The following is a 922,746-nucleotide window of genomic DNA, read 5'->3' on the forward strand; positions in this document are numbered from 1 at the left end:
CCCATTCGTCGACAAGATCACCTGGGCCACTGGCCTGGACAAGGATGGCCGTCCGATTTACAACGAGGCCAGCCGTCCGGGTGCGCCGGGCAGCGAGGCCAAGGGCAGCTCAGTCTTCGTCGCTCCGGCATTCCTCGGCGCGAAGAACTGGATGCCGATGGCCTACAACCAGGACACCGGTCTGTTCTACGTGCCATCCAACGAGTGGGGCATGGACATCTGGAACGAAGGCATCGCCTACAAGAAAGGCGCGGCGTTTCTCGGCGCTGGGTTCACCATCAAGCCGCTGAACGAGGATTACATCGGCGTGCTGCGGGCCATAGACCCGAAAACCGGCAAGGAAGTGTGGCGCCACAAGAACTTCGCGCCGCTGTGGGGCGGGGTGCTGACCACCAGGGGCAATCTGGTGTTCACCGGTACGCCTGAAGGTTTCTTGCAGGCGTTCAACGCCAAGACTGGGGAAAAGGTCTGGGAATTCCAGACCGGCTCCGGCGTGCTGGGCTCGCCGATCACCTGGGAAATGGACGGCGAACAGTACGTCTCCGTGGTCTCGGGTTGGGGCGGTGCGGTGCCGCTGTGGGGCGGTGAAGTGGCCAAGCGCGTGAAGGACTTCAACCAGGGCGGCATGCTCTGGACCTTCAAGTTGCCGAAGGAACTTGTCGCCAAGCGCTAAAACCTTGCCGAGAACCGTGGCGAGGGAGCTTGCTCCCGCTCGGCTGCGCAGCAGCCGCCAAAAGCGGGGAGTGCTGCGCACTCCAGCGGGAGCAAGCTCCCTCGCCACAAGGGCCTGCGCCGGCCTTGAACTTGCGCTTATCGCTTACAAACCTACGACCAAATAACGAGAGAGCCCCCTGCCAATGACGCATTCGTCCACCGCGCGGGGCTCTCTACCATCGGCCTATCGCCTGTCCCGCGACAGGCATCGACCAGGCAGAGGCCCATCATGATCTACGCACAACCCGGAACCCCAGGCGCCGTCGTTTCCTTCAAACCGCGCTATGGCAATTTCATCGGCGGCGAGTTCGTCGCGCCGGTCCACGGCGAGTATTTCACCAACACTTCGCCGGTCAATGGCGAAGTCATCGGCGAGTTTCCGCGCTCCAGCGCCGCCGACATTGACAAGGCCCTGGACGCGGCCCATGCCGCCGCCGATGCCTGGGGCAAGACGTCGGTCCAGGACCGCTCCCTGATCCTGCTGAAAATCGCTGACCGCATCGAACAGCACCTGGAAATCCTGGCGGTCAGCGAGACCTGGGACAACGGCAAGGCCGTGCGCGAAACCCTCAACGCCGACGTACCGTTGTCAGCCGACCATTTTCGCTACTTTGCCGGCTGCATTCGCGCGCAAGAGGGCGGGGCCGCCGAGATCAACGAGTTGACCACCGCCTACCATTTCCACGAGCCGCTGGGCGTGGTCGGGCAGATTATCCCGTGGAATTTCCCGCTGCTGATGGCCGCCTGGAAACTCGCCCCGGCCCTGGCCGCCGGTAACTGCATCGTGCTCAAGCCGGCGGAGCAGACGCCGCTGTCGATCACGGTGTTCGTCGAGCTGATCGCCGATCTGCTGCCGGCCGGCGTGTTGAACATCGTCCATGGTTTTGGCCGCGAGGCCGGTGAGGCCCTGGCCACCAGCAAGCGCATCGCCAAGATTGCCTTCACCGGCTCCACACCGGTGGGTTCGCACATCATGAAGTGCGCGGCCGAGAACATCATCCCGTCCACCGTGGAACTGGGCGGCAAGTCGCCGAATATCTTCTTCGAAGACATCATGCAAGCCGAGCCGGCGTTCATTGAGAAAGCGGCGGAAGGCCTGGTGCTGGCGTTCTTCAACCAGGGCGAAGTCTGCACCTGCCCATCCCGTGCCTTGGTGCAGGAATCGATCTATGCGCCGTTCATGGCCGAGGTCATGAAGAAAATCGCCAAGATCAAGCGCGGCAACCCGCTGGACACCGAGACCATGGTCGGTGCCCAAGCGTCCCAGCAGCAATACGACAAAATCCTTTCGTACCTGGACATCGCCCGGCAAGAGGGCGCCGAACTGCTTACCGGCGGCGCGGCCGAATGCCTTGAAGGAGACTTGTCGAGCGGCTATTACATCCAGCCGACCCTGCTCAAGGGCCACAACAAGATGCGCGTGTTCCAAGAAGAGATCTTCGGGCCGGTGGTGGGCGTGACCACTTTCAAGGACGAAGCCGAAGCCCTGGCGATCGCCAACGACACCGAGTTCGGCCTCGGTGCCGGCCTCTGGACCCGCGACATCAACCGCGCCTACCGCATGGGCCGGGCGATCAAGGCCGGTCGCGTCTGGACCAACTGCTACCACCTGTACCCGGCGCATGCGGCGTTCGGTGGCTACAAGAAATCCGGCGTCGGGCGTGAAACCCACAAGATGATGCTCGACCATTACCAGCAGACCAAGAATCTGTTGGTGAGCTATGACATCAATCCGCTGGGGTTCTTCTGACCCTGGGAGATAACAAGGCAGTTGCAGTGACCCTGTGGCGAGGGAGCTTGCTCCCGCTGGGCCGCGAAGCGGCCCTTTCCTTGATGCACATATTGATTGTGTGGCTGCTATTTTGGGGCTGCTGCGCAGCCCAGCGGGAGCAAGCTCCCTCGCCACAAGTGCTCGCTGCTCCAGTAGTACCAACGCACCCCACCCACTGCTTCGAAAGTAGCATTCGAGCCCTGGTCGCCCGTGCATTAATGAACCTGCCGGAATCGCCCGGTACAAGAAGAGGAAAGACCCATGTGGACTAAACCCGCGTACACCGACCTGCGTATCGGCTTTGAAGTGACGATGTACTTCGCCAACCGATGAGCGCCGGCCCGGCCTGATGCGTTCGGGCCGGGCTCCCCATTGGTCGGATTGCATTCATGGCGGGATGCTTTAGGCTCAACGTATCCCATGACAATAACAACAGGCTTACCGATGAGCCCCCCTGAAAAAATGAGCCTCAGCCCGCTGCGCAAGTTCGTTTCCCCTGAAATCATGTTCGGCGCAGGATGTCGGCACAACGTCGGCAACTACGCCAAGACCTTCGGCGCGCGCAAGGTGTTGGTGGTGACTGATCCCGGGGTCATCGCCGCCGGTTGGGTCGGCGATGTCGAAGCCAGCCTGCAAGCCCAGGGCATCGATTACTGCCTCTACAGCGACGTCTCGCCCAACCCACGGGTCGAGGAAGTGATGCTCGGTGCCGAGACGTACCGCGAGAACCATTGCGACGTCATCGTCGCGGTCGGTGGCGGCAGCCCCATGGACTGTGGCAAGGCGATCGGGATCGTGGTTGCCCATGGCCGCAGCATCCTTGAATTCGAAGGCGTGGATACGCTGCACGTGCCCAGCCCGCCGCTGATCCTCATTCCCACCACCGCCGGCACCTCGGCCGACGTCTCGCAGTTCGTCATCATTTCCAACCAGCAGGAACGCATGAAATTTTCCATCGTCAGCAAGGCGGCGGTGCCGGACGTGTCGCTGATCGACCCGGAAACCACCCTGAGCATGGACCCGTTCCTGTCCGCCTGTACCGGTATCGACGCCCTGGTGCACGCCATCGAGGCGTTCGTCTCCACGGGCCACGGGCCGCTGACCGATCCCCATGCCCTGGAGGCAATGCGGCTGATCAACAACAACCTGGTGCAGATGATCGCCAACCCGGCGGACGTCGCCCTGCGGGAGAAGATCATGCTCGGCAGCATGCAGGCCGGGTTGGCATTTTCCAATGCGATCCTCGGCGCCGTGCATGCGATGTCCCACAGCTTGGGTGGCTTCCTCGATCTGCCCCATGGGTTGTGCAACGCAGTGTTGGTGGAACATGTGGTGGCGTTCAACTACACCTCGGCACCGGAGCGTTTCAAAGTGATTGCCGAGACCCTGGGCATCGATTGCCGGGGCCTCAACCATCGGCATATCCGCACCCGGTTGGTGGAGCACCTGATCGCCCTCAAGCACACCATCGGCTTCCATGAAACCCTCGGACTGCATGGCGTCAGCACGTCGGACATTCCATTCTTGTCGCAACATGCGATGGACGATCCGTGCATCCTCACCAACCCTCGAGAGTCGAGCCAGCGGGATGTCGAGGTCGTCTATGGCGAAGCCCTCTGAGGAGCAGCAAAAAGCCCTGGCAGGCTTGCTGGGGCTGGGCAACCACTCGACACGCAAAAGCCACTACCCTGAACTGGCGGCGCGCCTCGATGAGCTGGAGCAGGCCCGACGGCACCTGCAACAGCTCAATGATCAACTGGAACAACGGGTGGCCGAACGCACCGATGCGTTGCTGGAGGCCAATCACAACCTGCAGCAGCAAATTGCCCAGCGCGAACTGGTCGAGCAACAGCTGCGAGATGCCCGGGACGCCGCCCAGGCGGCCAACCGCAGCAAGGACAAATACCTGGCCGCCGCCAGCCATGACCTGCTGCAACCACTCAACGCCGCGCGCTTGCTGATTGCGACGTTGCGCGAGCGGCAACTGCCCGCCCCGGAACACGTACTGGTGGAGCGGACCCACCAGGCGCTCGAAGGCGCCGAGGATTTGCTCACTGACCTGCTGGACATCTCCCGCCTGGATCAAGCTGCTGTCAGGCCGGACCTGGCGCCTTATCGAGTGGATGAGCTACTCGCGCCGCTGGTGTCCGAGTTCCAATCGGTGGCCGGTGCCGCGGGCCTGGAATTGCGCGTGCGGTTTGCCGATGACGCGGTACTGACGGATCTGCGATTGATCACTCGCATCCTGCGCAACCTGCTCAGCAACGCCTGCCGATACACCGACCAGGGCGGCATCCTGCTGGCGGCTCGGCGTCGGGGAGGGCGGTTGCGTCTGGAAGTCTGGGACACGGGGCGAGGCATTGCCGCCGATTGCCTGGAGTCGATCTTCCTGGAGTTCAACCAACTGGACGTCGGTCGTGCGGCGGATCGCAAGGGCGTGGGCCTGGGACTGGCGATCGTCGAACGCATTGCCCATATCCTCGGTTATCGGGTGCAGGTGCGTTCGCGGCCGGGACGCGGCTCGGTGTTCAGCATCGACGTGCCGCTGTCGGCCGAGCGGCCGCTGCCCATGTCCCAGGTCCCGGTCCAGCCAGTGGCGGGCAATCCGCTGCCGGGTCGAAGGCTGTTGGTCATCGATAACGAAGTGAGCATTCTGCAAAGCATGGCGGCGCTGCTGGAACAGTGGGGTTGTGAAGTGCTGACCGCCACCGATCAAGCCGCTGCCCTCGACGTTCTGCGGGGCCGTGCCCCGGAACTGATCCTGGCGGATTTCCACCTTGATCATGGTGTGGTCGGCTGCGAGGTGGTCAGGCATCTGCGCGAGCATTTCCAGCGGGCGATTCCCGCCGTGATCATCACTGCCGACCGCAGCGACCAATGCCGCCGCACCTTGCGCAAACTGAACGCGCCGCTGCTGAACAAACCGGTCAAGCCTGGAAAGTTGCGGGCGGTGTTGAGCCAGTTGCTCGCATAGGCCGCCGTACACAGAGCCCCGTGGCCGCTGGGTCAACGGAAATGATGGGGCTGACAAGCCGCTTTGGCGAGCAGGCTCGCTCCCACAAGAACGAGGCATTTGCAGGTATTCGTGTTATGTTATCCGATTTCATTTGGCAGGTGTTCTCATCTGCCTTGTCCGGACCACGACCGCCCGAGTACCGCCATGAGTCTATCCCCAAGCGCGACAAGCCCAGCCGCTGTCATCGCGCCGACCCTTGCATCCACCACCGCAACAGCCGCCACACGCTTGCTCGCCATCGACGCCCTGAGGGGATTCGTCATGTTGTTGATGCTGGTGGACCATGTGCGCGAAACGTTTCTTCTGCATCGTCAGGTCACTGATCCGATCGATGCCCTGAGCGTGACCCCGGACCTGTTTTTCACCCGTTTGCTCAGCACGCTGTGCGCGCCGGTGTTCATCTTCCTTACCGGTTTGTCGGCATGGCTCTACAGCCAGAAACACACCGCCGGCCAGACCTCGGTGTTCCTGCTCAAGCGCGGTCTGTTTCTGGTGTTTCTGGAACTGACGTTCGTGTGTTTCGCGTGGAACGCCGAGTTTCCGCCGAAGACGCTGTGGTTGCAGGTGATCTGGTGCATCGGGATCTGCATGATCGTCCTGGCGGCGCTGCTGCATTTCAAGCGCAGCTGGCTGATTGTGCTTGGGGTCGCCATCGTCGCTGGGCACAACCTGCTGGACGGTATCGTGCTCGGGCCGGATTCACCGTTTTTCGTGCCGTGGTCGATTCTTCACCAGCGGGCGTTCATCGACATCACCGAGTTCACCCGGGCCCGCACCACCTATCCGGTGCTGCCATGGATCGGCGTGATCCTGCTGGGTTGGGGTATCGGGCCATGGTTCGCCAAGGACGTGGAGCCCGCCGTGCGCCTGCGGCGGTTGTTCATGGTCGGCCTTGGCTTATTGATCGCCTTCGCGTTGATCCGCTATGTCAATGTCTACGGTGATAAACCCTGGGTCCAGACCGGTGATGGGTTGCGCACATTCATGAGTTTCATGAGTGCGACGAAATATCCGCCGTCGTTGATGTTTCTCATGCCGACGCTGGGGCTGGGCTTGATCCTGCTGGCCCTGTTCGAAAAAGCCCAGGAGCGGGGGAGCATCGCGAAACTGGCGATCTACGGCGGCGCGCCGATGTTTTTCTACTTGCTGCACCTCTACGTGCTGAAGGCCATGTACCTGGTTGCGGTCGCCTTGTGGGGAACCAACCAGGGCGCGTATTTCGGCTTCGATCACTTGCCAATGGTCTGGTTGTGGAGCGTTATGCTGGCCGTCGTGCTGTTTTTTCCAACACGTTGGTTCGCCGCCTTGAAACAACGCCGTCGCGATATCTCGCTCCTCAAGTACCTCTGATTTGGCGAAACCGCGATATTTGCGGGACGCAACCGAGCCATTAAAACGCCGCCATTTGGTCGGCGTTTTTGCCTGGAATGTAAAAATACGCTTCGGTCTGTTTGGTTCATTCTGTAAACTCCCCCCGCTGCGACAATCGGGCACGGCCACGCCGGGCCCGATCCAGACCGTTTTGCAGTGTCCCTCACCCAGCTGAAGCCAAGACCTACAAGAAGTCAGCGCCGGAGAGACATAAATGTGAGGCCGATATGCTCGGCCCCTGTAGGTCCATCCTCCAGTCCACTCGATACCCGCCCGCCGGCCTTGCCGCAATGGGGTGTGGTTGATGCTTGAACGAAATCGGAGGACGGAATGGCGTTCCATCCTAGGGATACACACATGTTGAAGAAAACACACACGGCGCTATTGGGCCTGGCGATGGCGATGGGTCTTGCGACCACGCACGCCGCCGAGCCGAAAAAAGTGGATGTCTTGCTCATTGGTGGCGGCATCATGAGTTCGACCCTCGGCGTCTGGCTCAATGAGCTGGAGCCGGGCTGGACCATGGAAATGATCGAGCGCCTGGACGGTGTTGCCGAAGAAAGCTCCAACGGCTGGAACAACGCCGGTACCGGTCACTCCGCGCTGGCCGAGCTGAACTACACGCCGGAAGACAAGAACGGTAAGGTCGAGATCGTCAAGGCCATCGAGATCAACGAAGCGTTCCAGATCTCCCGTCAGTTCTGGTCCTGGCAGGTCAAGAACGGTGTGCTGAAGAACCCGCGCTCGTTCATCAACTCCACGCCGCACATGAGCTTCGTCTGGGGTGATGACAACATCGCGTTCCTGAAGAAGCGCTACGACGCGCTCCAGGCCAGCCCGCTGTTCGCCGGCATGCAGTACTCCGAGGATCCGGCGCAGATCAGCAAATGGGTTCCGCTGATGATGCAAGGGCGTGACCCGAGCCAGAAAGTCGCGGCCACCTGGAGTCCGCTGGGTACCGACGTGAACTTCGGCGAAATCACCCGTCAGTTCGCAGCTCACCTGCAATCCAAGCCGAACTTCTCCCTCAAGCTTTCCAGCGAAGTGGAAGACATCACCCGCAACGAAGACGGCACCTGGCGCGTTTCGTACAAGAACCTCAAAGACGGGACCGAAACCGAGACCGACGCCAAGTTCGTGTTCATCGGTGCCGGTGGCGGCGCGCTGCACCTGCTGCAGAAGGCTGACATTCCAGAAGCCCGTGAATACGCCGGTTTCCCGGTGGGTGGTTCGTTCCTTGTGACCGAAAACCCGACCATCGCTCAGCTGCACCTGGCCAAGGCCTACGGCAAGGCTTCGGTTGGCGCGCCGCCGATGTCGGTGCCGCACCTGGACACCCGCGTGCTTGATGGCAAGCGCGTGATCCTGTTTGGCCCGTTCGCGACGTTCTCCACCAAGTTCCTGAAGAACGGTTCGTACTTTGACCTGCTGACCAGCACCACGACCCACAACGTGTGGCCGATGACCAAGGTCGGTATCGAACAGTACCCGCTGGTGGAATACCTCGCCGGTCAGCTGATGCTGTCGGACGAAGACCGCTTCAATGCTCTGAAAGAGTATTTCCCGGACGCCAAGCAGGAAGACTGGCGCCTGTGGCAAGCCGGCCAGCGCGTGCAGATCATCAAGCGTGACGAAGAGAAGGGCGGCGTGCTGAAACTCGGCACTGAAGTCGTCGCTTCCCAGGACAGCAGCATCGCCGGCCTGCTGGGCGCCTCGCCAGGTGCCTCGACCGCTGCGCCGATCATGCTGACCGTGCTTGAAAAAGTCTTCAAGGACAAAGTCGCCACCCCGGCCTGGCAGGAAAAACTGCGCCAGATCGTACCGAGCTACGGCACCAAGCTGAACGAAAGCCCTGAGCGTGTTGCGCAGGAATGGGCCTACACCAGCGAAGTGCTGCAACTGGACCCGCCACCGGCTATCGGCAAGGCTGGCACCGTTGTAGCTCCGGCCCAGCCGGCTGCTGCCCGGGAATCCAATCCAGCGGCTGACATGGCGCTGTAAACCGGACGCTGTCTGGTCAGGTACAAAAACGCCGCTCATTGAGCGGCGTTTTTTTATGTGCGTGCGCCAGGAATCAGAGGTGACGCTCGACCTTGGGCTCGTCCCGAAACCGCGTATCAAAATCCTCCGCCAACTGGGCCAACGTGATACTGCCCAGACGCTCAAGCAACAACGCCTGGGCCTCATCGAACGCATCCGTCAGCGCCGCATTCACCGCTTGTTCAACCAGGCATTGCGGATGATCAGTGGACAGGCCGATGGCGAAAATCGACGTGCTGCCCAACGCCTGATGAATGTCCAGCAGCGTCATCTCCGCCAACGGTTTAGCCAGGCTCCATCCACCGCGATGGCCTTTCTCCGAAGTGACGTAACCCCGTTCCTTGAGCAACGCCATGGTTCGGCGTACCACGACCGGGTTGGTACCCAGCATCTGGGCGAGGGTGTCGGAGGTCGCCGATTGCTGGTGGCGATCCATATGAATCAAGACGTGCAGCATGCGTGATAGGCGGGTGTCGTTTCTCATGGGCGGGTCCGAAGGTAAATCTGCGCGGAGTATCGCCTGTAATGGCAAAAGTTACGAGACCATTGACAGGCGCTTTTCAAGAAACATACGATGTTTCGAGAAATCCCACGCCTTCGAAAAATGGAGATCGCCCCATGGAACACGACATCATCATCGCTGGCGGCAGCTACGCCGGCCTGTCCGCTGGCCTCCAATTGGCCCGCGCCCGTCAAAAGGTGCTGGTAATCGACGCCGACCAGCGTCGCAACCGGTTTGCAGCGACTTCCCATGGTTTCCTAGGACAGGACGGCCGCGCCCCGGATGACATTGCCAGTGACGCCCGTGCCCAACTCATGGCTTACCCGACCGTGGAATGGCTGTCGGATAGCGCGATCCACGCCACCCGCGACGCGGACGGCTTCGTCGTCGAGACGGCCCGTGGACAACGCTACAGTGCCAAACGCCTGTTGCTCGCCACCGGCGTGATCGATGAGTTGCCCGATGTGCCAGGATTGAGGGAGCGTTGGGGAAAAAACGTTTTCCATTGCCCGTACTGTCATGGCTATGAATTGGAGCAGAGGCCGATTGGTGTGCTGGCGACGTCGCCGATGTCGCTGCACCATGCCTTGATGCTGCCCGACTGGGGCCCGACGACGTTTTTCACCAATGGTGTGTTCGAGCCTGACCGTGAGCAACAGGACAGCCTGGCGCAACGCGGTGTGACCGTGATGCCGGAACGTGTCGAACGTATTGAAGGCGATCGGGCCAATGTGGTGTTGGCGGGCGGGCGAGTGATCGCCATTGAAGGCCTGTTTGTCTTGCCGCATACCCGCGTTGCCAGTTCCCTCGCCAGATCCCTGGGTTGCAACTTTGAAGAAGGCCCGCTCGGGGCGTTCATCCAGGCCGACCCGATGACCCGGGAAACCAGCATTCCCGGGGTGTTTGCTTGTGGCGACGCGGCGATTCCGTTCGGCTCGGTCGCGCTGGCCGTTGGTGATGGGGTGAGGGCGGGCTCCGGGGTGCATCGGTCGTTGATCTTCCAGACCCACCCTTGAAGCTCAGACCTGTACCGCGCCGGTTGCCACGGCGAAAGCGAGCATCACCAGGCTGACGCCCCAGGCCCAGAAAAACGTATAGGCCATGTGCTTGCGCAGTTCGACGCCGGACAGCGCAAGCGCCAGGTAGACGCTGGGCACCACCGGGCTGATGGAGAACCCGGTGTTCTCGCCGATCAACATGGCCCGGGCGACCGCTTCGAGGGGAACGCCGGCCGCGGCGGCCACGTCCCTGATCACCGGTAGCAGGGCGAAATAATAGGCGTCCGGCGAAAAAATCATGCCCAGGGGCACGCCGAAGAAGCCGACGATCACGTGCAGGTATTGGGCAGAACCCGCAGGCAGGATATCGATCAGCGCCAAGGCCATGCCGTCGGACATCTTCGCGCCGGAGAGCACGCCCAGCAGGACGGCGGCAGCCATCATCACCAGGACCATCTGCAGTGCATCGGATGCATGAGCCTTGAGGCGTTCGGCCTGGGCGTCCAGGGATGGGAAATTCAGCGGCAGGGCGATGCCCAGTCCCACCATGAAACACGCATACAAAGGGAAAATACCGGTGAACAGGCACACCAGAATGCCACCGGTCAGGGCCACGTTCAGCCAGTAGCGCGGCTCCCGGGGAGAAAGACTGAATTCGCGATCCTGGGTTTGCAGACCATCTACATCACACGTTGCGGCCGCCCCCAGCGACATCGGTTGGCGACGCTGCGCGCGCATACCCAATATCGTCGCCACCCCAAGCATGCACACCAGGCCCACCATCTGCACCGGCAGCAAGCCCAGCCACAGCTCGGTGGCGTCCAGGCCCGACACCGCGGCGGCGCGGGCGGTCGTGCCGCCCCAAGGCACCATATTGATGACGCCCGCCGTGGTGCCCACCAGACACAGCAACATCGCCGGGCTCATGTTCAAGCGTTTGTACAACGGCAGTAGCGCCGGGATGGTCAGTAGGAACGTGGCGGCGCCCACGCCATCCAGGTGCACCACCGACGTCACCAATACGGTCACCAACGCCACAGCCAGGGGTTTGCCGCCCGTGCTGCGGATCAGCAGGTTGACCAGAGGATCGAACAACCCCCGGTCACGCATGATGCCAAAGAACAGGATGGCAAACAGGAAGAGCGCGGCAGTCGGCGCAACCGTGATCAGGCCCGCCTTGATGAATTCGCCGATCTGCCCGAGATTGAACCCCGCGAGCAGACAAACGATCACGGGGAGGGTGGTGAACGCCACCACCGGGCTGATCCTGCGCAGCAATATCAGTCCGATGATGGCAAGCATCATCAAAAAACCCAGGGTTGTAATCATGTTGCAGCCTCTCTTTTTATTCTTGTCGGATGGTTCGGGCGGGCGAAGGATCGATCAGTCTCGCGGGCCTGGCAGGTGCAGGGCCAACAGCAGATAGCTCAAGCTCTTGCCGTGGCGGTCCAGGCCGCAGCTGCGGTTCACGCCGCCCTCCAGGGCGTCTTCAAGGACAAAGTTCAATGCATTGAGGTTCGGCAGTTCATAGCGATGCACCATGGAAGGCCGCCGCGTGGCGAATTGCTCGGCCACCCGTTCGCAGGTCAGCTCCCGCAGCAACCAGGCGTAGTGGGCCGCGTCATGGGGAAACACCGCGATGCTGAGAATGTTGCCTTTGTCGCCGGCACGGGCGTGGGCAAAATCGGCGAGCGTGACGAGGTTCATCAGTACCACTCCAGGGTTGTATGGATTTCACCGCGCGGCAGCAGGAAACTGCGAGTGGTGACGGCCTCGACGAGGTGTCGCCGAACGCCACCGCCGCCGGCTGGCCCGTTGGTGTAGAGCGATTCCACCTCGGCCAACAGCACTTCGAGCAACGACCGGTCGGTGTGGGTCAGGCCGATGCGCACGCGCACATCTTCGAGGGCTGGTGCCTGGGCGAGTTGCTTTTGCAGATAGCGACCGCCCTGGTCGTTGAACAGGCTGGCGACGCCGGAAAGATCGATCCAGGGCTGTACGCCTGGCGCCAACCGGTCGAAACGCTCCAGCAGGATTTCTCGCGCCAACGCCGCACGCGCCACGGCGCCGGGGCCGGCATAGGATATTTCCGCCTCGCCGAACCAGAGGCCACGCACGCCCGCCAATCCTTTGAGCGTGTCAGGACGCGGATGGCCGAGCAGGCCGCTGATCTCCACACGGTCGTCGCCCAGGTCCTGCACGCGTGCTTCGCCCAGATCCAGTACAACATCCGGCGTCAGGTAGCGGCGAGGGTCGTGGACTTCGTAAAGAAGCTGCTCCTTCACGGTCTGCTCGCTGACCCGGCCGCCGCTGTGGCGGGTCTTGCCCAGGATCAAGCGGCCGTCCTCGTGGATTTCGGCGATCGGACAACCGAGATTGACCGGGTCTGGAATGTCTTTCATCCCGGGATGAGCAAAATAACCGCCGGTGACCTGGGTACAGCACTCCAACAGATGGCCGGCCGCCGTGGCGACGGCGATTTTCTGCCAATCGTCGGCGCTCCAACCCAACCCATGACGAATCGCGCCTACCGCCAGCGAAGGGTCGGCGACACGGCCACAAAGAACGATGCCGGCACCGTCGGTCAACGCCTGGACGATACCGTCGGCGCCGGTGTAGACGTTCACGGAGACAGGCTGTTGAGTATCGGACGACAGCCATCGCTCATAGCGCGGCGGTGTTTCTTCAAGCAGGTCGTCGCCGAGCACGCAGGCAATTTTCAGCCCAGGGAAACGACCGGCCAATGCTCCGCGCAGTCGCTGGGCGGCCGCCCTCGGGTTGGCGGCGCCGCCGTTGGTGATGATCGGAATCCCGGCTTCGATGCAAAGGTCCAGCATGGGCTCAAGAAAATCGAACAACCGGGCGGAATAACCGGCCTGTGGATCGAGGCGCTTGCGCAGTTGCGCTTCGGCCAGGGTCCGCTCCGCCAGCAGCTCGAGCATGATGTACCGCTGGCCGCTGCGTTGTGCCAGGTCCTGGGCCAGTCGCAGGGCCGCGTCAGGCCGGTCATTGGCGAAACCGGCGCCACACCCGACGAGAATTGTTTTTGTCATGTCCGTTTTCCACTGAAGGGTGGCCCCATAGTGGAGAGGCTGGATTGTTCTGTGAATTTTAAAGGTAGAATCAATTGATCCAATAATTTTATGAGCGGGCCATGAACGTATCCTTCCGCCAGCTGCGTGCGTTTATCCTGATCGCTGAAACGTCCAGCTTTACCCGCACCGCCGAACAGCTGCACCTGTCCCAGCCGGCGCTGAGCTACAGCATCCGCAAACTCGAAGAGAGCATGGGCCTGCAATTGCTCGCGCGAAACACCCGCAGCGTCGAGCTGACCCCGGCCGGCGAGCATTTCCTGCCCCAGGCCCGGCGCATGCTTCGGGACATGGACGATGCCGTGCGCGACGCCCGCGACACCCTCAGCTTGAGCCGGGGCACGCTCAGGCTCGCAGCGTTGCCGACCGCTGCCGCGTCGTTCCTGCCGGTGGTCATCGCTTCTTTCCAGCGTGAGCATCCGGGCGTGAACGTGCATCTGCTGGATGGCCGAGCGGGGGAAATCATGGGCTGGGTGCAGCGTGGCGAGGTGGATGCCGGCATCAGTTCACTGCCGGACGACCTGTCTGGCTTGAGCTTCGAGCGCCTGTTGGATGACAACCTTGTGCTGCTGAGCCACAAGGATCATCAACGCGATTGGACGCAGCAGCCTTATATCGCCCTGACGCCGGACACCAGTATCCGGCCGTTGGCTGACGCTGCGTTGCGTTACCTGAATGTCGATCCGTTGCCCGCCTGGGAAGTGGCGCATATGAGCACCGCCACGGCCTTGGTGCGGGAAGGGCTGGGATTTTCGCTGTTGCCGGCCAGTTGTACGGCGGTGTTCAACATCGGCGAGCAATGCGCCGTCACCGCCATCGATCAACCGGCAAAACGTTCGATTGGCCTGCTGCAGCGCAAGCCAGTAGCCCCGTCACCGTCGTTGAGCCAGTTCATGGGGCATGTGCGGCAGGTATTGCGGCTGGAATGAGGGCCGATGCGCGGCCTTCGCGAGCAGGCTCGCTTCCACAGGGGAAAACCGCAATCCATGTGGGAGCGAGCCCTGCTCGCGAAGGCGCAAGGTCGATCAATACAATTACTGAGTGCCAAACATCGCCGTCCAATAGATCCCCGCATCGCTCTTCGGGTCCACCGCATACCCGGCGCCCAGTTCGCGATATTGCGGATTCATCAGGTTGGCGCAGTGCCCCGGACTTGCCAGCCAGCCGTCCACTACCTTCAGCGCGGTGTCCTGGCCGGCGGCGATGTTTTCGCCGATGGCCTGGCCCAGGTAACCCGCCAATTCAGCGCGATCGCCCGGCATGCGTCCGTCACGGTCCTTGTGATCGAAGAAATTGTTGTTGGCCATGGCCCGGGTGTGATTGACAGCGGCCAGGGCTAGCGTGGCGTTCCAGGCCAGCGGCGTCGTGGCGCTGAACGCATCGGTGCCGCAGCGGCGCGGCTGTGCGCGGGCGCTATTGATCAGTTTGAGCAATTTCTGCCCTTCGGCCTGCCAATCACCCAGGCGCGCCGATAACAGCGGGCGGGCGAGCACGATGCGCCACTCACGGTCCAGGCGACTGACGCCGATATCGACAAATTGTGGGTCCAGCACAACTTGGCAGAAGCTTTCCTGTACAGCCTTCATTGCCGCTTGGGCGTCGCGCGGCCCGGACAGGCTGATGGCCTGCACATTGACCATCGGGTAGGCTGCTCGCGCCAACGCCTGTTGCAGATCGCCGATGCCATTGGCCGACAGGATCAACCGCGAATCCATCGCCAGCGGTGGCAATTCCAGGGACGCCTGGCCCGCGCAGCTTTGGGACTGGCTGCGGTAGAGGTTGATGGACTCGACCAGTTGCGTCTCCTCGGTGGCTGCGGCGCTGGTGGCAAACGCCAGTCCCAGCGACAGCGCGGCAAGACGCATGACGGAAAAAATGGCACGCATGTAAATCTCCCTTGAGCGGACGGCGCCTATGATGCGCAATTTTTGCCCCGCTGGGGCAACGGTATTCACGCTCTCTTGAAATCCCTTGCAACGGCACCGTTTGGTACCGTTTGGGACGATCCTCAAGTAGTCGGATCAATTTTCAGGCGATTAGGTCCATTTTCGTCGTCTCAAGGCCATAAAACTTCCAGCGCGTCAGCTCATCCAGTTGCCTCCGTCGACGTTGTAGGTCTGTGCCACTACGTATTCGCTTTCCGCCGACGCCAGGAAAATCGCCATGCCGACCAGGTCCTGGGCCGTGCCCATCCGGCCATACGGGACCTGTTGCCCGACCAGCCGCTTCTTTTCTCCCAACGGCAGGTTCTCACGGCGCGCGAACAGCGCGTCGACGCCGTCCCAATGTTCGCCGTCCACCACGCCAGGGGCGATGGCGTTGACGTTGATCCGGTGTTTGATCAAGTCCAGCCCGGCGGACTGGGTCAGGCTGATCACGGCAGCCTTGGAGGCACAATAGACCGCCACCAGGGCCTCGCCGCGCCGGCCGGCCTGGCTTGCCATGTTGATGATCTTGCCGCCGTGGCCCTGGCTGATCATCTGCCGAGCGGCGGCCTGCAAGGTGAACAAGGTGCCAGCGACATTGATGGAAAACAGCCGCTCGTAGCTTTGGCGCGTGATTTCGACGACGGGCGCGAGGTCGAACAGGGCCGCGTTGTTGATCAGGATATCCAGCTTGCCCGCACGGGCCACGACTGCGTCGATGGCGCCATCGATTGACGCCTGGTCAGTCACGTCCATCTTGACCGCAAAGGCGCTGTCGCCCAGTTCAGTGGCGGTGGCTTTGGCACGCTCGAGGTCGATATCGGCAATCGCCACCGTCGCGCCTTCGTTGATATAGGCCTGGGCAAACGTGCGCCCGATGCCGCGGGCGGCGCCGGTCACCAGGGCGCTTTTTCCTTCCAGTCGTTTCATGGGGAGGTCCTGTCATTGTTAGGGGCAGGCCGATTACAGCAGCGCGGGCGGAAGCCGACAAACGCCAGTGGGGCTGAAAACTGATACTTTTTTAACGCGATCGACTACCCCAGCGCCCGTGTTAAAAAAGTATCGGTGCGCGGTCGCGACGAGGCTGGCGACGCCCTAGGCACTCGGCGTAAGGTGCCCGCAATAACGAGAAAGAGGCGCGACATGCCTGACCACCGAACGCTGCTGTACGATCACCGGCCTGCCGAGCTGGAAGTCATCCTGACCGAGCCCGAGCACAGTTTTCGCTGGTACGAGCACGACTATCCCTATCCGCTGGCACGCTGGAACCATCATCCGGAGTTTGAAATCCACCTGATCCGCCAGGGCAGCGGCAGATTGCTGGTCGGTGACTACATGGGCCCTTTCGGGCCAGGCCATGTGGCGATGATCGGGCCGGATTTGCCTCACGACTGGATCGGCGATGTCGCACCCGGGGAGCAGTTGGTCGGGCGCGACGTGGTGTTGCAGTTCGACGGTGCCACGCTGTTGTCGTTGCGCCGGACCTTACCTGAACTGGGGGATCTGCAGCGATTGTTCGAGCGGGCCAGACGTGGCCTGGCCTTTAGCGGCGGCACTGCGCGCCGTGCCGCGCAACTGCTCGAAGCGATCGGCCCGGCCAGGGGGCTGGCGCGACTGGCGCTGTTTCTCGAACTGCTCGACACCCTTGGCCATGCCGGCGACGGCGAGGCCTCATGCCTGGCCAGTCCTTGCTATGCGCCGGTCCTTGACGCGCGCAGCTCGGAGCGCATCCAAAAAGCGTTCGAATACCTGCAAGCTGAACTCACGGGCGACCTGCGCGTGTCAGAGATCGCCCAGCAACTGGGCATGAGCGAGCCCGGGTTCTCTCGGTTCTTCAAACGCATCACCGGGCACGGGTTCATCGACCTGACGCGCAAGCTCCGGGTCCAGCGCGCCTGCCGGTTGCTGTCGCAGAGCGAAATGGCGGTGACCGACATCTGTTTTGAAGTCGGTTACAACAACCTGTCCAACTTCAATCGGCACTTTCGCGTCGAGATGAACCAGACGCCCAGCGAGTATCGCCACAGCCTCGAGGCAGGCTCGCCACATCCCGTCACGCAATCGCATTCGACAGACCGCACCTGAATCTGCGTTCATGGCCGGTGTCGAAAATCATGAGCCGGCAATCAAGCCGGTTCGCCTATAGACAGTGCTCCGGTCATGCAAGAAAACACCTACGACCTGCTGGAAGTCGCCAACGGCAAGCCCATCAAGCTCTGGACCCAGAGCGTCCCGGTGGAGCCCGAGGCCCGACAGCAATTGATGAACACCGCGAAGATGCCGTTTATCTTCAAGCACTTGGCGGTGATGCCCGATGTCCACCTCGGCAAGGGCTCGACCATAGGCAGCGTGATCCCGACCGTGGGGGCAATCATTCCCGCTGCGGTGGGGGTGGACATCGGTTGCGGCATGATTGCGGCCCGTACTTCACTGGATGCCGCCGATCTGCCCGACAACCTCCACGCCCTGCGTAGCGCCATTGAAAAAGCCGTGCCCCATGGCCGCAGCCTCAGCCATGGCGGGCGCGACAAAGGCGCCTGGAGCAACGTCCCACGGCACGCGGACCAGGCGTGGTCCGCGCTGGCCGCGCGGTTCAAGGCGATTACCGACAAATACCCGAAGCTGGCCCGCACCAACAATCGCCAGCACCTCGGGACCCTGGGCAGCGGTAATCATTTCATCGAGGTGTGCCTGGATGAGGCCAATCGGGTCTGGCTCATGTTGCACAGTGGCTCCCGGGGCGTGGGCAACGCCATCGGCAACCTGTTCATCCAGCTGGCCCAGGCCGATATGCGCCAACACCTCGCCAATCTGCCGGATCGAGACCTGGCCTATTTTGAAGAAGGCAGCCGGCATTTCGATGACTACGTCGAAGCGGTGGGCTGGGCTCAGGATTTCGCCCGGCAGAACCGGGCGTTGATGATGGACGCCGTGATACAGGCCACGCGACAGGTGATCAGCAAACCGTTCGAAGTGGCTTTGGAAGCGGTGAACTGCCATCACAACTATGTGCAGAGGGAGCGACACTTCGGACGCGAGGTGCTGGTGACCCGCAAAGGCGCGGTATCGGCGCAAAAAGGCGAACTGGGCATCATTCCCGGCTCGATGGGCGCCAAAAGTTTCATCGTCCGGGGCCTGGGCAACGAGCAATCGTTCTGTTCGTGCAGCCACGGGGCCGGTCGGGTCATGAGCCGCACCGAAGCGAAAAAGCGTTTCACCGTCGACGACCAAGTGCGCGCCACCGCCCATGTAGAGTGCCGCAAGGACGTCGCCGTGATAGATGAAATCCCCATGGCTTACAAAGACATAGAAAAGGTAATGCATGCACAACGTGAACTTGTCGAAGTGCTGCATACACTGCGTCAAGTGGTGTGCGTCAAGGGTTAGCGGAGCTCGTCATGTTGAGGATCGTTGAACAGTCGACCAGTGATGCGTTGCGCCAGCGGATGGAGAAAGCCGGTTGCGCGTTTGATTTCCTGGTCTTCGCGCCCGAGGCGGTTGATACCGTCGACCAAGCGCTGCATGGCCAGGCGGTAGACCGGCTGTTCCAGTACATCAAGGCTCAATGGCTCGAACAGCACCGTCAGTTGGTCGTGGATCCGTCCGTTGCCGACGTCCCGCCTCCAAACATGAACTGGGACTTGGCCAAAGCCCGACCCAGAGCGCTAGGGCGCGATGAGATCCTTCAACTGGTGCGTGTTGAAAAGACCGGGCGAAACCCGGAATCCTTCGCTTTGTACGACGCGTTCTGCGAGCCACCCTATGGCACTCGCTTCGTTGACGACACGCCCCAGGCGCTGTTCAAGGAATGGCTTGACGTGTTGGGGCTTGCACCGGATGCCCGCGTGGTGGTGGTGGACTGGGTCGATAATTTCAACTTCAACGGGTTGGCCAGCGACGAGCCCGATCCGACCCGGGACCCCTGGAGTGATTATTTCGCCGATGGCATGGAATGGTGGGGCGTTTGGTGCCTGAGTATCTGGAACCCCGAGCGTTGCACGCTGGGGGTGCTGGCGGCGAGCACGACGGATTGAGGCCCAGGAGAGACACGTCCCGATAGTCGAGCCTATACAAAACCCGTGGCGAGGGAGCTTGCTCCCACTCGGCTACATAGCAGCCGCAAAACGGCGAGTGAGCTTTACCTTGATTCCATTAAGGGGCTTGCTTCGCAGGCCATCGGCAGCAAGCTCCCTCGCCACGGGTTTTGCGGCAGTTCAGTTTTGGTCAAGTGATCCATCAAGTCTTCACTGATTTGCCCAATGGATCCGTTGAACCAGCTAAAACCGATACGCCGCCGGCACCTGCGCCTCGATGAATCGCTGCATGTGTTCCAGAAAGCACGCCTGCAATTTCGACAAGGGTCCCTGAATCGGCAGCAACATGCTGAAGTCCATTTCAATCGCCGGCTCGAAGGCGCGGAAGACGATGCCGTTGCCCCGGTATTCGACCGCGCTGATGGCGTCCACCAACGCAACGCCCAGGCCTTGCTCGACGAACGTGCACATGGGCTGGGAAAGCTGCGTCTCCAGGCGCAATTCACGTTCCACGCCGTGTGCGGCGAAGATCGCGTCGATGTGCTGGCGAGAACCAATGGACTGCGGATAGGAGATGAACCGCTCACCGTGCAGGTCTTGCGGCACGATCATCCGGCGATCCGTCAGACGATGGCCAGCGGGAAGGGCGCAGAGCATCCGTGTCGCCAGCAGTTTTTCAGCGCGGGGACTCGGGTAGGTGTTGGGCAGGACGATCAAGCCCAGGTCGCAACGCTGGCCCACCACCAGGTCCACGACTTCCCGCGAGGATTGCACCACCAGGGAAACCTGCACCTGGTCATGCTCGGCCATGAACGCGGCGATGGCCCGTGGCAGGAACGACAAGCCCATGGCCGGCGCGCAGGCGATGTGCAGCGATCCGCGCTTGAGGTTGCGGATGTCCTGTGCGGTCCGCGCGATGCGTTCCACGCCCAGCAGCGACCGCTGCACCTCCTGATAAAGCGTCATGGCTTCGGCGGTGGGTTGCAGCCGCCCCTTGATCCGGTCGAACAGGCTGAAGCCGATGTCTTCTTCCAGGCTGGCGATCAGCCGGGTCGCGGCGGGCTGGGAAATGTGCAGCATCTCGGCGGCGCGGGTCACCGTCTGCCCCAGGATCACTGCGCGAAAGGCTTCGAGCTGACGAAGGTTCATGGGCTTACCTATCCATAACAAAAAGACATGAACTGGACAAAATAAAGCATTTTTCACGAGCGCGGCAGCGCCCTAGCATCTTGTCCATCAAAGCATGTGTCCGAAATAAAGGCCTGTGCCCCCTGCAAGAAGCACCTCCACGGTAAAGAGCTGCCATGCAAAAAACTGATGTCATCATCGTCGGCGGTGGGTTGGTAGGTATGTCCATCGCTTATGGCCTGGCCCTGCTCGGACGCCAGGTGAGTGTGCTCGACGAGGGCGACGATGCCATACGCGCCGCCCGGGGCAACTTCGGTTTGCTCTGGGTCCAGGGCAAGGGTTTTGGGATGAGTCCTTATGCGCAATGGACCCGTGAGTCCGTGGCGCTGTGGCCACGCTTCGCCGCTGCGTTGCAGGCCGATACCGGCATCGATATCCACCTGCGCCAGCAGGGCGGTTTCCAACTGTGCCTGAGCGACGCGGAAATGGCCGAGGAGGCCGCGCGCCTTGGCTGGCTGCGCGAAGCCCTTGACGGCGATTACCCCTACGAACTGCTGGCACCGGCACAACTGCGCAGCCGTCTGCCCGGCATCGGGCCAGACGTGGTGGGCGGTTGCTTCTCGCCCATGGACGGTCATGTGAATCCGTTGAAACTGTTGCGTTCGCTCTACGCCGCATGCCAGGCCCGGGGCGTAACGTTGATCAATGGTCATCACGTCGATGCAATCGAACCCGATGCCAGTGGTTTTCGGCTACGTGCCGGCGACCAGCACTGGTCGGCCCGGCAGGTTGTCCTGGCCGCTGGCCTGGGCAATCGGAGCTTGGGTGAAATGGTTGGTCTGGATGTGCCCGTGCAACCGAACCGAGGGCAGATCCTGGTGACCGAGCGCCTCAAGCCCTTTCTCGATTACCCCACCACTTACGTGCGTCAGACCGACGAGGGCACCGTGCAATTGGGCGATTCCCATGAATCGGCAGGTTTCGACGATGGCACCGGTAGCCAAGTCATGGCTGCTATCGCGAGGCGCGCGGTGCAGTGTTTCCCGCTGTTGGGTGACGTGCGGCTGGTGCGTGCCTGGGGCGCGTTGCGGGTGATGAGCGCGGACGGGTTCCCCATCTACGAAATGTACCAGGGCTGCCCCGGGCTGTCGGTCGTCAGTTGCCACAGTGGTGTGACGTTGGCCGCCGCTCATGCCCTGCGCCTGGCCCCGTGGATTGCCGGTGAATTCGATGACCCGGCCGTGAAGCCATTCGGCTTGCACCGCTTTAGCTCATCCGTGGAGGTACGCCATGCTGGCTGACAGCCTTTTCAGACCTTTGGTCGCTGCGCAGCACAATGTGTTGATCGAATTCGAAGGCCAACCGTTGAGCGTGCCGGGGAATGTCTCGCTGGCGGCCGCCTTGCTCGCCAGCGGCGTCCGCCATACCCGCGAAAGCGCCATCAACGGCAGGCCCGGGGCGCCGTATTGCATGATGGGCGTGTGCTTCGAATGCCTGGTGCAGGTGGATGACCAGGCCAACGTCCAATCCTGCCTGGTGGCCGTGCGCGCCGGCATGCGCGTGCGCCGTCAATGTGGCGCCGCCAGCCTGGTAACGGGCCGGGAGCAAAGCGATGAGTAACGTCGCGATCGATCTGGTCATCATCGGCGCCGGACCTGCCGGCATGAGCGCGGCGCTCGAAGCCCGGTCCCGTGGATTGTCAGTGGTGGTACTGGACGAACAGGCCAGCCCCGGCGGGCAGATCTATCGCCAGGTCCTTCACGCCGATGCCTGCAGCCGCGCGGTCCTGGGTGAGGATTACCGCGTGGGCGCTGGATTGGCGGCGGAATTCATGCAGTGTGGAGCCCGCTATTTGCCCAACGCGGCAATCTGGCAAGTCACACCGCAGCGCGCGGTTCATTACCTGATCGACGGCCGTGCGCGAGTCTTGCAGGGGCGCCATCTGCTGATTGCCACCGGCGCCCTCGAACGGCCGATGCCGATTCCCGGCTGGACCTTGCCCGGGGTGATGACCGCCGGCGCGGGGCAGATCTTGCTCAAGAGCGCGGCGATGGTTCCGGCCGGGCCCGTGGTCCTGGCAGGTTGTGGTCCGCTGTTGTACCTGCTGGCAGTGCAGTACCTGCGGGCCGGGATCGTCATCGACGCGCTGGTCGATACCAGCCATCGGCGCGATCTCATCAAGGCCTGGCGTGAGATACCCGGGGCGCTCCGTGGTTGGCGTGACTTGCTCAAGGGGGCGGGGTTACTGGCTGAATTGAAGCGTGCCGGTATCCGCCATTTTCGCGGTGCCGCTCATTTGCGCATCGAGGGCGAGGATCGTGCCAGGGCGTTGAGTTTCGACAGTGGCGGGCGGCATCACCAGGTAGGTGCCGAGCTGATTTTGTTGCACCAGGGCGTGGTCCCTCATACGCAGGTCAGCCGGTCGCTGCGCCTGGAACATGACTGGAGCGAGTCGCAGCTGTGCTGGGTCCCGCGCCGCAATGGCTTTGGCGAAACCAGTGCTCCTGGCATCTTCATTGCCGGTGACGGCGGTGGCATCGGCGGCGCCCAGGTGGCGCGACTCGAAGGGCGGTTGGCGGCGCTGGCCGTGGCCGGATGTCAGGAGCCCGCGCGTCGCGTCCAGAAGGCATTACGCCGCGCCCGTGCGGCGCGGCCATTGATCGATGCCCTTTATCGCCCATCGACGCAGAGCTGCGTTCCCGCCGATGACGTCACGGTGTGCCGCTGCGAAGAAGTCAGCGCCGGTGATATCCGCCGTCATGTCGACCTCGGCTGCCTGGGGCCCAACCAGACCAAGGCCTTCGGCCGCTGCGGCATGGGCCCGTGCCAGGGCCGCCAGTGTGGCTTGACTGTCACGCAGATCATCGCCGCCCATCGCCGGGTTTCACCCGCCGAGGTCGGCGACTACCGCATCCGTGCGCCCCTCAAACCCATCACGCTGGCCCAACTGGCCGGCGAAAGCCACTCATTGGAGCAACTGTCATGACCATCCAACGTATCGAAAGCAACCCGCGCCTGAGCCGTAGCGTCGTGCACAACGGCGTGGCCTGGCTCAGCGGCATCGTCGCCGCCGATTGTAGCCAGGACATCGAGGGCCAGACCCGCCAGGTGCTGCAACGGGTCGATGAACTGCTCGCCGCGTCGGGTAGCGATAAACGTCGGCTGCTCAGCGTGCAAATCTGGATGAAAGACATGGGGCGCGATTTCGCCGCGATGAATGCGCTGTGGAGTGATTGGGTCGAGGCCGCGCATACCCCGGCGCGGGCCACCGCACAGGTGGCGTTCGATGACCCGCAGATCCTGCTGGAACTGATCGTCACCGCGGCGGTGTAGCACCGCCGGACCGCTGTGCTGCCGTCCCCGGGCAAGACGACCACCAGAGCCGTCGCCCGCGCTTGTTCACGTTGCTGCTGCCATAACGGACGGCTTCCCCCCGGAGCGTCCGAAATCAATAACATCGCATCCGGAGCTAATGAATGAACATCAAACGCATTGCACTTAACCTGGGCATCGTCTCGTTGCTGGCGTTCGGCGCCAACCTGCAGGCCGCGCAGACTTCGTTGCGCATCGGCATCGAAGCGGCCTATCCACCGTTCGCCTCTAAAACCCCGGACAACGCCATCGTGGGTTTCGACTACGATATCGGCCAGGCCTTGTGCGCCGAGATGAAGGTCCGTTGTGAATGGAAAGAGCAGGAGTTCGATGGCTTGATCCCGGCGCTCAAAGTGAAGAAAGTCGACGCGGTGATTTCCTCCATGTCGATCACGCCGGAGCGGATGAAATCGGTCGACTTTACCGACCGTTACTACCGAATCCCGGCTCGCCTGGTGTTTCGCAAGGGCAGCGGCATCAACGCGATTCCCGCGCAGCTCAAGGGCAAGCGAATCGGCGTGCAACGGGCGACCAACTTCGATCGCTACGTCACCGACAAGCTTGCCCCGGCCGGCGCCGAAGTCATCCGCTACGGTTCGCAGAACGAGATCTTCCTCGACCTGCTGGGCGGCCGTCTGGACGCGACGATGGCCAGTTCGGTCGTCATCGACGAAAGCTTGCTCAAGCGGCCGGAAGGCAAGGATTTTGAATTTGTCGGACCCAATTTCGTCGAAGAACAATACTTCGGCACGGGCATCGGTATCGCGGTGCGCAAAAACGATCCGCTGGCGAGCCGCTTCAACCGGGCCCTGGCAACCATTCGCGCCAATGGCACGTACGATCGGATTCGCCAAAAATATTTCGATTTCGATATCTACGGTGAATAATCAGCGCATTGCCCACGGCCTGTAGGCGCTGGCCGGCAGGCCTCATGTTCCATAACTCGGGGTGATTCATGAAAACCAAAGCGGTACTCACGGAACAGGACGTTGCACAACTACTGGTGGCGGCCAAGGAGCTTGCTCACCAGCGCCAATGGGCGGTGTCGGTGTGTGTGGTGGACGATGGCGGGCATCCCCTCGGGCTGCTGCGCCTGGACGGCGCGTCGCCCTTGTCGACCTACATCGCCACCGAAAAAGCCCGCACCGCCGCCATGGGACGGCGTGACAGCAAGGCCTTCGAGGACATGATCAACGGCGGCCGCCTGGCCTTCTTGAGCGCGCCGCACTTGCAGGGCATGCTCGAGGGCGGCGTGACGATCCGCCATGACGGCCAATGCATCGGCGCCATCGGAGTTTCCGGTGTGAAGGCCGAGGAAGATGCGGAGCTGGCGCGGTTGGCGGTGGAGACGGTGCTGCCGGTAATCACGCCCGATGCGTGATGCTATTTCCCCTCGGTCTGCACAAATCTTCCAGACAGAGGCCCGAGCAGCCGTTAATCTGCCGGAGCACATCGACTAGACGGAAAGAAACATGACAGCGCGCAACTGGATCGATCTCAAGCAGGACGCCACGTCCGGCATCGAGACCGTGCGCGCGCATTTCGAGGGGCATGCCTACGATCCGCATTGGCACGACGCCTACCTGGTGGGCGTGACGGAGCAGGGCGTGCAGCAGTTCCATTGTCGCCGACAACAACACACCAGCACGCCGGGCAAAGTGTTCCTGCTCGAGCCCGGCGAACTGCATGACGGTAACGCCCCTCACGAACACGGTTTCACCTACCGCACGTTGTATCTCGAACCGCAATGGCTGGAGCGCGAACTGCGCTCGCTGTTCGAAGAAGCGCCGGACAACGCCCGCCTGGGCTTCGCCGCAACCCTCAACGACGACGCACAACTGGCGCGCGCCACCGCCACGGCTTTCCAGAGCTTGCATGAACAGGACATCCTGATCGTGCGCCAAACCGCCCTCGACATGCTGCTGTCCAACCTCACCCAACACCTGCACTGGCGCGCGCGGATCAATCCCGACCCGCGCTTGCCGCTGGTGGCCCAGCAGGCCCGCGACTACCTGCACAGCCATTTGAGCGAGGACATCGGCCTCGACGACCTCGCGCGGGCCACCGGTGTGGATCGCTTTCGCCTGAGCCGCGCGTTCAAAACCGCTTTCGGCCTGGCGCCCCATGCTTACCTGATCCAGCTGCGCCTGGCTCGGGCGCGACGTCTGCTGGCTCGTGGCGAAAGCGCCGTGGCGGTGGCTGCGATGCTCGGTTTTGCCGACCAGAGCCACCTCGGCCGTTGGTTCCAGCGTGCCTATCGCATGAGCCCGGCGGACTATCGCAAGCGAGCACTCCGGAACCAATGAACCGGTTCATTCGCTTTGTTGCGGTACAAGGGCGCTCCAACGGGCGAGCGCCATGGCGCTTTCATTGTGGTTGCGATCAAGTGCTGTCACGGCATACATCATCCCCTCGGAACTCGACGGTGACGTATCCACCCAACACTGTTGTGTTCCCGCCCTACGCACCGTAGCGATCAGATTTTCAGGATTGTCGATCATGACTGACTGATTGCACGCGAATCTGTAAATCGCGTAGTACACGGTCCCCTCGTCATTTCCATCCACCCATCGAAGTTCAACCCCTTGCGACGCCGTGCGGCATTCCGGCTCTATGGGTGGGGCGGGGGGCTTTGTGCCTTTCCACGGCATGGAAGGAACGAGCGCCAGGGTTGGCCATATACTTTGCTTGATCACACCTGTCGCGGGCAGCACCGCCGGGGCATGGAAGAATGACGCTCGAAAAAGAACACTTCCGTGAACGCCCTCCGATGTGAGGTTCCACAGGAGTTGGTTACCGATTTCAGTCGTGCCATTTTCCACGAGCCACTGTGGTTCCGCACTGCTGGCGACTCCTACTTTATAGAGTGCCATGCCGATATATAGATGCACACTTTTGCCGCGAACGACACTTGCCCACCAGTTCGAAATAATGTCGTACTGCACTATTCTGCGCGTCAGCGGCCAATACACTTGAGGCGCGATATAGTCGAGCAGTTCATCCAATACCCACTGTCTCGTATCGGCGAACTGCTTATCGTAGGTGGGACTGCCGGCCGTGGTATCCGACCCCTCTATATCGTCTCTTTGGTTGCGCCATACTCCTGCGGGACTGACACCGAACTTGACATGTGATTTCGAGGCTCGTATTCGCCTGGAAAGCAGGGCTATCATCTCGGTGATGTTATTTCGGCGCCAATCGCCCTTGTCTTGAAAGGCATTACCATACTTCGCAAAAGTGTCCGCATCATCAAGTGGCGAGTCTGGCGTTTCGTAATAGAAATAATCATCGAGATGAACGCCATCGATGTCGTAGTTGTCGACCACTTCCATGATGCCTTGAATAACCCAATCCCTTGCCTCTGGAACCCCTGGGTCCAGCACGAATCGCTGCGCGGCGATGCGGACCCAGTCATGATTCGACGAGTAAACACTGACGGGCGAGGCGGGGGGCACGTTACTCAACGCCTCGACAGTGCTTTGTCTTGTATTCATGGAGACTCTGTATGGGTTGAACCATGCGTGCAGCTCCAAGTTGCGCAGGTGTGCCTGCTCGATGGCGAACTGCAATGGATCGTAACCGGGATCCTGGCCCAAAGTGCCAGTAAGTTAGGCCGACCAAGGCAGTACTTGCGAACGGTAGAAGGCATCGCAAGCCGGTTTGACCTGAAAGAACACCGCATTGAGCCGCAGCTTGACTGCCTCGTCCAGCAGGTTTTTGAGTTCGTTCTTTTGTTGGTTGATGCGTGCCTGAGGATCAACAAGCGAGAGGGAGTTTTTTGACGGCCAGTCGAGATTGATTACTGTCGAGATCCACGTGCCTCGAAGATGGCGCTTGATGTTAGTCAAAGTATTACTCCCCGCAGAAAATATGATGTGTGCGGACAGGAATATAAATGAAGTAGTCAGGGTTGGTTGTTCAGCGTGCTGTCAATTTTGCGGCGAGATATTGCACGATCGAAGTGTGTAACTTGGCATTGCCATATGCGTCCGGTAACAGGGTTCCTCGACTAGCTTCGCGGGTCGGTTTTTACAGTAATGCACTGAGCCCGGTGGACTAGCGCAAGCGCTGCTCAATTGTTCCAGACTCAATACGGCGGCATCGGGATGATCAGCTCTACGATCACCAATGAGAAGTCGCTCCATGGACCAATTACTGCCGTTTGCCTTGTTTGCCTTCGTCGCCTCCATCACGCCGGGCCCGACCAATATCCTCGTACTGAGCCACAGCTCACGCTACGGCCTGGCGACCACTTGGCCGATAATCCTCGGCGCTTGCGCAGCCGCCGCCATGTTGGTGCTATTGGTGGGCACCGGGCTGGGGGACGTGCTGGCCCGGCATGGCATGGTTCAAACGGCGCTGTCATGGGCCGGCATCGCCTGGCTCAGCTGGATGGCTTGGCAGATCTACAGCGCACCGGCTGAAGCCATCGACCCGGACCGACCTGTGGACGGGCCCCGACTCGGCCTGGTGGGCGCCGCCGGGTTGCAGCTGGTGAATCCCAAGACCTGGATGATGGCGTTGGCGGTGGTCAGCGTGTTCGCCGGGTCCGAGGCCGACCGTACGGCGCGGGTGCTGTGGCTGTCCCTCGCATTCTTCGCGATTTCGATCCCCTGCATGACTGCCTGGGCCTGCTTGGGGCGTGGCGCGGCGAGGTTTTGCCGTTCCGCCGTTGCGATGGGCCGCTTCAATCGGGCCATGGCGGTGTTGCTGCTGGTCTCGGCGTGGTTGACGTTGGTTGTCTAGTCGAGAGCCGCTTAGATGGCGGCCTGACGCGAAGGGGCAACGGGTTCGCTGCACGCACCCAGGCGCCGGGTGCGATTAGCCGCGAGCCTGTGCCCCAGTCTCGCAACCCCTTGCAACGCTTCGCCGGTTTCAAAAAGCGTCCGATTTCGACAGCATCGCCCAACCCTGAGCTGAGCGTGCTCACCACTTCGAACGCTCGAACGACCCCAAGGAAGGAGGTCCATCATGTCCATTCAAACTCATGTCGCCATCATCGAGGCCAAGCTGCCCGGCTGGTTGAAGCGAGCCGCGCGCCCTCATCAGACGCGCTTGAAAGCCCTCATGAAGCAGTTACAGAGCGACAGCGACGCACTCAACGCGTTGGTTGCCGACCTGCCGAAACCAGCGGTTTTCGCAACCAACCTGCTGCAAGCCGAGCCACAGATACAACGCTGGATTGCGGTAAACGGCTTTGGCACGGCTGTCGATGCGGTGAGCAGGGCAAGGGTGAGTCGCACCCACTACATCCGTGACCCCGCCCTCACGGTGGTGAAAGCCGCGATGCAAAATTTCCCGTCCGCCGATGCTGTGACAGGTAGCGACTTCGATAAGGACGGCGTGCTCTACATTCAAGGTCGCAGCCTGGAGTTCCAGGACGCCGAAGAACGATCGGATACCGCGGCATTGCCCATGTCACCCGCCGAATTTGCGCGTCTTTGCCGCCGGATTAACGCAGGCGGGGCTTACCGACAGGTGCTCGAAAGCAGGTTGCCGCACCTCGGCGCCGAAGTCCCCGCCATTGCGCATGTCTACATGAGCTATGCACGCAGCCGTCTCGCCTACGATGCCTATGAAGCGAAGTTGGACGGGCGCCTGGATGAAACCGGCGAGCGGATGCTGGCCCACGTCGGTGTGCACCTGGAAGAGCGACCTGCCGTGCCGCTGGCTTGCGAGGTCAAGTCCCTTGAGCTGCTGTCGGTGCCGTTGTTCGGTGCACGGGTTTACTGGGGCGTGCAAGGCAACGCCGAAGGCGTTCGGCCAGTCGTCCTGCACATGCCCCATGATGCGGTGGCGCCCCTCAAGCAATTCAAAAGCCTGCAAGCCATGTCTGCCGAGCTGATCGAACGGGTACGTAAACGCAGTTATCGCCAGAGCCTGATGCATTACTTCCCGTTGCGCTTGCAGGCCTCGTTGGGGACCGCGTTGCACGATCAGGTGGAATGGCGGGTGGATGCCCACCCTAACGTGATGCAGGAGATCTACGGCCGCATCACCGGCTGGCGCGAGGGTGAGCGGGGCGAGGACGGGACGCGGGAACGCATCCGGGTGCCGATACCAAAGGTTGCCTGGGGCCTGGGTGATCTGCGCGAGCAGCCTTGGCCCGCTTGCTATCGCGAGTGGCGCGGCCATGTATTGGCCAACGCGGCTACGCTGATGGTTCCCACCGAGGAGAAGGACTGGCAGGCGCGGATGGCGCGGTTTGCCTACTGGGAAAGCCTTGCCGAGCGTGCGTTGATGGTCACGGCCATGCTGTTCCCGTTCTACGCACCGGTTGGCATGACCGCGGCGGCGGTCGGGGGCGCGCAGATGGTGTATGAGATTTTTGAAGGCATCCAGGCGTTCAACGAAGGCCAGGCCCAGGAGGGCATCGACCATATCTTCAATGTCTTGTTCGGGATCGCCCAAGGTGCCTATCTGGGATTCGTGGGCGGGACCCTCGAGCCGATGTCCGCCCATGACGGTAGCACGCGCTTGTGGAACGGCGATGTGCGTAGTTTCCGGGCGCAAGGCGTGCCGCCGGCAGAAGCCGAACAGGACGCGTGGGGCGTCTGGCGCACACCGGAGCAGGCCTGGGTTCGAATCGACGATGACTACTTCGAAGTCCAGGGAGCCGGCGACGTGCTCGACCTGCGCTTGCCTGCCGACCATCGTGGTATCCGACCGCCCCTGAAGTGGAACCGTGCCCGTGGTTGGCAGTGGGCCCATCGCGATCCGATGCAGCAGGGCAACCTGGAGCTGCTGCGATCCTTCGCCGAAACACCCTCCGAGCTGGATGACCAGACAATCCTCTCATTGCAGCGCCAGACAGGTATCAACGAGGAACATCTACGCTATTTGCAGGTCGAGGGCCAGCCATTGCCGGCAATACTCGCCGACAGTCTGGATGACGCGAGGAACTGGCAGGACCTGAAACAGGCCGTCGCACGACTGCGCCGCAATGAGTCGATGGGGGGCGCGCACTTTCGGATCGTCCAGACCCTTGTCGATCTTCCAGGCTGGCCGAGAGGCGCCACGCTGCGCTACGACGATGGCGTCAGGGTCTACCCCATTGGGCGTGCGGGCGACGTGCGGTTTATCCGATTGACCAGCACAGATTTGCAGAGCGATGCCTGGGCCAACTATGTGCTCTCGAATTTGGGCAGGGAAGAACAGACCGAGATACTCGGGCAACGCAGCATCGGCCTGCGCCCAGCAGAGCGTAGTCGGCTGTTGGCGGACCGCTGGGCCGACCTGTTGGAGCGCAACGCGGTACGGGTGACCGATGGCATGCGTCGCGGTGTCGAGCTGGATCCGTTGGCCGCGCCGATCAAGCGTGCTTTTCCCGGTATGCCGGAGTCCATCGCCAACGAGCTTGCCCGTCAAACGACGGGGGTCGAACGGTTGCGCTTGGTCCAAGGGCGTGTGGCCGGGGACTTGGGTGACCAATGCGCCGAAGCGTTGCGTGAGTTGCGCCTGACCCGCGCGCTGGGCGCATTGGAACGCGGTGAAAGCACCGGCGACCGGGATCGCCTGGTCATGGGCCTGCTCGACCAGTCGCCGCTGGCCAAGGGGCGTTTGCATCTTCGCCTGTGGTCGCGGGAACTCCGAACTCCGCTTGAGCTGGAAGGAGAAGGGCCGATGAAGACCATCCGCCAGGAAGGTGAGCGATACCAGCCTTTCGATGAACAAGGTGAAGAACTGGTGGGCCCTCTCCCGTTGGAGGACGCGCTGCTCAGGGCCATGCCCGATGACGCGCGCAAGGCGCTCGGCCTGGATATATGGGAAGCGACGAAGCTGCGCACCCGTTTGCTTGACCAGGCCTTGGATGATCGGCAGGCACTCCGTGGTTTCCTACAGATGAAGCGCATCGGTGATGACGGGCCCGGCCTGCAATCGCTCAACGGCCGCATGGGTTACCCGCTCAGCGGGCGTGGACGCCTTCCTCTATCGGCGTGGCGCAACGGCCTGGACCATCGGATCGAACAGCTTTATCCCGGTCATGCCGGTGATGCCATGGTCCAGCTTCGGCTGGATCTGAGCCAGCAGGCGAGGCGGGCGGGCACGACGCTGGAGGTGTTGGTCGACCGGCTGCAAGCCCAGTGGACGGCACTTGACCAAGAGCTGCATCACTGGGAATCCCATGGAGACGTGCATCACCCCGCCGAGAACCTGCTCGACCCGCAGGCGCGGGCCGAGCAGCGCAGGATCGTCGGCGGGGAAATCCGCCGTGCCTGGCGACGCACCCCGGTTCCGGGCCAGGAGGGGAGCGAGGTGCGGTTGAAGCTGTCGGGGCACTACCTCGGCCGATTACCGACCATCAGCGCAAATTTCGAGCACATCGAAGAGTTGATGTTGACGAATCTGAGCCTGGATGAGGACCCATCTGATTTCCTCCGGTTGTTTCCCAACATCGATACCTTGCACCTGCGGGGCAACCAGCTGAATACGATACCCGTGGCTGCCGGCGAGTTGCGCGGGCTGCTGGAGTTGTCGATGAAAGACAATCCCTTGTTGATGACCGCCGATGTCTTCGTACCTCTGCTTGGCGGCGATTCGGCGAGCAACCTGCATATCCTGAACCTGTCGGGAGTCAGCAGTGGGGTAGGGCCGTCGATGAGTGCCGCCACGGTCGAGGCCATCGGTCGCCTCGCCGAGCTGCCTTCGCTGCAGGACCTGGTATGGGCTGATAATCTGCATTTCACTCCCGAGCAGCTGCGAGCCATCGCCGCCTTGCCGGAGCTGCGCATCTTGAACCTGTCGCGCTGTGGCCTGAGGCTCGATGAGGAAGGCAGCGCATTCCTGCGCACGGCGACCGGGCTGGAGGAGCTCGCCTTGAACGGCAACAATTGCACCCATCTGCCAAGCCTGCCCGAGCTCAGACTGTTGCGGGACCTGGGACTGGCCAATACCGGGCTCGATACGGTGCCCCCGGCGGCCCTGGCGATGCTGTCCAATCCATCCGCCGCGCATATCACCCTCGACCTCATGAATAATCGGATCAGCAATATCCAGGATGACCTGCTGCCTCTATTGGGCGGTGAGCCAACACCTGAGGTGCTGGCAATACTCCTTCAGAACAATCCGTTGCCGAGCGCCCAGATCCAAGCGCTTCGCGTCTTGCGACCGGAGGCCTTTCGCTACACGGCCGATGATTGGTTGAAGGGCTTTGACTCTTTTCGAGGCTCCCTGGAGGCGGCGCGCGATGAGCCCGGGAACAGGCGGTTCATTGACTGGTTTTCAGTCCGGATGACCAGCGATATCAACAGTGCCGACCCGGGGCTGCCGTCCAATGCTCGTTCCAGGGGAGCCGCCGTGCTTCAGCATTACACGAATTTCGAGGACATCTATGCCGAGCTACCGAGCCGACTGACAGACTTTGATCCACAACTGGCAGCGCTGCGCAGCCGGTTGCAGGCGCGCATCCTGGACAGGGTATCGCCTGATTTGTCAGAGCTTGAAGTACACATATCCATGTTCATTACGGTACAGCGCGCCCGCCTTTTGAATGAGCCAGTGCCTTTTGCCAGTTTCATGAGAATTCAATACGACTTCTGGAATTACTCGCTATCGCTCAGGCCGCTCACTGTTGCCGAGCGTGCCGCACTGATGAGCCGGGAGGCGTTCATCGACTGGCTTTGCACGGCCCAGGACATTTTCAACGATGCTGATCAAGTCGCTTTCGTAGGGGAAACCACTTGGCGGCCGTACCTTGGCCTGATGTCCCGGGACTGGACTGAAGGAGCGACCATTTGGGAAAGCGTGGACGAGAAGCTGTCGGATGCCTTCAGCGAACCGGTGGACGCGGCCGGCTGGCCGCAAGCGCTGCTGGACAACCTCAGGCATCCAACCGCCGATCTACCGAGTGCCTGGGAGCACGCTCCGGTGGATGGCCAGATGGTTTGGCGCCGAGCGAACCTGGAGGCCGTGAACGATGTGGACTGGACTGCTGGCCAGCCGGTGGCACTCAATGATGATCAGTTCCGGCGCACCATGGCGATCTACCGCTCGGTGAGGACTCGGGAGATCGACGCCCTGGTTCGTCGCGTGACTACCGATCTGGTCGATCCATGGTGGCCGTTGCGGCCTCAATAGCGTCCATACCCTTGCCTGAGGCCTGTCGCCTGAATACCAGGGCCTTGAGGCCACAGGCCGGGTCAGCGTCTGGAAACTCCGGGGGATTGGCCAGCCGCTCTGCAAATAACAGCCCCGGCGCTTCGCGCATGACACCGTCGATGAGGAAGTCCGGGCCGGTGGCCGGATCGTTGCTGCAAGCCAGGACGGTTCCGGCAGGCGTCAACAGTTCCGGCAGGCGGCGCAGTACACGCTGATAGTCCTTGGTCAGCAGAAAGCTGCCTTTCTGGAAAGTGGGTGGATCGATGATGACAAGGTCGTACGGCCCGTTGTTGATGACCTTGCCCCAGGACTTGAACAAGTCGTGGCCGAGGAAACTGACCTGGCCCAGGTCATGGCCATTCAACCGGTGATTGTCGCGTCCACGGCTCAAGGCCGCGCGGGACATATCCAGGTTGACCACGTGGTGCGCACCGCCGGCAATGGCCGCTACCGAAAAACCGCAGGTGTAGGCGAAGAGGTTCAGCACCCGCATGCCAGAGGCATTGGCCCGCACCCAGTCGCGCCCGTAGCGCATGTCGAGGAACAGGCCGTTGTTCTGCTTCCTTCCCAGATCGATTCGGTAGCGCAGGCCGCCTTCGGTCAGGGTCCATTCATCGATCGGTTCGCCTATCAGCCACTGGGTGAGACTGTCGGGCAGGTATCGATACTGCACGGCGAGGGTATGGGCGCCGCTGTGTTGCCAGGCGGGCGAGGCGGCGAGGGCGCGCAGCATGGTGAACAAGTCATCCAGTTGCGTTGGATCGGGCTCCTTGAACAGCGAAACCAGCACCACGCCTTGCAGCCAGTCGACAGTGATTTGCTCCAGCCCTGGCCAGCAGCGCCCGCGACCGTGGAATAGGCGACGGGTTTCGTCGGGCACCGATCCCAGCGCCGTCGACAAGTGGCTCTGCAATGTTTGAAGGGCTTGAGGATTCATCAGAAAAAACGCCAGCGACTCGAAAGGCCGGCATTTTAACCACCGGCGAACCGGGTGCAATCCCTGTGGCGAGCAAGCTTGCTCGCGCTTGAGTGCGAAACGCTCACACGATTGGGGCTGCTGCTAGCCGCCGCTGGTCGCCAGGATGCTCGCCACCTGTTGCGGCTGGCAATTGAGATAGGCCGAACGCTTGAGCCACGCCGGGTCGGGGTACCAGGAAAACATGAATTGCCCACCCTTGAGCTTGTCGATCACCTGGCGCGCCACTTGCGGGCGTACGGCGGGGCAGCCGAGGCTGCGGCCGATGCGACCCTGGCGCGCGCTCCACAGCGGATTCACATAATCGGCGGCGTGGATCACGATCGCCCGGTCCCGGGCCAGGTCGTTGAAACCGGGTTCGAGGCCGTCCATGCGCAGTGAATAGCCATGGGCGCCCTGGTAGCTTTCCTGGGTACGGAACAACCCGAGGCTGGACTGATAACTGCCCAGGCGATTGGAGAACTGCGTGGCGAAGTTTTCCCCGGATTTCTGCCCGTGGGCCACCAGGTCGCGCAGCACCAGCTTTTTCTGGCGCAGGTCGAAAATCCATAGCCGGCGGGCCGTGGACGGTTGCGAATAGTCGATCACCGCCAGGTGGCGGGCCTGTCCAGCGCCGTTGGCAACTGCGCACTGCATCGCACTCAGGGCACTTTTCAGCGCCTGGGGATTGAGTTCCGGCGCGGCGTGGGCGAGGCTGTTGTAAAGAGGCTGGGTCTTGGGCTTTTCGGCCAGCGCGGGGCTGCACACGACGCCCAGGCTGGTCATGACCAGGCAAAGTCGGCGCAAGTAGGCCGATACAGGCGAAAACAGCTTATGGTGGCGTTCGTTTGCGGCATCCCGTCCGGTTTCGTTTGTCTGCATGATGGCGGGTCGTACCTGTCGCAAAATTCACCGTCAACGAGACGGCCATGGATTGGAGTAAAGCAGTTGTTTAAAAAGCCCGCATGTTACCTGAGCCTTTTATTGCTCGTTGCGCCATTGGTCGCTACGGCCGATGACGGCGATCCGGGGCAGGCGCAAACCACGCTGGCGCAGCTGTCGGTCAACTGCCCTGAGTTGGCTGCAAGCGTTGATTTTCCGACAGTCATGAGCTTGCAGTCCCTGTACCAGCAAAACGCAGGCCAGGCGATCTGGATGGACGATGAGCGGTTACAGGCGCTACAAATCCAATTGCAACAACTGGCGGATGATGGAATGGATCCGGCCCGCTACAGCCTACCGGGCCAGGGCGCCTATTCGAATGCGGCGTGTACCGACATCGCCATCAGCCAACGCTACCTGCAAGCCCTGCATGATTTGCGCTTCGGTTATCTGCCACAGAACCGCCTGGAGCCGATCTGGAAAGCCAATCCGCAATTGCCGGATCGTCGATCCATGGTGCTGCACTTCGCCATCGCGGGCCTGCACAATCCGGTAGAGGCTTTCGAACTGGCTCGGCCGAGCCTGATGCTCTATCGCAACCTGCGCGAGCTTTACGCCCGGCAGCGGCAGCAACCCCTGGCGGACTGGCAATCGGTGCCCGGTGGTCCGCTTTTGCAGCCAGACAAGCGCGACGCCCGCGTCCCGGCACTCGCGCGGCGCTTGTTCAACGAAGGCTACCTGAGCGTGCCGCCACTCGATGCCGATGAGCATTACAGCCCGAGCCTCGTGGACGCGATGAAGAATTTCCAACTTGACCATTCGCTGCAAGCAGATGGGGTAGTAGGCCCCTGGACCGTCTCCGAGCTCAACATCAGCCCGGCCATGCGTCGCGAGCAGTTGCGCATCAACCTGGAGCGCATGCGTTGGTTGGCCCAGGACCTGGAGCCGGACAGCGTGCTGGTCAACGTGGCGGCGGCGCAACTGACGGTTTACCAGGGCGGCGCTCCAGTGTGGCAAACCCGCACCCAGGTGGGGCGTGCCGAACGCCAGACGCCGCTGATCAAATCGCGTATCACCCGCCTGACGCTGAACCCCACCTGGACGATCCCGCCGACCATCATGCGCGAGGACAAACTGCCCGAAATCCGTCGCGACCCGGAATTTCTCACTCGGCACAATCTCCGTGTGCTCGATCGGGACGGCTTGCCGGTGGCAGCGGAGAGTATCGACTGGGAGCACCCCGGCGATCTCATGCTGCGCCAGGATGCCGGCTCGAAGAATCCCTTGGGCAAACTGGTCGTGCGCTTTCCCAACCCGTTTTCCGTGTACCTGCACGACACGCCCAGCCAGGCTTTGTTCAGCAAAGGCCCGCGGGCCTTCAGCTCTGGCTGTGTGCGCATCGAGCAGGTCATGCACATGCGGGACTTGCTCGTAACCCCGGCCGAACGCAAGCGGACCGACACGCTGCTGGCAAGCGAGCTGACCCATGAATTCAGGCTGGCCAAGCCCGTGCCGATCCTGCTGGGCTATTGGACAGTGCAAGCGGACAGCCAGGGCCGGGCGGTGTATATCCCGGATATCTACCAACGCGATATCGCCCTGTCTGCCGCTGACCGCCGTGCGCTCTGAGCACAGGGGGCTCAGGCGCAGGCCGCTTCGCCCGTTATATGGGCTGTCTCGTCAGTTGTCGAAAAGAGCCGTTGGCCAAGGGCCTCTGCCGTTTGCAGATGTAGCTTCGGATCGAGGCTTTCCGATTCGAGCAATCTGTCGGAGCTCACGACGTGGGCGCCGCAGTAGTCGAAGATGCCGTGTTCGATTTGCGTGACCATCGCCTTGTCGTAGCCGTGGCGTTCGAAACTGCCGGCATCTGCGCCGCCGACGCCCACCAAATGAACCCGCAGCCGCTGGAGTTTCTGGACAAATGGTTGACCGGGGATGTAATCGAACGCCCAGCCGTTGGAAAATACCCGGTCGATCCATCCCTTGAGCAATGCCGGCATCGACCACCAGTAGATCGGGTACACCACGACCAATGCGTCGGCACGGTCGATCCGGGCCTGCTCGGCCAGAACATCGGCGGGCGGTGCTGCAACGCGGCGATGAACCGCACCGTCGGCGTAATCAAAGCGTGGGTCGAATCCTTCGACCGCCAAATCGGCTATCTCGAACGTATCCGTCGGATTGGCTTGATTGATCCCGTTGCCAATGGCTTGGGCGAGGGCATGGGTCAAAGAACCCGGGTTATGGTGTGCAACAACGATAACGGCATGCATATGGATTTCCTCTGGTATCGCGCATTAACAAGCGCGTATGATCAGCTAAGTTACTGAACGTAAGTTACCGTTGGTATAGTTAACATGTCAACCCACGAAGAAAATGGGCGCCCCGGCGCTGCACCCCGGCGGCGGCTATCGCGCGCCGACAGGCAGCGGCAGCTGTTGGAAGTTGCCTGGCGCATGGTGCGCGAAGAAGGCAGCGAGGCGCTGACCCTGGGCCGCCTGGCGGAACAGGCTGGCGTGACCAAACCCATCGTCTACAACCACTTCATCACGCGATCAGGGCTACTGGCCGCGCTTTATCAGGATTTCGATGTCCGTCAGACCGCGTTGATAGGTGCCGCGATCGACGCCAGCGAGCCGGATCTGGAAAGCCGCGCGCAGGTGATTGCTTGCTCCTTTGTGGATTGCGTGCTGCTTCAGGGAAGGGACATACCGGGCGTCAGCGCGGCGCTGAGCGGCACGCCTGAACTTGAGTCCATAAAAAGGGAATGTGAACGAAGCTTCCTGGAAAAATGCCGATCGGTCCTCGAACCCTTCGCCGGAACCGGACGCCTTTCCCAAGCGAGCCTGCGGGCGATGCTGGGGGCGGCGGAGGCGTTGTCCGATGCGGCGGCCAATGCAGAGGTCAGCGCGGAGGAGGCCAAGCGGGAGTTGTTCCTGACCATCGTTGCGATGGTCGAGCGGGCTGCCGGAAATGCCTCAAACTGATCAACCGCTATCGCGAGCAGGCTCGCTTTCATAAGTCTTGTGAACGGAACAACCCCATGTGGGAGCGAGCCCGCTCGCGATGGCGGCAGCACATTCAACCTCTCTCCAAGAAAAAACGAACCCCAGGCTCCTTTTTCGGTTCTTAACTGATGTCCCTTGATAACAGGGACATCAGGCGGGGCCGCGGTCTTGCCCACCAAACACTGCGATCAAAGGAGGCGACATGCCCAACTCCTTCCATTCGCCCTGGTGGAAGAACGCTGTGATCTACCAGGTTTATCCTCGCTCTTTTGCCGATGCCAACGGCGATGGCATTGGCGATCTTCCCGGTTTGACGGCACGTCTGGACCACCTGCAACGTCTGGGCGTCGATGCATTGTGGCTGTCGCCGGTGTACCGCTCGCCGATGTGTGACGCAGGCTACGACATCTGCGACTACACCGATGTCGATCCGCTCTTCGGCAACCTGGCCGACCTCGACGCATTGATTGCCCAAGCCCACGAACGAGGCTTGAAGGTCCTACTCGACTTCGTGCCCAACCATACGTCCGACCAGCATCCCTGGTTCCTCGAATCACGTTCCAGCCGCGACAACCCCAAGCGCGACTGGTACATCTGGCGCGACCAGCCCAACAACTGGCGGGCCTCGATCGATGGCGGCAGCGCATGGACCTGGGACGAGACCAGCCAGCAGTACTACTTGCACTTCTTTTTGCCGCAACAACCGGATCTCAATTGGCACAATCCAGAAGTCGTGGCCGCCATGCACCAAGTCCTGCACTTCTGGCTCGAGCGCGGCGTGGACGGGTTTCGCGTCGACGTGGTGCATTGCGTCGGCAAGGACCCGAGTTTCGCCGACGACCCGCGCTGCATGGCCGGTGAAACGATGGTCAAGATCAACGACCAGCCCTATAGCCATGAAGTGTTGCGAGGGTTGCGACGCCTCGTTGACAGCTACCCCGGCGAGCGGGTGCTGATCGGTGAGGTGAACATTCGCTCCACGGCACAGGTGGCGGCCTACTACGGCGCCAGTGACGAATTGCACATGTCATTCAATTTTCCACCCCTGGACGCCCCCTGGGACCCGGTGGTGTTTCGCATGTGCATCCGCGAGGTGGAAAACGACCTCGGCCCCTTGCAGGCCTGGCCCACGTGGGTGCTGTCCAACCACGACAACAGCCGTCACCGCAGTCGCTATGGTGGCTCGTTGCGCCGGGCGAGGGCCGCGGCAGTGATGCTGCTGACGCTGCGGGGCACACCCTTCATCTACCAGGGCGAGGAATTGGGGCTGGAAGACACCCAAGTAACCGCCCAGACCCGCGTCGATCCTGGCGGGCGGGACGGCAGCCGGGCACCGTTGCCGTGGACGTCCCAGGCGCCGCACGGTTGGTCGGGGCAGGCGCCGTGGTTGCCATTTGCAGCAGACGCCGGCGCGTTGTCGGTGGAGTCGCAGGAACGTGCCGCCGATTCGGTGTTGGCCCTTTATCGCCGTTTGCTCGCCTGCCGTCGCAATAGCCTGGCGCTGCGCCTGGGCGGCTGGGAAGAACTGCCGTCCCATCCACAAGTGCTGGCCTATCGTCGCCATTGTGAAGGCGACGAGCGCCTGGTCTGCATCAACTTTGCCGACAACGAACACACCTTTCCTTTGGCCGATCCCTGGCGGGTGGAAGTCGCCAGTGATGGGGCGGACGAAGGCCAGCCGTTCAGCGGTCTTCTGGCTGCCGAGCAGGCCGTGATCCTGTGTCGATAAGGAGTGATCAATGAAAGCCAATTGGCACCGAAACACTTTGATCTATCAGATCGATCCATCCTTGTTCTACGACAGCAACGGCGATGGCCGGGGCGACCTTAAGGGCATCATTCGCCAGCTCGACTACCTTCAGGCGTTGGGCGTCGGTGCGCTCTGGCTGATGCCGCTGTATCGGTCACCGTTCAAGGACGCCGGTTATGACGTCAGCGATTTCATGGCACTGGACCCGCGCTTTGGCAGCGAAGAAGACTTGCGCCAGTTGATCGTCCAGGCCGGTGAGCGCGGCATTCGAGTGATCCTTGAATTGGTGGTGCAGCACACCAGCGATCAGCACCCCTGGTTCCTTCGCGCGCGGCGGGACAAGGACAGCGTCTATCGAGATTATTATCTGTGGTCCGACACGCCGGTGGACGATGGCAACCAGCCAATCTTCCCATCGGTGGAGGACAGTATCTGGCGCTGGGACGAACAGGCCGGACAGTACTATCGACACCTGTTCTACCGCCATGAGCCGGACCTCAACCTGGCGAACCCTCGCGTGGTCGAGGAGATCGAGCGCATCATGGTCCATTGGCTCGAGCTGGGCATCGCCGGCTTTCGCCTCGATGCCGCTTCACACCTGGTGGAACAGGCTGGCGGCGGCAATGAAGAGCAGGGCGTCTGGGTGCTCGACCGATTCTACAAATGCATGACCCGCATCAACCCCGAAGGCGTGCTGATGGGCGAAGTGGATGTCGAGCCGGAGCGCTTCAGCCACTATTTCGGTACCGGGGAACGCTTGGGCCTGGTCTTGGATTTCTGGGTCAATAATCATTTGTTCCTGGCACTGGCCCGTGGCGAGGCCGAGCCTTTGCAGCGGGCCATCATCCGGCGTCCGGCGCCACCGGATGGTGCGAATTACGCGGTCTGGCTGCGCAACCATGACGAACTCGATCTGGAGCGCTTGAGTGAGCAGGAACGCGAGGAAGTGATGCAGGCGTTCGCCCCGGAACCGGACATGCGCCTGTACGGCCGAGGCATCCGCCGGCGCCTGGCGCCGATGCTCGGCGGCGATGTCCGGCGTCAGGCCTTGGCCCAGGCATTGTTGTTGTCACTGCCCGGGACGCCGATCGTGCGCTACGGCGAAGAAATCGGCATGGGCGAGGACCTGTCCCGTCCCGAGCGCCTTTCGGTGCGCACGCCCATGCAATGGAGCGACGAGGCCAATGCCGGGTTCTCATCGGCCCAGCGCCTGGCCGCGCCGCTGATCGACGAAGGGCCGTTCGCCTATACGCGACTGAACGTGGAAGCGCAGCTGGATGCCCCCGATTCGCTGCTGAGTCGCGCCCGTCGATTGCTGTTGGCGCGCAGGCGGTTGGGTGAAGTGGGCGACGGCAAGGCGCGCCTGTTGACGGTCGATCATCCAGCGGTGTTCGCCATCGCGCATGAATGCAGAGCAACCTCGGTGATGCTGGCGAATCTCGGCACCGACGCGGTCACCGTGCAGTTGCGCGAGCTGGACCTGGAGGGTTTCGAGGAAGTGCTCTCGGACAGCCCGTACCCGGCCCCGGCGCAATCGAAGCTGGCGCTGAACGGATACGGGTATCGCTGGTTCCGGCGCGGTGGCTCAGAACAGTAGCAGCACGAGCGCCAACAACCCGCCACAGGCCAACAGCAGGGCCGACACCTGTGTCGAGCTCAGGGCCAGCGCAGAGTCCCGGGAGCGGCCGTTGAAGCGCCCGCGGGTACGATGCATGGACTCCTGCGGCTCGAACAGATTGTCCGGGCGCTGATTGTCGTCATCCTCGTTGGTCATTTGCCCCGACCAGGCGTTGCGGGCCAACAGGCGATCGAGCAGCCCAGGCATCAGACACGTGCCGACAATGGCTTTGAGCGACGCCGCACCCAGCCACAATTCCCTGGGCGTGCGCTTGACCACGCTCAATATCGCCCGGGCGGCCACGTCCGGATCATGAATCGGTGGCACCGGTTGCGGGCGCTTGCCCAGCTTGTTCCGGGCCCAATCGAACTGCGGCGTGTTGACCGCCGGCAGTTGCACCATGCAGACCTTGATTTTGCTGTGCTCATGAAGCAGTTCGCAGCGCAATGAATCGGTAAAGCCACGCACCGCGAACTTGGCTCCGCAATAAGCGGCTTGCAGGGGAATCGCGCGGTAGGACAGTGCCGAGCCGACCTGGATGATCACCCCGCGATTACGTCGTCCCATCAGGTCCAGCGCTGCGAGGGTGCCGTGGACGGTGCCCAGGTAAGTCACCTTCGTGACTCGGTGGATTTCTTCGGCGCTCAACTGACGGATCGGCGAAAACACCGTGACCATTGCGCAGTTGATCCACACATCGACAGGTCCCAGTTCGCGCTCCATCCGCTGGGCCGCTTCGAAGACTGCATCGGCGTCGGCGACATCGACGCTGATCGCCAGGCACGTCGTACCCAATTGGTTCAGTTCTTCTGCGGTAGCCGCCAAGGCTTGTTCGCCCCGGGCCAGCAACCCGACGCGGTAGCCCGCCGCGGCAAACCGGTGGGCGGTCGCACGACCGACGCCGGCGGTGGATCCACTGATGACAACGACAGGTGGGTTTCGCTCATCCATTGCGTTCACATCCGATCAATAGCCTGCGCCCTCTGGCGCTGTTGGGTTCCAGTTATTGTGAAAATCCCGGCCAGCGTAGGTTCAGGATTTTTTGCGCGCGGGCTCTCAGGGTTGCACTTATATGAAGCCGTCGGTGCCCGATCGCACCATCGCAAGGCAAAGGAACAGGCGGATGTCGCCCACGGGTTTCGGGTAGCCGAGCTGACCCCTTCGCGAGCAAGCCCGCTCCCACAGGGGGCTGGCGGCGAATATGCGATTGCTGATGAGGTTTGGCACGCTCGCTGCAAGACCTTGTCCAGGCCCACCGTGAACACAATCGAGTGGGTAGCCCCGTCGGTCAACGAAGATCGAGCGCCAGCAGGCCGGGGGATAACGGTAGATCAGGGCGCAGCCGCCGGGTCGATACCGCACAGAACAGGCAAAGACGCCTGGAACCGCAAGGTTTCAGGCGTCTTTTTTTTGCTTTCAAAAAACCGTGATGGGCTTTTGTCGGGTGCTTTTATGAATTCCAACGTTGCTTCCCTGAACAAACTGCAAACGCTGATCGTGATCGGCAATGGCATGGTCGGCCATCACTGCGTCGAGCAACTGATCGAGCGCGGTGCCCTCAACCATTACCGCGTGCATGTCTTCAGCGAAGAGCCGATGCGGGCCTACGACCGCGTGCATCTGTCCGAATATTTTTCTGGGCGAGACGCCGAATCCCTGGCCCTTGGCGAAGCGACGTTGTACCAGACGCCGGGTGTGACGTTGCACCTGGGCGTGCCGGTGTTGGAAATCGACCGCCAGGCGCGTGAGGTGGTCACCGCCACTGAACGCCTCGGCTATGACAAGCTGGTGCTCGCCACCGGTTCCTATCCGTTCGTGCCGCCGATCCAGGGCGCCGAGGGTGATTCTTGCCTGGTCTACCGCACCCTCGAAGACCTCGATGCGATCCGCGCCGCCGCCAGCAACGCCCGTCGTGGCGTGGTGGTCGGTGGCGGATTGTTGGGCCTGGAAGCGGCCAATGCCTTGAAGAGCCTCGGCCTGGAAGCTCACGTCGTGGAATTCGCCCCCCGGTTGATGCCCGTGCAATTGGACGAGCAAGGCGGCCTGGCACTCAAGGCGCGCATCGAGAAACTGGGCGTTGGCGTGCATTTGTCCAAGGGCACCCAATCGATCAGCGCGGGCGAGCAGTATCGTTATCGGATGAACTTCGGCAACGACGATTTCCTCGAAACCGACTTGATCGTGTTTTCCGCCGGTATTCGCGCCCAGGATGCGTTGGCCCGTCAATGCCAATTGCCGATCGGCCCCCGCGGTGGCGTGGTAATCGACGACCATTGCCAGAGCAGCGACCCGGACATTTACGCCATCGGCGAATGTGCGGCGTGGAACGGCAGCATTTTTGGACTGGTCGCGCCGGGCTACCAGATGGCCCGCAACGTCGCGTCGCGCCTGTGCGGCGAAGCCGGCGAGGCGTTTACCGGCGCGGACATGTCCACCAAGCTCAAATTGCTGGGCGTGGACGTCGGCTCCATCGGCGACGCACACGGCAACACGCCGGGTTCGCGCAGCTTCCAGTTCATCGACGAAACCAGCGCCAGCTACCGTCGCCTGGTAATCGACGCTGACGGCAAGCGCGTGATCGGCGCGGTTTTGGTAGGCGACAACAGCTACTACGACACCTTGCTGCAGTACATGCAGAACGGCATCGCGTTGCCCAAGGACGCCGCCAGCCTGATCCTGCCATCGTCCGAAGGCGCCCCGACACTGGGCCCGGCGGCTTTACCCGAATCCGCCACCCTCTGCTCGTGCCACAACGTCACCAAGGGGGCGGTCTGCTCGGCCATCGACGGCGGCTGCACCGATCTCGGCCAGCTCAAGTGCGACACCAAGGCCGGCACCGGTTGTGGCGGCTGCGCGGCGCTGGTCAAGCAAGTCTTCGAGCACGAACTGATCGCCCGCGGCGTCAGCGTCGACAAGAGCCTGTGCGAGCACTTCGCCTATACCCGCCAGGAACTGTATGCCCTGGTGCGCGTGGAAGGCATCATCAGTTTCGAAGAATTGCTCGCCAAACACGGTCGTGGCCACACCGGTTGCGACCTGTGCAAACCGGCCGTGGGCTCGATCCTGGCGTCGTGCTGGAACCAGCCGATCATGGACCCGCACCTGGTGCCGTTGCAGGACACCAACGACACCTTCATGGCGAACATGCAGAAGAACGGCACCTATTCGGTGGTGCCGCGCATCGCCGGTGGAGAAATCACCGCCGACAAACTGATCGCCATCGGCGTGGTTGCCAAGAAATACGACCTTTACACCAAGATCACTGGCGGACAGCGCATCGACCTGTTCGGCGCGCAGCTGCACCAGTTGCCGGACATCTGGGCCGAATTGATCGAAGCCGGGTTCGAAACCGGCCACGCCTACGGCAAATCCACGCGCACGGTAAAATCCTGCGTGGGCAGCACCTGGTGCCGCTACGGCGTGCAGGACAGCGTGCAAATGGCCCTGACCATCGAGGATCGCTACAAAGGCCTGCGCTCGCCCCACAAGCTCAAGTTCGCGGTGTCTGGCTGCACCCGTGAGTGCGCCGAAGCCCAGAGCAAGGACGTCGGCGTGATCGCCACTGAAAAGGGCTGGAACCTCTATGTGGCCGGAAATGGCGGTATGCGTCCGCGTCACGCCGAACTGTTCGCCACCGACCTGGACGATGCGACGCTGATCCGTTACATCGACCGCTTCCTGATGTTCTACATCCGCACCGCCGACAAGCTGCAACGCACCTCGGTGTGGCGCGAGAGCCTGGAAGGTGGCCTGGACTATCTCAAGGACGTGATCATTCACGACAGCCTGGGCCTGGGCGCCGAGCTCGAAGCGCAGATGCAACTGGTGGTCGATCGCTACGAATGCGAATGGGCCAACGCCCTGAAGGACCCGGAAAAGCTCAAGCGCTTCCGCACCTTCGTCAACGACAAGCGCGGCGATCCAGACGTTCATTTCGTCCGCGAACGCGGCCAGCGCCGGCCGGTGCATGCCGGCGAACTTCACTTGATTCCCGTCACCGAGGAGGTGCTCTGATGAGCCAGCCAAACGTCGTTCGTATCGCCCAAGAATCCGTGCAATGGCGTGCCCTGTGCAGCCGCGATGACCTGGTGCCCAACTCCGGCGTGGTCGCCTGGCACGACGGCAGCCAAGTGGCGCTGCTCTATCTCCCAGAGCATGCGGACAAGCCACTGTACGCCGTCGATAATCGCGATCCGAAGTCCGGCGCCAACGTCATCGGCCGCGGCCTGTTGGGCAATATCAAGGGCGAACTGGTCATTGCCTCGCCGATGTACAAACAGCATTTCCGCCTGGAAGACGGCCTTTGCCTGGAGTACCCGGAGCAGCGCTTGCGCGTCTGGCCGGTGCGCTTGAATGGCGATGTGGTGGAAATAGGCGAGGGCTGATTAGCTTGCCTGATTGTGGCGAGGGGATTTATCCCCGCTCGGTTGCGTAGCGACCGTAAGATTTTTTGGGCCGCTGCGCAGCCCAGCGGGGCGGTGCGACGTTTCGCTAAATCCCCTCGCCACAGCAATGGTTTAGCTCGAATTATTGATTGATTCGCACCTGGGGATTAGTAATGAAGACCGCCGCGCAACTGGTAAGGCTCAAGAGCGTACAGAACCAGCGGGTCCACAGCATCGCACCGGATCAGACCGTGCTCGAAGCGTTGCAGATCATGGCCGAGAAAAATGTCGGGGCGCTGCCGGTGATCGAAGGCGGGCAGGTGGTGGGGGTGTTCAGCGAGCGGGACTATGCGCGCAAGATGGTCCTCAAGGGCCGTTCATCCGTGGGCACTGCGGTGCGCACCATCATGAGCACGCCGGTGATCACCGCCGACAGCCAGCAGAGCATCGACCGCTGCATGGCGGTCATGACCGACAGCCACCTGCGGCATTTGCCGGTGCTGGAGAACGGCGAGCTGATCGGGCTGTTGTCCATTGGCGACCTGGTCAAGGAAGCGATCGTCGAACAAGCGGACCTGATCCGGCAGTTGGAGCATTACATTCGCGGGCATTGAGCACCTGCTGTGCCCTTGTGGCAAGAGAGCCTGAAAGCCATTCAATCGCTTCCGTGCTGGGCCGCATCAGCGCTTGGCCGGTGCTGGCGCAACAATTCGATTTGTTGGGCGGGAATCAAGGTGCGCAAGGATTTATAGAGGGCGCGGGTTTCCAACAGGTTCCACACGCGCAACATGGTTTCCAGCGCATCGAGGGGTTTGCTGATGAAGTCGCGCGCGCCCAGCGCCAGGGCACGCAGGCGGGTGTCGCGGGTCGCGTCGGCCGTCAGGACCAGGATCGGCAGGTAATCATTGGCCGGGATCCGCCGGTTGAGCTGCTCCAGCACCGCGAAGCCATCGAACGCAGGCATGTGCAGGTCCAGGATGACCAGGTCCGGCTCGAAACTGTTGAACAGGTCAAGGGTGCGCAGCGGTTCGGTGCTGCTCAGTACATTGTGCAGCCCTTCGCGGGCGAGCAATTGCTCCATCAGATCCAGGTTGGGGCGCTGATCGTCGATGATCAGGATGCGCAGGTCGCGATTCATGCGGACTCCGGTAGATAACGCTCAAGGTGGCCAAGGAAGGCCTGGATATGAATGGGTTTGGTGAGGATCGCCGTGGCGCCGGCGTCAAGCAGGGCCCGGTGGGACAGGTCGCTGGCATCGGCGGTGATCATCAACACCGGCGTGTAGGCCGTGGTCGGGGATTGGCGCAGGCGGCGAAGAACTTCCAGGCCATCCAGATCGGGCAATGTCACGTCCAGCAGGATCAATTGCGGCGCGTGCTGGCGAGCCAGGTCGACGCCCATCTGGCCTTGCATGCTGGACAGCAACTGAATGCCTGGACGGCGTTGCATCAGGGTCTCGATCAGGGCGAGGCTAGACAGGTTGTCCTCGATGCACAGCACCTTGCCGTCGAATTCGGTGCGTGGGCGTGCCACTTCCAGCGCAACCATGGGCGGCAGCAGAGCGCCGGATACCCGGGCGCCGGGCAGTCGCAACGTGAAGCAACAGCCTTGTCCCGGATCGCTGCGCACTTGCAGGCTGCCTTGCATCATCTCCAGCAGGCTCTTGCTCAGCGAAAGGCCGAGCCCAGTGCCTTCGACCTGGGGATCCGCGCCGAGGCGCTCGAATGGCTTGAACAGCTGATCCAACAGCTCGGGGGCGATGCCACGCCCGGTGTCGCTGATGGCGATACTGACATGGGGAGCTTCAGCCGTGACCTCAATGCGTACTTCGCCACCCGGCTGGTTGTATTTGATGGCATTGGACAGCAGGTTCAGCAATACCTGCACCAGGCGCTGGCGATCGGCAAGCACGCCGCTGCCCTCGGGCAGCGATGCAAGCTCGGCCAGATGGATCCCGGCGTCGGCCGCCATCGGCGACACCAGCGTCAACGCTTCGTGCAGCACCGCCGGCAATCCGATCGGTTCGATGTTGAGGGGCAGGCGGCCGGCTTCGATTCGGGCGATGTCGAGTACCTCGTTGATCAACGCCAACAAGTGCTGACCGGCTCGCAGGATGTGGCTGACTTGCGGGCGCTGGCCGGCAATGGAATCCATGTCCAGCAGTTGCGCGAAGCCCAGGATGGAATTCAACGGCGTGCGCAGTTCATGACTCATGCGCGACAAGAACTCACTCTTGGCGCGACTGGCGCTTTCGGCTTCTTCACGGGCCGTGCGCAGGGCTATCTCGGCGGCACGTCGGTCGGTGATGTCCCGGGTGATCTTGGAGAAGCCTCGCAGGGCGCCGGTGCTGTCATATTGGGCGGTAATCACCACGCTGGCCCAGAAACGACTGCCGTCCTTGCGGCATCGCCAGCCTTCTTCCATGTAATGACCTTCGCGGGTGGCCGCGAGCAAGGCCATGTCCGGATGCGCCGGGCATTCTTCGGCCAGGTAGAACAACGAGAAATGCCGGCCGAGCACTTCCTGTTCGGTATAGCCCTTGATCCGTTCGGCGCCGACGTTCCAAGTGATCACGTGGCCTTGGGCGTCCAGGGCGAAGATCCCGTAGTCCTTCACCCCATCGATGATCAGCCGCAGGCGTTCTTCGTTGTCGCGCAAGGCTCGTTCCCGCTCGGCCAATAATTGCCCAGCCTCCACCAGGCGCGTGCCCAACTGGCCGATCTCATCGCGCTCCGGTGGTTGTGGCAACAGCGGTTGGCCCAGCGCCAGACGCTGGGCGTTGCCTTGCACCTTCTGGACCCGGGCGACGATGCCCTTGGACAGGAACAGCACTGCAACGATGGCGCCGAACAGTCCGCACAGCGCCGCCAGCAGAGTCGCGAACAACAGGCGCATGCGCGTAGCGGAAGCGGCGGCGCTGCGGTCGGTGAGCAGGGCGTCCTCACGGATACGCATGGCGCTGATCTGCTCGCGCAGCACGTCCAGCACTTGTTTGTTTTCGATCAGGATGGCGGTGATGGTCGCGGTGTCGTCGCCTTTGCCGGTGCGCAGGGAGACCAGTCCGTTGAGCTTTTCAGTGATCAGCGGTGTGATGGTCTTTAGGTGCTCGCGCATTCTGGCGTCGCGGATATTATGATCCAGGCGTTGCAGTGCGGCCTGGATCTTTGGGGTGGCCTGTTCGTAGCCGGGCAGGAAATCTTCGCGGCGGGTCAGCAGGTAACCGCGCACGCTGGCGGCTGCTTCGGCCAGTAGGGTGTGCACCGCCTGGATGTCGCCCTGTACCAGCAGCACCCGGCGCACATCCTCTTCGGCGCGTGCGGTCTGGCGCTCGGTGATGTAAATCAGCACCAGTGACAGCAACAGGACAACCAGCGGCAGGGAAATCACCACCAATGCCTTGCCCCGCAAGGGCAGGTCGGCCCAGCGACGGGCCGCGAGGATCTTCATGGCCATTGCCCCGACGGTTGCGCGACCAACCCCAGGGCGACACCGCGCACCGCGGCCTGGGTGCGGTCGGCGGCGCCAAGCTTGCCGATGACCCGCTCGACATGGGCCTTTGCGGTGCCGGGGGCGATGCCGAGTTTTTCGCCGATTTCACGATTGCTGAAACCACTGGCGACCAGGCCGAGCACCTGCCGCTCACGGGCGGTCAGGGCCTGGACCTGAGCCGTACCTCCGGCGCCGCGCTCGGCCATGCGCCGCAAGAGGCGGGCGCTGACCGAGCTGTTCAAGGCTTCCTCTCCCTGGGCGACCCTTCTCAGCGCATCGATCAACTCGGCGCGACTGGCATCCTTGAGCAGATAACCGACGGCGCCCGCGCCGATGGCCGCTTCCAGGTGGTCGGGGCTGTCGTCCATGGTGAAAATCATGACCTTGAGCTGCGGCTGACGTTGTTTCAGGATGCGCGCCGCGCCGAGGCCATTGAGCACCGGCATGCGAATATCCAGGATCGCGATGTCCGGTTGCAGCTGCTGGCACAAATCGAGTGCCTCCTGGCCGTCTCTGGCCTGGCCGACCACCTCGAAGCCCTCGATACCGCAAAGCATTGAAATGAAACCGGTACGGGTCACTTCGTGATCATCGGCCAACAGCACGCGCAGAGGACGGTTCATGATTGGACTCCATGGGTTGGCAGGGGCACGCTGGCCAACAGGCGAGTACCACCGTTGCGTTCGCTGCGACAGTCCAGATGGCCTCCCAGGAGGCTGGCACGTTCCTGCATGGCCGCCAGGCCCAGGTGGCTGGAGCCATGGCTTTCGATGGGCTGTTCGAGGGCAAACCCGCGGCCATCGTCCTCGACCCGCAACGTTGCCCGTCCGTCACGCACCACCAAGCCAAGGCAAACATGCCTGGCCTGGGCATGCTTGAGGATATTGTTGATGCCTTCCTGGGCGATGCGGAACAGGGCAATCTCGGCGTTTCCCGACAGCCGCGCAGCGCTGTGCTCGACCCAGTCCACCGTCAGCCCGGCGTCACGCAGGCGATCGGCTTCCTTGTCGATGGCGGTGTACAAGCCAAAATCGTCCAGTACATGGGGGCGAAGGCCGCCGATCAACTGCCGGCTCTCGCCGACGCAACGCTGGGCCAGGTCGAGGATGGCCTGGTGTTCGCTGTCCAGCGTCGACGACAGCGGCGGGCAGCGGCCGGCGAAACCTTGCAGGCGCTGATGCAGCCCCGCGAGGTTCTGCGCAAGGCCATCGTGAAGGTCATAGGCCACGCGCTTGCGTTCGTCTTCCTGGGCGCTGAACAGCCGATGGACCAGCTCGGACATGGTCCGCTCACGGGCTTGCAGCGCCTGGAGCAGCCGGCTGTTTTCCAGGTGCGCCGCCAGCAGCGTCGCGAGCAATTGCAGCGACTCGATGTCCTCGTTGTCGGGGGCCCCGAGGGGCACGCTGTTACCCAGCAGCAGGGCACCGAACACGATGCCGTCCGCGCCTCGCAGCGGCACGCGCAGAACCTGCGCCAGGGTTTTCCCCGGACAGTCCAACCACTGCGGTTCGGGCGCCGACGGCTGCGCGAGCTGGGCAAGCAAATCGAGCCCATCGCCGCTGCCGTGACTGGCAACGGTTTGCAACGTGGCTTGCGGCGTCCACTCCAGCAGCAAGCCATGGTCCATGGCGACGAATGCGCACGCTCGCTGCACCGCGCGCTCGCGCATTTGCGCCAAGGGCAGGCGGGTCAATTCGTGCCCGGTGCCCAACAGAAGGCCCAAACGTGCCGCGCGGCTTTGCGACTGGCGGTATTGGCTGCGGATCGCCAGGGCGCTGCCAGGGTCGTGGGGTGGGCTTTGCATGGGGGAACTCCAGCGTGGACGTGAACCGGCCTGGTTCGCGATGGCGACATTAGACCTTGGGATCGGCACCTGGCCTATCTGCCGAATGGCATAGGCGATCAACACCGGTTGGCCGATGGCGAGCGCTGCGGGGATCGGCAAAGTGGGGCCATTGAAACCCAAAGGACCACAACGATGAAAATGAAAACCTGTGCCATCGCCGCTTTTTTCGTGCTGGCTGCTCCCTTTGTCCAGGCTGCGGAGACCGCGCCGTTCGTCTATCGCACCGTCGTCGAGCAACCGCAAAAGCAAACCGACCGGGAAATAGCGGGGCTTTTCGACCGCTGGAACGCAGCACTGCAAACCGGCAGCGCCAGCGCGGTGACCGCCCTCTACGCGCCGGATGCGGTATTGCAACCGACTGTTTCCAACAAGGTGCGCAGCACACCGGACCAGATCCAGGATTACTTCGTGCACTTCCTGGCGGCCAAGCCGGTCGGGGTAATCAACTACCGGGAGATCCGTCACCTGGGCGCCGACGCTGCGATGGACAGCGGGGTCTACACGTTCACGCTGATCCAGGCCGACGGTTCCAAGCGAGAGGTCCAGGCGCGGTACACCTTCCTCTATGAACGACTCGACGGGCAGTGGAAAATCATCAACCATCACTCATCGGCCATGCCTGAAGTGCCCAAGACCCTCCACGCCAGCCATTGAGACCGCCGGTGCCTTTGTCATATGTCAGCCCCGGCACCGTCGGCACATCCCACTCTGCGCCAAGGTGTGCGCGCCAATATCGAGAACGTCGCGGATAAACGGTATTGAAGTTCGGCGGGGGCTTCGGATGACAGTGAGCCGGGGTTGACGCTGCGACGCCTCGGACTTATCTGGTTTCGGCGACCGTGGATTTTTGAATGTGGTTCTCTGAAGTGGAGGTATATCCGTTACCAGGATGACGGATATACAAACCGGCCAAGAGCAGCCTCAACCACCCCGAAACAGATCCCGCGAGTCCAGCAACCGCCAGGCAATCTCAGGCCGCTTCTCCAGCCCCCGGCGAATCGCAGCCGGGATCGACTGGCGAATCTTGCGGCACAGCCCCGGCTGCTCCTGGAATTCGATGGCAATACCGCGCATCGTCCGAACCTCGTTATAGCCGGGCTCGATGGTTACCCGCACACCCAGGTTCTCGAACAACCGCTGCTGCAACCGTTCAAGCTCGTCCAGGCTCTGGATATTTTCCAGTCGCTCAAGCAGGCGTTTCTCTTCCTGGCGGTTCAGGCAAAGGATGCGCAGATCGCTGCCCGGCGTTTGCAGCAACGCATCACGCCCGCAATCACAGACGCCAGGCGGGCAGGGGGGACGGATGGGCATCGACGCGGTCATGGGCTCCACAAGCTCTGCAACACGACAAACCGCCTTCGGCGTAGGGACGATCCAGGCAATGTGATGCCTGACGGCGTGTCGGTCAACCCTTCGGGAAGGCCGCCTGTCCGCACTTCATGGGGGGCCGCTCGTCAGTTTCGCCAGGATCCGATCAAATTTTCCAAGGCCAGGCGTGTTCAAGAAGACAGGCACGTCGCGGCCCGCTTCGTCAGTGGGCCGCGCCTGGAAAAAAGGAGAACCCATTTGATGCAACCCAATCCGTCTACCTTGCCGCTGCTGGAGGAGCTGCTGATGGCCCGTGGGCCCGGCGGGCAGGAGCATGAAGTGCGCGACATCTGCCTTCGGGAGCTGAAACCGCATTGCGACGAAACCTGGGTCGACCCGGCGGGCAATGTCATCGGGCTGATCAAGGGCGCCCGGCCGGACACGAAGCCGCATCAGTCGATCCGGATCATGGCGCACCTGGACGAGATCGCCATGCTGGTCAAGCGCATCGAGTCTGACGGCACGTTGCGCGTGGTGGCCCTGGGCGGTGCCAATCCGATCAACTTCGGGGTCTGCCCAGTGGACATTCTTGGCGACCAGGATTTCATTCCTGGCGTGTTGTCGTTCGGGTCGATGCACAGCACCGGTGAAACCCACCAGGGCGCGGACGTGTTGTCGGGAAACGTCAATTGGGGTGACGTCCATGTGATTACCCGTCGCACGAGCGAGCAATTGCAGGCCCATGGGGTACGCCCCGGCACGCGGGTGGTGTTGAGCCAGCACTGGCGACGACCGTTCCGGGTCGGCGACGCCATCGCCGCGCATTTCCTGGACGACCGCGCGCCCATGGTGGCTGCGCTCCAGGCCGCCACGCTCTTGGCCGAGCGCCGTAAAGAGCTGCCGCACGACGTTTATTTTGTTTTTACCACCCAGGAAGAAGAGTCCAATGCCGGCGCCCTTTATGCCGCCAGCCATTTGCCCGGGGACGCCACGGTGGCGGTCGAGGTCGGCCCCGTGGTCGCGGAATACGCGACCCGATTGGGCGTCGATCCGATCATCAACACGGGTGACAAGAATGGCTGTTACCACCGTGGGCTCGTCGACCAGCTGTACCAGGCCGGTAAACGCAGCGGGCTGACACCACAATTTGCCTTGTTGGCGGATTTCGCCAGTGACGCCAGTGCGATCATGAGCAGCGGGGCGTCCGCCCAAGGCGGTTGTATCGCAATCCCGACCGAAAATACCCACGGCTATGAGCTGATCGTGGAAGGCAGTATCGAGGCTTGCGCGGTGACATTGCTGGAATTCTTGTTGAGTCGACGTAGTGCCTGACGCCACGGGGATCAATGTGGGAACGAACCTGCTCGCGAAGGCGGCGGCCCATCCAATATTGCATTGGCTGATACACCGCATTCACGAGCAGGCTCGCTCCCACAAGGGTTTGGTTACAGCCCCAGCTCAGAAAGGCCTGGGTGATCGTCCGGCCGACGGCCCAGCGGCCAATGGAATTTACGTTCGCTTTCCTTGATCGGCATGTCATTGATGCAGGCGTAGCGGTTGGCCATCAGGCCGTTCTCATCGAATTCCCAGTTTTCATTGCCGTAGGAGCGGAACCAGTTGCCCGAGTCGTCGTGCCATTCATAGGCGTAGCGCACGGCAATACGGTTGCCAGTAAAGGCCCAGAGCTCCTTGATGAGCCGGTAGTCGAGTTCCTTGGCCCACTTGCGGGTCAAAAACGCCTTCGCTTCTTCCCGGTTATGGGCGAATTCAGCGCGGTTACGCCATTGAGTATCGAGAGTGTAGGCCAGCGATACTTTCTGCGGGTCACGACCGTTCCAGCCGTCTTCGGCCAGGCGAACTTTTTCGATAGCTGTTTCACGAGTGAAAGGTGGCAGCGGTGGGCGAACTTCGGCAGAGGACGACATGGCCAATCTCCAGATAATGAACGTGGGTTGCACGATTGCTTTACAGCGAGGGTCTTTACGAGCGGTCCTGCGGTTTACACGTGTTGCTTATTCAATCGCCAACAACATCTTCAGGACGTCTTGGGCCTGATCGGCAGCATCGTGATCGCCCATGACGAGCGCGAGGGTAATGGCGCCGTCAATCAGGATGAGCAGCTGTCGGGCAAGCACGTGCGGCTGCTCAATACCCTGTTCGGTACACAAGCGGGTCACATAGTCGAGCAATGCCTGTTTGTGCATTTTCGCAACCTGGCGGACCGGATCCTGAGGGTCGCCGGTTTCGCCGCTTGTGTTGATGAATGCACAACCACGGAAGCCTTCGCTCTGGAACCAGCCCTTGAGCACGGGAAACAGGCTGAACAAACGTGCGAGGGGTGTCGGCGCCTTGCCCACTTCGCTGCTGAACCACTGCATCCAGCGTTCATCACGGCGCTTGAGCGCCGCGACGACGAGCTCCTCCTTGTTGGCGAAGTAGCGGTAGATACTCTTCCTGGAGACGCCGGCGGTTTTTACCAGAAGATCCATGCCGGTGGCCGCGATGCCACTTCTGTAGATCAACTTTTCGGCGACATCAAGGATGATGTCTCGTGTTTCAGTGCCAGTGATTTCGTTCATGCGACTTAAAGTAGAACGGTCATTCTCCTTGGTCAAATATTTTTTCATCTCGACGGGGAGACCCCAAGCCACGCGTCATGGTGTAAGCTCATCGGTTCTTCGGAATCGACTTTTTGCGAGCCCTATGCCGTCGCTTTTCAAACGTTCCTTGCTGCCCAAGCTGCGCAGCTTTCCACTCACCGCCGACGCCGTGACGATCCTCGACGGTGCCGCCGAGTTTCGCCGTTGCCTGCTTGAGAAAATCGCCCAGGCCACCCAGCGCATCTACATCGTCGCCCTCTACCTGCAAGAGGACGAGGCCGGCCAGGAAATCCTCGATGCCTTGCATGCCGCCAAAACCGCACGTCCCGAACTGGACATTGCGGTGGTGGTGGACTGGTTGCGGGCGCAACGTGGGCTGATCGGGGCCAAAAAACAGCCGGGCAACTCGGCGTGGTATCAAAAACAGACCCGCGCCCATGCCAGCGAAGTGCCGATCTACGGCGTGCCGGTGCAGACCCGCGAGCTGTTCGGGGTACTGCACCTCAAAGGCTTCGTGATCGACGACTGTGTGCTCTACAGCGGTGCGAGCCTCAACAACGTCTACCTGCACAAGTTCGACAAGTACCGCTACGACCGTTATCACCTGCTGCAGAACGCCCCGCTGGCCGATTCGATGCATCATCTGGTGCAACATGGCCTGATCGCCTCCAGGGCCGTGCATCGCCTTGACCTGCCGGACCTGCCCAGCACCCGCAGTTTGCGCAAGGACATCGGCGACCTGCGCAGCCGCCTCAAGTACGCGGCCTACGACACCACGGCGGGCAGCCTCGACAAGAATGGCCTGTCGGTGAGCCCGTTGCTGGGCGTCGGCAAGAACAACCCGCTGAGCAGGGTGATCGGTGAACTGATCGCCGGCAGCCGCAAGCAACTGACCATCTGCACGCCGTATTTCAACCTGCCATTGGCTGTAACGCGGGAAATCAACCGTGCCCTGGCTCGCGGCGTGCGAATCGACATCATCGTTGGCGACAAGACCGCCAACGATTTTTATATTCCTGCGAGCGAGCCGTTCAAGATCATCGCTGCGTTGCCCTACCTGTACGAAATCAGCCTGCGTCGCTTCGCCAAGCGGCACCAGCGCTACATCGACAGCGGCCAGTTGAACCTGCACCTGTGGCGAGACGGCGACAATACCTACCACCTCAAGGGCATGTGGGTGGACGAGCGCTATACCTTGCTCACCGGCAACAACCTCAACCCACGGGCGTTTCGCCTGGACCTGGAAAATGCCCTGTTGCTGGACGATCCCAAGGGCGAGTTGTCGGGACCGCGCCAGGCCGAGCTCGAGCGGATCTATCGGCACACCCAGCGAATCGAACGCTACCTGGACCTGGAAACCCTGCCGGATTACCCCGCAGCGGTGGGCAAGTTCCTCAAGCGCGTCAGCCGGGTGCGAATAGAGCGTCTGCTTTACCGGATCCTGTGAAAACCCAGGCCATGTCGGAAAAAGACACCATCTCGGTCCACTTGGTGCGCGAAGCACTGCTGCAAAGCTGTGCCCCTGGCGCTGCGACCGACGAGGTGCTGCGCAAAGTGGGCATCGACCCGGCGTTGCTCGGCGATGCCCTGGCGCGGGTCCCGGCCCATGCCTATGCGCAGCTTTGGCGCCTGCTGGCGAGGCGCCTGGATGATGAATTTTTCGGCATGGACCCGCGCAAGCTCAAGTCCGGCAGCCTGGCCTTTCTGTGCCGCTGCGCCATGGCCCAGCCGACATTGGCCTCCGGGCTGACGGCGGGGCTGGGGTTCCTTTCGCTGATGCTCGAACACCTGCCGGCGCAATGGGCTCGCCAACAAAGCCTGGCGGAAATTGTCCTGCTCGAAGAAGACCAGACACCGCGCCGGGCCTTCACGTATTTCACCTATTGGATGATCGTCCATGGCGTGGCCTGCTGGCTGGCCGGGCGACGCATTCCGATCCTGTCCGTCGAGTTGCGGTGCCCGCAGCCCGACTTCTGTGATGATTACCGCGTCATGTTCTCCCAGAACCTGCGCTTCGACCGGCCCCGTACGCGGATGATCTTTTCCGCCGACTGCCTGGACCTGCCCATCCGCCGCAGTCCCGAGGAGCTCAAGCGCTTCCTGGCCCAGGCACCGGCGAATATCCTGGTCAAGTACCGCGACCCGCAAAGCCTCTCCAGCCGCATTCGCCATGACCTGCGCCAGCTGCCCGCCGAGCAGTGGCCGGAAACCGAAGCCCTGGCCCAGCGGTTATGCGTTTCCGCCTCGACCCTGCGCCGACGCCTGGCAGAGGAGGGGCAAACCTACCAGGGCCTCAAGGACGGCGTCCGCAAGGAACTGGCCATTGCCTGGCTGGCCGAACCTTCCATCAGTTTCGTGGAAATCGCCTCGCGCCTGGGGTTCGCCGACGCCAGTTCGTTCTACAAGGCGTTTCGCAAGTGGTCCGGGTCCAATCCTGGGCACTATCGCAGCTTGATTCTCAACGAGGCGGGCTGACGGCCCGCACAGCCAACGCCTACTTTGGTCCATGGCCAAACCAGTCAAGCAACTTGAAGGCTTTGACCATTGCCGCGCCGCCTCTTCGGCGCGAGTATTTCCCTGCTATTCACGGTTCCCCCCACCAATAAAAAGTACAGAGGGATTCTGGTCATGCGCGATTATTCGTCCGCCACGTCGCAGTTCGATTACCTGAACACCGTCAATGCCTCGTTGCACGGCTCGCTCGAAGCGCTCAATGCCTGCGTCGAATGCTGCGACAGGCACACCTTGCCGGGGCGCATCGCCTTGTTTTGGGAGGGCCGTGACGGCAGTGACGCGACCTGGACTTACCGTGACCTGCAGGACAACGCGGCGCGCTTCGCCAATTTCCTGCGCGCCCAGGGCGTCGGCAAGGGTGACAGGGTGGCCGGCCTGTTGCCGCGCACTGCCGAATTACTGATCGTGGTGCTCGCCACCTGGCGCATCGGCGCGGTGTACCAGCCGCTGTTCACCGCGTTCGGCCCGAAAGCCATCGAACACCGCCTCGGCAGCTCCGGGGCACGGGTTGTGGTCACTGACGCCGTCAACCGTCCAAAACTCACTGAGGTTGCCGATTGCCCCATCGTCGTCACGGTCGGCGGGAAAAAGGGCGAGGGCATCGTTCGTGGCGATTTCAGCTTCTGGGCCGAAGTCGCCAATCAGCCCAACCAGTGCGAACCCCTGATGCTGACTGGCGAAGACCCGTTCCTGCTGATGTTCACCTCCGGCACCACCGGCCCGGCCAAGGCGTTGTCGGTGCCGCTCAAGGCGATCATGGCGTTCCAGAGCTACATGCGCGACGCCGTTGACCTGCGCCCCGAAGACGCGTTCTGGAACGTTGCCGATCCCGGCTGGGCCTACGGCATCTATTTTGGCGTGACCGGGCCTTTGGCGATGGGGCATCCGATCACGTTCTACGACGGCCCGTTCACCCTGGACAGCACCTGCCGGGTCATCAATAAATACGGCATCACCAACCTCGCGGGCTCGCCAACGGCCTATCGCCTGCTGATCGCTGGCGGCGAGCAGTTCGCCCGCTCAATCAAAGGCAAGCTGCGCATCGTCAGCAGCGCCGGCGAGCCGCTGAATCCGGAAGTGATCCGCTGGTTCGCCGACAACCTGGACGTGGTGATCCACGACCATTACGGCCAGACTGAACTGGGCATGGTGCTGTGCAATCACCACGGCCTCAAGCATCCGGTGCACCAGGGCGCCGCGGGTTTTGCCTCGCCGGGCCATCGCATCGTGGTGCTGGATGAAAGCCATCAGGAGTTGGGCGTCGGCCAACCGGGCATTCTTGCGGTCGACCGTAGCCAGTCACCCATGTGTTGGTTCGCCGGCTACCAGGGCGGGCCGACCAAGGCCTTCGTCGGCGATTATTACCTGAGTGGCGACACCGTCGAGTTCAATCCGGACGGCAGCATCAGCTTCGTCGGGCGCAGCGATGACGTGATCACCACGTCCGGCTATCGCGTTGGCCCGTTCGATGTGGAAAGCGCGTTGATCGAGCATCCGGCGGTGGTCGAAGCTGCCGTGGTCGGCAAGCCCGATCCGGAACGTACCGAGCTGGTCAAAGCCTTTGTGGTGCTCAGCGCCCAGTACCGCGCCGCGCCAGAGCTGGCCGAAGAGCTGCGGCTGCACGTGCGCAAGCGCCTCGCTGCCCATGCGTATCCGCGAGAGATCGAATTTGTCAGCGACTTGCCGAAAACCCCAAGCGGCAAATTGCAGCGCTTTATCTTGCGCAACCAGGAAATCGCCAAAGCTCAAGAGGCTGCGGCGAAGAACGTTTCAGCTTGAATCCAAGGAAACCATGATGCAGATCGACAACAAGATATTCCTCGTCAGCGGTGGCGCTTCCGGCCTCGGCGCGGCCACCGGTGAAATGCTGGTCAAGGCCGGCGCCAAGGTGATGCTGCTGGACCTCAACGCCGACGCCGTGGCCGCCCAGGCGCAAAAGCTTGGCTGCCAGAGCGTGGTCGCGGACATCAGCAACGAAGCAGCCGCCGAAGCGGCGATCAAGGCCACGGTCGATGCGTTTGGTGGCCTCAACGGCTTGGTCAACTGTGCAGGGATCGTGCGCGGCGAGAAGATCCTCGGCAAGAACGGTCCTCACGCCCTCGCCAGTTTCAGCCAGGTGATCAACGTCAACCTGATCGGCAGTTTCAACCTGTTGCGCCTGGCCGCTGCGGCCATTGCCGAAACCGAAGCCAACGCCGACGGCGAGCGCGGTGTGATCATCAATACCGCGTCGGTGGCGGCCTTCGACGGCCAGATCGGCCAGGCAGCCTATGCCGCATCCAAGGGCGCGATCGCCAGCCTGACCCTGCCGGCCGCCCGTGAGCTGGCACGCTTCGGCATCCGTGTGATGACCATCGCGCCGGGCATTTTCGAAACCCCGATGATGGCCGGCATGACCCCGGAAGTGCGCGACTCCCTGGCCGCCGGCGTGCCGTTCCCGCCGCGCCTGGGCAAACCCGCCGAGTACGCGGCGCTGGTCCGGCATATCATTGAAAACAGCATGCTCAACGGCGAGGTGATCCGTCTCGACGGCGCCTTGCGCATGGCCGCCAAATAGGAGGATTTGTCATGTCCCATGATCCAATTGTCATCGTCAGCGCTGTCCGCACCCCGATGGGCGGCTTCCAGGGCGAACTCAAAAGTCTGACCGCGCCGCAGCTGGGTTCCGCCGCCATCAAGGCTGCCGTGGAGCGTGCCGGCATCGCACCGGACACGGTTGAAGAAGTGTTGTTCGGGTGTGTGCTCGCCGCAGGCCAAGGCCAGGCGCCGGCACGGCAGGCAGCCCTCGGCGCCGGGCTCGACAAATCGACCCGTTGCACCACACTCAACAAGATGTGCGGTTCGGGCATGGAAGCAGCGATCCTCGCCCATGACATGCTCGTCGCCGGCAGCGCCGACGTCGTGGTGGCGGGCGGCATGGAAAGCATGTCCAACGCCCCGTATCTGCTGGACCGTGCTCGCGCCGGCTTGCGCATGGGCCACGGCAAGGTGCTGGACCACATGTTCCTCGACGGCCTCGAAGATGCCTACGACAAGGGGCGCCTGATGGGCACCTTTGCCGAAGACTGCGCCGAGGCCAACGGCTACAGCCGTGAGGCCCAGGATGCCTTCGCCATCGCGTCCACCACCCGCGCGCAACAGGCAATCGAGGATGGCAGTTTCGATGCCGAAATCGTGCCGTTGCAGGTCATGGTCGGCAAGGAACAGGTCACCGTTCGCCACGACGAGCAACCGCCCAAGGCACGCATCGACAAGATCCCCACGCTCAAACCGGCGTTCCGCGAAGGCGGTAGCGTGACGGCGGCCAACTCCAGCTCGATTTCCGATGGCGCCGCAGCCCTGGTGATGATGCGCCAGAGCCAGGCGCAACAGCGCGGCCTCAAACCGCTGGCGGTCATCCATGGCCATGCGGCCTTTGCCGACGCCCCGGGCCTGTTTCCCACGGCGCCGATTGGCGCGGTCAAGAAGCTGATGGGCAAGACTGGCTGGTCGCTGGGCGAGGTTGATCTGTTCGAAGTCAACGAAGCTTTTGCCGTGGTGGGCGTGGTAACGATGGACAAGCTGGAAATCCCCCATGACAAGGTCAACGTCCATGGGGGCGCCTGCGCCCTGGGCCATCCGATCGGTGCATCCGGCGCACGGATCCTGGTGACCTTGTTGTCGGCCCTGCGCCAGAAGAGCCTCAAGCGCGGCGTCGCGGCCATCTGCATCGGCGGCGGCGAAGCCACGGCCATGGCCGTCGAATGCCTGTACTAAGGAACTGCCATGCTCCCGACTGAAGAACAGACACAAATCCGCGACATGGCTCGGCAATTCGCCCAGGAGCGTTTGAAACCGTTCTCGGCTGAATGGGACCGCGAGCATCGTTTTCCCAAGGAGGCCATTGGTGAAATGGCCGAGCTGGGCTTTTTCGGCATGTTGGTGCCGGAACAGTGGGGCGGCTGCGACACCGGTTACCTGGCCTACGCGATGACGCTGGAAGAAATCGCCGCCGGCGACGGCGCGTGCTCGACCATCATGAGTGTGCACAACTCGGTGGGTTGCGTGCCGATCCTGAAATTCGGCACTGACGAGCAGAAAGCCAGGTTCCTCACACCCCTGGCCAGCGGCACGATGCTCGGCGCCTTTGCCCTGACCGAGCCTCAGGCCGGCTCCGACGCCAGCAGCTTGAAGACCAGGGCGCGGTTGGAGGGCGACCATTACGTGCTCAACGGCAGCAAGCAGTTCATCACGTCCGGGCAGAACGCTGGGGTGGTCATCGTGTTTGCGGTCACCGATCCGAGCGCCGGCAAGCGCGGTATCAGTGCTTTCATCGTGCCCACCGACTCGCCGGGCTACAGCGTGGCGCGGGTCGAAGACAAACTCGGCCAGCACGCCTCCGACACTTGCCAGATCCTCTTCGAGGACCTGAAGGTGCCTGTGGCCAATCGCCTGGGAGAAGAGGGCGAGGGCTACAAGATCGCCCTGGCGAACCTGGAAGGCGGGCGGGTCGGCATTGCCGCGCAGTCGGTGGGCATGGCACGCGCGGCATTCGAAGCGGCGCGCGACTATGCCCGTGAGCGCCAAAGTTTCGGCAAACCGATTATCGAACATCAAGCCGTGGCGTTCCGCCTGGCCGACATGGCGACTCAAATCGCCGTGGCACGGCAGATGGTTCATCATGCCGCAGCCCTGCGCGATGGCGGCCAGCCTGCGCTAGTGGAAGCATCCATGGCCAAACTGTTCGCCTCGGAAATGGCCGAGCAGGTCTGCTCCAAGGCGCTGCAAACCCTGGGCGGCTACGGTTACCTCAACGATTTCCCGCTGGAGCGCATCTACCGCGACGTGCGGGTCTGCCAGATCTACGAAGGCACCAGCGATATCCAGCGCATGGTCATTTCGCGCAATCTTTGAACAAGGAATCCTGCATGAATTACGAAACGATTTTGTTGGAGATCAAGGACCGCGTCGGCCTGATCACGCTAAACCGTCCTCAGGCGCTGAATGCGCTCAACGCGCAGATTGTCAGCGAGCTGAACCAGGCGCTGGACAGCCTGGAGGCGGACCCGCAGATCGGTTGCATCGTGCTGACCGGCTCGAAAAAAGCCTTCGCCGCCGGCGCCGACATCAAAGAGATGGCCGAGCTGACCTACCCGCAAATCTATTTGGACGATCTGTTCAGCGACAGCGATCGCGTTGCCAATCGCCGAAAGCCGATCATTGCGGCGGTGAACGGTTTTGCCTTGGGCGGCGGGTGCGAGTTGGCGTTAATGTGCGACTTCATCCTGGCGGGTGACAACGCCAAGTTCGGCCAGCCGGAAATCAACCTCGGCGTGCTGCCGGGCATGGGCGGCACCCAGCGTCTGACCCGCGCCGTGGGCAAGGCCAAGGCTATGGAAATGTGCCTCACAGGGCGTTTTATCGATGCGGTCGAGGCCGAGCGTTGCGGCATCGTTGCGCGGATCGTGCCGGCTGATGAGCTGCTGGACGATGCAATGAAGACGGCGGCACTGATCGCCTCCAAGTCCGTGCCTATCAGCATGATGATCAAGGAAAGCGTCAACCGCGCTTTTGAAGTCAGCCTGTCCGAAGGCGTGCGTTTCGAGCGGCGGGTATTCCACGCCGCGTTTGCGACACAGGACCAGAAGGAAGGCATGGCGGCGTTCGTGGCCAAGCGTGCGGCGGCGTTCCAGGACAAGTAAGGCGGCGTTCCGACTGACCCAATCGCGAGCTAGCTCGGCCCCACAGTGGATCTGAGGTGTACGCGCCATTGCGTACGCCTCCAAACCCTGTGGGAGCGAGCTAGCTCGCGATGTTTTTCCCGCCGTTACGCCAGGTAGTGCTTGAGTTCGCGGGCAATGACCATGCGTTGTATTTCGCTAGATCCTTCGTAGATCTGGGTAATCCGCGCATCCCGGTAGTAGCGCTCCACCGGATAATCCTCCAGATACCCGTACCCCCCATGGATCTGTATCGCCGACGAGCAGACTTTCTCGGCCATTTCCGAAGCAAACAGCTTGGCTTGCGACGCTTCCGACAAGCACGGTTTGCCAGCGCTGCGCAGGCGCGCGGCGTGGAGGATCAGCAGGCGGGCGGCGTTCAGGCGGGTGTGCATGTCGGCCAGCAGGTTGGCGATGCTCTGGTGCTCGATGATTGGCTTGTCGAACTGAACACGATCGCGGGAATAGGTCAGGGCCGCTTCAAACGCTGCGCGGGCGATGCCTAGTGCCTGGGCGGCAATGCCGATGCGACCGCCTTCGAGGTTGGAGAGCGCAATGGCCAGGCCTTTGCCTCGGGCACCCAGCAGATTGGCCTCGGGCACGGTGCAGTTGCTCAATGTCACCGCACAGGTGTCGGAAGCGCGAATGCCCATTTTGTGTTCGGAGCGATCGACATTGAAGCCCGGGGTATCGGTCGGCACCAGGAACGCCGAGATGCCTTTCTTGCCCAGGTCCGGGTCGGTCACAGCGAAGACGATCGCCAGCTTCGCCCGTTTGCCATTGCTGACGAACTGCTTCGCGCCGTTGATCACCCATTGGCCGTCCCGCAGCTCGGCGCGGGTGCGCAGGTTGTGGGCTTCGGAGCCGGCCTGGGGTTCGGTCAGGCAAAAGCAGCCGATCGCCTGGCCGCTGGCAAGATCCGCCAGCCACGCCCGCTTTTGCTCATCGGTGCCGAAATTGAGGACCGGCCCGCAACCCACCGAGTTATGAATGCTCATCAATGCGCCCGTGGCACCGTCGCCAGCGGAGATTTCTTCCACGGCGAGGGCGTAGGCCACGTAATCGACATAGGTGCCGCCCCATTCCTCCGGCACGACCATGCCCAGCAGGCCCAACTCGCCCATCTTCGCCACCAGGCCGTCGTCGATCCACCCGGCTTTCTCCCAGGCCTGAGCGTGGGGCGCGATTTCACCGCGGGCGAAGTCACGGGCCATGTCGCGGATCATCACTTGTTCTTCGGTCAGCTCAAGGTCTTGCATGATCAATTCCCGTGGTAGTCGAGGCCGTCGAAGAAACTCGCCACGACCGAGGCGTCCAGCGCCTCCAGGGTCGGCGGGTTCCAGCGCGGGCGCTTGTCTTTATCGATCAGCAAGGCGCGTACGCCTTCGATCAGGTCACCGCGCTCGAACCACTGGCGGTCCAGGTGCAGCTCGAGGGCGAAACAGTCTTCCAGGCTCAAGTGACGGCCGCGACGCAACATTTCCAGGGTCACCGCCATGGCCAACGGCGAGCGGGTTTCCAGCAGATTGGCGGTTTCCATCGCCCAATCATGGCTGTTGGCAACCGTGACCTGACGCAACTGCTCGACCATGCTCGGCACATCGGGCAGAGCGAAGAAATGGTCGATGACGGACCGCAAATCGGCGAGGGGCGGTGCAGGTAGCTGTTGAACCGCCATTTTTGCCAGCAGGCTTTGCAAGTCCTTGAGTGGGGTATCGCGCCACTCCAGTCGATCGAGACGCTCATCGAGCTGGGCAAGCTTGCGGCTATCGAGGTACCAGTCGGCGAGCCCACAGTACAACGCGTCGGCGGCGCGGATGTGCACACCACTGACGCCCAGGTAGATCCCCAGCTCACCGGGAATGCGCGGCAGGAAATAACTGCCGCCCACGTCCGGGAAATAACCGATGGACACTTCAGGCATGCCCAGGCGAGTGCGCTCGGTCACTACCCGCAGGTCGGCGCCTTGCGCCAGGCCCATGCCGCCGCCCAGCACGAAACCGTCCAACAGGGCCAGAATGGGCTTGCGATAGTGGTGGATGGTCAAGTCGAGGGCGTATTCCTCGACGAAGAAGTCTTCATGCAGGGTATCGCCCTGCTTGTGGCTGTCGTACAGCGAGCGGATATCACCGCCGGCACAGAACGCCTTGTCGCCGGCACCGCGAAGGACCACCGCGCGAATCTGCGCATCCTGCGCCCAGGCATCGAGTTGCTGTTGCATGCTGCGCACCATGCCCAAGGTAAGGGCATTGAGGCCGGCGGGGCGGTTCAGGGTCAAGTGGCCAATGTGGTTGCGGACGTCGAACAGCACCTCGTATGGCGCGGTCTCGACGCCGTCCGCAGCTTGGGATGAAACCTGAGCTGTCATCGCTAACTCCCTGCTTTTATTGTGTTTATAAATAATGTCGCGCGTACCCGGTCGGGATCGTAACAGTGCAAATTTGCATTGCACAACCGGGATACGTGCAGGTCCTGTCTGCATATTTATAGCAGCCACAGGCTCAACCGCGACCCGACAGCACCTCCGTGATGCTGCGGCGCTTGGCATGGCGCTCGCTGGCGTGGATCAATTGTTCGAGATCCTCGGGAGTTACGTCGAAGAATGCTTCCATTTCCTCGAGCGCAAGCTTCAAGTCTTCGGCGGTGATGGCCTGGCGATCCACGGGCGGGTGGTCGGCCGGAATGGCGGCGACCGGCTCGCTGGCGCGCTTGGGGTAGCGTACGCGCGTCAGGTTGTTGTAGGCCAATGCGAAGGCGAGCAGACCGGAGCCGGCCAGCATCGAAGCGCCAAGCGCCTGCCAATCCAGGGCAATGATCGAATGATCCGCCAGCACCAGCGTGGCCGCCAAGGCCCCCGCCGGCGGGTGCAGGCAACGCAGCCAGCACATCAGAACCAGCGCCATGCCGGCCGCCAGGCAAGCGCTGCCCAGTGTTCGGCCGAGCACATGGGCGACCAGCAACGCCACGACTGAAGCACAGAGGTAACCGCCAAAAATCGACCAAGGCTGGGCCAGGGCGCCCGACGACACGGCGAACAACAATACCGCCGAGGCCCCGAGAGGGCCGATCAGGTGTTGCGCCACTTCGAGGCCAAACACCTGGCCGCAGAGCCAGACACTGAACATTGTTCCTAAAGCCATGCCGATCGCGGCACGGCTCCATTCGGTGGGACGGGTATTGATAGCAGCGGGGAACCAGCGAGAAAACATTAAGCGGAGATCCAAAAAGCCAACAAAAAAGGGGCTTACGGGAGAATCCCAGAAAGCCCTTTAAGTGTTCCAACATTTGGGGGAGGAACGGAGCACAGTGTGCCGCTCGGCTCTCTTGCTTACAAATTCATATTAATGCTGGTTGAGTTCATTTATTTTGTAGTTAGATCAAGCGCTTCTGGCTTGCAACCAAGGCTGGTGGGCAATGGGCAAGCTGCATGACTGTCCGCGGCCCATCGGGAAATAGACGAAACCTCTGTCCGCCATGCGTTCCGGTTCATAGAGGTTTCGCCCATCAAAAATCACCGGCGCGTTCAGGCGCTGCCGGATCAGCTGGAAATCGGGGGCCTTGAACGACTGCCATTCGGTGCAGATGATCAACGCATCGGCGCCGGCCAGGACTGACTCTGGCGTTCCCATCAGCATCAGTTTCGGCTCGTTGGGGTAGAGCAGCTGGGTCTGTTGCATTGCTTCGGGGTCAAACGCGCGGACGTTGGCCCCAGCCGCCCACAACGCTTCCAGGAGCATGCGACTGGGGGCGTCGCGCATGTCGTCGGTGTTGGGCTTGAAGGCCAGGCCCCACAGGGCAAAGTTCTTGCCGTGCAAGTCGCCCTGGTAGTAAGCATTGATGCGTTCGAACAGTTTGTGTTTCTGCCGCAGATTGATGGACTCCACCGCCTGCAGCAGGTCACTGGCGCAATGGGCTTGCCGCGCTGTATGAATCAAGGCCCGCATGTCTTTGGGGAAGCACGAACCGCCGTAGCCGCAACCGGGATAAATGAAGTGATAGCCGATGCGCGAGTCAGCCCCTATGCCCTGGCGCACCGACTCGATGTCGGCACCAAGGTGTTCGGCCAGTTCGGCGATCTGGTTGATGAAGCTGATCTTGGTCGCCAGCATGCCGTTGGCCGCGTATTTGGTGAGCTCGGCGCTGCGCACGTCCATGAACAGGATCCGGTCGTGGTTGCGGTTGAATGGCGCATACAGCTCGCGCATGGTTTCCCGAACTTCCTCGCGCTCACAGCCGATCACGATGCGATCGGGACGCCGGCAATCGGAGACCGCGGAGCCCTCCTTGAGAAATTCGGGATTGGACACGACATCGAATTGCAGCAGGCGCCCGGCCTTGAGCAGGCACTTATCGATGTGGGCGCGCAGGATATCGCCAGTGCCCACCGGCACGGTGGACTTTTCCACCACCACCAGCGGCTGTTCGCCGTAGCGGGCAACGGCTTCAGCGACGGCGAGGACTTGGCGCAGGTCCGCCGAGCCGTCTTCCCTGGACGGCGTGCCGACGGCGATGAACACGACCTGCCCATGCCGGACGGCCATTTGTTCGTCGCTGGTAAAACGCAAGCGCCCGGCATCGAGCCCCTCGCGTACCAGCGTCGCCAGGCCGGGTTCGAAAATACTCACCTGGCCCTGGCGCAGGTTCTCGATCTTTTGCTCGTCGATGTCCATGCACACCACGTCATGACCGACCTCGGCCAACACGACGGCTTGCACCAATCCAACGTAACCACTGCCGAACACGCTGATCTTCATGGCGAACTCCCTGGACCATCCCGAGCGGCCGCACCCAGCGGTACACCGCGGTGCGCTCGTTTCAGAATAGGGCGAGGATGTTGCAGTTCACTGACAGCCTGCCGGGGCAGGGTCCGCCGCCAGCCGGTATTGGGCAGGCAGTTGCGCGCTGAATTCTTCAACCACCTCCCGGGTCTGGGTGACGATGTCTTCGACCCGCTCCATGCCCGCGCCGGTGCGCCAGCTGGCGACCACGTCCATCACCGAGGGCAGCGGCACGCCATCCACCAGCCTCAACGTGCCCTGGGCCAGTTCGCCTTGAACCAGGGCCGCGGGCATGGCGCCTATGCCAAAGCCGTCGCGCACCAGCCGCGTGATGGCCGACGCCGAATTCACGCAATTGATGCGCGGCGAGACGATATTGGCCGAGTGCAGCAAATTGAGGATGTCCTGGTGCGGACGCGAGTTGCGCGAAAAGGTCACGATGCGCTCCTGGGATAATTCTTCCAGCGAAGCATAATCGCGGTCATAGGCGGAGCCGGTGCGCACCACCCAATGCATCGGATAACGGGTCAAAAGCGTATTGCGCACGCTGTCCAGGCGCAGGATGTCGGTTTGGAAGATGATGTCCTGATAGCCTTTTTCCAACTGCGAGCACAGGTTGCTCGCGGTATCGGCCGACAACTCGATTTCCAGGGCCGGGTAGCATTCCATCAGCCGTGTCACCAACGGGCTGAGCCAGGTATGGATCACCGTGTCCATCGCGCCGATGCGGATCCGACCGCGCACCTGACGGGGATCCTTGATCACCGCCTTCATGCTTTGCATGGTTTCCATGATGCGCTCGGCATATTCGAGTACCCGCAGGCCTTCGGATGTCAGCGACACGCCCTTAGGATCGCGGACGAACAAGCGCACGCCCATTTCATCTTCAAGGGCCGCGATACGGCTGGAAATCGACGCCTGGGTGGTGAAGAGCTTTTCCGCCGTCAGCCGGAAGCTTTTCAAGCGGGCGACCCAGACGAAGGTTTCCAGGAACTTGATATTCATGTCGGGCAGCTCCTTGAAACGAAGAGGCAGGGAAATCCAAGGGCGATCAAACCGTTCGATCACTCCTGACTGACAGGTATTGGATCACGTCTTCAAGCGCGCTTGAATCCGGCACCGCATCCATGGCGTCATCAACGCTGCACCACGGGTACGCCAAACGCGACACCCAGGCCATGACTGCCGATAGATCGTCTGCAGGCAAGGTTTTCATGTGTGCAATGGTGATGGTGAGTCCCTCAGCCAACCATGACTGGGGCCTGAATCGCCAGTCATACCGGCCACACCCGACCCGGACTTCACCGCTGTGCTTGTCCGCCATGGCGACCATCCAACGGCACTGTAGCGTCTCGGCGTTGGACGCAGGAGGAGCGTCCAGGCAAAACGTGTAGACGTTCTCGAAGGTCTGGTTGAAACGGCTCACCAGCACATCACCGATGGCGCCACGGCCTTGGACATGATCGGGGAATGAAATGGATCCGGTGCATACCACCATGTCCAGGGTCGCGTCATTGGTAAACGCCTGGTCCAGCAGGTGGGGGCGGTTGCCGTCCTTGGCGCGGATGTACTGCTCGATCGATCGTCGCGGGCTGTTCATCAAATCTCCGTCTCCGGGTCGATACATCACAATGCGCTGTTCCATAGATCGGTGACCAGCATGCAACCCGGCGCGTGAGTGATACACAGCGGCGGACGCGACGCCTTGACCACCGATTGCGGCGTCACGCCACAGGCCCAGAATACCGGTATTTCATCGCTTTCGACCGGTACCGCATCGCCGTAGTCCGGCGTCTCCAGGGACTCAATGCCGATCAACGATGGATCGCCAATGTGTACCGGGGCGCCATGGACGCCGGGCATGCGCCCGGTGATCTGGATCGCCTGGATCGCCGCCGCCGCTTTCATCGGGCGCATGCTCACGACCATTTTGCCAGACAGTCGCGCGGTGGGGCGTGTGTCGATGTTGGTGCGGAACATGGCGACGTTGCGACCCAGGTCGATGTGCCTCATCCGAATGCCGGCCTCAAGCAACGGTTGCTCGAAAGAAAACGAACAGCCGAGGGCGAAAGTCACCAGGTCATCGCGCCAAAGGTGTTCGATGTCCGAAGGTTCCTCACTTATCTCTCCGTGGTGAAAGACCCGGTAGCTTGGGACCTCGTGGCGGATGTCGATGGGAGCGCCCAGGTTGCGCAGGAAGGGGTCACCCGGTTCCGTCACGTCCAGCACCGGACAAGCCTGACGGTTGAGCGTGCAGTAGCGCAGGAACTCGTCGGCCCAGTCTCCCGGCAGGATCACGATATTGGCTTGGACCCGACCCTGGCCCAGGCCGCTGGTATGGCCGTGGTATTGCCCGGCGGCGATTTTCTGGCGCAAGGCTTGCGGTGAACACTGCTGCAGTTGCTCGAGGGACAGGGCTGATGGACTCATCGCAGGGGCTCCGTTGGGTTCTTTTTCTGAGTGAGTCCTTTTTAGAAAATCCCGGCGATGGCGTCCAACAAGGAAAATTGCTACCCCCTGACAAGTAAAAGTTATTCGACCGTCGACAGCCCCGGTGCCGCGACCATGCGTTGCGGTCCGACGTCCGTGGCGTACTGGCAGACCACTTGGCGGCTCATGTGCACGATGCTTTCGATCAGTTCGAGCCCCACGCCGGCCCGCCACGATGCGACGACATCGAGCTGGGGAAGGGGCGCGCCCGGTTCCAGCTGGATCAACTCGCCACGGGCCAGCGGCTTGGTCACCAGCGCCGCGGGCAGCGCACCAATGCCGAAACCGTCGCGTATCAGTCGCGTCATCGCCGATACCGAATTGACGCAACTGACCCTCGGCGTACCGACGCCATGGGCATACAGCAGGTTGAGCACATCCTGGTGAGGCCGTGAATGCTTGACGAAAGTGATGATGCGCTCGCTCGCCATTTCCGCCAGCGAGGCGTAGGGCCGGGCGTAAATCGATTGGCTGGCGGCGATCCAGTGCATCGGGTAATGCCCCAGCTCGAGATTGCGCACGCTTTCGTGGCGGACCAGGTCGGTCTGGAAGGCGATGTCCAGGTAACCTTTTTGCAGCTGCTCACAAAGATTTCGCGCCGCGTCGGCGGTGATTTCGATCTCCACGGCGGGAAACGCCTGCATCAGCATCGACATCAACGGGCTCAGCCAGGTGTGAATCACCGTGTCCATCACACCGATGCGCACCAGGCCTTGCTGTGGGGTGCTGTTGTCCAGGGACTGCTTCAACTCGCGCTGGACGTCGAGCATTCGCTCGGCATATTCAAGGACCTTGGTGCCTTCCGGGGTCAATGACACGCCCCGTGAATCACGCACGAACAGGCGCAGGCCCAGCTCGTCTTCCAACGAGGCGATCCGGCTGGAAATCGCGGCCTGGGTGCTGAACATCTTTTCGGCGGTCAGGCTGAAGCTTTGCAGGCGAGCGACCCAGACGAAGGTTTCGAGGAACTTGAGGTTCATGGTGGCTCTCTTGGCGTTTATCGTTCTTATCGTTGCAATTGTTACTCCAGATAGGGCTTCGGCGCGCATCAAATTTTCTTATGTCCGCACCTGGTTTTTTCCCGTTTGACGCTGTATCGCGCCACTGCGAAGAATCCGCCCCGTGGCGAGGGAGCTTGCTCGCTTAAGCGCGCAGCGCTCAGCGTGAATGGGGCCGCTGCGCCCGAGGCGTCGGACCGGCCCAGCGGGAGCAAGCTCACTCGCCACAGTATCCGCACTGCCCCAAATAATAAGCGAGGCGCGTACGCCGTCCCCGAAGGGATCGTTCGCGCCCACAAAAAGGAGCACGCCATGCCCTGTTTCATCGATACCCACTGGAGCCGTTCGCCCATTGGTCCCTTGCTCGGCCTGGGCCTGATCGGCGCGCCGGTGGCCCATGCCGATTTCATTGGCGACAGCAAGGCCAGCCTGGAAGCTCGCAATTTTTATTTCAACCGCGATTTCAGGCAGGAGGGCGCTCGGGACAAGGCCGAGGAATGGGCGCAAGGGTTCTTGTTGCGCCTGGAGTCGGGGTACACGGCCGGCACCGTGGGTTTTGGTCTCGACGCCTTGGCCATGGCCGGCATCAAGCTGGACTCGGGCGGCGGCACGGCGGGTACCAATCTTTTGCCCGCGGACCTGTCCGGTGGCTCCCAGGATCGCTACGGCGAAGTCGGGCTCACCGCGAAAATGCGCTTGTCCAACAGCACGCTGAAAGCCGGGACGCTGCAGATCAAGGACCCGGTGGTGAATTCCAACGACACGCGCCTATTGCCGAGCACCTTCAAGGGCGGGCTGTTGAACGTGCAGGAAATCGACCGCCTCAAGCTCACCGCCGGGCAGCTCTCCCAGATCAATTTCGTCGATTCCACCGACTATCAAGACATGACCGCCAATCGCATCGGCGGCACCAGCGACAGGTTCCAGTTCGCCGGGGCGGACTACCAGCTTCTGCCCAATCTCACGGCGCAGTACCGCTACGGCAAGCTCGAGGATATCTACCAGCAGAACTACCTCGGCTTCGTCCACACCCTGGACCTGGGCGATGGCCAGTCACTGAAAAGCGACGTGCGTTACTCGCGCAGCACCGAGGACGGCAGTTTCCGCAGGATCGATAACCAAGCGTTCGGCGCACTGTTCACCTACAGCCTCGCTGGCCACGGGTTCGGGCTGGGCTATCAGCGCATGAGCGGCGACGATCCATTCCCCTACATCTCCCGCAGCGATCCCTATCTGGTCAACTTCGTGCAGATCGGCGACTTCGCCAACACCGACGAACGCTCCTGGCAAGCCCGCTACGACTACAACTTCGCCGCCCTCGGTGTGCCGGGCCTGACATTCATGACCCGCTACATCAGTGGCGACAACGTGCAACGCAGCGCGCCAGGGGAGGGCCAGGAATGGGAGCGCAACACCGACATTGCCTATGTGATCCAGGACGGCACATTGAAAGGGCTGGGTTTCAAATGGCGCAATGCAACGGTGCGTTCGAACTTCGGCAATGACCTGGATGAGAACCGTTTGATCGTCAGCTATACGATGGCGTTGTGGTGAGTCCCCAGGCCGTCAAGCCTTGACCCAACGCTGACGGCTCCAACTGCTCAACGTATCGACGGTGAAGACCAGCAGCAACATCGCCAGGATCACCGTGCTGCCTTGCGCCTCCTGGAACAGGCTGAGGCTGACGTAGAGCATCTGGCCCAGGCCGCCGGCGCCGACGAACCCTAGAACGCTGGCCATGCGGATGTTGTTTTCCCAGCGGTACAAGGTGTAGGCCAACAGTTGCGGCATCAGGTTGGGCAGCGTGCCGTAGCAGAACGCCCAGAGGGCGCTGGCCCCTTGCAGGCGGAGGGCATCGGCGGGTTGCGACGGAGTGTTTTCCAAGGCTTCGGCAAACAATCGACCGAGCACGCCGACCGTGTGCAGGGCGAGCGCCAGCGTACCGGCGTTGGGGCCAAGCCCGGCGGCAAGCACCATCAGCGCGGCCCATACCAGCTCCGGCACCGCGCGCAAGGCGTTCAACAACAGGCGCGACACGCTCTGCAACGGCCAGCCAAGGCGCCCGGCGGCGGGCAGCGCCAAGGCCAAACCCAGCACTGCCGCGAGCAGTGTGCCAAGGGCGGACATGGCGATGGTTTCCAGCGCGCCATGGCCGATCGCCTTGAGGTAGGTCGGGCTCAGGTCAGGGGTCAGGAAACGCTGGGCATAAGCGGCCATTTGCTTGAGATTCGAGTTTTCGCCAAGGGCGTCCAGGTCGATACCCAGATAGACGAACGAGGCAACCACGGCCGCGCCGATGCACAGCAGCAACAGCGCGTTGAGCAGGCGACTCATGCCAACCTCCAGCGCAGCACGCGACTGAGCTGGTCGGCGAGCAGCACCAATATCAAGAAAGTCAGCAGCAGGCTGGCGACTTCACCGCCGGCGAACATGCGCAACGACAGGTCCATCTGTTGGCCCAGTCCACCAGCGCCGACGAAGCCCATCACCACCGAGGCGCGGATGGCGCATTCCCAGCGGTACACGGTGTACGACAGCAGCTCGGCGGCGACGTTGGGCAAGATGCCGTAGCAGAAGGCGGCGAGCCGACCGCTTCCGGCTTGCATCAGCGCGTGTGCGGGGCGCTGGTCAACCGACTCGAAGATTTCCGCGTAGACCTTGCCCAGCATGCCGCTGTAGGTGATGGCGATGGCCAATACCCCGGCGGTGGGGCCAAGACCGACGGCCCGGACGAAGAGCAACGCCCAGACAATCTCCGGCACGCTGCGCAGGAAGATGAGCAGGCCACGGACCGGCCAACGCAGCCACTGACCCCAAAGGCCAGGCCTGCCTGCGCGGTACGCGGCCGACAACGACAGCGCCCGGCTGGCGAACAGGCTCGCGGGCACCGCCAACAGCAGTGCCAAGGCCATGCCGGCGGTAGCGATGGCGAGCGTCTGCAGCGTGGCTTGCAGCAGCAATTCGACAAACGTTTCGTCATGGGCCGGCGGCCAGAACGCGGCGGCGAACCGGCCCATCTCGCTTTGGCTATCGCCGGCCAGCAGCACACCCAGGTCCAATTCGCTGAAATGGATACCCGGCCACAGCAGGGCAATGGCCAGCAGGCCAAGGAGCAGGCGAGGGAGGGCGGCGGGGTCCCGAGCGTCACGCGTCAGCATCGGGGAATCTGCACGCTCGACGGCGGCGGTGGGCTCGACAGCGACTCCAGTTGCTCATTGGCATAAAGTGCATCGAGCTGCTTGCGATCAACCGCTTCGGTCGGCAAGTCGAAGAGAATCTGGCCGTCACGCAAACCAATGATTCGCGAAAAATGCGCAAGCGCCAGGTCCACCGCATGCAGACTGGTCACCAGGGTGACCTGCTGCTCCCGGGCATGCTGGCAGAGCACCGAGAGCGTGTGCTCGGCGAGCACCGGGTCCATCGCCGATACCGGTTCATCCGCCAGCAACACCTCCGGCGCCTGGTAAAGCACGCGGGCGATGCCGACGCGTTGCAGCTGCCCGCCGGACAATTGCTGGCATTGCACGAACAGTTTTTCCCCCAGGTCCAGACGGGCCAAGGCTGCCCGAGCCCCGGGGATATCCAGCGGATGGAACAGGTTCAGCAGGCTTTTGCCGATTCCCCATTGCCCCAGCTTGCCGGCCAGTACTGCGGTGACCACACGTTGGCGCGGGGGCAGGGGAGGCGCTTGATGAATCAAGCCAATGCGTGCACGCAGGCGTTGGCGCTGGCGCGCCGACAGCTGCCAGGCCCGCTCGCCCAGCACTTCTACTTCACCGTGGCCTGGCCGCAGCGCGGTGGCAAGGACGTTGAGCAGGCTGGACTTGCCAGCGCCGGACGGGCCGATGATCGCGACCTGTTCCCCTGCGCGCAGGTGCAGGTCCACGCCGCGCAACGCCTGGGCGCCGTTGGCGTGGATGACGCTGGCCTGGGTCAAACGCAATGTCATTTGAGCAGGTCAGCGGCGCGTGCGGCTTCTTCGATGCCCTTGTAGTTCTCAGGCTTGGTTTCGATGAAGCGGCTGGCGGCTTGCAAATCAAGGATCTCCTTGTCCTTTGGGTTCGCCGGATCGAGCGCCAGGAACGCGGCCTTGATCTTCGCGGCCACCGCCGGGTCGAGGGTCCCGCGCACCGTCCAGTTGTAGTCGAAATACGCTGGGGTGGTGGCGAAGACCTTGACCTTGCTGGTGTCGACCTTGCCGGCGGCCACCAGTTTTTCCCAGACGCTGGCGTTGAGCACGCCGGCATCGACCTTGCCGGCCTGGACCCACGCCGCCGTCGCGTCATGGGCACCGGAGTAGGCCACGCGGCTGAAGTAGATTTCCGGCTTGATGCCATCCTGGAGCATGAAGTAACGCGGCATCAGGCTGCCGGAAGTAGACGAAACAGAGCCAAAGGCAAAGGTCTTGCCATTCAGGTCGCGCAGGGATTTGACGGCCGGGTTGGCACTGATGAATTTACTGGTGAACTGCGCGTCCTGCTCACGTTGCACCAATGGAATGGCGTTGCCGGTCTTCAGGCGAGCCTGGACGAAAGTAAAACCGCCCAGCCAGGCCATGTCGATGCGGTCGGTGGCCAATGCCTCGACCACCGCGGGGTAGTCGCTCACCGGTACGAACTCGACCTTCATGCCGATCTGCTGCTCCAGATAAGCACCCAGCGGCTTGAACTTGCGCAGCAATTCGGTCGGCGCTTCGTCGGGAATCGCGCTGACTTTCAGGGTGTCGGCGGCCTGCGCCAGGACAGAACTCAGGATCAGGGTGAAACCGACGGCCAAAGCCAGGGAACGCTTGAGCATGGAAATCTCCGGTGCGTGAAAGCAAAAAGGTTCAATCACCTGGCATTCTTGCCGGGCGCGTTGTGAGGGTAGACGAATGGGGGCGATTTTGATCGTTTCCGGTGATCAGGTAAATGGCTGTGTCGCTTGCTACATCCTGTTGCCTCAGAGCCAATAACGCAGGCCGAGCATGACCGATGGGGCTTCGTACTGTGGACCGAGCAGATCCATGTGCCGACCAGTGCGTGTCTTGTGTCCGTCGAAAATCCTGACTGTTCAAGTCCGCAGTCCTTGCAATGCTGCTCATTACAGTTGCTGTCCGGTTGCATGACGCTGTGACCGTTCATGCTCAGTGTGAACGTGCTGAGGTGGCGATCGTGGCTTCAAATCTGTCTGCCCACGCCCCAGGTAGCTCCATACGAAGGTTCACATAATGTATATTATGTTAAACAAGATGTTTACGTATCCGCTCCCTTCCTGTTGTCCACTTCCAGTAACCCCGCTTCTCGAAAATCAGAAGATTGACCCACATTCATAATCCACCTCTCGACATCGGCGCTCACTAACGGCTTGGACTGTTTCCGGCTCACACGCTCGCTACCAGAATTTTCCTAACGTCCAAGCGAGGGATGCCGGGCCGGAGCTTTGCAGCTGCGGCCCGGCTGATATCGACGGACACGTCGCCCAGGTTAAAGCACATTCTCCGTTGCAACCCGCCTGATCGCGGGGGCCGACCCGACATCTCTGACAGGGTTGCCGCCCGGCGCCTTCAGGTCCTTGGCAAACGTCCCATCCACCTCCCCCTTGAAAAAGTTCTTGCCGTAGATCAGCAAGCACAACACAACGCCAATTCCAAATGCCCAGCTCGCGCCTTTGATCGCGAGCACCGCGCCAATCACGCCCGCGATGCCCAGGTCACGCTGGCTTCGGGCTTCGAGAATGCCCAGGCGTACGCTAACGTACCCTTGGATCAGCAGCGTCAGTGACAAGGCGACACCGAGAATCGGCTGTACCAGCGTGACGACCGGCAACAACAGCAGACCGCTGTTGGTACCCCAGCGGAACGACCCGACGCCGCCAATGATCGACTTCATTGCCTTCGGTCCACCTTTGAAACGCTCGATCACGACCACCAGCATCGCGGCCCATTTTGGCCCGCACATGGCGACATCGGGACCAAAGATGCTCATGAACGCGTTGCGCGCGCCGAAGATCAGGTGAGCGCGATCGGCGTTGTAGTCGACGACTTCGTCGGTGCGCACGGTTTCTGCCTCATCAAGGAGCGATTTGGCGCTGAGCACGTCGCCGAACACGATGATGTAGGCCGCCAGCATGGTTGGCAACGCTGAGATGAACATGGAGACTGGCGGCATGCCCAGACCGAAGACGGTGTAGTCATTCCACAATCCGGCAAAGTCCGGTTGGCTGATTCCCCACTGAATCGTCGGCCATGGCGCCTCACCAAACAACGGTGCAATCACCACCGCCAGCAGGATGATCGGCAGGATGCCGAGCTTGGCGAAGTTCCACCAGAAGCGGTTGCGTTGCTTGAGCTCGTTGAAGTGCTGGGAAAAGATCAGGTAGAAGGCTATGCCCACCGCAATGGAGATGGTCCAGGGCAGTACATTGAATTTCCCGCCCACCTGGAACACCGCGATCACGGCACTCAAGCCAGCCCCGACGATGATGCCGGACTTGATTGCCGAGGGCACGAATTCCACAACCTTTTTCGCCATTCCAGTCGCCCCCAGGGCAATTGAAAATACGCCAAGCATCAGTTGGAAGGCTATCAAGGCATGGACACGCTCCGGGCCCATTGGGAACTGCGCGCAGTAAGCCATCAACAGAGGAACCGCCGGCGTGATCCAGCCAGGAACGGTCGGGTCACCGAGCAAATGGTGCGCCAGGTAAAGCAAGCCGTTGAGCATCACCACGGCAAGCGCGACTTCGAAAGGCATGCCCAGCAGTTCGGTCATCAGCGGGATCGCGGCCAGGTCCACGGCACACATCAACAAGCCTTGGAGGTAGTCTGGAAGTTCGATCTTGTAATGGAGAAACGGCAACCGGACCTTGAAAGGACCGAGCGGGATGTATGGACTTTCGCCCCGCTGCGCAGGAGTGTCAGACATTGGGTTCACCTGTGTTATTGGTCTTGTAGTGGCGGGCGCAGGCTCTGGGAAACCGGAGCCATGGCTTTATGGATCAGTAGGCGGCGCGATAGATCTTCTCGATATCGGCGGCCGTCAGCTTGCGCGGGTTGTTGCGCATCAAACGGTCGATCTTGCTGGCCTCCTCCGCCATCGCTGGGATGGCCTCCTCGGGCACGTTGAAACTGCGCAGCCCGGAGGGAATATCAACGCCAGCACACAGATCCGCCATGGCTTTCACAGCCTGGTCCGCAGCGTCCCTGTCGCTCAGGTTCGCGACGCGCACGTCCATGGCTTCGGCGATGTCACGGAAACGCTCGACGCAAGCTGTCTTGTTCCACTCCATTACGTACGGCAGCAGCAAGGCGTTGCTGACGCCATGGGCAATGTTGAACCGTCCGCCGAGCGGGTACGCCAGCGCATGCACCGCCCCTACCCCCGCGTTGCCAAACGCCATGCCGGCCATCAGGCTCGCAGTGGCCATGTCTTCCCGGGCTTGCAGGTTGGTTGGGTTGGCATAAGCCTTCGGCAGCGCCTTGCTGATCAACTTGATCGCACCGAGCGCGATGGCATCGGTGATTGGCGAAGCGTTGACTGAAAGATAGGACTCGACCGCATGCACCAGCGCATCGACGCCACTGGCCGCCGTCACACTGCGTGGGCAGGTCAACGTCATGGTCGGACTGACCAGCGCCACGTCCGGTAGCAGGTAGTCACTGACGATGCCTTTTTTCAGCTGTGCTTGCTTGTCGGAGAAAATCGCGACGTTGGTCACTTCCGAACCTGTGCCGGCAGTTGTCGGGATAGCAATCAAGGGCGGGCCCTTGCGTTTCACCAAATCGACACCGAACAGTTCCGTCAGCGGACCTGCATGACCGGCATACGCCGCGACGCCCTTGGCAATATCGATGGCACTGCCGCCACCCACCGCAATCAATCCGTCGTGTCCACCCTCGCGATAGGCGCGAGTGCACTCCTCCACGATGGCCACCTCAGGCTCCGGTTTGACCTGGTCGAAAACGCCGTAGTGGCGATCACCGAGTTGCGCCAGCGCCAGGTCCACAGTGCCGGAGTTCACCAGGACGGTGTCCGTGACGATCAGTGGGTTCTTGATTTCAAGGCGCGTCAGCTCAGCGCAAAGCTGCTCGATTGCGCCGGGTCCGGTGATTAATTTATTGGCGATTTTGAAAGAAGAAATGTTCATCGGGCTCGTCCAGTTGATGTTGTTTTATGGAAGACGTGCCAAATGGGACAGCGAAAGACGTGCCAATGCCCTGGAAGCCCCGTCCTACGGGACTTTGCGTGGATTATGGGCTTTTTTACCGGTGAGCTCCGATTAGTTTTCTGATCGTTTTACCCTACATTGATCAGAATCCTAATCAGACTGTTCCCAGCGTTTCATTTTCTGCACCACAGTCGCCTGGCTCACCCCTAACGCCTTGGCCGCAAGGCGCGTGGTCTTGTGCGCAAGCAGCGCGGCGCGAATCGCGCTGCGCTCGGCATTTTCCAATACCTTGCGCAGTGGCAGCCCCGCGTCATTGGTTTTCGACGGATTAAGGTTGAGGATCTCTTCCGGCATATCAAGCGCCTCGACAGTCCCGGTCTGATTGGTCACCACCAGCCGTTCGACGACATTGATCAACTCGCGAATGTTGCCGGGCCAGGCGTATTCGCACATCAAGTCGAGGGCATCCAGACTCCACTGGACCTGGCGTTCATAACGAACGTTGAATCGGTCGAGGTAGTAACGCAGGAGTGGCGCAATCTCCTCCCGACGTTCGCGCAGTGCCGGAATGTGAATCGGCACCACGTTGAGCCGGTAATACAAATCAGCCCGAAAATGCCCCTCCGCCACCCGCTGCTTGAGGTCATGGTGGGTGGCGCTGATGATGCGTACATCCACCTCCTTCAATTCCAGGCCGCCGACAGGAATGAAGCGGTTTTCTTCGATGACCTTGAGCAGCTTGACCTGCACCGGCAGCGGAAGATCACCAATCTCATCTAGAAACAACGTGCCGTGATGCGCCAGTTCCAGCAGGCCACGCTTGCCTTTGGGACCTGCGCCAGTGAACGCCCCAGGTGCATAGCCAAACAGCTCGGCTTCGATCAGATTCTCGGGCAGCGCGCCGCAGTTGAGCGCGAGGAAGGGTTCGCTGGCACGTGGGCTGGCGTTATGGATGAATTGCGCGACGAGGGTCTTCCCGACGCCGGTTTCGCCTTGAAGCAACACCTTCACCGAGCTGCTCGCAACCTGCCGGGCCAGCGAAAGGACGCGGCCGGAAACCTCCTGATCGGCCATGAGCGGAGAACGCAGCAGATTGTCCCGGTGCCCGGCATGAAGCTTGGCGGTGCTGTTGCGCAGTTGTTTGAGCTGTTGCAACTCATCGCGCTCGTGTTTCATGCGCAGCAGTTCAGTCATGTCGCGCACGGTGCTGACCACGTATGAGATTCGCTTTCCGGCGTCGAGAATTGGCGTGGCACTGACGAGCAACTTCTTGCCATGGCTCAGGCTCTGCATCACCGATACCGGCCGACCACCCTGTAGCACGCGCAATGTGGCCGATTGCGAGATGACGCCCTCCTTCACCAGCTCCTGCATGGATCGACCGACGAGATCCGCACCACTGAGCCCGGTCAGGCGCTCATAGGCTTGATTTACTTTTAGCGTATTGCCGTCGCCATCCGTGATGTAGACGCCGTCATGGAGAGCGTTGAGCAGTTCTTCGAAGCTGGCGTCATTGACGTTCACCGGGGAGGTTCCTTCAGGGGGAGCTGTCATATGCAGAGGGTACATTCTTGCAAAACCCCGCCTGCGAGAAAATCGCTTCCCTGGAACAAGCCCTGAAATGCGCGGGTCTTTCGGATTGCACGATTACACGGAACCGAAATCGCGTGTTGTTCCGATACTGAGCCAGCCTACTCCACCGCCTCAACCACCCCCTGATCCTCCCCCAGGAAACCGCCACTCTGGTGATGCCACAATCGCGCATAGGTCCCGTTCCTCCCGAGCAGCTCGGCGTGGGTGCCCTGCTCGATGATGCGGCCCTCATCCATGACGATGAGCCGGTCCATGGCCGCGATCGTCGACAGTCGATGGGCAATGGCGATCACGGTCTTGCCCTCCATCATTTCATCGAGGCTTTCCTGGATGGCGACCTCGACTTCTGAATCCAGTGCGCTGGTGGCTTCGTCAAGCAGCAGGATCGGGGCGTTCTTGAGCATCACCCGGGCAATGGCGATGCGTTGTCGCTGGCCTCCCGAAAGCTTGATCCCACGCTCCCCAACCAGGGTGTCGTAGCCGCAATGACCTTGCTTGTCACTCAGTTGGCTGATGAATCCATCGGCTTGAGCGCTGATCGCGGCGCTGCGGATCTGCGCGTCGGTTGCATCGGGGCGGCCATAGGCGATGTTGTCGCGGATGGAGCGGTGCAACAGCGACGTGTCCTGGGTGACCATGCCGATGGCACTGCGCAAGCTGTCTTGGGTGACGTGGGCGATATTCTGCCCATCGATCCGAATCTCGCCGCTGTCCACGTCGTAGAAACGCAGCAGCAGGTTGATCAGCGTGGATTTCCCGGCGCCGGAACGGCCTACCAGGCCGATCTTTTCGCCCGGGCGGATGCTCAGGCTCAGACCATCGAGCACCTGGCGTTCGCCGTTATAGTTGAAGCGCACCTTGTCGAAGGTCACCGCGCCGCCCGTGGTGACCAGCACGCCGGCGTCTGGCGCATCCTGCACCTTGGGGCCGCGGGTCAGGGTCGCCATGCCATCCTGCACCGTGCCGATGTTCTCGAACAGCGAGGTCATTTGCCACATGATCCAGTGCGACATGCCATTGATGCGCAACGCCATGGCGGTAATCGCCGCGACGGCACCGGTGCCGACTTCGCCTTGGTGCCATAGCCAAAGGGCATAACCGCCCGAGCCCATGATCAACCCGACCACCAAGGCCTGGTTGACGATCTCGAACTGGCTGACCAAGCGCATCTGGCGAAAGCCGGTTTGCTTGAAATCCTCCATGGCGGCGCGCGCAAAATGCGCTTCGCGCTTGGAGTGGGAGAACAGCTTTACCGTGGTGATGTTGGTGTAGGCGTCTGAAACTCGCCCGGTCATCGACGACCGCGCATTGGCCTGTTCCTGCCCTACTTTCTCCAGGCGCGGCACGAAGTAGCGCATGGCGACACCGAACAAGACCATCCAGGCAATGAAAGGCAGCATCAGTTTCAGGTCAAAACCGCCTGCCAGGGCGATGATCGCGATGAAGTACACGCCGATCCCGGGAACGATCTCGATGATGGTGAACAGCACCTCACGCACCGACAGCGCCGTCTGCATCACTTTGGTGGTGACCCGGCCGGAAAACTCATCCGAAAAGAACGACAGGCTTTGCCTCAGCATCAGCCGGTGAAAATCCCAGCGCAGGCGCAACGGCAAATTGATCGCTAGAATCTGGTGCTGCACCATCGTGCGCAACGCGACCAGCCCAACGCTGGCCACCAGGATGATGCCGATGCCCCACAGCACCCGACTCTCTTGCGCTGCCGCATCGCCGCCTGCCTGCCAGGTCGAGAGCAAGTCCACGACCTGACCGAGGAAAGAAAACAGCCAGGCTTCGTAGATCGACACACCGGCACTGAGCAGCGCGAATGCGAGAATGTAACCGCGTGCGCCTCGCGTGCAAGCCCACAGGAACCGCGCCAGACCGTCGGGTGGCGGGGGGACTTCATCGGGTGGGAAAGGGTCTAGCCGTTGTTCAAATAGGCGAAGCATGGTGATTTCCAAAACGATCTGACGCATAGATAGTCGCATTTAAAGGATGCGTTGAGGGTTTTGGACGCGCAGACAGTGCCGTTTGCTCAGAATTTTTACCCGCGGAGGGCCGGAATTTCTCCGGCTCCCGCTGAAATACGAAAAATGAAGAAAAACGCCATGCCCTTGGACGAGTTCCTGCATGACGTTCTTGAATTGCTCGAAATCGACTCCACAGGAACTTGTCGTCGAGCGCGCCAAGCCATTACGGTTTGCCGAATCCAACGGCCCACATGACGAGATTCTAAGTTTGCTGGCCGGATACAGGCCGGCGCAGGAATGATGAGACTTGCAGACTGTCCACAAGCGAGGTGATTGAAATGAAAATCGGAATTATCGGCGCAGGCAACATTGGGGTGACCCTTGCCCGCAAACTCGCGGCGTGCGGGCATGACGTCAAACTGGCGAACTCAAAAGACCCTCAAAGCCTCCAGAAACTTGCCAGCGAAATCGGCGTGCATGCCGTGACCAAGGACGATGCGGTGTCCGGCGTGGACGCTGTAATCCTGTCGATTCCATTTGCTAGATACCCTGACCTCAAGCAGACGTTGAGCAATGCTTCCCCGAAGACCGTCGTCATCGATACTTCCAATTACTATCCGGGTCGCGACGGGGCAATCAAGGAAGTTGAGGACGGCAAGCCCGAGAGCGTCTGGGTGAGCGAACAGCTTGGTCGCCCGGTGGTCAAGGCATGGAATGCCCTGCTCGCCGCCACGCTTGCCGACAAAGGCCAGCCGGCGGAAGCTTCAACGCCCATCGCGATACCCGTGGCTGGGAACGATGCCGCCGCTGTGGCGCTAGCGCAGGATCTTGTCGAGCAGACAGGCTTTACCGCTTTTGCCGCCGGTAGCCTCGAAGCCTCATGGCGTCAGCAGCCAGGCACACCGGCTTACTGCACCGAGTTGACACTGCCGGAGCTGGAAATGGCGCTGGACGCGGCTGAAAAGGCACGGGCACCGGAGAACCGCGACGCACTGATCGCCAGGTTCATGGATCCCGGCAGTCAGCTTACCCATGAGCAGATTGTGGCCCTGAATCGCACGATGACAGCCTGACTTGCTAGCCGGTCGTAACCCGGCGCAACGGAGCCCGCTGGACCGGCCTCTGCTGCCAATCAAGCTGCGCCTGGACCATGGCCACCGCATCCAGCACCTTCTGCGCCCAGCCTTCATCCTCCGGATGCACCACGACAACGCGAAACCCGTGGTCATCCCCTTCAATCTGCACACCCTCGGAATCATCGACGTGCAAGTCGATATCGAACGCCGGCGGGTACTTGGAGGGTGAGTTGGACAGCCCATGTGTCGTCAAGGCGCGGTTGTGCAGCACGCTGTTGACGACACCGTCGACGCGGATGCCGTACAGCAGCAGCCAACGCCTGATGTAGGACGGCGTGCGCCCAGATGATGTGTAGACCCAGATACTGCAACCCTGGCGACGCAGCTCCCGGATCAGCGAGCGCGTACCCATGCGCAGCGGCTCTCCCAGCCAGCGGTGAACACAGGCCGGCAACCGGCTTCGCTCGACATCGCAGTGGTGGAGTTGGCAGGCGAGCGTGTCGTCGATGTCGAACGAAATGCGTATGCGCTGGCGTTGGAGCAGCCGCGTCGGATTGACGCTACGGATAGCCTGCCCTACCCGGCCACCTAAGGTTTTGCATCCGGCGAGCACAAGAGCCCTGCTCATCAGTGACGGCCCTGTGAGACGGGCAAGGATTTGCCCTCGAGGAAAAATTTCATTGGATCCGGTGCCTGTTCTTCGAGGAACGCTGCGTATTTCTTCTTGATCTTGGGCAATTCATACAAAGCCTTGACGCCATGCTTGGCGGAGTTGCGTATGACCGAGGACGGATTGAAGTAGCCCTCGGCGTTTTCCAAAGACAGCACAAAAGGAGGAAGCCCCGCGCGCATGAGCAGATAGCTGACGATGAGCGACCCACTGCGGTTGTTGCCCTCGATGAACAACTGCGGCTTGCTGAGAATGCGTACATAGACGCCGGCCGCACGCTTCCACACCGACTCACTGCGATAGGCGCAATACCAGTTGTACAAATCCTTGATGCCGCCCTCAACGTTGTTGAAGAAATGCGCCTCGGTCGCCGCCAGGTGCTGGGCGTATTCCAGCCGGCGTACGGGGTCTCGGCCACACAGCACCGTGGCGTTGATCTCGAGCATCAGGTTCAGTTGCTGGAGATCGAACAGGTCGACGCCGCGGGCCACATAGTCGTCAATCAGCCCATAGCCTTCAAGCACATTTTGCAGCACTTCATCCGTCAGGGGGTCCCGCGGCTCCGTGAAGTGCCGGCTCAGCGCGGCGAAGCTCTTTTGCACTTCGCGCAGTGCGCGCTCAATCGCAGGCAAATCAAGGCGATGCGTAGCAGGCATTGGTGCTCCTTGGAAACGCTTGGTAAATGTCTACCGGATGCCCGCCAAATCCATTTGGCTTCTGCAGGGATGCGGCCTCGACCGAGGATGTCGCTCAGCTGAACTTGCCGCTGATGTAATCGCCGGTCATCTGTTCACGGGGGTTATCGAAAATCTGCGTCGTCGGGCCCATTTCCACCAGATAGCCGGTGCGTGTGCCCTGGGAAATGTCCACCGAGAAAAACGCTGTGGTGTCAGCAACGCGGATGGCTTGCTGCATGTTGTGAGTCACCAGCGCGATGGTGTAGTCCTTTTTCAACTCGACCATCAGTTCCTCGACCCGCCGGGTAGCGATCGGGTCGAGCGCCGAACAGGGTTCATCCAGCAGCAACACTTCCGGCTCGGTGGCGATGGCGCGGGCAATGCACAGCCGTTGTTGCTGGCCACCGGAGAGCGACAGGCCGCTGACCTTGAGCTTGTCCTTGACCTCGTCCCACAGCGCCGCGCCTTGCAGCGCATGCTTGACCCGGTCGCCAATGTCACCTTTATAGCGATTGAGGCGCAGGCCGAACGCGACGTTGTCGAAGATGCTCATCGAGAACGGGTTCGGCTGTTGGAACACCATGCCGATATAACGGCGCACCACCACCGGGTCGACACCCTTGCCGTAGACGTCCTGGCCAAGAAAATGCACGTGGCCCTCGAAGCGGAACCCCTTCACCAGATCGTTCATCCGGTTGAGGCTGCGCAGCACGGTGCTCTTGCCGCAGCCGGATGGGCCGATGAAGCCGGTGATCTTGTTTTTCTCGATCGGTACGTGGCTGTCACGCACCGCCATGAAGTTGCCATAGAAAATCTTGTCCAGTTTGCAGTCCATGACTACAGGCGCCTGGGTGACAAACGGAGCGGCTATTTGCGCAGTGGATACGTTCAAGATCAGATGCTCCCGTTCTCAATACTTGGGCTTGCCGAAAATACGGCTGATGATGTTCACGACCAGCACGATCATCACCAGCACCAACGAGGCCGCCCAGGCGAGCTCCAGTTGGTTGTCGAAAGGCATGCCGGAAAAGTTGTAGATCAGCACGGCAAGCGATGCCGTCGGATTCATGACCTCTAGGTTGCCTTGGTGGTAGATCCAGTAGTTGCTGAACAGCGCGGTAAACAGCAACGGCGCGGTTTCGCCGGCGGCGCGCGCTACCGCCAGCATCACGCCGGTGAGGATCGCGGGCATGCCGGTGGGCAAGATGATTTTCCAGATCACCTGCGAGCGGGTGCAGCCCATGCCATAGGCGGCGTCCTTCATGATCTTGGGCACCATCCGCATCGACTCTTCCGCCGTCAGCACGACGATAGGCAGCATCAGCACCGCCAGCGCCACGCCACCGGCCGGTGCCGAATACGTGCCGGTGGTCATCACCACCAGGGCATAAGCGAAGACACCGGCAAGAATCGATGGCAGACCCGTGAGCATCTTGGCCGCAAAACGCGCGGCGTTTGCCAGTTTGCTGTCCGGCCCCAGCTCTGCGAGGAAGATCGCTGCCATGATGCCGACGGGCACCGCGATGGCCGCCGCGATACCCACCATTACGAAGGTGCCTGCCATGGCGTTGCCGAAGCCGCCGCCCATCTCGAAGCCTGTCGGCGGCAGCTCGGTGAACACTTCCAGGTTCAAGCGCGCACCGCCGCGGGTGATCAGCATGTACAGCACCGAAATCAGCGGTACGCTTGCCAGCAGTGCCCCCGCCCAGACCAGGGTGGTCAAGATCAGGCTGCGCAGGGCCCGGCCCTCGAACCTGCGTTGCAGGCTGGGCATCGCGCCCGCTGGAGCCGTCAAATCTGTTGCAGCAGTGAGATCAGTCATCACTTGTTACCCCGTTGGGCGTACATCATGATCATCGAACCGATGATGTTCACCAGCAGCGTGATGAACATCAACACCAGTGCGGCATACATCAACACCTCGATCTCGTTCGGCCCGGCCTCGGGGAAGTTCAGCGCCAACAGCGCCGCGAGGGTATTGGCCGGTGCGAACAGCGAGAGCGAAAGCGTGTTGGCGTTACCGACCAGCATGGCCAGCGCCATCGTTTCACCCAGCGCCCGGCCCAAGCCAAGGACCAGCGAGCCGAAGATGCCGGTGGCGGCAGACGGCACCATCACCTTGAGAATCGCTTCCCAGTGGGTGGTGCCCATGCCGTAGGCGGCCTGCTTGGTTTTCATCGGTACGGCCGTGAGCGCATCCTGGGAAACGGCGGCAATGGTTGGCAGGATCATGATGGCCAGCACCAGCGCCGCAGGGAGCAGCCCCGGCCCGCTCAAGGAAGTGCCGAAGAACGGGATCCAGCCCAGTTCGCTGTTCAACCAAGTCGTCAGCGGACGGATCGCAGGGATGACCACGTAGATGCCCCATAGGCCGTAGACGACGCTGGGGATAGCCGCGAGCAGTTCGACGATGGTGCGAAAAATGGCGGCGAGCTTGGGGGGCAGAAAGTCCTGGGTCAGGAAAATCGCCATGCTGACGCCGAAGAAACCTGCAATGAGCAATGCGATCAAGGCGCTGTAGAGCGTGCCCCAGATCGCCGGCAGGATGCCGTATTTACCTTGGTTAACGTCCCAGACAGTGCCGAAAAGCACATCCGTGCCATGCTTCTCCATGCCCGGAAGCGCCTTGCGCCCCACCTCGAACACCAGCGCAAATACCAGCGCCAGGATCAGAACCACCCCGATGCGTGCAAGCGCACGGAAGGTGCGATCAACCAGGAAGTCCTTCGCCGATGGTGGTTGGCAGGCAGAGTCCGGATTAACCGGTACGACAAAAGGTTTGTTCATTGGCTAAGTCCGAACAAGGGAAAAGCTCTCCCGGCGCGGCTGATCGCGCACGCACCGGGAGAGGTCTCATGCATCACTGAATGTTGGCGGACGCTTTGCGAACCTGCTCGACGACGGAGGCCGGCAGTGGGATGTAACCCATCGAGTCGGCAATCTTCTGGCCTTCGGTCAGGCTGTATTCGACCATTTCACGCATGGCCTTGGCCTTGGCCGGATTGCCGTTGTCCTTGCGGAAAATCATCCAGGTGTAGGACGTGATCGGGTAGGACTTGGCACCGTCCGGATCAGGCAGCCACGACACCAGGCTTTGCGGCATCTTCACCGCAGCCAAGGCCTCGGCACCGCTTTCGGCGTTCGGCACGACGTACTGGCCGGCCTTGTTCTGCAACTGGGCAAAGTCGACCTTGGCGAGTTTGGCGAAGCCGTATTCGATGTAGCCAATCGCACCCGGGGTCTGGCGCACGGTGGCCGTCACACCATCGTTCTTGGGCGACTTGATGAACTTGTCGCTGGCCGGCCAGTTGACCGTATTGCCCTCGCCCAGCGCCTGCTTGAACTCAGGGTTGATGGTCGCCAAATGCTTGGTAAACACCGCAGTCGTACCGCTGGAATCCGCACGCACAACGACGGTGATCGGCGTATCGGACAGTTTCAGGTCCGGGTTGGCGGCGACGATCTGGGGGTCGTTCCAACGGGTGATCTTGCCCAGGAAAATGTTGGAGTATACGTCCCTTGGCAGCTTCAGGCCCTTGGGATTGCCCGGCAGGTTATAGGCCAGGACGATTTCACCGGCCGTCATCGGCAGCAACTGCACGCCTTCGGCGACCTTGGCGATGTCTTCGTCTTTCATGGCCGAGTCGCTGGCGGCGAAATCGACGGTCTTGTTCAGGAAATCCTGAACCCCGGCGCCGCTGCCCTTGGATTGGTAATCCACGGTGACACCGTCGGACTTCTTGCTGAAATCCTTGAACCAGGTGAGGTAGATCGGCGCGGGGAAACTGGCGCCAGAGCCCGTCAGGCGGACGCTCTCTGCGGCGAAGGATGCCGAGCTGGCACAAAGAGAAACCGTAACGGCAAGCGCAGCAGACTTCATCAAACTTTTCATTAAAGGAAACTCCTTGTGATGACGGGCTGAGGAACTCTGCAACAGAGTTGTTACGTTTTTATGAAGATCGAATGGCAACGTCGCTTTTTTCCACCTGACATGTTCCTGTCAGCGGCCTGTCACCCTGACGTCAGTTCCCTGCGCCTAAGGTAGGCCTTGATCTCTCTGAGGTGGTTGCGCGAGCAACAGGCCCAGTGGGACGTCGTTTTTTGCTGGCCTCATGCATCAGCGGAAGGAGAAACGCTAATGAGCCATCCCGATGGGCACGACAGCACGCTCGATCAATTGACCTGGCGGGCGACCCTTGACCGCAATCTGGACAAGAAAGACCTGTTGCTTCACATGCTCGCCGAACAGCAGTTCGTGGTCGCGCAGCTGCGAGCCCGCAATATGGATCATCGGGACTATCTGCTCGCGGTGATTGATTCAGCATCGGCCGTGAGCGAAGGCGCAGGCCAACCCTCCCCCTTCGATGCCCATCGAATGCGTCGCGTCATTACCGAGGCGGCCGCGAGGGGCCATTGGGGCAAGGCAGGCGAACGTGGCCGGAGTCAGGGGATCGCCGCTCATTACGATGCCCAGGGCTGCGCCGCGATCGTCGTCGATATCGAGATGAGCGATGAGCGCCGCTTGATTGTTCATCACGCGGTCGTAGTGGCGGACCTGGGTTATGTAGAGAGCCCAGGCCGTGTGCGCTCGCAGCTTGAAGGCGCCTGGCTGATGGGCGTGGCTCTGGTGACGTCTTGTGATATCGGGCCCGCGATGGGCAATCGTTGCGCGATACTGGCCAACCGTGCGAGTTGGCCACTGGTTCCATGGTTGCCAGGCGAAATCGCCGTGCACCTGATCAACCCAACGGGTGCTGTCAATGTCGGGCAGCCCAGTCAGGTGAGCTACGTACCGGTCGTCCGGGCCCTTTGCAGCGCAATTTGCCAGGGCCCGGACAACCGAGCCAGCGACGCGCGGCTCAGCAGCCAGGTGCTCGAAAAGGCCGGCGAACGTTGAGCCGTTGCCTGGGGCAAGAATCCGCCTTGCGTCGAGGTTTTGCCAGGCGCCAGCTTAGGGAGCGCTGATTCGCAGCATCATTGCACCTGCAACCGGCGCAACTCGCCGCCCTCTTGTTTCAAGCGTTCCAGGTACGCCGCAGCGTCCAACAACTGATAGGGAAAATAAAGCCCTGCCGACGTCACCGGCTGACCATCCAACCCAAGCAGGCGTTCAAGAAGCATGGCGACGCTAAGGCCGGTCAGCGGCGCCGTGCCCGCCGGGTGAACGACGGCGTGACGGGTGCGCAGCGGTTCGCCTTTCAGGTCCGCGCCGGCAAGCTCGATGATGATTTCGGTGGACATCGGTTGTCCTTGTCGCCGACTGGAGCTCACCCCGATGCCAATGTTGAACTGGACATTGGCCGCGCCCGTCGCAGCCGCCAGGCCGGCGACATCAATGGATGAGAAGCCGCCGGCGTCGATTGACGTACCGTCCACGGCTTGGAACTGCGTATTGGAATGTTCGCCTTCACGCCATACGAACATCCCGTCGCGCCTTGTCAGCGCTGCGGGGAGCATCTTGTTGAGGTGTTCGAAATCGCTGGCGACGGTCGGCCCGCCAGTGTCCTGCTCATCGACCAGCGCATCGATGCGGATATCATTGATCCGGCCAAATTCCCGGGCCACGCTCAACGTCGCCGCCGTCGTTGCGCCGGCCATCCATTCGTAACCCAGAACAATGGGCGAGGCGCCTGGCGCATGCATGTACATTGCGATTTCGGGGGCGATCTCGAAGACCCCGGAAGATATGCTCAGGTGCGGCACCCCGCGCTTTTGCGCATAGCGCAATCCGGCGAGGGCGTGGTCCATGTAGAAAACCACCACGGCGCTGACCGGACGATCGCCGAGGCCCAGGTCGTCTGCGCTGGAATCGATCACCACGGCCTGCGCCCCGGCCATCTGCGCTGCGACCCGTTGGGCCTTCGCAAGGTCCCGCCCACCAATCAGCAGCGGCACGTCTGGATAAGCGGCGCGTAGCGCTCGGGCTGTGTGGTGGCCGATTGCGCCGGAACCGCCCATGAACAAGATAGGATTGAGTGACATTGTTTGTTCTCCTTGTTTCCGGGTTAACCTACTATTAGTAGGTAACCTAGCACACCATCACCGACAGTTACCTACCATTGGTAGGTTTTTTTGAATTGGAAGCGACAACGTGCAAAAAGAAATCGAGCCGACCCCTGTCAGCGCTCCGTCCCGCAGGCTTTCCAAAGCCGAACGGCGACGCCAGCTACTGGACACTGCCTTGTTGATCGTGCGCGAGGAAAACGCCGACCGACTGACCCTGGGCCACCTGGCCGTCCGCGCCGGGGTGTCCAAGCCCGTCGTCTATGATCATTTCGGGACACGCTCGGGGCTGTTGATCGAGCTCTACAAGTGGATCGATACCGAGCGGGTCAACGCGTTCCGGGACGCGATGTCCAGCACCACCCTAAGCCTTGAGCAAACCGCCCAGGCTCTGGCCAGCGCCTACATCCAGTGCGCGGCGGACCATACCGACGAGTTTCACGCGGTGGGCGCGGCCTTGGCCGGCAGTGACGAAAAGGTGGCGTTCCAGGAATTGCTCGACAATTGCGTAAAGATGTTCATGGCCGTTCTCAAGCCCCACGCCCGTCTGGCAGAAGCCGAACTTGAGCGGTGCTGCATCGGCCTGGTTGGCGCGGGAGAAGCGCTCTCCGGCGCCTTGGTTAGGGGGCGACATGGCGAGGACGAAGTGATCGAAGCGTTCACGGCATTGATACAGGGCGTTCTGAAGCCGATGTCCTCGCAGCCTCAGGGGCCTGCTGATTAGGTCGGTGTGACGCGTCCGCCGTTCATACCTGTTGCTCAAGCAGGGCGAGGGTTTTGCGATCCGGCTCGCCGGAATAGAACTGGTCGAGCGCCTGTTGATACAAAGGAGAGCCCGACTGGGCGCTGACGAACAGCGTAAGACAGGAACGAAACTTCATATCATCGGGCGAGCCGAATATGCGCTCGGCGCTGACGTCGCTGTGTTGCAACACCGCTTCAACAGAGCCCCCCAGTCGCGGACCGAGCACATCGTGTTGCAGATACGCGCGGGCCTCGGCAAGGCCGGAAATGGCGAAGCGACTGGCCATTTCGGAACGGCCAAGCCCGCGCAATTGCGGGAATATGAACCACATCCAGTGGCTCGTCTTACGGCCCGCACGCAACTCATCCATGACGCGACTGAATACCGGGTGTTGCGCGTCAACGAAACGGGCCAGATTGTATGGGTCGTGCATGTTTGATGCTCCTCCAACGGGAGCGACTTGATCTGTCGCCCCCACAAAGCCGGATTCAAGCGCTCTGCTCTTGCTTCAGCCGCTTGAGCAACGCATGGGCGGCCGCTTGCGATGAGGCCGGATTCTGGCCGGTGATCAGGTGCCCATCCTCCACCACATGACTCGCCCAGTCCGCTCCCTTGGAGTATTGGGCGCCTTTGGCCTTGAGCATGTCCTCCACCAAAAACGGCACCACTTGCGTCAGGCCCACCGCCTCTTCTTCGGAGTTGGTGAATCCGGTGACTTTTTTACCTTTCACCACAGGCTCGCCATCCGGTGCGTTGACATCCTTGAACACCCCAGGCGCATGGCAGACCGCGGCGATGGGTTTGTTCGATGCATAAAAGGCTTCGATGAGGGTCTTGGAGTCGGTGTCTTCGGCGAGATCCCACAGGGGGCCGTGGCCGCCAGGATAGAACACCGCATCGAAATCATAGGGATCGACCTCGCCCAGGGGCACGGTATCGGCCAGTGCCGCTTGGGCGCTGGTATCCGTGGCGAAGCGCCGCGTGGCGTCGGTCTGGGCTTGTTCCTCATCGCTCTTGGGGTCCAGAGGGGGCTGCCCGCCCTTCGGGGACGCCAGCGTCACCGCGGCGTTGGCGTCGATGAACACGTAATAAGGGGCCGCGAATTCTTCCAGCCAGAAACCGGTCTTCTTGCCGGTGTCGCCCAACTGATCATGAGATGTAAGTACCATCAAAATTTTCATGTACACCTTTCCTCCGATCGGTAATGGGCGAAATGCATCCGCCCTGCATTATTGTCAGAGGCTGCATCGCAGTAGACGTTCAAGTCGTTAGCGCCACGCCGCGATGCAAATGCACAGGCGTCATGTCCTGGCCGAAATGGCCGCCAGGCGCAGTTCCCTTGATGCGGCGTAATCCGCCTGTCGCCCCAGTTGCCAGCCCAGGTAACCCCACAGTAACGCGCAACACGCACCCACCATTGCCGCCACCCCTGCCCCTTGGCCCAGTTGGTCGAGCAGGCTCTTGGCCCAGCCGCTCATGGCGTCGCCGGCGCGATAGACCACGGTGTCGATGAAATTCTTGGCCGTGTATTTACTTTCAGCATCCAGCGGTGCGAAGAGCATCTCCCGGCCCGGCCGCACGAATGCGTATTCGCCGATGCGTCGCACAATCATCAGGGTCGCCAGCAGCGCAAACCCAGGCGCCAGGGCCAGGCCCAGGAAGCCGATGCACATCAGCAACGGGACGATAGCCAGCAACGCGCGCACGCCAAGCTTCGGTGCGATTCTGCCGGTGATGAATAGCTGGGACAGCAACGCACCGGCCTGCACGATGATGTCGATGGTGCTGAAGATGCGAACTTGCGAGGCGCGGTCCGGATAGTGTTCGGCCACCAGACGCGCTTGCTCGAAATAGAGAAACGTACTGACCGTCGCCAACAACACCACGAAACCGGCGATGCCCAACAAGTAAGGCGAGCGAAGCACGGCAACCATCCCACTCAACGGATTGCCGGCCAACGGCTGTCGGGGGCTTTGCGTGGGCGCAGCACCGGGCCGCCCCGCCCCACCTTCTTCACGCCAGTTCATCAAGGTCCGTTTCAACACCAGCGTCGCACCGAGCAACACCGCCGCCAACAGCATCAAGCCTGACGCACCCACGATGTCGATAAGCAAAGCGCTCAGGGCCGGCCCCAACAGGCCGCCGACACTGGCGCCGGCGGCGATGAACGCGAACAAGCGCTTGGCCTGCTCGCTGTCGAATACATCCGCCATCAAGCTCCAGGCCACCGACACGACGAACAGGTTGTAAACCGATATCCAGACATAAAACACCCGGGCCAGCCAGACGCTGTCCGGTTGGAATTGAAAGAACTCGACGAACATCAACAGGTTAATGCCGAAAAAGCCGTAGACCCAGTCGATCAGACGCAATCGCGGCACCCGGGAACTGAGCCAGGCGAACAGCGGAACGGCCGCGAGCATGACCAGGAAGGTCGCGGTAAACAGCCATTGCAAGTTCTCGACGCCTGCTGCAATGCCCATCGATTCGCGGATCGGACGCAGCATGAAGTAACCGGTAAACAGGCAAAGAAACAGCAGGAACCCGCACAGCGCCGGACGCAGCTCGCCGTCGCGGGCGTTGAGGGCGAGACTCAGCCGATGCAAGTAGGAAGTCGTACTCATGAAAACTCCAGAGGGAGGCGGCAGCAGGCTAGAGAGCAGGCGCGAGACGGACATTCGCGCCATGACCGGTTCAGCGATAGGTAACGCCGGTCAGACGTTCGGAGGCGGCCCAGAGCCGTTCGGCGTCCGCTTCGTTGGTCGCGGCTGGCGGTGTCTTGGCGAACCCCAGCGGGCCGCGTTTTTCCTCATCGCCCGTCGGGCCGTAGTAGGCACCGCCAACGGCCTGCTCGGCGGTGGCCCCGTAGAGCGTGGGCAGCGCACCTTGCGCCGCGGAATGGTACGCATCGCGGTCCTTCGCCCAGCGCTGGCCGAACACGCTATTGACGCCCGGGCCGCGGGCGATCAGTTCGGTGACGGCCACGCCGGGATGGGCGGCAATGCTGCGGATACCCCATTTTTGCGCGTCACTACGCCGTTGTAATTCGAACGACCACTGGAGCACAGCCAGTTTTGACTGGGCATAGGCTGCATAAGGGTCGTATTTCTCCTCGGACTGCAAGTCATCGAGATTCACCGCGCCGCGCGTGGCCGCGATGCTGGAAAGGCTTACCACTCGCGCGTCGTCGCTTTGGCGCAGAAGCGGAACCAGCAGGCCAGTCAGCGCGAAGTGCCCCAGGTAATTGGTCGCCAGCTGAAGCTCAAAGCCATCGGCGGAGGTGCCCCGCTCCGGCGGCGCCATGATGGCGGCGTTGTTGATCAGCACGTCGAGGCGCGGCAATCGCTGGTTGAGCCGCTCGGCCAGGCCGCGCACCGATGACAGGTTGGCCAGGTCGACGGGCTCGAACTGCAACTTGGCGTCGGGTACGGCCTGGCGGATACGCTTGATGGCCTCCGCGCCCCGCTCCGGGTTACGCGCCGCGATAATCACTTCGGCGCCGGCGCGCGCCAACGCCAGCGCATCTTCGTAGCCCATGCCGCTGGTGCCGCCGGTCACCAGCACGATCCGGCCCTTCTGGGAGGGCATGTCACGGGCCGACCAGTCGGGTTTCGGCGCGGCACGATCCGATGCTTCAAGACTCATCGCACTGAGGAGCGCGACGCCGGCCGTCAACGTACGGGCCAGCCTCATGAGCTTGCTGATGTTGTATGAAAAGCCAACGGCGGGGGTGATCGTTCTATTCCACATGATTGAGTTCCTTGATTGGGTGGCAACCGGCGCGACCGGACTTACTGAATGGCGCAGGCGTCAGTCTGCTGAAGGAAACTGACGTGCCGGATCTGTCCTTGGGTGTCTACATAGGTCATCTTTGCCTGCGCGACCTCGCATACGGCTGATTTCGGCTCCTCGATACGCAGGGCTTGGGCAACGTCCAGCGGCATGCCGTATTCATAAGCCGGAATATGGGTTTGCTCTTTGGCAAACAGAGGCGAACCGCTCAACGTGATCACTGCCAGCAGACTTGCGACCGACAAGGTTTGAATGTTCATGGTGGACTCCACTGTCCTGACCGGGATGGTGGTTGAACTTTAAGAGCGGGACGCTGACGTCAAGGTGACCGGTGCCTGTCAGGAACATGTCAAACGCCAATGCGATGGCGGTGCTTCAGCTAATGGAAATACTGAATGTGCAAACGTCTTCGCGAGCCTGCTCGCGATGGCGGTGCTTCAGTTGATGAAGATGCTGAATGTGCCGGCGTCTTCGCGAGCAGGCTCGCTCCCACAGGGGTTGGGTTGCCCTTGGGATTCATGTCAGCCGCAAATCCGGTGTGGGAGCGAGCCTGCTCGCGATGGCGGTGCTTCAGTTGAGGAAGATGCTGAATGTGCCGGCATCTTCGCGAGCAGGCTCGCTCCCACAGGGGGGGGTTGTGTTGCCCTCGGGATTCAAGTCAGCCGCAGATCCAATGTGGGAGCGAGCCTGCTCGCGATGGCGGTGCTTCAGTTGATGAAGATGCTGAATGTGCCGGCGTCTTCGCGAGCAAGCTCGCTCCCACAGGGGGTTGTGTTGCCCTTGGGATTCAAGTCAGCCGCAAATCCGGTGTGGGAGCGAGCCTGCTCGCGATGGCGGTGCTTCAGTTGATGAAGATGCTGAATGTGCCGGCGTCTTCGCGAGCAAGCTCGCTCCCGCAGGGGGGGTGTGTTGCCCTCGGGATTCAAGTCACCCGCAGATCCAATGTGGCAGCGAGCCTGCTCGCGATGGCGGTGCTTCAGTTGATGAAGATGCTGAATGTGCCGGCGTCTTCGCGAGCAAGCTCGCTCCCACGGGGTTTGTGTTGCCCTCAAGATTCAAGTCACCCGCAGATCCAATGTGGGAGCGAGCCTGCTCGCGATGGCGGTGCTTCAGTTGATGAAGATGCTGAATGTGCCGGCGTCTTCGCGAGCAGGCTCGCTCCCACAGGGGGGTGTGTTGCCCTTGGGATTCAAGTCAGCCGCAAATCCGGTGTGGGAGCGAGCCTGCTCGCGATGGCGGTGCTTCAGTTGATGAAGATGCTGAATGTGCCGGCATCTTCGCGAGCAGGCTCGCTCCCACAGGGGGGTTGGGTTGCCCTTGGGATTCAAGTCAGCCGCGAATCCAGTGTGGGAGCGAGCCTGCTCGCGATGGCGGTGCTTCAATGAGGAAGATACTGAATGTGCCGGCATCTTCGCGAGCAGGCTCGCTCCCACAGGGGTTGGGTTGCCCTTGGGATTCAAGTCAGCCGCAAATCCGGTGTGGGAGCCAGCCTGCTTGCGATGGCGGTGCTTCAGTTGATGAAGATGCTGAATGTGCCGGCGTCTTCGCGAGCAGGCTCGCTCCCACAGGGAGTTGTGTTGCCCTTGGGATTCAAGTCAGCCGCAGATCCAATGTGGGAGCGAGCTTGCTCGCGATGGCTGTATCACGGGCAACGGGGACTGAAGGCGGACTAACGCGCTGCCTGGCTTGTCAACGAGAACCCGAAGGTATTGAGCCCGTCCTTGCTGTGGGCGAACACGCGACCGCCGTGCATGGAGGCCACCGCCCGTACGATGGAAAGCCCCAAGCCATGATGCGCGTCACTGCGGGCCCGGGCGGCGTCGGCCCGGTAGAAGCGCTCGAACAGACGCTGCAGATGAACGTTATCAATCGGCTCGCCAGCATTGGACACGCTCACCTCGGCCTGCATGCCATGGCTGACCAGGCTTACCGTGATCGTGCTGGTCGGTACCGCGTATCGCGCAGCATTCTGGATCAGGTTGGCCAGGGAACGGTGGAACAGACGTCGGTCGATGCACACCCGCATGTCGCCTTGAATCACCACGCTCAACTGCTTGTCGTGCAAGACCGGCTCCAGGTAGTCCACTGTCTTGGACGCCTCTTCATAGAGCGAGACATCGCTCAGCTCCGTGGCTCGCTGCCCGCTTTCGGCACCCGCCAGGAACAGCATGTCATTGACGATGGTGCCCATCCGCTCCAGCTCTTCGAGGTTCGATTGCAGCAGGTCTTGAAGCTCATTCACGTCCCGGCCGTGGGCCAGGGCGACCTGGGTCTGGCCGATCAGGTTGGTCAAGGGCGTGCGCAATTCATGGGCGACATTGGCATTGAACCCTTCGAGCTGGCACCAGGCGGCCTCCTGGCGAGCCAGGGCGCCGTTGAACGACACAGCCAGCTCCTGCAACTCACCAGGCAACGCCTCGGTGTCCAGCCGTTGCTTGGAATCCCCCGGCGGCAGGCTGTTGGCCTGGCGGCTCAGGCGCCGGACCGGTCCCAGGCCAAAACGCGCGATCCAATACCCCAGCAGCGCGACCAGCACGACACCCAACGCGGACGTTACGATCAACGTCTTGGTGAAATTATTCAGGGTCTTCATGAACGGCGTCGAATCGAGCCCCACGATAAAACGCACCTCCGGCCGGCTGCCCATGGCCGCGATGGTTTCGATCATCAGCACCATGGGGCGATCCCGGTCAGGGATGGCGACCGTGGAAAACCCATCCGGACGCTTTGACCAATCCTGGCCGTCCGGCATCGCCCCGCCATAGCTGTAGGCCGGGTTATCGACCAGGACCCAGTAACGCACGCGCTCATCGGTGGGTGTCAGGCCGTCGAGCTTTTGCCGCAGCCCCACCCAGAATTCCGGTGAATCATATTTCGCGAGCACCGGATCGAGAACCGAATGCCGCAGGATAAGCTCGTTCTGCATCTGGTCTTCGAGCGATTGCTTCAAGGAACAGCGCAGCAGCGTTGCGCTGACCGCGGTGATAAGCATGACCGCGAGGGCAAACATCAGGGCGAGCCGCTTGGAGATCGATCCTTTCATCACACCATCCCAACGTGCCTGTCGTCCGCTTCACGACTTTCCAATACATAGCCCATTCCGCGCACGGTATGCAGCAATTTGCGTGGATATGGCGCATCCACCTTGGCGCGCACACGCTTGATCGCGACCTCCACCACGTTGGCATCGCTGTCGAAATTCATGTCCCAGACCTGCTCGGCAATCATCAATTTGGAAAGAATCTCCCCCTGGTGTCGCGCCAGCAGGCTCAACAGGCAGAACTCCTTTGCCGTGAGGTCCAGCCGCAAACCGGCCCGGGTGACCTTGCGGGCTTGCAGGTCGACCTCCAGGTCGTCGATGCGCAGATGCGTGGGATCGGCCGCGTCATCGGCGCGACGGCGGATCAACGCCTGGACGCGCGCCACCAGCTCGGCAAACGAAAAGGGCTTGCCCAAGTAGTCATCAGCGCCCTCGCGCAATCCCCGGACGCGATCATCCACCGTGCCCCTGGCCGACAACATGATCACCGGGGTTTTCTTGTGCAGGCGCAGGCCCTGCAACACGGCATAGCCGTCCTTGCCCGGCAACATGACATCGAGGATGACCACGTCGTACTCAAGCTCCAGGGCGTAGTGCAAGCCATCGATGCCGTTCGTCGCGACATCGACAATGTAGCCGAGCTCGCTCAAGCCGCGGTGGACATAGGAGGAGGTTTTTTCTTCGTCCTCGACGATCAGCAAGCGCATCTGGTGACTCCTCTACGAAAGCGGGGCAACCAGAAGAGTCTAGACGCAGAAGGTGTCCGGAGGCTGACGGCTTGCTGACATTCTTGTCAGAAAGCCCCCCCCGCGAACCCAGACCCTACCAAAGCGCGACGTCATAAGTGACGTAGACACGGTTGCTATCGCGTCCCCGTGAAAAGTCGGAGCGATAGACATAGTTACGCAATTTGACACCCAACCCCTTCAACTTACCTTGCTGCACAATGTAAGCGACTTCGGCGTCGCGCTCCCACTCGTTCACGACGCTGTTGGATTTGCCATCGGCGCCACTGAGGTAGCGGCTGGAAAACGTCAGGCCGGGCACGCCTAGGCGAGCGAAATCGTAGCCGTAGCCGAGCATCCAGGTCTTTTCATCTTCCTCGATGAACTTGCCGATCCCAACGTTGCTGAAGGAATAGACCGTGGCGCCGCTGATGTATGGCAAGCCCCCTTCCCCGCTGAGCTTCTGGTAACCGGCACTGAACGTGTGGCCGAGGGCAACGTACGACAGCGAGCCGCTGAACATGTCATTGTCGACTTTACCGCCATGGGCCAAGCCCGAATCGGCACTGTTGAAGTAGCGCAGGTCGCTGGTGAGCACGCCGGGACCGAGCTGTAGGTCATGTTGGACACCGGCGAAGTTCTGCCGGTAGAAGTTTTCCAGTTCGCCATAGAAATAGCTCAAGCGAATGTTCTTTCCCAGCTTGTAGTCGGCGCCGGCATAAATGAAGTCGCCTGACTCGTTGCCACTGTAGCCGTCGGGCACGATCGGCATGCTGTCGCTTGAATCGCGCAGTTTGAATCGTTCCAGCCGCCCACCCGTCAGGGTGAGGTTGTCGATGTCGTTGCTGCTGACCTGCCCCCCCTGATAGGTCTGGGGCAGCAGCCTCGCGTCGTTGTAGATCAGTACTGGGTTCTTGGGCAGCAGCGTGCCGTATTTGAACGTGGTTTTCGCCAGTCGGGCCTTGGCGGTCATCCCCGCGCTGGCGAACTCTTCAGCGGCACGACCGTCGTCATGGACCGGTAGCAAGCCAGTGCCGCTACGACCGGGCCCCGAATCAAGCCTGAATCCGAGCAGGCCCAGGGCATCGACGCCGAAACCGACCGTGCCTGACGTGTAGCCTGACTGATAATCCAACAGCAAGCCCTGAGCCCATTCGGTGCGCTCGCTTTTGGCGGTCCGCGCCGCTCGCGCACTCATGCCATGTTCATCGCGAAAGTTCTCGTTGAAGTAAACATTGCGCAACTGCAATTTGAGCTTGCTGTCGTCGACGAATCCCTCTGCACTGGCGTTGGCCAACGGCAGCAGACCAAGAATCGGAAACAGAACCCCGCGAATCAGGTAAATACTCATGTCGAGTGTCTCGTTGTTGTTATTTGGCGCGCAGGCCGGCGCACTCCCCATGCGGGGAGCGTCAGGCAAGGACTAAAGGGTGTCGGGTGAATCAGGAGAACAGCGTCAGCGCCCCGGTCAGAAGCGCCAACGCCGTTATTACGATTGAGGTGAGCACCGCCCATTTGATGGTGGCTTTCTGGAAATCGCCCAGGTCGCGATCGACCATGCCCACCAGCAACAAGGTCGAGGCCACCAATGGGCTCATCAGGTGCACCGGCTGACCGAGGATGGACGCCCGAGCTATTTCGACCGGGTGAATCCCGTAGGCGGCAGCGGCGTTAGCCAGGATAGGCACGACCCCAAAGTAATAGGCATCGTTGGACAATACGAACGTCAGCGGCATGCTGGTAATTGCCACCACCAGGGGGAACAAATGGCCCCAGGAAGGCGGAATCCAGTCGACCAGCGTTTGCGCCAGGGCATCGACCATTTTTGTTCCGGAGAAAATTCCGGCGAAAATACCCGCCGCGAACACCAGCAGGACCACGGTCATGGCGTTACCCGAGTGGGCGAGAATGCGCTCTTTCTGGATGTCCAGCTGCGGATAGTTGATCACCAGCGCCAGGACGAAACCGATCAGGAACAGAATCGCCGAGTGCATGAGGCCCATCACCAGCGCGACCATGACTGCGACGACCAACAGCAAATTGACATAGGCCAGTTTCGGACGCTTGTGCGGCGTGTCCTCCAGGATGGCCTTGATATAGCAATCGCCACCTCCGCTCTGTAGTTGAATGTTGCCGATACGCTTGCGCTCGGCACGACCCAGCAGGAACGCGGTGAACACCACCCACATCGCGCCACCGATCATAGTCGGCAACAAAGGCACGAAGTACTCGCCGGCATCCAGGCCGAGTGCCGCGATGGCCCGGGTCGCCGGCCCGCCCCAAGGCGTCATGCCGCTCATGATGCTCAGCGAAAGCATCGCGACGGTCGCCAGGATCATCGGATTCATGCCGATGCGCTTGTACAGTGGCAGCATCGCGGCGCAGGTAATCATGTAGGTCGTCGTGCCGTCACCGTCCAGTGCAACGAGAAGCGACAGCAGTGCGGTGCCCACGGCGATTTTCATCGGATCGCCATTGACCCGCTTGAGGATCTTGCGGATCAGCGGGTCGAACAGGCCCGCGTCGATCATCAGACCGAAAAAAAGAATCGCGAACAACAGCAGTGCCGCCGACGGTGCAACCATCTTCAGCCCATCCAGCATCATCTTGCCAGTGGTCCCACCGAAGCCGCCGATCACCGCGAAGACTATCGGCACGATCGTCAGGGCGACGATCGGCGACAGCCGTTTGGTCATTATCAGAAAGGTGAAGACCACCACCATGGCCAAGCCAAGTAAAGCGAGCATAAGTCAGTTCTCTTGTTGTTATGAGTCGCTGATGCAATGACAAAGTCTGCCCGGGTCATCCGGCCAGGCGCTGGGGAACCGTGGCGTAGACAAAACCTGAAAAAAGCCTGCGGGCGGTACGGACCACCGAGGCGCGGATGGTCTCACCCTTTTCGCCGGTGTAGGACAACACGACATCGATACCGCCACTGGGGTGCTCGATGCGCACCCGTTGAAGGCGTGGTTCGCTGACGCCGCCAAGCAGGTTGGCCGCGACACTGCCGTCGGTCACGCAGGCCGTCGCCAGCCCGATGGAACCGGTAATCGCCAAGGCGCGATGACAGCTATGCGGCATGAAGTAGCGCACCTGGATCGTCCCGCCACACGTGGCCGTCGAGACCAGCACTGGCTTGGGAATCACTTTGTCGCTGACGTCGCCCAGGCCCATCGCCAAGCCGGCCTTCAAACGCAAGGACTCCAAACGCTGCAAGAACGCCGTATCGCCATCAAGCTCGGCGGGGCTTTCGTCGCCACGCTTGCCGAGCTGGCCGGCCTCGACAATCAGCATCGGCATGGCCATGTCGATGCAAGTCACCGGGATGCCATCGATCAAGTCGACGGATTGCCCCGTGGGGAAGAGTTTTCCGGTCTTGCTGCCGGCTGCGTCGAGAAAGGTCAGTTGCACTGGAGCGGCCGTGCCCGGCACACCGTCGATGGCAGTGTCGCCTTCGTAGCTGACCTTGCCCTTCGGTGTCTGGACCTCGGCATTGACGAAGGTTCCGGTATTGAGGTTGCGGATCCGCACGCGGGTCAGGTCGCCTGTGGCCTTGACCAGCCCTTGCTCAATGGCGAACGGGCCGACGGCACAGAGCATGTTGCCGCAGTTGGGTGCAGTGTCGACCCGGCGCTGGGAAACCATGACCTGGACAAACAGGTAATCCACGTCGGCTTCAGGGTGCAGCGATGGGCTGACGATCGCCACCTTGCTGGTTTGTGGACTACCACCCCCGATGCCGTCGATCTCCAGCTCATGGCCAGAACCCATCAGGTTGAGCAGCAACTCGTCACGTTCGGGAATCGTTGCCGGCAAATCCCAGGCGAGAAAAACCGGACCTTTGGAAGTGCCGCCGCGCATGAGTACACAAGGAATTCGTTGCATGACCACTAACTCTTGTTGATCAATCTGGATAATTGATGCTCTGTGCACAAGAGTGGCAGGGTTTAAAAAGTGTTTCCAATGCAAATATCGGAGTTATTATTGCGTTTCACAAAAGAATTATTTTGGCGTTCTTTGGAACCTGGTAGCGAGAAAAATTGATGGAATATGAACTTCAGGACATCCGATCTTTCGTTAAGATCGCCGAACTTGGCAGTTTCCATGAAGCCGCCGATGCACTGCACCTATCCCAGCCCGCCCTCAGCCGACGGATGAAAAAGCTTGAGGAAGGATTAGGCACCGCCTTGCTCGACCGCACGACGCGAAAGGTCAGCCTGACCAGCGTTGGGCGTGATTTCCTGCCTAAGGCGCGGCGCTTGTTGGATGATTTTGACGATTCCATTCTCAATATCCGCGAATTGGCCGAGCGGCAGATCGGCCGAGTCACCTTGGCCTGCATCCCGACGGCGGCGTTCTATTTTCTGCCCTCGGTGATCCGGCTTTATAACGAACGCTACCCGAAGATCCGCATACGTCTGCTCGATCTCAGTGCCAACGAAGGATTGGAGGCTGTACTGCGTGGCGAAGCAGACTTCGGCATCAACATGATGAGTGGCCAGCACCCGGACATCGAGTTCGTGCCCCTGGTCAACGAGCCCTTTGTGCTGGCCTGCCGACGAGACCATGAGCTCGCTGGCCGCAGTGCGGTCACCTGGTCGGAGCTCAGCGACTATCGGCTGATCGGTGTCGGTCGCTTGAGTGGCAACCGCATGCTGCTTGACCACGCCTTGTCAGGCCTGAGCTGGCGTCCGCAGTGGTTCTACGAAGTGCAGCACCTGTCCACATCCTTGGGCTTGGTCGAGGCTGGCCTCGGCGTGTCGGCGATGCCCAGCCTGGCGATGCCGGCGGTCGATCATCCGACGCTGGTCAGCGTACCGCTGATCGAGCCGGTGGTGAATCGGTCGCTGGGCCTGGTTTATCGACGCGGTGCCTCCCTTTCCCCCGCTGCGGAAAAATTTGTCTCGATCCTGCTGGAGCAGTGGCCACAGTAGAGGCCAACGCTATGCACCGGCCAATCGATGCCATACTCGCTCACCACAACGCTTGGTCGAGAACAAGGCGCCAGGACGCTGACCCATTGTTTCTCAAAGCGCCTTGTCCCTGTCGCGCAACAGGGGCTTGGGTCGGCTTCATGAGTGCTCGGAGTGACCCCCCACCGTTTCATTACCCGTGATGTTACGCATACGCGCATATATTCCCTGCGCGCCGTCGTCCACCAAGGAAAACACTACGGGAATGACCAGCAGGCTCAGCACTGTCGAAGTGATAAGCCCGCCAATCAACACGATGGCCATCGGCGCGCGGAAGCTCGGGTCAGCCCCCCAACCGAGTGCGATGGGCATCATGCCGGCGCCCATGGCGATTGTCGTCATGACAATGGGCCGCGCACGCTTGCCGCAGGCATCGATGATCGCTTCAGAGCGCGTCAGTCCGTGGTCTCGGCGCGCGAGGAGGATGTAGTCGATCAGCAGGATCGAATTCTTCGTGGCAATCCCCATTAGCATGATGAGCCCAATCATCGACGGCATCGACAATGTCGAGCCGGTGACGAACAGCGCCAGGAAGGCGCCTGGCACCGAGAGCACCAGGGCGGCGAGAATGGTCAGCGGTTGCAGGAAGTCCTTCAGTAACAGGACCAGGACCATATAGATGCACAACACCCCGGTCAGCATCGCCACGCCGAATCCCGAGGCAAGCTCCCCCATGGCTTCGGCATCTCCCACCGAAGTGCGCACCAGGCCGGGCGGCAGTGCTTGCAGGCTCGGCAAGGCAAGCACTGCCTGTTCAATGTCGCCCAATGGCTGGCCGTTTGTCTCGATTTCGATGTTGACGTTGCGCATGCGGTCGAAACGTTCGATCTGCGCCGGGCCGCTGGCGATCTCCAGCGACGCGACATTCTCCAGCGGCACCGGACCACGGGCGCCGGGCACCGGTAGGCGCTTGAGCGTCTCGAAATCCTGACGAGCGGCGTCGGTCAAGCGCACGACAACAGGCACTTGCCGTTCACTGAAATTGAGTTTGGCGAGCGCCTGGTCGTAGTCACCCAAGGTGGCGACGCGCAGGGTGTCGGCGATAGCTGCGGAGGTCACGCCAAGGTCGGCCGCCCTGGCGAAATCGGGTCGCACCAGCAGTTCGGGGCGTTTCAGGCTCGCGGTCGAAATCACCGCGCCCACGCCAGGCACGCCGCGCAGTTCGCGCTCCACCAGCTGCGCATGCCGGGTGAGCAAGGCGCCGTCTTCGCCGGCGAGCACCAGCACGTAGTTCTCCGACTCGCCCATGCCCACCTTCACCCGCGTTGCGGGCAGTATCGCGAGGGCTTCGCGCAATTGTTTCTCGATCTGTTGCTTACTCAGTCCGGGTCGTTCGTTGCGGTGCGTCAGGTTAAGTGTCAGCACCGCCGTGCGGACATTTTTGACGTTGCCGCCCGCTCCTATAGGGTCCGTGCCGGCATTGCCGTCCCCGACGGCGGTGTAGACCTTTTTCACCTGGGGGTTGTGCCGGACTATCCCCCGGGCCTGCTCGGCCAGCACCAGGGTGTCGCCCAGTCTGCTACCGGGCGCAAGCGTGAGGGTGACCTGGGTTTGCCAGTCGTCATCGGGCGGCATGAAGGTGCCCGGCAACGCTGCCGCGAGCATCAACCCGCCGACAAAAAAAATCGCTGCGCCAACAGCGGTCACGGCTCGATGACGCAGGCACCAGCGGGCCCAGGACAAGTAGTGCGTCACCCATCCGGCCACCCTGGGCTCGGGTTTTTTCGGGGCGCGCATCAGGTAGGCCGCCATCATGGGCGTCAGCAGGCGCGCGACAACGAGAGAGAAAAATACCGCCGTGGCCGCCGTCCAGCCGAACTGGACGAAAAACTTGCCGACCGTGCCGCTCATGAACGCGGTGGGCAGAAACACCGCAATCAACGTAAACGCCGTGGCGACCACCGCGAGGCCGATCTCCTCAGAGGCATCCATGGCCGCCTGGTAGGGTTTCTTGCCCATCTGCAAGTGACGCCCGATGTTTTCCACTTCGACGATGGCGTCGTCCACCAGCACACCGACCACCAGCGACAGCGACAGCAGCGTAACGGTGTTGATCGTGAACCCCATCCAGTGCATCACCGCGAATGTCGGTATCGCCGACAGCGGCAGCGCGACAGCCGAGACGAAGGTCGCTCGCCAATCCGGCAAGAACAGGAACACCACCAGCACCGCCAGTGCCGCGCCCTCGTAGAGCAGGTGCAGGGAACCCTGGTAATTTTCGATCACCGGCTCGACGAAACTGAACGCCTGGTTGAACGTGATTCCAGGATGTCGGTTCTTGAGCCGCTCAAGGGCGGCGCGTACACCTTCATCGACCTCGATTTCCCCGGCCCCTTTTGCCCGTACGATTTCGAACGCGACCACCGGCTCGCCGTCCAGCAGCGCCGCCGAACGTCGCTCGCCAACGGTATCGGATACCGTCGCGACCTGGTCGAGCCGCACTCGCCTGCCGTCACTCAAGGTCACGTCCAGCATCGCGACTTCATTGGCCGACCGTACCGTGGCAAGCGTACGCACCGTTTGCTCGATGCCACCCAGATCCACGCGCCCGCCGGAGGCCTCTTGCTGGATCTGGCGAAGTTGACGGGAAATATCCAGCGCCGTGGTATTCAAGGCCAACAGGCGTGCCGGGTCCAGATCGATGCGGATTTCCCTCGTCACCCCACCGACACGCTCGACTGCGCCCACGCCAGGGACAGCCAGCAAGGCCTTGCTGAGGGTGTTGTCGACGAACCATGACAGCGCCTCTTCGTCCAGGCCCGCGGCCGACACCGTATAGGTCAGGATCGGCGTGCCAGCAACCTCGATCTTGCTGATCACCGGGTCGCGCAGGTCGGCGGGCAGGTCTGCCCGAACCCTGGAAACCGCATCACGAACGTCATCGAGCGCTTCCTGGGTGGGTTTGCCGAGGCGGAACTCAACCGTGATATCGGCGTTGCCGTCGGTCAAGGTGCTCTGGATATGCTTGACGCCCTGCACGGTGGCGAGAGAATCCTCGATCTTGCGGGCCACATCGTTTTCCAGCTGGACCGGCGAAGCACCCGGCAGCTCGGCTGAGATAGCGACCATGGGCAGGTCGATGTCGGGAAAGTTCTGCACCTTCATCTTCCAGAAGGCCATCGCGCCGGCAAATGTCAGCAGGATGAACAACAGCACCGAAGGCGTTGGGTTGCGGATCGACCAGGACGACACGTTAAGGCTCATTGCGCGCTCCCGCTGGTGAGATTGTGTATCGGTTGGGTGCGCCCCTGGACGACGCGGACAAGGTCACCTTCAGCGAGAAAACCGCCTCCGGCTTCGATCACGGCGGCGGTGCTGTCGATGCCAGCGGTGATCTCGATTCGATCGCCGACGCGGCGCCCTACTGTCACCTTGGCCTGGGCCACTTGGAACGCCGCGCCGACCTGCAAGACGTAACTGAAGCCGTCGTGCTGCAGCACGGCAGTTTGCGGCAGCGTCGCCATCCGCTCGGCCCCGACGTCGAACTCGCCACGGGCAAACATCCCGGCACGCGCCGCCGTGTCGGCGGGCAGGTCGACATACACCAGACCATTGCGGGTCTGCATGTCCACCGTGGGCGCAACCCTGCGCACCCTGCCCTCGATCGCCGCGCCGTTGACCGGCACCACACGCGCAAGCTGGCCGGGATGGAATTTCGCGAGATCCGCTGCCGCGACCTCGGCGCGCCATTCGAGCCGGCTCTCGCGGATCAGGCGAAACAGCTCCTGGCCGGCGGGTAATACGGCGCCCACCGTGGCACTGCGCGCCGATATCACTCCGTTGTCGGGCGCCAGGACGCGGGTCTGGGCCAGGCGCAGGTGCTGCAATCGTTCGGCGGCCTCGCCCGCCTCAAGCCTTGCCTGCGCCGTGCGTTCGGCTGTCACATGTTGATGGACCTGCTGCTGCGAGAGCGCCCCGCTCGACTGCAACTGCCGGGCACGCCGCGCGATGGCCCGGGCTTCGGCCAGGGCCGAGTGTGCTTCGGCGGTGGCCGCGCGACGTTGCGCGAGTTCGGCGGCCACCGTATCGGAGCTGAACGTTGCGAGCACCTGGCCACGCCGCACCACATCGCCAACGTTCACCATGACCTCGGCCAACCGCAAGCCATCGGCCTCGGTGCCGACGCTCGCTTCCTGCCACGCCATGATGTTGCCATTGGCCTGGATGCGAACCGGCAGCATGGCCGATTCAAGCCGGGTGACGGCCACGGTCAGTGCCGGTTTGGGGTGATGTTCAGGACCGGGCGGTCGCGGGTCCGGCGACAGGCCCATCATCACCAATGCAACGGTGCAGGCGATGGTCGCGACAAACAGAACGACGTGGAGGGTTTTTCTTTTCATGGGGGATCGGATTCCTGCGCAGGGTTCGCATCGCTCGCGGGTGCCGATACATCCACATGGCGCGATTGCTCGAGACGGTCACTATGCGACAGGCAGTCTTTCGCAACACTTACCGGCAAAAGGCGGTTAGCCATGCCGAACCGTAAGTGTTCAGTAAGAAGAAGTTCTCAACGATAGGCATGCATTCATCCCACCGATCCGGAGACTTCCATGCGCGCCTTGACCTTATCGAAACCTTACCTTGCGATCCGGCTGACCATCGCCAGCTCCGCGCTTGTGCTGGGCGTGTGCTCACCGATCGCGGCCAGTGCCGACGAGTCTGAAGGCTCCGCTTGGGGCCTCGGCGTGGGTGCAGCCAGCAGCCAACAGCCCTACAAAGGCATCGACCGTGACAGCGAGGTCCTGCCGCTGATCTATTTTGAAAACGAATATGTGCGCGTCTTTGGCCCAACCGCCGAGATCAAATTGCCGAGCCTGGACATCAGCGACACCCAGCAACTCGAATTCAGCCTCGTCGGTGAGTACGATTTCAGTGGCTATGATGACGATGACGCCCGCATCCTGGACGGAATGAGCGACCGCAAGGGCGGCTTTTGGGCGGGGGGCAAGGTGCAGTGGCGCAACGACCTGGCCGATGTCAGCGCCGAGTGGTTGGGCGACGTTTCGAGCAACAGCAAGGGCCAGCGCTTCACCCTGGGCCTGGAACGGTCGTGGAATTTCGGCGAGCACATCAGGCTCACGCCACGGCTGGCCGCCATCTGGCAGGACGACAACTACGTCGACTACTACTTCGGCGTCCGGGAAAATGAAGCTCGCGCCGATCGGGCAGCCTATGATGGCAAGTCCGGCATGAACACCGAAATCGGCTTACGTGGAAACTATATGTTCGATGATCATCACTCCGTGTTTCTGGACCTCAAGGCCACGAGCCTGTCCGATGAAATCAAGGACAGCCCGCTGGTAGATCGATCTACCGAAAACAGCGCGCTGTTCGGCTACCTGTACCGTTTCTGATGAGCCGCATACTGCTGGTCGAAGACCATGAGCGTCTGGCGCAACTGGTGTGCAAGGGTTTGTCGAGCGCAGGCATCGCCGTCGACGTCATCAGCCGCATCGATGCGGCATGGGCGGCCATCCAACAGGTGCCCTACCAGGCGTTGATTCTCGACCGGGGTTTGCCGGATGGCGATGGGCTGCTACTGCTCGAACGCTTGCGCAACGCCGGGTTGGGCGTGCCCTGCCTGGTGCTGACGGCCCGCGACGCGCTGCATGACCGGATCGAAGGCCTGGACGCCGGGGCCGATGACTACCTGCCCAAGCCATTCGCCATGGACGAAATGGTCGCACGCGTGCGGGCCTTGTTGCGCCGCCCCGTGGAGCGCCGCCCCTTGGCGCCGTCACACGGCGACCTCAGCGTGCAACCCGACGCAGGGGTCATGTGCAGCGTCAAAGGCAGCGTTCCACTGGCGCCGGCGGAAATGCAGATCATGTTGTTGTTACTGCGCAAGCCCGGTGAAATCGTCCGTCGCAGCGCCATCGAGGCGGCTGCGTGGGGCTTGAGCGAAGCCGTGACGCCAAACGCCCTCGACGTGGCCTTGCATCGTATTCGCCGCAAGCTTTTGGCGGTCGGCTCCCACCAACGGATAGTCAACTTGAGAGGCCTGGGCTATGCCCTTCGTCAAGACGACCTGGCGCAATAGCATCAGTTTCAAGGTCCTGCTCGCCTACGTCGCCGGCGTGGGCTTGAGTATCTTGCTGATTGCGCTGGGCGCTGTCGCGCTCATTACGTCCAGGAGCGATATCCTCCTGACCACCGACGTCGCCGAACGCACCCATGAACTCGCCGGCAAGCTGATGTTCGACGCGGCGGGCCATCCTACCGGCTTCGATGACAGCGAAGGTGATCGCGTCTGGACCTTCAAGAGCCTGGGGGTGGAAATCGGCTATCGCGTGCTGGACTCGCAGGCAAACGTCGTCCTGGCCTCCACCGACGAGGCATTCTGGTCGCCGGTCGCCAAATCACCGCCTTCGGACCAAGGGCGCTTCAAGTTCGAGCGTGAGGGCATGCTGATGTACGCCGCCACCGCCCCGGTGGAGCGCGACGGCACGATCTGGTATCTGCAATTCGCCGTCAGCGAACGACTGATGGAACTGCTTCATCAGGGTTTCGCCTGGCCTTTCATGGGGGCCGGTATCGTCCTGTTCAGCCTGGTGCTGCTTTTTGTCTTCGGCGCTTGCGCCTATTTCACGCTGGGGTATGCGCTCAAGCCACTGCGCGAAGTCTCGGAATCAGCGGCGGCCATTTCCCCTCGATCCTTGCATTCACGCCTGGACAGCAAAACCGTGCCGTCGGAAGTCGCGCCACTGGTCAGCAGCTTCAACAGCGCCCTTGAACGCCTGGAACAGGGATACCGTGTGCAGCAGGAGTTCCTCGCGACCGCGGCCCATGAACTGAAGACGCCACTGGCGCTGATCCGCGCGCAAATCGAATTGATGGCTCCAGACAAGACCCGCGACTCGCTGCTCAATGACGTCGAGCACATGACACGCCAGGTTCAACAATTACTGCTGCTGGCCGAGACCAGCGAGGCCCACAACTACAGCTTTGCCGCCGTGAACGTCGGGGAAGTGGTGCAGCAAGCCGCAGACTACCTGCAACGCATGGCCGACGCCGCGCGGGTCGGCATCGTCCTGACAGGGCATACGGCCACGCAAACGCCTTGGCAGGCCGACCGCAGCGCCCTGTTCACGCTGCTGAAAAACCTGCTGGAAAACGCCATCCAGCACGCGCCTGAAGGCACGCAGGTGCGGGTGCAATGTACCGCCGACAAGTTAACCGTGCGCGACTGGGGCCCCGGCGTGGAGCAAGCGCAACTGCCCTACATATTCACTCGTTTCTGGCGCGGCGCCCATCGGCGCGATCACGGCGCGGGACTGGGGCTGACCATCTGCCAGGAGATCGCTCGCGCACACGGGTGGACACTGGTTGCGCACAGGGCGGAACCGGGATTGGCGTTTTGTTTGTCCCCGCCTGTCACCGATTCACCGAGTATAAATAGCAGTCAGGAGAGTTCATGAAAATCCATCGCCTGTTTTTCGCATGCGCGTTAGTACCGGGTCTCTTTGCTGGTGGCTGGGCATCGGCGCAAAGCTTCCCTTCCACGGTCGTGGTCCGTATCGCGCAACTTGAGATCGACATTTCAAGCTTTACGTCGAGCAAACCAAGTCGATGATCCGCTCGCGAGGGCTGATCGAGACGACGCCGGTGCAACTGAGTTCGAAGTGACAACGTCGCGACTTGGTTCGTTACGCTGGGCCCGAACTGACATCCAAGCCCAGCCAGCACTCAATAATCCCAGGACCCCGCCACCCAACGAAACGCGTCGCCATCCACCGCCACACGGCCCACGGAAGGAAACGAAAGGTGGGTCGCCACGAACAGCTCCCCGCTTGCCGCGGCCTCTTGCATCAACCGTACGCGAACGCGCACCGCTTCTTCAGGGTCATGCTCGAAGCCGTTTTGCCAATCGGGATGGTCGAAAGCCACCGGGAACAAGGCGTCGCCGGCAAACGTGAGCTTTTCGCGGCCAGACGTCACATGCACCACACTGTGCCCCGGGGTATGCCCGCCGGTGCGTTTGACCACGACACCCGGCGCCACTTCATGCTCCTGCTCGAAGGTGTGCAGTTTGTCGTGGTATGCCTCCATGAACTGCCGCGCGGTCGTGTGCAGCACGTCCGGTATCGGCGCGGGCATGACGGTGCGGGAGAAGTCAGGCTCCGCCCAGAAATCGACCTCGGTTTGGCAAACATGGATCCGCACGTCCGGGCTCAGGCGGGTCCGTACCTCGTCGACGAGCAGGCCGCCTATGTGATCCATATGCATGTGGGTGATGACCACGTCGGTAATGGAGGAAAGCTCGATGCCGGCCGCCTCCAGCCGCTTTGGAAACAGCCCTGCACGTGGGAAGCCGGGGAACTGCCCGCCCAGCCCCGCGTCGACCAGCAGGGTTTGCTCGCCGCTGCGCACCACCAGCACGTTCAACGCCCAATCGAACGCGTCCGGGCCAAGGAACATGTCCTTGAACCAGGCAGCACGTGCGGCGGGGTCGGCATTGGTGGACATGGTCGAGGTCGGCAGCGGCAGCACGCCGTCGCTCACCACCAGTACATCGATGTCGCCGACCTTGAGTGCGTAGCGCGACGGAACCAGTTCCTCGGTCGCGGATACTCCCTGGATGGTTTTTTGCGGCGTGTCTTGCAGATGCATCGTCATGATCGCTCTCCTGTGCTGGATGAGGCGAATCCGTATCCATTGGCAGAACAACGGATCACCTGGAGGACGAGTGTGCATCGCGGTATGGCGCGCCCGATATCATACGCGGGTATGCCGTGCCCACATCTTGGCGTGGTCGTTTCAAACGAACGGCTGGGTGATTTGCAAGATTGGGCAATAATCGGACCGGATCGTGCAAGCTATCGCGCCCGATGCTTTCTATAGTAATCGGTGCCCAACCATCTGGAGCTGGTCCGACTATGAGCGCCCTCAATATCAATGGCCGTGAGCACACGGTTGACGTAGACCCTGGCACCCCTATTCTCTGGGCCCTGCGCGACACGCTGGGCATGACCGGCACCAAGTTCGGCTGCGGTGCGGCCTTGTGCGGCGCCTGCACCGTTCATCTGGATGGCCAGGCCATTCGCTCCTGCGTGACGCCGATAGCCGCGGCGGTCGGCAGGAAGATCACGACCATCGAGGCGGCCACCGACGGCAGCGACCCGGTAGGCACCGCGGTGCACGAAGCCTGGGTCAAGCATGACGTGGCGCAGTGCGGCTACTGCCAGAGCGGGCAGATCATGAGCGCGACCGCGTTTCTCAAGGCCCAGCCCAAGGGCAAGCAGCCGACACCGGCCGAGATCGACTCGGCGATGGCCGGCAATATCTGCCGCTGCGGCACCTACGCACGAATCCGCGCCGCGGTGGCCGACGCCGCCAAAGCCCTCGCCTGACAGGGAGTTGCGCCATGCTGAACGAGATTTTTCCAACCGAACTTCCGCGAGCCTTGCAGCACCTGCTCGAACGCGATGACGCGGACGGTCCCGCGACCCTGCCCCGCCGCAGCTTCCTCAAGATCGTCGGCATCGGCGGCCTGGCCTTGGGGGCTTTTCCTCACCTGGCCCTGGCCGAACAGGCTAACGGCGCGGGCGAAGGCCCACTCAAGCCGACCCAGCAACCCTCTGCCTTCGTCCAGATCGCGCCTAACGGCGAGGTGACGGTGACCATCAATCGCCTTGAGTTCGGCCAGGGCGTGCAGACCGGCCTGCCGATGATCCTCGCCGAAGAGCTCGACGCCGACTGGAGCCTGGTGCGCACGCGCAACGGCAGCAACGACGCGGCGTACATGGATCCGGCCTTTGGCATTCACCTTACCGGCGGCTCCAATTCGATCAAGAACAGCTACACCCAATACCGCGAACTGGGCGCCCGGGCCCGTTCGATGCTGCTGGCCGCCGCAGCGGCGCGCTGGAATGTCGACGCCTCCAGCCTGACCACGCAAAACGGCGCTGTGCTTGGCCCTGGCGGTCGCAAGGCCAACTACGGTGAGTTGGCCGAAGCCGCCATGGCGATGCCCGTGCCGGAGAAGGTCACGCTCAAGGACCCCAAGGACTTCCGCCTCATCGGCCAGGCCACCACCCGCCTCGACGCCAAGGCCAAGAGCAGCGGCCAACAGGATTTCGGCATCGACGTGCATCTGCCGGGGCAACTGACCGCCGTGGTCGCCCATCCACCGGTATTCGGCGCCCGCATCGCCTCCCTGGACGACAGCGCCGCACGCGCGACCAAAGGTGTAAAAGCCGTGCTGCGCGTGCCGTTGGACGGCGGTGCCGAAGGCGTCGCGGTGATCGCCGACGGCTACTGGCAGGCCAAGCTGGCGCGTGATGCGCTGAAGGTCGAATGGGACGTAGCCAAGGTCGAAAAAGTCGACACGGAAAAACAACTGGCCCAGTACCGCGAACTGGCCGGCCAATCCGGACCGCTCCACTTCGATGCCGACATGAAGCCCCTGGCGTCGGCGCCCCATCAACTGGAAGCCGAGTTCGTATTTCCTTATCTGGCCCATGCGCCCATGGAGCCGCTGAACTGCACCGTCCAGCTGTCCGAGGGCCGTGCGCAGTTGTGGGTGGGTACGCAGTTTCCCGGCGGCGACGGCGCGGCAGCGGCCAAGGTGCTCAATCTCAAGCCTGAGCAGGTCCAGGTGAATGTGCAGACGGCGGGCGGTGGCTTCGGCCGGCGCGGCGTGCCCACCAATGATTTCGTCGTACAGGCTTGCGAAGTGGCCGAGGCGGCCCGCGCCGCCGGGCTCGATGCCCCCATCCGCACCCTTTGGAGCCGTGAAGACGACATCAAGGGCGGCTACTACCGCCCCATGCACCTTCACCGCGCGCGGATCGGCTTCGACGACAGCGGCAAGGTGTTGGCCTGGGACCACGCGCTGGTGGGGCAATCCATCTTGACCGGCACCTTGTTCGCCGGGCAGATGAAAAACGGCATCGACCCCACCGCCACCGAAGGCCTGCGCGATCCGTATCCGCTGCCGATGCGATTGACGGTGCATCATCCCAAGCTCAATGTGCCCGTACTGTGGTGGCGCAGCGTCGGCTCGACCCACACCGCCTTCGTAATGGAGACGCTGCTCGACGACATCGCCCGCACGACCAAGCAGGATCCGGTGGCGTACCGCATGAAGCTGTTTGGCGACCAGAACCCGCGTCATCGCGACGCGCTACAGTTGGCGGTCGACCGCAGCGGATACGGCAAGCGCCAGTTACCCGCCGGTCAAGCCTGGGGCGTGGCGGTGCACGAGTCGTTCAGCTCGGTGGTGGCCTACGTGGTCGAAGCCTCGGTGCAGGATGGCCGTCCCGTGCTCCATAACGTCACGGCGGGCGTGCACTGCAATCTGGCGGTCAACCCACGCAGCATCGAAGCCCAGGTCCAAGGCGCTGCGCTGATGGGCCTGTCGATGTGCCTGCCTGGTGGCGCCGTGACGTTGAAGGATGGTGTCGTGCAACAAAGCAACTTTGCCGACTTCAGCGTGCCGCGTATCACCGACATGCCGCAAATTGCCGTCCACATCGTCCCGAGCGCTGAGCCACCGACCGGCATGGGCGAACCCGGCCTGCCCGCCTTGGCCCCGGCGTTTGCCAATGCCATTGCCAGCCTGACGGGCAAACCCCTGCGGCAGTTGCCGTTCAGCCTGGCTTGATTGGGAGCGAACGCCAAACCTTGGCGAGGGGTTTTATCCCCTCGCCACAGCCACATGGGACAACCGTTTCTTCAATTGCCCTGACCGCAATCCTGCTCGATCGCGCTGTAGTCCAGCGCCTGGATCGCCCCGGTGGAATCCAGGTAGGTCATTCGCGACTCGACGACGCCGCAGCCTGAGCCCATCCCTTGCTTGACCGACAGCACCTGGGCGATGTCCAGGTGATCACCGTACATATAGGTATGCGGCTTGACGGCGTCCTGGGCGTTGGCTGCCAGAGCGCCGAGGCTGAGGACGGCGAACAGTGAAGCAATGCTGAGATTCTTGACGTTCATGGCGATGTCTCCGACGTTTGAGTGAGTAGCTGAGACGGCTTGTGCTGTCTCGATGGGCTCATTTGACGCCGGCGAGGTATCTGGGATGTGTCATCGACAGGCCCAAAGGAATCAGTGCGTATCGGCAAAGGGTCTGGATACACAGCGATACAATCATGCCGTTCACGCTTTATCATGGCGCCATCCCCATTCCCTGACCTGATGGAACGACCATGACTTTCGATTTCGACCTGGTGTTCGAGCGCCACGGCACCGGTAGTACCAAGTGGAGCCGCTACCCGGCGGATGTATTGCCAATGTGGGTGGCCGATATGGATTTCGCCGCGCCACCGGTCGTCGTCGATGCGCTGCGCAAACGCCTGGAGCACCCGATGCTCGGCTACAGCGTTGCCCAGGACAATCTGCGCGCGGCCATCGTCGCCGATCTCTGGAGCAAATACGCCTGGCGCGTCGAGCCCCAGCAAATCCTATTCCTGCCTGGGGTCGAGCCGGGTTTCAACATGGCACTGCATGCGCTGGTGGAACCGCAGCAGAACGTCGTGGTGCAGGTGCCCAACTATCCACCGCTACGCAACGCGCCTGGGAACTGGAACCTGAACAAGGTGGAATTGGCATTCGACACGGTCGATGGCGAGTTCCGCACACCGCAGGCCGAACTACGGGATGCCCTTCAAGGCGGCGGTGCACTGTTGCTGAGCAACCCTCATAACCCACTGGGCAAGGTATTCGGTCGCGACGAACTCAAGGCGGTGGCGGATATTTGTGTCGAGCAGGACGCCTGGATCATCTCCGACGAAATCCATGCCGAGCTATGCTTCGATGGCCGCGTGCACATCCCCACCGCCAGCCTGGGCGCGGACATTGCCGAACGCACCATCACCCTGATGTCCGCCAGCAAGGCCTATAACATCGCGGGGCTGAAAACCTCCTTCGCCATTATCCAGAACGCCAAGCTGCGCGAGCGGGTCAACGGCGCCAGGGCCGGCATGGTCGACAGTGTGAACGCCCTTGGCCTGGAGGCCACCCGCGCCGCGTACAGCGAAGCGGGACCGTGGCTGGAGGCCTTGAAGCAGTATTTGCAGGCCAATCGTGATTACCTGGTCGAGGCGGTGAAGACCCGCTTGCCGGGCATCACCATGACCGTGCCGCAGGGAACGTACCTGGCGTGGCTGGATTGCTCCGGATTGGGGTTGGACGACCCACAGGGCTTTTTCCTGAAGCAAGCCAAGGTCGGCCTGAGCGCCGGGCTGGATTTCGGCGACGACGCGGGGCAGTTCGTGCGGCTGAACTTCGGCTGCCCACGGGCGTTGCTGGAGGAAGGGATTGCGCGGATGGAGCGTAGCCTGAAATCCCGAACCTGACCGGATCCCCTGTGGCGAGGGAGCTTGCTCCCGCTGGGCTGCGAGCGGCCCCAAAACCTTGCGGTCGCTGCGCCCGAAGCGTCGGACCGACCGAGCGGGAGCAAGCTCCCTCGCCACAAAAGCCTCCACCACCGGCCATGCCGAAGTCAGTCATGCATATCCGGCGTATGCACAAAACACAGCTTGTTCCCCTCCGGATCCCGGCAATAGGCGCCGAAGTAATCCTTCGAATATTGGTGCCTCGGGCCCGGCTCGCCTTCGTCGAAACCTCCCATGTCCATCGCCATCTTCCAGGCTTCGCGTACGGCTTGCTGTGATTCAGCGGCAAAGCTGACCTGCATCCCATTGCCCCAGGTCGCCGGCAGCCCGTTGATGGGCACCTGGACGAACACCTGCGGCCAATGCCTGCCGGGCTGATGCCAGCCCTCGCCGGGTGGGCCAGAGTCGTCCTCGCTGTCCATGCGCACCAGGCCAAGGCAGCCCAGGACCGCATCATAAAACGCGACCATCTTCGGTAGGTCGCGCGCGCCGATCTGTATATGACTGAACATGCCCTTCTCCTTCTGAGACCTTATTCGATTGGAAAAGGCGGCTTCGCCCACGTTCACCTTAATCGGTGATCGGTCGATGAAACGCTCGTGGTCACGCTTATCGACCGACAGGAAAATTCGACCGAACTCCGGCCAAAACCCCAGGGTCCACCCTCCATCGCAACCACTGGAAATGGAGAACGAAAATGGCCGATTACCCAACCCCACCCTTCCCTAAGCAAAACCAACCCGTACCTGGCAGCCAGCAGAAAATGGACCCTTATCCAGACTGCGGCGAACAGAGTTACAAAGGTTCAGGACGCCTGGCGAACAAGATCGCCCTGATCACCGGCGCCGACAGCGGCATCGGGCGCGCCGTGGCGATTGCCTTCGCCCGTGAAGGCGCGGACGTGGCCATTTCCTACCTGAACGAACACGAAGATGCCAAGGAAACCGCGCGCTGGGTTGAACAGGCCGGTCGCCAGTGCCTGTTGCTGCCGGGCGATCTTGCCGACAAGGCCCAGTGTCGCAAGGTTGTCGATGAAACCGTGGCGCGCTTCGGGCGTATCGATGTCCTGGTCAACAACGCCGCGTTCCAGATGACCCATGAAACCCTCGAAGAAATTCCCGATGAAGAATGGGTGCGCACGTTCGATATCAACATCACGGCGATGTTCAGGATCTGCCAGGCCGCGGTGCCGCACATGAAGGCCGGAGGCTCGATCATCAACACCACATCGGTCAACTCCGACATGCCCAAGCCGACGCTGCTGGCCTATGCTACGACCAAGGGCGCCATTGCCAACTTTACCGGCGGTCTGGCCCAGATGCTCGGGCCCAAGGGTATTCGCGTGAACAGTGTTGCGCCGGGGCCGATCTGGACGCCGCTGATCGTCGCCACCATGCCCGAGGAAGAAGTGCAGAATTTCGGTTCCCAGACGCCGCTGGGCCGCCCCGGCCAACCGGTGGAAGTGGCGCCGATCTTCGTGCTGCTGGCGTCGGATGAGTCCAGCTACATCTCCGGCTCGCGGTATGCGGTGACGGGGGGCAAGCCGATCCTGTAAGCGCAGGCACATATTCCGTGGCGAGGGAGCTTGCTCCCTCGCCACGGAAAGCGCCCTTCTGATCACTCCTTGGCAATCACCGAAATCTTCCCATTGCGCTCGATGATCGCGAATTTGATCTGGTCCAGGGTCTCGATGCCCTGGCTCGAGCGTGCCGCTTCCATGATGTCCGCCTCAACCAGCCGTGCGTGGCGCATACGGCCCTGGAGGATGCGCCCGTCCTCGACGATGATGGTCGGGCCGCCATCGATGAGCCGGGACACCCAGTCGGAGCGCAGCTTGAGCAACGAAAATCCGACATCAATGGCGATCAGCGTGACGATGACCATGAACGAGTTGGTCATCGAAAAGTCATCCCCCAGCAGCGCTTGCTGGGTCGCCTCGCCAATGATCATCAAGAGCACGAAATCGAACGTGGTGATTTCCGCCAACGAACGACGCCCGGCGATCTTGAACAACACCATCAGCACCGCATACATCGCGGCGGCTCGCAGTACCGAATCCATATGTCACCTAAGGAAAGATGAATTGACTGAACGTGACCACGGCGCCGTTGGGCGTTGCGATGCGGCTCTGGTACGTGCCGAGGCCTTCGCTGAGCAATGACAGGTGCAGGTTCGCCTGCCCCTGACCATCCGCCTGGAGCCAGAGCTTCATGCCCGGACCCGCGGCGGCCGAGCGCATGGGCGTAGGTTGCACGCTTTGCACGTCGAATCCCTCCAGCCAGTCGCCCCCGAGCTCGATTTCCAGCACTGCATTGGGTGCTCCCTTCAAGCGCACGATCACCGGATTGGTCGAGCCGTTGCGATGGAACCTCTCGTATTCGACCCCGATGCTGCCGTCAGCACTGTGAATCTCGCTATTGCTCAGTGGCCCATGGGAAAACAGCCCGAGCAACGTCAACAAGACCAGCAGCACCAACGCATACCAACCCACCCGTTCGAAACGCCAGACCTTGTGCTGGAACGCCATGTCCTCGCATACCGGGTACTGGCGACTGCGATGATCGTCCTGTTCGCATTGGTCGGTCATGGGGTCCTCCTATCGACGTTCACCCGCCATGGCGCGCCGGTGATAGCTGGGCAATTGCTGCAAGGCGTATTCACTGGATAACCGTTGCACCTGGCGCCGATCGCCGAAAAAACGCTCTCGGCGGCTGAACAGCGCGCGCTGCCCGTTCAATTCGAACGCCCAGGCAAAACACACCGTGCCGGCGGGAATACCGTCCTTGTCGTCGGGCCCGAGCAGGCCGGTGGTGGCCACCGCCACGTTGGCGTTGGCGTCGCGCAATGCGCCAAAAGCCATTTCCTCGGCGACTTCGCGGCTGGTCAGGTTGAAGGTATCGATGGTCCGCGGCTTGACACCCAGCAGCCGCTGCTTGGCTTCGGGGGAATACACCACGTAACCGCTTTCGATCAGCGAACCGCTGCCCGGCACTTCGGCCAACAGCGTGACGATAAGCCCTGCGGTGCAGGACTCGGCAGTGGTCAGGCGCAACTCATGTTCACGCATGTACTCGATCAGGGAATGGGCAACAGTCATGGCATACAGTCCTTCATGGATGCTGATGGGTTGACCCCCGCCGCCTCGAATCATTCCCTTTATCGCGCCGTCGCGCCAAGCGGTCAAATAAATGAAACCCCTGGTCATTCCTGTACCTCATAACGGTATGAGCCTCATGCAGAGGCTGTCTTGATCAGGAGGTCGTTATGTCCGTGCTTTTCGTCAAACTGTTCACCCATCCGGAATTCGCCTGGGGGGACATTCGCGAGCAGGAACAGGCCCATCCCCACCATTACCTGGCGCATCTTCTGTTGCTCGCACTGATTCCGGCGGTAGCCCTGTTCGTCGGTACCACTTGGACCGGTTGGAGTCTGGCCGAAAACGAAACCGTGCGACTCAGCCACGCCAGTGCGCTGCAGCTGTGCGTCTTGCTGTATGTGACCATCGTTGTCGGCGTAACGTTGATGGGGCTGTTCATCCGCTGGATGTCGCGCACCTTCGAGGCCCGGCCAACCGTCAACCAATGCATCGGTTTCGCTGCCTACACCGCGACCCCCTACTTCCTGGCCGGAATATTCGGCGTGTACCCCAGCCGATGGCTGGCAGTGGCCGTCCTGCTGGCGGCTTCGGTGTACTCGACTTTCCTGCTGTTCGTCGGCCTGCCTAAGTTCATGGGTTTGAAGAAGGAACAGGGCCTACTGTATTCGGCCAGTGTCTGGGGCGTCGGCCTGCTGGTGCTGGTCACGATTCTGGTGGAGATGATCCTGCTGTGGTTCAACTATTTGCAGCCGGAGTATTTGCGGGTTCCGGTAGGCTGAACGGGTTTTGAGGTACACAATAACGGTGGCGGCGGTGTTGCGAAGCGTCAATTTCGCAATGTTCGTGTAACACGACTATCCTGCGGCTTTGCATCCTGAAATCGAGTCGGCAGCGCTGGACCGCCCCGCCGCCCTTTAAGGCCTAACCTAATATGTCATCTCCAAGCAAACGCTCTCCCAACGTTCCACAACGAAAGGAGCTGAGCCCCAGTCACCTGGATTTCGCCGTCGTGGGCATCGGCGCCTCGGCGGGTGGGTTGCAGGCCATCAAGCAGTTTTTCGAGCACATGCCCAAGGACAACGGCATGGCGTTCGTGATCGTACTTCACTTGGCGCCGGATCATCAGAGCATCGCCGACAAGATCATCCAGGAATCCACCAAGATGCCTGTATTGCAGGTGACCGAGGCGGTGCCGATCGAGAAGAACCATGTCTATGTGATTTCCCCGGCCCATCATTTATCGATGAACGACGGGTATCTGAAGGTTACCCCGGCCGAACCGCGCCAGGGTGGGCACGTGGCGATCGACCTGTTTTTCCGTGACCTGGCCGATGTGCACAAGGACCGCGCGTTTTGCCTGGTGCTGTCGGGCACCGGTTCCGACGGTGCCGTGGGTCTGTCAAGAATCAAGGAGCAAGGGGGGGTGACCCTCGCTCAGTCGCCCCAGGACGCCGAATTCGATGGCATGCCACAGGCGGCCATCGACACCCAGATGGTCGATCTGGTGCTACCGGTGGCGGAAATGCCGCAAAAACTCCTGGAGCTGTGGCAAAACTCCCAGGCCATCCGCCTGCCGACCGCCAACGACCCTGAGATACATGCCCAGCCGCCGACATCCGAGCGAGAAGCCGTTGCCGCCGAGCAATCGCTGCACGACATCCTGGTGCAGCTGCGGGCAGGCACCGGCCATGACTTCAAGCATTACAAACGGGCCACCGTGCTGCGGCGTATCGAACGACGCATGCAAGTCACCGCCCAACCGGACCTCAACGCCTACTACAGCTATCTGCAGAATCATCCGGAGGAAACCAAGGCCCTGCTCGGTGACCTGCTGATCGGTGTGACCAACTTCTTCCGGGACCGTGAGGCCTTCGAAGCCCTGGAGCGCGACGTACTGCCCAACCTGCTCAAGCCGGTGGAACCGGGCAGCGTCCCGCCGGAGGAAATCAGGGTCTGGTCGGCCGGCTGCTCGACCGGCGAGGAAGCCTACACCCTGGCGATGTTGATCAGCGATCAACTGCAACACGACGCCAGCAACGCCAAGCTGCAGATATTCGCCACCGACATCGATGAGCGGGCAATAACCGTGGGCCGCAGCGGGGGCTACCCCGAAGCGATCATCACCGACGTGCCGCCCACCCGCCTGCGCCAGTACTTCGTCAAGGAAAACTCGACATTCCGTGTGCGCAAGGAAGTCCGCGAACGGGTGCTGTTCGCCAAGCACAGCCTACTCTCGGACCCGCCGTTCTCGCAGATCGACCTGATCGTGTGCCGCAACCTGCTGATCTACCTCGACCGCGAGGTGCAGCGTGAAATCCTGCAAATGTTCCACTTTGCCCTGCGGCCGGGCGGCTATCTGTTCCTCGGCTCTTCGGAATCGGCCGACGCCTGCAGCGAATTGTTCAGCCCGGTGGACAAGCGCAACCGGATCTTCCGCGCCAAGTACGGCACCGCCAGCAGCCGCCGCACACCGACCATGCCCCGTGGCGGTTATGTGCGCAGTACCTCGGCGTTGGTCCCGCCCCAGGTCGCGGTGCCACGCAAAGTCTCGTTCGCCGATATCCACCTGCGCGCCATCGAGCGTGCCGCGCCGCCCAGCATGATTGTCGACAACAATGGCGACATCCTGCACATGATCGAAAGTGCCGGCCGCTACCTGCGCCATGTCGGCGGCGAAATGTCGCGCAACCTGCTGACGCTGATCAATCCGCAACTGCGCCTGGAAATCCGCACGGCGTTGTTTCAGGTCAACCAGAACGGCCAACCGGTCAAGTCACGCCAAGTCAACATGGAACGCGACGGACGGCGTTTCCTGGTGGACCTCCTGGTCCAGCCCTATCGCGACGAACAGTCCGATGGCGACTTTGTGCTCGTCGTCTTCGAAGAGGAAGAAATCGACCCCGTCCAGCAGGTTGCCGCCATTACCAGCCAGACCGAAAACCAGGTGCTTGCCAACCTGGAACGCGAACTCCAACGCACCAAGTCGCACCTGCAGGACACCATCGAGCAGGCAGAAGTCTCCAGCGAAGAGCTCAAGGCTTCCAATGAAGAAATGCAGGCCATCAACGAGGAGTTGCGATCAGCCACCGAGGAGCTGGAGACCAGCAAGGAAGAGCTGCAATCGATCAATGAGGAACTGCTGACGGTCAACTACGAGCTCAAGACCAAGGTGGAGGAAACCGACAAGATCAACGACTACCTCACCAACCTGATCGCCTCCACCGATATTGCCACGGTATTCGTCGACCGCAGCATGCGCATCAAGTGGTTCACGCCTCGGGCCACGGAGATTTTCAGCATGCTGCCGGTGGACACCGGCCGTTCGTTGCTGGACATCACCCATCGGCTGGACTACCCGGACATGGCGGCGGACGCCACCCAGGTATTCGAATCCCTGAACATGATCGAGCGCGAAGTCACTAGCAGCGACGCTCGCTGGTACATTGCCCGGCTGCTGCCATACCGCTCCAGCGAAGATCATATCGACGGCACGGTGCTGACCTTCATCGATATCACCAAGCGTCGCGCGGCCGAAGAAGAGCTGCGCTTGGGCGAGGAACGCATGCGCCTTGTGGCTGAAAGCACCCGCGACTACGCGATTATCCTGTTGGACGAGCACGGCGTGATCACCAGCTGGAACACCGGGGCGGAGCTGATCTTCGGGCATACCAAGAGCGAAGCCGAAGGCAGTTACTACGACTTCGTGTTCACGCCCGAGGACCGCGCCACTGGCGTACCCGAAACAGAATTGAGCACCGCTCGAACCAAAGGCCGTTGCGAAGACGAGCGCTGGCACCAGCGCAAGGATGGCAGCCGCTTCTTCTGCAGCGGCGAAGTCACACTGCTCAGCGGCGAATGTCTGCAGGGTTACGTGAAGATTGCCCGTGACCTCACCGGCCACAAGCGCCTGCACGAGGAACAGACCCAGCGGCTCCTGGAAACCCAGAACTCCAGCCATTTGAAGGATGAGTTCTTCGCCGTCATGTCCCACGAGCTCAAGCACCCGCTGAACCTGATCCAGCTAAACGCCGAATTGCTTCGCCGCCTGCCGGTGACCAAGGCCGCCACCACCGCGGCCCGGGCCGTCAATACCATTTGCGATGCGGTCAACAGCCAGGCACGCATTATTGACGATCTGCTGGACGTGGCCCGTGTCCGCACCGGCAAGCTCAAGCTCAAGCGCCAAGCCGTCGATCTGGCGCGGGTGCTACAAGACATCTACACCGTGGTGATCAACGACAATCATCCCAACAAGGTCACTCTGGACCTGCCCGAGGGTTCCAATGGAGAACTGATCGTCAATGCCGACCCGACCCGGCTGGAACAGATCATCTGGAACCTGGTGAACAACGCGCTGAAATTCACCCCTAGCGGCGGCCGCGTGCAACTGGTCGCCAGCCACGACGACCATATGGCGCGCCTGGACGTAAAGGATTCCGGCGTGGGTATCGCGGCGGAGCACCTGAGCGAAGTGTTCGACCTGTTCGGCCAGGCCGAGACCCAACACGCGACACACCAGCGCGAAGGCCTGGGGATCGGCCTGTCACTGGTCCGGCAATTGACCGAAGCCCACGGCGGCAGCGTCGAGGTCAAGTCCGAGGGGCTGGGGAAAGGTTGCACCTTCACGATTCGCCTGCCCCTGAGCAATGCCGCGATCGTGCCCAAACCGCAGGCTTGCGAGGAACAGTCGGGACGCCTGAGCGGCCTGACGGTGTTGCTGGTGGACGACTCCCCGGACGTGCTCGATACCCTCAAGTTGCTGCTGGAAATGGAAGACGCCAACGTGGTCGCTTTCGACCAGCCGCTGCAAGCCTTGCAGGCCGCCAAGGACGCCCGTTTCGACGTGGTGATCTCCGATCTGGGCATGCCGGTGATGAATGGCCATGAATTGATGCAGGCGCTGCGCGAGCTGCCTCACATCAAACACATCCCGGCCATCGCCCTGACGGGCTACGGTGCGTCCATCGACCTGCATAAATCACAACAATCGGGCTTCGACCAGCACATCGGCAAGCCGGTGTCCTATGACGAGTTGATTGAAACGATCGAGCAGTTGCGGCGTTCGCGGGTTTACTAGCTGGGGCTGGCTAGAACAGCCTCTGTAGCGGGGGTGCTTGCTCCCTCACCACAGAGGCGGGTTATTTTTAGCTACTCATTGCCTCGCCAAAAAAGCGAGGCCGATCAAGCTACTTCGCAGTCTTCTTCATCCCAATCCGCCGCCGCATGTCGGCGGTGATGCTCTGGCGGGTCTTGGGCAAGTCAGCCCAAGGCTCATGCCCCACCTCCGCCAGCCGCTCGTGGACGTTGTTCACGTTCCAAAGGTTGGCGCCCTTGAGCTCGGCCACTTCTTCCCGGTAGATGGGCACCGACACCGGCAGCCCTTCCCTGGTACGCACTGCGTAGGCACAAATGGTGGTTGCGCCCAAACCGTTGCGCAGGTAATCGATGAAGATCCGCCCTACCCGGTTCTTGGGACCCGACACTGCCGAGAAGCGATCGGGCAACAGCTTGGCCATGTGGCTGACGATGGCATGGCTGAAGCCTTTCACCTCATCCCAGCCCAACTTGCGAGTAATCGGCACGACAATGTGGATGCCCTTGCCGCCGCTGGTCTTTAGAAACGCCTTCAGGCCCAGCTCATCCAGCACTGACAAAGTCAATTGCGTGGCTTCCACCATGCTTTTCCACGGCAGCGCCGGGTCCGGGTCAAGGTCGAGGACGAAGCGGTCAGGCTTGTCCAGATCGGCAGAAGTCCCGTTCCAGGTGTGCAGCTCCACGGTACTCATCTGTACCGCGCCGATCAGCGCTTCGGCGTTGTTGATGATCATCACTGGTTGCCCGGTCAGGTCCTTGTCCAGGCTGGTGATGCCGGGAATTGCCAGGCGCTCGGGGTTCTTCTGGAAGAACAACTCGCCGGCGATGCCATCCGGCGCCCGTACCAGCGCCACCGGGCGATCGGCCAGCTCCGGCAGGATAAAATCAGCAACGCTGGCGTAGTACTCGGCGAGTTGCATCTTCGTGGTGCCGCTGCTCGCGTCGATAATCCGATCCGGATGGGTAATGCGGACCTTGCCTTCCAAGGTTGGCGACTGCGTGGTCTTGGCCTTGGCCGTGGCCTTGGATTTGGATTTGGATTTGGCTTTCGGCTCGGCCGGCGCCGGTTCAGCATTGTCCTTGGCCGCCGCTTTTTTCACGGTTTTGGGCAATTCCTGGGTAATCGCCTTTGCCGGTTTGTCATTGCGCAGGCCATGGAACACGGCATGGCGTACCGAGCCTTCCTTGGTCATTTCGGCAAACGCCACTTCCGCCAGCAACTCCGGTTTTAGCCAGTGCACACCCTTGGCGTCATACCCTGTGGGCGGATTGACCACGGCGGCCTTTTTGGTTTCCAGGGGCAACAGCTGCTGATGGATGCTTTTGAGCGTGGTTTCGTTGAAACCGGTGCCAACCTTGCCGGCATAGCGCAGCTCGCCGCTGTCGACGTCATGCAGGCCCAGTAACAAGGCGCCAAACGCGCTGCGGGCGCCCTTCGGCTCGCTGAAGCCGACCACGACGAATTCCTGGCGGTTCTTGCACTTGAGCTTGATCCAGTCGCTGCTGCGCCGGGACACATAGGCGCTGCCCTGGCGCTTGCCGATCAGCCCTTCCATGCGCATCTGGCAGGCACTGTTGAGCAATGCTTGCGGGGTTTCTTCGAAGGAGTCGGAGTAACGCAGCAAGGGATCTTCGTTGGGTTCCAGCACCGCAGCCAACGCCGCCCGGCGCTCCTCCACCGGCACTTTGCGCAAGTCCATGCCGTTGAGGTACGGCAGGTCGAACAGGTAATAAGCGATCTTGCCACTGCTGCCAGCGTCGAAGGCGTTTTGCAGGGCCTGGAAGTCCGGCACGCCTTGCTCGTCGGCGACGACCATTTCACCGTCCAGCCAGGCTGATTCCAACCCCAGCCCCGCCAGAGCCTCGGCCTGTTTCGGCAGTTTGTGGGTCCAGTCATGGCCGTTGCGGGTAATCAAGCGCACGTCGCCATTATCGATGCGCGCCATGACGCGGTAGCCGTCGAACTTGATTTCGTAGAGCCATTCGCCATCGGGTGCGCTTTCCACCAGGGTCGCCAGTTCCGGCTTGAGGGTCTCGGGGATGGGCCCGGCCACGGCGCCGCTGAGGGTGGTCTTGCCGCTCTTTTTGGATGGCTTCGCCTTGGCGGGTTTTTCCGGCTGCTTTACAGCCTTGGCGGCGGCCGCCTTGCCCCGCCGCTTGGGCACGATGGTGCGGTCACTGAGCACGCTGTCGGGCTCGGCCTGCACCACGTCGTACTCGCTTTCCGGCCGGGCGGCGTCATCTTGATGCTTGATCAGAAACCATTGTTCCTGCTTGCCCGGCATATGGGTGCGCACCAGGTTCCACAGCCCCGCGAGCTTTTCCCCCCGCAGCTCGAACTTGAGCCGGCCTTTTTCGTAGGCTTCGTGCACGTCACCCTGTGGAATCCACACGCCCCGGTCCCAGACGATGACGTCGCCCGCGCCGTAGTGCCCCTCCGGGATACTGCCCTCGAACGTCGCGTAATCGATGGGATGGTCTTCAACGTGAACCGCCAGGCGCTTGACCTTCGGGTCCAGGGACGGCCCCTTGGGCACCGCCCAGCTCTTGAGCGCGCCATCCAGCTCCAGGCGAAAGTCGTAATGCAGCCGCGTTGCATCGTGCTTCTGTATGCAGTACTGCAACCCGTGGGTGGTTTTTGCCGATTTGCGAGAGCGCTTCGCCGACGGTTCCGGGGTGGCGCCGAAATCGCGCATGCGGTTGTAGTCGTCGAGGGTTTTGCTGGTCATTGGCCACCTGCAACTTGCGCGAGGGTGGGATCGGCCACCGGCAAACCGGCGGTTTCCGACAACAGCTGATCGACCACCCGGCCCAGGGCCTCTTCGGTCGTATCGCCCAGCAGCAGGCCTTGCTCGTAGAGGACCACTTGTCGATCAGCGCTGGTGCCCTCCTGGATGATCCGGCGCGCTTGCTTGAACACATCCTGCACGCCCAGCGCCGTCGCGGTGTCGCCGAAGGTCTGCTCGGCCAGGTTCAGCCACTCGCCAATCAGCATCGGCTGCTCCTGGCCTTCGACAATAAATTCCGCGAGGATGCCGTGGCGCTTGGCCCGATAGCGGTTTTCCTTGAGGATCCAGTGGGACATCAAGCTGTAGTGGGCGCCTGGCTTGGGCTGGGCGACGGCGTGGGCAATCATCAGTCGAAACAGCGAGACGAGGCACAGCACATCTTCGGTCCGCGGGCAGGCATCGCAGATACGCAGCTCCAGGGTCGGATAGTGCGAGGAAGGCCTGATCACCCACCAGCAATCGCTGGGCTGGCGGATGGAGCTGGTGCGGGTGAGCATGTCCACGTAGCCATTGAAGGCTGATTCGTCCTCGAAGAATTCCGGCACGCCCATGCGCGGCCATTCATCGCAGGCCACTTGCCTATAACTGCTGAAGCCACTGTAGGCGCCGTTCCAGAACGGCGATGACGCGCTGAGCGCCAACAGCATCGGCAGCCAGGGCAGCACCTCATTCATCACCTTGACCCGGTCATGATCGCCCGGCACTTCCACATGTATGTGCAGGCCCGACAGGACGCTGCGGCGCGCCACGCGCTGGTAGTCGTCGAACAACTGCTGGAAGTGCAGCTCGTCGGTGGGTTGCAAGCCAACGGTCGCCATTGGATGGGATCCTGCGCTCAGCAATCCCAGGCCATGGGGCGCCAAGCGCTGAGTCAGGCCGTTACGCACCTGGGCCAGGTAATCGGCCGCCTCGGCCAGGCTGCGGAAGATGGGCGAAGCCATTTCCACCTGGCTCTGGAACATTTCATGGGCGAAGTGCTTGCCCAGCTCTTCCCGGCACGCCGTCACCGCCGCCGCCGACGGTTGATCGGGCATGCGGCGGGTTTGCAGGTCGGTGATGAAATATTCCTCTTCAATGCCGAACTTCAGACGCCTGTTCATCGATATTCCCTCCGATACCCGCACCCGTGCGGGTGACAACCAACGCCACCACGGCGATCCGTTCCACGTCCTGATAACCGGGTGTCAGCAGTTCCTCGCCAAACACATCCGGGTCCAATTCCCTGTAGGTCCAGGCGAACTGCGGTGAATCGCGCCAAGGGCCCAGAGCCTCCAGAAACGGATCACGACCGTCGACCATCGCCACGCCGGTGTAGAGCACCAGCGAACCGCCGGGTGTCAGCCGTGGCAATGCCTGTTCGACGATACGCAGCGACAATCCCGCGCCCAGCGTTCCGCCGCCATGGCGATAAGCACGCTCGGCGGGGTCGGCCATATACGGGGGGTTGGCGACGATCAGGTCGAAGTCGCCCTCGACGTCCTTGAGCACGTCGCTGCGGGCGATCTCGACATTTGCCACCTCGGCCAGCGCCGCGTTGACGGCGCACAGCCGCAAGGCCATCGGGTTGATGTCGATGGCCAGTACCTGGGCTTCGCGTCGGGCGCGGGCAATCACCATCGCCCCGACACCGGCGCCGCAGCCAATGTCCACCGCGCGATGCACGGCCGTGAAGTTCTGTTGCAGATGGGTATGGATCAGGTGCGCGAAACGGTAGCTGTCGGGGCCGAAGAACACTGCGTCGTTGGCCTGGGTCGGAAATTGCGAATGGGCGAACAGCATGCCGTCCAAGCTTGACCAGCGCACGCGGCTGCGCAGCAGGCCGTCGTGTTCTTCCAACACTTCTGCTTCTTGCAATTGACGCTGCTCGTCGGCGGAAATAAGCCCCGGCGCGAAGGGCCTGGACCAGCCGAAAACATCCCGCAAGGTCTTGGAGCGCTCGTTGCCTGGCCGCTGGTTGACGCGCTCGTGAGTAAGCGGCGTTGGGGTGATGAAACGGTAGCCGTCAGCGTGCAGGCGGCGACCTAGCTGCAGCAGGGCCAGGTCGGGTTCGGACAGGCGGTCTTCCTGATTCATGCAGGGCTCCTAGCGAAGGGCGGATTTGAGTTCGATGAACCGGCGGGTCGCCAACAACCCGGCCGGGTGGCTGTGGCAGCGGGCCGAGAGCCAGGGCATCAGAATTTGCATCTGCTCATCGGGGGCCTTGCCCCGCAGCGTTTGCTGCAGGTTCTGCACATCCGGGTCTTGGGCCGGTGCCGGCGATTCATGGGCCGCGCCATGATTGCGGCGGGCGCCGGGACGACCGCGCTGGTCCAGCCAGTCGCCGGCAATCCAGTCATGCAGCAGCTGTTTTTCGTAAGGGCTGAAAACCCCGAACATCGCCGCGCCCGGGCCTTCGATCAGGGTCCAGAAACGGCTGTTCTGGGGATCTTCATGGCGTCGGATCCAGCCTTTGCCTTGCATGGCCTTGAGGAAACCCTCCAACTGCCCCGGTTCCGCCAGCCATTGGTTGACGGTCTTGCCTTCGAACTTGCAGTAATCGGAATGCATGTGCTGGCCGAACGGGCGCTTGCGCTCAAGCATGTCCAGGACTTCGCGCTCAAGGTCGAACGACTCGATGACCGCCCGGCTGCCCTGCCCCAGGTCGTTGAGGCGATAGCCCAGTGTGACCCGGCGCCAGAACGACTCGCGGTCAGCTTCCATCGGCATCAGTTGTTGCAACGCTTGCACGGCTTTGTGGGCGTGCCCGGTGCTGGCGTTGTCGATGGTCACGTGAAGCGTGAAGTAATACGGGTCGATGTCCAGCTCGCTCAGCTCATAGGCGCTGATCAGCAAATGCAGGGGCAGTTGCTCATAACCCAGGTTGTAACCGATGACCTCGGGCAGGTATTCGTCGCCGGCATAGCCCAGGGCCAATTGAACAGCACCTTGCAGGTAGCGCTCGTCATCGATGTCGGGCATGTCCTGTAAGCCGTGTTCGGCCAACAGCTTGCGGTAGAGCACGACATGGTTCTGGGCCGGAACGCCATCCCCAAGCTCTTCCAGATAGGTGCACAGCAGCCCCTCGAAGCGATGGTCATGCCAGTGTTTGAGCACACCGTACAGCCATGCGCCGTCCACGAGCTTAGTCGGCGCCACGGCCTGGATAAAATACAGGGCATGGGCCTTGGTCTGGAAAAACTCCCGACCGCCGCCGCTTTTGCGCCGTTCCAGGTAGTCGGCATATTGCCGGGCCACGCCGGCGCTGTGCTGTTCTACCCAGGCAAGCAACGCGCCAGGGTCGTCAGGCATTTCTTGAGGCAATGCGCTCGCTTGTTCGAGACACGGTTGCAGGAAGGCCTGGGCAACCGCTTGTTTGTCAGCATCGTCGGCGCCTTGCAACAGCCGCTCGTAACACTGGCGAACGTTACCAGCACTTGTGAATGGCTGCGCGGTGGCAGGCCTGGATTGGAGGGGTGTCAGCGCAGTCATATAGGCCTCTTGGGTTCTTGGCTGGACGCTCGAATCGGCACGTCTCTTCCTTTGCAGAGCCTCGCGCAGGGCAAAAAATTCCCCTGGATCGAAAAGCGCCCGGATAAACGGAATCGCCCTGATATGCGGCGGAACCCTCGCTTCGCTATCGCCCTCGAACGTTGGACAGGCGCCTTTTCATTACCCAAGGAGCAATCATGATCTTTACCGTGTGGGTAGCCGTACTCGGCGCTGTCTTGCTGACCTTGGCCCTGACCTCCTCCTACCTGCGCTGGATGCCCGTCACCACTTCCGCCGTGTGCCTGGCGCTGGGCGTCGCCATCGGGCCGGCTGGGCTGGGGCTGCTAAAGCTTGATGTCAATGACTCGTCCGGGTGGATGGAGCACCTGACCGAAGTCGCCGTCGTGTTTTCGCTGTTCGTCAGCGGTCTCAAGCTGCGCCTGCCCCTCAAGAACCGCAGCTGGCGCGTGGCTTACGGGCTCGCCGGGCCGGTGATGATCTTGACGATCGTCGGGCTTTGCCTGGCGCTGCATTACCTGTTTGGCCTCGGTTGGGGCATGTCGATGCTGATCGGCGCGATACTGGCGCCGACCGACCCGGTGCTCGCGGCCCTGGTGCAGGTCAACGATGCCCGCGACGACGACCGGGTGCGGTTCGGGCTGTCCGGTGAAGCCGGGCTGAACGATGGCACGGCGTTTCCCTTCGTCATCCTTGGCTTGCTCATGCTGAGCGAGGAAGGCAGCGGATTCCTCGGCGAATGGGCGTTGCGGGACGTCCTGTGGGCGGTGCCGGCGGGTTTGTTGGTGGGCTACTGGCTGGGGCGCGGCATCGGCGGGCTGACGTTGTCGATGCGTATCAAGAATGCCGACAGCACCTTGTCACCCAATGACTATCTGGCCCTGGCCCTGATCGCCCTCGCCTACGTGGCGGCAGAAGCGATCCACGGCTACGGTTTCCTGTCGGTGTTCGCCGCTGGCCTGGGGCTGCGCCAGGCCGAGGTCGAGTCCACCGACGAACACTCGCCACCGGCAGAACACCTGGTACAGCCGGTGGTGGGCCACGAAACGGTCGAGCCTCAGCAGGCGGTGGTCGGCGACACCCAGGCCTTGGACGACGGCCAAGTGGCGGCTGGCGTGATGATGAGCGACATGCTGGCGTTCGGCAGCCTGGTGGAGCGTTCCATGGAGGTTTTCCTGGTGACACTGCTGGGCGTCGTCCTTGCCACTCATTGGGATTGGCGGGCCCTCGCCGTCGGCGCCCTGTTATTCGCGGTCATTCGCCCGTTGAGTGTGTGGGTGATGCCCTGGGGGCGGTTGCTGGACCATCCGCAACGGCTGTTGATCGGCTGGTTCGGTATCCGCGGGATCGGCAGCCTGTTTTATCTGTTCTACGCCTTGAATCACGACGTGCAATCGGAAGTGGCGCAGCAGTGCATCAACCTCACGCTGTCGGTGGTGGCGCTGAGCATCCTTGTCCACGGTGTCACCACCCAACCCGCCCTGGCGTGGTATGAGCGCCGCAAAGACGGTCGCACGGGCTAGCCGCCCGGATCGGTCACTTGGATAAACACCGAGTAAATGCCCAACAGCACCCAGAACGCTGCGAATATCCACGGCGTGCGCACCGAAAACAGCAGCGACTTACGGTAGCCCTTATGGGTCGACTCTCGCTCGCTGAACAGCGGCGATTCGTCGTAGGCCAGCCCCATCAGCGGCTCGCTGCGCAGCAATTCGCTTTGTTTGAAATGCCAGTGGTCGATGATGTCGTAGGCGGCCCGAATGCCCGGCCATGCATTGAGGGAACTCAAGACGCCGAGCAACGCCAAAAATGGCGGCACGATCAGTGTGAAGAGCTTGCCCCACTCCGGGTTCAGATTGGCCATGCAGGATGCAAACGCGATCACCAGGAATGACTGGGCGGTCAGGTAGGCGTCGGTGCGATTGGCCAGAATGCTGGTTTCGTACTGGATTTCCCGACGATAAAAGTCCAGCCGCTCCTTGGGCGAGCCGAACATTTTGGCGTTGTGTTCGGTCAGTTCTTCTTCAGGGGTCAGACGGGTGAGGATTCTGGGCATTGCTCAGGTTTTCCCTCGGTTTGATTGGGGTACATCTAGAAGGATGAGAGCCGGGCAAGTTCAAGCCGATGGACCAAAGGTCAACGAAACGCTGCTGCACCGCCGGGGTCTTTAAAGGATTGAAGGCAAGAGGAAAAAAGCGTGGATTATCTTGGATGGGTGCAATGGCCAGCAATGGCGATCACGGTATTGGCGGCATGGTTGATCGGATCGCGCCAGCCCCGTCGGCGAGTGGCGGGCTTCAGTTGTTTTATTCTCAGCAATATCCTGTGGGTCATTTGGGGCTTGCACACGGATGCCTACGCGCTGATCGTCTTGCAGTTCTGCCTGTGCGCGATGAACCTGCGGGGCTTCAAGAAAAATACCCAATGACACACCATCTGATCGTGGCGAGGGGTTTTGATCCCCTCGCCACAGCGGTCGCACATGACGACTTGGCGGTTTAACCCATCGTCTGCCCGATGATCTGCACCAGGTCGATCTGCTTGAATGGCTTGGTCAAACGCGGCAATTGCGTTGCAAACCCTTCCAGGCGCTCGGCGTAACCAGTGGCGAGGATAACCGGCAGGGTCGGTTGGCGCTCGCGCAGCAATCTGGCCAGCTGCGCGCCATCCATCTGGGGCATGGCCATGTCAGTGATCACCAGGTCGATACCTTCATTGCGCTCGAACAGCTCCAGCGCTTGGGCGCCAGACAACGCGCAGAGGACCCGATGCCCCAAGTCTTCGATCAGCAAACGGGTGCTGGTCAGCACCAGGCTGTCATCGTCCACCACCAGCACCGTCAGTTTCTGGACGTGTTGCGTTGGTATCTCGGTGGCGGGTGGCTTGTCCCTGACCGAATCGTCGGCCACTGGCAACCACAGCTCGGCACTGGTGCCGACGCCTTTCTCGCTCTTGAGAATCAGCCGGCCGCCCAGCTGCTCGGCCAGGCCATGCACCATGGACAGACCCAGGCCAGTGCCTTTGCCGACGCCCTTGGTGGTGAAAAAAGGATCCACCGCCGAAGCCAGCGTCTCCTCGTCCATGCCCTCGCCTTCATCGCTGATGGTCAGGCAGATGTAGCGTCCGGTCGCCAGCGGCTTGCTTGCCGTCGGAGCATCGCTCCCCTGTCGCTCCTGTGCCTGGATCAAGATCCGGCCGCCCTGGGGCATCGCGTCCCGGGCATTCGTCGCCAGGTTGAGGATCGCCAGTTCCAGTTGGTTGACGTCGGCCAGCACCGGCGACAACGCCTCGTCAAACTGGGTCTGGATGTGTATCGAAGGGCCCATGGAGCTTTGCAGCAAACCGCTGATGCCGTCCACCAGCGCCGACAATTCGACCGGTTCGGCGCTGAGTTTCTGCCGCCGGGCAAACGCGAGCATGCGCTGGGTCAGCGATACGCCGCGCAGCGCGCCCTGGGTGGCGTTGTCCAGCAGTTGGGTCAGCTTCGGCTCGCTGGGCATACGCTTGCGCACGATCTCCAGGTTGCCAAGGATCACCGTCAGCAGATTGTTGAAATCATGGGCGATGCCGCCGGTGAGCTGGCCGATGGCTTGCAATTTCTGGGATTGGAACAACGCCTCGCGAGCCTGTTCAAGGGCCTGCTGCGCTTGGGTGGCATCGGTGATGTCCCGGGTGATCTTGGCAAACCCCAGCAACGTACCGGTATCGCTGCGAATCGCATCGATAACCACGTGGGCCATGAATCGCGTGCCATCCCTGCGCACGCGCCAGCCCTTCTTTTCGAAACGCCCCTCCGTGGCGGCGATGCTCAGAGCGCGCTGCGGCTCCCCGGCTTCGCGGTCTTCAGGGGTGTAGAACATGGAAAAATGCTGGCCGATGGCTTGAGCCGGCAGATAGCCCTTGATGCGCTGGGCACCCTGGTTCCAGTTGGTGACTTGTCCATCCGGATCGAGCATGTAGATGGCATAGTCGGTGACGCTTTGCACCAGCAGGCGAAATTGCTGTTCGCTTTGCTTGAGGGTTTCCTCGGCCATCTTGCGATCGGTCAGGTCACGGGTGATCTTGGCGAAACCGAGCAGCTCGCCGCTCTGGGCGTCGATGATCGGGTCGATCACCACGTGAGACCAGAACAGCGTGCCATCCTTTCGCACTCGCCAGCCTTCGCCTTCGAAGCGTCCTTCGCGCACGGCGGTGTCCAGCGCCCGCTGCGGCAGGCCGGCGGCGCGGTCCTGGTCGGTGTAGAAACGGGAAAAATGCTGGCCCAGGATTTCCGATTCTTCATAACCTTTGAAGCGCCGGGCACCGGAGTTCCAACTGATGATAATGCCCGACGGATCGGTCATGTAGATGGCATAGTCCACCACCGCATCGATCAACAGTCTAAAGCGCTGATCTTCATCGATACGGGCGGTCTTTGGGTTCTTCTCAAGCATGTGGCCGAGGCATCCAAGGGAATTTGGGTGGAGTATGGAACAACTGACCCGCCGGGAAAAACCTGATTTTCGTGGGGCTATAGGCTGTTGGGCTTGTGACAGCGGTGCATCCGCCTAAGAAGAGGCAGGATATGCAGGCGACATCGCGATCAAGCTCGCTCCCGCAGGTGCCTTGGGATGCTCAGGATTGATTGACCACCACCGTGGCAGCAACTGCTGCACCTTGGCCTCGCCGAAGCGATCGTCGATCAGCATCACCACTCCGCGATCCAGCTGGGTACGGATGACGCGCCCAGCCGCTTGCACGACCTTCTGCAGGCCGGGGTACAAATAAGTGTAGTCGTATCCATCGCCGAAGATCGCCGCCATTCGCTGCTTGATCTGTTCATTGACCGGGTTGAACTGCGCCAGTCCCAAGGTGGCGACGAAGGCGCCGATCAGGCGCGAGCCCGGCAGGTCGATGCCTTCCCCGAACGCCCCGCCCAGCACGGCGAAGCCGATGCCCTGGCCCTGCTCCGTGAATCGCTCGATAAACGCCTGTCGTGGGGCCTCGCCCATGCCGCGCGATTGCGCCCAGGTCTCGACGTGCGGATATCGCTCGGCGAACAGCCCGGCCACCTGCTGTAAATAATCGAAACTGCTGAAGAACGCCAGGTAGTTGCCAGGGCGCTCATCGAACTGGCGGCCCATCAACTCGACGATCGGCTCAAGGGAAGCCTGGCGACGGGCGAACCGGGTGGAAATGCGACTGACCACCTGTACGTCCAATTGTTGGGCCTGGAACGGTGACTCAACGTCGATCGATACCGTGTCCGCCGGCGTACCCAGCAAGTCAGCGTAGTAGCGCCGTGGACTCAGGGTCGCGGAGAACAGCACGCTGCTGCGTGACGCCGTGAACCGGGGCCGCAGGAAACCGGCCGGGACCACGTTGCGCAGGCACAGCGTGGACAGGCTGCGCTGGCGACCGGTTTCTCGCTTATGGATATCGAACAGGAAGTGCTCGTCGAACGACTCCGCCACGCGCCCGAACTGCAAGATGTCGAAATAGAAGGCCTGCAGGCCGCTGTCCAGGCCTTGGGGGTGGTCGTTGAGGTAATCGCCCATAGCCGTGGCGCAGGACCCCAGCGCAAGGAGCAGCTTTTCCGGGGGGCGGCCATAAGCCTGGTAAGCCGCTACCTGTGGTGCGTGCAAGGCATTCCACTGGCGATTGAGCTTTTGCAGGGGTTTCTTCAGGGGCTCGGGCGCGGTTTTGAGCACCGCCGACAAGGTGGCCTGATCCAGGGTCGCGCTGTACATCTGCCGCCCTCGCTCCACCAGGTTGTGGGCTTCGTCCACCAGGGTCGCGACCGCCCAGCCATTGGCCTGGGCAAGGCCGAAAAGCAAGGCGCTGAAATCGAAATAATAGTTGTAGTCTGCCACCACCACGTCGGCCCAGCGGGCCATTTCCTGGCTCAGGTAATACGGGCAGACCTCGTGGTGCAGGGCGATGTCACGCAACGCGGCTTGATCGAGGAGCGTTACCTGGCTCGCCGCTGCCCGGGCCTGGGGCAGGCGGTCATAGAATCCACGGGCCAGCGGGCAGGATTCGCCATGGCAGGCTTTATCCGGATGTTCACAAGCCTTGTCCCGGGCGATCATTTCCAGCACCCGCAGCGGCATCGCGGTCGTGCTGTTGGTGAGCAGCCGGGCGGCGTCCAATGCCAGTTTGCGTCCTGGGGTTTTCGCCGTGAGAAAAAACACCTTGTCCAGGCGCTGCGGCGCCAAGGCCTTGAGCATGGGGAACAAGGTGCCAACCGTCTTGCCGATGCCAGTGGGCGCCTGGGCCATCAGGCAACGACCGGTGCTGACGGCCTTGAAAACCGACTCGGCCAGGTGGCGCTGCCCCGGCCTGAAGGTCGCGTGGGGAAAAAGCAGGGCCTGTGCGCCCTGGTTGCGTGCCTGGCGATGGCGCATTTCCTGCTCTGCCCAGGCCAGGAACCGTGCGCATTGCTGCTCGAAAAACGTCTGGAGTTGCGACGCTTCGAAACGCTGGTCCAGGCAGGTTTCCTTCTCGCTGACGATGTCGAAATACACCAAGGCAACGTCAATGCGCGGCAGCTCCAATTTCTGGCACATCAGCCAGGCGTAGATCTTCGCCTGGGCCCAGTGCAGCTGCCGATGGTTGTCCGGTTGCTTGCTGAGGTCGCCGCGGTAGGTCTTCACTTCTTCGAGGCGGTTGGTCGCAGGATCGTAGCCATCGGCTCGCCCCTTGACCTTCAGGCTCTGGTAGGTGCCTTCCAGGCTGACCTCTGCCTGGTAGCCCTCGCTGCGCCGTGATGCCACGGTCCGGTGGCCGACAATCCCTTCCAGCGCGGTGGGTGACGGAGTAAAGCGCAAATCGAGGTCGCCGACCTTGGCGGTGAATTCACACAATGCCCGCACGGCGATGCTGTAGCCCGGCGCCTCGGTCATGCGCCCTGCTCCGCCCATTGCACGTAACAGACAGCCACTGGCATACGGTGCTCATGGCAGAAGTCCAGCCATCGCAGCTGGTTGTCCTGCAGGCGATCGCCAGGGCCTTTGACTTCGATCATGCGGTAGGTCTTGTGCTGCGGCCAGAACTGGATCAGGTCCGGCATGCCCGCGCGGTTGGCCTTGATGTCCAATAGCAAACGACTGAACCAGTGTTTGAGGTGCTCTGACGGCAGACAGTCGAGCGCCTGGTCCAACAGCGCTTCGGACAGCGCCCCCCAGAACACGAAAGGTGATTGCACGCCACATTTTTCTGAATAACGACGGCGGATGGTTTCACGGTAGCGCCCGTCATCCAGCTCGGCGAAGCACGCCGCGAACAGCTCGGCGCGACGGTCGTGAAAGTCCTCGTTGAGCAGGTCCACCGGGCCGCGCTGGAACGGGTGGAAGAACGACCCTGGCAACGGCGCGAAAATCGCCGGCCAGCACAGCAGGCCGAACAGGGAATTGACCAAGCTGTTCTCGACGTAGTGCACCGGCGCGGCGTCGTCATGCAAATGGGCCTGGACGCAATATTCCACCGACAATGCCGGATCGACCCGGGGTAAGTGCAAATCCAGCCGCTCGACGCTCCGGGCTATCGGGCGCGGCACGGGTGGCCCGCCCAGTTTGCGCCGCAGCCGCGGCACGATCCGCAACAGGGCTTGTTGTTCGGCGGCGCTTTGCGGCGACTGCGCCGCGGCTTCGCCCAGGTCAAGAGCCAAGGCATATTCACCGACGCGTTCAAGCACCCGGATCATGCGCAACCGCGCGCCGGGATAGGTGCAATCGCAATAGATGCACAGGGCCGTGGCAAAGTCGCCGATACGTTCAGCGTGCTGGCCGATCTGGAACAACAGCTTGCCCCGACGCAGCTCCAGCCAAGGATTATCCAATTCCAGGGTATTGATCCGGGCGACGATCGCCTCAAGCGCTTCACCGGCTTCGAAGCACTGCTGGCATTCATGCAGGAAAAGACAGGCATCGATGTCCTGCCGGCTGCGCAGCCCCCGGGACTCGACACTGAACTCAACGGCCTCGTAGGTAAAAATACCCAGATCCGCCAGCACGAACTCCGACCAATCCTGGTAGAGATTGCCGAAGAACATCAAACGCAAGCGGTCGCACAGCGCCATGACGGTCAGACTGAACAACCGATCCTGGAGCTGAGGGCACCAGGCGCGAAATGGCTGGGGTTGGCTGAACCCCTCGCTCAACGCCAACAGCCAGTCAGCCTTCTTTGCCTTGGGCTGCTCGATACCATGGCCGAGGCAGAGCAGGATTTCAGGCTTGAGCAACACTTCGAACAATTCTTCCAGGCTCAGCTCAGCCTCTTCCTCCACCCAGCCCAAGGCGATCAGGGGTTGCACCGCCGTGCCGATGTCGCCGATCTCGGGGTAATGCAATTTGCCGTGGCGAAAGTGCCGCCCCTTGCGCATCACCATCCGCACCAGCAGGCCTTGGGCGGCACGCGGCAGTGCGGCGAAATCCTCGATGAAACGTTGCTCTTCGACGCTGAGTACATCGGCGTAGCGTTGCGCCAGCCAGGCGAGCACCCGCTGGAAATTGTTCAGGTAGTAAAAGGGATCGTCGAGGGGGTTGGCTGTCACGGAAAATAGCGCCACGGTGCTTGAAGTACTGGTTATGCGTACAGATAACAGCTAGTCGCAGCCCAGGCAACTGCAAAAGATGAGCGGTCTCCTATATTTAAAGGGGAAAACCTTCAAGCGGCGATGAACTTTCCTACAACAAGCGGGACCAATGGCGGTTAACTCAGTGATGGCCCGGTCGAATCAGCTGGGCTTCACCCTTATGCATAGAGGTTATGGATATGAACATCAGGTTTCTGGGCCTGCCCTGGGTCGCCGTGGCATTCCTGGCGCTGGCCGGCTGTGCATCACCAACCGTGGTGACGTTGCAGAACGGTACCCAATACTTGACCGAGGACACCCCCAATACCCGCACGGCGGATGGCTTCTACGAATTCGAAGACATTTCAGGCAAGAAAGTCCGGGTTCGTGCCGATGAAGTCGCCACGATTCGCAAGGAAGACTGAACGGATCCCGGGCCCTCCCCTTGGAGGGCCGGCCGGTCTGTCCACCTGTACCGGACCGACCCCGCCAGTCCATGGCCCTAACCTCGCTGGCTTCGCTATATCGGTTTTTTCCCCGAACATATTTCCCGCAGACAGCCCCTCAACCAACGGTGCACGGGGTCAGCATCCATTCGCGGATGCCAGAGCATTGCGACAGTGAATTCAGGAATCGGGACTGGCAGCGCGAAGCTGTGCATGCCGTGGCGCAGGCGCGTGGTGTAGCGCTCCGGCACGCTGGCAATCAAATCGCTGGACCGCGCGAGCCCCAGGGCAGTGGAAAAACCCGGGACGCAAGTCACGATGTCGCGGGATAGATTCAACGCCCCCAAGGCCTCATCGATCGGGCCATGCTCGATTCCGCGCAGGGAAACGCCGACATGCCTGCCGGCCGCGTAACCGGTTACATCCACCTCGGCCCGACTCAGCGGATGCCCCGCACGCACCACGCCTATGATGCGGTCGACGAACAACGCCTGGGTGCGCAGTTCCGGGCGCGTGTCCTCATCGACGACGGCGGTCTCCAGGTCCACGCTGCCCTCGCGCAGCGCCGTGCCGTCCCGGTCGGTCTTCTCGACAAAACGCAACCGTATTCCTGGGGCGTGCTCGCTTAGGTATGCGATCAGGTCGATCGCGAAGTTCTCCACGAATCCTTGGCGGGTGCGCAACGTAAATGTCCGGTTGATACGGCGCAAGTCCGGGGCCTGCACCGGACGCAAGGCGGCCTGGGCGCCCTGCACCAACTGGCTGACTTGCTCGCGTAGTTCCATGGCCCGGGGCGTTGGAACCAGGCCGCGCCCCGCCCGGACCAGCAACGGGTCCCCCGTCGCCTGCCGCAACCGCGCCAACGCTCGGCTCATGGCCGAGGCACTTAGCCCCAGCCGCCGGGCCGCACCGGCCACGCTGCCTTCGGACAACAACGCATCCAGGGTGACGAGTAGATTCAGGTCGATTGCAGACATTGGCGGGCCTTTGGCTGGGTTGGATGGCGTCACATGCAGCTATAACCTGCAACTCATGCGTCTTCCGCCATGTTAAGCCTCGACGTACCGTTGTAACAGCAGGTTGCAAACAACGGAGACATGATGAAGCCAGCCAATGCAGAACAAAGCTTGCCAACGACAGCGGCTCACTCGCCGAGTACCCCGGTGCGCTGGGCCCTGACCAGCCTCGCACTCTCGACACTGCTGGCGTCACTGGGTGCCAGCGTAGCCACCGTCGCCTTGCCGGTGCTCGCCGAGGCGTTCGAGGCCTCGTTCGCGCAAGTCCAATGGGTCGTGCTGGCCTACCTGCTCGCGATTACCACGCTGATCGTGAGCGTGGGCAGGCTCAGCGACTTGCTGGGCCGGCGCAAGCTGCTGCTGGCAGGCATTGCGCTGTTTACCCTTGCGTCGGCGCTGTGCGCCCTGGCGCCGTCGCTCTGGTGGTTGGTCGCGGCCCGGGCCCTGCAAGGCCTGGGGGCGGCGATCATGATGACCCTGACGCTGGCCCTGGTCGGCGAAACGGTGGAAAAGAGCAGGACTGGCAGCGCCATGGGGCTGCTTGCCACGCTGTCGGCGGTGGGCACCGCCTTGGGCCCGTCCCTGGGCGGCCTGCTGATCACAGGGTTTGGCTGGCACGCACTGTTCTTGATCAACCTGCCCCTGGGCCTGCTGACGCTGCTGTTGGCTTGGCGATTCCTGCCTGTCGTGCCCAGGCCGATTGCCATCGGGCGCTTGCGCTTCGACGGCCTGGGCACACTGTTGCTCGCCACCGGGCTGGGCGCCTATACCTTGGCGATGACCGTCGGACGCACAAGCTTCGGCTGGCTGAACAGCGGGCTGTTACTGGTAGCGGTTATCAGCGGCGGGCTGTTCGTCCAGGTGCAACGTAGGCTCGACTCGCCACTGATTCCCCTGGCGATGTTCCGCGACCGCCCCCTAGTGTCAGGCCTGGCGGCCAGTGCATTGGTCGCGGCGGTCATGATGGCGACTTTGCTGGTCGGCCCGTTCTACTTGTCCATCACCCTCGGTCTGCCTCCGGCAATCGTCGGCTTGGTACTGGCGGCGGGCCCCTGCGTGGCCGCGCTCGCCGGTGTGCCCGCCGGACGCCTGGCTGATCAGTTCGGGGTACGTCCAATGCGGCTAGCCGGGCTGGCGACGATGGTCCTCGGCACCCTGCTCTTGTCGCGGATTCCCCCCACGCAGGGCATTGCGGGCTATGTTCTTGCCATTGCGGTGACTACCCTTGGCTACGCGCTGTTTCAACCCGCGAACAACGCGGCGGTGATGGCGCCGGTCCCCGATGACAAGCGTGGCGTGGTTGCCGGCCTGCTCAATTTATCGCGCAATCTTGGCTTCCTTTCTGGCGCGTCAGTGCTCGGTGCGGTTTTTGCCGCGGTTTTGCCGACCAACGGTATCTCTGTCGCAAGTCCGGAAGACGTAACGAACGGCATGCATCTCACGTTTGCCGCCGGCCTGGCCCTGACCGCCCTGGCGTGGTTGATAAGCGCCGCAACCCGCGTGCCAGAGCGGTTGAAGCAAGGCGCGGAGCGCACCAGCAAACGGTGATGGCGTTCTGAACATTTAGCGTTAGGTCATGACGCAGATCAAAAAAACTGAACCAATCGCCAAACGGACTGAAAAAATCCACGTGCCGTTCATTTTCAAATGCTATTTTTAGTACTCACTGGTAGAGCCAAGATGGCTCTTCCTTCCTGACATGAGCAAAAGGAAGCGCTTGATGAAGAAGGCGGGCTACAGATGAATAAAGGATCTTTCAGCAAGGTAACGTTCCCCAACGCCTGCCAGTTGATGCGCTGGCACTTCCATCCCATGGGCTTCGAAGCCAGCATGGACGCTCCGGGCAGTATGGTTGCCCGGTTATTTGATCGCGCGAGCGGCGAAACCATGATCGCGATTGCAGGCATTCCCTGCGCGACCGTGATGAACGCCCCCGACGTCGAGCGAATTATCGAAGCGGTGGAAGCCGAGCTAGAAGCCTTCGTTCCTCCGGTTGGTTTGCGACGATTCGCCTCATGACGAAAAAAGCCCACATTTTTATGTGGGCTTTTTTGTCGTTACGAGTTTTGCCAAGGCAGCTCAGCCGCGCGCACGGCGGTGATCAGCGAAAAACGGTTTGCCTACCCCGACCCGGTCCGAGGCCTTCGGTGCGTTAGCCGCCTGGCTGTCTTGACCATCGACATACCAGTAGCAATGCTGCACCGTCCGTGTAATGCCCACATACGCCAAGCGCAGGATCTCATCGCGCTGCGCCGAGTCGTAAGGTTCGGCGTCGCCTTCCTGGCCCAACCCAGCCATTCGATACACCTGGTTCTTGTACGGCGAACGGGTCAAATGTTGGCAGTCGCCTATCAAGAACACCGCATCCGCCTGGAGACCCTTGGCGCTATGGTAGGTCATCTGCCTGAGGCGCCTTTGAGAATACGGTAAGCTAGAATCCACCTTAACTGTTGGCTCAATATACTTTTGTATCAATAGCTTATCGCTACTTTTTCGATACAACATCAAGATCGAATCGCCGTTGCGGTAGTGCTCGCCGAGCCGCCTCGCCAAGCCTTCGTCGTCCCGCTCCAGCACATTGACCGGGCTCGGCGAACGAGGCTCTCCACTGGCCTTGGCTTTTTTGCCGGGAATGGAAGGCGTCGTACCAACGATATGTTCGGCCGCGTCGATGATGTATTGGTGGCTGCGGTAATTCTCGGTGAGCATGACCCGCGTATTCGCCGGTGATGGAAATTGCTTGTTGAATCCCACGAAAAAACTCGGCGAACTGCCACGCCACCCGTAGATCGACTGCCAGTCGTCACCCACGCACAGCAACGACGACCGCTGGGCGCCCCGCCCCACATGCATGGCGGGCCCGCGCTTGCGCACCTCACTTAGGGTCGCTCGCAGCCAGGAGACGATCTGTGGCGAAACGTCCTGGAACTCATCGATCATCAAATGTGACATCGACCTCAGCAGCGCGTCATCGAGCAGCTTGAAGTTCTCCGGCGAATGCTCGCTGAACAGCGAGAACATCCGGTTGTAGGTCATGACCGGAGGGGACTGGTCGAGCAAATGGTCCTCGAAAGCCCGCCAGAAACGGCTCAGCGCCTCGAAAAAATACCGATCCGGGTCGTCCTTGGAGAAACACAGCCTGCCCACGGCGTCCGGGACATCCAGGCCGAGGTTTTCGATGAAGCCCGCCGCCGAAACGAAACAATCCAGCAACGGTGCCGAAGCCAACTCGCCCTTTATCTTGTAATCAAAGCCGGGACCCGCCGTGCCGTTGCCCGCCAGCGAGGCGAGGACCCGCCCGGCCTCTTCATAGCTTTCGAGCCAAATCAACGGCTTACGGCAGAAAGCTTGAAACAGAGTTCGCTTAACTGCCCATTCGGCGCGCAGGCTGAGCTTGGCGCCGGGCCGACTCAGTTGAGTATTTTCTCGCGGATCGAACCCTAGCATCACCCAGGCATCGAGGGTCGGTATGTAGCCGTGGCAATGAAACCTCGACCCATTGATCTCAAACGTTTCGCGCTTGGGCTCAACCCCTTTGATCGGCCAGACGCCCGCGCGAAACCAGAGGTCTTCGATCGCATCGCACAACGCTTCGTCGCGCTGGGCCGCCAGCTCGGTCACAGCGATGCGCTTTTGCACATCCGGGTGGTCGCGCTCCAGTTCCTTGAGCTGCAAGGCGTGACGGGAAAGTGACGTCATCAGCGCACGGAACCGCTCGTCACGCTGATAAAGCCCGTGATAGCAGGCGTTGAGCTGCTGGCGCTGGGCATCGTTGATGCGCAGATCGAACGGATTGCCTTGGCCGTCCTCATCATCAGGCCCGGTTCGATGGCTCAGGGTCTCGAACGCCTGGAGCCGCTCGAATCCCGGCAAACTGCGGACCATGGGCAGGATACGAGAATGGAAGGTGCGCACCAGTTCGCGCGCCTCCTTCAACCCGATCGCCCGCCCCCAAAGCGCAAAGACCGAGATGAGCTTCTCGATGAAATCCTTGCGCGACTCCCGGGTAAATGTCACCACGGTCATCGAGCCCAGCTCGAAGCCCAGGTACTGTGAGAGCAGCACGATGCGCAGCACCAAGGTGGTGGACTTGCCCGCGCCCGCGCCCGCAACGACCGACGTCGCCGGCGTATCGCTGAAGATCATTTTCCATTGGGCGCTGCTGGGTTGCGCCTGCGCCGGCAACAGCCGGGCAACGTCAGCCTTCATGCGTTTTTTCAGCTCGGCCGTCAGGGGGAAGCGCCAGTCATCGAACAGCAGGTCATCGACTTGGGGAGCGGGATGTTCAGTGCTTCGCGAATCCCGGATCAACAGGACCTGGCGACCCTCTTCCAACCCCTCGGCCTTGCCTTCGCTGAAACCATAGTCAAACCCGGCGGTGTGGCCGCTCCGAAAGCCATCGGCCTGACCGTGCAGCCAGGACGCCCGGTGTTGGGCGCGCAAACGTGTCAGGCCGTGGCCGAATAAACGCGCGGCCAGGCGCTTGAACCAGGGCATCTGGGCCAGGGGCAAGAGGTCGGAGGGAAGATCGGGACGGTGTTGCGGCACGCTTGGAGTCTCCGGAGTTCAGAACCATGGCGACTATGGTGTCTGGATTTACCGGCGGATTCCAGCCAAAAGCTTTTAAGTCATGGATTTAGGCGATGAAATGAAAGTGCCATGGCAGGTTGGTATCGCAAGGTTTGCTGGCATGGCAATGCTTCGCGAGCAGGGTCGCCCACCCCTGTATTGGCATCGCTGCCAATACAGGGGTGGAGCGTAACGTTCGGTTACTGCCCGGAAATGGCCCCGTCCACCAGCGCCTGGGCTTCGACCACCAGTTGTTTAAGGTGCTCGTCGCTCACGAAGCTCTCCGCATAGATCTTGTAGATGTCTTCAGTGCCCGACGGACGCGCTGCGAACCAGCCGTTCTCGGTCATCACTTTCAGGCCGCCGATGGCCTGGTCGTTGCCTGGCGCATGGCTGAGGATGTTCTGGATCGCCTCCCCGGCCAGTTCGGTGGACTGGACCTGGTCCGGCGACAACTTGCTCAGCAGTGCTTTTTGCTGCGGGCTGGCCTTGGCGTCGACCCGCACCGAGAACGGTTCACCCAACTCGTCCGTCAGGGCGCGATAGGCCTGGCTTGGATCGCGACCCGTGCGAGCGGTCATTTCCGCAGCCAGTAACGCCGGAATCAGACCGTCCTTGTCGGTACTCCAGACGCCACCGTCCTTGCGCAGGAACGAGGCGCCGGCGCTTTCTTCGCCGCCGAAACCGAGGGAACCGTCGAACAGCCCATCGGCAAACCACTTGAAGCCCACCGGGACTTCATAGAGGCGTCGTCCCAGACGGTTGGCCACGCGATCGATCAGGCCACTGCTGACGACAGTCTTGCCGACAGCGGCATCGGCACGCCATTGCGGGCGGTTCTGGAACAGGTAGTCGATCGACACTGCCAGGTAGTTGTTCGGCGCCAGCAGGCCGCCGCTCGGAGTCACGATACCGTGGCGGTCATGATCCGGGTCACAGGCGAACGCCACGTCAAAACGTTCTTTCAGGCCGATCAGGCCTTGCATGGCGTGACTGGAGGATGGGTCCATGCGGATTTGCCCATCCCAGTCGACCGTCATGAAGCGGAAGGTCGAATCGACGTGAGTATTGACCACGTCCAGATCCAGTCGATAGTGCTCGGCGATGGCCGGCCAGTAGCGCACGCCCGCGCCACCCAGCGGGTCGACGCCCAAGCGCAACCCGGCATTGCGAATGGCATCAAAATCGATGACGTTGACCAGATCTGCCACGTAGGTATTGAGGAAATCATGGCGGTGGGTGGTGTCGGCCTTGAGCGCCTGTTCGTAGCTGATGCGCTTGACGCCGGCCAGCTGGTTGGCGAGCAGCTCATTGGCCTTGGCTTCGATCCATTTGGTGATATGGGTATCCGCCGGGCCACCGTTGGTGGGGTTGTACTTGTAGCCACCGCTTTGCGGCGGATTATGGGACGGCGTGATGACGATGCCATCGGCCAGGCCAGTGGTGCGGCCTCGGTTGTAGCAGAGGATGGCGTGGGAAACGGCCGGCGTAGGGGTGTATTCATCGCCTTCGGCAATCATCACGGTGACACCGTTGGCGGCCAGCACTTCCAGGGCGCTGGCTGCCGCGGGGGTCGACAACGCATGGGTGTCGATGCCGACGAACAGCGGCCCATCGATACCTTGGGCTTCGCGGTAAAGGCAAATCGCCTGGCTGATGGCCAGCACATGCCATTCATTGAAGCCCAGGTCGAAAGAACTGCCGCGGTGCCCCGAGGTGCCGAAAGCGACGCGCTGGGTCGCGACCGAGGCATCGGGTCGGCCCGTGTAATAGGCCGTAACCAGTCGCGGGATATCGATCAACAACTCTGCCGGTGCCGGCTTGCCCGCAAATGGACTGACTGTCATGCAAAACCTCGGAATGGAGTGGCTCGAAAATGGATGCAGTTTACTGACAGTTCGACCATCACGCGATGGGTTCGATCCCTGGCCCAGCGATCAAGATTGCTCGAGCTTCAAAGCGTCGGCCAATGCAGATAGGGCGGCCTGCCGATCGTCCACTGAGCTGAATGCGTGGGTCAGGCGCAGATGCTGGCCGTACATCCCCTGGATGCTGAACAATTCTCCCGGCGCGATGACGATTCGACGGGCCAGCAGGCGCTGAAAGACCCGGCGCATGTCAGCTGGGCGCGAAGTTCGCGCCCAGACCGTCGCCCCTCCTTCGGGCTCCACCCATTGCAGGCAATCACTCACCCGCTCGCGCAACAATTGCGAGGTCGACGCGGCGCTTTCCCGTAGCAAGCGGCGCAAGACCAGGAGGTGCTGGTCGATCCTTCCATTGCTGTACAGGCGTGCAATCGCCTTCTGGCGAATCGGCGACAGGCGAAATGCGCGCAGCAGGAAGTGCCGTTGCAAGGTCAACGTCAGTTGCCTGGACAGCACGTAACCGTAGGGCGCCTCGGCACCGATGGTTTTCTCGAACGTGGAGTAGACAATCAGACGATCCGGGTCCAGCAGATCCCGAAATGGCGTGCTCCCTGGCTCGAATACCAAGTCGGTGTAGCTATCGTTCTCCAGCACCCAGGTACCGTATCGTTCGAGCAACCGCGCCACGGCGCGGCGATTACCCTCGCTCGCGCGCGTCCCCCTGGGCATGCTCAAGACCGAGGACAGCACCACCAGGCTCACCGTTTCGCTCGCAAGCAATCGCTCCAGTTGCTCGACGTCCATGTCCCCGCCCGCCGGTGATGGCAGCTCGATCACTTGCACATCGGCCGCTTGCAGCAGGCGCAGGACAGTCCAGTCGCCGGGTGACTCCATCAGCACCGTCGCCCCCTTGAGGGCCAATACCGCGATGAGGATCTCCAGGACACCTCGCAGGTCGGCACCGATATAAACGTCGTCGGCATTCCAGCATCGGGCCGGCGAAGACGTATAGCGAGCCGCAAGGGCCGTTCGCAGCTCCTGTTCGCCCCAGGGTTGTGAGGTCAATTGTGAAGCGCGCGGGTATTGGCGGAGCAACTCGCGCTCAAGCAAAAGCAGCGGGCTGTCCAGCGGCTGCAGGGAAGCCGGCTCATCATCGCTGAGCACCAGCATGCCAGGCCTGCGGGCGTTGACATACAAGGTTTCGAGCAAATCCTCACCGTCGCCCAGGTCGGCAACGCAGGGCACCGGCGACGCGTAGTAACCGGACTTGGCGATTGAATACACGCGCCCTTCCTTCTCCAGTAGGGAGTAGGCGTACTGGATCGTCGAGATGGATACGCTCAGGCGCTCGGACAACTGCCGCAACGATGGCAATCGCACCTTGGCGTCTGCGCCAAGCTCATTGATGAGGTTCGTCAGGTATCGGTAGACCGCCTGGTAGGCGAAATCTGTTTCCCGGCCTACCTTCATGAGCCCGCGCCAACGATACGAGCCATGGCCAGCCGTGCCGGGACGAGAAAAGCCAACCCCTTCAAACCCCGTTCCTCAGCGTCGCGCCGAGCGTTCGCGCAATCCATCGGTACCCTGCTCATCTTCATCCGTATCGAAGCCTTGCTCGACTGATTGCGGGCCGACCACCGAAACCGCCCCCCGTTCCGCGGGGACGAGTCGGACGCGGTACAACTTGCCAAGCATCGGGATAGACAGGCCGCTGACATCCACCATCCATTGCGCAACCTGATCGGCGACGGTCCCTCCCTGCAAGGCTTTGTGCAGGTCCGGCATCGCCACCAGCATGCCCGGATGGCTACAGCGCAGGAAATGCTCCAGCCCCGCGCCATTGTCCACGAAGGGCGCAAACAGCATGCACACCAGTTGGGTTTCATTGAGCCTCAAGGTGTTTTGCACCTCGTTGGCTGCCTGGGCGCGACGCTCGGGGATGGCCGCCGGCGAGCCGAACAGTTCCTGGACCTGTTGGCAGACATGGAGGGGTAATTGCTTGCGATGCATGAGCATGACAGTGCGCTGCACATAGTCGCCATAGCCGGTTTCATAGCTGCGACCTTGCAGATAGCAGGCCTGCAAGCCGTACAGGTGAGCGGACAGGAACGGACTGAGGAACTCATGCTCGATCGTTGGCGCAACCAGCCCATCGGGACGTACCCGCAGAAATTCACTGAACAGAGGCCAGTTGTTTTCCTCCAGGCGATCGACGATCAGGTCGTCGATGCTGATATGCCCTATCCGCCGACAGGCCTCGAACTGACCTTCGGGCCGCCACGGCCCCAGGCGGGCCCGGCCATAGAACTGTTGGAAGAAATCGCCGCCTATCGTGTCGAGCTGCATGAACAGGCCGTCGAAGCCACAACTCGGATCGACAGGCTGGCCGACCTTGCGGGTCGCACGATGAAGGCCCGCCATGAATTGCTTCTGCTGGCGTGGCGTGTCGCTGCTGACCCATGAATCGACGCCCGACTCCCAGCGCGCCACATGCCTGTAGAATTCCGCCATTGCCAGGTAGCCCTCATCCCCCAGGCCCAAGAGGCTGTCGGACGGACGCAGGTGGCCCAGCATCAGCATGTGGGTCCGATTGGACTCATACCACGCCTCCGAAGGTGCCTTGCGATGGTCGAATGGCACCACCTCACGGTTGTCGGCCATGAGCAGCTCCACCCTGGGGTCGTCGTAGAGGAACAGCGCGCTGTAGCAGCGATGAATATTCTCCAGGCTGGCCTGGGTCGTCTCCCCCAGGCGAGGCGTGGCGACGCGAAGATCGAACGTCGCCGGGTGCCGACCGGCGATGCTCAATTGCGCCGCTCGCAAGGCTGTCAGGACGTAGAACCCCTCCCGGCTCCCATTCTGCACCGACAGCACCCGGTAATCGCCGATTCGCTCGATGCCCCCAGCGGCGACGATCAAGCGTTGGATCAGGAGCTGCAGTGCAGTCCGTTCCGCTCGGGAATAAAAATCCAGCAAGCGTTGCAATACTTGCTGGTAAACGTAAGTCATTGCCTGTTCATGAATTGCACTCATAACCATTTACCTGGAAATTCGATTATCGGCGTCGCGCCCGCACCAATCCGATTGCGCGACGCAGTGTTCTGAATATTGCTTTGTTATTGCCAACAGTATTGGCAATACGCTCCACATTTGCCTTGGGTAATCATTTGACACATACGAGGCAACTTGACCCCGCCGCCTCATCAGAGCCCAGGAAAACCCCGCAATCATTGCCCCTCGCTGAACAATCGTTACATCCTAGGAGATTTCTTACAACTTCCCACAGACTAGAGAGACAACAGATAAAGAACATGCCGAAAAGCAACTCTCCTGTTGACCAACTCGATTTTCCCCATGATCGACGGGCAGGACCAAAGCAACTACCATCCGGGCCATTTTGAATATTCGCTGAAGGGTCGAAACCTGAGTAAAGTCTGTATTGCGCCACGACTTCTTCCTTGAGTTGGAAACAAGCGTTCAATTATCAGCACTTAAATAATGATTAGAAGATACAGATTGGCGCCAAAAACCAGTTCAGTTGCGCGACTTCGGTTTTCAACGCGGGGAAAAGCGGCATAGGTAACGCGCACAAGCAGGCGCAGGGCCGCCTTGGATAAGGCAAGACGCAATGAAAAGGCGCGTGGCCAGGCAGGCCAGGGCCGCGCAAGAGCCGAAACCGCTGGCTCTTGCGCAAGGAGGGGAATCAGGCGGGGTCGACCACCTGAAGGGCAACACGTTCGCGGCAAGGGCATTCGCCCATGTAGCGGTGGGCCTCGACGAACTCGGAGAAGGGAAAGACCCGAGTCTTGAGTGGCAACACGACACGATCGGCGGTGAGCTGGTTGATATCACGCAATGCGCGCTGCAAGGCCACCTGGTCCTGGACAATCCCCAGTTCCGGCTTGCCGGTGAAATTGCCGATGCAGTGCACGAAGAACTGGATGTTCTTCTGGAAGGCCGCGCAAGCCGGAAATGGCGTCTGGTTGCCACCCTGCAAGCCATACAGCACCAGGCTGCCACGAGGTGCCAGCACGTCACCCAGGAGCGACATCTGCGGACCGCCAAGCCCGTCGAACACGACGTCGACGCCACGATTGTCCGTCAGCTTGTTGATTTGCATCAGCAAGTCCTGCTCTTCGGTAACGATCACCTTTTCGGCGCCCAGCGACAGCAGATATTCGCGCTCGTCGGCAGTCTTGGTCGCTGCGATCACCCGCACACCCAAGGCCTTGCCCAGCTGCACGAACGACGGACCGGCGCAATGGCTGGCATCGGTGACCAGGGCAAACTGCCCAGGCTTGACCCGTGCCAGGTCCATGTAGGCGAAGTAGGCGATCAACAGCGGCGTGTAATGCACCGCGGCCTCGATTGGGCTGAGCACGTCGGGATAGCGAGTCAGCGCGGTGCGTGGCAGCACGATGACCTCGCCATACACCGGATAATCGTTCGGACTCTCTGCGGGGAAGCTGGCGACCTTGTCGCCGACGGCCAGATCGTCGACACCGTCGCCGATGGCGGTGACCACGCCAGCCATTTCATGGCCAAGCCCCGAAGGCAGGCGCGCCTGGGACGACGCCAGGTTCTGGCGCCACAGGGTGTCATACCAGCTGATGCCGATCGCTTCGACGCGGACCTGCACTTCTCCCGGCGCAGGAAGAGCCGCCGCATGCTCTTCGCATTTGAGCACCTCGGCACCACCAAACTTGTGAAAACGGATCGTGCGGGACATCGCAAACCTCGTCAAAGTAACCTCTAATGCCATGAACTCTATCCGGGCTTTGTAGCCAAGACCACCAGTGGCTATTAATAGTCGACATGCCTGTCATTGATTCCGCAGCAAGAAAACCTAACCAGTCCTGTAGGACTTATCCCTAAGAAAATGCATTTACCCGATGCAGAGTACCAGCCTTTCCCCGTAAGATTCATGCCGGTCATTGTTCCCATATGGCCGCCCACGTCAAGCTTGCCGAATCTGCCAGGACCCCAGATGAATCGTAATGACCTGCGTCGTGTCGACCTGAACCTGTTGATCGTGTTCGAAACATTGATGCATGAACGCAGTGTGACCCGCGCCGCCGAGAAGCTGTTTCTCGGCCAGCCGGCCATCAGCGCCGCGCTGTCGCGCCTGCGCAGCCTGTTCGATGACCCCTTGTTCGTGCGCACCGGGCGCAGCATGGAACCCACCGCCCGAGCGGTGGAAATCTTCGCCCTGCTCTCTCCGGCCCTGGATTCAATCTCCACCGCGGTCAGCCGGGCGGCGGAATTCGACCCGGCCACCAGCACTTCGGTGTTTCGCATCGGCCTGTCGGACGATGCCGAATTCGCCCTCCTGCCCATGCTGCTCAAGCGCCTGCGAGCCGAAGCACCGGGCATTGTGCTGGTGGTGCGCCGGGTCAATTACATCCTGATGCCGGGCTTGCTGGCCTCGGGGGAAATCTCCATCGGCGTCAGCTATACCGACGACTTGCCGGCCAATGCCAAACGCAAGGTATTGCGTCGCAGTTCGCCGAAAGTGCTACGGGCCGACACCGCGCCGGGACGGCTGACCCTGGACGAATTCTGCGCCCGGCCCCACGCCCTGGTGTCATTCGCCGGGGATTTGAGCGGCTTTATCGATGAAGAACTGGAAAAACTCGACCGCAAGCGCCATGTGGTACTGGCGGTTCCGCAATTCAACGGCCTGAGCACACTGTTATCGGGCACCGACATCATCGCCACCGTACCCGATTACACCGCCGACGCATTGACCGCCGCCGGCGGCGTGCGCGCCGAAGACCCACCCATCCCGGTGCGAAGCTTCGAACTGCACATGGCTTGGCGGGGATCACAGGATAATGACCCGGGAGAACGCTGGTTGCGGTCGCGGATCCAGATGTTTTTTGGGGACCCTGAGAGTCTTTAGGTTTCGTCGGGCAGGCTGTTTAGCTGATCATTTCTGACTTTTCATAGGTCGTAGCGACCCATTCACACCGGGCAGCGCTTGTCGTTCGCGCCACTCACTACTCACTGGACGTCATGCAAGCACGTCATTTCTGTGAAAGCATGTTCAGGCGCTGATGTTGATCCGCTGTGTACTTTTCATCGCCCGCTACGGGTACCCAATCCTTTAAAGGTGTCAGAAAGTGCAGTTCAAAACGACGTGACAGGAACGCCCATTTTCCGTCGCGACGTTCAAACCTGTCGTGGTACAGCCCACTGGCTTGAACCGGACCTTTTTCAATGTCATGGAACAGGCAATCCGCGGCCACCGTACCCGCCGCGCTGTCACCCTTGATTTCGATCAGTGGGTTGGCCATCCAGTGGTGCATATAAGGCATCTGGTGCCAGCTGTTTTGCGCCATCGCCAGGATTTCGTCACGGTTTCCGGCCTTACCGAAACCCGGTAAGTCCAGTGTCGATTCTTCGTGCCAGATTGCGCTCAGGAGCAACACGTCAACGCGATCGAAGGCATTGGCGTAGGCGCTGATCAGCGACTCGATTGCGGCGCGACTTTCCAGGGCGTCCAGTCGGGTGCTCAGTTCTTCAATGTTCATGATGGGGTTTCCTGCTGAGACTTCGCAAAAGCGAAAAAGGCAACCCTCTGCGAGGGCTGCGCTGCGGTTAAGCAAGTGTTCAGATCTGCGACAGGCCGCCGTCGACCATCAGCTCCACACCGTTGACGTATTTCGCATCGGCGGATGCAAGGAACAGCGCCGACGAGGCGATTTCTTCAGGTTGGGCCATATACCCCAGCGGAGTGATCTGCTCGACATGTTGTCGCAGCGCGGCGATGTCGCGTTCGCTCATCTTCAAGCCGTTATCCATCAGAGGCGTGCGGGTGAAGCCAGGGCTCAGGACATTCGCTCGAATCCTGCGACCTTTGAGTTCGTTGGCCCAAGTCCTTGCGAAGGACCGCACCGCGGCCTTGGATGCGTTGTAAAGGCTCAGCCCTTCCATCCCGTTGCTGGAACAGATAGAGGCCGTCAACACGATCGAAGCGCCATCTTTCAACAATGGCATTAACGTCTGAACGGTAAAAAAAACGCCCTTTACGTTAATGTCGAACATATTGAAATAAGCCGTCTCCGTGGTCTCGCCCACCGGGTTTTTTTCACAAATGCCCGCGTTGGCAAACACTGCGTCCAATTGATCGTCACGGGCCACAATGGTCGCCTTGAGCTTATCGAGATCAGCCTGGCGCGCGACATCCGAAATGACCGCGACGGCTCTGTCGCCCAGCTTTGCCACCGCAGCTTCCAGCGTGGCTGCAGAGCGACCCGTGATGTAAACACGCTTGGCTCCCTCTGCAATCAAACCCTGCGCAATCGCAAATCCGATCCCGGTGGATGCGCCGGTGACAACTGCAATCTGATTGGCGAATTTACCTGACATATCTGACTCCTCAGCCTCGGTTGTGTGGCTCGATTGAAACCACAGTACGGCCATTTTGAGAGGAGTCAGGGGCTGAGCGGCACTGCCAAAAATGAACATTGGCCGTTCAGTTATGTGAGGCGTCAGCGAAGGTTTGATCGTTTAGATTCGAGTCAGCTGATTCAGAGCATGACCCGCAATCGAGAATATCTGGAACCGAAGTGTTTCAGGAAGGAGACCTTATGCCTCAGACTAAAATCGCCCCCCCGGAACCGCGGCGCTGGTTGATGTTCGCCATCTTGTTGGTCGGTGCGTTTTTACCGCCGCTGGATTTTTTCATCGTCAACGTAGCACTGCCCTCGATTCAACAATCGCTGGGCACGGCCTCCTCCGCCGAACAGTTGATCATCTCGTCATATGCGGCTCTTTATGCCGTGACATTGATCACCGGGGGTCGGCTCGGCGATATCTACGGCCGCATGAGAATGTTCTTCGTTGGCCTGGTTGGCTTTGCAATCGCCTCATTGATCTGCGGTGTCGCCGAGTCACCTTGGATGTTGATCGCCGGACGTTCGCTGCAAGGCGTGACGGCAGCGGTCATGGCGCCCCAGGCACTCGCTTCAGTGCAGGCCATATTCCCTGAGTCCGAAAAACCTTTGGCGTTGAGCCTCTATGGCGCAGTCTTTGGCCTGGCGTCGGTAGTCGGCCAGGCCCTTGGCGGAATATTGATATCGCTCAACTTGATGGGCTTGGGGTGGCGGGCGATATTTCTTGTGAATTTACCGATTGCGTTACTGGTGATTCTGATCGCCATTGCGGTGGTCAAGGAAACCCGCGCACCACATACAAGCAAGCTTGATCTGGGCGGAACGGTACTGTCCATGGTGACGCTGGGAGCGCTGATCGTGCCGCTGATCGAGGGGCGTGAAGCGGGCTGGCCTTTGTGGGCCTGGCTGTCGCTTGCGGCGGTGCCGCTGCTGGCCTGGCTGTTCTGGCGCTACGAAGCCCGTTTGCACCAAGCGCAAGGCGCGCCGTTGCTGAATCCTGCCGTACTGCGCGCGCCTGGGTTGGGCCGGGCACTGTTCGTCGCTCTGACCTTTTACGCGATCGGCGTGTTTTTTCTGCTGTTTTCTATTTATCTACAGGGAGCGCTGCATACGAGCCCACTCAATGCAGGCCTCGTCTTCCTTCCTTTCGGCGCGGGCTTTTTGCTGGGACCGCTCTCCACTCCTCACTTCAGGCATTTGCTGGGGGCATACGTCAATCCGGTCGGGATGGGACTTGAAGTGTTGGGGCTCATGCTCCTGGCCTGGCTCGTGGCGCACACGCCGATGTCCGTCAGCCCCGCTGCGCTGCCCCTTGCCGTCATTCTGTTTCTGATCGGCTTCGGACAAGGACTGGCCCTTCCGACATTGATGCGCATGATCACAGGGCGCGTGGCGCCATCGTACTCCGGCATGATTGCGGGCATTACCAGCTCTACTCTGCAAATCAGCACATCACTGAGTGTCGCGATAATAGGCGGAGTTTTTTACACCCTTCTAGGCACGGACACAGACGCGGCTGCCATCACGCACGCCTTCACCGTCTCAATACTCTGTATCGCGGCATGCCTGGTCGTAGGCACGGGACTCAGCCTTACCCTGGCGCGCCAACCTGCTGCGCAACTGCAAACGACAGCCATGCACCCAGCGGAGTGAGTCAACCGCCTGCCTGGTTGCCGATCATGATGGAAGCAAGGTCGGCAAGAGCACGCAGGCTGTCCATCTGCCGCATGTCCTGGTGGTAGCCCATCCATATGTCGCGGCCCGGTGGCGCCTCATGCGGATCAATCAGGCGCAGCGCCGTTAACCGGTCGCCCAGGGCGCGGGGCAGCACAGCGATGCCCTGCCCTTGCGCGCACATCTGCGCCTGGACGGTGCGACTACTACTGGTGAACACCGTACGGGCCAGAGGGTAACGCTGCCGCAGCCACTGCACATCGGGATAATGTGATTGGGCGACACTCATGGTAATCAAGCCAACCCCCTCGCCCTGCGGCTCGAGGTCAGGAGATCCGACGGCGGTGTACAGCCCATAGCTCAGGGAAGTGAGTTTGCGGTGAACAATATCGGGTTCGGTGAAAGGAACGATCCGAAACGCGATGTCGGCGTCGCGACGGGCCAGGTCGAACAATCGATGCCCGGCGATGACCTCGGGCACGATCAGCGGATAACGTCGCCCCAGTTCGCTCAGAACCGGGGCCAGCACATAACAGGCAAACCAGTCAGCGCAGGAGATGCGCAACACACCTTCTGGCTGCGCGCTGTCGCCCGCAAGGCGCCGCTCGATGGCCAACGCACTTTGCTCCATTTGCAGCGCCAGGCTGAGTAGCTTCTCTCCGCTCTCGGTCAGTATCAGACCTTGGGTGGTACGCAGGAAAATGGGCTGGCCGCTGGACTGTTCAAGCACCTGCAAGCGCCGCCCCACGGTCGGATGGCTAACACCCAACAGCTTGGCAGCAGCGCCCAATGACCCACTGCGGGCAATCGCGAGAAAGACCCGCACATCACTCCAATCCATGCTCCGCCCCGATGCAAAAATGAAGAGTTAGAGTGCAGCAATGGCAATGCCGTAGCAATCCCGCGCTCGACAAGCATGTCTACAAACTAGTCGACACACCATTCGGGGACGGGAAATGAAGACAGGCTTTATCGATCTGGGAAGTACTGCGCTTTGACCTTACCGCGAAACACCCAGAACCCCCACGTGTTGTAGGCCAGCGTGACCGGCACCAGCACCGCGAATCCCACAAGCATGAACCCTTGGCTCGAAGCGGGAGCAGACGCTTGGCTGATCGCCAGCGACGGCGGCAGGATTAACGGATAGAGGGTAATGATCGCGGCAGCGAACGCCGTGCCAAACCATCCCAATACCGCAAACAACGGAAGGAAATGGTATCGGCTGGAAAAAGCCCGGTAAAACCCGACCAGCAACGCGCACTGAACAAGCAGAAGCGCCGGGCTCAGGTTCGATTCAAGAAGATGGTCTCGATAGGACGGCGCCAACTCGCTGGTCCACACCACAATGATTGCAATACCTGCCAGTGTCAGCCACCCCAGCCATCGCGCCTGCCTTCTGGCCGCCGCTTGCAGCGCGCCTTCGGTTCGCCAGAACAGCCAGCAACTGCCAAGCAGTGCGTAGCCAATCACCAGCACCAGGCCACACGCCAGCGCAAATGCACTCAACCACTCCCAACCGTTTCCGGCGAACCGGCCCTCGTGGTGATCGATTCCCTGTACTACGCTGCCCATGATGACACCCTGGCAAAGCGTTGCGATCAACGAGCCGGTCACGAGGCTGACGTCGAGCCAGCGCTTCATTCGTGCAGGCGCGTCGGCCCGGAACTCCAACGCGACGGCCCGGACAATCAATGCCAGCAGCATCGCGATCACGGGGATATACAGGGCGGAAAACAAGACGCTGTAAGCCACGGGAAAAAGCGCGAGCAAACCGCCGCCACCGAGCACCAGCCAGGTTTCGTTCCCGTCCCAGATCGGCAGGATGGAGTTGACCATGATCTGCTTATCGTCGGGGTGTTGGCGGGTCGCGAAGAGGATGCCGACGCCCAGGTCGGTGCCGTCCAGAATCACGTAGGTGATGATCGTAAAGGCAATTGCGGCGGCCGACAGATTGGGTAACAGCGCTTCAGAGATGAACATCACGATTTCCTCCGCGTTGCGCTGGCTTGATCGTCGGCATCCGTTGAAGTTGCCGGCAGTCGGTTGATGGCGCGTATCAGGTAAAACAGCCCCAGGCCGAAAACCAGCAGGTACAGGATCACCAGGGCGAGTGTGCTGCCCAGGACGAATGAGAGCGGTTGCTGCGAGCTGCTGTGAACGGTGCGCATCAAGCCATAGACCGTGAATGGCTGGCGCCCGACCTCGGTAACCACCCATCCGCAAACCATCGCTACGAACCCGGCCGGGGCCATGAGCACCGCACAGCGCATCAGCCATCGACACTCGAACAGGCCACCGCGCCAACGCAAGAAGAGACTGGCGATACCCATGGCCACGATCAGCAAGCCGATGCCCACCATGATACGAAACGCGAAAAAGACCACGGCCACGGGCGGGATGTCTTCGGGCGCGAACTCATCAAGGCTCTGTATGGTGCCGGTCCAGTCGTGGCGCAGATAAAGCGAGCCGAGATGGGGTATCGCCAGTTCGAAATCATTTTTGCGGTTGGCCTGGTCCGGTATCGCAAACAACCTCAGCGGCTCGCCCTGGCCGGCTTCCGGGCGTCGCCAGGAACCTTCCATCGCGGCCAGCTTCTGCGGCTGGTGATCTCGGGTATTTTCGCCGTGCAGGTCCCCCGCGACGAGCTGGATAGGCCCGACCACGGCCGCCATCCACAGTGCCATTGAGAACATCACTCGCGCAGGCGCGTGGGTATTGTCGCGCAGCAAGTGCCACGCGCCCGCGCCGCCCACGAGGGTGGCCGTGCCGAGAAAGGCGGCGATGCTCATGTGCACCATACGGTAGGGAAACGAGGGGTTGAATATGATCTGCAGCCAGTCTTCGGGCACGAACCGGCCATCGCCGGCAATGCTGAAGCCCGCCGGTGTGTGCATCCAGGAATTGGCTGAAAGTATCCAGAATGCACTGAACAACGAGCCCACGGCGACCGCGCATGTAGACAGGAAGTGCAGGCGCGGCCCGACTTTGTTCATGCCAAACAGCATGACCCCGATGAAGCCTGCTTCCAGGAAAAACGCGACCATGACTTCATAGAACATCAGAGGCCCGAGGATGCCCCCCGCCCGGCTGGCCAGCGCGCTCCAGTTGGTCCCGAACTCGAACTCCATGACCAGCCCCGATGCCGTGCCCACGGCGACTGTCAAGGCGAATATCTTCAGCCAGAATCGGTAGACGTCCATATAGACCTGACGCTTTCGCCACAGCCAGAGGGCTTCCAGCACCATCAGGTAATTGGCCAGGCCGATGGAAAATGCAGCAACCACGATGTGGAAGCTAATGGTGAACGCAAACTGGTAGCGCGCCAGCATCAACGCCGAATCCATCGATTCCATGGGCAGGCCCCGCTCAAGCGCCGCTGGGTTTGCCGCAGAATTGACTGATCGGTTTATCGATCGGCCTCTTCATGCCCTCACCCATCGCTTTCAAGCCCTCCAGGAGCGGCAAGATCGCGCGCCAAAGCGATTCGTCATGCAGCAAACGGTATGAGCCCCGCACGCCTGGCGCGACATCGTCGTTGTTGGGCGCGGTCCATTGACTGACCGCAGCGCCGGCATCCTTCAGCGCGAAGACCAGCCGATAGAATTCATCGGGCGGCACGCGGGACAGTGCCATCGCCAGGATCGACAGGTTCTGAATGACGTTGAGCGTGCCTTCCTTGTTCAGGCCATCAACCAGTACTTTGGCAATCGCCGTGTTGGCACAGACCAGGTCATTGGCCATGCGCAGCACGCCGTGTTCATGGAGGCTCTGGACCAGACGATCAAGTTCATCCTGCGCGTCAGGCTCGGTCTTGCTTGGTTTTACGTCGTAATCAATAGGTTCGGCCATCAAAACCTCTCCGGATGGGGCGCCGGTGCGTCGATCGGCGCGTAGTCGTCTCTGGCCCACTTCACCTCAACAGCCACGCCATTGTTCGGTGTCCTGTGGCCGTTTCGGAAATTGCCGCGCGGCAATGCCGATTGCGGAGGGGGATCCCTCAGGATCGTCATCTTCACAGCGGTTTCCTTGTAGGCCGGCGTGTTGACGTCTGGATCATGATGTTCCCCGGTGAGTTCATTAATGCCGGGCTTGCCCTGGTGAATCGGCATGAACAGCACCTTGCCGCGCACTCGATCGGTGATCAGAACCGGTACCGTGACCGAACCACGGCGAGAAGTGATCCGCACCTGGGTCCCATCCTGGATACCCCGCTCGTCTGCAAGCTCGGGACTGATTTCGACGTACCAATGCGGTGACAACGAATCGACACGGTCGCCACGTCCCGTCTGGTTGTTGCCCTGGAAATGCTCCAGCATGCGTCCGTTGTCCAGCATCAGGTCGAATTCGCTGTCGGGCGCTTCCGCCGGAGGTTTCCACTCCAGCGGGTACAACACGGCTTTGCCGTCGTCGGTGTGGAACCGGTCGGTATAGAGCAACGGGGTATCGGTGCCATCCGGCTTTACTGGCCAGAGGAGAGATTTCCAACCGTCCAGGCGCTCATAGCTGGCGCCGGCGAACAGGGTGGCGATACCGGCCACCTCCGCGAAGATCTGCGAGGGATGCTCGTATCCCCAGTCATGGCCCATTCGCTTGGCCAGATCGGTCAGGATGCGCCAGTCTGGAAGGCTGTTGCCCAGCGGCGGAAAAACCTCATGAAAACGTTGGATCCGCCGCTCGGTGTTGACGAAGGTGCCCTCCTTCTCAACGCTTGGGCAACCTGGCAGCACGACGTCGGCGAACTGCGCGGTGCGGCTGAAGAAAATGTCCTGCACGACCATGAAATCGAGTTTTCTGAAAGCCTCATGCACGTTTTCAGTGTCGGCGTCGGAAAACGCCGTCTCTTCACCGATCACATACATGGCTTTTATCTTCTGCTCGGCGGCATGCTGAACCATCAGGAAGTTGTCTTCACCGACCTTGTTGGACAGTCGTTCCGGCGCCACACCCCAGGCCTTCGCCCACTTGGCTCGAACCGCTTCGTCAGTGACTTTTTCATAACCGGGATAGACGTTCTTCAAACACCCGAAGTCGCTGGCCCCCTGGACGTTGTTATGGCCGCGCATCGGATAACCGCCGGTTCCCGGGCGGCCATAGTTGCCGGTAACCAACAAGAGATTGGACAGTGCGGTGCTCGTGTCGGCCCCATGGCTATGCTGGGTAATGCCCATTGCCCAGAGCAGGCAGACCCGTTTGGCCTTGCCGATCATGTTCGCGGCGCTGACCAGATCCGCCTCCGACAACCCGGTGACCTGCGACGCGAATGGCAGGGTAAAGGGTTCCAGGGAGCGTCGGTACTCGTCCACCTGATTCACCCGCGCTTCCAGGAATGCCGCGTCCGCCATGCCATGATCGAACAGGTAACGCGACATGGCGCTGGCCCAGACTATGTCGGTGCTCGACCTGATCTGCAGAAACAGGTCGGCGCGCTCCGCCATTTCATGCTTGCGTGGATCGACCACCAGCAGTTTTTGCCCTCGATGCTTGCGCGCGGCCTTGATTTTCGAAGCGATAACCGGATGGTTCTCCGCCAGGTTGCTGCCCACCAGGACGATGAGGTCCGCCTGCTCAAGATCGGCGATCGTGCCGGCGTCGCCGCCGTAACCGACCGTGCGGAACAACCCCTGTGTCGCGGGGTTCTGGCAGTAGCGTGAGGAGTTGTCGACGCTATTGGTGCCGATGATCAGGCGAGCGATTTTCTGCGTCAGGTAAGCTTCTTCATTGCTGGCCTTGCTGGAGCCAATGAAGCCGATGGCATCGGCGCCGTGCTCACGTTTTATGGCCAGAAGACGGCCTGCGACCAAGGTCAGCGCCTCGTCCCAGCTTGCTTCACGAAACCGGCCGTTTTCCCGGATCAGCGGCGTCGTCAGGCGTTTCTCGCTGTTCACGAAATCCCAGGCGAACTTGCCCTTGATACACGTGGAAATGCCGTTCGCCGGTGCGTTCACCACTGGCTGCACCTTGAGCAGCGTGCGGTCGCGAGTCCACATTTCGAACGAGCAGCCCACGCCACAATAGGTGCACACGGTCTTGGTGCGTTTGATTTCAGGCTGGCGCCAGTGCATGTCCATGACGGAAATAGCGGTAATGGGCGGCGCACCGATCGTATTCTCGATCGTCTTCACCGCGTCGATGAGCGGTCGCTTGATGTCCTCGGGCATCGACGTCAACGGTCCGGCATCCGGCTGCATGGTTTTTTCGAGCAACGCGTTGCAGGGGCAAACCGTGACGCAATGACCGCAGCTCACACAACTGGAACCCTCTATCTTGGTTTCGCCATCCCACAACACCCTTGGATGCTCCTGGGTGAAATCGATGCTCAGCGTTTCATTGACCTCGACGTTCTGGCACGCTTCCACGCAACGCCCGCACAGGATGCATTGATCGGGATCGTAGGTATAAAACGGGTTCGAGTGGTCCTTGCTGTAGGGCTTGCGCTGGTATTTGTAGCGCTGGATCACGGGGTTCATGTCGGCGACGGTATTGTGCAGCGTGCAGTCACCGGTGTTGTGCTCGCAGACCGTGCAATAAAGCTCGTGCTTGGCAAGGATCCGGTCCATGCCTTCTTCCTGCGCCGCCTTCACGCGAGGCGTTTCGCTCACCAGCTTCATGCCGTCGGCGGAACGCAGCGCGCACCCGCGGACCAACTCGCCATCATGCTCGATCCAACAGACATCGCAGGTCTGGATCGGCCCGAGGGCGCGGTGATAGCAGACGTGAGGCAGGTCGATGCCCTGCTCTGCCAAGAAATCGATCAGCGGCTGGTCAGCGTCACCCCTGAGGGTGCGACCGTTGTACTCGACGCTGCACTGGTATCTGCCATTCATGGAAATTCGCCCCGTTGGCCGACTGACCGCCCGGACAGTGGCCCAACGAAGCTAGAGACCGAATGCCCACACGGAAATGTTCAGTTACAGAATCGATATCCCAGTGCTGCAAATGTTCATTAATTTTTGCGCGAAGCCGCTACAGCGTGTGGCATCCGAATGCTTGTAACGCTCCGCTAATAGATGCTGGCTTGTCCTTTCGCTCAAGCATTCACATCCACGACCGTGCGCCCGCGAACCTGCCCTTGCAGCACCCGAGCCGCGACTTCCGGCACTTGCGCCAGGCCGACAAGCTGCGTGGTGCGAGCAAGCTTGTCCACATCCAGATCCCGGGCCAGACGCGACCATGCCTGCAAACGGACAGCCTGGGGCGCATTCACGGAGTCGATACCGGCCAGGGTCACGTTGCGCAGGATGAAAGGCAGCACCGACCCCGGCAGATCCGCGCCCTGGGCGAGGCCGAAGGCGGCGACGACCCCGCGGTATCGGGTCTGGGCCAGGGCATTGGCCAAGGTATGGCTACCGACCGAGTCGATGACGCCCGCCCAACGCTCCTTGGCAATCGGTGCGCCCGGCTCCGACAGGGTGCGCCGATCAATCACCTCTGCAGCGCCCAGGTCACGCAGATAGTCGGCTTCTTCCAGGCGTCCAGTCGACGCGATCACCCGATAGCCCAGGCCCGACAACAGCGCTATCGCCACCGAGCCCGCGCCGCCGTTGGCGCCGGTCACCAGGATATCGCCCCCGTCGGGCGCCAGGCCGCCGTGTTCCAGCGCCAGCACGCTGAGCATCGCGGTGTAGCCCGCCGTGCCAATGGCCATGGCTTGGCGGGTCGAGAATACGTCCGGAACCTTCACGAGCCAGTCACCACTCACCCGGGCCTTCTGGGCGAAACCGCCGTGGTGCGTCTGGCTCAGCCCCCAACCGTTCAGCAGTACCCGGTCGCCAGCCTGGAAACCTGCGTGGCTGGAGCTTTCAACGATTCCGGCGAAGTCGATGCCGGGAATCAACGGGAACTGGCGGATCACCGGCGAGCGGCCACTGAGGGCCATGGCATCTTTGTAGTTCACCGTGGAATATTCGATAGCGACGGTGACATCACCGGGCATCAGGTCCTCTTCGGTGAAGTCGACCAGGCCGGTCGACATGGCTTCATCGGTTTTGGTGGCAAGCAGCGCTTTGAAGGTCATGGTTGTTTTCCTGTGCATTTGAGCGGCGAATGTCGTGGGCCCGGTTGAGCAGATTCACGCCAGTTGCATCGCCTTGCGGATACCGGTATCCAGCATGCCCGCCGGCGCGAAGCGGCGCATGAACTGCAATTGGGCTGCCGCCTTGCCGGCGGTGTAACGCAACTTCGGACGCTCGGCGCGAGCGGCCTTGAGCACCACGTCAGCGACCACATCGGGCCCCTCGGCCGTGGCCATTGCGTGATTGACGACCTTGGTTACCTTACCCCGGATATCCTCGTACAGGTCCAGCTTAGCGTCAGCCTGCAGGCTGTTGCTCTCGAATGATGTCTTGGTATAACCGGGCTCGATGACGACGACCCGGATGCCATGGGTCCGTAATTCATGATCAAGGGCTTGGGAATAGCCATCCACCGCGTGCTTGCTTGCCACGTACAGCGCCACATAGGGCACGGATACCACGCCGAGTATGGAACCGATGTTGATGATGCGACCGACACCCTGGCGACGCATATGCGGCACAACGGCGCGCGTCATTCGCACAACACCGAGGAAATTGGTATCGAAGATCGCCTTGGCCTGGTCGATCGAGCTTTCTTCGGCCGCGGCCGGGGCGAGCCCGAAACCGGCGTTGTTGACCAGCAGGTCGATACGCCCTTCCAACCGCATCAACTGCGCAACCGCGGCCTCGACGCAGGCATCGTCGGTCACGTCGAGTGCCAGCATCTCATACGCCTGATGATCGGCCCGGGCTCCGCGCCGGCTGGTGCCGTATACCTGATAGCCGGCCGCTACGAGGGAGTTGGCAATGGCTTCGCCGATACCGGAAGAAGCGCCGGTCACCAAGGCTACGGGTTTGTGGATCGTCATGGAGTGTTCCTCGGCAACTGGGTCGGGCCCGACATCGATACGTGTCGGGGCAGCTCTATGATGATGAGCATAATCATAGCCGTCAACAGTTTTGATTTTGATTGACATCTAATTTAGATCCAGCCTGATGCTGTCCGTCGCTTCGAGGTTACCTTGGCATTCATGCACTGGAACCTAATGCTCGCCAAAGTGGATTTGCCACGCTGCGTCTGTAGGCCGAAGCAGGTTTCAAGGAGGACGTTCAAAGCGGCGTCTCTTGTCCAACCTTCCCCGAAAGCTCACAAGCCACCACTTGCGGCACCACGCGGATACCGACACGCCGATTGGCCCTTCGCCCAGCTTCGGTGTCGTCTCCAGCTATGGGCTGACCGGCGGCGACGCCCTGGACGGCTAGGCAACCGGCGGGGATTTTGCCCACGTGCTGCATCCAGTCCCGCACTGCAACAGCACGGGCGTTTGAGAGTTGCAGGTTCTGTTCCGATGAACCTGTCCCGTCGGTATGGCCTGAAATGACGATCAACCCGTCTGGCTGGGCCTTGATATCCACCAAGGCCTTGACCAAGGTATCGGTCGAACCAGGCTTGAGCTGCGAACTGCCGACATCGAACAGCGACAGGCTGTCCAACTGCACCGGAGCGGGCAAGACCAACGCTGACCTCGCGCTCATCCGCCATCCGACAACCCCTGCGACGAGAGCGAAGACGAACGCCGCGCCGCACAGCCATGGCGAAAAGTGCCCCTTACGATGGGTCATGTCCGGCGGGGGCAGGACCACAATGGGTATCGCCAATGCCGGCTCTGTCATTCCCATGGGAAGCAGTGCCGCTTCGATACGTTGATCGCATCGTTCCAAACGTTGGATCAGCTGGTTGACCTGCTGGCGCAGAGACTGGAGAGCCGGCAGCGGCGTGGATGCGTAGCTTGCCAGCCGCTCAGTCAGGCAGCCCAACGCACCATCGAGCTCAAGCAACGCGCGCTGATCGTTGGTCGTCAGCGCCAGGCCACGCAGCAGCGTTTGCAGCTGTGCGAACAACCACCCCAACGTATCCAGGCGCACCCGCACCGACGGCGGCCACAGGCTGGGCCATTGACCGCTGAGCGTCTTCAACAATCGAACGCCTTGGACCATGCCGTCCAAACCGTGACGCTGGCTTCGAGCCAGCGCATAGAAGCTGACGGTTTGCAGCTCCGCACCGTTGAGTTGCAGCAGCACAAGGCATAACTGCTCGACTTTTTGCCAATCCACGTCTGGGCAGGCGCCATGGCCCAATCTGGCCAACTCGTCGCGCAAAGCGACGAACTCAGCATAGCCGCGCGGATCGCCACCGATTCGAACATGCACTTCAAACAACGCGCTCATCGCGCTTGCCTTGCGTTATCCGTTCCCGTTGCCGCCACATGGTTCTGTCGCTTCAGGTGACGCATCAGGACTTTGCCCTCCGCTCCCAACGTGGTACCGAAAGTAACCCGGCGCCCTCCTTTCAACTGCACGTCCAGGGCGCACTCCAAATGCCCCGGCAGTAATTGCGGCAGTAGCTCGATGGCGAGCGCCGTCAATCGCGGTTCGTATTTGAGTAGGGTATGGGTCATGGCCTTTATCAACGTATGGGCGGTAGCCGGTAGCCCCTGCAAAATGGTTCCCATGTCGGGAAGTCCATAATCTGGTAAATGGCTGACGCTGCCGGCCCGGCTATTGAGGATGCGTTGCAGGTTGTCCAGGACCGACAGCGTGTGCTGGTCCTGCTCGCTGACGCGATGCAAATCCAGTTCACCATTGAAGTTTTGCAGCAGCATTTCATAGAGCGAAGGGTTGGGCTCGGTCATGGATCAGTCCTTCGCCAACGGGCGCAACGTCAGTTGGTTGGCCCCCATCTCGATGAGCCGTGCCCGATCCGGGTCCAGGTCTTCGCGCCTCAGCACCAGGCGCCAGGAGCCTAACGCGGCGTCTGGACTTCGAAACAAGCCCACCAGCGCCACTACCCGCGTGCGGGGGTCCATGGGCACGCTCAACAGGGCCCCTGCCCCGGGTTTCACCACCACGGCGCGTTTGTCCAGCAATGCACCTTCGAACAGGTTGTCGTCTGTGTTCACCAGCCCGTCGTAGGTGGCCTGCTCCAACGCGGTACTGTCGCGTAACTGGTAAACCCGCACCAAGGTGGGCAGCGATAAGGCGTTCATGTCCGCGGTTTCGGTGTTGAGCGCGGTTCGTGCGTTGAAATCCAGGTGCAAGGTCTTGACCTGTTTACGGAACATCGTCCCGGTGGTGAACCCCGTGCTCGGCTCGACGGTCTGCGCCGCTCCACACCCGCCAAGCGCAGCGACCAGCACCGTGAGTGCCAACCGGTTAATAAAGGTATGTGACATGTTGTGTTTCCCTGATCCGTGGGTTGGTCGAAAGGCCCTGGTAGCGGCCCATATTGATCGTGAGGGTGTCCTGTTCTCGCGGCTGCCAGGTGTCTGAACCCAAGCCCAGCACACCGGTCATTCCCAGTCGTATCTGCCGATGCCCCAGTATCGGAGTTGGCAGGCTGCTTACCGCGATGGTCAATTGCAGCGTCGCGGTGCAGCGCCATCCCAGGTACACCCGCAGGAGTACAAGCAGGTCGCGGTGAAGCGCTCCGCCGGGCAACCAGTCATTGGCCTCCTGCGCGTCGTCGGTGGACAGCACCAAGTGCAGCTGGCTGTTGACGTCTTGCCCGACATTGCCCAGCGGCGTGCCCTTGGACAAGCGTACCGGGCAAGACGGACACAGGCTGGCCGGTTGCGGCAAGGGAATCTTCTGCGGCCGGTGCGGGGTTATCCGTGCCTGGGTATGGACGGCCAGCAGCTTGACGAGCGCCTCGATGCCTTCGGCGTTGCGGGTAGGCAGGCGCATGACGCTGAGCAACGCGAGGAAACGGGAGACTGGGGTAGCGACGCGTTCCGCTGTTCCGGGAATGCCCAGCCCGATCAAACCGAACAGGCACTGCGATGTCCCATCGCTGCCGCCCGCTGCAAACGTCGCTGGATAAGAGTACTTGCGCCAGATCCGATAGAACTGAGTGAAAATCCGGTGATTGAAAATGTCGAGGAAAGCTTCCAGGGCCTCATGCCCCTCCCGGCGTTGAGCGATGTCATCCACAAACCCCGTCGGCATTGGCGAATCTAGGCCGTACAAACCCATCAGACGGGTGCGCACCGTAGCCGGACGTTGCGGGTTGTTCGTGTCGATTTCGATCGCCTTCAGCTCACCGGCGGGAAACCCCATGCCGGGATCGGGTCGAAAGCGCACGGGATCGTCTGCCGGATGCGCGGTGCTGCCAAGCAGAGGACGGCCGGGCAGCGCTTGTTCCAACAGTTGGCAGAAACGATACAGGCTGGCCTCGGCCACCCGCCCTCGCAACGCGTCCAGCAAACCGTCGGCGTTCAACCGGGAATGCGCTGGCTGTGGTTCTCGTTCCATCGCAGGCACGCTCCGGTAGGTTGAAGAATCAGCGTGAGCTGGGTGAACAAATGAATGTCGGCGTAGAGCGCAAAAAAGCGGTTGAGCATTTCACCGAACAGACTGATATCGCCGTCCCCCGAAAAGCCGTGGGCATCCAAGGTGATTTCAATATCCACCCCGCGCAGCAAAAAGCCATTTTCAAAACGTTGGACCAGGTGATGGTTCACCTCGACAATCGCCGCCAGGCGACGCCGGTTCTGCTCGCTGCCGGTCCAGTCATACAACGCCAACGTCCCGCGCAACACCTCTGCGCTGTCGAGCATCGGCAAGAAATTGGAGCCCAGGTGGCTCAGGATGCGCCAGTGGAAACGGTCGCGGTTTGGCGGATAGCACGGCAACGTCGGCGCACACAGGTTGCGCACCCGCAGGCCGAACTGGGTGGTTTGCACCGCTGTATCGAGCACCGTGCTCTGCAGCGCTTTGCGTGGCAGCTGGCCGTGGGTGCCGATCAGGTGTAACGACAGGCTGGCGTGGGTATGCAGCCGATCCTCGTCGAAGCCTTCTCCGCCCAGGATCAACCAGGTGTCATACAGCCCATTGGCGGCCCGCTTCAGGCGGCTATGGAAATAACGTTCCGGCGCCTCATCACGCAGCATGCCGCCTTTATGGCGAAAACTGGTGAACGGCACGTAGTCCATGCGCTCGGCGCCTTTGGATGCGGTCACCTGGTCCACCGAATAGATTTCCAGATGGCCATCCTGCAAGCGCATCGGACGCAGCAAGTAATCGGTTTGCAAGGGGTCCAGCGCCAACGGGTCGGCCTCCAGTACGAACAAGTTGATCACCGGCACCGAGTGCAGACGAATATGTTCACGGTTCAGGTCGAAGTTCTGCGGCCAGGGCTTGGACAGCACCACTTCGAGCTCGAACCAGGGCGCGCCGGACTCAAGCGGCAGTTGCTCAAGGCCACAGAGGGTGACGAACATGAATTTTTCACGAAACGTGAAGTACTCAAGCAGCAGTTGATAGCCGCTGAAAGCGCTGTCGCCCTTGGGCCACAGGCGATCCTCGTCGCCAAAGCCCTTGGGGGTGAAATACCCGTCCACCGGCTTGCGATCCGACTGTCCTGGCAAGCGCACATACATTGCCTGCCTGTTCAAGGTCAGGGCTTGGTGCAGTGCGCTGGCCAGTGGCGCATCGGCATTCAAGTACAGCGGCAAGCGGCTCAGGTCGATTTGTGACCAAGGGACGGACGCGCTTCGGACAAAACGCAAACGCAGCAGCGAGCGGCCATCCGGTTCGTGGTCGCGCGCCACGACTGTCAACGCCAGCGGCTGTAACGTCACGTCTTGCGTGGTGGTGTAGCGACAGCAGGTGTGCTGCGGCCCGATGGGGCGCGACAGGATCTCGAACCCTCTGGGGATTCGTTCGCTGCGCTTTATCAAGGCAAGATCCGGCGCCAGCTCGATAATCGACAGGGACGGTATGGTCCGCAAGTAATGCGGCCACAGCAGGCTGACCAAGCCTTCGGTGAGCTCCGGCAGATCATCGTCGAGCTTCTCCCGCAAGCGCCCCATCAAGAATGCAAAGCCCTCGAACAAACGTTCTACGTAAGGGTCTTGCGCCCCCGGCTTGTCGAGATTGAGATATGCCGCCCGGTCCGGGAACGCCTCAGCGAATTCCTTACCGGCCTCGCGCAAATAACGCATCTCGGCGTCGAAATATCGCAATGTCAGATTTTCCATGTCCATAAAAGTCCTGAAATGAGTGTCAGCCGCAAAGCACAGCGGCACGTACCGGATCGATGGCCACCAGCGCCGCCAACAAAGGTTCCATGCGTCGGGCCAGGGCAGGTTTGTCCGTGTCGTTGCGTTGGGCCTTGACCCGCAGCAACCTGAGCAGGCGAGCCTTGACCTCGAAATACAACTCGGGCTCCCACACGCACAGGTCATGGTGCTGTGAAGCGGTGTCCAGTTCCCCCAGCAGATGGATGGCCAGCTCACTTCTGCCGAACTGTTCGGCCACCCTCGCCATCAGCAGGCGCAGCAGCCATCGTTGGCGTGCGCAAACAATGTCCGGGCGCGCCGCCAGCCAAGCCAGCGCTTGCTCGACCCCTTCTTTGTCGGCCTGCGCCAGGGCTTCGGTTTCCCACGACAAGATGTCGGCATCGCCGATGACCGGTGCCGACGATGGCGCGACCAACCCTTGCTCCGGGCGGTCTGCGCTGGCTTGCTGGGCAATCCACTCACGTGTGGTCTCATCGGCGAAAGGCGTGCCGTCGCGCCAGCGCAGCAGCTCCAACCCCGGCAACCGATCCAAAAACATGCCCAGGTCACGTTGGACGACATCAGCCCAGCACACCTGCGGCGCCGGTTGCTGACTCAGTGCCTGATACACATACCACTGCAAATCCAACCAGAAATGGTTCACGCCTTCGGCATAGATTCGTTCCGCGTGATCGAGCAACTGGGTCCAGCCCTGCTGCAAGTACAAACGCTTGAGCTGCGCCCGATAGTCAGCCTTGGGCGGCGTCAGCCGGGTGTTGCCATCGGCGTCCTCGGGCGGCGCCTCTTGCACCGTGTCCCAGCGCAGGCTCTTCATCACGCGGTGGGCCGCCAGCCAACCCTGAGGTTGATCACGCAGATAACCAGCCAAGGCCCGGCCGTGGTCCAACAGATCCCGACCGGACTTGATCGCGATAGCAGCCGAAGCCCCGGCCTGGGCTTGCGATTCCTGGCTGGCGGTACTCTGCGGGACCAGCGCCTCCATGCCTTCGGACCGAGCCAATCGGGCGGATAGCGCGGCATACAGGGCCCCCAGGCAAGGACGCTGATCGTCAGGCCATGCCGTCAGGCCCTGCTCCAGCCAGGCCAATGCCGCGGCGGTGCGCTCGGCTTCGGTTTTCACCACCTCCGGATACCGCCACAGCGTATCGAGCAGCTTTTCGCCGGCCAGCCACTGCAACGCCATCTTGCGGCTGTTCGGTCGCACGGGCAGTACCGTATCGGTGAACCGCTCCACCAGCGCCGCCAACAGGCTCAAGCCGTCGGCCAGCCCGGCTTCGCCGTCCCTGCACAAGCGAGCCCACACGTAGTAGGTGGCGACGCGTAAATCCTTACATTTGCGGGTCAGTAGCTTTTCACCCAGTTGGGCCACTCGTTCAGCATCGGCGCCGGACAGCTTGCCAACCTCTTCGCGCATGCATTGAAAATCATCGTCATAGCCAGGGTCGTGCCCAACGGGTGCCGCTTCGCTGATGGGCTGCAGCCAGGGTTGCCAGCGTTCGGCCTGTTCACGGGCGATGGCCAAGGCGTCGCGCTTGCCCAGGCAATGGGTGATCAGGTTTTGCAGGCTCATCGGAGCACCTCATTGCGCGCCAGAGGCACCGCTGGCCCGCCCTCAGCCAAAAATATCCGCCCCGGCAACGTAAACCCTCGCAACTTCAGAAGCGCCATCGGCCCGGCATCCAGTTCGGTGCGCAGGTGCCACGTCAGGCCCAGACCATCGGGCGCCTTGAGCACCATGCGGTAGCGGCTGTCGCCATCGTCCAGCGCGGTGAACGTGGCCTGTTCCAGCAAGCGGATCAGCCCCCAGGCGCCGGCGTAGTCGGCGAACAACCGTTCGCCGGTGTGGACGCTGGTCCACGTCAGGCTGACGCCGGGGTAGTCGCTGCGTCCTGGCCAGCCGAAGCGCTGCCAGCGCTCCTTCTGGTTGAAGTAGTGGTGTTTCTCTCCGTTGAGGATGAAGGTGGTTTGCACCACATCGCGCACGCCTTTGCCGCTCAGTTCAAAACTCAAGCCCAGGCCGCCGTCGGTGTAGAGCACGTCGGCCAGATCGCTCAGTTGATTGACCGCCTCCAGGAATTGGGGATTGACGCGCAAACCGCGACCGTGGCGGGGATCGGCCACCCAGCGGTTGCCTTCCTTGCGCAACACGCCGCTCAACTGGCTGTGGAGAAAACGCTCGATGCGCCCCGTGTCGGCGCGGATCATTTGCCCCAGCATCGGCAACGAAGCGTCGCTGGCCGTCGCGGCGAAGGGATAACGCCCGGTAAAGGCCGCGTTCCAATGCTCGACGATCGAACGCCGCCATTGGCTGTTGAGGCCCGCCGCTGACGGTTGCAGCACTCGCTGCCAGGCCTGTTCCAGCGGTTGCACGAACAGCGTTTCGCCCACGCCGGCCCATTGCGCACCGAGGCTGGCGGCCATCAGACGGCCATAGGACTGGGTATCGGTGAGGTCGATGCCCCGGCCCTGGAACACCGTCTGCGCCAGGGCCTGGGTCATTTCCATGGGGTCGCTGGCCGTGTTGATCTGTTGCAGTTTCAGGCGCACGCGGGTCACTTGGGTGAGGTAGGCCTGGAGGCTCAAATGGTCAGCGCCACCCTTGCCCAGCAAGGCCAACAACGGGCCGAACGTCGGATCCAGCGGGCCGCTCGGCAGGTCGGCCAGCGGGTCTATGGGCGGGGCCTTGTCCGGGCCGATGAGCTTGTGCGCGGACCTCATCAGCGAGTCGCCCAGGGCCGGGACGCGGGTGCCCGCTTGCCCTTGATAGGCCAGGGTATTGATCAACGCGAGCAACGGCGATTGGCGCACGTCGCTCATCAGCGTCAACTGGTCGATGACCTGATCCAGGCTTTTGGGTTGATTGCCCCGCAGGCTGTTGAGAAACACCAGCCAGGCGCCCGCGTAGTCCTTGAAATAACGTTCGGTCAGGCGCGCCTTGAGCTCGCCGGGCGTCAAGCGCACATCGATGTCACCGGGGCGATCACTGAGCACCCAATCGATTTCTTCGCGGCGCGCCTGGGTGATGTCATCGATGGCCTGGCGCACCTGGCCCTCCCAGGCCTGGCGCGTGAACACTCCCGGCACGCTGGCCTTGCTGGAAAACAACCCGGCGGCTTCGGTGTCGCCCACCATCTGTTGCAGGCCCAGGGCTGGATAGTGCGGGGTGGCGTCGTCCAGCACCCGTTGATACAGGCTGGCCTCGGCGTTGCGTTGGCCCAATTGGTCGAGCAGCACCTGGCGCACCTGCGCCACCAACCGCGGGTCGGCCTCGATGCGCCAGTCCGGGTGCGCGGCCAGTTGCTCGGCGTAGAACTGCCACAGGTTCGGTGCGAGGGTCTGCCAGAGCCCTGGCGAAATTCCGTCACGCGTGGGTTCGGCGTGGCCCAGGGTCTTGACCAACAGGGGCGCCTCGGCTTTGTCCGGGCGCGCCATCATCAGGTAAGCCTTGAGCTGATCGTAGGCCATACGCGTGCGCTCAACGCGCTCGGGGCTGCCCGGCGCCAGCTTGACCAGCGCCTCCAGTTGCCCGCGCAACCTCGCCGCCGCCGGGTCGCGCACCAGGCGGTTATTGGCCTCGACATACCGGGGCCACAACAGTTCGAGCAAGGCTTCATTGCGGTTCAAGCCAAAGCGCTGGTACCACGGCGCACCGGACACGACACGGTGATCCAGGCGAGCCAGCACGTGGACGAGCGCTTCGAGCGCCAACAGTTGCTCCTCTTGGGTGGATGACTGTTGCAACGCCGTCGACAAGGCCTGCGCCTCGACGATCTGCGCCCGATTGCTCACAAAGGACAGCGCCATCCCCGCGCCCCACACCAGCGCCAGGCCCATGAACAGCCCATAGACGACTCGCGGCGCGCCCCACCCCAACCGCGCGCCGACGGCCTTGTCGCGCTGCACGCCGTGCCACGCCGGGTCCGGCCACCAGAAATGCTCGCCGTCAGCGCTTTGCGTCACGCGCAGTGGCAGGCTGAACCACAACCCTCGCAGCATCACCCCCGGGTTGAACCCACTCAACGACGGCGCCAGCGCCTGCCGCCAACGGGCAATGCCCTCGGCCTGCAAATCCCGGGACAGGCGCAGCAGGAAATCGTGGTGCATCCGCTTCTTGATCTTCATCTGGGCAAAGCCCTGGCAACGCAACGGCTCGACCAGATCCTCCAGGCACGCCTCCAGCAGCGACGGCGTCACCTTGGCCGGCAACAGACAACCCACCGGCTGGCTCTCGCGCCCGTCCTGGGACCAGCCGCTCTCGCACACCTGCCACAAGTGCAACGGCAACCGTCGGCGTAGCCGCCGAGCCAGCCCCTGCAACTGCCGCATGCCCTTGGCCAGCGCCACCGCATCGGTGCTTTGCGGTTTGTCCAGCGCCCAGACCACCCCGTCCAGCGCCCGCCAACGGCGTAGGGTGAGCCATGGGTTCAACAGCGGGGTTTGCAATTCTTCCTGGACGCTGCCGCCCCATAGCAGCACGGTGCGTTCGCCTTCGAGCCATTTCTTTTTCGCCAGCTCCGGGGCGATGGCGGCGATCTGGGTGGGCTCGCCGACGATGAGCAGCAGACGGACCTTGTGGCGCCAGAGGGGGCCGTATTGGAAGTGGAGGTTTTCGCGTAGCTCTGCGCCCAGTATCGATTCAGGCGTCCTGGCCTGAGGTCGTGATGAGGTCACCTGGGTGCTACGCACCAGAACTCTGATCCCGTTCTGCATGATTTGCCACATCAATATCGCCATCGCGAACAACAATGCCCAGCAAAAAAATGCCTTGAGCAGCAGGTCCGACAGCACAACGCGGTCGACGGGTTGCCCAGTCCATAACCACCACCCCCCGCCTGCCAAGGCAACAAACACGGCCAAGATCAACGCCAACAGAAGCGCCGTAAGCCAGGAAGAGATTTTTTGAGGTTCATCTGTTTGAGTCATGGGGTTTCACAATTCCGAGGGCCAAGGTGTAATGGGAATCGCAAGCCAGCCAGGCACAGGGCTCACCGTGTTGCTCGGCGTGCCAGGCGGCAAGGGTCTGCGCGACCATGGCCTCCAGATTCGCCAGCGTGCCGAAATTGTGGTCTTGCACGTTTTGCTTGGTGTTCCAGCCAATGGCAGACAGGTCGACTATGTCGGGCTGGAAGAACGACACACACACTTTGGCGGGCGCCTGCAGTTCGCTTTGTTGGACGGCTCGTTCGGCCACCTTTACCACCGACTCTTGATCGGTGGACCATTCTCCCCGCAACAAACCGATGCCTTGCTCAGGGCCCAGCAGCCAAAGCAGCGCCGCCTCGCCGGCCGGTAAGCGGCTGTCTTTTTGTGGTGACGAGGATTGGCAACCGCCGCAGAGAATGCGCGCATCCGAAGGGGCGCTCTGCAGCTGGTCGATGATTGCGTCCAGGCTGCGAATGCCCTGCCAGGGCTCAGGTCGCTCCGGCAGTTCAACCTGGGGACAGGATTCGGCCATTTGCTCGACGAACGCCGCCCAGGACTCGACGGAACCCTGCCAATAGCAACGCACCGGCTGCAAGACGATGGGCTCGGTTTGTTGCTCACACCATTGCAGGGCGAGCAAAACGGCCAATTGCCGCTCGCGCTCGGTAAGGTCGTCACCGAATACCTGAAGCAGACGAAGCGCCAGGCCTTCGGGCGTTTCTTGCGGTATGGGCGCAGGTTGATCCGGGTTGAGCAGATTCTGCCTGTGTTCCTGGGTCAGGCAGGCGGGCCCGAGCAAGACAGTGTCCACCAACGCGGCTTTTTGCCGATGATGCGCCCACCAGGTTCGCTGGATCCGTTGCGCCGCCTCGGCATAACAACGAGCGTTGTGTCGGTTGAATCGGTAGCGCAACACACGCAACAGCAGCACCAGCAACCATGCCAGCAACGTCGTGATCGCGCCGACAACCATCAAGCGCGGCTCTACGACCCCATCCAGGAGCGCGCTGGCGCCGCCCAACAAAATCAGCAGCCCCGCGACTCCGGCTATCCAGCGCCTGTATCCGGGCGCCCGTGACGCAGGGTAAGGCGCGAACTCCGGCGCCGGGATCATGAGGCCACCAGCGTATCAGGCCCGGAGCTGACCAACGTGCAATTGCAGCCGCAGCGGTGACCATCCAGCGCCACGGGGCACCCGTCGACTTCCATCAGGTCACTGCCCTCGGCAATCTCGGTACGGCCGTGCAGGTTGCAGCGCACCGCATCCCCCTGACAGGCAATGGACAGGCCGTCGCATAGGTAGTGGCCCCCCAATACCTCGCCTCCGTATTCCTTGAGGGTGTCGCCTTGGCGAATGATGGCTTTCATAATTTCAACTCCTTGTAATGAATGGGGTCAGGACTGCGGGCACGACGTAGGCACCGGCAGGTTGAGCGGGATCTTGATCGGGTATTCGGGACTGCCATAGGCGTAGCAGGACGTGGTGACCTGGATGTCGTCGCAGGGCAGGAAGTGCACGGTCAGGCCGCAGACTGTTTGGTTGGTGTAGTCGGGGATGGGGACTTGCTTGGTGTGCCGCCTCTTTTGCGCGACGATCTTGTCGAGCCAGGCGTCGTATTTGGCTTCATCAGCAAGACCTGGATTGTCATAGGAGTAAGCGACACCCGTCTCCCAATCGATCCGCACCGTAATACCCTGCTGCCAACGCGACGGCGCGACGTAACAACATCCGCCCCCGCCACCCTGGTAAGGCCCGATAACGTCAATCCCCGAACGCCCATCCACACTGAATCGGTTGATCGCCCAGTGAGTGTGATTGATGGCTTCGAGCGTACTGGCAGAGACGTTGAACGCGAGCACCGCGCCCAACAAACCACACCAGGCTAGCAATAGCGCATGCCACGGGCTGGGCCTGAGCATCGGAGCGTTGCCTCTTGAAGGGTGGCGAAGCAAAGGTTCAGCTCGGCGCATCGTTCGTCTCCCTGGCCTTTGCATAAAAATCCTTCCAAAGCTCATCGATGTCCTTCTGCACCTGGGCCAGGCGTTCAACATCCATGTGTAGCGGCACCGGGTCGCTGGTTGACTTTGGCTGTCTTTGGGCCCACTGGCCTTGGGCGTTTTCGCTGTAGAGCGCCAGCGCCCGGCTGTCGCTCTCGCCGAAGAACACCATGCGGTCTCGCAAGAAGCTGCCCCAAGGTTCGCGCCCAAGCTTGTAGAGGAACCAGGCGCGGGAGTCGTGCACGTGGTCGTCGAATAACGCACGCAACAACCCTTCGGGTTGTTCGGCATTGCGGCTTTCGTCGACGTTGCCGCGAAAGGTTTCGTTCTGATGGTTTATCTGGGACCGAGGGGGTGGAAACAATTGGCTGACCAACTTCTGGCCGGCCGCTTTCATTCGTTCACGCTCGGCACGGATCTGGGTGGCAACCCAGAACGGCTCTGGGCCGGCAACCAGACCAAGCGCCAGCAGGGCCAACGGATCCTGGCGACCCTCGCTCCGGTAAACCTCAGCGAACTCTTCGGCCGCTTCGCGCAGCTGGGTTTTCGCCATGTCCGCGTCGAAATCCTTTACGCCGGGTTTCAGTGTTTTTTTCGGGACACGGCCTATACGTTCGGCGACCATCTGCAGTTTGCGATGCCTTTCGATCGCTTGTTGTTCTGCATCACGCTTGTGTTCGGCAGCTTCACGGACAGTCTTGTCGGCTTCGGTATCGCTTGCCTGTTGGTAGAAGCCTGTCTGTTTAAGGCTGGCAAAGGCGTAGCGGTCGATGCGCCAGGCGGTGATCCAGTCCAGTTGCGTGCGTAGGGCTTCTTCCAGGCTGAGGGTGGTCGGTAAGGGTTGGTAGCTTTCGATCTGTTCGATGGGCAACGGTTGCGTTACCGCTGGCAGGTCCAAGGTGACTTGGCGCCAGGCGTTAAAACGCTCGATCAGGATCAAAGACACACCGAACTCTACCTCTAGTTCTGTTTCCATCGTTCGCCAGTGTTCATGGCGCAACACTGTCGGCACCGCTAAAGGAGGAACCTTCAAAGGTGCGCCATGGGCAAACGCATCGGCATACAGATCATTCAGTGCGATTTGTGAAAGCAGCATACGATCGTCCCTACCGACCGCCTTCCCCTGATCCCCTGGCGGATACCCCCCACCCTGATCCGAATGTACCCCCGGATAGATCACCTCCTGGCTATTAGCCGGGTACTCCCCGTTTTCACGGCGAATCGATTCCAATGGAAAACACAACCGCTGCTCATGGCTTGCCACCAAATGCAGGCAACGCTTCACCAATCCGCTCTCCGGCAGGTGCTGGTTACCATCGGCCCAGCTCATGTGCCCCTGGGCGCCTGGAATAATGTCGGCGATACCCACAGAGGCCACGGTGTCCAGCAGACCCAGATATTCCACGCTCAGGGGCACCCGTATATCCGCCATCGGCAGCGTCAGCGCCAAGTCGGACAACAATCGATCCAGCCAACTTACAAAACCCCGGGCCGCCGTCGCTCCGCGGGAAAAACCGTAGACATACAGCTTCAATCCCAGCAACTTGACCTGGCCGGGCTGCGGCTGCGTCAGGGCCAGTTGCAGGGGCTTGGCCAACGCCTGCAACTGTTTGCGAAACTCGCGGCTGCGATTGGCGTGGCCGGTCCCCCAACCCAGGCCGAGCGCCGTGCCCATGGCCTTGACCGCCACCTGCAGCGCGGCATTGTCCAGGCGTGGTTGGTTCAAGGTGCGGCGCAGGGCATCGATGAGCATCATCAACCCCCAGTTGATCCGCTCTTCACCGTACCAGGCGGTGGCCAAGCCCGATTCGCTGTAATCAAGGTCTCCGACTTCCGGGAAAGGTGTGCCCACGCCGGGCATGTAGTACTTGAAATACTGGCCATTGCCATTACCCGGCGCATCGACCAGGCGCTCGGCCTTGTCGCTGTGGGCGGTACCGCCGGCATGGCCGGCGCCAATGCTGGCGCGAAACAGCCGGGCGATATTGGTCGGGTGCGGTGTCGAGGACTCGTACAGGTCGTTGTTCAGGTTATTGCCGGTGCCGTCGAAAAACAGGCTGATGTGCACGGTCTTGCAGCATGGAGGCATCACTCTGCGCCCAGCGGCGACGCACAGGGAGTCGTGATAGTCATGCTCCAGAGCGCATTGGCGATTGAGGTTCTGGTAAACCAGCCCGACATCTCTGGGTAAGCGGCCCTGGACCGGGAATGCCGGCGGATACCAGACCGGGGTGTGCTTCAGCTCGGACATGAGGTGGGCTCCGGTAAGTTGAGGGGGGTCTTGATCGGGTATTCGGGACTGCCATAGGCGTAGCAGGACGTGGTGACCTGGATGTCGTCGCAGGGCAGGAAGTGCACGGTCAGGCCGCAGACTCTTTGGTTCGTATAATCTGGGACCTCTACCATCTTGCTATGCTGCTGCTTTTGCGCTTTTAGCTTTTGTTTCCAGGCTAGGTACTTAGGCCAGTCCGCATAGCCAGGATTGTCATAGGAGTAAGCGACACCCGTCTCCCAATCGATCCGCACCGTAATACCCTGCTGCCAACGCGACGGCGCGACGTAACAACATCCGCCCCCGCCGCCCTGGTAAGGCCCGATAACGTCAATCCCCGAACGCCCATCCACACTGAATCGGTTGATCGCCCAATGAGTGTGATTGATCGCTTCCAAGGTGCTCGCCACCCCACTTGAAGTGATTGAAATGGCGGTCAAACCTGCGGCAATCCCAACGACGCGTCTGGCTATCAAACACGTGGCCATAAAGTCACTTCCCTCTGTTAACAGCCAACTTACAAAACCCCGGGCCGCCGTCGCTCCGCGGGAAAAACCGTAGACATACAGCTTCAATCCCAGCAACGTGACCTGGCCGGGCTGCAACAGGCTGATGTGCACGGTCTTGCAGCATGGAGGCATCACTCTGCGCCCAGCGGCGACGCACAGGGAGTCGTGATAGTCATGCTCCAGAGCGCATTGGCGATTGAGGTTCTGGTAAACCAGCCCGACATCTCTGGGTAAGCGGCCCTGGACCGGGAATGCCGGCGGATACCAGATCGGGGCGTGCTTCAGCTCGGACATGAGGTGGGCTCCGGTAAGTTGAGCGGGGTCTTGATCGGGTATTCGGGACTGCCATAGGCGTAGCAGGACGTGGTGACCTGGATGTCGTCGCAGGGCAGGAAGTGCACGGTCAGGCCGCAGACTTTTTGGCCGGTGTAGTCTGGGACGGGCACCTGTTTGCGGTGCTGCCGCGTTTGCGCGCTTATTTGCTTCTCCCAAGCCAAATATCTAGGCCAGTCGGCATACCCAGGAAACCCATCGGGGTAAGCCACACCTGCCTCCCATTCAACCCGCACCGTCATTCCCTGCTGCCAACGCGACGGCGCGACGTAACAACATCCGCCCCCGCCACCCTGGTAAGGCCCGATAACGTCAATCCCCGAACGCCCATCCACACTGAATCGGTTGATCGCCCAATGAGTGTGATTGATCGCTTCCAAGGTGTTCGCCACCCCACTTGAAGTGATTGAAATGGCGGTCAAACCTGCGGCAATCCCAACGACGCGTCTGGCTATCAAACACGTGGGCATAAAGTCACTTCCCTCTGTTAAATGCTGTCGATTCGGGCGCGAGCAATCGTTTGAGAACGAACGCTTCCCGCTCGGGCCCCAGAAGCAATCCCGCTTCGGTGGCGTCGAGCATCGCCGCGTAACACTGGTGAAAAAATTGTTCATTCCCATATGTCGCTGGGCGTGCAGCAAGCAGCTTGCTCATTGCCAACGTCGCATCACTTGCGCAACCAAGAACTTCCAACTGGCTGTCGCTAAGGTCCAAGGGGCGAAAATCTTCCGAGCCCAAGGGTTCGCCAGGAGCGCCAGGCAAGTGGCCGGGAACGCCGTCACGATCAAGCCAGCTCCAGAACACTGCGGGACGAAGTAGCAGTTGCTGTTGTGCAGGCTCCAATACGTGGCTGAACAGCAGCGGAAACAGACGCGGGTCGTAATAGCGCAGCAGCCCCGTACAGCCGCCGTTGGACACTTCCAAGCAGCGACCGAGGTGTTCGGCCAATGCTGGGAACAGCCAAGGCGAGGCCAACACCATCAATTGCGAACGATCGCGTACCTCGTGCATCAGGCAGCCAAGCCACTGCCGTTGCAGTGGCTGCGTCAGGTCGATACGCAGCAACAACGGCGCCAGTTCGCTAGCGCCTTCCTCGGGCAGACCGGTGAACAGCGAACGCCATTGCAACGGCGGCTCGACGCTCAATACGCTGGGCAATAACGGGGCGTTGCTGCCAGCCTGATCCACAACTACATCGAGATGGTACAAGCCGCTCCTGGCACCAGAGGCCTCTAGCAAGTCAAGCCAGACATGGCGTTGCATTGAAGTCATATCGATGCCCCCCTGGGCATGAAGCCCTGGGCGGCTGCCCTAGCCCTTTTCAAACATTCTTTGCACACCGAACCGGGTAACTCAGGCAGCGGAAACGTCTCGCCACCGGGGCGGTCGAGTCTGTGCTTCCCTTTGATACTGACTAGGCCAGGACTATGAATCTGGATTTCGCCTTCGGCTGTAATCCGAATGAACCCACCCCCACACGCCAGGGTGAGGCCATTCTTCGCCGTCACCTGCACATGCCCCTGCACCGACTGCACGGTGATGTCCTGCTGGGCTTTCATGCCCAGCCCATCGCCGTGGGATTCGATGTCCAGGGGACCTTTGCCGGAGACCAGGCGCAGGCCTTCCTGTTGGGCCAGCAGCGAGATACCCTGGTTGGCGTGGGCCGACAGCCGCTTGGCGGCGGCGAGGTTGATTTCGTTGTGGCTTTGCAGGTACAGCGCGTCGCCGCTCTTGAGCAGCAGGCTGGCCGGGGTGACGGCGCCGATGCCCTGGGGGGCGCTGAGCAGGATGGCGGCGGCCGAAAGGTCTTTTGCATCGGCCTGGAGTTGTTCCAAGCCGCGCAGGTCGGGTTTGCGGCTGTGGTGGGCCTGGGCGATGTCCTGCCATTCGGCCATCTGCTGTCTGGCACCTTCGACCTGGGCGGTGGCCGGGTCCATGGTGAGGACGTCGCCCTTGGCCTGGGTTTGCTCATCAGCACTGATAAACACCCCCTTGCCCGCACGAAGGGCGCCATGTCCATCGGTGCGCAACTCAAACCCTTCCCCCCGCTTCGTCTGCTCGGCATCCACCAGATGCCCCAGGTTCAACTGGCTCTTGCCGCTGTGCTCGGTGCTGAGCTTGATGTGCTCCTGCCCGCGGGTGTCGTCCATGCGTAGTTTGTTGTTGGTCGGAGTGCGCAGCACGTTGCGGCGCTCGTTGCGGGCGGTGACGGGGTCCGGGTGCCGGTCGTCGTGCAGGGCGTGGGCGATGTAGGGGCGGTCGGGGTCGCCGTGCTCGAAGGCCACCGCCACTTCGGTGCCGGCCTGCAGCGGGAAATGCAGGCCGTGGGTGTCGCCGCCGTAGGGTCGGGCCAGGCGCAGCCAGGCGCTTTCGCGGCCGGCTTGCCAGGTGTCGCGGTCGAACAGGAAGCGCACCTTGTAGCGGCCCTCGAAGTCGAGGTCAGCGTACGGCGGGTTGACTTCCGGGTGACTGACGCGGGCGGGAATGGTGCCGCTGATGCGCGGCTTGGGCGGCAGCGGTGGGCGAAAGCACACGGTTTCTGAGTAAGGAATCGCTTGGAAAGTGGCGATGAAGCTGCGGTCCCGAGCCGCTTCGGTGCGCAGGCTGACGATCACCGCGCCGAACTCGAAGGCCTGGGGCGCGCCGCCGGTGATTTCGAGCATCTGGGCCGGGGCCAGGGTGGCGCTGCTGGTGGTGCCGCTGAGGCGGGTCTGGTCATTGAGGTAGAGTTCATGGCGCAGGCGCGCGTAGAAAAAACCACTTTCGCTTTGCAGGTCCTCGTCCAGGGCGTAGCGCTCGCCCAGCACCGTGTAGGGTTCGCCGTAGTGATAGGCCTCGCCGTAGGTGCCCTTGGCGCGGCGGGTATGGTCGACCTCGCCGTCGAGGAACGCGTAGGCCTCGCGATGGTGGTAGGCGCGAAAGTTGATGTTTTTTTCCACCACCTGGTGGGCGGTTTGCAGGTGCCAGACCGCGTCCTGCTCGTTGGCGCACAAGCCGGACGGCGGGCGACACGGCAACTTGACGCCGCGCTGGTAGTGCCGCTGGTCGTCGTGAAACTCCACCACGTCGATGCTCAGGCGGTCATCGCTGACGACCCGGTACCAGATGCCGACATCAGCCAGCAGGCGCTCGATGAAGGCCAGATCGCTTTCGTCGTATTGCATGACCTGTTCACGCCGGGGGTAGTCGCGCACCACATTGAAATAGAAATGCTGGCCCCGGAAATCATGGCGCGTGCGCAGGATGTGTTCGACGATCTGCGGCACCGACTGGTGCTGGTAGATCCGAAACTGCTTGCCCCGCGCCAGTAGCGCGAAACGCGGTTGCAACGTGATCTCGTAGCGGGCTTCGTCGTTGGAGCCGGACAGGCGCTTGAACGCCGTGATCGCGCCATTGAACGTGCGCAGCGGCTTGATCTCCGGCGGCGCGAAGCCCTTGGGCGTCGGCGGTGGCGGCAGCGGGTAAAGACTGAAGTAGGCATCCCGGTTGAGCAGGTCGGTGGCCACCAGGTCGCGCTCGGTGCAGGTGAATTCGATGCGGTAGTGGTAGGGCCGGCTCAGGTGCTCCTCGCCGGTGAAGGCCAGGACGTCGAGATGGGCTGTGAGGTCGCAGACGCTCAGGGTGTGGCGGCTGTGGTCGAAGAAGGTGGCCATGTTCATCGCGCAGGCTCCATGGCGACGGTGCCGGTCCCGGCCGTGTCCGCGACATCGATGAAACGCAGGGTGATGCCCTCCTCCTGGCAATAACCCAGGCGCACCCCGTTTGTTCTTATCTGCGCGGCCCGGCGTTGCAACAACTGTTGGCTCAGCACGGGCAAAATCTGTTCGTTGAGCAGGCTATCGATGTTGCGCGCCCCGGTATCGGGCAGCAGGCAAGCGGCAACCATCGCTTCGCCGAGGGCATCGTCGAACTCGCAATCCAGGCCATAGTGGCGCCGCAAACGGTGGGCAACCTGGCCCAGCTTGATCGCAACGATGGATTGCAGCGCACCGACTTGCAGCGGGCGATAGATGAGGGTCTGGAAACGCGCCAGCAAGGCCGGCTGAAAGTGTTCGCGCAGGATCGGTCGCAGGCATTCATGCAACGTGCCGTCCGGCGCGTCGGGTTGAACGTGAAGGCAGGCCTGCAACGCGTCGCTGCCCAGGTTGGAGGTCATCAGAATGACGGTGTTGCGAAAATCGACCTCTCGCCCTTCTCCATCACGCATGAAGCCACGATCGAACACTTGGTAGAACAGGTTCAGGACGTCGCGATGGGCTTTTTCCACCTCGTCGAGCAGCACGACGCTGTAGGGCCGTTGACGCACGGCTTCGGTCAGCACACCACCTTGTCCGTAACCGACGTAACCGGGCGGCGAACCTTTGAGCTGGCTGACAGTGTGGGCTTCCTGATACTCGGAAAGGTTGAGGGTGACGAGCGCCTTTTCGCCGCCGAACAGGGCGTCGGCCAAGGCCCGGGCGGTTTCGGTCTTGCCTACCCCGCTGGTGCCCACCAGCAGGAAAACGCCCAGGGGGCCTTTGTCATCGGCGAGCCCGGTCTTGGCGGCACGCAGGCGCTGAGCCAACGCTTCGAGGGCTGGGGCCTGGCCGACGACGCGCTCCGCCAATTGTTGTTCAAGCTCCAGCAGGTGCGCTTGTTCATCTTTGAGCAAACTGCCCAGGGGCACCCCAGTCCAATCGGCGATCACCTCAGCTACGCTGCGGGCGTCGACATCCAGGGATAACATCGGCTGATTGCCTTGGATCGCATCCAGTTCCTGTTGCAACTGGACACAGTCCACCCAGCGCGGCGGCTCTGCCTCGCGAGCATCGAGTAATTGTTGAGAGAGATCGAGCACCTGCCTGTATCGGCTCAGCAGCTCGATTCGGCCGCGTTCCAATTCGGCATGTTGCGCAGCGATCTGCCCGAGGCGTTCGGTGTCGACGCGACTGCCCAGGCCCTGGTCGGCTTCCAGTGCCTGTCGCTCCAGTTCCAGGGCAGCCTGCCGCGCCTTGACGTGGACCAACGCCTGGGGTTCGCAATCGACACTCATGCGCACCCTTGCACAGGCCGTGTCCAATAGGTCGACGGCCTTGTCCGGCAATTGACGGCCCGTGAGGTAGCGCCGCGACAGGATGACGGCCGCCTGCACCGCCGCATCCTGGATGTGGACGCCGTGGTGGCTCGCGTAGCGGGCCTTGAGGCCGCGCAACATGAGGCAGGCATTGGCATCGTCCGGTTCGTCGACCTTGACCTGCTGGAAGCGACGCTCCAATGCCGCATCCCGCTCGAAGTATTGCTTGTATTCGCCCCAGGTGGTCGCGGCGATGGTGCGCAATTCGCCACGGGCCAGGGCGGGTTTGAGCAGGTTTGCCGCGTCGGCGCCCCCCGCCTGGTTGCCGGCGCCGATCAGCGTATGGGCTTCGTCGATGAACAGCAGGATCGGCGTTTCGGACTGCTGCACCGCGTCGATGACGCTTTTGAGGCGGTGTTCGAACTCGCCCTTGACCCCGGCACCGGCTTGCAGCAACCCCAAATCCAGCGCGCGCACGCAGACGGACTTCAGGCTGTCGGGCACGTCGCCTTGGGCGATGCGCAGGGCGAGGCCTTCGACCAGCGCGGTTTTGCCCACGCCCGGCTCACCGACCAGGATCGGGTTGTTCTTGCGCCGGCGACTGAGTATGTCAATGACCTGACGTATCTCATCGTCGCGACCGAACACCGGATCAATTTGCCCTTCCCCAGCCCGGGCGGTCAGGTCCTGGGTGAATCTGTCCAGCAGTAGCGTGCGTGCATCAGGCTTGGCGTCTCCGTTCAAGGCGGCGATGGGATCGCTTATCGCAACAGGCTCCTGCCCTTGGGGACGCTCTTCGGAGACTTGATCCAGCAAAGCAAACAGGCGTTGCAGTTGGAGCTCGCCGAGGCTGAGCAACGGCCAGGCCGCTTCGCAAACCAGCAGCCCGGGGTCGTCCATCAGCGCACCCAGCAGATGGGCGGAGCGCAGCCGGTCGTTGTCGTCATCCAGCGAGGCCCGCAGCCAGGCATGCTTGATCAGTTTTTGCAACGGTTCAGACAGCTGTGGCTTGGCCTGTACGCTGCGCGGCAGGTTATCGACGTGGTTGAGCAGGCCGCACCAAAGCGCCTCCAGGTCCAGTTCGTGACGACGGGCGATGACGGTCAGGTCGCCCTCGCCCTGCCCCAGCAACTTGAGCAACCAGTGCTCGATTGTGATGTGGGCATGGGCGCGGCTCTGACACATTGAGGCCGCGTCGCTCAGGGCCTGGGCGCAGTAGGGATTCAAACGACGAAGCAGACGCGAGGGGCTTTGTGCCATGGGGAGCATCCTTGTTCGGGTTCCGGGACAGGTCGGGTAAACTGGGGAAACAGATGTTCTTGGCTGAGCGCCCGCGAACGGACGCTCAACCCAGCACACCGGCAATCGGCGGCGCCGCAGTGGCCTTTGGGCTTATTCGCCTCAGGCGCTTTGGCGTTCGCTCCAGGAATCGGAATGAATGATGTTGCCGTCCTTGTAGGTCCAGGTGACCTTCTCGTAGCGCAACTCAATCTGTTCCAGGTGGTTATGCTTCTCTTTGGTCGGGTCTTTGATGTCGTGCATTTTTGGCGCGACCTTCACCACCTTGACGTTCTCCAGCTTGGTGATGAAGTACTCGACCTCCTGCCCGGCATCATCGATGCGGTACCACTTGAATTCGGCGCTCTTGAGCGTCTGCCCGGTGGTAACGGCCTTGTAGAGGTAGGGACTGGAGGCGTCGATTTCCTTTGAAAACAGGAACGGCGTATGAACCCGCGCGCCGGTCAGCTTGCCGGTGTTGTTATCGGTCGGGATGTACAGGCTGTGATCCTGAGCAACCACTTCGATGCTGCCCTCGCGCTTTTGTACATCCACGGAACCTTTGATTTGCGCGCCGCCGTCATCTTGCAGCCAGAGGTAAACGGGAATTGCCATGTGAAGCTCCTTTTCAAGATTGAATGTCGCTGAATGCGACTGGGGGTTGACTGTCCGACCCTGTCGTGGGGAACGCACAAGCGCCCACTTCAGGTACCAGACGGATATCGACTCGGCGGTTGGCCGCACGCCCCGCCTCGGTGTCATTGCTGGCGATCGGCTGGCTTGCGCCAAACCCTTGCACGGCGAAACACGTGTCGGGCATGCCGCCCACGTGCAGCATCCATTCATGCACGGCGGCGGCACGGGCTCGGGACAGCTTGAGGTTGTGCGCGGCTTCGCCGGTGGCATCGGTGTGCCCGGCAATCACGATCAGCCAGCCGGATCGTGCCTTGATGCCGACCAACGCTTTGACCAGTACCTTGGTTGAACCCGGCTTGAGCCGCGCGCTGCCCGGGCTGAACAGGGACAGGCTGTCTAGCCTCACGGGTTCGGACGCTTGCGCAGGCATTGGCCCGGACGACGTCAGACGACTGGAAAGCGCCGCCCTCAATGGCTCGCGCAAAAGGTCACCGCGATATAGCCCCATGCCCAGCGCCAGGGGTTCACCCTGTCGGTGGTAGGTCTGCAGCCGATGCGCGGTCTCACGGAGGTTGACCTCGGCTTGCTGGCGCCAGCGAGATGTTGGTTGTTCCTGAGGTTCCATCTCAAGGAGCGGCGCATAGCGGCGCAGGTCATCAGCGACCTGGCGCACCAACAAGTTGTTCTGCCATGCGGAACTGACCAGGGCGATCCCGCCGGCCAGGGCATACATCCACACGGCGATGATGGCGGCACGCTGCATCGAGGTACGTTGGGCCCGCAGTGGAATCAGGTTAAGCAGAGGATCCGGAAACGGCAGCACCGCTTGCATCTCCCCTGTCCTGGTGTCGACCAGCGCCACTTTGCTACGTAGCCGCTGCTCCCAGAGATTCCCCTCCACGGTTTGCGGTATTGCCGGCACCAACTTTATCGACCAGCACACCGCCGAGCCTCGCCCGTCACCGCGTGAATTGAAATGCGGCAGCACCTCCTCGTGCAGCCACGCCACCGCATTGTTCAGCTGCACACCCGCATGCAACCGTGTCGCCCGCAGCGCCGAACGGGTGGGCTGTTGCAGCCAGTCAGCCAGATCGACACAGGCTCCGGCATCATGAACACGAGGATTATTGGGAGGACCATCCACCCAGCAGAACCATGGGTCCACGCGCTGAGGTGCGCGGACATAACTCACCAGCATCATTGGCATGGACGCCCCCTGCCTGCCTGCCAGCGCGGCTTGGTGACGAAACGCTCGTATCCGCCCCGCCAGTTCAGCTTCATTCCGGTGTGCCGCAGGGTTGATGACGAACATCACGCTGAGCTGAGCACCCCACCCCGGACGCAAGGCCAGCAGGCTCTCGGTCACGTTCGGCAACTGCTCGACACTCGGCACCCGTACATAGCAACCTTGATGGGTGACGCGTAGCGCCCATCGCTCGGCGGGGACGGTGCCGAACAGGCCATCCAGGGCGTCGCCGCAGACCAGGACCACCGGTTGACGAAACGACGAGGGTGGCATGGCCACATCGGCGGCGAACTCTACCGACTGGCGCAATCGAGCCGCACGATGATTGGCCATCGCCCAAACCACCGTCGCAACGCCGATCATGACCAACACCGCGATCACGCGTATCCGGGTGTCGAGCGGGAGGATGAACAGCAATATCACGCCAAGCATCCCGGCCCATGCCCAAAGGACTCGTTTCAATGGAATCGTCATAGGGCCCCTCATGCCTGGCCGGGCATGAGGGAAACAACCACGCCGGCCAGCCAGTGATCCATTGCCCACCAGACACCGGCATGCAGCAGCGCCACCGCTATTCCATGGAACCATGGGGATTGATGCCGACCCAAGCGACCGCCCTTTCGCGTAGCAAGGTTCTGGCTGATATTCAAAGGCGGGACCTGAGCGCCGAGGGCGGCAAGCACTTGCTCGCGCTCAGGGTCGTCAGGGTCCGTGTAGCGGCCTCCGAAACCCAGCATCAGAACCCGATGGAACACGACAAGCACCCGTGGATCCGGTGATGGTTCGCGCAATACCAGGCGCATTTCCTCGTAGAGAAACTCACCGGCCTGATGCCGGTTGAACAGCTTGGCCTGTAGCGGTTCGCGGCTCCATTCGGCTCGTATCGGGCCCTTCGTGCAGACGAGGATGGCTTCGTCGAGCAGCGCACATTGGGCATGACTGATGTGTTCGATGCTGCGCGGTTCCACCGCGAGCTGTTCGAGCTGCCGTCGAACCTGCTCGACCTGTTCCAGGCAAAGCTGCTGCAGCGCCTGGGTGTCATGTACCGAAGTACCATGGCGTAACTCGACCACCAGCAAATAACTGTCCTGCAGCAAGGCGTCGATATGCTTCGCCATTGCGTGGGTTTGTTTCGTGAAGTTCAGCGTCATGTGCGTAACACCGCAAACAGTTCAAGTTGGACTTGCGACAAAGTGCTGGGCACGTAGCAAGCAAAAGCCCCGGCGGCCAGCATGGCCTGGCCCTTGGCGTGACCGAGATCGAGGGCGAAGTACTGGTTTTCCAGGCGCAGCGCGATGGCCGCGGGCACATGGCTGAGGGGCTTCAGGGGGACGCCGTCGAGCGCCGCATTGATCAGGTTGTCGACATCGGCCGGCGCGCCGACCTTGCACAAGCGAGGAAATTGCTCCTGCAACTGTGCCGCCGGTAACTGGCAGCGCACCGAGAGGTAGAAATCAGCGCCGTCAGGTTCACGTAGCCGGGCATCGTTGAGCGTTACCTGCCAGCGATTGGCGCTCGTGTTCTCCAGAACCAGTGCTATGACGCGCGAAGGCAGGCTGGCTTCAAGCAACGTTGCGATACAACGCATCAGCGGTGCAAACACCGTCTCCAGTTGCTCATGCCGATAGGCTGGAATCCTGTCGATATCGTGTTCCAGCGAAAACGTCAGCAGCCCCCCGGCCAGCTTGGCGAGCTCCAGATAGACCTGCTCGGGATGTCGCTGGGGATAGGACTTGATATCAGCCAGCACCGGCTCGTAGGTGTTCAAGGCGTTGAGCAACCAGAACAACGACACATCGGCTACAGCGAAGTCAGCCATGCGTTGATTGCTCTCCCGGCGCATGCCCATCAGGCGCTGCCGCTTGGCCGACAGCTGCGTCAATAGGTTGTCCAGCTGGAGCAACAGACCCGGGTGCGCGGCGAAATTGAGCAATGGCGGTACGTAGGCCGGATCGAGACGCCACTTGCCATGCCCTTCACGGATCAGGCGCGCGATGGGACAGACCAGGTAATCACCGTTGTCGTCCTTGTCCAGGCGCAGCGACAGGTTGTGCTCCAGCACGGCGATCGACTGCACTTCCTGCGCATAGAGATCCTGCACGCTGCGCCAGTCTTGACGGTAACGGGTGGGCCGATCGGCGCGGCCCTCCTCCATCAGGCAATTGTTTCCGTTGGCCTGTTCCAGGGGCAGGGCCAGCAGCACGAGCGCCTCCCGGGTGTCGTCGGTCAATAACCGCGACAACTCCAGCCCAGGCGGAAGACGATCCACCCGTTCGCTGTCGAGCAGGGTACCGTCGGGCATGCACACGCTTAGCCGGGTTGCCTTGAGCTTACCAAGGCCCAATGCGTCGGTATCGAACTCGACGGCCGTCACGCCCCAGGGATGCGCCAAGGCCGAGCCGGCGCGTTGCTCGTTGGCCCACGCTTCCCAGCGCGCCTGTTGTTGAAACTGTTGCGCAGACAACAGGGTGCCGGACGTCCATAAGGGACGATCGATTTTCATGGCGTCATTTCCTTGAAAGCGAGTCAGGCTTTCGCCTTGGGCATTTGCGAGACCAGGGATAAGTTGACGTCCATGCCCTCGACCTGAAAGTGCGGCACTGCGTACAACTTGACCCGGAAGAAACCGGGGTTGTCCTCGATGTCCTCCACCGTCACCTTTGCGTCACGAAGAGGGTGCGAAGCCTGCAGGTCATCGCCCGGATCGGTCATTTCGGTGACAAGTCCGCCGATCCACTTGTTGAGTTCCAGCTCCAGCAAACGACGATCCTTGGTGGTGCCGATGTTTTCGCGTTGGATCAACTTCAAGTAATGGGCAATGCGCGAGAGCAGGAAGATATAGGGCAGCCGTGCGTTGATCCGGCTGTTGGCGGTAGCATCCGCGGTGTCGTACAACGCAGGTTTCTGAGCCGAGCTGGCGGAGAAGAAACAGGCGTAGTCGCGGTTCTTGTAATACGACAAGGGAATGAAACCGAGATTGGCGAATTCAAATTCGCGGGTTTCCGGGATCATCACCTCTGAAGGAATCTTCACCTGGTTGCCAGTGCCCAGGTCATACAAGTGGATCGGCAGGTCGGTGACTGCGCCGCCCGATTGAGGCCCACGGATCTGCACGCACCATCCATTGGCGATGAAGCTCTTGACCATGTTGGCGGCAAAGGCAAAGGATGCGTTGGTCCACAAATACCTGTCGTGATCGGGGCCCTTGACGCTCTCGATGTAATTGAAGCTGCGCACTGGCACGGTATCCGGGCCATAGGGCAGGCGACCCAGGACCCTCGGCATGGTCAGGCCGATGTATCGCGCATCGTCACTGTCGCGAAACGCCTTCCACTTGATGTATTCGGCGCGATCGAAATAGTTGCCGATGTCCTTGATGGCAGCCACTTCCTCCATGGATCGCTTGCCGAAAAATGCCGGCCCCACCGAACCGATGAAGGGCATATGGGCTGCCGCGGCGACTTTCGAGATATTACGCAGCAAGGCGATGTCCTGCGGGCTACGATCGAACTCGTAGCTGGAGATCGCTGCCGCGATCGGCTCTCCGCCCGGCGTGTCGTATTCACGGGTATAGGTATGCAGGTACAGCCCGCTCTGGGCGATTTCGGGGGCGTCTTCGAAGTCTCGTACCAGATCATCCTTGCTGATATCCAGCAGTTCTATTCGCACGTTCTGTCGAAAATCGGTCTGGTCGACCAGGGACTTTACGCCGCGCCAGGTTGATTCGATCCTTTGGAATTCGGCGTGATGCATGACCGCATCAAGTTGACGACTGATTTGCATGTCGAGCAACGCTATATGCTCATCCAGCAGCACTTTGTCCAATCGTTCCACTCTGTGCGGCGATTCCTTGAGCAACTTCAAGAACACACTGACAGCGGCAGTGACGCGCTCGTCAACCGAGGCCTCGGACAGCGCCTCGGCATGCTGGAAAGTTTCGATGCTTCCCAACTCTGCGATGGGATTCAAATTGATCTTACTGAACAGGGCTGCATAAACTCCCTTATCTTCAGCCAATACTGTAGCGCCGCGCGATTGCACGTTATTACTTTCAGTAGACATATGAATTTACTCTTTGGGCTGCCGCCCATATTTGATTAGCGAATGTCTTTTGGCGCCAAGGCCGCCAATTCGTCCCGCAGTTCATTGCTGAGCGCATCATCCTGGAGGATGCGCTCCAATTCTAGACGGAAGGCCATGTTATCAAGCAGGTTCGACTTCAAGTCGCGTAGAAGATTGCGCATGGCCAGCAGCGCCCGTAATTGAGGGATCTGCCTGGCTACTTGTTCCGGCTCAAAGTCTTTCATGCGATGAAACTGCAGTTCGATTGAAATATCCTCCCCGTTGTCCGCCAATGTATTATGCGCAGCGATCGTCAAAGTTGGCGAAAACTCGGCCAGGACATGATCGACGTTGTGCTTGTTGATATTGATCTTGTCTCTGACGGATAAAGGGCGCTGTTCGCTGCCGTTGCTGTAATCTCCCATCACCATCAATTTGAGTGGCAACTCAACTTTCTTTTGCGCGCCGCCAGTGTGCAGATCAAGTTTGATATTGATCCTGCTCTTGGGTACTTCATTCTGGAAACTGTATGAAGCCATGCCTATTCCTCTCAAACCGGATGTTAAGTGTTCGCTGTACAAACATAGCGAAGCGGCGCAGAGCCGGACAGGTCTAAACCCAGGCCATTTCTACGAAAGAGAATGGACTCACAAGCTGTCGGAAAATGGCCTACAGATACGGTTTACAACGAAGCGTTGCCGACATCGGTGCGCGGTTGACACCCGAGACGCGAGGGAGAGGCTTACAAACGAGGAATGACGCAAACCCATTTTCAAGCCGGGTTTCGCGGCGTCTATCTTGGGAGCGGTTGCCGCCATGCGAAGTTCAAGGCTTTTGTCTTCCGGATGATCTATACCTTCAGGTACACGTCGTCAGGCCAAGGGACAGGCCGACGTGTAGCCAATAATAATGTCGTGCCCTCGGTCGGGTGCTGCTTGCTTTGGACAGCAGGAGGCTATTTGCGCGCCGCCTCCCTCAATAGAATGGCGCGCCTTTCAATGCCTGAAGTAACGATCATGAGCCGGATCACCCGCGTATTGAATGACCGTACCAGCGTATTGTCGCTGCTCTGCCTGCTCCTGGCTGTCGATAGCGCGTGCGGCGAGCCCCGGGTCATTGAACTGCACATCCTCGACGCGCCCCCGTTGACACTGCTCAACGACCCCAGGGGCCACGGCATTGTCGGCGATGTCGCCGTGAAGGCGATCACCCGCGCCGGGTATGCGGTAAAGATCCATGTGCTTCCCTGGGCCAGGGCGCAAAAGCACGTCAGTGAGGAGCATGACTTCTTGATAGCGCCGCTGTCGCGCATTCCGGGGCGAGAAACCCGCTTCACCTGGATCTCGTCGATCATGCCCATGGAGCGCGCGTTCTTCAGCCTCGATCATAAGGTCGGCAGCTTTGCCCAAGCGAAAGAAACCTTTCGCAAGGTGGGCGTCGGCCTGGGTAGCGCGCAAGAGGAAATCCTGCGCACCGAGGGCTTCCGGGACGACCAGATCTACCCGTTGGCCATCGGCGACAACCCTGCCCAAATGCTCCTGATGGGGCGCATCGATGCCTGGTTCAACGGCGTGCCCGAAAGCCGATATATCTGGCCAAAAGTTTCCAAGCGCAAGCTGCTCATGAGTTCAGTGGGCAGCAGTGCCGACCTCTATCTCGCGTGCTCCAGGCAATGCTCGGCGAAACTCGTCGAGGATTTGCGCGGCGCGGTGGAAGCGTTGCGCAATGAAGGGGCGATCAAGCGTATCCATGATCTTTATGTCCCGTGACATCGCCGAGCAGGCGATGGCATCAGTCTTGCGAACCACCTGAAGGGATATCAACTGGATTGATAGCCAACTAACGAAAGCCCCGCGATAGAGGCCTCGTCGATGACTTATATCATTCCGGATGATAGTTACCTTTGTTTCATTCGATTCGTTCCTCTGCGCCTCGACACGCATCATCCGCCCATCTCAATACACTTGGCGGATGCTATCCATGGAACATTCACTTTCTAAATTGCGCTTTCCCCTCGCACTGTTGGCGGTGCTGGTGATCAGCGCTTGCGGTAAGACTCCCGATACGGCAGCTTCGATGCCGGCGGCCAAAGTCAGCGTGGCCAAGGTGCTGGAGCAGCCCGTCAACGAATGGGATGAATTCACCGGGCGCCTCGAAGCACCGGAAACCGTCGAGATTCGCCCGCGGGTTTCGGGGCAGATCGATCAAGTTGCTTTCACCGAAGGCGCCCTGGTCAAGAAAGGCGACCTGTTGTTCCAGATCGACCCCCGCCCCTTCCAGGCGGAAGTGCGTCGTCTCGAAGCGCAACTGGCCCAGGCCCGCGCCACCGCGACCCGCAGCGAGAACGAGGCCCAACGTGGCGAACGCCTGCGTCTGAGCAATGCGATTTCCGCTGAACTGGCGGATTCGCGTACGACCGCTGCACAGGAAGCCCGCGCCGCCGTGGCAGGTATTCAAGCGCAGCTGGACCTGGCCAAGCTGAACCTCAGCTTCACCCGGGTTACCTCGCCCATCAACGGTCGTGTCAGCCGGGCGGAAATCACCGCCGGCAACCTGGTGACCGCCGACGTCACGCCGTTGACCAGTGTGGTGTCCACCGACAAGGTCTACGCCTACTTCGACGCCGACGAGCGTGTGTTCCTCAAGTACACCCAACTTGCCCGCCAAGGCCAGCGCGGCCAAGCCACGCCGGTCTACATGGGCCTGTCCAACGAAGACGGCAATCCACACCTGGGCCAGATGAACTTCGTCGACAACCAGGTCAACCCACAGACTGGCACGATCCGTGGTCGCGCGGTGTTCGACAATAAAGACGGCGCCTTCACGCCAGGCCTTTATGCCCGACTGAAGCTGGTGGGCAGCGGCACCTATTCCGCCGTGCTGATCAACGACGAAGCCGTAGGCACCGACCTGGGCAAGAAATTCGTCCTGGTGATGGATGGCGAGAACAAGCCGGCCTACCGCGCTGTCGAGCTGGGGCCAAAGATCGAAGGCCTGCGCATCGTGCGCAACGGCCTGAGCAAGGACGACACCATTATCGTCAAGGGGCTGCAACGGGCCCGTCCGGGTTCGCCGGTTACGCCTGAAACCGTGCCGATGGCCAGCGAGCAGACCCTCGCCGCCCTGGCACAACAACGCAAAGCGCTCGAAGCCAGCAATCTGCCCCAGGTCGCGCCCTCCAAGGCAGCGTCCGGAGCGGCAGGCAAACTGGCCTCTGCGTCCCCACGCGGTTAAGGGACTGAACTCAAGATGAAATTTTCCCAGTTCTTCATTTCGCGGCCGATCTTCGCAGCGGTGCTCTCGCTGTTGATTCTGATCGCCGGCGCTATCTCGCTGTTCCAACTGCCGATCAGCGAATATCCGGAAGTCGTGCCGCCTACCGTAGTGGTGCGCGCCAACTTCCCGGGCGCCAACCCCAAGGTCATCGGCGAAACCGTCGCCGCGCCCCTGGAACAAGCCATCACCGGCGTCGAGAACATGCTGTACATGTCCTCGCAATCCACCGCCGACGGCAAGATCACCCTGACCATCACCTTCGCTCTGGGCACCGACCTGGATAACGCGCAGGTGCAGGTGCAGAACCGTGTCACCCGCACCGAGCCCAAGCTGCCGGAGGAAGTGACCCGCATCGGCATCACGGTGGACAAGGCGTCGCCCGACCTGACGATGGTCGTGCACTTGACCTCGCCGGACAAACGCTACGACATGCTCTACCTGTCCAACTACGCCTTGCTCAACATCAAGGACGAGTTGGCGCGCCTGGGTGGCGTGGGTGATGTGCAGCTGTTCGGCATGGGTGACTATTCCCTGCGGGTCTGGCTGGACCCGAACAAGACCGCTTCGCGCAACCTGACCGCCACCGACGTGGTGACCGCGATTCGTGAGCAGAACCGCCAGGTCGCTGCCGGTGCCCTGGGTGCGCCGCCGGCACCGAATGCCCAGGCCTTCCAGCTCTCGATCAATACCCAAGGCCGCCTGGTCAATGAGGAAGAGTTCGAGAACATCATCATTCGTTCCGGCGCCAACGGTGAAATCACTCGCCTGAAAGACATCGCTCGAGTGGAGCTGGGCTCCAGCCAATACGCCCTGCGCTCGCTGCTGGACAATCAGCCGGCGGTGGCAATCCCGATCTTCCAGCGTCCTGGCTCCAATGCCATCCAGATCTCCAACGATGTTCGGGAGAAAATGGACGAGCTGAAGAAAGGCTTCCCGGCCGGCATGGACTACAGCATTGTCTATGACCCGACGATCTTCGTCCGTGGCTCCATCGAAGCGGTGGTGCATACCCTGTTCGAAGCGCTGATCCTCGTGGTGCTGGTGGTCATCCTGTTCCTACAGACCTGGCGCGCCTCGATCATCCCATTGGTGGCCGTACCGGTTTCGCTGATCGGTACCTTCGCGGTCATGCACCTGTTCGGATTCTCCCTCAACGCCCTTTCGCTGTTCGGCCTGGTGTTGGCCATCGGTATCGTGGTGGACGACGCCATCGTGGTGGTGGAGAACGTCGAGCGGAACATCGAACTGGGCCTCACCCCCGTGGAGGCGACAAAGCGCGCCATGGGCGAAGTGACCGGCCCGATCATCGCCACCGCCCTGGTGCTCTGCGCGGTCTTCGTTCCTGCGGCGTTCATCAGCGGCCTGACCGGTCAGTTCTATAAGCAGTTCGCCCTGACCATTGCGATCTCCACGGTGATCTCGGCGATCAACTCGTTGACCCTGTCGCCGGCCCTGGCCGCAGTTTTGCTCAAGGGGCATGACGCACCCAAGGACCGTTTCTCCAGATTCCTGGACCGGGTCTTTGGTGGCTGGCTGTTCCGTCCGTTCAACCGCTTCTTCGAACGTGCCAGCCATGGCTACGTGGGTACTGTCGCTCGGGTGATCCGCAGCAGCGGGATTGCCCTGATCGTCTACGCAGGCTTGATGGTGTTGACCTTCTTCGGCTTCTCCAACACGCCGACCGGTTTCGTGCCTGGCCAGGACAAGCAATACCTGGTGGCCTTCGCCCAACTGCCGGACGCCGCGAGCCTGGACCGCACCGAAGATGTGATCAAGCGCATGTCCGACCTGGCCCTCAAGCAGCCTGGCGTGGAAAGCGCCGTGGCCTTCCCTGGCCTGTCGATCAACGGCTTCACCAACAGCCCGAACGCCGGCATCGTGTTCGTGACCCTCAAGCCTTTCGACGAGCGCAAGGACCCGAGCATGTCGGCCGGCGCCATCGCCGGTGCCTTGAACGGCCAGTACTCGGAAATCCAGGAAGCGTACATGGCGATCTTCCCGCCGCCGCCGGTGCAAGGCCTGGGCACGATCGGTGGTTTCCGCCTGCAAATCGAAGACCGGGGCAACCTGGGCTACGACGAGCTGTACAAAGAAACCATGAACATCATCGCCAAGAGCCACAACGTGCCGGAACTGGCCGGATTGTTCACCAGCTACACCGTGAACGTACCCCAGGTCGATGCCGCCATCGACCGTGAAAAGGCCAAGACCCACGGCGTGGCCGTCAGCGACATCTTCGACACCCTCCAGATCTACCTGGGTTCGCTGTATGCCAACGACTTCAACCGTTTCGGCCGCACCTACCAGGTCAATGTCCAGGCCGAGCAGCAGTTCCGTCTCGAATCGGACCAGATCGGCCAACTGAAGGTGCGCAACAACCGTGGCGAGATGATCCCGCTGGCGACCTTCATCAAGGTCAGCGACACCTCGGGGCCTGACCGCGTGATGCACTACAACGGCTTCATCACCGCTGAAATCAACGGCGCCGCCGCCCCTGGCTACAGCTCCGGCCAGGCCGAGAAAGCCATCGAGAAACTGCTCAATGACGAACTGCCCAATGGCATGACCTACGAGTGGACCGACCTGACGTACCAGCAGATCCTCTCGGGCAACACTGCGCTGTTCGTGTTCCCGCTCTGCGTATTGCTGGCGTTCCTGGTGCTCGCCGCGCAATACGAAAGTTGGAGCCTGCCATTGGCGGTAATCCTGATCGTACCGATGACGCTGCTATCGGCAATTACCGGGGTAATTCTGTCCGGTGGCGACAACAACATCTTCACCCAGATTGGCTTGATCGTATTGGTAGGACTTGCCTGTAAGAACGCGATTCTGATCGTCGAGTTCGCCAAGGATAAACAGCTCGAAGGCATGAGCCCGCTGGCGGCGGTCCTGGAAGCGTGCCGCCTGCGTCTGCGGCCGATCCTGATGACCTCCTTCGCCTTCATCATGGGCGTGGTTCCCCTGGTGTTCTCCAGCGGCGCCGGTGCGGAAATGCGTCACGCCATGGGTGTGGCGGTGTTCTCGGGCATGCTCGGCGTGACCTTCTTCGGCCTGCTGCTCACCCCGGTGTTCTACGTACTGATCCGTAATTTCGTCGAGCGCAGCGAGGCCCGCAAAGCGGCCCGGGCCTTGAAACTGGAGGCGCAACAATGAGTTTGAAAGCGTTCCTGCCGAGCCTGCTGGTGCTTGCACTGAGTGCCTGCGCCGTAGGCCCGGACTACAAGGCACCGCAAACGGAGGCGGCGAATATCACCACCGCCACCGACGGCGCCGCCGGCCAGAAGAACTTCGACCGCGCCCGCTTCGAAGGCGTCTGGTGGCAGCAGTTCGACGATCCGACCCTCAACTCGCTGGTGACGCGTTCTCTGGAAGGCAACCGGGAATTGCGCGTGGCCTTCGCCCGCCTGCGGGCTGCCCGGGCGATTCGCGACGACGCCAGCAATGACGCCATGCCGACCATCACCAGCCGCGCCAGCAGCGAACTGGGCAAAGGCCAGAACCCGATGGGGCAGACGGACGATCGGGTCAACTCCGAGCGTTATGACCTGGGCCTGGACATGGCCTGGGAGCTGGACCTGTTCGGACGCATCCAGCGCAACCTGGAAGCGACCGATGCCGACCAGCAGGCCGTCGAAGCCGATCTCTACCAACTGCAGGTGACCATAATCGCCGAGCTGGTGGACGCCTACGGCCAACTGCGTGGCGCGCAGCTTCGGGAGAAAATCGCCCTGGCCAACCTGGAGAACCAGCAGGCGTCCCGCAAGATCACCGAAAGCCTGCGTGATGCCGGCGTCGGCGATCAGCTCGACGTGGTGCGTGCCGACGCTCGCTTGGCCGCGGTGGAAGCCAGCGTGCCGCAACTGCAGGCCGAACAGGCGCGTCAGCGCAACCGCATTGCGACATTGCTGGGCGAGCGCCCGGACAAGCTGAGCGTGGACTTGAGTCCTAAACAGCTGCCAGCCATTGCCAAGGCTCTGCCGATTGGCGATCCGGGCCAATTGTTGCAACGCCGTCCCGATATCCTCAGCGCCGAGCGTCAACTGGCAGCCGCCACGGCGCGCATCGGCGTGGCCAAGGCCGACCTGTTCCCCAGGGTCAGCCTGAGCGGTTTCCTCGGGTTTACCGCCGGACGTGGTTCGCAGATCGGCTCCTCGGCCGCCAACGCCTGGGCGCTGGGCCCGAGCATTACCTGGGCCGCTTTTGACCTGGGCAGCGTGCGGGCTCGCTTACGCGGCGCCAGCGCCGACGCCGACGGAGCACTGGCGAACTATGAGCAACAAGTGTTGCTGGCCTTGGAAGAGTCGGAAAACGCCTTCAGTGATTACGGCAAACGCCAACAGCGCCTCATCTCGCTGATCCGCCAGAGCGAATCGAGCCGCGCGGCCGCCGACCTGGCCGAGATCCGTTATCGCGAAGGCACCGAGGACTTCCTCGTGCTGCTCGACGCCCAACGTGAACGCCTGGCGGCCGAAGACAGTCAGGCCCAAGCCGAAGTGGACCTGTATCGCGGCATTGTCGCGATCTACAAGGCCCTGGGCGGCGGCTGGCAACCGGAAACCGTCGCCAGCAACTGACACCCTTCCCAACCGAGCTCCTTTGGTTGGCCGCAACCAACCAATTGTTTGCCCCGCGCCTCATTCGGACGCGGGGCTTTTTTATGGATGTCAGAATCCATTGTGGGAGCAGGCTCGCACCCGCGGGTCCCTCACCGCGATTACAGGTTTGACTCAAACGCGGACCTGACCGAAGCTTGCGGCATTTCACGCTCCTGGTTATGGATTACCTGCATGTCTTCGTCTCGCCGCTACCTGCTGTTCACGCTTGCGGTTGTCTTGGCAATCGGTCTCGTCGCGATATGGCTGCGCAATGCCACACCGCAGATTCCCGAGGCCATCAAGCGTGGTTACAGCGAAGCGTTGGAAAGCGCCCGCAACGGACAGCCAGGAGCGGCGCGGATGCTGTACCAGCAACTGGGACGTCCGGACCTCTCTCCCAAGCGCCGGGTATGGCTGCACGGCGAACTGCCCAACTATCCAAGCCCCCAAGCGTTGAAACTGGCGCAGGCGGATTTGCACAGCGAATCGCCGCAGGTCCGCCGCGCGGCGATCGGCAGCATCGTCGGGCTGGTGCCGAATGCCCAGCGCAGCCTGCTGCTCGGCCCGCTCCTGGATGAAAACGACCCGGATGTCCGGTTCGCCGCCGTAAATGCATTGCTGGGGCTGTCACCCGATGAACTTGGGCTGTATTTCGGTGCGATGCAGATCGCCGTCGATACCTGGAAGCAGTCGTTGAACGACAGCCCACCCTCCCCCGAATCCCTCTTTCAGCTTGCCCGGCTGTACAGGCATGACGCCGAACTGGAAAAAGCCCAACAGGCATTGGAGCATCTTCTGCGCCTGCAACCCGACAACCTGCCGGCGCTGGTCATGCAGGTCGATGTGCTGGATAAACAAGGCCAGGGAGAAGCCGCCCGCCAGTTGCTCGCTCGGCAGTTGCAAGCGCAGCCGGCATCGGCTTATCTGCAACATGCGCTGGGCATGTGGCTGTTGCAGCACGGCCAGAGTGAATACGCGGTGCTAGGCTTGGCGAAAGCGGTGGAATTGGAGCCTGATAACCGGCAATACCGTTTTGATCTGGCGACTACGCTGCATGAAGAGCAGGAAGTGGAAGCGGCGCAGAAACAGTTGCAGGAAATCGTCCAGCGCTACCCCGCCGACCGCAACGCCCGGGTGTTGCTGATCAACTATTGGAAGGAGACCGGTCAGTTGCAGCATGTCCAGGTGCTGTTGGCCCAGTTGGAACAACTGAACCCCGACGACCCGGCGATACAACAAGGTTTATAGGGCAATAGGCGTATACCGAAAGTTGTGCAACAGTACGCGTTTTGTCAAAGGAAGCGGAACCGCCATGACTGCCGAAGGTCAAGTGTTCAGGCAGTTCATTTCAGGCGCTAACCCGCCAGCTGCCTACTTCCCTAGTCATGAGAGGGTTATTTTTGATTACATCTAACGAGTTGATCAGCGCAAAAGCCGCCACCGGTATCGAAGGGCTGGACGACGTCCTTTCCGGTGGTTTGTCCCGAGGCCATGTGTTCCTACTGGAGGGAGAACCGGGCACTGGCAAAACCACGGTCGCGTTGCACTTCCTGCTAGCCGGCGCAAAGGCCGGCGAGCGCTCGTTGTACATCACGCTATCGGAAACCGAGCGTGAACTGCGCCAGGGCGCAGCCTCCCATGGCTGGACCCTGGATGAAAACATCCATATCTTCGAATTGACCCCGCCCGAGAGCCTGCTCAATGCCGAGCACCAGCAAAGCCTGCTGTATTCCTCGGACCTGGAGCTGGGCGAAGCGACCCGGCAGATCTTCGAAGTGGTCGAGCGCGTCAAGCCGACCCGCGTCGTGCTGGACAGTCTCTCGGAGATCCGCCTCCTTGCGCAGAGTTCCCTGCGCTATCGCCGGCAGATCCTGGCGATCAAGCACTATTTCGTGCGCTACGACGCTACGGTAGTGCTCTTGGATGACCTGACCACCGAGTCCCTGGACAAGACCGTACACAGTGTCGCCCACGGCGTTATCCGCCTTGAAGAACTGACCCCCAGCTACGGTGCCGAGCGGCGTCGGCTGCGGGTGGTCAAGTACCGTGGGCAGAAATACCGTGGCGGCTACCACGACTTCACCATCATGGGCGATGGCGTGCATGTATTCCCTCGCCTGGTGGCCGCCGAACACCGTGGCCAGTACGTGCGCCAGCAACTGTCCAGTGGCATCAAGGAAATGGACGCCCTGCTGGGGGGCGGCATCGAGACCGGCTCTAGCACGCTGATTCTTGGCCCGGCGGGTACCGGCAAATCCTTGATTTCCTTGATTTTCGCGGCGGCAGCGGTGCATCGCGGCGAAAAAGCCGCACTGTTCATTTTCGATGAAGAGCTGGGGCTGCTGTTCGAGCGCATGAAGCACATCGGCATCGACCTGCTGGAACTGCAAAATACCGGCAATCTGCTGATCGAACAGGTCGATGCGGCCGAGCTTTCGCCCGGCGAGTTTTCCCACCGGGTACGCCGTTGCGTCAATGAAGGCGACATCAAGACCGTGGTCATCGACAGCATCAATGGCTATCAGGCCGCCATGCCGGAAGAAAACGCCTTGGTTCTGCACATGCACGAGCTGTTGCTCTACCTCAACCGCAAAGGCGCGGCGACGTTCATGACCGTCGCCCAACACGGCCTGGTGGGGGACATGCAAGCGCCGGTGGACATCACCTACCTGGCCGACACCGTCATCTTATTGCGTTATTTCGAGGCGCTGGGCAAGGTTCGCCGGGCCATTTCCATCATCAAGAAACGCACCGGCAGCCATGAATCCACCATCCGCGAATACCGCATCAACAAGCAGGGCATGACCATCGGTGAACCGCTGGAAGCGTTCCAAGGCGTATTGCGCGGAGTGCCAACCTATATGGGAGCGGGACACCCGTTGCTTGAGGATGATCCCCAGTGACGTCGGGCGAGCCACTGTCCGAGCGGGCGCTGATTCTCGCGCCCCTGGGACGGGACAGCCAGATTGCCCTGATGATTCTCAACGAGGCCGGCTTTAATGGCCTTGTATGCAGTCATCTGGGTCATTTGTGTGAAGAGTTGGAACACGGGGCGGGCCTGCTGGTGATTTCCTCGGAAGCGCTGGTATGGCCCGACCTGGAGAACCTGTTCCAATACATCGAGCAGCAACCGGCATGGTCCGACCTGCCCATCGTCCTGCTGACGCACCACGGGGGGCCGGAGCACAACCCAGTCGCACGTATCGGCACACAACTGGGCAATGTGACCTTCCTGGAGCGGCCGTTCCACCCGGTGACGCTCGTCAGCCTGGTGACCACCGCCCTGCGCGGCCGCCGAAGGCAATACGAAGCCCGGGACCGCCTGATCGACCTGAGCACCAGCGAACAACGCCTACAGAACACTTTGGAAACGCTGGAACAGCAAGTCGAGGAGCGTACCGCCCAACTGCGTCACAACGAGGAAGCCCTGCGCCAATCGCAGAAAATGGAAGCGGTCGGCCAGCTCACCGGCGGCATCGCCCACGACTTCAACAACATGCTCACCGGCATCATCGGCAGCCTCGAGCTGCTGCGTCGACGCCTGGCGCGAGGCCGCACCGAAGATCTCGACAGCCTGATCGACCTGGGCGTGACCTCGGCTAATCGCGCCGCGGGCCTGACCCACCGGCTGCTGGCCTTCTCCCGCCGCCAGTCACTGGATTCCAAGGCCGTGCAGATGAATACCCTGGTGCTATCAATGGGCGAACTGCTTCAGCGCAGCCTCAACGAAAGCATCGCCCTGGAAATGCGCCTCGACGAACACCTATGGATCGCCGAAGCCGACCCCAACCAACTGGAGAGCGCCCTGCTCAACCTGGTCCTCAACGCCCGCGATGCCATGCCCGGCGGCGGCAAGCTGGTGGTGCAGACCTTCAATAAATACCTGGACACCGGTTTTACCGACGCCTACAGCAACCTCGAGCCCGGCGACTATGTGGTGTTGAGCGTTCAGGACACCGGTTGCGGCATGCCCGAAGCGGTGATGCATCGCGCGTTCGACCCCTTCTTCACCACCAAGCCCATCGGCCAGGGCACGGGCCTTGGGCTTTCGATGATCTATGGGTTCAGCAAGCAGTCACGCGGACACGTGACCATCGACAGCGAGGTTGGCAACGGCACCACCGTGAATCTCTACCTGCCGCGCTTCATCGGCGAAGAAATGCACGAACCGCAAGTCGTCGTCCCACAGGCGCCTTATGCGCAAGATGGCGAAACCGTATTGATCGTTGAAGACGACCCAGCGGTGCGGGTCCTGGTCAGCGCGGTGCTCAGCGAATTGGGCTACGCCTTCGTCGAGGCCGGCGACGCCAACGGCGCGGTGCCGATCCTGCAATCGAACCAGCGCATCGACCTGCTGATCAGCGACGTGGGGCTGCCCGGCATGAACGGAAGACAACTGGCCGAAATAGGCCGCCAGATCCGCCCTGACCTCAAGGTATTGTTCATCACTGGCTACGCTGAACACGCGGCGGTGCGCGGTGGTTTTCTTGACCCGGGCATGCAGATGATCACCAAGCCGTTTACCTTTGATTTGTTGACGGCGAAGGTGCGGGAGATGATCAAGGTTTGAGGCGTGGCACCGCTTTTGATTTTGATCTTGATCTTGATCTTAACGCCCCGTTAACCACGCTGGCCTGCGTGAGGGCACACCGAGCCTCGGCGAGGTGCCGAGTGGTGGGGCGAAGCCTTTTTTGCTTGCTTTTTTTGGCGTCTGAAAAAAAGTAAGCCGCCGTAAGGGCGGAACCTCCAGCAGCAATTACCACAGAAACGGATATGTACCCAATCAGCCGTATACCCCAGTCAACCGCAGAAACAAAACTAAGACAACATCCCCTGCATAATCCCCTGCAACACATCCAAATCAAACGGCTTATCCAAAATCGGCGCCTTGCGGGTAATGGGGCTATCCGTCTCGCGCACTTCCTGGGCGTAGCCACTGATGAAAATAACCTTCAGGTCCGGACGCAACCTCACCGCCGGCTCAGCGATCTGCACCCCGGAAATACCCCCGGGCAGACGGAAGTCGGTAATCATCATGTCCAGATGAGGCTTGCTCGCCAGGATCTCGAACGCCTGCTCGCCGTTTTCAGCCTGCAGCACCCGATACCCCTCCCCGGAAAGATAGGCCGACAGCACCATCAGGATCGAAGGGTCATCCTCGACGATCAATACAACGTCTTGCGCATCTTCACTCATGAGAAGCCTTTGTTGAATCAATAGCTGCTGATACGACCCTGGGGTCGCTCAGAGGTTGCGTCCGTTCGCCAGTTTTCTGAAAAGGCAGACAAACGCGAAACAACGCCCCTTCGTTGAGGCGGCTGTTGACCGTGATGATGCCGCCGTGGGCGGTGACGATCTGCTCGGAAATGAACAGCCCAAGGCCCAGGCCGGCGGCGGCGGCCTTTGACGACACCCGTTCGAATTGCTGGAAAATACGCTTCTGGTTCTCTTCGCTGATCCCGATCCCGTGGTCCTGGACTTCGATACAGGCATACTCCGACGTCTGGTAGACACGCACCTCGATCGGGCTCTTGCAGCCATAGCGCAACGCGTTCGTCAGCAGGTTCGAAACCACCTGCTCGATACGAAACTCATCCCAATGTCCTTCCACCGAAGGTTCGGCGGTACAAGTCACGGTGCATTCGGCGGCACTGATCTGTGGTTGGAAGTTGTGCAGCAGGTTTTGAACCAGCGCCGTCAGATTGAAACGGGTCGGACGGATGGACAACTTGCCGGTGCGGATCCGCGATACGTCCAGCATGTCCTCGATCAAACGGATCAAGCTCTTTATCTGGCGTTCGTCGCGCTCGACCATCGCCTTCACTTTATCCAGGGTGAAGGCGGCGGCGTTGTCCCGCGCCAAGTGCATTTTACGCAACTGCGTTTCCAGGATCAGGCCGTTGAGTGGCGTGCGGACTTCGTGGGCGACGATCGACATGAAGTCATCGCGCATGCGCACGGCCTGCTCCAGCTCGCCGCGAGTGGCTTGCAATTGCTCAAGCAACAGCTCTTGCTCCCGGCGGCTCTGCTCCAGGGCAAGCACTTGCTCCTTCATCGCCTTTCGCTGGCGATAAAGTTCGACGAACACATTGACCTTGCTTTTGACCGCATGGGTATCCAGCGGCTTGTGCAGGAAGTCCACCGCGCCGTTTTCGTAGCCGGTGAACGCGTAGTTGCGCTCCCGGCCGGCCGCGCTGACAAAGATGATCGGGATACTGCGGGTCTTTTCCGTGCCGCGCATCAACTCGGCCAGTTCGAAACCGTTCATGCCCGGCATCTGCACATCGATGATCGCCAAGGCAAAATCATGTTGCAAAAGCAGCGACAGCGCTTCGTCCGCCGACAAGGCCTTGAACACCTCGCGGTCATCGCGCTGGATCAGCGCTTCCAGGGCCAACAGATTCTCAGGCAGATCGTCGACGATCAGCAGTTTGGCTTGAATATCTCTTGGCATTTAGTTCATTCCAGCCCGGCCAGCAATTGGCCGATGCCCTGCAAAGTTAGGATATGGTCAGGCTCGTGCAAGCTAAGGGCCGCTTCAGGCATGGTGCAAACCTGCGCCTCCTTCGGGTCCTGGACGACCGTGATGCCGCCCAGCGCCTTGACCCTGGCCAAGCCTAGGGCGCCATCGCTGTTGGCGCCGGTCAATACCACCGCCAGCAGACGAGGGCCATAGACATCGGCGGCTGACTCGAACAGCACGTCGATCGACGGCCGCGAATGGTGAACCGGCTCTTCGAGGCTCAGCGACAGGCTACGGTCGGCCTCGATCGAGAGGTGATAACCAGGGGTTGCAACGTACAAGGTGCCCGGAAGAATGTCTTGCTTGTCGCGGGCTTCTTCAACGGGTATCGCCAGGCGATGACGCAATACCTGGGCTAACTGACTGTCCCGCTCATCGGGCAAATGCAACACCACCAGCACAGGCAGGCTGAAGCCTTTGCGCAAGTGGCTGAAAATCTTGAGCAACGCTTCGACGCCGCCGGCGGATGCGCCGACGACGACTGCTTCGATCAAGTGGCTGGATCTGTCCGTCAGTGGATTCATAACTTGCGATAGATCCGTTCCTGTTTGACCAGCGGTTCGAACTGCGCACTGAACGCCGAAAAATCCAGCGTCTCCTTGCTCCCCAACACCAGGAACCCACGGTGGCAAAGGGACTCATGAAACAACCCGAAAGCGCGATCTTGCAGCTTTTTATTGAAATAGATCAATACGTTACGACATGAAACTAATTGGGTTTCTGAAAATACGCTATCGGTTGCCAGGCTGTGGTCGGCAAAGGTCACATGCTTGCACAAGGTCTTGTCGAACATCGCGTAATCGTAGGCGGCCGTATAGTAGTCGGCAAACGAACGCTTACCGCCGGCGAGCTGGTAATTCTGGGTGTAGGCCCGGACATTTTCCAGGGAAAAGATGCCCTGCTTGGCTTTTTCCAGGGAGCGCGGGTTGATGTCCGTGGCGTAAATGAACGTACGATCCAGCAACCCCTCTTCTCTTAGCAGGATGGCCATGGAATAGACCTCCTCCCCTGTGCTGCAACCGGCGATCCAGATCTTGATCGACGGGTAGGTCTTGAGCAGCGGCACCACTTCCTCGCGGATGGCAAGGAAATGCGCAGGATCGCGAAACATCTCACTGACAGGGATCGTCAGCAACTGCAGCAGTTGCATGAATGCGCCAGGGTCGTGCAACACACGTTCCTGCAAGGCCGATATGGTCTTGCATTCGAATTGGTTCAACGCATGCAGCACCCGGCGCTTGATGGAAGCGCCGGAGTAGTCGCGAAAGTCGTAGCTGTACTTCAAGTAGATCGCTTCGATCAACAAACGAAGCTCAATGTCTGTGTTTCGTTCCACTAGATTCTTTCCATATTCGGCAACCACACGCGAATCAGTGAGAACAGGCGATCCAGGTCAATCGGCTTGGCCAGGTAATCGTTGGAGCCCGCCGCCAGGCAACGCTCCTGATCATCCTTCATGGCCTTGGCGGTCACGGCGATAATCGGCAATTTGCGCCAGCGGGGGTCCTTGCGGATCAGCGTGGTCGCTTCGAAGCCATCCATCTCGGGCATCATCACATCCATCAGCACCAGGTCGATGTCTTCCACTTCATTCAAACGATCAATCGCCTCATACCCATTGCGCCCGATCACCACGATCGCCCCCTTGGCCTCCAGGGCGCTGGTCAGAGCGAAGATATTGCGCACATCGTCGTCCACCAACAGCACCTTGCGGCCTTCGAAGACCTTGTCGCGGCTGCGGGCGGTCTGGAGCATGCGCTGTCGTTCATGGGACAACCGGGATTCGACTTTGTGCAGAAAGAGAGTGACTTCGTCCAACAGGCGTTCCGGCGAGCGGGCGCCCTTGATGATGATCGAGCGTGAATATTTGCGCAGCTCGGCTTCTTCATCCCGCGTCAGGTTACGCCCGGTGTAGACGATCACTGGCGGAAATGAACAGATCTCTTCGCTGGACATGCGCTTGAGCAAGTCATTGCCCAGCATGTCCGGCAGCTTGAGGTCGATGATCATGCAGTCGTAGACGTTATTGCGCAGCAGGTCCAGGGCTTGCTGCGCCAGGCCTACGGCGGTGATCTCGATGTCGTCGTCGCCGATCAGACGGGTAATGCTGTCGCGCTGCAAGTCATCGTCTTCGACCAACAGCACGCGTTTGACCTTCTGGGTCAGCTTGGCCTCCAGTCGCGCGAAGACGTCCTTGAGCTCCTCCCGGGTGGTCGGTTTGACGGCGTAACCGATGGCGCCCATGTGCATCGCCGCTTCGACGCGGTCTTCGACGGAGATGACGTGCACCGGGATGTGGCGGGTCTGGGCCTGTTCCTTCAGGCGTTGCAAAACGGTAAGCCCGGAGTGATCCGGAAGGCGCATGTCCAGCAGAATGGCATCGGGACTCAGTTGCAGGGCCAGATCAAAGCCTTCGTCGGCGCCATGGGCCACCAGGCACTGGTAGCCCAGCTCATGGGCGAGGTCGAACAGGATGCGGGCAAACTTGGGTTCGTCCTCGATGACCAGGATGCAACGGGAATCGAACGGCGCCTTGTCCCGGTCGTCGGCGAATTGCGGGAGGGGTGCGTCCACCTCGGCAATCAGCGGCACGGGTGCCGGCGCACGGGTCGTTGCAGGCACGGTTGCGGTCGGGGTAAAGGTCACTGGATTCACCGGATTTTCCCCGGGCTCGACGTAACGCTCCGGCAAGACCAGCGTAAAGACACTGCCCTGCCCTGGCTCGCTGGTCACCGAGATCGAACCGCCCAGCAAGGTCGCCAGGTCTCGGGAGATCGACAGCCCCAGCCCGGTGCCGCCGTAGCGGCGGTTGGTGGTGCCATCGGCCTGGCGGAACGCCTCGAAGATACTCTGTTGCTGATCGGCGGCGATGCCGATGCCCGAATCACGCACCATGAAGGCAATGCCCGAGCCCGGCTGGCCGGTTACGGACACCTGGACCGAACCCCGTTCGGTGAACTTCACCGCGTTGGACAGCAGGTTCTTGAGTATCTGTTCGAGGCGCTGGCGGTCGGTGTACAGCATCGACGGCGCGTCCGGCAGCAACTGCACCTCGAAGTCCAGTCCCTTTTCAGCCGTCAACGGCTTGAACGTATCCTGGAGCCCTTCCACCAAACGCGCCACGCTGGTGTTTTCCGGCCGCACTTCCAGCTTGCCGGCCTCGACCTTGGAAATGTCGAGGATGTCATTGATCAGGTTCAGCAAGTCATTGCCGGCGGAGTAGATCGACTCGGCAAACTTCACCTGTTCATCGCTGAGGTTATTGTGAGGGTTCTCCGCCAGCAATTTGGACAGGATCAGCGAACTGTTGAGCGGTGTGCGCAGCTCATGGGACATGTTGGCCAGGAACTCGGACTTGTACTTGCTCGAACGCTGCAATTCTTCGGCGCGTTCCTGCAATTGGATCTGGGCCAGGTTCAGCTCGCTGTTCTTCTGGTCCATGGCGTCGCGCTGCTCGGCCAGCTGTTCGTTGGTCTGCTCCAGTTCCTGTTGCTGGGCTTCCAGGTGGGCCTGGGATTCCTTCAGGATGCGCGACTGTTCTTCCAGCTCTTCGTTGGCGGTCTTGAGCTCTTCCTGCTGCACTTGCAACTCTTCGTTCAACTGCTGGGTTTCGGCCAGCACTTCTTGCAAGCGTTGACGATAGCGGGCCGCTTCGATGGACGTGCCGATGTTCCCGGCCACCAGCTCCAGCAGCTCGATGTCGCGCGCGGGCAACGGCCGCAGGAAGCCCAGTTCAACGACACCATTGATGCGGTCATCGTCACGGGTCGGCACCACCAGCACGCAGTTGGGCAGTCCCTCGCCGAGCCCGGAGCTGACCTTGAGATAATCCTGGGGCACATCGTCCAGCCGGATAAGACGCCCCTGCCGCACGGCCTGCCCGGCGATGCCCTCGCCATCGATGATGACCTGCTGGAGTTCGTCATCCTCCTTGGACATGCCATAGGTGGCGATACGCCGTAGCGTGCCGTTTTCTTCCCGTGCATAAAGGGCGGCGACCACGGTGCCCAGGTACTGGGCACAAAACTGCAAGATGTTGCGCCCCAGCAGATTCAAGCTCAACTGACCGAGGACCTGTTCCGCCAACTGGGTCTGGCCATTGCGCAACCAGGCCTGTTTCTCCAGGTGCAAGGCACTCTCCTGCTGGACTTTCAGGCTGGCGCTGTAGTTGCCAGACAGAGTCAGCAGATCCCGACGGCCAACATAGGCCAGCAGCCCACTGACTGCGGCGACGAACAGCAGATACAGAGCGATGCTCCAGACCGTGGTGGTGCGCACCTGTTCGTTACGTTCGGCGCGCAGTTGTTGCTCGGTCTCGACGACATCCTCGAAGGTCTTGCGTATTTCGTCGGTCAACCGCTTGCCCCGCCCGGCCTTGAGCGCACCGCGATAGTCGCCGCCGCTGCGATGAAGATCGATCATGCCTTGGGCGTAATTGGCCCATTCCACCTGGAGTGCCTCGATCCGGCGCAAGCGGTCGGTCTGTACCGGATTATCGGCTGTCAGTTCCAACAATGTGTCCAGTGCCACCGCAATCCGGGGCTTGGCCACTTCATAGGGGTCGAGGAAGTGCTCGTCGCCACTCAGCAGGAACCCGCGCATGCCTGTTTCCAGGTCAACGCTCAGCTTCAGCGCTTCGTTGGCGTTATTGATCACCCGGTCGGTGTGCCCGACCCATTGGATCACCGAGAGAAGGTAGGTGATCAGCACGATGAAAAACACCGCGCTGAGCGCACCGATACCCAAGGGGAGGCTGATGTTACGGCTCAGAAGCTTGCGAAAACTTTGTTCGTCGACCGAAGACGAAGGAGTCATGGAAAAGGCCTTGGTGAGCAGTTGAAAATCATGGAGTTTGCCCAAAAATACGGACTGGATCCACATTTCTGACGATTCAAGGTCGCAAATCCAAGGCGCTGTACCCCGGTTGTAAGGATGCGACTATCCTTGTCAGCTCTTGTACTATAGATCCTTTCTTGTACAGCTTCGGGAACTTGTGCCGCCTCTCGACTTACTCATGCATTACGGCCGGTTATTACCAAGCCCTTACGATTCCACCTTCCGAGAAGTCCATTATGTCCGTCCCTGCCCCTGTCACCCCTCCCACCATCCTGGTCGTCGAAGACGACAACATCGTGCGCATGTTGATTGTCGACGTGCTGGAGGAACTGGAATACGAGGTATTGGAGGCAGAAGGTGGCGAAGAGGCGCTTAAGCTCCTGGAGGAGAAGGACCGTTCCATCGACCTGATGATGACGGATGTCAGCATGCTGCCCATGGACGGTCGCGAGTTGGCAACAAAAGCACGCGAAGTGCGCCCCGGACTCCCCATCCTGTTCGCCAGCGGCTACGCCGAAAGCATCGACGTGCCAGAAGGCATGAGCGTCATCGGCAAACCGTTCTCCATCGATCAATTGCGCGACAAGGTCCAAAAGATTCTTTCTTGAGCGTGGACGCATTGTTGGTCACTATCGGCGCCCCGCGCGCCGATTGCGCCTGAAAATGCTCCAAGGATTGCCCGCCATGCCTCACCCCACCACCAAAGTCCTGGTTATCGGCTACGTCTGGCCCGAGCCACGCTCATCGGCGGCCGGCGGGCATGTCATGCAACTGCTCGAAGCCTTTCTCGAACAAGGCTGGGACATCACCTTCAGCAGCCCCGCCAGACCCGGTGAGAACCGCGCCGACCTGATTGGCCTGGGCATCCGGGAAGTACCGATCGAGCTCAATAGCAGCAGTTTTGATGTGTTTATCAGTGAGCTGGCGCCGGATATCGTCCTGTTCGACCAATTCATGATGGAAGAGCAGTTTGGCTGGCGGGTCGAAAAGCACTGCTCCGACGCCCTGCGCGTGCTCGAAACCTCGGATTTGCAAAGCCTGCGTCATGCACGGCATCAGCGACTGAAAGACCGCTTGAAGTCCGATGAGTCCTCCCAGGACTTCAGCGACCTGTTCGCCCCGGCCTTGCGCGAGGAATTCGAGCTGATGGCGGACACTGACATGGCAAGGCGGGAAATTGCAGCCCTCTTGCGTTGCGACCTGAACCTGATGGTATCTGAGTTCGAGATCGAGCTGCTGGTGGAACACTTTAAGGTGCCCCGCGAGCTGTTGCTCTGGTGCCCGTTGATGCTGGACTTGCCGACCGAGCCGTTCGTGCCCTTCGAAGACCGAGCGCATTTTCTCAGCATCGGCAATTTCCGCCACGCACCGAACTGGGACGCCGTGCTCTGGATGAAAAACGCTATATGGCCACTGATTCGCCAACGATTGCCGGGTGCGCAGCTGCATCTCTACGGGGCCTACACCCCGCCCAAGGCAGCGGCACTGCATAATCCAGCCCAAGGGTTTCATATCATGAACTGGGCCGAGGACGCCTTGCAGGTCATGTCCGGGGCACGTATCTGCCTGGCGCCGCTGCGTTTCGGCGCCGGCATCAAGGGCAAGCTGATCGAAGCCATGCTATGCGGCACGCCCAGTATCACCACGCCCATAGGTGCCGAAGCCATGCACGGCGGCATGCCCTGGCCCGGAGTGATCGCGCAAAGCGCCGAGGCCATCGCCGAAGCCGGCGTACAGCTGTATACCGACCAGGCGCGCTGGACCCATGCCCAGGGGGCCGGGTTGGCCTTGCTCGCGGAACGTTTTCGTAGGCAGGTCCACGGCCCTGCCTTGATTGACAGTATCAATGCCTGCCGCGTCGACCTTGCGCGGCGCCGTCGGGACAATTTCACCGGCAGCATGCTGCGTCACCACCAGCACAAGAGCACCCAGTACATGTCCCAATGGATCGAGGAAAAGAACCGCAACAGCTGACTCAATCGTCGCTCCGAGGGCTGGAACCCGGGCGGCGAAGGGGGCATTATCCAGCGGCGATAACAACAAAAGCGCCAAACCCATGACCCGCACAGCCAGAGTCACCGACCCTTCCTATGAGTTGATGGACGACCACAACGGGCTGTCCATCATCTACCGCCAGCACGGTTTTCCCTGTCCGCTGGTGCGCTGGCATTTCCATAAGGAATACGAGCTGCACCTGATCGTCGCCAGCTCGGGCAAGGTTTTCATTGGCGATTACATCGGCAATTTCTCCCCGCAATCGCTGTTCCTCACCGGCCCCAACCTGCCCCATAACTGGATCAGCCAGGTCGCCGAGGACGAAGTGGTGGCCAAGCGCGACATGCTGGTGAATTTCACCGATGAGCTGTTTGAAAGTGGGCACCAGGTATTTACCGAGCTCAAGACGCTCGCGCCGCTGCTCGAACGCGCTCAACACGGCATCGAGTTTCGCTGCAAGCGCACCGTCCGCCAGGCCATGACCTTGATGCAGCGCATCGCCGACGCGCAGGGCATGAGCCGGCTCGGCTACTTTTTCATCCTGATGGAGCTGTTGGCCAGCTGCGATGACTATCAATTGCTCTCTGGCGCCACCGCGCCACAAGCGGCTGATGAGCACAGCATCGACCGCACCAACCGCGCGGTGGACTATATTTTTGCCCACTACGCCCGGGAATTGCCCCTGGAAGAAGTGGCCGAGCACCTGGGGATGAAACCCACCTATTTCAGCCGGGTGTTCAAGCAAGCCACCGGGCGTTGCTTCATCGAGTTCGTCAATCGGCTGCGCATCAGCAAATCCTGCGAATTGCTCGCCGATGGCGACAAGCCGGTGACGGACGTGTGCTTTGAATCCGGCTTCAACAATATTTCCAACTTCAACCGGCGCTTCCAGCAACTCAAGGGCATGACCCCTTCTCACTATCGGCGGCTGGCGGTGCAGCGGTTGACCGAGCAGAACCAGGGCTGAATTTCACCGCCCCCCCCCGTGGCGAGGGAGCTTGCTCCCGCTGGGCCGGGCTGGCGCTCCAGCGCGAAGCGGCCACAAAATGGGGCTGCTGCGCAGCCCAGCGGGAGCAAGCTCCCTCGCCACAGGTTTTTCGCGAATTTCACTCAGTGCAAAAAAGTATCAGTAAAAGTGCGACGGATGATTTGTCATGCCGTCCATTGAGGGCTGTAATCAGCGCACATTCTTCCTCTCATCCGGAAGACACAAAAACAATAACTGTCCTTCTGCAGCCCGTGGGCGCGGAAAAGGAGTGCGCGATGAAACCTTCGGTAAAAGCTCTGCTTGTCTCCACCTGCATGACCCTCAGCAGCGTCAGTTTCGGCGCACAAACCCTGACCATTGCCACCGTCAACAACAGCGACATGATCCGCATGCAAAAACTTTCGAAGACCTTCGAGGCCGAGCACCCGGACATCAAGCTGAACTGGGTGGTGCTTGAAGAAAACGTCCTGCGCCAGCGCCTGACCACCGACATCGCCACCCAGGGCGGTCAGTTCGACGTGCTGACCATTGGCATGTACGAAGCCGCACTCTGGGGCGCCAAAGGCTGGTTGGAACCGATGAAAGACCTGCCGGCCGCCTATGACCTGGACGACATTTTCCCGTCCGTGCGCGATGGCTTGTCGGTAAAGGGTTCGCTATACGCCCTGCCGTTCTATGCCGAAAGCTCGATCACTTACTACCGCACGGACCTGTTCAAGGACGCCGGGCTGACCATGCCCGAGCACCCGACCTGGACCCAGATCGGAGAGTTCGCGCAAAAACTCACCGACAAATCCAAGGAACAATATGGCCTGTGCCTGCGGGGCAAGGCCGGTTGGGGCGAGAACATGGCGCTGATCACGACCCTGGCCAACGGCTTTGGCGCGCGCTGGTTCGATGAGAAGTGGCAGCCGCAATTCAATGGACCCGAGTGGAAGGATGCCCTGAACTTCTACGTCGACAACATGAAGAAATCCGGCCCGCCGGGCGCTTCCAGCAACGGTTTCAACGAAAACCTGGCCCTGTTCAACAGCGGCAAGTGCGCGGTCTGGGTCGATGCCAGCGTCGCGGGCTCGTTCGTGACCGACAAGACCCAGAGCAAGGTGGCCGATCACGTAGGCTTCACCTTCGCGCCCCACGAGAAAACCGAAAAAGGCACCTCGTGGATGTACTCCTGGTCGCTGGCGATCCCGGCCAGTTCCAAAGCCAAGGAAGCCGCCAAAGTGTTTACGACTTGGGCAACGTCCAAGGAGTACGGCCAGTTGGTCGCCAAGACTGATGGCATTGCCAACGTACCACCGGGCACCCGCGCCTCCACTTACAGCGACGAGTACATGAAGGCCGCGCCGTTTGCCAAGGTAACGCTGGAATCGTTGAAAGTCGCCGACCCGAAAGCCCCCACCCTCAAGCCTGTGCCCTACATCGGCATCCAGTTGGTCACCATTCCCGAGTTCCAGGCCATCGGCACCCAGGTAGGCAAGTTCTTCTCGGGCGCACTGACCGGCCAGCAAACCGTGGACCAGGCGTTGACCGCCGCGCAATCCACCACCGAACGCGAGATGAAGCGCGCCGGGTATCCCAAGTAAAGGCCTGTAGGTATCCATTTGTGGCGAGGGAGCTTGCTCCCGCTGGCGGGCGAAGCCCGCCCTGGCGATCTGAAAGATTGCCTATCGATATGGGCCCGCTACGCGGTCCAGCGGGAGCAAGCTCCCTCGCCACAGGGAAACGCGTCGCATAAGAGTAAGCACTCATGAATACCTCAACAACGACAGTCAAAGCCCCCATCGAAATAGCCCCGCCGGCCCGCAAGATCCGCCTGGCCAACCCCGGCTGGTTCCTGGTCAGCCCTTCGGTCGCCTTGTTGCTGCTGTGGATGATTGTGCCCCTGGGCATGACCGTCTACTTCTCGATGATCCGCTACAACCTGCTGTACCCCGGCGAAAACGAATTCGTCGGGCTGGAAAACTTCACCTATTTCCTGACCGACTCGGGCTTCATGCCCGGCGCCACCAATACCCTGTTGCTGGTGGGCAGCGTGCTGTTGATCAGTATCGTCCTCGGGGTGTTGATCAGCGCGTTGCTGGAGGCCAGCGAGTTTTTTGGGCGCGGCATCGTCCGCGTGCTGCTGATCTCGCCGTTCTTCATCATGCCCACGGTCGGTGCGCTGATTTGGAAAAATCTGATTTTCCATCCAGTCTCCGGGATCCTCGCTTCGGTGTGGAAGCTCTTCGGCGCCCAACCGGTGGATTGGCTGGCGCACTACCCGCTGCTGTCGATCATCATCATCGTCAGCTGGCAATGGCTGCCCTTCGCGATCCTGATCCTGATGACCGCCATGCAGTCCCTGGACCAGGAACAGAAAGAAGCTGCCCGCCTGGACGGCGCCGGCCCCATCGCGATTTTCTGGCACTTGACCCTGCCACACCTGGCCCGCCCGATTGCCGTGGTGGTGATGATCGAAACCATTTTCCTGCTGTCGGTGTTCGCCGAGATCTTCACCACCACCAACGGTGGCCCTGGTTATGCCTCGACCAACCTTGCGTACCTGATCTACAACCAGGCACTGGTGCAGTTCGACGTCGGCATGGCGTCGGCCGGTGGGCTGATTGCCGTGGTCATCGCCAACATCGCCGCCATCATCCTGGTCCGGATGATCGGCAAAAACCTCACCGACAAGCATTGAGGCCGTCGCCATGACTCTTCAACAATCCCGTCGACTGCAAAGCCTGCTGTTGGGCACGTTGGCCTGGGCCATCGCGATCCTGATCTTTTTCCCGATCTTCTGGATGGTGTTGACCAGCTTCAAGACCGAAATCGACGCCTTCGCCACGCCGCCGCAGTTCATCTTCGCGCCGACGCTGGAGAACTACCTGCACATCAACGAGCGCAGCAACTACTTCAGCTTCGCCTGGAACTCGGTGGTGATCTCCTTCAGCGCCACTGCTCTTTGCCTGCTGATCGCGGTGCCGGCGGCCTACTCCATGGCGTTCTACGAAACCCAGCGCACCAAAGGCACGCTGCTGTGGATGCTTTCCACCAAGATGCTGCCGCCGGTAGGCGTACTGATGCCGATCTACCTGCTGGCCAAGCAATTTGGCCTGCTGGACACGCGCCTTGCGCTGATCATCATCTACACGCTGATCAACCTGCCGATCGTGGTCTGGATGATTTACACCTATTTCAAGGACATCCCTCGCGACATCCTCGAAGCCGCGCGGCTGGACGGCGCCACCTTGTGGCAGGAAATGGTTCGTGTGCTGCTGCCCATCGCCAAGGGCGGGTTGGCGTCTACCGTGCTGCTGTCGCTGATCCTGTGCTGGAACGAGGCGTTCTGGTCGCTGAACCTCACCTCGTCCAAAGCGGCGCCGCTGACTGCCTTGATCGCCTCTTACTCCAGCCCGGAAGGCCTGTTCTGGGCCAAATTGTCCGCCGTCTCGACCCTGGCCTGCGCGCCGATCCTGATCTTCGGCTGGATCAGCCAGAAACAATTGGTGCGCGGCTTGTCCTTCGGCGCGGTGAAATAACGCGCCTTACACAGTTATCAGAAGTGGAGGCCCATCATCATGGCCAACCTGAAAATCAAGAATCTGCAAAAAGGCTTCGAAGGTTTCTCCATCATCAAGGGCATCGACCTTGAAGTGAACGACCGCGAGTTCGTGGTGTTCGTCGGCCCGTCGGGCTGCGGCAAGTCCACGCTGCTGCGGTTGATCGCCGGCCTTGAAGAAGTCAGCGACGGCACCATCGAACTGGACGGCCGCGACATCACTGAAGTCAGCCCGGCCAAGCGCGACCTGGCGATGGTGTTCCAGACCTACGCCCTTTACCCGCACATGAGCGTGCGCAAGAACATGTCCTTCGCCCTGGACTTGGCCGGCGTGCCCAAGGCCGACGTCGAGAAGAAAGTCAACGAAGCGGCGCGCATCCTCGAACTGGGGCCGATGTTGGAGCGCAAGCCCAAGCAACTGTCCGGTGGACAGCGCCAGCGCGTGGCGATCGGCCGGGCCATCGTGCGCAATCCGAAGATTTTTCTGTTCGACGAACCTCTGTCCAACCTCGACGCCGCCCTGCGGGTGCAGATGCGTTTGGAATTGGCGCGTCTGCACAAGGAACTGCAAGCGACGATGATCTACGTGACCCACGACCAGGTCGAAGCCATGACTCTGGCCGACAAGGTCGTCGTGCTCAACAGCGGGCGCGTCGAGCAGGTGGGCTCGCCTCTGGAGCTGTACCATCAGCCGGCGAACCTGTTCGTCGCCGGCTTCCTCGGAACGCCGAAGATGGGCTTCCTCAAGGGCAAGGTCACCGGCCTGGACGACCAGGGTTGTGAAGTGCTGCTGGACGCCGGCACTCGCATCAGCCTGCCGCGAATTGGCTCGAACTTGAGCATCGGCGGCGCGGTAACCCTGGGGATTCGCCCGGAGCACCTTAACCTGGCCCAGCCGGGCGATTGCACGCTGCGGGTGACCGCCGATGTCAGCGAGCGCCTGGGCAGCGACACCTTCTGTCACGTCATCACCGCTTCCGGCGAAGCCCTGACCATGCGCGTGCGCGGTGACCTGGCGAGCCGATTCGGCGAGCAACTGGACCTGCACCTGGACGCCGAACACTGCCACTTATTCGATGCCGAGGGCGTAGCGGTTTCCCGCGCGCTGCGCGCTGCCGCCTGATTGCCGAGATTTTGCGATGAAACTCAACCGACAGAACCTGCACAACCTCAACGCAGAGGTCGTCCTGCCCGCTTATAACCTGGACGACCGGCGCCAAGGCATCGCCCACATCGGTGTCGGTGGCTTCCACCGTGCGCACCAGGCGTATTACACCGATGCATTGATGAACACCGGCGAAGGCCTCGACTGGGCCATTTGCGGCGTAGGCCTGCGCCCCGAAGATCGCCGCGCCCGGGACGACCTGGCCGGCCAGGATTTCCTGTTCACCCTCTATGAACTGGGCGACACCGACGACACCGAAGTCCGGGTGATCGGTGCCATCACCGACATGCTGCTGGCCGAAGACAGCGCCCAGGCATTGATCGACAAGCTGGCCGACCCGCAGATCCGCATCGTCTCGCTGACCATCACCGAAGGTGGCTACTGCATCGACGACAGCAACGGCGAGTTCATGGCCCACCTGCCGCAGATCCAGCACGACCTGGCCCACCCCGACGCGCCGAAGACCGTGTTTGGATTTCTGTGCGCAGCCCTGGCCAAGCGCCGCGCCGAGGGGACGCCGGCGTTTACCTTGATGTCTTGCGATAACCTGCCCCACAACGGCGCGGTGACGCGCAATGCGCTGCTGGCCTTCGCCGCGCTGCGTGATCCGGCGCTGGGGCAATGGATTGACTGCAACGTGAGTTTCCCCAACGCCATGGTCGACCGCATCACCCCGATGACCAGTGGCGCCCACCGCTTGCAGCTGCATGACGAGCATGGCATCGATGACGCTTGGCCGGTGGTATGCGAGCCGTTCGTGCAGTGGGTATTGGAAGACAAGTTCGTCAACGGTCGCCCGGCCTGGGAGAATGTCGGCGTGCAATTTACCGACGACGTTTCGCCTTACGAAGAAATGAAGATCAAGCTGCTCAACGGCAGCCATCTCGCCCTGACCTACCTGGGTTTCCTCAAGGGTTATCGCTTCGTCCACGAAACCATGAACGACCCGTTGTTCGTGCGCTACATCCGCGCCTACATGGACTTTGACGTCACGCCCCAACTGGCGCCCGTACCCGGCATCGATCTGACGCTGTACAAGGACACCCTGGTGGAGCGCTTCTCCAACCAGGCCATCGCCGACCAACTGGAACGGGTGTGTTCGGATGGCTCGTCGAAATTTCCGAAGTTCACCGTACCGACCCTCAATCGCCTGATTGCCGACGGCGGCGAGACCCGCCGCGCGGCGTTGGTGGTGGCGGCCTGGGCGGTGTATCTAAAGGGTGTGGACGAGAATGGCGCGGTCTATTCAATTCCCGACCCTCGCGCGGCTTTCTGCCAGGCGCTGGTGGCTGACGATGCCCTGGTGACCCAGCGGATGTTGGAAGTAGAAGAAATCTTCGGCACGGCTATACCTCGCTCACCTGAATTCGTGGCAGCCTTCGAATGGTGTTGCAACAGCTTGCGCGAGCATGGGGTAACGCGGACGCTTGAGCGAGTGCTGGCGGATCAAGACTAGGTACGGCCCGCCTTTCGTGGCGAGGGAGCTTGCTCCCTCGCCACAGGTTTTGTATGTCCCTGACGATAATCTGATGCTGATCCGAGGATTTCCATGGCAAACCAACAACTGTTCCTGGGCATCGACTGCGGCACCCAAGGCACCAAGGCGCTGATCCTCGACGCGGCCAGCGGCCAGGTACTCGGCCTGGGCGCCGCGGCCCACAGCATGATCAGCGGCGCCAACGGCCGCCGTGAACAAGAGCCCCAGCAGTGGCTCGACGCATTCACCCAGGCGACGCACCAGGCATTGGCCGCCGCCGGGGTCGATGGCCAGGCGATTCTCGGCATCGGCGTGTCCGGGCAGCAGCATGGCTTGGTGCTGCTGGATGACCAAGGCCAGGTCCTGCGCCCGGCCAAGCTTTGGTGCGACACCGAGACCACCCCGGAAAACGATCGGCTGCTGGCGCACCTGGGCGGTGAAAGCGGCAGCCTCGAACGCCTCGGCGTGGTGATCGCGCCGGGCTATACGGTATCCAAATTGCTCTGGACCCAAGAGCAGCACCCCCAGGTCTTCGAGCGCATCGCCAGCGTCCTGCTGCCCCACGACTTCCTCAACCACTGGCTCACCGGTCGCCATTGCAGCGAATATGGCGACGCCTCGGGTACGGGTTATTTCAACGTACGCACCCGTCAATGGGACGTGGCGCTGTTGCGGCATATCGACCCCAGCGGCCGGCTGCAATCGGCTTTGCCCGAACTGATCGAGGCTCACCACCCTGTCGGCAGGATCCTGCCGGAGATCGCCGCACACCTGGGGCTGAACCCCGAGGCGGTGGTGTCCAGCGGCGGCGGAGACAACATGATGGGCGCCATCGGCACCGGCAACATCCAGCCCGGCGTGATTACCATGAGCCTCGGGTCCTCCGGCACCGTGTACGCCTATGGAGCGGAGCCTACCGTCAGTCCGCAGCCATCGGTAGCGACCTTTTGTTCCTCCAGCGGCGGCTGGCTGCCGCTGATCTGCACCATGAACCTGACCAACGCCACCGGGGCCGTGCGCGAGCTGCTGGACCTGGACATCGACACCTTCAACACCCTGGTATCCCAGGCACCGATCGGCGCCGAGGGCGTCTGCATGCTGCCATTCCTCAACGGTGAACGTGTCCCCGCCCTACCCCACGCCACTGGCGCCCTGCTGGGCCTGACGACCACCAACCTGAGCCGGGCCAACCTGTGCCGCGCGGTGGTCGAAGGCACGACATTCGGCCTGCGCTACGGCCTGGACCTGTTGCGTGCCAATGGCCTCAAGGCCCAGAGCATCCGCCTGATCGGCGGCGGCTCGAAGAGCGCGGTCTGGCGGCAGATCGTCGCGGATATCATGGACACCACCGTCATCTGCACCGAGCAGAGCGAGGCGGCGGCCCTGGGCGGGGCAATCCAGGCTGCGTGGTGCCATGGCGGCGCGCAAGAATCCCTGGCCGATCTGTGCGAACGCTGCGTCACGCTCGACCCGGCCAGCGAAACCCGCCCCGTCATCGAGCATGTCGCGGCGTCGCAACACGCCTACGAACGTTACCGGCAACACGTCGCAACCCTTTGAGAGCAGGCAATTATGTATTTGGTGTGTGGTGAAGCGCTGTTTGATTTCTTCAGCGCAAATGAAGCACGAACCCCGGCTTCCCAAGTGAATTACAAAGCGATTGCCGGCGGCTCGCCCTTCAACGTGGCGGTGGGGCTGCGGCGGTTGGGGGTCGAATCAGCGCTGTTTACCGGGCTTTCCGCCGACTATCTGGGTCGTCGTCTGCACCAAGTGCTGGTCGACGAAGGCGTCAGCACCCGGTTCGCCCACGACTTCGATGTGCCAACGACCTTGGCGATGGTAGCTGTCGGGGCCAACGGCTCGCCGCATTACAGCTTCCGTGGCGAAGGCTGCGCGGACCGCCAACTGAGCCTCGACCATCTGCCGACCCTGGGCCCGGAGGTGCGCGGTTTGCACGTCGGCTCGTTTTCCCTCGTGGTGCAACCCGTTGGCGATACATTGCTTGCGCTCGTGCAACGCGAGAGCGGCAAACGCCTGATCAGCCTGGACCCGAACGTGCGGCTCAACCCGCAACCGGATATCGAGCTCTGGCGTTCGCGAATAGCGACACTGGTACCGTACGCCGACCTGATCAAAGTCAGTGACGAGGACTTGAGCCTTCTTTATCCCGACCGCGATCCACAGGATGTCATCGCAGGTTGGCTGGAACACCGCTGCCAACTGGCGTTCCTGACCCGTGGGGGCCAGGGCGCGACGGTGTTCAGCCGTCAGCATGGGGGGTGGTCGCTCCCCGCTTGCCCGGTGCAAATTGCCGATACCGTGGGCGCAGGCGACACGTTCCAGGCGGCGTTGATCGCTTGGCTGACCGAACAGCGATTGGATAATGTGGAGGGTTTGCATTCGCTGGACGCTGGGCAAATCGGCAAGATGCTCGACTTCGCGATGCGCGCTGCTGCGTTGACCTGCGCCAAAACCGGACCGGATTTGCCGTACCGCCAGCAGCTCGATTAGAAAGTAATGACTCGACGCCGGGTTCGACCACATCGGACCCGGGCGTCAGGCTTGCTTAGGTTGGGCTGGAGTTAGCGCCCGTTCATTCGGTGCTGCTGATGAAAATAATTGCCTGAACCGTGACCGTGATCCAGTTCAGTACGCAGCTCGGCAATCAGATCATTGATCGCCCGGCAGCCCGTGAGCTTGGTGGCATCGATGTCGCTCTTAACCAGTGCTACGCGATCGGTTTCATGATCGTCGTAGATCTTGACGGTCATGGACAAGTCCGGTGACAAGGTACATTGCGACCGCTTGGGCAGCAGGCTGCTTTCGATGATGTTTCGCATTTCGAGGGCAGATAAAAACATGGCAACTCTCTCCTGTTGAGCCAGCCAATTCATGTTCACGACGGCGGTATTTTCGTCCGTTTCTTCCCTGCGGACTGGACTGTGAATGCCGTGCCGTTCGTTCATTTTGGCGTTTTCTGGTGTTGGGGCCCGTAGATCGGGCTCCTGTATTTACCCGCAATTAATATGCCCATATCTGAATACTTCCAGACTGTTACAAATCAATGACTTAGCCAGTAACGCCCCTGGAAGGACCGTGCAAAATGCATGGCGAGGGCCTTTCTTCCATGCAAACTGCAATCAGTCAGTTCGACTTGCCACGCTCAGAGTAGGCACTGTTTCGACTTCATGGCCGGGCGTCCGTCGGCTGATTCAAAAAAGTTCGCCTGACGGTTCAACATCAAGCGATTTCCACGGCAGCACGTTCCGCCACGTGGCGCAAGCTGTCGAAGTTGATGTTGGCGCCAGAATCGATAGCAACGAACGTTTGCCCTTGCGCTCCGCTTTGCGCCACGTGTTGCTTGATTCCCGCTACCGCCAGTGCACCGGAGGGCTCGGTGATCGAACGTGTATCGTCATAAATATCTCTGATCGCCGAGCAGAGCTGGTCATTGGTCACGGTGATCACATCATCGACACAGAAGCGACAGATATCGAAACCGTGGGCGCCGATCTGCGCCACCGCCACACCATCGGCAAAAGTGCCCACGCTGGGGAGCGTCACCCGCGCACCCGCTGCCAGCGCGGCTTGAAGACAGGCGGAGTGTTCTGATTCAACGCCGATGATGCGGACTTCGGGGCGTAGATATTTGACGTATGCCGCCACCCCGGCGATCAGCCCTGCGCCGCCCACTGGAACGAAAATCGCGTCCAATCGGCCTGGATGCTGGCGCAGGATCTCCATCGCAACGGTTCCCTGCCCGGCGATAACATCCGGATCGTCGAACGGTGAAACGAACTCCCGCCCGCTGCGGCGAGCCAGTTCCAACGCGAACGCCAAGGCAAACGGGAAACTTCCACCGTGCAACAACTCCTCGGCGCCTCGGCTGCGTACACCTGTCACTTTCAATTGCGGCGTGGTCTGCGGCATCACAATGCAGGCCGAAATGCCCAGCTCCCGCGCCGCCAGCGCCACGCCCTGGGCATGATTGCCCGCCGAGGCGGTGATGACCCCACGGCTGCGCTGCTCCGGGGTCAGTTGCACCAACTTGTTGTAAGCACCGCGGATCTTGAAGGAAAAGGTCGGCTGCAGATCTTCACGCTTGAGCAGGATCTGATTGCCGAGGGCCTGGGATAGCGCGGGTGCCGCCTGCAACGGTGTGGCCACCGCCAGCTCGTAGACCGGAGCGGCAAGGATCCTTTTTACATACTGTTCCAGCAAATCCAGCTCGGCACTGGTCGGGGTCATGGCGGTCTCCTGGTTCTGAAGAAGCCCTGGAGACAGAAAGAAAAAACCCGCCTCTAGGGCGGGTTCGGTGCAGCCGTCAGCTAGCCCGCCAATCAGGAATGGCGGTAATAATGCTTGGCTGGCTGCGCAACACGGTGGAAGTCATGGCTGGAAATTAGCCGCGACGAAGCGGTAAGTCAACGGAAATCAAGTCGCTGCAATCTTGTGGCGAAGGGGTGAATCCCCTCGCCACAACTTTAGTTTCATCGCATCGCGATTACTTCAGTCCGACCTTGTACAACGCGCCGTCATCTTCGTCCGTCAATACGTAGAGGAAACCATCCGGGCCCTGGCGAACATCGCGGATGCGCTCCTTGAGCTCACCCAGCAAGCGCTCTTCATGAACGACCTTGTCACCTTCGAACTCCAGGCGAATCAGGTCCTTGGACACCAGCGCGCCGATAAACGCGTTGCGCTGCCAAGGCTTGAAACGATCGTTGTCGTAGAACGCCATGCCGCTGAGCCCCGGCGATACCTGCCAGACGTGGTGCGGCCCTACGGTGCCTTCGACAGTCTTGCCCTGGGCCTCGGGAATCGGCGCGCCGGAATAGTTGTCGCCATGGGTCGCCAACGGCCAGCCATAGTTCTTGCCTCGCTCGATGATGTTCATCTCGTCACCACCCTTGGGGCCGTGCTCGTTTTCCCACAACGTGCCGTTCCAGGGGTTCAGCGCAGCGCCTTGGGGGTTACGAAGGCCGTATGACCAGATCTCCGGGCGTACGTTTTTCTGGCCGATGAAGGGGTTGTCGTCAGGCACCTTGCCGTCGGGGTAGACCCGCACGATCTTGCCCTGCAGCTTGTCCAGGTCCTGGGCGGTGGCACGGTCGTTGTTCTCCCCAAGCGTAATGAAGAGATAGCCATCCCGGTCGAACACCAGGCGGGAACCGAAGTGGTTGCCAGTGGAGAGCTTGGGCTGCTGTCGGAAAATCACGTCGAAGCCGTCAAGGCTTTTCAAGTCCTTGGACAATTGCCCCCGACCCACGGCAGTGCCGGCCTTGCCGTCCTCCCCGGCCTCGGCGTAGGACAGGTAGATCGTGCGGTCCTGCTTGAAGTCCGGAGACAGCACCACATCCAGCAAACCGCCCTGTCCCTTGGCCCAGACCCGCGGAACACCGTTCAGCGGTGCAGACAATCTTCCATCGGTGCTAACCCACCGCAGGTTGCCGGCGCGCTCCGTCACCAGCATGCCTTGCTGGTCAGGCAGGAACGCCACGGACCAAGGGTGCTCGAGCCCCCTGGCTACCGTCGTGACTTCGAGGGTGCCCTCCTCGCTCTTCAATGCCTGGACTTGCGCGGCGAAGACCGGTGTAGCGAAGACCACCATCGCGCTGGCAAACAGGGTGGCCCGGAATGTTTTACGCAACATGCACACTTCCTTCTGTGGTGACATGGATCAGGACGGCGCCTCAGCGATTGCCGTTGTTCGTGTTCCTGGGGGGTGTCGGAGATTCAATCGTCGGCCGTGGCGAACCGGCTGGCGAGCCAGCCCGAGGATAGCCGTTGCCGATACCGCTATTTTCCAGGGTCGGGGGCCGCGGCACCGGCACCGTCGGGTTGCTGCGAATGGTTGGCACGTTGGGCTGGGTGCCCTGCATGCTGTTGGGGTTGGCCCGGCGGATCGGGCTGTTGTACGGATTGTTGTTGCCCGGCGCGTTCTGCGCTAGCAACACGGGCCCGGTGACCGGGGTAACGGCCTGGGCCGTGGCGCTCATGAAAAGCGCTATCAAGGCGAGCACCCGCCTGTTCATGGAAACCTCCCTGCAACACGAGACGATACCGGCATATCGAAAGCACGCTACGCCGCAGGTTCGTTGTTGTTAAGCGAAATATCCCACTGAAGATGTAACGAGGCATCTCCGCCTGCGGCCTCCCATGGACGTCAACCGCAGCCAGCCGGCGCCCGGCGGAAACTTTTCCCAAGCCAGTGGGGTCACCAGAGAGACCACTCACCGGTAAGGAAAAATGCACCATGGCACGGGCAATCTGGAAAGGCGCAATCAGTTTCGGACTGGTCCACATTCCCGTGGCGCTGGTGTCGGCCACAGCGTCCCAAGGCGTGGATTTCGACTGGCTGGACAAACGCAGCATGGATCCGGTGGGGTACAAGCGTGTCAACAAGGTCACCGGCAAGGAAGTGACCAAGGATGACATCGTCAAAGGCGTGCAGTACCAGAAGGGTCAATACGTGCTGATCAGCGAGGAGGAAATTCGCGCAGCCCACCCCAAGTCGACCCAGACCATCGACATTTTCTCTTTTGTCGACACCGAGAAGATCCCGCTACAGAACATCGACAAGCCTTATTTTCTGGCGCCGGACAAGCGCGGCGGCAAGGTCTATGCGCTGCTGCGCGAGACCCTGCTCAAGACCAACAAAGTCGCCCTGGCGAATGTGGTGCTGCATACCCGCCAGCACCTGGCGGCGCTCATGCCGCTGGAATCGGCCCTGGTGCTGGTGATGCTGCGCTGGCCTGCCGAAGTCCGCGAACTCGATGTACTGGAACTGGGCGACGAAGTGACCAACCCCACGTTGGCGAAAGGCGAACTGGAGATGGCCAAACGCCTGGTGCAAGACATGAGTGGTGACTGGGAGCCCCAGGAGTACCGCGACAGTTTCCAGGAAAAAATCATGGAGCTGGTGGAGAAAAAGGCCACCGAAGGCCGGCTCGAAGCGGTGGAAACCGACCCTGGCGAAGAACAGCGCAAGACCGCCGACGTCATCGACCTTACCGAACTGCTCAAGCGCAGCCTTGGCGGCAAGGGCAAGGCCCCGGAAAAACCAGCCGAAAAGACTGCGGCAAAATCGACCAAGACGCGTAAATCCGCTCCAGCTAAAAAAGCCACCAAGGCCTCCCAGGGCTAAACCCCGGGCGCCTGCAATACAAGGGAATCTGTCATGGCCAAGGCCGAGAGTGAATCTGCCCGTCTGTCCGATGTGGAAGCGGACCCAATAACGACTCGTACCCGTGCCCGACGGGGCGAACAGGTGGACAACGGCCGGCTCCCGGAACGTCTGTCACCACCGCTGGCCACGCCGGTGGAGCACCCACCGGCGGGGGAATGGCGCTATGAAGTCCAATTCCACGGGTATCGACTCCTGGCGCGAATCGAGAACGGCGAAGTACGCCTGTTGAATCGCAGCCACACGGACTGGACCGAACGGCTCAGGCTGCACGCCGACGCCCTGGCGAAGTTGGACCTGGGTGACTGTTGGCTCGATGGGGAACTGGTGCTGCTCGACGACACCGGCCATTCCGACTTCCCTGCCCTGCGCCAGGCCTTCGAGATCGGTCGTAGCGTCGACATGGTCTACTTTCTTTTCGACGCGCCGTTTCTCAATGGCATCGACATGCGCCAACAACCTTTGGAAGAACGCCGCGCCGCACTCAAGAACGCCCTGAAGAACAACACCAGCAAGCGCCTGCGGTTTTCAGAGGCATTCTCCGCAAGCCAACACGACATCTTCGAAAGTGCCACCGCCCTTTCCTTGGACAGTGTGGTCGGCAAGCGCCTGGGCAGCCCCTATGTCTCCGGCCGCAATCCCGATTGGGTCAAGCTCAAGTGTCGGCTGCGCCAGTGCTTCGTTATCGTGGGCTTCACGCGCCCGCAAGGCAAACGCAGCGGTTTTGGCGCACTGTTGCTGGCGGTCAACGGGCCGTCGGGGCTGGTGTACGCCGGTCGGGTCGGCACGGGCTTCAGCCAGTCCCAACTCAAGCAACTGCATGAACAACTCTGCGCCCAGGAGCGCGAAACCTCACCGCTGGACAAAACGCTCAGCGGCGCACAGGCACGCGGCGTGCATTGGGTCGAGCCGACGCAAGTCTGCGAAGTTGAATTCGCTGAATGGACCGGCGACGGCCTGGTCCGCCAGGCGGTATTCCTTGAGCTACCGGGCGACGGGCAAGCCAGTCGCGTTGTGCGCGAACAGCCCATGCCGATAAAAGCGGCGGCCCCCAAGCCCAAGCGTCGGACCAAGGCCAACGCCGCCAAGGTCGACGGCGTGGTGATCACCCACCCCGACCGCGTCGTCGACAGCGTCAGCGGCGTGCAAAAAGCAGAGCTGGCGCAATACTACCTGGACATCGCCCCGTGGATCCTGCCCCACCTCAAGTTGCGCCCGGTCGCGCTTGTGCGGGCACCGGAGGGGATCGGCGAAGAACTGTTCTTCCAGAAACATGCCGACCGCCTGGAGATCCCTCATATCAAACAGCTGGACCCGGACCTGGACCCAGGCCACGCGGCGCTGATGGAGATCGACAGCGTCCATGCGCTGGTCGGCGCCGCGCAGATGGGTGCGGTGGAGTTGCACACCTGGACGGCGACCCATGACCGGATCGAGACACCCGACCTGTTCGTCCTGGACCTGGACCCCGACCCGTCGCTGCCCTGGAGCGCCATGCTGGAAGCGACACGCATGACCTTGTCGGTGCTTGACGAACTGGGCTTGCAAGGATTTCTCAAGACCAGCGGTGGCAAAGGCATGCACGTCATCGTGCCGATGGCGCGCAGCGAGGGGTGGGATGTCACCAAAGCCTTCGCCAAGGCCATCTCACAATTCCTGACCCGGCAGATGCCGCAACGAATCACCGCGACCATGGGGCCGAAGAACCGAGTGGGCAAGGTGTTTGTCGACTATCTGCGCAACGCCCGTGGCGCCAGCACCGTGGCCGCCTACTCGGTGCGCGCAAGACCAGGCCTGCCGGTTTCGGTCCCGATTGCACGGGACGAACTGGACGGCCTGCGCAACGCCCAGCAATGGGACATCCAGACGGCGCTGGAACGGGCCAAGGGCCTGGGCGTCGATCCGTGGGAAGGTTATAGCCATCGCCAGCGGATCACCACCAGGATGTGGACACAGCTGGAGGCTGAAAAGCCCGGTTCCTGAACCTTTCAGATCCAGACGAAAATAGCCAGCAGAGCGCCGAAGAACGCCCATTTCTGCAAGTAGTACAACTTGCGGTTGCGTTTCTTCAGCGCTTTGCCTTGCAGACGAATCTTGTACAACCGTGAAAACGCCCGGTTCAGGCCGCCAGTCTTGTCACCGGCATCGTTCGGCGCTCCAGCGGCGGACATCACGGTACGGCTGAACCAACGGTTGAACGCCGTGGCCCAACGGTACTTCATGGGCCGTTCCACGTCGCAGAACAAGATGATGCGGTTATCTGGCGTCGTGTTTTCGGCGTAATGGATGAACGTCTCGTCGAATATGACCGCCTCGCCGTCCCGCCAGTGATACGACTGGCCGTCGACATCGATGTAGCAACCGGCATCATTGGGCGTCTGCAGGCCCAGGTGGTAGCGATAGGAGCCGGCGTACGGATCACGATGTCGGACCAGTTTCGAGCCCGGCGGAAGTTCAGCGAACATGGCCGCCTTGATCGAGCCGATGCCCTGCACCAGCTCGGTGGTGCGTGGGCACAGCTTCATGGCCGACGGATGGCTGTCGCCATACCACTTGAGATAGAAACGCTTCCAGCCGGTCTTGAAAAAGGAGTTGAAGCCCACGTCGTCATATTGGTTCGAGCGCTTGATCTCGCCTGCTTGCAACAGGTTCTGACCCTCGGCGCGAATTTCTTCCCAATGGGCCTGCAACGGACTCAGGTCCGGGAACTCGCCTGGGCTGAGGAACGGCTTGTTGGGGAATTTCGAGCACAGGTACAGCAGGCAATTGACCGGCGCGAGGAAGGACGAGTGGTCGCTCAGCTGGCGTCCGAGCTTATGCCGCACGCGCCCACGCAGATGCACATAGCAGATGGAGAGGATATAGATCGCAACGATGATGAGCTTCACGGAGTCCGTCACAATGCAAGAGTTGACAGGCGGCGTCTCCTGGCCAGCCAAGCGGCGAGGTAGAGGGCGTCGAGTGAGATGGCATTTTAGCCAGACTTTGTAACTGAAAGTTATCCTCAGTTGTGAAAAACTGTCTCGCCCGGGCAATACCCTATCGTTAACGCGTCCAGATCAGTACAATCGCCGCCCAATATCACGCGCCCCCTTTTGGCCGATGCCGGAAAACCGACCTCGGCGCCTATCCATTCGGGCGAGGCGCTCCGTATGCAGCTGTCCTCTTATGCCGGATGGACCCTTGCGCTTGCGACCGCGAAGCTTCCAGCGCGGTGCGGATCGGCGCAAACAGGTACTGAACAGGTACTGCCGCACCCTTAGCTACTCTGAATGTTCCGCAGGATAAACCTTTGATTTCTACAGCTAACATCACGATGCAGTTCGGCGCCAAGCCGCTGTTCGAAAACGTCTCTGTCAAATTTGGCGCGGGTAACCGCTACGGCCTGATCGGTGCCAACGGTTGCGGCAAGTCGACCTTCATGAAAATCCTCGGAGGCGACCTCGAGCCATCCGGCGGCCAGGTGATGCTGGAGCCGAACGTGCGCCTGGGTAAACTGCGCCAGGACCAGTTCGCCTACGAGCAATTCACCGTGATCGATACCGTGATCATGGGCCACGAAGAGCTGTGGAAGGTCAAGGCCGAGCGCGACCGCATTTATTCGCTGCCGGAGATGACCGAAGAAGACGGCATGGCCGTGGCCGAGCTCGAAACCGAGTTCGCCGAGATGGACGGCTACACCGCCGAATCCCGCGCCGGTGAACTGCTGCTGGGCCTGGGCATTCCCCTGGAACAGCATTTCGGCCCGATGACCGAAGTCGCCCCAGGCTGGAAGCTGCGTGTGTTGCTCGCCCAGGCATTGTTCTCCGATCCGGAAGTGCTGTTGCTCGACGAACCGACCAACCACCTGGACATCAACACCATCCGTTGGCTGGAAAACATCCTCACGGCGCGTAACAGCACCATGATCATCATTTCCCACGACCGGCACTTCCTCAACAGCGTCTGCACCCACATGGCCGACCTGGACTACGGTGAGCTGCGCCTGTTCCCAGGCAACTACGACGAATACATGATCGCGGCCACCCAGTCCCGCGAGCAGTTGCTGTCGGACAACGCCAAGAAGAAAGCCCAGATCGCCGAATTGCAGACGTTCGTCAGCCGGTTCTCGGCCAACGCCTCGAAAGCCAAGCAGGCCACTTCCCGCGCCAAGCAGATCGACAAGATCCAGCTGGCCGAGGTCAAGCCATCGAGTCGCGTCAGCCCGTTCATTCGCTTCGAACAGACCAAGAAGCTGCACCGCCAGGCCGTGACCATCGAGCGCATGTCCAAGGGCTTCGACGGCAAGACGCTGTTCAAGAACTTCAGCTTCACCGTCGAAGCCGGCGAGCGCGTGGCGATCATCGGCCCCAACGGCATCGGCAAGACCACCCTGCTCCGTACCTTGATGGGCGAGCTGACACCGGACGCCGGCTCGGTCAAATGGACCGAAAGCGCGGAACTGGGCTACTACGCCCAGGACCACGCCCACGACTTCGAGGACGACGTCAGTTTGTTCGACTGGATGGGCCAGTGGACTCAGGGCGAACAGATGATCCGTGGCACCCTGGGTCGCATGCTGTTTTCCAACGATGAGATCCTCAAGTCAGTCAAAGTCATCTCCGGTGGTGAACAGGGCCGCATGCTGTTTGGCAAGCTGATCCTGCAAAAGCCGAACGTACTGGTGATGGACGAACCGACCAACCACTTGGACATGGAATCCATCGAAGCGCTGAACCTGGCGCTGGAGAACTACCCGGGCACGTTGATCTTCGTCAGCCACGACCGCGAATTCGTATCGTCCCTGGCGACCCGCATCATCGAGCTGAGCGCCGATGGCGTGGTCGACTTCAGCGGCACCTACGATGACTACCTGCGCAGCCAGGGCGTGATGTTCTAAGAACAGCCACAAGCCGTAAGCCTCAAGCTGCAAGCGAAAGCCCTGTCCATGTGACGGGGCTTTTTCGTTCCAAACCCAAAAACCGGTGGGAGCGAGCCTGCTCGCGGAATGGCCACTCCTGCCAGCATCCCATTGCCTGACCCACCGCCATCGCGAGCAAGCTCGCTCCCACGGGGCACTTGTGGCCTGCCCCAAGGCTCAAGTACACCCAAACACTGTGGGAGCGAGCCTGCTCGCGATGGCGTTGGCACAGCCATCCCGCTCAACAACCGTTAGCCAGCTTCCTTTTCTCCCCGCCACGCGCCATGATGAAGCACTCCTGCCGCTGCCCGCGAACGAGCCACCATGCCAACAGCCCAGCCCGCTCCCAGCTCCTTGTCGATCACCTTGCAGATCGTCTCCATCGTTTTCTACACCTTTATCGCCTTTCTTTGCATCGGACTGCCCATCGCCGTGTTGCCAGGCTATGTCCACGATCAATTGGGCTTCAGCGCCGTCATCGCGGGGCTGACCATCGGCTCGCAATACCTGGCGACCCTGCTCAGCCGCCCCATGGCCGGAAGGCTGTCGGACAGCGTCGGGACCAAGCGGGCCATCGTGTATGGTTTGCTGGGGATTCTGCTCAGCGGCGTGCTGACGCTGATCTCGACATTGCTGCAGGATTTCCCGCTACCAAGCCTGGTGATCCTGATCGCGGGACGTTTGCTCTTGGGGGTCGCCCAAGGGCTGATCGGTGTCGGGACGATCAGTTGGTGCATGGGCCAGGTCGGCGTGGAGCACACCGCCCGCTCGATTTCATGGAATGGGATTGCTTCCTACGGCGCCATCGCCATCGGTGCGCCGCTGGGGGTGGTGATGGTCGGCAGCCTCGGCTTCGACAGCCTGGGCATCGCCTTGTCCTTGTTGGCCGGCATGGCGCTGCTGCTGATTCGCAACAAGCCGTCGGTACCGGTCGTGCGTGGCGAGCGCCTACCCTTCTGGGCCGTGTTCGGGCGCATTTCGCCCTTTGGCGCGAGCCTGTGCCTGGCCTCGATCGGCTACGGCACGCTCACCACCTTCATTACGCTGTTCTATGTCAGCCGCGGGTGGACCGGCGCGGCGTGGTGCCTGACGGTCTTCGGCATCTGCTTCATCCTGTCGCGGCTATTGTTCATTTCCAGCATCGCCCGTTTCGGTGGCTTCAGCTCGGCCATTGTCTGCATGAGCATCGAGACCGTGGGGCTGGTGATGCTCTGGCTCGCCCCCTCCACCGCGTTTGCCCTGGTGGGCGCGGGCCTGGCCGGTTTCGGCTTGTCGCTGGTCTATCCGGCGTTGGGCGTGGAAGCCATCAAGCAGGTGCCCAACAGCAGCCGAGGTGCCGGGTTGAGCGCCTATGCGGTGTTCTTCGACCTGGCATTGGCGATTGCCGGCCCACTGATGGGCGCGGTGGCGTTGAACCTCGGCTACTCGTCGATCTTTTTCTTCGCGGCCTTGTTGTCGCTTATCGGCCTGGGCCTGGCGCTACTGCTGCGCCGGCGGGCCGAGCGTAGCGATCACTGATCGGCCGTCCTCATGCCCGCGCGGGTCGGCTTGCCCAGTGCCTGGCTGAAGAAGCGACTGGCCTCGGAGATCATGGTGCGGTGGATGTCCTTGCGATCGACCCCATCGGCATCGGTACACAGCGCCGGCATTGCCGCGCTCTGCTCGTCGGTGCATGGGGCCATGAAGACGAAGTGGCCGGCCCCGGCCAATGTCTTGAAGTCCGGCGCGGTGGGCAGCTTGCGCGCCAGGGCCGCGGCGTTCTTGTCGAACGCCACCAGTTTGTCGCCGTCGCCACTGTAGAGCAGCACCGGCACATGGACGTCGGCCAACGTGTGACGGCCGAATTTCAGGCTCAATGGCGCCATCAGCAACAATGCGCGAACCCTGGGATCAGCCACCGGCGACAGGTCATCGCGATCGGCAATCAGCTCACCCTGGGTATTGCAGGCGTCACGGTCATCGGGCCGTTCCTGGCAATAGCGCCGCAGGCGATTGAGGTCTGGCGTGGCGCCGGAAAGAATCAAGGCGGTTTCACCGCCCGCCGAATAGCCGATCACGCCCACCTGTCCGGCATTGACGAATGGCGAGAGCATGGGGTCGTTCAACGTTGCGGTGATGGCTTCGGAGATCTGGATCGGCCGCCCGTACAAATTGCTTAAAGTACCGAGTCGGCTGTGATCCTGGGCGTTGTCCCCCGGATGTATCACCGCAACCACCACGAACCCCTTGCGCGCCAGCGACGTGGCCAGGTCATGCAGGGCCAAGGGCGTGCCGGTGTTGCCGTGGGAGAGCATGAGCAATGGAAACCGGCCGATGGCGATCTGAGCATCCTGCGCCGCGTCGATCTGATAGCCGCCCAGGGAGCTGGACTGATCCTTGGCGGTGGACGGATAGAACGCGATGGCATGCATCGGCTGCTGGTCCAGCGGATCGAGAAAATCCAACTCATGGAAACCGGCGCTCCAATGCGGATGCGGCGCCGGCGCGGCCTGCACCGGACCGAGGCTGGCAAACAGACAAAGCAGTAATGCTGCACCAACACGTGTCATCGAATCTTCCACCTTCGCACGCACGGGGAAGGCCCCGTCGTTAGCGTTCTGGCCGTGCATATCCTGCGCCATCCAGCCCAGCGCCGACATACGAAAAAACCCCGTATTCCAGCCGCTTCATGACGACGAGAATACAGGGTTTTGCAAAGGTTGCCCGAAGCGCCTGGCGCCTTTACGCAAGCCTTACGCGGCAGCGAATTGCTGGCCGATCTGCAGCTTGGCTTCGCTTATCGCTTTGCTTCGCATGTCATCACCGTAGGCCAAGCCTTCGGCGCGGACGAATTCGATGTCGGTGATGCCCAGGAACCCGAACATTTGCTTCAGGTAGTCCTCATGGCCTACGCCACTTGGTTGCCCGGCATGTAGGCCGCCGGAGGTCGAGACGATCACCAGCTTCTTGCCGCCGCACAGGCCTTCGGGGCCGGCTTCGGTGTAGCGGAACGTCTGACCAGCCACGGCGATGCGGTCGATCCAGGCCTTGAGCTGGGTCGGAATGCTGAAGTTGTACATCGGAGCAGCGATCACGACGGCGTCTGCCGCAAGGAATTCGGCCATGGTCGATGCGCTGAGGTCGGCTTCGTGCTTGAGGGCAGCATCGCGCAGCTCAGCGCTGGTGCCGGCGGCGACCAGCGTCTGGGCGGAAAAGTGGCTGATGGCATCGGTCGCCAGGTCGCGGTAAGTGACGGTGATGCCCGGCTCGGCGGCTGTCCAAGCCTGGACCAGTTCACGGCTCAATTGGCGCGAAGCGGAGTTGTCGCCGAGGATGCTCGAATCGATGTGCAACAGTTTCATGTGAGTGCTCTCCAAGTGAGGATCGCGACCAGGCGATCAATTGAGAACAATCCTATCGATGAAACCAATAGCCGATAAGATACCAACAATGCGATAGTTTGTTCCACTGACAGGACAATCGAGCTGGCCATGCAGGACCTCAACGATCTTTATTACTTCGCCAAGGTGGTCGAGGCCGGCGGCTTCGCGGCGGCCGGGCGCTTGCTCGGCATACCGAAGTCGCGGCTGTCACGGCGTATAGCCGAGCTGGAAGAGCGTCTCAATGCTCGCCTGTTGCAACGTACGACTCGCCAACTGAAGCTGACCGCCGTGGGCGAACGCTACCTTCGCCACTGCCAGGCGATGTTGCTGGAAGCGGAGATGGCCGACGAGGCCGTGGCGAGCATGTCCAGCGAGCCCCGTGGACGGCTGCGGGTGTCGAGCCCGGTGGGATTGGCGCACCAGTTTTTGCCATCGATCATCGAAACTTTCCTGGCGAAATACCCGCAGGTCCAACTGGAGATGATTCTGCTCAATCGGCGGGTGGACCTGGTCAGCGAAGGCATCGACGTGGCGCTGCGGGTGAGAGACCTGGGTGACGAGGACCCACTGTTGATGACCCGCCGCTTGCGCCAGGCCCGGTTGATCATGGTCGCCAGCCCCGCCTTTACCGAGGGGCGGCGAATCGAAACTCCGGAGGATCTACGGCAACTGCCGGTGCTGGGGGCGTTGGAAGCAGATCGACAGGTTCACCTGCGCCTGCTTGACCGCCGTGGCCAAAGCACCGAACTGGCCTTGGAAGCGCGCCTGGGCATCGATGATTTCATCGTGCGCCGCGCCTGCGCCCTCGCCGGCCTGGGCTTTACCCTGCTGCCGAGCATGTATTGCGAAGAGGAATTGCGCGACGGCAGGTTGGTGGAGTTGTTGCCTGGCTGGTCATCCCCCGATGGCTGGCTCTTGGCGGTTTATCCTCACCGGCGCGGTATGCTGCCGGCGGTGCGCGCCTGGATCGATCATTTGGTGGCGGCGTTTGAACAATGTGGAGAGAAAACGCTATGAGCTTGAGCGAAGAGGATGTCGCACGGTTTTGCCTGGGCCTGCCTGGGGTCAGGGAAGACTACAAGTGGGGCGGCGTGCGGGTATTTTCCATCGCTGGAAACAAGATGTTCGCCTTGCAGGGCCTGCGCAGTGATTCGTTGGCGTTCAAGGTCGACAAGGACCTGTTTCTAGGCCACTGCGACCGGCCCGGCATTCACCCCGCGCCTTATCTGGCCCGGGCGCAGTGGATCATCATGAACGTGCCCTACCCGCTGGGCGATGACGAATTGCGGGGGCTTCTGCAACGCTCCCATCAACTGGTGGTCAGCAAATTGCCGAAGCGGACGCAGGTTGGGTTGTTGCTGTAGCGTCCTAGAACAACGCCAGCAGATGCCCACCCAGGAACAACTGATCCACCCAGAACCCCTGGTGCAATAACACGACGAACCAGAACACCACCTGAAACGAAACCTTGCGGGTCTTGTGGCGAAACACCTGTTGAGCCAGCAACGCACCGGGCCAGCCACCGGCCAGCTCGACGGCGTGCAACACATTTTCCGGCGTGCGCCAGGCGTCCGAACGCGCCTTGCGCTTATCGCTCCAGTAGAGCAAAAACGCCACGACACTGACGAGGCCGTAAGCTGTCATCGGCACCCAGGACTCGCCTTGCAGCCCCAGCAGAAGCGACCCAGCGAGCGGCAAGGCGCACAGCAGCGCGAACACGCCCAGCTTGAGCCGCAGGTTCTGCACGGCCCCGCTGGTGTGACGCGCGCCGCGCCGGCCTGAATCGTTCATGGCTTGGCCGCTGTCCAGTCCACCCAGCCAAACTGCCAGGTCGCCAGGATCAACAGGCCGAACGCAATCCGATACCAGGCGAAGACTGCATAGCTGTGGCTGGCGATGAAGCGCAGCAGGCCCTTGACCGCGATCATGGCGAAGATGAACGCGGTGATGAAGCCGATGGCAAACACGGGGAAATCCGCCGGAACGAACAATTCGCGGTATTTATAGCCGGAGTAAACCGCCGCGCCGACCATGGTCGGCATTGCCAGGAAAAAAGAGAATTCCGTGGCGGTCTTGCGCGACAGGCCGAACAGCAGCCCGCCGATGATGGTTGCCCCGGAGCGGGAGGTGCCGGGAATCATCGCGATGCACTGGGCCAGGCCGACTTTCAGGGCGTCCTTCCATGTCATGTCATCGACGGTTTCGGCGTGCACCGTGTGCTGGCGCTTCTCGGCCCACAGCATCACCAACCCACCCACTACCAGCGCCGTCGCAACGGTAATGGCGTTGAACAGGTAATGATGGATCCAGTCGGCGAGCAGCACGCCCAATATCACCGCGGGAAAGAAGGCAATCAGTAGGTTGGCGGTGAATCGACGGGCGCCGGGCTGGGTCGGCAGGCCCAACACCACATCAAAAATCTTGCGCCGAAACTCCCAGACCACCGCCAGGATCGCGCCGAGCTGGATGATGATGTTGAACGCCATCGAACGTTCGCCACCAAACCCGAGCAAATCCGCAACAACGATCTGGTGCCCCGTGCTGGAAATCGGCAGAAACTCCGTCAGGCCCTCTACCACGCCAAGAATCAATGCCGAAAAGGCAGTCCACAAATCCATTCATCCCCCAAAAAAAAGCCTGTCTATCCAGGCCTTTCTATATTCAAACATTACGCGGCGAGCGCAGCGGGCTGCACGATAACCGCGACCTTGCAAAAAAAACCAATGAAAAAAGCAGAACCGGCTCAGGTTTTGCGCTGCGGGGCCGAAATCCTATCAGACAAGCCCTGATAACGCTGCCGCGTCATGACCCAGGTCCATCACGCGTACCTGCCGAGCGTTAAAGTGCCGGCCGTCGTTAAATGACAAGAATAAGAACCGGAGTGACAGCGTATGAATAGCTTGCGCAGTGTATCGATCAGCCGACGCTTGTGGCTCATCCTGGTCGTGGCCATCGTGATGTTGTTCACGCTGGGCGCGTTTATGCTCAAGCAGATCCACACGGACCTGTATCAGGCCAAGGTGCAGAAGACCCAACACGTGGTCCAGACCGCCAGCGGTGTGTTGAGCTACTACCATGGCCTGGAAACCGCCGGCACGCTGACGCGCGATGCGGCGCAGAAGCAGGCCCTCAGCGCCGTCCGCGGGCTGCGCTATGACCAGAACGACTACTTCTGGATCAACGACCTGACGCCGGTCATGGTCATGCACCCCACCAATCCCAAACTCGAAGGCCAGAACCTCTCGGCGATCCGCGACCCCAACGGGTTTGCGCTGTTCAACGAGATGGTCACCATCGCCAAGGCCAAGGGCGCCGGGATGGTCGACTACCTCTGGCCCAAGCCGGGCGCCGACGCGCCGGTCGGCAAGACGTCATACGTCAAACTGTTCGAACCGTGGGGCTGGATCATTGGCTCCGGTGTGTATGTGGATGACGTCCAGGCAGAATTCCAGTCCCAGGTGATCAAGGCCGCGTTGATCGGTTTGGCGATTACCTTGGTCATGGGCCTGCTGCTGACGCTGATCGTGCGCAGCATCGTCCGTCCGCTTCAGGACACCGTCAACGCCATGGCCAACATCGCCAGCGGTGAAAGCGACCTGACCCGCACCCTCGACACCCACGGTCAGGACGAAGTCACCCAGTTGGCGCGACACTTCAACGCCTTTACCGCAAAACTGCGGCAAGTCGTGGGCCAGTTGCAGAGCTCTGCCAGCGCGCTGGGGCAATCATCCAGCGAACTGGGCAACGACGCCGCGCAGGCGCAGCAGCGCAGCCAGCAGCAATCCCAACAGATGGAACTGGTGGCGACCGCCATCAACGAAGTGACCTATGGCGTGCAGGACGTCGCCAAGAACGCTGAACATGCCGCCAGCGAAATGCGCGACGCCGAATCCCAGGCCCAGCAAGGCCAGGTCAACATCGACGGCAGCCTGCAACAGATCGACCGGCTTTCGCAGACCATCGACCAGGCCGTGGAAGTGATCCGCACCCTGGCGAGTGAAAGCACCCAGATCGGCAGCGTGCTGGAGGTGATTCGCTCCATCGCCGAACAAACCAACCTGCTGGCGCTCAACGCCGCGATCGAAGCCGCCCGCGCCGGCGAACAAGGCCGCGGCTTTGCCGTGGTGGCCGACGAAGTGCGTCTGCTGGCCCAGCGCACGCAGAAATCCACGGCGGAAATCCAGGCCATGATCGAACGCCTGCAAAACCACTCCGAAGCCGCGGTGAAAGTCATCAGCGACAGCAGCCGGGCCTCGCAGTTGACCATCGAACAAGCGGGCCTGGCCGGTGCCAGCCTCAACGCCATCGGCCAAGCCTTGCGCAACCTCAACAGCCTGAACGCTTCCATCGCCAGCGCCACTCTTCAACAGGCCCATGTGGTGGAAGACATCAACCAGAACGTCACCCAGGCCGCCGGCCTCTCCCACAGCACCGCCGTGGCCGCCGAGCAGTCGAGCCTGGCGAGCGCGCGCCTGAAAGACTTGAGCGAACAGCTGAACGGGTTGCTCAAGCAGTTCCGGGTCTGAGATGCATCCTGCTCGCGATGCGCTAGCACATCCAACATGGATGCCAGCTGACCCGGCGCCATCGCGAGCAAGCTCGCTCCCACAGGGTTGCGAGATGATCTGGAGTGCGGATTTACACCGTAATCCCTTGTGAGCTTGCTCGCGATAGCGCCAAGGCTTTCAGCGCTGAAGTTGGAGCTCTGCGCCCCATAGCGTTTACAATCCCCGCCCTCTCCGACTTCCCCAAGGAATCGCCATGTCCGGGCTTGAACTGTTTGCCGCAGCCCTCGGCGTGATCGCTGTCTGGTTGACCGTCAAGCAGAACCCCTGGTGCTGGCCGATCGGCCTGGTCATGGTGCTGCTGTACAGCTGGATTTTCTTCGAAGTGAAGCTTTATTCCGACATGTTGTTGCAGGTGGTCTACGCGGTTCTGCAGCTGTATGGCTGGTGGCAGTGGACCCGCGCCGGGCGCGATCACGAGGGACGCCAGGTCACTCGCCTGGGCGCGCCGTCGGTGTGGCTCGGCCTTGCCATCGGTGCGGCGGGTAGCTTGATGTTGGGCGGTGCGATGGCCCATTGGACCGACGCCGCGCAACCCTGGCTCGACGCGGCGCTCACCGGGTTCAGCTTGGTTGCCCAGTGGTGGATGGCACAGAAACGCGTGCAGTGCTGGCCGTTGTGGATTGTCCTCGACGTGACTTTCGTGGGTTTGTTCATCTACAAGGATCTGTACCTGACCGCCGCCCTTTACGCCCTGTTTACCCTGCTGGCGGTGCAAGGCTGGCGGGAATGGCGTGCCGACCCGGCGCTGCGCACATGAAGGTGGTGGTGCTGACCGGTCCGGAATCCAGCGGCAAGAGCTGGTTGGCGGCCCAGTTGCAGACTTATTTCGGCGGCGTGCGGGTGGATGAATACGTGCGCCACTTCATGGAACAGACCCAACGCGAGACGTCCCTGGACGACATTACCGCTATCGCCACGGGGCAACTGGCCTGGGAAGATGCGGCCCGGGCGCGACAACCGGCCTTGTTGATCCTCGACACGCACCTGTTGAGCAATATCCTCTGGAGCCAGACGCTGTTCGGCGACTGCCCGGCCTGGCTCGAACCGGCCCTGCTGGCACGCCATTACGACTTACACCTGCTCCTCAGCCCCGAACAGGTCGAATGGATCGGCGACGGTTTGCGCTGTCAGCCTGCCCTCGCCGAACGGGTGATTTTTTTTGATGCCATTGAAGACTGGCTGGTTCGCCACCGGCAACCCTTCCTGAAAATCGAAGGTGACTGGGCGCAGCGCCGCGAGCAAGTTCTGGCTGCCGTCTCCCGGTTGCTCCAAGCGTGATGTTTCATCCCTGATACATCCCGCTCTCGCCAAACGCGGATCCACCGCCGCCTCAAGGGTTTGGCAGCCTGACTGTCAAGTCACTGATACACCTTCTTCCAACCCCGGTTCTGGGGCCAAACAGTGGCCTGTGGCCGGTAGCCCGTCGGCAGGCATGTTTCATCGATGAAACAGATTGCCTGACGCTCGCCTGGTCATTCCCGCAACTTACTGAAAACCCGCGCTTTTCGAAATCCGGCACAACACCTGCTCCGCTCCTTCGCAACGCTGACTAGGGCCAGCGCCAAGTGCAGAAGGAACGAAGTCATGGGGACTATCAACACAAGCTTGACCTGTCTGTTGCTGTTCGGCTGCGCCACCGCGGCAACGCTCAGCCTGCCGGCACAAGCCGAGGGCAACGGCGTCATCGTACTCGACCGTGACGTGCAGCCCGTCCATATCGGTCGCAACGGCGGCAAAGACCCCTACCCGACCACCGTCAACGCCAACCCTTCCGATCGGATCAACCAGGCAACCGCGAGCACTGAGCTCAGCGACGGCGAATTCGCCGGCATTGCCAGCGGCTCGACGATCCGCAACACGGTCAATCCGAATACCGGCGTGCAAGGCCTCAACGTGGTGACCAATCCCAACGGCATGCCGGGCATGAGCGCTGGACACGGTGGCGGTAGCGGCGGCGCCATTTCCGGCACCATCAACCGCTCGCTGAGTTCCGGCCTGGCCCCATTGGGCCGCTTGGCGGGAGGCCAGTGAGATGAATTCGACTTGGCTCCTGATCGCGCTGCTCGGCTCATCCGCCGTGCTCGCCGATCCAGGCGTGGCGGTGAGCCATGCCGATCTGCAGAACTCCGGCAGTCGCTATACCGGCAACCTCAATGTCAACCAGGCGGCCGGGGACCGGACCCAACAGACCAACACCCGGGCCATTGCCATTGGCACCGACGCCCAGGCGACCACCGTCGTGCGGCAACGCCTCGACACGCCGGCCAGTGCATCGATGAACGCAAGCGCGCGCATTGGTGGCAGCTCATTCACCAACGGCAACGGCGTGCTGGGCGTCAACCAGTCCGCCGGCGCCAACAACCAGATGGCCAATGTCATGCGGGTGAGCATCAGTGCCCGCCCGCAAAGCATGGACGACAGCGCCCTGTCTCAACAGAACGTGGCGCTGGTACCGAACTCCGGAGCAACTGACACCCCAACCGGCAGCCGCCAGGTCGCAACGAGCGACCAGGCTTTCACCGGCAGCCGAGGGGTTATCCAGGTGCATCAGAGTGCCGGGGTGGGGAACCGCATGGCTAACACCCTGAGCATCCGGGTCGCTGACTGACCCGGCGCAGCGCATAAGAAAGTACCGACACTTAACCAACGACACGCAAGGAGAAACACCATGAAACCCACAATGGCGCTCAAACCATTGGTTTTCGCTCTCGCCGCTGTCATGGCAATGGCTGCACAGGCTGACGGAAACGGTCACGGCAATGGTCATGGCAACGGCCATGGCAACCACGGCCCTAAAGGGCCAACGCTGGAACAACTGCTCTCCATCAGCGCCGGCGCTGGGGCCACGGTGCTGGATGTGCAGAACAGTGACGGCAACGAAGTGACCAACCAGGCGACCCGAAACACCGCCGAGGCCACTGATTCCCTCAATGGCAGCAACGGCAACATGGGCGCCAACATCGCCGCCGGGGATGGCAACCAGCAGGACAATGCCGCCGCACTGGCCACCGCCGATGAAAGCTTCATCTTCGGCTCGGCTGTCGCCATGTCCAGCGCCACGCAAGTCAATAACAACAACTACGTCAAGAACAACTCCACGCTGAACAACGCGTCGCTCACCAACGCGGGCAACAACGGCTCCGGCAACATCGGCATCAACGTGACCGCCGGCAACTTCAACCAGCAGAAAAACAACCTGGCCATCGCTGTGTCGGGCGGCCGGGTGGCTCAAGCCGCTGCGTCGGCTGACCAGTCTTCCACCGGCCTGGTGGTCGACAACAAAGGCGTGAAGAAAAACGAGGTTGTCACCCTTACCAACAGCTACGAGGCTTCTGGCACCTTCAAGGCCAAAGGCAACGGTACCGTCGAAGATGACGGCGGCTGGGGCAACAGAGGCGGTTACGGTGGCGGTCACGACGACGACAAGTTCAAGTTCTCCGCCGTCGGCACCTTCGAACTGGCCGGCAGCAACACCCAACAAGTGTTGACCCGCGACGGCTGGAAAAACCCTGTGATCAACAACGCAACCATGACCAACTCCATGAACGGCTTCTCCGGCAACGGCGGCGCCAACGTGTCGGCGGGCGTGGGCAATCAGCAGAGCAACTCGCTGTCGATTGCTGCGGGTTGCAAGGCCTGCATGTAAAAAAAGCTTCCCTGTGGCAGCGGGCCCTGCTCGCTCCCACAGGGGGCTTTTCCCGATATCCACTAGGCGTATCGATCATGCGTGCGAGAGCGCTTTGCCTGTGTCTATGCTTTGCCTGCGCGAGCGAAGCCGCGCAGATGCCCGTTGCCGCCCTGCCTGGCGGCATGCTCGTCTACAAACCGGTGCAGAGCGTGCGCGAACGCAAGTTCAGCGACATCGTCGAGCAGAAAACCGACTTCAGCTGCGGTGCCGCCGCACTGGCCACCGTGTTGCGCCAGGCCTATTGGCTCGACGTGGATGAAGAACAGGTTATCAAGGGCATGCTGGTCAATGCCGACCACGACCTGGTTCGTACCCAGGGCTTCTCCATGCTGGACATGAAACGCTACGTCGAAACCATCGGCATGCGCGCCCGGGGCTATCGGATACCGCCGGAGAAACTTTCCGCGGTGACGATTCCAGTCGTGGTCCTGATGGATATACGCGGCTACAAGCACTTCGTGGTACTGCAGCGATCCGACAAGCAATGGGTCTACATCGCTGACCCGGTGCTGGGGCACAAACGCTACGCCCATGACGAATTCGTCAAAGGCTGGAACGGCATCGTCTTCGCCATCGTCGGCCCCGGCTACGACAAGACCAACGCGTTGCGCAGCCCACCGCAACCCCTGACGGCACGCAACAAACTGGACGGCTTCAACCCGGTCAAGGACGCGGAACTAATGGATTTCGGCTTCATTCAGAGCGATTTTTTCTAATCGCCGGACAACTGCCAATAAAAATACAAAAGGAGCAGGAAGCTCCGGGAGCAACACATGAAAACCTCATACTGGCTCACGCTGGCCTGCCTGGCCGCAACGACGTCGGGTCTTGCCCACGCCGGTTTCAACCCCATCGAAGTCAAGGATCAGGAACTCGCCGAGCTTCGGGGTCGTTATGTCATGCCTGGGCGAGTCATCAGCTTTGGCATCGTCATGAGCAGCACCTGGCGGAACGCCAGTGGCGACGTGATCGGCGCGTCAAGCTCCATGCAGATCCAGGCCTCGACGGTCAAACCGCAGTTCTATGTGTCCACCATCAAGCAGACCGGCAACGGCAGCGTCCCGGAACAGGGCAACGGCACGGTCACCGGCGGCGCCGGCCTGGGCTCGGGCCAGGGCGTGACCCAAAGCGTGCGAGCCGCGGGTGACGGCAACACGGCCTATAACAACGTCAGCATCAACGTGAAGGAAAGCAGCCACGCCCCTGCCCTGGCCCCCTCGCAAGGCCAACTGTTGACCAAGGGCCAGACCATCAGCGGCAGCAACGCCGCCGGCAGCGTCGCTGTCACCGCGACCGGCAGCGGCGTGCAGATGGCGATCCAGGCCAACCATAACCAGGGCAATACCCTGCAGCAGGTGGCCCAAGGTGGCTTGTTGCAGAACACCCGCCTGCTGGGTAACAGCAACCTGGTCAACAACATGACCCAGCTCAATGTCGTGCTGAACAACAATGGCCCCAGCACCGGAGCCCTGGACTGCAACCTTACGCAGCTGCGCGGCCTTCGAAACCTCGGATATTGATCTACGCTGATCTCCAATCATTGGGCAAATAGGGACGGCATATTTCATGTATCGATCCGTATCGTTGCGCGCTGTGATGTGTTTAAGCACGATGTTCCCGGCAACTCTGGTGCAAGCTGCACCGGACTCGGACATCGAGGCCCTGAAACAAGAACTTCTAGAGCTCAAGCAACGGTACGAGGTCCAGCAAAAAGCCCTGGCGGTCCTCGAACAACGCGTCCGCCAGGTGGAAGACCAACCCACCGCCCCGCCGCCCAAGCGCCTGGCTAAATCCCCGGCCGACATGAAAGGCAACCAGGGCGTGGCGGGCAGCGGCGCGGCCAGTTCAGGAGGCAGCGGTTACGGACAGTCCCTGGCCGACGATTCGCAGCCGGCCCAGAGCGTCTCCAACCTCTACGATGAGGCCAGCGGCTTCTTCGGCGGCGGAAAATTCAGCTTCGAAACCGGCGTGACTTATTCGCGCTACGACACGCGACAGCTGATCCTCAATGGTTTTCTGGCCCTGGATTCGATTTTCCTGGGCAATATCAACCTCGATCGGATCAAGGCCGACACCTGGACGCTGGACCTCACCGGTCGCTACAACTTCGACAACCGCTGGCAGTTCGACCTCAATGTGCCGGTGATCTATCGCGAATCAACCTACCAGTCCGGTGGCGCCAATCAAGGGGCCGCCGGGGTGACCAGCGAAGAAACCGTCACCCGCGACCCGACCATCGGCGACGTGAATTTCGGCATCGCCTACAAATTCATGGATGAATCGGTCAGCAGCCCGGATGCCGTGGTGACTCTTCGCGTCAAGGCACCCACCGGCAAGGATCCGTTTGGCATCAAGCTGCGCCAGTCCCAGGCCAACACCAACCTGTTCGTTCCCGAAGACTTGCCCACGGGCAACGGCGTCTGGTCGATCACCCCGGGCATCTCCCTGGTCAAGACGTTCGATCCGGCCGTGCTGTTCGGCAGCCTTTCCTACACCCACAATTTCGAAGAATCCTTCGACGACATCAGCTCGACCGTCAACCAGGAGGTGCCTGGCAAGGTGCGGATCGGCGACAGCTTCCAGATCGGCGCGGGTATCGCCTTTGCCCTGAACGAGAAAATGAGCATGTCGTTTTCGGTCTCCGACTTGATCCAGAAGAAAAGCAAGCTCAAGCAGGACGGCGGGGATTGGGAATCGGTGGTGTCCAGCGACGCCAACGCGGGCTACTTCAACATCGGCATGACCCTGGCCGCCAGCGACAACCTGACCATCGTGCCCAACCTGTCCATCGGGCTGACCGACGACGCACCGGATTTCACCTTCAGCCTGAAATTCCCGTATTACTTCTGATGCAAAGGCTGATCATGCAATCGACAACTGAGGGAGATCACAGCCTTGCGCATTAGCCAGGTCGGCGAATCCTGGTGATGGAGATTGCTGGCTTCGATGGCGACATTTACTGGCGCGGGCAATCCCAGTACAAAATCTCGAATGTCATCGCGAGCAAGCTCGCTCCCACAAGTATCGTGGGGGCGTCCTACCGGTCGGTTGTGGGGGCTGGAAGCGACGGACGTATTTGGCCTGATCGAACGACGCGGTCTGGAAAGCTGACTCCCCACTGTGGGAGCGAGGCCGTTCAGCGAATCTGGTGCTTGTGCAGCAGCCGATAGAACGTCGGACGCGACACGCCCAGCACACGGGCCGCCACGCTCAGGTTGTCGCTGTGGCGATTGAGCACGTCGCTCAAGGCCTGGCGTTCGGCGCGGGTCTTGTAGTCTTCCAGAGTACCCATCGGGGCGACGACGCCCTGATGGCTGGCCAGGCCCAGGTCCCGGGCTTCGATCTGTCGCCCTTCCGCCAGTACCAGGCCGCGACGGACGCGGTTGGCCAGCTCGCGCACGTTGCCGGGCCAGTCGTGCATCCCCATCGCCACTAATGCGTCCTCGCTGAAACTGCGAGGTCGGCGACCGGTTTCGTGACTGTAGAAATGGGAAAAATGGCTCGCCAGCATCGCCAAGTCGCCATGACGCTCCCGCAACGGCGCCATCACGACTTGCAGAACGTTCAAGCGATAGTACAGATCCTCTCGGAAACGCCGGAGCTCGATGGCCGCTTCCAAGTCCACATGTGTCGCCGCCAACACCCTGACATCAACGGCAATCGGCTGGCTGCCACCGACTCGCTCGATGTGTTTTTCCTGGAGGAATCGCAGCAGATTGGCCTGCAATTCCAGCGGCAAGTCACCAATTTCGTCGAGGAACAACGTGCCACCGTGGGCGGCTTCGATCCGTCCGATCTTGCGTTGATGGGCGCCGGTGAAGGCGCCCTTCTCGTGGCCAAAGAGCTCGGACTGGATCAGATGCTCCGGGATCGCGCCACAATTGATCGCAATGAACGGTTTGTTACGCCGATGAGACTGGCAATGCAGGGTGCGCGCCACCAACTCCTTGCCGGTGCCGCTCTCGCCGCGAATCAGTACGGGCGATTCAGCCGGCGCCAGTTTGCTTAGTAACTTGCGCAGCTCGCGAATTGGCTTGCTGTCGCCCAGCAGCTCGTGTTCAGGCTGATCGATGTGGACAGAGCCCTGCCCCCGCAACCGCGCCATGCCGAACGCCCGCCCCAGCGTCACCTGGACCCGGGACACATCGAACGGCAGGGTGTGGAAGTCAAAGAACCATTCGCAGACAAAATCCCCGACGTTCTGCAGGCGCAGCACTTCCTGGCTGAGCACGGCGATCCATTCAGTCCCGCTGCGGCTGATCAGTTCCTTGACCGCTTCCGGCCGCTCCAGATGGAAGGGCTGCAAGCGCAAGAGGCCGACGTCACAGCTCCGGTCGCTGGCATGCTCAAGGGAACAGCTGTCGACATCCCAGCCGATGGCGCGCAAGCCTGGCATCAGGCGATGGCAATCATCACAAGGGTCAACCACGAGAAGGCGACGCAACGCACTGGCTTCGATCATGACTGATCCTTGGCGCCAAAATTAAGGAAATATGATTAGAAACAGGCGTTTGGCGAACCTGCATGTAACAGTAGCAAGAGGTTGACACTTGCTTGTATCGATTAGTTATCAAGTCGACCACAAACCGGTTATAAGAAATGCGCTTCGTTAGTTTCCGCGCGTCGAATCTTTCACCACGCTTTCAAACAAAAGCCGAAAAGCCTGGTCTGAAAGAAAATCGAAATTTATTCAAAGATTGTGTGACCTGGTCCCGGGTTCGGGACATCAGTACAAGTAACCCGCCGCACGGTATGCCCAACCGACGGCACATCATTTGATTGGGCACCCTTGAGAGATAAACGCCATGAACGCCCCGCTCCGTATCAACGAAGCTCTTTTGATTGCCGACCGCGCATTCCGTCCTTTCCAATGCGTGGCCTGGGCCCCACAAGACGGTAACGGCGAACTGAGCCTGACCGTCATTGACCGCACCAATACCCATATCGGTCGTACCCAGATTCCAAGTAGCGCCTACACCGACCCGGCGCAACTTGCCGACCTGTTGAAACAGGCCCGTGCCGAACTGAGCCAGGAAGGCTACAAACTTCAATCCTGGTCGATGCCGGAATAACTTCCCCAAGAAATACCGGTTCTTTTTCAGAACCAAAAAAACGGCGCTTTCCATTTCTGGATAAGCGCCGTTTTTTTATAGGTGAGATCAAGCCGTTCGGCGGTCTTCTTCTTTCAAGCCTTGGAAGTGGCGCAAAACCGCAACACCAGAATGCCCGCAAGTGCAGCCAATGTAGAACCAGCCAATACGCCAACCTTCACTTCATCGATCAACAACTGCGCACCGGGGAACGCCAGGTTGCCGATAAACAAGCTCATCGTGAACCCGATCCCGCACAACAACGCCACGCCATATACTTGCCGCCACGAACTGTGGGTCGGCATTTGCGCCAGCCCGGCCTTGATCGCCACCAGCGCGAAGGTGAAGACGCCGAGCTGTTTGCCCAGCAACAGTCCCGCGGCGACCCCCAACGGCACGGGATCCAGCAGATTGCTCAATGACACACCCGCCAGGGAGACGCCGGCATTGGCAAAACCGAAGATCGGCATGATGAGAAAAGCGACCCACGGCGATAACCGTCGTTCAAGCTTGAGGGATGGGGAATCCTCTGCTGGGGCGTCTTTGTTCAGCGGGATGCAAAAGGCAAGTGCGACCCCCGCCAGCGTTGCGTGTACACCGGATTTTAGAACCAGCACCCACAACACCAAACCCAGCGCCAGATAGGGCAACAGTCTGGTTACCCCGGCCTTGTTCATGACCAGCAACACTGCAATCACCCCAGCGGAAGCCGCAAGCATGGTCACGTCCAGGCCGCTGGTATAGAACATGGCAATGATAGCGACCGCGCCCAGGTCATCCAGAATGGCAAGGGCTGAGAGGAAGACCTTGAGAGACATCGGCACTCGGTTGCCCAGCAACGAGAGCACACCCAGCGCAAATGCAATGTCGGTTGCTGCGGGGATGGCCCAACCCGCCAACGTTTCAGAAGAATGCCTATTGACCCAGGCGTAGATAAGCGCGGGGACAATCATGCCCCCCAGGGCGGCAAAACCCGGCAGTGCCCTCTGGCTCCATTTGGCGAGTTCGCCAATCTGCATCTCACGCTTGATCTCGAGGCCTACCAATAGAAAAAATATCGCCATCAGCGCATCGTTGACCCAGTGTTCAACAGACATACCCAGAAAAGAGGCATGCAGTACGCTGGTATAAGTGGTGAACAGTGGGCTGTTAGCCACGATCAGCGCGGCGAGCGCCGAAAACATGAGCACGATGCCGCCCGAGGACTCCGATTGCATGAAGCGTTCCAGTGGCGTGGCCATGCGCGTATCACCGCCCTGAGTTGAGCTATTCCCCATTGTTTCCTCCCATAATCCGATCAGCGTCGGATTCTACCCAATACTCAAGCCAGCGGGGCAGTTGTCTTACAACTTGATGGAAACAAATTTCAGGCTCGGGAAAAAACGGCGGCTGGCAAGCATGACCACCATAAGAAAGAGCCCGCCCAATCATCCGGGATGGAAGGGAAGTCACCGCGGCAGGATGTACCGCTCGATCGCTAACGCCGCACCGTCCTCGGTGTTGGCTGCGGTGACCACGTCAGCCTGGCGCTTGATCGCCTCTTCGGCCTGCCCCATCGCAATTGAAAGCCCCGCGCGGTGGAACATCGCCGGGTCGTTGCCACCGTCCCCCATCGCGGCGGTCTGCTCCAGCGGCACGCCGAGGAACTCGGCCAGGGTCGACAGCGCCTCCCCCTTGTTCGCCTTCATCGCGGTCACGTCCAGATAGATCGGTTGCGAACGCGATACCTGGGCCTGGCCATTGAGCAGTGGGTGCAAGCGCGCCTCCAGCTCCACCAGCAAGTCTGTGTTGGCGCTTGTCGCAACGATCTTGTCAATGCGCTCCAGATAGGGTTCGAAACTGTCCACTTCGACAGGCGGATAACCCAGGCCACGGGTTTCCACCGGCACCATGGGCCCATTGGCGTCGCGCACCAGCCAATCGCCGTCGGCAAACACCCAGACCTCGATGCCGGGCTGATCGGCGTACAAGGCCAGGGTGGCCAGCGCCGCCTCGGGCGGCAGGTAATGCACGGCCAGGAAGGTGCCGTCCGGATGCACCAGCGTACCGCCGTTGAACGCTGCTGTCGGCAGGTCGACGCCCAGCGCCTCGATCTGCTGCAACATTGCCCGTGGCGGCCGTCCGGTGGCGAGGCTGAACAACACGCCGGCCTCGCGCAACGAGCGGACGGCGGCGATGGTGCGCTGGCTGAGGCTGTGATCAGGCAGCAGTAAGGTGCCGTCCATATCACTAAGCAGGAAGCGGATGGGGCGTTTCAGCTGATTACTCATCCGAGGCCATGCCAGACGCGACCGTCGCGAGTCAGCAGATCATCAGCGGCCGCCGGGCCGTCCTCCCCGGCCTTGTACGGCTGCACCGTTGCGTCTTCTCGCCACGCGTCGAGGAACGGCTGCACCGCGCGCCAGCCGTTTTCGATGTTGTCGGCGCGCTGGAACAACGTCTGGTCGCCTGTCAGGCAATCGTAGATCAGGGTTTCGTAACCCGTGGACGGCTGCATTTCGAAGAAATCCTTGTAGGCAAAACCCAGTTCGATATTCGCCATTTCGAGGGCCGGCCCGGGCCGCTTGGCCAACAGGTCGAACCACATGCCTTCGTTAGGCTGGATCTGGATTCTCAAGTAGGTAGGTTGCAATTCGTCGACTTCAGTGTCACGGAACTGAGCGTAAGGCGCCGGTTTGAAGCAGATAACGATTTCCGTGTCGCGCACGCTCATGCGCTTGCCGGTGCGCAGGTAGAACGGCACGCCGACCCACCGCCAGTTATCGATCATGACTTTCAGGGCGACGTAGGTTTCGGTGCTGCTGTCGGGCGCGACGTTGGTTTCCTCGCGGTAACCCTTCACTGCGTTGCCGCCTACTTCCCCGGCCGTGTATTGGCCACGTACCGAATTGGCGCGCGCCTGTTCCACCGACCAGGGGCGGATCGCCCCCACCACCTTGGCCTTCTCGCCGCGCACCGCGTCGGCACCGAAAGCGGCCGGCGGTTCCATGGCGACCATCGCCAGCAATTGGAACAAGTGGTTGGGCACCATGTCCCGCAGGGCGCCGGTGTGCTCATAAAAACTGCCACGGGTTTCGACGCCAACGGTTTCGGCGGCGGTGATCTGCACGTGGTCGATGTAGTGGTTGTTCCAGAACGCCTCGAACAAGCTGTTGGAGAAACGGCTGACCAGAATGTTCTGTACCGTCTCCTTGCCCAGGTAATGGTCGATCCGATAGATCTGCTTTTCGCCCATGACCTTTAGCAGGCAGGCATTGAGCGCCTCGGCGGTGTGCAGGTCGGAGCCGAACGGCTTCTCGATCACCACGCGCCGGAAGGCGTCATCCTGCTCTTGAAGCAGCCCGGCCGCGCCAAGGCGGCGGACCACTTCACTGAAAAAACGTGGCGCGGTCGCCAGATAGAAAACCGCATTGCCAGTGCCGCTGGCGGCGATTTTCGCCGCCAGCGCTTCGTAGGTGCTGTCATCGAGGAAGTCACCTTGGACGTAACTGATGCCTTGGGCCAGCCTGGCCCACAGCGTCGGATCGAGCGCGCGGTCGGGATCGCCGCCCTTGCTCGCCGCTTCGCTACGAATGAAATCTTCGAGCTTTTTTGCAAAATCCACATCGCTGATGGCATTGTGGTCAACACCAACGATCTGCAGGCCATCCCCCAACAGCCCGTCACGGCTGAGGTGGTAAAGCGCCGGCATGAGCAAGCGCTTGACCAGGTCTCCATGGGCACCGAACAGGAACAGCGTGGTCGGTGGCGCAGGTTGAGCCTTGGACTTCCTGCCGATCGAGGTCATTTTTTCGTAGTCTCCACATGGCCGCCGAAGCCAAAGCGCATGGCCGAGAGCATCTTGTCGCCATAGGTCGCCTGCTGACGGGAGCGGAAACGGGCAAACAGCGAACTGGACAGTACCGGCACCGGCACCGCTTGCTCGATGGCGGCCTCGATGGTCCAGCGCCCTTCCCCACTGTCGGCCACTTCGCCGGAAAAGCCATCCAGCTTCGGATCGCTGGCCAATGCATCGGCGGTCAGGTCCAACAGCCAGGACGACACCACGCTGCCACGACGCCAGACTTCGGCGATGTCGGCCAGGTTCAGGTCGAAGCGCTGTTCAGGCGGCAGGCTTTCGCTGGATTTTGTCTTGAGGATGTCGAAGCCCTCGGCGAACGCTTGCATCATTCCGTATTCGATGCCGTTGTGGATCATCTTGACGAAGTGCCCAGATCCGGCCGGGCCCGCATGGATATAGCCTCGTTCGGCGCGATCGTCGTCGGACTTGCGGTCACGGGTGCGTGGAATATCGCCCATGCCTGGCGCGAGGCTTTCAAACAGCGGGTCCAGGCGACGAACGACGTCGGCGTCGCCACCGATCATCATGCAGTAACCGCGCTCGAGCCCCCAGACGCCACCGGAGGTGCCGACATCAATGTAGTTCAAGCCTTTTTCCGACAGCGTCTGGGCGCGGCGGATGTCGTCCTTGTAATACGTGTTACCGCCATCGATGACCACGTCGCCCGGCTCCAGCAGTTCGCTGAGCACGTTGATGGTGTCCTCGGTGGGTGCGCCGGCCGGCAGCATGACCCAGACCGCCCGAGGCTTTTGCAGCCCGGCGACCAGCGCCGACAGGTCCGCGACCCCCGTCGCGCCTTCCTGGCTCAGGTTTTCGACGAAAGCGGCATTGCGGTCATAAACAACGGTGGTGTGCCCATTGAGCATCAGGCGCCGTGCAATATTGCCGCCCATGCGGCCCAGTCCGATGATCCCGAGTTGCATGTGCTGATGCTCCCTACTACAAATTAAGGTGTGTCAAAGGTTTAGCTCAAGGTGACTTGTGGAGGTTAGTCCAGAGCATTGCCGCATAGTTTCCGGGTAAATCGCCCGATCACAAAGGATAACGTTCAATAACCCGCCGAAGACACGTCGACCATGAAAAATAAAAAAGTTCCATCAACGGGCAAAAGTATTCAGAATTGGTGCCGATAAAGAATTGTCGCCAAGAAACTGACGACATCTCTCTAGTTGATGTAGCCATTTGCGAGGTGAGCAATGGGCCCTGTCGTTACCGCACGTCCTCCTCAGACCCTTTACGTGACCATTCGTCGCGACGAACTACGCCTGCTGAAAGAAGAGCGTGATTTGCTGCTTGATGAAGTGACGCAGTTGCGCTTGCAGTTGCAACACGCACAGCTTCCTTACCAGAGCCAGGCTTTGGCTCGCTGATTCTGGCCCAGGCGGCACGTGGCACCGGGCGAGCCGGTGTCACACTGACAAACACTCCCAATTACCCTTTGTGGCGATCGAGCTTGCTCCATCGCCACAAAGCCGTTCCCGCCAAACCAGCGGAACCGGACGCCATGATTCGCCTGCAAAAAACTCACGAAGTTTTCACACCACCCTCGCAATACTCCTGCGCTGACAAATAGTTACGACGCATACTGCCGGCGCCAGATCGGTGCCAGTGGACCCCGTCGGCAAAAGCTGGAGCGCTTGATGAGTGTGTTCAAACGCAGCAAAACGACTGCGAAAAGTTTCGATTGGGCCGGGTTCGGCTGGCTTTTTCTGTTCTTCTGGTATTTTTCCGGCATTACCCAATTGCTTATCCTGGCAAGCGATACCTCAGGTTTCACCGGGTTTCGCCAAGCCTTCGTCATGAGTGCGTTCTGGCTGGCGCCGCTGCTGCTGTTTCCGGCTCGCACGCGCCTGCTCGCCGCGGCGATCGGCGTGGTGCTGTGGGCATGCTCGATGGCCAGCCTGGGCTATTTCTTTATTTACCAGCAGGAATTTTCCCAAAGCGTCATCTTCATCATGTTCGAGTCGAACGTGAACGAAGCCGGCGAATACATGACCCAGTATTTCGCTTGGTGGATGGTGCCGGCGTTCCTTGCACACACCCTGGTTGGCTATTTCCTCTGGACACGCCTGCGCCCGGTCTATTTGCCCCGGGGCCAGGCGATGATCGCCGCCGGCCTGATCGTCGTTGCCGTCGTCGGTTACCCGTTGGTCAAGCAGACCCTGCGTACTGGCACGCTTGCCGGCGGTCTGGAGAAATTCGAGGATCGCATCGAGCCGGCCGTGCCCTGGCAGATGCTGGTGGCTTATCGTCGCTACGGTGAACAGCTGGAAAACATGCAAGGCATGCTTCACAGCACCAGCAAGATCGCGCCCCTGCGCAACCTCAAAGACAGCGCGGCCAACCAGCCCGCGACCCTGGTGCTGGTGATCGGCGAATCCACCAATCGCCAGCGCATGAGCCTGTATGGCTATCCGAGGGAAACGACGCCGGAGCTGGACAAGCTCAAGGATCAACTCGCGGTATTTGACAATGTCATCACCCCGCGGCCCTACACCATCGAAGCCTTGCAGCAGGTGCTGACCTTCGCCGACGAGGAAAGTCCCGACCTCTACCTCAGCACACCGTCACTGGTGAGCATGATGAAACAGGCCGGCTACAAGACGTTCTGGATCACCAACCAGCAGACGATGACCAAGCGCAACACCATGCTCACAACCTTCTCCCAACAGGCCGATGAGCAGGTCTACCTGAACAACAACCGCAACCAGAATGCCGCGCAATACGATGGCGACGTGATCGAGCCGTTCAACAAAGCCCTGGCGGACACCGCGCCACGCAAGCTGATCGTGGTTCACCTGCTCGGCACACACATGAGTTATCAATACCGCTATCCGCCGACCTTCAATAAATTCACCGATCGCCAGGGCGTACCCGCCGGCGTACGTGACGACCAGGTGCCGACCTACAACAGCTACGACAACGCGGTGCTGTACAACGACTTCGTCGTCTCCAGCCTGATCAAGGACTACGCCCGCACCGACCCCAACGGTTTCCTGTTGTACCTGTCGGACCATGGCGAGGACGTCTTCGATTCGCCAGGGCATGACACCCTGGGCCGCAACGAAGGCAAGCCGACCGCGCCGATGTACACCATTCCGTTCATGGCCTGGGCCTCGCCCAAATGGCGCGAAACCCATGACTGGAACTTCACCGGCGACCTGTCACGTCCTTACAGCAGCTCACACCTGATCCACACCTGGGCGGACTTGGCGGGCTTGAACTTCGATGAGCTGGACCGGAGCAAAAGCCTGGTCAGCAATTCGTTCACGGCGCGCCCATTGCTGATCGGCAACCCCTATCAAAGCCAGCATAAGGCGCTGATCGATTTCAGCCTCATGAAACCCAAGGGGCCGGCGGGCCAGGTCGTTTTGAAGTAGCCGAAAAGTCCCGTTGCTACAGGGGTTTGATCCAGAACAACATACGGCCATGGGCCGGGTCGAACATGCCGGCGGCAAAACCGAACTTGGCATAACTGGCCTGGGCCACGGCGTTGCCTTCCAGCACTTCCAGGGTGATCTTGCAGCACCCACGCTGGCGGGCAATATCTTCGACTTTCTGCAACATCTTCTGGCTCAAGCCCAGCCCGCGAAACGCTGGCATCACCGCAACGTCGTGGACGTTCACCAACGGTCGGCAGGCAAACGTCGAGAAACCCTCGAAGCAATTGATCAACCCTGCCGGTTCACCATTTACGAACGCCAGCACACTGAAGGCATGCGCGCGCTTGGCCAGCTCCTGGGGCAAATGCGCAAGCACTTCGGCCGGTAGCGAATGGCCGCCACCCATCGGATCCTCGGCATAGCCGTTGAGCACGTGGCAAATCGCTTCGGCATGGATCGGATTGCTGTAGCTGGCTTGCAATACAAGGATTTCCTTGGCTTCTTCCATGATCTTCCATCTCGTTTTCGGTATGGCCGGCGGCTTGGCCGCGGCGGGATCCGGTCAGGCGAGCTGACCGAAACGTTGCAATTGCATTTCCTGGAGGCGACTGAGAGTACGGCGAAACGGGAATTGCAGATAGCCCTCCGTGTACAACTGGTCCATCGGAACCTGGGCCGACAGATACAACGGCACCTTTCGGTCATAACACTCATCGACCAGGGCGATGAACCGACGGACGCCATCGTCGTGTATCGACAGCTGCGGCAACTCGCGGTCGCCGGCCTCGACCCGCTCCACCCCGTCCTCGGTGCCACGGGCGATACGCCCTTCACGCTGTTCGGCGCTCAGGCACGGGACATCGCTGAGAAGGATGGCGCTGAAACGGTCGCACAGCGCCATGAAGTCGACGGCCGAGAACGGTTGTTCGCAGATATCCGGATAGCGGCTCCAGAGCACCTTGTCACAAGCCTTGAGCGCCATGACCTGGCGATGGCCGACTTCGATCGGCTGACTGACAGGTGCCTGCCCCTTGCTCAACCGGTCGAAGACCTCCGCCAAAGGGTCCGCCTGGGCCGGGTCACGCACCCAGTAGCGCTGCTGCAGCGCCCCCGGGTGCTGGCGGTGGTCTTGCCAGCCGTTGACCGGAACTACTTGCATGTAGCGTTTGATGGACGCAATGGTCGGCAGGAATCGCTCCCGGTTATGGCCGCTGGCATAAAGTTCATCCGGCGGCAGGTTGGAGGTGCTGACCACAACCATGCCCAATTCGAACATGACCTGGAACAGGCGGCCAAGAATGATCGCATCGCCGATGTCCGTGACGAACAGCTCGTCGAAGCACAGCACGCGCACTTCTCGGCTCAACTCCCGCGCAAGCGCCTGCAACGGGTCCGGTGTGCCGGTGAGCTGGAACGAGCGCTGATGCACCCAGGCCATGAAATGGTGGAAGTGTTGCCGACGGGCCGGAACCTTGAGGCTTTCATAGAAGCGGTCCATGAGCCACGTCTTGCCGCGCCCGACCGGCCCCCACAGATAGACGCCCTTGATCGACTTGCGGCCCTCATGCAATGCCTTGTGGCATTGCTCAAGGGCCATGATGGCCAACTCCTGGGCTTCATCCTGGACAAAACCATGGTGTTCGATAGCGTGTTGCCAAGCGCTCAAGGGTGAGTCGAAAGTCATACGGCCCGGGTCCGGAAGGCAAAGGTGGGGAGTATGCCATGCGGGGCGATCCCGTGCGTTTCTCCTCAATCGGGTTTACCCAAACCCCACCCTCTAGACAGAAATATCCAACCGGCTGATCTTCCCCTGCTCATCGAGTCGGAAGGTATAGCGCAACTCGAGCGGGCTGCCAGGGAAGGTCCCGGAGATCAGGTTGTGGACCAGCACCTTTCCGGTACGCTGCTGCACGTTGAGCACTTCCACCCGTGGCTGGTAGCGCCGCGCGGTGTCTTCCATCCATTGAGCGATGGCCCGGGTGCCGACCCGATGGTTGCCTTCATCGAACACATTGGCGTCTTCGGCAAAGAAACGCGTCACCGCCGAGCTGTCGCGGGCGTTGGCGGCGGCAATGTAGCCGGCGATGGCCGGCGCCAGGGAAGAGACGGGATTGGACATGTCAGGGCTCCTTGTTTTTTCGTTTCAAGGCCATGCTAAAACAGCGCTGTGTCAGTTTTTGTCAGGAGTGAAACGCCCCGCCTCGTCGAGATTCATCAGCGCAAACCAGGCGCGCAGCCAGTCACTGCGCCTGCCTGGATAACGCTCGCCCTGGACGACGGCCGAGGCAATCCGGTCCGTGCGAAAAGTACGATAGGCGCCACGCAATTCGCACCAGGCCACCACCACTCGAGCCTCATTGAAAAAACCCAGGGCCAGCGGCCAGATCAAGCGCTGGCTCGGGGTCTTGTTCACATCGGCGTAGTCGATATGCAGCTTGGCCTGCGTGCGAATGGCCTGGCGATAGACATTCAGCTCGACAGTGTTTTGCGGATAGCCGTAGCCCGCCGGGCCCGGTAATACGGTGGGGTTGTGCAGCGCATCGCGCAGACCGGGCGCCAGCACCGCCTCGACCTTGGCCAGGGCATCGGCGGCTGCCTTGCCCAGCACCTCGTCGCCGCGCTGGTCGACATAACGCAAACCCAGCACGATGGCCTCGATTTCATCGGCGGTGAACATCAAGGGCGGCAAGAACAGGCCGCTGCGCAGCACATAGCCGATGCCTGCCTCGCCCTGGATCGGTGCGCCGAGGGCCGTGAGTTCGGCGATATCGCGATAAAGCGTGCGCTCGGAGACCTTCAACTCGCCCGCTAATGTCGCAGCCGTGACTGGGCATCGCTTGCCCCGCAAGACTTGCAACAAAGTAAGCAGCCGAGTGGTTCGCGACACGATGATAGGCCCACGAGGAAAGTTGCAGCAGATTAGCAGAGGCTGGTGTCAGAAACTGTCAGTAGGCGACACCGCTTTGACTTGAGCCTCATGGCGAGTGGAATGTTATTGTCCTGTCCCACCCGCCCCAACGCGAGAGCCCCTTTCATGCGCACAATCCGCGGCTTGTCCTTCATTTTGATAGTGCTCAGCCTGAGCGCCTGCGCCCTCTTCCAGCAACGGGATCCGCTGAACATCAATGTGGTCGGTATCGAGCCGTTACCCAGCCAGGGCATGGAACTGCGCTTTGCGGTGAAACTGCGCTTACAGAACCCCAACGAAACCACTATCGAGTACAACGGCGTCGCGCTGGACCTGGAAGTCAACGGCCACACCCTGGCGACGGGGGTCAGTGACCAGAGCGGCTCGATCCCGCGTTTCTCCGAAGGCGTATTGAGCGTGCCGGTGAGCATCTCGGCCTTTTCGGTGCTGCGCCAGACGCTGGGCCTGAGCCAGACCCAGCGCCTGGACAACCTGCCCTATGTACTCAAGGGCAAGCTCGCCGGCGGTGTATTCGGCACGATGCGCTTCGTCGACCGCGGGACCCTTGACTTGCCAGGCGCCTCGGCCACCTGGTGACTCATGCAGTGAAGCGCACGCCCGGCTTGGCCCGCTCGTCCACCACCAGTTCGAACACGTCGGGCCGGGCGTAGTGGCCGACCACATCATAGTCATAGCGCGCACGCACCAATTCGTCGGTGTCGATTTCAGCGGTCAGCAACCCGGCGGTACCCTTCAACGGGCCAGCCAGCACGTCCCCCATGGGGCCCACGATCACGCTGCCGCCGGCGATCAATGGCCGTTGTGCCGGCCAGTTAGCCACTTCGACTCCCAGCGCCTCGGGGGATGCCTGGACCTGGCAGGCACTGACCACGAAGCAACGACCTTCGTGAGCGATATGCCGCATGCTCACTTGCCACATCTCCCGCTCATCCACCGTTGGGGCACACCAGACGTCGACGCCTTTGGCATACATCGCCGTGCGCAGCAGCGGCATCATGTTTTCCCAGCACACCGCCGCGCCCACGCGACCCACCTGGCTGTCGATCACCGGCAGAGTCGACCCGTCGCCCTTGCCCCAGATCAACCGTTCTGTGCCGGTGGGCATCAGCTTACGGTGCTTGGCAACCAAGCCGGCGTCGGGCTCGAAGTACAGGGCCGTGCAATACAAGGTATTGCCGGCCCGCTCGATAACACCCAGCACCAGGCTTGCCCCGGTGCGCGCCGACAGGCCGGCCAATGCCTCCGTCTCGACGCCAGGTACGTCGATGGCGTTGGCGAAGTAGCGAGCGAACGCCTCGCGTCCTTCCGGTAGCCGATAGCCCAGTTGCGTTCCAAAAGCCTCGCCCTTGGGATAACCACCCAGCAGCGCCTCCGGCATTACGACCAAACGAGCGCCCGCGTCGCGAATTGCCTCTTCATAGGAAAGGATCTGCGTCAGTGTTTCGGCTTTGCCACCCGGTAGCGAGCCGATTTGCAGGGCAGCGACGATGGATTTGGGCATGGTCTTGAACTCCGTGGTTTCAGGTGTTGCTGATTTTCATGCCACGGCCGATCATCAATAAAGCCCGAAACGCTGCTAAAAGATATGAGCCAAATGAATATCGTCGACGTCGACCTTAACCTGCTGAAAACCTTCGAAGCCTTGCACGACGAATCCAGCGCAAGCCGCGCCGCGTTGCGCCTGGGGGTCACCCAGTCCGCCATCAGTGCGGCGCTGCGCAGGCTTCGCGGCATTTATGACGACCAGCTGTTCGTGCGCACGGGTCGGGGCCTGGCCCCTACCTTGCGCGCCAACCAGTTGAAACCCGTCATCAGTGAAGCCTTGGACAAGTGCCGCCAGAGCCTGGCAATGGTCGATCCTGGCGCCAGCCACTACGAAGGTCGATCCGTCATCCTCGGCTTGTCCGATGATTTCGAAATCGCCTATGGACGCCGCCTGATAGAGGAAGTGGCACGACGGGCGCCGGGCCTGCGCTTGATCTTTCGCCAGACCCATAGCCAGATCGTCGGCAGGGCCTTGATGGAGCGCAGTCTGGACCTGGCGATTACGGCGGGGGGATTTACCGAACGGCTGCTGAGTCGCAGGGTCCTCGGCGAAGGTGGCTACGCTTGCCTCATGGATCCGGCCAGCCTGGCAGCGGGCCAGCAGGACCTTACCCTCGAAGCCTTCGTCGCGCGGGAGCATCTGTTGGTGTCGTCCGGCGGCTTCATCGGCATCACCGATGAGGGGCTGGCCGCGCTGGGCCTGCGACGAAGAGTATGTGCCTCGACCACGCATTTTGCGGCGCTGCCGTTCCTGCTCAAGGACAGCCAGGCCGTGGCGACCATCCCAGACCATGCCGCCCGCGCCATCGCCCAGCTCAGCGGCCTGGCATTGGTGCCCTGCCCGCTGGCCTTGCCGCGCTATCCCATCGAGCTGGGGTCGCGGACCCACGGGCAGAAGGACCTGGCGGTGGACAAGGTGCGCGAGGCTATCATCGCGACCTTTGCGTAAGTTTTTATTTATTGGCGGCCATCAGTCGATTGACCTCGCTGCGCACCATGTTGGCGTATTCCGGAGGCGACATGCCGTCCAGTTCGGCGCGTACCCATTCGGCCCACTTGCCTTTGCGCTTGGAACGCTCGCCGAACAACCGGGCGGCGTCGCCCTTGGCCTTGCCCAGGTTGTTCTGCCAAAGCTCGAAGAGCCGGGATTTTTCGTCTTCCAGCGCGGCGCGCTCGGCCAGGGGCCTGTCAGCCAGATTGAAACTCATGGGGAATTTCCTGTTGCGTAAATAGGCGGCATCTTACACCTTGCGGGGAAACGGCTTAACACCGAATTGGCCCTGCGCTGTACGGACGCACCCCTGGCGCTGCAACTTTTACCGAAGCGTGGCACTCCACTGTTCACTGCCATCCATTCTCAAGGAGCACCTCAATGGCCCGTAAAAGCGCCGCGCAACCGAACGGAGAGCAAATCAAGGATCAAGCCTTCAGCGAACTGAAGGCATTGATCGAAGAGTCGGAAAAATTACTCAAGAGCAGTGCGTCCTTGGTCGGCGAGGATGCTGAAAACCTGCGCGGCCAGATCGCCCTGAAACTACAACAGGCTTTGGATGCGGTTGCCAGCGCCCGGGAGCGCACGCGGCCGATGGTCGATGCAACGCAAGTCTATATTGGCGGGCACCCTTGGCAGACTGTTGCTATTTCCGCGGGGTTTGGCCTCGTGGTGGGGTTATTGCTCGGGCGACGTTGAGCACCGACCCATGGCAAGGGAGACCGCTCCCTTGCCATGAAAAAACCACTGGCCTTCGGTCTACGCTCCCGCCAGTTCCCGCAACTGAGCGTACGCCTGCTCATCCAGCGTGATGCCCTGTTCTGTGGACTTGCCGCGCTCCCGGTGCCGACGATCACCAGGCAAACGGCGCAGCCCCACTCCGTGCATCTGCCTGACGAGTTCCTGGCTGCGCTCGGCAAATCCTTGCCCGGCGGCCTTGCTGGGGTCGATCACGATCAACAATTGCCCAGTCCAAGGCGTTTTGGCGCCGGGGTGATTGCGCCAGTCGAACTCGAAGGAAAAATTGCCCCCGGTTAACGCCGCCGCCAGCAATTCGACCATCATCGACAACGCCGACCCCTTGTGCCCACCAAATGGCAAGAGCGCCCCGCCTTCGAGAATTGCCTTCGGGTCGCGGGTCGGCTGGCCCAGGCTATCCACCCCCATTCCCGGCGGCAGCAGCTCGCCTTTGCGCGCGGCAATCTGCACATCGCCGTGGGCGATGGCGCTGGTGGCAAGGTCGAAGACGATCGGCTCGCCACCGGCGCGTGGCGCGGCGAAAGCGATGGGGTTGGTGCCGAACAGGGGGCGGTCCGCGCCATGAGGCACTACGCAGGTCATGCTGTTGACAACGCTCAGTGCCACCAACCCTTCATAGGCAAACGGCTCGACGTCCGGCCAAAGCGCCGCGAAATGATGGGAGTTGCGGATCGCCAGCACCGCGATACCGGCGCTGCGGGCCTTTTCCACCAGCAAGGGCCGCGCGGCCGCCAGAGCGGGCTGGGCAAAGCCATTGCCGGCGTCCACCCGTACGAAACCTGAGGCGACATCCTCGACCACCGGCACGGCTCGGCCGTCGACCCAACCGCTTTTGAGCGTGGAGACATAACCCGGCATGCGGAACACTCCATGGCTATGGGCCCCGTCGCGCTCGGCTGCGGCGCAGTTTTCGGCGAGGGTGCGGGCGACCTCTGCCGATGTGCCGTGGCGCAGGAAGATCTGCTCCAACAGCCCAACCAAGGCGTCAAGGGATAACGTGCAAGGACCGGTGTGATCGGGAAGCGCGGACATCTGAAGCTCCTGAGTGATTGTAGGAGGTAGCAACAGCGTTGAAACGACAAGACTTGGGCTGATTAACACTGCCCCATGAGCGCCCTGTCAACCTTTGCGCAAGCAACCCTTTGGGCCGGGGCGTTCGCCAGCGAGCCTGGCAGACACGCCCATCGTCCATGCGGTAACTATGTACCACCTGTGCCCTTTCAGCGTGGCCTAGTCTGGCCGCTTCATCCACCGGGACGCCGCATTGGCCTGCCCTGACGAGAAGCGACGATGAGCACAGCAGCACTGCCGTTATTATTTCCCCAGCTGTTGGCCACCAAGGGCTTGGATGAGCTGGAGGCACACCATGGCCTGACGCAGGCCGACCTCGACTGGCTGCAAAACGTTTCGCTGCCCACCCATGCGCAACGCGCCGCACAGACGCCTCCGATGATCGCCGAGACCATCCAGTTCAGCGCCGAAGGCAAGCCGGCCATTGCGTTGGCTGGCTGCTTTTGCCTGCGAACCACGCCCAGACGCGGCGATACCGCCGTCGATCCAGCATTCCTGTACACGCCATGGGACGGCGTTCGCAAGTTCGACAGTCCCGCAGCGCTCCGGGCCTGGATTGACCAGACACTGCTGGACAACCGCGATCGCAACAATCTGTTTCGGCTCCTGTCGATTGCCCAGCGCAGCGAACTGAAGGGCACGACGGATATCGAACAATCCTGGCAGGCCATCGACGGGGACGTTTTCGAGACTCAACTCAACACCATCGAACATGCCCAACACCACAACGTGCTCTCCATGGTGGAGGAATTGGTCAAGTTGCCCCCGCTCGCGACGCTGCTGGACCAGATACTGGGCGACGCGCTACCCGGCCTCGATCCCAGGCAGGTACGCATTGCGCTGTCCAGGATCGACTACACCCAGGCGCCCGAGGCGATTCATGTCACCCAAAGCATTCCCCTGAGCGAGGCGGTGCTGGTCTATTTCCACCATCAAGGCTGGCCAGCCGGGCATCTTGCCGACCTGACCCACCCTGACACGCCTGCGTCGTCCTATTCCGGACAGGAGTGGGAAGCGATCATCAAGGGTGCGGCGATAAGGCTGATCCCGAAGCTGATCGATCGTGTCAACGCGTTCTGGGACACCAGCGGCCCCTTCCACACATCTCGGCGCCAATTCCTGGCCCAATTCATTCAGGACGCCCTGTGGGCGGCCATTCTGATCAAACGAGAAAAAAACCAGCTGACGGAGGCCCAGGGCCGCGAGTTGCTTCGGCTGTTCAGGCCGTCGCGCCGGGACGAGGCAGTGCTGTTCATCGAGACGGTGCGCCTCTGGGAATATGCACCTAACTTCGTGGAGCTCGCTGGATCGCTGATGGTCAGCGGGCAAGGTCATTACCTCTACACGCCCACCGACGGCCTTCAAGTCGTTGGCAATTATCTTGGATTCAAAGAAGCGCTGGTCAGCACGCCCGAGCAGAAGGAGGCGATCTACAACCTGCTGGACCTGGACGAGCGCAACCGGCTCCTGGGTTTCGAGCATCCGCATATTTGCGGCGAACCGATAGACATGCCTATCGCTGATTCATTGGCTGGCGCGATCATCGACAAACAGACGCACAACCTGCGGTATGCGCTGCAAATGTCCCGCCAGGGCCGGGTGAATGTCCATGCACTCGTCGACAAGGCCCTCGACATACGAGCCTTCATCAGCAACAAGCTACTCAATCAAAAGACCGCCGGACATTGGGGGACCCAACCCGCTTTCCATGGAAAATTGCGACTTTCCAACTTCCTGGCCGATCAGATGGAAAGAAAGGCCAAGAGCTACATTGATGTGGAAGGCGCCTTCGCTAGCGAATTTTGCAGGCTGCCATCGTTTCTCCGGTCTTCGCTTCAAAACGGACTCAGGCAATTGCTTGCACAGTTGACCAATGTGTTTTCAGTGGGGATTCGCGCAGAGGCTGATCTACGCTCGATCGACGCCACGCTGCCGACAATCGCCCATGAACTGATCACGACGGTGTTCGCCTTCGACCCCGACTACCCGGATCGCCGGCGGCGCATCGGTGTCAGGGGATTCCGGCCAGACGTTTATTCATTGAAACTGACGTGCGCATCGTCCGGCGTCGCCATCTCGCTGCCACTGGCGAACTGTTTTCTATTGACCGAGCGTGGTGGCCTCGATACGCCGTACTCGGGCATGGCGATCGTCTGGACACCTGCCGACGGGCTACAGGCATTCGCCTCGGTCGACCTGGCCACTCGACAATTGAATCGGCAGCTGCTTGATTCCCGCAGGCGATTTGGCTTGCTGTCCAACCTTCCCCCCGCCCAGCGCCAGCCCCACCGACGCTATCAACTGGACACCTACGAACTGATCGAAGACAACGTTCTGATGAATCGAATGACCTCGTTCATCCACCTTTTCGAGACTGAGTACGCCTACCTGAGTGCCCTGAAAAGCGGGGATTGGCAACTGACCCGCTCGGCACTGGCCAACGGTCTTGAAGCCCTGCTGGAAAAAGGAGCGCCCACCAACCTGAAACGCGCCACGGCTATCGCCCAGGCCAGCAAATACAGGCAGAAACTGCCCGCCTGGCTCGGCGCTGCCCCCCTCGAGGATCAACGTTTGCACGTCGAGATCCTGGAGCAATACAAAAGCAGCGTAGCCGATGGCAAGGATTACCTGGACGGCATCGAACCCCTGCGTACCTACGTGCAAAATCGTCTGCAAGCACTGCTGGACGCACGTTTCCCCGAGGACAGACTCAACCCCGAAACCATCCAGATCACGCCAAACCTGGCGGTGGTCGGCCCTGCCAGTTCATTGACCGACTTTGCCTTGCACCCCATCGATGTCACCAGCAAGGGCTTCAAGGTTTTCTCGACCTCCACGCAATCATTGCCAGACAGCCTGAACGAACTGGCGGTGCGGCAGATGTTGTCGTCGCTCGATATCCAGAGCACTTACAAACATCAGGTGAAACAAGCGCTTTGCGGCGCAATTTCCGATGTCCAGCCCAGGAAGCGACGCTTTCGCCAGCAGCTGCCATGGCAATTGTTGCAATACGCTCACTCACGTCTTCTGCAACAGCACATTTCCCCGAAGGCGTTCGACTTGATCCTCCAAGTCCTGGACATGCCGGACGCCATCGCCCGTCGAGCGGTCAGGGGTGCCGGTGCGTTCATACGTCCACTGGAACTGATCAAGACCGGCGGCGCCGCCGCGGTAAGGGCGCTCGGGCTCTATGTGATCAGCTCGAGCGCCGATCCGGCGGACCCTCACGTTTTATATGCTCCCTACCACGAGGGGCATTCGCTGGCCGAGTTCAAGGATGAACCAAGCATCGTCGCCGCCCTCAATGCCCCCGGCGCGCTTCAGGACCTGCTGGTCCGCCGGCTGCCCGAAGACCAGCGAGCCACCTTCCGGAATCTGTTTGCCGCCACCCTCGGGCAACTGTCGGAGATTACCCTCGCTTCGAATCCGATCGACACCGATGTATTCGAAACCCTGTACAACGACAACGCGACGTTGCTACTGGATATGCTGGGGACGAAGAACCAGGACCATCGCCCATTCGACTGGGCAACGGTGCTGCACCTGTTCAGTTCTGGGATCGGATTGGTGGGTAGGCAGCTACCGGCCAGGTTGACGTTCCTGGAAACGCTTTGGGAGAGCTATCAGGACTTCAAGGGTTCGGCCGAAGCCCTGCAGCAGCACGACTGGAAAACCGGCCTGCATGATTTCATCGCCGGCGCCGCGGAAATGGTGTCGCTGGGTTTGCTCAATCGCGACGATACATTCGGCCTCCTCGATCCCGCCGAACCGGCCTCGCCAAGCAGCTCCTCGACGCCCGGGTGGCAGGAAATCGCCTGCACCGCGCCACTGCGCACCGACTTACAGGCCTTCGAAGCCATAGGCATCAGCCTCTGGGCGCTCCAGCAGAACCGGGCCGACGGCACCTATGAATCAAAGGACGGCGGCAAGTTCTACGTGCCCCTGGCCGGCAAGGTCTATCAAGTGGCAAGGGCCGGCCGGGGCTGGCGCATTATCCACGGTGATGACGAAGGCCCGTTGCTGAGGTATAGCGCCGACGAAACGACATGGGCAATCGACCCACAGCGACAGACCATTCGTTTTGGCAAGGCGGGGTCGAAAATGGCGGTGACCTATAGCGATTTCAAGGCAAAGGGATCCTTGAACATCGAAGCGCGCGGCATGGCTGAGATACGCAAGAAGTCTCCTTATCGCGCCAACGTCATCGTACAGGCACTGGAAACCGCCAGATTCTATTCGCTGAACGCCTTGCTCAATCTAGAGCAGTTCAAAAAACAGCCTTTGCCAGGTTCTCGGCTGGATAGCTTCCTGATGTCGTTCTTTGGGGTCCGACAGGTCGACAGCGCCCTGATCGGCAAAGTGGAGACCGCCATTTTCCCGATATGCAGGGCGTTGGCCGACCCCACCTGGGAACAGCAGAACGCCAGCCGTATCGTCATTGGCAATTTGAAATACCTGGAAGACCGGGCAACCGCATTTGTGCTCGAACCTGCGGCCCGCGGGCGAATCTACCTGACGCAGTTTTTCTTCGAACCGGGGCTGGACTGGTACAAGACCGTGGTGCCGGCGTTCTTCAACGTCGACGCGCATGCCCAAGGCGCGACGCTTATCCACGAGATATCCCATCAGCTCATCGACACGATCGACATCATCTACCTGGACGCTGCGCTGCCGTTTCCCGACTTGATTTCAACCTCGACCCACCTGGGGCAAACACGCTATGACACGCAGAAGGAGCTGCAACTCAATGGGCTTTCCCTGGGCACGGCAAAATCCAAGCTGTTCAGACAGTGGGACAGTACCGACAACAGTTACAAGAGGCTGGAGTTGTTGCCAATGTATAAAGACATTGCCAAGGCCATTTTGAAAGTCACCGACACACGGAGCATGGACGAAGCACGAAACGCGTTCTTGAATCCGGTTTTGCCGGACAAGCGCATCGACGTCATACTCCGTAACGCCGATTCGGTCACGCTGCTGATTTGTGAATTGGGGCGCCAGCTCGATCCGAGTCCATCGCGTTCCACTTGAGTGCGTTGAGCCGTGGGCATGCCAAGGCCGTTGATCTTTTTTTCACGGCATGTGTGCGACAGTACGACCCGGACCTGGACGCTCCTACGTCTGACCAACGGAAAACCGATGCATGCCGTGCAAATGCCATCATCCCTGTTCTCGGCAATGGGCCCCGAGGGTTAGAATGCGGCAAACCAGGAAGAGCCCATGACCGAACGTACACTCCCGCAAGCCGAATACGATGCCATCACCGATGCGGCCGCGCATTGGTGCATGCGTCTGCACGCGGACGACTGCACGGATGCCGAACGGCTGGCGTTCAAGCAATGGCACGACGCCGATCCGCTGCACGCCTTTGAATACGCAGCCATGCTGGAAATCTGGGGCGTTGCCGAGCATCTGCCGCGCGTCGAGCCAATGGCCATCCCTGCGACCCAGCGCCCGCGGTCTCGCGCAGGCTCCATGGCGATCGCGGCGACGGTGCTTGCCCTCGGCCTGCCCCTGGCTGCTTTTACCGGTTGGAACATGGGGTGGTTGCCCAACGCCTACCAGCGATTCGAGGCAGGTTCGAGCGTGCGTCACATCACTCTGGAGGACGGCAGTCACGTAGAGCTCAACCTCGCAAGCGAGCTGGTGTTTGCCAACTACAAGGACGAACGCCGGGTCACGATGAAAAAAGGCGAAGCGTTTTTCGATGTCCGCCACGATAGCCGCCACCCCTTCGTCGTTCGGGCAGGCCAGGGCCAGGTGCGCGTGACCGGGACCCGTTTCAACGTGTGGATGTACCAGGATCAAGTGCGGGTTACGCTGGTGGAAGGTTCCGTGTGGGTAACCAGCCATCGGGCATCCAAAGCGGGCGGCCAGCAACTGTCACCTGGGATGCAGGCGAGCTACAGGGCTGGCGATTTCCAGCCGAAGGTTCGTGACGTCGCCCTCGATGACAGCTCGCTGGCATGGCGAAGTGGCAAGCTGGTGCTGGATAACCTGGCCCTGTCCGACGCGCTGCCGCTGATCAACCGCTACCTCGACCGTCCCGTGATGCTGGCGGACAACGCAACGGGCACTCTGCGCATCGGTGGAAACTACAACCTGAACGAAGTGAAGAACCTGGTGCCTTCGCTGCCCAAGGTCTTGCCGGTGTACCTGACACAGAACAGCGACGGCAACCTGGTATTAAACGCCATCGCTCGTCCTACCCGAAACTGACATAGGCCGCCTCCCTTGGGGACGCGGCCTGATTGCTCCCACGGCTATTGCGTCGCCACCCTGCCCGCCTGCGCGCCCTCATGGATGGTCTGCGCCTGGTAATGCGGGTCGGCCTTGATCTGCTGTTCAGAGAAAGGCAGCACACTTAATTGCCCCTTCGAGAATGCCTGGGTCTGGTCCGCCGAATAGGGCGATGAAGGATCGCTGGACAGTGAGAACGCCAAGAGTCCCTGTGCGTTGGGTCCGTTGCCGTCAAACGTCACCACTTGCAGATAACTGGTGCCGCTGACCACTTCCCGCTGGCCGTTCGCGCCCGGCATGCTCTGGATGGCGTTATAGATGCCCAGCTCGCCCGGTCCACCGTGAATGGGTATCCGGCGGTCGCCGCTGCGGGTCACCTGCACGTCCCGCCATTGGCTATCCGCTTGCAGTCCCGCAGCGTCCACCGCTTGGACCGATGCGACCATGGCCTGGCGCAGCGCATCAGCCACTGGCGATGCTTCGATCGCCAGGCCGCGCGGGGTATGTTGCGGATCGTTCGGGTCGAACGCGACCCGCCAGATGCCCGGCGCCGCCTGCAATGCCTGCATGATGTGCTGGAAATGGACGAACCCCACGCCGCTGTCCAGGCTGGCGGTACGGTCCCAGGCCTTGAGCTGGCTGCATGCCTGCGTCAGGGCCGGTGCGTCGGGCCCCAGCTTCGCGGCACAGAAAGCCAGCAGGTCCGGCATGACCTGATCGGCCAGGTATACCCGGTCGTCCATGACCATGCCCTGCAAATCGCTCACCGTTACCGGCCCCGCCTTTTCCAGTTGTCCCAGTCGGTCCAGGGCAAAACGCGCCCGCAGGCCCAGTGGCAGGTCCTGCTGGCTGATCACGGGGGAATAACCGGACAACGGCTGCGACGGATTGACCATCCACGCCGAATCGTTGGAGTTCTGCACATAATCGCGGCGCAACAGTTGCGGGAGCTTGTCCGCCGCATAGGTACCCTTCTGCACCGCCTTGGGGTCCACATCCCAGGCGCATTCGCCGCGTGAACCGTCCAGCACGATCAGCCGCAGCCCGGCCTTGGGGTCGCTGCATCGGGCAAGCTTGCCGGCATCGACGTTGGGCACCACCGAGACGTTCATATAGAGGCTTTGTCCCTGGTCATCAACGGCCAGGGTATTGACCCAGGGAATCCCCTGAATGCCATGAACGGCCTCTTGCAGATCCTTGAGCGTGACGGCTCGATTCATCGCGTACCACTGCGCCAGCACCCGGTCGTTTTCCAGGTTGGCGTCCCGCAGGCTATAGGCGAACCGGTTATCCCAATCCAGTTTCCCGGGCCATTGCACGATCGGTCCGAACTGCGAACCGTAGACCACACGGGAGAGCGGCTTGACCTGCCCATCGGCCTGCTTGATGTCCACCGTGACCGTTTGCTGGCTCATGGCAACGGACTTGCCATCCACCAGGTAGCGAGTCGGGTCCTTGGGGTCCAGTTGTAGCCGATACAGGGTGAAATGCTTGGACGTATCGACGGTATGGGTCCAGGCCAAGTGCCGGCTGAAGCCGATATTGATCATCGGTAGGCCCGGCAACGCCGCGCCCATCACGTCCAGCTTTCCGGGGATGGTCAAATGCATCTGGTAAAAACGCATGCCTCCCACCCACGGGAAATGCGGATTAGCCAGCAGCATGCCGCGCCCATTGAACGAGCGTTCGCTGCCGATAGCCAGGGCGTTACTGCCGCGCTCCAGGGCGAAGCGCTGTTGCCGTTGCGCCGCGATGGCGAAACCGGACGCCGAGCCCCCCGCGTCTGCCGTAGCCTTGGGCGGCTGCGCCCCGGCCAACGCCTCGGTGAACTGGCCGACGCCACCCTCCACCAACAGGCGCCGGGTGAGCTTGACAATATCCAGCGCGGTGATTGGCCGCACCCACTCGCTTGCGCATTGTTCCGGCAGGCCTTTGGCCTTGCGCTCAGCCAGCGCGCGGTTGTAGCCGGCGGCATAACCTTCCACCAACTGCTGTACCTGGGGCGTCTGCGCCTGCCAGAAACCGGAAACCGCCCGGGGCGTGTTGAGCCACGCAAAAAACACGTCGCTTGCACGATTCTCGCGTTGCTCGACGGTGCCCTGTTCCGGACCAAAATAGCGCGAGCGTTGGCCGTTGACGGTCACGATCTCATTGGCCAACAGGCATAGGTTGTCCTGGGCGTACGCATAGCCGATGCCGTATCCCAACCCCCGCTCATCCTGGGCGCGAATATGCGGCACGCCAAAACTGGTGCGACGAATTTCGGCAGTGGCCTGCCCGGCCTCGCCTCGTGCGCTGACAACGGTACTCAAGCCCAGGGACATCCCCAGCAAGACACCGGCAAGGCAAAACCTCGATAACTGCCCGGACATTCCCACACTCACTCCTGATCGATAGCGTACAAAAACCAGGACGGCCGCCGGTACGCCCTTGTACGTCCGCCCCGGCCTGGAAGTTCACATGCGCCGCGCTTCAACGCGGATGTGCCTACCTTGGGGACGAACCGGATGAAAAAAAATTAATCGGTTGGCAAGCCGCTTCTACCGGGGTTTGACGGTATCCAGGCATTTTTTTCACACCCACGTCCTCATGATTGGCCGCCCTCGTTCGTCCTATACAGGAGAGCGTTGATGATCTTTTCTGTCAGGCTGGTAAGGAGTCTTTACATGCATAACGCGCAAATGCCCATGGAGGGCAAGCCAGGATCGGCCCGTGTCACGATGACAGCCACAAACCGTACGTTCCCTGGGCCAGCGGAACGAGGCGGCAACGAGCAGATCAAGCGTCTGCTCAAGAGCTATGGGCTCAGGACGAGCCTGATTCGCTTGAAGGTCATCGACGCCTTGCTCAAGGCCGCCGATGAAAACCGCCGGCTGGGTGTACGCGGCGTCCATAGCCAATTGTTGGGGCTGGACATTCCCTTGTCCTTTCTGAGCGTGCGTGAGGTGCTAAAGCGCCTGTGCGGCGAAGGCGTGGTCACGCTCAATTCGGATAAAAGCTACAGCTTGCACCACCAGGCCGTGGCCCTGCTCAACACCGAAGAATGAGCGGCGCTCAAGGCTTGACCTTGCGTCGCATCACGCCGTTGATCACCACGACGATGACCGCCACGGCAATGGCGATGTATTGAAACAGCTGCTCGCTGATCATGCCCTTGCCTTGCATCCAGGACAGTCCGAGCATGATCGCCAGTACGACGAGAACCACCAGAATCGAGTATTTCAAACGTTGCGAATGAGTCATTTGCCAGTTTCCTGAAGTTTTCCGTTCTGCCCCCTAGCCTTGCGTTTCTTCCACCATAGGCAAGGTGGCTAGGCAGCCAGGATCGCATGGTACAACCGCCTGGGCATATTCGCGCAACGAAAGAGACCTTTCCCACACCTACCCGTCTACTTTCCTTGGCTCATTATGGGAAAAGTCGTCTTTCGACCCTAGATCTCGCCAACGTACTCTCGAAAAAGAAGAAATTTCCTTCTTTCTGAGAACCGACGTTGGGAACCCATGCCAAATCCGCCCACTTTTCTTACTCCCGTTCGCCTGACGGGTTTCTGCCTGGCCATCGCCCTTTTCGAGTTCCTCACTTACATGGCCAGCGACCTGATCATGCCCGCCATGCTCACCGTGACCCAGGACCTCGATGCATCCCCCGATCAGATTCCCCACGCGTTCAACCTGTACCTGCTGGGCGGCGTCTTGCTGCCTTGGCTGATCGGCCCGTTGTCGGATCGTCATGGGCGGCGCCCCTTCATGCTCGTGGGGTGTGCCGGGTTCGTGCTGGCATGCGTGGCGATCACCCAGGTCACCGGCATGCAGGGTTTCAATGGGCTTCGCCTGGTCCAGGGGATGGGGCTGGGCTTCGTGATTGCAGTCAGCTACCCCGCCATACAGGAAATATTCTGCGAATCCGCCGCCGTGAAGGTCATGGCCATGCTGGGCAATCTCGCCCTTCTTTCGCCGCTTTTAGGCCCTTTGGCGGGCGGGCTGCTGCTGCAGTGGCTGTCGTGGCGCGAGCTGTTCATGTTGCTGGCCGGCCTCGGGGTGGTCAGCTGGTTGGCTTTGTGGGGGTTCATGCCGCGGACGCCCCGTGGCGCGCATGCTGGAACACCGGTCGTCGAACCGTTTGACCTGCGTTCGCTCGTAAGGCGATACGCAGCGCTGCTGGGCCACGGTGGCTTCATGTCGGCCAGCGTTGCGCTGGGGTTGATGAGCCTGCCGCTGATTGCCTGGATCGGCCTGTCGCCCCTGCTGTTGATCCAAGGACAAGGCCTGTCCCCCTTGGCGTATGGGGTTTGGCAGATTCCGGTTTTCGCGGCGGTCATCCTCGGCAATCTCGTCCTCAACGCCCTGGTGGAACGGGCTGGGGTGCATCGGGTGGTCCGCTACAGCTTGTGGCCGTTGTGTACAGGCCTGACCGCGCTGGTGGCCGGCAGTCAGTTCGCCCTGTCCGTTCCCGTCCTGGTCAGTGGGCTGTCGCTGTATGCCATCGGGCTCGGCATGGGCAATGCCGCGCTGTATCGACTGGCCCTGTTCGCCACCGACGATAGCAAGGGCTTGGTTTCGGCCATGGTCGGGATGATCTCCATCGCCGTGATGAGCGCGACAGGGTCGCTGTTGGCGCTGCTGGGTGCCGGGGCGAACCTTGAGTCCTTCGCGCTGATGGTCGGCATCGCCGGGCTCAGCTGTCCTGTCGTGCTGCGCCTGTTCACCTCGCGCCCCGCTGCTCTCCCTTGATTTGCCTTCCCATAGGATGACCCGATGATTCACTTTCCCCATGCCGATGCGCTGTGCGCATGGCCCCAGCCGTATGACGGCGATTCGCTGCCACCGGGGCTGTTCGACAGAGCCATGGCTGAAATCAGCCTGTTCCATAGCCACCACACGCCAGGCTACGAACATTGGCTCAACGCCAACGGGCTTCGGGCCGACGACCTGGACCGTTTGACTGACTGGTCGCGCCTGCCGCCCATTTACGCCAGCTACTTCAAGCAGCGATTGCTGCTCAGCCCCACCGCCGAAGGTGCATTGGAACTCACGTCCTCGGGCACCAGCGGGCAGAAAAGCCGCATGCGCTACGACGAGCGCAGCATGGCGGCGGCCCAAGGCATGGTGGCAGACATCTTTGAGTATTACGGCTGGTCGACACCCGACTCGCCGTGCAACTACTTGCTCTTCAGCCATGAGCCCGAAGCGGCCAATCGCCTGGGCACGGCCTACACCGACCAGTTCCTGTGCCGCTTCGCACCGGCCAATCGGATCGCCTACGCCTTGCGATGCACGGGAAAAGGCCACGAATTCGACGTCTTCGGCGCCATCGGCACTCTGCAATCTTTTGCCGAAGAGGGCCTGCCGGTGCGCATCTTCGGCTTTCCGGCGCTGCTCTGGCATGTGCTTGAGCGCATGCGTGAAACCGGCATACAAGACCTGAAGCTCGCCGCCGGTTCGCTGGTCTTCCTGGGCGGCGGCTGGAAGAAACAGGCGGCCGAGGAAATCCCCCGACGTCACGTTTACGAGCGCATCACACAGCAACTCGGCATCGAGGTCCAACGCTGCCGCGACGGCTACGGTGCGGTCGAGCACGCGGTGCCTTACATCGAGTGCGCCCATCATCGGTTCCACGTGCCGGTCTATTCCAAAGTCTACATACGCCACCCCTCGGACTTCAGTGTCCAGCCGTTCGGCGAGCCAGGGTTGTTGTCGTTCGTTTCGCCCTACATCTCGTCAAGCCCCGCGCACGCCGTGGTGATGAGTGATCTGGCGACCCTGCACCCGGCCAACTGCAAGTGCGGCCTTCAAACCCAGTGGTTCGAGCTGCATGGCCGGGCCGGCACCAGTGCCAGCCGAAGCTGCGCCATGGCCGCTGCCGAATTGATCAAGGAAAACTGATATGTACCTCATCAACGGCCAACTGAACGCCGGGCTGCCGCTCGATGCAGCGCTTGAACGCCTCCAAGCGCAACTGCCCGTCTTGCTGGAAACGCCACCTCGCAGCGAGGAGGTTATCGACTGTGCCGAGGCGTTCGCGCAATGGCTGCGTGCGGCAGACCGAAGCCCGCTGCTGGACGAGGACCAGCGCCAGGCCCTGATTGCTTTCTGCGCCCGCAAGTCGTTGAGCTTCAAGCTGGAACGGGAGCTGGGCGTCGATGCACGTTCGCTACGGCGAATCGATTATTGCGGCGGGCCCTTCGAGAGTTGGCAGCCTTTGGGCCTGGTGGTCCATGTCACGCCGGGCAACTCGCCGTTGCTGGGGTTTTGCGCGGTGCTGGAGGGCCTACTTGCGGGCAACGTCAATTGGCTGCGCCCCAGCACCCGCGAGGGCGACCTGACAGCGCAACTCCTAGCGGCGTTCCTGGCGTGCGATCCAGGCGGCCGGTTACGTGGTTATCTGGCGGTATTGCCGGTGCCCTCTGAACAAACCGGGCGTCTTTTTGCCGTTGCCAATGGCGTCAGTGCCTGGGGCGGCGAAGCTGCCTTGAAGGCATTGCGCGAGCGCATTCCAACGGGTTGTCGCTGGATCGATTGGGGCCACCGGATCAGCTTCGCCTATATCACGCCTCTGGCCGCCAGCGAGCAGGCCTTGGATGCGCTGGTGGACGAAGTCTGCCGCCTCGACCAGCAGGCCTGCTCCAGCCCGCAATGGCTGCTGGTGGACAGCGATGATCCTGGGCAATTGCACGCAGTGGGAAGCGCCCTGGCCGCCGCGTTCGAACGCCGGACCGGGCGCTGGCCCACCCTGGAGACCACCGCCGCCGAAGCCTGTGAGATCACCACCCGTACGGCACTGGCCCGCCTGGACTTCAGCTTTGCCAACGAAACCGGCCAGGTCTGGACGGGCAATGGCTGGCGCATTCTCTGGGAGCACCACCGCGCACTGCAACCTTCGCCATTGTTTCGCACGCTGCTGCTACGGCCGATGCCGCAAGTGCTGCTCGCCGAAACCTTGCTGCCATGGCGCAATGTGCTGCAGAGCTGCGCCCTCATCTGCGAGCCGGAACGCGCTCCTGGGCTGGTTCGGCGCCTGATGACCGCTGGGGTTGGCCGGGTGACCTCCACGGGAGAAATCCAGCAAGGTTACGACGGCGAGCCCCACGATGGAGTCTATGGGCTGCAACGATTGAGTCGCCGGGTATCGGTCAGCCTTGATGCAGGCATTGCCAGCCATCGCGTCACGCTGGATGCCGCCGCGAGCCCATTGGCGCTGACCCCTTCGACGCCCATCATGGACAAAGCCGCGTTCGTGGCGCTGCCCCCGGCCCCTCAGGCACAGCTGTTCTTCCGTTCCGGCGGCAGCAGCGGCGCGCCGGTTTTGTCCCCCTACAGCCATCGTGATTTCGACCGCCACATGCGGGCCGCCGCCGATGGGCTGCGCGCCGCGGGACTCGACCCGATGTACGATCGAGTGATGAACCTGTTCTATGGTGGCAGCCTGTACGGCGGGTTCCTCAGTTTCACCAAGATCCTCGAACAGATGGATGTCGTGCATTACCCGATGAGTGCGCCGCCGGATGACAACTTTGCAGAGATCGCGCAGTTGATCGTCGAGCATCGAATCAACACGCTCATGGGCATGCCCAGCACGTTGCATCGTCTGTTCTCAAGCCAGCAATCAGTCCTTCAAGGCTACGGCGGTGTGCGCAAGATCATGCTTGGTGGCGAACACCTGGGGCAGGACTGTCGTCTCCTGTTCGAGCAATGCGGCGTCACCTGCGTTCGCTCGGCAATCTACGGCAGCGTCGATGCGGGCCCCCTCGGGCATGCCTGCATAGCCAGCGGCGACGGTGTGTTTCATCTGATGGAGGATATCCAATCCTTGGAAATCGTTGACCTGGAATGGGATACGCCGGTCGGCCCTGATGGTATCGGGCGCTTGCTGTTCACCTCCCGCGTACGCCAGGCGCGCCCGCTCCAGCGATACGAAGTCGGCGACCTAGGGCGCTGGCTACCCGGCCCATGCGCGTGTGGCCTGGAGTCGCCCAGATTCGAGCTGCGCGAGCGCCACGGCCAACTGGTGCGCATCGCCACGGAGTTCATCAATACCCGGGACCTGTCCGAGCACGCGCAGACGGCCATCCAGATCGTTCTGAGCCATGCGGGCTGTGGCGGTGAGCGTTTGCTGATTCGTACCGATGGCGACGCCGAAACGGTACGGCGCCAGGTGCTGGGCCTCGCAGCGCTGCGCACGTCGGTCAACGCCGGGTTGCTGGTTCTGGACGTCGAGCACTGCCCGGTTGAGCGGTTCGAACATAACAAGCACAGCGGCAAAGTCCCGCTGGTGATCGATTGCAGGTTAGCCGGCCGTTGATTTCGCCCGGTACCCGATAAGCCGACCCATAGCCTTGAGAATATTCCGATGAGCGCCCCATTAACCTACGACCAATGGCTCAACCATATCCGCACGCATTCGATGTTCTATCGCACGCAGCTGAGCCATCTACCCGTCCATGGCTGCGAGTTCCACCAGTTGCCGATCGTCAATCTCAGCGAGTATTGGAAAGACAGCCACGACCTGGACCATTGGCCGGTGTTGACCAGCCGCGTTAAGGACGCACTGGTCTTCAAGACCGGCGGTACGACCAGCGAAGGCAAGTTATCGGTGTATACCCACGCAGAATGGCAACTGATGCTCGATTGCTTCGGTCGCAGCTTGACAGCCCAATTGGCTGCGGGGGATCGCATTGCTAATCTGTTTTTCTCGGGGGATCTCTACGCCAGTTTCCTGTTCATCCACGGTGCCCTGTGCAGCGTCGATGTTGCGATTACCGAGTTTCCCTTCTCCGGCTCGGTGGAACTCGATGTGTTGGCCGACGCCATTGCTGGACACCGCATCAACGTACTCGTCGGCGTGCCTGCGCACTTGCTGGCCTTCGCCAGCCATGTCATTGGCAAAGGGCGCAGGCTGCCACAGATCACCACCGTGCTCTTTGGCGGGGAGAACCTGTTCGAAAGCCAGATGCCGACATTGAAGCGCGCCTTCCCGGGCGCGCGTTTCGCGTCCATCGGATACGCCAGCGTGGATGCCGGACTGGTAGGTGCGAGCACGCCTGATTGCGGCTTGGGCGAGCACCGGGTATTCGATCAGCACACGCGGGTGGAAATCGTCGACGACCTGAGCGGGGAAGCGATCGAGGCCATTGGCCAAGCCGGAAACCTGGTGGTGACGAATTTCAACCGGACCCTCATGCCCATTGTCCGATACCCGGTGGGAGACCGCGCCAGTTGGTGCGAGCCGGCAGGCACGCCGGGGCGCAAATTCGCCCTTCGAGGACGCAGCGCAGAGAGCCGGCGCGTACGCGTTGGCGTGTTGTCGCTGTTTCCCGAAGAAATAAGCGACATCGCGCGGCGCGTGGCCGGCGGTGTGCAGTGGCAACTGATCATCGAGCACAGCCAGGGCAATGACTGCGTGTTGCTCAAGTGGCTGCCGGAAAAAGCCGAGGATGCAGGCCCAACGCGATCCCATGCGCTTAAAGCGGCCTTGATCGAGCAATATCCAGGCCTCGATCGACTTCATGTGGATACCCAGGCCTGTACCGCACAGGACCTGGAGCGCCACCCCCGTTCCGGCAAGCACCTGTCGATCATCGATCGTCGGGTATACGGTTCGCGGGCACCGGAGGATGCCGGATGAGCCTTCTGGTATTCAGGCCGTTCCAAGCCACCGACAGCGCCGGTACGTGCGAGCTGTTTCGTCGGGTGTACGGCGATCACTACGTCTCCCCTGACGTCTACATGCCGCAAATGATCTGCCAGCACAATCTCAAGGGGCGCTGGCATTCGCAGGTGGCGGTGGTCGACGGGCGCGTGGTCGGTCATGCCGCGTTGTGCCGCCAGGGACACGCCACTCAAGATGCCGAGCTGGCGCTGGTTGCGGTGGACCCCGAGTTGCAGGGCAGGCAGATCGCCTCGCGGCTGGGGCAACAATTACTGGACGGTTGCCGGCAGCTCGGGCTCGCCAGGCTATCGATCAAGCAGGTCACCAGCCATCCCTACAGCCAACGGCTGTCCCAACGACTGGGTTTTCATGACGTCGGCCTGCTACCCGACTTCGTGCCCTCTCCGTTCGCCACGGACCAGGCCGAAACCATCGTGATCGGCTGCCAAGTGATCGGCGACCACCCTCGACCGCTGCCACGTCTTCAATGGCCCGCGCCCCACCAATGGCTGATGGGCGCTTTGGAAACGCGTTTCGGGACCACCCTTGTGGATAGGCCGCAGGGCATTCATCCGTTGCGGCTTAGCCATTTACCCGGCCGGATCGAGATCGTGGCGGATCGGGTGGATACATGCCTCGTCGGGCAGCTTCGGCGCTTGCCCGCCCATTGGCCGCTTTCGGTCCGAATCGGCCTCGGTCGACACTTTTGCGCCGACCACCAGCTGCTGCTGGCTGCGGGTTTTTTCTTCACTGGGATGATGCCCACGGACGCCGGGCAAGGTTGGCAGGCGCTGTTCCACCGAGTTGCACATCCGCGCAGGCTCAGCCTGCACTCGGCCCCCATGCAACGCCTTCACGATGAATTGCAGGCTCACGCTCAAACCTGGAAAAACGCCCAGGCCCATTCCGCCGCCTGACGGCTGGTCAGGCCCCACACTCAAGCTCCTGGCAGAGAAGCCGACATATATTGGAACGTTCATCCCATTTGCTTCCGAAAGTCGCCCCGTGCAAGGAACACCCACATGCCCTCATTGCGCACCATTCAGGCCCGCTACACGTTGTTTTTGGTTCTGTTCATTCTGGTGTTATCCATCCTGACGGTCGTCGGCATCAGTTACCTCGTCGCACCCAAGCTGCGCCACACCGAGGAACAAGTGGCGCTGAACCGCATTGCCGAGGTCGCCGAGCAGATCCAGGGCGAACTGAACAAGGTCCAGGCCCAGCAACGCAGCATTACCCAGACCATCCCCTTGCTCGACAGCGATGCCATCGACAAGGTACTGCCAGGCCTGGTGGACCAGTACGGTGAGCTGAAAGTGTTCGGCGGCGGGATCTGGCCTTTGCCCAACCAGCGCGCCGAAGGTCGCAGCAAATTCAGCACGTTCTGGCACCGCGACGCTTCCGGCAAGCTGATCGTCAACACCTTCTGGAACAGCGATGCTGCGCCGAACTACTACGAGCAACCCTGGCACAAGGGCGGCATGGCCACTCCCCCTGGCAAATGCGCCTGGGCGGCAGCCTACAAGGACGATGCGAGCGCCGAACCCCGGACCAACTGCGCCATGGCCATCCAGAAGAATGGCACGCCGTATGGCGTCTCCACCATCGACGTGACCCTCGGCTTTTTCAACGAGCTGATCGCACGCAAGGAAGCAGAACTGAACGCCGAGATGCTGATCGTGGAAAGCGACGGCAAGATCATCAGCAACAGCTCGCGGATCAGCGGCCCGATCGTGCTCAAGAACATCAGCGAACTGGCGGCTGGCTCGCCATTTGCCGCCCAGGTCAAGGCTGGCCTGGCCAACCGTGACCAACCGCAGCGCGTCGAATTCGACAACAACGGTGAAGCCAGCACGTTCTTCATGCGACCTATCGAAGGCTCGCCCTGGTTCCTCGCCACTGCCCTGCCGACCCGCCTGATCACAGCCCAACGTGATGACGTATTGAACACGCTGAGTCTGTTGCAGATACCCATGGTGATCCTGTTGGTGCTGATGCAGCTGTATGCGATCCGCCAATTGACCAACCGCATGAAAGTGCTCAAGGGCAACATCGATGCGTTGTCCACGGGCGACGCCGACCTGACCCGCCGCATCACCATCCGCGCCGAAGACGAACTGGGCGCCATCGGTCATTCGGTCAACCGCTTTATCGCGTACCTGCAAGACATGATCGGCGAAGTCACCCAGGCCACCGGCGCCATGGCATCTAGCCTGGACAAGCTGCAGCAGACTTCGGCCCACACCAGTGAAATCCTGATGCGCCATGCCTCGGAGACCGACCAGACGGTAACGGCCATCACCGAAATGAGTTCCACGGCCGAAAGCGTGGCGCAGAATGCCGCTGAGACGGCCGCCTTCACCCAGAGGGCCAATGAACATGCCGATCGCTCCCGCGTCGTTGTCGGCGAGGCATCGAACAGTGTCGTCGCGTTGATCGAGGAAGTGGCCAGCGCCACCCACAAGGTCGAGAGCATGCAGCAGGATGCGCAGCGCATCACCGAGATCCTCGGTGTGATCGGGGCCATCGCCGGGCAGACCAACCTGCTGGCGCTCAACGCCGCCATCGAAGCCGCCCGGGCTGGCGAGCAAGGCCGTGGCTTCGCGGTGGTCGCCGACGAAGTCCGCGCCCTCGCCGCCCGCACCCAGGCCAGCACTTCGGAGATCAACGAAATGCTGACGCGCCTGACCCAAGGCGTGAGCTCGTCGGTCGCGGCCATGGAAAACACCCAGACCAGTTGCCAATCGGCTGCCGACGCCACCTCCCGAGTGAACTCGGGCCTGGACGAAATGGCCGGCTCCGTCAGCCAGATCAACAGCCTCAGCACCCAGATCGCCACCGCCGCCGAGCAGCAAAGTGCAGTGACCGAGGAGATCAACCGGAGCATGGTGCAGATCCGGCACATGGTCGAAGAGCTGGTGGAAAGCGGCCTGGCCAGCGAGAACAACACCCGTCAGTTGCTGGAAGCCAACAGTCGGGTGAATGCGATCATGGGGCGGTTCAAGGTTCGCTGAAAGGACCTTCACCGATTCCCTTCGTCGCGATGACGGTGTGTCAATCAGCGTGCAATTGATTGATCCGCCGCCATCGCGAGCAAGCTCGCTCCCACGTGGTTCAGCGTTCACACACGTTTCAAGGCAACTTACAATTCTGTCATCCGCCCTTCAGCCTGCTGTCGGGCGCCCGTCGCTACTCTGTTATCCTTCCATCCAAAGCCGTTCGCCAAGAGACCTGACCCATGGCCAATCCCCTGCACCTGCTCGCACTGAGCGCCGTTTTCACCTCTGCCCTGGCCCAGGCTGCCGAGCCGGTCACCATCGATGTACACCGCGACGCCAATTGCGGCTGTTGCAAGAAGTGGATCTCCCATCTGCAAGCCAACGGTCTTAAGGTCAATGACCATGTCGAAGCCGACATGAGTTCGGTCAAGCAGCGCCTGGGCGTCGCGCCCAACCTGCGTTCCTGTCACACCGCCGAGATCAACGGCAAATTCGTCGAGGGTCACGTCCCCGCCGAGCAGGTGCTGGCGTTAAGCAAACGCGGCGATCTGCTCGGCATTGCCGCGCCAGGCATGCCGATGGGCTCGCCGGGCATGGAAATGGACGGCATGAGTGATGCCTATCAGGTGATCGGGCAGAAAAAGGACGGCTCCCAAACCGTCGTGGCGGACTATCCAGCCCACTGATGCCCGAGGCATATGTCGGGCTGTTCCTGGCGGCATTTGGCGCGGCGACCCTGTTGCCGCTGCAATCGGAAGCGCTGCTGATCGGCCTGGTACTCAGCGAGCGCCACGCGGTCTGGCTGTTGCTGGGGGTCGCCACCTTCGGCAATGTGTTGGGCTCACTGGTGAACTGGTGGCTAGGGACCCGCGTTGAGCAGTTCAAGGACCGCCGTTGGTTCCCTGTCAGCCCGTCTCACCTGGACAAGGCCCGCCAGCATTACCAGCGCTATGGCTATTGGTCGCTGCTGCTGAGCTGGGTGCCCATCATTGGCGATCCCCTGACGCTGGTGGCGGGCGTAATGGGTGAACCGTGGCGACGCTTTCTGTTGATGGTCACCCTCGCCAAAGGCCTGCGTTATGGCGTACTCGTGCTCGCAACCCTGGGCTGGATGGGTTGAACGTTCCCACGGTTCGGTTGCCTGTGATTAATGTCGCCATAATCCAGCCGTTCCAGGATCGGTCGGTTGCCTAAAGGAGTTTGACAATGCCGCGTTTGACTACCCGCTGGAAGTCCAGCCTGTTCTTGCTCGCTGCCCTGCCGCTGTTCGCCCAGGCCGAGAACCCGCCCGAAGGTCCGGCCTATGGCCCTCAGCTCGAAGGCTTCAAATACCCCTACACCCTCAAGCACTTTTCCTTGCAGTCTCAGGGCAAAACATTGCAGATGGGCTACATGGACGTGCCCGCCCAAGGCAAGGCCAACGGTCGCAGTGTCGTGCTGATGCACGGCAAGAATTTCTGCGCCGCGACCTGGGGCGACTCGATCAAGACCCTCAGCGAGGCTGGCTACCGGGTCATCGCGCCGGACCAGATCGGCTTCTGCACCTCGAGCAAGCCAGACCACTACCAGTACAGCTTTCACCAACTGGCGAACAACACCAACGCGCTGCTCAAGACCCTGGGTGTGCAGAAAGCCATCGTGCTGGGCCACTCCACCGGTGGCATGCTTGCCACCCGCTATGCGCTGCAATTTCCCGATCAGGTCGAACGCCTGGCGATGGTCAATCCCATCGGGCTCGAAGACTGGAAGGCCCTCGGCGTTCCCTACCGCAGCGTGGACCAATGGTATGAACGCGAGCTGAAACTCAGCGCCGACGGCATCCGTACCTACGAGCGCAATACATACTATGGCGGTCGCTGGAAGCCGGAGTACGAGCGTTGGGTGGACATGCTGGCCGGATTGAACAAAGGCCCGGGACATAAGCAGGTGGCATGGAATTCAGCACTGATCTACGACATGATCTTCACCCAGCCGGTCTACTACGAGTTCAAGGACCTGAAGGCGCCGACTCTGCTGCTGATCGGCACGTCCGACACCACCGCCATTGGCAGCGACATCGCTGCGCCGGCAGTGAAGGCCAGGTTGGGCAAATATGACGTGCTGGGCAAGCAGGTCGCCCAGCTGATTCCTCGATCGACACTGGTGGAATTCCCCAATCTGGGTCACGCGCCGCAGATGGAGGAACCAGACCGGTTCCACAAAGCCCTGCTGGGCTGGCTGGACAAACCCATTCTCTGACGAGGTATTCCATGGCGGTGCAGATTGCAGTCATCGATGATTGGCAGGACGTGGCAAGGGATGTGGTGGATTGGTCCGCACTGGAGAGCGTCGGCCAGGTGACGTTCCTGCATGACTATCCCGCCGACCACGACGCCCTGGCCGCGCGCCTGCAAGGCTTCGATGTCATCTGCGTGATGCGCGAACGGACACGTTTCGATGAAGCGCTGCTGCGCCGCTTGCCCAAGCTCAAGCTATTGCTGACCGGCGGCATGCGCAATGCCGCCCTCGACCTGAAGGCTGCCGCCGCGCTGGGTATCCAGGTGTGTGGCACCGACAGCTACAAGCACGCCGCGCCCGAACTGACCTGGGCACTGATCATGGCGCTTACGCGCAACCTCGTCCCAGAAGCCAACGCGTTGCGTGCCGGGCTTTGGCAACAGGGCCTGGGCGGCGACTTGCACGGCAAGACCCTGGCAATCCTCGGCCTGGGCAGCATCGGCACGCGCGTGGCGCAGTTCGGCCAAGTGTTCGGCATGCGAGTGATCGCCTGGAGCGAGAACTTGACGGCCGAACGGGCAACCGATGCCGGCGTCACCTATGTAAGCAAGCAAGCGCTGTTCGAGCAGGCCGATATTCTCTCGATCCACCTGGTCCTCGGTGACCGCACCCGGGGCCTGGTCGATGCCCAGGCGCTGGGCTGGATGAAGCCTGGTGCGCTGCTGATCAATACTGCCCGCGGGCCGATCGTGGACGAGGCTGCCTTGATCGATGCGCTGCAGCATAAACGCCTGGCTGGGGCGGGCCTGGATGTATTCGCCCAGGAACCGTTGCCGCCCGACCACCCGTTCCGGACGCTGGACAACGTACTGGCAACACCTCACGTGGGTTACGTGAGCCGCCAGAATTACCAGCAATTCTACGGCCAGATGATTGAAGACTTGCAGGCCTGGACGGCAGGCAAGCCGATTCGGGTGTTGAAGCCGATAGCCTGAGTTTGCCCGTCCCTGTGGGAGCGAGCCGTTTCCGGGCGGCGTGCCGACGAAGACGGTGTGTCAGTTAGAGGAGATGTCGTCTGACCTGGCGCTTTCGCGAGCAGGCTCCCTCCCACCCAGCTCAAACCATGAAGCATCTGCACCCTGCTTGAAAGCCATCAAAACGCCTCCATCCTGCCCGCCCCTTTATGGTGCGATGCGCTGTTGAACCGCGCACGCGATTGAACCAGCGCCTTTCCCTACAACACGAATGTTTCAAAGAGGCTGCATTTCGTCGGCTCGTATTCCCCTTCGTCGTGTAAGACATTGCCGACAATAAATGTGATTGTCCGACAATTCGACGAAGCGAACCGCACCGCTCTAGCTTCTGACCTAGACTGCCGGTCCGGGCGCAAAACCGACCGGTCATCAGGACGAAAAAAAGTCGAAACTTTTCACAACGGCGAAAGGTCAGGTTAGAGGAAGGGCAACAACGGCTGGAGCATTCCTTGCAACGGCCCCCTCACCTGATTCGCTTCGCCGCATTGGGCAGCGCTTTGCTCTCCTTGCGTAGCGCTCGTGCGCCTGGCCGCAGGATTCGGCCAATGTAACAACAGCTCTGGCGCTTGCCGGAAACAGATCGAGAACATAGGAGTTATTTATGATCAGTGCTGCCTTGGAACCACAGCAAGTCCGCTCTCAACTACCGCCGGCGGCAGAATCGCCGACGGCACCGGTGCTGGCCACCGGAGGCAAGGCACTGCTCCCTGTCGTTCGACAGAATCCAAATCGCAAGAAAATTCTGTTCGTGACGTCCGAAATCGCCGACCTGGTGAAGACCGGCGGGCTGGGTGACGTTTCTTCCGCCCTGCCCCGGGCGATGGCCGGTCTGCACGATGTGCGGATACTGATCCCTGGGTACCCGCAAGTCATGAACAGCGGCAATCCTATCCATATCATCGGCGAACTGGGCGGCCATGCCGCACTTCCGCCCTGCAAGATCGGCCGCATGGACATGGCCGACGGTCTGGTGATCTACGTACTGATCTGTCCCGAACTCTATGCCCGTGAAGGTTCTCCCTACGGCGCCAACAATGGCCGCGACTGGCCCGACAACCACATCCGCTTTGCCCGCCTGGGCCTCGCCGCGGCAGACATCGCCGCCAACCTGGCGCAAATCCACTGGTGCCCCGACCTGGTCCACGCACACGACTGGCCAGCCGGGCTGGCGCCTGCCTATATGCACTGGCGCGGTCAACGCACCCCCACCCTGTTCACCATCCACAACCTGGCGTACCAGGGCGTGGTCAGCCTCGCGTCCTGCCCTGAGTTGGGTATTCCCGAGCACGCGCTGCAACAGGAAGGCATGGAGTTCTACGGCAAGCTGTCGTTCCTGAAGGCCGGCATGGCCTATTCCAGCCACATCACCACCGTGAGCGCCACCTACGCCCAGGAGATCACCACACCGGCGTTCGGCTGTGGACTCGATGGGTTCCTTGCCTCCAAGACTCAACAAGGCTTGCTCAGTGGCATCCCCAACGGCATCGATGAAAGCTGGGACTCGGCCACCGATACCCACCTGCAGCGCCAGTTTTCCATAGGCGACTGGGATGGCAAGGCAGCCAACGCCGCGCATGTACGCGACCTGTTCGGCCTGGATGATTCCACCGGCCCACTGTTCGCCGTGGTATCGCGTCTGGTGTATCAGAAAGGCCTGGACCTGACCGAAGCCGTTTCCGAATTCATCGTCGAGTCCGGCGGGCAGATCGCGATCATCGGCCGCGGCGAGCCGGAAGAAGAACAAGCCATGCGTGAACTGGCCCTGCGCTTCCCAGGCCGGATCGGCGTGCGCATCGGCTTCAACGAAACCGACGCTCGGCGGATGTTCGCCGGCAGCGACTTCCTGTTGATGCCGTCCCGCTACGAGCCCTGCGGCTTGAGCCAGATGTATGCGCAACGCTTTGGGTCGCTGCCCGTAGCCCGGAATACCGGCGGGCTTGCCGACACGATCGAGGACGGAGTCACCGGGTTCTTGTTCAACGAATCCACCGTCGACAGTTACAAAGAGGCGCTGACCCGTGCGTTCAAGGTGTACGAGTTCCCCGAACTGCTTAATGCGATGCGCTGCCGGGCGATGTCCGCGCCGTTCAACTGGAGCAAGGCTGTGGAACCCTACGCCGAACTTTACGAACAACTGGTCGCTAAATCATTAGGAAAATCTGCCAGACAATGAGGTAACCGATGCCGTCAAGGACGCCTGAAACCTGGACCCACGGCGCGGTCCTGCTTGATCCAGAGCACACCCGTTTCGCCCTGTGGGCCCCTGATGCCCTTTATGTCAGTGTCGAACTCGACACTGGAGAATCCATACCGATGCTGCCCCAGGCCAACGGCTGGCACATGATCCAGGCCCGTTGCCCCTCCGGCACTCGCTACCGCTACAACATCGATGGTGAACTGCAAGTGCCTGACCCGGCTTCCAGGTCCCAGGATGGCGATATTGACCGCCACAGCGTGGTGGTCGACCCCCACGCTTATCAATGGCGGCACACCGGTTGGCGCGGACGCCCCTGGTACGATGCCGTCATCTATGAGCTACACGTCGGCGCCCTGGGCGGTTTCGAAGGTGTCGAGCAACAGCTGGCGCGCCTGGCCGGGCTTGGCGTCACGGCCATTGAACTGATGCCGCTCTCGCAGTTCCCCGGAGACCGCAACTGGGGCTACGACGGCGTGCTGCCGTACGCGCCCCAGGCTTCTTACGGTACGCCGGACCAGCTCAAGCACTTGATCGACAGCGCCCATGGCCATGGAATCGCAGTCATTCTGGACGTGGTCTACAACCACTTCGGCCCCGACGGCAACTACCTGCACCGCTACGCCAAGGGCTTCTTTCGCGAAGACAAGCACACACCATGGGGCGCGGCGATTGATTTCCGGCGCCGCGAGGTCCGTGACTTCTTCATCGACAACGCGCTGATGTGGCTGTCGGAGTACCGTTTCGACGGCCTGCGCCTGGACGCGGTTCACGCCATCGAAGACCCCGACTTCCTTCAGGAACTGGCCGCCAGGGTGCGTCAGCAGGTGGACCCGACACGGTATGTCTGGCTGACCGTCGAGAACGAACACAACCAGGCCAGCCTTCTGGAACAAGGCTACGACGCCCAGTGGAACGATGACGGACACAACGCGCTGCACGTGCTGCTGACGGGCGAGACCGACGCTTACTACGCCGACTATGCCGAGCAACCGACGGAAAAACTCGCCCGCTGCCTGAGCCAGGGCTTCGTGTTCCAGGGCCATACCAACCGCCATGGCGAATCCCGCGGGGAGCCCAGCGGTCACTTGCCGCCCAGCGCGTTCGTGCTGTTCCTGCAGAATCACGACCAGATCGGCAACCGCGCCCTCGGTGAACGTCTGCATCAACTGGCGCCGCCGCAAGCCCTGCAAGCCGCGACTGCCCTATTGCTTTTGTCGCCGATGATTCCGCTGATGTTCATGGGCGATGAGGTCGTCGCTGAACAACCGTTCCTGTTTTTCACCAGCCACCACGGCGAACTGGCCGAGCTGGTGCGTGAAGGCCGCCGCAACGAGTTCAAGGCCTTCAGCGCCTTTGCCGATCCGCAGAAGCGTGAACGGATCCCCGACCCGAACGCGGCCAGTACGTTCGACGCCTCAAGGCCCAACCTGGAGGCGCACCAGCCAGAGCAACTGGCCAGTGAAGCTCTTTATCGCCTACTGCTGAAAATCCGTCGGGAGGAAATCGTTCCGCGCCTGCCCGCCGCCCATCCCTTGGGCGCCGACGTATTGGGTCACGGCGCCGTCAGCGCACGCTGGCAAATGGGCGATGGCAGCGTGTTGCGCATCGACCTGAATCTTAGCGACAAGCCTGTCAACCACAGCGCCCCGCAAGATGCGCAGATTCTTTTCGAACATCCACCGCAGGCCATGGGTCTGTTGCAACAGGGGGTACTCACGCCCTACAGCGCGCTGGTCAGTCTGACGCAAGCGGCAACCTTGCCCACCCTTACTGGAGAGCGCCTATGAGTGATGCGCAATTGGAAATCCTCGCTGGCCGGGCAGGCCTGGCGGTGGACTGGATCGACGCCAACGGCCGGGCCCAGAAAGTATCGCCGGCGGTCCTGCGTTCGGTCCTCACCGGCCTGGGCCATCCCGCCGGTAGCGCGCAGGAAATCGACGCCAGCCTGTTGCAATTGCAAGAGGACCAACAGAACCACCGCCTGCCACCGCTGATCACGGCGGACGTCGGCGTCAATGTCGACCTGAGCCGTTATTTCGAGCCCGGCACGCCTTGCGAAATCCAACTCGAGGACGGCGCGACGATGAGCTCAAAGCTCGATGCCGACGCCGCTCTCCCCGGGATCGTCCCGGTGGGGTATCAGCACGTGAGCATCCAGGGCCAACATTTCACCCTGGCGGTGGCGCCGGCCCGTTGCTACAGCGTGGCCGATGCCGTGGATGATCCAACGCCTCGGGCCTGGGGTTTGAGCGCACAGCTTTATTCGCTACGACGCCCGGGTGATGGCGGCTTCGGCGACACCCAGGCCCTCGAAGAGCTGGCGCGGGTGGCGGGCGAACGCGGCGCCGATGCCCTGGCGATCAGCCCGATGCATGCGATGTTCAGCAGCGATACCGGCCGCTACAGCCCTTACTCGCCTTCCAGCCGGTTGTTTCTCAACAGCCTGTATGCCGCGCCGGGCACCATCCTGGGCGAGCGTGCGCTGCGCACGGCGATCGACGCCAGCGGCCTGACCAACCAATTGCGCAGCCTTGAAGAGCAGCCGCTCATCGACTGGCCGGTTGCTGCCCAAGCCAAGCAACGGGTGCTTCGCGCCCTGTATGACGGCTTCAGACAGGGCGAGCACCCCTTGCACGAAGACTTCAGCAGCTTCCGCCATAGCAGTGGAGAAGCCTTGGAGAATCACTGCCGCTTCGAAGCCCTCCAGGCCGAACGCGCGGCTCGCGGCGAAAGCCTCGACTGGCGCCAGTGGCCCGAAAAATGGCGGGACCCGCGCAGCCCGGCAATCGCTCGTTTCGCCGAAGAAAACGCTGACGAAATCGGCTTCTACGCTTTTTGCCAATGGTTGATCGCCCGCTGCCTGGAGCGTGCCCAGAGCGCCGCCAAATCCAGCGGCATGAGCATCGGCCTGATCGCCGACCTCGCGGTGGGTGCCGACGGCGCCGGCAGCCAGGCCTGGAGCCGGCAGGACGAATTGCTCGCGTCCCTTACGGTGGGCGCGCCCCCCGACATCCTCAATCGCTCGGGCCAGGGTTGGGGCATCTCCGCGTTCTCCCCCGAGGGCCTGGTTCGCAATGGTTTTCGCGCCTTCATCGAGATGCTGCGGGCCAATTTCGCCCACGCGGGTGGCTTGCGCATCGACCACATCATGGGATTGCAACGGCTATGGGTGATCCCCAACGATGCCCCGCCCACCGACGGTGCCTATCTCTACTACCCCATCGACGACCTGTTGCGGCTATTGGCCCTGGAGTCCCATCGTCACCAGGCCATCGTCCTGGGCGAGGACCTGGGTACGGTGCCCGACGGCCTGCGTGAAAAACTGGCGGCGCGCTCGATCCTCGGCATGCGCGTGTTGTTGTTCGAACAGGACAACACGCACTTCAAGCCCATTCTCGATTGGCCCGACGACGCCCTGGCGACCACCAGCACCCATGACCTGCCCACTCTCAACGGCTGGTGGCACGGCCACGACATCGACTGGAATGCCCGGCTGGAGCTGATCGATTCCCACACCGAAATGGATTGGCGCAAACATCGCCAGCGTGAACGCAAAGGGTTGCGCAACGCCCTGAACCAGGACCCGCAGAACTTCCGCGAGGAACACCGCGAAACCGACCAGGTGCTGGACGCCAGCGTGCGCTTTCTCGGGCATACCCGAGCGCCGTTGGTACTGCTGCCGTTGGAAGATGCCCTGGGCATCGACGAGCAGGCCAACCTCCCCGGCACCACCGACACCCACCCTAACTGGCGGCGGCGCCTGGCTCTGGAGAGCGGAGCGCTGCTGGACGACCCGGACGCCGCACGGCGTCTGGAAATACTCGCCTGCGCGAGGCTTCAGGCGAACGAGCGTGACCGATGAACGATAAAATGACTCCATCCCTGCGGGCCACCTTACGCCTGCAATTTCACAAGGGCTTCACCCTCGACGACGCCATACCGCAAGTGCCTTACTTCGCGTCGCTGGGTATAAGCCATATCTATGCCTCTCCGCTGCTCAAGGCGCGGGCCGGATCCATGCATGGCTACGATGTGGTCGACCCGACCCAGGTCAACCCCGAGCTGGGGGGTGAAGCCGCGCTCAAGCGCCTGGTCGCCACCCTGCGCGAACATCGGATGGGGCTGATCCTCGACATCGTGTCCAACCACATGGCCGTCGGCGGCAATGACAATCCGTGGTGGCTGGACCTGCTGGAATGGGGACGGCTGAGCCCCTATGGCGAATTTTTCGACATCCAATGGCATTCCCCCGACCCGTTGATGGAAGGCCAACTGCTCCTGCCCTTCCTGGGCAGCGACTACGGCGTGGCCCTGCAAGAAGGCACGCTGAAACTGCGCTTCGACGCCACGCAAGGCAGCTTTTATGTCGAGCATTATGAGCATCGCTTCCCTGTCTGCCCCATGCAGTACGGTGAGTTGCTAAAGCCTTCGGACGACCTGGCAGCCGAGCAGATCGAGTCGCTCAAGGGCCTGGCCGAGCGCTTTACCACGCTGAACTACCAGACCGATGCCCACTCCCTCGCCCGTCCCTTGCAACAGGAACTGCGAGACCTGGCAGCGGAGCCCGCGATACTCGACGCCATCCAGGTCACCCTGAGCGGCTACGACTCCACGCAGCCGGAAGGTTTCGAACGCCTGCATCGGCTGCTGGAACGTCAGAGCTACCGTCTCGCCAGTTGGCGTACGGCGGCGGACGATATCAATTGGCGGCGCTTTTTCGATGTCAACGAACTGGGCGGCCTACGGGTCGAGCGGCCGGCGGTATTCGAAGCGACCCACGCGAAAATCTTCGAGCTGATTGCCGAAGGATTGGTGGACGGGCTGCGGATCGATCACATTGACGGCCTGGCCGATCCTCGGGGCTACTGCCGCAAGCTGCGCCGGCGCGTCGACTCGCTGTCCCCGTCACGGCATCTGCCGATTTTCGTGGAGAAAATCCTTGGCGATGGCGAAACCCTGCGCCGGGATTGGAACGTTGACGGCAGCACCGGTTACGAATTCATGAACCAGATTTCGTTGCTGCAACACAACCCGGCCGGCGCCGAGCCCCTCGCTGAATTCTGGAGCCGCCACAGTGAACGGCCAGCGCATTTTATCGAAGAGGCGCGCCTGGCCCGCCAGCAGATTCTCAATGGATCCCTGGCCGGGGACTTCGAAAGCGTGGCCCAAGCCCTGTTGCAGGTGGCGCGGGATGACGTGATGACTCGCGACCTGACCCTGGGTGCCATTCGACGGGCATTGCAGGAACTGATCGTGCATTTCCCGGTGTACCGCACCTATATCACCCCGCTGGGTCGCTCCGCCGAAGATGAGGTGTTTTTCCAGAAGGCCCTGGAAGGCGCCCGGCAAACCCTCAGCGAAGCCGATTGGCCGGTGCTTGACTGCCTGGCCGACTGGCTCGGTGGCATGCCTTGGCGCGGGCGGCCTCGGGGCAGCGAGCGCAAACGGCTGCGCCACGCTTGCGTGCGCTTCCAGCAACTGACTTCGCCGGCCGCCGCCAAGGCTGTCGAAGACACTGCGCTGTATCGTTCGGCGGTGCTGCTGTCGCGCAATGACGTGGGCTACAACACCGAACGGTTCAGCGCCCCGGCTCAGGAGTTCCACGGGGCCTGCTTCGAGCGGTTGGAGCATTTCCCAGACAACCTGGTGACCACCGCCACCCACGACCACAAACGAGGGGAAGACACTCGAGCACGGCTGGCGGTGATCAGCGAACGCCCCGATTGGTACACCGCGTGCGTGGAGCAATGGCGCATCCTCGCCCCGTCGCTGCACAGCGACCCGGCCGCCCCTTCGGCCGGTGACGAGTTGATTCTTTACCAGGCCCTGCTCGGAAGTTGGCCGCTGGACCTTGACTTGCAGGACCCCAAGGCCTTGGCCAGCTATGCCGAACGCTTGTGGCAATGGCAGCGCAAGGCGTTGCGCGAAGCCAAGCTGCAAAGCAGTTGGGCCGCCGTCAACGACTCTTATGAGCAGGCAACGCAGATGTTCCTGGAGCGGTTGCTGCTGTGCGATGAGGGCTTGCCTCTGCGCTGCGCCATCGCCGAAGCCGTGCAGGCCATCGCTCCAGCGGGCGGCCTCAACAGCCTGGCGCAAACCTTGCTGCGCATGACCGTCCCCGGCGTACCGGATCTGTACCAGGGCAACGAGTTCTGGGACTTCAGCCTGGTGGATCCGGACAACCGTCGCCCAGTGGATTTCGAGGCCCGCCGTGAGGCGATGCAGGCCGACAGCGCCCCCGTGGCGCTTGTGCGTGATTGGCGCGACGGGCGTGTCAAGCAGGCACTGATCGCGCGGACGCTGGCCTTGCGGTCCGAGTATCCGCAACTGTTCCGCCAGGGCAGCTACGAGCCGTTGCCGGTACAGGGTGAGCATGCCGAGCACGTATTGGCCTTCGTGCGCCAACACCAGCAGCAACGGGCGATCGTCGTGGTGCCGATTCACACGGCGCGCCTGCTGGAAAACAGTGCCCTGCCCCAGGTCGCTGCATCGGACTGGGGCGACACGCGCATCTCGCTACCGTTTGCCACCGAGGGAGCAAAACTGAGGGGACTTTTTGCAAGCGCAGCAGTCACACCCCAAAGGGAGCTGATGGTCAGCGCCGCACTGGGGGATTTCCCGGTCAATGTCTTTATTGAATCTTGAGTCAAGTCAGGAGCACTGCGATGAGTACCGACGATAAACGCATTCGTGAATTCGCCTATCAGATCTGGGAGTCGGAAGGTAAGCCTGCCGGGCAAGAAGAGCGCCATTGGGAAATGGCACGCAAGCTGGCGGAGGCCGAAGCCCTGGCGCCAAGCAAACCACCGAAAGCACCGAGCAAATCCGCGGCCAGCAAGACTGACGGCACCAAGCCGGCTGCTGCCGCCAAGGCCACCGTCGCCAAGGCCGCCGCCAAGAGCACCGCGCCCAAGGCCAAGCCCGCGACCAAGCCTTCGGCAGCCACCGCGGCAATGGTCCCGCCCGCCGACAAGGCTAGCGCTAAAAAGCCACGCGCCACGCGCAAGCCCCCGGCGGTCTGAATCCGCGGACTCATCGTTCCCAAGCCAGTGCTTCTTTCAACGAAGAGGCCTGCTTGTGGCGTGCAGACTTGTCTTCTCGCCACAAGCGCAAAGCACGCAGCCCTGCGTGCAGCGCACCACCGTATCTGTCTTTTGCAGGAGCAACTATGACCCGTCCGAAAAATACCACGCCGCCGCCCGTTATCGAGGCTTCGCGGATACGTGAAGGGCTGCCGTTTCCACTCGGCGCGACCTGGGATGGCCTGGGGGTCAATTTCGCGTTGTTCTCGGCCAACGCCACCAAGGTCGAACTGTGCATCTTCGACGACACAGGCGAGGTGGAACTCGAGCGTATCGAACTGCCGGAATACACCGATGAGATCTACCACGGCTATCTACCGGACGCACATCCGGGGCTGATTTATGGCTACCGCGTCTACGGTCCGTACGACCCCGAGAACGGCCACCGCTTCAACCCCAACAAGCTGCTCATCGACCCCTACGCCAAGCAACTGGTGGGCGAGCTGAAATGGTCGGAAGCCCTGTTCGGCTACACCATTGGCCATCCCGATGGCGATCTCAGTTTCGATGAGCGTGACAGCGCGCCATTCGTACCCAAGTCCAAGGTCATCGACCCGGCCCATACCTGGGGCCGCGATCATCGGGTCAGCGTGCCGTGGGACAAGACCATCTTGTATGAAACCCACGTGCGCGGCATCTCCATGCGCCATCCCTCGGTGCCGGAGAACCTGCGTGGTACGTTCGCTGGCCTGATGGTCGACGATGTCCTGGAACACATTCGCAAGCTGGGCGTGTCGTCTGTGGAATTGCTGCCCATCCACGCGTTCGTCAACGACCAGCACCTGCTGCAAAAGGGCATGACCAACTACTGGGGCTACAACAGCATCGCCTTCTTTGCCCCGGATCCGCGCTACCTCGCCAGCGGCAAGATTGCCGAGTTCAAGGAAATGGTCGCGCACATGCACGAGGCCAATCTGGAGGTCATCCTCGATGTGGTCTACAACCACACCGCCGAGGGCAATGAACAGGGGCCGACGTTGTCCATGCGAGGCATCGACAACGCGTCGTACTACCGGCTGATGCCCGACGACAAGCGCTACTACATCAACGATTCGGGCACCGGCAATACACTGGACCTGAGTCATCCCTGCGTGCTGCAAATGGTCACCGACTCGTTGCGCTACTGGGCCACGGAAATGCACGTGGACGGCTTCCGCTTCGACCTGGCGACCATTCTGGGCCGGTATCACGACGGCTTCGACGAACGCCACAGTTTCCTCGTCGCCTGTCGCCAGGACCCGGTGCTGCGCCAGGTAAAAATGATCGCCGAGCCCTGGGACTGCGGCCCCGGCGGCTATCAGGTCGGACGCTTCCCGCCAGGTTGGGTCGAGTGGAATGACAAATTCCGCGACACCGTGCGCGCCTTCTGGAAAGGCGACGATGGCCAACTGGCCGACTTCGCCAGCCGCATGACCGCCTCGGGCGAGATGTTCAACCAGCGTGGCCGACGGCCATACGCCTCGGTCAACTTCGTCACGGCCCACGACGGCTTCACGTTGCACGATCTGGTCTCCTACAACGACAAGCACAACGAAGCCAACGACGAGAACAACCAGGACGGCAGCAACAACAACCTGTCCTGGAACCATGGCGTCGAAGGCCCGACGGATGATCCCGAGATCAATGAGCTGCGTCATCGGCAGATGCGCAACTTCTTCGCCACCCTGCTCCTGGCCCAAGGCACACCAATGATTGTCGCTGGCGACGAGTTCGCCCGAACCCAGCACGGCAACAACAATGCCTACTGCCAGGACAGCGAAATCGGCTGGGTCAACTGGGACCTGAGCGCTGATGGCCAGGCGTTGCTGAAGTTCGTCAAGCGCTTGATCAAACTGCGCATGTCCTACCCGATCCTGCGACGCGGTCGATTCCTGGTCGGCAATTACAACGAGGACATCGGCGTAAAGGATGTGACCTGGCTGGCCCCCGACGCAAGCGAGATGACCGTCGAACAATGGCAGGATGGTCAAGGCCGTTGCCTCGGCATGTTGATGGACGGCCGCGCACAGGAGACCGGCATCCGCCGCAAGGGCGGCGACGCGACATTGTTGCTGGTGGTCAACGCGCACCACGACATCGTCAACTTCCGCCTGCCAGAGGTGCCCGAAGGGAGTTTCTGGACCTGCATGGTGGACACCAACCAACCCGCGGTGCGTGGCCAGGAGCGTTTCGATTTCGATTTCGAATATTCCGTGACCGGGCGCTCACTGCTGCTGTTCGAGCTTCAACGCGAAGAAGAGGAATAAGGGACCTTCCCCGAGTCGGCTGGCGCAAGGACGCGCCCTGCTGCACGCGCAACACAGTTCGAACAAAAAAAACCGGTTCAGATACACATTCTGACGCGACGAATCCGCTGGCATGGTCAATACTTCGCCTGCGGTCGATTCCAGGACTCGGAACATCGCGAATCACAGTCATCGCTCCCAAGGGGCGACATTGGGCGGCTGGCCCGATGCGTGACTGAACGATTGGACACGACAAGGACGTATCTCATGAAACCTGCCTCTCGGTTGCAAGGCCGGCATCACTCGCAAATCTGGAACAGCGCGCCGCAACTGGCCGATATTCCGATCATCAGCACCCAGACACTCATACCTGCGGGCGCCCGCGCGGTCATCCTTGCCCCGCACCCTGGCGACGAAGTCGGCGCCTGCGGTGGGTTGCTCCAGTTGTTGAGCAACCTGGGCCAACCGATGTTGCTGATCTCGGTCACCGACGGCAGCCTGAGCCATCCGGGCTCGCCACTGTGGTCCGATGAGCGGCTGCGCACGTTTCGCCCGCATCCCCAGGAGAGCGTGGACGCCCTGCATCGCCTGGGCGTGCCTTCCAATGGCCTGCAGTGGGTGCGCGGAGGGTTCCCGGAAAAGGGCCTCGCCGAACATGAAGCCCAACTGACCGCGTTCATCGGCCATTACCTCAAACCTGGCGACGTGGTGTTCAGCACTTGGCGCCTGGACGGCGACAGCGACCACGACACGGTCGGCCGCGCTGGAGCCTTGGCCGCTGAAACCGTCGGAGCGGTGTTCAACGAACTGCCCGTATGGGCCTGGCACTGGCCGGTTCGTGAGCAGAACAGGATCCCCTGGCATCGGGCGCGCAAATTACGGCTGGACGTGTGGACCACCGCCCGCAAGCGTCACGCCATGCACGCCTATGCCAGCCAGCTCGGCAGCGAGCCCACCAACGGCATCGCACCGCTGGTGCCGAGGGTCATTCTCGATCGCATGGGCATGCCGTACGAAATTGTATTTATCTGACCCCAGCCCTGTGGGAGCGAGCTTGCTCGCGATAGCGGCCCAGCCAACATCTCGTCAAGCTGACCTACTGCTATCGCGAGCAGGCTCGCCCCCACATTTTTCGGCCTTGAAGTTTTGTCCGGCAAGAATTCCGGAACTGCCGCAGTCGCCATGAGTCGCATGAACAGAGACGTCTGACTCAGGAGTGAACGTGACTCGCGATCCCCACTGGCGGGTCGAAGAATCAGTGCCGCTGGACGCACCCGCGGCGATTCATCGACTGCGTGTTCTCACGGTGAATACCCATAAAGGCTTTACAGCCCTCAATCGTCGTTTCATTTTGCCGGAGCTGCGCGAAGCGGTGCGCGCCACAGGTGCCGACCTGGTTTTCCTTCAGGAGGTGCTTGGTGAACATGATCGACATGCCCTGCGCTACGACAACTGGCCCCAGACCTCGCAATACGAATTTCTCGCCGACAGCATGTGGAGCGACTTCGCCTACGGCCGGAACGCGGTGTACCCCGACGGACATCACGGCAACGCGCTGCTTTCCAAATACCCGATCCGCCAGTTCCGCAACCTCGACGTGTCAATCACCGGTCCCGAACGGCGCGGGTTGCTGCATTGTGTGCTGGACGTGCCGGGCCATGCCGAAGTCCACGGGATCTGCGTGCATCTGAGCCTGCTGGAAAGCCATCGCCAATTGCAGCTCAAGCTGCTCTGCAAATTGCTTGACTCTCTTCCCGAGGACGCTCCGGTGATCATCGCCGGGGATTTCAACGACTGGCAATTGCGCGGCAACACCACGCTTGCCCGTCGCCAGTACCTGCACGAGGCCTTTGAACACCATCACGGGCGTCCTGCCCGGACCTACCCCGCCCGCTTCCCCCTGCTACGCCTGGACCGCATTTACCTGCGCAACGCCACCAGCCACGCCCCGCAGATCCTCGGCAACAAGCCCTGGACGCACTTGAGCGATCACCTGCCGTTGGCGGTGGAAGTGCATCTGTAGCCCCTGATTCGGGTAAACCGACCTGTAAGATCTGACAGTAGCGACGCCTTTGATTCGTTGCTAGCGTGCCTTTCCATACAGCGAGCGTTGCCGGGTCCTGTGTGCCATCTGTCGTGCAACCCATGCTGAAACAGGCATGCCATGGATGCCCATGCAGAGGGATAGCACATGATTCGGCGCGATCGGCATATCAATCGTCTGTTCAACGCCTTGTGGGTAGCGGCTCCGTTCCTGCTTCCTGCCTCATCAGCGATGGCGGCTTGCACATTGTCACCCACGGCAGGCGACGACACTTACGTGTGCGACAGTGGCACGAGTGCAACCGGGCTTACGGATCTGTCGGGCAACAACAACCTGACGGTCTCAGGCAGTGGCCTCGTTCAGGGTGACGTCGTGTTCGATGCCGGAACCGACCGCATCGAAATCAACGCCAACGGTGTCATCGATGGCGACGTCGAGCAAGGCTCGCAAGCCGACGCGTTTGAAATGAATGGCGGCCGGATTCTATCGATCTCCCAAGGCGATGGCCTCGATACGTTCCTGATGACTGGCGGCACCATCGTCGACGCGTTCGAAGATGGCGACATCGCCCAGATGACCGGCGGCACCATCGGCAGGGTCGACATGAAGCTCGATGACAACGTCTTCGACATGTCAGGTGGGGAAATCATCGGCAACCTCGTCACTGGCTTCGGCAGGGACACCATCATCCTGTCCGAAGGACGCATCGGCGGTAATGTCAGCGTCAGCGGTGGCAACGACAACGTGACCGTCAGTGGCGGGGAAATCGGCGGCGAGGTCCGGACCAGTGCCGGCGACGATCGATTCCAATGGAGCGGCGGCACCATCCGCTCAGCCATCCTGATGGGCGACGGCATCGACACCGCTCTGTTGCAGAACCTCACCGAGGCGGGACTCGCCCCCACGCCCAGCCTGGACGGAGGCTTGGGCCAGGACAACCTGACCTTCGAGGGCAGCACGTCCAGTACCGGAGCCCGCTATGACAACTGGGAAACCGTCAGCCTGACCCAAGACTCGCGCCTGGACTTGGGCGACACGCTGCTGCTGGGCGACAACGCCACCGGCACGGGTGTGTTCAACATCGACAGCAGCAGCGTATTGACCTCGACCCAAGGCGTCATCGCGCCGTTTACTTCAGGCCAGATGACCACGCTCAACAATGCCGGAGCAATTGATCTCGCCGACGGCAACACCCGCACCAATGACACCCTCACCGTGCAAGGCAATTACGCCGGCAATGGCGGCCAGCTACGCCTGCAAACGGTGCTTGGGGCCGATGATTCGCCCAGTGACAAACTGGTGGTCAACGGTGGCACCCTGACAGGCGGCACCGCCATCACCGTCACGAATCTGGGTGGCGCCGGCGGCCTGACTACCCAGGACGGCATCGAACTGGTCCAGGCCCAGAGCGGAGCCGTCAGTGATAGCAGCGCCTTTTCACTGGCGCAATCCGTCTCGGCCGGTGCATTCGACTATCGCCTGTTCAAGGGCGGCGTGGCCGGCAACGCCAACAACTGGTACCTGCGCTCCACGGTAGTGGCGGGCCCGGTCGCAGCGCCCAGCCCGACGCTGCCGCCGCTGCCGGCCGCCGTGCCGGGCGCTGCGCCGATTCCCTTGTACCGCCCCGAAGTCCCTACCTGGTCAGTACTGCCCCCAGCCGCCGCGCAATTGACGCTGATGGCCCTGGGTACGTTTCACGATCGGCAAGGCGACCAGCGCCTGCTGTCGGAAACCGGCGCGTTCGGCGCGGGTTGGGGCCGGGCCTACGGCAAAGACCTCGATCAAACCTGGGCCGGCACGGTAACGCCCCGGTTCGACGGTTCCATCAAGGGTTTCCAGGTCGGCCATGACTTGTACGCCGCCCCAACGTCCGACGATCGGACCCAGCGTATCGGTTTTTTTGTCGGCCACACCGAACTGAACGGCAACGTTGACGGCTTCAACCTCGGGTTCCAAGGCCGGCGCGCTGGCAAGATCGAGCTCGATGGCGACAGCTATGGCCTTTACTGGACCCTCATCGACCGCTCGGGTGGCTACGTCGATGCGGTGGTCATGGGCACCCGCCTGAATGGCGATAACCGCTCCGAACGTGGCGTCAAAATCGACAATCGCGGGCACGCCTTGACCCTATCGGCGGAGGCCGGCTATCCGTTTGCGGTAGCTCGCGACTGGGTCTTCGAACCCCAGGCCCAGATCATCCATCAGAAGATCAGCCTGGACAGCCAGGACGATGGGATTTCAAAGGTCGAATTCGACTCCGACAGCGCCTGGACTGGCCGCCTAGGCGCCCGGCTCAAGGGCAGCTATCAAGTCAGCGGCTTGCCGGTGGAGCCCTATCTGCGAGCCAATATCTGGCACACCTTTTCCGGCACCGACACGGTGACATTCGACGACACCCAACGGATCGAGACCGAACAACGCGCCTCCACGGCGGACCTGGGCGTTGGCTTGGTCGTGAGCCTGGCGTCTAGCGTCAGCGCCTATGCCGGCGTGGACTACAGCAATAACCTGGACAGCAACCAGCAACGCGGCGTGGCGGGCAATGTGGGCGTGAGAATCAGTTGGTGAGGCGCAGACGACGATGAATTGACGCCTAAATAGGATCGTTTTTATCCGCGTGAAATCATTGGGTTAGCGCTCCATGATTTCACTATGCCATTTGTCGGCCAATTTCTTGACGCAACCGCTTTGGTCTTCTTGAATACAACGTACTACCCCCGGAAACACAGTCAGGGGCAGGCCTCTGGAACCCCGCCATCGCGGGTCGCCAGAGGTTTGCCTCATCCATTCGGTCGCCCCTCATTCGGGGTAGGAGAGACGCCCTAAGCGAGAAATGCATGCGATTGCAAGGCAGACCCCCATGAAAACTTCCCCCCGCCCGCAGGAACTCAAAACCACCCTCTGCACCGTCTCGACCTCCCTGTTGCTGTGTTCGTCGATGCAAGTGCTGGCCGAACTGGAAGACCCTCTCACTGCCCCCTGGTACGACCGAACACCCGCCGACCACCCAACGGGCAACGACCCCGCGTCGGGCAAAAGTCCCGCGCTCTTCACGCTTCGCAACAACAATGGCCATACCCAGCGCGTCGGTTTGATCAGCGGCCAGAGCCGGATCACAGCCAATGGCAGCGCAATGCTGGTCGCGCCGGCTCTCGCCAAGCCGGGCCAGGAGACCCTGAGCCTGGAGGGGCAGAATCTTGGAGCCTACTGGAGCCTGACCGGCCCCGCGGGCTGGCACGTGGACCTGAGTGCCAGCGGGGGGCGGGTCAACGGTTTCAGCTTGAACGAACAGGGTCAGCGTCAAGCCACCGAGGGCAGCGCCGTCACGCTGTCGGTCGAAGGCGGCTTCCCCATCGGCATCAGCGAAAACTGGGTGGTCGAACCCCAGGCGCAGTTGATCAACCAGCGCATCAGCCTTGATACGCCGAACGGCGAAAATGGCGACAGCAGCGAACTGAGCACTTGGAGCGGTCGCGTCGGCGCCCGGCTCAAAGGGGCCTACCAAGTCAACGGCCTGGGCGTCGAGCCGTACGTGCGCACCAACCTGTGGCACACGGTCCAGAGCGCCGACACCGTCACCCTGGACAAAGTCGACAAGATCAGCAGCAGCCGCAAATCTTCGACCGTCGAAGTCGGCCTGGGCCTGGTTGCCCGGGTCACCCCAGTGGTGAGCCTGTATGTCAGCGCCGACTACAGCAGTGACGTCGACGACAACGACCTCAACGGCGTCATCGCCAGCCTGGGCGTGCGGATGCGTTGGTAAACACCGGCTTCATGCATTCAACGCAATGGTGGCAGGGGCGTAGGCAGGACAGCCGCACGCCCTTGCCACTTCGAAATCACCTTCATTAAGGCGTATAACGCTAGAAGCGCCGCAGACTGTCAGCCCATGGCTCATTTCATTGATGGAGTAACGATATGACCACCGCCACCCTGCTCTCCCATTTATTTCCCAGCGCCGCGGATATCCCAGAGGCCTACCGTCTCGGTGATCCCGTCGAACAACGGGAATACCTGGTCGATGGCGTCTTGAGAACCTGGCAAGGACCACTGGCCACCGTGCGCAGCCCGGTTTACCTGGCCGGCCCGAACGGCGATGAACAAGTGATCCTCGGCAGCACGCCGCTGCTGGACGCCGAGACGGCGCTCACCGCGCTTGACGCCGCCGTCCGGGCTTATGATCGCGGCCAAGGCACATGGCCGACGATGCGCGTCGCCGAACGCATCCGCCATGTCGAGAGTTTCCTGGCGCGCATGCGTGAACGACGTGAAGCAGTGGTCAAGCTGCTGATGTGGGAAATCGGCAAAAATCTGAAGGACTCCCAAAAGGAATTCGACCGGACCTGCGACTATATCGTCGACACTATCAACGCCCTCAAGGAGCTGGACCGTCGTTCCAGCCGCTTCGAGCTGGAACAGGACACGCTGGGGCAGATCCGCCGCGTGCCCCTCGGCGTCGCCCTCTGCATGGGCCCGTACAACTATCCGCTGAACGAAACCTTCACCACGCTGATTCCCGCGCTGATCATGGGCAACACCGTGGTCTTCAAGCCGGCCAAGCTCGGCGTGCTGCTGATACGTCCGCTGCTGGAAGCCTTTCGCGACAGCTTTCCTGCGGGCGTCATCAATGTGATCTACGGCAGCGGCCGAGAGACCGTCAGCGCACTGATGGCCAGCGGCAAGATCGACATATTTGCCTTCATCGGCACCAACAAGGCTGCCAGCGACCTCAAGAAACTCCACCCGCGCCCGCATCGCCTGCGCGCCGCCCTGGGGCTGGATGCAAAAAACCCCGGCCTGGTGTTACGCGATGTCGACCTGGACAATGCCGTCAGCGAAGCGCTCACCGGTTCGCTTTCTTTCAATGGGCAGCGGTGCACGGCTCTGAAGATCCTGTTCGTTCATGAAGACGTCGCCCCGGCGTTCATCGAGAAATTCAATGCCAAACTCGCCGCGCTGAAACCCGGCATGCCTTGGGAAGATGGCGTGGCGCTGACGCCACTGCCCGAAGCCGGCAAGGTCGATTATTTGCACGCCCTGGTGGCCGATGCCATCGCCAAGGGTGCGGGGGTGATGAACCAGCACGGTGGCGAATCCCGGGCTTCGTTCTTCTATCCGGCGGTTCTATACCCGGTGAACACAGCGATGCGTGTGTATCACGAAGAACAGTTCGGCCCCGTCGTGCCCATCGTGCCGTACCGTGACCTGAACACCGTGGTCGATTACGTGCTCGAATCCGACTTCGGCCAGCAACTGAGTATCTTCGGCACCCACCCAGCTGAAGTCGGCAAGCTGGTGGACACCTTCGCCAACCAGGTCGGGCGCATCAACATCAACGCCCAGTGCCAACGCGGCCCAGACACCTTCCCTTTCAACGGCCGGAAAAATTCCGCCGAAGGCACATTGTCGGTCCATGATGCGCTACGCACTTTTTCGATCCGTACGCTGGTGGCAACCAAATTCCAGGAGAGCAACAAGGCGCTTATCAGCGACATCATCCGTGAGCGGGATTCGAATTTCCTGACCACCGACTACATTTTCTGAGACCGCTCGCTGGTTACGACAGGGCCGGGCGCCGCCATTTGACGCCCCAGCCCTGTTGCATGCCGGCAGCAGCCAGCAGGATCGCCGCCACCCCCAGCCACTGAAGCGGTTCGAGGCGATGACCGAAGGCGAACCAGTCGACGAAGATCGCCGCGATCGGATAGATAAAGGACAGCGCGCCGGTCACGGCTGTCGGCAACCGCTGGATCGCGCTGTATAGCAGCACGTACATGATACCGGTGTGAATCATGCCGAGGGTCAGCAGGCTGGCCCAGGCCTCGGGTTGCTGCGGCAACGTCGAGAGATTCGCCCATGGCGCCAACAGCAGTATCCCGGTGCTGACCTGGATCAGCGCGATCAAATGGGGTGGCGTGCCGCTGAGCCGCTTGATGATCAACGCCGCAATGGCGTACAGCAAAGCCGCACCCAACGCCAGGGCGATGCCCGCCAGATAGTCCTCGCCACCCTGCCCTTGTTCGCCATGGGCGCTGACGATCGCCAGCATCCCAAGGAACGAAACCGCGAGCCAGAAGAGCTTTTGCGCGGTGATCTTTTCGCCCAGGAACAACGCCGCCAGCCCGACCAGCATGAACGGTTGGACGTTGTAAACCGCCGTACCGATCGCAATCGAAGCGCGGGAATAGGAAGCGAACAGCAATACCCAATTGCCCACGATTGCCCCGCCGCTGAGTACCGCCAGCAGGAACGTTGTGCGCGTCAGCACATCCCGACGCAGGAAACCAAATCCCGCGCAAATCAGCAGCAGCGTGACGGTGCCAAATACGCAACGCCAGAACACCACATCCAGTACGGGCAGGCCCGCCACCAGTACAAACCAACCTATGGTTCCGGAAATCAGCATGGCGGCGGTCATTTCGAGCGAACCGCGGCGTAGGGTCTTGTCCATCTTCAGGCTCCTTCGGTAAGTGGCTACAGTATGCCGAGCCGCCGGGCCGCTTCTCCATGGCCTGAAAAAGGCTAAACTGGTTTTTGACCTTTTTTATAAAGGCCATTTTGACCATTTACCTAACGGAGCCGTTATGACTGACGACATCGACCAAATCCTCATCAAGGCGCTGATGGAAGATTCCCGACGCTCGCTCAAGGCTTTGGCGAACCTGAGCGGCCTGTCGTCCCCCAGCGTTGCCGAACGCCTGCGTAGACTCGAGGAGCGTGGCGTGCTCAGGGGCTATACCGTTGAAGTCGATCCGAAGTGTTTTGGTTATCAACTCCAGGCCATCGTGCGCATTCGCCCATTGCCAGGGCAGTTGCAAGAGGTGGAGCGGCAGATCCAGGCCATTGGCGAGTTCACTGAATGCGACAAGGTGACTGGCGAGGATTGTTTCATCGCGCGGCTGCATGTGCGGTCGATGGAACAGTTGGATGTTTTGTTGGATAAGTTGAATGTTCTTGCAGAAACCAATACGGCTATTGTCAAGAAGACGCCGGTGAAGCGGCGGTTGCCTCCGATGGGGTGAGAGCCGTTGATGGACGCCGACCTGGTGCAAGCCCCAGACAAAAAAAAGGCGCCTTTCCTTCAGGAAAAGCGCCGTTTCTCAAATCAACAGCTCAAGCCGGACACTCCGGCAATATCAGTCATCACGTCCCATCAACCCAAACAGCTGCAGCAAGCTGACAAACAGGTTGTAGATCGACACATACAGGCTGATGGTCGCCATGATGTAGTTACGCTCGCCGCCATGGATGATGGCGCTGGTCTGGTACAGGATGCAGACCGACGAGAACAGCACGAAGCCGGCGCTGATCGCCAGTTGCAGGCCGCTGATCTGGAAGAAGAAGCTAGCCACCACCGCACCCAGCAACACGAAGAAACCGGCGGTGATGAAACCACTCAGGAAGCTCATGTCCTTGCGGGAGATCAGTACGTACGCCGACAGGCCACCGAACACCAACGCGGTCATTGCGAAGGCCGAACTGACCACTTCTGCGCCGCCCTGCATGCCCAGGTAACGGTTGAGGATAGGGCCGAGCAGGAACCCCATGAACCCGGTCAGGGCGAAGGCCGAAACCAGGCCCCAGGCCGAATCGCGGAGCTTGTTGGTAAGGAAAAACAGGCCGTAGAAACCGATCAGCACGACAAAGATGTTCGGGTAACCGACGCGCATCTGTTGTGCGACGAAGGCCATCACACCGCTGAAAGCGAGCGTGAGTGCCAGCAGGCCATAAGTGTTGCGCAGGACGCGGCTAACTTCTAGCTGCTCAGCCTGCACGCTGTTGTTCACTGCGTAATCCTGTTCGCGCATGGCGACACTCCTCCGGTTTTGAAACATTCAGTGGCAAGGATCATAACAGACGCTCTGTAACAAGCTACGTGGAGAGTTTGACAGTGTGTTTCATTCGGGTATTATGGCGCCCGCAACGCAATACGGAGGTGTGGCCGAGTGGTTTAAGGCAACGGTCTTGAAAACCGTCGACTGTAACAGGTCCATGAGTTCGAATCCCATCGCCTCCGCCATCTTCTAACGTTAAAGCCCTGACTTGTCAGGGCTTTTTCGTGTCTGGCGTTTGAAAAAACAGTGACGGTCTTCACAAAGGAAACAGTGCATGCCATCCCCTAGCCTACTCAAGGAAAGTAAAGTGCCCCGTAAAACAATCGGTTCGATCGCTGCTGCAATTGTCGGCGTGGTCCTGTTATGCGTGTTCTTCGGAAGTTGGTACACGGTTGATGAAACCGAGCGCGGCGTGCTCCTGCGCAATGGCGCGCTGGTCGGGGTGGTTGAGCCGGGGCTGTCGTTCAAGACGCCATTTATCGAATCGGTACGCCTGATCAGCACGCAGAGCCAGGTTACCTCCTACGACGACTTGCAGGCCTACAGCAAAGACCAGCAATCGGCCGAGCTCAAAGTGTCGGTGTCGTGGCACATCGCGCCTTCCGACGTGGCGAAGGTCTATACCCAGTTCAAGGATCTGGAAGGCATCCGCGACCGGATGATCAGCCGGCAGGTGCCGACGCAGGTGGAGAATGTGTTCGGCAAGTTCAACGCCGTGGCCGCCGTGCAGAACCGCGTCCAACTGGTCAACGATATCTCCGCTGCGATCAAATCGACGATTACCGGGCCGGTGATCATCGACAGCGTCCAGGTTGAAAACATCGATTTCAGCGATGCCTACGAAAAGGCCATCGAAGCGCGCATGGCCGCCGAGGTCCAGGTCAAGACCCGTGAGCAGCAGCTCGCCACCGAACAGGTCCAGGCGCAGATTCGGGTGACCCAGGCCCAGGCGGAAGCCGATTCGCAAGTGGCCCAGGCCAAGGCCGATGCCCTGGCAACGGAACTGCGTGGCAAGGCTGAAGCCGAGGCGATCAAAGCCCGCGCCCAGGCGCTGGCCAGCAACCAGAACCTGGTGGAGCTGACCAAGGCCGAGCGCTGGAACGGTGAGCTGCCCACCACCATGCTGCCGAACAGCGCGCTGCCTTTTATCGATTTGAAGTAACCTCCCTCGGCGCGGTCGATTCCGGCCGCGCCATTTTCCCGTGCAGCGTCTAGGCAGATACGTCGACGCCGGTGGTTGACGCTACACTTGCTTCACTGATGACCAGACGTTCACCGTTAGCAGGGAGCTCACCGTGTACCCAGGCAAACAAAAAACGCAACTCCCCTCTTGTATCCCATTCTCCGCCCGTCATCCCGATAATTGCTCACACTCGCCAGGTCCGGTTTCGGCATCCGTTCCGCGCAGGAGAAACCTGTGACCATTCTGATCAATAAATACAAGTGGCCCGTCCTGTTGGCCGCGGCGCTTGTTGTCTTTTCCGCATTGATCTTCTTTTTAATAAAATCCTACACATACGACTCAGCGACCTATTTCGAATCACGGGACTTCATTCGCCAACTCAAGCAAGCCGACGCCAACTGGAACGTAAAAATCCTCAGGAAGAAAATCGGCGTCAACAATAACCTGTCACTCACCCCACCACCCGAAGCGCAGACTCGCTGGGAGCAATTGGAGCGTTTGAACAGTTCCGGCCCGCTGGCGGCGCTCTGGGCGTCAAGGCGCCAGGGATACGTGGATGCGGTCAAGAACAAGAATCTGCTGGTGGAGCAGTTCGAGCAGCACAACGCCACCCTGCGGGCGTCCCTGGATGAGTTGCCGACGGTTGAAGACGAAATACAAAACCTGTTGCAGGAGATGAAGGCGAACGGCGAGATCGCGCGCCTGACCGCAGCCTCGAATGTCCTGGACCTGGCGTTGACCACCCTGGAGTTCGCCCTTTACGTCACGGCGGATAAAGAACGGGAAGTGCGGGACCAGTTAAGCGAACTCGAACATCAGATTGACCAACTGCCTGCCCTCTATCGGCCCGCGTTTGTGTCTCTGATACACCACGTCAAGACCATCATCCACGAACAGCCCCAGGTCAACGACCTGCTGGACCGCATCAGCGTCATCCCAGTGGCCCAGGAGCTGGACAGCATCAACGAGCTGTTGAACGAAACGCAGCGCAGGACCGCCGCCACGGACCGTAAGTACCATATATACCTGGCGGTGTGCGCCGGCCTGATGGCGCTTTTGATGATCTATCTGGCCGTACGGCTGGTGCGCAGTTATTCAGTCATCAACCAGATCAACCATGAGCTGCAAACTTCCAATGACAAACTGGAAGAACGCGTCCAGGAACGCACTCGCGAGTTGAAGGAGGCCGAACGGGAGTTGGTGGATGCCGCTCGCATGGCAGGCATGGCCGAGATTGCAACGAACGTGTTGCACAACGTCGGCAATGTCCTCAACAGCGTGAATATTTCCGCGGACCTGGTCACCCGCAAGTTGAAAAACAGCAAGACGCAAGGGTTGGGCAAAGCCGTGAAAATGATGAACGAACATGCCGACGACCTGGGTCATTTCATTACCGAGGACGAAAAAGGCAAGTTGTTGCCCCGCTACTTCAATGAACTGGTGGACTCTGTTGCAGGCGAACAAGCACTGCTCATCGAAGAACTGGCGCAGTTGACCAAAAGCATCGATCACATCAAGGACATCGTCACTACCCAACAAACCTACGCCGGGGCTGCGAGGCTGATCGAGCCGCTGAACGTCGCCGATCTGTTCGAGGATGCCCTGCGCATGAATGCAGGTGCGCTGAGCCGGCATCATGTCACCGTGATCAAGGATTACCAGGACGCTCCCGTGATTCTCGGCGACAAGCACCGGCTGCTGCTGATCCTGATCAACCTGATCAGCAATGCCAAGTTCGCCATGTCCAGCGTTGAGCACCCACGGGAGATGACCCTGGGAATCCGCATCGTCGACCAGACGACGTTATGCGTCAGCGTCAAGGACCGTGGCGAAGGGATTTCCAAGGAAAACCAGGCGAGGATCTTCAATCATGGCTTCACGACCCGCAAGGACGGCCATGGCTTTGGCCTGCACAGTTGCGCCCTGGCGGCAGTCGAAATGAACGGCCGTCTCTTGGCCTACAGTGACGGACCGGGGCACGGTGCCCTGTTTACCCTGGAACTGCCCCTGGAGCTGGCAGCCTCATGACCCGCTTTGACTGCGCGGCTGGCATCCGTGCCTGCGCGCAGTCAACAGAACGCGGCCCTACTTGACGTTCCCGGACGGGGCGTTACGGCGTCTCCTGGCGGGTAATGCGGCGGCGTAGGCCAGCGCTTCCTCCCGTGAGGCGAAGGAACCCAGCCGATCAGCCTGGGTACAGACTCGCCAAGGGCCGCTGTTGACGCTCAGTACGTCATAGCCATTGATGTGCATTTTCGTCAGCATCGCAGTACTCATGGTGATCACCTCCTGCAAAGTACCGAGTTACGCTGCCTACCATACTCCCGGTTCACCCGTCGGTGCCTACCGGGCGTCGCGACAGTTCATCGTCCATGCAATTCAATGGGAGTCCGAATCCCACAGCCAATCCCATAAACCGGGCAGATGCACGGGCTGGGACGTGTCGCGAACCGTGCGAGCCAGCGCCGCTCGTTCCAGGGCGCGGCTGTCGTCGTAGAACGGCTTCGCATCGGTCCTGAGCCCGGTCTCCCTGGCACTGTCCAAAAGGATCTGTAGGTATTCACGGGCGTGGCGGGCGGTATATCGGTTGAGGTCGTGGAAGGTCACGACGACCGGTATCACACCGTCCACTGTGGGCAATTGACCATCCGCGATGCGCTCGCGGACCTCGGAGAGCTGGCGCGTGAGGCTCATCCGCCGTCGTGGGCTCACGGTAATGCCCCAAACCTTGCCATCATTGGCGCTCAAGTCAGTCAGCAATACGTGCATACCGTGTCGTTGATAAGCGGCAAACGTGCGCTTGTCGAAACTCCAGAATGGCGGTCGTACCAGGTTTGGCGATGCGCCTGTGATCACAGCGATATCGTTGGCGCCATTGAACAGGGACTGCTCCAACTCATCCGGATCCAGGAATCGATGATTGGTATGCCAATAGGTAGCCGTGTGGAATCCCAATAGGTGTCCGTTCGCATGCTCGCGATGCATGAGCGAGCGGCCGATTTCGCTGCCACCGGCCCGTGGCGCTCGTGTCTGGACGAAAAAAACCGCCTTGATCCCAGGCTGCACCGGATTACGGTCCAATGCGTCCAGCACGTCGGCGCTCGGATTCCAGAAAGACGATGCGCTAGGCCCATCATCGAATGTCAGCAGGAAACGGATCGGGGCCTGAACGCGCAGGCGTTCCTCGGTTTGCGGGGTCAATTCGATGGGCGGGCCGATGCAGCCCGACAAGTGCAGGGCAAACAGCGCCACGACCAGCGCCCTGGCGAAATTGTTCATGTCTTGCCTTTATTCAGTGCCACGTTACGTCGCCTTTGATCCTTGGCACCGGTGCTTTCAAGCTCACCTTGGAGAAGGTTACCCGGGTTTGGTTCCGCACCGTGAGCACGGTGTTCAGCAACCCTCGACACTCTCCCTGTAGACCCCATTCTTGACCGTCCGGAAATCCAATGGAATTTTCCGAACGCCTCCGTATCCATCCGTATAGGATCAATTAGGGAGGATTTATGGGCGGTCCATCGCTTTACATCATCGACTACATGCTCCATGGCGAGCCCAAGTCTTTCATCATTCGCGCCGAAGTGATGAATAACTCCGAAGCTTGGCATTGGGCCAGTTGCGACGCGGGTGTTGGGCGCATCCCCAAATTCGGCAGGGAGAAGGTCAAGCGGGTTTCAAAACCCATGGCAGAAAAATATGGCATTACCGATGTGCGCTGGCGAGCCTCCGTCGCGCCATCCTGGGTCAAGGAGTCTGGCTGAACAAGACATGAAAGGGTCCGGCGCACCGACTGTCCAGTCGTGCGCCGGATATCCAACACCGCAGAAATATCTCAACTACCCTTATTGCAGCCTTACCCGTCCATAGCGATGGGTTTCGTGCTGCCTCATCCAACGTTGAATGGAGGTGTGACATGTCCGAAAAAGAGTCCATCACCACCCTGCTCACTTTATTGGAATCGCGCCAGGCGGGGCTGACCGCGGCCTGCAAGGAAATTGCCGACTGGGTCGACCATCAGGGCGGCCATCCCGCTGCAGTGCGTATCCGCGATCGGCTCAACGATATCGAAAAGGATGCCCCGTCGATCCAGAGCGCCCTCTCTTCACTCAAACCTGTGGAACGTCCGTTGCCAAGATTTCGCTAATAGGTTTCGCTATATGTTTCGTTGATGGAAAGCTTCGTCAACGACGCTTGCCGCACCGGTTTCCCTGAGCTCCACCGGTTGTAAACCCGATGGAACGACGGCGTACGTTTGCACCTCGATATTGATAGGTATCGATGCAAGAGCCGTCATAAGGGAGAACCAACATGAATGCCAGAGTCCTGCTGCTGATTGCCTGTGCCTGCCCCGCCACCGTCATGGCGCAGGGTTGCGAGGTCCTTACCCGATCCCAAAGCCAGGCGGTACAGGAAATCGAAACCCGCAGTTGCTATGAGTACAAGGGCGTCCCCTCGGAGGCCATCGGCTGGTCCTGCAGCAACGAAAGCAAAGGGACCCTGAGCACTCAAAAGAAACCCGTCGAGCGTTGCGCCGAGGGCTACGTGGCAACGTGTCAGGCAAGACTGACTCAGGAAGCCCTGGCCAATCCCCATTCCACCAGCAAGGATCGCAGCGGCGGCTCGGCGAATATCCCGGACAACGCCCAAGTCACCTGGTACTACTACGACGCGCAACAAGTGCAGCAAGCACAAAAGGATTGCGAAACCACCGGCGGCCAATGGAAGAACCGCTGACCGGGTGGTTCGCATCACATGGCGTCAGCCCTTGCTGTGTTCTGGGGAAGAAGGCGGGTTCTTGACGCCTCGTGGCCCGGCCACGCCCCAGATGATCAAGCCCAAGACAGGCAAGATAATCAGCAACAGCGCCCAGCCCGCCTTGGTACCGGCCGACTTGTCGCTGCGAAAGACGCTGACGATCGCCCACAAGTCCACGAGTAACAGCAACACCGCTACGGCGATCCAGAAATAACTGGCTAGTTCAGACATGGCCTCAATCCTCTTGTCGGTCTATGGATTAGGCATGGCCGCGCCAGCTCCGTTCAAAGAATCTGACTTGCTGTTACGGTTGACGATCGTGCAGCTACAAGCGCTCGTTGAGGTAGGCGACCCATTGCTCATAGGCCTCGTGCTGACGCCGGACCGCCTCGTCCCAGGCGGTTCCCGACATTTGATGGACACAGATAAGCGCCATCATCTCCGACGTTGCTGCATCAAGCTCAACCAGAAGCTCGTGGGATCTGACTTTGAAGTCTTCAACGGTGGTCATCATTCCTCGCTCCCCCCATCGGGGCCGGCTCGTCCACCCAACATTGATGCGTTTTTTCGGCGCTGATTCATTTTTGGCGATGATCGGTCGTCGACAACGGCCCTGCCTCGACGTTTTCCAACCGTCCGCGAAATAAACGAAGCCTTTTCCATGGGGCGCGATCCCATGGACAGAAACGAAACATTTCGTTTTTTGAACGCCGAAACGGCGCGAGGCTCAAATATTGCAGTTATATTGCATTTTAATGACAGTCGGAATTGGACCAGGTTATGAAGATTCGAGCGACCGTCATCTGCGAAGAAGACCGCCACATCCTGCTGGTACGTAAGCCCAAAAGCCGCTGGGGGTTGCCTGGCGGAACTGTCGAGCGCGGCGAAAGCCACGCCGACGCCGCCCTAAGGGAACTGGCGGAAGAAACGGGGCTGAGCGCCGAAAGCCTGCTTTACCTGATGCGGATCAATGACGGCGGTACCGAGCATCACGTGTTCGAGGCGGCGGTCAACGATTCGACGGCCGCCAGGCCACAAAATGAGATCAGCGACTGTGTATGGCACCCGTTGGACGCCATTGCGCAGTTGCAGATGAAAAAAGGGATGCGGGAAATATTGGAAGCGTTTCGGCGCAGGCTGTAGACCGCTTAAAACCTGACGAACAATTTTTACGGACCAGAAACAAACAAGGGTTTGCATTAGCTTTCGCTCGCAAACCCTTGATATTAGATGGTGCCCGAAGCCGGAATCGAACCGGCACGCCCTTACGAGCGGGGGATTTTAAGTCCCATGCGTCTACCAGTTTCGCCATTCGGGCGGTAGCGCGGTCAAGCCATGTGACACTGTCGGATAGGCATCCCCCAGGATCGAGGCTGGTGCAACAGAGGGGGAAATATATACATCCCTCCTGGGTGAAGCAAGGCGGCCATTGCCCTTTTCAAGACAAAACCTTTCACCGCCCCCTAAATAAAAAAGCTCCGTAGATCATGAATCTACAGAGCTTTTTAGAAGTGGAGGCCGAAGTCGGAATCGAACCGGCGTAGGTGGATTTGCAATCCACTGCATAACCATTTTGCTATTCGGCCTCAATACGCCTGATGCAATGAAACCACATCAAACGGATAAAAACTTATCCGGACAAAGCCGCTAATAGCGAGCTATCTCCTTGAAAACATTGAAGTTTTTTACGCCTCGATGCATTCGATGGGCGCAATTATGTACTCATTTGCCTAAGCTGACAACCCCTTGATTTCAAAAAAAATTTGCCTGGCGGTGAGACCTTTGGATGTCCTTTCTGGGCAACACGACGGGCCGAAACCGCTCCCAACCGGCTCATCGGGAAACCACTCACACCAACGGAACAACCGCCGTTGCCCTCGGTTCATTCGTTATGTCGTCCCCTGGATCAGCAAGGAGAACCATCATGACTGAACGCCCAAAACTGGTGGCGAGCCGGGCTCCGGTGCCCACCTCATCACGCCCCAATCTTGGCACGCCGGAGCGCCTGGTGTCGCTGGTGGCCGGCTCGTTATTGCTTGCCAATGGTTTGCGCCAGGGCGGTCTAAAGGGCTGGCCGCAGGTGCTGCTCGGCGCGTGCGCTGCCTGGCGAGCCTATTCAGGCACATGCCGGATCAAGCAAGCCCTGACCCACAGCCCTTTCGAACAAACATTCGAACAGGATCGCGATTGGGACGGCAGCAAGGTCATTTCCCGCAGCATCACGGTGGGCAAGCCGAGGGACGAGGTCTATGCGTTCTGCAGCGAACCGGCCAATCTGGGAGCGCTCATGCCATGGGTGGACGCCATCGAACAGACGGGCGAACGAACTTATCGCTGGGTCGCCCATGGCCCGATGGACAAGACGTTGCAGTGTGACCTCGAACACTGCGAACCCAAGGAAGGCCGCAAGCTGCACTGGATTGCCGGTCCGGACCGACGCTTCAAGCATGACATCCAGATGCATTTCAGCGATGCGCCCGCCGGTCGCGGTACGCAGATCAAAGTCATCGTGGCTTGCGAGACGCCTCTCGGCGCGGCCGGCTATGCGCTCGCCGCCGCTATTTCCCGGTTCTCCGACAAGGCCCTGCTCAATGTGCTGCGCAGCATCAAGCAGCAACTGGAAACGGGCGAAGTCAGCACCAACAAGATGCGCGATCCGCATACCAAGGACTTTCTGTTTGTCCACCCGGCTACCCACGCGACGCAAGCTCCAGCCAACGACTCATCCTCTGACAAACCCGAACTCAATGGAGGTACCGTCTGATGCGCGCATTGACTTGGCAAGGCCCTAACAAACTGCAGGTCGAGACGGTGGACGATCCCTCCATCCTGAATCCCCGCGACGCCATCGTGCGGGTGATCCTGTCCTCGGTGTGCGGCTCGGACCTGCATCTGCTGGGCGGCTACGTGCCGACCATGCAGGCCGGCGACATCATTGGGCATGAGTTCATGGGCGAAGTGGTGGAAACCGGCTCGGCTGTCACGCAGATCAAGAAAGGCGACCGGGTCGTCACAGTGTCGATTGTCGGCTGCGGAGAATGCGAGCATTGCCAGCGTTCGGACTTTTCCTGCTGCGACAACTCCAATCCGAACCCCACCGCCACCGACATCGCCTACGGTCAACCCGCCTGCGGCATCATTGGCTACAGCCATGCGTTCGGTGGTTATGCCGGCAGCCACGCCACCTATATCCGCGTGCCGTTTGCCGACGTCAACCTGTTCACGATCCCCGATGGCGTCAGGGATGAGCAGGCCGTGTTCGTCTCCGATGCGGTGCCCACCGGTTATTTCGCCGCCGACAACGCCGATATCCAACCCGGCGATACGGTGGCGGTCTGGGGTTGCGGCGGGGTTGGGCTGATGGCGATGTCCAGCGCCTACTTGCTAGGCGCAGAACGGGTGATTGCCATCGACCGCTTTGCCGATCGTTTGCGCCTGGCCGAGGAAAAGGCCGGCGCCATCGCCCTCAACTACGAGACCACCGACGTGCATGCCGCCCTGCTGGAACTGACCGGCGGCCGTGGACCAGATCGCTGCATCGATTGCGTCGGCATGGAGGCCCACGGCACGGAAGTCGATTATTTCTACGACAAGACCAAACAGATGCTGCGCCTGCACACCGAACGCGGGACCGTGCTGCGCCAGTCGATTCGCGCGTGTCGTAAAGGCGGGACGGTGTCGGTGGTCGGCGTGTACGGCGGCTTGCTGGACAAATTCCCGATGGGCGCGATCGTGAACAAGTCACTGACTCTGCGTTCCGGCCAGCAACCGGGACAGCGTTATGTGAAGCGTCTGTTCGAACACATCCAGAACGGTGACCTGGACCCCTCCTATCTGCTGACGCATCCCATGGGCCTGGAGCAATCGGTTGAGGGCTACGCAATGTTCAAGGACAAACGCCAGGATTGCCTACGGGCGGTGTTCCGGCCGGAATAGATCAAACTCCATGGCGAGGGAGCAACTCCCTCGCCACCGGGATTGCAGGGCCTCACCGGACAGTCGCGGCGCGCGGTCATAATCGGTAACATACCGGCCTTTCCCGCAGCCCTCCTGCGCCCTGCCGACTAAGTCCATTCCATGCCTTTCGAACTCAGCGTTGAACTTTCCACCCTCGCGATACTGGCCGTTGTGGCGTTCATCGCCGGCTTCATCGATGCCATTGCCGGCGGTGGCGGGCTGCTCACCACCCCGGCCCTGTTGACCGCCGGCCTGCCGCCACACTTGGTGCTGGGCACCAACAAGCTCAGCTCGACCTTTGGCTCGGCCACGGCCAGCTTTACCTTTTACAAGCGCAAGCTGTTTCACCCACGGCAGTGGACCCACGCCCTCGTCGGCACGCTGATCGGTGCCCTGGCCGGTGCCGTCGTTGCCCATTACCTGCCCGCCGAGTGGCTGAACAAGATGCTGCCGGTCATTGTCTTTGCCTGCGGCCTCTACTTGCTGTTCGGCGGCACGCCCAAGGCACCGCTGGACAGCAATGCGCCGATCAAGAAGACCTGGCAGTCGCCGCAAGGCTTCGCCCTCGGTTTCTATGACGGCGTGGCCGGCCCGGGCACGGGTGCGTTCTGGACCGTCAGCAGCCTGCTGCTCTACCCCATCGACCTGGTCAAGGCCAGCGGCGTGGCCCGCAGCATGAACTTCGTCAGTAACATCGCGGCGCTGACGGTGTTCATCGTCTCGGGCCAGGTGGACTGGATCATCGGCCTGAGCATGGGCCTGTCGGTGATGGTCGGTGCTTTCTTTGGCGCTCGCACCGCCATCAGCGGCGGCGCGAAGTTCATCCGGCCAGTGTTCATCACCGTGGTGCTGGCCCTGACCGTGCGCCTAGCCTGGCAACACTGGTTCAGCATGGCCTAAGCGCCGCGCCACGTAGAGGTCGATCAGATACCGGGCAATCGAGCGCGAGGCGGGAAGCGGTGGCAGATCGTGGATGCTGAACCACTGCGCGTCTTCGATCTCGTCCTCTTGGGGCACGATGTCGCCGCTGGCGTATTCGGCGTGGAAGCCCAGCATCATCGAATGGGGAAACGGCCAGCACTGGCTGCCCACGTACTGGATGTTCTTCACTTCGATACTGACTTCTTCGCGGACTTCCCGGACGAGGCAGTCCTCGGCCGACTCACCCGGCTCGGCAAATCCTGCCAAGGTGCTGTAGACACCCGAGACAAAACGGGGCGAACGTGCGAGCAGGACTTCATCGCCACGGGTGATCAGTACGATCATGCTTGGTGAGATCCGCGGGTAATGCCGCAGATCGCACGCCTGGCAATGCATCGCCCGCTCGCGCGGCACCTGGCTCATGGGCTGGCCGCAACTGCCGCAAAAGCGGTGTTCCCGGGCCCAGGTCCCGACCTGAGCGGCATAACCCAACACCTTGAACAGCGTGTGATCTTCCTCGAGCATGAACGCGCGCAAGCCTTTCCAGCTGCAACCGGGAATATCCAGGGGGCTGTGCAGTTCCAGCAGGTAGACCGGCTCGCCATCGAAATGGCCGATGCCGTGCTCGGCGAGGATCGACAGGTCTTGGCGCTTGAGCCAGTCGCGAGGAAACAGCGCGCCGTTATCGTCGTACAAAAAACCTTCCGGGCTGCGGGCCACGGCCCAGCCGCCGGGAAGGTCGGTGTCGAGTACTGCGGTGGTCCAGCGTGAAATCATGATCGATCAATCCAGAAATTCGGGTTTCTGTTTGCTCATATGGGCGGCCATGGCCACGCGCAGGTCATTGGATTGCAGCATGGCGGCATTCCACGTGGCGACATATTCCAGGCCGTCGTCGATGCGGTGGTCGCGCATGTAGCTGATCATTTCCTTGGTGCCGGTGATGGCAATCGGCGACTTGGCGGCGATTTCCCGGGCAATGCCCATCACGCCGTCGAGCAGGCTGGCGGTGTCATTGTAGACACGATTGACCAAGCCAATGCTGCGCGCTTCGTCGGCACCAAAGGTGCGCCCCGTATAAGCGAGTTCACGCAGCATGCCGTCCCCGATGATCCGGGGCAAGCGTTGCAATGTCCCAACATCGGCCGCCATGCCGATGTCGATTTCCTTGATGGAGAACTGCGCGTCTTCGGCGGCGTAGCGCATGTCGCAAGCGGAAATCAGGTCGATGGCACCACCGAGACAATAGCCCTGGACCGCCGCGAGTACCGGTTTGCGGCAGTTGTCCACGGCATTGAACGAGGCTTGCAGCTGCAGGATCTTGCGTCGCAGCACGCGGGCGTTACGGCCCACATCCTTGCCCAGTTCGTTCGCCACGCCAGCCAGCATCATCAGGTCGATGCCTGAGGAAAAGTGCTTGCCGGCACCGCTCAGGACCACCACCCGCACTTCGTCGGTGTCGTCGATCCATTGGAAAATCTCGACGATTTCGCTCCAGAACGCCGCGTTCATGGCGTTGATCTTGTCCGGTCGGTTGATCTGCACATGGGCGATGTTGTCTGCAAGTTCGACGTTGAACGCTTGGTATTGCGACATGGCAGTATCCTTTGACCGGCTGGAAGAGGCCTGAACTATAACAAGCGATCACGACAGGACGTAGGCAGCGCATCGGCCAAAAGCGGGACTGCATCACGCTGCGCAATCTAATGTGGGAGCGAGCCTGCTCGCGAAGGCGGCAGGTCAGTCAACATTTTCATAAGCTGAACCACTGCTTTCGCGAGCAGGCTCGCTCCCACAAGGTCTGGGGCGGGTATCAGTCCGTTGCCGGCTGCTCGGACGCCTCCAACCGCCCATCCCAACCACCGCCCAACGCGGCAATCAACTGCACACTCGCAATCAACCGGCTCTGTTGCAGGCTCAACACGCTGCGCTCGTTGCTCAGAGCTGTAGCCTGGACAGACACCACGTCGAGATAGCCGATCAGCCCTGCCCTGTACTGATTCTGCGTCAGGCGCAGGGACTCGCGGGCGGCGTCGAGGGCTTCCTGGCGCACGCGGGCTTCGTCTTCGAGCACCTTGAGCTGAATCATGTAGTTCTCGACTTCGCGGAAACCGTCGAGCACGGTCTGGCGATAGGTGGCGACCGTCTGATCATACGCCGCCACGCTGCGGTCGACCTCCGCCGAGCGCTGACCGCCATCGAACAGGGTCATCGCCAGTTGCGGGCCGACCGACCAGAAGCGGTTCGGCACGCTCACCCAGTTATCGTAGGTACTGCTGCTGTAGCCACCGCTCAGGCTCAGGGTCAGGTCCGGGTAATAGGCGGCCTTCGCCACGCCGATGTTGGCGTTCGCCGCCATGACCGAGCGCTCCGCCGATGCGATGTCTGGACGGCGTTCGAGCAGTTGCGACGGCACGGCCACCGGGACTTGCGGCAGCGCTGGGACATCCTGGGTTTCGGCCAGGCTGAATTCGGCCGGCGGCAGACCGATCAGCACGGCAATGGCGTTTTCGAACTGCGCACGCTGCCAGATCAGGTCGATCAGGTCGCCCTGGGTGGTCTTGAGCTGGTTCTGCGCCTGGGCCACGGCATCCTTGCCGGACACCCCGGCGCGGTACTGGTTTTCGGTCATTTTCAGGGAGCGCTGGTAGTTGTCGACGGTGGTCTGCAACAAGCGCTTCTGCTGGTCAATCACCCGCAACTGCAGGTAGTTCTGCACCAGCTCCGATTGCTGGCTCAGACGCATCGCCGCCAGGTCGGCAAAGCTGGCCTGGGCGCTGGCTTCATCGGCCTCCAAGGTACGGCGCAACCTGCCCCACACGTCCGCTTCCCAGCTCACGCCGGCCTGGGCGCTGTAAGTGTCGCGGATGCCGCTGGAGGAACTGCTCAGGCTCGAACTGCTGCTGCCCGTGCCTTGGCTGGAGCGGGTCTTGCCGACCGAAAGGTCGACCGTCGGAAAGAACGCCCCGCGAGCACTGCGCGCCAAAGCCTGGGCCTGACGGTACTGGGCTTCGGCCTGGGCCACGGTCTGGTTGGAGGCGTTGAGCTGTTCCACCAGGTCGTTGAGCCGGGTGTCAGCGTACAGTTCCCACCAGGCGCCACGGGCCAGGGCGTCGCTGGGGTTGGCCTGGCGCCAGCCCTGGGCCTCCTTGTACTGCGACGGCGCGGCGGCTGACGGGCGCTGGTAATCGGGACCGATTGCGCAGGCACTCAGCAGTGCCACGCAGAGCGCCAGGCTCAAGACACGCGAACCACGGGCAGTCGCCAGCGCAGCGACAAGGTTGAACAACGAACGATCGGTCATAGCGGAGTTTCCAGGGCAGCATCAGTGCGCACCCCACGCCAGCGGTTGAAACGATGGCGCAGGTTATCAAGATAGAGGTAGACCACCGGGGTGGTGTAGAGCGTCAGGACCTGGCTGAATACCAACCCGCCGATAATGGTCAGGCCCAGCGGTTGGCGCATTTCCGAGCCTTCGGCGCCACCGAGCAACAGCGGCAGGGCTCCGAGGATCGCGGCCAGCGTGGTCATGAGGATAGGCCGCAGTCGCAACAGGCAAGCGCTGCGGATCGACTCCAACGGCGTTTGGCCGGCGCGCTCCAATTGCAATGCGAGGTCGATCATGAGGATGGCGTTTTTCTTCACGACGCCAATCAGCAGGAACAACCCCAGCAGCGAGATCAGGCTGAACTCGCTGCCCAGGACATAGATCGACAACAACGCGCCCACCCCGGCCGAGGGCAAGGTGGACAGGATGGTCAGCGGGTGGATATAGCTTTCGTACAGCACGCCGAGCACCAGGTACACCGCCAGCAACGCGCCGAGGATCATGAACGGCTGGCTTTTCTGGGTCGCGGCGAACGCGTCGGCGGTGCCGGCCATTTTCGCGATGACATCTTCGGGCATCCCGAGCTTGGCTATCGCCCGCTCGATCGCCGCGGTGCCCTGCTCCACCGTGACGCCTTCGGCCATGTCGAACGAAATACCTTCTGAAGCGAACTGGCCTTCATGGCTGACCCGGTCGTCCTCCAGGCTGTTTTCATAATGGGCAATCGCCGACAGCGGGACCCGCGCGCCATCGGCGGTAATCACCTGGACCTGCTCGAGCGTATTCGGGTCCTGGGCATATTTGGGATTGACCTCCATGACCACCTGATACTGGTTCAGGCTGTCGTAGATGGTCGAGATCTGCCGCTGGCTGTAGGCGTTGTTCAGTACCGAGGTGACCATGTCCATGTCGATGCCCAGGCGTTTGGCCTGGTCGCGGTCCACGATCAGCGTCACCTGCTGCGCCCCGCCACCGTCGCGGGCGTCGATGGCGGTCAGTTCCGGCAAGGCGCGGAAAGCGGCGACGACCTTGGGATACCAGGTGCGCAGCGACGCCAGGTCGGCGCTCTGGAGGATGTAGGAATACTGCGACGTGGTCTGCTCGCGACCGCCACCGAATTGCAGGTCCTGGTCGGCCATCAGCATCAATTGGGCACCGGGTACCTTGGGCATTTCCTTGCGCAAGCGCTCGATGACCTTTTGCGCGGAAATCCCGCGTTCCTTGATCGGCTTGAGGCGTACCAGCATGAAAGCATTGTTGGTGCCGTTGTTGCCGCCGATGAAACCCGCCACGCTCTGCACCGCTTCGTCCTTGAGCACCGCGCGACGGAAGATTTCCATTTTCGGCTGCATCACGTTGAACGACAGCCCATCGTCACCGCGCACGAAGCCGATCAATTGGCCGGTGTCCTGCTGGGGCATGAACGTCTTTGGCACCACCACGTACAGTGCGATATTCACGCCGATGGTCACCAGCAGGCTGAGCAAGGTCAGGCGCCGATGGCGCAGCACCCAATCCAGGCTGCGGGCGTACCCCCGGACCATGCGCTCGTTGAGGCCGTGGCTCCAACGCTGCAAGCGGTTTTCCTGCCCCGGCACGTGGGGCTTTAACCACCGGGCGCAGAGCATCGGGGTAAGCGTCAGGGACACCACCAGCGAGACCACGATGGCGGCCGCCAGGGTGATGGAAAATTCGCGAAACAGACTCTCGACGATCCCGCCCATGAACAGGATCGACAGGAACACCGCCACCAGCGAGGCGTTCATCGACAGCAAGGTGAAGCCCACTTCCTCAGCGCCCAGGTAGGCCGCTTTCATCGGCGGCACGCCCTCGTCGATGTGCCGGGAAATGTTCTCCAACACCACGATGGCATCGTCCACCACCAGCCCGGTGGCGAGGATCAGCGCCATCAGCGACAGGTTGTTCAGGGAAAAACCGTAGAGGTACATCACCGCGAACGTGCCCACCAACGACACCGGTACCGCCAGGGTCGGGATCAGCGACGCACGGAAATTACCGAGGAACAGGAACACCACCAGCACCACCAGCGCCACGGCGATCAACAGGGTCATTTCCGCTTCGTGCAGGGTGGCCTTGATCACCGGCGAGCGGTCCATGGCCAGGTTGAGCTTGACGCTGGCCGGGAGCACCGCTTGCAGGGCCGGCAGCTGGTTCTTGATCTCGTTGACGGTTTCGATGATGTTGGCGCCGGCCTGGCGGTTGATGACCAGCAGCACGGCGGCATCGTCGTTGAAGAACCCACTGTTGTAGCGGTCCTCCACGCTGTCGCTGACCTTCGCCACGTCCTTGAGCCGCAACACCGAGCCGTCCTGGTAGCGGATGACCAGCGTTTCGTAGTCCTTGGCCTTTTCCAACTGGTCATTGGCCTGGACTTGCCACATGCGCTTGTCGTCTTCGACCGACCCTTTTGGCCGGCGGACATTGCTGTCGGCGATCGCCGTGCGGACGTCGTCGAGCGCCACGCCGTACTGGTTGAGTAATTGTGGCTCCAGCTCGATACGCACCGCCGGCAGCGAACTACCGCCGATCTGCACTTCCCCTACCCCCGCCACCTGGGACAGGCTCTGGGACAGGATGGTGGAAGCCAGGTCATAGAGCTGGCCTTTCTCCAGCACGTCGGAGGTCAGCGAAAGCACCATGATCGGCGCCTGGGACGGGTTGACCTTCTTGTAGGTCGGCATGCTGCGCATGCCACTGGGCAGCAGATTGCGCGAGGCGTTGATTGCCGCCTGTACTTCCCGCGCCGCGCCATTGATGTCGCGGTCCAGGTCGAATTGCAGGATCACCCGGGTCGAGCCCTGGCTCGAACGGCTGCTCATGGTATTGACCCCGGCGATGGCGCCAAACGAGCGCTCCAGCGGCGTCGCCACGGTGGAAGCCATCACCTCCGGGCTCGCCCCCGGCAGGTTGGCCTGGACCACGATCACCGGGAAATCCATTTGCGGCAACGGCGAAACCGGCAGCAAGCCAAAGCACACGCCGCCGAGCAGCATGATCGCGAAGCTCAGAAGCATGGTCGCCACTGGACGGCGGATGAAGGGGCCGGAGAGGTTCATCGGCCGCAGCCCCATGCTTCAATGGACAGGCTTTCGTGGCGAGGGAGCTTGCTCCCGCTTGAGTGCGCAGCGCTCACAAAAGGGGCCGCTGCGCAGCCCAGCGGGAGCAAGCTCCCTCGCCACGAAAAGCCCTGGCACGGCACGAAAGCCGTCATACCCGCACCTCATCGGCCTCAGGCCTGACGAACCGCCGCCCCAGGCGATCGAAGTACAGGTAGATCACCGGCGTGGTGAACAGCGTGAGCACCTGGCTCACCAGCAGGCCGCCCACCATCACCAGGCCCAGGGGCTGGCGCAACTCGGCGCCGGAGCCGGTGGCGAGCATCAGCGGCACGGCGCCGAACAGCGCAGCGAGGGTGGTCATCAGGATCGGCCGGAAGCGCAGCAACGCAGCCTGGTAGATGGCGGTCTGCGGGTCCATGCCCTGGTTGCGCTCGGCGTCGAGGGCAAAGTCGATCATCATGATCGCGTTCTTCTTGACGATACCGATCAGCAAGATGATACCGATGATCGCGATCATGCCCAGGTCATTGCCGGTCAGCATCAATGCCAGCAATGCGCCGATGGCCGCCGAGGGCAAGGTGGAAAGAATCGTGATCGGGTGAATGTAGCTCTCGTAGAGCACGCCCAGCACGATGTACATGGTCACCACCGCCGCCAGGATCAACAACAAGGTGCTCGACAGCGACGCCTGGAACGCCTGCGCCGCGCCCTGGAATTCGGTCTGCACGCCGACCGGCATGCCGATGTCCTTCTGCACTTTCTCGATGATATCGACAGCGTGCCCAAGGGCCACGCCCGGTGCCAGGTTGAACGACATCATCACCGCCGGGAACTGGCCAATGTGAGCAATCGCCAACTGCGCCTGACGTTCTTCGACCCGGGCCAGGCTCGACAGGCGGACTTGCCCGCCGTCGGTGGTCTTGACATGGATCTGCTCAAGGGCCTGCGGGCCGATCTTTTCCCCCGCCTGAGCCTGCAGCACCACGCGGTATTGGCTGGCCTGGGTATAGATGGTCGAAATCTGCCGCTGGCCGAAGGCGTCGTAAAGCGCATCGGTGATGTTCGACACCGACACGCCCAGTCTCGATGCGGCGTCGCGGTCGATCACCAGGTAGACCTGCAAGCCCTTGTCCTGCAAGTCACTGGCGACGTCGGTGAGTTCCGGCTGTTGCACCAGGGCTTCGACGAGCCGCCCGCTCCAGAGGCTGAGCAATTCGGCATCCGGCGACGACAGGCTGAACTGGTATTGGGTACGGCTGACCCGGTCTTCGATGGTCAGGTCCTGCACCGGTTGCATGAACAGCCGGATGCCCACCAGTCGGTCCAGTTGCGGTTGCAGGCGGGCGATGATCGCGCTGGCGCTGTCGTCCCGTTCACTGTGGGGCTTGAGGTTGATCAGCAGGCGGCCGCTGTTGAGCGTGGCGTTGTCACCGTCCACGCCTATGTAGGAAGACAGGCTTTGCACGGCGGGATCGGCGAGGATGACCTTGGCCAATTGCTGCTGGCGCTCGCTCATGGCAGCGAAGGAGATCGATTGCGGTGCCTCGGAAATGCCCTGGATCACGCCCGTATCCTGCACCGGGAAAAAGCCCTTGGGCACGGCCAGGTACAACACCACGGTCAACACCAGGCTACCCACCGCCACCAACAGCGTCAGCGGTTGGTGCTTGAGTACCCATTGCAACTTGCGCCCGTAGGCGGCGATCAACCAATCGATCCAGGCGCCGCTGGCGCGGTAGAAGCGGCCCTGCTCCTCTTCCTTGGGTTCACGCTTGAGCAGCCGCGCGCACATCATCGGCGTCAGGGTCAGGGACACCACCAGCGAGATAAGGATCGCCACCGCCAGGGTGATGGCGAACTCGCGGAACAGGCGACCGACCACGTCCGCCATGAACAGCAGCGGAATCAGCACCGCGATCAGCGACAGTGTCAGGGAAATCAAGGTGAAGCCGATCTGCCTCGCACCCTTGAGCGCCGCCTGCATCGGGCTGTCGCCCTCCTCGATGTAGCGGGCGATGTTCTCCAGCATGACGATGGCATCGTCCACCACAAAACCGGTGGCGATGGTGAGGGCCATCAGCGTCAGGTTGTTGATGGAGAAACCGGCCAGGTACATGACGCCGAACGTACCGATCAATGACAGCGGCACGGCCACCGACGGGATGATCGTGGCACTGACCCGGCGCAGGAACAGGAACGTCACCATGACCACCAGGGCAATGGCGATGAGCAATTCATGCTGAACGTCGGTGACCGAGGCGCGGATGGTCTGGGTGCGGTCCGTTAGCACGGCAACGTCCAGGCCGGCCGGCAGGTTGTCGGTGATGCTCGGCAACATCGCCTTGATCCGGTCCACCACCTCGATGACGTTGGCCCCTGGCTGGCGCTGGATATTGAGCAGCACGGCCTGGTTTTCGTTGGCCCAGGCGGCGAGGCGTTCGTTCTCAGCGCCATCGACGATCTCTGCGACGTCCTTGAGCCGCAGCGGCGCGCCGTTGGCGTAGGCCAGGATCAGTTCGGCGTAGTCCTCGGGCGAGGTCAACTGATCGTTGGCATCGAGCATCGAGACTCGGGTCGGACCGTCGAAGTTGCCCTTGGGCTGGTTGACGTTGGAAGCGCCGATCAAGGTGCGCACATCCGCCAGGTTCAAGCCCGCGGACGCCAGGGCTTGCGGATTGACTTTGATCCGCACGGCCTGGCGCTGGCCACCGGCGATGGTCACCATGCCAACGCCGCTGATCTGCGCAATCTTCTGCGCCATGCGCGTGTCCACCAGATCATTGAGCTTGGGCAGCAGCATGGTCTTGGAGGTAATCGCCAGGGTCAGCACCGGGGTGTCGGCCGGGTTGACCTTGTTGTACACCGGCGGCGCCGGCAGGTCGGTGGGCAAAAGGTTGGTAGCGGCGTTGATCGCGGCCTGCACCTGCTGCTCGGCGACATCCATGTTGATGTCCAGATTGAAACGCAGGGTGATCACCGATGCGCCGCCGGAACTGGTGGAGGCCATCTGCGTCAGGCCCGGCATCTGCCCGAACTGACGCTCCAGCGGCGCGGTCACGGCGCTGGTCATCACGTCAGGGCTGGCGCCCGGGTACAGCGTCATCACGCGGATGGTCGGGTAATCGACCTGGGGCAGTGCCGACACCGGCAGCAACCGATACGCAATCAGACCGGCCAGGACAATGGCCAGCATGCTCAGCGTGGTGGCGACCGGGCGAAGGATGAACAGCCGCGAGAGATTCATGCGCCGCCCTTTTTCGCCTTGTCGGCCATGGCCGGCTCAGTCGGGGCCGCGGCGGTCTTGCCCTGCAAATGCTCGGTCGGCGTGGTCGGCACCTCCTGGCTGTCGTTGACCACTTCCACTTCGCTGCCCTCTTTCAGGCGGTCGGTGCCTTCGAGCACCACCCTGTCGCCAGCGGCAAGCCCCTCGGTGACGACCGTCCTGTCGCCATCGCTGGCGCCGATCTTGAGCTTCTTGATGGTGACTTTCTTGTCGCCATCCAAGGCATAGACGAATGTGCCGTTGGTGCCGAACTGGATGGCGGCGGTCGGCGCAAGGACCACGCCTTTGAGCGTGTCGGCCAGTAGGCGCACGTTGACGAACTGGTTGGGAAACAGCGACTGGTCGCGGTTCTCGTAGCGAGCCTTGAATTTCAAGGTGCCGGTGGTGATGTCGATCTGGTTGTCCAGGCTTTGCAAGACGCCGCTGGCCTGCAGCTTCACATCACCACGATCCCAAGCCTCGACCGGCAGTTTCGCCCCGCCGCGATAGCGGGCGAGCACGGTTTCGAGGTTGTTCTCAGGCAGCGTGAAGACAACGCTGATGGGTTGGGTCTGGGTGATGACGGCCAGGGCCGTGGTGTCATTGGCCGCTACCAGGTTGCCGATGTCCAGTTGACGCAACCCTACGCGGCCGCTGATCGGCGCGCGGATCTTGGTGAATTCCAGGTTGAGCTTGGCGTCGTTGACCGCCGCCTGGTTGGTCTTGACCGTGCCCTGGTACTGGCCCACCAGCGCAGCGGCGGTGTCGAGGGTCTGCTTGGCGATGCTGTCCTCGGCATACAAGCCGCGATAACGCTCGAGGTCGACCTGGGCGTTCTTCAATTGGGCCTGATTCTGCAGCAACGTGCCTTCGGCCTGGAGCAAGGCGTTCTGGTACGGACGCGGGTCGATCTCGGCCAGCAGGTCCCCGGCCCTGACCATCTGCCCTTCCTCGAAGGCGATCTTTACCAATTCGCCGCCCACGCGGCTGCGAACATTGATGGTATTGAGCGCGGTAACCGTGCCCAGCGCCTTGTAATACAGCGGAAAATCCCCGGTCACCGCCGGCGCCACCCGAACCGGGATCGGGCCCGTCGCACCGCCAAAGCCTGGCCGCATGCCGCCCGAACGCCCCATATGCCCGGCCGCGCCTTTCTGCCCTGCTTCGTTGTTCGAGCCAGTGCCGGCAGGCCAGAATTTCCAAGCCAGCAACGCAACGGCCAAGAGGATGAGCAGGCCGAACAGCCAGCGACGAGATTTACGGGAAACAGAGGATTGCATTGAATGGTCAACCATTGGGCGCGTGGGCTTCTTCTACAGGAGGCTGAACGATAAGCACTGGCGGGTATTTAGCAAAGCGCCTTTACCGGCAATTTACCTTGGGCTTACCTTTCTCATACTCGGCTAAGGCCTTGAAACACAAATGAAAACGGCCTGGTCAGGCCAGGCCGTTAACAATTGTAATAAATACTTTGTTTCGGAACAGTTATTTCAGGGCTGCGAGCGCCGCCTCGTAGTTCGGCTCTTCAGCGATTTCCTTGACCAGCTCGCTGTGCAGCACGGTGTCGTTTTCGTCCAGCACCACCACGGCGCGGGCAGTCAGGCCTTTGAGCGGGCCGTCCGCGATGGCGACGCCGTAGTTCTCGATGAACTCGGCACCGCGCAGCGTGGACAGGTTCTGTACGTTTTCCAGGCCTTCGGCGCCACAGAAGCGGGCCTGGGCGAACGGCAGGTCGGCGGAAATGCACAGCACCACGGTGTTATCCAGGTCGTTGGCCTGGGCGTTGAACTTGCGCACGGAAGTGGCGCAGGTCGGGGTGTCGACGCTTGGGAAAATGTTCAGCACTTTGCGCTTGCCCGCGAAGTCTTGCAGGGACACGTCCGACAGATTGCCGGCAACCAGAGAAAAGGCTGGCGCCTTGGAACCGGCTTGTGGCAATTGGCCGTTGACTTGGACTGGGTTGCCTTTGAGGGTGACTTGAGCCATGAACGGATTCCTTCTGACAGGTTTGAAAACAGTGAGGCCGGAGTTAACCATGAAATGGAGCTCCGACCTATGCCTGCACACAAAAAGTCACGAGTGGCGGGGCCCGCTATTTAGCCTTGAGCTGCAAATACGACTGGTGCAGATCTGAGGCCCAGCCGTCGATCACCCCTTTGACATCATCGGGCTTCATGACCTGGGACTCGTTTGACAACGGCTTACCCGTGCCCTTGCGCACCACCTGTGCGACCACCGCATTATTGCCACCGTCCAGAAACACCGCTTCGGTGCCCAGCGTGGTTTCCTGATCGCGAATGCCGCTCGCCGTACTGACCGCGGCGGCCACCAAGGCAATCGGAATCACTTCATAAGGTTTGAGCCCCTCGGTCTTGCTGCTGACCGCGGTGATGGCCGCCCGTACTACCAACACACCCGGCCCGGGACTGGTCGCCAGAGGCAACGACCTGCCCGCCTCCCGCTTGAGCGCCTGGTCGTAGTAGCTGGTAATGCCGGCCAACGTGCCGGCGGGAATCTTCACGGTCGGTTGCGGCTTGGGATAGAGCTGCGTCGGCTCGATATACACACTGGAGTATTTAGCCAGATCGATCTGCGGATCGACCCAACGCATCACTTCGGCCCCCGAAGGCGACTTTTCTTCCTTGAGGCGGCTGTAGTCTCCCAGGAAGCCGGAGTATTCGTCCGGCTGGGTGACTTTGCTCGAGCAGCCCATCAGCGCGAGCGAAGCGATGCAGACAGTGCCGATCATGGACGCGAGTTTCATGCTGTTACTCCTGTAGGCCACACCTGAGGAGGGGCGGAACTACAGGTATAGCCAATGCGCAGGGTTTTGCCTGTTCAGTAGCCGTATAGAGGTTGGATATGCCTGCCTCATCGCGAGCAAGCTCGCTCCCCCAGGGTTAACTCGAACCTTTGGGGAAACGAGCCTGCTCGCGAAGAGGCCTTAGGCTTCAATGGTCAAATTACTGATGCTGCACCTGAACCATCGAGCTTACCTGCACCCGCGCGTGCATCTGCTCCGCCCCGCCACCACGGCGCATGCCGCGAACCGGACAGGCGTCAAGGTAATCCAGGCCAATCGCCAACTTCAAATGGCGGTCGGGACGAAGCAAGCGATTGGTCACGTCAAAGCTGTACCAGCCGTCATCCAGCCAAGCCTCGGCCCAGGCGTGGCTTGCCAGATGGCTCTCGTCCTCGGTACACAGATAGCCGGACACATAACGCGCCGGCACGCCGAGGCTGCGGGCGCAGGCCACGAACGCATGGGCATGGTCCTGACAGACCCCGGCGCCACCGGCGAACGCCTCTGCCGCCGTACTGCTGACGGCAGTAGTGCCGGGGCTGTAGGGCATGCGATCGGCAAGGCCATTCATCAAGTCGGCCAACGCAGCACGGTCACGGCGTGCGCCACATTGCGCCACGGCGAAAGCGCTGAGGGTGTCGTCGGCCAGGGTGAGGCGGCTGGTGCGCAGGAACGGCAGCGGTGATTGGGTATCGGGCTCCATTTCCACTGTCTGGTCGATCTGCACTTCACCATAAGCGGTCAGGATCAGGGCGCCGTGAGGCTCGTCCATGGTCATGACGTGCAGGATATTGCCGTACGGGTCGAGCTGGCTGCGCACCAGGCGCGGCAATTCAAGATGCCATTGCAGGATGGTCTGGCGTCGGGTGTCCTTGGGCGTCAGGCGCAGGAACTGGATGCTGGTGCAGACCTCGTCGGCATAGCTATAGGTCGTGTCGTGGCGGATGGACAGTTTCATACGACCTCCAGATAGGCGTCATGGATGGTCTGGCCCAAGTGGCGGATCTGGCCAATCAGCTCGGTCAACCATTGGTGCAGGCCCGACGCGAGGATCTCGTCGATCCCCGAATAACGCAGCCGCGCATTCAGCTCGGCGGCCAGCCGCTGCGCCGGCCGACCGTTATTGCCCGGCAGGCTGGCGAGAATATGGTCCAGTTCTTCAATGCAGGCGTGCAGCGAGCGTGGCACGTCGGCCCGCAGCAGCAACATCTCGGACACCTGCTCGGCATTCGGCGCGTTACGGTAGATCTCATTGAACGCCTCGAACGAAGACAACGCCCGCAGCAACGCACTCCACTGGTAGTAACCGCGCGCCGAGTTGTCGCTGACCTCTTCCGATTCTTCGCCGAACATCTCGTAGCGCGCATCCAGCAGCCGCAACGTGTTGTCGGCGCGCTCGATGAACGTCCCCAGGCGAATGAAACAGTAGGCATCGTTGCGCATGATCGTGCCCGACGTCGCGCCACGGAACAGGTGCGAACGCTCCTTCACCCATTCGCAGAAATGGCTGATGCCATAACGGCCCAGGCCGTTGCTGGCGATGCTGCGCATCTCCAGCCAGGTGGCGTTGATGTTCTCCCACATGTCCGCGGTGATGCGTCCGCGCACGGCATGGGCGTTGGTCCGCGCCGCCCGCAGGCAACTGTAGATGCTGCCGGGGTTGGTTTCGTCCAACGCAAAGAAATGCAGCATGCGCTCGGTGTTGAGGGTGTCATAACGGGCGTTGTAGTCATCCAGCGTACCGGCCGCCAGCAACGACATCGCCAGCTCGGCCTGACCATCGCCGCGTCCGGCCTGGGGCATCAGCGACAGCGAATAACTGACTTCGAGCATGCGTGCCAGGTTCTCGGCGCGCTCCAGGTAGCGGGACATCCAGTAGAGGTCCGATGCGGTTCTTGAAAGCATGTCTTAGTCCTCCACGACCCAAGTGTCTTTGGTACCGCCGCCCTGGGACGAGTTCACCACCAGCGAGCCCTCGCGCAGCGCCACGCGGGTCAAGCCGCCGGGCACCAGGCGGGTTTCCTTGCCGGACAGCACGAAGGGACGCAAGTCGATGTGGCGTGGCGCGATGCCGCTTTCGACGAACGTCGGACAGGTGGAAAGGCTCAAGGTCGGCTGGGCGATATAGGCCTCGGGCCTGGCCTTGAGGCGGGCCCGAAAATCTTCGATCTCCGCTGCGGTGGCAGCTGGCCCGACCAACATGCCGTAGCCGCCGGAACCCTGGGTTTCCTTGACGACCAAGTCGGGCAGGTTCGCCAGTACGTGGGACAGGTCCTGGGGTTTGCGACACTGCCAGGTCGGCACGTTCTTCAGGATCGGTTCTTCGGTCAGGTAGAAACGGATCATGTCGTCGACATAGGGATAGATCGACTTGTCATCCGCCACGCCCGTGCCGACGGCGTTTGCCAGCACCACATTGCCTGCACGGTAGACCGCGATCAGCCCCGGCACGCCGAGCATGGAATCAGGGTTGAAGGACAGCGGATCGAGGTAGGCATCGTCCAGGCGACGGTAGATTACATCCACCTGCTGGGGCCCGGCCGTGGTGCGCATATAGACATGGTCGTCACGCACGAACAGGTCCGCACCTTCCACCAGCTCCACTCCCATTTCCCGGGCCAGGAACGCGTGCTCGAAATAGGCGCTGTTGAAACGCCCCGGCGTCAGGACCACGGTGGTCGGGTTGTCCAACGGGCTTGAGCTTTTGAGCGTGTCGAGCAACAGGTTCGGGTAATGATCGATGGGCGCTACGCGCTGGGCGGCGAAGAGTTCGGGGAACAGGCGCATCATCATCTTGCGGTCTTCGAGCATGTAGCTCACGCCACTGGGCGTGCGCAGGTTGTCCTCCAGCACGTAATAGCTGCCATCGCCATCGCGGACCAGGTCGACGCCTGCGATGTGGGCATAGATGCCTCGGTGCAGGTCCAGGCCCTGCATCGCAATTTGATAACCCTCGTTGGCGAGCACCTGCTCGGCGGGGATGATGCCTTCCTTGAGAATGCGCTGGCCATGGTAGATGTCGGCCAGGAACATGTTCAGGGCCTGGACCCGCTGGATGCAGCCGCGTTCGACGATTTGCCATTCGCTGGCCTTGATGCTGCGCGGAATGATATCGAACGGGATCAAGCGCTCGGTGCCCTGCTCGTCCCCATAAAGCGTGAAGGTGATGCCTGCCCGATGAAACAGCAGGTCGGCTTCACGGCGGCGTTGTTCCAGCAGTTCCAGCGGCGTGTCCGCCAGCCAGCGCGAGAATGCTTGGTAGTGCGGGCGGCAGTCACCCTTCGCGTCGTACATTTCATTGAAAAAAGCGTGGGGCATAGCCAACTCCCAGCCGTGTCGTACACGGCATTTCTTATTACGTCGTCATTCCACCAAGTACGGCCTTGCCTCGTTTATGAGCCCTGGTTCTTTGAATACCTCGTCAGGCATGGGTCTCTGATCAGGCCTTTGCGTCTGGATGACGTGCGCCCCTTTTTTATATTTGCGTATCGAAACTCCTTTCTGCTGGGTCTCGTGGAGCCGTAGCAAGGGCTGTGCCTAAGTGCGGCGGATTGAAGCAATGCTGGAAAAACCGGCGCAAAGCGGTGAAAAAGCGAAATTTATTTTTGATTTCGCGACGAAAAGAGATTCGAGCCCTGAAACGCTGACTCCAGTTTCAAGCGCCGGCACAGCAAACGGGTCGAATCGGTGCAAACAGACGGGAAGTCGAGGCCGAACGCCCCGAAAAGGGGAAATTATTACTCACCGCTAAAGCGCTGCGCTTGGCTCAACCATAGCTCACGAGCGAAGACTTCGCTGAAAGAGCGCTTCGTTGGAAGCGAGCTTGCGCGAAGATAGCCTGAAGCCAGAAACAAAAATGCCCGGACATGGTTGTCCGGGCATTTTTGTTGGCGCGCTGCGATCAGAACGTCACGCTGGCACTCAACCTGGCGGTACGCGGCTCGCCGACGGCGACCTGAAGTTCGCTGCCGGTGGATGACGGGTAGTATTGCTTGTCGAACAGGTTATCGACGTTCAACTGCAACGACGTCTTGTGCCCGAACACCGGCGACTCCCAGCGCAGGAAAGCGTCGGCGACGGTGTAGCTGCTGAGCCAGAAATCGTTGGCGTTGTTGGCGGCGCGCTCGCCGACATAACGGGCGCCGGCACCGGCGTGCCAGGCACCGAATTCGGCCGGGACGTTCAGGTGGTGGCTCAGGTACAGGCTGGCGGTGTGCTTGGGGGCGTCGGCCAGACGATGGCCTTCATCGTCCGGATCATCAAGGATCTCCGTGTGGGTATAGGCGTAGGTGCCGATCAAGTCCCAACGTTCGGCGAGGCGACCGGTGATATCGAGTTCGAGGCCTTGGGAGCCAACTTTGCCAGCGGCTTCTGCCAACGTTACGCCGTTGACCGTAGAGGACGTCACGACGTTTTTCTTCACGATATCGAACAGGGCGAGGTTGATATTCAGGCCCGGCAGCGGATCGTATTTCGCGCCGACTTCGTAGCTGCGGCCCTCCTCCGGCTTGAAGGTATGACTACCCTCGTCCACCACGTCGTTAGGCTTGAACGAGCGACTGTAGTTGCCATATAGCGACAGTTCTTCCGTGGCTTTGTAGACCAGGCCGAGGAATGGGACGAAGGCGTCTCCATTATCGTCGCGAACTGGCTTGGCAGGGACGAGTCCCTGCGTCGTGTATTGATCGTAATGCTGATAACGACCGCCAAATACAAGGATCCAGCGGTCGTCCAGGTGCCAGTTGTCCTTCAGATACACCGAACTGGAGGTCAGCTTGTTGCTCAGGTTGCTCTGCGCAGCATTCACACGACTTGGCTCATCCAGGCCACCGTACACCGGAGTCGTAGGGTCGAAACCTGCTTGGTTAGCGCCACGGTAAGTCTTGCCCCGAAACTGGTCTGAAACCTGGTTGTCGACCCCGACCAACAGATCATGACGCTGGCCGAACAATTCTTGATTGCCAATGAAGTCCCAACTGGCGTAGCGGGTTTCATCGTCATAATGGGCACCGTTGGCGGCGCGCTGAAGGACACCATTCGACAGGCGCGGCTGGGCAATCGAAAGGCTGTAACGGTCATTGTTCCAGCCGTAGGTCACCCGCGTCTTCCACGCCTCGCTCAGTTCATACTCGAACCGCGCGGTGGCGGTTTCGCGGATGCCAACGCTTTTGGCCCAAGGTTCATCCAGGCGCTTGTCATAGTCGATGTCGGCCGGATGTCCATTGGTGAACATCGTCCCCCGGTCAAACGGGTTGGAATATTCGTTGTACTCATAACTCAAATTCAACGAAGCCCGCTCGCCGGTCCAGGCCAACGACGGCGCCACCAGCGTGCTCTCGTTAACCCCGTAGTTGCGCCAGTAATCCTCATGGCCGCGCTCGGCGATCAGGCGATAGGCCAATCCGGTATCGCCCAGCGGTCCGGTGGTGTCCAGGGCCATGGTGCCGCCGCCTTCGCTGTAGGCGGAACCGCTGAGCGTGGTGCTCTGGGTGTATTGCGGCTTCTTGCTGATGACGTTGATCAGGCCGCCAGGTTCCAGCGCGCCGTACAACATCGAGGCCGGCCCCTTGAGTACTTCGACCCGCTCGGTGGTGGCGCTGAAGTTATGGCCCAGGTTGGAACGCACGCCGTCGCGCAGGATCGAGCCGTCGTCGTTGGTGCCGAAGCCGCGCTTGACCAATGAGTCCCGCGAGCCGCCCAGGGTGTTGCCCTGGCTGACGCCGCTGACGAACTTCATCGCGTCCTCCAGCGAGCGCACCTGATAGTCCGCCAGCGTCTGCTGAGTGACTACGTTGATCGATTGCGCCTCTTCCTTGATCGGTACATCGCTCTTGCTCGCCGTGCTGGCTTGCGTCGCCGTGTAGCCCTCGTCCTGAATGATCCGACTGCCTTGCACATCCGTAGTGGGCAGTTCGAGGGTGTCCTGTGCCCTCAAGGGGCTGGCCATGAAACAACAGGACAGCGCAGGTAAAACACATTTGACGAGGGCGTTGCGGTAGGCGAAAGGGGTGAAACGATTCAAGACGCGCACTCACAGAGGGTTGGAAATGAGAGCGAATATACTTTGAGAATGATTCCCAGTAAATCTTTCCAACATTTCCACGCTTGACTCTGAATGCATTAAAGGGCGCCGGAGGATGACTCCGGCGCCCTTTATCGGTCCCCTCTCCGTTTTGGGGCTCGTTGAAGGTCAGTGATCGATGGCGGCGCCGGCGCCCCTCGGTACGCGGATATCCTCCACCAAGTGCTGGATGTGCTCCGGTGGCGGCGCGGTGAAGCGTGACACCACCAGGGCCGCCAGGAAGTTGAATACCATGCCCAATGTGCCGATGCCTTCAGGGGACACACCAAGCCACCAATGTTCAGCCGTGTTCATCGTCGGGTTGATGAATTTGAAATAGACGATGTAGGTGAACGTGAAGGTCAGCCCGACGATCATCCCGGCAATCGCGCCTTCGCGGTTCATGCGCTTGGAGAAGATCCCCATGACGATGACCGGGAAGAACGAAGACGCCGCCAACCCGAAGGCGAACGCCACCACCTGGGCGACGAATGCGGGTGGGTAGATGCCGAACAATCCGGCGATCAATACCGCCACACCGGCCGCGATACGCGCCGCGAGCAACTCCTGCTTCTCGTTGATCCTGGGCATGATGTTGCTTTTGAGCAGGTCATGGGAGATCGAGGTGGAGATCACCAGCAACAGCCCCGCTGCCGTCGATAGCGCCGCCGCCAGCCCACCGGCAGCGATCAAGGCAATTACCCAACCGGGCAGCCCGGCGATTTCAGGGTTGGCCAACACCATGATGTCGTTGTCGACATACAGCTCGTTGGGCACCGGCGAAAGCTGGTTCTTGAGCAACCGCTGCTCATGCGCCCCACGTTCGCCGGTAAAGCTCGGCGCCCCGACCAGCGCCGCCCCAGGGCTGTACTGGATGATGCCGTCGTTGTTCTTGTCCGCCCAGGCAATCAGTCCGGAATTTTCCCAGGCCTTGAACCAGTCCGGCGCGGTGGCATAACTGACGTTGGGGATGGAGGTCAGCAGGTTGGTACGAGCGAACGCTGCCACCGCCGGTGCGGTGGTGTAGAGAATCGCGATGAACAGCAACGCGTAGCCGGCAGACTTGCGTGCGTCCCGGACGGTGGGGGTGGTGAAGAACCGCACGATCACATGGGGCAGGCCCGCGGTCCCCACCATCAGCGCCATGGTGATGAAAAACACGTCCATGGTCGACTTAGTGCCATTGGTATAGGCAGAGAAGCCCAACTCGGCGCCCAGGCCATTGAGCCGTTCGATCACACTCTGCCCCGAGCCGGCGGCTTCGCTGATGAAGCCCAGCTGCGGGATCGGATTGCCGGTGATCATCATCGAGATGAAAATGGCCGGCACCATGTAGGCGAAGATCATCACGCAGTACTGCGCCACCTGGGTGTAGGTGATGCCTTTCATGCCGCCCAGCACCGAATAGAAGAACACGATGGCCATGCCGATCATGACGCCGGTGTTGATGTCCACTTCCAGGTAGCGGGAAAACACGATGCCTACGCCGCGCATCTGCCCCGCCACGTAGGTAAAGGAAATGAAGATCACGCAGATTACCGCCACCACCCGCGCCGTCTGCGAGTAATAACGCGCCCCAACGAACTCGGGCACGGTGAACTTGCCGAATTTGCGCAGGTACGGCGCCAGGCACATCGCCAGGAGGACGTAGCCGCCGGTCCAGCCCATCAGGTAGACGGAACCGTCGTACCCCGCGAAGGCGATGATCCCCGCCATGGAAATGAACGACGCCGCCGACATCCAGTCCGCACCGGTCGCCATGCCGTTGAGCACGGGGTGCACGCCCTTGCTGGCGACGTAGTATTCACTGGTGGAGCCGGCCCGCGTCCAGATCGCGATCGCGATGTACAACGCAAAGGTGGCGCCTACGACCAGGTAGATCAGGGTTTTTGTGTCCATGTGCGCCGCCCTCAGTCTTCGTGAACGTCATATTTGCGATCAAGCTGATTCATCTTCCAGACATAGAAGAAGATCTCGAGCACAAAGACGTAGATGGACCCCTGCTGGGCAAACCAGAACCCCAGGGGCGTGCCGAAGAAACTGATGGTATTGAGTGAGTCGACCAGCAAGATGCCGAAACCGAACGACACCACGAACCAGATGACCAGCAACACCAGCATCCAGCGTAGATTTTCCGTCCAGTAGGCACGCGCAGCCTGTTGTTTTTCAGTGGACATCGAAGCGCCCTCTTGTTTTGTTGTTATTGTTTTGCACTTCAAACCGTAGCAGTCGCTGGGCAAGGCGCTAGTACGACTTTCGTCTAATTCGTAACAACAGTTATTGACATCCCTTTCGCACCGAAATGACAGGGCCAGGCCGCGTCAGAATCCCAGGGTGATATCAAATCGCCCCAACCCCCTAAAGCTTTGCCGTTCTCGGTCGAATGTATGCCATCGAATCTATTTTTTCCCTGGAGCTGTGATGCAGACGTTAAAGGCCTTGTATGAGTCTATCGAAATGCAATTTTTCGATACCCTCACCAAAAAGCTTTCAAGCCTTTTCCTCTTGGTCGCGGTCAGTGCCTTGCTTTATTGGGTGGCCCTCAGCGCCCGCGCCGATATCGTCCTGCAGTTGCGCACTGCCCAGCTTGACGCCGCGCTGCTGGGACAGATTCAAGACCGCCTCGACAGCCTCACCCATGCGCTGCTCTTCGGCGCGCTTTTGACGCTGGCCATGGTCAGTTTCATGGTCTGGTACTTCCGCCACCTCATCGTGCGCCCCGTTACCGCCATGACCAAAGCCCTGGAAGAGATCGCCAACGGCGAAGGCGACTTGTCCAAGGACCTGCCGCTGGTGACCCACGACGAGATCCGCACGCTGGCCGCCACCTGCAACCGTTTCCTGGCCAAGCAGCGCGAGATCATTAGCAACGTCCAGGCATTGACCGTCCATATCGCCGTCGAATCGGCCCGCTCGCTGAAGAACATCAGTGATTCCAGCGACAGCGCGACGCACCAGGCGCGCTTCGCCAAGGAAGTGATGGAGCAGAGCAATACCGCCGTGGGCCGTATCGAAGAGGTGTCGCGCCAGACCCAGGGCATATCCGGGACCACCGCGCAGAACCTGAGCATGGCCCGGGACTCCTACGCCGAATTGCTGGAAGTGACCGGCAACATCAGCGAGATTTCCAGCAGCCTCGGCGAGTTCGCCGGGCTGGTGGACGCCCTCAACCAGCGCTCTTCGAGCATCAAGTCGATTGTCGGCCTGATCCAGCAGATTTCCGCCCAGACCAACCTGTTGGCCCTCAACGCCGCCATCGAAGCCGCGCGTGCCGGGGAAAGTGGCCGTGGCTTTGCGGTGGTCGCCGATGAAGTGCGCACCTTGGCGCAGAACGTCAGCCGCGCCACCGACGATATCTCCCGTAACATCGACGCCATGTTGCAGGAAGTCAGCTCGACCCACGAACAGACCACCCAGATCAGCCACAGCGCCCGGGAAACCCAGAAAGTCGTTGAACGCGCGTCCGGTCATTTCGAAAGCATGATCGTCGACTTCGAATCCACCAACGGCAAGTTGGCCGACATCGCTGACCATATCCAGCAATTCGCCGATACCAACACTGGCATCAACGAACGAGTCACCCAGATCCACGCCGACAGCCAGTCGATCGACCAACGCATGCAGCAATCGGCGACCGCTACCCGCGACCTGTCTGGCGTGGCGGAGAAAGTCCAGACGCTACTGGGCCGCTTCGTGCTTGGCCACGGCAAGCTGGACGCCGCCATCACCCGTGCCAGCGAATGCCGCGACACGCTGCAGGTTCATTTGCAGGCGTTGCAGGATGAAGGTGTCAACCTGTTCGACCAGAATTACCAATTGATTCCCGGCACCGATCCCAAGCAATACATGACCAGTTATACCGAACGCTTTGCCCGGGTCTGCCAGGAAGAATGCGACAAGCTCACCCGCAGTACGCCGGGCGGCAAGGTCTCGTTCATTGTCGATACGAAGGGGTATTGCCCGGTCAATAACAGCTGGGTGTCCAAACAACCGACCGGAGACCGCGCGGTGGACCTACCGGTTTGCCGCAACAAGCGGATCTTCAACGACCCGATCGGCCTGCGCGCTGCGGGCAACGTCCAGCGCTTCCTGCTCCAGACCTACCTGCGCGACACCGGGGAAATCATGACCGAGATCGACGTGCCGTTCTTCTTCGGCGGCCGTCACTGGGGCAACTTGCGGGTGGGGTTTGATGCGGCGGTGTTGTTGGCGGACTAAGCGTTTCGACCAGCCGTGTGGGAGCGGTGATGTACGCAAATCTCGAGACCAGCCCAAAACAACTGTGGGAGCGAGCCTGCTCGCGATGGCGTCGGGTCAGTCAATTCATCACCAACTGACACTCCGCTATCGCGAGCAAGCTCGCTCCCACAAGGGAACCGGTGGTGTACAAAAATCCTGAGGCCTGCCCAAAACAACTGTGGGAGCGAGCTTGCTCGCGATGGCGTCAGGTCAATCAAATCCTCGTCAACTGACACTCCGCTATCGCGAGCAGGCTCGCTCCCACAAGGGAACCGGTGCTGTACAAAAATCCTGAGGCCACCCCAAAACAACTGTGGGAGCGAGCCTGCTCGCGATGGCGTCAGGTCAATCAAATCCTCGTCAACTGACACTCCGCTATCGCGAGCAGGCTCGCTCCCACAAGGCGATCTGTGGTGTACGCAATCCCACGGCCAGCCCAAAACAACTGTGGGAGCGAGCCTGCTCGCGATGGCGTCGGGTCAGTCAATTCATCACCAACTGACCCACCGCTATCGCGAGCAAGCTCGCTCCCACAAGGGAACCGGTGGTGTACAAAAATCCTGAGGCCTGCCCAAAACAACTGTGGGAGCGAGCCTGCTCGCGATGGCGTCGGGTCAGTCAATTCATCACCAACTGACCCACCGCTATCGCGAGCAAGCTGAACTGGCCTAATGATTTTGGACACTTCAATCGGGCGCTATGATAGCGCCCAAATCTGAGGTGTTTGGATATGCGTAAATCTTATTCGAGTGAGTTCAAGCTCAAGGCTGCCAGCATGGTGCTGGATGAAGGCCAGCCGGTTACCGAGGTCTGTGCCAGCCTAGATATCGGCCCCACTGCTCTGCGCCGCTGGGTCGATCAAGTGCAAAAAGAACGCCTGGGTTCGACCCCGGTAGGGGCCAAGGCGATTACCGCTGATCAGCGAGAAATCCAGAGGCTCAAAGCCCTACTCAGGGAGAAAGACCTGGACATTGAAATCCTAAAAAAGGCCAGTGCTCTCCTGCTTTTGGACGCCAAAGATCATTCACGCTGATCGATGAGCTGGACGAGCAATACGGCGTTAAAAGGTGTTGCCGGGCGTTTGGGATCAACCGCAGTAGTTTCTACGCCTGGCGCCAGCGCCAAGGCAGAGCAAATCCTGAACGGGACAAGCTCAAAGCCGCGCTGGTCAGGCACCACAGGGCGTCCAGAGAGTCGGCCGGCGCACGTACTTTGTCCAAGGAGCTAAAAGCCAAAGGGCATCGTATCGGACGTTATATGGCTCGCAGTTTGATGCGCGAAGCTGGCATCGCTAGTCGTCAGCGCAGGCGCCATAAGTACAAGTCGCCGGGCGTTGAGGCATTGGTGGCGCCGCACGTGCTCAAGCGAAAATTTGATGTAACGGCGGTTAACCAGGTGTGGTGTGGCGACGTGACTTACATCAAGGTCGGCAAGCGGTGGATGTACTTCGCCGCCGTTCTGGATCTGTACGCTCGGAGGATCGTGGGTTGGTCGTTCTCGATGATTTCTGATGCCAACCTGACCTGCGAAGCGCTACGCATGGCGGTTGAGCTACGCGGCCACCCCCAGGATGTGTTGTTTCATTCAGACCAAGGTTGTCAGTACACCAGTCATAAATTCCGAAACGAGCTTGTGAAACACGGGTTTAGGCAAAGTATGAGCCGTAAAGGCGAGTGCTGGGACAACGCCCCCATGGAGCGTTTCTTTGGTAGTTTGAAATCAGAGTGGGTTCCTGAAACGGGCTACAAACTGGAACATGAGGCCCGGGCAGACGTGCAGCGCTATGTCTCGCGCTACAACATCAGCAGGCCTCACAGCTACAACGACTACAGGTCGCCGGTCGCGAAGGAAAGGTTGGCGGCGTGAACCTTAATCGGTGTCCAAGATTACTTGACCAGTTCAAGCTCGCTCCCACAAGCGAACCGGTGGTGTACAAAAATCCTGAGGCCAACCCAAAACAACTGTGGAAGCGAGCCTGCTCGCGATGGCGTCAGGTCAGTCAATTCATCACCAACTGACACTCCGCTATCGCGAGCAGGCTCGCTCCCACAAGGGAACCGGTGGTGTACAAAAATCCTGAGACCAGCCCGAAACAACTGTGGGAGCGAGCCTGCTCGCGATGGCGTCGGGTCAGTCAATTCATCACCAACTGACCCACCGCTATCGCGAGCAAGCTCGCTCCCACAAGGGAACCGGTGGTGTACAAAAATCCTGAGACCAGCCCAAAACAACTGTGGGAGCGAGCCTGCTCGCGATGGTGTCGGGTCAGTCAATTCATCACCAACTGACACTCCGCTATCGCGAGCAAGCTCGCTCCCACAAGGGAACCGGTGCTGTACAAAAATCCTGAGACCAGCCCAAAACAACTGTGGGAGCGAGCCTGCTCGCGATGGCGTCGGGTCAGTCAATTCATCACCAACTGACCCACCGCTATCGCGAGCAAGCTCGCTCCCACAAGCGAACCGGTGGTGTACAAAAATCCTGAGGCCAACCCAAAACAACTGTGGAAGCGAGCCTGCTCGCGATGGCGTCAGGTCAGTCAATTCATCACCAACTGACACTCCGCTATCGCGAGCAGGCTCGCTCCCACAAGGGAACCGGTGGTGTACAAAAATCCTGAGACCAGCCCGAAACAACTGTGGGAGCGAGCCTGCTCGCGATGGCGTCGGGTCAGTCAATTCATCACCAACTGACCCACCGCTATCGCGAGCAAGCTCGCTCCCACAAGGGAACCGGTGGTGTACAAAAATCCTGAGACCAGCCCAAAACAACTGTGGGAGCGAGCCTGCTCGCGATGGCGTCAGGTCAGTCATTTCATCACCAACTGACACTCCGCTATCGCGAGCAGGCTCGCTCCCACAAGCGAACCGGTGGTGTACAAAAATCCTGAGACCAGCCCAAAACAACTGTGGGAGCGAGCCTGCTCGCGATAGCGTCGGGTCAGTCAATTCCTCACCAACTGACCCACCGCTATCGCGAGCAGGCTCGCTCCCACAAGGGAACCGGTGGTGTACAGAAAGTCCTGAGGCCACCCCAAAACAACTGTGGGAGCGAGCCTGCTCGCGATGGCGTCAGGTCAGTCAATTCATCATTAACTGACCCACCGCTATCGCGAGCAGGCTCGCTCCCACAAGGGATGGGCCTCAGTTCAACAGCACTTGGGCCCGGCCTTGCCGCCGTAACGGGCCTCTTGGCGCTCTCGGAAGAACGCCTCGTAGTCCATCAGCGGCTTGTCCGGGTGCTTGGTTTGCATGTGCTCGACGTAGTTGTCGTAGTCGGGCATGCCGACCATCAGGCGGGCGGCCTGACCGAGGTATTTACCGAGGCGACTCAAGTCATTGAACATCGTTGCAATCCTCTATCAAGCGTCCGGCAGGGCCTGGAATGGCGCTTCTTTGTCCGTGCGCTCTTTCGTGCCCCAGGCGGCGATGCCGACCTTGAGCGCGTAGAACAGGATGCTGAAGACCACGAACAGGAACAATACCGTCAGCGTTGCGTTGGTGTAGGCATTGAACACCACGTGCTGCATCTGCTCGATGCTCTTGGCCGGGGCCAGGATCTGGCCGGCGGCCAGGGCATCGTTGTATTTGCGCGCCAGGGCGAGGAAGCCGATCGCCGGGTTGGCGTCGAACAGCTTGATCAGGCCCGCGGTGGTGGTGCAGATCAGCAGCCAGCTCGCCGGCAGCAGCGTGACCCAGACGTAGCGCTGGCGCTTCATTTTGATCAGCACCACGGTGGCGAGCATCAGCGCGATACCGGCCAGCATCTGGTTGGAGATGCCGAACAGCGGCCACAAGGTGTTGATGCCGCCCAGCGGATCGATCACGCCCTGATACAGCAAGTAACCCCACAGCGCGACGCAGCCGGCGGTGGCGATCAGGTTGGCGGTCCAGGATTCGGTTCGCTTGAGGGCCGGCACGAACGAGCCGAGCAGATCCTGCAGCATGAACCGCCCGGCACGGGTGCCGGCGTCCACCGCGGTGAGGATGAACAGCGCTTCGAACAGGATCGCGAAGTGATACCAGAAGGCCATGGTGTTCTCACCCGGCAGCACCGAGTGCAGGATCTGCGCGATACCGACCGCCAGGGTCGGCGCACCGCCGGCACGGGCCAGGATGGTGGTTTCACCGATGTCCTTGGCCACCGCTTGCAGCGCGTCGGGGGTGATTGCAAAGCCCCAACTGCTGACGGTCTGGGCCACGGCCACCACGTCAGTGCCGACGATCGCCGCCGGGCTGTTCATGGCGAAGTACACGCCCGGCTCGATCACCGAGGCGGCAACCATCGCCATGATGGCCACGAAGGACTCCATCAGCATGCCGCCGTAACCGATGTAGCGGGCGTTGGTTTCGTTATCCAGCAGCTTGGGCGTGGTGCCCGAGGAGATCAGCGCATGGAAGCCCGAGACCGCGCCGCAGGCGATGGTGATGAACAGGAACGGGAACAAGCCGCCCTTCCACACCGGCCCGGTGCCGTCGGTGAACTGAGTCAGCGCGGGCATTTTCAGTTCGGGCATGGTGACCAGGATGCCGATCGCCAGGGCGACGATGGTGCCGATCTTGAGGAAGGTCGACAGGTAGTCCCGTGGCGCCAGGATCAGCCACACCGGCAGGACCGCCGCGACAAAACCGTAGCCGATCAGCATCCAGGTGATCTGGATTCCGGTGAAGGTGAAGGCCTTGGCCCAGACCGGATCGGCGGCGATCTGCCCGCCCAGCCAGATAGAACCCAACAGCAACAGCACGCCGATGATCGAGATCTCGCCGATGCGGCCCGGGCGGATGTAGCGCATGTAGATGCCCATGAACATCGCGATCGGGATGGTCGCCATCACCGTGAAGATGCCCCACGGGCTCTCGGCCAGGGCCTTGACCACGATCAGCGCCAGCACCGCGAGGATGATGATCATGATCAGGAAGCAGCCGAACAGCGCGATGGTGCCGGGAATACGGCCCATTTCCTCGCGCACCATGTCGCCCAGGGAGCGACCGTTGCGGCGGGTGGACAGGAACAGGACCATGAAGTCCTGCACCGCACCGGCCAGCACCACGCCGGCGATCAGCCAGAGCGTGCCGGGCAGGTAGCCCATCTGCGCGGCCAGCACCGGCCCGACCAGCGGCCCCGCGCCGGCAATGGCCGCGAAGTGGTGGCCGAACAGGATGTGCTTGTTGGTCGGGACGTAGTCCAGGCCATCGTTGTTGAGCACGGCAGGCGTGGCCCGGCGCGCATCGAGTTGCATCACGTTGTTGGCGATGAAGAGGCTGTAGTAGCGATAGGCGACCAGGTAAATGGCCACGGCTGCGACGACGATCCAGAGGGCGTTGATCGGCTCTCCGCGGCGCAAGGCCACGACACTCAGCGCACAAGCTCCCAGAACAGCCACGGCAAACCAGGCGAGGTGTTTAACCAAACGGGTTGTCATTGCGTGTCTCCTGCCGATATCCAATGGATTGCGGCGATTGTTTTTATAGTGTGCCCCGGCTATTCGGAGCCGGCCCAATATCCCTGCATGCCGTCAATAAATAAATCCGTAGTACTACGTAGAACCCCGATTCCCTTGTGGGAGCGAGCCTGCTCGCGAAAGCGGCGTGTCCGTTAATGATGATTTGACTGCCCCATCGCCTTCGCGAGCAGGCTCGCTCCCACAGGTCTTATGCCGCGCGCACAGGTTTGGCATATGATGCCGCCATTCGCCTCCCCGCCGCGCCCGGACTGGAGTAAAGATGCTGCTCAAACACAAAATCGTTGCTCTCGGGATCCTGCCGCTGGTCCTGGCGATTGCTGTCATCGGTGCCTTGGTCATCTCGCTCAACCGCCAGTTGGGTGATCAACAGGCGCAACTGATCGAAGACAGCATCCTGGCGAGCAAGCGCGCCGAATTGAAGAACTATGTCGAGATGGCGCAGAGCCTGATCGCGCCGCTGTATGACAACGGCCAGGGCGACGCGCGGGCACAGCAGCAGGTACTGGAAGAGCTGCGCAAGCTCAGCTTCGGTATCAACGGATATTTCTTCGTGTACGACCGCCAGGGTCGCAGCCTGATGCACGCCCGGCAGTCGGAACTGGTCGGGCAATACCTTTGGGACATGAAAGATCCCCAGGGCCTGCCCGTCATCCAGGCGTTGCTCAAGAGCGCCGAATCGGGTGAAGGCTTCCAGCGTTATGCCTGGAACAAGCCTTCCTCCGGCCAGGTGACCGACAAACTGGCCTATGTCGTGATGCTCGATCGCTGGGGCTGGATGCTCGGCACCGGGATTTACCTGGAGGACGTGGAGCGTGCCACCCAACAGGCCCGCGCCGAAGTGGCCCAAGGCATCCACACCACCATGCAGGCGATCGCCGCCATTGCTCTGATCGCGGTGCTGCTGGTGTTCGCCGGCGGCATTACCCTCAACGTCAGCGAGCATCGCCTGGCCGACAAGAAACTGCAGCGCTTGAACCAGCGCATTGTCAGCTTGCAAGAGGAAGAGCGCTCCCGGGTATCCCGTGAATTGCATGACGGCATCAGCCAACTGTTGGTGTCGATCAAGTTCCAGTTCGAGCTGGCCAGCCACGTCATCGAGAACGGCCAGGAAAATGGAGTGGGCATCTTGAAAAACGCCACGGACCGACTGGGTGAAGCCATCGGTGAAATCCGTAGCATCTCCCACGACCTGCGCTCGTCTTTGCTCGACACCCTGGGCCTGCCTGCCGCCATCGGCCAGCTTGCGGCCGAATTCGAGCAACGCAGCGGCCTGGAAGTGTCCTACCGAAGCAACGAATTCGACTGTCGCCTGGAAAACGGCGCACCGGTCTCGCTGTTTCGCATCGCCCAGGAAGCGCTGACCAACATCGAGCGTCACGCCGGGGCGAAGCGTGTCGCCATCACCCTGTTCGGCTCCGGCCAGTCCTTGCGCCTGACCGTTGTGGATGACGGGATGGGCTTCAACGTTCCACAGGTCGAGCGCGGCCATACGGGCATCGGCTTGCGTAATATCCGCGAACGGGTCGAGCATTTTGGCGGGCGGCTGGACATGACATCGGTGCCAGGACGAAGCGAACTGGATATCCTCTTGCCCATGACCATGCCCACCACGGAAAGCTGATGCGCCTTGAATTCAACAAGAGCCCTTGCCGATGACCCTGTCTCCAGCCATACGCGTCGCCCTGGTCGACGATCATTCCCTGGTCCGGGACGGCATCCGCGCCCTGCTGTCCGTCATGCCCCGGCTGGATGTGGTTGGCGAAGCGGAGAATGGTGTACAGGCCATCGAAATGGTCGAACGCTGCCAGCCGGATCTCCTGTTGATGGACATCGGCCTCAAGGACATGAACGGCCTTGAGCTGACCCGGCTGCTGGGCAGGCAGCACCCAGGCTTGAAGATCCTGGTCCTGAGCATGTATGACAATCATGAGTACGTCAGCGAATCCGTGCGCGCCGGCGCCAGCGGCTATGTCCTGAAGAACTCGCCGTCGAAGGAAATCATCGCCGCCATCGAGGCCATCATCAACGGCGGCACCTTCTACAGCGCCGAGATCGCCCAGCGCCTCGCCACCGACCCACACACCGACAGCGAGCTGACGCCGCGCGAGACCCAGGTGCTGAAGAAAATGGTCCAGGGCTTCAACAACAAGGAAATGGCCCGCGAGCTGGACATCAGCGTCCGCACCGTCGAAACCCACCGCCTGAGCATTCGCCGAAAGCTCAACATCGACAAGCCCGCGGCCCTGGTGAAATACGCGATCGACCACGGGATCATTCCGCGCTGATGTAGTAACCAGGATGTTCAAGATCATCCAACAACCCCGGCCCGCTCGGCACCCAACCCAACAAACCGCGGGTGTACTCACTGGACACCGCCATGTTCGCGCCCGCCATGTGAGCGAACCAGCCAAAATGCTCGCGCTCTCGGGACTCGACCGGCACTCCCAGGCCACGTCCTATCGCCTGGGCAATGTCCTTGAAGGGTACAGCTTCGTCGGTGACGGCGTGGTAGACGGACTGGGTCACGCCCTGCTCAAGCGCCAATCGATAGACCCGTGCCGCATCCAGTCGATGCACGCCCGACCAGCAATGGTTACCGTCGCCGAGATAAGCCGATACGCCCTGCTCACGGGCCAGGCGAATCAGGATCGGTACGAATCCATAGTCGCCGACGCCATGGACCGATGGCGCCAACCGAACCGTCGCCACGCGCACACCACGCTCGGTCAGATCCCGAGCCGTGGCTTCGGACTTGCGAGGCGAGGCCGGGCTGACCACTTCCAGCTCACTGGCGCCCCGGGTCAATCCGAACAAGCCCGAGGTCACCAATAGAGGTCGCTCGGAGCCTTGCAACGCGCCGCCCAGTGCCATAATCGCACGACGGTCTTGCTCGGCATTTTCGGCAAATCGTGAAAAATCATGATTAAAAGCGGTGTGAATAACCGCATCCGCCGCCGACGCTGCATGATGCAGGACATCCAGATCATCCAACGTCCCTTGAATTACTCTCGCGCCGGTGGCGGCGAGCGCGGCAACCTTTTCTTCGCAACGAGCCAGGCCGGTAACTTGATGCCCGGCGCCGAGCAAATCCTGCACCACGGCCGACCCAACCCAGCCCGTGGCACCGGTAACGAATACGTGCATGAGCAACGCTCCTGTCTGGAAAAGCGAGATAGAAAGTCTTCTATAACCTGAACAAGGCTCAGGATTTGTATTGAACTTGTATTTCCCGACTTCGGAGCAACATCAAGGCCACCCCGAACGACAACGCAACCGCAACAGCACCACCCAGGTAAACCGCCTCGATGCCCCAACCACTGGCCAGCACACCAGCCAGCGGGCTGGTCATGCCCAGGGAAATATCGAGGAAGGCAACATAGGCGCCCATGGCGAGGCCACGTGACTGCGGCGGAGCACGCCGCACTGCTTCCACGCCAAAACCGGGAAACGCCAGGGAATAACCGAAGCCGGTAAACGCGGCGCCGAGATAGGCGATGAATGCCGTATCGGCGCCCCAGATGAGCAGCAGCCCAACGGCCTCGATCACGACGCAGACCAATGCGACACGCGCGCCACCGATCTTGTCCGGAAGATGCCCGAACAACAGCCGCGCGCCGATGAAGGCCAGACCGAACGCCGTGAACGCGAGCGAAGCGTTGCCCCAATCCCTGGCCGCGAATAACAAGGCAATGAACGCTGTCACGACACCAAAGCCGACGCTGCAAAACGCCAGGCCCATGCCGGGAACCCATACCGCGCCGAACATCTTGTAGAACGGTGTGCGCCGGGTCGCCGTAGGGGCTACGCCGCGGACGCCGGCGACAACCGCCAAGGCCAACAGCGCAATAAACGCCGACGCCACAACGATGCCCATGAATCCCCAACCCGAATCGAGCGCCACGCCAAGCGGGGCGCCCAGGGCGAACGCGCCATACATGGCAATGCCATTCCAGGCCATGACCTTGCCGGCATGCTGCCCCCCTACAAGACCGATGCCCCACCCCAACGCCCCAGTGACGATCAGGCTTTCACCGATCGCCAGCAGCACGCGACCGCCTACTAACAGCCAGACCGACAACACCGGCGTAGCGACGAACGCCAGGGACAGCAGATAGACCAAAGCGGAAACCGCCGCAGTCACCAGCCCGACCATGACCGCGCGCTTGCCGCCGCGCAGGTCGGCGAAATTGCCGGCCCAGGATCGCGACAGCAGCGCCGCGGCGAACTGTGCACCCACTACCAGGCCAATCACCAACGTGCCCATCCCCAGCGTGTCGTGCAAATGAAGCGGCAAAACTGGCAGTTGCATGCCGATGGTGAGAAAGCCAATGAACACGGTCAACGTGAGCGGCAACAACTTGAATACCGGATTGGTATCGACGGCTGCCGGGGGCGCCACAGAGGCACCCGGATGAATATTTTCTTGAGTCATAACCCTACCCATGGAAAGGGACGCGAAGTCAAGTGGAATGCCGCTTGCGCAGCCGCCTAAAATGCGATCAATTAGTCGCATTCAAGATACGAATAATCCGTCGTATTTCCTATTCGCATTCCTTTTCCAAGGCCGATGCCGCCATGTCCGATCGCCCAAGCCCGCAGATTTCCTCACGCAAGCAGCCAAAACAGGCACGGTCCACCGAGCTTGTGGCGGCAGTCCTGGAAGCGGCTGTTCAGGTTTTGGCGAGTCAGGGCGCCCAACGCTTCACCGTTGCCCGCGTTGCCGAGCGAGCGGGTGTGAGCGTCGGATCGGTGTATCAGTACTTTCCGAACAAGGCAGCGATCCTGTTTCGGCTGCAAAGTGATGAATGGCGGCAGACCAGCGATATGTTGCGAGACATTCTGGAAGATCCCTCCACACCGCCCCTCTCGCGGTTACGAACCCTTGTGCAGGCGTTCATCCAGTCCGAGTGCGACGAAGCGCAGATTCGCGTCGCGCTCAACGACGCTGCGCCACTTTATCGGGATGCGCCTGAGCACCAGGCGGCACGTACTTCAGTGCAGGCATCGGTGGATGCGTTCATGCAGCAAGTGCTGCCGGACGCGAGTATGCAAACCCGCGCCCTGGCCGGTGAGCTGATCATCGCCACCCTCAGCTCCGTGGGGAAACGGTTTTCGGCAACGCCTCGCGTTCGGCAAGAAGTCCAGAGCTATGCCGATGCCATGGCAGATATGTTCTGCGCCTACCTGAAAAACCTCCAGGCGTGCGAGAGCACGGCAGGCTGAGCATTCGCGTCGACGTTCCAGTGACAGCCCGCCGGCAGTTTTACTACACTCCCCCGTCTTGTCCCCTTCCCTTGCGAGGCGTCCCATCCCATGAAAATCATAACAAGCACGATGACGCTCTTTGGCCTGTTGGCATTCTGCGGCAGCGCCCTGGCCGAACCAACGGCTTCGCATCTGGACAAAGTGATCCAGCAAGGTGAACTGCGCGTGTGCACCACCGGCGACTACAAGCCCTACACCTACAAGGCCGAATCGGGGGAATACGAAGGCATCGACATCGACATGGCCCGCTCGCTGGCCGCCAGCCTGGGCGTCAAGGCGCAATGGGTCCAGACCACTTGGAAAACGTTGATGCCCGACATGCTGGCGGGCAAGTGCGACATCGGGATGGGCGGGATTTCGGTGACCCTGGAACGACAGAAGAAAGCCTATTTCAGCAACACCCTGGACGTGGATGGCAAGATCCCGCTGGTGCGTTGCGAAGACCAGTCGCGCTACCAGACCATCGAGCAGATGAACCAGCCTTCGGTGCGCCTCGTCGAGCCGGCCGGTGGCACCAACGAAGCCTTCGTGCGGGCATTCCTGCCCAAGGGCCAGCTCGCCTTCCATGACAACGTGACGATCTTCCAGGAGCTGTTGGACAAACGCGCCGACGTCATGATCACCGATGCCTCGGAAGCGCTCTACCAGCAGAAACTCAAGCCGGGCCTGTGCGCCGTCAACCCTACCCGCTACCTGCAATATGGCGAGAAAGCCTATCTGCTGCCCCGTGACGACAACACCTGGAAGATGTACGTCGACCAGTGGTTGCACCTGAGCAAGGCCAACGGCAGCTATCAGAAAGTCATCGGGCAGTGGCTGGCCGTGCCTCAAGCTCAATAACGAACCGGTGGCCGTACACGCTCCCAGGTTTGTGTGCGGCGCCATGGTCTGGCATGTTGGGCCTTCAAACAGAACTGTCACGAGGCCCCATGCAGATCGAATTACTGGAAATCAGTGAGCACCTTCATCGTTTTCCGCCATTCGATGCCCTTCCTCAGGAGACCCTGGAGGAAATTGCCCGGCGCGTCGAAGTCGCGTATTTCAAGGCCTCAAGCCCGATCCTCGAAGCAGGTGCGGCCATTCATGACCTGCACTACGTACGCAGCGGCGCGGTCGAGATCTATCGGCGAAGCGGCGAACTGTACAACCGGCTGGTCGAGGGCGATATCTTTGGCCAGGCGGGCTTGCTGCGCAGCAACCGGGTGCGCTTCCCGGCCAAGGCCTTGGAAGACAGCCTGATCTATTTCATTCCGGCGGATGTATTCGCCCAGTTATGCGAGCGGCACGACAGTTTCGCCGACTTTGTCGAAGCCGAGGGGCATTCCAGGCTCAAGTCAGCCGTCGAGGCCCAAGGCCGTGCGAGCGAGCTGATCCAGCTCAAGTCCCGTGCATTGATTTCCCGGGATCTGGTCTGGGTTACGCCGCAAACCAGCGTCCGGGAAGCCGCACAGTTGATGACCGAACGAAGCGTTTCCTGTGTCGTGGTCCTTGAGCCAGCCGGGAAACATCCCGAGCAGATGCTCGGCATCGTGACCGACCGGGACTTGCGCACCCGCGTTGTGGCCGCCAACCGCAGCGGCGAAACCACCATCGGCGAAGTGATGTCGATCAACCCGGTGGCCATCCAGGCCGATGACTCGTTGTTCGAGGCGATGCTGTGCATGCTCAGGAGCAACATCCATCACCTTCCGGTGATGCACAAGGGCCGCACGCTGGGCTTGATCAATCTGTCGGACATCATCCGACACGAGTCTCAGAGCAGCCTGTACCTGGTAAACAGTATTTCCAACCAGACCAGTGTCGAGGGTCTTCGCTCATTGCTGCGCGACCTACGCGGGACCTACATACGCATGGTCCGCGACGGCGCGACCGCCCACATGATCGGCAGCGCCATCTCGGGCATTGGTCGTGCCTTCACCCAGCGCCTGCTTGAACTGGCCGAACGCGAACTGGGACCACCACCGGTTCCGTATTGCTTCATGGTGCTGGGCTCGATGGCCCGTGACGAACAATTGCTTGTCACCGACCAGGACAACGCCCTGGTGCTGGACGATCGTTTCGACCCAGCGCTGCATGACGATTACTTTCGCAAGCTGGCTGCGTTCGTCAGCGACGGGCTCGCCCAATGCGGCTACAGCTACTGCAAGGGCGGGATCATGGCGACCAACGTCCAGTGGCGCCAGCCATTGCGAGTGTGGCGTGGCTATTTCAGCCAGTGGATCGAGAAACCGAACGCCGCCACCCTGCTCAACAGCTGCATCTTTTTTGACTTGGACGGGGTCTATGGCGCGCTGGACATGGTCGAATCGCTCAAGACGCTTTGCGCGCAGAAGTCCAGGGATACTCCGGCTTTCCTGGCGGCGATGGCGCGCAACGCATTGAATCGCACGCCGCCCCTGGGTTTCTTTCGCACATTTGTCATGGAAACGGATGGGGAACAAAAACAGATCATCAACCTCAAGGGCCGTGGCACGGCACCCCTCACCGACCTGATCCGCATCCACGCGCTGGCGTGTGGCACCACGGCGCAAAATTCATTCGATCGGCTCGATGCCATCGGCCAAACGCAATGGGTACCACCCGAGGCCATCGAGCATCTGCGCTACGCATTGGAGTTCCTGTCGATGGTGCGCATACGGCACCAGGTCGATGCCATCGAACAGGGTCGCAAACCGGATAATTACATCGAGCCCGAGCGCTTCTCAACCGCTGAGCGGCACAACCTCAAGGAAGCCTTCCAGGTGTTGAGCAATGCCCAGAAATTCCTGCGTTTCCGCTATCCCGGTCACGCCCGGCCATCCCGATGAACGCCCCACGAGTAGCGACCGAACGGACGATGCCGGACTGGGCGGCGCGCTTCGAACAACTGGCGCGACAAGCACGCCATCCCCTGCTGCAGCGTTTCTACCAGACAGGGGTGATCGACGGCCAGACCGCGCTGGAACAAGTGGAATTGCTGGCCATGGATTTGGAAACCACTGGTTTGAACGCCCGCAGCGACAGCATCGTCAGCATCGGCCTGATGCCTTTTACCCTCAAGCGAATACGTTGCGGCGAAGCCCTGTACTGGGTCATCAAACCTTCCACGCTGACCCATGAGTCGGTGACATTCCATCGCATTACCCATGCCGACATCCGTCATGCCCCTCGATTCCCCGACATCATGGACAACCTGCTGGAAGCATTGGCGGGGCGAATCATGGTGGTGCATTACCGGGCCATCGAGCGCGACTTTCTGGACGAGGCGTTTCGGCGTCACCTTGGAGAGGGCCTGCAGTTTCCGGTCATTGACACGATGCAGCTGGAGGCATGGCGGGTCAGGGGTCGGCGCCGTTGGCTGGACCGGCTGTTGCGGCGGCCACCGGCCTCCATCCGGCTGGCCGATACGCGTCTGCGTTATCGACTGCCCACCTATCACGCCCACCATGCATTGACCGATGCACTGGCCACGGCCGAGCTGTTGCAAGCGCAGGTAGCCACCCATTACAGCCCGTCCGTGGCGGTCGGGCAGCTCTGGGATTGAACGCTGGGGCGCGCCTCGCCCCAGCCAATCTTCAGGCGATCAGGATCGCGGTTCTGACATCAATCCCTTCACCAGGGAAATACAGCCCAGCAGCAGAACGATGGCAAAGGGAAGCCCGGTCGAAACCGCCATGGCCTGCAAGGCGACCAGCCCCCCACCCAACAGCAGCGCAATCGCGATCACGCCCTCGATGACCGCCCAGAAAACCCGTTGGGGCACAGGCGCATCGACCTTGCCGCCGGCCGTGATGGTGTCGATTACCAGCGAGCCGGAGTCCGACGAAGTGATGAAGAACACGATCACCAGCACGATGCCCAGCAACGAGGAAATTTCCTTGAGGGGCAGCGCCTCCAGCATCGCGAACAGCTTGAGTTCCAACACTGCATCCTTTACCCCACTCAATCCCTGCAAGGTGGCCTGGTCGATGGCCGTCCCGCCAAAAGTGGTCATCCATAGCACCGACACCAGCGAAGGCACCAGCAAGACAGAAATCAGAAATTCCCGGACGGTCCGGCCCCGGCTGACCCGCGCAATGAACATGCCTACAAAGGGCGACCAGCTGATCCACCAGGCCCAGTAGAACGCTGTCCAGCCCTGGGTGAACTCGGCGTCCGTACGGCCGAAAGGATTGGACAATGCGGGCAGGTATTCAGCGTAGGTCACCACGTTCTTGAAGAAGCCGGTAAGAATGGCCAAGGTGGGACCGACGACGATGATGAAGAGCAGCAACAGGAGCGCCAGGCCCATATTAATTTCCGAGAGCAGCTTGACGCCCTTCTCCAGCCCGGCCAGAACCGACCACAGGGCAATCAGCGTGATACCGATGATCAGTACCACTTTGCTGACGTTGGACGATGGAATGCCGAACAGATGTTCAATCCCCGCCGCGGCCTGCTCGGCACCGATGCCCAGCGAGGTCGCCAGCCCGAACAGCGTCGCGAACACCGCCAGGATATCGATGATATGCCCTGGCCAGCCCCAGACGCGCTCCCCCAGCAACGGATAGAAAATCGAGCGAATCGACAGCGGCAAGCCTTTGTTGAACGAGAACAGGGCCAAGGACAACGCCACGATGGCGTAGATGGCCCAGGGATGCAGACCCCAGTGAAAAATCGTCGCAGCCATCGCCAGGTCCGCAGCGCCTTTCATATCGCCCGCTGCGCCATCGAGGGGGGCCCAGTCCGTGCGTACCCCGCTGGGATCGAGCGTCACGCCCCCCATCGCGGCGGCATAATGCGACATGGGCTCCGCTACGCCGTAGAACATGAGCCCGATGCCCATCCCGGCGGCGAACAACATGGAGAACCAACCCACATAGGTATGATCGGGCGTGGCATCGCGACCGCCCAATCGCACCTTGCCCAGTGGCGAAACGATCAACGCCAGGCACAACAGAACGAAAATATTGCCTGCGCTCATGAAGAACCAGGCCAGGTGCCGGGTCAGCCATCCGCGCATGGCGCTGAAAAGCGGCTCGACTTCATTTTGCAGCGCCAGCGTCACGATGACGAACAACAAAACGGTGGCGGCAGAGATGAGGAAAACCTTGCCATGGATGTCCAGGGAGAAAGAAAACTCACCGCGGAAATTGTCCTGTCCGATGACGTAGTCTGTTTCGATGAGATTTGCCTCGCCGCTAGGGGCAGGTATCCCCTCCGTACCGGGCGTCTGGGATTTTCCTGATAGATCGTCTACAGGATCTTTACCCACGTGAACCTCCTTTGATTATGCAACACGCACGCGCGCGTGATGGTCTGAAAAGCCCCGCTGTTCCAAGTGAAAACGAGAGTAAGTGCCATAGCCTAACAAGTCTGGAGGCATGCCTGTGACATCGACCGGCCATGACTGTTCCACAAACGACATCAGGTTGGGCCTACGAGACGCCGCCACCGTACTGGTTGCGCATCGAAGTCATCCGCCCCAGGCAAAACGAAGGGCGCCGGGACAGTGTCCGGGCGCCCTTCGTATGGACCGTCCGTGGGGGTGCTTCAACTCACTGCGCGGCACGCACCTTGTTGATTTCGTCGTACATCATTTTCACCAGATCCCCGTCCAACGACTTGGCGAACTTGTCGACGACTGGCTTCACGCGCTCGCGAAAGCGGTCTTTCTCGGCCGGGGTGATTTCATTGACGGTCATCGCACCGGCCAGCGTCGCCTTGGCCTTTTCCATGCTCGTCTCGGTGACTTCACGCTGGAAGGTCTGCGCCTCGGCTGCGGCTGCGCGAATCATTGCCTTTTCGTCGTCGTTGAGGCGGTTCCAGGTTTTCTGGCTGATGATCAACGACTGCGGGTTGAAGATGTGGCCGGTGACGGAAAGATATTTCTGCACCTCGTAGAACTTGTTGCCCTCGATCACCGTGAACGGGTTTTCCTGGCCGTCGATGGTGTGCTGCTCAAGGCCCGTGTACACCTCGGGGAACGCCATCGGCACCGGGTTGGCGCCCAGGGCTGAGAAGGTTTCCAGGTAGATCGGTGACTGGATGACGCGCAGCTTCAAGCCCTGCAGGTCTTCGAGCTTGGTCACCGGGTGCTTGCTGTTGGTCAGGTTACGGAACCCCAGGTCCCAATAACCCAGCCCTACCAGCCCCTTGCTGTCCAGCTGTGCCGCCAGTTTCTGCCCGACCGGCCCATCGATGACGGCATGGGCCTCCTTGACGTCGTTGAACAGGAAGGGGAAATCGAGCATGGCGTAATCCGGTGCCTGGGCGGCCAGGATGCCGGAGTTGAGCACGGTGATGTCCAAGGTGCCGCCCTGCAATGCCGACACCGTTTGTACGTCGCCGCCCAGGGTTCCGCCAGGGAACAGGCGGACCTTTATCTTGCCGCCGCTCTTTTCACTGAGCAGGTCGGCGAACTTCTGCGCGCCCTGGCCCTGGGGATGTTCCTTGACGTTCTGGAACGCGAATCGCAAGGTCCGCTCACGGATCTCGTCCGCGTGGCTGGCCACGCCGGTCAGCAGCAAGCCCGTCGCGCACGCCCCGGCCAGCAAGGTTTTCATCAGTTTTCCCATGTCACTCTCCGATCGTTATTGTTTTTAAAGGTCGAGCCAGCGAGCACCGGTGTCAGCCGGTGAAGAATTTCAACGGTCCCAGTACCAGTTGCGGAAACAGCACCAACAGCAACAGCACCACAAATTGCGCAATCATGAACGGCCAGACCCCCCGGACTATTTCCTCGAACTCCAGCTTCGCCACGCTGCAGACCACGTTCAGCACCGTGCCCACGGGCGGCGTGATCAACCCAATCGCAGTGTTGATCAGAAACAGCACGCCGAAATACACCGGGTCGATCCCCGCCTGGATCACCGCTGGCATCAATACCGGCGTCAGGATGAGGATGGTCGGGGTCATGTCCATCACCGTACCGACCAGGATGATCAACGCCATCATCACCAGCAGCAGGAGCGTCTGGTTGTCCATGAACGGCGCGAGCAGTTCCGCCAGCTGGCCCGGCAGGTCGGCGATGGTCACCAGCCACGATGAAACCATGGCCGCTGCCACCAGCAGCATCACCACCGAGGTGGTCCTGGCCGAAGACAGGATCACTTCGTACAGCTGGCTGATCTTCATCTCCCGGTAGATCACCAGGGACACGAACAGCGAATAGACTGCCGCGACCACTGCTGCCTCCGTTGGCGTGAAGATGCCGAACTTGAGGCCCAGGATGATGATCAACGGCAAGCCCATCGCCCAACTGCCATCGAGCAACGTGCGTAGTACCTCGGCTCGGGAACGCTTGGGCGCCGTCTCGACGTTCTCGCGCCGGGAGATCAACCACCAGGCGATGGCCAGCCCGACGCCGAGCATCAGCCCCGGCACGATACCGGCCAGGAACAGCTTGGAAATCGACACGCCGGACGCCACGCCAAAAACGATGAAGCCGATGCTGGGCGGAATCACTGGCGCAATGGTGCTGCCGGCGGCGATCAGCCCGGCCGAACGTCCCCGGTTGTGCCCCGCCAACACCATCATCGGCACCAGCAACGCCGCCAACGCCGCCGCATCGGCCACCGCCGAACCGGAAAGCGAGGCCAGCAGGCAGGAGGCAATGATCGCGACGTAACCCAGGCCGCCGCGCTTATGCCCAACCAGCGCCATGGCAATGTTGACGATGCGCTTGGATAACCCGCCGACATTCATGACTTCGCCGGCCAGCATGAAGAACGGCACGGCCATCAGCGGAAAGCTGTCGGCGCCATTGAGCAAATTCTGCGCAATGATCTGCGCGTCGAACAAGTCCAGGTAAAACATCAACGCGACGCTGACCACCAGCAAGGCAAAGGCAATCGGGATACCCAACGCCATGCTGCCCAGCAGCGACCCGAGGAAAATAGCCAACGTCATGGGCGGGTACTCTTGAGGGTGTCAGGGTTGAGGCCGGCGGCTTCGCTTTCCTCGACTGACAAAGGATCGTCATCCCGCAGTTTGCCGAACAGTGTCAGGTACAGTTCGTACAGCAGGATCGCCGTGGCGCTGACCCCGAACACCAGCCCGGCGGCGTAGAACAGCGCCATCGAAAGGCCCGAAGCCGGCGCGACCACGTTGAGGTTGATCACCGCCTGCTGCCAACTGCCGCTGACGATCAGTCCGCAAATGTAGAGCATCAGCAGATGCCCGATGACCAGGCAGGCACGCTTGCCTGCTGGCGGCAAGCGCTTGACCAGGCTGTTCATGCCCAGGTGCGCGCGGTCCTTGAGCGCCACGAGGGCACCTAGAAAAATCATCCAGACGAAGAACCAGCGCGACAGTTCCTCCGACACACTGATGCCGGAGTTGAAGGCATAGCGCAGCACTACATTGCCGAACACCAGCACGATCATCGCGACCATGCACAGCACGATCAGCAACTTGAGCAGCTTGAAATACAGATCGACGACTTTTGTCATCTTGAACACCTCCAGGTTGATCCAGACACCGGCCGTGTAGCCGGCGACAGGGCGAGCGCTATCGGATCGACGCTGGAATATTCCGGAAAGCACCGCAAAGGGAGGTACGCAATGAGGACAAGTTCGGTTGACGGGCACGCATGAGGGGATCCTCTGTTTTTATTATGGCCTCGCCTGGACATGGCAAGGCTGGGTGACCGCTAAAATGTACTACCCAGTTAATCCGGTCAATAACCTTGCTTGACCGGTTGACCGATCCAGGCGGAACTACCGTGCGATTATCGGTCACCGTTGCGAGGCGCCCCGCAGCCTCCCGGTTGGGCGAGGGATTTTCCGAAGGCGTTTTGTATCGGTCTGTATAGGAGCAGCCGATTGATACGAATCCGCCGATTTCGGTCCTTTGCGGCACACATCCTCGATACACCCGGGCGCTTAACTGCACACACCGGACAGCAGCACACACCCGCTGCACTGGCCCACTCAATCAAGCGCAAGGAGAACTACCATGATCAACTTCTCGAAACTCTCGTCCCTGGCAATCGCCCTGACCCTGGTTGGCGGCGTCGGCCTATCGAACATCGCCGCGGCCGAAAGCGCACCGTCGTCTTACGAACAGGCTGCACATCAGTTGGCCGAAGGTGGATCGGATCGCCTGATCGAGAATCGCGTAGCCGAAGGCGGCTCCGATCGCCTGATCGAGAATCGCGTAGCCGAAGGCGGCTCCGATCGCTTGATCGAGAATCGCGTAGCCGAAGGCGGGGCTGATCGGTTGCAGGAGCTGCGTGAACGCAGCCCTGTCTGAGAGCGCTTTTCTGTGGCGAGGGGATTTATCCCCGCTGGGCTGCGCAGCAGCCCTAAAGCCTTCGCCTCTGTCTTACAGGCCCACCGAGCTGCCTGATTTGGGTCTGCTGCGCAGCCCAGCGGGGATAAATCCCCTCGCCACAAGAGCTTTCTGGCCTTCATGGGCTGGAACATCACCCATAAAAAAGCCCCGCATCTCTCGATGCGGGGCTTTTTATTCAACGGTGAATCAGTTGGCCGTCACGACCGCCTGACCACTCAGCGCCAGGTCCAGCAGCTCGCGGTTGGCCACCGCATACATGGCGTAGTCGGTGCCGCTGGCGGCACGGATGTCCACCAGCATGGCGCGCCAGCGCTCGACCATTTCACGATGCTGCTCGAGCCACAGCGCCAGGCGGGTTTCCACGTCCTGGCTACCGTCACCTTCCTGCAGGACCGAGATGGTGATCGCCCGTTGCTGCCAGTCGATGTCATCGCGGAACGCTTCACGGGCCAGGGCCTGCCAGTTGTTTTCAACCGGCAAGGCACTGATTTGCTGCAGGTACCAGGTGATGTCAAGCGCGCTGCCCACGGCGAAGTAAGCCTTGGCCACGTCGGCGGCGTTCTGGCCGGTGACGTCGGACGCCTCGATGATCGGCAACAAGGTGTACAGGTGCGTAGTACCGGCAACCATGCGCGCCAGCAGTTCCGGCACGCCGGCCGCCACGTAGGCCTGGTAGCGAGTCTGCCAACCTTCGCGGGTCGGGCCTTCCAACAGTTCGTCGAGCTTGAGGCCCAACGCCGCCAGGTGCGGACCGAAGTGAGCGACGTCACGGGCAGCGTTCTGCTCGTTGCGGCGGCTGCGCAGGAACCAACGCGTGGCGCGACGACCCAGGCGCATCAGCTCATCCATCAGCTCCAGCTGCACGTCGGCGGAAACCTGGTGGTCCAGGGCTTCGATCTGGCGGAACCAGTGTGGGAGATGGAAGATATCCCGCACGATCACATAAGCACCCGCCACGTTCGCCGGGCTCATGCCCGTCGACTCTTTCAACCGCTGGACGAAGGTGATGCCCATGTGGTTGACCAGGTCGTTGGCGATCTGGGTGCTGACAATCTCGCGCTTCAGGCGATGGCGACGCATGGCCTCGGAGAACTTGCTCACCAGCGTTGGCGGGAAAGCCGTCTCCATGTCACGGGTCAGGTAATCGTCGTCCGGCACCAGGGAGTTGAGCAGCGCTTCCTTGAGGTCGATCTTGCTGTAGGAGATCAGCACCGACAGTTCGGCACGGGTCAGGCCGTGGCCCGCCGCGACACGTTCGGCCAGTTGTTCTTCGGTCGGCAGGAACTCGATGGCGCGGTCCAGCTTGCCACGGGCTTCCAGGTCGTTCATCAAGCGCTTGTACTCGGCGATCCGCACGAAGGCGCGGCGTGCCGCCAGGGACAAGGCCTGGGTCTGCTTGTAGTTGTTGCCCAACACCAGGCCACCGACTTCGTCGGTCATGCTCGCCAGCAACTGGTTGCGCTGCTTGTCGGTCATGTCGCCGGCCTGCACCACTTCGTTGAGCAGGATCTTGATGTTCACTTCGTGGTCGGAGCAGTCCACGCCACCGGCGTTGTCGATGAAGTCGGTGTTGGTGGCGCCGCCATTGAGGCCGAACTCGACGCGACCCAGTTGGGTCATGCCCAGGTTACCGCCCTCTCCCACCACCTTGCAGCGCAATTCGTTGCCGTTCACGCGCAGTGCATCGTTGGCCTTGTCGCCGACATCGGCGTGGCTTTCGGTGCTGGCCTTGACGTAAGTGCCGATACCGCCGTTCCACAACAGGTCCACCGGCGCCTTGAGTAAGGCGTTCAGCAGTTCGGTCGGGGTCAGTTTGTCGGCCTTGATGTCGAAGCGCTCTTTCATCTGCGGCGAGATCGCGATGCTCTTCGCGCTGCGCGAGAAGATGCCGCCGCCCTCGGACATGATGCTGGTGTCGTAGTCGGTCCAGGCCGAACGCGGCAGCTCGAACAGACGCTTGCGTTCGGCAAAGCTGCTGGCAGGCTCTGGGTTCGGGTCGATGAAGATGTGCAGGTGGTTGAAGGCCGCGACCAGTTGCAGCTTGTCGGACATCAACAAGCCGTTGCCGAACACGTCGCCGGCCATGTCGCCGACGCCCACCACGGTGATGCTGTCTTGCTGGACGTTGATGCCGCGCTCGCGGAAGTGGCGCTGCACGCCGACCCACGCGCCCTTGGCGGTGATGCCCATTTTCTTGTGGTCGTAGCCGGCCGAACCGCCGGAGGCGAACGCATCGCCCAACCAGAAGCCGTAGTCGATGGCGATGCCGTTGGCGATGTCGGAGAAGGTCGCGGTGCCCTTGTCCGCCGCGACCACCAGGTACGGGTCATCGTCGTCATGCCGCACAACGTTGGCCGGCGGTACCAGCGCGCCGTCCTTCAGGTTGTCGGTGATGTCCAACAGACCCGAAATGAAGATGCGGTAGCAGGCGATGCCCTCGGCCGCGATCTCGTCCCGGCTGCCGCCCAATGGCAGGCGACGCGGCAGGAAACCGCCCTTGGCGCCCACCGGCACGATCACCGAGTTCTTCACTTGCTGGGCTTTTACCAGGCCCAGCACTTCGGTGCGGTAGTCTTCTTCACGATCCGACCAGCGCAGACCGCCACGGGCAACGTTGCCGAAGCGCAGGTGCACGCCTTCGACCCGTGGCGAGTAGACGAAGATTTCGAACTTCGGCACCGGCTTCGGCAGTTCCGGAATCAGGTGCGGGTTGAACTTGAAGCTGAAGTACGACTTGTTCTGGCCGTTGGCGTCGGTCTGGTAGAAGTTGGTCCGCAAGGTGGCCTTGATCAGGTCCAGATAGCGACGCAGGATGCGGTCTTCGTTGAGTACCTGCACCTCGTCCAGGGCCGAGAGGATCGCTTGCTCCAGACGCAGTTGCTTGTCTTCCAGGTCGTCGCCGCTGAGCTTGCGCGCCAGGTAGAAACGGGTCTTGAACAACCGGGTCAATTCGCGAGCGATGTCGGTGTGGTTATTCAGGGTACTGGCGATGTAGCCGAGGTCGAAGCCCAGGCGGATCTGTTTCAGGTAGCGGGCGTAGGCACGTAGCAACGCCACGTCGCGCCATGGCAGGCCGGCGGTCAGCACCAGGCGGTTGAACGCATCGTTCTCGGCATCACCACGCACGATGTGGACGAACGCGTCCTGCAAGGTGTCGTTGAGTTGCTGGATGTCGAGGTCCAGGCCTTCGGCGGCGGTGAAGGCGAAATCATGGATCCAGAACTCGCGGCCATTGGTGTGGCGCAGGCGGTACGGGAACTCGCCCAGCACGCGCAGGCCGAGGTTTTCCAGGATCGGCAGCACGTCGGACAACGCCAACGGCGTGTCGGCGTGATACAGCTTGCAATGCAGCTCACGCTGGCCGGAGACCTGGCCCAACGGTTGGTAGAAGCTCATCACCAGCGGGTTGGTTTCACTCAGGCTCAGCAGGTGTTGCATGTCCACCACGGCGGAGTGCGCGGCAAAGCGCTCGCGGTAGCCGGCCGGGAAGCCTTTCGGGAAATCCGACAGCACGTTGGTGCCCTGGGCTTCGCCGAAGCTCTCGATGACCAGGCTGGCGTAGTCGTCCTTCCAACTGCGGCAGGCCTGCACGACTTCTTTTTCCAGCAGCAGCGGGTCGATGTCGATGCGGTTCTTCGGATCGACGCGCAGGATTAACTGCACACGGGCCAACACGGATTCGGAGAAGAAGGTCCAGAACTCGCAGTCCGAGGCTTTCAGGCGATCCATCAGCACTTGCTGGATCTTCTGGCGAACTTCGGTGGAGTAGATGTCACGGGGCACGTAGGCCAGGCAGTAGCAGAAACGGCCGTACGGGTCCTTGCGCAGGAACACGCGAATCTTGTTGCGTTCCTGGATCTGCACGATCGACATGACGGTGCTGAACAGCTCGTCCACCGGGGTCTGGAACAGGTCGTCGCGGGGCAGCACTTCAACCACCTGGGCCAGTTCCTTGCCCAGGTGCGCCTTGGCCTGGAAGCCCGAGCGACGTTCGATTTCTTCGACCTTGCGGCGGATGTACGGAATGACCCGCACGCTCTCGCCATACACCGAGGAGGTGTAAAGGCCCATGAAGCGGCATTCCTTGACGACCTTGCCGTTGGCGTCGATCTCGCGGATCGATACGTAGTCCGGGTAGGCCGGACGGTGTACGCGGCTCGGGTGCGCGGCCTTGGCGAACGACAGCAGGGTCGGTTCGCGCAGGTAGTTGACGGCGTAGTCTTCGATGCGCAGGTCTTCGGCGGTCAGGCCGGCGCGCAGCAATTTGGTCAGGCCGAGGAAGGACTCGGGGTCGTACTCGATGTGACCGCCATCGGCTTCGTCGCGAACCACGAACTCTTCATAGCCCAGGAACGTGAAGTGGTTACCCACCAACCATTCCAGGAAGCTCTTGATCTCGGCCTTTTCGTCGGCGTCGGTGGCGTAGGCGCTGTTGTCCAGGCTCGCGAGGATTTCCTGCACCTTGGCTTTCATCGGCTCGAAATCAGCCACGGCGACGCGCACTTCGCCCAGCACCTGCTCAAGCTCCTTGCTCAGGACGTTGAGTTCGGCGGCGTTGGCGCAGCGGTCGATTTCCAGGTACATCAGCGACTCTTGCAGCACGTCGTCGCCCTGGGTGCCCTTCGGCAGGATCTCCAGCAACTCGCCCTTGCTGCCGCGACGCACGCTCAGGACGGTGGTTTGCAGGGTATGGATGCTGTAGCCGCGACGGTTCAGCTCGGTGCGGACCGAATCCACCAGGAACGGCAGGTCATGGTGCAGCACTTCGACGGCGGTGTGGGTCGATTGCCAGCCGTGGCGTTCGTAATCGGGGTTATAGACGCGCACCTGCGGTTGCGCGTGGTCGAAGCGCTCAAGCAGGCGCCAAGCGGACAGGGTGCAGCCGGCGAGGTCGGACAACCGGCGCTGGGTGAGTTCATCGAGGGAAATGATGCCGAAAAATTGTTCAGCGAACAGCGCCACTTGTGGCAGTGCCTGTTCACTGATGTGCTGCGCCAGTGCCGCTTGCAGTTGATGCTGGAAGTCGGCTTTGCTGGCTGCGGTGAAGAACGCCATCTGTGGTACTCCGCTTGGGCTTGTTATTGATGAAAGCGTCGCGTGCAGCCCCTTTCGGGGCCGTCGGCCATCCCGTTCCTGATTCTCGGGCAGAGGAAACAGGATGACAGGTGGGTGAAGCTGGACGCGACCCGCAGGTCACATCCTTTTCTCACCTAATTGCAACGTAATGACCACCTGCAAAAAACACTCCGCGATGCTCTTTGCAGGTACACATCCGTTGCGCAGCTTAACGAGTGCGACAACGTGCCTGCTTGCAGCGCTGCGACATATTCGGTCATCGGCTAGCTCCCCCGCTCGCCAGGCATCGAACAACCCTAGGCTGTGTATGAAATGTGCGCGAGCACATTTCATACAGACCCTAGCAGTCCCAGGGCCAAACGGCACCCTGCGGTGGTAATCCAGCAGAAATTCGCCGGGACTGGCAGAATCCCGTTTTTGCCCCCGCAAGGCTCATCGGAGCCAGGAGCCTTCCCATGCAAATGACCACCGCCCTGCTGATCGCCAACCCATGCGATGACGAAGAAGACAACATGGCCATGCTCTGCTGCCACAGCGCCCAGGGCGAAATGTTCCTGATGACGCGCTATCCGGACGAAGACGAACTGGAGATAACCCTGGACGGCGAGCCCTCGACGCTGGACGGCGTCAAGGTCATCCTCAGCCCGACCCTGCTGAAAATCGAAATCGCCGCGACGGACGCCGATGCGCTCAATGGCGATGATGTGCTGGAAATAACCTTCGATCCCAAGGTGACGGACGTGGCGGAAGTGGAGCTGACCTTGCAGAACATCCTCAGGGGCACGGGGACCTATATAAGCCAGCTCTGACTTCCAGGCGAGCGCTCCTCTGTGGCGAGGGAGCTTGCTCCCGCTCGACTGCGCAGCAGTCGCAAGGCGGCCTATGTAGTTTGTTCTTTACATCGCGGCGAGTGGTGCGAAGCACCGTCGGTCGTACCTGTGACGCGCCGCCCTTGACGACCGAATGAGTTCTGGTGTTTCCTGAAACCGGTTTCAGAGCCTCAATAAATCTAAAAAGCAGGTTTCAATCCGTGAATTCTTTCTCCGCCGCCCAGCGCAGCCGCGTGACCATGCTCGACGTCGCCGAACGCGCTGGGGTCTCCAAGGCCAGTGTCTCGCGTTTCATTGGCGAGGACCGCGCCCTGCTCTCGGAAGCCATCGCCCGGCGCATCGAGCAGGCGATCAGCGAGCTGGGCTACCGGCCGAACCAGATGGCCCGCGGCCTCAAGCGCGGGCGCACGCGCCTGATCGGCATGCTCGTGGCCGATATCCGCAACCCCTATTCGATTGCCGTGATGCATGGCGTGGAAACCGCCTGCCGGCGCCACGGCTACAGCCTGGTGGTGTGCAACACCGACCGCGACGATGAGCAGGAGCGCCAACACCTGGCGCTGCTGCGCGCCTATAACGTCGAAGGGCTGATTGTGAACACGCTGGGTCATCACCGCGATGAGCTGGTCGAACTGCGCAGCGAGATGCCCATGGTGCTGGTGGATCGCAAGGTCGATCGACTCGAAGCCGACCTCGTCGGGCTGGACAACCCGGCCGCCGTCGAGATGGCCCTCGATCACCTCGAACAGCGCGGCTACCGCGACCTGCTGTTGGTCACCGAGCCGTACGATGGCACCAGTTCGCGGATCGAGCGGGTCGACAGTTTCAAGGCCAGCATCGAGCGACGCCCTGCCCTGGCCGGCGCCGTGGTGGAAACCTGCGATCAACTGCTCCCGCGCATCAAGACCTTTCTCGCCCAGCCGGACCGTGGCCCCAAGGCGTTGTTTTGCGCTAACGGTATCGCCGCGCTGGCTGCGACCCAGGCATTACGCGATTTGGGTTGCCACTTGTTCGACGATATCGGTTTGATCGCCCTCGATGACCTGGACTGGTATCCGTTGGTGGGCAGCGGCATTACCGCCCTCGCCCAACCCACCGCTGAAATCGGCGCCCGCGCGTTCGAATGCCTGCTCAAGCGCCTGCGCGGCGATAACGGGCCGGTGCAGACCCTGGATTTCTCGGCGCGGTTGATTGAGCGTGGGTCGACGCTTGGAGTTTTTCGGTGATCGGGCTGGCCCCATCGCGAGCAGGCTCGCTCCCACACTGGACTTGCGTCGCACTGAAGATCCCTTGTGGGAGGGAGCCTGCTCGCGATGAGGCCCTCAAACACATTCCATAATTTTTTTGACCAAAACTGAAACCGGTTTCAGAGGTACAACAACAATGACCAAACCAGCCGTTTCCATCAGCCTCTCCAGTTACGGCGCCGACCTCGTGCGCCAGCATGGTCAAGGCAGCTTCATCGCCCTGCTGGCCGCCGCCGGCGCGTCGCGCATCGAATGGCGCGAAGAGCTGCTCACTACCGAACAACCCGCCGAACTGGCCGCTGGGGCGCGGGCCCAGGGGTTGGAAAGTATCTTTTCATCGCCGATCGAACTCTGGCTCCCCGGCCAGCCCAGGCCCAATCCCGCCCTGGCGTCCACCCTGCAACGTTGCGAAGCGTTCGGCTCGGCTTGGCTGAAGGTTTCCCTCGGCCACTTCACTGACTCCCACGACGTATCAGCCCTGGCGGATGCCCTATCGGCAAGCCCGGTGCAACTGCTGGTGGAAAACGACCAGACCTTGCAAGGCGGGCGGATCGAGCCCTTGCAACGCTTCTTCGCGGCGGTGGAAGAACGCGGGGTACCCATCGGCATGACCTTCGACATCGGCAACTGGCAATGGCAGGACCAATCAGCCACCGTGGCCGCCCTGCAACTCGGACGGCACGTGGCATATGTGCATTGCAAGGCCGTGGCCCGACGCGCCGATGGCAAGCTGGTCGCGGTGCCGCCAGCCGCGACCGACCTGCACCTGTGGGAGCAATTGCTCAAGCACATGCCGGTCGGCGTGATGCGCGCCGCCGAGTACCCGCTAGAAGGCGATGACCTGCTGCAACTGACCGCTGAACATGTCGCCACCCTGTCCCGCCTGGGGCAATCGCGCCGGGAGGCCGCTCATGTCTGAGATCGATGTGCTGTCGTTCGGTGAAACCATGGCCATGCTGGTGGCCGACGAGACCGGCGACCTGGCGGCCGTCAACCAGTTCCACAAACGCATCGCCGGGGCCGACAGCAATGTGGCCATCGGCTTGGCGCGGCTGGGTTTTCAAGTCGCGTGGCTCAGTCGGGTCGGCGCCGACTCCCTGGGCCGTTTCGTGGTGCAGACGCTGGAAAAGGAAGGCCTGGATTGCCGTCACGTGGCGGTTGATCCGGCGCACCCCACCGGGTTCCAGCTCAAGTCCCGTACCGACGATGGCAGCGACCCGCAAGTCGAATACTTCCGGCGTGGTTCGGCGGCCAGTCACTTGTCCGTGGACTCCATCGCACCGCCATTGCTCGCCGCCCGTCATTTGCATGCCACCGGTATCGTGCCAGCGCTGTCTGTGACTGCACGGGCAATGTCCTTCGAATTGATGACCCGCATGCGCGAGGCCGGCCGCAGCCTGTCGTTCGACCCCAACCTGCGCCCGAGCCTGTGGTCCAGCGAAGCGACGATGATCAGCGAGATCAATCGCCACGCCGCCCTCGCCCACTGGGTCTTGCCCGGCCTCGGTGAAGGTCGGTTGCTGACCGGTTTTGACGACCCGGCCGACATCGCCGCGTTCTACCTGGACCAGGGCGCCGAAGCCGTGGTGATCAAGCTCGGCCCGGACGGCGCTTATTACCGCACCTCGCGTGACCAGGGATTCATCGCCGGCGTGCCGGTGGCCCGGGTGGTGGACACCGTGGGCGCCGGGGATGGCTTCGCCGTCGGCCTGATCAGCGCATTGCTCGAAGGCCGCGACATCACCGAGGCGGTACGGCGGGCGAACTGGATTGGCAGCCGCGCGGTGCAGAACCGTGGAGACATGGAAGGGCTGCCGACGCGCCTGGAATTGTCGGCTGAATTTGAAACCGCCCATCGCGAGCAAGCTCGCTCCCACAAAGATTCGAGTTACCCCTGTGGAAGCGAGCTCGCTCGCGATTGAATCCACCGCTAAACGCACCTGCTGCATAAAAACAACAAGCTCAGGAGTCAACGACATGCAAACGCTCAACCTCGCCACCCGCCGCTGGTGGTACATCATGCCCATCGTCTTCATCACCTACAGTCTGGCCTACCTGGACCGGGCCAACTATGGTTTCGCCGCGGCTTCGGGCATGGCCGAAGACTTGATGATCACGCCAGGGCTGTCCTCGTTGCTCGGCGCGCTGTTTTTCCTCGGCTATTTTTTCTTCCAGGTCCCTGGGGCGATCTACGCGCAGAAGCACAGCGTGAAGAAGTTGATCTTCGTCAGCCTGATCCTCTGGGGCTCGCTGGCGACCCTCACGGGCGTGGTCTCCAATGCGTATTGGCTGATCGTGATCCGCTTCATGCTCGGCGTGGTGGAAGCCGCCGTGATGCCGGCGATGCTGGTCTATCTCTGCCATTGGTTCACCCGGGCCGAACGCTCGCGGGCCAACACCTTCCTGATCCTTGGCAACCCGGTCACCATGCTGTGGATGTCGGTGGTCTCGGGGTACCTCGTCGAGCAATTCGACTGGCGCTGGATGTTCATCATCGAGGGCCTGCCGGCGGTGCTCTGGGCTTTTGTCTGGTGGCGCCTGGCCGATGATCGTCCAGCCCAGGCCAAGTGGCTCAGCGAGCAGGAGAAGAAGAACCTGGAAAGCGTGCTGGCCGCCGAGCAGGTCGGTATCAAGGCCGTGAAGAACTATGCCGAGGCCTTCCGCTCGCCGAAAGTGATCATCCTGGCGTTGCAGTTTTTTTTCTGGAGCATTGGCGTCTACGGGTTCGTGCTGTGGTTGCCGTCGATCCTCAAGGCAGGCCTGAAGATGAACATGGTCGAGGCGGGATGGCTGTCATCGCTGCCTTATCTGGCGGCAGTGATCGCCATGCTGATCGTGTCCTGGGCGTCGGACAAGGTCCAGAAACGCAAGCGTTTCGTCTGGCCGCCGCTGCTGATCGCCTCCATCGCGTTTTACGCCTCCTATCTGCTCGGAGCTGAACACTTCTGGTGGTCCTATGCCTTGCTGGTGATTGCCGGCGCCTGCATGTACGCGCCCTACGGGCCGTTTTTCGCCATCGTTCCGGAGATTCTCCCGGCCAATGTCGCGGGTGGCGCCATGGCGCTGATCAACAGCATGGGCGCGCTGGGTTCGTTCGGCGGCTCCTATCTGGTGGGCTACCTCAACGGTTCCACCGGCTCCACCGGCATGTCCTTTCTGTTGATGAGCGGCGCGCTGCTGCTGTCGGTGTTGCTGACCCTTGCCCTCAAACCCGGCGCCAGCGACCGGGTCGTGACCAAAACCGCGACGCCCCATCCGGCGCCTGTCCGTTAACGAATCGGGAACCCCCATGAAAAAGCACGTGGTGTTGTACAAGAAACTTTCAGCGCAACTGATGGATCGCTTGCAGGCGCATGCCCAGGTCACCCTCATCGAAAACCTCGATGCCCAGGGCCTGGCGCAACTGCGCGACGCCCTGCCCAGCGCCCATGCCCTGCTGGGCGCGAGCCTCAGGCTCGATCCGTCGCTGCTGGACCTGGCCCCCAACCTTGAGGCGATCGCCAGCGTTTCGGTGGGCGTCGACAATTACGATATCGATTACCTGACCGAACGCCGGATCCTGCTCACCAACACGCCGGATGTGTTGACCGAAACCACCGCCGACACCGGCTTCGCCTTGATTCTGGCAACCGCCCGACGCGTGGTGGAGCTGGCCAACCTCGTCCGCGCAGGCGGTTGGCAACAGAGCATCGGGCCCCGACATTTCGGCAGCGACGTCCATGGCAAGACCCTGGGCATCGTCGGCATGGGCCGCATCGGCGAAGCCCTGGCCCAGCGCGGGCACTTTGGCTTCGGCATGCCGGTGCTCTATCACAGTCACTCGCCCAAGCCTGCGGTGGAGCAGCGTTTCAATGCGCGCTATTGCGATCTGGATACGCTGCTGCAACAGGCCGACTTCATATGCCTGACCTTGCCGTTGACCGCTGAAACCGAAGACCTGATCGATGCACGGGCGTTTGCGCAGATGCGCCCTGACAGCATCTTCATCAACATCTCCCGAGGCAAAGTCGTCGACGAAGCGGCAATGATCGACGCCTTGCGCAACGGGCAGATCCGTGGCGCCGGGCTGGACGTTTTCGAGCGCGAGCCCCTGGACCCGGAATCGCCGCTGTTGCAGATGGACAACGTAGTGGCGACGCCGCACATGGGCTCCGCCACCCACGAGACCCGGGAAGCGATGGCGCGTTGTGCCGTGGAGAACCTGCTGGCGGCGCTGGCGGGTGAAAGGCCAGCGAACCTGGTCAATCCGGGGGCGTGGAAGCGCTGACATTGCCGCCTTCAAAATGTGCCATCGCAAGCAAGATCGCGATGGCACCTGTATTCATTTAGATGTGCACGCAACACAACCTTTCCGGGCACGCCCGCCTTAGAGCGCCGCTGCCGAATTATCCTTTTTGATCCTTCCTTAAATAATATAAACATACCAAACGGCGAAAACAGTAGAGAGAAACCACACTTCCAGCAAAGTAGCTACATTCCTACATCTCCCTCCTACTCAACGGCAAGAACAAACCTACGTCAGCCTCGGAAGTCACGCAATAGCCTTCACATCACCCCAATGCTATTAATTAATCACTTGCGAACTAACGCAAGTTGGGCGCTCGCATCGCGACGCCCATTAATTACATTGGAGTAATCGATATGGGTAGGAAACGCTCTAAAATAAATCATACCTTTTTCGGCCTGTCGCAGGCATTAGGCCTTTCTAAAGATCTGCTCGCAACGGAAGCCGATTTTTTCGCGTCACTGACTGCAAAAAAACTATCCATTAAACGAACGAAATACTCGACCGAACGGTAGCCCGCTTCTCAGGCAACAGCATCGTCACCCAGATCTATATCCCAGGACTTGAGCGCTTCAACATCATTAGAAACGGTCGCTTGGTGGTGCCTCGGTACGTGTTACGCGGTTGAGTTATCGAACGCAAAGCAACCAGGAGCGAGTAGATGCACAGCATCCGAGCAATGATAAAAACCGCCTATAAAAAACACGCCAAACTTCTAGCAATAACCGTAATTACAATTATCGCACTCAAGCTCATCACACTTGCCCCCCCGCTGTTACTCGGGACCATTATCGATACCCTGCAAGACAACAGCAATCCAGCATCGAGCACTCTACGTGCAATGACGACAGGCCTGATTGTCGCGGGATGTATTCATGCCATCATCACGCCTCTGCAGCTCCATGCGCTGTCCAAGCTGGTGCAGGGCATTATCATGAACGCTTCCATTGCATGGATCACCGAACTCATAGGTAAAGAATTTTCGTTATTCAACTCTTGGAGAATCGGTCATTTCATCAAATCGGTCGAGCGCGGAATTACTGCGCACGAACAACTACTCACTTTCATTGTAACCATTGCGCTCCCCGTACTCCTGGAGTTTATAGTTGTTGGGGGAGCTTTTGTTTTCATAGGGGGTGGTGATATTTTTTTGAGCATGACGGCATCCGGAGTTATCTATCTGGCTACCACCCACCAAATTATCAAATGGCGAAGAAAGCACATCGATGCAGTCGATGAACAGGAAGATGAGTTAAGTGCACACCTCTACAACACCCTCAACGCGGGGAAAAACATAAAGCTGGAAGGTGCCATACCTACTGCCCTGCACCCGTTGAACGCGGCGTTCAGACGTTATGCCAGCGCTGCTGTGACTACCGCATCCTCTGGCGGCCTGCTGAGCACCGCCAAGATATTGTTCGTAAGCCTCTCCACTGGGGGATTGCTCTACTGGGGCGTCTTGGACCAGCTTTCGGGTCAGCCCAGTATCAGTGTCGGGCAGTTGGTTGCCATTTTTTCAATCGCGGGGAGTTATCTGCTCAGTATTTCAACCTTGACTGACGGGTATCGTGTTCTTGATCAGTTCCTTGCAGACCAGGGTCAATTTCAGGGTCTGCTATCACTCCCGGACTTCGATCGCAGCAATCGGCTGGCCTTGGTTGATTCCCAGCGCTCCTCAGTTCTGGAACTCGGCCCCTGCGAAGTGACGGGAACGGGACCGCTTCGCCTGTCGATCAAGCGCTCCCTGGCATTTGCTCAAGGGCAGTCAGTGGCCGTTACGGGCCCTAGCGGCGCAGGCAAAACCACTTTTCTGGAAGTCCTCGCCGGGCTTGATGCATCAAAGCGAGACCTACTGAGCATCGACTTGGTACCGGTCTCACTTTTGACCGGCCAAGCCCACTTGGACGCCTTGAGATACTGCCCCCAACAACCGCGATTTCTGGAGGGTTCTTTTGAACAATCGGTTCTGTTCGGAGGCAGCGCATCGCCGATGTTGTCTAGAGCCATACGGCAATTGGAACTGGATGAGATTGTGACAACACGGCAGGTCAGCGAAAGTGCATCGAATATCTCCGGAGGCGAAGCTAAACGCCTATCACTGCTGCGCCTTATCAACAAACCCGGAAAATTCAATATGTTCGACGAGCCAAGCGCATCCATCGAACCCAGGCTGACCACGCCTCTATGGGACCTGTTATTCGACGTTTTTGCCGGGCAAGGGTTGATATGTGTCACCCATGACATTGACCACCTGCATCGATTTGACCGGGTCATTGTGATGCATGACGGGGCAATCGTGGAGGATGGTCGCTGGCTGGATCTTATCGACAGGCCAGCAATCAAGCTGCTGGTGGATGAGATTCGGATGCAGAACTAGCGAAATATGGTGCTGGATCTGCTGCCGTCATCGTCGGATCGCCGCCGGAGCAGGCTCGCTCCCAAGGTTTTGCCGTTTGCCCAAATTTAAGGAATGACACAAGTCCCTTGTGGCGAAGGAGCTTGCTCCCGTTCGGCTGCGCAGCAGTCGCAGGCCCGGCGGGCGCGGTGTGTATGGGGAACCGCGCCGGCTCGGTTTGGGGCTGCTGCGCAGCCCAGCGGGAGCAAGCTCCCTCGCCACGGGGTTATGTCGGCTGACGGGTTTCGATGTTGTCCAGTGCACGGTTCGCCAGCAGGCTGCCCAGTTCGATCAGTTGCTGAATGCCCAGGAGGAAATGCCGGCGTGAACCGTCCAGGTCGAAAGCCAAGTCATTGGCCATGGCATTGGCCGAAGCCAGGGTTTCGCTGAGGTAGGCAAGCAAGCTTTCGGTGTCGATGTCCTTGTTGACGGTAAAGAGTTGGCCGGGGGCAGGTTCTGCTCCGGGTTTGGCCGGTTTGCGTTTTAGGTAATGGTCGAGGACTCGGTCGGTGACTTCGTCGTGTTTTTGGGACTTGGTTTTTGGGCGCGGTGAGGACGAATCGGTGTTCGGTGGGTTGGGCGTTACTTTGAACATAGATGAAACTCCAGATTAGAAAATTGGAGCCATCTCTCTCGCTACCAAACGAAGGGAGGTGGCCATACGAAGGTTGGTAGACCGGTTATCTGGCAACCCGGCGCGTCCAAGGACGCCCTGCGCATGACCACCATAAAACAGAGGACGAAAAGCCCCCTATATCAGGCTGCACCTGCGCCAGAAAACCGGGCTACCAAACCCGATCGCTGATTCCTCAACGACCCGGAAACGATAGAACCTGCCTTCCAAGCGCACAAGCCGGCGGATTCTGGCGCAGTCGTAGGCAATGGCGCAAGACAACGTAGCCTGTTCCAGAGCACTCCTACGTCCGGATAAACACCCCTTCATTTTGAGAGTGCGTTGCACTCAAGCGGGAGCAAGCTTCCTCGCCACGGGGTAAGTGCGCCTGTCCGGGTGGGATTCTTGGCAAGCAAACCCACCCCCCAATGTTTCCAAGCCGATCACAATTCACACGGCCGATCAAAATCCCGTTAGTCGCCACCCCCCGCCATGCATTAAAGTAACGCCCCCAGCCCCGGCGTTATCCGAACGCCTGGGCCACCCTTTCCAGGAACAGTCATCGATGGAACATCGTGAAGCGCTGCTGGCGCTGCGAACCTTTCTTTCTACGCAGATTCTCGGCCAGGACAAACTCATCGAGCGCCTGCTCATCGCCTTGCTCGCCGATGGGCATATGCTGGTGGAAGGCGCGCCAGGGCTGGCGAAGACCAAGGCGATCAAGGAGCTGGCCGAGGGGATCGAAGCGCAGTTCCATCGCATACAGTTCACCCCCGACCTGTTGCCGGCCGACATCACGGGCACTGAGATCTATCGTCCCGAAACCGGCAGTTTCGTGTTCCAGCAAGGGCCGATCTTTCACAACCTGGTGCTGGCGGATGAAATTAACCGGGCCCCAGCCAAGGTCCAGTCCGCCTTGCTCGAAGCGATGGCCGAGCGGCAAGTCAGCGTCGGGCGCAGCACCTATGAACTGTCGCCGCTGTTCCTGGTAATGGCGACACAGAACCCGATCGAGCAGGAAGGCACCTACCCCCTGCCCGAAGCCCAACTCGACCGATTCCTGATGCACGTCAAGATGGGTTTCCCCGACGCTGCGGTGGAACGCCGCATCCTGCAACAGGCCCGAGGCGAGGCACTGAACGGCGAGACCAAGCCGGAGCGGCGCGTCAGCCAGCAGGCGATCTTTTCGGCGCGCAAGGAAATCCTCGGGTTGTACATGGCCGATGCCGTGGAGGAATACCTGGTGCAACTGATCATGGCCACCCGCAACCCGGCCAAGTTCGATCCGGAAATGGCCGAGTGGATCGCCTACGGCGCCAGCCCACGGGGCTCGATTGCCCTGGATCGCTGCGCCCGCGCCCACGCCTGGCTGGCCGGGCGCGACTTCGTCAGCCCGGAGGACATCCAGGCCGTGCTGTTCGACGTGCTGCGCCATCGCATCATCCTGTCGTTCGAGGCCGAAGCCGCCGGCATCGATCAGGACCGGGTCGTGCAGCGGATTCTCGACGTCGTCGCCGTCGCTTGAGTATCGACAATGAATAACCCACTGGCGCCCGTCCCGGGCATCCGCGTCAGCCTTTCGGAGCTGATCGAGATGCGCCATCGCGTGCGCGAAGTGCAGTTGTTCTCCACGCCTGGCCAGCGCAGCCCACTGATTGGCCTGCACCATTCCAAGCTGCGAGGGCGCGGGGTGGATTTCGATCAGGTGCGGGTCTACCAGGCCGGCGATGACGTGCGCACCATCGACTGGCGGGTCACCGCGCGGACCCAGGAACCCCACACCAAACTGTTCCACGAAGAACGCGAGCGGCCGATCTTCATCATGATCGAGCAGAGCCACCGCCTGTTCTTTGGCTCCGGGCTGATTTTCAAGTCGGTGCTGGCCGCTCGGGCCGCAAGCCTGATCGGCTGGGCCGCGCTGGGGCACAACGACCGGGTTGGCGGACTGGTGTTCGGCAACAACGCCCATTACGAAGTCAAACCACGGCGCAGCAAGCAGAGCCTGTTGCAATTGCTCAACCGTCTGGTCCGGGTCAATCAGTCCCTCCAGCCCGACGGCGAGTCGGACCGCGACTCTTTCGGCGTTGCCTTGCGCCGGGCCCGGGAGGTGCTGCGCCCCGGCAGCCTGGCGATCATTATTTGCGACGAGCGCGCCTTGTCCGACAGCGCCGAGCAGCAACTGACCCTTCTCTCGCGCCATTGCGACCTGCTGCTGTTGCCATTGTCCGACCCGCTGGATCACGCCCTCCCCGCTGCCGGATTGCTGCGTTTTGCCCAGGGCGGCGAGCAACTGGAACTCGACACGCTGAACCTGGAGTTACGCCAGACCTATCGCGCCAAGGCCGAAGCACGGCTGGAGCGCTGGGAGATGTTGGCCCAGAAGCTGCGGATCCTGATGCTCCCCTTGAGCACTCAAGGCGACATGGTCGAACAACTGCGTGAATACCTGAATCCCAAGCGCCCGGGGAAAGCCCGATGAGCAGCCTGGATCAGTTGCAGCCACTGATGGCCCCGCCTCCCATCGGATTCTGGCCGCCCGCGCCGGGCTGGTGGCTATTGCTGTTGTTACTGCCGATGCTGGGCCTGGGCTTGTGGCAGTTACGCCGATTCATCCCCATCAAACGCAGCAGCGCCCGGGCCGAACAACCGCTGGACCCGGTGCGTCTGGCCGCACTGGCCGAGCTCGCGCTGCTGCCCAAGCCCTACGACGGCGCACCGGCCGGCGCCTGGTTGCAACAACTCAACGGGCTGCTCAAGCGCTTGTGCCGCAATCACTATCCGTACAGCCAGAGCCACACACTCAATGGGCGCAAATGGCTGGCCTTCCTCGATAACCGCTGCCCGGCCGCCGGGCTGACCCGATGGATGATCCTGGTGGAGGGCGCCTACAAACCCGAATGCAAGCTCGATGACAAAGCCATCGCCGGCCTGACCCAAGCCGTCGAAATCTGGATTCGCAAACATGTTTGAATTCGCCTGGCCGTGGATCTTCGTCCTGTTGCCGCTGCCCTGGCTGATGCGCCTGGTGCTGCCGGCTGCAGACAGTGGCGAGCCGGCGCTCAAGGTCAGCTTCCTCGATGAACTCGAAGGGTTGGTGGGCCGCCGGGCCCGGGCCAATCTACCGACGTGGCGCCAGCAGGCCCCCTTCATCCTGCTTTGGCTTCTGTTGTTGATCGCGGCCGCCCGCCCGCAGTGGCTGGGCGAGCCGTTGCCGATCGCCGCGAGCGGTCGCGACCTGCTGGTGGCGGTGGATGTGTCGGGGTCGATGGACTTTCCCGACATGCAATGGAAGGACGAAGACGTCAGCCGTCTGGCGTTGGTCCAGCGCACGCTCGGCGATTTCCTCGAAAGCCGCGAAGGTGACCGGGTCGGCCTGATTCTGTTTGGCACCCAGGCGTATCTGCAAGCGCCCCTGACGTTCGATCGCCGCACCGTGCGGCGCTGGCTCGACGAAGCGCGCGTAGGCATCGCCGGCAAAAACACCGCCATTGGCGACGCCATCGGGCTGGCCCTCAAGCGCCTGCGTCAACGCCCGGCGCAGAGCCGAGTATTGATTATGGTGACCGATGGCGCCAACAACGGCGGCGAGATCGACCCGCTGACCGCCGCGCGGTTGGCTGCCGATGAAAACGTGAAAATCTATCCGATCGGCGTGGGCGCCGATCCGGAACAAAGTGGCACCGCCGGGTTCCTGGGCGTCAACCCGAGCCTGGACCTCGACGAAGCGACACTCCGAGAAATCGCCCAGGTGACCGGAGGCCAGTATTTCCGGGCCGAGGACGGCGAGCAACTGCAGGCGATCAAGACAACACTTGACCAGCTCGAACCGGTGTCCCAGCAACCGACCCAGGCCCGCCCGGCCCACGCGCTGTATCAGTGGCCGCTAGCCGTCGCACTGGTGTTGAGTATGTTGCTGGTGGCACGGGAGCGCTGGCCGGACAATCCATTGCAGCGCCTGTTCACCCAGCCGCTGTTTCAACCCGCGCACCCTTCCGAATGGCGCCAGCGGCTCAAGCGCCTGCGACTGCGGAGGCGCCGATGATCGCGCTCTGGCCGCACTGGCTGCGCCCCGGTTTCATCCTGCTGCTGCCCTTGCTGGGCTGGCTGCTCTGGCAACTGTGGCATCGGCAAAAACGCGTGGGCCGTTGGCAGATGATCCTGCCCCCGGCATTCCACGGGGTGCTGCTCAGCGGCGGCAGCGGAAGTGAAAGCAAACTGCCCTGGATTGCCCTGGGCCTGGGCTGGCTGCTGATGGTGCTGGCCTTGCTTGGCCCCAGCTGGACACGGGTCGAGCAGACCAGCCAGAAACCCGCCGATCCGCTGGTGATCATCCTCGAACTGACACCGGAAATGCTTGCCACCGACGTCCCGCCCACGCGTTTGGAACAAGCCCGTCGCAAAATACTGGACGTGCTGCACAACCGCAGCGACGCCCAGACCGCGATCATCGTCTACGCCGGCAGTGCCCACACCCTGGTGCCGCTGTCCGATGACCTGGCCACCAGCGCCAACCTGCTCGAAGCCCTGGCGCCACCAATCATGCCCCAAGGCGGCCACCGCGCCGACCTTGCCGTCAACAAGGCCATGGCCCTGCTGGACCAGGCCGGGCTCGGCCACGGGCGTATCCTGCTGATCGCTTCGTCGCTGAACGAGCAGGAACGCATGGGCATTCGCCAGGTCCTGGACGGTTCCGCCACCCGCTTGCTGATGCTGGGCATTGGCACCCGCGAAGGCGCGCCGGTGGCCCAGGACGACGGCAGTTACCTCAAGGACGCCCAGGGCGCTATCCTCGTGCCGCGCCTGGACAGTCCGAGCCTCAAGTCCTTCGTCAATGAGCTGGACGGCCGTTACCGCGCCACGCATGTGGACGACAGCGACCTGCGCGGCCTGGGCCTGATGGACGCACCGCGCCAACTGCGCAGCGATGGCCAGACATTGCGCCTGGACACTTGGGCTGACCAGGGTTATTGGCTGCTTCTGCCGCTGTTGCTACTGGCGGCGTGCGCGGGGCGGCGCGGCTGGCTTTTCTGCCTGCCGCTGCTGTTCGTCCTGCCGCAAACAGGCCATGCCTTCGAATTCCAGGATTTGTGGTTGCGTCCCGACCAGCAAGGCCAGCACCTGCTCAAGCAAAAACGCCCGGCCGAGGCCGCCGCCCGTTTCGAGGACAGGCAATGGCAAGGCGTCGCCCTCTACGAAGCCGGCGAGTACAGCGAAGCGGCTCGGCGATTCGCCGAAGGCAACGACGCCCGCTCCCACTACAATCGCGGCAATGCACTGGCCCGCAGCGGTGAGCTGGAGGCGGCGATCGATGCCTATGAGCAGGCTTTGGAGTTGCAACCGGACCTGCGTCCGGCGCAGACCAACAAAGCCCTGGTGGAAAGCCTGCTCAAAGAACAGACTGCGCCACCGGACGAGCCCGAATCTGCCGAAAACCAGGAACCGCCTCCCACGGAGCAACCGCAGGAGACCGACAGGCCCAGCCAGTCGTCCGAGCAGGGCCACCCCTCCTCCGAAGCGACAGCCACGCCGGACGACTCCGAGGCGTCCGAGGCCCCACCGCCCGGCGCCCAGGATGTGCCGGGCAGCGAGTTGCCCGACGAGCAGACCACCACCGCGCCGCTCCGCCCGGCCGCGGGTCAACGCAACGAAGAAGAACAACGCCAGGCGCTGGAACAATGGCTGCGCCAGATCCCGGACAACCCGGGTGAGCTGCTCAGGCGTAAATTCTGGTATGAACAGCAAAGCCACCAGGCCCAGGAAAAAGATCAATGACCCGCTTCACCGTCTACCTCCTCGCCTTGCTGCTCTGGACTGCCGGGATCCAGGCTGCGCAGTTGACTGCCAGCGTGGATCGCAGCCGCCTGAATTCGGGGGAGACCGTGGAACTGACGCTGGAATCCAACGACGCCACGCTGTTCGGCAAACCCGATCTGAGCCCGCTCCAGGAATTGTTCGACGTACGAGGCACCCGCCAGGTCAACCAACTGACCACCCTCGACGGCGAGAATCGCGCCACGACCCGTTGGATCGTCACACTGCTTCCCCGCCAGAGCGGCACCGTGGTGATACCGGCCCTGAAATTGGGGGAAGTGACCAGCCAGCCGATCACGTTGCAGGTGATCGAAAGCGAAACCCGCAACGCTTCCGGCACCCTCGCACCGGTGTTCATCGAAGCCAGCCTCGACCAGGCCGAAGTGTACGTGCAGGCCCAGGCGATCCTGACCTTGCGCATCTACCATTCGGTGTCGCTCTACGACGACAGCAGCCTGACACCCTTGCACATCCCCGATGCGCGCACCGAGCAACTGGGCGAATCGCGCACCTACGAGAAAGTCATCAATGACGTGCGCCACGGCGTGATCGAACTGCGTTATGGCATTTATCCGCAGCGCAGCGGCGAGCTGGCGGTCCCGGCACAGACCTTCAGCGCCACGCTGGTCGAACCCACCGCCCAGGGCGGCGCATCGCCCGTCGCCAAGCCCGGCCAACTGATGCGCGTAAGCTCCACGCAGTTGCTGCTGACCGTCAAGCCAAAACCCGCCAGCTACCCGGCCGACCTTCCCTGGCTGCCGGCCCGCAGTTTGTCCTTGAGCGAAAGCTGGAGCCCGGAACCGACCCACAGCCAGGTCGGCGACTCATTGACCCGCAGCTTGACCCTGGAAGCGGAGGGTCTGACCAGCGCCCAATTGCCGCCACTGCCTGCTACCGAAATCAACGGCCTGCGCCGTTACCCCGACCAGCCGGTGCTGAGCAGCCGCAGCAGCGAACGTGGCCTGGTGGGCAGCCGCGAAGACCGCGAGGCACTGGTGCCCAACCGCAGCGGCACTATCGAGCTGCCGCCGGTTGAAGTGGTCTGGTGGAACACGCTGGAAGATCACCTGGACCGCACCAGCCTGCCCGCGCGCACGCTGCAAGTGGCGAATAATCCAAGCTTGATGGTCGACACGCCGGCGGGCACTGCGCAGATCGTCACGACCGTCGACAGCGAGACACTTTGGTATTGGCAGTTGAGCACGCTCATTCTGGCGTGTACGACGCTGCTCGGTTTCGGCCTGTGGTGGCGCGCCCGCTGGCAACCCGCCGTCCTGCGCTCGACCCAGGCCGGGCCAAGCCCGCGCACCCTGCTCGATGACCTCAAGCGTGCCTGCCTGGCCAACGACTCGCACGCTACTCGCCAGGCATTGGACGCCTGGGCTCGGCAGCAACCGGAAACCCTGGCCGACATGGCGGCGCGCTTCGTGCCGCTGTCCGATGCCCTCGACGGCTTGAACGGCGCCCTCTACAGCGAAACCGGCCAATATTGGCAAGGCGAAGACCTGTGGCGCGCCATCCGCGCCATTCCGCCGCTCGAGGGAACGCCGGACGCGGCGGGTGATTCCAGCTTGCCACCGCTTTATCCCAAATAGCCGGGATAGCACCGCTTTCTGTGGCGAGGGGATTTATCCCCTCGCCACAATTGGCTCAGCTGTAGTGCTCGCCAAGTTGAGCCGCCCCCTCCCCCGCGTTTACCAGTAAACTCTGCATTTTTGCGCCGCCTCTCTTCCCGCGGCCATCGTCTGTTTTCTGGAGTCTGCCTTGCGTCTGTTTCACACCTCCGACTGGCACCTGGGGCAAAACCTCCACGGCCAGGATCGCGACTTCGAACACGCCTGTTTCCTTGATTGGCTGCTGCGTCAGCTGGCCAGCGAAAAACCCGACGTTCTATTGATCGCCGGCGACATTTTCGACACGGTCAACCCGCCCGTCAAAGCCCAGGAGCGTCTGTACGACTTCATCGTCAGCGCTCATGAACAAAACGCCAACCTGACCATCGTCATGATCGCGGGCAACCACGATTCCGGTTCGCGCATCGAATTGCCGGCGCCGCTGATGCGCCGCCTGCGCACCCATGCCCTGGGCCGCGTCCTGTGGCTGGACGATGGGCAGCTGGACGTCGAGCGCCTGCTGCTGCCGCTGCCCGACGCCAAGGGCAAGGTCCGGGCCTGGTGCCTGGCCCTGCCGTTCCTGCGGCCGGCCGAGGTCACGGGCGCGCAACTGGGGGACGATTATTTGCGCGGCATCGGCCAGGTCCACGAATGGCTGATTGCCGCCGCCAACGCCAAGCGCAAGAAGGGCCAGGCGCTGATTGCCGTCAGCCATGCACACATGGCCGGCGGCTCGGTATCGGAGGATTCCGAGCGCAGCCTGATTATCGGCAACGCCGAAGCCCTGCCAGCCAGCCTGTTCGGCCCAAGCATCACTTATGTCGCCCTCGGCCACTTGCACAAGCCACAAAAGGTCAACGGTGAAGAACGCATCCGCTACAGCGGATCGCCGATTCCGTTGTCGTTTTCCGAAATCGGCTACCGGCACCAGATTCTCGACATCGCCCTAAACGGCGAAACCCTGGTCAGCGTCGAACCACGGCTGATTCCCCGCGCCGTCAACTTGCAACGCCTGGGCCCGGCGCCCCTGGCCGACATCCTGGTGCAACTGAAGGACTTGCCGGACATCGACTTGCTGGCCGACATCCATCGCCAGCCCTGGCTGGAAGTCCGGGTGCGCCTCGATGAACCGCAGCCGGACCTGCGCAATCAGGTCGAAACCGCCCTGCAAGGCAAAGCCGTGCGACTGGTGCGGATCGCAGCCGAGTATGCCGGCAGCGGTGGCTCCGGCGATGCCGATGGAGGCGCGGCGCTGATTGAACTCGACCAGCTCAGCCCACAGGAACTGTTCAGCCGCGCCTGGCAGGACACCTACGGCAACCCAGTCGATGACCAGACCCTCAAGGACTTTGCCGTGCTGTTGCAGGATGTACAGATGGAGAGCGAACAGCCATGAAAATCCTCGCGATCCGTCTCAAGAACCTCGCCTCCCTGGCGGGGCCGTTCGAAATCGATTTCACCGCCGAACCCTTGGCCAGCGCCGGTCTGTTCGCCATCACCGGCCCCACGGGCGCCGGCAAGAGCACCTTGCTCGATGCCCTGTGCCTGGCGCTGTTCGGCGCGGTGCCACGGCTGAACAACACCGGTCGTGACGCCAAGGTGCCCGACGCCGACGGCGAAATCGGCACGGGCGATCCACGCACGCTGCTGCGTCGTGGGACCGGCGAGGGTTATGCCGAAGTGGATTTTCGCGGCATCGATGGTCGCCGCTACCGGGCTCGCTGGGAGGCCAATCGTGCCCGGGAAAAAGCCTCCGGCAAGCTGCAAGCCAGCCGCCAGAGCCTGCGTGACCTGGACAATGACCAACTGCTGGCCAGCCAGAAAGGCGAATACAAAGCGCAACTGGAAGCCGTCCTCGGTTTGAATTTCGAGCAGTTCACCCGTGCCGTGCTACTGGCCCAGAGCGAGTTCAGCGCCTTCCTCAAGGCTGACGACAACGACCGCAGCGAATTGCTGGAAAAGCTTACCGACACCGCGCTGTATACACGCCTCGGTCGTCGTGCCTTCGACAAAGCCAAGCAGGCCAAGGAAACCCACAAGCAATTGCAGGACCAGGCCACGGGCGTCACACCGCTATCGCCCGAAGCCCGCGCCGAGCTGGATCAGCACTTCAACGAAGCCCAGCAGCAACTCAAAACCCAACAGGCGCAGCTCAAGCAACTGGAGCAGCAACAAGCCTGGCTCAAGGACCTGCGCCATCTGCAGGACGAACAGGCCAGCGCCGCCGAGCAGTTGCAACGGGCCCAGGCCGATTGGGAGGCGCTGGCAGACGAACGCCTGAAACTGACGCGCCTGGAACAGCTGGCACCCCAGCGGCATCAGTTCATCCGTCAGGCGGAACTGGCCCGGCAGCTGGACCCGCTCGCGGCCAGGATCCAACAGCTGACGCAGCAACACGTCGAGTTGCATGAACGGCAGGCCGAACTGGAAAAAGGCCTCGGCATCGCGCAGCTGGCCGTGGCCGCCGCCCGCCAGCAGAGCACCGACAGCACGCCACTGCTGCGTCAGGCCTTCGACGAACAAAGCAGCCTTGCCCGCCTGGCCAGGGAGGCCGAGCAAGGCGCTGAACAGTTGCAGCAGGCCCAGCAGGCAAGCACCGACGGCCAGCGCACGATCGACACCTTGCTGGAACAACAGCAGCAGGTTGGCGAACGGCTTGAACGGATTGCCGGCGAACTGGAACAAAGCACAGACCTCGCAACACTGAGTGATGCATGGGGCGCCTACCGCGATCGCCTCCAGCAACTGATGCTGATCGGCAATCGACTGAACCAGGGCCAGGAAGAACTTGCGCTGCTGGAACAAACCGCCGCTCGTGCCGCCGAAGACCTCGCAACCCGCCGACAAAGTCTTGAGGTGCTCTACAAGGAGGCCGATGCCGAACCGCAAGCCGTGGCCGAACAGATCCAACTGCTTGGCAACCTGCTGCAAGACAACCGCAAGCAGTTACGTGCATTCGAAGACCTTGCTCGGTTGTGGGCCAGCCAGCAGGATTTGGACAAGCGTGTCGCCGAACTGGAACAGCGCCAGCAGCAAGCCTTGCAGCAACGCGACCGACTGGTGCGTGAAGGCAGCGAAGCCAAGGCCGAGCTGGCGGTCGCCGAACAGACGCTGACCGTGACTCGCGAGCTGCTGGAACGCCAGCGCCTGGCCCGTAGCGAAAGCGTCGAGCAACTGCGCGAACAATTGCAGGACAACCAGCCCTGCCCGGTGTGTGGCAGTGTCGAACATCCCTACCACCAACCCGAAGCGCTGCTGCAAAGCCTCGGGCGCTTCGATGAAAGCGAACAGGCCAACGCTCGCAAGGCCGTCGACCTGCTCAATGAAAAAGTCATCGAACTGCGGGCCCAGTACAGCGGGGTCATTGCTCAGCTCAAGGAATTCAAGCAGCAGCAAGAACAACTCACCGACCAACAACGGAGCGTGGCGCCAAGCCTTGAAGCTCACCCGCTGTCGGCGCAGCTGCTGGCCCAGGATTCATCCAAGCGCGCCGCCTGGCTGGCCCAGCAAACCGCACAGCTGAATCAACTCATCAGCCAGGACGAACATCGCCAGGCCGCCCTGCTTACGCTGCAACAGGACGCCGCCAAGCTGGCGCAGCAACTGCGCGATGCAGAGACAGCCAGCCAACAAGCCTCGCAGCATCTGAACAACCAGCTACAGGCACTGGCCCGGGATCGCCAGCGCCTGGACGAGGAGCTTGAGCACTTCAGCGCACTGTTGCCGGCCGACACGTTGCAGGCCCTGCGCAGCGAACCTGCCGCCTCGTTCATGCAACTCGACCAGCGGATCAGCCAGCGCCTCGCGCAACTGGAACAGCAGCGCGAAGAGCTCGCCGACCAAGTCCAGCGCCAGCAAGCCCTGGAGAAAGAACAGGATCGGCAGCAGATACGCACACAGCAACTGGAATCGGCGCAGCGCCAGTTCAGCGCGTTGAACGCGCAACGACAGGCGTGCGAGGAAAAGCTTCACCAACTGCTCGGTGAACACGCCAGCGCCGAGCAATGGCAACACCAAATCGACCTGGCCCTGGAACAGGCTCGCCATGCCGAGACGACGGCCAATCAACAATTGCAGGATCTGCGCAACAGCCTCGTGCAACTGGCTGCCGAACTCCAGGCACGCCATGAGCAGGCCCAATCCCTGGAGGCCGAACAGCAGGCGTTGGCCGCGGGTATCGCCCAGTGGCGCGCAGCTCATCCGGAACTGGACGACGCCGCGCTGGGCGCGTTGCTTGGTCTCGACGACCAACAGGTCGCTCACCTGCGGCAACGCTTGCTCAACAGCGAAAAAGCCATCGAGCAGGCCCGCGTATTGCTCACCGAACGGGAGCAGCGGCTGCAAAACCACCAGTCGCAACACAACGGCAACCTGCCGGCGGAACAATTGGCCGAAGCCCTCGCCACGCTTCACGGGCAGTTCGCGGCCAGCGAACAACGCTGCGCAGAGCTGCGTGCCGAACAGGCCGAGGACCAGCGCAGGCAGACTGCCAACCAGGCCCTGGCCCAACAAATCGAACGAGCCTACGCCGAGTACCAGCGCTGGGCACGCCTGGACGCATTGATCGGGTCGGCCACTGGCGATCGCTTCCGCAAACTGGCCCAGGCGTACAACCTCGACTTGTTGGTCCACCACGCCAACGCCCAGTTGCGACAATTGGTTCGCCGCTACCGCCTCAAGCGCGGCGGCAGCATGCTCGGCCTGCTGGTGATGGATACCGAGATGGGCGATGAATTGCGCTCGGTGCATTCGTTGTCCGGCGGCGAAACCTTCCTTGTTTCCCTTGCCCTGGCACTGGGCCTGGCCTCGATGGCGTCCAACACGTTGAGAATCGAGTCGCTGTTCATCGACGAAGGCTTCGGCAGCCTCGACCCCGAGTCGCTGCAACTGGCGATGGACGCCTTGGATGGGTTGCAGGCCCAGGGGCGCAAGGTCGCGGTCATTTCCCACGTGCAGGAAATGCACGAGCGCATCCCGGTGCAAATCCAGGTCCGGCGCCAAGGCAACGGATTGAGCACGGTGGAGGTGAAATGAGCCGCGCCACGCTGTATTCGTTCCGCCGTTGCCCCTACGCCATGCGCGCCCGCATGGCGTTGCGCTACAGCGGTATCGCGCTGGACATCGTCGAAGTGAGCCTCAAGGCCAAACCACCGGAAATGCTCGCGCTGTCGAGCAAAGGCACGGTGCCGGTCTTGCATGCCGATGGACGGGTCATCGATGAAAGCCTCGAGATCATGCACTGGGCCTTGGGCCTGCATGATCCGCAGGATTGGACATTGCTGAATGATCCCGACGGTCGTGCTCTGACGGCGACCTTGATCGAAGAAAACGACCAGGTTTTCAAGCTTCACCTCAACCGTTACAAATATCCGGAGCGCCATCCGGACCACTCGGCGCTGCATTACCGGAGCGAGGGTGAAGCGTTCCTGCGCAAGCTGGACGGATTGCTTGAAAACCGCCAGTTCCTGGCCACGGATCACCTGAGCCTGGCGGACGTGGCGCTGATGCCGTTCTTGCGCCAGTTCGCCCATGTAGATCGCGAGTGGTTTGCCCAGTCGCCCTACCCTCGGCTTCGGGAATGGTTGGAGGGTTTACTGGATTCAGAGCTGTTTGTGGCGATCATGGCCAAATAGGTATTTATCCAGCGCTGCACATGCGCGCTTGGGCGCAATCAATTTGAAACGGCCCGAACACCGCCGCCCTCGGCTTGACCGGCGGGTTCCCCACCAACACACCCAGCGCCCTGGCGGTGAGGATGTTGTGGGCGATGTTGTGGTTGCATTCGATGGTCCGCGCCAACGACCCCGCCGACGCCTGACCCAATCCAAGCAATGAAAAGCCATTGGTGATGAATGCCAGGAAGGCGATCACCCAGAATTTGCACCTGCTCATGCTCCGGACGCTCCTTTCGCGACGGCATGCGTGACGCTCACGGCTGAAGCCTGGAGGGAGGGTTCCGCAACGTTTTGGTATTGGGTGCCGAGACTGACTACCAGCACCAGCGTTACGTAGAGGCCGATGGCCAGGTAGGCGCCGCGCTTGGCGCAGATGAGGATTGCACTGGCCATGGGAGGCTCCGTGGGCATGTTTGAATGCCCACAGAATCAATCAAATAAACCGTTATGAGTAGCGACTAATATGCATAGTCACCATCAGTTTAATTGATCGATAAAAGTTATCCGCTCAGTCGCTCAACAAGCTCAACAATCGCTCGCGAGCCACTTCCAATTCACCGGGAATCGGCTGGGCCGCCGAAACAATCGGGGTGGAATAAAGGAACAGCAACATCACTGCCAGACGCATCGCCATGGTGTCGATCCTTATTAGCAAGGAGTCAATTAACTAGCGTCAAATTTAACCACATGGCTATGTGACATCACAACAAAACTTTCCTCCTGAACGCACGAAGCCTGCGATCTTGTCTCTCCGTCTTCGATGAGGAGATGAAAAGATCGCAGGCTTCAGTGTGAGCGTGCTCAGTGTTGAGTCTTGTGATCCAGCGCCGCGTAGAAGTTGGCGCTCTGTTGCAGGTATTTTTCGGTGTAGCTCTGGGTGCGGTTTTTCTTGTCGCTGATCTCGATGCTGGCACTGGCGGGCAATGCCACGGTGGCGGAGATGGCGGAAGCGGCGATCACGGAAAAAAGATTCATGTTCATGGCGGTAATCCTCGGATTCAGTTGGCTGACTTGCCCGGTGGGGCCGTGAAGCAAACTTACGCGCCGAGGCGTCTCGTCTTGAAATGCTTTGTAATACTAGCGACTATCAGTCTCGTTGATACAACTCCGAAAGCCCCGAAAATCGGGGCCTCGGGTTATTGACGAACGAGGAATTTCACATCGCTCGGTGCGTCCATGGGCAGCTTCTGGACGGTCTTGCCCAGCAGGCCGGTCTTCGGATCGCGCTCGATGACCACGATCTGATTGCTTTTCTGATTGGCGACCAGAACGAATTTTTCGCTCGGGTCCAGGCTGAACTCTCGAGGATGATCACCCTCGACGGAGCGTCGCTGCAGCTCTTTCAAGGTGCCGGAAGCCGGGTCGACGGCGAACACCAGCATCTCGTTTGTGGTGCCACGATTGCTGACGTACAGGAACTTGCCGTCTTTGGAAGCATGGAGCGCTGCTGCGGCTTTACCTGGCTGCGGCTTTCCATCGGCCAGCGCGACAAGCTGGCGCTGGGTCAGGCGACCGTCCTGGTAATCGAACACGGCCACCTGGGCCGTCATTTCCATCGTCAGCCAGGCGTGCTTGCCATCCCCACTGAACAATAGATGGCGCGGTCCGCTGCCCGGTGGCAACTGCACGAACGGCGGATCGGCAGGCGTCAGCGGCATTTCGTGGTTGGCCTTGGGGTCGTAACGGTAGACAAACACCTTGTCTGCCCCCAGGTCGTTGGCGAACACATATTTGCCATCGGGTGACGACACCGAGGAATGCACATGACCCGACTTCTGCCGCTCGGAATTGACCCGACTCGGCTGATGGCTGCCCATCTGCACCACCGGCGCCAACCTGCCATCCGCGCCCACCGGCAACACCACCAAGGTGCCGCCCGGGTTTTCCAGGACGGAATAATTACTCACCAGCAAATGCTGGCCATCATGGCTCAGGCTGGAGTGGGTCGGCTCGTTGCCCAAAGATTGCACTTGGTTGATCAGGCTCAGTTCAAAGGTCTTCGGGTCGATGGCGTAGCTGCTGACCTTGCCCACCGGGTCTTTCTGGCCCGGCCCGTTTTCGTTGACCACGAACAACCGGGTCATGTCCTTGGAAAGGGTCAGCCAGGAAGGGTTGTGCGTCTTGATCACTTGCAATGGGTTGGCATCGATCTGGCCGGTGCGGCTGTCGAATCGCAGGCGGTAGATGCCCTGGCTCTGGTCCGCCGTGTAGGAACCCACCAATAACTGATGGCGCTCGCCAGTGTCCGCCTGGACGCCCATGGCGCCGACGCTGCCGGCCATCAACAAGGGCCAGAAACTACGCATCTTCATGATCGGAGTCCTCATCGTCGTGGCCGCTGGTCGCTTCCACGCATTCCAAGTGGTGATCGCCCGAATCGCTGGTGATGATCCAATGCTTCTGGGCTTCGTCGAAGGTCGCGGCCTGCATCTGCGCCTCAGTGAAACGCCAATGCTCGCGGGTGCGACCGTTCATGCACTCGACGTGCAATTGATCTTGCTCATCGAGGGAGAAATCGAACGCGTGCAGCCCGTCGATGATCAGCATGTCGCAGTGTTCGAGGGCATGCAGCAGGGTGTCGGTTACGGCAGTCATGTTGATCAGTCGGTCATTGGGAAAGCCAGCATGATAACCCAATGTAGGAGTGAGCCTTGGGCCATAAGGTTCGAAAGCAGTGTTGCCTGACATATCGCTTTCGCGAGCAGGCTCGCTCCCACAGGGGATCTCCAGTGAATGCAAAATTTGTGTTCGCTGAAAATCCAACTGTGGGAGCGAGCCTGCTCGCGAAGAGGCCGGCACATTCAACTCGAATGTAACGACCTCACCGCAACCCTCAAAGCGCCTCGCGCCCCGGCACCCCATCCACCAACCGCAGGATACCCAGCGGATTGGCGTTTTTCAGCGGTTCCGGCAGCAGGCTGTCCGGGTAGTTCTGGAAGCATACCGGACGCAGGAACCGGTCGATCGCCAGCGTACCCACCGACGTGCCACGGGCATCGGATGTCGCCGGGTAAGGCCCGCCATGGACCATCGAATCACACACCTCCACGCCGGTTGGATAGCCATTGAGCAAGATGCGCCCGACTTTCTGCTCCAGCAACGGCGTCAGCTCGCCAAACTGTTCGAAGTCCTCCGGCTCGCCAATCATCGTGGCGGTGAGCTGGCCATGAAGACCGTTCAGGGCTGCGGTCAGTTGCGCCTGGTCCGCGACTTCGACGAACACCGTGGTCGGGCCGAAGACTTCTTCCTGCAACGCTTCGTCGCTGTTGATCAGCAGGCTGGCATCGGCCTTGAACAATTGCGGCTGGGCCTGGTTGCCCTGTTGATCGCGACCGGCCAGGTGTTCGATGCCCGGGTGAGACAGGAGCTTCTGCAAGCCCTTGCCGTAGCTTTGCAGCGTGCCGGCGTTGAGCATGGTCTGCGGCGCCTGGTCGCCGATCAGCGAAGCTACCTGCTGGGTGAACGCGGTGAATTCCGGCGAGCGGATGCCGATCACTAGGCCAGGGTTGGTGCAGAACTGACCACAGCCCTGCACCACCGAGGCGGTCAAGTCGCGGGCAACGCTGTCGGCGCGGTTTTTCAAGGCCTGCGGCAATACGATTACCGGGTTGATGCTCGACATCTCGGCAAACACCGGAATCGGCTGGGGCCGAGCGGCCGCCATGTCGCACAGGGCGCGCCCGCCCTTGAGGGAGCCGGTGAAACCGACGGCCTGGATCGCCGGATGCTTGACCAGCCATTCGCCAACACCACCGCCGTAGATCATGTTGAACACCCCGGCCGGCATCGCGGTTTTTTCCGCTGCGCGAACGATCGCATCGGCCACGTGCTCGGCGGTCGCCATGTGGCCGCTGTGGGCCTTGAACACGACCGGGCAACCGGCGGCCAGGGCGGCGGCGGTGTCACCACCGGCGGTGGAAAATGCCAGCGGGAAGTTGCTGGCGCCGAACACGGCCACCGGACCCAGGCCGATGCGGTACTGACGCAGGTCCGGACGCGGCAGCGGCGTGCGCTCCGGCAAGGCGCGATCGATACGCGCACCGTAGAAATCGCCACGGCGCAGGACCTTGGCGAACAGGCGCATCTGGCCGCTGGTGCGACCGCGCTCGCCCTGGATGCGGGCCGCTGGCAAGGCGGTTTCGCGGCAGACCACGGCGACGAAATCATCGCCCAGGGCGTCCAGCTCATCGGCGATGGCGTCGAGGAACTCGGCCCGGCGCGCCGCGCTCAAGCTGCGGTAGATCGGATGCGCCGCCGCAGCGGCCTTGGCGGCCGCGTCGACTTCTTGCTCCGTGGCCTGGACGAATTCATGGGGCAAGGCCTCGCCGGTGCTGGCGTCGACGCTCTGCAGGCGAGTCTGGCCGGCCGCGCTGCGCGCACCGCCGATGTAGTTGTGACCAAGGATCTGGTTCATCGCAAGTCTCCTCTTAAAGTGTGCCGATAGTACCCGGATTGAATACCGCGTCTACCGGGGCAATGCCGTTGACCAGCGGCGCGCCGAACTCGGCCTGGCTGATTTCGAACACGTCCCCCGGCTGGGTGCGGATGCCGTCGGCGAACGACAGCGTCGCGGTGCCGAAGAAGTGAACGTGAACGTCCCCCGGGCGCAGGAACTGACTGTACTTGAAGTGGTGGAATTCCAGGTTTTCGAGGCTATGGCACATGTTCGCCTCGCCGCTGAGGAATTCGTTCTGCCACAACACTTCGCCGTTGCGCAGGATACGACTGGTCCCGGACAGATGTTGAGGCAATTCACCCACGCGAAGTTCCGGGCCAAAGCTGCAACTGCGCAGTTTCGAATGGGCCAGGTATAGATAATTCTTGCGCTCCATGACGTGATCGGAAAATTCGTTGCCCACCGCGAAGCCCAGTCGATACGGCTTGCCATCGTGCCCAATGACGTACAGGCCGCTGATCTCCGGCTCTTCGCCGGCGTCTTCGGCAAACGGTGGCAACGGGAACGGATGGCCCGGGCGGACCACGATGCTGCCGTCGCCCTTGTAGAACCATTCCGGCTGCACGCCGGCCTGCCCGGCCTGTGGTTTGCCGCGCTCGACGCCCCATTTGAAGATGCGCATGGTGTCGGTCATCGCTGCTTCGTCGCCGGCCTGTTGGTGCATCTTGTCCCGGGCCGAAGCGCTGCCCAGGTGGGTCAGGCCGGTGCCGCTGACCAGCAAGTGCGCCGGGTCCGGGTGGTCCAGCGGCGGCAGGATACGCAGTTCGCCGAGCAGTTGCGCGTAGTCATGGCTCGCCCCCAGGCCCAAGCCGTTGACCTGCTGCTCAAGCTTCACGCCCGCCTCGATCGCGGCCAGCGCCAGCTCCCGCACAGTGGCGGCGCCCTGCACTTCACGTACCTGATCGCCCTCGACCACACCGACGCGGCGCTCGCCGTTACTCAATTCGAACTGAACTAAACGCATGGGTTTTCTCCCGTAAACAAATTTTGACCTCTGTGCAGTCCCCTGTGGGAGCGAGCCTGCTCGCGAAAACGGTCTGACAGTCGACATTATTGGTGGATGGAAAACCGCTTTCGCGAGCAGGCTCGCTCCCACAGTTTTTCAGCGTCAGCCCTCAGATTCAGCTACGCGTCGCCCCCCGGGCGCTCGCCGCGAACTGATCCGCCGGCAGCACATGCTTGCGCTCCAGCAGGCGATAGACCACGCCGGTCAGCACCAGGCCGAACACCATCACGCACGACAGGAAATAAAGCCCCGAAGCCAGGTTGCCGGTGTACTCCTTCAGCGCACCGATCACGAACGGCCCGATGTAGCCACCCAGGTTGCCCACCGAGTTGATCAACGCAATGCCCGCCGCCGCGCTGGCGCCAGCGAAGAAACGTCCTGGCAAGGTCCAGAACACCGCTGTGCAGGAGAACAGCGCGAATGCCACCAGGCACAGCGCGGCCAGTTGCAACACCGGTACCGACAGCCAGGCACTGAGGAACAGGCCGATGGCGCCCAGTACATACAACACGGCGAGGTGACCGTAGCGATCATTCAAGCGATCGGAACTGCGGGGAATGATCAACAGGCCGATGATGCCGAAGATATACGGTACGGAAGACACAAAACCGGTCACCAGGTCACTGCCGCCAAACTGCTTGATCAGTGTCGGCAACCACAAGCCCAGGCCGTAGATGCTCAAGGTCACTGGCAGGTAGAACAGCGCCAGCAGCAAGACTCGCTTGTCTTTCAGCGCATGCAATGGATTGCCGTGGCGCGTCTGGCCGTATTGCTCGAGGTCTTTTTGCAGCTCGCCGGTCAGCCAGTCCTTCTCGGCCTGGTCCATCCACTTCACTTGTTGCGGGCCATCTGGCAGATAGCGCAGCACGGGCCAGGTCAACAGCACCGCCGGCAGGCCGATGACGATGAACAGCCACTGCCAGCCATGCAGGCCAAGGATGCCATCCATGCCCAGCAAGCCACCGGACACAGGGCCGGTGATCATCATCGCGATGGGTTGGGAAAGAATGAACAGCCCGAGGATCTTGCCACGATGGCGCACCGGGAACCATTGGGTGATGTAGTACAGCACGCCCGGGAAGAACCCGGCTTCGGCCGCACCCAGTAAAAAGCGCATCACGTAGAAACTGTGAGGCCCTTGTACAAACGCCATGCCAATGGTGATGGCGCCCCAGGTGATCATGATCCGGGCGAACCAGCGCCGGGCACCGAAGCGTTCGAGCATCAGGTTGCTGGGGATTTCCAGCAGGAAATAACCGATGAAGAAAAGTCCTGCGCCCAGGCCATAGGCGGCGTCGCCGATGCCGATGTCGGCACCCATGTGCAACTTGGCGAAGCCCACCGCAGAGCGGTCCACGTAGGCGATCAAGTACAGCAGGATCAGGAAGGGAATCAGTTTGAGAGTGATGCGACGAATAAGCCGCAATTCCTGGCTCATGGGGCCGGTCTCCGATTGTTGTTGTTATAGAACCTTGGGGGATTTCTCTCGCGAACGAACGCCAGGACAACCCCTCCGTTGAATCGGACTATATAGTAATACTATTTACTCAACAACACTTCCAAACCGCGCAAATTGCGCTTATGTTACGCTTCAGCTCGAACAATATAGTCATACAATAAGAGAATCGATCATGTCTGATAAGAAACCCTCCCTGCGCTCGGCCCAATGGTTTGGCACTGCCGACAAGAACGGCTTCATGTACCGCAGCTGGATGAAAAATCAGGGCATCGCCGACCATCAGTTCCACGGCAAGCCGATCATCGGCATCTGCAACACCTGGTCGGAGCTGACGCCGTGCAATGCGCACTTCCGCCAGATCGCCGAGCACGTCAAACGCGGCGTGATCGAGGCTGGGGGTTTCCCGGTGGAATTCCCGGTGTTCTCCAACGGCGAATCGAACCTGCGCCCGACCGCCATGCTGACCCGCAACCTGGCGAGCATGGACGTGGAAGAGGCGATTCGCGGCAACCCGATCGATGGCGTGGTGCTGCTCACCGGTTGCGACAAGACCACCCCGGCCTTGCTGATGGGCGCCGCCAGTTGCGACGTGCCGGCCATCGTCGTCACCGGTGGCCCGATGCTCAACGGCAAGCACAAGGGCCAGGACATCGGATCAGGCACGGTGGTTTGGCAGTTGAGCGAGCAGGTCAAGGCCGGCACCATCACCATTGACGACTTCCTCGCCGCCGAGGGCGGCATGTCCCGCTCGGCCGGCACCTGCAACACCATGGGCACGGCCTCGACCATGGCGTGCATGGCTGAAGCCCTCGGCACTTCCCTGCCCCACAACGCGGCGATTCCGGCCGTGGACGCCCGTCGTTATGTGCTGGCCCACATGTCCGGCATGCGCGCGGTGGAAATGGTCCGTGAAGACCTGAGATTGTCGAAGATCCTGACCAAGGAAGCCTTCGAAAACGCCATCCGCGTCAACGCCGCCATCGGCGGGTCGACCAACGCGGTGATTCACCTCAAGGCCATCGCCGGACGCATCGGCGTGCAACTGGACCTGGACGACTGGACCCGCATCGGTCGTGGCATGCCGACGATCGTCGACCTGCAGCCATCCGGGCGCTTCCTGATGGAAGAGTTCTACTATGCCGGCGGCCTGCCCGCCGTGCTGCGTCGCCTGGGTGAAGCCAACCTGATCCCTCACCCGAACGCGCTGACAGTCAACGGCAAGAGCCTCGGTGAAAACACCAAGGACGCGCCGATCTACGGCCAGGACGAAGTCATCCGCACCCTCGACAACCCGATCCGCGCCGACGGCGGTATCTGCGTGCTGCGCGGCAATCTGGCGCCATTGGGCGCAGTGCTCAAGCCATCCGCCGCCACGGCGCAACTGATGCAACATCGTGGTCGCGCGGTGGTGTTCGAGAACTTCGACGAGTACAAGGCCAGGATCAACGACCCGGAACTGGACGTCGATGCCGACTCGATCCTGGTCATGAAAAACTGCGGGCCGAAGGGTTATCCGGGCATGGCTGAAGTGGGCAACATGGGCTTGCCGGCCAAGCTGCTGCGCATTTCCGATGCGCGCATGAGCGGCACCGCCTACGGCACCGTGGTGTTGCACGTGGCGCCGGAGGCCGCGGCTGGCGGACCTTTGGCCGCCGTGAAAGAAGGCGACTGGATCGAACTCGATTGCGCCAGTGGCCGCTTGCACCTGGACATCCCGGACGCCGAACTCGCCGCGCGCCTGGCCGACCTCGCACCACCGCAACAATTGCTGGTGGGCGGCTATCGCCAGTTGTACATCGACCATGTGCTGCAAGCGGACCAGGGCTGCGACTTCGACTTCCTGGTGGGCTGCCGCGGCGCCGAGGTGCCGCGTCACTCCCACTGACCCCGTCACCTCCCTGTGGGAGCGAGCCTGCTCGCGAAAGCGTTGGACCAGCCGGCATTTATGTTGCCTGAACCACCGCATTCGCGAGCAGGCTCGCTCCCACAAGGGGTCTGCGTCGACCTTGAGAACTCGCACTAGCGACCCGTCATCGCCGCGCCTGCTATCATGCGCAGCACCCCACGCACACAGGATCGCGCCGCGTCCCATGGATTACCGTAAACCCTCCGACCGCAAAAGCATGCATGCGCGCATCGTCCAGGAACTGGGCAGACAGATCGTTTCCGGCCGCTTCAAGCCCGACGACAAACTGCCCGCCGAAGCGTTGCTGTGCGAAGAGTACGCCGTCAGCCGCCCCGTGCTGCGCGAAGCCACGCGGGTGTTGGTCGCCAAGGGGTTGGTGTATTCACGGCCGCGAGTGGGCACGGTGGTCAAGGCCCGTCGGGAATGGCACATGCTCGACCCGGACGTACTGCACTGGCTGATGCAAAGCAGCCCGCAGAATGAATTCTTCGGCCTGCTTACCAGCGTGCGCAGCATCATCGAACCAGCCGCCGCCGCGCTCGCCGCGCAGTTCGCCACCGACGAAGACATTGCCGCCATCAGCGAAGCCTACCAACGCATGGAAGCGGCACCGACTCCCGAAGCGCTGCTGCAACCGGACCTGGATTTCCACAGCCGCATCGCCGACGCCACCCACAACGACCTGCTCGCCAACCTCTGCAACATGTTGTCCGTGGCCATTGCCGAAGCGCTCAAGCACTCCAACCAGCGGCCCAACCTGCATGAACTGGCGATGCCGCGACACAAGGCGATCCTCACCGCCATCGAGAACCGCGACGCCCTCGGCGCACGCCACGCCACCCTGGTGCAATTGGATGATGCCCGCAGCGCCTTGAACGTGGTGTTGGGCAGCGATCCCGCCCCGGCCTGACACAAGCCATCCCCAGCGGGTGGTACCTATATACCGCACGCAGGGAAAGAGAATCCCGACACTTGACTCTCGCCGTCATCCCGACGGCCATGCGTCCAGAAAAGGAATTCTCATGAACACGCTCTCCTCGGCCGGCAGCCCGCCGGCCGCCGCGCACACCATCAACCCGATGTCCGCCCGCCCGACCTTCAAGCAGGTTGTCCAGCAGGTGCTCGGGCAAGCCCTCAGGGAAAAATACCCCGCGCTGGCCATCGACCTCGACAAGACCCGACTGGCGACACCGAACGAGGCCGCCCAAGGCTGGAACTACCAACCCTTCATGCCCTTGGTGCTCGATTACCTGGCCCTCGGCACGCCAGTGGATTTCAGTTCACGGGGTAATTTGGACTGTTATCTGTCCGACTCGGTCCCCAGCCGTCTCTGGTCGGGCAACGACAGGCTCGACATGGAGGTTGTCGAGAAACTGCTGCATGAACTGCCCTGGACCGTGCCGATCGGGCTCGAAGAAGCATTGACCCGCTATTGGAACGGCGATGCCGAAACCATCTCCCACACCCGGGTGGCTGCCCGCACCAGCCGCTGGCATTGGCTGGGCGATACGCTGAGGATCACGTTGCATATCCGCAGGCTTCAGCAACCGGGCCTGACGGTGCCCGCCTGCGAGGCGCTGGACCAGATCGTCCGGTGGCCGGACCGCGAGCAGCGTTTCCAGCGCAATGCCTCTGCGGTATACGTGTATGGCCTGAACAGCGTGCTGACCAAAGGCGCCGTGTCCTCGGTGCTGCCGAGCATCGATCTTCTGCTCATGCATTACACCGAGTACGGGCTTACGCTCTTGCTATGCAGCCCGGGCGCCGCCATCCGACCTTTCGAATCGCTGGACGCCTTCAATCGCCATTGGCGCGAACAGATCGCCAATCGCTATGTGGTCGACACGATCACTTGCCAACGCTACGAGCTCGACGGCGACGTTTTCGACACCCAGGCCGCGCTGATCCTGGAGCAACAACTCACCGAGCTGAAGGCCGTGCAACTGCCGTCAAAAATCGGCCTGGCGAACCTCAGTGCGCTGTACAGCGACTTGAGCGACCCGACGCGATGCCTGCGCGATGCACCAAGGCTGACGCCTGAGACATCGGCTCGACTCGCGCCGCTACTCCCCGATTGGTTGAAAAATGCATCCCTGGCCGATTGCGGCCGATTCCAGCGGTACAGCCTGGCGCTGGCCAGTCTCAGGAGTCGGATTCAAGGCCCAAGCCACCCCAGCGACATCAAGGCCTTTGCCGCCGAGGCGCTGCTCACGCAAATGAACAAAACCAATGACATCAGCCCGGACAAGGCCGACCCCAGCCAGTACCAACCCGATGATATCGAGCTGATCTTCACAGTGTCCGCGGGATATCCCGGAACGGCCGGTATCAGCGAGCGCAGGACGATGAGCCTTACCCGCCTGGCCATCGACAATCTTGTCGCCCGTCCCAGCGGCCATCTGCAACTCGCCCACCGGCAGGGCCTGTCATTGCCGGCCTGGCTGACAACAGATTTCATCACCCGCAAGAACGGGCTGATCGAGCAAGTCGACATCGGCACGACCTATCCTCGCTACCTGCAACAAGAGCTGTTGGGCGACTCGTCCCAAGCCCGTGAGCAGCAAAAGATATTTGCCGAACAGGTCCCGGCGCAGTTACCGCTCGAAGCGCTGCGGCAGGTGCTCACCGAAAAAAACGGCATGACCCGCCAAGGGCTGCGCCTCATCGAAGCGGTTTTCCAACCCGACACCGAGGGTCGACAAGTCGACGGGCAGCCCGTTGTCATGCGTCACCTGGCCTTTCTGCGCAAACCCCAGGCCCAGCCCGACATCGCGAGCAACATGTTTATCGTCGAAGCACAGGACGCCAGCACCGGCCCGCATCTGTTGTACCGTCCGCTGTACGTGCCCTCGCTGATGGAGTTTCCCACCCGCCTGGCGCTGCAACAGGCCATCGCCACTACGGGTGACCTGCAAACCAGCGTCCTGACCTGGATGTCCGACGCGGCGCGCTCGGTGTATGCCAACGGTGGCTTTACGGAGCCGCACATCGTGCGTTTTTTCCAGGGCGACGAATTCAGCGCCCCCGAAAAACCCGTCCCGGCCACGCTTGCCACCGATGGCATGAATGACGAGTTGCTGCAGTACCTGCACCGAGGCGAACTGCTCCAGTACCTGTATGGCTGCAACGCCCAGGCCTTGATCACACAGGCCGACCGAAACTCCGTCTCGAACAGCGAAAGCCGCTGGGCGGCATTGCTGGAAGGCGGCAGCCTGTTGTTCAACACGTTGCTGTTCCCGTTGTTGCGCGGCCCGGCCATGTCCGCGGTCTGGTTATGGAGCTTGATGGCCAGCGCCAGTCGCGACATTCCCGCCCTGATCAGCGAAGACCCTGTGACACGAGAGTTGGCTGCCGTCGATTTTCTGGTCAACCTCGCCATGCTGACCAGCCAGTTGCACGCCAGCCCGCTGCCACCACGCGTGCCCATCGCCGAAACGGTCAAGGAGCAGGCCATGCAGCCCCCTGCTCCACGTGCCATGGCCGAACAATGGCCGGCGCCGCCGGTGCCGGCCATCCTGGAAGGATCCGTTTCCCTGCCCGACGCGCATTCCGGCGCCCTCAACCGCATTCTCGATTTCAGTTTCACCGGCGCCCGTCATCGCCTAACGTCGCAGCAACGCACCCAACTGGCACGCATGCAAGTACCCCGCCCCGAGTCTCTCCCCGAACCGATCCACTACGGTCCCTTCAAAGGTCTCTATGTGATCGGTAACAAATGGCACGCGCTGGTGAACGAAAACTTGTATCGAATCAGCCCGGAAGCGGACGGCAGCACCAGGATCGTCGACCCGCTCGACCGGCTCAGGATGGGCCCGGCGCTGCAAACGGATGGCCAAGGCAACTGGTCCATTGACCTGGGCCTGCGCCTCAGGGGGGGCATGCCGCCTAAACGCATTGCCGAGCAACGGCAACTGAACGTTAAGAGAACCATCACCTTGATCGAAGAGACAAATGCGATGAGGAAGCGCATTGATAGGTTGCAAACGGAGCTGGACGTCGCTCAACAGATACTCAACAGAGTAGAAAATGACAGCACCAAAACCGAAAACCAGCGGGGCCCCAGGCGCAAAGTGTTCTATGACCTGAACAAAGAACAGGTCGACATTTACCTGACAATGCTCGACAGGGCGCCGGAACATGCCAGGTTGGGTATCGATATTCCCGCCAAGGAAATCCGTGCGCTGATGGAAAATGTGGTCATCAATGCGCGCAGGGCGGTATTGGTCACTGATATGGAGCAACGCGCCCTCAATGCAGCCAACCCGAACTATGGGGAAGAATTGGTGTTGACGGCCGTCACTTCCAACATGAGGGACTATCTGAAGTTCCTCGACCAAACAGCCGAGATCAATGAGCAGGCCATCCACTGGCTGGAGCTCAAGGATGAATACCTCGACAGGCTATTGAACCTGGACAGCGCAGGCGCCCAGGCCTACGAGCGCCTGGTCAAAGACCGTCCCCTGGACGAGAGAAATGCCTTGGGCTCCAAGGCCCTGCAACTGGCGACATTGCCGTTGCTGTCGATCAAGCACCCGGAGAGCGACCTGCCCGACAGCTTGTTTCGTATCGTCCAGCCTTTGGGAGAGCAGGTGCGCTCGCACTCGGAACTGGGCATGTACGACCTGCCTGAGCTTGAGCATCTGGAAGTGTTGGAAAGCCTGACCGAGCGATACGCCAAGACGCTGGATGCCTTGCTCGGCATGAAGACGCTCTATATCGACGACATCAACGAAGCGTCCTTCGACAAGCTGATCTCACTGGTCGACAGCCTGTACCAAGACGCCTCCAGCAAGCTTGCCGCCGAAGTCAAACCCGAGCCAAAACCTCGCAAGCGCCCGTCAAAACGGCCTAAGTCGCCCTCCGGCCGTCCTCAGAAGAAGGTGATCAAGACGCGAAAGAACGGCGTGCTGATTGGCGACCTGAAGCCTGCGGGTACCAGCTTGCCGATCGAAGTCGTGGAGCTGCGCTCGCAAGCCAATGACGAGGTGCTTTCCACGTATTCGCAACACGACGATGTCTGGGATGTCGTCGAAGTGCGTCGACCACGCCCCGCTCCCCGAACGCGCTCCATCAAAGCAATCAAGGCCGATGCACAGGGCCTGCTGGGGCAGTTGGCGGAACGCCTGCGCCGCGCCGATGCCTACAAAAAGCGCTGCCGACATCCCCAGGAGATCGAAGAAATCATGAGCAACGAAGCCAGTCGCTTCCGTGTGCTCGCCGATGAACTGGACCGCGCCTTCACAGCCTCGAAAACATCTCGCACAGCGGCGGACCAGGCGCTGGGCAAGCAATTGTCGGATGCGATTTCAAGCCTGGGCAGCAAAGGCAGTGCCTTGCGCACCGAACTGAGCCTGCACCTGCCGCCCACCGACGGCAACCTTCGCTACTTGTTCGATAAAAACCTGATTCAAGTCGCGCTGCTCGGCAAGCGCCAGCCCTTGAAGGGCACCCGCAAGGACTTCCTCCAGGAATACGCGGTCAACGACCGCAAGGGTTTCCCGCTCTGGTATGGGCATTTTCACTATGAAACGGTGGATTCGCCGAAAGCTGACTACACCGTCGCCCACCTCAAGACCAAGGAACAACGCCACGAACACTATCATTCGCTGCTTGCCAAGGCCGATAGCCCTTATGCGGTTGTAAACGTGCACCGTGGACAGATCGGCCGATCATTGGCCCAAAGCAGGTTTCTACCGTTGGCGCCGTGATCGAGGCCCATGGAAACCTGTGGGAGCGAGCTTGCTCGCGATGGCGGATGGACATTCAACACCTTCATTGACTGTCACACCGCTATCGCGAGCAAGCTCGCTCCCATATCAGTTCACCACCTGGGCTGTGCCGAAGGTACTGCCATCGGTCAATGGGCGAACAGCGAATTGCCCTTCTGCCCCGCCAGTTTTTCCGGCTTGATCAGAAAGCGCGCCAAGGCCGGCAGCAGCCACAACGCGCCGAACATGTTCCACAGCAGCATGAACGTCAGCATCAAGCCCATGTCAGCCTGGAACTTGATGGCCGAGAAGATCCACGTGCACACCCCGATCGCCAGGCACAGCCCGGTGAACAGCACCGCTTTGCCGGTGGACTTCAGCGTCTGGTAATACGCTTCCTGCAACGGCAGGCCGGCCCGCAGGAAACTCTCCAGGCGACTGTAGATGTAAATGCCGTAGTCCACGCCGATCCCTACACCCAAGGCCACCACCGGCAGGGTCGCGACCTTCACGCCAATCCCCATGAAGGCCATCAACGCGTTGCCCAACACCGACGTCAGCACCAGCGGCAGGACGATGCACAGCGTCGCCGGCCAGGAGCGGAAGGTGATCATGCACATCGTCGCGACGCAGATATAAACCAGGATGAGGATGATCAGCTCCGATTCCTTGATCACTTCGTTGGTGGCGGCCTCGATGCCGGCGTTACCGGCGGCCAGGATGAATTCCAGGCCATCGCGGTTGTTCTCCTTGGCGAAGTCCTGCACCGCCTTCACCGCGCGGTCCAGGGTCTCGGCCTTGTGGTCGTTGAGGAACACCAGCACCGGCGCCAGGGAACAGCTGTTGTTGTACAGGCCATCGGCCCGGGCAATGGAGCTGTTGAGCACATCGGGGTTACGGGAAAGGGTTTCCCATTTCAGGTTGCCCTCGTTCATGCCCTTGATCATTTGCTTGGACACGGTCACCAGGGAAATCGCCGATTGCACGCCCTCGGTGTTCTGCATCTTCCACATCAGCTCGTCGATCGGCGCCATGGCTTCATAGCGCGAGCAGCCTTCGGCCTTGGTCTTGACCATCACCACCAGCACATCGGAACTGGTGGAATAGTTGCTGATGATGAAATTGTTGTCTTGGTTGTAGCGCGAATCCGGTCGCAGCTCGGGTGCGCCCTGGTCCAGGTCGCCGATCTTCAGGTTCTGGCTGTACCAGAGGCCGCCGCCGAAAGCGAGTACCGCCAAGGCAATCGACACCGGCGCGACCTTGGCACTGGCGAACTTCGACAGCAGGCGCCAGAACGGATGCTCGCGGGTCGCGTCTTTCTTGCTGCGCTCGACGGCCCGCTTGCTGATGCCTACATAGGAAATCGCCACCGGCAACAGGATCAGGTTGGTGAACACGATCACCGCCACACCGATGGAGGCGCCGATGGCCAGTTCGCGAATCACGCCGATGTCGATGATCAACAAGGTAATGAAGCCGACGGCATCGGCCAGGATCGCGATCATCCCCGGCAGGAACAACTGGCGGAAGGTACGCCGGGCAGCCGTCAGCGCGTTGTCCGCTTCGCTGGACTGCAAGGCGATGCCGTTGATTTTCTGCACGCCATGGGAAATGCCGATGGCAAAGATCAGGAACGGCACCAGCATCGAATAGGGGTCAAGGCCAAAGCCCGCCGCGTGCATCAGCCCCAACTGCCAGACCACCGCCACCAATGTGGTGCTCAACACCGCCACGGTGCTGCGCATGCAGTTGGTGAACCAGTACAGGAGGATCAACGTAATCACGAAGGCCACGCCAAAGAACATCACCACCATGACCAGGCCGTCGATCAGGTCGCCGACCTTCTTGGCGAAACCGACGATATGGATCTGCACATTGGGGTTCTGGGCTTCGAACTTGTTGCGGATCTTGTCTTCAAGCTCATGGGAAAACTTGCGGTAATCCAGGGCGAGCAACTTGCCTTGGTCTTGCGGGTCCGGGTAGGACTCCAGCAGCGGGATATCGATGATGCTCGATTTGAAGTCGTTCGCCACCAGGCGCCCGACCTGGCCGGACTTGAGCACGTTGTTGCGCAACAAGTCGAGGCTGTCCGCCGAGCCATCGTAGCTCTGGGGAATCACCTCACCGCCGGCGAAGCCCTCCTCCGTCACCTCGGTCCAGCGCACGCTCGGGCTCCACAGCGACTTGAGCCCGGAGCGGTCAACGCCGAAGATATAGAACACTTCATCGTGGATCTGGCGCAGGGTCTCCATGTATTCCTTGGAGAAAATGTCGCCGTCAGTGGCTTCAACGGAGATCCGCACCGTGTTGCCGAGGTTCGCCAGATCGTTGCGGTGTTCGAGCATCTTTTCGATGAAAGGATGCTCGAGGGGGATCATTTTTTCGAAACTGGTGGAGGGCCGGATCAGCGTCGCTTGCCAGAAAAGGAAGATGCTGACCAGCAGGCAAATGACGATCACTGCCGGGCGGTTGTTGAAAATCAGGCGTTCGAGAAACGTCGCCTTGTCTTGATGATGACTGCTCATGGGGTCCGCCTTGTTGTTATTGTGCCCGTCTGACAGGTCCGGCTCATTTGCTCAATTCGGCGCCAGTGGACGTGGTGGCGCGAACACCGCCCTGTCCCGCCAAGATCAGGTTACCGTTGCCCGCCGACGTGACGGCCGCCACGGAAATTCGATCCGGACGGTTGAACACGCTGAACGTCACGCCATCGTCGGTGCTGCGGATCACGCTGCCACCGTTGCCGACGATGACGATCGAGCCGTCCGGCAACAGCGTTGCACCCGACAAGCCGAACTCCAGCGCGCCACGGGCGGCCTTGAGCTCGACCTGCTCCCAGGTCGTGCCAAAATCGGTGGAACGATAAAGATTGCCGCGAAGGCCGTAGGCCAACAGGGTCGAAGGCTGGGCTGTGCCAACGACGCCAAACAGCGAGCCTTCATAAGGGCCTTGGATTTTTTCCCAGGTCTGCCCCCAATCGGAGGAACGGAACATGCTGCCGGCCTCGCCGACGATGAACAGCCCTGTATCTTTCACGGCGGTAACAGCATTGAGGTGGTATTGATCTTCATTGTCGAGGCGGTCGCTGGCGTCTTCCCAGTGCTTGCCGCCATCGTTGGTCTCGTACAGCGCACCGTAGGCACCCACGGCGAACCCATGGCTGGGGTCCTGGAACCAGACGTCCAGCAAGGGCGCCTCGCGAGGCAGGTCTTCGAATTGCTTGGTCCAGGTGGTGCCGCCGTCGACGCTGGCGAGGATCTGCGCGTCGTGTCCTACGGCCCAGCCATGCTTGTCATCCACGAAGAACACCGCAGTGAGCAGCTGGCGGGTCGGAACCTTGGCCTGGGTCCAGGATTTACCCTGGTCATCGGAATAGACGATGTGGCCACGGTCACCGACCGCCACCAGTCGCTGGCCGGCCTGGACCACATCAAGCATCAGGGTCTTGCTGGCCTTTGCCGACTCGACGGAATAGATGACATCGGATGTCGATGCGGCCACCGCCAGCACGGGTGCCGACAAGACGGCGGAGCCCAGCAGTGAGAGCGCCGAGGCCAGCAACGCCACACGGCGCAGCATCGGCGGCCGGCAGCGGCCCACAGCCATGACAGGCTCATTCATAGACCTTTCCCCCATTATTATTGTTATGGCTTGGTACGTTGCCAGGCTTGGAGCATAGCCCTGAAACCTGCAATCTAGAGCCACTCGCAAGCGGAACCTATCCTATCGGGCTTTCGAAAGGTCTGACAATCGACGCCACGTTATCTTTTGTTAACCATGGGGATAACGGGAAGGGGTGAATCAGAAGATATTCGTGAGAATGATGACTGTGGCGAGGGAGCTTGCTCCCGCTGGAGGCCGGCGGACTCCCTTTTCCTGGTTCACGCGCCTTCAGTGGCGAAACGAATCAAGGGCAGGCCTGCTTTGCAGGCCAGCGGGAGCAAGCTCCCTCGCCACAAAAGGCAGCGCGAAGCCTGGTCAAGCCAGGCTCTTGCTCACCACTTCAAACACATCGGCCGACAACCCGCCAGACGCCAGGATGCGCTCCAGCTCGGCCTTCATCAGTGCCTGGCGGGCACTGTCGTATTTGCGCCACCGGGTCAGCGGCGCCAGTTGCCGCGAGGCGATCTGCGGGTTGAAACCGTTGAGCTGGATGACCAGATCCGCCAGGAAGCGGTAGCCCGAACCGTCGGCGGCGTGGAAGTTGATCAGGTTCTGCCCGGCGAACGCGCCGATCAACGCCCGCACCTTGTTCGGATTCTTGATGTTGAACGCAGGGTGCTCCATCAGCGCCTTGACCCGCGCCAGGCCACCCGGCAACGGGCTGCCCGCCTGTACGCTGAACCATTGGTCCATGACCAGTGGGTTGCCCTTGAAGTTTTCCGCGAACACTTCCAGGGCGCGAGCCTTCTCGGTTTCGAACGGAGAGTTGACCAGCACCGCCAGCGCCGTGAGGCGCTCGGTCATGTTGTCGGCAGTGTCGAACTGATCGAGCGTCGCGCTCAACACTTGCGGTTTGTCGGTCAGCATCAGGTACGACAGCGCAATGTTCTGCAACGCGCGACGGGCGAAGTGTTCAGCCTCGGCCACGTAAGGCGTGCGCCGGGACAGGTCGCGATTGGCCTCATAGCGCAGCCATAAGGCTTCGAACAGGTCCTGCGCCAATTGCCGGCGGGCAAACTCGCGGGCGACGTGGATCGCCTCGACGTCGGCGATTTCGCTGATTTCGGTCAGGTAGGCTTCGCTTGGCAGCGAGAGCATTTCCGCGACCATCGCCTGATCCAGCGATTCATCCGACAGCACGGTGCGCAATGCGCTGACCAGCCGTGGATCCAGCACCAGGCTCTCGCCCCGCTGGTGCTGGCCGATCAGTTCCTGCAACACCTGCACCGACAACTGCTGGCCGGCATCCCAGCGGTTGAAGCCATCGCTGTCGTGCTGCATCAGGAACATCAGTTGGTCGCGGTCGTATGGGAAGCTCAGTTTCACCGGTGCGGAGAAACCGCGCAGCAACGAAGGCAGAGGCTTCTCGGCGATATCGACGAAGGTGAAGGTCTGCTCGGCTTCGGTCACCGAGATCACCCGAGTGGTGCCGATGGCCGCCGCTTCGCCGTTCAGGCGTAGGGGCATTTCACCGCCCTGGCTGTCCAACAGGCCCAACTCGACGGGAATCACGAACGGCAGTTTTTCCGCTTTGTCCGGGGTTGGCGGGCAGCTCTGGCGGAAGGTCAGGCTGTAGGTCTTGGCCGCTGCGTCGTAGGACTCGCTCACCACCAGCCGTGGGGTACCTGCCTGGCTATACCAGCGCTTGAACTGGCTCAGGTCGACACCGTTGGCATCTTCCATGGCCTTGATGAAATCGTCGCAGGTTACGGCCTGGCCGTCGTGACGCTCGAAATACAGGTCGCTGCCCTTGCGGAAGCCTTCGGCCCCCAGCAGGGTGTGGATCATGCCGACCACTTCCGAGCCCTTTTCGTACACGGTCAAGGTATAGAAGTTGGAGATCTCGATGAAGCTGTCCGGGCGCACCGGGTGGGCCATTGGCCCCGCGTCCTCGGCAAACTGGTGGGTACGCAGGTACGCCACGTCCTGGATACGCTTGACGGTGGCCGAGTTCATGTCCGCCGAGAAGCCGGCGTCGCGGAACACCGTGAAGCCTTCCTTGAGCGACAACTGGAACCAGTCGCGGCAGGTCACGCGGTTGCCCGACCAGTTATGGAAATATTCGTGGGCAACGATCGCCTCGACCCGCTGGTGCGCGGCGTCGGTGGCGGTTTCGGCACGGGCCAGCACGGCGCTGGAGTTGAAGATATTGAGGCCCTTGTTTTCCATGGCGCCCATGTTGAAGTCGTTGACCGCGACAATCATGAAAATGTCGAGGTCGTATTCGCGACCGTACACCTCTTCGTCCCAGCGCATCGACTTCTTCAAGCTGGTCATGGCGTGCTGGCATTTGTCGATGTTTTCTGGCTCGACGTAGATGCGCAGCGCCACGGTGCGGTCGGTCATGGTGGTGAACGTGTCTTCGACGCACCACAGGTCACCGGCCACCAGTGCAAACAGGTAGGCGGGCTTCTTGAACGGATCTTCCCAGGTCGCCCAGTGCCGACCGTCTTCGCCGGGGCCGCTGGCAATCGGGTTGCCGTTGGACAGCAGCACCGGATAGCTGTGCTGCTCGGCCACTACCGTGGTGGTGAACTTGCTCATCACATCAGGGCGGTCGAGGTAGTAAGTGATCTTGCGGAACCCCTCGGCCTCGCACTGGGTGCAAAACATACTGCCGGATTTATAGAGGCCTTCCAGCGCTGCATTGGTTTGCGGATGGATCCGCACAGTGGTATCGACCGTGAACGCCTGGGCCTTGGGCTGCAAGGTCAGGTGGCTGTCATCGAGCTGGTAGTCGCCCTGCCCCAGGTCGGCGTCGTCGAGCTTGATCGACAGCAATTCCAACTGCTGGCCATCGAGCACCAGCGGCGGCAGTCCGGCACCGCGCTCGGGGTTGCGGCGCATCACCAGTTGCGCATGGACCAGGCTGTGGTCCTCGAACAACTCGAAGGTCAGGTGTGTTTCGTCGATCAGGTACTCGGGGGCCTGATAGTCCTTGAGGTAGATCATCTTCGGTTGTTCGGTGCGCATGGGTCGAATCCTTCTACTGATGCACGGCGAGCTGGTAAGCCGTGTATTTACGAATATTGATCACGCCGGTGTCGAAAATCAGGTATTGGCCCTTGATTCCCAACAGCGTGCCCTCGGCGATCGGGTCCTTGTCCAGGTTGAAGCTGACGATCTTGGCCGGGTATTGCTCCACCGGGTAACGGATCTCGATGGGTTCGACGTCCGCTATGGTCTGGATCGCCTGCAAGCCGAATCGTTCCTGAAGGCCCTGCAAGCCCGGGGCGCAGCTTTCGAAGAGGGAATCGCGGATGGCGGGCAAGTCCACCGCCGCCGCGTCGCCCTTGAGCAAGGCGCGCCAGTTGGTCTTGTCCGCCACCTGGCTGCGGAACAGGTCCTCGACGAACCCCGACTGCTGGCGGGTGGCGACCCGCAGGATCGGCAGCGCCTGGCTCGCACCCTGGTCGAGCCAGCGGGTCGGCAACTGCGTGGCGCGGGTGATGCCGACTTTCACGCCCGACGAATTGGCGAGGTAGACCACGTGATCGGTCATGCAGAACTGCTCGCCCCACGCTGGGTCGCGGCAGGTGCCCGCGTCGAAATGGCAGCGCTCGGGGCTCATGATGCACAGGTCGCACTGGGCCAGCTTGGTCATGCAAGGGTAGCAATAACCCTGGCTGAAACTGGTCTTGGTCCGGCGTCCGCAATGGGTGCAGTGGATCGCACCAAGGTATTGCAGGCGAATCGTGCTGCCGATCAACGGATTGACCGGCACCTCGACGTCACCCAGGCGAAAGGCATATTGAACAGTCGGCCCGTCAAGGCGCGCCGACATCTTGCTGATTGCACCGCGGCCAATCTCGATCAATGGATGGCATCCGACTTGAACAGGATATTGGGCACTTCGATGGCTTTGGACTGGCATTCCTGCGGGCCCATGTAGCCGGTGCGCTCTTCCTCGGGCAGGTTCTGGATTTCCCAGGCGATCATCGCCTGCAGCGACAGCTCGCGCTGCTCGGCGGTGAGCTTGTTGCCATCGGCCCATTTACCGATCTCCACGGCCAACTTCAGGCTGCGGTAGATGTCGGGGGTGATGTTCTGGATCATTTCGTTGAAGGAAGACATGGATTCTCCGCGCAATCGCGCATTTTCAAAAGACACAGGCGCCTGTCAAAGAGACATTTTACGGCGAGCGAACAGCCCGCCCAACAGCCCGGTGAAGCAGCCGACGAGTAGCCCACCGACATGGGCCGCGTTGGCGATCTCGCCGAAACCGATCAGCGAAACCAGCCCGGACAGGCACAGCAGCAACCACACCAGCATCATCACCAGCACCCCTCGGGGCAAATGATAGGCCGGGTTCGGTGCGAGCAGTTGGTAGATCCAGCAATGCCCCAGCAGGCCGTACAACACTCCCGACAACCCGCCGAACAGCGTCGGGCCACTGAAAAAGTACTGGGCGAAATTGGAGACAAGGCTGAACAGCAGCGTCAGCCCCAACAGGTTGATGCCGCCCTGGCGCGCTTCGATCCGCCGCCCCAGCTCCCAATACCACATGCCATTCATGGCGATGTGCAGGAAGCCGAAGTGAATCAGCATCGGCGTCACCAGGCGCCACCACTGCCCCGCCGCCAGGCTATCGGCCAGCGGTGTGAACTGGATGTACTCGCCGACGATGCGAAACTGGAGGAAGGTCAGCCAGCGCAAGGTTTCAAGATTGTCCCCCAGCAGCGTCACGGCGCTGACGATCAGGCTCAGCAGCAATACCAGGGCCGTCACCGGACTGCGGGTCAGCTGTTGCACGAACCCGGTTCGCCGGGAAGTGCTGCCCTTGTCCGGCAGTTCCAGCTGCTGCTCGGGATCGCCAGCAGGGAATCGCGCATACAACGAGCGCACGTCTTCACTGATCTCGTTCGGCACCCAGAGCACCTGCTCACCCGCCTCTTCACTGACGCGATGGGGGACCTGCATGCGTTGCAGCAGTTTGACGAAACCGCTGAGGTCTACCGCCAGGGGCAGGCGCAGGACCGCGACGACGCTCATTGCACCACCTCCGGTCGCTCGACATCGACCCAGACGAACTTGTGCGGATCCAGGCGGGTTTCCTGGTCGAGGCGATACGCAACGAGCTTGCCATAGAGCACCGCGCTGTAGTCCAGGCACGCCAGGTTCGAGCGGATCGGCGCAGGCTTGCCGCTGCGCCAATAATGGCCGACGAACAACATCGGCTGATCGACGCCATAACGCAGCAGGTTGTTTTTTTCATCCGGGGACAATGGCGTGCGGGCCACAGGTTCTGGCAATGCATCAGGCTGGAACACGATGTCGCCGTAGGTCTGCGGGTTGTCTTCCCAGAACTTGGTGCGGAAGAATGCCCGCGTCAGGCCATCGCCACCCGTCAGGGTCATGCCATGGGGCAGGCGCATGTCGGTGCCCCGCAGCAGGCGGTCGAAGACCGTACAGGCGAAACTGCCGGATTCGGCCGACGCCTGGAGAAAATGCTCGTCGACGCAGCCATTCGGAAACAGGCCACGCAAGGGTTCGATGAGGCCGGCATCCCAGCAAGCGTGCACGACCCGGAAACGGCCGGCATCGACAAACAACGGCAGCTCATAGAACCATTTGAGGAAATCGCGCCACTCGCCAGGGTGCTGCTCGAACTGGCTCAGCGTCTCGTTGAGCAGGCGGGCATGGCGCGGCGTGTGTTCACGCACGTAGCGCTGGCCGCTGCCCGGCAGTGCCGGCGTGCTCCAACCCAGCGCATTGAATTCGTGGTTGCCCATGATGCACAGCGCCTGGCCGGCCTGCACCATGTCGTGGACGATGTGCAGCGCCTCGCGAATACGCGGGCCACGGTCGATGATATCTCCAAGGAACACAGCCATGCGCGACGGATGCCGCCAGACCCCGCCCTGCTTGTGGTAACCGAGCCGGTCAAGCAGGTGTTCCAGGGTCAAGGCGCATCCGTGCACGTCGCCGATCAGGTCGTAACTGCGCGCGGGATCGAGCATCAGTCGCCTCCACCCCCCAGACGACTGCCCCAGCCGAGCTTGGTCCGGCAGACTTCGTAGTAGTTGTGATCCAACGGGTGGATCAGGCGCAGCTTCTGGGCCTTTTTGCTGACGGTGATGGTGTCACCTGGCGCGCAGGTGAAATGGTTCTGGCCGTCGCATGATACTTGCGGGTAGATCTGCATATCCTTGGACACGACGATTTTCAGTTCACTGTTGCCATCGACCACGATGGGTCGCCCAGACAAGGTATGGGGGTACATGGGCACAATCACAATAGCGTCGAGCTTGGGATGCATGATCGGCCCGCCCGCCGACAGCGCATAGGCGGTGGAACCGGTGGGCGTCGCGACGATCAGGCCGTCGGCCTTCTGGCTGCAGACGAACTGGCCATCGATGTACAGCTCGAATTCGATCATGCGGGTGGACTTGCCGGGGTGCAGCACCACGTCGTTGAGGGCATCGCCTTGGCCGATGGCCTCGGCGTGACGACGGACCTCGGCTTGCAGCAGGAAGCGGTTCTCCACCAGATAATGGCCGTCCAGTACCTCGGCAACCTTGATTTCCAGCTCGTCCGGGCGGATATCGGTGAGGAAGCCAAGGCTGCCACGGTTGATGCCCAGTACCGGAATGTTGTGCCGCGCCAAGGCCCGGGCGGCGCCCAGCAGGCTGCCGTCGCCGCCGACGACGATGACCATGTCGCAGACTTCGCCGAGCATCTTGCGCGACGATGTCTGCAGACCGTGGCCCGGCAGCACTTCGGCGATGGTGTCTTCGAGGATCACATGCAGGTGCCGCTCCAGGAGGAAGCGTTTGAGACGGCGAACGGTGTCCAGCACCTGTGAACTGCCCAGGCGACCGATGATGCCGATATTGCGAAATTGCTCCATGAGGCTCCTGCGAGGGTCTGCGACGGGCGAAAAATACGATTATGGGCGAAAGCGCTCCGTAGACAAAATTCTTTAAGCCTCCAGCGCAACGGCTATGCTCGCAAGATGATCCTGTTCCCTGAGTTGCTGGACCTGCCCCGCCGCCTGCGCCATCCCGAAGTGCGGGATCTGGCGTGGGTGATCGTCGCCCCACCGATGCTCATCGACACCCCTTGGCCCCAGCGTCACCCGCTGGCGGGCAGCGACTGGGTGCAGCAACCCCATCGATTGGAGCATTGGCTTCGCCAACTGGACCGCGACAGCTACCCGCTGCTGCAATGCCTGTCCCAAGGTCGGACGCGGCGCCTGGGCCTGTATTACGAAAGGCTGTGGCAGTTTGCCGTGCAACACGCGCCGGGCATCGAACTGATCGCGGCGAACCTGCCGATCCGTCGCGAAGGCCATACGCTGGGGGAACTGGACCTGCTGCTGCGCGATGGCGAAGGTGTGCACCACTTGGAACTGGCGATCAAGCTGTACCTGGGCCCGCAACAGGGCAACGGCCACGATACTGCGCAATGGCTCGGCCCCGGCTGCCATGACCGTCTCGACCGCAAGCTGGCGCACCTGCGCGAGCACCAACTGCCGATTTCAGCCCGCCCGGAAAGTCGTCAAGCCCTGGCTGCGCTGGGCATCGAATCGTTTCGCCCACACCTATGGCTCGGCGGTTATCTGCTCTACCCCTGGCCCGGCGAGGCCGAACCACCGAGCGGCGCGCACCCCAGGCATTTGCGCGGCCGTTGGCTGCATCAACGCGATTGGCCTGGGTTCATCGGCCAACGGCCTCCGGGCCGCTGGCAGCCCCTGCCCCGCGCCGCCTGGCTGGCCCCGGCCCATTATCCGCCAGACCAGGTCTGGACTGCCGCGCAACTGGACGCCTGGCGAACCGCACTCGACCCCATGGCGCCGGCACAACTGATGGTGCGCCTGACGGAAAATGCCGAGGGCGAATGGGAAGAAGCCGAGCGGGCGTTCCTTGTGGCGGATCTTTGGCCGGATGTGCCGGGCAACGGCTAAGCTTTGAAATGCCCTTCTGGGCACCATCGCGAGCAGGCTCGCTCCCACATCTGGAATGCAATTTCCTGTGGGAGCGAGCTTGCTCGCGATTGAGGCCGACGCCATCTAAGGGACAACCGCACAACCAACGCCGGCACCGTCAACACAGATCAAAGCTTCTTGTGCTGCTCGACCCACTTGCTATAGCTATCGATAAACTTCTGCAAAAACGGCCTGACCGAATCCGAGAGGTTGCCCGCTTCGTCGAACGCGGTCCCCGCGCCACTCAGGTAGGCTTCCGGTTGTTGCATGCAGGGCACATCGAGAAACACCAGGGATTGGCGCAGATGATGGTTGGCGCCGAAACCACCCATCGCACCGGGTGAAGCGCTGATCACCGCGCCTGGCTTGCCACTCAGGCAACTCTGGCCGTAAGGGCGCGAGCCAACGTCGATGGCGTTTTTCAGAGGGGCCGGCACCGAGCGGTTGTATTCCGGGGTTACGAACAGCAGCGCGTCGGCGGCGCCTACTTGCTCGCGAAACCTGGCGTAGGCTTGGGGCGGTGTCACGTCAATGTCTTCGTTGTACAGCGGCAGTTCGCCTATCTCGACGATATTCAGCTTGAGGTTGGTTGGCGCCAGCTCCGCCAACGCCAGCGCAATCTTGCGGTTGATCGACGCCTTGCGCAGGCTGCCCACCAAAACGGCAACGTTGTAGACATTACTCATCAGAGGTTCTCGATTGTCGGCTCATAGGAAGCCTGTAGTTATAGATGATCGGCACGACAATTGGACCAATGGAGCGTCGAAAACCTGCCGCACGGACTATTTTTTTCTTGTAGGAAAACTTACCGCGCTCGGCAAAGGTCTACAGAACCGCAAATCGAGTGATCTATTTCCAGAGGTTCTAAGCAATGGCAACAGTACTTGTCGGACAGTTTCATGCGCGGGACGCTGAAGGACGCGTCTATTCTGTGCATGAATTCCAAGAATCAGACCCGTCCCAGGACGGCATTGGCAAGGATGTCATCACCTATAAGCTGGCCATTGGCGATCGAGTCAGCAAGTTGGATGAGGAGAAATTTCTCCTGGTGCAGTCCGGCATCGAACTGATCCGCGAACCCGAACCGCAAATAGCGCTGTAACCCGGTTTCTTGAGCAGAAGTCGCACCCGTAATTGGGTTAGGATTCAGCCTCCCAATGGCTTACCTGCCTAAAACGGACTTCTTGCATGCGTTTACGCCACATCGAAGTGATCCAGGCGCTGCTGCAGACCGGCCACCTCGCAACCGCGGCCGAATGGCTGCAATTGCCGGTGGCCGAAGTCGAGTCGATCCTGCGCGATGCGGAAGCCCAGCTCGGTTTCATGCTGTTTGCCAGCGTTCGCGGACGATTGCAGGCCACCCGCGAAACCCTGGAGTTGCGCGAAGGCATTACGCAGCTTTACGACACCCTCGAGCCAATACAGCGGCTGGCCAGCAGCTTGAAACATCATCAGGCCCCGCCCCTGCGCATCATCTGCACCCCGCCGCTGGCGCAACAGTTGCTGCCCCTGGGCATCGCCGCCCTGCGTCGGCGCCATCCGGATGCGCCTTGCACCCTGCTCAGCGAACCAACCCGCGAAATCGTCAAGAGCCTGTTGCTGCGTGAAAGCGACTTGGGCCTGAGCCTGCACGATCCGGAACACCCGGACATCCACTGCCAGACAATCGCCCAAGGCAAACTGCAATTGCTGGCGCCCCATGGCTGGCTGCAACCTCGGCAGAAATACATTTCAATACAGGACTTGGCGGGCCAGTCGCTGGTGGGGCTTGATGGTCATGACCCGCTGAGCCTGGCATTCGACCACAAGCTCGCGGCGCTGCGCCCCGCACCGGTGATCCAGATTCGTGTGCAGACGCACCAGATGATGCGCGCGATGGTCGAAGCCGGCGAAGGCCTCGCCATCGTCGATCCATTCACCGCCTCGGGCGCCAAGGGCAGCGAGCTGGATATCTGCCCGGTGTCACCAGCCGTTCCGATCTGCCTTTACGCACTCAGCCTGAACGGTGTGCAGCCCTCGCCGACGGTCCAAGCGCTGCTGGAACGAATTACGGAACAAGCCGAGGCGTTGCTGAACCACTGATCGTCATGCCCAGCGGATCGTCGAACAACCGGTACCAGAACAGCGCCACCTCGGCGGTATGCCGATCGATGCCGCGATAGCGCAAATGATCGATCCCGCCGAGCACGTAGCCGCAACGTTCGTAGAGACGGCAGGCACCCAGGTTATTGTTCTGGGTTTCCAACATGATGCCCGGCAGTTTTTTCTTGCGGCTCCAGAACTGGGCCACGTCCAACAGTGCCTTGGCCACCCCATGCCGGCGAGCCGGGGCATGCACCGCCAACTCATCGATATGGGCATAGCCATTCCAGTTGGTGCTGATCACCAGGTGACCCACTGGCTGGTCGTCCAGGTAGGCCATGAAGATTTCGCTGTCGGGGGCATCCCGGAAACTGGCGAATTCTTCAGGATCGATACCGTAGCACTTGCGGTAGGGAACGATCGGCGTCACCGGCCATTGGCTCACCGGCCGGCCGATCTGCGGCGTACCGTAGGCGCTGACGTCAAAACTGAAATCACTGCCCCAGACATACACGGCAAAGCCGTCGTCGACGACGCGTACCGAGAGGCCGGGATGCTTGGGATTCTTGACCGGTTGCATACAGGGAAAGGTCCTCATTCCTTGAGGCAATCAACGGCACAGTGCCATCCATTGCCCTTGCCTCTTGAATCTTCACACATCAAGCGGGTATCCATGGCCTGCCTTGCTTCAGGTTAGAAGGTACTGGCGATTGTCGCGAGAAATGATCGGTATGAACCGTGGATCCGGATCAATTCGCGGCGGCCTGCGCCTCAGCCAGTTGCGTCCACAATGCCGGGGCGCCCGCGGACTTGGCGATCGCTTCCAGACGCGCGGCATGTTCGGCCAGGTCGCTTTCGCTGGCGCGGATGATCCGGGCCGGCTTGCGGTCCGCAGGCAAGCGACGGATTTCGGTCGCCTGGTTGCCCGAACCTTCGCCGGTGCCGTTGCCGTCCGAGGCGTTACCGGCCAGGGACAGGCTGGTCTGCCCGCCGGTCATGGTCAGGTAGACGTCGGCAAGGATTTCGGAGTCGAGCAAGGCGCCGTGCAGCTCACGGCCGGAGTTGTCGACGCCGTAGCGCTTGCACAAGGCGTCGAGACTGTTGCGCTGCCCCGGATGCCGTTCCCGGGCCATCATCAACGTGTCGAGAATGGTGCAGTGCTGGGTGATATCGGCGCGGTCGTGCTGGCCCAACAGGGCGAATTCATTGTTGATGAACCCGACGTCGAACGCCGCGTTATGAATGATCAGCTGGGCGCCCTGGATGAACTCGAAGAATTCATCGGCCACCTCGGCGAAACGCGGCTTGCCCACCAAAAATTCATTGGTGATGCCGTGCACGCCAATGGCACCCTCGTCACTTTCGCGGTCCGGTTGCAGGTAAACGTGGAAATGACGGCCGGTCAGGCGCCGACCCATCAGCTCGACACAGCCGATTTCAATAATCCGGTGACCGTCGGTCACCGGCATGCCGGTGGTTTCGGTATCCAGTACTACAGATCTGTTGGCCATCAGTGTTCAATTCTCAACGGGCAGTCTTGCAAAAGCGCGGATCTTACCATGCTATGAGGTGGGATTAGCCTGGGACCGCATTTGTGGCGAGGGAGCTTGCTCCCACTAGGTTGCGCAGCGACCGCCGAAAGGGGCCTGCTTCGCCCGAGGCGCCGGACCGGTCCAGCGGGAGCAAGCTCCCTCGCCACGATTATTTCCATTTGCCAAAAATCAGATCCGGCCGGATCAGGACTGCTTGTAGCCGCGCACCTCATCCACTCCTCGATTGGCCAACTGGTCGGCCCGTTCGTTTCCGTGGTGACCAATGTGGCCACGTACCCATTTCCAGGTGACGTTGTGGCGGTTGACCTGCTCGTCCAGCAATTTCCAGAGGTCGGCGTTCTTGACCGGTTCTTTCGCCGCCGTCTTCCAGCCGCGCTTCTTCCAGTTCGCCATCCACTCGTTGATGCCTTTCATTACATACTGCGAGTCGGTCACCAGCAGCACGTCGCAAGGACGCTTGAGCTCTTCCAACCCCCGAATGGCGCCCATCAGCTCCATGCGGTTGTTGGTGGTATTGGCTTCGCCGCCCCAGAGCTCCTTTTCCACGCCCTTGCACACCAGCAATGCACCCCAGCCACCCGGGCCAGGGTTGCCCTTGCAGGCGCCATCAGTGAAGAGTTCCACGCTATCGCTCATGCCAATCAATCCAAAAAACAAAAGGCCGCCGCCCAGGGCCGATCAGCGCCCGGAGCCGGATACGGCCAGAACCATCGATAAAGGGATTACGGCTCGATGTGGCGACGGTTGACCTTGGCCATCGGCAAGGGAATCAGCTTGCCCATCGGCTCGCGTCGCGCCTGACGCACCGGGCGCAGCCCGACCGCGATCTTGCGCGCCACCAATAAATAGAAGCCGCCACCGGACAATTGCCAGTCACCCGCCTTGCGCTCCCAGCCAGCCAATCGGGCCTGCCACTTGGGCGACGCAAGCGGCGGACGATAGCACCCGAAGCGGCGTTTCTCCAGCGCGAAACCCAGCAGGTTGAGCCAGTCGCCGACCCGCGAGGCCGAAATGCAACGGGCCTGGCGCAGCGCATCGCTGGCAAATACATGGCGCAATCCCCAACTGCTCCAGGGGTTGATGCCGATGATCAACAGATGCCCACCGGGCCGCACGCTGCTGGCGGCTTCGCGCAACAGCCCATGGGGCGACAGGCAGAAATCCAGGCCGTGCTGCATCACCACCACATCGGCGGCATGCTCGCTCAAGGGCCAGGCCTGCTCCTCGCAAACGATCTCGACGCCCGGCAACGGCGCCCCCAAGCGCACGTTGCGCTGGACCTGAGGCGCCGACGGTGGCGTTTGCGCCGAAGGACCGTAATGCACCAGATAGCCGCCAAAGAACCGGCCCAACTCGTCTTCGAGCATGCGCCGTTCTTCTTCCAGCAGAAATTGCCCGACAGGGCCGGACAGCCACTCACGGGCAGAGCTGATCAATGCCAGCCAGTCAGGATCGGCCTGAGCGAACGCTTCATCGGTCATTGCATTCTCCAACGCGTCAGGAAGTTCTAAGATGCGCCTTTGTTTTGAGCTTGGCGAATTCGACGATGATACAGATCACTGCCCTGCCCGCGTTTAACGATAACTACATTTGGTTGTTACAAGACCACTCGACGCAGACTTGCGCCGTGGTCGATCCAGGCGACGCCGCGCCAGTGCAGGGGTGGCTTGAGGCTCATCCCGACTGGGTCTTGAGCGACATCCTGGTCACCCACCATCATCACGATCATGTCGGCGGTGTCGCCGCGCTGAAAAGCGCGACCGGCGCCACCGTCTACGGCCCGGCCAGCGAAAACATCCCGGCGCGAGACATCGCCCTTAACGACCACGCGAAAGTCAATGTGCTGGGCCTGGACTTCGATGTTTATGCGGTTCCCGGGCACACATTGGGGCATATCGCCTACTACCACCGTGGCCTGCTGTTCTGTGGCGACACGCTGTTCGCCGCCGGTTGCGGACGGCTTTTCGAGGGCACGCCCGAACAGATGCACCACTCCCTGGGCCGCCTCGCCGCGCTCCCTGAAGATACGCTTGTCTACTGCACCCATGAATACACCTTGAGCAATCTGAAATTCGCCGCCGCGGTCGAGCCGTCCAACCCAGACGTTGCCGCCCGCCTGGAGAAAGTCACCCAGCAGCGCAACCAGGGCATCATCACCCTGCCCTCGACCCTGGCTCTGGAAAAACTCACCAATCCGTTTTTGCGCACCGCTGAAACATCCGTTAAACAAAAAGCAGACGAACGGAACGGTCAACCCAACCAGACGGCGAGTGAGGTTTTTGCGGCCTTGAGGGCCTGGAAAGATAAGTTCTAAGGCAGCTACCGATTGATACAAAAATTCTGAATGGTTGACCTGCTGGGGTGCGCTTCCTAGAATCGGCCGACATTTTTGCCCGGAACTTACTTCCAGCCAATGTCGTCATCTATTCGCAGGTCCGTCCAGTCAGACACACTGACCCGCTTGGCCCAGGCCATCGCGGTGGCAGTGTCCGCCACGCTGGCGGGCTGTCAGAGCACCGGCCAGGTGCCACAGAGCGATGCTGCGCATAAGCCGAATGTCGCCGCGCGGGCCAAGCAAAAACCTGTGTGGCTCACGGAAAAGCCTACCCCCCAGGTGCCCCAGGATGTGTGGGAACGCATGCGCCAGGGCTTCCAGCTCCAGGAAACCGCCGGCGTCAACCCGCGCATCGAGCAGCAGCGTTTGTGGTTCGCCAGCAACCCTTCATTCCTGGAAAATGCCGGCGAGCGCGGCAGCTTATATATCCACTACATCGTCGAGCGTCTTGAAGAACGCAACATGCCGCTGGAGCTGGCGCTGTTGCCGGTGATCGAAAGCGCTTACAACCCCATGGCCTATTCCCGGGCCAATGCAGTGGGACTGTGGCAATTCATCCCTTCCACCGGGCGTTATTTCAACCTGCGCCAGACCCGCTTCTACGACGGCCGTCGTGACATTACCGCGTCCACCACCGCCGCGATGGACTACCTGACGCGCCTGCACGACATGTTCAACGGTGACTGGTTGCTGGCACTGGCGGCCTATAACGCTGGTGAAGGCACGGTCAGCCGCGCCATCGAGCGCAACGAGAAGCTTGGCCTGCCCACCGACTACTGGAACCTGCCGCTGCCCAGCGAAACACAGGCCTACGTGCCCAAGCTGCTCGCGCTGTCCCAGGTCGTGTTGGCTCCGGACGCCTATGGCGTGAACCTCAACCCGATCGCCAACGAGCCGTACTTCCAGGTCGTCGAGATCAACCAGCGCATGGACCTGTCGAAGGTCGCGGCGGTGGCGAACATCGACGAGGACGAGCTGTTCCAGCTCAACCCGGCCTTCAAGCAGCGCACCACCATCGACGGCCCGCAGCACCTGCTGGTGCCGACCTCCAAGGCGCAACTGCTGACCGCCAGCCTGTCGACCATGCGCCCGGAAGAACTGATCAGCCCTCGCTCGCTCAAGCCAGTCTTCGAGACCGCCGATGACAGCGAAGTGGAAGGCGCAAGGCGCACCTACCGCGTCAAGCGCGGCGACAACCTGGCCCAGATCGCCAAGGCCAACAAGGTCCAGACCAAGGACTTGCAGCGCTGGAACAAGCTCAGCGGCAACAAGCTCAAGGTCGGTCAAACGTTGGTGATGCAGGACGTCAAGGCCACCAAGGCCCGCGGCAAGCGCATCAACACCGTCGTGGCCGCCAAGGGCAAGGAACAAAAGAAGCAGACCCAATACAAGGTCAAGCAGGGTGACTCGCTGTACGTCGTCGCCAAGCGCTTCAATGTCGAAATGCAGCACCTCAAGCGCTGGAACCCGCGCATGGGCAAGGCGCTCAAGCCTGGGCAGATGTTGACGGTCTATTCCCCACACTAAGCTTATCGATGGCTGAAGGGCTGTGCCCGAGCAGCATTCGTGGCGAGGGAGCTTGCTCCCTCGCCACGAATGCATGCTCGCCCCGGCTTCGCCTAATCTGAGAGGCTTTGGCCCACCGCCTTTTTCCCGCCCATACAAGCTGTTACTGTACAGGCCATAAATGCCCAAGCCGCCTGGATCGGATCCCAGACTTGATACGCCCCCTCCTCCTGCTCCTGATCAGCCTGGCATCGAGCCCTGCCGCCGACGCTACCATCAGCGAAAGCCATGGCTATGCGCAATTCGGCACGCTGAAATACCCGGCCCGGTTCACCCACTTCGACTGGGTCAACCCGCAAGCGCCCAAGGGCGGCACCTTGCGGATCATGGCGTTTGGCACCTTCGATACCCTCAATCCCTATACATTCAAGGGCAGCAGCCCGGTTTCCACGCCGAACTTCCTGCAATACGGCATCAATGAGCTGAACGAACCGCTCATGGTAGGCACTGGCCAATATGCGCCCTCAGGGGATGAGCCAACGTCGAGTTACGGCTTGATCGCCCAGTCGGTGGAGTACAGCGAGGACCGCAGCTGGGTGGTGTTCAACCTGCGGCCCGAAGCGCGCTTTCATGATGGCGTGCCGATCACTGCCTATGACGTAGCGTTTTCCTACCGAACGCTGCTCAAAGATGGCCATCCGCAATACCGGACCAATTTGCAGGAAGTGCTGCGGGTGGATGTCCTCAACCCGCTGAAAATCCGCTTCGTGTTCAAGCGCTCGGGCAATCCGCTGCTGATCCTGCGCCTGGGTGAGCTGCCGGTGTTGCCGCAGCATTATTGGAAAGACCGCGATTTCAAGGCGACCACCTTCGAGCCGCCGTTGGGCAGCGGGCCTTATCGCATCACCAAAGTGCAGCCAGGTCGCCAATTGGTGTTCGAGCGAGTCAAGGACTACTGGGGCAAGGATCTGCCGGTCAATCGTGGCAAGTACAACGTCGATCGAATGGAAGTGGATTTCTACCGAGACAGCGGCGTCGCCTTCGAAGCCTTCAAGGCCGGTGAGTTTGACATCTACATCGAGCACCAAGCCAAGAACTGGGCCAACGGGTACAACTTTCCGGCGGTGAACCGTGGCGATGTGATCAAGGCGCAGATTCCCCACCAGATTCCGACCCAGACCCAGGGCCTGTTCATGAACACCCGGCGCGCCACCTTCGGCGAGGTCAAGGTCCGAGAAGCCCTGGGGTTGATGTTCGATTTCGAATGGACCAACCGCACCCTGTTCAGCGGCGCGTACAAACGAACCCTCAGCTATTACCCCAACAGCGAATTCTCCGCCACTGGCCTGCCCGTCGGCCACGAGTGGCTTTTGCTCAAACCTTACCGTGAACAACTGCCCCCTCGATTACTGACCGAGCCCTTCAGCCTGCCCCAAACCGACGGGCGCGGCATTCCCCGGGAAACCCTGCGCAGGGCCCTTGGCCTGCTGAAGGAAGCCGGCTGGACCCTCAACGGCCAGCACCTGCTCAACGCCGACGGCCAACCCCTGCGCTTCGAGATCCTGCTGGTCAACCCGAACCTGGAGCGCATCCTGCAGCCCTACGTCGAAAACCTGGCCAGCATTGGCATCCAGGCCCGAGTGCGCACAGTGGATCGTGCCCAGTACAAGCAGCGATTGGACCAGTTCGACTTCGACATGATTTTGCTGACCCTGGGCCAGACCCTCAGCCCGGGCCTTGAACAATGGCAGTATTTCCACTCCAGCCAGGTCGGGATCAAGGGCAGCAAGAACTACGCAGGGATCGCCAATCCGGTGGTTGACCATCTGCTGGAAAAACTGCTCTCCGCCCAGACCCGCGACGAACAAGTCGCCGCCGGCAAGGCCCTGGACCGGGTCCTGCTGTGGCAGCATTACTGCATTCCCAACTGGTATATCAATTACCATCGCCTGGCGTATCGCAACCGGTTCGCCTTTGTCACCACGCCGCCCTACACCCTGGGCCTGAGCGCGTGGTGGCTGAAATCTTCGGAGAAAGATCAATGAAGCCTCTACGCGCCCTGCTTCTGCAGGCCGGCAGTTTGTTATTCGCCGGGCTGGCCTGCGCCGCGCCGCAGCACGCCGTGACCTTGTACAACGAGCCACCAAAGTACCCGGCCAATTTCAAGCATTTCGACTACGTGAACCCCGATGCCCCCAAGGGCGGAATATTCCGTCAGGGTGGCTTTGGCAGCTTCGACAGCCTCAATCCATTCATCAGCAAAGGCGTACCTGCCGATGATATCGGCCTGATCTACGACACCTTGGCCAAGCAAGGCCTGGATGAGCCCTTCACCGAATACGGCCTGGTCGCGGAAAAAATCGAGAAAGCGCCGGACAACGGCTGGGTGCGCTTTTACCTGCGCCCCGAAGCGCGCTTCAACGACGGCCACCCCATGCGCGCCGAAGATGTCGTGTTCAGCTTCGAGACCCTGACCAAGGATGGCGCGCCGATGTTCCGCGGCTATTACAACGATGTGGCCGAGGTCATCGCCGAAGACCCACTCAAGGTTCTGTTCAAGTTCAAGCACACCCATAACCGTGAACTGCCGCTGATCCTCGGCCAACTGCCGGTATTGCCCAAGCATTGGTGGGCCAGCCGCGATTTCAGCAAGGGCAACCTGGAAATTCCCCTGGGCAGCGGGCCCTACAAGGTCACCGAAGTAAAGGCCGGACGTTCGATCCGCTATGAGCGGGTGAAGGATTATTGGGGCAAGGACCTGCCGGTGAACCGCGGTTTCTATAACTTCGACGTATTGACCACCGACTATTACCGCGACAACACCGTGGCGGTGGAAGCCCTCAAGGCCGGACAGTTCGATTACTGGCTGGAAATGACCGCGAAGAACTGGGCCAACGCCTACAACATCCCCGCCGTGACCGAAGGCCGCCTGATCAAGGAACAGATTCCCAACGGCAACCCTACGGGCATGCAAGGCTTCATCTTCAACCTGCGCCGCCCGGTGTTCCAGGATGTACGGGTGCGCCAGGCCCTGAGCCTGCTGTTGGACTTCGAATGGACCAACAAGCAGTTGTTCAACGGTGCCTACGCCCGCACCCGCAGCTATTTCGAGAATTCGGAAATGGCCGCCACCGGGTTGCCCGGCGAAGACGAGCTGAAGATTCTCGAACCCTTGCGCGGCAAGATTCCCGAGCAAGTCTTCACCGAAGCCTTCCAACCTTCGGTCTGCGACGGCAGCGGCATGATCCGCGACCAGCAACGCAAGGCCTATCAGCTGTTGCAGGAAGCCGGCTGGCGCATCGTCGATGACAAGATGGTCGATGCCCAAGGTAAGCCGGTGGTGCTGGAGTTCCTGCTGGCCCAGACCGAATTCGAACGGATCCTGCTGCCGTTCAAACGCAACCTGAGTGACCTGGGCATTGAACTTGTGATCCGCCGCGTCGACGTGTCGCAATACATCACCCGCGTGCGTTCGCGGGACTTCGATATGGTGGTGGGCAGCTTTCCGCAATCCAGCTCGCCAGGAAACGAGCAGCGCGAATTCTGGATGTCGGCCGCTGCGGACAAACCCGGCAGCCGCAACACCATGGGCCTCAAGGACCCTGCCGTGGACCAACTGGTGGAACAGTTGATCAACGCTGACTCGCGCAAGAGCCTGGTGGCCCATGCCCGGGCGTTGGACCGGGTCCTGCAATGGGGCTATTACGTAATTCCCAACTGGCACATCAAGACCTGGCGCGTGGCCTACTGGAACCACATCGGCCACCCGAAAGTCACGCCGACCTATGACATCGGCACCACTACATGGTGGGTCAAGCCGGAGGTCAAGCCAGCCGATGAGGTAGAAAAGCAGGTCATCGAGCAGCAAATCGCCGCTCCCGAGAGTGTGGAGTAACCCGATGCTGGCTTATATTTTTCGGCGGCTGTTGCTCATCATCCCGACGCTGTTCGGCATCCTGCTGATCAACTTCGTCATCATCCAGGCCGCGCCCGGCGGCCCGGTGGAGCAAATGATCGCCAAGCTCGAAGGGTTCGAAGGCGCCACCAGCCGCATCGCTGGCGGCGGTGCCGAGGTATCGGTGGCAGGTTCCTCCTCTTACCGCGGCGCCCAGGGCCTGGACCCGGCGCTGGTCAAGGAAATCGAGCGCATGTACGGCTTCGACAAGTCCGCCCCGGAGCGCCTGTGGATCATGATCAAGAACTACGCCCGCCTGGACTTCGGTGACAGTTTCTTCCGCGACGCCAAGGTCATTGACCTGATCAAGGAAAAGATGCCCGTGTCCATCTCCCTCGGGCTATGGAGCACACTGATCATGTACCTGGTGTCCATCCCCCTGGGGATCGCCAAGGCGACGCGGCACGGCAGTCATTTCGATGTGTGGACCAGTTCGGCGATCATCGTCGGCTATGCGATCCCGTCGTTCCTGTTTGCCATCCTGTTGATCGTGGTGTTTGCCGGCGGCAGCTATTTCGACTGGTTCCCGCTGCGTGGGCTGACATCCAACAACTTTGATGAACTGACCCTGGGCGGCAAGATCCTCGACTATTTCTGGCACCTGGCCTTGCCAGTGACCGCGCTGGTGATCGGCAACTTCGCCACCATGACGCTGCTGACGAAGAACAGCTTCCTCGATGAAATCAACAAGCAGTATGTGGTCACCGCCAAGGCCAAGGGCCTGACCCGCAACCGCGTGCTGTATGGCCATGTGTTTCGCAACGCAATGTTGTTGGTGATCGCCGGCTTTCCTTCGGCCTTCATTGGCATTTTCTTCACCGGCTCGCTGCTGGTGGAAGTGATCTTCTCCCTCGACGGCCTGGGCCTGATGAGTTTCGAAGCCGCGATCAACCGCGACTACCCCGTGGTATTCGGCACACTGTTCATCTTCACCTTGCTGGGGCTGGTGGTGAAATTGATTGGCGACCTGACCTACACCTTCGTCGATCCGCGCATCGATTTCGAAAGCCGGGAGCATTGAGATGAACCTGTCCCCTCTCAATCGCCGCCGTTTCGAACTGTTCAAGGCCAACAAGCGCGGCTGGTGGTCGCTGTGGCTGTTCCTGGTGCTGTTCGTGCTGAGCCTGGGCGCCGAGCTGATCGCCAACGACAAACCGCTGGTGGTGCATTACGACGGCGGCTGGTATTTCCCGGCCCTAAAGCGCTACCCCGAGACCACCTTTGGCGGCGAATTCCCGCTGGAGGCCAACTACAAGAGCCCGTACATCCGTGAGCTGCTGGCCGCCAAGGACGCCTGGGTGGTGTGGGCACCGATTCCGTTCAGCTACCAGAGCATCAACTACGACCTGAAAGTCCCGGCACCGGCGCCGCCCTCCTCGGTGAACTGGCTCGGTACCGATGACCAGGGGCGCGATGTGCTGGCGCGGGTGATCTACGGTTTTCGTATCTCGGTGCTGTTTGCCCTGACGCTGACGGTGCTCAGCTCGATCATCGGGGTGATCGCCGGTGCCCTGCAGGGTTTCTACGGTGGCTGGGTGGACCTGGCCGGCCAGCGCTTCCTGGAGATCTGGTCCGGGTTGCCGGTGCTGTACCTGCTGATCATCCTCGCCAGTTTCGTCCAGCCCAACTTCTGGTGGCTACTGGGCATCATGCTGCTGTTTTCCTGGATGAGCCTGGTGGACGTCGTGCGCGCCGAGTTCCTGCGCGGCCGCAATCTGGAATACGTGCGCGCCGCTCGCGCATTGGGCATGCAGAACGGCGCGATCATGTTCCGCCACATCCTGCCCAACGCCATGGTCTCGACCATGACGTTCATGCCGTTCATCCTCACCGGCGCCATCGGCACCCTCACCGCCCTGGATTTTCTCGGCTTCGGCCTGCCGGCGGGCGCGCCTTCCCTGGGCGAGCTGGTAGCCCAGGGCAAGTCCAACCTCCAGGCGCCGTGGCTGGGCATCAGCGCGTTCGCCGTACTGGCGATCATGCTGAGCCTGCTGGTGTTCATCGGCGAATCCGCTCGCGATGCCTTCGATCCGAGGAAGTGAAATGAACCAGGACAATCTGATCGAAGTACGCGACCTGGCGGTGGAGTTCGTCCTCGGCGAACGCCGCCAGCGGGTGGTCGAAGGCGTCAGCTTCGACATCAAGCGAGGCGAAACCCTGGCCCTGGTGGGCGAAAGCGGTTCGGGCAAGTCCGTGACGGCCCACTCCATCCTGCGCTTGCTGCCCTATCCGCTGGCCCATCATCCCACCGGAACCATCCAGTACGCGGGCCAGGACCTATTGGGCCTGAAGGAAAAAACCATCCGCCATATTCGCGGCAACCGGATCGCGATGATTTTCCAAGAGCCGATGACGTCGCTGAATCCCTTGCACTGCATCGAAAAACAGCTCAACGAAGTGCTCGGCATCCACAAGGGCCTGACTGGCAAGGTCGCTACCCGCCGCTCCCTTGAACTGTTGGAGCTGGTCGGCATTCCTGATCCGCACAAGCGCCTCAAGGCCCTGCCCCATGAACTGTCCGGTGGCCAGCGGCAACGGGTGATGATCGCCATGGCCTTGGCCAATGAGCCGGAACTGCTGATCGCCGACGAACCGACCACCGCGCTGGACGTCACCGTGCAGCTGAAAATCCTCGAACTGCTCAAGGATTTGCAAGCACGCCTGGGCATGTCGCTGCTGCTTATCAGCCACGATTTGAACCTGGTGCGAAGAATTGCGCATCGCGTATGTGTCATGCAGCGCGGTTGCATCGTCGAACAGGCATCGTGCGCAGAGTTGTTCCGCGCGCCGCAACATCCGTACACTCGGGAATTACTGGCCGCCGAGCCCAGCGGCAACCCGGCAAACAACGTCGTCGGCCCGCCGCTGTTGCAGGTCGAGGACCTGAAAGTCTGGTTCCCGATCAAGAAAGGCGTGTTCAAGCGTACGGTGGATTACATCAAGGCGGTGGACGGAATCCGCTTCAGCCTGCCCCAGGGCCAGACCTTGGGCATCGTCGGCGAAAGTGGTTCCGGAAAGTCGACCCTGGGGCTGGCGATCTTGCGGTTGATCGGCAGCCAGGGCGCGATCCGCTTCGAGGGCCAGCAGCTCGACTGCCTGTCACAGCAGCAGGTCCGGCCGCTGCGCCGGGAGATGCAAGTGGTGTTTCAGGACCCGTTCGGCAGCCTGAGCCCACGGATGTGTGTGAGCCAGATCGTCGGCGAGGGGTTGCGGATCCACAAGATCGGCACCCCGGCAGAACAGGAACAAGCGATAATCGCGGCATTGAAGGAGGTAGGCCTGGACCCGGAAACCCGGAACCGCTACCCCCATGAATTTTCCGGAGGGCAACGGCAGCGCATCGCCATTGCCCGGGCCCTGGTGCTCAAGCCGGCGTTGATTCTGCTGGATGAGCCGACGTCGGCCCTGGACCGTACCGTGCAACGCCAGGTGGTGGAGCTGTTGCGGTCGCTGCAAACCAAGTACAACCTGACGTACCTGTTTATCAGCCATGACCTGGCTGTCGTCAAAGCGCTGAGCCACCAGCTGATGGTGGTCAAGCATGGCCAAGTGGTCGAACAAGGTGATGCCCGCAGCATATTCGCCGCGCCGCAACACCCCTATACACAGCAGTTGCTGGAGGCCGCCTTCCTGGCCCCAACAACTGCCGAATAACCTGAAAGAGGAGCAACACATGGGTTTTCTCGCCGGTAAGCGCGTACTGATCGTCGGTGTCGCCAGCAAGCTGTCCATCGCATCCGGCATCGCTGCCGCCATGCATCGCGAGGGCGCTGAGCTTGCCTTCACTTATCAGAACGACAAACTCAAGGGTCGTGTCGAAGAGTTCGCGCAAGGCTGGGGTTCGAGCCCGGAGCTGTGCTTCCCATGCGACGTGGCCAGCGATGAAGAAATCGCCAAGGTCTTCGAAGAACTAAGCAAGAAGTGGGATGGCCTGGACTGCATCGTGCACTCCGTGGGCTTCGCCCCGGGCGACCAGTTGGACGGCGACTTCACCGAAGCCACCACCCGCGAAGGCTTCCGCATCGCCCACGACATCAGCGCCTACAGCTTCGTGGCCCTGGCCAAAGCCGGCCGTGAAATGATGAAAGGCCGCAACGGCAGCCTGCTGACCCTGTCGTACCTGGGCGCCGAGCGCACCATGCCGAACTACAACGTCATGGGGATGGCCAAGGCCTCCCTGGAAGCGGGCGTTCGCTACCTGGCCGGCTCCCTGGGCCCGGACGGCACCCGCGTGAACTGCGTATCGGCCGGCCCGATCCGCACCCTCGCCGCTTCCGGCATCAAGAATTTCCGCAAGATGCTGGCCGCCAACGAAGCGCAAACCCCGCTGCGTCGCAACGTCACCATCGAAGAAGTCGGCAACGCCGGCGCCTTCCTGTGCTCTGACCTGGCGTCGGGCATCAGCGGTGAAATCATGTACGTGGACGGCGGCTTCAACACCACCGCCATGGGCAACATCGAAGAATAATCTTCGCGTTGCAACAAAAACGCCGCTTGACCTGGAAAGGTCAAGCGGCGTTTTCAATTCAATCTTCGTGGACTGGCCAGCAGCAGCAAGGCGAAGGAAAGCAGAAACAACAATGCCGCCAACACCCCGGATACCGCGTCATACAAGTAGGCCAAGGAGACCAACGCCCCCAAGAGTGACGTTACAAAAAGGGGAGCATTGGCAAACGCATACACCCCAATACGCAGCGTGAAAGACCGTCGCGTTAAAAACTGTTGGGCAAAACTGCCTAGCCCCGTCAGGGCGGCAGACGTCGCGGTCAGCACGATCAACACAACCAGGTACATCGCAACTGCCGGAACACCTAGGGTATCGTTGGGATTCCCAGGGTTCTCCATCACAGTGTCCGCCGGGAATAAAAACAGCGCCGCACACGCTGCCACCATGCAAAAGATAGCTCCCGCCAGTCTCTTCTCTTCGCGCATCATCGAGGATTACCTTGAGAAATCAATGGGAAGCTCGCCAGTCATTCGTATTTCATAATCCTGCGCTCGGGCAACTCGCCCCACCTGGCGCAGCGCAGTCGTCGCTTTTTCATCAAATACCCCACGATGATTGCTGGCGTTCGCGTCGTAGCGATCCGAAAAAGCCTTGGCAGTACCGGTGAATTTAAGGCTACCCGATGTGTTACGGATTACCTTACCGGTAATTTGAAGCGTGATGTTTCCGAGATAGATCCTCGCGATATTCGAGTCCTGAGCCGTGGAGTAAGGAACCCTTAGATTAACGGTGGTTACTCCAATTCCTGCCGTGTTGATAATCGCCATTAAATCAGGAATTTTTTTCGGCGCAGGGCTGATACCAGTTCTGTCGAGTCGAACGCTGACAGGTTTGCCTTTTCCGAGTAGCCAGTGGCTTATAGCTTTGAAAGGAGTGAAAACGCCTCCAGAAAACTCCTGTTCGGTCGCCAGCTGTTCCGTATTTTTGATTTTCGCCCCCTCCTTTATCCCGAGCTTCCAGGCGCTGGCGGTGTCGAGCTTGGGGTTTCTCAGCACCAATAAATCAGCGCCATGTGCGACCTTCAATTCACCAATGATTATCCCGTCCAGTCCATACCGGACAGGTGAATTATTACGCATCGCTACAAGATGGCGGCCCAGCATCTGAGGCCAATGACCCCGTTCGTACGCCACGTTGCGCTCTTGGATCATTTTCCCAATCATCGCCATTGGAGCAGGGGAAGGAAGGCCTCTCCCGCTTCCGCGTGACGTGCCGTATGTTTCGGGATAAACATATGTCAGGGGGAGTTCGTTGTTCATGGAGGCACCTAACCAAGTCAAATAGTTGTAATGCTGCGGTTTTGACTCAGCATTACGGAATGCAAAACCCATCTTGCGCATTCCAGGTGCCCCTCGTGCGGTACATATTTATAGCGTTGCGCCGACTGGCAACGTGGCGCTTTGTGCAAAACTCACCGTCCTACGTGGCCACCTCTAGAACGGGCCGCGACCTCCTTTGCAGATGCCTCTTGGATGAGCATCCATACGCCCTTCAGTTGCACAAAAACGCCGCTTGGCCTAGAAAGGTCAAGCGGCGTTTTTTTGCTCTGCACATTATCTGTGGAACGAACTTGCAACCCAGTCCAGACCCGCACCGATCTCGAACGGGCATTTTTGGGCGCAGGCGAATACACTCAGGCACAGCCAATAAAACAGGACATCAACCGATGAAGCCCGCCAACCATGACGCTGCCCCACGTTTCTGGCACGACGCGGCGCTGCCTTTCATCGAAGCCCGGGCCATCGCCGATGGGCGCAAGGTCTGTTATTCGCGTCACTCCCACGACCATTTCTCGATCGGTGCGATCACCGCCGGGCGCAGCACGTATCTGCATGAGCAGTCGAGCTTCCAGGTCGAGGGTGGCACGGTGGTGCTGATGAATCCTGGCGACGTCCACGCCTGCAATCCCATCGACAATCAACCCTGGTCCTACGTGATGCTGTATGTCGATACCCAATGGCTAAGGGACCTGCAACGGCGGATCGGCTTTGATCCGTCCATGGAGTTCCAGGCGTTCGACACCACCCACAGCCGCGATGCCGCGCTTTTCTCCGGCCTGTGTGCGCTCTACGAAATACTGGTGGATGAACAGGTCGATACCCGCGCCAAAAAAGATGCCGTCGAGGCGTTTTTCACCGACCTCCAGCATCGGCTCAATCCGGCCGGGCGCCCGGACCGGGGCAGTCACCCTGCTTTGATGCGGGCCGCGCAGTTCATCCATGACCATTGCACCGAAGCCCTCAAGCTCGAGGATATCTGCGCGTTTGCACAGCTCTCGCCGTCCTACTTGAGCCGGGCCTTCAAGCGTCACTACGGTATGACGCCCCACGCTTTCCTGATCAATCGCCGGATCCAATTCGCCCGTCGCCAATTGCGCGAGGGCAAGTTGATTGCCGATGTCGCGCTGCAAAGCGGTTTTGCCGACCAGGCGCATTTCCAACGGGCATTCAAGCAACACCTGGCCGCCACGCCCGGGCAATACCGAGGCTGACACTGCCCCGTCCCGTGGCGAGGGAGCTTGCTCCCGCTGGGCTACGGAGTAGCCCTCGATTCCAAGCGACCGCTGCGCAGTCGAGCGGGAGCGAGCTCCCTCGCCACGACAGCGTTCCAACCCCAAGGACGGGTTGCTCACGGCAACAACAGATACACCGCGCTCGCCACCAGCAACGCCGCCATCGCCCGATTGAACAGGCGCATGGTCACCGGATTCCCCAGCCAGGTACGCAGGAAGCTGCCGGCGTATGCCCAGCAGCCCACGGACAGGTAGCAGATCACCAAATAGATCGCCGCGAACTGCCACACCAGCGATGCCTCGCCATCGGCGACGAAAGCGCCCATCCCCGCCACGCAGGCCAGCCAGGCCTTGGGGTTGAGCCACTGCATCAGTGCGCCGTAGATCATCGACGGCGCGCGCCCTTCGTCCCGCTCACCCAGCTCGCCGTTGTCCATCGCCAGCTTCCAGGCCATGAACAACAGGAACGCCACCCCCGCCAGTTGCACCACGCGGGTGAGCCCCGGCCAGCGCTGCAAGACTTCGTGCAACCCCAACCCCATCAAGACCAGCAGCAGGACAAACCCCAGGGTGGCGCCGGCGACGTGGCGCAAGGTGGCGCGCAAACCGTACCGAGCGCCGGAACTGAGGGCCACGATATTGACCGGGCCCGGCGTAATGGACGCGACCAGCGCAAAGGTCGCCATGGATAATATCAAGCTCATCACATATCTTCTTCGTTTGAGGAAAGAGGCCCCAAGTTAAACGGGTTGCCCGCACGGGTATTGAAGAAAACTGCCTTCGTCATCAAGCACGCCCGCTTCTTTTTTTACGCAAACTTTACGCGCTGACCGACTCGCCAAATCGATACTGTGCAGCTTTTGAATCAGGCGTTATCCATGTCCATAGCGGTTCTGCGTCTCATCGGTTTCATCCTTGGGATTTTCCTGATCACCCTCGCGGTCAGCATGGCGATTCCGCTGTTCGCGCTGATGTTCTACGAGCGCAACGATGACTTGTCGGCGTTTCTCTGGTCGAGCCTGATCACTTTTGTCTGCGGTGTGGCACTGGTCGCCCGTGGAAGACCGGAACAGGCCCAGATGCGGCCCCGGGAAATGTACCTGCTGACCACCGCCAGTTGGGTATTCGTCTGTGCGTTCGCCGCCCTGCCAATGGTGCTCATTCAGCACATCAGCTACACCGATGCGTTTTTCGAGACCATGTCCGGCATCACCACCACCGGCTCGACCATCCTGACCGGTTTGGACACGGCATCGCCCGGCCTGTTGATATGGCGCTCGATGCTGCACTGGCTCGGTGGAATCGGCTTTATCGGCATGGCCGTGGCGGTCCTGCCGTTATTGCGGGTCGGTGGCATGCGGCTGTTCCAGACCGAATCTTCGGATTGGTCGGAGAAAGTCACGCCGCGCTCGCATGTCGCGGCCAACTACATCCTGTGGATCTACGTAGGCTTGACCGCGCTCTCGACGTTGGCGCTGTGGCTTGCCGGCATGACGCCTTTCGAGGCGATCAACCATGCGATGTCGCTGATTTCCACCGGAGGATTCTCCACCTCCGATGCGTCCCTCGCCCATTGGCCGCAACCGGCGGTCCATTGGGTGTCGGTGGTGGTCATGATGGCGGGGTCGCTGCCCTTCACGCTGTATGTGGCGACATTGCGAGGCCACCGGCGCGCCTTGCTCAAGGACCAGCAAGTCAGGGGATTCATAGGCTTTCTGGTGGTCACCTGGCTCGCGGTCGGCACCTGGCTGAGCCTGAACAGCGACCATGCATGGTGGGACGCGGTCCGTATCGTCGCGGTCAACGTCACCTCCGTGGTCACAACCACTGGCGTGGCCCTGGGGGACTACACGTTGTGGGGCAGCTTCGCCCTGCTGCTGTTCTTTTACCTGACGTTCGTCGGCGGCTGTTCGGGGTCCACCGCCGGGGGCCTGAAGATCTTTCGGTTTCAGGTCGCCAAGGTCCTGTTGATGGGCAGCTTGAAGCAATTGATCCACCCCCGGGCGGTGATCCAGAAGAAGTACAACAATCACCCCATCGACGAGGAAATCGTTCGCTCGCTGCTGACGTTTTCGTTCTTCTTCGCGATCACCATCGGCGCCATCGCCCTGGGCCTCGCGCTGATCGGCCTGGATTGGACGACCGCCTTGACCGGCGCCGCCACCGCCGTGTGCAACGTCGGCCCGGGCCTGGGCAATATCATAGGCCCGGCCGGCAACTTCTCGACCCTGCCGGACGCGGCGAAATGGCTGCTGACCCTCGGCATGCTGCTGGGACGCCTGGAGATCCTGACGGTGCTGGTGTTGTTCACGCCAGTGTTCTGGAAATATTGATATCGGCAAATTCACTGTCGATTTTTCGGTGGAGGGCTTGGGGCCACGGTTCTATGCTCCTCCCATGAACCTACAAGACTCGCTGCTCCCGCCCCACGCCGAAATGGTCCGCGCCATGCTCGAACGAGACACCGCCTACGAGGGGGTGTTTTTCACCGCGGTCAAGACCACCGGCATTTTCTGTCGTCCCAGCTGCACGGCACGCAAGCCGAAGCCGGAGAACGTGGAGTTCTTCGCTCACGCCGACGAGGCCATGTCGGCCGGCTATCGAGCCTGCCTGCGCTGCAAGCCATTGGATGCCGCGGCCATCGCACCGGCCTGGATCCAGGCGCTGCTCAAAGCCGTGGATGCCGGGCCCGACGTGCGCTGGACCGATGCGCTGCTGCACGAACAGGGCATCGAACCGCTGAAGCTGCGCCGCTGGTTCAAACAGCATTTCGGCATGACTTTTCACGCCTACCTGCGCACCCGGCGCCTGGGCATCGCCTTGGGCGGAATCAAGGAAGGCGCCTCGATCGACAACGCCGCGTTCGATTCCGGCTATGAATCCCTGAGCGGTTTTCGTGATGCGTTCGTGAAGTCTTTTCATATCACCCCCGGCCGCGCCGGCCTCAGCGAACCGTTGCTGTTCACCCGACTGACAACCCCTCTGGGGCCGATGCTGGCCATGGCCGAACGTCGCGGACTGGTGCTGCTGGAATTTCTCGACCGCCCGGCCTTGACCAAAGAATTGGAAGAACTGCAGCAACGCTACGGCTACACGGTCGCCCCGGGGCATAACGCTCATTTGCAACAGATCGAAACCGAACTGGCGGATTATTTCGCCGGCAAACAAACGACTTTCCACGTGCCGCTGCACATGCCTGGCAGCGCCTTTGCAGTCCGGGTCTGGGCCGAACTGCAAAAGATCCCCTATGGCGAAACCCGCAGCTACGGCGCCGTCGCCTGTGCCCTGGGCAGCCCTGGCGCCAGCCGCGCCGTGGGCTTGGCCAACGGGCAGAATCGCCTGGCTATCGTCATTCCCTGCCATCGGGTGATCGGCGCGGACGGCGCGCTGACCGGTTACGGTGGCGGCCAGCCGCGCAAGGCGTTTTTGTTGCGGCTGGAAAAAGCCGCGGTGCAGGTTTCGTTGCCCTTGGCGTTTTGATCAGCCCCGAACAGAGATCCGGATGAGCACGCCTTACGACGAAGCGAGTACTTTCCTGGCCAATCTTGACGAAGACTGGCGGCGTCACATCGCGTCCGTCGGCCCGTGCCTGCTGCAACCCAAGCCGGCCCGCGATCCCTATGAGGCACTGGTGCGGGCGATTGCCTACCAACAACTGCACGCCAAGGCCGGGGACGCCATTCTCGGGCGGCTTGTCGCGCTGTTTGCCCCCGCCGCGTTTCCCGCCCCCGAACAACTGTTGGCAACAGACAGCACGCTACTGCGCAGTTGCGGATTCTCCGCGAGCAAGCTCGCGACCCTCCAGGGCATCGCCCAGGCGACACTGGATGGGATCGTGCCGGATTACGCCACGGCCCGGGCCATGGACGATGAAGCACTGATCGAGCGCCTGGTCAGCCTGCGCGGCGTCGGGCGCTGGACCGTGGAGATGCTGTTGATCTACAGCCTGGAACGAGTGGATGTCTTGCCGGCGGATGACTTTGGGGTTCGCGAAGGATATCGACGGCTAAAAGGTCTGGAGACTCAGCCGAATCGCCGGCAGATCATCGCTATCGGCCAGGCCTGGAGTCCTTATCGGACGGTGGCGGCTTGGTATTTGTGGCGGGTGCCCAAAATCAAGTCCGCATGATCGTTCATCGCGGGCAAGCTCTTCCACTGGCGTCGGCGCATTAACTTAAAAGTTGAGAACATCACCCCATCGAGGTTGTCCAGATTATTCAGTCCCTAACCGGAGGTCCCCCCATGCACCTCGAAGGATCCTGCCATTGCGGCGCCGTTTCGTTCAGCCTGGACAGCACCCATCCCTACCCTTACCAGCGGTGCTATTGTTCGATCTGTCACAAGACCCAGGGCGGCGGCGGTTTTGCGGTCAACCTGGGGGGCGATGCGAAGAGTCTCAAGGTGCAAGGCCGCAAGCACATCACGGTCTACCATGCGCGACTCAAGGATGAAGGCGATAAACGCGCCCATCGCAGCAGCGCCGAACGGCATTTCTGTTCGCTTTGCGGTTCGGGGTTGTGGTTGTTCAGCCCCGAGTGGCCGGAGCTGATCCATCCGTTTGCCTCAGCCATCGACACGCCGTTGCCGGTACCGCCGGAGCACACCCACCTGATGCTGGGTTCCAAGGCGCCGTGGGTGGAAGTCGAGGCGCATCCGGGCGACCAGCAGTTCGAGGTATATCCCGAGGAATCGATTGCCCAGTGGCATGAACGGTTGGGTTTGACCCGTTAGGCCGGCACGCCGCTGTGAAACCGGAACTCCCCATCCGGCGACTCGATCAGCTCGCGCTCGGCCTCGCGAACCTTGTCGATCACCTGGGCGATGTCCTTGGCGTCTCCATACTGATAAGCCAGCTTCAGATAACCCTGGAAGTGCCGGGCCTCACTTTTCAGCAAGCCGAAATAGAATTTGCCGAGTTCCTCGTCCAGATGCGGCACCAGCGCCTCGAATCGCTCGCAGCTGCGGGCTTCGATGAAGGCGCCGACCACCAGGGTGTCCACCACTTTCACCGGCTCGTGGCTGCGCACCACTTTGCGCAAGCCCGAGGCATAGCGCCCGGCAGAGAGCTGGCGAAGACCTACCTTGCGTTTTTTCATCAGACGCATGACCTGCTCATGATGCACCAACTCTTCCCGGGCCAGGCGCGACATCATGTTGATCAAATCTACATGGGAATGGTACTTGGCGATCAGGCTCAGGGCGGTGCTGGCGGCCTTGAACTCGCAGTTCTTGTGGTCGATCAGCAGCGTTTCCTGATCGGCCAGCGCAGCCTGGACCCAGGCATCGGGGGTGCGGCAGCCGAGGAACTCGTGAATTTCGGGAAGGATCATGGGGCTCACGGAAAAGGTAGTCGAGCAAAGGGCGCCGATTATACCGGCCTGCCTCCAGACCACCAGTCACACCGATTGATATGCATCAAGTCGACGCGCCATCCATAGCAACTATAGTTGAGCAACGCCATGCCTCTTTATTGCTGGAGACGCCGATCATGCAAGCCATTCGCAGCATCCTGGTGGTCATCGAACCCGAACATTCGGAAAGCCTTGCGCTCAAGCGCGCCAAATTGATCGCCGGAGTAACCCAGGCTCATCTGCATCTGCTGGCATGCGACAAACACCACGATCATACCGGCCTGCTCAGCGTGCTGAAAAGCGCATTGCTGGCCGACGGCTATAGCGTCACCACCGAACAGGCCTGGAACGAAAGCCTTTACGAAACCATCATCGACGTGCAGCAGGCCGAAGGCTGTGGCCTGGTCATCAAGCAACACTTCCCGGACAGCCCATTGAAAAAAGCCCTGCTGACCCCGGCGGACTGGAAGTTGCTGCGCCATTGCCCGACCCCGGTGCTGCTGGTCAAGACGTGCGGTTCCTGGAAAGACCGGGTCATCCTGGCGGCAGTCGATGTCGGCAATGCCGATGGCGAGCATCGTCACCTGCACTCGACCATCATCGATCACGGCTATGACATTGCCCTCCTGGCCAAGGCGCACCTGCATGTAATTAGCGCCCACCCGTCACCGATGCTCTCGTCGGCCGACCCGACCTTCCAGCTCAAGGAAACCATCGAAGCGCGTTATCGCGAACAATGCCGGGCGTTCCAGGCCGAGTTCGACATCGATGACCAGCATCTGCACATCCAGGAAGGCCCGGCGGACGTATTGATTCCCTACATGGCCCACAAGCTTCAGGCCGCGGTCACCGTGATTGGCACCGTGGCGCGCTCCGGCTTGTCAGGCGTGTTGATCGGCAATACCGCCGAAGCCGTGCTCGATGCGCTGGAAAGCGATGTGCTGGTGCTCAAGCCACAGGAAGTCGAAGACCACTTGGTGGAGTTGGCGTACAAGGGTTGAGGCTTTGTGGATTCAGCCGAGTTTCCGTGGCGAGGGAGCTTGCTCCCTCGCCAAAAGCTATCTGGTCCGAATGACAGGCTGTCAGCCGTCCATCGCATCCTTGAGGAACCCCGGCGCGATATAACGTTGGTAATGCGCTTCGGACAGGAGGAAGAATTCCCGATCAATGGCATCTCGCAGGTCCGGCAGGTCCCAATCGCGAAACTCCGGCAACAGGACCATGCCGTACGCTTCCAGGTTATTGATCACCCGCGCGCCCCGGGCGATCAGTTGATAGGCCCAGCAATATTCCGATTGGTGCGGCACGAAGCGGATCTTGCGCGCCTCCAGTTGCTGACGCAGCAACGCCGGGTCGAAAACCTCCAGCTTCGCCACCATTACCTGCACCAGCAGTTGCTCGAGCCGCATCCACACCGCGCGTTTTTCTTCCTCGTTGTAGCCGTTCCAGTGGATCACTTCATGGTGGAACCGCTTGCAGCCACGGCAGACCAGGTCACCGTAGACAGTGGAACAGAGGCCGACGCAGGGGGTCTTGATGAGCTGGTTGGGCATAAGGCAACGCACACGCAAAAACAGGACAGACGGGCATGTTAGCCCTTTGTCTAAGATTGATCACCCCTCAAACCTGGAAGCCCAACTTACCTTTAATTTTTTTTTCCCGTAGAATCAGCCAGCCTTTTAAGGCGCCAATGTCCGTTAGAAGCTGTTTTCAAAGCGTCACGAGCACAGTCGTTCCTTCAGAGCGGTGTTGGCGAAGGGTCTTTCCAGCGGGGAAAGCCCAACGCCAACCCTCATCAGCTCCCCGTTCTGCAGGCGTAAAACTTTGAAAGCAGCTTCTGTGAGGAACTCCGTCAACTCTGGCGTGGAGGCCCAAAAAGCCCCTGTCGCGCATGAGTGCCGTGAGTTTCTGGATGAGCGTCCCGGACACCCATTTGGGACCACTGATGAGGGTAATAACTGTGCTTGAAGCCTACCGCAAACATATCGAAGAGCGTGCAGCCCTGGGTATCGTTCCCCAGCCGCTTAACGCCGAACAAACCGCAGGCCTGATCGAGCTGCTGAAGAATCCTCCGGCTGGCGAAGAAGCCTTCCTCGTTGACCTGATCACCAATCGTGTTCCGCCAGGCGTCGACGAAGCCGCCTACGTCAAGGCCGGCTTCCTGTCCGCCCTGGCCAAGGGCCAGGCCCAATCCCCTCTGCTGGACAAGAAGCGCGCTGTAGAACTGCTCGGCACCATGCAGGGTGGCTACAACATCGTGACCCTGGTCGAGCTGCTGGACGACGCCGAGCTGGCGCCAGTCGCCGCCGAAGAACTCAAGCACACCCTGCTGATGTTCGACGCCTTCCACGACGTGGCTGAAAAAGCCAAGAACGGCAACGTTCACGCCAAGGCCGTGCTGCAATCCTGGGCTGACGGCGAGTGGTTCAAGAAGCGCCCGGTGCTGGCCGACAAGATCAGCCTGCGCGTGTTCAAGGTCACCGGCGAAACCAACACCGACGACCTGTCCCCTGCCCCGGACGCCTGGTCGCGTCCTGACATCCCGCTGCACGCCCTCGCCATGCTGAAAATGGCCCGTGACGGCATCGTTCCGGACGAGCAAGGCAAGACCGGCCCGATGAAGCAGATCGAAGAAATGCGCGGCCAGGGCTTCCCGATCGCCTACGTCGGCGACGTGGTGGGTACCGGCTCCTCGCGTAAATCGGCCACCAACTCGGTGCTGTGGTTCTTCGGCGACGACATTCCCTACGTGCCGAACAAGCGCGCAGGCGGTTTCTGCTTCGGCAGCAAGATCGCACCGATCTTCTACAACACCATGGAAGATGCCGGCGCACTGCCGATCGAGTTCGACGTGTCGAACATGAACATGGGCGACGTGATCGACCTGTACCCGCACGCCGGCAAAGTCTGCAAGCACGGCACCGACGAAGTCATCACCACCTTCGAAATGAAGACCCCGGTGCTGTTGGACGAAGTCCGCGCTGGTGGCCGCATTCCGCTGATCATCGGCCGTGGCCTGACCGAGAAGGCTCGCGCCGAACTGGGCCTGCCACCATTCGACCTGTTCAAGAAGCCTGAAGCGCCTGCTGAAAGCACCAAGGGTTTCACCCTGGCGCAGAAGATGGTCGGCAAGGCTTGCGGCCTGGCAGAAGGCCAAGGCGTTCGTCCTGGCACCTACTGCGAACCGAAAATGACCACCGTGGGTTCCCAGGACACCACAGGTCCCATGACCCGTGACGAACTGAAAGACCTGGCGTGCCTGGGCTTCTCGGCTGACCTGGTGATGCAGTCCTTCTGCCACACCGCGGCCTATCCAAAGCCGATCGACGTCACCACCCACCACACCCTGCCTGATTTCATCATGACCCGCGGCGGCGTTTCCCTGCGTCCGGGCGACGGCATCATCCACTCGTGGCTCAACCGCATGCTGCTGCCAGACACCGTGGGCACCGGTGGCGACTCGCACACCCGTTTCCCGATGGGCATCTCGTTCCCGGCCGGTTCCGGCCTGGTCGCGTTCGCCGCTGCCACCGGCGTCATGCCGCTGGACATGCCGGAATCGATCCTGGTGCGCTTCAAAGGCAAGATGAAACCTGGCATCACCCTGCGTGACCTGGTTCATGCCATTCCTTACTTCGCTATCCAGAACGGTCTGCTGACCGTCGAGAAGAAAGGCAAGAAAAACGCCTTCTCCGGCCGCATCCTGGAAATCGAAGGCCTGGAAGGCTTGACCCTGGAGCAGGCGTTCGAGTTGTCCGACGCCTCGGCCGAACGTTCGGCTGCCGGTTGCACCATCAAGCTGTCGAAAGAGTCGATCACCGAGTACCTGCAGTCCAACATCACCCTGCTGCGCTGGATGATCGGCGAAGGCTACGGCGATGCGCGTACCCTGGAACGTCGCGCCCAAGCAATGGAAGCCTGGATCGCCAACCCGCAACTGATGGAAGCCGATGCCGACGCCGAATACGCCGAAGTCATCGAAATCGATCTGGCCGACATCAGCGAGCCTGTGCTCTGCGCGCCGAACGACCCGGACGACGCCCGTCTGTTGTCCAGCGTTGCTGGCGAGAAGATCGACGAAGTGTTCATCGGTTCGTGCATGACCAACATCGGTCACTTCCGCGCTGCCGGCAAACTGCTGGATCAGGTCAAGGGTCAGCTGCCAACCCGTCTGTGGCTGTCGCCACCGACCAAGATGGACGCTCACCAACTGACCGAAGAAGGCTACTACGGCATCTACGGCAAGGCCGGTGCTCGGATGGAAATGCCAGGCTGCTCGCTGTGCATGGGTAACCAGGCACGCGTCGAGCCGAACTCCACCGTGGTGTCGACTTCGACCCGTAACTTCCCGAACCGTCTGGGTGACGGCGCGAATGTCTATCTGGCCTCGGCCGAACTGGCATCCGTAGCGTCCATCCTGGGTCGCCTGCCGACCGTCGAGGAGTACATGGAATACGCCGGCAAGATCGACAGCATGGCAGCGGACGTGTACCGCTACCTGAGCTTCGACCAGATCGCCGAGTTCCGTGAAGCGGCTGCAAACGCCAACATCCCGGTCGTCCAAGCGTAACGCTTAAGACGCCCGCCTAAAAACGCCGCCCCTCTCACGAGGGGCGGCGTTTTTTTATGCCTGGGATTTGATGAAAGCTGACTCGCCGCTTTCGCCGGAACGCCGCCCGGAGCAAGCTTGCTCCCACAAAAAAAGGTCAGGCCAAGAGGGAATAGACCAACGCAGTAATCGCCACCAAACCCACCGCCACCACAAAGACATTCGACGCTTGTCCGCGATAACGAGCCATGGCCGGGACCTTGCGGATGGCGTACATCGGCATCAGGAACAGAATCGCCGCGATCACCGGGCCGCCCAGGGTTTCGATCATGCCCAGGATGCTTGGGTTGAGAGTGGCGACAACCCAACACACCACCAGCATGAACGCTGCCGTGAGGCGGTCCAGGGTCTTGGGGGCTGGGCGGCGGCCGCTCTTGACGATCAAGCCCTTGAGGCCTTCGCTGGCGCCGATGTAATGCCCGAGGAAGGATTTGGCGATCGCCACGAAAGCAATCAACGGCGCCGCGAAGGCGATGGTCGGGTTGCTGAAGTGGTTGGCCAGGTACGACAGGATCGACAGGTTCTGCGCCTTGGCCTCGGCCAGTTGTGCCGGGGACAGGGTCAGCACGCAGCTGAACACGAAGAACAGCACCATTACGACCATCAGCACATGGGCGCGCGACAGGATCTGCGCACTGCGCTTTTCAGCGTCATTGCCGTAGCGGCGTTTCTGGTCCACTGCGAATGCCGAGATGATCGGCGAATGGTTGAATGAGAACACCATCACCGGAATCGCCAGCCACAAGGTATGCAGCAACGCCGAAGGCTGCGGCACCGTCGACGCCGTGCTCAGGATCCCGCCGTTCCAATGGGGCACCAGGAACACCGCCAGAAACAACAGCGCCACGATAAAGGGATAGACCATCAGGCTCATGGCCTTGACGATGACCTGCTCGCCGCAGCGGACCACGGCCAGCAGGCCGAGGATGAGCATCAGCGACAACAAGGCCCGGGGCGGCGGCTGCACGTGCAGCTGGTGTTCCAGGAAACTGCCGACCGTGTTGGTCAGCGCCACGCTGTAGATCAGCAAGATCGGGAAGATGGCGAGGAAGTACAACAGCGTGATCAGCGCACCGGCCTTGATACCGAAATGCTCCTCCACCACCTCGGTGATGTCCGCGCCGTCGCGGCCGGACAATACAAAACGGGTCAAGCCCCGATGCGCATAGAACGTAATGGGGAACGCCAGCACCGCCAGCACCAGCAGCGGCCAGAAACCGCCAAGGCCGGCATTGATCGGTAAGAACAGCGTGCCGGCACCAATGGCGGTGCCAAACAGGCCCAGCATCCAGGTCGTGTCTTGGCGACTCCATTGGCTGAGGGTGGCTGGGGCTGTCGTTTCAAAGCGCTCTTCGACGCTGTTGGCCTGATCATTCATCCGGTCGGGTCTCCGCTTTCCGGTCACATGCACCCGGCCGGGACGAGTCGGAAAAACCCGACAGGCAGCGCCCCTGGCCGAAACAGGGGCGCGATTGTCCGGGATTAACGTGCAGAAGCAAAGACTTAGCTGAGGAGCGGTTCTGCGGAGCAGCGTTTTCCAGTTCGCCCCCACAAGAACAGCGCAGCAGGACAAATGATCATAAAAAAGCCCAGGCCATCCCTCCCGCCGGCTCCTACAATCAGGTTGAATATCGATGATCGAAAAGCGCCTACAGGAGCCCAGCATGACCGCAACCGTTCTGGTACTGGTTGAAACCGTCAACGAATACCTGCCAATCCTGGAGCGCCAGGGTTATCACTTGGAATTGGCGCCCACGCCCGCCGAACGCAAGACAGCGATTTTCGAACACGGCGACCGGTTCAGCGCGGTGTTGACCCGTGGCCCCCTCGGTTTGACGGCTGAAGAAATGACGGCTTTGCCCAACCTCAGGATCATCTGTGTAATCGGCGCCGGTTATGAGCAAGTGGACCTGCAAGCCGCCAGCGAGCGAGGCATCGTCGTCACCAACGGTGCCGGGGTCAATGCCTCCTCGGTGGCCGACCATGCCATGGCGTTGTTGCTGGCGTTGGTGCGCGATGTGCCTCGATCCGACGCGGCCCTGCGCCGTGGCGAGTGGCCGCGAACCATGCGCCCTTCCCTCGCGGGCAAGCACCTGGGCATCCTGGGGCTCGGCGCCGTGGGCATGGCCATTGCCAAGCGGGCCGCCCTAGGTTTCGACATGAAGGTCAGCTACCACAACCGTCGCGTGCGCAGCGATGTGCCCTACGCCTTCTGCGCCACCCCCACCGAGCTCGCCAGGGTGTCGGACTTCTTGATTGTCGCCACGCCCGGAGGCCTGGACACCCGCCAATTGATCAACAAGCAAGCCCTCGATGCCCTCGGGCCCCACGGTTTCTTGGTGAATATCGCCCGGGCCAGCGTGGTCGCCACGACCGAACTCATCAGCGCCCTTGAACACCGGCGAATTGCCGGGGCTGCGCTGGATGTGTTCGATCACGAGCCCGAAGTGCCTGACGCCCTGAAACACTTGCCCAATGTCGTGCTCACGCCTCACGTGGCCGGCCTGTCGCCGGAAGCGACACGCGCCACGGTGGAGTTGGTGGGTGAGAACCTGAACGCGTTCTTTTCCGGCAAGCCGGTGCTGACGCCAGTGCAGCTACCCGATGCGCAGGCTTGCGTTGACCGGTAGGCCAGACGCAACCACGGCTCATCAAATCCGCTGATCACCCAGCAACACGCTAACCTATAAGACCCCGGCGTGCTTGTGACGGCTGTCGCACGCCATTAGATTAGCCAATGATCGATGGCCTCCAAAATAAGCAGAAGGGATAAGCATGGCAGTTACTGATCAGTCCACCCGCGTGCGCGACGGTGAAGAACTCGATGCCAACCTGATCGACCCGTACCTCAAGGCCCACATTCCTGGCTTGACCGGCACGCCGGTGATCAGCCAGTTTCCCGGTGGCGCGTCAAACCTGACGTACCTGCTCGAATACCCCGAACAGGAGTTCGTCCTGCGCCGGCCCCCGTTCGGTCACAAGGCCAAATCGGCCCACGACATGGGCCGTGAGTTCCGCATCCTCAATCAATTGCGTGAAGGTTTTCCGTACTGCCCGAAAGCCTACGTCCATTGCACCGACGAGTCGGTGATGGGCGCCGAGTTTTACGTGATGGAGCGGGTCAAGGGCATCATTTTGCGCTCCGAGCTGCCACCGGAACTGGGCTTCGACGCCGCCCGCACCGAAGCATTGTGCAAGAGCTTCATCGACCGGCTTGTCGAGCTGCACCGCGTCGACTACACCGCTTGCGGCCTGGCCGACCTGGGCAAGCCCGAGGGCTACGTGGCCCGGCAGATCCGTGGTTGGAGCGACCGCTACGACAAGGCCTTGACGCCCGATGCGCCGAAATGGGAGACGGTCAAGGCCTGGCTCAACGACAAGATGCCCGCCGATCATCCAACATCGAGCATCGTCCACAACGACTACCGCTTCGACAATGTCATCCTGGACCCGGACAACCCGATGCAGATCATCGGCGTGCTGGATTGGGAACTGACCACCCTCGGCGATCCGTTGATGGACCTGGGCAACAGCCTCGCGTACTGGATCGAAGCCGGTGATCCGGCGCCCGTGCAACTGATGCGGCGTCAGCCAAGCCACGCGCCGGGCATGCTGACCCGCCGTGAGTTCGTCGATTACTACGCCGAACGGTCCGGGATTCGCATCGACAACTTCGACTTCTACTACACCTATGGACTGTTCCGCCTGGCCGGTATCGTCCAGCAGATCTACTACCGCTTTTTCCATGGCCAGACCCAGGACAAACGCTTCGCGCAGTTCGTTCAGATGAACAAGCTGCTGGAGCAGATGAGCCTGCAAGTCATCAGCAAATCCACGCTCTGAGCGCACCTATAACAAGGAAACAGCATGTCCAAGACCCAGTTGTTCGACCTCGACGGTAAGATCGCTTTCGTTTCCGGCGCCAGCCGCGGCATCGGCGAAGCCATCGCCAAACTGCTGGCCCAGCAAGGCGCCCACGTGATCGTCTCCAGCCGCAAGCTCGATGGTTGCCAGCATGTCGCTGACGCCATCATCGCTGCCGGCGGCAAGGCCACCGCCATTGCCTGTCACATTGGTGAAATGGAGCAGATCAGCCAGGTGTTCGCCGGCATCCGCGAACAGTTCGGGCGTCTGGATATCCTGGTGAATAACGCCGCCACCAACCCGCAATTCTGCAACGTGCTGGACACCGACCTGGGCGCGTTCCAGAAAACCGTGGACGTGAACATTCGCGGCTATTTCTTCATGTCGGTGGAGGCCGGCAAGCTGATGCGCGAAAACGGTGGCGGCAGCATCATCAACGTGGCGTCGATCAACGGCATTTCCCCGGGAATCTTTCAGGGCATCTACTCGGTCACCAAGGCCGCGGTGATCAACATGACCAAGGTCTTCGCCAAGGAATGCGCGCAGTTCGGCATCCGCTGCAACGCCCTCCTGCCGGGCCTGACCGATACCAAGTTTGCCTCAGCGCTGGTCAAGAACGATGCCATCCTCAAAACCGCCCTGGCGCAGATTCCCCTCAAGCGCGTGGCCGACCCGAGCGAAATGGCCGGCGCGGTGTTGTACCTGGCCAGCGATGCGTCCAGCTACACCACGGGGGTGGCGTTGAATGTGGACGGTGGGTTCCTTTCCTGACAACGAGCCGCGAGGCAGACCTTTGGAATTCCTGTGGGAGCGAGCTTGCTCGCGATAGCGTTGCATCAGGCACAACAGTACCGGCTGATCCACCGCAATCGCGAGCAAGCTCGCTCCCACAAGGGACGCTGAGCGGCAACAGAATGAATATTTATTCCAACATTTGCAATTAGCGAATATTTATTCCATAAAGAGCCCTCCTGAAAATAAAAATTCAAAGGGCTCTTCTCATGCGTGAACTCGGCATCGGTCTGATTGGCACCGGCTTCATGGGCCGTGCCCATGCCTTGGCGTTCCACAATGCCAAGGCGGTGTTCGACCTCCCCTTGAACCTGAAACTGGCGGCCCTGGCCGACGCCGATCCGCAACGTGCCCGGCAATGCGCCCAGAGCTGGGGGTTCGAGACGGCTCACAGTGACTGGCAACGGCTGATCGACGACCCGAAGGTTCATTTGATCGCCATCACCACGCCCAATCATTTGCACTTTCCGATGGCCATGGCCGCGTTGGCGGCGGGCAAGCCGGTCTATTGTGAAAAGCCGTTGGCGGTATCCCTGGAACAGGCCGAGCAGATGCGCCAGGCAGCCAAGGCGGCTGGCGTGGTGACGCGGGTCGGCTACAACTACCAGCACAACCCGATCATCCAACTGGCGGGGGGGATGATCCAGCGCGGAGAGCTTGGACAGATCATCAGTTTCCAGGGCGAATTCAGCGAAGATTTCATGGCCGACCCGGCCTCACCCTGGTCGTGGCGCTGCGAGGCCGCGCACGCCGGTGGCGCGCTGGCGGACCTGGGCAGCCATCTCCTGGCGATGGCGCGGCATTTGTTGGGCGAGGTAGAGGCTGTGTGTGCCGACAGCCAAACCGTGCACAAACAGCGTCCTGCCAACGTTGGCAGCACCGAACAACGCGCGATCGCGGTGGATGATCAGGTCAATGCACTGCTGCGCTTTGCCAGCGGCGCCCGGGGCACGGTGAGCAGCAGTTGGCTCAAGCACGGCTGCAAGAATCACCTGAGCTTCGAAATCAGCGGCACACTCGGCACGCTGGCGTTCGACCAGGAAAGGCTGAACGAGCTGCGGGTGTGCCGCGCCGGCCAGGCGGGTTTCCAGCGTCTGCTGGCCGGCCCGGATCTACCCGGCTATGCCGCGTTCAGCCCTGCCGCCGGGCACCAGTTGGGCTACAACGAACTGAAGACGTTGGAGGTGCAGGAGTTGATCATGGCCTTAGCCGGCGAAGGCGCCAACGGAACGAATTTCGAGGAAGCCTGGGAAGTGGAGCGGCTGGCGGCGGCGATTCGCGTGGCGGCGAGTGAGGAGCGTTGGGTGCAAGTGCGGTAGCAATGAAACACGCTTCTGTGGCGAGGGAGCTTGCTCCCGCTGGGTTGCGCAGCAACCCCAAAGAAGTCGGAGGTAGTTGACCTGACACACCGAGGTGAATGGTTTTAAGGCTACTTCGTAGCCCAGCGGGAGCAAGCTCCCTCGCCACAGGATTCAACGCTGGGCTTGGAGTTCAGCTAACCGCCCCGCCAGTGCCTTGGCCTGGCTCGCCACGTCGGTGACGGCCGTGCTTTCCCACCACATCCCTCGCAATGGAGGGCCCATCGCGAACAGGCGGCTGGCCGGCTCGCCTTGGGCGTCCAGCACTGCGCCGTCGGCACGCGCTGCAATACCCAGCGCCAACGGACCGGGCTGGACCAACTCTCGGGCCAACAACTGCTGCGGCAACGGCCGGGCAACACGGCGCCAGTCATATTCAATGCCGCTGGAGTTGATCAACGCGGCGCCCTCCACCACTTCCAGTCCAGCCTCGCCCCTTCGGCGAATATTGATCGCCACCGATCCTTCGCCAGACGACACAAGCCCCTTGTACGACGCCGCCTGGATCCGCAACCGTCCCTCCCCGTGCAGACGCGCCACCAGTTCCGCGCTCAACGGAGGCGAGCGATGGTGATGGCTTTCCCACCAAGGTCGCACATGCCGCACGAACTGTCGGCGCTGCACATCGCTGGCCTGACTCCACAAACGCCCGATATGGGCACGGACCGTGTCCAGCGGGGCCTGCCAATCGATGCCCTGGGCTTGGGCCAAGCGGCATTGCCCACGCGAGGCGCGCATCAACTGGCGTGGCGAACGCAGGCTGTGATCATCGGCGAGAAAGTCCACCCAGGCCGGTGGCTGCCGACGTACATGGGGCAACAAACCGTGACGGGAAAATACTTCGATAGGTCCGCGATGCCCGGCCTGTTCCAGCGATACCACGGCATCGACCATGGTCAATCCCGAACCGATGATCATGACCGTCGCTAGCGGATCAAGCTGGCGCATCGCAGCCACGTCCCACGGATCAAGCGCCGCGGCGTTCAAGCCGCTCGACTCGGTCTGCAGGGTTCGTGCCGCGGGGAACATGCCGGTGGCGAGCACGGCAAAGCGTCCTTGCAATACTTGGCCATCGCCGAGCGTCACTTGCACGGCATCATCGATGACCCGCAAATCGACGGCCTCCCCGCGCACATGCTCCGCCACCGATCCATGGCGCGCGCCCAACGCACGAGCCTCGGCCAGACGCTGTTGCACATACAGGCCGAACATCCCCCGCGGAGGAAACAACTCGCTGACCGGCACATGTTGCTGATCGGACTCAGGCCAACCACCGGCCACGATGAACGCAGCGAGCCATTGCGTGAGATCATCGGCATTGTCCGGGTCGACGCTCATGCGTGCCGCATTGCCATTGAGGGTGTGGCCCAGTTCCACGGCGCTGTAGGCCTCGCCCCGGCCCAACTCGCTGCGCGGCTCGACAATCAATACCTCGCGCCGGCCCGGCAGCCGCAGCAGTTGCGCCGCCAACAGGGTTCCGCTCAGGCCGCCGCCGATAATCAGGATATCGGCCTGGCGGGCGGTGCCGATCACAGATTGCTCCAGCGCTGTGTCCATACCGCTCTCCAGGAGTCAAATCACCACGTTGCGGACGAATCTCACCGCCACCGGACCATCGTTGCGATAAGCATGGGGCTGGTTGCTGGCAAACATGAAAAACTCGCCGGCCCCGACTCGACGTTCTTCGCTGCCCAACAACAATGTCAGGCAGCCCTCGAATACGTAGAGCTGTTCGCTCCAACCGTCCGCGTCGGGTTCTGAATGGTAATGCTCGCCTGGTTCCAGGCGCCATTCCCAAAGCTCCACCTCTCGGTTGGCGGTGGCCTTGGCCAATAAGATGGCTTTGCTGCCGGGAATCACACCGGCCCAGGCCAGCTCATTGATCCGGCTCGGATCGCGGGCGTCAGGCGCCTGGATGAGGTCGCTGAAAGCCACGTCCAAGGCTTCGGCAACGCGGTCCAGGGTGGTCAGGCTGACATTCTTTTCGCCCGCTTCGATGGCAACCAGCATCCGCCGGCTAACACCGGACAATTCGGCCAGCGCCGTCTGGCTGAGCTGCGCGGCATGCCGCAGGCGGCGGACGTTCTGGCTGACGTGTTGCAGGACGGACGCCCGCTGGCCATTTTCTTTGTGCACTATATTGCTCATCTGCCGGGGTTGCGCATTATACTGCCCAACTTCGGGCGCATTGTGCGTCCGCCTCAAGTAGTGCGCAAGGTCATGGCATCGGTGAACTCCCCGCAAACTTCCTCCCATCTGCCCAGGTTCAGCAAGGCCGAATGCGTGCTCGTACTGATCACCATGATCTGGGGCGGCACGTTCCTGCTGGTGCAACACGCCATGACGGTCAGCGGACCGATGTTCTTCGTGGGCCTGCGCTTTGCCGCCGCGGCGGCTTTTGTCGCGCTGTTCTCGTGGCGCCACTTGCGTGACCTGACCCTGTTCGAGCTCAAGGCCGGGGCCTTCATCGGCGTGGCGATCATGCTCGGCTACGGCCTGCAAACCGTAGGCCTGCAAACCATTCCCAGCAGCCAATCGGCCTTTATCACCGCCCTGTATGTGCCTTTCGTGCCGCTGTTGCAATGGCTCGTGCTGGGCCGGCGGCCGGGGTTGATGCCAAGCATAGGCATCATGTTGGCGTTCACTGGGCTCATGCTGGTGTCCGGGCCGGCTGGGGCCTCGCTGAACTTCAGCCCCGGTGAAATCGCCACGCTGATCAGCGCCATCGCGATTGCGGCGGAGATCATTCTAATCAGTGCCTATGCGGGCCAGGTCGATGTACGGCGGGTAACCGTGGTGCAACTGGCAAGCACGGCGGTGCTGGCATTCCTCATGGTGGTGCCGACGCAAGAGGTCATCCCAGGCTTTTCCTGGCTGTTGCTGATCAGCGCGGTGGGCCTGGGCGCCGCCAGCGCAGCGATCCAGGTGGCGATGAACTGGGCCCAGAAAAGCGTCTCGCCGACCCGCGCCACGCTTATCTATGCCGGCGAACCGGTATGGGCCGGCATCGCCGGGCGCCTGGCGGGTGAGCGGTTGCCGGCGATTGCGTTGCTCGGGGCGGGCTTGATCGTGGCGGCGGTGATCGTCAGCGAGTTGAAAACGCGGAACAAAGGTGTCGTAGGGGCGGATGAAGCGCTTGAGCGCGAGGGCTGACCGTCCATGCGTCAGCCCTCGGGTTTCAGTAGCGAATAATCAGATTATCGAGATCGTAGACCCCACCGCCCTGCGTGATGTCGACGCGGTGCAGAATGCGCAGCGAACGATGATCGTCGGGCTGCTCGCTGCGGGGCGCTGAACCGTTGAGCAGTAACACCCTATTTTCGAGATTGAATTGTGCATTCAAGGTCGGTACGGCCGCAACGGCCCTCCAGAATGCACGTTTGAACAGATCGAAACGCTCGAAAACTTGCCCGCGCAATGAATCGGCGACTGACGCAGGGACCGACGCTCCCTGGCTGCTCAAGGCTTGCGTTCGCCAATCGTCAGCCTCCGCGTGCCCTTCTCCACTGACGACACCTGGACAATCCCGACGGTCATTGAATAGCACATAGACCGGCTCAAGCCCTGACTCCCGCGGAAACACCACCACATAATCATCGAATCGCACCTCTTCGATAGATTCGAACGTGGCCAATTCGGGCACTGGCGATGACCGGACGAAACCAACGGAATCGAGCCGATCCGGTTTTGGCGCCACCGGCGCTTCCAGGCCATGGGGTACTGCCCACTCCATAACGGAGGGCTGCGGGCCATCGCTCGTGAACCGATAGGCCCTCTCGCCTTCCTGCCAGACGGCGAGCCTGACACGAACCTTCGCTGGCAAAACCCCGGCGCAGGGAGTGATAAAGACTTCGAAGAGTTCGCGTATTTCTTTTAATCCATACGACAGGCTGCCGGCCTTCACGGGAACTGTCGAGGTGCTCATTCGCAGCGGCAGTTCTACTTCGCCTTGCTGGGCGGCCAATAGTTGCCAATCAGGATCGATCAGAGAAAGCTCATTCAGCGCAACGCAGAGGCCAAAACGCACGGCCTTGGCGCGGCTGGCGAACCTGAAGTGCAGCACGCCGGCGTACTGTCCAAGATGTTCCTGCGCACCGTCGGTCAATGACCAATTGAATTCGGCGACTGCGGAACGCAGGGTCTTATGCAAGCCCACTCGTTGTACCGACATCAACGGCTGTGCGTCGCTGATCAAAAGATCCGGTCGTTCCAGGTTAGCGACGACAGACAGGCGAAACTCGCTTGGGTATCGGTCGGGAGTCCGTAGGCGCACCAGTTGCTGCCAGGCATGATCAACTAAGGCTTCGGCGTTGGTGTGGAGTTCGGCATGACGCTGGGTGTTGGAGGGCAGACGCGCCAGATAACCAGCCTGATTGGCAGTGGCCTGCTGCAAAACGGCTTGCCAGAGGGGCCTCTCCGCCTGGCTGTAGGTAAGATTTCGCTGTGCCGCGGCTTTGTCGAACTCGACACGCATTTTTTTACCTTCGAATGCACGAACCGCCATCAGCACCTCGTGCTGTGCATGTTCAACCCGACGGATACCTTTTTCCAGTGCCTCCAGCGTCGCGTTCGAATGCTGTTGGATTGGCAGATGCTGGATAGCGCTTTCAAGCAGAGAGAATGCTGCATCGACCGTTTGCTCCGCAGAGGCGATGTCCCCAGCCACTCGCTGAGCGTTCGCAAGTTCGTGCCTGGCTCTCGCCGTGTTGTGTCCAATAAGGCTCGACCCGTCGACCGGCGTGAACGGTGCTGGAAGCACACCGTCCCTGAAAGGAATGAGTCTCCTCTGGTGATACCAATGCTTGAGCTGGAAGGTGACTGCGCCTGGGGAATGAAAGTTGGAGGTATCCTCCGGGTAAAACAACAGATCCGCACCATCAGGATGACCAACTATCAGATCGAAGTGTTTGATCAGTCTGTCATGCTCTTTCTTGTCCCTGCAGGCCTCCACATTCCAGATCTTGTCGACAAGAGTTTGAAATTCGGACTCGGTGTAATCCTGGAGTTTGGGTTTAAGTTCCATCTTTGGTTTTTCCTTGCTCAAGCGTGCGACGTGGATGACGCACCTGCTCGCGACGGGTCGAGCTGATGCGTACGAAACGATGATTTATTCGGGTTTGAAACCTGGTCTGTTATTGCGGGCTCGCCATTCCTTGACTTCTTTCAGGATTCCAGCGGGGCTGTCTTCTTGGCCTTCCTTTGGGTAGAAGAGAACATCTGAGCCATCAGGGTGCTCAGTAATCAGTTCAAAATGGTCCACCAACCTATCGGTATATTGGCTCAACGCATCCCCCTCCAAAGCAACGGAGTAATCAAAAAATTTTCGAAGAAATGTCAGAAATTCAGCCTCCGTATAATCTTCCAGCCGTTCTTTGAGCACGCTCATGGCTTCTCTCCTTTGTGAAAATCAATATGCCGCCTTGCAGTCATAACTAGCAGATTTTCCAAGTCATAAACTGCGCCGCCTTTCGCAACTTCGTGCTTATGATGGATTTCATACTTCCTTCTCCCGCCAACCTGATCCAATCGACTAGCGAACGGCGGCGCTCCCTTGGTCATCTCTCGCAGATTTGAGCCATTAAACTGCTTACTTAAATCACGATCCGCCGCCACCGCCCTCCAAAACGCCTCCCTGAACCGATGAAAGTTCGCAAACTCTCTGCCCCTCAACTGATCCGCAATCCGATCAGGAATCGCCGCCCCAGTCGTTCTCGCCGCCTCCCCCAACCAAATGCCTGAAACTGACTGCCCAAAGCCGAGGGCCATCCCGGGATCATCTCGCCGGTCATAAAACAGCGCATCCGGCGAGGGCAGATCCATATCCCCCGGATACCCAGGAATACTCGCACCGGTCTGCACTGGATCAACAGCCGGAAGCGTCTCGTTTTCCGGTAGGACGGGGATGACAGGCTTGCCCGGATAAATCTGCGAAAACGGTGGCGTGACGGGCAGCGTGGTCGGGCCAAGTTGTTCGATGCCCGGCGGAACCAAAGGCGTTCGGGTACCGTGGCCGATGGGAGGCGCCGGCCAGGGGATGACCGCCGGGACGATGCCCGGCCTGCCGAGCAGGCTGTTTGGTGTGGTGATGCTGATCCGGTCGAGGTTGAATGGATTCTCACCCAGCTCCGCACGCTCCCGATAACGCAGCTCGAATTCTCGACGCTCTCCCACCCATGTGCTTTTTGGCGCATAGGGCGCAAAGCCGCGTTCGATGCGTTTGCGGTTGAGTTCGTCTGTGTTTGCCCACAGAGCCGGATGTTCAGAGAGGGTCCGCCATAGCGCCTGGTCGAAGGCGCCGAACGACATCTCCTTTTCTGTATGGCGCAGGATGGCGATGAAGCCCTGCTCGGGTGCGGTACATACTTACCGCACCCGAGCAGGGTTCGTGTGGTACGAGTGCCTTGATACCCATGGTCGATCCCGACGACCCGGCGCTCGCAAAACGACTCCAAACAGGAAAACTTCCCCCTCCTTGTAGGATTCTGCGACACCCTTGCGGTTGGTGATCGGGAATACGCCACGTATGATCCCGAACAACCTTTGCCGAATAGAAGCCTATGTCGCTGATAGTTCTATTGCTTTTGCCCTTCGTCGGCAGCTGTGTCGCGGCGTTGCTGCCGCATAACGCGCGCAATGCCGAATCATTGCTGGCAGGTCTTGTGGCCTTGGTGGGCACCGTTCAGGTGGCTTTGTGGTACCCGCAGATCGCCGACGGCGGGGTTATCCAAGAGCAATATGCCTGGCTGCCCAGCCTGGGCCTGAATTTCGTCCTGCGCCTGGACGGCTTCGCCTGGCTGTTTTCGTTGCTGGTGCTGGGCATCGGCACGCTGGTGTCGTTGTATGCCCGCTACTACATGTCGCCGGACGATCCGGTGCCGCGGTTCTTTGCGTTTTTCCTGGCTTTCATGGGCGCGATGCTCGGGCTGGTGATTTCCGGCAACCTGATCCAGATGGTGTTCTTCTGGGAATTGACCAGCCTGTTCTCATTCCTGCTGATCGGTTACTGGCATCACCGCGCCGACGCGCGGCGCGGCGCCTATATGGCGTTGATGGTGACCGGCGCCGGCGGGCTGTGCCTGTTGGCCGGGGTGATGCTGCTTGGCCATGTGGTGGGCAGTTATGATTTGGACAAGGTCCTGGCCGCCGGCGACATGATTCGCCAGCACGCCCTCTATCCAGTCCTGTTGCCGCTGATCCTGATCGGCGCCTTGAGCAAGAGCGCCCAGTTTCCTTTCCATTTCTGGCTGCCCCACGCCATGGCCGCGCCCACGCCGGTGTCGGCGTACCTGCACTCGGCGACCATGGTCAAAGCCGGTGTTTTCCTGCTGGCACGGTTGTGGCCCTCGCTGTCGGGCAGTGAACAGTGGTTCTATATCGTCGGCGGCGCCGGGGCGTTCACATTGATGCTGGGCGCTTATTGCGCGATGTTCCAGAACGACCTCAAGGGTCTCCTTGCCTATTCGACCATCAGCCATCTGGGGCTGATTACGCTTCTGCTTGGCCTCAACAGCCCGCTGGCGGCGGTCGCGGCCGTGTTTCATATCCTCAACCACGCCACGTTCAAGGCCTCGCTGTTCATGGCCGCCGGCATCATCGACCACGAAAGTGGCACCCGGGACATCCGCAAGCTCAGCGGCCTGGTGCGGCTGATTCCGTACACCGCCACCCTGGCGATGGTTGCCAGCGCGGCGATGGCCGGGGTGCCGTTGCTCAACGGCTTCCTGTCCAAGGAAATGTTCTTCGCCGAGACCGTGTTCATTTCCGCCACGGCCTGGGTCGAGCTGGCGCTGCCGATCGTCGCCACCATCGCCGGCACGTTCAGCGTCGCCTATTCCCTGCGTTTTACCGTCGACGTGTTCTTCGGCCCCACTGCCACCGACCTGCCCCACACGCCCCATGAACCGCCGCGCTGGATGCGCGCGCCGGTTGAGCTTCTGGTGTTTACCTGCCTGTTGGTGGGCATCTTTCCGGCACAGGTGGTTGGTTCGTTGCTGGCGGCGGCGGCGCTGCCGGTGGTGGGCGGTCCGCTGCCCCAGTACAGCCTGGCGATCTGGCATGGCCTGAACGCGCCCATGATCATGAGCCTGGTGGCGATGTCGGGTGGGATCGTCCTGTACCTGCTGCTGCGCAAGCAATTCAAGCAGGGCCATATCAAGCAGCCACCGCTGATGGGGCGTCTCAGCGGCAAGCGTTTGTTCGAGCGCAGCCTGGTGCTGATGATGCGCCAGGGCCGGCGGTTGGAGCGCAAGATCAGTACCCGGCGCTTGCAGGCTCAGTTGTTCCTGCTGGTACTGGCGGCCGTAATGGCCGGGCTGATTCCGATGCTCAGCAGCACGCTGGCCTGGGGCGACCGCCCCAGGATTCCCGGCTCCGTGGTGTTCGTCACGCTGTGGGTGCTGGCCATCGCTTGCGCGTTGGGCGCTGCCTGGCAGGCCAAATATCACCGCCTCGCGGCGCTGACGATGGTCAGTGTCTGCGGCCTGATGACGTGCGTGACTTTTGTCTGGTTCTCGGCCCCGGACCTGGCCTTGACTCAACTGGTCGTGGAGGTGGTCACCACGGTGCTGATCCTGCTGGGCCTGCGCTGGTTGCCACGGCGGATCGAAGAGGTGTCGCCGCTGCCCAACAGCGAACGCCGCGCGCGCATCCGTCGTCTGCGGGACTTGCTGCTGTCCATCGCAGTGGGCGGCGGCATGGCGTTGCTGTCCTATGCGATGCTCACGCGCCAGACACCCAACGACATTTCGTCGTTTTACCTGAGCCGGGCCTTGCCCGAAGGTGGCGGCAGCAATGTGGTAAACGTGATGCTGGTGGACTTCCGCGGCTTCGACACCCTGGGCGAAATCACCGTGCTGGTGGCGGTAGCGCTGGCGGTATTCGCCCTGCTGCGGCGCTTCCGGCCACCCAAGGAAAGCATGCAGCTCCCGGCGCAACAGCGCCTGCTGGCGCCGGACGTGGTGACCGACCTGGTCAACCCGCGTCACGCCAGCGACACCGCGCTGGGCTTCATGATGGTGCCGTCGGTGCTGGTGCGCCTGCTGTTGCCGATTGCCCTGGTGGTGTCGTTCTACCTGTTCATGCGCGGCCACAACCAACCGGGTGGCGGTTTCGTCGCCGGCCTGGTGATGTCGGTGGCGTTCATCCTGCAGTACATGGTCGCCGGCACCCAGTGGGTCGAAGCACAAATGAGCCTGCGACCGCTGCGCTGGATGGGCACGGGGCTGTTGTTCGCCACCGCGACGGGGTTGGGGGCGATGGCGGTGGGTTATCCGTTCCTGACCACTCACACCTGGCATTTCGAGTTGCCGCTGCTGGGTGACCTCCATCTGGCGAGTGCGCTGTTCTTCGACATCGGCGTCTACGCCGTGGTGGTCGGCTCCACGCTATTGATCCTTACCGCCCTGGCTCACCAGTCGGTGCGGGCCCATAAACCGGGGCTGCACGCCAAACCCGTCGCCCCCCTCAAAGGAGCCAACGCCTGATGGAAGAAGTCATCGCAATCGCAATCGGCGTATTGGCCGCCTCCGGCGTCTGGCTGGTGCTGCGGCCCCGGACCTTTCAGGTGGTCATGGGGCTTTGCCTGCTGTCCTATGGCGTCAACCTGTTCATCTTCAGCATGGGCAGCCTGTTCATCGGCAAGGAACCGATCATCAAGGACGGCGTGCCCCAGGACCTGCTGAACTACACCGATCCGCTGCCCCAGGCCCTGGTGTTGACCGCCATTGTGATCAGCTTCGCCATGACCGCGCTGTTTCTCGTCGTCTTGCTCGCGTCCCGCGGGCTGACCGGCACCGACCATGTGGACGGCCGGGAGCCCAAGGAATGATGCTGACGCCTCACTTGATCGCCGCGCCCATCCTGCTACCGCTGCTGACCGCCGCGTTGATGCTGATGCTGGGCGAGAAACATCGCCCGCTCAAAGCGCGGATCAATCTGTTTTCCAGCCTGCTGGGCCTGGGCATCGCCGTGCTGCTGTTGGACTGGACCCAGGACCAGGCATTGCCCGCGTCCTTTGGCGTGTACCTGCCGGGCAACTGGCAAGCGCCGTTCGGAATCGTGTTGGTGGTCGATCGCCTGTCGGCGCTGATGCTCGTGCTGACGGGCATCATCGGCGTCTGCGCCCTGCTGTTCGCGATGGCGCGGTGGGATCGGGCCGGCGCCAGTTTCCATGCGCTGTTCCAGATTCAGCTGATGGGCCTTTACGGCGCTTTCCTGACGGCGGACCTGTTCAATCTGTTTGTGTTTTTCGAAGTATTGCTGGCCGCGTCCTACGGCTTGATGCTCCACGGATCAGGGCGGGCCCGCGTCTCGTCGGGGCTGCATTACATCGCCATCAACTTGCTGGCGTCGTCGTTGTTCCTGATTGGCGCGGCGTTGATCTATGGCGTCACCGGCACCTTGAACATGGCCGACCTGGCCTTGAAAGTGCCCTTGGTGCCAGAAGCGGACCGCGGCCTGCTGCACGCCGGTGCCGCGATCCTGGCAGTGGCGTTCCTGGCGAAGGCTGGCATGTGGCCGCTGAATTTCTGGCTGGTGCCGGCCTACAGCGCGGCCAGCGCCCCGGTGGCGGCCTTGTTCGCGATCATGACCAAGGTGGGCGTCTACACCGTGTTGCGGTTGTGGACCCTGCTGTTCTCGGGGCAAGCCGGCGCGTCGGCGTATTTTGGCGGCGACTGGCTGGTCTACGGCGGCATGGCGACCATCGCCTGCGCGGCCATCGCCATCCTCGCGGCCCAGCGCCTGGAACGCATGGCCAGCCTGAGTATCCTGGTCTCGGCCGGCATCCTGTTGTCAGCCATCGGCTTCGCACAGCCCAACCTGATAGGCGCCGCGCTGTTTTACCTGGTGAGCTCGACCCTGGCGCTGTGCGCGCTGTTCTTGCTGGCCGAACTGATCGAGCGCTCACGCTCCGCCAATGACCTGCCGCTGGAAGATGACCTCGACACCCTGCCGCGCCCCCTGGAATCGCTGCAGCCGCCCAAGGGCATCAACCTCGATGACGAACAGAAAGCCGTGGTCGGGCAAGTGATCCCCTGGACCATGGCCTTTCTCGGTCTGAGTTTCATCGCCTGTGCACTGTTGATTGTCGGCATGCCTCCCTTGTCGGGGTTTATCGGCAAGCTGGGGCTGCTCAGCGCGCTGCTCAACCCCGAGGGCCTGGGGGCGAGTGCCGACGTGCCCGTATCGGCCGCCGCCTGGGGCCTGCTGGCGCTGTTGATCCTGTCCGGGCTCGCCTCGTTGATCGCCTTTTCGCGCTTGGGCATCCAGCGCTTCTGGACACCGCAGGAACGGCCCTCCCCGCTGTTGCGTCCGTTCGAATGCCTGCCGATCCTCGCGTTACTGGGGCTGGGGATCGTCTTGACGTTCAAGGCCGAGCCATTGCTGCGCTACACCCAATCCGCCGCCGATGGGTTGAATACGCCTGAACATTATGTGATGGCGGTTTTTTCCACCCGCGCCGTCCCCAACCCTGAAGGCAACACTCGATTGCAGGCGGTGCAGCCATGATCAAGCATTTGTTTCCCGCACCGTGGCTGTCCCTGGCATTGGGGTTGCTCTGGCTGTTGTTGAACCTGTCCCTGAGTGCCGGCCACCTGCTGCTGGGCGCCGCGCTGGGTTTCCTCGCGCCACTGATGATGCGTCCGCTGCGGCCACGACCCATCCGCATCCGGCGTCCCGGGGTCATGCTGCGACTGCTCTTGCTGGTGGGATGGGACGTGCTGGTGTCCAACCTGGCCGTCGCCTGGCGCGTACTCAACGCCGGGCGCCGCCCGCCTCGCTCGCGGTTTATCAAGGTGCCGCTGGACCTGCACGACGCCAATGGGCTGGCGGTGCTTTCGATGATCACCACGGTGATTCCAGGGACGGTCTGGTCGGAGTTGGCGCTGGATCGCAGCATCCTGTTGATACACATTTTCGATCTGGAGGACGAAGGGGCGTTTATCGACCATTTCAAGGCCACCTACGAGCGTCCGCTGATGGAGATTTTCGAATGAGCGCGCTGCTGTCCAATGCGATCCTGCTGAGCCTGTTCCTGTTCTCGCTGACCATGGTGCTGACCCTGGTGCGCCTGTTCAAAGGCCCCTCGGCACAGGACCGGGTCTTGGCCCTCGACTACTTGTACATCGTGGCGATGCTGATGATGCTGGTGCTGGGCATTCGGTATGCCAGCGACACGTATTTCGAGGCGGCGCTGTTGATCGCCCTGTTCGGCTTTGTCGGCTCGTTTGCCCTGGCCAAGTTCCTGTTGCGTGGCGAGGTGATCGAATGACGGGAGAACTGTCGATGTGGGTCGAGATCCCAGTGGCGATCCTGCTGGTGCTCGGCAGTCTTTTCGCCCTGACCGGGGCGATCGGCCTGGTGCGGCTCAAGGATTATTTTCAGCGCATGCACCCGCCTGCCCTGGCTTCGACGCTGGGGGCCTGGTGCGTTGCGCTGGCCTCGATCATTTATTTCTCGGCGCTCAAGTCGGGCCCGGTGCTGCATGCCTGGCTGATACCGATCCTGCTGTCCATCACGGTGCCGGTAACGACCCTGCTGCTGGCCCGGGCGGCTTTGTTTCGCAAGCGCATGGCGGGGGACGATGTACCGGCGGAAATAAGCAGCCCCAGGACCGGGAGCGATGGCTAAGGAAGCTTGAGCCAGGCTTTGTTGTGGCGAGGGGATCTATCCCCTCGCCACAACGGCGTTCGCCTCTGGATTGCTCAAGCCCACGCCACCGTCAGCAACCCTGCCCCCAGCACGACACACAACGGTGAGTAGACCCAGGTATCGAGCCGGGCGAACGTCGACCCCTTGACCTCCTTGAAGAAGCCCACCAGGTTCGACTCGCCAATGGCCCGGGCAAACATCAACAGGGCAATCGCACTGATCAGCCATTGCAAGGCACGATGGGTCACGGGAGGCGCGATCAGGCCGACCCGCAGACACACCAGCACCGCAATCATCAGCAGCGCCAGCGCCACCAACAGCGTCAGCCATCCCGACGGGTTGAACGCCGGTTGCAGTGTGCCGCCCTGCTTCACCGGCACCTGCGGCACTACCGCCAGCGCCGCCCACTGCCCGCCCAGGGCCCAATACAAATGAATCAAGCTGATGGTCGCAAACACCGCGACCAGCGACCGAGCCAATACAAGCGTCATTCGCCAGCCTCCTGAAAAAGGTTGAACAATCATCCTAGCTGGAATCTGGCATTTCGCTGGACGGGCGCAGGTTGCCGGATTCCAGTGAATGACGACTTGCCCAGGATCAACTGTTCAATTGACTGGCCTTAACGCGCTACAGCCCCGCGGTCACCTTGTCGGCGACCTCCTTGGGTAACCAGGCTTGCCAAACCTCGGGGTGAGCCTTGAGGAAGGCTTCGGCGGCCTCGCGGGAGGGCGTGCGTTTCTCACTCATATCGGCCAGGGCCTTGTTCAGCGGGTCGATCGGCAGGTCGACCTTGCTGAAGAACTCGGCAATGTCCGGGTGTTGTTTCTGGAACGGTACGGACACGCCAATGGACAACTTCGAAGCCAGGGACCGCGTCGGCCTGGGGTTGGGGTTGTCGGCATCGGTCAGGGTTTTCCAGGCCTCGGCATCGAATGGCGGCTCTTGCAACTGCACCAGCTTGAAACGCCCGAGCAGCGGCGTGGGCGACCAGTAGTAGAACAGGATCGGCTTGCCACGGCGAATCGACGAAGTGATCTCGGCATCGAGCGCGGCCCCTGAGCCGCTGCGAAAGTTCACATAGCTGTCGGAAAGACCGTAGGCCTTGAGCTTTTGCTTGTTGACCACCTCGGAAGTCCAACCGATGGGACTGTTGAGGAAGCGTCCCTTGCTGGGGCTTTCCGGGTCCTTGAACACGTGCTTGTAGCGCGCAAGGTCCTCGACGCTGCGCAAGTCCGGCGCCAGGGGCTTGATGCCCTTGGCAGGGTCGCCCTTGATGACGTATTCCGGCACCCACCAGCCTTCGGTCGCGCCCTTGACCGTATCGCCCAGGGCGACCACCTTGCCCTCGGCCTCGGCCTTGACCCACACCGGGCTGCGACCTGCCCACTCCTCGCCGATCACTTGGATATCGTTATTGGCCAGGGCGGTTTCCAGGGTAATGGTGGTGCCCGGCAACGTGTCCGTCGGCAACCCGTAGCCCTTTTCGACAATGACCCTCAGGATGTCGGTGATCAGGCTGCCGCTTTCCCAGTTCAGGTCGGCAAAGTGGATCGGCGTCGATGCAGCGGATGCCGGAAGGGGTGAAACCAACACAGCGAGGGTGGCCCAGGCAGCCAGCCACTGTCGAACTCGTTTCATGTTTGATACCTCATGCCGGATGCAGCAATAGCCGAACGGCGTGCGAAGCGAACGCAAGCCTGTGACTAGTTCAGTCAATTGACTGTAGCCAAGGTTCCAGCAGGAGCGTTTTAAAACTGTTACGAGTATAAAAAGAACAAAGGACATCAACCCGATTCGTCATCCAAGGATGAAAGCCGCTTCCTACTCGCTGGCCTTGAATGTCACAAGTTCACCCTTGCGCCATTTGGCAGCCTTGGCGGTGACTGCTTTCAACGTCTTGGTCAAACCTTCCTGCAACTGTTCGTTGGCGGCCAATACGGTCACTACGCTGTGCCCTTCCTTGAACAGGATGGCATGGCCCTCGGCGGTCGTGACGAACGCGTAGTCACCCAGGCCATAGACCGTCAATTTGATTTCACGAAACCGGATTTCAAACTTGCCTCCCTCGCGACTGGGAAGTACCGCCGCGCGAAAATGGTCGCCAACCTTGAGTTCCAGCCGGGGTTTGTCATCGACGACCAATGCCGACTCGGTGTCGATTTCGGCAATATAGATACCTTCGGCGGTCTGCTCGGTGATATAGACAAACCGTGACTGGAATTGCTTGACCAGTTTTGCCCGCAGGTCGCCCAGTACAAATAACGCATGCATGTCGAGATTACTTACTGCCAAGGAAACATCCCCATCTTTAAACGGCCCACTCTTTGAGAATGGACCACGAGAACCCGCACGGCCCCATGGGCCTGTCATTGAATTCGAAAGTGAACGGTGCGCCCTGACCCAGGGCGGGAGAAGACTAAAGGATCGCTACTCTCGCCGTCTTTCCCGGCGGTCGTCAGAGGCTGAAGGAAAACACCACTCTGAGCATCGGAAAAGGTGGGACTACTAACTTTAGGGAAATTTCTCACTTAGAAAAGCTTTTTTCTGACATCGAGGCCAAAAAAAATTGCTTTAGATAGGCGCAACCGTACACACGGTGCTGCCGATTCTAGAACAGCCGCTGACGCGCAGACTACTTAAAACAGCCGGCAATTCGTCGGTAACCATAGAAAAGGAATTCACATGGCTACGTTTCCAACCCTGATCCGCCCCGCCATCTCGTGTGTCGCCCTGGCGCAAGACGCCACTCATGACGACGGTTACGCACCGATTGCATTGATCCAGCCCAGATACCGGGTCGTTCTTGCCGGCAAGTGTTTTTTTCATATCGAAGAAACCTCTACCGGGCGCGTAAGAGGTTTCCGCGCCGACCATAACGAAGCCTGCTATCTCGCCCGCACCCTCGAACAGAACCCTTCAACGGCAGGCGCCATGACTTAATTCAGTCGCCGACCGGCAACTGCTGCCATACTGCCTGCCCAGCGAGCGCCTCCATCGGCGACGCTCGTACAACAATATGACTTGAAGGGAAGGCGCGACGTGACGGAACTAGACATCGGCGATTTTTTCATCCGCGGCGAAGCCAGAGAGGTAGAAGGCGAATTCCAAGCGGTCATCGTCATGCGCGCCAAAACCGCCGCCACTGCGGTCACCTATCACCAGGTAGAAAGGGATCGCTGGTTCAAGACGCCGGAACTTGCGGCCGAGGCCGCCAAGGAGTCAGCCCGGGCCCTGAAGCTCGCGGTGGACGAAGGTGCGCTGAAAGCCTGAAGCCAATCGAACTCCTGACGACTGCTCGCCTCAGATAGAGGGAAGCAACCGAGGCGCCATGACGGCGGTAGTCCACAGGAGTCCTACAAAATGGAACAACCATCCCACGAACTCAGCACCCTGTTTGACCAACTTGGCCTGCCTTCGGACGGCAACGCCATCGATGATTTCATCATGGCGCACCCGCTGGATCCGAACACCAAGTTGGTCGATGCGCCTTTCTGGTCGAATCAGCAACAAGATCTGCTTCGCGAATGGCTGCTTGCCGACGGCGAAGAGGCGGTATTGGTGGATCAACTGAACGTACGCCTGCACGACGGTAAATAACCCCAGAACGGCAAGCAAGCTTTCGTGGCGAGGGAGCTTGCTCCCTCGCCACGAAAGCTTGCTCGTCATACAGGCTCCGTCGAGACTCAGCGCGGTTTCTCGGGCTTATAGCCCAGCCGCAACCCACCCCAATGACGTCCCTTGAGCATGATTGGCACCGACAGGTCATGCATCAGCTCGCCCGTGTCCCGCGTATAGGTTTGCAGCAACACCGGCTGTTGATGACTGCCGCAGCGGATCCCGGTGCGATCGGAGAACTTGCGCTTTGTGCGATTGTTCAGCGTGTCCACTTGCGGATCGCCGGTCAACGGCTGACAGAACGCATTGTTGTGAGTCGGCACGTAGCCCTGCTGAGTGCAGGCAATCGCGAAGACCAGCCCCTCATGCCGCGCCAGCAACGGTTCCTGGATCGCTGGCAGCACCTGGTCGGTGTAGCGGTCGAAACGGGTCTGGAACTTCGCCGGATGGGTATTGGGGATCGGTTGGTAGCTGCGATCGAACAGATCCTCCAGGCTGACGCGCCCCTGGTCGATATCCGCCTCGAACTGTGCGGCAATCCGGCTTGCCCCTTCCCGCGCCAAGTCATAGACCCGCTGGTGATAATCGTCCAGGCCCACCTCGGCCAGGCGCTCGCTGATGGTCTCGGCCTGGCCTTCCATCTGCACAGCGGCCTCGGCCAGGCGCTGGGTCTGCTGGTCGCTGATCGCCAGGTCACCACGCATTTGCTCGATCGCATGAAACAGGCTATCGAGTTGTCCACGGTTAGTGTCGGTACCCTGGGCGATGGCGCTGACCTGGGTTTCGACACCGGCCGCAAGCCGCGCGATGTTTTCCAGGTGCTGGCCGGTGTGCTCGACTTGCTGCACACCGCTGTCCAGGTCACCGGCCAATTGGCGGATCTGCTCGACGACCTGCGCGGTGCGCTGCTGGATATCCGCGACCATCACGCCGACCTCGCCGGTCGCCGCGGCAGTGCGCCCGGCCAACCCACGCACCTCGTCGGCCACCACCGCAAAACCGCGACCATGTTCCCCGGCACGGGCCGCCTCGATCGCAGCGTTAAGGGCCAACAGGTTGGTCTGGCTGGCGATCGATTGAATCACCAGGGTCACCCGCTGGATTTCGTCGCTGCGCACGCTCAGCGCCTCGATGAGTTCGCGGCTTTCATTGGCGCGCTGACTGAGCTGATGCATTCGGCTGATGGATTCGACCAACTCGCTGCGCCCGGCGACACTGCTGCGATGGGCCTCGCTGGCCGCGCCCAGGGCCTCTTGACTGAGCTGCGAGGTGGCCTGCTCGGTCGCGATCATCGCTTCGGCGTTGCCAACGATCTGCGCCGCGGCCCCGAGCTGTGACTGGACCTTGCCCGCCAGCTGCTTGACCGAATAGGCAACGCCAGCGGCGGACAGTGCATTATGGCTGGTGGTGTAGGAAAGATCGCGGGTGAGCTCGGCCAGGCTGTCGCTTGCCGTCGGCACCGGTGTGCTGTTCAGCCGCGAGCGCAGGCGTGGCAACCAGACGATGAGCAGCGCCAGCGGCAACGCCAGGTACAACGACCAACCGCCCAAGGTCATGCCACACAGCAGCGAAACCAGCGCCAGGCTTTGCAGAGTCGGCGCAAGCCAGCGCGCTGTAACGCGCGCTACTGGCACCGAGGCCGACGCTGTCGCCGCCAGAGATCCTTCTGTCGCCATTTTCGTCACCCACTTTTCTCATTGTTATGGCCGCATTAAACGCCACTATCGAGCCATTATCCATGGTCCATTAGTCGTGTTTTCGGCAAAAAAACGAGAAGCGTGATGACCAAAAAGCAAAAAGACCGCAGCTTCGGATGAAGGGCTGCGATCTTTTTCGAAAACGGTATCAGGCCTGGCGCTGGTGCTTGTCGATCTGCTCGTGACGTTCCTGGGCTTCGATGCAGTATTTGGTGGTCGGACTGATCAACAGGCGCTTGAGGCCGATCGGCTCGCCGCTGTCGTCGCACCAGCCGAAGCTTTCGTCGTTGATACGGTCCAGGGCCTGCTCCAGTTGCGGCAGCATGCGCTGGTCGCGATCGATGGCGTTGACCAGCCAGGTGCGCTCTTCTTCTACGGAAGCTGCGTCCGCCGGGTCGGCCGGGCTGTCCAGGCTCTCAATGGCGATTCGGTTCTGTTCGATGCGCTCGTGGGTTTCGACTTTCATGTTCTGCAACAGCTTGGTGAAGTAAGCCAGTTGCTCGGCATTCATGTAGTCATCCGCCGGCATGGCCAGCAACTTTTCCTTTGTCATTGATTTCTCTATAAAAAAACGTGCATTAAGGCGAATTATGGAGCGTCCCGCATCAAGCAGCCACGCTCATCGGGAAGGCGCCGTTTATTCCAAGCGCCACCCGGCACTCAATTTACGAGGGGCGGCAGTCTAAGGCCGAGTCGGGGCGTCAGCAACCGAAAACATGGGGAAAATGTTCGACAACCGCTTCAAATGCTGTCTGACAGGCTTCTGCCGGCCGTCGGAGTGCGTTTATAACAAGAAATTCGCTGCGATGGCTGTATCAAGAAGACAAATGGCAACGCCACGCGGGTCAGGCGTGGCGCTTTGTCGCAACCTCAGGCATGTCAGCGTTTGAGTTTGCGCTTGTTGCGGTACTGATCGATCACCACCGCGACGACAATGATCAGACCCTTGATGATGTCCTGGATATAGGCATCGACACCGACAAAGGTAAAACCACTGGCCATTACCCCGAGGATCAGCGCACCGATCACCGTCCCGGTGATGCGCCCCACTCCACCGGCCAGGCTGGTGCCGCCAATGACCGCCGCGGCGATCGCGTCGAGCTCGTAAGACATGCCCATGCCGGCCTGCCCGGTCGCCGCCCGCGCCGAGGCCACGACGCCGGCCAAGCCCGCCAGCAGCCCCGCGATGCTGTAGACGATCACCAGGTGGCGCTTGACGTTGATGCCCGAGGTCCGCGCCGCCTGCATGTTGCCGCCGATGGCGTAGGTGTATTTACCGTACTTGGTGTAGCGCAAGGCGACGTGGAAGATCACCGCCACCACCAGGAAGATGATCACCGGCATAGCGCCATGACCGATGGCGGTGTACGAATCGGACAACATGCTCACCGGCTGGCCTTCGGTGTAATAACGCGCCAAGCCACGGGCCGAGACCATCATGCCGAGGGTGGCGATAAAAGGCGGGATGCCGGTAACGGCGATGATGCTGCCGTTGATCGCCCCCGCCAGCAGCCCCACGCCGAGGCCCGCCACCACCGGTATCCACACGGGCAGGTCCGTCAGGGAAGGAAACACCGCCCGGGAAAAATCCGAAGTCTGGGCCAGGCTCGCGGCAATCATCGCCGACAACGCCAGCACCGAACCTGACGACAAGTCGATGCCGGTGGTGATGATCACCTGGGTCACGCCGATGGCCAGCAGGCCGATGATCGACACTTGCAGGATCATCAGCACCAGGCGCTGGGAGTTCATCAGGAAACTCTGGTCGCGCATGATCCAGCCGAACAGCTCGAACACCAGGCCGATGCCGATCAGCACCAGGAAAATGCTCAGTTCCGTGGGCAGCCGCCGACGCGTCCTGGCCGGTGCGGCGGCGGGTTTGTTTTCCAATATCGCGTTCATAGCCAATCACCTTTTTTATCTGTGGCGAGGAAGCTTGCTCCCTCGCCACGGGATTATTGCTCGACGTTATTGATTCGCCCGGCAGGCATCAGGACAGGCCCGACGCCAGTTGCATGACTCGTTCCTGGGTGGCTTCGCTGCGGTCGAGGGTGCCCATCAGGTCGCCTTCGTGCATCACCATGACGCGGTCGCTCATGCCCAGCACCTCAGGCAGCTCCGAAGAAATCATGATGACCGCCATGCCTTCGCTGGCGAGGTAGGCAATGAGTCGGTAGATCTCGGCCTTGGCGCCGACATCGATGCCGCGGGTCGGTTCGTCGAGGATCAGGATGCGCGGGTTGGTCATCAGCCAGCGGGCCAGCAAGGCCTTCTGCTGGTTACCGCCGGATAGAGTGTCGATGCACTGCTCCAGGGACGGTGTCTTGACCCGCAGCTTCTTGCACATGTCCTCGCACAAGGCGCGCAGGGCTTTTTGCTGGATGAAACCGTTGCCGACGTAATGAGGCAGCACGGCCATTTCCATGTTTTCCAGCACCGACAAGCAGGGAAACAAGCCGCTGAGCTTGCGATCCTCGGTCAACAACGCGAAGCCCTTCTCGATCGCCATGTGCGGATCACTGATGTGGACCGGCTGGCCGTCCAGCAAGATTTCGCCGCCAGTGGCAGGGGTGACGCCGAAAATCGCCTCGGCGACGTTGGTCCGGCCCGAGCCCATCAACCCCGCGATGCCGAGGATTTCCCCGGCGTGCAGGTCGAACGACACCCCTTTGAAAATACCCGCCAGGCTCAAGTCCCGTACCGACAGGACCCGATCGCCGATTGGCTTGTCCCGCTCGGGGAACAATTGGCTCAATTCACGCCCGACCATCATCGAAATCAGGCTGTCGCCATCCATGCTGTCGGCCCGTTGCAGGCCGATGTAGGCGCCGTCGCGAAACACCGCCACTTCATCGGCGATGGCGAAGACTTCGTTCATTTTATGGGTGATGTAGATGATGCCCTTACCCTGGGCCTTGAGGTCGGCGATGATCGAGAACAAATGGGCGACTTCGGTCTCGGTGATGGCCGAAGTCGGTTCGTCCATGATCAGGATGTCGGAGTCATACGAGACGGCCTTGGCGATCTCCACCATCTGCCGTTCGGCAATGCTCAGGTTGCCCACCTGCTCCTCCGGGTCAAGCTTGATGCGCAAGCGCTCCAGCAACCGGGCGGTGCAGCGGTGCATTTCACCATGATCGATCATGTGCAGGCCGTTGAGCTGTTCGCGGCCGATCCAGATGTTTTCGGCGATGCTCATGTGGGGCATCAGGTTCAGTTCCTGGTGGATCATGGCGATCCCGGCCTGCAAGGCCGCCAGGGGGGTGTCGAAGGTCACCGGCTTGCCCCGCAGGCGCAGCTCGCCGGCGTCGGGCTGGTAGATGCCGGCGATGATCTTCATCAGCGTGGATTTGCCCGCACCGTTTTCCCCCATCAAGGCCAGCACCGAGCCGGGGCGTACCCGCAATTGCACGTCTGACAGGGCCACGACGCCAGGGAAGCCTTTGCTGACGTTGACGACCTCCAACAGGTACGGTTCGTCAGGTAATGCGTCCGGCCGGAACGTTGCCGCCGGGGCGCTCGAAGCAGTCGCTGATGCGAACATGGTGGGTACTCCCTGGGCAAGGTCGGCGCGGCGACCTTGCCTGTTTATTGTTGTGATGAAACAGGTGAAGCGTTACTTGAACTGATCGACGTTCTCCGGCGTGATCAAGCGATATGGCACCCAGACGGATTGCTCGACCGGCTGCTTCTTGACCATTTTCACCGCGGTATCGATCGAGCCGTCGGCTTGACCCTTGGCGTCCTGGAACACCGAGACCGCCATGTCGCCTTTCTTGATGGCGTTCAAGCCGTCCGGCGTGCCGTCGACCCCTGCGATCAATACGCTGCCCTTCTTGGCGCCCGTTTGCCTGAGGGCCATGGCGGCGCCAATGGCCATTTCATCGTTGTTGGACACCACGGCGTTGAACTCGCGGCCTTGGGTCAGCCAGTCATTGACCAGGGTCATGCCCTTGTCCCGGGACCACATGCCCGTCTGCTCCTGCTCGATCTTGATGTCCGGGTACTTGGCGAGGACTTCCTTGACGCCCTTGGTGCGGTTGGTGGTGGAGTTGTTCGCCAAATCGCCCAGCAGGATCACGATCTCACCCTTGCCGCCCATCTTGTCGGCCAGGTACTGCATCTGCATGCGCCCGGCCTCAAGGTCATCCGAGGCCACGGTGACCACGCCTTCCGGCAGTTTCGGGTCGTCCGGACGGCGGTTGACGTAGACCAGCGGAATGCCGGCGGCCACGGCGGCCTTGGTGATGCGTTGGGTCGCGGCGGTGTCCACCGGGTTGACGATGAGCGCGTCGACCTTCTGGCTGATGAAGCTTTCTACCTGACTCAGTTGCTTGACCACGTCGCTGCGCGCATCTTCGAACTGCAACGTGACGCCGTCCGGCAGGGCCTTGGCTTTCTTGTCCATGGACTCGCGCAGGTAGGTCAACCAGGTGTCATCGAACTGGGACATGCTGACGCCGATCTTCAGGTCCGCCAGGGCAGCGCCGCTGGCAAACATCAATGACAGGGCCAGCGAGGCAATACGGGTCTTGGTGTTCATGAACGTTCTTTCTCCAATTTTTTTGTTGGTCTTATGGATAAGGCGTGACGGACTTCAGGAACGTGGTAAACGCACGATCGGTGCGCCGGGCATGCAGCACACCACGGCGCCCCTGCGCTGGATGCACAGGGCTTCGAACAAGGGAAGGATTGCGGACAGGCGCAAGGACAATGGCAGGTGAAACGCAGAGCGGTTGAAGGTTTTCATCGACGGTACCTGGCTGTGTTTCTTGTTTTTGTTTCGTCCTTCGTCCATTCAGGGCGAGCCTGGATAAACGCGGACAGGGTTGTCGGTAACCTGGAATCGACTTTATTGGAAAATATTTTCCATATCAACTCATTTTAGAATTTTATTCGTTTTTTATTCCATGTCCTACAGGCTCAGATAAACACACCACCTGACCCTGCTCCGCGCTCTGTCTTGCCGCGTCCAGGAGGCGTGTCGTGGCCAAGGCATCGCGTGCAGCCACTGGCAAAGGGCCGTCGCCCTGCAACGCTGTCTGTAGACGCTGATAGAACGCGAGCCAGCAGCCCCGTTCCGAGGCTACCCGCTCGCGCTCGGCACCGTGTTCGAACCAGCCCCAGCGCCGATGTTCTTCCGTGCCCCAACGTTCGCCCTCGGTGGCGGGGCTCAGTCCCGCCAACGCCAGGGCCTCCTGACCATCGAGGCCTTCGACGGTATAGCAGCCTTCGCTGCCACTGACCCGAAACCTTGGGCGCGGAGCGCTTTGCAGGCAATTGCCGCTCAAGTGCGAGACCACACCGCTTGCGTGGACCAACGACATGAAAAAACCGTTGTCGTAGGCCTGGCCTGGCTGTCGATAATCCAGCTCGGCATACACCCGGGCCACCGGCCCGAACAATTGCAGCGCTTGGTCCACCAGATGGCTGCCCAAATCCCGCAGGAAGCCCCCGCCACTGGCTTTGCCCACCGAGGTCGGCGAGTAACGTTCGACGCTGGACTCAAAACGAATGACCTGCCCCAGGGCACCGGATGAAAGCAATTTGCGCACCGTCAGGAAATCCGAATCCCAGCGGCGGTTCTGGTACACGCTCAACGGTACGTTGCGTCGTTCGGCAGCCAACACCATCGCTTCGGCCTGCCCGGCATCAAGGGCGAATGGCTTGTCGCTGACCACCGCCACGCCGTGCTCGATGGCCTCCATCACAATGGCAGGGCGCGCTTGCAGCGGCGTGGACACCACCACCGCATCAACGCCGGCCGCCACCAGTTGCTCAAGGCTATCGAAGGCCTGGACCCGCGGATGCTCGGTTGCCAATTGCTGGCGTCGCTCGGCGGAACGGGTCACCACCCCGACAAACGTAGCGCCCGGCAGGCTGCTGATGAGCGGCGCATGAAAAAACCGCCCGCCCTTGCCATAGCCCACTAGTCCGATTCGCATGAACACTCCTTATCTGGAAATAACGCCGGGCCCCTGTGGGAGCGAGCCTGCTCGCGAAAGCGGTGTGTCAACCAACATGAATATTGACTGGCCTGACGCCTTCGCGAGCAGGCTCGCTCCCACAATTGACTGCATTCCACAGAGGGAATGTGGTCAGCCGTAAAAGCGTGGCCGCTCCGGCAGCTCGACCTTGATGATCTGCCCACTCTGCTGCGCTTGGACACAGGCATCCGCCGCCATCGCCGCGGCGAAACCATCCCAGGCCGACGGCCCGCCTACTTGCCCGGCACGCACGCCGTCGATGAACGCCTGCAATTCGACGTCATAAGCGGCGATGAAGCGATCCTTCCAATCCATCAGGATGGCATTGGACAGCTTGGCGCCGCTGCGCAGTTGCACCTGGGACGGTTCCGGCAGCTTGGCGATGCCGGTCTCCCCCACCACTTCGCATTGGATGTCGTAACCGTACTGGCAGTTGACGAACACCTCGACGTCGATCCGCGTGCCCTTGGCGGTTTCCAGCAGAACGATCTGCGGATCCCGCAGGTGGGCCAAAGCCTTGCTGCTCTTGCGCGGGAACACCACCTGTACCGACACATAGTCGTCGGCCAGCAGCCAACGCAGCACGTCCAGCTCGTGGATCAGGGTATCGGTGATCGCCATGTCGGTCTTGTAGTTCTCCCCCACGCTCGGGTTGCGGTGGGCGCAATGCAGCATCAACGGCTCGCCGATCTGGCCGCTGTCGATCACCGATTTGAGCGCGCGATAACCTTCATCGTAAGGGCGCATGAAGCCCACCTGCACCAGGCGCTTGCCGTGGGCCACTTCGGCGTCGACGATTTTGCGGCAGCCTTCGGCCGTGACCGCCAGGGGCTTTTCGCAGAACACCGGTTTGCCTGCCGCGATGGCCGCCAGCACGAACTCTTCATGGCTCGGCCCCCAGGAGGTGACGAGGATCGCCTCGACGTCCGGCGCCGCGATCAACGCGTGGCCGTCCGGATAGACCTCGGCGGTCAGTTTGAGGTCGGCCACCACTTTCGCCGCCTGGGCAAGGTTGATGTCAGTCACTGCCACCACCTGGCTGTTGAGCAAGGTCTGGCTGCAACGACGGATGTGGTCCTGGCCGATGGCCCCGGTGCCGATGACGCCCAGCTTCAAAGACATGTTGAACTCCTTATGTAGGTGTTGGCGCAATCAGTATTGACGGGCCTTGGCCAGTCGTTCGTTGAGGGTCTTGGCGACGGCATCGGTGCGGGCGCTGGTGGAGACCTGCGCCACGCCGACCCGCCACCAGGATAGGTATTTGTGGATCATGGTCTTGGGCAGGACCTTGATGTCGATCAGGGTCGAGACCGTCTGGCGCCGGGCGTCGGCCAATGCCGCGTACAACTCGTCCAACGTCTTGACCGTGTAGGTCTTGCAGCCATAGGCCGCCGCGCTCATGGCGAAATCCACCGGCACAAAGCCGCCATCGAGCTTGCCCGTCTCGGGGTTGCGGAAGCGGAACTCGGTGCCGAAGCTGTCCATGCCGTGTTCCATTTGCAGGTTGTTGATGCAACCGAAGGTCATGTTGTCCAGCAGCACGATGTTGATCTTGCGCCGCTCCTGGATGGAGGTTGCGAGTTCCGAGTGCAACATCATGTAGGAGCCGTCGCCCACCAGCGCGTAGACCTCTTTATCGGGCTCGGCGAGTTTCACCCCCAGGGCGGCATTCACCTCATAGCCCATGCATGAATAAGCGTATTCGACGTGGTAAGTGTTCACGCCCTTGCTGCGCCAACTGCGCTGCAGGTCGCCGGGCAGGCTGCCGGCGGCGGCGACGATGATGGCGTCGTCCGCCAGGGTTTCGTTGAGGGTGCCAAGCACGCGACTTTGGGTCAGGCAGGACCCCGTGAGCTCGATGAATTCACGAAACACTGCGGGGTCCATGTGATCGTTGATTTCCGGGACGAAGTCCTGGGTCTGGAAATCTGCCTGGTAGATCCGGTCCACTTCGGCGTCGAGCTGGGCCTTGGCGTCGGCGATCTGCGCGCCCCATTCGGCACGGTAGTCCCCCAGCTTGTCGGCCAGCGCCTCCAGGCCCGAACGGGCGTCGGCCAACAGTTGCACGCCATCGAGTTTCAGCGCATCGCACGGGCTGATGTTGAGGTTGAGAAATTGCACGTCGCAATGCTGAAACAGCCATTTCGACGCCGTGGTGAAATCGCTGTAGCGGGTGCCGATGCCGATGATCAGGTCCGCTTCCTTGGCCAGCAGGTTCGCCGCCAGGCAGCCGGTCTCGCCAACGCCACCGACATTCAGCGGGTGGCTGGAGACGATGGCGCTTTTCCCCGCCTGAGTCTCGGCAAAGGGAATCTCGAAGCGCTCGGCAACGGCTTGCAATGCAGCATTGGCCCCGGAGTACTTCACCCCGCCACCGCAGATGATCAATGGCTTGCGCTTGCCCTTGAACAACGCCAGGGCATCGCCGAGCATCGCTTCGGTGGCCGGCCGGCGGTCGATGCGGTGCACGCGTTTCTGCAAAAAATAATCCGGGTAATCGTAGGCTTCGGCCTGCACATCCTGGGGCAGCGCCAGGGTCACCGCGCCGGTCTCGGCCGGGTCGGTGAGCACACGCATGGCCTGGATCGCGGCAGTCATCAATTGCTCGGGGCGGTTGATGCGATCCCAGTATTTGCTCACGGCCTTGAAGGCATCGTTGGTGCTGATGCTCAGGTCATGGAATTGCTCGATCTGTTGCAGCACCGGGTCCGGCTGACGACTGGCATAGACATCGCCAGGTAACAGCAGCAGCGGGATGCGATTGGCCGTCGCGGTGGCGGCGGCGGTCAGCATGTTCGCCGCGCCGGGACCAACCGACGAGGTACAGGCGTAGATTCTGCGCCGCAGATGCTGCTTGGCAAACCCGATGGCGGCATGAGCCATGCCTTGTTCGTTGCGGCCCTGATGAACCACCAGGTCGCCGCTGTCCTGCTCCAGCGCCTGGCCGAGGCCCAGCACATTGCCGTGGCCGAAAATGGTAAACACCCCGGCGACGAACTTGCTCTGGACGCCATCGACCTCGACGTACTGGTTATCGAGAAATTTCACCAGGGCCTGGGCCATGGTCAGTCTTGTTGTGGTCATGCTTGCACCTTATTGGAATGCAAATCCGGCAAATTTACTCACCCCCTGTGGGAGCGAGCCTGCTCGCGAAAGCGGCCTGTCAGGCGACATCAGTGTTGGATGTACTGCCGCCTTCGCGAGCAGGCTCGCTCCCACAAGGGGATCTTCATCAAGTCAAAATCAGCTCAGGCCTGGGACTTTTGCAAGTGGCTCATACTCGCCCCCAACGCCTGGCGAATATCGGCCAACCCATGAACACTTTCGGCAAACGGCTCGAAGGACAGGTAACCGTCATAGCCGCCGCGGAGCAGCGCCTCGATCTGCCCGGCATTGCCGAGAATATCCCCCTCGCCCACCAGCACTCGGTGGCCGTCGCGAATGGTCGCCAGTGGCGCTTGGGCATCCTCGACCCCTGAGATGTGAACCAGCCCGGTCAATTCAGGGAAGAACTCCTGCTCGCCGGCCAGATGGTGATGAAAGGTGTCGTGCACCAGGCGAAACACATCCAGCCCGTCGGTGGCCTTGATCGCTTCCACCGCCGTGCGCTTGCGGCGTAGCGAGCATTCTGCAAAACCCAAGGGTTCGATGAAACCGTAGATGCCGAAGGCGCGCAGGATCGGCGCCAGTTCACTTAAGGCAGTACGCAAACCCGCCGCTCGCTCGACCTCGCTGCGCGGATCGGCGCGATCGTTGAGCGGGCACATCACCAATCCCTCGGCGCCACACTCGCGGGCGTAATCGGCCAGGCGCACGGCCTGGGCACGGCGCTCTTCGTTCCACACATCGAACGGGTACAGGGCGTTGATCGACAGCACTTTGATGCCGCGCGCCTCGCACAACTCGCGGACATGGGCCGGCGGCATGCCGTCTTCGATCTCGACACCTTTGAGGTCATTGCGAATCTCGATGGCATCGGTCTTCAACGCCAGCGCCAGGTCGATGAAAGCAGGCAGCGACAGGCGCGGGGCAACCATTCGATTCAAGGCGAAACGCAGGGGCTTGTTCATTGTTGTTCTCCCTCCGGCATTCATGAAATGAGTTATTGGGCAGTGGGCATGCTGAACTCGGGGCCCTTGGCGATGCTGTCGGGCCAGCGCTGCATCACGCTCTTGTAGCGACTGTAGAAACGCAGGCCTTCCTCGCCATAGGCATGGTGATCCCCGAACAGCGAACGCTTCCAGCCGCCAAAGGAGTGCCAGGCCATGGGCACCGGGATCGGCACGTTGATGCCCACCATGCCGACCTTGATGCTGCGGGCGAACGCCCGGGCGATGCCGCCATCACGGGTGAAGCACGACACGCCGTTGCCAAACTCATGGGCATTGATCAGCGCCACCGCCGTGGCGAAATCCGGCACACGAACGATGCCCAGCACCGGGCCGAAAATCTCCTGTTGGTAGATGCTCATCTCGGCGGTGACCTGGTCGAACAGCGTCGCGCCGACAAAAAATCCCTGCTCGGCCCCCGGCACCTTGAAGCCCCGGCCGTCGACGATCAGTCGCGCACCCTCGGCCACGCCAGCATCGATGAAGCCTTCTACCTTGGCCTTGTGTTCGGCGGTGACCAACGGCCCCATGTCGGTGCCGGGTTGCTGGCCATTGCCGACTTTCAGTTGGTCGATACGTGGCAACAGTCGGGCGATCAGCTCATCGCCCACGTCGCCCACCGCCACCGCGATGGAAATCGCCATGCAGCGCTCGCCGGCAGAACCGTAGGCCGCGCCGATCAGCGCGTCCGCCGCCTGGTCGAGGTCGGCATCGGGCATGACGATCATGTGGTTCTTCGCCCCACCCAAGGCCTGCACGCGCTTACCGTGCGCCGTACCCTGCTGGTGGATGTATTCGGCGATGGGCGTGGAGCCGACAAAAGAGATCGCCTCGATGTCCGGGTGCTGCAATAGCGCATCCACGGCCGCCTTGTCGCCCTGGACGACATTGAATACGCCGTCCGGCAGGCCGGCTTCGGTCAGCAAGCGGGCCATCAGCAAACTGGCGGACGGGTCGCGTTCCGAAGGCTTGAGGATGAAGCAGTTGCCGGCAACCAGCGCCAGGGGAATCATCCACAACGGCACCATGACCGGGAAGTTGAACGGCGTGACGCCAGCGCAAACGCCCAGCGGTTGGCGCAAATTCCAGTTATCGATACCGCCGCCAATGTTGTCGCTGAAATCGGTCTTGAGCAGGCTCGGCGCACCGCAGGCGTACTCGACGATTTCGATACCGCGGGTGACTTCGCCGTGGGCGTCGGACAGCACCTTGCCGTGTTCACGGCTGATGATCTGCGCCAACTCATCATGGTGGCGGTCGAGCAATTCCTTGAACTTGAACATCACCCGCGACCGTCGCAACGACGATTGCTCGGACCAGGCCGGGAACGCCGCCAGCGCCGAGGCCACCGCTGCCTCGACGGTACTCGGCTCGGCCAGGGCCACCCGGGCCTGCACCGCGCCGGTGGCCGGGTTGAAGACATTGCTGGAGCGAGCGGTGTCGCCATCCTGCACTTGGCCGTTGATGTAATGGCCTATTACCGGGGTGTCGCTCATTGTCCTGGTTCTCCGTTGGAATGTTCGAATTCAGAAGTCGAGCAGCCAGCTGTGCTGCGGGTCGTTATGGAACTGCCAGACCCGCTTCGGACCGGCCATGACATTCAGGTAATACGACTCGTACCCGTAGGGCACGCTGACCGGGTGGTAACCCTTGGGCACCACCACCAGGTCACTGTTTTCCACGGCCATGGCCTGGTCGATGCTGCGGTCGTCGGTGTAGACCCGCTGGAACACGAAGCCCTGGGACGGGTTGACCTGGTGGTAGTAGGTCTCTTCGAGAAAGCTCTGGTGCGGCAGGTCGTCGGTGTCGTGCTTGTGGGGCGGATAGCTGGACGAATGACCGGACGGCGTGCGCACTTCCACTACCAGCAGCGAGTGGGCCGGTTCGCTGTCGGGCAGGATGTCGCAGACATAACGAGTATTGGCGCCCTTGCCGCGAACGCTGCGTTTCATGCTTTGCGGGCGGATCAGCCGTGGTCCGTATTCATTGCTGGCCGCGCCCGGCGCGGCGCACACCGCTACTTGCACGTCGCTCAAGGCCGTCACCTGGGCCTGGCTGCCGGGTGGCAGGTATGCGGCGTAGGGGGATTTATCCTCGAACACCGAGTGGCGGTCACCGAGGTTGTCCCAGTTGAACGTTCCCTGCCCCGGCGCTTCGCCCTTGAGGTCGATACGCCCGCTGAGCAAGACCACACACAACTCCTTGTCACCGGCCATCACCGGAAGGGTTTCTCCGAGGCTCAGGCGGTAGGCCGCGAAGCCCACGTAATCCAACGCACCATGGGGCAGTTCGACCAGTTTCTGGCCGCCGGGATTGCTCTTGATCAACAGGCTCATGCCGGCATCCTCTCTTGCAGCAGGGCACGCAAGGTGTCGTAGCCCTTCTTGGCGTAGACATAACTCGGCGCCACGGCGGGGTCCTGCTCGGCTTCCACCACCAGCCACCCTTGGTAGTCGGCAGCCAGTAGGACGTCGAGCAACGCAGCGAAATCGATGTCGCCATCCCCCGGCACGGTGAAGGTGCCATTGATGATGCAGTCGGGGAAACTCCAGAGGTTGTTGCGCGCCAGCTGCACCACGGGTTTGCGCACGTCCTTGAAATGCACGTGACAGATGCGCTCGATGTGCTTGCGCAAGACTTGCAGCGGTTCGCCACCGCCCATGTAGCAATGCCCAGAGTCGAACAGCAGGCCCACTTCGCTGCCGGTCAGGGCCATCAGCTTGTCGATGTCCGAAGGCGATTCTACGTAGGCGCCCATGTGGTGGTGATAGGCCAGTCGCACGCCCTGGGACAGGGTGAAGCGCGCCAGTTCGGTGAGCTTGTCGGCGTAGGCTTGCCAGGCTTCGTCGGTGTGAAAGCGCGGGCGTTCGATCAAGGGGATGCGCTGGCCCTGGATGGAGTCAGCCACTTCGCCATAGACCAATACCGTCGCGCCGTTCTGCGCCAGCAGTTCGACATGGCTGGCGATGGCGTCGATTTCCTCGGCCGCCGAACGCCGCGCCAATCGACTGGAATACCAGCCGGAAACCAGCGCCAGGTCGTACGGGCGCAACACGTCGCCGACGCCCTTGGCGTCCTTGGGGAACTTGCCGTTGAGCTCAAACCCTTCGTAGCCGATTTCCTTGCCTTCGCTCAGCGCCGTGCTCAAGGGCGTCTCGCCGCCAAGGGACGGCAGGTCGTCGTTGCTCCAGGAAATCGGGTTGATGCCAATTCGAATAGCGGGCATGGCTGCACCTTTTATTGTTGTCCCTAATGTTCAGCCGATCACCTGTGGCGAGGGAGCTTGCTCCCGCTCGGCTGCGAAGCAGTCGCAAAACTATGGATGCGGTTTTACCTGTCAAATCGAGGGTGGCTGGATTTGGGACTGCTTCGCAGTCCAGCGGGAGCAAGCTCCCTCGCCACAAGGGCCCTGTCATCAAGCCCGGGCACTGCGCCACGCCTCGATCAATTCCACAAACCGCCCCTGCACGTCCCGGATCAACGTTTCGTCATCGATCTCCCCGGCCATCCAGGCCCGGCTCGGCTCCTGGAAAATCGTCCGGCCCACGGCAAAGCCCCGGCAGGTGGTGCTCTGGCTGGCCTGGCGGAAGCCCTCGGCCAATGCGGCGGCCGGGGCGTTGAGGCCCAGCAGCACCACGCCACGGCAGTACGGGTCGCGCTGCTGGATCAACTCGTCGAGTTGCTTCCACTCTTGGGCAGTCTGCGCTTCGATCTTCCACCACGCCGGGAAAATACCCAGGTTGTAGAGGCGCTTGAGGGCGCGATAGAGCACGTCCGGATGGGCTGATGGATGATCCTTCGGCGGGATGACTTCCAGCAGCAACTCATGACCGCTGACCTGGGACGCCTTGTACAAGCCCATCAACTGGGCCTCTTGTTCCAGGCGCAGCAGCGGTTCGTCGTCGGGGTGAAATTGAACCAGGCATTTGATGATCTGTTCCTGCGGCCAGGCAATCAGGTTGCTGCCGATGGAGCGCCCGTGCTCGAACGCCAGCGGCCGCGAGCCCTGCACTTCCACCGGCCGCGCCACCCACCAGCCACGCCCGGTGGCCGCGTTGAGGGAGTCCTGGCCAAAGCGCTGATCGGCCAGCAAACCGACATCGGCGGCGATACCCTGGCGTTGCAGGTCGACCTCGACCCGCTGCACAGCCTGGATGAACAGTTGCTTGAGCTCGCTGATACTGTCGAGGCCACGCCCGCCGCGCTGAGCCAGTTCCACCAGTTGCCAGCGATGGTCGAAGGCGAAGATGAACAACTGCTTCCAGGCCCTGCGCGGCACGCTCACCTGATGCAGCCGTTGCAGCGCGGCATCCTGGTCCGGTCGGGTGATGGGCACCGGGCTGTTGAACAAATAGTCGAGTTCGGCCCGGGTCGGCATCGCCGGAGCGCAGGCATGGCGCGAAACCACCAGGCCACCGCAGGCATTGGCCAACTGGCAGCAGCGCTCATCGTCGGCGTCCTCCAGCCAACCGGCGAGGAACCCGGACATGAACGCATCACCGGCACCCAGCACATTCAAGACTTCGACCCTAACGCCCGGGTAAATGGCGCCGTCTTCCAATCGGTTCGGGATGTCACCGTGGATCACCGTACATCCTTGTGGGCCGAGCTTGACCACCAGGGTTGCCGCCGTCAGCGCGCGCACCGTACGCAGCGCGGCCAGCAGGTCCTCGCTGCCGCCAGCGATGAGGAATTCTTCCTCGGTGCCGACGATCAGGTCGAAACGCGCCAGGATGCCTTGCACGTGCTGGCTGACCTTGCGGTCGGCAACGAAACGGGTTTCACCGTCGGCCTTGCTCGCCAGGCCCCAGAGGACCGGGCGGTAATCGATGTCGAGAACGCATTTGACGTTGTGTTTTCGGGCATGGTCCAGCGCCTGGATGCTCGCGTTGTAGACGCCTTCGGTAGAGAAATGAGTGCCGGTGATCAGCAGCGCCTTGCTGGAAGCGATAAAGGTTTCGTCGATGTCTTCGGCCCGCAGCGCCATGTCCGCGCAGTTTTCCCGGTAGAACACCAGGGGAAAGGTCTCGCGGTCCTTGATACCCAGCAAGACCATGGCGGTCAGGCGCTCGGCATCGACCTTGACGCCGCTGACGTCACAGCCTTCCCGGGCGAGGGACTGCACCAGGAAACGCCCCATGTGATCGTCGCCTACACGGCTCAACATCGCCGATTTCAGCCCCAGGCGGGCCGTACCGAAGGCGATGTTGGCCGACGATCCACCCAGGTACTTGGCAAAACTGCTGACATCTTCCAGCCGCGCGCCGACCTGCTGCGCATAGAGATCGACGCCCAGGCGTCCCAGGCAGATGACATCCAATTGACGCCCACTGGCAAAACGAGTCTGACCCATGCTGGCTCCTGTTATTTTTATCAGCCTGCGCTTGCCGTCGGAACCGACGCCAACGCTTTGGTGGATGCAGACTAAAACGAGCAAGCGCCAAGAATCAATATTTTTTCCATATATTTTTATCGTGGAATATTTTTTCCAATATGCTATTGCTCAACCGGGCCAGACGCGGTGCATCGTTTCAGCAGGCGCTACAACTTCGTTCACCCATGATTTTCCTCCCGCCTACGCTGTAGACTGCGACCAGCCAACCTATTGTCGAGGATCGGCCCGTTTTTCAGGGGCGTCCTATAAGAACAAGCCAGAAGGATTTCCTATGACCCGCCCCGATCTGCAGGCGTCGTCCGAGAGCGCGTCCGAAGCCGCCCTCCCCAGCCCACCGATCAACGCCGAGCGGCTGTTGCAACTGATCACCGAGGAATACGAAGGCCTGCCGCGCCAGCTCAAGCGCATCGCCAGCTATATGAGCCAGCAAAGCGACCGGATCATGGTTGATCGCATCAGCGACATCGCCCGGGAATGTGAAGTGCATCCCTCGGCCATCGTGCGCTTCTCCCAGCGCTTCGGCTTCAGCGGGTTCAGCGAAATGCAGGCTTTGTTCCGCGAGGCGTACACCCACAAAACCACGCCGGTACAGAACTACCAGCAACGCATTCGCAGCATGATCGCCAACAAATCCCAGAAGGCCAGTGCCGGCGACCTGGCCCGGGAATGCGTCAACGCGACCCTATCGGGTATCGAACGCCTGGGGCTGGAGCTCGAAGACGAGGCGTTCGAAAAAGCCGTGGACCTGGTGGTGAATGCCGACAACATCTATGTGGTCGGTGTGCGGCGTTCATTCGCGGTGGCCGATTACCTGGTCTACAACCTGCAGCACACCAACAAGCGCATTCACCTGGTCTCCGGCCTGGGCGGCAGTTATCGCGAGCAGATGCGCAGCGTGCGGGCCAACGACCTGGTGATTGCCATCAGCTTTACGCCTTACGGCAAGGAAACCCAGCACTGCCTGCGCATTGCCCAGCATCACCAGGCGAAGACACTGATCATCACCGACAGCAACTTATCGCCGCTGGCCAAGCGGGCCAACGCGGTGTTGCTGGTCAACGAAGGCAGCTCGTTCGCGTTCCGCTCGTTGAGCGCCACGTTGTGCCTGTGCCAAGCATTGTTCATCGCCGTGGCCTACCGACTCGAACTCAAAGTCGATGAAATCCATGAACAGGTCGGCTTCGAGGATTGATACCCGACCTGCCAAACCGCTGAAGGAGAAGCCATGAAACTGATCGGCATGTTGGACTCGCCCTACGTGCGACGCGTCGCCATTTCCGCCAAATGCCTAGGGATTGCCCTGGAACACGAATCGGTGTCGGTGTTCCGGCAATTCGAGCATTTCCAGAGCATCAACCCGGTGGTCAAGGCCCCCACGCTGGTGATGGATGATGCCTCGGTGTTGATGGATTCCACCTTGATCATCGATTACCTGGAGGCACTGGCCGGCCCGGCGAACAGCCTGATGCCGTCCGATCCAGCCCAACGATTGCGCTCCTTGCAATTGGTCGGGCTGGCGCTGGCGGCGTGCGAAAAGTCGGTGCAGATCTATTACGAACGCACCCTGCGACCGGCGGATATCCAACATGCTCCGTGGCTGTCACGAATTTCGGGCCAGTTGCTGGCCGCCTACGGTGAGCTGGAGCAAGCCCTGGCAAAACAACCGCTGCCCACCGATGGTTCCATCGATCAGGCCGGCATCACCGTCGCCGTGGCGTGGACCTTCACCAACCTGTTGGTGGCGGATCAAGTACAGGGCAAGTCCTTCCCGCAGATCAGCGCATTCACCGCCTATGCCGAAGGGTTGGAAGCCTTTGTCAGCACGCCGGTGGAATGACGGCTGGATACATGCCTTTGTGGGAGCGAGCAAGCTCGCTCCCACAGGGTTCAGGCCGGTTCCATTTTTCTAGGCTCTGGAGTCGGCGCTACCTCGAAGCGGTCGGCCAGGAATGGCGTGATGTCCAGTGGCAGCGGCTCCTGGTTCACCAGTTTGTCCAGCAGCACGCCGGTGATGGCCGAGGTCAGGATACCGGTGCGAAAGTGCCCGCAGGCGGTGAGGTAGCCCTCGACACCGCGCATCGGCCCCAAGATCGGTAGCTCATCGGGTGAGCCTGGACGCAGGCCGGCCCAGGTGCGCTTCAGGTTGATGTCGGCCAGTTGCGGGATACAGCGCACGGCACCCTGTACCAGCCCTTCGATCTCCGGGTAGGTGGTGGTCACGTCGAACCCTTTGTCCTCCGTGGTGCTGCCGATGAGGATTTCGCCGTTGTCTTTCTGCGCCACGTAGCAGTCGCTGGTGGTCAGGCAGCCATTGAGGATTTTGGGCATGCGCTCGGTCAAGAGGATCTGGCCCTTGACTGGCTTGACCGGGATCCGCACGCCCGTTGCCTGCTCGCTCAGGTCCGCCGCCCAGGCGCCGGCAGCGTTGATCAAGGTCTGGCAAGTGAATGTCCCGGCCTCGGCGGTCTTCACGCCGGTGACCCGCGTCCCGCTTCGCAACACGTCAGTCACGTTGGTGTTGAAGAACAGGTCGACACCGTTCTGCCGCGCGCCCTCGGTGTAGGCGTCTGCCAGGCGGAATGGGCTGACCTGATGGTCGCACAGGAATTCCAGGGCACCCCGGGCCTCGTGGCTGACGTTCGGCTCGGCCTCGCGCAATGCCGCCTGGTCGAGCCAGCGCACCTGATCGGCCAGATGAGGAATGCAGGCGACGATATGCTCGGCATACAACCGATCTTCATCGTCGTAGATCACGAACTTGAGCCCGGTCCGTTCGAACTTGAAATCCATGCCATGACGATCGAACAGTTCCCGGTGCAATTGCGGGTACATCGCGTTGGACTGCAAGGCGAATTCGAAAAACGAGTCGGGCAGGATGTGCGGCGTGCTGGCATCCACCGCCACGGCGGCGCCCTGGGCCTGGCGCTTGCGATTGGCTGACATCATCCTGAAGAAAATCACCCCGCAACCCAGGCCCACCGATTCGCCAATGGCCCAGAGGCCACCCGCCGAGGCGCGGGTGGCGTTGCCTGGACGCTTGGCGTCGATCAGGGCGATCTTCAGATGGTTGCGCTTGGACAGCTGGTAAGCGCAGGAGGCGCCGATCACGCCGCCACCGGCAATCACAACATCGTAATGCCTAATCATGGGAAACGGCCTCCGTGCCGAGGTACTGGAACGCTGAAAAAGGAACAGGATCTATGGGGAAACGTGGCCGCAGCCACCCTACATCAGCGCGCCCGGTGGCCTCGCGCAACCGGTCGCTGCAATAACCGACGCACATGCGCCCCTGGCAGTCGCCCATGCTCACGCGGGTGCGCATCTTCAGGCTGGCCATGTCTTGCACGCCCTGCGCCAGGGCCCGGTCGATGTCGGCGCGGGTGGCATGTTCGCAGCGGCAGATCACCGTGTCGGCGGCAGGCAGCGCCGTTTGGCCCGCCCCACGCTGGGTGTAGCGATCGACCGCGGCGCGAAAACGAATGATGCGGTCCAGTTGTGCCTGGTACCGCTCGCGACGCCCGAGGGCTGCCGCCTCATCCAGGACGTTGCGTTGCACCAGCACCGACAGCGCCGCGATGCGCCCGCTCAGCATGGCTGCCTCTCCCCCGCGAATCCCGCCCATGTCGCCCGCCAGATGGACATGCGCCTCGCTGCCCCGTTGCCAGGCATCGGACACGGCACGCAGATAGCCGTCGTCGCTGAAACCATGTTCCAGGCCCATCTGCTGGCTCAGCTGGGTGCGCGGGATAAACCCGTAGCCGACGGCCAACGTCTGGGCCGGCACCTGTTCGGCGCGCGCAAGGTCCGGTTCCCAATTTACGGAGTACGGCGCTACGGTCACGGCGCTCAACTCGCCCTCGCCTTCGGCACGCACCACGCCCCAGCCATAGCGCACGGGAATGCGATGGCGCTTGAGGTACGCGAGCATGCCCAGGCCGTCGAGGAACAGTTGCGGCTTGTTCAGCAGCGCTAGGCTTTCCTTGGCGATCCTGCCGAACGCACACGCCTCATAGACACCCGCCACGGTGACGCCCGAGGCGTGAAGCTGACAGGCCACCAATGGCAATAACGGGCCCGTCCCGGCGATCACCACCGGGCTCGGCGGCTTGACCACGCCGCTCTTGATCTGCAGCTGCAAGCCGCCAAGCATCATCACGCCCGGGAGGGTCCAGCCAGGGAACGGTACGCTGCGTTCATGGCACCCCGCTGCCAGGATCAACTGCGAATAGGCAACCGACCGCAAGCGCTCGTGCGCATCGAGCAGCGTCAGCGCCCGGAATCCCTCCGCCCCGATGACACGGCAGCCCAATTGCACGTCGATCAGGTCGGCGTGGCGCTGGAAGTCCCCGTGGAGCTTCTCCAACGCTTCGCTGTAGCGGGCCCCCAGGTAATCCAGGCATACGCCATCGCGCAAGGGGCCGCGATACACCACGCCACCGAGGCGCGGCGCCTCTTCGAGCAAGGTGCAGCGCACCCCGTGGGAGGCCAGCTCGGTAGCCGCCGCCATGCCCGCCGGCCCGCCGCCGACGATGACCGGATCGAGGTTCATGGCGCCTCCGTTTCAGCAATGCGGTTGGCCCGGGTCTCGATCTGCATGCCGGGGCGCACGAGAGTCTGGCAGGCGCGGCGCTTATGGCGACCATCGATCTTGACCAGGCAGCAATGGCAAACCCCCATGCCGCAATAGGCGCCACTGATCTGGTCGTGGTCGTTGCGGGCCACCTGCCGGCGACCCAGGGCCTGGATCACGGTAAGCACGGTTTCGCCCTGGGCGGCATTGACAGCCTGTCCGTCCAGGAGCACGGTCATGTCAGCCTCGAGCGGCTGGATATCGTATTGTCGGTGTATGAGGTCTTGAGGTTGCATCATGCAGCTCTTCCTTGAAGGTTCAGTCGGTCTTGGCTCCTTGCGGCACGCCACCACCCGCCTTGCGGCGATGCCCATCGGCGACTGCGCGCCAAAACAGGGCAACAGACGCAGCATGCTGGTGCGCGGCGCAATGATGTTAGGGATTATTTGTGACGAAGTGTTGATCCAGGCCAATCAATGCGCACGTCCGCGCCCATGAACTTTTTTTCAGAAAGCCGACAGGTATTCTTTGGCAGAATGCTGCGCAGTCGCTCCAATTACTCACCCGGTACTGACCATGAACCGCATCCTGACCATCGAAGACGACGCCGTGACCGCTCGGGAAATTGTCGCCGAACTGACCCGCAACGGCCTGGACGTCGACTGGGTCGACAATGGCCGCGAAGGCTTGGAGCGCGCGGTCAGCGGTGACTACGACCTGATCACCCTCGACCGCATGCTCCCCGAACTGGACGGCCTGGTGATTGTCACCACGCTACGGACCATGGGCGTGGCCACGCCGATTCTGATGATCAGCGCCCTGTCCGATGTCGACGAACGCGTCCGCGGCCTGCGCGCCGGTGGCGACGATTACCTGACCAAGCCGTTCGCCACCGATGAAATGGCCGCCCGGGTCGAGGTGTTGCTGCGCCGCAACAACGGTGCCCGTGAACCCGAGACCGCGCTGCGGGTGGCGGACCTGGAGCTGAACCTGATCAGCCGCGAAGCCAGCCGCAACGGGCAACTGCTCAGCCTCTTGCCCACCGAATACAAATTGCTGGAATTCCTGATGCGCAACAGCGGCCAGATCCTGTCGCGCATGATGATTTTCGAAGAGGTCTGGGGGTATCACTTCGACCCCGGCACCAACCTGATCGACGTCCACATCGGTCGCCTGCGCAAAAAAATCGACCCGCCGGGCCTGGAGCCGCTGATTCGCACGGTACGAGGGTCCGGCTATGTCATTGCTGAACCCCGCTAAGGGCTGGCGATCCTCAAGCAGCCGCCTGCTGGCGCTCTACAGCGCGCTGTTCGTGATCTGGAGCGCCATCCTGATGGGGGTGATGTATTACGAAGTGTTTGGCTACCTCGACAGCCTCGCCAAACATTCCCTGATGCAACGCCAGCACCTGTTCGCGCGCATCCACGGCGACCAGCTGGAGGACGCGCTGATGGCCAGCCTGACGTTGGACGAACGCGGCGTCGACGCCTACGGCCTGTTCGATCCGCAGTTGCGCCATCTGAGCGGACCGATCCAACGCATCCCCGCCGATCTGCCGCTCGATGGCAAGATCCATATGCTCGGCGGTTGCGTCGATTCCGACGACCCGGGCGTGCCGTCCGACAGTTGCGACGCGATAGCGACCCGGACCCAGGATGGTCGCTGGCTGGTGCTGGCGCGGGACAACGGCTCGTTGTTCGCCGTGACACGCATCATTTCACACGCACTGTTCTGGGGCGTATCGCTGACGATCCTGCCGGGCATCTTCGGCTGGCACCTGCTGCGGCGCCGGCCGTTGCGGCGGATTCGCAAGCTGCAAGCCAGCGCCGAGGCCATCGTCGCCGGTGACCTGACCCATCGCCTGCCGCTGTCGAGCCGCCGCGATGAGCTGGACATGCTGGCGGCCATCGTCAACGCCATGCTCGACCGCATCGAACGGCTGATGAACGAGGTCAAGGGCGTTTGCGACAACATCGCCCATGACTTGCGCACGCCACTGACCCGCCTGCGGGCCCAGCTCTATCGCATCCAGCAGGAAGCGGCGGACGGCTCGCCCGAAGCCTTGCAGATGGATCAGGTGATCGCCGAGACGGATACGCTGATGGCGCGGTTTCGCGGGCTGTTGCGGATATCAGAGTTGGAGGACCAGCAGCGTCGCTCCGGCTTCATGCGCCTCGATCCCTTGCAGTTATTGCAAGAACTGCACGATTTCTACCTGCCCCTCGCCGAAGAGCGCGAGCTGGTTTTCAAGCTGGAGGTGCCCGCCAGCCTGCCCCTGCTCAACGGCGACCGGGCGTTGCTGTTCGAGGCCGTGTCGAACCTTCTGAGCAATTCCATCAAATTCACCCCACCGGGCGGTGAGGTGATCCTGCGCGGCGTCGACCAGGGCGACAGCACCCGCATCGAAGTGCTCGACTCCGGCCCTGGCATCCCGGAGGCAGAGCGCAAGGCGGTGTTTCGCCGTTTCTACCGCGCCGAGGGCAGCAGCCAGCACGGCGGATTCGGCCTTGGCCTGTCCATTGTCGCGGCGATTGTCAATTTGCACGGATTTACCCTGGAAGTGGATCGCAGCGAGTCGGGCGGCGCCCGGCTGGTGCTCGATTGCCGGGCGACATTGCTCTGATTCGTTGGCCCGTGGCGAGGGAGCGCGTCTTAGCGGACCAGGAAATCAGGCAGGATCACTGCGGTGCAACGGCGTGTTCTGCAGTTCGTAGCGCAGCTCGTCAATCAGCTTCTCCAGGCCCTCTTCAGAGCGGATGCTCTCGACGCTCATGCCGCTCACCACCAGGTCGACCTCGCCGCTTTCCTGGTGATACAGACGAATAGTCAGCGTGCCATCGCCATTGAGGTTGCATGCGCAGGACAGCGGAGCAAAACTTTTTTCGAGGCGGGCGCGAAGCGGAGCAAGATGGGTCATCGTTCGCACCTCAGCTTCGAAGTCGCAAATGACCGTTGGACACACCCGGCCTCCTGGCTCCCGCAGACTTCCTGTCGATCTCGCACTTGAAGGGCTTGTTGCGCATTGTGGCGTATTCCTTGACTGTTTCGTGGGGGACGCGACATCAACAGCTATGCCGCACCCTCTCAGCCTAAGGAAGGAGGCGCCCGCGAAGAACCCGAATTTGCACTAGCACGGCAGGTGCATATGCACTGGCTACTATGGTGCCTTCATCCGCCATTCATTTGCGTACAACCCCCGCTCTCGCGCCCAGACAATCGCTTCGCTGCGGCTATGCACGTCCAGTTTGGAATACAGCGTAGCCACGTGATTGCGCACGGTGTTTGGCGCGAGCTTGAGCCGCGCGGCGATTTCCTTGTCCGCCAGGCCTTCGCAGATCAGGCCAAGCACATCGCGTTCCCGGGCCGTCAGCTCGGTGAACGATGTCGTGGGGCTTTGCGCGTTGATACTTTTCACATTGGCGAGTTTTTCGATCAAGGTCCGACTGAACCACGAGGCGTCCTTCATCACTTCCTCGATGGCCGCCACCAGTTCCAACTCCGAACGCTTGCGTTCGGTGATGTTCATCAGCACCAGCAAATAGCAGGGTTTGTCCTGGATGGCCACAGTGTCGGCCGCCACTTCGCAGTCGATCTGTTCGCCCCCTTTTCTGTGAACCTTGATGTCGACGCCGGACACAGTGGCGGTCTTTTCCAACCGCGCAAAAAGCGTCGCGCCTGCGTCCTTTTCGAGAAAACCGATTTCCTCGACGGTCTTGCCCAACAACTCTTCGCTGGCATAACCGGTCGCCTGGAGGAAGGCTTCGTTGATTTCCAGCAATTGCTGCTCAGCGCTACAGATCAGCGTTGGCACCGGCGACAGGCGGAATGACTTGGCAAAGCGCTCCTCGCTTTGACGCAGCGCCGTCTCGGCCTTGCGCCGGGGCTCCATGTCCATGAAGGAGAACAGCATGCAGTCTTCATCGTGCAGGTCCAGGGGCTGGCCGGCGACGATCACTTGCTTGCTGCTACCGTCCGGCAAACGCATTTCGGCCTGCATCTGCGGAATGGTCGCACCCTGGCCCAGGCGCTCGATGGCCAGGTCACGCTTCTCGGCCGCTTCGAGCACATCCAACTCATACACCGAACGGCCGATCACCTGCTCGCGGCTGTAGCCGGTCATTTCCAGGAAGCCCGCGTTGACCTTGATATAGCGCAGGTCGCTGAGGCGGCAGATCACCGCAGGCGCCGGATTGGCACCAAAGGTTCTCTCGAACCGTTGCTCAGCGCTGGCCCATTCAGTGGCATCGCTGAGAATCAGCACCAGGTATTCCGGCTCGCCGGCACGGTCACTCAGGACCATGCTGCGGATGCGGTGAACCCAGGTCCGATCCGGGTCGGCGTCTGGCGTGACTTCCACCAGCACATCGCTGAATTCATCGCCACGAGCGACGCGGGCGATGGGGTAATTGTCTTCGGGCAACGAATGGTTATTGCGATAGCGCAGGTGGAAACGCTTGGCGTATTGCTTGGCATTGGCGCCCAACTCGCCGAGCTCCGTGACGCCGTGCATGGTCAGGGCGGCTTCATTGGCCCAGGCAATGGTCTGGTCGACCTCGACCAGTATCACGCCGTCAGACAATCCGGCGATGATTTGCAGCAATTGGCGGCGATTGGTATCGGTGTTCGGGACGTCCTGATTCATTGGGTCTCCATGGGTCGTGACGTTCAGGCATGGATGCGTTGAAGGTTACGACCACATGGGCTTGCGATAGTGCGCCAGGCCTCAAAGCCCCGCGGCGATAGCCTTGCCGACGTCCTGGGTCGAGGCTTGTCCGCCCAGGTCCGGGGTTATCGGCCCATGTGCGATCACCTGCTCGATGGCCCGCAGGATCCCGTCATGGGCCGCGCGATAACGCTCATCGCCGTTGCCAAGGAAATCCAGCATCAACGCTGCCGACCAGATCATCGCGATCGGGTTGGCATTGTTTTGCCCATAGATATCCGGCGCCGTGCCGTGCACCGGTTCGAACAGCGAGGGAAAGCGCCGCTGCGGATCCAGGTTCGCCGACGGCGCGATGCCGATAGTGCCGGCGCAGGCGGGGCCGAGGTCGGAAAGGATGTCGCCGAACAGGTTCGAGGCGACCACCACATCGAAGCGGTCTGGTTGCAGGACGAAACGGGCGCACAGGATGTCGATGTGCTGTTTGTCCCATGTCACCTCGGGGTATTGCTCGGCCATCAAGGCCGTGCGTTCGTCCCAGTACGGCATGCTGATGGAAATCCCGTTGGACTTGGTCGCGGCCGTCAGGCGCTTGCGCGGTCGGGATTGGGCCAGGTCGAAGGCGAACTTGAGAATCCGGTCGACGCCTCGGCGAGTGAACACCGATTCCTGCAGGACGAATTCATGCTCGGTGCCTTCGAACATCTTGCCGCCGACCGAGGAATATTCACCCTCGGTGTTTTCGCGGATTACCACGAAATCGATATCCCCCGCCTCCCGTCCGGCCAGCGGACAGGGCACGCCCGGAAACAGCCGCACCGGGCGGATGTTCACGTACTGGTCGAAATCGCGGCGGAACTTGAGCAACGAGCCCCACAGAGAAATGTGGTCCGGGACCTTGTCAGGCCATCCCACGGCGCCGAAGTAGATCGCGTCGAAGCCCTTGAGTTGCTCGAACCAGTCGACGGGCATCATCTGCCCGTGCTCCAGGTAATAATCGCAGTGAGCCCAATCGAACACTTGGATGTCCAGGTCCAACTGCCATTGCCTGGCGGCCTGCTCCAATACTCGCAGGCCTTCGGGCAATACTTCCTTGCCAATGCCATCGCCGGCAATCGCGGCGATTCTAAAGGGTTTGCTCATCAGTCCTGACTCCCGGTTGTCTGTTCAAACGAAGGCCGCATCACAGCCCACCGATATGGAGAGCTTTCACTTCCAGGTATTCATCCAGGCCGTACTTGCTGCCTTCGCGCCCCAGGCCGGACTGCTTGATGCCACCGAAAGGCGCCACCTCCATGGAGATGATCCCGGTGTTGAGCCCGATCATCCCGAACTCCAACGCCTCGCCGAAATGCCACGAGCGCCGCAGGTCCTGGGTAAAGAAATAGGCACCCAGGCCATAAGGCGTGGCATTGGCCAAGGCCAGTGCCTCGTCCTCCGTCGAAAAGCGCATCAGCGGTGCAACCGGGCCGAAGGTTTCTTCATTGGCAAGCAACATCCCGGCGTGGGCGTCGCCCAGCACCGTCGGCTCGACGAACTGGCTGTCGCCTTGAGGAATGCCGCCACACAGGAGGCGCGCGCCCTGGCTCAGCGCATCGTCGATATGCCGGGCGACCTTGCTCACCGCAGCAGGATTGATCAATGGGCCGATCATCACGTCGGCTTCGAGCCCATCGCCGATCTTCAGCTTGCGCACTTCCTGCACCAGCCGCTCGGCAAAACGTTCGTAGATGCCTTCCTGCACCAGGATGCGGTTGGCGCAGACGCAGGTCTGGCCGGCGTTGCGAAACTTGCTTTGCATGATGCCGGCCACGGCCTGTTCCAAATCAGCATCGTCGAACACGATGAACGGCGCATTGCCACCGAGTTCCAGGCTCAGGCGCTTGATGTGCTCGGCGCTCTGGCGCATCAACAGGCGGCCGACCGCCGTCGAGCCGGTGAAGGAAATCTTGCGCACCGTCGGGTTGCCGGTCAGCTCTTCGCCGATGCCAGCGGGCATGCCCGTGACCACATTGAAGACCCCGGCCGGAATCCCGACCCGCTCGGCCAGCACGGCGAGCGCCAGGGCGGACAACGGTGTCAGGTCCGACGGCTTGACGATCACCGGGCACCCCGCCGCCAGCGCCGGAGCGCACTTGCGGGTGATCATCGCGTTGGGGAAGTTCCACGGTGTGATGGCGGCGCAGACGCCGACCGGTTGCTTCAGGGTGAGCAGGCGACGGTCGCCGCTGGGGGCCGGAATGGTCTCGCCATAGACCCGACGGGCCTCTTCGGCGAACCATTTGACGAAGCCGGCGCCGTAGCGAATCTCGCCCCTGGCTTCATTCAGTGGCTTGCCCTGTTCATGGGTCATGATCAGCGCGAGGTCTTCGAGGTTGTCCATCATGGCTTGATACCAGCGCTCCAACATCGCCGCCCGCTCCGCCGCCGGACGCGCGCGCCATGCCGCCCAGGCCCCGTCCGCTGCCTCGATGGCGCGTCGGGTTTCGCTGCCTTGCATCGCGGGGACGCGGGCGAGCGTTTGGCCGGTGGCCGGGTTGATGACGTCGAGGGTGGCGCCATCGTCGGCCCCCACCCACTGCCCGTCGATATAAGCCAGTTCCGCCAGCAGGCTGGGGTCTTTCAGAAGTTGAGTGAGCATGGTCGCGTCCTGTTCCGAGGTAGTTCCAGTCTAAGGAGGTGCCGCGGCGCAGGATGCTGAAAGCGGAGGTTGGGCGGTGTTGGATGCTGAAGTTTTGGGGTGAAGCGGCAGGCTATACCGATAGGACTGCGACTGCTTTGTTCTTGCTTGGTGCGTGGGAACGGGCTTGCTCGCGAAGGCGGCGTATGAGCCCATGAGTGAGTCGGATGTGCTGGGCCCATCGCGAGCAAGCTCGCTCCCACAGGTTTCTTTGGCGCGGCTAAATCTGGGGGCCTTGCGGTGGACGCGGTTTAAACCTTCAAAGCCCCAAGCAACCCAGCCAGGAACCGCTCCCCCGCCTCCATCTGAGCCACTTCGATAAACTCATCCGGCTTATGCGCCTGTTCGATGGAGCCCGGCCCACACACCACCACCGGCACGTCCAGCCGCTGCTTGAACAACCCACCCTCGGTGCCGAAAGAGACCTTCGCAGTCCCGGTACCCGGCTCAGCGAAATGCTTGAGAAACCGCACCGCTTCGACGCTCGGATGCGTATCAAGCCCCGGATAGACATTCAGCGTCTCGATCTGGATGTCCGCTACGTTCGAGAGCTTTTTCGCCTCGCGGACGATCACTTCGGCGTGCTCGTGCAGTTGCTCCAGAAACCGATCCAGATCGTCGGCCGGCAGGTTGCGCACTTCGAAGTCCAGCGTACACAGGTTCGGCACGATATTGAGTGCCTTGCCGCCGACGATCTGCCCGACATGCACCGTGCTGTAGGGCACGTCATAGTCGCTGTCCTGGGCGCCCTGCTCCTGCAACTGCCGTTGACTCTGGCGCAACGCCGCGATGAAGTCGCACGCCACGTGGATGGCGTTGACCGAGCGCGGGGCCAGGGATGAGTGCGCTTCCAGGCCTCGGCAGTAGGTGCGGTAGGAGCCCTTGCCCTTGTGGCCCAACACGAATTGCATGTTGGTCGGCTCACCGATCACGCACAGGAACGGTCGCACCGGGGCCAGGTGCAGCACGTCGAGCAGGCGGCGAACGCCCACGCAGCCGATTTCTTCATCATGGGAAAGCGCCAGTTGCAGCGGCCGGCTCAACGGCTGGTCGGCCGCGTCGAGCATGGCGTCGATCGCCAGGGCGATGAAGCCTTTCATGTCACAGCTACCGCGCCCGTAGACCCGGCCATCGCGCACCGTCGCCTGGAATGCCGGAACGGTCCAGGCCTGCCCCGCCGCCGGCACGACGTCGGTATGGCCGGATAGCAGGACCCCTGGCACCTCACGGGGGCCGGTGCTGGCGAACAGGTTGGCTTTCTTGCCGCTCTCGTCCTTGACGATCAACGATTCGATGCCTTTGCCCGCCAACACATCGCGGACGTATTCGATCAGCGCCATGTTCGATTCCGAGGAAACCGTTTCGAACGCCAACAGGCGCTCGAAAATAGCCAGGACGCGAGGTTTCATGAGGCTTTGCTCCGTTGTTCGGACGGGGTGAACCGGCGGATGGAGAACGGTTCGATCGACGTGCTGGTGGTGCCGGTGCTGATCAGTTCGGCCATGACGTCGCCGACGCCCGGACCGAGTTGGAAACCATGGCCGCTGAAGCCGAAGGCGTAGTACAGGCCGTCGACGTTGCCGCTGGCGCCCATCACCGGCAGGTTATCGGGCAGGTAGCCTTCGATACCGCTCCACACGCGGATGATGTTGAGGTTGCCAATGCCCGGCACCAGGCGCCGCATCTGGTCCAGTTGGTTGAGCAGGCTGCGCGGTTCGACATGGGCGCGGCGGTTGAGCATGTCCGGCTCGCAACGGTAGCCACCGCCGATGATGATGTTGCCCCGTGGAATCTGCCGGAAGTAGATCACTTCTTCGGGAATCTTCGTGTACACCCCGATCACCGTCGGCAAGGCATAGGGCACCGGCTCGGTGACGGCCATTTGCGGACCGTTGGGTGCCAGCGGCACCGGCTCACCGAACTGCCCGGAAAGTTTTTGCCCCCAGGCACCGGCTGTGATCAGCAATTGGGAGGCGCGGAACTGGCGGCCATCGGTCGTGGTGACGCTGAATTCGCCATTGGCCTTGTACACCTCGGCGACTTCCGTGCGTTCTTCGATGCGGGCACCGAGGCGCCGCGCCGCCCGGGCAAATGCCGGTGCTGCGAGACGCGGGTTGGCGTGACCGTCATGGGGGGCGTACGAGCCGCCCTTGACGTCCTTGCCCAGGAACGGAAAGCGCCCGTGCAGTTCACTGCCCCGATAAATCTGCAGTTCCAGTTGCCGGGCTTCGGGGGCATCGGCGTAGGCTTGCAGCTCCTCGATTTCCTCTTCCCGGTAACACACGCGCATGTGTCCGCTGGGAATGAATTCCAGGTCCTCGCCGATCAGTTCCGGCAGGCGTTTCCACAGCGCCCAGGAACGGTTCGCCAATTCCAGCTGCCCGAGAAAACGGCCCTGGCGTCGCACGTTGCCAAAGTTGACGCCGCTGGCATATTGGCCGATCTGGTCGCGCTCCAGCAGGATCACCGACCGGCCCCGCTGGCGCAGGAAAAACGCCGACGCCGCGCCCATGAAACCACCACCGACGATCAATACATCGGCCTTTTCAACGGTCATGGCGTGACCTCCTGAGTCAGCATGGAAAGCGGTTTGACCGGTGCCTGTCCGCGCTGGCGTCCGACTTCTTGCACCGGCACGCCCGCCGCCGCGGCAATCACCTCGGCCCCGGCCTGGGAGCAATAGCGACCCTGGCAGCGACCCATGCCGACCCGGCTGAAAGCCTTGGCCCGATTGACTTCACAGGCCCCCTTCTCGCTGACGGTACGCCGCAGCTCACCGGCGCTGATCATTTCGCAGCGGCAGACGATGGCTTCGTCCGGCAAGGCCTTGGCTTGCGCGGCCGGCCAGGGAAACGCCTGGGCGAGGCCGAGGCGGAACTCGTCCATCACCTTCAACGCCCCGCGCTGTTCGGCCAATCGGGCCGCATCCACCGGTTGCTGCAAGTCATTCAGTAGCGCCATGGCCACCAGCCGCCCGGCATGCTCGGCGCCGTCGGCACCCCGGATTCGCGAGCCGTCCCCCGCCGCATAGATGCCACTGACCGACGTCCGGCCTTCTTCGTCGGTGTCCAGCAGCCATTGCCCGGAAGCCTCGTCGAAGCGCAGGCGGCAGCCCGCCAGGTCGGCCAGCTGGGTTTCGGGACGCAGGTGATACCCCAACGCCACCGCGTCGCAATCCACCGTCAGTTCCTGGCCGTCTGCGCGACGTACCCGAACGCCGCTCACTCCGGCGGTCGCTTCGCCGAGCACTTGCAGCGGCGAAATACCCAGGTGTACCGCAACCTTCGCCCGGTACAGCTGCGCCAGCAGTTTCATGCCCGTGAACAGCAGGCCAGGACGCGCCATGAGCTTGGGCAAGGCCAGGATGCGCTTGACCAATGGCGAGGTGTCCAGCACCGCCGCGACCTGGGCGCCAGCCTTCACGTATTGGCTGGCCACCAGGTACAGCAACGGCCCGCTGCCCATGAACACCACCCGGTGCCCAATGGACACCGCCTGAGCCTTCAAGGCAATCTGCGCCCCACCGAGGCTATAGGTGCCGCCCAACTGCCAGCCCTCGACCGGCATCAAGCGGTCGGTGGCACCGGTACAGAGGATCAGTGCGTCAAAATCCACTGTCGTATGGCGACCCTGGCTGACGCAGCTCAATTGACCCGGCGTCAGGTTCCACGCCAGCGTATCCGGACGATAGTCGAGGTTGGGGCGCAGGCGATCGAAGCTTTCGTGCAAATCACGGGCCTTGGCCGCTTCGGTGCCGTACAGCGTCCCGTAGTCCCGGATGAACCCTTCGGGCTGGCGCCGGTAGATCTGCCCGCCGTCGCGACGGTTTTCGTCGATCAGGATCGGCCTGAACCCCGCCGCGACCAACGTCTGGGCACAGCGTACGCCGGCTGGTCCGGCGCCGACGATGACTATCCGCGCAGTGGCCATATCGCCTCCGGTTGCGTGGTGATGATATCCAGCCCTTCGCGGACTTCGTTGGAGCAGGCGCGCAAGCGTTCGCCGCTGCGGGTCCAGACCCAGCAATCCTGGCAGGCGCCCATCAGGCAAAAGCCGGCGCGGCTGCCGGGATCGAATTCCGACTGGCGCAACGCTGGGCCGTGGGTCAGCAAGGCGACCATCAACGTATCGCCCTGCAACGCCGTGATGGGCACGCCATCGACCCTCAGGTTGACGACGGGTCGACCCTGTTCGGCCAACCTCACGAAACGCGCGTTCATGCGTAGGCTCCCACGATCATGCTGTTTGAATCCCGCTGGCTTTTCAGCAGTTCGCCGCTGTCGTGGTGACAGAGCACCTCGCTGCCGCCATCGATGATGCGCCGGGGTGGCGCGATATGGTTGCACACCCCATCGACCCGTACCGGGCAGCGACCGAGGAATGTGCACAGATCCGGTTCATTGGCCGTTGGCCCCAACGCCGGCAACGTACCGCAAGTCGTCGCGCCGCAGGTTTCCAGCCAGCCCTGGCGCAGCTCTGGCACCGAATGGATCAGCAGGTCCGTGTAGGGATGAAACGGTGCCTGGGCGAACGATTGCCGAGACCCCGACTGGACCTTGTGGCCGCTGTACATCACCACGATGTCGTCGCACAGCGCTCGCACGGTGGAGATGTCGTGGCTGATGAACAGGTACGACACGCCCAGTTGTTGGCGCAGGTCGCGCAGCAGTTCAAGGATCGCCGCGCCGACCACGGTATCGAGGGCCGACGTCACTTCATCGCAGAGGATCAGGTCCGGCTTGGCCGCCAGCGCCCGGGCCAGGTTGACCCGCTGTTTCTGACCGCCGGACAGCTCGCTCGGACGTCGCTCGGCCAAGTCCCGGGGCAAACGGACCAGGTCGAGCAACTCGCCGATGCGCTCGCGCAGGGCCGCGCCCTTGAGGCCGAAATACATCTTCAACGGCCGGCTCAGGATGGCGCTGATGCTGTGCATGGGGTTAAGGGCGGTGTCGGCGTTCTGGAAAACCATCTGGATGCGGCGGAACTGGTCAGCAGTGCGTTCCTGCAAGCTACCGCCCAATGGCTGGCCGTCGAAGGTCAACCCGCCAAGGGCCGGAGGCAGCAACCCCGCCACCACCCGGGCCAAGGTCGATTTACCTGAACCGGACTCACCGATCACCCCGATGGCCTGGCCCCGGCGCACGGTGAGGTCGATGTCCTCCAGCACGCGAATCGCCGGCATGCCTTGCGGGTTCTTGTTGCCGTAGCCGGCGGTCAGCCCCCGGATGGTCAACAGCGGAGCGTCCTCCGCGAGGCCGCAGGGCGGACGGATCGTTGTGTCCGGACGCGCCGCCGTCAGCAGGCTTCGGGTATAGGCATGGGCGGGCCCCTTGAGCAACGGCGCGGTCGCGCTCTGCTCGAATATCTCGCCGCCGTTGAGTACTACGATCTGGTCGGCCATCTGCGCGACGACAGCCAAGTCATGGGACACGTACACCGCCGTCGCGCCCCGCTCGCGCACCACGCGTTTGAAAGCGCGCAGCACATCGATCTGGGTCGTCACATCCAGGGCGGTGGTGGGCTCATCGAGCACCACCAGCAGCGGATCGCTGATCAGCGCCATTGCCGCCATGACCCGTTGCAATTGCCCGCCGGAGACTTGATGGGGATACCGCTGACCGATGCGCTCGGGGTTCGGCAACGCCAGGTCACGGAAAAGTTCGATGGCCTTGGCTTCGAGCACCGCCCGGCTGCCCAGGCCATGGATCAGCGCGCCCTCGACCACCTGGTCGATGAGCTTTTTCGCTGGGTTGAATGCCGCCGCGGCGCTTTGGGCAATGTACGAGACGCGATTGCCGCGCAAGCCTTGCAGCTCGCCTTCGCTCAAGGCCAGCATGTCGTGCTCGCCGATGCGCACCACGCCACCGGCCAGGCGACAGCCGCGTCGGGCATAACCCAGAAGCGCCAGGGCAATGGTGGTCTTGCCGGAGCCGGACTCGCCGATCAATGCGAGCACTTCGCCTTTTGCCAGAGAAAAACTGACGCCCTTGACGATCTCCACCTCGCCGCGTTCGCCACAGGCGACTACCCGCAGGTTTTCGACTCGAATCAATTCGCTCATTTCAATGACCTCCCGTGCGTCGATTGCGCCGCGAAGACAGGCGATCGATAAACAGATTCACGCCGATCGTCAGGGTGCCAATGGCCAGGGCCGGAATCACGATGGCTGGCGCGCCCTGGTTGAGACCGCCGATGTTCTCGCGCACCAGGGAGCCCAGGTCTGCGTCCGGCGGCTGCACGCCCAGGCCGAGAAAGCTCATGCCACTGAGCAGCAGCACGATAAAGCCAAAGCGCAACCCCAAGTCGGCCAGCACCGGGTTGAGCATGTTCGGCAGGATCTCCACACAAGCGATGTACAACCTGCGCTCGCCACGGGTACGGGCCACCTGCACGTACTCCAAAGCCTCGATATTCACGGCCATGCTGCGGGCGATCCGGAATGCGCCCGGCGTGAAGCTCAGCACCGCCGTGCAGATCAACAAGGTCACCGAGGAGCCGAAGGCCGAAACCATGATCAACGCAAGCATCTTGCTCGGGATCGAAATGAAGGCGTCCATCAGGCGGCTGATCAGCTCGTCCAGCCACTTCGGCGAGACCACTGACAACAGCGCGCAAGTGGTTCCCAAGCCGCTCGCCAGGACCGCCGCGACCAAGGCCAGGCCGACGGTGAACCTTGCGCCCACCATGATCCGGCTGAGCATGTCGCGGCCCAGGTAGTCGGTGCCCAGCGGGTACGCCGCGCTGAAGCTGTCGAAGACGTTGTCGGACACCACTTCGCCCACCGGGTGCGGCGCCAGCCAGGGTCCGAAAATGGCCACCAGCAACCAGATGACGCACATGGCGGCGCCGAGCAGGCCGAGCCAGGAGGCGCCGTTGGAAACCTTGCCATAGGCCAGTTCGGGCGCAGCAGGCGGGGACTTCGCAATGAGATTGTTCATTGGTTTCTCAGCCTCGGGTTGGACAGGATTGCGCACAGGTCGGCAATCAACACCAGCATCAGGTACGCCGTGCAAAACAGCATCGTGCAGGCCTGGACCAATGCCATGTCGCGGTTCGTCACGGCATCGACCATGAGGCTGGCGATGCCGGGATAGTTGAAGATCGTCTCGACGATCACCACGCCACCCAGCAGGTAGGACAAGCTCAAGGCGATGGCATTGGCGATCGGCCCGATGGCATTGGGCAAGGCGTGGCGCAAGACCACCCGCACCGGACTCACGCCTTTGAGGCGAGCCATCTCAACGTAGGGGCTGTCGAGCTGATCGATCACCGCCGCCCGGGTCATGCGCGCCATCTGCGCAACGATCACGCAGCACAGCGTCATGACCGGCAAGGCATAGGTGCGCATGAATTGCAGCGGCGAGGTGATTTCGCTGGAGTAGGACAGCGCCGACAGCCAGCCCAGGTTGACCGCGAAGATCAACACGGCCAGCGTCGCCACCAGGAACTCCGGCACCGCCACCATCGTCAGCGTGAAGAAACTCAGGACGCTGTCGATGCGCCCCCCTCGGCCCATCGCCGAGCCGATTCCGAGGATCAGCGCCACCGGCACCGATACCAGCGCCGTGGCGGCCGCGAGCATCAAGGTGTTGGGCACTCGTCCGGCCATCAGCTCGCTGACCGGCACGGCATTGGAAATCGATACGCCGAGGTCGCCGCTGAGCAGGCTGGTCAGCCAGTGCAGGTAGCGCAATGCGCCTGGCTGGTCGAGGCCCATCTTCACCCGCAGGGCCGCCACTTGTTCAGGCGTCGCGAACTGTCCAAGGGACTGTTGCGCCGCGTCTCCCGGCAATACCGCCGTGATGGCGAACACCACCATCGAGACGATCAGCAGGGTCACGATCGCGGCGCCGAGGCGCCGGCCGATCAACCACAATGTGTTGCTATTCATCACCCGATCCTCTTGCCATGTCACGGAGCCAGACCACGCTCATCAAGCGTCCAGCCAGACTTGCTCGGAGAACATGTAGCCCATGAAGCCACCCAGCGGATTGGTGCCGTAGCCCTTGACGCGTTGGTCGACGCCATCGATGTTGCTGATGAACACCGGGATGCCGATGCCACTGTGCTCATGCACCAGCGTCTGCATGTCGGCGTACATCTTGCCGCGCTTGGCCTCGTCGGTTTCGCCACGGGCCTGCACCAGCAGTTGGTCGAATTGCGGGTTTTTCCAGCCGGACTCGTTCCACGGCGCCGAGGACTGGAAAAACTGCGAGAACAGCATGTCGGCGTTCGGCCGTGGGTTGACGTTGCCGAAGCTCAGCGGGTGCTTGGCCCAGTGGTTGGACCAGTAGCCGTCGCTCGGCAGCCGATTGACGTTGAGTTTGAGCCCGGCCTCCTTCGCCGACTGCTGCAAGAGCACGGCGACGTCCACCGAACCGGTGGCGGCCGGCGAGCACATCACCGGCATGCTGATGTTTTCCATGCCGGCTTTCTTCAGCAGGAAACGCGCCTTTTCCGGGTCATAGGTGCGTTGCGGCAGGTCGGCGTTGAAGAAGCGCGCGCCCGGCGCAATCGGATGATCGTTGCCGACCCTGGCAAAGCCACGGAAAATCGCCGACTTGACCTGCTCGCGGTCCAGCAACAGTTTCATCGCCTGGGTGAATTCGGGGCTCTGGCCTGGCATCTGGTCCTGACGAATGATCAGGTCCGTGTAGTTGCCCGAGGGCGAATCGACGACACGGTGGCCTGCGCTGTCCTTGATGCGGGTCGTCGAGCGCGGGTTGACCTCGTTGATGATCTGCACATCGCCCGACAGCAGCGCGTTGACCCGCGACGGCTCGTCGCCGATGCCAATGAACTCGATCTCGTCCAGGTAGGGCAAGCCGGGCTTCCAATAATTGGTGTTGCGGGCGCCGATCGAGCGTACTCCCGGCTTGAACTCCTTGACCTTGAACGGACCGGTGCCGACCCCCTGGCTGAAATCCGTGGTGCCCTCGGGCACGATCAGCATGTGGGACACGGCCAGAATCGACGGCAGTTCGGCATTCGGGCCGCTCAAGCGGATCTGCACCTCGTGGGTACCATTGGCCTTGACCTCCTCGAATTGCGAGGCCAGCGGCAGGACCTTCGAACCGGTGACCGGATCCTTGTGCCGCAGCAGGGAAAACACCACGTCCGCCGCTGTCAGCCCTTTACCGTTGTGGAAGGTGACTTCCTTGCGCAGGGTGATCACCCACAGCGTCGCATCGGTGGTGTCGATGCGTTCGGCCAGCTCCAGTTGCGGCACCATGTGGCTGTCGAAACGGGTCAGGCCGTTGTAGAACATGTAGTGGCGCACGTAGTCGGTGGACGATGAGCCCTTGGCCGGATCCAGGGTATCGGCGGTGGAACTGGTGATGCCCGCCACTCGGATACGTCCGCCGGGCTTGCCCTTGCCTGGGCTCGTGGTGTCATCGGCCCACAACTTGCCGGCGGCGCCGAACAGGCTGCCGGCCCCGGCCGCGGCGACCCCGGCCAGCCCGAGCATTTGCAAGGCGTGGCGGCGCGACATGCCGCGATTGAGCCCTTCGAAAACCCGCAGACTTTCTTCGCCCGTAATCAACTGGCCGTCGATGCTGTTCTTATTGTCAGTCATGTCAGTTCTACCTTCCGCAAGTGATAGGGGCTCGGTTGCGCACGGTCGTCGCAACGGTTGAAACGCCAAACAACGCCTTATGAATCAGTGTAGGTAGTCCTGCAGGCGGTAATACGCGCCTACAAACGGCAGGAACCAGGGCTTGCCGAAGTGCCCGGGAATCGCCGGCCAGTCGAGCTCGCGCCAAGGGTTGGCCTCGACCTTGCCGGCCATGACGTCGGCCATGACCTGGCCCATGTGCACCGACATCTGCACGCCGTGGCCGCTGTAGCCCATGGAGTGGTAGATGCCGCCATGCTGGCCGGCGCGGGGCAAGCGGTCAGAGGTCATGTCCACCAGTCCGCCCCAGCAATAGTCGATTTTCACGTCGGCCAACTGCGGGAACATCTGCACCATCGCCGCTTGCAGCACCTTGCCGCTCTTGGCATCGGACACACTGTCGGACATGGCAAACCGCGCACGGCCGCCAAACAGCAAGCGGTTGTCCGGGGTCAGGCGAAAGTAATTGCCGATCATGCGACTGGTGACGTAGGAGCGACGGGCCGGCAGCAAACTGTCGATCAGCGCCTGTGGCAGTACCTCGGTGGCGACCACGAAACTGCCCACCGGGACGATGCGTCGCCGATACCAACCCAGCCCGCCTTGCTGGCACGCACCGGTGGCCAGCAGAATTTGCGAGGCATGCAGCACGCCTTTGTTCGTGTTGACCTGATAGCCGCTGCCGCGGGTCTTCCAGTCCTTCACCTCGACGCCCTGGAAAATCAACGCGCCATGACGGGCGGCCGCCTCGGCCAGGCCGACACCAAAGCGCCCGACATGCATCTGTACGCCATTGCGCTGCAGCAGGCCGCCGTGGAACTGGTCCGAATTGACCTCGGCGCGAACCTGCTGCGCAGACAACAATTGAACCTCGGCATCGACCTCCTTGCGGATCAGTTCACAGGTGCGCGCCAACCCTTCGTAGTGCATCGGCTTGGCGGCCAGCTTGAGCTTGCCGTGACGCGTCAGGTCGCAGGCAATCCCTTCCTGCTCGACCAACGAAACGACGCTCTGCACGGCGCTTTCGTAGGCCAGGTAATAAGCGCGGGCCTTATCGGCACCCAGGCTTGCTGACAATGCCGCATAGTCCTGGGCGACGCCGGTGTTGCACTGCCCGCCATTGCGCCCGGACGCCTGCCCGTTCACCCTTCCCGCCTCCAGCACCGCCACCCGGGCGCCCTTCAAGGCCAGGGCCCGGGCCGCCGCCAGACCGGTGAAACCGCCACCGACGATGGCGACGTCGACCTGGTCGGGCAACCCGCCGACCTGGGCACCGGTGAAGGCCGGTGCGGTATCGAGCCAATAAGACTCACTGCCCATGTCTAAACCCCTTTCGCCTTGAAGCGTTCGCTCGGTTTCAGAGCCCGACCAGTCCAGGCAGCCCGCCGATATCGGGGATCTGGTGGTAGTTGTAGATCGAGTTGCCCGGTTGCTCATGACCACGAGCAACGAAGGCCTTGTGCTTGATCTTCATGTCATTGGCCGGCATCAGGTCGTAACGGAAGCTCGACGACACATGCAGCACATCCTCCGGCCCGCAGCCGAGGTTATCGAGCATGTATTCGAACGCGGCCAGCCGCGGCTTGTAGGCCTGGGCCTGCTGGGCAGTGAACACTTTATGGAAAGGCGCGCCGAGCTTGTCGACGTTGGACATGATCTGCTCGTCCATCGCGTTGGAAAAAATCACCAGGGGGATCTTGTCGGCGATCTTCGACAGGCCCGCCGGCACATCGGCGTGGGGGCCCCAGGTTGGCACGGCGTCGTAATAGAGCTGGCCTTCGCCGCGGTATTCGACGTTCCAACGCTTGCAGACCCGCATCAGGGAGGTCTTGATGATCTCATCATAAGGCCGCCAGTCACCCATCACCTGGTCCAGGCGATAAGCGGCGAAGTCCTTGACGAATTGGTCCATCTGCCCGGCATCGACACGGTCGGCGAACAGCTCGCGCGTCATGTTGCCCATCTGGAAGTTGGTCAACGTGCCGTAGCAGTCGAAGGTGATGTACTTGGGTCGAAGAAAGCTCATGAGTGCGGTCCTGGATTTGTTGTTGAAGGCATGACGAAGCAAACATTGACGCCATTCGTGAGGCTCGCGGCAACGCTGCATCACGTTTTCATTACAACACCATGAGACCGTGGAAAAACCGTTAAAAATAGTCGCCGCTTGGTACAAACCACCGTTTTGCGGGGCCCGCTCAGCAGACTTTGCGGGATGCTCCAGACACGGGCGCTGCGCCCGTGTTTCTGAGGGTTTGGGGGCAGTTATGGTGCGCCAGGCGACGTTTTGCCGAGCGGTTTACGGCAGGATCTGCGCCGTGGCGCAGCGATTGGCAGCACAACGTGGAAACGTTTTCGACGGCCGCTTCAACGGCCGCAAAACCTGATCCTGGACAACATCCGCAGATCGCCCTCGCGGTAATAGTCATCGCTCCAGCTGTCGTCCGGCGCCAGGGGCTGGACCTGCTTGAGGGCGAGCTTTTTTGCGAAATAGCGAAACCGGTAGTGCTCATAGAAGCGCAGCAGTTCCAGCCCGTAGCGGTCGGCCAGGTCGGTGTCGCCCTGGATGATCAGATAGTTCTCGTCGTTGCTGGCGCTGGCGGCGGCGCTCAGGTTGTGGCTGCCGCTGATGATGGTCGGCGAGTCACTGGTGAAGTCGGTGACCACGGCCTTGGTGTGGACCAGCAGGTTGCCCTTCTGGCCTTTCATGTTTTCCCGCAGCCAACCCTCCAGGCCGGTATTGAGCAGCGCGGTGGCGGCGAATTCGGCGGTGCGGTCGGCATGGAAACCGGTGATGCGGCTGGTGGTGTTTTGCAGGCCGTAGCGCAACACGTCGTCGTTCGGCTGGCCGAGCAAGGCATCGAGAATCCGCTCGGGTAAGACGAATGCGGTGACGAACAGCAGGTCCTTGCGCGCGGCCGCGATGATCTCGACAAAGCGATCGAGATCGCCCTTGCCGTTGCGGGGCGAAAAACCGGCGAAGAGTTTTTCGTCGCCGTCCATGGGATTGCTGAGCGTCAGCCAATCGCGGGTGGCGTCGACGTCCCCGGGGTTGGCCCAGATCTGCTCGAACACCTGGCGATAACTGTCACTGATGCGTGGATCGTCCAGCACATGGATGACGTTGGCCTGGCGATAGACGCCGTTGGCGGTGAAGTTGGTGCTGCCACACAATACGGCCTCGGGGGTCGGCACTCCATGCCGGTCGATTCTGCTCAGGACGATGAACTTGTCGTGGAAAATGCCATGGGTGACTCGACCACGCTTGTTCGCCGCCGGCAGTTTTTGCAGGCTGGCTTCATTGCTGATCGTCGCGTCGTCCTCCGGCTGGGCATGGTAAAGCACCCTCACCCGAGCGCCGCGCGCATGGGCCGCGTTGACCGCCTCGACAATCACCGGCAGTTCGTATTCATAAATGGCCACGTCCAACGCCCAGCTTGCATCCAGGGCCCGGTCGATGAAGCCGACCAGGCGCCCCAGCAAACCGTTTTCCAGCCAGCGACGCGGCGCATCCGGCCAGTCTTCGATGGACAGGCTCCGATTGGCGCTGATCAGGCTGTCCAGTTCCGGAAACTTGCGCTGGAACGCCTGGCTGGCGGCCACCGCGCGATTGAAGATGACGCTCTGGTTGGCAGGCTGGCCGTCATCGCTGGTGACGGTCAACTCAAGGGCCTCGCCCAACTGCGGCGCATCGGGACTGCCGTAGGCCAGGTGCACGCGGTAATGGATCGTCGTGCCAGGGTTGACCGCGTAATCGGCCCAGCGAAATTTCTGCAACGGCGCCTTGTCGCTGGGCGTGGCATGGAACTGCGGGAAGGTGTGGGCCTTGTCGGGGAAGGTCAGACTGTTGAACAGGAACAGCCACGGCTTGTCACCGTGCTGCTTCTCGATGGCGAAGCCCAACAGCCCCTTGCGCCGTGGCTCGGCGAGGTCCATGGCGAGCAGCACACCGTTGGTGCCTGCGTAGGCCTTGACCCTGAAATCGTCCTGGGGGTTGGTGACGAGTACGCGCATGGGTTCATTCCTTTGAAGGTTGCCTGAGCATAGAGCAGTGATGCCGATTGAGTCATGCAGATCACGGACCGAGTAGAAGCCTTCGCGAGCAGGCTCGCTCCCACAGGATTTTGTCGCGACCTTGATTCCAAAGGCCACCACCAACCCCTTGTGGGAGCGAGCCTGCTCGCGAAGCGGTCCTGTCAGACAAACCGATCATCAGCATCAATATGCCGATACTCAGCCCCCAACTGCCCCGCCAATTGCCGCGCCCGACCCAGGCGGATCGGCCCGCGCTCGATGTCGATGAGCAGGCTGGGGCAATCGAGGGGCGGCATGGGTTGCCCGTCTCTCACCCGGCCGTCGGTCATCAGCAACACCCGCTGTCGCTCCGCCGGGAAGCGCTTGCGACGGGAGGCCAGCCAGCGCTGCGCCTCGCCGATCGCCGCCAGCAACGGCGTACCACCACCGGCCCCCAGCGCGTCGAGCCACTGCACCAGGCCGTGGGAGGCCTTGAGCCCTTGCACTTGCCAGGTCGGCGTGGCGCCGCTGGCCGTCAACAGCGCCAACCGTGCGCGTTGTCGGTAGGCCTCGTCGAACAGTTGCGCCAGCAGGCCCTTGCCGTCGCTCAAGGCCCGATGGCGACGGGTCGAGGCCGATGCGTCGACAATCACCAACCAAAGTTCATGGGCTGAACGCTGCCGCGATTTGAAACGCAGGTCCGCAGCCAGGCGCGGACGCCCCTTTAGCAGCGTGCCCGGCCAGTCCACCACACCGTTGGACGCTGCTTTGCCGTGGCCTTGGCGCCCATGGTCCAGACGTCCCGGACGGGGTCTGGCATTCGCCCCCGACGGCGAACGGGGGCGAATGCCTAGGGCTTTTTTGGCCAGCTCGGCACGTCTCGTCGGGCGCCGGTCGGCAACGCCCGGGGCGGCAGGTCGCCCCATTGGCCTTGGCCTTCGCTGGGTTGGCTGGTTTCATTCGGGTTCGAAGGTGGGGCCTGGTTTGGCGCGGGGGGCGGAGCGGCGTGCTCGCGGCGGCGATGACGCAGGGCAAATTCGGCAACGGCATCGATGTCTTCAGCAGCGATGGCGTGCGCGCCACGCCAGGCGGCATGCGCGCGGGCAGCCCGCAGCCAGACCAGGTCGGCGCGCAACCCATCGACTCCGCAGGCAAAGCAACGCTCGGTGATCTGCCCCAGCGCCGCGTCATCCAGGGGGATTTGGGCCAAGCCTGCGCGGGCCTGTTCGCAGCGTTCACGCAACCGCTGCTGGGCCGGCTCCCACTCGGCGCAAAACGCCGCCGGGTCGTTGTCGAAATCCAGGCGGCGACGGATGATCTGCCCGCGCTCGGCCGGTGCGGTGTGGCCATCGAGGGCCACGTTGAGGCCGAAGCGGTCGAGCAGTTGCGGACGCAGTTCGCCTTCTTCCGGGTTCATCGTACCGATCAACACGAAACGCGCCGGATGCCGGTGGGAAATACCGTCGCGCTCGATCAGGTTGGTGCCGCTGGCGGCGACATCCAATAGCAGGTCCACCAGGTGATCAGGCAACAGGTTCACCTCATCGACGTACAACACGCCGCCGTCGGCCTTGGCCAGCACCCCCGGGGAAAACTGCGCGCGCCCTTGCCCCAATGCCGCGTCCAGGTCGAGGGTGCCCACCAGCCGCTCCTCGGTGGCGCCAAGGGGCAAGGTCACGAACTGACCGCTGGCCAACATATCCGCAAGGCCCCGGGCCAGGGTGGACTTGGCCATCCCGCGCGGGCCTTCGATCAGCACGCCGCCGATCTTCGGATCGATGGCCGCCAGGCACAGGGCCAGTTTCAGCGCATCGGCGCCGACCACGGCGGCGAGGGGGAAATGTGGGGTGTCGGTCATATGAGATATCTCATCAATGTAAGGAGCTCCCTCGCCACCAGCGGCCGTCATCCATCGGTAAGTCAGCCATCTTCTTCGATGTCCAGCAGCAGGTTTTCCAGCGCCTCGCGATAATCCCCCGGCGCCTGCCACATCCCCCGCTGCTGCGCTTCGAGCATGCGCTCGGTCATGTCCCGCAGAGCGTCGGGGTTGTGCTGCCGGACGAAGTCACGGGTATGCGGATCGAGCAGATAGGCATCGGCCAGCAAGGCGTACTGGTGGTCTTCGATCAACTGGGTGGTGGCGTCGAAGGCGAACAGGTTGTCCACCGTCGCCGCCAGTTCGAACGCGCCTTTGTAGCCATGACGCTTGACCCCGTCGATCCACTTCGGATTGGCCGCGCGGGAACGGATGACTCGGTTGAGTTCTTCTTTCAAGGTACGGATCTTCGGCAGACCCGGTTGGCTGTGATCGCCGTGATAACTGGCGGCGGTTTCGCCGCTGAGGGTTTCCACGGCTGCGAGCATGCCGCCCTGGAATTGGTAGTAATCGTTGGAATCGAGCAGGTCGTGCTCACGGTTGTCCTGGTTCTGCAACACCGCTTGCACCTGGCTCAGGCGCCGGGAAAATTGCGCCCGCGCGGCGGTGCCTTCGTCGCCCGCACCATACGCATAACCGCCCCAGTTGAGGTACACCTCGGCGAGGTCTTCGCGACTCTGCCAGAGCCGACCGTCGATGGCCCCCTGCACGCCCGCCCCATAGGCGCCGGGCTTGGCGCCGAAAATCCGCCAGCCGGCCTGGCGCGCCGCGTCTTCCATGGGCAAGCCCGATTGCAGCAAGGCTTCGCGCTCGGCACGCACTTTGGCCGCCAGCGGGTTCATGTCATCGGGTTCATTCAGGGCCGCTACGGCTTGCACCGCCGCATCGAACAAGCGGATCAGATTGGCGAAGGCGTCCCGGAAGAACCCGGACACCCGCAACGTCACATCCACCCGAGGCCGGTCCAGCAGGCTCAACGGCAGTATCTCGAAATCGTCGACCCGCTGGCTGCCCGTGGCCCACACCGGACGCACGCCCATCAGCGCCATGGCCTGGGCAATGTCGTCGCCGCCGGTGCGCATGGTGGCGGTGCCCCACACCGACAGGCCGAGCTGGCGCAGGTGATCGCCGTGGTCTTGCAGGTGCCGCTCCAGAATCAGGCTCGCCGACTGAAAACCGATGCGCCACGCCGTGGTGGTGGGCAAGTTGCGCACGTCGACGGAGAAGAAGTTGCGCCCGGTGGGCAGCACATCCAAGCGTCCGCGACTCGGCGCGCCACTGGGGCCGGCCGGTACGAAACGCCCGCCCAATGCGTCGAGCAAGCCGCGCATCTCCGCCGAGCCACAGGCATCCAGGCGCGGCGCGACGACGGCACGCAGGTGGTCGATGATGCGGTGCACCGTCTCCCAACCCGGCGCGTCGAGCTGCGCGATATCGCCGGCCAAGGCTTGCTCGATCAGTCGCGCCGCGAACAGCTCCAGACGCTCACGGCTGTCGCCGACGGTGCGCCAGGGCTCATCGCTGACGTCGCGCAACGCCTCGGGACGCTCGCCGGCCCAAGGCTCGGCCAAGGTGCAATCGAGCGGATCGAAGCCCAACCCGAACGCCTTGGCCAGGGCCCGCAGCAGGCTCGACTGGGCGCCCTTGCCGTCGCCACGGGGAATGCGCAGCAATGCCAGCAAGGTGTCGATGCGCAGCCGTCCGCTCGGCGACTCGCCAAAAATATGCAGGCCATCGCGAATCTGCGATTCCTTCAGGTCGCACAGGTAGGTGTCCAGGCGCGGCAGCCAGATCGCCGCGTCGGCGTCGCTGTCGAGGCCGGCGTCGAGTTGCAGCTCGCGGTCGATATGCGTCTCGCGCACCAGGGCCAGGATGTCCCGTTGCAATTCCCTGGCGCGGCGCGGATCGAGCAATTGCGCCTCGTAGTATTCGTCAGCCAGCAGCTCCAGGTTGCGCAGCGGCCCGTAGGTTTCGGCGCGGGTCAGCGGTGGCATCAGGTGGTCGATGATCACCGCCTGGGTACGCCGCTTGGCCTGAGCGCCCTCGCCCGGGTCGTTGACGATGAACGGATAGATGTTTGGCAGCGGCCCAAGCAGCGCGTCCGGCCAGCAGTTTTCCGACAGCCCGACGCCCTTGCCCGGCAGCCATTCGAGGTTACCGTGCTTGCCGACGTGGATCACGGCGTGAGCGCCGTAGGTGTGGCGCAACCAGAAATAGAACGCGAGGTAGCCATGGGGCGGCACCAGGTCCGGGTCGTGGTACACCGCGCTCGGATCGACCTGATACCCCCGCGCCGGCTGAATGCCGACGAACGTCAGGCCCAGGCGCAGGCCGGCGATCATCAAGCGGCCGTCACGGAACATCGGGTCCTGCTCGGGTGCGCCCCAACGTTCCAGCACCGCTTGGCGATTGGCCTCGGGCAGCGCGTCGAACAGGGCCCGGTACGCGTCGACGGCCAGGCTCTGATGACAAGGCCTCAGGTCGAGGCTGTCCAGGTCGTTGGTGACGCCGCCGAGCAACTGCCGGATCAGCGCGGTGCCGCTGGCCGGCAGCTCGGTGGTCAGCGGATAACCCTCGGCCTGCATCGCCCGCAGAATATTCAGCGCCGCCGCTGGCGTGTCCAGGCCGACGCCGTTGCCGATGCGTCCGTCCCGGGTCGGGTAGTTGGCCAGGATCAGCGCCACGCGCTTTTCGCCGTTGGGCAGGCGCGCCAGGGTGGTCCAGCGGCGGGCCAGTCCAGCGACAAAATCCATGCGTTCGGGTATCGCCCGGTAGCAGACTACATCGCTCTGGCTGCGCTCGCTGCGCCAGGCCAGGTCCTTGAAACTGATGGGCCGGCTGATGATTCGCCCGTCCAGTTCCGGCAAGGCGATGTGCATCGCCAGGTCCCGTGGGCCCAGGCCTTGTTCGCTGGCGCGCCAGCCGGGTTCGTTGTCCTGGGCGCAGATCGCCTGGATCACCGGGATATCGCGGCGAAACGGCCGCAGGTGCGGCGCTTCCGGACTCGATTGTGCAAAACCGGTGGTGTTGAGAATAACCCCCGTTGCCACTTCGTCCAGCCAGTCTTCCACCTGTGCCAGACAACCGGGTTCCTTGAGGCTCGCCACGGCGATCGGCAAAGGGTTGAGCCCCGCCGCTTGCAGCCGCTGGCAGAACACGTCGATGAACGCGGTGTTCGCGGCTTGCAGGTGGGAGCGATAAAACAACAGCGCCGCTACGGGATCGCCTGCCCGCCAGTCCGCTTGCCAATCATTCAGGGTCGCGTTGGTTTTTTCCGGGTGATAGATCGCCGTGCGCGCCAGGGGCTGGGGCTCGCCCCACGGATAATCGCGGCCAAACCATTGGCTGCCCAGGTGACGGAACAGGTTAAGGGCGTTTTCCAATCCGCCTTGACGAAGAAACTGCCAGAGCCGATCGCGGTGCTCGGCGGACACGTTGCTCAGATCGCTGAGCTCCGGGTCCGGACGGTCGTCCCCCGGCACCAGGATCAATTTCACCCCGCGCCCGGCCAGTTCCACCAGGCGCTCGATGCCGTAGCGCCAATAGCCGATGCCACCGTGCAACGACAGCAGGACGACCTTGGCGTGGCGCAATACATCTTCAACGTACAGATCCACCGAGGCGTGGTTCTGCACTTGCATCGGGTTGGCGAGGCGAAACTGCGGAAAATCGTCCGGCAACTGCCGCGCCGCTTCTGCCAGCAGCGCCAGGCTGGAATCGCCGCTGCACAGGATCACCAGCTCGGCGGGGGTTTGCCCGAGGTCGGCGATGTTGTCATCCGACACGAAACCACCGGGCTGGGTCCTGAGCAGGTGCATGGTTTAGACGCTGAGGGCGGCGCGCAACTGCGCTTCAAGCAGCCCGGCGTCCAGGGCCTGGCCGATCAGTACCAGACGTGTGACGCGCGCTTCATCGGCGCCCCACTGGCGGTCGAAGTGCTTGTCGAAGCGCGTGCCCACACCTTGGATCAACAGGCGCATCGGCTTGTTCGGGATGGCCGCGAAGCCCTTGACCCGCAATACGTCATGCTGAATTACCAGTTGCGTCAGCGCGTCCAGCAGCAGGCTTTCGTCAGCTTGGGGCAGTTCGATGGAAATCGAATCGAAGGCATCGTGATCGTGGTCGTCGTCATCGCCGTCATGGTGGTGGTCGTGATGGCTGTGGCGGCTGTCGATGTGTTCCTCAGAGCCCGCGCCCAGGCCGATCAACACGTCCAGCGGCAGGCGACCGTTGCTGGCTTCGATGACCTTGACCGCTGGCGGCAGCTCTTCGGCGACTTCCAGGCGGACTTTGGCCAGGTCCTCGGGGTTGATCAGGTCGGCTTTGTTGAGGATCACCAGGTCGGCGCTTGCCAGTTGATCGGCGAACAGCTCGTGCAGCGGTGATTCATGGTCCAGGTTCGGGTCCAGCTTGCGCTGGGCATCGACCTTGTCCGGGAACGCGGCGAAGGTGCCCGCGGCCACGGCCGGGCTATCGACCACGGTGATGACCGCATCGACGGTGCAGGCGCTGCGGATTTCCGGCCATTGGAAGGCCTGGACCAGCGGCTTGGGCAAGGCCAGGCCGGAGGTTTCGATGAGGATGTGGTCGAGGTCGCCGCGACGCGCCACCAACTCACGCATCACCGGGAAGAACTCTTCCTGCACGGTGCAGCACAAGCAGCCGTTGGCCAGTTCATAGACGCGGCCGTTGGCTTCTTCTTCGGTACAACCGATGGAGCACTGCTTGAGGATCTCCCCGTCAATGCCCAGTTCGCCGAACTCATTGACAATGACCGCGATACGTCGGCCTTGGGCGTTGTCGAGCATGTGCCGCAGCAAGGTGGTCTTACCCGACCCGAGGAAACCGGTGACGATGGTGACGGGGAGTTTGGCCAGTGTTTTCATCGGATGCCCTTTGGCAAGGTGGCGGGCAAACGGGACGACAACCACTGGCACAGGCGCGCGCGGAAGATTTCGCCACCGGATCACCCCGCCCGGTTGTAGTGAGAATCTGTTGTCGAGGCAGGTCTCCTGGCTGACGGCGGGCCAAATCGGCTTTTTTCAAAGCCGGGACTGACATTTTGCTGCGCCTTCCCGTGCGCCCGTTGTATAGGGCAAGCACAGTGGCCTTGCAGAAACAGCACCGTTCACAGTTGCGGGGGCAGCCGCGGCTTGGACCGCGTTCCCTTCTCAGGCTCTGTACGCGAACATTTCATACAGACCCTAGCTTCGGCGCGTGCCGAAGAACCTCGAAGGCGCAAGGCTACGCAGGGTGTGCGGGCGGGTCAATGTCCCAAGGCAATCTCCGACGACTGATGCGTCCTGGCGACTGCCCCAAGGGCAAGTCAGCGCGCCGCCACTCGCCAGAGCCGGGCGATGTCCCGGGCCCGCTCGGCCAGCAGGCGTGGCGCATCGGTGCAAGCTTCTTGTAGCGTCATCGGCCCATTCGCCAGGGCAAACGCGGCATCGATGCCGTGCTCATAAAGCGCTTCGTAGCCCTCCCCCAGCGTGCCGGCGATGACCACCACCGGTACGCCGCGCCGCTGGGCGATGCGGGCCACGCCAAACGGCGTCTTGCCACGCAGGGTCTGGGCGTCGAAACGGCCTTCGCCGGTGATCACCAGGTCGGCGCCGTCGATCGCAGCGGCCAGGCCGGTCAATTGCGCGACGACTTCCACGCCGGTACGAAACTGCGCCTGGAGGAACGCCTTGGCGGCAAACCCCAGGCCGCCAGCGGCACCGCTGCCGGGTTCGTCGCGAACGTCGCGGTTCAACACCTGGGCACAATGTTCAGCAAAGTGCCCCAGCGACCGGTCCAGTTGTTGCACCTGCTCGGCGGAGGCGCCTTTCTGCGGGCCGAACACGGCTGAAGCGCCATGGGCACCGCAAAGGGGGTTGTCGACATCGGCGGCAATCTCGAAGCACACGCCGGCCAGGCGCGGGTCCAGGTCGCCCAGGTCGATACGCGCCAGTTTGCCCAAGGCCAGGCCGCCGGGCGGCAGGGCTTGGCCCTGGTCGTCCAGCAATGCCGCGCCCAGTGCCTGCATCGCCCCGGCGCCGCCGTCGTTGGTGGCGCTGCCACCGATCGCCAGGATGACTCGGCTCGCCCCTTCATCCAAAGCGGCGCGGATCAGTTCGCCAGTGCCATAGGTGCTGCTGGAACAAGCGTCGCGCTGTCCCGGCGGCACCAGTTGCAGGCCGCTGGCCTCGGCCATCTCGATGATCGCCGTGCGGCTGTCGGGCAACCAGCCCCAGCGGGCTTGGACAGCGGCACCCAGCGGGCCACGGACCCGCGCCTCGCGCCATTGGCCATCGCAGGCCGCGAGCACCGCCTCCACCGTTCCCTCGCCGCCATCGGCCATTGGGCACTTGATCAGCTGCGCGTCCGGCCAGACCTCGGCCAGCCCTCCTGCGATGGCGTCCGCCACGGCCTGGGCGCTGAGGCTGTCCTTGAACGAGTCGGGGGCGATGACTATTTTCATTTTTGTTCTCCGGTTCCGATGTACAGCATGCTGCCAGCTGACCGCGATTCTGACGCCGGTCCGCCGCACAAAAGACCTTGGGCATTATTGGTCAAATTCACAAAGGATGGGTTGGCATTGCTGGCCTCTTCGCGAGCAGGCTCGCTCCCACAAGTATTTTCTACTGGATATGGGATCACAGCAGATCCAATGTGGGAGCGAGCCTGCTCGCGAAGGGATCACGCCGGATAATTTTGATCATGGGGCAACAGTTGAACCCCCAGGTACAACGCCAGCATCCCATCCAGCCTGAGCGGGTCGACGCCGCTGAGTTCGGCGATGCGTTCCATGCGATAGCGCAGGCTGTTGCGGTGGATGCCCAGGGCGTCGGCGCAGGCCTGGCTCTGGCCGTCGTGTTCGCACCAGCTTCGCAAGGTAGCGAGCAATTGGCCGTTGCTGTCCTTGGCGATCACTTTGCGCAACGGGCTGAGCAGTTCGTCGAGGGCATCATCGCTGCGATGCCGCCAGAGCATCACCGGCAGCCGATAGCGATTGAGAAGCAGCAAGCGCGACTGCGGCAGGACATCGCGCCCATACGCCAGCAGATCCGCCACCCGCCGGTAGCAACGGCGCAGCCCCGCCAGCCCCTCGGCCTGGCCGCCCACAGCCACTCGCAGGATGCTCCAGCCCAGGCCATCGAGCTTGCCCAGCAGCCGCTCGTTCTCCACCGAGGCCGTGACCGGCCGGCACCAGAGCAAGGAGGATTTGGACGACGTCAGGCACCAGCTGTCCGGGTAGCGCGACATCAGCCAGGCGCTCAGCGATTCGACGGTTTGACCAGGGCCATGCTCCAAGCCCAATTCGAACAGATACGGTACGCGCGACAGCTGCGGCTTGAGGCCCATCTGCTGCGCTTCATCGAGCAACCTTGGCGAATCCCCGGCATCGCCCAGCAGCAATGCCAGCAAGTCATCGCAACGCTGGCGGCGCCATTGCTGCTCGGCCTGCTGGTTGCGCTGGCCGAGCAACATTTCGGCGGTCATGCGCACCAGTTCGGCGTAAGTGCGCAATTGCGCGGGTTCGCCGGTAATGCCCAGCACGCCGATCAAGCGCTGATCGAGCATCAATGGCAGGTTGATTCCCGGCTGTACGCCCTTGAGGTGGACGGCGGTGTGCTCGTCGATTTCCACCACCCGTCCGTTGGCGAGGACCAGTTGCGCGCCCTCGTGTCGGGTATTGATGCGCTCGCGCTCGCCGCTGCCGAGGATCAAGCCCTGGTTGTCCATGACGTTGACGTTATAGGGCAGAATCGCCATCGCCCGGTCGACGATGTCCTGCGCCAGGTCGTGATCGAGTTCGAACATGGGCGGTGTTCCTTGCAAACGGCGTGATTGTTGTTTTGAGGTGCGCCGCCCACGGGATTGGTCAGGCGCACAGGGTCGGATTGCAAACGTTGTGCTGCGGCACAAAGACACGGGACCTTGGGCTGGCCGAGACTCAAGGGGCGGTCAACGTTACCCCTTGGCACGCCAAAATCATAATAAAGAGAGCCCCGTCATGTCCCAGAGCGCAGCAGCCCTCCTGGCTACCCCCGACGAAAAGAATACCGTCTACAAGCGCATCACCCTGCGTTTGATCCCGTTCATCTTCATCTGCTACCTGTTCAACTACCTCGACCGGGTGAACGTTGGCTTCGCCAAGTTGCAGATGCTCGACGCGTTGAAGTTCAGCGAAACCGTGTACGGCCTCGGCGCCGGGATTTTCTTCATCGGCTACGTGCTGTGCGGCGTGCCGAGCAATCTGGCCTTGACCAAATTCGGCCCTCGGCGCTGGATCGCCCTGATGATGATCACCTGGGGCACGCTGTCGACCTGCCTGCTGTTCGTCACCACCCCAACCCAGTTCTACACCTTGCGGCTGTTCACCGGGGCGGCTGAAGCCGGGTTCTTCCCTGGCGTCGTGCTGTACCTTTCGCAATGGTTCCCGACGTTCCGCCGTGGCCGGATCATGGCGCTGTTCATGTCGGCCATCCCAGTGTCGGGGCTGCTGGGCAGCCCGTTTTCCGGCTGGATTCTCAACCACTTCGCCGCCGGCCAGGGCGGCCTGGCGGGTTGGCAGTGGATGTTCCTGCTGCAAGGCATCCCGACAGTGATTCTCGGCGCCCTGGCGTTCTTCCTGCTCAGCGACACCTTCGCCAAGGCCACCTGGCTGACCGACCATGAACGCGCCGTGCTCACCGCCGACCACGCCGAAGACCTGGCCAACAAACCGAAAACCACCACAGACTCCCTGGCCGCCGTGTTCAAGAACCCAGCGATCTGGGCCTTCGGCCTGGTGTACTTCTGCATCCAGAGCGGCGTGTATGCGATCAATTTCTGGCTGCCGTCGATCATCAAGAACCTCGGTTTCAGCGATAACCTGGTGATCGGCTGGCTGAGTGCGATTCCCTATCTGCTGGCGGCGGTGTTCATGTTGCTGGTGGGGCGCTCGGCGGATCTGCACAAGGAGCGTCGCTGGCACTTGGTCGTGCCGATGCTGATGGGCGCGGTGGGGCTGCTGATCGCGGTGAACTTCGCCACCACGCCGGCCATCGCCATCCTCGGCCTGTCCATCGCCACCATGGGCGCCCTCACCGGCCTGCCGATGTTCTGGCCGGTGCCCACCGCCCTGCTCAGCGCGGGCGCGGCGGCCGGCGGGCTGGCGTTGATCAACTCCATGGGGCAGATGGCCGGTTTCCTCAGCCCATACCTGGTGGGCTGGGTCAAGGACACCACTGGCTCGACCGATGCGGCGCTGTACCTGCTGGCCGGCGTGATCGTCTGCGGCAGCCTGTTGGCGCTGCGCATGACCCGCACCTTGCGGGCCTGACACCCCTTTTACCCTGTGGGAGCGAGCTTGCTCGCTCCCACAATTGATTTGTGGTGGTTTGAGAATTCTGTTTGATCCTTGCGGCGGTTCTGGTATTTGATTGAACCTTTCCCCATGAATAAAAGGATCTTGTCATGAGCTACCGCACGCTAGGCCATTCAGGGTTGCAAGTCTCGACGTTGACCCTGGGCACCATGATGTTCGGCGAACAGACCAGCACCGAAGATTCGCTGCGGATCATCGACAAGGCCTGGGACCAGGGCATCAACTTCATCGACACCGCGGACGTCTACACCGGAGGTCGCTCCGAAGAAATCGTCGGCGAGGCGATTGCCCATCGTCGCCATGAATGGGTGCTCGCCACCAAGGTCGGCTTCGGCCCGCCGGACGGTATGCCTAACCGCAGCGGCCTGAGCCGCAAGCATCTGTTCAATGGGATCGAGGCCAGCCTGACGCGCCTGGGCACCGATTACCTGGATATCTATTACCTGCACCGCGAAGACCACAACACCCCGCTGCACGTCACCGTGTCGGCCATCGGCGACCTGATTTGCCAGGGCAAGATCCGCTACTGGGGCCTGTCGAACTACCGCGGCTGGCGCATCGCCGAGGTGATCCGCATTGCCGACAGCCTGGGCATCGACCGCCCGGTCATCAGCCAACCGCTGTACAACATCGTCAACCGCCAGGCGGAAACCGAGCAGATCACAGCGGCGCAGAATTATGGCCTTGGCGTGGTGCCGTTCAGCCCCCTGGCTCGCGGCGTGCTCAGCGGCAAGTACGCGCCAGACGTCGCACCGGACGCCAACAGCCGTGCCGGACGCCAGGACAAGCGCATCCTGGAAACCGAATGGCGGGTCGAGTCCCTGCGCATCGCCCAGCAGATCCTGGAATACACCCAGGGCCGGGACGTGGGCATCGTCGAGTTCGCCATCGCCTGGGTGCTGAACAACAATGCCGTCACCTCGGCCATCGTCGGGCCGCGCACCGAGGAGCAGTGGGATTCGTACACCAAGGCGCAGGCGGTGAAAATCACGGCAGAGGATGAAGCATTCATCGATTCGCTGGTGACACCGGGCCATGCCTCGACGCCGGGGTTCAATGATGTCGGCCATTTCGTGCCGGGGCGCGTGCCGCGTACGTCGTAACTTACACTGAGATCACCGTGGCGAGGGAGCGTGCTCCCGCTCGGCTGCGCAGCAGTCGCTCTTTGGGGCCGCTACGCGGCCCAGCGGGAGCAAGCTCCCTCGCCACGGGTAAACGGCTTTCCGTATCGTGCTGCAATTCCAATAACAAGAGGCATCCGTGTCCAAAGGCATCGCTCTATCGGTCTCGGCATCCGCCCTGTTCGCCGTCATGTACTACTACACCTCGCTGCTCGCGCCGCTGACGGGCCTGGAGATTTTCGGTTGGCGCATGTTGCTGACGATGCCGTGCATGACTGCGTTCATGCTGATCTCCCGTGAATGGAAACTCGTCTCGGATCTTGTCGCACGCCTGATCGCCACGCCGCGCTTGCTGCTGGGTGCAATGGCGTCATCGGCACTGATGGGGGCGCAGTTGTGGCTGTTCATGTGGGCGCCGCTCAACGGCTACAGCCTGGACGTGTCGCTGGGCTATTTCCTGCTGCCGCTATCGATGGTCCTGACGGGGCGCATCGCCTATGGCGAGCGCCTTTCGCGTCTGCAGAAAGCCGCGGTGTTTTTCGCCTCTCTCGGCGTGCTCAACGAGCTGTACCGGGTGGGTGGGTTTTCCTGGGCGACGTTACTGGTGGTGCTGGGCTATCCGATCTATTTCATCCTGCGCAAACGCCTGCGCACCGACAACCTGGGTGGGCTCTGGCTGGACATGACGTTGATGCTGCCGTTGGCGCTCTGGTTCGTGCAGAGCGGCGAACAAGGTTTCAAGGTTTTCAATCAACACCCGTGGCTGTCGCTGCTGATCCCGCTGCTCGGGGTCATCAGTGCCTCGGCCCTGGTGGCCTACATCGTTGCCAGCCGGTTGCTGCCCTTCAGCCTGTTCGGGCTGTTGAGCTACGTCGAGCCGGTGTTGTTGCTGGGGGTCGCGCTGCTGCTGGGTGAAAGCATCCAGGCTGAAGAATGGCTGACCTATATCCCCATCTGGATGGCCGTGGCGGTTCTGGTATTCGAAGGGTCCAAGCATATGGTGCGGCAACGGCGCCGGGCCTGACTGCCCCAGCTTGCATCACGAAACACTCTGCGCCCACGCGCCAGGTCCAGCTCCTTTATCATGCCCGCACGAACGCCAGGAGGGCGCTCGGCAGACCTTACGATAAAGGAATTATCGATGTCAGAACCTTCCCAAGGGCGATCCGCCCAACCAGGGGTGGAACGGATTCCACCTGTGGTGATCACCGATATCACGTCCCATCCGCTGCAACGTCTGCCCGAACATAACGACACGCAACCGGATAAAAAACCAACGCCCCGGGAACGGCTCACGCGTTTGGATGAACGCCTGGGGCCGGTGAAGATTGGCGAGTTGAGCATAAGCCGCGTCGACCTTTATCGCATGGGCGCACGCCTGGGCGACGACGGGACCGCAACAGACTCGGCACTTCTTTCGCAACCGGACGGAGCGCTGATCGATGCCGTCCGGTTCGATCCACTGATGATCGAGACTTACATCAAGGCGCACCCTTCGGGCAACGCCCCCGATGCGACCTCTCTGTTGTTCGAGCTCGCGTCCGTCCGATCCTCCAGCTCCCCCGCGATTCTTGAGCCAACACCAGGCCACGTCCCCAGCGGGTCGATGGACACGTTCGGCAAATTGCTCGATGCGTTGCAGGCGATGCAAGCGTTGCAGGGCCAACCCTTCGCACCGGGCATGCCAACCTGGGTCAACAACCTGAAGAGCCACGGTATGCTCACCGCTGCGCTGGGCATGCAGATCTACGGAATCTACGGTGGTCTGGTGGGGATCCGTGATGGCCTGAGAAACAGCGATCTGGCCGAGATAGCGGTCAGCTCCGGGGAAATCGGCGGTGAGCTCACTTCGGTCATGGTGGAGCACGGGCTGTTGAAGACCGGAAAACAAATGCTGCGCCAGGCTGACCGGGTGCTCATGGGCTTCAAGGCCACCGCCGTGGGCAAATGGCTGATCCGCAGCGCGGGCCTGATGGCCGGCATCCTCACGCTCCCTTTCGATATCTACCACGCCATCAATGCCTTCGACGCCGCCGCCAGATCCACGGGCAAGGAAGCCATGGACCATTACGTCTCGGCCGGCATGAGCGTGGCGAGCGCAGGCCTCTCGGTCGCGCTCGGGGCGGCGGCAATGGCGGGGTTCGGTCTGACCGGCGCGGTTGGGTTGGTGGCGTGCGCCGTCCTGATGATGGGCGCAAGGGTCTACGGCGCAGCACGCCAGGTCGATGACATTGACGATTACATTGAGCTGAGCATCAACGAACGCTGGCGCTCGGGTTGGTTCGCGTTCACTGGGCAAGCGCTCGATACGCAAGTGATGGGACGCTACGAGGTTGCGCGCACCCGTGTCGGGTACACCCAGGCGCTGGTGGACCAGGCGCGCAAGCTGCTGGACGGCGAGCTGAAACCCAGCGTGGAAGCCCTCGTCAGCGGCCGCTTCGAAGTCAACATGCAACCGCTCAAGCACTGGAGACTGCACTGGGATGACGGCGAGCAGCCTTACCGGGAAGTGAGCACACCAGAGGTAGTGGAAAGCGACGATGTAATCGACGCATCTCGGGGGCTGGACAAGGCTCCCAGGGTGACCGTCGGTGAACCGGGCAAGGGCAAGGGCATCTATTGGCAGTTGGGTGGCGGCAACGACCAGGTCTTCGGCGTATACGACAAACCCAACTACTTCAGCTTCTCAACGGGTAAAAAGAGCCTGACGGGAGGTTCGGAGGATGATGCGTTCATGTTCCATGTGAACGAGACACTCAAGACGCCGGTCGTGGATGCCAGGAACGCGCTGCATGGCGGCGCGGGCAACGACACGCTGTCGTTGCAGGGTCGACTCCCGGACGTCAACGGCTCTTACGCCTATCTCGGCCTTGAAATCGATCTGCCCGGCGGACTCTCCCTGTTGAAGTCCCACGACGACACCCACCCTGCCCACTACGCAACGATCACCTCGATTGAAAACGTCGAGACACTGCCCCGTGGCTACAGCCGAGTCATCGGTGACCGGCACCCCAACCACATCACGCTCAATGGTATGGATGACCGAGCCACCGGTGGACGCGGCGATGATGTGTTCCGGCTGATGGGCAACTCCAGTCGGGTCGACGGTGGCCCCGGCACGGACCGTTACTACGTCGCCATCAACACTGGCGACATCCATATCACCGAGGATGGGACGGAGCCGAGCATCATTGAACTCGGCTATCCAGCGGAAGGGATCAAGGGTTGGGAAATCCAGGGCACGTCATTGAAGGTGACGTTATCCCATGATGCGCAGACAACGGATTTATTTCGCGAGCTGTGCATTGTCGATACATATTGCCAGGTTGGGACTCAACGGGTCCTGCGTAATGACGCTCTGCTGTTCGTGACGCAAGATGGCTTCACTTTCAAGCCGGATCTGCCACACGCTTTGCTCGCCCCGGAAGATCACCCCGTCAGCGCGATCATGGTGCATCAAGGCAAATCGCCGCCCGCGCCGGTCATTTTCAATGGTGAAAAAGTCGCCTCACGGGATCTCGTCTCCGAAAACTATTTCGTTGCCAGGGAATGCCCCGACCCTATCTTCGATATCCCGCAGCAACCGGCCAACGCAACCACCACGTTGTTCCTGGACCATGACGACAGCGAATTGGAAGCCGTCCACGCTCATTATCGCGTGGAGGTTTGCACCATCGGTTATTGGAACTGGCTGACCTACAGCGACATGAAGCTGGTGCTGCAATTCACCAACGGCACGCGGCTGACGCTCGATCATTGGATGAAGCATAACCAGGGTGTTGCGTCGAATGTCACGGGCACGTTGATGTCCACTGGCGTATCGCTCACGCGCGCCATCACTCTGGTCTTTCGTGACGGCACCTCCTACCGGGTGGGTACGGTACGGCCGTCATTCCACGATGATTACCAGAACCCGGGAACACGCGTGGTCGAGGGGCGCCATGTACTGCGCCGACGCCCTGGTCGTGCTGTCTTCCGGTCCCCGTCCCGTGAAGTCATACGCCTGCCTTCCAGACCGCAAAAAATCAGGTTACCTGAACGCCAGCACACCAGCATTTACGAGCTGGAGGGCAACGCCTCCACTTACGAAGTCCACCCCAGCCCTGGCGCCACCCTGCGCCTGTATACGACCAGCGCAACCGATTCGTCGGTGTGGAATATTCACGCCGACAGCTTTGACATGGATCTGGCCCGCAGCGATATCCGTGTCGGTAGGACCTGGGTCCTGCTCGGTGACGTGCGGTTGTTGCTCACGCCAGCGCCCGATGACCGGAAACCACCGGAAATTGCGCATGTGGAACTCGTGTCCGGCACCCGTTACCAGATCGACACCGATCTGGCGAAAGCGCGACTGTTGAGCATCAATGCCAGGTTCCATGCCGACATTGCCACGCTCCTGCGAGAAATCCAGGCCCATGAAGCTGATGGCAGCCTGGCGACGACATTTCTCAGCGTCGCTGGCGTTCGCCTCGCTGACGGCACGCCAGGCGCGATCTTCTATGACGTACTGGACCAGCGCTGGATTCTCGATAGCGACGACACGCAAGAAGTGAACAGCTCGGACCTGATGATCGGGACCGTTGCCCAGCACTGAACGGCACTCCCTCAACACGTCCAAGCAGCCAAGACCAACCCGTCCGCACGCGTCGGCACCGGCTGGCCGCTGCAACACGACACCTATCAAGGAAGAGAACATGTCTCCAAAAAAACCTGTGCGCCCGAAGGGCACAGACACGCCAGGCACCGATCCGGGCACGATTACCCTACCCGACGTCAGGCTGCCGCCTCATCTTGCATTGCCTGGGACCGGCATCCCGCCACGCCCCCACACGTCGACGTCCGAGCCCAGTGGCTCTGCCGGGGCTTCATCCCAGAAGAGCCCGCCGCCACCCGTCGAGCTGACGGACCCGACCAGTGGCGCCCCAACGGCTGCGCAGCCTTCGCCAAGGTCCTTGGATCGGTACGCGCTCAATCCACCCGAAGGGTTGCCACCGGCCCGCGCCGATGGTCTTCGGGTCAACGGCAACGGCAGCTACGTCGATCTGGACGACGGAAAAGTCGCCCGGGTCGTCCATGACCCTGCCTTGAACGCTTATTACGCGTGGGGCCTGAATGAACTGTCACCTTCGGGCCCGGCACTCTATCGGCCAACAGGCGCGGTGTCCTGGCGCGAAAACGCCTTCGCCACGAAGCTGCGGGCCTACCAACTGGGCAAGGACCAGCGAGCAGTATTCGATCGCAGGAACGAGGGGCTATCGAGCCAGTCCATCAAAGAGCGCGACGCTGCTTTAGGTCCTATTTACCGGACCCAACAGAACCAACTGAAAGAGGACACCCGGTTATTCCTTCAAAACGCCCAACGGATCCCTCGTTCCGCCGCTCCTTCGTTGCTTGGCGTGGAGACATTTTCCAAGCTCATCGAGAAAATCTTCGAACACTTCCAAGGCCTGGTCATGACGGAGCGGTTTTCGGGCACCGGCAGCAAGATGCAACTGATCGACGCGATGCCGGCACTGGTCGCAAGCGGTGTAACGACGCTGTACCTGGATCGCTTGCGAATCGACATCGACCAGGTCGTCCTGGACGGGTTCGCCAGGACCGGTGTCCTCGACGCCAGACTGAAGCGTCGCCTGCACGCTCTCGACGTGAACGATGACGCGGTCCCGCCAACGCCCTACACCTATCAGAACCTGATCATCGCGGCGCGGGAAAATGGCATAAGGGTTCAGGCCCTGGACTGCGCCGCCAGGGCCCAGGCGGAACTGTCCGGAGACGACGGTTTCCGAGGCCTGTTCACGTATCACGCCAGCCAAGTGATCAACGCCGACCGCCTTAATCGTCCGCAAGGCAAGTGGGTCGCCCTGGTGGGAGCGTCCCAGTATCGTAAAAGGAACATCGCTCTTGAACAGGAGCAGCACGCCACGGTGACTTTCAGCTACCCCAACACGCCTGGCCTGGCCCAAGTGCAAGGTGTGATGAGCTTGCATGTCGAGGACCTTGCCCATGGCCCGAACCTGCAGATCATCCAGGACCCGTCGCTCGGGGCCGCTGATTTGAACCTGAACGTAGGGGGCCAGGGCATGAAGCCATTCGAGCTGCCCGTTCGTTACCGACGCGTTCTGGAACAAGACATTCGAAGTGCCAACCTTACGCAGGACCCCCATAGCCTTTTTGCGACAATACCGGTGCAGCGTGGTCTCGATGTCGAAACCGCCCAGCGGGAACGTTTCCAGCGCGCCAGGGATACCATCAGCGCCAGCCAGTACTTCTTCGAAGGCCAACCGGTCACCCGCCCCAGGCCGCCCACGCCGGCACTGCAACCTTACAGCCCACCCCCCGCTGTGCTTGAAAGCATTTACCGTGTATCCAATGGCCTGGTCTTGGGAGCGGCCTACAACGCCATCGGCGCCAGGAAGTTCTTGATCGACAACATGCCCGCCCTGAAGGAGCAGCAGGTCAAGACGCTCTACATGGAAAACCTGATCATTGAATACGATCAACCCCGGCTGGATGCATTTGCCTCCAGCGGTGCGATGTCCGATCCTCTGCGGGCGAATCTCCGGCGCCAGGACGAACTCCAGCAGATGAATTCCTCCAGCGCCCATTCGTTGGTCAACCTCATCACTGTTGCTCACCGGCACGGCATCAAGGTGCAGGCGCTCGACACGTCGATCACCTTCAGGGACGAAATGAGGCGGCACGCCCCCGAGCGCTCCAGGAACTTCAAGTACGTGGCCCATACCCTCATCGAGACCGACCAGGCCCACCGGGGCCCGCACAAATGGGTGGCGCTGGTGGAGAGCGGCCACGCCAATACCGCTCGAAACACCCCCGGATTGGCTGAACTGCAAGGTGCCGTCGGGGTACGCGTGGTCGATGCCGGCAGTCAACCCACGCGAGTGCTGCCCGATGAAGGAGAGATCGTTTCCAGTCTCTTGCCCATCGCACGACCAGCCGCTCACCGTACGCCCTCCGGCGCCGGGTACCTTTTTGTGAAGTCAGATCTGCTGCTGGAGATAAGTACCGGCACCCAGCTGATACGGCGGGCGCCCGTCAGCCCTGGCAAGTTGTTGAACAAGCCGAACGAATTCCTGATCGAACGCTCGGAAGATGGGTTTCAGCTGTACCTGGCGAAACATCAGCTGGGGGACTTCAGCGTATACCCTCTGCTTATGGCCGCTGACCAGCTATCGGTCGACATTCCCGACCTGTCCCAGCATTACCACCGGGTGTGGCAAGTCAACAGAGTGAAGTTCAAGGAAATCGACGCACTGGTGTGGGCGCTCAAGACTGCCGGTCTGAAACAGGTCAGCGGCACGACGGTGATTCCCGTCTCGCCGCTGCGCCTGATGGATAGGCACCCACGGCTGACCGATCCTGGCATGTACCTTGTCGAAACCAGACCGGAAGGCACCATGATCTTCCACCGTTCCAAGGACAGCTCGATCAAAAGAACGCTGGTCAGCAAGGATCAGTTGTCGGGCAAGCTTTATATCAATCGACCGGAATGGGGGCTTACCGAGCTTCGTCTGTTTGACAACCTGGACGCCCTCACGGCCCACCTGGATGAAGCGATTGGGTTGAAACGCGTGCAAAGCGCCTGACAAACAGCACCGGTCAAGCATTGATGCCGGACCTGCTCTGGCCAATATCCAGGGCGCGGGCGAGCTTGCTGGCGACGGCGCCACCACGGGCGGATGGATCGCCAGCGTAGCTTGCGCCGGGCAAAAAAAACCGCCCGGCATCAGGCCGGGCGGTGTTTGTGACACTCAGGCATTAGTCAGTAGTCAGCACACCACGGCGCACCTGGTCACGCTCGATCGACTCGAACAGCGCCTTGAAATTGCCCTCGCCGAAGCCATCGTCGCCCTTGCGCTGGATGAATTCGAAGAACACCGGGCCCATCAGGGTTTCCGAGAAAATCTGCAGCAGCAAGCGTTTGTCGCCCTGCTCGGAAGCACCATCGAGCAGGATGCCACGCGATTGCAGCTCCGCCACTGGCTCGCCATGATTCGGCAGACGGCCCTCGAGCATTTCGTAGTAGGTGTCCGGCGGCGCGGTCATGAAGCGCATGCCGATTTTCTTCAGCCCATCCCAGGTCTTGATCAGGTCGTCGGTGAGGAACGCCACATGCTGGATGCCCTCGCCATTGAACTGCATCAGGAACTCTTCGATCTGGCCGGCGCCCTTCGAGGATTCTTCGTTCAGCGGAATGCGGATCATGCCGTCCGGCGCGGTCATGGCCTTGGAGGTCAAACCGGTGTATTCGCCCTTGATGTCGAAGTAGCGGATCTCGCGGAAGTTGAACAACTTCTCATAGAAGTTCGCCCAGTACGCCATGCGCCCGCGATACACGTTGTGGGTCAGGTGATCGATGATCTTGAGCCCCGCACCCACCGGATTGCGGTCGACACCTTCGAGAAACACGAAGTCGATGTCATAGATCGAGCTGCCTTCGCCAAAACGGTCGATCAGGTACAGCGGCGCGCCGCCGATGCCTTTGATCGCAGGCAGGTTCAGCTCCATTGGGCCGGTCTCGATATGGATCGGCTGGGCACCGAGTTCCAGGGCGCGCTTGTAGGCTTTTTGCGAGTCCTTGACGCGGAACGCCATGCCGCAAACCGACGGACCGTGTTCGGCGGCGAAGTAGGACGCCACGCTATTGGGCTCGTTGTTGAGGATCAGGTTGATCGCGCCCTGGCGATACAGGTGTACGTCCTTGGAGCGGTGGGTCGCTACCTTGGTGAAACCCATGATCTCGAAGATCGGCTCCAGGGTGTTGGGCGTAGGGGATGCAAATTCGATGAATTCAAAGCCCATCAGGCCCATCGGGTTTTCGTATAGATCTGCCATGTCGGCGCCTCATCATGCTTATCAATTAACAAGAAACGTTAGTTGCCAGTGATGCTGAGGGCGCGCGGCGGCGCGCAGGAAATACCGCGGACGCTGCGGGCGAGGAAATCGCCATAGATCAGTTGAAACCCAAGTATCTTCATTGTCGACCCAAGGCTCTTGCGGGCGAGGCTTCTGCTGCCAGAAGACGTTATTCTTATATGCGTAAATCGATTCTACACAGCGTAACCACATTTGTCCGCCTTGGGTATCAAATCGCCTTTTTGGCCGAGCGTGCAAGGGGTTTGTTGCACAGGAAAATACCCATCAGGATCAGTCCCCCGCCCCCGCACATCAAGGCCGTAAGCCGTTCGTCCAATAGCAAGGCGCCCAGCAGGACCGCCGTCAGTGGATTGAGCGCGATGAACACGCCGGACCGGGTCGCGCCAATCCGGCGGATGCCGTCATACCAGGCGATATAGGCCAGCGCCGAGCCCAGTACGCCAAGGTACAACAGGCTCAGCCATTGCCCGGCATCCAGTGCGGTCAGCGCCGCGAAGCGAATCTCTCCCCCGGCCGCGCACGCTCCCCAGAGCATCAGCGTGCCCAGCAGGATCGACCAGGTCACCGTTTGCAAGGGGCCAAGGCTTTCATTCAGGCTTTTGGAAAATAGCGAGTAGATACCCCAGCCGAGCACGCAGCCGAAAATCAGCACGTCGCCTACCCACCCTTGCTCCGTTGTTTGTAGCAAGGCCGGGTCACGACCCACGATCACCAGACCCGCCCCGCCGAGACACAAGACGATGCCGGCGACTTTCAAGCGGCTCAGGCGCTCCTTGAATAACCACCAGGAGGCCAGCCCGATCACCGCCGGGTTCAACGCCACGATCAACGAGGCCCGCGACGCACTGATGTATTGCAAACCATAAAAGAAACACAGGTTGTAGAAGAAAATACCGAAGAAACCCAGCATCGCCAGCTGCAAGCCCTGCTTCAGGCTGGGCCTGGCCAGAGGAATGCCGGCCACCCCGAGAAACACCAGCAGCGCGAGACTCGCCAGCAAAAAGCGCAGGCTGGCGGCCAGCATGGGCGCCAATGCATCGGAGAGGATCCGCCCGGCCACGAAGGTCCCTCCCCAGATCATTGTGACCATGGCGAGCTTCAGGTAGACCTGCAGGTCGGAAGCGATCGGCATGGAATGTTCCATGGGTTTCATTGCTTTCATCTCATTCAAGGTCGTTCGGATGCCAGTGACGAGGGAGCTCCCTCGCCACGGTTTTCTCTGTCGCTCAAGTGCCGTATTGTTCGCCTCATATCTTGTCATCGTAAAATGAGCCTTTACTCATGACCCTGACCCAACTCGAAATCTTTTCGCTGGTCGCCGAGCTGCGCGGCTTCACGGCAGCCGCGACACGGTTGGGCATCGGACAATCAGCGGTGTCGCACGCAATCAGATCCTTGGAAAACGAACTGGGCGTCGAGCTGTTCAGGCGTCATCAGACCCTGGTGGAGCCCAGCGACATCGGCCAGCAATTGCTGCTGCGGGCCCGAGCCATGCTCGGCTTGGCCAACACGCTGCGCCAGGAAGCCGCCGATGCCCGAGGCATGCGCCGCGGAACCTTGCGCATCGGCTCGTTCGGCCCGACAGCTTCGATGAAGCTGTTGCCCGCTATCCTGGAACGCTTCAGGACCTTGCACCCGGGGATCGAAGTGCATGTCGACGAGGGGCCGGACCGGCAGGTTCTGCAATGGTTGGACGAACGCCGGATCGACGTCGGTTTCGTGGTCTTGCCGGAGGAACGCTTCGATACGTTCGCGTTGATGACCGACCAGATGGTCGCCCTGCTCCCTGCTGCTCACGCCCTAGGGGATCGAACCCACGTGCAACTCAAGGATTTGTGCGACGACCCTTTCATTCTCACCGAGGCCGGCTCGTCGGAACTGGTCTGGCGACTGTTCAATGCCGCGCGCTTGACACCCAATCTCCGTTATCGCTGCTCGCAACTGCTCAGTACGCTCGACCTCGTCACTCGTGGCAACGCGGTGAGCGTAGTGTCCGAAGGCTCGTTGCCCCTGTTCGATAATCCTGGCTTCGTTGTTCGTCCTCTGTCGCCTCCCATCCCACGACAGATCGGCCTGGCCGTACTCGATAGCCGCCAGGCCTCGCCGGCAACCCTGGCATTTATCGAGCTGGCACAGGCCGTTCAGCCGACTTGATTGCGCTTAACTTTCGATAGGGTTATCTATTAGCCCAACGGACTAGAGCACGCGATTTCATTACACCGCCTAGTACTGCTAACAGCCAATCTCCGTCGCCAGTCGCTTGACGTCATCGGCCCGACTGATGGTAAAACGCCAACAGCTGTTACATAACGAAAAAGTTACGATTTACACTTTTCGGTTTAACTACTACAATTTTTTCTGCCTCTACCAGATAGCAGGAGAGTCATTAGTCACCGAGTCGCTACAAGGCGCCTGGCTTATAGCTTTGTTTGCGGTTGGTATCAGCCTTATATTTTGATTGGAGTAATTATATTGTCCAGACTCGCTGAATTTCGCAAAGCCGAAAAGGCCCTTCAAGAGCAGCTCGCGCAGCTGGAAGCTTTGAAGAATGACGCCGGGCTCAAGAAAGAAATCGAATTCGAAGAAAAGCTCCAAGGGCTGATGAAAACCTACGGCAAGGGCCTGCGCGACATCGTTGCGATCCTCGACCCGAGCCCGTCCAAATCAGGCCTGTCGTCGGGCAAGACGCCAAAGACTCGCCGTGCCCGCGTCGTCAAGGTCTATCAGAACCCGCACACGGGCGAACTGATCGAAACCAAGGGCGGCAACCATCGCGGTTTGAAAGCCTGGAAGGAAAAATACGGTGCGAGCACCGTCGATTCCTGGCTGCGCGGTTGAAAGCACTACAACGAAAAAAGCCCTGGCCTGCACCCAGGGCTTTTTTATGGGCCGAACTTTCGTGTTGGCCCAAGAGTATTACGCTGAAAGCCTTATAATTTCAGGCTATTTCGTACCGACTGTATTTCATCCTGGCTTTCTACAAATACCTGCGCCTGCCCCGCATAGGACAACACGTAGGCATTACCCTCATTAAGTGCCGCGACGAGGGTCTGCGACAATACATGACGCCCGTTTTGCGTGATCGTGCAAGTGGTTTCCAAAGCGCTTACGCCGCCCAATACGGACGCGTGAATCTTATTGCAGACACTTTGATAGCCACCTTGGAAAAAATCCTTCTGAATGGACTTTCTCATTTCCAACAGCACGCCTTGCAAGTTTACTTGATGGTCGGGCTCGACAGCCGACGCGGTCAACTCCATCACCATCACGGCATTGCCCGAAGGGTCGCTTTTGGTGGCGCGCTGCCGACTGGTACCTTTGGCCGGGGCCGGTGCGTCGGCGGGCAGCGATTCGATGATCCATCCCGAGGGCCAGGTTACCTGTGGTTCGGCCGCCCCCACATCGACGCTCGACGCGACGGCAAACAACAGGACGAACAGCGAAGAAAGCGGTCGAAACATTGCGTTGCACTCAAGAACTGATCGTGAAGTCTGAAGCGCGACGCACCACCAGGCAATAGGCACGTTTGGCGATGCCTCGCCCCTTGCGTATCATGGACGCACCTGCAAGGAAGCTAGCACAAGCCCCATTTATTTTTCGGAGGGCCCATGAGCCTGCAAGAACTCAATACTTTCCCTGGCGTCACCGCTCAACCCGATGCCGCAACGGCCAAGTTCGTCTTCAACCACACCATGCTGCGGGTCAAGGACATCACCAAGTCCCTTGATTTCTACACCCGTGTGCTGGGTTTTTCCCTGGTGGAAAAGCGCGACTTTCCAGAGGCCGAATTCAGCCTGTATTTCCTTGCCCTGGTCGACAAGAACCAGATCCCGGCGGACGCGGCGGCGCGTACCGAGTGGATGAAATCGATCCCCGGCATCCTCGAACTGACGCATAACCACGGCACCGAAAACGATCCGGCGTTCACCTACCACAACGGCAACACCGACCCGCGCGGTTTCGGCCACATCTGCATCTCCGTGCCAGACGTGGTCGCCGCCTGCGAGCGCTTCGAAGCGTTGGGCTGTGACTTCCAGAAACGCTTGAGTGATGGCCGCATGAAAAGCCTGGCCTTCATCAAAGACCCGGACGGTTATTGGGTCGAGATCATCCAGCCTGCACCGTTGTAAGTTCTGCGGTCACAAAAAAACCCCATGAGCCAAGGCCCATGGGGTTTTGTTCTTTCAGCGACTGGCTATCAGGCCGGTGCGGAGGTGCGGATCAGGTGATCGAAGGCGCTCAGCGAAGCCTTGGCGCCCTCGCCCACGGCGATCACGATTTGCTTGTACGGCACGGTGGTCACGTCACCGGCAGCGAACACACCCGGGATCGACGTTTCGCCACGAGCATCGACAATGATCTCGCCACGCGGCGACAGCTCGACGGTGCCCTTGAGCCAATCGGTGTTGGGCAACAGGCCGATCTGCACGAAGATCCCTTCCAGCGCCACGTCGCGCACTTCACCGCTCGGACGGTCCTTGTAGCGCAGGCCGTTGACCTTCTGCCCGTCACCCGTCACTTCGGTGGTCTGGGCGTTGGTGATCACCGTCACGTTCGGCAGGCTGTGCAGTTTGCGCTGCAACACCGCGTCGGCACGCAATTGCACATCGAACTCCAGCAACGTGACGTGGGACACGATACCCGCCAGGTCGATGGCCGCTTCGACGCCGGAGTTACCGCCGCCGATTACCGCGACCCGCTTGCCCTTGAACAGCGGACCGTCACAATGCGGGCAGTACGCCACGCCTTTGTTGCGGTATTGCTGCTCGCCCGGCACGTTCATTTCGCGCCAGCGGGCACCGGTCGCCAGGATCACGGTCTTGGCCTTGAGGCTCGCGCCGCTGGCGAACTTGACTTCATGCAGCCCACCGGCCGTGCCTGGCACCAGTGCGTCGGCGCGTTGCAGGTTCATGATGTCGACGTCGTATTGCTTGACGTGTTCTTCCAGGGCGACAGCCAGTTTCGGCCCTTCGGTTTCCTGGACCGAGATGAAGTTCTCGATGGCCATGGTGTCGAGCACCTGGCCGCCGAAACGCTCGGCCGCCACACCGGTACGGATGCCTTTTCGTGCCGCATAGATGGCCGCCGAGGCACCGGCCGGGCCACCGCCCACCACCAACACGTCAAAGGCATCCTTGGCGCTGATCTTCTCAGCCTGGCGCTCGATGCCACTGGTGTCGATCTTGGCGAGGATCTCTTCCAGGCCCATGCGACCCTGGCCGAAGTTCACACCGTTCAAATACACGCTTGGCACGGCCATGATCTGGCGTTCATCGACTTCAGCCTGGAACAGCGCGCCGTCGATGGCGACGTGCTTGATGTTCGGGTTCAGCACCGCCATCAGGTTCAGCGCCTGGACCACGTCCGGGCAGTTCTGGCACGACAGCGAAAAATACGTCTCGAAGTTGAAATCGCCCTTGAGCGAGCGGATCTGTTCGATCACTTCGACACTGGCCTTCGAAGGGTGGCCACCGACTTGCAGCAGGGCCAGCACCAGCGAAGTGAATTCATGCCCCATGGGAATGCCGGCGAAACGCAGGCTGATATCGGCTCCCGGACGGTTCAACGAAAACGATGGCTTACGCGCATCGGTGCCGTTGTCGAGCAAGGTAATCTGGTTGGAAAGACTGGCAACGTCTTTGAGTAACGCAAGCATTTCCTGGGATTTCGCACCGTCGTCGAGGGATGCAACGATCTCGATCGGCTGGGTGACCCGTTCCAGGTATGACTTCAACTGAGCTTTAAGATTGGCGTCCAACATACGGGCGATTTCCATTTTTGAATTTCAGAAAAAACAACGCCCAGGCGAATCTCGCCCGGGCGTTTTTTGGGGCGAAGCGGCTTACTTGGCTAAGAGCGGATCGCCCTCGGGTAACGCATTGGTTTAGATCTTGCCGACCAGGTCCAGGGACGGAGCCAGGGTGGCCTCGCCTTCTTTCCACTTGGCTGGGCAGACTTCACCTGGGTGAGCGGCAACGTACTGGGCTGCCTTGATCTTGCGCAGCAGCTCGGAAGCGTCACGGCCTACACCACCGTCGTTGATTTCAACGATCTTGATCTGACCTTCAGGGTTGATCACGAAAGTACCGCGGTCAGCCAGGCCAGCTTCTTCGATCAGCACGTCGAAGTTGCGGGAGATGGCCAGGGTCGGGTCGCCGATCATGGTGTACTGGATCTTGCCGATGGCTGGCGAAGTGTTGTGCCAGGCGGCGTGGGCAAAATGAGTGTCGGTGGACACGCTGTAGATTTCGACGCCCAGCTTCTGGAACTCGGCGTAGTTGTCGGCCAGGTCTTCCAGCTCGGTTGGGCAAACGAAGGTGAAGTCAGCTGGGTAGAAGAACACGACAGACCACTTGCCTTTCAGGTCGGCGTCCGATACTTCGACGAAAGCGCCGTTTTTGAAAGCGGTGGCTTTGAACGGTTTAACTTGGCTGTTGATGATAGGCATCGTTGACTCTCCGTCAGTGGTTGAAAAGTTGATGGGGTGAATCTTAGCCATTCATTGCGCTGTTGGCTCATTGCCAAAGCTCATGCAAATGATTGGTTTTGACTATCAGGAATCTATATAGATAGAAGAAATCTGTGGAAGCTGCCGAAGGCGGCGATCAATTGATCGTGGCAGCTGCCTGACAGTTCACGGGGCTGGATCAACGGATCACAGCCCCATGGACGAAAAGCCTGATCAGGCGGTAGGCGTACGCATGGTGACGAATTCTTCGGCTGCGGTTGGATGCACGCCGATGGTTTCATCGAAATCGCGCTTGGTAGCACCGGCCTTGAGGGCAATCGCCAGCCCTTGGATAATTTCACCGGCGTCCGGCCCGACCATGTGGCAGCCCAGGACCTTATCGGTCTTGGCATCGACCACCAATTTCATCAGGGTGCGTTCCTGGCAGTCAGTGAGGGTCAGCTTCATCGGCCGGAAACGGCTTTCGAAAATCTGCACCTCATGGCCGGCTTCCCGAGCCTGTTCTTCAGTCAAACCTACCGTGCCGATGTTCGGCAGGCTGAACACCGCCGTGGGGATCATTCGATAATCGACCAGGCGGTATTGCTCAGGCTTGAACAGGCGCCGCGCCACCGCCATGCCTTCGGCCAGGGCGACAGGCGTGAGCTGCACACGGCCGATCACATCGCCAATGGCCAGGATCGACGGTTCAGCCGTCTCGTATTTTTCGTTGACCTGCACGAAGCCTTTCTCGTCCAGCTTGACGCCCGTGTTCTCCAGCCCAAGATTGTCCAGCATCGGCCGGCGGCCGGTGGCGTAGAACACACAATCGGTCGACAACGTGCGACCGTCCTTGAGCGTCACTTTCAGGCTGCCGTCGGCTTCTTTGTCGATGCGTTGGATGTCTGCGTTGAATTGCAGGTCCAAGCCACGACGCTGCAGCTCTTCGGCCAGATGCTTGCGCACCGCGCCATCAAAACCGCGCAAGAACAGGTCGCCGCGATAGAGCAAGGATGTCTGCGCGCCCATGCCGTGGAAGATCCCGGCGAATTCCACGGCGATGTAGCCGCCTCCCACCACCAGCATGCGCTTGGGCAGCGTCTTGAGAAAAAACGCTTCGTTGGAACCGATGGCGTGCTCGCTCCCGGGAATATCCGGAATCACCGGCCAGCCGCCGGTGGCGATCATGATGTGCCTGGCGGTGTAGCGCTCGCCGTTGATCTCGACTTCATGAGGGCTGGTAATCCTGGCGTGGCCTTCATGCAAGGTCACACCGCTGTTGACCAGCAGGTTGCGGTAGATGCCGTTGAGGCGATTGATCTCACGATCCTTGTTGGCGATCAGCGTGGCCCAGTCGAAACTCGCCTCGCCCGCCGTCCAGCCGTAGGCCGACGCTTGTTCGAAATCCTCGGCGTAATGCGCGCCGTAGACCAGCAGTTTTTTCGGCACACAGCCGACGTTGACGCAGGTCCCCCCCAGGTAGCGGCTTTCCGCCACGCCCACTTTCGCGCCGAAACCCGCGGCAAACCTCGCCGCCCGCACACCGCCGGAACCGGCGCCAATCACATACAGATCAAAATCGTAGGCCATCATCTATCTCCTTCGGCAGGTTGTCAGCATACCTGCTGTTTTCACTTGAGGCAGCGTTGCAGCGCAAACAGCGACTTTGTTTGTGTGATTGATGATTGGCGGAAGGTTTTTTTGCAGAAAAAAAAACGCCCCGAACCAGTCGGGGCGTTTTTTCAAGGCGCGACGCAGGCTGAATCAGTAAGCCTTGCCGGTCTTGTAGAAGTTCTCGAAGCAGAAGTTGGTTGCGTCGATGTAACCTTCGGCGCCACCGCAGTCGAAGCGCTTGCCCTTGAACTTGTAGGCCATGACGCAGCCGTTCTGGGCCTGTTTCATCAGGGCGTCGGTGATCTGGATCTCACCGCCCTTGCCTGGCTCGGTCTGTTCGATCAGGTCGAAGATGTCCGGAGTCAGGATGTAGCGGCCGATGATCGCCAGGTTCGACGGCGCATCTTCAGGTTTTGGTTTTTCAACCATGCTGTGAACGCGGTAGATGTCTTCGCGGATCATTTCACCGGCGATGACACCGTACTTGTTGGTTTCCTGCGGATCCACTTCCTGGATCGCCACGATGGAGCAACGGAATTGCTTGTACAGCTTGACCATCTGGGTCAAAACGCCGTCGCCTTCCAGGTTCACGCACAAGTCGTCCGCCAGAACCACGGCGAACGGTTCGTCACCGATCAGCGGGCGGCCGGTCAGGATCGCATGGCCCAAACCTTTCATTTCGGTCTGGCGGGTGTAGGAGAACGAGCACTCGTCCAGCAACTTGCGAATGCCGACCAGGTATTTTTCCTTGTCGGTGCCCTTGATCTGGTTTTCCAACTCGTAACTGATGTCGAAATGGTCTTCCAGGGCGCGCTTGCCACGGCCGGTGACGATGGAGATTTCCGTCAGGCCCGCATCCAGGGCTTCTTCGACGCCGTACTGGATCAGTGGCTTGTTCACCACCGGCAGCATTTCTTTGGGCATGGCTTTAGTCGCTGGCAGGAAGCGAGTACCGTAACCGGCTGCTGGGAACAAGCATTTCTTGATCATATAAGTCCTTGAAAAGGCGGTGTGTACAAGTTTCGGCGCAGTCTAATCAGCCGGCAGGCACCTTACAATGCCTGCGCTGGCCAACCGATGCCATCATAGAGAAATAAACCGGCGGATAGTTCAATCGCCTTTCGCTTCGATGGTTCCAGCGGTCCTCACTGTACGCCCATCAGCACGGTTTGCGAGCATTTGGCGTATCATGGCCGCCTTGATTCCGCCAACGAGGCAGCTAGATGTCGGCAACACAGAACGCAAACGGTTATTCGGTCAGCCAGGACAAGGACGGCCAGTGGTGGATTATCAACTACCACGGCGAGCAGGTCGCCGGTCCCTTGCCCACCAAGACAATGGCGGTGGAAGTCGCCGCGGTCTTTCAGGACGAACGTTCCGCCCCGGCGCCCCGGGAACGTGAACAGGCGCCAGCGCGCAATACTCGCCGCAAGAAATAAACAGACGGCCCCGCCGAAGCCCTGGTGCTCGGAAGGGGCCGCGGGTTTAGCTGTACCGGAATGGCCATTCGCTATAATCTCGCGCCATTCCTCCCCATCCTGATGACAACCCCCATGAAGACAATCCTGGCGCTGTTTGCAGTTCTGGCCCTGGCAGGCTGTGCCTCAGCAGAAAAAACCTATCTGGATACCGGTGAACAAGGCTTGGCCATCGACTGTTCAGGCGAAGCCAATTCCTGGGCGACGTGTTACGAGAAAGCGGAAGCTTCCTGCGCCGGTACGGGCTACCGCATCGTCGGCACGGATGGCACGCCACAGGCCAACGACAGCGAAAAGACCCTCGGTGTGGACGTGGGCAACTTCACCAGCCGCAGCGTGGTGGTCGTCTGTAAATAAAGGACGGGCCCTGCTTAACCGGAAATACAAGCGTTGGCCGCATCCTGAACGTCGCCCGGGCGCACCGGTACGTTGGAGAGGCTTTCGTGCAGCTTGATGCTGGAGCCGCTGGAGCGTTCGTCGATGTCGAACACCGCGGCCGGTAGCGCCGACAGCTTGCCGGGGACGATCACCCGCACGCCATTCTTATGTGGCTCCATTTGCAGCGGGCCACGGCTCTCCAGAAGCTTGTCGGCAACGCACTTGGCGTATTCATGAGGTTTCTTGCCGGAGATGACGCTCATGGTGGGCGGCGTCTGGTTGATGTCCGATACCGATGCACATCCACCCAAGGCCAAGGCCAATACCCACACGCTGCGCTTCATATGAATCCTCCAATAAAGACCCTCCGACAATGCAAACGTCGATTTTCTCCAACGTCCTCTCATTTTTTATTCGCCACCGCCTGATAAATGAATGACACCCAGGACAGGGGCCGGATATTAACCCGCGGTGCTGATAAACTGCGCTCCATTATCATTGCTTCATCTTACTGTCCTGATTTGCAAGAAATGCCCTTCTGGAGGCGCCCATGAAATTCATCCACCAGCGCGAGCACCTCAACGAAGACGATATCGTCGTGATCGAATGCTCCCAAATGTGCAACATCCGTTTGATGAACGACGCCAATTTCCGTAGCTTCAAGAATGGTGGCCGCCACACCTATCACGGCGGCGCGTTCGACACGTTCCCGGCCAGGATCACGGCCCCCAGCACGGGCTTCTGGAATATCACCATCGACACCGTCAACCGTCGCGCCATCAGCGTTACCCGCAAGCCGACCCTGACCCACAAGATCAAGATCATCCGGCGCTCCAGTTCGAAGCTGAGTTGAGCCCCCCGTCCAAGATAGGTAAAACCGTGGCCCAGACAACCAAATACGTTATCAAGTACAAACTCAACGGCGAGCGCCGCTTCGAGTTCGCGCAACTGCAGACCGGCACCGAGGAAGAAGCGCTGGTCGCGCTGCAAAAGTTGCATGGCGAGACCGATGATCAGATCACCGATCTCAAGGTCAGCAAGGCACTCTGAAGCCTGCCAGCTGGCTTTTTGTGGTGAGGGAGCTTGCTCCCTTTCTACAAAAAGCGCTTCACATCGCAAGAATCGGAGTGCCCGGCAGCGCTGCACTCTTCAGGCTGAACAGTCCTTTTATCCAGGATTGCAATCATGTCCTCAACGCCTCTATTGACCCAACACCTCCCCCACCTCGATTGGCCCACCATGGTGGATAGCCTCGATGAGGACGGCTGCGCGATCATTCGCAACCTGCTGCCGACCGTACAATGCCGGCAGTTGAGCGGTTTGTATGAGGACGCCGGGGTTTTTCGTTCGCGGGTAATAATGGGGCGCCACGGATTCGGGCGCGGTGAGTACCAGTATTTCGCTTATCCGCTGCCTGAGATCGTCCAGCAATTGCGCCAGTCGCTCTATCCGATGCTGGTCCCAGTGGCTAATCGCTGGAACGATTGCATGGGCCTGGAAACGCGATACCCCGATAAGCACACGGATTTCATCCGCCGTTGCCATGCCGCCGGGCAGCAGCGTCCCACACCGTTGCTCCTCCAATACGGCCCGCAGGATTACAACTGCCTGCACCAGGACCTTTATGGCGAACAGGTGTTCCCGTTACAGGTAGCCATCCTGCTGTCGGAACCGGGAGACGACTTTACCGGGGGCGAGTTCGTCCTCACCGAGCAACGCCCGCGCATGCAGTCACGCCCCCAAGTCATCGACTTGAAACAAGGCGACGCCGTGGTGTTCGCCGTACACCAGCGGCCGGTCAAAGGCGTTCGCGGGTATTATCGGGTTAACTTGCGCCATGGCGTCAGCCGTGTACACAGCGGTCGCCGGCATACACTCGGGATCATTTTTCATGATGCGCAATGACGACACCCCCGTCACTCTCGACCTGTTCGCCGACCAGGCGCCCACCACGCCTGGCCAGGTCGAACAGATCGGCCAGCAATCCTTCGTGCTACGCGGGTTTGCCCTGCCCTGGCTCGACCGTTTGTTGCCAGCGCTGGCAACAGTCTTGCAGGCCGCACCGTTCCGGCAGATGGTCACGCCCGGTGGCTTTACCATGTCGGTGGCCCTGACCAGTTGCGGCGCACTCGGCTGGACCACCGACCGCAGCGGCTATCGCTACACCGCCCATGATCCACAGACAGGCGATCCCTGGCCCGCCATGCCGTCAGTGTTTCGCGAGCTGGCCCAGGCCGCCGCCCGGCAAGCGGGCTTCGAGCACTTCGAGCCCGATGCCTGCCTGATCAACCGCTACGTGCCCGGCGCGCGGATGTCGCTGCACCAGGACAAGAACGAGCGCTCCCTGACGGCCCCCGTCGTCTCGCTTTCCCTTGGCCTGCCGGCGACATTCCAGTTTGGTGGATTCGAGCGCAGCGACAAAAGCCAGCGCATTCCGTTGTTTCATGGCGACATCGCAATCTGGGGCGGCGTGGATCGGTTGCGCTACCACGGCGTGCTGCCGCTCAAGCCGGGACAACATACACGTCTGGGCGCCCAACGCATCAACATGACGTTCCGCATGGCCGGATAACAATGCAGAATTCAACCGCAAGACCCGGAGTGTCGTCACCTGGATGGCTCAGTAATCTAGCCAAAACGGGCCAAAGGAATCACGACCATGAACAGCACTTCAAGTACGCTCGCCCCTGATCAGGACCCTCGCTGGGCCGCCGTACTCGCCCGGGATCCGCGCGCCGATGGCACCTTTGTCTACGGCGTGAAGACCACCGGCATCTATTGCCACCCCAGCAGCCTGTCGCGCCTGCCCAACCCGCGCAATGTCGAATTCTTCGACACGCCGGAACAGGCCCAGGCAGCCGGTTATCGTCCCAGCAAACGGATGGCCAGGGACCAGACCCAGATCGCCGCGCAACAAGCGGCGCGGGTGGCGGCGGCCTGCCGGCAGATCGAGGCGGCCGAGCAACTGCCAGGCTTGACTGAACTGGCACAAAGCGCCGGCCTGAGTCCCTTCCATTTTCATCGCGTCTTCAAGTCGATCACCGGCCTGACCCCCAAGGCCTACGGCGCCGCCCATCGCTCGCGCAAAGTGCGCGAACGCCTGGCCGACGCCGGAACGGTGACCGAAGCGCTTTACGACGCAGGCTTCGGTTCCAACAGCCGCTTCTATGAAGCCGCCGACAAAGTCCTGGGTATGAAACCTGGCGAGTATCGCGCCGCCGGGCTGAACACCGATATTCGCTTCGCCCTCGGCCAGTGTTCCCTGGGAGCGATCCTGGTGGCGCAAAGCGAGCGTGGCGTGTGCGCGATCCTGCTGGGGGACGACCCGGATGCGCTGCTGCGTGACCTGCAAGACAAGTTCCGCCGCGCCAACCTCATCGGTGCCGACCGGGAATTCGAGCAACTGATTGCCCAAGTGGTGGGCTTCATCGAGGCACCGGCGCTGGGCCTGGACCTGCCACTGGACTTGCGTGGCACGGCGTTCCAGGAACGGGTCTGGCAAGCCCTGCGAGAGATCGCGCCCGGCAGCACCGCCAGCTATGCCGAAATCGCCCAGCGCATCGGCATGCCCAAAGCGGTGCGCGCGGTGGCCCAGGCCTGCGGCGCCAATAGCCTCGCCGTGGCGATCCCCTGCCATCGAGTGGTGCGCAGCGACGGCAACCTGTCGGGCTACCGCTGGGGCGTTGAGCGCAAGCGTCAGCTGTTGGCGCTGGAACGCTCGCCCGAGGATTGAACACCGATATAGATCGCCACCGAGTCGGGTGCGGTATAGACCTCGAAATCGGTGCTGAACCGGCGCACGGCCTGCGGGTTGTCGGCGAAGTACGCCCAGATCAGCCCCCAGGTCTGGATCACGCAATCGGGCATTACGCCCTTGGCCGAGAACATCAGGTAATCCCCGCCTTCGACTTCCACGGCGGGGTAGCCTGCGCTCGTGGCGTCGACCTGTACGCCCGCCGTCACATTGAAGTAGCCGGTGGCATCGGACTCGTAGCCGGAGTACACACCGTAGACGAACGACTCCGACTGCCGCGCCGGAACTCGCTCGAACAACCCTTCGGTGAAGAATTGCTGCCACATCGGGCCGATTTTCGCCGTATCGCCCTGTTGCTCCTCGGCGTTGCGGGTGCGTACCTGCAAACCGGCGACCGTGAAAGGTTCGACGGTCTTGAGTTTCACGTCCATGGGTTCGGCTCCTTGATAAGTGGTGTCCCATGGTACCCATCCCGCCGTTGGTATCAAACCCGGGCAGCGATTGAAAAACTCGACTGGCCCTGGCCGGGTCACACCTGCTAAAAACACCGTTTCCTTCTGCCGTCGGAGACACCCGAACATGAGTCAGTGGCCAGACACCCGCATTCTTGACCTGCTCGGCATCGAGCATCCCATCATCCAGGGGCCGCTGGCCGGGGTGACCGGTCCGGCGATGGTGGTCGCCACTTGCAATGCCGGCGGACTGGGCTCGATGCCCGCGGCGATGCTCGACGTGGAGCAACTGCGCCAGGCACTGACGACCATCGCCGAGCAGACCGACAAGCCGTTCAACGTCAATTTTTTCAGTCATCAGCCGCCCGCTTTCGACGAACAACGGGCCGAGGCCTGGAAACAGCGCCTCAAGCCTTATTACGAAGAACTGGGGGTGGATTTCGACGCGCCGACGCCCGTATCCAATCGCACGCCGTTCGACGATACGGCCTGCCGGGTGTTGGAGAAGATGCGACCCAAGGTGGTCAGCTTCCACTTCGGCCTGCCGGAAAAATCGTTGCTCGATCGGGTCAAGGCCACCGGGGCGAAAGTCCTCTCTTCGGCCACCACCGTGGAAGAAGCGATCTGGCTCGAGCGACACGGCTGCGACGCGATCATTGCCATGGGTTATGAAGCCGGCGGTCATCGAGGGATGTTCCTCAGCGACGACCTCGATACTCAGGTGGGCCTGTTCGCCTTGCTGCCGCAAGTCGTGGACGCGGTGACCGTGCCGGTGATCGCCGCCGGCGGTATCGGCGATGCGCGGGGCATCGTCGCCGCATTTGCCCTGGGTGCGTCGGCGGTGCAGCTGGGCAGCGCCTACCTGTTTACCCCGGAAGCGAAGATCACGCCTTCCCATCACCGGGCGTTGCGCACGGCCAAGGAAAGCCAGACTGCAATCACCAACCTGTTCACCGGTCGGCCGGCCCGAGGGATCGTCAACCGGGTGATGCGCGAGGTCGGCCCGATGAGCCCACTGGCGCCAGCATTTCCGCTGGCGGGCGGCGCGTTGATGCCCCTTCGCGCGAAGGATGAAGCCGACTTCGCCAACCTTTGGGCCGGCCAGGCGTTTCCCCTGGGGCGGGAGCTGCCCAGTGGCGAGCTGACGCGGCGCCTGGCTGAGGAGGCTCTGGCTCGGTTCAAGGGCTGAGCGCTAGCCTGACAGTCTCCGGCGCTTGACCGGACGCTATCGCGAGCAAGCTCGCTCCCACAGGGGTTCAGTGTGAATATCAATCATGCATTCATCCCGAAATCCTGTGGGAGCGAGCTTGCTCGCGATGACGGCAGCCCTGCCACCGCTGACTTCTGACAAAAAGCCACGTTCCGTTTGTCAGCCTTTCGCTATATATTCCGCTATATAGCGAAACCATTTCCACGGAACCCTGCCCATGCGCCTGACCCCGCTCGTCCTGCTGCTTGCTACTTGCTTTTGTATCAACGCCGCCCAAGCCGATGAAGTGCAAGTCGCCGTCGCGTCCAACTTCACCGCCCCGATCCAGGCCATCGCCGCCAGCTTCGAGAAGGACACCGGGCATAAACTGATTGCCGCCTACGGCGCGACCGGGCAGTTCTATACCCAGATCAAGAACGGCGCGCCATTCGAGGTGTTCCTGGCTGCCGACGACACCACGCCGGCGAGGCTGGACAGCGAAGGCGACACCGTGCAGGGCTCGCGCTTTACCTACGCCATCGGTACGTTGGCGTTGTGGTCGGCCAAGACCGATTACGTCGACGCCAAGGGGCAAGTCCTGCGGGACAATGCCTTCCAACACCTGTCCATTGCCAATCCGAAAACCGCGCCGTATGGCCTGGCCGCCACACAGGTGCTGGAAAAGCTGGGGCTCACCCATCAGGCCAAGGGCAAGATCGTCGAGGGCCAGAACATCACCCAGGCCTATCAGTTCGTTTCCACTGGCAATGCCGAACTGGGTTTCGTGGCCCTGTCCCAGGTGTTCAAGGACGGCAAGCTGACAAGCGGTTCCGCGTGGGTTGTCCCGGGCGAACTGCATGATCCGATCAAGCAGGACGCGGTGATCCTGGCAAAGGGACGGGGCAACCCCGCCGCCCAGGCATTGATGAGCTATCTGAAGGGCCCGAAAGCCGCCGCCATCATCCAGGCCTACGGTTACCAACGCTGATGCCACTGACCGACGCCGATTACGCCGCCATCTGGCTGACCCTGAAACTGGCGTCGCTGACCACGGTGATCCTGCTTTTCATCGGCACGCCCATCGCCCTGTGGCTGTCGCGCACCCAATCGCGGCTTCGCGGTCCGGTGGGTGCGGTGGTCGCCCTGCCGCTGGTACTGCCGCCTACCGTGATTGGCTTCTATCTGCTGCTGGCGCTGGGACCCAACGGCTGGATCGGCCAATTCACCCAAGCCCTCGGGCTGGGCACCCTCACCTTCAGCTTTACCGGACTGGTGATTGGCTCGGTGATCTACTCAATGCCCTTCGTGGTGCAGCCGCTACAAAACGCCTTTTCCGCTATCGGCAGTCGTCCTTTGGAAGTCGCCGCCACCCTGCGGGCCGGGCCGTGGGATACCTTTTTCAGCGTCATCCTGCCTTTGGCCCGACCGGGTTTCATCACCGCCGCAATCCTCGGCTTCGCCCACACGGTGGGTGAGTTTGGCGTGGTGTTGATGATCGGCGGCAACATCCCCGAGAAGACCCGGGTGGTGTCGGTGCAAATCTACGACCACGTCGAAGCCCTTGAGTACAGCCAGGCCCATTGGCTGGCGGCGGCGATGCTGGTGTTCTCTTTCCTGGTGCTGCTGGCGCTGTACTCTAGCCGCCGAACTCGCGCCGGTTGGAGCTGATCGATGATCGAGGCAAGGTTTCAACTCGACCGTGGCGATTTTTCCCTGGACCTGGACCTGCAATTGCCCGGCCGTGGGGTGACGGCGTTGTACGGCGAGTCCGGATCCGGCAAGACCACCTGCCTGCGCTGCATGGCCGGGCTGGACCGACCGACGCGGGGTTTCGTCGAGGTCAATGGCGAGGTCTGGCAAGACAGTGAGCATGAGGTGTTCGTCCCGCCTCACAAGCGAGCGCTGGGGTATGTTTTCCAGGAGGCGAGCCTGTTCGATCACTTGTCGGTGCGCGACAATCTTCTGTTCGGCCTCAAGCGCGTTGCCGCGGCGCAACGGCGCGTGGACATCAACCACGCGACGGAACTGCTCGGCATCGGCCATCTCCTCGACAGGCAACCTCACAACCTTTCCGGTGGCGAACGCCAGCGCGTCGGCATCGCCCGCGCCTTGCTGACCAGCCCGCGCCTGCTGCTGATGGACGAGCCTCTGGCCGCCCTCGATACACGCCGCAAAAACGAGATCCTGCCTTACCTGCAACGGCTCCACGATGAGCTGGATATCCCGGTGCTGTACGTCAGCCATTCCCAGGACGAAGTGGCGCGGCTGGCCGATCATATCGTGGTGCTGGACGCTGGGCGGGCCTTGGCCAGCGGGCCAATCGGCGAGACCCTCGCCCGGCTCGACCTGCCATTGGCGTTGGGGGATGACGCAGGCGTGGTGATCAACGGAAAAGTCGCCGGCTACGACCCGGGCTATCAGTTGCTCACCCTGACCCTGCCCGACAGCCAGTTGAACGTGCGGGTTGCCCACACGGCGCTGGCGGTCGGGCAGCCGCTGCGCTTCAAGGTCCAGGCCCGGGACGTCAGCCTGAGCCTGGCGAACGACGGGCAGACCAGCATCCTCAATCGCCTGCCAGTGGCGGTCGTCAGCGAACTGGCCGGCGACAATGCCGCCCATGTGCTGATCCGCGTGGAGGCCGCCGGCACACCGCTGCTGGCGCGGATCACTCGGTATTCGCGCGATCAGTTGAAGCTGCATCCCGGACAGATCGTGTGGGCGCAGATCAAGGCGGTGGCGGTGTTGGCGTAGCCTTCGCGCCTGTAGGGCCAGCACACAAGCGTCCCAAGTGACATGAGAATCTCGGCACGACCGCAACGGGCAGAGGTCAATGAGTTCACAGGCCATTTGAATTCATCGCCAAGGATCAACCATGCCCGACACCCCGCTGCCCGATGCACTCCCGGCCGACTTGCACTATGTCGATGACACTGCGCCGGGCATTACCCGCAGGAAACTGCGAGGCAAATTCTGCTATTTCGACCCTTCGGGCCAGCGCATCACTGACGCGGCCGAAATCCAACGCATCAATTCCCTGGCCGTTCCGCCGGCCTACACCGACGTCTGGATCTGCTGCGACCCGCGCGGCCACCTCCAAGCCACCGGGCGCGATGCCCGTGGGCGCAAGCAGTACCGTTATCACACGCGCTGGCGCGAAGTGCGCGATGCCGACAAGTATTCACGCATGCTGGAATTCGGCCGCACACTGCCCCGGCTGCGCAAACGCCTGGAAGAGATCCTCGCCACCCCCGGCTTCAGCCGCGACAAAGTCATGGCGACGGTCATCACCTTGCTCGACGTCACCCTTATTCGCGTCGGCAATACGCAATACGCCCGGGACAACCGCTCCTACGGCCTGACCACCCTGCGCAACAAGCATGTCGCGGTCAATGGCAGCGCCATCGCTTTCCAGTTCCGGGGCAAGAGCGGCATCGAACACCAGATCACCGTGAAGGACCGGCGCCTGGCGCGGATCGTCAAGCGCTGCCAGGAAATGCCCGGGCAGAACCTGTTCCAGTACCTGGATGAAAACGGCGAGCGCCACGCCATCACTTCTTCGGATATCAACGCCTACCTCAAGACCCTCACCGGCGCCGATTTCACCGCCAAGGACTACCGCACCTGGGCAGGCAGCGCGGCGGCGCTGGACGGCCTGCGCACACTGCAGTGGGAAACCGAAACCGAGGCCAAGCGGCACGTGGCCGAGATGGTCAGGCAGGTCGCCCGACAGTTGGGCAACACGCCCGCCGTCTGTCGTAAATGCTATATCCACCCCGCCGTTGTGGAGGGTTTCATGCGCGGCGTCCTGCACGAACTGCCCAAGCCCCGGGTTCGCAAAGGCCTGAGTGCCCAAGAAGCTGCGCTGACGATGTTCCTGCAGCGCATGGCCCAAGCCGTCGAAGCCTGTTGACCGAAGCAATCGAGCGCTGCGGGCCTCGATAAGCGAATGACGGAAGTGGAACATCCGACAGCCGGCGGACTCCCAACTGTACAGAGCCGCTGATCCGCAGACTCGTCAACGCGTAAGTCGAGAGGAGTTTCAGATGTCCGAACACATCGTCCATTTCCATTGCCAGATCGATCAAGGAACCACCGAGCGCTTTCGGGACAATTGCCTGGAAGCCATTGAAAAAGGCGCCGACTCGCTGATGCTCAACCTCTCTACGGTCGGCGGTAGCACGAACTTCGGTTTCACCCTTTACACCTTCATCAAGTCTCTTCCCGTGCCGGTGCGCGCCGTGAACGCCGGCAACATCGAGTCGATGGGCATCGTCATGTACCTGGCCGCCAGCGACCGCACCACCACGCCCCACTCGCGCTTCCTGATCCACCCGATGAATTGGTATTTCGGCCAGAAGTCGGTGGATCACTCGCGCTTGCGCGAATACCTGTCCAGCCTGGACAACGACGTGGCGCGGTATGTGGAAATCTACGTCAAGGAAACCGCCGGTGCCGCCACGCAACTGGATATCTTCAAGTGCCTGTGCGCCGAGGAGCGTGTGATCCCGGCGGAAAACTCACTGGCCTTTGGCATTGCCCACAGGGTTGAACAAGTGGTGTTTCCACCCGAAGCCAAGCATTGGAAAGTGAGCGGCGGTGAGGACTGAGTATTCGATGAATAAATATCATTTGCCGCCGCTTTGTTAATTAATCTTTTCGATGTTGTATAAGCTCAAGCGAAACGGCTGTATAACTTTTTTCAGCAACACTTTTCAACTCACTACCGTTCGTCGCCAGCGAAACGTTTTTTCTAAACTTCCATCCGCCGTTTTCTTTCACAATACTGCGAGGCACGTTTTACTCGCTTAACCAAAATGAGGATTCTCGAAATGGCTAATAGCGGAAACAAAAATCCAGGTAACTTCGCAAACGACCGTGAGAAAGCATCCGAAGCCGGCAAGAAAGGCGGACACGCTTCCGGCGGCAATTTCGCAAATGATCGGGAAAAAGCCTCTGAAGCAGGCCGCAAAGGTGGCGAACGCAGCCACGGCGGCGGCAGGAAGTCGTAACCCGAGAACCGTTGGGGCGCAGCTCTGCTGCGTCCTGGCGCTTGACTTGTCGAGGTAACGAATGAGCCAGGATCGATTCATCGTCAGTTTCATCGCCGACGGCCAACCCGATAGCCGGGTATTGGCAGGCGACACCGAGACGCTTACCACCGAAGAAGCCGAGGCACTCTTGCGAGTGTCCTTTACTGAATTAAAGAGCGTCAAGATCAGCGATGTTCAAGTTCAGAAAAGAACCAAGCCAAACGAAACGGAACATGATGTTCCGGGGCATTTCAAACAGCCGTAGTGTATATAACCTTCCTTTTCAACTCCCTGCCCCGTGGCGAGGGAGTTTGTTCCCGATGGGCTGCACAGCAGCCCAACTCGTATTAACAAAACATATATATCCAGGTGGATTGCCCTGGGCCGCTTCGCAACCCAGCGGGAGCTAGCTTCCTCGCCACAAAGCATTTGTTCAAATGACTTTAATGGGTATGCCCCGTCGGATCCTTTATCTGCCACACCTGCCCTTTGCGCCACGCATCCGCGCCAGGATCGATGTCCGGTGCGCTGATCGATTCGCGGGCGTGTTTCTTCGCTTCGCTGTCGATGCCCATCCGGCGGTCGCGCTCGCGCACCAATTGCGGATCGATCTGCCCATCGGCGGTGAACCCCATCATCAACTGCGGAACGCCGTAAGGCAGAGCGTTGCCCTGCTCGGTGTGCCAGGTGTGCCAGGTCTTGCCGTAAGTGCTGACCAGGTTCTTCATCAAGCGGGTTTCCGCCACCTCCGGTATGCCCGGCGCGACCAGTTGTCCAGACTTCACCTCATGCACATGGCTGTGCCACAGCTGCTTTTCGGCGGCGGGCAAGCTTTCGAACAGGCGCTTACTGATGATGTATTCCACGCCCATCAATTTGGCCTTGGCGCTGTTGGCATCGAAGATGGCGCACTGGAACACTTCTTCGTTCAGTGCCGTGCAGTAATGGTGCGCTTCCATTTGCCCGGACATCCGGCCGTTATAAAAATGAAAGCCGTCCAGGTAGGTATCCAACGCTTGCAAAGGGGGTTTGTTCTGCATGATCCCGGCCCCCGCTTCCAGCGTCGCGGTGGTTGGGCTTTTCGCGGCGCCTGGCGCGTCTACCGGTGAGTGGCTGTTACCGCCCGCGCAGCCCGCCAATCCCACTGTAGCCACACACAACAGGGCCCAGGTTCCATGAACCATCTTTCCAGTCATCTCGACTCTCCTTTCCATGACTGCTCATGAGAAAGGCATTGGAAGACCGGGGTTTATTTTTTTCCCGAGGCAACCGATGAGCGGCCGTTAGCGGCGCTCGCCGTAGGCCTGTTTGACCGAGTCTATCCAGGCCGGGTCCAGGCGTGATTGCTCTGAATCCAGGCCCAGCGCCTGCATGTTTTCCAGATGCTCGTCGGCCTCACGGACCAACGAGGCGTGGTCGCTGGAATTGGCATCCAGCCGGTGCATCTGGGCCAGGCCCAGGTGATAGAAACGCAGTAGCTTCATCGCTGCCGGATCCCGGGCCTGCACACCGGCCTTTACCTGGTGCATCACATTGGTGACGCTCATCAGGCTGCGCTTGAGCTGCCAGCCATACACCGCAGCGGCCATCCACGGCTGCGACCAGAAATAGCCGCGCATCAGCCCGACCATCACCAGCACGGCAGCGAAAACGCCGCCGACATTGAAGCGAAAATTATCGCCCCCGGGTGTACCGAACAGCATCACCGCCAGGCTGGACAACAGCATTGCCAGCGCCAGAAACACCACGGCCACGATGAGGGTGCTGCGACGGGTCTGTTGCCGGTAGTCGGCGGCGTCCCACGGTTTGATCTCGAACATCGCGTCGCAATTTCCTTGTATGGCGTGAAAAGACTCGCGCATTATCGCCTGCCCGGTCGATTTAGCTATGCTGGGGCTCATTTTGTGTTGCAACCGACCCGATGGATCCGGATCAAAGTCCATGGCGATACCGCAAGGATCGTGCGATCTTCCTGCGTGGACGTTTTTTTCAAGATGCCGCCGTCGTGCGAGCGGCATCGTTTTCAAGGAAAGCTGAATGACTCAAAGACATGTAATCAACGCTTCGGTAAGCCCCAAGGGCAGCCTGGAGACTTTGTCCCAGCGCGAAGTGCAGCAACTGAGCGAAGCCGGTTCCGGCAGCATCTACGATCTTTTCCGCCAGTGCGCCCTGGCGATTCTCAACACCGGCGCCCATGTCGATAACGCCAAGACCATCCTGGAAGCCTACAAGGACTTCGAGATCCGCATCCACCAACAGGACCGTGGTGTACGCCTGGAGCTGCTGAACGCGCCGGCCGATGCGTTCGTCGACGGCGAGATGATCGCCAGCACCCGGGAAATGCTCTTCAGCGCCCTGCGCGACATCGTCTACACCGAGAACGAGCTGGACAGCCAGCGCATCGACCTGAGCTCGTCCCAGGGCATCAGCGACTACGTGTTCCACCTGCTGCGCAACGCCCGCACCTTGCGCCCTGGCGTGGAACCGAAAATCGTCGTGTGCTGGGGCGGCCACTCGATCAACACCGAAGAATACAAGTACACCAAGAAAGTCGGCCACGAACTGGGCCTGCGCAGCCTGGACATCTGCACCGGCTGCGGTCCCGGCGTGATGAAAGGCCCGATGAAAGGCGCCACCATCGCCCACGCCAAGCAGCGCATCCAGGGTGGCCGCTACCTGGGCCTGACGGAGCCGGGCATCATTGCCGCGGAGGCACCGAACCCGATCGTCAATGAACTGGTGATCCTGCCGGATATCGAAAAGCGTCTGGAAGCCTTCGTGCGCGTCGGCCACGGCATCATCATCTTCCCGGGCGGCGCCGGTACGGCGGAAGAATTTCTCTACCTGCTGGGCATTCTCATGCACCCGGCCAACCAGGACCTGCCGTTCCCGGTGATCCTCACCGGGCCTAAAAGCGCCACGCCGTATTTCGAGCAGTTGCACGCGTTCGTCGGCGCGACCTTGGGCGAAGCCGCGCAGAAGCACTACCAGATCATCATCGACGACCCGGCCGAAGTGGCGCGGCAGATGACCCAGGGGCTCAAAGAAGTGAAGCAGTTCCGCCGCGAGCGCAACGACGCCTTTCATTTCAACTGGCTGCTGAAAATCGACGAAGGTTTCCAACGCCCGTTCGACCCTACCCACGCCAACATGGCCAGCCTGGGCTTGAGCCGCGACCTGCCCTCCCACGAACTGGCCGCCAACCTGCGCCGGGCATTTTCGGGGATCGTGGCCGGGAACGTGAAGGACAAGGGCATCCGCCTGATCGAAGAACACGGCCCGTACGAAATCCATGGTGATCCCGCGATCATGGAACCGCTGGATCGCCTGCTCCAGGCCTTTGTCGCGCAACACCGGATGAAACTGCCGGGCGGCGCGGCGTATGTGCCGTGCTATCGGGTAGTGACCTGACCTCAAATCGCTAAGGTTAAACATGTGGGAGCGAGCCTGCTCGCGAATGCGGTGGTTCAGCCATTATTGATATGACTGACATGACGCCTTCGCGAGCAGGCTCGCTCCCACAGGGGGCTAGCGTTGGTTTGAGAAGCGTAGCAATCCATCATCCACCGCGACACTCAGCCCACGGTAATCCGCGATCTGCGAATGCACCGTCACCACCGGGTGCGTATGCGTGGCCGTCACTACCATTACGTCCATGTTCGCCGCCTCGCCAGCCTTGATTCCGGCTTCTGCGTCCTCGAACACCAGGCATTCCTGCGGAGCAACTTGCAAGCGTTGTGCGGCCAATAGGTAGCACGCTGGATTCGGCTTGCCGGCGCTCACGTCCTCGGCGGTCACCATCACGTCGGGGCGCGGAATCCCGGCCGCTTCCATGCGACGCAAAGCCAAGGCCATCGGCGCCGAGGTGACAATCGCCCATTGCGTCGGCGGCAGGCTCTTGAGAAAGGCCAGCGCACCGGGCACCTCGACCACCCCTTCCACGTCCTCGATTTCTTCGATGGTGAGCTGCGCGGCCTCGGCCTGGGCATCCACTCCTGGCAGGTTCTGGCGGGCAACGGTGTCGACGGCGCGCACGCCATGGATAGTCGGCAGGAATTTAGCCACGTCCAGGCCATGGCGCATGGCCCAGCGGGTCCAGATCCGCTCGGTGGCGGCGACGGAATTGAGCAGCGTGCCGTCCATGTCGAAGAGGAAGGCGCGGTAGGCGACGGTGGGGAGTTCTGCGGACATCGGGATCCTCGTAAATCGGAAAAGGTGACTAACCCTATGGGAGCGAGCTTGCCTCCCAAGGGTTCCATGTCGGGCCGGTTACACCAACCGCTCGATCCGCTGGTGCTGCCAGACCCGTTTGTAATACAGCGTCTGCAGCAACAGCATGCTCAGGTAAGCCACCGGAAACGCCATCCACACCCCTTGCAGGCCGAAGTGTGCGTCCAGCAGGTAGGCGACCGGAACTTGCACGCCGATGATGCAGAAAATCGAGATCGCCACCGGCATCAGCACCGTGCCGCTGGCGCGCATGATGCCACCGATGATGGCCTGGAAGCCGAACACCAAAAGGCTCCATAGCATGATGTGCAACAAGTGCTCGGCCTGGACCCGCGCCGCCGGGTCGGTGATGAACAGGCCCAGCAACCAGTGGGACAACAAGTACCCCAGCAGCACCAGCCCACCGGTCAACCAGACGTTGATCAGCATCCCGGTGCGCAGGATCGGCCCCAGGCGTTCCAGGCGTCCGGCGCCGATGGCCTGGGCGCCGAGGATCGACGCGGTGATGGCAATCGACAGCGCCGGGAACTGCACGTAATTGACAATCTGCGTCACCGCGCCATAGGCGGCCGTGGCTTGGGAGCCGTGGCGATTGACCAGGGCCAGGATGACCAACTCCGACAGCGAGATCACCACCATCTGCAATCCGGTGGGCAGGCCAATGCGCAGCACTTTGCCGAGGATATCCCTGTCCAGGCGCATCGCCGCGAACAGCGCCCGATCCGGCGCCAAGGCATGGGCCCGTCGATTCAGGCGCCACGCCAGCATCGCCATCGCCGACGCGGTGCCCACCAGCCCCGCCAGCGCCGCGCTCTGGATGCCCATCTGCGGCAACCCCAGCCAGCCACGGATCAACGCCGGCGTCAGCGCCATCCCGACGCTGGTGGACACCAGCAACGCCAGCAACGGCGAAACGGTATCGCTGACACCACGCAATAGCTGGGTGAAAAGCACAAACACCAGCAGCATCGGGAGGATCCACATCATCACCCGCGCATACGACACCGCATCCTCCAGCACGTCGGCGGGCGTTCCGAGGCCTTGCAGCCCCTCGCGGGCAAAAACACTGCCGAGGATCGCCGCCGTCAGTCCGATGATTGCCCCCAGCAGCAGCGTCGAGCCGGCAATCGCCTTCACGGTTCCCGTCTCGCCGGCGCCGTAGGCCTGCCCGATCAAGACCCCTGCCCCCGCGCCCAGGCCAATCACCAACGCGATGAAGAAAAACACGATGGGAAACATCCCCGATACCGCCGCCAGGGCCTGGGTGCCGAGCATTTGGCCGATGTAGATGCTATTGAGCGTACCGGACATCGATTGCAGGAAATTGGACAAGACCATGGGGGCCAAGAACAGCAGGTAGGTTTTCCAGAGAGGCTGGGTGGGCATGAGGGCTCGATGGCAGGTTCGAAAACTGGTGCGGGTAATTTAGCTCAATCCTTTCATTGTGTTTCAGAGAATGATCTGACGAACACTGTTGAGGTTCACCGTGATTTCTTCCACAGGTCAGGCCACCTCGACATTTCCAGGATCTCGTCTATTCTGCGATAGCAATGTGCCACTTTTTTTCCAAAACCGGACGACTGGTCCTCAAGACCGGGTCGACTTTGCAGATAACCAGTTATTCGCAAATATCCTGTCAGCAATACTGTTCAAGGACCGAACCATGATGTCGTATTCCCACGACCATTCCCTTGCCACATCCCAGACGCACACCTCCTGGCACGCCTTGATCGTTGCCATCATCGCCGGCGCAGGGCTGCTGGTACTCAATGGCACGAGCGCTCAAAACATCGGTTTCAGTGCTGTGCTTCTGGTCCTTGGCGTGGGTGCCGGTATCTGGGGCGCGCGTTCGCAGCGCCTGCAATTGGACAAGGTGGCCGCAGCGGCCATCGCCCATCATGAACTGCAAGCAGCCGACCATGGCGCTCACAAAAGCAGCGCGCAACTCAACGAAGTGATCCTCGGCGCGATGCCGATCTGGGCCAAGCAAGTCGAAAGCTCACGGCAGCAGACAGAAACCGCGATCGTCTCGTTGACCAGCCGCTTCACCGGCATTTCCTCGCGTCTCGAAGAAACCGTACAAGCCTCGCAACTGGCCGCTGGCGAGTTGGCGGGCAGTGGTGGTGGCGGTGCCGTCCAGGTGCTGGCGCAGAGCGAAGGCGAACTGGTGAAGGTGATCGATTCGCTGAAGAGCACCCAGGCCAGCCGTGATGAAACCTTGGCCCAAGTGCGCAACCTGACGGCCTACACTGGCGAGTTGCGGACCATGGCCGCGGATGTCGCTGCGATTGCCGCCCAGACCAACCTGCTGGCCCTCAACGCCGCCATCGAAGCCGCCCGCGCAGGCGAAGCCGGACGCGGTTTTGCGGTAGTGGCAGATGCCGTGCGGGCCCTGTCGAGCAAGTCCAGCGAGACCGGCCAACAGATGTCGGCCAAGGTCGATGTCATCAACACCGCCATCACCCAATTGGTGCAGGCGGCTTCCAGCGGCGCCGACCAGGACAGCCAGTCCGTGGCCGTGTCCGAAGGCAGCATCCAACGCGTGCTCGAACGCTTCCAGAGCGTCACCGGCCGCCTCGCCGATTCGGCCGACATGTTGCAACGGGAGAGTTTCGGTATTCGAGACGAACTCACCCAAGTGCTGGTCAGCCTGCAATTCCAGGATCGGGTCAGCCAGATCCTCAGCCACGTGCGCGACAACATCGAGGACCTGCATGTGCACATGCAGCAAGCCAGCCAGTCGCCCGAACAGGCCATCTCCATCGACGCCCGCCAATGGCTGGCGCGCATGGAAACCACCTACGCCACCGACGAGCAACGCCGCAACCATCACGGCGACTCGGCCGCGCAACAGACTTCACAGGAAATAACCTTCTTTTAGGAGCCCCTCATGGCGAAAAATGTATTGGTTGTCGACGACTCCGCGAGCGTTCGGCAGGTCGTCGGCATCGCGTTGAAAAGTGCCGGCTACGACGTGATCGAGGCCAGCGATGGCAAGGATGCACTGGGCAAGCTCAACGGCCAGAAAGTGCACCTGATCATCAGCGACGTGAACATGCCGAACATGGACGGCATCACCTTCGTCAAGGAGGTCAAGAAACTGGCCAGCTACAAGTTCACGCCGATCATCATGCTCACCACCGAATCCCAGGAATCGAAGAAGCAAGAGGGCCAGGCCGCAGGCGCCAAGGCCTGGGTGGTCAAGCCGTTCCAGCCAGCGCAGATGCTGGCGGCGGTGTCCAAGCTGATTCTTCCCTGATGGCTGGAGGCTTCAATGCCGCTGCTGTACGAAGTAGAAAATGACACCGCGCAGGTGCAGATCGACGGCGAGCTGACGATCTACACCGCCGCCGACCTGGCCGCGCAATTGCTGCCACGGTTGGGGGCCACGCCCGCCATGGTGCTGGACCTGTCGCAGATCACCGAGATGGATGGCGCCGGCCTGCAATTGCTGCTGATGGTACAGCGCGAGGCGCCCAAGGCCGGGACCCAACTGACGGTGGCCGACCCAAGCAAAGCCGTCACCGAAACACTGGCGCTGTGCAACCTGGTTGCATAGTCCCTTTGCAACACGTCGGACACGACAAAGGATATGAGCGTGAGCATCAATCTCGATCAGGCACAACAAACCTTCATCGTCGAGGCCCGTGAACAACTGCAGGCGATGGAAGAATCGTTGCTGCAATTGGAAAACGACCCCGGCGACGATGACGCCATCGGCGCGATCTTCCGAGCGGCCCATACGATCAAAGGGTCGGCTGGACTGTTCGGCCTGGAGCCGATCGTCAGCTTTACCCACATCGTCGAGGATGTGCTCGATCGCCTGCGCGAGGGCAGCGTCGCGGTGGACCCTGGCTTGATCGCGGTGCTGCTCAAGTCCGGCGACCACATGCTCGAATTGATCGACGTGGTCGCCAACCAGGGCTCGACGTTGCAGCCCCCTGCCCTGGCGCGGGAAATGGAACTGTGCCAGCTCCTGCAGGAGTACCAGGCGCCCCCGACCGCGACCGAACCGGATCGTGAAACCCAAGCCGAGCCAACCGGCTCAGCCGAAGCGTGCCTCTGGCACATCTCCCTGCGCTTCGGCCAGGACGTGTTCCGCAACGGCATGGACCCCTTGTCGTTCCTGCGCTACTTGCAGACCCTGGGTGAAATCGTCGACATCACCACGCTCACCGAGGCGATGCCGGCCATCGACACCTGGGATGCCGAATCCTGCTACCTGGGCTTCGACATCGCGTTCCGCTCCGCCGCCGGTTATACCGCGATCAATGAAGTGTTCGATTTCGTCCGGGAAGACTGTGCGATCGAAATCGTCGCCCAAGACGTCGAGGCCCAGGCAAGCATCGGCGAGGTCGCGACATCCCAGGCACAGAGCGACGAAAGCACCGCCATGGTCACCACGGGCGAGCTGATGCAGGACCAACGCAAGACCCCGCGCATGCCTGCCCAGGTCGCGCCTGACAAGCAGGCCGTGGTCAGTGACAGTAAAACCAAGGACGGCGCGTACGTGCGCGTCAATGCTGACAAGCTCGACGAACTGATCAACCTCGTCGGTGAATTGGTGATCGCCAGCGCCGGCGCCAGCCTGTTGGCCCGTAACTGCCAGAACGACCCATTGCAGGAAGCCACCTCGTCGGTATCCGGGCTGGTGGAGGAGATTCTCGACGGCGCCTTGCGCCTGCGCATGATCCCCATCGGCGAGACCTTCAACCGCTTTCGTCGGGTGGTGCGCGATGTCAGCCAGGAGCTCGACAAGGACATCGACCTGATCATCAGCGGCGCGGAAACCGAGCTGGACAAGACCGTGGTGGAAAAGATCGGCGACCCGCTCATGCACCTGTTGCGCAACGCCATGGACCATGGCATCGAAACCGCTGAGGCGCGGCTGGCGGCAGGCAAACCGGCCAAGGGGCATTTGCACCTCAACGCTTACCACGACTCGGGCAGCATCGTGCTGGAAATCGCCGACGACGGCGCCGGCCTGAACCGCGACCGCATCCTGGAAAAAGCCCACGAACGTGGGCTGATCGCAGCGGGCGCGAACCTGACCGACCAGGAAATCTACAACCTTATTTTCGAACCGGGCTTTTCCACCGCCCAGGCCGTCACCAACCTGTCCGGGCGCGGCGTGGGCATGGACGTGGTCAAGCGCAACATCACGCTGCTGCGCGGCACGGTCGACCTGGACAGCCAGCCGGGCAAGGGCACCGTGGTGCGCATCCGACTGCCGCTGACCCTGGCGATCATCAACGGATTCCTGGTCGGCATCGGCCAGTCCACCTATGTCATTCCGCTGGACATGGTCCAGGAATGCATCGAGCTGAGCGAAGACGATGGCATCGCCAGCCGCGAACAAGGCTACCTCGACCTGCGGGGCGAGGTGCTGCCATTGGTGTACTTGCGCGATCACTTTCATCACGAAGGTCCGGCCTCGCGCCGGCAGAACGTGGTGGTGGTGCGCTACGCCGAACTCAAGGCCGGGCTGGTGGTGGATGACCTGTTGGGTGAATTCCAGACCGTGATCAAGCCCCTGGGCAAGCTGTTCGGCGCACTGCGCGGCATCAGCGGCTCGACCATTCTGGGCAGCGGTGCCGTGGCGTTGATCCTCGACGTACCGGCCCTGCTCACCCAGATCGCACAAATAGAAAACCGCTACAACTCGACCCCATTACAACAAGCCAACGCTCGCTGACGCTTCAACACTCCATGGAGAGGTATTCCCCAATGAAATGGTTCTACGACCTTAGAATCGCCACCAAACTGATCGCTTCATTTCTCGTGGTGTTGGCGCTGACCGCCGTCATGGGCGTGTTCTCGATCATCCAACTGGGCCAGGTGAACGGCACCGCCCTTGATATCCGTGAGAACTGGATGCCGTCCATGCGCGCCGCTTCAGGCATGCGCTTTTTTGCGGCGAGTTTTCGCCTCAAGGAGAATCGCCATATCGCCGCCGACTCCGAACAGGAGCGCGTCACCCTCGAGCAAGAAGCCGAGGAGGCCAAAAAGGCCTTCGAAACGCGCCTGGGCACTTACGAGAAACTGCTCTCCAGCGCTGAGGATCGTCAGGCATTCGAAACCACCCGCGATGACTGGGCTTCTTACCTTGCAATCAGCAAAGACCTGCTCGCATTGTCCCGGCAGAACCTGACCGAGCAAGCCCAGGCGATGCTCAAGGGCGAATCCAAGAATCGCTTCGACCTGGTGACCAACGACTTGCAAAAACTTGTCGAGCTCAACGCGGCCGGCGCTGACGTCGCCAGTGCGCACGGCACCCGCTTGTATGAAAACGCACGCCTGTCGATCATCGCCGTGCTGGTCGCGGCCCTGCTGGTGGGCCTGGGATTGGCGCTGTTCGTCTCACGCATCATTTCCCGTCCGTTGAAACAGGCGGCGGTGGTGGCCGAGCAACTGGCCGAGGGCAACCTGAACGCGAAGATCGAAAGTGGTTCGAAAGACGAAACCGGCATGGTGCTCAACGCTATGCAGAACATGGTCGGCAAGCTGTCGCATATCATCGGTGAAGTGCGCAACGCGGCGGACAATCTCGCCAGCGCTTCCGAAGAAGTCAGCGCCACCGCGCAGTCGATGAGCCAGGCCACCAGCGAACAGGCGGCCAGCGTCGAGGAAACCAGCGCATCCATCGAGCAGATGAGCGCCAGCATCAACCAGAACACCGAGAACGCCAAGGTGACCGACGGCATGGCCAGCAAGGCTGCCAAGGAAGCCACCGACGGCGGCGAATCGGTGCAGCAGACCGTGGTGGCGATGAAGAAAATCGCCCAACGCATCAGCATCATCGACGACATCGCCTACCAGACCAACCTGCTGGCGCTCAACGCCGCCATCGAAGCGGCCCGCGCCGGCGAGCACGGCAAAGGCTTCGCAGTGGTCGCTGCCGAAGTCCGCAAACTGGCCGAGCGCAGCCAAGTCGCGGCACAGGAGATCGGCGAGCTGTCGTCCAGCAGCGTCGACATGGCCGAGAAGGCCGGCAACCTGCTGAACGAGATGGTCCCGTCCATCAACAAGACCTCGGATCTGGTGCAGGAAATCAGCGCCGCGTCCGAAGAACAGGCCGCCGGTGTGGCGCAGATCAACACCGCCATGACCCAACTCAACCAGGTGACCCAGCAGAACGCCTCCAGCAGCGAAGAGCTGGCCGCCACCGCCGAAGAGATGAGCAGCCAGGCCGAACAACTGCAACAGGCGATGAGCTTCTTCACCCTGGACACGCCCTCCAAGTCCGCGGCCCAGGTCGCCCGGATCGACAACACGCCTGGCCCCTCCAGCCGCAAACCGGCCCGGGCGCCGGCACCGGTGATGCCCAAGGCGTTTGCCTACAACATGGCCAGCGCGCCGGACGAATCGGAATTCACCCGGTTCTGATGGCTCGGTTCCATAGGCTTGCTTAAAGGAGAAAAGGCAATGGGCGCCATCGCGACCACACGTCAGACCGCCAGCGCGGTCGAGGAAGAAGCGCAGTACCTGACGTTCATGCTCGGCACAGAGATGTTCGCCATCGGCATCTTGTGCATCAAGGAAATCATCGAATACGGAAACCTGACCGTCGTGCCGATGATGCCGGCCTTCGTTCGCGGGGTGATCAACCTGCGCGGCGCGGTCGTGCCGGTGGTGGATCTGTCGGCCCGTTTTGGCCGGCCGAACTCCACCATCAGCCGCCGTAGTTGCGTAGTGATCATCGAGGCCGCCAGCGCTGACGGCCTGGCCCAGGACATCGGGCTGCTGGTCGACACTGTATCGGCGGTGCTGGAAATCCCGGCCTCGCAGATCGAACCGCCACCGAGTTTCGGCGCGAAAATTCGCGCCGACTTCATCAGCGGCATGGCGAAGGTCGAGGGCAAGTTCGTCATCGTCCTGGAGGTGGATCGGGTGCTGTCCATCGACGAAATGTCCGAACTCGCCCAAGCCAGCCCCGCCGCACTGGAAGCGCCAGACTCATGAGCACGGACACTTGCAAGGAACGCACAGTGAATTCAATGGCGCTCACTGACCGGGAGTTCGGCCAGTTTCAATCCTGGTTGTACCAGACCGCCGGCATCAACCTGTCGCCGGCCAAGAAAGCCCTGGTGGCCGGGCGCCTGTTCAAGCGCCTCAAGCACTATGAGCTGGACAGCTACGGCGAGTATTTCAAGCTGATCATGAGCGGCCAGCGCAGCGACGAATTACAAGTGGCGCTGGACCTGCTCACGACCAACGAAACCTACTTTTTCCGTGAGCCCAAGCACTTCGATTTTCTACGCGATCACGTGCTGCCCCATGCGACACCCGGCAAGACCTTTCGCCTGTGGAGCGCGGCCAGCTCGTCCGGCGAGGAGCCCTACAGCCTCGCCATGACCCTGGCCGAAAGCCTGGGCACCACGCCCTGGGAAGTCATCGGCTCGGACATCAGCATGCAAGTGTTGGCGAAGGCCCGTTCCGGGCACTATCCGATGGAGCGCGCCCGCAACCTGCCCCATTCGTTACTCGTGAAATATTGCCTCAAGGGCACCGGCAATCAGCAAGGCACCTTCCTCATCGATCGGGCGTTGCGCAACCGGGTCAACTTCATCCAGGTCAATCTCAACGACACGCTTCCGGAGTTGGGGGAGTTCGATGTGATTTTCCTGCGCAACGTGATGATCTATTTCGACCAGCCCACCAAAAGCAAAGTGGTTGCTCGACTGATCCCCCGGCTCAAGCCCGGTGGGTATTTCATCGTCAGCCATTCGGAGAGCCTCAACGGCGTTTGCGATGCGTTAAAGCTGGTCGCCCCTTCGATTTATCGCAAGCCATGAACGCCGCGATAAAGCCAGTCGCCGAAGTCTATCTGGGGCCTGGGGAGTTTCGCTTTGCGACCTGCCCGACCCGGCTGCGCACGATCCTTGGCTCATGCGTTGCCATCACCCTCTGGCATCCACGGCGCAAGATCGGCGGCATGTGCCACTTCATGTTGCCCAACCGGGTACGCTGCTCCACGGCGCTAAATGGGATGTACGCCGATGAAGCCTTGGAGTTGTTCGTCCGCCAGGCGCGAGCCCATCGCACCGAACCCGAGGAATACCAGCTCAAGCTGTTCGGCGGCGGCGAAATGTTTCCCGAGCTGCAACGCCACGTGGCGTTCGGCGACGTGGCGCGGTTGAACGTCAACGCCGCGCTGGAAATGGCCGCCCTCTATCGCCTGGACCTGATTGCCCAGGACATGGGTAGCACTGGCTACCGAAGTATTGTTTTCGACCTGTGCAATGGCGATGTCTGGGTCAGGCACCAACCGATAAGGACCTTGAACTAACCATGCCAGGCAGAAAAATCAATGTATTGCTGGTGGACGATTCCGCCGTGGTCCGTCAGGTATTACTGGCGATCCTGAGTGACACGCCGGACATCAACGTTATCGGCGCGGCGTCCGATCCGATCTTCGCCATGGATAAACTGGCGAAGGAATGGCCCGACGTGATCGTGCTGGACGTGGAAATGCCGCGCATGGACGGCATTACCTTTTTGAAAAAGATCATGAGCGAACGGCCCACGCCCGTGGTGATCTGTTCTTCCCTGACGCCCAAGGGCGCGGAAACCACGCTGCAAGCCATGGCCGCCGGCGCGGTGGAAATCATCACCAAGCCCACTAGTGGCCTGAAGAACTTCTTGCTGGACTCGGCGTCGGAACTGGTCTCGGCCATCCGCGCCGCCGCCCAGGTCAACGTCCGCAACCTGGGCAAACGCCCGGCCCCGACCGCCCCGCTGACCCCGGCGGCCAAACTCAGCGCTGACGCGATGCTGCCCGCCGCCAACGGCCACGCCATGGCCCAGACCACCGAACGCATCGTCGCCATGGGCACCTCCACCGGCGGCACCCAGGCCCTGGAGGCGGTGCTGACGGCCCTGCCGCGCGTGTGCCCGGGCATCGTCATCGTCCAGCACATGCCGGAAAAATTCACCGCCTCATTCGCCGCCCGGCTCAACAGCCTGTGCCAGATCGAAGTGCGCGAAGCGAAGAACAACGACCGCATCCACCCGGGCCTGGCGCTCATCGCCCCCGGCGGCAAGCACATGATGGTGACCCGCAGCGGCGCGTTCTATCACGTGCAAGTGGTGGACGGCCCGTTGGTCAATCGCCATCGCCCTTCGGTGGATGTGCTGTTTCGCTCGGTGGCCAAGTTCGCCGGCCGTAACGCCACGGGCATCATCATGACCGGCATGGGCGACGACGGCGCCCGCGGCCTCAAGGAAATGCTCGATGCCGGCAGCGCCACCGTTGCCCAGGACGAGGCCAGTTGCGTGGTTTTTGGCATGCCCAAGGAAGCGATCAAACTCAACGCCGCCCAACGGGTGATGCCGTTGCTGGACATTGCGCAGGTGATCTTGCACCGCTGATCCGCGCATCTTTTCTCAAGTGAAAGCTGTGTGGCGAGGGAGCTTGCTCCCTCGCCACAAAAAGCTGTCTTAAACAGGCGAGATCGTCGCCAGCACACCAATCAGCAGCGTCAGCGCCAGGAAACCACCCAAAAAAATCGCCATCTTCGCCATGAGCTTTCTCCCAATAGAACCATTGCGGCACGATCGAATTGTGGGGCGAGAACTGAGACCGTTACAGACGCACCTGTAAGCGAAAAATACGGATCAGCGGAAAAAGGTTCGCAGCGCTCTGTATCCACGACACACAGCAATACAAACACACCGCCGCATGACACATCCCAGATACACGACAAGCGCCAAATGGCCCCGTCCGAACAGGCCAGTCCCGCCTTGCTTCGACCCGACGTGCCGAGCACCGGGCAAGCAACGTGACACCGCCACGGCACACGCCCCGCGCAACGCTTGCCAGGGGCCACACAGCTCTTATCTGGAGAAATCTCATGACGCGTACAAAAAATTCGAACTCCGCTCGCCTCGCCCTCGCCGCCCTGGCTTTGTCCGGCGGTTTGGGCCTGGCCCAGTCCGCTTTCGCCGTTGACGCCCTGGCCCAGGGTTATCAATTGGCTTCGGCTGAAAAGACCTCCGAAGGCAAATGCGGTGAAGGCAAATGTGGCGCTGCCGAATCGGCCAAAAAGGCCACACAGGCTGAAGGCAAGTGTGGTGAAGGCAAATGTGGCGCTGCCGAATCGGGCAAAAAAGTCACCGCGGCAGAAGGCAAGTGCGGTGAAGGCAAATGTGGCGACGCGTCCTTCGCTCGTACCGACACTGACGACGATGCTCGTGTGTCGCTGAAGGAATTCCTCACCGTCGCGCCGACCCAGCAAGCCGAGTTCGAAAAGATTGACAGTAACCACGACGGCTACCTCTCCGAGGCGGAAACCTACAAGTACCGCACCGGCCAATACACAGCCAATGGCAAGAAAGTACCGACCGAACTGTTCATCCATATGAGCCAGGCCAAGGAGTAAATCCCCCTTCGCTCCTCCCTCCCGGCCGCCCAGGCCGGGAGGGTTTGGCCATCCCCTGGAGAAGCGCGATGAGCACGTTCACTTCACCCTCCGGCGCCGGACTCGGCCTTCGCCGTGCCCTGCTAAGCGACCTACTGGAAATGGCCCCCAGCGCCGTGGATTTCCTTGAGTGCGCCCCGGACAACTGGATCGGTGTCGGCGGCGTCTACGCCGAACAACTCGACCAACTCGCCGCACGGCACCCCATCACCTGCCACGGCCTGTCCCTGTCCCTCGGCGGTCCGCAGCCCCTCGACATTGAACTGCTGCGTGGTACTCGCCGCTTCCTCGATCGCTACGCCGTGGCGCTCTACAGCGAACACCTGAGTTACTGCTCCGACAGCGGTCACCTCTACGACCTCTTGCCGATCCCCTTTACCGAAGAAGCCGTCCATCACGTCGCCGCCCGCATTCGTCAGGCTCAGGACGTATTGGGCCAGCGCATCGCGGTGGAAAACATCTCCTACTACGCCGCGCCCTTCCAGGCCATGAGCGAGATCGACTTCATCACCGCCGTGCTACAGGAAGCCGACTGCGACCTGCTGCTGGACGTCAACAACCTCTACGTCAATGCGATCAATCACCGTTACGACGCCGAGAAGTTCCTCGCCGCCATCCCGGCCCAACGCGTCACCTACTTGCACGTCGCCGGCCATTTTGACGAAGCCGAGGATTTGAAAATCGACACCCACGGCGCGACCGTCAAGCAAGACGTCTGGACGCTGCTACACCAGGCGTATCAACGATTCGGCTCGGTGCCAACCCTGCTGGAACGCGACTTCAACTTCCCGCCCTTGTCGGAACTGCTCGCTGAAGTCGGGCAGATCAAACACCTTCAACAACTCGCTTGCCCGGCAACACCGGAGGCCCGCCATGCCTGAACAACTGCTCGACCAACTCAACTGCATGGCCAATTACGTCCGCAATCCTCAAAACCCACCACCGCCGGGAATTGAAACCCGACGCCTGGCCGTCTACCGGCAACTGTTCATCGGCAGCATCGAATCACTGCTGGCCGCCAGCTTCCCGGTCATCCACCAAACCCTGCCAGACGCTGACTGGCGATGGCTGGTCCACGATTTCTACGCGAACTACCGTTGCCAGACGCCACTGTTCACGCAGCTGGGCGGGGAGTTTGTCAGCTATCTGGAACAACGTGCGTGCTCGCAGAATCACCCCGCCTGGCTGCCCGAGCTGGCGCAACACGAATGGAGCGAAAGCGCCCTGTTGCTGAATGATGCGGTGGAGCCCGCACACAATCCCCACGGCAATCTGGTTGAAGGCACGCCCGTGGTGTCGGAACTCGCGTGGGCACACGCCTATGAATGGCCGGTGTGCGACATCGGGCCGGATCATCGGCCCATCGACAAACCAACGGCCCCGACGTTGGTCCTGCTTCAGCGCCGTGGTGGGCACGTGACGTTTTCACGCCTTGCGCCAATGGCTTATGCGCTGCTGGTTTCGCTGACGGAGCATAGGCGCAGCGGGCGGGAGCATTTGGTTGCGTTGGCCGAGGCGGCAGGAGTGACGGTGCGTGAGTTGACGCCGGTGGGGGTCGCGGCCCTTGAGGGGTTCAAGGCGCAGGGGATTGTGTTGGGAACGCGTTGGGGGTGAGCAAGACCATCGAAAGATACATCTCCATCAACGCTTGCGCCCCACCCCAAGACAAAACATCTTCCGATAATCAGAAGGCGACGTTCCCAGATGCGCGCCAAAGTGCTGCCTCAACGACAATGACGTCCCAAACCCCACCTCCCCTGCGATGCATTCGATGGGCAACTCAGTCGTTTCCAGCAATGCCTGCGCTCTGGCCACTCGTTCAGCAGTTAACCATTTGGACACGGTTGTGCCCGTCGCCTCCTTGAACCGACGGGTAAACGTTCGCCTGCTCATCTTCGCCGTGTCTGCCAGAGCGTCGAGAGACAGGTCACTGGACAGATTCATTCGGGCCCATGTCAGGACGTCGGATAAATGAGTCTCGCCAGCGAATGCTGGCACTGGGTGTTCAACATACTGCGCCTGGCCTCCCGGCCTGTGAGGTGGCGTCACCAGCATTTTCGCGGTGCGATTCGCCACGTCCGCACCGAGGCGCTCGCGCACCAGGTGCAAGCAACAATCGATTGCCGCTACGGTGCCCGCGGACGTCACGATGTTATCGGCACGGACGTAAAGCACCTCGGGTTTGAATCGAACCTTGGGAAAACGTTGCGCAAACTGGTCACGGGCAGCCCAGTGGGTAGTGGCTTCCTTTCCATCGAGCAGCCCGGCATCGCCGAGGACGAATGCCCCCAAACACAATCCCACAATGAGCTTGCCTTGCGTGTTGGCCAGCTGCAGCGCTTCCACGAGCTGGGGCGATGCAATCAGGGATTGATCGCCCCACGCCGGGATGATGATGACGTCGCAGGTTTCCATCAGCTCCAGGCCGAGGCTTACCGACAACCCAATGTCTTGGTCGGTACCGACCATTCCGGGCACTTCTGCGCAGTAATTGATTTCATACCGAGGCCCATCGGGCGCAGGCTGGGCGGTTCCCAATACCATTCCCGGCACCGAAAGGTGGAAAAGGCTGACGCCTTCGAAAGCTAAAACAGCAACGCGTACGGAGAGCATGGGGGCAGCCTCGGTTCGCCCCGTAGGGCTCAAGGTGAACAACGTTGATCAGTTGGCCCGATTATATCGAAATGTGTCGTTCGGGCCACTGTTGACCCCCGAGACATTCGGCAAGAATGGACCCCTCGTGGTAAACAACAGGAATGATTTTTATGAAACTCAGAACGTTACAGCTTGCCCTCAGCATTGCTTGCGCCGTGGCCGCTACCCCTTCGTACGCCGGTTCAACTACTCCCAAGGCGCCTGGCGCCCCTCATAAACTGGATTTGCAGCAGGTCCGCAACGCGACGGTAAAAATCACCTTCGGTGACACCACCTTCCTGATCGATCCGATGCTGGCAAAAAAAGGCGCCTATCCGGGTTTTGAAAACACCTATCGAAGCAACCTTCGCAACCCCTTGGTTGATCTCACCCAATCGCCGGAGAAGGTTATCGCCGGGGTCGACGCCGTCATCGTCACCCATACACACCTGGACCATTGGGACGATGCCGCACAAAAAGCGCTGCCTAAAGACATTCCGTTGTTCGCTCAACATGAAGCAGATGCGCAACTGATTCGTTCCCAAGGTTTCAAGAACGTACGCGTACTAACTGACGAAGCGGAATTCGGCGGCGTCAAAATCACCAAGACCGGCGGTCAGCATGGCACTGACGAAATGTATGCCGTGCCAGCGCTCGCAAAACCTCTGGGCGAAGCCATGGGCGTGGTTTTCCAGGCGCCAGGCTATAAGACTCTCTACCTTGCCGGTGACACGATTTGGCGTAACGAGGTAGACCAGGCCATCAACCAGTACCGTCCGGAAGTAATCGTGCTCAACGCCGGCAAAGCAAAAATGGCGGGATTCGAAGGTTCGATCATCATGGGTGAAGATGATGTGCTTCGCGCCTCAAAAGCCGCGAAAAACGCACACATTGTCGCGGTGCACATGGACGCGATCAACCATATGTCCCTCACTCGTGAAGAACTGCGCGCCTATGTTAAGAAGCAAGGGATTGAGGGGCGTGTAGACATTCCGGAGGACGGTGCTTCGCTGGAATTCTAAACGAAAAGGGGCAGGTTTATTTAATCAATAAATCTGCCCCTTTCTCGATGCCGGCGCGGTGGCGGCGCTTGAAACGTTCAAGGCGCAGGGATTGTGTTGGGGGTGACCCAAAGCGCGGAGTTCTCTACCGCCCAAAGGATTCATTGAAAATCGTATTGACATATCGGTAAATCTCGATATTATCCACTCCATGGAATTGATCGAAGTATTTAAAGCCCTATCGAACCCTACACGCCTTCAAATCTTGAAAGGCCTGAAGGACCCGACAAAGAACTTCCCTCCGCAGGATGAAGGTGACGTTCTCACGGTGGGCGTTTGCGTCAGCAGTATCCAGGAAGGCATTGGATTGTCCCAATCCACGGTGTCTGGTTATCTTGCGACGCTGCAACGAGTGGGCCTGGTGGAAGTCAGGCGCATCGGTCAGTGGACTTACTACAAGCGTAATGAAGCGGCCATCAGCACCCTTGCTGAAATCATAGGGAAAGAGCTCTAATTTTTTGCCGTAAGATATCGAGATATCTCGATATCCCTTTTTATAGATATGAGGTGTCATTATGAAAGCGATGGTATTGAAATCATTTGGCGGTGCGGAATCGTTTGAACTTCGCGATGTGCCCAAACCCGTGCCGCATGCAGGGCAAGTCCTGGTCCGGGTGCATGCCACCTCCATCAATCCCTTGGATTACCAGGTCCGACGCGGCGACTATCCGGATCTGGTGCCACTCCCGGCCATCACCGGACACGACATTTCGGGCGTTGTCGAAGCAGTTGGGCCGGGCGTGACAGCCTTCGCTCCCGGAGACGAAGTCTGGTACACCCCGCAAATATTCGATGGCCCAGGAAGTTACGCCGAGTACCACGTAGCTGCTGAGAGCATCATCGGCAAAAAGCCTCCCTTGCTAAGCCACCTTGAGGCGGCGAGCCTGACATTGGTTGGCGGGACGGCGTGGGAAGCACTGGTCGTGCGTGCGTCGCTCAGAGTGGGAGAAAGCATTCTGATACACGGCGGCGCGGGAGGTGTCGGTCACGTGGCGATCCAGTTGGCGAAAGCCATCGGAGCACGGGTATACACGACCGTGCGCGAGGCGAACTTCGAATTCGCGCGCAGTATGGGGGCCGATGTCGTCATTGATTACGAGAAGGAGGACTACGTCGAGGCCATCACGCGGGAAACAGAAGGCCGTGGGGTTGACGTCGTGTTTGACACCATCGGCGGCAATGCACTGTCACGCAGCCCCGACACACTTGCACAGCTTGGTCGCGTAGTCAGCATCGTGGACATTGCACAACCGCAAAACCTGGTTCAGGCCTGGGGCAAGAACGCGAGTTATCACTTCGTTTTCACAAGGCAGAACCGAGGCAAACTCGATGAGTTGAGTGCATTGATAGCACGAGGTCAGTTGCGGCCACACGTTGGCGCGGTCTATTCCCTTGCCGACATCCCGCTCGCCCATGCACGGCTGGAAAGTCCCAACAACGGCGTTCTAGGAAAAATCGCGATCGCCGTTGAGCCATCGCTCATCTCATAAGCCCGTACTTTTTAACCGTTCATGTCATTTCGAGGTACGCCATGATTTACGAGATCGCCCTGCTCCCCGTTCACAAGGACCGCATTGAAATGTTCCGACGTGCGTTTGCCGAGGTCGCTCCTCTGCTCACCCGTGCAAAGGGATACGGCGGTCACTTGCTGGCGCCCGGGATTGAAACCCCTGAACAATTCAACCTGATCGTGAGATGGCAGTCACTTGAAGATCACACGCCGGGTTTCGAAGAGAGTGAAGACCATCGGATATTCATGATGGGATTGGAGGAATATTTTTCGGATGAACCGAAGGTCTACCACATCGAGGGAGGCAGTTTTTAGGACAGATGTACATCTCCACCCCAACGCCCGATACACCGTATCGGGCGTTTTGGCGTTTGACTTAGGCCCCAATTCATTCCGAATGCCTGCCTGGCGGTGTTCCGGATCGACCGAAAACTGGCAGGTCGGCGGTGGTTATGCCTACGCGCACACGCCATCAAGCATGCCGAGAACCCGCCGAAAGAGGTATTCTGCGCGGCTAGAAAACAGCCATGGCCAACGGCTGTTCGCAACTTGAAGCGGTCTTGAAAGTGGTGCGCCAGGAGGTCTGCATGTTGATTGGATATCGATTCGAGCGTACCGCGCGGGATGACCTGCATATCCACTCGATCAATTGGGTGCAGGGCGGATTCGTGCTGCTGACAAGCGCGATGACTTTCATTTTTCCAGTGGCGGCCGTGCTCGCAATCACAGATGCCGACTTGTCGCCGACAGGCATGGATCCATTGGCCTCACTCCTGCTCGTGCTCGGGCTGCTGCTGATTGCTGCCCTAGGCTTGGCGCTGATGCTTTACACCGGCACCCGCGAAACCTTGCTGTTGTCGCGTATCGACGGTGAAGGCAAGCGCCGTACCTGGAACTTCTTTGCACGCCGCGAACGGGTGCATTCGGTGTTTAGGTTCGACGCCGTCAAGCACCTCGAGCTCCGCCGCCATCAACAGGCCAAACCAGCCAACACCCAACTGTGGCTGGTGATGCGCGATGGCGCCACCCACCGCCTGACAAGTGACAACGTTGCGGTGGTGCCGGGCAGTGAACGCACCGAGCGGTGGCTGCGTGAGCTGAGCGACTACCTGCAGGTACCGATGCCCACGGAGGTTGCTGTCGGTTCGACGGCCGTTTCGAAAGTGCCCTACAGGCCTACTCCAACGCCGGCGAAGATCGCCAGGCAACACAAAGCGAAGGCACTCACGCCTTCGGCTGAGTCGACCGAACAACTAGGCATCCCCGCACGCGCCCTGCTCGCCTTGATTGGCGCTTTCCTGGTTGTGCTGGAGCTGACCCGTCTGATCGCATGGACGCCGTCGCTGTTTACCGGACGGATACGCATCGGCAGCACTCGCCCGACGATTTTCTACTGGACCGAACAGCCCGTGGCCTTTTCATTCCACTTGATTATCGGCCTGGCAGAGTTGCTGATCATCGGCGTCATCGCCTGGGGCTGCGTGCGAGTGGCGATCGAGGGGCGGTTGAAGTCAAAATAGATCCGTCCCGTTTTCTCCTCTCGATTACCAGCTATCTAGATAATCAAAAGCTATTTGATAGTCGTAGTTCGCCCAATCGATTGAATGCTGAAAGTACGGCTGGATAATTCCTACCCAGTCCAACAGGAGATCAAACCCCCCGTTATTTATGTTGTTATCGAACGGGATGCCTAAAGCCTCCACGACCGAGCCATCATCACCCAGATCCTCTGTATATTCTTCTCCTTCGAAGGATTCCGTTTGCTTGCTATACCACTCAAGTCGCAATTTGAGTCCCATCTTTTGATCCTCACAAATACTTTCTTATGCTGCGATTTTTCTTAGGGCCATCTGTCTGCTCGCCAGTAATTGGATCGAATGCACCTAAATGACTTCCGTCGCTTGCTCGGTAAGCTTCCAGTTCACCGTGCGAGGCATCCCACTCGTAAATGGTCCGGCCTTTGGCGTCGAGCCAGCGATCTCTTAAGCCTCCGCCTCCTTGCACCGGAGTTTTCTTCTTGCCTTTCTTCAGACCAGAGAAGCCCGTAATTTCATGTGTCTTCGGAGCAGGATGATAGTCGTGGCCCGCCTCGGCCAGACCCTTTCGGCGGATGCTCAAAACCACATAAACCGGCCGAACCCCCGAGTCCACCGGGAACACCAGAATGAAATCCTTGTACTCCGGCGGATAGATCGGATTGACGATGATGCTGTCCGCCATCGGCGTCGACGGGTAGATCCAGATATGCGGGGTTTGGGGGGCGGCTTCCAGGGCGGGGATGCCGAGGGTTTCGGAGGGGTCGGTGGCTGGGGTCCAGATCAGTTCGATGCCATCGCCCAGGTCGGCGATGTATTGGTCGGCGCGCGGCGTCAGGTGGACGACGTCGACCATTTCCCAGCCGCGGTTCTGACCGGTGTAGAAACCGTAACCCTTGATACTGCCGTCGGCCTGTTGCTCGATGCTCAAGCGCATGCGGCTGCGGGCCTTTTTTAGCTGGCGTAGCTGGTCTTCGCTGTAGAGCGCGCTGTCGCCCAGGCTGGAAGGCCAAAGCAAGGCGACGATCCCCGTTAACAGCGCCGCGCCAACCGTGCCTGCAGCGGCTCCCGCAGCCGCCCAGGGCGAGTCTGCCCAATGTAGCGGGAATTGCAGTTGAGCCGATCTGCTTGAGGGGGACAGTCCCGGAATCGTCGGCCTCGCGGCCGCCAAGCCACTTCAAGTCGCCGTACTGCTTGACCAGCTCCGGCGGAATGAAACCATGGGGGTTGTTGTAGTCGATGATGCCGTTGGGGAGCTCGCAGCATTTAGCGAAAACGGACCCGGTGATGGGCAGGGATTTTTTTTCGACCTTGCCCCATCTTTCCTTTTCGTAGGCGGCCTGTCGCGCAAGCATGGCGTCATGACTGCGCTGGAGTGCCTCGTACTCGGCCAGCTCGCTGGACGTCATGTCCCGGTAGGAAATGTTGTGCCCTTCGCCGGACCGTGGATTTTTGACTTTTGGCAGATTGTTTGGGCGCGTCACGAATCGCGATTCTCATCCTGAAAATTCAGGACGGACGCTATCGCAAGGGACTCATGCGGCGCTGTCAGACGCTTCTCGAATTGCCCGTTCCGTTTTCCTCAGACGGTGTGGGCCGGCAAGGCAACAAGATCTGCGTCTGTGTCACGAACCGGATTAGCTCGCCCGCTGCCTGCACGCCTCTCCGAACGCGCGAAAGATCGCCCGATAATCCGGATGCTCCGTCACTTCCCATTCCGGGTGCCATTGCACCCCCAACGCAAACGCCCGGCTGCCCTCCACCGAAAGCCCCTCCACCAGGCCATCCTCCGCCACGGCTTCGATGCGCAAACCCTGCCCCACCCGTGCGATGCCCTGGCCGTGGACGGAGTTGACTTCGATCTGTTCCTTGAGCCCCAACCGCGCCAACACCCCGCCCGGTCGCACGGTCAGTGCATGGTTGCGGGCGTATTGGTCCTGGACCGGCTCGTTGCTCGGCGGCTCGTGCTCGGCGCCGGGGCCGTTGAGTTGTTGATGGAGCGTGCCGCCAAAAGCGACATTCATTTCCTGGAAGCCGCGACAGATGCCAAGCACCGGAAGACCGGCCTCGACAGCGGCGCGCCAGAGCGGCAGCGCCAGGTTATCCCGGGCCGGGTCGTGCTCGGTGCCAGGCGGGCTGGGTGGGCCGCCGTAGTGATGGGGTTCGATATTGGAAGGCGAGCCGGTGAAAAGCAGCCCGTCCAGGCCAGCGATGACGTCAGCCGGATCGATCAGTGACGCAACCACCGGAAGGATCACCGGCAGTGCCTCGGCGGCGGTCGCGACGGCTTGTGCGTATTTGTCGTTGCTGAGCTGGACGGTGTGTGGGCCGACCTTGCCTGAACAGGCGATGATTCCGATCATGGGTGGACGAGACATAGGGTTCCCCAGTTTTTCAATTGCCTATGGATCGGATTTCGGCGCGGGTTCGGTTGTTCAATTTTGATGACGGCTGGCGCCATTGCCTGAACGAAGCCATCGACACAGCGGTCGGAACAGCAAACCCCGGCAAAGAAACCTCACCCATGCCCTTACGATCCGCTGTCCTCGTCACCTTGATCGCGTTGTCTGCCGGCACGTCTGCAATGGCGCAAGAGCCGTTGCGCCTGGAAAGCCTGAAGCGCTGCGGCGACTTGCTCGAAATCGAGCGCCAGGAGTGGTGCTTGACCGCGCGAGGGCTGGGTGAAGCAACGCCGCAACTGAAACTCGGTGAAAAAGCGATTCCCGCTGACAGGGTCCAGCGTGACGGCCAACGCCTGCGTCTGCATTTGGACAAGGCCGACTACCAAAGCGGGCCGCTCTGGCTGGAAGACGGTCCGCGCGCCAGCAATGCCGTCTGGTTGACCCTGCGCAGCAGTCATGTCGTCGCGGCCGGGCCGGATGAGGTGACCAAGAACATGGACGGCCTGACCACCTATGTGGATCTGGTCAGCGTGTTGATCGAGGAAAGCCACGATGGCCGCCAGGAGGCGGAACGTCTCGCCAACAAGTACGGGGCCAGGGTGGTCGGCAGCATCGCGCCGCTCAACGTGTATCAATTGCGCCTGCCGGCCAGGGACCTGATGCAGCGCGACGCGTTGGTGCTGCGCCTGGGCGGCGAAACCAGCGTCGATGCCGTAGTGATCGAAGAGTCCGGGGCCGAAGAAACCGAGCAAGCGCCCACCCAGCCCGAAGAGCCCAAGAAACCGGCCCAGGGCTCCGATGAATGGGCCGCGAATCGCTTTCTCGACGCGGTGCATTACTACCAGCGGCGCATCCCCGGGCAGCAGGCGCCAATCCAACCGCAGCCGGTGCGCATCGGCTTGATCGAGCGTGACGTGGATTTCGACACGGCGGATTTTGCCGACTATCTTGGCCCCTGCTCAATGCCGCGCACCTGCGTCTACGCCCGTGATGCGAACAAACCCGACAACCATGGCACGACCGTCGCCGGCATTCTCGCCGCGCGCTGGAACGATGGTGGCAACACCGGTTTGCTGCGGGGCCTGGACAAGGCGAGCGGCGGCTTCGAAGTGATCGTCGAGCGAAATTCGGACGCAGGGATCACAGCCAACATCGCCGCCTCGGTGAACCTCGTCGAGGATGGCGTCCGTGTGCTGAACTGGAGCTGGGGCATCCACCGCGTGGGAGCGAAAGACGTCAAGGGCGATGACGTCGATTCGCTGCTGCGTTCGGGTATTGCCATGAGCGGCTACGAAGAACTGCTGGAAGAGTTTTTCCTGTGGCTGCGCAAGGAACATCCCGACGTGGTGGTGGTGAACTCCGCTGGCAATGGGTCGTCATTTTCCGGCACCGATGAATACCGCCTGCCCTCCTCGTTCATTACCGAACAGTTATTGGTGGTCGGCGGACACCAGCGCAGCGAACGGGCCGGCGTCGCCGTCGATGACCCAGGCTACGCGGTCAAGCGCAACTCCTCGAATATCGACATGCGCGTCGACATCACCGCCGCCGCGTGCACCCACGCCTCGACGCCCAATGCCGGCGAGGATGGCGCGGTGCATTGCGGCACATCGTACGCCACACCCATGGTCACCGGCCTGCTGGCAGCGATGCTGTCGATCAACCCGCAACTTCACCCCGAACAGCTGCGCATGCTCCTGCGCCGCAGCGCCATGACCATTGGCGACAATCACGACTTCGAACAAATGGACGGCGAAGACCTCACCGCACCCATCCTGCCGTCGGAGCGCAATTACCAGCTCAACGACAAGGACGTAGGGCGTTCGGCACGGCTGGACATGCAAAAGGCGCTGGATCTTTCGGTGCAGAGTCGCAGCCGGGTGCGTTGATGCACGGCTCAAAATCAGCGCTACACTTTCGGCGATAACTTATTCGACTGGCGGTATGATCGACCCCCAGCCTCTTACGCGCCCAAGTGGAACAACATGAATCGTCGCAAGAAAATAAACCAGTTGCTCAAGGCCAACGCCAAAAAAGCCAGTGCCAAGCTGGCACCGAAAAGCAAAGACCGATACATCAGCAAAGCCGACCGACTGAAAATGGCGGCTGAAGCCGGACCGGACTCGACCGTTTCCCCTGAGAGCTGATTCTTTGAACCCCATCGACCTCCTGTCGCTTCAACGCGTCATCACCGCCCACGGCACACTCGAAGGCGCGGCCTATTTCGACGCAGAGGAAAGCCTCGTCCACGACATATTCGTGGATCGCATCGTTCTCCAGACCAACTACCTGGACCACAGCAGCTATAAGGTCGACCTGGCCGCGGGCGCGGTACGTGTGCGCAAGACGCGGCTGGATAACCACCACCGAGGCCACAAGGCCCAGGTGATCGACGATGCCATGGACGAGGACGATTGGCTGGAATTGGGCAGTCTGTGGCGGCGTCTGAGTCGTGACCTGGACACTCAGGGGCAAACGCCACCACCGGATCCGGCCGATACGCTGGCGGACCTGTTCGACTGCCTGTTCGACGAGACACACGCGCAAGCGCTGATCGAAAACATGCCGGCGGCTACCGGCCGATGGGACTGGGCGTGGACTCAGCTGCAATCGGCCCTTGTCAGCACGCATCGGATGGCTGAGTTCGAGTGGAAGGAATGGTCGTTGTCTGGCGTCTACGCCATCAACGCCCTCGCCCCCCTGCGCGAACGGGGCATTGAAATCCCCACGCCCGACGGCACAGTCGTCGATGCAGTCAATCACGCCGACGATTGGGAGCGGGCGCTGCTCCAGTATTTCAATGCACGACTGGAAATCCACGATCTGAAGCTGTTGGCCATCGGCACGCATTTCGACGAGTACCAAGCGTTTGCATGCCTGCCGATGAACGGTCTGGGCCTGGCCAATGCGTTGGAAATCATGGGCAGGCTGGGCATCGTCTACAAATGCTGATCCTGCTGTTTTGCGGCAAGGGAGCTCCCTTGCCACAAAACCCTGCACACCCAGGAAGCAGAACACGGGTATCTGAAATCCCCATAGTTGCTATCGACGCCAGCGCCGTTCTCGTTCCGCTGCGCCCTCTCTAATCTGCCCACCAACGGGATCGACGACGATCTCGGCAGATCAAACCGTCCCTTATGGAGAGAGAAACGATGAACACAATCAACCGCACCCTGGCTGTCGCAACCCTGGCCCTGGCCACCCTCGGCGCCGAAGCGGCGACACCTGTCCAGGCCGGCGCCAGCGCCTCGGCAATCGGCAGCGTGGTGCAGTCCGCCAGCTACATCACCACCAAAGATGGCGTCCAGCTGTATTACAAGGATTGGGGCCCGCGCAATGGCCAGGTCGTCACCTTCAGCCACGGCTGGCCGCTGGATTCCGACAGCTGGGAAGGACAGATGATGTTCCTCGCGTCCAAGGGCTACCGCGTGATCGCCCATGACCGCCGCGGTCATGGGCGGTCCAGCCAACCTTGGGAAGGCAACGACATGGATCACTACGCCGACGACCTCGCGGCGGTCATCGAAGCGCTGGACCTGAAGAATGTCACCCTGGTCGGCTTCTCGACGGGGGGCGGTGAAGTGGCTCGGTACATCGGTCGCCATGGCACAGCCCGGGTGAAAAAAGCCGTGCTGGTGTCCTCGGTTCCACCGCTGATGCTCAAGACGGATACCAACCCCGGCGGCTTGCCGCTCGAAGTCTTCGACGGCCTGCGCAAGGCCTCCCTGGAGAACCGCTCGCAACTGTACCTGGACATCGCGTCCGGTCCGTTCTACGGCTACAACCGCAAAGGCGCCAAGCCATCCCAAGGCCTGATCCAATCGTTCTGGGTTCAAGGCATGCAGGGCGGCAGCAAGAACACCTATGACTCGATCGCGGCATTCTCGGCGACCGACTTCCGTGGCGACTTGAAGAAATTCGACGTGCCGACGCTGGTGATCCACGGCGACGATGACCAGATCGTGCCCATCGACGCTGCAGGCCGCGCCTCGGCAGCGCTGATCAAGGGTGCCCGGTTGCTCGTCTATCCCGGTGCGCCGCACGGGCTGACCGAGACACACAAGGACCGTCTCAATCAGGACCTGCTGACTTTCCTCAAGGAATGAGGCTCGGATCGCCCTGGACGGTAACCCCTGTGGAGCGAGCCTGCTCGCTCCCACATGATTTTGCTCAAGGCCCTTCTTCGAAAGGGCTTTGGCGTTGCAGCGCCGCCTCCACCGCCGCCTTATCGATCACCGACCACACCCGAACGATCTTGCCCTGCTCGAAGGTATAAAACACGTTCTCGGAAAATCGAATCCGCCGACCGTGGGTGTCCAATCCGAGGAAACGTCCGCGCGGCGAGCAATCAAAAAGCAAACGACTCGCGACATTCGGCGGTTCGACCACCAGCAGGTCGATATTGAAACGCAAGTCCGCGATCGTGCCCACATCGTTTTCCAGCATCGCCCGATAACCCGCCAGGCCCACCGGGTCTCCGTTGTAGTGCACGCTGTCGTCGACGAAGCTGCCCAGGTCTTGCCAGCGACGGGCATTGAGGCAGGCGATGTAGTTGCGGTATTGCTCGGCCAGGTCCATGTCCAGGTCCTCCATCAGCGAGGGTTACCTGGCAGTGACTGCAGACAAAGGCCAGTGGTTCTGGACGAACGCCTTCAATGCCGCAACAGTTTGCGCAACGGAATCTCATCCTTGCGAACCGGCGACTTGATGACGATGTAGCTGAAGTACTTGGAGATGCCGATGTTCTTGTCCAGCAGGCTTTCCATCACGTCCTGGTAATCCTGGATGCTGCGGGTCATGAAACGGACCAGGTAATCGTAGCCGCCACTGATCAAGTGGCATTCGAGCACTTCGTCGACGAGGCGAATATTGGACTCGAACTTGGCGAAGTCCTCACGCTTGTGGTCGCTCAGGGTGACTTCGGTGAACACCGTCACCGAATCGGTGATCTTGGCAAGATTGAGATGGGCCTTGTAGCTGGAGATATACCCCGCCGACTCCAGGCGCTTGACCCGTTGCAGACATGGGCTGGCTGACAGCCCCACAGCGTCGGCCAGGCTGACGTTGGTCATGCGACCGTCTTTTTGAAGCTCGACCAAAATGCTGATGTCGATCCGGTCCAGTTTCGCTAAACCTTCCATCGCATACCCCTCGCCTGCCGTTTGTAAGACAATCTTCTAACAAAATCAGCGCCGTAAAGACAGCTGATGCTGAGCCACCAGGTCCGCCATACTGTTGATGCAGTAGTCCGCCGCGCAGGGTGCCGGGGAGGTGTCGAGGTCGCGACAGATCAGGCACACCGCCCCAACCGCCCGCGACCCTGTGCCAGGGCGGGTCACGTGAAGGATCGCCGCCGCGTCCAGCCCATTGGCGTCCAGCCAGTCACGATCCTGCAGCGGCGCGCTCGCCAGCGAAATGAAATCCTCCGGCTCGATGCCCAGGCGCCCGCACAACACGCCACGGTCCTCGGCGTCGCGGTCGCCCAATACCAACAACCGATAGAACTTGCGCAAGTAAAGCATCGCTCCCGGTGCGTCCTCGAACAGCGTCCAGCCCGCGGCCGAGCGGGCGAAGCTCATGCCCTCCTCCCAACTGGCCTTGAGCTTCCAGCGCTCGGCCAGTTGACGGTGGGCGAAACACAGCAGGCCACTGAAGCCCAACTCGCCGAAGCGCGGATACAGGGATTGCAGCACCTCGTTGAAATCGGCGAGCAACGCGGCTTTGTCCAATGGTCCGGCATGGTTTTCCAACAACGGCTGCAAGGCCGCCCAGACACCTGAATCACGATCCACCAGGACCTCATCGCAGTCGATCAGCAACGCCTGGTATTCAGTCAGCTTCATCTGTAAGCCTCCGATGATGTCCCATCGATCAACGCTCCCTAAACGGCACAGACCCGTGCCAAGGCGCCTTCGAGAATCTGCAACGCTTCGTCGATCTGCGCTTCGGTGGTCACCAGCGGCGCGAGGAAACGCAGGACGTTGCGGTACACCCCACACTTGATCACCAGCAGCCCACCGGCACGGGCTTCGTCGATCAGCCGCTGGTTGAGCTCCGCATCCGGCGTACGCGCATCGTCCTGCTTGATCAGCTCGATCGCCAGCATGAAACCCTTGCCCCGCACATCGCCAATGCGCGGATAGCGCGTTTGCAACGCCAACAGGCCCTGGCGCAACCGTTCACCCAACGCCTCGCCGCGGGCCAAAAGCTGTTCTTGCTCGTAGGCGTCGATCACCGCCAGCGCCGCCGCGCACGACAACGCGTTGCCGCCATAGGTGCCGCCCAAGCCACCGGGCAGCGGCGCATCCATGATCGCGGCCTTGCCGACAACGCCCGACAGTGGCAAGCCACCGGCCAGGCTCTTGGCGACGGTGACCACGTCTGGCTGGATGCCGGCATGCTGGAAACCGAACCATTTGCCGGTACGTCCGAAGCCGGTCTGGATTTCATCGAGGATCAGTACAATCCCGTGTTTGTCCGTCAGCGCGCGCAGGCCCTGGAGAAACTCGGTGGGCGCCGAGAGGAAACCGCCGTCACCTTGCACCGGCTCGATGATGATCGCCGCCACTCGCTCGGGCGCCACTTGGGTTGCTAGCAGCTCGTCCAGCGCTTGGAGCGCCATTTCGCCGGTGACGCCTCGATACGCGTTTGGATAAGGCGTGTGGAAGACTTCCGGCGCGAACGGCCCGAAGTTCTGTTTATAGGGCTGGCTCATGCCGGTCAGGGTGGTGCCAAGCAACGTGCGGCCATGGAAGCCGCCACGAAAGGCAATAACTGCCGAGCGGTTAGTGTGGGCACGGGCGATTTTCACGGCGTTTTCCACGGCTTCGGCGCCGGAGCTAAAAAACGCTGCCTTATAGTCGTGCTGGTCGCCGATCATTTCACACAGGCGCTGAGCCAGATCCAGATACGGCTTATAGGCCACGACCTGGAAACAGGCATGGGAGACTTTCTGCAATTGAGCCTGCACCGCCGCGACGACTTTCGGGTGGTTGTGGCCGATGTTGAGCACACCGATGCCACCGACGAAGTCCAGGTAGCGCTTACCGTCCACGTCCCATAACTCCGAACCCTGGGCCCGATCGATCACCAACGGGTGCGCGGTCACCAGCCCACGGGGCACGAATTGATCACGCTGACGGAGCAGACTCGGGGTTTCTTCGACTTTACTGTTCATTGGCATTTCCCATCGTGAGCCGCGCAACCAGGAAGCGGCTGCGGTGTGTTCACAGGTTAAGCGTTCGACGCAACGGTCTACGCCGAACTTGCTCGTTGAGAAATCCGGATCGACTGTTTACACCCCGGCAAACAGCAGAATCCGCCAACGGCCTCGCGCCCCAACGATTCTGCCGCCATGGGCGCGCTACAGCACCGCCCCGTGCCCCCCTGCGCATGCCTTTCGACAGATCCTGCTTCGCCATTCAGGCATGCTGAACACTCTGGAATCTGACGCGAGAACTGTCCATGGCCCTGCTCTATAAAGCTGACCCGATACGCGGCGAACAGTGGCGACGCCTGTTCGCCGAACAGGCACCCGACATCCAATGGCGGGCCTGGCCAGACATCGGCGATCCTCGGGATATCCGCTACCTCGCCGCCTGGCAGGCACCGGATGACCTCGAGACGCTGCTGCCCAACCTTGAGGTGCTGTTCGCCCTCTCGGCCGGCGTCGACCAACTCGACCTCGCACGTTTGCCACCCACGCTGCCCGTGGTGCGGCTGCTGGATCCAGGCATCAGCCAGGGCATGTGCGAATACGCCAGTTTCGCCGTGCTCAGCCTTCATCGAGACATGATGCGCTACCGCCAGCAACAGGCCGAACGTCGCTGGCAGGCGCATCGCCTGGTGCCGGCCCGGCAACGTCGGGTGGGTGTCATGGGTCTTGGTCTGCAGGCGCGACAGATACTCGCCACCTTGAAGCCATTCGGCTTTGCCTTGTCGGGGTGGGCCCGTAGCGAACATCACATCGATGGCGTGACCTGTCACGCCGGCGCCGAGCAATTGCCCGCTTTCCTCGGCCAGTGCGACATCCTCCTGTGCGTGCTGCCGCTCACCGAACAGACCCAAGGCATCCTCAACCGCCAGCTATTGGAGCATCTGCCCAAGGGGGCAGCCTTGATCAACATGGGCCGGGGGGGTCACCTCGTCGAGGCGGACTTGCTCGACGCACTCGCCAGCGGGCAACTGAGCGCGGCAGTGCTCGACGTGCTGACGCAGGAACCGGCCGATCCCGGGCATCCTTTCTGGAACCACCCGCAGATCCTGCTGACGCCTCATATCGCGGCGATGACCCAGCCGGAGACAGCCTTTGACGGACTGCTGGAGAACATTCGACGGCACCAGCGGGGCGAATCGATGCTGGGCCTGGTGGATCGCGAGCGCAATTATTGACATGGCTATCGCGCAAATCGGCTCGGTATTTCCTGCTGGGCTGACGCCCCGTTGGGGCAAGAAATTCGGCCGGCGCCGCTGCGGCTTATCGAAGCTGCCGAATTCACTGGCGGCTATTGTCAGCCCAGGCGACAGGTGAGATACAACCATTCTGCACGGACAATTGCGTCCGGCTCCACGTCAATTTCCAGGGGACCCGCCATGTCCATTTCGCAACGCCCTGCTTACGTTTATCGCGCCATGACCGACGCTGATGTTCCCTCGGCGCATGCCTTGTCCGTGCAGCTGAAATGGCCCCATCGCCTGGAGGATTGGGCCATGTTGCAGCGGCTCGCCCAAGGTTTCGTCGCACTGGATGGGGATCGCTTGATCGGCACTGCGTTCTCCTGCGCCCAGGGCAACTACGCCACCATCGGCCTGGTTATTGTCGACGATGAATACCAGGGCCGGGGCATCGGTCGCAAGTTGATGGAGTTGGCGATCGAGGCTTGCGGTTCGCGGACCGCCGTTCTCAATGCCACGTTGGCCGGCACGCCTCTATACGCCAGCCAGGGCTTCGTTGAGTTCGGGCAGATCCAGCAACATCAAGGGCACACATCGTCACCTGTCCCGCCGGCCCTGGCCAAAGGCCAACGCTGCCGTGCGCTGGCACCGGCCGATCGGGCCGAGTTGATCAGGCTGGCCAACCTTGGCAGCGGCCTGGATCGCGAGGCCGTGCTGAACGATCTGTTCGATGTCGTTGAACAGGGCGTGGGCATCGAGCAGGACGGCCAGTTGCGCGCCTTCGCCCTGCTTCGCCCTTACGGACGCGGACGCTGCATCGGCCCGGTCATCGCCCAGGACGCCACGCAGGCCCGGCACCTGGTCGCGGCATTGCTGGCCCACGTGCCGGAGGCGTTCGTGCGCATCGATATTCCCGCCGACTGCGGCTTGGGGCCCTGGCTCGAAGAGATTGGCCTCAAGCACGTCGACACCGTTGCCCAGATGGCACAAGGCACCGCGCCCCAGGCCAGTGGCGGCGTGCGCCAATTCGCACCGGTGACCCAGGCCATCGGCTGACAGACTCTTCATTCCATGCCGTTAATTCCGGAGCAATGTTTCATGCTTGAACCCACTGCAATGCTGTTGGCGCGCGCCGATGGCAGCCCCGCCTCCACCTCATTCAAGCCAGGTTCATTGGGTGCCAACGACCCCTTCGACCGGCTCATTGCCTACGCTGGGGTTGATGGCATGGCCGCCGGCGTGGTCCGGGCCGGCGGACGAATCAGCGTCGAGGAGTATCCGTTCAGCGAAACGATCGTCGTCCATGCCGGGGCGGTCACGCTGCGCAGCCAGGCGCAAACGCTGCGGCTCAATCCGGGCGAAAGCGCTGTGATAGCCCGTGGCACCGCCCTCGAAATTGATGCGCAACCGGCTTCGCTGTGGGCCTTTTGTGCCGATACCCAATCCGTCGAGGCCAATCAACCGGGACTCACCGCCCTGCCCGCGCCGACCTTGCTTGCACCCTCCGCGGCGCCCGACGAAGAGATCCTGCTCAGCCCGGCGCCGCAATGCCGCTCGCACAACCTGTTCGTCGAGCAAGCGACGAACCTGCGCATCGGCATCTGGGATTCAACCCCCTACACACGCAAGTCACGGCCGCACAAGCTGCATGAACTGATGCACCTGCTCGAAGGCAGCGTCACCTTGCAACTGGCCGACGGCACCGAGCTGATCGTCGGCACCGGCGATACAGTGTTCGTTCCCTTGGATGCCCCTTGCGCCTGGAAAAGCAGCGTCTACGTGCGCAAGGTCTATGTCGTGAGATGAGCGCCAGGCACTGAATTCAAGATTGCACCGGGTTCTTGTGGGAGCGAGCCTGCTCGCGAAGAGGCCGGCACATCCAGCATCTTCATAGCCTGGGGTGCCGCCATCGCGAGCAGGCTCGCTCCCACATTGGATTTTTGGTAGCCACAGAACTTACATAATCCACATTGGATTTTTGGCAGCCATAGAACTCACATAATCCACATACCCTTGTGGGAGCGAGCCTGCTCGCGAAGGGGCCGGCACATCCAGTATCTTCATCGCCTGGGGTACCGCCATCGCGAGCAGGCTCGCTCCCACATTGGATTTGTTGGTAGCCACAGAACTTACATAATCCACATTGGATTTTTGGTAGCCACAGAACTCACATAATCCACATTGGATTTTTGGTAGCCATAGAACTCACATAATCCACATACCCTTGTGGGAGCGAGCCTGCTCGCGAAGGGGCCGGCACATCCAGTATCTTCATCGCCTGGGGTACCGCCATCGGCGAGCAGGCTCGCTCCCACAATTATTCTGTTTTTTCTGCATTACCCGCCGTATCGATACTCACCACCACCGACATTCCCGGCCGCAGGCGTTCGCTTTCCGGCTGGCCTGGATCGACTGTGATGCGAACCGGCACGCGCTGGGCGATCTTGACGAAGTTGCCCGTGGCGTTGTCGGCCTGCAACAGGCTGAACTCAGAACCGGTGGCCGGGGAGATCCGTTCGACATGCCCATGGAATCGGCGATGGCCGAGGGCATCCACGGTGAAACTTGCCGGCTGGCCAACACGCACCTTATCCATCTGGGTTTCCTTGAGGTTGGCGATCACCCATTTCTGGTTCGGGACCAGGGCCATCAGCTGTGCACCGGAGTTGACGTAGGCCCCGAGGCGTACGCCGATCTGCCCCAACTGACCGTCCCGGGGCGCCACGACTCGGGTGTTGGACAGATCGATGCGCGCCAGTTGCACCGTCGCCTCGGCACTGGCGACGGCGGCTTCGAGGGAGCCACGGTTGACGACCACCGTTTGCAAATCCTGGCGGGCGATTTCCAGGCTGGCCTGGGCTTGCGCCACGGCGGCTTGGGTTTGTGCGCTGGCCGCGCGGCTCAGGTCCAGCTCACGCTGGGACACCGAACCGTCTTTGATCAGTTCCTCGTTGCGGCGCAGGTCGGCGGCGTTTTTTCGTGCCTGGGCCTGGCTGTCCGCCAGCGCGGCCTGACGCAGCTTGATGGTGGCTTCGGCGCTGTTGCGTTGTTGCACGACGTTCGCGAGGGCCGCTTGCTGCACGGCCAGTTCCGCCAGTGCCTGGTCGAGACGTTGTCGATAGATGCGGTCGTCGAGGCGCACCAACAGATCGCCAGCCTTCACGAACTGAAAATCCTGCACCGGCACTTCATGCACGTAGCCGCTCAACTGCGGCCCGATGATCGTCACTTGCCCGCGCACCAAGGCATTTTCTGTGGTTTCCACGGCGCTACCGAACGGCGGCAATTGCCAGGCATAAAGCACCACCAGCACACCGACGATCGCCACTGCCGCGAACCCCAGGGATGAAAGAACTCTTATCCGCAGGGAACGCGGTTTTGTCGCTGGAACGGCGGGTGGCGCCTGGTCCTCAGGCGTATCGGCGATGGCGTTGGTGGTCGTGGAGGTCGGCTCGGTCATGAAGAAGTGGCACCGCTTGGTTGTGTCGAAGGGGCAGGCGCTGTGGCGACGTGCTGGGTGGTAGTCATCAGCCACAGGGCGCGGAGGGAGATCCAGATCATGGTCAGCACGGCGATCACCGCGATCAGCATGAACACATCGTTGTAGGCCAGCACGTTGGCTTCGCGGGTGGCGGCCGCGGCAAGGCTGCGAATGCCTTGCAGGTGCCGCAGGCCCGGATCGGCGATCAGCGAACCCACCGCCGAGCCACCGCTGTCCACCCGCGCGGCCACGCGAGGGTCGAACAGGTTGATGTTTTCCACGAGGTGGCTGGAATGAAATTTCTCGCGCACCACTTGGAAGGTACCGAGCACCGCGGCCCCCACCAGGCCACCGAGGTTCTGGCAAATCCCGAACAACACGGAAAAACTCACCAGATTGCGCGGGTTGGTCAGTACATTGCGCACGCCGAGAATCATCGTCGGCCCCAGGAAAAACGTACTGCCAAACGCCAGCAGAAACTGACTGAAATACATGTTCTGCGGGCGGCTCAGGTTGTTCGAGTAGCTGTCCATGACCGAACCTGTCGCCATCAACGCGAGGGAGATGATCAGGGGCATGAACAGGTGCGCCGGGTTGATCGTCAAGGCACTGGTCACCAGCCCGGCGATGCTGCCGACCAGCATCACCACATAAAGGCTGTGCATCTGTTGGCTGCTCATGTTTAGCGCTTGCAGAAACCCCACCGCTCCAGTGGATTGTTCCGAAGTCACCATGCGAATCAGGATCACCGCCAGGGCCAGGCGGATCATCACCCCACTGCCCAGCCAGCGCGTCATCAGCATCGGGTTGCTGCGGTTATGCTCGATCGCCAGGCCCGCCAGGATCAACACGATGGACAGCGCCGAGGCCACGCCGATCCATGGCGCCTCCAGCCACCAATCGATGCGCCCCAACGACAGCACCGCGCACAACAAGGCGACGCCGCTGGCAAGCACCGTGAAGGTCAGGAAATCGAGTTTTTCAAACGTCTTGAAGCGGTCGCCCGGTGGCAACTTGAGCAGCAGCACGCAACCCAACGAGAGCAGCGCCATCCCCAGTTCGAACAGGTAGAGGCCCCGCCACTCGGCAATTTGCAACAGGTCTTCGGAGAACAACCGGGCCATCGGCAAGGCCAGCTGCGAAGTCCCCAGGCCCAGCACTAGCGCCTTGAGCCGCCACTTCGCCGGGAAAGCCTGGACCATGTAATACAGGCCCAAGGAGCTGAGGGCAGCGCCGACCATGCCATGGGCCGCCCGCACGGCAATCGCCGAGTTCAGGTCGTTGACGAACAGATGACCGAACGTCACCAGGGCGTACAGCGCCAGGAACACCTCAGTGAACGCGCGCAAGCCGAACTGCTGGCGAAACTTTACCAGCAGCAGGTTCATGGAGACGTTGGTCATGACGTAGGCGGCGGGCAACCAGGCCATCTCGGCGGTGGTGGCGCCGAGGGCCCCTTGCAAGTAAGGCAAGTTGGCGATCACCAGCGAATTGCCCAACCCCCCGGTCAACGCCACCAGCACGCCCACCAGCGCAAAGGCGAGCCGTTTGGGCGTGGGATGCAGTGGCGTCGACGGGGAGCCTGGCAGCGTCGGCCTTTCGTGGGGCTCCCAGGCGCGTGGGGTGTATTGATCCATTCAGAGACCTTGCAGGGACATGTCGGCTCGTTTGCCACGGGTCAATTCCCGTTCGACGATGGGAAGGTGCAAGAAGTGCCCGGGGCTTTTGCGTGGCGAGGGAGCTTGCTCCCGCTGGCTGCGCAGCAGCCTCCCCTGTAAACGGAATACGCCGTAGAGAGTCGCCTGGGATGGGGCTGCTGTGCAGCCCGGCGGGAGCAATCTCCCTCGCCACCCACTGCCTTTTTCGAGGCCATTCGACTAATGTCTTACGCCGGTCATCGCATGACCTGCGCCGCTCGTCGCTATCCTGGGGGCACCGTTTTTCCTTGCCGCAACGGCCCGCTTGCCTGCGTTTTGTAAGGCGAAAGCGTTGAAATAGCCCATGGCCGGATCATTCTCGATGAAAATTTGCGGTAATGGCCAGTTGACAACGAGGAACGCTCCACAAATAATCCGCCCCATGTTGTACGACGACGTATGACAAATAAAAACAACAAAAAGTAGGAGCGTCAGAGTGAGCACTCGTGCCCGTTTTTCGTCCAGTAACCGCCCCAGCCGCCGTACCCTTCTCAAATCCACGCCCGCGCTGTCACTGCTCGGCTGTACCGGTCTGGCGCTGTTCATGCCCATGACCGCTGGTGCCGAAGGCTTTGTCGATGATGCCAAAGCCACGCTGAACCTGCGTAACGCCTATTTCAACCGCAACTTCGTCAACGACAACGCCACCCAGGGCAAAGCCGAGGAATGGACCCAGAGCTTCATCCTCGACGCCAAGTCCGGCTTCACCCAGGGCACCGTCGGTTTCGGCGTAGACGTGCTGGGCCTGTACTCGGTCAAGCTCGACGGCGGTCGTGGCACGGCCGGCACCCAGCTGCTGCCGGTGCACGACGACGGCCGCCCGGCCGATGACTTCGGTCGCCTGGGCGTGGCCCTGAAGGCCAAGGTCTCGAAGACCGAATTGAAAGTCGGCGAGTGGATGCCCGTGTTGCCGATCCTGCGTTCCGACGATGGCCGTTCCCTGCCGCAAACCTTCCGTGGCGGCCAGGTGACCTCCACCGAGATCAACGGCCTGAGCCTCTACGGCGGCCAGTTCCGCGCCAACAGCCCGCGTAACGACGCGAGCATGGAAGACATGTCGATGAACGGCCGCGGTGCATTCACCTCCGACCGTTTCAACTTCGGTGGCGGCGAATACGCCTTCAACGAAAAACGCACCCAGGTCGGCGTCTGGTACGCGGAACTGTCCGACATCTACCAACAGCAATATTTCAACCTGACCCACAGCCAGCCGATCGGCGACTGGACCCTGGGCGCCAACCTCGGTTACTTCACCGGCAAGGAAGACGGCAGCGCACTGGCCGGCGACCTCGACAACAAAACCGCCTTCGCCATGCTTTCCGCCAAATACGGCGGCAACACCTTCTACGTCGGCCTGCAGAAAGTCGGCGGCGACGATGCCTGGATGCGCGTCAACGGCACCAGCGGCGGCACCCTGGCGAACGACAGCTACAACTCCAGCTACGACAACGCCAAGGAAAAATCCTGGCAACTGCGCCACGACTTCAACTTCGCCGCCGTCGGCGTGCCGGGCCTGACCCTGATGAACCGCTACATCAGCGGTGACAACGTTCACACCGCCACGGTCGACGACGGCAAGGAATGGGGCCGTGAAACTGAACTGGCCTACACCGTGCAGAGCGGCGCACTCAAGAGTCTCAACGTGAAATGGCGTAACGCATCGATTCGTCGCGACTTCAGCACCAACGAATTCGACGAGAACCGTATCTTCATCAGCTATCCGATTTCGCTCCTGTAAGACCCATGGAACACTTGCCATGAACGCCTGCCAGCGCCATGGCGAGCCCCGGCAAGGATGCCGACCCAGAGCGGTTCGTCGATCAAACGTTGACAAGGTAGCGGAAGGATAAGGATATTCCCTCTCGGTCGTACGACAACTTATAACAACTGTACCTCTCACTGTTTGCTCAGGTAATGCCATGACCACCACACAGATTCGCCATCCCTTCAATCGCCTGCTGTTGACCGGCGCCGCCGGCGGCCTTGGTAAAGTCTTGCGCGAACGCCTCAAGCCTTATGCCCGCCACATTCGCCTGTCTGACATTGCCAACATGGCCCCGGCCATCGATGAAAGCGAGGAAGTGGTGCCGTGCGACCTGTCGGATAAGCAGGCCGTGCATCAACTGGTTGAAGGTGTCGATGCCATCCTGCATTTCGGTGGTGTATCGGTTGAGCGTCCATTCGAGGAGATCCTCGGCGCCAACATCAGCGGCGTGTTCCACATCTACGAAGCCGCGCGTAAGCACGGTGTCAAACGCGTGATTTTCGCCAGTTCCAACCACGTCATCGGTTTCTACAAACAAGACGAAACCCTCGACGCCCACTGCGCTCGCCGTCCGGATGGCTACTACGGCCTGTCCAAGTCCTACGGCGAAGACGTCGCCAATTTCTACTTCGATCGCTACGGCATCGAAACCGTCAGCATCCGCATCGGCTCGTCGTTCCCGGAACCGCAGAACCGTCGGATGATGAGCACCTGGCTGAGCTTCGACGACCTCACCCAACTGATCGAATGCTCGCTCTACACACCCAAAGTCGACCACACCATCGTCTATGGCGTCTCCGCCAACCGTGACGTCTGGTGGGACAACAGCCACGCCGCGCACCTGGGCTACAAGCCCAACGACACCTCGGAAATCTTCCGCGCCAAGGTCGAAGCGCAACCGATGCCGGCCGCCGATGATCCGGCCATGGTCTACCAAGGTGGCGCCTTTGTGGCCGCCGGCCCGTTCGACTGATCCGCCTGTTGTCCGTGGGATACAAACGAACCAAGGAATCACCATGCAAGCCGAATTGATTGTCGACGCACGCAACGCCGTCGGGGAAAGCCCTGTGTGGGTGCCCGAGGAAAACGCCTTGTATTGGGTGAACATCCCCAGCGGCGGCCTGCAGCGCTGGAGCGCCAGCAGCGCAAAGATCCAGAGCTGGGAAGCCCCCGAAATGCTCGCCTGCATTGCCCGTCACCAGGACGGTGGCTGGATCGCGGGGATGGAAAGCGGTTTCTTCCGCCTGCATCCACATGACGACGGCAGCCTGGACAGCGAGCTCTGTGCAAACGTCGAGCACAGCCGCGCCGACATGCGCCTCAACGATGGCCGTTGCGACCGCCAGGGCCGTTTCTGGGCCGGCAGCATGGTGCTGAACATGGGCGCCAATGCGGATGAAGGCAAGATGTACCGTTATGAAGCCGGACAACGCAGCCCGGTCGAGGCGCAACTGAGTGGTTTCATCGTGCCCAATGGTCTGGGCTTCAGCCCCGACGGCCGGACGATGTACCTGTCTGATTCACACCCGCTGATCCAGCAGATCTGGGCCTTCGACTACGACATCGACAGCGGCACCCCATCCAACCGCCGCCTGTTCGTCGACATGATGCCCCTGGCCGGTCGCCCGGACGGCGCGGCAGTCGACGCCGATGGTTGCTATTGGATCTGCGCCAACGACGCCGGCTTGATCCATCGCTTTACGCCGGATGGACGTCTCGACCGCTCCCTGGAAGTGCCGGTGAAAAAACCGACCATGTGTGCCTTTGGCGGCAGCCAGCTGGACACCCTTTTCGTGACCTCGATCCGTCCTGGAGACGACAACGATCCGCAATCCCTGGCCGGTGGCGTGTTCGCGCTGAACCCCGGCGTCAAGGGTCTCGCTGAACCTGCTTTCGGAGGATGGAAACACTCCGCGAACTGATCTGCTTTGCCGCTTCACATCGATAGACATAAAAACAACAACACTGGAGATTGACCATGAATTTCAAACGTACACTTCTGATCGCGGCCTTGCCCCTGGCCTTCCTGGCACAGGCGGCGCAGGCTCTGGACATCAAGATCGCCGACATCCACCCCAAGGGCTACCCAACCGTGGTCGCCGAGGAATCCATGGGTAAAACCCTGGAAAAGGAGAGCAAAGGCGAACTGAAGTTCAAGTACTTCCCGGGGGGCGTACTGGGCTCTGAAAAAGAAGTGATCGAGCAGATGCAAGCCGGCGCAATCCAGATGTCCCGCGTCAGCCTGGGCATCGTCGGCCCCGTGGTGCCGGACGTGAACGTCTTCAACATGCCATTCATCTTCCGCGACCAGGCGCACATGCGCGCCGTGATCGACGGTGAGGTCGGCGATGCGATCCTGGACCGGATCACCAACTCCGAATTCGGCCTGGTGGCCCTGGCCTGGATGGACGGCGGCACGCGCAACCTCTACACCAAGAAGCCCGTGCGCACGCCGGAAGACCTCAAGGGCATGAAAATCCGCGTCCAAGGCAACCCTATGTTCATTGAAATGATGAACGCCATGGGCGGCAACGGTATCGCGATGGACACTGGCGAGATCTTCAGCGCGTTGCAGACTGGCGTGATCGACGGCGCGGAAAACAACCCGCCGACCATGCTCGAGCACAACCACTACCAGAACGCCAAGTTCTACAGCTTGACCGGGCACCTGATCCTGCCTGAGCCGATCGTGATGTCGAAAATCACCTGGAACAAGCTCACCCCAGAGCAGCAGGACATGGTGAAAAAAGCGGCCAAGGCTGCCCAGGCTGAAGAGCGCAAGTTGTGGGACGAGAAATCGGCCGCCAGTGAAGAAAAACTCAAGAAAGCCGGCGTCGAGTTCATCACCGTCGACAAGAAACCCTTCTACGACGCCACCGCGCCGGTCCGAGCCAAATACGGTGCACCGTACGCCGACCTGATCAAGCGCATCGAAGCTGTCCAGTAAGACCTCTTAATCTGTACTCATGAAACGGCTGGGCGCGCCTGCGGTTAGAAGGCGCGCCCGGTAACGGTGGAACCCGATGAAGAATTTGCTGCTGCGTATCAACGACAAGATTTACATGACTTGCATCTGGGTGGCCGGCCTCTCTGTCCTTGCCGTTGCGCTGATGATCCCTTGGGGCGTGTTCGCCCGCTACGTCCTTGGCACCGGCTCAAGCTGGCCGGAGCCCACCGCGATCTTGCTGATGATCGTCTTCACCTTCATCGGCGCCGCCGCCAGCTACCGCTCCGGGTCGCACATGGCTGTGGACATGGTCACCAGCCGCCTGCCCCAGCACTGGCAAAACGTGGCTTCGGTGTTCACCCAGTTGATGATGGCAGCGGTGTGCATTTTCATGACCATCTGGGGTGCCAAGCTGTGCATGACCACTTGGAACCAGTTCATGAGCGCCATCCCTACCCTGCGAGTCGGCATCACTTACATGCCGATCCCGATCGGTGGGTTCCTGACCCTGATTTTTGTCTTGGAAAAACTCTTGCTGGGTGATCAAAGCCAGCGTCGGGTCGTGCAGTTCGACCTGGTAGAAGAAAACGAAGGTGCCGCTTAATGGACGCTCTGATTCTGCTGGGCAGTTTTTTGGTATTGATCCTGATCGGCATGCCGGTCGCCTACGCGCTGGGCGCCGCCGCCCTGATTGGGGCATGGTGGATCGACATTCCGTTCCAGGCCATGATGATTCAGATAACGGGCGGCGTGAACAAATTCTCGCTGCTGGCCATTCCGTTCTTCGTCCTGGCCGGCGCGATCATGGCCGAGGGCGGCATGTCTCGCCGGCTAGTGGCCTTCGCCAGCGTGCTCGTAGGTTTCGTCCGTGGTGGCCTGTCCCTGGTCAACCTCGTGGCCTCGAGTTTCTTTGGCGCGATCTCGGGTTCCTCGGTGGCTGACACCGCCTCGGTCGGTTCGGTACTGATCCCGGAAATGACACGCAGGGGCTATCCACGTGATTACGCCACCGCCGTCACCGTCAGTGGTTCGGTACAAGCGCTGCTGACACCGCCAAGCCACAACGCAGTGCTGTACTCTCTCGCCGCTGGCGGCACCGTCTCCATTGGTTCGCTGTTCATGGCCGGCATCGTCCCCGGCATCATGATGAACCTCTGCCTGATGGCGCTGTGCCTGGTCTTCGCGAAAAAGCGCAATTACCCCAAGGGCGAGGTTATTCCGCTCAAAGAAGCGCTGAAGATTTGCAAGGAAGCCATGTGGGGCATGATGACGTTGTTCATCATCCTGGGCGGCATTCTCTCGGGTGTGTTCACTGCCACTGAATCGGCCGCCATCGCCGTGGTGTGGGCGTTCTTCGTGACCATGTGCATCTATCGCGACTACAAGTGGAGCGAGTTACCGAAACTGATGCACCGTACGGTGCGCACCATTTCCATTGTGATGATCCTGATCGGCTTCGCCGCCAGCTTCGGCTACATCATGACGCTGATGGAAATCCCGGCGAAGATCACCACCGCGTTCCTGACGCTGTCGGATAACCGCTACGTGATCCTGATGTGCATCAACGTGATGTTGCTGCTGTTGGGCACCGTGATGGACATGGCACCGCTGATCCTGATCCTCACGCCAATCCTGATGCCAGTCATCGTCGGCATCGGCGTGGACCCGGTGCAGTTCGGCATGATCATGCTGGTGAACCTGGGTATCGGCCTGATCACGCCGCCGGTGGGCGCGGTGCTGTTCGTCGGCTCCGCCATCGGCAAGGTCAGCATCGAAAGCACCGTCAAGGCCCTGCTGCCATTCTACGGCATGCTGTTCCTGGTTCTGCTGCTGGTGACGTACGTGCCCGCCATTTCGCTGTGGTTGCCACATTTGGTGTTGTAACAGAAAACAATAGGTCCCCTTGTGGCGAGGGGATTTATCCCCGCTGGGCTGCGCAGCGGCCCCAAAACCAGCCATCTCGATTTGTCTGATACACCGAGATTGAAGCCTTTAGGGCTGCTTCGCAGCCCAGCGGGGATAAATCCCCTCGCCACACTTGGGCGTATTCCCCTCCAGCTTTGCCAACCCATCAGACGCCGCCATGACACCACCACTCCTCCACCTCGAAGACGAACTGACCCGCCTCACCCTGGCCCCACACCTGGGCGCCAGCCTCGTTGAATGGACCTTGCGCAGCACCGGCGCTCCCCTCCTACGCCCACCCGCGCCACAAGCGCTGGAAAATGGCCTGCCAGGCAAGCTCGGCTGCTTCCCGTTGATCCCGTGGTCGAACCGAATCGCCCATGGCGGTTTCGATTGCCCCGGCGGCTGGCTCGCCCTGGAAGCCAACAGCCCCAACGATCCATTTCCGATCCATGGCAGTGCCTGGCAGCAGCCTTGGCAAGTCGCCGAACAGAGTGCCGGGGAAGTTTTGTTGCAACTCGACTGCCAAACCCCGTTTGCCTATTGCGCCAGCTTGCGGATCCGCCTCAGTGGCGGCCAATTGCAGATGGCGCTGCACGTCACCCACATGGCCGAACAGGCCGCCTGGCACGGGTTGGGTTTGCATCCGTATTTCCCGCGCACAGCCGATACACGCCTGCAAACCCGCGCCAGCGAAGTCTGGATGTGCGACGCCACGAAACTGCCAACGGAACTGAAGGATGTTCCCTCGGAGTGGGATTTCCAACACGCACGGTTACTGCCGGATACCCTCGTCGACAACGGCTTCGGTGGTTGGGATGGCCAGTGCCTGATCCAGCAACCAGACCTGGGTTATGAACTGGAATGCCGCGCCAGCGGCAGCGATTACTTCCTGCTGTACTGCCCCGTGGGGCTGGATTTTTTCTGCATCGAACCGGTAAGTCACCCGGTCAATGCCCATCACCTGCCAGGACGGCCGGGGCTGCGTTTGCTGGAGCAAGGGCAATCGGTGGCGTTGGGGTTTTCGATGCAGTGCCGAGAGTTGTAAGGCGCGCCAATCCCCGTGGCGAGGGAGCTTGCTCCCGCTCGGCTGCGAAGCAGACGCCCTGGCTCAAGACCGTATGGGCCTGCTGCGCCCGAGACGTCGGACCGGTCCAGCGGGAGCAAGCTCCCTCGCCACAAAAGCCCCCTGACCAGATCGCTACGCCCGCACCAGCATGAACACCGCCACCCCCAGGCAAACCCCGGCAAACCCCACCTGCAACGCCCGCGCCGGCACCTTCGCGCAGAACCGTCGCCCCAGGATCATCCCGACGATACTCGCCCCAATGAACGCCGCCCCAACCCGGTCGATGCTCACACCGGCATGAAACGCGCCGACCACGCCAATCAACGAAACCAGGCTGATGACCATCAAGGATGTGGCGACGATACCGCGCATCTGCACGTCGGTAAGTTGCTTGAATGCCGGCACGATCAAGAAACCGCCGCCCACGCCCAGCAAACCTGAGACCATTCCCGTGACCGCGCCCAATGCCGACAGCGTGGCGGTGCAGCGCGGTGTCCAGGCCAGCCGCCCGGTCTGGCGATCGAGCATGCAATTCTTTTGGCCCCAGCTGGCCGCGCCGTGATCGCTGGGGCCCGGCTGCGAGGTTTCCCGGCGCAGCATGCGCGCCGCCACCAGCACCATCAGTAGGCTGAACAGGACCATCAGGATTTTTTCCGAAAGCTGGTGGGCGAAGTAAATGCCCACTGGCGAGAACACAGCGCCCAGCAAGGCGATTAACAGCGCCGCGCGGTAACGCACCAGGCCATGGCGCAAGCCATCGATGGCGCCCACCGCCGCCGCGCTGCCCACCGCGAACAGTGCCACCGGCGCGGCCTGGGTCATGCTCCAGCCCAGGCCCAACACCAGGGCCGGGACGGCCAGGATACCTCCGCCCGCCCCCGTCAGGCCAAGAACCAGGCCCATCACCACACCGAAAAAACTTGCCAGTAACATAGGGGTCTCTCAAGCCGCGCACGTCTGTTGTCAGGCGTGATCGCATTTGCAGGACGCGGTGGCCCTCACTTAAGCTGCGGACCATATGTCGTAAATCTTGCGCATTGCAACCGCTTCTTCTTGCACAGGTCCGCTGCCATGCCCGCGCAGATCCAAAGCTTCCTCGATCCCGCTTCAAAGACCTACACCTATGTGGTTTACGAACACGACGGCGGGCAATGCGCGGTGGTCGACCCGGTGCTCGACTACGATCCGGCATCGGGCCGCAGCGGTACCGCACAGGCTGATCGAGTGATCGCTTATGTGCGCGAACATCAATTGACGGTGCAATGGCTGTTGGAAACCCATGCCCATGCTGATCACCTGTCCGCCGCGCCTTATCTGCGCCGGGAACTGGGCGGCAAGATTGCCATCGGCGAATCCATCGGCCAGGTGCAGGACGTGTTCAAGGCCCTGTTCAACTTGGAACCACACTTCGCCGTCGACGGTTCGCAGTTCGACCACCTGTTCGCGGCCGACGAGTCCTTCCTGATCGGCAATCTCAAGGCCACCGCCCTGCACGTGCCTGGCCACACCCCGGCGGACATGGCCTACCTGATCGATGGCGACGTGATCCTGGTGGGCGACACGCTGTTCATGCCCGACGTGGGCACCGCCCGTTGCGACTTCCCGGGCGGCAATGCCCGTCAGCTTTACGCCTCGATCCGCAAGCTGTTGGCCTTCCCGGCGGGCGTGCGGCTGTATGTGTGTCATGACTATCCACCGGAGGAACGCGAGCCCCAGTGGGTAAGTACCGTGGGTGAACAACGCCAGCACAATATTCATGTCCGCGATGGGATTGATGAAGCCGCGTTCGTGGCCATGCGTACCCAGCGCGACAAGACATTAGGCATGCCGACGTTGCTGTTGCCGGCGATCCAGGTGAATGTGCGAGCCGGCCACCTGCCGCCGGCCGAGGGCAATGGCGTGACCTACCTGAAGATTCCGATCAACCAGCTCTAAGGTCGCCACCTATCCAATGTGGGAGCGAGCCTGCTCGCGATAGCGGTGGGTCTGCTTACATCAGAGCTGAATATGCCGACGCCATCGCGAGCAGGCTCGCTCCCACAGGGTTCAGCGGTGATCGCAGAACTCGACCAACAGTACAATCCGATGTGGGAGCGAGCTTGCTCGCGATGGCGGTGGGTCAGGCAACAATGAGCCGTCAGAAACCCACAACTCCCCTGTAGGAGCTGCCGAAGACTGCGATCCTTTGATTTTCAGGTACCCAAGGTCAACCCATTGGCCGGCAACGGCAACGCAGTCTTGTAGCGCACCTGCTTGAGCGCAAAGCTCGAGCGGATGTTCGCCACGCCCGGGACCTTGGTCAAAAAGTCCATCATGAACCGCTCCAGCGACTGAATGGTCGGCACCAACACACGGATCAGGTAATCAGGATCGCCGGCCATCAGGTAGCACTCCATGACCTCCGGCCGGTCGGAGATCGCTTCCTCGAAGTGCTGCAACGCCTCTTCCACCTGCTTCTCCAGGCTGACATGGATAAACACGTTGACGTGCAACCCCAGCAAGTCGGCGTCCAGCAGCGTGACCTGCTCGCGGATCACCCCCAGCTCTTCCATGGCTCGGACGCGGTTGAAGCATGGCGTCGGTGACAGATTGACCGAGCGAGCGAGATCGGCGTTGGTGATCCGGGCGTTGTCCTGAAGGCTGTTCAGAATGCCGATATCGGTGCGATCCAATTTGCGCATGAGGCAAAATTTCCTGTTTTTTATCGTTGTGCAGATTTTTTATCTGCAAATGATCTGAACAGCAAGGCAACAGAGAAAAATATTCTTCTTCGTCGAGCCTATGATTGTTGTAGGACAATTTCCCACCTACCCAGGGAAATTCGTCAGCTAGCGCGCCCACTACAAGAAATTCACAAGATCGAGCGTAGAAAGCCATGAACCCAGCGTACGAACCGCTACGCCTGCACGTCCCAGAACCCTCGGGCCGTCCCGGCTGCAAGACCGACTTTTCCTATCTGCATCTGTCCGATGCCGGCACGGTGCGCAAACCTCCCATCGACGTCGAACCCGCCGACACCGCTGACCTGGCCCGCAGCCTGATCCGCGTGCTCGATGACCAGGGCAATGCCTTGGGCGAGTGGGCCGCGGACATCCCCGTCGAGATCCTGCGCAAGGGCATGCGGGCCATGCTCAAGACGCGCATCTACGACAACCGCATGGTCGTCGCCCAGCGTCAGAAAAAAATGTCGTTCTACATGCAAAGCCTTGGCGAAGAAGCCATCGGCAGCGCCCAGGCCTTGGCATTGAACATTGACGACATGTGCTTCCCCACCTACCGCCAGCAAAGCATCCTGATGGCCCGGGAAGTGCCGCTGGTGGACCTGATCTGCCAACTGCTGTCCAACGAGCGCGACCCGCTCAAAGGCCGGCAATTGCCGATCATGTATTCGGTCAAGGACGCCGGCTTCTTCACCATTTCCGGTAACCTCGCCACGCAATTCATCCAGGGCGTGGGCTGGGGCATGGCTTCGGCGATCAAGGGCGATACCAAGATCGCCTCGGCCTGGATCGGTGACGGCGCCACCGCCGAATCGGACTTCCACACCGCCCTGACCTTCGCCCACGTCTACCGCGCCCCGGTGATTCTCAACGTGGTCAACAACCAGTGGGCGATTTCCACCTTCCAGGCCATTGCCGGCGGTGAAGCCACCACCTTCGCCGGGCGCGGCGTCGGCTGCGGCATCGCCTCCCTTCGCGTCGATGGCAACGATTTCATGGCGGTCTACGCCGCTTCGCGCTGGGCCGCCGAACGCGCCCGCCGCAACCTCGGCCCGGCGCTGATCGAATGGGTCACCTACCGCGCCGGCCCGCACTCCACTTCCGACGATCCTTCCAAATACCGCCCCGCCGATGACTGGAGCCATTTCCCGCTGGGCGATCCGATCGCCCGCCTCAAGCAGCACATGGTGAAGATCGGCCAGTGGTCCGAAGAAGAGCACGCGGCGGTCACCGCCGAACTCGAAGCCGAGGTGATCGCCGCGCAGAAAGAAGCCGAGCAGTACGGCACCCTCGCCGGCGGGCAGATTCCAAGCGCCGCGACCATGTTCGAAGACGTCTACAAAGAGATGCCGGAGCACTTGAAGCGCCAGCGTCAGCAGTTGGGGATCTGACATGAACGATCACAACAACAATATTGCGTTGGACACCGCCATGACCACTACCACCATGACCATGATCCAGGCTCTGCGCTCGGCCATGGACGTGATGCTTGAGCGCGACGATAACGTCGTGGTGTTCGGCCAGGACGTGGGCTATTTCGGTGGCGTGTTCCGCTGCACCGAAGGCCTGCAGAACAAGTACGGCACTTCACGGGTGTTCGACGCACCGATTTCCGAAAGCGGCATCGTCGGCGTGGCGGTGGGCATGGGCGCCTACGGGCTGCGGCCGGTGGCCGAGATCCAGTTCGCCGACTACGTCTACCCGGCGTCGGACCAGATCATTTCCGAAGCGGCGCGCCTGCGCTATCGCTCGGCCGGCGAGTTCACCGCGCCGATGACCCTGCGCATGCCCTGCGGCGGCGGGATCTATGGCGGCCAGACCCACAGCCAGAGCATCGAGGCGATGTTCACCCAGGTCTGTGGCCTGCGCACCGTCATGCCGTCCAACCCCTACGACGCCAAGGGTCTGCTGATCGCCTCCATCGAGAACGATGACCCGGTGATCTTCCTCGAACCCAAGCGCCTGTATAACGGCCCGTTCGACGGCCACCATGACCGCCCTGTAACGCCATGGTCCAAGCATCCGCAGGCGCAAGTGCCGGACGGTTACTACACCGTGCCACTGGACGTCGCCGCCATCACCCGTCCGGGCAAGGACGTCACGGTGCTCACCTACGGCACCACGGTCTATGTCTCCCAAGTGGCGGCCGAAGAGACCGGCATCGACGCGGAAGTCATCGACCTGCGCAGCCTCTGGCCGCTGGACCTGGACACCATTGTCAAATCGGTGAAGAAAACCGGCCGTTGCGTGGTTGTCCACGAAGCCACCCGCACCTGCGGTTTCGGCGCCGAGCTGGTCTCGCTGGTGCAGGAACACTGCTTCCACCACCTGGAAGCGCCCATCGAGCGTGTCACCGGTTGGGACACCCCCTACCCGCATGCGCAGGAGTGGGCGTATTTCCCTGGGCCGTCCCGTGTGGGCGCGGCGTTGAAACGGGTCATGGAGGTCTGAATGGGCACGCACGTTATCAAGATGCCGGACATCGGCGAAGGCATCGCGGAAGTTGAGTTGTCGGTGTGGCACGTCAAGGTGGGCGACATGGTCGTCGAGGACCAGGTACTGGCCGACGTCATGACCGACAAAGCGATGGTGGATATCCCCTCGCCAGTGCATGGCCGGGTCATCGCCCTGGGTGGCGAGCCGGGTGAAGTCATGGCGGTGGGCAGCGAGCTGATCCGCATTGAAGTGGAAGGTGCGGGCAACCTGAAGGAGTCCTCGCAACCGGCTCCGGCTCCGGTTGCGGCTGCTGCTGCGCAAGCACCGAAGCCAGCGCCAGTGGCAACGCCTGAACCGGTGATGGCAAAAACCGCCGCACCCCGCTGCATCCCGCAAGCCCCCGTGGCACGTGACCCCGACGAGCGTCCACTGGCCTCGCCGGCCGTGCGCAAGCACGCATTGGACCTCGGTATCCAGCTGCGCCTGGTCCAGGGCAGCGGCCCTGCCGGGCGTATTTTGCATGAAGACCTGGAAGCCTATCTGGCCCAGGGGCCGTCGACCCAGGCCAAGGGCGGTTCGGGTTACGCCGAACGCCATGACGAGCAGCAGATCCCGGTGATCGGCATGCGCCGCAAGATTGCCCAGCGCATGCAGGAAGCAACTCAACGCGCCGCCCATTTCAGCTACGTCGAGGAAATCGACGTCACCGCGCTGGAAGAGCTGCGGGTTCACCTGAACGAAAAACACGGCGCCAGTCGCGGCAAGCTGACCTTGCTCCCCTTCCTCGTTCGCGCGTTGGTCGTGGCCCTGCGAGACTTCCCGCAGATGAACGCCCGTTATGACGACGAAGCCCAGGTCATCCATCGCTGCGGCGCAGTGCATGTCGGCGTTGCGACCCAGAGCGATGTCGGCCTGATGGTGCCCGTGGTGCGTCACGCCGAAGCCCGCAGCCTGTGGGACAGCGCGGCGGAGATCTCGCGCCTGGCCACGGCCGCCCGCAATGGCAAGGCCGGTCGCGATGAGCTGTCCGGCTCGACCATCACCCTGACCAGCCTCGGCGCGCTCGGCGGCATCGTCAGCACACCGGTGCTGAACCTGCCGGAAGTGGCGATCGTCGGCGTGAACAAGATCGTCGAGCGGCCTGTGGTGATCAAGGGGCAGATCGTGGTCCGCAAGATGATGAACCTCTCCAGTTCCTTCGATCACCGGGTGGTCGACGGCATGGACGCGGCGCAATTCATCCAGGCCCTGCGCGGCTTGCTCGAACAACCTGCCACCCTGTTTGTGGAGTAGGCGATGCAGACTTTGAACACCAAGCTATTGATCATCGGCGGCGGTCCCGGCGGCTACGTGGCGGCGATTCGCGCCGGCCAGCTGGGCATTGAAACGATCCTGGTGGAAGGCCAGGCGTTGGGCGGTACCTGCCTGAACATCGGCTGTATCCCGTCCAAGGCATTGATCCATGTGGCCGAGCAGTTTCACCAGACTCACCACCACAGCCAGGGCTCGGCCTTGGGTATCACAGTGTCGGCGCCAACCCTTGACATCGGCAAGAGCGTGGAATGGAAGGACGGCATTGTCGACCGCCTGACCACTGGTGTCGCCGCGTTGCTGAAGAAGAACAAGGTCCAGGTCATCCACGGCTGGGCCAGGGTCATCGACGGCAAGACCGTTGAGGTCGGCGACACGCGCATCCAGTGCGAGCACCTGCTGCTGGCTACCGGCTCGAAAAGCGTAGAACTGCCCATGCTGCCGATTGGAGGGCCGATCATCTCGTCCACTGAAGCCCTCGCCCCCACCTCGGTGCCCAAGCACCTGGTAGTGGTCGGCGGTGGTTATATCGGCCTGGAGCTGGGCATCGCCTATCGCAAGCTCGGCGCGCAAGTCAGCGTGGTCGAGGCCCAGGAGCGGATCCTGCCGGCCTACGACGGCGAACTGACCCAACCGGTACACGAGGCGCTCAAGCAGCTGGGCGTGAAGCTGTACCTCAAGCACAGCGTCGAAGGTTTCGATGCCCAGGGCAGCACTTTGCAGGTGCGTGATCCCAACGGCGACACGTTAAACCTGGACACTGACCGGGTGCTGGTGGCGGTTGGACGCAAACCCAACACCCAAGGCTGGAACCTTGAAGCCCTGGACCTGGCGATGAACGGCTCGGCGGTGAAGATCGACAACCATTGCCAGACCAGCATGCGCAACGTCTGGGCCATCGGCGACCTGAGCGGCGAACCGATGCTCGCCCACCGGGCCATGGCTCAGGGCGAGATGGTCGCCGAGCTGATCGCCGGTGAGCATCGCGAGTTCAACCCGACCGCCATCGCGGCGGTGTGCTTCACCGATCCGGAAGTGGTCGTAGTAGGCAAGACGCCGGACGAGGCCAAGGCTGCCGGGCTCGATTGCATCGTGTCGAGCTTCCCCTTTGCCGCCAACGGCCGGGCGATGACCTTGGAATCGAAAAGCGGTTTCGTGCGCGTCGTGGCGCGCCGGGACAATCACTTGATCGTCGGCTGGCAAGCGGTTGGCGTGGGGGTGTCGGAGCTGTCCACCGCGTTCGGCCAGTCCCTGGAAATGGGCGCGCGCCTGGAAGATATCGCCGGCACTATCCACGCCCATCCGACGCTGGGCGAAGCGGTGCAGGAAGCGGCGTTGCGGGCGTTGGGGCATGCGTTGCATTGTTAAAGGCAGTTATCCCGTGGCGAGGGAGCTTGCTCCCGCTGGGCCGCGAAGCGGCCCTGAATCTGGCGACGGGTTTATTCAGTCACACCGCGTCTAACGGGTTACGACTGCTTCGCAGCCGAGCGGGAGCAAGCTCCCTCGCCACGGGGGAGTCGGCTGGAAATATCTCCTGCTCCTCATCGAGCAAGCTGCGAAACACCCCCGGAATGAAGTATTGTTGTCCCCATTCAAAAACGTCAGAAGCTTGAACCGTTTCGACGGTTGTCAGGAAATAGAGGGTGTCATGGGTAACGAGAGCATCAATTGGGACAAACTGGGCTTTGACTACATCAAGACCGACAAGCGCTACCTGTCGCATTGGCGCGATGGCGCCTGGGACGCGGGCACCCTGACCGACGACAACGTGCTGCACATCAGCGAGGGCTCCACCGCCCTGCACTACGGTCAGCAATGCTTCGAAGGCTTGAAGGCCTATCGCTGCAAGGACGGTTCGATCAACCTGTTCCGTCCGGACCAGAACGCCGCCCGCATGCAGCGCAGCTGCGCCCGCCTGCTGATGCCGCATGTCGACACCGAGCAGTTCGTAGAAGCCTGCAAGCAAGTGGTCCGCGCCAACGAGCGCTTCATCCCGCCGTACGGCACTGGCGGCGCGCTGTACCTGCGCCCGTTCGTGATCGGCGTGGGTGACAACATCGGCGTGCGCACCGCGCCCGAGTTCATCTTCTCGATCTTCTGCATCCCGGTCGGCGCCTACTTCAAGGGCGGCCTGACCCCGCACAACTTCCTGATCTCCAGCTTCGACCGTGCCGCCCCACAGGGCACCGGCGCGGCCAAGGTCGGTGGCAACTACGCCGCGAGCCTGATGCCCGGTTCCCAGGCCAAGAAGGCCAGCTTCGCCGACTGCATCTATCTGGATCCGCTGACCCATTCGAAAATCGAAGAAGTCGGCTCGGCCAACTTTTTTGGCATTACCCACGACAACAAATTCATCACCCCCAACTCCCCTTCGGTCCTGCCGGGCATCACCCGCCTGTCGCTGATCGAACTGGCGAAATCGCGCCTGGGCCTGGAAGTGATCGAAGGCGACGTGTTCATCGACAAGCTGTCGGATTTCAAGGAAGCCGGCGCCTGCGGTACCGCTGCGGTGATCACGCCGATTGGCGGCATCAGCTACAAGGACAAGCTGCACGTGTTCCACAGCGAAACCGAAGTCGGCCCGATCACTCAGAAGCTCTACAAAGAGCTGACCGGCGTGCAGACCGGCGACGTGGAAGCGCCCGCGGGTTGGATCATCAAGGTTTGATCCAAGCCCCTCTGGGCAGCTGAATTTTTTCAGTAAAAAAGCCCACCTCTGTCATAGCAAGGGTGGGCTTTTATGCATCTGCGTTCAGTTACTCTTGCCGCAATACCGGCGATCGCCCCCAACGCTGGCGAAACCAACCGTAACCGCTTACCAGCAAGATCCCACTCAAAACCAGCGCAGCGCCAACGATAAAATTCGGCTCCAGCGGCTCATCCAGCAACCAGACGCCAAACCCGATGCCGAACAGAGGCGTCATGAACGACAGCACCCCCAATTGCGACGCCAGATACCGGCGTAGCAGGGAAAACCAGATCAGGAAGCTGGCGAAGGACACCAGCAACACCTGGAACGCCATGCTCGCAATAAGAGATGGCGTGGGGTTGATTGTCGTTTGCCCCAGCGCTGCCGACATGCCGATCAGCAGCACCCCGGCGCCCACCAACTGGTACAGCAGCGTCTGGCTGGCCGGCAGGTCCGTCAGCCGCGAACAGCGTACCGTCACGGTGGTCGCGCCCCACAGCGCGCCGGCCAGCAAGCCCATGCCATCGCCGAGCAATGAACTGCCGTTCGCCGCGCCCGAACCGCCGCTGAAGGCCACCACAATGCCGCCGAAGGCAACGGCGATACCTAGCCACTGCGCCGGTTTGAGACGCTCGCTTGGCAACTTCCAGTGCAAACCGAGGGCGGCGAACATCGGTGCGGTGTAGAGGAAAATCACCATGTGCGAAGCCGTCGTGTGGCGCAGGCCCTCACCCACCATCACGAACTCCAGGGCGAACAACAACCCCACCAGCAGGCCCGGGCGCCAACTGCCGTCGGTCAGGGACAGGCGTTCACCGCGCGCCAGCACCAACAGCCAGACCAGTACCGCGGCGATGGCCGAGCGCACCCCCAGTTGCAACATCGGCGCCATGTCGGCGGCGCCGGCCTTGATCGCGACTTGCTGGAAACCCCAGATGGCACAGAGGCCGGTCATCAGGGCGATGACCTGGCCATCCAGGGCACGGCGGGTGTTCATGGAAAAGGTCCTCGGGCAGAAAAGAGATGAAAGGATTGTCGGCCTGACAGCTTTGCTGGATATAGTGATTACCCGACAAGCCATCCCGGTAATCCGCCATTGCGGTCGATATGCAGCCACCAGCCCAACACCTGAAGATTCCTCCGTTCGACGCGGCGCTACCCTCGGCGATTTTCTTCCGCAGCGCCTGCATGCCGGCCCACGCCACGTATCCCCGGCACCGGCATGCCTGGGGAGAGTTCGTCTATTCCTACAGTGGCGTGATGGAAATCGAAATCGCCCAGCACCATTACCTGGCGCCCCCGCAATACGGCATCTGGCTGCCGCCGGACATGGAACATGTGGGATTCAATCGGCATGAAGCCTGCCATTGCTCGTTGTACCTGGCGGCCGAGCTGTGCGGTGCGCTGCCAGCCGTCCCCTGCGCGCTGACCCTGAGCCCGCTGATCCGCGCGTTGCTGGAAGAACTGCGCAGCGACCCGCCGAGCCAGCCACAGACGCCCGAACAGCAGCGCTTGTTGCAAGTGCTGGTGGACAAGCTGACGCAGGCGCCCCACGTCGGCAGTTACCTGCCCTCCTCGGATGATCCGCTGCTGGGTCCGGTGTTGCGGGCCTTGGAAGCCAATCCCAGTGACCCGCGCTCCTTGCCGCAACTGGCTCGCGCCGCCAACACCACCGAGCGCACACTGATGCGCCGGGCCCAGCGGGACCTGGGCATGTCCTTGGTGGAATGGCGCCAGCGCCTGAAAGTCATCGAGGCCCTGGCCCTGCTCGAACGTGGTCAGAGCGTGGAAACCATTGGCCTGGACCTGGGCTACAGCAGCGCCTCGGCGTTCATCAGCATGTTCCGCAAAATGACGGGCACCACGCCGGATGAATATCGGCGCCGCCATATGACTGCATGAATGAGCGGCCGCCATCGCGAGCAGGCTCGCTCCCACAGGAAATCTCGGGTGGTCTTGAGTGTTGTGCTCAGCGCAAAACCACTGTGGGAGCGAGCCTGCTCGCGATGGCGGTGGGTCAGCTTGCACAAGGATTGAATGCGCCGCCGTCATCGCGGGCGAGCCCGCTCCCACAGTTGATCTCGGGTGGTCTTGAGTGTTGTGTTCAGCGCAAATCCACTGTGGGAGCGAGCCTGCTCGCGATGGCGGTGGGTCAGCTTGCAAAAGGATTGAATGAGACGCCGCCATCGCGAGCAGGCTCGCTCCCACAGGAAATCTCGGGTGGTCTTGAGTGTTGAGTTCAACGCAAGTCCACTGTGGGAGCGAGCCTGCTCGCGATGGCGCCAGTCGATATGGCATCGAATTCCGCATCGATCCCAAACCGCCCTGCCATTTCCTTGCGACCGCTGGCCGTCAACCCCAGCGCCCGGCTGTCCAGGTCCTGGACCAGCCATTTGCGCTTGATCGCCAGTTGCAGCAACGCCGCCCCCAAGGCGCCGCCCAGGTGCGGCCGGCGCATGCTCCAGTCCAGGCATGGGCAGGCGAAGCGGCGCCGTTGGGCCGTCAATGCCTGCACATCGATACCCAAACCTTCGAACAGCGCCTCACCCGTTTCACTCAGCCGATACCCTTGGCCGTCCACCTCGACCAGCCATCCGGCTTCGAGCAAGCGGTCATGCAGCCGCACCGCTAGGGTGCCCGCCATATGGTCGTAGCAGGTGCGAGCATACTGCAGGCGATCCGGCGTACGTGGGGTGAAGGTCGGCGCGGCGTCCCGGCCAATCACCATCAACGCCTCGAGGGCAGTGGCCACGCGTTTGTCGGCGAGGCTGTAATAACGATGACGGCCCTGCACATGCAAGCGCACCAGCGCCGATTCCTTGAGCTTCGCCAGGTGGGCGCTGGCGGTGGACGCACTGACGTCAGCGATGCTTGCCAGCTCCGTGCTGGTCCGAGCGTGGCCGTCCATCAAGGCGCAGAGCATTCGGGTGCGGGCCGGTTCGGCAATGGCCGAGGCCACCTGGGACACGCCCACATCGTGTTGCTCTGCGTTCATATTTCGCTCCCGGACGAATCAAGCCATGCGTCGACTGGAGATAGTAGCAGCACTCTCCCCTGCACGAACGAGGCAACCATCATGGACCCGATCACCGCCGCGACACACGCCGATCCCTACCCATATTATTCGACCCTTCGCGCCAACGGCGGGCTGGACTTCGACCCACACTTGAATATCTGGGTCGCTAGCAGCGCCGAAGCGGTGTGCGCGGTCTTGCATCATCCCGACTGCCACGTGCGCCCCGCCCACGAGCCGGTGCCGAAGGCGATTGCCGAGGGGCCTGCCGGCCGAGTGTTCGGGCGCCTGATGCGGATGAACGAAGGTGAACGACAACGCTGCCCGAGGGCGGCCATCGCGCCGAGGTTGCAGGACATCGATCCCCGCCAGGTCGAGGCGCTGGTGAAGGCGCGCTTGCTCAGGCATGGCGCCGAAGGCGTGCGCCAGGCGCAGTTCAGCGGCCCGGTCAGCGTGGTGGCGCAATTGCTGGGTTTCAATCCGACGGACAGTCACCTGATCAGCGAGCTGACGGGTGATTTCGTCGCCTGCCTGTCGCCCCTGAGCCAAGCTCCACAACTGGAGGCCGCCCACCGGGCCAGCGAGCAACTGGCAAGGCTTTTCCAGGAGCGGATCATCGCGCGAGACAGTCAGTTATTGAACGGCATCTGCCAGGGCTTCGAAGACGCCGACCCAGACAGCCGGACCGCCAACCTGATCGGCTTGCTTTCGCAAACCCATGAGGCCACCGCAGGCCTGATCGGTAACGCATTGTTGGCGTTGATCCGTGATCCCGCGCTACATCAAGTGCTCCGGGACGACTCTACGCTGATCAACTCATTGTTGGCCGAAGTCCAACGTTTCGACCCAGCCGTGCAGAACACCCGACGCTTCATCGCCGCGCCCTGCGAAATCCTTGGCGCTGCGCTGTCCCAGGGAGACGCAGTCCTGGTGCTGCTAGCCGCGGCCAACCGCGACCCGCAGCTCAACCCGGAGCCGGATACCCTGCTGTTGGATCGCCCGAATCGGCGCAGTTTCAGCTTCGGCAGCGGCCGCCACGAATGTCCAGGCCAGGCCCTGGCGATGGACATCGCCCGCGCATCCCTGGAGGCAATCCTGGAACGCACGCCGTGCCTGGATCAACTGGCCTGGCACTACCGCCCCTCGACCAACGGACGGATCCCGCTGTTCAGCGACCGGTCATGAACGAAGGCGTCTCAATCGTCCCGCGTCAGGACTTCCAGCAACTCGATTTCAAAGCTGAGATTGGCGTTGGGCTTGATGTGGGCGCCCACGGACCGTTCACCGTAGGCCAGGTGCGCCGGTACCCAGAGTTTGCGCTTGCCGCCGACCTTCATGCCCATCAATCCGATATCCCAGCCCTTGATGACCCGGCCAGTGCCGATCACGCATTGGAAGGGTTTGCCGCGACTGTGGGATGAATCGAACTCTGTACCGTCTTCGAGGGTGCCGCGATATTGGGTGGTAATCAGCGCGCCTTTGACTACGCTTTTGCCGTCGCCCTCTTTTAAGTCGATGATTTGCAACTCGTCATTCATGGCGTTATTCCCGTGTGATCCAGGCGCGGGGTTTTCGCAGATATCTGCGCGACAGGCAACCTTTTGCGGCAAAGGGAACCGCAACGGCCACTTCGGTTCACATGGGTATCGACCCTGCATTTCAGATAAGGATTTTCTGATGATCGACTCACGCCCGCTCCACGGCTTCATTCCGCCTTACATCCTCAACCGCATTATCGCCCATGGCTCCGAGCAGCAGCGTTCCAGCGCCCTCGGCACCCTGACTCATGTCAAGAACCTGCGCCACAACCCAGGCCCTCCCAGCAACCCACCCGCGTCCGCCAAGCTGCCCAAGCCCGGCAAGGCCGGCCAACCAACGCGCAGCATCCACGATGCCCAGAACGGTATGGAGCTGCCGGGCCAACCGATGCGCCTGGAGGGGCAATCGCCCAGTGGCGACCCTGCGGTTGACGAAGCGTACGACGCCCTCGGCGCGACCTATGACTTTTTCTGGAGGGTGCTGGAGCGTGACTCCATCGATAACAAGGGGTTTGCCCTGGTCGGCAGCGTGCATTACGGCCAGGACTACGAAAACGCCTTTTGGAACGGCGCGCAGATGGTGTTCGGCGACGGCGATGGCGAGATCTTCCAGCGCTTCACCCGCTCCCTCGACGTCGTGGCGCACGAGTTGGCCCACGGCGTCACCGAAAGCGAAGCGGGCTTGATCTATGCCAACCAGTCCGGCGCATTGAACGAATCGATTTCCGATGTGTTCGGGGTACTGGTCAAGCAATTCGTATTGGGCCAGACCGCCGAGCAGGCCGACTGGTTGATCGGCGCGGACCTGCTCACCGACAGGATCAACGGTGATGGTTTGCGCAGCATGTCCAACCCCGGCACCGCTTACGATGACCCGCTGCTGGGCAAGGATCCCCAGCCGGCGCACATGCGCGAGTTCGTCATCACCCGCGAGGACAACGGCGGCGTGCACATCAACTCCGGCATTCCCAACCGGGCCTTTTATCTGGTGGCGACCGCGCTGGGCGGATTCGCCTGGGAAAAGGCCGGGAAAATCTGGTATGACACCTTGTGCGACAGGCAACTGGCCAACGACGCGTCCTTTAGCGCGTTTGCTCGCCTGACCATTGAGCACGCCCGCCAGCGTTTCGGCGAACGGGAAGTCAAAGCCGTCCAGGACGGCTGGGCACAGGTGGGTGTCGACCTGAACGAGGAGAACGGATGAAAACCCTGCCAGACCTTGATGACAAAGCGGTCGTAAAGCTGTCGCGCCAGGGCGGCGTGGCAGCCATCCATGCCCTGACCCGGCCCCGGGAAATCGAGTTCGCCCAATGCGACATCGACCAACGCACGCGCATCTGCTCGGTGCTGGAGGGGTGCCTGCCGCTCACCTCTTCCACCCCTGGCCGGGGCGACCAGCGTTATTTCCAGATCGAGGTGCGTTACCGGGCCAACGACCAGGACGACGAAATGGTGCTGCAAGTGCCCGAGGACCGGGCACCTGGCGAGTTGGTTCATCTGTGGGATAAAGGCGAAGTGCTTTAGCGTGTCGCCGGGACGATCTTGACGATTGCGCCGGACACGGTTTCGATCAGCAGGTACTTGTCGTCGATATGCACCCATTGCTGCTCTTCTGTCGGCTGCTCGAGCTTTTTCTGCTTCCAGTCTTTCATGGCCCTGTCCGAGCGCTGGTAGTCCGCCGGGACCCGGTCGTTTTCCACCAGCCGGCGGCCATTGCTTGGCGAATGCTCCAGGGCGTCTCCGGTTTTCTCGACGGCTTGCGCGACAGGCCCAAAGGCTCCGAGGCCGGCGATCAAGACGAGGCTGGCGATGAGGGTGGGTTTGCGCATAGAAGAACTCCAATTAATTCAAGGTACTGAATCTGGGACTTCGGCGACGGCGAATCATTCCTTTTACTGTTGCTTCTGAAGGCCCCATTCCCATGTGCCGGCTATGGCATAGTGGCGAGCCTTGGCCCAACACCCGCCGGACGGACCCAACATGAGCACCACCACCTCTTCCCCAGCCCTCAAGGAAATCTTCAACAACGCCCGCCTGGAACACATCGCCACCGAAATGCGCGCGGTGTACCCGGCGTTCGATGCCAAGGCGTTCCTGGACATGACCAACGATGGGCTGGCGCAGTTGTCGGTGATGCAGCGCATGGCGCGGGTCAGCGAGTGTCTGCATACGGTCTTGCCGCTGGATTACGAATCATCGCTGGAAGTACTGCGTGCCCTGGCGCCGCGGTTGAACAGCATGTTCGTGAGCATGTTCCTGCCGCACTACGTGGCGTCGTACGGTCGGCATGCCTTCGAGGCGTCCATGGACGCGCTCAAGTATTTCACCCGGTTCGGCTCCGCGGAATTCGCCGTGCGGCATTTCCTGCGCGATGACCTGGCGGGTACTTTAGAAGTGATGCATGAATGGGCACTGGACGCCAACGAGCACGTGCGCCGCCTCGCCAGCGAAGGCAGCCGCCCGCGCCTGCCCTGGTCATTCCATCTGGAGCCGATCCAGGCCAACCCGGAACTCGCCGCCGCCATCCTCGATGCGCTCAAGGCCGACGACAGCCTGTACGTGCGCAAATCCGTCGCCAACCACCTGAACGATGTGACCAAGCAGCATCCCGACTGGGTCCTTGACCGCATCGAAGGCTGGCCGCTCCAGGAGCGCCACACCGCCTGGATCGCCCGGCATGCCCTGCGCAGCTTGATCAAGCAAGGTAACCCCCGGGCGCTGGCGGTCATCGGAGCGGGAGGTAAGGCGCAGGTCGAGGTCTCGGATCTGCAAGTGCTGCCGGCGGTGATTCGCCTGGGCGAGCAGGTCACGTTGTCGTTCAAGGTGCAATCGACTTGTCCCGAGAACCAACGCTTGGTGATCGATTATGCGATCGATTACGTAAAAGCCTCGGGCGGTACGTCGGCCAAGGTGTTTAAACTCAGGACCTTCGACCTGCCCGCCCTGGCGTGCGCCAACCTCAGCCGCTCCCAGCACATCCGCGAGCTGACCACGCGCCGACACTATGAGGGCCGGCATGCGGTACATGTGCTGATCAATGGCGAGCGGCTGGGCAGCACCGCGTTCGACATCGTCCCCTGAGCAATCGCCTCAGGCGATCGCCACGCGCGGGAATTGGCGGATGTTCTTGAGGAAATGCTCGGCCGGTTGCGGATGCCCCAGCAGATAACCTTGCAGTGAATCGCAGCCCAACTGCGTCAGGAAGTCCTGTTGTACATCGGTCTCCACCCCTTCGGCGACGATCCGCAGCCCCAGGGCCTGGCCGAGGGCGACGATGGCCGAGACGATGGCCGCGTCATCGCTGTCGTGCTCCAGGTCGCGCACGAAACCGCGATCGATCTTCAACTCGTTGGCCGGCAGGCGCTTGAGGTACATCAGGCTCGAATAGCCGGTGCCGAAGTCGTCGATGGACAGGTCCACGCCCATGTCCGACAGCTGTTGCAGCACCGTCATGCTCGCGTCCGCGTCGCTCATGGCAGTGGTCTCGGTGATTTCCAGCGTCAGGCTGTTGGCCGGCAAATGATGAGTTTCCAGCGCCTTGGCCACGCTCTGCACCAGGCCCGCATGGCAGAACTGCAAGGCCGAGAGATTCACCGCGATGCGCCAGTCGGTGTAGCCCAGCACGTACCATTCGCGCATCTGCCGGCAGGCTTCGTTGAGCACCCATTCGCCGATCGGAATGATCAACCCGGTCTTCTCCGCCAGGTCGATGAAGGTGTCGGGCATCAGCAGGCCCTGGGTTGGATGAGTCCAGCGCAGCAGCGCTTCGGCACCTACCGGACGGCCCTTCGCGGCGTCGAACTTGGGCTGGTAATGCAGGCTGAACTGCCGCTGCTCGACGGCGATGCGCAAGTCTTGCAGCAGTTGCAATTGCTTGCGGGCGTTGCTGTTCATCGAGGCGTCGAAGAAGCTGTAGCCGTTCTTGCCGGCGCCCTTGGCGTGATACATCGCCGCGTCCGCGTTCATCAACAGTTCATCGGCGCTCTGGCCGTTGCCCGGATAAAGCGAGATGCCGACACTGGCGGAGATCTGCAGGTCATGGTCGGCGACCCGGAACGTGCCGCCGATCAATGCAACCTGCCGAGCGGCCAGGCGCAGGGCGTCGTCCGGCTCGGCCAGTTGCACCAGCAGGACGAACTCGTCGCCACCGATCCGTGCGAGGGTGTCCTGGTTGCGCAGATCCTCGCGCAGGCGCAGGGCCACGTCCCGCAGCAACAGGTCGCCCATGTGATGGCCAAACGCGTCGTTCACCGGTTTGAAGCCATCCAGGTCAATGAACATCAAGGCGAAACACCCGCCCTGTTCCTGCACGCGGTGCATGGCTTGGCCAATGCGATCGGCCAGCAAAACACGGTTGGGCAGTCCGGTCAGGGGGTCGTGCAAGGCCAGTTGAGTCAGCTCCCGGTTGGCCTGGGTCAGCGACCTGGCCAACTCCGCCGTACGCGCTTCAAGGCGCGCGTCGAGGATGGAAGTCAGCAAGGTAATCGCCAGGATTGCCAGGGTGGTAATCAGCACCACATTGTCCAGCCCCTTGCCGCTCAAGCCATCCAGGGCCCCGCAGAAACTGCCTTCGCGGAACTGCGCCGCGGCCATGCCGGTGTAGTGCATGCCGACAATGGCGACGCCCATCACCACGGCGGCGCCGGCACGAGCCAGGCGTACGTGAGGCGTATTCTGGCGAAGATGAAAGGCGATCCATAACGCCGCCGCACACGCTACGACGGCAATCAACAACGAAGCCCCGAACAGCGTCGGGTCGTAATCGATGCCCGGTTGCATCCGCAACGCGGCCATGCCGGTGTAATGCATGGCACTGATGCCGGTACCCATCACCAACGCGCCGAACGCCAAATGCCAGGCGCGCAGTTGTGGCTGGCTGACCAACCACAGCGCAAAGCCGCTGGAAAGGACGGCAATCAGCAAAGACAGCGCAGTGATCGCCAAATCGTAGCCGAGCTCTACCGGCAAGGTGAAAGCGAGCATGCCGATGAAATGCATGGACCAGATGCCCACCCCCATCGCCAACGCACCACCGGCCATCCAGAAGTGAACGGCGCGCCCCTGAGCGGTGGCGATACGCCCGGCCAGATCCAGCGCGGTGTAGGACGCCAGGATTGCAACAAACAGGGAAAACGAAACGAGAGCGGGTGAATAGCTGCCGATGAGCATGGGTTTTTTCTCGTGACCTTAAGGCCGTACTGCTTCCATGCCCGGTTGAAAGTTGGCGATTCTACACAGTCGCTACAGAAGTGCATCAAAAAGCCATCATACAAAAAATATTTGCGACGAAAGACACTGGGCTCCCCTGTAGCGGCCCTTATCCGCAGGGCGTCGTCCACCGGCCCATGTGGAATCAAGCTTGCTCGCGATGCGGTGCCCGGCACAAACAACCACCTGAGCCGGAACCGATTCGGCTAAGCTCTTCAGTTCCCCCCAGGAGCAGCCGGCATGACCCTAGCGGATACCAAAGCCACAACCACCGCTTTACTCGTGATTGACATCCAGAACGACTTCATCCCTGGCGGCCAACTGGCCGTGCCGGGTGGCGACGAAATCGTGCCGCTGGTCAACCGACTCGGCCGTTCGTTCCTGAACGTCGTCTGCGCCCAGGACTGGCACCCCGCCGGGCACGCCTCGTTCGCCTCCAGCCATGAAGACAAGCAACCCTTCGACCTCATCCAGCTCCCCTACGGCGAACAAAAGCTCTGGCCCGATCACTGTGTCCAGGATACCCCGGGCGCCGCGCTGCACCCTGACCTCGACTTGCCTCATGCCCAATTGGTCATTCGCAAGGGGTGCAACCCGGCCATCGACAGTTACTCGGCCTTCATGGAAGCCGACCGCCAGACCCCGACCGGCCTGACCGGCTACTTCAAGGAACGCGGCATCGACACGGTGTACATGGTCGGATTGGCCCTGGACTTCTGCGTGATGTACTCGGCGCTGGACGCACGAATGGCTGGCTTCAACGCGATCGTCGTTCTGGACGCTTGCCGGGGCATCGATATCGACGGTTCGATGGACGCGGCCATGCGGCGCATGCAGGAGGCCGGCGTGCGGCTGATTCAATCCAGCGACATCGCCAGCCCGGCGTTTGCCGGATGACTGTTACTACCCGTATTCCCTTGTCACAGTGAGTTCCCATGCCCCGCCTCACCCGCACTCACCCGCGCCTTTCCTGGGCCACGATCATTGGCCTGGCCGCGGGTTTGTCGATTCCCGCTGACTCGGTCATCGGCAAGATCCTGATCGGCTGGAACGTCGGGGTCTGGACTTATCTGCTGTTGATGTTCTGGCTCACGGTGCGAGCCAAGGCACCGGACGTGAAGCGCATCGCCGAAATGGAAGACGAAAACGCCGGGCTCGTGTTGTTGATGGTTTGCATCGCAGCCTTGGCCAGCCTGGCGACCATCACCTTTGAACTGGCCGGCAGCCGCGACCTGCAAACGGCCGGCAAGTGGCTGCACTATGGCGCGACCGCGTTGACCGTGATCGGCTCATGGTTGCTGATCGGAGTGATCTTCAGCGTTCACTACGCCCGGCTGTATTACACCTGGAACGGCAAGGAACCGGCGCTGCGTTTTGCCGAAGGCCTGGCCACACCCAATTACTGGGATTTCCTGTACTTCTCGTTCACCATCGGCGTGGCGGTGCAGACCTCGGACGTGGGGGTTGCCACGCGGCAGTTGCGCAAGATCGTGTTGGCGCAGTCGTTGATCGGTTTTGTGTTCAATACGGCGATATTGGGGTTTTCGATCAATATTGCGGCGGGGTTGTTTGGATGACTGTATGGGGCCACTTCGTGGCCCAGCGGGAGCAAGCTCCCTCGCCACAGAAGCCATCAGGAAGGTGTGGGGAGCAATAACTTGAACCGTGCCCCGCCTAGCGGCGAGGCCTCGACGGTCAGGGTGCCGCCCTGGGCTTGCAGGGCACGGCGGCTGATCGCCAGGCCGAGGCCGAAGCCGCCCGTGGCCCGGTCGCGACTGCGGTCCAGGCGGTAGAACGGCTCGAAGACGCGCTCGCGCTCGCTGTCGGGAATGCCGATGCCGTCGTCGTCGACCCAGATTTCACAGCCTTGCTCGCTGACCAGCACGCCGACCTGGATGCGTTTCTCGCAATAGCGCATGGCATTGCGGAGCAGGTTCTGCAAAGCGCGGGCGGTCAGGCGCGGGTCCAGTACAAAACGCTCCAGCGCCCCGTGCAGCAACACGTCGATCACCACCTCCGGCGCGGCCAGGTCTTCGTCGAGGCTGCCCAGGATACTGTCGATGAACTCGTCCAGCGGCACTTCGACCCGCTCCGGCAACCGCTCCGGATTTTGCAAGCGGCTGTAGGACAGCAGTTCCAGCACCAACTCGTCCAGTTCGCGAATGTGCGCCACCAACCCTTGCAGACGCTCGCGACTGGCCGTCGGCATCTCCTCCGACAACGCCAGAGCGAGGCCAAAATCGAGCCGGGTCAAGGGCGTGCGCAGTTCATGGGACACGGCGTTTAGCAGGTCCCTCTGCTGGTTGAGCAGATTCTCGATGTCACCGGCCATGGTGTCGAATACGTGGGCCAGGCTGCCGATGTTCGAGCGCGGCGCAATGTGCGTGCGCTCGCTCAAATGCCCCTTGCCGAAACGCTCGGCGGTGCGCTTCAGACGCTCCAGATCGCGCCAGTGCGGCCGCAACCAGAGCAGCAGGCAGCCCAGCATCGTCGCGCCGATCAGCACGTTGATGCTCCAATACAGCCAACTGACATCCGCCGGGTCGGGCGGCACGATCATCTTCACCGCCGTGCGCTCGTCCAGCGGCGCTGCCGCCAGGGTTCGCCAGCCCCAGTCACCGACGCGCACCACGTTCTCGCCACGTTTGAGACGCGCCTGTTCGGTTGCGGTGAAACCGGCGTCCTCGGTGGTCGCCAACTCGATGCGCAACGGCTCGAACTCCTTGTCCATCTGCGCCGCCAGCGCCGGCCATTGCTCGCTGGGCACGGCGCGGAACTGCTTGACCATCAACGTTTGCAGGCCACGGGAATAGTCGAGGTTGTAGGCCTGGAAACGCTCGTGGAACAGGCGGATCACCAGTTCCGGCATCAAATAGATTGCCGCGCTGTAGGAAACGATGGTGACCAGATAAAGGCGAATCAGCAGCTTCCACATCGATCAGCATTCCCACTCGGAACGGCTGAACAGATAACCCTTGCCCCACACGGTCTTGATCTTGCGCGCCTCGCCGGCGTTGTCGTCGAACTTGCGCCGCAGCTTGGAAATGGCCACATCCACCGAACGATCGGTGCCGTTGAACTCAATGCCGCGCAGCCGTTGCAGGATCTGGTCGCGGCTCAGTACTTCGCCGGAATGCCGGGCCAGCACCACCAGCAGGTTGTATTCGCCGCTGGACAGCTCGACCGCTTGGCCGCGCCAGGTCACGGTGCGTTCGGACAGGTCGATGCACAGGTTGCCCATGACGATGCGATCATTGACCGTCTGCGGCTCGGTCAGGCTACTGCGCCGCAACAACGTCCGCACTCGGGCGAGCAACACCCGTGGCTCGCAGGGTTTGGTGACATAGTCGTCGGCGCCCATCTCCAGGCCCAACACCTGGTCGTGGCTGTCGTCCCGGGCGGTGAGCATCAGGATTGGTAGAGTCGCCGAATCGGCCCGCAGCAAGCGGCAGACTTGCAAGCCGTCCAGCCCCGGCAGCATCAGATCGAGGATCACCAGGTCCGGCGGATTGACCCGCGCCCGCTCACGCACATGGTCGCCACGGTTGAGCACGCTGACGTGATAGCCGTTGCGTTCCAGGTAGCTGGCGATGAGTTCGCAGAGGGCGGCGTCGTCTTCGACGAGGAGGATGTTGGGCATGGTGTATCCAAAGGTACGAGGCGCTCAGAATCTCAAGCTGCGAAGGATATACGCCCTCATCCGCCGCTGAGCAAAACCCTTACATAATTTCACAACCATGTTCCCCACCACAAAACCCCAGCCTGGACACCTGTAATACTTGACAGTATACAAAAGTGCAGTACGGGCTCTATATAAGGAAACCAGACGCATGGCACAGCGTGCCGACTGGAGTATTCTCATTAACCTATGGAGTTCACCTATGAACAGCGCAGCCAGTAAATCTGCCTTACGTGCAACGGACGTTGACTTCACCGCCACTCTTGAGGACGGCTCCCCCTTTCGTGCCTCCGTAACCGAACTTAAAAGCTCCGTTACGCCAGGCCGCGGCGATATATGGATGGTGGTTGCCACCGAATGGGCAAACGGTCGTCCCAGAACGTTCACCATTACGTTCTCCAAAGATAGGAAAGACGCAACCAATGAACCGGTGACGGACCACGACCAACATGCAACTGTGCATTTCAATAATTATGAGGATCCGCAAAACCCGACGCTACAAAAAGCCAGGTCAGGAACGATCACTTACCATTTAAATCGCACAAGTTTAAATTTCTCAGGGTCTTTTCAAGTGAACATGGACAAAGCTGACGGCACGGGCCGCTTTCTATGCTCGGGGACATATGACACAGAGCTTAGTTAATAGAAATAGCCCCGGCGTCAAGCCGGGGCTACACATTCTACAAACTATAAAAATCTAGGTCCTGACCAACACAGGCTTACCATTTAAATTGCAGGCCTACCGTTCCCCCCACTGGCATTTCAATACCTTTACCATTCATGTACTCCACCTCCGCGTGAACTTGCCAGCGTTGCGACAAATTGATGGCCACGCCGGCCCCTAACTCGGCACGGGATCCAGAAAGATCATTATTGAATACGTTGTTGTTGACCTTGACTTCGTTATTCTTGGCAAATTCGTGCACCAACGCCGCACGAACGTAGGGTTGCACCATCGCTCCGTTGCGTAGCTGGATATCGCGCCCAGCTGTCATACCTGCCTTGCCGAGCAATGAGTAAGTAGTGTCGCCCTCAGCACGCAGGCCGTTGTTCAGTCGATAATCCTTGCCACCTATCGCCACCGCAGACCAGTGGGTAAAGGGCTCGATAAAATAGCCATCGTCAAGCTTGATATTGCGTCCAATCTCTACCGAACCGCCCAAGCCGGTGTTGTCGTAATCACCCTTGACCCGCTTGCCATCGCTCATACCAACCTTGGCATCGTTCTGGAAGCGGTTGAGCTTGAGAACGCTGTCCACGTAATAACCACTGGCCTCATCCATCCACGTCAGGTAAGTACCTAAGTAGTAGCTTTTGATCGTACCGGAAGTTCCACGATGCAAATCAAGGTCTGAAGTACTGTGACCCGCCATTACCCCCACCAGCCACTGCCCATCTCCCATTGGCAAAGGCGCATCGGCGCCGAGCGAGAAACCTTGCTGGGCCTGCCGGTATCCAGCCCCATAGCTATCCGACACGTTGTATTTATTGCCATACGCCCGCATCCAGGCACCGGACTTCTGTGGATTGAAGCGCAATTCCCCCATGCGACTGCGCAACGAGGTCAGCTCGCCATACCACACCGTCGGTGCGGTATTGAACAGTGCCATGACTGCCCGAGTGGAAGGGCTGACCCCACGAGCCGTAGGATCCAGGAACCAATCGTTACCGGAGGCACTTTGCTTCAATCCATAAGTAAATGCGCCCAGATCGACTTCACCACCGGCATTCGCCAGGGTAAAGGTCGCGTCCCCACTGGCAGTATTTACGACCTGGACCGGTTGGCCACTGGCGGGGTCGATGCCGCTACTGGCGATCATAAGCTGATGGTTGCCGGTGGCGGACCCGGTGACATTGAGTACATCGGTCTGGTTTGTCGCAAAATCGGTGCCGATCATGAACAGACCGTTACCGGACAGGTTTTCTACATTCAGTTGATAAAAAGCATTATCGGCACCGAATCTCACCGTACCGCCGTTTAAAGACAAATCGCCGACCTGACTGTTGCCCGTCATGGTCCAACTCGATTGAGCATCAATACCGACCGTCGCAACATTAGTCATGACGCCGGTCAATTGCGAGCCTTGCTGCAACGCTACTGTCGCCGTGCTGCCCGTGTCGGCTGTTATATCACCGACCAACGAGCCTTGAATAAAAGTCAGCGCCGCGACACTGTTGTCGGCAACTTGAACATTACCCGTCAGGTCGCTCAGTCCTACATTCATGGCTGCGTCAGCGGCGCCCTTTACTTCCAGGATCGTTCCGTTGCTCCCGGTCAGCGTCGAACCGTTGAGCACGTCAATCCGTGTGACCGGTGCCGAGCTACCCGCGTAATCCACAACAATGGCAGAACCGTTCTTCCCCTCGATGCTCGAACGATCAAGCTCTAGGCGATTGCCAACCGATACACCGCTTTCGAGCCCCAACGTGACGCCATTCTGACCGCCGATAATGCGTGTTCCGTTGCTTGCAAACGCCGAGGCGCCCAGCAGCGAAAGACCAAAACTCGTTGCTCCTGTGCCCTCAATGGTCGATTTCGAAAAAGTCAGGGTGCTATAGGCCGACGCACGAGCGCCACCTGTGGTGCCGGTAATGGTACTGTCGGTTGCCGTTACCGTTGAACCGGTTGTCGAAGTGACGGCACGCGCGGCTGATAATCCCAATCTATCCCCGGTGATGGTACTGCCATTGATCGTCGCGGTACTGTTGTCAAGTCGCAACGCAGAGGGCGCATTCCCACCAGCGACGGTAGTGTCAGATAAGTTGATGGTAGAACCATTACTTCCTGTAATCCTTCCAGTGGTAGCTCCGCTGGCATTCAACGTAGATTCAGAGGCCGAAATATCGAGCGTGTCTGCGCCATTGACGTTCAACGTTGACGTCTGCGCAAGCGTCCAGGCTTCCACCGGAGAACCGTTTGTGAGTGTCTGCTCCTGGCCGACTAACGTCCCGGCAAGCGACGGCTCAGCCAGGAACAATAAACATAATAATAACGAACTACCCACCTGGCCTGACATTCCAAGTGATCCTCTGTCGAATTTAACCAATTGCATATCGCTACCCGCGTTTCGTCATTTCGAATAAAAATGACAAGGCTAATTTTTATGAGCATCCCCTCTCACAGACGGCCGATAATCTACACCTCAGTTTCGCAATTTTATGTAGGATAAATCCCAATAAACAGCAGGAGTTTTCTTTGCACTCTGTTATAGCGACGACGTCGGGGGACAACGTAGCATCCCCCGATTCCCGCCCCCACCTATTGAGTCGGTGTTCCTTCACAATAATTAAAGCTGTTATTCAGCAGTGAAACCTCGTTTAGAAACTCAAGCGACGATGTAAGCACCCCACCGATATCCACCTCATACCAAATTTTTATATAACCATTAGGCAAGCCGGAAGCGTGTGTCGGCTGGATAGGTTTGAGCTTTGTCAAGTAGGGCTCGATATTCTTGACAAACTGCCCACCCGTCTCCGCTCCGGTAATTTGGTAAGTTCCGAGATAGTCCGTGCCAGGGATTTCATCAAGTCCCAACGCATCGGTGGTTCCAACGGATTTAAGCGTAACAACCGTGCCGGGAGGCATATGCGTTGCATCTATGTCGACCGTAACGGGCAACGCGTATGTGCTCCTGTCCAAATATCGGCATGAAACAAGACCGTTAAACAACCGAACCGTTGGAGCTGGCAGTACAACCCGAACCGCATCGACCTGAACCTCGGTGGGGTACGATCGCATTACATTCCGACCGCCATCTTCCTCAATCGTCCAATAGGCAATTTTCTTTCCAACCCCGGCGCCATCGATGTCAGCGGCTGACATGTTAAAGGTCAATGGTGTCAAGGTCCCGGCCGTTAGGTTTTCGCTATACACTTCCACGCCGTTGAACCACAACCGGGCGACCTCATCGCCAATCGGCACCCACGCGCTTGCTGCATCGACGAGGGGCGTGCTGATAGTCGCCTCCTTTCCACGATCCTCTGGCGTTATATGGTTTGGAGTGCCAGAGCCACCAACGGCCACCACCGTGACCTTCACCATATCCGGATTTTCCAACGAGGGAAAAATCGGATTCTCGGGGCCACGATAGCTAAAATCAAGAGCGGACTCTGCTGGAACGGATGGAACTGGGTTTTCTGTTGTTCGGGAAAATTGATATTCAGTAAATACAGCCGCTTGCGCGGTAGAGCTTCCCCAAAGCGCAAGCAGCTTGTTCGTGGCCACCGGAAATTGGAGTACTTTATTAGGTGCCTCCTGGCCTAACTGCTGACTGCCTAAAGCAAACTCTGTACTACCGTTACCGTTAATAATCTTCGGAATGATCCGGTCCGTGTCTTGGCCATTAGTGGTATAGGGTACTTCTACATACACTGGGCTGGTCAGGTCCTCCAAGTCGACAACGTCCGGCAAGATGCCTTTCGGAATATAAGAGTCATGCAGTTGAGGCCGTGGCCGGCGACGGACATAGTAGCCACTCGCCAACGCGTCCTCGCTGATATTTCCAACCACATCTTCTAATACGTACCAGACGTAATATTGCCCGTCCAATTGCGGAATAGCTGCCGTTGGTACCGACACCTCCCCAGATGACGTTAGATCTTGGGTATGTACAGGCGTCCCGACACCGTAACTGTCCCCCGCATAGACGTGAATGACATCGTCATCACGATGAAAGTCATAGCTAACATTGATGGCCAGCTCCAGCGTGCTGTTATTGGCGAGCCAATCATCATCAATTTCTTGACCCGGAGCCAAATTTACAAATATGGCGGCCTCCGGCTTCAGCCTCATATTCGACGGTTTGTCATGCTCAGGTGCATACCGGTCAATTTCTGCTGGGAACCATGGCGACATGTCCGCGTTGCCGTCCGCGCCTTTGTAGTGGACAAATTGATATTCGTAAGTCGTTGACGCTTTCGATGCGTCATCATCCGCGAGCGCAATAGTGGATACCGGAATATTGAGTTCCGTCGGGCGACCTGTTACAGGGCCAAACTGGCCGTCAGCGACCATGGTACCGTCCCCCGTATCTGGCGCCTTCCGCTCATACAACTCCCATTCGTCACTGTCATGCGGGCTTGCAATATCACCGGTATGGAATCGAACCGTCATCGTCCGGGTGTCCAGCACCGATTTGGGGATCAGGTCGTCTATGATCTGTCCGACAATTTCGGGGGGATTCAGCAGAACGCCGGAGTCAGAATTTTTCGTGCGTAAGGCTGTCCGCGAGCGCTCAGCAATCTGCTTCAGCGTTAATACTTCACCGTTGGGACTTGTACTTGTACTGGTCATTTTTATTTCTCCATAAACTATAAACTGAACTGAACTGAACGAGACATCTTCAAATCTCAAAGAGATTCAATCGTCACCACGCCACCGAATCGAATGCAGCGCAAATCCTTAACGTCTGCCGAGACTATAAAAGAAAGCACCGCTCTCGAAGTTCCGTCTACCTCATACCTCATGCACCTTTGCTATCTTAGACAAATCCGCCACAAGGCTCCGTCTCGCCCGGAATGACTCGATCGATCTTGACCAAACCTTTCTTCGACCGACCTTTAGGAATTCCATTTCGATAAATCGTGTACTGAGCAATGCCGGAATCGCTATCCACCATAGGCTTTACATAGGGTACGAAAGGGATTTCCATGACAAATCCATAGGCCGCTTCGCTGTCACTTATCGTTTTGCGAAACTCGTAGATGGGCGTCAGTGCCGGAGGGCTGCCATTCAAAGTGCTAAATCCCTGCCACTCAAGAACACATTCGTCCTGCCCATTGAAAATCGATTCAGGCGCTATCGCCACCCTGACCTTTTCCCAGATTGGCACGGGCGAAGTGCAATTGAGATAACCCCATAAGTTGCTGTCCGGAAAGGTCGGCTCCGCCAAGGTTGGTACAAGCACCGGTGTATGATCGATCGTCAGTTTGCGAATCGGTGAAGGATCGAAATTTCCGTTAACACTATGCTCTAACAGATAGCGAATTTCGGCAGTACCGTCGACGCTCATCATTTGAGGCGTTATTGGAAATGTAAACTCCGGTCGATCATCTACCTGATAGTATCTGTTGTTAAAAATTACCGTTTCTGTTGGTGGATTTATTGGCTGCTTCCAATAAACCGTAAGCTCCGTATATATTCCGGGCTGCCCCGGAAAATCGGTCCAGCGCGTTATTCTTCCGGTCGTTCCGTTAGTCAGTTGTTCTAACGGAATACGGCCTTCCGGGTCCAGTTCACTCACGCCATCTATGCGCAAAGGTACAGCTGTGATTTGACCGTTCGGCTGTGCCATTTGTATCGTGCTCCGGATAAGTGCGCTGCGGGCGCACATTGCCTAACGAAGTCCACGATTCAATTAAGCGCCGGGTATATATGTTTGCCTACTGTCATATCTGACAGGTCAACGTACCGTTCATCGGGCCGGCGTCTCGGCGGGTACGCCTTGGGCTTCTCTAAGTTGTTCCACAGCACAGTGGGCAATTCGCTGGCACGCCTTCGCCAGTTCCATCCGACCTATCACTAACCCAATCCGAATATGCCCCGCCGCACTCGGCCCAAACGCCTCCCCCGCCAACACCGACACGCCATACCCGTCCAGCAGCCGCTCGGCAAACGTTTGGGCATCCAGCCCCGTCTCACGCACATCGACCATTACGAACATGCCGCCATCGGGTCGTACAGGTTTGAGCCCTGGACAGCCCTCAAGCGCCGCGCATACCAAGTCCCGACGTTGGCGATACTCCGCGCGCATCTGCGCCACTTCCGGCAGATCCCGTTCAAGGGCAACCAGGGCACCGCACTGGACGAAATCCGGCAAACCAAACAGCATGCACAGCGACAGATTGGAAAGGTGTTCAGCGAGAGGTTCGGGGCCAATGGCCCAGCCGATGCGCCAACCGGTCATGGCATGGGATTTGGACAGGCTGTTGATGGTGACGGTGCGCTCGGCCATGCCCGGCAGGCCGGCCGGGCTGATGTGCTCGCCTTCGTAGAGCAGGTCGCTGTAGACCTCATCGCTGATCAGCCACAGATCGTGTTCGATGCACAGTTGCGCCAGGGCTTGCCAGGTGCACAGCGGCAGGCTGGCGCCGGAGGGGTTGTTGGGGCTGTTGATCAGCATCGCACGGGTGCGCGGGGTGATCAGCCGGGCGACGTCGGCCGGCTGGACTCGGAAGCCGTTCTCCGGCGTCACCGCCACCGGCACCACTTTCGCTGCGCAGGCACCGAATACCGCTTCGTAGGTGACGTACATCGGTTCGGCGACGATCACTTCATCGCCAGGGTCGAGCAGGCATTGCGCGACGGCATAGACGCCGCATTGCGCGCCGGGCAGCACCGTAACGTGGCCCGCGCCCACTGGTTGGCCGCAGCGTTGTTGGTGCCGCCGGGCGATGCTGGCGCGCAGGCTGTACAAGCCGCTGGTGTCCGAATAGTGGGTATCGCCGGCACGCAGGCTGGCGACGGCGGCCTCGACAATGGCGGGCGGTGTGTCGAAATCCGGATCGCCCACCGAGAGCAACAGCACGTCCCTGCCCTCCTCGCGCATGGCCAGTGCCCGGTCATGAATGGCCCAGGCGGCAGCGCCGTCGCCAGTGATGCGTTGGGTCAGGGCTGAAAAGCGCATGTCATTTCCTTGTGAGTTGCGGTATTGAGCTCAACCCTATCTCAAATCCCGAAGCGCGCCACCGTTTGGATGGCCTTGCGCATTGACGCCCGGCCCTCGCCCATGGTCTGCTGTACGCCAGTTTGGGTGCCCTTCACAGGGTGAAACGGGAAACCGGTGAATCGTGTGCTTTACTTCAAGGCCACGTCAGTCCGGTGCTGCCCCCGCAACGGTAAGCGAGTGAAGCGTCGAAACCACTGTGCATGCGCATGGGAAGGTGACGCTTTCAGGCAAGGCTCAGGCCCTGCCCCTCGTGAGCCCGGAGACCGGCCCATGACTTCTTTTCAACAAACCCGCGGTGGGCGGGCGCTGTTCGAATCCCGGCGAGTCTTCGCCTGGGTTTTCATTGCGCTCGGTCCGCCCGCTGACACCAGAGGGAAGCGCCATGTCGACCATCAGCAGCACCGCCCGCACGAACAGTAGCACCGTCACCCTGAGCCAGCGCTTGAGCGCCGCGGTCCTTGCCTCGATTCTCGGCGCGGGCCTGGTGTATTTCGCCGGTTTCTCCCACATCGAAGCGGTGCACAACGCAGCCCACGACACACGGCACAGCGCCGCGTTCCCGTGCCATTGAGCGCCGACACCATGATCAAGCGTATCGCGCAAACCGCCGGTTTCAGTGGATTGTTGGCCGCCCTGCTGCTGACTCTTCTACAAAGTTTTTGGGTATCGCCGCTGATCCAGCAAGCCGAGACCTACGAAAAGGCCCCGGCCGCCGAGGTCCATGAACACGCCGCTGGGGTTGCACACAGCCATGACGCGCAAGCCTGGGAGCCGGAGGACGGCTGGCAACGCGTGCTCTCCACCACCGGCGGCAACCTGGTGGTCGCGGTGGGTTTTGCGCTGATGCTCGCGGGCCTGTACACCTTGCGTGAACCGACGCGCACATCCCAGGGTTTGCTCTGGGGCCTGGCCGGCCATGCCACCTTCGTCCTGGCGCCGACGCTGGGCTTGCCCCCGGAACTGCCGGGCACTGCTGCGGCGGATCTGGCCCAACGGCAGATGTGGTGGATCGGCACCGCTGCGTGCACGGCGGTGGGCATCGCCCTGATTGCGTTCGGTCGGCATTGGCTGTTGAAAGTGTTGGGCCTTGCGACCTTGCTGATTCCTCACGTCATTGGCGCCCCGCAGCCGGACGTGCATTCCATGCTCGCGCCCGAGGCGCTGGAAAGTGAGTTCAAGCTCGCTTCGCAATTGACCAATGTTGCGTTTTGGCTGGCCTTGGGCCTGATCAGCGCCTGGCTGTTCCGCCGTGGTGCACAGGCTCACGACCAAGCATGAGTGGCGGGCCGATCCTGGTGGTCGGCCTCGGCTGCCAGCGCGGTTGCCCGGCCAGCACGTTGCGGGCATTGCTTGAGCAGGCGCTGCTGGCCCACGGTATCGCGCTCGACGAAATAAGGGCATTGGCGAGCATTGACCGCAAGCGTGACGAGCCGGGGCTGCTGGAGTTGGCAGCGCAATTATCGCTGCCGCTGACGTGTTTCAGCGCTGAACAACTGGCGGGTTATCAAGCACAGCTCAGCCATCGCTCAGCCATCGCTTTCGAGCATATGGGTTGCCATGGCGTCGCCGAAAGCGCCGCCCTCGCCCTGGCCGATCAACTGGGTGTTTCGCCCGCAAGATTGCGAGTTACCCGCCAGAAAGGCCCGCAGGCGACATTGGCATTGGCGATGGCTTTGTAACACTCGATAATCGCTCGCCGAATCATGAGCATTGCTCATGCACGCCCTCATCTTTGCATAGGAACCGGTCATGACCGTTTACTTCATCGGCGCCGGCCCTGGCGATCCGGAGCTGATCACCGTCAAGGGCCAGCGGCTGATTCGCAACTGCGCCGTGATCATCTACGCCGGCTCCCTGGTGCCAACGGCCGTGCTGGAAGGCCACCGCGCCGAACAAGTGGTCAACAGCGCCGAGCTGCACCTGGAACAGATCATCGATCTGATAAAGTCGGCACACCTCAACGGTCAGGATGTAGCGCGAGTGCACTCCGGCGACCCAAGCCTTTACGGCGCGATCGGCGAGCAGATCCGCTACCTGCGGGAGCTGGACATTCCTTTCGAAATCATCCCGGGCGTGACCGCCACTTCAGCCTGCGCCGCTCTGCTCGGTGCCGAGCTGACGCTGCCAGACATATCCCAAAGCGTGATCCTGACCCGCTACGCGGACAAAACCGCCATGCCCACGGGAGAAGAGCTGGTCAGCCTGGCGCAACACGGCGCCACCATGGCGATTCACTTGGGCGTCAACCATCTGGAAAAAATCATCGATGAGCTGCTGCCCCACTACGGCGGCGATTGTCCGATTGCGGTAATTCACCGGGCGACGTGGCCCGATCAGGATTGGGTGGTGGGGACGCTGGAGGATGTTGCCGAAAAGGTACGGGCCAAGGGCTATCGGCGTACGGCGTTGATTCTGGTGGGACGGGTGTTGGGCAATGATGTATTCAGCGAATCATCGCTGTACCGCGCTGGACATGCGCATCTCTACCGACCCTGACTCATCACGGTCCCTTGTGGGAGCGTGCTTGAACTGGTCAAGTAATCTTGGACACCGATTAAGGTTCACGCCGCCAACCTTTCCTTCGCGACCGGCGACCGGTAGTCGTTGTAGCTGTGAGGCCTGCTGATGTTGTAGCGCGAGACATAGCGCTGCACGTCTGCCCGGGCCTCATGTTCCAGTTTGTAGCCCGTTTCAGGAACCCACTCTGATTTCAAACTACCAAAGAAACGCTCCATGGGGGCGTTGTCCCAGCACTCGCCTTTACGGCTCATACTTTGCCTAAACCCGTGTTTCACAAGCTCGTTTCGGAATTTATGACTGGTGTACTGACAACCTTGGTCTGAATGAAACAACACATCCTGGGGGTGGCCGCGTAGCTCAACCGCCATGCGTAGCGCTTCGCAGGTCAGGTTGGCATCAGAAATCATCGAGAACGACCAACCCACGATCCTCCGAGCGTACAGATCCAGAACGGCGGCGAAGTACATCCACCGCTTGCCGACCTTGATGTAAGTCACGTCGCCACACCACACCTGGTTAACCGCCGTTACATCAAATTTTCGCTTGAGCACGTGCGGCGCCACCAATGCCTCAACGCCCGGCGACTTGTACTTATGGTGCCTGCGCTGACGACTAGCGATGCCAGCTTCGCGCATCAAACTGCGAGCCATATAACGTCCGATACGATGCCCTTTGGCTTTTAGCTCCTTGGACAAAGTACGTGCGCCGGCCGACTCTCTGGACGCCCTGTGGTGCCTGACCAGCGCGGCTTTGAGCTTGTCCCGTTCAGGATTTGCTCTGCCTTGGCGCTGGCGCCAGGCGTAGAAACTAATGCGGTTGATCCCAAACGCCCGGCAACACCTTTTAACGCCGTATTGCTCGTCCAGCTCATCGATCAGCGTGAATGATCTTTGGCGTCCAAAAGCAGGAGAGCACTGGCCTTTTTTAGGATTTCAATGTCCAGGTCTTTCTCCCTGAGTAGGGCTTTGAGCCTCTGGATTTCTCGCTGATCAGCGGTAATCGCCTTGGCCCCTACCGGGGTCGAACCCAGGCGTTCTTTTTGCACTTGATCGACCCAGCGGCGCAGAGCAGTGGGGCCGATATCTAGGCTGGCACAGACCTCGGTAACCGGCTGGCCTTCATCCAGCACCATGCTGGCAGCCTTGAGCTTGAACTCACTCGAATAAGATTTACGCATATCCAAACACCTCAGATTTGGGCGCTATCATAGCGCCCGATTGAAGTGTCCAAAATCATTAGGCCAGTTCAGCTTGCTCGCGATGACAAAGGCACATTCAACATCATCGCAAGCTGACCCACCGCTATCGCGAGCAAGCTCGCTCCCACAGGGTTCGGCAGGTGCCCACAGGTTACGCGCCGATCACCGAAGCTGTTGTGGCGAGGGAGCTTGCTCCCGCTGGACCGCGAAGCGGTCCCTGGGTAACCCACGCACCCATCACGGAGAACGCGCCGGTTGCCTTGCGATTGCTTCGCAATCGAGCGGGAGCAAGCTCCCTCGCCACAGTGTTCTGCGCGCAGCGAACACCTATCAGTAGTAGGCGTTTTCTTTCTGCGTGTGGTCGGTCACGTCGCGTACGCCCTTGAGTTCCGGGATGCGCTCGAGCAACGTGCGCTCGATGCCTTCCTTCAAGGTGACGTCGGCCTGGCCGCAGCCCTGGCAGCCGCCGCCGAACTGGAGCACGGCGATGCCGTCTTCCACCACGTCGATCAACGATACCTGGCCGCCGTGGCTGGCCAGCCCCGGGTTGATTTCGGTTTGCAGGTAGTAATTGATGCGCTCGTTGACCGGGCTGTCGGCGTTGACCATCGGCACTTTCGCGTTCGGTGCCTTGATGGTCAGCTGGCCGCCCATTCGGTCAGTGGCGTAGTCGACCACCGCATCGTCCAGGAAAGCTTCGCTGAACGAATCGATGTACGCGGTGAAGCTTTTGAGCCCCAGCGCGGTGTCTTCAGGTTTTTCTTCTCCCGGCTTGCAGTAGGCAATGCACGTCTCTGCGTACTGGGTGCCGGGCTGGGTGATGAAGATGCGGATCCCGATACCCGGGGTGTTCTGCTTGGACAGCAGGTCGGCCAGGTAATCGTGGGCGGCATCGGTAATGGTAATGGCGGTCATGGAAACTCCTCGCAGGCTTGCCGGCAGTTTACGCCAATCATCGCGCCGGACAAAGTCCTAGTATTTTTGTCAGGAAAGAACCCGACGATGTGAAGGCACATCGCCAGGCGCCTCGATCAGAGATTCTGGTAGCGATTCATGTCCAGCACCCTGCTTCCATGGGGTCGGTTTCCATGGCGTCGACAAATGCCGGCACCTGCCCGGCGGGGATGTTGAAGATGAAATTCGGATAGCTGCTGAGCACGCCCGGATCGCTGCCCAGGTTCAACTGGCAGGCAGAGTCATGGCAGGCGTGGCAGGCCACGCATTTTTCGGTGAAGATCGGCTGGATGTCGCGGGTATAGGAAATCGCGGGAGCGGGACTTCCGGCGGCTGCGGTAAAGGACAACAGCAGCAACAGACTGCCGGATAACAAGCGGTACGGCATGTCTCGGTCCCTAAGAATTCTCCGACGATTCTACCGGGCAGGCATCACCTTGCAAACATGAGCGATATTCATGCAAAAGCCCAGCATGATCAAATACCGCACAGGTTTGCTATGATCCCGGCTTTCGTAATGGTCTTTTTTTCCAGGTAGTCCTATGTCCGATCGCAGCGCTCGCCTCCATCTTCTCCAGCAAGCCCTCAAGGAACGTATCCTGATCCTCGATGGCGGCATGGGCACGATGATCCAGAGCTACAAACTGGAAGAACAGGACTACCGGGGCAAGCGTTTCGCCGACTGGCCAAGCGACGTCAAGGGCAACAACGACTTGCTCGTACTGACCCGCCCCGACGTGATCGGCTCGATTGAAAAAGCCTACCTGGATGCCGGCGCCGACATCCTCGAGACCAACACCTTCAACGCCACCCAGGTGTCCCAGGCGGACTATGGCATGCAGGGCCTGGCCTATGAATTGAACCTGGAAGGCGCGCGCCTGGCCCGCCAGGTCGCCGACGCCAAGACCCTGGAAACCCCGGACAAGCCGCGCTTCGTCGCCGGCGTGCTCGGCCCGACCAGCCGTACCTGCTCGCTGTCGCCGGACGTGAACAACCCCGGCTACCGCAACGTGACCTTCGACGAACTGGTGGAGAACTACACCGAAGCCACCAAGGGCCTGATCGAAGGCGGCGCCGACCTGATCCTGATCGAAACCATTTTTGACACGCTGAACGCCAAGGCCGCGATTTTTGCCGTGCAAGGTGTCTACGAAGAACTGGGCGTCGAACTGCCGATCATGATCTCCGGCACCATCACCGACGCCTCCGGCCGCACCCTCTCCGGCCAGACCACCGAAGCCTTCTGGAACTCGGTAGCCCACGCCAAGCCGATCTCGGTCGGCCTGAACTGCGCCCTCGGCGCCAGCGAATTGCGTCCCTACCTGGAAGAGCTGTCGAACAAGGCCAGCACCCACGTATCGGCCCACCCGAACGCCGGCCTGCCCAACGAATTCGGCGAATACGATGAACTGCCGGTGGACACCGCCAAAGTCATCGAAGAGTTTGCCCAGAGTGGCTTCCTTAACATCGTCGGCGGCTGCTGCGGCACTACTCCGGCGCACATCGAAGCGATCGCCAAGGCCGTGGCCGGTTATGCGCCGCGGCAGATTCCGGAGATTCCCCGGGCGTGCCGCCTGTCGGGGCTGGAACCGTTCACCATCGATCGCAGCTCCTTGTTCGTCAACGTCGGCGAGCGGACCAACATCACCGGTTCCGCCAAGTTCGCCCGGCTGATCCGCGAGGACAACTACACCGAAGCCTTGGAAGTGGCCTTGCAACAAGTCGAGGCCGGCGCCCAGGTGATCGACATCAACATGGACGAGGGCATGCTCGATTCGAAGAAGGCCATGGTGACCTTCCTCAATCTGATCGCTGGCGAACCGGACATTTCCCGGGTGCCGATCATGATCGACTCCTCCAAGTGGGAAGTGATCGAAGCGGGCCTCAAGTGCATCCAGGGCAAGGGCATCGTCAACTCCATCAGCATGAAGGAAGGCGTCGAGCAGTTCATCCACCACGCCAAGCTGTGCAAGCGCTACGGCGCCGCCGTGGTGGTGATGGCCTTCGACGAAGCCGGCCAGGCCGACACCGAGGCGCGCAAGAAGGAAATCTGCAAGCGCTCCTACGACATCCTGGTCAATGAAGTCGGCTTTCCCCCAGAAGACATCATCTTCGACCCGAACATCTTCGCCGTCGCCACCGGCATCGAAGAGCACAACAACTATGCCGTGGACTTCATCAACGCCTGTGCCTACATCCGCGACGAACTGCCTTACGCGCTGACCTCCGGCGGCGTGTCCAACGTGTCGTTCTCCTTCCGCGGCAACAACCCGGTGCGCGAGGCGATCCACTCGGTGTTCCTGTTGCATGCGATCCGTGCGGGCCTGACCATGGGCATCGTCAACGCCGGCCAATTGGAGATCTACGACCAGATCCCGGTGGAACTGCGCGACGCCGTGGAAGACGTGATACTCAACCGCACCCCCGAGGGCACCGATGCCCTGCTCGCCATCGCCGACAAGTACAAGGGCGACGGCAGCGTCAAGGAAGCGGAAACCGAGGAATGGCGCGGCTGGGAAGTGAACAAGCGCCTGGAGCATGCGCTGGTCAAAGGCATCACCACCCATATCGTTGAAGACACCGAGGAGTCGCGGCTGTCGTTCGCCCGGCCGATCGAAGTGATCGAAGGCCCGCTGATGGCCGGCATGAACATCGTTGGCGACCTGTTTGGCGCCGGCAAGATGTTCCTGCCCCAGGTGGTCAAATCCGCCCGCGTGATGAAGCAGGCGGTGGCGCACCTGATCCCGTTCATCGAGGCGGAAAAAGGCGACAAGCCGGAAGCCAAGGGCAAGATCCTCATGGCGACGGTCAAGGGCGACGTGCATGACATCGGCAAGAACATCGTCGGCGTCGTGCTCGGGTGCAACGGCTACGACATCGTCGACTTGGGGGTGATGGTGCCGGCGGAGAAGATCCTTCAGGTGGCCAAGGACGAGAAGTGCGACATCATCGGCCTGTCCGGCCTGATCACCCCGTCCCTGGACGAGATGGTGCACGTGGCTCGCGAGATGCAGCGCCAGGATTTCCACCTGCCGCTGATGATCGGCGGCGCCACCACCTCCAAGGCCCACACGGCGGTGAAGATCGAGCCCAAGTACAGCAACGACGCGGTGATCTACGTCACCGACGCCTCCCGCGCCGTGGGCGTGGCGACCCAGTTACTGTCCAAGGAGCTGAAGCCGGCGTTCGTCGAGAAAACCCGCCAGGACTACATCGACGTGCGCGAGCGTACCTCCAATCGCAGCGCCCGTACTGAGCGCCTGAGCTACCCGGCGGCCGTGGCGAAGAAGCCGCAGTTCGACTGGAGCAGTTACCAGCCGGTCAAGCCCACCTTCACTGGCGCACGGGTGCTGGACGACATCGACTTGAACGTCCTGGCCGAATACATCGACTGGACGCCGTTCTTCATTTCCTGGGACCTGGCCGGCAAATACCCACGCATCCTCACCGACGAAGTGGTCGGCGAAGCGGCCACGGCGCTGTACGCCGATGCCCGGGCGATGCTATGCAAGCTGATCGACGAAAAACTCATCAGCGCCCGCGCCGTGTTCGGCTTCTGGCCGGCCAACCAGGTGCATGACGATGACCTGGAAGTCTATGGCGACGACGGCAAGCCACTGGCGCGCCTGCATCACCTGCGCCAGCAGATCATCAAGACCGACGGCAAGCCGAACTTTTCCCTGGCCGACTTCGTCGCGCCGAAGGACAGCGGCGTCACCGATTACGTCGGCGGTTTCATCACCACCGCCGGCATCGGCGCCGAAGAAGTCGCCAAGGCGTATCAGGAAGCCGGCGACGACTACAACTCGATCATGGTCAAGGCCCTGGCCGACCGTTTGGCCGAAGCCTGCGCCGAGTGGCTGCACCAACAGGTGCGCAAGGAACACTGGGGTTACGCCAAGGACGAAAGCCTGGACAACGAGGCGCTGATCAAGGAGCAATACACCGGCATCCGCCCTGCCCCCGGCTACCCGGCCTGCCCGGATCACACCGAGAAGGCCACTCTGTTCCGCCTGCTCGACCCAGAAGCCAGCGAACTGAAAGCCGGACGCAGCGGCGTGTTCCTCACCGAACACTACGCCATGTTCCCGGCGGCGGCGGTCAGCGGCTGGTACTTCGCCCACCCTCAGGCGCAATACTTCGCCGTAGGCAAGATCGACAAGGATCAGGTCCAGAGCTACACCGCGCGCAAGGGGCAGGACTTGAGCGTGACTGAACGCTGGCTGGCGCCTAACCTGGGTTACGACAACTAAGCGGAAAATACCGACCGGTCGACGCGCTGATGTCGACCGGCCGGCTTCATCGCCACGGCTGCGTATCAGTTACGGCGTGAGGGTCCGGGCTGAGGCGAGCCGCTGCGCGGTGGCTCCGACTCTTCGGCGACGCCCTCCAATACGCCCATCTCTTTTCGGGTCAGCTCGACCAACGTTTGCCTTTCAAGATCGTCGATTTCCTTGCTCTTGGCATTCAATTGCCGGCCATACTCGTGCGCATCGATATCACCTTCGTCGCGACGGTCCTCCAGTTCGTTCAGAAGATCCTCGCGCCGCTGGTAGGTCGCATCATCTATTTCGCGCATTTGTTCTGGGTAACGCTCCCGGAGGTAGCTCGTCCAGTATTCACGCGACAACATGTCCTTGAGCAGTTCATCGCCCTGCTCCGCCTCAAGTACCGAGTCGCGCACCTGCTCCAGTTGCGCTTCGGTGACCGGCACACCATAGGCCATGTGTTCAGGCTGTCCTGGCAAATCGATTCCATCGCCCCAATCTCTCGTCAGGCCAATGCGATAACGCAGGCGGACCTCTGCCCGGTCCATGCCTTGCCCGTTCGCTTCGGCCAACGTATCGACCCGGTCCAGCCGAAACAGCTGACGGGACAAGCGCAGCAGCGCCCGCCCCCTGCGCTCCAGGCTGCCGAGAGGAATGTCGCGCAACGCTTGATAGACAAACACACGAACCTCCAGCTCGCTGAACGTCAAGATGCGTCCGTCGATGCAGGTGCCGTGGGTTTCGGCGCTCTGAAACAGCAACTGGCGCAGTTCGCCGTTTTCGCTGGCCGCTTCCAGGACGTTCCACACCCGTTGCGTCAGTGCCGCGCGGCTACGCCTGAAATCGATGGTGTTACGCAAATGGGCGAGCAACTGGAAGAACCGTTCGTGGTCGCTTTCCTCGGCCAGTTGCGTCCAGATTTTCTTCCGAGCCGTCATCTGATCATCGCTGGAGCCGACCAACCATTGCTCCAGCGCCTGCGCCGACGTATCGCCTGCCGGATCGAAAACAGGCTCGGCCTCAGGGAAGACGGCATGAGGATCCTGATGGAAGTTGCCGCCTCCACCGCCATCCGAGTCGTCATCAAAATCAGAAACATTCCCTCGCGGCGCTTCCAATCCGGCGATCCATTCATCGAGTTCTTCTCGGGAAAGGCCCATGACTTCTTCGTGATTATTTTCTTCCAGGTAACCCCTCAGTGCTTGAAGGGTGGGAAGCGACAGGTCTTCGTTATCACTCAGGTCCATTCCGGCCACGAGTGTTTCATGACTGCCATCGAGCAAGTCCGGCGCAAGGTCCGTGAACTCGTTGCCGCTCACGTTCAGCTCCCTCAGGTCTTGCGCATCGAGCAGATGGCTGGGCCAGTCTGATAACTCGTTATAACTGAGATCCAGCGATTCGATCCGACCAAAGTCCGGTGGATCGAATGCTCTCAATCCGTTGGTGCTGAGGTTCAGCGAACGCAGGCGCCCATGGGTCAATAATGGGTAAGCCGCCCCCGACGGCAAATTGTTGTACCCAAACCCCAAGTGCTCCAATTGCGGCATTTGCAGGACGGCATCCGGTACGGCGCTCAGTTCATTGCTGCCCAGGTCCAGGTGTCTCAGCTGAGGAAAAGCCCCGAGGAAACCGTTTGAACCTTGTTCGGTTATCAGGACGCCTGAAAGATCCAGCATCGTCACCCCAGGAATCGAATCGACCAGCTCAGGCAAGTCGCCTAGCTGCAGGCCATGCAGGCTGAGTGTCTGCCCTGGGCCACCGTAACGCATCAATTCTCTTTGCCACGCCTCGCGAATGCTCCCCGCCGCAAGGGCGCGGCTTTGCGCGGACACGGAGCCCCTGGCTACGCGTATTTCCCGGATAAAAAGCCAGCCATTCAATCGACGCGTCAGCGAAATATACGCCTGGTGCCACTGGTTGATCTGACTGTCGATTTGCCCGTCGGTCATGCCCTGTTCACGCCATCGCTCCAGCACCAGGACCGACTGTCGCTGTGTCAGGAGCGGATCCAGCCGCCTCAGGCGAAGCTGCCGCCCAGCATCGCCCTCGACCACTGCCGACGCCTCGGGGAGCGCCAATAGATGTCGAGCCGTGGACCAACTCGTTTCTGTCGGCGGGAACTCGGACGGTACAGTCCCCCCGGAGAATCGAGCCAAAGCGCCATGGGGAAGCCCTCTCGCATCCTCGAGCCGTCGTTGTGCCGCGCCCAGCGCCGCCTCGCCTTCGGGATTGAAGGGGTTACCGGTCACATCGACCTTCAGCAGGACGTCGTCACTGGCCAGCGCCGCGGGTGGGAGCGATTGGATCTGGTTGTCCCGCAAGTCGAGCCAGGACAGGTTCGGCAAGCTCTCGGCACCGGTTGGCCAAGCTTGCAGCCGGGTTGACCGGAGGTTCAAGGCCCTGAGTTGGGTCAAGGCACTGACATCAAAGACATTGAGGGGATTGTTCTCCAGGTTCAGTTGTTCAAGTGTCTGCAAGCCGTTGAACTGCGCCTGGACCGCAGGCGTGGCGAGCAGGTTGTTATCGCGCAGGTCGAGTTGTTTCAAGACTGGCAAGTCTTCGGCGGCAAAAGGCAATTCGCTGAAGCCGTTGCCGCTGATATCCAATGTCCGCGTACCGGTGAACGCTCTAAAGAAGCTGCGTGCCTGCGCGGCAGGAACATCCAACGATCCCAGGCGCAACGTTTCCACATGGGAAAAGCTACCGGCCGGCAGCACCGGGAGCGTTGTCAGCTTTTTAGCGGGAAGACTCGATTCGGATGGCGGCAATTCGAACGTTGCGATTTCAGTCGTCGGTAAATCGAGACGTTGGCGAACCGCACGACGCCAGCTGTCTCGCAAGGCTCGGAACAGGGGTCCACCGCCCCGCCACCACAGTGTCGAAGGCATCGAAGGCGTCGATGTTTGCGGCCCTGTCACCTCATACTGCGCAAAAATTTCATCGTGTTCCGCCCTGATGGCCTCTACCGCGTCAAAGCGTGCCTGGTGAGTATGCAGAGTGCTGTCGAACCGCTCCGGCAGGCGTCCATAGAATTCCGCCTCACCAATGAGCAATCGCAATTGCCCGCGACAGTACCCGTCGACCATCTGGTCCACATCGGTCAGATGGCCGAGCTCACCGGCATAATCGCGGACGTACCGGTAGGCACGCGCGAACGACGCCGGGGTCAGCGCCGACCAATTGAGCGACATGCCTGGCCACAGCGCTTCACGACCTTCGTATATCCAATCAGGCAACGTATGGATCGATGTGCGCACCAGGTCCAACCGTTCGAGCAGAGGAAGACGCTGCACATATTCGGGCCATTGCGTCAGGGCCTGGGGCGCCTCGATGGTCAAACTCCGCAAACGATTCAACGGTGTCAGGTCCAGATCACCGATGACCGCTGCATCGAAACCTGAATAATCGAGATGTAACGTCTCCAGTGAGGTCAGCCTGGTGAGCGTCGCCGGGAAATCCTCTGCCAGTGAGGAAGCAGCCGTAGAGAATCGCAGGCTGGTGAGCCCTGGCATCTGGTTCACCGCCTGCGGCAAGGTAGTCAAGTGCTGCGCTTGGGCGAAAAGAGAACCGATGTATTGGCGTTCCCGCCCGCCAATCGACAATCTCGTGACGCCAGGGAAGCGCGCCAGGAACGCATCCGCGTTAGCCTCTGTCAGGCCATTGCCGACCAACGACAATTCACGCACGTGGGGAAAATCGAGGGGCATTTCAGGCGGCGGCACCTCGGTGGAAAGCGACAGTCGCGCCGCTTCGGCCGAGTCTTGCGCCAGCGGTCCATTGCGCCAGCTCTCCCTGAGCGCCTGCACAAATTGACGCCTATGGAAATCGGCAGGGCTGCCTGTAGAAGGCCCCCGCCAAAGGTCGAGCGTGTCATTGAGCGACAGCCACTCACGCTGGCGAATTTGCAATAGCGAATAGATCTGTCGATCTGTTTTGCCCTGCTGTTGCCTGAAAAAGGCATCGGCTTGCTCCGCGCCTGGATAAAGCTCTTCCACCCGTGCCCTAAGGGACGGATCCAGCCCCTGCCCTCGTCCACTCGCGTAGTAACCCTTGAGCGTCGCGCTTACGCGGATCGGCGGCTTGAAACGTTTGGCATGAGGTTCAAGGAACGATGTCATTGCCTTGTGGTGCACGTCTGCGTATTCGATGACCTTGCGTTGCAGTACGGCGCCTTGCTCGACATCCGACAGCCCCAGTGCAGAAGACGCCTCCTCAGGCAGCGCCCGGAGAATCGAACGGTAGAAGTTGCCGCCCGTGTCAGGGAGCTGCCCCAATTCGTTGAGCGCCTGATAACGAGGTCCGTTTTTGATCAGGTATTTTTTCTGCGGTGCATCTTCAGCGCCGATGCTGTCAAGCAAAGCCCCTTCGACGCCTCCCTCACGCACTTCCAGACGCAGCGTATCCGGCCATCCCGGCAGTTTTTCCAGGGCTCGCAATGCCAGTCGCCGACTGTCGGCCGAAGGGATATTTTCGCTGCGCAACCCTGCGTACGCCCGCACCTGGCGTCCTTGTCGCGCATACCAACGCGCCTCTTCCAACAGGTTCAGCGGCGCGCGTCGCGTCGCGTCCAGACGGGCGAGATCCGCAGCCCGGCCATGGGCGATCACCTCTTGGGCGGCGGCCTCGCTAAGGCCCGGGCACTCAAGCTGCAACGTGCGAATTCGAGCGTCCGCAGCTTCCGTGCCCTTGTACAGCCTGTCGAATACCTGCGAACGGGTGACAGATTCCGTTGCGTCTTGCGGCTGGCCGATCACGCGGCCTGCCTCGGCATCCGTCTTGAACAGGCGCATCGCATCCTTCAGTTCGGGAGGCGGCGGCGCTAGGTCCATGTGCATTTTGCGTAGTGTGTTGTCGCTGACACCGCTGATGTCCGCGAGCCTGAGCAGCACGTCATCGGAAAATACCGCAGTCTCATGACCGATGCGCCTGAGCAGCGTCAGGCGATCCCAGGTCATCGGGCGCTCCAGGGAATGGCGCCAGGCGCCAGCGCCGTTATGCAAGAGGATGGGTTGATAGGCCGCATCGTCGGTCGGATGTCTGATGCGCCATTTGTGCACCGATGCATCAAAAAACTGCTCGTAGACCTTGTCACCCTGACGGATATAGGTCTTCCCATCGATTTGGTATTGGCCCAACGCGTTCGGAACATTCGTGCTGTCGAGTGTGACCTCACGCTCATAGCGACTCAGGTCGGGTTTCCACAGGCGTGTTTCGCCATTGGGCAATGTCACGGGCTCAAGACGCTCGATCACCGGCTCCGCCTTGATCGCGGCCAGCTTGCCGATTCCTGCGCCCGCACCGGCCATCACGGCCATCATTGCCAGGTTCTCGGCGATATCGACCAAGTGGGCCTTGGCTGCCCGTTTGTCACCCTCGCCCCACTCCACCGCACCTTCAAGGGTTTCGTACAGCAGCTGTTCGGCCATGAAAACCATCATCACCTCGCCCAGCACCGGAACGAACATGGACGCGATGTTCACGGCAAACAGCCCTAGCTGCAGGAGGCTGGCCAGTTTCGCTGCCCTCGCCTTGGCGTCGACATCATTCGTGGGGACCGCATGGCTGCGCGCATCGGCCAGTACCTGATCACGGTACCGGTCATAGAGGTATTGCCATGGGTCGAGGTTGTCGGCCCACGCTACGCGGCCTTTCTGGCCCACCGACGAGGGCGCGATGTAGGGGTTGGGTTCGCGCTCCATTTTGGGATGCTTAGGAGGGAACTCATTCACGCTCACCAAATGCCTGACAGGCCCCAGGATAACCGCCCAGTCATTCATGGGCTCAGCGATCCAGCGCAATTTATCTCGTGGGGATCCGGCAGCCTCCCGGACAAACTGGCTGAAGAAATAAGGTCGCTTGTCGTAGGGAACGAACTGACTGAAAAAACGCTGGTAAGGCGTGGGACCGGTGTCTGGTCGCGCCGTATCCGGGGTGGTGAGCAATTGCTTGAAACGGGTTTTCAGTTGATCGCCGTTGTATCGCTTTAGCGGATGCTTGGGGTCATGGGGAACGTAGAGAATGACTTCGTCGCTGTAGCGATCTATTTCGCAAGGAGTAAACGCGACGCAGCCCACCATCCTCTGCTTCATCAACGTCATGTCCTCGAACCAGACCGGCGTATTGCCTATCCGAGGATTGTTCTCGCGATTGATGACCGAGAGGATCATCGCGTGATCCTTGGGCTCGATATCCTTCGCCAACAACGCTTGCTCGGCGGCGGCCCTCATCGCGGCTTTCTGGTTGGCAATGAAATGCTCGCGAAGCGTCGTTTCGGTCGCGGCGTCAGCCGGATAGAAAAAAGACTTGAGATAGGTCTGGTACTTCGTACCGATATCCAGGCTGCGGCACAGCTTGAGGAACTGACCGACCGACACGTTCAGTACCACGGAAGAGCCTGTGCCGTGTGTGCCTGCTTTCATGACGAATCCAGAACTGTGATGGTAGGCATGGGGGTCACACTCCCAGCTTTCGAAGTTGTGCAGCGCGGCCTGTAGCATGGGCAACGCCAACACTTCGAACGTGCTCAGTTCCGTCTTGAACAACCCCATTTCCATTGCTCTTCTGAGGCATAGCCAGGTCTTGTCGACATCCGCCTCGACTCCGAACTGATCTTTTAATGCCTGGACCAACAACGGCTTGGCGAACGTGTCGATGTCCTGGAACGACGACATCGTCTTATCCAGATGAATCCGTGCGGCAGCACTTTCCTTGAAGCAGGCGTCCACGACCTTACGCTGGTCTGGCGAAGCATTCGTATACCAGGCGGGCTTTTGCGTTCCGGCTTGTTTCAGCGCCTGCCGGCGTTGTGTCGATGCTTCGATAAGCCATGCAGGCATGGCAGTCTCCAGAAAGTCTGCGTGCACACTCTCCGTGGCCCGTGACCCTGGCTGTGGTTTTTTCTTCGGGTTGCGTGTGGAATTCGGTGGCATACATCGCTCCTTTGAATGAAGCGACAGCAGACCCGTTCGGCGAGCCGCATCGGCGGTAGATAGTTATAGGCCGTCGGAAAACATCGTAACGAATCCCCAAGCATGGCCGAACCCTCCACGAAGGCGCAGATTGACTATGCTGGGTGGGAACCGATTTTCAGCGAGGGATTTATGGACGATCCAGTCGACAACAAGCCGCCCACCCTGTTGCAGATGATGCACAGCGTGCTCGCCGCGGCTTTTGGTGTGCAGAGCGGCAAGAATCGCGCCCGGGATTTCACCCACGGAAAACCAAGCCACTTCGTGATACTGGGGATCGCTTTCACGGTGATCTTCGCCTTGACATTGTTTGGCATCGTCAAGCTGGTGGTGCATCTGGCGGGGTTGTAGCTCCCTTCAACACCATACATGACCCTGTGGGAGCGAGCCTGCTCGCGATAGCGATTGTTCAGTCAAGCATGAAGCGACTGACACACCGCTATCAGGAGCAGGCTCGCTCCCACATTGCGTTGCGCGTTGAGTTGAGAATTATTGATGACTGACCCAGAACACCGCCGTGCCCACCACCAGGATAATCAGGAACAGAATGGCCCAGGCATCAACGGTACTGTCGCTTTTCCTTGCTTTGGTCGAATTGCTCATTGCATCGCCTCTTGTCGGTTTTGTAGGTGATTGCATAGGGACTCGACCACAGTTAAGACGATGATTGCCCGCACGACAAATGTGGATTAGCCGATAACTTATCTCATTAGTCGATTTCGTTCTTTACATATACTCAAACATCACTTTTGCGCATAACTCAAAACAGGTATCTTGCACCGGCTCCTCTAGGAGTGCGCGGCCGTGCGCGCAGAATTGCCGAGGCAGAACCCGATTCCAGCGAGCCAAGACGCAGCTGTTTCTGATCGGCCCAAGCCTGAGACCGAGACTTATATGTACGTATATGACGAGTACGATCAGCGGATCATCGAGGACCGCGTCAAGCAGTTCCGTGATCAGACCCGACGCTATCTGGCAGGCGAGCTGAGCGAAGAAGAATTCCGCCCTCTGCGCTTGCAGAATGGCCTGTATATCCAGCGCTTCGCCCCGATGCTGCGCGTGGCCGTGCCTTATGGCCAACTGACCTCGCGCCAGGTGCGCAAGCTGGCGCAGATTGCCCGCGACTACGACAAGGGCTACGCCCACATCAGTACCCGGCAGAACGTCCAGTACAACTGGCCGGCGCTGGAAGACGTGCCTGAGATCCTCGCCGAACTGGCCACCGTGCAGATGCACGCGATCCAGACGAGCGGCAACTGCCTGCGCAACGTCACCACCGACCAGTTTGCCGGCGTCGCGGCCGATGAGCTGATCGACCCACGTCCATGGTGCGAAATCGTCCGTCAATGGACCACGTTCCACCCGGAATTCGCCTACCTGCCGCGTAAGTTCAAGATCGCCATTAACGGCTCGAGCTCGGACCGCGCGGCCATCGAAGTCCATGACATCGGCCTGGAAACGGTCTACAACGCCGCCGGCGAGCTGGGCTTCCGTGTACTGGTGGGTGGTGGCCTGGGCCGTACGCCGGTGGTCGGTGCGTTCATCAACGAGTTCCTGCCATGGCAGGACCTGCTGAGCTACCTCGACGCCATCCTGCGGGTATACAACCGCTACGGCCGTCGCGACAACAAGTACAAGGCGCGGATCAAGATCCTGGTCAAGGCCCTGACGCCTGAAGTGTTCGCCGAAAAGGTCGAGGCCGAAATGGTCCACCTGCGCGGCGGCCAGACCACCCTGACCGAAGCCGAAGTCCACCGTGTCGCCAAGCACTTCGTCGACCCGGACTACAAGGCCCTGGGCAACCAGGATGCGGAACTCGCCGCCCTCGACAAGGAGCATCCAGGTTTCGCCCGCTGGCGTACCCGCAACACGCTGGCTCACAAGAAGCCCGGCTATGTCGCGGTGACCCTGTCGCTGAAACCGACCGGCGTGGCGCCAGGCGATATCACCGACAAGCAACTGGACGCCGTCGCCGACCTGGCCGATCGCTACAGTTTCGGCCAACTGCGTACCTCCCACGAGCAGAACATCATCCTGGCCGATGTTGAACAGAGCCAGTTGTTCACCCTGTGGGGCGAGCTGCGCGAACAAGGTTTCGCCACCCCGAACATCGGCCTGCTGACCGACATGATCTGCTGCCCGGGCGGTGATTTCTGCTCCCTGGCAAACGCCAAGTCGATCCCGATCGCCGAATCGATCCAGCGCCGCTTCGACGACCTGGACTACCTGTTCGATATCGGTGAGCTGGACCTGAACATTTCCGGTTGCATGAACGCCTGTGGTCACCACCACGTTGGCCACATCGGCATCCTGGGCGTGGACAAGAAAGGCGAAGAGTTCTACCAGGTCTCCCTCGGTGGCAGCGGCAGCCGCGATGCCAGCCTGGGCAAGATCCTCGGGCCATCGTTTGCCCAGGACGACATGCCGGATGTGATCGAGAAACTGATCGACGTGTACATTGAACAACGTACCGAAGACGAGCGTTTCATCGACACTTATCAACGTATCGGCATCGACCTCTTCAAGGAACGCGTCTATGCAGCGAATCATTAAGAACAACGAAGTCATCGACGAGACCTGGCACCTGCTGCCCAAGGACGCGACCCTCGATGGCATTTCCAATTGCGACGACCTGATCGTGCCCCTGGCCCTGTGGCGCGATCACGCCCACGCCCTCAAGGCCCGCGATGGCGGCCTGGGTGTGTGGCTGGACGCCGACGAGGAAGCCGAGGAAATCGGAGATGACGCCAATCAGCTCCAGGTCATCGCCCTGAACTTCCCGGCCTTCACCGACGGGCGCAGCTACTCCAACGCCCGTCTGTTGCGTGAACGCTACGGCTTCAAGGGTGAACTGCGGGCCATTGGCGACGTGTTGCGCGACCAGTTGTTCTACATGCGCCGCTGCGGTTTCGACGCCTTTGCCCTTCGCGCCGATAAAGATCCGTACGAAGCCCTCGAAAGCCTCAAGGACTTCTCGGTGACTTATCAGGCGGCCAGTGACGAACCGCTGCCGCTGTTTCGTCGTCGCTGATACCTGATACACAAAAAAGCCCTGGACCGGGTGACCGGTTCAGGGCTTTTTTTGTTGATGGATATTGAGAGCAGAACCTAATCTTCAGCCCGCCTTGGCCCCATGTGGGAGCGAGCTTGCTAGCGGTTTGCCTGGGCAGGTGATGTTGAATGTACCGCCGCCATCGCGAGCAAGCTCGCTCCCACAAGGTTTAGTGGTGGCCACCCGCCTCGAATTACCAAAACCGCTGCTGGGTCAGGCGGCTCCACCAACTGAGCAGCACACGATCCACCGAACCGCTTGCCGCCATGCCGATGCGTTCCTGCAGGCTTTTGCGTTCGGCATAGTGCAGATGGTACAGCTCGGCACCCTTGGCCCTTTCGGCCAGGTACTCGTCGCTGGTTTTCAGCTCGTCCACCAAGCGCTTTTCCAGCGCCGCGACACCCAACCACACTTCACCTGTGGCAACGTCATCGATCGCCAGTTGCGGGCGGTACGTGGCGACAAAGTTCTTGAACAGCGCATGGGTAATGTCCAGGTCTTCCTGGAATTTTTCCCGGCCCTTCTCCGTGTTCTCGCCAAACACCGTCAACGTTCGCTTGTATTCGCCGGCGGTCAGCACTTCGAAATCGATGTCGTGTTTCTTCAGCAGGCGATTGACGTTGGGCAACTGCGCCACGACGCCGATGGAACCGAGAATCGCAAACGGGGCGCTGATGATCTTCTCGCCGATGCACGCCATCATGTAACCGCCGCTGGCCGCCACCTTGTCGATGCACACCGTCAACGGTACGCCGGCTTGGCGGATCCGCGCCAGCTGCGACGAGGCCAGGCCGTAGCTGTGGACCATGCCGCCGCCGCTTTCCAGGCGCAGCACGACCTCGTCCTTGGGCGTCGCCAGGGTCAGGAGGGCGGTGATTTCATGGCGCAGGCTTTCGGTGGCGGAGGCCTTGATGTCACCGTCGAAATCCAGCACGAAGACCCGAGGCTTGGCAGCCGGTTTGTCCTTCTGCTTTTTTTCGGCCTTTTCAGCCTTGCCTTCGCTCTTGCGCAGGGCCTTGAGCTGCTCCTTGTCCAGCAGCGTCTGCTCCAGGCGCTCGCGCAACGCTTTGTAGAAATCGTTGAGCTTGCTGACCTGCAGCTGCCCCACCGACTTGCGCCGCCCCTTGCTGCGCAGCGCAGCGAAACTGGCCATGACCACCAGGATGGCGATGACCAGTGTGACCGTCTTGGCCAGGAAACCGGCGTATTCGACGAAAAACTCCACAGCGACTCCTTAAATGCAATGCGCCATTTGAACGCAGGCGCGTAACGCTGCCAGCATACCCATGCGCTTGCCCTGCTACCAGCCATGAAATCTGTGGTTACGTTAGCTCGGACGAGCCTGGATAACGCTGTAACGGCCATTTCAAACAAGCGTATGTTTTTTCATTGACACGCCATCGCCATCCTCATAACCTCGCCAAACCTTCAACGTACCGGGATGACGCGGACGTGGGCAGCATTTATCTGATTCGACATGGCCAGGCCTCCTTTGGTGCGGACGACTACGATGTCCTCTCGCCCAACGGCATACGCCAGGCGCAAGTGCTGGGCAGCCACCTGGCGCAGCTCGGTGTCGTGTTCGATCGCTGCCTCTCGGGCGACCTGCGTCGCCAACAGGACACCGCCACTGGCGCGCTGGGCCAGATGAGCGCAGCCGGCCTGCCGGTTCCGGAACTGGAAATCGACGCCGCCTTCAACGAATTCGATGCCGACGCGGTCATTCGCGCCCTGCTCCCGGACATGCTCTCCCAGGAGCCCGAGGCCCTCGACATTTTGCGCAACGCCGCGCAGAACCGCGCCGAGTTCCAGCGCATCTTCGCCTTGATCGTCGAGCGCTGGCTCAGCGGCCGCTACGACCCGCCGGGACTGGAGAGCTGGCTGGGTTTCGTCGAACGGGTCCAGGCTGGCCTGCACCGCATCCTCGACAATGCCGACAAGACGCACAAGATCGCCGTGTTCACCTCCGGCGGGACCATCACCGCCCTGCTCCACCTGATTACCCAGATGCCCGCCAGGCAGGCCTTCGAGTTGAACTGGCAGATCGTCAACACCTCGCTCAACCAACTGAAATTCAGGGGCCGCGAGGTGGCCCTGGCTTCCTTCAACAGTCATGCGCACCTGCAACTGCTGAAGATCCCGGACCTCATCACCTTCCGCTGAGTCCGGTTTGCTGTAGACCCCTGCTGTATTACCCCGAATAAGGATCGAAACCATGACCTCCGTAGCCGACGCCGTAAAAGCCATGCAAGCCAAGTTCAACCCAGCCGCCGCTGCCGGCCTGGACCTGGTATTCGGTTTCAACATCACCGACGAAGACAAGCAGTACGCCCTGATCGTGAAGGACGGCACCTGCGACATCCAGGAAGGCGAGAATCCAGACGCCAACTGCACGCTGGTCCTGGATAGTCAGACCCTCAAGGACATCGTCAGCGGCGAAACCGACGGCATGCAAGCATTCATGGGCGGCAAGCTGCGCGTTGAAGGCGACATGATGCTGTCGATGAAACTGTCCGAGCTGTTCCCGTCCTGAGATCAGGTCGCCCTGGCTGTACCCAAATCCCGCCCTTGTGGCGGGATTTTTTGTTTCTCGCCGCAAACCTTACAATGCCCGTTCACCCCGCCTCGGCCTGAACATGGACATCGACCTCGCTCGCACTTTCCTGGAAATCGTCCGCCACGGCAGCCTCGCCGCCGCGGCAGAGAAACTGCACGTCACCCAGACGGCGATCACCGCCCGGGTCCAGAAGCTCGAAAGCCAACTTGGCTGCGGGTTGTTCGTGCGCAATCGGGCCGGCGCGCGACTGACCAGTGATGGCGAAGCCTTCGTGGTCTATGCCAACCAGCTCGTCCAGACGTGGGAGGCCGCCCGCCGTGACCTGCCGCTGCCAGAGGGCTATCGCAACGTCTTGCACCTGGGCGGCGAAGTCAGCCTGTGCAACCCCTTGATGCTCGCCTGGGCCGGCGAGCTGCGACAGAAGATTTCCGGCCATGCCCTGCGCATGGACATCCGCGACGGCGAAAACCTGCTGCAGCAACTGGAGCTGGGCCTGCTGGACGCGGCGGTGGTGTATCAGCCCGAGTACTGGCCGCGGCTCCAGGTTGAGCAGTTGCTGGAAGAAAAACTGATCCTGGTGCGCCTGGCCGCTCGCCCCGAACCTTACGTGTACATCGACTGGAGTGCCGATTTCCGTCGCCAGCACGACACGGCGCTGCCGGACAAGGCCAAGGCCGCGGTGACCTTCAATCTCGGGCCCCTGGCGTTGCAGTACATCTTGGAAAACGGCGGCAGCGGTTATTTCCGCACTCGGGTCGTGCAGAGCTACCTGGACAGCGGCATTCTGGAGCGAGTGCCCAAGGCGCCGGAATTCAATTACCCGACCTACCTGGTATATTCAAGGGACCGGGATTCGGCCGCGTTGCAGCAGGCGTTCGACGTGCTGCGGGACATCGTCAAGACTGGCAGCGACTGGTCCCAGCGCTGGGATCCGCTGGGATAAAGGATTGGGTGGGCCGCTTCGCGGCCCAGCGGGAGCAAGCTCCCTCGCTACAAAAAGCGCTCAGGGGATAACCGTCATCGCTACTTTTGCATCAGCGCGGCGATGTCGTCCTTGATCCGCAACCGTTCTTTCTTGAGCTTATCCAGGTCGTCGTCGGTCACTACGGCGGTGGGTTTTTCAGCCTTCACGACTTTTGTATCGATTTTCGCATATCGAGTGATCAGCGCGTCGAGATCCTTGTCCTTTTCGCGTTTTTTCTGAATGTCGTCCTCTGTGCACTTCAGATCCTGGCAGAGATCATGGGACACCGGCATGGAGCACCTCCTTCGTGAGTTCGGTGACAAGTGCTTTTCTGGGCACTGCCTGTCAGCAGCATGGCCTTGCCGATCGGGTTCTGTCGACCGCCAATCCGACCAGCGGTGACCGTTCGTCGTGCCACGACGCGTTCCGATAAAACCTTCCCCCGAGCTTTTCCCTCCATTGATCAGTACCCAGAGAATCACCTGTACAACCTGTGTGGAGACTGACCTATGGACAGATTTACCCTGCGTCAACTCGGCCTGGCTGTTGCCCTGAGTAGCAGCATGGGCATGGCATGGGCCGCGACTTCCAGCGACTTTGTCGACAACGCGGCGGCCGGCGGCATTGCGGAGATCGAAACCGGCAAACTGGCGCTGCAGAAAAGCCAATCGGCGGACATCAAGGAGTTCGCCAACAAAATGATTGCCGACCACACCAAAGCCAACGAAGAGCTGAAGGCGCTGGCGAAAAAACATGACATCGAAGTACCAGACGACACCACGTTGATGAAAAAGGCCAAGGCCAAGATTCTTGACGTGCGCGATGAGTCCTTCGATCCGGCCTATGCAAATAACCAAGTGATGGCTCACGAAGAGACCGTCGCCCTGTTCAAGAAGGAGGCTGAGACCGTCACTGACGATAAGAAGCCTGGCAGTACCGAACTGAAGGCATTTGCCCAGAAAATGCTGCCGGACCTGCAGCATCACCTGGAAATGGCGAAGAAGCTTCAAGCGGCCCACCCTAGTAAATAACGCCATCGTCAATAAAAAAGCCCGACTCTCGAGTCGGGCTTTTTTATTGATCAGCTGTCGGCTGTGTCGATATCAGCGTCAGTCTTGTCACCGGGTCCAGGCCGATCCGGTTCCGGCTTGAAACCGGGGCTGTAGGTGTTGTCGTTGTCCTGATGATTTTTCTTCTGATCGACCTCACGGGCAGCACTGTGAGCCTCGTGTGTTTCAGCCGGATTGGCAGGCTGGTTATCCGTCACTTGAGGATCGATTGCCGGATCGTTACGCGAGGCCGGGGTTTGCGTCTGGCCTTGTTGCTGAGTATTTGCAGAGTCGCTCATTAGACACCTCGTTCATGACCAGGCCGAATAGTGATCGGCCCTGCTTATTCGAAGGCAAAACGGCGGCTTGGGTTCCATTCTTTTACCGCGTCGGGCTCACTCGTCCAGTGCCGAACTGACCATCCGCGCCAATGCATCCGGGTTGTAGGGTTTGCTCAGCAGGTGGGTATCGGGGCTCAGTTGGTGATTGCGCGAGATGATGTCCCGGGTGTGTCCCGACGTGAACAGGACCGGCACCGGCGGGGTCTGTACCTTCGCCCAGGCCGCCAGGTCGGAGCTCTTGATCAGGCCGGGCATGACCACATCGGTGAAGATCAGGTCCACCGAGACGCCATCGAGCAACAATTTCATGGCCTCGTCGCCGTTGGCGGCGGTCAGGGTCCGATAGCCGAGCTGCTCCAACAACTCCACCGAGGCGCCGCGTACGTCGTCGTTGTCCTCGACCACCAGGATGGTTTCCTCCAGGCCGGATCGAAGCTCGCGGGGAGGTGCCTGTTCCGGGGACTCGGGCTTGTGGCTGCGGGGAAAATACATATGCACCTGAGTGCCTTCGCCCGGGTGGCTGGCAATTTCGATGTGCCCGCCGCTCTGCTTGACGAACCCGAACACCATGCTCAATCCAAGCCCCGTGCCTTGGCCGTCGGTCTTGGTGGTGAAAAACGGCTCGAAGACCTGGTTCAGGACTTCGGGCGCCATACCCGCGCCATGATCGATCACCGACAGTCGCACGTAATCCCCTGCCGCAACTCCTTTGCCGGCACAGGACGATTCGTCCAGGACGATATTTTCCCCGAGCATTCTGATGACACCTTCGCCCCCCATGGCGTCGCGGGCATTGATCGCCAGGTTCAACAGGGCGTTTTCCAGCTGATTGCAATCGACGTGGATACACCAAGGCTCAGGAGGCAACGCCACCTCGATGCGGATGGTTTCGCCCAGGGCCCGCTGCAACAATTCACCCAGGCCTTCATAGATGCGCCGAGGGTTGTAGACCGCCGGTGACAACGGCTGGCGACGGGCGAAAGCCAGCAACTGCGACGACAGCTTGGCGCCCCGCTCCACGGCTTCGATGGATGCACCGACCCGCCGCTGGACGTTGGGATTGTCAGGCTCGTGGCGAGCCAGCAAGTGCAGGTTGCCGGCGATCACCTGGAGCAGGTTGTTGAAGTCATGGGCCACGCCTCCCGTGAGTCCGCCGATGGCCTCGAGTTTCTGCGATTGACGCAATTGCTCCTCGGCCGCCAACCGCGCCTGCACTTCACTGGCGACGCGTTGTTCCAGGTCGCGGGTGAACTTGAGCAGCGACGCTTCGGCGGTCTTGCGCTCGTTGATATCGATCAGTACGCCGGGAAACCGCAGGGGCTTGCCCAACGCATCGAACTCGCATCGCCCGCTGGCCAGCACCCAAAGGTAATCGCCCTCGCCACGGCGCAAGCGATATTCGGCGGTGTAGGGAGCGCCCGTGCGCACGGTCAGGTCGACCCGTTGTTCGACGTCGTCGATGTCGTCGGGATGGATGCGCTGGCGAGCGATCTGGATGGGCAGTGCATCCAGCGGGCACTCGGGCGGATAACCGAAAGTACGGGCGAAACGTTCATCGCCAGACAGCGTGTCGGTGGCGATATCCCAGACGAACGACCCCAGCAACGGCCCGGCCGAAAGCGCCAATTGGATACGCTCATTGACCGCACGGTAGCTGCGCTCGGCCTCTTGCCGGGCCCGCTCGCTCAGCACCAGCTCGGTGGTTTCCACGACAATCGCCAACACGCCGGCAGGCGAATGGTCATCGTCGGGGACCGGGCTGTAGTAGAGATCCAACCAGACGTCTTCGGGCTTGCCGTCGCGCAGCAGCACCAGCTCCTTGTTGCGGTAGGACAAGGTGCCGCCGCCCAGGCACACGTCCAATACGTGGCGGTTGAATTCGGCCACCTCCGGCCATCCCAGCTCCACCGCGCTCCCCAGCAGGTAGGGATGGCGGCCGCCGGCGAATTCGGCATAGGCGTCGTTATAGATCATGTAGCCCTGGCGGCCCCACAGCATGACCATCGGCAATGGTGAAGCGAGCATCAGTTGGACCGCGCTGCGCAGGCTGGCGGACCAGTGCTCGATCGCACCCAGCTCCGTGCGACGCCAATCGTAGGCCCGGATGCGCCGGGCCATTTCTCCGTCCCAACCGGGACACCCGTTACTTTGGGATAAGAACTTCATGGAACGTCTCTCACCTCAAGCTACCAGCAGGGAAGCGGCATACCACAAGTCCCTTGTGCTAGTGCTTCGAGCGCGAGGTTGGCAATTGGTTTCATGCAGACTGACGACGCCAACCCTTTATGGCGAGGGGATTTATCCCCTCGCCACAGATTTCAACCAAACATTCAGCGAAAATCCCGGCTGCGCACATTGATGCCCGCCAGCAAACCGCTCAAATCGCTCAGGCGCCCGGCAATCAGATGACGGACCTCGCCGACACTTTCCCAGCGCCCGTCCACCCTGAGCAATTGCGACCCTACCAGGACCTTGCGCTGGCGTTCGGCCAAGTCGCGCCAGACCACTACGTTGAGATTGCCGAACTCATCTTCCAGAGTGACAAAGGTCACCCCGCTGGCCGTGCCTGGACGTTGGCGACCAGTGACCAGCCCCGCGACGCTGACGTGGCGGCCATGCTCGACAGCCTGCAATTCCCGGGAGCTGCGGCAGCGTCGGGCGCGCAATTCGGAACGCAGCAAGGCCAGCGGATGAGGCCCCAGCGTCGTGCCCAGGGTGGCGTAGTCGGCGAACAGGTTTTCCCCCACCGTGGGTGTCGGCAAGGCCACGGTGGGCTCTTCCGGGCTGGGCAGACCCGCGAACAAGCCCAGTTGTTTTTCCACTCCGGCAATTTCCCAACGGGCGCGATGGCGGTCGCCGGCCAGGCCGCGCAAAGCGTTGGCGTCCGCCAGTTGCTCCAGGGCCCGGGCGTCGAGTCGAGCCCGTTCGCCCAGGTCGGCCACATCGCTGAAAGCCCGCTGCCCGCGTGCCACCTCGATACGCCGGGCATCGTCCTCTCTAAACCCCTTGATCAGACGCAAGCCCATGCGAATCGCCGGCTGGCGGCCTTCCATCGGTTCCAGGCTGCATTCCCAGTCGCTGGCCCGCACGTCCACCGGACGGATCTGCAACTGATGCCGGCGAGCATGCTGGAGGATCTGGTCCGGGCTGTAGAAACCCATGGGCCAGCTGTTGATCAGGGCACAGGCGAACGCCGCCGGCTCGTGGCATTTGAGCCAACTGCTGGCGTAGGTCAGCAAGGCGAAACTGGCGGCATGGGATTCAGGAAAGCCGTAATTGCCGAAGCCCTTGATCTGTTCGAAGAGCTGCGCGGCGTATTCAGGTTTGTACCCTTTGGCCGCCATCCCGTCGGCCAATCTTTTCTTGTGCGGTTCGAGCCCGCCGTGGCGCTTCCAGGCGGCCATGGAACGACGTAACTGGTCCGCTTCGCCCGGGCTGTAGCCAGCGGCGACAATGGCGATCTGCATGACCTGTTCCTGGAACAGCGGAATGCCCAGGGTGCGGCCCAGCACCTCTTTCAATTCCGACGATGGATAAGTGATCTTCTCTTCTCCATTGCGCCGCCGCAGGTAGGGATGCACCATCCCGCCCTGGATGGGTCCCGGTCGCACGATCGCCACCTCGATCACCAGATCGTAGTATTCCTTGGGCTTGAGCCTGGGCAACATCGCCATCTGCGCCCGGGATTCGATCTGGAACACGCCGATGGTGTCGGCGCGGCTGATCATCTCGAACGTGGCCCGATCATCCTTGGGCAACGACGCGAGGGTATGACGCACGCCCCGGTAATGCGCGATCAAGTCGAAACAGCGACGAATCGCGCTGAGCATGCCCAGGGCCAGGATGTCCACCTTGAGCAGCCCGACCGCATCGAGGTCGTCCTTGTCCCACTGGATGATGGTGCGCTCGGCCATCGCGGCGTTCTCGACCGGCACCAGGGTGTCCAAGGGTTGCTGGGAAATCACGAAGCCGCCGGGGTGTTGGGACAGGTGCCGGGGGAAGCCGATCAGTTGCTGGGTCAGGCTCAACACCCGACGCAGCACCGGGCTCTCCGGGTCGAAACCACCCTCGCGCAAACGTTCCAGCGGCGGTGCCTCATCGCTCCAGCGCCCGCAGCAGTCGGCCAGTGCATTGACCTGGTCCGGCGGCAGGCCCAGGGCCTTGGCCACGTCGCGTACCGCCCCGGCGCCGTGATAGCTGCTGACCACGGCCGTCAACGCCGCGCGATGCCGGCCGTAGCGCTGGAACACGTACTGCAGGACTTCCTCGCGACGTTCGTGTTCGAAATCGACGTCGATGTCCGGTGGCTCATTGCGCTCGCGGGACAGGAAGCGTTCGAACAACATGTCCGTCTGTGCCGGGTCGATTTCGGTGATGCCCAGGGCGTAGCACACCGCCGAGTTGGCCGCCGAGCCCCGGCCCTGGCAGAGAATGTGACGGCTACGGGCGAAACTGACGATGTCCTGCACGGTGAGGAAGTAGCTGTCGTAGCCCAGTTCGGCAATCAACTCCAATTCCTTGTCGATCTGCACGCGCACCTTTTCTGTGACGCCGTTCTTCCAGCGCTCGCGCATGCCGCGCGCGGTCAGTTCCCGCAGCCAGGACGCCGGATCATGGCCCTCGGGCACGAGCTCGCGGGGGTATTCATAGCGCAACTGACCGAGGTCGAACGTGCAGCGCCGGGCGATGTCCAGGGTTTCATCGAGCAAGGCGCGGGGGTAGAGATCGGCCAGGGCCTGGAGGCTGCGCAAGTGGCGTTCGCCGTTGGGGTGCAGACGCTGACCGGCCTCGGCAACGGTGACGTGGTGGCGAATGGCGGTCATGGTGTCTTGCAAGGCGCGGCGACCCCGCACATGCATATGCACGTCGCCCGTGGCGACGGCAGGAAGACCCAGGCGTTCGGCCAATGCGAGCAAGTCCGCGAGCCGTCGCTGGTCGTCTTGACCGCAATGCAACTGCACGGACAGCCAGAGTCTTTCGTTGAACACCTGTCGGAGCCAGCGCCCTTGCGCCTCGGGCGTCTTGCCATCGGGGACCCACAGGGCGAGCAGCCCTGGCAGCGGCTCGTCGAAGTCTTCTCGGACGATGCGATAACGGCCCTTTTCGCTGCGCCGCCGTGCGCGGGTGATCAGCCGGCACAAGGTTTGGTAGCCCTCGAGGTTTTCCACCAACAGCACCAGCTTCGGACCGTTCTCGACCTGGATTTCGCTGCCGACGATCAATTGCAAGTCCAGTTCCTTGGCTGCCTGCCAGGCCCGGACGATGCCGGCCAAGGTACATTCATCCGTCACCGCCAGGGCCCGATAGCCCTGCTGTTTGGCGCGACGGCACAATTCCAGGGCGCTGGAGGCGCCGCGCTGGAAGCTGAAGTTCGACAGGCAATGCAGCTCGGCATATTCGACGCTCATGCGAACCAACCTTGCAGCCACAACGGTCCGCCCTCGCCCACCGGTCGATAGGCCCAGCCGCGTTGGCCGGCGCGGGTCTCGATCAGGTAGTAATCACGGCGCACATCGGCGCCGTCCCACCAGCCGGACTCGATGCGCTCCGGGCCCATGAGGATTCGCGCCTGGCCTTCAGGCAAGACCTGGGGCTCGCCAAGCAGCCAGCCGGGACGCTGGACATCATCGCGCAGCGGACACATCTGTTGTTGCGGCTGGGGTTTCATCTGCCAGGCGCACTCGGGGCGGTGGTCGTCGCCAAATCCCAACCCTTGCACGGCTTCATCACCGAGGCGCGCCCGCAGCCGTTCGCGCAGTTGTTCCCACGGCAAGGACTGCTGGGGACGCTCGTCGAACAATTCCAGGCGCTGGGGCACGAAGCTCGGCAGGTCTTCGGCACACAAGCGAAAACCGCGCACGGGCGCCTCGACCTGCACCTGCTCGAGACGGCCACGGGCCAGCTCGAACAGCATCGAAGCATCCCGCTCGGCGCTGAGCAGGCCGACCTTGATCACCGTGTCCGGCAAACCGGCGTGTTCCAGGTGCAAATCAAAACGCTGCACGCCGCTGTCGCGGCCGCACAGGTAGGCCGACAGGTCACCGGTCAAACGTCGCAGAGGAAACAGCAATGCCTGGTGGGACTGCACGTCGTAGTTGAGTTCGATGCGCACATCGAAACGGTCCGGGGGCAGGTAGAACGACAGCGCCAGGGTGCGGCTGCCCACCAGCGCATCGAGGTGCTTGAGCATGTCGGCTTCGAAGCGCCGCGCCAGGGTGTGCCGGGGCAAGGCCTGGACTTGGCTGAGCCGGCGCAGGCCCATGCGCGACAAGGCCGTGGCAGCTTCGGGCGCCAGGCCGACTCGGTCCACTGGCATCTGTCCCAGGTACGCTTGCAAGGTCTCGTTATCGGGCACGACCAGGGCGTCGTAAGCATTGGCCAGCATCCGCGCCGCCACGGGATTGGGGGCGGCGACGATGCGATGCCGAAAACCCAGCTCAGTCAATTCGGCCCGCAACCGCGCCTCGAACACCGGCCATGGCCCGAACAGCCCCAGGCTCGACTCGATTTCGAACAGCACCGTGCGTGGATAATGCACGCTCACCTGGGAGCTGAAACGATAGGCCCAGGCCGCCAGGAATCGTTGCCAGTTTTCGATCTGCGCCGCGTCGTACTCGGCGGTGGCGAACCCTTTGCTCAAGGCCTGGGCCGCGGTCATGGTCTGGCCGGGGCGCAGGCCCAGGGCGCGCGCCGGTTCATTGACCGCTTGCAGCACCCGGCGCTGGGCCGGGCCGGTCAGCAGCGCCAGGGGCTCGCTGGGGTCGGGGCGCTGGCGCAGCGCGGCATCCAGCGCCAATTGCGGGAAGAGAATACAGACCCAGCGCATCGCAACCTCAATGCCCTGTCTGTGGGGGGAACGCAATCGGCGCCGAACGCGCCAGCCCGCCCCGGGACTTGAGCACCCGCAATTGTGCGGGCCGGGAATCGATGGCGATGCGCAGGGCCGCCGGGGACGGGTTGATGGCTTCCTGGATCGAGCGCCAGGCGAACGCCAGCGTCTGGCCGGTTTCCGCCGCGACCTGCAAACGGCGCAAGGCCCGGTCATCCGCCTGGCGCGGCCAGCACAACACCGCGCCGCAACTGCCCGAGCGCAGACATTGTTCGGTGGCCCATAAGGCCTCCCGTGGATCGGCCTGGATGATCGACAACTGGCGCAAGTCCACCCCGGCGTTTCGCCAGGCCTGGGGATAGGGCACGAACGGCGGCGCCACCAACACGATCCGCTCCCCCGCCGCCGATAGCCGCGCCAGGGTCGGCCACACCAGTTGCAATTCGCCCACGCCCGGCGCGCCGATGAGAATTTCCGTCAACGCCGCTTCCGGCCAGCCACCACTGGGCAGTGCCGCATCCAGTACGGCGTGGCCGGTGGGCTGTGGACTGGCGGCCGGCGGCGCAGGCCGGCCCTTCCAGACCTGGCCGCCATTGAACAGCGTGTCCAGCGCAACGACGGCGCCCATCAGCCTTGTCTCACCAGGCCACAGAACACGCCTTCTATCGCCAGGTCCTGGTCGGCTTCGACGATGATCGGCTGATAGGCTGGGTTGCGTGGCAACAGGCGTACGCGCTCGCCGACTCGCTCAAAACGCTTGATGGTCACTTCACCGTCCAGGCGCGCCACGACAATCTGCCCGTTGGAAGCCTGGGGCGTGCGTTGCACACCCACCAGATCGCCGTCGAGGATACCGTCCTCGATCATCGAATCGCCCTGGACCCGCAGCAGGTAGTCCGGCGCTTTGGTGAAGATCGCCGGGTCCAGCAACAGACGGCTGTGGACCTCGGCATCGGCACCGATCGGCAGGCCGGCGGCCACCCGTCCCAACACCGGCACATCCAACAGTTCGGGACGCGGCGGCTGATTCAACAGCCGGATGCCCCGGGCCTGGTGCGGATTGACTTCGATGAAACCGGCTTCGGTGAGCGCCAACACATGCTTGCGCGCCACGCTGCGAGAGGCGAAACCAAACGCCTCGCTGATTTCAGCGAGGCTGGGAGGCTGGCCCTGTTCGGCGATGCGTTCGCGGATAAAGGTCAGGATGGCGGTACGGCGGGGAGTGAGAGTCGTCATGGAGTACATTTGTACTCCTGTCGGTTTTTTCTGACAAGCGCCGCCAGTCAGTTCACGGGTTGACTGCGCAAAATCAAATTGACCGTGTTGAATGATTTAGGGGCTGCCGACGCAGCCCAGTGGGAGCAAGCTCCCTCGCCACGGGTTCACCCTATTGCTCAAGTAACCAGCGTATCCCTGTGGGAGCGAGCTTGCTCGCGATGGCGGTGAGTCAGCTTGCAAACAGGTTGAATATACTGACGTCATCGCGAGCAAGCTCGCTCCCACAAGGGATAGGCATAAAGCTACAGACCCGCCAGATAAGCCCAGGGAAAAATCCCCCGCTCGTGGCCATCGCTAAAGACCAACTGCACCCCATAACCCTGGCTATTGACCCCAACCACCCGGACCCGCGAATCAACCTGCACCGCCACGCCTTGCAGGCGAAACGCTCGACACCGCGAGCATGGGCATTGCCGGCGCAGCTCGGCATGGTCCAACTGTTGTTCGCGCCCATCAGGCCAACTCAGGCGCAACAGCCCCTTCTCCCGTGAATTGCCAATCGCCAGCGGGCTCATTGCAGTTGGCCCAAGGCAATGCGCACAGCCTTGCGTACCTCCGGATCGCCATCCTCCTGGGCGGCCTGCAACGCCGCAATGGCAGCAGGATCGTTCAACTCGCCCAAGGCCAGTGCTGCCTCCTTGCGCAGATTGCTGATGCGGTGGCCCAGGGTTTCGATCAATGCCGCCAGGGCCGGGGCGTAGCGCAAACGACCCAGGCTGCGGGTCGCCCGCAAGCGCACTTGCCAGTAGTCGTCCGCCAAGGCATCGATCAGGGCCGGGCCGGCATCGGCGTGACCGACCTTGCCCAGCGTTGTAGCGGCTTCTTCGCGAACCGCCCACGCCGGGTCCCGCAAGGCCTGGCGCAGGGCTGGCAACACTTGCTCATCCGAAGCCAGGCCAAGGGCACCGGTGGCCGCGCGGCGTACTTCGCTGTCCGGGTCATCACTGGCGAGCCGGGCCAAGGCTGGCAAGGCGCCGAGGTGCTTGAGCCAGCCCAGCACGCCAACCGCTTCGCGGCGCACGCCAGCATCGTCATCGGCCAGGGCGGCGATGGATGCTGGCGCGGCATCGCCCAGGCGCAACTCGCGCAAGGCCCGGAAGGCCGCGACGCGGACACCGGCGTCGGCATGTGTCGTCCAAGGCAGGATCACTCTTCCTGCCGCCTCGCTCTTGAGCAGGCTCAAGCTTTGGGCAGCAGCGGCCTGCACCGTCGGTGATCGATCGGTCAGGGCTTCGCACAAGCCTGCGACCACCGGCTCGTCCTCCCAGGCTTCGAGCAATCGCGCGGCTTCGGCGCGCACCTCGGCGCTGGGGTCACTGGCCAGGCGATCCACAAGCCACAACAGGCCTTCGGGCTCTTCAAGGTCGGCCAGTTCGATAAGGGCGATGCGGCGCACACCGGCGTCCTCGTCGGTAAGACGCGGTTGCAGGGCGAGAATGTCTTGGTTGTCGGTATTTTCAAATAGAGAGGTCATAGGGCAAATCGCGGCAAGGAGGTTTCAGGGGGCAACCCGAGGGGATTGAGGCGCGGCAATTGCTGGCCATCTTCATGACGCAGCAGCTCAAGGCAGTGGCGCTTCAATCGGGAGAATTCAGGGCTCGTCACCAGCTCAGTCGTGCGTGGCCGAGGAAAATCCAGGCGCAGATCCTCGATGATGCGACCCGGCCGTGGGCTCATCACCAGCAAGCGATCGGCCAGGAATAGCGCCTCGTCGATGTCGTGGGTGACGAACACAACGGTGGTGCGGATGCGCGTCCAGATGTCCAGCAACAACTCCTGCATGTTCAAGCGCGTCAGTGCATCCAGCGCGCCGAAGGGTTCATCCATCAGCAACAAGCGCGGGCGGTTCACCAGCACCCGTGCGATCTCCACTCGCTGCTGCATGCCACCGGAGAGCTGGTCCGGCCAGTGCCCGGCAAAACCCTCCAGGCCCACCGAGGCGAGCATCTCATCGGCGGCTCGTTGTCGTTCGACTTTGCCCAGGCCACGCATCTTCAGGCCAAAAGCAACGTTGTCGCGCACGCTGCGCCATGGAAACAAAGTGTGCTGCTGGAACACCATGCCGCGCTGAGGCGAGGGACCGGCCACCGGCACCGCGTCGACGTTCAGCGTACCGGTGCTCGGTTGCAGATGCCCGGCAAGGGCACCGAGCAAGGTCGATTTGCCGCAACCGGACGGCCCCAGGATGCAGACGAACTGGCCCGCCTCGATCTGGCAATCGAGCCCCTGCACCGCTTCGAAGGCCTGGGCACCCTGGCCCAGGACAATGGACAACTGGCGGATGTCGATCCGCCCTTCAGGCGTTTGCATTGCACTCATCAGGCTTTTCCTCGGGGCCGGTGCCAAGGCGTGAACAACCCGCCCAGGCGCTTGATCAACAAACTACTGCCCATCCCCAGCACGCCGATCAGCAACATGCCGACCACGATGTCGGGGTAGTTCTGCACGGTGTAGGACGCCCAGGTGTAGTAGCCGATGCCGTACTGGCCGGCGATCATTTCCGCCGTCACCAGGCAGAACCAGGACGTGCCCATGCCGATGGCGAGGCCAGTGATGATGCTCGGCGCGGCGCCCGGCAGAATCACTTCCAGCAGGATGGCCCGGCGTCCCGCCCCGAGGCTTTTCGCTGACGCGACCAGCCGCCGGTCCACCCCTTCGACGCCGTGCACGGTGTTGAGCAGGATCGGGAACAGCGCGCCGGTGAAGGTGATGAACACCATCGACAATTCCGACGACGGGAACATCAGAATCGCCAACGGAATCCAGGCCACCGCCGGGATCGGCCGCAGGACTTCCAGTGGCGGCAACAGCAAGTCTTCGGCCCATTTCGAACGACCGATGGCCACGCCCAGCGCCACGCCAATCAGCAGCGCCGCACCGTACCCGGCAAAGACCCGCCCCAGGCTGCTGCCCAGGTGCCGCGCAAGATTGCCCGATTCCCCCTGGCCAAGCGCGGCCTGGAGTACCGCCAATGGGGCCGGGACGTTGGCGAAGGTCACCAGGCCGAGGTCCCAATGACCGTCGGCGGCGAGCTGCCAGAACAGCAGGCAGAGCAGCAGTGAAGCGGCTCGCAGGAGCCAGCGTTTGGGTGATGGGTACACAAATCTTCCTCCGGAGTGGAATCCTTGTGGGAGCGAGCTTGCTCGCGATGGCGTCAGGTCAGTTGAAATCGAATTGGCTGACACACCGCTATCGCGAGCAAGCTCGCTCCCACAGGGGACGGTGTCAGGTCAACGGGCGGCGACCGCCTGGGTCGTCGCCTCGGTGAAATCCAGGACCTTGCCGCCCTGCTGCGCGGCAAACTGCTCGGCCTGCCCTTTCAACAGGAACGCGCTGAGCTGGCCCTTGGCATCGCTGGCGAACCACGCCTGCTCGGCCAGCAGCTTGATCCCGCTGTCGCTGGCCTGTGCGTAGACGGCTCGGATACCCTTGCCTTCCTGCTTGAGGCTCGCCAGCGCGGTGAAGGCTGACTGCGCGGAGGCGTAATGGCGCACTTTCGGCTCGCCGCGTACCCAGATTTCGGCCACGTGGCGGGCATCGGTGATGGCCTGGCCGGTCGCAGTATCGGCGCTGCCCAGCGGGGTCTGGGCGTAGTTGGCCAGTTGCGCGGTGTAATCCAGGTACGAAGCCTTGAAGGCGGCGCGGATGTACTGGTCATCGATGAAGGTGTTGAGGTCCAGCCCGCGATCGGCTTTCTTCAGCAGCTTAAGGGTGTCGATGGCGGTGCCCACGGCCTGGCGGTATTCCGGTTTCCAGGTCAGGTCGCGGGTCTGCACGCCCAGCGGCCCGTGGAACAGATAATTGACCTCGGCATCCACGCCGGTGACCTTGGCGATCAGCTCGCTGTACTTCTCAGGCTCGGCGGCCAGCAGCTGGTTGGCTTCGATGGATGCACGCAGGTAGGCGACGACGATTTCCGGGTACTTCCTGGCATAGGCCTGGTCCACCAGGGCGCCATGGAATGTTGGCGTCTTGGCCTGGGCGCCATCGTAGATCTTGCGGGCAAAACCACGGCTGGGGAACAGTTCGGCGAACGGCACGAAATCAGCGTGGGCGTCGATCTTACCGGCCTGCAACGCCGAGCCGGCGACCTCCGGTGGCTGGGCGATGATGTTCACATCCTTGAGTGGATCCCAGCCTTGGGCCGCGACGGCGCGCAGTAGCATGCCGTGGGCGGTGGAGGCAAAGGGCACGGAAATGGTCTTGCCCTTGAGCTCGGCCAGGGATTGAACGCCCGAGGCGCTCGGCACGACGATGCCATTGCCGCTGCCCTGGGTGCTGCCCGACAACACGCTGATGAACAGGCTGTGCTTGCCAGCGGTTTCGAACGCCACGCCATTGAAGGCGCCGGGAAAATCGGCCATGGCGCCGAAGTCGAGCTTGCCCGCCACCATCTCGTTGGTCAGTGGCGCGCCGCTGGTGAAGTTTTTCCACTGGATGTCGTATTGGGCATCCTTGTACGCGCCGTCGTGGGGCAGGTATTTGTCCAACAGGCCCAACTCCCGAATCAACAACCCACCGGCGGCGCAGTTGATGGTGGTGTCCTGGGTGCCGATGGCGATGCGGATGGTTTCTGCCTGGGCAGGCAGGGTCAATGAAGCCAGTACCAGACCGGCCAATGCTGCACGCAATAACATGGGTGTGTCCCCTCGAATCGTTTATGGGTATTTCGTCTCCGCCGCGATCAGGGCGCGGTGGGAAACGAGGGGTGTTGTGGGTTTAGCGTCCGGGGTGGCCGGATGGCTTTTTGTGGTGTCTGTGGTGGCCTCTTCGTCGGAATGCCGCCCGGAGCAGGCTCGCGATGGCGTCGTCGCAATCAGCGCAACAGATACGGAATCTCGACTTTCACCGCCCCCGTCGGGCAGTCTTTTTCACAGGGCATGCAATACCAGCACTCATCGAACGCCATGTAGGCCTTCTGCGTTGCAGGGTTGATCGCCAGCAAGTCCATGGGGCAGACATCGACGCAGACCGTGCAGCCTTTGTGGGCGATGCATTTGTCCTCGTCCACGGTGACGGGGGCGTTGGAGCGGAAGAAGATTTCCTGGGGTTGGTAGACCATGGGCGTTCTCTTTGAGTGAAGGGTTCAAGCCGCGTCGGCACCGACCCGCAGCCGGTCATAGGCCTGCAGCTCGTCGGCATCGAGGGCGATGATGTAGGGCTCGACCGCTTTCTTGAAGGAAGTCATCTGGCCTTCCTCGCCTTTCTTCAGGTGGCAATGGCAGAACCAGTCGCTGTCGTTGCGCTGCGGGTGGTCGACCCGATAGTGGTACAGCCCCCAACGGCTTTCCGCGCGAAACAGCGAGGCGCGGGCGGCCATTTCGGCGCAGTCGCGGATGACGCTGACCTCCATGGCACGCATCAGCTCATGGGCGTTGTGAGCCTTGATCTGATCCAGGTCGCGCTGGATATCGCTGAAGCGTTGCAAGCCGATCTGCATTTTTTTCGTGACCTTCGGCGGCTGCAGGTAATCGTTGACGAAACGTCGCAGCTTGTATTCCACCTGGGCCGGCGGCAGGCCGTGCTCGCGCTCCAGTGGCGCGTAAACGCGCGTCCTCTCCCGTTCGATCTGCCCGACGTCCAGCACCGAGAAATCCTTCCCCGCCACAAAATCCGCGGCGTTGTTGCCGGCAAACCAGCCGTAGGTGAACGCACCGAGCATGTAGTTGTGCGGCACCGCCGCCATGTCACCCGCCGAGTACAACCCCTTGACCGAGGTTTGCGCCCGCTCGTTGACCCACACGCCCGAGGCTGAGTGACCGCTGCAAAAACCGATTTCGGAAATGTGCATCTCTACCATCTGCGTGCGGTAGTCGGTGCCACGGTTGGCGTGGAACTGGCCGCGACTGGGGCGTTCGTTGCTGTGCAGGATCTCTTCGATGTTCTGGATGGTCTCCTCGGCCAAGTGATCGAGCTTGAGGAACACCGGGCCATTGCCGCCTTCGAGTTCCTGGTGGAACTCCCACATCATCTGCCCGCTCCAGTAGTCGCATTCGATAAAGCGCTCGCCCTTGTTGTTGGCGGTGTAGCCGCCCAGGGGACCGGTGACGTAGGCGCACGCCGGGCCGTTGTAATCCTTTATCAACGGGTTGATCTGGAAGCATTCCAGGTTCGCCAGCTCGGCACCGGCGTGATAGGCCATGGCGTAGCCGTCGCCGGCATTGGTCGGGTTTTCATAGGTGCCCATCAGGTAGCCCGAGGCCGGCAACCCCAGGCGTCCCGCGGCGCCGCAGCAGAGGATGACCGCTTTGGCCTTGATCACATGGAAGTCGGCGGTGCGGCAATCGAAGCCCATCACACCGTTGACCGCCCCCGCTTGGTCAGTCAGCAAGCGCGTGCAGACCAGACGATTGGTGATGCTCACCCGCGCCCGCTTCAACTGCCGGTACAGGACTTTCTTGATGTCGTGCCCTTCCGGCATCGGCAGCACATAGGCGCCCATGTGGTGGACTTTTTTCACCGCGTAGTCGCCGGTTTCGTCCTTCTCGAACTTCACGCCCCATCGATCCAGTTGCTCGATCGTTTCGAAACTGTGCGTCGCGTAGGCGTACACCGCCGCCTGGTTGACGATGCCGTCGTTGGCGATGGTGATTTCCTTGGTGTACTGCTCAGGCGTCGAATGGCCCGGGATAATTGCGTTGTTCAAGCCGTCCATGCCCATGCTGATGGCGCCGCTGCGCTTGACGTTGGCCTTGTCCACCAGCAGGACGCGCAGGTCCCGGTTGCGTTCCTTGGCCTTGATCGCCGCCATGGGGCCGGCGGTACCACCACCGATGACGACGATGTCGTATTCCTGTTCGAGGGTATTCGTTGAGCGTTGGGTCATGCCTGCGTCCCTTTTTGCCGGTCGATCCGCAAGCGATACTGGAAAGCATCGCCGCGGTAGTAGAGGTATTCGAAATCCAGCGGTCGCCCATCGGCGCCATGGGTCAGGCGTTCGATGCGCATCACGGGCGACCCTGGCTCGACCTCCAGGGCTTGGCACAGCTCGCTGTCGGCCAGCACCGCATCGATGGCAAGGTCCGCGTGGCCGAGGGCCAGGCCGCAATCGTTTTCCAGAATCAGGAAAATGTCCCGTGTAACCAGATCGGCTTTTTCCAGGCGCTCGCCGAGGTCCTTGGGCAGGTAGGTAATCTCCAACGACACCGGTTCGCGGTTGATCAGCCGCACCCGTTTGATCTGCGCCACCACATCCCCCTCCGCAACCTTCAACCGCTCGGCCACCGGCTTGTCGGCGGGAATGAATTTGAAACTGCGAAGACGATTGATCACCTCGAAGCCGCGGCCGGTCATGGACTCGGCCAAGCCCTGGAGGGTGCTGACGTTCTGGAAGGTCTTGGGTTTCGCGACAAAGGTGCCTTTGCCATGGATCTTGAAAATCAGACCTTCCTTTTGCAGGTCCCCCAAGGCCTGGCGCACGGTGATTCGGCTGACGCGAAACAACGCACCCAGCTCGCTTTCCGAAGGCATCTGGCTGCCTTGGGGGTATTCACCGTCGAGAATGCGCGTGCGCAACAGGTCGCGCAGTTGCAGGTGCAGCGGCACGCTGCTGAGGGAAAGAACGTTGTCAGGCATGGCTTCAGTCACTTGTCATAACGAGTTATGACGTGATCTTAAGGAAACCTCCCGAGTCTTGAGAAATACCGTTTGGACATATCCTTAGAGTCGGCTCAGGGCAACAGCAGCCCCTGCTCCTGCTCGCACAGCTGCACCACGTAATCCCACAGCACCCGCAGCCGCACGGATTTATGCAGTTCGCGGCGGGTGCTGATCCAGTAGCTGCGACAGATGGTTTCGTCCGGGAGCAAGGGCACCAGCGTCGGGTCGCTGCCGGCCATGTAACACGGCAACACGGCGATGCCCAGGCCCGATCGCGCGGCTTGCTGCTGGGCGATGACGCTGGTGCTGTGGAACACCACCCGGGGCTTGCGGCAAAAACTGTTGAGGAACATGAGCTCCTGGCTGAACAACAGATCGTCGACGTAGCCGATCCAGGCGTGACGGCCTAGATCTTCGCGGCTGCGCAAGGGCGGCGAGCGATCCAGGTAGGCCTGGCTCGCATACAGCGCCAGGCTGTAGTCGGTGAGCTTGCGTGTCACCAGCAGGTCGGCCGCCGGTCGTTCGAGGTGGATACTGATTTCCGCCTCGCGGTTGAGAATGCTGACGAAGCGCGGCACCGCCACCAGTTCCACCTCAAGTCCCGGATAGCGCTGGAACAACCCCTCCATGCGACTGGCCAGGAACATGATGCCCAGCCCTTCCGTCACGCCCAACCGGATCTTGCCCAAGGGTGCGCTGGATTGGGTGATGTCCTCTTGGGCCAGCAACGCGACGTTTTCCATGGCCTCGGCATGCTTGAGCAGCGCCTCGCCCGCCGGGGTCAGTTCATAACCCTGGGCGTGCTGGACAAACAAAGCCGTGCCCAGGCTTTTTTCGATGGCCTCGATGTGTCGGGCCACGGTGGCATGGGTGGTGTTGAGCCGTCGCGCGGCCGTCAGCAAGCGGCCGCTGCGTTGCAGTTCCAGGAAGTAGCGCAAGTCATTCCAGTCGAACATGAGCCATCCTTGAAAACGCCTGAACCCGGGATTGTTTATAAACGCTCAGCAGGTGCGCAAAAACTAACATTCTTTTGACGAAAACTAACAACTACGATGAGCCAACAAGAACAATAAATGAGGTCGCGAATGCAACCTGTCGTCGATGAATACGATTACGTGATCGTGGGCGCCGGCCCTGCCGGGTGCTTGCTGGCCAATCGGCTGTCGGCCAACCCGCAACACCGGGTGCTGCTGCTCGAAGCCGGCGGGCGCGACAACTATCCGTGGATTCACATCCCGGTCGGCTACCTGTTCTGCATCGGTAATCCGCGCACCGACTGGTGCTTCAAGACCGAAGCGCAACCGGGCCTGCAGGGCCGCGCCCTGAGCTATCCGCGCGGCAAGGTGTTGGGCGGCTGCTCGTCCATCAACGGCATGATCTACATGCGTGGCCAGGCCGCGGACTACGATGGCTGGGCCGCCGAAGGCAACGCTGGCTGGTCCTGGAAGGACGTCCTGCCGTTGTTCAGGCAAAGCGAAAACCACTTCGCCGGAGACTCCGAACTTCACGGCGCGGCCGGCGAATGGCGCGTCGAGCGCCAGCGCCTGTCATGGCTGATCCTCGACGCCTTTCGCACCGCCGCCGAGCAGAGCGGCATCCCCAACGTCGAGGATTTCAATGGCGGCGACAACGAAGGCTGTGGCTATTTCCAGGTCAACCAGAAAGCCGGGATACGCTGGAACGCGGCCAAGGCTTTCCTCAAGCCGATACGCACTCGCCCCAACCTGACGGTCTTGACCGAAGTCGAAGTCGACCGCGTTTTATTGCGCGATGACCGCGCCCACGCTGTCAGCGCTCGCTGGCAAGGCAAGGCCATGAGCTTCAAGGCTCGCAAGGAAATCGTCCTGTGCGCCGGGGCCGTCGGTTCGCCGGGCATCCTGCAGCGCTCCGGGATCGGCCCGCGCAGCTTGCTGCAACGCTTGGGCATTGGCGTGGCGCACGAGTTGCCGGGCGTGGGCGGCAACTTGCAGGACCATCTGCAACTGCGGCTGATCTATCAACTGGAAAACGCCCGCACCCTGAACCAGATCGCCGGTACGTTGTGGGGCAAGATGGGCATGGGCCTGCGCTACCTGTATGACCGCAGCGGCCCGCTGTCCATGGCGCCCAGCCAACTCGGCGCCTTCGCCCGCTCGGGGCCGGAACAGACTTCGGCCAATCTCGAATACCATGTGCAGCCATTGTCTCTGGAACGCTTCGGCGAACCCTTGCACAGCTTCCCGGCATTCACCGCATCGGTGTGTGACTTGCGCCCGATGAGCCGCGGCCGCGTGGACATCCGCTCAGCCGATCCGAGTGAAGCGCCGTTGATCCAACCCAACTACCTGAGCCACCCCGAAGACCTGCGGGTCGCGGCCGACGCGATCCGCCTGACCCGAAGAATCGTCGCCTCCCCAGCCCTCGGCGCCTTCAAACCAGTGGAATACCTGCCGGGACCCAGCCTGCAGACCGAAGAGGAACTGCACCAGGCCGCCGCCCGCATCGGCACGACGATCTTCCACCCGGTGGGCACCTGTCGCATGGGCCAGGACGGCGACGCCGTGGTGGATGCGCAACTGCGCGTGCACGGCATCAAGGGCCTGCGCATCGCCGACGCCTCGATCATGCCGCGCATCATTTCGGGAAACACTTGCTCGCCGACGTTGATGATCGCCGAGAAGGCAGCGCGGATGATCCTCGAACCCATCACCGTCAGCATCACAAGCCAAAAGGAGCCGGCCACAGTCTGAAAAACATTGGAGATTCCTGTGGGAGCGAGCCTGCTCGCGATGACGGTGTATCAGCTAACGTTCATGTCGACCACCACACCGCTATCGCGAGCAGGCTCGCTCCCACAAGGAAAACATTTGGATCAAGAAAGTGTGTCACATCAGGAGACGCCCCCACCCGGCGTCGCAGTGGAACAACAAAAACAATCACTGTGAGGGATACCGCTATGTCTGAACATGTTCAGCCCCTGGAAGCCACGCGCAGCGCCGGCGCCAGCCAGGAAACCCAGAAAGTCATCTTTGCCTCGTCCCTCGGGACGGTGTTCGAGTGGTACGACTTTTTCCTCTACGGCGCCCTTGCGGCGGTCATCAGCAAACAGTTCTTCGCCGGAGTGAATGACACCACGGCGTTCATTTTCGCGCTGATGGCCTTCGCCGCCGGGTTCATCGTGCGGCCGTTCGGTGCGCTGGTGTTCGGGCGGCTGGGGGACATGATCGGGCGCAAATACACCTTCCTCGCGACCATCGTCCTCATGGGCCTGGCCACGTTCTGCGTCGGCCTGCTCCCCAACTACGCCAGCATCGGCATCGCCGCGCCGGTCATCCTGGTGGTGCTGCGCATGCTCCAGGGCCTGGCCCTGGGTGGTGAATACGGCGGCGCGGCGACCTATGTCGCCGAGCATGCGCCGATGGGCAAGCGTGGGTTCCACACCAGCTGGATTCAGTCCACCGCAACATTGGGGCTGTTGCTGTCGCTGCTGGTGGTACTGGGTTGCCGCTACTTCACCGGCGATCAGTTCGAAGTCTGGGGCTGGCGCATTCCGTTCCTGCTGTCGATCCTGCTGCTGGGCATTTCCACCTGGATCCGCCTGAGCCTGCACGAGTCGCCGGCCTTCCTGAAAATGAAAGAAGAAGGCAAGTGCTGCAAGGCGCCGATTCGCGAATCGTTCGGCAAATGGGAAAACCTGAAAGTGGTGCTGATCGCCCTGTTCAGTATCAACGCCGGGCAAGCGGTCACCTTCTATGCAGCGCAATTCTACGTGCTGTTTTTCCTTACCCAGTTCCTCAAGATGGACCCGGCCCTCGCCAACAGCCTGCTGATCGTCAGCGTGGTGATCGGCGCGCCGTTCTTCATCTTCTTTGGCTGGCTGTCGGACAAGGTCGGGCGCAAACCGGTGCTGATGATCGGCCTGCTGTTGGCGACGGCGCTGTACTTCCCGATCTTCAAGACGCTCGCCCATTACGCCAACCCCGCCATCGACCTGGCGAGCCGTCAGGCGCCGATCACGGTAGTCGCCGACCCGGCCACGTGTACCTTCCAGTTCGACCCGGTGGGCAAGGCCCGTTTCGACAGCCCTTGCGACAAGGTCAAAACCTTCCTGGTCAAGCAAGGCCTGCCCTACAGCAGCGTCGCGGCACCGGCCGGCAGCACCGTGCAGGTCAGCGTCGGAGACGTGAAGCTCGAAGGTTACGACGAAGCCGCCCTGCGTGGCGCGGTGACCCTGGCCGGCTACCCGCAACAAGCCGACGCCCAGCAGATCAATCGGCCGATGATCGTGGCCCTGATCGTCGCGCTGATCATCATTTCGGCGATGTGCTACGGCCCGTTGGCGGCCCTGATGGTCGAACTGTTCCCAACCCGGATCCGCTATACGTCCATGTCCTTGCCCTACCACATCGGCAATGGCTGGTTCGGCGGTTTCCTGCCCACGGTGTCGTTCGCCCTGGTGGTCTATACCGGGGACATTTTCTACGGGCTGTGGTACCCGGTCGTGATTACGGGGGTGAGCCTGGTGGTGGGGATGATCTGCCTGCGGGAAACGCGCAACGTGGACCTGGACACCAACTGAGCACTCATCGGACCCTTTGTGCCGAGGGGTTCCATCCCCTCGCCACGGGTGCTGTCGTCAGCTCAGTGTACCGAGTGGCTCTTGACCGTGCTCTCCACCAGATCCAGCATCTGCCCCAGCGCCCATGGCTTGGCGATGAACGAGGCCTGGTGCTTGATCCCGGCGCTTTCCGGGGTTTCGAAGCCCGACATGATCAGCAGCGGTATCTGCGGCCAACGATCCCCGGTCAGGTTGGCCAGGTCGGCCCCGTCCATTTCGCCGGGCATGGTGATGTCGGTGAGTAACAGGTCCACGTAATCGGCGCTTTCCTCCAGAAATGTCAGCGCCGAATCGGCGCTTTCCCTGGGCTCGACGACAAATCCTTCGTCCTCCAGGATCTCGCAGAGGAATTCCAGGATGGTCGGATCATCCTCGACGACGAGAATCAAACGTGTGCTCGCCTGTCCGTTGCCCTTCGGCATCGAATTCATGAAGTGACTCTCCTTGATTCCATTAACATGCTTTGCGGTTTGAGCCGCTCTGAAAGTTATGAGCGATGCCCTTGCGATAAATTCATTCTGCTTGCCCATCCAGTCGCCGGGCTGTCTTGCCAAGGGGGTCGTTGCAACGCAGCGCAATGTTTTATCTGTATATCCATACAGATAAAGCTTGCCCCGTCGCCAATCCCTGACCATGCTAGCGCCCCATGAAACCTGCTTAGGAAGAGGCGCGATGCGGCTGTACCTGTGTGAAAAACCGTCCCAGGCCAAGGACATCGCCGCGGTACTGGGCGCCACCCGGCGCGGCGATGGCTGCTGGCTGGGCGCGAACGTCACGGTGACCTGGTGCATCGGCCATCTATTGGAGACCGCGCCGCCCGACGCCTACGATGCCCGCTACAAGCGCTGGGTGCTGGCCGACCTGCCCATCGTGCCGGCGCAATGGAAGATGACCGTCAAGCCGAAAACCGCCAGCCAGTACAAAGCGGTCAAGCGCCTGTTGGGTGAAGCAAAGGAACTGGTCATCGCCACCGATGCCGACCGCGAGGGCGAAATGATCGCTCGGGAGCTGGTGGAGCATTGCCGCTATCGCGGACCTATCCAGCGCCTCTGGCTATCGGCCCTGGACGAAGCCTCGATCCGCAAGGCCCTCGCCGCCCTCAGGCCGGGAGCGGAAACCTTCAACCTGTATCACTCGGCACTGGGTCGCTCCCGGGCCGACTGGCTGATCGGCATGAACATGAGCCGCCTGTTCACGCTGCTGGGGCGCCAGTCCGGTTATCAAGGCGTCCTGCCGGTGGGCCGCGTGCAGACACCGACCCTGCGACTGGTGGTGGATCGCGACCGCAGCATCGCCAACTTCGTACCGGTCGCCTACTGGGCCATCGACGTGCAACTGAGCCATGCCGGTACGGCGTTTGCCGCCCAGTGGCGCGCCGACCCGGATGCCTGCGACGATCAGGAGCGCTGCCTGAACCAGGCCCTGGCGCGCAATGCTGCCCAGGCCATGGGCAACGCCGCGACCGCGCGGGTGACCAAGGTTCGCACCGAACGCCTGCGCGAGGCCCCGCCGCTGCCGTTCGACCTCGGCACCTTGCAGGAAGTCTGCTCGAAGAAACTTGGACTCGGCGCCCAGGAAACCCTGGACATCGCCCAATCGCTCTACGAGACCTACAAGCTCATCACCTATCCCCGCAGCGATTGCGGTTTCCTGCCCTTGAGCCAGCACAGCGAAGCACCCGCGATCCTGGCCGCCCTCGCCCAGGCCGACCCGGCCCTTGCCCCGCTGCACGATCACCTGCAGCCGCAGCGCAAGTCCCGGGCCTGGAACGACGCCAAGGTCAGCGCACACCACGGAATCATTCCCACGGCAGCGGCGAAGAACCTCGACAAGCTTGCCGCAAAGCAACGGGCCGTCTATACGCTCATTCGCGCACGTTACCTGGCGCAATTCCTGCCCAATCATGAATACGACCGGACCCAGGCCGACTTCGATTGCGCTGGGCAAGACCTGCGCGCGGTGGGCAAGCAGATCGTCGAACTCGGCTGGAAACGCGCCCTGCCCGAAGCATTGGCGCCCGCACGAGGTCGCGAAGCCCCCACGCCGCAAACCTTGCCGCCACTGGCCGAGGGCCGCGATTGCAACGTCGACGCGGTGACACCAAAGGATTTGTGGACCCAACCGCCCAAGCCCTTCACCGAAGGCGACCTGATCAAGGCGATGAAAAACGTCGCCAAGCTGGTGGAGGATCCGCTGCTCAAACAGAAGCTCAAGGACACCACCGGCATCGGCACCGAGGCGACCCGTGCATCGATCATCCAGGGCCTGCTCGACCGTGGTTACCTGGTGAAAAACGGCAAGGCCTTGTCGGCTACCCCAGCCGCCTTCAGCCTGATCGACGCCGTGCCTCGGGCGATCGCCGACCCCGGCACCACCGCCATCTGGGAACAGGCGCTGGACATGGTGCAAAGCGGCGAGATGAGCCTGGAGGAATTCGTCACCCGGCAGGCCGCCTGGATGAGCAAGCACGTCGCCCGCTGCCAGGGGATGAGCTTGAGCATCAGCGGCCCGGCCAGCCCCGCCGGGCGAGGCGCCACGCCGTGGAAGAACAAGCGCAAGCCGGCCAAGCGCAAGGCTGGGGGCGCGCCGCGCAAAACCAAGGCCAAGGCCAAGGCCACCTGACTGTCAGATGAGATCCCTTGCCACAGGTAATGACTCGCGGCCTTTTTTCATACCCAAACCATTTTGTCCGACAATATGTAGTGACAAAAAATAATCACTACAAAACCGTTGACGCCTCCGATTTGCCCTTGCATGATGCAGACGTCTCCCCGATCGGGAGTACAGGCAAATGTTTGAGCAAGCTCGTCTGACCGCCGAGCTGTTTTTTTGGATAAGGCACTGCCCACAAGGCAGATTGAAGGTGCTGACCTGGCATGACCGTCCGGTGACAAGGACGAGAAACGCTGGCGAATCAATCCTCATGACGCATGGGCTCGACCCTCGAAAGTCGACACTGGCCTGAAGATTCTTCGCTGTTTCTCTTCGTTGTAGCGCATTTGCGTAGCAGCCCTTCGATTAACACTACACAACCGATGCACGACCCCGCAGAAGTCCGGCGGACGAATGCTGACGGCCTGATTTCGGTATCAGGCAGGCACTTACCGAACAGCGAAGTTTTGCGAACCACCAGACAGATCAACCAAATGGTCAAGGGGCTTACACATGAATCTGAATAATCAACCATCTATTGATGAACTGGCTCGCATGTTCGCAGCACACAAGGACAGCCTGGACAGCCATATCCTGTGGATCAGCAGGACCGGCCAGGTCCATATGGACTGCCTCTCGCCTTTCACCCAGGAAGACGAATTCGAGAAGAGCCAGGCAGACTTGTGTGCGCGGCTGAAGATGTACCGCCGTGGCCAAGGCTACGTGGGCAAGAAGGCCGCAGCCGACAAGGACTTCATGGGCCGCGTGCTGCAAACGCTGACCCAAACCTGGCAATCGGTGCAGGACACTGCCGAGGTCCGGGTCGTCGACCGCCTCTGCTGATATCACACATAAAAAAGGGCCCGCTCCTGACTCAGGAGCGGGCCCTTTTTTTGGCCCCGAGGGTCTGTATGAAATGTGTTCGCGCGAAGGCCAGACAAGGCGAAACGGGGCGAGGAAGCGCAGTGTACTGGAGTACATGAGCATTCCGAGCCCCGCTTCAAGTGCGGATACATTTCGTACAGAGCCTTAGAACACCGACCAGCCAATCCTTTGGCTAAGCAATTCCAGCGCCGCCATGCCGGCCAGCGAGTTGCCGGCCGCGTTGAGCTCCGGCGACCAGACGCACACGGTGAACTGTCCTGGCACCACCGCGACGATCCCGCCGCCGACGCCGCTCTTGCCCGGCAGGCCGACACGGTAGGCGAAATTGCCCGCCTCGTCGTACAGGCCGCTGGTGGCCATGATGGAATTGACTTGCTGGGTCTGGCGAGCGCTGAGAATCTGCTCGCCGCTGTGCTTGCAGAAACCGTCGTTGGCCAGGAAGCAGAACGCCCGGGCCAGGTCGATGCAGTTCATTCGCAGCGCGCAGTGGCTGAAATAACTGCGCAGCACCGCTTCCACGTCGTTATGGAAGTTGCCGAACGATTGCATCAGGTAGGCCATCGCCGCGTTGCGGGCACGGTGCTGGTACTCCGACTCGGCGACCTTGCCGTCGACCAATATCTGGGGGTTACCCGACAGCCTCCGTACAAAATCACGCATCGACAGCGCCGGAGCGGCGAAGCGTGACTGGTTGATGTCACAGATTACCAACGCGCCGGCGTTGATGAACGGGTTGCGCGGACGGCCGCGTTCGAACTCCAGTTGCACCAAGGAGTTGAAGGGCTGGCCGGAGGGCTCATGGCCCAAGCGTTCCCAGATGGCCTCCCCGGAATGCTCGATGGCCTGAACCAGGCTGAATACCTTGGAGATACTCTGCACCGAGAACGCTGTCTCGGCGTCGCCCGCGCAATATATCTCGCCATCATTGCTGTACACGGCAATGCCCAACTGGTTGGCCGCCACGGTGCCGAGGGCGGGGATGTAGTCGGCCACCTTGCCCTGGCCGATCAGGGGACGAACCGTATCGAGGATCTCGTTCAACAGTGCTTGCATGTGCGCAGGGGTCCAATCATTCCCCATTCGAGTGCGGGGATACAGACGCTAGACGCCGACGGGGAGGTTCAGAGCACACTGGCTCGGTCCAAAAAACGTGGCGAGGGAGCTTACTCCCGCTGGTCTGTGCTACAGCCCCATTGCTGGTCGCCGCAACCGGACAGACCGAGCGATGGAATGAGGGGCCGCTGCGCGGCCCAGCGGGGGCAAGCTTCCTCGCCACAAAAACAGCGTCCGGCCATGACTTTCTAAAAGTTGCGGGGGCGCTAGTCGCAAGATCCAACGGTCTATAGTCAAGGATCAACCGGCAGGAGGTAAACGATGCGCCAGATCATGCAAAAAGAACCCTGGTGGGCCGCGCCGCCCCAGCCTGGGCAGGATGAAAACGAACTGGAATGGGGCTGGCTGGTGATCTACAGCGAAGGCGAGCCGCGCTTCGAATTTATCAAGGAGCGTCCCACGGACGAACAGATCCGCCATCGCAAGGGCTGTCGCGTCACGCTGGGGTCTGACTAGGGAACAGACATCGGTCATGGAGCAATGGCGCGCAGTTGCACCGGCCGATCGGCAAGGTCCGCTTCCACCAGGTTGCCATCGATTTCCCCGGCCAGGTAATACACCGCAGCCATCACCCCACTGAGGGGATGCTTGAGAGATTTGAACCAGGCTTCGTCGAACGCGGCGCTCAGGCTCTTGCGGATGTGCCCTTCCATTTCTTCCCGTTCGCCCTCGTGGATCATCGCTCGGATGCCCGCCACGCCCACTGAAATCAGCGCCCCGGCTGCCTTTCCGGCCACGGCCGCCGCCGCACCGGCCGCCCCTCGGGTGGCGAATTGGGCTTCGATCTTTTCGCTGGTGCGTTGCGCCACCGTGGCGATCACCGCGTCCGACGGACCTGAACCGGTGTCTGCCGCCTTGTCGACATGATCGATCAACGCCGCGTAGGCCGGCAGTGTATTGAGCGGTTCGGTGTGGACCATTTCGTACAACGACGCATTGCGTGCCGCTGGCGGGCCCAGGTTGATGGCCGTGATGCTGTGCAGACGCCGGTTCATCACTTCGGGTGGGATGCGATGTCGCTGGGCGATCACCTGGATCTGCTGATTGAGCAGGCGCAAGTAATAACCCGTCGCATTGGCCCTGATTGCCTCGGGATCGATTTCCACCGCCACGGGTTCCAACACCTGCTCGCGATATTGTGCCTGCAAGTACACCGACAGCCGCTTGGCCGCCGAATCCGCCTCGCCCTCGGCGCTGGCCGAATACCAGCTGACTTTCAGGGCCAGCCATTCCTGGGTCCAGTAACTGCTGAACCAGGGGATGAACTCGGCCTCCGTGCGCTCGTAGACCAGCACCCGCCAATGCTCCATTGAGCCACGCGCATACAGCTGAGCCTGTTCAAGGGCGCTTTTCGACGCGACGATGATTTGTCGGTCAACCTGTCGCCACGTGTCCTGGGCAATCGCGACCGTGGCCACCGGCTGGCCGCGCTGAGACGTGGCGCACCCCGCCAGAACGAGCATCACGACCAGCATCAGCGAACGCAGCACCATTGCGCCACCCGGGCACCAAGAGTTCCAGGGATTTGAGTATAGGCGTTGGAACCGGGTCGGTTTCCGTGGAGAGGGTCGCAGCAGTTAGAACCGAGTGAAATACGCGAACTGCCAGTCCTGCGCCGGGTCGTCCGTTGATGGATTGGGGCTGGCGCCACTCGGTGTCCAGTCAGTGCGCTGCCCGGCCAGTGTGCCTAGGTAAGGCCTGGCGATTTCCAGCACGCGCTCGTGATCCATCTGTTCGGGCTCGACGATGCCTCGGTCCGGATGCTCGACCGCCCAGACAACCCCCGACAGCACACCCGCCGCTACTTGCAGGCTGGTGGCGTTGTTGAACGGCACCAGCGCGCGGGCTTCGTCGATACTCAACAGCGAGCCGAACCAGTAGGCGTTAAGCTCATGTCCCATGAACAAAACGCCCAAGGCGTCTATGCCGCCGCTGTCGATTTCACCGTTGAGGATGCGCTGCCGGGTTTGTGCCTGCCAGCCTCGGCCGATCAGTTCGTGGACCGACAGCAAGGCATCGTTGCAAGGATGGTAGGCGTAATGAAGGGTGGGTCGATAAAGCAACTTGCGCTGATCCTTCAAGGTCAGCAGGTCGGCTGTCGAAGCGGTCTCATGGTGGGTGATCAGCATCCCCAGGCATGGGCCGCCCAGGGGCGTCCAGGTCTTTACCAGCACGCTGGCGCTCGGTCGCTCCAGATAGATCGCGTTCCGACTGCCGAAACGGTGCCGCCGCGCGGATGGCGGCCAGACACGCTCATGGCTGCCCCAACCCAGCTCCGCTGGCTGGGTGCCCTCACTGATAAAGCCGTGGACCGACCAGGTGTTGACGAACTCATCGTCTTCCTTGAGACGCTGGGACCGTTGCGTATCGCGTTCGGCGAAATGAATGACCTTGATGCCCATTTCCATGCATAACCGGGCCCAATCGACGCCATGGCGATCCTCGGGCAGCGGATGGTTCAGCTGCATGGCCAATTCCACCAGGCCGGCCTTGAGCAGGTGGGTAATCAAGCCTGGGTTGGCCCCGTGGGCAATGATCGCCGTCGGGCCCCTGCCCAGTTTTTTGCGCAAATTCAGGGCTTGATAGCGCAACGCGTAATTGGTGCGCAACGCGTGGTCCAACTGCGGATCGGTGTAGCCCCCCGCCCATGGCTCGACGCAGGTGTCCAGGTAAAAAGCACCTTTGTCGAAGGCATACGCAATGACTGCCAGGGAGCTGACTTCTACCGACAGGTTGACGATGAAGTCACCCGGCTCGACGAAGCGATCCAGGATTTGCGCGAAATCCGGCTCGGTCAGTGCTTCGCGGACGAAATGGATGCCCCGCTCCTTGAACCAGATGTTCTGCTCGATGACCGGTGCGATAACAGTGATCTGCCGGACCTCGATGTGCTCCTGCCCCAGCAGCAAGGGCAAGGTGGCCCGGGCGATGGAGCCGAAGCCGATGAAGACCAGATGGCCGGTGAACGGAACCTGATGTTTCATGTGCTGCTTCCTTGAAGACGATGTATTTCCCATGAAATAACCGAACGTCGACCGAAGCTACTGTCAATGTTGACAGGTGCGGCGCGGCTCGACCCGCGCCGCGCCCTGTGTTCGCCTATGAAGTCCCCAGTCCACCGGACAGGTCCGCGCCTGAATGCACCCGTCCGTTGGCCGGCTCGACGCCGGGTTCATCACGATGCTCGGTGGTCTTGCTTACCGTGTCACGCACCGTTTCATACCCCTCGCGCGCCTTTTGCTTGGCTTTGTCGGCCAGGTCGGCACTGGTCTTGCCCATCACTCGCTGTTCGGTGGTGGTACTGGGCAAGGCCGCTCCCAACATCGCGCCCAAGGCTATACCCGCCGCCGCCATCATCAACGGCTGCTCCTTGAGCAAGCGGCTGAACTGATCGCCCAGGTCGTGGGAGCCCTGGGTCATGCGCTCACCCGTTTCATGGGCGCTGCGCCGGGCTTGACGGGCACCGGAGCCCAAACCTTCGGCCAGATGCGAGGCCTTGTCCTTGAGATGGTGGAAACCCTCACGCAAGGAGTCGGTGGTGTCGTGCAGATGGTTCCGGGCACTGCCCACGCCACTGGCGAGCCCCTCGGTCCAGCCGCCGGTGTCCTGGTCGGGTCCGACGCGATAGCCAACCCGAGGCGGGTGGTTCTGGCCGAGCATCAGCCAGCACAATCCAACCGTGGTCAGTACCGTCGGCACGGGGTTGTTGCGTACTGTGGTGCCCAGGTTGCCGAAGAACTCCGCGCCGTTGCCCTTCACCAGGCCCAAGGCTTGGTCGAGCATCTGGCCCGGGGTTAATTTGCTGCCCAGGGCATCGACGATATGGCTGATATGGGCACGCTGCTCGTCGATCTCGCGCTCGATGGCCTCCGGGCTCTTTTCCGATTCTGTTTTGAATTCATCCTTCATGAGGCTTTCCTCCGCAGGGCTTCCTGGTCTTTGTTCAAGGCGTCGAGCGTTCGGTCAGGCTTGAAATGGGACGGTTCGAATTGCTTCTTGCCGGACTGCACCATGACGAAACCGATGATCATCACCACGACGCCAACGATCAGCGCGGCCAACCAGGGCGCCATCATCGTGCTCAGGCCATACACCACGGCCATCAGCAAGATGATGAAGCCGGCCATCAGCACCATTGCGCCGCCCGCCACACCGGCGATACCGGCTTTCAAGGTGTTGAGGCTGGCCTGGAATTCCGCCTTGGCCAGGGCCAGTTCCTTGGTGAACAGTGAGGGCACCTCGTGGGTCAACTGCCGGAGCAGGCCCATGACCGAGGCATCGCTTTCGGGCGCCGGGGCACCTGCGGGACGCTGGATATCCGGGTCTGGTCGATTCATCACAATTCTCCTCTGGTATTGGCCGAGCCCGGCAGCGAGCCGGTGGCTGAATCACTGGGATGGTCCTGCACGCTGGGTGAAGTCGGGGTAACGCCGGTGGCAAGGCCGCTGCTGCTTGTCGCGGCACCCGGACCGATAGGATCAGGTATCGGGTCGAAAGGCTGAGTGCCGGACCCTCCGGTCGGTGGCTCCGCCTGTTCGGCGGCAGGGTTGTCGACTTCGGTGGCGACCGGCGAGGTGCCGGCCTTGAGGAACCGCGACAGTCCGAAACCCACGGCAATACTGCCAGCGAGGAACAGGCCGGGGTTCTCTCGCGCCAGCCGCGAGCCATCGTGCAGCAGCTGCTCGGCGCTCTTGTTGCGCAGTTTGCTGGCCAGGCCGCTCATGTTATCGGCCATGTCCGCCAGGTAATGCGACAAGCCCAGCGTGTCGTTGGCTTCGAGTTCCGACATGGCCGACTTGGCGCTACGCGCCAATGCATCGATCTGGTCCGCCGCGGTATCGCGGTACTGGCCAAAATGCGCATCGGCCTGCTCTCGGGCGCTGCCGATGGCTTCGTTCACGTCATCCTTGATGTGGTTCAGGGGCTCTTCAGCTCGCCCCTGGCTTGCGGTGCCGCTTTGTCGCTCGGGGTTGTTGTCCGGGATAGTCATGTCTGTCCATCGCCTCCGTGATGAAAAACTCAACATCAGGCACTGCCTAGGCAGATGCCTGGATCAGTGCCTCTCAGAACAAGTGACGGGACGCATGGGAGCCGAGTTCCAACGAGTTTGAGGGTTGCACGCCGTGTGGTCGCCGACGCCGTTGGGTTGGGTTTCGTTAAAAAAAAAGGGCATTGGTGCGTACACCAATGCCCGATCCAACCCTGGTCCAACAGACCAACCGACGCTCCTATCCAGCCTCAACCCAGCGCGGTATCCAGAAACATCATGACCGCGAACCCCATCATCAGCCCGAGGGTCGCTGGCGTTTCGTGGCCGTTGCGGTGGGTTTCGGGAATCACTTCATGGGACACCACAAAGATCATCGCACCCGCCGCTAGCCCCAGGCTTATGGGGTAAGCCACGGCCACGCCAGAAGACATGCCCAGGCCGATCACCGCGCCCAGCGGCTCCATCAACCCTGAGCCGACCGCAATCAGTGCGGCGCGCAACGTGCTGATCCCGGTCACCCGCAGCGCCATGGCGATGGCGAGGCCTTCGGGAATGTCCTGGATCGCAATGGCGGTGGTCAAGGGCAAGCCGACCTTGAGGTCGCCGTTGGCGAAGCTCACGCCTATGGCCATGCCCTCAGGCAAGTTGTGCAAGGTGATCGCCAGGACAAACAACCAGACCCGGTTGATGCGCTTGGCCTCGGGGCCACGCCGGCCACTCAACTCATGCTCATGGGGGACGAAACGGTCAAGGCCGACCATCAGCAAAACCCCCAGCCCAAGGCCGATCACGACCACAAGGGCGGCAAGCAATTGGTTGCCACATATGATTTGCGCCGCTTCAATGCCGGGCAGGATCAACGAAAAGGAGCTCGCCGCGAGCATCATGCCGGCCGCGAAACCCAACATGATGTCCTGGGTGCGCGATGAAATATCGCGCAGCACCACCGCCATCAGCGCCCCCAGGGCGGTGGCGGCGAAGCCGGAGGTTCCGCCCAGCGCCGCATAGCCCAGGTTCTGGCGGTCGGCCCCCACCAGCGCGTTATAGCCGCTATACAGCAACAGCACCGCGACCAGCGCCAATCCAAGCCAGAAGGTCACCCCCAGCAGCAGATTGTTTTGCACAGGATCAAGCCAGGTACGCCAGGGCGATCGAATCCGGGAGGTGGGCTGGTCCATCTAATGTCCTTGTCGATTAGCCGCGCGAAGCCCGCCCGTCCCCCATGATGGCGGGACGGGCGGGCGATATGTTCAGGCGAGAGGGCCCAAGCCCCCTCGCCGGTTTATTACAGTTTGTCACCTTGCATCCCCGAACCCAAGTCGGCGCCTGTCGTAGGATCGCTTTCAGGGTTGGACATCGTCCGCGCCTTCATGTCCATCAGCAGAGCTTCGTCTTTCTCACTCAACTGCACAGTGGCCATGCCATCTCCGCCATCGACCGCTGGAGTTGGGTTCTCGACGAATTCCCAATCGTCGCCCTGATTCCAAGGACCGCGCACCGAGGGTTCGCCCTGGGACATATTGAAGTACACATTGGTGAACTCCGGCATGCCAGGCAATTTCCCTTGTGGGAAGTTGGGCTGGATGGAATGGAGGGCTTTTTCGAAGGACAGCTGGTGGGCGATTTCACGGGTCATCAAGAAGCCCAGGGCTTCTTTTACACCCGGGTCATCAGTGACATTCATCAGCCGCTCATAAACGATTTTCGCCCGGGCTTCGGCGGCGATGTTCGAACGCATGTCCGCCGTGGGCTCACCGATGGTGTCGATGTAGGCCGCGGTCCAAGGCACACCGGCCGAGTTGGTCAGCGGCGAGCCTGCGCCATACAGCACGCTGGTGATGTGGGAATCGTTGCCGGCGCCGTTGATCTCGCGATACAGCTGGCCCTCTTGTTCGACACCTTCGGCCATCTTGCCCTTGGCGCCCTTGTTCAACATCACGATGATCGAGCCGATCACCTCCAGGTGGCTGAGCTCCTCGGTGGCGATGTCCATCAGCAGGTCCTTGCGGCCTGGATCATCTTCGGACAGGGCCTGGGTGAAATAACGGGACGCTGCGGCCAGTTCGCCTTGGGCGCCACCAAACTGTTCGAGCAACAGGTTAGCGAGTCCTGGATTGGGCTCGGCGACGCGCACGGTATATTGCAATCGTTTGTTATGAATGAACATGATTGAACTCCTCGGTCAGGACACAGTTCATGGGAAACCCTGCCGACGACAGGCCCATGAAAGTCAGAAGAAGTTAAACAGATAAAATTTATTTTTTATTCACGACATAAGACGAACGGTCACTGTGGTTATACAAAAACCAACCCGCCTTGAATAATGAATAATTAAGCGAAGCCGGGCATGACATGCCCGACTGTAAACACACTTTAATAAGCGGCTGGTACAGGCCTCATGCCAGCGACATGAGGCCCGTAGACCACGGGGCATTACGATTTACGACCGCCACCGTGGCTGTTTTCACCGCCTTTCTTGCCAGCTTCGGAGGCTTTTTCCCGATCATTTGCAAAGTTGCCACCAGACGCCTGGCCACCTTTCTTGCCGGCTTCCGATGCCCGTTCAGGGTCATTGGCAAAATTGCCACCCGAGGCTTGTCCACCTTTGCGGCCCGCCTCTGCGGCACGTTCCGGATCGTTGGCAAAATTGCCACCCGACATGTGGCCACCCTTACGACCGGCCTCGGCTGCGCGTTCCGGATCGTTGGCGAAGTTGCCACCCGATGCTTGGCCGCCTTTCTTGCCGGCTTCCGATGCCTTTTCATGATCGTTAGCGAAATTGCCAGGGTTGTTATTACCTGTATTTGCCATTTCATTCACCTCGTTAGTTGCTATTTGCGAACCCCGTTGGCTCGTACTTATTCGGAAAACATGCCGCATCCAAGGTTTGAAGAAAGTGCTTCAAACGGCGACGAACGGTCAATGCTTAATTTATATACCGCTGCGCTTGGAATGAATTGAAATTCGCTATCACCCAAGCGGCGATCAATTAACGCCATCAAGATGCTCAACTTTATGGGAGCCACCTGCTCGCAAATGCGATGTCCCGGTCGATATGAATATCGAACTTTGAACTGCTTCGCGAACAGGTTCGCTCTCACAATGGCTTTACGCTGAACATCTAAATACAGTGCGTGTCTTTCCACGCTGTCCGCCAAGGGCCGAGTGGCGCCGGCACCCCATTGCACCGGTCTCGTCACCCTGGCCTCGCGCCGTTCCAGGAAGCCAAAACTCGCGGGCTGCCGGTGTTGTCTTGCACCACCGCACTGACCGGCTTGCGGTGTCCGGGTACCCTGTCGCCGATACCCGGATAAAGCGTTATTCAGGGCGAGATCGGGTCGCTGGCCGGGAACGTCTCTTCCAGCGCTTCATCCAGTTGATCGTTGGTAATGTCCCGTTCGCCAACTTTGCCACTGCGTTCGCAATGGCAATCCTGCGCCGGGCACGGCTCGCCGTTGGGGTGTTGTTCCGCGCAGGCCTGGCTGCAATAAGCCTCGCCGTCGTGATTGAACACCCGCTCGGGATCGACGTCGCAGTGACAGCCGGGGCAGCCACATTTCAATTCACTCATGCTCCTCCTCCTGCATTCGCGCTATCAGGATCCCACCAGCAACTGCACCTCAAGGTTCGCTGCCGCAACGCCATGCTTGGCGACATACACTTCATCAACCCAACCTTTGGTCAGGTTGCGATAAGTCTGGGTGCCCACGGCCGTGCCGCTGTCCCATTCAATGATGTCGCCGATGTCAACGTCGTTGGCGGGGCCCAGTTCGAGCACCGTGTGGCCATCCTCTTGCGCCACGTAGACGCCGACCCTGGCGCTTTGTCGATTGATGGCTCTTACCTCTCCGGTGGTCTGCTTCATACCTGTCCTCTATCGTTTTGACGGCAGGTTGGGACGTGGCCGGAGCAACCGGCCGCGCCTTTCATGCAAGCTCCAACCTCAGCGCTTGGCTTCGGTATGCGGGTTGGCCGAACGCTCCAGGAATGCCTGGGTGATTTCCGGCAAATGGTCGCGCAGCCAATCGGCCATCGCGATTTCCTGGGGCAGGATCTGCTCGCAAGCCCTTTGGGTTTCCACGTCGCCGGCCACTTTCGCCGCTTCGATCAGCACCGTGTAGGAAGCAATCTCGAGGTTTTCGAAAACGTAGCCACTCATGGCACCCTTGACCACTTCGTCACTCATCGCCATGCCGCCCATGGCCTGACCGAACGCCATCAGCTTGCCGGCCATGTCCTTGAGCATCGAGGGGCTGCCGCCCAGGCGTTGGATGCACCCTTCGACTAACTTCTGCTGCCCGAGCGTCTCTTCGATGTGCTGTTCGATTCGGGCCTTGAGCACCGGATAATGTTCCAGGCGCTCGGCCTGGGCCTTGAGCATTTTCTCCGCTTGCTGTTCCATGGCGTGAGCATCGTTGAGCCAATCCAGCAGGTTCTCTTTAGGGGTTGCCATTGCGTTCTCCTTATTCAGTGTCATTGGCGCACTGCAGTGCGAAAGCTCTGAAATACCGCACATAGGGTGGATGTCCGCCGCGCCGGGAAAGTTTGAAGAAACAGCATCGGAGGGCGACGAAAGGCGTACCGCGGACCCGATGCTAACCTCTACGATTCAAGGCCAGCGGAGCACAGCAATGCCCGACGATCTTCACCGTGAACCCATCGAACAACTACAGGAATACCTGTCCGGGCGCCGTTTCCTGGTGCTGACGGGCGCGGGAATCAGCACCCCTTCCGGCATCCCCGACTACCGTGACAGCGACGGCGTTCGTCGGGGCCGGCAACCGATGATGTACCAGGAGTTTCTCGCCAAACCCGAGGCGCGAAGACGCTACTGGGCGCGGGCCATGCTGGGCTGGCCACGCCTGCGCCAAGCGCGCCCGAACCTGGCCCACGAGGCCCTTGCAGCGTTGCAGGCGGCGGAGCGCATCAGCGCGCTGATCACACAGAATGTCGACGCCCTGCACGACCGGGCCGGAAGCCGCCAGGTCATCGAGCTGCACGGCAGCTTGCATCGAGTGCTGTGCCTCGATTGCGGCCAGCGCAGCGAGCGGCAGCACATCCAGGCCTTGATGGAAACCGAGAATCCCTACCTGACCGGTGTCGACGCAGTGCAGGCGCCCGATGGCGACACGCTGCTGGACCCGGCGTTCGAGGCACGCTTCCAGGTTCCGCGTTGCCCCCATTGCGCGGGTGAACGCCTGAAACCGGATGTGGTTTTTTTCGGTGAAAACGTCGCCGCGCCCACCGCCGCTCGCGCCATGGAAGCCGTTGAACAAGCGGATGGATTGTTGGTGGTGGGGTCGTCATTGATGGCCTATTCGGCGTTTCGCCTGTGCCGGGCAATCAAGGACCAGGGCAAGCCGCTGCTGGCGATCAACCGGGGCAAGACCCGGGCCGATGAGTTGCTGGATTTGAAGGTTGAAATGCCGTGTGAGCAGCTATTGCCGCTGCTGACCTGAAGCTCGCTCCCACAGGTCCTGATCCTTGAACGTATCGAACAATGCCTGGGCCGCCGCCGACAGCTCGTAGCCCGGCTTGGTCAGGACGCCGATTGCTCGTTCTATGACCGGCTCGCCAAGGGTGATGCAGCGGGCGCCCAGCTCGTGCATCTGGCCGACGCACAGGGCCGGCACGGCGCTCACGCCCAGGCCGCTGGCAACCATCCGCCCGACCGTCGCCAGTTGGTGGCTCTCGAATTCCACGGGCAGTTTCATGCCTCGGGATTGCAGATGCTCCTCCAGCATCACCCGCACGGTAGAGGGCCGTTGCAAGGTGATGAACGGCTGTTCCAATAAAGTCTCCCACTGGAGTTCGTCGCGCTGGGCCAATGGCGAATCCAGCGGCACCACCGCGACGAAACGGTCCAGGTACAACGGCGTGAACACCAGCGACGAACCCTGCATCGGCTCGAACGCCACCCCCAGCTCCACGTGGCGATCGCGGACCATTTCCAGCACCTGTTCATTGATCACGTCGTTGACCGTGACGTTGACATTTGGGAACCGCGCGCGGAAGGTCTTGAGGATCGGCGGCAGCAGGTTGCCGGCGAAGGATGGCATCGCGGCCAAGGTCACACGGCCACGCTGCAAGGTGAAACGCTGGCGCATTTCGTCTTCGGCGTTATCCCAATCGGCCACCAGCCGGCGGGCCAGTGGCAGCAGTGATTCGCCTTCGGGGGTCAACGCGACGTTACGCGTATTGCGACTGAACAGACGGCCACCGAGGCCCTCTTCCAGCGCCTTGATCGTCAGGCTCAGGGCCGATTGAGAGAGGTGCAACCGCTCGCAAGCCACGGCGAAGCTCAGGCTTTGGGCGACGGCAAGGAAAGCGCGGATTTGCTTGAGGGTCATAGTCGCTAACGCTCCCAGCGGCGAGTGGTCAGTTTCGAGCTGCAAGCTTATGCCAGCTATTATTGAGCTTTATAAATCAATGCAACGTAAAAATCAACTTAACAAATATATGACTTGGCGCAACACTGCATTCCATTGCGACCCCATTCAAGAATAAAAGAGGTGTCTATGGCAGGTTTCGACAAACGCGTGAGCTCTTACGAAGAGGCGCTGGACGGCTTGAAGGACGGCATGACCGTCATCGCCGGCGGCTTCGGTCTATGCGGCATTCCAGAGAACCTGATCGCCGAGATCAAGCGCAAGGGCACCCGCGACCTTACCGTGGTTTCCAACAACTGCGGCGTTGACGGTTTCGGCCTCGGCGTCCTGCTGGTGGACCGACAGATTCGCAAGGTGGTGGCTTCCTACGTGGGCGAAAACGCCCTGTTCGAACAGCAATTGCTGAGCGGCGAAATCGAAGTCGTGCTCACCCCCCAAGGCACCCTCGCCGAAAAAATGCGTGCGGGCGGCGCAGGCATCCCGGCGTTCTTCACCGCCACCGGCGTCGGCACCCCCGTGGCCGAAGGTAAGGAAGTACGCGAGTTCCACGGTCGCCAGTACCTGATGGAAGAATCCATCACTGGCGACTTCGCCATCGTCAAAGGTTGGAAAGCCGACCATTTCGGCAATGTGATCTATCGCCACACCGCCCAGAACTTCAATCCCCTGGCCGCCACGGCGGGCAAGATCACCGTGGTGGAAGTCGAAGAAATCGTCGAGCCCGGCGAGCTGGACCCGGCACAGATCCATACCCCCGGCATCTACGTCGACCGGGTCATCTGCGGCACGTTTGAAAAGCGCATCGAACAGCGCACCGTGCGTAAGTGATCCCCTGCCCCCGGCCCGAATGAAGGAATGACACCATGGCACTTTCCCGCGAACAAATGGCTCAGCGCGTCGCCCGCGAAATGCAAGACGGCTATTACGTAAACCTCGGTATCGGCATCCCGACCTTGGTCGCCAACTACATCCCCGAAGGCATGGAAGTCATGTTGCAATCGGAAAATGGCCTGCTCGGCATGGGCGCGTTTCCCACCGAAGCAGAAGTCGACGCTGACATGATCAACGCCGGCAAACAAACCGTCACCGCGCGCATCGGCGCGTCGATCTTTTCGTCCGCCGAATCGTTCGCGATGATTCGCGGCGGCCACATCGACCTGACCGTGCTCGGCGCGTTCGAGGTGGACGTCGAAGGCAATATCGCCTCATGGATGATCCCCGGCAAGCTGGTCAAGGGCATGGGCGGCGCAATGGACCTGGTGGCCGGCGCCGAGAACATCATCGTCACCATGACCCACGCGTCCAAGGACGGTGAGTCGAAATTGCTGCCTCGCTGCAGCCTGCCGCTGACCGGCGCCGGGTGCATCAAGCGCGTGCTCACCGACCTGGCCTACCTGGAAATCCAGGACGGCGCCTTTATTCTCAAGGAACGCGCCCCGGGCGTCAGCGTCGAGGAAATCGTCGCCAAGACCGCCGGCAAGCTGATCGTGCCGGACCACGTCCCTGAAATGCAGTTCGCTGCCCAGTGAGGAGAGATTCGATGCAAGAAGTCGTGATTGTCGCCGCTACCCGTACCGCCATCGGCAGTTTCCAGGGTTCGCTCGCTTCCATTCCCGCGCCGGAACTCGGTGCCGCAGTGATTCGTCGGCTGCTGGAACAGACCGGTCTGGCTGGCGAACAGGTCGATGAAGTGATCCTCGGCCAAGTGCTGACCGCAGGCGCCGGACAGAACCCGGCGCGCCAGGCGTCGATCCTCGCCGGCCTGCCCCACGCCGTGCCGGCGCTGACCTTGAACAAGGTTTGCGGCTCAGGCCTCAAAGCGCTGCACCTGGGCGCCCAGGCGATTCGCTGCGGCGATGCCGACGTGATCATCGCTGGCGGCATGGAAAACATGAGCCTGGCCCCCTATGTGTTACCAGCCGCCCGCACCGGCTTGCGCATGGGCCACGCGAAAATGATCGACAGCATGATCACCGACGGTTTGTGGGACGCGTTCAACGATTACCACATGGGCATCACCGCCGAGAACCTGGTGGACAAGTACAGCATCAGCCGCGAGGCGCAAGATGCCTTCGCCGCCGCGTCCCAGCAGAAAGCCGTCGCCGCCATCGAAGGCGGCCGCTTCGCCGATGAGATCACGCCGATTCTGATTCCCCAGCGCAAGGGCGATCCGGTGGCCTTTGCCGTCGACGAACAACCGCGCGCCGGCACCACCGCCGAATCCCTGGGCAAGCTCAAGCCGGCGTTCAAGAAAGACGGCAGCGTCACGGCGGGCAATGCCTCATCGCTGAACGATGGCGCCGCCGCCGTGATCCTGATGAGCGCAGAAAAAGCCAAGGCGCTGGGTTTGCCGGTGCTGGCAAAGATCAGTGCCTACGCCAACGCCGGCGTCGACCCGGCGATCATGGGCATCGGCCCGGTCTCGGCCACTCGCCGTTGCCTGGACAAGGCCGGCTGGTCGCTTGACCAACTGGACCTGATCGAGGCCAACGAAGCCTTCGCCGCCCAGTCCTTGGCCGTCGCAAAGGAGCTGGAATGGGATATGGACAAGGTCAACGTCAACGGCGGCGCCATCGCATTGGGCCATCCAATCGGGGCTTCGGGCTGCCGAGTGCTGGTGACGCTGCTGCATGAAATGATCAAGCGCGACGCCAAGAAAGGCCTCGCGACACTCTGCATCGGCGGCGGCCAAGGCGTTGCCCTCGCGCTGGAACGGGCGTAACCGACAACAGGCACAACGGTGGCCGCGCGGACCCACGACATTCGCGCAGTCACCGGCACCACCACCGGCGCGACCTTGGTTGCGCCGGTTTTTTTATGCCTTGAGTTTGGGTTGTCCAATCTGGCCCCATCGCGAGCAAGGGTGCTTTGGTGTATCTGCATACGCACTGTTCTCCACACATCCATTGTGGGAGCGAGCTTGCTCGCGATGGCGGTGGGTCAGGTGACGATGATCCGTCAGCCCCCCGCACCCAACCGGTCACGACTGTTGGTCAGGTGCAGCCACATGGCCGCGCGGGCGGCGTCGGGGTCCTGGCGCTTGATGGCGTTGTAAATCGCTTCGTGCTCCAGGTTGGCAAATTGCGCAAGCCTGCCCAGGTCCGCCTGACCACGTTCGGCCATGTTCACCCGCGTACGGGGAATCATCGCACTGCCCAAGTGCTGCATGATTTCGACAAAACAGGTGTTGTCCGTGGCTTCGGCGATCAACAGGTGGAAACGCCGGTCAGCCTCGACGCAGCTGTCATTGCTGCTGAGCAATCGCTGATAGTCATCCAAGGCCTCGCGCATCTGCTGCAATTGCCGTTCGCTGCGACGCTGGGCAGCCAAAGCCGCGGCCTGGGTCTCAAGCCCCAAGCGCAATTCCAGGATTCCCCGAACGCCCGCCGCGGTATCGACGTTGAGCCTCAGCCCTTGCTCCCCCGTTTGTTCCAGCACGAAAGTGCCTATGCCGTGGCGTGTCTCCACCAGCCCCGAGGCCTGCAACTTGGAAATCGCCTCGCGCACCACCGTGCGGCTGACGCCATGCTCTTGCACGATGGCGCCCTCGGACGGCAACTTCTGCCCCGGCTTCAACTGCCCAAGCAAAATGCTCTGGCTCAACTTCGCCACCAAGTCATGGGCCAGGTTGTGGGCGCGCTTGCGCAGGGGCGCTTCAATGTCTTGCTGCATGTGCCAGGGTTCCTTGAAGACAGGCGTGTCGATCCTATCACTGGCAGGGGTGGATTTGTGCATCGGCGAGGCTTTTACTTGTATGACAACAGGCAGGATAGCCCTTTAAAACCGCATAAAGGGGGATGTATTCGACACCCGTTTCAAAACCGTTCAGATAGGGTAGAAGCGCCTTTAGTGGCTTACAAACCCACAAATACGGCATAAAAACCCTTCCCACCCAATCCAATCGTGCTCAAAAACTGCTTGTCAGACGAAAAAACCAACTTGTATGATGTCTATCAACATCGGCACCCGCACGATGCCCCGCATAAAAATAAAGAGTGGGAGAAAAATCAGTGAATACCTCCAGCCTCAGGGCGAATGCCGGCGCGGATCCGGTGCTGCAATCGGCTATATCCAAGGTCAAGCGCCACATCTTGCCGCTGTTCGTCATCATGTTCATCGTCAACTACATCGACCGGGTGAATATCGGCTTCGTCCGCTCTCATATGGAGCACGACCTGGGCATCGGTGCAGCCGCCTACGGTTTTGGCGCCGGCCTGTTTTTCATCGGCTACGCGCTGTTCGAAGTCCCTTCCAACATCTTGTTGCAACGCATCGGCGCCCGAATCTGGCTGACGCGCATCATGCTTACCTGGGGCCTGGTGGCGGCAGGCATGGCCTTCATTCAGAACGAAACCCACTTCTACATCCTTCGTTTCCTGCTGGGCGTGGCCGAGGCTGGCTTCTTCCCTGGCGTGATTTATTACTTCACCCGTTGGCTGCCCGGGGTCGAACGCGGCAAAGCCATCGCCATCTTCCTCAGCGGCTCGGCGATCGCTTCGCTGATTTCCGGCCCGTTGTCAGGATTGCTCCTGCAGATCAACGGCCTGGGCATGCACGGTTGGCAGTGGATGTACTTTATCGAAGGGATGTTTTCCGTCGGCCTGTGCTTCTTCGTCTGGTTCTGGCTCGACTCCAAGCCCCACGACGCCAAGTGGCTGGACCGTGCTGAACAGGACGCGCTGGTCAAGGCCATCGATGATGAACAGGCAGCCCGTGAAGCCGCGACGCCGATCAAGCTGTCCATCGGGCAACTGCTCAAGGATCGCCAGATCATTCTGTTCTGCGTGATTTATTTCTTCATTCAATTGACGATCTATGCCGCCACCTTCTGGCTGCCGAGCATCATCAAGAAGATGGGCGAGCTCAGCGACGTTCAGGTCGGGCTGTTCAATTCGATTCCCTGGTTGCTGTCGATTGTCGGCATGTACGCCTTCGCCTCGCTGTCGGCCAAATGGAAGTTCCAACAGGCCTGGGTCGCTGCGGCCCTGCTGATCGCCGCGGCGGGGATGTTCATGTCCACCACCGGCGGGCCCATCTTCGCCTTCGTCGCGATCTGCTTCGCGGCCCTGGGTTTCAAATCGGCGTCTTCGCTGTTCTGGCCGATTCCCCAGGCCTACCTGGACGCACGCATTGCCGCCGGCGTGATCGCGTTGATCAATTCGGTGGGCAACCTCGGCGGCTTCGTCGCGCCGACCACCTTCGGCCTGCTGGAACAGCACACCGGCTCGATCCAGGGCGGTCTGTATGGCCTCGCCGCCACGTCGATCATTGCCGCGATCATCGTATTCGCCGCACGCAACACACCCAAGCAGAAATCCGCCACGACCTCCACCGACCCGGTTACCAGCCACGCCTGACCACAACAATAATTCAAGGATACGTACACGATGACTACGCCAGACACCAGCAAAGCCCCGATCATCACCAGCATGCAGGTCGTGCCCGTGGCCGGCCACGACGGCATGCTGCTGAACCTCAGCGGCGCCCATGGCCCGTTCTTCACTCGCAACATCGTCATCCTCAAGGACAATGCCGGGCACACCGGCGTGGGCGAGGTGCCCGGCGGCGAACGCATTCGCCAGACGTTGGAAGATGCGCGCTCGCTGGTAGTCGGCAGCCCCATCGGCAACTACCAGAAAATCCTCAACAGCGTGCGCCAGGCCTTTGCCGACCGCGACGCCGGTGGCCGTGGCCTGCAAACGTTCGACTTGCGCATCACCATCCACGCCGTCACCGGCCTGGAAGCCGCACTGCTGGATCTGCTCGGCCAGCATCTGGATGTCCCGGTCGCGGCCCTCCTCGGCGAAGGCCAGCAGCGCGACGAAGTGAAGATGCTTGGCTATCTGTTCTATGTCGGTGATCGGCAACAGACCGACCTGCCCTACCGCAGCGAACCGGACGCCGATAACGACTGGTTCCGCGTGCGCCACGAGAAAGCCCTCGATGCCGAAGCGGTGGTGCGCCTGGCCGAAGCGGCCCATGCGCACTATGGTTTCCAGGACTTCAAACTCAAGGGCGGCGTGCTCAGGGGCGACGAGGAAATCGAAGCCGTGACCGCATTGGCCGAGCGTTTTCCCCAGGCGCGCATCACCTTGGACCCGAACGGCGCCTGGTCACTCAAGGAAGCGATCCGCTTGTGCCGTGATCAGCACAAGGTGCTGGCGTACGCCGAGGACCCTTGCGGAGCGGAGAATGGCTATTCGGGCCGCGAGGTGATGGCCGAGTTCCGTCGGGCGACCGGCCTCAAGACCGCCACCAACATGATTGCCACCGACTGGCGCGAGATGGGCCACGCCATTACCTTGCAATCGGTGGACATCCCCCTCGCTGACCCGCACTTCTGGACCATGCAGGGTTCTGTACGGGTCGCGCAGATGTGCAATGAGTGGGGCCTGACCTGGGGCTCCCATTCCAATAACCACTTCGATATTTCCCTGGCGATGTTCACCCACGTGGCAGCCGCCGCACCGGGCGACATCACTGCCATCGACACCCACTGGATCTGGCAGGACGGCCAACGCCTGACCAAGGCGCCTTTGCAGATCAAGGGGGGTTGCGTGCAGGTGCCGAAAAAACCTGGGCTGGGGATCGAACTGGACATGGACCAGCTGGCCAAGGCTCACGAGCTGTACAAAGGCATGGGGCTTGGGGCGCGGGACGATTCGGTGGCGATGCAGTACCTGATCCCGGGCTGGACGTTCAACAACAAGCAGCCGTGCCTGGTTCGCTAAAATTCAGCAACTCGATTCTTCTGTGGCGAGGGGATTTAGCGAAACGTCGCACCGCCCCGCTGGGCTGCGTAGCAGCCCCAATGACTGTAAATGCGTTTGACTGGTAAACCGAAGTTGCAGCTTTAGGGCTGCTGCGCAGCCCAACGGGGATAAATCCCCTCGCCACAGTCATCTGCCGCTATTTCGGAACTAACCCTCCGGCCGCAGGATCAGCACCGCCAGCGGCGGCAGGTTCAGTTCCAGCGAAAGCGCCTGGCCATGGCTGGGGATTGCCTCGGTCGAGGCACCGCCGCCGTTGCCATAGTTGGAACCGGCGTAGGTGTCGGCATCGCTATTGAGCAACTCCACCCAACGACCACCAAACGGCACGCCCACCCGATACGCCTCGCGCGGCACCGGTGTGAAGTTGGCGACCACCAGCACTGGCCGACCGTCCTTGCTCCAGCGCAACCAAGCATAGACGCTGTTGAGCGCATCGTCGCCGATCAGCCACTGGAAGCCCTGGGGTGCGTCGTCCTGATCGTGCAGCGCCGGCTCTTCGCGATAGAGTCGATTCAGATCGCTGACCAGCCTTTGCACGCCGCGGTGCTCCGGGTACTGCAACAGGTACCAATCCAGTTGCTGGTCATGATTCCATTCGCGCCATTGGCCGAACTCGCAACCCATGAACAGCAGCTTCTTGCCGGGATGGCCCCACATGAAACTCAGATAAGCCCGCAGGTTGGCGAATTTCTGCCAGCGGTCACCGGGCATCTTGTCGATCAGCGAACGCTTGCCATGGACCACTTCGTCGTGGGAAATCGGCAGAACGAAACGCTCGGACCAGGCGTACACCAGGCCAAAACTCAACTCGTTGTGATGATGGGCGCGGTACACCGGATCCTGCTGGATGTAATGCAGCGAATCGTGCATCCAACCCATGTTCCACTTGTAGGCGAAACCCAAACCGCCCTGCTGCGTGCTCTGGCTGACGCCAGGCCAGGCGGTGGACTCTTCGGCGATGACCAGCGCACCAGGCGTTTCCAGGGCGATCACGTCGTTGAGATGCCGCAGGAAATCGATGGCTTCCAGGTTCTCCCGTCCGCCATGGCGGTTAGGCACCCATTCGCCGGCCTTGCGCGAATAGTCGCGATACAACATCGAGGCCACGGCGTCCACCCGCAGGCCGTCGACGTGGAAATGCTTGAGCCAATGCAACGCCGACGCCAGCATGAAGCCGTGGACTTCGGTGCGGCCCAGGTTGTAGATGAGCGTGTCCCAATCCTGATGGAAGCCTTCCAGCGGGTTGCCGTACTCGTACAGCGCCGTGCCGTCGAACTGGGCCAGGCCATGGGTATCGGTGGGAAAGTGCGCCGGGACCCAGTCCAGGATTACGCCAATGTCAGCCTTGTGGCAGGCGTTGACGAACGCGGCGAAATCATCGGGCGAACCAAAACGCGCCGTGGGGGCAAACTGCGAAAGGGGTTGATAGCCCCACGAACCACCGAACGGGTGCTCCATGATGGGCATCAGCTCGATATGGGTGAAGCCCAGGTCCTTGACGTAAGGGATCAACCGCTCAGCCAGCTCATGCCAGTTGTACTGTCGGGACACCTCCCCCGCCTCGTCGATCTCGCACTGCCAGGAACCGGCGTGCAACTCATAGATCGAAAGCGGCGCGCCCGGTAGTTGGCGTTCACGACGGCTCTGCATCCACTCGTCGTCGTGCCATTCGATCTTCAGGGGCGGGGCGACCTTGGACGCCGTATCAGGCGGCATCTGCGTGGCCAGGGCCACCGGGTCGGCCTTGAGCGGCAGGATGCCGTGGGCACCGAGGATTTCATATTTGTAGCCTTCGCCGGGACCCAGCCTCGGGATGAAGATTTCCCACACGCCAGACGGGTAACGAATGCGCATCGGGTGCCGGCGCCCGTCCCAGACGTTGAAATCCCCCACCACCGAGACCCGGCGCGCATTCGGCGCCCAGACGGCGAAGCGCACGCCATCGACGCCATCCACCGTTTTCAGTTGAGCACCGAGGCAGGCACTGAGGTCGCGGTGATTGCCCTCGGCAAACAGGTAGAGATCCATTTCCCCCAGCAGCGGTCCGAAGCTGTACGGGTCCTCGGCAACCTGCTCGCCACCGGCCCAACGGGTGCGCAGCAGGTACGGTTGGGCTCGGTCGAAATGGCCGACGAACAGGCCCGGGGTTTCGGTGATCTGCAACTCGCCCAGCTCTTCGCCGCCGTCACGGGCGAGCACATGCACACTCAACGCGCCGGGCAGATAGGCCCGGATGAATTGCCCTCCGGCGCCATCGCCATGAGGGCCCAGGATCGAAAACGGGTCGTGGTGTTCGGCGCGCACCAGCGCGTCGATGTCGTGGGGGGCCGGCAGCAAAGACTCTTTGGCCTGCCCCTGTGATTCCTTGTTCGAGACGCTCATGATTCTCTCCACTAAATCGGTCCGGCTAAATCGGAAAAGGGTTCAAGCCCACTCAATAACCCGTACAGGCCGTGCAGCGGCACGGGCAGCCAGGCAGGGCGATTCTCGGCTTCATAAGCCACTTCATAGGCCGCCTTCTCCAGGCCGAACAACGCCAATGCGGCGTCCTCGCCTTCAGCATCCTTCCACTCATGGGCAAGACTAGCTGCCGCCAGCCGATATGCCTGGACAAATGCCTGGCGAGCCTCGGTCAGATAACGGTCGGCGACTCGCTTGCGCGCCGCATCGGCATCGGCCGTGCTGTCGACGGTGTGCAACTGGACCGCCATCGCCGCCGCGTAATCGAACGAGCGCAACACACCGCTGACGTCCTTGTACGGGCTGTGCTTGCCACGTCGTTCATGCAACGGCCGCGCCGGCTCCCCTTCGAAGTCGATCAGGTAGGCATCGCCCTTGATCACCAGCACCTGCCCCAAGTGCAGGTCGCCATGCACGCGGATGCGCAAGCCGCCAGCGGCCTTGCCGGCCAGCTCCTGGACGTGGGCCAGCACGGTTTTGCTGTGTTCCAGCAAGCGTGCGACCATCGCCTGGTCCGCTGGGTTCAATTGGTCCTGGTTCTGTTTGAGCAGACGCAAGGCATTTTCCACCTGAGCGGCCACGTCCTTGCCGATGGCCTGGGCCTCCTTGGCGCTGGTAGGCTGGGGCGCGAAGTCCGGATTGTCGGTGGGCTGGGCGAGCACCTGGTGCATCTCCCCGAGGCGCTGGCCGAGCATGCCGGCGAAATCCTTCAGTTCGCCCAAGGCGTTGTAATGCTGTTCCTGCTCCGACACGGCGTCGGCCAATTCGTCGCGCAACGCGCGTTCGAGATTGTTCTGGGTCCATTCCCATGCATCGCCCTGGTTGCTCAGGTAACCCTGGGCGATCATCAGCAAGGCATCTTCACCCTGGGCATCGCGGCGAATCACCGAACCCAGCAGCGGCGAAATATTGCTGAAGCCTGCCGCGGTCAGGTAAGCGCTCATCTCCAGTTCCGGGTGAACGCCGGACGCGACCTTGCGAATCAATTTGAGCACCAGGCTGCCACCCACCACCACCGAACTGTTGGACTGCTCGGCGGACAGGTAGCGCACCTCCGGCTCGGCGCCCAGGTTCAGCGCCGCCAGACCTTCGGTGGGTTCGAAGCGCAATTCACCGTCAGCGCACGGCAGCACCGAACCGGCCTGAATGCCCTGGAGCACCGCGCGAATGAAGTTTTCCAGTGTGAACGCATCGGTGATCAAGCCGACCTGGCGACCCCGACGAACCCGCGACAAGGCCAGTTGCTGGGGCAGCGCCGGGCCGACGTGCTCTTCGGCGAGCAGGCCAAATGGGAGTTGATAACGCAAGGTCTGGCCGGCGCTGGTGACGTCGATTTCGCTCAACAGCACAGGGTGTTGCGGATCGCCGAAGCGCACGCCATAAACGATGTCGACGTTCTCGATGGCGCTGTCCTTGCCGGCGAACCAGCGGCGCTTTTGCAGCCAGCTTGGCAGGATGCTCTGCTCCAACGTGGCGCGCGATGGCGCCTCGAGCAATTCTTCCAGGCGTTTTTTCAGCACCAGCGTGGTGAAATCCGGCAGGCTCTGGACCGGCTCCACATGCCAGCTCGGCATCTGGTTTTCCGCCGCCAGGGCGAACCAATAAAAACCGTACGGCGCCAGGGTCAGCAGGAAATTCAACTGGCCAATGGGCGGGAATGCGTTGCCACCAAGCATTTCCACCGGGACCATGCCCGCATAGGCCGACAGATCCAGCTCGGCAGCCTGGGCACTGCGCGATACGTTGGCCACGCAAAGGATGATTTCGTGCTTGCCGTCCGGGCCGGTGTACTCACGGGTATATGCCAGGATCCGCCGGTTGCTCGGCGACAGCATTTTCAACGTGCCCCGGCCAAAGGCCTTGGATTGCTTGCGCACTGCGAGCATGCGACGGGTCCAGTTGAGCAGCGAATGAGGGTCGCCGGATTGGGTCTCGACGTTCACCGACAGATAGCCGTATTGCGGGTCCATGATCGGCGGCAACACCAGGCTCGCCGGGTCGGCACGGGAAAAGCCGCCATTGCGGTCGATGGACCACTGCATCGGCGTGCGCACGCCATCGCGGTCGCCCAGGTAGATGTTGTCGCCCATGCCGATCTCATCGCCGTAATACAAGGTCGGCGTGCCAGGCATCGACAGCAACAGGCTGTTGAGCAACTCCACGCGGCGGCGGTCGCGCTCCATCAGCGGTGCCAGACGTCGACGAATGCCGAGGTTGATCCGCGCGCGACGGTCGGCGGCGTAGTAATTCCATAGGTAGTCGCGCTCCTTGTCGGTGACCATCTCCAGGGTCAGCTCATCATGGTTGCGCAGGAAAATCGCCCACTGGCAGTTGGCCGGAATCTCCGGCGTCTGGCGCAGGATGTCGGTGATGGGAAAGCGATCTTCCTGGGCCAACGCCATGTACATGCGCGGCATCAAAGGGAAGTGGAACGCCATGTGGCACTCGTCGCCATTGAGGCCTTGGGCATCGACGTCGCCAAAATAGAGCTGGGTGTCTTCCGGCCATTGGTTGGCCTCGGCGAGCAACATGCGGTCGGGGTAATTGGCGTCGATCTCGGCACGAATCAGCTTGAGGACGTCGTGGGTCTCGGGCAGGTTCTCGTTGTTGGTGCCGTCGCGCTCGATCAGGTAGGGGATCGCGTCCAGACGCAGGCCATCGATGCCCATGTCGAGCCAGTAGCGCATCACCGAGAGCACGGCCTTGATGACTTGCGGGTTGTCGAAGTTGAGGTCCGGCTGGTGCGAGTAGAAACGGTGCCAGAAGTACTGGCCGGCGACCGGGTCCCAGGTCCAGTTGGACTTCTCGGTGTCGAGAAAGATGATCCGGGTGCCGTCATATTTGTGATCGTCATCGGACCAGACGTAGAAATCCCGTGCCTTGGAGCCTTTCTTGGCCTTGCGTGCGCGCTGGAACCAGGGGTGCTGATCGGAGGTGTGGTTGATGACCAGCTCGGTGATCACCCGCAAGTTGCGCTTGTGGGCTTCGGCAATGAAGCGCCGCGCGTCGGCCATGGTGCCATAGTCGGGGCTGACCCCCCGGTACTCGGCGATGTCGTAGCCGTCGTCACGCCTGGGCGAAGGATAGAACGGCAGCAGCCAGATGGTGTTGACGCCCAGGTCGGCGATGTAATCGAGCTTCTCGATCAGACCGGGAAAATCACCGATTCCGTCATTGTTGGAGTCGAAATAGGATTTGACGTGAACCTGATAAATGACCGCGTCCTTGTACCAGAGCGGGTCGTTGATGAAGGTGGCAGACCGGGGTTTCTTGGCCATTTGCAACTCCTGCTGATTCTATAAAGCCGTTGAGCTGGCTGGCGAGACGTACGTGGCGAGGGAGCTTGCTCCCGCTTGAGTGCGAAGCGCTCATCGCTTTTAGAGGGCCGCTGCGCGACCCAGCGGGAGCAAGCTCCCTCGCCACCAAAGCACTTCATCCGCTCACTTTTGTTTTATGCCACGCTGATCCGCCAGATCCCGAACGGCTGGTAAGCCGGGTCGATGCGCATGAACTGGTACTTGCCATACCAAGTCCAGCGGTGGCCGTTCATCAAGTCCTCGCCCTGGGTCTGGGCGTCGTCCGGCAGGCCCATCTCCCATAACGGCAATTCGAAATTCGCTTCCTGGACGTTATGCGGATCGAGGCTCACCGCCACCAGGATGAAATTGCTGCCGTCCGGTGTGCGCTTGCCGAAGTACAGAATGTTGTCATTCCAGGCGTTGTAGATTTTCAGGCCAAGGTGCGTGTGCAACGCCGGGTTCTGGCGACGGATACGGTTGAGCTGGGCGATTTCGGCGATGATGTTGCCCGGCACGGTGAAATCCCTCGGGCGGATTTCGTATTTCTCCGAATCGAGGTACTCCTCCTTGCCTGGCACCGGCGCCGATTCGCACAGTTCAAAGCCCGAATACATGCCCCACAGGCCCGACCCCATGGTCGCCAGCGCCGCACGAATCAGGAAACCCGCGCGTCCCGAGTGGTGGAGGAACGCTGGGTTGATGTCCGGTGTGTTGACGAAGAAATTCGGCCGGTAGCATTCGCGCCAAGGCGACTCATTGAGCTCGGTGAGATACGCCGCCAGCTCGGCCTTGGTGTTACGCCAGGTGAAGTAGGTGTAGCTCTGGGAATAACCGACCTTGCCCAGTCGCGCCATCATCGCTGGGGTGGTGAACGCTTCCGCGAGGAAAATCACCTCTGGGTGCTGCGCACGAACGTCGGCGATCAGCCATTGCCAGAACGGCAACGGCTTGGTGTGAGGATTGTCGACACGGAATATCTTCACGCCTTCGTTGACCCAGCCGACGACGATATCCCGCAGTTCCAGCCACAGGCTGGGGATTGCATCGGCGGCGTAGAAATCGACGTTGACGATGTCCTGGTATTTCTTCGGCGGGTTCTCCGCGTATTTGATCGTGCCGTCCGGCCGCCAGCTGAACCAGCCCGGATGCTGCTGCAGCCAGGGGTGGTCCTGGGAACACTGGATGGCGAAATCGAGGGCGATCTCCAGGCCATGGTCGGCGGCCGCGGCCACCAGGCGCCGGAAATCTTCGCGGGTGCCCAGCTGAGGATGGATCGCCTCATGGCCGCCCTCCTCGCTGCCGATGGCATATGGGCTGCCTGGATCGTCCGGACCGGCGGTCAGGGAATTGTTCGGCCCTTTGCGGAAACTGCGGCCGATCGGATGGATCGGCGGAAAGTACAGCACGTCGAAGCCCATGTCCTGGATCACCGCCAGGCGCGAATGCACGTCGTTGAACGTGCCGTGACGCTTGGGATCATCGGTGATCGAACGGGGGAAGAGTTCGTACCAACTGGCGAATTCGGCCAGTTGGCGCTCCACGTCCAGTGGATATTCGGGACTGATGCTCAGGTAAGGCCGGTGATCGGCCAGGGACATCAAGTCGGCACTGCGTGGCGCGAGAAACAACGCCACTTGCTCTTCAGGCAGCAGGCCCGAAAGCTCGTGGTGCAACGCGGCCAGCTGTTCGCTCAATTCGCCGTCGCTACGCTCGGCGGCTTGTTGCACGTGGTTGCGCCCCTCTTGCAGCTCCAGGCTGATGGGCACACCGGCGGCGTATTTTTTTTCCAATTCATAGCGGAAGCTGGCGAACTGGTCGAGCCAGGCTTCGATACAGAACACGTAGCGTCCGACGGCCGGTACTGTGAACTGGCCACGCCAGCCATTATTACCCAGCTCGGCCATGACCTCGCTGTTCCAGATGTCATCTTCCAAGGCACGCCAACGGATTCGCACGGCCAATTTATCGTGGCCATCGGCGAACACCTTGCTGGTCACCGTCACGTCCTGTCCGGCGAGGGCCTTGGCGGCAAATTGCCCGCCGTCAATCACTGGCGTGGTGTCTTCAATCGCAATACGCGGCAACAACAAGGCCTGGGACAACGGCAGATGCGGGTTGTATTCCAGGTCGGTCGGCTGTTCGGCAGTCATCGAGCATCGCTCCTTTTACGCCCCATGGACGCGTTTGTGGCGGTAAAGGCCCAACGGGTCCTGATTAACTCACTTAAGCTCCGAACCGGACCGGCAGCCAAAAGTTCAGCGGGATTTGCTGGCCGGCAGCGGGGAATCAAACCCGTCGAACGGTGGTCAACCAGACAAGCACGACTCAAGCCACTTGCGTCCTGGAGGCACCACCCGATGACCATTCCCATCCCGGCCGAAACACCCGATCCGAACATCGACGACCCCAACCTGCCGCCACCGGGTCCCGATCCCGAGCCGATTCCGGAAAAAGACCCGCCGCTGGACCCGCAGCCGCCCCAGGGCGATCCGCCAAGCGAGGCGCCGCCGGAGCGGTTTTAAAGCCTAGCCGCAGTTAACCTGCGGGAGCGAGCTTGCTCGCGATAGCGTCAGGTCAGCGAAGCCAGAGGTGACTGACACATCGCTATGGCGAGCTAGCTCTCCCACAAGGACCTTGCGCACAGCCCGGCGGATGCCTTACAGCTTCTCATCCCTCTCCAGTGCCCGAACAATCACTGGCATCACACTGAAGATTGCCAGCGCCAGAACGGTGCTGAGCACCGCCGTCGCTTCCCGGCCGAGCCCGGCGGCGACGCCGATGGCGGCGGTCATCCACAGGCCCGCGGCGGTGGTCAGGCCTTTGACGTGGCTTTCATCTGCATCCGTGTTTTTCAAGATGGTACCGGCGCCGAGGAAACCGATCCCGGCGACAACGCCCTGTATCACCCGGCTCATCGCATCGGCCTCTGACCCCGACATTTGCGGCACCAGCACGAACAGCGCGGCGCCCAGCGCCACCAGCATGTGGGTGCGCACCCCGGCGGCCTTGCCCTTGTGCTCACGCTCGAACCCCAAAATGCCTCCCAACAGTGCAGCCATTACCAGGCGCACCGTCACCCGCGTCATTTGCTGGGCATCGGCGATGTCGGCGAACTCCGCTTGCAGGGTCATCCAGACTTCATCCCACCACGAATCCATGAACGTTCCTCTCTTCACTCGATAAACGATTGACCGCAAGCGATGCGAGACGTGCGACCGCTGATCAGCCACGAAGAACCCTGCCGATCGGGAGGCGCCTAACGTTCAGGCATACAGGAAGGAGCAGTACCATGACTGTACGTATCGATGACCACCAGACCTGCCATTTCGACACCGCCAACGGGCCGGAACTTCGCCCGGCCAGCGAGCTGACCATCATCACCGACCCGGACAAGGCCATGTCGGCGGTGGAGCTCAATGGCGGGCGGGTCTACCTGACCGAAGCGCAGGTCGATGCCCTGATCGTGGCTGGGGCGGCTGACGGGCGGCAGAATCTGAAGGCGACGGACGGGGATTCGGTCATCTGACGGCTCGTTTGGCTCTTATTTCTGATCTTGCGTTGCTTTTGATTTTGCTTTGCTTTGATCTTGCGTTGCTTTTGATTTTGCTTTGCTTTGATCTTGCGTTGCTCTTGATCTCGCTTCGGCTTTTGATCTTGAACGCCCCGTTAACCACGCTGGCCGAACGCAGGTATTGCGTAGTGGGGCGAAGCCTTTTTTGCTTACTTTTTTTGGCGTCTGAAAAAAAGTAAGCCGCCGTAAGGGCGGAACCGTCAGTAGCAATTACCGCAGCAACGGATATAAACACCATCCCAAGAACGAAGCCCACAATCCGTGAGGTGCATCAAACTGGCGCAGCGCAAGGCTCTTCACCCCATCTGATCCGGTTTTTATCAACCCACCTGAGCCTGTTATGCAAACAGTTCAATGGTCATAGTGCCCCAGCCAGATAGCGGCTGATGAGCGACCGACCATGAGCGAAAGAATCCCCGCCCAACTGATACAGACCTTCGACCCCACGCCCACAAAAACAAAGTCCAGAACCACCGACAACCTGATCCACACCCGCAGCTTTACCGGCTTGTTCCGCACCTTGCGCATCAGCGGTGCCGGCATTCTGTTCCTGTTGTTCTTCGGCACGGTATGGCTGAACTGGGGCGGCCGCCAAGCGGTGCTCTGGGACCTTTCCGAGAGCAAGTTCCACATCTTCGGCGCGACCTTCTGGCCCCAGGATTTCATCCTGCTGTCCGCCCTGCTGATCATCGCCGCGTTCGGCCTGTTCGCCATCACCGTGTTCGCCGGGCGCGTGTGGTGTGGCTACACCTGCCCCCAAAGCTCATGGACCTGGATCTTCATGTGGGTCGAGAAAATCACCGAAGGTGAACGCAACCAGCGCATCAAACTCCAAGCCGCGCCGTGGGACTTGAACAAACTCCTGCGGCGCTCGGCCAAGCACACCTTGTGGCTCGTCATCAGCCTGCTCACCGGCCTGACATTCGTCGGTTATTTCACCCCGATCCGCCCCCTGGCCGAGGAACTGCTGACCTTGCAGATCGGCGGCGTCAGCCTGTTCTGGGTGCTGTTTTTCACTGCGGCCACTTACCTCAACGCCGGCTGGCTGCGCGAAGCGGTGTGCATGCACATGTGCCCTTACGCACGGTTCCAGAGCGTGATGTTCGACAAGGACACCTTGACCATTTCCTATGACGTGGCCCGTGGTGACATTCGCGGGCCACGCAAACGCGAGGTCAATCCCGCCGATGTCGGACTGGGTGACTGCATCGACTGCCAGATGTGCGTGCAGGTCTGCCCCACCGGCATCGATATCCGCGATGGCTTGCAAATGGAATGCATTGGTTGCGCGGCGTGCATCGACGCCTGCGACTCGATCATGGACAAGATGGGCTACGCCCGTGGCCTCATCAAGTACACCTCCGAGCATCAACTGCAAGGAGGCAAGACACATCTGCTGCGGCCACGGCTGGTGGGCTACACGGCGGTGCTGCTGTTCATGATCGGTGCCCTGGCGGTGGCGCTGGCGGAGCGCCCCATGGTGTCGCTGGATGTCAGCAAGGACCGTGGGCTGTTCCGTGAAAACAGCCAGGGCCAGATCGAAAACATCTATAGCCTGAAAATCATCAACAAGACCCAGCAACACCAGGCGTATGAATTGTCCCTGGTGGACGGCGACGGCTTTGTCCTGCAAGGCAAGACACGCCTGAGCCTGGCGCCGGGGGAAATCGTCGACGTGCCAGTCTCGGTGGCGATGCTCAGCGAACGGCCACGCAGCGGTTCCCAGGAAATGACCTTCAAGGTTGCCGACAGTGACGAGCAGCAAGTCTACAGCGTGGCCAAGAGCCGTTTTGTCGCGCCGATGAATCGGTGACCCTTTAAGATGCAATGTCCCTTATGACCGGGCCCGCCATGAAACGCTACGAAAAATTCGCCGACGACATCGCTGAACTGATCCGCTCCGGCATGCTGGGGCCCGGCCAGCGCGTGCCGTCGGTGCGCTACGCCAGCCAAACGTACGGCGTCAGCCCGTCCACTGTTTTCCAGGCCTATTACCTGCTGGAGCGACGCGGCCTGATCCGGGCCCGGCCGCGTTCCGGTTATTTCGTCAATAATCTTGCACCGCGCCCGTTCTGCGAGCCGGTCATCAGCAGCCAGGTGCAAGAGTCCACTGAAGTCGATGTCAGCGAACTGGTGTTTTCGGTGCTCGACTCGATCAAGGATCCCGCCACCGTACCGTTCGGCTCTGCATTCCCCAGCCCCATGCTGTTTCCGTTGCAGCGGCTGTCCCGCTCGTTGTCCAGCGCGACCCGGGACATGGACCCACGCGTGGTGGTGACCGACATGTCACCGGGCAATCCTCAACTGCGCCGCCAGATCGCCTTGCGCTATATGGTCGGTGGGCTGATGTTGCCCATGGAGCAATTGCTGGTCACCAACGGCGCCCTGGAAGCCTTGAACCTATGCCTGCAAGCGGTGACCGAGCCCGGCGACCTCGTGGCGATCGAAGCCCCTGCGTTCTATGCCAGCCTGCAAGTGCTGGAAAGGCTGAAGCTCAAGGCCGTGGAAATCCCCGTGCATCCGCGTGACGGGATCGACCTGGACGTGCTGGAACAGACGCTGGCGCGCCATCCGATCAAGGCGTGCTGGTGCATGACCAGCTTCCAGAACCCCATGGGCGCCACCATGCCCGAGGCGCGCAAGCAAGCGTTGGTGGAGCTGTTGCGCCAACACCAGGTGCCGTTGATCGAGGACGACGTCTATGCCGAACTCTATTACGGCCAGCAGGCTCCCAAACCAGCCAAGGCGTTCGACACCGAAGGGTTGGTGATGCATTGCGGTTCGTTCGCCAAGAGCCTGGCCCCGGGTTATCGCGTCGGCTGGGTCGCCGCCGGGCGCTATGCGCAGAAGATCGAACGGCTCAAGCTCATGACATCCCTGTGCGCCTCGATGCCGGCCCAGGCCGCGATCGCCGACTACCTGCAACACGGCGGCTACGACCGGCACCTGCGCAAGCTGCGCTACGCCCTGGAAGAACAGCAAAGCGCCATGCTCGCCGCCATCGGCCGCTATTTCCCGCCCCAGACCCGCGTCAGCCAGCCGGCGGGCGGCTATTTCCTCTGGCTGGAACTGCCGGAGCAGATCGACTCGCTGAAGCTGTTCCAGATGGCATTGGCGCAAGGCATCAGCATCGCCCCCGGGCCGATCTTTTCACCGACCCAACGTTTCAGGAATTGCATCCGGCTGAACTATGGCGGGCCTTGGACTGAGGCGTCGGAAAAGGCGATGGAGACATTGGGGCGGATTATCCGGTCGTTCTAATATTTGGTTTGCCAGCACTACCGCCATCGCGAGCAAGCTCGCTCCCACATTTGGAACGCAATCCCCTGTGGGAGCGAGCTTGCTCGCGATGAGGCCAGGGCAGACCGCCCAGTTCTCAGCGCCCACCACCAAGGTCAACAAACGTCCCCGTCGCATACGAAGCCTTGTCCGACAGCAACCAGATAATCGCCTCCGCCACCTCATCCGGACGCCCGCCTCGCGCCATGGGAATCGCCGATTCCAGCTTGCTGACCCGCTCAGGATCACCACTGAGGGCGTGGAAATCGGTGTAGATATAACCCGGGCGAACGGCGTTGACGCGAATGCCTTCGCCGGCCACTTCCTTGGACAGGCCTACGGTGAAGGTATCCAGTGCGCCCTTGGAGGCCGCGTAGTCGACGTATTCCCCCGGCGCGCCCAAGCGGGCGGCAACCGACGAGACGTTGACGATGCTACCGCCCTGCCCGCCATGGCGGGGCGACATGCGCAGCACCGCATGCTTGGCACACAGGATCGGCCCCAGCACATTGGTCTTCAAGATTTTGAGAATGCGGAACTCGGACATTTCATCGAGCCGGGATTTGTGGGCGACCGTACCGGCGTTGTTCACCAGGGCGGTGACACGGCCCAATTCGGCGTCGACGCGGTTGAACAGGCCGACCACCTCATCTTCGATGCTCACGTCGGCCCGCACCGCAATGGCCTGCGCGCCCTTGGCCCGGACCTGTTCGAGGATGTCCTGAGCGGCGTTTTCATCGGACTGGTAGTTGATGCAGATGTGATAGCCCTGATCCGCCGCCAGCAGCGCCGTGGCCGCTCCGATCCCGCGCCCGCCACCAGTGATGACGATGACTTTATCCACGCTTGCTCTCCCGTTCCACGCAAACACGTCGGGCCCAAGAATAGCGTTGACCCGACGATTTGCACAACGCGGCCGGTTTACCGGGGCGATGACACCGACTGGCGAGCCAGTGCGCGCAGGTCCAGGCGCCCGTCCAGCAGCGGCGGGCACCAGTAATACCCGCCAGTGATCGGCCGGCTCATGCGGTACAAACCATCGGTAATGCCGTCTTCGAGGCCGCTCATGCGGCGCAGTTGCGCTTCGAAGGCATCCAGGGAGAAACCGAACGCCAGGAACATCAGCCCAGCGCGATCGCCTTCGATCCACGGCATGGAACGGCGCACGACGAAAGCCTCCGGTGCAAAGCTTTCCTGGGCCGTGCGCTTGACGTGGGCCGACTCCGGCGCCTCTTCGATTTCCTCGTTGTCGCTCAAGCGACGGCCCATGATGTTGTCGCGTTCGTGGGGCTGCATCGCCGCGAACCCGTCCAGATCGTGCTGCCACTGCTGGATCGCGGCGAAGCTGCCACCGCGCAGTCCGTCGGCGCCCTGGGCCAGGGCAGCGGCGACGGCCGCGTCATCGTGGGGGTTCTCGGTGCCGTCTTCGTAGCCGGTCAGGTCGTGGCCGGTCATATGGCGGAAGGTTTCGTTCATTTGCACCAGGCGCAGGGCCGGCGCCAGGGCCGCTTCGATGGCGCGGCTGCGGTGCAGCAGCTCGCCGCGATCCTCGCCATGCAACCAGCACCACAGCGCGTGCTGGGTCGAGGGATTATCGACGCCGACACCGGCCAGGGCAGGAAATGCCCGCAGCCCCTTGACCTCGGCGCCCAACGCTTGCACCAACGACTCGCCAAACCCGACAACCGCGCGGCCATCCAATTGCAGCAACAATTTATCGATCGCAGCCGGCAGTGCCTCGACCGATTCCAGGGCAAAAAACAGATGACGGGCCTGAGGCGGAACAGGGGTGGCGAGAATGCCGGGCTGGTAGTAACTCATGGGAACTCCTTCGGAAAGAGTCGCGAGTTTACCCGGCGGCCGCCGCTTTGTGTCGTTTCGCTTGAGGACAGGACCCTTCGGCCGACGGGACCGTTTTGTGGGAACGCTCCCACGTCCCTGTCAGACAGCTCGGAACCCAGCCTGCATCCGTTGCTGCGGATTGCCGGGCAGCAAAAAACGCCCTAGATTGACCGTCCCTCAAGGAAGGCCAACGAGAGCGGTCCATCATGCACATTGCCAAATCGATACTCGCCGGGAGCTTTTTCCTGATCCTTTCTTTTACCGGCGTCGCCCAGGAACGCCTTGAAGAAACTGTCGATGCCGTTATCCAGCCCCTGATGAAACAGCAGGACATCGCGGGGATGGCGGTGGCGATCACCCACAACGGCCAGCGCCAGTTCTTCAATTATGGCGTTGCCTCCAAGGACACGAGAAAGCCCGTCACCGACCAGACCCTGTTCGAAGTCGGCTCGATCAGCAAGACCTTCACCGCCACGCTCGGCGCCTATGCCCAGGCCCAAGGCAAGTTGCAATTGTCGGATCCCGCCGGTCGCTATGCCCCGCAGCTGAACGGAGCAGCGCTGGCAAACACCCGCCTGCTTGATCTCGCTACCTACACGGCGGGCGGGCTGCCTTTGCAGTTTCCCGACGATGCAGACCATGCCGACAGGATGTTCAGCTATTACAAGTCCTGGAAACCGCTCTACCCGACCGGCACCCAACGGCTCTACTCGAACCCGAGCATCGGCCTGTTTGGCCATCTGGCGGCCCGCGCCCTGGGTCGGTCATTCGATGACGTGATGGAACAAACGCTGATGCCGGGGCTGGGCCTCAAACACAGTTATGTACGGGTGCCGCAAGACCAATCGGGCCGATACGCCCAGGGCTATGCAAAGGATGGCAAGCCCGTGCGGGTCGGACCTGGCGCCTTGGATTCCGAGGCGTATGGGGTGAAGACCAGCTCAGCGGACCTCATTCGTTTCGTCGAGGCCAACCTGCGACCGCAAAAGCTGGACGAAGCCTTGAAGCAAGCCATCGCCACGACCCACATGGGTTTCTATCGGGTCGGCGGGATGACCCAGGGCTTGGGCTGGGAGTTCTACCCTGCCCCGTTCACCGTGGATGACCTGCTCGCCGGCAATACCCCGCAGATGGCCCTGACCCCACAGAAAGTCGAACCGCTCAACCCGCCCCGCCTGGCGCCGGACGGCAGCTGGATCAATAAGACAGGCTCTACCAACGGCTTTGGCGCATACGCGGCGCTCGTGTCTGGAAAGGATTTGGGGATCGTGATGTTGGCGAACAAGAACTACCCGATCGAAGAACGGATAAAGGCCGCGCACAAAATCCTGGCGGCATTGGAACGACAATGAAGTCTGCTTTTGTGGCGAGGGGGCTTGCTCCCTCGCCACGTAAATTCGGCGTTATAGAGGGTCAATCCTCCAGCGCCTTCGGCGCGGCCGCGGGCTTGGTGGGCTTGGCCGCCTTGCCCGGCTTGGCGCCTTTCGCGTCCTTGGCCGGCGCGGGTTCTGGCTCGGGTAGCGGGGTTGGCGCCACGGCTTCCTTTTCAGCCGCAGGCAATTTGTCGACAGCATCGAACAGCTCGCTCAATGTGATCGCGCCGGAATGCTCAAGCTTCTTTTCCCCATCCTTGCCCACCAGGATGATCTTGGGCAGCGCACCGGCTCCCAGCTTGAGAGAACGGATCAGTGCCATGGTGCTTTGCGGGTCCAAATCCTTGCCATCACGTTTCCCGATGGTGTTGAAAACGGTGTAGAGCATCATGTTGCGTTCGGAGAATCCCTGCTTGCCCTCTGGCTTTTCGAGCTCTGCTTTCAACGTGGACCATGCAGGGTCGACGGAGCTGGGCGCGATAATGATCAAGGGGCGGGTCTTGCCCACCTCCGCCACCAGGGGCGAGTCGCCATCAGCGGCGAACAAGGGGCCAGCAAAGGCCAGCAAGGTAGCGAAGGTCAACGACCGAATAAGCATGCGCCTCTCCTTTTGATATTTACGCTGTACTGATTGCACATGGCGGCGATTGTTCCGCGAGAGTCGCCCGTTACCGCAGCTGCCTGCCTTGAAGCTTAGGCCACCGGCCCCATAGCGCAACCGCGTCACGAGGCGCTCAAAGGCCGAATGGGAAGGTGTCTTCCTCGTGCTCAAGCGTGTGAGGTGTTGGCAATGGCGTGACCGCTTCGGTCTGCTCGAACCAGAGCCAGGCATCGAACTGCTCGGCCAATACGGCTTCGAAGTAATGGCTCTGGCGTTCGGTTTCAGGGCGGTAGATCACGCCGATAGCGCGTTCGAGCAGGGGCTCGGACAATGCGTCCAGCAGTGCCTCGTCAGGATTAGTCCGCCAGTCCGTGAGCGATGCGCGAACACCCGTATTCAGGAATTCCCGCTCCCAACTGCCGGCCAGCGCGGGCAGCACCTGCTTGATTTTCATCGGTGAGTCCCAATCGTCGGCCGCCGCCACGCTGCCACGATTGGTGCCCATGCCCAGCAGCACCGCGTCGCGGCCGTAAGCCATGCGGCATAACTGGCCGATATTGAATTCACCTTCCCAACCCATGCGAGTCGCGGCGGCATTGCCGATGTGGGAGTTGTGCGCCCAGACCACCGCTTTCGCATCGGGGCCACGATGTTCCATCAGGCTCTGCAGGGTGTCGAACATGTGCCGGTCCCGCAGGTTCCAGGACGATTTTCCGCCGCGATACATGGCCCGGTAGTACTGTTCGGCGGCGCGCACGACCCGGGCGTTCTGGATGGCGCTGAAGAAACTCTCGTCATCCTCGATCAGGGGATCGAGGCGCTCGGCGAGCAGCGTATTGAGCTGCTCGACCACCGCGTCCTCGCAGGTCGCCAGGTTGCCGCGTTCGGTGAAATGACCGTAAAGCGCCGGGTCGTCGTGCCAAGGCGTCAGGCAACCATAACGATGCCGGGCGCCGCGGGCCAGGTGGGGGTGTGCCTTATCGAGGTAGTTGAGCACTTCGTCGATCGAGTGCCGCAAGCTGTAGACGTCGAGGCCGCGAAACTCCACGCGCCGATCGCCCGGCTGCTCCAGGTTGTAATCGCGCAACCAGCGGACGAAGGACTGTACGTCGGTGTTGCGCCACATCCAGCTTGGAAACCGGGCGAAAGCCTGCTGTTTCCAGGCCGAGGGTCCGAGGTCACGCACGCAGCGGTCGATTTGCCCGGCGTCGGGCCAGTCGGCTTCGACGGCGACGATCCCGAAGCCGTGATGCTCGATCATGTGCCGGGTGATGGCCGCGCGGGTGCGGTAGAAGTCATGGGTGCCGTGGCTGGCTTCGCCGATCAGCAAGACCTTCGCGTCGGCAAAGCGATCGAACATCTCGCCAAACGCCGGGCTGTCCTCGGCGGGCAGCGGTTCGGCGTGATGACGCAGAATGTCGGCGATGTCGGAGCGAGGTTCGACGCGACGACGGCGCAGGCGTTGCAGCAGATCTCTGGCTGGGCTGTTCATGGATCGTGGCCTCATCAGTACCTGGTTTACAGGTATGACTATGCCTATCGGCCCATGACTCCGAGCAAATCAGAACGCCAGTTTGAAGCCGATCATCGCCAACATCACCGCCAGGCAAGGGCGCAGGAGTTCATCGGAAATACGTCCCGACAAATGGCTGCCCAGGTAAATGCCCGGCAGTGAACCGATCAGCAAGAAGCCGAGGATGTGCCAGTCCATGTTGCCCATGCTTGCGTGGCCCAGGCCGGCCACCAGGGTCAGCGGCACGGCGTGGGCGATCTCGGTCCCCACCAGGCGCCTGGTGACCAGGAACGGATAGAGGATGAACAGCGCGACAGTGCCCAGGGCGCCGGCGCCGATGGAGGTCAACGCGACCATCGTGCCCAGCACCAAGCCGGTAATCACAGTGAGTACGTTGAGCCGTGAGCCGCTGGGGTTGTAGTGGCCGCCGGCGCGATCGTGGGCGAATTGGAGCAGGCGTTTCTTGAACAGGATCGCCAGGGCAGTGGCGAACAACACAAAACCCAGTGCTTGCTTGATGACTGCGTTCATCGCGTCTGGCGAGCTGTTCAGGCTGCTGAGGAACCACAGGGTCAGCCCGACCGCCGGCACGCTGCCCAAGGTCAGCCAACCGGTGATGGACCAGTCGATATTGCGGTTCTTGGCGTGAACCAGCACGCCGCCGGATTTGGTAATGGCCGCGTACAGCAGGTCCGTACCCACCGCCGTCGCGGGGTTGATGCCGAACCACAGCAGAATGGGGGTCATCAGCGATCCGCCACCCACGCCGGTCATCCCGACGATGAAACCGACCACCAGGCCCGCTACGACTAAACCGAAATTACCGAAATCCATCAAACCCGTCTCAGCGCGACCGCGTGAAAAATCTGGCCGCGAGCATAGCGATTTTTCTTATAACCCCCTATATCGATGTGATCTATCTTTATTCCATTTTTGATCACTGGACGGGCAGGAAATTGAGGAACAGCAGGCTCTGTGCATAGTTGAGCCCTATCCGCCGGTAGCGCTCGTCGAGCATCTGCGTCAGCAGGTCCAGGCGTGCAACGATTTTCCCGAACTCGACGGCAAAGCTCAGGTTGCTGCCCTCCTCCGAGATTTCGTTGGAAAACAGCATCGGCGAGCCGTCCTTGTTCTGCCGCTGGCCCAGCAACCAGGTTGCCTTTTCGATGTTGCGCGCAGCGTTGCTGACGAAGCGCGGATCGATGGTGTCGGTCATGTAGAACTCCAGGCGATTGCCGTGGGCCGTGACCAGCATGCTGCCAATGGCGTAGATGAACGCACCGACCCTATCACCAAGGAACTCGGGGCTCATGGCATAGCTCAGGGCCGCCAGGTCCTTTTTATTGCCCAAGGTCGGCAAGGGCTGCTGTTGCTCGATGGCTTGGCGCACTTGCTTGACGGCGACGCGGACGTCGAGGAAGCCCGACTTGCGCAATTCTTCCGGGTTGCGCAGGTAAAGTTTGTGCATCAGCAGGTAAAGGCTCTGCAAGTTGTCGTGCATCGAGAGCGTGGCCATCCGGTCCACGCTGGTCTGCAAGAATTCCTGGGGCTTGGCGTTGCTGAACTGCGTAACCATGTCCTGGCCTTGCTGGTGGGTGCAGCCGCCGCTGAGCAACAGCAACAGGCCCACCAACAGCAGGTTGCTGCGGCGTGGCGACACCATCACGGAAAGTAAAACACCGGCCATCGAATCTCGTCTGGACATTGGGAAGCGGTGGGGCTCGCCGCTTCCTGGCCATGGATAGAGCGGAAAAAACCCTAAAAGTGCAGTGCCTTACCCGAGAGTTGACGTCCGGTCACGATTCGCCTCGATCAATTAGTCTTACTTTTTAATTGATAAATCTCAATTTATAGCTATAAATCCCTTCTCCACCCGCAAATAGAAAGACTACTGAACAGAAAAACCTTCATCGCTGTCCGACCAATTAACGGACTCGACCCGCGTTAAAACAACAAAAAAACAACAGGAAGGAAGGTCACACTCATGCTTGAATCCAGACACCTGCTCTCGGCCCTCGGAGTTTCTCTGATGATTGCCACCTCTTCACAGGCCGCCGGCCTGACCAACGAACGCGTTGCTTTCGGTAAGACCGACGACGGCACGGCGGTTGAAAAATATGTGTTGCGCAACAGCAACGGCATGGAGGCTACCGTCATCACCTATGGCGGGATTCTCCAGTCGCTGATCGTGCCGGACAAAAACGGCATGACCGACGACATCGTGCTCGGCTTCGACGATGTCCAGGGCTACCAGAAGAATGGCAATGTATATTTCGGCGCGACCATCGGCCGCTTCGGCAATCGCCTGGCTGGCGGCGCGTTCGAGTTGGATGGCAAGCGCTACCAGGTGCCGCAGAACGACAAGGACAATTCGCTGCACGGCGGGCCGCAAGGGTTCGACAAGCGTGTCTGGAAAGCCGAGCCGAGCAACGACAAGGACTCGGTCGGCGTGACCCTGACTTACCTGTCGAAGGACGGCGAGATGGGGTTTCCCGGCAATCTGAAGACTGACGTCACCTACAGCCTCAACGACAAGAACGAACTGCGCATCGACTACAAGGCCACCACTGACAAACCGACCGTACTGAACCTGACCAACCACAGTTATTTCAACCTGGCGGGTGCAGGCAATGGCGACATCCTCAAGCAAGTCGCGACCTTGCACGCGTCCCGCTACACACCGGTGACCGCCAAGCTGATTCCCACCGGCGAGCTGGCGCCAGTGGCCGGCACGCCGATGGACTTTACCAAGCCAACCGCCATCGGCACCCATATCAAAGCCGATCATCCGCAGTTGAAGTTCGCCGAGCCAAAACAGGGTGGGTTTGACTTCAACTGGGTGCTCGACGCCAAGGGTGACGTAAACAAACTCGCCGCCGACGTCCAGGATCCGAAGTCCGGGCGACGGCTGCAGCTCTTTACCACCGAACCCGGTGTGCAGTTCTACACCAGCAACTTCCTCGATGGCACGGTCAAGGGCAAGCAAGGCAAGGTCTATCCGCACTGGGGCGCGTTTACCCTGGAGACCCAGCACTTCCCCGACTCGCCGAACCAGCCGGACTTCCCGACCACGCGGCTGGATCCGGGCCAGACCTACACCCAGGCCATGGTGCTGAAGTTCTCGGCGGAATAACCCTCCTGCCAACCGAGCGTTCCCACGTTGCGCGTGGGGACGCCTCCCGTGGCGCTTTGCGTCATGCATTTCGGCCCTAGAGCATCCCGCTGCATTGCGGCGCGAATCAAACCTGAACGCCTGGTCTATTCTGCTGCCACAGCTTAATCGACCCGCACGACAGGAGATGCGAATGAGAACTCTGGAGTTGGCCGGCGTGTCCGTGCCGGTAATCGGCCAGGGCACTTGGCGCCTGGGTGAAGAACCGTCCCATCACAAAAAAGAAGTGGCTGCCCTGCGCTTGGGCATTGAAATGGGCATGACCCTGATCGACACCGCCGAAATGTATGCCGAGGGCGGCGCCGAAAAAGTCGTTGGCGAAGCGATCACCGGGCTGCGTGACCAAGTGTTTCTGGTGAGCAAAGTCTACCCCCACAACGCCAGCCGCAAAGGCATTCCGCTGGCCTGCGAGCGCAGCCTGCGGCGGCTCGACACCGATTACATCGACCTTTATCTGCTGCACTGGCGTGGCCAATACCCGCTGGAAGAAACCGTCGAAGCGTTTGAACGACTTCGCGAAGAAGGCAAGATCGGGCGCTGGGGCGTGTCGAATTTCGACGTGGACGACATGGAAGAACTGAACGCGCCCGACTGCGCCACCAACCAGGTGCTGTACAACCTGCAGGAGCGCGGCATCGAATACGACCTGCTGCCCTGGAGCCAGCAACGGCGCATGTCGATCATGGCCTACTGCCCGGTCGGCCAGGGTGGGCAGCTGCTCAGGGATCACACCATGCAACAAATCGCCGAGCGCCACCGCGCGACACCGGCGCAGATTGCCCTGGCCTGGCTGTTGCGCCAGGACAATGTGATCGCCATTCCCAAGGCCGTGCAGCCTGAACATGTGCGCCTGAATGCCGAAGCGGCGAATCTGCAACTTGAGTCCCAGGATCTGGCGGCACTGGACCTGGTGTTTCCCAAGCCCCAGGGCAAGCAGCGGTTGGCGATGGTTTAGCTTGGGGAATCGAAGGTTCTGTGGCGAGGGAGCTTGCTCCCGCTGGGGTGCGAAGCGGCCCTCGCTTTAGGCGGCTGCTGCGCAACCGAGCGCGAGCAAGCTCCCTCGCCACAAGAGCATTGCCCTCCAACCCATCACTCAGCGGCATCAGAACAACCCCATCTGCCCCCCGACCAAAGTCGAAAAATCATCGTCCACAAACGGCAGGATTGCATCCGCCACCGGCTGTAGTTGCTTAGTCACGTAATGGTCGTAATCTATCGGCGCGCTGCGGGTTTCCAGCGGCTCGGGGCCGGCCACGGTGATAACGTAGCTGATCCAACCGCCGTTCTGATACTGCCGAGGCCGACCCTGGCGTTCGTTGAACTCGTCGGCGAGCCGAGCGGCCCGTACGTGGGGCGGCACGTTGCGTTCGTAGTCATCCAGGGGGCGGCGCAGGCGCTTGCGGTAGACCAGACGCTCATCGAATGTACCGGCCAGCGTCTGGCGCACGTAGTCGCGCACATAATCCTGATACGGCTGGCGATGGAAGATCCGCCCGTAAAGCTCCTGCTGGAACTGCCGGGCCAGGGGCGACCAATCGGTGCGCACGGTTTCCAGGCCCTTGTAGATGATTTCATCGCTGCCGTCGGCGCGGGTCACCAAGCCGGCGTAGCGCTTCTTGCTGCCCTCCTCCGCGCCGCGGATGGTCGGCATGAGGAAACGCTTGAAATGGGTTTCGAATTGCAGCTCCAGCGCGCTCTCCAGGCCGAACTCGTCACGCACGTGTCCGCGCCACCACCCGTTGACGTAAGCCACCAGTTCCCGGCCAATCGCCGCGGCTTCTTCCTGGCCATGGGACCGGCGCAGCCAGACGAAGGTTGAATCGGTGTCCCCATAGATCACCACATGCCCCCGGGCTTCGATCAACTGCCGGGTGCGTTGCATGATCTGATGACCGCGCAGGGTGATGGACGACGCCAGGCGCGGGTCGAAGAAGCGACAGCCACTGGAGCCGAGCACTCCATAAAACGCGTTCATGATGATCTTCAGCGCCTGGGACAAGGGCGCGTTATGTTCGCGCTTGGCGGTCTCCCTGCCTTCAGCGACCCGCGCCACGATGGACGGCAGGCAGTGTCGGGTACGGGAGAACCGCGCCCCGCGAAAGCCTGGGACAGACTCGTGCTCGCCCGGATGGCGCAGCCCCTCGATCAGGCCCACCGGGTCTATCAGAAAGGTGCGGATGATCGACGGGTACAGGCTCTTGTAGTCGAGCACCAGCACCGATTCGTAGAGCCCCGGCTGGGAATCCATGACGAACCCGCCAGGGCTGGCCTCGGGCGGACGCTGGCCGAGGTTCGGCGCAACGAAGCCCTGGCGGTGCATCAGCGGCATGTAAAGGTGCGTGAACGCCGCCACCGAACCACCGCTGCGATCGGCCGGCAGGCCGGTGACGCTGGCGCGCTCCAGCAGGAACTCGAGCAGATCGGTCTTGGCGAAAATGCGCGTCACCAGCTCGCAGTCCTTGAGGTTGTAGCGGGCCAGGGCCGGCTTGTCCTCGGCGAACATGCGGTTGATCTCGTCCATGCGCTGGTACGGGTTGTCGATGGACTTGCCTTCGCCCAGCAGGGTCTGCGCGACGTTCTCCAGGCTGAACGACGGGAAACTCCAGGTCGCCGAACGCAAGGACTCGATCCCGTCGATGATCAACCGGCCCACCGCCGAGGCGAAGAAATGATTGTTGCGCGCGCCATGCTCGCGCCACTGCATTTCCTCACCGCCACGCCCCAGGCGCAGCGGTACGGCCAACCGACGAGCATGCTCATGCAGCACGCGCAAATCGAACTGCACCAGGTTCCAGCCGATGATCGCGTCGGGGTCGAAGCGGGCAAACCACTCATTGAGCTTCTTGAGCAGCAGCGTTCGGGATTCGCAATATTCGAGTTGGAAATCAACGTCGCGATCATCGCCGTTCGGTGGACCGAGCATATAGACCTGTCGCTCGCCGCAGCCTTCCAGGGCGATGGAGTACAAATCGCCCTGGGCGGTGGTTTCGATGTCCAGGGACACCAGCCGCAGCGGTGGGCGGTACTCGGGAGCCGGTTTCATCTGGGCGTCGAGCAGCACGCCGTCGGCCGATGGCGTGCCACCGAACCACACCGGGGCGGTGATGAAGCGCTCCATCAGGTAGCGCTCCGGTGGCCGGATATCAGCTTCGAACACGTCCACGCCGGCGCGCCGCAGCGTGGTGTCCAGGCGCATCAGTTGTCCATGCTGTCGACAATACAGGCCCAGCACCGGGCGATGCTCGAAATCCAGCAGGTCCAGGGGACGCAGCTCGATGTCCTTCTCCCCTTGCAACAGCGCTTCGGCCTGGCCGCGCTGCACTTGCGGCACGAACGCCACCGAAGGCTGCACCGGCAGGCGCACGCGCCGGGGGCCGGCATCGGTCGCCAGCCAGAACTCGACTTCGGTGCCCGCCGGGGTATCGCGCCAATGCCGGGTCAGGACGAAGCCCTGCTGTAGATCCACCGCTGAAACCTCAAAACTTGCATGTGCGCTGATTCTACCTGTGGCGAGGGGATTTATCCCCGCTGGGGTGCGCAGCAGCCCCTCAAGCAACTTGCATCAGATGAATGTCGTGTCGACATTTTTGGGACTGCTGCGCAGCCCAGCGGGGCGGCGCGACGCTTCGCTAAATCCCCTCGCCACAACGGCGGATGACTTTAGATAGGAGTGAATTCACCCGCCATGACGCTTTTGGACGACTGACTGCCGCTTTATCGCTTGCCCTTCGCCGTTGGGTCTACGATTCTTTTACCACCCGCAAAAAACGACACCCGAGGCCTCCCCATGAAAACCGTCGCGCAGTTGCTCCGGATAAAAGACGAGAAGAACCAGCAAGTGCACACCATTTCACCGGACGACATGGTTTTGCAGGCCCTGATGCGCATGGCCGAGAAAAACGTCGGTGCCTTGCTGGTGGTGAAGAACGACGAGGTGCTGGGCATCATCAGTGAGCGTGACTATGCGCGCAAAATGGTCTTGCACGGGCGCTCATCGGTGGGCACGAAAGTCAGCGACATCATGGTTTCGCCCGTGATCACCATCGATCCCCATCAGAACGTCGAGACGTGCCTGAGCATCATGACTGAAAAGCACTTGCGGCATTTGCCCGTCGTGGAGGACGGCAAGCTCGTCGGCCTGTTGTCCATCGGCGACCTGGTGAAAGAGGCCATTGCCGAACAAGCAGACCTGATCCGACAACTGGAGCAATACATTCGCGGCGAATGATCGGCTCGGGCGGGTTGCTCATTTGCGACTCACTTCTATATTGAAGGAGTTGCCCCGCCGAGCATCCCCATGGCCGTTACCGAACGACTGATCATCTGTGAACATTGCGATGCGGTGTACGAGCCGGTTGAGCTCGCCCCGCATCAAAAAGCTGCGTGCGTGCAATGTCACGCCGTGATCCAGCGCTACAACGGCCTGACCATCGAACAGCGCTTGGCCTTGACCATCACTGCGGCGGTGGTTTGGGTCTTCGCCAACGTTTATCCGGTGATGAGCATCCGCCTCCAGGGCTTGAGCAACAGCGCGACGCTGTGGGACTCCGTCGTTGCCCTGAGCCAGGGCCCCATTACCTTCATCGCCCTGGTCGCCGCCGTCGCGATCATCATCGCCCCGGCCTTCCAATTGGCGCTCCTGCTCTGGGTGCTGGGCTACGCCTATTCCAAACGGCGGGCACCGGCTTTCAGCCTGTGCATGCGCAGCCTGGAAACCCTGCGGCCGTGGAGCATGCTGGAGGTGTGCCTGCTGGGTGCGTTGGTCGCGGTGATCAAGCTTGCCGGCCTGCTGGATGTACTGCCCGGCATCGGCCTGTTCGCCCTGGCGGCCTTGAGCCTCTTGATGATCCGTATTGCCGGCCGTGATGTCCGCGACCTTTGGGCCACCCTGTGAACGGGCCATTGCCAGGCAACCCGCCCCGGGCCGGCGACCTGAACCTGTGCCTGTGCCACAGCTGCGGCCTGGCGTGCGACATGAGCAACGAGCCCGAGACGTGTCCGCGCTGCGATGCCGCCCTGCACCGGCGCAAACCCGATACCCTGACCCGCACCTGGGCCTACATGCTGGCGGCGCTGGTGTTCTATATCCCGGCGAACCTGCTGCCGGTCATGAACACCCAGATGCTCGGCGATGGCGCGGACAGTACGATCATCAGCGGCGTTCTCGAGTTCTGGAACAGTGGCGCCTGGGACATCGCCCTGATCATCTTCATCGCCAGCATCGCCGTACCGGGCATCAAGTTCGTCGTGCTGACGCTGCTGCTGGTGACCGTGCAGCGGCGCAGCACTTGGGCCCAGGTCCAGCGAGCGAAGCTGTACCGGCTGGTGGAGGTCATCGGCTACTGGTCGATGCTTGATGTGCTGGTCGTAGCGTTGGTGGCGGCGCTGGTGAAATTCCAGGCCCTGAGCGACATCGAACCGCGACCGGGAATACTGTTCTTCGGTCTCGTGGTGCTGTTTACCATGCTGTCGGCCATGAGTTTCGATCCACGGCTGATCTGGGATACCCAACCATCCGAGGAGGTCATGGATGAAGTCGCAAGCCACTGATGGACAGCCCGCACCGGGCCGGGCCCATGTCACCAGCCGTCGCTGGACGGTGTCACTGGTATGGATCGTGCCCATCATCGCCGTGCTGGTGGGGGTGTCCCTGGTGGTCCATAACTGGCTGCAGGAAGGGCCGACCATCACCATCACCTTCAAGACGGGCGAGGGCCTCACCGCGAACAAGACCCCGGTCAAATACCGCAACGTGGTCATCGGCCAGGTCACCGACGTGCAACTGAGCGCCGACCAGAAGAATGTGACCGCCACCGTCAAGCTCGCCAAGACCGCGGACACGTTCACCCATGAAGACTCGGTGTTCTGGGTGGTCCGGCCGCGTATCGGCGCCGGCGGTATCTCCGGGATCGATACCTTGCTGTCCGGGGATTTCATCGGTGCCGACGCCGGCCACTCCACCGTGCGCGCCAAGTCCTTCACCGGCCTGGAGGCCCCGCCCCCCATCACTTACGGAGAGCCGGGCAAGCGCTTTACCCTGCACTCCCAGGACCTCGGTTCGCTGGACATCGGCTCGCCGGTGTACTTGCGCAAGATCCCGGTGGGCCAAGTGGTGTCCTATGCCCTGGACGCCGAAGGCAAGGGGGTCAATATCGAAGTGTTCATCAATGCGCCTAACGATGCCTACGTCACCGAGAACACCCGCTTCTGGAACGTCAGCGGTGTCGATGTGAACGTCGGCGCCAACGGTTTCGCGGTCAAGACCGAATCCCTCTCCGCCCTGCTGGTCGGCGGCATCGCCTTCAGGGCCCCGGAGTACAGCCCCAACGACACGCCCGCGCCCGAAGACAAGAATTTCGAGCTGTTCGCCGACCAACAGAGCGCCCTCGCCCCGCCCAGTGGCAAGGCGCAATTCCTGGCCTTACGCTTCGACCAGGCCTTGCGCGGCTTGCGCGTTGGGGCCCCGGTGGAGTTTCTAGGCATCGAGATCGGCCGTGTCGTCGCCATGAACCTGGATTTCGACGAAAAGCAGCGCACGTTCCCTATCAATGTCGGCATCGTGATCTACCCCCAACTGCTGGGAAAGGCCCACGAAAAACTGCTCAAATCGCTGGATTACGATCCGGAAGACGAAGCCGCCGCTGCCCGGCTGGTGGGCAGTTTCGTCGAACGGGGCCTGCGCGCCCAGGCTCGCAGCGGCAACCTGCTGACCGGGCAGTTGTATATCTCCCTGGATTTCTACCCCAAAGCGGAAAAGGTCGCCTTCGACCTCGCCGCCCGTCCCCTGCGGATCCCGACGATCCCGGGCAGCCTGCAGCAATTGCAGGAACAGCTGCAAACGGTGGTGGAGCGCATCAACAAGCTGCCGCTGGAGAGCATCGCCAGCAATCTGGACGGCAATCTGGTGGAGCTGCGCAAAGGACTCTCGCAATTCAACAACAAGACCCTGCCGGGCGTGCAAAGCACCTTGCAGGACGTGAGCAAGACCCTGCAATCGGCGAATTCTACGTTGGCGGAAGACTCGCCGCAGCGTGAACAGCTGACCCAGACCCTGGATGACCTGGGCCGCATGTCCCGTTCGCTGCGCGAGCTGTCGGACTACCTGAGCCGACATCCTGAATCGCTGCTTCGCGGCCGTCCGAAGGACGCCCCGGCGCAAAACCTGACTTTTCCGGTGAAAGAATGATGACAGGAGCACGCTCGATGCCGCTGACGCTGAGATGTTCGTTGATTGCCCTGGCGCTGCTCCTCGGCGCCTGCCGCAGCGACCCTATCCACTATCACACCCTGAGCCCGGTCCAACCGGCGGGCCAGGTGCATGCGGGCGTGGATATCCAGATCGAGCAACTCAGCGTTCCACCGCAAGTGGATCGCACCCAGATGGTGATTCGCCAGGGCGACAGCGGGTTGGCCATCCTCGAAACCGAATGGTGGGGCTCAAGCCTGGCGGACGAACTACGCAGCAGCCTTGACGAGCAATTGAGCAACCCCGGTGCGCCAAAGCGGTTGCTGCGGGTCGACGTGCAGCGCTTCGACTCGATTCCCGGTCGGTATGCGCGCATGGACGTGCAATGGCGACTGCGCACGCTGGGCAGCGACGCCCACGCCCTCACCTGTCGCAGCAGCCTGCAAACACCGGCCACGGGCAATATCGACGACTTGGTGAAGGGGCATCAAAACAACGTCCGGCAGTTGGTCGACCTCGTGGGGCAAGCGGCATCGCGCAACGCCTGCCCCTGATTCAATCGGGCCAATGCAGTGAAAGCACTGGAGCGACTCGCGGGTGGTGGTCGATACGCGCCAGCAAGGCATGGAACTCAGGGCGGGCATTGAGCATCGCTTCCCGGGTTTCGACCCATTTCGTGATCACCGCCGCCAGGATATCCAGCGCGCCAGGCTCGGCGCCGCCGAGAAAGGGTGACGCTGCAAACTGGTCGGCAAACAGAGCCCAGTTGCGATACAGGCGCTGTTTCGTGCCCGACACCAGACGTTCCTGGGTGACTTCGTCCGCATCAGGCAGCCAGCGCTGGGGGAAATCGATAATGCCAATGGGTGTGTAGCAGTTGGCGGCGATATAGACCAGGCCACGTATGACCTGCGCGCGTTGGGCCGGATCCTCGGGCAACAGTTTTGATTCTCGGAAAGACAACCCCAAGTGAATCAGGATCGCCGCCGCCTCGGTCAACACCGAGCCGTCCGGCAGTTGCAGGGTCGGGACCTGCTTCTGAGGATTCAACGCCTCGAGTTCTTTCGCGGCCTCGTTGTCCTCGGTCGAATAGGTATCGACGCGTCGATAAGGCACCCCGCATAGGTTCAAGGCGACCTCGACAGCTGCCGAGCCGGACTGGCTGTGACCGAATAACTGGTACATGCACCTGCCTCCTGCAAAAGGGATTATGCCGGTAGAGCTTCCTGGTTCGTGAGTGTTCCATCAATCTGACTGACACACCTGCAACGAGCTATCACCGCCGTCGATGTTCACCATCACGTCAATGAAGTTCTCATGCTCCCTGCCCGGCGCAACAATGGCCCCACACAAACAACACACCCCGGAGCACACCATCATGAAACGCCAAATCATCCTCAGCTTCGCTTTCTCGGTACTGGCCGCCAACGCATTCGCCGCCACTTCCCAACCCGTCGTTGCCGAAGGTGGCTCCGACCGCCTGATCGAAAGCCGCGTCGCCGAAGGTGGCTCCGATCGTCTGCTGGAACGCCGCGTCGCCGAAGGTGGCTCCGATCGTCTGCTGGAACGCCGCGTCGCCGAAGGTGGCTCCGATCGTCTGGCTCAGAACCGTGCATGAGTGGTTTTCACGCAATGCCTGACCCGGTTCCAAACGACGTTCAATACGAGTCATGGCGAGGACAGCCCCTTGCCATGACGGTCCAACCCGCTTCCAAGTCATCCCCCTGAAAGCCCGGCCTCAACCGCCGGGCTTTTTCATGGCCAGAAGTTTTAGCGTCCCGAAGCCCGAGCCATGCAGCGCTGATAACGTTCGTCCACGCGCTTGGCAAACCATGCGGTGGTCAGTTTGCGTGTGATTTTCGGACTCTTGAGCACAATGCCCGGCAACAGTGCCCGAGGCAGCGGCTTGCCCTCGGCCTTCTCAGCCAGTTCGAATACACGCTTGTAGAGTTTGCTGTCTTCGAAGGCGAGGCTGTCGCCCATCTCCAACTGATCGCGGATGGTCGGGTTGCGCATCCCCAGGGACTTGCCCAAGGTGCGCACCGCCAATTCCGTGCTGCCCGGCATGATCGAGCCATGCAAGATCAAGTCGCCGTCCAGGGCCAAAGAAATACCCGAAGCGCGACTCACCGCATGTTGAAACGCCGCGTTGCGACTGGCATACCACCCGGCATTGAAATCGGCGAACCGGTACAGCGGCTCTGTGTAGCTCACCGGATAGCCCAACAAATGGGCGATGCCGAAATACATGCCGCCACGACGACTGAACACTTCCCGCCGAATGGAGCCATCCACCGTGTACGGATAATCCCGGGCATTGGCCTGGGCAAATGCGATGCTGACCTGCATCGGGCCACCCGTGTGCACGGGATTGAAGCCGTCGAACAACGTCTTGCCCAACGGCACCATGCTGATGAAGTCATCGAAAATCGCGCTGAGTTCTTTCTCGCTTCGCGCCGCGTCCAGACGGTCGCTGTAGCTTTTACCGTTCGGCGAACGCACCTGGAGCGCGCCGCTGACCAGGAACCCCGGAATGTGCACCTTGGCCGCGCGACGGTCGATCTCCTGCCGGGCGATCTTGCCCAGCCCGGGCACGGCCGGATCGGCCTGGAACGTGGATTCCTGTTCGGTCACCGCCAGCACCGAACAGATGTTCTGCGTCGTGGGCGGGATCTGCTGCGCCGAAAAGGCTACGTAGATATCCGTTGCCCAGCCTGCCCGATCAGCGGTCTTGGCCGGCAACAAACGAACGATCTGCGCCTTGACTTCGGCAGGCTGGCGTTCAGGCTCCTGGGCCTGGCGAGTGCCGCAACCGGCCAGGGCCAGCGAAGCGGCGAGGCTGATCGTCAATCGAGTGAAATGCATGGTGCTCCATCAGATCCATTGTTCGGGAGCAACCATACGACCAAAAGCCGGTAGAAATCCAATAGAGAGCAAGCTTGCTCCTACAAGGCAACGCCGTTCACTCAAGGCCACCTGCAAACCCGTGGCGAGGGAGCTTGCTCCCGCTGGGCCGTGAAGCGGCCCCAAAACCCGCCCAATGCGCAGCAACAGAAACACCGAGTCCGACGGTTTACGACTGCTTCGCAGCCGAGCGGGAGCAAAGTCCCTCGACACAGGTCCATCATCTTTCTAGTACGGTGCTGGGTTAGATTCCGCTCAAGGCCAGGTCCAGGGCGAAGTAGGTGAAGATCAGGTCTGCCCCGGCCCGCTTGATCGCGCCCAGGCTTTCACGTACCACGCGGGCCTCGTCGATGGCACCGGCCTGGGCGGCAAACTTGATCATCGCGTATTCACCGCTGACCTGGTAAGCCGACAAGGGCAAGTTCGACGCCTGGCGAATGTCGCGGATGATATCGAGATAGGCCCCTGCCGGCTTGACCATCAACGCATCGGCGCCCTCCTGCTCGTCCAGCAACGACTCGCGCAAGGCTTCGCGACGGTTCATCGGGTTCATCTGATAGCTCTTGCGGTCGCCCTTCAAGGCACTGCCGCCAGCCTCGCGAAACGGCCCGTAGAGCGCCGAGGCGAACTTGGTGGAGTAGGCCATGATGGCGGTCTGGCTGAAGCCCGCGTTGTCCAAAGCCTTGCGGATAGCCTGGACTTGCCCGTCCATGGCCGCCGACGGCGCAATGACATCGGCACCGGCGCGCGCCGCCGCCACGGCTTGCTTGCCCAGGTTGACCAAGGTGCGGTCGTTATCCACTTCATCGCCATGCAGCACGCCGCAATGGCCATGATCGGTGTATTCACAGAAACAAGTGTCGGACATCACCACCATTTCCGGCACGGCGTCCTTGCAGATCCCGGCCATGCGCGATACCAGGCCACGCTCGCTCCACGTGTCGCTGCCATCGTTGTCCAGGTGATGAGACACGCCAAAGGTCATCACCGACTTGATACCTGCGCGGGCATAGCGCTCGATTTCGCCGGCCAGTTTCGATTCGGGGATACGCCTCACACCTGGCATGCTCTTGATCGGCACAAAATCGTCGATCTCTTCCTCGACGAAGATTGGCAGCACCAGATCGTTCAATGTGAACTCGGTTTCCTGGAACAGGCTGCGCAAGCTCGCGTTGCGGCGCAGACGGCGTGGACGTGCTTCGGGGAACTGGCTGGACATGGGACTCCGGGGTCAGGTTTGAATCACGAGGCAAAGCTTATGCCCTGGCCAGCCAGGGCACAAACGGCGCTCGGAAAACAGAGTGTTACCGACCGGGCAATAATCCCTCAGTCAACGAGCCCTGGTGCCAGTCATTCCGGGATCTTCAACCCGCGAGTCACCGCCGGCCGCGCCAGGAAACGCTCCAACACCCGAGTCACGTTGGGGAAGTTCTGGATGCCCACCAGGTCACCCGCCTCGTAGAATCCCAGCAGATTGCGCACCCACGCAAACGTCGCGATGTCGGCAATGGTGTAGCGCTCGCCCATGATCCAGTCCCGCCCCTGCAAACGGCCATCGAGCACCTTGAGCAGGCGCCTGCTCTCCTCGACATAACGGTCGCGCGGTCGCTTGTCCTCGTAGTCCTTGCCGGCGAACTTGTTGAAGAACCCCAGTTGCCCGAACATCGGCCCGATCCCGCCCATCTGGAACATCAGCCACTGGATCGTCTCGTAGCGCGCCGCCGATTCCTGTGCGAGCAATTGGCCGCTCTTGTCCGCCAGGTAAATCAGGATCGCCCCCGATTCGAACAACGCCAGCGGTTGGTCCCCGGGACCGTGGGGATCGAGAATGGCTGGAATCTTGTTGTTGGGGTTCAGCGACAGAAACTCGGGCGACAATTGGTCATTACTGCCGAAATCGACTTTATGGGGCTCGTACGGCAGGCCAATCTCTTCGAGCATGATCGAGACTTTTACGCCGTTGGGGGTCGGCAGGGAGTAGAGCTGGATCCACTCCGGGTACTGGGCGGGCCATTTTTGGGTGATGGGAAAAGGGGTCAGGTTGGGCATGAAATGAGTTCCAGAGTCAGCCAGAAAGCTGAAGCATAAATCAGCTGATCCAGCTTTGGGCCGTCGCCCATTCTTAAATCCGCAACATCCTGTCGCTAACATTCGCTTCATCTCCTGACGGCATGCCGCTAAAAACAGCGCATCGGCCAGGATCGAACCAAAGGGCGAGAAGGGACTCAGAGAGAGGCCCCGAGAAATCGAAGCGGCTTTACGACAAGGAAAACACCCGGGCCCAGGGCCTCGCGGTGCCGGGGTTTGTCAGCCTGAATCGAGAGCATCGAAGACGTCTATCCCATGATGAACCCACAGAGATTCACCCGTTACCTCAAACGCCGTTCGTGGCTGGTGCTGCCGACGCTGCTTGTGGCCTGTGGACTGGTGCTGTCGCTGGAATCCAGCGTCAGCCGCGCGCAGCCAGCCGACGGTGTCCAGACCCTGGTGTTCTTGCGCCACGCCGAGAAACCCGCCGGGGGCCTCGGCCAGCTCAACTGCCAAGGCCTCAACCGCGCCATCGACCTGGCTACCCTGCTGCCGGAAAAATTCGGCAAAGCTGACTATGTATTCGCCGCCAACCCTACCCGAAACGTCGAAGAGGGTGAGTTGGACAATTCCTATAGTTACATCCGCCCATTGATGACCATCAGCCCCAGTGCCATCAAGCTGGGCTTGCCGGTCAATATCGAATACTCAGCCAACGACACCAGCGACCTGGCAAACGAACTGCTGGACGACAAATACCACAACTCCACCATCTACACCGCCTGGTCCCATGGTTACCTGCCGGAGCTGATCAATAAGGTCGCCGGTGAAGCGGTGGGCAAACGGCAAGAGATTACCGACGATTGGGCGTCGAGCGATTTCGATTCGCTGTATGTACTGACCCTGACGTGGCACAACGGCAAGGCCAGCCTCACCAGCCAGAATTACAAGCAAGGGCTGGATAACGGGCAGGAGACGTGCCCGACGTAAGCGGCAGGCCGCTTCTATTGACTGGACATCCGATGTGGGAGCGAGCCTGCTCGCGAAAGCGGTTTCTCAGTCACTGATGTGGTGCATGAAACGGCCTCTTCGCGAGCAGGCTCGCTCCCACAGGGGCACGGTGTGTTGAGTGCCAGATGGCGTCCTACCCGCCCCGAGCCGCGCGCTCACGCAGGTATTGCAATACCGCCGCCTGCTCCCCGGCGAACTCGATGCGCCCGCCCTTCTTTTCTCGCTGGAATACGTACATCGGGTCGTAATATTCGCGCAGCAAGCCTTCGATCCAGCCGCGATGCAAATCGACGGCTCCCGTACTGGCCTGCTCGGCCAGGGCCGCCTCCATGATGTCCATCAACCGGCGATGACGGTCGCCCCCCAGCCGCCTATGGATGTTGTCGAGGCTCGCCAATAGCCGTTCGGAAAACAGCGAGAAGCCTTCGTCGCCATGCACGTCGATGAATTCGGCGCAGAGGTTGATCACATAATCACTCAGGATGCGCTCGACCCGTCGCTCCAGGCTGTCTTCTAGCCAGACCATCGGCACCTGCTGCATACGCTGGTACAACGGCAGCGGCACGGCGCAGCTGCCCACCATGCGACTTTCGTCTTCCAGCACGAATTGCTCGAGCCCGGCGGCGCGCTTCTTCAGCACATCCACCGCCAGCAGGTTTTCGAAATCGATGTTGGACGGCTGCCCGGTGGCGCGCTTGCCAAAGCTGGAACCGCGATGATTCGCGTAGCCTTCCAGGTCCAGTGCGTTGGGCAGTTGCGTCAGCACTTCGGTCTTGCCCGTGCCGGTCATGCCGCCCAACAAGACCAGGTCGCACTGGGCAGCCGCTTGATCGACGGTTTCGAGCAGAAAGGTACGCATGGCCTTGTAGCCACCGCCGACACGGGGGTAGTCGATGCCGGCTTCTTCCTTGAGCCACTGCTGGACAATCTGCGAGCGCAAGCCACCACGAAAGCAATAAAGCACTCCGTCGGGATGGGAACGGGCGAAGTCGGACCAGGCCTGGATGCGCTGGGCCTTGGTGTCACCGCTAACCAATTGATGCCCGAGGACGATGGCAGCTTGCTGGCCCTGTTGTTTATAGCAAGTGCCAACGCGTTGCCGTTCGATGTCGGTCATCAGGGGCAGGTTGACCACGCCGGGAAACGCGCCCTTGAGGAATTCGACGGGCGCTCGGGTGTCCATCATCGGACGGTCGTTGAGGAAGATATCGCGGTAATCGGTGATGTCGCGGGGCATCAGAACACCTCGACCGCGTGGCTCTGTCGCTCGACCAATTCACCGATCGGCTCCAGCGAAAGGCCCAGCTCGACGGCAACCTGCAGGAATTCGCTTTCGCCTTCGGGCGTGACGGCAACCAGCAAGCCGCCGCTGGTCTGCGGGTCGCACAGCACGCGCTTGTGCAACTCCTGGACCCGACCGACCCTGCTGGCGTAGCTGTCATAGTTGCGCAGTGTGCCGCCCGGCACGCAGCCCAGGTCCAGGTAGTACTCGACGCCCGGCAAGCGCGGCACGGCGTCGTAGCGGATGCGTGCGGTGAGCTGGCTGCCATCGGCCATCTCCACCAAGTGTCCGAGCAAGCCGAAACCGGTGACATCGGTCATTGCGGCCACGCCGTCGAGCTTGCCGAAATGGCTGCCGGGCTTGTTGAGGGTGCACATCCAATCCCGGGCCAGGCCCACGTCGGCGGCGCGCAGCTTGCCTTTCTTTTCCGCGGTCGTGAGGATGCCGATCCCCAGGGGTTTGGTCAGGTACAAGCGGCAACCCGCGACGGCGGTGTCGTTGCGCTTCATGTGGCGCTTGTGCAGGAGCCCCGTCACCGCGAGGCCAAACATTGGCTCCGGCGCATCGATCGAATGGCCGCCCGCCAAGGGAATGCCCGCCTCGTCGCACACCGAGCGGCCACCACGAATGACCTCCCGGGCAATCTCCGGGGCCAGTACGTTGACGGGCCAGCCGAGGATTGCAATCGCCATCAGCGGATCGCCGCCCATGGCGTAGATATCACTGATGGCATTGGTCGCGGCGATGCGTCCGAAATCGAAAGGATCGTCGACGATCGGCATGAAGAAATCGGTGGTCGAGACCACCCCGCGCTCCTCGTCGATGGCATACACCGCTGCATCGTCCCGGGAGGCATTGCCGACCCAAAGCTTGGGGTCAAGGTTCTGCGCACCGCTGCCGGCCAGGATCACTTCCAGCACCTGGGGCGAAATCTTGCAGCCGCAACCGGCACCGTGGCTGTACTGGGTCAGGCGAATCGGCTCGCTCATGGGCATACCTCTCGTAAGTCAAGGTCGGCAATTCTACCAGCAACGTCCGCCGCCCACCGCCCGTCGCGATCAATCGCCGCGTATCCGACGGAATTTTTCCGGCGTCGCGGGACTCACTTGAACAATAGCCGAGCCTTCCAAGGAGATAGCCGATGGACCCAACCCCACCCGCGACGACTCATCTTGATTACGGTCTCGACACGCTGTTCGGCCGCGAGACCAAAAGCGTCGACTGCCAGTTCGACGTCAAGCGTCTGGACGACGGCGAGCCGCCGTGGTTTGCCTTGCATGTACGTCCGCCGCTGCCCGAAGATCTGGCAAAGGCCCAGATCGTGGTGTTCAGCGCCGAAGGCCGACGCATCAGCGGTATCGTCCGGCGTTCCGAGCGCCTGGCCGACGACAGCTTGCAGCTGGACGTCGAACCGGACTGAAGCGCTCAGGCGCGCGGTGTACTGCTGCGGTACATGAACACCAGCGCCAAAGCCAGGCAGGCCATGGCCAGCAAGCGGCTGCTGGACAGTTCGATCGCCGGATTGCCCAGCCAGCCGAAGTTATCGATCAGCATGCCCATGCCCAGTTGCCCGACAATGACCGCCACGGTGGCAACGGCCGTGCCGACTCGTGGCACCGCGCCGACCATCACTATCATGTACACCACGCCAAACAACGCACCGCTGAGCTGCCACTTGGGCACCTCCAGCAGGCTCATGGCGTGGGCCGGCTCGAAAAACACGATCAACAGCCCCGTGACCACCGTGCCCACCACAAAGGTCAGCAGGCTGCTGCGCAGCACGCCAACCGTCTCGCCCAGGCGTCCGTTGATCGCGGCCTGAACGCTCAGTACCGCGCCGGCGGCGACGACCACCAGCAATAACACAATGATGCTCATATCAACCTCGGGCTATCAGGACAAGGGCCACCACAATCAACGCCAACGCCAGCCAACGCTCGCGATTGACCCGCTTGCGACTCGCGCCGAACCAACCGAAATGGTCGATCAGCACGCTTTTGCCCACTTGGCCGGAGAGGATCGCGATCATGGTCATCGCAATACCGATGTGAGGGGTGGCGAGGGTCAGGACCACCACATAGATGGGTCCCAGGAAGCCGCCGATCAATTGCCAGCGCGGCAGCGTGTCCAGTGATGGGCCTCGCTGGGGGCCGCTGAGCAACAGCAGCAGGAACAACAGCGCGGCGCCCACGCCAAAGATGCTCAATGTCGCCCATAGATGGCCGACCTGGATGCCCAACGGTCCCAGCAGACCGGCCTCCACCGACAATCCCATGCCCGCCAGGATGACCAGGGGCAACAATAGCCAGCGCAAAAATGGCCGGGGTGGCGCCGCCGCCGCTATCGGCGCGGCCGCGTCTTGTGATGTCGGTTGCATCGAATATACCTGTCTTGGAAAGAAACGACGGGCATTATCAACTGGCGCTCCTATGCGATAAATGTGAGCATTCCCACAACACTTTTGCGCAGTACGCACAGCGGATTTCCCATGCAAGGTCTCGATGAACTGGGTTTCAAGGCACTCCGACTGTTTGTCGCGGTGCTCGATCACGGCAGCTTTTCGGAAGTGGCGCGGCGTGAGGGGTTGGCGCCCTCTTCGATTTCCCGCCAGATCCGATTGATGGAGCAAGCGCTGAACCAGCAACTGCTCTATCGCCACACGCGCGCCGTTTCGCCCACCGAAGCCGGCCGCCTGCTCGGTCACCACGCACGGTTGCTGCTGGTGCAACTGGAGGAAGCCGAACAAGCCTTGCAGGAGCAGTACAGCGAGCCGGCCGGGCTGATACGGATCAACGCTCCCGTGGTGTTCGGCCAGCGACACCTGACGCCGTGGCTGGGCCAGTTGTGCGAGCGCTACCCCAAGCTGCAGTTGGACATCCAGCAGACCGACAATTATGTGGACCCGCTGCAGCAAGGTGCCGACCTGCTCTTTCGCATCGGGCCGCTGCACGATTCCAGCATGCAGGCGCGGATCGTCGCGCCGCACCGCTTCCAGATTGCCGCAAGCCCCGACTACCTCGCCCGTCATGGCACGCCACGCAAGCCCCAGGACCTGGCTGCCCATGAGTGCCTGGCCTATAAAGGCGTGGCGGGCCAGCAGCGCTGGTTCTTCCGACGTCCCGGTCAAACCTGGACGCCATACAGTGTCAGGGGCCCGATCACCGGCAACCACGCCGACACCCTGACCCAGGCCGCCGTGCAAGGGCTGGGCCTGGTGATGTTCCCGTCGTGGCTCATCGGCGAAGCCGTGCGCAGCGGAACGCTGGTGCCGGTGCTGAGCGACTACGAAGCGTCCAACAGCCTCGAACCCCAGCAAATCGCTATCCTCTGGCCCGGCAGCCGACGCCTGTCGGTGAAGGTGCGTACGGTGATCGACTTTTTCCTTGAATGTTTCGGCGAGGTGCCCTACTGGGATCGTCCTTGACGGTCGGGCGCTGGAGTCAAGGCCAGGCCCATGGGATGATCCAGCTTTAGATCGAGCCTGCGTGGAGCGTTTTAATGTCATTGCTGAGTAAACGAGCCGCCGCCGTGCTGCTGACGGCGATCGCCAGCCTGGCCGCATGGCCTGCCATGGCGGCCCAGCCCAAGACCGTGGCCCAGGCACCGGTCCAGAAGATTTCGATGCTGGGCGGCAAGTTCAGCTTCACCCTGCCCAAGGGCTACACGGCAACGCCGTTATCCGCGGGCGAAGTGGCCCAGGGGACAGCCGGGGCGACCGGTATGATGTACAGCAATGCCACGAGCAAGACAGTGGTGATCACGGCTGAAAACACCTTGGTCGACGGGGCGAATGTGAAGGACAACGACGCGGCCTTCCTGGACAGCACCTTTGCCGATTTTGCCGTCCAGAAAACCAAGGCTCTGCCGGATGCCAAAATTCTTGGCGAACAAAGCCTGATCCAGAAAACCACCGGTCTGGGCCTGCGTCAGCTCGACACCAAGGCCACGCAGGGTGGCGGGCCGACGTTGGACACCACGCTGATCGGCGCCTCCGGCACCCGTATGGCCGTGGTGCAGATCATTTCCAGGGCCAGCGACCAGGCCGGCCATGAGGCCCTGGTCAAGCAGATCGCCAGCGGGAAGTGAGAACACTGGCGCAGCATGCCTGACCCGTGGGAGCGAGCCTGCTCGCGATGACGGCGGTACATTCAGCATCCCCATCAACTGAAACACCGCCATCGCGAGCAGGCTCGCTACCACACTGGATTTGTGGATGACTCAAAACCCAAGCGCAGCACACCCCCCCGTGGGAGCGAGCCTGCTCGCGATGACGGCGGTACATTCAGCATCCTCATCAACTGAAACACCGCCATCGCGAGCAGGCTCGCTCCCACACTGGATTTGTGGATGACTCAAAACCCAAGCGCAGCACAATTCCCTTTGGGGGCTGGTGTGCCTATCAGGGGTTGAGTCGCTCAAGCCAGGCCCGCAGATCCTTCACTTCCTGCGCATTGATCTCATGGCCAAGGCCCGGATAGGCATGGAATTCCGGCTCCAGGGCCAGGGTCTTTAGGAAGGTGTCGGCGTCGGTGCCGTCATGGAAGGGAATGATCGGATCCGCGGTGCCGTGGCCGATGAACACGGCTAGCGCCCTTCGTGCCTCGTCGGGCGTCAGTTCGGCCCGCAGCACCGGCAGGATTCGCCCACCCATCGCAGCGATGCCCCCGACGGCTTCCGGGTGTCGCAAGGCGATTTCGTAGCTCATCATCGCGCCCTGGCTGAAGCCCACCAGGTAGACGTTGCCCGCATCGGTCGGGTACTTGGCCCGCGCCTTTTCGATGAATTCCATAAGCATCTGGCCACTGGCCTTCAAGTCTGAAGTGTCACCGTCATACGCGCCCTCGCCCTTTTTGGCGAACCATTGGTAGTGGCCCGGTTCCATGGACTTGGGCGCGCGCACCGAGAGGTAGTTGTAGTGCCTGGGCAGTTCATCGGCGAGCCTGAGCAGATCCGTTTCGTTGCTGCCCGAACCGTGCAGGAAAATCACGAGCGGCCGGTTTCGGGCCTGCTCGTCGGCGCGGGCCAGGTAATTGAGGGGCAAATCCGTTTGCAGCGACGGTTGGGCCTGCACGCCGGCCGATACCAGCAGCAGAAACAGGGCGAACGCTTTGAGCATCAGTCTTCCTCCATCATTGGATAGCCGCACGACAACGACCGTGCGGTGAGGTAGACAGCACTTATCAGTCGTTGATCAATTTCCCCGCCCGAATAGGCTCGCGCCCGGCGACTTTCGCCTGCCAGATACCTGGCTGGGTGTAGCGCCCACGATCCAGGGCGAACAGTACGCCGCTGGTGCCCGCTGGCACAACGCTGACCCGGTCATTCAACGGATCGACCACCTCGAACAGCGGATCGCCGCGCTCCACCCACTCCCCGGCCTCCCGCAGGAAACTCACCACGCCATGGTGCGGCGCGAACAGGTATTGCGTGCCTTCGAACGGCAAGCCCTCGCAGCATTCTTGCGGCGCGGCCGGCCAGTCACCGGCGATGAGGCCCTGTTCCGCGAGAAATCCCAGGATGGCTTCGCAATTGGCCTGGGCCTGCTCCACCCGGGTGTCGCCCATGCTGCCCAGTTCGAGCGTCGTCGCCAGGTTGGCCGGCGGAATCGCCGCTTGCGGAAAAATCCTAGCCAGGCGCAACCAGGGTGTCGAGCAGGACTCATCGAACGAACTGCCGCCCGAATCTTCACACAGCAACGCCACCCCGGCCTTCAAGCGCGCGGCCAATGAGCGCCACTGCGGCCATTGCTGGGGCAAGGCATACAAGTGGATCGCGGCCTCGAAATCACAGTGCAGATCCAGAGTGACATCGGCGTCGCAGGCGTGGCGAAGCAATAGCCGGTGCAGGGCTTCAAGCTGGGAAGGTGGCGGCGGCAGATCTTCCAGCACCTCGACCATTGTCTGGCGAATCAGGGTGATGTTGGCGGCCGGGTCATCCCCGAGACGGTCACCGATGCGTTGCGCCACCGGGGCGCTGAGTTCGACGAAGGAACGGTTGAAATTCTTGCCGCTGCCCAGCTCGAAACGCCCCATATGGGCGCTTTGCAGATGCTGATCCAGGCCGATGGGATTGGCCACCGGCACGAGCTCGATCACGCCTTTGAGCAAACCACGGGCTTCAAGATCGTTCAGTCGCTGTTTCAGCTCCCATGCCGTGCGCATGCCCGGCAACTCGTCGGCATGCAGGCTCGCCTGGATGTACGCCTTGCGCGGCCCGTGGCCGTAACGAAACACGCTGAGCGAACGCTCCGTGCCCAGGTGACTCCATGGCAGGATATGGTCGATGCGTTGCATAGGCACTCCAGATATCGGTTTCTCGACAGGCTCAGGGTAAAACAATCGCCCATGAAAAAGGTGGCCGGCCGGGTCAGCGGCGGGCCACCTGTGGGCTTCAGCTATTAATGCCCGTAGACGTCAAAGGCGAAGTATTTGTCCTGCACTTTCTTGTAGGTGCCATTGGCGCGGATTTCAGCGATGGCAGCGTTGAATTTCTCGGCAAGCTCTTTGTCACCCTTGCGCACCGCAATGCCGGCGCCGCCGCCGAAGTACTTGGCGTCTTCATAGGTAGGCCCGACGAAGGCAAAACCTTTGCCGGCGTCGGTTTTCAGGAAACCTTCGTCGAGGTTGACCGAGTCAGCCAGCATCGCGTCGAGGCGACCGGCAACCATGTCCAGGTTGGCCTCCTGCTGAGAGGTGTAGCGCACCAGGTTGATCCCCGCCGGCACCAGCACTTCGGTCGCGAAGCGGTCATGGGTACTGGCGCGCAGTACACCGACTTTCTTGCCCTTGAGCTCGGTCAGCGGGTCCTTGACGTCGGTGCCTTGCTTCATCACGAAACGCGCCGGGGTGTGGTAGTACTTGATGGTGAAGTCGACGTTTTTCTTGCGGTCGTCCGTGATCGTCATGGACGACAGGACCGCGTCGATTTTCTTGACCTTCAGCGCCGGGATCAGGCCGTCGAACTCCTGCTCGACCCAGACACACTTGACCTTCATCTGCTCGCACAGCGCGTCGCCGATATCCACATCGAAGCCGGCCAGCTTGCCGTCAGGGGTTTTCATCGAAAAGGGTGGATACCCGGCCTCGATCCCGAGACGGATCGGCTTGGCGTCTTCGGCCACGGCTGAGAAGGATAATACGGACAGTGCCAGGGCACCGAACATGACAAGCTTCTTCATTTTTGCTCCTGAGTGCGCAGGTTTTTTTGATCGTTATTGGCAGATTCGGAAACAGCGTTCGGTCTGGGAAACCGAAGTGGGCGGGAGTCTAGAGGGGCACTCGGGAGGGGAATTACGTAGAGGCGACAAATAGTTATAGAAATACCCAGGCTTGGCTGAGGATCATGAATTTACGAAAAGCCTGACAGAGGCAAACGCTGGTGGCGAGGTTCTACACCGCTCAGGACTGCTACGCAGCCCAGCGGGAGCAAGCTGCCTCGCCACAACGTGAACAAGCCGCCGGAAAATTTCAGCAATCGCAGCTGACGATCTTCTCCGCCACGCGCTCTACGGAACCGGTCAGGCGAAAGCCCTCGTCGAGCCAGCCCATGACGCCGCCAATCATTTCCTTGACCGGATACCCGAGGGTCGCCAGGCGGACCGCAGCCTTGTTGGCGCCGTTGCAGTGTGGCCCGGCGCAATAGACCACGAACAGAGTCGTCTCGGGATAGGCCGCCAGTGCGTGCGCCGTGAGCGTGCGGGTTGGAAGATTGATCGCCCCCGGCACATGCCCGCGCTCGTAGGCCAGCGGACCGCGTACATCCACCAGTACAAAATCGACATCGCCCGTTTCCTGGCTGGCATGGACATCGGAACAGTCGGTTTCGAACATCAGGCGCCGGCTGAAGTGTTGCAAGGCCAGGTCGGATGAGGCGGCAGGCACTTCGCTAACGGGGCTGGTCATGATTTTTACTCCTGGAACAAAAGGGCTCGAAGAGACTTTATCGACCTGGCGCTTACCGCTACAGTGGCGGATACGACACTCTGTGGGAATTTTCCGCCAAATGCATCCTACACCCGGCCTCGTCGCGATCCTTGCCTACGACGGCCTGTGCACGTTCGAGTTCGGCGTCGCCGTCGAGATATTCGGACTGGCACGGCCCGAGTTCGATTTCCCGTGGTATGAGCACCGCATCGTCGCCGTCGACGAAGGCCCGATGCGCGCCATGGGCGGCTTCCAGGTGCTGGCCGATGGCGGCATGGAACTGCTCGACAGCGCTCGTACGATTGTCGTGCCGGGCTGGCGCATTCGCAGCGGTCCGCCCTCCGATGCCCTGCTCCAGGCCCTGCGGCGAGCCCATGAACGCGGCGCCCGTTTGTTGTCGATCTGTTCAGGAGCGTTCGTGCTTGCCGCCACGGGATTGCTCGACGGCCTGGGCGCCACGACTCATTGGCGCTACACCGACGAGCTCGCCGAGCGCTACCCCGCCATCGATGTGGATCCCGACGTGCTTTATGTCGATTCAGGCCAAGTGATCACGTCGGCTGGCAGCGCGGCAGGCATCGATGCGTGCCTGCACCTGGTTGCGCGGGATTTCGGAGCCCAGGTCGCCAACACCGTGGCACGCCGGCTGGTCATGCCGACGCAACGCACCGGCGGCCAGGCGCAATTCATTCCGTCGCCGGTCAGTCGCACACCGCGCAGCGACTTGTCCGGCGTCATGCAATGGGCCCGGGAGCGTCTCCACGAGCCGCTGGGTGTGCGCGAGCTGGCAAGCCACGCCGCCATGAGCGAACGAACCTTCCTGCGCCGCTTCACCCAGGCCTCTGGCCTTTCACCCAAGGCCTGGCTGCAACATGAACGCCTGGCTCGGGCGCGGGAACTGCTGGAGAGCACGAGCGACAACACCGACATCATTGCCCAACTCTGCGGCTACCGCTCGGTGGAAAGTTTCCGCGTGGCATTTCGTAGCGTGGTGGGGGTTGCGCCGTCGGTCTACCGAGAGCGGTTTGGGCGGGGATGAACCCAGCATGAGCTTCGCCCAGGTTTGCTCGCGACGCTCAGCGTCTGCGCAACAAGTACGTGTCCATGATCCAGCCATTGGCCTGCCGCGCCGCCTGGCGAGTGCGTTCGATGTCATCGGCCACGTCCCCCAGCCGGCCGGCGACCAGGATTTCGTCCGCCGTCCCTACATAGGCGCCCCAGTAGATGTGCAGGTCCGGATCGCGTACCTGACGATACGCGTCCTGCGCATCGAGCATCACCACCACGCTCTCCGCGTCGCCGACCTGCCCCGCCGCCAACCGCCGGCCAGTGGTTATCTCCAGCGAACCGCCAATGGTATTCAATGACACTTTATGTCGCGCCGCGAGGGCCTGGACGCTGGTGATGCCAGGGATCACTTCGAACTCGAAAGCGCAGCGTCCCGAATCAAGGATCGCCTGGAGGATACGCAAGGTGCTGTCGTATAACGACGGGTCGCCCCACACCAGGAAACCGCCGCATTGTCCGTCCGATAACTGCTCATCGATCAGCCCTTCGAAAATGGCCTGCTTCGCCCGATTCAGCTCCGTGACAGTGCCCGCGTAGTCCGAATCGCCGCGCTCGCGCTCAGGACTGCTGGCTTCGACGAAACGGTAGGAATGGTCGGCGATATAGCGTCGACAGATCTCGCGGCGCAAGTCCAGCAACCCGTCCTTGGCAGGCCCCTTGTCCATCAGGAAAAATACATCCACCTGGTTCAAGGCCTTCACCGCCTGCATCGTCAAGTGGTCCGGATCACCTGCACCGATGCCGATCACCAAGAGTTTTTTCATGGTCGTGACTCCAAGGCTCGCAAGCGCCAAACCCCGTTGAATCGCAGGTCAACGACGCCAAGGGGTTCGATATCGATCCGGTTGAACATGGCCGGTTGGCAGCCCAGCACGTTCATCATGGCGGCGCGGATCACGAACGGATGGGTAACGGCCAACCAACGACCCGGGGTCTTTTCCAGGGACGCCAGCCAGTCACCGACGCGCCGACACAATTGGCTGACGGATTCACCGCCGTGGGGCGCGGCGTCCGGATCATCGCGCCACGCCTGGAGGTGCTGCGGTTCGGTCGCGAGCAACTCGTCGACCGACGCCCCCCGCCACCGTCCGAAATCACAATCGGCCAATGCCGGGGTCACCACGGGTGAGTCACCCAACAAGGCCGCCGTCTGGCGCGTCCTCAGTTCCGGCCCGCAGAGCAGATGCCGGACATGGTGGTATTGGCGACCGATGTCGGGGCGCTTCGCCAGCCAACCGGCATCCAGCGGTTCGTCCAGGCCCAAGCGAGCGCTTTTCTGAGCGGCGGTGCGGGCGTGGCACATCAAGGTCAGGCGGGTCGCTTGCACGGGGAATTCTCGGGCGGTTGGAGGGGATCAGTGACAGGGCAATGGCGCACTTTGTTGTACAGCACCTTATATGAACTCCAATAACGTTGGACAAAAAGGCGTTATGTCCGACACCGGCAGAAGCATTACCTGACATACAAAGGCACCTCAACCAAAGCCTTGCCCTACAAGGCTTACACATAAGTTCAGACTTTTTAAACGGAACGTAAAAACCTCTGGACACGTAGCACCCGCTACCCAAATACTATTTTCGAAATGATGAAAAAAACCCAACACCCATCCAGGCAAGGAGCACGGATGCCTCTCTCCAGAGACCAGACCAGCGATCCATGCCTGGTTTTGCCGCCATCGGAAAGCCAGGCCATAGATGCCCTGCGCAGTCGGGCATTGTTCGAAGCGGCGTCCAGCCCGCTGGTTGAAGCCTGTCCAGCCTTGAAGGCCCGGGAGCCGGCCTTGACCCAGGCGTCGCCATCTGCCGAGCCTTGTGAGCACTATGCGCGAACCCATTGAATGCGCCGAATCAGGTCTGTACACCAAGCCTGCTTTCAGATTGCTGCGGGAAGAGTCGGACCATCCGCTGCTGCTGGTCTGTGAACATGCCAGCCGATTCATCCCAGGCGCGCTCAATGACCTGGGTCTGGATGAGACGGCGGCCCAGGAACATATCGCCTGGGACATCGGTGCCCTGGCCTTGGCCGAGCGGCTGTCCGAAACCCTTGGCGCGACCCTGCTGTCGGCCAACTACTCGCGACTGTTGATCGACCTGAACCGCCCATTGCACGTCCCCGACAGCATCCCGGCGCAAAGCGAGATCTACCAGATCCCCGGCAACCACTCGCTGGACGACGCCACGCGCGAATACCGCCAGCAGTGCCTGTTCCACCCTTTTCATGACCAACTGCGAACCCTGATCGACCGCCGCCTGGCTGACAACCGGGTCGTGCGGGTAGTGGGCATCCATAGTTTCACCCCGGTGTTCTACGGCCAGCCGCGCGCACTCGAGGCCGGCGTCCTGTTTGGCGAAGCCAGGGAATATGCCCAGCACATCGTCGAAGGGCTGGCCCGGCACTCGCTGCGGGTCGCCGGCAACCAGCCCTACAAGGTCAGCCCCTTGAGCGACATGACGGTTCCGGTACATGGCGACGGCCGCGGCCTGGATTCGGTGCTGATCGAAGTGCGCAACGACCAACTGCGCAGCCTCGAGTCGTTAAGGACCTGGAGCGCATACCTCGCTCCCCTGCTATAAACACGACGGTGTAGAGTTTTCAGCTGCAAAGCAACAACGCGTGGACAACGACAGTGATCGTCAAGCCCGGTGCCTATCAGCGGGTTCTTTGGAACAGGAGTGCAATCCATGCTGGCTTTACGTCCAGTTCAATTGACCGATTTGCCGCAACTGCAACAGCTGGCCCGCGATAGCCTGGTAGGCGTCACTTCGCTTCCCGACGACGTCGATCACCTGCGGGAAAAAATTCTCGCCTCGTGCGCCTCATTCGAGGCCGAAGTGCACACCCCGGGCGGGGAGAATTATTTTTTTGTTTTGCAGGAGCTGGAATCAGGTCGCCTCGTGGGCTGTTCGGAAATTGTCGCCACCACGGGTTGCGGCGAACCATTCTACAGCCTGCGCAACCGGCCGTTTTCCAGCGAATCCCGCGAGCTGAACATCCAGCACGGCGTACCCGCGCTGTCGCTCTGCCAGGACCTCAACGGTCAGACGCTGCTGCGCGGTTTCCACATCGACGCTGCACGGGTACGTACGCCGGAATCGGAGTTGCTTTCCCGGGCGCGGCTGATGTTCATCGGCGCCCACCCGCGGCGCTTTGCCGACTCGGTGATCACTGAGATCGTCGGTTTCAGCAGCGAGGATGGCCAGTCGCCCTTCTGGGACGCCGTCGGACAGCATTTTTTCGACCTGCCCTACAGCGAGGCCGAACGTCTGTGCGGCTTGCGCAGCCGAACCTTCCTCGCAGAGCTGATGCCTCAATACCCGATCTATGTCCCGATGCTGCCCCCGGCGGCCCAGGCCTGCATAGGCCGGGTCCACCCGGACGGCCAGGAAGCCTTCGACATCCTCGAGCGCGAGGGTTTCGAAACCAACAACTACGTGGATATCTTCGACGGTGGCCCCACGCTGCACGCCCGGGTCGCGAACATCCGCTCGATCACCCAGAGTCACTTGGCTATCGCGCGCCAGAGCCGACACATCGACGCCACGGGTCGCTACCTGGTCAGCAACGATCGCCTGGGCCATTACCGAGCCATTGTCGCCGACCTGGAAGTCAACGGCGAAGGCCCTGTCCCATTGCAGCCCGATATGTTGCAAGCGTTGGGCATTGCAGAGGGTGACCGGATCCGGGTGGCCCGCCTATGAGACGCCTTCGAGCCCGTCTATGGCAACATCGCGCCCGGCATGATCAAGGAGCGACACCATGATTGTCCGCCCGGTCGCCCTGACCGACCTGCCTGCGTTGATGGACCTGGCGCGCTGCGCCGGCCCGGGGTTTACCAGCCTGCCGGCCAATGAAGAACGCCTGGCGCACCGAGTGCGCTGGGCCCAACGGACCTTCGCCGGGCAGGTGGAACGTGCCGATGCCGACTACCTGTTCGTGCTGGAGGACGACGACCGGCACGTGGTGGGTATCAGCGCGCTGACCGGTGCGGTGGGGGTGCGCGAGCCCTGGTACAACTACCGCGTGGGTGTGACCGTCAGCTCGGCGCCTGAATTGGGCATCCAGCGACAGATCCCGACGCTGTTCCTCAACAACGAAATGACCGGTCAATCGGAAATCTGCTCGCTGTTCCTTCATCCCCATCAGCGCCGTGGCCATAACGGGCGTTTGCTGTCCCTGGCGCGCCTGCTGTTCGTGGCCGAGTTTTCCCAGCTGTTTGGCGAAAAGCTGATTGCAGAATTGCGCGGTCGCGCGGACGACCAGGGCTGCTCGCCTTTCTGGGATAGCCTGGGACGACACTTCTTCAACAAGGACTTCAGCTACGCCGACCAGTTGGCTGGCATGGGCAACAAGGCCTTCATCGCCGAGCTGATGCCACGCCAACCGTTGTACACCTGCCTACTCACCGAGCAGGCCCAGGCAGCGATAGGCAAAGCGCATCCGGACACCGAACCCGCCTTGAAAATCCTCGGTGCCGAAGGCTTCGCCCACAAGGGATACGTGGACATCTTTGACGGCGGGCCGGTCATCGAGGCACCTGTCTCGAAGATCCGCAGCGTACGCGACAGCCAGCCACTGACCTTGACGATCGGCACGCCGGACGGGCAGGCGCCGGTGTGGCTGATCCACAACCGGCGCCTGGAAAGCTGCCGCGTCACCAGCGCCCGGGCCCACCTGCATGGTCAAAGCCTGCTCGTTGACCGCGCCACAGCCCAACGTCTGCAAGTGCAACCGGGCGACACGGTACGCGCCGTGACGTTGCTCAGGCCGCGGGAACAGGCCGAGGCGGCATAAATCCGCCGCCCTGTCCCGGCACTTTCCATTTACTCCTCGCGCAACGTGAGGATGTAACACTAAACAATAACAACCCTCTTTAACCAGAAAGCAACTCGATATTTCCCCGGCAATACTTGTCGACAATTAGCAAGTTGCCTCCCACCCTGTCCAACTCCATACTTTCCAACACCGACCCACTGCAACGAAAACGATCATGATCAAAAATCTAATTACCGAGATAGTTTCGCCAACGGACATTGCGGAAACAATTAAATCATTGGACATGACCTCAGAAACAAGACAACTGGTTTCTCAACTTACCGCCGCACCCGACTTTGCCAGGGAGCAATTCCGGCGGGCAACAATCATGAACGCCACCAACCCGCATACGGGAACCGTGATACTGCACCAGACGAATATAGGCAATATAAGTGTTAAATCACCTACATTCGACTCAACTTCATCGCCACTGTACTCAGTGCCCGGCCACAGCATTTTATTCGCGCTTGACCGCCCCTTCCAGGTCCAGCGATACACTTTGATGGAACAGTGTATCGAAAAGGCCGACAGCGTTATTGTTGACGAAAGAAACCCGCTGATCATCGACGGCCGTCATACATTATTCGACTACATCCAAACCGACCCCAAGCCAGCCAGACTTACGGGGCGAATCAATCTGCCAAACAGAGCGGCCGATATCAGCGTATTCGATCGTGTCACATTGAAAAAGATAGCGTGGTTGCCCCACGATGAAAGTGCCTCTCGTTATCTGGTCAGCCTGGAGCTGCTCGACACAATCCAAGACCTCGATGGCGTCAAGGTCGCGGAGGAGTTGGTCTACCACTATCATCCCGCTGTGGTGTGGAAAGCCTTCCAGATACTCTACCGAGCGGACCGGCCCAAGGCGCTGGCATACGCTCCATTGCTGAAAAAACACAAAAGTGCGCGCCTGGACAGCTTGCTTCGTCCACTGGAGAAGGCCGCATGAAACTCGACACTTTCCTGGAGCGCATAAACACTTACGATCTGCAGCGTGACAAAGCCGATGTCATTGAAGACATGCGCCAGCTGGCGACGAATCGTTCTTTATTGAGTCACCATCTGCATGACGTAATACAGAGAGATGGTTTCGCCATCCGCAACAATATCTACAATGCCTATGCCTTTGTACTGCACAGCAACGATGAGTTTACCCTGCGCCTGGGATTCTGGGCACCCGTGGAAACACATGACGAGAGCAAGACTTTCATCTACAACCTGAACCATAATCATGACTTCGACATGTATGCGGTGGGCTATAGCGGAGATGGTTATACAACGGTTGTCCGCGAAATACTTGATGAACTGCCCTTACAAATGGGCAAGGTGCCCAGATTAGGTAAGGAACGAAGCGTAAAACTGGCGCCAGGCGAAGTTTTATACATGCCTGCATTTCGAGAGTTCCACAAACAGATCGCGCCTCGGTCAATGTCTGCATCGTTGAGTCTGCTCATTCATCCTGAACACTCGATCAGACCGGACGAAGCCTGGTGTTTCGATGACAACTATAAGCCGTTTTACCCCGGCGTAGCTGCGCAAGAGACAGCGTTATTCAAAGACACGCTGTCGTTGCTCAACCCCGGGCAGTCATTGGCTGCCCTATAACCAAAAGAGGAAAAAACATGGATAACCTGATGAACAACTGGGACCAAGCGCCTTTGCTGCGAGCCGGTACGGATGCGGTGGATACCGCTGTCCAATTGACGAACGAGAACGAAGTCTTCTGCACTATTCCCTTCTCGACCCGCTTCAACGTTGGAAACATTCACGAGATCAAGAAGATGTGGGGGGAAACGACCCTGTCCTGACATCGTTTAAGCTGTAGGCACTCGCCAGGCTACAGGTCTTCCGGTCTGTGGCCTTTTTTGGTGCACTGCAAAGCATGGCCCATGCACATTCGTCATCATCTTTGTGCCTGCCGCATGATAGCCTTTGGTTTTTCGGCGTTGACACTTTTGCTCAAGCCCTTCCATTCCATTGGTGGAACTTATATGTCCAGGCTTTCCCATCAAGATTTGCGTCGCAACTTCCGCCAATTGCTGGCTTCCGACACGTGCTACCACACTGCGTCCGTGTTCGACCCGATGTCAGCGCGCATAGCCGCAGACCTGGGATTCGAAGTGGGGATCCTCGGCGGCTCGGTCGCTTCATTGCAAGTGTTGGCCGCGCCGGATTTCGCCTTGATCACTCTCAGTGAATTTGCCGAACAGGCTACCCGCATCGGTCGCGTGGCCCAGCTGCCGGTGATCGCCGACGCTGACCACGGCTACGGCAACGCGCTGAACGTGATGCGCACGATCATCGAGCTCGAACGCGCCGGCATTGCCGCGCTGACGATCGAAGACACCCTGCTGCCCGCCCAGTTCGGCCGCAAGTCCACGGACCTCATCAGCGTGGCCGAAGGCGTCGGCAAGATCCGCGCCGCCCTGGAGGCCCGCGTCGATTCGGAGATGGCCATCATCGCCCGGACCAACGCGGGAATACTGCCGGTTCAGGAAATCATCAGCCGCACCCAACAATACGAACGTGCCGGCGCCGATGGGATCTGCATGGTCGGGGTACAGGACTTCGAGCATCTGGAAAAGATCAGCGAGAACCTGAACGTGCCGCTGATGCTGGTCACTTACGGCAACCCGCTGCTGCGTGACGACAAACGCCTGGCCGAGCTGGGTGTACGGATCACCATCGATGGCCACGGCGCCTATTTCGCCGCGATCAAGGCCACTTATGACAGCCTGCGGGAACAGCGCCAGATTTTTACCCAGGCGTCGGACCTGAGCGCCACCGAACTGACCCACACCTACACCCAGCCCGAGGAGTACATCCGTTGGGCCGAGGAATACATGAGCGTCAAGGAATAAGCTCATTCACCGTCCAGGAGACGGCCATCGCGAGCAAGCTCGCTCCCAAGGTGCTTGCGGTGAACGCCAATGCTGCGTTCATCCAACAAACTCAGTGGGAGCGAGCCTGTTCGCGATTACGTGTCAGTGTGAAGAAGCTTCAATGCCCGCTGCGCAACATCTCCTTGGGCACATACTTGCCGATCTCGAACTTGCCGATGGCGGCGCGGTGGACTTCATCTGGGCCGTCGGCCAGGCGCAACGTTCGCTGCATGGCATACATGTAGGCCAGCGGAAAGTCGTTGGAAACCCCAGCCCCGCCATGAATCTGGATCGCCCGGTCGATGACCTTCAGCGCCACGTTCGGCGCAACGACCTTGATCTGGGCGATTTCGCTCTTGGCCACTTTGTTGCCGACCGTGTCCATCATATAGGCCGCCTTCAACGTCAGCAGGCGAGCCATGTCGATCTCCATCCGCGAATCGGCGATCTTGTCGATGTTGCCACCCAGGCGCGCCAGTGGCTTGCCGAAGGCGGTGCGACTGATGGCCCGCTGACACATCAATTCCAATGCGCGCTCCGCCATGCCGATGGAGCGCATGCAGTGATGAATCCGGCCCGGGCCGAGGCGGCCCTGGGCAATTTCGAAACCGCGGCCCTCGCCTAGCAGGACGTTTTCGTACGGCACCCGCACGTTGTCGAACAGCACTTCGGCGTGGCCATGGGGCGCGTCGTCGTAACCGAACACCGGTAGTGGCCGGACGATCTTGACCCCGGGCGTGTCCACCGGCACCAGGATCATCGAATGCTGGGCGTGACGAGGTGCATCGGGATTGCTCAGGCCCATGAAGATCAGGATCTTGCAGCGCGGGTCGCAGGCGCCTGAGGTCCACCACTTTTTACCGTTGATGACCCACTGGTCGCCATCGCGCTCGGCACGGGCGGCCATGTTGGTGGCATCCGACGAAGCGACGTCCGGTTCAGTCATGGCGAAGGCCGAGCGAATCTCTCCCCGCAGCAACGGTTCCAGCCAGCGCTGCTTTTGTTCTTCATTGGCGTAACGCACCAGCACTTCCATGTTGCCGGTGTCCGGCGCCGAGCAGTTGAACGGCTCCGGCCCCAGCAGCGAGCGCCCCATGATCTCCGCCAGCGGCGCATATTCAAGGTTGGTCAAGCCTGCGCCCAGTTCGGATTCCGGCAGGAACAGATTCCACAGCCCTTCGGCCCGGGCCTTGGCCTTCAGCTCCTCCATGATCGCGGTGGGTTGCCAACGGTCACCTTCGGCCACTTGTCGTTCGAATACCGCTTCGGCCGGGTAGACATGCGCATCCATGAACGCCGTAACGCGTTCACGCAGCTCCTGAACCTTGGGGGAATAGGCAAAATCCATGGGCAGCACCTTCTTGGCAGAGGTTGTTTTTAGGTCATGGAATCGATGCTAGTTGAGCTACGAAAATTTACCTAACCTATTCTCGGCGTGTATTAACATTCATCACCGATATATGGTTCACTGATTTGCATTGCCACCCGGCACCTCATACAAGCCCAAGAATAAGAGTGCAGCGCCATGAATCTGAGCAAGGTCGACCTCAACCTTTTCATTGTCTTCGATGCGATCTACACCGAAGCCAACCTGACCCGTGCCGGGCAGATCGTCGGCATCACTCAGCCGGCCGTGTCCAATGCCCTGGCGCGTTTGCGCGAGACCTTCAATGATCCGCTGTTCGTGCGCACCGCCCAGGGCATGGTGCCTACACCGATGGCCCAGAATATTATCGGGCCGGTGCGCAACGCCCTGTCGCTGCTGCGGGTATCGGTACAGGAAAGTCGGATCTTCAACCCACTGCAAGCCGTCAAGACCTACCGCATCAGCATGACCGACCTCACCGAGGGCGTGATCCTGCCGCCACTGTTCCAGCGCCTGCGTCGCCTGGCGCCGACCGTGGCTATCGAGAGTTTTCTGTCCAAGCGCCGGGAGACCACCAAGGAGCTGGCCGCCGGACGCCTGGACTTCGCGGTGGACGCCCCGCTCAACACCGACCCACAAGTACGCCACGTCAAGCTGATGGAGGACCGTTACGTCTGCGCCATGCGCAAGGGCCATCCGCTGGCGAACAAGGAAAAACTCAGCCTCGACGATTACCTGGCCCAGACCCACGTGCATATTTCCAGTCGCCGCAACGGCCTGGGTTACGTGGACCTGGCACTCGGCAAAATGGGCATACAGCGCAAGATTGCCCTGCGTTCGCAGCATTATCTGATGGCGTCCCAGGTGCTCCAGCAGACCGATATGGTCATGACTGTTCCGGAGCGCTTCACGCGCCGCCATGACCTGCATGCGGTCCACGTGCCCGTCAACGATGTGCCGCCAGTGGAAACCCATCTCTACTGGCACGAAAGCACCGACCAGGACCCGGCCAATCGTTGGATGCGCGAGCAGATCATCGAACTGTGCCAACAGGTGACGGCCCATGAGAAGAAGCTCGATAAGGTTTAGCCTGTCCAATGTGGGAGCGAGCCTGCTCGCGATAGCGTCGGATCAGTCACTATTCATATTGGCTGGACTACCGCTTTCGCGAGCAGGCTCGCTCCCACAGGTTTCGTCGACAGCTCATTGCTTGACGTGAACGTCAACCTGCAATTAGCTTAGCGCCAACTCCTATCGTTTCGAGCGCTTCCATGAGCAGCCTGACCTACAGCATCTCCGATCTCGCCCGCGAGCTGGATATCACCACTCGAGCCATCCGCTTCTATGAAGAACAGGGTCTCTTGCGTCCGGAGCGTCGAGGCCAGGAACGTGTTTACTCGCCACGGGACAAAGTCAGCCTGAAACTGATCCTGCGGGGCAAACGCATTGGGTTTTCCCTCGCTGAATGCCGTGAGCTGATCGAGCTGTACGACCCCACCAGCGGCAATCAGAAACAGTTGCACAGCATGCTGGCGAAAATTGCCGAGCGTCGTGAGCAACTCGAACAGCAGCTGTTGGACATCGAACAGATGAAACTGGAACTCGACACCGCCGAGGAACGTTGCATCCAGGCGCTGGAACAGACGCTCAAGGGCGAGGAAACCGTCCAGTAACACAACAGTTATCCAGTGGGAGCGAGCAAGCTCGCTTCCACACCGAGCCCATTCACCACAGGTCAATCCCCATGTCCCTGCCCTCTTTTGTACGCCTGATCGAAGTCGGCCCCCGCGACGGGCTGCAGAATGAATCGCAACCCATCAGCGTCACCGACAAGGTGCGCCTGGTGGATGCCTTGAGCGCCGCGGGCCTCGGTTACATCGAGGTTGGCAGTTTTGTCTCGCCCAAATGGGTGCCGCAAATGGCCGGCTCGGCCGAGGTGTTCGCGCAGATTCAGCGCAAGCCCGGTGTGACCTACGGCGCGTTGGCGCCGAACCTGCGGGGGTTCGAGGACGCGCTGGCGGCAGGCGTCAAGGAGGTTGCGGTGTTCGCGGCGGCATCCGAAGCATTTTCCCAACGCAACATCAATTGCTCCATCAAGGAAAGCCTGGAACGTTTCGCCCCGATCATGGAGGCCGCACAGCGCAACGGTGTCAACGTACGCGGGTACGTGTCGTGTGTGCTGGGCTGTCCTTATGAAGGCGCGGTCGAACCCGAGCAAGTGGCCTGGGTCGCCCGGGAGCTGTACGACATGGGCTGCTACGAGGTTTCCCTCGGCGACACCATCGGGACGGGCACCGCCGGCGCCACACGCAGGATGTTTGAAGTGGTTTCGGGTGACGTTCCCCGGGAAAAACTCGCGGGACACTTCCATGACACCTATGGCCAGGCAATGGCCAACGTCTACGCCAGCCTTCTGGAAGGTATCGCCGTGTTCGACAGTTCCATTTCCGGCTTGGGCGGCTGTCCCTATGCCAAGGGCGCCAGCGGTAACGTCGCCACCGAGGACGTGCTTTACCTGCTCAAGGGGCTGGGTATCGAAACCGGTATCGACCTGGACGCACTGATTGCCGCGGGCCAGCAGATTTGTGACGTGCTGGGCCGCCCCACCGGTTCGCGTGTTGCAAAGGCGCGGCTGGCGCAGTGAGGTGTTACCGCCCTCGTCTGTAACGGGGGTGAAACGAGTAACACGGAAACAATTTGTCTGGGATTGGCCGTCCTGATTTTTTCGAGAAAATCACAAGTCATTGTTCTATATAGATTTTTAAAAGTTGGCACGCCACCTGCTATATCTCCTGCACAACAAGAATAAAAAAAAGCGACAAACCCAATAAAAACAAGACGAAACGACTCTGGCATAACAAAAACAACACGGCAGAGACGCAGCTAACAGATTTTTTTGGAGAAGATGTGCTTTTCAGGGTGCTTTCAGGAGCAACCCGCAACCGGGCAGAGAACAATAAAACTACCTTCAGGTAGCGCCCGAATCGGTTGGATCGCCAGGCGAAAAAGCAGATCAGCGCTCAAAAAAATACGTTTGCTCTTGATCCCGGATGGGGATCGCCAAAAACAGCGGTAAAGGGTCACGGCTGCCAAAAACAACAACAGGCCGCCCCTCAATAATAAAAAAAGAGCACGCGACGACAAAATTAAAGGGGAGCTTCGGCTCCCCTTTGTGCTGTCTGGCGTTTGGGTTTTCCTGCGGGAGCGAGCAAGCTCGCCCCACAGGGAAGTTACTCAGCCATTGCTATCGCTCAGTTCTTCGATGCTGATTTCCCGCATGCGAAATTTCTGGATCTTGCCCGTGACCGTCATGGGGAATTCTTCGACGAACTTGAAATGCCGCGGCGTCTTGAAGTGAGCAATTCGCTCCTTGCACCACGCTTGCAGCTCTTGCTCGGAGGCGCTGTGCCCGGGGTGGAACTTGATCCAGGCTACGATCTCTTCGCCATAACGCGAGCAAGGTATGCCAATCACTTGTACGTCGGCCACTGCGGGATGAGTGAAAAAGAATTCTTCCAACTCCCGAGGATAAACATTCTCTCCACCACGGATGATCATGTCCTTGTTGCGCCCGACGATACGCACGTAACCCTGCCCATCCATGATCGCCAGGTCGCCGGTGTGCATCCAGCCTTGCGAGTCGATGGCTTCGGCACTGCCCTTGGGATTATTCCAATAGCCGAGCATCACGCTGTAGCCTCGCGTACACAACTCACCGATGGTGCCGCGAGGGACGATTTCCCCCGCCTGGTCGATGATTTTGCTTTCCAGTTGCGGCTGAGTGCGGCCGACGGTAGTGACGCGTAATTCCAATTCATCTGTAGGACCAGTCTGCAACGACACCGGACTGGTTTCCGTCATGCCGTAGGCAATTTGCACCTCAGCCATGTGCATCTCGTTGATGACTCGCCGCATCACCTCGATGGGGCACGTAGCGCCGGCCATGATCCCGGTACGCAGGCTGGACAGGTCGAAATCCCCCCGTTGCGGCTGGTCCAGCATGGCAATGAACATGGTGGGCACACCATACAACGCGGTGGCTTTTTCCTCGGCCACGGTGCGCAGGGTCAGCAACGGATCGAACGCGTCGTTGGGGTAGATCATGGTGCTGGCGTGCGTCACGCAACCCAGGTTGCCCATGACCATGCCAAAACAGTGATACAGCGGCACTGGGATCACCAAGCGATCGCCAGCGCTCAGGCCGAGGCTTTCACCCACCATGTAGCCGTTGTTGAGAATATTGTGATGACTAAGGGTCGCCCCCTTGGGAAACCCGGTGGTCCCGGAGGTGTACTGGATATTCACGGGCTGATCGAAACGCAGGCTGGCCTGGCGCTCGGCCAGTTGCCCTGGCGACACCGAGGCACCCAGGGCCGTCAACTGCGACCAAGGCAGGAAGCCTGAGGGTGGCTGCGGATCGAGGCTGATCACACCGCGCAGATCCGCAAGGCGCTCGCTGTGCAAATGCCCGATAGGTTGCTCTGCCAGTTCCGGCGCCAATGCTTGCAACATGGCATGGTAATCCGAGGTCTTGAATGACCCCGCGCACACCAGCCACTGGCAGCCGGACTGCTTGAGTACGTACTCCAGTTCGGAGGCACGATACGCCGGGTTGATATTGACGAGAATCACGCCGATCTTCGCACTGGCGAACTGACTCACGCACCACTGCGCACAGTTGGGCGCCCATATGCCCAGGCGATCGCCTGTCTTCAACCCCAACGCCAAAAAAGCCCGTGCGTGTAAGTCGACCACTTCGGCCAGTTCGTGCCACTTGTAGCGCAGCGACTGGTGACGAACCACCAGTGCTTCGCCATCAGGGCATCGAGCCACGGTCTGGTCGAATGCTTGGCCAATGGTCTGCTCCAGCAAGGACTTGGCTTGGCTGCCTCGGGTGTAGCTCGATTGCGCTTGCGAACCGGGTTGATCCATGACGACCCCTCTTGTCTTTATTCGGTGGGTGTATCGGCAATTTCCGTAGGAAAGCGGCCTTACTCTCGCCCAAGTTGACGTTAACGTAAAGGGCGATTGACAGCCATCCGTCACAAGCTTACGTTAACGTAAAGGTGAGAGCAGTCCTGCTACTTTCCGCACCCGACAAAAAAACAAAAGGTGTCCCATGAGCTACCCATCCCTGAATTTTGCCCTTGGCGAAACCATCGATATGTTGCGCGACCAGGTCCAGTCCTTCGTCAAGGCCGAGCTGGCGCCTAGGGCAGCCCAGATCGACATCGACAATCTGTTCCCTGCCGACATGTGGCGCAAATTCGGCGACATGGGCTTGCTGGGCATCACTGTGCCGGAAGAATACGGCGGTGCCGGCCTGGGCTATCTGGCCCACGTGGTCGCCATGGAGGAAATCAGCCGCGGCTCGGCCTCGGTCGCCCTTTCCTACGGCGCCCACTCCAACCTGTGCGTCAATCAAATCAACCGCAACGGCACCCATGAGCAAAAGAGCAAGTACCTGCCCAAGCTCATCAGTGGCGAAGATGTCGGCGCCCTCGCCATGAGCGAACCGAATGCCGGCTCCGACGTGGTTTCCATGAAACTGCGCGCCGAAAAACGTGGCGACCGCTTTGTGCTCAACGGCAGCAAGACCTGGATCACCAACGGGCCCGATGCCAACACCTACGTCATTTACGCCAAGACTGACCTGGAAAAAGGCCCTCATGGCATCACTGCGTTCATCGTCGAACGCGACTGGAAAGGCTTCAGCCGCAGCAACAAATTCGACAAGCTCGGCATGCGCGGCTCCAACACATGCGAGTTGTTTTTCGATGACGTCGAAGTGCCCGAGGAAAATATCCTCGGCGTGCTCAATGGTGGCGTGAAAGTGTTGATGAGCGGCCTCGACTATGAGCGCGTGGTCTTGTCCGGTGGCCCGACCGGCATCATGCAGGCGTGCATGGACCTGATCGTTCCGTACATCCACGACCGCAAGCAGTTCGGCCAGAGCATCGGCGAATTTCAGTTGATCCAAGGCAAGGTCGCCGACATGTACACCCAGCTCAACGCCAGCCGCGCCTATCTGTACGCAGTGGCCCAGGCGTGCGAGCGCGGCGAAACCACCCGCAAGGACGCCGCCGGGGTGATCCTCTACAGCGCCGAGCGCGCCACGCAAATGGCCCTCGATGCCATCCAGATATTGGGCGGCAACGGCTACATCAATGAATTCCCGGCTGGTCGTCTTCTGCGTGACGCCAAGCTGTACGAAATCGGCGCGGGCACCAGTGAGATTCGTCGGATGTTGATTGGCCGCGAACTGTTCAACGAAACCCGCTAACGGAGCTGACCATGGCCACGCTGCACACCCAGCTCCACACCCGCTCGCCCGAGTTCATCGCCAACCGCGACGCGATGCTTGGACAGGTCGAGGCTTTGCGCACCTTGCTCACACACATCCAGCAAGGCGGCGGGCCCAAGGCCCAGGAGCGGCACACGTCCCGGGGCAAATTGCTCCCGCGCGAACGCATCAATCGCTTGCTGGATCCAGGCTCGCCCTTTTTGGAAATCAGCCCGCTGGCGGCTTACGAAGTCTACGGGGAAGACGTGCCGGCGGCCGGCGTGATCGCCGGCATCGGTCGCGTGGAAGGCGTCGAGTGCATGATCGTCGCTAACGACGCGACGGTCAAAGGCGGTTCGTATTATCCGCTGACGGTGAAAAAACACCTGCGGGCCCAGACCATCGCCCAACAGAACCGCCTGCCCTGCATTTACCTGGTGGATTCCGGCGGCGCGAACCTGCCACGCCAGGATGAAGTGTTCCCCGACCGCGAGCATTTCGGCCGCATTTTCTTCAACCAGGCCAACATGAGTGCCCAGGGCATCCCGCAGATTGCCGTGGTCATGGGCTCCTGCACCGCCGGCGGCGCCTATGTGCCGGCGATGGCGGACGAGGCGATCATGGTCCGCCAGCAGGCGACGATCTTCCTCGCCGGCCCGCCCCTGGTAAAAGCCGCTACCGGCGAAGTGGTCAGCGCCGAAGACCTGGGTGGTGCCGATGTGCACTGCAAGATTTCCGGGGTGGCCGACCATTACGCCGACAGCGACGAGCACGCCCTCGCATTGGCACGTCGCAGCGTGGCCAACCTCAATTGGCGCAAGCTTGGCGATGTGCAGCAACGCGCACCCATCGCCCCGCTGTATTCGAGTGACGAGCTTTATGGTGTGGTCTCGGCCGATGCCAAGCAGCCGTTCGATGTGCGGGAGGTCATTGCGCGGCTTGTCGATGGTTCGGTGTTCGACGAATTCAAGGCGCTGTTCGGAACGACCCTGGTGTGCGGCTTCGCGCATTTGCACGGTTATCCAATCGCCATCCTCGCCAATAACGGCATCCTGTTCGCCGAGGCCGCGCAGAAAGGCGCGCATTTCATCGAACTGGCCTGCCAGCGCGGGATTCCCCTGTTGTTCCTGCAAAACATCACGGGCTTTATGGTCGGCCAGAAATACGAAGCCGGCGGCATCGCCAAGCACGGCGCGAAACTGGTGACCGCCGTGGCCTGCGCCCGGGTACCGAAGTTCACCGTAATCATCGGTGGCAGTTTCGGCGCGGGGAACTATGGCATGTGCGGCCGCGCCTATGACCCGCGGTTCCTGTGGATGTGGCCCAATGCCCGGATCGGCGTGATGGGTGCCGAGCAAGCCGCCGGCGTGCTCGTGCAAGTCAAGCGCGAACAGGCCGAACGCAGCGGCCAGCCCTTCAGCGCCAGCCAGGAAGCCGAGATCAAGCAACCGATTCTCGATCAATACGAAGAACAGGGGCACCCCTATTATTCCAGCGCGCGGCTGTGGGACGACGGCGTCATCGACCCGGCGCAGACCCGCGATGTGCTGGGGCTGGCCCTGTCCGCGTCGCTGAACGCGCCCATCGAACCGAGCCGCTTCGGCGTGTTCAGGATGTAACCGGGAAAACGCCCATGACTCAGTACAGCACGCTCGAATTGCAAACCGACCCGCGCGGCTTCGCCATCCTGTGGCTCAGCCGCGAATCAAAAAACAACGCGTTCAACGCCGAGATGATCCGAGAGCTGATTCTCGCTCTGGACCAGGTCGGCAGCGACCCGAACCTGCGCTTCCTGTTGCTCCGTGGCCGGGGCAAACACTTCAGCGCCGGCGCCGACCTGGCCTGGATGCAACAGTCCGCCGAACTCGATTACCACACCAACCTGGACGACGCCCGGGAACTGGCGGAGCTGATGTACAACCTCGCCAAGTTGAAGATTCCAACGTTGGCGGTGGTTCAGGGAGCCGCGTTTGGCGGCGCGCTGGGGCTGATCAGCGCCTGCGACATGGCCATCGGCGCCGACGAAGCGCAATTTTGTCTGTCAGAGGTGCGCATCGGCCTGGCACCGGCAGTGATCAGTCCATTCGTGGTGCAAGCCATCGGCGAACGGGCGGCGCGGCGTTACGCCCTGACCGCCGAACGCTTCGGCGGACAACGTGCGAAAGAGATCGGCTTGCTGTCGGAAAGTTACCCCGCCGAGACGTTGGACGATCAGCTCGGGCAATGGATCAACAACCTGTTGCTCAACAGTCCAGCGGCCATGCGCGCCAGCAAGGAACTGCTGCGTGAAGTCGGCAACGGTGCGCTCACGCCGGCGCTGCGCCGCTACACCGAAAACGCCATCGCCCGGATACGTGTCAGCCCTGAAGGTCAGGAGGGCTTGCGAGCTTTCCTGCAAAAACGCCCGCCCAGTTGGCAAGCCGAGTCGAACAACAAGGAGCCGCGTCAATGAGCGCCCCTATCCTCAATACGCTACTGGTCGCCAATCGAGGTGAAATCGCCTGCCGGGTCATGCGCACAGCCAAGGCCATGGGCCTGGCTACCGTCGCGGTGCACAGCGCCACCGACCGTGACGCGCGCCATTGCCGTGAAGCCGATATCCGCGTCGACCTGGGCGGTAGCAAGGCCGCCGACAGCTACCTGCAAATCGACAAACTGATCGCCGCAGCCCTTGCCAGCGGCGCCCAGGCCATCCATCCCGGCTACGGTTTTCTTTCTGAGAATGCCGGCTTCGCCAGGGCCATTGAAAAAGCCGGGCTGATCTTCCTGGGCCCACCCGCCTCGGCCATCGACGCCATGGGCAGCAAGTCCGCCGCCAAGGCCTTGATGGAAACCGCCGGCGTGCCGCTGGTGCCTGGCTATCACGGTGAAGCCCAGGATCTGGAAACCTTCCGCGCCGCCGCCGAGCGAATCGGCTACCCGGTTCTGCTCAAAGCAACGGCGGGTGGCGGCGGTAAGGGCATGAAGGTCGTGGAAGACGTCAGCCAACTGGCCGAAGCACTGGCATCGGCGCAGCGCGAGGCGCAATCATCGTTCGGCGACGCGCGCATGCTGGTGGAAAAATACCTGCTCAAGCCGCGCCACGTGGAAATTCAGGTATTCGCCGACCAACACGGTCACTGCCTGTACCTCAACGAGCGCGATTGCTCGATCCAGCGCCGGCACCAAAAAGTTGTCGAAGAGGCTCCCGCTCCGGGTCTGAGTCCGGAGCTGCGCCGGGCAATGGGCGAGGCCGCGGTGCGCGCCGCCCAGGCCATCGGTTATGTCGGCGCGGGCACGGTGGAGTTCCTGCTGGATTCGCGGGGCGAGTTCTTCTTCATGGAGATGAACACCCGGCTGCAGGTCGAGCATCCGGTCACCGAAGCGATTACCGGCCTCGATCTGGTGGCCTGGCAGATCCGCGTGGCCCAAGGCGAACCGCTGCCGATTACCCAGGAACAAGTTCCGTTGCGGGGCCATGCCATCGAAGTACGGCTTTATGCCGAAGACCCCGCCAATGATTTCCTCCCCGCCACCGGACGCCTGGCGTTATACCGTGAATCCGCGGGGGGCGAAGGTCGACGGGTCGACAGCGGCGTAGAAGAAGGTGACGAGATTTCTTCGTTCTACGACCCGATGCTCGGCAAGCTGATCGCCTGGGGCGAAAACCGTGAGCAGGCCCGTCTACGGTTGCTCGCGATGCTGGATGAGTTCGCCATCGGTGGCCTGAGAACCAACATCGGTTTTCTGCGGCGCATCGTCGGCCACCCGGCCTTTGCAGCGGCGCAACTCGATACCGGATTTATCCCACGCTACCAAGCGCAACTACTGCCCGAACCTGGCGAATTGGACGACGAGTTCTGGTACGCGGCGGCCCTTGCCTTTGCCTTGGGCATGACGCCTCGCGTCCGCGTGGATGACCTCAATTCCCCCTGGGCCGAGAGCACTGGGTTGCGCCTGGGGCTGCCAGGGGAAACCACCCTGCATCTGGTCTGTGGTGGCCAGGATCGGGCGATAACGGTGGACGTTACCGCCCGCAGCGCCGAGCTCAAGGGGGAGCACCTGGTCATCGAGCGTAACGGCCTGCGTCGCAGCCATCGGGCTGTTCGCCAGGGCGACAGCCTTTATCTGCAATGGGCGGGCGATTTGCATCGCGTCGATGTCTACGACCCGTTAGCCGCCGCCGAGGCCAGCCACGGCCATCAGGGCGGCTTGGTCGCACCTATGAATGGCAGCATCGTGCGGGTGCTGGTGAGTGTCGGGCAACCAGTGGAAGCCGGCGCGCAGTTGGTGGTGCTGGAAGCCATGAAGATGGAGCACAGCATCCGTGCACCCAAGGCGGGCGTGATCAAGGCGTTGTATTGCCAGGAAGGTGAGATGGTCAGCGAGGGCAGCGCGCTGGTGGCATTGGAAGAATAGGTATCGGCCCGTTTGCCGGGCCGATCCAGTTCAGAACCTGATGGTTGCCTGTACGACCACGCCGATGATGCGGCAATGCTCTGTGTATAGATTTTTCGGGTAAGTGGGATTGAGCGGGACCAGGTAACGCTGGCCGCTCTCTTCGATCAGTTTGCGGAAGGTCGCATCGCTGCTGCCGGGCAGTTTCGCCACCACCAGTTTGCCGGGCACGGCCTCGATCGCCGGATCAACCAGGATCGACATGCCCTCAGGGATGCTCAGCCCGCTTGGCGCAGTCATCGCGTCGCCTACCACCACCAGCCAGAAAGCGTCTCCCTGGGCATGGTAGTCCGTCAGCTCGTAGCGCGGCTGCCCGTACCCGACCAGATCACCCTCGTGAACCGCGCCGATGTCGTGCCAGTCATTGACCGGGTAGCGGAAGTACGGGTTGTACTTCTGCGCCAGCGCCATGCCCTCGTCAGTGGAGGTGTCCGGTTCGCGGATCACCATTGCCACTTCCAGGAACTCGAGTCCGAGCTCCTGAAGCACCCGGTTCATGTCTTCAAGACTGGGCTGCCGGCGCTTGGTCAGCCAATGGCCGACACCACCCTGGGACATCCCCAAACGCTCTGCGAGCACCACTTGCGTGATGTGCAGCTCCTTCATCTTGGCCTTGACCAACTCTATCCATTTATCCATGAACGGCACGATACGTGGATGACCACGCCCATCAAAACACAAATTGTAGTATTTAAATCGTCGTCACAATTACGAAGCGTACTAAGCTGGATTCAGGATTTCACACCAACACGGAGAAACTCGACACCATGGACAAGCCCAACAAAGACGAGCCCGCAACCCTTTCAGAAAGCCCATTTCCCTCGCTTCAGGATTGCCCTGCGGCGAAGCGCGCCTTGGACTATTACTTGAAACCAGGTATTGCGCACGCCCAAGCAGAACATCGCTTCTTCGACGTGAACCGCAACATCAGCGGTGAGGAAGCCCTGGTTCACGCCTGCGAACTGCTGCGCTGCGCGGCCGCTACCGCCCAGGAGTCTGCCACTCGACTCAGCGGCACGAGCCGCGACCTGGCATTTTCGGTGGTGCATATGATCGACTTGGTCAAGGTCATGATCGACCGGTCGCTGGACGGTTACCCTACTCGCTAGGCGTAACGCTGGAAAAGGCGGCTGCATAACCACATGGGAAATAATTTCCAATGGGCGCAATAAAAACATTTGACTTGCAAATGATAATGATTATTATTGCATCAGCTGGTCGCGAGATCAGTCGATAGGCCAGAAGACCTTAGGTCGGACTTCTGGATTATCTCCTCATCAGGCTAATCACGGTTTTTGACCCGGCTTTTTGCCGGGTCTTTTTTTTGCCGATTTTCGGCTTATGGCTTCAGGCTAATGAAGTCTTTGGGTGTCGCTAATTCGGTGCTGGGGATGATAGCAAATGCACATTCGTTTACAAAAGCCCCTGCGTTGCACCGGTTCGAATGATCGACAGGCAGCACTTGAGAATCGATCAGGGACTCTCTAATCTGCAAATGCGTCCAGGGAGGACGCCCCCTTCCCCAACAACAATTCGTCCCGGTTTTCTCCTTCTTTGCGTGTAAAGTAACGGCCATGAAAATCCTGGGCAGGAATCGTGACCGTGGCTAAATCGTCCTTTGATATCAACGCCAATTTCGACAGCGGCAACATCGAAGTGGTGGACATCGGCAACCCGTTGCAATCATTGCTGAAAATCAGACCTGATACCCGTAGCGCCCATTTCCAGTGGTTTCACTTCAAGGCCAGCGGGTTGCACGTCGGCCAGGAATATTCCTTTCGCCTGCTCAATGCCAGCCAATCCTCCTACAACAAAGCGTGGACCGGTTATCAAGCCGTTGCTTCCTATGACCACGTCAACTGGTTCCGTATTCCTACGCAATTTGAAGGCGATGCGCTGCGCTTCCACCTGGAGGCCGAGCAACCTCACGCCTGGTTCGCCTATTTCGAACCTTACAGCCGCGGCCGCCACGATTGGCTGATCGAACAAGCGCAGCACAAGGCTGGCACCGAACTGCTGGCGACCGGCAAGAGCGTCGAGGGTCGCGATATTCAATTGCTGCGCAAGGGCAGCGGTGCCGAAGGACGGCGCAAAATCTGGATCATTGCGCAGCAACATCCCGGTGAGCACATGGCCGAGTGGTTCATGGAAGGCATCATCGAACGCCTCCAGCACCATGACGATGCCCAACTGAACCGGCTGCTTGCCAAGGCCGACCTGTACCTGGTGCCCAACATGAACCCCGATGGCGCCTTTCATGGCCATCTGCGCACCAACGCGATGGGCCAGGACTTGAATCGGGCTTGGCAGAACGCCAGCCCGGAAATCAGCCCCGAGGTATTTTTCGTACAACAGCAAATGGAAAAGTATGGCGTTGATCTGTTTCTGGACGCCCATGGCGACGAAGAAATCCCTCACGTCTTCACCGCTGGCTGCGAAGGTAACCCCGGCTACACACCGCGCATCGCCGGGCTCGAAGAACGTTTCCGCAGCCATCTCAAACGCCAGACCAAGGATTTCCAAACCGCCCACGGTTACACCCGCGACGAACCCGGCCAGGCCAACATGACGCTGGCTTGCAACGCGGTCGGCCAGAAATACGACTGCCTGTCGCTGACCCTGGAGATGCCTTTCAAGGACCACGACGACCATCCGAACCCGCACACCGGCTGGTCCGGCAAACGCTCCATGCAACTGGGCAAGGACGTGCTGAGCACCCTCGAGTCCATGGTCGACGAGTTGCGCTGAGGTCCCTTTAGCGCCGTTCCCCTGTGGCGAGGGAGCAAGCCCCTCGCCACGAGCCTCCCGGTCAGTCCCGGCCGCGCAACATGCTGTGCAACACCTCGTCCCGGCGCACCCAGCCGTGAAACAACGCCGCCGCCAGATGCACCAGCACCGTCAGGAATAACAAATAGGCCAGGTAACCATGAGCCTTGCGCAGCCATGCGAAGGTCTGGGCATCCGCGGGTAGGATGGAAGGCAACCGAAGCGACTCGCTGAGCATCACCGGGTCCCCCGCCGCCGATATCATCCCCCAGCCCAACAGTGGCAACGCCAGCATCAAGGCATACAACAAGACATGCGAAGCCTTGGCCGACAAGGCCTGCCAGCTCGGCAGGTCGGCCGGCAACGGCGGTATCTGCGTGGTGAAGCGCACCACCAGGCGGACAATCACCAACAACAAAATAGCGATACCCAGGGGTTTGTGCAGTTGAAGCAGCCACTCATGGCGCTCGGACACGGAGGCGACCATGCCCGCGCCGATAAACAACATGGCGATGATCATCAAGGCCATCATCCAGTGCAGCAGCCGAGCCAGCGGCGCGAAATGTCGGGGGGCGTTCATGGACGAGACTCCTGGGTGGCGGGCAACTGGCTGACTTCGCTGGTACGGCGCAGGTACGAACTGGCATAGGCCGCCGAACGAGCGGCCAACAGCGGATCATCAGAACCTTCGATCCCACTGGGCAGGATCAGCGGGTCATAGTTGATATCGCGGCAATCTCCGTTGTCCTGCGCCTGGGCGCGCTCCAGCACCAGGGTGCCGGCGTTGAGCACCTTGCGATCGGCGGGCCAGGCCTTGCTGGCGTCGTTGACCGGATCGCCCGGGTTGGCCAAGGTGATGTTCAACTGCCAGCGCAGTGGTCCGCCAGCCAGGCGTTTGGTCAGGTCCTGTTCCAGGAAGTCGGCGCCTTGGGGTGGGCTCGCATCCACCGCGTCCTTGCTTATCGGCACCACCCCCCAACGCACGGCCTGGCGTTGTCCGGCAGGGCCCACCAGGTAGAACGCATTGATGCCGTTGTAGGTTTCAGTGGCATAGCTGGCCGATGGCTTGGCCGTCTTGATCCATTGCAGGAACGGCACTGCCTCGGGATGCGCTGCAAAAAACGCCGGCACGGCGCCAGGGTTTGGTTTGCCCGTGGCCGGGTCCGGCGACTGGGCCTGTTGCAGTTCAAAGAAAGCCTGCGGTGTACCCACCGGGAACACCGGCATACTGTTCATACCGGTGCGCCATTGCTGGCCGTCGGCCTGGGTAAAACGCAGCGCCAGGCTTCGGATCGGCACACTGCCATCCGGTGCGTAGGGGTTGCCGCTGGGCAGCGCAAAACGACCGACCACAGGCGTGCGTGGCTCATTGAATACCTGGGCGCTGGAGTAGGCGCGGGCTTCGCCACTGCTTTCAAAATAACCGGCAACGCAGACACCCTTGGAGTGATTGCGCCGGAAACCCGCATGGACCCCGTTGTTCGTTTCCAGCACATTGACCAAGGCCTTGGGCGTCAGGCGTTGTGGGTCGAGTGTGCCATTGACGTAGGCAAACGCCCCGGCCAGCGCAGCAACGACCACGGCAATGGCCGTCAGGCGCAATGTCAGGCTGGCGGCGCTCAACGGCGGCCGACGTTCAGAAGAAGGGTCAACCATTTGGAGACTCCAAGGCACAAGGCCGTTAGTGGAAAGGACCCGTCAGACGAAAGCCCAACGTGTTTATTCCCACGCTTCATATTTATTTTTCGTTCACTGGAATAATCTTGTGCCTGGATCGTCTTTCTTTCCAACGCAGTGATTGCCCACGAAGCCACGCATCCTCATGAACGAACTCGACGACCAGTTGCGCCTGCTCATTCCACGGCTGAGACGTTTTGCCGTGTCGCTGACACGCAACCCCAGCAACGCCGACGACCTGGTCCAGGCGTGCCTGGAAAGGGCCCTGTCGAAATGGAACGACAAGCGCCCGGACGGTGATTTGCGGGCCTGGCTGTTCTCCATCCTTTACCGGCAGTTCCTCGATGCCCATCGTCGTTCCCGACGGTACGCACGCATGCTGGAATTCTTCACCGGGCGCGACGATGCACACCCGTCCGCCGAGCGCAGCGTCATCGCCCAATCGTCGCTCCAGGCTTTTGACCAGTTGCCCACCGAACAGCGCGCGTTATTGTTGTGGGTGTCAGTAGAAGGCTTGAGTTACCAGCAAGTCGCCGACATCCTGGGCGTGCCGACCGGCACCGTGATGTCGCGCCTGTCACGGGCCCGCCAGGCCTTGCGCCAACTCAGCGACGGCGAAATCGCCCGCCCTGCCCTGCGAATACTCAAATGATCACCCTGCCCCCCAGCGACAAAGACCTGCACGCCTACGTCGATCATCAACTGAGCGAAGCCGACCGACGACAGGTTGAAACCTACCTGGCCAGCCACCCCGCCGTCGCCAAACGCGTACGGGCCTGGCAACAGGACGCGCAGCATCTGCGCGCAACCCTGAGCGCAACCTTGCAACTCCCACCCAATCCCAGCCTCGACCCGACTGTCATCCGTCAACACATGAAACACCGTACTCGCCGCCTTCTCGCCAGCGCAGCGGTCTTGACGCTGGCCGTCGGTATCGGTGGGGTGGGCGGCTGGCAGGCCCGACAGATAACCCTGCTCAGCGCAGCAGCGCCCATGGCTGACGCATTGCAGGCGTACCGGTTGATTGCCCAGCAGGGCGTGCTCCCGGCCGATTACCAGACTGGCGACGAGCACAGCATGCAAGGCTGGCTCGACCGTTACTTCAGCCAAGCCGACCGCTTGCCGGATCTCTCGGCGGCGGGCTTCACGCCGGTCAGCGGGCGATTGCTCAGCACTGACCAAGGCGCGGCGGCGATGGTGGTTTACCAGGATTCGAGCGGCCTGAAGATCAGCTTCTATATCCGCCCACCAGGTCCGAAAAATTTCCTGCTGCCCCGTGGCAGCCGGCGCGATGGCGAACTGCAGGCCGAGTATTGGTCCGGGCCTGGGTACAATTATGCGATGGTCATCCCGAGCGATACGCCGACGGCGCAGAAGCTCAAGCAGACCTTGAATTTCTGACCACCACCTTCCCCTGTGGGAGCGAGCCTGCTCGCGAAATCGGTCGCACAGTTAGAAATGATGTCGACTGAGATACCGCCTTCGCGAGCAGGCTCGCTCCCACAGAGGTCTTGTGACAGGCCAAAAATCGGTATTCATCCCTGCCTGAACACCTGCGAAGGCCTGCGCAGCAGCGGATCGAACGGGTTGATTCGCGGGCCGATCATCGCGGCTTCGCGCTTGAGCATTTCCACCACCGTTGGCAGCCTATCCGGCCCGAGCCGGTCGCTGATGGTTGCCACGCTCAAGGCCGCCACGGCCCGTCCCTCACGATCGAGAATCGGCACCGCCACGCCGGCCATGCCCTGCAAGACCCCGGTGTTGCGCCCGGCATAACCCAGCGTGCGGACGTTCTCCACTTCCGTGCGCAGGAAAACCTCATCGTACAAATGAAAATCCTTGAGCCGTGGCAGGTTGTAATGGATCACCGTGTCGCGCTCTTCCTCCGGGAGGAACGCCAGGATCGCCAGGCTGCCCTGTCCCACGCCCAAGGCCACGCGGCCACCGATGTCGCCGGTGAATGTGCGGATCGGAAACGGCCCTTCGCTGCGGTCCAGGCAGATCGCATCGAAGCCACAGCGTGCCAGCAGAAATAGCGAATCCCCCAACGACGCCGACAACCGCAACATCGCGGGCCTGGCCAGTTCCCGCAGGTTGCCGGTGTTACCTGCGCGGGCCGCCAGGGCAAAAAAGTCCAGGCTCAAGCGGTAGCGTTTGCTGCGCGCATCCTGCTCGACCATGCCTTCATCCATCAGGTTGCGCAGCAAGCGGTGCGTTGTGGGCTGGGACAGGCCAATGCGCTGGGCCAGTTGCGTGACTCGCTCGCCGCCCTCTGCGGTCTCGCCCAGGCTGCGCAAAACGGCAAACAACCGAGAAACCGAGCCAACCCCTACTTCAATCTTTTTGGTATTCCGCTCAATGGAATCAGACATCGGATTTTTTACTCAGTTATTTATTCACCGAAAGAAACGGAAAATAGTCATCGCTTCAGTGAAATAGTCCATTGAGCCCATCCTATTCTTCGTCCTACTCTGCGTCCATACAGGGGCGATTCGAACAACAGCGGCAGCCGACGTAAGTCGAGCGCCAACGCACCCCGCGACATCCTTTCGTATCTGCCCATACAAAAAAGCGCGCCTCGCGGCGACGCATAACAATCTCAGGTGGAGCGCAGTCATGGCTTTCGTGCAACTTCAAGACTTGAGCAAACGGTATGGCGACCTGGACGCCGTGGTCGCCACCAACCTCTGTGTGGAGAAAGGCGAATTCGTCTCTCTGCTAGGGCCGTCCGGTTGCGGCAAGACCACCACCCTGCAAATGATCGCCGGCTTCGTTGAGGCCAGCAGCGGCCGGATCCTGCTGGACGGGCGCGACATCACTCATGCCAAGCCCGCCAGCCGCGGCCTGGGCGTGGTGTTCCAGAGCTACGCGCTGTTTCCCCACATGACCGTCAAAGACAACGTCGCCTTCGGCTTGCGCATGCGCAAGGTGCCCAGCGCAGAATTGCAGTCCCGGGTCGATCGCGTACTCAAGCTGGTGCGCCTGGACCGGCATGCCGAGCGTTACCCGCGAGAACTCTCGGGCGGCCAGCGTCAGCGCGTGGCATTGGCCCGGGCGCTGGTGATCGAACCGCCGGTGCTGCTGCTCGACGAACCCTTGTCCAACCTCGACGCCAACCTGCGTGAGGAAATGCAGTTCGAAATCCGCCGCATCCAGCGCGAAGTCGGCATCACCACATTGATGGTCACGCACGACCAATCCGAGGCGCTTTCGATAAGCGATCGAGTGGTGGTCATGCAGGCCGGCCGCATCACCCAGATCGACGCGCCCTACACCCTTTACGAGCACCCGCGCACCGAGTTCATTTCCGGCTTCGTCGGCAAGGCCAATCTGCTGCCCGGCGAACGTGACAGCGCCGGCGTCGTGCAAGCCAGCAGCACCGGTAAAGGTGAGCTGACCCTGAGCCTGCGTCCCGAAAAGATCGACCTGTGCGCCCCCGGCTCGGGACGACTGCAAGGCACCGTCACCCAGCGTTTTTTCCTCGGTAGCCAATGGCTGTATGGCGTCTGCACCCCTCTGGGCGAACTCAGCGTGGTACGGCGCAACGACGGCTCGGCGCCCCTGGCCGAAGGCACCGCGGTGGGTCTGGACTGGGATCCGGCGCTGCTGCGTGTGTTGAGCGTGGATGAGGTGTTGGCATGAAGCTGATCGATGCCATGAAGCGCGGCCGCCAAGGCTATTGGATGTCAGCCCCGGCCCTGGCCTTGTACCTGGGCCTGCTGGTGATTCCCCTTGGTCTGACGCTCGTGCTGTCGTTCAATGTTTTCGACTACGGCTCGGGTATCGACAGCGACGCCTACACCTTCGGGCACTACACCAGCCTTCTGGGCGACCCGTACTTCTACGAAATCTTCCTGCGCACGTTCTGGATCAGCGCCCTGACCACGTTGCTGTGCGTGGTGATCGGCGTACCCGAGGCGTACATCCTCAGCCGCATGGGCGCGCCGTGGCGTTCGATCTTTCTGATCCTGATCCTTACGCCGCTACTGATTTCGGTGGTGGTGCGAGCGTTCGGCTGGAGCCTGCTGCTCGGCGCCGATGGCCTGATCAACCAGACGCTGCAAGCCCTCGGCGGTTCACCCATGAAGCTGCTCTACACACCGTTCGCGGTGGTCGTCGCCCTGGTGCACGTGATGCTGCCGTTCATGATCATTCCGGTATGGACCTCGCTGCAAAAACTTGATCCCGCCGCCGAACAGGCCGCCCTATCCCTGGGCGCGAGCCAATTCACGGTGATCCGCAAGGTGGTGCTGCCACAGATCATGCCGGGCGTGTTGTCCGGCACGCTGATCGTGTTCGGCCTCGCCGCCAGTTCGTTCGCCATCCCCGGCCTGCTCGGCGGGCGCCGCCTGAAAATGGTCGCCACGCTGATCTACGACCAATACCTGTCGGAACTGAACTGGCCGATGGGCGCGGCCATTGCCGTCGCGCTGTTGTTGCTCAATCTTCTGATCATGCTGTCGTGGAACCGCATGATCGAAGGCCGCTACAAGAAATCACTGGGGTAATTCTTCATGTCCAGGAACGGTCCTTTCGCCCTGTTGTTTCATGCCTTGGTAGTGGTGTTCATGCTGGCGCCGCTGGTGGTGGTCTGCCTGGTCGCCTTCACGCCGGAAAACACCCTGAGCTTGCCCACCACGGAATTTTCCCTGCGCTGGTTTCGTGCCGTGTTCGAGCGCGCGGATTTTGTCGATGCGTTCTACAACAGCCTCATCCTGGCGTTCAGCGCGGCCTCGCTGGCGACACTGATCGCGGTGCCGGCGGCCTTGGCGATCACCCGGTTGGAGTTTCCTGGCAGGGATTTTTTCAACGGCCTGTTCCTGTCGCCGATCATCATTCCGCACTTGGTGCTGGGCGTCGCGTTGCTGCGCCTGTTTGCACTGATGGGCGTGAACGGCAACTTCAGCTGGCTGATCTTCGCCCATGTGCTGGTGATCACGCCATATGTGCTGCGCCTGGTATTGGCCTCGGCCATCGGCCTGGATCGCAGCGCCGAGCAAGCCGCGCAGTCATTGGGCGCCGGTCGTTTCACCCTGTTCCGCCAGATCACCTTGCCGATGATTTTGCCCGGCGTCGCCGGAGGCTGGTTGCTGGCGTTCATCAACAGTTTCGATGAAGTCACGCTGTCGATTTTCGTCACCTCGCCGGCCACGCAAACCTTGCCGGTGCGCATGTACGTCTACGCCACTGAATCCATCGATCCGATGATGGCGGCGGTGTCGGCGCTGGTGATCGCGCTGACGGCGCTGACCATGATTCTGCTCGACCGGGTGTATGGCCTGGATCGAGTCCTGGTAGGCAAACAATGAGGGCACCATGGCTCTGCTGAAACGACTGGCCGAAAACGACCGCCCGGCCCTGGATTTCCTGCTCGACGGCGAACCCGCCAGCGGCTTGCTCGGCGATACCGTGCTAACCGCGGTACTGACCTGCGGCGAACACCTGCGCGGCAGCGATTTCAGCGCCGAGCCCCGTGCCGGCTTCTGCCTGATGGGCGCCTGCCAGGATTGCTGGGTGAGACTGGGCGACGGCCGCCGCGTGCGCGCCTGTTCGACGATGCTCGAAGCTGGCCAGCAGATCAATCGCGAACCGGGGCGGCAGGTATGAACGGCTTTGACAGGTATGGCCCCATCGCGAGCAAGCTCGCTCCCACAGGTGACCTGCGGCGTACGCACAATCGGCATCCACGACAGATCCCATGTGGGAGCGAGCTTGCTCGCGAAGGCGGCCTCGACAGCAGCGAAAATCCGCTGCCGGTGGGGTTGCCATGAAACCCATCGTCATCATCGGCGCCGGCCCCGCCGGTATCCGCGCCGCGCAAACCTTGGTCGCCCATGGCATCTACCCGATCCTGCTGGACGAAGCCGCCCGCGGTGGCGGGCAGATCTACCGACGCCAGCCCGTCAATTTCAGCCGGTCTGCGCGCAAGCTTTATGGTTTCGAAGCAACAAAGGCCAACGCCATCCACCAGACCCTCGATACGTTGCGCGAGCAGCTCGACTACCGCCCCGACACGCTGGTCTGGAACGCTGAAGCCGGTCAGTTGGATACGTTGCATGAGGGCCGCGCCGATCGCCTGGATTACGCCAACCTGATCGTCGCAACGGGGGCCACCGACAGGATTCTGCCGGTGCCCGGCTGGACTCTGCCGGGCGTCTACAGCCTGGGCGCGGCGCAGATCGCCCTTAAATTCCAAGGCTGCGCCATTGGTGAACGGGTGGTATTCGCGGGCAGCGGGCCATTGCTGTATCTGGTGGCGTACCAATACGCCAAGGCCGGCGCGAACGTCGCCGCGGTACTCGACAGTTCGCCCTTGAGCGCGCAGACCCGCGCTCTGCCCGGCCTGCTCGCACAACCGGCCACGCTCGCCAAGGGCCTCTATTACCGCGCCTGGCTGACGACACATGGTATCCCGGTGCATCAAGGCGCCACCCTTGCGCACATCAACGGGAAACGCCGGGTACAGTCGTTGAAGTGGCGAAACAAAAAGGGCGAGCACACGCTCGATTGTGATGCGGTCGCCTTCGCCCACGGCTTGCGCAGTGAAACCCAACTGGCCGATCTGCTGGGCTGCGAGTTTGCCTGGAACCCGCTCAATCGCGCCTGGCTACCGCAACGCGACAGCGCCGGTCGCAGCAGTTCGGCCGGGGTCTACCTGGCCGGTGACGGCGCTGGGATCATGGGCGCCGACGCCGCCGAAATGGCCGGCGAGCGCGCCGCCCTGGCACTGCTCGAAGACCTCGGCTACCGAGTCGACCCGCAACGTTGCGCCCAGTTGGAACAGTCTCTCGAACGCATCGGTAATTTCCGCCAAGGCCTGGAGCAGGCCTTTGCCTTCCCTGATGAGTGGGCGAGCCTCGCTCAAGACAACTTGATGATTTGCCGCTGCGAAGAAGTCAGCGTCGGCGATATCCGCCAGGTCGTGGGCGAAGGTCACTGGGAAATCAACCGGGTCAAGGCCCACTGCCGGGTCGGCATGGGCCGTTGCCAGGGGCGGATGTGCGGTGCCGCCGCCGCGGAAATCATCGCTTGCGCAAGTGGCCGCGACATCCGGGACATCGGGCGCCTGCGGGCACAGGCCCCAGTCAAGCCCGTGCCGTTTGGCCTGGAGGTCGAGCCATGATCGAGGTCGATGCAGTAATCATTGGTGGCGGCATCGTCGGCGCCTCGGCCGCACTGTTTTTGAGTAAGGCCGGACGCCGCGTGGCGCTGTTGGAACGAGACTTCTGCGGCTCGCATTCCAGCGGCGTGAACTACGGCGGCGTGCGGCGCCAGGGCCGGCCCTTGTCTCAGTTGCCGCTGTCGCAACGTGCCCATGAAATCTGGGGTCAATTGCCGCAGTTGATTGGCATCGACGGCGAGTATCAGCGCAGCGGCCATCTGAAGTTGGCACGCAGCCTCGATGACCTGCGTTCATTGCAGAACTACGCCGCCAGCAGTCAGGGCTTTGGCCTCGATTTGCAACTGCTGGATCGCGACGAATTACGCAGACGGTTTCCCTGGGTCGGCATCGTCGCGGTCGGCGCCTCGCTGTGCCCGGACGATGGTCACGCCAACCCGCGGCTGGTCTCGCCGGCATTTGCCCAGGCGGCCCGCAGGCATGGCGCACAGATTCACGAACAATGCCCGGTCAGCCACGTCACTCACGACGGCCAACGCTTTGCCGTGCACACCGAAACCGGCCTCGAATGTCGCGCGCCGTGGCTACTGAATTGCGCTGGCGCCTGGGCGAGCCGCTTCGCCGCGCAGTTCGGCGAAGCAGTGCCGATGTACGCCGGGCACCCAGCGATGCTGGTGACCGAGCCGCTGCCCGTGGTGATGGACGCCAGCACGGGCTTCGAAGGCGGCGGCATTTATGCGCGCCAGGTCGCCCGGGGCAATTGCGTGCTGGGAGGGGGCCAGGGCTTCGCACTGGACGACGCCCGCGCCAGGCCCGGCCAGCACGCGGTCATCGAGATCCTGCGCCAGGCCGTCGAACTCTACCCTTTTCTGGAGGGCGCCCAGGCGATCCGCACCTGGAGCGGCACCGAAGGCTACCTGCCCGATCGCCAACCGGTAATCGGCCCCAGCAGCACCCAACCCGGTCTCTTGCATGCGTTCGGCTTCGCCGGCGCGGGCTTCCAGATCGGCCCGGCGGTGGGCCAGGCGCTCACCGAAATCATCTGCAGCGGGGCTTCGTCCACGCCGCTGGATGCGTTTTCCATCACCCGGTTCCACTCCATCTCCGTTGCTTGATAGAGGAAGGTCGCGCTAATGAATAACGTCAAACGCAGTGCACTGTTCGGCTTCTGCTCGCTGGGTTCCGCTTGCCTGGGCGCCCTGCTCCCCGTCACCCAGGCGTTGGCCGAGCCGACGCTTTACCTGGGCATGAACGGCGGCACCATGGAGCGGCTTTATGCCGACAAGGTCTTGCCGGCCTTCGAGAAGGCCAACAATGTCAAGGTGGTGATCGTGCCGGGCACTTCGGCCGACATCCTGGCCAAGGTCCAGGCCAGCAAGGGCAACCCGCAGATGCACGTGATGTTCCTGGACGATGGCATCATGTACCGCGCCATCGCCATGGGGCTGTGCGACAAGCTGCAGGACAGCGCCCCCCTGGCACAGATTCCGGCCAAGGGCCGCATCAAGGACCAGGCCGTCGCCGTCAGCCTCGGCGTCACCGGACTGGCCTACAACACGCGGCTGTTCAAGGAAAAAGGCTGGAACACGCCGACGTCCTGGATGGATCTGGCGGACCCTCGATTCAAGGACAAGGTGGTGTTTCAATCGATGGCCTCCTCAACCTTCGGCCTGCACGGTTTTCTGATGTTCAACCGGATCCAGGGCGGCAGCGAAACTGACGTCGAGCCAGGCTTCAAGGCGTGGCCGAACACCGTCGGGCGCAACGTGCTGGAGTACATTCCAAGCTCGGCGAAAATCTCCGAGATGTTGCAGACGGACGAAGCGGCGCTGTTCCCGTTGACGCCGACCCAGGTCACCGCGTTAAAACTCAAGGGCATGCCGGTCGAGTATGCACAACCGAAGGAAGGCGCAGTGGTGCTGAACGTCGCCGAATGTGCCGTCGCCCAGAACAGCGAACCCGAACTCGCGCAAAAACTCGCTGCCTTCCTGCTGACGCCCGAAGCCCAGGCCATCGCCCTTGAAGAAGGCGACCAGATCCCGTCCAACCCCAACACGCCGACCACCGACAAGACGCGAGGCCAAGTGGACGCGATGAAGCAGTACCTGGAAACCGCGATCGCGGTGGATTGGGATCAGGTCAATGAACAACGTCCGGCGTGGAATGCGCGGTGGAACCGCAGCATCGAGCGCTAGAAGCACTGGCGCAACCTTTTTGTTTATCATGCGGGCCTGCGCGGGTTTCACCATTGCGCTCGGCCCCTTGATAGCAGCGACTTCCCCTATGCAGACCCTCACCCAACTCCAAACCGGCCAGCTATCGGGCATTGCCCGACTGAAGCTGTCGTGCGGCCTGACGGAGTTTCCTCAGGAAATTTACGACCTGGCGGACTCGCTCGAAATCCTCGACCTGAGCGGCAATCAACTCGAAACGCTGCCAGCGGATCTCCATCGGCTTACTCGCTTGCGGATACTGTTCTGTTCGGACAACCGCTTCACCGAACTGCCTGAATGCCTGGGCCTTTGCAGCGCATTGACCATGGTCGGCTTCAAGGCCAACCGCATCGAGCGCGTCACGGGCGCAGCCTTGCCGCCGCTGCTGCGCTGGTTGATCTTGACCGACAATTGCGTCAGCCAGCTGCCGGATGAGCTGGGCCGGCGTCCCCATCTGCAGAAATTGATGCTGGCCGGTAATCGCCTGCGGCAATTGCCGCCGAGCCTGGCCCGGTGTCATCGCCTCGAATTGCTGCGTGTTTGCGCCAATCAACTGACCGAACTGCCCTCCTGGCTGCTGGAAATGCCGAGCCTCAGTTGGCTGGCCTACGCCGGCAATCCATTGCAAGCGCAAGGCGATACCCAGGCGCTGCATGCCGCCACGCCGATCGATTGGTCGCAGTTGAGCTTGCAGCGTTCATTGGGCGAAGGGGCTTCGGGCGTGATCCACCATGCACTTTGGCAACCGCCCGGCAAGGCCAGGCGCGACGTCGCGGTCAAGCTCTACAAAGGCCAGATGACCAGCGATGGCTCGCCATTGCATGAAATGCACGCGTGCATCACCGCCGGCAAGCATCCGAACCTGATCGAGGTACTGGGTCAGGTCAACGGCCACCCAGAGCAACAGGCCGGGCTGGTGATGGCCCTGATCGGGCCCGATTACCGCAACCTGGCCGGGCTGCCGAGCCTGGAATCCTGTACCCGCGACGTGTATGCCGATGAACTGCGCCTGAGCGCCGATGTGGCCTTGCGCATCGCCCGGGGTATTGCCGGCGTGGCGTGCCACTTGCACCGACAAGGCCTTACCCATGGAGACCTGTACGGCCACAACATCCTCTTCAATGACCAAGGCGATTGCCTGCTGGGAGATTTTGGCGCGGCGTCTTTCCACGCCACGGTCGAAAAAGACAGGCAAACACGGGCGTTGCAGCGCATCGAGGTGCGGGCCTTCGGGATTCTGTTGGGGGAATTGCTGGCGCGGATCGAACCGGCGCTCGGTAACGAGGATCTTTCACGACTGAAAGACCTCGAGGGGCGGTGCTGCCAGCCGGATGTACTGGCGCGGCCGGGGTTTGACGAGATTGAAGAATTGCTGCGAGTGGTGAAGGAGCTCGCTCCCTCACCACAGTGACTTTGGCTTAGCCCGCCAGACCGACAAACATATCCTGCACGTCGTCGTGGTTGTCGAGGCCTTCGAGGAACGCCTCGACTTCCGCCATTTGCTCATCGGTCAGGCCGCTGACCGGGTTTTTTGGCTGATAGCCCAATTTGGCGGACAACACCGTGAAGCCTTGCTCCGGCAACGCCTTTTGCACGGCGTCCAGGTCGCCAGGCTCGGTGATGAACAGCGTCGCACCGTCCTCGCCCGGTTCGAAATCCTGGGCCCCGGCCTCGATGGCGGCCATTTCCGGATCAGCGTCGGGGCTGTCCGGGGCGGCTTCGATCATGCCCACGTGGTTGAAATCCCAGGCCACCGAACCCGAGGCACCCAGTTGGCCCTTGCGGAACGCAACGCGAATCTCCGCGACGGTACGGTTGATGTTGTCGGTCACGCACTCAACGATCAGCGGCACCTGATGGGGTGCGAACCCTTCGTAGGTGACACGATGGTATTGCACGGTTTCGCCGAGCTGGCCGGAGCCCTTCTTGATCGCGCGCTCCAGGGTCTCGCGGGGCATCGAAGCTTTTTTTGCCTGCTCGACCACCAGCCGCAGGTGCGCGTTGGTGGCGACATCAGCACCGTTGCGCGCGGCAATGGTGATTTCCTTCACCAATTTGCCGAAGATCTTGCCCTTGGCGTTGGCAGCCGCTTCTTTGTGTTTAACCTTCCACTGTGCGCCCATTACTCACTCTCTTGTCTGACGCGCCGAGACACCTGGCCGGCGCTGTGGCGCAAGTTTATACGGCCTAAACCGGCTGATCGACCAAAAAATCGCTGCCTCCAATCGACATTTTCACAACGTGTTGTAGGGGGTTTCCGAAATAGCGATTCGGGCACAGCGCTGCGCGCCGGGGTTTCGTACCCTTGCACTCTTATCCTTCAGCCAGCATGGGCCGCAATGCGCAACGATTCGGAACACCCTTTCAGCCTGACGATCCTTCAAAGCGATCTGCGCCTGCAAGTGCTGCGGCTCAATGGCCGTGAGGCCCTGAACCAGCCTTACCGCTTCGATCTTGACCTGATCGGCCTGGCGCCGCCGGTCAGCCCCGACAGTCTGCTGGGGCAGGCAGCTTTCCTACGCCTTGATGGCGAGTCGGGCGTACATGGGGTTGTGCATTATGTCAGCCTGACCGCCGACACCATGCGCCGCGTGGGCTATCGCTTGACGCTGGTCCCTCATCTGCAGCAATTGGAACAAGGGCCACGACGGCGGGTTTTTCATCGGCTCAACGTTGTCCAGATCCTGCAGTGCCTGCTGGAAGGTAACGCCGTGCCTTCCGACAGCTATCGTTTCGAGCTGCCGCACGGGCAGTATCCGACTCGCCCGTTCTGCATTCAATATGAAGAAAGCGACCTGGATCTGTTGCAGCGGTTATGCGAAGAGGAAGGCATTCACTATCACTTCGAACACGCGCCCCAGGGCCACGTCGCCGTATTCGCGGAAGACCCAAAGAGCTTCCCGGCACAGCCGGTCGAACTGGTCATGCGCCAGGATGCGGACAGACACCCGACTATCAGGCGGCTATACCAGCGCCATCATTCGATCATCGCCAGACCACCCGTGGGCCACAACGACCGAGGGGCGACACTCCCGCCTGGAAGCGCGGCCTCAGAAAAAATGCGTGAAGATCCGGCACAGGCTTACCGCTACCAGGCGGGTCGCCGCAGCCTTGAACGGTTGCGCTATCGGCATCGGGAAATCCATGGCCACGCCACAGAACCAGCCCTGCGCAGCGGTCACATCGCGCAGATCTGCAATCACCCGGTGTCGTCCTTCAATGATCAATGGCTGATCACCGAGGTCCAGCACCGAGGAAGGCAATTTTCCATACTAGAAGCGAACCCGCCGGCCACGCCGCAACCGCGGCATTATCGCAACCGGTTTTGCGCCATCCCTTGGTCCACGGTGTTCCGCCCGGCGCTCAAGCATCCCAAGCCATGTATCGCCGGTTACCACGTCGCCTACGTGTTCGGCCCGCCCGGCCAGCAAGCCAGGCCTAACGAGCAGGGTAAAGTCGAGGTCAGCCTCTGGAGCCCGGAGGAAGAACCGATCACGTTGCCCCTGTCTTGGCCGATGCCCGATGACCGTCCCCCATTGATTGCCGGCAGCGAAGTGCTGGTCAGCTTCATCGAGGGCGACCCAGACCGTCCAGTATTGTGTGCAGGATTGGTGGGCCCGGCCGTGGACAGCGATGGCCCTCCGTCTGCCCCCCCGCCTGAGCCAGGCGACAAAGATGTCGGGCTGCTGTTCAACTGGCTCTTGAACCCGCCGGACATCTCACCATGATCCTTTCCTAACCCAATTGCGGCTCGTCGATGCGCACTTTCCATTCAAAGTTTTCTTTCCGATAAAAAATGCCGCAACTCCATGGAGATTGCGGCAATAGTTCACGGTATTTCCAATCGAACGTTTCATACATTAACAACTGAACAATACAAATCTTCAGTTCTTTTTGTTCCCGTCCATGTCAAACCATTCGCCATCGGGAAATAGCACACTCCCATCCGGAAATTGAGTCTGTCCATCGGCAAATACTACACGCCCATCAAGGTATACCAACGTGCCGTCGCCATATTGAATAGTTCCATCGGGACGCGTGACCGATTCACCTTCGACATCCACCACACTGCCATCGGCCAGCGAGACTGTCCCATCGTTATTCGTGGTACTCCCGGGTGATTTTGCCAGGTTTAAGAACGCCAGGGGATCGATACCCACGTTCAAGGTGGGCCACGGAATGGATGCCCACGCCGGGGTGGGTTTAGTGGACGGACCGGGTGTCGTCGCTGGTGTCGGATTGGGTTTTGGCGTTGGTTTAGGTGTTGGCTTGGGCGCTGGTTTGGGTGCCGGCTTTGGGGTGGGCTTTGGTATTGGCTTGGGTGCGGGTTTGAGCGCCGGGCCAGGCTTGGCCGCCGGTTTTGAAACAAGGCCAGGCTTGGCCGTCGGCCTCGGGCGCGGCGGTTTCGCCATCTGCCGGTTAATGACAGCGTGTTGTGCGTTGTTGCCATTGAACGTATCCATGTTCTACCCCTCGTTTTATAAATACGGCCCGGCCGATCCAGGCTCGCTTATTTATAAATCCAAAAACATTGAGGCAACGATAGAGAACTTGAAAAGACCGTACAAACGAAAAAGATCATATAAATATGACCGGGCAAGTATTTCAGAATCTCGACCGCACAACAGCAGACCTGCAAACTTCAACCAGAACTGAACAACAATGTTGGAGATCGTAGGAAAGAGCGAGGATTGATTGCTATACATGATCTTATTGATGGCTCACTGAAACCCCCGACGCCCCTGCAAGCCACCCGTATGAACGAAGATCAACCGAGTACCCGGCTCAAAGGCGCCGGCCTCGACCTGAGCCTTTAGCAACATCAACGCCTTGCCGGTGTAGAGCGGTTCCAGCTCGATGGCCTGGGTGGTTTCTATGAACGTGGAGAGATCAGCATCAACCTGGCCGAAACCACCACGGCTGCCGTCGAGCAGCTCGTAGAGCGGGTCGGCAAGCCCTGCCGCCCTCACGATGTTTTCCACGTTCTGGCTGACGCCATGGCCTTGGGGCACCGCCAGGACGCCATGCACCTTGCGCTGGCCGGCTTCAGCCAGCACCAGGCCCGCCAGCGACGTTCCGGTGCCGCAGGCCAGCCACCAGCCGTGATAGTCCGCCCAGCCCAACGCCGCCAGTTGATCACGGGCACAGGCGACCCAGCTCATGCAACCTTGCGCGCCGGGCAGGCCTGCACCCCCTTCCGGCACCGCCCAGAGTTCAGGGTATTGCGACCGCCAGGGTGTCCAGAAACCTTCGTCATGACGCCTGCGGTATCCCTCGTAACCCAACCAGTGCAGCGTCATGCCGAACGCTTTCAAGTCGAGCACCGTGGGCGTATCCAGGGAATGACCGCGCAGCAGCCCGACCGTCGCGAACCCAAAGCGCCGGCCCGCTGCGGCCAGTGCGTGCAGATGGTTGGAATGAGCGCCGCCCAGGCTCATCACACCTGCAGCACCGCCCCGATGAGCTGCGCGCAGGTGGTGAAGCAACTTGAACCATTTGTTCCCGCTGATCAGCGGATCGATCCGATCCAGGCGCAGCACTGCCACCTCGACGCCGGACCGGGCGAGCCAGTCCAGATGAAGGGGTTCGAGGCGAGGTTGAGGGTGCCAGTCGAGAGCGGGAAGTAGCATGGCGGCGAGTCGGGTGGAAAACAGGCCGGCATATTAACAGCTGGTTGCAAACGTCCTGACATCGAAAAAACGGTGGGGGCGAGCTTGCTCGCGATAACGGTGCGTCAGCCAAACACTTCTGACACTGACTGACCGCCATCGCGAGCAGGCTCGCTCCCACAGAGGATTTGCGCCTTACAACTGCGCCGCCAGTCGCGAGCCTTGGTTGATCGCGCGCTTGGCATCCAACTCCGCCGCCACGTCGGCGCCGCCGATAAGGTGGACGGTCTGGCCGGCCGCTTCCAAGCCCTCCTGCAACTCACGCAGCGGATCCTGGCCGGCGCAGATAACCACGTTGTCCACCGCCAGCACTTGCGGCTCGCCCGTTTCGCCGATGCGAATGTGCAGGCCCTGATCGTCGATCTTCAGGTACTCGACGCTGTTGAGCATCTGCACCTGCTTGTTTTTCAAGCCTGTGCGATGAATCCAGCCGGTGGTCTTGCCCAGACCGTCGCCGACCTTGGACTTCTTGCGCTGCAACAGGAACACCTGCCGGGCCGGCGCATGAGGTTGCGCCTTGACCCCGGCCACGCCGCCGCGCGCCTCGAGGTGGGTATCGATCCCCCACTCCTTCCAGAACGCTTCGCGGTCCTGGCTGGTGGCAACCCCCTGGTGTACGAGGAATTCCGACACGTCAAAGCCGATCCCACCTGCACCGATCACCGCGACGCTACGCCCTACCGGCTTACGCTCGAGGATCACGTCCAGGTAACTCAGCACCTTGGGATGATCCACGCCCGGGATGGCCGGCACTCGCGGTGCGATGCCGGTCGCTAGGATAATTTCATCGAAACCGCCGGCCACCAACTGCGCGACGTCCACCCGGGTATCGAGGCACAGCTCGACGTGGCTCGTCTGCAACTTGCGCTTGAAATAACGCAATGTTTCGAAAAACTCTTCCTTGCCGGGCACACGCTTGGCGATGTTGAACTGCCCGCCGATTTCACTGGCCGAATCGAACAGCGTCACCTGATGGCCGCGCTCGGCCGCCACGGTGGCGGCGGACAACCCGGCAGGACCGGCGCCCACCACGGCGATTTTTTTCACCTGGGTCACTGGCAGGTAGTTGAGCTCGGTCTCATGGCACGCTCGCGGATTCACCAGGCAACTGGTGAGCTTGCCACCGAACGTATGGTCCAGGCAGGCCTGGTTGCAGCCGATACAGGTATTGATTTCATCCGCCCGGCCAGCGGCTGCCTTGTTGACGAACTCCGGGTCAGCGAGGAAAGGCCGAGCCATGGACACCATGTCGGCGTCGCCCTCGGCCAGGATCTGCTCAGCGACCTCAGGCGTATTGATGCGGTTGGTGGTGATCAACGGAATGCTCACCGAACCGCGCAGCTTGGCGGTGACTTTACTGAACGCTGCCCTTGGAACCTTGGTGGCGATGGTGGGAATACGCGCTTCATGCCAACCGATACCCGTGTTGATGATCGTCGCACCGGCCTGCTCGATGGCCTTGGCCAATTGGACGATCTCTTCCCAGGTGCTGCCCCCTTCCACCAGGTCGAGCATCGACAGACGGAAGATGATGATGAAATTCGGGCCGACCGCCTCGCGCACCCGACGCACGATATCCACCGGTAGGCGCATGCGGTTTTCGTAACTGCCCCCCCAACGGTCGGTACGGTGGTTGGTGTGGGCCGCCAGGAACTGGTTAATGAAATAGCCTTCCGATCCCATGATTTCGACACCGTCGTACTCGGCCTTCTGGGCCAGCAACGAACAAGTCACAAAATCGCTGATCTGTTTCTCGATGCCCTCTTCGTCCAGTTCCTTGGGCTTGAACGGGTTGATCGGCGCTTGGATCGCGGTCGGTGCCACCTGCTTGGGGCTATAGGCATAGCGTCCGGCATGGAGGATCTGCATGCAGATCTTGCCACCGGCTTCATGCACCGCCCGGGTGACGATCTGGTGCTTGAGGGCTTCCTCCTCGGTGGTCAGCTTGGCCGCACCGGAGTAAACGCCACCCTCATCGTTAGGACCGATTCCCCCGGTGACCATCAGGCCCACGCCGCCACGGGCGCGCTCGGCAAAATAGGCCGCCATGCGCTCGAAGCCACCGGGCTTTTCTTCAAGACCGGTGTGCATCGACCCCATCAGGGTACGGTTGCGCAGCGTGGTAAAGCCAAGGTCCAGCGGGGCCAGCAAATGCGGGTAATGAGGGGCGGTCATCGGTTACTCCACTACGGGCGATCACGGAAAATGCGGAAGCTCTATGGCCTCCGTCAGTCATGGGTAACAGCCTAAGAGTCGGGATGGGGACGCTCAATGACCGAAACTGACAAGTTGATGATCCAAATGCACAGGACAATCGGCTCGCCTAGACTTCCCACATCCTCCTCACACCGCGGTGCGCCCTTTCGCTAATCCTTTGTTTTACCGTACCCTGCCAGGTGTCCTGGTGAAAAATCACGAACCTGTAAGCGACCATTGACTGTCCCCATGCGCAAATTTCTGTACCTGCTGTTCTCACTGGCCTTGATGGCCGCCGTTATCACTTACGCACTGTGGACAGCGGACCGTCCAGTCGGCCATTACCTTTCAGACCTGCGCATCAACCTGGCGGTCGACCAGGGCACGCCCTCTGATCGCGGCAACTTGCTCGGCATCCAGCCCGAGCTTTTCCCCACCGACTACCAGAGCCCCCAGCGCCTGCGTCGCAAGCTGGCCGCCTATCTGCAAGCGGCGCGCGACCAAGGGTTTCTCAACGACAAAACCATCGTGGTCCTGCCCGAGCACATCGGCACTTGGCTGATGGTCAGCGGCGAAAAGGACGAGGTGTATCAAGCCAGTACATTGAAGCAAGCCATGCATTGGCTCGCCGCCAGCAATCCGCTGGCTTTTATTCGCGCCCTGGCAAGCGCCAAGGGCAGCAGCCGCCTGGACGATGCCTACCTGCGGATGAAAGCGGACACCATGGCCCGGGATTACCAGACGCTGTTTGGGGGCCTGGCCAAGGAATTCGGCGTGACCCTGGTGGCCGGCTCCATCGTGCTGCCCGAACCCAGTGTCAGCGAAGGCGAGCTGAAGATCAGTGGCGGCGCGCTGTACAACACCAGCCTGGTTTTCGGGCCCGATGGTCGTCCCATCGGCCAACCCCTGCGTCAACGTCATCCGATATTCGACCAACAAGACGTGCTCGGGGCAGAAGAAAGCCAGGCTACCCCGGTCATCGACACGCCGGCCGGTCGCCTCGGCGTACTGATCGGCAGTGACAGTTGGTATCCGCTCCATTATCGGCAACTCGACGAGCAGGACGTGCAATTGATTGCCGTACCCGCCTTTGTGGTTGGCCGCGATTCGTGGAATAAACCCTGGGCAGGCTACAAAGGCCTGTCCACGCCAAGCGAAGTGAGCCTCAAGCCCGGCGAGATAACCGAAGGCCAGGCATGGCGTCGCCTGACATTGACCAGCCAGTTGCCGGTCAGCCAGGCCCTGGGGGGCGTCAGCGTGTTTCTGCGCGGCCAGTTCTGGGACACCGGCAGTGCCGGCCAGAGTTTCATCAGCCATGGCGGCCAGCAGTTCCCCGATGGCGAAGCCCGTGGCGCTCGCCTGTTGAACCTCTGGTTGTGAGCATGAAGCCACAGCCGATGCGCCTGGGCGACTTGTCCGTGGGTTTCGTCCATAGCCTTGCCGACGCAATTGCCAGCCACGGGAGGGATCCGCTGCCGTTGCTCGAACAATACGGCCTTGATCCTGCACGCCTGGCCGAACCCAGGGCGCGGCTGTCGATTCCGCGCTACATGCGCCTGGGCCACGCCGCGATCCAATTGACAGAGGATCCGGCACTGGGCTTGCGCATGGGTCAGCTCAGCCGCTTGAGCCAGGCCGGGCTCGCCGGCGTGACTGCCGCCCAGGCGCCCACCGTACGGGAAGCTGCCCGCTGCATGATCCGCTTCGAGCCGCTGTACGGTTCCAATTATCGCGGACAATCAAGCTTCTACGAGGACGCCCGAGGCGCCTGGCTGCGGTTCTATTCCATCAGCCCCTATAACGCCTATAACCGCTTCGTCGTGGATTCGATCATTGCCGGCTGGCTCAAGCAGTTGTCCAGTGTGAGCGAAATCGGGCTGCAAGCCGAACGCATCGACATCGAATTCGAGGAGCCGGAGTATGGGCAGGCCTATCAGATACTTGGCGACTGCCCGATGCAGTTCGGCGCCGAACAGAACCAGCTGCGCCTGGGCCTGGATAGCCTCGCACAGCGCAATCCTCAACACTGTCCCAGCACCTGGCGGCACCTGGTCCAATTATGCGAACGGGAACTGGAGCAACTGACCCGCACGCGAACCTTGCGTGAACGTATCATCCAGCTGCTGGGTCCGCTGCTCAGTGGTGGGCGGGAGCCGGATCTAGAAGAAGTGGCGATGCGCCTGAAACTGCCGACCTGGACGTTGCGCCGCAAACTGGCGGAGGAAGGCACGCAGTTCAGGGCGATCCTCAACGAGACCCGTCGAGACCTGGCCATGACCTACATTCGCGACACGGAGCTGGCGTTCGGCGAGATCGCCTACTTGCTGGGGTTCGCCTCGGCGGAAGCCTTTCAACGTGCCTTCAAGCGCTGGAACAACCAAACGCCCGGAGACTTTCGTCGCAGCCGCAAGGGGACATGAACCCGATACCCAGCGCCCAGGCTCCGTCGTGTCTCGTCGCCTCTAACTGGCCTCTAGCTGCCTGCAGACATGCCCCTAAAGCTCAGTCGCATCCTCGGCTGGCTCCAGCGGGTCCAGCTCATAGGCCTGATATTCCAGCAGCTCTTCCTGATAATCATCCATTGCGCGTCCTTCCCAATCGTTGAACCGAAGCCTGATGGCTTGGAATCAGCATAAAGCTGCTTTGTGAATAAAACATGAAGCCACAGCCTCATGAATTAAACGTAGCACAGCATTGGGGATTTAAAGCCAAGACATGTAGCAAGGAATGACAACCCTTGCTACAGCTGCTCAGGAGGCCGGCAGGGGTTGGATTGGCTCGGTCGGTGCAGGCAAGGAGCTGGCCGGCGGCGGTGTGATGGTGTCCGACGAAGAAGGCGCGTAGGACTCCGGCTCGCTGGGTGCGATCGGCGCGGGCTCGACTGGCGGCGCGACCGGCTCCGATGCGGCGGGGGCCGGCTCGACCGGCATGATGGGTGCCGGGGCCGGCGCTGGTTCCGCTGCAGGCGCTTGCGAGGCCCCAGGGGCGGGTGCGGGAGCCGACGCGGGAGCCAAGGCTGCCGGTTCGGCCTTGGGTTCCGGAACGCCAAGCTCCGCTTTTGGCTTATCGGCATTCTCCACGGCTTTCTTGGCTTCCGGTGGCAGGAACACCTCCACCAGCGCGAAGAAGCGCTCATAGAACTTGGCCGCCGATACGGTTTCACTGGCGACCTTGACCATCGAATCATCCGAAGAACCGATCGGCATCGAGACCGATCCCAACACGCCCACGCCCAGGCTGGCGGAGTTGTTGATTTTCTTCAGGGCGTAGCGGTCCTGCAAGGCGTTGGCGAACATGGTGGCGCGATGGCCGGGACCGCCATCCTCGGCGCAGACCAGGTTGAAGCTGATCTCCATGTGGGTATCGCCAGTCTGCTGGAAACTCTTGTGGCCGCTGATCAGCTTCGGATCGCTGCTGGTGATGATGTAGCCCTGGCTGAGCAACGCCCGGCGCCCTGCTTCGCAGGTCGCCACATCAGTCACCGGATAGGTACGCGAGAACGTACCCGAATCATCAAAGTTCTCGTGCTCGTAGATGGCGGCCTTCTTGGAGGAGCAGCCGGCCGCGACAGCCAGCAGCAATGCCAGCCCAACGGTGCGCATGTGAAATGATTTGAACATTGAGCATCCTGGGTAAAACAATCCGGCGCGTATTGTGCAACAGAACGCGACCAGGCAGCTTGGGTAATCGTGTCTCAAAGGGGGTACAAGTCTACGGGGGCTTGCGGGCAGGAAAAAGACCAAGTTCGACGAATCGACGAACATCCCCGTCAACAGCAATACACAGATACAAAAAGACCCCGGCTTTTCGGCCGGGGTCCATGGCTAACGCATCAATGCACTCAGAAGCGCTTGATGTCCGCCTCGCTTTCCAACTGTTTGCGGTAAGCCGCAAAATCCTGCTGGCCGACACGGGACGCCAGGTAGCGACGGTACTCGGCCTTTTCTTCCTCGGTCGGTGCCGCACCTTCGTTGACGCCGTTCAGGCGCAAGACCGTCACGCTGCCGTCAGGCAGGGTCACGCTGGCGAACGTCGGCTTGTCCTTGGTCTGCGGCTTGGACATGCGGAACAGCGCCTGCAGCACGGCAGGATCGATGCCTTCCTGGCTGCGAGTCGCCGCTTCTACAGCTTTCCACGCCTGGCCATTGACCGGCTTGTCCAGGGCAACCTTGCCATCGCGCAGGCTGGCGATCAGCTCATCGGCCTGGGTCTTGGCACCTGCGCTGGCATGTTCCTTGGACAATTGAGCGCGTATCGGACCGGCCACGCTTTCCAGCGGCATTTGCGCAGGCTTGCGGTGTTCCTTGGCACGCAGCACCACGACCGTTTCCGGGTCCAGCTCGATGGCCGTGCTGTTGGCACCCTCTTCCAGCACTTCCGGGCTGAACGCAGCAGTGATCACGGCGCGGTTGGCCGCAATTCCTTCACCGCCTTCGCGACCAAACGGTGCCGAGGTGTGCACGGTCAGTTTGAGGTCCTGGGCAGGCTGCGCCAAGTCCGAGGCTTCGAACGAAGCGTCTTCCAATTGCTTGGTCGCCTCGACGAAACGCTGCTCGACCTGCTGAGCCTTCAGTTCGCGAGTCAGCTTGTCCTTCAGGCTCGCAAAGGTCGGCACCTCAGGGGCTTCAACACCCAGCAGCTTGATCAGATGCAGGCCAAAGTCGGTTCGCACCGGTGCCGAAACCTGGTCCTTGTTCAGGGCGTACAGCGCCTTTTCGAACTCAGGATCGTAGACCCCTGGCCCAGCAAAGCCCAGATCGCCGCCATTGTTCGCCGAGCCTGGATCCTGGGAATATTCCTTCGCCAAGGCTTCAAACGACTCGCCTTTGGCCAGGCGCGCCTGGACTTCCTCGATCTTCGCCTTGGCCTGGGCTTCGGTGACCTTATCGTTGACTTCAATAAGGATGTGCGCCGCGCGACGCTGTTCGGACAAGTTGGCGATTTCTTTCTGATACGCCGCTTGCAGGTCCTCATCCTTGACGCTGACCTGGTCGAAGAAAGAGGCTTTCTTCAGCTCAACGTAGTCAATGACCACCTGGTCGGGTGTCATGAATTCCTTGGCGTGCTGATCATAGTAGGCCTTGACCTCGTCATCGGTCAGCTTCACGGTCGATGGATCTGCCTTGATGGTAAGGGTAGCGAAGTCACGGGTCTGCTTTTCCAGACGGGCAAACGCCAGCACCTGGGCATCGGTGACAAATCCGCTGCCAGCCAGGCCGGCGCGTAGCTGGCCGATCAGCATTTCCTGCGCCAGCATCTGGCGGAACTGCAGGCGACCGTAACCCAACTGGCGTATGACCTGGTCGAAACGCTCGGGGCTGAACTTGCCATCGACCTGGAACTCAGGCGTTTGCAGGATCACTTGATCCAGCGCGGCTTCGGAAAAAGCGAAATCCGCATCATGGGCGCCTTGTAGCAACAACTTGCGATCGATCAGGCCCTTGAGAGCCGAGTCGCGCAACATCTTTTCGTCCAGCAAGGAAGCATCGAAATCCTTGCCCAACTGTTGCATCAGCTGACGGCGTTGCATGTCGACCGCTTGGCTCAGCTCGTTCTGGCTGATCTCCTCGCCGTTGACCTTGGCCGCTTCATTAGTGTTCGAGGTGGCCTGAAAAATGGCTTCGAAACCGGTCAACGCCATCAATGCGACGATGATCCCGATGATGGTCTTGGCAATCCAGCCTTGTGAATTGTCCCTGATATTCTGCAGCATGCGTCCCCCAGAAACGGTTGAACTTCAAATTTAGGCAACCGTGGAGCGTGGGTAGAATCCGGATAGAAGAAAGGCGCATCCGAGGATGCGCCTTCTCGTAACTGGCGGAGCGGACCGGGCTCGAACCCGCGAGCCTCGGCGTGACAGCCCGGATGTTACCGGACGCATTACCGCTCCGCTGCCAAGCCAGGCATGACCCCGACCCGGATAAACTCAGTGAAACCTTAGTTAACGGCTTCTTTCAGCGCTTTACCAGCCTTGAAGCCAGGCTTTTTGGCAGCCGGGATCTCCAGGGTCTTGCCGGTCTGCGGGTTGCGACCGGTGCGAGCTGGACGATCAGTCACGGAGAAGGTACCGAAACCAACCAGAACAACGGAGTCGCCGGCCTTGAGAGCGCCAGTGACGGATTCGATTACAGCGTCCAGCGCACGGCCAGCAGCAGCTTTCGGGATATCAGCGGATGCAGCGATAGCATCAATCAGTTCCGACTTGTTCACTCTAAGTCCCCTTATATCTATTTGAGATGATTCTAAGTTTTTTTGGTGAAAGCAAAAACGAGTGCTGAATGGCCTGCAGACACTTAAGAGCCGCTTTATAACAAGGGCTCTAAAAAACTGTCAAGGAAGCCCCCCAGGCAAATGCGTATTAATGCGTGCTAATTCTTTCCTTAGAGTCAGACTCTCGCTTTTCTTCCTTCGCGACAATCTCCGGAGCCACATCCGGCAAGGGCTCCGGCGCGTATTGCAGCGCAATTTGCAGGACTTCGTCAATCCATTTAACCGGTTTGATCTGAAGATCCTGCTTAATGTTGTCAGGAATTTCCTTCAGATCGCGCACGTTCTCTTCGGGAATGATCACAATCTTGATCCCACCCCGGTGAGCCGCCAGCAGTTTTTCCTTCAAGCCGCCAATTGCCAGGACCTGACCGCGCAGGGTGATTTCACCCGTCATCGCAACATCGGCACGCACCGGAATGCCGGTCAGCGCGGAAACCAAGGCGGTGCACATGCCCACGCCGGCACTCGGTCCGTCCTTGGGCGTTGCCCCCTCCGGCATGTGGATGTGGGTGTCGCGTTTCTCATGGAAATCCAGCGGGATGCCCAGGCTCCGCGCACGGCTGCGGACAACCGTCAGCGCAGCCGTGATCGATTCCACCATCACATCGCCCAGGGAACCGGTCTTGATCAACTGGCCTTTTCCGGGCACCACGGCGGCTTCGATCGTCAGCAATTCGCCACCCACCTGCGTCCACGCAAGGCCGGTCACCTGGCCAATCTGGTCCTGCTGTTCGGCTAGGCCGTAGCGGAATTTACGCACGCCCAGGAAGTGCTCCAGCAGGTCCGAAGTGACCTTGACCGCGAAGCGTTTTTCCAGGGCGTGTTCCTTCACGGCCTTGCGGCAAACCTTGGCAATCTGCCGCTCAAGGCCCCGCACACCCGCTTCGCGAGTGTAGTAGCGGATGATGTCGCGGATTGCTTCCTCGTCGAATTCCAGCTCGCCCTTCTTCAGGCCGTTGGCCTGGATCTGCTTGGGCGAAAGGTATTTGACGGCGATGTTGATCTTCTCGTCCTCGGTGTAGCCCGGCAGACGGATCACCTCCATCCGGTCCAGCAACGCTGGCGGGATGTTCATGGAGTTGGAGGTGCAGAGGAACATGACGTCCGACAAGTCGTAGTCGACTTCAAGGTAGTGATCGTTGAAGTTGTGATTCTGTTCGGGATCGAGGACCTCCAGCAACGCAGAAGCTGGATCGCCGCGCATGTCGCTGCCCATCTTGTCGATTTCGTCCAAGAGGAACAGCGGGTTGCGCACGCCGACCTTTGTCATTTTTTGAATCAATCTTCCTGGCATCGAACCGATGTAGGTACGGCGATGACCACGGATTTCCGCCTCGTCGCGCACGCCGCCAAGGGCCATGCGTACGAACTTACGGTTAGTGGCGTGGGCAATCGACTCTGCCAGAGAGGTTTTACCCACCCCTGGAGGACCGACCAGGCACAACACCGGACCACGAATTTTCTTCACGCGCTTTTGCACAGCGAGGTATTCGAGGATGCGTTCCTTGACCTCTTCCAGACCGTAGTGGTCGGCATCGAGGATATCCTCGGCACGCGCCAGGTCCAGACGTACCTTGCTCTGGGCTTTCCATGGCACCTGGACCAGCCAATCAATGTAGGAGCGCACCACGGTGGCTTCCGCCGACATCGGCGACATCTGCTTGAGCTTGTTCAGTTCGGCCTGGGCCTTGGCAAGGGCATCCTTCGGCAGGCCGGCGGCATCGATGCGCTTCTTCAGCTCTTCGATTTCGTTGTGACCTTCGTCACCATCGCCGAGCTCTTTCTGAATGGCCTTCATCTGCTCGTTCAGGTAGTACTCGCGCTGGCTGCGCTCCATCTGTTTCTTGACGCGACCACGAATGCGCTTCTCAACCTGCAGCAGGTCGATCTCGCCATCGAGCAATGCCAATACATGCTCGACACGGGCTGAGAGATCGATGATCTCGAGGATTTCCTGCTTCTGCTCGATCTTGAGGGCCATGTGAGCCGCCATCGTGTCGACCAGGCGTCCTGGCTCGTCGATGCTGTTAAGCGACGATAGCACCTCGGCAGGCACCTTCTTGCCCAGCTGAACGTACTGTTCGAACTGCGACAGCAGGCTGCGGACAAACACTTCGGACTCACGCTCTGGTGCATCGACTTCATCGATGAGCGAGACTTCGGCACGGCAGTGACCATCCACCTCGCTGAAACGCTCGACCGCCCCTCGCTGCTCGCCTTCAACCAGCACTTTTACCGTGCCATCGGGAAGCTTGAGCAACTGCAGGACCGTTGCAATCGTACCTACGCGATAAAGTGCGTCTTCGCCGGGATCATCGTCGGCAGGATTTCTCTGAGCGATCAGAAGAATCTGCTTATCACCCGTCATCGCGGCCTCGAGGGCTTCGATGGACTTCTCGCGCCCCACGAACAGCGGGATAACCATGTGCGGATATACCACGACATCGCGCAATGGCAGGAGAGGCAATTCGATGGTTGTCTTCATGATTTCGCCTCTACGGCGGCCATAAGGCCGTAAACAGATGGAAGTAAGCTTGAAACCAAGATGGGGGCAGCCTTCAAAAAAAACAAGCGCTAACACGTCTAAAACGCGCTAATAGCAAAGGGGCCCGAAGGCCCCTTCTTTTATTTCAACTGCGGGACACTCACGCGTCCGGCGCAGCCTTGGCAGCCGGCTCACTGTTTTCGTAGATATACAGTGGCTTGGACTTGCCTTCGATGACGCTTTCGTCGATCACGACTTTGCTCACCTCGGATTGCGAGGGGATTTCATACATCGTATCGAGCAGCACACCTTCAAGAATCGAGCGCAACCCACGGGCACCGGTCTTGCGTTCCAGGGCTCGTTTGGCAACCGACTTCAGCGCGTCCGAACGGAACTCAAGGTCTACGCCTTCCATTTCGAACAGCTTGGCGTATTGCTTGGTCAGGGCGTTTTTCGGCTCGGTCAGAATCTGCATCAATGCTGCTTCATCCAACTCGTCCAAGGTCGCCAGGACCGGCAGACGACCGACGAATTCAGGGATCAGGCCGAACTTGACCAGATCGTCAGGCTCGACTTCACGCAGGGATTCACCGACCTTCTTGCCCTCTTCCTTGCTGCGGACTTCGGCGTTGAAACCGATGCCACCACGGGTCGAACGGTTCTGGATGACCTTTTCGAGGCCAGAGAACGCACCACCGCAGATGAACAGGATGTTACGGGTGTCGACCTGCAGGAACTCCTGCTGCGGATGCTTGCGACCACCCTGGGGCGGTACGGAAGCGACCGTGCCTTCGATCAACTTGAGCAAGGCCTGTTGCACGCCCTCGCCGGAAACATCCCGGGTAATGGACGGGTTATCTGACTTGCGGGAAATCTTGTCGATTTCATCGATGTAGACAATGCCCATCTGGGCCTTTTCCACGTCGTAGTCGCACTTCTGCAACAACTTCTGAATGATGTTCTCGACGTCCTCACCCACATAACCCGCCTCAGTGAGGGTGGTTGCGTCGGCGATGGTGAACGGAACGTTCAGCAAGCGGGCCAGGGTTTCTGCAAGCAGGGTCTTACCCGAGCCCGTAGGGCCGATCAGCAGGATGTTGCTCTTGCCGAGTTCGACCTCGTCATTCTTTTTGTCACGCTGGTTCAGGCGCTTGTAGTGGTTGTACACCGCTACGGCCAGTACCTTTTTCGCGCGCTCCTGACCGATAACATACTGGTCAAGGATGCCGCTGATTTCTTTAGGCGAAGGCAACTTATGCGCGCTGCTTTCGGCCTGGGCTTCCTGCACCTCCTCGCGGATGATGTCATTGCACAGGTCGACGCACTCGTCGCAAATGAAGACCGAGGGACCGGCAATCAATTTGCGTACTTCATGCTGGCTTTTGCCACAGAAGGAGCAATAAAGCAGTTTGCCGTTGTCCTCGCCGTTGCGGGTGTCAGTCATTCGATCGATCCAAATCCGATAGGCTTGCAACACAAGATGAAGGCAATTGCGGGCTTTTTCAAGCCCGCAGGCGGCCGGTCATCCCAACCACCTGCATTTTGAGCGGCTTAGGCAGGCATTTGACGCTTGTTGATCACAGAGTCGATCAGACCGTATTCGGCCGCACGCTCAGCGCTCATGAAGTTGTCACGCTCGGTGTCACGCTCAATGGTTTCGAGGCTTTGGCCGGTGTGATGGGCCAGCAACGAATTCAGGCGCGAGCGAATATGCAGAATTTCCTTGGCATGGATATCGATGTCCGACGCCTGGCCCTGGAAGCCGCCCAATGGCTGGTGGATCATCATGCGCGAGTTAGGCAGGCAGTGGCGCTTGCCCGCTGCGCCGCCGGCGAGCAGGAACGCACCCATGCTGCAGGCTTGGCCGATGCAGATGGTGGACACGTCAGGCTTGATGAACTGCATGGTGTCGTAGATCGACATGCCCGCAGTCACCGAACCGCCGGGAGAGTTGATGTACAGATGGATATCCTTGTCCGGGTTTTCCGCCTCAAGGAACAGCAACTGCGCCGCAACCAGGTTGGCCATGTAGTCTTCGACGGGGCCGATCAGGAAGATGACGCGCTCCTTGAGCAGGCGCGAATAGATGTCATAGGCACGTTCGCCACGGGCGGACTGCTCGATAACCATAGGGACCAGGCCGCCTGCGGCCTGGATGTCAGAGCTCTGCTGATAAAAAGAATTGCGGGACATGTCTCGCAGTCACTCCCAAATAGTTATGTCTTGAATACGCATAAGCCAGCGCGAAGGCTGGCTTATGGTGTGTATTTCTTACCGCAGAACCATCAATCGGCTTGTGGAGCTTCCACCGGCTTGACCGCTTCTTCGTAAGAGACCGCTTTGTCGGTCACGCTAGCTTTCTGCAGAACAGTATCCACAACTTGTTCTTCCAGCACAACCGAACGGACTTCGTTCAGCTGCTGCTCGTTCTTGTAGTACCAGGACACCACTTGCTCAGGCTCTTGGTAGGCCGAGGCCATTTCCTGGATCAGCTCGCGCACGCGGGCTTCGTCAGGCTTGAGTTCGAATTGCTTGACCACTTCGGCGACGATCAGGCCCAGTACCACGCGGCGCTTGGCCTGCTCTTCGAACAGCTCGGCCGGCAGTTGGTCTGGCTTGATGTTGCCGCCGAACTGTTGAACGGCCTGTACGCGCAGACGGTTCACTTCGTTGTCCAGCAGGGCCTTTGGCACTTCGATCGGGTTGGAAGCCAGCAGACCGTCCATGACCTGGTTCTTGACCTTGGACTTGATGGCCTGGCGCAGCTCACGCTCCATGTTCTTGCGAACTTCGGCGCGGAAACCTTCCAGGCCGGTTTCCTTGATGCCGAACTGAGCGAAGAATTCTTCGTTCAGCTCAGGCAGCTTCGGCTCGGAAACACTGTTGACGGTCACGGTGAACTCGGCGGCTTTGCCAGCCAGGTCCAGGTTCTGGTAGTCCTCGGGGAAGGTCACGTTCAGGACGCGCTCTTCACCGGCCTTGGCGCCAACCAGGCCGTCTTCGAAGCCTGGGATCATGCGACCCGAGCCCAGCACCAGCTGGGTAGCCTTGGCGGAACCGCCAGCGAATACTTCGCCGTCGACCTTGCCGACGAAATCGATGTTCAGCTGGTCTTCGTTCTGGGCGGCACGGTCGGTCGCTTCGAAGCGGGTGTTCTGCTTGCGCAGGATATCCAGCATCTTGTCCAGGTCGGCGTCCGAAACGTCGGCGCTCAGGCGCTCAACGGCAATGGATTCGAAACCGGCAACGGTGAACTCAGGGAACACTTCGAACGTGGCGACGAACTCGAGGTCCTTGCCTTTTTCCAGCACTTTAGGCTCGACGGAAGGAGCGCCAGCCGGGTTCAGCTTCTGCTCGACCACTGCTTCGTAGAAAGAAGACTGGATCACGTCGCCCACGGCTTCCTGGCGCGCATCAGCTTCGTAACGCTGACGGATCACGCTCATTGGCACTTTGCCTGGGCGGAAACCTGGGATTTTGGCCTTTTGGGCAGTCTGCTGCAGACGCTTGTTGACCTGAGTCTCGATACGCTCAGCTGGCACGGTGATGCTCATGCGGCGCTCAAGAGCAGAAGTATTTTCAACAGAAACTTGCATGGATATTCCTCGTTGCACAGACGTTGGCCGGGCGTTTCCGACCCCAGAATCAAGGGCATGCATTCTAGTAGGTCAAACTCAAGAAGTCACCCTACTGAAAACGCGCGGGAAACAGGCGCCGGGTTTAGAAGCGGAGCAATCAGTCATGCCCCGCCCGGTTTGCAAATAAAGTCGATCCTCGCCAGGGCTCTGCACGGCGCTTCTATATATAGAAGCGCCGCCCTCGAGCACTTGGCGTAAGGCCTCCACGAAAAGACCGACGGACATGCCAAGCATCATCACGAAACACAATCGCGACGAATCGCCCTGTGCCCGCATGAAAAAAACCGGACATGAGTCCGCGAATAAAACAAAAACGGCGCAGCCCTTTTCAGGTTCTGCGCCGTTCTCTGCTAATTAAATAGCGACTTGTATGGTGCGGACGGAGAGACTCGAACTCTCACACCTTGCGGCGCTGGAACCTAAATCCAGTGTGTCTACCAATTCCACCACATCCGCGTATCAAGCTTTTAAAGCAAAGGCGCCAGACTGTTAAATCTGGCGCCTTTCTAGAATATGGGGTGGACGATGGGGATCGAACCCACGACAACGGGAGTCACAATCCCGTGCTCTACCAACTGAGCTACGCCCACCATATTGCCTTGTTGCCTTACTTGTGCCAAAGCTGCCTAATGGCGCACCCGGCAGGACTCGAACCTGCGACCATCCGCTTAGAAGGCGGATGCTCTATCCAGCTGAGCTACGGGCGCCTTTTTAATCTGTATTCTTGGACGATTACAAACTAAGTGCTTTCAGTTTTACCGAGTTGAAACATCCAACTCCGCTCCACCTTCTTAACCAGTGCTAGGCTGTGCCCGACAAGTGCGACGAATGTTATAGACGGCCCGATAGGTCGTCAACTCTTTTTTAAAAAAAATTCATTTAATTAAAGGGGTTAGGGGAATTTACAGACCAAGCGCCTTTGCCCTCACGCCTCGGCATGCGAGAATGCGCTCTCTTTTTTTCCCCTCTCGATGGTTAACCACGCGCAATGACTGCACAACTTATCGACGGCAAATCGATCGCCGCCAGCCTGCGCCAGCAGATCGCCCAACGAGTCACCGAGCGCCGCCAGCAAGGCCTGCGCACGCCCGGCCTTGCGGTGATCCTGGTCGGCAGCGATCCTGCCTCTCAGGTTTATGTCTCGCACAAGCGTAAAGACTGTGAAGAGGTCGGCTTCCTTTCCCAGGCCTACGACCTGCCTTCCGAAACCACTCAGCAAGCGCTGGCCGATCTGATCGACCGCCTGAACGACGATCCGAACATCGACGGTGTTCTGCTCCAGTTGCCGCTGCCTGAACACCTGGACGCCTCCAAGCTTTTGGAACGTATCCGTCCGGACAAAGACGTCGACGGTTTCCACCCTTATAACGTCGGCCGCCTCGCCCAACGCATTCCATTGCTGCGCCCCTGCACGCCCAAGGGCATCATGACCTTGCTGGAAAGCACCGGGGTGGATCTTTACGGGCTCGATGCCGTGGTCGTGGGCGCCTCCAACATCGTCGGTCGCCCAATGGCGATGGAATTACTGTTGGCTGGCTGCACCGTCACCGTGACCCACCGCTTCACCAAGGACCTGGCCGGCCACGTCGGCCGTGCCGATCTGGTGGTGGTTGCCGCCGGCAAGCCTGGCCTGGTCAAAGGCGAATGGATCAAGGAAGGCGCCATCGTGATCGACGTGGGCATCAACCGCCAGGACGACGGCAAACTGGTAGGCGATGTGACCTACGAGACCGCCCTGCCCCGCGCCGGTTGGATCACACCGGTTCCCGGTGGCGTCGGCCCGATGACCCGTGCCTGCCTGTTGGAAAACACGCTGTACGCGGCCGAGACGCTTCATAGCTGATAAAGGCCTCGACGCAACCTGTGGGAGCGAGCTCGCTCGTGATAGCGGTGGACCAGCCAGCATATCCGTTGACTGAAACCTACCTATCGCGAGCAAGCTCGCTCCCACAGTGTTTTCAGCTGCCAACATCCGATCCAACCCGTGACGCTCGAATTACATTTTTTTCAGATTCGATTCGCCAGAATCCCCGTCCATTAAACTTTATTTATTCAAGCGTCCCGGTGGCAGCGGCATATGGCGCTGTCATCGCCCATACTCATAAAATGCGGCGCTTTTTCAACACGCCCCGCTCAACGGCACCCTTAACTCAATCGAGTCTACTCGCGTGAAAATCCGTCTTTCGATCATCAGTCTGTTTTTCGTTTTTACAGGGACTTTCATCGCGCACAACGTCAGTGCCCAGGAAACCATCGCTGCTCCACGGGACACTTCCAAACTGCAAGTCGCATCCGGCAGCGCCATCCTGTTGGACTTGCAGACCGACAAAGTGGTGTATTCCAGCAGTCCGGATGTCGTGGTGCCGATTGCATCGGTAACCAAGTTGATGACCGGCCTGATCGTGCTGGACGCCAAGCAGAACCTGGATGAATACATTTCCATGACCATCGCGAACACACCGGAAATGAAAGGCGTGTTTTCCAGGGTCAAGCTCAACAGCGAACTGTCCCGCCGGGATACGTTGCTGATCGCATTGATGTCGTCGGAGAATCGAGCCGCCGCCAGCCTTGCCCATCATTACCCAGGCGGTTATGCGGCGTTCATCGCGGCGATGAACGCCAAAGCCAAGGCCCTGGGCATGACCAGCACCCATTACGTCGAACCCACCGGCCTGTCAATCCACAACGTGTCGACGGCCCGGGACCTGACGAAGCTGCTGATCGCCGCGCGCAAATACCCCTTGCTGAGTGAGCTGAGCACCACCAAGGAAAAGACTGTAACGTTCCGCAAACCGGTCTACAGCTTGGGCTTTCGCAACACCGATCACCTGGTGCACAAGGCCAATTGGGATATTCAACTGACCAAGACCGGCTTCACCAATCAGGCGGGTCACTGCCTCGTATTGGTGACCAAGATGGGCAATCGTCCGATGGCACTGGTCATCCTCGATGCGTTTGGCAAATACACCCACTTCGCCGACGCAAGCCGCATCCGTAGCTGGGTCGAGACCGGAAAAAGCGCCAGCGTCCCGGCTGTGGCCTTGCAATACAAAGCCGCTAAGAACCTCAAGAGTCGCCAGAGCGGTGTGGTGGAAGCGTCTAAATAAGGCGCGATACATCACACATGAATAGCCCCGACTCGTCGGGGCTATTTGCATTCAGGGCTTCAAATCACCCAGCGGATCATAAGGCCGGGAAGAAGGCGGTTCCTCGTCGTCCTCATCCTGGGGTGCCTTGGCCGGCCCTATCGGATCGACTTGGGGATCGTCGAGGTCCGGAGAGTCGGGATCGAATCCCAAGTCATCGTCACCGGACGAATGTTCGGAAGAATGCGGTCCCGAAGGTGTTTTCGATTGTGCCATTGCTGCCTCCTTGGATCATGGCCTGGAAACTCCAGGCCTTGACGGTAAGAACCCGAGGCACGCCGGGTCGTGCCCGCCAGGTGACGAACGGGGCAGCGCTCAGCGGGCGGTGCCCAAAGCCTTGGTGGCGCGCGCGGCTGCCTGTTCCTGCCCTGCTCCGGCCAACTCATCGGCGGCCTTCAACCAGCGCTTCGAATCGACATTGGCCGGCAACTGCCCCGGTTGCTGGACCAAGACTGCCCAACCGCCAGCGCCTTTGAAAGCCGATTCGAACGCACCGAAACTCATCGAGGAGCGGCGATTCATCCCTGAACGCAGCAGTACGGTGCGCTTGTGCCGGTTATAACCCACGAGGATTGCGTAGCGCGGCTCAGCCCAGAACGCCGAGCCGTCGGTATAGCGCAGCAACACCGGATAACCGGCAGCCACCTGTTCGAGCAACGCGCCAAGCTCAGCCTCCAGGGGATACACCACCAGCCCATGTTCACGTGCCAGGGTTTGCAGGTTCTGCTGTAAACGGGCCTCGCTGCCGGGCAGGTGCAGCGGCTTCTCCAACAACCCTGGGGTAGTCACTGTGCCTTGCAACGTCAATAGGGCCGCCAGGGATTGCGGCGCGCCCTGGAACATTTCGCCACGAAAGAACGGCACGCTGTTGAGTTCTACCCGTTCAGGCAGTCGCTTTACTTGCGGCGACACACTTCCCGCGCATCCCGCCAGGGCGGCGAGACACGCCGTCGCGAATACCAGTGATCGAAAAGATGAAATTACTGGCAACATGATGACTCTCTTATTCAGACAGCCCCGGTATCAAGGCCGGGCTTGGGCCGACGATGATAAGACGCGTGCCGGCCCGGGTATAGCCATAAGCGACAGTTTCGACACCGTGATAGAACCAACCGATTCTTTGCACATGCAAGATATCGACTGCCCGTAACACTTGAGCGACTAGACTGTCCATTGTAAGAGTGCATTGCCCGGTCTGGGCAGAAGGAGGCACAGATGAGCCTGATGACGACTATTCTGATGCTGGTTTTCGGCTGGTTGAGCGTAGCGGCAGCCATGTTGTGGGGGGTGTTGCGAATCGCCCGTCGCCACCATCCCGCACCAAGACGAGAAATGCAGCAGACCACTAAATCTTCCAGGCGCCACGCCACCGCGCACTAGGGCCTGCAGAAATGTGATCGCGAAGGCCAGACAACGCGAAACGGGGCGAGGAAGCGCAGTGTCCTGAAGTACATGAGCATTCCGAACCTCGTTCAACGCAGTCTGGGCGAGTGCGGATACGTTTCGTATAGGGCCTAGAGCGTCACCATGAAAAAAGCCGCCCGGGCGTTAACCCGGGCGGCTTTTGTCTTCCTTGGATCAGGCTTCGTCGACCAAGACCTTCTGCTTGGCGCGACGGGACATCATGTTCAACACCTCGATAGCCGCCGAGAAGGCCATGGCCGCGTAGATATAGCCCTTGGGCACGTGGGCACCGAAGCCTTCCGCGATCAGCGTCATGCCGATCATGATCAAGAAGCCCAGGGCCAACATGACCACGGTGGGGTTGTCGTTGATGAATTTCGCCAGCGGCTCGGCGGCCAGCAGCATCACCAATACCGAGACCACGACGGCAATAATCATGATCGGCAAGTGCTCGGTCATGCCCACCGCCGTGATGATGCTGTCAATGGAGAACACCAGGTCAAGCATCAGGATCTGACCGATCGCAGCGGCAAACCCCAGGGTCACGCCGGAAGTGGCCGACTTCGGATCATTGGGCGCCGGGTCCATGCTGTGATGGATCTCGGTGGTCGCCTTCCACAACAGGAACAGGCCGCCGGCGATCAGGATCATGTCCTTCCAGGAAAACGCCTGGCCGAGAATCTCGATGACAGGCTCCGTCAATTGCACGATGAAGGCGATGGTGCTCAGCAGACCCAGGCGCAGGATCAACGCCATGCCGATGCCAATCCGCCGCGCCTTGGCACGGTGTTGCTCGGGCAACTTGTTGGTCAGGATCGAAATGAAGATCAGGTTATCGATGCCGAGCACGATTTCCATGACGACGAGGGTTGCCAGAGCAATCCAGGCGGTGGGGCTGGCGGCGAGCTGTAACAGATAATCCATGGGTCAGTCCTGACTCGATTTGACGGGTTAGAGGGTATGGGTAGCGGGTTCGGATTCTTCAGCGTCCTTCTCCGGCGCTTTCTTGGGGCTGATCAGCCCGCCGGTGGCGTCACTGAGGGCTTGCTCGGCGGCCTTGTGCGTATCGTCGATGGCCTGCTTTGCCGTTTCGACAGCTTGCTCCTTCAACTGCTCGGCCAATTGTTGGGCGCTTTTTTCCGCTTGTTCGCAGCCCACCAGGGCCATCGAGGAAAATGCCAGCAAGGCTGCAAGCCCCAGGGTTCTATACGTCATGCACATTGCCTCTCAGAGAATAGAGGGAGCACGAAAGATGGCTCACCGATGGCCCGGAATTCTAGAGAGGGAAATACTTCAGGAAAATTCGTATTTTCAGCGGCTATACTTCGGTTTTTACGAAGCGGCGAGAATCATGCTCAATTATCGACAGCTGCATTATTTCTGGGTCGTGGCGAAAACCGGCAGCATCGTGCGGGCCTGCGAGCAACTGAACCTGACGCCGCAAACCATCAGCGGGCAAATCTCATTGTTTGAACAGACCTACAACATCAAGCTGTTCCGCCGAGTCGGACGCCAGTTGGAACTGACCGAGGCCGGCCGCCAGACGCTGCCTTACGCCGAGCACATGTTCCAACTGGGCGGCGAACTGGAGCTGATGCTGCGGGCTCAACCCAACGAGCAGCAAACGCTGTTCCGGGTCGGGGTGGCGGACGTCGTGCCCAAATCCATCGTTTATCGGCTGTTGGCACCTACCATGGAATTGAGCGAGCCGCTGCGCATTACCTGCCGGGAAGACAAGCTCGAACGGCTATTGGCCGACCTGGCGATCCAGCGCCTGGATCTGGTGATTTCCGACAGTCCGATGCCAAGTCATCTGGATATCAAGGGCTACAGCCAGAAACTGGGGGAATGCGGAATCAGCTTTTTCGCCACCCCGGCGTTGGCCGAACATCATGGGCAGGACTTCCCCCACGGCCTGCATGACGCACCGCTGCTGATCCCCGGGCCGGAGACAGTCGTGCGCAGCCGGCTGCAACGCTGGTTCGCTGAACAGCAGATCCAACCGCGCATCGTCGGTGAATTCGATGACAGCGCATTGATGCAGGCGTTTGGGCAATCCGGCAGCGGGATCTTCATCGGTCCCAGCGTGATCGCTGAAGAAGTCCAACAGCAATACGGGGTACAGGTGATCGGCCAGACCGATGCGGTGAGCGAGTCTTTCTACGCCATCTCCGTGGAGCGCAAGGTCAGCCACCCGGGCATCGTCGCGATCGCCGAGGGGGCGCGGCGCGAGCTGTTCAGCGCTTAGCGCTGCACACAGGCGGCGCGGGGCTTGAACGTCATCAGCAATAACGCCAGCAGGATCGACACCAGAATGAACCCGGCCGCGGCGAAACCGACCTTACCCAGCCCAAGGGTATCGATGACCCGACCGCCAACCATCGCGCCCAGGCCTATACCCAGGTTCGCCCCCGCGATATTCAGCGACGCGGCAAAGGCCGGAGCTTCTGGTGCGGCCTTCATCAGCCGGACATGGCTGACCAAAAACAGCGCCGCCTGGGTCACGCCCCATATGCCAAGGGCGGCGGCTAGCCCAAGAGTCGAATGGATACTCGGCACCAGCGCGACCATGCCGCCGATCATGAACAGGCAGAACACCATCGAGGCGATCAAGGGATGCCGGTCCACCGCGCGACCGCCCAGGGAATTGCCGAGCAGGCCTACCGCGCCAAAACCCATCAGGCACCAGCCCACCAGCGTGCCATCGAAGCCGGCCAGGCGTTCAAGGATATCCGCGAGGTAGGTGTAGGCGGTGAACATGCCGCTGAACACCAGGATCGACAACAACACATGCCCTTGCATCAACGGGCTGTGCAGGATCTTGAATTGCGAGCGAAAGCTCACCTGGTGTTGATGCAGGTTTGTCCTAGGCAAGTAGATGAACAGCAGCAGCGCCTTGGCGAACGCAATGACGGCCAGGATCGCAAAGGCGCTTCGCCAGCCGAATGCATCGCTGATCAGCGTACCCACCGGGATACCAAACACCGTGGCGCAGACGATACCGAAGCCGATCCGGGCGATGGCCCTCCCGGCGAACTGCGGCCCGACTATGTCCACTGCCGTTTCGCTGGCCAATGCCCAGAACACAGGCAAGCCTAGGGCCGGGATCAATCGGGCAACTGCCATGACCCAGATGTTGGGCGCCAGCGCCGCCAGGGTGTTGGCCAACGCGAACATCACCAGCACGCTGATAAACAATTTGCGCCGTTCAACCCGGGCGAACCAGGCGGTGAGGAACGGCCCGAACGCCGCGACAGTAAACGCAAACAGCGTCACTAACAGCCCCGCCTGGGGAATGGTGACGTGCAGGTCGCGGGCAATGGAAGGCAGCAGGCCGACGATGATGAATTCCGTGGTCAACACCGTAAAACCGGCGGCGGACAACAGGAAAATGGGTAACAGCATGCGCGACTCCGGGGAAAACGACGACACCAGCGATAGCCATAGGCCCGCTGGCGGTATTGAAAAGTGAGAAGGACAAAGCCTACCAGAATGTGCCCGTCAGAAAAACGTGCTCAAACATGGGGGTGACGGATCGTCACGGGTCCGTCAGATTTTTCGTCGGGCTGTGATAAAGTCCGCGACCTGCAAACGCTCTACCTTCTTTCGGTCCCGTCCATGTGGCCTGCCGGCTTATAGCCCCGTTCGGCTGACCGTTACACATAAAAAAATCAGAGATACCGTTATGACAGCTGTCTCCCCTTCTCCATTGCACCGCCTCAAAAGCACTGGCCTGGTCACGCAGATCATTATTGGCCTGATCGCCGGTATTGTCCTGGCATGGCTGGCGCCGGACCTGGCGAAATCCACTGAATTCATCGGCAAGGTTTTTGTGTCCGCGCTCAAGGCGGTGGCACCGATCCTGGTGTTCGTGCTGGTCATGGCCTCTATCGCCAACCATAAGCACGGCCAGGAGACCCATATCCGGCCGATCCTGTTCCTTTATCTGTTGGGTACTTTCGCGGCCGCGGTGGTCGCGGTCATCGCCAGCACGCTGTTTCCCTCCAGCCTTGTGCTGAGCACCCAGGACGTTGCGGTCACCGCACCGGGTGGCATCAGCGAAGTGCTGCAAAGCCTGGCGTTGAGCGTCGTTGACAACCCGGTCCGTGCATTGATGACCGGCAACTTCATCGGCATCCTGGCCTGGGCCATCGGCATGGGCATCGCCATTCGCCATGCCGGCCAAACCACGCGCACTGTGCTCGAAGACCTGTCCAACGGCGTGACCGTGATCGTGCGCCTGGTCATCCGCTTCGCCCCGCTGGGGATTTTCGGGCTGGTGGCCTCGACGCTCGCCACTTCTGGCTTCAGCGCCCTGCTCGGCTACCTGCATCTGCTGATCGTACTGATCGGTTGCATGCTGTTCGTGGCGCTGGTGGTCAACCCACTCATCGTGTTCTGGAAACTGCGTCGCAACCCTTACCCGCTGGTGTTTACCTGCCTGCGTGAAAGCGGCATCACCGCGTTCTTCACCCGCAGCTCCGCGGCGAACATCCCCGTGAACCTGGAGCTCAGCAGACGCCTCGGCCTGCATGAGGATACGTACTCGGTTTCGATCCCGCTGGGTGCGACCATCAACATGGCGGGCGCCGCCATTACCATCACGGTCCTGACACTGGCCGCCGTGCATACCCTGGGTATCGTGGTGGATATCCCCACCGCCGTGCTGCTCAGTGTCGTTGCCGCCGTCTGCGCTTGCGGTGCTTCCGGGGTCGCGGGCGGGTCGCTGTTGTTGATTCCCCTGGCGTGCAGCCTGTTTGGCATTCCCAGCGAAATCGCCATGCAGGTGGTCGCCGTAGGGTTCATCATCGGCGTGCTGCAGGATTCGGCTGAAACGGCGTTGAATTCGTCCACCGATGTCTTGTTCACGGCGGCGGCCTGCCTGGGTGAAGAAGAGCGGGCGCGGGGCGCGGCGTAAACGCTTGGTGGCCTGACAGCCAGCCATAAAAAAGCCCGGGACGGCTCCACCGCCCCGGGCTTTTTCATGCCTGCGGGAGTTAGAACGCGCCCATGTAATCGCGCTTGCCTACTTCCACGCCATTGTGACGCAACAATGCATATGCGGTGGTCACGTGGAAGAAGAACTGCGGCAAGCCGTAGGTCAGCAGATAATTCTGGCCAGTGAAGCGTTTTTCCTTCGGCGTGCCCGGACGGGTCACGATTTCGATGCCTTCCTTGCCGTCGATCTGCTGGGCATTGATGCCATCGATGAAAGCCAGCACCTTGGCGATCAATGCCTGCAGATCAGCGAAGGTGGTCTCGCTGTCGTCATACTTCGGCACTTCGATCTCCGCCAGGCGCGCGGACACGCCCTTGGCGAAGTCCACGGCAATCTGCACCTGGCGTACCAACGGGAACATGTCCGGGAACAGGCGCGCTTGCAAGAGCGCGTTCGGATCGATGTTCTTGGAGGTGGCGTGGGCCTCGGCCTTGTTCAAAACATCGCTCAGGGCATTGAGCATTTGCTTGAAAACCGGGACGGAGGCAGCGTACAGGGAAATAGTCATGGCGATCTCATGGAGTAATGGAAGGAAACGAATCAAACGTGGGCGATTATAGCCACGGCTTGTTGCGCACCTTGTCTTTTATTGCGCAAGGATTAGGCTAGGCGGCTTCCACAGCATAGGGAACGCGCGATGAGCATCGAAGAACAAAGCCCGGCCGAAGAACCGCGGCTCAACAGCACGGAAATCCGCATTCTTGGCGCCCTGATCGAAAAGCAGGCCACCAATCCCGAGACTTACCCCCTCACCCTCAACGCGCTGGTGTTGGCTTGCAACCAGAAAACCAGCCGCGAACCGGTGATGAACCTCAACCCAGGGCCAGTCGGCCAAAGCCTGCGAGCCCTGGAAGGACGTGGTTTCACCCGGTTGGTGATGGGCAGTCGCGCCGACCGCTGGGAGCACCGGGTCGACAAGGCGCTGGAACTGGTGCCGGCCCAGGTGATCCTGATGGGATTGCTGTTCCTGCGCGGCCCGCAAACCGTCAATGAGCTGCTGACCCGCAGCGGCCGCATGCATGATTTCGAGGACACCGAGCAGGTGGTGCATCAGCTGGAGCGCCTGATCGCTCGTGGCCTGGCGTTGCTGGTGCCGCGCCAGGCCGGCCAACGGGAAGACCGTTACATGCATGCCATGGGCGACCCGGCAGACATCGAGGCGATCCTCGCCGCGCGTCACCAGCCGACCGAACGCAGCGCGGCCGGCGGCGTATCGCTGGAGCGTATCGAAGAGCTAGAAGCGCGAATCGCGGCGCTGGAAGAACGGCTGGCACGATTGGAATGACAGGGCCTACACCGCTCGGGCAAACGCCACGGCCTTGTCGAATTGTTCCAGGTTGGGCCGAACGCCGGTGTACAGGACAAACTGCTCCAACGCCTGGATCGCAATGACCTCAAGGCCAGTGATCACCCGTTTGCCTTCCGCTCTGGCATGCACGATCAACGGCGTTTCCGAAGGAATCGCCACGACATCGAACACAGTGTCGGCGGCAGCGATGGCGGCGGGCTCGAATGCCAACAGGTCCGCTTCCGCCCCGCCGGTCATGCCGATCGGCGTGACGTTGATGAGCATCCGCGGCCGTCGGTCACCCAACTCGGCTTGCCATTCGTAACCCAGCGTGTCGGCCAGCGCTCGGCCGGTGGTTTCGTTGCGGGCAACGATCAAGCCGTTTGTATAGCCGCCGTCGCGCAAGGCGCTGGCGACTGCCTTGGCCATGCCACCGCTGCCGCGCAAGGCAAACGTTGACTCCTTGGGCACGGCATGGCTTTGCAACAGTTGCGCGATGGCGATGTAGTCCGTGTTGTAGGCCTTCAAATGACCATTGGTATTGACGATGGTGTTGATCGACTGGATGGCAGCGGCGGAAGGATCCAGCTCATCGACCAAGGCAATGCAGGCCTCCTTGAATGGCATCGACACACCGCACCCGCGGATACCCAGAGCACGGATCCCGCCCACTGCCCCGGCCAGGTCCTGGCTGGTGAACGCCTTGTAGTAGAAGTTGAGCCCCAACTGCTCATACAGGTGATTGTGAAAACGCAGGCCGAAATTGCCCGGGCGCCCCGATAGCGACATGCATAGCTGGGTGTCTTTGTTGGGGTTCATCTGCATGTGCGTCTCCTTCAAGCCACTTTCGGATGGACGGGAGTGTCGTCCCGACCGGTTCATCGATGATCAGACACCGTGCGCAGCGAACCGACTCGGTGTTCGTAAAAAAAATCTGTCGCAGACCTTACACAACCTTTACCCAACAGCGCCGCAAATCCTGGGAAAATCGCTGTCATAGCAAGTATCCCCGCGCCCTTATTCGGGTCTGTAGCAGGCCACAGGCGCCGGGGTCGGAACGAGGAAACGCCATGAAACGCAAACTCCCTATCATCGCCCTGCTCGTGGGGGCACTCGCGGTCACCGGCCAGGCATCCGCCCATGGTCGCGGTGGTTGGGAGGGGCCCGCAGTGTTCGGCGCCATCGTCGGCTCTGCCATTGTCGGCTCCGCGCTCATCAACCGAGACCGGCCGGTTTACGTACAACAGCCCGTCTACGTTCAGCCACAGCCGGTCTACGTGCAGCAACCTCCACCGGTCTACTACCAGCCACAGCCGGTGTATATCGAGCAGCCGATCTATTATCGCCCGGCCCCGGTGTATTACGGGCCACCGAGGGGCTATTACTACGGTCCGCCACGTGGGCACTACGGGCGCTGGTAAACGGCCCCTCTAAAGCGAAACAAAAAAACAGCCTGTGATTGATCATCGCAGGCTGCTTTTTGTTGGGCTGGGGTTTCGCCAAGGCTAGACGTGCTCACCGCTTTTCAATCGCACCGGGCCATGATCCCCAGTGGGATGCTCAGGTGCGGCTACGACGGGGATTTCGTTACCGTCGCAGTCGTGCAACTTGCCGTCGCTGAAATAGTCACCTTCCCGTAGCGCCGCCAGGTCCTGATAACGCAGCACCCGCTCGGTGCCGGCGGCGAATACCGATTGTTGATCGGAGTTGCCGGTGGTGAAGTGGTTGAAGGCCAGGTTCAACATGATGGCCATGATGGCCGATGAGCTGATGCCGGAGTGAAAGATCGTCGCGAACCAGCTCGGGAAATGATCGTAGAAGTTCGGTGCGGCGATGGGAATCATGCCGAAGCCAATGGACGTGGCGACAATGATCAGGTTGACGTTGTTGCGGTAATCGACCTTCGACAGCGTCCGGATTCCGCTGGCGGCAACGGTACCGAACAACACGATACCAGCGCCTCCGAGCACGGAGGTCGGCACGGCGGCGATTACCCGGCCCATGAAGGGCAACAGCCCAAGCACCACCAGGAACACACCCCCTGTCGCCACCACGAAACGACTCTTGATTCCAGTCACTGCCACCAGGCCGACGTTCTGGGCAAAGGCGCTCTGGGTGAACGATCCGAAGATCGGCGCGATCATGCTCGACAACATATCTGCTCGCAGGCCGTTGCCCAAACGCCGGGAATCGACCTTGGTGTCGATAATCTCGCCCACTGCCAGGATATCGGCCGAGGTTTCCACCAGCGTCACCATGATCACGATGCACATCGACAGAATCGCGGCGATATGAAAGGTTGGCATGCCGAAGTGAAAAGGTGTCGGGAAGCCGAACATTGGCCCCTCACCCACTGACGAAAAATCGGCCATGCCGAGGAACACCGCGATGACCGTACCGATGACCATCGCCAGCAGGATCGATAACCGCGAAATCGTCGCGCTGCCCATCTTGCTCAGCACCAGTACCAACACCAGGGTCACCGCGGCCAGGCCAATGTTGGCCATGCTGCCAAAATCCGGCGCATGGCTGTTGCCGCCCATTGCCCAGCGTGCCGCCACCGGCATCAACGTCAGGCCAATGGTGGTGATGACGATGCCGGTCACCAGAGGTGGGAAAAAACGCGTGATGCGGGAAAACACCGGCGTGATAAGCAGGCCGATCAAGGAGGCGGCAATCACCGCGCCGAGGATGGCCTGGAAGCCGCCCTCCCCACCGGTGCCGACAATTGCAACCATGGTTGCGACGCCGGAGAACGAAACGCCTTGGACCAGCGGCAGCTGGCAACCAAAAAACGGCAGGCCCAGGGTCTGCAACAACGTCGCCAGCCCCCCTGCAAACAACGAAGCCGCGATCAGCAGACCGATGTCGGCCGGGGACAACCCGGCCGCCTGGCCGATGATCAACGGCACCGCGACGATGCCACCGTACATGGTCAGGACATGTTGCAGGCCGTAAGCCATATTCGCGCCGACCCCGAGGTTTTCGTCCTCGGGCCGTGGGAGTGAAACATGGGGCGTTTTCATGGTTCGGGGGTTCCCTGTTTTTTGTTATGCGCACACTGTATTCAAAAGTCAGGACAAATGTCCATAGAGTTGTATACAACTTGTTGCGCATCCGTCGCTGACAGGGAATGCAATTGCTAAACCAAAACGCTCAAGGCATCACACCAACAGCCCTTCGATTGCGGGTCGCAGCAGTTCCCGGGGCGGCACCGTGAGGCTGAATTCATTTTCCAGCAACGTGATCAGCTCATCCGCGTCGTTGATGGTGCGTCGTTCACTTTCGTGCCCGATCCGGTGCACGGCATAGCTGTTGCCGTTGAGCGTCCTACGGAGTCCCTCACCGGTACGGGCGACCATCAGCCTTCCCATGAACGGTGATTCGGGATGGGAGCAGACGTAACAATTGCCCACGGTATAGTCGATTTCCTCCTGGCGTTGCAGGTCGAAAAGGTACATCGGGCGCCATTCATCGCCGACCTGGGCGCGCAGCAGGTAGCCATCCGGGTTGACGTCGATGCGATACGGCTCATGGGGCGTGTGCTGGATATCGCGGCTATCCAGCAAAAGCGGCGCGGTGGGCACCATACCGCCGAAACCGACGTCGGTGATATAGCGCACGCCACTGAGCGTCACCACGCTCAAGCGATGGGTGCGCGCTGTCCAGGCGCCCTCGGCGGCGTTCATCACAACGCGTCCAGTGATGCCCTGGGCATCAAAGCCCAGGGTTTGCAACAGCGCCAGGAACAACTGGTTGAGTTCATAGCAATAACCGCCACGGCCCTGTTCGAAAACTTTCCGCTCGACGGATTCGAGGTCGATGGCGACCGGCTGGCGCAACAGTGTCGAGAGGGTTTCGAAGGGAAACTCGGCCGTATGGCGCTTTTGAAGCTGACGCAGCGTTTCCAGCGTTGGAGGCGGCGCCGTGTCAAAGCCCAGGCGTCGTAGATAGCGACCGGTGTCGCTCAGTCGAGGTTGGCTCATGGGGATGTCCTTTCCTGTCAAGGCAGGGCTTTGGGTTAGCGCGCTGCGATTGGGCAGGTATAAGGCATTTCCTTCCTACGGACAAATCCCACGAGTGCTTGGTCCGCTCGCCCCTTCAGCGTCGCTTGCGCGAAGACAAGCGAATCCAGGTAGGCGCATGGTCACTGGGATGCTCCTGGTTCCTGACCCAGGCATCCACGCCCGCGTCGCTCAGGTATGCACTGGCCACGGGGTTGAGCAGCAGGTGATCGATGCGCAGCCCGGAGTTCTTTTGCCAATGCTGGCGAAAATAGTCCCAGAACGTATAGATCCGCTCTTCTGGGTAGAGGTGACGCAGGGAGTCCGTCCACCCCTGGTCCAGCAGTCGTTGGTAGCACTCCCGGCTTTCGGGCTGCAACAACGCGTCCTTGAGCCAGGAGCGTGGGTTGTAGATATCCATGTCGGTTGGCACCACGTTGTAGTCCCCAGCCAACACCACCGGATGATCACTCGCCTGGAGTGCCTGCGCATAGTCGATCAGGCGCTCGAACCATGCCAGCTTGTAGTCGAACTTCGGACCGGGCTGGGGATTGCCATTGGGCAAATAGAGGCAGCCCACCAGCACGCCATGCACCGCCGCCTCCAGATAACGACTGTGACTGTCTTCCTCTCCTCCTGGCAGCCCGCGTCTACTCTCCAGGGGTTGCGCATCACGGGCCAGGATCGCCACACCGTTCCATGAAGCCTGGCCATGCCAGATCGATCCATATCCCACCGACTCCAACTCGGCGGCAGGAAAGTCCTTGTCCGCAGCCTTGAGCTCTTGCAGGCAGGCAATATCGGGTTTTTCCCGCTCCAGCCATTCCAGTAGGTTAGGCAACCGCGCCCGAATGCCGTTGATGTTGAACGTCGCGATCCGCAGGTTCTTCATGGGCGAATAATTCCTGAATGCCAAGACATAGCTGTGACCGGCGACAGGCCTCGGGGGTTGCAATCATTGCTCAGGAACCGGTTCTTGACATGGACTGGCTGCTTTCAAGCAAGGCAGCAAATGCCTGCTTGTCGATTGGCCGGCTAAGGAAATAGCCCTGCACTTCGTGGCATTCATCGGTGCCCAATGAACCCAATTGTGCCAGGGTCTCCACGCCCTCCGCCGTGACGGTCAAGCCCATCGCCTTGCCCAGGTTGATAATCGCCTGGACCACGGCGCGGTCGTTGCTGCTATTGCTCATCGAGGCAATGAAGCGCTTGTCGATCTTGATGCCGTCGAACGGGTATGTGCGCAGGTAGCCGAGGGATGAGTAACCGGTACCAAAATCGTCCATGTTCAAGCGCACCCCCAATTCCTTGAGCGCATTCATCACCTGGAGCGCGCCATCCACGTCGTTCAGCATGACGTTTTCGGTGATCTCCAGCTCCAGGCGACTCGCCGGGAAGTGGGTTTCGATCAATACCTGGCGGACATCCTCGACCACATCGCTGCGTTCGAATTGCGCCGGTGACAGGTTGACCGAAACCATCAGCGATCCCGGCCAGGTGAGCGCGGTTTCGCACGCCTCGCGCAGTACCCAGCGCGACAGCGGGACGATCAGGTCGGTTTGCTCGGCCAGCGGAATGAAGGCATCGGGGCTCAACAGACCCTGGGTTGGATGTTGCCAGCGCACCAGCGATTCCACCGCGACGATCTCTTGGCCGTCGACCGTGTAGCGAGGCTGGAAATGCAGGATGAATTCGTTGTTCTTCACCGCTTGGCGCAGGTCGTTTTCCAACTGACGACGATGCTGGATCTGATCGTTCATGTGCGAGGCGAAATAGCACCAGGTCTTTTTACCCTCGGACTTGGCCTGGTACAGGGCTATGTCGGCGCAGCGGATCAACTCGCCTGGTACGTAGCCTTGTCGTCGGCTCACGGCAACGCCGATGCTCGCACCAATGTGCAGGGAATGGGACTCGTAGTGGATCGGTTGCTGCAGGCTGTCGATGAGCCGCGTACAGAATCGGTCGATTTCAGTGGAGTGCTCCACGCCACTGAGCACTATCACGAACTCATCCCCTCCCAGGCGCGCCACCAGGTCCTGTTCACGCGTGCTGTCGCGCAGGCGCTGGGCGACTTCCAGCAACACAGCATCGCCCGCCGCATGGCCCAGGGAATCGTTGATCGGCTTGAAGTTGTCCAGGTCCACCATCAGCAGGGCCAACGGCGCGGAATGCTCCTTGGCGATCAACGCGTCGTCCAGGTGTCGCGCCAACTTGTTGCGATTCGGCAGTCCGGTCAGCGCATCATGCAGCGACAGATGCTGGACTTGAGCGTGGGCGGCCACCTCATCGGTGATGTCGCTGGCCGTGCCGCGATAGCCCGTCACGGTTGCCTTGTCCTGGATCGGTCGCGCCGAGACCCGACAGAATCGCAATTGCCCGGAATGATCGCGGTAAGAGCAGCGCAGGTTGCTGGCGTTCTGTTCTTCGACCAGGTTGCCCAGCCAGGAAGCAATGGGCAGGGTGTCGCAGAACAGCAACTGCTCGATCTCCTGGCCTAGCCACTGCTGGTCGGAAAAACCCGTGACGGCGTTAAAGCGAGCCGATAGATAGGTGATGCGTTGCTGGCTGTCGATCTCCCATATCCAGTCGGACGCCGCCTCGGCCACGGCGCGAAAACGTTCTTCGCTGGCCTCGAGCGCTTGTTTCGATTTTTCAAGGCTGTCGTAGCTGGCGTCCACCTGTCGAGCCGTGCGCATGGCATACCGGAAAAAATAGGCAGTGAGCAACGCCAGGATCAGCAATGCGCCTCCCAACGGCGGAGCCAGTGACCACAGCAAATGCTGGCCCGGCCGCTGCAGCTGCGATATCAAGCTGTAGCCGGTACTGTCCAACGGCACCGCGGGCTGGCCGGGCTCCAATGTGGTGTCTTTCACCAGGGTCAGGTCGGTCAGGCCGTAACCCATGCCCACCTTGCGCAGTTTCACCGGCGTCAGTTGGTCGACGAACAGGAGGATCGACGTCTCCCTGGCGTTGACCTGGGGACGTTCGTCGTTGGGCACAATCACCGAAGCCGTGACGACGGCCGGCCAGCCTTCGAACAAGGTGTAGCGGATCATCGGCCTGGTCAGGTCAGGTTGTGCCTGGAGCTCATCCACGAGGTCCTTCAGCGGCATATTCATGAACGACGCCGCGTCTGCCTGGACCTGCTGGCCCCGCACCACGGCATATTTGGTGCGCTCATGGTCAATGACAAACACACCTTCTAGTTCATCGTTGGTGAACAGGGTCTTGCCCATGTTCTGGTCGGCATAGGCCCACTGCACATCGACCTCGCCGCTTAGGTGCTCGTAGGCAGTGGTCCAGTAGGCGTAGCTGGTGATGTAGTTTTTCGTGGCTGTGATGCGATTATCGAGGGCACGCTGGATATAGAAGCGGGTCTCATCCACATCCTGTGCATCCAGCTTTTGCGCGATGTTGAACAGCGCGGCGACGGCCACCAGAACCCCCAGGACAAACAACACGCCAAGGGCCGCCACCAGGCGACGGGTGATCGGCGTATGACGCGAGACATCAGAGGGGGTATCGGCAGTGGTATCCATTGACCTGTTCCTATCCTTTCGGCGCTGGCTTCGCCGTGCAAAGGTCACGGCGTGAACCGCATCGGACCGTTGCGCTTTCTTAACCTTAGCAGCCATCGTCCAGCCAGATGATGAGCCCACAAGATTTGACGAAAGGGCCCACGCCTAGCCTGCATGTTGACCAATGGACCGTTATCCGCCGCCGATGATTCCAACGGATCTCAACGGTCGGAACGCTCCAGCGCATCCAGCGCGCCTTCCCTGGATAGGACCGCGACACAGTTGCGACCGCTGTGCTTGGCCTGATAGAGCGCAGCGTCCGCCCGTTGGATAAACACTTCGGTACTGTCCAGGCTGCTCGGCACGAAGGCATAGCAGCCGAGGCTGACCGTCAGGTAGCCAGAGGGGGAAGCGGAGTGGCTGATGTGCTTGTCGATGACACAGCTGCGGATCTGCTCGGCCAATGCCATGGCACCGTGCAGGTTGGTGTCGGGCAGCAGGACGGCGAACTCCTCGCCGCCGTAGCGCACCGCCAGGTCGGCCTTGCGATGACAGCAACTCTTGAGCACCTTCGCCACCTCGGCCAGGCAGTGGTCCCCCGCAACATGCCCATAGGTGTCGTTGTAGCGTTTGAAAAAATCGATGTCGAGCATGATCAGGCTCAGGGGGCTGCGCTGGCGAGCGCCTCGCCCGAATTCGATGTCCAGGGCACGTTCGAATAAACGCCGATTCGCCAGGCCGGTCAGGCTGTCGTGGGTGGCGATCAGCTCCAGCGCTTCCTGGGCCTTGCGCAAGTCTGCCTCGATCCGCTCGCTGTTGCGCACCTGGCGCACGAAGACCCAACCAAACAGGCAAACGCCCAACACCACCAAGGCCACGATAAGGCTGGACTGGAACGCCCTGTCGTACCAGCCCGCCAGGATCGCTTGTTCGGACATCGCGGCGGTCACCATCAGCGGATAAGCCTGCAGATGCCGGTGCCCATATAACCGGACGATGCCGTCGGGCGCCGGGCGGAGCACCGTATCGCCGGCGCCCATGCTTGCGTGCTGGTGTTCGTAAACGTACTCATCGGCAAGCGGACGACCGATCTGTCCCTCATCGAAAGGACGACGCGCCAGCAACGTACCGTCGGACAGCGCCAAAGACATTTCGCCTTTGGCGTCGAGACTGAAGCTTTTAAAGAATTGATCGAAATAGGACATCTTGATGCCGGCCAGCAGCACGCCCTGGAAGTTGCCCTTCTGGTCATTCAATCGACGGGAAACCGGAATGATCCATTCACCGTTCTGTCGGCTTCGAACCGCTGGGCCGACGTGGGCGATCAGCGAGGCGTTCTGCTGGTGGAACTTGAAATAGTCCCGATCGGCCACCCCCGCCCCCCTGTGCAGGTGTTCGAAAGAAGTAATGATCCACTGGCCGTTCTTGTCGAACAGGAACAGACCATGCAACTGCTCCAGGGACTGCACCCGCCGGGCAAATGTCTGGTGCAGGCGTGGACGTGTCGACGGACCGAACCCGTCGTTTTGAATCCAGTCGGCCAGGCTGGCAAGCGCCAGGTCGGCTTGCAGGAATGTGTCCTGGGCCTGTTGGGCCATGGCCCGGGTGAGGTTGGCCGAAGCGAGGCGCGCCGACTCCAGGTCATGCCGACGGGACTGCTCCAGTTGCAAGAAGAGCAAACCGCAGAGGCACAGGCACACGGCTGCGATGAACATCACTGCGGCCTTGAGCAAAGGCAGGCGTTTCAAGGCACCGCCAGGCGCATGGTTCGGATCGTGGATGGGGATAGGCAAGCGAAATCCTGGGGAGGGCAAAACAGTGAGCGAGTCGCTCAAAAGCCCCCAATAATCGCGAGCTTAGCGTACCGCTTGGGGGGCGGCAATTTGCCTTTAGGAGTAAGTCGATGGATGGCGCAATGGATCCAAAACAAGCCAAGCGCAAGGCACGCGCCGCGCCCGGAGAATAAATTTGAACGGCCCCTGGCCCACATGAACTAACAAAGTTCATGGCCCGGCCCGTGCCTTGCGCGAATCGGCCAGGGCACAACCTGAACAGCAATGGCACAGGTGATCCCGACCCATGGATTCAAGCTCTCTCGACATTTTTACCGACACCCAACTGCTCGGCATTTCCATCGCCAATTGGTTACTGGCACTCAGCGTGATGACGGTGAGTTTCATCGTTGCCAGAGCCGGCATCGGCTTCCTGTTGAAAAACGTACGGGCACGGGCGCAAAGGCCCGATGCCTACGTCAGCCATATTGCTGTCGAGGTCTTGTCCAGCACCAGCAACACCCTGCTATTGCTGGCCTCGATTCTGATCGGCATCGGTGTTCTGGACCTGCCGGAACGCTGGCTGGGTCGGGTCAGCAGCCTTTGGTTCGTCGTCGCCGCCTTGCAGGTGGGGTTATGGGCAAACCGGGCGATCGCCCTGGCCTTGCTGCACTATTTCGCGCGTCACAGCCACAGCGACATCCATCAGAAAAGCGCCTTGGCCACCTTGAGCCTCTGGGGCGCAAAAGTGTTCCTGTGGGCAGTGGTGCTGCTGGCGATGCTTTCCAACCTGGGCGTGAACATCACAGCATTCGTTGCCAGCCTCGGCGTTGGCGGCATTGCCGTAGCGCTCGCCGTGCAGAACATTCTCGGCGACCTGTTCGCCTCGCTGTCCATTGCCGTGGACAAACCCTTCGAAGTCGGCGACTTCATCGTGGTCGGTTCCCTGGCGGGCACCGTGGAACATGTCGGCCTGAAGACCACCCGGATCCGCAGCCTGGGCGGCGAGCAGATCGTCATGGCCAACGCGGGGATGATCAGCACCACCATCCAGAACTACAAACGCCTGCAGGAGCGCCGCATCGTCTTCGAATTCGCCCTGCCTCAGGAATGCTCGACCGAACAACTTCGGCAAGTGCCCGTCATCGTCGAAAACATCATCAAGGCCCAGGAGAAAACCCGCTTCGACCGCGCGCACTTTCGCGGTTTCGGCGAAAGCACGTTGGAATTCGAAACGGTCTACATCGTGCTGGACCCCAGCTACAACGTCTATATGGACATCCAGCAAGCCATCAACCTGGGGATGATGGACGAGTTCGCCAAGATCGGCGTGCGCTTCGCCATGCCGTCCCGCGCCGTGCACGTGGCTTCGTTGCCGGAGATGCCTGAGCAATTCGCCAGGGGGAACAGTGAAAGGATGCCGCTACGAACCGATGGGGCAGGCGCCAAGCATTAACCGTCAATTGCGCTTCCATGACCCAGCGCAAACGCCCACCCTGCCCCTTCGGCTAAGCTCAACCCATCACCACGACAGGGAATCGACATGAGCAAGGCAGACGAACTCGCAGCAAAGCTGAGGCAGGCCCAACGCGCGCCGGCCGACACTGACCATTGCGCCGACCTGGCGATTGAACACTGGCCTGGCCAGGTGTACGAGCTGTACCGCCAGATTGAAAGCTGGCTGGCGCCGGTCTGTGAGGCGGGCCTGGTTATCCGGCGTAACCCCACCCATGTGTTTGAAAGCCATTCCAGCGGGTCGACTTACAACTATGCCATCGACCAATTGGTGATCGAGGGCAATCACCGCCGTATCTTGCTCGACCCGATCGCTCGCTTTTCCCCCGATGCCGAGGGATGCATCGAAATCCATACGAAGGGATTGGAGCGCTGCATCCTGCGCACGGTGGGGATGCATGGCGAATCCCATTGGCATCTGCGGCCAACCGGCCAGCAGAAGCCCGAACCCGTGACCCTCGATGAAGACACTTTCCTGTCGTTCATCGAGGAAGGCTTGGGCCTTTAAGCACAAACGGGATTCAACGGATTGCCCGTTCTCAGAGTCGATTCGATTCAAATGCCGCATCAGGCCCGCTTTTGATTGGCGTCCCTGTTTGCCGGTCAATGAGGATCGCCATGGCATTGTCGATCTCGTCGGCGGCACGCTCCGCATGTTGGGCATCCGCCCAGGTCCAGTGTTGTTCGGACACCAGGCCGCCCACCGCCTGGGCGCATAACTCATCGCAACTGATGCCCATTTTTCCCGCAGCAGCTATTACCGCCAGAAGGGCCTGCTCCAAGGGTTGAATTCTCTCAGTAGACACAACTAACCAACTCGGTAGATAACGAGTCCAAAGTCTACCAAGATATCAATGTGCCACCAACCGCAGCCGCCCAACGGCTCCCAAGTCAACGCCCCGTGCTGTATGTCACGGTGGGCGACGCTTGTGTCGATGGTCGAGCCGCCGCCCGAGCTGCCAGAATGGTGAGGATTGCGGCTACGACCAAGACCGCGGCACTGGTTTCGAAGGTCGCGCGATAACCGCTCAAGTCAAACAGCACGCCGCCCACCGTGGCCCCCGAGGCAATGGCGAGTTGAACGATCGCGACCATCAATCCACCCCCTGCCTCGGCATCGTCCGGCAACGTCCTTGCCAGCCAGGTCCACCAGCCCACAGGCGCGGCCGTGGCCACCAGGCCCCAGAGGCCGAGCAGTAAGGCTGTGATGGACGCGGAATCGCCGAACCCCACCAAGGCCAGGGCGATCGCGGCCATGAGCAGCGGGATGATGATCAGCGTGCGATACAGGCCTTTTTTGAGGAGCGCACCGATCAGGAAGGTGCCGAGCAATCCCGCCAGACCAATCGCCAGCAACATCAGCGAAAGCAACGAGACGTCCACCCGCGTCACGCTCTCCAGGAACGGCCGCAGGTAGGTAAACAACATGAACTGGCCCATGAAGAACGTGCTGACCGCCAGCATGCCCAACGCAACCGGCGCCCGGGCCATCAGCCTGAAAGGATTGGCGGCGCCCCGTTTCGCCTGGATGGGCATCGACGGCAGGCTCATCAGCAGCCATGCCAGGGCGAGCGCAGCGACGGGCACGATGCAGAAAAACGCACCACGCCAGCCGATGATCGCTCCCAGGAAACTGCCCAACGGCGCGGCCACGACCGTGGCCAAGGCATTGCCGCCGTTGACGATGGCAAGGGCCCGGGGGACTTTATCCTGCGGCACCAGGCGCATGGCCGTCGCCGCCGACAACGACCAGAAGCCGCCAATCGCAACGCCGATCAGTGCCCGCCCGACCATGAAAACCAGATAACTGGGCGCCAGTGCCGCCACCGTTCCGGAGATGATCATCAACAGCGTCAGCGCCGAGAGCAGCCACTTGCGTTCGATGCGCGCCGCGATCGACGCGATGAACAGGCTGGTGACTAACGCAAAGGCACCGGAAACGGCGATGCCCTGACCAGCCTGCCCTTCGCTGATGTGCAGGTCTGCGGCCACCGGTGTGAGCAGGCTGACCGGCATGAATTCCGACGCAACGAGTGCAAAGGCCGCCAACGACATGGCGAGCACAGCGCCCCATGCAGGTTTGCCCTGTGGTTTTGGCAATGAGGTATCGGTCATGAAAATCCTGAAATTGCTTGATGGGCTCGGAGCCCCTCTCTTGGGTCTAATGATTGCACCGAGCATGGACCCGGCGAGCGAGCGCCGTTCCGGATGAGCTTAATGTGACGTGCAGTTTTAACGACCGGCAAGGGCGACCGGTAGAACATTTCGCTGGAGTTCTTGCCCGATCCTGTGAACCCGCCTGTTTGCCATAGGCAACGCTTCGCTTGGCGGGGTAATGTTCTGCCTATAGCTCTCAATCCCGCAGATATCGACATGACCGCCCAAGACAGATCGCTCCAACAGAGGCTCGCCAACCTCATCGATAACCGGACGACAGGACCGGGCGACTTTGAAACATCAATTGCCGGTCTTTGTTTTTTCCGCCGCGACGCCCCTGCCCCACCCATGACCTGCATGATCGAACCGAGCATCGTCCTCGTCGCCCAAGGGATGAAACAGGTGTGGATTGGGGGGCAGGCGTATGGGTACGACACCGCACGTTTCCTTATGACTTCGCTGGATATGCCTGCGAACTCGGAAGTGTTGGCCGCCAGCCCGCAACAGCCCTGCCTGGGGCTGGTCATGCGACTCGATTTGCGCATGGTGGCGGATCTGATCGCCCAGGGCAGCGTGATACCACGGGTCGAGCGCGCCGTCGGGATAGGTGCGGGGATCGGCACGGCCACCCAGGATTTTCTCGAGCCGTTCGTGCGCCTGCTGGCCCTGCTCGATGAACCCGACGCCATCCCGGTGCTGGCGCCCTTGATCCAGCGAGAAATTCACTATCGGTTGTTGATGGGCGACCAGGCCGCGCGGCTAAGGCAGATTGCCTCCGTCGACAGCCAAGGCTACCGGATCGCCAAGGCCATCGACTGGTTGAAGCTCAACTACACCGGGCCTGTCCGTGTGGAGGACCTCGCGTCGCGCGTGCAGATGAGCGCCCCGACGTTCCATCACCATTTCCGCCAGCTCACGGCTATGAGCCCACTGCAATACCAGAAATGGCTGCGGTTGAACGAAGCAAAGCGCCTGATGCTCAACGAGCACTTGGACGTGGCGAGCGCGGCCTACCAGGTGGGCTATGAAAGCCCCTCGCAGTTCAGCCGAGAATACAGCCGTCTCTTCGGCGCGTCCCCGAAGCGGGATATCGCGGCGTTGCGCAGGCCGGCAAATGCCATTAAAGCTGATTGACTCGTGGTGCCCGGCTCCACCTTGGCGACTCGGCCTCATCCTACGGGTCCGCCAGCGCAATACATTTGCGCGCCAGGATCAGGGGGATTGCATTGCACCTACACCAACCGCAAGCCAACCATGCGCAAGCCATGGAATACCTTGGAGCGCGCTTCGTTGTGCTCATCCGCCTGACACTGCGCGGTAATACTGCGTCATGTACTCCACGAACACGCGCACCTTGGCCGGCAGATGCCGGGCATGAGGGTAAAGCGCGTAGTAGTGCCGTTCCCCAAGGGTGTGCTCAGGCAGGATTCGCACCAGCCTGCCGGCCAACAGGTCATCTTGCACCGTCGCCAGGGTAAACGCGGCTATGCCGCCGCCTGCCAAGGCATAAGCGTGCAAGGCAGTGATGGTGTCTGTATGAAAAATGCCCTGGCAATCCAGACTGACGGGGCCTTCCCAGGCGCTGGTGAGCGTCCACTGAGGAGTCGCCCCATACGTCAGCAACCGATGCTCGTTGAGTTCGGCAGCACTGCGAGGCAAACCGCACTTGAACACGTAAGCCGGCGCCGCTACCAGCACCAGCGGTGAAACGCTGAGCAAACGGGCGACCAGGCTGCTGTCGGCCAAGGGCCCGCAAATCCGCAACGCGACGTCGAAGCCATCGGCCACCAGATCGACCAACGGATCAGAGCAAGACAAATCGATCTGGATCTCCGGATACCGCGCCTGGAAGGCCGGCAACCAATGCGCCAACTCCAAGGTGCCTACCACCAGCGGCGCGCTGATCCGAAGCAGCCCGAAGGGACGCTCGTGTTCCAGCGCGACGGCTTGGGACGCGGCATCGACTCGGTCAAGGATATCCACGCAGGCTGCGTAGTACCTTTCCCCTGCTGCCGTAAGGCTCATGCGGCGGGTATTGCGATTGACCAGACGCACGCCCAACGTGGATTCCAACTGATGCAAATGCCGGGAAACCGACGAGTGCGTGGTGTTCAGCCGCTCAGCGGCGGCTGAGAATCCCTGGGCCTCAGCGATGCAGCGGAACACACGCATGGCGAGCATCTGATTCATAGGGGGCTTAGCGCACCGGTAGCTTGACGATTTCGGCGGTGTTCATCACATCGCCGAACGTATCCTCAATCTCGGCGAGGGCAGCCTTGTGCAAGGCGTCCTTGTCGATCGATTCCCCATTGACCCGGGTAATCGCACGCGTAGCCGATGCATCGGCCGCCACCAACACGTTATAGCTCAGCGGTGCCGCATCCCGAGCAGCGCCCGCCACGCACGCATGGGTCATGAGGCCGGAGACGATCACGTTCTCGATACCCCCGGCTTTCAGACGCTTGTCCAGATCGGTACTGCCGAACACGCTGACGGTGTTTTTTTGCAAGACCGGGTCATTGGGCCTGGGCTGCATATCAGGATGGAATTTCACGGTTTCACCGTCGATGGCAAACACAGGGGAGCCGGCGGGTGCGATGTGCTGAACGTGGTAGACCGGCATTTGGTGTTCATCGGCGAATTCGATCAGCTTCCGGGCGTTGGCCAGCGCTGCCGGGCCGTCAGGGATCGGCATCTTACCGGTGAAGTATTCATTCTGAAAATCGATCACCAGTAACGCGGTTTTACCGGCAGGCAACTGGCTCACGGGCACTGCGCCAGACATTGCACGAATGGTTGGATGACTCTCGGCCGAGGCGCCGGCACTGGCGAGAACGCCTGAGAATACACAGGCGGTGAGCAATCGACGGGTAAAGCTTTGCATGGGCAGTTCCTTCTTTCATGGAGTGAATGAAGGGAATCCTAGGTGGATGGCTGGCGCCGGAACACAGCGCGGACGGCACAGAACTTGTTTGGAATCTGCACAAGTGAACCATGATCGAGCGCTCAGGACTGTCTACAGCCCCGTACCTCTGCCCCACTGCCCGCGATTATCCGCTTCCCCACTTTCTCCCCCACTTCCAATGCCTGCCCATCCCTCTGCTTGCCCTGCCGCGCCTGCCCCACCAGCTGAGGAATCAAACCCCCTTCCGGTAAGTGCTTCCAGAATCGCCCCGGCATGTGCTGGCGCAACGCGGTGGGGTTGAGCCTCGCCGGATTGAAGATGTGTCGATAATAGGTGCGCCACAGTTCCGCGCCGGGATCTTCGGCGTGGCGGGCCCATTGTTGCCATTGCTCAGGGCAACGGCGTTGATAGTCCAGCGAATGCCCATCGAAACGAATGCCATCGCGGGGCGTTGCGATCAGCCAGCGTTGCCGGCCCAATCGCTCGGCAAAATGCCCGCTCGCGCTTTCAAGGATGTCGTGGGCGGGCTGGTGGAAAGCCACAAGATCCAACTGCAGTTGTTCGGCGACCGCCGGCGGCAGCGGTACGAAACGCACGAACGCATGAAGGTGATGGGCTTCGCGGCTGACCTGTTTGATACGCCGTTGCAATTCGCTGCCCAATCGATCGCCAGCGAGCATTGCGGTGCGGTCGCCATGGGCGACGCGCCAGAGCACTTCGTACAGCAGATTCCAGCGTTGTTCGCCCTGGTAGCGGCTGGCCTGTTCCAATTGCCCCAACAACCCCGCCGGCACGCGCGTCTGGAACGGCCCCGGGCCCTGTGGCAGCGGCGTCGGCACAGCCAGCAGGTCGGCGATCGGGCCCTGGGCCCATGTCACGTCGCTGGGGTCGATTCCGTGGCCCAGCAGCGTTCGGGCCTGGTCACGCCAGGTGCTGAAAACGTCGTCACAATCGAGGGCGATCATGCCCACAGCCCCATTTGCACCGGCCGCTGTGGGTCGCGCAAGCGCGCTCGGAGCAGCCCGCTGCGCACTTGGCCGTCAGCGGGGCGGTAATCGCTGGTCACGATAAACGGACGCGCCTTTTCCAACACGCAACGCAACTGCACCAAGTCGTCGTAGCGAATCCGCCGCTCCCTGCGCAGTGTCACCAGCCGCTGGACACTGCGCAGGCCGATGCCGGGAATGCGCGCGAGCAAAGCCGGCTCGGCGCGGTTGAGGTCGAGTGGAAACACATCACGATTGGCCAATGCCCAGGCCAGCTTGGGGTCGATGTCCAGGTCCAGGTTGGTGGATGTGCTCAATAGTTCGCCTGCCTTATAGCCGTAGCCTCGCATGAGGAAGTCGGCCTGATACAACCGATGCTCCCGCAGCAAAGGTGGCGCGGCCAGTGGCACGCTGGCGGGGCTCTCGGGGATCGGGCTGAAGGCGGAGTAATAGACTCGCCGCAGGCCGTAGCCCTGGTAAAGCGACTCGGCGTTGCTGAGGATGGCGTGGTCATCGGTGGCATCGGCCCCGACGATCACTTGCGTGCTCTGCCCGGCCGGGGCAAAACGAGGCGCCCGCGGCTCGCCCGCCACCGCCTGTTGGCCGTCGTGGATGGTGCCCATCGCCTGACGGATGGTAGCCAGTTGCTTCTCCGGCGCCAGGCGCTTGAGGCTGATCTCCGAGGACAATTCGATATTCACGCTCAGGCGATCCGCCAGCCGCCCGGCCTCTTCGATCAATAGCGGGTCGGCGTCGGGAATGGTCTTGAGATGGATATATCCACGGAACTGGTGCTCTTCGCGCAGCAACCGCGCGACTCGAACCAACTGCTCCATGGTGTAATCGGCCGAGCGAATGATGCCAGAGCTCAGGAAAAGGCCGCTGATGCAATTACGTCGATAGAAATCCAGGGTCAGCCGGACCACTTCTTCGGGTGAGAATCGCGCCCTCGGCACATTGCTGGAGCGGCGGTTCACGCAGTACTGGCAGTCGTACAAGCAGAAATTGGTCAACAACACCTTGAGCAGCGATACACAGCGACCATCCGGCGTGTAGCTATGGCAGATACCCATGCCATCCGTGGCCCCAAGCCCGTCCCGCCCCCGCGAACTGCGCTTGGGGGCGCCACTGCTGGCGCAGGATGCGTCATATTTGGCGGCATCGGCAAGAATGCCCAGCTTGGCAATGAGTTGCATGGAAAACACTCGAACACTGGATGCATGAACAGTATTCGCAGATGCGCCGTGTTGCAAGCTCCGTTGGTCAATCCAGCCGCCGAACCGACAGTGACAGATGGGCTCATTGGCTACGCGATGGGCTATAATCCGCTCACCCACGTGATTCGAGGTCCAACCCCATGGGCACTGTCAGCCTTGAAACAAAGAAGGCCTACGCAGCCAGGACTCGTAGGTCCAACTACGCAGCGAGCCTGCGCCTGGAGGGCTTCAAGGTGTCTTTCGAGGACGGCGAACGCAAGCTGCCATCCCGTGAAGACGTGTTGAAGACCTTCACCAAGACCCGAGCCTGATGCCCGACAAATATGGCGTCGGCGAGGACGCCTACTGCTATCCCGGCTCCACGGTCCTGCGCAACAAACTCGATATCCACGACGAACCCACCCTGGGCGAAGCCGAACAACAGCTTTCGGCGATCGCGGCGAGCAGTGTTGAATTCAACCCGCCCCCTTACAGCCTGGCTTACCTTCAGAACATCCATCACGCATTGTTCGCAGACCTGTTCGAATGGGCCGGACAGCTGCGGACCGTTGGCATGGCCAAGCAGGACACTCGCTTCTGCCAACCGGAATACATGGAGAAGGAAGCCGAAAAGATTTTCGCCCGCATAGCGGCAGCGAATTGGTTCGAAGCAATGGGCCGGGATGAACTCATAGTCGCCGTGGCGGACGCCTACTCCGATATCAACGTCATCCATCCCTTTCGTGAAGGCAACGGCCGCGCCCAACGCATCCTGTTTGAGCACCTCATCATGAATGTCGGGTTCGAAATAAGTTGGTGGGGAATCGAAAAAGACGAATGGATCAATGCCAATATCGCGGCTTATAACTGCGTGCTCGATCCCATGGAAACCGTTTTCAAGAAGTGTATTGGACAGCCGATACAATCTCGACCATAAGTTACCTGCGCTCTTTGCTTAAGCGATACATTCCGTGCCAGCCAACCCTGCCGAAAGACGATGTATGAACCAGACCGCCTCGTTCCCCCCGAATGAACGAGGCCGAGACTTTGTCGTGGGCGACGTCCACGGGCATTTCAAGCTTCTGGAAAGGGCCTTGGTGAAACTCGAGTTCAATACCGAAGTAGACCGGGTTTTTTCCGTGGGGGACCTCATCGATCGCGGTCCCGACTCAGAGGACGTATTGAATTGGCTTGGGCAACCCTGGTTTCATGCGGTACGCGGCAACCATGAGCAAATGGTTATCGATGGTATCTGCGGCCACGGAGACAGACACAGGCACATCCGCAACGGCGGCGCCTGGCTCTATGAGTTGAGCCCGACCACCCAGGAGCAACTTCTAGCAGCGTTTCAGCAACTTCCGATCATTATCGAAGTTAAGTTATCCGACGATAAAACAGTTGGGATAGTACATGCCCAAGCGCCAGCTGTCGGGCTTGAAAATGAATGGCAGAATGCGAAGGAAGCCATTACCGGAACGCGAGGAAAGCAGTCCGAACAACAAGCCTTGGCGCAAGCCCTTTATGCCCGGGACAAAATCGAACAGCAGGACCCGACTCCAATCAAAGGCATCCACGAAGTTTATGTCGGACATTCATCAGTCCCGCGCGTCACCCGCCTCGGCAATGTTGTCTACATGGATACTGGCTGCTCCTTTTCCGACGGAGCACTGAGCCTCATGGAAATCGGCAGCCAATCGGTTTTCAGCATAGGGATGACGCAGTGAATGGGTGGGCTGCCTAGTCCGGGGTGAATGCATTCGCTGCCGTCCCATACCTGATAAACTGTGCGGCCTCCGCATTTGCCTCCAGATTCCCATGCCTCTTCAAGAAACTTTGCGACAGTCCGTTTCCCGCCGCTTCAGCGTGGCCCCGATGATGGATTGAACCGATTAGTCACAATGTGCCCAGCTCCGCTTGCTTAAGCCCGCTTTTTTCATTCTACCTGTAGCAAATATTTAGCAACCACAGATTTGTGTCCTCGAATAGCGCAAGAGAGCCTCATAGGGCTGATTTCTATTCACTGTCGAACTTATTGGGAAGGATTTATCTCAAGCAGCTCGCGCCCGAGGCAGGGCAAATGGAACCGGTTCTCCATTTAGAGACGGGGGCGGCCGCCAAGACCGGAAGCAACATACGAGGGGCTCTGGAGATGCTAGGGGAAATGCAGGTTTCATCAAACGAAGTTGGGCTCGACCTAGGGCTCAAGAGTTCGAGTATTTTTTACGAGTCCGCCCGAGGGCCAGCCCGGCAACCGAGCCATTCCCGCTTTCGGTCGGTGGCGCCAAGCAGCGTTCTCATCGTTCACGTAAAATACCCATCCCGCCTGCTGCACAGCTCCAATCCGATTTCGCATGTGTTCTACATCGAATGCCTTCCCGAGGTGATCCTTAAGCCAGCTGCGATTTATGAGGTAGCGACCACATCCCTCGCAGTAAATCTCTTCCACATCACCGTATTTGCCTTTCTTTACTGCTCCCCCCAGCAGATCCTACACGCGCCAAGTCGAATCATTGCCCTTTGCCTTTGCCCTTTGCCCTTGTGATTTCCCCCAGGACCGTGACGCCGACGCGCGGCGGCCGGCTACAACTGCATCGGCATGTCAGAAACGCTGCTGCACAGGCAAAGGGCCGGGTGCTTAGAGCTGCTCTAACGGCTTCTCAAAACAAGCTCCCGAGGTCTAAGAATCGCTGTAGCATTGACTTGAATCACTGATAGCATGACTCACGTCCCGTCATGATTAAGAGTGCCGAAAGCGACGCACCTTTTGACGGGTGCGCTAAGCTCGGTTGAATTTTCCTTTATTCGCTTTGGGCTTGAGGATGTCAACGTGGATACCCTCGTGGTACTCAGATCGTCAGCCACTCCGAGACAAATATGATCGTAAATCGTAAAGAGATGGGGATCATCGGCGGAGAAGTACTGATCGTCGAGGATGATCAAACGCTGCGCGTTCTGATGGTCGAAATTTTGGAAGACATCGGAGCCAAAACCAAAGCGTTCGAAACGGCTGATGAAGCCTTGATATATCTGCTTCAGTCTCCATTCCACTGCTGTCTGGTAATCGTGGATTATGGTGTTCCGGGGCAAATCAATGGTATGGACTTCATCAGTATGGTGAAAAAAAAATGGCCGTCGACTGGTTCGATACTGACATCCGGATATTCGTTTCTTCCTGAAACGGTACCTGGCGCAACGTTTTATTTGCAAAAGCCTTGGTCCATAAGCGACTTAATAGCCTCCATCAGGGCTGTCCTCAGCGATGATTCGTAAAACTATGTCTGGTGGGCTCTGGTGGGTGTTTAGAGACAATAGGAATTGGGGCTTATGTGCTAGGGCCCCCTGGCTTTCTCGCCAGAACGCGACGACTGGTATCGGAATCACTACGAGAATTCATTCAGTGCTTCGCGTCGATTGCAACGACTCGAGGCTCTTGGGTGGTTCGAGCCCCTTTTACCCGGTGGTCAGCGCCGCCAAGCGAAGTCAGACCTGATGACCGTCTGGCTGGTTTATCGCGATTGATATACAACGCGAAGTTAGCTGGCCGATAACGCCCTGAATCTAACTGGAGCTGACGATGCCCCACCGCACCCCAAAACTTCTCATAGCAGCCGCTACGGCCACACTGGTCATGTCCATCACTGCTGCAGTGGGTCCGATTACGCTGTTTTGGACAAACCAAACGCGTAACGAACGTAACCAAGTTGAACAGCAGCTGGACAGCATTCGTACGGTGCAAGGCTTGCTCGTGGACGCGGAAACAGGCGAGCGCGGCTATGTGTTGACTGGGATAGAGACATTTCTTCAGCCTTATTACTTAGCCACATCGCAGCTTCCGGGCGCTCTCAAGAACCTTCGGAAAAACTATCTGAATGATCCTCCCGACGAAATAAGTCAAGTGGAAGACTTCATAGAGCAGACCGAGTCAAAAATCGACCACCTGAACATGGTGATAAAGTTGCGCAGTACCCAAGGTGCCGCAGCGGCGATCGCAGAAATCGCTACCGGGAACGGAAAGAGACTTATGGATCAGGTACGCAATCTAGCAGGCGAGCTGATTCAAGCGGAAGGTGAGGAAGTGGCCATTCTGGACAACCAGCTCAATGCGAACCTGCGTTGGGCCGTTGCCATCTCTATCGCAAGCTTCTTGCTTACGCTGGTGCTGAGCCGTTTTATTTACGTGTCCATGCGTCAGACCATAAAACGCCAGGCCGAATCGACTACTACCGCGCTTTCTTCGACCACCCAACTTGGCAAAAGCCTGAGAAATCTTGAACAACGGAACGCGCAAATAGGCTTGCTCGCAGAAATGGCCCGCCTCCTGCAAACCGAGATGAGCCAGGAGGAAACGCTTCAGTTGGCAAGTTCCTATTGCCAAGAACTACTGGAGGGCACCAGTGGAACGCTGTACCTGTACCGCAATTCAGCTGATGCTCTGCAATCTTCGGCAAGTTGGGGCCAGGTCAGGACTCAACCAGACGATCTAATGACCCCAGAAGACTGCTGGGCCATACGTCGAGGTCATTCGCATGTGGTTGAGAAGCCGCATGAGCTGCGATGCGCTCATTACTCGAATACCAAAGCGTTTAGCGATGACCAAATTCACTGGTGCCTGCCACTTATAGCTTACGGAGAAACACTAGGGCTTTTGTATATCCAGCATGCTGACTCAAAAGCTGATAAAGACGTCAGCCGTCAGTTTGCGGAAGCAGCTGCGGAGCAGACCGCGCTAGCACTGGCGAACGGTAAAATGCGTCAGGTTCTGCAGATCCAGTCTATCAAAGATCCACTGACTGGGCTGTATAACCGCCGCTTCATGGAAGAGACTCTCAAGCGCGAGCTATCCAAGGTCGCCCGAGACGCAGTCGACCTGAGCGTCATCATGCTTGACCTGGACAACTTCAAAAAACTGAATGACTTGCATGGCCACTCCGCAGGTGACGCGGTGCTGCGAAACACCGCATCATTGATCATCAGCGCTATAAGAGCAACCGACGTTGCCTGCCGCTTTGGTGGAGAAGAGCTGATGGTCATCCTGCCGGACTGTTCTCTTGATGATGCCCTCTTGCGAGCCGAATCCATCCGCGCTTCGCTGGAAAGCATGAGCCCTACGGACGGAACACAGACGTACAGCGTTACTGCATCATTTGGCGTGGCCTCAGCAACGCGTAACGGGATTAATCAAGCCGAGTTAATCAAAGCGGCGGATGCCGCACTGTATAGAGCCAAGCGAGGGGGCAAAAACCGGGTTGCGTCCTAGTGGCGTTCGACTTCATACAGGCCGCCGATCAAGTGCAGAGCCTGTTCGACCAAATCGCTATTTTTGGTGACGCGCAAGTCCTAAAGCTTGCGCTGAGCGGGGCCACACACGCTGGAATTCTGACGTGGCTCGGCTGGTGCGCCCGGCGGGTTGGTGGCCTTCTTAGGTTTACTAACTGGGCAGAGATGGGTCAGCTGTGGTTGCAGCAAACGTGAGGGGCGCCCTGGCTACGTTCGATTAAAACGAGCAGTTATCAAGATGGCTCTGACTGTTTTGACGGCACCGGATCGTCATCCCGTTCAGCGGACCTGAGCTTCCCAGGGATCCAATATGCATCTCTAATTTCATCTAGAGCCTTCCATGGTTCATGTCCAAACAGAGCATTTGGACAGTCCGGCTGGTGGGTAAATATGCGGTTTCTGTCTAGCTCAGACTGCTCCACGCCGCACCTCTTGCATTTCACTGCTCGATTTTGCAAAGCCCATTTTTCGTGCCAAGCGATGAGTATTTCAAGGGGCGTCACTTCTTTCCGCTCCACCAAACCTGTACAAACAATAAATTATGTACAACTCTTCCGCGTGTCAAGGTGTTTTACCCGAACCCCAACGGTGCGATTCCGGCACTACTCAAGGATGGGAATGATCCCGCGTGGGTGCGATGGGGCCGGCGCCGAGAGGAAACCGGCACAGGCCCATCGGATGGTTTTGGCGAGTTGTAGACCGTAGAGGGCCAAAAAGTCATCCCGAAGCGTGTGGTAGGTCTCGTCAGCGATACATGACGAAAGATGAAGTACGGGTCACACATTGATTTGATATGAATGAGGGCTACGGGTTGGAGGGCTTGATGCTAGGCGATAAAAACCGACACGTGTACTCAAAGAGCGGATGCCTTATTACCGTGGCTTCGAGGACGTCATATGGGGGCGCGTTTGTGAGCGCTTTGGCTTGGAGATTGACCTCCCCCCAAGCGTACATCAAGCCGACCTGATCGCCCTGGCCACCGAACGCCGCGACCTGATGCCACCCGACCCGGCCACCTGGGATCGCCTTGTCGGCATCGAACCCGCGCCCGAACGCATCCGGCCGTGGTCACCCACCGAAGCCCGGCTCACCTACCACCAACGACTGATGGACCAACTCGCTATCGAACACCGGAGGAAAGCGGCATGAAGCAGGAACAGAACAACACCCAACCCCAGGCCGCTTTGCTCCGCAGCGCTAGCAGGGTCGACGCGCCTGTAAAAAACAGTCTCTGCTGCGTAGCAGCAGGCATTACTGCTTCATTCCAAACCGCCGCAGAAGCACCTATACCCCACGAAAGGCTGCGCCGGGCAGCGCCAAATGATTTAACGCTAAACGCACTGGGAATACTGCCGGCGCAGCCTGTGGAGGCGTACGCTCCAAGCTTGGAAATTCGGGAGGGGATATGAACACGCTTTTTTTGTTGATGGCCCAGTATGAAGGCCGTGCGGTGATTCCTCTCGATCGCGTGTGTGCTGACTATATGAATTTGACTGTGGAAAAATTTAAACACAAGAGACTGGCAGGCGAGATTGACATACCTATCGTGCGCCTTGGACCCGAAAGTCAAAAAGCAGGGCTCGGGATCCATTTGAGAGATTTAGCTGAGTACATTGATCGACAACACGCAAGGGCCACTATCGAGCAAAATCGACTAATGGGAAGGAGATCATGACCTGTATCAAAGCTCCGCTGTCCTCAGCCAAAGGTGCTAACATGCGCGGTCGAAAATCTGTTGACCTCAGCTGTGAGCCCGCCAGCCCCATGATCGATGGTTTGCTAAAAAAGCAATGCCTGTATACCTGTGAGTTAAAATTGGAATCAAACATGAACGAACCTGTTGTCATCGATCTTTTCTCCGGTGTCGGTGGCCTTAGCCTTGGAGCATCTAGAGCAGGTTTTCATGTTGCAGGTGCATTCGAAATCGATAAGTATGCAATAGAAACTCACGCCATTAACTTCCCGTTCGCAAACCACATTCAAGCCGATATCGGATCGATGACCGGTAAGGAAGTTCTTGAACGCTCAGGTTTAAAGGAGGGGATGCTCGACGGGCTTATTGGAGGCCCTCCTTGCCAAGGTTTCAGTACCATGGGCAAGCGCGACGACGCCGACCCTAGAAATCAACTATTTTATCATTTCTTTAGGTTGATCAAAGAAACCAAGCCAAAATTCTTCATTGCGGAGAACGTGCCAGGTATCTTAACAGAGAAATATAAGGCGCACGTTGAAAACGCTCTAAGCCTTGTAAGAAACGATTATACTTTACTTCCACCAATCAAGGTCAAGGCTGATCGATATGGAGCCCCTACAACTAGAACACGTATATTTTTCATTGGCTTCAGGCCCAATGAATTTACGCGTGAGCTTAGCCCAGAACTATTCGCCCCCAATCCCACCGCCTCATTAGTTAATGTGAAAACCGCGCTAGAGGGACTTCCGACGCTTATCCGTTCTGACTGGCAAGCCGAAGAGCAATCTTGGCGCAGAGCAACATCTCTCGCTGAAAATACTTTTCTCAAAGCGCTTAATGGAAAAATCCCAACGGGAATAGGTTCTATAAGAGCTGTTGAGCTGTTAATGGAAAAACAACTTGTCTCTGGATGCTTTGGTACTCGACATATCCCTGAGGTAGTTAGACGCTTCGCTCGCCTGAAGGCGGGAGAAGTTGATTCTGTATCAAAAGCAAAGAGACTTGACCCGGAAGGATTTTGCCCTACTCTGAGAGCTGGCACAGGTAGCGACAAAGGCAGCTTTCAAGCCGTCCGCCCTATCCACATGACATCTCCCAGAGTGATAACTCCCCGCGAAGCAGCTCGCTTGCAGGGCTTTCCCGACTGGTTTCAGTTCCATCCAACCAAATGGCATAGCTTCCGACAAATTGGAAACAGCGTAAGCCCAATAGTTGGCGAACATATTCTTAGCTCAGTATATAGTTGCTTATAGAACGACTCTTGAATACCAGGGAAACATCCTATAAAAATTCACAAAGTTACTCATTTCCTCCTGAGCGACCCGCTCAGTTGAAGCAGTGTAGAAGTCTAGAGCATTCTGAATATCTTCTACACCTGCTTCTGGCAACATCGACTCTATATGCACACGTTCCTTAGCTGACAGAACCGGCACACTTATACTTTTCGGAGCTAAACAATCCGCATTAAAAAAACTCCAGAAAGGGAGTCGTGACTGCTCAAGAAACCGTTCGATTTCATCCCTATGCAGCAACACCCCTGTCACCGTAAGCATTTGTTGTCCATCGCTGTAAACAAACGCTGCGAGAGGCTGCAAAACAATACTGGGGTCACCAGCCAAACCATGCTTAACAGCCGACATAATCGCCGCGAGCAAAGTTTTAGGATAGTTTTTTGTAGCGACTGAATCGGCTGTGACTTCTGCAGGTCCATAGGACGACAGTCTATTTGCAAGAACTTCAGCTCGATACTCCAACATTTTGGAACGATCTTGCGGTTCACCTAGTGCCGTTGGACTCGCGTTCACCGTTATTTTGAAAATATCACCGTGCCCAAGCTTCTCAACGAGCCTTTGGGTCTCTGTAAGCTGACTGGTAATGTCCGTAGTGGCATAATCAAACCAGACTATATTGCCAGCCTCATTATCAAACTCGTAATTATTTAAAAAATCACCACTTGATTCATTTCTCAACGATATGCAAGAAATCGGCCGATTGAACATCTGTCGCTTGTAAACATTCGGATCCATTTCCAACGAAATCATTTTGGATATCCTAAGCGCAGAATGCAGGTGCTTAAAATCCTCCAAGAACGGGCCACCAAAACCAATATAACTGTAGTTTGATATATTTACGTAACGACCTACTCTAGACAACAAGTCTACAAATAGATTGCGCTCGATAGCTTTATTCTGACGCAAATGGTAAGCAATACTTCCGCCCTGACTCATGGATTAGATCCCCTTCAGAACTTCATCAAAGCATTTAGCACCAATCTCACCTGGCTGAGCATTTTCATCTCCAAAAAAATGCTCGCCCAATGTTTTAATATCCGATAAAGGCTTGGAAAATCTTAAGAACCGGTATTCTTTCTCAATAGTAGGCATCGGCAATTCAGGCTTGAATTTTTGGCCCTTGATCATGCTTTTCCGGTCCGCTGACCAGCGATTAGAAGGGATGCTTTTCATGATCTCCGACGGTGTGGTCGTCACAGCCGAGACACTTAGATCGGAACGCTCCTTAGATGGACGCTTCCACTTATTGGTATAATCCGTGAAAATCTTCACACCCTCACGCATAAATTCTTTTACTGCAAGGTATAAGTCTGAGTTTCCATCTATACCACGTTTTGTGGTTGTGACAGGCAGAAGAGACGCGTCGTTACATTTGAAGTTCACAACACCTGCAATCGATACAAACTGGGTGTGATATGCGGGTACGCCTGCCTCACCCCAGCCTGTAACTCTGGTTTTGTCTGCATGCAGTACGACACGGTCGTTGCAAATGATTGTCCAACCTGCTTTTTCCGTGGAAGGCTTTCCTGCCAATGAGTCTTCCTCCTCCTGATCTGAAGGGAGATCTCTATAAAAACCGACTGCCAGCTCGATTGCAACGCCATTGTAATTACCTTGGTAAACAAAGGGGGCAATACCAGAACCCGACGCTAAAGCATTTTCACCCAAAATAAAGCTTGAGGTTGTCGGAGCAACTCTCTCACCATTCACATAAACATTGAAACCCTTAGTTATTATGTGACCATAATATGCAGAGATTGCTTTTTTTAGATCAACCTCAAAACCCGTCTGATTGGAAAATAATCGGGGAATACCATCGTTCAGTTCTGTTACCGTAATCTTTGTGCCTTTAGCTTCATCCGGTTGAACTTCCTCTATGGGAAGATTCCAGTTGAAGTCATCTGCCAACCATGCGGCATCAATTGTAACTTTATATGCAGCATCTCTAGCGCTTGTCTCGACGGTAGACTGCCGGCCCAGCTTGAATATTGCCCGTTTCATGCCGATACCATAGACGCCAACTGTTGGGACGTCTTTGTCAGTATCGCGATCAGGTCTACCTAGACGGAACGCACGCTCAAGCGCAACCTCTCGAGGGATGCCGCCGCAATTATCAAATATCGAGAAATGATTTTCATCGAAAGTGATTTTAGCTTCAAATCCTTTATAAGGAACTGGATGGTTCAGTTCGGTGCGCTTCTCTCGCATAGCACCGTCGACACAGTTATCAAGGAGATCAAGGATTGAATCCTTCAACTCGATATCTCGCGTCAACATTTCTACGAAAAAACGTTTTGCAGGATGAGCGTTAACATGATCAGTCATTAAAAATTCCTTTTTTATCACTTTAAAGCATATATGCATAAGGCATGATGTCAAAATGCCAAATTAGCAGTAGTTTTGCTAGCGAAGATTTATACGGTCAGCTAGCAATATCGGTAACCAGTGCCATGCAGCATATCTGTTTCCACGCCCTCGGAGATGCGTGTACCTCCGTAGTGAGTTCCAGTCAGTCCCGGTGTCCAGAGACGCTCGACACCCTTGGAATATCCCAGTCCATCTCAAACAACCGACTCACCCCTTCATGCCGGAGATCATGGAAATGAAGGTCTTCGATACCCAGCATCGGGCAAGCCCTCGTGAAGGAAGCTGACACTGACTTACCGTTAAAGGGGAAGATCTCTCGCTTGACTTTGGGCATCGACTTCAGGATCGCCCATGCCTCATCGGGCAAGTGGCACCAAACATCATTACCTAGCTTCTGGCCAGGATTCTTCATGTCTCGAACGAGCACCGCCTGCCGGGATTCGTCAAGATCCTCCCAGCGTATCCGTGTGATTTCCTCCTGCCGGCGTGTAGAAAAGAGCGCGAAAGCAATTATTTTTGGCATGGGAATAGAGTTATTACCCCGTGTTTGCATGTCAAAGTAATGCTCCATCAGCTTGTCCAGCTCATCGAGAGTAGGCCGGCGATTACGCTCTTTGCTCTTGGTGACCATTCCGAGCTTACGCAACACCTTTCTAGCGTCAGTCATGGCAAGCGGATCTATCTCATACCCCCAGGCCGGCCGAGCGACCGAGAGGACCGCTCCTAGGTGCGATAGATCATTACCGACCGTCTGCGCCTGGACACCGCCCCCCTCCTCGCTCATCCGCCATTGAGCAAACTCCACAAGCTTTTGACTGTTCAACGCAGAATCATCGACCTCACCCAGCCACGTCTCCTTGATCGCCGTCAGGGTTGCTCGCTTGGTTTTCCCCAGCGGCCGGATCTTCTCGTACTCGTCCAGGTACTGATCGATCATCTTCTTGATCGTCACCCCTTTCCGGTTCGCACGTTCGATAGCACCAGGCGCGGCCAGCTCCGTCTCCCGCCGCTTGATCCATGCCTGAGCCGCCTGCTTCCGGTCGAAGGTTTGGCTTTCCTGATAAACTGTCTTCCCGTCCCGATTGATCCGTATCTGCGCCGTGTAGGCCGTTGAATTGTCCTTGCGCTTGCGTGATGTGATCGTGCCCATATCCAGTTGCTACATTGCCGAGACCGGTTGCTACAGTGTAGCAACCGCTATCCAAAAACAAGGAAAAATGGGTAAAAACCGCTGTATAAAAGATCAGTATCAATGAATTTAGAAAAACCCGAAGCGCCTGTAAACACTGGATTACCCCGCCAAGAGCCGTCCCGCCGCTTCAGCGTGGCCCCGATGATGGATTGGACCGACGCCCACTGTCGCTTCTTCCTACGCATCCTCTCCAAGCACGCCCTGCTTTACACCGAAATGGTCACCACCGGTGCCTTGCTCAACGGCGACCACGAACGCTTCCTGCGCCACCATGAAACCGAGCATCCCCTGGCCCTGCAACTGGGCGGCAGCGTCCCCGGCGACTTGGCGGCCTGCGCCCGAATGGCCCAGGAACATGGCTACGACGAGGTGAATCTCAACGTCGGCTGCCCGAGCGATCGGGTGCAGAACAACATGATCGGCGCCTGCTTGATGGGGCATCCGGAATTGGTGGCCGATTGCGTGAAAGCGATGCGCGACGCCGTGTCGATTCCGGTGACGGTCAAGCATCGGATCGGGATCAATGGTCGCGACAGTTATGAGCAATTGTGCGAGTTCGTCGGGACCGTGCGTGACGCCGGTTGCAACAGTTTTACCGTGCATGCGCGGATTGCGATCCTGGAGGGGTTGTCGCCGAAGGAGAATCGCGACATTCCGCCATTGCGCTATGACGTGGTGGCCCGATTGAAAGCGGACTTCCCTGAGCTGGAGATCGTACTCAACGGTGGAATCAAGACACTGGAGGCCTGCCACGAACATCTGCAAACGTTCGATGGTGTCATGCTGGGCCGCGAGGCGTACCACAACCCGTATCTGCTGGCCGAAGTGGACCAACAGTTGTTCGGCAGCACTGCGCCGCTCATTACTCGTGCCGAGGCCTTGGCACAGCTGCGGCCTTATATTGCCGATCACTTGGCACAAGGCGGTGCCATGCACCACATCACCCGTCACGTGCTGGGGCTGGGCACTGGGTTCCCGGGCGCGCGGCGGTTCCGGCAGTTGTTGTCGGTGGATATCCACAAGACCAAGGATCCGTTGGCCTTGCTCGATCAGGCGGGCCAGTTGCTGGAAGGGCGTTAACCATCACTTGCTTTGAACCTGCGCGCTGTTTTGGCATCGTATCTACCGGTAGTTGCCCCGGCCTTTCAAACACCCGTTTTCAGGTTGTTGCCGCTGGGGCCATCGATACCTCTTCACGCCCTTGAGTGGCTGCCGGCCCTCGGGTAATGTCAACGGACCCATAGGACAGAGCACGCTCATGACTTCCAAGCTGGAACAACTCAAGCAGTTCACCACCGTCGTGGCCGATACGGGCGACTTCGAAGCCATCGCCCGCATCAAACCCGTCGACGCCACCACCAACCCATCCCTGCTGCTCAAGGCTTCGGCCATCCACGGTTATGCCGAGCTGCTGAACGCTTGCGTGGCGGACTGCAAGGGCGACGTGGGCCTGGCCAGCGACCGCTTTGGTGTTGCGGTGGGCCAGGAAATCCTGAAAGTGATTCCGGGGCGCATTTCCACCGAAGTGGATGCACGCCTTTCGTTCGATACCGAAGCCATGCTCAAGCGCGCGCATCGGCTGGTCGATCTGTACGAAAAGGCCGGCGTTGGCCGTGACCGCGTGCTGATCAAGATCGCTTCGACCTGGGAAGGCATCCGCGCTGCCGAGAAACTGGAGCGCGAAGGCATCCAGTGCAACCTGACCCTGCTGTTCTCCTTCGCCCAGGCCGCTGCCTGTGCAGATGCCGGGGTTTTCCTGATCTCGCCGTTCGTGGGCCGTATCTACGATTGGTACAAGAAGGCCAACGGCAACGACTACACCGGCGCCGATGATCCGGGCGTGCAGTCCGTGACGCGCATCTATAACTATTACAAGGCCAATGACTACAAGACCGTGGTTATGGGCGCGAGCTTCCGCAACCTCAACCAGATCGAGCAATTGGCCGGTTGCGATCGCTTGACTGTCAGCCCTGAGCTGCTGGAGAAACTGGCCGCCGACGAAGGCAAGCTGGAGCGCAAACTGGCACCTGGGCAAGCTGGAGAAGCTCGCCTGAGCCTCAATGAGCCCCAGTTCCGCTGGTTGTCCAACGAAGACGCCATGGCGACCGAGAAACTGGCTGAAGGCATCCGTCAGTTCGCTCGTGACCAGGAGAAGCTGGAAGCGTTGCTGCAAGCCAAGCTTTGAGCTGATTCGCAAGGCATGCAAAAGGGCGAACCCTGATGGGTTCGCCCTTTTTTATGCGGCTCGGCCTGAGAAATCTGGCGTCTGACCAGGCCATTCGCAAGCAGGCTCGCGAAAGCGTCAGTCCGGCCTACGCAGGCTCAAGAATCAAGGCCGCTCCAGCGCATTCACCAAGTCATGGAACGCTTCGCGATTGGAGTCGTTCAGCCCCATGAGGATCTTGTGGGCTTCGAGTACCTTGATCCGCACTTCGTCCTCGGATTGGTCCTGGTCAGGCAGGTCGTCCAGGCAATCGGGGCATGGCACCGGATCGCCGACGATGTTGAACACCTGGTCGAAACCCATCGATTGCAGAAGACGGGTGATGTCGTTGTGGGTAGTGACGACAGTCGGCAGCAGGCCGACTTTCTGCCGCGACAGTATCGACAGCTTGGCCAGTAGGCCCAGCGTAGTGCTGTCGATGCTGCGGGTTTCGGTCAGGTCGATCACGATGGCGCTGAAATTCAGCGCGGTGAAGATCTTTTCTATTGTCGCATCCAGCGCCGAACACAAGGTCAGGCGCACCTCACCGACAAACTTCAGGACAAAAGTGCCGTCCTGCTCGGCGAACTGGATTCTACCGGTACTCATCAAAGGTTCCTGCTCAACACTAACAGGGCGATATCATCCGGCATCTCCCCTAGCGTGGCTAATCCAAACACTTGCCGCAGGCCTTCCAGGCTGCCGCCCGCTGCACTCACCCGCTCGGGCAAGGCCGCTTCTTTCTCTTTGAGTGTAGGCTCTGACAAAAGGTCCAGAATGCCATCAGACATCAGCGTCAGGCTGAATGTCGGTGGCAGCTCCAATACGTGGTCCTCATAGGTCGCCTCGTTGAACAGGCCTACCGGCAAACCACGCCCTTCCAGGTAACGAACACTGTCTGGTGTATATAACACAGGCAACGGCAGGTGACCGCCGATGCTATAGGTCAACAAACCAGTCTCCTCGTCGATGACTCCACCGACCATCGTGACGTGCTTGCCCAGCTTACAACTGATCAGGCCCCGGTTGATATGCCCAAGGACCTCCGAAGGCTTGAATTCCGGCAATGTACCGTTGCGCTTGGATTCGAACAGCAGGCGCGTGGTCATGAACTTCAGCAACACCGTGACGAACGCCGACGAAGCACCGTGCCCGGAAACGTCCGCTAGGTAGAACGCCACGCGACGCTCATCTACACGAAAATAATCGACGAAGTCCCCCGACAGGTACAACGACGGGATGATCTGATGGGCAAAACGGAAACCATCGACCGTCCAGGGGCTCACCGGCAGCATGTTCATTTGCACCTGGCGCCCGGCGTTCTGGTCCTCTTGCAACAGGTTCAGGCTGGCTTCGAGCTCGCGATTGGCGGTCTCCAGCTTTTCCCTGTAGCGCTGGTTCTCCACCAGCAGTCGCGAGCGATCCAGGGCTCGGCGCACCGAGTGCTCAAGCACCGCGAGGTCTTCGAGGGGCTTGATCAGGTAGTCCGCCGCGCCCAGGCGCAACGCCTCGACCGCGTCGTTCATCACACCCGCGCCCGAAACGACGATGACCGGGGTCTGCGACGACAGCTCGGTGACCTGGCGAATGAGTTCGAGTCCGCCCATCTGCGGCATGCGCAAGTCGCAGATGACCAGGTCGGGCTTCTCCTGCTCGAATACCTGAAGACCCTGTTGGCCGTTACTGGCCTGCAAGACGCTGAAACTACTGTCTTCCAAGTAGGCCGCGAGACTGGCTCGCACCACTTCGTCATCATCGATTATCAGCAGCGTGGCACTGGTTTTTGGCATGTGGGCAAACGGCGCCAGAATTAGGTTGGCGTAGCGGGCTTGGCGTTGGGCCTGCGCGCACTACTGGATTCGCTTTCTAGCCTCTCTGCCGTACCGGCTTCAGGCCTTCGCCCTACACACGGTTACACCAGAGGTGCCCTTCTAAGGCGCAGACGGTACTCCCATCCGCGGGGCGTTTCAAGCTCATGCGAATCGTCGCTTGCCGTCTTTATTTGTCAAAGCACGGAGAGTTATAAGAACCGAGCGAAGCGTAACTCAATGGAAGGACAAATCTGCGCTTGAACCCTACCAAAGCAAAGAAGGCGGCCATCTGGGCCGCCTCCGCAACTTACAATTGGAAATTAAAAATCATCTTCGACTTGACCATCCTTGACCTTGAATTCGCGGTTTTGCAGGAAGGCATTGCGGATGAACACATACTTGTCGCCGCTGACGAGCTTTTCCGCCGAGAGCAGGCTGGCACGGGTGTCGACGATGTTCAGGCCCCAGATCGAATTGCGGACCGAGACATTATCGATATAAGGGTAAGGGGTGGCGTAGCTGTCGACCCACTTGGCCGGCGCGTCACGCAGGGTACTCGGCCCCAGCAGTGGCAGCATCAGGTACGGTCCGCTGCCCAGCCCCCAATACCCGAGGGTCTGGCCGAAATCTTCGTCGTTACGTTGCAGGCCCATCTTGGTGCCCACGTCGAAAAACCCCAGGAGACCGAACGTGGTATTGAAAATCAAACGGGCTGTGTCGACTCCCGCAGCGGCCGGTTTGGCTTGCAACAGGTCGTTGGCCAGGTTGCCCACGTCACCGATGTTGCGAAACATGTTGTGGATGCCGTCTTCGAGGAATCGCGGCGTCACGTACTGATAACCCTGGGCCAGCGGTTTGAGCGCATAGGTATCAATGGTGTCGTTGAAGGTGAAGATTGGACGGTTGATGCTTTCCCATGGATCTTCTTCCGTGGCGGCCTGGGCGGCAAACGGTACCAGCAGGATACTGGCAGATAGACACAGCTGAGCTAGACGATGGCTCCAGCGCATAGGGAAAACTCCTTGGATTATTCAGGCAAGGGCGCCGAGCCCAGGCGGTAAGGCCGCTAGTATAAGACGGAAAACGTGGATAGGCAGCACTGAAGCAAGAAGCTCGCTGTAGGAATATTCCACAACTAACTCGCATCATGGTGCTGTCACCGGACTGTCATCCGCGCTCGCTAGGCTGCTGGTTATTTCAAGGACGTTCCCATGCCGCGCGCCGAAGCACTGCCCCTCCCTGCCCCCAGCCTTACCGCCGTACTGTTTGGCCTGAGTGGATGCCTGGTGGATTTCGGGGCGCGCGTACGCCAGCCAGGCACCCAGCCATCGGATCATGCCCATCCGACCCCAGGCGCGCTGGAAAGCCTGCAACGCTTGCAGCATCTGGATATCCCCTGCGCCTGGCTCGACGACCTGCCCCCCGCCGTCAGCCATGGCCTGGCGACTTCGTTGCCTGCGTCCATCAAGGCGCCGCAACTTCCCGCAACAAATCAACCTTGGCCGGCGCCGCATGCCTGCTGGCAAGCCCTCATGGCGCTGAACGTCCAACAGTTGGACGGCTGCGTGTTGGTCAGTGGCGAACCCAAGTTGTTGCAGTCCGGGCTCAACGCCGGGTTGTGGACCATTGGACTGGCGTCCTGCGGCTCATTGTGCGGGCTGTCCCCTTCCGAATGGCAAGCCCTGAGCCAGCAGGAACGGGAAATCAAACGGGCCAAGGCCACGGTGCAGCTCTTCAGCCTCGGCGTGCATTCGGTGATCGACCACCTGGGCGAACTGGACACTTGCCTGGCCGACATCAGCCTGCGCAGACAAAAAGGCGAGAAGCCCTGAGCCGGATCATGCAGGGTGCGTGAGTGTGGATTACTCTTAAGGCAGGCCAAGGACCTTTGACGCAGCGTCGCGGTCCATGTCTGTGCCTATCAATAAAGGGAGTACGCCAATGCCTGCCAGCCGGGAATTGCAAGAACAACTCGATACCTTGCGCGAGCAATTGGAACAGGACCCGCCGCTGTCTGAGCCAGATCGCGAACATCTGCACAAGTTGATGGTAGAGATCGAATCTCAGATCGAACTGGAAAACCAGCTTCAGGACAACAACCTGGTCGACGGCGTAAACCTGGCCGTAGAGCGTTTTGAAGTGGAGCACCCAACGATCGCCGGAACACTGCGCAATATCGTCATTACCTTGGGCGGCATGGGGATCTAAACCCTTGAAACGCAGAAAGCCCTGCTATCGCCAGCAGGGCTTTTTAATGTCTACGAATTGAAATGCAATCCCACAATCAAGATGTCATTGGCGGACCAGCCGATGGTTCGGCAATTGCACCTCGTCGGTGCTGCGATACGGATTGATGTCCAGCCCACCACGCCGCACATACCGCGCATACACCGTCAGTTTCTCCGGCTTGAGCAAGCGCTGCAGGTCTAGGAAGATCCGCTCCACGCACTGCTCATGGAAATCCGAGTGCTGGCGAAAGCTGACGATGTAGGCCAACAAGCTCGCATGAGCCAACGCAGCGCCGCGATACTCCACCGCTACGCTGCCCCAATCCGGCTGGCTCGTCACCGGGCAGTTGGACTTGAGCAAATGGCTGTGCAGGCTTTCCTCGACGATGCGCGAGTCATCGCAACGCAACAGTTCCGGGCGCGGGTGCTCATAGGAATCGACGCTGATGTCCAATTCGTCGATGCACGCACCGGGCAGCGCCACGATGCCTTCGTTTTCCACATCCTTGAGACTGCGGATCCGCACACCCACTGGCTTGCCGGCAGCCGCCGAAAGGTCCTGGCGCAAGGTCGCTTCCAGGCTCGCGGTGTCGGTGAATGGGGTCTGATTCAACGAGTTCAAGTAAAGCTTGAAGGATTTGGACTCGATAATGTTCGGCGAATCCGCCGCGATGGCGAACTCGCCGATGGCCACCACCGGCTTGCCGGAAGGCAACAGCCAGGACAATTCGAAGCAGTTCCAGAAGTCCACGCCTTTGTACGGCAGGGTCTCGGCCGTCAGGCCCAGCTCCGCCCACTTCGCGGCGCGCGGAATCGGGAACAGCAGTGACGGCGTGTACGTGGCAATGTATTCGCTGGATTTGCCCAGCGGCGAATGTTCGGCTGCGGGATGCATGACGGAAACCTGACTGAAGAATCAGCGGATTCTATCAGCCTTTGCCGCAGCTTTTAGTGCTTACTTACTGACTGTCAGCTCGCCCCTCATGCCAGCCTGGTAATGGCCGGGAACATTACAGGCGAATTCCAGGCGCGTGGCCTTGCTGAAGGTCCAGGTCAGCTCGGCGGTCTTGCCCGGCTCCACCAGCACGCTGTTGGGATCATCGTGGCGCATCTTCGCCTCGCCGTGGCCCATGGCGGCATGATCCAACCCCGGCTTCATCGTGGTCGGCATCAACTGGCCGCTCTGCTGCATCTTGAGCATTTGCTTTTGGTGCTCCACGTGCGTTGCAGCGTTGCCGAGGTTGAACTCATGAAGCAGCTGGCCTTTGTTGATGAGTACGAATCGAACCGTCTCGCCGGCCTTGACGCCCAGCGCACCGGGATCGAACGTCATGTCGCCCATCACCACATCGATGCTGCGACCGGCCTTGGCCGCTGGCGCAGGCTGACCGAAATCAAAATGGCCCGGCGATGCCCACGACAGCGCACTGAGGGTCAATGCGCAAACAGCCAGGATCAAGCGTACTCCCATCAACATGTCCATACTCCAGTCAGATTCAGCGTGTGGGAAAATCCATCGTCGCAGGCCTGCCAGTCGGCTTACAACTCGATTACAACTTTGTCAGGTTGTGCCACGAACCCGCCTGCCGGACTCAATCCCGGTGGCGAGGGAGCTTGCTCCCGCTGGAGGGCGAAGCGCTCCCAAAATCCAAACGCTGCTTATCATTTCGATGAGTGAGATTTTTGGGCTGCGGCGAAGCCCAGCGGGAGCAAGCTCCCTCGCCACGTAAGCCGGTTCAGCCTCAAGAATACCGCAACGCCTGCGCCGGTTCGATCTTCGCCGCGCGCCACGCCGGGTACACGGTGGCGAGGAAGCTGAGGATGAACCCGGCAGAACAGATCAGCACCACGTCGCCACGCTGAAGCTCAGACGGCAGGTTGCTGACGAAATACACATCGGAACTGAAGATGTGCTGACCGCTGACCCGCTCCAGCCAACCCACCAACTCACTGACGTTCAACGCGGCGATCACGCCCAGCACGCCGCCAATGAGCGTGCCAACGATGCCGATCACCGTTCCCTGGACCATGAAGATCGCCATGATCTGCCGCGGCGTGGCGCCGATGGTGCGCAGGATGGCGATGTCGGCGCCTTTATCGTTCACCACCATGATCAACGTGGCGATGATGTTGAACGCCGCCACCGCGACGATCATCAGCAACAGCAAGCCAATCATGGTCTTTTCCATTTTCATGGCGCTGAACAGGCTGCCCTGGGTGTGAGTCCAGTCGTCGGCCTTGTAGCTGGCGCCAAGACCGGTGGCGATATCACCCGAGACTTTCGGCGCCGCGTACAAGTCCTTCACCGCCAGGCGCACGCTTTGCACCTGGTTCGGCTGCCAGTGCTGCATCTGCGCGGCGTCAGCCAGGTGGATCAGCGCCATGGAGCCGTCCAGCTCGGCGCCGACCTTGAACACGCCGACCACATTCAGCCGCTGCATCCGTGGCGTGATGCCGCCAGGCGCTGTGCTGACTTCCGGCACGATCAGGGTCAGTTTATCGCCCACGTTCAGGCGGAAGCGCCGGGCAGTGATCTCGCCGATCACCACGCCAAACTCCCCCGGTTTCAGGGCGTCGAGACGGCCCTGGACGATGTGCTGGGCGACGATGGAAACCTTGCCTTCCTGGGCCGGGTCCACGCCGCTGATCTGGATCGGCTGCATCGAACCTTTATGGCTCAGCATGCCTTCCATCTCGGTGAACGGAACGGCCGCGAGGACTTCAAGATTTTTCAATGCGGCGGCTGCCACTGGCTGCCAGTCATCGATCGGGTTAACGCCAACGATGGTGGCGTGCGGAACCATGCCGAGGATGCGCGAACTCATTTCGCGCTGGAAGCCATTCATCACCGACAACACGACGATCATCGCCAGTACGCCAAGGGCGAGGCCGATCATCGATGTCATGGAAATGAACGAGACAAAACGATTGCGGCGCTTGGCGCGGGTATAGCGCGTGCCGATGAAAATCGATAACGGTCTGAACATTCGTTGGGCACCGTATGAAAATAAAAGACCCGGCGCTTGCGGCAAGCGCCGGGTTTCGGTCGATCAGATGGGCGTCAGGCAACCTTCCTGCAAATGCAGGACGCGGTCCATCTGGCGGGCCAGGTTCATATCATGGGTCACCACCAGGAACGCTGTGCGCATCGAGGTGCTGAGCTCCAGCATCAAGTCCTGGATGCCCTGGGCGGTGTGGGAATCGAGGTTGCCGGTCGGCTCGTCGAGCATCACCAGGCCGGGCTTGTTGACCAGGGCGCGGGCAATCGCCACGCGCTGGCGCTCGCCACCGGACAGTTCGGCCGGCTTGTGCTCCAGGCGATGCCCCAGCCCTACCCGCTCCAACAGTGCAGTGGCGCGCTGACGGGCCTCGGGAATCGCCGTGCGACCGATCAACAGCGGCATGCAGACGTTTTCCAGGGCCGTGAACTCGGGCAGCAGATGGTGGAACTGATAGACGAAACCCAGGGAACGGTTACGCAACAGGCCGCGGGCTTTCTCATTCAATGCCGAGAGTTCTTCGCCCGCCAGCCAGACACTGCCGGCGGTGGGCGTATCGAGGCCACCGAGCAGGTTCAGCAAGGTGCTTTTGCCCGAGCCGGAAGTTCCGACGATCGCCACGCGCTCGCCGGGATGCAGCTCCAGCTGCAGGCCCGACAACACCACCACCGACTCCGGGCCTTCCTCGTAGGATTTGCCCAGGTCGCGGCAACTCAAGATTGCTTTTTCACTCATGCCCGACTCACTCATAACGTAACGCCTCCGCAGGCTGGGTGCGCGCGGCACGCCAGGCTGGATACAGGGTGGCGAAGAAACTCAGGATCAACGCGGCGCCGCAGACCATCAACACGTCATCGGCCTGCAATTGCGAAGGCAAGTAATCGATGAAGTACACGTCGGCGTTGAGAAACTTGTGCCCGATCAGGGTTTCGAGACCGGCAATCGCGGCGCTGACATTCAGCGCGGCGAACATTCCGACCAGGGCCCCGACGAACGTACCGATAACGCCGATGACGGTGCCCTGGACCATGAAGATGCGCATGATCTGCCCCGGCGTGGCGCCGAGGGTACGTAGGATGGCGATATCGCCTTTCTTGTCGTTCACCACCATCACCAGCGTCGAGATGATGTTGAACGCCGCCACGGCGACAATCAGCAACAGCAGCAGGCCGATCATGGCTTTTTCCATGCGGATCGCCTGGTACAGGTTGCCGTGTGTGCGGGTCCAATCGCGGGCGTAGTAACGGTCTTCGCCGAGTTGCTGGGCAATGTTCCAGGCAACACGTGGCGCCTGGAACAGGTCATCGAACTTCAATCGCAGGCCTTGGACCTGGTCCGGTTTCCAGCGATGCAGGCGGGCGAGATCCTGAAGATTGGTCACGCCCAGGTAGCCGTCCAGCTCGCCGGCGCCGACGTGGAAGATGCCTACCACGGTAAAGCGTTTCATGCGCGGGAACATGCCGCCCGGGGTGACGGTGACTTCCGGCGCGACGAAGGTCAGCTTGTCGCCGATGGCCACGCCGAGCTTGGCCGCGGCTTTGTCGCCGATCACGATGCCGAAGCTGCCTGGCGCCAGGTCGTCGAGTTTGCCCTGCTTCATGAAGTTGTCGATGATCGACACCTGCCGCTCCAGCCCGGGGTCGATGCCGTTGAGCAAGACCTTGGAAACCTTGCCGTCGTTGGTCAGCAGCCCCTGCATCTGGGTGAAAGGCGCCACGGCCAGCACCTGCGGGCTCCGCTTGACGTTGGCGGCCAGGCTCGGCCAATCGCTGATGGCTTCGCCGGTTTCGAGGGTCGCGTGAGGCACCATGCCCAGTACGCGGGTGCGCATTTCATGATCGAAGCCGTTCATCACCGACAACACGACGATCATCACGACCACGCCAAGGGCCAGTCCGATGATGGACGTCAGGGAAATGAACGATACGAAATGATTGCGACGCTTTGCACGGGTATAACGCGTGCCGATGAATACGAAGAGAGGTCTGAACATGTCGGGGCTTGTTCGGAGGGAAAAGGAACGTCCTTGTGGCGGGGGTCACAAACCAGCTTTACACTCAGACCACCGCCGCTACCATGGGTTCGCCATGTCGACATTAGATGAAGAAGATCGCCGCGAATACTACCGTATCGAGGACACGATCGCACTGGAAATTCGGCCCCTGTCCGTTCCTGAAGCCGCCAGCCAGGAAGTGTTGCAGGATGAGTCCCCATTGTTCAATCTGCTCAGCGAATTGCACCTGAGCGAATTCGAGTCACAGCACCTGTTGCGCCAGATCAGCGAGCGCGAACGCAGCATCGCCGCCTACCTGAAGGCCATGAACAAACGCATCGACTTGCTCAGCCAGGTCATCGCGGTGACCGTGCTTGGCGAAATCGGCGAACCACAGCCTGTGATCATCTCCGAAGGCGGCATTGATTTCCAATACCCCTCCCCCGTTGCGGTCGGCGCGCACCTGTCGATCAAGCTGGTGCTGATGCCCCAGGCCCTGGGCCTGTTGCTCCGAGCCCGCGTCACGCATTGCGATCCCAAGGGCGATGGCTACGACGTGGGAACAGAGTTTGAACACCCGACCGACGCCCAGCGCCAATTGCTGGCCCGCTACATCCTGCAAAAACAGGCGCAAGAACGGCGCCTGGCGCGGGAACTGAACGAATCTGGCATCAATAAGGAAGAACCGTGACCCTCATCTATGGCCACCGCGGCGCCAAGGGCGAAGCACCGGAAAATACCCTCACCGGGTTCCAGGAATGCCTCAAGCACGGCGTGCGCCGTTGCGAGCTGGACTTGCACCTGTCCATGGACGGCGAGTTGATGGTGATCCACGACCCGACCCTCAAGCGCACCACCGATCGCAGGGGCAAGGTCGTCGAACACACCGCCGCCGAACTGGTGACCTACGATGCGCGCAAAGGTGGCCCAGGCTGGATCAAGCCGTGCCCGATTCCACGGCTGGAAGAGCTGTTCGAGCAATGCGATTTCGAGCACTGGCAACTTGAAGTGAAAAGCGCGTCACGCACCCGCGCCGCCGCGACCGTGCTGGGCATTCGCGAGATGGCCCAACGCTTCGGGCTGCTGGATAAGATCACCATCACCTCCAGTTCCCGGGAAGTGCTCAAGGCGGCCCTGGACCTGACCCCGGACATTTCCCGCGGACTGGTGGCCGAATACGCCTGGCTCGACCCGTTGAAGGTCGCCCAGAGTTATGGCTGCGAGATTCTGGCGCTGAACTGGACCCTGTGCACGCCGGAACGCCTTATCAAGGCGCAGCGCCAGGGGCTGCATGTGTCGGTGTGGACGGTCAACGAGCCCGCGCTCATGCGCAGGCTCGCCGACTTTGGCGCTGACAGCCTGATTACAGACTTTCCCGGTTTGGCCACTGCCACCCTCGAGAATTGCTGAAATCGGTCTCCCCGGCCGGCTCAGGCCACCGGCCGGAGCCGCTCAAAAAAGCCGGTTGAGCCCGTCATAGGCGGCTACCCGATAGGCTTCAGCCATGGTCGGGTAGTTGAACGTGGTGTTCACGAAGTATTTCAACGTGTTCAGTTCGCCCGGCTGGTTCATGATCGCCTGGCCGATGTGAACGATCTCCGACGCCTGATAGCCGAAGCAGTGCACACCGAGCACTTCCAGCGTCTCGCGATGGAAGAGGATCTTCAGCATGCCTTGCGGCTCGCCGGCGATCTGTGCCCGCGCCATGCTCTTGAAAAAGGCCTTGCCCACTTCATAAGGCACCTTGGCCTGGGTCAGTTCCTGCTCGTTCTTGCCGATCGAGCTGATCTCCGGAATGGTGTAGATGCCAGTCGGTACATCGTTGACGAAGCGCCAGCTGCCGTTGTCGACAATACTGCCGGCGGCCGAACGGCCCTGGTCGTGGGCGGCACTGGCCAGGCTCGGCCATCCGATCACATCACCGGCACCGTAGATATTCGGTACGCAAGTGCGGTAGTTCTCGTCGACCTCGATCTGGCCACGGCTGTTGACCTTTACGCCAATGTTCTCCAGGCCCAGGGTGTCCGTGTTGCCGGTACGGCCGTTGCACCAGAGCAAGGCGTCGGCCTTGATCTTCTTGCCAGACTTGAGGTGCAGGATCACACCGTTGTCGACGCCTTCCACGCGGTCGTATTCCTCGTTGTGGCGCACGGTAATGTTGTTGTTGCTGAAGTGGTAGCTCAAGGCCTGGGAGATTTCCGAGTCAAGGAAGCTCAGCAACTGGCCGCGGTTGTCCACCAGCTCCACCAGCACGCCCAGGCCGCTGAAGATCGAGGCGTATTCGCAACCGATCACCCCGGCGCCGTAGACGATGAGCTTACGTGGGGTGTGACCCAGGCTCAGGATAGTGTCGCTATCGTAGATACGTGCGTGGTTGAAATCGATATCAGCCGGACGATATGGGCGCGAACCGGTAGCGATGATGATGTGCTTGGCCACCAGCTTCTCGACCACGCCATTGCCACAGACTACTTCGACAGTCTGCTCGTCGGCGAAGCTGCCAGTGCCGAAGAACACATCGACACGGTTGCGAGCGTAGTAGCCGGTACGCGAGGCCACTTGCTTGGAGATCACCTTCTCGGCGCTCTTGAGCACGTCCGGAAAGGAGAACCAGCGCGGCTCGCCGATGGCCCGGAACATCGGGTTGGTGTTGAACTGCATGATCTGCCGGACCGAGTGACGCAAGGCCTTGGACGGGATGGTGCCCAAGTGGGTGCAGTTGCCGCCGACCTGCCGACGGCTGTCGACCATCGCCACTTTGCGCCCTGCCTTGGCAGCGTTCATTGCCGCGCCTTCCCCAGCAGGGCCGGAACCCAGTACTACCACGTCGTAGTTGTAGACAGCCATGCGTACTCCTCAGAACAGGCCGCGATGCCACGCTTGGCACCGACGGCTAAATCATGCCGACCGGCGGCATGAAGGAACAATTTGGGGCCGGTTCACGCGCCCGGCCACAGTCTATAGAAGCGTCAACGCCGCGCACATTACCCCTTGGTCGCGTCGTAGGCTAGGGGGCGTTCTCAATTAGTTTCCCCACCGCGTTGTGGGTAAATTAATTGAGAATGCCCCCTTTGCCTGCGCTATTTCGCCACGGGAGCCTTTCAGCACCCTGTCATTGCATGACACTGATCTCAAGTACGCTTGGATCATGTGGCGAGGGAGCTTGCTCCCGCTGGGGTGCGTAGCGCCCCCTCCATTTTTGTGAGCGCTTCGCACTCAAGCGGGAGCAAGCTCCCTCGCCACGGTAATTCCACTTCAATGATCATTGGTTTTTTCCACGGGTCATCCGTTCAAAGATGTCGTTGGTGCGGCTGACGAAACGCTCCCCATCCCGCAATACGAAAAATACCCCGACGCCATGTTCCTGGGCATAGTCCCAACCTCGTTCAGGACCGAGAATCAGCAACAGCGTCGATAGTCCATCGGCCATCATCGCCGAAGGATGAATCACCGTGACGGACGCCAGGTTGTGTAGGACCGGCGCACCAGTACGCGCATCAAAGGTGTGGGAATAACGCTTGCCGCCCTGCTCGAAGTATTTTCGGTAATCACCTGACGTTGAAATCCCGTAGCCGTTGACCTCGATGACCCGCTCCGCCACTTGCCGGTCGTCCCGTGGTTCTTCCAGAGCGATGCGCCAGGGCGAACCATCCGGCTTGCGCCCGATAGCCTTGAGTTCACCGGTAGCTTCGGCCAGGTAGCTGTCGATGCCCAGGGCCTGAAGCCTGGCGGCGATGCGGTCGACGGCGTAACCGGCCGCGATGCTGTTGAAATCGACTTCCACCGCGGCGTCCTTGCACAGTTGGTCGCGCTCAATGCGCAGATGTCTATGACCTACGCGCTGACGAGTTTCGGCCAGGGCCTCGGCGCTCGGCACCTGTTCTTCCCGGGACTGCGGACCGAACCCCCACAGGTTCAATAAAGGCTCAACCGTCAAATCGAAGGCGCCTGCGCTTTGCGAGGAGAGTTGCTCGCCCGCTCGGATCAGCTCGAGCACTGGCTCCGGCATCACTCGGCAACTATCAGCAGGCATCGTATTGAAACGCTCGATGTCCGAGTCACTGCGATAGGTGGACAACTGTCTATCTACTTCGGCCAGGATCTTTTCCACCTCGCCCTGCACCACTTTCGGACCGGGGGTAGCGACATGCCTGACGTACTGGATGGAATAGCGGCTGCCCATGGTCGGGCCGTCGAAGCGCTCCAAGGTGTCGCCGTTGCCGCAAGCGGATAACACGCCAGCAAGCATCACACCCCCTATCCATCGTCCAGTTAACAAATCTTCATCTCCCGACAAAACCGCGCCAGCCATTATGGGCTACAGACACGCGCAAAAAACCTGTGGGAGCGAGCTTGCTCGCGGCGGCGGGGGCTCATCGACAATGCGCTACCTGACACACCGCTATTACGAGCAAGCTCGCTCCCACAGGGGCTACAGCGTTTTCATACAAGATTTGCCAAAGTGGGTACTTAACCATGTCTTCCAACACGAGCAACGGCAAGGCGATTTTCCGCGTCGTCAGCGGCAACTTCCTCGAGATGTTCGACTTCATGGTCTACGGCTTCTACGCCACGGCCATCGCCAAGACATTTTTCCCAACAGACAGCGCCTTTGCCTCGCTGATGCTGTCCCTGGCCACGTTCGGCGCGGGATTCCTGATGCGTCCGCTGGGCGCGATTTTCCTCGGCGCCTACATCGACCGCCACGGCCGCCGCAAAGGCCTGATCATCACGCTGGCGATGATGGCCGCCGGCACGGTGCTGATCGCCTGCGTTCCGGGCTACGCCACACTGGGCGTGGCGGCACCGTTGCTGGTGTTGCTGGGTCGATTGCTGCAAGGCTTTTCCGCTGGCGTGGAGCTGGGTGGGGTGTCGGTGTACCTGGCGGAAATTTCCACGCCAGGGCGCAAGGGCTTTTTCGTCAGTTGGCAGTCCGCCAGCCAACAGGCCGCGGTGGTGTTCGCCGGTCTGCTGGGGGTCGGTCTCAATCATTGGTTGAGCCCCCAGGAGATGGGCGAATGGGGCTGGCGCGTGCCGTTCCTGGTCGGCTGTCTGATCGTACCGGTCATCTTCGTGATTCGCCGCTCCCTGGAGGAGACGGCTGAATTCCAGGCCAGAAAACACCGCCCTACCTTGTCAGAAATTGTCCGCTCCATCGGTCAGAACTTCGGCATCGTATTGGCAGGCATGGCGTTGGTAGTGATGACCACAGTGTCGTTCTACCTGATCACGGCTTACACACCGACCTTCGGCAAGGCCGAATTGAACCTTTCGGACCTGGACGCGCTATTAGTCACCGTGTGCATCGGCTTGTCGAACTTCTTCTGGCTGCCCGTGATGGGCGCGTTTTCCGACAGGATCGGGCGTAAACCCCTACTGCTCGGTGCGACGATGCTGGCGATCCTGACCGCGTACCCAGCACTGTCCTGGCTGGTGGCGAACCCCAGTTTCAGCCATCTGCTGATCGTCGAGTTGTGGCTATCGTTCCTGTATGGATCCTACAACGGCGCAATGGTCGTGGCCTTGACGGAAATCATGCCAGTCGAGGTGCGTACCACTGGTTTTTCCCTGGCCTATAGCCTCGCCACCGCGACCTTCGGCGGATTTACCCCAGCGGCCTGCACCTACCTGATCCACGTGCTCGGCAACAAGGCCGCACCGGGAATCTGGCTCAGCGGCGCGGCGGTGTTGGGGTTGATTGCGACCTTGGTGCTGTTCAAGGGTAACCGGCATGAGCTGCGGACCGCCCAAGCTTCTGCCGTTAGTGGCGCCTGACAAATCCCAGGCAAAAAAAACGCCCCGACAAGTCGGGGCGTTTTCACAAGCAGTTAACGCTTAGCGCGGGAATGCAGGCGGATTCACATCAGCCATGTCTTCCATCACGCGAACCACCTGGCAGCTGTAACCGAACTCGTTGTCGTACCAGACGTAAAGGACAACACGATTATCCTGGACGATGGTCGCTTCTGCGTCGACGACACCGGCGTGGCGGGAGCCAACGAAGTCGGTGGACACCACTTCCTGCGAGTTGACGAAGTCGATTTGCTTATGCAGATCGGAGTGCAGCGCCATGTAGCGCAGGTAGTCGTTCATCTCTTCGCGAGTCGCGGCTTTCTCAAGGTTCAGGTTGAGAATGGCCATCGACACGTTCGGCGTCGGCACGCGGATCGCGTTACCGGTCAGCTTGCCGGCCAGCTCAGGCAGGGCCTTGGCTGCAGCAGTGGCGGCACCGGTCTCGGTGATGACCATGTTCAGCGCGGCGCTACGACCACGGCGATCGCCCTTGTGGAAGTTGTCGATCAAGTTCTGGTCGTTGGTGTACGAGTGAACGGTTTCGACGTGACCGTTGATGATGCCGAACTTGTCGTTCACGGCCTTGAGCACCGGCACGATGGCGTTGGTGGTGCAGGACGCGGCGGAGACGATCTTGTCGTCAGCGGTGATTTCGTTGTGGTTGATACCGTGAACGATGTTCTTCAGCTTGCCCTTGCCAGGCGCGGTCAGGACAACGCGGTCGATACCCGGGCACGCCAGGTGCTGGCCCAGGCCATCGGCGTCACGCCATACGCCGGTGTTGTCCACCAGCAGCGCGTCCTTGATGCCGTACTGGGTGTAATCCACCTCGGTCGGGTTCTTCGCGTAGATCACCTGGATGAGGTTGCCGTTGGCGGTGATGGTGTTGTTTTCTTCGTCGATGGTAATGGTGCCATTGAACGAACCGTGGACCGAATCGCGACGCAGCAGGCTGGCGCGCTTGGTCAGGTCGTTCTCGGCGCCTTTGCGCACGACGATGGCACGCAGGCGCAGGCCGTCTCCACCACCGGTTTTCTCGATCAGGATGCGCGCCAGCAGACGACCGATACGGCCAAAGCCGTAGAGCACGACGTCAGTGCCTTTGCGCGGCGTAGCGTTCTGTTGACCAACCACATCGGCCATTTCTTCGCGAACGAACTGCTCGGCGTTACGGCCATTGCCTTCGTTACGGAATTTGAACGCCAACTTGCCCAGGTCCACCGAAGCCGCGCCGAGCTTGAGCTCGCTCATGGCCTTGAGCAGGGGGAATGTTTCGTGGACGGAGAGTTCGCTGTCGTCGGAAGAACGGTGGCGAGCAAAGCGGTGGGCCTTGAGGATCGCGATGACAGACTGGTTGATCAGGCTGCGGCCATAGATCGAGCTCACCACATTGTTATTGCGGTAGAGCTGACCGATGAGAGGGATCATCGCTTCTGCGAGTGCTTCACGATCAATCCATTCACCAAGACACTGGTCGGGCTTCTGAGTCACGGTAACCTTCCACATGTAGGGGCTGAAAAAAGGGGCTACATTATGCCGCCGAGTCCTCTGCGGAGCAATGCGCGCCCGTCGCGCCGTGGTTTTGCGTTCTGACAGAGTAGTCCGCGACTGACAGCCGGGCACTTCCCCCGCTACAATTGTCGACTTTGTCGCAACGCTGGAGCTCAACCTTCCGTGCCCGTTCTGCGTCTTCCGCTTCTCCCTGCCGCGGCAGGTAAACAGCACTGGGGCAACCTGCCCGGTGCCGCCCTGAGCCTGGCTATCGCCGAGGCCGCCAGCGCTGCAAAGCGCTTCACCCTGTTGTTGACCGCCGACAGCCAGAGCGCCGAGCGGCTGGAACAGGAGCTGGGTTTCTTCGCCCCGGATTTGCCAGTGCTGCATTTCCCGGACTGGGAAACCCTGCCCTACGACCTTTTTTCGCCGCACCAGGACATCATTTCCCAGCGTATCGCCAGCCTCTACCGGCTGCCGGAGCTCAGTCATGGCGTTTTGGTAGTGCCGATCACCACAGCCCTACATCGCCTCGCACCGACTCAGTTCCTGCTGGGCAGCAGCCTGGTGCTGGACATCGGCCAGAAGCTTGACGTCGAGCAGATGCGCAGCCGGCTCGAGGCCAGTGGCTATCGCTACGTCGATACCGTTTACGAGCACGGTGAGTTCGCGGTCCGTGGCGCCCTGATCGACCTCTTCCCGATGGGCAGCAAATTGCCGTATCGCATCGACCTGTTCGATGACGAAATCGAGACCCTGCGCACTTTCGATCCGGAAAACCAGCGCTCCATCGACAAGGTCCAATCGATCCGCCTGTTGCCCGCCAAGGAATTCCCGCTGCAAAAAGACGCGGTCACCCGGTTCAAGGCGCGTTTTCGCGAGCGTTTCGACGTGGATTTCCGCCGTTGCCCGATCTTCCAGGACCTGAGCAGCGGAATCACGCCGGCCGGCATCGAGTATTACTTGCCGCTGTTCTTCGAAGAAACGTCCACGCTGTTCGATTATCTGCCCCAGGATACCCAGGTGTTTTCCCTTCCGGGCATCGAGCAGGCGGCGGAAAACTTCTGGAACGATGTACGTAATCGCTACGAAGAACGTCGTGTCGATCCGTCTCGCCCTTTGTTGCCGCCTGCCGAGCTGTTCTTGCCGGTGGAAGACTGCTTCGCCCGCCTCAAGAGTTGGCCCCGTGTGGTGGCGAGCCAGCAGGACGTGGAAACCGGCGCCGGGCGTGAACGCTTCCCTGCCAAGCCTTTGCCGGACCTGGCAATCGAAGCCAAGGCCACGCAACCGCTGGCGGCCCTGGCCGGTTTCCTCGACGGTTTCCCTGGCCGTGTGCTGTTTACCGCCGAGTCCGCGGGCCGCCGCGAAGTGTTGCTGGAGCTGCTCGAACGCCTGAAGTTGCGTCCGAAGACCGTCGACAGCTGGCCTGACTTTGTCGCGGGCAAGGATCGCCTGGCGATCACCATCGCACCGCTCAACGACGGCTTGATCCTTGACGATCCGGCCTTGGCCCTGGTGGCTGAAAGCCCATTGTTCGGCCAGCGTGTCATGCAGCGTCGTCGCCGGGAAAAACGCGCCGACGCAGCCAACGACGCAGTCATCAAGAACCTCACGGAACTGCGTGAAGGCGCGCCGGTGGTGCACATCGACCACGGCGTGGGCCGCTACCTGGGCTTGGCGACCCTGGAGATCGAAAACCAGGCCGCCGAATTCCTGACCCTCGAATACGCCGAGGGCGCGAAACTGTACGTGCCGGTGGCCAACCTGCACCTCATCGCCCGCTACACCGGCAGCGACGACGCCTTGGCCCCGCTCCATCGCCTGGGCTCGGAAACCTGGCAGAAAGCCAAGCGCAAGGCCGCCGAACAGGTGCGCGACGTGGCAGCGGAATTGCTGGATATCTATGCTCGCCGGGCCGCACGCGAGGGTTATGCATTCGCGGACCCGAAAGCCGACTACGAAACCTTCAGCGCTGGCTTCCCCTTCGAAGAAACCGTCGACCAGCAGGCCACCATCGAAGCCGTGCGCGCCGACATGCTCGCGCCCAAGCCCATGGACCGGCTGGTGTGTGGCGACGTGGGTTTCGGCAAGACCGAAGTGGCGATGCGTGCTGCGTTCATTGCCGTGCATGGCGGCAAGCAGGTGGCGATCCTGGTGCCGACTACCCTGCTCGCCCAACAGCATTACAACAGTTTCCGCGACCGCTTCGCCGATTGGCCGGTGACCGTGGAAGTGATGAGCCGCTTCAAATCCGCCAAGGAAGTAAACGCCGCCGTGGCCGACCTGGCCGAAGGCAAGATCGACATCGTCATCGGCACGCACAAGCTGCTGCAGGACGATGTGAAGATCAAGAACCTCGGGCTGGTGATCATCGATGAAGAGCACCGTTTTGGCGTACGCCAGAAAGAACAGCTCAAGGCCCTGCGCAGCGAAGTCGACATCCTGACCCTGACCGCCACGCCGATCCCGCGCACATTGAACATGGCCGTTTCAGGCATGCGCGACCTGTCGATCATCGCCACGCCGCCGGCCCGGCGCCTGTCGGTGCGCACATTCGTCATGGAGCAGAACAAGAGCACGGTCAAGGAGGCCTTGCTACGCGAGCTGCTGCGCGGCGGCCAGGTCTATTACCTGCACAACGACGTGAAGACCATCGAGAAATGCGCCGCCGACCTGGCCGAGTTGGTGCCGGAAGCACGCATCGGCATCGGCCACGGACAAATGCGTGAGCGCGAGCTCGAACAGGTGATGAGCGACTTCTACCACAAGCGCTTCAACGTGCTGATCGCCTCGACCATCATCGAGACCGGCATCGACGTGCCAAGCGCCAACACGATTATCATCGAGCGCGCCGACAAATTCGGCCTGGCCCAGTTGCACCAATTGCGTGGCCGGGTCGGACGCAGTCACCACCAGGCCTACGCCTACCTGCTGACACCGCCGCGCCAGCAGATCACCCCGGACGCGGAAAAACGCCTGGAAGCCATTGCCAACACCCAGGACCTGGGCGCCGGCTTCGTACTGGCCACCAATGACCTTGAAATCCGTGGCGCTGGCGAGTTGCTTGGCGATGGCCAGAGCGGGCAGATCCAGGCAGTGGGTTTCACCCTGTACATGGAAATGCTTGAACGGGCGGTCAAGTCGATCCGCAAGGGCGAGCAACCGAACCTCGACCAGCCCCTCGGCGGCGGCCCGGAAATCAACCTGCGGGTGCCAGCGCTGATCCCCGAGGATTACCTGCCGGATGTTCATGCACGCCTGATCCTCTACAAACGCATCGCCTCGGCCACCGACGAGGAAGGCCTGAAGGACCTGCAAGTGGAGATGATCGACCGCTTCGGCCTGCTTCCGGAGCCGACCAAGAACCTGATACGCACAACGCTGCTCAAGCTCAAGGCCGAGCAATTGGGCATCAAGAAAGTCGACGGCGGCCCCAACGGCGGCCGGATCGAGTTCGAGGCGCAGACCCCGGTTGATCCGCTGGTCCTGATCAAGCTGATCCAGGGCCAGCCCAAACGCTACAAATTCGAAGGCGCCACGATGTTCAAGTTCATGGTGCCCATGGAACGCCCGGAAGAGCGCTTCAATACCGTAGAGGCGCTGTTCGAGCGCCTCAATCCGACCACTGCTTGAAGGACGCCCAATGCGCCTGTTTCGCTCCTTGACGTTGTTGATGACGCTGATCGCTCCCCTGGCGGTTGCCGACGACTTGTACCAGGTTGAAATGATTCTAGTCCGCCAGAATGCCGAGCCGGCCATTATCAGCCGCGCCGCGCCGGAGGACTGGGACGCCGGCGCACAACGCCTGGGCGCGGACAGCCAGCGCACGCCGGCGATGGGCAACATCGTCGAGAAACTCAACGCCAGCGGTCAATACACCGTGCTGATGCACAAGGCCTGGCAACAGAACCTGGGCGAACAGGGCAGCAAGATTGCCGTCAGTGATGGCGCCGAGCAGTTCGGCCAGTTTCCCATCGAGGGCACCCTGGAACTGAAACTGGGCCGTTTCACTGACGTAGACGCCGACTTCTGGATCAACCAGATCGACGCCAATGGGCTGGTCACGGCCAGCGAGCGCTTGAAACAACAGAGCCATACCAAGAACGGCCAGCTGAACTTCCTCGATAACGGCCACCTTGGCTTGTTGATCAAGATCACCTCGTTGACTGCGCCTGCGCCTCGGCAGGCACCTGACGTCATTCCAGACTGATCGGCGCGCCCATGCCCTCGCCCCTGAGCAAACCGCTGGCACCTTCCTGGGTCAATCGATTCAAGGAACAAAGCCTGGAGCGTGGGCGCCGATACGCGCTGGAAAACCGCGTGAGGGTCGTCGAGGCCGGCGACAGCACCATCATCGCCAGCTGCGAAGGCTCGGGCGGCAGCGTCTACCGTCAGACCATTCGCCTCAAGGAGTCAGCCAAAGGCACATTGATCCTGCTAGACGCCGCGTGCTCCTGCCCGGTGCGCATCAATTGCAAGCATTGCGCAGCGGTGCTGCTGCAAGTTCAGGAAACCCTGGCCTACCCGGCCGCCGAAAAAGACGCGCAATTGCTGGAAAAGCTCCAGGCAGTGCTGGACAACCGCAGCCCCAAGGCCCCGCCGCAAGTCCTGGTGGAAAACGTGCAGCCGGTGCCACGGCTTTGGCTGGCAAGTGTCGAGTTCAGCGCCTTCGAGCCGCGCAACGGCAAGATGCAGCGTTATATCCAGCACCGCGCCGCCTTGTCCTTCAGTTATCTGGACGAGTACGTCAGCGGCCAGCGCAACACCGACGTACTGATTCGCCAGGAAACCCAGACGCTGCGGATAAAACGCCAGATCGAAGTGGAACAGTCCTACCGTGAGCAGTTGCGAATTCTTGGATTCAAGGTTGCGACCCGACAAAGCAAGGCTCTACCGGAGAGCGCTGGCGAACTGTACGAAATGGTCAACGACAGCGCCTGGCTGACCTTTACCCTCAATGACCTGCCAAAGCTGCGCACCCAGGGTTGGGAATTGCAGATTGATGAAGACTTCGGCTTCGACCTGACGGCGGTGGATGAGTGGTACGCCACGGTCGATGAGACTCCGGAGCGTGACTGGTTCGACCTGGAGCTGGGCATCATCGTCAACGGCGAGCGACTGAGCCTGCTGCCTATCCTGTTGAACCTGATGCGCTCGCATATCGAGCTATTCAACCCGGAACGACTGGCCAGGCGCCGCGATGACGAACTTATCCTGGTTAACTTGCCGCACCGGCCCAACTCGGAATTCGGCCCTCAGCAAGTTGCCCTGCCGTACGGGCGGTTGAAGCCCGTGCTGGCGACCCTCGGCGAGTTCTACCTGCAAGAGCCCGGCACCACCAAACTGCGCCTCAACAGCGCCGATGCCCTGCGCCTGAACCCATTGCAGGACATGCCGCTGCGCTGGGAAGGTGGCGAGCACATACGCAGCCTGGCCCAACGCCTGCGGGACATCAAGGACTACACCGCCACCGCCCCGCAGGGCTTGAACGCCACGCTGCGACCCTACCAGCTCGAAGGTTTGAGCTGGATGCAATCGCTACGACAGCTGGAAGTAGGCGGGATTCTCGCGGACGACATGGGACTGGGCAAAACCCTACAGACCCTGGCACACATTCTCAGCGAAAAAAACGCTGGGCGCCTGGACCGACCGTGCATGGTGGTGATGCCGACGAGCCTGATTCCCAACTGGCTCGACGAAGCCTCGCATTTCACTCCGCAGCTTAAGGTACTGGCGCTGTACGGTGCCGGGCGCAAGAAACACTTCGAGCGCCTGGCCGATTACGACTTGATCCTGACCACCTATGCGCTGCTTCCCAAGGATGTCGAACGCCTCAAGGCGCAGCCGCTGCATGTACTGATCCTGGATGAAGCCCAGTACATCAAGAACCCCACCAGCAAAGCCGCCCAAGCCGCCCGGGAACTCGATGCCAGGCAACGGTTGTGCCTGTCCGGTACACCACTGGAAAACCACCTTGGTGAACTCTGGTCGCTGTTTCACTTCCTGCTGCCGGGCTGGCTTGGCGACGTCAAGAGCTTCAATCGCGACTACCGCGTACCGATCGAAAAGCGCGGCAGCGACGTACGATTGCAACACCTGAACGGTCGGATAAAACCCTTCTTGCTGCGCCGTACCAAAGAGCAAGTGGCGACGGAGCTGCCACCCAAGACCGAAATCATCCATTGGGTGGAACTCAGCGACGCCCAGCGGGATGTCTACGAGACGATGCGCCTGGCGATGGACAAGAAGGTGCGCGACGAGATCACCCGCAAAGGCGTGGCGCGCAGCCAGATCATCATCCTGGAAGCGCTGCTCAAGCTGCGCCAGGTGTGCTGCGATTTGCGCCTGATCAGTGATGCCACCCTGCCCACCCGCGGCAGCACCTCGGGCAAGCTCGACAGCCTGATGGAAATGCTTGAGGAATTGTTCGAAGAAGGTCGGCGGGTGCTGCTGTTTTCACAGTTCACCTCCATGTTGGCGCTGATTGAAGATGAACTGAAAAAACGCGGCGTGGATTACGCCATCCTCACCGGCCAGACCCGAGACCGACGCACGCCAGTGAAGGAATTCCAAAGCGGCAAGCGTCAAATCTTTCTGATCAGCCTGAAGGCCGGCGGCGTGGGCCTGAACCTGACAGAAGCGGACACGGTGATTCACTACGATCCTTGGTGGAACCCCGCCACCGAAAACCAGGCAACCGACCGCGCCTATCGCATTGGCCAGGAAAAACCGGTGTTCGTGTACAAACTGATTGCCCGCGGCACGGTGGAAGAAAAGATCCAGCTGCTGCAAAAAGAAAAGTCCGACCTGGCGGCCGGCGTGCTGGATGGGCGTGTGGCTGGGGATTGGAAACTGCAGAATGAAGACATCGAGGCGCTATTTGCGCCGCTGCCGGACAAGCTGGAGAAGCGCTGAAACTCCTGATTGTGGGAGCGAGCAGGCTCGCTCCCACAAGATCATTCTCCAATAAACCGGACTTTCTAGCCCGCCATCAACACCCGCGCCAGGGTCGACTTCACTTTACCCATTCCGTCATGCAGGGCCTGCTCGATCTCCGCCATGGTAATCACCGCAGTGGATTTGCCCGCCGCCGGGTTCACCACCAGCGCCAGGCAGGCGTAGTCCAGTTCCAGCTCACGGGCCAGCGCCGCCTCCGGCATGCCCGTCATACCGACGATATCGCAGCCATCGCGCTCCAGGCGTGCGATTTCGGCCACGGTTTCCAGGCGCGGCCCCTGCGTGCAGGCATAGACACCGTGACTGCTATAGCCGCAGCCTTCGGCAGCCAGGGCCGCAATCAATTGCTGGCGCAGCGATTCCGTGTAGGGGTAGCTGAAATCAATGTGGGTCACCGCCTCCAGGTCATCGGCGAAATACGTATGCTGGCGACCGCTGGTGTAATCGATCAACTGGTGGGGCACGCAAAAATGACCGGTGCCCATCGCGGCGTGGATCCCGCCGACGGCGTTGACCGCCAGGACCGCCTCGGCGCCCGCCTGCTTCAGCGCCCAGAGATTGGCGCGATAGTTGACCTGATGCGGCGGGAAACGGTGGGGATGGCCATGGCGTGCCAGAAACAACACCTCACGCCCGGCGTATTCGCCAATCTGCACCTCGGCTGATGGCGCGCCGTAGGGCGTCTCCACCGCCAGGGATTGGCGAATGGTCAGGCCTTCCAGCTGGGTCAGGCCGGTGCCGCCGATAATTGCGTAAACAGTCATCGAAACATCCTTAATCAATCAGTTGAGCGGCTTTCAACGCGCCGATCGCTGTCAACCAGCGCGGATCCTGACGGTACTCGGTACTGGCGAAGGCCTGGCCACGCATACGGGCAATCCGCGCCGACGGCGTGACCTTCAGGCGCTGGGCAGCGCTCAAGGCGAGCTCGGCGGCCGCGCGGTCGTTGCAGACCAGCCCCATGTCGCAGCCCGCGGCCAAGGCAGCCTCAATCCGACTGGCGGCATCGCCGACCACGTGGGCGCCGGCCATCGAAAGATCATCGCTGAAGATCACGCCATCAAACTGCAACTCGCCGCGTAGGACGTCTTGCAGCCAACGACGGGAGAACCCTGCCGGGCTGGCATCCACCTGGGGATAAATGACATGGGCGGGCATGACGGCCGCCAGCTTCTTACTCAGCTTGGTAAACGGTACCAGGTCGCAGGCTCGGATCTGTTCGAGACTGCGTTCGTCAGTAGGAATGGCGACATGGGAGTCTGCCTCGGCCCAGCCATGCCCCGGAAAATGCTTGCCTGTGGCCGCCATTCCCGCGGCGTTCATGCCACGGATAAACGCACCTGCCAGCAGTGTGGCGCGCTCGGGGTCGCCTTCGAAGGCACGACTTCCTACCACCGCGCTGCGTTGGTAATCGAGGTCCAGCACGGGGGCGAAGCTCAAATCGAGGCCGACCGCCAGCACTTCGGTGGCCATGATCCAGCCGCACTGCTCGGCCAAGTACTCGGCGTTCGGGTTATCGGCTATGGCCCGCATCGCCGGCAGACGCACGAAGCCTTGGCGCAGGCGTTGCACCCGGCCGCCCTCCTGGTCGACAGCCAACAACAGATCGGGGCGAATGGCCCGGATCGAGGCGCTCAGCTCGCGCACCTGGCGGGGATGCTCGATATTGCGGGCAAAAATGATCAATCCACCCACTTCGGGCTGACGCAACAGATGGCGATCTTCAGCCGTCAGCCAGGTTCCGGCGACGTCCACCATCAACGAGCCTTGAAGGGCACCAGTCATAACAGTTCCTTTTAATAACGAGGGACGCGCGCGATGCTGCATCCGCCACGGCACCGCCAGGCTGAAGGGCCGGCAGACCGCGCGGGCGAAGAATATTGAGACGAATTCAAAAGGAGAATCGGCATGGGCGGCTAGCTTAGCGGATGTAGCCATCCGCGCCCACCCGTGTGCCTATGCCTTGGCGAGCGCCGGCGTCGATTTGCTGCGCGGACGCAGCTGCGCGGCCGCCATTGCTTCATCGGTGACGCCGCTTTCGGCGCGCATGCCCGCTGCCAGGAACGGCACCATCAGGCGCATCACCTGCTCGATCGACGAATTCACGCCGAAGTCGGTCTCGGCGATAGCCCGCAGCGCCTTGATGCCCGACATGCTGAATGCCGCGGCACCGAGCATGAAATGCACGCGCCAGAACAATTCGATAGGTGGTATGCGCGGCGCGGCTTCGTTGACCAGCAGCATGTAGCGACGGAACACCTTGCCGTACATGTCTTCTAGATAGCGCCGCAAGTGCCCTTGGCTCTGGCTGAATGCCAGGCCCAGCAGACGCATGAATATGGAGAGGTCGTTACCGCTGCGTGGCTGGACCACGAGGGCTTGTTCGACCAGGATCTCGAGCAGCTCTTCCAGAGTGGGCTTGACGTCAGGCTTGGCCTGGCGACGCTCCAGCTCGCGATCGAGGCTGATACAGAACGGCCCTAGGAAGCGCGAAAATACCGCTTGGATCAGGGCTTTTTTCGAGCCGAAGTGGTAGTTCACCGCCGCCAGGTTCACCCCGGCCTTGCTGGTAATCAGACGCAAAGAGGTTTCGGCGAAACCTTTTTCCGCGAACAATTGCTCGGCAGCATCGAGAATGCGTTCAACGGTTTCCGACTGGGCCATGGCTACTCCGCCTGACAAACACTTGTTTGAAACATACGTTTCAGCCTGGGGCTTGTCAAGCCTGCCGGGGCATTTTGCGAACGTCCGGTCAGGTATTTAACCACACCTTTGGCGAGCTGTAGCACAGTCCCTGCCAGCGGTTCCATCAACCGTCTGGCAGCCTGGCGAAAAAGGAGGATTGCCAACTGACTCGTACTGTATATAATCCCAGTCACTGTATAAAAAGACAGAGCGATCGATATGCTAAAGCTGACGCCACGCCAAGCAGAGATTCTGGCCTTCATCAAACGCTGCCTAGAAGACAACGGCTATCCGCCGACCCGTGCGGAAATCGCTCAGGAACTGGGTTTCAAATCCCCCAACGCGGCTGAAGAGCACCTCAAGGCGCTGGCCCGCAAGGGTGCAATAGAAATGACGCCCGGAGCATCCCGGGGGATTCGCATCCCCGGCTTCGAAGCCAAGGCCGACGACACCACCCTGCCTATCATCGGGCGCGTGGCCGCCGGCGCGCCTATCCTCGCCCAGCAGCACGTCGAGGAGTCTTGCAACATCAATCCTTCATTCTTTCACCCGAGGGCCGATTATCTTCTGCGCGTGCACGGTATGAGTATGAAGGACATCGGTATCTTCGATGGCGATCTCCTGGCTGTCCACACCACCCGTGAAGCCCGTAACGGCCAGGTCGTGGTGGCGCGGATCGGCGATGAAGTCACCGTCAAGCGCTTCAAGCGCGAGGGCAGCAAGGTCTGGTTGATCGCCGAGAACCCGGAATTCGCCCCCATCGAAGTGGACCTGAAAGACCAGGACCTGGTTATCGAAGGCTTGAGCGTTGGCGTCATTCGCCGCTAAAGGAGGCTTTATGCAATTTCCTCTTACACCACAGCACACACAACTTCCGCTGTTCGAGGCATTCATGGCCCAACCGCTGGTTCCAGTCCTGAACGAGGTCATCGAGTCGCCCTGGAGCGTCGAACCCGAAGCCTTCAGCGAGCTGTCGTTGCGTGGTGCGGCGGGAAATTGCCTGAACCTGCTAGCGCCGATCCTGAGAGAACTGAGCCAGGACCAGGACGCTCGCTGGCTAACGCTGATCGCACCACCGGCCAGCGTAACGCAGGCCTGGTTGCGAGACGCTGGTCTCAATCGCGAGCGAATCCTGCTATTGCAGCCGCGCGGCAGCCAGAGCGCCCAGCAGTTGACCTGCGAAGCGTTGCGCCTGGGGCGCAGTCATACGGTGGTCAGCTGGCTCAATCCCTTGACCGCGACCGCGCGTCAGCAATTGATCAGCGCCGCGCGCACCGGCGATGCACAAAGCCTGAATATTCGATTGGGATAAACGCAGGGCTTCTCCAGGACAGAGAAGCCAGACCAGTCACATTACTTCAAAAGCCGACAAACGGGGATCAATGTAGAACCCGCGGCCCCTCTTCCTTGTTGAATTCGCCTTCAACCAGGCGACCTGCCATCTGGACACCCACGCTGAGCATCGCCTTGGCGACCTCGACATGTTGGCCCTGAAGAAACACCTTGGCATCCTCGGAGAAGTTCAGGGTAACCAGCGAACCCTCGTCTTCAGCCCGGCGCAGCTCAATGCGACCATCAGGAAGTTCGACAATTTCTAGAAAGGACGTAGGCATAAAAGTCTGTTCTCCACGAAAGGCGGGGATTATATAGTCATCGGCCAAGCTTCGCTCAGGATCTTGACCAAGCGTTACCGACGGCCATCACGTCAGCATTCGTTCAAGCCGTCACGGAACCGAATCGCCAGGCTTTTGAGATTCTGACGCCAGCTCTCCAACTCTTCCCGACTCAGCTCTGGCTCTGGTTCCTGCTCGTCAAGATTGACCGCGACAATCAACGGCTGGGTAACATCACCCTTCGGTTTACGCGGGGCCCGTGGCGGCTGGAATAACGCGGCATGAGCCTCCAGCAACTTGGCCAGCCAGGTCTCGCGGTTCTGCGCCAACTCGACCATTTCCGCCAGCTCGGGAATCGCAAGGCTGTCCAGTACTTCTGGCATCAGCATCAGTTCGGCCCGTGACGCATTCGCCTGGGGCAAGCGATAGAACCCGGCAATTTCGTGGCAAAGACCCAGCAAGGCGCCGTACAAATGAAACAGCACGGATTCACGCCCAGCCTGGACCAGCGCGGGAGCATTCATGGCGCGCCCATCCTCTGCCCTGGCAAGCGCTTCGAGCGACAGGCCGGCAAAATAAATCTTCTGATTGGTACGGGTGTAGAGTTCGTGGGCCATGGCGGCATTCTCCCCAACGAAATAAAAGCGTCACGCAGGTGCGACAGTGTCGTGGATCAACCGAAGCTACTGCAAGCCAAAAACTGAAAGGCCGCATGAAAACCCAAGGGTTGTCATGCGGCCTTTTGCTTACGCGGCGTTTAGAACAACGACTGAATCGCCCAGCGGGAGCAAGCTCCCTCGCCACGAGGATCGCGCAGATTCAAATCCTTTCGCCATCAATCAGCGCTTGTCTTCAACGGTCCACTTGCCACCGTCGTAGAACGCTTTCCAACCGGTAGGCTTGCCGTCAACCTCGGTCTGCACGTATTGCTCCTTGGTCTTGCGGCTGTAGCGGATCACCGCTGGGCGGCCATCCGGATCCTTCTGCGGCGCGTCGCAGAGGAAATGGTACTTCGGATCGATCTCATCCTTGTGCGGCAAGATCTCGATCACCAGCGGCGCCCGAGTCTCGCGATTTTTCGGAAACTGGCTGGCTGCCAGGAACAGGCCGGATGCACCATCACGAAGGATGTAGGTGTCGTTTACCTTCTCGCACTTGAGCTCGGGCATCTTCACCGGATCCATCTTCGGCGGCGCCGCGTCACCGCTCTTGAGCAGCTTGCGGGTGTTCTTGCAGGTCGGATTGGTGCAACCGAAGAACTTGCCGAAACGGCCGGTTTTCAGCTGCATTTCGCTGCCACACTTGTCGCATTCCAGGCTCGGACCTTCGTAGCCCTTGATGCGATAGGTGCCCTCTTCGATCTCGTAGCCGGCACAATCAGGATTGTTACCGCAGATGTGCAGCTTGCGCTTTTCATCCAGCAGGTAAGCATCCATCGCTGTGCTGCAGATAGGGCAACGGTGTTTGCCGCGCAGCACCAGGGACTCCGACTCACCTTCGTCGTCCGCGGCGATTTCGTCGCCTGGCACCAGGTTGACCGTCGCCTTGCAGCGCTCCTTCGGCGGCAGGCTGTAGCCCGAGCAACCCAGGAATACACCGGTCGACGCGGTACGGATCTGCATCGGACGCCCGCAGGTCTGGCATGGAATATCGGTCATGACCGGCTGGTTCGCCCGCATGCCGCTTTCCGGACTTTCGGCCACTTCCAGTTTTTTCTTGAAGTCGCCGTAGAACTCGTCGAGTACGTTTTTCCAGTCCCGCTCACCCTGGGCCACGTCGTCCAGGTTCTCTTCCATGCCAGCGGTGAAGCCGTAGTCCATCAGGTTCGAGAAACTCTCGGACAAGCGCTCGGTGACGATGTCCCCCATCTTTTCCGAATAGAAGCGACGGTTGTGCAGCGTCACGTAGCCGCGATCCTGGATGGTGGAAATGATCGCCGCATAGGTCGAAGGACGACCGATGCCACGCTTTTCCATCTCCTTGACCAGGCTGGCCTCGGAATACCGTGCCGGCGGCTTGGTGAAGTGCTGGGTCGGATCCAGCTTGATCAGCTTCATCACGTCGCCCTGGGCCATGTCCGGCAGGACGTCATCGTCCCCCGGCTTGGTGATCTGCGGCATGACGCGGGTATAGCCGTCGAACTTCAGGATACGGCCCTTGGCGCGCAGCTCGAAATCGCCAGCACCGACGCTGACCGTGGTCGACAGGTATTGCGCAGGTAGCATCTGGCATGCCAGGAACTGGCGCCAGATCAGCTCGTAGAGACGCTCGGCGTCGCGTTCCATGCCCGACAGCTTGCTTGGCTCGGTATTGGCGTCGGAAGGACGAATCGCTTCGTGAGCCTCCTGGGCGCCTTCCTTGCTGCTGTACACGTTCGGCGTATCCGGCAGGTACTTCTTGCCAAACTCGCTTTCTATATAAGTACGCGCCATCGCCACGGCATCGGCCGAGAGATTGGTCGAGTCGGTACGCATGTACGTGATGTAGCCCGCTTCGTACAGACGCTGGGCCATCATCATGGTCTTCTTCACACCGAAGCCCAGGCGGTTGCTCGCCGCCTGCTGCAAGGTGGACGTAATGAAGGGCGCCGACGGCTTGCTGCTGGTGGGCTTGTCTTCGCGCTTGACGATGCTGTAGCTGGAAGCCTTGAGCTTCTCCAGCGCTGCCATGGCCTGGGCTTCATTGAGCGGCTTGAAGGCTTCGCCTTTCTCGCGAGCCACTTCGAAACGCACGGTAGCGCCCTTGGCGGTACCGAGATCAGCATGGACTTCCCAATATTCTTCGGGATTGAACGCACGGATTTCCCGCTCGCGCTCCACCACCAGCTTTACCGCCACCGACTGCACACGACCGGCCGACAGGCCACGGGCGATCTTGGCCCACAACAATGGCGAGACCATGTAGCCCACGACGCGGTCAAGGAAGCGACGCGCCTGTTGGGCATTGACCCGGTCGATGTCCAGCTCGCCCGGCTGGGAGAAGGCTTCCTGGATAGCCTTCTTGGTGATCTCGTTGAACACCACGCGCTTGTAGCGGCTGTCATCCCCACCGATGGCTTCGCGCAGGTGCCAGGCGATGGCTTCCCCTTCGCGGTCCAAGTCCGTCGCGAGATAAATGGTGTCGGCGTCCTTGGCGAGCCGACGCAGTTCTTCGATGACCTTTTCCTTGCCCGGAAGGATCTCGTACTTGGCTTTCCAGCCGTGCTCCGGATCGACTCCCATGCGTGAGACCAGCTGCTTGCGCGCCTTGTCTTTCGGCGACAGCGCCGGCGCTTCACCAGCGGCCGCCTTGCCGCGCTTGGCGGCTGGCTCCTTGCTGGCGCTAGCCGAACCGCTGGTGGGCAGGTCTCGGATATGGCCGATACTCGACTTCACCACGTATTGGTTGCCCAGATACTTGTTGATGGTCTTGGCCTTAGCCGGGGATTCCACAATGACCAGCGATTTGCCCATGGATCAGAAAATTCCTGAATTCTAAAAAGTGAAAGGCGGTTGGCGCCTGACGCGGCACCGCTATATATAGTGGCTGCAAGGTGAGGTCAAGGGCGGGGTCGCCCTCACACTGGCCTCAAGACTTGGAAAAGATGCTCTCCTCGACCTGCACCAAAGCAAAGCGCGGCACTTGTTCGCCGTCAACTTCGACAGACTCCTGGAACATGCTCAACGGACGCACCCAAAAGCCGTAATCGCCATACAGGGCTTGATAGAAGACCACTTCTTCCTCGGTCTCGGAATGCCGCGCAACGCTGAATACGCGGTACTGCGGACCTTTGTAATGTTGGTAGAGCCCAGGTTGTATCGGCATGCGTTGGCCCTCACTCAAATTTTTTCAAAATAAAAACAAAATCTTTCTTTTACTAAACCCGAAAAACAAAAACCGGGGCACTTGGCCCCGGCTTCCATCAACGCAACGCTTAGACGCGTTCGAAGACAGTGGCGATGCCCTGGCCGAGGCCAATGCACATGGTGGACACCCCTAAAGTGCCGCCGTTCTGCTTCATGACGTTGAGCAGCGTGCCAGAGATACGCGCACCAGAGCAACCGAACGGGTGACCCAGGGCGATCGCGCCGCCGTGCAGGTTAACCTTCTCGTTCATCTTGTCGAGTACTTTCAAATCTTTCAGCACGGGCAGGGCCTGTGCGGCGAAAGCTTCGTTGAGCTCGAAGAAGTCGATATCGGAAATGCTCAGGCCCGCGCGCTTCAAGGCTTTCTGCGTAGCCGGTACTGGACCATAGCCCATGATCGCCGGGTCCACACCCGCGACAGCCATCGAACGAATCACGGCCATCGGCTGGATGCCCAGGTCCTGGGCACGCTGGGCCGACATCACGATCATGCACGAGGCACCGTCGGTGATCTGCGACGAAGTACCCGCCGTCACGGTGCCGCCCTTAGGATTGAAGGCCGGCTTCAAGGTCGCCAGGCTTTCCAGGGTGGTTTCCGGACGAATGGTTTCGTCGTAGTCGAACAGTTTCAAGAAGCCGTTCTCGTCGTAGCCCTGCATCGGGATGATTTCATCCTTGAACTTGCCTTCCACCGTCGCCTTGTGGGCGAGCTGGTGGGAGCGCACGCCAAAGGCGTCCTGCTGTTCGCGGGTGATGCCATGCATCTTGCCGAGCATTTCCGCGGTCAGGCCCATCATGCCCGAGGCTTTTGCCGCGTACAGCGACATGTGCGGGTTCGGATCGACACCGTGCATCATGCTCACGTGGCCCATGTGCTCGACACCGCCGACCACGAACACATCACCGTTACCGGTCATGATCGCCTGGGCGGCGGTGTGCAGCGCGCTCATGGACGAACCGCACAGGCGGCTGACCGTCTGGCCGGCAGCGGTGTGAGGGATCTGGGTCATCAGCGAAGCCATGCGGGCGATGTTCCAGCCCTGCTCCAGGGTCTGGTTCACGCAGCCCCAGATCACGTCCTCGACTTCGTTGGGGTCGACCTTGACGTTGCGTTCCAGCAGTTTGCTGATCAGGTGCGCCGACATGTCTTCGGCGCGAGTGTTGCGGTGCATGCCGCCCTTGGAGCGGCCCATCGGCGTACGACCGAAGTCGACAATCACGACGTCTCTAGGATTCAAGCTCATAAATGTTCTCTCGCTCTAGTCGTTGGGCGCTTAACCGAAGAAACGCTGGCCGTTCTTGGCCATTTCACGCAGCTTCGCGGTCGGGTGGTACAACGCGCCCAGATCAGCGTACTGGTCAGCCAGGGCAACGAACTCGGCCACACCGATCGAATCGATGTAGCGCAGCGCACCGCCACGGAATGGAGGGAAACCGATGCCGTAGACCAGACCCATGTCGGCTTCGGCGGCGGTTTCGACAATGCCGTCTTCCAGGCAACGCACGGTTTCCAGGCACAGCGGGATCATCATCCAGTTGATGATGTCCTCGTCGGTGACTTCGCGCTGCTCGTAGACGATCGGCTTGAGCACTTCCAGCACCGACGAATCGGCGACTTTCTTCTGCTTGCCGCGCTTGTCGGTTTCATAGGCGTAGAAGCCCTTGCCGTTCTTCTGTCCCAGGCGCTTGGCTTCGTAGAGCACGTCGACGGCGGAACGACGGTCGTCTTTCATGCGGTCCGGGAAGCCTTCAGCCATGACGTCGCGACCGTGGTGGCCGGTGTCGATGCCGACCACGTCCATCAGGTACGCCGGGCCCATCGGCCAGCCGAATTTTTCCATGATCTTGTCGATGCGCACGAAGTCCACACCAGCACTGACCAGCTTGGCGAAACCGCCGAAGTACGGGAACAGCACGCGGTTGACCAAAAAGCCCGGGCAATCGTTGACGACGATCGGGTTCTTGCCCATTTTTTTGGCGTAGGCCACGGTGGTGGCAATCGCCTCCTCGCTGGATTTCTCGCCACGGATCACTTCCACCAGGGGCATCATGTGCACCGGGTTGAAGAAATGCATGCCGACGAAGTTTTCCGGACGCTTGAGGGCTTTGGCCAGCAGCGAAATGGAAATGGTCGAGGTGTTCGACGCGAGGATGGTGTCCTCTTTGACCTTGTCTTCGACTTCAGCCAGAACCGCCTGCTTGACCTTCGGGTTCTCGACAACCGCTTCGACCACCAGGTCGACGTGGCCGAAATCGCCGTAGGACAACGTCGGACGAATGCCATTGAGCACTTCGGCCATCTTCGCGGCGGTCATGCGACCTTTGTCGACGCGACCGACCAGCAGCTTGGCGGCTTCGGCCAACCCCTGCTCGATGCCGTGTTCATTGATGTCCTTCATCAGGATCGGCGTGCCCTTGGACGCCGACTGATAGGCGATGCCGCCACCCATGATGCCGGCGCCGAGCACGGCGGCCTGTTTCACGTCACGGGCAATTTCGTCGTAGGCCTTGGCCTTTTTCTTCAGCTCCTGATCATTGAGGAACAGACCGATCAGGCTCTGGGCGGCAGACGTCTTGGCCAGTTTCACGAAACCGGCGGCTTCGACTTCCAAGGCTTTGTCGCGACCGAAATTCGCGGCTTTCTGGATGGTCTTGATCGCCTCGACCGGTGCCGGGTAGTTCGGGCCCGCCTGGCCGGCGACGAAACCTTTGGCGGTCTCGAAGGCCATCATCTGTTCGATGGCGTTGAGCTTGAGTTTTTCCAGCTTCGGCTGGCGCTTGGCCTTGTAGTCAAACTCGCCGCTGATGGCGCGCTTGACGGTTTCAAGGGCCGCCTCCAGAAGCTTGCCGGGTTCGACCACCGCATCCACGGCGCCGACTTTCAGCGCGTCTTCGGCACGGTTTTCCTTGCCAGCGGCAATCCACTCGATAGCGTTGTCAGCACCGATCAGGCGCGGCAGGCGCACGGTGCCGCCGAAACCCGGGTAGATGCCCAGCTTGACTTCCGGCAGGCCGATCTTGGCCGCGGTGGACATGACGCGGTAGTCCGCCGCCAGGCACATTTCCAGGCCGCCACCCAGTGCGATGCCGTTGATGGCCGCGACGGTCGGTACGTTGAGGTCTTCAAAGTCGCTGAAGATACGGTTGGCTTCGAGGTTGCCAGCGATCAGTTCGGCATCGGGCAGCTTGAAGTTGTCGACGAATTCGGTGATGTCGGCGCCGACGATGAACACGTCCTTGCCACTGCTGACGATCACACCCTTGATCGACGCATCTGCCTTGATAGTGTCCACGGCCTGACGCAATTCATTCAGGGTTAGACGGTTGAACTTGTTGACGGACTCACCCTTGAGGTCGAATTTCAGTTCGACGATGCCACTTTCAAGAGCCTTAACCGTGATGGCTTTACCTTCGTAAATCATCAACTGATCTCCACGATATGGAAGCTGAACAGTACACGTTGGACGCTGGCCCCTGGCTCCACATGGACATAACCGCCGATGCTACGCCAATTCGCCAGACACACCCGTCAACGCGATAGTCGGGTTCTGTAGGAACGTTCTGAAAATACAAACGCTCAATTCATACGCCCGTTTGATTTGGGTACGTCACCTTCACGGAATTTCCGACAATTGTCAATCGCCCTAAACAGGCGTTTGAACGGGACTCCGCAGTCATTTCCGTACCGCCTGGATCCGTAACACGACCTTGCATGAGCGACCATTCATAGAATCAATCATTAGAAAAGTCGCCCTAATTCCAGGCGCACCGGATTCAACCGACTAAGCTGGTGACAATATGATTGAGTACGCGGGGAACAGGACGTTTCGAAGCACGCCCTGGAAAGAATGGTTTTACCGGCCTGCCTGGCCAACCCGCCCGATGATGCTGTCGGGCTTTTTTACGCTCAGGCCAACGCCTTTAATACGGCAGAAATGTCCTGCAAAACACTGGCTTCGCCTTTCTCTCCCCAATACAGGGCGATCATTTGCCGGTCGGCCTCGACCTTATAGACATTGGCTGGCAATGCTCGGAAGTGGCCGAGCAACGCTTCATCCTGGCACACCTCCTGCCATTGGTTGACCCACACCCCTGGAGCCTTTTGCCAATAACTCCAGCTGGCCGGCTGGCTGCCCCGCCGGGCTCGGTGGTACTGCGCACAGGGGTTTGGTGGCTGCTGGCCAAGCCAATGGGGCCAGTCTTGCGGGGTCAATCGCATGGCCAGCCCGAGGCGTCGCGCCTCCATGCGAAGGGCTATACGCCCGCTCTGTGCGCGGGACGGTCGCAACCATGCCAGGGGGCTTAATACCACCAACAGGATTGACACCACTATCCAGACCGTCATATCTGTACTCCCGAATTCTGATGAGCCCATTGACCTGTATCGCCATCAATGCGCTTGAAACCAGCCATACTTACCGTATCGCCATTCTCTGGAGTGCTTTTCATGTACTACGAACACATCCTGGTCGCCGTCGACCTCACTGAAGAATGCGATCCCGTCGTCAAGCGAGCCCTCGCCCTTTGCGAAGGGCGGGACAACAAACTGTCGCTGGTGCATATCGTCGAGCCGATGGCGATGGCCTTCGGCGGTGACGTTCCGATGGATCTTTCCCAGTTGCAACAGCAGCAGTTCGACCAGGCCAAGGAACGCCTTGACCGATTGATCGTGAAATACCCTGCCTTGAAAAAGGAAAATAGCCACCTGACCTATGGCCAGCCGCGCCAGGAGATCCATCACCTGGCCAAGGAGCAAGGCTGCGACCTGATCGTGGTCGGCAGCCATGGCCGCCATGGCCTGGCGTTGCTGCTGGGCTCTACCGCCAACGACGTGCTGCATGGCGCGCCTTGCGATGTGCTGGCGGTGCACCTGGTCAAGCGCACCTGACCCTGGACCTTCGGGAGCGAGCAAGCTGGCTCCCACAAGGGATTGCGTTTCAAATAAAAAAATCCCGGCGTTCATTGCTGAATGCCGGGAATCTTCTCAACAGCGGATCAAGCGTCCAGCTCAGCCCAACGCTCGACCAGCGCATCCAGCTCAGCCTGCAACTGTTCCAGATGCGCGATTACCTTGGCGGTTTCGGCCGCGGGACGCTGGTAGAAGCCGGCATCAGCCATCTCGGCCTCCACCGCGGCGATCTGCTGCTCCTTCGCGTCGATATCACCTGGCAAGGCTTCCAGTTCACGCTGCAGCTTGTAGCTGAGCTTTTTCTTGGTCGGAGCCGGTGCGGCAGCGGCGGCAACCGGCGCCGGCTCGGCCTTGACGACCGCGGAGTTCAAGTCGGCCTTGCCTGATTTGCTCTCTGTCACACCCAGCAGGCGCGGCGAGCCGCCTTGGCGTAGCCAATCCTGATAACCACCGACATATTCGCGAACCAGCCCCTCGCCTTCGAACACCAACGTGCTAGTGACCACGTTATCGAGGAAGGCCCGATCGTGGCTGACCATCAGCACAGTGCCGTTGAACGTCAACAACACTTCTTCCAGCAGCTCGAGGGTTTCCACGTCCAAGTCGTTGGTTGGTTCGTCGAGCACCAGCAGGTTCGCCGGCTTACTGAACAACTTGGCCAGCAGCAGCCGTGCCCGCTCACCACCAGACAGCGCTTTCACCGGCGTACGGGCGCGCTGTGGGCTGAACAGGAAGTCGCCGAGGTAACTCAATACGTGGCGGCTCTGGCCATCGATTTCGATGAAGTCGCGGCCTTCGGCGACGTTGTCGATCACGGTTTTTTCCAAGTCCAACTGATGGCGCAACTGGTCGAAATAGGCGACGTCGATCTTTGTCCCCTCCTCCACTTTGCCGCTGGTCGGCACCAGGCCGCCAAGCATCAGCTTGAGCAGGGTCGTCTTGCCGGTACCGTTGGCGCCAAGCAGGCCGATCCGGTCACCGCGCTGCAGGACCATGGAGAAATCCTTGATCAGGAACGGGCCGCCCGGATGGGCGAAACTGACATCTTCCAGCACCATGACCTGCTTGCCCGACTTGTCGGCCGTCTCAAGCTGGATATTGGCCTTGCCGGTGCGCTCGCGACGTTCGCTACGCTCCACGCGCAATGCCTTGAGGGCGCGCACACGGCCTTCGTTACGAGTCCGCCGGGCCTTGATGCCCTGGCGGATCCACACTTCTTCCTGGGCCAGGCGCTTGTCGAACAAGGCGTTGGCGGTTTCTTCCGCCGCCAGCACCGCTTCCTTGTGCACCAGGAAACTGGCGTAGTCGCCGTTCCAATCGATCAGGCCGCCACGATCCAGTTCGAGGATGCGGGTCGCCAGGTTCTGCAGGAAGGAACGGTCGTGCGTGATGAACAGAACCGCCCCTTGGAAATCCTTCAGCGCTTCTTCAAGCCAGGCGATGGCACCGATGTCCAGGTGGTTGGTCGGTTCGTCGAGCAGCAAAAGGTCTGGCTCGGACACGAGGGCCTGGGCCAGCAGGACCCGACGACGCCAGCCGCCGGACAGCTCGGCCAAGGTCTTGTCAGCCGGGAGTTGCAGGCGGCTCAAGGTGCTGTCGACCAATTGCTGCAGGCGCCAGCCATCACGGGCCTCGAGGTCGTGCTGCACATGCATCAGCTTGTCCAGGTCGGCATCGGTGACGATGTTCTGGCTCAGGTGGTGATATTCGGCCAGCAGCGCGCCGACACCGTCCAGGCCTTCGGCAACCACGTCGAACACGGTCCGCTCGTCGGCTACCGGCAGCTCTTGGGGCAGCTCGCCGATTTTCAGCCCGGGCGCACGCCAGACGGAGCCGTCATCGGGCTTCTGATCCCCCTTGACCAGCTTCATCATGCTGGACTTGCCAGTGCCGTTGCGGCCGATGATGCACACCCGCTCTCCACGGGCGATCTGCCAGGACACCTTGTCCAACAACGGCATCGCGCCGAAAGCAAGGGACACATCGCTGAATTTGAGCAGGGTCATGAGCTTCTCCAAAAACCGGGCGCGCATTCTACCTGAGAAGAGACCTCAAAAGTCCGTCAATTTCGTCGTCGAAGCACTCTGTACTACAAATGTTGCGAAGTTGTGCCAACAGTCCCGCAAAGCTTTCGCCGGTTGCTGGCAAAAGGCTAAGCTACAGGCAAGTTACCCTGGGTTTCTCCCTGGGCTTGTCATGTTTATCTTTGCCCGGACGTATCATGCGCAGTCGCCTTTTCAGTGTTTTATCTTGTTTGTTTGTATGTGCCACTGCCGTTCAAACCGCCCATGCGGTGGATATTTCCACCCAGCGCCAGTACTACGACGAGGCCAAGCGCGCTCTGGCCAAAGGCGATTCCGCTCCCTACTTTCGCTACAGCCAGGCCCTGCGCGATTATCCGCTGGAACCGTACCTGGCCTATGACGAACTGACTGCGCGACTCAAGAGCGCGAGCAACGCCGAAATCGAAAAATTCCTCGCCGAACATGGCGACCTGCCCCAGGCCAACTGGATGAAGTTGCGCTGGTTGCGCTGGTTGGCCGAACGTGGCGACTGGGCAACCTTCGTCAAGTATTACGATCCCAAGCTCAACTTCACCGAGCTGGATTGCCTCAACGCTCAATATCAACTGAGCCATGGCCTTAAGGCCGAAGGTTATGCCAACGCCGAGAAACTATGGCTTACCGGTAAATCCCAGCCGACGGCTTGCGACGCGCTGTTCGGCATGTGGGCCGCGCAAGGCCAGTTGACCGAGCAGAAACGCTGGGAGCGCGCGAAACTGGCGGCCCAGGCACGCAACTATCCGCTGGCCAATAGCCTGGTCAGCGGCCTGACCACCCTTGCCCCCCGAGGCAAGCTGTTGGTTGACGTCGCGCAAAAGCCCGAACTGCTCAACCAGCCTTCGCGCTTCATGCCCGCCGATGAGCCCATGTCCGATGTCGTCAGTCTTGGGCTGCGCCGCCTGGCCCGCCAGGACCCGGAAAAAGCCATGTCATTGCTGGAGGGCTATGCCAGCACCATGCGTTTCTCTCGGGACGAGAAGGTCGCCATCGCCCGGGAAATCGGCCTGACCCTGGCCAAGCGCTTCGATAGCCGCGCCCTGGATGTCATGACCAAATATGACCCGGAGCTTCGGGACGACACCGTATCGGAGTGGCGCTTGCGCCTGCTCCTGCGCCTCGCCCGCTGGGACGACGCCTACCAACTGACCCGCCGCCTGCCCGAATCGCTGGCGAGCACCAATCGCTGGCGCTACTGGCAGGCCCGTAGCCTGGAACTGGCGCAGCCACAGAACCCCGAAGCGCTGACGCTCTACAAGCACCTGGCTCGCGAGCGTGATTTCTACGGTTTCCTGGCCGCCGACCGGTCCCAGTCACCGTATTCGCTGGTGAACAAGCCGCTGCCCATGAGCCAGGCGCTGATCAACAAAGTCCGCAATACACCGGGCATACGCCGGGCGCTGGAATTCCACGCGCGTGGTCAAATCGTGGACGGACGCCGCGAGTGGTATCACGTCAGCCGCCATTTCAGCCGGGACGAAATGGTCGCCCAGGCGAAACTGGCCTACGACCTCAAGTGGTATTTCCCAGCCATCCGCACCATCAGCCAGGCCAAATACTGGGATGACTTGGATATCCGCTTCCCGATGGCCTACCGCGACACGCTGGTGCGAGAAGCCAAGATCCGCGGTTTGCACCCTAGCTGGGCGTTCGCCATCACCCGGCAGGAAAGTGCGTTCATGGACGACGCCCGCTCCGGTGTCGGCGCCAGCGGCCTCATGCAATTGATGCCGGCCACGGCCAAGGAAACCGCGCGCAAATTCAATATTCCCCTGGCATCACCGCAGCAAGTCTTCAACCCGGACAAGAATATCCAGCTGGGCGCGGCGTACCTGAGCCAGGTCCACAGCCAGTTCAACGGCAACCGCGTCCTCGCCTCCGCCGCCTACAACGCCGGCCCCGGTCGCGTGCGCCAATGGTTGCGCGGTGCAGACCACCTGAGCTTCGACGTCTGGGTCGAAAGCATCCCCTTCGACGAAACCCGCCAATACGTGCAGAACGTGTTGTCGTACTCGGTCATCTACGGCCAGAAGCTCAACTTGCCGCAACCGCTGGTGGACTGGCATGAGCGGTATTTTGATGATCAGTGAGTATTAGCGAGACGCTGTTCCTGAGAAGAAAAAAATGCCCGCATCGAAAGATGCGGGCATTTTTGGTCGGCTACTTGGTCTGTTGCTGGACCTTGTGGGAGCGAGCTTGCTCGCGATGGCGTCGGCACCTTCAACATGGATGCAAGCTGACCCACCGCTATCGCGAGCAAGCTCGCTCCCACAGGGGATTCGTGTGGACGCTGCGCTCAGTCGGCTGCCGAGTCCAAGCCAACGTTGAACTGCAACGCTGCCAACCGCGCAAACAGCGCATTGCTTGCAACCAGTTCCTGATGGCTACCCACCGCAACCACCTTGCCTTGGTCCATCACCGCAATCCGGTCGGCGTTTTTCACCGTGGCCAGGCGATGGGCGATGACCAGGGTGGTACGGTTCTTCATCAGGCTGGGCAAGGCTTGCTGGATCAGGTGTTCACTTTGCGCGTCGAGGGCGCTGGTGGCTTCGTCCAGTAGCAGGATTGGCGCGTCCACCAGCAGGGCCCGGGCGATCGCCAGGCGTTGGCGCTGGCCGCCGGACAGCCCAAGGCCGCCATCGCCCAGGTGGGTCTGGTAGCCGTCAGGCATTTTTTCTATGAAATCATGGGCGTGGGCAATCTGCGCAGCCTCGCGTACCTGCTCGAATGTTGCTTGGGGATTGCCGTAGCGAAGATTTTCTTCGACCGTGCCGAAAAACAGTGCCGGGTTTTGAGAAACCAGGGCGAAATGACGACGCAGGTCCAAAGGGTCGACCGAGGTCAACGGCACGTCGTCGATCAGGATCCGCCCTTGCACCGGATCGTAGAAGCGCAGCAGCAGGTCATACACCGTTGACTTGCCCGCGCCGGATGGCCCGACGAGGGCCAGGGTTTCGCCGGCCTTGATGCTCAGGTCGAGGCCATCGACCGCATAGCTGTCCGGTCGGGAGGGGTAGGAAAAACGCACGCCTTCAAGGCGCAGGTCACCCCGCACCCGCTCCGGCAACGTCACCAGCCCTGTGACCGGTGGCTGGATAATGTTCTGCGAACGCAGCAACTCGGCAATGCGTTCCGCGGCGCCCGCTGCCCGTTGCAGCTCGCCGATCACTTCGCTGAGGGTGCCAAAGGCGCTGCCAACGATCAGGCTGTAGAACACGAACGCCGCGAGTTCGCCGCCGGAAATCCGCCCGGCGATCACATCCATGCCGCCGACCCAGAGCATCACCCCTACCGCACCCAGCACCAGCACGATCACCAGGGTGATCAACCAGGCCCGCTGGGCGATGCGCTTGCGGGCGGTGTCGAAGGCTTGCTCCACCGTCACGGAAAAACGTTGTTCATCTTGGACCTGGTGGTTGTAGGCCTGCACGGTCTTGATCTGGCCGAGGGTTTCGGAGACGTAGCTGCCGACGTCGGCGATGCGGTCCTGGCTCTGGCGCGACAAGCTGCGCACCCGTCGCCCGAACACCAGGATCGGCGCCAGGACCAATGGCAGGGCAATGACCACGATACTGGTCAACTTGGGGTTGGTGAAAAACAGCAGCACAATGCCACCAATCACCATCAAGGCGTTGCGCAGGAACAACGACAGCGACGAACCAATCACCGATTGCAGCAGAGTCGTATCGGCGGTCAGGCGTGACTGGATTTCCGAACTGCGATTGTTCTCGTAGAAGCCCGGGTGCAGATACACCAGGTGATTGAAGACCTGCCGCCGGATATCGGCCACCACCCGCTCACCGATCCATGACACGAGATAAAAGCGTGCAAACGTACCGATAGCCAGGCCCACCACCAGCACCATGAACAGGCCAATGGACTGATTGAGCAGATGCGGCGAACGGGTCATGAAGCCTTGGTCCACCAGCAGGCGGATCCCTTGGCCCATGGACAACGTGATACCGGCCGTGACAATCAGGGCCAGCAAAGCACCGGCGACCTGTTTGCGGTAAGGGGCGATGAAGCCGCTGGCCAGGCGTATTGCGCGGCGATGTCGTGAGGAAAGCATCGAGAGTGTCCGATAATGGAACAGGAAAAGATTGGCCATCAGTACCGAAACGCAGCGGAACCAAGTGGAATCGAAATGAGTCAGGTTAAATATGACCGCCGAGACTAATGCCTAGATGTTATCGGTCTAACGTCTGGCTGGAAACGCGAGTGTGTTTCTGGTTGAGTGGAGCTGTCGTCATGGACCTTCAAGGAGTGTCATGGCTCGGTCACCTGACGACATTACGATAGGCACGCAACCTGATGAGGAGACAGGCCATGTCCTTGCAACACAGCAGCGACGACAAGATTCAAGTAATCCGCACGCAACCGGACCAGTCCCTGGGCTGCTCGTTCATCGATGCCCAAGGGCGCGAAGTACCGATCACCGAAGACATGATCCAGAAAGCCTGCAGCGAGCTGGAGAAACGACTGGTCAAACCTGCCGAACAAAAGTGATACAGCCCGTCTTCAATTGAACCCGACCTTGATGTCGGGTTTTTTATGCCTGTTCACCGGGCTTAAACGATAGTAGCTCCCAAGGCCGTCACGATCTGCTGCAAGGCCGTCGACTGCCCTTCGATACGCACCTTCAAGCTGTCGATCTCCCGGCGTGGCGGGTAATGCTTGCGCAACGCATCAAACGCACTGCGCTGCTCACCCACCGTACCGATCAAGCTGCGGCGAAAATCCGCATCGTCGCGGCGCGGGTCGTACACGCTCCGGCACAACACCGCCAGCGCCCAGGCCGGGTCGGTATCGGCATCCAGCGTGATGCCCCCGAGCCAGGGCCGGGGTAACAAGTCGGCCAGATCGACTTCGGCGGGCCGCCCAAGAAAGTCGCACAGGGCCTGGTAGATCTGCGCCGTGCCGCGCTGGCGACCGTCAAGGCTGTAGCCGGCAATGTGCGGGGTGGCGATCACGCAGAGGTCGGCCAGGTCCACGTCCACCGTCGGCTCCTGCTCCCAGACATCAAGCACCGCCTGGAGGTCTTCGCGCTCCAACAGCACCTCGCGCAACGCCGAGTTATCGATGACCGGGCCGCGCGCGGCGTTGATCAGCCAGGTGCCAGGCTTCAGGCTGTTCAAGCGATGCTCATCAAAAAGGTGCCAAGTCACGTGCTCACCCGTGCGAGCCAATGGCGTGTGCAGGCTGATGACGTCGCATTCCTCGATGATCTGCTCCAGGCTCACGTAGTCGCCGCCTTCGGCAGCGTGGCGAGGCGGGTCGCAGACTTTCACAGCCCAGCCCAGGCCCTTGAGCACCTCGACCAACCGCCCACCTACCTGCCCCGCGCCGACCACGCCAAACGTGCGCTGCGCAAGATCCGCGCCTTCGATCTCAGCCAGGGCCATAAGGCTGCCCAGTACGTAATCCACCACGCCACGGGCATTGCAGCCAGGCGCGCTGGCCCAGCGGATGCCGGCCTCGGCAAAATAATCCAGGTCCAGGTGATCAGTGCCAATGGTGCAAGTGCCGACGAAGCGCACCTTGCTGCCTTCCAGCAGGGCTCGATTGACCTGGCTGACCGACCGTACCAACAGCACATCGGCCTGCTCTACCAATGCCCGGTCAATGCCCCGCCCCGGCACCCGGCGGATCTCACCGAAACCTTGGAAAAATGCATCGAGCAGGGGAATGTTTTCGTCGGCGACGATCAGCATGGCAGAGCTCCTTTGGCGGGACGGGCAGTGTAGGCGTTCCTCGCCTCGATGGGCCAGCCCATTACTTCAGTGAACCCGTTTGTGGCGAGGAAGCTTGCTCCCGCTGGCCTGCGAAGCGGGCCCAAAAGGCAGGCGACTGCTGCGCAGTCGAGCGGGAGCAAGCGCCCTCGCCCCAACAGCATTCGTACGACTAAGCGAGCGATTACAAATCCACAACACAGGTTTTTTCCTGACCACTGCGTCAAGGCGTAGAATCCGCCGCCTTGCGTTTATCTTTTTCGGATGCTTGCCTCGTGAATCCTGCAATCGACACTCCTTGCGTCCTCTCTCGCCCCGCCCGGGTTCGCCTGGAGCTCAAGACGCTGCTCGCCCTCGCCTTGCCGATCATGGTGGCGCAATTGGCGACCACTGCCATGGGTTTTGTCGATGCGGTGATGGCCGGACGGGTCGGCCCGCGGGACCTCGCCGCGGTGGCGCTGGGTAATTCGATCTGGGTGCCGGTATTCCTGTTGATGACCGGCACGCTGCTGGCCACTACGCCAAAAGTTGCCCAGCGTTTCGGGGCCGGCACGTTCGAACAGATTGGCCCCTTGGTGCGCCAGGCATTGTGGTTGGCCCTCGCGGTGGGGCTGGCCGCGACATTGGCACTGTTCAGCGCCGAGCCGATCCTGCATGTGATGCAGGTCGATCCCGAATTGATCGGCCCTTGCATGGAATACCTGCGGGGTATAGGCACCGGGCTCCCGGCAGTGGCGCTCTATTACGTGCTGCGCTGTTTCAGCGACGGCCTGGGGCGCACGCGACCGGCCATGGTGCTGGGGCTGTGCGGACTGGCGCTGAACATTCCGCTCAATTACATCTTCATCTACGGGCACCTGGGCGTCCCAGCCATGGGCGGGGTTGGCTGCGGCTGGGCAACCGCCATCGTGATGTGGTTCATGGCAGCGGGCATGGCGATCTGGACGTATCGGGCCCCAATCTATCAATCGAGCCGTCTGTTCGCCCGTTTCGACTGGCCGCAATGGTCGATGATCAAGCGCCTGCTGGGCATCGGCCTGCCGATTGGCATCGCGGTGTTTGCCGAGTCGAGCATCTTTGCGGTGATCGCCCTGCTGATCGGCAGCCTCGGCGCCACGGTGGTGGCCGGGCACCAGATCGCGCTGAACTTCAGCTCGCTGGTGTTCATGATCCCCTACTCCCTGGGCATGGCCGTGACGGTACGGGTAGGCCAGGCGCTGGGGCGTGGCCAGCCTCGAGAGGCGCGCTTCGCTGCGGGCGTCGGCATGGGCACGGCCCTGGCGTACGCGTGCCTGTCAGCGAGCGTGATGTTCGCGCTGCGCGGCCCCATCGCAGCGATCTACACAGCCGATCCGCGGGTGATCGAGGTCGCATCGATGCTGATCGTCTACGCGGCGCTGTTCCAGTTTTCCGATGCGATCCAGGTCACGGCGGCCGGCGCATTGCGCGGCTACCAGGACACCCGGGTGACGATGATCCTGACGCTCTTCGCTTACTGGGGCATCGGCTTGCCGGTGGGTTACGCCCTGGGCCTGACCGACAGGCTCGGCACCGCCAGTGGCCCAAGCGGATTATGGCAAGGCTTGATCGTGGGGTTGAGCTGCGCGGCGCTGATGCTGTCGATTCGCCTGGCACGCAGCGCGCGAGGGCAGATCCGCATCAGCCGTGCGACGGGTTAGGCGAGTTTCTTGCGGATCCAGTAGAGGTAGGTGCCGGCGTCCTCTTGCTGGGCCACCAGCTCGTGGTCCAGAAACACGCAGAACTTAGGGATGTCGCGGCGAGTCGAGGGGTCGGTGGCGATGACTTTGAGCAGGCCACCTGGGGCCAGGTCGCGGATATGCTGGTGCAACATCATTACCGGTTCCGGGCAATTCAGACCAGTGGCATCCAGCGTGCCGTCGATTGGCGCATCGTTCATTTCACTCATGATCTACTCCTGAAACTGGCGGGCATTGTCGCGCAATGTCGGCGTTCGGTCACCCCTGGTTCAACACTGCACCCTGTGGGAGCGAGCTTGCTCGCGATGGCGCCAGCACATCCAATATCGATGCAAACTGACCCACCGCTATCGCGAGCTCGCTCCCACAAGGGCTTCATTGGCTTTCGAGGACTAACGGGCCTTCGTTTTTTTGGTGTCCAACCGCCGCAGATGACACGTCACCTCCTCTCGGTCGTGGTACAGCTGCTTGCAGCCGATCTCGACCTGAATGCCCCGGGCCTTGAAACCCTCGGCGATGCGTTCGAGCAGGCGTTTCACCTCGGCGTAACGCTGTTTCATCGGCAACTTGAGGTTGACCACGGCCTCGCGGCAATGGCCCTCGCCGATCCACTCTTCCAGCATCGCCGCGTTGCGCGCCGGTTTCTCGACGATGTCGCAGACCATCCAGTCCACCGGCTGCCTGGGCTTGAACGTGAATCCGTCTGCCATCAAGTGCCGCACCAGGCCGGTGTCCATCAGGCTTTCGGCCATTGGGCCATTGTCGATGGCCGTCACCAGCATGCCACGGTTGACCAATTGCCACGTCCAGCCACCCGGCGCCGCACCGAGGTCCACACCGGTCATGTCGCTGTGCAGGCGTTCGTCCCACTGGTCCCGAGGAATGAAATGGTGCCAGGCCTCCTCGAGCTTGAGTGTGGAGCGGCTCGGCGCGTCCCGGGGGAACTTCAGGCGCGGGATACCCATCGGCCACATCGCTGAGTTATCCGCCTCAGCCAGGCCAAGGAAGACTTCACGACCGCTCTTGAAGGTCAACAGCAGGCGCGGCTTGCGCGGGTCGTCCACCAGTTTCCCTGCCCCGCCCAAGGCCTTGCGCAGCGGGCCTTCGAACTTCTTGCAGAAGTTCGACAGTTCCTTGCCGTCGTTCGTGTCAACTACCTCCAGCCACAGGCTGCCACACGTTGGGAAGGCCGTCATGTGGGACAGAATGACGCTGATTCGGTCGGTCTCAGGCAATTCGATGAACGTGCCACGCGCCCACTGCCGAGGAAAAATCAGATCGGCGAAACGTTGCCCGCGCATCAACCGCTCGGCGCCGTCCTCTTCGGTACAGACAAATTCGGCGCAGGCGCTGGCCGGCTTGGCCTTGGCGTACCCGGCGACGTTGAGCCGGGCCGCGTGTTCGGCGATCTCGGAACAGACCTCGCCTTCGAAGCCCGGCCGGCAGTGCATGAAAAGCGTGTTCATTGAAACTCCGTAGCAAAGCCTGTCACGAAAACCGGCGCATGATAGCGGAGTTCGGAACCGCGAACCTTGCTATACAGTCCAGTGATTAGTCATACGTTCAAAACAGGGCTAGGTTAAAGGCTCTGTCCGTTCCGTCAGTCCGTAGCCGTGCGGACTCAAAGGAGTGATTTCAATGCCGTCCATCGATAGCCTGAAAACCCTTAAAACATTGCAAGTCGACGCCAGGACCTACCATTATTTCAGCCTGCCGGACGCAGCGCGAAGCCTGGGCGACCTGGACAAGTTGCCGATGTCCCTCAAGGTTCTGCTGGAAAACCTGTTGCGCTGGGAAGATGACAAAACCGTCACCGGCACCGACCTCAAGGCGCTGGCCGGCTGGCTCAAAGAGCGCCGTTCCGACCGCGAGATTCAATACCGCCCGGCCCGGGTGCTGATGCAGGACTTCACCGGCGTCCCCGCCGTGGTCGACCTGGCGGCCATGCGCGCAGCGGTGGAAAAGGCCGGCGGCGATCCGCAGAGGATCAATCCGCTGTCACCGGTCGACCTGGTCATCGACCACTCGGTGATGGTGGACAAGTTCGCCAGCCAACAGGCCTTCGAGCAGAACGTCGACATCGAGATGCAGCGCAACGGCGAACGCTACGCCTTCCTGCGTTGGGGCCAGAGCGCGTTCGACAATTTCAGCGTGGTGCCACCGGGCACCGGCATCTGCCACCAGGTCAACCTCGAATACCTGGGCCGTACCGTATGGACCAAAGAGGAAGACGGTCGTCTCTACGCCTTCCCCGACACCCTGGTCGGCACCGACTCCCACACCACCATGATCAATGGCCTGGGCGTGCTCGGCTGGGGCGTCGGCGGTATCGAAGCGGAAGCGGCGATGCTCGGCCAACCGGTATCGATGCTGATTCCGGAAGTCATCGGCTTCAAACTCGTCGGCAAACTGCGCGAAGGCATCACCGCCACCGACCTGGTGCTGACTGTCACGCAGATGCTGCGCAAGAAAGGCGTGGTGGGCAAATTCGTCGAGTTCTATGGCGACGGTCTAGCCGACCTGCCATTGGCCGATCGCGCCACCATCGCCAACATGGCCCCGGAGTACGGCGCCACCTGCGGCTTCTTCCCCGTGGACGATGTGACGTTGGACTACCTGCGCCTGTCCGGCCGTCCGACGGAAACCGTGAAACTGGTGGAAGCCTACTGCAAGGCCCAGGGACTGTGGCGGTTGCCAGGGCAGGAACCGGTTTTCACTGACACGCTGGAACTGGACATGGGCAGTGTCGAAGCCAGCCTCGCCGGCCCCAAGCGTCCCCAGGACCGGGTGTCGCTGCCGAATGTCGGCCAGGCCTTCAGCGACTTCCTGGGCCTTCAGATAAAGCCCACCAGCAAAGAAGAAGGTCGCCTCGAAAGCGAAGGCGGCGGCGGTGTCGCGGTGGGCAACGCCGACCAGGTGGGCGAAGCGGAATATGAATTCGAAGGCCAGACCCACCGCCTGAAGAACGGCGCCGTGGTCATCGCGGCGATTACGTCCTGTACCAACACCTCCAACCCCAGCGTGATGATGGCCGCCGGATTGCTTGCGAAAAAAGCCGTGGAAAAAGGCCTGGCCCGCAAGCCTTGGGTGAAGAGTTCACTGGCACCGGGCTCGAAGGTGGTGACCGACTACTACAAGGCCGCCGGCCTGACCGAATACCTCGACAAACTCGGTTTCGACCTGGTGGGCTATGGTTGCACGACGTGTATCGGCAATTCAGGCCCGCTGCCCGATCCGATTGAAAAAGCCATCCAGAAAGCCGACCTGTCCGTGGCGTCCGTGCTGTCGGGTAACCGCAACTTCGAGGGACGGGTGCATCCTTTGGTGAAAACCAACTGGCTGGCCTCACCGCCACTGGTGGTCGCCTATGCCCTGGCCGGCACCGTGCGCATCGACATCAGCAGCGAACCGCTGGGCAACGACCGCGAAGGCAATCCGGTGTACCTGCGGGACATCTGGCCGAGCAGCAAGGAAGTGGCCGACGCGGTGGCTCAAGTGGACACAAGCATGTTCCACAAGGAATATGCCGCCGTGTTTGCCGGCGACGAGCAATGGCAAGCGATCGAGGTTCCACAAGCCGCGACCTACGTCTGGCAATCGGACTCCACGTACATCCAGCATCCACCGTTCTTCGACGATATTGGCGGGCCTCCACCCGTGGTCAAAAACGTGGAGGGTGCGCGGGTCCTCGCTCTGCTGGGAGACTCGGTGACCACGGACCACATCTCCCCCGCCGGCAACATCAAGGCGGACAGCCCGGCCGGTCGCTACCTGCGCGAACAGGGCGTCGAGCCACGGGACTTCAACTCCTACGGTTCGCGACGGGGCAATCACCAGGTCATGATGCGAGGCACCTTCGCCAACATCCGCATCCGCAACGAAATGCTCGGCGGCGAGGAAGGCGGCAATACGATCTATATCCCCAACGGCGAACGCATGTCTATCTACGATGCCGCGATGTTGTACCAGGCCACCGGCACGCCATTGGTGGTGATCGCGGGTCAGGAATACGGCACGGGGTCAAGTCGAGACTGGGCGGCCAAGGGTACGAACCTGCTGGGAGTCAAGGCCGTTATCGCCGAAAGCTTCGAGCGTATCCACCGCTCCAACCTGGTGGGCATGGGCGTGCTGCCGTTGCAATTCAAGCTCGATCAGAATCGCAAGAGCCTGAACCTCACCGGCAGGGAAACTTTGGACATCCTCGGTTTGAGCGACACCGAGCTGACGCCACGCATGAACCTGCCCGTGGTCATTACCCGCGAAGACGGTAGCCAGGAACGGATTGAAGTGTTGTGCCGGATCGACACCTTGAATGAAGTGGAATATTTCAAGGCCGGTGGCATCCTGCACTTTGTCCTACGGCAATTGATTGCAGGATAAAAAGAAGCGTCCTACGAAAACACCGCCTCAGATAGGCGGTGTTTTTGTATGGGCCTGCCTATAATCCCCGCCGGCTCTGCGAGCTTCGCCCGTTTTCCAGCCCCAAGGATTCGACATGCCCGCCCTACCCTGGCCCTACCTGGCCCTTCTCTCGATCGGCTATGGCTTCGCCCTGGTCTATGGCCACCTGGCCTGGACAGCGGCTATTTCGGTCGCGCTGCTGCTGTTCGCCGGGTATGCCGTTCGCCAGCGGCAGACGCCGGTCGGGCAGTTCCTCGGGCATTGCCTGTTCGCGGTGCTCGCGGTCGCGCTGGCCCTGCACTGGATGCCAGGCTTCTTCAACGGCAGGGCCATCGCGGCACAACGTTTTACCGATGATGCCGTGCGATTCGCCATGTACCTGAACCAGGACAAGCCACTGATCGGCTTCTGGTTGCTGCTGTTCTGCCCATGGATCATCGGGCGGCGCCCGTTTCGCTTGTCTGTCTATGCCACGGCCCTGGGCATGTGCATCAGTACGATCCTGGCCCTGGGCGGGGCCATGCTGCTGGGCATGATCAACTGGGCGCCTAAATGGCCAGACTCGGCCTGGCTGTGGGTCCTGAATAATCTTCTTCTGGTGACGTTGGTGGAGGAAGCGTTGTTTCGTGGCTATATCCAGGGAGGCCTGAGCCGGCGCTTTCAACACTTGCGCCATGGCGACAACCTCGCGTTACTGCTGGCCTCGCTGGTGTTCGGCCTGGTGCATGCCGGCGCCGGTTGGGAATGGGTGCTGCTGTCGGGGCTGGCCGGGATCGGTTACGGCCTGGCCTATCGATTGGGTGGCCTGGGTGCAGCGATAGCCACGCATTTTGGCCTCAACCTGCTTCACTTCACCCTGTTTACCTACCCGATGCTGGCGTGACACCGCCGGGAAGAATTATTTCAACAAAAAGCTGACGGTGCCGACAACCTTTCAAAGCCTTGCGGACTACCACACCATGCGTAACAACCAGCCTATTACACAACGCGAAAGGACCTTCCCGGCCCAGCAACGACTTATTTCCACCACCAACGCCAAGGGTGTGATTACCTACTGCAACGATGCTTTCATCGACATCAGTGGTTTTACAAAGGAACAATTGATCCATTCGCCGCACAACCTGGTGCGCCATCCCGACGTTCCGTCAGCCGTGTTCACCCACATGTGGAACACGTTGAAACAAGGCTTGCCATGGATGGGCATCGTCAAGAATCGCTGCCAGAACGGCGATCACTACTGGGTCAACGCCTACGTCACGCCCGTGTTCGAAGGCAATCAGGTCGTAGGCTATGAATCGGTACGGGTCAAACCCACCGCTGAGCAGATTACCCGAGCCGAAGCCCTTTATAAGCGCCTCAACCAAGGCAAATCCGCAGTGCCGGGCAGCGATAAATGGCTGCCGATGCTGCAGGACTGGCTGCCGTTCATCCTGGTCAGCCAGTTGAGTTTCGTTGTCGGCGCTTTTTTCACCTCTTCTTGGGGGTTTGCCCTCGCCGGCCTGCTGTCGGTGCCGTTGGGACTGCTGGGCCTGCAGTGGCAGCAACGCGGTATCAAGCGCCTGCTGCGCCTGGCCGAACAAACCACCTCGGACCCGTTGATCGCACGGATGTTCACCGATAGCCGCGGCGTCCAGGCACGCCTGGAGATGTCGATCCTGAGCCAGGAAGCCCGCCTCAAAACCTGCCTGACCCGCCTGCAGGACACTGCCGAGCACCTGAACGGCCAGGCGCGCCAATCCAGCGCGTTGGCCCACGACAGCTCCAGCGGCCTGGAGCGCCAGCGGGTGGAAACCGAACAAGTGGCCACCGCCATCAACCAGATGGCCGCGACCACCCAGGAAGTCGCCAGCCACGTGCAGCGCACCGCCGATGCCACCCAAGAGGCCAATCGCCTGACGGGACGCGGTCGCGACATTGCAGGCGAAACCCGCGAGGCCATCGAGCGACTGTCGGTCGTCGTGGGCGAGACCGGGCAGACCGTGACCCAGTTGGCCAAGGACAGCGATGAAATCGGTGGCGTGGTTGACGTGATCAAGGGCATCGCCGACCAGACCAACCTGCTGGCCCTCAACGCCGCCATCGAAGCGGCCCGCGCCGGCGAGATGGGACGCGGGTTTGCCGTCGTCGCCGATGAAGTGCGGCAATTGGCCCAACGCACCAGCGAGTCCACTGGGCAGATCCATGCATTGATCGCCAAACTGCAACAGACCGCCACCAACGCCGTGCAGACCATGGACGCCGGTCATCGCCAGGCTGAAGAAGGCGTTGCGCGGGTCATGGAAGCCGACCAGGCACTGGCGGGGATCAGCGAAGCGGTGGCACACATCACCGACATGACCACTCAGATCGCCGCCGCGACCGAGGAACAAAGTTCGGTGGCCGAGGAAATCAGCCGCAACATCAGTAACATCTCGGAACTGGCTGACCAGACCTCCGGGCAGGCCCACAGCTCGGCGCTGCTGAGCGAAGAACTGACCCGCACGGCCAACACGCAGTATTCGTTGGTGGAGCGGTTTAACCGCTGAGTTCAATTGGCGAACCAAAGGCCCGGGCAGCGAAAGCTTCCGGGTTTTTGTCGCCTGGCAGGCCGCTATCGCGAGCAAGCTCGCTCCCACAGGGGGTGTGGGGCGTTCATTCAAATGCATTCCAATGTGGGAGCGAGCTTGCTCGCGATGAGGCCATGACTGGCAGCATCAGTCTTGAGACACAAACCCGGCCACCGCCTGCGCCGCCGCCTCCAAATGCTGCTCATGACTAAACCCCGACGCCTTCAACGGCTTCAGATCATGATCCGCCGCCACCAGCCACATGACCTCGATGCCCGGTGACAACGTGTAGCCCTGCACCGCCTCCCGATTGCCCAACGCATCCCGCTCACCCTGGACGATCAAGGTTCGGGTCTTCAACGTTGCCAAGTGCTCGACCCGCGGTTTCTCCGGTTTGCCTACCGCGTAGAAGGGATAGCCCAGGCACACCAGCGCATCGGCGCCCAGCTCATCAGCCACCAAACTAGCCATGCGCCCGCCCATGGACTTGCCGCCAATGGCCAGCCGCCCAGCGACATAAGGCCGCACGGTGGCGTACACCTCTCGCCAGCATTCCAGCAGCTTTGGCGCAGGGTTCGGTGGACGCTTGCCGCCGTCCACGCGCCGCTGGGCCATGTAGGGAAACTCGAAGCGCAACACATTGACGCCCTGTGCACCTAGGCGGGTGGCCATTTGCGCCATGAAACCGCTGTCCATCGGTGCGCCGGCGCCATGGGCCAGGATCAGGGTCGGCGACTCGGCGCCAGCACCTGGCTTGGCGGCCGTCCACAGCCAACCATGTTCCGCCACGCATCGCGCCCATTGATCCCCGTCAATACTGGCCTTGTGCTGTTTGTCCATGCTTGCCTCGCTTTTAGTCTGCCTATAACTCCAGGCGAAGAACGCCGCACTGCCTTGCGCAGGCACTCACTTCGACTGAACCGTGGATGGGGAACCATGAACACTTCTATCAGTACCGCCTACAACTACAAGGTGGTCCGCCAATTCGCCATTATGACGGTGGTGTGGGGCATCGTCGGCATGGGACTCGGGGTTTTTCTCGCGGCCCAGTTGGTCTGGCCGCAGCTCAACTTCGATTTGCCTTGGACCAGCTTCGGCCGCCTGCGCCCGTTGCACACCAATGCGGTGATCTTTGCCTTCGGCGGTTGCGCGTTGTTTGCGAGTTCGTTTTATTCAGTGCAGCGCACCTGCCAGACAACGTTGTTCGCGCCGAAAATCGCCGCATTCTGCTTTTGGGGCTGGCAGCTTGTGATCCTGCTGGCGGCCATCAGCCTGCCGCTGGGCTACACCAGTTCCAAGGAATACGCCGAATTGGAATGGCCGATCGACATTCTGATCACCATCGTCTGGGTCGCCTACGCCATCGTGTTCTTCGGCACCGTGGCCAAGCGTAGGACCAAGCACATCTACGTCGGTAACTGGTTCTTCGGCGGGTTCATCCTGACCGTGGCGATCCTGCACATCGTCAACAACCTGGAATTGCCGGTGAGCCTGACCAAATCCTACTCGGTGTATGCCGGGGCCACCGATGCGATGGTGCAATGGTGGTACGGCCACAACGCCGTAGGCTTTTTCCTCACCGCAGGCTTCCTGGGGATGATGTATTACTTCGTGCCGAAACAGGCCGAGCGCCCGGTGTATTCGTATCGTCTGTCCATTGTCCACTTCTGGGCGCTGATTACGCTGTATATCTGGGCCGGCCCGCACCACCTGCACTACACCGCGCTGCCGGATTGGGCGCAATCGCTGGGGATGGTGATGTCGCTGATCCTGCTGGCGCCAAGCTGGGGCGGCATGATCAACGGCATGATGACCCTCTCGGGCGCCTGGCATAAATTGCGCAGCGACCCGATCCTGCGCTTTCTGGTGGTGTCCCTGGCGTTCTACGGTATGTCGACCTTCGAAGGGCCGATGATGGCGATCAAGACCGTCAACGCCCTCTCCCACTACACCGACTGGACCATCGGCCACGTACACGCCGGCGCACTGGGCTGGGTGGCGATGATTTCCATCGGCGCGCTGTACCACATGATCCCCAAAGTCTTCGGCCGCACGCAGATGCACAGTATCGGCCTGATCAACGCGCACTTCTGGCTCGCAACCATCGGCACCGTTTTGTACATCGCCTCGATGTGGGTCAACGGCATTGCCCAGGGCCTGATGTGGCGTGCGGTGAACGAAGACGGCACGCTCACCTACTCCTTCGTCGAAACCCTGGTGGCCAGCCACCCAGGCTTCATCGTGCGGCTGGTAGGCGGGGCGATCTTCCTCAGCGGCATGTTGCTGATGGCCTACAACACCTGGCGCACCGTGCGGGCCTCTCAGCCTGCCGAAGCCACCGTTGCCGCGCAGATGGCTTGAGGAGTCCGCGATGAAACACGAAACAATCGAAAAAAACGTCGGCCTGCTGATGCTGCTGATGGTCCTGGCCGTGAGTATCGGGGGCTTGACCCAGATCGTGCCGCTGTTCTTCCAGGACGTGACCAATAAACCGGTGGACGGCATGAAACCCTACACCGCCCTGCAGTTGGAAGGCCGCGACATTTACATCCGCGAAGGCTGCGTCGGCTGCCACTCGCAGATGATTCGTCCGTTTCGCGCCGAGACCGAGCGCTACGGCCACTACTCGGTGGCCGGCGAAAGCGTCTGGGATCACCCGTTCCTTTGGGGCTCCAAGCGCACTGGCCCGGACCTGGCCCGGGTCGGCGCGCGTTACTCCGATGATTGGCATCGCGCGCACTTGTACAACCCGCGCAACGTCGTGCCCGAATCGAAAATGCCGGCCTACCCGTGGCTCGTCACCCAAGCCGTCGACAGCAGCCACACCGAAGGCAAGCTGCGCGCCATGCGCACCCTCGGCGTGCCGTACACCGACGATGACATCGCAGGCGCGACGGCCACGCTCAAGGGCAAGACCGAAATGGATGCGCTGGTGGCCTACCTGCAAGTGCTTGGCACTGCCATCAAGAGCAAGAGGTGAGCCATGGTGCTTGAAATGAGTACCGGAATGATCCGCGGTCTGGGCACCGTCGTGGTGTTCATCGCTTTCATCGGCCTGGTCCTGTGGGTGTTCAGCAGCAAGCGCGGCCCGGAATTCGCCCAGGCACGCCTGCTGCCGTTTGCCGATGAGCCGCCCGCCGACCTCATCCCCCAAGACCCTGAACCAAGGAGTACCCGGTCATGACCACTTTCTGGAGTACGTGGATCTGCGTACTGACCCTCGGCAGCCTCATCGGCCTGACCTGGCTGCTGATCGGCACCCGCAAGGGCGAGACCAAGGGCAGCGTCGACCAGACCATGGGCCACAGCTTCGACGGTATCGAGGAATACGACAACCCGCTGCCGCAATGGTGGTTCCTGTTGTTCGCCGGCACCTTGGTGTTTTCCGTTGGCTACCTGATTCTCTATCCGGGCCTGGGCAACTGGAAAGGCATCCTGCCCGGCTACGACAACGGCTGGACCGGCGCCCATGAATGGGAAAAGGAAATGGCCAAGGCTGACGCCAGGTTCGGGCCAATCTTCGCCAGGTTCTCCGCGATGCCGGTGGAAGAAGTCGCCAAGGATCCGCAAGCCTTGAAAATGGGCAGCCGCTTGTTCGCTTCCAACTGCTCGGTCTGCCATGGCTCGGACGCCAAGGGCGCCTTCGGCTTCCCGAACCTTGCCGACAGTAACTGGCGCTGGGGCGGCAATGCCGAAACCATCAAGGCGACCATCATGGGCGGCCGCATGGCAGCGATGCCCGCCTGGGGCGACGTGTTCGGAGATGCCGGGGTCAGGAACGTCGCCGCGTATGTGCGACACGATCTGGCAGGCCTGCCGCTACCGGCGGACAGCGGTGCCGACCTGCAAGCCGGCCAGCAAGCGTTCAGCACCACCTGCGTCGCCTGCCACGGCGCCAACGGCCAGGGCACCGAAGCCATGGGCGCGCCGAACCTGACGCAACCGGCCGGCTTCATCTACGGCACCAGCCTGGCCCAATTGCAGCAGACCATTCGCCATGGTCGCCAAGGCCATATGCCTGCGCAGAATGAACTGCTTGGCAATGATAAGGTGCAACTGCTCGCGGCTTACGTCTACAGCCTGTCCCAGGGTGCCGGCACCGAGCGCCTGCAAGCGGAACACAAAAGCGAATAAATCCTGACCACACGAACAGCCGCGTTCATCTGGATGCGGCCGTTCCGTGCCCCTGCGCGACTCATTGTCGCACCCTGCCTTAGTCTTTCTTTCGGTTCCATGGAATCAGGTCTAAGCTTGCCTTTGCGTGTGCTGGCGACTGCCGGTTTCAGGTCGATCCGACCCGATGCGTTCGACAATCGTTCGACAAAAAGGCCGCAAAGGCAGGTGAATACCGGCTGTTGCGACAGTTGCCTGTCACCCCCCGAACGCCGTGTTTGAACACACCCCGTTACAACCGACCTGACCCCCTCGCCTCCTTCCTTTGTCGCGACATTTTGCCGAGGGCCAATTTTGTCCCTACACCGAACATGGAAAGGCCGCAGAATCAGCTTTGGAAAGCATTGACCCCGGTCATGGCGCGTTGCAATGACCCCCCGCTTTCTCCATACTTGCGACCGATTTTTATCCTAATAAAACACCCAAACCGTGGAACCTTAGAATGAGCACAGCAATCAGTCCGACTGCTTATAACTATAAGGTAGTCCGCCAGTTCGCCATCATGACGGTGGTCTGGGGGATCCTTGGCATGGGGCTCGGTGTCTTCATCGCCTCGCAACTGGTCTGGCCGGAGTTGAACTTCGATCTGCCATGGACGACATTTGGACGCCTGCGCCCGCTGCACACCAACCTGGTGATCTTCGCCTTCGGTGGTTGTGCGTTGTTTGCCACTTCTTATTACGTCGTGCAGCGAACCTGCCAAACGCGACTGATTTCCGACAGCCTCGCCGCCTTCACCTTCTGGGGTTGGCAAGCGGTGATCGTTGGCGCGATCGTGACCTTGCCAATGGGTTTCACCACCACCAAGGAATACGCGGAACTGGAATGGCCCCTGGCTATCCTGCTGGCCATCGTCTGGGTGACCTACGGTTTGGTGTTCTTCGGCACCATCGTCAAGCGCAAGACCAAGCACATCTATGTCGGCAACTGGTTCTACGGCGCGTTCATCGTCGTGACCGCCATGTTGCACATCGTCAACCACGCGTCCCTGCCGGTCAGCTTCTTCAAGTCTTACTCGGCCTATTCGGGCGCCACCGACGCGATGATCCAATGGTGGTACGGCCACAACGCCGTGGGCTTCTTCCTGACCACCGGCTTTCTGGGGATGATGTACTACTTCGTGCCGAAACAGGCCGAGCGTCCGATCTACTCCTATCGTCTGTCCATCGTGCACTTCTGGGCGCTGATCACCCTGTACATCTGGGCCGGCCCTCACCACCTGCACTACACCGCGCTGCCGGACTGGGCGCAGTCCCTGGGCATGGCGATGTCGATCATCCTGCTGGCGCCAAGCTGGGGCGGCATGATCAACGGCATGATGACCCTCTCGGGCGCCTGGCATAAGCTGCGCACCGACCCGATCCTGCGGTTCCTGGTGGTGTCTTTGGCGTTCTACGGCATGTCGACCTTCGAAGGCCCGATGATGGCCATCAAGACCGTCAACTCCTTGAGCCACTACACCGACTGGACCATCGGCCACGTACACGCCGGCGCCCTCGGCTGGGTAGCGATGATTTCCATCGGCGCCATCTACCACATGATCCCGAAACTGTTCGGTCGCGCGCAGATGCACAGCACTGGCCTGATCAACGCGCACTTCTGGCTCGCGACCATCGGCACCGTGCTGTACATCGCCTCGATGTGGGTCAACGGCATTACCCAAGGCCTGATGTGGCGTGCGATCAACGATGACGGCACCCTGACCTACTCGTTCGTCGAAGCGCTGCAAGCCAGCCACCCGGGCTTTATTGTCCGTGCCCTGGGCGGCGCGTTCTTCGCCAGCGGCATGCTGCTGATGGCTTACAACGTATTGCGCACCGTTCGTGCCTCTGACCCGGCTGAAGCTGAAGCCGCTGCCAAGATCGCCGTTGTTGGAGCTCACTGATGAAGCACGAAGCAGTAGAGAAGAATATCGGCCTGCTGGCCTTCTTCATGGTTATCGCCGTCAGCATCGGCGGCCTGACCCAGATCGTTCCGCTGTTCTTCCAGGACGTGACCAACAAGCCGGTCGAAGGCATGAAGCCGCGCACCGCCCTTGAACTCGAAGGCCGCGACGTCTACATCGCCAACGGTTGTGTCGGCTGCCATTCGCAGATGATCCGTCCGTTCCGCGCCGAGACCGAACGCTACGGCCACTACTCGGTCGCCGGTGAAAGCGTCTGGGACCACCCGTTCCTGTGGGGTTCCAAGCGTACCGGTCCGGACCTGGCCCGCGTGGGCGGCCGCTACTCCGACGACTGGCAGCGTGCGCACTTGTACAACCCGCGCAACGTCGTGCCTGAGTCGAAAATGCCGGCTTACCCGTTCCTCGTAGAAAACAAGCTCGACGGCAAAGACACCGCCAAGAAAATGGAAGTCCTGCGCTCCCTGGGCGTTCCCTACACCGACGAAGACATCGCCGGCGCCAGGGATGCCGTGAAGGGCAAGACTGAAATGGACGCGCTGGTGGCCTATCTGCAAGGCCTGGGCACCATCATCAAAAGCAAACGGTGATCTGGATGGATATCGGGATGATTCGTGGCCTGGGCACCGTCGTCGTGATGGTGGCCTTCATCGGCCTGGCTCTGTGGGTGTTCAGCCCCAAGCGCAAGTCGGAGTTTGACGACGCGACCTTGCTGCCGTTCGCGGACGATCCCGAAGCCATCAAGCACGTCGAGCAAGCTTCTAGGAGTAACAAAGAATGACTACGTTCTGGAGTCTGTACGTCACAGTCCTCAGCCTGGGAACGATCTTCGCCCTGACCTGGCTGCTGCTGTCGACCCGTAAGGGCCAGCGCAGCGAAGCCACCGAGGAGACGGTCGGCCACTCCTTCGACGGGATCGAGGAGTACGATAACCCGCTGCCGAAGTGGTGGTTCATGCTGTTCGTGGGCACCATCATCTTCGCCCTCGGCTACCTGGTGCTCTACCCCGGCCTGGGTAACTGGAAGGGCCTGCTGCCAGGCTATAACTACCTGGACACCGAAAAGCAGACCCCTTTTGCCAACGGCCAGACCGGCTGGACTGGCGTGCATGAATGGGAAAAGGAAATGGCCCGCTCGGATGCCAAGTTCGGTCCGATCTTCGCCAAGTTCGCTTCCATGCCGATCGAAGAAGTCGCCAAGGACCCGCAAGCCTTGAAGATGGGTGGCCGCCTGTTCGCTTCCAACTGCTCGGTCTGCCACGGCTCCGACGCCAAGGGTGCCTATGGCTTCCCCAACCTGACCGACGCCGACTGGCGCTGGGGCGGCGAGCCGGAAACCATCAAGACCACCATCATGGGCGGCCGTCACGCCGTCATGCCGGGCTGGGCTGCCGTGGTTGGCGAACAAGGCGTTGCCGACGTGGCTTCCTACGTCGTGACCGGCCTGCACGGTCGCAAACTGCCGGAAGGCGCCAAGGCGGATCCGGCCAATGGCCAGAAACTGTTCGCAGCCAACTGCGTGGCTTGCCACGGTCCGGCCGGCAAAGGCACGCCCGCCATGGGCGCACCTGACCTGACGCACCCGGCCGGCTTCATCTACGGTTCGAGCTTCGCCCAGCTGCAGCAGACCATCCGCTACGGTCGTCAAGGCCAGATGCCGGCCCAGGCCGACATGCAAGGCAATGACAAGGTCCACCTGTTGGCCGCCTACGTCTATAGCCTGTCACATGGCGAAAAGGCTCCGGCCGCTGACGCTCAGTAAAGCAACTTCCTGATACACGAAAGGCCCCGCCAATCCATTTGGCGGGGCCTTTTTTATCGGCCTTCGAAACATGTCGAGCCTGTTTCCCCTTGCCTGCACTTGGCGCCAGTAGTAACGTGCCTACATTCAGTTTCCATGGGGTACGCCACCATGTCCGTCACTACCATTTCCAGCCGCGAATTCAACCACGACACAAGTGGTGCCAAAAAAGCCGCCCGTGAAGGGCCGGTGATCATCACCGATCGTGGCAAGCCGGCCCATGTGCTGCTAAGCATTGAGGAGTACCAGAAACTGACCGGCATTGGCGCCAGTATTGTCGAGTTGCTGGTCATGCCCGACGCGTCGGATATCGACTTCGATCCCGAACGTGCCGTCATCACTCCCCGATCGGTCGACCTGTCCTGAATGTTTCTACTCGATACCAATGTCATCTCGGAGCTGCGCAAAACCCAAGCCGACAAGAACGTGCAGGCTTGGGCACGCAGCGTCCCCGCCCCCAGCCTCTACGTCTCGGCCATTACCGTGTTGGAGCTGGAAACCGGCGTCTTGCGCATCGAACGCAAGGACCCGGTGCAAGGCAGTCGCCTGCGCGCATGGCTGGACAACCACGTCATGCCCACGTTTGCCGGCAGGATTCTCGCCGTCGACCGCGCCGTTGCGCTTCGCTGCGCACGTCTTCACGCTCTCGACCGCAGCAATGAATGCGATGCTTTGATTGCCGCCACCGCGTTGGTTCACGGGCTGACCGTGGTGACCCGCAACGTGACGGATTTCCAGAGCAGCGGCGTGGCGTTGCTCAACCCTTGGTCAAGCTGATAACACAACGGACTCACCACTTAACGCCAGGGAGACAGGCGCAATGAAAGGCATCGAACCACCCAAGCATACAAGCGCCAGTTTGAGCATCGTCCATGTCTGACGCGCTCTGGGCTGCCCGCCTGGGCGACGCGCTGAACCACACTTCAATGATGGCCGACATTCTCGGCGGCGTGCTGGAGGTGGCGGCGAACATCGCGATCACTGCCGTGGCGACCGCCGCGGTGGTCGCCGCCACGGGCATTACCGTGGTCACTGGCGGCCTGGGCTGCTTCGTGCTCGGCCTGGTGGTGGGAACGGTGGTCGGCCTGGCCATGAGCAAGACCGGGGCCGATAAAGGCTTGAGCAATATATGCGAAGGCATCGGCAACGCCCTCTTTCCGCCCACGGTGCAGGCCAACATCCTCACCGGGTCCACCGACACCCTCACCAACAACATACCCGCCGCCCGCGCCGCCGGAGCGATTCAATCCCATGTCGCCCCGGCCGGCACCGAGCTCGAAGCCTCCGAGCCAGAAGAAGAACCCAGCTACCTGGACATGGCCGGGTCATTCTTCTCGCAGATGTGGCGTCCTACCGTCGCCACGCCCGCGCCGGGCGCCGTACCCAAGCCCGAAGACTTGGTCATCTGCACGAAGCACCCGCCGATGCCCCCGCAATTCATGGCCGAGGGCTCGGACAAGGTCACCATCAACGGCCAGCCCGCCGTGCGCAGCGGCGACCGCAGCACGTGCGACGCGACGGTGGTGTCGTCCGGGCTGATCTCACCGGACGTGACCATCGGCGGCGGTTCGGTGGTAGTGCGCGAGATCCGCAGCGGCAAGACCCCGGGCGTGGGGTTGGCGGTCACGGCGCTTTTGATGCTCAAGGGCGGCAAAGGCAAGTTCTTCAGCAAATTGCCCTGCATGTTGGTGGGCGGCGCGGTGTCCATGGCCGCCAGCAGTGCGGCGAACGCGGCTGCCAACGCCGCCCTGGGCTCGCCGAACCCGGTGCATGCCGCCACCGGCGCCAAGGTGCTGGGTGGTGATGAAGAGCTGGACTTCGTCTTGCCCGGCATCCTGCCGATAAACTGGCAGCGTTTCTACAACAGCCGCGACGAACGTCACGGCAGCCTGTTCGGTGCCGGGTGGAGCGTGAGCTATGAGGTAAAGGTCGAAATCCTCCCTCACCCCGACGGCGGCGAAACCCTGGTCTACACCGATGAACAGGCGCGCCCCATCGACATGGGCTCGATCCCATTGGGCGGCGCAGTGTTCAGCGCCGGCGAGGGTCTGGCCGTGCGCCGTCACGCGAACGGGCAATTGCTGATCGAAAGCGACGACGGCCTGTACCGTTTGTTCGAACCCACGCCGGTCAACCCGGCACACCTGCGCCTGAGCCAACTGGGTGACCGCAACGACAACCGTATCCACCTCGACTATGACGACGCCGGACGCCTGGTGCGGCTGCGCGACACCTTCGATCTGGTGCAGGTCGAGTTGATACGCGAAGGCGAACGCGTCAGCCGGATCGAACGTCTTTATCCTGATCAATCGCGGGAAGTGCTGGTCAGCTACGCCTACGACGCCGCATGCAACCTCGCCGAAGTACGCGACGCTGGCAACCAGATGCAACGGCGTTTCAGCTATGACGCCGGGCAGCGGATGGTCGAGCACCAATTGCCCACCGGCCTGCGCTGCTTCTATGAGTGGGCCTTGATCCAAAGCCAGGAATGGCGCGTGGTCCGGCACTGGACCGACGAGGGCGACGCCTACCAGTTCGACTATGACCTGCACGCCGGTATCACTCGCATCAGCGACAGCCTGCAACGCGTCAGCATTCGGCACTGGAACAGCCAGCACCAGATCATCCGGTTCAGCGACAACCTCGGCCAGACGTGGCTGTTCGAATGGAATGATGAACGTCAGTTGCTCAGCGCCACCGATCCACAAGGTGGCCTGTATCAGTTCAGCTATGACGATGCCGGCAATCTGATCAGCGAAACCGACCCGATGGGCCGCAGCGAATCCACCCTCTGGCTCGAACATTGGGCACTGCCGCTGGTGGACACCAACGCCGCCGGCCACAGCTGGAAATACCGCTACGATCAACGCGGCAATTGCACCGCGCAAACCGACCCGCGGGGCCACATCACCCACTATCGCTACGACGCCCACGGCCAGGTCGTGGAAATCATCGACGCCACCGGCAAAAACAAAAAGCTGCGCTGGAACCCGTTTGGGCAATTGGTTGAACACGTCGATTGCTCGGGTTATCCGACGCGTTTCAGTTATGACCAGCGAGGCTACCTGCAAACCATCACCGATGCCCTCGGCGAGCGCACCCAATTCAGCTACGACGCCCAAGGGCGCTTGCTCAGCAGCCAATTGCCGGACGGCCGCACCGAGCACTATCAGCGCGACACCGCAGGCCAACTCACCGGCTACACCGACCCGGCCGGGCACACCACGCTTTACCAGCACAACCGCCGCGGTCAGGTCCGCCAACGCACCGACGCCCAGGGCCGGCAAGTGCAGTTCGCCTACGACAGCTTCGGCCGGCTGCAAGCGCTGACCAATGAGAATGGCGAGAGCTACCGGTTTGCCTGGGATATCGCCAATCGGTTGAGCGAACAACAAGACCTGGATGGCAGCGCCAAGCGCTACGACTATGACCGCCTCGACAACGTCGCGGCAGTGACGGCGATGCCTGCACCGTACGGCACGGGCCTGGCGCTCATTCCCGAAATACCGCCGGCGCCCATCGTCCATCGCCTGGAACGCGATGCCGTGGGTCGGCTGATCGCCAAAGTCACCGACGATGGCCGCACTGAATACAGCTACGATCCGCTGGACCAACTCACCGCCGTCACCTTCACCGACCTGCAAGGCAACGCGCAAACCCTGAGCTTCGCCTACGACGCCCTCGGCCAGTTGCTCGCCGAAAACAGCGCCGCCGGCAGCCTGCAACACCACTACGACGAACTCGGCAACCTGATCCAGACCCAACTGCCCGATGGCCGCTGGGTCAACCGCCTGTACTACGGCAGTGGTCATCTGCACCAGATCAACCTCGACGGCCAGGTCATCAGCGACTTCGAACGCGACCGCCTGCACCGCGAAGTGCTGCGTACCCAAGGGCAGATCAGCACCCGCAGCGAATACGACCGCAGCGGTCGCCTGCGCACGCGACAACGCCGCCACAGCGGCCAACCCTCGCTGTTGCCGGCGGCGGTGCAAAAACACTTCGAGTACGACCCCGCCGACAACCTCATCGGCAAACTCGACCAGCAACCCGCCGCGCAACAGCGCCAGCTCCTGCACTACGACGCCACCGGTCGCATCATCGCCAGCCAGGACAGCCTGCACGGCCAGCGCGAAACCTTCACCTACGACGCCGCCGCCAACCTGCTGGACGGCCCGGCCCCCGGCGCCGGATTGGTGGTGCACAACAAACTGCTGACCTACCAGGACAAGCGCTACCGCTACGACGCCTTCGGCCGGATGATCGAAAAACGCAGCGCCAAACGTGGCGTGCAGCACTTTGCCTACGACGCCGAAAGCCGCTTGATCGAGGTGCGCAATGACAACGGCAGCGTGGTCAAAATGGCCTACGACCCGCTGGGCCGGCGCATCGAAAAAACCGAACACGACAGCCACGGCTACCCGCTGGGGGAAACCCGCTTCACCTGGGATGGCATGCGCTTATTGCAGGAAAGTCGATACAACCAGACTAGCCTTTATCTTTATACGGATAACACCTACGAACCCCTTGCGCGGATAGATGGATACGGTGCGCATCAGAAAGTCCGTTATTACCACAACGACCTGAACGGCCTGCCCGAACAACTCACAGAAGTCGACGGACGAAGCGTCTGGCAAGCTCGCTTTGAGGTCTGGGGTAACCCTCTTCAGGAAATTCGTGAACCCTACTTCATTGAAGAGCAAAACCTGAGGTACCAAGGACAGTATCTCGATCGAGAAATTGGGCTGCACTACAACGTTCTCAGGTTTTACGATCCTGACGTGGGTCGCTTCACTACGCCCGATCCAATAGGCTTGGCTGGAGGCCTAAATTTCTATGCCTATGCGCCCAACCCTATCGGCTATGCAGACCCTCTAGGCCTTGCAGTCGACCCGCTGATAAAACTGAAAGACCGTGGGTACACCGGCGTCACGAAGACACCTGGTGGAGGTCTCGACTATTCTGAAAGTAACGCGCTTTACAACAAAAAATCCGGCGTGAACCCAATCGTTAGAATTGAATACACTGGCGACTACGGGAAGGACTTCGAGGCCGCAAACAAGGCGGCCAAGTTGAGTCAAAAAACTACGCCATCCGGCCACGTATGGCACCACTTGGATGATTACGACCCGAAGACCAACACAGGCACGATGCAGCTCATCAAGCAAAACGCCCACAGCGGCATAAGCCATAACGGCGGTGTAGCTCAATACAAAGCAGCTACGGGCAAGGCCTACACCCACCCAGCTCGTTTCAAGAGCAGAACAAAAGGAGCATCCAAATGCGGCTGACCCTCGAAGAATCCGAACACGCCCTCTCTGTGCAAGAGTTGAATGAGTTCCAAGAAAAATTCAATGTGGAATTACCGACAGCCTTTAGGCAATTTTATCTAAAGCACAACGGCGGCGATTTGGCTGAGAGCAATAGCGAGAATGATTTTTTGCTGGGTGGATTCACTCCGATCAAATACGGACAAGCCCCTATCGAAACGGTCTATCGAGACTTGACGGACGACGTTCCGTCGTTAAAGCAAATGATCCCCTTTGCGTACGATCACGGTGGCAATTCCTTCCTGTTATCCGTTAAGGAGGCTGACTTCGGAAATATTTACCTGTACTTGATGGATGAAGAAGATCTGGCGTTCGTATGCGAATCATTTGAAGAATTCCTCGCTGAACTCACGGGTCAATAGAGCCATGCGTCATCGCTGGACAGGCTTAGTCTACACACGAGCCCGTGAAGCGATAGCCTCACGAGGCTCGCTCAGGTCTGCGCCATGAGTATGGAAATTCGCAAGCATCTGGAAGTGAAACTACTGGCGGCGCTGCAGCAAACAACGTCAGCCCACTTGGACCTGAAGGCCAGCAAAAACAAACTTGGCCTGCTCGCTGCCAAGGAAAAATTTGGGGAAATCTACGTTCAACACCTAACCAAGGCCGACGGCTATTACGCGGGGTTGGAGCTCTATACCTGCGAGGCCTTCAGCTTCTGCAAAGAGCAATCCCCGCCCTACGAGAGACGCCTGCTGAATGCATCGTTTTTATCGAAGAGCTCCTTGTCGGAGCAAGCAAAACAATTCGGTGACGAGCCGGGCGGCATCATCAGGACCCCGTCCCCTCAAGCCATCAGCGCAACCGTCAAGAAAATAAGCGAACGGCTCGAGAAATTTTACCTGCCCAAGGCAGAGCACAGCGTTCTTGGCTCCCCCACATTAATCGATGACGTGTTGGCCGAGCCGGATAACTATGCGTTCCCATTCCTGACGATTGTCTTTGCAGCGCACAAAAATAATCTGAGCCTGGATTCGGATTTGCTCAAGAACGCTCTGGCCACTAAATCAATATTCGGAAACAAGCAGTTCGACTTGCCGCTTGCGAAAAACTACTAGGCGCAGGTTAAGCGCAAATTCCCGTGGCGAGGGAGCTTGCCCTTGCTGGGCTGCACAGCAGCCCCAAAAAGGCAGGCGCATTCCTACAGAAAAAACGCTGCGCCACCGAGCGAAAGCAAGCTCCCTCGCACCGAATCCAGGGCATTACGAAGGCTTGTTTATTCTCCCTGCGCAATGCTTCCGACAAGCTACGAATCCTTGCGCCATTGCCTACAACTACGCCAGAATCCGCCCGCTTGTGCGCCTTGCCCATGGGTTCTATCGTTTCCCTGCCACTGCCCATCAGCGGTCGGGCTTGGCGGCCCGGTACACGAAAGGCGCAACAGCCCCCAATATGATTGCAATGTCTCTGGCATTTGGCACTCCTATGTTATGGCGGGTTGCGCAAGGATCCCTTCGGGGATGCCGGGTTCCTTTCGTGCCGGTCCGCCAACCTTGCGTAACCCGTCACCCCACCTGCTTGGCGGCAGACGGTGATGGTTCCTCTTACGAAAGGAGCTGCACCATGTTCAAAATTACACCGAACCCCCCCGAAACAGAGCGCATCTCTGCGTCCACTCAATCCAAAACGAAGAAACAAGACGAAGCAGAAAAGCGCGCCTTGGATTACTACCTGCTACCGAAACCGGAAAAGTCCGAAGATGCATCCAAACCGGACCTGCTCTTCATCGTGGCAAAAAACGCCGACAACGAATGCCTGCTCGCTAACCTCAGCGAAAACCTGGCATCCGCTGACGCGATGATCAGCAACCTAGCCTTCGACCTCGAAGGCCCCCGCCGCCACATCGCCCTCGGCATCCAGCAATTGATCGAACTGAGTTCAATGCTGGCCAGCCGTGTACTGGATAACGTCGACCCACGCTAGCTGCTACACCACCTCCGTGGCGAGGGAGCTTGCTCCCGCTGGGTGGCGAAGCCGCCCCAAAACAGACCGGCGCATCCCTACAGACACACCGCATCAGCCGGTTTACGACGGCTGCGCCGCCGAGCGGGAGCAAGCTCCCTCGCCACGGATCGCCTACACCTCAAAAGCAAGCGTGTAACCCGCCCTCACCAACCTGCAAGGCGACGTGCAAACCCTGAGCTTCGCCTACGACGCCCTCGGCCAGATGCGATTCAGCACGTCCAGTATGTGCGCAGTACAAAATCCGGAGCCACCTACAAGCTTGACTACCATCCAGGCGGCAGCCCTACCCAGCCCAACGTCCATGGAAATGATTATTGGAAGGTCTATAAAGTCAATAAAGCCGGTGAAGATGTTGTATTCGGCAGGATTGGCCATGGTGACTTTAAGAATTATGACCTCATAAAAGACTCACCCGTCTACGTAAACGGCACGCTAATGAACGGTGGAATTTAAATGATTGATTTTGCAGCCGACATAAAATCCAAGCATTCAATTGCGAACATTTTATTGCAAGACAATATCTCGACCTACATGAATGAGCTCTATGAGCATCATAAAGTCGAGATAAAGAGCTACACGCTACCTGACGGTGAAACTAGAACAGCGTACGTAATCGATAGTACGCTCACCCTCTCAACCCTTCCTGACGGAACAATTTTTTCAATCGGCTGCAACGCGCGATACAAAGGGCTTTACCAAAATACGCTTTCCACAGGAATGCCTTTTGACCAGATAAAGAAGCTGACCGAACGCCAGCGCATATTTAATGGCATCATAATCCTCAACGAGGATTTTGGCTTCTGCTACGTCTTGCCAACACCTTATGACGAGATAGCTGACAGCATCGAAAACATACCGCCTACGCTAACGCTGGATGAAATTTACATATCCGACTTTTCTTCCTGGCTTCATAAACCGCAATAACATAAACCATCAAATTATCCGTCTGAATGCCAGCTAGAAAGAGGCAGCGCGGAACGCTGGCTGAGCACAAGATTTGAGGCGAAACGCAGATCCCCTGACGAGGGAGCTTGTTCACGCTGGGCGGCGAAGCCGCCCCCATCCAATCTCCGCCAATGCCATGCTCTGTCTATAGTCAATTGATCCAGGTCATGACTTGTTACATCCGCTACACCATTCAGCCCGGACACCCAACGCGACCAAAGGTCGCACCCTTGAGCCAGACCGACAGGCGTATCATTGCGCCACTGCAACACCCTTTCTGACCGTGGTCGGCACGTACTGGCCTCGGCATTTTTCCACTGCCGTGGGATGCAATTGATGAGCAACCAGATTCCGGTACATGACGTTACCCCGCCTGCCAAAGACGCCAACAAAAGCGTCGCCCTGTACGCCTCTCGGGAGAAAATCTACACCCGCGCCTTCACGGGCCTGTTCCGCAACCTGCGAATGGTTGGCGGGGGGTTTCTGTTCCTGCTGTATTTCGGCACGGTCTGGCTGAATTGGGGCGGTCACCAAGCCGTCTGGTGGAACCTGCCTGAACGCAAATTCTTTATTTATGGTGCAACCTTCTGGCCCCAGGACTTCATCCTCCTCTCCGGCATGCTGATCATCGCCGCCTTCGGCCTGTTTTTCATCACGGTATATGCCGGGCGCGTCTGGTGCGGCTACACCTGCCCGCAAAGCGTCTGGACCTGGATCTTCATGTGGTGCGAAAAGGTCACCGAAGGCGACCGCAACCAGCGCATCAAGCTCGACAAGACGTCCATGAGCACCAATAAATTCCTGCGCAAATTCGCCAAGCACAGCCTGTGGCTACTGATCGGTTTCGTCACCGGCATGACCTTCGTCGGTTACTTCACCCCGATCCGCGAACTGGTGTTCGAGTTCTTCACCGGCCAGGCCGATGGCTGGTCGTATTTCTGGGTCGGATTCTTCACCTTGGCCACTTACGGCAATGCCGGCTGGCTGCGTGAACAAGTGTGCATCTACATGTGCCCTTACGCCCGCTTCCAGAGCGTGATGTTCGACAAAGACACCTTGATCGTTTCCTATGACCCGCGTCGCGGTGAAAGCCGTGGCCCGCGCAAGAAAGGCATCGATTACAAGGCCCTGGGCCTCGGCGATTGCATCGACTGCACCATGTGCGTCCAGGTCTGCCCCACCGGCATCGACATCCGCGACGGCTTGCAGATCGAGTGTATCGGCTGCGCAGCCTGCATAGATGCCTGCGACAACATCATGGACAAGATGGATTATCCGCGCGGGCTGATCAGCTACACCACCGAACACAACCTCTCGGGGCAAAAAACCCATAAACTGCGCCCGCGCCTGATCGGCTACGCCTTGGTGCTGCTGGCCATGATCAGCTTGCTGGTAACGGCGTTTTTCATGCGTTCGCTGGTGGGTTTCGACGTCAGCAAGGACCGCGTGCTGTACCGCGAGAACGCCGAAGGTCGGATCGAGAACGTCTACAGCCTGAAGATCATGAACAAGGACCAACGCGACCATACGTACGTCCTGGAAGCCGCCGGCCTGCCTGATCTCAAGCTCGAAGGCCGACGGGAAATCAAGGTCGCCGCCGGCGAGATCTACAGCCAGCCGGTCGAGTTGTCCAGCGCACCTGAACAATTGCCATCGAGCACCAACGAGGTGACCTTCATCCTCAAGGATGCCGATGACGAAAGCGTCCATGTTGAAGCCAAGAGCCGGTTCATCGGCCCACAGACTCGTTGAGAGAAATGAACATGCCTGCAGCAACTGCCACCAGCCCTTGGTACAAGCACCTCTGGCCGTGGATCATCATCGGTATCCTTGCCTGCTCGGTAACGCTGAGCCTGACCATGGTGACCATCGCGGTGAACAACCCGGATAACCTGGTCAACGACAACTACTACGAAGCCGGTAAAGGCATCAACCGCTCCCTGGAGCGCGAACTGCTGGCCCAGACCCTGCAATTGCATGCCAATGTGCAGCTGGACGACCTCACCGGGGAAGTCAACCTGCGCCTGGACGGCAACAGCCGTCCCCAGACCCTCGAACTGAGCCTGATCTCACCCACCCAGCCGGAGAAGGACCGCAAGATCGTCCTGACCCGCAACGACAGCGAACCTGGGCGCTACGTTGGCCAATTGGCAGACAAGGTCGAAGGCCGGCGCTTTGTCGAACTGCTGGGGGCACAGAACGAGAAGACCTGGCGCTTGTTCGAAGAAGAGCAGATCAACCACGAACAGGCCATCTTGCTCGGTGATGAACCGCTGCAAGGCGCTGAAGACCTGAAGAAATAAGCCGCTTTTATGCAGCAACCATGACCACCCCACGGCCCTGCTACCACTGCGCCCTGCCCGTCCCGCCCGGCAGTCGCTTCACCGCCGTTGTCCTCGGTGAAACCCGCGAGCTGTGCTGCCCGGGTTGCCAGGCGGTGGCCGAAGCGATTGTGGCCGGCGGTTTGGAAAGCTATTACCAGCATCGCAGTGAAGCATCGGCCAACCCCCAGTCCCTGCCGGTGCAACTGACCGAAGAACTGGCGCTGTACGATCGCCCTGACGTGCAGCAATCGTTCGTTCGCCATGAAGGCGAGCTTTGCGAAACCACCCTGCTGATGGAAGGCATCAGTTGCGCCGCCTGTGGCTGGCTGATCGAAAAGCACCTGCGCGCTTTGCCGGCGGTGGCCGAGGCGCGACTGAACCTGTCCAACCATCGCCTGCACGTCCGCTGGGCCGACGCCCAATTGCCGCTGAGCACCCTGCTCGCGCAATTGCGCCAGATCGGCTACGCCGCGCACCCGTACCAGGCCGACCAGGCTTGCGAACAGCTCGCCGCGCAAAACCGTCTGGCCCTGCGCCAGCTGGGCGTGGCTGGCTTGCTTTGGTTCCAGGCGATGATGGCGACCATGGCCACCTGGCCGGAATTCAACATCGACCTGAGCCCGGAGATGCACACCATCCTGCGCTGGGTCGCGCTATTCCTGACAACGCCCATTGTGTTCTACAGCTGCGCACCTTTTTTCAAGGGTGCCATGCGTGACCTGCGCACTCGCCACCTGACGATGGACGTTTCAGTCTCCCTGGCCATCGGTGGCGCGTACATTGCCGGCATCTGGACCTCCATTACCGGTGTCGGCGAGTTGTATTTCGATGCCGTCGGCATGTTCGCCCTGTTCCTGCTGGCCGGCCGCTACCTGGAACGCCGGGCTCGGGAACGCACCGCTGCGGCCACCGCCCAATTGGTGAACCTGTTGCCGGCCTCGTGCCTGCGCCTGGCGGATGACGGCCAGAGCGAGCGCATCCTGCTCAGCGAACTTCATACGGGCGACCGGGTGCTGGTGCAGCCCGGGGCTATCCTGCCCGCCGACGGCAGGATTCTCGAAGGGCAGTCCAGCGTCGACGAATCGCTGCTGACCGGTGAATACCTGCCGCAACCCCGCCAGGCCGGCGATGCAGTCACGGCGGGCACGCTGAACGTCGAGGGCGCGCTGACCGTTCAGGTATTGGCCTTGGGGCAGGACACTCGTTTGTCCGCCATCGTGCGCCTGCTGGAACGCGCCCAAGGCGAGAAGCCGCGCCTGGCGGAAATCGCCGACCGCGCCGCCCAATGGTTCCTGCTGTTCTCTCTGGTTGCCGCCTCCGCCATCGGCCTGTTGTGGTGGCATCTCGATGCTTCGCGCGCTTTCTGGATCGTCCTGGCGATGCTCGTCGCGACCTGCCCTTGCGCGCTGTCCCTGGCGACGCCAACCGCACTCACCGCTGCCACCGGCACCCTGCACAAACTCGGTTTGTTGCTGACCCGCGGCCATGTGTTGGAAGGCCTGAACCAGATCGACACGGTGATTTTCGACAAGACCGGCACCCTTACCGAAGGCCGCTTGGCGTTGCGCGCCATCCGCCCCCTGGCGGCGCTCGACAGCGATCAGTGCCTGGCCTTGGCCGCCGCCTTGGAGAATCGCTCCGAACACCCGATTGCCCGCGCCTTCGGCCGGGCGCCACTGGCCGCTGAGAATGTGCAGAGTTTTCCGGGACTTGGGCTTGAGGGCTTGGTGGGGGAACAGCGATTGCGCATCGGCCATCCCGGCTTTGTCTGCGACCCGAGTGGCGCCACCGTACCGGTGATGCCGGACGAACCTGGGCAATGGCTGTTGCTGGGGGATGATGCCGGGCCGCTGGCCTGGTTTGTCCTCGACGACCGTCTGCGTACGGATGCCCCGGCCCTTGTCGCGGCCTGCAAGGCGCGGGGCTGGCGCACGCTCTTGCTGTCGGGCGACAGCTCGCCGATGGTCGCCAGCGTTGCCACCGGACTGGGCATCGATGAGGCTCGCGGCGGTCTGCGCCCGGACGACAAGCTGGCCGTGCTGCAGCAGTTGCGTCAACAGGGCCGCAAGGTGCTGGTGCTCGGCGACGGCGTGAACGATGTGCCGGTACTGGCAGCGGCGGATATCAGCGTCGCCATGGGCTCGGCCACCGACCTGGCCAAGACCAGCGCCGACGCGGTACTGCTGTCCAACCGCCTCGAGGCCCTGGTTCACGCCTTCAGCCTCGCCCGGCGCACCCGTCGGGTCATCATCGAGAACCTGGTCTGGGCGGGGCTGTACAATGGCCTCATGTTGCCGTTCGCCGCCCTTGGCTGGATCACTCCCGTGTGGGCTGCGGCCGGCATGTCCATCAGTTCGCTGACAGTGGTCTTGAACGCGCTGAGGCTGACCCGCCAACCCAAGGTGCAGGTTCTTGATGCCACGCCCGATACCCGTCCGCAGCCGGCCTGAGCCGCGCGGGCATGGAGGTCCGACATGCCAGCTCTTTACGTAATGATTCCGGCCGCGCTGCTGATCGTAGCGATCGCCGTCTACATATTCTTCTGGGCCGTGGACAGCGGCCAATACGACGACCTCGACGGCCCGGCCCACAGCATCCTGTTCGACGAACAAGACCCGAATCATAAGGCCGCGGTGGAAGAAGCAAGCGGCGAGGCCCAGAAACCGGACGACAAGGCGCCGCCCCATGCTTGATCTGGCGCCGCTGTTGATATCGGCCGTCATCCTCGGCCTGCTCGGCGGCGGCCACTGCCTGGGCATGTGCGGCGGTCTGATGGGCGCCCTCACCCTGGCGATTCCCAAGGAACAGCGCAGCCGGCGTTTTCGATTATTGCTGGCGTACAACCTGGGGCGGATCCTGAGTTACGCCACGGCGGGCTTGCTGATCGGACTGGCCGGCTGGGCCGTCGCCAACAGCCCGGCGGCGATGATCATGCGGGTGCTGGCCGGTCTGCTGCTGATCGCCATGGGCCTGTATCTCGCCGGATGGTGGAGCGGCCTGACCCGTATCGAGGGGATCGGCCGGGGCTTGTGGCGACACATCCAACCCGTCGCCAACCGCCTGCTGCCGGTATCAAGCCTGCCACGGGCCTTGCTGCTCGGCGCGCTGTGGGGGTGGCTGCCATGCGGGTTGGTCTACAGCACCCTTCTCTGGTCCGCCAGCCAGGGCAATGCGCTGGACAGCGCGCTATTGATGCTCGCCTTCGGCCTGGGTACCTGGCCGGTGCTCCTCGCCACTGGCCTGGCGGCCGAGCGTGTCACCGCCCTGTTGCGTAAACGCAGCGTGCGCATGACCGGTGGGTTGTTGGTGATCGTCTTCGGCATCTGGACACTGCCGGGGCCGCATCAGCATTGGCTCATGGGCCATTGACCGAGTCGCGATGAGGCCATCATCGACCACACTCATTCGCTGTTGACGCAAATCAACACGCCCTTTTCCACGCCCCCCTAGACTCGCGACCATGCCAGCCTATCCGGGGAACGCCCGCATGCTCGACGCCATCCGTTGGGACTCAGACCTCATCCGCCGCTACGACCTGGCGGGACCACGCTACACCTCTTATCCTACTGCGGCACAGTTCGCCGGCCAGGTGGGCACCTTCGACCTGCTCCACGCCCTGCGCGACAGCCGCAAGGCACACAGGCCACTGTCGCTGTACGTGCACGTGCCGTTTTGCGCGAACATCTGCTACTACTGCGCCTGCAATAAAGTCATTACCAAGGATCGCGGTCGTGCCCACACCTACCTGCGACGCCTGGAGCAGGAAATCCAACTGATCGGCTGCCATCTGGCCCCTTCCCAACGCGTGGAACAACTGCACCTGGGCGGTGGCACGCCGACGTTCCTGAGCCACGACGAGCTGCGCCAACTCATGGCCAGCCTGCGCAAGCATATGAATCTGGTGGACGACGATTCCGGCGACTACGGCATCGAAATCGATCCACGGGAAGCCGACTGGTCAACCATGGGCCTGCTGCGGGAGCTGGGCTTCAACCGGGTCAGCATCGGCCTGCAAGACCTCGACCCTGCCGTGCAGCGAGCCGTCAATCGCCTGCAGAGCCTGGAAGAAACCCGGGCGGTGATCGAAGCCGCCCGGACCTTGCAGTTCCGCTCGATCAACATCGACCTGATCTATGGCTTGCCCAAACAAACGCCGGAAAACTTCGCTCGCACGGTCGAAGAAGTCATCAGCCTGCAACCGGACCGTCTCTCGGTTTTCAATTACGCCCACCTGCCGGAGCGCTTCATGCCGCAGCGGCGGATCGATGGCCAGGACCTGCCTACCCCGGTGCAGAAACTGGCCATGCTGCAAGGCACCATCGAACAGCTGACCGCCGCCGGTTATCGCTACATCGGCATGGACCACTTCGCCCTCCCCGACGACGAACTGGCGATCGCCCAAGAAGAAGCGACCCTGCAGCGCAACTTCCAAGGCTACACCACCCATGGGCATTGCGACCTGATCGGCCTCGGCGTGTCAGCCATCAGCCAGGTCGGCGATTTGTACTGCCAGAACAGCAGCGACCTGACCCACTACCAGAACACCCTTGCCGACGGGCAACTGGCAACCAGCCGCGGGCTGGTGTGCAACGCCGACGACCGTTTGCGACGCGCCGTGATCCAGCAGTTGATCTGCCATTTCTCGCTGGCGTTCGCCGAGATAGAGCGAGACTTCAATGTCGACTTGCGCGGTTATTTTGGCTCTTTATGGCCGCAACTACAGACGATGGCAGCCGATGGGCTGCTCGAATTGACGCAGACCCATATCAACGTACTGCCTGCGGGGCGCCTGCTGGTGCGTTCTGTCTGCATGGTCTTCGACGGCTATCTGCAGCAACAAAACCGCCAACGTTTTTCCCGGGTCATCTGAGCGCGACACTTTGACGGGGACACCGCACTGGCCGGAGTTTGTGCGCTGGGTTACCCTTACGTCTTATGTGTGTTTTCCCACAAGGATTTAAGAAATGTCCGAGCCAGTCAAATCCCGCGCTCACAGCCAGGCCCATTGCAAGGATTGCAGCCTGGCCCCTCTATGCCTGCCACTTTCGTTGAATCTGGAGGACATGGACGCGCTGGATGACATCGTCAAACGGGGACGGCCGCTGAAAAAAGGTGAGTTCCTGTTTCGCCAGGGCGATGGCTTCGACTCGGTTTACGCAGTGCGCTCGGGCGCCCTGAAGACGTTCAACCTGAGCGACGGTGGCGAAGAGCAGCTCACCGGTTTCCATCTGCCCAGCGAGCTTGTGGGCCTGTCGGGCATGGACACCGAGACCCACCCGGTCTCGGCCCAGGCACTGGAGACGACTTCGGTGTGCGAAATTCCTTTTGATCGTCTCGATGAGCTGGCGGTGCAGCTGCCGCAACTGCGTCGACAATTGATGCGGGTGATGAGCCGGGAAATTCGTGACGACCAGCAAATGATGCTGTTGCTTTCGAAGAAAACCGCGGACGAACGCATCGCCACGTTCCTGGTCAATCTCTCGGCGCGTTTTCGTGCCCGCGGGTTTTCGGCCAATCAGTTTCGCTTGAGCATGTCACGCAATGAAATGGGCAACTACCTGGGCCTGGCCGTGGAAACCGTGTCCAGGGTGTTCACCCGCTTCCAACAGAACGCGTTGATCGCAGCCGAAGGCAAGGAAATTCATATTCTCGACCCGATCCAGCTCTGCGCCCTGGCCGGCGGCTCGGTCGAAGGCTGATGCGCTCGCGCGGCTGAGGCTTTCGCCCCGTCGCGCTATACTGCCGCGTTTGCAGCCAGCCAGGACACCTCGACGATGGTCTTCGACTCCTTCGACATCAAATCCCTGATCCGCCCCGTGATCGACTTCCCCAAACCAGGCGTGATCTTTCGCGATATCACTCCGCTGTTCCAGTCGCCCACTGCCCTGCGGCTGGTCATGGACAGCTTCGCCCATCGCTATGTCGAGGCCGAGTTCACGCACATCGGCGCGATGGATGCCCGGGGGTTCCTGATCGGCTCGATCCTGGCCTATCAGTTGAACAAGCCGCTGGTGTTGTTTCGCAAACAGGGCAAGCTGCCAGCCGACGTACTGGCCGAGGGTTACCAGACCGAGTACGGCGAAGCCTTTCTTGAAGTGCACGCCGACAGCCTGTGCGCAGGGGATTCGGTGGTGATGTTCGATGACCTGATCGCCACTGGCGGAACGTTGATCGCCGCCGCCAACCTGATCCGCCGCATGGGCGCCAGGGTCCATGAAGCCGCGGCGATCATCGACTTGCCGGAACTGCTCGGCTCCCAGCGCCTGGAAGACATGGGCATCCCGACGTTCTGCCTGACGCAGTTCTCCCTCAGCGAAAAATAACCTGGCCAAATCACATAACCCATTGTGGGAGCGAGCCTGCTCGCGATGGCGGTAGATCTGTCGATACCTATACTGGCTGATACACCGCTATCGCGAGCAGGCTCGCTCCCACAAGGGATTCGTGTTGCGGCTACAACGCGATTGGCTTGCGCCCGGCAAACGAATGCGCCAGCGTCCCGCCGTCCACCAACTCAAGCTCCCCACCCAACGGCACGCCATGGGCGATGCGGGAGGCGACCAGGCCTTTATTGCTGAGCAGTTGGGCGATGTAATGCGCAGTGGCTTCGCCTTCGACCGTCGGGTTGGTGGCGAGGATGACTTCGGTAAACGTGCCCGCCTCCTCGATCCGCGCCATCAACTGCGGGATGCCGATGGCTTCAGGCCCCAGGCCGTCGAGCGGTGACAAGTGCCCCTTGAGCACAAAGTAACGGCCGCGAAAGCCGGTCTGCTCCACCGCATAGACATCCATAGGCCCCTCGACCACGCAGAGCAGGCTGTCGTCCCGTCGCGGGTCGGCGCATTGCGGGCAAAGATCGTCCTCGGTCAGGGTGCGGCACTGGCGACAATGCCCGACACCTTCCATGGCCTGGCTCAACGCCTGGGCCAGGCGAGAGCCGCCGCTGCGATCACGCTCGAGCAGTTGCAACGCCATGCGCTGGGCGGTTTTCTGACCCACGCCTGGCAAGGTTCGCAGGGCATCGATCAGTTGGCGGATCAAAGGGCTGAAGCTCATGGGGGAAACGTCCGACATAACAACGAGACGCGGTTTATACCCGCGCCTCCGATTAGCGTCAAATACTCAATCGCGCGCTACTCGCACCACCAACTTGCCGAAATTTCGCCCCTCCAACATGCCGATGAAAGCCTGGGGCGCATTTTCAAGACCGTCGACCACGTCCTCGCGGAACTTGACCTTGCCATCGCGCACCCAAGGCGCCATGGCGCTGATGAATTCCGGCTGGCGGTCACCGTAGTCATCGAACACGATGAAACCCTGGATGCGCACGCGCTTGGTCAACAGCGTGCGTTGTAGTTGCGGCAGGCGATCCGGGCCAATTGGCGGCTGATGATCATTGTAGGATGCGATCAAGCCGCAAAGCGGGACGCGCGCCTTGGCGTTGAGCAGCGGCACGACCGCATCGAAGACCTTGCCGCCGACGTTTTCGTAATAGATATCGATACCTTGATCGCAAGCCCTGGCAAGCTCTTCGGCGAAATTCGCGCTTTTATGATCAATACAGGCGTCGAAACCCAGTTCATCGACCACGTACTTGCATTTTTCGCCACCGCCGGCCACCCCCACCACCCGCAAGCCCTTGATCTTCGCCACCTGGCCAACCACGGAGCCCACGGCGCCCGACGCCGCCGCCACGACCAGGGTTTCCCCGGCCTTGGGCTGGCCAATGTCCATCAACCCCATGTAGGCCGTCATGCCCGGCATCCCCAACACCCCCAGCGCCATCGAGGGGCTGGGCAAGCCGGAAGGGATCGGAATGACATCGCGGCCATCGCTGATGCAGTGGCTCTGCCAACCCGTGGCCCCCACCACCAGATCACCCTCTTGGAATTTCGGATGCATCGAGCGCTCTACGCGGCTGACGGCACCACCGGTCATCACCTCATCGATCTGCACCGGCGCAGCGTAGGAAGGCGCGTCACTCATGCGCCCGCGCATGTAAGGGTCCAGTGACAGGAAGAGCGTCTTGAGCAGGATTTGTCCTTCGGCCAGATCGGGCAACGTCACGTGTTCAAGTCGAAAGTTTTCAGGGGTTGGCGCACCTTGGGGGCGCGAGGCCAGCACGATGCGCTGATTGGAAATCGATGACATGGAGGCGTCTCCTAGTTCGTTGAGCGTACACGTATAGGGAGCAGACCATTGCCTTGGGGGCGCGTTCGATGTTTATGCCGGGATAGCACGGTGCAGCCTGCTCCGGACGGCGTTCCGACGAAAGCAGTCGAACAGAGACCCCATTGCTCCTGCCAGAAACAAAAATGCCAGGCGCGATGCCTGGCATTGTGCGTAGCCCATCCCGAGCGCGATGGCGAATCAGAACGGCAGTTTCATGCCCGGCGGCAGCTGCATGCCAGCGGTCATGCCGGACATCTTGTCCTGGCTGTTCGCTTCGATCTTGCGCACTGCGTCGTTGACGGCGGCGGCGAACAGGGCTTCGAGCATTTCCTTGTCGTCTTCGCTCAGGCCTTCGACCACGCTCGGGTCGATGCTGACGCGCTTGATATCGTGGCGACCGGTCATGACCACCGTCACCATGTCGCCACCGGATTTGCCGGTGACTTCAGCGTTGGCCAGCTCTTCCTGCATCTTGGCCATTTTTTCCTGCATCTGCTGCGCCTGCTTCATCAGGCCGGCCATGCCACCTTTCATCATGGTAATCACCTCGAAAGTACTTGGATAAACAACGCGCCCGGCCTGCCCGGCCCGGCGCCTTCAGTTATGAGCCCTGGGTGACCGGGGCCTCGACAGGTTCGATAGTATCGTGACGGACCACGGCGCCGAACTGTTGCATCATCTGTTGGATGAACGGATCGTTCTGGATCGATTCCTCGGCTTCGCGCTGACGGTCGGCGCGGCGCCGGGACGCGGCCTGGGCCGGGGTTTCCTGCTCGGGCTTGATCAGCTCGATGGTCAACGTGAGAGTGCGCTGGTGGTACTGGTTCAGCGCATCGTTGAGGCGACGCTGTTGGGTTGCGTTGAACAGCGCGCTGTGGGCCGGATCCAGGTGCAGCAGCCAATGGTCGCCCTCGACCGAGATCAAGGTGCAGTTGGCGGCGATGCTACCGGTCATGCCGCTGATTTGCAGCTTGGGGAACAGCTCCAGCCATTGCAGGGCCAGCCCAGTGGCGGGCATTGCCGCCGGTTCAGGTTCTGGCTCCGGTGCCGGTTCGGCGGCATGTTCGCTGGCCAGGTCGTCCAGGTAGCTGTAGGCCGAATCGATGTCCGGCTCGATGTAGTCCTCGTCCAGCGGCGGCTCATCGTCCAGATCGATGCCCGGCGTCGCGACCTCGACGTCGGCCACCGTCGGCTCCGGCATTGGCGCAGCCACCCACTCGGGTGCATCGGGCACCACGCTGTCGGGTGTCGGCAGGGGCATCGGCGGCAACTCGGGCTGCTCGGCGATGGTTTCCAAAACGGGCTCGACGGCGGGTTGCTGGACAACTTGCGGCTCGACCGGGTCGTTCCAAGGCAGGTCGATGACTTCTTCGGCGACGGGCTCGGGGAGCGCCTCGACGACCGGTTCGGGCTCTGGCTCAGGCGTGACGACAACAGGCGCCGGGGCCGGAATCGGCTGGGCTGCGGGCGCCACCGCCGTAGGAGCAGGAGCCGCTGCCGACGCAACAACGGGCGTGGCAGCCACTGGCTTGGCGGAATCAGCTGTGGCCTGGCTGATCCCCACTGGCTTTAGCGCTTGTCTCGGCGCGTCCGCGGTATCGGCCGGCCGGAACGCAAGCATTCGCAGCAGCACCATCTCGAAGCCGCCGCGCGGATCCGGTGCCAGTGGCAGGTCGCGACGGCCGATCAGGCCCATCTGGTAATAAAACTGTACGTCTTCGGCCGGCAGCGCCTGGGCCAAAGCCAACACGCGGTCCCGGTCGCCATGGCCGTTGTCGACCCCCTCGGGCAAGGCCTGGGCGATGGCGACACGGTGCAGCACGTTGAGAATCTCCGAGAGCACGCCATTCCAGTCCGGCCCCTGCTCGGCCAGGTGACGCACCGCTTCGAGCAATGCCTTTGCGTCCCCTTCGATCAGCGCAGTCAAAACGTCGTAGACCTGGCCGTGATCGAGGGTGCCCAGCATGGCGCGCACCTCGGCGGCCATGACCTTGCCTTCGCCGAAGGCAATGGCCTGGTCGGTCAGGCTCATGGCGTCACGCATCGAACCATCGGCGGCTCGTCCGAGCAGCCACAGCGCATCGTCCTCGAACGGCACGTTCTCCACGCCCAGCACATGGGTCAGGTGCTCGACGACCCGTTCCGGCGTCATGTTCTTCAGGGAGAACTGCAAGCAGCGCGACAAAATCGTTGCGGGAAGTTTCTGCGGATCGGTGGTCGCCAGGATGAATTTGACGTAGGGCGGCGGTTCTTCGAGGGTCTTGAGCAGCGCATTGAAGGAATGGCTGGAGAGCATGTGCACTTCGTCGATCAGGTAGACCTTGAAGCGCCCACGGCTCGGGGCGTACTGCACGTTGTCGAGCAGCTCGCGGGTATCCTCGACTTTGGTGCGGCTGGCGGCGTCGATTTCGATCAGGTCGACGAAACGACCTTCGTCGATTTCCCGGCAGACCGAACATTCGCCGCAAGGCGTCGACGTAATACCGGTTTCACAGTTCACGCACTTGGCGATGATCCGCGCAATGGTGGTCTTGCCCACGCCGCGGGTACCGGTGAACAGATAGGCATGGTGCAGCCGCTGGCTGTCCAAGGCATTGATCAGAGCCTTGAGCACATGGGTCTGGCCGACCATTTCGCGGAACGAGCGCGGACGCCATTTACGTGCAAGAACCTGATAACTCATCGAAAACCGTCGCAACGAAGGAACATAAGCGGCTAATGCTAGCGGAGCAGGGACGAAATTGCATCCGGTGCGCTCGTCTAATCTGGCTAAGCTAGGTTCAGCAGCTCGGTTGTCGACAGTTTTTTGTACAGTCAGGAGAGTTTATGCGTTCGGCCATGGGGGCTTTGCTGTTGTTGGGGACGGGGTGTTTCGCTGATGAGGTTCCCTTGCGTTTTGCCGTCACCGATGGCTGGGCCATGCCCATGGTGCAGATCGACAGAGGCCGCCCGACCCAGGGCATTCTGACGGACGTCATGACCAGCCTGGCGACCCAGGTGGGCATGCCTGCGCAATTCCATGTCCTAGCCCGCGCGCGGCTGGACAGCGCCATGGAGCAGGGCGAAATAGACATGCGCTGTTATGTCTCGCCTGATTGGGTGAAGGATATAGAAGGCGACTATCTCTGGAGCGGCCCGCTGTTCTTCCAACGCGATGTGCTTGTCGGTTCGCCCGGCGCTCCCGCTGCCATCACGCCGTCGGCACTCACACAACAGTCCATCGGCACCGTGCTGAGCTACAGCTACCCCACCCTGCAGCCATTGTTCGACAGTGGCCACCTGCGGCGCGACGACGCCCGCAGCCAGGATCAGGTGCTGGCGAAACTGCTGGCCCGGCGATACCGCTATGCGGTCAGCAACCAATGGGCGCTGGACTGGTTCAACCAGCGTCACAGCGCTGACCGACAGCTGCGCCAAGTCGCTGTCCTGCAGGAACAACAGTTGAGCTGCTATGTGCGCAATGATCCGAAGATTCCCGCACAGCGCATCCTGCGTACCTTGTCGAACATGAAGAGATCCGGGGAAATCGACGCGATCATCCAGCTTTATACTGGCCGCAACGAAGGGTTGCGGGACGGCGATGCGTCTCCATGATCAACGGGCCGGGCCTGGCGCTGTGGTGGCGCCCTGTGGTTTCGTCAGCCGCCGGCACGAGCGTGATATCGCAGAACAGGAAGGTATCTGGCAAACCTTGCGAACGAAGGCCTGGGGGCGTTAAGGAGGCAACCCCACCAGCCACACCCCGGCACACAATGTTCCCGCTGTGGCTGCTTCCTTCCGGATCTGACCAGGTTCACGGGTAATCGTTGCGGGGGGACCGATGGGGTCACCATAACGACGCCCGCCTTGCGGCGAGCCGCGCCATTGTACCTATCTGACAAGAAGTTACAACCGTTCGTGCCGGATTAAAAAAATCCATGAGGTTCAAGTACTTGTATAGGGGAGAAGCTCTTTCGCAATCGCCTCGGTCATTCAGATGGAAACTACAACAGCACCTCATCCGCCCGGCCACCCTCCTCCTGGATCACCAGATGGATGAAATGCAGTTTGGTGATTACTGCCGCCGGTACGACGAACGGGTAGAAATCCGGCTGGCCCATGCTGCGCGAGAGTTCGTTGAGCATTCCGGCCAGTTCGATCCAGGCGTTGACGAATGAAAGGAACGCCTTGCCGCCCGCGTGCTCGGGGTCGAACAGGGTTTCGGGAGGAAATGGCTGGTAGTCGAAATCCATTTCCCGCGCACTCATGCCGAAGCCGAGCGCCGTGTCGACGGCGTCCATCATGTGCAGGTAATGGGCCCAGGTTTCAGCCCAGTCCTCCCACGGGTGCATGGTGGCGTAGGCGCTGACGTAACGGGCCTGCCAATCCAGTGGCGCGCCTTGTTGATAATGCCGCTCCAACGCCTCGGAGTAGCTTGCGCGCTCATCGCCGAACAAGGCGCGAAACGGCTCCAGCCAGTGACTGTCGGCAACCAGCCGGTCCCAGAAATAATGGCCGACCTCGTGGCGAAAATGCCCGAGCAAGGTCCGATACGGCTCGTGCATCTGCTGCCGCACGTGCTCGCGGTGAGCATCGTCGGCTTCCTTGATGTCGAGGGTGATAAGGCCGCTGGCGTGCCCGGTCGTCGGCGGTTTCCCGTCGGGGTCGACGCCGATGAAATCAAAGGCCAGGCCGATGTTTTCGTCGGCGCTCTTGGGGATGACCGGCAAGCCGAGGGTAATCAGTTGCGCCACGAGGCGGCGCTTGGCGGTTTCGACCTTGCGCCAGCGCTCGGGGTTTTCCGGGATCGAGAGGTCAGGAATCGTGCGATTCAGGCTGCAGGCGATGCACAGTGTGTCGTGCCCGTTGGCTGGTAACAGCCAATTGCACGCCGCCGGGGTGTCGAGATTGGCGCAGCGGCGAAACAGTCCGGCCTGCGGGTCGACGTCCAGGAGCCAGGTATCAGGTTGCTCGCCGGGCTGAAGGGACGAAAGGCGACTCTGCTCCGGCTGATACCCCAACGCCGCCAGGCACGCCAGGCATTGGCTGTTGCGAAAGAACAATGACTGGCCGCAGCGGCACGGCCAGACTTTGCTGTTGCGTGACCGATCACCCAGGAACGGCGCGGCGATGCGTGAGCTCAGTTGTTCGAAAAAGCGGTACATGGCGATCTCTCCCAGGAGCCTGCAAGACTAGATCACCTGATGCTCATGATCGTTCCAAAACGCTGTGTCATGACCCCGATAACCGTGGCGAGGGAGCTTGCGCCCCCGCCACGAAAGCCAAGCCTCAGAGCGCGACGCCATGCCCTGTCAAGAACTCGACAAACGCTTGTTCGTCGAGCACCTTGAGCCCCAGTTCATTGGCTTTGGTCAATTTCGATCCAGCGCCCGGCCCGGCCACCACGCAGTGGGTTTTCGCCGACACGGAACCGGCCACCTTCGCCCCCAGGCTTTCCAGCTTGTCCTTGGCGACATCGCGACTCATCAGCTCCAGCGAACCGGTCAGGACCCAGGTGTGCCCCGCTTCAGGCAAGCCCTCGACAACCTTCTTCTCGCTCCGCCAGTGCATGCCGAAATCCCGCAGTTGCTGCTCGGCAGCCAAGGCCTGTTCACGATTGGCGGCGATGGCGAAGAATTCGCGCACGGCGTTTGCCTGCTTTTCCGGCAACGCCTGGCGCATGTCCAGCCAGTCGGCATCCATGACGGCTTCGAGGGAACCGAACTTGTCCGCCAGTTTCTGCGCGCCGCCCGGCCCGACCGAAGGAATGTGCAGCTTGTCGAGGAAGCCTCCCAGGGTAGTACTGGCGGAAAATTCCGCGCTCAGTTCGCCCTGGTCCTGGATCTC

The 922,746-nt window shown here is 61.0% G+C and carries 800 protein-coding genes, 6 tRNA genes, 1 other RNA gene, 5 pseudogenes and 2 riboswitches (2 of these 814 cut by a window edge); of the genes and pseudogenes, 400 read left to right on the plus strand and 412 right to left on the minus strand.

The window, feature by feature from the left end; genetic code table 11:
* From J3P76_RS12490 to mqo, 7 genes are all read left to right on the plus strand, one after another.
* Positions 1 to 673: the 3' end of a PQQ-dependent methanol/ethanol family dehydrogenase gene (locus J3P76_RS12490; protein WP_434702011.1), read on the plus strand. The gene continues 1,103 nt to the left of window position 1, outside the view; the window shows 673 of its 1,776 coding nt (coding positions 1,104-1,776); its start codon lies beyond the left edge, outside the window; its stop codon occupies positions 671 to 673.
* Positions 674 to 943: 270 nt separating this feature from the next.
* Entirely contained in the window at positions 944 to 2,464 is a 1,521-nt protein-coding gene (gene exaC / locus J3P76_RS12495) for an acetaldehyde dehydrogenase ExaC (RefSeq protein ID WP_434702012.1), read from the plus strand.
* A gap of 282 nt (positions 2,465 to 2,746) precedes the next feature.
* A complete protein-coding gene (pqqA, locus tag J3P76_RS12500) occupies positions 2,747 to 2,818 on the plus strand; it encodes a pyrroloquinoline quinone precursor peptide PqqA (protein WP_003243383.1) in 72 nt (23 codons plus the stop codon).
* Positions 2,819 to 2,947: 129 nt separating this feature from the next.
* Positions 2,948 to 4,105: an alcohol dehydrogenase-like regulatory protein ErcA gene (ercA, locus tag J3P76_RS12505; protein WP_434702037.1), complete on the plus strand. Its 1,158-nt coding sequence runs from the start codon at positions 2,948 to 2,950 to the stop codon at positions 4,103 to 4,105.
* Positions 4,089 to 5,459 carry an ATP-binding response regulator gene (locus J3P76_RS12510; protein ID WP_434676514.1) on the plus strand — a complete coding sequence of 457 codons (1,371 nt, stop codon included), beginning with the start codon at positions 4,089 to 4,091 and terminating at the stop codon, positions 5,457 to 5,459. Before ercA ends, J3P76_RS12510 begins: the two co-directional genes overlap by 17 nt.
* 186 nt (positions 5,460 to 5,645) lie before the next feature.
* Positions 5,646 to 6,851, plus strand: coding sequence for a DUF1624 domain-containing protein (locus J3P76_RS12515; protein WP_434558872.1), 1,206 nt, complete (start codon positions 5,646 to 5,648; stop codon positions 6,849 to 6,851).
* 378 nt (positions 6,852 to 7,229) lie between these two features.
* Positions 7,230 to 8,873 carry a malate dehydrogenase (quinone) gene (gene mqo, locus J3P76_RS12520; RefSeq protein ID WP_434647452.1) on the plus strand — a complete coding sequence of 548 codons (1,644 nt, stop codon included), beginning with the start codon at positions 7,230 to 7,232 and terminating at the stop codon, positions 8,871 to 8,873.
* 73 nt (positions 8,874 to 8,946) lie between these two features.
* On the opposite strand, the gene J3P76_RS12525 is transcribed toward mqo, so the two are convergent.
* Positions 8,947 to 9,396, minus strand: coding sequence for an Rrf2 family transcriptional regulator (locus J3P76_RS12525; protein ID WP_434605773.1), 450 nt, complete (start codon positions 9,394 to 9,396; stop codon positions 8,947 to 8,949).
* A 134-nt stretch (positions 9,397 to 9,530) separates the two neighbouring features.
* On the opposite strand from J3P76_RS12525, the gene J3P76_RS12530 reads away from it, so the two are divergent.
* Entirely contained in the window at positions 9,531 to 10,430 is a 900-nt protein-coding gene (locus J3P76_RS12530) for an NAD(P)/FAD-dependent oxidoreductase (protein ID WP_434702013.1), read from the plus strand.
* A 3-nt stretch (positions 10,431 to 10,433) separates the two neighbouring features.
* On the opposite strand, the gene J3P76_RS12535 is transcribed toward J3P76_RS12530, so the two are convergent.
* Genes J3P76_RS12535 through J3P76_RS12545 form a run of 3 tightly spaced genes read right to left on the minus strand, consistent with a single transcriptional unit; the run spans position 10,434 to position 13,465 of the window.
* Positions 10,434 to 11,741 carry a CitMHS family transporter gene (locus J3P76_RS12535; RefSeq protein WP_434647449.1) on the minus strand — a complete coding sequence of 436 codons (1,308 nt, stop codon included), beginning with the start codon at positions 11,739 to 11,741 and terminating at the stop codon, positions 10,434 to 10,436.
* Between the two features lie 54 nt (positions 11,742 to 11,795).
* Positions 11,796 to 12,119, minus strand: a complete 324-nt coding sequence (locus tag J3P76_RS12540) for an AtuA-related protein (protein ID WP_434647447.1) — start codon at positions 12,117 to 12,119, stop codon at positions 11,796 to 11,798.
* Positions 12,119 to 13,465 (minus strand): acyclic terpene utilization AtuA family protein, encoded by a 1,347-nt coding sequence (locus J3P76_RS12545; RefSeq protein WP_420763903.1) that lies wholly within the window; start codon positions 13,463 to 13,465, stop codon positions 12,119 to 12,121. The genes J3P76_RS12540 and J3P76_RS12545 overlap by 1 nt, the downstream gene beginning before the upstream one ends.
* Before the next feature lie 101 nt (positions 13,466 to 13,566).
* Between J3P76_RS12545 and J3P76_RS12550 the strand changes: the two genes are divergently transcribed.
* Complete coding sequence (locus tag J3P76_RS12550) at positions 13,567 to 14,433, plus strand: LysR family transcriptional regulator (RefSeq protein WP_434647443.1); 867 nt, start codon at positions 13,567 to 13,569, stop codon at positions 14,431 to 14,433.
* A 105-nt stretch (positions 14,434 to 14,538) separates the two neighbouring features.
* Here J3P76_RS12550 and J3P76_RS12555 read toward each other — a convergent pair whose 3' ends face one another.
* Both J3P76_RS12555 and J3P76_RS12560 read right to left on the minus strand, forming a co-directional pair.
* A complete protein-coding gene (locus J3P76_RS12555; RefSeq protein WP_420763905.1) occupies positions 14,539 to 15,390 on the minus strand; it encodes a CAP domain-containing protein in 852 nt (283 codons plus the stop codon).
* 195 nt (positions 15,391 to 15,585) lie between these two features.
* Positions 15,586 to 16,359, minus strand: a complete 774-nt coding sequence (locus J3P76_RS12560; RefSeq protein WP_434702014.1) for an L-iditol 2-dehydrogenase — start codon at positions 16,357 to 16,359, stop codon at positions 15,586 to 15,588.
* A 213-nt stretch (positions 16,360 to 16,572) separates the two neighbouring features.
* On the opposite strand from J3P76_RS12560, the gene J3P76_RS12565 reads away from it, so the two are divergent.
* The 3 genes from J3P76_RS12565 (at position 16,573) to J3P76_RS12575 (ending at position 19,463) form a co-directional block, all read left to right on the plus strand.
* Positions 16,573 to 17,514 carry an AraC family transcriptional regulator gene (locus tag J3P76_RS12565; protein WP_420763907.1) on the plus strand — a complete coding sequence of 314 codons (942 nt, stop codon included), beginning with the start codon at positions 16,573 to 16,575 and terminating at the stop codon, positions 17,512 to 17,514.
* Between the two features lie 75 nt (positions 17,515 to 17,589).
* On the plus strand, positions 17,590 to 18,816 hold the full coding sequence (locus J3P76_RS12570) for an RtcB family protein (RefSeq protein ID WP_434605758.1): 1,227 nt from the start codon (positions 17,590 to 17,592) through the stop codon (positions 18,814 to 18,816).
* An 11-nt stretch (positions 18,817 to 18,827) separates the two neighbouring features.
* Positions 18,828 to 19,463 (plus strand): hypothetical protein, encoded by a 636-nt coding sequence (locus J3P76_RS12575; RefSeq protein ID WP_434605756.1) that lies wholly within the window; start codon positions 18,828 to 18,830, stop codon positions 19,461 to 19,463.
* A gap of 243 nt (positions 19,464 to 19,706) precedes the next feature.
* Here the strand turns inward: J3P76_RS12575 and J3P76_RS12580 are convergent, their stop codons facing one another.
* Positions 19,707 to 20,612, minus strand: coding sequence for a LysR substrate-binding domain-containing protein (locus tag J3P76_RS12580; RefSeq protein ID WP_420763910.1), 906 nt, complete (start codon positions 20,610 to 20,612; stop codon positions 19,707 to 19,709).
* Between the two features lie 155 nt (positions 20,613 to 20,767).
* Here J3P76_RS12580 and J3P76_RS12585 point away from each other — a divergent pair, with 155 nt between their 5' ends.
* The 7 genes from J3P76_RS12585 to J3P76_RS12615 all read left to right on the plus strand — a co-directional run bounded on the left by J3P76_RS12585 (position 20,768) and on the right by J3P76_RS12615 (position 26,269).
* Positions 20,768 to 21,892 (plus strand): NAD(P)/FAD-dependent oxidoreductase, encoded by a 1,125-nt coding sequence (locus tag J3P76_RS12585; RefSeq protein WP_420763911.1) that lies wholly within the window; start codon positions 20,768 to 20,770, stop codon positions 21,890 to 21,892.
* Positions 21,882 to 22,211, plus strand: coding sequence for a (2Fe-2S)-binding protein (locus tag J3P76_RS12590; protein ID WP_434605754.1), 330 nt, complete (start codon positions 21,882 to 21,884; stop codon positions 22,209 to 22,211). Before J3P76_RS12585 ends, J3P76_RS12590 begins: the two co-directional genes overlap by 11 nt.
* A complete protein-coding gene (locus J3P76_RS12595) occupies positions 22,204 to 23,577 on the plus strand; it encodes an FAD-dependent oxidoreductase (RefSeq protein ID WP_434605752.1) in 1,374 nt (457 codons plus the stop codon). Before J3P76_RS12590 ends, J3P76_RS12595 begins: the two co-directional genes overlap by 8 nt.
* A complete protein-coding gene (locus tag J3P76_RS12600; RefSeq protein WP_434605750.1) occupies positions 23,574 to 23,924 on the plus strand; it encodes a RidA family protein in 351 nt (116 codons plus the stop codon). The genes J3P76_RS12595 and J3P76_RS12600 overlap by 4 nt, the downstream gene beginning before the upstream one ends.
* Positions 23,925 to 24,067: 143 nt before the next feature.
* Positions 24,068 to 24,850, plus strand: a complete 783-nt coding sequence (locus J3P76_RS12605) for an ABC transporter substrate-binding protein (protein WP_420763915.1) — start codon at positions 24,068 to 24,070, stop codon at positions 24,848 to 24,850.
* Between the two features lie 68 nt (positions 24,851 to 24,918).
* A complete protein-coding gene (locus J3P76_RS12610; protein WP_420763916.1) occupies positions 24,919 to 25,344 on the plus strand; it encodes a GlcG/HbpS family heme-binding protein in 426 nt (141 codons plus the stop codon).
* A gap of 91 nt (positions 25,345 to 25,435) precedes the next feature.
* Positions 25,436 to 26,269, plus strand: coding sequence for an AraC family transcriptional regulator (locus J3P76_RS12615; RefSeq protein ID WP_420763917.1), 834 nt, complete (start codon positions 25,436 to 25,438; stop codon positions 26,267 to 26,269).
* A 6-nt stretch (positions 26,270 to 26,275) separates the two neighbouring features.
* Here J3P76_RS12615 and J3P76_RS12620 read toward each other — a convergent pair.
* Positions 26,276 to 27,811, minus strand: a pseudogene (locus J3P76_RS12620) (family 10 glycosylhydrolase).
* 295 nt (positions 27,812 to 28,106) lie between these two features.
* Between J3P76_RS12620 and J3P76_RS12625 the strand changes: the two are divergent.
* Positions 28,107 to 28,709: a LysE family translocator gene (locus J3P76_RS12625; RefSeq protein WP_434605747.1), complete on the plus strand. Its 603-nt coding sequence runs from the start codon at positions 28,107 to 28,109 to the stop codon at positions 28,707 to 28,709.
* A 225-nt stretch (positions 28,710 to 28,934) separates the two neighbouring features.
* Positions 28,935 to 34,040 carry a dermonecrotic toxin domain-containing protein gene (locus J3P76_RS12630; RefSeq protein ID WP_434700784.1) on the plus strand — a complete coding sequence of 1,702 codons (5,106 nt, stop codon included), beginning with the start codon at positions 28,935 to 28,937 and terminating at the stop codon, positions 34,038 to 34,040.
* On the opposite strand, the gene J3P76_RS12635 is transcribed toward J3P76_RS12630, so the two are convergent.
* Both J3P76_RS12635 and J3P76_RS12640 read right to left on the minus strand, forming a co-directional pair.
* Positions 33,997 to 34,998, minus strand: coding sequence for a class I SAM-dependent methyltransferase (locus tag J3P76_RS12635; RefSeq protein WP_434647419.1), 1,002 nt, complete (start codon positions 34,996 to 34,998; stop codon positions 33,997 to 33,999). The two genes, J3P76_RS12630 and J3P76_RS12635, sit on opposite strands and share 44 nt — an antisense overlap.
* Before the next feature lie 123 nt (positions 34,999 to 35,121).
* Positions 35,122 to 35,802: a murein L,D-transpeptidase catalytic domain family protein gene (locus J3P76_RS12640; protein WP_434564106.1), complete on the minus strand. Its 681-nt coding sequence runs from the start codon at positions 35,800 to 35,802 to the stop codon at positions 35,122 to 35,124.
* A gap of 162 nt (positions 35,803 to 35,964) precedes the next feature.
* On the opposite strand from J3P76_RS12640, the gene J3P76_RS12645 reads away from it, so the two are divergent.
* Positions 35,965 to 37,527, plus strand: coding sequence for a L,D-transpeptidase family protein (locus J3P76_RS12645; protein ID WP_434700785.1), 1,563 nt, complete (start codon positions 35,965 to 35,967; stop codon positions 37,525 to 37,527).
* Positions 37,528 to 37,538: 11 nt separating this feature from the next.
* On the opposite strand, the gene J3P76_RS12650 is transcribed toward J3P76_RS12645, so the two are convergent.
* Complete coding sequence (locus J3P76_RS12650) at positions 37,539 to 38,171, minus strand: NAD(P)H-dependent oxidoreductase (protein WP_434700786.1); 633 nt, start codon at positions 38,169 to 38,171, stop codon at positions 37,539 to 37,541.
* Positions 38,172 to 38,255: 84 nt separating this feature from the next.
* On the opposite strand from J3P76_RS12650, the gene J3P76_RS12655 reads away from it, so the two are divergent.
* The 3 genes from J3P76_RS12655 (at position 38,256) to J3P76_RS12665 (ending at position 42,253) form a co-directional block, all read left to right on the plus strand.
* Positions 38,256 to 38,885 carry a TetR/AcrR family transcriptional regulator gene (locus J3P76_RS12655; protein ID WP_434558832.1) on the plus strand — a complete coding sequence of 210 codons (630 nt, stop codon included), beginning with the start codon at positions 38,256 to 38,258 and terminating at the stop codon, positions 38,883 to 38,885.
* Positions 38,886 to 39,108: 223 nt separating this feature from the next.
* Positions 39,109 to 40,635: an alpha-amylase family glycosyl hydrolase gene (locus J3P76_RS12660; RefSeq protein WP_434558830.1), complete on the plus strand. Its 1,527-nt coding sequence runs from the start codon at positions 39,109 to 39,111 to the stop codon at positions 40,633 to 40,635.
* 10 nt (positions 40,636 to 40,645) lie between these two features.
* Positions 40,646 to 42,253 (plus strand): alpha-amylase family protein, encoded by a 1,608-nt coding sequence (locus J3P76_RS12665; RefSeq protein ID WP_434700787.1) that lies wholly within the window; start codon positions 40,646 to 40,648, stop codon positions 42,251 to 42,253.
* On the opposite strand, the gene J3P76_RS12670 is transcribed toward J3P76_RS12665, so the two are convergent.
* Complete coding sequence (locus J3P76_RS12670) at positions 42,242 to 43,225, minus strand: SDR family oxidoreductase (RefSeq protein WP_434611482.1); 984 nt, start codon at positions 43,223 to 43,225, stop codon at positions 42,242 to 42,244. The two genes, J3P76_RS12665 and J3P76_RS12670, sit on opposite strands and share 12 nt — an antisense overlap.
* A 501-nt stretch (positions 43,226 to 43,726) precedes the next feature.
* Between J3P76_RS12670 and nirB the strand changes: the two genes are divergently transcribed.
* From nirB to J3P76_RS12685, 3 genes are all read left to right on the plus strand, one after another.
* Positions 43,727 to 46,288 carry a nitrite reductase large subunit NirB gene (gene nirB / locus J3P76_RS12675; protein WP_434700788.1) on the plus strand — a complete coding sequence of 854 codons (2,562 nt, stop codon included), beginning with the start codon at positions 43,727 to 43,729 and terminating at the stop codon, positions 46,286 to 46,288.
* Positions 46,288 to 46,659, plus strand: a complete 372-nt coding sequence (nirD, locus tag J3P76_RS12680; protein ID WP_434564066.1) for a nitrite reductase small subunit NirD — start codon at positions 46,288 to 46,290, stop codon at positions 46,657 to 46,659. The genes nirB and nirD overlap by 1 nt, the downstream gene beginning before the upstream one ends.
* A gap of 173 nt (positions 46,660 to 46,832) precedes the next feature.
* Positions 46,833 to 47,273 carry a CBS domain-containing protein gene (locus J3P76_RS12685; RefSeq protein ID WP_420763930.1) on the plus strand — a complete coding sequence of 147 codons (441 nt, stop codon included), beginning with the start codon at positions 46,833 to 46,835 and terminating at the stop codon, positions 47,271 to 47,273.
* A 41-nt stretch (positions 47,274 to 47,314) separates the two neighbouring features.
* On the opposite strand, the gene J3P76_RS12690 is transcribed toward J3P76_RS12685, so the two are convergent.
* From J3P76_RS12690 to J3P76_RS12705, 4 genes are read right to left on the minus strand one after another with little or no spacing between them, the layout of a single operon-like run.
* Positions 47,315 to 47,797 (minus strand): response regulator, encoded by a 483-nt coding sequence (locus J3P76_RS12690; RefSeq protein ID WP_420763931.1) that lies wholly within the window; start codon positions 47,795 to 47,797, stop codon positions 47,315 to 47,317.
* The gene (locus J3P76_RS12695; protein WP_434700789.1) at positions 47,794 to 50,106 is read right to left on the minus strand and encodes an ATP-binding protein; all 2,313 of its coding nucleotides are present in this window, start codon (positions 50,104 to 50,106) and stop codon (positions 47,794 to 47,796) included. The genes J3P76_RS12690 and J3P76_RS12695 overlap by 4 nt, the downstream gene beginning before the upstream one ends.
* Positions 50,103 to 50,771, minus strand: a complete 669-nt coding sequence (locus J3P76_RS12700) for a response regulator (RefSeq protein ID WP_434564062.1) — start codon at positions 50,769 to 50,771, stop codon at positions 50,103 to 50,105. Before J3P76_RS12700 ends, J3P76_RS12695 begins: the two co-directional genes overlap by 4 nt.
* Positions 50,768 to 51,952, minus strand: a complete 1,185-nt coding sequence (locus J3P76_RS12705; protein WP_434700790.1) for a sensor histidine kinase — start codon at positions 51,950 to 51,952, stop codon at positions 50,768 to 50,770. The genes J3P76_RS12700 and J3P76_RS12705 overlap by 4 nt, the downstream gene beginning before the upstream one ends.
* Positions 51,953 to 52,126: 174 nt before the next feature.
* On the opposite strand from J3P76_RS12705, the gene J3P76_RS12710 reads away from it, so the two are divergent.
* A complete protein-coding gene (locus tag J3P76_RS12710; RefSeq protein ID WP_434700791.1) occupies positions 52,127 to 52,648 on the plus strand; it encodes an SgcJ/EcaC family oxidoreductase in 522 nt (173 codons plus the stop codon).
* 267 nt (positions 52,649 to 52,915) lie between these two features.
* On the opposite strand, the gene J3P76_RS12715 is transcribed toward J3P76_RS12710, so the two are convergent.
* Positions 52,916 to 53,317 (minus strand): hypothetical protein, encoded by a 402-nt coding sequence (locus J3P76_RS12715; protein ID WP_420763936.1) that lies wholly within the window; start codon positions 53,315 to 53,317, stop codon positions 52,916 to 52,918.
* 246 nt (positions 53,318 to 53,563) lie between these two features.
* On the opposite strand from J3P76_RS12715, the gene J3P76_RS12720 reads away from it, so the two are divergent.
* Entirely contained in the window at positions 53,564 to 54,634 is a 1,071-nt protein-coding gene (locus J3P76_RS12720) for a M28 family peptidase (protein ID WP_434700792.1), read from the plus strand.
* A 113-nt stretch (positions 54,635 to 54,747) separates the two neighbouring features.
* Here J3P76_RS12720 and J3P76_RS12725 read toward each other — a convergent pair whose 3' ends face one another.
* Positions 54,748 to 55,227 (minus strand): DUF1348 family protein, encoded by a 480-nt coding sequence (locus tag J3P76_RS12725; protein WP_434611466.1) that lies wholly within the window; start codon positions 55,225 to 55,227, stop codon positions 54,748 to 54,750.
* An 87-nt stretch (positions 55,228 to 55,314) separates the two neighbouring features.
* Complete coding sequence (locus J3P76_RS12730) at positions 55,315 to 55,881, minus strand: TetR/AcrR family transcriptional regulator (protein ID WP_434702038.1); 567 nt, start codon at positions 55,879 to 55,881, stop codon at positions 55,315 to 55,317.
* Positions 55,882 to 56,005: 124 nt separating this feature from the next.
* Here J3P76_RS12730 and pssA point away from each other — a divergent pair, with 124 nt between their 5' ends.
* The 7 genes from pssA to J3P76_RS12765 all read left to right on the plus strand — a co-directional run bounded on the left by pssA (position 56,006) and on the right by J3P76_RS12765 (position 64,097).
* Complete coding sequence (pssA, locus tag J3P76_RS12735) at positions 56,006 to 57,349, plus strand: CDP-diacylglycerol--serine O-phosphatidyltransferase (RefSeq protein WP_420763939.1); 1,344 nt, start codon at positions 56,006 to 56,008, stop codon at positions 57,347 to 57,349.
* A gap of 11 nt (positions 57,350 to 57,360) precedes the next feature.
* Positions 57,361 to 58,377 (plus strand): AraC family transcriptional regulator, encoded by a 1,017-nt coding sequence (locus J3P76_RS12740; RefSeq protein WP_434611462.1) that lies wholly within the window; start codon positions 57,361 to 57,363, stop codon positions 58,375 to 58,377.
* Between the two features lie 153 nt (positions 58,378 to 58,530).
* A complete protein-coding gene (locus J3P76_RS12745) occupies positions 58,531 to 60,195 on the plus strand; it encodes an AMP-binding protein (RefSeq protein WP_434700793.1) in 1,665 nt (554 codons plus the stop codon).
* Positions 60,196 to 60,211: 16 nt separating this feature from the next.
* Positions 60,212 to 60,973, plus strand: a complete 762-nt coding sequence (locus tag J3P76_RS12750) for an SDR family NAD(P)-dependent oxidoreductase (RefSeq protein WP_434700794.1) — start codon at positions 60,212 to 60,214, stop codon at positions 60,971 to 60,973.
* Positions 60,974 to 60,984: 11 nt separating this feature from the next.
* Entirely contained in the window at positions 60,985 to 62,172 is a 1,188-nt protein-coding gene (locus J3P76_RS12755) for an acetyl-CoA C-acyltransferase (RefSeq protein ID WP_434700795.1), read from the plus strand.
* A gap of 9 nt (positions 62,173 to 62,181) precedes the next feature.
* Positions 62,182 to 63,309, plus strand: coding sequence for an acyl-CoA dehydrogenase (locus J3P76_RS12760; RefSeq protein WP_434700796.1), 1,128 nt, complete (start codon positions 62,182 to 62,184; stop codon positions 63,307 to 63,309).
* Positions 63,310 to 63,323: 14 nt separating this feature from the next.
* A complete protein-coding gene (locus J3P76_RS12765) occupies positions 63,324 to 64,097 on the plus strand; it encodes an enoyl-CoA hydratase (RefSeq protein ID WP_420763945.1) in 774 nt (257 codons plus the stop codon).
* Positions 64,098 to 64,222: 125 nt separating this feature from the next.
* Here the strand turns inward: J3P76_RS12765 and J3P76_RS12770 are convergent, their stop codons facing one another.
* The 8 genes from J3P76_RS12770 to J3P76_RS12805 all read right to left on the minus strand — a co-directional run bounded on the left by J3P76_RS12770 (position 64,223) and on the right by J3P76_RS12805 (position 72,363).
* A complete protein-coding gene (locus J3P76_RS12770) occupies positions 64,223 to 65,374 on the minus strand; it encodes an acyl-CoA dehydrogenase family protein (protein ID WP_434700797.1) in 1,152 nt (383 codons plus the stop codon).
* Between the two features lie 2 nt (positions 65,375 to 65,376).
* Positions 65,377 to 66,483 (minus strand): enoyl-CoA hydratase/isomerase family protein, encoded by a 1,107-nt coding sequence (locus tag J3P76_RS12775; protein WP_420763947.1) that lies wholly within the window; start codon positions 66,481 to 66,483, stop codon positions 65,377 to 65,379.
* Positions 66,484 to 66,616: 133 nt separating this feature from the next.
* The gene (locus tag J3P76_RS12780; protein WP_434564052.1) at positions 66,617 to 67,324 is read right to left on the minus strand and encodes an HPP family protein; all 708 of its coding nucleotides are present in this window, start codon (positions 67,322 to 67,324) and stop codon (positions 66,617 to 66,619) included.
* Positions 67,325 to 67,492: 168 nt separating this feature from the next.
* Positions 67,493 to 68,869 (minus strand): UDP-glucose dehydrogenase family protein, encoded by a 1,377-nt coding sequence (locus J3P76_RS12785; protein ID WP_434700798.1) that lies wholly within the window; start codon positions 68,867 to 68,869, stop codon positions 67,493 to 67,495.
* Positions 68,870 to 68,956: 87 nt separating this feature from the next.
* Entirely contained in the window at positions 68,957 to 69,898 is a 942-nt protein-coding gene (locus J3P76_RS12790; RefSeq protein WP_434564051.1) for a LysR family transcriptional regulator, read from the minus strand.
* A gap of 46 nt (positions 69,899 to 69,944) precedes the next feature.
* Positions 69,945 to 70,493 carry a hypothetical protein gene (locus J3P76_RS12795; protein ID WP_434700799.1) on the minus strand — a complete coding sequence of 183 codons (549 nt, stop codon included), beginning with the start codon at positions 70,491 to 70,493 and terminating at the stop codon, positions 69,945 to 69,947.
* A gap of 26 nt (positions 70,494 to 70,519) precedes the next feature.
* On the minus strand, positions 70,520 to 71,323 hold the full coding sequence (locus tag J3P76_RS12800; RefSeq protein WP_434700800.1) for a putative hydro-lyase: 804 nt from the start codon (positions 71,321 to 71,323) through the stop codon (positions 70,520 to 70,522).
* 101 nt (positions 71,324 to 71,424) lie between these two features.
* The gene (locus tag J3P76_RS12805; RefSeq protein ID WP_434564048.1) at positions 71,425 to 72,363 is read right to left on the minus strand and encodes a LysR family transcriptional regulator; all 939 of its coding nucleotides are present in this window, start codon (positions 72,361 to 72,363) and stop codon (positions 71,425 to 71,427) included.
* Positions 72,364 to 72,693: 330 nt separating this feature from the next.
* Between J3P76_RS12805 and J3P76_RS12810 the strand changes: the two genes are divergently transcribed.
* A complete protein-coding gene (locus J3P76_RS12810; RefSeq protein ID WP_434700801.1) occupies positions 72,694 to 73,935 on the plus strand; it encodes an OprD family porin in 1,242 nt (413 codons plus the stop codon).
* Between the two features lie 12 nt (positions 73,936 to 73,947).
* Here J3P76_RS12810 and phnE read toward each other — a convergent pair whose 3' ends face one another.
* From phnE to J3P76_RS12850, 8 genes are all read right to left on the minus strand, one after another.
* On the minus strand, positions 73,948 to 74,715 hold the full coding sequence (phnE, locus tag J3P76_RS12815; RefSeq protein WP_434700802.1) for a phosphonate ABC transporter, permease protein PhnE: 768 nt from the start codon (positions 74,713 to 74,715) through the stop codon (positions 73,948 to 73,950).
* Positions 74,712 to 75,539: a PhnE/PtxC family ABC transporter permease gene (locus J3P76_RS12820; protein ID WP_434700803.1), complete on the minus strand. Its 828-nt coding sequence runs from the start codon at positions 75,537 to 75,539 to the stop codon at positions 74,712 to 74,714. Before J3P76_RS12820 ends, phnE begins: the two co-directional genes overlap by 4 nt.
* The gene (locus J3P76_RS12825; protein WP_420763956.1) at positions 75,533 to 76,330 is read right to left on the minus strand and encodes a phosphonate ABC transporter ATP-binding protein; all 798 of its coding nucleotides are present in this window, start codon (positions 76,328 to 76,330) and stop codon (positions 75,533 to 75,535) included. The genes J3P76_RS12820 and J3P76_RS12825 overlap by 7 nt, the downstream gene beginning before the upstream one ends.
* The gene (locus J3P76_RS12830) at positions 76,327 to 77,178 is read right to left on the minus strand and encodes a putative selenate ABC transporter substrate-binding protein (protein WP_434700804.1); all 852 of its coding nucleotides are present in this window, start codon (positions 77,176 to 77,178) and stop codon (positions 76,327 to 76,329) included. Before J3P76_RS12830 ends, J3P76_RS12825 begins: the two co-directional genes overlap by 4 nt.
* A 668-nt stretch (positions 77,179 to 77,846) precedes the next feature.
* Positions 77,847 to 79,286 carry a hypothetical protein gene (locus J3P76_RS12835; RefSeq protein WP_434611437.1) on the minus strand — a complete coding sequence of 480 codons (1,440 nt, stop codon included), beginning with the start codon at positions 79,284 to 79,286 and terminating at the stop codon, positions 77,847 to 77,849.
* Between the two features lie 73 nt (positions 79,287 to 79,359).
* On the minus strand, positions 79,360 to 80,508 hold the full coding sequence (locus tag J3P76_RS12840; protein WP_434564043.1) for an iron-containing alcohol dehydrogenase: 1,149 nt from the start codon (positions 80,506 to 80,508) through the stop codon (positions 79,360 to 79,362).
* 171 nt (positions 80,509 to 80,679) lie between these two features.
* Positions 80,680 to 82,053 carry a sigma-54 interaction domain-containing protein gene (locus tag J3P76_RS12845; protein WP_434700805.1) on the minus strand — a complete coding sequence of 458 codons (1,374 nt, stop codon included), beginning with the start codon at positions 82,051 to 82,053 and terminating at the stop codon, positions 80,680 to 80,682.
* Positions 82,054 to 82,220: 167 nt separating this feature from the next.
* Complete coding sequence (locus J3P76_RS12850; protein WP_434700806.1) at positions 82,221 to 84,074, minus strand: ABC transporter ATP-binding protein; 1,854 nt, start codon at positions 84,072 to 84,074, stop codon at positions 82,221 to 82,223.
* 359 nt (positions 84,075 to 84,433) lie between these two features.
* Here J3P76_RS12850 and J3P76_RS12855 point away from each other — a divergent pair, with 359 nt between their 5' ends.
* On the plus strand, positions 84,434 to 85,168 hold the full coding sequence (locus J3P76_RS12855; protein ID WP_434611432.1) for an NADPH-dependent F420 reductase: 735 nt from the start codon (positions 84,434 to 84,436) through the stop codon (positions 85,166 to 85,168).
* 4 nt (positions 85,169 to 85,172) lie between these two features.
* Here the strand turns inward: J3P76_RS12855 and J3P76_RS12860 are convergent, their stop codons facing one another.
* The 6 genes from J3P76_RS12860 to pstS form a co-directional block, all read right to left on the minus strand.
* On the minus strand, positions 85,173 to 85,799 hold the full coding sequence (locus J3P76_RS12860) for a hypothetical protein (RefSeq protein ID WP_434611430.1): 627 nt from the start codon (positions 85,797 to 85,799) through the stop codon (positions 85,173 to 85,175).
* Entirely contained in the window at positions 85,799 to 86,497 is a 699-nt protein-coding gene (locus J3P76_RS12865; RefSeq protein ID WP_420763963.1) for a hypothetical protein, read from the minus strand. Before J3P76_RS12865 ends, J3P76_RS12860 begins: the two co-directional genes overlap by 1 nt.
* Positions 86,498 to 86,591: 94 nt before the next feature.
* Positions 86,592 to 87,353: a phosphate ABC transporter ATP-binding protein PstB gene (gene pstB, locus J3P76_RS12870; RefSeq protein WP_025214260.1), complete on the minus strand. Its 762-nt coding sequence runs from the start codon at positions 87,351 to 87,353 to the stop codon at positions 86,592 to 86,594.
* A 75-nt stretch (positions 87,354 to 87,428) separates the two neighbouring features.
* On the minus strand, positions 87,429 to 88,340 hold the full coding sequence (pstA, locus tag J3P76_RS12875) for a phosphate ABC transporter permease PstA (RefSeq protein WP_039588462.1): 912 nt from the start codon (positions 88,338 to 88,340) through the stop codon (positions 87,429 to 87,431).
* The gene (gene pstC / locus J3P76_RS12880) at positions 88,340 to 89,305 is read right to left on the minus strand and encodes a phosphate ABC transporter permease subunit PstC (protein WP_420763964.1); all 966 of its coding nucleotides are present in this window, start codon (positions 89,303 to 89,305) and stop codon (positions 88,340 to 88,342) included. The genes pstA and pstC overlap by 1 nt, the downstream gene beginning before the upstream one ends.
* A gap of 73 nt (positions 89,306 to 89,378) precedes the next feature.
* Positions 89,379 to 90,410: a phosphate ABC transporter substrate-binding protein PstS gene (gene pstS, locus J3P76_RS12885; protein ID WP_420763965.1), complete on the minus strand. Its 1,032-nt coding sequence runs from the start codon at positions 90,408 to 90,410 to the stop codon at positions 89,379 to 89,381.
* Between the two features lie 246 nt (positions 90,411 to 90,656).
* Between pstS and J3P76_RS12890 the strand changes: the two genes are divergently transcribed.
* The gene (locus J3P76_RS12890) at positions 90,657 to 91,415 is read left to right on the plus strand and encodes a hypothetical protein (protein WP_434611428.1); all 759 of its coding nucleotides are present in this window, start codon (positions 90,657 to 90,659) and stop codon (positions 91,413 to 91,415) included.
* Between the two features lie 77 nt (positions 91,416 to 91,492).
* Here the strand turns inward: J3P76_RS12890 and J3P76_RS12895 are convergent, their stop codons facing one another.
* On the minus strand, positions 91,493 to 92,500 hold the full coding sequence (locus tag J3P76_RS12895) for an NAD(P)-dependent oxidoreductase (protein WP_434700807.1): 1,008 nt from the start codon (positions 92,498 to 92,500) through the stop codon (positions 91,493 to 91,495).
* Positions 92,501 to 92,609: 109 nt separating this feature from the next.
* Between J3P76_RS12895 and J3P76_RS12900 the strand changes: the two genes are divergently transcribed.
* On the plus strand, positions 92,610 to 93,245 hold the full coding sequence (locus J3P76_RS12900) for a TetR/AcrR family transcriptional regulator (protein ID WP_434700808.1): 636 nt from the start codon (positions 92,610 to 92,612) through the stop codon (positions 93,243 to 93,245).
* 22 nt (positions 93,246 to 93,267) lie between these two features.
* Here the strand turns inward: J3P76_RS12900 and J3P76_RS12905 are convergent, their stop codons facing one another.
* The 10 genes from J3P76_RS12905 to J3P76_RS12950 all read right to left on the minus strand — a co-directional run bounded on the left by J3P76_RS12905 (position 93,268) and on the right by J3P76_RS12950 (position 104,708).
* The gene (locus J3P76_RS12905) at positions 93,268 to 93,699 is read right to left on the minus strand and encodes a DUF1810 domain-containing protein (RefSeq protein WP_434700809.1); all 432 of its coding nucleotides are present in this window, start codon (positions 93,697 to 93,699) and stop codon (positions 93,268 to 93,270) included.
* Between the two features lie 55 nt (positions 93,700 to 93,754).
* Complete coding sequence (locus tag J3P76_RS12910) at positions 93,755 to 94,447, minus strand: type 1 glutamine amidotransferase domain-containing protein (protein WP_434611422.1); 693 nt, start codon at positions 94,445 to 94,447, stop codon at positions 93,755 to 93,757.
* A 120-nt stretch (positions 94,448 to 94,567) separates the two neighbouring features.
* Entirely contained in the window at positions 94,568 to 95,890 is a 1,323-nt protein-coding gene (locus tag J3P76_RS12915; protein ID WP_434700810.1) for an NTP/NDP exchange transporter, read from the minus strand.
* A 70-nt stretch (positions 95,891 to 95,960) separates the two neighbouring features.
* Positions 95,961 to 97,016 (minus strand): oxidoreductase, encoded by a 1,056-nt coding sequence (locus J3P76_RS12920; RefSeq protein ID WP_434611418.1) that lies wholly within the window; start codon positions 97,014 to 97,016, stop codon positions 95,961 to 95,963.
* Positions 97,017 to 97,057: 41 nt separating this feature from the next.
* Positions 97,058 to 97,318, minus strand: coding sequence for a DUF2790 domain-containing protein (locus J3P76_RS12925; RefSeq protein WP_434700811.1), 261 nt, complete (start codon positions 97,316 to 97,318; stop codon positions 97,058 to 97,060).
* A gap of 1,409 nt (positions 97,319 to 98,727) precedes the next feature.
* On the minus strand, positions 98,728 to 100,101 hold the full coding sequence (locus J3P76_RS12930) for a heavy metal sensor histidine kinase (RefSeq protein ID WP_420763974.1): 1,374 nt from the start codon (positions 100,099 to 100,101) through the stop codon (positions 98,728 to 98,730).
* The gene (locus tag J3P76_RS12935; RefSeq protein ID WP_420763975.1) at positions 100,101 to 100,805 is read right to left on the minus strand and encodes a heavy metal response regulator transcription factor; all 705 of its coding nucleotides are present in this window, start codon (positions 100,803 to 100,805) and stop codon (positions 100,101 to 100,103) included. The genes J3P76_RS12930 and J3P76_RS12935 overlap by 1 nt, the downstream gene beginning before the upstream one ends.
* A gap of 115 nt (positions 100,806 to 100,920) precedes the next feature.
* Positions 100,921 to 102,174: an OprD family porin gene (locus tag J3P76_RS12940; protein ID WP_434611413.1), complete on the minus strand. Its 1,254-nt coding sequence runs from the start codon at positions 102,172 to 102,174 to the stop codon at positions 100,921 to 100,923.
* Positions 102,175 to 102,265: 91 nt separating this feature from the next.
* A complete protein-coding gene (locus tag J3P76_RS12945) occupies positions 102,266 to 103,570 on the minus strand; it encodes a CitMHS family transporter (protein ID WP_420763976.1) in 1,305 nt (434 codons plus the stop codon).
* Positions 103,571 to 103,625: 55 nt separating this feature from the next.
* Entirely contained in the window at positions 103,626 to 104,708 is a 1,083-nt protein-coding gene (locus tag J3P76_RS12950) for a 4-oxalomesaconate tautomerase (RefSeq protein WP_434674857.1), read from the minus strand.
* 158 nt (positions 104,709 to 104,866) lie between these two features.
* On the opposite strand from J3P76_RS12950, the gene J3P76_RS12955 reads away from it, so the two are divergent.
* Entirely contained in the window at positions 104,867 to 105,757 is an 891-nt protein-coding gene (locus J3P76_RS12955; RefSeq protein ID WP_039588554.1) for a LysR family transcriptional regulator, read from the plus strand.
* A 138-nt stretch (positions 105,758 to 105,895) separates the two neighbouring features.
* Here J3P76_RS12955 and J3P76_RS12960 read toward each other — a convergent pair whose 3' ends face one another.
* A complete protein-coding gene (locus tag J3P76_RS12960) occupies positions 105,896 to 109,000 on the minus strand; it encodes an efflux RND transporter permease subunit (RefSeq protein WP_434700812.1) in 3,105 nt (1,034 codons plus the stop codon).
* Positions 108,997 to 110,136, minus strand: a complete 1,140-nt coding sequence (locus J3P76_RS12965) for an efflux RND transporter periplasmic adaptor subunit (RefSeq protein WP_434628529.1) — start codon at positions 110,134 to 110,136, stop codon at positions 108,997 to 108,999. Before J3P76_RS12965 ends, J3P76_RS12960 begins: the two co-directional genes overlap by 4 nt.
* Before the next feature lie 210 nt (positions 110,137 to 110,346).
* Here J3P76_RS12965 and J3P76_RS12970 point away from each other — a divergent pair, with 210 nt between their 5' ends.
* The 4 genes from J3P76_RS12970 to J3P76_RS12985 are packed head-to-tail and all read left to right on the plus strand — an operon-like array spanning position 110,347 to position 113,369.
* A complete protein-coding gene (locus J3P76_RS12970; RefSeq protein ID WP_434564027.1) occupies positions 110,347 to 111,150 on the plus strand; it encodes a MipA/OmpV family protein in 804 nt (267 codons plus the stop codon).
* Positions 111,150 to 111,836, plus strand: coding sequence for a response regulator transcription factor (locus J3P76_RS12975; RefSeq protein WP_434700813.1), 687 nt, complete (start codon positions 111,150 to 111,152; stop codon positions 111,834 to 111,836). The genes J3P76_RS12970 and J3P76_RS12975 overlap by 1 nt, the downstream gene beginning before the upstream one ends.
* Positions 111,805 to 113,214 (plus strand): sensor histidine kinase, encoded by a 1,410-nt coding sequence (locus J3P76_RS12980; protein WP_434611404.1) that lies wholly within the window; start codon positions 111,805 to 111,807, stop codon positions 113,212 to 113,214. The genes J3P76_RS12975 and J3P76_RS12980 overlap by 32 nt, the downstream gene beginning before the upstream one ends.
* Entirely contained in the window at positions 113,211 to 113,369 is a 159-nt protein-coding gene (locus J3P76_RS12985) for a hypothetical protein (protein ID WP_434611402.1), read from the plus strand. The genes J3P76_RS12980 and J3P76_RS12985 overlap by 4 nt, the downstream gene beginning before the upstream one ends.
* Before the next feature lie 113 nt (positions 113,370 to 113,482).
* On the opposite strand, the gene J3P76_RS12990 is transcribed toward J3P76_RS12985, so the two are convergent.
* A complete protein-coding gene (locus tag J3P76_RS12990; RefSeq protein ID WP_434611400.1) occupies positions 113,483 to 114,412 on the minus strand; it encodes an MBL fold metallo-hydrolase in 930 nt (309 codons plus the stop codon).
* Positions 114,413 to 114,672: 260 nt separating this feature from the next.
* On the opposite strand from J3P76_RS12990, the gene J3P76_RS12995 reads away from it, so the two are divergent.
* Both J3P76_RS12995 and J3P76_RS13000 read left to right on the plus strand, forming a co-directional pair.
* Complete coding sequence (locus tag J3P76_RS12995; RefSeq protein WP_420763984.1) at positions 114,673 to 115,146, plus strand: (2Fe-2S)-binding protein; 474 nt, start codon at positions 114,673 to 114,675, stop codon at positions 115,144 to 115,146.
* Positions 115,147 to 115,160: 14 nt separating this feature from the next.
* Positions 115,161 to 117,401: a molybdopterin cofactor-binding domain-containing protein gene (locus J3P76_RS13000; RefSeq protein ID WP_434611398.1), complete on the plus strand. Its 2,241-nt coding sequence runs from the start codon at positions 115,161 to 115,163 to the stop codon at positions 117,399 to 117,401.
* Between the two features lie 71 nt (positions 117,402 to 117,472).
* Here the strand turns inward: J3P76_RS13000 and J3P76_RS13005 are convergent, their stop codons facing one another.
* Entirely contained in the window at positions 117,473 to 117,736 is a 264-nt protein-coding gene (locus J3P76_RS13005) for a DUF2790 domain-containing protein (RefSeq protein ID WP_434611396.1), read from the minus strand.
* Between the two features lie 212 nt (positions 117,737 to 117,948).
* On the opposite strand from J3P76_RS13005, the gene J3P76_RS13010 reads away from it, so the two are divergent.
* Entirely contained in the window at positions 117,949 to 119,097 is a 1,149-nt protein-coding gene (locus J3P76_RS13010) for a MalY/PatB family protein (RefSeq protein WP_434611394.1), read from the plus strand.
* Between the two features lie 146 nt (positions 119,098 to 119,243).
* Here the strand turns inward: J3P76_RS13010 and J3P76_RS13015 are convergent, their stop codons facing one another.
* Positions 119,244 to 119,648, minus strand: coding sequence for a VOC family protein (locus tag J3P76_RS13015; RefSeq protein WP_434700814.1), 405 nt, complete (start codon positions 119,646 to 119,648; stop codon positions 119,244 to 119,246).
* A gap of 185 nt (positions 119,649 to 119,833) precedes the next feature.
* Between J3P76_RS13015 and J3P76_RS13020 the strand changes: the two genes are divergently transcribed.
* Entirely contained in the window at positions 119,834 to 120,691 is an 858-nt protein-coding gene (locus J3P76_RS13020) for an SDR family oxidoreductase (RefSeq protein ID WP_420763989.1), read from the plus strand.
* A 62-nt stretch (positions 120,692 to 120,753) separates the two neighbouring features.
* Here J3P76_RS13020 and J3P76_RS13025 read toward each other — a convergent pair whose 3' ends face one another.
* From J3P76_RS13025 to J3P76_RS13035, 3 genes are read right to left on the minus strand one after another with little or no spacing between them, the layout of a single operon-like run.
* On the minus strand, positions 120,754 to 121,197 hold the full coding sequence (locus J3P76_RS13025; RefSeq protein WP_420763990.1) for a DUF421 domain-containing protein: 444 nt from the start codon (positions 121,195 to 121,197) through the stop codon (positions 120,754 to 120,756).
* Between the two features lie 7 nt (positions 121,198 to 121,204).
* Positions 121,205 to 121,723, minus strand: coding sequence for a hypothetical protein (locus J3P76_RS13030; RefSeq protein WP_420763991.1), 519 nt, complete (start codon positions 121,721 to 121,723; stop codon positions 121,205 to 121,207).
* A 9-nt stretch (positions 121,724 to 121,732) separates the two neighbouring features.
* Positions 121,733 to 122,233: a CinA family protein gene (locus J3P76_RS13035; protein WP_420763992.1), complete on the minus strand. Its 501-nt coding sequence runs from the start codon at positions 122,231 to 122,233 to the stop codon at positions 121,733 to 121,735.
* 167 nt (positions 122,234 to 122,400) lie between these two features.
* On the opposite strand from J3P76_RS13035, the gene J3P76_RS13040 reads away from it, so the two are divergent.
* On the plus strand, positions 122,401 to 123,012 hold the full coding sequence (locus J3P76_RS13040; RefSeq protein ID WP_434611392.1) for a Yip1 family protein: 612 nt from the start codon (positions 122,401 to 122,403) through the stop codon (positions 123,010 to 123,012).
* A gap of 152 nt (positions 123,013 to 123,164) precedes the next feature.
* Positions 123,165 to 127,310 carry a CheR family methyltransferase gene (locus tag J3P76_RS13045; protein WP_434611390.1) on the plus strand — a complete coding sequence of 1,382 codons (4,146 nt, stop codon included), beginning with the start codon at positions 123,165 to 123,167 and terminating at the stop codon, positions 127,308 to 127,310.
* A 109-nt stretch (positions 127,311 to 127,419) separates the two neighbouring features.
* Here J3P76_RS13045 and ligD (J3P76_RS13050) read toward each other — a convergent pair whose 3' ends face one another.
* The 4 genes from ligD (J3P76_RS13050) to J3P76_RS13065 are packed head-to-tail and all read right to left on the minus strand — an operon-like array spanning position 127,420 to position 133,584.
* Entirely contained in the window at positions 127,420 to 130,056 is a 2,637-nt protein-coding gene (ligD, locus tag J3P76_RS13050; RefSeq protein ID WP_434611388.1) for a DNA ligase D, read from the minus strand.
* The gene (locus J3P76_RS13055; protein WP_420763996.1) at positions 130,053 to 131,216 is read right to left on the minus strand and encodes a carboxylate-amine ligase; all 1,164 of its coding nucleotides are present in this window, start codon (positions 131,214 to 131,216) and stop codon (positions 130,053 to 130,055) included. The genes ligD (J3P76_RS13050) and J3P76_RS13055 overlap by 4 nt, the downstream gene beginning before the upstream one ends.
* Positions 131,188 to 132,189 carry a methyltransferase gene (locus tag J3P76_RS13060; RefSeq protein ID WP_420763997.1) on the minus strand — a complete coding sequence of 334 codons (1,002 nt, stop codon included), beginning with the start codon at positions 132,187 to 132,189 and terminating at the stop codon, positions 131,188 to 131,190. Before J3P76_RS13060 ends, J3P76_RS13055 begins: the two co-directional genes overlap by 29 nt.
* 9 nt (positions 132,190 to 132,198) lie before the next feature.
* Positions 132,199 to 133,584 (minus strand): iron-containing redox enzyme family protein, encoded by a 1,386-nt coding sequence (locus J3P76_RS13065; protein ID WP_434611385.1) that lies wholly within the window; start codon positions 133,582 to 133,584, stop codon positions 132,199 to 132,201.
* A gap of 197 nt (positions 133,585 to 133,781) precedes the next feature.
* On the opposite strand from J3P76_RS13065, the gene J3P76_RS13070 reads away from it, so the two are divergent.
* Entirely contained in the window at positions 133,782 to 135,125 is a 1,344-nt protein-coding gene (locus tag J3P76_RS13070; protein WP_434611382.1) for a cation:proton antiporter, read from the plus strand.
* On the opposite strand, the gene J3P76_RS13075 is transcribed toward J3P76_RS13070, so the two are convergent.
* Positions 135,122 to 135,658: a hypothetical protein gene (locus tag J3P76_RS13075; RefSeq protein ID WP_420764000.1), complete on the minus strand. Its 537-nt coding sequence runs from the start codon at positions 135,656 to 135,658 to the stop codon at positions 135,122 to 135,124. The two genes, J3P76_RS13070 and J3P76_RS13075, sit on opposite strands and share 4 nt — an antisense overlap.
* Positions 135,659 to 135,799: 141 nt before the next feature.
* Between J3P76_RS13075 and J3P76_RS13080 the strand changes: the two genes are divergently transcribed.
* Positions 135,800 to 136,030 (plus strand): hypothetical protein, encoded by a 231-nt coding sequence (locus J3P76_RS13080; RefSeq protein WP_434564014.1) that lies wholly within the window; start codon positions 135,800 to 135,802, stop codon positions 136,028 to 136,030.
* A gap of 70 nt (positions 136,031 to 136,100) precedes the next feature.
* On the opposite strand, the gene J3P76_RS13085 is transcribed toward J3P76_RS13080, so the two are convergent.
* The 3 genes from J3P76_RS13085 to J3P76_RS13095 form a co-directional block, all read right to left on the minus strand.
* A complete protein-coding gene (locus tag J3P76_RS13085) occupies positions 136,101 to 138,035 on the minus strand; it encodes a PAS domain S-box protein (RefSeq protein ID WP_434564013.1) in 1,935 nt (644 codons plus the stop codon).
* Between the two features lie 114 nt (positions 138,036 to 138,149).
* A complete protein-coding gene (locus J3P76_RS13090; protein ID WP_434611379.1) occupies positions 138,150 to 140,486 on the minus strand; it encodes an ATP-dependent DNA helicase in 2,337 nt (778 codons plus the stop codon).
* Positions 140,483 to 142,135, minus strand: a complete 1,653-nt coding sequence (locus J3P76_RS13095) for a VRR-NUC domain-containing protein (RefSeq protein WP_434611377.1) — start codon at positions 142,133 to 142,135, stop codon at positions 140,483 to 140,485. The genes J3P76_RS13090 and J3P76_RS13095 overlap by 4 nt, the downstream gene beginning before the upstream one ends.
* Positions 142,136 to 142,356: 221 nt before the next feature.
* Between J3P76_RS13095 and J3P76_RS13100 the strand changes: the two genes are divergently transcribed.
* Positions 142,357 to 142,581: a YgdI/YgdR family lipoprotein gene (locus tag J3P76_RS13100; RefSeq protein ID WP_420764005.1), complete on the plus strand. Its 225-nt coding sequence runs from the start codon at positions 142,357 to 142,359 to the stop codon at positions 142,579 to 142,581.
* Positions 142,582 to 142,676: 95 nt separating this feature from the next.
* Here the strand turns inward: J3P76_RS13100 and J3P76_RS13105 are convergent, their stop codons facing one another.
* Positions 142,677 to 143,579 carry a LysR family transcriptional regulator gene (locus J3P76_RS13105; RefSeq protein ID WP_434611375.1) on the minus strand — a complete coding sequence of 301 codons (903 nt, stop codon included), beginning with the start codon at positions 143,577 to 143,579 and terminating at the stop codon, positions 142,677 to 142,679.
* Between the two features lie 123 nt (positions 143,580 to 143,702).
* Here J3P76_RS13105 and J3P76_RS13110 point away from each other — a divergent pair, with 123 nt between their 5' ends.
* Together J3P76_RS13110 and J3P76_RS13115 are read left to right on the plus strand one after the other, a co-directional pair.
* A complete protein-coding gene (locus tag J3P76_RS13110; protein ID WP_434611579.1) occupies positions 143,703 to 145,166 on the plus strand; it encodes an MFS transporter in 1,464 nt (487 codons plus the stop codon).
* A 192-nt stretch (positions 145,167 to 145,358) separates the two neighbouring features.
* The gene (locus J3P76_RS13115) at positions 145,359 to 145,637 is read left to right on the plus strand and encodes a DUF1652 domain-containing protein (protein ID WP_003201764.1); all 279 of its coding nucleotides are present in this window, start codon (positions 145,359 to 145,361) and stop codon (positions 145,635 to 145,637) included.
* Positions 145,638 to 145,697: 60 nt separating this feature from the next.
* Here J3P76_RS13115 and J3P76_RS13120 read toward each other — a convergent pair whose 3' ends face one another.
* From J3P76_RS13120 to J3P76_RS13140, 5 genes are all read right to left on the minus strand, one after another.
* Complete coding sequence (locus J3P76_RS13120) at positions 145,698 to 148,166, minus strand: UvrD-helicase domain-containing protein (RefSeq protein WP_434611373.1); 2,469 nt, start codon at positions 148,164 to 148,166, stop codon at positions 145,698 to 145,700.
* Between the two features lie 221 nt (positions 148,167 to 148,387).
* Complete coding sequence (gene pgm, locus J3P76_RS13125; RefSeq protein ID WP_420764009.1) at positions 148,388 to 150,034, minus strand: phosphoglucomutase (alpha-D-glucose-1,6-bisphosphate-dependent); 1,647 nt, start codon at positions 150,032 to 150,034, stop codon at positions 148,388 to 148,390.
* Positions 150,035 to 150,124: 90 nt separating this feature from the next.
* Positions 150,125 to 151,522, minus strand: coding sequence for an aminotransferase class I/II-fold pyridoxal phosphate-dependent enzyme (locus J3P76_RS13130; RefSeq protein WP_434700815.1), 1,398 nt, complete (start codon positions 151,520 to 151,522; stop codon positions 150,125 to 150,127).
* A 75-nt stretch (positions 151,523 to 151,597) separates the two neighbouring features.
* On the minus strand, positions 151,598 to 153,085 hold the full coding sequence (locus J3P76_RS13135; RefSeq protein WP_420764011.1) for a hypothetical protein: 1,488 nt from the start codon (positions 153,083 to 153,085) through the stop codon (positions 151,598 to 151,600).
* A gap of 670 nt (positions 153,086 to 153,755) precedes the next feature.
* Complete coding sequence (locus tag J3P76_RS13140) at positions 153,756 to 154,781, minus strand: zinc-dependent alcohol dehydrogenase family protein (protein WP_420764012.1); 1,026 nt, start codon at positions 154,779 to 154,781, stop codon at positions 153,756 to 153,758.
* A gap of 258 nt (positions 154,782 to 155,039) precedes the next feature.
* Between J3P76_RS13140 and J3P76_RS13145 the strand changes: the two genes are divergently transcribed.
* Positions 155,040 to 155,954, plus strand: coding sequence for a LysR family transcriptional regulator (locus J3P76_RS13145; protein ID WP_420764013.1), 915 nt, complete (start codon positions 155,040 to 155,042; stop codon positions 155,952 to 155,954).
* A 124-nt stretch (positions 155,955 to 156,078) separates the two neighbouring features.
* Here the strand turns inward: J3P76_RS13145 and J3P76_RS13150 are convergent, their stop codons facing one another.
* Entirely contained in the window at positions 156,079 to 156,585 is a 507-nt protein-coding gene (locus J3P76_RS13150; RefSeq protein WP_434700816.1) for a nuclear transport factor 2 family protein, read from the minus strand.
* A gap of 79 nt (positions 156,586 to 156,664) precedes the next feature.
* The gene (locus J3P76_RS13155) at positions 156,665 to 157,423 is read right to left on the minus strand and encodes an SDR family NAD(P)-dependent oxidoreductase (RefSeq protein ID WP_434700817.1); all 759 of its coding nucleotides are present in this window, start codon (positions 157,421 to 157,423) and stop codon (positions 156,665 to 156,667) included.
* Between the two features lie 221 nt (positions 157,424 to 157,644).
* On the opposite strand from J3P76_RS13155, the gene J3P76_RS13160 reads away from it, so the two are divergent.
* A complete protein-coding gene (locus J3P76_RS13160; protein ID WP_434700818.1) occupies positions 157,645 to 159,102 on the plus strand; it encodes an MFS transporter in 1,458 nt (485 codons plus the stop codon).
* Between the two features lies 1 nt (position 159,103).
* Here the strand turns inward: J3P76_RS13160 and J3P76_RS13165 are convergent, their stop codons facing one another.
* The 29 genes from J3P76_RS13165 to tssB all read right to left on the minus strand — a co-directional run bounded on the left by J3P76_RS13165 (position 159,104) and on the right by tssB (position 196,064).
* Positions 159,104 to 159,964 (minus strand): LysR family transcriptional regulator, encoded by an 861-nt coding sequence (locus tag J3P76_RS13165; protein ID WP_434700819.1) that lies wholly within the window; start codon positions 159,962 to 159,964, stop codon positions 159,104 to 159,106.
* Between the two features lie 128 nt (positions 159,965 to 160,092).
* Positions 160,093 to 161,103 carry a cytochrome d ubiquinol oxidase subunit II gene (gene cydB / locus J3P76_RS13170; protein WP_434651027.1) on the minus strand — a complete coding sequence of 337 codons (1,011 nt, stop codon included), beginning with the start codon at positions 161,101 to 161,103 and terminating at the stop codon, positions 160,093 to 160,095.
* Positions 161,103 to 162,476 (minus strand): cytochrome ubiquinol oxidase subunit I, encoded by a 1,374-nt coding sequence (locus J3P76_RS13175; protein WP_434700820.1) that lies wholly within the window; start codon positions 162,474 to 162,476, stop codon positions 161,103 to 161,105. Before J3P76_RS13175 ends, cydB begins: the two co-directional genes overlap by 1 nt.
* A 13-nt stretch (positions 162,477 to 162,489) precedes the next feature.
* The gene (locus J3P76_RS13180) at positions 162,490 to 162,972 is read right to left on the minus strand and encodes a DUF1641 domain-containing protein (protein WP_434563978.1); all 483 of its coding nucleotides are present in this window, start codon (positions 162,970 to 162,972) and stop codon (positions 162,490 to 162,492) included.
* Positions 162,972 to 165,947 carry a formate dehydrogenase subunit alpha gene (fdhF, locus tag J3P76_RS13185; RefSeq protein WP_434700821.1) on the minus strand — a complete coding sequence of 992 codons (2,976 nt, stop codon included), beginning with the start codon at positions 165,945 to 165,947 and terminating at the stop codon, positions 162,972 to 162,974. The genes J3P76_RS13180 and fdhF overlap by 1 nt, the downstream gene beginning before the upstream one ends.
* 203 nt (positions 165,948 to 166,150) lie before the next feature.
* Positions 166,151 to 167,137: an acrylyl-CoA reductase (NADPH) gene (gene acuI / locus J3P76_RS13190; protein ID WP_434651019.1), complete on the minus strand. Its 987-nt coding sequence runs from the start codon at positions 167,135 to 167,137 to the stop codon at positions 166,151 to 166,153.
* A 54-nt stretch (positions 167,138 to 167,191) separates the two neighbouring features.
* Positions 167,192 to 168,004: an oxidoreductase gene (locus J3P76_RS13195; protein WP_420764019.1), complete on the minus strand. Its 813-nt coding sequence runs from the start codon at positions 168,002 to 168,004 to the stop codon at positions 167,192 to 167,194.
* 241 nt (positions 168,005 to 168,245) lie between these two features.
* Positions 168,246 to 169,364, minus strand: coding sequence for an OmpA family protein (locus tag J3P76_RS13200; protein WP_434700822.1), 1,119 nt, complete (start codon positions 169,362 to 169,364; stop codon positions 168,246 to 168,248).
* Positions 169,361 to 169,828, minus strand: coding sequence for a type VI secretion system baseplate subunit TssE (gene tssE / locus J3P76_RS13205; protein WP_434700823.1), 468 nt, complete (start codon positions 169,826 to 169,828; stop codon positions 169,361 to 169,363). The genes J3P76_RS13200 and tssE overlap by 4 nt, the downstream gene beginning before the upstream one ends.
* Before the next feature lie 3 nt (positions 169,829 to 169,831).
* On the minus strand, positions 169,832 to 170,368 hold the full coding sequence (tssJ, locus tag J3P76_RS13210) for a type VI secretion system lipoprotein TssJ (protein WP_434700824.1): 537 nt from the start codon (positions 170,366 to 170,368) through the stop codon (positions 169,832 to 169,834).
* On the minus strand, positions 170,349 to 171,446 hold the full coding sequence (gene tssG, locus J3P76_RS13215) for a type VI secretion system baseplate subunit TssG (RefSeq protein WP_434611345.1): 1,098 nt from the start codon (positions 171,444 to 171,446) through the stop codon (positions 170,349 to 170,351). The genes tssJ and tssG overlap by 20 nt, the downstream gene beginning before the upstream one ends.
* Positions 171,410 to 173,179: a type VI secretion system baseplate subunit TssF gene (tssF, locus tag J3P76_RS13220; protein WP_434611343.1), complete on the minus strand. Its 1,770-nt coding sequence runs from the start codon at positions 173,177 to 173,179 to the stop codon at positions 171,410 to 171,412. Before tssF ends, tssG begins: the two co-directional genes overlap by 37 nt.
* Positions 173,180 to 173,198: 19 nt before the next feature.
* Complete coding sequence (tssA, locus tag J3P76_RS13225; protein ID WP_434700825.1) at positions 173,199 to 174,785, minus strand: type VI secretion system protein TssA; 1,587 nt, start codon at positions 174,783 to 174,785, stop codon at positions 173,199 to 173,201.
* Entirely contained in the window at positions 174,782 to 178,087 is a 3,306-nt protein-coding gene (locus J3P76_RS13230) for an ImcF-related family protein (RefSeq protein WP_434702039.1), read from the minus strand. Before J3P76_RS13230 ends, tssA begins: the two co-directional genes overlap by 4 nt.
* Positions 178,088 to 178,121: 34 nt before the next feature.
* Complete coding sequence (locus J3P76_RS13235; protein WP_434700826.1) at positions 178,122 to 179,252, minus strand: hypothetical protein; 1,131 nt, start codon at positions 179,250 to 179,252, stop codon at positions 178,122 to 178,124.
* Positions 179,249 to 179,506, minus strand: coding sequence for a PAAR domain-containing protein (locus J3P76_RS13240; RefSeq protein WP_420767927.1), 258 nt, complete (start codon positions 179,504 to 179,506; stop codon positions 179,249 to 179,251). The genes J3P76_RS13235 and J3P76_RS13240 overlap by 4 nt, the downstream gene beginning before the upstream one ends.
* 27 nt (positions 179,507 to 179,533) lie before the next feature.
* Positions 179,534 to 180,058, minus strand: coding sequence for a DUF3304 domain-containing protein (locus tag J3P76_RS13245; protein WP_434700827.1), 525 nt, complete (start codon positions 180,056 to 180,058; stop codon positions 179,534 to 179,536).
* Between the two features lie 37 nt (positions 180,059 to 180,095).
* Positions 180,096 to 182,387 carry a T6SS phospholipase effector Tle1-like catalytic domain-containing protein gene (locus tag J3P76_RS13250; protein ID WP_434700828.1) on the minus strand — a complete coding sequence of 764 codons (2,292 nt, stop codon included), beginning with the start codon at positions 182,385 to 182,387 and terminating at the stop codon, positions 180,096 to 180,098.
* On the minus strand, positions 182,375 to 182,896 hold the full coding sequence (locus J3P76_RS13255) for a DUF3304 domain-containing protein (protein WP_420767934.1): 522 nt from the start codon (positions 182,894 to 182,896) through the stop codon (positions 182,375 to 182,377). Before J3P76_RS13255 ends, J3P76_RS13250 begins: the two co-directional genes overlap by 13 nt.
* 302 nt (positions 182,897 to 183,198) lie before the next feature.
* On the minus strand, positions 183,199 to 183,720 hold the full coding sequence (locus J3P76_RS13260; RefSeq protein WP_434700829.1) for a DUF3304 domain-containing protein: 522 nt from the start codon (positions 183,718 to 183,720) through the stop codon (positions 183,199 to 183,201).
* A 4-nt stretch (positions 183,721 to 183,724) separates the two neighbouring features.
* Positions 183,725 to 184,459 (minus strand): DUF4123 domain-containing protein, encoded by a 735-nt coding sequence (locus J3P76_RS13265; protein WP_434700830.1) that lies wholly within the window; start codon positions 184,457 to 184,459, stop codon positions 183,725 to 183,727.
* A gap of 59 nt (positions 184,460 to 184,518) precedes the next feature.
* Complete coding sequence (locus tag J3P76_RS13270) at positions 184,519 to 186,909, minus strand: type VI secretion system Vgr family protein (protein ID WP_434700831.1); 2,391 nt, start codon at positions 186,907 to 186,909, stop codon at positions 184,519 to 184,521.
* On the minus strand, positions 186,906 to 189,563 hold the full coding sequence (tssH, locus tag J3P76_RS13275; RefSeq protein ID WP_434700832.1) for a type VI secretion system ATPase TssH: 2,658 nt from the start codon (positions 189,561 to 189,563) through the stop codon (positions 186,906 to 186,908). The genes J3P76_RS13270 and tssH overlap by 4 nt, the downstream gene beginning before the upstream one ends.
* Positions 189,564 to 189,704: 141 nt before the next feature.
* Complete coding sequence (locus J3P76_RS13280) at positions 189,705 to 190,196, minus strand: Hcp family type VI secretion system effector (protein WP_420234474.1); 492 nt, start codon at positions 190,194 to 190,196, stop codon at positions 189,705 to 189,707.
* A gap of 13 nt (positions 190,197 to 190,209) precedes the next feature.
* Complete coding sequence (locus J3P76_RS13285; RefSeq protein ID WP_434700833.1) at positions 190,210 to 191,937, minus strand: OmpA family protein; 1,728 nt, start codon at positions 191,935 to 191,937, stop codon at positions 190,210 to 190,212.
* A gap of 8 nt (positions 191,938 to 191,945) precedes the next feature.
* The gene (tssL, locus tag J3P76_RS13290) at positions 191,946 to 192,614 is read right to left on the minus strand and encodes a type VI secretion system protein TssL, short form (protein WP_434700835.1); all 669 of its coding nucleotides are present in this window, start codon (positions 192,612 to 192,614) and stop codon (positions 191,946 to 191,948) included.
* Positions 192,611 to 193,966, minus strand: a complete 1,356-nt coding sequence (gene tssK / locus J3P76_RS13295) for a type VI secretion system baseplate subunit TssK (protein WP_434700836.1) — start codon at positions 193,964 to 193,966, stop codon at positions 192,611 to 192,613. The genes tssL and tssK overlap by 4 nt, the downstream gene beginning before the upstream one ends.
* Positions 193,967 to 193,989: 23 nt before the next feature.
* On the minus strand, positions 193,990 to 195,525 hold the full coding sequence (gene tssC / locus J3P76_RS13300; RefSeq protein WP_434700837.1) for a type VI secretion system contractile sheath large subunit: 1,536 nt from the start codon (positions 195,523 to 195,525) through the stop codon (positions 193,990 to 193,992).
* A gap of 35 nt (positions 195,526 to 195,560) precedes the next feature.
* Positions 195,561 to 196,064: a type VI secretion system contractile sheath small subunit gene (gene tssB, locus J3P76_RS13305; RefSeq protein WP_434674892.1), complete on the minus strand. Its 504-nt coding sequence runs from the start codon at positions 196,062 to 196,064 to the stop codon at positions 195,561 to 195,563.
* 477 nt (positions 196,065 to 196,541) lie between these two features.
* Here tssB and J3P76_RS13310 point away from each other — a divergent pair, with 477 nt between their 5' ends.
* The 7 genes from J3P76_RS13310 to J3P76_RS13340 all read left to right on the plus strand — a co-directional run bounded on the left by J3P76_RS13310 (position 196,542) and on the right by J3P76_RS13340 (position 207,966).
* On the plus strand, positions 196,542 to 197,294 hold the full coding sequence (locus tag J3P76_RS13310; protein WP_434651121.1) for a substrate-binding periplasmic protein: 753 nt from the start codon (positions 196,542 to 196,544) through the stop codon (positions 197,292 to 197,294).
* Between the two features lie 211 nt (positions 197,295 to 197,505).
* Positions 197,506 to 198,759: a multidrug efflux RND transporter periplasmic adaptor subunit MexE gene (gene mexE, locus J3P76_RS13315; RefSeq protein ID WP_420766875.1), complete on the plus strand. Its 1,254-nt coding sequence runs from the start codon at positions 197,506 to 197,508 to the stop codon at positions 198,757 to 198,759.
* A 15-nt stretch (positions 198,760 to 198,774) separates the two neighbouring features.
* Positions 198,775 to 201,954 (plus strand): efflux RND transporter permease subunit, encoded by a 3,180-nt coding sequence (locus J3P76_RS13320; protein ID WP_420766874.1) that lies wholly within the window; start codon positions 198,775 to 198,777, stop codon positions 201,952 to 201,954.
* Complete coding sequence (locus tag J3P76_RS13325) at positions 201,951 to 203,375, plus strand: efflux transporter outer membrane subunit (protein ID WP_420766873.1); 1,425 nt, start codon at positions 201,951 to 201,953, stop codon at positions 203,373 to 203,375. The genes J3P76_RS13320 and J3P76_RS13325 overlap by 4 nt, the downstream gene beginning before the upstream one ends.
* Positions 203,376 to 203,588: 213 nt before the next feature.
* Positions 203,589 to 204,644, plus strand: a complete 1,056-nt coding sequence (locus J3P76_RS13330) for a tetratricopeptide repeat protein (protein ID WP_434674893.1) — start codon at positions 203,589 to 203,591, stop codon at positions 204,642 to 204,644.
* A 152-nt stretch (positions 204,645 to 204,796) separates the two neighbouring features.
* The gene (locus J3P76_RS13335; protein ID WP_420766871.1) at positions 204,797 to 206,299 is read left to right on the plus strand and encodes an ATPase domain-containing protein; all 1,503 of its coding nucleotides are present in this window, start codon (positions 204,797 to 204,799) and stop codon (positions 206,297 to 206,299) included.
* Positions 206,296 to 207,966, plus strand: a complete 1,671-nt coding sequence (locus tag J3P76_RS13340; RefSeq protein ID WP_434700838.1) for a response regulator — start codon at positions 206,296 to 206,298, stop codon at positions 207,964 to 207,966. Before J3P76_RS13335 ends, J3P76_RS13340 begins: the two co-directional genes overlap by 4 nt.
* A gap of 248 nt (positions 207,967 to 208,214) precedes the next feature.
* On the opposite strand, the gene J3P76_RS13345 is transcribed toward J3P76_RS13340, so the two are convergent.
* Genes J3P76_RS13345 through J3P76_RS13365 form a run of 5 tightly spaced genes read right to left on the minus strand, consistent with a single transcriptional unit; the run spans position 208,215 to position 214,734 of the window.
* Complete coding sequence (locus J3P76_RS13345; RefSeq protein WP_030142671.1) at positions 208,215 to 208,592, minus strand: response regulator; 378 nt, start codon at positions 208,590 to 208,592, stop codon at positions 208,215 to 208,217.
* Positions 208,585 to 209,850 carry a hybrid sensor histidine kinase/response regulator gene (locus tag J3P76_RS13350; protein ID WP_434700839.1) on the minus strand — a complete coding sequence of 422 codons (1,266 nt, stop codon included), beginning with the start codon at positions 209,848 to 209,850 and terminating at the stop codon, positions 208,585 to 208,587. Before J3P76_RS13350 ends, J3P76_RS13345 begins: the two co-directional genes overlap by 8 nt.
* A gap of 5 nt (positions 209,851 to 209,855) precedes the next feature.
* On the minus strand, positions 209,856 to 210,443 hold the full coding sequence (locus J3P76_RS13355; protein ID WP_420766868.1) for a chemotaxis protein CheB: 588 nt from the start codon (positions 210,441 to 210,443) through the stop codon (positions 209,856 to 209,858).
* Positions 210,440 to 211,255: a CheR family methyltransferase gene (locus J3P76_RS13360; RefSeq protein WP_420766867.1), complete on the minus strand. Its 816-nt coding sequence runs from the start codon at positions 211,253 to 211,255 to the stop codon at positions 210,440 to 210,442. Before J3P76_RS13360 ends, J3P76_RS13355 begins: the two co-directional genes overlap by 4 nt.
* Positions 211,255 to 214,734, minus strand: a complete 3,480-nt coding sequence (locus J3P76_RS13365) for a response regulator (protein ID WP_434700840.1) — start codon at positions 214,732 to 214,734, stop codon at positions 211,255 to 211,257. Before J3P76_RS13365 ends, J3P76_RS13360 begins: the two co-directional genes overlap by 1 nt.
* 257 nt (positions 214,735 to 214,991) lie before the next feature.
* Between J3P76_RS13365 and J3P76_RS13370 the strand changes: the two genes are divergently transcribed.
* From J3P76_RS13370 to J3P76_RS13415, 10 genes are all read left to right on the plus strand, one after another.
* On the plus strand, positions 214,992 to 215,363 hold the full coding sequence (locus tag J3P76_RS13370) for a response regulator (RefSeq protein ID WP_420766865.1): 372 nt from the start codon (positions 214,992 to 214,994) through the stop codon (positions 215,361 to 215,363).
* Between the two features lie 76 nt (positions 215,364 to 215,439).
* Positions 215,440 to 216,729 carry a glycosyltransferase gene (locus J3P76_RS13375; protein ID WP_434700841.1) on the plus strand — a complete coding sequence of 430 codons (1,290 nt, stop codon included), beginning with the start codon at positions 215,440 to 215,442 and terminating at the stop codon, positions 216,727 to 216,729.
* A gap of 82 nt (positions 216,730 to 216,811) precedes the next feature.
* Entirely contained in the window at positions 216,812 to 217,717 is a 906-nt protein-coding gene (locus J3P76_RS13380) for an AraC family transcriptional regulator (protein WP_420766863.1), read from the plus strand.
* Positions 217,718 to 218,013: 296 nt separating this feature from the next.
* Entirely contained in the window at positions 218,014 to 219,324 is a 1,311-nt protein-coding gene (locus tag J3P76_RS13385) for an ABC transporter substrate-binding protein (RefSeq protein WP_420766862.1), read from the plus strand.
* A gap of 164 nt (positions 219,325 to 219,488) precedes the next feature.
* On the plus strand, positions 219,489 to 220,421 hold the full coding sequence (locus J3P76_RS13390; protein ID WP_030142680.1) for a carbohydrate ABC transporter permease: 933 nt from the start codon (positions 219,489 to 219,491) through the stop codon (positions 220,419 to 220,421).
* A 10-nt stretch (positions 220,422 to 220,431) separates the two neighbouring features.
* Positions 220,432 to 221,262 carry a carbohydrate ABC transporter permease gene (locus tag J3P76_RS13395; RefSeq protein WP_014338173.1) on the plus strand — a complete coding sequence of 277 codons (831 nt, stop codon included), beginning with the start codon at positions 220,432 to 220,434 and terminating at the stop codon, positions 221,260 to 221,262.
* 39 nt (positions 221,263 to 221,301) lie between these two features.
* Positions 221,302 to 222,405 (plus strand): ABC transporter ATP-binding protein, encoded by a 1,104-nt coding sequence (locus J3P76_RS13400; protein WP_434611291.1) that lies wholly within the window; start codon positions 221,302 to 221,304, stop codon positions 222,403 to 222,405.
* A gap of 16 nt (positions 222,406 to 222,421) precedes the next feature.
* Positions 222,422 to 223,903, plus strand: coding sequence for a mannitol dehydrogenase family protein (locus J3P76_RS13405; protein WP_434611289.1), 1,482 nt, complete (start codon positions 222,422 to 222,424; stop codon positions 223,901 to 223,903).
* A gap of 93 nt (positions 223,904 to 223,996) precedes the next feature.
* Positions 223,997 to 225,484 (plus strand): xylulokinase, encoded by a 1,488-nt coding sequence (xylB, locus tag J3P76_RS13410; protein WP_434611287.1) that lies wholly within the window; start codon positions 223,997 to 223,999, stop codon positions 225,482 to 225,484.
* A 12-nt stretch (positions 225,485 to 225,496) separates the two neighbouring features.
* Positions 225,497 to 226,435: a carbohydrate kinase family protein gene (locus J3P76_RS13415; RefSeq protein ID WP_434700842.1), complete on the plus strand. Its 939-nt coding sequence runs from the start codon at positions 225,497 to 225,499 to the stop codon at positions 226,433 to 226,435.
* A gap of 71 nt (positions 226,436 to 226,506) precedes the next feature.
* Here the strand turns inward: J3P76_RS13415 and J3P76_RS13420 are convergent, their stop codons facing one another.
* The 4 genes from J3P76_RS13420 to J3P76_RS13435 all read right to left on the minus strand — a co-directional run bounded on the left by J3P76_RS13420 (position 226,507) and on the right by J3P76_RS13435 (position 229,959).
* A complete protein-coding gene (locus J3P76_RS13420; protein WP_420766886.1) occupies positions 226,507 to 226,785 on the minus strand; it encodes a DUF1652 domain-containing protein in 279 nt (92 codons plus the stop codon).
* A 379-nt stretch (positions 226,786 to 227,164) separates the two neighbouring features.
* A complete protein-coding gene (ilvA, locus tag J3P76_RS13425) occupies positions 227,165 to 228,172 on the minus strand; it encodes a threonine ammonia-lyase, biosynthetic (RefSeq protein ID WP_434700843.1) in 1,008 nt (335 codons plus the stop codon).
* Positions 228,173 to 228,428: 256 nt separating this feature from the next.
* Positions 228,429 to 229,577, minus strand: coding sequence for a PQQ-dependent sugar dehydrogenase (locus J3P76_RS13430; RefSeq protein ID WP_434674901.1), 1,149 nt, complete (start codon positions 229,575 to 229,577; stop codon positions 228,429 to 228,431).
* Positions 229,578 to 229,617: 40 nt separating this feature from the next.
* The gene (locus J3P76_RS13435) at positions 229,618 to 229,959 is read right to left on the minus strand and encodes a hypothetical protein (protein ID WP_434700844.1); all 342 of its coding nucleotides are present in this window, start codon (positions 229,957 to 229,959) and stop codon (positions 229,618 to 229,620) included.
* Positions 229,960 to 230,180: 221 nt separating this feature from the next.
* Here J3P76_RS13435 and J3P76_RS13440 point away from each other — a divergent pair, with 221 nt between their 5' ends.
* On the plus strand, positions 230,181 to 231,071 hold the full coding sequence (locus J3P76_RS13440; protein WP_434611280.1) for a Ku protein: 891 nt from the start codon (positions 230,181 to 230,183) through the stop codon (positions 231,069 to 231,071).
* A gap of 33 nt (positions 231,072 to 231,104) precedes the next feature.
* Positions 231,105 to 233,093, plus strand: coding sequence for a DNA ligase D (gene ligD / locus J3P76_RS13445; protein ID WP_434611278.1), 1,989 nt, complete (start codon positions 231,105 to 231,107; stop codon positions 233,091 to 233,093).
* Between the two features lie 5 nt (positions 233,094 to 233,098).
* Here the strand turns inward: ligD (J3P76_RS13445) and lpxO are convergent, their stop codons facing one another.
* On the minus strand, positions 233,099 to 233,998 hold the full coding sequence (gene lpxO, locus J3P76_RS13450; RefSeq protein WP_434611276.1) for a lipid A hydroxylase LpxO: 900 nt from the start codon (positions 233,996 to 233,998) through the stop codon (positions 233,099 to 233,101).
* 404 nt (positions 233,999 to 234,402) lie between these two features.
* On the opposite strand from lpxO, the gene J3P76_RS13455 reads away from it, so the two are divergent.
* Together J3P76_RS13455 and J3P76_RS13460 are read left to right on the plus strand one after the other, a co-directional pair.
* Positions 234,403 to 235,989 (plus strand): ABC-F family ATPase, encoded by a 1,587-nt coding sequence (locus J3P76_RS13455; RefSeq protein WP_420766852.1) that lies wholly within the window; start codon positions 234,403 to 234,405, stop codon positions 235,987 to 235,989.
* 345 nt (positions 235,990 to 236,334) lie between these two features.
* Positions 236,335 to 237,528, plus strand: coding sequence for an MFS transporter (locus tag J3P76_RS13460; protein ID WP_420766851.1), 1,194 nt, complete (start codon positions 236,335 to 236,337; stop codon positions 237,526 to 237,528).
* On the opposite strand, the gene J3P76_RS13465 is transcribed toward J3P76_RS13460, so the two are convergent.
* The gene (locus J3P76_RS13465) at positions 237,522 to 238,559 is read right to left on the minus strand and encodes an alpha/beta hydrolase family protein (protein ID WP_434611272.1); all 1,038 of its coding nucleotides are present in this window, start codon (positions 238,557 to 238,559) and stop codon (positions 237,522 to 237,524) included. The genes J3P76_RS13460 and J3P76_RS13465 overlap by 7 nt on opposite strands.
* A gap of 183 nt (positions 238,560 to 238,742) precedes the next feature.
* Positions 238,743 to 239,351 carry an FMN-dependent NADH-azoreductase gene (locus tag J3P76_RS13470; protein ID WP_420766849.1) on the minus strand — a complete coding sequence of 203 codons (609 nt, stop codon included), beginning with the start codon at positions 239,349 to 239,351 and terminating at the stop codon, positions 238,743 to 238,745.
* Positions 239,352 to 239,480: 129 nt separating this feature from the next.
* Here J3P76_RS13470 and J3P76_RS13475 point away from each other — a divergent pair, with 129 nt between their 5' ends.
* The gene (locus J3P76_RS13475) at positions 239,481 to 240,389 is read left to right on the plus strand and encodes a LysR substrate-binding domain-containing protein (protein WP_420766848.1); all 909 of its coding nucleotides are present in this window, start codon (positions 239,481 to 239,483) and stop codon (positions 240,387 to 240,389) included.
* Positions 240,386 to 240,736, plus strand: coding sequence for an MmcQ/YjbR family DNA-binding protein (locus tag J3P76_RS13480; RefSeq protein WP_420766847.1), 351 nt, complete (start codon positions 240,386 to 240,388; stop codon positions 240,734 to 240,736). Before J3P76_RS13475 ends, J3P76_RS13480 begins: the two co-directional genes overlap by 4 nt.
* A 4-nt stretch (positions 240,737 to 240,740) precedes the next feature.
* Here J3P76_RS13480 and J3P76_RS13485 read toward each other — a convergent pair whose 3' ends face one another.
* Together J3P76_RS13485 and J3P76_RS13490 are read right to left on the minus strand one after the other, a co-directional pair.
* On the minus strand, positions 240,741 to 241,163 hold the full coding sequence (locus J3P76_RS13485) for a DUF1294 domain-containing protein (RefSeq protein WP_434563912.1): 423 nt from the start codon (positions 241,161 to 241,163) through the stop codon (positions 240,741 to 240,743).
* Complete coding sequence (locus J3P76_RS13490; RefSeq protein WP_420766845.1) at positions 241,160 to 241,990, minus strand: undecaprenyl-diphosphate phosphatase; 831 nt, start codon at positions 241,988 to 241,990, stop codon at positions 241,160 to 241,162. Before J3P76_RS13490 ends, J3P76_RS13485 begins: the two co-directional genes overlap by 4 nt.
* Before the next feature lie 273 nt (positions 241,991 to 242,263).
* Here J3P76_RS13490 and J3P76_RS13495 point away from each other — a divergent pair, with 273 nt between their 5' ends.
* From J3P76_RS13495 to J3P76_RS13535, 9 genes are all read left to right on the plus strand, one after another.
* Entirely contained in the window at positions 242,264 to 243,898 is a 1,635-nt protein-coding gene (locus J3P76_RS13495; RefSeq protein ID WP_434563908.1) for a methyl-accepting chemotaxis protein, read from the plus strand.
* A 235-nt stretch (positions 243,899 to 244,133) separates the two neighbouring features.
* Positions 244,134 to 244,697 (plus strand): nicotinamide riboside transporter PnuC, encoded by a 564-nt coding sequence (gene pnuC, locus J3P76_RS13500; protein ID WP_420766843.1) that lies wholly within the window; start codon positions 244,134 to 244,136, stop codon positions 244,695 to 244,697.
* Positions 244,694 to 245,218: an AAA family ATPase gene (locus J3P76_RS13505; protein WP_420766842.1), complete on the plus strand. Its 525-nt coding sequence runs from the start codon at positions 244,694 to 244,696 to the stop codon at positions 245,216 to 245,218. The genes pnuC and J3P76_RS13505 overlap by 4 nt, the downstream gene beginning before the upstream one ends.
* 306 nt (positions 245,219 to 245,524) lie before the next feature.
* Positions 245,525 to 245,971: a hypothetical protein gene (locus J3P76_RS13510; RefSeq protein WP_420766841.1), complete on the plus strand. Its 447-nt coding sequence runs from the start codon at positions 245,525 to 245,527 to the stop codon at positions 245,969 to 245,971.
* A 1-nt stretch (position 245,972) separates the two neighbouring features.
* Positions 245,973 to 246,548, plus strand: coding sequence for an adhesin (locus tag J3P76_RS13515; RefSeq protein WP_434611267.1), 576 nt, complete (start codon positions 245,973 to 245,975; stop codon positions 246,546 to 246,548).
* Between the two features lie 60 nt (positions 246,549 to 246,608).
* A complete protein-coding gene (locus J3P76_RS13520; protein ID WP_420766839.1) occupies positions 246,609 to 247,586 on the plus strand; it encodes a heme utilization protein in 978 nt (325 codons plus the stop codon).
* Positions 247,587 to 247,663: 77 nt separating this feature from the next.
* Positions 247,664 to 248,344 carry a C39 family peptidase gene (locus J3P76_RS13525; RefSeq protein WP_420766838.1) on the plus strand — a complete coding sequence of 227 codons (681 nt, stop codon included), beginning with the start codon at positions 247,664 to 247,666 and terminating at the stop codon, positions 248,342 to 248,344.
* A gap of 57 nt (positions 248,345 to 248,401) precedes the next feature.
* Positions 248,402 to 249,148, plus strand: a complete 747-nt coding sequence (locus tag J3P76_RS13530) for a hypothetical protein (RefSeq protein ID WP_434700845.1) — start codon at positions 248,402 to 248,404, stop codon at positions 249,146 to 249,148.
* 46 nt (positions 249,149 to 249,194) lie between these two features.
* On the plus strand, positions 249,195 to 250,478 hold the full coding sequence (locus J3P76_RS13535) for a hypothetical protein (RefSeq protein WP_434563902.1): 1,284 nt from the start codon (positions 249,195 to 249,197) through the stop codon (positions 250,476 to 250,478).
* Between the two features lie 286 nt (positions 250,479 to 250,764).
* On the opposite strand, the gene J3P76_RS13540 is transcribed toward J3P76_RS13535, so the two are convergent.
* On the minus strand, positions 250,765 to 252,090 hold the full coding sequence (locus J3P76_RS13540; protein ID WP_420766835.1) for a sigma-54 dependent transcriptional regulator: 1,326 nt from the start codon (positions 252,088 to 252,090) through the stop codon (positions 250,765 to 250,767).
* 343 nt (positions 252,091 to 252,433) lie between these two features.
* Here J3P76_RS13540 and J3P76_RS13545 point away from each other — a divergent pair, with 343 nt between their 5' ends.
* Entirely contained in the window at positions 252,434 to 252,700 is a 267-nt protein-coding gene (locus tag J3P76_RS13545; protein WP_030142711.1) for a hypothetical protein, read from the plus strand.
* A gap of 113 nt (positions 252,701 to 252,813) precedes the next feature.
* On the opposite strand, the gene nhaA is transcribed toward J3P76_RS13545, so the two are convergent.
* The 4 genes from nhaA to gnd form a co-directional block, all read right to left on the minus strand.
* Complete coding sequence (gene nhaA, locus J3P76_RS13550) at positions 252,814 to 253,959, minus strand: Na+/H+ antiporter NhaA (protein ID WP_434611264.1); 1,146 nt, start codon at positions 253,957 to 253,959, stop codon at positions 252,814 to 252,816.
* 207 nt (positions 253,960 to 254,166) lie between these two features.
* Positions 254,167 to 254,988 (minus strand): HAD family hydrolase, encoded by an 822-nt coding sequence (locus J3P76_RS13555; RefSeq protein ID WP_434611262.1) that lies wholly within the window; start codon positions 254,986 to 254,988, stop codon positions 254,167 to 254,169.
* Entirely contained in the window at positions 254,985 to 256,505 is a 1,521-nt protein-coding gene (gene zwf / locus J3P76_RS13560; protein ID WP_434611260.1) for a glucose-6-phosphate dehydrogenase, read from the minus strand. Before zwf ends, J3P76_RS13555 begins: the two co-directional genes overlap by 4 nt.
* Positions 256,502 to 257,482: a phosphogluconate dehydrogenase (NAD(+)-dependent, decarboxylating) gene (gnd, locus tag J3P76_RS13565; protein ID WP_434628506.1), complete on the minus strand. Its 981-nt coding sequence runs from the start codon at positions 257,480 to 257,482 to the stop codon at positions 256,502 to 256,504. The genes zwf and gnd overlap by 4 nt, the downstream gene beginning before the upstream one ends.
* Positions 257,483 to 257,755: 273 nt before the next feature.
* On the opposite strand from gnd, the gene J3P76_RS13570 reads away from it, so the two are divergent.
* Positions 257,756 to 257,929 carry a DUF6026 family protein gene (locus tag J3P76_RS13570; RefSeq protein ID WP_196304772.1) on the plus strand — a complete coding sequence of 58 codons (174 nt, stop codon included), beginning with the start codon at positions 257,756 to 257,758 and terminating at the stop codon, positions 257,927 to 257,929.
* A gap of 270 nt (positions 257,930 to 258,199) precedes the next feature.
* Positions 258,200 to 259,939, plus strand: a complete 1,740-nt coding sequence (locus tag J3P76_RS13575; RefSeq protein WP_434628503.1) for a phosphoethanolamine transferase CptA — start codon at positions 258,200 to 258,202, stop codon at positions 259,937 to 259,939.
* 16 nt (positions 259,940 to 259,955) lie between these two features.
* Here the strand turns inward: J3P76_RS13575 and J3P76_RS13580 are convergent, their stop codons facing one another.
* The 4 genes from J3P76_RS13580 to J3P76_RS13595 all read right to left on the minus strand — a co-directional run bounded on the left by J3P76_RS13580 (position 259,956) and on the right by J3P76_RS13595 (position 262,829).
* The gene (locus J3P76_RS13580; protein ID WP_420766829.1) at positions 259,956 to 260,450 is read right to left on the minus strand and encodes a GNAT family N-acetyltransferase; all 495 of its coding nucleotides are present in this window, start codon (positions 260,448 to 260,450) and stop codon (positions 259,956 to 259,958) included.
* A gap of 54 nt (positions 260,451 to 260,504) precedes the next feature.
* Positions 260,505 to 261,626 (minus strand): cell division protein ZapE, encoded by a 1,122-nt coding sequence (zapE, locus tag J3P76_RS13585; protein WP_434611255.1) that lies wholly within the window; start codon positions 261,624 to 261,626, stop codon positions 260,505 to 260,507.
* Positions 261,627 to 261,719: 93 nt separating this feature from the next.
* Positions 261,720 to 262,061 (minus strand): nuclear transport factor 2 family protein, encoded by a 342-nt coding sequence (locus J3P76_RS13590; RefSeq protein ID WP_434611252.1) that lies wholly within the window; start codon positions 262,059 to 262,061, stop codon positions 261,720 to 261,722.
* 51 nt (positions 262,062 to 262,112) lie between these two features.
* Positions 262,113 to 262,829: a helix-turn-helix transcriptional regulator gene (locus tag J3P76_RS13595; protein ID WP_434611249.1), complete on the minus strand. Its 717-nt coding sequence runs from the start codon at positions 262,827 to 262,829 to the stop codon at positions 262,113 to 262,115.
* 147 nt (positions 262,830 to 262,976) lie between these two features.
* Between J3P76_RS13595 and J3P76_RS13600 the strand changes: the two genes are divergently transcribed.
* A complete protein-coding gene (locus J3P76_RS13600) occupies positions 262,977 to 263,447 on the plus strand; it encodes an LEA type 2 family protein (RefSeq protein ID WP_434563890.1) in 471 nt (156 codons plus the stop codon).
* A gap of 1 nt (position 263,448) precedes the next feature.
* Here the strand turns inward: J3P76_RS13600 and J3P76_RS13605 are convergent, their stop codons facing one another.
* Complete coding sequence (locus J3P76_RS13605) at positions 263,449 to 264,372, minus strand: carbon-nitrogen hydrolase family protein (protein WP_434563888.1); 924 nt, start codon at positions 264,370 to 264,372, stop codon at positions 263,449 to 263,451.
* A gap of 84 nt (positions 264,373 to 264,456) precedes the next feature.
* On the opposite strand from J3P76_RS13605, the gene J3P76_RS13610 reads away from it, so the two are divergent.
* Positions 264,457 to 265,365, plus strand: a complete 909-nt coding sequence (locus tag J3P76_RS13610; RefSeq protein ID WP_420766823.1) for a LysR family transcriptional regulator — start codon at positions 264,457 to 264,459, stop codon at positions 265,363 to 265,365.
* 4 nt (positions 265,366 to 265,369) lie between these two features.
* Here J3P76_RS13610 and J3P76_RS13615 read toward each other — a convergent pair whose 3' ends face one another.
* The gene (locus J3P76_RS13615) at positions 265,370 to 265,624 is read right to left on the minus strand and encodes a hypothetical protein (RefSeq protein WP_039591001.1); all 255 of its coding nucleotides are present in this window, start codon (positions 265,622 to 265,624) and stop codon (positions 265,370 to 265,372) included.
* A 164-nt stretch (positions 265,625 to 265,788) separates the two neighbouring features.
* On the opposite strand from J3P76_RS13615, the gene J3P76_RS13620 reads away from it, so the two are divergent.
* The gene (locus tag J3P76_RS13620) at positions 265,789 to 266,106 is read left to right on the plus strand and encodes a DUF883 family protein (protein WP_420766822.1); all 318 of its coding nucleotides are present in this window, start codon (positions 265,789 to 265,791) and stop codon (positions 266,104 to 266,106) included.
* A 60-nt stretch (positions 266,107 to 266,166) separates the two neighbouring features.
* Here J3P76_RS13620 and J3P76_RS13625 read toward each other — a convergent pair whose 3' ends face one another.
* Positions 266,167 to 267,198: an Ldh family oxidoreductase gene (locus J3P76_RS13625; protein WP_420766821.1), complete on the minus strand. Its 1,032-nt coding sequence runs from the start codon at positions 267,196 to 267,198 to the stop codon at positions 266,167 to 266,169.
* Between the two features lie 2,385 nt (positions 267,199 to 269,583).
* Between J3P76_RS13625 and J3P76_RS13630 the strand changes: the two genes are divergently transcribed.
* Positions 269,584 to 272,268 carry a dermonecrotic toxin domain-containing protein gene (locus J3P76_RS13630; protein WP_434635642.1) on the plus strand — a complete coding sequence of 895 codons (2,685 nt, stop codon included), beginning with the start codon at positions 269,584 to 269,586 and terminating at the stop codon, positions 272,266 to 272,268.
* Positions 272,269 to 272,457: 189 nt separating this feature from the next.
* A complete protein-coding gene (locus J3P76_RS13635; protein WP_434611243.1) occupies positions 272,458 to 273,456 on the plus strand; it encodes a FecR family protein in 999 nt (332 codons plus the stop codon).
* A 44-nt stretch (positions 273,457 to 273,500) separates the two neighbouring features.
* Here the strand turns inward: J3P76_RS13635 and pvdQ are convergent, their stop codons facing one another.
* The gene (pvdQ, locus tag J3P76_RS13640) at positions 273,501 to 275,849 is read right to left on the minus strand and encodes a bifunctional acylase PvdQ (protein WP_434611240.1); all 2,349 of its coding nucleotides are present in this window, start codon (positions 275,847 to 275,849) and stop codon (positions 273,501 to 273,503) included.
* 294 nt (positions 275,850 to 276,143) lie between these two features.
* On the opposite strand from pvdQ, the gene J3P76_RS13645 reads away from it, so the two are divergent.
* Positions 276,144 to 276,524, plus strand: a complete 381-nt coding sequence (locus tag J3P76_RS13645) for a fe2+ zn2+ uptake regulation protein (RefSeq protein WP_434563878.1) — start codon at positions 276,144 to 276,146, stop codon at positions 276,522 to 276,524.
* 7 nt (positions 276,525 to 276,531) lie between these two features.
* Here the strand turns inward: J3P76_RS13645 and J3P76_RS13650 are convergent, their stop codons facing one another.
* Positions 276,532 to 276,720, minus strand: a complete 189-nt coding sequence (locus J3P76_RS13650) for a hypothetical protein (protein ID WP_186631798.1) — start codon at positions 276,718 to 276,720, stop codon at positions 276,532 to 276,534.
* 258 nt (positions 276,721 to 276,978) lie between these two features.
* Between J3P76_RS13650 and J3P76_RS13655 the strand changes: the two genes are divergently transcribed.
* The 21 genes from J3P76_RS13655 (at position 276,979) to J3P76_RS13755 (ending at position 308,465) form a co-directional block, all read left to right on the plus strand.
* Positions 276,979 to 278,208: an MFS transporter gene (locus J3P76_RS13655; RefSeq protein WP_434611238.1), complete on the plus strand. Its 1,230-nt coding sequence runs from the start codon at positions 276,979 to 276,981 to the stop codon at positions 278,206 to 278,208.
* Positions 278,209 to 278,232: 24 nt separating this feature from the next.
* On the plus strand, positions 278,233 to 279,360 hold the full coding sequence (locus tag J3P76_RS13660; RefSeq protein ID WP_434611236.1) for an acyl-protein synthase: 1,128 nt from the start codon (positions 278,233 to 278,235) through the stop codon (positions 279,358 to 279,360).
* 1 nt (position 279,361) lies between these two features.
* Positions 279,362 to 281,776, plus strand: coding sequence for an acyl-CoA reductase (locus J3P76_RS13665; RefSeq protein ID WP_434700847.1), 2,415 nt, complete (start codon positions 279,362 to 279,364; stop codon positions 281,774 to 281,776).
* A 48-nt stretch (positions 281,777 to 281,824) separates the two neighbouring features.
* Positions 281,825 to 283,099, plus strand: a complete 1,275-nt coding sequence (locus J3P76_RS13670; RefSeq protein ID WP_434611231.1) for a phenylacetate--CoA ligase family protein — start codon at positions 281,825 to 281,827, stop codon at positions 283,097 to 283,099.
* Positions 283,096 to 284,040 (plus strand): GNAT family N-acetyltransferase, encoded by a 945-nt coding sequence (locus J3P76_RS13675; RefSeq protein ID WP_434563868.1) that lies wholly within the window; start codon positions 283,096 to 283,098, stop codon positions 284,038 to 284,040. Before J3P76_RS13670 ends, J3P76_RS13675 begins: the two co-directional genes overlap by 4 nt.
* Positions 284,041 to 284,145: 105 nt before the next feature.
* Entirely contained in the window at positions 284,146 to 286,137 is a 1,992-nt protein-coding gene (locus J3P76_RS13680) for a methyl-accepting chemotaxis protein (protein WP_434700848.1), read from the plus strand.
* Positions 286,138 to 286,361: 224 nt separating this feature from the next.
* Positions 286,362 to 286,808, plus strand: a complete 447-nt coding sequence (locus tag J3P76_RS13685; protein ID WP_434611227.1) for a DUF411 domain-containing protein — start codon at positions 286,362 to 286,364, stop codon at positions 286,806 to 286,808.
* Positions 286,808 to 287,242 (plus strand): YqaA family protein, encoded by a 435-nt coding sequence (locus J3P76_RS13690; protein WP_434611225.1) that lies wholly within the window; start codon positions 286,808 to 286,810, stop codon positions 287,240 to 287,242. The genes J3P76_RS13685 and J3P76_RS13690 overlap by 1 nt, the downstream gene beginning before the upstream one ends.
* 86 nt (positions 287,243 to 287,328) lie before the next feature.
* Entirely contained in the window at positions 287,329 to 288,360 is a 1,032-nt protein-coding gene (locus tag J3P76_RS13695) for an alpha/beta fold hydrolase (RefSeq protein ID WP_434563860.1), read from the plus strand.
* An 11-nt stretch (positions 288,361 to 288,371) separates the two neighbouring features.
* Entirely contained in the window at positions 288,372 to 289,334 is a 963-nt protein-coding gene (locus J3P76_RS13700) for a D-2-hydroxyacid dehydrogenase family protein (RefSeq protein ID WP_434611223.1), read from the plus strand.
* A 640-nt stretch (positions 289,335 to 289,974) separates the two neighbouring features.
* Positions 289,975 to 291,546: a glycogen synthase GlgA gene (glgA, locus tag J3P76_RS13705; protein WP_420766807.1), complete on the plus strand. Its 1,572-nt coding sequence runs from the start codon at positions 289,975 to 289,977 to the stop codon at positions 291,544 to 291,546.
* Between the two features lie 8 nt (positions 291,547 to 291,554).
* Positions 291,555 to 293,357: a malto-oligosyltrehalose trehalohydrolase gene (gene treZ / locus J3P76_RS13710; RefSeq protein ID WP_434700850.1), complete on the plus strand. Its 1,803-nt coding sequence runs from the start codon at positions 291,555 to 291,557 to the stop codon at positions 293,355 to 293,357.
* On the plus strand, positions 293,354 to 295,432 hold the full coding sequence (gene malQ / locus J3P76_RS13715; RefSeq protein ID WP_434700851.1) for a 4-alpha-glucanotransferase: 2,079 nt from the start codon (positions 293,354 to 293,356) through the stop codon (positions 295,430 to 295,432). Before treZ ends, malQ begins: the two co-directional genes overlap by 4 nt.
* On the plus strand, positions 295,429 to 298,215 hold the full coding sequence (locus J3P76_RS13720) for a malto-oligosyltrehalose synthase (protein ID WP_434674922.1): 2,787 nt from the start codon (positions 295,429 to 295,431) through the stop codon (positions 298,213 to 298,215). The genes malQ and J3P76_RS13720 overlap by 4 nt, the downstream gene beginning before the upstream one ends.
* A gap of 20 nt (positions 298,216 to 298,235) precedes the next feature.
* A complete protein-coding gene (locus J3P76_RS13725) occupies positions 298,236 to 298,592 on the plus strand; it encodes a DUF2934 domain-containing protein (protein ID WP_420766803.1) in 357 nt (118 codons plus the stop codon).
* Positions 298,593 to 298,738: 146 nt separating this feature from the next.
* Positions 298,739 to 300,898 (plus strand): glycogen debranching protein GlgX, encoded by a 2,160-nt coding sequence (gene glgX / locus J3P76_RS13730; protein ID WP_420766802.1) that lies wholly within the window; start codon positions 298,739 to 298,741, stop codon positions 300,896 to 300,898.
* A 246-nt stretch (positions 300,899 to 301,144) separates the two neighbouring features.
* On the plus strand, positions 301,145 to 301,909 hold the full coding sequence (locus J3P76_RS13735) for a PIG-L deacetylase family protein (RefSeq protein WP_434700852.1): 765 nt from the start codon (positions 301,145 to 301,147) through the stop codon (positions 301,907 to 301,909).
* A 190-nt stretch (positions 301,910 to 302,099) separates the two neighbouring features.
* Positions 302,100 to 302,900: an endonuclease/exonuclease/phosphatase family protein gene (locus tag J3P76_RS13740; RefSeq protein ID WP_420766800.1), complete on the plus strand. Its 801-nt coding sequence runs from the start codon at positions 302,100 to 302,102 to the stop codon at positions 302,898 to 302,900.
* A 168-nt stretch (positions 302,901 to 303,068) separates the two neighbouring features.
* On the plus strand, positions 303,069 to 305,489 hold the full coding sequence (locus J3P76_RS13745; RefSeq protein WP_434674924.1) for an autotransporter outer membrane beta-barrel domain-containing protein: 2,421 nt from the start codon (positions 303,069 to 303,071) through the stop codon (positions 305,487 to 305,489).
* A 292-nt stretch (positions 305,490 to 305,781) separates the two neighbouring features.
* On the plus strand, positions 305,782 to 306,684 hold the full coding sequence (locus tag J3P76_RS13750) for an autotransporter domain-containing protein (protein WP_420766798.1): 903 nt from the start codon (positions 305,782 to 305,784) through the stop codon (positions 306,682 to 306,684).
* Positions 306,685 to 306,839: 155 nt separating this feature from the next.
* Positions 306,840 to 308,465 (plus strand): NADP-dependent glyceraldehyde-3-phosphate dehydrogenase, encoded by a 1,626-nt coding sequence (locus J3P76_RS13755; RefSeq protein ID WP_420766797.1) that lies wholly within the window; start codon positions 306,840 to 306,842, stop codon positions 308,463 to 308,465.
* 13 nt (positions 308,466 to 308,478) lie between these two features.
* On the opposite strand, the gene J3P76_RS13760 is transcribed toward J3P76_RS13755, so the two are convergent.
* Positions 308,479 to 309,372, minus strand: coding sequence for a DMT family transporter (locus tag J3P76_RS13760; RefSeq protein ID WP_434700853.1), 894 nt, complete (start codon positions 309,370 to 309,372; stop codon positions 308,479 to 308,481).
* A gap of 133 nt (positions 309,373 to 309,505) precedes the next feature.
* On the opposite strand from J3P76_RS13760, the gene J3P76_RS13765 reads away from it, so the two are divergent.
* The gene (locus J3P76_RS13765; RefSeq protein WP_420766795.1) at positions 309,506 to 309,943 is read left to right on the plus strand and encodes an Lrp/AsnC family transcriptional regulator; all 438 of its coding nucleotides are present in this window, start codon (positions 309,506 to 309,508) and stop codon (positions 309,941 to 309,943) included.
* A gap of 114 nt (positions 309,944 to 310,057) precedes the next feature.
* On the opposite strand, the gene J3P76_RS13770 is transcribed toward J3P76_RS13765, so the two are convergent.
* Positions 310,058 to 310,729 (minus strand): Bax inhibitor-1/YccA family protein, encoded by a 672-nt coding sequence (locus tag J3P76_RS13770; protein ID WP_039588756.1) that lies wholly within the window; start codon positions 310,727 to 310,729, stop codon positions 310,058 to 310,060.
* Between the two features lie 124 nt (positions 310,730 to 310,853).
* Here J3P76_RS13770 and J3P76_RS13775 point away from each other — a divergent pair.
* The 3 genes from J3P76_RS13775 to J3P76_RS13785 all read left to right on the plus strand — a co-directional run bounded on the left by J3P76_RS13775 (position 310,854) and on the right by J3P76_RS13785 (position 313,967).
* A tRNA-Ser gene (locus J3P76_RS13775) sits at positions 310,854 to 310,941 on the plus strand.
* Between the two features lie 122 nt (positions 310,942 to 311,063).
* The gene (locus tag J3P76_RS13780) at positions 311,064 to 311,918 is read left to right on the plus strand and encodes a prohibitin family protein (RefSeq protein WP_420766794.1); all 855 of its coding nucleotides are present in this window, start codon (positions 311,064 to 311,066) and stop codon (positions 311,916 to 311,918) included.
* A 255-nt stretch (positions 311,919 to 312,173) separates the two neighbouring features.
* On the plus strand, positions 312,174 to 313,967 hold the full coding sequence (locus tag J3P76_RS13785; protein ID WP_434700854.1) for a DAHL domain-containing protein: 1,794 nt from the start codon (positions 312,174 to 312,176) through the stop codon (positions 313,965 to 313,967).
* Between the two features lie 57 nt (positions 313,968 to 314,024).
* Here J3P76_RS13785 and J3P76_RS13790 read toward each other — a convergent pair whose 3' ends face one another.
* Positions 314,025 to 314,216, minus strand: coding sequence for a DUF2188 domain-containing protein (locus J3P76_RS13790; protein WP_420766792.1), 192 nt, complete (start codon positions 314,214 to 314,216; stop codon positions 314,025 to 314,027).
* Positions 314,217 to 314,318: 102 nt separating this feature from the next.
* A complete protein-coding gene (locus J3P76_RS13795) occupies positions 314,319 to 315,218 on the minus strand; it encodes a polysaccharide deacetylase family protein (RefSeq protein ID WP_434611204.1) in 900 nt (299 codons plus the stop codon).
* Between the two features lie 227 nt (positions 315,219 to 315,445).
* On the opposite strand from J3P76_RS13795, the gene J3P76_RS13800 reads away from it, so the two are divergent.
* The 3 genes from J3P76_RS13800 to J3P76_RS13810 all read left to right on the plus strand — a co-directional run bounded on the left by J3P76_RS13800 (position 315,446) and on the right by J3P76_RS13810 (position 316,673).
* The gene (locus J3P76_RS13800; protein ID WP_039588765.1) at positions 315,446 to 315,700 is read left to right on the plus strand and encodes a DUF6555 family protein; all 255 of its coding nucleotides are present in this window, start codon (positions 315,446 to 315,448) and stop codon (positions 315,698 to 315,700) included.
* A gap of 152 nt (positions 315,701 to 315,852) precedes the next feature.
* Entirely contained in the window at positions 315,853 to 316,083 is a 231-nt protein-coding gene (locus J3P76_RS13805) for a hypothetical protein (protein ID WP_420766790.1), read from the plus strand.
* 164 nt (positions 316,084 to 316,247) lie between these two features.
* Positions 316,248 to 316,673 (plus strand): hypothetical protein, encoded by a 426-nt coding sequence (locus J3P76_RS13810; protein ID WP_434563836.1) that lies wholly within the window; start codon positions 316,248 to 316,250, stop codon positions 316,671 to 316,673.
* A gap of 24 nt (positions 316,674 to 316,697) precedes the next feature.
* Here the strand turns inward: J3P76_RS13810 and J3P76_RS13815 are convergent, their stop codons facing one another.
* Together J3P76_RS13815 and J3P76_RS13820 are read right to left on the minus strand one after the other, a co-directional pair.
* Positions 316,698 to 316,925, minus strand: coding sequence for a PLD nuclease N-terminal domain-containing protein (locus tag J3P76_RS13815; RefSeq protein WP_420766788.1), 228 nt, complete (start codon positions 316,923 to 316,925; stop codon positions 316,698 to 316,700).
* 94 nt (positions 316,926 to 317,019) lie between these two features.
* On the minus strand, positions 317,020 to 317,208 hold the full coding sequence (locus J3P76_RS13820) for a hypothetical protein (RefSeq protein ID WP_420766787.1): 189 nt from the start codon (positions 317,206 to 317,208) through the stop codon (positions 317,020 to 317,022).
* Between the two features lie 266 nt (positions 317,209 to 317,474).
* Here J3P76_RS13820 and J3P76_RS13825 point away from each other — a divergent pair, with 266 nt between their 5' ends.
* A complete protein-coding gene (locus J3P76_RS13825) occupies positions 317,475 to 317,837 on the plus strand; it encodes an NUDIX hydrolase (protein WP_434702040.1) in 363 nt (120 codons plus the stop codon).
* Between the two features lie 88 nt (positions 317,838 to 317,925).
* On the opposite strand, the gene J3P76_RS13830 is transcribed toward J3P76_RS13825, so the two are convergent.
* Together J3P76_RS13830 and J3P76_RS13835 are read right to left on the minus strand one after the other, a co-directional pair.
* Positions 317,926 to 318,012, minus strand: a tRNA-Leu gene (locus J3P76_RS13830).
* Positions 318,013 to 318,206: 194 nt separating this feature from the next.
* Positions 318,207 to 318,280 (minus strand) — tRNA-Cys (locus tag J3P76_RS13835).
* A gap of 338 nt (positions 318,281 to 318,618) precedes the next feature.
* Here J3P76_RS13835 and J3P76_RS13840 point away from each other — a divergent pair.
* The 3 genes from J3P76_RS13840 (at position 318,619) to J3P76_RS13850 (ending at position 321,551) form a co-directional block, all read left to right on the plus strand.
* Complete coding sequence (locus J3P76_RS13840) at positions 318,619 to 319,458, plus strand: SRPBCC family protein (RefSeq protein ID WP_434563832.1); 840 nt, start codon at positions 318,619 to 318,621, stop codon at positions 319,456 to 319,458.
* The gene (locus tag J3P76_RS13845; RefSeq protein ID WP_420766784.1) at positions 319,458 to 320,630 is read left to right on the plus strand and encodes a zinc-dependent alcohol dehydrogenase; all 1,173 of its coding nucleotides are present in this window, start codon (positions 319,458 to 319,460) and stop codon (positions 320,628 to 320,630) included. The genes J3P76_RS13840 and J3P76_RS13845 overlap by 1 nt, the downstream gene beginning before the upstream one ends.
* 141 nt (positions 320,631 to 320,771) lie before the next feature.
* Positions 320,772 to 321,551, plus strand: a complete 780-nt coding sequence (locus J3P76_RS13850; protein ID WP_434611200.1) for a TSUP family transporter — start codon at positions 320,772 to 320,774, stop codon at positions 321,549 to 321,551.
* Here J3P76_RS13850 and nudC read toward each other — a convergent pair.
* The 14 genes from nudC to J3P76_RS13920 form a co-directional block, all read right to left on the minus strand.
* Positions 321,519 to 322,349, minus strand: coding sequence for an NAD(+) diphosphatase (gene nudC / locus J3P76_RS13855; protein WP_434563828.1), 831 nt, complete (start codon positions 322,347 to 322,349; stop codon positions 321,519 to 321,521). The two genes, J3P76_RS13850 and nudC, sit on opposite strands and share 33 nt — an antisense overlap.
* 6 nt (positions 322,350 to 322,355) lie before the next feature.
* Positions 322,356 to 323,168, minus strand: coding sequence for a crotonase/enoyl-CoA hydratase family protein (locus J3P76_RS13860; protein ID WP_434611198.1), 813 nt, complete (start codon positions 323,166 to 323,168; stop codon positions 322,356 to 322,358).
* Between the two features lie 217 nt (positions 323,169 to 323,385).
* Positions 323,386 to 324,876, minus strand: coding sequence for an efflux transporter outer membrane subunit (locus tag J3P76_RS13865; RefSeq protein WP_434611196.1), 1,491 nt, complete (start codon positions 324,874 to 324,876; stop codon positions 323,386 to 323,388).
* Positions 324,873 to 327,977, minus strand: coding sequence for an efflux RND transporter permease subunit (locus J3P76_RS13870; RefSeq protein WP_434611193.1), 3,105 nt, complete (start codon positions 327,975 to 327,977; stop codon positions 324,873 to 324,875). The genes J3P76_RS13865 and J3P76_RS13870 overlap by 4 nt, the downstream gene beginning before the upstream one ends.
* Before the next feature lie 151 nt (positions 327,978 to 328,128).
* Positions 328,129 to 331,224 carry an MdtB/MuxB family multidrug efflux RND transporter permease subunit gene (locus J3P76_RS13875; RefSeq protein WP_434611191.1) on the minus strand — a complete coding sequence of 1,032 codons (3,096 nt, stop codon included), beginning with the start codon at positions 331,222 to 331,224 and terminating at the stop codon, positions 328,129 to 328,131.
* Positions 331,221 to 332,537 (minus strand): MdtA/MuxA family multidrug efflux RND transporter periplasmic adaptor subunit, encoded by a 1,317-nt coding sequence (locus tag J3P76_RS13880; RefSeq protein WP_434700855.1) that lies wholly within the window; start codon positions 332,535 to 332,537, stop codon positions 331,221 to 331,223. Before J3P76_RS13880 ends, J3P76_RS13875 begins: the two co-directional genes overlap by 4 nt.
* A 190-nt stretch (positions 332,538 to 332,727) precedes the next feature.
* Positions 332,728 to 333,228, minus strand: coding sequence for a thiol peroxidase (gene tpx / locus J3P76_RS13885; RefSeq protein WP_420766776.1), 501 nt, complete (start codon positions 333,226 to 333,228; stop codon positions 332,728 to 332,730).
* Between the two features lie 106 nt (positions 333,229 to 333,334).
* Complete coding sequence (locus J3P76_RS13890; RefSeq protein WP_434611188.1) at positions 333,335 to 334,006, minus strand: DUF3313 domain-containing protein; 672 nt, start codon at positions 334,004 to 334,006, stop codon at positions 333,335 to 333,337.
* Between the two features lie 199 nt (positions 334,007 to 334,205).
* Positions 334,206 to 335,003, minus strand: a complete 798-nt coding sequence (locus tag J3P76_RS13895; RefSeq protein WP_420766774.1) for a transglutaminase family protein — start codon at positions 335,001 to 335,003, stop codon at positions 334,206 to 334,208.
* Positions 335,000 to 335,950: an alpha-E domain-containing protein gene (locus J3P76_RS13900; protein WP_420766773.1), complete on the minus strand. Its 951-nt coding sequence runs from the start codon at positions 335,948 to 335,950 to the stop codon at positions 335,000 to 335,002. The genes J3P76_RS13895 and J3P76_RS13900 overlap by 4 nt, the downstream gene beginning before the upstream one ends.
* Positions 335,951 to 335,953: 3 nt before the next feature.
* Positions 335,954 to 337,363, minus strand: coding sequence for a circularly permuted type 2 ATP-grasp protein (locus tag J3P76_RS13905; RefSeq protein WP_420766772.1), 1,410 nt, complete (start codon positions 337,361 to 337,363; stop codon positions 335,954 to 335,956).
* Between the two features lie 583 nt (positions 337,364 to 337,946).
* Complete coding sequence (locus tag J3P76_RS13910) at positions 337,947 to 339,992, minus strand: TonB-dependent siderophore receptor (RefSeq protein ID WP_434611183.1); 2,046 nt, start codon at positions 339,990 to 339,992, stop codon at positions 337,947 to 337,949.
* A gap of 243 nt (positions 339,993 to 340,235) precedes the next feature.
* Positions 340,236 to 342,005, minus strand: coding sequence for a sodium:solute symporter family protein (locus tag J3P76_RS13915; RefSeq protein ID WP_420766770.1), 1,770 nt, complete (start codon positions 342,003 to 342,005; stop codon positions 340,236 to 340,238).
* Positions 342,006 to 342,016: 11 nt separating this feature from the next.
* Positions 342,017 to 342,283, minus strand: a complete 267-nt coding sequence (locus J3P76_RS13920; protein ID WP_420766769.1) for a DUF4212 domain-containing protein — start codon at positions 342,281 to 342,283, stop codon at positions 342,017 to 342,019.
* Between the two features lie 244 nt (positions 342,284 to 342,527).
* Between J3P76_RS13920 and J3P76_RS13925 the strand changes: the two genes are divergently transcribed.
* From J3P76_RS13925 to J3P76_RS13935, 3 genes are all read left to right on the plus strand, one after another.
* Positions 342,528 to 344,324, plus strand: a complete 1,797-nt coding sequence (locus J3P76_RS13925; RefSeq protein ID WP_420766768.1) for a methyl-accepting chemotaxis protein — start codon at positions 342,528 to 342,530, stop codon at positions 344,322 to 344,324.
* Between the two features lie 751 nt (positions 344,325 to 345,075).
* Positions 345,076 to 345,378 (plus strand): transposase, encoded by a 303-nt coding sequence (locus J3P76_RS13930; protein WP_014717988.1) that lies wholly within the window; start codon positions 345,076 to 345,078, stop codon positions 345,376 to 345,378.
* Positions 345,379 to 345,386: 8 nt separating this feature from the next.
* Positions 345,387 to 346,211 carry an IS3 family transposase gene (locus J3P76_RS13935; protein ID WP_434611621.1) on the plus strand — a complete coding sequence of 275 codons (825 nt, stop codon included), beginning with the start codon at positions 345,387 to 345,389 and terminating at the stop codon, positions 346,209 to 346,211.
* A gap of 1,282 nt (positions 346,212 to 347,493) precedes the next feature.
* On the opposite strand, the gene J3P76_RS13940 is transcribed toward J3P76_RS13935, so the two are convergent.
* Together J3P76_RS13940 and J3P76_RS13945 are read right to left on the minus strand one after the other, a co-directional pair.
* Positions 347,494 to 347,691 (minus strand): YbdD/YjiX family protein, encoded by a 198-nt coding sequence (locus J3P76_RS13940; protein WP_072390895.1) that lies wholly within the window; start codon positions 347,689 to 347,691, stop codon positions 347,494 to 347,496.
* A gap of 15 nt (positions 347,692 to 347,706) precedes the next feature.
* Entirely contained in the window at positions 347,707 to 349,767 is a 2,061-nt protein-coding gene (locus J3P76_RS13945; protein WP_045156376.1) for a carbon starvation CstA family protein, read from the minus strand.
* A 301-nt stretch (positions 349,768 to 350,068) separates the two neighbouring features.
* Between J3P76_RS13945 and J3P76_RS13950 the strand changes: the two genes are divergently transcribed.
* Both J3P76_RS13950 and J3P76_RS13955 read left to right on the plus strand, forming a co-directional pair.
* On the plus strand, positions 350,069 to 351,430 hold the full coding sequence (locus J3P76_RS13950) for a cache domain-containing protein (protein WP_434611177.1): 1,362 nt from the start codon (positions 350,069 to 350,071) through the stop codon (positions 351,428 to 351,430).
* Between the two features lie 31 nt (positions 351,431 to 351,461).
* A complete protein-coding gene (locus tag J3P76_RS13955; protein WP_434700856.1) occupies positions 351,462 to 352,094 on the plus strand; it encodes a response regulator in 633 nt (210 codons plus the stop codon).
* Here J3P76_RS13955 and J3P76_RS13960 read toward each other — a convergent pair.
* Both J3P76_RS13960 and J3P76_RS13965 read right to left on the minus strand, forming a co-directional pair.
* Positions 352,081 to 352,953, minus strand: a complete 873-nt coding sequence (locus J3P76_RS13960; RefSeq protein WP_434700857.1) for an SDR family oxidoreductase — start codon at positions 352,951 to 352,953, stop codon at positions 352,081 to 352,083. The two genes, J3P76_RS13955 and J3P76_RS13960, sit on opposite strands and share 14 nt — an antisense overlap.
* A gap of 58 nt (positions 352,954 to 353,011) precedes the next feature.
* Positions 353,012 to 354,241 carry an arabinose transporter gene (locus J3P76_RS13965; RefSeq protein WP_434700858.1) on the minus strand — a complete coding sequence of 410 codons (1,230 nt, stop codon included), beginning with the start codon at positions 354,239 to 354,241 and terminating at the stop codon, positions 353,012 to 353,014.
* Positions 354,242 to 354,384: 143 nt separating this feature from the next.
* Here J3P76_RS13965 and J3P76_RS13970 point away from each other — a divergent pair, with 143 nt between their 5' ends.
* The 4 genes from J3P76_RS13970 to J3P76_RS13985 all read left to right on the plus strand — a co-directional run bounded on the left by J3P76_RS13970 (position 354,385) and on the right by J3P76_RS13985 (position 358,597).
* A complete protein-coding gene (locus tag J3P76_RS13970; protein ID WP_420766632.1) occupies positions 354,385 to 355,032 on the plus strand; it encodes a TetR family transcriptional regulator in 648 nt (215 codons plus the stop codon).
* Positions 355,033 to 355,122: 90 nt separating this feature from the next.
* The gene (locus tag J3P76_RS13975) at positions 355,123 to 355,914 is read left to right on the plus strand and encodes a transporter substrate-binding domain-containing protein (protein WP_434611168.1); all 792 of its coding nucleotides are present in this window, start codon (positions 355,123 to 355,125) and stop codon (positions 355,912 to 355,914) included.
* Between the two features lie 89 nt (positions 355,915 to 356,003).
* Entirely contained in the window at positions 356,004 to 357,881 is a 1,878-nt protein-coding gene (locus J3P76_RS13980) for a DUF294 nucleotidyltransferase-like domain-containing protein (RefSeq protein WP_434700859.1), read from the plus strand.
* Entirely contained in the window at positions 357,878 to 358,597 is a 720-nt protein-coding gene (locus J3P76_RS13985) for a 3'-5' exonuclease (protein ID WP_434611166.1), read from the plus strand. Before J3P76_RS13980 ends, J3P76_RS13985 begins: the two co-directional genes overlap by 4 nt.
* Before the next feature lie 39 nt (positions 358,598 to 358,636).
* On the opposite strand, the gene J3P76_RS13990 is transcribed toward J3P76_RS13985, so the two are convergent.
* The 4 genes from J3P76_RS13990 to J3P76_RS14005 form a co-directional block, all read right to left on the minus strand.
* Positions 358,637 to 360,307 carry a BCCT family transporter gene (locus J3P76_RS13990; protein WP_434611164.1) on the minus strand — a complete coding sequence of 557 codons (1,671 nt, stop codon included), beginning with the start codon at positions 360,305 to 360,307 and terminating at the stop codon, positions 358,637 to 358,639.
* A gap of 283 nt (positions 360,308 to 360,590) precedes the next feature.
* Positions 360,591 to 361,610 (minus strand): TRAP transporter substrate-binding protein, encoded by a 1,020-nt coding sequence (locus tag J3P76_RS13995; RefSeq protein ID WP_420766518.1) that lies wholly within the window; start codon positions 361,608 to 361,610, stop codon positions 360,591 to 360,593.
* Between the two features lie 52 nt (positions 361,611 to 361,662).
* A complete protein-coding gene (locus tag J3P76_RS14000; protein ID WP_420766519.1) occupies positions 361,663 to 362,943 on the minus strand; it encodes a TRAP transporter large permease subunit in 1,281 nt (426 codons plus the stop codon).
* Entirely contained in the window at positions 362,940 to 363,485 is a 546-nt protein-coding gene (locus tag J3P76_RS14005; protein WP_434611162.1) for a TRAP transporter small permease, read from the minus strand. Before J3P76_RS14005 ends, J3P76_RS14000 begins: the two co-directional genes overlap by 4 nt.
* Before the next feature lie 505 nt (positions 363,486 to 363,990).
* Between J3P76_RS14005 and J3P76_RS14010 the strand changes: the two genes are divergently transcribed.
* The gene (locus J3P76_RS14010) at positions 363,991 to 364,287 is read left to right on the plus strand and encodes a phage infection protein (protein ID WP_434700860.1); all 297 of its coding nucleotides are present in this window, start codon (positions 363,991 to 363,993) and stop codon (positions 364,285 to 364,287) included.
* Between the two features lie 228 nt (positions 364,288 to 364,515).
* On the opposite strand, the gene J3P76_RS14015 is transcribed toward J3P76_RS14010, so the two are convergent.
* Positions 364,516 to 369,384 carry an NAD-glutamate dehydrogenase gene (locus J3P76_RS14015; protein WP_420766522.1) on the minus strand — a complete coding sequence of 1,623 codons (4,869 nt, stop codon included), beginning with the start codon at positions 369,382 to 369,384 and terminating at the stop codon, positions 364,516 to 364,518.
* Positions 369,385 to 369,860: 476 nt separating this feature from the next.
* Here J3P76_RS14015 and J3P76_RS14020 point away from each other — a divergent pair, with 476 nt between their 5' ends.
* The 7 genes from J3P76_RS14020 to J3P76_RS14050 all read left to right on the plus strand — a co-directional run bounded on the left by J3P76_RS14020 (position 369,861) and on the right by J3P76_RS14050 (position 378,144).
* Positions 369,861 to 370,214, plus strand: coding sequence for a hypothetical protein (locus J3P76_RS14020; protein ID WP_434611154.1), 354 nt, complete (start codon positions 369,861 to 369,863; stop codon positions 370,212 to 370,214).
* A 221-nt stretch (positions 370,215 to 370,435) separates the two neighbouring features.
* Positions 370,436 to 371,461 (plus strand): LacI family DNA-binding transcriptional regulator, encoded by a 1,026-nt coding sequence (locus J3P76_RS14025; protein ID WP_434628493.1) that lies wholly within the window; start codon positions 370,436 to 370,438, stop codon positions 371,459 to 371,461.
* Positions 371,462 to 371,618: 157 nt separating this feature from the next.
* On the plus strand, positions 371,619 to 372,401 hold the full coding sequence (locus tag J3P76_RS14030; protein ID WP_434611148.1) for a sugar phosphate isomerase/epimerase family protein: 783 nt from the start codon (positions 371,619 to 371,621) through the stop codon (positions 372,399 to 372,401).
* Positions 372,394 to 373,404, plus strand: a complete 1,011-nt coding sequence (locus J3P76_RS14035; protein WP_434563784.1) for a sugar kinase — start codon at positions 372,394 to 372,396, stop codon at positions 373,402 to 373,404. Before J3P76_RS14030 ends, J3P76_RS14035 begins: the two co-directional genes overlap by 8 nt.
* A 55-nt stretch (positions 373,405 to 373,459) precedes the next feature.
* Positions 373,460 to 374,755 carry an MFS transporter gene (locus J3P76_RS14040; protein WP_434611145.1) on the plus strand — a complete coding sequence of 432 codons (1,296 nt, stop codon included), beginning with the start codon at positions 373,460 to 373,462 and terminating at the stop codon, positions 374,753 to 374,755.
* A 16-nt stretch (positions 374,756 to 374,771) separates the two neighbouring features.
* Entirely contained in the window at positions 374,772 to 375,749 is a 978-nt protein-coding gene (locus tag J3P76_RS14045; RefSeq protein ID WP_434611143.1) for a 2-hydroxyacid dehydrogenase, read from the plus strand.
* Positions 375,750 to 376,428: 679 nt separating this feature from the next.
* Positions 376,429 to 378,144 carry an ATP-binding cassette domain-containing protein gene (locus tag J3P76_RS14050; RefSeq protein ID WP_434611141.1) on the plus strand — a complete coding sequence of 572 codons (1,716 nt, stop codon included), beginning with the start codon at positions 376,429 to 376,431 and terminating at the stop codon, positions 378,142 to 378,144.
* Positions 378,145 to 378,388: 244 nt separating this feature from the next.
* Here the strand turns inward: J3P76_RS14050 and J3P76_RS14055 are convergent, their stop codons facing one another.
* Positions 378,389 to 378,757, minus strand: coding sequence for a DUF6124 family protein (locus J3P76_RS14055; protein WP_420766530.1), 369 nt, complete (start codon positions 378,755 to 378,757; stop codon positions 378,389 to 378,391).
* Between the two features lie 583 nt (positions 378,758 to 379,340).
* Here J3P76_RS14055 and J3P76_RS14060 point away from each other — a divergent pair.
* From J3P76_RS14060 to J3P76_RS14100, 9 genes are all read left to right on the plus strand, one after another.
* The gene (locus tag J3P76_RS14060; RefSeq protein ID WP_434611138.1) at positions 379,341 to 380,300 is read left to right on the plus strand and encodes an AAA family ATPase; all 960 of its coding nucleotides are present in this window, start codon (positions 379,341 to 379,343) and stop codon (positions 380,298 to 380,300) included.
* A 9-nt stretch (positions 380,301 to 380,309) separates the two neighbouring features.
* Entirely contained in the window at positions 380,310 to 381,254 is a 945-nt protein-coding gene (locus tag J3P76_RS14065) for a DUF58 domain-containing protein (protein WP_420766532.1), read from the plus strand.
* Positions 381,251 to 381,745, plus strand: coding sequence for a DUF4381 domain-containing protein (locus tag J3P76_RS14070; RefSeq protein WP_420766533.1), 495 nt, complete (start codon positions 381,251 to 381,253; stop codon positions 381,743 to 381,745). The genes J3P76_RS14065 and J3P76_RS14070 overlap by 4 nt, the downstream gene beginning before the upstream one ends.
* Positions 381,738 to 382,817 (plus strand): vWA domain-containing protein, encoded by a 1,080-nt coding sequence (locus tag J3P76_RS14075; RefSeq protein WP_434611134.1) that lies wholly within the window; start codon positions 381,738 to 381,740, stop codon positions 382,815 to 382,817. The genes J3P76_RS14070 and J3P76_RS14075 overlap by 8 nt, the downstream gene beginning before the upstream one ends.
* Positions 382,814 to 384,547: a tetratricopeptide repeat protein gene (locus tag J3P76_RS14080; protein ID WP_434611132.1), complete on the plus strand. Its 1,734-nt coding sequence runs from the start codon at positions 382,814 to 382,816 to the stop codon at positions 384,545 to 384,547. Before J3P76_RS14075 ends, J3P76_RS14080 begins: the two co-directional genes overlap by 4 nt.
* Positions 384,544 to 386,181, plus strand: coding sequence for a BatD family protein (locus J3P76_RS14085; protein WP_420766536.1), 1,638 nt, complete (start codon positions 384,544 to 384,546; stop codon positions 386,179 to 386,181). Before J3P76_RS14080 ends, J3P76_RS14085 begins: the two co-directional genes overlap by 4 nt.
* Positions 386,182 to 386,350: 169 nt before the next feature.
* Positions 386,351 to 387,595, plus strand: a complete 1,245-nt coding sequence (locus tag J3P76_RS14090) for an exonuclease SbcCD subunit D C-terminal domain-containing protein (RefSeq protein WP_434611130.1) — start codon at positions 386,351 to 386,353, stop codon at positions 387,593 to 387,595.
* Entirely contained in the window at positions 387,592 to 391,233 is a 3,642-nt protein-coding gene (locus J3P76_RS14095; RefSeq protein WP_434611127.1) for an AAA family ATPase, read from the plus strand. The genes J3P76_RS14090 and J3P76_RS14095 overlap by 4 nt, the downstream gene beginning before the upstream one ends.
* Positions 391,230 to 391,832 carry a glutathione S-transferase gene (locus J3P76_RS14100; RefSeq protein WP_434611124.1) on the plus strand — a complete coding sequence of 201 codons (603 nt, stop codon included), beginning with the start codon at positions 391,230 to 391,232 and terminating at the stop codon, positions 391,830 to 391,832. The genes J3P76_RS14095 and J3P76_RS14100 overlap by 4 nt, the downstream gene beginning before the upstream one ends.
* A gap of 4 nt (positions 391,833 to 391,836) precedes the next feature.
* On the opposite strand, the gene J3P76_RS14105 is transcribed toward J3P76_RS14100, so the two are convergent.
* The 9 genes from J3P76_RS14105 to J3P76_RS14145 all read right to left on the minus strand — a co-directional run bounded on the left by J3P76_RS14105 (position 391,837) and on the right by J3P76_RS14145 (position 398,774).
* A complete protein-coding gene (locus J3P76_RS14105; RefSeq protein WP_434611122.1) occupies positions 391,837 to 392,091 on the minus strand; it encodes a hypothetical protein in 255 nt (84 codons plus the stop codon).
* A complete protein-coding gene (locus tag J3P76_RS14110; RefSeq protein WP_434611121.1) occupies positions 392,088 to 392,267 on the minus strand; it encodes a hypothetical protein in 180 nt (59 codons plus the stop codon). The genes J3P76_RS14105 and J3P76_RS14110 overlap by 4 nt, the downstream gene beginning before the upstream one ends.
* A 115-nt stretch (positions 392,268 to 392,382) precedes the next feature.
* On the minus strand, positions 392,383 to 392,508 hold the full coding sequence (locus J3P76_RS14115) for a hypothetical protein (protein ID WP_434563761.1): 126 nt from the start codon (positions 392,506 to 392,508) through the stop codon (positions 392,383 to 392,385).
* Between the two features lie 167 nt (positions 392,509 to 392,675).
* Positions 392,676 to 392,855 carry a hypothetical protein gene (locus J3P76_RS14120; RefSeq protein ID WP_420766540.1) on the minus strand — a complete coding sequence of 60 codons (180 nt, stop codon included), beginning with the start codon at positions 392,853 to 392,855 and terminating at the stop codon, positions 392,676 to 392,678.
* Between the two features lie 155 nt (positions 392,856 to 393,010).
* A complete protein-coding gene (locus tag J3P76_RS14125; RefSeq protein ID WP_434700861.1) occupies positions 393,011 to 394,186 on the minus strand; it encodes a lactonase family protein in 1,176 nt (391 codons plus the stop codon).
* On the minus strand, positions 394,173 to 394,469 hold the full coding sequence (locus J3P76_RS14130; RefSeq protein WP_434563757.1) for a DUF5629 family protein: 297 nt from the start codon (positions 394,467 to 394,469) through the stop codon (positions 394,173 to 394,175). The genes J3P76_RS14125 and J3P76_RS14130 overlap by 14 nt, the downstream gene beginning before the upstream one ends.
* A 238-nt stretch (positions 394,470 to 394,707) precedes the next feature.
* Positions 394,708 to 396,288, minus strand: coding sequence for an aldehyde dehydrogenase (NADP(+)) (locus J3P76_RS14135; protein ID WP_434700862.1), 1,581 nt, complete (start codon positions 396,286 to 396,288; stop codon positions 394,708 to 394,710).
* A gap of 13 nt (positions 396,289 to 396,301) precedes the next feature.
* Positions 396,302 to 397,294: an AraD1 family protein gene (gene araD1 / locus J3P76_RS14140; protein ID WP_434611116.1), complete on the minus strand. Its 993-nt coding sequence runs from the start codon at positions 397,292 to 397,294 to the stop codon at positions 396,302 to 396,304.
* Positions 397,295 to 397,451: 157 nt separating this feature from the next.
* The gene (locus J3P76_RS14145; RefSeq protein WP_420766545.1) at positions 397,452 to 398,774 is read right to left on the minus strand and encodes an MFS transporter; all 1,323 of its coding nucleotides are present in this window, start codon (positions 398,772 to 398,774) and stop codon (positions 397,452 to 397,454) included.
* 193 nt (positions 398,775 to 398,967) lie between these two features.
* Between J3P76_RS14145 and J3P76_RS14150 the strand changes: the two genes are divergently transcribed.
* The 3 genes from J3P76_RS14150 (at position 398,968) to J3P76_RS14160 (ending at position 406,409) form a co-directional block, all read left to right on the plus strand.
* Positions 398,968 to 400,680, plus strand: a complete 1,713-nt coding sequence (locus tag J3P76_RS14150) for an IlvD/Edd family dehydratase (protein ID WP_434700863.1) — start codon at positions 398,968 to 398,970, stop codon at positions 400,678 to 400,680.
* A 205-nt stretch (positions 400,681 to 400,885) separates the two neighbouring features.
* Positions 400,886 to 401,611, plus strand: a complete 726-nt coding sequence (locus tag J3P76_RS14155) for a FadR/GntR family transcriptional regulator (RefSeq protein WP_434563751.1) — start codon at positions 400,886 to 400,888, stop codon at positions 401,609 to 401,611.
* Positions 401,612 to 401,723: 112 nt separating this feature from the next.
* Positions 401,724 to 406,409 (plus strand): dermonecrotic toxin domain-containing protein, encoded by a 4,686-nt coding sequence (locus J3P76_RS14160; protein WP_434700864.1) that lies wholly within the window; start codon positions 401,724 to 401,726, stop codon positions 406,407 to 406,409.
* A 149-nt stretch (positions 406,410 to 406,558) separates the two neighbouring features.
* Here the strand turns inward: J3P76_RS14160 and J3P76_RS14165 are convergent, their stop codons facing one another.
* The 8 genes from J3P76_RS14165 to J3P76_RS14200 form a co-directional block, all read right to left on the minus strand.
* On the minus strand, positions 406,559 to 408,934 hold the full coding sequence (locus J3P76_RS14165; protein ID WP_434611108.1) for an efflux RND transporter permease subunit: 2,376 nt from the start codon (positions 408,932 to 408,934) through the stop codon (positions 406,559 to 406,561).
* 43 nt (positions 408,935 to 408,977) lie between these two features.
* Positions 408,978 to 410,030, minus strand: coding sequence for a WD40/YVTN/BNR-like repeat-containing protein (locus J3P76_RS14170; RefSeq protein WP_420766550.1), 1,053 nt, complete (start codon positions 410,028 to 410,030; stop codon positions 408,978 to 408,980).
* Positions 410,031 to 410,387: 357 nt separating this feature from the next.
* A complete protein-coding gene (gene pepN / locus J3P76_RS14175; protein WP_434611106.1) occupies positions 410,388 to 413,045 on the minus strand; it encodes an aminopeptidase N in 2,658 nt (885 codons plus the stop codon).
* A gap of 13 nt (positions 413,046 to 413,058) precedes the next feature.
* On the minus strand, positions 413,059 to 413,889 hold the full coding sequence (locus tag J3P76_RS14180; RefSeq protein ID WP_434563739.1) for a DUF2797 domain-containing protein: 831 nt from the start codon (positions 413,887 to 413,889) through the stop codon (positions 413,059 to 413,061).
* Positions 413,886 to 414,146 (minus strand): YeaC family protein, encoded by a 261-nt coding sequence (locus tag J3P76_RS14185; protein ID WP_420766553.1) that lies wholly within the window; start codon positions 414,144 to 414,146, stop codon positions 413,886 to 413,888. Before J3P76_RS14185 ends, J3P76_RS14180 begins: the two co-directional genes overlap by 4 nt.
* Positions 414,147 to 414,191: 45 nt before the next feature.
* Complete coding sequence (locus J3P76_RS14190) at positions 414,192 to 415,064, minus strand: rhomboid family intramembrane serine protease (protein ID WP_434563737.1); 873 nt, start codon at positions 415,062 to 415,064, stop codon at positions 414,192 to 414,194.
* Positions 415,061 to 416,035, minus strand: coding sequence for a metallophosphoesterase (locus tag J3P76_RS14195; RefSeq protein ID WP_420766633.1), 975 nt, complete (start codon positions 416,033 to 416,035; stop codon positions 415,061 to 415,063). The genes J3P76_RS14190 and J3P76_RS14195 overlap by 4 nt, the downstream gene beginning before the upstream one ends.
* Positions 416,032 to 416,922: an NAD(+) kinase gene (locus tag J3P76_RS14200; protein WP_003180647.1), complete on the minus strand. Its 891-nt coding sequence runs from the start codon at positions 416,920 to 416,922 to the stop codon at positions 416,032 to 416,034. The genes J3P76_RS14195 and J3P76_RS14200 overlap by 4 nt, the downstream gene beginning before the upstream one ends.
* A 105-nt stretch (positions 416,923 to 417,027) precedes the next feature.
* On the opposite strand from J3P76_RS14200, the gene J3P76_RS14205 reads away from it, so the two are divergent.
* Positions 417,028 to 417,978, plus strand: a complete 951-nt coding sequence (locus J3P76_RS14205; RefSeq protein ID WP_420766555.1) for a DUF1853 family protein — start codon at positions 417,028 to 417,030, stop codon at positions 417,976 to 417,978.
* Positions 417,979 to 418,127: 149 nt separating this feature from the next.
* Here J3P76_RS14205 and J3P76_RS14210 read toward each other — a convergent pair whose 3' ends face one another.
* Entirely contained in the window at positions 418,128 to 418,685 is a 558-nt protein-coding gene (locus J3P76_RS14210; RefSeq protein WP_420766556.1) for an NADPH-dependent FMN reductase, read from the minus strand.
* A gap of 185 nt (positions 418,686 to 418,870) precedes the next feature.
* On the opposite strand from J3P76_RS14210, the gene J3P76_RS14215 reads away from it, so the two are divergent.
* Together J3P76_RS14215 and J3P76_RS14220 are read left to right on the plus strand one after the other, a co-directional pair.
* On the plus strand, positions 418,871 to 419,101 hold the full coding sequence (locus J3P76_RS14215; RefSeq protein WP_420766557.1) for a hypothetical protein: 231 nt from the start codon (positions 418,871 to 418,873) through the stop codon (positions 419,099 to 419,101).
* 86 nt (positions 419,102 to 419,187) lie between these two features.
* The gene (locus J3P76_RS14220) at positions 419,188 to 420,081 is read left to right on the plus strand and encodes a LysR substrate-binding domain-containing protein (protein WP_434611101.1); all 894 of its coding nucleotides are present in this window, start codon (positions 419,188 to 419,190) and stop codon (positions 420,079 to 420,081) included.
* Here the strand turns inward: J3P76_RS14220 and J3P76_RS14225 are convergent.
* The 4 genes from J3P76_RS14225 to J3P76_RS14240 form a co-directional block, all read right to left on the minus strand.
* Positions 420,047 to 420,661, minus strand: a complete 615-nt coding sequence (locus J3P76_RS14225) for a GNAT family N-acetyltransferase (protein WP_420766559.1) — start codon at positions 420,659 to 420,661, stop codon at positions 420,047 to 420,049. The genes J3P76_RS14220 and J3P76_RS14225 overlap by 35 nt on opposite strands.
* Positions 420,662 to 420,830: 169 nt before the next feature.
* Entirely contained in the window at positions 420,831 to 421,592 is a 762-nt protein-coding gene (gene dnaQ / locus J3P76_RS14230; RefSeq protein ID WP_420766560.1) for a DNA polymerase III subunit epsilon, read from the minus strand.
* Between the two features lie 225 nt (positions 421,593 to 421,817).
* Entirely contained in the window at positions 421,818 to 422,270 is a 453-nt protein-coding gene (rnhA, locus tag J3P76_RS14235) for a ribonuclease HI (RefSeq protein ID WP_420766561.1), read from the minus strand.
* Between the two features lie 86 nt (positions 422,271 to 422,356).
* A complete protein-coding gene (locus J3P76_RS14240; RefSeq protein WP_420766562.1) occupies positions 422,357 to 423,115 on the minus strand; it encodes a class I SAM-dependent methyltransferase in 759 nt (252 codons plus the stop codon).
* Between the two features lie 65 nt (positions 423,116 to 423,180).
* On the opposite strand from J3P76_RS14240, the gene gloB reads away from it, so the two are divergent.
* The 8 genes from gloB to fabI all read left to right on the plus strand — a co-directional run bounded on the left by gloB (position 423,181) and on the right by fabI (position 433,898).
* A complete protein-coding gene (gene gloB, locus J3P76_RS14245; protein ID WP_420766563.1) occupies positions 423,181 to 423,948 on the plus strand; it encodes a hydroxyacylglutathione hydrolase in 768 nt (255 codons plus the stop codon).
* A gap of 99 nt (positions 423,949 to 424,047) precedes the next feature.
* A complete protein-coding gene (locus J3P76_RS14250) occupies positions 424,048 to 425,496 on the plus strand; it encodes a transglycosylase SLT domain-containing protein (protein WP_420766564.1) in 1,449 nt (482 codons plus the stop codon).
* 194 nt (positions 425,497 to 425,690) lie between these two features.
* The gene (locus tag J3P76_RS14255; protein ID WP_434702041.1) at positions 425,691 to 427,520 is read left to right on the plus strand and encodes an extracellular solute-binding protein; all 1,830 of its coding nucleotides are present in this window, start codon (positions 425,691 to 425,693) and stop codon (positions 427,518 to 427,520) included.
* Positions 427,517 to 429,370: an extracellular solute-binding protein gene (locus J3P76_RS14260; RefSeq protein ID WP_434611095.1), complete on the plus strand. Its 1,854-nt coding sequence runs from the start codon at positions 427,517 to 427,519 to the stop codon at positions 429,368 to 429,370. Before J3P76_RS14255 ends, J3P76_RS14260 begins: the two co-directional genes overlap by 4 nt.
* 4 nt (positions 429,371 to 429,374) lie before the next feature.
* On the plus strand, positions 429,375 to 430,451 hold the full coding sequence (locus J3P76_RS14265; protein ID WP_420766566.1) for a microcin C ABC transporter permease YejB: 1,077 nt from the start codon (positions 429,375 to 429,377) through the stop codon (positions 430,449 to 430,451).
* A 1-nt stretch (position 430,452) separates the two neighbouring features.
* Entirely contained in the window at positions 430,453 to 431,472 is a 1,020-nt protein-coding gene (locus J3P76_RS14270) for an ABC transporter permease (RefSeq protein ID WP_434563729.1), read from the plus strand.
* Between the two features lies 1 nt (position 431,473).
* Complete coding sequence (locus tag J3P76_RS14275; RefSeq protein WP_434700865.1) at positions 431,474 to 433,084, plus strand: ABC transporter ATP-binding protein; 1,611 nt, start codon at positions 431,474 to 431,476, stop codon at positions 433,082 to 433,084.
* A gap of 19 nt (positions 433,085 to 433,103) precedes the next feature.
* On the plus strand, positions 433,104 to 433,898 hold the full coding sequence (gene fabI, locus J3P76_RS14280) for an enoyl-ACP reductase FabI (protein ID WP_003202751.1): 795 nt from the start codon (positions 433,104 to 433,106) through the stop codon (positions 433,896 to 433,898).
* Between the two features lie 53 nt (positions 433,899 to 433,951).
* On the opposite strand, the gene J3P76_RS14285 is transcribed toward fabI, so the two are convergent.
* Together J3P76_RS14285 and J3P76_RS14290 are read right to left on the minus strand one after the other, a co-directional pair.
* Positions 433,952 to 434,365: a hypothetical protein gene (locus J3P76_RS14285; RefSeq protein ID WP_434611090.1), complete on the minus strand. Its 414-nt coding sequence runs from the start codon at positions 434,363 to 434,365 to the stop codon at positions 433,952 to 433,954.
* A gap of 6 nt (positions 434,366 to 434,371) precedes the next feature.
* A complete protein-coding gene (locus J3P76_RS14290) occupies positions 434,372 to 435,196 on the minus strand; it encodes a lipid II-degrading bacteriocin (RefSeq protein ID WP_434628476.1) in 825 nt (274 codons plus the stop codon).
* 407 nt (positions 435,197 to 435,603) lie between these two features.
* Between J3P76_RS14290 and J3P76_RS14295 the strand changes: the two genes are divergently transcribed.
* Positions 435,604 to 436,428 (plus strand): AraC family transcriptional regulator, encoded by an 825-nt coding sequence (locus J3P76_RS14295; RefSeq protein ID WP_434563727.1) that lies wholly within the window; start codon positions 435,604 to 435,606, stop codon positions 436,426 to 436,428.
* Positions 436,429 to 436,565: 137 nt separating this feature from the next.
* On the opposite strand, the gene J3P76_RS14300 is transcribed toward J3P76_RS14295, so the two are convergent.
* Entirely contained in the window at positions 436,566 to 437,153 is a 588-nt protein-coding gene (locus J3P76_RS14300; RefSeq protein WP_420766570.1) for a LysE family translocator, read from the minus strand.
* 174 nt (positions 437,154 to 437,327) lie between these two features.
* Between J3P76_RS14300 and J3P76_RS14305 the strand changes: the two genes are divergently transcribed.
* From J3P76_RS14305 to J3P76_RS14320, 4 genes are all read left to right on the plus strand, one after another.
* A complete protein-coding gene (locus J3P76_RS14305; RefSeq protein WP_434611085.1) occupies positions 437,328 to 438,782 on the plus strand; it encodes a TrkH family potassium uptake protein in 1,455 nt (484 codons plus the stop codon).
* 64 nt (positions 438,783 to 438,846) lie between these two features.
* On the plus strand, positions 438,847 to 439,929 hold the full coding sequence (locus tag J3P76_RS14310; RefSeq protein WP_434611083.1) for a bifunctional transcriptional activator/DNA repair enzyme AdaA: 1,083 nt from the start codon (positions 438,847 to 438,849) through the stop codon (positions 439,927 to 439,929).
* Positions 439,930 to 439,951: 22 nt separating this feature from the next.
* Positions 439,952 to 440,578 (plus strand): DNA-3-methyladenine glycosylase family protein, encoded by a 627-nt coding sequence (locus J3P76_RS14315; protein WP_434563721.1) that lies wholly within the window; start codon positions 439,952 to 439,954, stop codon positions 440,576 to 440,578.
* Between the two features lie 113 nt (positions 440,579 to 440,691).
* Positions 440,692 to 441,180, plus strand: a complete 489-nt coding sequence (locus J3P76_RS14320; RefSeq protein ID WP_434611080.1) for a GFA family protein — start codon at positions 440,692 to 440,694, stop codon at positions 441,178 to 441,180.
* Here the strand turns inward: J3P76_RS14320 and J3P76_RS14325 are convergent.
* Complete coding sequence (locus J3P76_RS14325; RefSeq protein WP_434700866.1) at positions 441,177 to 441,779, minus strand: tRNA-(ms[2]io[6]A)-hydroxylase; 603 nt, start codon at positions 441,777 to 441,779, stop codon at positions 441,177 to 441,179. The genes J3P76_RS14320 and J3P76_RS14325 overlap by 4 nt on opposite strands.
* Positions 441,780 to 441,937: 158 nt before the next feature.
* On the opposite strand from J3P76_RS14325, the gene J3P76_RS14330 reads away from it, so the two are divergent.
* Complete coding sequence (locus J3P76_RS14330) at positions 441,938 to 442,801, plus strand: universal stress protein (protein WP_434611078.1); 864 nt, start codon at positions 441,938 to 441,940, stop codon at positions 442,799 to 442,801.
* A gap of 81 nt (positions 442,802 to 442,882) precedes the next feature.
* On the opposite strand, the gene J3P76_RS14335 is transcribed toward J3P76_RS14330, so the two are convergent.
* Positions 442,883 to 443,353 carry a DUF1289 domain-containing protein gene (locus J3P76_RS14335; RefSeq protein ID WP_420766577.1) on the minus strand — a complete coding sequence of 157 codons (471 nt, stop codon included), beginning with the start codon at positions 443,351 to 443,353 and terminating at the stop codon, positions 442,883 to 442,885.
* 407 nt (positions 443,354 to 443,760) lie between these two features.
* Between J3P76_RS14335 and acnB the strand changes: the two genes are divergently transcribed.
* Positions 443,761 to 446,370, plus strand: coding sequence for a bifunctional aconitate hydratase 2/2-methylisocitrate dehydratase (gene acnB / locus J3P76_RS14340; RefSeq protein ID WP_249877324.1), 2,610 nt, complete (start codon positions 443,761 to 443,763; stop codon positions 446,368 to 446,370).
* Between the two features lie 136 nt (positions 446,371 to 446,506).
* On the opposite strand, the gene J3P76_RS14345 is transcribed toward acnB, so the two are convergent.
* Positions 446,507 to 447,787: a serine/threonine transporter gene (locus J3P76_RS14345; RefSeq protein WP_434700867.1), complete on the minus strand. Its 1,281-nt coding sequence runs from the start codon at positions 447,785 to 447,787 to the stop codon at positions 446,507 to 446,509.
* A 286-nt stretch (positions 447,788 to 448,073) separates the two neighbouring features.
* On the opposite strand from J3P76_RS14345, the gene J3P76_RS14350 reads away from it, so the two are divergent.
* The 4 genes from J3P76_RS14350 (at position 448,074) to J3P76_RS14365 (ending at position 452,384) form a co-directional block, all read left to right on the plus strand.
* Complete coding sequence (locus J3P76_RS14350) at positions 448,074 to 449,039, plus strand: 2-hydroxyacid dehydrogenase (protein ID WP_420766579.1); 966 nt, start codon at positions 448,074 to 448,076, stop codon at positions 449,037 to 449,039.
* A 145-nt stretch (positions 449,040 to 449,184) separates the two neighbouring features.
* Positions 449,185 to 450,252 carry a phosphotransferase family protein gene (locus J3P76_RS14355; RefSeq protein ID WP_434611075.1) on the plus strand — a complete coding sequence of 356 codons (1,068 nt, stop codon included), beginning with the start codon at positions 449,185 to 449,187 and terminating at the stop codon, positions 450,250 to 450,252.
* Between the two features lie 24 nt (positions 450,253 to 450,276).
* Positions 450,277 to 451,044 (plus strand): SDR family oxidoreductase, encoded by a 768-nt coding sequence (locus J3P76_RS14360; RefSeq protein ID WP_003180553.1) that lies wholly within the window; start codon positions 450,277 to 450,279, stop codon positions 451,042 to 451,044.
* A 230-nt stretch (positions 451,045 to 451,274) separates the two neighbouring features.
* Positions 451,275 to 452,384: a Gfo/Idh/MocA family protein gene (locus J3P76_RS14365; protein WP_434700868.1), complete on the plus strand. Its 1,110-nt coding sequence runs from the start codon at positions 451,275 to 451,277 to the stop codon at positions 452,382 to 452,384.
* A 153-nt stretch (positions 452,385 to 452,537) separates the two neighbouring features.
* Here J3P76_RS14365 and J3P76_RS14370 read toward each other — a convergent pair whose 3' ends face one another.
* Complete coding sequence (locus J3P76_RS14370) at positions 452,538 to 453,980, minus strand: FAD/NAD(P)-binding protein (protein ID WP_434700869.1); 1,443 nt, start codon at positions 453,978 to 453,980, stop codon at positions 452,538 to 452,540.
* Between the two features lie 15 nt (positions 453,981 to 453,995).
* Positions 453,996 to 454,559, minus strand: a complete 564-nt coding sequence (locus tag J3P76_RS14375) for a helix-turn-helix domain-containing protein (protein ID WP_420766583.1) — start codon at positions 454,557 to 454,559, stop codon at positions 453,996 to 453,998.
* Here J3P76_RS14375 and J3P76_RS14380 point away from each other — a divergent pair.
* Complete coding sequence (locus tag J3P76_RS14380; protein WP_434611558.1) at positions 454,554 to 455,576, plus strand: DMT family transporter; 1,023 nt, start codon at positions 454,554 to 454,556, stop codon at positions 455,574 to 455,576. The two genes, J3P76_RS14375 and J3P76_RS14380, sit on opposite strands and share 6 nt — an antisense overlap.
* Before the next feature lie 25 nt (positions 455,577 to 455,601).
* Here J3P76_RS14380 and J3P76_RS14385 read toward each other — a convergent pair whose 3' ends face one another.
* The 3 genes from J3P76_RS14385 to J3P76_RS14395 all read right to left on the minus strand — a co-directional run bounded on the left by J3P76_RS14385 (position 455,602) and on the right by J3P76_RS14395 (position 458,729).
* Positions 455,602 to 457,446, minus strand: a complete 1,845-nt coding sequence (locus J3P76_RS14385; RefSeq protein WP_434700870.1) for a bacteriocin immunity protein — start codon at positions 457,444 to 457,446, stop codon at positions 455,602 to 455,604.
* An 84-nt stretch (positions 457,447 to 457,530) separates the two neighbouring features.
* Positions 457,531 to 457,809, minus strand: a complete 279-nt coding sequence (locus J3P76_RS14390) for a bacteriocin immunity protein (RefSeq protein ID WP_434611066.1) — start codon at positions 457,807 to 457,809, stop codon at positions 457,531 to 457,533.
* Positions 457,806 to 458,729 (minus strand): HNH endonuclease signature motif containing protein, encoded by a 924-nt coding sequence (locus tag J3P76_RS14395; protein ID WP_434700871.1) that lies wholly within the window; start codon positions 458,727 to 458,729, stop codon positions 457,806 to 457,808. The genes J3P76_RS14390 and J3P76_RS14395 overlap by 4 nt, the downstream gene beginning before the upstream one ends.
* Positions 458,730 to 458,980: 251 nt before the next feature.
* Between J3P76_RS14395 and J3P76_RS14400 the strand changes: the two genes are divergently transcribed.
* From J3P76_RS14400 to J3P76_RS14425, 6 genes are read left to right on the plus strand one after another with little or no spacing between them, the layout of a single operon-like run.
* A complete protein-coding gene (locus tag J3P76_RS14400) occupies positions 458,981 to 461,905 on the plus strand; it encodes a monovalent cation/H+ antiporter subunit A (protein ID WP_434674971.1) in 2,925 nt (974 codons plus the stop codon).
* Positions 461,905 to 462,249: a Na+/H+ antiporter subunit C gene (locus tag J3P76_RS14405; RefSeq protein ID WP_005789164.1), complete on the plus strand. Its 345-nt coding sequence runs from the start codon at positions 461,905 to 461,907 to the stop codon at positions 462,247 to 462,249. The genes J3P76_RS14400 and J3P76_RS14405 overlap by 1 nt, the downstream gene beginning before the upstream one ends.
* Positions 462,246 to 463,931 (plus strand): monovalent cation/H+ antiporter subunit D, encoded by a 1,686-nt coding sequence (locus J3P76_RS14410; RefSeq protein ID WP_434650816.1) that lies wholly within the window; start codon positions 462,246 to 462,248, stop codon positions 463,929 to 463,931. The genes J3P76_RS14405 and J3P76_RS14410 overlap by 4 nt, the downstream gene beginning before the upstream one ends.
* Complete coding sequence (locus J3P76_RS14415) at positions 463,931 to 464,419, plus strand: Na+/H+ antiporter subunit E (protein WP_420766635.1); 489 nt, start codon at positions 463,931 to 463,933, stop codon at positions 464,417 to 464,419. Before J3P76_RS14410 ends, J3P76_RS14415 begins: the two co-directional genes overlap by 1 nt.
* Positions 464,416 to 464,694 carry a K+/H+ antiporter subunit F gene (locus J3P76_RS14420; protein ID WP_420766590.1) on the plus strand — a complete coding sequence of 93 codons (279 nt, stop codon included), beginning with the start codon at positions 464,416 to 464,418 and terminating at the stop codon, positions 464,692 to 464,694. The genes J3P76_RS14415 and J3P76_RS14420 overlap by 4 nt, the downstream gene beginning before the upstream one ends.
* Entirely contained in the window at positions 464,691 to 465,053 is a 363-nt protein-coding gene (locus tag J3P76_RS14425) for a Na+/H+ antiporter subunit G (protein WP_420766591.1), read from the plus strand. The genes J3P76_RS14420 and J3P76_RS14425 overlap by 4 nt, the downstream gene beginning before the upstream one ends.
* A gap of 74 nt (positions 465,054 to 465,127) precedes the next feature.
* On the opposite strand, the gene J3P76_RS14430 is transcribed toward J3P76_RS14425, so the two are convergent.
* The 3 genes from J3P76_RS14430 to J3P76_RS14440 form a co-directional block, all read right to left on the minus strand.
* Positions 465,128 to 465,565 carry a DUF3995 domain-containing protein gene (locus J3P76_RS14430; protein WP_420766592.1) on the minus strand — a complete coding sequence of 146 codons (438 nt, stop codon included), beginning with the start codon at positions 465,563 to 465,565 and terminating at the stop codon, positions 465,128 to 465,130.
* Between the two features lie 136 nt (positions 465,566 to 465,701).
* The gene (locus J3P76_RS14435; RefSeq protein WP_420766593.1) at positions 465,702 to 466,712 is read right to left on the minus strand and encodes an ABC transporter substrate-binding protein; all 1,011 of its coding nucleotides are present in this window, start codon (positions 466,710 to 466,712) and stop codon (positions 465,702 to 465,704) included.
* Positions 466,713 to 466,895: 183 nt separating this feature from the next.
* A complete protein-coding gene (locus tag J3P76_RS14440; RefSeq protein WP_420766594.1) occupies positions 466,896 to 467,345 on the minus strand; it encodes a hypothetical protein in 450 nt (149 codons plus the stop codon).
* A 411-nt stretch (positions 467,346 to 467,756) separates the two neighbouring features.
* Here J3P76_RS14440 and J3P76_RS14445 point away from each other — a divergent pair, with 411 nt between their 5' ends.
* The 3 genes from J3P76_RS14445 to J3P76_RS14455 all read left to right on the plus strand — a co-directional run bounded on the left by J3P76_RS14445 (position 467,757) and on the right by J3P76_RS14455 (position 468,671).
* Positions 467,757 to 468,014, plus strand: coding sequence for a hypothetical protein (locus tag J3P76_RS14445; protein ID WP_420766595.1), 258 nt, complete (start codon positions 467,757 to 467,759; stop codon positions 468,012 to 468,014).
* A 99-nt stretch (positions 468,015 to 468,113) separates the two neighbouring features.
* Positions 468,114 to 468,344 (plus strand): hypothetical protein, encoded by a 231-nt coding sequence (locus J3P76_RS14450; RefSeq protein ID WP_420766596.1) that lies wholly within the window; start codon positions 468,114 to 468,116, stop codon positions 468,342 to 468,344.
* 90 nt (positions 468,345 to 468,434) lie between these two features.
* Positions 468,435 to 468,671, plus strand: a complete 237-nt coding sequence (locus tag J3P76_RS14455) for a DUF2789 family protein (protein WP_420766597.1) — start codon at positions 468,435 to 468,437, stop codon at positions 468,669 to 468,671.
* Between the two features lie 86 nt (positions 468,672 to 468,757).
* Here the strand turns inward: J3P76_RS14455 and J3P76_RS14460 are convergent, their stop codons facing one another.
* The 14 genes from J3P76_RS14460 to J3P76_RS14525 all read right to left on the minus strand — a co-directional run bounded on the left by J3P76_RS14460 (position 468,758) and on the right by J3P76_RS14525 (position 485,835).
* Positions 468,758 to 470,365, minus strand: coding sequence for a methyl-accepting chemotaxis protein (locus J3P76_RS14460; protein ID WP_434611056.1), 1,608 nt, complete (start codon positions 470,363 to 470,365; stop codon positions 468,758 to 468,760).
* A gap of 169 nt (positions 470,366 to 470,534) precedes the next feature.
* Positions 470,535 to 470,939 carry a TraR/DksA family transcriptional regulator gene (locus tag J3P76_RS14465; RefSeq protein WP_030141286.1) on the minus strand — a complete coding sequence of 135 codons (405 nt, stop codon included), beginning with the start codon at positions 470,937 to 470,939 and terminating at the stop codon, positions 470,535 to 470,537.
* A gap of 326 nt (positions 470,940 to 471,265) precedes the next feature.
* A complete protein-coding gene (locus tag J3P76_RS14470; protein WP_420766599.1) occupies positions 471,266 to 472,288 on the minus strand; it encodes an ABC transporter permease in 1,023 nt (340 codons plus the stop codon).
* 88 nt (positions 472,289 to 472,376) lie between these two features.
* Positions 472,377 to 473,930 (minus strand): sugar ABC transporter ATP-binding protein, encoded by a 1,554-nt coding sequence (locus J3P76_RS14475; protein ID WP_434563689.1) that lies wholly within the window; start codon positions 473,928 to 473,930, stop codon positions 472,377 to 472,379.
* A 72-nt stretch (positions 473,931 to 474,002) separates the two neighbouring features.
* Complete coding sequence (locus J3P76_RS14480) at positions 474,003 to 474,929, minus strand: sugar ABC transporter substrate-binding protein (protein ID WP_434700872.1); 927 nt, start codon at positions 474,927 to 474,929, stop codon at positions 474,003 to 474,005.
* Between the two features lie 54 nt (positions 474,930 to 474,983).
* Positions 474,984 to 475,136 carry a hypothetical protein gene (locus J3P76_RS14485; protein ID WP_434563685.1) on the minus strand — a complete coding sequence of 51 codons (153 nt, stop codon included), beginning with the start codon at positions 475,134 to 475,136 and terminating at the stop codon, positions 474,984 to 474,986.
* A gap of 142 nt (positions 475,137 to 475,278) precedes the next feature.
* A complete protein-coding gene (locus tag J3P76_RS14490; protein WP_434700873.1) occupies positions 475,279 to 476,331 on the minus strand; it encodes a Gfo/Idh/MocA family protein in 1,053 nt (350 codons plus the stop codon).
* A 153-nt stretch (positions 476,332 to 476,484) separates the two neighbouring features.
* Positions 476,485 to 477,495, minus strand: a complete 1,011-nt coding sequence (locus J3P76_RS14495; RefSeq protein WP_434700874.1) for a Gfo/Idh/MocA family protein — start codon at positions 477,493 to 477,495, stop codon at positions 476,485 to 476,487.
* Positions 477,496 to 477,525: 30 nt separating this feature from the next.
* A complete protein-coding gene (iolD, locus tag J3P76_RS14500; RefSeq protein ID WP_434700875.1) occupies positions 477,526 to 479,457 on the minus strand; it encodes a 3D-(3,5/4)-trihydroxycyclohexane-1,2-dione acylhydrolase (decyclizing) in 1,932 nt (643 codons plus the stop codon).
* 164 nt (positions 479,458 to 479,621) lie between these two features.
* Positions 479,622 to 480,443 (minus strand): TIM barrel protein, encoded by an 822-nt coding sequence (locus tag J3P76_RS14505; RefSeq protein ID WP_434700876.1) that lies wholly within the window; start codon positions 480,441 to 480,443, stop codon positions 479,622 to 479,624.
* 32 nt (positions 480,444 to 480,475) lie between these two features.
* On the minus strand, positions 480,476 to 481,978 hold the full coding sequence (locus J3P76_RS14510; RefSeq protein ID WP_420766607.1) for a CoA-acylating methylmalonate-semialdehyde dehydrogenase: 1,503 nt from the start codon (positions 481,976 to 481,978) through the stop codon (positions 480,476 to 480,478).
* 30 nt (positions 481,979 to 482,008) lie between these two features.
* On the minus strand, positions 482,009 to 482,818 hold the full coding sequence (iolB, locus tag J3P76_RS14515) for a 5-deoxy-glucuronate isomerase (RefSeq protein WP_434700878.1): 810 nt from the start codon (positions 482,816 to 482,818) through the stop codon (positions 482,009 to 482,011).
* Positions 482,815 to 483,708, minus strand: a complete 894-nt coding sequence (iolE, locus tag J3P76_RS14520) for a myo-inosose-2 dehydratase (RefSeq protein ID WP_434563673.1) — start codon at positions 483,706 to 483,708, stop codon at positions 482,815 to 482,817. Before iolE ends, iolB begins: the two co-directional genes overlap by 4 nt.
* Positions 483,709 to 483,897: 189 nt before the next feature.
* Positions 483,898 to 485,835 carry a bifunctional 5-dehydro-2-deoxygluconokinase/5-dehydro-2-deoxyphosphogluconate aldolase gene (locus tag J3P76_RS14525; protein WP_434700879.1) on the minus strand — a complete coding sequence of 646 codons (1,938 nt, stop codon included), beginning with the start codon at positions 485,833 to 485,835 and terminating at the stop codon, positions 483,898 to 483,900.
* A gap of 313 nt (positions 485,836 to 486,148) precedes the next feature.
* On the opposite strand from J3P76_RS14525, the gene J3P76_RS14530 reads away from it, so the two are divergent.
* Positions 486,149 to 487,069, plus strand: a complete 921-nt coding sequence (locus J3P76_RS14530) for a MurR/RpiR family transcriptional regulator (RefSeq protein ID WP_434611039.1) — start codon at positions 486,149 to 486,151, stop codon at positions 487,067 to 487,069.
* Between the two features lie 33 nt (positions 487,070 to 487,102).
* Complete coding sequence (locus J3P76_RS14535; RefSeq protein ID WP_420766612.1) at positions 487,103 to 487,714, plus strand: glutathione S-transferase N-terminal domain-containing protein; 612 nt, start codon at positions 487,103 to 487,105, stop codon at positions 487,712 to 487,714.
* A 50-nt stretch (positions 487,715 to 487,764) separates the two neighbouring features.
* Here the strand turns inward: J3P76_RS14535 and hcnC are convergent, their stop codons facing one another.
* Genes hcnC through hcnA form a run of 3 tightly spaced genes read right to left on the minus strand, consistent with a single transcriptional unit; the run spans position 487,765 to position 490,743 of the window.
* Positions 487,765 to 489,024, minus strand: a complete 1,260-nt coding sequence (gene hcnC, locus J3P76_RS14540; RefSeq protein WP_434700880.1) for a cyanide-forming glycine dehydrogenase subunit HcnC — start codon at positions 489,022 to 489,024, stop codon at positions 487,765 to 487,767.
* Complete coding sequence (hcnB, locus tag J3P76_RS14545) at positions 489,017 to 490,426, minus strand: cyanide-forming glycine dehydrogenase subunit HcnB (protein WP_434700881.1); 1,410 nt, start codon at positions 490,424 to 490,426, stop codon at positions 489,017 to 489,019. The genes hcnC and hcnB overlap by 8 nt, the downstream gene beginning before the upstream one ends.
* A complete protein-coding gene (hcnA, locus tag J3P76_RS14550) occupies positions 490,423 to 490,743 on the minus strand; it encodes a cyanide-forming glycine dehydrogenase subunit HcnA (protein ID WP_420766636.1) in 321 nt (106 codons plus the stop codon). Before hcnA ends, hcnB begins: the two co-directional genes overlap by 4 nt.
* A gap of 1 nt (position 490,744) precedes the next feature.
* Here hcnA and J3P76_RS14555 point away from each other — a divergent pair, with 1 nt between their 5' ends.
* The 3 genes from J3P76_RS14555 to J3P76_RS14565 all read left to right on the plus strand — a co-directional run bounded on the left by J3P76_RS14555 (position 490,745) and on the right by J3P76_RS14565 (position 493,070).
* Positions 490,745 to 490,945, plus strand: a complete 201-nt coding sequence (locus tag J3P76_RS14555; RefSeq protein WP_420766615.1) for a hypothetical protein — start codon at positions 490,745 to 490,747, stop codon at positions 490,943 to 490,945.
* A gap of 78 nt (positions 490,946 to 491,023) precedes the next feature.
* A complete protein-coding gene (locus J3P76_RS14560; protein WP_047230191.1) occupies positions 491,024 to 491,707 on the plus strand; it encodes a response regulator transcription factor in 684 nt (227 codons plus the stop codon).
* Positions 491,685 to 493,070, plus strand: coding sequence for a sensor histidine kinase (locus J3P76_RS14565; RefSeq protein ID WP_420766616.1), 1,386 nt, complete (start codon positions 491,685 to 491,687; stop codon positions 493,068 to 493,070). The genes J3P76_RS14560 and J3P76_RS14565 overlap by 23 nt, the downstream gene beginning before the upstream one ends.
* A gap of 45 nt (positions 493,071 to 493,115) precedes the next feature.
* Here J3P76_RS14565 and J3P76_RS14570 read toward each other — a convergent pair whose 3' ends face one another.
* The 21 genes from J3P76_RS14570 to J3P76_RS14670 all read right to left on the minus strand — a co-directional run bounded on the left by J3P76_RS14570 (position 493,116) and on the right by J3P76_RS14670 (position 521,096).
* Complete coding sequence (locus J3P76_RS14570) at positions 493,116 to 493,364, minus strand: DUF1652 domain-containing protein (RefSeq protein ID WP_420766617.1); 249 nt, start codon at positions 493,362 to 493,364, stop codon at positions 493,116 to 493,118.
* A 240-nt stretch (positions 493,365 to 493,604) separates the two neighbouring features.
* Entirely contained in the window at positions 493,605 to 495,089 is a 1,485-nt protein-coding gene (locus J3P76_RS14575; protein ID WP_434700882.1) for a PAS domain S-box protein, read from the minus strand.
* Positions 495,090 to 495,170: 81 nt separating this feature from the next.
* Positions 495,171 to 496,250, minus strand: coding sequence for a tartrate dehydrogenase (locus J3P76_RS14580; RefSeq protein WP_434700883.1), 1,080 nt, complete (start codon positions 496,248 to 496,250; stop codon positions 495,171 to 495,173).
* A 40-nt stretch (positions 496,251 to 496,290) separates the two neighbouring features.
* The gene (locus J3P76_RS14585) at positions 496,291 to 497,748 is read right to left on the minus strand and encodes an NAD-dependent succinate-semialdehyde dehydrogenase (RefSeq protein ID WP_434700884.1); all 1,458 of its coding nucleotides are present in this window, start codon (positions 497,746 to 497,748) and stop codon (positions 496,291 to 496,293) included.
* Between the two features lie 290 nt (positions 497,749 to 498,038).
* Complete coding sequence (gene argE, locus J3P76_RS14590; protein WP_434611026.1) at positions 498,039 to 499,196, minus strand: acetylornithine deacetylase; 1,158 nt, start codon at positions 499,194 to 499,196, stop codon at positions 498,039 to 498,041.
* Entirely contained in the window at positions 499,193 to 500,344 is a 1,152-nt protein-coding gene (locus J3P76_RS14595) for an NAD(P)/FAD-dependent oxidoreductase (RefSeq protein WP_434563655.1), read from the minus strand. The genes argE and J3P76_RS14595 overlap by 4 nt, the downstream gene beginning before the upstream one ends.
* Positions 500,341 to 501,717, minus strand: coding sequence for an FAD-dependent oxidoreductase (locus J3P76_RS14600; RefSeq protein WP_434563653.1), 1,377 nt, complete (start codon positions 501,715 to 501,717; stop codon positions 500,341 to 500,343). The genes J3P76_RS14595 and J3P76_RS14600 overlap by 4 nt, the downstream gene beginning before the upstream one ends.
* Positions 501,699 to 502,007, minus strand: a complete 309-nt coding sequence (locus tag J3P76_RS14605) for a (2Fe-2S)-binding protein (RefSeq protein WP_434674978.1) — start codon at positions 502,005 to 502,007, stop codon at positions 501,699 to 501,701. Before J3P76_RS14605 ends, J3P76_RS14600 begins: the two co-directional genes overlap by 19 nt.
* Positions 502,004 to 503,848 (minus strand): ABC transporter ATP-binding protein, encoded by a 1,845-nt coding sequence (locus J3P76_RS14610; protein WP_434700885.1) that lies wholly within the window; start codon positions 503,846 to 503,848, stop codon positions 502,004 to 502,006. The genes J3P76_RS14605 and J3P76_RS14610 overlap by 4 nt, the downstream gene beginning before the upstream one ends.
* 1 nt (position 503,849) lies before the next feature.
* Positions 503,850 to 504,725 (minus strand): ABC transporter permease, encoded by an 876-nt coding sequence (locus J3P76_RS14615; protein ID WP_420766626.1) that lies wholly within the window; start codon positions 504,723 to 504,725, stop codon positions 503,850 to 503,852.
* Complete coding sequence (locus tag J3P76_RS14620) at positions 504,722 to 505,678, minus strand: ABC transporter permease (RefSeq protein ID WP_420766627.1); 957 nt, start codon at positions 505,676 to 505,678, stop codon at positions 504,722 to 504,724. The genes J3P76_RS14615 and J3P76_RS14620 overlap by 4 nt, the downstream gene beginning before the upstream one ends.
* A 42-nt stretch (positions 505,679 to 505,720) precedes the next feature.
* The gene (locus J3P76_RS14625; protein WP_434700886.1) at positions 505,721 to 507,364 is read right to left on the minus strand and encodes an ABC transporter substrate-binding protein; all 1,644 of its coding nucleotides are present in this window, start codon (positions 507,362 to 507,364) and stop codon (positions 505,721 to 505,723) included.
* A gap of 84 nt (positions 507,365 to 507,448) precedes the next feature.
* Positions 507,449 to 508,723 carry an NAD(P)/FAD-dependent oxidoreductase gene (locus J3P76_RS14630; protein WP_434700887.1) on the minus strand — a complete coding sequence of 425 codons (1,275 nt, stop codon included), beginning with the start codon at positions 508,721 to 508,723 and terminating at the stop codon, positions 507,449 to 507,451.
* Between the two features lie 37 nt (positions 508,724 to 508,760).
* Entirely contained in the window at positions 508,761 to 509,429 is a 669-nt protein-coding gene (locus tag J3P76_RS14635) for a haloacid dehalogenase type II (protein ID WP_420766630.1), read from the minus strand.
* A gap of 338 nt (positions 509,430 to 509,767) precedes the next feature.
* Positions 509,768 to 511,414, minus strand: coding sequence for a phospholipase D-like domain-containing protein (locus tag J3P76_RS14640; protein ID WP_434700888.1), 1,647 nt, complete (start codon positions 511,412 to 511,414; stop codon positions 509,768 to 509,770).
* Positions 511,415 to 511,596: 182 nt separating this feature from the next.
* Positions 511,597 to 512,340, minus strand: a complete 744-nt coding sequence (locus J3P76_RS14645) for a vWA domain-containing protein (RefSeq protein ID WP_434700889.1) — start codon at positions 512,338 to 512,340, stop codon at positions 511,597 to 511,599.
* Positions 512,265 to 513,272, minus strand: a complete 1,008-nt coding sequence (locus tag J3P76_RS14650; RefSeq protein ID WP_434611003.1) for an ATP-binding protein — start codon at positions 513,270 to 513,272, stop codon at positions 512,265 to 512,267. The genes J3P76_RS14645 and J3P76_RS14650 overlap by 76 nt, the downstream gene beginning before the upstream one ends.
* A gap of 62 nt (positions 513,273 to 513,334) precedes the next feature.
* Positions 513,335 to 517,108, minus strand: a complete 3,774-nt coding sequence (gene cobN, locus J3P76_RS14655; protein ID WP_434700890.1) for a cobaltochelatase subunit CobN — start codon at positions 517,106 to 517,108, stop codon at positions 513,335 to 513,337.
* Between the two features lie 3 nt (positions 517,109 to 517,111).
* A complete protein-coding gene (gene cobW, locus J3P76_RS14660) occupies positions 517,112 to 518,176 on the minus strand; it encodes a cobalamin biosynthesis protein CobW (RefSeq protein WP_420767731.1) in 1,065 nt (354 codons plus the stop codon).
* A gap of 99 nt (positions 518,177 to 518,275) precedes the next feature.
* A riboswitch (cobalamin riboswitch) is annotated at positions 518,276 to 518,512 on the minus strand.
* 104 nt (positions 518,513 to 518,616) lie between these two features.
* Positions 518,617 to 519,753, minus strand: coding sequence for a glycerate kinase (locus tag J3P76_RS14665; protein ID WP_434700892.1), 1,137 nt, complete (start codon positions 519,751 to 519,753; stop codon positions 518,617 to 518,619).
* 218 nt (positions 519,754 to 519,971) lie between these two features.
* Entirely contained in the window at positions 519,972 to 521,096 is a 1,125-nt protein-coding gene (locus tag J3P76_RS14670) for a sugar diacid recognition domain-containing protein (protein WP_434700893.1), read from the minus strand.
* Between the two features lie 193 nt (positions 521,097 to 521,289).
* Here J3P76_RS14670 and J3P76_RS14675 point away from each other — a divergent pair, with 193 nt between their 5' ends.
* The 5 genes from J3P76_RS14675 to J3P76_RS14695 all read left to right on the plus strand — a co-directional run bounded on the left by J3P76_RS14675 (position 521,290) and on the right by J3P76_RS14695 (position 531,370).
* Positions 521,290 to 522,600, plus strand: coding sequence for an MFS transporter (locus tag J3P76_RS14675; RefSeq protein ID WP_434610992.1), 1,311 nt, complete (start codon positions 521,290 to 521,292; stop codon positions 522,598 to 522,600).
* Between the two features lie 134 nt (positions 522,601 to 522,734).
* Positions 522,735 to 523,748, plus strand: coding sequence for an aldo/keto reductase (locus tag J3P76_RS14680; protein ID WP_434700895.1), 1,014 nt, complete (start codon positions 522,735 to 522,737; stop codon positions 523,746 to 523,748).
* Positions 523,749 to 523,905: 157 nt separating this feature from the next.
* Positions 523,906 to 524,790 carry an EamA family transporter RarD gene (gene rarD, locus J3P76_RS14685; protein WP_420767726.1) on the plus strand — a complete coding sequence of 295 codons (885 nt, stop codon included), beginning with the start codon at positions 523,906 to 523,908 and terminating at the stop codon, positions 524,788 to 524,790.
* Between the two features lie 117 nt (positions 524,791 to 524,907).
* Entirely contained in the window at positions 524,908 to 528,360 is a 3,453-nt protein-coding gene (locus tag J3P76_RS14690; RefSeq protein WP_434700897.1) for a hypothetical protein, read from the plus strand.
* A 100-nt stretch (positions 528,361 to 528,460) separates the two neighbouring features.
* Positions 528,461 to 531,370: a hypothetical protein gene (locus J3P76_RS14695; RefSeq protein WP_434700899.1), complete on the plus strand. Its 2,910-nt coding sequence runs from the start codon at positions 528,461 to 528,463 to the stop codon at positions 531,368 to 531,370.
* Between the two features lie 172 nt (positions 531,371 to 531,542).
* Here the strand turns inward: J3P76_RS14695 and hppD are convergent, their stop codons facing one another.
* Complete coding sequence (gene hppD / locus J3P76_RS14700) at positions 531,543 to 532,619, minus strand: 4-hydroxyphenylpyruvate dioxygenase (protein ID WP_434610981.1); 1,077 nt, start codon at positions 532,617 to 532,619, stop codon at positions 531,543 to 531,545.
* A gap of 250 nt (positions 532,620 to 532,869) precedes the next feature.
* Positions 532,870 to 533,814 carry a DMT family transporter gene (locus J3P76_RS14705; protein ID WP_434610978.1) on the minus strand — a complete coding sequence of 315 codons (945 nt, stop codon included), beginning with the start codon at positions 533,812 to 533,814 and terminating at the stop codon, positions 532,870 to 532,872.
* A 128-nt stretch (positions 533,815 to 533,942) separates the two neighbouring features.
* On the opposite strand from J3P76_RS14705, the gene J3P76_RS14710 reads away from it, so the two are divergent.
* Together J3P76_RS14710 and J3P76_RS14715 are read left to right on the plus strand one after the other, a co-directional pair.
* Positions 533,943 to 534,815 carry a LysR family transcriptional regulator gene (locus J3P76_RS14710; RefSeq protein WP_434610975.1) on the plus strand — a complete coding sequence of 291 codons (873 nt, stop codon included), beginning with the start codon at positions 533,943 to 533,945 and terminating at the stop codon, positions 534,813 to 534,815.
* 318 nt (positions 534,816 to 535,133) lie between these two features.
* Complete coding sequence (locus tag J3P76_RS14715; RefSeq protein WP_420767720.1) at positions 535,134 to 535,499, plus strand: histone-like nucleoid-structuring protein, MvaT/MvaU family; 366 nt, start codon at positions 535,134 to 535,136, stop codon at positions 535,497 to 535,499.
* Positions 535,500 to 535,591: 92 nt separating this feature from the next.
* Here J3P76_RS14715 and J3P76_RS14720 read toward each other — a convergent pair whose 3' ends face one another.
* Entirely contained in the window at positions 535,592 to 536,122 is a 531-nt protein-coding gene (locus tag J3P76_RS14720) for a DUF4946 domain-containing protein (protein ID WP_434610973.1), read from the minus strand.
* 147 nt (positions 536,123 to 536,269) lie between these two features.
* On the opposite strand from J3P76_RS14720, the gene gloA reads away from it, so the two are divergent.
* Positions 536,270 to 536,791, plus strand: coding sequence for a lactoylglutathione lyase (gloA, locus tag J3P76_RS14725; protein WP_420767718.1), 522 nt, complete (start codon positions 536,270 to 536,272; stop codon positions 536,789 to 536,791).
* Between the two features lie 68 nt (positions 536,792 to 536,859).
* Here gloA and ahpF read toward each other — a convergent pair whose 3' ends face one another.
* The 4 genes from ahpF to galU form a co-directional block, all read right to left on the minus strand.
* Positions 536,860 to 538,422: an alkyl hydroperoxide reductase subunit F gene (ahpF, locus tag J3P76_RS14730; protein ID WP_434610970.1), complete on the minus strand. Its 1,563-nt coding sequence runs from the start codon at positions 538,420 to 538,422 to the stop codon at positions 536,860 to 536,862.
* A gap of 123 nt (positions 538,423 to 538,545) precedes the next feature.
* The gene (gene ahpC / locus J3P76_RS14735) at positions 538,546 to 539,109 is read right to left on the minus strand and encodes an alkyl hydroperoxide reductase subunit C (protein WP_011061677.1); all 564 of its coding nucleotides are present in this window, start codon (positions 539,107 to 539,109) and stop codon (positions 538,546 to 538,548) included.
* Between the two features lie 234 nt (positions 539,110 to 539,343).
* Entirely contained in the window at positions 539,344 to 540,699 is a 1,356-nt protein-coding gene (gorA, locus tag J3P76_RS14740; protein ID WP_434676582.1) for a glutathione-disulfide reductase, read from the minus strand.
* 174 nt (positions 540,700 to 540,873) lie between these two features.
* Positions 540,874 to 541,713: a UTP--glucose-1-phosphate uridylyltransferase GalU gene (gene galU, locus J3P76_RS14745; protein WP_039592970.1), complete on the minus strand. Its 840-nt coding sequence runs from the start codon at positions 541,711 to 541,713 to the stop codon at positions 540,874 to 540,876.
* Positions 541,714 to 541,946: 233 nt separating this feature from the next.
* Between galU and J3P76_RS14750 the strand changes: the two genes are divergently transcribed.
* Entirely contained in the window at positions 541,947 to 542,162 is a 216-nt protein-coding gene (locus J3P76_RS14750) for a hypothetical protein (protein WP_420767715.1), read from the plus strand.
* 114 nt (positions 542,163 to 542,276) lie between these two features.
* Positions 542,277 to 542,558, plus strand: a complete 282-nt coding sequence (locus J3P76_RS14755; protein WP_420767714.1) for a hypothetical protein — start codon at positions 542,277 to 542,279, stop codon at positions 542,556 to 542,558.
* Between the two features lie 14 nt (positions 542,559 to 542,572).
* On the opposite strand, the gene J3P76_RS14760 is transcribed toward J3P76_RS14755, so the two are convergent.
* Positions 542,573 to 542,923, minus strand: a complete 351-nt coding sequence (locus J3P76_RS14760; protein ID WP_420767713.1) for a hypothetical protein — start codon at positions 542,921 to 542,923, stop codon at positions 542,573 to 542,575.
* A gap of 206 nt (positions 542,924 to 543,129) precedes the next feature.
* Between J3P76_RS14760 and J3P76_RS14765 the strand changes: the two genes are divergently transcribed.
* From J3P76_RS14765 to ada, 5 genes are all read left to right on the plus strand, one after another.
* The gene (locus J3P76_RS14765; RefSeq protein WP_003182962.1) at positions 543,130 to 543,432 is read left to right on the plus strand and encodes a DUF1883 domain-containing protein; all 303 of its coding nucleotides are present in this window, start codon (positions 543,130 to 543,132) and stop codon (positions 543,430 to 543,432) included.
* 26 nt (positions 543,433 to 543,458) lie between these two features.
* On the plus strand, positions 543,459 to 543,629 hold the full coding sequence (locus tag J3P76_RS14770) for a hypothetical protein (RefSeq protein WP_420767712.1): 171 nt from the start codon (positions 543,459 to 543,461) through the stop codon (positions 543,627 to 543,629).
* Between the two features lie 135 nt (positions 543,630 to 543,764).
* Positions 543,765 to 544,484, plus strand: a complete 720-nt coding sequence (locus J3P76_RS14775) for a 2OG-Fe(II) oxygenase (RefSeq protein ID WP_434563617.1) — start codon at positions 543,765 to 543,767, stop codon at positions 544,482 to 544,484.
* A complete protein-coding gene (alkB, locus tag J3P76_RS14780) occupies positions 544,471 to 545,151 on the plus strand; it encodes a DNA oxidative demethylase AlkB (protein ID WP_434610966.1) in 681 nt (226 codons plus the stop codon). Before J3P76_RS14775 ends, alkB begins: the two co-directional genes overlap by 14 nt.
* An 87-nt stretch (positions 545,152 to 545,238) precedes the next feature.
* A complete protein-coding gene (ada, locus tag J3P76_RS14785) occupies positions 545,239 to 546,312 on the plus strand; it encodes a bifunctional DNA-binding transcriptional regulator/O6-methylguanine-DNA methyltransferase Ada (protein ID WP_434610964.1) in 1,074 nt (357 codons plus the stop codon).
* On the opposite strand, the gene J3P76_RS14790 is transcribed toward ada, so the two are convergent.
* Positions 546,276 to 546,764: a GyrI-like domain-containing protein gene (locus J3P76_RS14790; protein ID WP_434610961.1), complete on the minus strand. Its 489-nt coding sequence runs from the start codon at positions 546,762 to 546,764 to the stop codon at positions 546,276 to 546,278. The two genes, ada and J3P76_RS14790, sit on opposite strands and share 37 nt — an antisense overlap.
* Before the next feature lie 148 nt (positions 546,765 to 546,912).
* On the opposite strand from J3P76_RS14790, the gene J3P76_RS14795 reads away from it, so the two are divergent.
* The 8 genes from J3P76_RS14795 to J3P76_RS14830 all read left to right on the plus strand — a co-directional run bounded on the left by J3P76_RS14795 (position 546,913) and on the right by J3P76_RS14830 (position 553,269).
* Positions 546,913 to 547,974 (plus strand): NAD(P)H-dependent flavin oxidoreductase, encoded by a 1,062-nt coding sequence (locus J3P76_RS14795; protein ID WP_434610959.1) that lies wholly within the window; start codon positions 546,913 to 546,915, stop codon positions 547,972 to 547,974.
* Positions 547,975 to 548,212: 238 nt separating this feature from the next.
* Entirely contained in the window at positions 548,213 to 548,962 is a 750-nt protein-coding gene (gene modA, locus J3P76_RS14800) for a molybdate ABC transporter substrate-binding protein (protein WP_434610957.1), read from the plus strand.
* Positions 548,962 to 549,642 (plus strand): molybdate ABC transporter permease subunit, encoded by a 681-nt coding sequence (gene modB / locus J3P76_RS14805; protein ID WP_420767705.1) that lies wholly within the window; start codon positions 548,962 to 548,964, stop codon positions 549,640 to 549,642. The genes modA and modB overlap by 1 nt, the downstream gene beginning before the upstream one ends.
* Before the next feature lie 3 nt (positions 549,643 to 549,645).
* Positions 549,646 to 550,725 (plus strand): molybdenum ABC transporter ATP-binding protein, encoded by a 1,080-nt coding sequence (modC, locus tag J3P76_RS14810; protein ID WP_434610955.1) that lies wholly within the window; start codon positions 549,646 to 549,648, stop codon positions 550,723 to 550,725.
* A gap of 121 nt (positions 550,726 to 550,846) precedes the next feature.
* On the plus strand, positions 550,847 to 551,884 hold the full coding sequence (locus J3P76_RS14815) for a DNA topoisomerase IB (protein ID WP_434563609.1): 1,038 nt from the start codon (positions 550,847 to 550,849) through the stop codon (positions 551,882 to 551,884).
* Positions 551,885 to 552,017: 133 nt separating this feature from the next.
* Complete coding sequence (locus tag J3P76_RS14820) at positions 552,018 to 552,581, plus strand: ATP-dependent Clp protease proteolytic subunit (protein ID WP_030142235.1); 564 nt, start codon at positions 552,018 to 552,020, stop codon at positions 552,579 to 552,581.
* 222 nt (positions 552,582 to 552,803) lie between these two features.
* Positions 552,804 to 552,983 (plus strand): general stress protein, encoded by a 180-nt coding sequence (locus J3P76_RS14825; RefSeq protein WP_003182983.1) that lies wholly within the window; start codon positions 552,804 to 552,806, stop codon positions 552,981 to 552,983.
* Between the two features lie 61 nt (positions 552,984 to 553,044).
* Complete coding sequence (locus tag J3P76_RS14830; RefSeq protein ID WP_420767702.1) at positions 553,045 to 553,269, plus strand: hypothetical protein; 225 nt, start codon at positions 553,045 to 553,047, stop codon at positions 553,267 to 553,269.
* Positions 553,270 to 553,447: 178 nt separating this feature from the next.
* Here the strand turns inward: J3P76_RS14830 and J3P76_RS14835 are convergent, their stop codons facing one another.
* Positions 553,448 to 554,200 carry an OBAP family protein gene (locus J3P76_RS14835; protein WP_434563607.1) on the minus strand — a complete coding sequence of 251 codons (753 nt, stop codon included), beginning with the start codon at positions 554,198 to 554,200 and terminating at the stop codon, positions 553,448 to 553,450.
* An 87-nt stretch (positions 554,201 to 554,287) separates the two neighbouring features.
* Positions 554,288 to 554,824 carry a DUF3087 family protein gene (locus J3P76_RS14840; RefSeq protein ID WP_434610951.1) on the minus strand — a complete coding sequence of 179 codons (537 nt, stop codon included), beginning with the start codon at positions 554,822 to 554,824 and terminating at the stop codon, positions 554,288 to 554,290.
* 217 nt (positions 554,825 to 555,041) lie between these two features.
* Between J3P76_RS14840 and ppnN the strand changes: the two genes are divergently transcribed.
* Complete coding sequence (ppnN, locus tag J3P76_RS14845; RefSeq protein ID WP_420767699.1) at positions 555,042 to 556,415, plus strand: nucleotide 5'-monophosphate nucleosidase PpnN; 1,374 nt, start codon at positions 555,042 to 555,044, stop codon at positions 556,413 to 556,415.
* A 117-nt stretch (positions 556,416 to 556,532) separates the two neighbouring features.
* Here ppnN and J3P76_RS14850 read toward each other — a convergent pair whose 3' ends face one another.
* Together J3P76_RS14850 and J3P76_RS14855 are read right to left on the minus strand one after the other, a co-directional pair.
* A complete protein-coding gene (locus J3P76_RS14850) occupies positions 556,533 to 557,195 on the minus strand; it encodes an HAD family hydrolase (RefSeq protein WP_434610949.1) in 663 nt (220 codons plus the stop codon).
* Positions 557,196 to 557,273: 78 nt separating this feature from the next.
* Positions 557,274 to 558,620, minus strand: coding sequence for an MATE family efflux transporter (locus J3P76_RS14855; RefSeq protein WP_434563601.1), 1,347 nt, complete (start codon positions 558,618 to 558,620; stop codon positions 557,274 to 557,276).
* 583 nt (positions 558,621 to 559,203) lie between these two features.
* Between J3P76_RS14855 and J3P76_RS14860 the strand changes: the two genes are divergently transcribed.
* The 12 genes from J3P76_RS14860 (at position 559,204) to J3P76_RS14915 (ending at position 570,268) form a co-directional block, all read left to right on the plus strand.
* Positions 559,204 to 560,115, plus strand: a complete 912-nt coding sequence (locus tag J3P76_RS14860) for a methyl-accepting chemotaxis protein (protein WP_434635644.1) — start codon at positions 559,204 to 559,206, stop codon at positions 560,113 to 560,115.
* Between the two features lie 9 nt (positions 560,116 to 560,124).
* Complete coding sequence (locus J3P76_RS14865; RefSeq protein WP_003180343.1) at positions 560,125 to 560,493, plus strand: response regulator; 369 nt, start codon at positions 560,125 to 560,127, stop codon at positions 560,491 to 560,493.
* A gap of 15 nt (positions 560,494 to 560,508) precedes the next feature.
* Positions 560,509 to 560,793, plus strand: coding sequence for an STAS domain-containing protein (locus tag J3P76_RS14870; protein WP_420767695.1), 285 nt, complete (start codon positions 560,509 to 560,511; stop codon positions 560,791 to 560,793).
* 39 nt (positions 560,794 to 560,832) lie between these two features.
* Complete coding sequence (locus tag J3P76_RS14875; protein ID WP_434700902.1) at positions 560,833 to 562,929, plus strand: chemotaxis protein CheA; 2,097 nt, start codon at positions 560,833 to 560,835, stop codon at positions 562,927 to 562,929.
* Between the two features lie 32 nt (positions 562,930 to 562,961).
* Positions 562,962 to 564,620, plus strand: coding sequence for a methyl-accepting chemotaxis protein (locus J3P76_RS14880; protein WP_434610942.1), 1,659 nt, complete (start codon positions 562,962 to 562,964; stop codon positions 564,618 to 564,620).
* Positions 564,621 to 564,659: 39 nt separating this feature from the next.
* Positions 564,660 to 565,196, plus strand: a complete 537-nt coding sequence (locus J3P76_RS14885) for a chemotaxis protein CheW (RefSeq protein WP_420767692.1) — start codon at positions 564,660 to 564,662, stop codon at positions 565,194 to 565,196.
* Positions 565,193 to 566,029 carry a CheR family methyltransferase gene (locus tag J3P76_RS14890; RefSeq protein WP_434610939.1) on the plus strand — a complete coding sequence of 279 codons (837 nt, stop codon included), beginning with the start codon at positions 565,193 to 565,195 and terminating at the stop codon, positions 566,027 to 566,029. Before J3P76_RS14885 ends, J3P76_RS14890 begins: the two co-directional genes overlap by 4 nt.
* Positions 566,026 to 566,523 (plus strand): chemoreceptor glutamine deamidase CheD, encoded by a 498-nt coding sequence (gene cheD / locus J3P76_RS14895; protein WP_434700904.1) that lies wholly within the window; start codon positions 566,026 to 566,028, stop codon positions 566,521 to 566,523. The genes J3P76_RS14890 and cheD overlap by 4 nt, the downstream gene beginning before the upstream one ends.
* 2 nt (positions 566,524 to 566,525) lie before the next feature.
* Positions 566,526 to 567,605: a protein-glutamate methylesterase/protein-glutamine glutaminase gene (locus J3P76_RS14900; protein ID WP_434675000.1), complete on the plus strand. Its 1,080-nt coding sequence runs from the start codon at positions 566,526 to 566,528 to the stop codon at positions 567,603 to 567,605.
* Positions 567,606 to 568,087: 482 nt separating this feature from the next.
* Positions 568,088 to 568,615: an HvfA family oxazolone/thioamide-modified RiPP metallophore gene (locus tag J3P76_RS14905; RefSeq protein ID WP_434610936.1), complete on the plus strand. Its 528-nt coding sequence runs from the start codon at positions 568,088 to 568,090 to the stop codon at positions 568,613 to 568,615.
* 68 nt (positions 568,616 to 568,683) lie between these two features.
* The gene (locus tag J3P76_RS14910; RefSeq protein WP_434700906.1) at positions 568,684 to 569,535 is read left to right on the plus strand and encodes an HvfB family MNIO-type RiPP peptide maturase; all 852 of its coding nucleotides are present in this window, start codon (positions 568,684 to 568,686) and stop codon (positions 569,533 to 569,535) included.
* Positions 569,528 to 570,268, plus strand: a complete 741-nt coding sequence (locus J3P76_RS14915; protein WP_434700908.1) for an HvfC family RiPP maturation protein — start codon at positions 569,528 to 569,530, stop codon at positions 570,266 to 570,268. The genes J3P76_RS14910 and J3P76_RS14915 overlap by 8 nt, the downstream gene beginning before the upstream one ends.
* A 27-nt stretch (positions 570,269 to 570,295) precedes the next feature.
* Here J3P76_RS14915 and J3P76_RS14920 read toward each other — a convergent pair whose 3' ends face one another.
* On the minus strand, positions 570,296 to 571,267 hold the full coding sequence (locus J3P76_RS14920) for a GlxA family transcriptional regulator (protein WP_434610928.1): 972 nt from the start codon (positions 571,265 to 571,267) through the stop codon (positions 570,296 to 570,298).
* Positions 571,268 to 571,419: 152 nt separating this feature from the next.
* Between J3P76_RS14920 and J3P76_RS14925 the strand changes: the two genes are divergently transcribed.
* The 5 genes from J3P76_RS14925 to J3P76_RS14945 all read left to right on the plus strand — a co-directional run bounded on the left by J3P76_RS14925 (position 571,420) and on the right by J3P76_RS14945 (position 575,379).
* A complete protein-coding gene (locus tag J3P76_RS14925; protein ID WP_434700911.1) occupies positions 571,420 to 572,310 on the plus strand; it encodes an MBL fold metallo-hydrolase in 891 nt (296 codons plus the stop codon).
* Positions 572,311 to 572,500: 190 nt separating this feature from the next.
* A complete protein-coding gene (locus J3P76_RS14930) occupies positions 572,501 to 572,803 on the plus strand; it encodes an ArsR/SmtB family transcription factor (protein ID WP_434563579.1) in 303 nt (100 codons plus the stop codon).
* Positions 572,804 to 572,864: 61 nt separating this feature from the next.
* Positions 572,865 to 573,839 (plus strand): zinc-dependent alcohol dehydrogenase family protein, encoded by a 975-nt coding sequence (locus J3P76_RS14935; protein WP_434610921.1) that lies wholly within the window; start codon positions 572,865 to 572,867, stop codon positions 573,837 to 573,839.
* A 41-nt stretch (positions 573,840 to 573,880) separates the two neighbouring features.
* Positions 573,881 to 574,174, plus strand: a complete 294-nt coding sequence (locus J3P76_RS14940; RefSeq protein ID WP_420767681.1) for an antibiotic biosynthesis monooxygenase family protein — start codon at positions 573,881 to 573,883, stop codon at positions 574,172 to 574,174.
* A 272-nt stretch (positions 574,175 to 574,446) separates the two neighbouring features.
* Complete coding sequence (locus J3P76_RS14945; RefSeq protein WP_434610919.1) at positions 574,447 to 575,379, plus strand: hypothetical protein; 933 nt, start codon at positions 574,447 to 574,449, stop codon at positions 575,377 to 575,379.
* Positions 575,380 to 575,403: 24 nt separating this feature from the next.
* On the opposite strand, the gene J3P76_RS14950 is transcribed toward J3P76_RS14945, so the two are convergent.
* The 3 genes and pseudogenes from J3P76_RS14950 to J3P76_RS14960 all read right to left on the minus strand — a co-directional run bounded on the left by J3P76_RS14950 (position 575,404) and on the right by J3P76_RS14960 (position 577,772).
* On the minus strand, positions 575,404 to 575,658 hold the full coding sequence (locus J3P76_RS14950; protein WP_434610917.1) for a colicin E3-like toxin immunity protein: 255 nt from the start codon (positions 575,656 to 575,658) through the stop codon (positions 575,404 to 575,406).
* Between the two features lie 10 nt (positions 575,659 to 575,668).
* Positions 575,669 to 576,878 (minus strand): annotated as a pseudogene (locus J3P76_RS14955) (colicin E3/pyocin S6 family cytotoxin).
* Positions 576,879 to 577,031: 153 nt separating this feature from the next.
* On the minus strand, positions 577,032 to 577,772 hold the full coding sequence (locus tag J3P76_RS14960) for a gamma-glutamyl-gamma-aminobutyrate hydrolase family protein (RefSeq protein WP_420767678.1): 741 nt from the start codon (positions 577,770 to 577,772) through the stop codon (positions 577,032 to 577,034).
* A gap of 146 nt (positions 577,773 to 577,918) precedes the next feature.
* Between J3P76_RS14960 and J3P76_RS14965 the strand changes: the two genes are divergently transcribed.
* The 4 genes from J3P76_RS14965 to J3P76_RS14980 all read left to right on the plus strand — a co-directional run bounded on the left by J3P76_RS14965 (position 577,919) and on the right by J3P76_RS14980 (position 581,902).
* Complete coding sequence (locus J3P76_RS14965; RefSeq protein WP_434610913.1) at positions 577,919 to 579,685, plus strand: S8/S53 family peptidase; 1,767 nt, start codon at positions 577,919 to 577,921, stop codon at positions 579,683 to 579,685.
* A 96-nt stretch (positions 579,686 to 579,781) separates the two neighbouring features.
* Positions 579,782 to 579,943 carry a DUF2986 domain-containing protein gene (locus J3P76_RS14970; RefSeq protein WP_420767676.1) on the plus strand — a complete coding sequence of 54 codons (162 nt, stop codon included), beginning with the start codon at positions 579,782 to 579,784 and terminating at the stop codon, positions 579,941 to 579,943.
* A 4-nt stretch (positions 579,944 to 579,947) separates the two neighbouring features.
* A complete protein-coding gene (locus tag J3P76_RS14975; RefSeq protein WP_434675004.1) occupies positions 579,948 to 580,748 on the plus strand; it encodes a DUF6630 family protein in 801 nt (266 codons plus the stop codon).
* Between the two features lie 200 nt (positions 580,749 to 580,948).
* Positions 580,949 to 581,902 carry an alpha/beta fold hydrolase gene (locus tag J3P76_RS14980; protein ID WP_434610909.1) on the plus strand — a complete coding sequence of 318 codons (954 nt, stop codon included), beginning with the start codon at positions 580,949 to 580,951 and terminating at the stop codon, positions 581,900 to 581,902.
* A 64-nt stretch (positions 581,903 to 581,966) separates the two neighbouring features.
* On the opposite strand, the gene J3P76_RS14985 is transcribed toward J3P76_RS14980, so the two are convergent.
* The 4 genes from J3P76_RS14985 to gabT form a co-directional block, all read right to left on the minus strand.
* A complete protein-coding gene (locus J3P76_RS14985) occupies positions 581,967 to 582,374 on the minus strand; it encodes an ester cyclase (RefSeq protein ID WP_434676585.1) in 408 nt (135 codons plus the stop codon).
* A 74-nt stretch (positions 582,375 to 582,448) separates the two neighbouring features.
* Positions 582,449 to 582,937 carry an Lrp/AsnC family transcriptional regulator gene (locus J3P76_RS14990; protein WP_420767674.1) on the minus strand — a complete coding sequence of 163 codons (489 nt, stop codon included), beginning with the start codon at positions 582,935 to 582,937 and terminating at the stop codon, positions 582,449 to 582,451.
* 45 nt (positions 582,938 to 582,982) lie between these two features.
* Positions 582,983 to 583,639, minus strand: coding sequence for an HAD family hydrolase (locus tag J3P76_RS14995; RefSeq protein ID WP_434610906.1), 657 nt, complete (start codon positions 583,637 to 583,639; stop codon positions 582,983 to 582,985).
* Positions 583,640 to 583,677: 38 nt separating this feature from the next.
* A complete protein-coding gene (gene gabT, locus J3P76_RS15000) occupies positions 583,678 to 584,973 on the minus strand; it encodes a 4-aminobutyrate--2-oxoglutarate transaminase (protein WP_434700913.1) in 1,296 nt (431 codons plus the stop codon).
* A 287-nt stretch (positions 584,974 to 585,260) separates the two neighbouring features.
* Between gabT and J3P76_RS15005 the strand changes: the two genes are divergently transcribed.
* The 3 genes from J3P76_RS15005 to J3P76_RS15015 all read left to right on the plus strand — a co-directional run bounded on the left by J3P76_RS15005 (position 585,261) and on the right by J3P76_RS15015 (position 587,996).
* Positions 585,261 to 586,187 (plus strand): 2-hydroxyacid dehydrogenase, encoded by a 927-nt coding sequence (locus J3P76_RS15005; RefSeq protein WP_434610902.1) that lies wholly within the window; start codon positions 585,261 to 585,263, stop codon positions 586,185 to 586,187.
* 201 nt (positions 586,188 to 586,388) lie between these two features.
* Positions 586,389 to 587,246 carry a GNAT family N-acetyltransferase gene (locus J3P76_RS15010; RefSeq protein ID WP_434700915.1) on the plus strand — a complete coding sequence of 286 codons (858 nt, stop codon included), beginning with the start codon at positions 586,389 to 586,391 and terminating at the stop codon, positions 587,244 to 587,246.
* A gap of 42 nt (positions 587,247 to 587,288) precedes the next feature.
* A complete protein-coding gene (locus J3P76_RS15015; RefSeq protein WP_434563559.1) occupies positions 587,289 to 587,996 on the plus strand; it encodes a cupin domain-containing protein in 708 nt (235 codons plus the stop codon).
* A gap of 511 nt (positions 587,997 to 588,507) precedes the next feature.
* On the opposite strand, the gene J3P76_RS15020 is transcribed toward J3P76_RS15015, so the two are convergent.
* The 3 genes from J3P76_RS15020 to J3P76_RS15030 form a co-directional block, all read right to left on the minus strand.
* On the minus strand, positions 588,508 to 589,650 hold the full coding sequence (locus tag J3P76_RS15020; protein ID WP_434563557.1) for an HlyD family secretion protein: 1,143 nt from the start codon (positions 589,648 to 589,650) through the stop codon (positions 588,508 to 588,510).
* Entirely contained in the window at positions 589,647 to 591,308 is a 1,662-nt protein-coding gene (locus J3P76_RS15025) for an MFS transporter (RefSeq protein WP_434563555.1), read from the minus strand. The genes J3P76_RS15020 and J3P76_RS15025 overlap by 4 nt, the downstream gene beginning before the upstream one ends.
* 240 nt (positions 591,309 to 591,548) lie before the next feature.
* Entirely contained in the window at positions 591,549 to 591,812 is a 264-nt protein-coding gene (locus tag J3P76_RS15030; protein WP_434700917.1) for a hypothetical protein, read from the minus strand.
* Between J3P76_RS15030 and J3P76_RS15035 the strand changes: the two genes are divergently transcribed.
* The 7 genes from J3P76_RS15035 to J3P76_RS15065 all read left to right on the plus strand — a co-directional run bounded on the left by J3P76_RS15035 (position 591,805) and on the right by J3P76_RS15065 (position 599,033).
* A complete protein-coding gene (locus J3P76_RS15035; protein WP_434563553.1) occupies positions 591,805 to 593,106 on the plus strand; it encodes an OprD family porin in 1,302 nt (433 codons plus the stop codon). The two genes, J3P76_RS15030 and J3P76_RS15035, sit on opposite strands and share 8 nt — an antisense overlap.
* Before the next feature lie 181 nt (positions 593,107 to 593,287).
* The gene (locus J3P76_RS15040; protein ID WP_434675005.1) at positions 593,288 to 594,106 is read left to right on the plus strand and encodes an NAD-dependent epimerase/dehydratase family protein; all 819 of its coding nucleotides are present in this window, start codon (positions 593,288 to 593,290) and stop codon (positions 594,104 to 594,106) included.
* A gap of 43 nt (positions 594,107 to 594,149) precedes the next feature.
* A complete protein-coding gene (locus J3P76_RS15045) occupies positions 594,150 to 595,055 on the plus strand; it encodes an SMP-30/gluconolactonase/LRE family protein (RefSeq protein ID WP_434675006.1) in 906 nt (301 codons plus the stop codon).
* Between the two features lie 56 nt (positions 595,056 to 595,111).
* Positions 595,112 to 596,080, plus strand: coding sequence for a TRAP transporter substrate-binding protein (locus J3P76_RS15050; RefSeq protein WP_420764462.1), 969 nt, complete (start codon positions 595,112 to 595,114; stop codon positions 596,078 to 596,080).
* Between the two features lie 76 nt (positions 596,081 to 596,156).
* Positions 596,157 to 596,684, plus strand: coding sequence for a TRAP transporter small permease (locus J3P76_RS15055; RefSeq protein WP_420764463.1), 528 nt, complete (start codon positions 596,157 to 596,159; stop codon positions 596,682 to 596,684).
* Positions 596,684 to 597,964: a TRAP transporter large permease gene (locus J3P76_RS15060; protein WP_420764464.1), complete on the plus strand. Its 1,281-nt coding sequence runs from the start codon at positions 596,684 to 596,686 to the stop codon at positions 597,962 to 597,964. Before J3P76_RS15055 ends, J3P76_RS15060 begins: the two co-directional genes overlap by 1 nt.
* Positions 597,965 to 598,163: 199 nt before the next feature.
* On the plus strand, positions 598,164 to 599,033 hold the full coding sequence (locus tag J3P76_RS15065; protein WP_434700919.1) for an aldose 1-epimerase: 870 nt from the start codon (positions 598,164 to 598,166) through the stop codon (positions 599,031 to 599,033).
* A 153-nt stretch (positions 599,034 to 599,186) separates the two neighbouring features.
* Here J3P76_RS15065 and J3P76_RS15070 read toward each other — a convergent pair whose 3' ends face one another.
* The gene (locus tag J3P76_RS15070; RefSeq protein ID WP_434650717.1) at positions 599,187 to 599,987 is read right to left on the minus strand and encodes a sulfite exporter TauE/SafE family protein; all 801 of its coding nucleotides are present in this window, start codon (positions 599,985 to 599,987) and stop codon (positions 599,187 to 599,189) included.
* Between the two features lie 138 nt (positions 599,988 to 600,125).
* On the opposite strand from J3P76_RS15070, the gene J3P76_RS15075 reads away from it, so the two are divergent.
* A complete protein-coding gene (locus tag J3P76_RS15075; RefSeq protein WP_434700921.1) occupies positions 600,126 to 600,989 on the plus strand; it encodes an MBL fold metallo-hydrolase in 864 nt (287 codons plus the stop codon).
* A 257-nt stretch (positions 600,990 to 601,246) separates the two neighbouring features.
* On the opposite strand, the gene bkdR is transcribed toward J3P76_RS15075, so the two are convergent.
* Complete coding sequence (bkdR, locus tag J3P76_RS15080; protein WP_420764468.1) at positions 601,247 to 601,735, minus strand: Bkd operon transcriptional regulator BkdR; 489 nt, start codon at positions 601,733 to 601,735, stop codon at positions 601,247 to 601,249.
* A 194-nt stretch (positions 601,736 to 601,929) separates the two neighbouring features.
* Between bkdR and J3P76_RS15085 the strand changes: the two genes are divergently transcribed.
* From J3P76_RS15085 to J3P76_RS15105, 5 genes are all read left to right on the plus strand, one after another.
* Positions 601,930 to 603,165, plus strand: coding sequence for a 3-methyl-2-oxobutanoate dehydrogenase (2-methylpropanoyl-transferring) subunit alpha (locus J3P76_RS15085; RefSeq protein WP_434610886.1), 1,236 nt, complete (start codon positions 601,930 to 601,932; stop codon positions 603,163 to 603,165).
* 1 nt (position 603,166) lies between these two features.
* Entirely contained in the window at positions 603,167 to 604,225 is a 1,059-nt protein-coding gene (locus tag J3P76_RS15090) for an alpha-ketoacid dehydrogenase subunit beta (protein WP_305500321.1), read from the plus strand.
* Positions 604,226 to 605,503 (plus strand): dihydrolipoamide acetyltransferase family protein, encoded by a 1,278-nt coding sequence (locus J3P76_RS15095; protein WP_434650711.1) that lies wholly within the window; start codon positions 604,226 to 604,228, stop codon positions 605,501 to 605,503.
* A 3-nt stretch (positions 605,504 to 605,506) separates the two neighbouring features.
* Positions 605,507 to 606,889, plus strand: a complete 1,383-nt coding sequence (gene lpdA, locus J3P76_RS15100; RefSeq protein ID WP_434610882.1) for a dihydrolipoyl dehydrogenase — start codon at positions 605,507 to 605,509, stop codon at positions 606,887 to 606,889.
* A 280-nt stretch (positions 606,890 to 607,169) separates the two neighbouring features.
* A complete protein-coding gene (locus tag J3P76_RS15105) occupies positions 607,170 to 608,189 on the plus strand; it encodes a branched-chain amino acid aminotransferase (protein WP_434700923.1) in 1,020 nt (339 codons plus the stop codon).
* A gap of 88 nt (positions 608,190 to 608,277) precedes the next feature.
* Here the strand turns inward: J3P76_RS15105 and J3P76_RS15110 are convergent, their stop codons facing one another.
* Positions 608,278 to 609,207, minus strand: a complete 930-nt coding sequence (locus tag J3P76_RS15110) for a DMT family transporter (RefSeq protein WP_434700925.1) — start codon at positions 609,205 to 609,207, stop codon at positions 608,278 to 608,280.
* Positions 609,208 to 609,317: 110 nt separating this feature from the next.
* On the opposite strand from J3P76_RS15110, the gene J3P76_RS15115 reads away from it, so the two are divergent.
* The gene (locus J3P76_RS15115; RefSeq protein ID WP_434675010.1) at positions 609,318 to 610,112 is read left to right on the plus strand and encodes a helix-turn-helix domain-containing protein; all 795 of its coding nucleotides are present in this window, start codon (positions 609,318 to 609,320) and stop codon (positions 610,110 to 610,112) included.
* Positions 610,113 to 610,449: 337 nt separating this feature from the next.
* On the opposite strand, the gene J3P76_RS15120 is transcribed toward J3P76_RS15115, so the two are convergent.
* Positions 610,450 to 611,205, minus strand: a complete 756-nt coding sequence (locus J3P76_RS15120; protein ID WP_434610875.1) for an ArsR/SmtB family transcription factor — start codon at positions 611,203 to 611,205, stop codon at positions 610,450 to 610,452.
* 81 nt (positions 611,206 to 611,286) lie between these two features.
* On the opposite strand from J3P76_RS15120, the gene J3P76_RS15125 reads away from it, so the two are divergent.
* Complete coding sequence (locus J3P76_RS15125; protein WP_434610873.1) at positions 611,287 to 612,408, plus strand: cytochrome P450; 1,122 nt, start codon at positions 611,287 to 611,289, stop codon at positions 612,406 to 612,408.
* 11 nt (positions 612,409 to 612,419) lie between these two features.
* Here the strand turns inward: J3P76_RS15125 and J3P76_RS15130 are convergent, their stop codons facing one another.
* The gene (locus J3P76_RS15130; RefSeq protein ID WP_434610870.1) at positions 612,420 to 612,761 is read right to left on the minus strand and encodes an FKBP-type peptidyl-prolyl cis-trans isomerase; all 342 of its coding nucleotides are present in this window, start codon (positions 612,759 to 612,761) and stop codon (positions 612,420 to 612,422) included.
* 139 nt (positions 612,762 to 612,900) lie between these two features.
* Between J3P76_RS15130 and J3P76_RS15135 the strand changes: the two genes are divergently transcribed.
* Together J3P76_RS15135 and J3P76_RS15140 are read left to right on the plus strand one after the other, a co-directional pair.
* Entirely contained in the window at positions 612,901 to 613,965 is a 1,065-nt protein-coding gene (locus J3P76_RS15135) for a M4 family metallopeptidase (protein WP_434700926.1), read from the plus strand.
* Positions 613,962 to 614,285, plus strand: coding sequence for a protealysin inhibitor emfourin (locus J3P76_RS15140; RefSeq protein WP_420764479.1), 324 nt, complete (start codon positions 613,962 to 613,964; stop codon positions 614,283 to 614,285). Before J3P76_RS15135 ends, J3P76_RS15140 begins: the two co-directional genes overlap by 4 nt.
* On the opposite strand, the gene J3P76_RS15145 is transcribed toward J3P76_RS15140, so the two are convergent.
* Positions 614,282 to 614,590, minus strand: coding sequence for an RcnB family protein (locus J3P76_RS15145; protein ID WP_434563525.1), 309 nt, complete (start codon positions 614,588 to 614,590; stop codon positions 614,282 to 614,284). The genes J3P76_RS15140 and J3P76_RS15145 overlap by 4 nt on opposite strands.
* 151 nt (positions 614,591 to 614,741) lie before the next feature.
* Between J3P76_RS15145 and J3P76_RS15150 the strand changes: the two genes are divergently transcribed.
* On the plus strand, positions 614,742 to 615,842 hold the full coding sequence (locus tag J3P76_RS15150) for a DNA alkylation repair protein (protein ID WP_434563523.1): 1,101 nt from the start codon (positions 614,742 to 614,744) through the stop codon (positions 615,840 to 615,842).
* Positions 615,843 to 615,851: 9 nt separating this feature from the next.
* On the opposite strand, the gene J3P76_RS15155 is transcribed toward J3P76_RS15150, so the two are convergent.
* Complete coding sequence (locus tag J3P76_RS15155; protein ID WP_434563521.1) at positions 615,852 to 617,930, minus strand: putative bifunctional diguanylate cyclase/phosphodiesterase; 2,079 nt, start codon at positions 617,928 to 617,930, stop codon at positions 615,852 to 615,854.
* Between the two features lie 279 nt (positions 617,931 to 618,209).
* Here J3P76_RS15155 and pncA point away from each other — a divergent pair, with 279 nt between their 5' ends.
* Together pncA and J3P76_RS15165 are read left to right on the plus strand one after the other, a co-directional pair.
* On the plus strand, positions 618,210 to 618,866 hold the full coding sequence (gene pncA, locus J3P76_RS15160) for a bifunctional nicotinamidase/pyrazinamidase (RefSeq protein WP_434563519.1): 657 nt from the start codon (positions 618,210 to 618,212) through the stop codon (positions 618,864 to 618,866).
* A 38-nt stretch (positions 618,867 to 618,904) separates the two neighbouring features.
* The gene (locus J3P76_RS15165; protein WP_434610862.1) at positions 618,905 to 619,546 is read left to right on the plus strand and encodes a DUF1345 domain-containing protein; all 642 of its coding nucleotides are present in this window, start codon (positions 618,905 to 618,907) and stop codon (positions 619,544 to 619,546) included.
* A gap of 56 nt (positions 619,547 to 619,602) precedes the next feature.
* Here J3P76_RS15165 and J3P76_RS15170 read toward each other — a convergent pair whose 3' ends face one another.
* Positions 619,603 to 620,904 carry an ATP-binding protein gene (locus tag J3P76_RS15170; protein ID WP_434700927.1) on the minus strand — a complete coding sequence of 434 codons (1,302 nt, stop codon included), beginning with the start codon at positions 620,902 to 620,904 and terminating at the stop codon, positions 619,603 to 619,605.
* Positions 620,905 to 620,907: 3 nt separating this feature from the next.
* Positions 620,908 to 621,609, minus strand: coding sequence for a response regulator (locus J3P76_RS15175; protein ID WP_434580680.1), 702 nt, complete (start codon positions 621,607 to 621,609; stop codon positions 620,908 to 620,910).
* A gap of 241 nt (positions 621,610 to 621,850) precedes the next feature.
* Here J3P76_RS15175 and J3P76_RS15180 point away from each other — a divergent pair, with 241 nt between their 5' ends.
* Positions 621,851 to 622,291 carry a hypothetical protein gene (locus tag J3P76_RS15180; protein ID WP_434700928.1) on the plus strand — a complete coding sequence of 147 codons (441 nt, stop codon included), beginning with the start codon at positions 621,851 to 621,853 and terminating at the stop codon, positions 622,289 to 622,291.
* Between the two features lie 76 nt (positions 622,292 to 622,367).
* Here the strand turns inward: J3P76_RS15180 and J3P76_RS15185 are convergent, their stop codons facing one another.
* The 4 genes from J3P76_RS15185 to J3P76_RS15200 form a co-directional block, all read right to left on the minus strand.
* Positions 622,368 to 624,665, minus strand: a complete 2,298-nt coding sequence (locus tag J3P76_RS15185; protein ID WP_434700929.1) for an autotransporter outer membrane beta-barrel domain-containing protein — start codon at positions 624,663 to 624,665, stop codon at positions 622,368 to 622,370.
* Between the two features lie 242 nt (positions 624,666 to 624,907).
* Positions 624,908 to 626,941: a hypothetical protein gene (locus J3P76_RS15190; protein WP_434610850.1), complete on the minus strand. Its 2,034-nt coding sequence runs from the start codon at positions 626,939 to 626,941 to the stop codon at positions 624,908 to 624,910.
* 187 nt (positions 626,942 to 627,128) lie between these two features.
* Positions 627,129 to 627,941: a hypothetical protein gene (locus J3P76_RS15195; protein ID WP_434610847.1), complete on the minus strand. Its 813-nt coding sequence runs from the start codon at positions 627,939 to 627,941 to the stop codon at positions 627,129 to 627,131.
* A 120-nt stretch (positions 627,942 to 628,061) separates the two neighbouring features.
* A complete protein-coding gene (locus tag J3P76_RS15200; protein WP_434628441.1) occupies positions 628,062 to 629,273 on the minus strand; it encodes a pyridoxal phosphate-dependent aminotransferase in 1,212 nt (403 codons plus the stop codon).
* 107 nt (positions 629,274 to 629,380) lie between these two features.
* Positions 629,381 to 629,601: riboswitch (cobalamin riboswitch) on the plus strand.
* 96 nt (positions 629,602 to 629,697) lie between these two features.
* On the opposite strand from J3P76_RS15200, the gene J3P76_RS15205 reads away from it, so the two are divergent.
* From J3P76_RS15205 to cobM, 4 genes are all read left to right on the plus strand, one after another.
* Positions 629,698 to 629,886 carry a CbtB domain-containing protein gene (locus J3P76_RS15205; protein ID WP_434610845.1) on the plus strand — a complete coding sequence of 63 codons (189 nt, stop codon included), beginning with the start codon at positions 629,698 to 629,700 and terminating at the stop codon, positions 629,884 to 629,886.
* Between the two features lie 11 nt (positions 629,887 to 629,897).
* Positions 629,898 to 630,593 carry a CbtA family protein gene (locus J3P76_RS15210; RefSeq protein WP_434650683.1) on the plus strand — a complete coding sequence of 232 codons (696 nt, stop codon included), beginning with the start codon at positions 629,898 to 629,900 and terminating at the stop codon, positions 630,591 to 630,593.
* Positions 630,590 to 630,994: a cobalamin biosynthesis protein gene (locus tag J3P76_RS15215; protein ID WP_434610841.1), complete on the plus strand. Its 405-nt coding sequence runs from the start codon at positions 630,590 to 630,592 to the stop codon at positions 630,992 to 630,994. The genes J3P76_RS15210 and J3P76_RS15215 overlap by 4 nt, the downstream gene beginning before the upstream one ends.
* Positions 630,995 to 631,064: 70 nt before the next feature.
* The gene (gene cobM / locus J3P76_RS15220; RefSeq protein ID WP_434610839.1) at positions 631,065 to 631,811 is read left to right on the plus strand and encodes a precorrin-4 C(11)-methyltransferase; all 747 of its coding nucleotides are present in this window, start codon (positions 631,065 to 631,067) and stop codon (positions 631,809 to 631,811) included.
* Positions 631,812 to 631,876: 65 nt separating this feature from the next.
* Here the strand turns inward: cobM and J3P76_RS15225 are convergent.
* The 3 genes and pseudogenes from J3P76_RS15225 to J3P76_RS15235 all read right to left on the minus strand — a co-directional run.
* Positions 631,877 to 633,012 (minus strand): IS3 family transposase gene (locus J3P76_RS15225; RefSeq protein WP_434700930.1). Its coding sequence is split into 2 segments (ribosomal slippage): positions 631,877 to 632,763 and positions 632,763 to 633,012, totalling 1,137 coding nucleotides; the frame shifts between segments, so codons are not numbered across the junction.
* A 351-nt stretch (positions 633,013 to 633,363) separates the two neighbouring features.
* Positions 633,364 to 633,948 carry a Fe-S biogenesis protein NfuA gene (nfuA, locus tag J3P76_RS15230; RefSeq protein ID WP_003182850.1) on the minus strand — a complete coding sequence of 195 codons (585 nt, stop codon included), beginning with the start codon at positions 633,946 to 633,948 and terminating at the stop codon, positions 633,364 to 633,366.
* A 244-nt stretch (positions 633,949 to 634,192) separates the two neighbouring features.
* A pseudogene (locus tag J3P76_RS15235) lies at positions 634,193 to 634,375 on the minus strand (hypothetical protein); the annotation flags it as partial.
* A gap of 154 nt (positions 634,376 to 634,529) precedes the next feature.
* Here J3P76_RS15235 and metH point away from each other — a divergent pair.
* On the plus strand, positions 634,530 to 638,240 hold the full coding sequence (gene metH, locus J3P76_RS15240) for a methionine synthase (RefSeq protein ID WP_434700931.1): 3,711 nt from the start codon (positions 634,530 to 634,532) through the stop codon (positions 638,238 to 638,240).
* 65 nt (positions 638,241 to 638,305) lie between these two features.
* On the opposite strand, the gene J3P76_RS15245 is transcribed toward metH, so the two are convergent.
* Positions 638,306 to 645,091: an NEL-type E3 ubiquitin ligase domain-containing protein gene (locus J3P76_RS15245; RefSeq protein WP_434700932.1), complete on the minus strand. Its 6,786-nt coding sequence runs from the start codon at positions 645,089 to 645,091 to the stop codon at positions 638,306 to 638,308.
* Between the two features lie 264 nt (positions 645,092 to 645,355).
* Here J3P76_RS15245 and J3P76_RS15250 point away from each other — a divergent pair, with 264 nt between their 5' ends.
* The 3 genes from J3P76_RS15250 to J3P76_RS15260 all read left to right on the plus strand — a co-directional run bounded on the left by J3P76_RS15250 (position 645,356) and on the right by J3P76_RS15260 (position 648,254).
* Positions 645,356 to 645,574 (plus strand): DUF2970 domain-containing protein, encoded by a 219-nt coding sequence (locus tag J3P76_RS15250; RefSeq protein ID WP_024781254.1) that lies wholly within the window; start codon positions 645,356 to 645,358, stop codon positions 645,572 to 645,574.
* A gap of 543 nt (positions 645,575 to 646,117) precedes the next feature.
* The gene (locus J3P76_RS15255) at positions 646,118 to 647,776 is read left to right on the plus strand and encodes a nitrite/sulfite reductase (protein WP_420764499.1); all 1,659 of its coding nucleotides are present in this window, start codon (positions 646,118 to 646,120) and stop codon (positions 647,774 to 647,776) included.
* The gene (locus J3P76_RS15260) at positions 647,760 to 648,254 is read left to right on the plus strand and encodes a DUF934 domain-containing protein (protein ID WP_420764500.1); all 495 of its coding nucleotides are present in this window, start codon (positions 647,760 to 647,762) and stop codon (positions 648,252 to 648,254) included. The genes J3P76_RS15255 and J3P76_RS15260 overlap by 17 nt, the downstream gene beginning before the upstream one ends.
* A gap of 214 nt (positions 648,255 to 648,468) precedes the next feature.
* Here J3P76_RS15260 and sohB read toward each other — a convergent pair whose 3' ends face one another.
* Positions 648,469 to 649,500 (minus strand): protease SohB, encoded by a 1,032-nt coding sequence (gene sohB, locus J3P76_RS15265; protein ID WP_434610833.1) that lies wholly within the window; start codon positions 649,498 to 649,500, stop codon positions 648,469 to 648,471.
* Positions 649,501 to 649,727: 227 nt separating this feature from the next.
* On the opposite strand from sohB, the gene J3P76_RS15270 reads away from it, so the two are divergent.
* The 3 genes from J3P76_RS15270 (at position 649,728) to J3P76_RS15280 (ending at position 651,775) form a co-directional block, all read left to right on the plus strand.
* A complete protein-coding gene (locus J3P76_RS15270; RefSeq protein WP_434610830.1) occupies positions 649,728 to 650,438 on the plus strand; it encodes a histidine phosphatase family protein in 711 nt (236 codons plus the stop codon).
* A 52-nt stretch (positions 650,439 to 650,490) separates the two neighbouring features.
* Positions 650,491 to 650,808: an SCP2 sterol-binding domain-containing protein gene (locus J3P76_RS15275; RefSeq protein ID WP_016774477.1), complete on the plus strand. Its 318-nt coding sequence runs from the start codon at positions 650,491 to 650,493 to the stop codon at positions 650,806 to 650,808.
* Positions 650,809 to 650,911: 103 nt separating this feature from the next.
* The gene (locus J3P76_RS15280) at positions 650,912 to 651,775 is read left to right on the plus strand and encodes a LysR family transcriptional regulator (RefSeq protein ID WP_434650670.1); all 864 of its coding nucleotides are present in this window, start codon (positions 650,912 to 650,914) and stop codon (positions 651,773 to 651,775) included.
* Between the two features lie 80 nt (positions 651,776 to 651,855).
* On the opposite strand, the gene J3P76_RS15285 is transcribed toward J3P76_RS15280, so the two are convergent.
* Positions 651,856 to 652,089, minus strand: a complete 234-nt coding sequence (locus J3P76_RS15285; protein WP_434700933.1) for a YdcH family protein — start codon at positions 652,087 to 652,089, stop codon at positions 651,856 to 651,858.
* A gap of 216 nt (positions 652,090 to 652,305) precedes the next feature.
* On the opposite strand from J3P76_RS15285, the gene J3P76_RS15290 reads away from it, so the two are divergent.
* Entirely contained in the window at positions 652,306 to 652,827 is a 522-nt protein-coding gene (locus J3P76_RS15290) for a DUF4142 domain-containing protein (RefSeq protein ID WP_420764505.1), read from the plus strand.
* Between the two features lie 50 nt (positions 652,828 to 652,877).
* Here J3P76_RS15290 and J3P76_RS15295 read toward each other — a convergent pair whose 3' ends face one another.
* The 15 genes from J3P76_RS15295 to J3P76_RS15365 form a co-directional block, all read right to left on the minus strand.
* Complete coding sequence (locus J3P76_RS15295; RefSeq protein ID WP_420764506.1) at positions 652,878 to 653,144, minus strand: hypothetical protein; 267 nt, start codon at positions 653,142 to 653,144, stop codon at positions 652,878 to 652,880.
* 96 nt (positions 653,145 to 653,240) lie between these two features.
* Positions 653,241 to 655,352 (minus strand): ATP-binding protein, encoded by a 2,112-nt coding sequence (locus J3P76_RS15300; RefSeq protein ID WP_434563492.1) that lies wholly within the window; start codon positions 655,350 to 655,352, stop codon positions 653,241 to 653,243.
* Positions 655,353 to 655,516: 164 nt separating this feature from the next.
* Positions 655,517 to 658,615: an error-prone DNA polymerase gene (locus tag J3P76_RS15305; RefSeq protein ID WP_434700935.1), complete on the minus strand. Its 3,099-nt coding sequence runs from the start codon at positions 658,613 to 658,615 to the stop codon at positions 655,517 to 655,519.
* Positions 658,591 to 660,012 carry a Y-family DNA polymerase gene (locus tag J3P76_RS15310; protein ID WP_420764509.1) on the minus strand — a complete coding sequence of 474 codons (1,422 nt, stop codon included), beginning with the start codon at positions 660,010 to 660,012 and terminating at the stop codon, positions 658,591 to 658,593. Before J3P76_RS15310 ends, J3P76_RS15305 begins: the two co-directional genes overlap by 25 nt.
* A 7-nt stretch (positions 660,013 to 660,019) precedes the next feature.
* A complete protein-coding gene (gene imuA, locus J3P76_RS15315; RefSeq protein WP_434563486.1) occupies positions 660,020 to 660,643 on the minus strand; it encodes a translesion DNA synthesis-associated protein ImuA in 624 nt (207 codons plus the stop codon).
* Positions 660,643 to 661,260, minus strand: coding sequence for a transcriptional repressor LexA (gene lexA, locus J3P76_RS15320; RefSeq protein ID WP_420764511.1), 618 nt, complete (start codon positions 661,258 to 661,260; stop codon positions 660,643 to 660,645). Before lexA (J3P76_RS15320) ends, imuA begins: the two co-directional genes overlap by 1 nt.
* 275 nt (positions 661,261 to 661,535) lie before the next feature.
* Positions 661,536 to 661,808: a DUF971 domain-containing protein gene (locus J3P76_RS15325; RefSeq protein ID WP_420764512.1), complete on the minus strand. Its 273-nt coding sequence runs from the start codon at positions 661,806 to 661,808 to the stop codon at positions 661,536 to 661,538.
* Complete coding sequence (locus J3P76_RS15330; RefSeq protein WP_420764513.1) at positions 661,805 to 662,767, minus strand: HEAT repeat domain-containing protein; 963 nt, start codon at positions 662,765 to 662,767, stop codon at positions 661,805 to 661,807. Before J3P76_RS15330 ends, J3P76_RS15325 begins: the two co-directional genes overlap by 4 nt.
* Entirely contained in the window at positions 662,764 to 663,612 is an 849-nt protein-coding gene (locus J3P76_RS15335) for an ABC transporter ATP-binding protein (protein ID WP_420764514.1), read from the minus strand. Before J3P76_RS15335 ends, J3P76_RS15330 begins: the two co-directional genes overlap by 4 nt.
* Positions 663,612 to 664,394, minus strand: coding sequence for an ABC transporter permease (locus J3P76_RS15340; RefSeq protein WP_434610814.1), 783 nt, complete (start codon positions 664,392 to 664,394; stop codon positions 663,612 to 663,614). The genes J3P76_RS15335 and J3P76_RS15340 overlap by 1 nt, the downstream gene beginning before the upstream one ends.
* Positions 664,395 to 664,523: 129 nt before the next feature.
* Positions 664,524 to 665,930 (minus strand): ABC transporter substrate-binding protein, encoded by a 1,407-nt coding sequence (locus J3P76_RS15345; protein WP_434610812.1) that lies wholly within the window; start codon positions 665,928 to 665,930, stop codon positions 664,524 to 664,526.
* A gap of 179 nt (positions 665,931 to 666,109) precedes the next feature.
* Positions 666,110 to 666,355 (minus strand): 4Fe-4S dicluster domain-containing protein, encoded by a 246-nt coding sequence (locus J3P76_RS15350; protein WP_434610809.1) that lies wholly within the window; start codon positions 666,353 to 666,355, stop codon positions 666,110 to 666,112.
* A gap of 24 nt (positions 666,356 to 666,379) precedes the next feature.
* A complete protein-coding gene (locus J3P76_RS15355; protein ID WP_434610806.1) occupies positions 666,380 to 668,119 on the minus strand; it encodes a fumarate reductase/succinate dehydrogenase flavoprotein subunit in 1,740 nt (579 codons plus the stop codon).
* Complete coding sequence (locus tag J3P76_RS15360) at positions 668,116 to 668,868, minus strand: GntR family transcriptional regulator (protein ID WP_420764518.1); 753 nt, start codon at positions 668,866 to 668,868, stop codon at positions 668,116 to 668,118. Before J3P76_RS15360 ends, J3P76_RS15355 begins: the two co-directional genes overlap by 4 nt.
* A 95-nt stretch (positions 668,869 to 668,963) precedes the next feature.
* Positions 668,964 to 669,848, minus strand: coding sequence for a LysR family transcriptional regulator (locus J3P76_RS15365; RefSeq protein WP_434610803.1), 885 nt, complete (start codon positions 669,846 to 669,848; stop codon positions 668,964 to 668,966).
* A 129-nt stretch (positions 669,849 to 669,977) separates the two neighbouring features.
* On the opposite strand from J3P76_RS15365, the gene J3P76_RS15370 reads away from it, so the two are divergent.
* Positions 669,978 to 671,621, plus strand: coding sequence for a GMC family oxidoreductase (locus tag J3P76_RS15370; RefSeq protein ID WP_434610800.1), 1,644 nt, complete (start codon positions 669,978 to 669,980; stop codon positions 671,619 to 671,621).
* Between the two features lie 206 nt (positions 671,622 to 671,827).
* Positions 671,828 to 673,450 carry an MFS transporter gene (locus J3P76_RS15375; protein WP_434610797.1) on the plus strand — a complete coding sequence of 541 codons (1,623 nt, stop codon included), beginning with the start codon at positions 671,828 to 671,830 and terminating at the stop codon, positions 673,448 to 673,450.
* Between the two features lie 62 nt (positions 673,451 to 673,512).
* Here J3P76_RS15375 and J3P76_RS15380 read toward each other — a convergent pair whose 3' ends face one another.
* Positions 673,513 to 673,920: a response regulator gene (locus J3P76_RS15380; RefSeq protein ID WP_420764522.1), complete on the minus strand. Its 408-nt coding sequence runs from the start codon at positions 673,918 to 673,920 to the stop codon at positions 673,513 to 673,515.
* Positions 673,921 to 674,161: 241 nt separating this feature from the next.
* Here J3P76_RS15380 and J3P76_RS15385 point away from each other — a divergent pair, with 241 nt between their 5' ends.
* Entirely contained in the window at positions 674,162 to 676,111 is a 1,950-nt protein-coding gene (locus J3P76_RS15385) for a DNA topoisomerase III (protein WP_434700936.1), read from the plus strand.
* A 543-nt stretch (positions 676,112 to 676,654) separates the two neighbouring features.
* A complete protein-coding gene (locus J3P76_RS15390; RefSeq protein WP_434700937.1) occupies positions 676,655 to 676,984 on the plus strand; it encodes a hypothetical protein in 330 nt (109 codons plus the stop codon).
* Positions 676,985 to 677,170: 186 nt separating this feature from the next.
* On the opposite strand, the gene glsB is transcribed toward J3P76_RS15390, so the two are convergent.
* Positions 677,171 to 678,079, minus strand: coding sequence for a glutaminase B (glsB, locus tag J3P76_RS15395; RefSeq protein WP_420764525.1), 909 nt, complete (start codon positions 678,077 to 678,079; stop codon positions 677,171 to 677,173).
* A gap of 321 nt (positions 678,080 to 678,400) precedes the next feature.
* On the opposite strand from glsB, the gene J3P76_RS15400 reads away from it, so the two are divergent.
* Positions 678,401 to 678,595 (plus strand): hypothetical protein, encoded by a 195-nt coding sequence (locus J3P76_RS15400; protein WP_420764526.1) that lies wholly within the window; start codon positions 678,401 to 678,403, stop codon positions 678,593 to 678,595.
* A gap of 14 nt (positions 678,596 to 678,609) precedes the next feature.
* Here J3P76_RS15400 and J3P76_RS15405 read toward each other — a convergent pair whose 3' ends face one another.
* The 11 genes from J3P76_RS15405 to J3P76_RS15455 all read right to left on the minus strand — a co-directional run bounded on the left by J3P76_RS15405 (position 678,610) and on the right by J3P76_RS15455 (position 687,582).
* On the minus strand, positions 678,610 to 679,632 hold the full coding sequence (locus J3P76_RS15405; protein ID WP_434610792.1) for a hypothetical protein: 1,023 nt from the start codon (positions 679,630 to 679,632) through the stop codon (positions 678,610 to 678,612).
* 84 nt (positions 679,633 to 679,716) lie between these two features.
* A complete protein-coding gene (locus tag J3P76_RS15410) occupies positions 679,717 to 681,123 on the minus strand; it encodes a saccharopine dehydrogenase C-terminal domain-containing protein (RefSeq protein WP_434610790.1) in 1,407 nt (468 codons plus the stop codon).
* Positions 681,124 to 681,238: 115 nt separating this feature from the next.
* On the minus strand, positions 681,239 to 682,048 hold the full coding sequence (locus J3P76_RS15415) for a DUF3618 domain-containing protein (RefSeq protein ID WP_434610788.1): 810 nt from the start codon (positions 682,046 to 682,048) through the stop codon (positions 681,239 to 681,241).
* Positions 682,045 to 682,476, minus strand: a complete 432-nt coding sequence (locus J3P76_RS15420; RefSeq protein WP_420764529.1) for a phage holin family protein — start codon at positions 682,474 to 682,476, stop codon at positions 682,045 to 682,047. The genes J3P76_RS15415 and J3P76_RS15420 overlap by 4 nt, the downstream gene beginning before the upstream one ends.
* A complete protein-coding gene (locus J3P76_RS15425) occupies positions 682,476 to 683,129 on the minus strand; it encodes a hypothetical protein (protein ID WP_434610786.1) in 654 nt (217 codons plus the stop codon). Before J3P76_RS15425 ends, J3P76_RS15420 begins: the two co-directional genes overlap by 1 nt.
* A 248-nt stretch (positions 683,130 to 683,377) precedes the next feature.
* Positions 683,378 to 684,307, minus strand: coding sequence for a ZIP family metal transporter (locus tag J3P76_RS15430; protein ID WP_420764531.1), 930 nt, complete (start codon positions 684,305 to 684,307; stop codon positions 683,378 to 683,380).
* Positions 684,308 to 684,414: 107 nt separating this feature from the next.
* On the minus strand, positions 684,415 to 685,296 hold the full coding sequence (locus J3P76_RS15435) for a manganese catalase family protein (protein ID WP_420764532.1): 882 nt from the start codon (positions 685,294 to 685,296) through the stop codon (positions 684,415 to 684,417).
* A 266-nt stretch (positions 685,297 to 685,562) separates the two neighbouring features.
* Positions 685,563 to 685,940 (minus strand): general stress protein, encoded by a 378-nt coding sequence (locus J3P76_RS15440; RefSeq protein WP_434702042.1) that lies wholly within the window; start codon positions 685,938 to 685,940, stop codon positions 685,563 to 685,565.
* A 511-nt stretch (positions 685,941 to 686,451) separates the two neighbouring features.
* Positions 686,452 to 686,700, minus strand: a complete 249-nt coding sequence (locus tag J3P76_RS15445; protein ID WP_420764533.1) for a metallothionein — start codon at positions 686,698 to 686,700, stop codon at positions 686,452 to 686,454.
* Positions 686,701 to 686,724: 24 nt separating this feature from the next.
* Positions 686,725 to 686,994, minus strand: coding sequence for a hypothetical protein (locus J3P76_RS15450; RefSeq protein WP_420764534.1), 270 nt, complete (start codon positions 686,992 to 686,994; stop codon positions 686,725 to 686,727).
* Between the two features lie 78 nt (positions 686,995 to 687,072).
* The gene (locus J3P76_RS15455; RefSeq protein ID WP_434563466.1) at positions 687,073 to 687,582 is read right to left on the minus strand and encodes a ferritin-like domain-containing protein; all 510 of its coding nucleotides are present in this window, start codon (positions 687,580 to 687,582) and stop codon (positions 687,073 to 687,075) included.
* 178 nt (positions 687,583 to 687,760) lie between these two features.
* Between J3P76_RS15455 and J3P76_RS15460 the strand changes: the two genes are divergently transcribed.
* Complete coding sequence (locus J3P76_RS15460; protein ID WP_420764536.1) at positions 687,761 to 688,588, plus strand: NAD-dependent protein deacetylase; 828 nt, start codon at positions 687,761 to 687,763, stop codon at positions 688,586 to 688,588.
* Here J3P76_RS15460 and J3P76_RS15465 read toward each other — a convergent pair.
* Positions 688,568 to 689,479, minus strand: coding sequence for a LysR family transcriptional regulator (locus J3P76_RS15465; protein ID WP_420764537.1), 912 nt, complete (start codon positions 689,477 to 689,479; stop codon positions 688,568 to 688,570). The genes J3P76_RS15460 and J3P76_RS15465 overlap by 21 nt on opposite strands.
* Positions 689,480 to 689,647: 168 nt before the next feature.
* Between J3P76_RS15465 and J3P76_RS15470 the strand changes: the two genes are divergently transcribed.
* Genes J3P76_RS15470 through J3P76_RS15480 form a run of 3 tightly spaced genes read left to right on the plus strand, consistent with a single transcriptional unit; the run spans position 689,648 to position 692,240 of the window.
* Entirely contained in the window at positions 689,648 to 690,346 is a 699-nt protein-coding gene (locus J3P76_RS15470; RefSeq protein WP_420764538.1) for a CoA transferase subunit A, read from the plus strand.
* Between the two features lie 35 nt (positions 690,347 to 690,381).
* The gene (locus J3P76_RS15475; protein ID WP_003180355.1) at positions 690,382 to 691,047 is read left to right on the plus strand and encodes a CoA transferase subunit B; all 666 of its coding nucleotides are present in this window, start codon (positions 690,382 to 690,384) and stop codon (positions 691,045 to 691,047) included.
* Between the two features lie 11 nt (positions 691,048 to 691,058).
* A complete protein-coding gene (locus J3P76_RS15480) occupies positions 691,059 to 692,240 on the plus strand; it encodes an acetyl-CoA C-acetyltransferase (protein ID WP_434700939.1) in 1,182 nt (393 codons plus the stop codon).
* A gap of 236 nt (positions 692,241 to 692,476) precedes the next feature.
* Here the strand turns inward: J3P76_RS15480 and J3P76_RS15485 are convergent, their stop codons facing one another.
* The gene (locus J3P76_RS15485; RefSeq protein ID WP_420764540.1) at positions 692,477 to 693,190 is read right to left on the minus strand and encodes a FadR/GntR family transcriptional regulator; all 714 of its coding nucleotides are present in this window, start codon (positions 693,188 to 693,190) and stop codon (positions 692,477 to 692,479) included.
* Between the two features lie 338 nt (positions 693,191 to 693,528).
* On the opposite strand from J3P76_RS15485, the gene J3P76_RS15490 reads away from it, so the two are divergent.
* Positions 693,529 to 694,875, plus strand: coding sequence for an MFS transporter (locus tag J3P76_RS15490; RefSeq protein WP_434563460.1), 1,347 nt, complete (start codon positions 693,529 to 693,531; stop codon positions 694,873 to 694,875).
* Positions 694,876 to 694,905: 30 nt separating this feature from the next.
* Positions 694,906 to 696,249, plus strand: coding sequence for a glucarate dehydratase (gene gudD / locus J3P76_RS15495; protein ID WP_434700940.1), 1,344 nt, complete (start codon positions 694,906 to 694,908; stop codon positions 696,247 to 696,249).
* A 189-nt stretch (positions 696,250 to 696,438) separates the two neighbouring features.
* Here the strand turns inward: gudD and glgB are convergent, their stop codons facing one another.
* From glgB to J3P76_RS15510, 3 genes are all read right to left on the minus strand, one after another.
* Positions 696,439 to 698,673, minus strand: a complete 2,235-nt coding sequence (gene glgB, locus J3P76_RS15500; protein ID WP_434563456.1) for a 1,4-alpha-glucan branching protein GlgB — start codon at positions 698,671 to 698,673, stop codon at positions 696,439 to 696,441.
* An 11-nt stretch (positions 698,674 to 698,684) separates the two neighbouring features.
* On the minus strand, positions 698,685 to 702,029 hold the full coding sequence (treS, locus tag J3P76_RS15505) for a maltose alpha-D-glucosyltransferase (RefSeq protein ID WP_434650633.1): 3,345 nt from the start codon (positions 702,027 to 702,029) through the stop codon (positions 698,685 to 698,687).
* Positions 702,030 to 702,202: 173 nt separating this feature from the next.
* Positions 702,203 to 704,200, minus strand: a complete 1,998-nt coding sequence (locus tag J3P76_RS15510; RefSeq protein WP_434700941.1) for an alpha-1,4-glucan--maltose-1-phosphate maltosyltransferase — start codon at positions 704,198 to 704,200, stop codon at positions 702,203 to 702,205.
* A 207-nt stretch (positions 704,201 to 704,407) separates the two neighbouring features.
* Here J3P76_RS15510 and J3P76_RS15515 point away from each other — a divergent pair, with 207 nt between their 5' ends.
* Positions 704,408 to 704,572, plus strand: coding sequence for a hypothetical protein (locus J3P76_RS15515; RefSeq protein ID WP_434610768.1), 165 nt, complete (start codon positions 704,408 to 704,410; stop codon positions 704,570 to 704,572).
* A 135-nt stretch (positions 704,573 to 704,707) separates the two neighbouring features.
* Here J3P76_RS15515 and J3P76_RS15520 read toward each other — a convergent pair whose 3' ends face one another.
* Positions 704,708 to 705,208 carry an MgtC/SapB family protein gene (locus J3P76_RS15520; RefSeq protein WP_434610766.1) on the minus strand — a complete coding sequence of 167 codons (501 nt, stop codon included), beginning with the start codon at positions 705,206 to 705,208 and terminating at the stop codon, positions 704,708 to 704,710.
* Positions 705,209 to 705,339: 131 nt separating this feature from the next.
* Here J3P76_RS15520 and J3P76_RS15525 point away from each other — a divergent pair, with 131 nt between their 5' ends.
* From J3P76_RS15525 to mapR, 3 genes are all read left to right on the plus strand, one after another.
* Positions 705,340 to 705,576 carry a DUF3203 family protein gene (locus J3P76_RS15525; RefSeq protein WP_420764554.1) on the plus strand — a complete coding sequence of 79 codons (237 nt, stop codon included), beginning with the start codon at positions 705,340 to 705,342 and terminating at the stop codon, positions 705,574 to 705,576.
* Between the two features lie 445 nt (positions 705,577 to 706,021).
* Entirely contained in the window at positions 706,022 to 707,434 is a 1,413-nt protein-coding gene (ccoG, locus tag J3P76_RS15530) for a cytochrome c oxidase accessory protein CcoG (RefSeq protein ID WP_434610764.1), read from the plus strand.
* 38 nt (positions 707,435 to 707,472) lie between these two features.
* Positions 707,473 to 708,882: a GntR family transcriptional regulator MpaR gene (gene mapR, locus J3P76_RS15535; RefSeq protein ID WP_420764556.1), complete on the plus strand. Its 1,410-nt coding sequence runs from the start codon at positions 707,473 to 707,475 to the stop codon at positions 708,880 to 708,882.
* A gap of 115 nt (positions 708,883 to 708,997) precedes the next feature.
* Here the strand turns inward: mapR and J3P76_RS15540 are convergent, their stop codons facing one another.
* Together J3P76_RS15540 and J3P76_RS15545 are read right to left on the minus strand one after the other, a co-directional pair.
* Positions 708,998 to 709,744 (minus strand): SDR family oxidoreductase, encoded by a 747-nt coding sequence (locus J3P76_RS15540; RefSeq protein ID WP_434610761.1) that lies wholly within the window; start codon positions 709,742 to 709,744, stop codon positions 708,998 to 709,000.
* Positions 709,745 to 709,821: 77 nt separating this feature from the next.
* A complete protein-coding gene (locus J3P76_RS15545; protein ID WP_434610760.1) occupies positions 709,822 to 710,721 on the minus strand; it encodes a Dyp-type peroxidase in 900 nt (299 codons plus the stop codon).
* A gap of 227 nt (positions 710,722 to 710,948) precedes the next feature.
* Here J3P76_RS15545 and ampC point away from each other — a divergent pair, with 227 nt between their 5' ends.
* Positions 710,949 to 712,094, plus strand: coding sequence for a class C beta-lactamase (gene ampC, locus J3P76_RS15550; RefSeq protein WP_434610758.1), 1,146 nt, complete (start codon positions 710,949 to 710,951; stop codon positions 712,092 to 712,094).
* A gap of 61 nt (positions 712,095 to 712,155) precedes the next feature.
* On the opposite strand, the gene J3P76_RS15555 is transcribed toward ampC, so the two are convergent.
* The 4 genes from J3P76_RS15555 to J3P76_RS15570 form a co-directional block, all read right to left on the minus strand.
* On the minus strand, positions 712,156 to 712,713 hold the full coding sequence (locus J3P76_RS15555) for a DUF4174 domain-containing protein (RefSeq protein WP_420764833.1): 558 nt from the start codon (positions 712,711 to 712,713) through the stop codon (positions 712,156 to 712,158).
* A gap of 136 nt (positions 712,714 to 712,849) precedes the next feature.
* The gene (locus tag J3P76_RS15560) at positions 712,850 to 714,208 is read right to left on the minus strand and encodes an erythromycin esterase family protein (protein ID WP_434610755.1); all 1,359 of its coding nucleotides are present in this window, start codon (positions 714,206 to 714,208) and stop codon (positions 712,850 to 712,852) included.
* A 69-nt stretch (positions 714,209 to 714,277) separates the two neighbouring features.
* A complete protein-coding gene (locus J3P76_RS15565) occupies positions 714,278 to 715,063 on the minus strand; it encodes a sulfite exporter TauE/SafE family protein (RefSeq protein WP_434563435.1) in 786 nt (261 codons plus the stop codon).
* Between the two features lie 103 nt (positions 715,064 to 715,166).
* A complete protein-coding gene (locus tag J3P76_RS15570) occupies positions 715,167 to 715,916 on the minus strand; it encodes a hypothetical protein (protein WP_420764562.1) in 750 nt (249 codons plus the stop codon).
* A gap of 297 nt (positions 715,917 to 716,213) precedes the next feature.
* Here J3P76_RS15570 and J3P76_RS15575 point away from each other — a divergent pair, with 297 nt between their 5' ends.
* Both J3P76_RS15575 and J3P76_RS15580 read left to right on the plus strand, forming a co-directional pair.
* Entirely contained in the window at positions 716,214 to 717,362 is a 1,149-nt protein-coding gene (locus J3P76_RS15575) for an aldose epimerase family protein (RefSeq protein ID WP_434610751.1), read from the plus strand.
* A gap of 172 nt (positions 717,363 to 717,534) precedes the next feature.
* A complete protein-coding gene (locus J3P76_RS15580; RefSeq protein WP_434610749.1) occupies positions 717,535 to 718,356 on the plus strand; it encodes an aldo/keto reductase in 822 nt (273 codons plus the stop codon).
* Between the two features lie 147 nt (positions 718,357 to 718,503).
* Here J3P76_RS15580 and J3P76_RS15585 read toward each other — a convergent pair whose 3' ends face one another.
* Positions 718,504 to 720,867 carry a DNA polymerase II gene (locus tag J3P76_RS15585; RefSeq protein ID WP_434610746.1) on the minus strand — a complete coding sequence of 788 codons (2,364 nt, stop codon included), beginning with the start codon at positions 720,865 to 720,867 and terminating at the stop codon, positions 718,504 to 718,506.
* A gap of 321 nt (positions 720,868 to 721,188) precedes the next feature.
* Here J3P76_RS15585 and J3P76_RS15590 point away from each other — a divergent pair, with 321 nt between their 5' ends.
* From J3P76_RS15590 to J3P76_RS15610, 5 genes are all read left to right on the plus strand, one after another.
* A complete protein-coding gene (locus J3P76_RS15590; RefSeq protein WP_030138503.1) occupies positions 721,189 to 721,629 on the plus strand; it encodes a CBS domain-containing protein in 441 nt (146 codons plus the stop codon).
* 69 nt (positions 721,630 to 721,698) lie between these two features.
* Positions 721,699 to 722,295, plus strand: a complete 597-nt coding sequence (locus J3P76_RS15595; RefSeq protein ID WP_434610743.1) for a paraquat-inducible protein A — start codon at positions 721,699 to 721,701, stop codon at positions 722,293 to 722,295.
* The gene (locus J3P76_RS15600; RefSeq protein WP_434700942.1) at positions 722,292 to 722,951 is read left to right on the plus strand and encodes a paraquat-inducible protein A; all 660 of its coding nucleotides are present in this window, start codon (positions 722,292 to 722,294) and stop codon (positions 722,949 to 722,951) included. Before J3P76_RS15595 ends, J3P76_RS15600 begins: the two co-directional genes overlap by 4 nt.
* Positions 722,932 to 724,587, plus strand: coding sequence for an intermembrane transport protein PqiB (locus J3P76_RS15605; protein WP_434700943.1), 1,656 nt, complete (start codon positions 722,932 to 722,934; stop codon positions 724,585 to 724,587). Before J3P76_RS15600 ends, J3P76_RS15605 begins: the two co-directional genes overlap by 20 nt.
* Positions 724,588 to 724,604: 17 nt before the next feature.
* Positions 724,605 to 725,141 carry a PqiC family protein gene (locus J3P76_RS15610; protein ID WP_434563419.1) on the plus strand — a complete coding sequence of 179 codons (537 nt, stop codon included), beginning with the start codon at positions 724,605 to 724,607 and terminating at the stop codon, positions 725,139 to 725,141.
* Between the two features lies 1 nt (position 725,142).
* Here J3P76_RS15610 and J3P76_RS15615 read toward each other — a convergent pair whose 3' ends face one another.
* Entirely contained in the window at positions 725,143 to 725,772 is a 630-nt protein-coding gene (locus tag J3P76_RS15615; protein WP_420764570.1) for a glutathione S-transferase family protein, read from the minus strand.
* Positions 725,773 to 725,965: 193 nt separating this feature from the next.
* Between J3P76_RS15615 and J3P76_RS15620 the strand changes: the two are divergent.
* Positions 725,966 to 726,199, plus strand: a pseudogene (locus J3P76_RS15620) (hypothetical protein); the annotation flags it as partial.
* A 158-nt stretch (positions 726,200 to 726,357) separates the two neighbouring features.
* On the opposite strand, the gene J3P76_RS15625 reads toward J3P76_RS15620, so the two are convergent.
* The 3 genes from J3P76_RS15625 to J3P76_RS15635 form a co-directional block, all read right to left on the minus strand.
* Positions 726,358 to 727,452, minus strand: coding sequence for a DUF1615 domain-containing protein (locus J3P76_RS15625; protein WP_434700945.1), 1,095 nt, complete (start codon positions 727,450 to 727,452; stop codon positions 726,358 to 726,360).
* A 283-nt stretch (positions 727,453 to 727,735) separates the two neighbouring features.
* Positions 727,736 to 728,710 carry a porphobilinogen synthase gene (hemB, locus tag J3P76_RS15630; protein WP_434563413.1) on the minus strand — a complete coding sequence of 325 codons (975 nt, stop codon included), beginning with the start codon at positions 728,708 to 728,710 and terminating at the stop codon, positions 727,736 to 727,738.
* 131 nt (positions 728,711 to 728,841) lie between these two features.
* Positions 728,842 to 729,540 (minus strand): glutathione S-transferase family protein, encoded by a 699-nt coding sequence (locus J3P76_RS15635; protein WP_434700946.1) that lies wholly within the window; start codon positions 729,538 to 729,540, stop codon positions 728,842 to 728,844.
* A 294-nt stretch (positions 729,541 to 729,834) separates the two neighbouring features.
* Between J3P76_RS15635 and J3P76_RS15640 the strand changes: the two genes are divergently transcribed.
* Positions 729,835 to 730,509 carry a histidine phosphatase family protein gene (locus J3P76_RS15640; protein WP_434563409.1) on the plus strand — a complete coding sequence of 225 codons (675 nt, stop codon included), beginning with the start codon at positions 729,835 to 729,837 and terminating at the stop codon, positions 730,507 to 730,509.
* 154 nt (positions 730,510 to 730,663) lie between these two features.
* On the opposite strand, the gene mnmH is transcribed toward J3P76_RS15640, so the two are convergent.
* The gene (gene mnmH / locus J3P76_RS15645) at positions 730,664 to 731,767 is read right to left on the minus strand and encodes a tRNA 2-selenouridine(34) synthase MnmH (RefSeq protein WP_434700947.1); all 1,104 of its coding nucleotides are present in this window, start codon (positions 731,765 to 731,767) and stop codon (positions 730,664 to 730,666) included.
* A complete protein-coding gene (gene selD, locus J3P76_RS15650) occupies positions 731,767 to 732,801 on the minus strand; it encodes a selenide, water dikinase SelD (protein ID WP_434563405.1) in 1,035 nt (344 codons plus the stop codon). Before selD ends, mnmH begins: the two co-directional genes overlap by 1 nt.
* Before the next feature lie 152 nt (positions 732,802 to 732,953).
* Between selD and J3P76_RS15655 the strand changes: the two genes are divergently transcribed.
* A complete protein-coding gene (locus J3P76_RS15655; protein ID WP_420764576.1) occupies positions 732,954 to 733,232 on the plus strand; it encodes a hypothetical protein in 279 nt (92 codons plus the stop codon).
* 5 nt (positions 733,233 to 733,237) lie between these two features.
* Here the strand turns inward: J3P76_RS15655 and J3P76_RS15660 are convergent, their stop codons facing one another.
* Entirely contained in the window at positions 733,238 to 733,690 is a 453-nt protein-coding gene (locus tag J3P76_RS15660) for a DMT family transporter (protein WP_420764577.1), read from the minus strand.
* A 1-nt stretch (position 733,691) separates the two neighbouring features.
* Positions 733,692 to 734,189 (minus strand): DMT family transporter, encoded by a 498-nt coding sequence (locus tag J3P76_RS15665; RefSeq protein WP_420764578.1) that lies wholly within the window; start codon positions 734,187 to 734,189, stop codon positions 733,692 to 733,694.
* 111 nt (positions 734,190 to 734,300) lie between these two features.
* Between J3P76_RS15665 and J3P76_RS15670 the strand changes: the two genes are divergently transcribed.
* On the plus strand, positions 734,301 to 735,236 hold the full coding sequence (locus J3P76_RS15670; protein ID WP_434700948.1) for a LysR family transcriptional regulator: 936 nt from the start codon (positions 734,301 to 734,303) through the stop codon (positions 735,234 to 735,236).
* A gap of 74 nt (positions 735,237 to 735,310) precedes the next feature.
* Complete coding sequence (locus tag J3P76_RS15675; protein ID WP_434700949.1) at positions 735,311 to 735,898, plus strand: hypothetical protein; 588 nt, start codon at positions 735,311 to 735,313, stop codon at positions 735,896 to 735,898.
* A gap of 313 nt (positions 735,899 to 736,211) precedes the next feature.
* Here J3P76_RS15675 and J3P76_RS15680 read toward each other — a convergent pair whose 3' ends face one another.
* The 4 genes from J3P76_RS15680 to J3P76_RS15695 all read right to left on the minus strand — a co-directional run bounded on the left by J3P76_RS15680 (position 736,212) and on the right by J3P76_RS15695 (position 739,713).
* Entirely contained in the window at positions 736,212 to 736,928 is a 717-nt protein-coding gene (locus tag J3P76_RS15680; protein WP_434610722.1) for an alpha/beta hydrolase, read from the minus strand.
* A 64-nt stretch (positions 736,929 to 736,992) separates the two neighbouring features.
* On the minus strand, positions 736,993 to 738,105 hold the full coding sequence (locus tag J3P76_RS15685) for a succinylglutamate desuccinylase/aspartoacylase family protein (RefSeq protein WP_420764582.1): 1,113 nt from the start codon (positions 738,103 to 738,105) through the stop codon (positions 736,993 to 736,995).
* A 104-nt stretch (positions 738,106 to 738,209) separates the two neighbouring features.
* The gene (locus tag J3P76_RS15690) at positions 738,210 to 738,989 is read right to left on the minus strand and encodes an ABC transporter substrate-binding protein (protein WP_420764583.1); all 780 of its coding nucleotides are present in this window, start codon (positions 738,987 to 738,989) and stop codon (positions 738,210 to 738,212) included.
* A gap of 289 nt (positions 738,990 to 739,278) precedes the next feature.
* On the minus strand, positions 739,279 to 739,713 hold the full coding sequence (locus J3P76_RS15695; protein ID WP_420764584.1) for a rhodanese-like domain-containing protein: 435 nt from the start codon (positions 739,711 to 739,713) through the stop codon (positions 739,279 to 739,281).
* Between the two features lie 100 nt (positions 739,714 to 739,813).
* Between J3P76_RS15695 and ftrA the strand changes: the two genes are divergently transcribed.
* The gene (gene ftrA, locus J3P76_RS15700; RefSeq protein ID WP_434563395.1) at positions 739,814 to 740,773 is read left to right on the plus strand and encodes a transcriptional regulator FtrA; all 960 of its coding nucleotides are present in this window, start codon (positions 739,814 to 739,816) and stop codon (positions 740,771 to 740,773) included.
* A 37-nt stretch (positions 740,774 to 740,810) separates the two neighbouring features.
* On the opposite strand, the gene cobF is transcribed toward ftrA, so the two are convergent.
* Complete coding sequence (cobF, locus tag J3P76_RS15705; protein WP_434563393.1) at positions 740,811 to 741,566, minus strand: precorrin-6A synthase (deacetylating); 756 nt, start codon at positions 741,564 to 741,566, stop codon at positions 740,811 to 740,813.
* Positions 741,563 to 742,129: a histidine phosphatase family protein gene (locus tag J3P76_RS15710; protein WP_434675044.1), complete on the minus strand. Its 567-nt coding sequence runs from the start codon at positions 742,127 to 742,129 to the stop codon at positions 741,563 to 741,565. Before J3P76_RS15710 ends, cobF begins: the two co-directional genes overlap by 4 nt.
* A 297-nt stretch (positions 742,130 to 742,426) precedes the next feature.
* Between J3P76_RS15710 and J3P76_RS15715 the strand changes: the two genes are divergently transcribed.
* The 8 genes from J3P76_RS15715 to J3P76_RS15750 all read left to right on the plus strand — a co-directional run bounded on the left by J3P76_RS15715 (position 742,427) and on the right by J3P76_RS15750 (position 748,475).
* Positions 742,427 to 742,639 (plus strand): hypothetical protein, encoded by a 213-nt coding sequence (locus tag J3P76_RS15715; RefSeq protein ID WP_434675045.1) that lies wholly within the window; start codon positions 742,427 to 742,429, stop codon positions 742,637 to 742,639.
* A complete protein-coding gene (locus J3P76_RS15720; protein ID WP_434610710.1) occupies positions 742,623 to 743,375 on the plus strand; it encodes an N-formylglutamate amidohydrolase in 753 nt (250 codons plus the stop codon). The genes J3P76_RS15715 and J3P76_RS15720 overlap by 17 nt, the downstream gene beginning before the upstream one ends.
* 108 nt (positions 743,376 to 743,483) lie before the next feature.
* Positions 743,484 to 744,500, plus strand: a complete 1,017-nt coding sequence (locus J3P76_RS15725; protein WP_434700950.1) for an arginine N-succinyltransferase — start codon at positions 743,484 to 743,486, stop codon at positions 744,498 to 744,500.
* A gap of 58 nt (positions 744,501 to 744,558) precedes the next feature.
* Entirely contained in the window at positions 744,559 to 745,593 is a 1,035-nt protein-coding gene (gene astA / locus J3P76_RS15730) for an arginine N-succinyltransferase (protein WP_434563385.1), read from the plus strand.
* A gap of 196 nt (positions 745,594 to 745,789) precedes the next feature.
* Positions 745,790 to 746,563 carry a hypothetical protein gene (locus tag J3P76_RS15735; protein ID WP_434650596.1) on the plus strand — a complete coding sequence of 258 codons (774 nt, stop codon included), beginning with the start codon at positions 745,790 to 745,792 and terminating at the stop codon, positions 746,561 to 746,563.
* Complete coding sequence (locus J3P76_RS15740) at positions 746,560 to 747,219, plus strand: transposase (RefSeq protein ID WP_434700951.1); 660 nt, start codon at positions 746,560 to 746,562, stop codon at positions 747,217 to 747,219. Before J3P76_RS15735 ends, J3P76_RS15740 begins: the two co-directional genes overlap by 4 nt.
* Positions 747,220 to 747,236: 17 nt before the next feature.
* Positions 747,237 to 747,422, plus strand: coding sequence for a hypothetical protein (locus tag J3P76_RS15745; protein ID WP_420764594.1), 186 nt, complete (start codon positions 747,237 to 747,239; stop codon positions 747,420 to 747,422).
* A gap of 183 nt (positions 747,423 to 747,605) precedes the next feature.
* A complete protein-coding gene (locus J3P76_RS15750; RefSeq protein WP_420764595.1) occupies positions 747,606 to 748,475 on the plus strand; it encodes an isocitrate lyase/PEP mutase family protein in 870 nt (289 codons plus the stop codon).
* A 139-nt stretch (positions 748,476 to 748,614) separates the two neighbouring features.
* On the opposite strand, the gene J3P76_RS15755 is transcribed toward J3P76_RS15750, so the two are convergent.
* Positions 748,615 to 749,844, minus strand: coding sequence for an acyl-CoA dehydrogenase (locus tag J3P76_RS15755; RefSeq protein WP_420764596.1), 1,230 nt, complete (start codon positions 749,842 to 749,844; stop codon positions 748,615 to 748,617).
* Positions 749,845 to 750,021: 177 nt separating this feature from the next.
* Between J3P76_RS15755 and J3P76_RS15760 the strand changes: the two genes are divergently transcribed.
* From J3P76_RS15760 to J3P76_RS15770, 3 genes are all read left to right on the plus strand, one after another.
* On the plus strand, positions 750,022 to 750,951 hold the full coding sequence (locus tag J3P76_RS15760; protein ID WP_420764597.1) for a LysR family transcriptional regulator: 930 nt from the start codon (positions 750,022 to 750,024) through the stop codon (positions 750,949 to 750,951).
* 182 nt (positions 750,952 to 751,133) lie between these two features.
* Positions 751,134 to 751,535 carry a MerR family transcriptional regulator gene (locus J3P76_RS15765; RefSeq protein ID WP_420764598.1) on the plus strand — a complete coding sequence of 134 codons (402 nt, stop codon included), beginning with the start codon at positions 751,134 to 751,136 and terminating at the stop codon, positions 751,533 to 751,535.
* A 71-nt stretch (positions 751,536 to 751,606) separates the two neighbouring features.
* Complete coding sequence (locus J3P76_RS15770; RefSeq protein WP_434563379.1) at positions 751,607 to 752,506, plus strand: hydroxymethylglutaryl-CoA lyase; 900 nt, start codon at positions 751,607 to 751,609, stop codon at positions 752,504 to 752,506.
* A 590-nt stretch (positions 752,507 to 753,096) separates the two neighbouring features.
* Here the strand turns inward: J3P76_RS15770 and J3P76_RS15775 are convergent.
* On the minus strand, positions 753,097 to 754,794 hold the full coding sequence (locus J3P76_RS15775) for an AMP-binding protein (protein ID WP_434563377.1): 1,698 nt from the start codon (positions 754,792 to 754,794) through the stop codon (positions 753,097 to 753,099).
* Between the two features lie 187 nt (positions 754,795 to 754,981).
* Between J3P76_RS15775 and J3P76_RS15780 the strand changes: the two genes are divergently transcribed.
* Genes J3P76_RS15780 through J3P76_RS15795 form a run of 4 tightly spaced genes read left to right on the plus strand, consistent with a single transcriptional unit; the run spans position 754,982 to position 760,543 of the window.
* Entirely contained in the window at positions 754,982 to 756,145 is a 1,164-nt protein-coding gene (locus J3P76_RS15780) for an isovaleryl-CoA dehydrogenase (RefSeq protein WP_434610698.1), read from the plus strand.
* A gap of 11 nt (positions 756,146 to 756,156) precedes the next feature.
* Positions 756,157 to 757,764: a carboxyl transferase domain-containing protein gene (locus tag J3P76_RS15785; RefSeq protein WP_434610695.1), complete on the plus strand. Its 1,608-nt coding sequence runs from the start codon at positions 756,157 to 756,159 to the stop codon at positions 757,762 to 757,764.
* Positions 757,765 to 757,778: 14 nt separating this feature from the next.
* Positions 757,779 to 758,597 (plus strand): gamma-carboxygeranoyl-CoA hydratase, encoded by an 819-nt coding sequence (locus tag J3P76_RS15790; protein ID WP_434610692.1) that lies wholly within the window; start codon positions 757,779 to 757,781, stop codon positions 758,595 to 758,597.
* Positions 758,594 to 760,543 (plus strand): acetyl/propionyl/methylcrotonyl-CoA carboxylase subunit alpha, encoded by a 1,950-nt coding sequence (locus J3P76_RS15795; RefSeq protein WP_434650590.1) that lies wholly within the window; start codon positions 758,594 to 758,596, stop codon positions 760,541 to 760,543. The genes J3P76_RS15790 and J3P76_RS15795 overlap by 4 nt, the downstream gene beginning before the upstream one ends.
* Positions 760,544 to 760,573: 30 nt before the next feature.
* Here the strand turns inward: J3P76_RS15795 and J3P76_RS15800 are convergent, their stop codons facing one another.
* A complete protein-coding gene (locus J3P76_RS15800; protein ID WP_434563369.1) occupies positions 760,574 to 761,221 on the minus strand; it encodes a LexA family protein in 648 nt (215 codons plus the stop codon).
* A gap of 128 nt (positions 761,222 to 761,349) precedes the next feature.
* On the opposite strand from J3P76_RS15800, the gene J3P76_RS15805 reads away from it, so the two are divergent.
* Both J3P76_RS15805 and J3P76_RS15810 read left to right on the plus strand, forming a co-directional pair.
* A complete protein-coding gene (locus J3P76_RS15805; RefSeq protein WP_420764606.1) occupies positions 761,350 to 761,691 on the plus strand; it encodes a DUF6124 family protein in 342 nt (113 codons plus the stop codon).
* Positions 761,692 to 762,178: 487 nt separating this feature from the next.
* Positions 762,179 to 763,330 (plus strand): M14 family metallopeptidase, encoded by a 1,152-nt coding sequence (locus tag J3P76_RS15810; RefSeq protein WP_434610684.1) that lies wholly within the window; start codon positions 762,179 to 762,181, stop codon positions 763,328 to 763,330.
* A 61-nt stretch (positions 763,331 to 763,391) separates the two neighbouring features.
* Here J3P76_RS15810 and J3P76_RS15815 read toward each other — a convergent pair whose 3' ends face one another.
* On the minus strand, positions 763,392 to 763,928 hold the full coding sequence (locus J3P76_RS15815; RefSeq protein ID WP_420764608.1) for a cytochrome b: 537 nt from the start codon (positions 763,926 to 763,928) through the stop codon (positions 763,392 to 763,394).
* A complete protein-coding gene (locus tag J3P76_RS15820; RefSeq protein ID WP_420764609.1) occupies positions 763,925 to 765,004 on the minus strand; it encodes a catalase family peroxidase in 1,080 nt (359 codons plus the stop codon). The genes J3P76_RS15815 and J3P76_RS15820 overlap by 4 nt, the downstream gene beginning before the upstream one ends.
* Positions 765,005 to 765,170: 166 nt before the next feature.
* On the opposite strand from J3P76_RS15820, the gene J3P76_RS15825 reads away from it, so the two are divergent.
* The gene (locus J3P76_RS15825; RefSeq protein ID WP_420764610.1) at positions 765,171 to 765,677 is read left to right on the plus strand and encodes a sigma-70 family RNA polymerase sigma factor; all 507 of its coding nucleotides are present in this window, start codon (positions 765,171 to 765,173) and stop codon (positions 765,675 to 765,677) included.
* Entirely contained in the window at positions 765,674 to 766,426 is a 753-nt protein-coding gene (locus J3P76_RS15830; RefSeq protein ID WP_434610680.1) for an anti-sigma factor family protein, read from the plus strand. The genes J3P76_RS15825 and J3P76_RS15830 overlap by 4 nt, the downstream gene beginning before the upstream one ends.
* Positions 766,427 to 766,560: 134 nt before the next feature.
* On the opposite strand, the gene J3P76_RS15835 is transcribed toward J3P76_RS15830, so the two are convergent.
* Entirely contained in the window at positions 766,561 to 767,397 is an 837-nt protein-coding gene (locus J3P76_RS15835) for an IclR family transcriptional regulator (RefSeq protein WP_434610677.1), read from the minus strand.
* A gap of 244 nt (positions 767,398 to 767,641) precedes the next feature.
* Between J3P76_RS15835 and J3P76_RS15840 the strand changes: the two genes are divergently transcribed.
* The 8 genes from J3P76_RS15840 to J3P76_RS15875 all read left to right on the plus strand — a co-directional run bounded on the left by J3P76_RS15840 (position 767,642) and on the right by J3P76_RS15875 (position 775,769).
* Complete coding sequence (locus J3P76_RS15840; RefSeq protein WP_434610675.1) at positions 767,642 to 768,667, plus strand: ABC transporter ATP-binding protein; 1,026 nt, start codon at positions 767,642 to 767,644, stop codon at positions 768,665 to 768,667.
* Entirely contained in the window at positions 768,664 to 769,533 is an 870-nt protein-coding gene (locus J3P76_RS15845) for an ABC transporter permease (RefSeq protein WP_434610672.1), read from the plus strand. The genes J3P76_RS15840 and J3P76_RS15845 overlap by 4 nt, the downstream gene beginning before the upstream one ends.
* A 6-nt stretch (positions 769,534 to 769,539) precedes the next feature.
* Entirely contained in the window at positions 769,540 to 770,334 is a 795-nt protein-coding gene (locus J3P76_RS15850) for an ABC transporter permease (protein WP_030140057.1), read from the plus strand.
* Between the two features lie 7 nt (positions 770,335 to 770,341).
* A complete protein-coding gene (locus tag J3P76_RS15855; RefSeq protein ID WP_434700952.1) occupies positions 770,342 to 770,632 on the plus strand; it encodes a (2Fe-2S)-binding protein in 291 nt (96 codons plus the stop codon).
* Between the two features lie 160 nt (positions 770,633 to 770,792).
* Positions 770,793 to 772,148 carry an FAD-dependent oxidoreductase gene (locus J3P76_RS15860; RefSeq protein ID WP_434700953.1) on the plus strand — a complete coding sequence of 452 codons (1,356 nt, stop codon included), beginning with the start codon at positions 770,793 to 770,795 and terminating at the stop codon, positions 772,146 to 772,148.
* Positions 772,145 to 773,260, plus strand: a complete 1,116-nt coding sequence (locus J3P76_RS15865) for an NAD(P)/FAD-dependent oxidoreductase (protein ID WP_434700954.1) — start codon at positions 772,145 to 772,147, stop codon at positions 773,258 to 773,260. The genes J3P76_RS15860 and J3P76_RS15865 overlap by 4 nt, the downstream gene beginning before the upstream one ends.
* 18 nt (positions 773,261 to 773,278) lie before the next feature.
* Positions 773,279 to 774,340: an ABC transporter substrate-binding protein gene (locus J3P76_RS15870; protein WP_434610664.1), complete on the plus strand. Its 1,062-nt coding sequence runs from the start codon at positions 773,279 to 773,281 to the stop codon at positions 774,338 to 774,340.
* Between the two features lie 88 nt (positions 774,341 to 774,428).
* Entirely contained in the window at positions 774,429 to 775,769 is a 1,341-nt protein-coding gene (locus J3P76_RS15875) for a leucine-rich repeat-containing protein kinase family protein (protein ID WP_434675056.1), read from the plus strand.
* 7 nt (positions 775,770 to 775,776) lie between these two features.
* On the opposite strand, the gene J3P76_RS15880 is transcribed toward J3P76_RS15875, so the two are convergent.
* Positions 775,777 to 776,481, minus strand: coding sequence for a YebC/PmpR family DNA-binding transcriptional regulator (locus tag J3P76_RS15880; RefSeq protein WP_420764620.1), 705 nt, complete (start codon positions 776,479 to 776,481; stop codon positions 775,777 to 775,779).
* A gap of 216 nt (positions 776,482 to 776,697) precedes the next feature.
* Here J3P76_RS15880 and J3P76_RS15885 point away from each other — a divergent pair, with 216 nt between their 5' ends.
* Complete coding sequence (locus J3P76_RS15885; RefSeq protein WP_434610659.1) at positions 776,698 to 778,086, plus strand: type VI secretion system Vgr family protein; 1,389 nt, start codon at positions 776,698 to 776,700, stop codon at positions 778,084 to 778,086.
* A 156-nt stretch (positions 778,087 to 778,242) separates the two neighbouring features.
* On the opposite strand, the gene J3P76_RS15890 is transcribed toward J3P76_RS15885, so the two are convergent.
* Positions 778,243 to 778,524 (minus strand): hypothetical protein, encoded by a 282-nt coding sequence (locus J3P76_RS15890; protein ID WP_434610657.1) that lies wholly within the window; start codon positions 778,522 to 778,524, stop codon positions 778,243 to 778,245.
* Positions 778,525 to 778,537: 13 nt separating this feature from the next.
* On the opposite strand from J3P76_RS15890, the gene J3P76_RS15895 reads away from it, so the two are divergent.
* Positions 778,538 to 779,014, plus strand: coding sequence for a hypothetical protein (locus J3P76_RS15895; protein WP_420764623.1), 477 nt, complete (start codon positions 778,538 to 778,540; stop codon positions 779,012 to 779,014).
* 65 nt (positions 779,015 to 779,079) lie between these two features.
* Here J3P76_RS15895 and J3P76_RS15900 read toward each other — a convergent pair whose 3' ends face one another.
* Both J3P76_RS15900 and J3P76_RS15905 read right to left on the minus strand, forming a co-directional pair.
* A complete protein-coding gene (locus J3P76_RS15900; RefSeq protein WP_434700955.1) occupies positions 779,080 to 779,988 on the minus strand; it encodes a 1-aminocyclopropane-1-carboxylate deaminase/D-cysteine desulfhydrase in 909 nt (302 codons plus the stop codon).
* A 174-nt stretch (positions 779,989 to 780,162) separates the two neighbouring features.
* Positions 780,163 to 782,202 carry an FAD-dependent oxidoreductase gene (locus J3P76_RS15905; RefSeq protein ID WP_434700956.1) on the minus strand — a complete coding sequence of 680 codons (2,040 nt, stop codon included), beginning with the start codon at positions 782,200 to 782,202 and terminating at the stop codon, positions 780,163 to 780,165.
* Between the two features lie 270 nt (positions 782,203 to 782,472).
* On the opposite strand from J3P76_RS15905, the gene J3P76_RS15910 reads away from it, so the two are divergent.
* Positions 782,473 to 783,603, plus strand: a complete 1,131-nt coding sequence (locus J3P76_RS15910) for a carbon-nitrogen hydrolase family protein (protein ID WP_434700957.1) — start codon at positions 782,473 to 782,475, stop codon at positions 783,601 to 783,603.
* Positions 783,604 to 783,605: 2 nt separating this feature from the next.
* Complete coding sequence (locus tag J3P76_RS15915; RefSeq protein WP_434700958.1) at positions 783,606 to 784,643, plus strand: AraC family transcriptional regulator; 1,038 nt, start codon at positions 783,606 to 783,608, stop codon at positions 784,641 to 784,643.
* Positions 784,644 to 784,973: 330 nt separating this feature from the next.
* Here the strand turns inward: J3P76_RS15915 and J3P76_RS15920 are convergent, their stop codons facing one another.
* The 10 genes from J3P76_RS15920 to J3P76_RS15965 form a co-directional block, all read right to left on the minus strand.
* Entirely contained in the window at positions 784,974 to 785,843 is an 870-nt protein-coding gene (locus J3P76_RS15920; protein WP_434700959.1) for a DUF2242 domain-containing protein, read from the minus strand.
* Positions 785,844 to 786,064: 221 nt separating this feature from the next.
* Positions 786,065 to 787,936 (minus strand): SurA N-terminal domain-containing protein, encoded by a 1,872-nt coding sequence (locus J3P76_RS15925; RefSeq protein WP_420764629.1) that lies wholly within the window; start codon positions 787,934 to 787,936, stop codon positions 786,065 to 786,067.
* A 224-nt stretch (positions 787,937 to 788,160) separates the two neighbouring features.
* Complete coding sequence (locus tag J3P76_RS15930) at positions 788,161 to 788,433, minus strand: HU family DNA-binding protein (protein WP_003183171.1); 273 nt, start codon at positions 788,431 to 788,433, stop codon at positions 788,161 to 788,163.
* A 148-nt stretch (positions 788,434 to 788,581) separates the two neighbouring features.
* Entirely contained in the window at positions 788,582 to 790,978 is a 2,397-nt protein-coding gene (lon, locus tag J3P76_RS15935) for an endopeptidase La (protein WP_039589135.1), read from the minus strand.
* Positions 790,979 to 791,138: 160 nt separating this feature from the next.
* Complete coding sequence (gene clpX, locus J3P76_RS15940) at positions 791,139 to 792,422, minus strand: ATP-dependent Clp protease ATP-binding subunit ClpX (RefSeq protein ID WP_024778305.1); 1,284 nt, start codon at positions 792,420 to 792,422, stop codon at positions 791,139 to 791,141.
* 107 nt (positions 792,423 to 792,529) lie between these two features.
* Positions 792,530 to 793,171, minus strand: a complete 642-nt coding sequence (gene clpP, locus J3P76_RS15945; RefSeq protein ID WP_003183177.1) for an ATP-dependent Clp endopeptidase proteolytic subunit ClpP — start codon at positions 793,169 to 793,171, stop codon at positions 792,530 to 792,532.
* A gap of 92 nt (positions 793,172 to 793,263) precedes the next feature.
* Complete coding sequence (gene tig / locus J3P76_RS15950; protein ID WP_420764630.1) at positions 793,264 to 794,574, minus strand: trigger factor; 1,311 nt, start codon at positions 794,572 to 794,574, stop codon at positions 793,264 to 793,266.
* Between the two features lie 413 nt (positions 794,575 to 794,987).
* A tRNA-Leu gene (locus J3P76_RS15955) sits at positions 794,988 to 795,072 on the minus strand.
* Between the two features lie 58 nt (positions 795,073 to 795,130).
* Positions 795,131 to 795,206: transfer RNA gene (locus J3P76_RS15960), tRNA-His, on the minus strand.
* Positions 795,207 to 795,246: 40 nt separating this feature from the next.
* Positions 795,247 to 795,323 (minus strand) — tRNA-Arg (locus J3P76_RS15965).
* Between the two features lie 281 nt (positions 795,324 to 795,604).
* Between J3P76_RS15965 and folD the strand changes: the two genes are divergently transcribed.
* Together folD and pbpG are read left to right on the plus strand one after the other, a co-directional pair.
* Positions 795,605 to 796,459 carry a bifunctional methylenetetrahydrofolate dehydrogenase/methenyltetrahydrofolate cyclohydrolase FolD gene (gene folD / locus J3P76_RS15970; RefSeq protein WP_420764631.1) on the plus strand — a complete coding sequence of 285 codons (855 nt, stop codon included), beginning with the start codon at positions 795,605 to 795,607 and terminating at the stop codon, positions 796,457 to 796,459.
* A 325-nt stretch (positions 796,460 to 796,784) separates the two neighbouring features.
* Positions 796,785 to 797,723 (plus strand): D-alanyl-D-alanine endopeptidase, encoded by a 939-nt coding sequence (gene pbpG, locus J3P76_RS15975; RefSeq protein WP_434610644.1) that lies wholly within the window; start codon positions 796,785 to 796,787, stop codon positions 797,721 to 797,723.
* 51 nt (positions 797,724 to 797,774) lie between these two features.
* Here the strand turns inward: pbpG and J3P76_RS15980 are convergent, their stop codons facing one another.
* Together J3P76_RS15980 and J3P76_RS15985 are read right to left on the minus strand one after the other, a co-directional pair.
* Positions 797,775 to 797,978 carry a DUF6021 family protein gene (locus J3P76_RS15980; RefSeq protein ID WP_420764633.1) on the minus strand — a complete coding sequence of 68 codons (204 nt, stop codon included), beginning with the start codon at positions 797,976 to 797,978 and terminating at the stop codon, positions 797,775 to 797,777.
* A 99-nt stretch (positions 797,979 to 798,077) separates the two neighbouring features.
* Positions 798,078 to 798,755, minus strand: coding sequence for a peptidase C39 family protein (locus J3P76_RS15985; protein WP_434700960.1), 678 nt, complete (start codon positions 798,753 to 798,755; stop codon positions 798,078 to 798,080).
* 222 nt (positions 798,756 to 798,977) lie between these two features.
* Between J3P76_RS15985 and J3P76_RS15990 the strand changes: the two genes are divergently transcribed.
* A complete protein-coding gene (locus J3P76_RS15990) occupies positions 798,978 to 799,142 on the plus strand; it encodes a hypothetical protein (protein ID WP_420764636.1) in 165 nt (54 codons plus the stop codon).
* Between the two features lie 198 nt (positions 799,143 to 799,340).
* Here J3P76_RS15990 and J3P76_RS15995 read toward each other — a convergent pair whose 3' ends face one another.
* Positions 799,341 to 800,090, minus strand: a complete 750-nt coding sequence (locus J3P76_RS15995) for a TerC family protein (protein WP_420764637.1) — start codon at positions 800,088 to 800,090, stop codon at positions 799,341 to 799,343.
* A 27-nt stretch (positions 800,091 to 800,117) separates the two neighbouring features.
* Positions 800,118 to 800,381: a hypothetical protein gene (locus J3P76_RS16000; RefSeq protein ID WP_420764638.1), complete on the minus strand. Its 264-nt coding sequence runs from the start codon at positions 800,379 to 800,381 to the stop codon at positions 800,118 to 800,120.
* A gap of 136 nt (positions 800,382 to 800,517) precedes the next feature.
* Between J3P76_RS16000 and nhaR the strand changes: the two genes are divergently transcribed.
* Entirely contained in the window at positions 800,518 to 801,414 is an 897-nt protein-coding gene (gene nhaR / locus J3P76_RS16005; protein ID WP_420764639.1) for a transcriptional activator NhaR, read from the plus strand.
* Here the strand turns inward: nhaR and J3P76_RS16010 are convergent.
* Entirely contained in the window at positions 801,411 to 802,571 is a 1,161-nt protein-coding gene (locus J3P76_RS16010) for an MFS transporter (RefSeq protein ID WP_434610638.1), read from the minus strand. The two genes, nhaR and J3P76_RS16010, sit on opposite strands and share 4 nt — an antisense overlap.
* Positions 802,572 to 802,851: 280 nt before the next feature.
* Between J3P76_RS16010 and sstT the strand changes: the two genes are divergently transcribed.
* Entirely contained in the window at positions 802,852 to 804,084 is a 1,233-nt protein-coding gene (sstT, locus tag J3P76_RS16015) for a serine/threonine transporter SstT (protein ID WP_420764641.1), read from the plus strand.
* Positions 804,085 to 804,163: 79 nt separating this feature from the next.
* Here sstT and J3P76_RS16020 read toward each other — a convergent pair whose 3' ends face one another.
* Positions 804,164 to 804,673: a DUF1993 domain-containing protein gene (locus J3P76_RS16020; protein WP_420764642.1), complete on the minus strand. Its 510-nt coding sequence runs from the start codon at positions 804,671 to 804,673 to the stop codon at positions 804,164 to 804,166.
* A 129-nt stretch (positions 804,674 to 804,802) separates the two neighbouring features.
* Here J3P76_RS16020 and J3P76_RS16025 point away from each other — a divergent pair, with 129 nt between their 5' ends.
* A complete protein-coding gene (locus tag J3P76_RS16025; RefSeq protein ID WP_420764643.1) occupies positions 804,803 to 805,450 on the plus strand; it encodes a YceH family protein in 648 nt (215 codons plus the stop codon).
* Between the two features lie 6 nt (positions 805,451 to 805,456).
* On the opposite strand, the gene J3P76_RS16030 is transcribed toward J3P76_RS16025, so the two are convergent.
* Entirely contained in the window at positions 805,457 to 806,278 is an 822-nt protein-coding gene (locus J3P76_RS16030; RefSeq protein ID WP_434610634.1) for a shikimate 5-dehydrogenase, read from the minus strand.
* 245 nt (positions 806,279 to 806,523) lie between these two features.
* Here J3P76_RS16030 and J3P76_RS16035 point away from each other — a divergent pair, with 245 nt between their 5' ends.
* Entirely contained in the window at positions 806,524 to 806,874 is a 351-nt protein-coding gene (locus tag J3P76_RS16035; RefSeq protein WP_039589121.1) for a hypothetical protein, read from the plus strand.
* A gap of 84 nt (positions 806,875 to 806,958) precedes the next feature.
* On the opposite strand, the gene J3P76_RS16040 is transcribed toward J3P76_RS16035, so the two are convergent.
* The 5 genes from J3P76_RS16040 to J3P76_RS16060 all read right to left on the minus strand — a co-directional run bounded on the left by J3P76_RS16040 (position 806,959) and on the right by J3P76_RS16060 (position 814,768).
* Complete coding sequence (locus J3P76_RS16040; protein ID WP_420764645.1) at positions 806,959 to 808,479, minus strand: nucleobase:cation symporter-2 family protein; 1,521 nt, start codon at positions 808,477 to 808,479, stop codon at positions 806,959 to 806,961.
* 138 nt (positions 808,480 to 808,617) lie between these two features.
* The gene (locus tag J3P76_RS16045; RefSeq protein WP_434700961.1) at positions 808,618 to 809,439 is read right to left on the minus strand and encodes an arylamine N-acetyltransferase family protein; all 822 of its coding nucleotides are present in this window, start codon (positions 809,437 to 809,439) and stop codon (positions 808,618 to 808,620) included.
* Positions 809,440 to 809,554: 115 nt separating this feature from the next.
* A complete protein-coding gene (gene xth / locus J3P76_RS16050; RefSeq protein ID WP_420764647.1) occupies positions 809,555 to 810,349 on the minus strand; it encodes an exodeoxyribonuclease III in 795 nt (264 codons plus the stop codon).
* Positions 810,350 to 810,419: 70 nt separating this feature from the next.
* A complete protein-coding gene (locus tag J3P76_RS16055) occupies positions 810,420 to 812,996 on the minus strand; it encodes a bifunctional diguanylate cyclase/phosphodiesterase (protein WP_434610628.1) in 2,577 nt (858 codons plus the stop codon).
* Between the two features lie 200 nt (positions 812,997 to 813,196).
* Positions 813,197 to 814,768, minus strand: coding sequence for a sensor domain-containing diguanylate cyclase (locus J3P76_RS16060; RefSeq protein ID WP_434610626.1), 1,572 nt, complete (start codon positions 814,766 to 814,768; stop codon positions 813,197 to 813,199).
* A gap of 286 nt (positions 814,769 to 815,054) precedes the next feature.
* Between J3P76_RS16060 and J3P76_RS16065 the strand changes: the two genes are divergently transcribed.
* Together J3P76_RS16065 and J3P76_RS16070 are read left to right on the plus strand one after the other, a co-directional pair.
* Positions 815,055 to 816,203 (plus strand): mechanosensitive ion channel family protein, encoded by a 1,149-nt coding sequence (locus tag J3P76_RS16065; protein ID WP_434563318.1) that lies wholly within the window; start codon positions 815,055 to 815,057, stop codon positions 816,201 to 816,203.
* A gap of 87 nt (positions 816,204 to 816,290) precedes the next feature.
* Positions 816,291 to 816,770, plus strand: a complete 480-nt coding sequence (locus tag J3P76_RS16070; RefSeq protein WP_420764651.1) for a hypothetical protein — start codon at positions 816,291 to 816,293, stop codon at positions 816,768 to 816,770.
* 31 nt (positions 816,771 to 816,801) lie between these two features.
* Here J3P76_RS16070 and J3P76_RS16075 read toward each other — a convergent pair whose 3' ends face one another.
* The gene (locus tag J3P76_RS16075; protein WP_434610621.1) at positions 816,802 to 817,044 is read right to left on the minus strand and encodes a hypothetical protein; all 243 of its coding nucleotides are present in this window, start codon (positions 817,042 to 817,044) and stop codon (positions 816,802 to 816,804) included.
* 109 nt (positions 817,045 to 817,153) lie between these two features.
* The gene (locus tag J3P76_RS16080) at positions 817,154 to 818,377 is read right to left on the minus strand and encodes an MFS transporter (protein ID WP_434700962.1); all 1,224 of its coding nucleotides are present in this window, start codon (positions 818,375 to 818,377) and stop codon (positions 817,154 to 817,156) included.
* Between the two features lie 258 nt (positions 818,378 to 818,635).
* Between J3P76_RS16080 and J3P76_RS16085 the strand changes: the two genes are divergently transcribed.
* Positions 818,636 to 819,553 (plus strand): AraC family transcriptional regulator, encoded by a 918-nt coding sequence (locus J3P76_RS16085; protein ID WP_434610616.1) that lies wholly within the window; start codon positions 818,636 to 818,638, stop codon positions 819,551 to 819,553.
* 162 nt (positions 819,554 to 819,715) lie between these two features.
* Here the strand turns inward: J3P76_RS16085 and J3P76_RS16090 are convergent, their stop codons facing one another.
* From J3P76_RS16090 to J3P76_RS16105, 4 genes are all read right to left on the minus strand, one after another.
* The gene (locus J3P76_RS16090; protein WP_434610614.1) at positions 819,716 to 820,609 is read right to left on the minus strand and encodes a LysR family transcriptional regulator; all 894 of its coding nucleotides are present in this window, start codon (positions 820,607 to 820,609) and stop codon (positions 819,716 to 819,718) included.
* Between the two features lie 7 nt (positions 820,610 to 820,616).
* A complete protein-coding gene (locus J3P76_RS16095) occupies positions 820,617 to 821,303 on the minus strand; it encodes a cysteine hydrolase family protein (protein ID WP_434610612.1) in 687 nt (228 codons plus the stop codon).
* A 122-nt stretch (positions 821,304 to 821,425) separates the two neighbouring features.
* Positions 821,426 to 822,295, minus strand: a complete 870-nt coding sequence (locus J3P76_RS16100) for a TIGR03915 family putative DNA repair protein (RefSeq protein ID WP_434610610.1) — start codon at positions 822,293 to 822,295, stop codon at positions 821,426 to 821,428.
* Complete coding sequence (locus tag J3P76_RS16105; RefSeq protein WP_434563302.1) at positions 822,286 to 823,506, minus strand: putative DNA modification/repair radical SAM protein; 1,221 nt, start codon at positions 823,504 to 823,506, stop codon at positions 822,286 to 822,288. The genes J3P76_RS16100 and J3P76_RS16105 overlap by 10 nt, the downstream gene beginning before the upstream one ends.
* Before the next feature lie 161 nt (positions 823,507 to 823,667).
* Here J3P76_RS16105 and J3P76_RS16110 point away from each other — a divergent pair, with 161 nt between their 5' ends.
* From J3P76_RS16110 to J3P76_RS16145, 8 genes are all read left to right on the plus strand, one after another.
* Positions 823,668 to 823,838: a YhfG family protein gene (locus tag J3P76_RS16110; protein WP_085987050.1), complete on the plus strand. Its 171-nt coding sequence runs from the start codon at positions 823,668 to 823,670 to the stop codon at positions 823,836 to 823,838.
* Entirely contained in the window at positions 823,838 to 824,443 is a 606-nt protein-coding gene (locus tag J3P76_RS16115) for a putative adenosine monophosphate-protein transferase Fic (RefSeq protein ID WP_434610606.1), read from the plus strand. Before J3P76_RS16110 ends, J3P76_RS16115 begins: the two co-directional genes overlap by 1 nt.
* A gap of 64 nt (positions 824,444 to 824,507) precedes the next feature.
* Positions 824,508 to 825,230: a metallophosphoesterase gene (locus tag J3P76_RS16120; protein ID WP_434610603.1), complete on the plus strand. Its 723-nt coding sequence runs from the start codon at positions 824,508 to 824,510 to the stop codon at positions 825,228 to 825,230.
* Between the two features lie 1,150 nt (positions 825,231 to 826,380).
* Positions 826,381 to 826,776 (plus strand): response regulator, encoded by a 396-nt coding sequence (locus tag J3P76_RS16125; protein WP_434700963.1) that lies wholly within the window; start codon positions 826,381 to 826,383, stop codon positions 826,774 to 826,776.
* A 304-nt stretch (positions 826,777 to 827,080) separates the two neighbouring features.
* Positions 827,081 to 828,763, plus strand: coding sequence for a diguanylate cyclase (locus tag J3P76_RS16130; RefSeq protein WP_434700964.1), 1,683 nt, complete (start codon positions 827,081 to 827,083; stop codon positions 828,761 to 828,763).
* 884 nt (positions 828,764 to 829,647) lie between these two features.
* Positions 829,648 to 829,932, plus strand: a complete 285-nt coding sequence (locus tag J3P76_RS16135; protein WP_434700965.1) for a hypothetical protein — start codon at positions 829,648 to 829,650, stop codon at positions 829,930 to 829,932.
* Between the two features lie 256 nt (positions 829,933 to 830,188).
* Positions 830,189 to 830,458, plus strand: a complete 270-nt coding sequence (locus J3P76_RS16140; RefSeq protein WP_434700966.1) for a pyocin activator PrtN family protein — start codon at positions 830,189 to 830,191, stop codon at positions 830,456 to 830,458.
* A complete protein-coding gene (locus tag J3P76_RS16145; RefSeq protein WP_434700967.1) occupies positions 830,455 to 831,729 on the plus strand; it encodes a DNA cytosine methyltransferase in 1,275 nt (424 codons plus the stop codon). The genes J3P76_RS16140 and J3P76_RS16145 overlap by 4 nt, the downstream gene beginning before the upstream one ends.
* Here the strand turns inward: J3P76_RS16145 and J3P76_RS16150 are convergent.
* The 3 genes and pseudogenes from J3P76_RS16150 to J3P76_RS16160 all read right to left on the minus strand — a co-directional run bounded on the left by J3P76_RS16150 (position 831,724) and on the right by J3P76_RS16160 (position 835,285).
* Entirely contained in the window at positions 831,724 to 832,704 is a 981-nt protein-coding gene (locus J3P76_RS16150; RefSeq protein ID WP_434700969.1) for an O-methyltransferase, read from the minus strand. The genes J3P76_RS16145 and J3P76_RS16150 overlap by 6 nt on opposite strands.
* A 3-nt stretch (positions 832,705 to 832,707) precedes the next feature.
* The gene (locus J3P76_RS16155; protein ID WP_434700970.1) at positions 832,708 to 834,093 is read right to left on the minus strand and encodes an ATP-binding protein; all 1,386 of its coding nucleotides are present in this window, start codon (positions 834,091 to 834,093) and stop codon (positions 832,708 to 832,710) included.
* Positions 834,094 to 834,171: 78 nt separating this feature from the next.
* A pseudogene (locus J3P76_RS16160) lies at positions 834,172 to 835,285 on the minus strand (tyrosine-type recombinase/integrase).
* 102 nt (positions 835,286 to 835,387) lie between these two features.
* Here J3P76_RS16160 and dusA point away from each other — a divergent pair.
* Positions 835,388 to 836,407: a tRNA dihydrouridine(20/20a) synthase DusA gene (gene dusA / locus J3P76_RS16165; RefSeq protein ID WP_434700971.1), complete on the plus strand. Its 1,020-nt coding sequence runs from the start codon at positions 835,388 to 835,390 to the stop codon at positions 836,405 to 836,407.
* A 178-nt stretch (positions 836,408 to 836,585) separates the two neighbouring features.
* Positions 836,586 to 837,512: a transaldolase gene (gene tal / locus J3P76_RS16170; protein ID WP_420764661.1), complete on the plus strand. Its 927-nt coding sequence runs from the start codon at positions 836,586 to 836,588 to the stop codon at positions 837,510 to 837,512.
* Positions 837,513 to 837,656: 144 nt separating this feature from the next.
* On the opposite strand, the gene rssC is transcribed toward tal, so the two are convergent.
* The 3 genes from rssC to J3P76_RS16185 form a co-directional block, all read right to left on the minus strand.
* Positions 837,657 to 838,139 (minus strand): anti-sigma factor antagonist RssC, encoded by a 483-nt coding sequence (gene rssC / locus J3P76_RS16175; RefSeq protein ID WP_434700972.1) that lies wholly within the window; start codon positions 838,137 to 838,139, stop codon positions 837,657 to 837,659.
* Complete coding sequence (rssB, locus tag J3P76_RS16180) at positions 838,139 to 839,320, minus strand: two-component system response regulator RssB (protein ID WP_434700973.1); 1,182 nt, start codon at positions 839,318 to 839,320, stop codon at positions 838,139 to 838,141. Before rssB ends, rssC begins: the two co-directional genes overlap by 1 nt.
* Positions 839,321 to 839,661: 341 nt before the next feature.
* Positions 839,662 to 840,351 (minus strand): MlaA family lipoprotein, encoded by a 690-nt coding sequence (locus J3P76_RS16185; RefSeq protein WP_420764663.1) that lies wholly within the window; start codon positions 840,349 to 840,351, stop codon positions 839,662 to 839,664.
* 201 nt (positions 840,352 to 840,552) lie between these two features.
* Here J3P76_RS16185 and J3P76_RS16190 point away from each other — a divergent pair, with 201 nt between their 5' ends.
* Positions 840,553 to 841,173 (plus strand): HAD family phosphatase, encoded by a 621-nt coding sequence (locus J3P76_RS16190; RefSeq protein ID WP_420764664.1) that lies wholly within the window; start codon positions 840,553 to 840,555, stop codon positions 841,171 to 841,173.
* A 109-nt stretch (positions 841,174 to 841,282) separates the two neighbouring features.
* Positions 841,283 to 841,549, plus strand: coding sequence for a DUF4404 family protein (locus J3P76_RS16195; protein ID WP_434700974.1), 267 nt, complete (start codon positions 841,283 to 841,285; stop codon positions 841,547 to 841,549).
* Between the two features lie 84 nt (positions 841,550 to 841,633).
* Here the strand turns inward: J3P76_RS16195 and queF are convergent, their stop codons facing one another.
* The 5 genes from queF to J3P76_RS16220 all read right to left on the minus strand — a co-directional run bounded on the left by queF (position 841,634) and on the right by J3P76_RS16220 (position 846,561).
* On the minus strand, positions 841,634 to 842,464 hold the full coding sequence (gene queF, locus J3P76_RS16200; protein ID WP_434700975.1) for an NADPH-dependent 7-cyano-7-deazaguanine reductase QueF: 831 nt from the start codon (positions 842,462 to 842,464) through the stop codon (positions 841,634 to 841,636).
* 60 nt (positions 842,465 to 842,524) lie between these two features.
* The gene (gene copI, locus J3P76_RS16205; protein WP_434700976.1) at positions 842,525 to 843,046 is read right to left on the minus strand and encodes a copper-resistant cuproprotein CopI; all 522 of its coding nucleotides are present in this window, start codon (positions 843,044 to 843,046) and stop codon (positions 842,525 to 842,527) included.
* Positions 843,047 to 843,311: 265 nt separating this feature from the next.
* Positions 843,312 to 844,556, minus strand: a complete 1,245-nt coding sequence (locus J3P76_RS16210) for a lipoprotein-releasing ABC transporter permease subunit (RefSeq protein ID WP_434700977.1) — start codon at positions 844,554 to 844,556, stop codon at positions 843,312 to 843,314.
* A 63-nt stretch (positions 844,557 to 844,619) separates the two neighbouring features.
* Complete coding sequence (gene lolD, locus J3P76_RS16215) at positions 844,620 to 845,303, minus strand: lipoprotein-releasing ABC transporter ATP-binding protein LolD (RefSeq protein WP_434563292.1); 684 nt, start codon at positions 845,301 to 845,303, stop codon at positions 844,620 to 844,622.
* 7 nt (positions 845,304 to 845,310) lie between these two features.
* The gene (locus J3P76_RS16220; RefSeq protein WP_434700978.1) at positions 845,311 to 846,561 is read right to left on the minus strand and encodes a lipoprotein-releasing ABC transporter permease subunit; all 1,251 of its coding nucleotides are present in this window, start codon (positions 846,559 to 846,561) and stop codon (positions 845,311 to 845,313) included.
* Between the two features lie 94 nt (positions 846,562 to 846,655).
* Between J3P76_RS16220 and J3P76_RS16225 the strand changes: the two genes are divergently transcribed.
* Together J3P76_RS16225 and J3P76_RS16230 are read left to right on the plus strand one after the other, a co-directional pair.
* Positions 846,656 to 847,252 (plus strand): PilZ domain-containing protein, encoded by a 597-nt coding sequence (locus J3P76_RS16225; RefSeq protein ID WP_434563288.1) that lies wholly within the window; start codon positions 846,656 to 846,658, stop codon positions 847,250 to 847,252.
* Positions 847,249 to 847,971 (plus strand): glycerophosphodiester phosphodiesterase, encoded by a 723-nt coding sequence (locus J3P76_RS16230; protein ID WP_434563286.1) that lies wholly within the window; start codon positions 847,249 to 847,251, stop codon positions 847,969 to 847,971. The genes J3P76_RS16225 and J3P76_RS16230 overlap by 4 nt, the downstream gene beginning before the upstream one ends.
* A 42-nt stretch (positions 847,972 to 848,013) precedes the next feature.
* Here the strand turns inward: J3P76_RS16230 and sthA are convergent, their stop codons facing one another.
* A complete protein-coding gene (gene sthA, locus J3P76_RS16235) occupies positions 848,014 to 849,408 on the minus strand; it encodes a Si-specific NAD(P)(+) transhydrogenase (protein WP_304553302.1) in 1,395 nt (464 codons plus the stop codon).
* 415 nt (positions 849,409 to 849,823) lie between these two features.
* Positions 849,824 to 850,810 (minus strand): FAD:protein FMN transferase, encoded by a 987-nt coding sequence (locus J3P76_RS16240; RefSeq protein WP_434702043.1) that lies wholly within the window; start codon positions 850,808 to 850,810, stop codon positions 849,824 to 849,826.
* A gap of 227 nt (positions 850,811 to 851,037) precedes the next feature.
* On the opposite strand from J3P76_RS16240, the gene J3P76_RS16245 reads away from it, so the two are divergent.
* Entirely contained in the window at positions 851,038 to 852,336 is a 1,299-nt protein-coding gene (locus tag J3P76_RS16245; protein WP_434610584.1) for an MFS transporter, read from the plus strand.
* A gap of 60 nt (positions 852,337 to 852,396) precedes the next feature.
* Here the strand turns inward: J3P76_RS16245 and J3P76_RS16250 are convergent, their stop codons facing one another.
* Entirely contained in the window at positions 852,397 to 853,860 is a 1,464-nt protein-coding gene (locus J3P76_RS16250) for a glyceraldehyde-3-phosphate dehydrogenase (RefSeq protein WP_434700979.1), read from the minus strand.
* Positions 853,861 to 854,028: 168 nt separating this feature from the next.
* Here J3P76_RS16250 and mfd point away from each other — a divergent pair, with 168 nt between their 5' ends.
* Genes mfd through J3P76_RS16265 form a run of 3 tightly spaced genes read left to right on the plus strand, consistent with a single transcriptional unit; the run spans position 854,029 to position 860,760 of the window.
* A complete protein-coding gene (gene mfd / locus J3P76_RS16255; RefSeq protein WP_434700980.1) occupies positions 854,029 to 857,478 on the plus strand; it encodes a transcription-repair coupling factor in 3,450 nt (1,149 codons plus the stop codon).
* Positions 857,479 to 857,488: 10 nt separating this feature from the next.
* Positions 857,489 to 858,055, plus strand: a complete 567-nt coding sequence (locus J3P76_RS16260; protein WP_420764675.1) for a CsiV family protein — start codon at positions 857,489 to 857,491, stop codon at positions 858,053 to 858,055.
* An 11-nt stretch (positions 858,056 to 858,066) separates the two neighbouring features.
* Positions 858,067 to 860,760, plus strand: coding sequence for a DEAD/DEAH box helicase (locus J3P76_RS16265; RefSeq protein ID WP_434610580.1), 2,694 nt, complete (start codon positions 858,067 to 858,069; stop codon positions 860,758 to 860,760).
* A gap of 65 nt (positions 860,761 to 860,825) precedes the next feature.
* On the opposite strand, the gene J3P76_RS16270 is transcribed toward J3P76_RS16265, so the two are convergent.
* From J3P76_RS16270 to J3P76_RS16280, 3 genes are all read right to left on the minus strand, one after another.
* Positions 860,826 to 861,566, minus strand: a complete 741-nt coding sequence (locus tag J3P76_RS16270) for an S-methyl-5'-thioinosine phosphorylase (RefSeq protein ID WP_420764677.1) — start codon at positions 861,564 to 861,566, stop codon at positions 860,826 to 860,828.
* Between the two features lie 10 nt (positions 861,567 to 861,576).
* A complete protein-coding gene (gene nagZ, locus J3P76_RS16275; protein ID WP_434610577.1) occupies positions 861,577 to 862,587 on the minus strand; it encodes a beta-N-acetylhexosaminidase in 1,011 nt (336 codons plus the stop codon).
* A 171-nt stretch (positions 862,588 to 862,758) separates the two neighbouring features.
* The gene (locus tag J3P76_RS16280) at positions 862,759 to 863,466 is read right to left on the minus strand and encodes a TetR family transcriptional regulator (RefSeq protein ID WP_434610574.1); all 708 of its coding nucleotides are present in this window, start codon (positions 863,464 to 863,466) and stop codon (positions 862,759 to 862,761) included.
* A 240-nt stretch (positions 863,467 to 863,706) separates the two neighbouring features.
* Between J3P76_RS16280 and lexA (J3P76_RS16285) the strand changes: the two genes are divergently transcribed.
* Both lexA (J3P76_RS16285) and sulA read left to right on the plus strand, forming a co-directional pair.
* On the plus strand, positions 863,707 to 864,315 hold the full coding sequence (gene lexA, locus J3P76_RS16285; protein ID WP_420764680.1) for a transcriptional repressor LexA: 609 nt from the start codon (positions 863,707 to 863,709) through the stop codon (positions 864,313 to 864,315).
* Positions 864,316 to 864,325: 10 nt separating this feature from the next.
* A complete protein-coding gene (sulA, locus tag J3P76_RS16290; protein ID WP_434610571.1) occupies positions 864,326 to 864,799 on the plus strand; it encodes an SOS-induced cell division inhibitor SulA in 474 nt (157 codons plus the stop codon).
* Between the two features lie 67 nt (positions 864,800 to 864,866).
* Here sulA and J3P76_RS16295 read toward each other — a convergent pair whose 3' ends face one another.
* The 7 genes from J3P76_RS16295 to J3P76_RS16325 all read right to left on the minus strand — a co-directional run bounded on the left by J3P76_RS16295 (position 864,867) and on the right by J3P76_RS16325 (position 873,290).
* Positions 864,867 to 865,100, minus strand: coding sequence for a hypothetical protein (locus tag J3P76_RS16295; RefSeq protein WP_003183419.1), 234 nt, complete (start codon positions 865,098 to 865,100; stop codon positions 864,867 to 864,869).
* A gap of 92 nt (positions 865,101 to 865,192) precedes the next feature.
* A complete protein-coding gene (locus tag J3P76_RS16300) occupies positions 865,193 to 865,717 on the minus strand; it encodes a DUF6586 family protein (protein ID WP_434563276.1) in 525 nt (174 codons plus the stop codon).
* A 222-nt stretch (positions 865,718 to 865,939) separates the two neighbouring features.
* On the minus strand, positions 865,940 to 868,552 hold the full coding sequence (gene topA / locus J3P76_RS16305) for a type I DNA topoisomerase (protein WP_420764683.1): 2,613 nt from the start codon (positions 868,550 to 868,552) through the stop codon (positions 865,940 to 865,942).
* 115 nt (positions 868,553 to 868,667) lie between these two features.
* Positions 868,668 to 868,904 (minus strand): DUF1653 domain-containing protein, encoded by a 237-nt coding sequence (locus J3P76_RS16310; protein ID WP_420764684.1) that lies wholly within the window; start codon positions 868,902 to 868,904, stop codon positions 868,668 to 868,670.
* 109 nt (positions 868,905 to 869,013) lie between these two features.
* Positions 869,014 to 870,189, minus strand: a complete 1,176-nt coding sequence (gene fadA, locus J3P76_RS16315; protein WP_420764685.1) for an acetyl-CoA C-acyltransferase FadA — start codon at positions 870,187 to 870,189, stop codon at positions 869,014 to 869,016.
* A gap of 30 nt (positions 870,190 to 870,219) precedes the next feature.
* Complete coding sequence (gene fadB, locus J3P76_RS16320; protein ID WP_420764686.1) at positions 870,220 to 872,367, minus strand: fatty acid oxidation complex subunit alpha FadB; 2,148 nt, start codon at positions 872,365 to 872,367, stop codon at positions 870,220 to 870,222.
* Between the two features lie 485 nt (positions 872,368 to 872,852).
* Positions 872,853 to 873,290 (minus strand): hypothetical protein, encoded by a 438-nt coding sequence (locus tag J3P76_RS16325; RefSeq protein WP_420764687.1) that lies wholly within the window; start codon positions 873,288 to 873,290, stop codon positions 872,853 to 872,855.
* Positions 873,291 to 873,392: 102 nt separating this feature from the next.
* Between J3P76_RS16325 and J3P76_RS16330 the strand changes: the two genes are divergently transcribed.
* On the plus strand, positions 873,393 to 873,833 hold the full coding sequence (locus tag J3P76_RS16330; RefSeq protein WP_420764688.1) for a universal stress protein: 441 nt from the start codon (positions 873,393 to 873,395) through the stop codon (positions 873,831 to 873,833).
* 107 nt (positions 873,834 to 873,940) lie between these two features.
* On the opposite strand, the gene J3P76_RS16335 is transcribed toward J3P76_RS16330, so the two are convergent.
* Positions 873,941 to 875,860: an ATP-binding cassette domain-containing protein gene (locus J3P76_RS16335; RefSeq protein ID WP_420764689.1), complete on the minus strand. Its 1,920-nt coding sequence runs from the start codon at positions 875,858 to 875,860 to the stop codon at positions 873,941 to 873,943.
* Between the two features lie 215 nt (positions 875,861 to 876,075).
* Here J3P76_RS16335 and J3P76_RS16340 point away from each other — a divergent pair, with 215 nt between their 5' ends.
* Positions 876,076 to 878,004: a transglycosylase SLT domain-containing protein gene (locus J3P76_RS16340; protein WP_434700981.1), complete on the plus strand. Its 1,929-nt coding sequence runs from the start codon at positions 876,076 to 876,078 to the stop codon at positions 878,002 to 878,004.
* Between the two features lie 206 nt (positions 878,005 to 878,210).
* Here J3P76_RS16340 and J3P76_RS16345 read toward each other — a convergent pair whose 3' ends face one another.
* A complete protein-coding gene (locus J3P76_RS16345; protein WP_434700982.1) occupies positions 878,211 to 879,983 on the minus strand; it encodes an ABC transporter transmembrane domain-containing protein in 1,773 nt (590 codons plus the stop codon).
* Positions 879,984 to 880,240: 257 nt separating this feature from the next.
* Here J3P76_RS16345 and J3P76_RS16350 point away from each other — a divergent pair, with 257 nt between their 5' ends.
* A complete protein-coding gene (locus J3P76_RS16350) occupies positions 880,241 to 880,420 on the plus strand; it encodes a PA1571 family protein (RefSeq protein WP_003199629.1) in 180 nt (59 codons plus the stop codon).
* 62 nt (positions 880,421 to 880,482) lie between these two features.
* On the opposite strand, the gene pdxB is transcribed toward J3P76_RS16350, so the two are convergent.
* Positions 880,483 to 881,625, minus strand: coding sequence for a 4-phosphoerythronate dehydrogenase PdxB (gene pdxB, locus J3P76_RS16355; protein WP_434700983.1), 1,143 nt, complete (start codon positions 881,623 to 881,625; stop codon positions 880,483 to 880,485).
* Between the two features lie 293 nt (positions 881,626 to 881,918).
* Between pdxB and J3P76_RS16360 the strand changes: the two genes are divergently transcribed.
* The gene (locus J3P76_RS16360) at positions 881,919 to 883,322 is read left to right on the plus strand and encodes an MATE family efflux transporter (protein ID WP_434700984.1); all 1,404 of its coding nucleotides are present in this window, start codon (positions 881,919 to 881,921) and stop codon (positions 883,320 to 883,322) included.
* Here J3P76_RS16360 and tusA read toward each other — a convergent pair.
* Both tusA and rlmM read right to left on the minus strand, forming a co-directional pair.
* Positions 883,319 to 883,570, minus strand: a complete 252-nt coding sequence (gene tusA, locus J3P76_RS16365) for a sulfurtransferase TusA (RefSeq protein ID WP_420764694.1) — start codon at positions 883,568 to 883,570, stop codon at positions 883,319 to 883,321. The genes J3P76_RS16360 and tusA overlap by 4 nt on opposite strands.
* 183 nt (positions 883,571 to 883,753) lie before the next feature.
* Positions 883,754 to 884,827, minus strand: a complete 1,074-nt coding sequence (gene rlmM / locus J3P76_RS16370) for a 23S rRNA (cytidine(2498)-2'-O)-methyltransferase RlmM (RefSeq protein WP_434700985.1) — start codon at positions 884,825 to 884,827, stop codon at positions 883,754 to 883,756.
* Positions 884,828 to 884,999: 172 nt separating this feature from the next.
* Here rlmM and acnA point away from each other — a divergent pair, with 172 nt between their 5' ends.
* The 3 genes from acnA (at position 885,000) to J3P76_RS16385 (ending at position 890,287) form a co-directional block, all read left to right on the plus strand.
* Positions 885,000 to 887,741: an aconitate hydratase AcnA gene (gene acnA / locus J3P76_RS16375; RefSeq protein ID WP_434563264.1), complete on the plus strand. Its 2,742-nt coding sequence runs from the start codon at positions 885,000 to 885,002 to the stop codon at positions 887,739 to 887,741.
* Between the two features lie 115 nt (positions 887,742 to 887,856).
* On the plus strand, positions 887,857 to 888,645 hold the full coding sequence (locus J3P76_RS16380) for a CPBP family intramembrane glutamic endopeptidase (RefSeq protein ID WP_420764697.1): 789 nt from the start codon (positions 887,857 to 887,859) through the stop codon (positions 888,643 to 888,645).
* A 76-nt stretch (positions 888,646 to 888,721) separates the two neighbouring features.
* On the plus strand, positions 888,722 to 890,287 hold the full coding sequence (locus J3P76_RS16385; RefSeq protein WP_420764698.1) for a methyl-accepting chemotaxis protein: 1,566 nt from the start codon (positions 888,722 to 888,724) through the stop codon (positions 890,285 to 890,287).
* 168 nt (positions 890,288 to 890,455) lie between these two features.
* Here J3P76_RS16385 and J3P76_RS16390 read toward each other — a convergent pair whose 3' ends face one another.
* The gene (locus tag J3P76_RS16390; RefSeq protein WP_434610549.1) at positions 890,456 to 891,148 is read right to left on the minus strand and encodes an alpha/beta family hydrolase; all 693 of its coding nucleotides are present in this window, start codon (positions 891,146 to 891,148) and stop codon (positions 890,456 to 890,458) included.
* Between the two features lie 96 nt (positions 891,149 to 891,244).
* On the opposite strand from J3P76_RS16390, the gene ccoN (J3P76_RS16395) reads away from it, so the two are divergent.
* From ccoN (J3P76_RS16395) to J3P76_RS16505, 23 genes are all read left to right on the plus strand, one after another.
* Positions 891,245 to 892,669, plus strand: coding sequence for a cytochrome-c oxidase, cbb3-type subunit I (gene ccoN / locus J3P76_RS16395; protein WP_434563260.1), 1,425 nt, complete (start codon positions 891,245 to 891,247; stop codon positions 892,667 to 892,669).
* 10 nt (positions 892,670 to 892,679) lie between these two features.
* Entirely contained in the window at positions 892,680 to 893,288 is a 609-nt protein-coding gene (ccoO, locus tag J3P76_RS16400) for a cytochrome-c oxidase, cbb3-type subunit II (protein ID WP_181286923.1), read from the plus strand.
* Between the two features lie 3 nt (positions 893,289 to 893,291).
* Positions 893,292 to 893,492 (plus strand): cbb3-type cytochrome oxidase subunit 3, encoded by a 201-nt coding sequence (locus tag J3P76_RS16405; RefSeq protein WP_420764702.1) that lies wholly within the window; start codon positions 893,292 to 893,294, stop codon positions 893,490 to 893,492.
* Positions 893,489 to 894,442: a cytochrome-c oxidase, cbb3-type subunit III gene (gene ccoP / locus J3P76_RS16410; protein WP_434700986.1), complete on the plus strand. Its 954-nt coding sequence runs from the start codon at positions 893,489 to 893,491 to the stop codon at positions 894,440 to 894,442. Before J3P76_RS16405 ends, ccoP (J3P76_RS16410) begins: the two co-directional genes overlap by 4 nt.
* A gap of 481 nt (positions 894,443 to 894,923) precedes the next feature.
* The gene (gene ccoN / locus J3P76_RS16415) at positions 894,924 to 896,366 is read left to right on the plus strand and encodes a cytochrome-c oxidase, cbb3-type subunit I (RefSeq protein ID WP_420764704.1); all 1,443 of its coding nucleotides are present in this window, start codon (positions 894,924 to 894,926) and stop codon (positions 896,364 to 896,366) included.
* Complete coding sequence (gene ccoO, locus J3P76_RS16420; RefSeq protein WP_039589059.1) at positions 896,366 to 896,974, plus strand: cytochrome-c oxidase, cbb3-type subunit II; 609 nt, start codon at positions 896,366 to 896,368, stop codon at positions 896,972 to 896,974. The genes ccoN (J3P76_RS16415) and ccoO (J3P76_RS16420) overlap by 1 nt, the downstream gene beginning before the upstream one ends.
* 5 nt (positions 896,975 to 896,979) lie before the next feature.
* Positions 896,980 to 897,165, plus strand: coding sequence for a CcoQ/FixQ family Cbb3-type cytochrome c oxidase assembly chaperone (locus J3P76_RS16425; RefSeq protein ID WP_003183474.1), 186 nt, complete (start codon positions 896,980 to 896,982; stop codon positions 897,163 to 897,165).
* Positions 897,162 to 898,145 carry a cytochrome-c oxidase, cbb3-type subunit III gene (gene ccoP, locus J3P76_RS16430; RefSeq protein WP_434563254.1) on the plus strand — a complete coding sequence of 328 codons (984 nt, stop codon included), beginning with the start codon at positions 897,162 to 897,164 and terminating at the stop codon, positions 898,143 to 898,145. Before J3P76_RS16425 ends, ccoP (J3P76_RS16430) begins: the two co-directional genes overlap by 4 nt.
* A 150-nt stretch (positions 898,146 to 898,295) precedes the next feature.
* Positions 898,296 to 898,550 carry a type II toxin-antitoxin system Phd/YefM family antitoxin gene (locus J3P76_RS16435; protein ID WP_420764706.1) on the plus strand — a complete coding sequence of 85 codons (255 nt, stop codon included), beginning with the start codon at positions 898,296 to 898,298 and terminating at the stop codon, positions 898,548 to 898,550.
* On the plus strand, positions 898,551 to 898,961 hold the full coding sequence (locus tag J3P76_RS16440) for a type II toxin-antitoxin system VapC family toxin (RefSeq protein WP_434610540.1): 411 nt from the start codon (positions 898,551 to 898,553) through the stop codon (positions 898,959 to 898,961). It begins immediately after the preceding gene.
* Between the two features lie 95 nt (positions 898,962 to 899,056).
* Positions 899,057 to 903,475, plus strand: a complete 4,419-nt coding sequence (locus tag J3P76_RS16445; RefSeq protein ID WP_434610537.1) for an RHS repeat-associated core domain-containing protein — start codon at positions 899,057 to 899,059, stop codon at positions 903,473 to 903,475.
* Positions 903,466 to 903,876, plus strand: coding sequence for an SMI1/KNR4 family protein (locus tag J3P76_RS16450; protein WP_434563250.1), 411 nt, complete (start codon positions 903,466 to 903,468; stop codon positions 903,874 to 903,876). The genes J3P76_RS16445 and J3P76_RS16450 overlap by 10 nt, the downstream gene beginning before the upstream one ends.
* 84 nt (positions 903,877 to 903,960) lie before the next feature.
* Positions 903,961 to 904,572 carry a hypothetical protein gene (locus tag J3P76_RS16455; protein WP_434700987.1) on the plus strand — a complete coding sequence of 204 codons (612 nt, stop codon included), beginning with the start codon at positions 903,961 to 903,963 and terminating at the stop codon, positions 904,570 to 904,572.
* A gap of 505 nt (positions 904,573 to 905,077) precedes the next feature.
* Entirely contained in the window at positions 905,078 to 905,437 is a 360-nt protein-coding gene (locus J3P76_RS16460) for a DUF6124 family protein (RefSeq protein WP_434563246.1), read from the plus strand.
* 495 nt (positions 905,438 to 905,932) lie between these two features.
* Entirely contained in the window at positions 905,933 to 906,403 is a 471-nt protein-coding gene (locus J3P76_RS16465) for a hypothetical protein (protein ID WP_434610532.1), read from the plus strand.
* A 357-nt stretch (positions 906,404 to 906,760) separates the two neighbouring features.
* On the plus strand, positions 906,761 to 908,176 hold the full coding sequence (gene ccoG, locus J3P76_RS16470; RefSeq protein WP_434700988.1) for a cytochrome c oxidase accessory protein CcoG: 1,416 nt from the start codon (positions 906,761 to 906,763) through the stop codon (positions 908,174 to 908,176).
* Positions 908,177 to 908,187: 11 nt separating this feature from the next.
* On the plus strand, positions 908,188 to 908,727 hold the full coding sequence (locus tag J3P76_RS16475) for a FixH family protein (protein WP_420764714.1): 540 nt from the start codon (positions 908,188 to 908,190) through the stop codon (positions 908,725 to 908,727).
* Between the two features lie 20 nt (positions 908,728 to 908,747).
* The gene (locus J3P76_RS16480; protein WP_434563240.1) at positions 908,748 to 911,198 is read left to right on the plus strand and encodes a heavy metal translocating P-type ATPase; all 2,451 of its coding nucleotides are present in this window, start codon (positions 908,748 to 908,750) and stop codon (positions 911,196 to 911,198) included.
* Between the two features lie 24 nt (positions 911,199 to 911,222).
* Complete coding sequence (gene ccoS / locus J3P76_RS16485; RefSeq protein ID WP_420764716.1) at positions 911,223 to 911,441, plus strand: cbb3-type cytochrome oxidase assembly protein CcoS; 219 nt, start codon at positions 911,223 to 911,225, stop codon at positions 911,439 to 911,441.
* On the plus strand, positions 911,434 to 912,117 hold the full coding sequence (locus J3P76_RS16490; protein WP_434610526.1) for a sulfite exporter TauE/SafE family protein: 684 nt from the start codon (positions 911,434 to 911,436) through the stop codon (positions 912,115 to 912,117). Before ccoS ends, J3P76_RS16490 begins: the two co-directional genes overlap by 8 nt.
* Positions 912,118 to 912,235: 118 nt before the next feature.
* Positions 912,236 to 913,618 (plus strand): oxygen-independent coproporphyrinogen III oxidase, encoded by a 1,383-nt coding sequence (gene hemN / locus J3P76_RS16495; RefSeq protein ID WP_434610524.1) that lies wholly within the window; start codon positions 912,236 to 912,238, stop codon positions 913,616 to 913,618.
* A gap of 94 nt (positions 913,619 to 913,712) precedes the next feature.
* The gene (gene fnr, locus J3P76_RS16500; protein WP_420764719.1) at positions 913,713 to 914,447 is read left to right on the plus strand and encodes a fumarate/nitrate reduction transcriptional regulator Fnr; all 735 of its coding nucleotides are present in this window, start codon (positions 913,713 to 913,715) and stop codon (positions 914,445 to 914,447) included.
* A 75-nt stretch (positions 914,448 to 914,522) separates the two neighbouring features.
* Complete coding sequence (locus J3P76_RS16505; RefSeq protein WP_434700989.1) at positions 914,523 to 915,071, plus strand: adenine phosphoribosyltransferase; 549 nt, start codon at positions 914,523 to 914,525, stop codon at positions 915,069 to 915,071.
* A 130-nt stretch (positions 915,072 to 915,201) separates the two neighbouring features.
* Here J3P76_RS16505 and recR read toward each other — a convergent pair whose 3' ends face one another.
* From recR to dnaX, 4 genes are all read right to left on the minus strand, one after another.
* Positions 915,202 to 915,804: a recombination mediator RecR gene (gene recR, locus J3P76_RS16510; RefSeq protein ID WP_181286939.1), complete on the minus strand. Its 603-nt coding sequence runs from the start codon at positions 915,802 to 915,804 to the stop codon at positions 915,202 to 915,204.
* A gap of 66 nt (positions 915,805 to 915,870) precedes the next feature.
* Complete coding sequence (locus tag J3P76_RS16515) at positions 915,871 to 916,899, minus strand: NADP-dependent oxidoreductase (RefSeq protein WP_434610520.1); 1,029 nt, start codon at positions 916,897 to 916,899, stop codon at positions 915,871 to 915,873.
* Positions 916,900 to 917,118: 219 nt separating this feature from the next.
* Positions 917,119 to 917,457 (minus strand): YbaB/EbfC family nucleoid-associated protein, encoded by a 339-nt coding sequence (locus tag J3P76_RS16520; protein WP_003183512.1) that lies wholly within the window; start codon positions 917,455 to 917,457, stop codon positions 917,119 to 917,121.
* A 64-nt stretch (positions 917,458 to 917,521) separates the two neighbouring features.
* The gene (dnaX, locus tag J3P76_RS16525) at positions 917,522 to 919,603 is read right to left on the minus strand and encodes a DNA polymerase III subunit gamma/tau (protein WP_434650494.1); all 2,082 of its coding nucleotides are present in this window, start codon (positions 919,601 to 919,603) and stop codon (positions 917,522 to 917,524) included.
* A gap of 143 nt (positions 919,604 to 919,746) precedes the next feature.
* On the opposite strand from dnaX, the gene J3P76_RS16530 reads away from it, so the two are divergent.
* Positions 919,747 to 920,514 carry a substrate-binding periplasmic protein gene (locus J3P76_RS16530; RefSeq protein WP_434700990.1) on the plus strand — a complete coding sequence of 256 codons (768 nt, stop codon included), beginning with the start codon at positions 919,747 to 919,749 and terminating at the stop codon, positions 920,512 to 920,514.
* A 132-nt stretch (positions 920,515 to 920,646) separates the two neighbouring features.
* On the opposite strand, the gene ffs is transcribed toward J3P76_RS16530, so the two are convergent.
* From ffs to ligA, 3 genes are all read right to left on the minus strand, one after another.
* Positions 920,647 to 920,743: signal recognition particle sRNA small type (ffs, locus tag J3P76_RS16535), an RNA gene on the minus strand.
* A gap of 160 nt (positions 920,744 to 920,903) precedes the next feature.
* On the minus strand, positions 920,904 to 922,064 hold the full coding sequence (locus tag J3P76_RS16540; protein ID WP_420764724.1) for a zinc-binding metallopeptidase family protein: 1,161 nt from the start codon (positions 922,062 to 922,064) through the stop codon (positions 920,904 to 920,906).
* A gap of 124 nt (positions 922,065 to 922,188) precedes the next feature.
* Positions 922,189 to 922,746: the end of an NAD-dependent DNA ligase LigA gene (gene ligA, locus J3P76_RS16545; RefSeq protein WP_434650489.1), read on the minus strand. It continues 1,800 nt past the right edge of the window; the window shows 558 of its 2,358 coding nt (coding positions 1,801-2,358); the start codon falls outside the window, past its right edge; its stop codon occupies positions 922,189 to 922,191.

The organism is Pseudomonas sp. D1-36, assembly GCF_051132205.1.
Lineage (GTDB): Bacteria > Pseudomonadota > Gammaproteobacteria > Pseudomonadales > Pseudomonadaceae > Aquipseudomonas.

Excerpts from the sequence above, each read along its gene's own strand:
- J3P76_RS16515 (WP_434610520.1), bottom strand. The coding sequence starts at position 916,899 with ATGTCATCGATTTCCAATCAGCGCATCGTGCTGGCCTCGCGCCCCCAA.
- J3P76_RS12515 (WP_434558872.1), top strand. The coding sequence starts at position 5,646 with ATGAGTCTATCCCCAAGCGCGACAAGCCCAGCCGCTGTCATCGCGCCG.
- J3P76_RS13070 (WP_434611382.1), top strand. The coding sequence starts at position 133,782 with ATGATCTTTACCGTGTGGGTAGCCGTACTCGGCGCTGTCTTGCTGACC.
- J3P76_RS13140 (WP_420764012.1), bottom strand. The coding sequence starts at position 154,781 with ATGTCCCGCACGATCCGTTTTCACAAGTTTGGTGGTGCCGAGGTGCTC.
- J3P76_RS15250 (WP_024781254.1), top strand. The coding sequence starts at position 645,356 with ATGGACGATCCAGTCGACAACAAGCCGCCCACCCTGTTGCAGATGATG.
- J3P76_RS12580 (WP_420763910.1), bottom strand. The coding sequence starts at position 20,612 with ATGAACCTTCGTCAGCTCGAAGCCTTTCGCGCAGTGATCCTGGGGCAG.
- J3P76_RS15365 (WP_434610803.1), bottom strand. The coding sequence starts at position 669,848 with ATGTTCGACTGGAATGACTTGCGCTACTTCCTGGAACTGCAACGCAGC.
- J3P76_RS15405 (WP_434610792.1), bottom strand. The coding sequence starts at position 679,632 with ATGGTGCTGCGTTCGCTGATGCTGGTCGTGATGCTCGTTCTGGCGGGG.
- J3P76_RS15670 (WP_434700948.1), top strand. The coding sequence starts at position 734,301 with ATGCAAGGTCTCGATGAACTGGGTTTCAAGGCACTCCGACTGTTTGTC.
- glsB (WP_420764525.1), bottom strand. The coding sequence starts at position 678,079 with ATGCAAGCACTGTTGAACGAGATCCTCGATACGGTTCGTCCCCTGATC.
- xth (WP_420764647.1), bottom strand. The coding sequence starts at position 810,349 with ATGAAGAACCTGCGGATCGCGACGTTCAACATCAACGGCATTCGGGCG.
- nirB (WP_434700788.1), top strand. The coding sequence starts at position 43,727 with ATGAATTCCAACGTTGCTTCCCTGAACAAACTGCAAACGCTGATCGTG.
- J3P76_RS13525 (WP_420766838.1), top strand. The coding sequence starts at position 247,664 with ATGCGTGCGAGAGCGCTTTGCCTGTGTCTATGCTTTGCCTGCGCGAGC.
- J3P76_RS13105 (WP_434611375.1), bottom strand. The coding sequence starts at position 143,579 with ATGTCTGCAATCGACCTGAATCTACTCGTCACCCTGGATGCGTTGTTG.
- J3P76_RS14130 (WP_434563757.1), bottom strand. The coding sequence starts at position 394,469 with ATGACTGCCGTAACCGACACCCTGCTGCATGCCCTCGAACACTGCGAC.
- ccoS (WP_420764716.1), top strand. The coding sequence starts at position 911,223 with ATGCCAGCTCTTTACGTAATGATTCCGGCCGCGCTGCTGATCGTAGCG.
- topA (WP_420764683.1), bottom strand. The coding sequence starts at position 868,552 with ATGGGCAAATCGCTGGTCATTGTGGAATCCCCGGCTAAGGCCAAGACC.
- nhaA (WP_434611264.1), bottom strand. The coding sequence starts at position 253,959 with ATGGCCACGCCACTGGAACGCTTCATGCAATCGGAGTCCTCGGGCGGC.
- J3P76_RS15625 (WP_434700945.1), bottom strand. The coding sequence starts at position 727,452 with ATGCATTTCACTCGATTGACGATCAGCCTCGCCGCTTCGCTGGCCCTG.
- gorA (WP_434676582.1), bottom strand. The coding sequence starts at position 540,699 with ATGGCCTACGATTTTGATCTGTATGTGATTGGCGCCGGTTCCGGCGGT.
- J3P76_RS16090 (WP_434610614.1), bottom strand. The coding sequence starts at position 820,609 with ATGAATCAGATGCTCGCCATGCGTGTGTTCCGCTGCATCGCTGAGGCC.
- gudD (WP_434700940.1), top strand. The coding sequence starts at position 694,906 with ATGACTACGCCAGACACCAGCAAAGCCCCGATCATCACCAGCATGCAG.
- J3P76_RS13985 (WP_434611166.1), top strand. The coding sequence starts at position 357,878 with ATGAACGCCCCACGAGTAGCGACCGAACGGACGATGCCGGACTGGGCG.
- glgA (WP_420766807.1), top strand. The coding sequence starts at position 289,975 with ATGATCAGTGCTGCCTTGGAACCACAGCAAGTCCGCTCTCAACTACCG.
- J3P76_RS13800 (WP_039588765.1), top strand. The coding sequence starts at position 315,446 with ATGGGCGGTCCATCGCTTTACATCATCGACTACATGCTCCATGGCGAG.
- J3P76_RS15165 (WP_434610862.1), top strand. The coding sequence starts at position 618,905 with ATGCCCCGCCTCACCCGCACTCACCCGCGCCTTTCCTGGGCCACGATC.
- galU (WP_039592970.1), bottom strand. The coding sequence starts at position 541,713 with ATGATCAAGAAATGCTTGTTCCCAGCAGCCGGTTACGGTACTCGCTTC.
- J3P76_RS12925 (WP_434700811.1), bottom strand. The coding sequence starts at position 97,318 with ATGAACATTCAAACCTTGTCGGTCGCAAGTCTGCTGGCAGTGATCACG.
- J3P76_RS14835 (WP_434563607.1), bottom strand. The coding sequence starts at position 554,200 with ATGACTGGAAAGATGGTTCATGGAACCTGGGCCCTGTTGTGTGTGGCT.
- J3P76_RS14315 (WP_434563721.1), top strand. The coding sequence starts at position 439,952 with ATGAGCACGCCTTACGACGAAGCGAGTACTTTCCTGGCCAATCTTGAC.
- J3P76_RS12800 (WP_434700800.1), bottom strand. The coding sequence starts at position 71,323 with ATGAGTCCATCAGCCCTGTCCCTCGAGCAACTGCAGCAGTGTTCACCG.
- gloB (WP_420766563.1), top strand. The coding sequence starts at position 423,181 with ATGATACAGATCACTGCCCTGCCCGCGTTTAACGATAACTACATTTGG.
- J3P76_RS13400 (WP_434611291.1), top strand. The coding sequence starts at position 221,302 with ATGGCCAACCTGAAAATCAAGAATCTGCAAAAAGGCTTCGAAGGTTTC.
- J3P76_RS15400 (WP_420764526.1), top strand. The coding sequence starts at position 678,401 with ATGCGCCAGATCATGCAAAAAGAACCCTGGTGGGCCGCGCCGCCCCAG.
- J3P76_RS14010 (WP_434700860.1), top strand. The coding sequence starts at position 363,991 with ATGATCAACTTCTCGAAACTCTCGTCCCTGGCAATCGCCCTGACCCTG.
- J3P76_RS13950 (WP_434611177.1), top strand. The coding sequence starts at position 350,069 with ATGCTGCTCAAACACAAAATCGTTGCTCTCGGGATCCTGCCGCTGGTC.
- J3P76_RS14440 (WP_420766594.1), bottom strand. The coding sequence starts at position 467,345 with ATGCATGCGTTATTTGTACTGGGCGACCTGCGGGCAAAACTGGTCAAG.
- J3P76_RS12965 (WP_434628529.1), bottom strand. The coding sequence starts at position 110,136 with ATGAAAAGAAAAACCCTCCACGTCGTTCTGTTTGTCGCGACCATCGCC.
- J3P76_RS12545 (WP_420763903.1), bottom strand. The coding sequence starts at position 13,465 with ATGACAAAAACAATTCTCGTCGGGTGTGGCGCCGGTTTCGCCAATGAC.
- tssH (WP_434700832.1), bottom strand. The coding sequence starts at position 189,563 with ATGGCACAAAGCCCCTCGCGTCTGCTTCGTCGTTTGAATCCCTACTGC.
- J3P76_RS13905 (WP_420766772.1), bottom strand. The coding sequence starts at position 337,363 with ATGCCCCACGCTTTTTTCAATGAAATGTACGACGCGAAGGGTGACTGC.
- J3P76_RS14405 (WP_005789164.1), top strand. The coding sequence starts at position 461,905 with ATGGAAGAAGTCATCGCAATCGCAATCGGCGTATTGGCCGCCTCCGGC.
- J3P76_RS15590 (WP_030138503.1), top strand. The coding sequence starts at position 721,189 with ATGAAAACCGTCGCGCAGTTGCTCCGGATAAAAGACGAGAAGAACCAG.
- J3P76_RS13820 (WP_420766787.1), bottom strand. The coding sequence starts at position 317,208 with ATGATGACCACCGTTGAAGACTTCAAAGTCAGATCCCACGAGCTTCTG.
- J3P76_RS14470 (WP_420766599.1), bottom strand. The coding sequence starts at position 472,288 with ATGAACGCGATATTGGAAAACAAACCCGCCGCCGCACCGGCCAGGACG.
- lpdA (WP_434610882.1), top strand. The coding sequence starts at position 605,507 with ATGCAGACTTTGAACACCAAGCTATTGATCATCGGCGGCGGTCCCGGC.
- recR (WP_181286939.1), bottom strand. The coding sequence starts at position 915,804 with ATGAGCTTCAGCCCTTTGATCCGCCAACTGATCGATGCCCTGCGAACC.
- J3P76_RS13355 (WP_420766868.1), bottom strand. The coding sequence starts at position 210,443 with ATGAATCCACTGACGGACAGATCCAGCCACTTGATCGAAGCAGTCGTC.
- tig (WP_420764630.1), bottom strand. The coding sequence starts at position 794,574 with ATGCAAGTTTCTGTTGAAAATACTTCTGCTCTTGAGCGCCGCATGAGC.
- mapR (WP_420764556.1), top strand. The coding sequence starts at position 707,473 with ATGAAACGCTACGAAAAATTCGCCGACGACATCGCTGAACTGATCCGC.
- rssC (WP_434700972.1), bottom strand. The coding sequence starts at position 838,139 with ATGAGTACCGGTAGAATCCAGTTCGCCGAGCAGGACGGCACTTTTGTC.
- J3P76_RS14600 (WP_434563653.1), bottom strand. The coding sequence starts at position 501,717 with ATGGCCACTGCGCGGATAGTCATCGTCGGCGCCGGACCAGCCGGCGTA.
- J3P76_RS14305 (WP_434611085.1), top strand. The coding sequence starts at position 437,328 with ATGTCCATAGCGGTTCTGCGTCTCATCGGTTTCATCCTTGGGATTTTC.
- J3P76_RS14925 (WP_434700911.1), top strand. The coding sequence starts at position 571,420 with ATGAAACTCAGAACGTTACAGCTTGCCCTCAGCATTGCTTGCGCCGTG.
- J3P76_RS14225 (WP_420766559.1), bottom strand. The coding sequence starts at position 420,661 with ATGCAACCGGTCAAGAATCCCAAGCATCCCGGCCTCTCGGTACGCGTC.
- J3P76_RS16490 (WP_434610526.1), top strand. The coding sequence starts at position 911,434 with ATGCTTGATCTGGCGCCGCTGTTGATATCGGCCGTCATCCTCGGCCTG.
- J3P76_RS13255 (WP_420767934.1), bottom strand. The coding sequence starts at position 182,896 with ATGGCCACGTGTTTGATAGCCAGACGCGTCGTTGGGATTGCCGCAGGT.
- J3P76_RS13610 (WP_420766823.1), top strand. The coding sequence starts at position 264,457 with ATGAGCCAAATGAATATCGTCGACGTCGACCTTAACCTGCTGAAAACC.
- J3P76_RS14560 (WP_047230191.1), top strand. The coding sequence starts at position 491,024 with ATGAACCGCATCCTGACCATCGAAGACGACGCCGTGACCGCTCGGGAA.
- J3P76_RS13260 (WP_434700829.1), bottom strand. The coding sequence starts at position 183,720 with ATGCCCACGTGTTTGATAGCCAGACGCGTCGTTGGGATTGCCGCAGGT.
- J3P76_RS13175 (WP_434700820.1), bottom strand. The coding sequence starts at position 162,476 with ATGGAATCGATGGATTCGGCGTTGATGCTGGCGCGCTACCAGTTTGCG.
- J3P76_RS16055 (WP_434610628.1), bottom strand. The coding sequence starts at position 812,996 with ATGGATACCACTGCCGATACCCCCTCTGATGTCTCGCGTCATACGCCG.
- J3P76_RS14275 (WP_434700865.1), top strand. The coding sequence starts at position 431,474 with ATGAACCAGGACAATCTGATCGAAGTACGCGACCTGGCGGTGGAGTTC.
- J3P76_RS13845 (WP_420766784.1), top strand. The coding sequence starts at position 319,458 with ATGCGCGCATTGACTTGGCAAGGCCCTAACAAACTGCAGGTCGAGACG.
- J3P76_RS12785 (WP_434700798.1), bottom strand. The coding sequence starts at position 68,869 with ATGAAGATCAGCGTGTTCGGCAGTGGTTACGTTGGATTGGTGCAAGCC.
- J3P76_RS15130 (WP_434610870.1), bottom strand. The coding sequence starts at position 612,761 with ATGAATGACGAGTTGCAAATCATCGACTTAAAAGAGGGCGACGGCAAA.
- tssE (WP_434700823.1), bottom strand. The coding sequence starts at position 169,828 with ATGACCGAGCCCAACCCTTCGCTCTATGAAATGCTGCTGCAAAACTTC.
- ccoN (WP_420764704.1), top strand. The coding sequence starts at position 894,924 with ATGAGCACAGCAATCAGTCCGACTGCTTATAACTATAAGGTAGTCCGC.
- J3P76_RS14510 (WP_420766607.1), bottom strand. The coding sequence starts at position 481,978 with ATGAGCGACACCCCGGTAATAGGCCATTACATCAACGGCCAAGTGCAG.
- fadA (WP_420764685.1), bottom strand. The coding sequence starts at position 870,189 with ATGAGCTTGAATCCTAGAGACGTCGTGATTGTCGACTTCGGTCGTACG.
- J3P76_RS16345 (WP_434700982.1), bottom strand. The coding sequence starts at position 879,983 with ATGCTTTCCTCACGACATCGCCGCGCAATACGCCTGGCCAGCGGCTTC.
- J3P76_RS15665 (WP_420764578.1), bottom strand. The coding sequence starts at position 734,189 with ATGCAACCGACATCACAAGACGCGGCCGCGCCGATAGCGGCGGCGGCG.
- cobW (WP_420767731.1), bottom strand. The coding sequence starts at position 518,176 with ATGAAAACACTGGCCAAACTCCCCGTCACCATCGTCACCGGTTTCCTC.
- J3P76_RS16025 (WP_420764643.1), top strand. The coding sequence starts at position 804,803 with ATGAGCATCGAAGAACAAAGCCCGGCCGAAGAACCGCGGCTCAACAGC.
- J3P76_RS13865 (WP_434611196.1), bottom strand. The coding sequence starts at position 324,876 with ATGACCGATCGTTCGTTGTTCAACCTTGTCGCTGCGCTGGCGACTGCC.
- J3P76_RS13395 (WP_014338173.1), top strand. The coding sequence starts at position 220,432 with ATGACTCTTCAACAATCCCGTCGACTGCAAAGCCTGCTGTTGGGCACG.
- J3P76_RS14365 (WP_434700868.1), top strand. The coding sequence starts at position 451,275 with ATGCGTGAACTCGGCATCGGTCTGATTGGCACCGGCTTCATGGGCCGT.
- gabT (WP_434700913.1), bottom strand. The coding sequence starts at position 584,973 with ATGAACAGTAAAGTCGAAGAAACCCCGAGTCTGCTCCGTCAGCGTGAT.
- J3P76_RS13420 (WP_420766886.1), bottom strand. The coding sequence starts at position 226,785 with ATGTTTTTATCTGCCCTCGAAATGCGAAACATCATCGAAAGCAGCCTG.
- J3P76_RS13735 (WP_434700852.1), top strand. The coding sequence starts at position 301,145 with ATGAAACCTGCCTCTCGGTTGCAAGGCCGGCATCACTCGCAAATCTGG.
- pepN (WP_434611106.1), bottom strand. The coding sequence starts at position 413,045 with ATGCGCACCGAACAACCGAAGATGATCTACCTCAAGGACTATCAGGCC.
- J3P76_RS13005 (WP_434611396.1), bottom strand. The coding sequence starts at position 117,736 with ATGAACGTCAAGAATCTCAGCATTGCTTCACTGTTCGCCGTCCTCAGC.
- malQ (WP_434700851.1), top strand. The coding sequence starts at position 293,354 with ATGAGTGATGCGCAATTGGAAATCCTCGCTGGCCGGGCAGGCCTGGCG.
- J3P76_RS13795 (WP_434611204.1), bottom strand. The coding sequence starts at position 315,218 with ATGAACAATTTCGCCAGGGCGCTGGTCGTGGCGCTGTTTGCCCTGCAC.
- J3P76_RS12725 (WP_434611466.1), bottom strand. The coding sequence starts at position 55,227 with ATGTCGTCCTCTGCCGAAGTTCGCCCACCGCTGCCACCTTTCACTCGT.
- J3P76_RS15325 (WP_420764512.1), bottom strand. The coding sequence starts at position 661,808 with ATGAGCCCGCTGGCGATTGGCAATTCACGGGAGAAGGGGCTGTTGCGC.
- J3P76_RS15070 (WP_434650717.1), bottom strand. The coding sequence starts at position 599,987 with ATGTTACTGGCAAGTTTTTTCGGTGTGGTGATGGGCCTGGTTCTTGGC.
- J3P76_RS13015 (WP_434700814.1), bottom strand. The coding sequence starts at position 119,648 with ATGTTCAGTCATATACAGATCGGCGCGCGCGACCTACCGAAGATGGTC.
- tpx (WP_420766776.1), bottom strand. The coding sequence starts at position 333,228 with ATGGCTCAAGTCACCCTCAAAGGCAACCCAGTCCAAGTCAACGGCCAA.
- J3P76_RS16115 (WP_434610606.1), top strand. The coding sequence starts at position 823,838 with ATGCCCGACAAATATGGCGTCGGCGAGGACGCCTACTGCTATCCCGGC.
- J3P76_RS15190 (WP_434610850.1), bottom strand. The coding sequence starts at position 626,941 with ATGACCAGTACAAGTACAAGTCCCAACGGTGAAGTATTAACGCTGAAG.
- J3P76_RS12950 (WP_434674857.1), bottom strand. The coding sequence starts at position 104,708 with ATGCAACGAATTCCTTGTGTACTCATGCGCGGCGGCACTTCCAAAGGT.
- J3P76_RS13860 (WP_434611198.1), bottom strand. The coding sequence starts at position 323,168 with ATGTCGCAATACCAAGCGTTCAACGTCGAACTTGCAGACAACATCGCC.
- dusA (WP_434700971.1), top strand. The coding sequence starts at position 835,388 with ATGAATTTAGAAAAACCCGAAGCGCCTGTAAACACTGGATTACCCCGC.
- J3P76_RS15150 (WP_434563523.1), top strand. The coding sequence starts at position 614,742 with ATGAGCACCACCACCTCTTCCCCAGCCCTCAAGGAAATCTTCAACAAC.
- J3P76_RS14505 (WP_434700876.1), bottom strand. The coding sequence starts at position 480,443 with ATGAACAAGCCCCTGCGTTTCGCCTTGAATCGAATGGTTGCCCCGCGC.
- J3P76_RS14615 (WP_420766626.1), bottom strand. The coding sequence starts at position 504,725 with ATGAACAATCTCATTGCGAAGTCCCCGCCTGCTGCGCCCGAACTGGCC.
- J3P76_RS15350 (WP_434610809.1), bottom strand. The coding sequence starts at position 666,355 with ATGGTCTACCAACCCCAGGAAATCTTCTTCCGCTCCAACGCCCCCGTC.
- J3P76_RS13700 (WP_434611223.1), top strand. The coding sequence starts at position 288,372 with ATGGCGGTGCAGATTGCAGTCATCGATGATTGGCAGGACGTGGCAAGG.
- J3P76_RS14680 (WP_434700895.1), top strand. The coding sequence starts at position 522,735 with ATGAGCTACCGCACGCTAGGCCATTCAGGGTTGCAAGTCTCGACGTTG.
- ercA (WP_434702037.1), top strand. The coding sequence starts at position 2,948 with ATGAGCCTCAGCCCGCTGCGCAAGTTCGTTTCCCCTGAAATCATGTTC.
- J3P76_RS13135 (WP_420764011.1), bottom strand. The coding sequence starts at position 153,085 with ATGAGTGCAATTCATGAACAGGCAATGACTTACGTTTACCAGCAAGTA.
- J3P76_RS14490 (WP_434700873.1), bottom strand. The coding sequence starts at position 476,331 with ATGCGAATCGGACTAGTGGGCTATGGCAAGGGCGGGCGGTTTTTTCAT.
- J3P76_RS15210 (WP_434650683.1), top strand. The coding sequence starts at position 629,898 with ATGATCAAGCGTATCGCGCAAACCGCCGGTTTCAGTGGATTGTTGGCC.
- sthA (WP_304553302.1), bottom strand. The coding sequence starts at position 849,408 with ATGGCTGTCTACAACTACGACGTGGTAGTACTGGGTTCCGGCCCTGCT.
- J3P76_RS12590 (WP_434605754.1), top strand. The coding sequence starts at position 21,882 with ATGCTGGCTGACAGCCTTTTCAGACCTTTGGTCGCTGCGCAGCACAAT.
- ccoO (WP_039589059.1), top strand. The coding sequence starts at position 896,366 with ATGAAGCACGAAGCAGTAGAGAAGAATATCGGCCTGCTGGCCTTCTTC.
- lexA (WP_420764511.1), bottom strand. The coding sequence starts at position 661,260 with ATGTACTCCATGACGACTCTCACTCCCCGCCGTACCGCCATCCTGACC.
- ccoP (WP_434563254.1), top strand. The coding sequence starts at position 897,162 with ATGACTACGTTCTGGAGTCTGTACGTCACAGTCCTCAGCCTGGGAACG.
- J3P76_RS15260 (WP_420764500.1), top strand. The coding sequence starts at position 647,760 with ATGCAGCGAATCATTAAGAACAACGAAGTCATCGACGAGACCTGGCAC.
- J3P76_RS13330 (WP_434674893.1), top strand. The coding sequence starts at position 203,589 with ATGTCTTCGTCTCGCCGCTACCTGCTGTTCACGCTTGCGGTTGTCTTG.
- J3P76_RS14295 (WP_434563727.1), top strand. The coding sequence starts at position 435,604 with ATGAAGCCCGCCAACCATGACGCTGCCCCACGTTTCTGGCACGACGCG.
- J3P76_RS16440 (WP_434610540.1), top strand. The coding sequence starts at position 898,551 with ATGTTTCTACTCGATACCAATGTCATCTCGGAGCTGCGCAAAACCCAA.
- ligD (WP_434611388.1), bottom strand. The coding sequence starts at position 130,056 with ATGACCAGCAAAACCCTCGACGACTACAACCGCATGCGCGATTTCGGC.
- acuI (WP_434651019.1), bottom strand. The coding sequence starts at position 167,137 with ATGACCTTCAAAGCGCTGCTTGCCACCAAAACCGATGAAGCCATGTCG.
- J3P76_RS13245 (WP_434700827.1), bottom strand. The coding sequence starts at position 180,058 with ATGCTCAGGCCCAGCCCGTGGCATGCGCTATTGCTAGCCTGGTGTGGT.
- J3P76_RS16120 (WP_434610603.1), top strand. The coding sequence starts at position 824,508 with ATGAACCAGACCGCCTCGTTCCCCCCGAATGAACGAGGCCGAGACTTT.
- J3P76_RS12750 (WP_434700794.1), top strand. The coding sequence starts at position 60,212 with ATGCAGATCGACAACAAGATATTCCTCGTCAGCGGTGGCGCTTCCGGC.
- J3P76_RS15040 (WP_434675005.1), top strand. The coding sequence starts at position 593,288 with ATGACCACCACACAGATTCGCCATCCCTTCAATCGCCTGCTGTTGACC.
- J3P76_RS15905 (WP_434700956.1), bottom strand. The coding sequence starts at position 782,202 with ATGACCGCCCCTCATTACCCGCATTTGCTGGCCCCGCTGGACCTTGGC.
- clpP (WP_003183177.1), bottom strand. The coding sequence starts at position 793,171 with ATGTCCCGCAATTCTTTTTATCAGCAGAGCTCTGACATCCAGGCCGCA.
- fabI (WP_003202751.1), top strand. The coding sequence starts at position 433,104 with ATGGGTTTTCTCGCCGGTAAGCGCGTACTGATCGTCGGTGTCGCCAGC.
- J3P76_RS13075 (WP_420764000.1), bottom strand. The coding sequence starts at position 135,658 with ATGCCCAGAATCCTCACCCGTCTGACCCCTGAAGAAGAACTGACCGAA.
- fnr (WP_420764719.1), top strand. The coding sequence starts at position 913,713 with ATGTCCGAGCCAGTCAAATCCCGCGCTCACAGCCAGGCCCATTGCAAG.
- J3P76_RS15525 (WP_420764554.1), top strand. The coding sequence starts at position 705,340 with ATGACTGTACGTATCGATGACCACCAGACCTGCCATTTCGACACCGCC.
- J3P76_RS14985 (WP_434676585.1), bottom strand. The coding sequence starts at position 582,374 with ATGGACCTGGCCGAGCAATACCGCAACTACATCGCCTGCCTCAATGCC.
- J3P76_RS13470 (WP_420766849.1), bottom strand. The coding sequence starts at position 239,351 with ATGAAACTGTTGCACATCGATTCGAGCATCCTCGGCGACAACTCCGCT.
- J3P76_RS16110 (WP_085987050.1), top strand. The coding sequence starts at position 823,668 with ATGGGCACTGTCAGCCTTGAAACAAAGAAGGCCTACGCAGCCAGGACT.
- J3P76_RS13600 (WP_434563890.1), top strand. The coding sequence starts at position 262,977 with ATGCGCACAATCCGCGGCTTGTCCTTCATTTTGATAGTGCTCAGCCTG.
- J3P76_RS14990 (WP_420767674.1), bottom strand. The coding sequence starts at position 582,937 with ATGGAAGGTTTAGCGAAACTGGACCGGATCGACATCAGCATTTTGGTC.
- iolD (WP_434700875.1), bottom strand. The coding sequence starts at position 479,457 with ATGACCACAACAAGACTGACCATGGCCCAGGCCCTGGTGAAATTTCTC.
- J3P76_RS12560 (WP_434702014.1), bottom strand. The coding sequence starts at position 16,359 with ATGAAACGACTGGAAGGAAAAAGCGCCCTGGTGACCGGCGCCGCCCGC.
- J3P76_RS12955 (WP_039588554.1), top strand. The coding sequence starts at position 104,867 with ATGGAATATGAACTTCAGGACATCCGATCTTTCGTTAAGATCGCCGAA.
- J3P76_RS12980 (WP_434611404.1), top strand. The coding sequence starts at position 111,805 with ATGCCCTTCGTCAAGACGACCTGGCGCAATAGCATCAGTTTCAAGGTC.
- J3P76_RS12910 (WP_434611422.1), bottom strand. The coding sequence starts at position 94,447 with ATGAAAATTTTGATGGTACTTACATCTCATGATCAGTTGGGCGACACC.
- J3P76_RS15285 (WP_434700933.1), bottom strand. The coding sequence starts at position 652,089 with ATGCCGGTGTCCCATGATCTCTGCCAGGATCTGAAGTGCACAGAGGAC.
- J3P76_RS13760 (WP_434700853.1), bottom strand. The coding sequence starts at position 309,372 with ATGGACAAGACCCTACGCCGCGGTTCGCTCGAAATGACCGCCGCCATG.
- J3P76_RS16465 (WP_434610532.1), top strand. The coding sequence starts at position 905,933 with ATGATTGATTTTGCAGCCGACATAAAATCCAAGCATTCAATTGCGAAC.
- J3P76_RS12765 (WP_420763945.1), top strand. The coding sequence starts at position 63,324 with ATGAATTACGAAACGATTTTGTTGGAGATCAAGGACCGCGTCGGCCTG.
- J3P76_RS12720 (WP_434700792.1), top strand. The coding sequence starts at position 53,564 with ATGCAACCCAATCCGTCTACCTTGCCGCTGCTGGAGGAGCTGCTGATG.
- J3P76_RS14335 (WP_420766577.1), bottom strand. The coding sequence starts at position 443,353 with ATGCCCAACCAGCTCATCAAGACCCCCTGCGTCGGCCTCTGTTCCACT.
- J3P76_RS14085 (WP_420766536.1), top strand. The coding sequence starts at position 384,544 with ATGACCCGCTTCACCGTCTACCTCCTCGCCTTGCTGCTCTGGACTGCC.
- J3P76_RS14820 (WP_030142235.1), top strand. The coding sequence starts at position 552,018 with ATGTCCGAACACATCGTCCATTTCCATTGCCAGATCGATCAAGGAACC.
- J3P76_RS13020 (WP_420763989.1), top strand. The coding sequence starts at position 119,834 with ATGGCCGATTACCCAACCCCACCCTTCCCTAAGCAAAACCAACCCGTA.
- J3P76_RS14970 (WP_420767676.1), top strand. The coding sequence starts at position 579,782 with ATGAATCGTCGCAAGAAAATAAACCAGTTGCTCAAGGCCAACGCCAAA.
- J3P76_RS15895 (WP_420764623.1), top strand. The coding sequence starts at position 778,538 with ATGGATGCCCACGCCGGGGTGGGTTTAGTGGACGGACCGGGTGTCGTC.
- J3P76_RS14210 (WP_420766556.1), bottom strand. The coding sequence starts at position 418,685 with ATGAGTAATGTCTACAACGTTGCCGTTTTGGTGGGCAGCCTGCGCAAG.
- J3P76_RS13380 (WP_420766863.1), top strand. The coding sequence starts at position 216,812 with ATGACCCGCACAGCCAGAGTCACCGACCCTTCCTATGAGTTGATGGAC.
- J3P76_RS13890 (WP_434611188.1), bottom strand. The coding sequence starts at position 334,006 with ATGAAACTCGCGTCCATGATCGGCACTGTCTGCATCGCTTCGCTCGCG.
- J3P76_RS13605 (WP_434563888.1), bottom strand. The coding sequence starts at position 264,372 with ATGCCCAAATCCATCGTCGCTGCCCTGCAAATCGGCTCGCTACCGGGT.
- J3P76_RS14345 (WP_434700867.1), bottom strand. The coding sequence starts at position 447,787 with ATGAATGATCAGGCCAACAGCGTCGAAGAGCGCTTTGAAACGACAGCC.
- J3P76_RS15805 (WP_420764606.1), top strand. The coding sequence starts at position 761,350 with ATGGACAAGCCCAACAAAGACGAGCCCGCAACCCTTTCAGAAAGCCCA.
- J3P76_RS14890 (WP_434610939.1), top strand. The coding sequence starts at position 565,193 with ATGAGCACGGACACTTGCAAGGAACGCACAGTGAATTCAATGGCGCTC.
- J3P76_RS15515 (WP_434610768.1), top strand. The coding sequence starts at position 704,408 with ATGACCATTCCCATCCCGGCCGAAACACCCGATCCGAACATCGACGAC.
- lolD (WP_434563292.1), bottom strand. The coding sequence starts at position 845,303 with ATGAGTGAAAAAGCAATCTTGAGTTGCCGCGACCTGGGCAAATCCTAC.
- J3P76_RS13165 (WP_434700819.1), bottom strand. The coding sequence starts at position 159,964 with ATGGATTGGAGTGATGTGCGGGTCTTTCTCGCGATTGCCCGCAGTGGG.
- J3P76_RS15180 (WP_434700928.1), top strand. The coding sequence starts at position 621,851 with ATGAACAGCGCAGCCAGTAAATCTGCCTTACGTGCAACGGACGTTGAC.
- J3P76_RS15850 (WP_030140057.1), top strand. The coding sequence starts at position 769,540 with ATGTCCAGGAACGGTCCTTTCGCCCTGTTGTTTCATGCCTTGGTAGTG.
- J3P76_RS12990 (WP_434611400.1), bottom strand. The coding sequence starts at position 114,412 with ATGACGATGCATCTGCAAGACACGCCGCAAAAAACCATCCAGGGAGTA.
- J3P76_RS12690 (WP_420763931.1), bottom strand. The coding sequence starts at position 47,797 with ATGAATCGCGACCTGCGCATCCTGATCATCGACGATCAGCGCCCCAAC.
- J3P76_RS13325 (WP_420766873.1), top strand. The coding sequence starts at position 201,951 with ATGAGTTTGAAAGCGTTCCTGCCGAGCCTGCTGGTGCTTGCACTGAGT.
- J3P76_RS12660 (WP_434558830.1), top strand. The coding sequence starts at position 39,109 with ATGCCCAACTCCTTCCATTCGCCCTGGTGGAAGAACGCTGTGATCTAC.
- J3P76_RS13620 (WP_420766822.1), top strand. The coding sequence starts at position 265,789 with ATGGCCCGTAAAAGCGCCGCGCAACCGAACGGAGAGCAAATCAAGGAT.
- J3P76_RS15885 (WP_434610659.1), top strand. The coding sequence starts at position 776,698 with ATGCGCAACGATTCGGAACACCCTTTCAGCCTGACGATCCTTCAAAGC.
- J3P76_RS12755 (WP_434700795.1), top strand. The coding sequence starts at position 60,985 with ATGTCCCATGATCCAATTGTCATCGTCAGCGCTGTCCGCACCCCGATG.
- J3P76_RS12600 (WP_434605750.1), top strand. The coding sequence starts at position 23,574 with ATGACCATCCAACGTATCGAAAGCAACCCGCGCCTGAGCCGTAGCGTC.
- J3P76_RS14430 (WP_420766592.1), bottom strand. The coding sequence starts at position 465,565 with ATGACGCTTGTATTGGCTCGGTCGCTGGTCGCGGTGTTTGCGACCATC.
- xylB (WP_434611287.1), top strand. The coding sequence starts at position 223,997 with ATGGCAAACCAACAACTGTTCCTGGGCATCGACTGCGGCACCCAAGGC.
- J3P76_RS15635 (WP_434700946.1), bottom strand. The coding sequence starts at position 729,540 with ATGCCCAACCTGACCCCTTTTCCCATCACCCAAAAATGGCCCGCCCAG.
- pstB (WP_025214260.1), bottom strand. The coding sequence starts at position 87,353 with ATGGACTGCAAACTGGACAAGATTTTCTATGGCAACTTCATGGCGGTG.
- J3P76_RS14125 (WP_434700861.1), bottom strand. The coding sequence starts at position 394,186 with ATGAAGATGCGTAGTTTCTGGCCCTTGTTGATGGCCGGCAGCGTCGGC.
- J3P76_RS15390 (WP_434700937.1), top strand. The coding sequence starts at position 676,655 with ATGAATCTGAATAATCAACCATCTATTGATGAACTGGCTCGCATGTTC.
- J3P76_RS14465 (WP_030141286.1), bottom strand. The coding sequence starts at position 470,939 with ATGACAAAGGAAAAGTTGCTGGCCATGCCGGCGGATGACTACATGAAT.
- J3P76_RS12770 (WP_434700797.1), bottom strand. The coding sequence starts at position 65,374 with ATGCAAGACCTTGAGCTGACCGAAGAACAAGTGATGATCCGCGACATG.
- J3P76_RS14525 (WP_434700879.1), bottom strand. The coding sequence starts at position 485,835 with ATGGGTCAGACTCGTTTTGCCAGTGGGCGTCAATTGGATGTCATCTGC.
- argE (WP_434611026.1), bottom strand. The coding sequence starts at position 499,196 with ATGAAACCTCGCGTCCTGGCTATTTTCGAGCGCCTGTTGGCGTTCGAA.
- J3P76_RS13970 (WP_420766632.1), top strand. The coding sequence starts at position 354,385 with ATGTCCGATCGCCCAAGCCCGCAGATTTCCTCACGCAAGCAGCCAAAA.
- J3P76_RS12550 (WP_434647443.1), top strand. The coding sequence starts at position 13,567 with ATGAACGTATCCTTCCGCCAGCTGCGTGCGTTTATCCTGATCGCTGAA.
- J3P76_RS15565 (WP_434563435.1), bottom strand. The coding sequence starts at position 715,063 with ATGGATTTCGGTAATTTCGGTTTAGTCGTAGCGGGCCTGGTGGTCGGT.
- J3P76_RS14000 (WP_420766519.1), bottom strand. The coding sequence starts at position 362,943 with ATGACGTTGGCTATTTTCCTCGGGTCGCTGCTGGGCAGCATGGCGTTG.
- J3P76_RS13690 (WP_434611225.1), top strand. The coding sequence starts at position 286,808 with ATGCCCGAGGCATATGTCGGGCTGTTCCTGGCGGCATTTGGCGCGGCG.
- gnd (WP_434628506.1), bottom strand. The coding sequence starts at position 257,482 with ATGCAACTCGGGATCATCGGACTGGGCCGCATGGGCGGCAATATTGCA.
- J3P76_RS15755 (WP_420764596.1), bottom strand. The coding sequence starts at position 749,844 with ATGGATTTTGCCTATTCCCCCAAGGTTCAGGAGCTGCGTGAACGCGTT.
- J3P76_RS13790 (WP_420766792.1), bottom strand. The coding sequence starts at position 314,216 with ATGAGTACTGCGATGCTGACGAAAATGCACATCAATGGCTATGACGTA.
- J3P76_RS13535 (WP_434563902.1), top strand. The coding sequence starts at position 249,195 with ATGTATCGATCCGTATCGTTGCGCGCTGTGATGTGTTTAAGCACGATG.
- ppnN (WP_420767699.1), top strand. The coding sequence starts at position 555,042 with ATGACTCAAAGACATGTAATCAACGCTTCGGTAAGCCCCAAGGGCAGC.
- J3P76_RS15510 (WP_434700941.1), bottom strand. The coding sequence starts at position 704,200 with ATGACTGCCGAACAGCCGACCGACCTGGAATACAACCCGCATCTGCCG.
- J3P76_RS14400 (WP_434674971.1), top strand. The coding sequence starts at position 458,981 with ATGTCGCTGATAGTTCTATTGCTTTTGCCCTTCGTCGGCAGCTGTGTC.
- J3P76_RS15380 (WP_420764522.1), bottom strand. The coding sequence starts at position 673,920 with ATGAATTCGATGCCGAAGGGCAACGGACAGGCGAGCACACGTTTGATT.
- J3P76_RS15610 (WP_434563419.1), top strand. The coding sequence starts at position 724,605 with ATGCCGCTGACGCTGAGATGTTCGTTGATTGCCCTGGCGCTGCTCCTC.
- J3P76_RS16085 (WP_434610616.1), top strand. The coding sequence starts at position 818,636 with ATGACCGCCCAAGACAGATCGCTCCAACAGAGGCTCGCCAACCTCATC.
- rssB (WP_434700973.1), bottom strand. The coding sequence starts at position 839,320 with ATGCCAAAAACCAGTGCCACGCTGCTGATAATCGATGATGACGAAGTG.
- J3P76_RS14170 (WP_420766550.1), bottom strand. The coding sequence starts at position 410,030 with ATGAATGAGCCTGTCATGGCTGTGGGCCGCTGCCGGCCGCCGATGCTG.
- J3P76_RS14920 (WP_434610928.1), bottom strand. The coding sequence starts at position 571,267 with ATGCTCTCCGTACGCGTTGCTGTTTTAGCTTTCGAAGGCGTCAGCCTT.
- J3P76_RS14325 (WP_434700866.1), bottom strand. The coding sequence starts at position 441,779 with ATGATCCTTCCCGAAATTCACGAGTTCCTCGGCTGCCGCACCCCCGAT.
- J3P76_RS15785 (WP_434610695.1), top strand. The coding sequence starts at position 756,157 with ATGGCCACGCTGCACACCCAGCTCCACACCCGCTCGCCCGAGTTCATC.
- astA (WP_434563385.1), top strand. The coding sequence starts at position 744,559 with ATGATTGTCCGCCCGGTCGCCCTGACCGACCTGCCTGCGTTGATGGAC.
- J3P76_RS14475 (WP_434563689.1), bottom strand. The coding sequence starts at position 473,930 with ATGTTCGCATCAGCGACTGCTTCGAGCGCCCCGGCGGCAACGTTCCGG.
- J3P76_RS12760 (WP_434700796.1), top strand. The coding sequence starts at position 62,182 with ATGCTCCCGACTGAAGAACAGACACAAATCCGCGACATGGCTCGGCAA.
- J3P76_RS14070 (WP_420766533.1), top strand. The coding sequence starts at position 381,251 with ATGAGCAGCCTGGATCAGTTGCAGCCACTGATGGCCCCGCCTCCCATC.
- J3P76_RS15825 (WP_420764610.1), top strand. The coding sequence starts at position 765,171 with ATGAACGAACTCGACGACCAGTTGCGCCTGCTCATTCCACGGCTGAGA.
- tssF (WP_434611343.1), bottom strand. The coding sequence starts at position 173,179 with ATGGACATGGAAAATCTGACATTGCGATATTTCGACGCCGAGATGCGT.
- J3P76_RS13925 (WP_420766768.1), top strand. The coding sequence starts at position 342,528 with ATGCAGACGTTAAAGGCCTTGTATGAGTCTATCGAAATGCAATTTTTC.
- J3P76_RS16455 (WP_434700987.1), top strand. The coding sequence starts at position 903,961 with ATGAGTATGGAAATTCGCAAGCATCTGGAAGTGAAACTACTGGCGGCG.
- J3P76_RS16210 (WP_434700977.1), bottom strand. The coding sequence starts at position 844,556 with ATGTTCAGACCGTTATCGATTTTCATCGGCACGCGCTATACCCGCGCC.
- J3P76_RS12695 (WP_434700789.1), bottom strand. The coding sequence starts at position 50,106 with ATGAAGATCCTCGCGGCCCGTCGCTGGGCCGACCTGCCCTTGCGGGGC.
- hcnC (WP_434700880.1), bottom strand. The coding sequence starts at position 489,024 with ATGATTAGGCATTACGATGTTGTGATTGCCGGTGGCGGCGTGATCGGC.
- J3P76_RS15695 (WP_420764584.1), bottom strand. The coding sequence starts at position 739,713 with ATGACCAGCCCCGTTAGCGAAGTGCCTGCCGCCTCATCCGACCTGGCC.
- J3P76_RS14860 (WP_434635644.1), top strand. The coding sequence starts at position 559,204 with ATGCCGATCTGGGCCAAGCAAGTCGAAAGCTCACGGCAGCAGACAGAA.
- J3P76_RS14605 (WP_434674978.1), bottom strand. The coding sequence starts at position 502,007 with ATGAACGCGCGTTTCGTGAGGTTGGCCGAACAGGGTCGACCCGTCGTC.
- J3P76_RS14915 (WP_434700908.1), top strand. The coding sequence starts at position 569,528 with ATGCCTGAACAACTGCTCGACCAACTCAACTGCATGGCCAATTACGTC.
- J3P76_RS14015 (WP_420766522.1), bottom strand. The coding sequence starts at position 369,384 with ATGGCGTTCTTCACCGCAGCCAGCAAAGCCGACTTCCAGCATCAACTG.
- J3P76_RS15980 (WP_420764633.1), bottom strand. The coding sequence starts at position 797,978 with ATGGCACAATCGAAAACACCTTCGGGACCGCATTCTTCCGAACATTCG.
- J3P76_RS14095 (WP_434611127.1), top strand. The coding sequence starts at position 387,592 with ATGAAAATCCTCGCGATCCGTCTCAAGAACCTCGCCTCCCTGGCGGGG.
- J3P76_RS15105 (WP_434700923.1), top strand. The coding sequence starts at position 607,170 with ATGGGTAACGAGAGCATCAATTGGGACAAACTGGGCTTTGACTACATC.
- cheD (WP_434700904.1), top strand. The coding sequence starts at position 566,026 with ATGAACGCCGCGATAAAGCCAGTCGCCGAAGTCTATCTGGGGCCTGGG.
- J3P76_RS15410 (WP_434610790.1), bottom strand. The coding sequence starts at position 681,123 with ATGAAACATCAGGTTCCGTTCACCGGCCATCTGGTCTTCATCGGCTTC.
- J3P76_RS16540 (WP_420764724.1), bottom strand. The coding sequence starts at position 922,064 with ATGTACCGCTTTTTCGAACAACTGAGCTCACGCATCGCCGCGCCGTTC.
- J3P76_RS16475 (WP_420764714.1), top strand. The coding sequence starts at position 908,188 with ATGCCTGCAGCAACTGCCACCAGCCCTTGGTACAAGCACCTCTGGCCG.
- J3P76_RS16425 (WP_003183474.1), top strand. The coding sequence starts at position 896,980 with ATGGATATCGGGATGATTCGTGGCCTGGGCACCGTCGTCGTGATGGTG.
- J3P76_RS15680 (WP_434610722.1), bottom strand. The coding sequence starts at position 736,928 with ATGCTCAAAGCGTTCGCCCTGTTTCTGCTGCTGGTATCGGCCGGCGTG.
- modB (WP_420767705.1), top strand. The coding sequence starts at position 548,962 with ATGCCACTGACCGACGCCGATTACGCCGCCATCTGGCTGACCCTGAAA.
- J3P76_RS14775 (WP_434563617.1), top strand. The coding sequence starts at position 543,765 with ATGTCCTCAACGCCTCTATTGACCCAACACCTCCCCCACCTCGATTGG.
- J3P76_RS14755 (WP_420767714.1), top strand. The coding sequence starts at position 542,277 with ATGAAGACAATCCTGGCGCTGTTTGCAGTTCTGGCCCTGGCAGGCTGT.
- J3P76_RS15290 (WP_420764505.1), top strand. The coding sequence starts at position 652,306 with ATGGACAGATTTACCCTGCGTCAACTCGGCCTGGCTGTTGCCCTGAGT.
- J3P76_RS12930 (WP_420763974.1), bottom strand. The coding sequence starts at position 100,101 with ATGAAAGGATCGATCTCCAAGCGGCTCGCCCTGATGTTTGCCCTCGCG.
- J3P76_RS15725 (WP_434700950.1), top strand. The coding sequence starts at position 743,484 with ATGCTGGCTTTACGTCCAGTTCAATTGACCGATTTGCCGCAACTGCAA.
- J3P76_RS12685 (WP_420763930.1), top strand. The coding sequence starts at position 46,833 with ATGAAGACCGCCGCGCAACTGGTAAGGCTCAAGAGCGTACAGAACCAG.
- J3P76_RS13685 (WP_434611227.1), top strand. The coding sequence starts at position 286,362 with ATGGCCAATCCCCTGCACCTGCTCGCACTGAGCGCCGTTTTCACCTCT.
- J3P76_RS15520 (WP_434610766.1), bottom strand. The coding sequence starts at position 705,208 with ATGGATTCGTGGTGGGATGAAGTCTGGATGACCCTGCAAGCGGAGTTC.
- J3P76_RS15835 (WP_434610677.1), bottom strand. The coding sequence starts at position 767,397 with ATGTCTGATTCCATTGAGCGGAATACCAAAAAGATTGAAGTAGGGGTT.
- J3P76_RS13995 (WP_420766518.1), bottom strand. The coding sequence starts at position 361,610 with ATGGGAAAACTGATGAAAACCTTGCTGGCCGGGGCGTGCGCGACGGGC.
- J3P76_RS12825 (WP_420763956.1), bottom strand. The coding sequence starts at position 76,330 with ATGACATTGCGTTTGACCCAGGCCAGCGTCATCCACGCCAACGGCGCC.
- J3P76_RS14350 (WP_420766579.1), top strand. The coding sequence starts at position 448,074 with ATGACCGCAACCGTTCTGGTACTGGTTGAAACCGTCAACGAATACCTG.
- J3P76_RS14105 (WP_434611122.1), bottom strand. The coding sequence starts at position 392,091 with ATGAGCAGGTGCAAATTCTGGGTGATCGCCTTCCTGGCATTCATCACC.
- J3P76_RS15370 (WP_434610800.1), top strand. The coding sequence starts at position 669,978 with ATGCAACCTGTCGTCGATGAATACGATTACGTGATCGTGGGCGCCGGC.
- ada (WP_434610964.1), top strand. The coding sequence starts at position 545,239 with ATGAACAGCACTTCAAGTACGCTCGCCCCTGATCAGGACCCTCGCTGG.
- J3P76_RS13575 (WP_434628503.1), top strand. The coding sequence starts at position 258,200 with ATGAGTGTGTTCAAACGCAGCAAAACGACTGCGAAAAGTTTCGATTGG.
- J3P76_RS14765 (WP_003182962.1), top strand. The coding sequence starts at position 543,130 with ATGAAATTCATCCACCAGCGCGAGCACCTCAACGAAGACGATATCGTC.
- J3P76_RS14880 (WP_434610942.1), top strand. The coding sequence starts at position 562,962 with ATGAAATGGTTCTACGACCTTAGAATCGCCACCAAACTGATCGCTTCA.
- cydB (WP_434651027.1), bottom strand. The coding sequence starts at position 161,103 with ATGTTCATCTCTGAAGCGCTGTTACCCAATCTGTCGGCCGCCGCAATT.
- J3P76_RS13030 (WP_420763991.1), bottom strand. The coding sequence starts at position 121,723 with ATGACCGACCAATGCGAACAGGACGATCATCGCAGTCGCCAGTACCCG.
- J3P76_RS12605 (WP_420763915.1), top strand. The coding sequence starts at position 24,068 with ATGAACATCAAACGCATTGCACTTAACCTGGGCATCGTCTCGTTGCTG.
- J3P76_RS15820 (WP_420764609.1), bottom strand. The coding sequence starts at position 765,004 with ATGGTTGACCCTTCTTCTGAACGTCGGCCGCCGTTGAGCGCCGCCAGC.
- J3P76_RS15985 (WP_434700960.1), bottom strand. The coding sequence starts at position 798,755 with ATGTTGCCAGTAATTTCATCTTTTCGATCACTGGTATTCGCGACGGCG.
- J3P76_RS15720 (WP_434610710.1), top strand. The coding sequence starts at position 742,623 with ATGCGCGAACCCATTGAATGCGCCGAATCAGGTCTGTACACCAAGCCT.
- J3P76_RS13250 (WP_434700828.1), bottom strand. The coding sequence starts at position 182,387 with ATGTCCGAGCTGAAGCACACCCCGGTCTGGTATCCGCCGGCATTCCCG.
- J3P76_RS13130 (WP_434700815.1), bottom strand. The coding sequence starts at position 151,522 with ATGAAGGTAGGCCGGGAAACAGATTTCGCCTACCAGGCGGTCTACCGA.
- J3P76_RS13160 (WP_434700818.1), top strand. The coding sequence starts at position 157,645 with ATGCCTCAGACTAAAATCGCCCCCCCGGAACCGCGGCGCTGGTTGATG.
- dnaX (WP_434650494.1), bottom strand. The coding sequence starts at position 919,603 with ATGAGTTATCAGGTTCTTGCACGTAAATGGCGTCCGCGCTCGTTCCGC.
- J3P76_RS15310 (WP_420764509.1), bottom strand. The coding sequence starts at position 660,012 with ATGCGCTGGGTCTGTATTCTCTTCCCGCAATTGGCGCTGGATGCCGCG.
- tssJ (WP_434700824.1), bottom strand. The coding sequence starts at position 170,368 with ATGTCACATACCTTTATTAACCGGTTGGCACTCACGGTGCTGGTCGCT.
- J3P76_RS13655 (WP_434611238.1), top strand. The coding sequence starts at position 276,979 with ATGCCAAATCCGCCCACTTTTCTTACTCCCGTTCGCCTGACGGGTTTC.
- J3P76_RS14750 (WP_420767715.1), top strand. The coding sequence starts at position 541,947 with ATGTCGGCAACACAGAACGCAAACGGTTATTCGGTCAGCCAGGACAAG.
- J3P76_RS14030 (WP_434611148.1), top strand. The coding sequence starts at position 371,619 with ATGACCAAACCAGCCGTTTCCATCAGCCTCTCCAGTTACGGCGCCGAC.
- J3P76_RS13750 (WP_420766798.1), top strand. The coding sequence starts at position 305,782 with ATGAAAACTTCCCCCCGCCCGCAGGAACTCAAAACCACCCTCTGCACC.
- J3P76_RS14480 (WP_434700872.1), bottom strand. The coding sequence starts at position 474,929 with ATGAACACCAAGACCCGTATTGCCTCGCTGGCCCTGTCATTGATGTTT.
- J3P76_RS12655 (WP_434558832.1), top strand. The coding sequence starts at position 38,256 with ATGTCAACCCACGAAGAAAATGGGCGCCCCGGCGCTGCACCCCGGCGG.
- J3P76_RS13720 (WP_434674922.1), top strand. The coding sequence starts at position 295,429 with ATGAACGATAAAATGACTCCATCCCTGCGGGCCACCTTACGCCTGCAA.
- ahpF (WP_434610970.1), bottom strand. The coding sequence starts at position 538,422 with ATGTTGGACGCCAATCTTAAAGCTCAGTTGAAGTCATACCTGGAACGG.
- metH (WP_434700931.1), top strand. The coding sequence starts at position 634,530 with ATGTCCGATCGCAGCGCTCGCCTCCATCTTCTCCAGCAAGCCCTCAAG.
- J3P76_RS14270 (WP_434563729.1), top strand. The coding sequence starts at position 430,453 with ATGAACCTGTCCCCTCTCAATCGCCGCCGTTTCGAACTGTTCAAGGCC.
- J3P76_RS15575 (WP_434610751.1), top strand. The coding sequence starts at position 716,214 with ATGCTTGAATCCAGACACCTGCTCTCGGCCCTCGGAGTTTCTCTGATG.
- J3P76_RS12665 (WP_434700787.1), top strand. The coding sequence starts at position 40,646 with ATGAAAGCCAATTGGCACCGAAACACTTTGATCTATCAGATCGATCCA.
- J3P76_RS12920 (WP_434611418.1), bottom strand. The coding sequence starts at position 97,016 with ATGTGGAATAGAACGATCACCCCCGCCGTTGGCTTTTCATACAACATC.
- J3P76_RS15005 (WP_434610902.1), top strand. The coding sequence starts at position 585,261 with ATGGCCCTGCTCTATAAAGCTGACCCGATACGCGGCGAACAGTGGCGA.
- fadB (WP_420764686.1), bottom strand. The coding sequence starts at position 872,367 with ATGATTTACGAAGGTAAAGCCATCACGGTTAAGGCTCTTGAAAGTGGC.
- J3P76_RS13150 (WP_434700816.1), bottom strand. The coding sequence starts at position 156,585 with ATGAACATTGAAGAACTGAGCACCCGACTGGACGCCCTGGAAAGTCGC.
- J3P76_RS12860 (WP_434611430.1), bottom strand. The coding sequence starts at position 85,799 with ATGAGCAGGGCTCTTGTGCTCGCCGGATGCAAAACCTTAGGTGGCCGG.
- J3P76_RS15615 (WP_420764570.1), bottom strand. The coding sequence starts at position 725,772 with ATGTACCAGTTATTCGGTCACAGCCAGTCCGGCTCGGCAGCTGTCGAG.
- J3P76_RS14320 (WP_434611080.1), top strand. The coding sequence starts at position 440,692 with ATGCACCTCGAAGGATCCTGCCATTGCGGCGCCGTTTCGTTCAGCCTG.
- phnE (WP_434700802.1), bottom strand. The coding sequence starts at position 74,715 with ATGAGTCGCCTGCTCAACGCGCTGTTGCTGCTGTGCATCGGCGCGGCC.
- J3P76_RS14965 (WP_434610913.1), top strand. The coding sequence starts at position 577,919 with ATGCCCTTACGATCCGCTGTCCTCGTCACCTTGATCGCGTTGTCTGCC.
- J3P76_RS14555 (WP_420766615.1), top strand. The coding sequence starts at position 490,745 with ATGCAGCTCTTCCTTGAAGGTTCAGTCGGTCTTGGCTCCTTGCGGCAC.
- J3P76_RS16135 (WP_434700965.1), top strand. The coding sequence starts at position 829,648 with ATGCCTTATTACCGTGGCTTCGAGGACGTCATATGGGGGCGCGTTTGT.
- J3P76_RS16105 (WP_434563302.1), bottom strand. The coding sequence starts at position 823,506 with ATGCAACTCATTGCCAAGCTGGGCATTCTTGCCGATGCCGCCAAATAT.
- rlmM (WP_434700985.1), bottom strand. The coding sequence starts at position 884,827 with ATGAACACGCTTTTCATGCACTGCCGGCCGGGCTTCGAAGGCGAGGTC.
- J3P76_RS16225 (WP_434563288.1), top strand. The coding sequence starts at position 846,656 with ATGTCGACATTAGATGAAGAAGATCGCCGCGAATACTACCGTATCGAG.
- J3P76_RS16045 (WP_434700961.1), bottom strand. The coding sequence starts at position 809,439 with ATGAGCCAACCTCGACTGAGCGACACCGGTCGCTATCTACGACGCCTG.
- J3P76_RS12820 (WP_434700803.1), bottom strand. The coding sequence starts at position 75,539 with ATGCTGACGCGTGACGCTCGGGACCCCGCCGCCCTCCCTCGCCTGCTC.
- J3P76_RS14815 (WP_434563609.1), top strand. The coding sequence starts at position 550,847 with ATGCCCGACACCCCGCTGCCCGATGCACTCCCGGCCGACTTGCACTAT.
- J3P76_RS14790 (WP_434610961.1), bottom strand. The coding sequence starts at position 546,764 with ATGGACGTGAAACTCAAGACCGTCGAACCTTTCACGGTCGCCGGTTTG.
- pstS (WP_420763965.1), bottom strand. The coding sequence starts at position 90,410 with ATGAAAAGTTTGATGAAGTCTGCTGCGCTTGCCGTTACGGTTTCTCTT.
- ligD (WP_434611278.1), top strand. The coding sequence starts at position 231,105 with ATGGCCAAGGCCGAGAGTGAATCTGCCCGTCTGTCCGATGTGGAAGCG.
- J3P76_RS12530 (WP_434702013.1), top strand. The coding sequence starts at position 9,531 with ATGGAACACGACATCATCATCGCTGGCGGCAGCTACGCCGGCCTGTCC.
- J3P76_RS14395 (WP_434700871.1), bottom strand. The coding sequence starts at position 458,729 with ATGTCGTTCGGCGCCTTCGACCAGGCGCTATGGCGGACCCTCTCTGAA.
- J3P76_RS15015 (WP_434563559.1), top strand. The coding sequence starts at position 587,289 with ATGCTTGAACCCACTGCAATGCTGTTGGCGCGCGCCGATGGCAGCCCC.
- J3P76_RS15460 (WP_420764536.1), top strand. The coding sequence starts at position 687,761 with ATGCCCGACGATCTTCACCGTGAACCCATCGAACAACTACAGGAATAC.
- J3P76_RS15450 (WP_420764534.1), bottom strand. The coding sequence starts at position 686,994 with ATGAAGCAGACCACCGGAGAGGTAAGAGCCATCAATCGACAAAGCGCC.
- J3P76_RS13540 (WP_420766835.1), bottom strand. The coding sequence starts at position 252,090 with ATGATCGAAGCCAGTGCGTTGCGTCGCCTTCTCGTGGTTGACCCTTGT.
- ccoP (WP_434700986.1), top strand. The coding sequence starts at position 893,489 with ATGACCACTTTCTGGAGTACGTGGATCTGCGTACTGACCCTCGGCAGC.
- selD (WP_434563405.1), bottom strand. The coding sequence starts at position 732,801 with ATGAGCGAGCCGATTCGCCTGACCCAGTACAGCCACGGTGCCGGTTGC.
- J3P76_RS12565 (WP_420763907.1), top strand. The coding sequence starts at position 16,573 with ATGCCTGACCACCGAACGCTGCTGTACGATCACCGGCCTGCCGAGCTG.
- tssG (WP_434611345.1), bottom strand. The coding sequence starts at position 171,446 with ATGGAACGAGAACCACAGCCAGCGCATTCCCGGTTGAACGCCGACGGT.
- J3P76_RS16095 (WP_434610612.1), bottom strand. The coding sequence starts at position 821,303 with ATGCAAAGCTTTACCCGTCGATTGCTCACCGCCTGTGTATTCTCAGGC.
- J3P76_RS16080 (WP_434700962.1), bottom strand. The coding sequence starts at position 818,377 with ATGACCGATACCTCATTGCCAAAACCACAGGGCAAACCTGCATGGGGC.
- J3P76_RS13840 (WP_434563832.1), top strand. The coding sequence starts at position 318,619 with ATGACTGAACGCCCAAAACTGGTGGCGAGCCGGGCTCCGGTGCCCACC.
- J3P76_RS16065 (WP_434563318.1), top strand. The coding sequence starts at position 815,055 with ATGGATTCAAGCTCTCTCGACATTTTTACCGACACCCAACTGCTCGGC.
- queF (WP_434700975.1), bottom strand. The coding sequence starts at position 842,464 with ATGCATCCCGCAGCCGAACATTCGCCGCTGGGCAAATCCAGCGAATAC.
- J3P76_RS15795 (WP_434650590.1), top strand. The coding sequence starts at position 758,594 with ATGAGCGCCCCTATCCTCAATACGCTACTGGTCGCCAATCGAGGTGAA.
- J3P76_RS15020 (WP_434563557.1), bottom strand. The coding sequence starts at position 589,650 with ATGACCGAGCCGACCTCCACGACCACCAACGCCATCGCCGATACGCCT.
- J3P76_RS13900 (WP_420766773.1), bottom strand. The coding sequence starts at position 335,950 with ATGCTTTCAAGAACCGCATCGGACCTCTACTGGATGTCCCGCTACCTG.
- ahpC (WP_011061677.1), bottom strand. The coding sequence starts at position 539,109 with ATGCCTATCATCAACAGCCAAGTTAAACCGTTCAAAGCCACCGCTTTC.
- J3P76_RS14060 (WP_434611138.1), top strand. The coding sequence starts at position 379,341 with ATGGAACATCGTGAAGCGCTGCTGGCGCTGCGAACCTTTCTTTCTACG.
- J3P76_RS14080 (WP_434611132.1), top strand. The coding sequence starts at position 382,814 with ATGATCGCGCTCTGGCCGCACTGGCTGCGCCCCGGTTTCATCCTGCTG.
- J3P76_RS14135 (WP_434700862.1), bottom strand. The coding sequence starts at position 396,288 with ATGAACCAGATCCTTGGTCACAACTACATCGGCGGTGCGCGCAGCGCG.
- J3P76_RS13270 (WP_434700831.1), bottom strand. The coding sequence starts at position 186,909 with ATGAACATGGCCACCTTCTTCGACCACAGCCGCCACACCCTGAGCGTC.
- J3P76_RS15765 (WP_420764598.1), top strand. The coding sequence starts at position 751,134 with ATGAGCAGCCTGACCTACAGCATCTCCGATCTCGCCCGCGAGCTGGAT.
- J3P76_RS12630 (WP_434700784.1), top strand. The coding sequence starts at position 28,935 with ATGTCCATTCAAACTCATGTCGCCATCATCGAGGCCAAGCTGCCCGGC.
- J3P76_RS15200 (WP_434628441.1), bottom strand. The coding sequence starts at position 629,273 with ATGCGCTTTTCAGCCCTGACCCAACGCATCACTGGCGACGGCGCTGCC.
- J3P76_RS13055 (WP_420763996.1), bottom strand. The coding sequence starts at position 131,216 with ATGAACAGGCGTCTGAAGTTCGGCATTGAAGAGGAATATTTCATCACC.
- J3P76_RS16350 (WP_003199629.1), top strand. The coding sequence starts at position 880,241 with ATGTCCTTGCAACACAGCAGCGACGACAAGATTCAAGTAATCCGCACG.
- J3P76_RS15740 (WP_434700951.1), top strand. The coding sequence starts at position 746,560 with ATGAAACTCGACACTTTCCTGGAGCGCATAAACACTTACGATCTGCAG.
- J3P76_RS15925 (WP_420764629.1), bottom strand. The coding sequence starts at position 787,936 with ATGCTGCAGAATATCAGGGACAATTCACAAGGCTGGATTGCCAAGACC.
- J3P76_RS13090 (WP_434611379.1), bottom strand. The coding sequence starts at position 140,486 with ATGACCGAGGCGCCGGGCTACAGCATCGCCGTGCGGGCATTGTGTGAA.
- J3P76_RS13365 (WP_434700840.1), bottom strand. The coding sequence starts at position 214,734 with ATGACTCCTTCGTCTTCGGTCGACGAACAAAGTTTTCGCAAGCTTCTG.
- J3P76_RS14905 (WP_434610936.1), top strand. The coding sequence starts at position 568,088 with ATGACGCGTACAAAAAATTCGAACTCCGCTCGCCTCGCCCTCGCCGCC.
- J3P76_RS16145 (WP_434700967.1), top strand. The coding sequence starts at position 830,455 with ATGACCTGTATCAAAGCTCCGCTGTCCTCAGCCAAAGGTGCTAACATG.
- J3P76_RS14705 (WP_434610978.1), bottom strand. The coding sequence starts at position 533,814 with ATGAAACCCATGGAACATTCCATGCCGATCGCTTCCGACCTGCAGGTC.
- J3P76_RS15435 (WP_420764532.1), bottom strand. The coding sequence starts at position 685,296 with ATGTTCATTCATAACAAACGATTGCAATATACCGTGCGCGTCGCCGAG.
- J3P76_RS13895 (WP_420766774.1), bottom strand. The coding sequence starts at position 335,003 with ATGAAACTGTCCATCCGCCACGACACGACCTATAGCTATGCCGACGAG.
- J3P76_RS14200 (WP_003180647.1), bottom strand. The coding sequence starts at position 416,922 with ATGGAGCAATTTCGCAATATCGGCATCATCGGTCGCCTGGGCAGTTCA.
- J3P76_RS15910 (WP_434700957.1), top strand. The coding sequence starts at position 782,473 with ATGCGCAAATTTCTGTACCTGCTGTTCTCACTGGCCTTGATGGCCGCC.
- J3P76_RS14645 (WP_434700889.1), bottom strand. The coding sequence starts at position 512,340 with ATGGGGCGACCTGCCGCCCCGGGCGTTGCCGACCGGCGCCCGACGAGA.
- J3P76_RS13310 (WP_434651121.1), top strand. The coding sequence starts at position 196,542 with ATGAGCCGGATCACCCGCGTATTGAATGACCGTACCAGCGTATTGTCG.
- J3P76_RS15330 (WP_420764513.1), bottom strand. The coding sequence starts at position 662,767 with ATGACCTCTCTATTTGAAAATACCGACAACCAAGACATTCTCGCCCTG.
- J3P76_RS13035 (WP_420763992.1), bottom strand. The coding sequence starts at position 122,233 with ATGACTGTTGCCCATTCCCTGATCGAGTACATGCGTGAACATGAGTTG.
- J3P76_RS14840 (WP_434610951.1), bottom strand. The coding sequence starts at position 554,824 with ATGTTCGAGATCAAACCGTGGGACGCCGCCGACTACCGGCAACAGACC.
- J3P76_RS13405 (WP_434611289.1), top strand. The coding sequence starts at position 222,422 with ATGAAACTCAACCGACAGAACCTGCACAACCTCAACGCAGAGGTCGTC.
- J3P76_RS14290 (WP_434628476.1), bottom strand. The coding sequence starts at position 435,196 with ATGAACAACGAACTCCCCCTGACATATGTTTATCCCGAAACATACGGC.
- J3P76_RS12670 (WP_434611482.1), bottom strand. The coding sequence starts at position 43,225 with ATGGATGAGCGAAACCCACCTGTCGTTGTCATCAGTGGATCCACCGCC.
- J3P76_RS14830 (WP_420767702.1), top strand. The coding sequence starts at position 553,045 with ATGAGCCAGGATCGATTCATCGTCAGTTTCATCGCCGACGGCCAACCC.
- J3P76_RS13345 (WP_030142671.1), bottom strand. The coding sequence starts at position 208,592 with ATGAGTGAAGATGCGCAAGACGTTGTATTGATCGTCGAGGATGACCCT.
- ftrA (WP_434563395.1), top strand. The coding sequence starts at position 739,814 with ATGCATCCTACACCCGGCCTCGTCGCGATCCTTGCCTACGACGGCCTG.
- J3P76_RS15485 (WP_420764540.1), bottom strand. The coding sequence starts at position 693,190 with ATGCAGCAAGACATTGAAGCGCCCCTGCGCAAGCGCGCCCACAACCTG.
- J3P76_RS14795 (WP_434610959.1), top strand. The coding sequence starts at position 546,913 with ATGAGTCAGTGGCCAGACACCCGCATTCTTGACCTGCTCGGCATCGAG.
- J3P76_RS16070 (WP_420764651.1), top strand. The coding sequence starts at position 816,291 with ATGAGCAAGGCAGACGAACTCGCAGCAAAGCTGAGGCAGGCCCAACGC.
- J3P76_RS16445 (WP_434610537.1), top strand. The coding sequence starts at position 899,057 with ATGTCTGACGCGCTCTGGGCTGCCCGCCTGGGCGACGCGCTGAACCAC.
- J3P76_RS14495 (WP_434700874.1), bottom strand. The coding sequence starts at position 477,495 with ATGTCTTTGAAGCTGGGCGTCATCGGCACCGGGGCCATCGGCCAGGAC.
- J3P76_RS14720 (WP_434610973.1), bottom strand. The coding sequence starts at position 536,122 with ATGTTTCGACCGCTTTCTTCGCTGTTCGTCCTGTTGTTTGCCGTCGCG.
- J3P76_RS14420 (WP_420766590.1), top strand. The coding sequence starts at position 464,416 with ATGAGCGCGCTGCTGTCCAATGCGATCCTGCTGAGCCTGTTCCTGTTC.
- J3P76_RS16185 (WP_420764663.1), bottom strand. The coding sequence starts at position 840,351 with ATGCGCTGGAGCCATCGTCTAGCTCAGCTGTGTCTATCTGCCAGTATC.
- J3P76_RS14630 (WP_434700887.1), bottom strand. The coding sequence starts at position 508,723 with ATGGGCAGTGAGTCTTATTGGCTCGATACCGCACCGGCCTTCACCGGT.
- J3P76_RS14870 (WP_420767695.1), top strand. The coding sequence starts at position 560,509 with ATGCCGCTGCTGTACGAAGTAGAAAATGACACCGCGCAGGTGCAGATC.
- J3P76_RS15605 (WP_434700943.1), top strand. The coding sequence starts at position 722,932 with ATGAAGTCGCAAGCCACTGATGGACAGCCCGCACCGGGCCGGGCCCAT.
- J3P76_RS13755 (WP_420766797.1), top strand. The coding sequence starts at position 306,840 with ATGACCACCGCCACCCTGCTCTCCCATTTATTTCCCAGCGCCGCGGAT.
- J3P76_RS14165 (WP_434611108.1), bottom strand. The coding sequence starts at position 408,934 with ATGAGCAGTCATCATCAAGACAAGGCGACGTTTCTCGAACGCCTGATT.
- J3P76_RS12555 (WP_420763905.1), bottom strand. The coding sequence starts at position 15,390 with ATGCGTGCCATTTTTTCCGTCATGCGTCTTGCCGCGCTGTCGCTGGGA.
- J3P76_RS14980 (WP_434610909.1), top strand. The coding sequence starts at position 580,949 with ATGAACACAATCAACCGCACCCTGGCTGTCGCAACCCTGGCCCTGGCC.
- pssA (WP_420763939.1), top strand. The coding sequence starts at position 56,006 with ATGCCGTCGCTTTTCAAACGTTCCTTGCTGCCCAAGCTGCGCAGCTTT.
- J3P76_RS12640 (WP_434564106.1), bottom strand. The coding sequence starts at position 35,802 with ATGACCAGCCTGGGCGTCGTGTGCAGCCCCGCGCTGGCCGAAAAGCCC.
- J3P76_RS16385 (WP_420764698.1), top strand. The coding sequence starts at position 888,722 with ATGCGTAACAACCAGCCTATTACACAACGCGAAAGGACCTTCCCGGCC.
- J3P76_RS15840 (WP_434610675.1), top strand. The coding sequence starts at position 767,642 with ATGGCTTTCGTGCAACTTCAAGACTTGAGCAAACGGTATGGCGACCTG.
- J3P76_RS12710 (WP_434700791.1), top strand. The coding sequence starts at position 52,127 with ATGAAAATGAAAACCTGTGCCATCGCCGCTTTTTTCGTGCTGGCTGCT.
- J3P76_RS13280 (WP_420234474.1), bottom strand. The coding sequence starts at position 190,196 with ATGGCAATTCCCGTTTACCTCTGGCTGCAAGATGACGGCGGCGCGCAA.
- iolB (WP_434700878.1), bottom strand. The coding sequence starts at position 482,818 with ATGAGCCTGTTGATCAAGAGCAATCCCGGCGGCCAGAAACTGGTCGAA.
- J3P76_RS13040 (WP_434611392.1), top strand. The coding sequence starts at position 122,401 with ATGTCCGTGCTTTTCGTCAAACTGTTCACCCATCCGGAATTCGCCTGG.
- J3P76_RS14035 (WP_434563784.1), top strand. The coding sequence starts at position 372,394 with ATGTCTGAGATCGATGTGCTGTCGTTCGGTGAAACCATGGCCATGCTG.
- pstC (WP_420763964.1), bottom strand. The coding sequence starts at position 89,305 with ATGAACAAACCTTTTGTCGTACCGGTTAATCCGGACTCTGCCTGCCAA.
- J3P76_RS12935 (WP_420763975.1), bottom strand. The coding sequence starts at position 100,805 with ATGCGCTTGCTGATCGTCGAGGACGAAGAAAAAACCTCCTCCTATGTC.
- J3P76_RS15640 (WP_434563409.1), top strand. The coding sequence starts at position 729,835 with ATGATGAACCCACAGAGATTCACCCGTTACCTCAAACGCCGTTCGTGG.
- J3P76_RS15075 (WP_434700921.1), top strand. The coding sequence starts at position 600,126 with ATGCCCGCGCAGATCCAAAGCTTCCTCGATCCCGCTTCAAAGACCTAC.
- J3P76_RS12855 (WP_434611432.1), top strand. The coding sequence starts at position 84,434 with ATGAAAATCGGAATTATCGGCGCAGGCAACATTGGGGTGACCCTTGCC.
- J3P76_RS13695 (WP_434563860.1), top strand. The coding sequence starts at position 287,329 with ATGCCGCGTTTGACTACCCGCTGGAAGTCCAGCCTGTTCTTGCTCGCT.
- J3P76_RS14625 (WP_434700886.1), bottom strand. The coding sequence starts at position 507,364 with ATGACTGACAATAAGAACAGCATCGACGGCCAGTTGATTACGGGCGAA.
- J3P76_RS15770 (WP_434563379.1), top strand. The coding sequence starts at position 751,607 with ATGTCCCTGCCCTCTTTTGTACGCCTGATCGAAGTCGGCCCCCGCGAC.
- J3P76_RS15275 (WP_016774477.1), top strand. The coding sequence starts at position 650,491 with ATGACCTCCGTAGCCGACGCCGTAAAAGCCATGCAAGCCAAGTTCAAC.
- J3P76_RS13510 (WP_420766841.1), top strand. The coding sequence starts at position 245,525 with ATGGGGACTATCAACACAAGCTTGACCTGTCTGTTGCTGTTCGGCTGC.
- pnuC (WP_420766843.1), top strand. The coding sequence starts at position 244,134 with ATGTCCGGGCTTGAACTGTTTGCCGCAGCCCTCGGCGTGATCGCTGTC.
- J3P76_RS15990 (WP_420764636.1), top strand. The coding sequence starts at position 798,978 with ATGAGCCTGATGACGACTATTCTGATGCTGGTTTTCGGCTGGTTGAGC.
- J3P76_RS16505 (WP_434700989.1), top strand. The coding sequence starts at position 914,523 with ATGGTCTTCGACTCCTTCGACATCAAATCCCTGATCCGCCCCGTGATC.
- J3P76_RS15185 (WP_434700929.1), bottom strand. The coding sequence starts at position 624,665 with ATGTCAGGCCAGGTGGGTAGTTCGTTATTATTATGTTTATTGTTCCTG.
- J3P76_RS13645 (WP_434563878.1), top strand. The coding sequence starts at position 276,144 with ATGCATAACGCGCAAATGCCCATGGAGGGCAAGCCAGGATCGGCCCGT.
- tal (WP_420764661.1), top strand. The coding sequence starts at position 836,586 with ATGACTTCCAAGCTGGAACAACTCAAGCAGTTCACCACCGTCGTGGCC.
- J3P76_RS13810 (WP_434563836.1), top strand. The coding sequence starts at position 316,248 with ATGAATGCCAGAGTCCTGCTGCTGATTGCCTGTGCCTGCCCCGCCACC.
- pstA (WP_039588462.1), bottom strand. The coding sequence starts at position 88,340 with ATGACTGATCTCACTGCTGCAACAGATTTGACGGCTCCAGCGGGCGCG.
- J3P76_RS16020 (WP_420764642.1), bottom strand. The coding sequence starts at position 804,673 with ATGACTATTTCCCTGTACGCTGCCTCCGTCCCGGTTTTCAAGCAAATG.
- J3P76_RS15865 (WP_434700954.1), top strand. The coding sequence starts at position 772,145 with ATGATCGAGGTCGATGCAGTAATCATTGGTGGCGGCATCGTCGGCGCC.
- J3P76_RS13515 (WP_434611267.1), top strand. The coding sequence starts at position 245,973 with ATGAATTCGACTTGGCTCCTGATCGCGCTGCTCGGCTCATCCGCCGTG.
- gloA (WP_420767718.1), top strand. The coding sequence starts at position 536,270 with ATGAGCCTGCAAGAACTCAATACTTTCCCTGGCGTCACCGCTCAACCC.
- lexA (WP_420764680.1), top strand. The coding sequence starts at position 863,707 with ATGCTAAAGCTGACGCCACGCCAAGCAGAGATTCTGGCCTTCATCAAA.
- J3P76_RS16450 (WP_434563250.1), top strand. The coding sequence starts at position 903,466 with ATGCGGCTGACCCTCGAAGAATCCGAACACGCCCTCTCTGTGCAAGAG.
- J3P76_RS14670 (WP_434700893.1), bottom strand. The coding sequence starts at position 521,096 with ATGTTCGAACTCGATCACGACCTGGCGCAGGACATCGTCGACCGGGCG.
- J3P76_RS13460 (WP_420766851.1), top strand. The coding sequence starts at position 236,335 with ATGCCAACAGCCCAGCCCGCTCCCAGCTCCTTGTCGATCACCTTGCAG.
- J3P76_RS14850 (WP_434610949.1), bottom strand. The coding sequence starts at position 557,195 with ATGTCCGCAGAACTCCCCACCGTCGCCTACCGCGCCTTCCTCTTCGAC.
- J3P76_RS13115 (WP_003201764.1), top strand. The coding sequence starts at position 145,359 with ATGAATAAAGGATCTTTCAGCAAGGTAACGTTCCCCAACGCCTGCCAG.
- J3P76_RS12840 (WP_434564043.1), bottom strand. The coding sequence starts at position 80,508 with ATGAACATTTCTTCTTTCAAAATCGCCAATAAATTAATCACCGGACCC.
- J3P76_RS13350 (WP_434700839.1), bottom strand. The coding sequence starts at position 209,850 with ATGCCAAGAGATATTCAAGCCAAACTGCTGATCGTCGACGATCTGCCT.
- J3P76_RS14110 (WP_434611121.1), bottom strand. The coding sequence starts at position 392,267 with ATGGCCAGTGCAATCCTCATCTGCGCCAAGCGCGGCGCCTACCTGGCC.
- J3P76_RS16245 (WP_434610584.1), top strand. The coding sequence starts at position 851,038 with ATGTCTTCCAACACGAGCAACGGCAAGGCGATTTTCCGCGTCGTCAGC.
- J3P76_RS12745 (WP_434700793.1), top strand. The coding sequence starts at position 58,531 with ATGCGCGATTATTCGTCCGCCACGTCGCAGTTCGATTACCTGAACACC.
- J3P76_RS14100 (WP_434611124.1), top strand. The coding sequence starts at position 391,230 with ATGAGCCGCGCCACGCTGTATTCGTTCCGCCGTTGCCCCTACGCCATG.
- J3P76_RS12790 (WP_434564051.1), bottom strand. The coding sequence starts at position 69,898 with ATGAATATCAAGTTCCTGGAAACCTTCGTCTGGGTCGCCCGCTTGAAA.
- J3P76_RS12615 (WP_420763917.1), top strand. The coding sequence starts at position 25,436 with ATGACAGCGCGCAACTGGATCGATCTCAAGCAGGACGCCACGTCCGGC.
- J3P76_RS12715 (WP_420763936.1), bottom strand. The coding sequence starts at position 53,317 with ATGACCGCGTCGATGCCCATCCGTCCCCCCTGCCCGCCTGGCGTCTGT.
- J3P76_RS14115 (WP_434563761.1), bottom strand. The coding sequence starts at position 392,508 with ATGGCGATGCGTCTGGCAGTGATGTTGCTGTTCCTTTATTCCACCCCG.
- J3P76_RS13590 (WP_434611252.1), bottom strand. The coding sequence starts at position 262,061 with ATGTCCAATCCCGTCTCTTCCCTGGCGCCGGCCATCGCCGGCTACATT.
- J3P76_RS12570 (WP_434605758.1), top strand. The coding sequence starts at position 17,590 with ATGCAAGAAAACACCTACGACCTGCTGGAAGTCGCCAACGGCAAGCCC.
- J3P76_RS14950 (WP_434610917.1), bottom strand. The coding sequence starts at position 575,658 with ATGGGACTCAAATTGCGACTTGAGTGGTATAGCAAGCAAACGGAATCC.
- J3P76_RS14435 (WP_420766593.1), bottom strand. The coding sequence starts at position 466,712 with ATGAAACGAGTTCGACAGTGGCTGGCTGCCTGGGCCACCCTCGCTGTG.
- fdhF (WP_434700821.1), bottom strand. The coding sequence starts at position 165,947 with ATGAATGGCAGATACCAGTGCAGCGTCGAGTACAACGGTCGCACCCTC.
- J3P76_RS14250 (WP_420766564.1), top strand. The coding sequence starts at position 424,048 with ATGTCGTCATCTATTCGCAGGTCCGTCCAGTCAGACACACTGACCCGC.
- J3P76_RS12945 (WP_420763976.1), bottom strand. The coding sequence starts at position 103,570 with ATGCTCGCTTTACTTGGCTTGGCCATGGTGGTGGTCTTCACCTTTCTG.
- J3P76_RS15595 (WP_434610743.1), top strand. The coding sequence starts at position 721,699 with ATGGCCGTTACCGAACGACTGATCATCTGTGAACATTGCGATGCGGTG.
- J3P76_RS13385 (WP_420766862.1), top strand. The coding sequence starts at position 218,014 with ATGAAACCTTCGGTAAAAGCTCTGCTTGTCTCCACCTGCATGACCCTC.
- J3P76_RS13155 (WP_434700817.1), bottom strand. The coding sequence starts at position 157,423 with ATGTCAGGTAAATTCGCCAATCAGATTGCAGTTGTCACCGGCGCATCC.
- J3P76_RS12740 (WP_434611462.1), top strand. The coding sequence starts at position 57,361 with ATGTCGGAAAAAGACACCATCTCGGTCCACTTGGTGCGCGAAGCACTG.
- J3P76_RS12890 (WP_434611428.1), top strand. The coding sequence starts at position 90,657 with ATGAGCCATCCCGATGGGCACGACAGCACGCTCGATCAATTGACCTGG.
- J3P76_RS14205 (WP_420766555.1), top strand. The coding sequence starts at position 417,028 with ATGATCCTGTTCCCTGAGTTGCTGGACCTGCCCCGCCGCCTGCGCCAT.
- J3P76_RS14570 (WP_420766617.1), bottom strand. The coding sequence starts at position 493,364 with ATGACCCATCTTGCTCCGCTTCGCGCCCGCCTCGAAAAAAGTTTTGCT.
- J3P76_RS14535 (WP_420766612.1), top strand. The coding sequence starts at position 487,103 with ATGAAACTGATCGGCATGTTGGACTCGCCCTACGTGCGACGCGTCGCC.
- J3P76_RS15025 (WP_434563555.1), bottom strand. The coding sequence starts at position 591,308 with ATGGATCAATACACCCCACGCGCCTGGGAGCCCCACGAAAGGCCGACG.
- J3P76_RS15655 (WP_420764576.1), top strand. The coding sequence starts at position 732,954 with ATGGACCCAACCCCACCCGCGACGACTCATCTTGATTACGGTCTCGAC.
- J3P76_RS13110 (WP_434611579.1), top strand. The coding sequence starts at position 143,703 with ATGAAGCCAGCCAATGCAGAACAAAGCTTGCCAACGACAGCGGCTCAC.
- J3P76_RS12960 (WP_434700812.1), bottom strand. The coding sequence starts at position 109,000 with ATGAGCCTTAACGTGTCGTCCTGGTCGATCCGCAACCCAACGCCTTCG.
- J3P76_RS13045 (WP_434611390.1), top strand. The coding sequence starts at position 123,165 with ATGTCATCTCCAAGCAAACGCTCTCCCAACGTTCCACAACGAAAGGAG.
- J3P76_RS14585 (WP_434700884.1), bottom strand. The coding sequence starts at position 497,748 with ATGCTCACTCAACTTCTGAAAGACCCCAGCCTGCTGGCGGAACTGGCT.
- J3P76_RS14620 (WP_420766627.1), bottom strand. The coding sequence starts at position 505,678 with ATGAATAGCAACACATTGTGGTTGATCGGCCGGCGCCTCGGCGCCGCG.
- J3P76_RS12795 (WP_434700799.1), bottom strand. The coding sequence starts at position 70,493 with ATGAACAGCCCGCGACGATCGATCGAGCAGTACATCCGCGCCAAGGAC.
- J3P76_RS15360 (WP_420764518.1), bottom strand. The coding sequence starts at position 668,868 with ATGCCTGACAACGTTCTTTCCCTCAGCAGCGTGCCGCTGCACCTGCAA.
- J3P76_RS14160 (WP_434700864.1), top strand. The coding sequence starts at position 401,724 with ATGAACACGCTCTCCTCGGCCGGCAGCCCGCCGGCCGCCGCGCACACC.
- J3P76_RS13505 (WP_420766842.1), top strand. The coding sequence starts at position 244,694 with ATGAAGGTGGTGGTGCTGACCGGTCCGGAATCCAGCGGCAAGAGCTGG.
- J3P76_RS13955 (WP_434700856.1), top strand. The coding sequence starts at position 351,462 with ATGACCCTGTCTCCAGCCATACGCGTCGCCCTGGTCGACGATCATTCC.
- J3P76_RS13475 (WP_420766848.1), top strand. The coding sequence starts at position 239,481 with ATGCAGGACCTCAACGATCTTTATTACTTCGCCAAGGTGGTCGAGGCC.
- J3P76_RS13920 (WP_420766769.1), bottom strand. The coding sequence starts at position 342,283 with ATGTCCACTGAAAAACAACAGGCTGCGCGTGCCTACTGGACGGAAAAT.
- J3P76_RS13320 (WP_420766874.1), top strand. The coding sequence starts at position 198,775 with ATGAAATTTTCCCAGTTCTTCATTTCGCGGCCGATCTTCGCAGCGGTG.
- J3P76_RS12650 (WP_434700786.1), bottom strand. The coding sequence starts at position 38,171 with ATGCATGCCGTTATCGTTGTTGCACACCATAACCCGGGTTCTTTGACC.
- J3P76_RS16030 (WP_434610634.1), bottom strand. The coding sequence starts at position 806,278 with ATGCAGATGAACCCCAACAAAGACACCCAGCTATGCATGTCGCTATCG.
- J3P76_RS15870 (WP_434610664.1), top strand. The coding sequence starts at position 773,279 with ATGAATAACGTCAAACGCAGTGCACTGTTCGGCTTCTGCTCGCTGGGT.
- acnA (WP_434563264.1), top strand. The coding sequence starts at position 885,000 with ATGCCGTCCATCGATAGCCTGAAAACCCTTAAAACATTGCAAGTCGAC.
- ccoG (WP_434700988.1), top strand. The coding sequence starts at position 906,761 with ATGAGCAACCAGATTCCGGTACATGACGTTACCCCGCCTGCCAAAGAC.
- treS (WP_434650633.1), bottom strand. The coding sequence starts at position 702,029 with ATGGCCAAGAAACCCCGGTCTGCCACCTTCATCAACGACCCGCTCTGG.
- J3P76_RS14485 (WP_434563685.1), bottom strand. The coding sequence starts at position 475,136 with ATGAAAACCTTCAACCGCTCTGCGTTTCACCTGCCATTGTCCTTGCGC.
- J3P76_RS16040 (WP_420764645.1), bottom strand. The coding sequence starts at position 808,479 with ATGAAAACGCCCCATGTTTCACTCCCACGGCCCGAGGACGAAAACCTC.
- J3P76_RS13670 (WP_434611231.1), top strand. The coding sequence starts at position 281,825 with ATGAGCGCCCCATTAACCTACGACCAATGGCTCAACCATATCCGCACG.
- J3P76_RS16190 (WP_420764664.1), top strand. The coding sequence starts at position 840,553 with ATGCCGCGCGCCGAAGCACTGCCCCTCCCTGCCCCCAGCCTTACCGCC.
- tssB (WP_434674892.1), bottom strand. The coding sequence starts at position 196,064 with ATGGCTTCATACAGTTTCCAGAATGAAGTACCCAAGAGCAGGATCAAT.
- J3P76_RS16435 (WP_420764706.1), top strand. The coding sequence starts at position 898,296 with ATGTCCGTCACTACCATTTCCAGCCGCGAATTCAACCACGACACAAGT.
- J3P76_RS14690 (WP_434700897.1), top strand. The coding sequence starts at position 524,908 with ATGTCAGAACCTTCCCAAGGGCGATCCGCCCAACCAGGGGTGGAACGG.
- modC (WP_434610955.1), top strand. The coding sequence starts at position 549,646 with ATGATCGAGGCAAGGTTTCAACTCGACCGTGGCGATTTTTCCCTGGAC.
- J3P76_RS15690 (WP_420764583.1), bottom strand. The coding sequence starts at position 738,989 with ATGAAGAAGCTTGTCATGTTCGGTGCCCTGGCACTGTCCGTATTATCC.
- J3P76_RS12585 (WP_420763911.1), top strand. The coding sequence starts at position 20,768 with ATGCAAAAAACTGATGTCATCATCGTCGGCGGTGGGTTGGTAGGTATG.
- J3P76_RS14695 (WP_434700899.1), top strand. The coding sequence starts at position 528,461 with ATGTCTCCAAAAAAACCTGTGCGCCCGAAGGGCACAGACACGCCAGGC.
- J3P76_RS15045 (WP_434675006.1), top strand. The coding sequence starts at position 594,150 with ATGCAAGCCGAATTGATTGTCGACGCACGCAACGCCGTCGGGGAAAGC.
- J3P76_RS13100 (WP_420764005.1), top strand. The coding sequence starts at position 142,357 with ATGAACATCAGGTTTCTGGGCCTGCCCTGGGTCGCCGTGGCATTCCTG.
- J3P76_RS16265 (WP_434610580.1), top strand. The coding sequence starts at position 858,067 with ATGCCCTCGCCCCTGAGCAAACCGCTGGCACCTTCCTGGGTCAATCGA.
- J3P76_RS12705 (WP_434700790.1), bottom strand. The coding sequence starts at position 51,952 with ATGCAAAGCCCACCCCACGACCCTGGCAGCGCCCTGGCGATCCGCAGC.
- J3P76_RS12700 (WP_434564062.1), bottom strand. The coding sequence starts at position 50,771 with ATGAACCGTCCTCTGCGCGTGCTGTTGGCCGATGATCACGAAGTGACC.
- J3P76_RS16520 (WP_003183512.1), bottom strand. The coding sequence starts at position 917,457 with ATGATGAAAGGTGGCATGGCCGGCCTGATGAAGCAGGCGCAGCAGATG.
- J3P76_RS14910 (WP_434700906.1), top strand. The coding sequence starts at position 568,684 with ATGAGCACGTTCACTTCACCCTCCGGCGCCGGACTCGGCCTTCGCCGT.
- J3P76_RS15255 (WP_420764499.1), top strand. The coding sequence starts at position 646,118 with ATGTACGTATATGACGAGTACGATCAGCGGATCATCGAGGACCGCGTC.
- alkB (WP_434610966.1), top strand. The coding sequence starts at position 544,471 with ATGATGCGCAATGACGACACCCCCGTCACTCTCGACCTGTTCGCCGAC.
- J3P76_RS14145 (WP_420766545.1), bottom strand. The coding sequence starts at position 398,774 with ATGAGCCAGGAATTGCGGCTTATTCGTCGCATCACTCTCAAACTGATT.
- J3P76_RS14455 (WP_420766597.1), top strand. The coding sequence starts at position 468,435 with ATGGAACAACCATCCCACGAACTCAGCACCCTGTTTGACCAACTTGGC.
- J3P76_RS12975 (WP_434700813.1), top strand. The coding sequence starts at position 111,150 with ATGAGCCGCATACTGCTGGTCGAAGACCATGAGCGTCTGGCGCAACTG.
- pncA (WP_434563519.1), top strand. The coding sequence starts at position 618,210 with ATGACCCTAGCGGATACCAAAGCCACAACCACCGCTTTACTCGTGATT.
- J3P76_RS16220 (WP_434700978.1), bottom strand. The coding sequence starts at position 846,561 with ATGTTCAGACCTCTCTTCGTATTCATCGGCACGCGTTATACCCGTGCA.
- J3P76_RS13615 (WP_039591001.1), bottom strand. The coding sequence starts at position 265,624 with ATGAGTTTCAATCTGGCTGACAGGCCCCTGGCCGAGCGCGCCGCGCTG.
- treZ (WP_434700850.1), top strand. The coding sequence starts at position 291,555 with ATGCCGTCAAGGACGCCTGAAACCTGGACCCACGGCGCGGTCCTGCTT.
- cobN (WP_434700890.1), bottom strand. The coding sequence starts at position 517,108 with ATGCACCTGCTCAGGACCCAGCCCGGTGGTTTCGTGTCGGATGACAAC.
- J3P76_RS13480 (WP_420766847.1), top strand. The coding sequence starts at position 240,386 with ATGAGCTTGAGCGAAGAGGATGTCGCACGGTTTTGCCTGGGCCTGCCT.
- J3P76_RS14580 (WP_434700883.1), bottom strand. The coding sequence starts at position 496,250 with ATGAGCAAACCCTTTAGAATCGCCGCGATTGCCGGCGATGGCATTGGC.
- J3P76_RS14855 (WP_434563601.1), bottom strand. The coding sequence starts at position 558,620 with ATGCCCACCCAGCCTCTCTGGAAAACCTACCTGCTGTTCTTGGCCCCC.
- tssL (WP_434700835.1), bottom strand. The coding sequence starts at position 192,614 with ATGACGCTGAACTTCACGAAACAAACCCACGCAATGGCGAAGCATATC.
- J3P76_RS16405 (WP_420764702.1), top strand. The coding sequence starts at position 893,292 with ATGGTGCTTGAAATGAGTACCGGAATGATCCGCGGTCTGGGCACCGTC.
- J3P76_RS13980 (WP_434700859.1), top strand. The coding sequence starts at position 356,004 with ATGCAGATCGAATTACTGGAAATCAGTGAGCACCTTCATCGTTTTCCG.
- J3P76_RS14005 (WP_434611162.1), bottom strand. The coding sequence starts at position 363,485 with ATGACAAAAGTCGTCGATCTGTATTTCAAGCTGCTCAAGTTGCTGATC.
- cobF (WP_434563393.1), bottom strand. The coding sequence starts at position 741,566 with ATGAAAAAACTCTTGGTGATCGGCATCGGTGCAGGTGATCCGGACCAC.
- J3P76_RS13930 (WP_014717988.1), top strand. The coding sequence starts at position 345,076 with ATGCGTAAATCTTATTCGAGTGAGTTCAAGCTCAAGGCTGCCAGCATG.
- J3P76_RS16480 (WP_434563240.1), top strand. The coding sequence starts at position 908,748 with ATGACCACCCCACGGCCCTGCTACCACTGCGCCCTGCCCGTCCCGCCC.
- J3P76_RS15145 (WP_434563525.1), bottom strand. The coding sequence starts at position 614,590 with ATGCGCAAACCCACCCTCATCGCCAGCCTCGTCTTGATCGCCGGCCTC.
- ccoG (WP_434610764.1), top strand. The coding sequence starts at position 706,022 with ATGAGCGAAAGAATCCCCGCCCAACTGATACAGACCTTCGACCCCACG.
- J3P76_RS14020 (WP_434611154.1), top strand. The coding sequence starts at position 369,861 with ATGCAAATGACCACCGCCCTGCTGATCGCCAACCCATGCGATGACGAA.
- J3P76_RS14050 (WP_434611141.1), top strand. The coding sequence starts at position 376,429 with ATGCACAGCATCCGAGCAATGATAAAAACCGCCTATAAAAAACACGCC.
- J3P76_RS12995 (WP_420763984.1), top strand. The coding sequence starts at position 114,673 with ATGAGCGCCCTCAATATCAATGGCCGTGAGCACACGGTTGACGTAGAC.
- J3P76_RS15555 (WP_420764833.1), bottom strand. The coding sequence starts at position 712,713 with ATGCTTATTCGGTCGTTGACCTTCGCTACCTTGCTGGCCTTTGCTGGC.
- J3P76_RS14390 (WP_434611066.1), bottom strand. The coding sequence starts at position 457,809 with ATGAGCGTGCTCAAAGAACGGCTGGAAGATTATACGGAGGCTGAATTT.
- J3P76_RS16130 (WP_434700964.1), top strand. The coding sequence starts at position 827,081 with ATGCCCCACCGCACCCCAAAACTTCTCATAGCAGCCGCTACGGCCACA.
- J3P76_RS15425 (WP_434610786.1), bottom strand. The coding sequence starts at position 683,129 with ATGACTATCCCGGACAACAACCCCGAGCGACAAAGCGGCACCGCAAGC.
- J3P76_RS13975 (WP_434611168.1), top strand. The coding sequence starts at position 355,123 with ATGAAAATCATAACAAGCACGATGACGCTCTTTGGCCTGTTGGCATTC.
- araD1 (WP_434611116.1), bottom strand. The coding sequence starts at position 397,294 with ATGCGTTTAGTTCAGTTCGAATTGAGTAACGGCGAGCGCCGCGTCGGT.
- hppD (WP_434610981.1), bottom strand. The coding sequence starts at position 532,619 with ATGGCAGATCTATACGAAAACCCGATGGGCCTGATGGGCTTTGAATTC.
- J3P76_RS14995 (WP_434610906.1), bottom strand. The coding sequence starts at position 583,639 with ATGAAGCTGACTGAATACCAGGCGTTGCTGATCGACTGCGATGAGGTC.
- mnmH (WP_434700947.1), bottom strand. The coding sequence starts at position 731,767 with ATGCCCCGCGACATCACCGATTACCGCGATATCTTCCTCAACGACCGT.
- mqo (WP_434647452.1), top strand. The coding sequence starts at position 7,230 with ATGTTGAAGAAAACACACACGGCGCTATTGGGCCTGGCGATGGCGATG.
- J3P76_RS15110 (WP_434700925.1), bottom strand. The coding sequence starts at position 609,207 with ATGAACACCCGCCGTGCCCTGGATGGCCAGGTCATCGCCCTGATGACC.
- J3P76_RS16325 (WP_420764687.1), bottom strand. The coding sequence starts at position 873,290 with ATGACGGTCTGGATAGTGGTGTCAATCCTGTTGGTGGTATTAAGCCCC.
- J3P76_RS15445 (WP_420764533.1), bottom strand. The coding sequence starts at position 686,700 with ATGAGTGAATTGAAATGTGGCTGCCCCGGCTGTCACTGCGACGTCGAT.
- J3P76_RS15560 (WP_434610755.1), bottom strand. The coding sequence starts at position 714,208 with ATGAACAGCCCAGCCAGAGATCTGCTGCAACGCCTGCGCCGTCGTCGC.
- J3P76_RS16330 (WP_420764688.1), top strand. The coding sequence starts at position 873,393 with ATGTACTACGAACACATCCTGGTCGCCGTCGACCTCACTGAAGAATGC.
- pdxB (WP_434700983.1), bottom strand. The coding sequence starts at position 881,625 with ATGCTGATCGTCGCCGACGAAAACATTCCCCTGCTCGATGCATTTTTC.
- J3P76_RS15790 (WP_434610692.1), top strand. The coding sequence starts at position 757,779 with ATGACTCAGTACAGCACGCTCGAATTGCAAACCGACCCGCGCGGCTTC.
- cobM (WP_434610839.1), top strand. The coding sequence starts at position 631,065 with ATGACCGTTTACTTCATCGGCGCCGGCCCTGGCGATCCGGAGCTGATC.
- J3P76_RS14065 (WP_420766532.1), top strand. The coding sequence starts at position 380,310 with ATGAATAACCCACTGGCGCCCGTCCCGGGCATCCGCGTCAGCCTTTCG.
- J3P76_RS12610 (WP_420763916.1), top strand. The coding sequence starts at position 24,919 with ATGAAAACCAAAGCGGTACTCACGGAACAGGACGTTGCACAACTACTG.
- J3P76_RS16125 (WP_434700963.1), top strand. The coding sequence starts at position 826,381 with ATGATCGTAAATCGTAAAGAGATGGGGATCATCGGCGGAGAAGTACTG.
- J3P76_RS15060 (WP_420764464.1), top strand. The coding sequence starts at position 596,684 with ATGGACGCTCTGATTCTGCTGGGCAGTTTTTTGGTATTGATCCTGATC.
- J3P76_RS14385 (WP_434700870.1), bottom strand. The coding sequence starts at position 457,446 with ATGGAACTTAAACCCAAACTCCAGGATTACACCGAGTCCGAATTTCAA.
- J3P76_RS15115 (WP_434675010.1), top strand. The coding sequence starts at position 609,318 with ATGCAGCCACCAGCCCAACACCTGAAGATTCCTCCGTTCGACGCGGCG.
- J3P76_RS15010 (WP_434700915.1), top strand. The coding sequence starts at position 586,389 with ATGTCCATTTCGCAACGCCCTGCTTACGTTTATCGCGCCATGACCGAC.
- J3P76_RS15155 (WP_434563521.1), bottom strand. The coding sequence starts at position 617,930 with ATGCTCATCGGCAGCTATTCACCCGCTCTCGTTTCGTTTTCCCTGTTT.
- J3P76_RS12895 (WP_434700807.1), bottom strand. The coding sequence starts at position 92,500 with ATGTCACTCAATCCTATCTTGTTCATGGGCGGTTCCGGCGCAATCGGC.
- J3P76_RS13880 (WP_434700855.1), bottom strand. The coding sequence starts at position 332,537 with ATGGTTGACCATTCAATGCAATCCTCTGTTTCCCGTAAATCTCGTCGC.
- J3P76_RS15780 (WP_434610698.1), top strand. The coding sequence starts at position 754,982 with ATGAGCTACCCATCCCTGAATTTTGCCCTTGGCGAAACCATCGATATG.
- ccoN (WP_434563260.1), top strand. The coding sequence starts at position 891,245 with ATGAACACTTCTATCAGTACCGCCTACAACTACAAGGTGGTCCGCCAA.
- J3P76_RS16460 (WP_434563246.1), top strand. The coding sequence starts at position 905,078 with ATGTTCAAAATTACACCGAACCCCCCCGAAACAGAGCGCATCTCTGCG.
- J3P76_RS13060 (WP_420763997.1), bottom strand. The coding sequence starts at position 132,189 with ATGAATCAGGAAGACCGCCTGTCCGAACCCGACCTGGCCCTGCTGCAG.
- clpX (WP_024778305.1), bottom strand. The coding sequence starts at position 792,422 with ATGACTGACACCCGCAACGGCGAGGACAACGGCAAACTGCTTTATTGC.
- J3P76_RS14760 (WP_420767713.1), bottom strand. The coding sequence starts at position 542,923 with ATGAAGCGCAGCGTGTGGGTATTGGCCTTGGCCTTGGGTGGATGTGCA.
- pgm (WP_420764009.1), bottom strand. The coding sequence starts at position 150,034 with ATGACAGTCAGTCCATTTGCGGGCAAGCCGGCACCGGCAGAGTTGTTG.
- J3P76_RS13555 (WP_434611262.1), bottom strand. The coding sequence starts at position 254,988 with ATGAGTAATCAGCTGAAACGCCCCATCCGCTTCCTGCTTAGTGATATG.
- J3P76_RS13570 (WP_196304772.1), top strand. The coding sequence starts at position 257,756 with ATGGGCCCTGTCGTTACCGCACGTCCTCCTCAGACCCTTTACGTGACC.
- J3P76_RS14930 (WP_434563579.1), top strand. The coding sequence starts at position 572,501 with ATGGAATTGATCGAAGTATTTAAAGCCCTATCGAACCCTACACGCCTT.
- J3P76_RS14410 (WP_434650816.1), top strand. The coding sequence starts at position 462,246 with ATGATGCTGACGCCTCACTTGATCGCCGCGCCCATCCTGCTACCGCTG.
- J3P76_RS13440 (WP_434611280.1), top strand. The coding sequence starts at position 230,181 with ATGGCACGGGCAATCTGGAAAGGCGCAATCAGTTTCGGACTGGTCCAC.
- J3P76_RS14460 (WP_434611056.1), bottom strand. The coding sequence starts at position 470,365 with ATGGCGACAGAAGGATCTCTGGCGGCGACAGCGTCGGCCTCGGTGCCA.
- J3P76_RS15300 (WP_434563492.1), bottom strand. The coding sequence starts at position 655,352 with ATGAAGTTCTTATCCCAAAGTAACGGGTGTCCCGGTTGGGACGGAGAA.
- J3P76_RS13530 (WP_434700845.1), top strand. The coding sequence starts at position 248,402 with ATGAAAACCTCATACTGGCTCACGCTGGCCTGCCTGGCCGCAACGACG.
- J3P76_RS13195 (WP_420764019.1), bottom strand. The coding sequence starts at position 168,004 with ATGACGATCCACAAACCCGTAGCCTTGGTGACCGGCGCTTCTTCCGGT.
- J3P76_RS13465 (WP_434611272.1), bottom strand. The coding sequence starts at position 238,559 with ATGACACGTGTTGGTGCAGCATTACTGCTTTGTCTGTTTGCCAGCCTC.
- J3P76_RS15175 (WP_434580680.1), bottom strand. The coding sequence starts at position 621,609 with ATGCCCAACATCCTCCTCGTCGAAGACGACGCCGCCCTCTGCGAACTC.
- J3P76_RS14220 (WP_434611101.1), top strand. The coding sequence starts at position 419,188 with ATGCGTTTACGCCACATCGAAGTGATCCAGGCGCTGCTGCAGACCGGC.
- J3P76_RS12510 (WP_434676514.1), top strand. The coding sequence starts at position 4,089 with ATGGCGAAGCCCTCTGAGGAGCAGCAAAAAGCCCTGGCAGGCTTGCTG.
- J3P76_RS12805 (WP_434564048.1), bottom strand. The coding sequence starts at position 72,363 with ATGAACCTCAAGTTCCTCGAAACCTTCGTCTGGGTCGCTCGCCTGCAA.
- J3P76_RS13850 (WP_434611200.1), top strand. The coding sequence starts at position 320,772 with ATGCCTTTCGAACTCAGCGTTGAACTTTCCACCCTCGCGATACTGGCC.
- J3P76_RS13745 (WP_434674924.1), top strand. The coding sequence starts at position 303,069 with ATGATTCGGCGCGATCGGCATATCAATCGTCTGTTCAACGCCTTGTGG.
- lon (WP_039589135.1), bottom strand. The coding sequence starts at position 790,978 with ATGAAGACAACCATCGAATTGCCTCTCCTGCCATTGCGCGATGTCGTG.
- J3P76_RS16155 (WP_434700970.1), bottom strand. The coding sequence starts at position 834,093 with ATGACTGATCATGTTAACGCTCATCCTGCAAAACGTTTTTTCGTAGAA.
- J3P76_RS15750 (WP_420764595.1), top strand. The coding sequence starts at position 747,606 with ATGTCCAGGCTTTCCCATCAAGATTTGCGTCGCAACTTCCGCCAATTG.
- zapE (WP_434611255.1), bottom strand. The coding sequence starts at position 261,626 with ATGACTTTCGACTCACCCTTGAGCGCTTGGCAACACGCTATCGAACAC.
- J3P76_RS14640 (WP_434700888.1), bottom strand. The coding sequence starts at position 511,414 with ATGCGCGTACTCGTCACCAACCCCCAGGACGATTTCAGGGTCAAGGCC.
- J3P76_RS12940 (WP_434611413.1), bottom strand. The coding sequence starts at position 102,174 with ATGAGTATTTACCTGATTCGCGGGGTTCTGTTTCCGATTCTTGGTCTG.
- J3P76_RS14120 (WP_420766540.1), bottom strand. The coding sequence starts at position 392,855 with ATGAACATGAATCTTTTTTCCGTGATCGCCGCTTCCGCCATCTCCGCC.
- J3P76_RS13435 (WP_434700844.1), bottom strand. The coding sequence starts at position 229,959 with ATGAACAGGCGGGTGCTCGCCTTGATAGCGCTTTTCATGAGCGCCACG.
- J3P76_RS15335 (WP_420764514.1), bottom strand. The coding sequence starts at position 663,612 with ATGAGTGCAATGCAAACGCCTGAAGGGCGGATCGACATCCGCCAGTTG.
- exaC (WP_434702012.1), top strand. The coding sequence starts at position 944 with ATGATCTACGCACAACCCGGAACCCCAGGCGCCGTCGTTTCCTTCAAA.
- J3P76_RS15860 (WP_434700953.1), top strand. The coding sequence starts at position 770,793 with ATGAAACCCATCGTCATCATCGGCGCCGGCCCCGCCGGTATCCGCGCC.
- J3P76_RS14355 (WP_434611075.1), top strand. The coding sequence starts at position 449,185 with ATGGCAGTTACTGATCAGTCCACCCGCGTGCGCGACGGTGAAGAACTC.
- zwf (WP_434611260.1), bottom strand. The coding sequence starts at position 256,505 with ATGACCTCGATCGGCAGGAAGTCCAAGGCTCAACCTGCGCCACCGACC.
- J3P76_RS13965 (WP_434700858.1), bottom strand. The coding sequence starts at position 354,241 with ATGACTCAAGAAAATATTCATCCGGGTGCCTCTGTGGCGCCCCCGGCA.
- J3P76_RS16300 (WP_434563276.1), bottom strand. The coding sequence starts at position 865,717 with ATGGCCCACGAACTCTACACCCGTACCAATCAGAAGATTTATTTTGCC.
- J3P76_RS12730 (WP_434702038.1), bottom strand. The coding sequence starts at position 55,881 with ATGAACGAAATCACTGGCACTGAAACACGAGACATCATCCTTGATGTC.
- hemN (WP_434610524.1), top strand. The coding sequence starts at position 912,236 with ATGCTCGACGCCATCCGTTGGGACTCAGACCTCATCCGCCGCTACGAC.
- J3P76_RS13240 (WP_420767927.1), bottom strand. The coding sequence starts at position 179,506 with ATGAAAGCCATCATTCGCCAAGGCGACACCCTCAAGGAATACGGAGGC.
- J3P76_RS16380 (WP_420764697.1), top strand. The coding sequence starts at position 887,857 with ATGCCCGCCCTACCCTGGCCCTACCTGGCCCTTCTCTCGATCGGCTAT.
- J3P76_RS14330 (WP_434611078.1), top strand. The coding sequence starts at position 441,938 with ATGCAAGCCATTCGCAGCATCCTGGTGGTCATCGAACCCGAACATTCG.
- J3P76_RS14150 (WP_434700863.1), top strand. The coding sequence starts at position 398,968 with ATGTCTGATAAGAAACCCTCCCTGCGCTCGGCCCAATGGTTTGGCACT.
- copI (WP_434700976.1), bottom strand. The coding sequence starts at position 843,046 with ATGTTGATGGGAGTACGCTTGATCCTGGCTGTTTGCGCATTGACCCTC.
- tssA (WP_434700825.1), bottom strand. The coding sequence starts at position 174,785 with ATGAGCCTGCAAAACCTGATCACCCATTGCCTGGGCAAGCGCGACGCC.
- J3P76_RS12905 (WP_434700809.1), bottom strand. The coding sequence starts at position 93,699 with ATGCACGACCCATACAATCTGGCCCGTTTCGTTGACGCGCAACACCCG.
- J3P76_RS16310 (WP_420764684.1), bottom strand. The coding sequence starts at position 868,904 with ATGCCGATACAACCTGGGCTCTACCAACATTACAAAGGTCCGCAGTAC.
- J3P76_RS16270 (WP_420764677.1), bottom strand. The coding sequence starts at position 861,566 with ATGACTGTTTACGCAATTATCGGCGGCACCGGCCTGACCCAGCTGGAA.
- J3P76_RS15245 (WP_434700932.1), bottom strand. The coding sequence starts at position 645,091 with ATGCCTGCATGGCTTATCGAAGCATCGACACAACGCCGGCAGGCGCTG.
- J3P76_RS13180 (WP_434563978.1), bottom strand. The coding sequence starts at position 162,972 with ATGGCCGAACCTATTGATTACGACGTAAAACCAAGCAAGACCGAGCCT.
- J3P76_RS13630 (WP_434635642.1), top strand. The coding sequence starts at position 269,584 with ATGACCTCGTTCATCCACCTTTTCGAGACTGAGTACGCCTACCTGAGT.
- J3P76_RS15385 (WP_434700936.1), top strand. The coding sequence starts at position 674,162 with ATGCGGCTGTACCTGTGTGAAAAACCGTCCCAGGCCAAGGACATCGCC.
- rnhA (WP_420766561.1), bottom strand. The coding sequence starts at position 422,270 with ATGAGCGATAGCGTGGAACTCTTCACTGATGGCGCCTGCAAGGGCAAC.
- J3P76_RS14940 (WP_420767681.1), top strand. The coding sequence starts at position 573,881 with ATGATTTACGAGATCGCCCTGCTCCCCGTTCACAAGGACCGCATTGAA.
- J3P76_RS15660 (WP_420764577.1), bottom strand. The coding sequence starts at position 733,690 with ATGAGCATCATTGTGTTATTGCTGGTGGTCGTCGCCGCCGGCGCGGTA.
- J3P76_RS14960 (WP_420767678.1), bottom strand. The coding sequence starts at position 577,772 with ATGTCTCGTCCACCCATGATCGGAATCATCGCCTGTTCAGGCAAGGTC.
- J3P76_RS15915 (WP_434700958.1), top strand. The coding sequence starts at position 783,606 with ATGAAGCCACAGCCGATGCGCCTGGGCGACTTGTCCGTGGGTTTCGTC.
- J3P76_RS15760 (WP_420764597.1), top strand. The coding sequence starts at position 750,022 with ATGAATCTGAGCAAGGTCGACCTCAACCTTTTCATTGTCTTCGATGCG.
- J3P76_RS12535 (WP_434647449.1), bottom strand. The coding sequence starts at position 11,741 with ATGATTACAACCCTGGGTTTTTTGATGATGCTTGCCATCATCGGACTG.
- J3P76_RS12835 (WP_434611437.1), bottom strand. The coding sequence starts at position 79,286 with ATGTCTGACACTCCTGCGCAGCGGGGCGAAAGTCCATACATCCCGCTC.
- J3P76_RS15205 (WP_434610845.1), top strand. The coding sequence starts at position 629,698 with ATGTCGACCATCAGCAGCACCGCCCGCACGAACAGTAGCACCGTCACC.
- J3P76_RS13580 (WP_420766829.1), bottom strand. The coding sequence starts at position 260,450 with ATGGAAGAAGCCAAGGAAATCCTTGTATTGCAAGCCAGCTACAGCAAT.
- J3P76_RS13545 (WP_030142711.1), top strand. The coding sequence starts at position 252,434 with ATGAACGCCCCGCTCCGTATCAACGAAGCTCTTTTGATTGCCGACCGC.
- J3P76_RS15215 (WP_434610841.1), top strand. The coding sequence starts at position 630,590 with ATGAGTGGCGGGCCGATCCTGGTGGTCGGCCTCGGCTGCCAGCGCGGT.
- J3P76_RS13485 (WP_434563912.1), bottom strand. The coding sequence starts at position 241,163 with ATGAACGATTCAGGCCGGCGCGGCGCGCGTCACACCAGCGGGGCCGTG.
- J3P76_RS15545 (WP_434610760.1), bottom strand. The coding sequence starts at position 710,721 with ATGAGTTACTACCAGCCCGGCATTCTCGCCACCCCTGTTCCGCCTCAG.
- J3P76_RS14310 (WP_434611083.1), top strand. The coding sequence starts at position 438,847 with ATGAACCTACAAGACTCGCTGCTCCCGCCCCACGCCGAAATGGTCCGC.
- J3P76_RS14865 (WP_003180343.1), top strand. The coding sequence starts at position 560,125 with ATGGCGAAAAATGTATTGGTTGTCGACGACTCCGCGAGCGTTCGGCAG.
- J3P76_RS14040 (WP_434611145.1), top strand. The coding sequence starts at position 373,460 with ATGCAAACGCTCAACCTCGCCACCCGCCGCTGGTGGTACATCATGCCC.
- J3P76_RS14370 (WP_434700869.1), bottom strand. The coding sequence starts at position 453,980 with ATGGACACAGCGCTGGAGCAATCTGTGATCGGCACCGCCCGCCAGGCC.
- J3P76_RS14265 (WP_420766566.1), top strand. The coding sequence starts at position 429,375 with ATGCTGGCTTATATTTTTCGGCGGCTGTTGCTCATCATCCCGACGCTG.
- J3P76_RS15685 (WP_420764582.1), bottom strand. The coding sequence starts at position 738,105 with ATGCAACGCATCGACCATATCCTGCCATGGAGTCACCTGGGCACGGAG.
- J3P76_RS13285 (WP_434700833.1), bottom strand. The coding sequence starts at position 191,937 with ATGACGATTCCATTGAAACGAGTCCTTTGGGCATGGGCCGGGATGCTT.
- J3P76_RS12865 (WP_420763963.1), bottom strand. The coding sequence starts at position 86,497 with ATGCCTGCTACGCATCGCCTTGATTTGCCTGCGATTGAGCGCGCACTG.
- J3P76_RS14240 (WP_420766562.1), bottom strand. The coding sequence starts at position 423,115 with ATGACCGATGAAGCGTTCGCTCAGGCCGATCCTGACTGGCTGGCATTG.
- J3P76_RS13815 (WP_420766788.1), bottom strand. The coding sequence starts at position 316,925 with ATGTCTGAACTAGCCAGTTATTTCTGGATCGCCGTAGCGGTGTTGCTG.
- hemB (WP_434563413.1), bottom strand. The coding sequence starts at position 728,710 with ATGTCCAGCCAGTTCCCCGAAGCACGTCCACGCCGTCTGCGCCGCAAC.
- J3P76_RS16530 (WP_434700990.1), top strand. The coding sequence starts at position 919,747 with ATGCGTTCGGCCATGGGGGCTTTGCTGTTGTTGGGGACGGGGTGTTTC.
- nirD (WP_434564066.1), top strand. The coding sequence starts at position 46,288 with ATGAGCCAGCCAAACGTCGTTCGTATCGCCCAAGAATCCGTGCAATGG.
- J3P76_RS15355 (WP_434610806.1), bottom strand. The coding sequence starts at position 668,119 with ATGACCCAACGCTCAACGAATACCCTCGAACAGGAATACGACATCGTC.
- J3P76_RS16195 (WP_434700974.1), top strand. The coding sequence starts at position 841,283 with ATGCCTGCCAGCCGGGAATTGCAAGAACAACTCGATACCTTGCGCGAG.
- J3P76_RS13960 (WP_434700857.1), bottom strand. The coding sequence starts at position 352,953 with ATGCACGTATTCGTTACCGGTGCCACGGGCTGGGTTGGGTCGGCCGTG.
- tusA (WP_420764694.1), bottom strand. The coding sequence starts at position 883,570 with ATGAGTGAAATGAACGATGCGCCAATCGACGGCACGCTGGATGCCACT.
- J3P76_RS12850 (WP_434700806.1), bottom strand. The coding sequence starts at position 84,074 with ATGCTTCGCCTATTTGAACAACGGCTAGACCCTTTCCCACCCGATGAA.
- J3P76_RS16035 (WP_039589121.1), top strand. The coding sequence starts at position 806,524 with ATGAAACGCAAACTCCCTATCATCGCCCTGCTCGTGGGGGCACTCGCG.
- J3P76_RS13415 (WP_434700842.1), top strand. The coding sequence starts at position 225,497 with ATGTATTTGGTGTGTGGTGAAGCGCTGTTTGATTTCTTCAGCGCAAAT.
- modA (WP_434610957.1), top strand. The coding sequence starts at position 548,213 with ATGCGCCTGACCCCGCTCGTCCTGCTGCTTGCTACTTGCTTTTGTATC.
- J3P76_RS15125 (WP_434610873.1), top strand. The coding sequence starts at position 611,287 with ATGGACCCGATCACCGCCGCGACACACGCCGATCCCTACCCATATTAT.
- J3P76_RS16150 (WP_434700969.1), bottom strand. The coding sequence starts at position 832,704 with ATGAGTCAGGGCGGAAGTATTGCTTACCATTTGCGTCAGAATAAAGCT.
- tssC (WP_434700837.1), bottom strand. The coding sequence starts at position 195,525 with ATGTCTACTGAAAGTAATAACGTGCAATCGCGCGGCGCTACAGTATTG.
- J3P76_RS13870 (WP_434611193.1), bottom strand. The coding sequence starts at position 327,977 with ATGAACCTCTCCGGCCCCTTCATCCGCCGTCCAGTGGCGACCATGCTT.
- J3P76_RS13375 (WP_434700841.1), top strand. The coding sequence starts at position 215,440 with ATGCCTCACCCCACCACCAAAGTCCTGGTTATCGGCTACGTCTGGCCC.
- J3P76_RS16335 (WP_420764689.1), bottom strand. The coding sequence starts at position 875,860 with ATGACCCTGCTCAAATTCAGCGATGTGTCCCTTGCTTTCGGCGCGATG.
- J3P76_RS15735 (WP_434650596.1), top strand. The coding sequence starts at position 745,790 with ATGATCAAAAATCTAATTACCGAGATAGTTTCGCCAACGGACATTGCG.
- dnaQ (WP_420766560.1), bottom strand. The coding sequence starts at position 421,592 with ATGGCCAACAGATCTGTAGTACTGGATACCGAAACCACCGGCATGCCG.
- nhaR (WP_420764639.1), top strand. The coding sequence starts at position 800,518 with ATGCTCAATTATCGACAGCTGCATTATTTCTGGGTCGTGGCGAAAACC.
- J3P76_RS14885 (WP_420767692.1), top strand. The coding sequence starts at position 564,660 with ATGGGCGCCATCGCGACCACACGTCAGACCGCCAGCGCGGTCGAGGAA.
- J3P76_RS13945 (WP_045156376.1), bottom strand. The coding sequence starts at position 349,767 with ATGACAACCCGTTTGGTTAAACACCTCGCCTGGTTTGCCGTGGCTGTT.
- J3P76_RS13010 (WP_434611394.1), top strand. The coding sequence starts at position 117,949 with ATGACTTTCGATTTCGACCTGGTGTTCGAGCGCCACGGCACCGGTAGT.
- J3P76_RS14650 (WP_434611003.1), bottom strand. The coding sequence starts at position 513,272 with ATGACCGACACCCCACATTTCCCCCTCGCCGCCGTGGTCGGCGCCGAT.
- J3P76_RS15715 (WP_434675045.1), top strand. The coding sequence starts at position 742,427 with ATGCCTCTCTCCAGAGACCAGACCAGCGATCCATGCCTGGTTTTGCCG.
- J3P76_RS15065 (WP_434700919.1), top strand. The coding sequence starts at position 598,164 with ATGACACCACCACTCCTCCACCTCGAAGACGAACTGACCCGCCTCACC.
- glgX (WP_420766802.1), top strand. The coding sequence starts at position 298,739 with ATGACCCGTCCGAAAAATACCACGCCGCCGCCCGTTATCGAGGCTTCG.
- J3P76_RS12985 (WP_434611402.1), top strand. The coding sequence starts at position 113,211 with ATGAAAATCCATCGCCTGTTTTTCGCATGCGCGTTAGTACCGGGTCTC.
- J3P76_RS15440 (WP_434702042.1), bottom strand. The coding sequence starts at position 685,940 with ATGGCAAATACAGGTAATAACAACCCTGGCAATTTCGCTAACGATCAT.
- J3P76_RS16140 (WP_434700966.1), top strand. The coding sequence starts at position 830,189 with ATGAACACGCTTTTTTTGTTGATGGCCCAGTATGAAGGCCGTGCGGTG.
- sulA (WP_434610571.1), top strand. The coding sequence starts at position 864,326 with ATGCAATTTCCTCTTACACCACAGCACACACAACTTCCGCTGTTCGAG.
- hcnA (WP_420766636.1), bottom strand. The coding sequence starts at position 490,743 with ATGCAACCTCAAGACCTCATACACCGACAATACGATATCCAGCCGCTC.
- J3P76_RS14825 (WP_003182983.1), top strand. The coding sequence starts at position 552,804 with ATGGCTAATAGCGGAAACAAAAATCCAGGTAACTTCGCAAACGACCGT.
- J3P76_RS15095 (WP_434650711.1), top strand. The coding sequence starts at position 604,226 with ATGGGCACGCACGTTATCAAGATGCCGGACATCGGCGAAGGCATCGCG.
- J3P76_RS15170 (WP_434700927.1), bottom strand. The coding sequence starts at position 620,904 with ATGTGGAAGCTGCTGATTCGCCTTTATCTGGTCACCATCGTTTCCTAC.
- J3P76_RS14945 (WP_434610919.1), top strand. The coding sequence starts at position 574,447 with ATGTTGATTGGATATCGATTCGAGCGTACCGCGCGGGATGACCTGCAT.
- J3P76_RS15880 (WP_420764620.1), bottom strand. The coding sequence starts at position 776,481 with ATGGGCGCACAGTGGAAGGTTAAACACAAAGAAGCGGCTGCCAACGCC.
- J3P76_RS13910 (WP_434611183.1), bottom strand. The coding sequence starts at position 339,992 with ATGGCCAGCCCCTTGAGGGCACAGGACACCCTCGAACTGCCCACTACG.
- J3P76_RS16000 (WP_420764638.1), bottom strand. The coding sequence starts at position 800,381 with ATGACGTATAGAACCCTGGGGCTTGCAGCCTTGCTGGCATTTTCCTCG.
- J3P76_RS15295 (WP_420764506.1), bottom strand. The coding sequence starts at position 653,144 with ATGAGCGACTCTGCAAATACTCAGCAACAAGGCCAGACGCAAACCCCG.
- J3P76_RS15855 (WP_434700952.1), top strand. The coding sequence starts at position 770,342 with ATGGCTCTGCTGAAACGACTGGCCGAAAACGACCGCCCGGCCCTGGAT.
- glgB (WP_434563456.1), bottom strand. The coding sequence starts at position 698,673 with ATGAGCGTCTCGAACAAGGAATCACAGGGGCAGGCCAAAGAGTCTTTG.
- J3P76_RS15845 (WP_434610672.1), top strand. The coding sequence starts at position 768,664 with ATGAAGCTGATCGATGCCATGAAGCGCGGCCGCCAAGGCTATTGGATG.
- J3P76_RS13085 (WP_434564013.1), bottom strand. The coding sequence starts at position 138,035 with ATGCTTGAGAAGAACCCAAAGACCGCCCGTATCGATGAAGATCAGCGC.
- J3P76_RS13025 (WP_420763990.1), bottom strand. The coding sequence starts at position 121,197 with ATGGATTCGGTACTGCGAGCCGCCGCGATGTATGCGGTGCTGATGGTG.
- J3P76_RS13520 (WP_420766839.1), top strand. The coding sequence starts at position 246,609 with ATGAAACCCACAATGGCGCTCAAACCATTGGTTTTCGCTCTCGCCGCT.
- J3P76_RS14595 (WP_434563655.1), bottom strand. The coding sequence starts at position 500,344 with ATGACCGTTGAAAAGGCCGATGTATTGATCGTCGGTGGTGGTTTCATG.
- J3P76_RS12625 (WP_434605747.1), top strand. The coding sequence starts at position 28,107 with ATGGACCAATTACTGCCGTTTGCCTTGTTTGCCTTCGTCGCCTCCATC.
- J3P76_RS14075 (WP_434611134.1), top strand. The coding sequence starts at position 381,738 with ATGTTTGAATTCGCCTGGCCGTGGATCTTCGTCCTGTTGCCGCTGCCC.
- J3P76_RS15195 (WP_434610847.1), bottom strand. The coding sequence starts at position 627,941 with ATGGCACAGCCGAACGGTCAAATCACAGCTGTACCTTTGCGCATAGAT.
- J3P76_RS12810 (WP_434700801.1), top strand. The coding sequence starts at position 72,694 with ATGCCCTGTTTCATCGATACCCACTGGAGCCGTTCGCCCATTGGTCCC.
- J3P76_RS14665 (WP_434700892.1), bottom strand. The coding sequence starts at position 519,753 with ATGAAAATAGTCATCGCCCCCGACTCGTTCAAGGACAGCCTCAGCGCC.
- J3P76_RS13065 (WP_434611385.1), bottom strand. The coding sequence starts at position 133,584 with ATGACTGCGCTGACACCCCTCCAATCCAGGCCTGCCACCGCGCAGCCA.
- J3P76_RS15875 (WP_434675056.1), top strand. The coding sequence starts at position 774,429 with ATGCAGACCCTCACCCAACTCCAAACCGGCCAGCTATCGGGCATTGCC.
- J3P76_RS13805 (WP_420766790.1), top strand. The coding sequence starts at position 315,853 with ATGTCCGAAAAAGAGTCCATCACCACCCTGCTCACTTTATTGGAATCG.
- J3P76_RS16250 (WP_434700979.1), bottom strand. The coding sequence starts at position 853,860 with ATGTGGAAGGTTACCGTGACTCAGAAGCCCGACCAGTGTCTTGGTGAA.
- J3P76_RS13200 (WP_434700822.1), bottom strand. The coding sequence starts at position 169,364 with ATGAGCGCGTTGTTTGAAGTGCATGTTCGAATCGGTGGCGATCCGCGC.
- J3P76_RS13660 (WP_434611236.1), top strand. The coding sequence starts at position 278,233 with ATGATTCACTTTCCCCATGCCGATGCGCTGTGCGCATGGCCCCAGCCG.
- J3P76_RS14360 (WP_003180553.1), top strand. The coding sequence starts at position 450,277 with ATGTCCAAGACCCAGTTGTTCGACCTCGACGGTAAGATCGCTTTCGTT.
- J3P76_RS12830 (WP_434700804.1), bottom strand. The coding sequence starts at position 77,178 with ATGCTCAAGCGTTCCCTGGCTTTGGCCGTCGGTTTCACCCTGATCCTG.
- J3P76_RS13370 (WP_420766865.1), top strand. The coding sequence starts at position 214,992 with ATGTCCGTCCCTGCCCCTGTCACCCCTCCCACCATCCTGGTCGTCGAA.
- J3P76_RS15050 (WP_420764462.1), top strand. The coding sequence starts at position 595,112 with ATGAATTTCAAACGTACACTTCTGATCGCGGCCTTGCCCCTGGCCTTC.
- J3P76_RS15475 (WP_003180355.1), top strand. The coding sequence starts at position 690,382 with ATGGCACTTTCCCGCGAACAAATGGCTCAGCGCGTCGCCCGCGAAATG.
- J3P76_RS16240 (WP_434702043.1), bottom strand. The coding sequence starts at position 850,810 with ATGCTTGCTGGCGTGTTATCCGCTTGCGGCAACGGCGACACCTTGGAG.
- bkdR (WP_420764468.1), bottom strand. The coding sequence starts at position 601,735 with ATGCGCAAATTGGATCGCACCGATATCGGCATTCTGAACAGCCTTCAG.
- J3P76_RS15345 (WP_434610812.1), bottom strand. The coding sequence starts at position 665,930 with ATGTTATTGCGTGCAGCATTGGCCGGTCTGGTACTGGCTTCATTGACC.
- J3P76_RS12525 (WP_434605773.1), bottom strand. The coding sequence starts at position 9,396 with ATGAGAAACGACACCCGCCTATCACGCATGCTGCACGTCTTGATTCAT.
- J3P76_RS15480 (WP_434700939.1), top strand. The coding sequence starts at position 691,059 with ATGCAAGAAGTCGTGATTGTCGCCGCTACCCGTACCGCCATCGGCAGT.
- J3P76_RS16340 (WP_434700981.1), top strand. The coding sequence starts at position 876,076 with ATGCGCAGTCGCCTTTTCAGTGTTTTATCTTGTTTGTTTGTATGTGCC.
- J3P76_RS13650 (WP_186631798.1), bottom strand. The coding sequence starts at position 276,720 with ATGACTCATTCGCAACGTTTGAAATACTCGATTCTGGTGGTTCTCGTC.
- J3P76_RS15455 (WP_434563466.1), bottom strand. The coding sequence starts at position 687,582 with ATGGCAACCCCTAAAGAGAACCTGCTGGATTGGCTCAACGATGCTCAC.
- J3P76_RS13875 (WP_434611191.1), bottom strand. The coding sequence starts at position 331,224 with ATGAATCTCTCGCGGCTGTTCATCCTTCGCCCGGTCGCCACCACGCTG.
- J3P76_RS15900 (WP_434700955.1), bottom strand. The coding sequence starts at position 779,988 with ATGCTACTTCCCGCTCTCGACTGGCACCCTCAACCTCGCCTCGAACCC.
- J3P76_RS14285 (WP_434611090.1), bottom strand. The coding sequence starts at position 434,365 with ATGATGCGCGAAGAGAAGAGACTGGCGGGAGCTATCTTTTGCATGGTG.
- J3P76_RS15815 (WP_420764608.1), bottom strand. The coding sequence starts at position 763,928 with ATGAACGCCCCCCGACATTTCGCGCCGCTGGCTCGGCTGCTGCACTGG.
- J3P76_RS14190 (WP_434563737.1), bottom strand. The coding sequence starts at position 415,064 with ATGAGCGTCGTCGCGGTCCTGCGCCTGCCCCTGGCGGTAGACCTCAGC.
- J3P76_RS15085 (WP_434610886.1), top strand. The coding sequence starts at position 601,930 with ATGAACCCAGCGTACGAACCGCTACGCCTGCACGTCCCAGAACCCTCG.
- ampC (WP_434610758.1), top strand. The coding sequence starts at position 710,949 with ATGCACATTGCCAAATCGATACTCGCCGGGAGCTTTTTCCTGATCCTT.
- J3P76_RS14155 (WP_434563751.1), top strand. The coding sequence starts at position 400,886 with ATGGATTACCGTAAACCCTCCGACCGCAAAAGCATGCATGCGCGCATC.
- J3P76_RS14425 (WP_420766591.1), top strand. The coding sequence starts at position 464,691 with ATGACGGGAGAACTGTCGATGTGGGTCGAGATCCCAGTGGCGATCCTG.
- J3P76_RS13145 (WP_420764013.1), top strand. The coding sequence starts at position 155,040 with ATGAATCGTAATGACCTGCGTCGTGTCGACCTGAACCTGTTGATCGTG.
- J3P76_RS15430 (WP_420764531.1), bottom strand. The coding sequence starts at position 684,307 with ATGGACCAGCCCACCTCCCGGATTCGATCGCCCTGGCGTACCTGGCTT.
- J3P76_RS15375 (WP_434610797.1), top strand. The coding sequence starts at position 671,828 with ATGTCTGAACATGTTCAGCCCCTGGAAGCCACGCGCAGCGCCGGCGCC.
- J3P76_RS14215 (WP_420766557.1), top strand. The coding sequence starts at position 418,871 with ATGGCAACAGTACTTGTCGGACAGTTTCATGCGCGGGACGCTGAAGGA.
- J3P76_RS13725 (WP_420766803.1), top strand. The coding sequence starts at position 298,236 with ATGAGTACCGACGATAAACGCATTCGTGAATTCGCCTATCAGATCTGG.
- J3P76_RS12635 (WP_434647419.1), bottom strand. The coding sequence starts at position 34,998 with ATGAATCCTCAAGCCCTTCAAACATTGCAGAGCCACTTGTCGACGGCG.
- J3P76_RS15420 (WP_420764529.1), bottom strand. The coding sequence starts at position 682,476 with ATGAATCGACCAGACCCGGATATCCAGCGTCCCGCAGGTGCCCCGGCG.
- J3P76_RS15920 (WP_434700959.1), bottom strand. The coding sequence starts at position 785,843 with ATGTTCAAATCATTTCACATGCGCACCGTTGGGCTGGCATTGCTGCTG.
- ilvA (WP_434700843.1), bottom strand. The coding sequence starts at position 228,172 with ATGACCCCGACCAGTGCCGAGCTGGATTTGCTGGAACAGTATGTAAAA.
- J3P76_RS15135 (WP_434700926.1), top strand. The coding sequence starts at position 612,901 with ATGATCGACTCACGCCCGCTCCACGGCTTCATTCCGCCTTACATCCTC.
- J3P76_RS15570 (WP_420764562.1), bottom strand. The coding sequence starts at position 715,916 with ATGGCCGGTGTTTTACTTTCCGTGATGGTGTCGCCACGCCGCAGCAAC.
- J3P76_RS13770 (WP_039588756.1), bottom strand. The coding sequence starts at position 310,729 with ATGCGCGAACAGGATTACGCAGTGAACAACAGCGTGCAGGCTGAGCAG.
- nudC (WP_434563828.1), bottom strand. The coding sequence starts at position 322,349 with ATGATTTCACGCTGGACCACCGCAGTACTCGACACCGACCTTCCCGGC.
- J3P76_RS14530 (WP_434611039.1), top strand. The coding sequence starts at position 486,149 with ATGACCCGCCCCGATCTGCAGGCGTCGTCCGAGAGCGCGTCCGAAGCC.
- J3P76_RS16390 (WP_434610549.1), bottom strand. The coding sequence starts at position 891,148 with ATGGACAAACAGCACAAGGCCAGTATTGACGGGGATCAATGGGCGCGA.
- J3P76_RS13675 (WP_434563868.1), top strand. The coding sequence starts at position 283,096 with ATGAGCCTTCTGGTATTCAGGCCGTTCCAAGCCACCGACAGCGCCGGT.
- J3P76_RS13825 (WP_434702040.1), top strand. The coding sequence starts at position 317,475 with ATGAAGATTCGAGCGACCGTCATCTGCGAAGAAGACCGCCACATCCTG.
- J3P76_RS13495 (WP_434563908.1), top strand. The coding sequence starts at position 242,264 with ATGAATAGCTTGCGCAGTGTATCGATCAGCCGACGCTTGTGGCTCATC.
- J3P76_RS14260 (WP_434611095.1), top strand. The coding sequence starts at position 427,517 with ATGAAGCCTCTACGCGCCCTGCTTCTGCAGGCCGGCAGTTTGTTATTC.
- pvdQ (WP_434611240.1), bottom strand. The coding sequence starts at position 275,849 with ATGTCCGGGCAGTTATCGAGGTTTTGCCTTGCCGGTGTCTTGCTGGGG.
- J3P76_RS13390 (WP_030142680.1), top strand. The coding sequence starts at position 219,489 with ATGAATACCTCAACAACGACAGTCAAAGCCCCCATCGAAATAGCCCCG.
- J3P76_RS15995 (WP_420764637.1), bottom strand. The coding sequence starts at position 800,090 with ATGGATTATCTGTTACAGCTCGCCGCCAGCCCCACCGCCTGGATTGCT.
- J3P76_RS13635 (WP_434611243.1), top strand. The coding sequence starts at position 272,458 with ATGACCGAACGTACACTCCCGCAAGCCGAATACGATGCCATCACCGAT.
- J3P76_RS13940 (WP_072390895.1), bottom strand. The coding sequence starts at position 347,691 with ATGTTCAATGACTTGAGTCGCCTCGGTAAATACCTCGGTCAGGCCGCC.
- J3P76_RS13235 (WP_434700826.1), bottom strand. The coding sequence starts at position 179,252 with ATGATCCCGGCGCCGGAGTTCGCGCCTTACCCTGCGTCACGGGCGCCC.
- J3P76_RS13490 (WP_420766845.1), bottom strand. The coding sequence starts at position 241,990 with ATGGATTTGTGGACTGCCTTTTCGGCATTGATTCTTGGCGTGGTAGAG.
- J3P76_RS13430 (WP_434674901.1), bottom strand. The coding sequence starts at position 229,577 with ATGTTGCGTAAAACATTCCGGGCCACCCTGTTTGCCAGCGCGATGGTG.
- J3P76_RS15470 (WP_420764538.1), top strand. The coding sequence starts at position 689,648 with ATGGCAGGTTTCGACAAACGCGTGAGCTCTTACGAAGAGGCGCTGGAC.
- J3P76_RS14055 (WP_420766530.1), bottom strand. The coding sequence starts at position 378,757 with ATGTTCAAAGTAACGCCCAACCCACCGAACACCGATTCGTCCTCACCG.
- J3P76_RS14635 (WP_420766630.1), bottom strand. The coding sequence starts at position 509,429 with ATGAGCTTTCTTCGACCCAAGTACATCACCTTCGACTGCTACGGCACG.
- J3P76_RS14610 (WP_434700885.1), bottom strand. The coding sequence starts at position 503,848 with ATGAGCGAATTGATTCGAGTCGAAAACCTGCGGGTAGTCGCCTGTGGC.
- J3P76_RS13000 (WP_434611398.1), top strand. The coding sequence starts at position 115,161 with ATGCTGAACGAGATTTTTCCAACCGAACTTCCGCGAGCCTTGCAGCAC.
- imuA (WP_434563486.1), bottom strand. The coding sequence starts at position 660,643 with ATGGGCGCCGTCGTTGCGCTGGACACGCTGTTCAATGGCGGCCAGGTC.
- folD (WP_420764631.1), top strand. The coding sequence starts at position 795,605 with ATGACTGCACAACTTATCGACGGCAAATCGATCGCCGCCAGCCTGCGC.
- J3P76_RS14185 (WP_420766553.1), bottom strand. The coding sequence starts at position 414,146 with ATGTCTTCCTTCAACGAAATGATCCAGAACATCACCCCCGACATCTAC.
- J3P76_RS12970 (WP_434564027.1), top strand. The coding sequence starts at position 110,347 with ATGCGCGCCTTGACCTTATCGAAACCTTACCTTGCGATCCGGCTGACC.
- J3P76_RS14445 (WP_420766595.1), top strand. The coding sequence starts at position 467,757 with ATGGCTACGTTTCCAACCCTGATCCGCCCCGCCATCTCGTGTGTCGCC.
- sstT (WP_420764641.1), top strand. The coding sequence starts at position 802,852 with ATGACAGCTGTCTCCCCTTCTCCATTGCACCGCCTCAAAAGCACTGGC.
- hcnB (WP_434700881.1), bottom strand. The coding sequence starts at position 490,426 with ATGAACCTCGATCCGGTCATCGTCGGCGGCGGGCCGGCGGGCATGGCG.
- J3P76_RS16295 (WP_003183419.1), bottom strand. The coding sequence starts at position 865,100 with ATGCCTACGTCCTTTCTAGAAATTGTCGAACTTCCTGATGGTCGCATT.
- J3P76_RS16010 (WP_434610638.1), bottom strand. The coding sequence starts at position 802,571 with ATGCTGTTACCCATTTTCCTGTTGTCCGCCGCCGGTTTTACGGTGTTG.
- J3P76_RS14300 (WP_420766570.1), bottom strand. The coding sequence starts at position 437,153 with ATGAGCTTGATATTATCCATGGCGACCTTTGCGCTGGTCGCGTCCATT.
- J3P76_RS12595 (WP_434605752.1), top strand. The coding sequence starts at position 22,204 with ATGAGTAACGTCGCGATCGATCTGGTCATCATCGGCGCCGGACCTGCC.
- J3P76_RS15675 (WP_434700949.1), top strand. The coding sequence starts at position 735,311 with ATGTCATTGCTGAGTAAACGAGCCGCCGCCGTGCTGCTGACGGCGATC.
- J3P76_RS15775 (WP_434563377.1), bottom strand. The coding sequence starts at position 754,794 with ATGGATCAACCCGGTTCGCAAGCGCAATCGAGCTACACCCGAGGCAGC.
- J3P76_RS15140 (WP_420764479.1), top strand. The coding sequence starts at position 613,962 with ATGAAAACCCTGCCAGACCTTGATGACAAAGCGGTCGTAAAGCTGTCG.
- J3P76_RS14565 (WP_420766616.1), top strand. The coding sequence starts at position 491,685 with ATGTCATTGCTGAACCCCGCTAAGGGCTGGCGATCCTCAAGCAGCCGC.
- J3P76_RS16260 (WP_420764675.1), top strand. The coding sequence starts at position 857,489 with ATGCGCCTGTTTCGCTCCTTGACGTTGTTGATGACGCTGATCGCTCCC.
- J3P76_RS12575 (WP_434605756.1), top strand. The coding sequence starts at position 18,828 with ATGTTGAGGATCGTTGAACAGTCGACCAGTGATGCGTTGCGCCAGCGG.
- J3P76_RS14575 (WP_434700882.1), bottom strand. The coding sequence starts at position 495,089 with ATGAATCAGGACGTCCCGAACACCGATACCAATCGCCGCCAATTGCTG.
- J3P76_RS12775 (WP_420763947.1), bottom strand. The coding sequence starts at position 66,483 with ATGACAGCTCAGGTTTCATCCCAAGCTGCGGACGGCGTCGAGACCGCG.
- J3P76_RS15280 (WP_434650670.1), top strand. The coding sequence starts at position 650,912 with ATGGACATCGACCTCGCTCGCACTTTCCTGGAAATCGTCCGCCACGGC.
- iolE (WP_434563673.1), bottom strand. The coding sequence starts at position 483,708 with ATGCCCGCTATTCGAATTGGCATCAACCCGATTTCCTGGAGCAACGAC.
- mexE (WP_420766875.1), top strand. The coding sequence starts at position 197,506 with ATGGAACATTCACTTTCTAAATTGCGCTTTCCCCTCGCACTGTTGGCG.
- J3P76_RS14935 (WP_434610921.1), top strand. The coding sequence starts at position 572,865 with ATGAAAGCGATGGTATTGAAATCATTTGGCGGTGCGGAATCGTTTGAA.
- J3P76_RS13665 (WP_434700847.1), top strand. The coding sequence starts at position 279,362 with ATGTACCTCATCAACGGCCAACTGAACGCCGGGCTGCCGCTCGATGCA.
- J3P76_RS13765 (WP_420766795.1), top strand. The coding sequence starts at position 309,506 with ATGACTGACGACATCGACCAAATCCTCATCAAGGCGCTGATGGAAGAT.
- J3P76_RS15415 (WP_434610788.1), bottom strand. The coding sequence starts at position 682,048 with ATGAAGGATGAATTCAAAACAGAATCGGAAAAGAGCCCGGAGGCCATC.
- J3P76_RS15580 (WP_434610749.1), top strand. The coding sequence starts at position 717,535 with ATGAGAACTCTGGAGTTGGCCGGCGTGTCCGTGCCGGTAATCGGCCAG.
- J3P76_RS14045 (WP_434611143.1), top strand. The coding sequence starts at position 374,772 with ATGAAAAAGCACGTGGTGTTGTACAAGAAACTTTCAGCGCAACTGATG.
- J3P76_RS12780 (WP_434564052.1), bottom strand. The coding sequence starts at position 67,324 with ATGTTTTCTCGCTGGTTCCCCGCTGCTATCAATACCCGTCCCACCGAA.
- J3P76_RS15055 (WP_420764463.1), top strand. The coding sequence starts at position 596,157 with ATGAAGAATTTGCTGCTGCGTATCAACGACAAGATTTACATGACTTGC.
- J3P76_RS15465 (WP_420764537.1), bottom strand. The coding sequence starts at position 689,479 with ATGACCCTCAAGCAAATCCGCGCTTTCCTTGCCGTCGCCCAAAGCCTG.
- J3P76_RS15120 (WP_434610875.1), bottom strand. The coding sequence starts at position 611,205 with ATGAACGCAGAGCAACACGATGTGGGCGTGTCCCAGGTGGCCTCGGCC.
- J3P76_RS15830 (WP_434610680.1), top strand. The coding sequence starts at position 765,674 with ATGATCACCCTGCCCCCCAGCGACAAAGACCTGCACGCCTACGTCGAT.
- J3P76_RS13680 (WP_434700848.1), top strand. The coding sequence starts at position 284,146 with ATGCCCTCATTGCGCACCATTCAGGCCCGCTACACGTTGTTTTTGGTT.
- J3P76_RS14900 (WP_434675000.1), top strand. The coding sequence starts at position 566,526 with ATGCCAGGCAGAAAAATCAATGTATTGCTGGTGGACGATTCCGCCGTG.
- J3P76_RS15745 (WP_420764594.1), top strand. The coding sequence starts at position 747,237 with ATGGATAACCTGATGAACAACTGGGACCAAGCGCCTTTGCTGCGAGCC.
- J3P76_RS15090 (WP_305500321.1), top strand. The coding sequence starts at position 603,167 with ATGAACGATCACAACAACAATATTGCGTTGGACACCGCCATGACCACT.
- nagZ (WP_434610577.1), bottom strand. The coding sequence starts at position 862,587 with ATGACTGGTGCCCTTCAAGGCTCGTTGATGGTGGACGTCGCCGGAACC.
- nfuA (WP_003182850.1), bottom strand. The coding sequence starts at position 633,948 with ATGACCGCCATTACCATTACCGATGCCGCCCACGATTACCTGGCCGAC.
- J3P76_RS12540 (WP_434647447.1), bottom strand. The coding sequence starts at position 12,119 with ATGAACCTCGTCACGCTCGCCGATTTTGCCCACGCCCGTGCCGGCGAC.
- J3P76_RS13915 (WP_420766770.1), bottom strand. The coding sequence starts at position 342,005 with ATGGACACAAAAACCCTGATCTACCTGGTCGTAGGCGCCACCTTTGCG.
- J3P76_RS14675 (WP_434610992.1), top strand. The coding sequence starts at position 521,290 with ATGTCCCAGAGCGCAGCAGCCCTCCTGGCTACCCCCGACGAAAAGAAT.
- ccoO (WP_181286923.1), top strand. The coding sequence starts at position 892,680 with ATGAAACACGAAACAATCGAAAAAAACGTCGGCCTGCTGATGCTGCTG.
- tssK (WP_434700836.1), bottom strand. The coding sequence starts at position 193,966 with ATGAAAATCGATCGTCCCTTATGGACGTCCGGCACCCTGTTGTCTGCG.
- J3P76_RS16280 (WP_434610574.1), bottom strand. The coding sequence starts at position 863,466 with ATGGCCCAGTCGGAAACCGTTGAACGCATTCTCGATGCTGCCGAGCAA.
- J3P76_RS14710 (WP_434610975.1), top strand. The coding sequence starts at position 533,943 with ATGACCCTGACCCAACTCGAAATCTTTTCGCTGGTCGCCGAGCTGCGC.
- J3P76_RS13625 (WP_420766821.1), bottom strand. The coding sequence starts at position 267,198 with ATGTCCGCGCTTCCCGATCACACCGGTCCTTGCACGTTATCCCTTGAC.
- J3P76_RS12915 (WP_434700810.1), bottom strand. The coding sequence starts at position 95,890 with ATGAGTACGACTTCCTACTTGCATCGGCTGAGTCTCGCCCTCAACGCC.
- J3P76_RS15800 (WP_434563369.1), bottom strand. The coding sequence starts at position 761,221 with ATGGATAAATGGATAGAGTTGGTCAAGGCCAAGATGAAGGAGCTGCAC.